The organism is Rhodococcoides navarretei (assembly GCF_038069675.1).
In the GTDB taxonomy this organism is placed as follows: Bacteria; Actinomycetota; Actinomycetes; order Mycobacteriales; family Mycobacteriaceae; genus Rhodococcoides; species Rhodococcoides navarretei.
Genome location: NZ_JBBPCN010000001.1, coordinates 2523275 through 3446020 on the forward strand (window position 1 = coordinate 2523275; position 922746 = coordinate 3446020).

Genomic DNA, 922746 nt, shown 5'->3' on the forward strand with positions numbered 1-922746 from the left:
GCTCGCGGTACGACGTGGCAGTGCCGAACTCCGGCACGGGAAGTGCGGCGCGATCGAGCTTGCCCACCGGAGTGAGCGGTATCGACTCCAGGACGACGATGGCGCTGGGCACCATGTGCGACGGCAGCGCAGCAGCGAGATGATCGCGCAGGACTGCCGTGTCGAAGGTATCGACCGTCTCGGCCGGGTTGTCCCCCGTCAGGCGCACGTACGCAACGAGAACTGTGGCACCGGTCGGCCCGGGAGTTCCGAACGTCGCCGCGAAGTCGACCGACGGATGGGTCGAGAGCGCGGCGTCGATCTCACCGAGTTCGATGCGGAAACCACGGACCTTGACCTGAGAGTCGCTCCGACCGACGTACTCGACGGTGAGATCAGGCGACCAGCGCACCACATCTCCGGTGCGGTACATGCGGGCACCGGGAGCACCGAACGGATCGGCGACGAATCGCTCTGCCGTCAGACCCATTCGATCGTGGTAACCGCGAGCCAGGCCGACGCCTGCGAGATACAGCTCTCCCGCCACGCCGACGGGGACCGGCTGCAGCCGTGAGTCGAGAACGACCTCGTACACGCCCCGCACGGGCCCGCCGATCGACACCGGCTCACCCGCCACCATCGGTGCGCTGATGTTGGACATGATCGTGGCCTCGGTCGGTCCGTACCCGTTGAACAGGTTGCGGCCGGGAGCCCACTTGGTGACCAACTCGGCGGGCACGGCCTCACCGCCGACGACGACATCGGCGAACGAGTCGAGCCCGGTCGGATCCACCGACGCCAACGCGGATGGGGTGATGAAGCCGTGGGTGACCGATTCACGGGCCAGCAACGACGCCAGCTCTTCGCCGCCGTACACCGTCGGCGGCACGATCACCATCGTGGCTCCGACACCGAACGCGAGGAGGTACTCGAGCACGGACGCGTCGAAACTCGGCGACGAAACGTGCAGTGTGCGTGAGGCTTTCGTGACCCGATAGCGCTCGCGCTGCTCGGACGCGAAGTTGTCGAGGCCGGAGTGGGTGACCACGACCCCCTTCGGAACACCCGTCGAACCCGAGGTGTAGATCGTGTACGCGGCGCTCGCGAGGGTGACGCGACCGTGGCGTTCGTCGTCGGCGATGGGCTCGTCGCTCACCGCGTTCGGACCGTCGGTGGCGAGGTCGTCGAGAACGATCCACGGCACGGTCGACGGCAGATCGTCGAGGTGAGTGCGAGTGGTGACACCGAACGTTGCGCCGGAGTCTGCGAGCATGTGCTCGATGCGATCGGCCGGGTAGTTCGGATCGACCGGAACGAATGCCGCACCGGACTTGGCGACTGCCCACACCGTCAGCACCGACTCGATGGAGCGCGCGATTCCGAGCGCGACGAACGTCTCGGTGCGTACACCGTGGCCGAGCAGGATGCGCGCGAGCCGGTTCGACCGACGGTCGAGCTCTCGGTACGTCATGTCTCCGTCGACGCTGCGCAGCGCGACGGCGTCCGGGTCGACGGCTGCGGCGTCGGAGAAGATCTCCGGCAACAACCGGGTCGAGCGACCTTCGAGTCCGAATACCGGAGCCAACGAAGCGAATTCGGTGTCGGCCAGCAGTCTGAGCCGAGCCAGTGGCTGCTGCTCGTCCGTGAGCACCGCATCGAGTACACGCTCGACTCGATCGACGATGGCGTGTACATCCTCGATCTCGAACAGTTCGGGCAGGTACTTCGCCTTGAGGTTCAGGCGCTCGTCGACCGACGACACCAGTGTGAGCGGATAGTGCGCGGCGTCGGTGCCGAGGATATCCGTCACCTGCATACCTGCGAAATCCGTTGCAGCAGAGGCTCCGGCGCGATCGACCGGGTACGACTCGAACACCGTCAACGTGTCGAACGCGACCCCGGCACCGGCAGCGCGCTGAATGTCGGTCAGGCCCAGGTAGTGGTGGTCCAACAGCGACGCCTGCTCGGCCTGAACTCGGTCGACCAGCGCGCCGAGTGTTTCGGCCCGATCGAGCGTGACCCGAACGGGCAGCGTGTTGATGAAGAGCCCGATCATGCCCTCGATGCCGGGCACCTCCGGCGGCCGACCCGACACGGTTGCACCGAACACGACGTCGTCGCGACCGGTCAGAGTCGCGAGCACGATGCCCCACGCAGTCTGAACGAGTGTGTTCAGAGTGGACCCGCGGCGCGCTGCGAAGTCGCGCAGCGCGGCGGTGGTCTCGATCGACAACGACCGCTCGGTCTCACTGGAGACAGTCGACAACTGTCGACCCCGATCACCGGCGACCAGCAGTGTCGGCTCCTCGACGCCGGCCATCGCGCTGACCCACTGAGCAGTGGAGATCGCGACGTCGCGTTGCCGCATCCACGCGAGGTAGTCCCGGTACGCGGGCACCCGCGGCAGCATCGAGTCGTCCGACTCGGTGACGTACAGCGTGATCAGTTCCTTGACGACCAGAGGCGTCGACCATCCGTCGAGCAGGATGTGGTGATTGGTCAGCAGCAGCCGCCAGTGATCGTCGGCGAGGGTGATCAGCGTGAATCGAAGGAGCGGCGCAGAATCCATCTCGAACCGCACACCGCGATCGGCCGCCAGGACTGTCTCCAGTGCGGCCTCGACGTCGGCTTCACCGCGCAGATCGACCTCGGACCAGGGAACCGTGACGGAATTCTGCACGACTTGCAGCGATTCGCCGGTGCTGTTGTGTACGAAGGCTGCTCGCAAGTTCGGATGACGAGAGACGAGCTTGTTCACAGCGGCGTGCATCCGCTCGGCATCGACGACGCCACGCAGCTCGAGACCGAGCTGCACCATGTAGGCGTCGACGCCTGAGCTGTCGCTACCGACCTCACCTGCGAGGCGGGCATGGAAGAGCAACCCGGCCTGCAGCGGCGACATCGACCACACATCGTCGAGGTCGGGGAACTGCTTCTCGAGCACCTCGATGGAGCGCTGATCGATGTCCACCAGCTCGAGGTCGGACGGCGTGAAGCCGCCCGCGCCGTCGACCGAGGCGTGCTCGGTGATCGCGGTGAGCGCCTGCGTCCACAGTTCGATCAACCGACCGACCGCGTCGGCATCGAGGACCCCGGCCGGGAACGCGAAGGTTGCGTCGAGTTGCGGGCCGTCGGGTGTCGAGGTGGTGACGGCGTTGATGTCCAGTGCAGCCGGTACGGGCATGTCCGGATTCTGCGCGTCGCCGAGTTCGGCGTCGGCCACCGGAATCCAGCCCACATCGGCCATGCCTTCGGTGGATCCGGTCGAGAACCGCCCGAGGTAGTTGAAGCTGACCTGCGGAGCGGCGAACTCGGACAGTGCCTCGGTCCCAGCGGGATCGAGGTACCGCAGCATGCCGTAGCCGATTCCATGGTCGGGAATCTCCAGCAGCTGTTCCTTGACGGCCTTGATCAGTGCACCGGCGGAGTCTCCACCCGCCAACGCGTCGGCGAGGTCGACCGAACCGAGGTCGAGCCGCACCGGGAAGATCGTGGTGAACCAGCCGACAGTTCTACCGAGATCGGCTCCCGGGACCACGGCGTCTTCGCGGCCATGGCCCTCGAGCGTGATCAGCGCGCTGCGTACAGCGGCACCGCGTTCGCGACGCCAGGCCGTGAGAGCCAGTGCCAACCCGGCCAGGAGGCCGTCGTTGACGCTGCCCCGGAATACCTCGGGCACCGTGGTCAGCAGACGCTCGGTGACCTCGACCGGAAGTGAAGTGCGGATACGTTGCACGGTGGCGTCGACGTCGACGCGCTTGTCCAGTGGTCGCGAACCGATCGTCGGATCGTCACCACTGAGGATCCGCTGCCACAACCCGAGCTCGTCGCCGCGGCTCGCGGTGACCTCGGTCAGTCCGGTGGACCACCGCCGCATCGACGTGCCGACAGGTGCCAGCACAGGCTCGCTACCCGCGACGATCTGGCTCCAGGCCGTCGCCAGATCCGGAACGAGGATGCGCCACGACACGCCGTCGATGACGAGGTGATGCGCGACGACGAGGAGTCGTCCGGACCCGTTCGGGCCCTGGAACCACACCATCTGCACCATGACACCGTCGGCAGGGAGCAGTCGATCCGCTGCGGCGTCGAGTTCTGTTCCGGCACGGGAGGAGAACTCGGCACCATCGACCGAATCGACCGAGACCGCGTGGATGACCGACGCGGCGGACACCGTGCCGATCGGAGACACTTCCTCGTGCCAGATGCCGTCCGCATCCTCGAACAACCTGGAGCGAAGCATGTCGTGACGATCGAGCACAGCCTGGACGGTGCGTTCGAGAGTGTCGCTCTCGATGTCGAGCGGAAGCTGAAGCAGTGCCGTCTGCGTGTAGCGACCGAAGTCGGTACTGCGGTCCAACATCCAACGCACGACCGGTGTCAGCGGTAGCGACCCGACTCCCCCACCGGCGAGTTCCTCGAGCACGACGACGTCGCCGCCCAGAACGACCACCTCGGCCAACGCCGCGACGGTCTTGCGCTCGAAGATGTCGCGCGGAGCCAGGACGAGACCGGCTGCCTTGGCGCGTGAGACCAGCTGGATGGACATGATGCTGTCGCCACCGAGCGCGAAGAACGAGTCGTCGACGCCGACGGCGTCGAGGCCGAGGACGTCGGCGAACAGTCCGGCGAGGATCGATTCGACTTCGGTTGCCGGCAAACGACTTTCGGTCACGTTGGCGGAGAAGTCCGGAGCCGGCAGTGCTCGGCGATCGAGCTTTCCGTTGGCCGTGAGCGGCAACTCGTCCAGCACGATCAAAGCGGCCGGAACCATGTACGACGTCAGCGAGTGTCCGACGAAATCCAGAACGGCGGCGTGGTCGAGTGTTCGACCTGCTTCGGCGACGACGTATCCGATCAGTCGATCACCGGACCCGTCGTCTCTGACCGAGACCACGGAGGCCGCGACACCGTCGTATGCCAGCAGGGCGCTCTCGATCTCGCCGAGTTCGATGCGGAAGCCGTGCAACTGAACCTGCATGTCACTGCGGCCCAAGTATTCCAGAGCCCCGTCGCGATTCCAGCGCGCCGTGTCGCCGGTGCGGTACATCCGCCCGCCCGCCCCTCCGGACGGATCGGCGACGAAACGGGTGGCAGACATGCCCGCACGACCGAGGTAGCCGCGAGAGAGCTGTGCCCCCGAGACGTACATTTCGCCGGTCACACCCGGCGGAACCGGGTTGAGACGCGTATCGAGAACAGCGACGTGCAGCGCGGGAATGGCCTGGCCGATGACGCTGGCCGACGCCGAAGCGGCGAACTGTTCGGTGAGGGCGAGATGACTCACGTGGACGGTCGTCTCGGTGATGCCGTACATGTTGACCAGCGTCGGGGCGGACTCGTCGTGTCGGGCGTACCAGCGACCCAACTGACCGAGATCGAGTGCCTCGCCGCCGAAGATCACGTAGCGCAGCGACAGAGATTCGGAGTCCGCGCCGGCAGCGAGGTCTCCGGTGGCCACTCGGTCCGCTTCCGCGAACTGGTAGAACGCCGTCGGCGTCTGGTTGAGCACCGTGACCTTCTCGCGTACCAGCAACTCGCGGAAGAGCTCCGGGGAGCGTGCCGTGTAGTAGTCGACGACGACGAGCGTTCCACCGTGCAGTAGTGGTCCCCACAGCTCCCATACCGAGAAGTCGAACGCATACGAGTGGAACATCGTCCAGACGTCGCGATCGTCGAAATCGAAGAGATCTGCTGTGTTCGCGAACAGCGTCGCCACGTTGCGGTGCGCGATCTGCACGCCCTTGGGGCGACCGGTACTGCCCGAGGTGTAGATGACGTAGGCGATCGAGTCGGCGCTGGTGCGACCCGAGCGGTCCGCGTCGGTGAGCGGCGCGCCCGACACACCGCTCAACTCGGCGAGCAGCTCGGGTGAATCGATGAGAAGGACATCGAGGTCGGAGGCGGGAACGGCTGCACTGTCTTCGACCGTGGAGATCACGCAGACGGGTGACGCGTCCTCGAGCATGAACGACAGGCGGTCGGCCGGGTAGGAGACGTCGATCGGCAGGTAGCCGCCACCGGACTTGATCACTGCGAGAAGAGCCACGATCAGCTCCTCGTTGCGCGGCATCGCGACCGCAACGAGCGATTCCGACGTCACTCCGCGCCCGACCAGGACACGTGCCAGCCGGCTGGACCGTTCGTCCAGTTCGGCGTAGCTGAGCGAGCGATCGCCGAAGACGACCGCGCGTGAATCGGGGAATCGCGCAGCGGCAGTGGCGAATCGATCGGCCAACGTCGCGTCGGATGCCACCAGCCCAGCGTGGTTCCAGTCACCTGTCATGGCGTCGAGCTCACCCGGGAGCAGCAGATCGATGTCGCCGACGACGCGCTCGGGATCGGTCGTCACCGCGGCCAGTACGGCGCGTAATCGTGCCGAGAACTCCTCGACGGACGCTTCCTCGAAGAGGTCGACCGCGTAGGTGATCGCGGCGGTCATCCCCGACGGGGCGCCGGAGTCGTCGTACTGCTCCGCGACGGTCAGCTGCAGATCGAATTTCGCGACGTGCGCGTCGATGTCGACGGCTTCGACCGTGAGCTCCGGCAGCTCGAGCGTGGCCGAGGTGTTGTTCTGGAATTCGAGCAGCACCTGGAACAGCGGTGAGTGGTCGGTCGAACGAGCGGGGTCGAGTACGTCGACCAGTCGCTCGAACGGGACGTCGGTGTTGTCGAAGGCGGCCAGATCGGCTGTGCGGGTGGAACGAAGCAGTTCGGTGAACGAGAGCCCCGGTGCCACCTCCGTACGCAGAACCAGCGTGCCGACGAACATGCCGACCAGGTCGTCGAGTGCCGCGTCGCCTCGTCCGGCGATCGGCGTTCCGACAGCGATGTCCTCGGTGCCGCTGAGGCGTGCCATCAGGATCGACCACGCAGCGTGTACGGCCATGAAGACGGTCGCCTCGTTGGCACGCGCGATCTCGACCAGTTCGGCATGAGTGGTGCGGTCGATCTCGAACCGAACGCTGTTGCCGCGCATCGACTGCCGAGCGGGCCGTGGATGATCGAGCGGCAGCGGTAGCACGTCGGGAAGATCCGCAAGGGCGGTCTTCCAGAATTCCAATTGTTGTGCCGCCAGAGACGACGGATCGGACTCGTCGCCGAGTACGGTGCGTTGCCAGATCGCGAAGTCCGCGTACTGAACGTCGAGCGGTGCCCACATCGGAGCGCCGGCCGCTGCGCGTGAACCGTAGGCGACCATGACGTCTCGCGCCAGTGGTGCCATGGACGCGCCGTCGGCCGCGATGTGATGCACGACGATCGAGAGCACGAACTCGCCCGGTGCCAGCCGATACAGGACCGCACGGAACGGTAGATCGGTCGAGACATCGAATCCCGTTGCGGCAGAAGCCGAGATGGCCGCCACGACCTCGGTGGCGTCCAGATCGACGACCTCGAGTTCGGTTCTCGCGGTCTGCGCGTCGAGGATCTTCTGCTCGGGGCGCTCACCGTGGGTGGGGAACACCGTGCGCAACGACTCGTGACGTTCGAGGACGTCCCCGACGGCTGCACTCATCGCGGCGATGTCGAGGTGGCCCGTCAGACGAACCGCGAGCGGGATGTTGTAGGCAGCCGACGCAACGTCGAACTGGTTGATGAACCACATCCGTTGCTGTGCCAGCGACAACGGAATCGAATCCGGTCGCGGCTTCGCGACGAGAGCGGGACGACGAGAAGCGCCGACCGGGGTGCTCAGTACCCGCACCGCAAGCGACTCGACCGTGGGTGCCTCGAACAGCGCGCGCACACTGATCATGGTGTCCAGAGCGGAGTTGACTCGTGCGGTGAGTCTGGTGGCGCTGAGCGAGTCTCCACCGAGATCGAAGAAGCTCGCGTCGATACCGATGCTCTCGATTCCGAGTACCTCGCCGAAGATGTCGGCGATGATCTGCTCGGTCTCGTTACGCGGTGCACGCGAGTCGCTTCCGAGATGGAGATCGGGTGCGGGCAGCGCATTGCGGTCCAGCTTGCCTGCGGGCGTCAACGGAATCGAGTCCAGCGCAACGAACGCGGTCGGAATCATATGCGTCGGAAGCGAACTCGACACATGAGTGCGCAACGCTGTCGTATCGATCTGTTCGCCGGACCGCGGAAGAACGTACGCGACCAGAATCGTGTTCCCCGCGGGACCGTCGACACCGACGGTGGTAGCGAATTCGACCGACGGATCGTCGGTCAGCACAGCGTCGATCTCGCCCAGTTCGATGCGGAAACCGCGCACCTTGACCTGGAAGTCGCTACGTCCGACGTACTCGAGCGTTCCCGACTCGGTCCACCGCACGACGTCGCCGGTGCGATACATCCGGGCACCCGGCTCGCCGTAGGGATCGGCGACGAAGCGCTCTGCCGTGAGGCCGAATCGGCAATGGTAACCGCGGGCAAGCGCGGGCCCGGCGAGATAGAGCTCACCTGCGACACCCACCGGTACGGGGTGCAGCCGCGTGTCCAGCACGACCTCGCTGAAACCGATTGTCGGCGAACCGATGTCGATGGACGAGTCGCGATGCAATTGATCGCTGATGGACGAGAAGATCGTCACTTCGGTCGGACCGTACGCATTGAACATCCGGCGACCCGGTGCCCAGCGGGCCACGAGTTCCGGCGGACATACGTCGCCACCGGTGGCGACGACTCTCAGCTCCGTCAGGCCGTCCGGATCCACCGATGCGAGTGCGGCGGGCGTGACGAACGCGTGCGTGACGTGCTGTTCTGCGAGCACGTCGGCCAACTCGGCACCACCGTAGACCGAGGTGGGCGCGATGACCATGGTCGCGGCACCGGAGAAGACCATGAGTAGTTCGAGGATGGAGGCATCGAAACTCGGTGATGCGAACGCGAGAACGCGCGCGTCGGGAGCGACCTCGAAACGAGTGCGCTCTTCCTCCGCCAGATTCGCCAACCCACGATGGGTGACGGTGACGCCCTTGGGCACACCGGTCGAACCCGAGGTGTAGATCAGGTATGCGACGTGGTCGACGTGCACGGGGCCGACGCGGTCGTTGTCGTGAACCGGCGTGGTCGAGCGTTCTTCGAGTTCGGCGAGCGTGTCGTCGTGGTCGAGAACAGTCCACCGGGCAGCGCCGAGACCGTCCACCGCGGGTGTGTGCGCGGACAGGGTGAGGCCGAGCGACGCGTTCGAGTCGACGAGCATGTGCTCGACGCGGTCGCGCGGGTAGCTCGGATCGATCGGTAGGAATGCCGCACCGGTCTTGGCGACCGCCCAGATGCCCAGTACGGATTCGATGGAACGTGGCAGGGCCAGCGCAACAACGGTTTCCGGTCCGGCACCGCGAGCGATCAGAGTTCGGGCGAGAGCAGACGATCGCGCGTCGAGCTCGGCATAGTCGACCGTGCGGCCGTCGCTCCACAGTGCGGTGCCGTGCGGATTCGTCGCCGCTGCATCGGTGAAGATGTCCGGAAGGAGTCGAACTGCCTCCGACGACGGTCCCCGAACCGGTGCCAAGCGGACCAGTTCTTCCTCGGACAGCAACGACAGCGACCCGACACGTCGATCGGTGTCGGTGGCGATGGCATCGAGAACCCGGACGATTCTGTCGACCGTCGCAGCAACGACGCTGTGCTCGAACAACTCCGGCAGATATTTGGCCTCGATGTGCAGCCGATCGTCGACCATGGCGACCAGGGTCAGAGGATACTGCGCCGTGTCACTGCCGTCGTGCACATCGTGCACGTGCATGCCGGCGAGGTCCGTGTCGGCCGACAGGCCGGCTCGGTCCATCGGATACGACTCGAACACCGTCAGGGTGTCGAAGGCGACGGCCGGCCCCACAGCGCGCTGAATATCGGTGAGTCCGAGGTAGTGGTGATCGAGCAGAGCTGCCTGTTCGGTCTGCACCCGATCCAGGTATTCACCGAGCGTCTCGGACGGATCGAGCACGATTCGGACCGGCAGAGTGTTGATGAACAGACCCACCATGGACTCGATGTCCGAGACCTCCGGCGGGCGTCCGGACACGGTGGCACCGAAGACCACGTCGGAGCGTCCGGTCAGAGTGCCCAGCACCATCGCCCACGAGGCCTGCACCATCGAGTTCATCGTGACGCCACGTGCGCGAGCGACGCCACGCAACCGGTTCGTCTGCTCCACATCGAGCGAGATCAACGAACGGCCGGCCAACGTCGATTCCTGGCGTCTGCTCTCGACCGGGGTCAACAATGTCGGCTCGGAAAGCCCTGCGAGGGCTTCGGTCCACGCGGTGAGCGCGGTCGAGCGATCACGCTTGGACAACCACGACAGGTAGTCGCGATACGCCGGTACGCGCGGAAGCACGGTGTCGTCGCCGTCGACCACGTAGAGCGTCAACAGGTCCTTGAGCAGCAGCGGCGTGGACCAGCCGTCGAGCAGAATGTGGTGGTTGGTCATCACCAGACGCCACTCGCCCGGCGCCACCGTGATGAGCATGAAGCGCAGGAGAGGGGCCTGCGCCATGTTGAATCGGGTGGCTCGGTCGTCGTGCTCGATGCGATCGAGCTCGACAGCTCTGTCGTCGCCGTTCAGTTCGGTCAGGTCGAGCGCCGTCCACGGCACGTCCACGTCGTGGTGAACGATCTGGATCGACTCGCCGTCGCTGTTGTGCACGAAGGCGGTACGTAGGTTCGCGTGTCTTCTCAGCAACGCCTGCGCGGCACGTCGGAAGCGTGCTTCGTCGACGCTTCCGCGCAACTCCAGCACCAACTGGACTATGTAGGCGTCGACGGACTGATCCGACAGCTCGGCGTGGAACAGCAGCCCGGCCTGCAAGGGCGTCATGGACCAGATGTCGTCGAGTGTGGGATAGACCCGCTCGAGGTCGTCGATGGAACTCTGATCGAGGCTCACCAGGTCCAGATCGGACGGCGTGAAGCCACCTGCTTCGGGTCGCTGAGCATGCCGTGTCAGAGCGGTGAGTGCCTGCCGCCACAGCTCGGTCAGCTCCGTGACGTCGTCTTCGTCGAGCACCCCGGTGGGGAACGCGAACGTGGCCTCTAGCCGAGGGCCGGTCGGGGTGGCAGTGGTGACGGCGTTGATGTCGAGCACTGCCGCGACCGGAAGATCGTCGTCCTGCGAGTCGCCGACACCGGAGTCCTCGACCGGTAGCCAACCGTGTCCGCGCAGCTCATCCGGAATGTCCGTGCTGTAACGACCGAGGTAGTTGAAACTGACCTGGGGCGCCGGGAAATCACGAAGGGCGGCGGCACCGTCCTCGTCCAGGTAGCGCAACATGCCGTAGCCGATGCCATGATCGTCGACGGCCAGTAGCTGTTCCTTGACCGACTTGATCAGTGCGGCGGCTGCAGCGCCACCGGCAAGCGCGTCGTCGATGTCGATGCCGTCGAGAGTCAGCCGCAGCGGATAGATCGTGGTGAACCATCCGATGGTGCGACCGAGATCGGCACCCGGCACGACGTGGTCCTCGCGGCCGTGGCCCTCCAGAGAGATGAGTGCGTCGTCGACGATCACCCCGCGGTTGCGCCGCCATACGGTCATTGCGAGTGCCAGTGCAGCGAGCAGGCCATCGTTGACGCTGCCGCGGAAGGCGTCGGGCAGCGCTTTCAGCAGTCCCTCGGTGACGTCGGTGGACAGCGCCAGTTCGACTTTGTCCACCGTCCGGTACACGTCGATCTCGCGATCGAGTGCACGTGACCCGATCAGAGGATCGGGCTGAGCCAGAACCTGTTGCCACACGGCCAACTCGTCGCCGCGGGTGGCAGTGACCTCACGCAATCCGTGCGCCCAGCGGCGCATGGACGTGCCGACCGGTGCCAGCTCGGGAGTGTTCCCGCCGATGATCTGGGCCCACGCCGAGGCGAGGTCAGGAACGAGGATCCGCCAGGACACGCCGTCGATCACCAGGTGATGAGCGACGACGAGCAGCCGACTTCCCTCGGACCCGGCGTCGAACCACACCATCTGGATCATCACACCGGAATCGGGAGCAAGACGCCCGACGGCTGCAGCCGCCTCGGTCGTGGCCTGATCCGAGAACTCTTGTCCGTGAACAGTTGTCGACGAGACGCGGCGCACGACGGACTGCGCCGTGACCGATCCGACCGGAAGAACTTCCATCGACGGGGCGTCGCCGCGGTGCAGTACGCCGCGGAGCATGTCGTGGTGGTCGAGGACGGTCTGGACAGTCGCCTCGAGCACATCGAGTTCGATGTCGCCCGGAAGCGTGAGTACGGCGGTCTGGGTGTGCTGATCGAGCACGGCCGTGCGGTCGAGCATCCAGTGCACGATCGGGGTGGCCGGAACGTCTCCGACCCCGCCACCGGGAAGCTCCTCCAGCACGACGGGGACGGTGCCGTCACCGGAGGCGACCACCTCGGCGAGCGCCGCTACCGTCTTGTGCTCGAACACGTCTCGTGGCGACAGGGCCAGCCCTGCTGCCTTGGCGCGCGAGACCAGCTGAATGGACATGATGCTGTCTCCGCCGAGCGCGAAGAACGAATCGTCGACGCCGACGCGGTCCAGCCGGAGAACTTCGGCGAACAGTCCGGCCAGAGTCTTCTCGACCGCATTCTCTGCATCACGACCCGAGGTGACCTGAGCGGACCAATCGGGTTCGGGTAGTGCGGTGCGGTCGAGTTTGCCTGCCGGGGTCAGCGGAATCGACTCCAACATCACGAACGCCGACGGCACCATATGAGCAGGCAACACCGAACCGACATGCTCACGCAGAGCACCCGCCTCGACACTGCTACCGGCCACCGGCAACACATACGACACCAACACCGTCGACCCAGCAGCAGACTCACGTCCGATGGTCACCACGAAATCGACACCCTCAACCGCAGCCAACACCGAATCGATCTCACCCAACTCGATCCGGAAACCACGCACCTTCACCTGAAAATCGCTACGCCCCACATACTCCAACGCACCCGAAGCATTCCACCGCACCACATCACCGGTGCGATACATCCGCGAACCCACACCACCGAACGGATTGGCCACGAACCGCTCCGCCGTCAAACCCAACCGCGCGTGATACCCACGAGCCAACGCCGGACCCGCCAGATACAACTCACCCACCACACCCACGGGCACCGGATTCAACCGCGCATCCAACACCACCTCCGCGAAACCGATCGTCGGCGAACCGATATCGACCGACTCCCCCACCACCAACGCCGACGAAATCGACGAGAAAATCGTCGCCTCCGTCGGACCGTACGCATTGAACATCCGCCGACCCGGTGCCCACCGCGCCACCAACTCCGGCGCACACACATCACCACCGGTCACCACCACCTGAACCGACTCCAACCCCACCGGATCCACCGACGCCAACGCCGCAGGCGTCACGAACGCATGCGTGACCCGCTCCTCGGCCAGCAACGACGCCAACTCCACCCCACCGAACACCAACGGCGGAGCAATCACCATCGTCGCCCCACCCGAAAACGCCAACACGAACTCCAGAATCGACGCATCGAAACTCGGCGACGCGAACGCCAACACCCGAGACGACGGCCCCACACCGAACCGAACCCGCTCCTCGGCAGCCAAGTTCCCCACACCACGATGAGTGACCACCACACCCTTGGGCACACCCGTCGAACCCGACGTATAAATCAGATACGCCGCATCATCGAGACGCAACACACCCGAACGCTCCTCCTCCAACACCGGAGCAGACGACCGAAACGCCAAATCCGCCACCACATCCGGATCATCGAGCACCACCCACGACACCCCACCCACACCCGACACCGCACCCACATGCGCACCCAACGTCACACCCACCACAGCACCCGAATCGACCAACATGTGCTCGATCCGATCCACCGGATAATTCGGATCCACCGGCAAGAACGCACCACCGGCCTTCGCCACCGCCCACACCGCCACCACAGACTCCACCGACCGCGACAACGCCAACGCCACGAACGACCCCGGACCCACCCCACACGACATCAACATCCGCGCCAACCGCGACGACGCCGCATCCAACTCACCATAAGAAACAACCCGCGAACCCGACACCACCGCAACACCACCGACACCGGCCACACCCACAGCACCAGCCAACAACTCCGGCAACACCACACCCACCACAGACCGCGGACCACGAACCGGAGCCAAGGAGTCGTACTCGTTGCTCGACAGAATCTCGATGTCACCGACCTGGATGGACGGCGTTGCCGTCACGGTATCGAGGATCCGGATCAGGCGATCGGCGAGCACTCGGATTGTGTCTGCGTCGAACAGTTCTGTGGCGTAACGGAATCCGGCACCGATGCCCAGTGGGGTTCCGGACTTGTCGAATTCCTCGGCGACCGTCAGCTGCAGGTCGAAGTTGGAAATGTCGTTGGGAAGTTCGATGCCCTCGATCGACAGACCCGGCAACGTCACCGTAGGACGGTCGGTCTGCTGGAACTCGAGCATCACCTGGAACAGCGGAGCATGGGCAGTCGACCTCGCCGGATCGACCGCATCGACGACGCGCTCGAACGGGACGTCCGAATGAGTGAACGCAGCGAGGTCGACGGTGCGCACGTCCGAGAGCAGGTCCTCGAATCGAGTCGAGCCGGACACCTGGGTGCGCAGAACGAGGGTGTTGACGAACATGCCGACGAGTTCGTCGAGTGCGGCGTCGCCGCGGCCCGAGATCGGCGTTCCCACCGAAATGTCCTCGCTACCCGACAGGCGGGCCAGAAGCACCGCCAGAGCCGCGTGCACGATCATGAACGAACTCGAATTGTGCTCGGCGGCAACGGTAGCGAGACGAGCATGGATCGCGGCGTCGATCTCGAACGAGACGGTGTCGCCGCGCAGGGACGCCACCGCAGGTCGCGAGCGATCGGTCGGCAGAGTCAGCACCTCGGGGCTGCCGGACAACGTGTCGACCCAGAAGGCGACCTGCTTGGCCATCAACGACTCGGGGTCGGACTCCTCGCCGAGGAACCGGCGCTGCCACAGTGCGTAGTCGGCGTACTGCACCGGCAACGGTTCCTGGCCGGGTGCGTGTCCTGCGGCCCGGGCGCTGTAGGCCACCATCAGGTCTCTGGCCAGCGGGGCGCTCGAGAACCCGTCGGAGGAGATGTGGTGCACCACGAGGACGAGCACGTGCTCGTGCTCGCCGACCCGAATCAGTCGGACTCGCAGCGGAACGTCGGCCACCACGTCGAAGCCCGAACCTGCCGCCTCGCCGATCAACTCGTGCAGGTGTCGCTCGTCGGCCGCATGAATCGGTGTCAGATCCGGCAGTGCCGACGCCACGTCGAGGATTGTCTGAACGGGGCCGCCGTCGGTCAGCGGGAACATCGTGCGCAGCGACTCGTGGCGGGACAGCACGTCGCCGATGGCCGAATGCATCGCGTCGACGTCGAGGACACCGGTCAGCCGCATGGCGAACGCGACGTTGTACGCAGCCGACGCGGTGTCGTACTGGTTGATGAACCACATCCGCTGCTGCGCCAGCGAGAGCGGCACGACATCCGGCCGCTCCTGCGGGACCAGCCGAGGAGCGGCGGCAGCGTCGTGCTCGCCGATGTCGATGCCTGCGGACAAGGCCCGCACGGTGGGCGCGTCGAACAGATCTCTGATGCCGATGTCGGTGCCGAGTGCTGAATTGACCCGCGCGACCAGGCGCATCGCGATCAGCGAGTTGCCACCGATCTCGAAGAAGCTCGAGGTGACGCTGACCTGAGACATACCGAGTAGGTCGCCGAAGACACCGGCGACGATCTCTTCGACGGGGTTCTCGGGCGCGAAGAATTCCGAAGCGGCGACGGTGAACTCGGGCGCGGGCAATGCCTTGCGATCGAGCTTGCCGCTGGCATTGACGGGCAGCGAGTCGAGCACCACCACGTGTGAGGGCACCATGTACCCCGGGAGACGACGTGCAGCTTCGGCCGTCAGGATTGCGGGGTCGACAGCAGAACCGTGCGCGCCGACGACATAGGCCACAAGCGTCTCACCGGTGCTCGGGTCCTTGTGCACCAACGCGATCGCCTGCGCAACCGACTCGGATCTGAGCAGCACTGCTTCGATCTCGGGCAGCTCGATGCGGAGGCCGCGCAGCTTGACCTGGAAGTCGGTACGGCCGATGTATTCCAGCTCGCCGTCGGCGCGCCAGCGCACCAGATCGCCTGTGCGGTAGAGCCGCTCGCCCGGATCGCCGAACGGATCTGCGACGAAGCGATCCGCCGTGAGGTCGCCGCGGCCGACGTAACCACGCGCGAGTTGTACACCCGCGAGATACAGCTCGCCCGGAGCACCGATCGGGGCCGGTCGCAACGAGGCGTCGAGAACGTACAACCGGGTGTTCCATACGGGTGCGCCGATGGGAATGGACACCGCGTCGCGCCCGGTCACGTGGTAGTAGCTGACGTCGACGGCGGCTTCGGTCGGCCCGTAGAGGTTGTGCAGCTCGGCGAGGGAGAACTGTGCGAACTGCGCCGCTGTGGCGGGCGGAAGTGCCTCGCCACTGCAGAACACCAGCCGTAGCGAGACGCATTCGGCGGCTCGCGCTCCCGCTGCGAACACCGCGAGCATCGACGGTACGAAGTGCGCCGTGGTGATGTGCTCGTCCGCGATGATGCGGGACAGGTACGCCGGATCGCGGTGGCCGTCCGGTTCGGCCACCACCAGCTTGGCACCTACCTGCAAGGGCCAGAAGAATTCCCAGACCGAGACGTCGAACGTCGCTGGGGTCTTCTGCAGAACGGTGTCGGCCGGCTCGAGGTGGTACTCGTGCTGCATCCACAGCAACCGGTTCACGATCGCCGAGTGGGTCACGGCAACGCCCTTGGGGCGGCCGGTCGAACCGGAGGTGTAGATCACGTACGCGGTGTTCGAGCCGTGCAGACTTCCCAGACGGTCCGAGTCGGTGACCGAGGAGCGATCGCGATCGGAGACGTCCAGCAGATCGACGGCGAGCACCGGAGTGGCGACCGGAATGTTGATCCAGTCGCGGCTCGTGGTGAGGATGCACACCGGCTGAGCGCTGGACAGTACGTAGGACGACCGTTCGACCGGATGATCTGGATCGATCGGAACATAGGCACCGCCGGCCTTGACGATGGCGTACATGCCGACGAGCAAGTCGATCGACCGCCGGATTGCCAGCCCGACGTGGGACTCGGGTGAGACGCCGAGCGAGATCAGGTGCCGCGCCAACTGATTGGCGCGCTCGTCCAGTTCGAGGTAGGTGATGTGCTCGTCCTCGAACACGAGCGCGGTCGAATACGGACTGCGCAGCACCTGTCGGTCGAAGAGGGCGCTGAGCGTCATCTCGACGTCGCCGGCCGGGATCTGCTGATGAACCGGGGATTCGATCTGCCGTGCGGTGTCGTTCCACTCGAACAGGACCAGTTCCCGCTCCGCAGCGGACAGAATGTCGATGTCACCGGTGCGAATGTCCGTCGTCGCGCCGATGGTCGACACGATCCGGAGGAAACGATCGACGAACCGGTCGATCGTTTCTGCATCGAAGAGATCTGTGGCGTAGGTGAACGCAGCCGACAGGTCACCCGACTCGTCGACGGGTTCCTGATCGACGCGGAGCTGCAGATCGAACTTCGCTGTGTCGGTGCTGATCTCCTGGAAATCGACAGTGAGATCAGGCAACTCGAGTGTCGCCGACGCGTTGTTCTGGAACTCGAGAAGAACCTGGAACAGCGGTGAATGATCGGTCGACCTCGCCGGGTCGAGAACGTCGACGAGACGCTCGAACGGGATGTCGGTGTTGTCGAAGGCCGCCAGATCGGACCGGCGGGTGTCGGCGAGCAGTTCGGCGAAGGTCGCCTGCGGCTCGACCTGCGTCCGCAGTACCAGCGTTCCCACGAACATGCCGACGAGATCGTCGAGCGCTGCGTCGCCTCGTCCGGCGATCGGAGTGCCGATGGCAATGTCCTGGGTGCCGCTCAGACGCGCGAGCAGCACTGCAAGTGCGGAGTGCACGACCATGAACAGCGTCGACTCGTGCGCGGCAGCGACCGAGGACAACCGAGCAGCGACGTCGGCAGGAATCGTGAACGGAGTGACGCTGCCGCGCATCGACTGCTGAGTGGGGCGTGGCCGATCGTGCGGCATGGGCAACACGTCGGGCAGGTCGGCCAGCGCCGATTGCCAGAAGTCGATCTGGCGCGATGCCACCGAGGTGGGGTCTTTCTCGTCACCGAGAACGGCATGCTGCCACAGCGCGAAGTCTGCGTACTGCACGGCCAGGGGCTCCCACATCGGAGCCGAACCAGCAGATCGGGCACCGTAGGCGACCATCACGTCTCGGGCCAGCGGTGCCATCGAAGCACCGTCCGCCGCAATGTGATGGACGACGATGGAGAGTACGAAGCTCTCCGGGCCGGTTCGGTACAGCACCGCCCGGAAGGGAAGATCGACCGTGACGTCGAATCCTGTTGTAGCAGCGGCGTATACGAGAGTCTCGACCGCTGCTGCGTCGGCATCGACCACACGGAGTGGGAGGTTCGATCCGGTGACGTCCTCGACCGGAGCGATGACCTGGTTCGGTAGGTCGCCCACCGTCGGGAACACCGTGCGGAGCGATTCGTGTCGGGACAGGACGTCACCGACGGCCGCCGACATCGCGTCCACGTCCAGACGGCCCGTCAACCGGACGGTGAGGGGAATGTTGTACGCGGGAGAGGACACGTCGAACTGGTTGATGAACCACATCCGCTGCTGCGCGAGAGACAGCGGGACGGAATCGGGCCGATCCACGGCGACCAGTACCGGACGGCGATGCAACGATGCGCCCTTGGCTTCGGCCCGCTCTGCCAGGGTGCGAATCGTCGACGCCTCGAACAGGTCCAGAACCTTCAGATCTGTTCCGAGAGCAGAGTTGACTCGTGCAACCAAACGCGTTGCCACAAGGGAGTTTCCACCGAGATCGAAGAAGCTGTCGGTCACGCCGACCCGATCGACCTCCAACACGTCGCAGAACACCGCCGCGACCGCGGCCTCGTATTCCGTCTCCGCGGCCTTGTATGCACCCTGCGAACCGAGTTCGGGTTCGGGTAGTGCGGTGCGGTCGAGTTTGCCTGCCGGAGTCAGCGGAATCGACTCCAACATCACGAACGCCGACGGCACCATGTGCGCAGGCAACACCGAACCGACATGCTCACGCAGCACACCCGCCTCGACACTGCTACCGGCCACCGGCAACACGTACGACACCAACACCGTCGACCCAGCAGCAGACTCACGTCCGATGGTCACCACGAAATCGACACCCTCAACCGCAGCCAACACCGAATCGATCTCACCCAACTCGATCCGGAAACCACGCACCTTCACCTGAAAATCGCTACGCCCCACATACTCCAACGCACCCGAAGCATTCCACCGCACCACATCACCGGTGCGATACATCCGCGAACCCACACCACCGAACGGATTGGCCACGAACCGCTCCGCCGTCAAACCCAACCGCGCGTGATACCCACGAGCCAACGCCGGACCCGCCAGATACAACTCACCCACCACACCCACGGGCACCGGATTCAACCGCGCATCCAACACCACCTCCGCGAAACCGATCGTCGGCGAACCGATATCGACCGACTCCCCCACCACCAACGCCGACGAAATCGACGAGAAAATCGTCGCCTCCGTCGGACCGTACGCATTGAACATCCGCCGACCCGGTGCCCACCGCGCCACCAACTCCGGCGCACACACATCACCACCGGTCACCACCACCTGAACCGACTCCAACCCCACCGGATCCACCGACGCCAACGCCGCAGGCGTCACGAACGCATGCGTGACCCGCTCCTCGGCCAGCAACGACGCCAACTCCACCCCACCGAACACCAACGGCGGAGCAATCACCATCGTCGCCCCACCCGAAAACGCCAACACGAACTCCAGAATCGACGCATCGAAACTCGGCGACGCGAACGCCAACACCCGAGACGACGGCCCCACACCGAACCGAACCCGCTCCTCGGCAGCCAAGTTCCCCACACCACGATGAGTGACCACCACACCCTTGGGCACACCCGTCGAACCCGACGTATAAATCAGATACGCCGCATCATCGAGACGCAACACACCCGAACGCTCCTCCTCCAACACCGGAGCAGACGACCGAAACGCCAAATCCGCCACCACATCCGGATCATCGAGCACCACCCACGACACCCCACCCACACCCGACACCGCACCCACATGCGCACCCAACGTCACACCCACCACAGCACCCGAATCGACCAACATGTGCTCGATCCGATCCACCGGATAATTCGGATCCACCGGCAAGAACGCACCACCGGCCTTCGCCACCGCCCACACCGCCACCACAGACTCCACCGACCGCGACAACGCCAACGCCACGAACGACCCCGGACCCACCCCACACGACATCAACATCCGCGCCAACCGCGACGACGCCGCATCCAACTCACCATAAGAAACAACCCGCGAACCCGACACCACCGCAACACCACCGACACCGGCCACACCCACAGCACCAGCCAACAACTCCGGCAACACCACACCCACCACAGACCGCGGACCACGAACCGGAGCCAGGCGAGCGCGTTCGGCGGCGGACAGAAGGTCCACGTCACCGATCAGCAGGTCCGGCTCACTCGTCAGAGCGTCGAGGATCCGCAGCACCCGGCGACCGAGTTGAGCCACGCTCGTAGCGTCGAACAGTTCTGTGGCGTAATCGAAAACGACAGTGGGAGAATTGGACTCGTCGACGGTGACGACAAGATCCATTGCCGATCCGTCCTGCGGCAAGGCGGATGGACCGAATCGGAGCGCAACCTGCGCAAGGGGGTTGTACGACCCGGTGCTGGGCAGGCCGAGGGCACGAACGACGTCGTCGAACGACGCTTCGCTGTGCGCCATCGCGGCATCGAAGTCCGTACTCGACGACTCGACGAAGTCGGAGAACGAGTGCCGACCGTCGGGTCGAGTCCGCAGAACGACGGCGTCGCCGGCAGCAGTGGGCACGGCAATCGACACGTCGTCGGTGTTCGCCAATCGTGACAGCAGTACAGCCAGCACGGACTCGAAGACCACGAACGGGGTCGTGGACCGGTCGGCGGCCAATCGTTCCACAGCGGCCCAGTTAGCGGATCCGACAGCCACCTCATGAGACGCACGAACATGGCCGATACGCGAGGGCCGCGGTCGATCGCAGGGCAGATCGAGCAGATCGGGCGCATCGGCCAGGCGATCGGTCCAGTACGCGGTCTGGGCCGCGACACGGCGACGTCGTTGGCCTTCGCTGGCGCTGTCGGGGTGCACCTCGACAGCGGGAGTATCGGGGCCCGCCGCGATGAAGGCTTCCACCATGTCGACGAAGCTCGAATGGTGTGCGGTGAGGTCGTCGTCGTCGTACCGGTTCGGGTTGGCCCTGAAGTCGACGTATGTCCTTGCCGGAGAACCACTCTGATAGACATTGACCAGAAGATCCTCGACCGGACCCGACGTCACGATGTTGAATTCGCCGACGATCGACCCGAGCTCGATCTGCTGGTGGAACAGCATCATGTTGACCATCGGGCCGGCGAGCTGCTTGTCACTGCCGGATGCCGCGAGTTCCCGCCGGATGTCCTCGATGCTGAAGCGCTGGTGCCGCAGCGCACCCATGAGCTCCAACTGCACCTGTTGCACGAGGTCGCCCACGGTGGCGTCCTGGGACACGTGCATCGGAATCGGTGCGACGTTGACGAGCATTCCGCCGGATCGACGCAGCAAGGCAGTGGTGCGCGCCGACACCGGGATGTTGACCAGCACGTCTTCTCGCCCGGTCATTCGGGAGAGGTAGCAGCCGAACGCAGCGATGAACACCGCAGCGGCGGTTCCGCCCTTGCTGGTATCCGATCCTTCGAGTGCGGTGACGACGTCCTCGGGCAGGGCGATGCTGCGCAACTTGCTCGCTGCGATGGTGCGCCCAGGCCGGTTGGACAGGGATGCTCCGTCGTGGATGTCCGCAGCGCGCGAAGTCCAGTACTCCTTGTCGGACTCGAACCGTGACGACGTCCGGTACTCCTGATCGAGCTCGAACAGTCGGCGAAGCTCCGCGGCTTTGTTGGGCGCAGGTTCGACCTGCTCGACTGCTGCGGTGTAGAGGGCGGCGGTGCGATTGACGAGCGTCATGGCACCGTAGCCGTCCAGCGCGACGTGGTGGATCTTGCTGTACCAGAGGTTGCGGTCGTCCTCGACCTGGATGATCCAGCTCTCGACGAGTGGGTCGTTCTCCATGTCGACCGGCTGTACGTAGTTCTCGTCGATCCAGCGCAGGGCCGAGGTCATGGGATCGTCTTCGTCGCGCAGGTCCAGATAGTGCACGGACTGGTCGATGGAGTGATCGACCATCTGCACCGGTTCGCCGTCGACCTGCGTCAGGCGGAGGTAGGCGGACTGGAATTCGTGTCCGGCCTGCGCCGACGCTTCCTGCAGCACTGCTATGTCGAGGCTGCCTCGCAGATCTACGTACTGGGCGATGCAGACCGGTACATCAGGTGCGAGTTGTTGCGCGAACCACATGCCTCGCTGTGCAGAGGACAGCGGAAAGCCGCTCTCGAAACCGGAGCCGGACGGAGGTGTCTGTGACCCACCGGTCGTCGTGGCGCGCATTCACTTGCCCTTCGGCGGCACGGTAGCGGCGGCGATTGCCGACGTCGGGTCGATCGACCCGGAGCTTTCGGTTCGGCTCGGACTGTCGAGCCGCGTCGGCCTCTGCGCGCGATTGGGCAATTCTGGCTTCCGTTCTGGTCTGCATCGGTGTCGGTTCGACACACGTTCGGTGGTGAAAGAGTTCTGTATCGATTCGTCGCGCTCGGCCGAGCGGATTGAAACGGGGAGTCAGCCGGGTTTCACCGCAGAGAACAAACTGTGGGATCGCAGAACCGGCGGCTACCGACAGTCGATTGCATCGTCGTGTGCAACACTAACTCCCCCTCCCGCCAGGCGTACGGCACGCTCGAAATGCTCACGTCGACAGTGCGCAACTGCATCGACGCCGATACCGTCGGCCATCCGCTGAAGTCACACCCGAATTCGGCATCGAACACCTCCAGCGGCCTTCAAAGATACAACATCGGTGAGATTCCTTTGTGCGGTAGTCATAAAAATCATCGACCGCCATCTCCAGCCTGTTACAGAAGTCACCACCAGTGCCACTCGAACGTGCCCTATTCGGTCGATCGAATGACGTCGAGCGGCGTTCGCCACAACACCGCGGGATCTGCATCGGACTCCGGGATGCGTAAAAGCCGGAATTTGCAGACTCACCGACGGTTTTCGGCAGAAGAGCGCCGTCCGGCCAGAACCGTCGCGCCGAGCGCTACGACTGCGGCCAGACACAACACCAGTTCCGATCCGCTCCCGAGCCTGGTGGCGACGGTGAGCGATTGGCGTAGGACCACACTGGAGACCAGTACATCAGCGGTGAAGAGCGGCGTCTGCTGCAGGACACCGCCGTCCGGTGCCACGATCGCGCTGACGCCACTGGTGGCGGCCACCACGACCGTTCTCCCGTGCTCGACGGCGCGCACTCTGGACATCGCAAGTTGTTGGTAGGTCATTTCGGTGTCGCCGAAGGTGGCGTTGTTGGTGGGGATGGCAATGAACTCGGCACCCGAGCGGACCGATTCCTCGAGCGCACGATCGAATGCGACCTCGTAGCACGTCGCTATTCCCGCGGCTATTCCTGCGGCGTGCACCACTCCGTTTCCCGACCCCGGGACGAAATAACCCGCTCGGTCGGCATATTCCGAAAACAAACGAAAAAAGCTTCGGAATGGCAAGTATTCGCCGAACGGTTGAATTATCTTCTTGTCGTGCCGCTCACCCGGTCCATCCGTACCGTTCCACGCAATAACCGAATTCGTGTTCGTGCCATCGGCATTGACCAGAACCGTACCGACGAGGATCGGGGCTCCGACAGCCACGGACGCCTGTGTGATGAGAGTCGCAGCGTCGGCGTTTCTCAACGGATCGATATCGGACGCGTTCTCGGGCCACACCACGAGATCCGGCGCGGGCTGCCGACCTGCATCGACGTCGGCGGCCAGCGCCATCGTCTCGCTGACGTGATTGTCCAGTACAGCGCGACGCTGGGCATTGAAATCGAGACCGAGCCGCGGAACGCTGCCCTGTACGGCTGCGATCGTCACCGTCCGTTCGTCACCCTCCGGAGCGTCGTTGCTGTGCAGAGTCGGCAACACGGCCAGCGCCACGATCGATGCGACTGTCGTTGCAGCGACCGGTCCGACGACGGAACGCATTCCATCCCGTCGGGAGCCCAGCAGCAGTAGTGCAGCCATGCCGGTTCCGGTCAGTGCCACACCGAAACCGAGCAACGGTGCACCACCGATGCTCGCCAGGGGCAACAACCAGCCCTCGGGCTGACCGAAAGCCAATCTGCCCCACGGAAAGCCACCGAAGGGAACACTGGATCGCAGCCATTCGGTCAGACTCCAGGCCAATGCCATCGACAACGGCCACCAGGCAGTTCGTGCTGCCAGCACACCGAGAGTGCCGAACAAGCCGACGAAGACGGACTCGGCGGCAGCGAGCGCCAGCCACGGCATCGGACCGACGTAGACACCGATCCACGGCAGCAGCGGAACGAAGAACCCGAGACCGGCGGCGAAGCCGTACCCGAACCCGGCTTTGAGCGACACCGATCGTCGCCCACCGAAGCCGGTCAGGACTGCGGCCAGCATCGCGATGCCCAGTGGTGCCAGGAACCACAGGGTTCGCGGAGGAAAGCTGGCGAAGATCAGGCCACCGCCGGCGACGGACAGCGCGGTGGACACCGCAGCCCGGCGTAACCTTTCCCCCGACGAGAGCTCCGTCACAGCGGTCGGAACCGACTCACTTCTCATGGATGACCTGTCCACGATGCACCGTCATCGAGCACTGGGGGCTCGCGGACGTCACGTCGAGACTCGGCAACGGCGACACACCCGCTCGCGGATCCGTCGACCAGCGTTGCACGCTGTCCTTGGGAGCTCGTACAACGAGTTCGTCGACCTCCCACACCGCGAAGGACGCGGGCGCTCCCGGCACCAACGTGCCGGCCAACCCGTCTCGGACTCCGCCCGCGCGCCACGCTCCGCGGGTCGCGGCCGAGAAGGCAGCCCGAGGCGAGATGGCACTGCCAGGCGTGTGATGGTTGACCGCGGCTCTGACCGTCGCCCACGGATCGAGACGGGTGACCGGCGCATCCGATCCCAGTGCGAGCGACACCCCCGCCGATGCCAGGCGGGCGAACGGATGGAGCGCCGAAGCACGCTCGGTGCCGAGCCTCGCTGCATACAGTCCGTCCGAACCGCCCCACAATGCGTCGAACATTGGTTGCATGCTGGCTATGACACCCCACGAGGCCAACCGGTCGGCCTGTTCGGGTGCCACCATGGCCAGATGTTCGAGCCGATGGCCGCAGGCGGCTACGGCAGGAGTTCCCAGCCGAGCCACCACCTGCTCGAAGGCGGCGACAGCGGCCGAGACAGCCGCGTCACCGATGACGTGAAAACCCGCCTGCACTCCGGCCGTGGTGCAGGCCGAGATGTGTGCTGCGATCGCATCGACGTCCTCGTACGGTTCGCCCGATCCGGTGCCGTCCGCGTACGGCGACGACAACCATGCGGTCCGTGATCCGAGCGAGCCGTCGACGAAGATGTCTCCGGCCAGCCCGTGGGCACCGGTGTCGTCCAGCAGTTGCCGTGCCTGCTCCGCCGTCTCGACCAGTTCGCCCCAGTAGCCGCGAACCTCCACTCCGTGTTCGGTGGCCATCAGTTCACGGAAGTCGTCGAGACCCGACACGATCGGACCAGCGCATTCGTGGACTGCGACGATTCCCTGCGCCGCAGCAACGTCGAGCGCAGCAGTTCGAGCCCGATCCCGAGTGTCGGCTGTCATCATCGACCGTGCCGTCAGACGTGCGAGGTGATGTGCGGCGGCGGTAAGGGGAGACTGCTCCGAAAAACCTGCGGTGGATTCGATACCGGACGCGGCGATGCGCAAGGGCGTCGAGACGGCGGCCGAATGCGAATCGATGCGAGTGAGGTACACCGGGCGCCCGGGCGCTGCCGCATCGAGGTCGGCAGTCGACGGTGCGCGTTGTTCGGGCCACCCGGATTCGTCCCAACCGTGTCCCCAGACCAGGGCGTCCGAGGACGACGAAGCATGCTCGGCGAGCGCCCGCACGCAGTGTTCGAGCGACGTGCAGCCGGACAGATCGAGACCGATCAGAGCAAGACCCAGATCGGTGACGTGCACGTGAGTATCGACGAACGCCGGTGCCACGAAGGACCCGGCCAGGTCGGTGATGCGGACTCCTGGGTGGAGCGCTCGACCGGTTCGATCCTCACCGATCCAACTGACGATTCCATCGGTCACGGCCATGGCGGTGGCGTCGGAAGCCGTCGGACTGTAGATCCGTCCGCCGCAGAACAATTCGGTGGTCACGAACGACCAGTCTGCCCCTACCGGTGTGGCTTCCGGAAATCCCCAGCAGCGGATTCGAACCCGTCGGCCTCGATCACCTGTCCTTCGAGGATCGGCGCAGAACCGGAGGCATTCGGTGCTCGAGTGCTGTCGTCGACGCGATCGTCGAGGATCTCACCGTCGATGACGGTGGGTCGCATGCGCCGCGTCGCGGTCGCAACCTGCGGCAACCAACGTGCGGCGGCCCACATCACCGCTGGGCGTAGTAGCCACCTGGTCGGCGGAATCAGCAACAGCAATCCGACAACCGTGGTCACCAGACCCGGAACGAACATCGCGACCGACCCTGCGGCGAACAGAGCGCCGTCGGCAACAGCGCCGCCGGCCGACCGCTCGCCTCGCGATGCCCGCTGCAACCCGTCCAGCACCCGTCTGCCCTGCGACCGCACCAGCAGTGACCCGATCAGGGACCCGCCGATCAACAGCACGACGGTCCAGAGCACACCGATCGCGCTTCCCACGGCGACCAGCGCTGCGACCTCGACCACGACATAGAGTACGAACAGAGCGAGCATGACGGTCCTTTCTTCGCTTCACCGGTACAACGCGCGGGAAGTCCGAAACGCTCCCGAGGCGTCCGGTTTGCCGGAAATTCTTTAGGAACCCGGTCGCACGAGACCCGTCTCGTATGCCAGAACCACGGCCTGGACTCTGTCGCGGACACCCAGCTTCGTCAGGATTCGGCCGATATGGGTCTTGATCGTCGCCTCGGACAGATGCAGGACTGCGGCGATCTCGGCATTGGACAGCCCGGTTGCCAAGTGCACCAGCACCTCGCGTTCACGCCCGGTGAGGGCATCGAGTACCGACGCATCGGCGATCGATTCGGACTGGGCGACGAACCGCGAGAGCAAACGCTTGGTGACCTTGGGCGAGACGACGGCATCGCCTGCGGCCACGCTGCGGATCGCGGAGATCAAATCCTCCGGGGGCGTGTCCTTGAGCAGGAATCCGCTGGCACCCGCCCGAAGCGCACCGAGGACGTTGTCGTCGAGGTCGAACGTCGTCATCACCAGCACGCGTGCTTCGGAGCCGGATTCGGTGATGGTGCGGGTGGCGGCGACCCCATCGATGCCGGGCATACGAATGTCCATCAACACCACCGTCGGGGCCAGCCTGGTCACGGCCTCGACAGCAGCTGCGCCGTCGGATGCCTCCCCCACCACCTCGATGTCGTCCTGTGCCTCGAGCACCATGTTCAAACCCATACGCATGAGTTCCTGGTCGTCGACGACGACAACGGTGATGGGCACGGACTCAACCTAGTACTCAGTCGATCGGCAACGTCGCCCGCACGAGCCAATTGCCGTGTGGGGTGCGGCCTGCGGACAGGGTGCCGTTCAACACGGCGACTCGCTCACGCATACCGAGCAATCCGTGTCCGCCGCCCGCCGTCGACGACGGTTCGCTACCGGTTCCGTTGTCGGATATCTCGACGGTGACCGCCTCGTCCTCGCGAACGACCTTCACGATGGCGCGCGGGGCGTGGCCGGCGTGGCGCAGAACGTTGGTCAACGATTCCTGAACCAGACGGTGCACGCCCAGGCTGATCGCCGGACTGATGTCGTCGAGGTTCCCGGTCTGTTCGATCTCGACGTTCAATCCGGCTCGCCCCATCATCTCGACGACCCGAGCGAGGCCCGCGGTGCCGTACTGGGGCATGTCGTCCGAGTCGGGTGACGTCCGCAGCAACGCGACGGTCCTGCGCAACTCGGACAGAGCGAGTCGACCGGTCGCCGAGATGTTGGCAACCGCCTGCTCCGCGCGTTCGGGGTTTCGCCTGATCGCGTACGAGGCGCCGTCGGCCTGGACGACCATGACGCTCACGCCGTGAGCGATGACGTCGTGCAGTTCTCGCGCGATGCGCGTGCGCTCCATGATCACCGCCTCTTCGGCGCGGCGGTCTCTGTCGTACTCGGCCACGACGAGTCGAGCCTGGGTCGCTTCGTCGTATGCCCGGCGGGCCCCGAGAAATTCTGCTGCAACCCACGACAGTGCGTACATCAGCGCGTTGAACAGCAGTGTCGTGAACAACGGTTGGTCGAACAGAAAAAGGTTCGCGGCGGTGTACACAGCCAGGGCGACGGCATAGACGCCACCCTGTGCTCGACCGACGTACGCGACCAGCGTGTAGAGCATGATCGGCAGAGCCAGCGCGGCCGGGTGACCGTTGTACGCGTCGCCCGCCATACTGCCTGCGATGTCGGAGGCAGTGGTCGTGACGAGAGTCACGGCCGCGATCGAGCGGGGCAGACGCCGACGCCACGCGACGGGAACTGTCAGCACCACCGAGAACACCAGAAACAACGGTCCGTTCAGACCGTCGGACGAGCTGACGAACACCAGTATGTCGACGAGAAACAGCCCGACTGCCAGGAGAGCATCGGCCACGAAGGGCTGCCCACGTAGCCACAGACTGAATCGACGCATGTGATTGAGTTTGCCGTATGACTGCTGCCGACTGGGGACTGCTGTTGGTCGCTGCCACCGCAGCCGGTTGGGTCGATGCAGTGGTGGGCGGAGGCGGCCTGATCCTGTTGCCGGCAATCCTCCTCGTCGCACCGCAACTGACTCAGCAGGCAGCGCTGGCGACCAACAAGGCAACCGCGGTGTTCGGTACCGTCGCCGCCGTCGTCACTTTTGCGCGGAAGGTGACGCTGAATTGGACGGTGCTGGTGCCGGCCGGTGTGCTCGCGGCCGTGACCTCCGCGCTCGGCGCTGCCGCGGTGTCGTTGATCGACCGCGAGCTGTTCATCCCTATCATCATGGTCGTTCTCGTCGGCGTGGCAATACTGGTGACGTGCCGCCCGACCATCGGTCGAACCGCGGCACCGTCGCCGCCGACCCATCGAAAAGTGCTGATCGTCATCGGTCTGGCCGCCGCCGGAATCGGCTTCTACGACGGCATCCTCGGGCCCGGCACCGGAACGTTCCTCATCATCGTCTTCGCCACGATGCTCGGCACCGAGTTCGTGCGCAGTGCCGCGATGGCCAAGGTGATCAACGTCGGATCCAACGTCGGTGCTCTCGCCTTCTTCGCGGTCACCGGCAGCGTCTACTGGCAACTGGGCGCGGCCATGGCGGTGTGCAACGTCTTCGGTGCCGTCCTCGGGTCGCGGACTGCGGTCGCCCGCGGTGCCGGATTCGTGAGAATCGTCCTGCTCGTCGTGGTCGTGGGGATGGTCGTTCGGCTCGGGTGGCAGCAATTCGGCTAGCGTCAGCAGTCGTGACGAGACAATCGAATCGGTCGGTCGACGCAGACTTCCTGGCTCTGCCCTTACGTGCCCTCGCGGATGCCGCGCTGAGCACGGCACGGTCGGCAGGCGCGACACATGCCGACGTTCGGGTGCAGCGTTCGACGACTCAGTCGATCTCGCTGCGCGACGGCTCCGTTCAATCCGTCATCGATGCCGGTGAGATCGGCCTCGCCGTGCGGGTGGTGGTCGACGGCACCTGGGGTTTCGCCTCGCACGCAGAACTCGGCACCGAGGCCGCCGCAGCCACGGCCCGGAGTGCAATCGAGGTGGCGACGGCCCTCAGATCGCTCAACCGCGAGCACGTAGAACTCGCCGCCGAGCCGGTGTACTCGGATGCAACGTGGGTGTCCGAGTACGAGATCGACCCGTTCGAGGTACCCACCACCGAGAAGGTGGCGCTGCTGGCGGAGTATTCGTCTCGGCTGGCCGCGTCGGACGGCGTCGACCACGTCACCGCCTCGGTGCTGCAGGTCAAGGAACAGTCGTTCTACGCAGATCTGGCCGGCAGCAGCATCGTGCAGCAGCGAGTGCGACTCCATCCGCAGATCGAGGCCACCACGGTGGATCGATCGGCCGGTGCATTCGAGACCATGCGCACGCTCGCGCCACCCGTCGGACGGGGCTGGGAGTATCTGGGTGAGCACAGCACGTGGGACTGGGCCGACGAGCTGGCCCGAATTCCCGAATGGTTGGCCGAGAAGGTGAAGGCACCGGCCATCGTGGCGGGACCCACCGATCTGGTCATCGATCCGACCAACCTGTGGCTCACTATTCACGAGTCGATCGGGCACGCAACGGAATACGATCGGGCCATCGGGTACGAGGCCGCCTACGCCGGCACCTCGTTCGCAACCCCTGATCAGTTGGGAACATTGCGCTACGGATCGCCCATCATGCACGTCACCGCCGATCGGACCGAGATCAACGGCCTGGCCAGTATCGGCTGGGACGACGACGGAGTGGCGTCGCAGAGATGGGACCTGGTGCGCGACGGGACACTCGTCGGTTACCAACTCGATCGAGTGTTCGCACCGAAACTCGGGCTCGATCGGTCCAACGGGTGTTCGTACGCAGATTCTCCGCATCACGTTCCGATCCAGCGGATGGCGAACGTGTCGCTGCAGGCCGACCCCGACACCGATCGATCCACCGCCGACGTCATCGGTGAGGTGGAGGACGGCATCTACGTCGTCGGAGACAAAAGCTGGTCCATCGACATGCAGCGCTACAACTTCCAGTTCACCGGGCAACGCTTCTACCGCATCCGCAACGGCGTGCTCGACGGCCAGGTGCGCGACGTGGCGTACCAGGCGACGACCACCGAATTCTGGGGCTCGATGGAACTGCTCGGCGGACCGTCCACGTGGCGACTCGGCGGCGCATTCAACTGCGGTAAGGCGCAACCCGGGCAGGTGGCCGCGGTCAGCCACGGCTGTCCGGTCGCGCTCTTTCGTGGAGTCAACGTCCTGAACACCCGATCGGAGGCAGGTCGATGATCGCCGCGCAGCTCGTGATCGAACGTGCACTCGCCTGCGCGAGTGTCGACGACACCATCGTGATCGTTACCGACTCCAGCGACGCAACGTTGCGGTGGGCCGGAAACTCGATGACCACCAACGGAATCGCGACCTCCCGGCGCTGGGAGGTGGTCTCCATCGTGCGAGACTCGACCGTTCGAGTGGGCACTGTGTCGTCGACGAGTGTCGATCCGGACGACATCGCGGCCGTGGTTCGGGCGAGCGAAGCGGCAGCGCGGTCGGCAGAGCCTGCCGAGGACGCGATGCCGCTGCTGACCCCGGAATCGGTCGTTGCTGCCTCCGGCTCGGAGGACTGGGACCGCAGTGCGACGCACACGTCGATCGACGTGTTCGGCTCGCTCGCAACGGAATTGAACGTCGGCTTCGATGGCGAGGACGCGCTGTACGGGTTCGCGCAGCACACCGTCGACAACGTCTGGCTCGGAACCTCGACCGGTGTTCGTCGTACGTTCACTCGACCCACAGGTTCGGTCGAGATCAACGGCAAGCGATCCGGGGCGAGCGCGTGGATGGGCACCGGAACCACCGATTTCCAGGACGTCTCTGCCGGAACCATGTTGGCCGAGCTGTCCACTCGACTCGGCTGGGCCCGAAACACCATCGAACTGCCCGCCGGTCGCTACGAGACACTGCTGCCACCGTCGGCGGTGGCCGACCTGATGATCTACCTGATGTGGACAATGGAAGGCCGCGGGGCGCAAGAGGGACGCACCGCACTCTCGCGGGCAGGGGGAACACGCGTCGGCGAGAAGCTCACCGAACTGCCGCTGACGCTGTACTCCGATCCTCGCGAATCCGGACTCGAGTACGTGCCGTTCGTGGTGGCCGGGTCGTCGAGTGATTCGGTATCGGTGTTCGACAACGGCATGGACATCGAGCGCGTCGACTGGGTGCGCGACGGTTCGGTGGCGGCCCTGTCCTACCCGCGAGCAGCAGCGCAGAGATTCGGTGCACCCGTTGCGGTCCCCGGAGACAACCTCGTCATGGCCGGCGGCACCGACACCGGGCTGGACGACATGGTCGCCGCAACCGAGCGCGGTCTGCTGCTGACCACACTCTGGTACATCCGTGAGGTCGATCCGACCTCGCTGCTGCTCACCGGACTGACCAGGGACGGTGTCTACGCCATCGAGGACGGTCGAATCATCGGCGCAGTCAACAACTTCCGGTTCAACGAAAGCCCCCTGGACCTGCTGCGACGCATTACCGAGGCGGGAAAGACCGAGGCGACACTGCCGCGCGAGTGGAAGGACTGGTTCACCCGCACAGCAATGCCGCCGCTACGCATCCCGGACTTTCACATGTCGTCGGTCAGCGCTGCTCAGTAGCGCTCTCTACTTGTCGGGGCCGGAGAGCTCGAGTGCGATGTTGTCGGGGTCGCGGAACTCCAGGATGGACAGTCCGGGTCCTGCGTCCTTGATGCCCTCGTGCGCGATGCCCAACTCGTCGAGTGTCTTCACTGCGTCCTCGAGCGCGGCGCGGGTGTCCACCGTGAAGCTCAGGTGATCGAGCCCGCAGCGGTCCTCGGCGAACGTGTCGTCGCTAGGTGCGACCGGCCGCAGACCCAGCAGTCCGCCGCCGAACTTGTAGATGACGCCGCCGAAGAGGAACCAGAGGGCCTCCTTGGTCTCGTCGTCCGCGTCGGGATCCCAGGCGTACGCGACGTCGAAGCCGAACACCGAATCGTAGAACGACCGGGACCGGTCGATGTCGCTGACGGTGAGGCGAACATGGTTGTAATCGGTCACTGCAATAGGCACGTGATGCTCCATTCCGGCAGCAGGGGAAGCTACCTCATGAAGCATTCGGAACTGCGCATACGAGTGATGGTGCCGACTTCGCCTCAGGCGGCGGTGATCGCCAGCCCGACGGAGCCGCTCTTTCCCCGGCGCAGCACACTGCCCTTGACGGTGAGCCAGCCGAGAATGCCGTACTTCGACGCGATCGCTGCACGGGCCTTCTCCGTCTCGGCCGCGTCGAGTATCTCGGCCCGCGCCTCGACCGCGTCTCCCTTGGGGTTACCGCGCATGTCGCACGGCGCCAGGGTGACTGCGGAATTGCGCCGAATTCGTTTGACCTTCCATGAATCGGCCACCGTCCACACCAGCAGCCGATTCCCGTCGAGTGCACCCCACAGCGGGGTCGGCACCCCGGTGCCGTCCTTCTTGAACGTCGTCAGCAGTACGTACTTGCCCTTGGCAATGTCTTCGAAGGTGGCAGCCATACCGCTCAGAGTACGTCGCTACTCCCCTTCGAGCTCGCCCTCGGTTTCCAGATACACCTGACGCAAGCCGTCGAGAACCTGCTTGTCCGGCTCGGCCCACATCTTTCGCTCCGCCGCTTCGAGTAGCCGCTCCGCGATACCGTGCAGCGCCCACGGATTGGACTGCTGCATGAACTTCTTGTTCTGCTCGTCGAGCACGTACGTCTCGGCCAGCTTTTCGTACATCCAGTCCTGCACCACGTCGGTCGTCGCGTCGTAGCCGAACAGGTAGTCCACGGTCGCCGCCATCTCGAACGCGCCCTTGTAACCGTGCCTGCGCATCGCTTCGAGCCACCGCGGGTTCACCACCCGCGCGCGGAAGACCCTCGCCGTCTCTTCCGAGAGCGTGCGCGTGCGAACCGATTCCGGCCGCGTGCTGTCACCGATGTACGCCTCGGGCGACTTTCCGGTCAACGCACGCACGGTTGCGACCATGCCGCCGTGGTACTGGAAGTAGTCGTCGGAGTCGGCGATGTCGTGCTCACGCGTATCGGTGTTCTTTGCGGCGACGGCAATGCGCTTGTAGGCGGTGCGCATGTCGTCCGAGGCCGGAACGCCGTCGAGACCGCGGCCGTACGCGAAGCCGCCCCAGGTGGTGTAGACCTGCGCCAGGTCGTCGTCACTGCGCCAGGTCTTGCTGTCGATCAGCTGGAGCAACCCGGCGCCGTACGTGCCCGGCTTCGAGCCGAAAATGCGTGTGGTGGAACGCCGTTCGTCACCGTGCTCGGAGAGATCGGCCTGCGCATGCGCTCGCACGTAGTTCCGATCGGCCGGCTCGTCCAATGCGGCGACCATACGGACCGCATCGTCGAGCAACGCGAGCACGTGGGGGAACGCGTCGCGGAAGAATCCACTGATGCGGACCGTCACGTCGATACGGGGGCGATCGAGCTCCGCGAGGTCGATCACCTGGAGCCGCGTCACCCGGCGCGACGCCTCGTCCCACACCGGCGAGACTCCCAGCAGGGCGAACACCTCTGCTATGTCGTCGCCGGAGGTCCGCATAGCCGACGTGCCCCACACCGACAGCCCGACGGATTTCGGCCATTCGCCGTGATCCTGGCGGTAGCGAGCGAGCAAGGACTCCGCCATCGCCTGCCCGGTCTCCCACGCCAACTTCGACGGCACGGCCTTCGGATCGACGGAATAGAAGTTGCGACCCGTGGGCAACACGTTGATGAGTCCGCGCAACGGTGAACCACTCGGCCCTGCTTCGATGAAACCTCCGTCGAGCGCGTGCAGTACCTGAGCGATCTCGCGCGAAGTCCCGCGCAGACGCGGGACGACCTCGGCTGCGGCGAACTCGAGAATCTGCGCAACCACTGCGCCGTGCTCGCCCGCCACCCGCGCAGCCGCGGCGGGATCCCACTGCGTTGCCTGCATCGCAGCGACCAATCCGTGGGCGACGGCCTCGATGCTGTCGACGCGGGTGCGATCCTCGTCGCCGTCCTCGCTGAGCCCCAGTGCTTCTCGCAGCCCGGGAACCGTCTGCTCCCCGCCCCACATCTGCCGGGCCCGCAGCATTGCGAGAACCAGTTCGACCTCGGCGTCTCCGACCGGTTCCTGCCCCAGAATGTGCAGTCCGTCGCGGATCTGCACGTCCTTGATCTCGCACAGCCACCCGTCGACGTTGAGCAACATGTCGTCGAACACTTCCTCGTCGGGGCGCTCCTCCAGTCCGAGGTCCTTGTGCATCTGCGCCGCCGTCATCAGGGTCCAGATCTGCTGCCGGATCGCGGGCAGCTTGGCCGGATCGAGTGTCGAGATGTTCGCGTGCTCGTCGAGCAATTGCTCGAGCCGCGAGATGTCGCCGTAGCTCTCGGCGCGCGCCATCGGCGGAATCAGGTGATCGACGAGTGTGGCGTGCGCCCGCCGCTTGGCCTGCGTGCCTTCGCCCGGATCGTTGACGAGGAAGGGATAGATGAGCGGCAGATCGCCCAAGGCCGCATCGGTTCCGCAGGAAGCGGACATCCCGAGCGTCTTGCCGGGCAGCCATTCGAGATTGCCGTGCTTGCCCAGGTGCACCATCGCGTCTGCACCGAACCCGCCGTCGGCCTGCGTGGCCGAGATCCACCGATACGCCGCCAGATAGTGATGGCTCGGTGGCAGATCCGGGTCGTGATAGATCGCAACCGGCTTTTCGCCGAATCCGCGCGGCGGTTGGACCATGATCACCACATTGCCGAATTGCATGGCAGCGATGACGATTTCACCGGCCGGATCGGCAGATCGATCGACATAGAGATCTCCGGGTGCCGGGCCCCAATGCTCGATCACGCCGTCGCGCAGATCCGCGGGAAGCTGCTCGAACCACCGGCCGTACTGCGCCGCCGAGATGCGAATGGGGTTGCCCTCTAGCTGGGCGTCGGTGAGCCAGTTCGGATCCTGGCCGCCGCGGGCGATCAGCGCGTGGATGAGCGCGTCGCCGTCGCGCGCAGCCAGACCGGGCACCGAATCCGGGCCCTCGAGCGGTCCGAGGTCGTAGCCGGCGGTGCGCATGTCCGACATCAGAGCGATCGCGCTGGCCGGGGTGTCGAGGCCGACAGCGTTGCCGATTCGCGCGTGCTTGGTGGGGTACGCCGAGAACATCAGGGCGATGCGGCGATCGGCTGCCGGAATGTGCCGCAGCCGCGCGTGCCGGACGGCGATGCCTGCGACCCGGGCGGCTCGTTCGTGATCGGGGACGTACGTGGTCAAGCCGTCGTCGTCGATCTCCTTGAACGAGAACGGGACCGTGATGAGGCGGCCGTCGAACTCCGGCACGGCAACCTGCGTGGCCACGTCCAGTGGGGACAGTCCGTCGTCGTTCTCGGCCCACGTCGCGCGCGAACTCGTCAGACACAGACCCTGCAGGATCGGTACGTCGAGCGCAGCCAGCTCGGCAACGTTCCATGCCTCGTCGTCGCCGCCCGCCGACGCCCCGGCCGGTTTGGTTCCTCCCGCCGCGAGAACGGTCACGATCAGGGCGTCCGCCGATTTCAGGGTGTCGAGGAGGTCGGGCTCCGCGGTACGCAGCGAGGCGCAGTAGATCGGAAGCGCGGTGGCCCCGGCGTTCTCCACCGCGGCGGCGAGGGCATCGATGTACGTCGTGTTTCCGGCCAGGTGCTGGGCGCGGTAATACAGGATCGCCACCGTCGGACCGGCGGAGTGCGGAGTGGAGTGGCGCTCGAGGTGGCCCCACGTCGGTAGGTGCCGCGGCGCGTCGAAACCGTTCCCGGTCAGCAACACGGTGTCGGAGAGAAAGTTGTACAGCTGACGGAGGTTGTCGGATCCGCCCTCGGCCAAATAGTTGTGCGCCTGCGCGGCAACGTTGGCGGGCACGGTCGAGATCTCCATCAGGTCCGCGTCGGGTGCCTGTTCGCCGCCCAGTACGACGACCGGGAGTCCGGTGGCGAGGACGGCGTCGATCCCCGACTCCCACGAGCGCCGCGATCCGAGGATGCGCACGATGATCAATTCGGCCGATTCGGCCATCGCCGGAATGTCCTCGGCGAGCAGGCGCGATGGATTGCCCCAGGCGAAGTCTGCTCCGCTGGCACGGGCGCTGAGCAGATCGGTGTCCGACGTGGACAGCAACAAGAACACGGGTAACGCCCTCCTCGGGGGTTTCGCGCCCCTGATGATCGGTATAACTTCTCTTCGGTTCGTCGGTGAGAGGGTCTGACTTCTGCCCCGTCCCGAAGGACCGAGGGCCATCACAGTGGCGCGACCGTACCGGATTCTCGCCGGTTTCCTCTCGGCCGGAGCCGTGGATATCGAATGCTACCGGGGCGAGCGTGGAATCGGGCCACCCGTTGCGCTTGTAGCCTGGTGACCATGAGTTCGCCAGAGAGGTCGGTGCCCGACGGCTGCCCCGGAGCGTTGACGACCCACCTGGCCGCAGACGGGCCGCTGGCGCGAATCCGGCTGCCCGGCGGCGTCGTGGCACCGGAACAGATGCAGGTGCTGGCGCAGGCCGCAGCCGAGCTGGGCGACGGCACGTTGGAGCTGACCTCGCGGGGCAATATTCAGGTGCGGGCGGTGTCGGACCCGGACGGCTTCGCGAGCAGGTTGGCCGACGCAGGGTTGCTCCCGTCATCGACTCACGAGCGGGTGCGCAACATCCTCGCCTCTCCCCTGTCGGGCCGGTTGGGAGGTCTCACCGATGTGCGCGCGCTGGTCGGTGCATTGGACGAGGGCCTGTGTGCGCGACCCGATCTGGCGGACCTGCCGGGGAGGACACTGTTCGCACTCGACGACGGCCGAGGCGACCTGTGCGGACTCGAACCGGATTTCGGTGCCTACGCCCAGTCGGACGGGTCCTACGCGGTGCTGTTGGCGGGCCGGGACAGCGGCGTTCGCGTGGACCGAGACCGTGTCGTGTCCACGCTGCTGAACTGCGCGGGTGCTTTCGTCGAACTGCGGCAGTCCCAGTGGCGGGTGGCCGAATTGGACGACGGGCCTGCCCGGATCGTGGACCGTCTCGGGCTCTCGGCCGGCCCCGTCCTGCCGATGCCCGCGCCTGTGGAGGTGCCACCGATCGGATGGCTCGACCAGGACGACGGACTGGTGGCGCTGGCTGCGGGATTGGCCAACGGCGTTCTCGGGGCGCGGCTCGCCGAGTTCCTCGCGGCCATCGACCGCCCGCTGATCATGACCCCGTGGCGCTCGCTGATCGTCTGCGACGTGGACGAGGAACCGGCCGAACAGGTCGTCCGCGTGCTCGCCCCGATGGGACTGATCTTCGACGCGGCGTCGCCGTGGATTCGGGTGAGCGCCTGCACCGGATCTCCGGGATGCGAGAAGTCGTTGGCCGACGTGCGAGCAGACCTCTCCGCGGCAGTCGATGCCCGGATGACTCCGCGCGACGAACGGCAACATTGGTCCGGGTGCGAACGGCGTTGCGGACGACCCAAGGGCGAGGTGACCGACGTCATCGCGACGGGAATCGGCTACCGCGTGTCCTGAGTGGGTGCCTCGGCCCGAGGGACGACCGGCTGTCTGCTGAGGGGTCCCTCTCCCCTATCGTGATCGGCATGCACGACTACGTCCGCGACGGCGCGGAGATCTACCGACAATCGTTCGCGACCATCCGCGCCGAAGCAGATCTGTCTCGGTTCGCCCCGGATGTCGCACAGGTCGTCGTGCGCATGATCCACGCGGTCGGAGAGATCGATCTGACCGAGACGATCGGGTACACCCCCACGGTCGTGACCTCCGCTCGCGCGGCACTGAACTCGGGAGCGCCGATTCTGTGCGACGCGAACATGGTGGCCACCGGCATCACTCGTCGGCGTCTTCCGGCCGACAACGAGGTGCTGTGCACCCTGTCTAATCCTCGGGTACCGGATTTGGCTCGGAGTATGGGAACCACGAGAACCGCTGCCGCGCTGGAGTTGTGGGGCGACAAGCTCGACGGTGCCGTCGTCGCCATCGGAAACGCGCCGACCGCACTGTTCCACCTGATGGAGATGCTCGCGGCCGGAGCCCCGAAACCCGCAGCCATCGTCGGCGGGCCGGTCGGATTCATCGGCGCAGCGGAGTCGAAGGAGGATCTGATCGCAGCCGACCTCGGCGTGGAGTATCTGGTCGTTCGAGGCAGGCGTGGTGGCAGCCCCATCACCGTCGCCGCGGTCAATGCCATTGCGAGCGAACAAGAATGACCAGCACCGGAAAGCTGTGGGGAGTCGGCGTCGGTCCCGGTGATCCGGAGTTGTTGACCGTCAAGGCCGCTCGTGTGATCGCCGAGGCCGACGTGATCGCCTTCCACAGTGCCCAGCACGGCCGCAGTATCTCCCGCGGTCTGGCGGCCGGATACATGCGCGACGGACAGCTGGAAGAACACCTGGTCTATCCGGTGACCACCGAGACCACCGCGCACCCGGGTGGGTATCAGGGCGCAATCGACGAGTTCTACGAATCCGCCGCCGCACGGCTGGCCGCCCATCTCGACGCAGGACGCTCCGTAGCGCTTCTCGCAGAGGGTGATCCGCTGTTCTACAGCTCCTACATGCACATGCACAAGCGGTTGGCCGATCGTTTCGAAGTCGAGATCGTCCCCGGCGTGACGTCGGTCAGTGCCGCCTCGGCGGCGCTGGCAACTCCGCTCGTGGAGCGAGACGAGGTATTCACCGTGCTTCCCGGCACGCTGCCCGCAGACGAACTCACGCGCCGACTGCGCGCCACCGACGCTGCCGTCATCATGAAACTGGGCCGGACCTACCCGACTGTGCTCGAGGCCCTCGAGCGTTCCGGCCGGCTGCGTGAGGCGCGCTACGTGGAACGGGCCAGCACGCCCCAGCAGCGAGTGCTCGACGCCGTGGACGCCGACAACGTGCCGTACTTCTCGATGATCGTGGTGCCGAGCCCGTCCAACCGAGCCGAAACACCCACCGACACCGGCGAAGTGGTCGTCGTCGGCCTCGGTCCCGGCGACGACGCATGGACGACCGAGGAGGTACGCGCCGAACTGGCCGCCGCCACCGACCTGGTCGGTTACGTCACCTACATCGACCGGGTACCGCCGAGGCCCGGGCAGATTCGGCACGCGAGTGACAACAAGGTCGAGTCCGAACGAGCCGCGTTCGCCCTCGACCTCGCCAAGCAGGGTCGCCGAGTGGCCGTGGTGTCCTCGGGCGATCCCGGGGTGTTCGCTATGGCCACCGCCGTCATCGAAGTGGCGGCCGAGCAGCAGTGGAACTCGGTACCGGTACGGGTGGTGCCCGGAATGACGGCCGCCAACGCCGTCGCCAGTCGAGTGGGCGCACCGCTGGGACACGACTACGCCGTCGTTTCCCTCTCCGACCGCCTCAAGCCCTGGGACGTCGTCGCAGCGCGGCTCTCGGCGGTCGCCGGAGCCGACATGGCGATCGCGATCTACAACCCGGCGTCGAAGTCGCGAACCTGGCAGGTTGCGGCCATGAAAGAGATTCTGCTCGAGCATCGTTCGCCCCAGACCCCCGTGGTCATCGGACGCGCAGTGGGCAGCGAGCAGGAATCCGTTCGCACCGTGACGCTCGGCGAACTCGACCCGGAATCGATCGACATGCGGTGCCTGCTCATCATCGGATCATCGATGACGACGGTGGTCGACACGGGCAGCGGGCCGAAGGTGTTCACCTCCCGCCGGTATCCGTCAGAGACCAGCGCGTAGCCGATTCGTCAACCAGTCCACGGCGGCTGCGACGTCGAACACCATCGGTGCCGAGCCGGTTCGCGCCGGACGGTCGACCACGATCACCGGAATCGATGCCGCTCGGGCGGCAGCGAGCTTGGCTCGCGTCATGTCGCCGCCACTGTTCTTGGTGATCAACAGGTCGATTCGGTTGTCCGCGAGCATCATCGACTCGTGGTCGACGTCGAACGGCCCACGGCTCAGGTGCAACGTCATGTGCGGCGGCTCGGGACCGGTCGGAGCGTCGATCGCCCTGACCAGAAACCACGAGTGAGCGACACTCGCGAAATGGTGAACGCCCTGCCTACCGGTTGTCAGGAACACTCTGCTACCAGGGGGGATCGCCGACGACGCGTCGGGCAACGAGGCAACCGAGGTCCATCGATCACCCTCGCCGGGGGTCCACGGTGGCCGCGTCAGCACCAGGAGCGCGACCGACGACGCTCGAGTGGCCTGCTCGGCGTGTGCTCCGATGGTGGAGGCGAACGGGTGTGTCGCGTCCACCACCACGTCGATCGAGTTGTCTCGCAGCCACACTGCCAGGGCGTCCGACCCCCCGAAGCCGCCTATTCGCGTCTGCCCGACGGGCAGTATCGGCTCGGCGACCCGTCCGGCCAGCGAGGTGATCGTCTCGATCCCCTGCACCGTGTCCAGCGCCGCCGCGAGTACCCGCGACTCCGTCGTACCACCGAGAATCAGGACTCTCACCGTTTGACCGCGCTCCATTGCGTGACCGGGAGCTGCGGTCTCCACGTCGTGAACGCGCCCAGCGGTTCACCGCGATAGATCTGGAACCTGCGGAGCTCGCCGCCGTACTTCGCCGCAGCGGTCAGCAGCAACGAATCCGATTCGGCGGTCACCGAATTCGCGACCATACGTCCGCCGGTGCGCACCGCGCCCCAGCACGCCTCGAGCATGTCGGCACCGGTCAACCCACCACCGATGAACACCGCATCCGGTGCAGTGTCCGCGACCGCAGCGAAACTCTCCGGGGCACCGCCGTGCACCACGAGGCCTGGAACTCCCAGGTTCAGTGCATTTCTCTCGATCTGCTCACGGCGCGCCTGCGAATTCTCGAAGGTCACGGCGCGACAGGATCCATCGGTCCGCATCCATTCGATGGCAATGGTTCCCGACCCGCCGCCGATGTCCCACAACAGCTCTCCGGGTGCCGGTGCCAACGCGCTGAGCGTGAGCGCTCGAACCTCCCGCTTGGTCATCTGACCGTCTCCGGTGTACGCAGAATCCGCCAGACCGGGAATGCGGGTGTGGCGGGGCGCGTCGGGATCTCGGACACACTGCAGCGCAACGACATTGAGTGGATCGACGCCCTCGAATGTCGACTCTCGCGCAATCCCGCCGACCACCCGCTCGGCCGGTCCGCCGAGCTGCTCGAGGACCGTCATCTCGGTCGCTCCGAAACCGTTGGCGGACAGCGTCACCGCGATCTCCCCCGGCGTGCTGGCGCCCTGGCTCAACACCAGTATCCGACGACCGTCGGCCAACTCGGGCAACACCGTCTCGGCCGGGTTGTTCACCAGCGACACCGTCGTGGTGTGGTGCAGCGCCCAGCCCAACCGCGCACACGCCAACGACACCGAGGACGGGGCCGGGAGCACCCGCAAGCGGTCGGCGCCGAACTCCCGCGCCAGGCTCACCCCGATGCCGTGGAACATCGGATCCCCGCTGGCCAGCACGCACACGCGAGAACCTGCGCAGGCGTCGAGCATCGGCCGCAGATTCGGCAGCAACGGACTGGGCCACGTCCTGGTCTCGGTGCAGTGCTCCCGCACCCCCGCGACCTGACGGGCGGAGCCGAACACCACATCTGCGTGCTCGATGGCCGTGCGGGAAGTGAGGGGCAGTCCGTCCCAGCCGTCCGCACCGATTCCGACGACCACGATCGGACTGGGCACGGGTGCCACCATCAGCGCGGCATCCTGCGCCAGAGCCATTGCGGCAGTAGACGCATGGCGAAGAAGACCGGGCGCAGAGTGCCGGGAATCCAGACGGTGGCCCGACGCGTACGGAGCGCCGCGACAACACCGTCGGCAACCTGATCCGGCGTACTCGACATGGGCGCGGGTGTCATCCCCTCGGTCATGGAACCGATGACGAATCCGGGACGAACGAGCAGGAGATGCACCCCGCTGCCGTGCAGTGAGTCGCTCAGTCCACTGGCGAACCCGTCAAGACCGGCCTTCGCGGATCCGTACACGTAGTTGGCGCGTCGCACTCGAACACCCGCGACCGACGAGAACACGACCAAATCGCCGCTCCCCTGTGCTCGGAGAAGCTTCGAGGCGTGTGTCAGCACCGAAACCTGAGCCAGGAAGTCGGTGGTGATGACGTCGAGAGCGTGCTGCGCGTCGTCCTCGGCTCGCGCTTGATCCCCGAGGATCCCGAACGCCAGCACCACGATCCCGATCGGACCGTATCGCTCGGCAACCCGGTTCAGAAGCTCGGCGTGAGTGTCCATCGCGGTCGCGTCGAACTCGACGGTGTGGACGGCGTCTGCGCCTGCCTGCTGCACTCGCCGTTGCTGGGCATCGAGGTCGGTGTTGCGCCGAGCTGCCAGTACGACGGTTCGCCCCGCGGCGAGTCGGGTAGCGACCTCGAGTCCGATCTCGCTGCGCCCGCCCAACAGCAACAGCGTTCCGGCCGCGGGTTCTGCTCGTCTGCTCACGCCGACCAGTCTTGCCGATGAAATCGCATTCACTACAGTCGGGGCATGGCCGCCACCCCCGCAGACGCGACTGCCCTCGCCGACGACGCATTCGAATTCCTTGCCGAGCGACACCTGGCCACTCTGACGACGCTGCGACCCGACGGAACCCCGCACGTCGTCGCCGTCGGCTTCACCTACGATGCCGAAGCCCGGTGTGCTCGGGTCATCACCAACGACGTGTCGCAGAAGGCGATCAACGCCGGTCGCGGAGCGTACGCGGCCGTGACTCAGATCGACGGTGCCCGCTGGCTGACGCTGGAGGGGCCGGCCGTGGTGCGGGACGATCGCGAATCCGTCGTCGACGCCGAGAACCGCTACGCCCAGCGCTACCGCGTACCGAGGGAGAACCCCACCCGCGTCGTCATCGAGATTCAGGTGCAACGGGTACTGGGTAGTCGCTCACTGCTGAATCGCTGACGAGAGCCACCGCCTCGTCCTTCACGGCCAGGGAAGAACCGTCAGGTTCGACCATTCCGTCGTCCAGCGTGCGGCTTTGGCCTCGTACACATGCTGCATCGGCACGCGCGGATTGGGCCGCACGATTCCTGCGAAGAGATCGTCGAATCCGTGTGGCGCGTATACGACTTCTCTCCCGCCGTCACCGGTGGTCATGCCGAAACAGCACGTGGTGGAGACAAAATGGTCGATCGCGTCCTCGGTGCTGTGGAACGGTGCGATACGACTCCCGAAGTGCTGCTCGTACCAGAGATGTACGCGGGCTTCGTTACGCACTTCGACGTCGACCCCGAGGTCTGCGAACAGCGAGGCCGCAGTCTTGATCACCTCGTTCTCGGCGTCGTAGGACAGATCGGAGTCGTCGAAGTAGAAGAAGTCGTAGTCCCGTATTCCCGTACGAAGGTCCCGACCGGCCAGGTGGTTCCACACCGTCTGGAAGAGGCCACCCGCAGTCAGGTACCACCCGGGGAGCCCGAGCTGCGGTGCGCGTCGAAGTATCTCGTCGACAGCAGGATTGGATCGAACGACCGAGACGAATTCGGTCTCGCCCGGTGGCGTCACACCGGCAGGACGGCCAGACCGTGCGGCCGGAGGTTGACCGATTCGCACCCGTCTGCGGTGACCACGACGATGTCCTCGATGCGTGCACCCCACTGTCCGCGGAAGTAGATCCCCGGCTCGATGCTGAACGCCATCCCTTCGGTGAGCGTGATGTCGTTCCCCGCAACGATGTACGGCTCCTCGTGCACCGACAGGCCGATCCCGTGCCCGGTGCGGTGCAGGAACGCCTCGCCCAGGCCGGCGTCGACCAGGACGTCGCGGGCGGCCGCATCGATGGACTGCGCCGTGACACCGGGCACCACCGCATCGACAGCTGCCTGCTGGGCTCGCTCGAGTACCGCGTACTGCTCGGCGATCTCCGCCTGCGGCTCGCCGAGACTGTAGGTGCGGGTCGAGTCGGAGTTGTATCCCGGTGCGACGGGTCCCCCGATGTCGATCACCACGATGTCGCCCGCCTCGACGACTCGATCGGATACCTCGTGGTGCGGATCGGCTCCGTGCGGCCCGGATCCGACGATGATGAATTCCGGCGCTGTGTGCCCTTCTTCGACGATCGCGGCGGCGATATCCGCCGCTATCTGCGCTTCCGTGCGGCCGACGCGAAGCCATTCACCCATCCGGGCGTGCACACGGTCGATGGCGTGCCCGGCGCGCCGTAGCGCGTCGATCTCGGCCTCGTCCTTGACCATACGAAGTTCGCGCAGGACGTCCGTGGCCAGCACAGGCATCGTTCCGAAGACACCGGCCAGCGGCACGAAATGCAGGGCGGGCATCGCGTCGGCAACGGCCGTTGCCGTCCCGTTCGGCACCGCCGCGGCCACCAGGGCGTACGGATCCACACCGTCGACCCAGTCGACGAGCGTCAGAGACAGCTCGTGCGCCGCGGAATCGCCCAGTGCCGCGAGTTCGAGCCGCGGAACCACGACCGTGGGGGTACTGCCATCGGCCGGAACGACCAAGGCGATGAGACGCTCGAACGAGCTGGCTTTCGAGCCGATCAGATACTGCAGATCCGGGCCCGGGGTGATCAACAGGGCATCCAAGCCTGCATCCGACGTCAGGCGAGCCGCGCGGGCGAGCCGAGACGCGTAGACATCGCTGGAGAAACGTGAGGAACTGACCGAAGAATCGACACTCATCCCTCCAGGCTAGTGCCGTTTGGCAAGATGAGCCTCATGACCACTCCCGGAACGTCGCCGTTGCTCCTCCTCGACGGCGCGAGCCTGTGGTTCAGGGCCTACTACGCACTGCCCGAGTCGATTACGGCCCCCGATGGTCGACCGGTCAATGCCGTCCGCGGTTTCCTCGACATGATCTCGGCGTTGATCGCGCGGACCGAACCCGGCCGACTGGCGGTGTGCCTCGATCTCGATTGGCGGCCACAGTTTCGCGTCGACCTCGTGCCCTCCTACAAAGCGCACCGGGTGGCCGAGGCCGCGCCGGAGGTCGCCGAGAGCGAAGAGGTGCCGGAGACGCTGACACCACAGGTGGACATGATCATGGATGTGCTCGCCGCGTTGGGGATCGCGACCGCAGGCGCAGACGGGCTGGAGGCCGACGACGTGCTGGGAACCCTGGCCGCGCGTGAGCGTCGGGACCCCGTTGTCGTGGTCAGCGGTGACCGAGACCTGCTTCAGGTTGCCGCCGACGAACCGAACGAGGTGCGCGTGTTGTACGTGGGACGTGGGCTGGCGAAAGCCGAATTGTTCGATCCTGCATTGGTTTCCGAACGCTACGGCGTTCCGCTTCATCGAGCAGGCGAGGCGTATGCGGAACTGGCTCTGCTGCGAGGCGATGCATCCGACGGACTGCCCGGCGTGAAAGGGATCGGGGAGAAGACGGCGTCGACGCTGATGCTGCAGTACGAATCCGTCGCTGCGCTGCGTGCTGCGGCGCTCGACCCGTCGTCGGACATGGCCAAGGGAGTCCGGGCGAAGCTGGCCAACGCGAGCGACTACCTGGATGCGGCACTTCCCGTCGTGCGAGTCGTGACCGACGCCGATGTCGTGCTGTCGAAGTCCGACGAGATCCCGGCCGAACCTGTCGATGTCGACGCGCTGAACGCACTCGCCGAGGCTCTCGGTATCGAGAACGCCGTGGCCCGCCTCGTCGCTGCGATGGCGGCCACGGCGTCGACGAACTGATCGCGCTACCCGAATCGGGCCTATTCGGGTAGGGAGACCTCGTAGTTGGCGTCGTCGTCGAGGAAGGTCAACGTCACAGTCTTGAACGCACCGTCGACAGTCAGGGTGCACTCGACACTGGTGTCGGCCTCGACCTCGATGTTCTGAGGGCAGGACACTCCGGATACGTCGGACGCACCGTACGACTCGGTGACGACCGTGCGGATTCCCTCCTCCGCCGCCGCAGTGTCGAGGGTGGTGGTACGGCCGAACGCGACGTACGACACCACCGCGATCACGGCGACAACCGCCACGACGGCACCCGCGATGATCAGGGGCTTCTTCGACCGGGGCCCGGTCTGCCCGGGACCCTGCTGATTGGGGTACGGCTGATTCGGATACTGCTGATGGGGATACGGCTGGTTGGGGTTCCAGGGCTGCTGTGGTTGCTGGCCGTAGGGACCCGGCCCGTATTGCCCACCACCGAATTGCTGTGGTGCGTAAGGATTCTGATACGCCGCATCGCCCGATGCAGGCGCGCCGGCACCGGGGTAGGGAGCGCCGTACTGCTGACCGGCGGGGTATTGGGCGGTGGGGTCCTGTCCCTGGGGGTAGCTGCCCTGTGCATTCGGGGCCGAGGGGTACTGCCCCTGCGGATAGCCGGCAGGTGGGTACTGACCTTGGGGGTACTGGCCCTGAGGGTACTGCCCCTCCGGATATTGCCCCTGCGGGTACTGGCCCTGCGGGTACTGGCCCTGCGGGTACTGGCCCTGCGGGTACTGGCCGCCGGGCTGTTGCGGGCTCTGACCGGGTGCGCCGTACGGCGTGGCCTGCGGCTGTCCGTACTGACCCCACGCCGACGGCGTCGGAGTCTGTGACTCGGCGGAAGGAGCAGGCTGGGTGTCCGGTGTGTCTTTCGCGGCACCGTCCTGCCGGTCGGGATTGCGCGACCAGCTGTTGTCGGGGTCGGTCGGACCGTGTGGGCCGCTCATCTCGCCTCCACCTGAAATTCGGATTCGTCGGGGGTACAGTAACCCGCCCGTACGACTCTCCGCTGTACCGACCCGGCAGTCCGATTCGGTGCTGTCATGCGGCATCGACGGCGACCACGCCGCGACGCAGTGCCGCGATGGCGCGTGCTGCCGTTCGCGACAGCTCCGGCTCGGGGGCCGCCAGTCGAACCTGATCCAACAGGTCGATGACTTGCCGACACCAGCGCACGAAGTCGCCACCCGAGAGTGCCTTGCCGTTGTCCCCCGCCGTGACGAGAGCGTCGACCAACGAATGGTTGGACGCCCACTTGTAGATCGCCTTGACGAAGCCCATGTCGGGCTCTCGCGTCGGCGGCAGCTTGTGGCGCACCTCGTCGGCCCGTAGGTCGTGCCATACCCGAACGGTTTCGGTCAGTGCATGTCGAATCGGACCCGTCGGACCGTGCGGGGTGATGTCTCCCTCCGACCTCGACTCGTAGACCACCGCCGAGACCACCGCTGCCAACTCTGCCGGTGACAGGCCCTGCCACAGGCCGCCGCGCAAGCATTCGGCGACCAACAGATCGGACTCGGAATAGATCCGACTGAGCCTGGCACCGTATTCGGTCACCTTCGGATCCTTGCCTCCGCTCACGTAGCCGCGGTCGGCGAGCAACGCCAGGATGCGGTCGAACGTGCGGGCGAGAGAGTTCGTCGTGGCCGATACCTTCTGACGCATCGTTTCGGTCTCGCGCGCCAGCCGGTTGTACCGCTCACCGGTGCGGCCGAGCTCGTCGCGATCGGGACGAGCGTGCACCGGATGCGATCGGATGGCGCGGCGCAGAGTGGCCAGTTCCTTGTCGTCCGCTGCGGTCGACTTGCGTCGGATTCGATCCGACGGCTGCGAGATTCCGCGAGTGGACAGTGCGGCCGCCAGATCACGTCGAGTTTTCGCGGTGCGATGATCCACGAAACGCGGAAGGCGCATCGTCCCCAGAGACGTTGCGGGCGAAGGGAAATCCGCTGCCGAAAGCCGGCCCGCCCACTTGTCCTCCGTCAGTACGAGGGGTCGCGGATCAGCCCGGTCGTCGTCCGGCTCCAACACCACCGCGAGGCCACTGCGGCGACCGGTCGGCACCGAGATCACGTCGCCGCGGCGCAGGGCACGCAGCGAGTCGACGGCCTTGTCCCGCCGGTCGGACCTGTTCTGGCGTTCGAGGGTCTTCTCGCGATCCTTCAGTCGTTCGCGCAGCCGCGCATACTCGAAGTACTCGCCATCGGGGCCGCCGAGGCGTGCACCGAGTGCCTCCAACGTCTGCATGTTCTTCTCGATGCCGCGGACCATTCCGACGACGGAGCGGTCGGCCTGGAACTGTGCGAAGGACCGTTCCAGCAGCAGACGCGAATCGGCCGCACCGAATTGTTCGATCAGGTTGATCGACATGTTGTACGCCGGGGCGAACGAACTTCGCAGTGGGAACGTGCGGGTCGACGCCAGCCCGGCAACCTCGGTCGGTTCGGTTCCCGGCTGCCAGAGCACAACGGCGTGTCCTTCGACATCGATGCCGCGGCGGCCGGCCCGGCCGGTCAGCTGGGTGTACTCCCCCGGCGTCAGTTCGGCGTGTGTCTCACCGTTGAACTTGACGAGCTTCTCCAGCACGACGGTTCGGGCCGGCATGTTGATTCCGAGAGCCAGTGTCTCGGTGGCGAACACCGCCCTGACCAGCCCTTTGACGAACAGTTCCTCCACGGTGTGCCGGAAGACCGGCAACATCCCGGCGTGGTGGGCGGCGAACCCGCGCTCGAGTGCATCGCGCCACTCCCAGAAGCCCAGGACTTCCAGGTCCTCGCGCGGCAGCTCGGACGTGTGTTTCTCGACGATGTACCGAATTTCCTCGGCCTGCTCGGGCGTCGTCAACACCAGACGCGAGCGCATGCACTGGGTCAGCGCGCCGTCGCAGCCGGCACGGCTGAAGATGAACGTGATCGCCGGGAGCAGACCCTCTTCGTCGAGCTTGGCGATTACATCGGGTCTGGCCAGTGGTCTGTTGTTCGCGCTGCTGCCCTGACCGCCACCGCGACCCCCGCCACCCGAACGACCGCCGCGGCCCCTGCTGTGTGGCGCGTGCCAGCGGTCCATCGAGTCGAGGGACTGACGTTGCTTGACGTGTCGGACGAGCTCACGGTCGACGACGATCTTCTGACTGCCGTCGCCCGACTGGGCCCGAGTGTCGAACAGATCGAACAACCGACGGCCCACCATGATGTGCTGCGAGAGGGGTACCGGACGGTTCTCGTCCACCACGACCGAGGTGTCGCCGCGAACCGTGCTCATCCAGGCACCGAATTCCTCGGCGTTGCTGACCGTTGCCGACAGGCTGACCAATCGAACGTCGTCGGACAGGTGCAGGATCACTTCTTCCCACACCGCCCCTCGGAAACGGTCGGCGAGGTAGTGCACCTCGTCCATGACGACGTGCGAGAGTCCCCGCAGTGCGTCCGAGGATGCGTAGAGCATGTTGCGCAGCACTTCGGTCGTCATGATGACGATGGGGGCATCGGGGTTGATCGACGAATCGCCGGTCAGCAGCCCGACGGTGTCTCGTCCGTATCTGGCGGTCAGCTCGGCGAACTTCTGATTGCTCAGCGCTTTGATCGGGGTGGTGTAGAAGCACTTGCGTCCGGCGGCGAGGGCCAGGTGCACGGCGAACTCGCCGATCACCGTCTTGCCTGCGCCGGTGGGAGCACAGACCAGAACACCGTGACCGTTCTCCAGGGCTGTGCACGCGTCCACCTGGAACCGGTCGAGTGGGAAGCCGAGCTCGGCCGAGAAACGTTGCAGCTGGGTGGGTCGGGGGCTCGTCCCCGTATCGACAACCGTCTCGGTCATGCGATCGACCCGACCGTTCGCCGGAGGTCAGATCGTGTCGTCGTACTGCGCTCGCATTCGGGTCGCGGTACCGAGGCCACTGGACGGCGGTGTCGGAGCGACAGCATCCGGTGACTCGATCGAACCTGCGCCGTCGATGCGCGTTGCTTCGTCATCTGACACATCACCCCATTCGTCTCTTCTCTTGCGCAACTTACGCTTGTCGTGAATCCGCGCAATCTGCACTGCCATCTCGAAGAGCACAGTCAATGCCAACGCCAACGCCAGCATCGAGAACGGGTCCTGCCCCGGAGTTGCGATGGCCGCGAAGACGAACAGCCCGAAGATGAGACCTCGACGCCATGCCTTGAGTCGCTCGTAGGTGAGCACGCCGACGACATTCAGAGCGACGACAAGCAACGGAATCTCGAAGCTGACACCGAAGATGATGAGAAGGTTGATCAGGAATCCGAAGTACTGATCGCCGCTCAACGCCGTGATCTGGACGTTGTCGCCGATCGAGAGCAGGAAGTGCAGTCCCTTGGCCACCACGAAGTACGCAAGGACGGCTCCGGCGACGAACAACGCTGCGGCCCCGGTCACGAACGACACGGCGTATCGGCGTTCGTTGGTGTACAGGCCCGGAGTAATGAAGGCCCAGATCTGATAAAGCCAGATGGGGCAGGCCATGACGACGCCCGCGGTGAACGCGACCTTGAACCGCAACAGGAACTGATCGAACGGGCCGGTGGCCAGCAGTCGACACTGATCGTCGTTGGTCAGGTTCGCGCGCAGGCTCGGATCGAGCGTGCAGTACGGGCCCCGCAGCAGGTCGCCGAGGCTCTCGATGCCCAGGATCGTGTGCGAATACCAGAAGAACCCGAAGGCAGTCGTCACCGCGACCGCGACCAACGACCACAGGAGCCGGGTTCGCAACTCGTACAGATGATCGACCAACGACATCGTGCCGTCGGGATTGACTCGGCGCTTGCTACGCCGCGGATCGAACGGAATGCGCATGGTGTTCTACGGTCAGCCTTCTTCGGTCGGACGGCGGCGGAGAGCCGTCACCGACAGCAGTGAACCTTCGGTGCCGCCTGGCACCGAAGGTGTGCTGAGCGGCCGTGCGCTCAGGCAGACTTGGCGTCGTGCTGGGTCTCGGTGTTCGGCTGCACGACAGGCGCAGGCGAGGGCAGCTGCGCGGGAGCGGTCGGCTGCTGTGCCGTCGCAGTGTCGGCGTCCGACTTGCCGTCGTTCTGCATCTCCTTCACCTCGCTCTTGAAGATGCGCAACGACCGGCCGAGTCCGCGAGCAGCCTCGGGCAGCTTCTTGGAACCGAACAGAATGATGACGACCACCGCAACGATGGCCCAGTGCCAGGGACTGGTGAATCCCATGCGAACCTCCTACAGATCAGATGAATTGAGCGTACCCGACCGCGGGTACCGCCTCCGGCAGCGGCGGCCGCGGGTTTGCCCCGCGTTCATCTGGCGACGGTGCCGTCCGCGCCGGTGCCGTCGAGCTCGGCGTACGCATCCAGGGCCGAACGCGCTCGGTCGCGGACGGAGTTCACCAAGGATTCAGGTGCCAGTACCGTGACGCCGCCGCCGAAGCCCAACGTCAACCGAGTCATCCACTGCAGCGTCGCGAACCGCATCGTGACCACTATCGACCCGTCCGCATCCGCAGCAACCTGTGTCATCGGGTAGTAGTCCAGGATCCAGGTGAAGGCAGGCGACACCTTCAGCCGCGCCTGCGACAGCGAAGGATCGTCGTTGAAGATCTCGAAGGCGTCCTCGTCCTGCACCGATTCCGGCGGCGCGGCCGGTTCGTCGAGTTCGGTTGCGGAGTCGATGCGATCGAACCGAAACAGCCGCACGCCCTCGGCGCTCCGGCACCATGCCTGGAGATAGCTGTTGTCATCGACGACAACGGTCCTGATCGGATCGACGGTTCGCTCGGTGACCACATCTCGTGACGCGGAGTAATAGGTCAGTTCCAGCGCGTGCCGGTGACGTAGAGCAGACCGAACGGTGCTCGACACCGGACCCTCCTCCGTGCCTGCTCCCTCGTGATCGGACGAGAGCGGCACGTTGGCCGCCGCCGAGCCTGCTGCGGTCTCGATCTTCGCGATCGCGCGCTGCGCGGCGGACGGGTCGACCATGCCGGGCATCGACGTCAGCGATCGAAGCGCAACCAACAAAGCCGTCGCCTCGGTCGATGTCAGGCGTAGCGGTCGATCGATCCCGGCCGAGAACGTCACGTCGATGCTCTCCTCGGAGAACGACAGATCGATCAGATCACCCGGGCCGTAGCCGGGCAGGCCGCACATCCAGAGCTGGTTCAGATCGGCCATCAGCGTCGCCGTCGACACCCCCAGCTCCCGCGCGGCCTCCTCGGCGCTCAACCCGGGATTCGCCATGAAGAACGGCACCATGTTGAGCAACCTGGCCAGCCGAACCGACAGTCGCGCGCTCATCGCTCGTTCTCCACGTCGGCCGCCGTCTGCAGGGTCGAGATCACGTCTGCGCGCAGCTCGGCGGGTTCGAGTACCACCGCATCCGCTCCGTGACCTGCGATCAACCGCGAGATCCAATCCCAGGACCGCACGGGAACCTCGACGACAGTGCCGCTGCGGGTACCGAGGCTCTGCACGCCGACCACCGTTCCCATCCTGCGCAATTCCAGCGCCCTTCCGTCGTGCAGCCATACCCGGGCCGTGCCCGATACCGAGGACGTACCCGCGACTCGACGGACGATGTCCTGCAGATCGACGCCGTCGGGCCTGCGGACGCTCTGCGGGGTGCCGAACGCCTTCACCTCGTCGCCGATTCGGGAGAGGCGAAACGTGCGGGTGTCGCTGCGGTCCACGTCGTGTCCCACCAGATACCAGCGACCGCGAAACGTCACGACACCCCAGGGCTGGACGGTTCTGGTGGTGAACGGCTCGGTCAACGAGGGGCGGTGTTGGAACCGCACCGACTTGCCGTCGTCGATCGCGGCCAGCAAGGCACCCAGCGCAGGTTCGGAGCCCCGAGTGCGTGCGGGAACCGCGGTCACCGACGCGGCCGACTCGTTCTGGTCGACCTGAATTCCCGCGGCTCGGAGTTTGAGCAAGGCGCTCTGTGCCGCGGAGGTGAGCTCGGGCGATTCCCAGAGCTTGACGGCGACCGCGACGGCGGCCGATTCCTCGCTGGTGAGGTCGATGTCGGGCAGTTCGTAGGCATCACGATTGATGCGATAGCCCTCGACGCCACCGAATCTGGTGGCGGTACCGGTCTCCAACGGGACACCGAGGTCACGCAGTTCGTTCTTGTCCCGCTCGAACATTCTGCTGAACGCGTCGTGGCTCGTGGAGTCGTCGTATCCGGCAACGCTCTCGCGGATCCACTCCGCGGTGAGGAACTGACGTGTCGACAGCAGACAGATGACCAGATTCATCAGGCGTTCGACTTTGGTGGTGGCCACGACAGTCGAGCCTAGTTGCTCGTGGGTGGCCGCAGCGGTAACGACCCGACTGCGTCCGGCACTACATCGACGCGATCAGCCTCTCCACTCGCTCGTCGACCGAGCGGAACGGGTCCTTGCACAGGACGGTTCGCTGAGCCTGGTCGTTGAGCTTGAGGTGCACCCAGTCCACCGTGAAGTCGCGACCTGCCTCCTGGGCGGCCGTGATGAACTCTCCGCGCAGCTTGGCTCGGGTGGTCTGCGGCGGCAGATCCACGGCCTCGTCGATCTGCTCGTCCTCGGTGACACGCTTGGCCAACCCCTTGCGCTGCAACAGGTCGAACACTCCCCGGCCGCGCTTGATGTCGTGGTAAGCCAGGTCCAACTGAGCAATCTTGGGATCTGAGAGCTCCATCGAGTACCGGTCCTGGTAGCGCTGGAACAGCTTGCGCTTGATCACCCAGTCGATCTCGGTGTCCACCTTCGCGAAATCCTGTGTCTCGATGGCGTCGAGAGTTCGTCCCCACAGGTCGACGACCTGTTCCACCTGAGTGTTCGGCTCGCGCGTCTTGAGGTGCTCGACGGCTCGTGCGTAGTACTCGCGCTGAATGTCGAGGGCGCTGGCCTGTCGTCCCCCGGCCAGTCGAACGGGACGCCGTCCGGTGAGATCGTGACTGACCTCGCGGATGGCGCGAATCGGATTGTCCAATGCGAAATCTCGGAAGGACACACCCGCCTCGATCATTTCGAGAACGAGGGCTGCCGTTCCGACCTTGAGCATCGTCGACGTCTCGGCCATGTTCGAGTCACCCACGATGACGTGTAGCCGGCGGTACTTCTCGGCGTCGGCGTGCGGCTCGTCGCGAGTGTTGATGATCGGCCGCGAGCGAGTGGTGGCCGAGGAGACGCCTTCCCAGATGTGCTCGGCGCGCTGCGACAGGCAGAACGTCGCAGCCTTCGGCGTCTGGAGTACCTTGCCTGCGCCACAGATCAACTGACGCGTGACCAGGAACGGCAGCAGAACGTCCGAGATTCGGGAGAACTCACCGGCACGCTGGACGAGGAAGTTCTCGTGGCAGCCGTAGGAGTTTCCCGCCGAGTCGGTGTTGTTCTTGAACAGATAGATATCGCCCCCGATGCCCTCTTCTGCCAGGCGCTGCTCGGCGTCTATCAGCAGGTCTTCCAATACCCGCTCGCCGGCGCGGTCGTGGGTGACCAACTGCAACAGACTGTCGCACTCGGCGGTGGCGTACTCGGGGTGCGAGCCGACGTCGAGGTACAGGCGGGCACCGTTGCGAAGGAACACATTCGAGCTGCGACCCCACGAGACGACTCGGCGAAACAGATAGCGAGCCACTTCGTCCGGACTCAGCCGTCGATGTCCGTGGAAAGTACATGTGACACCGAACTCTGTCTCGATGCCCATAATTCGTCGCTGCACACTTCGACACTACAACGCAACCCTCGTATCGATGTGTCGGAGCGCCCGATGTCGTCCGTCCGTGAACATGGCGTCGCACGTGCCTAGGCTGGGCGTCATGACTTCCACGCGCACCTCGCTCTCGACGGCCGTTCACGCGTGGGATCTGTCCCTGGTGGCTCGAAGTGCCGCTCTGCGGCAGAGCAGAGCGGACGGTGGCCTGCGCACGTTGAGCCACGCCGCCGACCACGGTCGTCTGTGGCTCGGCGCGGCCGCGCTTCTCGTGGCCGCAGGTGGTCCGGCCCGACGCGGCGGCGTTCGGGGACTCGTCGCGCTGGCAGGTGCGAGCGCGACGGCCAACGGACTGCTCAAACCGCTGTTCCCGCGGACTCGGCCGGACGCCGAGTCGGTTCCCGTGCTGCGCCAGGTGCTGGCACCTCCGGTGTCCTCCTCGTTTCCCTCCGGTCATTCGGCGTCGGCCGCCGCCTTCGTCGCTGCTGTGGCGCTCGAATCGCCGGCGGCGGGCCTGCTGTTGGCACCCGTGGCAGCCGCGGTCTGCTACTCGAGGGTCCACGTCGGCGTGCACTGGCCGACCGATGTCATTGCCGGTGCCGCCCTGGGCTCGGCGATCGCGTTGTCCACCCGGCGCTGGTGGGCCGTGCGATCGGAGAATCCTGCGAATCTTGGTTCGCCGGTCGACCTCGAGCCGCTTCCCCGCGGACGAGGACTGCTGGTACTCGTCAACCCGGGGTCGGGTGACCGTTCGGACGCGGTGCCCGACGCGATCCGTCGAGCACTTCCGGACGCCGATCTGTTCGTGCCCGATCCCGATCAGGACTTCGACGAGCAACTGGAGCAGCGGATCCGAAGCACGTCTCCGCGCGCCCTCGGTGTCTGCGGTGGTGACGGAACGGTGGTCAGTGTTGCCGCATCGGCGGTGCGGAACGGCTTGCCGCTCGCAGCATTTCCGGGCGGCACCCTCAACCACTTCGCTCGCGACACCGGGCTGACCGTCGTGGAAGACACTGCTGCTGCCGTCGAAGCGGGCACCGCCGAACTGGTGGACATCGCCGAGGTGTCCGTCGACGGCCGCAGTGTGTCGTTCGTCAACACCGCCACATTCGGTGGCTACCCCGACTCGGTGCGGCTGCGTCAGAAGTTGCAACGCCGAATCGGCAAGTGGCCGGCCGCCGCGATCGCGATGACGAGGGTCCTGGCTGCTGCCGAACCGCTGAACATCCGGCTCGACGGCACCAGGCACTCGGTCTGGATGCTGTTCGTCGGTAACGGTAACTACGTACCGGCGAATCAGGTCCCCATGTCTCGCAGCAGTATTCACACCGGAACCCTCGATGTTCGGTTTCTCCCGTCGGAGCCGAAGGCATCGAGAACCAGACTGCTGTGGGCAACGGTCACCGGCACCCTCGGCTCGTCGCCCGCCTACGTCCGTCGAGCGGTGAAGAAGCTGACCGTCGAGGTTGATGGCACCCCCGTTGCGCTCGCGGCCGACGGCGAAGTGGTGGGCGACGGAACACGGTTCGAGTTCAGCAGTAACAAGAACGGCCTCGCGCTCTACCGGAAGCGGTAGAGCGCGAGGCGCGTCACGAGCGTCGGGGTCCTGTTACGAAGACGATTCCCCGTCGGTGTCGGTCGCTGCCTCCACCGACGCTTCCGAGACCGGCAACATATCTTCCAGCGCGGCTCCGGCGATGCGCCTGAACGCTCGTCGCGGCCGCCCCTGGTCGAGTACGGCGACTTCGAGCGCCGATACTTCGAGAACCTTCTTCTCCGGCTCGCCGCCCGCAGCAGGCGGCGTCACCGGGCCTGCCGTGAGTGCGTCGACCGCAACGCGTACCGCGGCCGCCAGATCGAGGCCGGAACGGTACGTGTCCTTCAGCGCAGCCACGATCGGCTCGGTAGTCCCGCCCATGACAACGAAATCCTGCTCGTCGACGATGGATCCGTCGTAGGTGATGCGGTACAGCTGCGTCGAGATCGGCTCGTCCTGATGCGACACTTCCGCGACACAGATCTCGACCTCGTAGGGCTTGAGCTGCTCGGTGAAGATCGTGCCGAGTGCCTGGGCATATGTCTTGGCGAGCGAACGTCCGGTCACGTCACGCCGATCGTAGGTGTACCCCTTGATGTCGGCGTGCTGGATGCCGGCCTTGCGCAGGTTCTCGAACTCGTTGTACTTGCCCACGGCCGCGAAGCCGATCCGGTCGTAGAGTTCGCTGACCTTGTGCAACGCCGTCGAGCGGTTCTCGGCCACGAACAGGACACCGTCCGCATACGTCAGCACGATGACGCTGCGGCCTCGCCCGATTCCCTTGCGCGCCAATTCCGAACGATCACGCATGATCTGTTCGGCAGATGCGTAGTACGGCATCGTCATGGTGCGCTACCCCCTTCGCTCACTTGCTGGCCGGCCCGGGTGTGGTGCTCGGCACCACCGGTGTGGGCGGCGCTCTCGGTTCGTTCGGCGAGAACGGACCGCGCCGCTGCCGAAATCCGGTCGTGCGCAACATCGTCCGCGCCGATGCTGGTGATCGCGACAGCCGTCGGATAGATCCCTCGGGTGACGTCGGGTCCGCCGGTGGCCGAGTCGTCGTCGGCTGCGTCGTACAGCGACTCCACCGCCGCCCGAATCGCCTCGTCCTCCGACATCCCTGGGCGATAGAGCTTCTTGAGCGCGGATTTGGCGAACAGAGATCCCGACCCCACCGCGTGGTAGCCCGAACGCTCCTCGTAGCGTCCGCCGACCACGTCGTAGGACACGATGCGTCCGGCACGATCGGGGTCCGAGATGTCGATGTCGAATCCGACCAGCAACGGGACGGCGGCAAGTCCTTGCATCGCGGCACCGAGATTGCTCCGCACCATCGACGAGAGCTTGTTGGCCTTACCGTTGAAGGTGAGCGGAACCCCTTCGATCTTCTCGTAGTGCTCGAGCTCGACGGCGAAGAGCCGAACGAGTTCGATCGCGATGCCTGCAGTCCCGGCGATGCCCGCGGCGGAGTACTCGTCGGTGACGTAGACCTTCTGCATATCGCGGTTGGCGATCAGATTGCCCTGGGTGGCACGGCGGTCCCCCGCGATCAGAACACCGCCCGCGTAGGTCAGGGCGACAATCGTCGTCCCGTGCGGAGCGATGCCGGACTTGTCGGTGGTGCCGTTGGCGGTGTGCGACGCCAGATCCGCCGCGATCCCGCTTTCGGGCAACAGATGGGGGGCGTGTCGACGAAGGTAGTCGGAGAACGACGAGCTGCTCGACCCGAGTGGGATCGTCATTCCGTCGCCGGCCGACCGTGGGTCCGAACGATCCACCGTCACTGGCCGCCCTTCTGAACGTAGGCGCGGACGAAGTCCTCGGCGTTCTCCTCCAGCACGTCGTCGATCTCGTCGAGAAGGTCGTCGGTCTCCTCGGCCAGCTTCTCGCGCCGTTCCTGACCACCGGCTCCGGTATCGCCTGGAACCTCATCGTCGTCGCCGCCGCCAGAGCGCCGTGTCTGCTCCTGAGCCATAGTCGCCGACCTCCTCCGTGTATCGAGAAAACAGATCTACTGCACTCTCACCGATCGATTCGAGGTGCACCGTCGTGGATGTGCAAGTGCAACCGAACGTTCCGCCGAAAGTGCACGGACCTTTACCCTACCGACAGACCGACTCCGCCGGTTGGCAAGACACCGCGAATAGTCGGCCCTGGTCGCCTGAGACGTCAGTTGGTGAGCTGATCGACGAGTTCCGCGGCGCTGTCGACCGACTCGAGCAGTGCACCGACATGCGATTTGGTGCCTCGGAGCGGCTCGAGGGTCGGGATGCGAACGAGGGAGTCACCGCCGAGATCGAAGATGACCGAGTCCCAGCTCGCAGCAGCGATGTCGGCCCCGAACTTGCGTAGACACTCGCCGCGGAAGTAGGCCCTCGTATCCTCCGGCGGCGTGCCGACGGCATCGAGTACCTGCTGCTCGGTGACCAATCGATCCATCGACCCTCGGGCAACCAGCCGGTTGTACAGGCCTTTGTCCAGCCGAACATCGGAGTACTGCAGGTCCACCAGATGCAGCCTCGGCGCCGACCAGCCGAGCCCCTCGCGCTGGCGGAAACCCTCGAGCAGCCGTAGTTTCGCGGGCCAGTCCAACAGATGGGCGCATTCCATCGGGTCGCGTTCGAGGAGGTCGAGGACCATGGCCCACTTGTCGAGCACGTCCAGTGCTCGCGCATCGTCACTGCCCTCGGCAGCGACGAACTTCGCAACGCGCTGGTGGTAGATCCGCTGCAGCGCAAGCCCGGTCAGTTCGCGGCCGTCCGCAAGAGCGACGGCCTTGCGCAGCGTCGGATCGTGGCTGATCTGATGAACAGCGGTCACCGGCCTGGCCAGCTGCAGATCCGACAGGTCGACCCCGGCCTCGATGATGTCGAGTACGAGCGCTGTGGTGCCCACCTTGAGATAGGTGGACATCTCGGCGAGATTGGCGTCGCCGATGATGCAATGCAGGCGGCGATACTTGTCGGCGTCCGCGTGCGGTTCGTCGCGCGTGTTGATGATGCCGCGTTTGAGGGTGGTCTCGAGCCCCACCTCCACCTCGATGTAATCCGCCCGCTGCGAGAGCTGGAAGCCGGCCTCGTCGCCCGACTGACCGATTCCGACGCGTCCCGAACCGGTGATGACCTGCCTCGAGGCGAAGAACGGCGACAGACCGGCGATCACGGCCGAGAACGGCGTCTCGCGAGACATCAGGTAGTTCTCGTGCGTGCCGTACGACGCACCCTTGCCGTCGACGTTGTTCTTGTACAGCTGCAGGCGCGGCGCCCCCGGGACGCTCGACGCGTGCCGTGCAGCCGCTTCCATCACGCGTTCGCCTGCTTTGTCCCAGACGACTGCGTCCAGGGGATCACGGACCTCCGGAGCCGAGTACTCGGGGTGAGCGTGGTCGACGTAGAGGCGGGCCCCGTTGGTGAGAATCATGTTGGCCGCACCGATTTCGTCGGCGTCGATGACCGGAGCCGGGCCGCTGAAGCGCCCGAGGTCGAAGCCGCGGGCGTCGCGTAGCGGAGATTCGACCTCGTAGTCCCAGCGCGTGCGCTTGGCCCGCGGCACCCCTGCTGCTGCCGCGTAGGCCAACACTGCCTGGGTCGACGTCAGGATCGGGTTTGCGGTGGGTTCGGTAGGCGACGAAATTCCGTACTCGACCTCGATACCGATGATGCGCTGCATCAGTCGAGCCTAGACGGAGTGCACAGACGAATCGGGGCGCGCCCTGTGCGGACGCGCCCCGAAACCGGTCTGTGCGGGATCTACAGGTACTGGCCGGTGTTGGCCTCGGTGTCGATTGCCCGGCTTGCGCTGGCGTTCTTGCCGGTGACCAGCGTGCGGATGTAGACGATCCGCTCGCCCTTCTTGCCGGAGATTCGAGCCCAGTCGTCCGGGTTCGTGGTGTTCGGCAGATCCTCGTTCTCCGCGAACTCGTCGACGATGGAGTCGAACAGGTGTTGAATGCGCAGACCGGCATTGCCGGTTTCGAGGACCGACTTGATGGCGTACTTCTTCGCTCGGTCGACGATGTTCTGGATCATGGCACCGGAGTTGAAATCCTTGAAGTACAGAACTTCCTTGTCTCCGTTGGCATATGTCACCTCGAGGAAGCGGTTGTCGTCGCTCTCCGCGTACATGCGCTCGACGACGCGGTCGATCATCCCTCGGATGCAGGCAGCACGGTCGCCGCCGAACTCCGCCACATCGTCGGCATTGACCGGAAGCGAGTCGGTCAGGTACTTGGAGAAGATGTCCTGAGCCGACTCGGCGTCGGGTCGCTCGATCTTGATCTTCACGTCCAAGCGACCTGGCCGCAGGATCGCGGGATCGATCATGTCCTCACGGTTGGAGGCACCGATCACGATGACGTTCTCGAGTCCCTCCACGCCGTCGATCTCGGCGAGCAGCTGCGGCACGACCGTCGTCTCGACGTCGGACGAGACGCCCGAACCACGGGTGCGGAAGATCGAGTCCATCTCGTCGAAGAACACGATGACCGGGGTGCCCTCGGACGCCTTCTCCCGTGCGCGCTGGAAGATCATGCGAATGTGACGCTCGGTCTCACCGACGAACTTGTTGAGCAGCTCGGGGCCCTTGATGTTGAGGAAGAACGACTTGGCTTCCTTGGCGTCCTGTCCGCGGGCCTCGGCGATCTTCTTGGCCAACGAATTGGCAACCGCCTTGGCGATCAACGTCTTTCCGCAGCCGGGAGGTCCGTAGAGCAGAACACCCTTCGGTGGCCGCAGAGAGTACTCGCGGAACAGATCCTTGTGCAGGAACGGAAGTTCGACGGCGTCACGGATCTGCTCGATCTGTCGACCGAGACCGCCGATGTCCTCGTATCCGACGTCCGGGACCTCTTCGAGGACGAGATCCTCCACCTCGGCCTTGGGGACTCGCTCGAAGGCGTAGCCGGCCTTGGTGTCGACGAGCAGCGAGTCACCGGGTCGCAGTTTGCGCGACGGTTCGTCCGGATCGATAGGGCCTTCGTCGTTGACCATGTCGATCAACGGCTTGGCCAACCAGACGACACGCTCCTCGTCGGCGTGACCGACGACGAGTGCTCTCGATCCGTCGCCCAGCAGCTCGCGCAGAGTACTGATCTCGCCGACCTGATCGAAGGTGCAGGCCTCGACGATGGTCAGCGCCTCGTTCAGGCGCACCGTCTGTCCCGGTGCCAACGAATCGGCCTCGATGTTGGGCGAGCACGTCAGGCGCATCTTGCGGCCGGAGGTGAACACATCGACGGTGCCGTCGTCGAAGACGCTCAGCAGAACGCCGTAGCCGCTCGGTGGCTGGCCGAGGCGGTCGACTTCCTCGCGGAGTGCGATGAGCTGCTGCCTGGCCTCCTTGAGGGTGTCCATCAACTTCGCGTTGCGCAGCGACAGTGAGTCCACGCGACCTTCGAGTTCGCGTACCTGCTCGGGGGACTCCCCCAGTTGACGACGCAGTGAAGCAGCTTCGGCTCGCACGGCGTCCAGTTCGGCTCTGGCCGCGGCCACATCCGGATTGTCTGTTGAGCTCATGAGCGACTCCTCCCAGTGACGATCTTTCAACGCTACCGGCACCGGCCCGAAAGTGCGGACCGACACCACGAACGCTGTCCGCAACCGCCCGATTCGATGGCCCCGGAGACCCCCCGAGTTCATGTTAGCCTCACCTGACAAAGCGATCGACGGACGATGGAGTCAGGGGCTACACCAGTGAAGATGCGGATTTTTTCGGTAGGTCTCGCGCTCGCGGCAGCGGCGGTGTCGGTAGCCGGGTGCAGCTCGAGCAACGATTCCGATCACAATTCGACGTCGGCCGCCGAGAGCAGCGACCCGGCAACCGATGCGCCGGCCGTCGCAGCACCGACATCCGGTGAACTCGAAGCATCTCTGCTGCAACTGGTTGCCCCCGACGTCGACGCGGCGACGAAGGCCGGCAGCGTGGAGAACGGACAGGCCCGCTTGACGAACCTCGAAACGATGACGGGGGCCCTGGCGAACTACGGCACGATCACCTTCGAGGTCGGCGAACCGACTGTCGAGGGCGAGACGTCCACCGCGGACGTCGCGATCGCCACTCCTCGGGGGACGGCAGCTCCGTCTCCGCAGACCTGGGTACTGATGGACGGCGACTGGAAGCTCTCCGATGCGAGCACCTGCCAGATTCTGGCCATGGGACAGGCTCCCTGCTCCTAGACCGAGAGGTCAGGAACGTCCGGCGACGCCGCTGATCGTCAGCCCTTGCCGGATCGACGCTGCGGCTTGGGCGTCACGGTGCCCTCGGCGAGGCGTCGAACACTGACGAGGAACGCCGTGTGTCCTTGCATGCGATGCTCGGGCCGAACTGCCAGTCCGACGACGTGCCATCCGCGGACCATCGACTCCCACGAACGGGGTTCGGTCCAGCACTCCTGTGCGCGTAGGGCTTCGACGACCTTGGACAGCTGCGTCACGGTAGCGACGTAGACCAGCAGAACGCCGCCGGGAACGAGAGCCTTCGATACGGCGGGCAATGCATCCCAGGGCGCGAGCATGTCGAGTACGACCCGATCGACCTGCTCGCCGGGACGATCGACACCGAACTGATCCACGTCGGCCACCGTCAGGTGCCAGTTGGACGGCCGCTCTCCGAAGAACGTCTCGACGTTCTTGATCGCGTAGTCGGCATGGTCCTGGCGGATTTCGTAGGAGATGACGGTTCCTGCGGTACCGACGGCACGCAGCAGCGAACACGTCAGAGCACCGGATCCGGCACCGGCCTCCAGTACGCGAGCTCCGGGGAACATGTCGCCCTCGTGCACGATCTGCGCTGCGTCCTTGGGGTAGATGACCTGCGCGCCACGCGGCATCGACAGCACGTAGTCGGTCAGCAGCGGCCGAAGCGCGAGGTAGGGGGTGCCGTTGACGGACGTGACGACGCTGCCCTCGTCGGCACCGAGCAGTTTGTCGTGGGTGATTCCGCCCCGATGGGTGTGGAACTCCTTGCCCGCCTCGAGCACCACCGTGTAGTGACGGCCTTTCCCGTCGGTGAGCTGGACTCGATCACCCACGCGGAACGGTCCGCTCCGGGCGGGGCCGGTCGGTACCGGCTCGATCGGTGCGTCGTCGTCGGTCGTCGGAGCCTCGCCGAGTTCGATCTCGTCGACGGACGCGGTGACCACTTCGTCCGCGCTCGGAACCGGGGCATCGACGATCGCGTCGACCTCGGACCCGTCGGTCGACGCGGACGCGGAATCACCGGAGGACGGATCACCGGAAGACACAGCGGAACCTGCTTTCGTTGCTCTGCTGGGCAGCCGACCTGCTCGGTCCGGACACCCAGTACGACTCGACGTGCCAGACTACGGCCTTGACCGACGATGTCGGACCAACGGCATAGTCTCGCAGTCGTGAGTACTTCCGTCTCGACGCCCATCGACTTGCCGCTACTCGATCTCGGCGACAGTGCGCAGACGCCGCCGTCGATGTCCGGCTCCCGCAGCACTCCGGCGTTGTCGCCTTCGCGCGCAGGTGATTTCAAGCAGTGCCCACTGCTCTACCGCTTTCGCGCCGTGGACCGAATTCCCGAGGTTTCCACCGAGGCACAGGTGAAAGGAACTGTGGTGCACGCCGCACTAGAGGCCCTGTACGCGTTGCCTGCCCAGGAACGAGTGCCGGCAACTGCGCGGGGCCTGGTCGATCCGGCGTGGGAGCGGGTGGTCGCAGAGTCACCCGACATCGAATCGTTGGTTCCGGTCGACGAACGACCGGCGTTTCTCGATCGGGCCCGTGCGCTCGTCGCCGGATACTACGAACTCGAGGACCCGACTCATTTCGACCCCGAGTCCTGCGAGCAGCGGGTGGAGATCGATCTGGAGGACGGGACACCGCTGCGCGGCTTCATCGACCGGATCGACGTCGCACCCAATGGGATGATCCGCGTCGTCGACTACAAGACCGGCCGGGCACCACGCGAGTTCACCGAATCCAAGGCTCTGTTCCAGATGAAGTTCTATGCCCTGATGGTCATGCGCATGCGCGGAGTTGTTCCTGCGCAACTGAAGTTGATGTATCTGGCGGACAAGCAGGAGCTGACCTACACCCCCGACGAGGGAGAATTGCGCAGGTTCGAGCGCATGCTCTCGGCCATCTGGAAAGCGATTCTGGCTGCAGGCGAGACCGGCGACTTCCGCGCCAAGCGGGGTGCGCTGTGCAAGTGGTGCGATCATCAGGCGCTGTGTCCGGAGTTCGGCGGCACTCCCCCGCCGTATCCGGGTTGGCCCCGGGCCGCTGCCGAACAGACGGGAGCCGAGCTGTGACCCTCACCGTGAAGGCACTGCCGAACGCCTTCTTCGTACCCGCCGGTGTCGGTGACGAGGGCTACGAAAGAGTCACCGCTACCGAGCACACCGTCAGCCTGTGGGCACCGACGATGCAGCACGGAGCTCCGCCGTCGGCCCTGCTGGTCCGTGCTCTCGAGCGAGTCGACGCCAGGGAGGACACCCGCATCAGCCGCGTGGCGGTCGATATTCTCGGCCCGGTTCCGGTCGGAGACATCGAGATTCGGTCCTGGACGGAGCGCCCCGGTGCCAACATCGAACTGGTCGTCGCAGAGCTCTGGGCGGAAGGAACGTCGGGAACCGCGAGGGCGGTGGCCCGCGGCAGCGCATGGCGTATGCGCACCACGCCGACCGACGACGTCGTACACACCGGCGAACCGACGATGCGACCGGTGAGCGAGGGTATCGACAACACGTTCGGCGAACTCTGGGCATCCGGCTATCTCGATGCGGTCGCCTTCAAGTTTCTCACGGAGTTGGGCGTGCCGGGGCCCGGCCAGGTATGGGCCAGGCCCACACCCGTTCTGGTGCAGGGGGAATCGATGACTCCGCTGGAGCGACTGTTCTCGGTTGCCGATATCGCGAACGGAGTCGGTGCCAAGCTTCCGATCGACGAATGGACGTTCTTGAACACCGACCTGACGGTGCACGTGTTCCGCGTGCCGCAGGGCGACTGGATCGGGGTCTCCGCCGAGACCTCCACCGGGCCGGACGGTATCGCCATGTGTGCGGGCACACTCAGCGACGAACTGGGACCGGTCGGGCGGATCGCTCAGACGGTGTTGGTTCGCCGTCGCTGACGAGCCAGGGCGACGTCGGAGGTGTCGAATGTCCTACGTCGCCCAGTAGCCGTTTCGGATCTAGAACGCCCGGCAGGACCTGATGTCGGAGGCGAGGATCGCCTTGGCACCCAGCTCGGCGAGCTGGTCCATGACGTTGTTGTGCACCTTACGAGAAACCATGGCGCGCACGGCAACCCAATTGTCGTCGACCATCGGCGCGAGGGTCGGCGATTCGATTCCAGGGGTGATCTTCACGGCATCGTCGAGGATCGACTTGGGGCAGTCGTAGTCGAGCATCAGGTACTGCTGCGCGAAAACCACGCCCTGTACACGGGCGATGAGTTGCTTGCGTGCCGAGTCGGTGCCCGGAGTTCCTGCTCGTTCGATCAACACACCCTCCGAATCGCAGAGCGATTCGCCGAAGGCCACCAGGTTGTTCTGACGCAGCGAGCGTCCCGACTCGACAACGTCCGCGATCGCGTCGGCGACCCCGAGCTGGATGGAAATCTCGACCGCACCGTCGAGGCGAATGACTGTTGCCTCCAGCCCTCTGGCGGCCAGATCCTTACGCACCAGGTTGGGGTAGGACGTCGCGATGCGCAGTCCGCCCAGGTCCTCGGGTGCCCATTCCTTGCCCGCTGGTGCGGCGTAGCGGAAGGTGGACCGGCCGAATCCGAGGGCCAGCCGTTCCTCGACCGCGGCACCCGAATCGAGAGCCAGATCGCGTCCGGTGATGCCCAGATCCAACTGGCCGGATCCGACGTAGATCGCGATGTCCTTGGGGCGCAGGAAGAAGAACTCGACGCCGTTGGCCGGATCGAGGACCGTCAGGTCCTTCGAGTCGCTTCGGCGTCGATAGCCGGCTTCGCTGAGAATCTCGGCGGCGGACTCGGACAGAGCGCCCTTGTTGGGTACGGCTACGCGCAGCATGGAGTTTTCCTTCATCGGTGAGTTCGTAGGAGGGGTGCAGGCCTTGCCTCACAGATGTTTGTAGACGTCCTCGAGCTCGATGCCTCTGCCCACCATCATCACCTGGACCCAGTACAGCAGCTGCGAGATCTCTTCGGCGAGAGCCTCGTCGCTTTCGTGCTCGGCGGCGATCCACACTTCACCGGCTTCTTCGAGGACCTTCTTGCCCTGGAAATGAACTCCCGCGTCCAACGCTGCGACGGTGCCCGAACCCTCTGGGCGGGTCTTCGAGCGGTCGGTGAGCTCGGCGAACAGCGAATCGAAAGTCTTCACGGCTGATTATTCTTTCACGTCGTCGCTCAGGGGTACCAATTCGGTCGAAGTCGGGATGGATCAGCCCGCCCAGGCTCGCCGAACGTCGTCGGCGGTCAGGCCGAGCAGGCCGTCGCGAATGGTGTATCCGGGAGCGTCGGCCACCGCGATCTCGGACGGAACCACCAGCACAGGACACCCCGCGGTGTGGGCAGACAACGAGCCGGTGGGCGAATCCTCGACGGCAAGGCAGGACGCGGCACCCAGACCGAGTAGAGCAGCACCGCGCAGGTACGGTGCCGGGTGCGGTTTGCCTGCCTCGACCTCGTCGCCGGTGACCGTGACGTCGAAGTACTCGCGCCCCAGGGTGTCGAGCGCTCGCTCGACCAGGCCCCGCTCGGTGTTGGTGACCAGCCCCGTGGACAGACCCATCTCGCGCACGAGCGCAAGGGCATCCTTGGCACCGGGTCGCCACGGAATCCCCTCCGCGAACAGATCTCCGACGCGGGCGGTCAGCCATTCGCGACCCCGAGCCAGGTTCTCGTCGGTGGCCTCGATCGAGGCATTGGCCAGGACCTTGCGCAACGCGTCGCGCATCGAGTTGCCGAGAGTGGTCTCGCGGACCTCCGTACTCAACTCGGTACCCAGATCTCGGGAGTACTCACCGATGGCCACGTCCCAGATCTTCTCCGAGTCGAGCAGGGTGCCGTCCATGTCCCACAGGACGCCGTGCAGGTGGGTTCTAGACATTGAAGTACTTGGCCTCCGGGTGATGAAGGACGAACGCATCGGTCGACTGTTCGGGGTGTAGCTGCAGTTCCTCGGAGAGCTTGACGCCGATTCGCTCGGGTTCGAGAAGCGCGGCGAGCTTGATGCGATCCTCGAGATCGGGGCAGGCACCGTAGCCGAACGAGTAACGCGCGCCGCGGTATTCGAGCTTGAAGAAGCCCTCGGCCTCGGTGGGGTCCTCCGAAGCAACGGAATTGCCGTCGGACAGCTTCAGCTCCTCGCGCACGCGGCGATGCCAGTACTCGGCCAAGGCCTCGGTGAGCTGAACGCCGATGCCATGGACCTCGAGGTAGTCGCGGTACGCGTCGGCTGCGAACAGTTCGTTGGCGAAGTCTGCGATGGGCTGGCCCATCGTGACCAGGTTCATCGGCAGCACGTCGACCTGACCGGATTCCCGTGCGGCGGTGCGCGAGCGCACGAAGTCTGCAACACAGAGGAATCGATCACGGTGCTGCCGCGGGAACGTGAATCGGAACCGTTCGGGCGCATCGGGTTCCGGTTCGGTGAGCACCACGACGTCGTCACCCTCGGACACTGCCGGGAAGTACCCGTACACCAGTGCCGCATGCGCCAGAATGCCGTCGGTGCTCAGCCGATCCAGCCAATAACGCAGGCGCGGTTTGCCTTCCGACTCCACCAGATCCTCGTACGTGGCGCCCTCACCCTTGCGTGCACCGCGCAGACCCCACTGACCCAGGAACAGAGCCCGCTCGTCGAGCAGCTCCGAGTACTCCGACAGCGACACGCCCTTGACGATGCGCGTGCCCCAGAACGGTGGCACCGGGATGTCGATGTCGGCAGCGACATCGGATCGCTCGGGCACGACCACCGGTGCCTCGGCGGCCTTGCGCTTCTCGGCGATGCGCTTGGACCGCTCGTGCCGTTCCTTGCGCTCGGCCGTCTTCGCCTTCGCGGCGAGCGCCTCGGGGCTGTCCGGAGCCGGACCGCCGCCGCGCTTGGTGGTCATGATGGTGTCCATCAACCGAAGGCCCTCGAAAGCGTCACGCGCATAGTGCACGTCACCCTCGTAGACGTCCTGCAGATCGTTCTCGACATACGACCGCGTCAGCGCCGCTCCGCCGAGCAGCACCGGGAATTGCTCGGCGACGCCCTTGGAGTTGAGCTCGATCAGATTGTCCTTCATGACCACGGTGGACTTCACCAGCAGTCCCGACATGCCGATCACATCGGCGCGCTTGTCGATCGCAGCTTCCAGAATCGTCGAAATCGGTTGCTTAATACCGAGATTGACGACCTCGTAGCCGTTGTTGCTCAGGATGATGTCGACAAGGTTCTTGCCGATGTCGTGGACGTCGCCCTTCACGGTGCCGAGCACGATGCGGCCCTTGCCGTCGTCGTCGGTCGCTTCCATGTGCGGCTCGAGATACGCCACAGCAGCTTTCATCACCTCGGCGGAGGCGAGCACGAACGGCAGCTGCATCTGGCCGGAGCCGAACAGCTCGCCCACGGTCTTCATCCCCGAGAGCAGAGTTTCGTTGATGATCTCCAGCGGTGGCTTCTCGGTCATCGCGGAGTCGAGATCGGCGTCGAGGCCGTTGCGTTCACCGTCGACGATGCGGCGTTCGAGACGCTCGAACAAGGGCAGGCGGCCGAGTTCCTCGGCGCGGGATTCGCGCGCCGACGCCGCGGAGACCCCTTCGAAGAGCTGCATGAGCTTCTGCAGCGGGTCGTAGCCCTCGCTGCGGCGGTCGTACACCAGATCGAGGGCAGTCTCGCGCTGCTCGTCGGGAATCTTGTTCATCGGCAGGATCTTCGACGCATGCACGATGGCGGTGTCGAGACCGGCCTGTGTGCACTCGTGCAGGAACACCGAGTTCAGCACTTGGCGTGCAGCGGGATTGAGGCCGAACGAGATGTTCGACAGTCCGAGGGTGGTGTGCACCTTCGGGTACTTCTCCTTGAGCTGACGGATCGCCTCGATGGTCTCGATACCGTCGCGGCGCACCTCTTCCTGGCCCGTCGAGATCGGGAACGTGAGGGTGTCGACGATGATGTCCTCGTGGCGCAGGCCCCAGTTCTCGGTGATGTCGGTGATCAACCGATCGGCGACTCGTACCTTCCACTCGGCCGTACGTGCCTGTCCCTCTTCGTCGATGGTCAGAGCAACGACAGCGGCACCGTGCTCCTTGACCAGTCGCATGATCTTCTGGAACCGCGAATCGGGCCCGTCGCCGTCCTCGTAGTTGACCGAGTTCACCGCGCTGCGCCCACCGAGGTGCTCCAAACCGGCTTCGAGAACAGCAGGTTCGGTGGAGTCGAGCATGATCGGCAGGGTCGACGCCGTCGCCAGGCGGCTGGCCAACGCGGCCATGTCGGCGGCACCGTCGCGGCCTACGTAATCGACGTTGAGGTCGAGCATGTGGGCACCGTCGCGCGTCTGATCCTTGGCGATGTCGAGGCACTTCTCGTAGTCCTCGGCGAGCATCGCGTCGCGGAATGCCTTCGACCCGTTGGAGTTGGTTCGCTCGCCGATCATCAGGATGCTGGCATCCTGCTCGAACGGAACGGCGGTGTAGAGCGAGGAGACACCCGGCTCGGGGGCAGGCCGACGTTCTAGTTTCGTGGCCCCGTGGACCATGTCGGCAACCTGGCGGATGTGCTCGGGTGTGGTGCCGCAGCAGCCGCCGACGAGCGCCAAACCGTACTCGTTGACGAAGCCGCTCAGGGCCTCGGCCAGTTCGGGGGCGGTCAGGGGGTACTCGGCACCCTTGGCACCGAGGGTGGGCAGTCCGGCATTCGGCATCACCGAGACCGGGAGACGCGAATGCTTCGACAGATGGCGCAGGTGCTCGCTCATCTCGGCCGGGCCGGTCGCGCAGTTGAGCCCGATCATGTCGATACCGAGGGGTTCGAGAGCCGTCAGCGCGGCACCGATCTCGCTGCCGACGAGCATCGCGCCCGTCGTCTCGACGGTGACGTGGGTGATGATCGGGATGCGGACACCGAGCTTGTCCATCGCATGCTGGCTACCGATGATGGCCGCCTTGACCTGGAGCAGATCCTGGCAGGTCTCGACCAGGATGGCGTCGGCACCGCCGTCGATCATGCCGAGGGCGGCCTCGGTGTACGCGTCGCGCAGCCGGGCGAACGGGGCGTGTCCGAGAGTGGGGAGCTTGGTGCCAGGGCCCATCGAGCCCAGCACGTAGCGGCCCATTCCATCGCGGCCGGGGCCCATCTCGTCGGCGGTCTCCCGCGCGAGCCGGGTGCCCTTCTCCGCAAGTTCGCGGATCCGGTCCTCGATGTCGTAATCGGCGAGGTTGGGCAGATTGCAACCGAAGGTGTTGGTCTCGACGGCGTCGGCACCGGCCGCGAAGTACTCGCGGTGGATCTCCCGCAGGACATCCGGCCTGGTGTCGTTGAGGATTTCGTTGCAACCTTCGAGACCGATGAAGTCGTCGAGAGTCAGCTCGGCGTCCTGGAGCATCGTGCCCATCGCGCCGTCGCCGATGACAACGCGACGTGAAATCGCATCGAGCAGACTGGGCTTGTGTTCAGCGGGCATCACTACAGAGTAGTGGGCACCGAAGTTACGTCGGGTCGTAGGCTGTCGTGGTGAGTCCCCGAAACCTCGATGGCCAGTCCCCGATCGACGACGGTACCGAAAATACGGACATTTCAGGTTCTGGATCGGATGTGCCTCTCGATGCTGCATTGATCGAGGCAGTCCACGACGCTGTGGCCAACGCCACAGACCTCGACGATCTCGACGACGACATCCCCGAGTTGCGGTCCCCCATTCTGGTCGCGGCCTTCGAAGGCTGGAACGACGCAGGCGATGCGGCCAGCGGCGCGGTCGAACATCTCGAGCTGATCTGGGACGCCAGCCCACTGGCCGAATTGGACTCCGAGGACTACTACGACTATCAGGTCAACCGTCCTACTGTCCGTCAGGTGGACGGTGTCACTCGCGAGATCGAGTGGCCGTCGACTCGACTGTCGGTGTGTTCACCTCCTGGCAGCTCGCGCGACGTTGTGCTGCTGCGCGGCATCGAACCGAACATGCGCTGGCGCAGTTTCTGCGACGATCTGCTCGAATTCGTCGAGCAGCTCGGCGTCGAGACCGTGGTGATCCTGGGAGCACTGTTGGCCGACACTCCGCACACCAGGCCCGTTCCGGTGACCGGTACCGCCTACAGCACCGAGTCGGCCGAACAGTTCAATCTCGAACAGACCCGCTACGAGGGGCCGACCGGAATCACCGGAGTGCTGCAGGACGAGTGCGTCAAGGCCGGGGTGCCCGCGGTCTCCTTCTGGGCTGCTGTTCCCCACTACGTCTCGCAGCCGCCCAACCCCAAGGCCACCGTGGCTCTGCTGCAGCGGGTCGAGGACGTGCTCGACATCGAGGTACCGCTCGGCGAACTGCCCGCCCAGGCCGAGGAATGGGAAGAGGCGGTGACCGAGATGACGAAGGAAGACGAGGAGATCAGTGAATACGTCCGCAGCCTCGAGGAGCGCGGCGACGCCGAGGTGGACATGTCCGATGCGATCGCCAAGATCGACGGCGACGCCATCGCGGCCGAGTTCGAGAAGTACCTGAGGCGCCGGGGTCCGGGCAACTTCGGGCTCTGACCGAGCGCACACGAGGGACCGGCAGCCGGTGAGGTCTTTCTGATCCCGACGTAACGTCACCGCAGCGGTGGCGTCACCCCGACCCCGCAACCTCGTGGGTATGGCCAGCACACCGCGATTCCTGCACGGCATTTTCTCCTTCACCGGTAACGGTCTGGACAAGCCCGAGCTGATCGATCCCAGCCTGAGCTTCGTCGTCCCCGAGGGTGCGACGGCTCAACCCCTGTACTTTCGCGGCGGAAACTCGAGCGACGAGCTGGTGGTCGTGACCCTGCTGCGCGACGGCAGCCCGATGCGCATGTTCCCGATGGGTGCCAAGAGCGGAGTGAACATCCCGCTGCGGGTGGTCGAGGACGTGGATCCGGACACGGTGCTCGAACTGGTGATCGCCGCCCCTGCCGGTACCAGCGGAGAGGTCGTCGTCGATTTCGGTCTGGTGCTGATCTGATGACCGCGAGCAAGCAGAGACTGCTGGTGGTCGGCAACGGGATGGCCGGTGCCAGGGCAGTCGAGGAGATCATCAAACGCGACGGCAGTTCGCTGTTCGAGATCACCATGATCGGCGACGAGCCGTACGGCAACTACAACCGAATCATGCTCTCGCACGTGTTGTCCGGCGAGGCCACCGTCGACGACGAGGATCTGATCCTCAATCCGATGAGCTGGTACAGCGAGAACGCAGTCACACTGCACGCCGGGGACCGCGCGATCTCCCTGGACCGGTTCTCCAAGACCGTCGTCTGCGAGAGCGGTCGGTCCGTCGACTACGACGTGCTGATCATCGCCACCGGCAGCAACACGTTCTTTCCGAACATGGACGGTCTGCGCGAGTCCGACGGCAGGCTGGCACGCGGTGTGTTCGGCTTCCGCACCATCGCCGACACCAATGGGATGCTGCAGATGGCGCAATCGCGTGACGACGTCTCGGCCGTCGTCATCGGTGGCGGTCTCCTCGGACTCGAAGCCGCGTACGGCTTGCGCACGCAGGGCCTGGAGGTGGACGTGGTGCACTCCCCCGGTCATCTGATGAATCAGCAGCTCGACGAGCGCGGCGGACGTGTGCTGCGCAACAAGATCGAGTCACTCGGCGTCGGCGTGCACACCTCCAAGCGGACCACCTCGGTGTTGCGCTCCGAGGACGGCGTCGTCACGGGCGTGGGGTTCAACGACGGCAGCTCGCTCGCCGCAGACATGGTCGTGGTCACCGCGGGCATTCGTCCCAGTGTGGACTTCGCCCGCGCGGGTGGGCTGGTGATCGAACGCGGAATCGTCGTCGACGACCAATTGCGTTGCGAGGACGAAGGATCCATCTATGCCGTCGGTGAATGCTGCCAGCATCGCGGCGAGGTCTACGGCCTGGTCGCACCGCTGTGGGAGCAGGCCGTCGTGTTGGCCGACGTGCTCACCGGAGCCGATCCCACTGCGGCGTACCACGGTTCGCGCCTGACCACCAAGCTCAAAGTGGCCGGTGTGGACGTTGCCTCGATGGGAATCACCGCCCCCGAACGCGACGACGACGAGTTCGTCCAGTTCTACGAACCACGCAGTGGCACGTACAAGTCGGTGATCGTGCGGGGCAACAAGCTTGTCGGCGCCACCCTGTTGGGCGACATCTCCAAGGCCAATTTCCTGACTCAGGCATTCGACGAGAAAGTGCCGTTGCCCGACGAGCGCATCAGCATGCTCTTCGACATGGGAACTCCCTCTACGGCAACGGGAGCCGCCGAGTTGGCCGACGACGTTCAGGTGTGCAACTGCAACGGCGTCACCAAGGGTGCCATCGTGGCCTGCGTGCACGCGGGCGCGAAGAACCTCGGCGACGTGACCGCGAAGACTCGGGCGGGCAAGGGGTGCGGCTCGTGCAAGGGCCTGGTCGAGGACATCATCGCGTGCGCAGCAGGCGGTGCCGTCGAGGCCGATCCCACAGCGGACTGGTACGTCCCCTGCATCCCCATGACCAAGCCGGAATTGATCGACGCCATTCGAGCTCAGGATCTTCGGGCGGTGTCTGCGGTGTTCGCGGCGCTGGCGACCGGCGGTTTCGAGGACGCCGCCGCCAAGATGCCCTTGGCGTCGTTGCTGCGCACGGTGTGGGGCCCGGACTGGGTGGACGAGCGCGGCGCGCTGTTCATCAACGACCGAGTCCACGCCAACATCCAGCGCGACGGCACGTTCTCGGTGGTGCCGCAGATGAAGGGTGGCGTCACCACCCCGGATCAATTGCGCAAGATTGCCGACGTCGCAGACAAATACCACGTTCCGCTGGTCAAGGTCACCGGCGGGCAGCGTATCGACCTTCTCGGCATCAAGAAGGAGGACCTGCCGAAGGTGTGGGGCGATCTGGACATGCCCTCGGGCTTCGCCTATGGCAAGAGCATGCGCACGGTGAAGACCTGCGTCGGCAGCGACTTCTGTCGCTTCGGCCTCGGCGACTCGACGGCTCTGGGCATCGCCCTCGAAGAGCGGTTCCAGGGCCTGGAGACTCCGGCGAAGTTGAAGCTCGCGGTCGCCGGCTGCCCGCGCAACTGCTCGGAGGCACTGTGCAAGGACTTCGGCGTCGTCTCGGTGGGCGAGAACAAATGGGAGATCTACGTCGGCGGCGCGGCAGGCGCACACATCCGCAAGGGCGATCTACTGGCCACCGTGACCGGGGCCGAGGAGGTTCTGACCGTGGCAGGCAGGTTCATTCAGCACTACCGCGAGAACGCTCAGTGGCTCGAGCGAACGTACGCCTGGGTTCCGCGTGTCGGCCTGGAGGAACTGCAGAGCGTGCTGATCGATGACCGCGACGGCATCGTCGCCGGACTCGACGAGCGAGTGCAGGCATCGGTGGACGGGTACATCGACCCCTGGCAGGATCGCGCGGCACCCAAGTCGCCCGCCCAGTTCACCCCGTCGCTGCCCCTGCTTCCGCTGCCGCAGGTGCCGGTCCGATGAGCGTGCCGGTGGGGGCCGTGGAGGACCTGACACCCGGCGAGGGACGGGCCTACGTCGTGGACGGCAAGCAGGTTGCGGTGTTCATGCTCGGCGACGGCTCGGTGCGGGCGATGGACGCCGTGTGCCCGCACAAGGGCGGGCCACTGGCAGACGGTCAGATCGACGGATCCATCGTCGTGTGTCCGCTGCACCAGTACACCTTCTCGCTCGACGACGGCACCTGCCCCAGCGGCATCGACTCGGTGCGCACCTACCCCGCCGCAGTGGTGGACGGAAAAGTGACCGTGGACCTGTAACCGGCACGGTTGAACGAGCGAGACCCTTACCCCCTACCCTGTTCCAGTGAGCGAATCAGGCGAGGACGCGCGGCAGGGGGTCGTGAACGCGTTCGTGGAGGAAGATCGTCTCGGTCTGTTCTCGTTCGCCGTTGCCGAGAAGAGATCCGAGTACCTGGCCGTTCTCCGGGCGTTCGACACCGCACGAGCCAACTATGTCGTCCTGCTGCACTCGGGAGACGTGGCCGACCTCATCGCACGCAACCCCGGTCGGCACGATGCACTGACCACCCTCGACATCGCGCCCCTGCTCGACCAGCTTCACGCGTGGGGCCTGCTCGAACGCAGCTACGACGGCACCCGTGCCGCGACGCTCGCCGAGTACCGCAACCGCCACTTCGTCTACCAGTTCGGCCAAGCCGGCTACAAGGCCTACCGCGCGGTCGAGGACGTGCTCGGAGCCCGCCTGGACGACGCTTCTCTGTCGCGGCTGGTGCTACCCGAACTGCTGGCCGACATGCACGAGCTGGCCGAGGCGAACCGTCAGGCAGACGGCGATCGCATCTACCGCAAGCTCAGCCGACTCGATTCGACGCTGTCGGAGATGGCGACCCGCGCCGCGCACTTCTACCTGGTGCTGGGTGACCTGGTGCGCACCACCGAGATCACGCCGGAGTCCTTCCTGGTACACAAGGACGCCCTGCTCACGCACATGCGCGAGTTCAGCTCGGATCTGACCCGCTACGCCCCGAAGCTGGCCGAGGCGATAGCACTCGTCGAAAGCACCGGCATCGCGGAACTCATCGACCGGGCCGCGATCAGCGACGAGCGAGTCTTCCTCACCGTGGACGAACGCCGCGCCGACTGGACCGATCGCTGGGCCGGTCTCTCGCACTGGTTCGTCTCGGCCGAGTCCGAACTGAGCGAGTCCGAGCGACTCCGCGAGGGCACGATGAGCGCGATCGCCGCCGTGTTGGCTCTGCTCCGCCGCGTCACCGAAACCCGCAAGGGCGGCGTCAGCCGCGAGAGCCAATTGCGCCATCTGGCCGGATGGTTCGCTGCCGCTCCCACCGAGGACAGCGCACACGCGCTGTTCCACGCCGTGTTCGGCCTCGGCCGACCTCGACACCTTTCGATGGTCCATCCCGATGCCGACATCATCTCGACGTCTCGATCGTGGTGGGAGGCACCGCCGGTCGAGATCTCGCGCACGCTGGCCGAGACCGGACGCACCCCGACCCCAGGCGTTCCGGGGCGGGTGCAACGCAACGACGGCGGAATCCGACGGCTGCGCGAGCAGCAACTCGAGTCGCAGCGATCACGCAGTGCCGCCGCGCAGTCCCTTGCCTCGGCGGGGATCCACGATCGCATCCTGAACGAGCAGGAAACCGAGGTGCTCTTGAGCTTGTTGAATGCCGCATTGACCGCGCGAGTGCGCGTGAGCGGGCGCACCTCGGACTCGTCCGGCTCCGACAGTGGCGTGCGCCTGACACTGAGCGACAGCGACCGTTCGACGATCGTGCGGACCACCCGAGGCCGACTGCATCTGGACCGCCTCGCGCTCGACGTCAGTGAGGTCGCACGCCGATGAGGGCCCGCGAAATATCCTCTCTCGCACTCGATTCCTACCAACGGGCCGCCCGAGTGGCGTTGTCGAATCACCTGGTCACCGCGACGTACCCGGATCGGATCGCGCTGCCACTACTGCGCAGGTGGGCCACCGAGTTACGCGAGGACCTGCTCGAACTCTTCGGGTATCGCCTCGAGGTCACCGAGACGACCGCACGACTGTTCCCGGTGCTCGACGGACTCGACGACAGCCAACCCGCCCGAACGTCGACCGACCGAATCTTCGATCGCCGCAGATACGCGTACCTGGCGTTGGCGCTTGCGGCACTCGGCCGGGCCGGCAATCAGATCACGCTGTCCGAACTCGCCGATCACGTTGCGGCCGAGGCGAGTCAGGTGGACGGGGTCGAACTGAAGACCGACCGAGCAAGCGACCGAGACGCGTTCGTCGACGCGATCGGCTGGCTCTCGATCCGCGGCGCCATCGCGTTGGCCGACGGTGACGCGACCGGCTGGGCGAACAACCCGTCCGCAGGCGAAGCGCTCTACGACATCGACCGTCCCGTCGTCGTCGCCATGTTCCGGCCGCCCCGCGCCGTGCAGCACCTGCGGTCGATTCGTGGTCTGCTGGCCGGCTCGGATGCCCCGATCGATCCCGAAGATTCCGATCTCGGACACACCGAGTCCGGGCGTGAGGCAGATCCGAAGGAAACGCTGCGTGCGGTACGTCGAGCGTTGGTCGAACAACCGGTCGTCTATCTGGACGATCTCGACGTGGACGGCCGCACCGCCCTGGCGGCGTCGCGCACCGTTGCCGACATCGAACTGCTGACCGGCCTCGTTGCCGAGCGTCGCTCCGAGGGGGTGGCCCTCATCGACACCTCGGGACGGCTCTCGGACTTTCGATTCCCCAGCACCGGAACCATTGCCCAGGTCGCGTTGCTCATTGCGGGCGAGATCTCGGACCGGGTGATCGATCCCGATGCACCCGCGCTGGCGACCTACCCCCTCCCGGCCGGTGACGCCCTGATCGAGCAGTTGGACAGCGCCATTCCCGACGGCGGGATCTTCGGCGATCTCGCCGAATTCGGGTTCGGTTCCGATGCAACGGCATTCGTGGATACGGAAGAGAAGAAGCTGTATCCGTTGATCGAGGACAGTTGGCTGACAACGGTCGTCGACGATCTCATCGAACGATTCGGTCGTACGTTCGCAGCGCAGTGGCAGACCGACCGGGACGGTCTGCGTACGCGAGCGATTGCGCTGCTGCATCGACTTCGACTGATCCACAGCGTGTCCGGCGGCGTGTTGGTGCTGCCGGTGATCGCACGCTACCGCGACGTGATGGTCAGCGTGCGTGATCGAACGCCGCAAGATTCGTTGTTCGGCAGCGAACAATCCCCCAGCACCGCGCAGCCCGACAGTCACGATCCATCCGAAGTAGAGGCCTGAGTAGATGACCGCACACTCGACACGCTTTCGGCCGACGCGAGCCGGGATCGTCAACCTGTGGGACTACCGCGATCAGGAGTTCTCCTTCGCCGACGGTCGCCTGGTGCTGCGTGGTCCCAACGGATCCGGCAAGACCAAAGCGCTCGAGGTGTTGTTTCCGTTCGTCCTCGACGGCCGCATCGAACCGCGCCGGCTCAATCCCTTTGCCGGAGAGGAGCGGACGATGAAGTCCAACCTCCTCTACCGCGGGCAGGAAAGCGCGCACTCCTACGTGTGGATGGAGTTCGGCCGCGGCTCACGCGAAGACCCCGAATCGGTGACGGTCGGCATCGGAATGCGGGCGAGCCGCCACAACGACAAGGTGACGCGCTGGTACTTCGTGGCCGACGGCCGAGTGGGCGTCGACTTCTCGCTGCTGGGTTCCGACGACCGGCCGTTGACGAAGAAGCAGCTCGGCGAACAGCTGGGCACCGACGCGTTGACCGATCGCCCGGTCGACTACCGCGCCGCGATCGACGCCCGCATGTTCGGGCTCGGTGCCCAGCGCTACGACCAGCTGATCAACCTCATTCTGACGTTGCGCCGCCCGCAGTTGGCCAAGAACCTCGACCCCAAGGGGCTCTCGCAGGCGTTGACCGACGGGCTGCGGCCGTTGGACGAGCAGCTCGTTCTCGAGGCAGCGCGCTCCTTCAGCGACATGGAAGAAGTGGGCCGGGCGCTCGAAGGACTGGCGCAGGCCGACCACGCCGCCAAGAACTTCGTCTCGGTGTACTCCAAATATCTTCGGGTGCAAACCCGTTCGGATGTCGAGCAGGTCTCGCGCCGACTCGAGGCGGTGACCCATGCGACCACCGCACACTTCGCCGCTGCCGCACTGAAGGATCGGCGGCTGCTGGAGCGGGCCGCGGCTGAAACCCGTTTCGACGAGGCGGAACGTGCACTGGATCAGGCCGTCGCAGACCGCGAGACCTTGCAGCGCTCGAGCGCGTACGAGGGCAAGCAGCAACTCGACGACCTGGCCGAATCCGCGGCGAAGTTGGAGGTCTCGACGGCCCAGCAGGCCGACCGCGCACGTAAGGCGCAAGCAGAATTGGAACAGCGCACCACCGAGGCGGCTCGGGCCGACTCCGCACTCCGGGACTCCGTTGCCGGGGTGACCCGCGCAGAGGAAGAGCTGCAGACTGCGGCCGAGGACGCGGGCATCGTCTGGACACCGCTGCCGGGCACAGCCCGCAGCGATCAGATCAGCACCGCTCTGCGCGGCCATGCCGAGGAGCGTGACGGCGACGTGCGGGCGGTACGTGAGGCGCTGGGAACCGTCGAGAAGGCGTCGACGGAACGCGCTCGTGCGGAGAAGGCCGCCTCGAAGGCTCGCGAGCTGCTCGAGGCCGCGTCGGCAGCGGTCACCGAGGCCGAGGCGAGCGTGGACGTGGAGAAGGCGCAGTTCGCGTCGGGCCTGCGGGCCTGGTGGTCGACCAATTCGGCGCTGTACTCCTCCGCGGGCATCACCTCTGCCGCGTTCGATGCCCTCGACGCGGCCTTGGCAGGTATCGGCGACGACGACGCCCCGAGCCTGGAATCCGTTCTCGCCGAACAGACCGCAGACGGGGTCGACGCCATTCGCGCCCGGCAGGCTCAGGCGCGGGTCGACGTGACCACCCGAACGACCGAGCTGAGCACGCTGAACGACGAACTGGCGCTGGTGCGAGCCGAACACGACGACGCTCCGCCGCCGTTCGCCGCGCGGACCGACTCTCGTGCGGACCTGTCGGGAGCGCCGCTGTGGCAACTGGTTCGCTTTGCCGACTCGGTCTCCTCCGCCGACGCGGCGGGGATCGAATCCGCGCTGCAGGCGGCGAATCTTCTCGACGGCTGGCTCCACCCGGTCGCGGACTTCCCCGTCGACTCCAGCTCGGAGCAGTATCTCTCACCGCTGCCGAAGGCCGACCGGCCGGCCGGCGCCACCTTGGCATCGGTGCTCGAGCCCGAGCCCGGTACCGCCGTACCCGAATCGCGGATCCTCGAACTGCTGAACTCGATTGCACTGCAACCTGATACGAGCACCGCCGCCGACCGTGCGGTCTCGGTGGGCGTCGACGGCCGGTACTGGCAGGGGGTGCAGCAGGGTCGCCACACCAAAACCGACGCGGAGTACATCGGTGCGACGGCGCGGGCGCGTCGGCGAGAGCAACGCATCGCCGAACTCGGCACGGCGATCGACACCGCAACAGCCGCGCTCGAGACCGCGACGGCCGATGAGCGGACTGCGCGTGAGTTGGTGCACGCGCTGAACGCGGCCGCCAAGCAACTTCCTCGGATCTCGGCCATCGTCAAGGCGCAACGTGCCGTCACAGCCGCCGCAGGCGCGCTGCGTACCTCCAAGGAGGGGGCCGCAGCGGCGGACCGTGAGTTCGACCTCTCGATCGCAGACCTCTCGGCGAAAGAGAAGCAACTGCGTACCGTCGCCGTGGCTCATCGCACCCCGCACATCGGCCGCGACATCGATGCCCTCGCCGCGGCGATTCGGCACTTCGAGCATCAGGGTTCGGCGGTGATCCGCAAGCGCAGCGATCACACCCGCGAGGCCGAACGCGCCCGAGAGGCAGCCAACCGGCTCGACGAAGCGAGCGGTCTGGCCGAGGAGCTCGCCGAGGAAGCCGCGATCGCGGACGAAAGCTATCGGCAGCAGGTGCAGCGACTCGAGCTGCTGACCGAAAAGCTCGGTGCCACCGCCGAACAGATCGACACCGATCTCGAGAACGCTCGCGAGCGCATCGAGAAGTGTCGCGCGGAGCAACGAGCCGCCCGCAAAGCGGACAAGGAAGCCGGTGAAGCGATCGGCAAGGCCGAGGGAGCGTGCAACACGGCGCTCGAAAGCCTGCGCGGTGCCGTCACCGAAACCCTGAACGATGCCGGACGGCTCGCGCCGTACGCTCGCAAGGATCTACTGGCCATTCTCGGCGTCCACGAGGCGTATGCGTGGCCGGCCAGCGATTCGGCGTGGCTGAGCGTCGAACAGATCTTGTATCGCGTCCAGCAGGCCGACGGTCCCGACGACGAGGTTCCGGTACTTCCGACGGTGGTGCGCGCGCTGCATTCGGCGCTCGATGCGGCGACGGCGTCGGTCAAAGTGAGTGACTCGAGCCGAAAGTCGACTCGGACGGCGCTGACGAGCGCGCTGCAGGAGTTCGACTCGCAACTCGCCGCCTCGGGTCAGGACTACCGTCTGCAGTGGGATGCGCCCGACGGTTTGACCGTGGTCCGTGTTCAGGACGAGCAGGGCTATTCGTCGGTCGGTGATTTCGCCGACCGAATCGGTGCGGCGAGGGCCGATCAGGAGTTGCTGCTGACCGAGCAGGAGCGCCGGATTCTCGAAGATGCACTGCTGACCGGTCTGGCGCAGCAGATTCACGAACGCACCGTCGACGCACGCGAGCTGATCGCGCAGATGTCCGCCGAGATGAAGCAGCGCCGCATGTCCTCGGGCAACACGATCGGTGTGCACTGGGTGCTCGCGGACAACCTCGACGACGGGGCCCGGGCGGTGTCCAAGCTGCTCGACCGCGACGCCTCGGCGTTGAACCAGGACGATCTGGCCGCGATGCGCGCCCACTTCGCGTCCGAGATCAGGATCGCTCGCGCGGCCCATCCGGAACGGTCCTATCCCGAGATCCTCTCCACCACACTGGATTATCGCCGCTGGCGCGTGTTCGCCTTCACACTCATCAGCGGCGACGGCAACGAGGATCGCCTCACCGTCGCACGCCACAGTGCACTCTCGGGCGGTGAGCAGTCGGTCTCGCTGCACCTGCCACTGTTCGCCGCGGCACACGTGATGCTCTCGTCCGCCGATCCACATTCGCCTCGGTTGCTCGCGCTGGACGAGGCCTTTGCCGGTGTCGACGACAACGGCCGCAGTGAATTGCTGGGCCTCAGTGTGCAATTCGATCTCGATCTGTTCATGACCGGATACGACCTGTGGATCACCTACGGGGACGTCCCCGGCTGCGCCCACTACGACCTTGCACATTCGACAGCCGAGAACACCGTCAGCGCAGCACTTCTGGTGTGGGAGAACGGCGAACTGTTCGCCGAACACGACGGTACCGACCTCGCGGCCGCACTCGGATCACCGTTGACGCGCCGCGTGCCGACCCGAACCGAAGGTGGGCTGGAGTTTGACCGGTAACGACGAATGGCGGGGCAGCGTCGAACTGGCTGCGCTGCTCGATGCGGCACGAAAGAAGTTGGAGTCGAACTGGCTTCGCGTCGGCGGCAACATCACCGTCGACTTGAGCGATGCCCCTGAGCTATGGCGTCTGTGCAGCGCGATCTCTCGGTCCAATTCCAGTCTGCATTCTCGGGCGCGCAGCACCAGGCTGGACCTCGAGCGGTTCGACGCGTGGCTGAGCCATCCGCTCAACGGTGGGCTCGGACTGATCGACACCCTCACCCAGCAGGCCCCGCTGCAAGACAAGAAGCGGACCGCAGCCGACAAGGCTCAGGTCCGCGCGGATGCGCTCGACCGTGCCAGGGATGTTCTCGGCGGCGGTACCGATCGCGAGTGGATCGAGCACTGGATGGCGTCGCTGCTCAATCAGGACGGCACCCTCGGGGGCCGCGTCGCCGTCGAAGCGCTCGCGGTGGCGACACAGGTTCTCGCGCTGCTTCCGGTGGACGGGATGTCTCTCACCGAACTCGCGGAGCTGGCCTGCGGTGACACGAAGGCGCTTTCGGGCGGCGGTGCCCCGAAACTCGTCCTCGACGCGTTGTCGCTACGCGAGAACGTACCCCGCCCCGTCGATCCGGTCGGCATCAGAGCGCTGTGGGAAACCGCAGGCGTGTCCGTCGATCCGCTGTCCAGCCGCGTGCTGGTGCTCGGCTACCGCGTCGACGAGACCCACACCGTGGCTCGTTGGCTGAACGATGCAGCAGACGAGGGCATCCCCTTCCCCGTCACCGTGGACATGCTCACTCGCGGTCCACTCACCAACACCTCGTCCACGGTGTTCGTCTGCGAGAACGTCGCCGTGCTCGCCGCCGCAGCCCGCACCCTCGGCTCGAACTGCGCGAGCCTGATCTGCACCGACGGCCAGCCCTCCGCAGCGGTGCACCGGCTGCTGGCCTCCCGCGCGCCCGGCACAACGATCGAATGGCGGGCCGACTTCGACTGGGCCGGAGTGCACATGGTGAAACGAGCAGTGGACCGGTACGACGCGTCGCCCTGGCGGATGGACGTCGACTCCTACCGGCGCGCACTCGATGCACGGAACTCCGAACCACTGAAGGGGCATCCGACCGACAGTCCGTGGGATCCGGAACTGACTGCTGCCCTTCGCGATTCGGGCCGAGCAGTCATGGAAGAACGACTGATCCCGGATCTGTTGACGGATCTGCGAACCGGAGGTTCGACCTAACGCAGCGGCACTCCGAGCAGCGCGTCTACCGCATCGGCGAAGGCACCTGGTGCGCCCGCATCCGATCCGCCGCGCTCGACTGCGAAGCTCGCCCAGGCGTCCAGAGCGTCGAGTGCCTTGGGGGTGTCCAGATCATCGGCAAGATGTTGGCGCAACCGGTTGATCACGTCGTCGGCCGAGGCTGCGCTGTCGAGCGCAGCAGCCCGACGCCACAGCGCGAGTCGGGTGTGCGCGCGTTCGAGTACCTCGTCGGACCACGGCCGATCCTGGCGGTAATGGCCGGCGAGCAGACCGAGTCGTACGGCTGCTGGATCCACATTCTCGGCACGGAGTTTCGAGACGAACACCAGATTGCCGCGGCTCTTGGACATCTTCTCGCCGTCGAGCCCGATCATTCCGGTGTGCACGTAGTGCCGGGCGAAACGCGGATCACCGGTCGCCGCCTCGGCGTGCGCGGCCGAGAATTCGTGGTGCGGGAAGATGAGATCGCTTCCGCCGCCCTGGATGTCGAAGGCGGTACCGATGCGGTTGAGCGCGATCGCAGCGCATTCGATGTGCCATCCGGGCCGACCCGGACCCCACGGCGACGGCCACGACGGCTCGCCCGGCCGCGCCGCGCGCCAGAGCAACGCATCGAGTGGATCCCGCTTACCGACCCGATCGGGATCGCCCCCGCGTTCGGCGAAGAACGTATCCATCGTGGCGCGGTCGTAACCGGACTCGTAGCCGAACTGCTCGGTCGCATCGGCGCGGAAGTAGACGTCGGGGTACTCGGCGTCGTCGACGACGTAGGCGGCACCGGCCGCGACCAGCTTCTCCACCAGTTCGACGACCTCGTCGACGGATTCGACGGCACCGATGTAGTCGCGCGGAGGGAGCACCCGCAAGGCTTCCATGTCGGCGCGGAAGAGTTCGATCTCACGAGCTCCGAGATCGCGCCAGTCCTCGCCGTCGCGGTCGGCGCGCTCGAACAGTGGATCGTCGACATCGGTGACGTTCTGCACGTAATGCACGTCCGTACCCGCGTCCAGCCACAACCGGTAGATCAGGTCGAACGTCAGGTACGTCGCCGCGTGCCCGAGGTGGGTGGCGTCGTACGGGGTGATTCCGCAGACGTACATCCGAGCCGTCGAACCGGGGGTCACGGGCCGTACCTGGCGGTCTGCGGTGTCGAACAATCGAAGCGCTGGACCCTGTCCTGAAATTGTCGGGATCTCCGGGCTCGACCAAGAATGCATGCAGCCGAGCCTATCCGAGCCCGATCAGAAGGCGGGCCAGGGTATGGGTCTGCTCGAGCGAGGCTCCGGCATGACGGGGCGGGCGATCAGCTCCTGCGCCCGATCGAGCACCGCGACCGTTTCGGTCAGGGTGATCTTGTCGACCAAGCGTGGTGCGGTGACCGTATCGAACGTCTCGACGAACCTGACCACGTCGGTCATCAGTGCGTCGTCCACAGCCTGGCCTGCCCACCCCCACAGCACCGTGCGCAACTTGTTCTCGGCGTGCAGGCAGATTCCGTGGTCGACTCCGTACACGTAGCCGTCGAGGCCTTCGAGTGCGTGCCCACCCTTGCGATCGGCATTGTTGAGGATCACGTCGAGAACCGCCATCCGCTGCAGCCGCGGATCGTCGGCGTGGATGAGTGCGATTTCCTCGCCTTCGCCGTCGTACGCCTGCAGTACCGGAATCCATCCCGCCGGCACGAGATCGGGACGGCAGATGTCGACGAGGTCGACGCGTCCCTCGGCGCGCTCCTCCGGCGTGTCGATCCACTTCTGCACCATGCCGGGACCGAACGGCCCGTCGCGCAGCACCGTGGGCGGTATGACACCCCAACCGAGGGCCTCGGAGATCTCGTACGACGCCACTTCGCGGCCCGCGAGAGTGCCGTCCGGGAAATCCCAGAGCGGCACTTCCCCACGAACGGGTTTGTAGACGCACCGCACGGCCGAGTCGCCCTCACCCGCCTCGCACACCAATGTGGCGTTGCTGGCCGACACCACACGACCGACGACGGTCAGGTCGCCGGTCTCCATGGTTTCGCGGCCCTCGAACGGCGGCAGTTCGACGGTCAAGATTCGTCGGCCTCGGTCACCGGTCCGAACGTCGCACCGCGGCGGTAGCCGTTGGTTCGGATGCAGACGTGTCCTTCGGGGGCCAGTGGTTGTCCACACAGCGGGCACGGTGCACGGCCCGCCGCGATGACGCGTTCGGACCGCACCGCGAACTCGCGGGCCTGTACCGGAGTGAGGAACACGCGGACGGCATCCGGGCCCTCGTCGGTGTCGTCGAGAACGACGGATTCGTCCACCTCGACCTCGCTGACGGCGAGAAGTTCCACCACGACGGCGTTGGCGTCGGCATCCCAGCCGAGCCCCATCGTCCCGACGCGGAACTCGGTGTCGATCGGAGTCAACAACGGACTGGTGTCGACCTGGTCGGTCTCCTCGGCCGGAACGTCGGCTCCGAAGCGGCGGTGCACTTCTTCCAGGAGCAGCCCCATCCTGTCGGCGAGTACCTGGACCTGCTGCTTCTCCAAGGCAACCGACACCACTCGGGCGTCGTGCACCGCCTGGAGGAAGAACGTTCGGTCGCCCGGTTCCCCAACGGTCCCGGCAACGAAACGATCAGGGGTGCGAAAAACGTGTATGGCGCGCGGCATTGCACCTCCTAACGACTCGAACAGCTCCGCGAAGCACTTTCCGGAACTTTCATTATCGACCACAGATCGACCATGGTCGGTATTGCTTGCCCTCCAGCCTGCCACCGATCGGGGTGTCGGCGCCGAATCGGCGCTCTAGCTGCCTGCCCCACCACCGACGACCGCGTCGGAAGAGTCCGCGTTACCCGATTCCGGCGTGCTGGGCTCCTCGGCCTTCGGGACGAACGCACTCAGATCGGACCCGGTGTCGTTGGTCCGCAGTACGAAAGGCCGCGTCGAGGTGTAGCGCACGACACTGATCGATGCCGGGTCGGCGACGATGCGCTGGAAGGAATCGAGGTGGGCACCCATCGCATCCGAGAGCACCGACTTGATGACGTCACCGTGCGAGCACGCCACCCACAACACGTCGCGGCCGTGGTGCGCGGCCAACCGGGCGTCGTGCTCGCGCACGGCCTGTACCGCGCGTTGCTGCACCGTCGCCAAGCCCTCGCCTTCCGGAAAAACCGCAGCCGACGGATGCTGCTGAACGACCTTCCACAGCGGCTCGGCCAGCAGCTCCTTGATCGTCCGGCCGGTCCACTGCCCGTAGTCGACCTCCACCAACCGATCCTCGACCACCGGCGAGAGCCCCAGCTTGGCAGCCAACGGCTCGACCGTCTGCTCGCACCGCAGCAACGGCGAGCGCACGATCTCGGACACGGGAAGCTCGCCGAGGCGATCCGCCACCGCCTGCGCCTGCTCACGCCCACGATCATCGAGCTCGACTCCCGCGCTCCGACCCGCGAGCGTGCCCGCGGTGTTCGACGTCGAGCGGCCGTGCCGAAGCAAGATGACTGTCATTGCAACGAGCCTAATGAGGACGAACCTACGTTGCAGATACGACCCCACCGGCCAGCAGGCCGAGCACCACGACACCCAGCACGATGCGGTATCCGACGAACCAGTACAGCGAGTGGTTCGCGACGAACTTCAGCAGCCAGGCGATCGAGGCGTAGCCGAGCCCGAAGGCGATGATCGTGGCCACCAACAGCTGCGGACCCGACGCAGCCAGACCGGAGCCGACCGGCTCGAAGGCGTCGGGCAGCGAGAAGAGACCGGAGGCAGTGACCGCCGGAATGGCGAGCAGGAACGAGAAGCGAACCGCTGCCTCGCGTTCGAGCCCGAGGAACAGGCCTGCGCTGGTCGTCGCCCCCGAACGGGACACTCCGGGGATCAACGCGAGACACTGCGCCAGACCCATGACGATGCCGTCCCGGGTGGTCAGCTTCTCGATCGGGCGCTCTTTGCGACCCACCTTCTCCGCGATGGCGATGACGACGGCGAACGCGATCAGCATGAAAGCGATGAGGTAGAGGTTTCGTGCACCGGTGCGGATCTGGTCCTTGAACAGCAGGCCGAGAACGCCGATGGGAATGGTGGCAATGATCACGTACCACCCCATGCGGTAATCGAGTCCGCGTTCTTCCTTCTTCTTCAGGCCGACGAACCACGCCTTGACGATTCTGACGATGTCTCGCCAGAAGAACAGCAGCACAGCGGCTTCGGTGCCGAGCTGGGTCACCGCAGTGAACGACGCGCCCGCGTCCTCGTTCCAGAACACACTGGACACGATGCGCAGGTGCCCGGACGAAGAGATCGGTAGGAATTCGGTCAAGCCCTGCACTGCACCGAGGATGATCGCCTGCAGCCACGTCATGTCGATCATGCTGCGTCACCCTTCGAGATCGGTGTCGATGAACTGTTCACTATCGATGCGCGGCCGACGGCCTGCCCCCTGAATTCGCGATTCACGGGCACGACCGTACCCGGCGCGGCACCTGCGCACCGAGCGGCGCGGCGCACTACTGTGCACTGGCGGCAGTGCAGTTCGACAGCGACGATCACACGTAAAAGGACATTCGGCACATATGAAGCAGAGATCGGTCGGCACCAGCGGACTCCGAGTCTCCAGACTCGGCCTCGGCACCCTCGGATGGGGTAGCGGAACCGACGGTGACGACGCCGCAGCACAGTTGTCGGCGTTCGCCGAGGCCGGCGGCACGCTCGTCGACACCTCTCCGGCGTACGGGGACGGACGCGCGCAACGTGTGCTCGCCGAGTTGCTCGACGACGTCGTCCCCCGGCACGAACTGGTGATCAGCAGCGCAGCGGGACTGAGTTCGCGCTACGGCCGCTATCACGTCGACTGCTCCCGCCGCGGCCTGCTCGGCCAACTCGATGCCACTCTGCGCGAGCTCGGAACCGACTACCTCGACCTCTGGCAGGTGGCGGCCTGGGACCCGATGACCCCGGTCGACGAGGTCGCCGCGACGCTCGACTACGCCGTGACCAGCGGGCGGGTCCGCTACACCGGTGCCCGTGGATACCTCGGCTGGCAACTCGCGACGGCGGCAGGCGCGGCCGGTACCGGACACATCGTGGCCACTCAGGCCGAGTATTCGCTGCTCGCGCGCGGAATCGAGGACGAGCTGGTTCCGGCCGCGCACCACCACGGCATCGGCATACTCGCCGCGGTCCCCCTGGCAGGCGGCGTCCTGACGGGCAAGTATCGCAACGGCGTACCCGCGGACTCCCGTGGGGCCGACGAACTACACGCCGAGGCCGTGCACGCGTACCTGACCGACTCCGCTGTGGGCGTCGTCGACGCGGCCGTCACCGCTGCCGACGGGCTCGCCACTTCTCCCCTGGTGGTTGCACTCGCATGGGCGCGGGACCGACCCGGAGTGAGCAGCGCCATCGTGGGAGCGCGGGACCTCGCGCAACTGATGGGCGCACTGATGGCCGAGGAACTCGAACTGCCGCCGGCGATCGCATCGGCGCTGGACGACGTCAGCGCCTGAAGACCCGTCAACATCGGACAGGCTAACCTTCCGTTGTGACCGTCAACCGTCTCGCCGCCGTGCTCCTCGTCGCCGGACTTCTGGTCGCCTGCTCGGCGAACACCCCCGGCGCAGAATTGCCGGGCTCCATCGGCCCACGGACCGCCGTCGTCGACGACCCGGACCCGGAACCCGTCACGGCCGATCCAGTGGCCGTACTCCCCGTCACCGTGACCGGGTTCGACGGCGTCGCCGTGACGGTGACGGACAACACCCGCATCGTCGCTGCCGACCAGTACGGCACGCTCGCCGAGACCGTCTTCGCGCTGGGCCTCGGCGACAACCTCGTCGGTCGTGACACCTCTGCCACATTTCCTGCGGCCGAGGACGTGCCCGATGTCACCCCGACCGGCCATTCCCTGAGCGCCGAGGGAATTCTGGCGTTGTCGCCGACCGTCGTGCTGACCGACACCAGCATCGGTCCACGCGCTGTGCAGGATCAGATCCGAGCCGCGGGAATTCCCGTCGTGTACTTCGACCCCACGCGGACTCTGGCCGGCGTCGCAACCCAGATCGAGGCCGTGGCAGCCGCCCTTGGGGTGCCCGACGCCGGTGCCGCCCTCGCCGAACGAACGGACACCGAGATCTCGGCAGCGTCGAACGACGCTCCAGGCTCCACCGAACCGCTGAAGATCGCGTTTCTGTACATGCGCGGTCCGGCAATCAAGATGCTCGCCGGGCCCGGCTCGGGAGCCGACGCACTGATCGAGGCTCTCGGTGCCAGGGATGCCGGTGTCGAATCGGGTCTGACCGAGCAATTCGTGCCGGTCACCAGCGAAGCCTTGATCGCCGCAGCACCCGACGTCATTCTGATGATGACCAAGGGCCTCGAATCGATCGGCGGAATCGAGGGTCTCGAGCAGATCCCCGGAATCGCCCAGACCCCTGCAGGCCGAGAACGCCGGGTGGTGGACATGGACGACGGGACCATCCTCAGTTTCGGCCCGAACACGGGAAAGGTGTTGGGCGCACTGTCGAAGGCCGTGTACGACCCGGCGTCATGACGGACCGGACATTCGCCGAAGCACGGACGGGTCGCGGGCGGGTTCTGGCCACATTCGGAGCCCTGGGCGTGGCGCTGGTGGGCCTGGCATTGATCTCGGCCGTCGTGGGGCAGGTTCCGACGACTCCGCTGGAAGTACTGGGCAGTCTGATACATCGGGTGGGACTCGACATCGGACCGATGCCCGCCCATCCCAGCGGTGAGGTGACGCTGTGGCAGGTCCGATTCCCGCGACTGACGCTGGCTGTCGTCGTCGGTGCGTGCCTGGGGTGCGCGGGTGCGCTGCTCCAGGGGGTGTTCGCCAATCCACTGGCCGAGCCGGGTGTTGTCGGGGTCTCCTCGGGTGCCGCCGTCGGAGCCAGCTCGGTCATCGTGCTCGGTGGCAGCTTCGCCGGAGTCTGGAGTGTGGCGTTCGCTGCATTCGTCGGCGGGCTCGTCACCACGATCGCCGTGTATTTCCTCGCTCGTAACGCAGGTCGCACCGAAGTGGTGACGCTCATCCTCACGGGCGTTGCGGTCAATGCCTTCGCCGGCGGCATCATCGCGTTCTTCACCTTCGTCGCCAGTCCCGCCGCCCGCGATCAGATCGTGTTCTGGCAGCTGGGGTCGCTCGCGGGAGCAACCTGGCAGTCGGTGGCAGTAGTCGGCCCGCTCGCACTGCTCGGAATCGGAGCCTCCATGGCGATCGCCCGCAGACTCGACCTGCTTGCGCTCGGAGAGAACGTGGCACGCCATCTGGGCGTGAACGTCGAACGACTCCGGCAGTTCGCCATCGTCGTCGTCGCCCTGCTCGTCGCGTCCGGGGTCGCCTTCACCGGAATCATCCTGTTCGTGGGTCTGGTGGTTCCGCACGCCATGCGGATGGTGCTCGGTCCCGCCCATCGACTCCTCATTCCGGCCAGCGCCCTCGCCGGGGGCGTCGTGCTGGTCGCTGCCGATCTCGTCACCCGGACCCTCGTTGCGAACGTCGACCTACCGCTCGGCATGGTGACCTCGCTGGCGGGTGCCCCGTTCTTCTTCTGGCTGCTCCGCCGTACCCGTGCTCGCCAGGGCGGCTGGGCGTGACGAGACGCATCGGCGCCGCGCGACGCGACATCCCGGCCGCCCCCGAACCGGGTTCGAGCACCCTCGTCGCCCGCGGAGTCTCCGCACGGCGCGGGGACGCGACGGTGTTGTCCGATATCCACCTCGACGTGGTGGCCGGCGAGATACTGGCGTTGGTGGGCCCCAACGGCGCGGGCAAATCGACGCTGCTGTCGGTCCTGGCGGGAGATACCGAGCCCAGTGCCGGATCGGTTCTGCTGGGCGACGAACCGCTGACCCGCATCCGCACGGTGGACCTGGCCAGGCGACGCGCTGTGCTCCCTCAACAACACAGCGTCGGGTTCGCGTTCACGGCCGGCCAGATCGTCCGGATGGGTCGAGCCCCATGGGTCGGCACGTCAGCGGCACGCAACGACGACGACCGCGTCGCCGCAGCCATGTCCGCCTGTGATGTGTCGGAGTTCTCGCGTCGACCGTTCGCGTCACTCTCGGGAGGCGAGCAGGCCCGAGTCGCGTTGGCGCGCGTCATAGCGCAGGACACCGCAACGATCATGCTGGACGAACCCACCGCCGCACTCGACGTGGGACATCAGGAGTCGGTGATGGCCGTGGTGCGCTCACTCGCCGCACAGGGCCGTGCCGTGGTCGTCGTGCTGCACGATCTCGGACTCGCAGCGGCGTACGCCGACCACGTCGCGATCCTGGATTCGGGAGAATCGATTGCTACCGGTCCGCCGCGGAAAGTGCTCACCGCCGAGCGGCTGGGCCGGGTCTACCGGCACCCCGTCGACGTGTTCGATCATCCCGACACGGGCGAACAGCTGGTGGTTCCCCACCGTGTCAGAAACCCTCCAGCACGGAATTGACCCGATCGAAGAAGGCACGCACCGCCGTGGTGTCTCGCTGTGACGCATCGGACAGCTGCTGCGCATGTGCGACCGCATCACGCACCACGCCGACAATGCTGCGTTCGTCGGTCAGATCGACTTCGGTGACCGAATGCTCGGCGACCGCCTCGACCTCGGACCGGTCCGGTACGGGAGACCGCACATCGGCTCGGTATATCTCCACGTACAGGGTGCTTCTGTGCACGCGAAACGCGAACGCACGGCCGTCATCGGTCCGCCCGAAGCCGTTCGCGTGCGTTCCCGCGTTCACTTCCTCGACGACGAAGTGTGTTTCCTCGGATCCCACGTCCACTCCCATGTCGTGCATTCACCTCGGACGATCACGCTACCGCTTCCTCGGACGCGGCCGGACGACAACAGATCCGGCGCGGTCGATTTCGCCGAGATCGCCGCACGCTGGTACAGATGTGGCAGCGCCTCCACAGGCAGCATCTTCTCGAGGAAGTAGGTTCGGCCTCATGCGAACACCGTCGGCTCGTTCGATTCGCGCGGCAGTCGCGTCCGCGCTCGCCGTCGTCACAGTCCTGTCGGTCGGCGGGTGTTCCAGCGACGACGAGAACGCGGACGACATCTCCGTCGAACCCCGACCGCCTGCCGAGTCCCCCGAGGCGACCGTGACCCCCGCCGGAACCGTCAGCGCGTTCGCTCCGGTGGACGCCCTCACCTTCGACCCCGTCACCCGCACCCTGGTGGCGCTGACCGACGCATCGACAACCGTGACCCTGGTCCGCGACGAAGCCACGGCCGAGGCCCGCGTGGTCGACCTGGGCTCGACGGGAGCAGAACTCGTCGCCGGGCGGGACTCGACAGTGCTCGTTCCGATGGACGGTGCCGTCGCGAGGATCGGCGTGGCGGACGGTCGCCGCACCGATATGACCGTCGACGCCGACGCACTGTCCGCAGCAGACCTGCCCGACGGCACGACGGCCGTCGGCGACGACAGTGGAACGGTCCGCGTGCTCGATACGAACGGCCAGGTCACCGCCACGGTCTCCGGCGGCAGCCTGACCTCGGCCGACGCACTGGCCAGTACACCGAAAGGCGTCTCGGTCCTCGACCGTCGACAGACATCGGTGACCGATCTCAACCTGGACGACGGCACCCTCGGCGTGGCCCTGCGTGCAGGCGAAGGTGCCGCGGAGATGACCAGCGACGAATTCGGCCGCCTGCTGGTCACCGACTCGACCGGAACCGAGCTGCTCGTTTTCACCTCGCACGATCTGCTGATGCGGCAACGCTTTCCGGTCGGCGCACAGCCGTGGGCGATCACCTACGATGAGCAGTCCGGTATCGCATGGGTGACATTGCCGGCCCTCAACGAGGTGGTCGGGTACACACTCGACACCGGAATTCCTGTCGAAGTCGAGCGGTTGGCCACTGTGCGGCAGCCCGATTCGGTGGCCGTCGACGCCGACACCGGCGACCTGTACGTGGGATCGGCAACCGGTGACGGACTGCAGCGCATCCCCGCTGCTGGTCGTTGAACCGGGGTTCTGCCACAACGACTCTGGTGACGAAGGAGACACGTGAGCACACACGAGAGTTCGACTCCTGGTCGAGCGAAGATGCCCGTCGGATGGGAAGTGTCGCCCTCCGACGACTGGGAATACGTGCCGCTGAGGTTGCCCCCTGACGTGACCAGGGTTACCGCGTCGATGCGGCTGGCGATTCAAGCCGAGTTCGGCGGCTGGGAGCTGTCGCGGGTTCGCCTCTACACCGACGGCAGCAGACGCGTGCTGCTCAAGCGCAAGAAGACCGCGCATCACATCCCGGAGCCCGGAATCTGAGCCCGACGGCAGTACTGTTCCACCGCAGGATGTTGGACCGAGCCGGATCGATCGGAAAGAAGAACGTGGGAGACCGTCTGTACCGCGCCCTGTTGCGCTTGATGTTCCTCGTGCCACCGGAGAAGATTCACCACCTCGCGTTCGGGGTGCTCCGCGCCGTGGCCGTCGCGCCGCCGCTGCGTTTTCTGGCCGAGAAGGCGTTCGTGGTCGATGATCCGCGACTGCGCTCGACGGTGTTCGGCGTCGACTTTCCCGCTCCCCTCGGTCTTGCGGCCGGCTTCGACAAGAATGCAGACGGCATCGATGCCTGGGAGCCCATCGGATTCGGTTTCGCCGAGATCGGCACGGTGACGGCTCAGAGCCAGCCCGGTAATCCCACGCCTCGACTGTTCCGGTTACCTCTCGACCGCGCCATCGTCAACCGCATGGGCTTCAACAATCACGGTGCCGAACACGCCGCGGACCGATTGCGCGGCCGGCGCACGCGCATCCCGATCGGTGCCAACATCGGCAAGACCAAGATCGTGGAGCCGGCCGACGCTGCTGCGGATTACACGGCCAGCGCGCGGCTGCTGGGCCCGTTGGCGGACTTCGTGGTCGTCAACGTCAGCTCCCCCAACACTCCGGGTCTGCGTGACCTGCAGGCCGTCGAATCGCTGCGGCCGATCCTGGTGGCGGTCCAGTCGGTTGTCACAGTGCCGGTATTGGTCAAGATCGCCCCCGACCTCTCCGACGAGGACATCGACGCGGTGGCCGACCTGGCCGTCGAACTCGGCCTCGACGGCATCGTGGCCACGAATACGACGATCTCGCGCGCGGACCTGCGCAGCGATGCGGAACTGGTTGCCGGAATGGGCGCTGGAGGCCTGTCCGGAGCTCCGCTGGCAGAGCGATCACTGGAGGTGCTGCGGCGTCTCTACCGCCGAGTGGGCACCCAGCTGACGTTGATTTCCGTCGGGGGAATCGAGACCGAGGCGCAAGCTTGGGAGCGCATCACTGCGGGAGCTTCTCTGGTGCAGGGCTATACGGGGTTCATCTACGGCGGCCCGCTGTGGATCAAGGGCATTCACCGGGGACTGGCAGCTCGGCTCGACAAACACGGGTTCGCCACGATCGCCGAGGCGGTGGGCTCGGCGAACAGGCCCTGAACCGTCGGGTGTCGAAACGAATCTTCCGACACCCGACGATCGAGCTCAGGCCTCGTAGATGCCGGTGAGGACCGCGCGACCGATGGCGTGCGAGAACAGATTGAAGCCGAGGTAGGCCGGGGTGGCCGTCTCGTCGACTTCCAGTCGCTCGACGTCCACCGCGTGAACGGCGATGAAGTACCGGTGCGGTCCGTGACCTGCGGGCGGGGCTGCACCGATGTAGCGGAACAGACCGGCGTCGTTCTTCAGTGTCACCGCGGTGCTGGGAACTCCGGTTCCGCCGTCGTCGCCGGCTCCCGATACCAGCGACGTCGTTCCGACGGGAATGTTGGCCACGGCCCAGTGCCAGAAGCCGGATGCCGTCGGCGCGTCGGGGTCGTAGACGGTGACGGCGAAGCTCTTGGTGCCCTCGGGGAATCCGGACCAGGACAGCTGCGGGGAGTTGTCGTGTCCACCGGCTCCCATGATTCCGCTGACCTGCTGGTCCTTCAGGGTCTTGCCGTCCTCGACATCCTCGGACGTCAACTCGAAGGACGGTAGGTCCGGAAGCGAGTCGTATGGGTTGTACGCCACGATGGTTCCTTTCGTATCAGCTGTGCAACAAGAAGTGTTCGAGTACCTGTGTACCGAACTCCAACGACTCCACGGGTACTCGTTCGTCGATGCCGTGAAACAACGCCGCGAAATCGAGTTCCGGCGGAAGCTTCAGTGGAGCGAACCCGAAGCATCGAATGCCGATGCGCGCGAACGCTTTTGCGTCGGTGCCGCCGGACAGCATGTACGGCACGGTACGGCCGTTGGGGTCGTGCGCGAGGACGGCGTCGTTCATCGCATCGACGAGATCCCCGTCGAACGTCGTCTCGTACGGTTCGAGCTTCGTGATCCACTCGCGTTCGACATTCGGGCCGATCAACTCGTCGACCTCCTTCTCGAATGCCGCCTGCCGTCCGGGCAACACGCGGCAATCCACCACGGCAGTCGCGGTCTGCGGAATCACGTTGGCCTTGTAGCCGGCCGAGAGCATCGTGGGGTTCGCCGTGTCGCGCAGGGTTGCGCCGACGATGCGCGCGATGCTGCCGAGTTTGAGCAGGGTTCCGTCGATGTCCGGTGACGTCGGATCGAAATCGAGACCCGATTCCTCCGAGACCGCCTGCAGAAACTGTGAGACCGATTCGGTGAGCACCAGCGGGAAGGTGTGATTGCCCAGTTTGGCCACTGCCTCGGCCAGGTACGTCACGGCGTTGTCGTCGTGCAGGAACGATCCGTGCCCGGCCCGAGCCTTCGCGGTCAGCCGCATCCACGCCAGGCTCTTCTCGGCGGTTTCCACCATGTACAGCCGCTTCTCGGTGCCGTCCGGGCGAGCGACGGTGAGCGAGAACCCGCCGACCTCGCCGACCGCCTCGGTGACACCCTCGAAGAGATCGGGTCGATTGTCGACCAGCCAGTGCGATCCGTACTTGCCACCCGCTTCCTCGTCGGCGAGGAAGGCGAACAGGATGTCGCGAGGTGGCACGGTTCCGGTGGACTTGAACTGCCGGGCCAGCGCGAGGGCCATGCCGACCATGTCCTTCATGTCCACCGCGCCGCGGCCCCACACGTACCCGTCCTCGACGGCTCCGGAGAACGGATGCACGCTCCAGTCGGCGGGTTCGGCAGGCACGACGTCCAGGTGTCCGTGGACCAGCAGCGCGCCGCGCGAGGAGTCCGCTCCGCGCAGCCACGCGAACACGTTGCCGCGGCCGGGGGCACCGGACTCGACGTACTCCGTCTCGTACCCCACCTCCTCGAGCTTGCTCGCCACCCACTCGGCGCATTCCTTCTCGCCGACCGTGGTCTCGAGTTCTCCGGTGTTCGACGTATCGAATCGAATGAGGGAACTGACCAGATCCACGACTTCGTCGAGGGCAACGGTGGCGTCGATATCGGTTGTGTTTCCGGGATTGCTCACATCGCTGGGCACACGTCGTTCCTACCACCAGAATCCGCTCCGGGCACCATGAGAAACGGCCTCGAGCATGAACTGACGTGGGGATTTGGGTTATCGGGAACCCGTCGGATAATCTTACGCAGCACACAGCGGCCGGCTGTGAAAGCAACAAAAGAATATGCGACAGCGGTCGCACTTGTCCGAGTGGCGGAATGGCAGACGCGCTAGCTTGAGGTGCTAGTGTCCTATTAACGGACGTGGGGGTTCAAGTCCCCCCTCGGACACCGTCTGAAAGATGCAGACAGACAAAGATTTTCACAGATCTGAGTTGAGACAGACGAAACGGACCCTGATTCTTCGGAATCGGGGTCTTTTTCGTTCTGCGCTCGCTCTTTCGGCTCGACCGGGCCGACGCTAGGAGACTGACGATGGACGCGATCGACCCCACCGACCTCGAGACGTGCCTGCGCGTGCTGAAGCAGGCAGCGGAACTGGACAAGAATCACCCCGATTCGATCGCCGTGCAGCGCGCGTCCGGTGCCATGTTCAAAGATCTCAAGCGTGCTCGACGCGTCGCCGCGCGCAATGCGGTCAACGCGGCCGACCGTGCCGTCGTCGCCGCCACCGCAACAGGATCCCCGGACCGAATCGACGACGAGACAGCTGGACTGTCCCTGTCCTCACGCGCCGAGGGAGATATAGCAGGCACGCTGATCAAGGCCCGTCCCTGCTATATCTGCAAGCAGCGTTACACCCACGTCGACTCGTTCTATCACCAGCTGTGCCCCGAGTGCGCGACGCTCAATCGCGGCAAGCGCAACGCTCGAACCGACCTGTCCGGGCGGCGGGCGCTGCTGACCGGTGGGCGCGCGAAGATCGGCATGTACATCGCACTTCGGCTGCTCCGCGACGGTGCCCACACCACGATCACCACGAGGTTTCCCAACGATGCCGTGCGTCGCTTCGCGGCGATGGACGACAGCGACCAGTGGCTGCACCGTCTGCGTGTCGTCGGTATCGACCTTCGTGATCCGGCTCAGGTTGTGGCCCTTGCCGATTCGGTCGCGGCCGAGGGCCCCCTCGACATCCTGATCAACAACGCCGCACAGACCGTCAAGCGCTCCCCCGGCTCTTACAGCGCGCTGGCCGAGGCCGAGGCCGAACCTCTGCCTGCGGCCCTGACCGAGGGCGCAGGACCGGAGCGCATCACGTTCGGCAAGACCAGCGATGCGCATCCAGCGTCGTTGGCGAGTTCGTTGCCCGCCACCGCGATCGGCGGCAGACCGACCGCTGCCCTGAGCGCCGACGACGTTGCCTCGCTGGCGATGGTCGCCGGCTCGGTGACGGCCGAGAGGATCGAGAGCGGTCTCGCCATCGATGCCGGTGGTCTGGTACCCGATCTCGCCGAGACGAACAGCTGGATCCACACCGTCGAGCAGGTCGACCCGGTCGAGCTGCTCGAGGTACAGCTCTGCAACTCCGTAGCCCCCTTCATCCTGGTCTCGCGGTTGCGCACCGCGATGGAGGCCTCGGACGCGCGCCGCAAGTATGTCGTGAACGTCTCGGCCATGGAGGGCCAGTTCGGGCGCGCCTACAAGGGTCCGGGGCACCCCCACACCAACATGGCCAAGGCCGCGCTGAACATGCTCACGCGCACCAGCGCGAAGGAGATGCTCGAGAGCGGAATCCTGATGACCGCCGTCGACACCGGCTGGATCACCGACGAACGGCCGCACCCCACCAAGATGCGGCTCGCCGACGAAGGTTTCCACGCTCCACTCGACCTGGTGGACGGTGCCGCCCGGGTGTACGACCCGATCGTGCAGGGAGAGCTCGGAAACGATCTGTACGGCTCGTTCCTCAAGGACTACCAGCCGTCGCCCTGGTGATTTTCGCGTGCGTCCCCCTCGGTGAACGCGGACTGCGATACTCGTAACTCGAAGTCGTTGCGCGTGAGCGAACGGCCCTTCTTCACGCACCGATAGGCGGTCACCATGGGCGAGGACGTCGAGCGCCGTAAGTTCACCAGGCAGGACCGGCACGAGTTCCGCCAGAAGGTCCAGGACTGTCTCGATGCCCTGGCGGTCATGTTGGCCGACGAGACCTTCCACGTCGGTGAACCCCAGATCGGCATGGAAATCGAGCTCAATCTCGTCGACGACGACATGGAGCCGTCCATGGCCAACGCGGCGGTGCTCGACGCCATCGCCGACCCCGACTATCAAACCGAGCTCGGCCAGTTCAACATCGAGATCAACGTCGACCCTCGGCCACTGCGCGGTGCCTCGATCGCCGAGTTGGAGACGGACCTGCGCAGATCGCTGAATGCAGCGGACGAACGCGCCCGCACCTCGGGTAGTCGTCTCGCCATGATCGGCATGCTCCCGACTCTGGACGAGGAGCACTTCGAGCACCGGTGGCTCTCGGCGAATCCGCGCTACGACCTCCTCAACCAACAGATCTTCGCCGCGCGCGGCGAGGACATCGAACTGAAGATCGGCGGAGTTCGGCTGCCCGGTGCCGCTGCGGCCGAGGACCTCGACATCGTGACCGACACGATCCTGCCCGAGGCGGCCTGCACGTCGGTTCAGCTGCACCTCCAGGTGGCTCCGGACGAGTTCGCGTCGTATTGGAATGCAGCGCAAGCCCTTTCGGGCGTGCAGGTGGCACTCGCCGCGAACTCGCCGTTCTTCGCCGGTCGCGCGCTGTGGCACGAGACCCGTATTCCGTTGTTCGAGCAGGCCACCGACACCAGGCCGCAGGAGCTCAAGAATCAGGGAGTCAGACCACGGGTGTGGTTCGGCGAACGGTGGATCACCTCGATCTTCGATCTGTTCGAAGAGAATTCGCGCTACTTCCCTGCGTTGCTTCCCGTCTGCAGCGAGGAGGACCCCAAGGCTGCGCTGGCCGAGGGCAAGACACCGTCGCTGTCCGAACTGCGCATGCACAACGGAACCGTCTACCGGTGGAACCGGCCGATCTACGACCGGTCCGGCGACGGCCACCACATCAGGCTCGAGAATCGTGTACTCCCGGCCGGACCGTCGGTGGTGGACACTCTCGCCGACGCGGCGTTCTACTACGGAACCGTCCGCGCACTGGCCGATGCAGACCGCCCGCTGTGGTCCCAGATGTCGTTCGACGCCGCCGAGGAGAACGTGCACTCTGCGGCCCGCGGCGGGTTCGATTCGATGCTCTACTGGCCCGAGGTGGGCTGGGTGAGTCCGCAGGAACTGGTGTTGCGTCGGCTGCTGCCACTGGCCGACGCCGGGCTGGCCGCCTACTGCGTGGACGCGACGGTCCGCGACCGCTATCTCGGGGTGATCGAAGCGCGGTGCCTGGCCAAGCAGTCCGGCTCGGTGTGGCAGCGCAACGCCGTCGTCGCCCGCGAACGCGCCGGTGAGAAGCGCGATAGAGCGCTTGCGGGAATGCTCGGTGATTACGTCACCCTCATGAATGCCGGAGAACCCGTGCACACCTGGACGAACTGACGGCGCGTCGACTCGCCGGGGTGACCCGCGTTAGTGTCGCTGGTATGAACTCGCCTGCATCCGACTCCCCCGATCGCACTCACGACATCGTCGTCTACGGCGTCACCGGCTTCGTCGGGAAATTGACGGCGAAGTACCTCGCCGAGCACGCACCGGCCGACACCCGGATCGCTCTCGCAGGGCGCTCGACGTCCAAGGTGGAAGCCGCCAGGAAGGAACTGGGCTCCAGAGCTCAGCAGTGGCCCGTTCTCGAGGCCGACGCCACAGACGTCGCGTCGCTGCAGGCCATGGCCCGATCGACCCGAGTCGTCATCACCACGGTCGGTCCCTACGCCAAGTACGGCTTGGAACTGGCAACGGCGTGCGCCGAGGCCGGGACGGATTACGTCGACCTCACGGGCGAGGTCCTGTTCGCCCGCGAGAGTATCGATACCAACCACGAGATCGCTCAGCGCACCGGGGCCCGCATCGTCCATTCGTGCGGCTTCGACTCCATCCCGTCCGACATCGGCGTACACGCCCTGTACGAGGCCGTCACGGCCGACAACGCCGGCGAGCTCACCGACACGACCCTGGTGGTCACGTCGATGTCCGGTGGGGTCAGCGGCGGCACCATCGACTCGCTGCGCGGGCAGATCGAGGCAATGAAGAAGGACAAGCGGGCCCGACGCATCGCCGCTCGGCCCTACTCGCTCAGTCCTGATCGCGGCCTCGAGCCGCAACTCGGCCGTCAGCTCGACACCGTGCTGATCGACGGCAAGAAGATCGACCCCAGCCTGCGTGGCTGGAAAGCCCCCTTCGTGATGGCCTCGTACAACACCCGAGTCGTGCGGCGTACCAACGCACTTCGCGACTGGGCGTACGGAAAGCAGTTCCGCTACAGCGAGGTGATGAGTGTCGGCTCGTCGTTCGCCAGCCCCGTCCTTGCCGGTGCACTGTCTGCGGGGCTGTTCGTCGGCGTGTCCGCCATGACTGTTCTTCCGGCCAAGGTGCTCGACCGCATTCTGCCCAAGCCGGGCACCGGCCCCAGTGAAAAAGCCCGCGAGAAGGGACATTTCACGGTCGACCTGTACACCCTCACCACCTCCGGCGCGCGCTACCGGGCGCGGGTCAAGGCCTCGGGCGACCCCGGCTACAAGGCCACCGCGGTGATGCTGGCGGAGTCGGCACTCGCGCTCGTGCACGGGGGCGACGCCTTGCCGAAGGCCAGCGGAGTTCTCACGCCCGCCACTGCGATCGGCGACGTCCTCGTGGACCGTCTCAATGCTGCCGGAATGGAGATCTGGGCCAAGCGAAACTGAGTCCTTTCGTCGTTGTGGACAGGTGCTGGCACGATGGACCCGTGCCGAACCACAACTACGGACTCACGCTGAACTGGACGGGCAACCGCGGTGTCGGTACCACCGGCGCCGCGGCGTACGACCGCGATCACATCGTCTCGGCGCCGGGGAAGCCCGACCTCCACGCGAGCTCCGATCCGAGCTTTCGCGGCAATCCCGAACGCTGGAATCCCGAGGAGATGCTCGTCGCCTCGCTGTCGAGTTGCCACATGCTGTGGTACCTCGGACTCGCTGCTGCATCGGGCATCGTCGTCACCCACTACACCGACTCCCCCACCGGAGTGATGACCGAGCAATCCGATGGTTCGGGTCAGTTCGTCGAGGTCACCCTGGCTCCGGTCGTGACCGTCGTGGACCCGTCGATGGTGCCGCGCGCCGAGAAACTGCACGCGTCCGCGTCGTCGAAGTGCTTCATCGCGCGATCGGTCAACTTCCCAGTGCGGCACACCCCGACGACGGAGGTGGCGTCGTGACCGTCCCCTTGATCGTCGACGTGGACACCGGAATCGACGATTCTCTCGCCTTGCTGTACCTGCTGGCCAGCGAGGATGCCGAGATCCTCGGCATCGCATCCACTGCGGGCAATGTGCCGGTGAACCAGGTTGCCGCGAACAATCTCGCCTGGCTCGACCTGTGCCGCGCGGGCGATGTCGAGGTCTCGCTCGGCGCACAGGTACCCCTCGTCGCACCGCTGATGACCACCGAGGACACCCACGGGCCGCAGGGCATCGGGTACGCGGAGCTTCCGGTGTCGTCGCGGCCGCTCTCCGACCGCGACGCCACCACGATGTGGGTGGAGCTGGTTCGTTCCCGTCCGGGCGAGATCACCGGGCTCGTGACCGGTCCGCTGACCAATCTCGCGCTGGCAATTCGCCGCGACCCCGAGCTACCTCGACTGCTGAAGCGACTGGTGTTGATGGGCGGAGCCTTTCAACACCAGGGCAACACGACACCGACCAGCGAATGGAACATCGCCGTGGACCCCGAGGCAGCCGCAGAAGTGTTCGCGGCCTTCTCCGGACTACCGCCGGAACGGCATCCCATCGTCTGCGCGCTCGACATCACCGAGACCATCGAGATGACCCCCGAACACGTCGGTCGACTGGCCGCGCGAGCGGAAAGCCTTCCGGTGGAGTCGATCTCCACCGACGACGCACCGGGTGTTCGTTCGATCGCGTCGAACCCCGTCGTGCGGCATTTCTCCGACGCGGTGCGGTTCTACATGGAATTCCATCGCGATCACGATCAGGGATTCCTGGCACACATGCACGATCCCTTCGCTGCGGCTGTCGCGTTGGATACCGATATCGCCACCTACCGTCATGCGACCGTCGACGTCGAACTGCTCGGAACCCTCACGCGGGGAACGACCGTCGCGGACTGGCGCGGCATGTGGGGCAAGGCCCACAACGCCGCGATCGCCACGCACACCGATCCGGAGGCATTCTTCGACCGGCTGATCGAACGGGTCGGAGCGCTCGCCGCCCGGCTCTACCCCGCGACTCCGGCAGCCGAAGCAGATTCAGGAATCGAACGCGTCGAGTAGTTCCTGAGCGGCAAGCGCGGCGGTCAGGGAACCGTCGCGCACACGGGCTTCGACGTCGCCGCGAATGGCCTTGACGGAGGGATTCTGCGCCAGCCTGCGCAGCAGTTGGTCGTTGACCATGGTCCACGTCCAATCGACCTGCTGCTTGCGACGCTTCTCTGCGAATTCGCCTGCGTCGCTGAGTACTTGCTGGTGCCGAAGGACGGTGTCCCAGTACTCGTCGAGTCCGGTGCCCTCGATGGCACTCATCGTCAACACCGGGGGCTTCCAGATCGCGTCGTGCGGGTAGATCAGCCGCAGTGCTCCCGCCAACTCCCGCACTGCGTTCTTCGCGTCGGTCGCGTGCTTGCCGTCGGCCTTGTTGACGGCGACCAGATCTGCGAGCTCGAGAACGCCCTTCTTGATGCCCTGCAACTGATCTCCGGTACGCGCCAGCGTGAGGAACGTGAAGCAGTCCACCATGTTCGCGACCGTCACCTCGGACTGCCCGACGCCCACCGTCTCCACCAGAATGACGTCGAAGCCTGCCGCTTCGAGGAGCACGATCGTCTCCCTCGTCGCACGTGCGACCCCGCCCAGAGTTCCCGACGTCGGAGACGGCCGAATGTACGCGTTCTCCTGCACCGCGAGCCGCGACATCCGGGTCTTGTCTCCCAGGATGGAACCGCCGGTACGCGTCGACGACGGATCGACCGCAAGCACCGCGACTCGGTGCCCCTTCTCGATCAAGCGCATCCCCAGCGCGTCGATGAACGTCGACTTGCCGACTCCGGGCACTCCGGTGATACCGACCCGGTGAGAGCCGCCCGCATCGGGCAACACCCGCAGCAGCAACTGCTGAGCCAGATCACGATGATCCGAGCGGGTGGACTCGACCAGGGTGATGGCACGCGCCAGCCCGGATCGTTCGTTCGCTCGGACCGACTCGGCCACCGCATCGATGTCGATGACGCGGCCCTTGTTCGGAGAGTTCATATTCAGGCGTTGGCCTCGCGTGGTGCATGCCCGAGCGCAACGGACAGCTTCTCCACCAGGCCGATCGCCGCGTCGGCGATGACGGTGCCCGGAGGGAAGATCGCCGCGGCACCCGCCGCGTAGAGCTCGTCGAAATCGCCGGGTGGGATGACGCCACCGACGACGATCATGATGTCCTCGCGCCCGACGTCGGCCAAGGCCTGCCGCAAGGCGGGCACCAGCGTCAGATGGCCTGCCGCCAGCGACGACACTCCCACGACGTGCACGTCGTTGTCGGCGGCCTGGCGGGCCACCTCCTCAGGGGTCTGGAACAGCGGGCCGACGTCGACGTCGAAGCCGATGTCCGCGAACGCTGTGGCGATGACCTTCTGCCCTCGGTCGTGCCCGTCCTGACCCATCTTGCACACCAGGACACGGGGCCGACGGCCCTCGTCCTCGGCGAACTGCTCGACCAACGCGGTGGCGCGGGTGATGTTCTCGGATTTGCCTGCCTCGTCGCGGTACACACCACTGATTGTCCGGATTTCGGCCTGATGGCGCCCGTAGACCTTCTCGAGTGCATCGGAGATCTCGCCGACGGTGGCCATCTTGCGCGCCGCGTCGATGGCCAGAGCCAGTAGGTTGTTCTCCATCCCCGGCTGATCCGAGGCTGCAGCTCTGGTCAGGTTGGCAAGCGCGGCCTCGACCTCGGCGGTGTCCCGCTCGGCCCGCAGTCGTTCGAGCTTCTCGATCTGCTCACGCCGAACCTTGGAGTTCTCGACCTTGAGCACCTCGATGGTGTCGGGCTCGTCGGGCACGTACTTGTTGACGCCCACCAGGGGCTGACGGCCGGAGTCGATGCGAGCCTGGGTGCGGGCCGCCGCCTCCTCGATGCGCAACTTGGGAATGCCCTCGCCGATGGCCTGAGCCATACCGCCTGCTTCTTCGACCTCGGCGATGTGTGCCCGGGCCCGATTCGCGAGCTGATGGGTGAGCCACTCGACGTAGTGCGAGCCACCCCACGGGTCGATCGGTCGGACGGTGTTCGATTCCTGAGCGATGAGCAGCTGAGTGTTTCGAGCGATCCGCGCCGAGAAGTCCGTCGGCAGAGCAAGTGCCTCGTCCAGGGCGTTGGTGTGCAACGACTGGGTGTGGCCCTGGGTGGCCGCCATCGCCTCCACACAGGTACGCGCGACGTTGTTGAACACGTCCTGTGCCGTCAACGACCAACCCGACGTCTGCGAATGAGTGCGCAGGGAACGGGATTTGGCGCTCGTGGGCTCGAATTGCTGGACGAGCTCGGCCCACAGCAGGCGCCCGGCCCGCAGCTTGGCGACCTCCATGAAGAAGTTCATTCCGATGGCCCAGAAGAACGACAGACGTGGTGCGAACGTGTCGATGTCCATGCCCGCATCCAGACCGGCCCGGATGTACTCGACACCGTCCGCGAGGGTGTAGGCAAGCTCGAGATCGGCTGTGGCACCGGCCTCTTGGATGTGGTACCCGGAGATGGAGATCGAGTTGTACTTGGGCATCTTTTCGCTGGTGTACGCGAAGATGTCCGAGATGATGCGCATCGACGGCTTCGGTGGATAGATGTAGGTGTTGCGCACCATGAACTCTTTGAGAATGTCGTTCTGAATGGTGCCGGCGAGTTTCTCCGGCCCGACACCCTGCTCCTCGGCGGCCGCGACGTACAGCGCCAGGATCGGCAGCACCGCACCGTTCATGGTCATCGAGACCGAGACGCTGCCCAGGTCGATGCCGTCGAACAGTTGCCGCATGTCGTAGATGGAATCGATGGCGACTCCGGCCATTCCGACGTCGCCCTGCACACGCGGGTGATCGGAGTCGTAGCCGCGGTGGGTGGCCAGGTCGAACGCCACCGACAGACCCTTCTGGCCGGCCGCGAGGTTCCGACGGTAGAAGGCGTTGGACTCGGCTGCGGTGGAGAAGCCGGCGTACTGGCGGATCGTCCACGGCTGATTGACGTACATCGTGGGGTACGGCCCGCGGAGGAACGGCGGGGCACCCGGGTAACTGTGCAGCGGGTAGCCCTCGGCCTCGGCGGCCGCGCGATCGGCCTCGGTGAACACCGGCTTGACGTCGATGCCCTCCGGGGTGGACCACACCACCTGCTCGGGGGTGTAGAAGTTGGCCTTCGCACCCTGCTGCACATGGGCGGCGACGTCCTCGGCCGACGGCGGCGTCGGCGTCGGCTCGTCGGGATCGACCAGGGGCACGTCGGCAAAACTGCCGATGGTGTGTGAGGTTCGGTTCTCGTCGGTCGTCACTTCGAGGCTCCCAGGGTGTCGAGAAGTTCGGTCAGCACGGCGACGGCGTCGACCTTCGCGGTGAGGAATCCATCGGGACGCGAGGTTCCCTCGATGCCGGCGAAGATCTTCTCGGGGCCGGCGAGCAGAACCTGCGTGACGCCTGCGGCCCGGAGCGCGTCCACGGCAGTGGCGGCCTCGTCGGCGTATCGCTTGTCGGTGCCGCACACCACGGCTATGCGAGCTCCGGACGTCTCGACTGCTGCGGCGATACCGTCGACCGTCAGCGGGCCGGGATTGACGGCCTCGATTCCGCCTGACGCCAACAGGTTCGACGCGAACGTCGTTCGGACGTTGTGTTCGGCGACGCTGCCCAGCGGGACCAGTAGCACTGCGGGGCGAGAATCGTGCTCGGCCAGAAAGGCATCCGAACGGTCTCGCAGCGCCTCGAATGCCCGTCCGTACCGATACACCGTTGCCGGGCCCTGCTGCGCGGTTTGTTCGGGGCTCAGTGCAGCCTCGGCCAGGTTGGGAAATTCGTTGACACCGGTGAGCGGGGTCACTCGGTGCGCGACGTCGGAATCGCGTTCGGCGCGGGTCTTCTCGATCGCGGCCACGAGCGAACCGTCGTCGACGGCGGCCCGGAATCCGCCCGACGCTTCGATGGTCTGGAAGAACTCCCAGGCCTTCGCGGCGACCGCCGACGTCAGCTCCTCGATGTACCAGGACCCGGCACCGGGATCCAGAACCCGCCCGAGATGCGCTTCTTCGAGCAGCAACAGCTGGGTGTTCCTGGCGATGCGGGCCGCGAACGTCTTCGACACGCCGGCTGCGCCGCCGCCCAGTGCCGCGTCGAACGGCAGCACGGTCACCGAGTCGGCACCGCCCACTCCCGCACCGAACGACGCCAGGGTGGTCCGGAGCATGTTCACCCATGGATCCCGCTGCGACATCATCGCTTCCGAGGTCACCGCATGCTGAGGAGCATCACCGGCGTCGGGCGCCCCGCACACCTGCGCGATCCGCGCCCACAGCGTGCGAGCGGCCCGGAACTTCGCGATGGTCTGGAACTGATCGTCGGTGGCGGCGAACCGGAACTCGATCTGTCGCAGCGCATCCGAGATGTCGATACCGGCGTCGGTCATGGACCGGAGGTACTCGAGGCCTGCGGCGATCGCCGCACCGATCTCCTGCGCGTCACCGCCACCGAGATTGTGGAACACGGTGCCCTCGACCGTGATCGTACGAACCGTCTCGGCGCGGCCGATCGACTCGCGAACCAACTCGAGCGCCTCGGCCAACTCGATCGACTCGGCTGCGCCCAACCCCGCTGTGAGAGTGGACACGCCGAGCCGGACATCGACCGCGGCGCGATCGTCGATATCGGCCGAATCGAGCACCCCGAACACCGCGGTGGCCGCTGCGCGAACATCCGCGCGCGCATCGAGCGTGAGCGGTGCGAGCTCGAGAAACACCCCACGCAGTACCTCCGGCAGAGCAGTCGGATCGACGCCACCGCCGCCGACCGTCAACCACAGGGCACTGGTGCCGTTGGAGAGGGAATCGAGTATCTGGGTATTGAGCGTCGACGCGTCATCGGCTGCATCACCGAGCGAGCCGTGGCGGGTGCACACCTTCCAACCTGCGTTGACGTCGCGGTGGGGGTCGCGGCCCCGCAGGTAGGGAAACTGCCCGGGCAGCGGACCTTCCGGTCGCTCGTCGAACGCGGTGTACAACGGGGACACCGTGATGTCGTCGTACGTCGTGGAATCGAGAAGATGCTCGGCATCGGCGGGCAGATCGGCCACCTCGACCCGGCGGGATTTGGCCAGAACACCGGCCACTGCCTTCTGCCAGGCCGCATGAGCGCTGCGTGCGGCATCTTCGTGCGACGCGATGGACACGTGTGCTGCTCCCTCGGTTCGGCGGGTAGTCCTGCACCCGACTTGAAGTGATGCTAACCCCAGCTCCTTGCAGGCTATCGTGAGGATCACCTCACGTTCGGTCGTGCGGCTCGGCCCTCCGACTCGGTGAAACCGAGTCTGTCACCTCGCGCCGGTACGCTGACCTCTCGTGACCCGGCACTTGCGCGACCTCCGACTGATCGCGCTGTTGGCGGTGATCGTCGTGTTCGCTCTGGTGGCCGTGTTCGCGCCCCATCCGAGTGTCGAGCAGATTCGTGATTGGGGCACCTCCGTCGGCCCGGCGTTCCCGCTCGTGTTCTTCTGCGTGCACGCGATCGTGACCGTTGCCCCAGTCCCGAGAACCTTGTTCACGCTCAGTGCAGGAGTGCTGTTCGGGCCGCTGACCGGTCTGGCGGTGACGATCGGAGCCTCGACGGTCAGCGCGATTCTGGCCCTGCTGCTGGTTCGCGCGATCGGTCGGGATGCGGTGGCAGCGCGGATGTCGCATTCGGCCCTCGATTCGATCGACGACAGCCTGCGCCGACGCGGTTGGCTGGCCGTCGGCTCGCTGCGCCTGATCGCCCCGGTGCCGTTCTCGCTGGTGAACTACGCCTGCGGCGTGTCGGCGGTTCGTCCCGGCCCGTTCGCCCTGGCCACCGCCGTCGGAATGCTGCCCGGCACCCTCGGAATCGTCGTGATCGGCGGAGCAATCGGAGGCGAGACGCATCCAGCACTGTTGGTTCTGTCTGCGGTCTGCATCGCCGTCGGTCTGAGCGGTTTGGTGATGGATTGGCGTCTGTCGCGTAGCGCGCGATCCGAGCCCGTATCCGTGAGCGGCCGACAATGTCGGAACCTTGACTACGATGAATCAAGTCATGAAGCTTGACTACGGCAAATCAATGTTCTAGCCTTGTCTCATGTTCGTGCTGACCGTGGATCAACGCCGCAGCCGACGCGATATCGATCGCGTACCCGACCTGCTCGAGCACTATCGCGCCCACCAGCTGGTTCGTCCCTTCGATCGCACCGCAGGCGACGAAGTACAGGCCGTCTGCGAGGATGCAGCCACCGTGGTCTCGATAGCTCTCGAACTGGTCGCCACCCCGCACTGGAGCGTGGGAATCGGTATCGGATACGTGGAACTCCCGCTACCGGAAACGACGCGGGCAGGTCGCGGACCGGCGTTCGAAGCCGCCCGAGATGCTGTGACCAGAGCCAAGAATGCCCCTGCCGCACTCGCGGTCAGCGGCCCCGAATCCGCGACCGCAGAGGACGCGGAGACCGCTTCGACCCTGGTTGCCCTCCTCATCAATCGACGATCGGACCAGGGGCGAGAAGCAGTTGCACTGATGGAGCGCGGGCTGACGCAGACCGAGGCCGCCGAACAATTGAAGATCAGCAAACAAGCGATGTCACAACGACTCTCGGTCGCGGGCTGGCACGTCGAGAGCGCAGGCCGCACCCTGGGCACCCGATTGCTCGAGGCAGCCGACGGAACAGGAAGCCACCGGTCATGATCGTCGCCACCCTCGTCCTGCTCGCACTGTCCGCAGTTGCCGCTACCGTCCCCACCGCAGACGGCGTCCGCCGGTGGCTGCCCACCGCGGTCGCGTCGAGCCTGCTCGCCGCAGCCGCAATCCTGGCCACCATGGCCGGGCCGGCCTACGGTCTCGGGCATGCCGTCGGAGTCGTCCTCAGCGTTGTCGCTGCAGCCGCGGGAGGGACGGCATCGGTCCCGACGGTGTTCCGAGTCGCACGACGACGTAGCGACTCCACCGGAGGTGATCCGGTAGAGCCGCTACGTGGTGGATTGACGATCGGCGTTCTCGAACGCGTGGCCGTTGCAGTGTCGATCCTCGCCGGCTGGCCGGAAGGCATCGCCGTCGTACTGGCAGTCAAGGGACTTGCGCGCTATCCCGAACTGCGCGAATCACATGCCTCCGAACAATTCATCATCGGAACCTTCGCCAGCGTCCTGTGGGCGCTCGCCGCAGCCGGAGTGGGCACCGCGCTGATCACGTGATCAGCGCTGTTCCGGCTCTGCCTCCGGTGACGCCGACAGGGCACCGACGTCGAAACCCTTCGACAGTTCGGGTGCGGACGCCAACGACGTGTCGACCGGCTTGCGCGCCACCGCTTCTGCAGCCTTGACCGCCTCGGCGACCGCCGGATCCGTCTTGGTCTCGAACCACTCGGCAACCTCGTCCGAGTCGTCCTCCGGCTTGGGCTCGTCGCCGGCCGATTCGTTGGGCTCGTACCGGAACACACCGTCCTCGCCGGGCGCACCGAGTGTCTTGGCGAAGCCCTTGAGCGCATCGCCGAAATCGCTCGGAATCATCCACACCTTGTTCGCATCGCCCTGCGCCATCTGCGGCAGCGTCTGCATGTACTGGTACGCCAGCAACTCCGGTGTCGGCTTGCCGGCCTTGATGGCACCGAACACCTTCTCGATGGCCTTGGCCTGGCCCTGAGCTTCGAGGTACTTCGCAGCTCGATCACCCTGTGCCCGCAGGATGCGCGACTGCCGCTCACCCTCGGCGGTGAGAATGGATGCCTGCTTGCCACCCTCGGCTGCAAGAATTCGACTCTGCTTGTCGCCCTCGGCCGTCTTGATCGCCGATTCACGATGACCTTCGGCGGTGAGGATGGTCGCTCGCTTCTCGCGATCGGCCTTCATCTGCTTCTCCATCGACTCCTGGATGGAGGGCGGCGGATCGATGCTCTTGAGCTCGACTCGGGCCACGCGCAGGCCCCAGCGTCCGGTCGCCTCGTCCAGCACGACGCGAAGTTGTCCGTTGATCGAGTCGCGCGAGGTGAGGGTCTCTTCCAACGTCATTCCGCCGACGACGTTACGAAGAGTGGTGGTGGTCAGCTGCTCGACGCCGACGATGTAGTTGTTGATCTCGTACACGGCCGATTGCGGGTTGGTCACCTGAAAGTAGACGACGGTGTCGATGGACACGGTCAGGTTGTCCTTGGTGATCACCGGCTGCGGCGGAAACGACACGACCCGCTCACGCAGGTCGACCTTGGCGCGGATGCGGTCGACGAACGGCACGAGGAACGTGAGCTGTCCGGACACGGTGCGGGTGTAGCGGCCGAGTCGCTCGATGACGGCAGCTTCGGCCTGCGGGACGATCGAGATGGACTTGGCCATCAACACCGCGACGAACGCGACGATGACGGCCAGTGCGATAAGTGCTTCCACTGGCTACGGTCCCTTCCATACGACGGCGGTAGCGCCGTCTATTTCCATCACGGTCACGGTGGTACCCGGGGCATAGACCTCGGTCTCGTCGAGTGGGCGAGCGGTCCACACCTCCCCACCGAGCTTGATCTGGCCTTGGTGGGCAGTGATCTGTTCCAGCACGACCGCATTCTTACCGGTCAGCGCGGCCATCCCCATCGGCGTATCGGGCGGAGTCGCGAAGCGGCGTAACAAAATCGGGCGCAAACCGAGCACCAACGCCAACGACAGGACGCCGAAGACGATCGCATCGGCCCACACCGGGAAATCGGTCAGAGCCGAGACGCCGGCGGTGCCGAGCGCGCCGCCGGCGATCATCAGAAGAAAGAAGTCGCCCGTCAGTGCCTCCGCACCGGCGAGTACCACTGCCGCTATGAGCCAAATGATCGCTGCCACAGCCTCCATCCAAGCACGAATCGGACAATTGCCGGTGCGTTGCTGGACACAGCCCTACTCGGTCACGAAGTCGACCAATTGTTCGACGGCCCCGATCAGTGGTGCTTCGAGATCACGGAAGCTCGACACCGACGAATACACCCGCCGCCACCCCTCTCGCGGACTCCCCCACCCCAGCTCTCGACAGATTCCGGTCTTCCAGTCCTCACCCCGCGGAATCGTCGGCCAGGCATCGATACCGACAGCAGCAGGTTTGACCGCTTCCCAGACGTCGATGAACGGATGACCGGTGACGAGCACGTGCTCGCCGAGCGACCTCGTCAACTTCGACTCCTTGGATCCGGTCACCAGATGGTCCACCAGGACGCCGACGCGACGGCCGGGTCCGGGACCGAAATCCGCCAACCGTTCCCCGAGATTGTCCAGACCCTCCAGATGCTCGACGACCACGCCCTCCACCCGAAGGTCGTGTCCCCACACGCTTTCCACCAGGGCCGCGTCGTGCACACCCTCGACCCAGATGCGGCTGGCGCGTGCCGTTCGGGCACGTAGGCCCTCGACTTTGGTCGAACCGGAGGCGGACCGCGTCTGTTGCGGCACCGCAGGGGCAGGCTTGGGCCGAACGAGGGTGACCCGACGCCCGTCGATCAGGAATGCTGCCTCGCGCAGAGCGAACAGCCGCGTCGTCCGGGCACCGTCCTCGAGTCGGACGAAGTCTCCGTCGTAGGTGCGCTCGAAGCCGACCACCGCACCGCAATATCCGGTTCCGGCGTCCTCGACCACCAGTCCGCGTTCGGCCGGAACTTCCGGAGCCGGGACCTTCCGCATCCGACTGTGCCCTTTGAGAATGTCTCCGCCGTACATGTCGTTCACGGCGGTCAACGCTAGCGATACCGGCGTCCCGAGCACGGTTCGCCACGCCGACCTATGCTCGTGAGTCGTGTGTTCTTCGAGTGCAAGTCTTGCCCTGTGGGCCAGTTCCTGGCTGGCCGATGCCAGCTCGCCCGACGACGTCATCGACGCCATGTCCGAGTGGGCACCGATGCATCTCGTGGGTGCGGGTGATGCGCAGGCGGCAACCGTTTTCGGGCTGCAACATCCCGGCTACGACGAGGGAATCGCGGGTTTGCTGCATGCGATCAGAGCAGCTGCAACGGCGTCGACGCCCGCGGCCGGGGACGACCGGATCAAGCTGGTTCTGCCTGCTCCCGGTGCGGTGAGCGGCCTGCCCGTGAACACGGACTTCTCGCGAGCTGCTCTCGACAGCGGTCAGGCGGTGGTGATCGGGACATCGGGCAGCGCCGGGATCGGGTTGGTGCCGGTCATAGAGGGACCGGATGTGTTGCGCTGGACCGTGTATTCGATCGTCGTCCCCGAACACGGTCATCGGGATCAGGGGTTGGGCGAGGCCGAGTACGAGATGCGAGAAGCCGTGCGGGGCGCGGCGGACGCTCTCGCGCAGATGCAGTCGCTGCCCACCCGAACCCTCGACGTCGATCCGCGCACCCGTATCGCGGCATTGATCGCCGACGCGGCACGGCATCGCTACCCGGCTGAAATGTCCGACAGGGCGTTCCGCGTACTCGAATCCGCGGATCGGGTCGCCGCCATTCTGACGGTCGCAGCGGGATCGGCTCCGACGGAGGCACCGACCGCGTCCGCAACCGCAGCACGTGAAGAACTCGTTCGACCGCTCTGGGCAGCGGTGCGTACCGCGCGCACCATCGCTGTCGCGACCAGCATCGAAGCAGCTATGCATTCTGCCTGACACCCTGCGGAGCAACAGGGTGTCAGGCAGGCACGCTCATTACGTGGCAGCCGCAGGCCTGGAGGGGCGAGTGGGCTGCTCACAGCAGCCGACGGCGCAGCGACTTCCGTCCAACGTCGAACCGTAGCCGGGCACGTTGCCGAGTCCGCGGCATCGGCCACCGACTCGGTATTCGTCGACGAGTTCCCGAATCATCTGCGGGAAACGCGCGTCGGATCCCGGGGTGCCTGCGCGGGCGAAGGCCATTCCGAGTTCGCGGGCCTTCTCCTCCGCCTCGGTGTCGAGATCCCATACGACCTCGAGATGGTCGGACACGAATCCGATCGGACACACGATCACGGCGTCGACGGACTTCGCCGACAGCGCTTCGAGATGATCACAGATGTCGGGGTCCAGCCACGGAACCTGAGGCGGTCCGGAACGGGACTGCCACACCAGGTCGTAGTCGTCGACACCCGCCGCATCGGCGACGAGCCTCGATGCCTCGGCCACCTGACGGCTGTAGAGATTCCCGCCATCCGCGGGCGGGCCGGCATTGGCGTCGGCGGCCGACGGAATCGAGTGGGCCGTGAACACCAGACGCGCACCGGCTCGGTGCTGTTCCGGCAGTGAGGCTCGCGCTGATGCGACCGCGTCGCTGAACGTGTCGACCATCAACGGGTGGTCGTAGTACTGCCGGATCTTGAGCAGATGCGGTGCATCGTCCCCGACCGCGGCGCGGGCTCGGGCGATGTCCTCGTGGTACTGCCTGCATCCGGAGTAGCCGCCCCACGCGGAGGTGGGAAAGACCAGTGCGTTCCTGATGCCGTCCGACGCCATCGTCGCGACGGTGTCCTCGATCATCGGATGCCAGTTGCGGTTTCCGAAATAGATCGGCAAATCCACTCCGGCGGAATCGAATTCAGCACGAAGTGCATCGATGATGTCTCTATTGAGCCGGTTGATCGGAGAGACGCCCCCGAAGTGCATGTAGTGCTCGACAACGGCGTCCAGACGCTCGGGCGGCACTCCGCGCCCACGAGTGACGTTCTCCAGGAACGGGCGTACGTCGGCGGGCTGTTCCGGTCCGCCGAACGAGAGCACCAACAATGCGTCGAAGTCTCCAGGGGTGGTCATGTTTTCCATTGTGCCCCCGCCGCCGGCCGGCCCCGGCGGGGGTCCGGTCGGCGAACGAAACATGTCGGTGGGCGCACGAGTGGTTCCGCCCACCGCGGTGTCACATGTTCTCGGGCAGGTACGTGTTGTGGCTGGCTCCGCCATCGACGTACACGATGGATCCGGTGGTGCCGGGCAGCCAATCGGAGAGCAAGGCGACGATGGACTTGGCGACCACGGTGGGGTCGTTGACATCCCAACCGATGGGAGCGGCACCGTCCCAGTACACGTTCAGCTGGTCCATCTTGGCCGCGTCACCGGTAGCCGTACCCGCAATTGCCTTGGCGGCAAGGGTTCTGATCGGACCTGCCGCGACGAGATTGGAGCGAATTCGCTTGGCCGCGCCCACTTCCCGAGCGACGTAGCGGTTGACCGATTCGAGTGCAGCCTTGGCAACACCCATCCAGTTGTAGTACGGCATCGACGTGCGGGGATCGAAGTCCATTCCGACGATGGAACCACCCTCGTTCATGACCGGCAGAACGGCGCGAGCCAGCGACGCGTAGCTCCACGCGGAGATCTCGAACGCCCTCGCAGCATCGGGGCCGGGGCCGTCGAGGAACGGCTTGGCGTCCGGACCCATCAGGGTGCGGGGAGCGAAGGCGATCGAGTGCAGGACCCCGTCGATGCCCTCGGGCGCCACTTCGCGTACGCGGTCGGCCAGCGCTGCCAGGTGCTCCTCGTTGGTGGCGTCGAGCTCGATCGCCGGCGGCACCTCCTTGGGCAGACGCTGTGCGATGCGATCGATGAGTCGAAGCCGATCGAACCCGGTGATGATCACCTTGGCACCCTGCTCCTGCGCCATGGCAGCGGCGTGGAATGCGATGGAGGCATCGGTGATGATGCCGGTGATGAGAATGGTCTTGCCTTCGAGCAATCCGCCCATAGTGCTGTGTTCCTTAATTCGGAGGTGTGCGTCTATCGAAATCGTTGTGCGAGTAGGCCTTCAGTGCCCCATGCCCATGCCGCCGTCGACCGGGATGACAGCACCGGACACGTACGACGAGTCCGGGCCGGCCAGGAAGCTCACCACTGCTGCGACGTCCTCGGGCTGACCGAGGCGCTGAAGCGGGATGTATTCCTTTGCCTTGCCGCGCAGATCGTCCGAGAGTTCTGCAGTCATGTCGGTTTCGATGAACCCCGGGGACACGACGTTCGCCGTAATGGACCGCGAACCCAGTTCCCTCGTGATCGATCGAGCCATTCCGATGACGCCTGCCTTGGACGCCGCGTAGTTGATCTGGCCCGGTCCGCCGGCCATGGCCACGACCGAACTCAGGAAGATCATCCGGCCCCAGCGCGCGCGCAGCATGGCGCGGTTGGCGCGCTTGGCAACTCGGAACGCTCCGGTCAGGTTGGCATCGATGACGCGCTGGAACTGATCCTCGGTCATTCGCATGAGCAACGTGTCGTCGGTGATTCCGGCATTCGCCACCAGAACCTCGACGGGCCCCTGCTTCTCCTCGACCTCCTTGAAGGCCGCGTCGACCGAGGCGGAATCCGTGACGTCGCAGACGACACCGAACAATCCGTCGGGGGCCCCGGAGCCGCGGTGGGTGACGGCCACCTTGTGTCCGTCGGCGGCGAGCCGCTGGGCGATGGCGAGACCGATACCTCGGTTACCTCCGGTGACGAGTACCGATCGCGCGATGAAGTCAGGTGTGGACATGCCTAGCAACCTATCTGTTCGTCCTGGAATGACAAAGCAAAACTTACTGGTGAGTAAGAACAACGATCACGGCAGACGTTGCCGCATCACCAACGCCGAACCGAGCCCGGCAGAGATACACAGCACACCGAGGATCAACCAGGGACGCGACGCGTCGCCGCGGGTGATCTCGAATCCGATCTGCTCTTCGAGGGTGTCGTAGACGCCTCTGAGGTCCTCGAGGGACGACGCGGAGAAGAAGCTACCGCCCGAGAGGTCCGCGATCTCCCGCAGCGACGGATCGTCGACCGGTACCGGGACTCGTTCGACGCCTGCCTCGTCTTCGATTTCCACCGAGCCGTAGCTCGTGCCGAACGAGATCGTGGAGATCGGCACGTTCTTGTCCTTGGCGGCACGCGCGGCGGTGTAGCCACCGCGTGGGTCGTCGAGGTTCTGGGGAACGGTCTGCTTGCCGTCGGAGAGCAACACGATGCGCGCAGGAGGCGCCGCGTCGCCGCCACCGAGTATCGCTCCGAGAGTGTCGATCGACTGGAGCGAGGTGAAGATCGCCTCACCGGTGGCCGTTCGTTCGCTGAGCTGCAACTTGTCGATGGCGGACTTGGTGGCCTCGCGATTGGCGGTGGGAGACACCAGGACCGACGCGGTGCCGGCAAAGGCAACCAATCCGAGATTGATCCCGGGCGTCAAACCGTCGGCGAAGGATTTCGCTGCATCCTGTGCGGCCGCCAAGCGAGTCGGCTCGACGTCGGTGGCCTCCATCGAGAGCGAAACGTCGATCACGAGCATGACGGTCGCCCGATTCCGCGGCACGCGCTGGTCGGCCGTCGGACCGGCCAACGCGACCGTCAGAAACATCAGACCGACCAGCACGAGTGCCGTCGGCACATGCCGCAGCCGATTCGGTCGATCGGGCGCAACGGACTCGAGCAGCTCCATATTGGAGAACCGCAGCACGTGCTTCTGCTTGCGCCGCTGAATCCACACGTAGCCGACCGTCAGCGCGATGACGACGAGGAGAAAGCCCAGCCACCAGGGCGACGCGAAATCGGTCAGGCTCATCGCGCCGCCCGAGCGGTGTTGGTGAACCCGGACCCGATGGTGTGCCTGCGTGCAGTCACGAACCGTACGACGTCGGCAATCCAGTCACCGTCGGTGCGCAGCGTCAGACGTGGTGCTCCGCACCGTCGTAGCGCCTTCTCCACGTCGTCGCGGTGTGCTGCTGCAGCGCGCGCGAAGTCGGCACGCAGCCGCGGCGTCGTGCTGAATTCACGGGTACGGCCGGATTCGGGATCGTGCAGCACGACGTCACCGACGTCGGGTAGCTCCAGATCACGCTGATCGAGCACCTCGACGGCCAACACGTCGTGCCGCGCCGAGATTGCCCGGAGCGAGCGTTCCCAGTCGATCGGACCGAGAAAATCGCTGATCACCACGGCCATCCCGCGGCGGCGTTCGGGCCGTCGCAGTGCTTCGATGGCAGCGCGCAGGTCCCCGCGCACCCCGTCGGCCGCAGCCGGTGTCGTGGCGATGGCACGGAGCATCGACTGGGTGTGCACGCGGCCGCCCCGTGCCGGGATCCGGGTTGTGTCGGAACCGGTGGCCACCACCGCGCCGATTCGGTTTCCGCCGCCACCGGACAGATGCGTGATGGCAGCCGAGGCCGCCACCGCGAGGTCACGCTTCTCGCACCCGGTGGTGCCGAAATCGAGGCTCGCGGACAGGTCGACGACGAGCCAGGTCTCCAACTCGCGATCGGCGACGGATTGCCGTACGTGCGGATGCGTCGTGCGCGCGGTCACCGACCAGTCCATCTGCCGGACGTCGTCGCCCGGTTGATATTCCCTGGCGTCACCCGGTTCCGATCCGGGACCGGGGATCAATCCGAGATGGTCGCCGTGCAGTACCCCGTCCAGCCGTCTACGTACCGTCAGTTCGAGGGTCCGCAACGCCGCAGCCAATTTGGGATCGCGTAGCTCACCCGAACGAAACGACGGCGGCCGAGAAACGACGGGTCGGCGTGTGGCCTCGGGAGCGGTGTCGGATCCACTCACTGCCCCGGCGTACCGATCGCCGGGCCGTCACCCGACGGCTTCTGCAGAGATGGTGCCGGTTGGCCGTACTGGCCACCGTGGGGATGCTGCTGAGGTCCGGGCTGCTGAGGTCCGGGCTGCTGAGCAGCAGGAGCCTGTCCTCGGCCCGGGTACTGGCCGACAGCGGGGAACTGCCCGGGAGCCGGATACTGCCCCTGGGGCGGATACTGCCCCTGCGGCTGACGTCCATCGACGTGCGGACCTTCCGAACCGTTTCCGTTGCTCTGCGGCACCGGGACCGCCTGCGGTGATACCTGCGGCAACCCGACGGTCTGAAGAACCCGGGAGATGACCGTCTCGGGAGTCACCTCGTCGGCCAGAGCGTCGTAGGACAACACCAGACGGTGCCGGAGGACGTCGGGGATGACTTCGAGGACGTCCTGCGGAACCACGTAGTCGCGACCCCGGAGCAGAGCAAGCGCCCTGGACGCCGCGATGATTCCGAGCGTGGCACGCGGTGACGCGCCGTACGCGATCCAGCTGGCCACGTCGTCCATACCGAACTGCTCCGGCGTTCGCGTAGCGGAGATGACTCGCACCACGTAGTCGACGAGAGCGTGGTGCACGAACACCGAGCTGGCCAGATTCTGCAGCCGAACCAGCTCGACCGGGTCGAGGATCTGCTTGGGCTCGGGCGCCTTGATACCCATTCGGTAGACGATCTCGCGTTCTTCTTCGATCGTGGGGTAGTCGACGACGATCTTGAACAGGAATCGGTCGCGCTGAGCTTCGGGTAGGGGGTAGACACCCTCGTTCTCGATGGGGTTCTGCGTGGCCATCACGAGAAACGGATCGGGCATCGGGAACGTCTTGCCACCGATGGTCACGTGTCGTTCTGCCATGACCTCGAGCAGTGCGGACTGGACTTTCGCCGGCGCTCGGTTTATCTCGTCGGCCAGAACGAAGTTGGCCACGACCGGTCCGAGTTCGGTGTCGAACTCCTCCCGGCCCTGACGATAGATCCTGGTTCCGACGAGGTCGGTCGGAACGAGATCAGGGGTGAACTGAACTCGCGAGAAAGAGCCGCCCACGACCCTCGCGAAGGTCTCGACTGCAAGGGTCTTGGCCACGCCGGGCACACCTTCGAGCAAGACGTGTCCGCGTGCGAGCAACCCCACCAGAATGCGCTCGACGAGACGGTCCTGTCCGACTATCACGCGCTTGACCTCGTACACGGCCTTCTCGAGAAGCTGGACGTCCTCGGCGAGGGCCGGACTGTCCACCCGCTTCGGCTCCCCACTCGGTGGATTCGGAGTCGGAGACTCGACTGCCGTCGACCCCTCGTCGTTCGAAATCCGGCCGTCACGTGATGTCACCAAGAATTCACCGCTTTCAGTCGATCGTCGTCGGGCACGTTTCATACCGCCGCAATCAACTATTCCAGGTGATCTGCGTGCGCGCCGAAAGGCGCCCCCGCCGCGCGCGCCGGAGTGGAGCCTGCGGAACGACGCAGTGGCTCCGGAGTGGAGCCTGCGGAACGACGCAATGGCTCCGGAGTGGAGCCTGCGGAACGACGCAATGGCTCCGGAGTGGAGCCTGCGGAACGACGCAATGGCTCCGGAGTGGAGCCTGCGGAACGACGCAATGGCTCCGGAGTGGAGCCTGCGGAACGACCAGAAGTACCGGAGTGGAGCCTGCGGAACGACGCAGAAGTACCGGGGTGGGACCGCAGGAGTGCTCGGGAGTCAGGACACCATGCGTACGGCGTAGGGGGTCATACCGCTGTATCGCACGTCGGATACCTTGACCACCGAACCGGACTGGGGCGCTTCGAGCATCTTGCCGTCGCCGAGGTAGAGCGCGACGTGTTGGCTGGCATTGGGTCCGTAGAAGATCATGTCGCCACGCTTCATCTCCGAGGACGGCACCTGCTTGCCCGCGGTGTATTGGTAGCCGGTGTAGTGCGGCAGCGAGATTCCCAGGCCTGCGAACGCGTAGATCATCAATCCCGAGCAGTCGAAGCCGACCTTGTTGTAGTCGCCGTAGCTGTCTGCGACTCCGCCGTCCCTGATGCCCTTCGTCGGTCCGTTCTCGTCTCCGCCACCCCACGAGTACGGCACGCCGAGTTGGCTCATTCCGCGGTCGATCGCCAATTCGACGGCGGCGCTTCCTGTCACCGACGGCGTCGGGGACGTCTTCGGTTTCGTGGGCGTCTTCGGTGTGGTGGGCGTCTTCGGTGTCGTGGGTGTGGTTGTGGTGGAGCTGTCCGAATCGGTCGACGTGCTGGAATCGTCGTCCACGTCGACGTGCGAGCGCTGCCCCTCGGCAATGGCCGCCGCGCGTTGCTGCGCCGCAAGGTTGGCAGACACTCGGGCAGCTGCCTGCACAGCAGCTTCCTTGGCTGCGGCGGTGGCGGCGGCGATAGCGGCATCCTCGGCCGCCTTCTGCGCCTGCCAGTCGCCGTACGCCGCACGCTGGTCCTGCAGGCCGGCGACGTTGCTGCGGGCGGCATCGAGTTCGGTCTGCGCAGAATCACGCTGGGATTCGATCGTGGCCTTGCGGTCGGCCTCTGCCTGCAGCGCGGCCTGCGCCTCGGCGATCGCCTGCTCGGCCTCTGCCTTCTTGGCCTCTGCTTCCGACGCTGCCGCGTCGGCCTGCTGCTTGGACTCACGCGCCGCCGAGTCGCGGTTGGCCTGCTCGGTACGGGCTCGCTGCAAGCCGTCGAGTACTGCATTCTGACTGTTGGACAGCACCTTCAAGACCTGGGCGCGGTCCAGGACGTCGTCCGGTCCGCTCGAACCGAGAAACGACGCCATCGAGGCGACGCCCGAGCCCTGGATGTAGCTCGATTTGGCGAATTCGTCGAACTTGCGCTGCGCTGCCTCAATCTGTGTGCCGGCATCGGCCAGCGCCTGCTGGGCTGCTCCCACGACGGCTGCGGCAACGTCCGCGGCATCCCGTGCGTTCTGCAGATCGACCAGGGCTTTGTTGACGCCTTCTCGCTTCACGGCGACCTCGTCGTCGAGCTGTGCGAGTTGCTGGTTGGCGGACGCGATCGCGTCGATCAGCTGCCCGACCTGCCCCAGACGGGAGTCGACCGCGCTTCCGGCAGCGGCAATGTCGGTGTCGGACGGATTGGGGGGAGGCGGCGGTACCGCGGCGGCGACCCCGGGCATGGTCGCCGTCAGCGCGAGAACGAGACCGGCACCTGCCAGCACGAATCGGGTACGGACGAGCGCTCTGCGGCGCGTGCCGCGAACTGGACGTCGGCTCACAAATGTCTCCCTCGGGTCCGGCATTCACTCCGGTCCCGAGAGGACCGTCGTGCCGCCGAGGTGTTCTCCGTCCTCCACCCCGATCGCAGGTGACGGTGAACATGTTCGCCGGGCGGGAAAGTGGCGCGCAGCGACACGACAGGTGCGAACCACGTCAGTCACACCCGAAGCAGTGGCCTCCCGAGTTCCCCACGGATGACACCTGCCTTCTGCGACACTCCTTCCCCAGCAGTGCCAATGGCACCGTACGACACTTCGCACACTAAAGAAACTCCAGTCACAAATGACACATTTGTAATTCCACCAGGCACAATGCCGTGAACTCGGGGTTTGCCGAAAACAATTTTTCGGACTTTTTCCGAACCGACATCCGACGGCGCAGTGCCCCGTCGACGTCGGTCGGTCGAATGACGAATCCGCGCGTGGCGTCAGCGCTCGACGGGCTGTGCATCGTGCGGGTCGGCAGTGGCCGACCGCGCACGATATCGACGCACCTTCACGGCGGCTGTCAGTGCGGCCACCGCGGCGACGATCACCACCAGTCCGCCCGTCAGCAAGCCCCAGGGAGTCTGGTCCTCGACGAGGGTGTCGACGAAGTTGTCCGCGGCAACGACGTGGTTGCCGGTGTAGGTCCGGTCCTGGCCGGCCTCGAGGGTCACCCGACTGATCGAGTCGCTGAACGTACCCACCTGCCCAGGGCTCAGTACGAGAACAGTGCCGCCCTCGCGTGCTCCGACCGCTGTCGCGAGATCACGCAGCTGCGAGTCGTGGCGAGGTTCGGTAGGCACGATCACGATGCTCAGATCGATACCGTTGTCCTCGGCACGAGCAACGGCTGCAGACAAACCGGCTTCCTCGTCGGCGGGGGCGCTGACGCCGGACTCGCGGACCGTGGCGACGATGCTGTCGACGTCCAGACCTGCCGGGATATCGGTGGCAAGTGGGGATACGGCGTGAATCGGCTCAGGCATCTCTCGTCCAGTCGGTAGGAACCAGTCGCGTCGAACCCTACGTCACACCGCTCTCGATTCCGGGGAGGGCCGGACGCCCGGGGCCGCAACTGAGGCCGCCCTTCATTGCGTCGCACGAAGCACTACGTGAGGATTGTGACGTGGGTCGTTCTCTCGGTATCCCTGGCGACACGGACCCGCACGTTTTCACAGGACAAGCGTACTGTTAGACTTCCATCGAGACACTGGCCGAGCGTCCGCAGGCAATCTGCACACCGGATGTCATGCCGAGACGCACGGACAGGGCCTCGCTTCAACCGTCGACACAGCCCCGTCGGCGGTGTGCCTCATAGACGAGTGGAGCTGAAGTGACCGCAAGTAATAACTCATTCGGTGCAAAGGGCACCCTCGAAGTCGGAGAGAACTCGTACGAGATCTTCCGGTTGTCGGCCTTGCCCGGTGCCGAGAAACTGCCCTATGCGCTGAAGGTCCTCGCGGAGAACCTCCTTCGCACCGAGGACGGTGCCAACATCACCGCCGACCACATTCGCTCGATCGCGTCGTGGGACCCCGCGGCCGACCCGAGTGTCGAAATTCAGTTCACCCCTGCACGCGTCATCATGCAGGACTTCACCGGCGTTCCGTGCATCGTCGACCTCGCCACGATGCGCGAAGCCGTCACCACCCTGGGCGGCGACCCCAACAAGGTCAACCCCCTCTCCCCCGCCGACATGGTCATCGACCACTCGGTCATTCTCGACGTCTTCGGCCGCGCCGACGCTCTCGAGCGCAACGTCGATCTCGAGTACGAGCGCAACGGTGAGCGCTACCAGTTCCTGCGTTGGGGACAGGGCGCGTTCGACGACTTCAAGGTCGTCCCCCCTGGCATGGGCATCGTGCACCAGGTCAACATCGAGTACCTCGCACCGACGATCATGACCCGCAAGGGCCAGGCCTACCCCGACACCTGCGTCGGCACCGACTCGCACACCACGATGGTCAACGGCCTCGGTGTGTTGGGCTGGGGCGTCGGCGGCATCGAAGCGGAGGCTGCCATGCTCGGCCAGCCCGTCTCGATGCTCATTCCCCGCGTCGTCGGCTTCAAGCTCTCCGGTGAGATCCAGCCCGGCGTCACCGCGACCGACGTGGTGCTGACCGCGACCGAGATGCTGCGCAAGCACGGCGTCGTCGGCAAGTTCGTCGAGTTCTACGGCGAGGGCGTGGCCGAGGTTCCCCTCGCGAACCGCGCCACCCTGGGCAACATGAGCCCCGAGTTCGGTTCCACCGCAGCGATCTTCCCGATCGACGAGGAAACCATCAACTACCTGCGCCTCACCGGCCGCAGCGACGAGCAGCTCGCGCTCGTCGAGGCGTACGCCAAGGAACAGGGCATGTGGCACGACCCGAAGAACGAGGCCGTGTACTCGGAGTACATCGAGCTCGACCTCAACACGGTCGTCCCGTCCATCGCAGGACCGAAGCGTCCGCAGGACCGAATCCTGTTGTCCGACTCCAAGGTTGCGTTCCGCAAGGACATCCACAACTACGTCGAGGAGAACCACCCGAAGCACGAGGGTGACAGCAAGCTCGACGAGGCCCTCGACGAATCGTTCCCGGCAAGCGACTCCGCTTCGCTGAGCTTCGCCGAAGAGGATTCCGTCGATGTTCGTTCTGCCGCATACGGTTCCGAGGGTCGTCCGAGCAAGCCGATCCGGGTCACCACCGACGAGGCAGGCGAGTTCGTCCTCGATCACGGTGCCGTCGTGGTCGCGGGCATCACCTCCTGCACCAACACCTCGAACCCGTCGGTGATGCTCGGCGCAGCACTGCTCGCCCGCAACGCCGTCGAAAAGGGCCTGTCCACCAAGCCCTGGGTCAAGACCAACATGGCACCCGGCTCGCAGGTCGTCACCGACTACTACGAGAAGGCCGGCCTCTGGCCGTACCTCGAGAAGCTCGGCTACTACCTCGGTGGTTACGGCTGCACCACGTGCATCGGTAACACCGGCCCGTTGCTGGAGCCGATCTCGAAGGCGATCAACGACAACGACCTCTCGGTCACCGCAGTGCTGTCGGGCAACCGCAACTTCGAGGGTCGCATCTCCCCCGACGTCAAGATGAACTACCTGGCCTCACCGCCGCTGGTCATCGCATACGGCCTCGCAGGCACGATGGACTTCGACTTCGAGACCGACCCACTCGGCGAGGATCACGAGGGCAACCCCGTGTTCCTGAAGGACATCTGGCCGTCCTCGCAGGAGATCGAAGACACCATCAAGTCGTCGATCAGCCGGGACATGTTCAGCAAGTCCTACGAGACCATCTTCGCCGGCGACAGCCGCTGGCAGAACCTGTCGACCCCCGAGGGCGACACGTTCGAGTGGGATCCCAAGTCGACCTACGTGCGTAAGCCTCCGTACTTCGACGGCATGACGATGGACCCGGCTCCTGTCGAGGACATCACGGGTGCACGCGTGTTGGCTCTGTTGGGCGATTCGGTCACCACCGACCACATCAGCCCGGCAGGTCCGATCAAGGCAGGCACGCCTGCCGCGCAGTACCTCGATTCGCACGGTGTCGAGCGCAAGGACTACAACTCGCTCGGTTCGCGTCGTGGTAACCACGAGGTGATGATCCGCGGAACGTTCGCGAACATTCGCCTCAAGAACCAGCTCCTCGACGACGTCTCGGGCGGCTACACCCGCGACTTCACGCAGGACGGCGGACCGCAGTCCTTCATCTACGACGCGTCGCAGAACTACCAGAAGGCCGGCATCCCGCTGGTCGTGCTGGGTGGCAAGGAGTACGGCAGTGGCTCCTCGCGCGACTGGGCGGCCAAGGGCACCTCGCTCCTGGGCGTCAAGGCCGTCATCACCGAGTCGTTCGAGCGCATCCACCGCTCCAACCTCATCGGCATGGGCGTCGTTCCCCTGCAGTTCCCGGCCGGTGAGAGCGCGTCGTCGCTCAAGCTCGACGGCACCGAGACCTTCGACATCGTCGGCGTCGCGAAGCTGAACGAGGGCACCACCCCGAAGACGATGACCGTCATCGCCACCAAGGAAGACGGCACCAAGGTCGAATTCGAGGCCGTGGTTCGCATCGACACCCCCGGTGAAGCGGACTACTACCGCAACGGCGGCATCCTGCAGTACGTGCTGCGCAACATGATCAGAGGCTGAGTGCGCGTCGTCTGACGTACGCCTCGAACGGCGATGGGCCCGGAACCGAGAACGTGTTTCCGGGCCCATCGCCGTATCGGTCGAGGCCCTCATCGAAAGTAGGAAACCCACACGTGCCCAAGGTCAGCGAAGACCACCTGGCGGCCCGCCGTAGCGAGATTCTCGACGGCGCGCGCAGGTGCTTCGGCGAGTTCGGCTACGAAGGTGCGACGGTGCGACGTCTCGAAGAGGCCACCGGCCTGTCGCGCGGAGCCATATTCCATCACTTCAAGGACAAGGACGGCCTCTTCCTGGCGCTGGCACAGGAAGACGCTCGACGCATGGCCGAGGTTGCGGCCACTCAGGGTCTGGTGCAGGTGATGCGAGACATGCTGGCGCAACCCGAGCAATTCGAATGGCTCGGCACCCGACTCGAGATCACCCGACGACTGCGCACCGACGCGGACTTCCGGAGCAGCTGGGCCGAACGGTCGGCAGAGCTGACCGACGCGACACTCGGGCGACTCGAGCGTCAGAAGACCGCAGGAAGACTGCGTGACGATGTGCCCAACGACGTCCTGGCCGACTACCTGGATCTGGTACTGGACGGCCTGGTGGCGCGCATCGCGTCCGGCCACGGCAGATCCAACCTCGCAGCGATCCTCGATCTCGTCGAGGAATCCGTCCGGCGGCAGGACTGACCCCGGCCGTTCACGCCAGCTGAATCAGTTCCAGGTATTCCTGCGACCAGTGGTCCTCGGTACCGTCGGGGAGGAGAATGACCCGTTCCGGTGAAAGCGCTTCGGCGGCACCGGGATCGTGGGTCACCAGTACGACGGCTCCCTTGTAGCTGCGGAGCGCATCGAGGACCTGCTCGCGTGAAATCGGGTCGAGGTTGTTGGTCGGCTCGTCGAGCAGAAGAACGTTCGCGGCGGAAGACACCAACCCGGCGAGTGCCAGGCGGGTCTTCTCACCGCCGGACAGTGTTCCCGCAGGCTGGTCGAGCTGGGGGCCGGTGAACATGAAGGCACCGAGGAGAGACCGTAGTTCCTGCTCGCCGGTGTCGGGTGCAGCGTGACGGATGTTCTCCCAGACCGACGCAAGGTCGTCGAGGGTGTCGTGTTCCTGTGCGAAGTACCCGACGCGCATGCCGTGGCCGGGCTCGATCTCTCCGGTATCGGCCTTCTCGGTGCCGGCCAGAATGCGCAGCAGCGTCGTCTTGCCGGCACCGTTGAGCCCGAGTACCACCACGCGGCTGCCTCGGTCGATGGCGAGGTCCACGCCGGCGAAGATCTCCAGCGATCCGTACATCTTGGTCAGGTTCTTCGCCATCAGCGGCGTCTTGCCGCACGGTGCGGGCTCAGGGAAGCGGATGTGCGCCACCTTGTCGGACACACGTTCCGCGTCGAGGTTGGCCATCAGCTTGTCCGCGCGCTTTGCCATGTTCTGTGCTGCAACGGCTTTCGTCGCCTTGGCGCCCATCTTGGCAGCCTGCACGCGCAGCGCCCCCGCCTTCTTCTCCGCGTTGGCGCGTTCGCGGCGGCGGCGTTGCTCGTCGGTGGCGCGGGCGTCGAGGTACTTCTTCCAGTTCATGTTGTAGATGTCGGCTTCGCCGCGCACTGCGTCCAGGAACCACACCCTGTTCACCACGTCTCCAAGCAGTTCGACGTCGTGACTGATCACGATGAGTCCGCCCTCGTGGTTCTGCAGAAAACCCCGCAGCCAGGTGATGGAATCGGCGTCGAGGTGGTTGGTTGGCTCGTCGAGCAGCAACGTGGTGTTCGAGCGTCCACCACTGCCGTCGGACGCGGCGAACAGAATGCGAGCCAGTTCGACGCGCCGGCGCTGGCCACCGGAGAGAGTCCGCAGCGGTTGACCGAGGATGCGGTCCGCCAGGCCGAGACTGTTGCAGATACGCGCAGCCTCGCTCTCTGCTTCGTAGCCGCCGAGCGAGGCGAAACGCTCTTCGAGTTCGCCGTACTTGCGGACGGCCTTGTCGAGCAGGGCCTCGTCGGCCACCTCGGCCATCAGGGCCTGCTGCTTCTCCATCTTGTGCAGGAGCGTGTCGAGACCCCGGGCCGAGAGCACTCGGTCCTTGGCCAGCACGTCGAGATCGCCCTCTTTGGGATCCTGCGGTAGGTAGCCGAGCTCTCCGGTACGCACGACCTCGCCCGCGTACGGCTCGCCTTCTCCTGCCAGGATGCGCAGAGTGGTGGTCTTGCCGGCACCGTTACGACCGACCAATCCGATGCGGTCGCCTGCCTGTACGCGGAGCGCAGGCCCCTCGGTGGACAGAAGGGTCCGCACACCGGCACGAACTTCCAGGTCGGTGGCGGTGATCACGCGTGAGCTCCTAGCGATTGCAGAACAACATCGTTGCCCGTCGACCGACGAGCAAACCTCAGGTGCGCCGAAGTACGGCACAGTAAACCCCCATTTTAGCTCAGCATTCACGTGGCCCCACCCAGGAACGACGGTGACACCGGTAACGTCTGACCGATGACCGACGCCTCCGAAACAGTCAGCCCTCCCAGCGCGCCGATCCCCGATCTCACCGGGCGCACCGCTCTCGTCACCGGCGCCAGCCGGGGCATCGGCAAGGCCATCGCCGCCGAACTGCTCGCTCGCGGCGCAAATGTCGCCATCACCGCACGCAAGCGCGAACCTCTCGTTGCCGCAGCCGCAGAGCTCGGCGATTCCGTGCTCGCGATCGACGGCAATGCAGGCGACCCCGAGCACCGACGCAACGCAGTGGCGAGCACCGTCGAGACATTCGGATCACTGGACATTCTGGTGAACAACACCGGCATCAATCCCGTCTACGGCTCGCTGATGGATGCCGACCTGGCGGGCGTGAGCAAGATCTTCGAGACCAACGTCGTGGGTACTCTCGGCTTCGTCCAGCAGGCGTTTCATGCCTGGATGGGCGAGCACGGCGGAGCGATCGTCAACGTCGCGAGCGTGGCAGGCATCCGCTCCACCGGCGTGATCGCCGCGTACGGCGCATCCAAAGCCGCTCTGATCCGCCTCACCGAGGAGCTCGCCTGGCAGCTCGGTCCGCGGATTCGTGTCAATGCCGTGGCACCGGGCGTGGTGAAGACGAAGTTCGCGGAAGCGCTCGTCGCGAACGGCGAGGACGCGGCAGCGGCCGGCTACCCGATGAAGCGCCTCGGAAACCCGGAGGACGTAGCGGCTCTGGTGGCGTTCCTGGTGTCGGACGCGTCCTCCTGGATCACCGGCGAGACCGTGCGCGTGGACGGTGGTTTGCTCGCCACCGGCGGAATGTGAACGATTTCTCGGCCGACGTCACGGTGGTCGGACTCGGTCCCGCGGGACGGTCGGTGGCCCACCGATGCGCCGAGGCCGGCCTGGACGTGGTCGTCGTCGATCCGCATCCGTCGCGTACCTGGACACCGACGTATTCCGCCTGGGCCGACGAGTTGCCGTCGTGGTTGCCCGAGACCGCCGTCGCCTCGGTTGCGCAGAAGCCTGCGGTATGGACCGATCGTCATCGGATCATCGACCGGACGTACTGCGTGCTGGACACACCTGCCCTGCAGGCGACCCTGTCTCTGGACCGCGTGCGAGTGCTGGCGGGGACGGCCGTCGACGTCACCGGATCTCGCGTTACCACGGCCGACGGCACCGTCGTCGATGCTCGGCACGTCGTCGACGCCCGCGGCACGCTCGACTCGCGCGACCTTGCACAGCAGACGGCGTACGGCATCGTCGTCGAACGGCACCGCGCCGAACCGATCCTCGAAGGATCCGACGCCTGGTTCATGGACTGGCGCACCGACAACGGCGCTCGGCCCGGCGAAGCACCGAGTTTTTTGTACGCCGTGGCGCTCGACGAAGATCGGATTCTGCTCGAAGAGACCTGTCTGGTCGGCCGACCCCCGCTGGAACTCGCAGTGCTTCGATCACGGCTGCACCACCGTCTGGCCCACCGGGATCTGGAACCGACCGGCCACGAGGACATCGAGCGAGTGCGCTTCTCGGTCGAACCGCCGCCTCGGTCACGACTGCACACCGGGCGAAGCGGTCCGGTGTTGTTCGGCTCTCGCTCGAATCTGATGCATCCCGCCACGGGGTACAGCGTCGCGGCGTCGCTCGCATCGGCAGATCACCTCGTCGAGAGGTTCAGTGGCGGCGGTCGGTCACGCCTCGCCCGCCCGATACATGTCTGGACGGTCCAGAAGCTTCGCAATCTCGGCCTTCGGACAGCGCTGAGTCTCGACCCGGAGATGGTTCCTCAGTTCTTCTCCAGCTTCTTCTCGCTCCCGGTCGAACTGCAGCGCTCGTACCTGTCCGGCCACGACGACGCCGCCGGGACGATGACGGCGATGCTCAAGATGTTCCCGACACTCCCGTCCTCGGCCAGGCTCGCGATCGCGCGCACGATGATGCGGACTCCGGGCCGCGGCTGAGTTTCTTCCCATCGGTCGACACGCGGGCGCCCGGTCGGCGATCATGGACAGATGCGCAGCATTTGGAAGGGCTCGATCGCCTTCGGACTGGTCAATGTTCCGGTGAAGGTCTACTCGGCCACCGAGCAGCACGACATCCGATTCCATCAGGTGCACGCGAAGGACGGCGGTCGCATCAAGTACGACCGGATCTGCCAAGAATGCGGCAAGTCGGTGCAGTTCGCCGACATCGACAAGGCCTACGATTCCCCCGACGGCGAACGCGTGATTCTCACCGACGAGGACTTCGACAAGCTGCCGGCGGCGGAGAAGCACGAGATCCCGGTACTCGAATTCGTGCCGACCGAGCAGATCGATCCGATCCTCTACGACAAGAGCTACTTCCTCGAGCCGGATTCAGCGTCACCGAAGGCCTATGTGCTGCTGCGCGAGACCTTGGAAGAAACCGAGCGCACTGCGCTGGTTCACTTCACTCTGCGGCAGAAAACCCGGCTGGCTGCGCTGCGCGTGCGCGACGACATCCTGGTGATCCAGACATTGCTGTGGCCGGACGAGGTCAGGGCCGCAGAATTCCCGTCGCTCGACGATGCGCCCTCCGCGCGTCCCCAGGAAGTGAAAATGGCGACGTCCCTGGTCGAGAGCATGTCCTCGGAATTCGATCCCACCGAGTACACGGACGACTACCAGACCGAGCTACGGAAGCTGATCGACGAGACGCTGGCCAACGGGGGCGAGAAGGTCGTCCACACCGAGTCGAAGAAGGACGACGACGGCGAGGACGCCGAGGTCGTCGATCTGGTGGCCGCGCTGCAGCGCAGCGTCGAGGCTGCCGGTAAGAACGCGAAAGCAGGATCCACCGCGTCCACGCCTGCCAAGAAAGCGCCGGCGAAGAAGACCGCTGCCAAAAAGGCCCCGGCCAAGAAGACAGCGGCCAAGAAGTCGACCTCCACGAAGTCCGCCGACACCAAGGCCGACGAAGCAAAAGGTGCGTAGGAGGCCGACTCGGCCGCAGGTCAGACAGTGAAGCCGAGGGCCCTGAGCTGCTCGCGACCGTCGTCGGTGATCTTGTCCGGGCCCCACGGCGGCATCCAGACCCAGTTGATCTTCAGGTCGGCAGCCAGTCCGCTGCGTACGAGTGCGCCCCTGGCCTGGTCCTCGATGACGTCGGTCAGCGGACATGCCGCAGAGGTGAGCGTCATGTCGACCGTGACGATGTCTTCGGCATCGATCTTGATGTCGTAGACCAGACCGAGATCGACGACGTTGATGCCCAGCTCGGGGTCGACGACGTCGCGCATCGCCTCTTCGAGGTCCTCGAGCACCTTGATCTCGTCTGCGGTGAGTTCCACCGGCGTCGCGGTCACAGCCGGTGTGGTCTCTGTTGCTTCGGTCATGATTGCTGTCCTCCGGAAAGTGCCGTCTGGGCGGTCCCGCCCGTCGTAGCTGTCGTATCTGCGTCCACTACTTGAACAACCGCATCCTTGAAAGCCATCCAGCCCAGCAATGCGCACTTCACGCGAGCCGGGTACTTGGCGACTCCGACGAACGCGATTCCGTCACCGATGACGTCCTCGTCACCCTCGACGGTACCTCTGCTGCCGACCATGTCGCTGAACGCGTCCACCGTCTTCAGCGCATCGTCGACGCTCAGTCCGACGACCTGGTCGGTGAGCACCGATGTCGCTGCCTGACTGATCGAGCAGCCCTGGCCGTCGTACGAGACGTCCGCGACGGTGCCGTTCTCGATGTGCACGCGCAGGGTGACCTCGTCGCCGCAGGTGGGGTTGACGTGGTGTACCTCCGCGCCGAACGGCTCGCGCAGTCCGCGGCCGTGCGGGTGCTTGTAGTGATCGAGAATCACTTCCTGATACATCTGTTCCATGCGCATCTACTGCTGACCTCCCCCGCCGACGTCGGTGGTGCCGAAGAACGACTGTGCGCGGCGAATTGCTCGCGCGAGGACCTGCACTTCCTCGACCGTGTTGTACAGCGCGAACGAGGCGCGCGCGGTCGCGGCGACGCCGAACCGACGATGCAGGGGCCACGCGCAGTGATGCCCGACGCGAATGGCGACGCCCTCGTCGTCCAGAATCTGTCCGAGGTCGTGGGCGTGGATACCGTCGACGACGAACGACACAGCCGATCCGCGGTCGACATTCTCGGTCGGGCCGATCACCCGGACCCCGTCGATCTTCGCGAACTCGGCGAGAGTTGCTGCGACCAAGGCCTTTTCGTGCGCGGCGATAACGTCGATGCCGATGTTCTCCAGGTATCGCACAGCGGCACCGAGTCCTACGACCTGCGAGGTCATGGGCACGCCGGCCTCGAACCGCTGTGGCGGCGCGGCGAACGTCGTCTTCTCCATGGTGACGGTCTCGATCATCGAACCACCGGTGATGAACGGCGGCATCGATTCGAGGAGTGCGGACTTGGCGTAGAGCACGCCCACACCCGAGGGGCCGAGCATCTTGTGCCCGGAGAATGCGGCGTAGTCGACGTCGAGGCCATGGAAGTCGACCTTCATGTGCGGCACCGACTGGCACGCGTCGAGGACGACCAATGCACCAACCGACCTGGCTCGACGAACCAACTCCTCGACCGGAGCCACCGCACCGGTCACGTTGGACTGATGCGTGAACGCGAGAACCTTGACGGCGGACGACAGTTCGAGCGAGTCGAGATCGATCCGTCCGTCGTCGGTCACGCCGTACCAACGCAGGGTGGCACCGGTCCGAGCTGCAAGCTCCTGCCACGGCACCAGATTGGCGTGATGCTCGAGCTCGGTGACGACGATCTCGTCGCCGGGACCGAGATGGCGATCGAATCGCTGATCCGCAAGAACGTAGGTCACGAGGTTCAGCGACTCGGTCGCGTTCTTGGTGAACACGATCTCGTCGACGTCGGCCCCGACGAACGACGCGATGGCCGCCCTGGCACCCTCGTACGCGTCGGTGGCCTCCTCGGCCAGCTGATGCGCCCCACGGTGCACCGCAGCGTTGCATGTGGTCAGAAATTCGCGCTCGGCGTCGAGTACCTGAACCGGCCGCTGCGAAGTCGCACCGGAATCGAGGTACACCAACGGCTTTCCGTCGCGAACGGTGCGCGAGAGAATGGGGAAATCGCGGCGAACCGTGGCGACATCGAGCGATGCCGCCACCGCCACAGCTGCCGGTGCAGCCATGCTCATGCTCCGGTGGTCGCGGCCTGCGTGTAGCCGACGTATCCGTTGGCTTCCAGCTCGTCGGCCAGCTCGGCACCGCCGGACTTGACGATTTCACCGTTGACGAAGACGTGGACGAAATCTGGCTTGATGTACCGCAGGATGCGGGTGTAGTGCGTGATCAGCAGCACTCCGCCCTCTTCGCGCTCCTTGTACTTGTTGACGCCCTCGGACACCACTCGCAGAGCGTCGACGTCGAGGCCGGAGTCGGTCTCGTCGAGGATGGCGATCTTCGGCTTGAGCAGTCCCAGCTGAAGAATCTCGTGACGCTTCTTCTCGCCTCCGGAGAAGCCTTCGTTGACGTTGCGCTCGAGGAAGTTGGCCTCGATTTCGAGCTCGCTCATGGCGGTCTTGGCTTCCTTGACCCAGTGCCGCAGCTTGGGGGCCTCACCGCGCACAGCGGTTGCGGCGGTACGCAGGAAGTTCGACATCGAGACGCCGGGCACCTCAACCGGGTACTGCATCGCCAGGAAGAGGCCGGCGCGGGCGCGCTCGTCGACGCTCATCTCGAGCACGTCTTCACCGCCGAGGGTGATGGTGCCGGAGGTCACCGTGTACTTCGGGTGGCCTGCGATGGCATACGACAAGGTGGACTTGCCGGAACCGTTGGGTCCCATGATCGCGTGCGTCTCGCCGGACTTCACGGTCAGATCGACACCCTTGAGGATGTTGATCGGCTCGGCGGACGAATCGGTGTTGGCGACGCTGACGTGCAGATCGCGGATTTCGAGTGTGGACATCACAGTTCCTTTGTGCAGTCGAGAAAAGTTCGGGTGGACCTACGCGCCGACGACGGCGAGTTCGGTCTCGATGGCGGCGTCGAGACGCTCGCGTACGGCGGGGACCGGAATCTTGTCGATGATCTCGTGGAAGAACCCGCGCACGACGAGTCGACGAGCGACTTCCTCCGAGATGCCACGAGCGCGGAGGTAGAACAGCTGCTCGTCGTCGAAACGGCCGGTGGCGCTGGCGTGGCCTGCTCCGACGATCTCGCCGGTCTCGATCTCGAGGTTGGGTACCGAGTCGGCGCGAGCGCCGTCGGTGAGCACCAGGTTGCGATTGAGCTCGTAGGTCTCGGTTCCCTCGGCCTCGGCTCGAATCAGCACATCTCCGATCCACACGGTGTGCGCGTCGACGGTGCCGGGTCCGGTTTCGCCCTGCAGTGCGCCCTTGTACATCACATTGGACTTGCAGTGCGGTGCCGAATGGTCGACGAGCAGACGCTGCTCGAGGTGCTGACCGGCGTCGGCGAAGTACACACCGAGCATGTTCGCATCGCCGCCGGGGGCGCTGTAGCGCACGGTCGGGCTGATGCGCACCAGATCTCCACCGAGACTGATGTTGTAGTGCCGCAACACGGCGTCGCGTCCGAGCAGCGCATGATGCGCCGCGACGTGCACGGCGTCGGACTGCCAGTCCTGGATCAGCACGACGTGCAGCTGCGAGCTGTCACCGAGAACGAACTCGACGTTCTCGGCGTACGTGCCGCTGCCCCGCTGGTCGATCACGACGGTGGCGCGAGCGAACGTGCCGAGCCTGATCTGCACGTGCCCGTAGGCGACGTGGTCGACACCGGGGCCGTCGACGGTGATCTCGATCGGATCGGCCACCTCGACCTCGTTCGGCACGGAGACGATCGTGGCCTCGGTGAACGCCGAGAATGCCTGAGCGGCAATACGATCGGCCGGAACGCCGGCCTTGCCCAGTCGCTCGTCGTCACGGCCTACGGTCTCCACGACCACGGATTCCGGGGCCCCGACGGTGACCTGAGCGGCCCCGTCGGCGACGGCGGAACCGTCGTGCAAGCCGCGCAGCCGACGCAGCGGCGTGAAACGCCACAGCTCGTCACGACCGGACGGGACCTCGAACGCATTCACGTCGTAGGACGTGAACTGAGTGCCCTTGTTCTCGACCAGCTTCGACTTGTCTTCTTTGGCCGCTTCGGGGTTTTCGGATGCCACGGCACCCATCACTCCGGTGAGAGGGTTGTTCACTTATCCGACCGACCCTTCCATCTGCAGCTCGATGAGCCGGTTGAGCTCGAGCGCGTATTCCATCGGCAGTTCGCGAGCGATCGGCTCGACGAAGCCACGCACGACCATTGCCATGGCCTCGTCCTCGGTCAAGCCGCGGCTCATCAGGTAGAACAACTGATCGTCGCTGACCTTCGAGACGGTGGCCTCATGGCCCATCGATACGTCGTCCTCGCGGATGTCGACGTACGGGTACGTGTCGGAACGACTGATCGTGTCGACGAGCAACGCGTCGCACTTGACCGTCGAACGCGAGCCGTGCGCACCCTTGTTGATCTGGATCAGACCGCGGTAGGACGTGCGCCCACCGCCGCGGGCGACCGACTTGCTGACGATGTTCGAGGACGTGTGCGGCGCGAGGTGCAACATCTTCGAGCCGGTGTCCTGGTGCTGGTCCGGGCCTGCGAAGGCGACCGAGAGAACCTCACCCTTGGCGTACTCACCGGTCATCCAGACGGCCGGGTACTTCATGGTGACCTTGGAGCCGATGTTGCCGTCGACCCACTCCATCGTTGCGCCTGCCTCTGCCTTGGCGCGCTTGGTGACGAGGTTGTAGACGTTGTTGGACCAGTTCTGGATGGTCGTGTAGCGGCAACGACCACCCTTCTTGACGATGATCTCGACCACGGCGGAGTGCAGCGAATCCGACTTGTAGATCGGTGCCGTGCAACCCTCGACGTAGTGCACGTAGGCACCCTCGTCGACGATGATCAGCGTCCGCTCGAACTGACCCATGTTCTCGGTGTTGATTCGGAAGTAGGCCTGCAGCGGGATGTCGACGTGGACGCCCGGCGGGATGTAGATGAAGGATCCACCGGACCACACCGCGGTGTTCAGTGCGGAGAACTTGTTGTCGCCTGCGGGGATGACGGTGCCGAAGTACTCGCGGAACAGCTCCGGCTGCTCCTTGAGGGCGGTGTCGGTGTCGAGGAACAACACTCCCTGAGCCTCCAGATCCTCACGGATCGAGTGGTAGACCACCTCGGACTCGTACTGAGCGGCGACACCGGAGACGAGGCGCTGCTTCTCCGCCTCGGGGATGCCGAGCTTGTCGTACGTGTTCTTGATGTCCTCCGGCAGGTCTTCCCACGTTGCAGCCTGCTTCTCACTGGACCGCACGAAGTACTTGATGTTGTCGAAATCGATGCCGTCGAGGTTGGAACCCCAGTTCGGCATCGGCTTGCGCTCGAACGTCTTGAGCGCCTTGAGGCGCGCCTCGAGCATCCACTCGGGCTCGCTTTTCTTCTGCGAGATGTCCCGGACGACAGCCTCGGAAAGGCCGCGCTTGGCACTTTCACCGGCTACGTCCGAGTCGGCCCAGCCGTATCCGTAGGTGCCGAGCGAGGCGATGGTCTCGTCCTGGGTCAGCGGCGCGGTGGGTGTCACCTGGTCTGGTGTGACGGTCATGCGGGCTCCTTCCGGAGGCGTGGGCGTTCTCCGACGCGGGGCTGCGCGTCGGGAGTCTTCTTGTCGGAACTATCGGTGTTCGAGTACCGCGTCGGTGACAGCGGTACGTGTGTCGTACAAGCGCAATTACCGTTGGCGATGGTGGCCAAACGCTGTACGTGCGTGCCGAGGATCTCGGCGAACGCGGTCTGCTCGGCCTCGCACAGCTCCGGAAACTCGGAGGCGACGTGCGACACCGGGCAGTGGTGCTGGCAGATCTGCACACCGTTGCCCACCTGACGGGTGGTGGCAGAGAATCCCGCCGCGCTGAACGCGTCGGCGATTCGGTCCGCGGCATCCTCCACGTCGTGCGCATCGGATCCCGTCGCCGGCTCGACGTCGGCCACGATGGTGTTGACGCGCTGTCGGGCGAACGCCTCTATGGCCGCATCTCCACCGATCTTGCGTAGCTGCCGCATGGCAGCACCGGCGAGATCGTCGTAGGTGTGGCCGAGACGGTTGCGTCCGGCTGCGGTCAGCTGGAAATACTTGGCCGGCCGACCCCTACCCCGTTGCTGCGCACCTGCTGGGGTGGTGATGCGGGCCTCGCCCGCGTCGATGAGTGCGTCGAGGTGACGTCGGACACCCGCTGCGCTCAATCCCAGCCGTGTACCGATATCGGAGGCGGTGATGGGGCCCTCTTCGAGCAACAGAGTGACCACTGCGCTCCGCGTCTGCCCCTCGGGGGCCGAGGCAGGTCGCACCGACGGAACGCCTGCGCCGGCGGCCGAGGACACGACACTTCCCGGACGCACGAGCGAGCTTTCGGTTGTTTTCACAACACCAGTGTGACGGAATTGCATGACCCGGTCCAGCAAGGGTGCCCTTTGCCGACCATGCGGCCGGTACCGGTGCCGAGCCGTGAAGCGGAGTCGAGCACGGTGCGGGTCGTGCGCGAGTGCACCGCTACGCTCCCACTGTGCCATCGACAGACAGTGAGCCCAGTTCCCAGAGCTCACCTCTCGCGAGCGGTCCGGGTTCATCCTCGGGGTCCGGCACCTCGAAAGCCGCCTCCGCTGCGTTCGTCCGCCGATTCGTCCTGGCCCCCGCACGTCGCCTCATCGGCCTCGAACCCACGCCTCCCGGCGGTGGCGTCGCGACCCTGCACGGAGACGAGCAGGAGGCACCGGGGCTGAATCCGTCGGAGACGAACCAGCTTCGGAACATTCGCCGTTTCGGGGCCGCGGGTGCCTTGCTGATGGCGATCGGTGCCCTCGGCGCGGGCGCGCAGCCGGTGCTGCAGAATCCCGTCTTCGGCGTTCGACTACTGAGTCTGCCGTCCCGAATGGCCACCTCCGCGCTGACCGTCACGATGACCGGCACCGTCATCGTGGTCATCGCCTGGTTGCTCCTGGGCCGATTCGCTCTCGGACAGACGCGGTCCGGGGCCACTCCGCGTCGGCTCACCCGTTCCCAGATGGACCGCACATTGCTGCTGTGGATCCTGCCCTTGTGTGTCGCACCGCCGATGTTCTCGCGCGACGTCTACTCCTACCTGGCGCAGAGCGAGATCACGGCGCGCGGACTCGACCCCTACGAGGTCGGCCCTGCGACAGCACTCGGCGTCGACAATGTGCTGACCCGAACCGTTCCCACTATCTGGCGCGATACGCCTGCGCCGTACGGTCCGCTGTTCTTGTGGATGGGCCGTGGCATCACGTACTTGACCGGCGAGAACATCGTCGCCGGCATATTCCTCCATCGGCTGCTCGCGCTGGTGGGCGTGGCACTGATCGTCTGGGCACTGCCACGTCTCGCACGCCGATGCGGGGTCGCGTCCGTGACTGCACTCTGGCTCGGCGCCGCGAACCCGTTGCTGCTGTTCCACCTGGTTGCCGGCATCCACAACGAGGCTCTGATGATCGGGCTGATGCTCGCAGGCACCGAGTTCGCACTGCGTGCCGTGGAACGCGCGGGAGCGCTGCGAAAGACCGACATCGCATTCCTCATCGGCGGCGCCGCCCTGATCGCCCTGTCTTCGACCGTGAAGATTCCGTCTCTCATCGCACTGGGCTTCGTGGGAATGGCGCTGTCCAAGCGATGGGGTGGCACTCTCCGGTCCGTGGTGTACGTGGCGGTACTGCTCGGCACGGTCGTCGTCGCCGTACAGGTTGCCGTCAGTCTGAGCAGCGGGCTCGGCTTCGGCTGGATCAACACTCTGGGTACCGCGGGGGTGGTGCGCAGCTGGATGTCCATTCCGACGATTCTCGGACTCGGCACCGGATTCGTCGGCGTGCTGCTCGGCCTCGGTGATCACACCACGGCTGTGTTGAGTCTCACTCGACCGATCGCTGCCGTGGTCGCAGGAATCATCGTCGTACGCATGCTGATCGCAGTTCTGCGCGGCCGCCTGCATCCGGTCGGCGCACTCGGAGTTGCGCTCGGGGCCGTCGTTCTGTTGTTCCCGGTGGTGCAACCCTGGTACCTGCTGTGGGCGGTGATTCCGCTGGCCGCGTGGGCCACGACTCCCTCGTTCCGGCGTCCTGCCATCGCCTTCTCGTCGTTGGTGAGCGTGATTCTCATGCCGAACGGTAGTGAGTATCAGCCGTTCCAGATAGTGCAGGCCGCAGTGATGACAATCCTGACGGTCGCGGTGCTGTACCTGTTCACGCGAAACCGGATGCCGTGGCCCACCCGCACCGGACCACCGGCACGCGACCGCAGCGCCGACGAATACGCTGGGTCCTCGTGACCTCCGGGACGTCGAATACGACGCAACCTGTCGTGCAGTTGACCGACGTACGCAAGTCGTACGACGGCGTCACTGCCGTCGACGGTCTCAGCCTCGACATCGGTCCCGGCGAGGTTCTCGCACTGCTGGGCCCCAACGGTGCCGGGAAGACCACCACCGTCGAGATGTGCGAGGGATTCGTGGTACCCGACAGCGGCTCCGTTCGGGTACTCGGGCTGGACCCCATTGCGCAGTCGGCGCAGCTGAGGCCACGAATCGGCGTCATGCTCCAGGGCGGCGGCGCGTATCCAGGATCCAAGGCAGGCGAGATGCTCCAACTCGTCGCCTCGTACTCGGCCGACCCACTCGATCCGGCATGGCTGCTCGACTGCCTCGGTCTCACGTCGGCCGTCCGCACGCCGTACCGACGGCTCTCCGGCGGGCAACAGCAGCGGCTGGCTCTGGCCTGCGCCATAGTCGGGAGACCCGAGCTGGTGTTTCTCGACGAACCGACTGCAGGGCTCGACGCGCAGGCCCGACTTCTGGTGTGGGAACTGATCGACGCCTTGCGCCGCGACGGTGTCGGGGTACTGCTCACCACACATCTGATGGACGAGGCGGAGCAGCTGGCCGACCGGTTGACGATCATCGACAACGGCCGTGTCGTCGCCTCGGGTACCCCGTCGGAATTGACCAAGCAGGGCGCAGAGGGCCAACTGCGGTTCGCCGCTCCCCCGGGCCTCGAGCTGTCTCTGCTCGACGCGGCACTCCCCCCGGGTTACGTACCGTCGGAACCGACGCCGGGTTCCTATGTGGTCTCCGGCGTGATCGAGCCGCAGATTCTGGTGATCGTGACGTCCTGGTGTGCGCAGCAGGACGTGTTGGCCACCGAATTGCAGGTCGACCAGCGCCGCCTCGAGGACGTCTTCCTCGAGCTGACCGGCAGAGAATTGAGGAAGTGACCGTGCGCAGAGAAGCCCGGCTCGCCGACAACCGATTCGAGACAGGCCTGTTCGCGCCGCGCCCGCAGGCCGCGTCGGCTGCGCGCATGCTGCTCGCGCAGACCCGACTCGAACTGAAGTTGCTGCTGCGCAACGGCGAACAGTTGCTGCTGACGATGTTCATCCCGATCACACTGTTGATCGGCTTGACCCTGCTGCCCTTCGGCGAGCTCGGGGACGACCGAGTAGGCCGAGTGGTTCCGGCTGTGATGATGGTGGCCATCATGTCGACGGCGTTCACGGGGCAGGCGATCGCCGTCGGGTTCGATCGTCGCTACGGTGCCCTCAAGAGGCTCGGGGCAACACCGCTCCCTCGGTGGGGCATCATCGGCGGCAAATCCGCTGCAGTGGTGATCGTGGTGATTCTGCAGTCGGTTCTGCTCGGCTCGATCGGTGCCGCACTGGGCTGGCGTCCGAGCGCGACGGGCCTGGTGCTCGGGGCCGTAGTCATCGCGCTCGGAACCGTGACTTTCGCGTCGATGGGTCTGCTGCTCGGCGGCACCCTGCGGGCGGAGATCGTGTTGGCGCTGGCGAACATCGCCTGGTTCGTGATGCTGGGCATCGGCAGCGTGGTGTTCGTGGACGACCAGATTCCGCAGGGCCTGCAGAACGTGGCGCGCATCGTTCCGTCCGGCGCGCTGGGCGAGGCGTTGAGCCGAGGTGTCTCGTCGTCGTTCGACGTGTTCGGCGTCGTCGTACTGCTGGTCTGGGCTGCGGTGTGCAGCACGCTCGCCGTGCGCACGTTCAAGTTCACCTGAGCCACGCTCGCTACCCAACGACGCTGTGTAGTTGATCGGCGTTTACCATCGTGGAGTGCCCTACCTCCTACGGAAGCTCTATGGCGTATTCCTGCGCGTCGTCGATCTCCTGCCACTGCCGTCGCTTCGTGTGCAGCGAGTGCTGGCGTTCATCGCGATACTGACCCAGGGTGGCATCGCGGTCACCGGTTCCGTCGTTCGCGTGACGGGATCCGGTCTCGGCTGTCCCACCTGGCCGCAGTGCTTCCCGGGTAGCTTCACTCCCGTCGGGGTGTCCGAGGTACCGGTCTTGCACCAGGCCGTCGAGTTCGGCAATCGTCTGCTCACCTTCGTCGTCGTTCTCTCGGCCGCCGCTGTCGTCATCGCCGTCACCAGGGCGCGGCGTCGTCGCGGAGTGCTGTTCTTCGCGTGGCTGATGCCACTCGGTACCGTCGTGCAGGCCGTGATCGGCGGATTCACCGTGCTGACCGGACTGCTGTGGTGGACGGTCGCCGTTCACCTCGTCGTGTCGATGGCGATGGTGTGGCTGGCCACGCTCCTGTACGCCAAGGTCGGTGAAAGCGATGCGCCATCGGAGTCGACGCCCACGGTGCCTGCTGCGCTGCGAGCGCTGACGGGGCTGTCCGGGATCGCGCTGGCAGGCGTACTGATCGCGGGCACCATGGTGACCGGGGCCGGGCCGCACGCGGGCGACAAGAGCATCGAAGAACCGGTACCGCGCCTCGGTATCGAGATCGTGACGCTGGTGCACGCACACTCTCAATTCCTGGTCGGCTACCTTGCCCTGCTGGTCGGTCTGGTATTCGCCCTGTATGCAGTTCGGGCTCCGAAGGCCGTCACGTTTCGACTCAATGTCCTGATCGTCCTGGTGCTCGCACAGTCTCTGATCGGACTGGTCCAGTACTTCACCGGGGTTCCGGCCGTACTCGTCGCCTTCCACGTGGCCGGTGCGGGCGCATGTACCGCCGCCACCGCAGCCGTGTGGGCGGCCTGCCGCACCCGTGGCCCGGCCGTATCCGAGAAGATCGAGACCGCCGAGGACGTCGCAGTTCGCTCGTGACGATCGGTCGAACTTCGAACAGGGTGGAGGGGCAGCCGACCTCCCCCTCAGATGGCCGACTGCCCCTCCACTGACTTCGACGCACCGGGTACCGAGATGGTTCCCGTCGAATCGAACAATTTTTTCGACTTTTCTCCGCTCAGACGATCGCCTGGTTGCGCGCCTTCGGGAACTTTTTCTGACCGGCTACCCAGCCGGCCATCTTCTCGTGGTGCCCGGGGGCCGGATTGACCGAACTGACCAGCTCGCGGTCCCATTCGGCCTCGGTCAACTCGTCCAGACCGTCGACGATCGCGCGGGCGATTGCAGTCGTCGGCACCACCTGGTCCCCCAGGACGCCGTCGGCACCGACCATGGTGAGCCGAGTTCCGGCCCGACCGACCGGCTGGATCACCACACTCGCGGAGTTGCCATGATCGGCGAGGAAGCTCTTCACTGCCGCGAGCGTTCCCTTGGGAACGTCGTTCGACTCGTTCTTCTCGATGCCCGCACTGTCGATTTCGGTAGCCATGCCGTCACGATACCGAGGTCGCCCATCGCGCCCACAACGACCCGTCGAGTCGTTACTGATCGGTAACTTCGACTCCCCGCCCGCATCCACCGGATTTGTGCACTCGGGCGCGGCCGGTCCGTGTACAACGGTGTTCATGCGTGCCATTCGAGTAGAAACCATCGGCGGACCCGAGGTCATGAAAGTTGTCGACATTCCGATACCGACGCCAGGGCCCGGGCAGCTGCTGGTCCGCACCGACGCCATCGGCATCAACTACATCGACACGTACTTCCGACGCGGCCTGTACCCACGCGCGCTTCCGTACGTTCCCGGCGACGAGGGATCGGGGGTGATCGAACAGGTCGGAGCGGACGTCACCGAATTTGCACCGGGACATCGCGTCGCCTGGGCTGCAGCACCGGGTAGCTACGCCGAACACGTCCTGGTCGACGCCCCCTCGGCCATCGCGGTTCCCGACGGCGTACCTGCCGATCAGGCTGCATCGGCGCTACTCCAGGGCATGACGGCGCACTACCTGATCGAGTCCACCTATCCCGCTCAGCGGGGCGACACCGTGCTGGTACATGCAGGCGCTGGTGGCGTCGGACTGTTGTTGACGCAGATGGCGGTGGCGAAGGGCGTGAACGTGATCACCACGGTCTCCACGGATGCGAAGGCCGAGCGGTCGAGTCATGCCGGTGCAGCCCACGTGGTGCGCTACGACGAGGACATCGCCGCGCGCGTGCGTGAAATCACCGACGGCGAGGGTGTGGATGCGGTGTACGACGGCGTCGGTGCCGATACGTTCGAGGCAAGTCTTGCGTCGCTTCGGATCAGAGGGACGCTCGCTCTGTTCGGTGCCGCGAGCGGTCCGGTGCCGCCCATGGATCCACAGCGGTTGAACGGCGCAGGATCTCTGTTTCTGACCAGGCCCACGCTTGCCCATCACATCCGAGACCGGGCCGAGTTGGAATGGCGCGCCGGGGACGTCTTCGCGGCGATGTCGAGCGGCGCTCTCAGCGTGGAGATCGGTGCGCGGTATGCGTTGGCGGACGCGGCGACTGCCCACACCGACCTGGAGTCACGGAGGACGACCGGGTCGATCGTGCTCGTTCCCTGACAGGTACCTGCTGGACGCTCGCTCAGGACAGGAGCTGGGCGAGCGTCTGCCAGCCGAGAACCGAGTCGACGGCCAGGCCGCAGAACACCAGTGCCAGGTATTCGTTGGAGAGAATGAACAGCTTGAGCGGCTTGACCGGAGTTCCCGCTCGCACGCCTGCGTACAGGCGATGTGCCACCACGAGGAACCACACTCCCGACGCCACGGCAACGGCCGCGTACACGACGCCCGAGCCCGGTGCCAGCGCCAACGTCGCGGCGACGGTGGCCCAGGCGTAGAGCACGATGTGCTTGGTGACCTTGGTTTCCGAGGCGACAGCAGGCAGCATCGGCACATTGGCGGCCTGGTAGTCCTCCTTGTACCGAAGCATGAGGGCCCAGGTATGCGGTGGCGTCCACAGGAAGATCACCAGGAACATCACCAGTGCCTGCCACCCGATCGTGCCGGTCACGGCGGACCAGCCGATCATCACCGGCATACATCCGGCCGCGCCGCCCCACACCACGTTCTGCGACGTGCGCCGTTTGAGCACGAGGGTGTAGACGAAGATGTAGAAGCAGATCGTCACGACGGCGAGCACACCGCTGAGCAGGTTCGTGGTGGCCCACAGCCAGAAGAACGAGAACACGCCCAGTACGAGCCCGAATATCAGGGCATGCGAGACAGGCATGGCACCACGGGCGAGGGGGCGCTTCTCGGTGCGCTTCATCACCTTGTCGATGTCTGCGTCGACCACCATGTTCAGGGTGTTGGCGCTGGCCGCGGCCAGCATTCCCCCGAAGAGCGTGGTGAGGATCAGCCACGGATCGACGTTCCCGCGGTCTGCGAGCAGCATCGCGGGAATGGTCGTGACGAGAAGAAGTTCGATGACCCTGGGCTTCGTCAGCGCAACGTACGCAAGAAAGAGTGCGAACGCTCTGCGCGGGGCGGACGTCGCCGGTGCGGCCTGGGCGGCAGCGCCTTCGTCGCCTGCTCCGAATCCGGGGCCGCCGGCGAAACCGTGTCCGCCCGACTGCTGCCCAATTCGCACTGCGTCTCCTTGCACGACTGTCGTTCTCTGGCGCTGGGCCACTTGCTCACGTGCCACCGGCACGCGGATCGATCTCCATGGCGACACCTGGACGCCGGAGCGCACGCGTGATCGTCCGCATCAACTGCCGCGTGAGCCGGCGAACGTGCGCCTACTACAACCGATGGTAGACGGCGGGGTTTGCACCGCCAATTCGCAGGGCACCCAAAGTGCGGAATGTGGCGCCTACGAGTCGCCCGCGCGCAATCGCCCGGGGGAAGGCACGACAGTAGGGTCGGACAGAACTAGGCTGGTGGAGGACGTCCTTCGGCACCGGCTGCGTGCGCGCTCCACCAAGGCGCGTGGCAGTCGCCGCCGAGCGACGATTCCTCGGAGCCACAACTCGAACGAATGTCAGGAGATTTCTGCTCGTGTCGATCACAGACGATATTGACGTCCTCACCACGGCGCACCACCCGAGCGACTGGACGGACCTGGACACCCGAGCGGTCGACACCGTTCGTGTTCTGGCAGCGGACGCAGTGCAGAAGGTCGGCAACGGCCACCCCGGAACCGCGATGAGCCTTGCTCCCCTCGCCTACACCCTCTTCCAGCGCACCATGCGCCACGATCCGACCGATACGCACTGGATCGGCCGCGACCGATTCGTGCTCTCGTGCGGCCACTCGAGCCTGACGCTGTACCTGCAGCTCTACTTGGGCGGTTTCGGACTCGAACTCGCCGACATCGAGGCACTGCGCACCTACAAGTCCAAGACTCCCGGACACCCGGAGTTCCGTCACACCGACGGCGTCGAGATCACCACCGGCCCGCTCGGTCAGGGTCTGGCCTCCGCTGTGGGCATGGCAATGGCGGCGCGCCGCGAGCGCGGATTGTTCGATCCCGAGCCCGCTCTCGGCGACAGCCCGTTCGATCACTTCATCTACGTCGTCGCTTCCGACGGCGACATCGAAGAAGGCGTCACGTCCGAGGCGTCGTCGCTGGCAGGTACTCAGCAGCTCGGCAACCTGATCCTGTTCTACGACGACAACAAGATCTCCATCGAGCACTCCACCGACATCGCCCTGTCCGAGAACACGGCCGCTCGCTACGAGGCCTACGGCTGGCACGTGCAGGTGGTCGAGGGTGGCGAGAACGTCACCGCCATCGAAGAGGCCATCGAGGCCGCGAAGGCCGTCACCGACAAACCGTCGATCATCGTGCTGCGCACCATCATCGGTTTCCCGGCTCCCACCATGATGAACACCGGTGCAGTCCACGGTGCCGCACTGGGCGATGAGGAGATCGCCAAGGTCAAGCAGGCACTCGATTTCGACCCCGCCAAGACGTTCGAGGTCACCGACGAGGTCATCGGCCACACCCGCAAACTGCAGGAACGCGGCCGCAAGGCGCACGCCGACTGGACCGTCGAATTCGAGGCCTGGGCCGCGCGCGAGCCCGAGCGCAAGAAGCTGCTGGATCGACTGACTCAGGGCACGTTGCCCGAGAACTGGACCGACGTTCTGCCCACCTGGGAGCCCGGCAGCAAGGCCGTCGCCACGCGTGCGGCGTCGGGCGAGGTCCTCAACGCCGTCGGACCAGTTCTCCCGGAACTGTGGGGCGGCTCGGCCGACCTCGCCGGCAGCAACAACACGACGATCAAGGGTGCGAAGTCCTTCGGCCCCACGTCGATCTCCACCGACGATTGGGACGCCGAGCCGTACGGCCGCACGCTGCACTTCGGCATCCGTGAGCACGCGATGGGTGCCATCCTGTCCGGCATCGTCATGCACGGCCCCACCCGCGCGTACGGCGGAACGTTCATGCAGTTCAGCGACTACATGCGGCCGGCAGTGCGACTCGCGTCGTTGATGGACATCGACCCCATCTACGTGTGGACACACGATTCCGTCGGCCTCGGTGAGGACGGCCCGACGCACCAGCCGGTCGAGCACCTCGCGGCGCTGCGGGCCATCCCCAACCTGTCGGTGGTGCGGCCCGGCGACGCCAACGAGACCGCGTTCGCATGGCAGGCCGTGCTGGCCAAGTCCAGCAGCAGCGGACCCGTCGGCCTCGCGCTGACGCGTCAGGGCATCCCGATTCTCGAGGGCACCAGCTTCGAGGGCGTGTCGAAGGGCGGATACATCCTCGTCGAGTCGTCCAAGGCGACACCGGACGTCGTACTGATCGGCACCGGTTCCGAGTTGCAGTACGCGGTCGAGGCGCAGAAGCAGCTGGAGGATCAGGGCATCGCCGCCCGCGTCGTCTCGATGCCGTGTGTCGAGTGGTTCGAGAGCCAGGACCAGAACTACCGCGACCAGGTGATCCCACCCACCGTCAAGGCACGAGTGTCGATCGAAGCCGGCATCGCAATGCCGTGGTGGAAGATCGTCGGCGGCTTCGGCGAGATCATCTCGCTCGAGCACTACGGCGAATCTGCCGACGCTGCAACACTTTTCCGCGAGTTCGGCTTCACCGCCGAGGCCGTCACCGCAGCCGCTCAGCGCTCCATCACCAACGTGAAGGGATAATCCATGACCCAGAACAAGAATCTCGCAGAGCTCTCCACCGCCGGTATCTCGGTATGGCTGGACGACCTGTCCCGTGATCGCATCCGCTCGGGCAACTTGAAGGACCTCATCGACACCAAGAGTGTCGTGGGCGTGACGACCAACCCGTCGATCTTCCAGGCGGCGCTGAGCAAGGGCGACGCGTACAACGAGCAGGTCACCAAGCTCGCCGGCGAAGGTGCCGACGTCGAGACCACGATCCGCACGGTCACGACCGACGACGTCCGCGAAGCGTGCGACATCCTGATGCCGCAGTACGAGGCAAGTGCAGGCGTCGACGGACGGGTGTCGATCGAGGTCGATCCCCGCATGGCACACGACGCCGACAAGACGTACGAGCAGGCCGTCGAACTGTGGAAGATCGTCGACCGCCCGAACCTGCTCATCAAGATTCCGGCCACCGAAGCCGGAATTCCGGCCATCGCCAAGGTGATCGGCGAGGGCATCAGCGTCAACGTCACGCTCATCTTTTCCGTCGAGCGCTACGAACTGGTGATGAACGCCTACCTCGACGGTCTGGAGAAGGCGCGCGCAGCCGGTCACGACCTCGACAAGATCCACTCCGTGGCGTCGTTCTTCGTCTCCCGGGTGGACAGCGAGATCGATTCCCGACTCGACGCGATCGGCACCCCCGACGCCGAGGCACTCAAGGGCAAAGCTGCTCTGGCCAATGCTCGTCTCGCGTACGTTGCGTACCAGCAGATCTTCGAGGTCGCTCCCCGGTTCCGCGAGCTCGTCGGCAGTGGCGCGCGTCCACAGCGGCCCCTGTGGGCCTCGACCGGCGTCAAGTCCGACGCCTACCCGGACACCATGTACGTCACCGAGCTCGTCTCACCGAACACTGTGAACACGATGCCGGAGAAGACCATGGACGCAGTTGCCGATCACGGCGAGATCGTCGGCGACACCGTCTCGGGCAAGGGACCGGAATCACAGGAGATCTTCGACCGCATCTCGGCTCTCGGAATCGACATCTCGGACGTGTTCGTGACGTTGGAGAACGAGGGCGTGCAGAAGTTCGAGGCGGCCTGGAACGAGTTGCTCGAGGCCACCGGCGAGCAGCTTCGCCAAGCAGGTCAGAAGAGCTGACCGACTGTGCCCACCGCAGAAACCGAACCTCTCCACTCCGCGGACTGGCTCAATCCTCTCCGCGACGCACGAGACAAACGACTCCCCCGCATTGCGGGCCCGTGCAGCATGGTCATCTTCGGGGTGACCGGCGATCTCGCGCGTAAGAAGCTCATGCCTGCGGTGTACGACCTGGCGAACCGGGGGCTCCTACCCCCCGGTTTCGCCCTGGTCGGATTTGCCCGGCGGGAATGGCAGAACCAGGACTTCGCCAAGATCGTGCACGACTCCGTGCGCGATCACGCACGAACACCGTTCAGCGAGGAGGTGTGGAACACCCTCGCCGAGGGATTCCGCTTCGTCCAGGGCACGTTCGACGACGACGCGGCGTTCGACGAGCTGTCCCGAACGCTGACCGAGCTCGACGAGACCCGTGGCACCGGCGGCAATCACGCCTTCTATCTGTCCATCCCGCCCAGCGCGTTCCCCGTCGTCCTCGAGCAGCTGTCTCGATCCGGCCTGGCACAGAGCAACGACGGCAATTGGCGACGCGTCGTCATCGAGAAGCCGTTCGGACACGACCTGCAGAGCGCGAAAGAGCTCAACGCGGTCGTGAACCGAGTGTTCCCCGAGGACACCGTGTTTCGCATCGACCACTATCTCGGCAAGGAGACGGTGCAGAACATCCTGGCACTGCGCTTCGCCAACCAGTTGTTCGATCCGATCTGGAACGCGCACTATGTCGACCACGTTCAGATCACGATGGCCGAGGACATCGGATTGGGCGGTCGCGCAGGGTATTACGACGGCATCGGAGCGGCCCGCGACGTCATCCAGAATCACCTTCTGCAGCTGCTCGCCATCACTGCGATGGAGGAGCCGGTCAGCTTCAACCCCAAGGAGCTGCAGTCGGAGAAGATCAAGGTGCTCTCTGCAACCAAGCTCGCCGAACCACTCGATCGCACCTCCGCTCGCGGTCAGTACTCCGCAGGGTGGCAGGGCAGCCAGAAAGTGAAGGGGCTCAAGGAAGAGGAGGGTTTCGACTCCGAGTCCAACACGGAAACCTACGCTGCCATCACCCTCGAGGTGGATACGCGACGGTGGGGTGGAGTTCCGTTCTATCTTCGTACCGGTAAGGCGCTCGGCCGCCGAGTCACCGAAATCGCCATGGTGTTCAAACGTGCTCCACATCTGCCCTTCGATGCCACGATGACCGAAGAGCTGGGCCAGAATGCGCTGGTGATCAGGGTCCAGCCCGACGAGGGCGTGACGATGCGGTTCGGTTCGAAGGTGCCGGGATCGAGCATGCAAGTGCGCGACGTCAGCATGGACTTCAGCTACGGCCAGGCGTTCACCGAATCCTCGCCGGAGGCATACGAGCGACTCATCCTCGACGTGTTGCTCGGCGAGCCCTCGCTGTTCCCGGTCAACGCGGAGGTCGAACTGTCGTGGAAGATCCTCGACCCGATCCTCGACTTCTGGGCGTCGGGTGGCACTGCGGAACCGTACGAAGCCGGCACCTGGGGTCCTTCCTCGGGTGACGAGATGATGCACCGCACCGGACGCGAATGGAGAAGGCCGTGATTGTCGATATCCCCGCCACGACGACGGCCGAGGTCGGCAAGAAGTTGGTGGAGGTTCGCGAGGCAGGTGGCGCGGTGACGATCGGCCGTGTCCTGACACTGATCGTCGCCAGTCGCGATCCGGCCAAGGCCGAGCGAGCGATCGACGCAGCGAACGAGGCGAGCCGCGAGCATCCGTGCCGCGTCATCGTCCTCATTCACGGCGATCGGTCGGCCGAGTCGCGCCTCGACGCCCAGATTCGCGTCGGCGGTGACGCGGGTGCGTCGGAGGTGGTCGTGTTGCGCCTCAACGGCGAGCTCGCTGATCACGAGCACAGCGTGGTCATTCCGTTCCTGCTTCCCGACACCCCGATCGTGGCATGGTGGCCCGACGAGGCACCTGCAGTTCCGGCGAAGGATCCGCTGGGCCGCTTGGCAATTCGGCGAATCACCGATGCCACCAATTCCCCCGACACGACCGCGACCATCAAGGGGCGGTTGAGCAGCTACACCGAGGGTGACACCGACCTTTCGTGGAGCCGCATCACCTACTGGCGCGGTCTGTTGGCCACTGCCCTCGACCAGGCTCCGTACGAGGCGGTCGTCTCGGCGACGGTATCGGGACTGGCCGAGGAGCCGGCCCTCGACATCCTGGCCGGTTGGCTGGCCGCCAAACTGGACGTGCCGGTGTATCGCCGAGCGGGTGAACTGAAGGTGGAGCTGATCAGAGAGAACAGCAGCATCTCGTTGACGCGTCCGCAGACCGGCAAGACCGCCACGTTGCGGCGCACCGGGCAGCCCGACGCCGAGGTGGCACTCGCCCGACGCAACACCCGCGAGTGCCTGGCCGAGGAACTGCGCCGACTCGACACGGACGAGATCTACGAACTGGCCCTGCACGGACTGTCGAAAGTGAGCTATGAGTAAGACATCGGTCCTTCAGTACCTGGACTCGCAGGCGTTGGTCGACGCCGCCCGGTCTCGATTCGTGGAGGTCGTCACGGCCGCGCAGGCCGAGCGAGGCTCGGCCTCGGTGGTGCTCACCGGAGGTGGCACGGGTATCGCCCTGTTGGAGGCGCTTCTCCAGGATTCCGGATCCATCGACTGGGCCGCCGTCGACATCTACTTCGGCGACGAGCGATTCTTGCCCTCGGGTGATTCCGAACGCAACGAGGTACAGGCTTCGGAGGCACTGTTCGATCACGTCGACGTGCATCCGGATCGCATTTTCCGGATGGCCGCGTCCGACGGACCTCACGGAAGCGATCCCGAGGTGGCCGCGGCGGCGTATGCGCAGACCCTGCATTCCGGATCCGAGAGCGAGCCGACGCCCACTTTCGACATCCACCTGCTGGGAATGGGCGGCGAGGGGCACATCAATTCGCTGTTCCCCCACACCGATGCAGTCCGGGAACAGCATCGGTTCGTCGTGGCAGTCGAGGACTCCCCCAAGCCTCCGCCTGTGCGAATCACATTGACGCTGCCCGCCGTTCGCCGCGCACAGCACGTGTGGCTGCTCGTATCGGGAGCGAACAAGGCCGATGCCGTTGCCGCGGCGGTCGGCGGGGCCGATCCCGACGACATCCCGTCGGCCGGCGCGCTGGGCACCGAATCGACTGTCTGGTTCCTCGATGCCGGCGCAGCGTCCAAGCTGGACACTGTCTGATCTACCCGCTCAGGTGGGTTCGGCGGCGTCGGGGTCACATCTCGGCCGATTGCCCTCGTACTCGCTGACGCCCCAGGCACGTCCTGTCGTCGAGTTACGGATCCGCCTACCGTTCGCGCGGTAGGCGGATCCGTCTCGCCAGGCATCGGTGTCGTTGCTGCACTGCCTCATACCTCGTTGGACGCGACCGACCGCCGACCGGTTCCTCCCCCCGTCGCTAGCCGCTGTTGCGCAGCGCAGTCGCCAGACCGTTCATCGTCAACAGGATTCCACGCTTGACGCGCTCGTCGTCGTCACCGCTGCGGTAACGGCGCAGCATCTCGACCTGCATCTGATTGAGTGGTTCGAGGTACGGGAACCGGTTGTGCACGGAGCGCTCCAGGGACGGGTTGTCTTCGAGCAGTCGACTGTGGCCGGTGATCTTCAGGTACATCCGCACCGTCGTGGCGTGCTCTGCCTCGATCATGCCGAAGATCCGGGCCCGCAGATCGGCGTCCGGAACCAACTCGGCGTAGCGCGCCGCGATACCCAGGTCCGACTTGGCCATGACCTGCGCGAGGTTGGACAGCACCGTCTGGAAGAACGGCCACTTTCGATAGAGGTCGGTCAGCACATCGAGCTTGGAATCGTCGTCGCCGACCCACTCCTCGAACGCCGAACCGGTGCCGTACCACCCGGGCAGCATGACGCGGCACTGACTCCACGACATCACCCACGGGATGGCACGCAGGTCGTACACCGAGTTCGTCGGCTTCCTCGATGCCGGACGGGAGCCGATGTTCAGCTCGCCGACCTCCGCCACCGGCGTCGACGTGCGGAAGTATTCGACGAAACCGGGCTCCTCGTGCACCAGCCGGCCGTACGCCGCGCGGGCTTTCGCCGCGAGGTCGTCCAGGACGTCGTATGCGGCTTCTGCGCCGTCCCCGAGGCCCTCGACGTCCAGCAAAGTCGATTCGAGGGTTCCCGCAACCAGGGACTCGAGGTTGCGGCGCGCCATGGACGGCTCGGCGTACTTCGCCGCGATGATCTCGCCCTGTTCGGTCAGGCGCAGGGATCCCTGCACCACGCCGGGCGGCTGCGCCAGGATCGCGTCGTAGCTGGGGCCGCCGCCGCGGCCGACCGTGCCACCGCGACCATGGAAGAGTCGCAGTCGAATTCCCGTCTTGCGCGATGCTTCGAGCAGGTCCAACTCGGCACGGTAGAGCGCCCAGTTCGCCGCGAGGTACCCACCGTCCTTGTTCGAGTCCGAATATCCGAGCATGACTTCCTGATTCATGCCGCGCCCGGCCACCAGCGCGCGGTAGATCGGAACGTCGAGCGTGGCGAGCAGCGTCGCCGCACCCTGCTGAAGGTCCTCGATGGTCTCGAACAGCGGAACCACGCCGACGGTCGACGTGGGTGAGGAGCCGTCGGTGCCAGGGTCGAAGATGCCTGCTTCCTTGAGCAGCAACGCCGCTTCGAGCATGTCGCTGACCGACTGACACATACTGATGATGTAGTTCTGGATGGTGTCGGGGCCCAGGTGATCGATAGCCTCCTTGGCCGCCCTGACGATGCCCAGTTCCTTGGTGGCGAGCTCACTGAGCTGCGCGTTGGGGCCGACGAGCGGCCGCCTGGTCGCGAGTTCCTGCGACAGCACCGAGACCCGCTCGTCCTCTTCGAGGGACATGTAGTCGGAGTGAACACCGGCCCACGCCAGCAGCTCGGCGACCACTTCCTCGTGGGTCTCGGAGTTCTGCCGCATGTCCAATGCCTGCAGATGGAAGCCGAACGTCTCGACCGACTGTCGGAGCCGCAGCAGACGATCGTCGGCGATCAAGGCATCTCCGTCGGCGCGTAGAGCACGGTCGATGATGTCGAGGTCGTCGAGAATGGCCTGTGGACCGTCGTACTGCTGCGCCCCGAGGTCGATCCCGGAGACCGGCACGGCGTCGAGTACCGCCTCGGCAGTGGCCGTGAGACGGGCCCGGATGCCGACGACAGCGACGCGATACGGTTCGTCCGATCGGCGATCGTCCGGCTCGGCCGATGCGCCGGCCAGAGCTGCGAGATCCTCGGTGACGTCCACCAGGCGCGCGGACATCGAGAGTTCCTTCTCCAGCCCGACCAGCTCGTCCAGGTAGTGCTCGAACGCGACGTACCCCGCCTGATGTGTCGCGGTGTGGACCACGTCCGCGGTGACGTTCGGGTTACCGTCGCGGTCACCGCCGATCCACGAGCCAGGGCGCAGAATGGGACGCGGCAGCAGGTCGTCCTCGGGCCACCGCGCGCGCAGAGCGGCGCGCACATCCGCGTTGAGGGCGGGCATGACGTCGAACAGGGAGGACTCGAAGTATCGGAGTCCGACCTCGATCTCGTCCTGAATCCGCAAGCGCGACAACCGAATCAGAGCCGTCTCCCACAGAGTCAGCACCTGCCTGCGGATCTGCACGTCGATGGCGGCCAGTTCCTTCGCGGCACTGGCGGCCTTGCCCTCGCGAGCGGCAGTGGCGACATCGCGGCGGCGCATCAGTTCGGTGATCTTCGATTGGACATCGAACACGGTCCGGCGACGCGTCTCGGTGGGGTGTGCGGTGATCACCGGAGCCACCAGCGCGTCCGTCAGTGCCGCGGCCACCTGCTCGCGCGACGGTGCTGCCGAATCGATCTTGAGCCAGGTGGCGTCGAGACTGCTGTCCTGCGGCGGATCCTCGCGGTCGAGGTGAATCGCGCGTCGGCGCTCGCGGTGCAGGTCCTCGGCAAGATTGGCCAGCAATGAGAAGTGACTGAATGCTCGAATGAGTGGAACTGCTCGAGCCACTTCGACGTCGGTGTAGCGACCGACCGAATCGTCTCGCTCGATCTCGGATCTGCGTACCGCGAAGGACTCGACGCGTGCCGCCTCGATCAGGTCGAATACGTCGTCGCCTTCGTGCTCACGGATGATCTCACCCAGGATGCCGCCGAGATAGCGGATGTCCTCACGGAGTGGCTCGGTCAACTCCCGACCCTGAGCTGTCGGTGGAACGAAGGCTGGGGATCCGACTGAGTCGTAGGAGGATTCGCTCATCCACTCAGTATCGTCGCTTCGCGACCAACTCGCACTCGGAGCCGAGGTGGATCAGGTGTACTTGATCTCCAGACCGATACCGAGGATGGCGATGAGCCAGATGATGCCGGTGAAGACGGTGAGGCGATCGAGATTCTTCTCCACGACCGTGGAACCGGAGAGGCTGGACTGCACTCCGCCACCGAACAGGCTGGACAATCCGCCACCCTTGCCGCGATGCAGCAGGATCAGCAAGATCAGTGCCAGGCTGGTGATGACCAGCAGAATATCCAGAAACAGATCCATGTCCACCTCAAACTCGATTCGATGCCTTCAGCAGCCTACCTGGCCCCGCGAACGGCTTCGGACACCCCGCCGAAGCGAGGTGTCCGAAACCAGGTCTGTCCAGCGGTGCCGATGACCGATCAGGGCAAGGGGCCGCCTGCGGCGATGGCAGACAACGTGGCGAACTCGTCTGCCTTGAGCGAAGCGCCACCGACCAGTGCGCCGTCGACGTCGGGCTGACCGACGATCTCGCCGACGTTCTTCGCGTTCACCGAACCGCCGTACAGCACGCGCACTCCGGCGGCGACCTCGTCGGAGGACAGCGCCTTCAGTTCCTCGCGAATTGCACCGCACACTTCCTGAGCGTCCGACGCCGACGCGACCCGGCCGGTGCCGATCGCCCACACCGGCTCGTAGGCGATGACGATCTTGGAGATATCGTCGGCCGACAGTCCGCTGAGCGAACCACGCAGCTGGGTGACGTTGTAGGCCACGTGCTCGCCGGCCTCCCGGATGTTCAGACCCTCGCCGATGCACACGATCGGAGTGAGGCCGTTCTTCAGGGCCGCCTTCGTCTTGGCGAGTACGACGGCGTCGTCCTCGCTGTGCAGCGTGCGTCGTTCGGAGTGACCGACGACGACGAAGGTGCACCCCAGCTTGGCCAGCATCGATCCGCTGATCTCGCCGGTGAAAGCACCCTTGTCCTCGGACGAGACGTCCTGTGCACCGTAGGTGAGGAGGAGTTTGTCGCCCTCGACCAGAGTCTGCACGCTGCGGATGTCGGTGAACGGCGGGATCACCGTCACGTCGACCTTGTCGAAGTACTTCTCGGGCAACGAGAACGCGATCTTCTGCACCAGCGAGATGGCCTCGAGGTGATTGAGGTTCATCTTCCAGTTGCCCGCGATGAGCGGCTTACGTGCCATGCGTTACGCCTCCAGGACGGATAGGCCGGGGAGCTGCTTGCCTTCGAGGTATTCGAGGGATGCACCACCGCCGGTGGAGATGTGCGAGAAGCCGTCGTCGGGCAGTCCGAGGGTGCGCACGGCAGCCGCGGAATCGCCGCCGCCGACGACGCTGAACGCGCCCTTCTCGGTGGCTCCGATGATCGCTTCGGCAATGCCCTTGGTTCCGGCCGCGAACTTGTCGAACTCGAACACTCCGGCCGGTCCGTTCCAGAAGACGGTCTTGGCATTCGAGAGGACGACGGCGAAACGACTGACCGAGTCCGGCCCTATGTCCAGGCCCATCCAGCCGTCCGGAATCTCGGACGCCTTGACGGTCTTCGCCTCGGCGTCTGCAGCGAACTTGTCCCCGACGACGATGTCGACGGGCAGGTGGATCACGTCGCCGAAACGCTCGAGCAGGTCCTTGCAGACTCCGATCTGATCCTCCTGAAGGAGCGAGTTTCCGACCGAATAACCTTGTGCCGCAAGGAAAGTGAAGGCCATTCCGCCGCCGATGACGAGGGTGTCGACCTTGGGAGCCAATGCCTCGATGACGCCGAGCTTGTCCGAGACCTTGGAGCCGCCGAGCACCACCGCATACGGACGCGCAGCGTCCTCGGTGAGCTTGGCCAGCACCTCGACCTCGGCCGCGACGAGGGTGCCCGCGTAGTGGGGCAGCAACTGCGCCACGTCGTAGACCGACGCCTGCTTGCGGTGCACGACGCCGAATCCGTCGGAGACGAACGCCGCGTCGTCGCCGGCCAACGCAACGAGCTCACGTGCCAGAGCAGCTCGCTCGGACTCGTCCTTGCTGGTCTCACGGGGATCGAAGCGAATGTTCTCGAGCAGCAGCACGTCGCCGTCGGTCAGACCCTCGGCGCGAGCCTCGGCATCTTGGCCCACCACGTCGCCCGCGAGCTGAACATGGCGTCCGAGCAGCTCCCCGAGCTTCGCTGCCACCGGAGCCAGGCTGTACTTCGCGTCGGGCTTGCCGTCGGGACGACCGAGATGCGCGGTGACGATGACCTTGGCACCGGCCTCGACCAGGGCCCGAAGAGTCGGGATCGACGCCTGGATACGGCCGGGATCGGTGATCGTGCCGTCCTCGAGCGGGACGTTGAAGTCCGATCGCACGAGGACGCCACGGCCTTCGACACCGGCATCGAGCAGATCCTGCAGTGTCTTGACAGCCATCGGTGTCAGAGGGACTTGCCGACGAGACCGATGAGGTCGGCGAGGCGGTTGGAGTAGCCCCACTCGTTGTCGTACCAGGAGACGATCTTGACCTGGTCGTCGATGACCTTCGTCAGCGGCGCGTCGAAGATCGACGAGTGCGGGTCGGTGACGATGTCCGAGGACACGATCGGGTCGGTGTTGTACTTCAGAATGCCCTTGAGGGGACCCTCGGCAGCTGCCTTCATCGCGGCGTTGATGTCGTCGGCGCTGGCCTTCTTCTTCAACAGTGCGGTGAGGTCGGTGACCGAGCCGGTGGGGATCGGTACCCGGAGCGCGTAGCCGTCGAGCTTGCCGAGCAGCTGCGGGAGGACCAGGCCGATGGCCTTGGCCGCGCCGGTGCCGGTGGGCACCACGTTGAGAGCTGCAGCGCGGGCGCGACGCAGATCGCTGTGCGGGCCGTCCTGGAGGTTCTGATCCTGCGTGTACGCGTGGATGGTGGTCATGAGACCGGAGACGATGCCGAACTCGTCGTCGAGAACCTTGGCGATGGGGCCGAGGCAGTTGGTGGTGCACGACGCGTTGGAGATGATGTTCTGGCTGCCGTCGTACTTGTCGTCGTTGACGCCCATCACGATGGTGATGTCCTCGCCCTTGGCGGGCGCGGAGATGATGACCTTCTTGGCACCGGCGTCGATGTGGCCCTGAGCCTTCGCAGCGTCGGTGAAGATGCCGGTGGACTCGACGACGACGTCGACGCCCAGGTCACCCCACGGAAGTGCGGACGGGCCCTCGCGCAGCGACAGTGCCTTGATCTTCTGGCCGCCGACGACGATGGTGTCCTCGCCCTCGAGCGAGACGTCGTGCGGCAAGCGGCCCAGGATCGAGTCGTACTTGAGCAGGTGTGCGAGCGATGCGTTGTCGGTCAGGTCGTTGACAGCAACGATTTCGATGTCGGTGGTACCGAGCGCCTTCTGCGCGTCGACAGCCCTGAAGAAGTTACGCCCGATGCGGCCGAAGCCGTTGACGCCTACCCGGATCGTCACTGTTCGCTCCTAAAAGTTGTGAAAACAGATGTCTGATTGTGCCGGCGTGCGGGGTGCCACACGCGGTACCCACCCTAGTGTGCGCGCAGGCAGAGCGCGCGCATCACGTCGTCGGGGCGATCATGCCTCGTCGAGCAGCTCGGCGGTGACCGCGGACTCGGTGTCGGGAATCCCGGTCTCCTTGGCCTTGCGGTCGGCCATGGACAGCAGGCGTCGAATTCGACCTGCCACGGCGTCCTTGGTCATCGGCGGATCGGCCAACTGGCCGAGCTCTTCCAACGACGCCTGCCGATGCTGGACTCGAAGCGAGCCTGCGGCGGCCAGATGATCCGGCACGTCGTCGCCGAGAATGTGCAGGGCCCGCTCGACACGCGCTGCGGCCGCGACTGCCGCTCTGGCCGAGCGACGCAGGTTGGCGTCGTCGAAGTTGGCGAGTCGATTCGCGGTGGCTCTGACTTCGCGTCGCATGCGTCGTTCTTCCCAGATCAGCCGGGTGTCCTGCGCTCCCATTCGGGTGAGCAGGGCTCCGATCGCTTCGCCGTCGCGGACGACCACTCGATCGGTGCCGCGGACTTCACGAGCCTTGGCGGCCACCCCGAGGCGCCGAGCGGCTCCGACCAGCGCGAGTGCTGCCTCCGGTCCGGGACAGCTGATCTCCAGGGCCGAGGATCGACCCGGTTCGGTGAGCGAACCGTGTGCCAGGAACGCGCCACGCCATGCGGCCTCGGAGTCCCCCACCGTGCCGCCGACGACCTGCGCGGGCAGGCCCCGAACCGGACGACCGCGCAGATCCAACAGGCCGGTCTGCCGGGCCAGCGCCTCGCCGTCCTTGGCCACCCGGACCACGTAGCGCGAGGTCTTGCGGAGCCCGCCTGCACCGAGCATGTGCACGTCGGAGGAGTAGCCGTACAGCTCGAAGATCTCGCGACGCAGTCGTCTCGCGATGGACCCGAGGTCCACCTCGGCCTCGACCACCACCCGGCCAGCCACGATGTGCAGTCCACCGGCGAATCGCAGGAGTGCGGACACCTCGGCCTTGCGGCAACTGACCTGACTGACGGTGAGCCTGCTCAGCTCGTCCTTGACCTCCGCTGTCATGGCCACGAAGTGATCCCCTCTCTGCGCGCGGCGGTCGGTTCGGTGCCGTCGGTGGACGACACGATGGAGCCGAGAGCCGCAGCAAGCTTGCCGTAATGATGTGCGTGGGTGCCGTTTTCGGCAACGTCGACGTAGACGACCTCGGCACCGAGCCGGGCTGCGGCCCGCGCTACGTGCTCGCGGTTGCTGCCTTCCGGGACCGAGGCGGAATCGACCAATACGTAGTCGATTCCCAAATCAGGTGCGTGTTGGGAGAGTACGTGGACATGCCGCTCGGCGGAGAATCCGGTGGTCTCCCCCAGTTCGGGTGCCAGGTTCAGCACGAGTACCTTCGGCGCGCTCGTGCGAGCCAGCGCGGTGAGCTGATCCGGCACCAGTACGTGCGGGATCACGCTCGAAAACCACGATCCCGGTCCGAGCACCACCAGGTCGGCCCCCTCGATGGCCGCGAGTGCATCCGCGGACGCGGGCGGTTCGGGTGGAAGCAGTCGCACGCGGCGAACCTTGCCCGGAGTCGTGGCCACTGCCACCTGACCCCGGATGACGCGGCTCACCCGAGGGTCGTCCTCCAGACCGGAGACGTCCGCCTCGATGTCGAGTGCGATGGGCGACATCGGCAGCACTCGTCCGTCGATTCCGAGCATCCGCACCATTTCGTCCAGTGCAGCGATCGGGTCGCCCAACACCTCGGTGAGGCCGGCGAGGATGAGGTTGCCCACAGAATGTCCGGCCAACGCACCCGTGCCACCGAAGCGGTGCTGCAGCACGTCGGTCCACAACTGCGTTCGGTCGTCGGAGCGCGCCAGTGCGGCCAACGCCATGCGCAGGTCCCCGGGCGGAATGACGCCGAGTTCGGCCCGCAGCCGCCCCGAGGATCCACCGTCGTCGGCGACGGTGACGATGGCAGTGACGTCGTGTGCGAGCAACCTTGCCGCCGAGAGCGTGGCGTACAGCCCGTGACCGCCTCCGAGGGCGACGATCCTGAGGCCGGCCCCCGATGCCGTGGTGTGATCCTGACTCATTCGCGACCCAGATCCCGATGCAGCACACGCACCGACACATCACCCTGCTCGGCGAGTAACCCGGCCAGTGCCTCGGTCATCGCGACACTTCGATGCTTCCCTCCGGTGCAGCCCACGGCCACCGTCATGTATCTCTTGCCTTCCCGCACGTACCCCTCGATCGTCAGATTCAGCAGGTGCGTGTACGTCTGCAGATAGTCGCGTGCCCCGTCCTGCCCCAGCACGTAGTCGCGAACGTCCGCATCCTGACCGCTGTGTTCGCGCAACTCGGGAACCCAGTGCGGATTGGGCAGAAATCGCACGTCGCAGACCAGGTCGGCGTCCATCGGCAGGCCGTATTTGAACCCGAAGGACTGCACGGTGACGCCGACGCCGGTGGTGTCGGCGTCACCGAACACCGTCTCGATCTTGCGGCGCAGCTGATGCACCGAGAGCGATGTGGTGTCCACCGTGAGATCGGCCGCTGCCTTGACCTGGGCAAGCCGCAACCGTTCGGCGGTGATGCCCTCGGTCAGCGTTCCGTCCTGACCGTCGTTCTGTAGTGGATGGCTACGCCGGTTGGACTCGAACCGACGGATCAGCACGGCGTCGGACGCGTCGAGGAAGAGCACGCGATTGCGCACGCCCTTGGAGTCGAGTTCCTTCACCACCCACCCCAGATCACCGGTGAACAGCCGACTGCGGACGTCCATCACCAGTGCCAGTCGCTCGATTCGGGGCTTCGACTCGAGTCCGAGATCGACCATCTTGGAAATGAGCTCAGGAGGCAGGTTGTCGGCGACGTACCAGCCGAGGTCCTCGAGGATCTTGGCTGCGGTGCGCAATCCTGCACCGGAAACTCCCGTCACCAACGCGACTTCGATCTCGTCGTGCCCGGACCCTGCCTCGTAGGGCTGCTCGAGGTTCTCTTCGGGCGGTGGATGTCCCTGTGTCTGGTGTTCGCTCACTACGAAGCCTGTCCCGCCGATTCCACACGCGGTGCGATCGCATGTTCCGCCGTGTTCTCGCCCGATGTCGTTGCAGTTGCGCTGCCATCATCGCCTACATCGGCGCCGTCCGTGTCGGAACCGAGGGCGGCCAGCACCGACGTGGCCGTCGTCTCGCCGATTCCCGGAACCTCCATGATCTCCGCAACCGTCGCACGCTTGAGGTTGGCGACCGAACCGAAGTGGGCGACCAGTGCGGTGCGCCGCGACTCGCCGAGTCCGCGAACCGAATCCAGCGCCGAGGCCGTCATCCGCCGCGATCGCTTGCTGCGATGGAACGTGATCGCGAAGCGGTGCGCCTCGTCGCGAACTCGTTGCAGGAGATACAACGATTCGCTCGTGCGAGGCAGGATGACCGGATCTTCCTCGCCCGGAACCCACACCTCCTCCAGCCGCTTCGCCAGACCGACCACCGCAACGTCGGTGACACCGAGTTCGTCCAGTACCGCCGCGGCGGCGGCGACCTGAGGAGCACCGCCGTCGACGACGAACAGGTTCGGTGGGTACGCGAATTTGCGCGGTCTTCCGGTCTGTGGATCCAACGCCGCTTCGGGGGCCAGGTCGCCTCCGGACCCGGTCGAACCATCGGCGGAATGTCGCAGGAATCGACGTCGGGTCACCTCGGCGATGCTGGCGACATCGTCGGAATGCCCGTCGCCTGCCGCTTCCTTGATCGCGTAGTGGCGGTAGTCGCTCTTGCGGGGCAACCCGTCCTCGAAGACGACGAGCGAGGCCACCACATCGGTTCCCTGAACGTGGGAGATGTCGATGCATTCGATGCGCAGCGGTGCCGAATCGAGATCGAGCGCTTCCTGAATGCCCTGCAGCGCTGCGGATCTCGACGTGAAATCGCCCGCGCGCTTGAGCTTGTGCTGCTGCAGCGCCTCTTTCGCGTTGCGTTCGACGGTCTCTGCCAACGCTTTCTTGTCGCCGCGCTGAGGAACCCGAAGGGTCACGTTCGACCCTCTCAGTTCACTGAGCCAGATCTGCACCTCGTCGGCGTTGTCCGGCAGGACCGGAACCAACACTTCTCGCGGAACGGCATTCGAGCCACCGTCGTTGCCGCCCGGCGCCTGTGCGGACAGGGCAGCCTGCTCGCCGTAGAACTGCGTCAGAAACTGTTCGACCAGAGCGGGCAGATCGGCCTCGTCCTGGCGTTCGATCACCTCTCCTGCCTTCTCCACCACCCAGCCCCGTTGCCCGCGAACCCGGCCGCCTCGTACGTGGAAGACCTGAACGGCAGCTTCCAGGGCATCGGTGGCGAAGGCGACGAGATCGGCGTCGGTGCCGTCACCCAGCACCACCGCCTGCTTCTCCAATGCCCGACGCAGCGCACCGACGTCGTCTCGCAGACGCGCGGCGGTCTCGAAATCGAGGTCCTCGGATGCCGCCTGCATCTTCTTCTCGAGCTGACGCACGAGCTTGTCCGTCTTTCCGGCCAAGAAGTCGCAGAAGTCCTCGACGGTGGCGCGATGCTCGTCGGCGCTGACCCGGCCGACGCACGGTGCCGAGCACTTGTCGATGTAACCCAGCAGGCAGGGTCTGCCGATCTGATTGTGCCGCTTGAACACTCCGGTCGAGCACGTACGCGCGGGGAACACTCGCAGCAGTAGATCCAGCGTCTCGCGGATGGCCCACGCATGCGCGTAGGGACCGAAATAGCGCACACCCTTGCGTCTGGGTCCGCGGTAGACGAACAACCGCGGGTATTCCTCGTTCATCGTCACCGCGAGCATCGGATAGCTCTTGTCGTCGCGGTAGCGGACGTTGAACCGAGGATCGAACTCCTTGATCCAGTTGTACTCGAGCTGCAGCGCCTCGACTTCGGTGGTCACCACAGTCCACTCCACCGATGCTGCGGTGGTGACCATCTGGCGAGTACGCGGATGCAGCGAGGCTATGTCTGCGAAATAGGAATTGAGCCGACTGCGGAGGCTTTTGGCCTTTCCCACGTAGACGACACGGCCGTGCGGATCGCGAAATTTGTACACCCCCGGCTCCACCGGGATGGTTCCGGTGGCCGGGCGGTAGGTAGCGGGGTCGGACACGGCATCCACGTTAGCCGTCGGGTCCGACGTTCTCCGCATCCGCAGCTCAGCCGTGGTGCAGAGGTCCGACGTCAGTCCTGATCTACCGCGATGTCCGGAACGGAGTCAGCGGGTGCGTATCTGCGTTCGAGGGTACGGAACTGACGTACCGCCGCGACCGCATGGTCACGATCGTTGGACTGGATGGCCATCACGTTGATGAACTCGTCGTCGGGAATGTCGATCCTGGCCCACATCGCTCCCTCAGGGAAAGACAGGCCCCGCACCAGATCCCACTCGATCAGACGCTCCGACAACAGGTTTCGCACCGCGACGCCGGCCGGCCCGACGCGAATGCGCGGGCGCGTCAGCACGAGCGCCAGGCCTCCCAGAAGAAGTCCGATTCCCGCCATTGCCAGTTGGTCGGCGGTTCTGAAATACACCCCGGTCGGCGACACGCGCAACAGGACGGCGACGGTCGAGTGCGCCACCACGAGCAGCACCGCTGTCGCAATGGCGTAGCGGGCCGACTTGCGCGACTTCACGACCATGTCCCACTCGGCGGACGGTGCGCTGCCGGTCACCTGAACTCCTGATTCGTCCAGGGCTGACGCAGGTGCTTGAGCGTCAGAGCCGTGTCGATCGCGGCAGCCGTGGCTTGCGCGCCCTTGTCCTCGAACGAACCGGGCAACCCAGCTCGATCGAGAGCCTGCTGCTCGTCGTTGGTGGTGAGCACTCCGTTGGTGACCGGGGTGCCCTCGTCCAGCGACACACGCGTCAGTCCGGCCGTCACGGCGTCGCACACGTACTCGAAATGCGGTGTGCCCCCGCGAATGACGACGCCGAGAGCGACGACGGCGTCGTGGTTTCGGGCCAGTTCCTGCGCGACGACGGGCAGTTCGATGGCTCCGGCAACACGGATGACCGTGACGTCCTGAATCCCGGCCGACTCGGCCTTGCGGAGCGCACCGTCGAGCAGCGCCTGCGAAATCTTCTGGTGCCACTGACCGGCGACGATCGCCAGCTTGAGATCACTCGCGCCTGCGAGCTGCAGGGTGGGTTCGCCTTCGCCGCTCATGGGTTGACCCCGTTCTCGTACTCCTCGAGACCGGTGAGGTCGTGGCCCATGCGGTCGCGCTTGGTGCGCAGGTAGGTGAGGTTCTCCGCGTTGGCGCGCAGCGGCATCGGAACTCGCTCGGTGACGTGCAATCCGTAGCCGTCGAGTCCCACTCGCTTGGCGGGGTTGTTCGTCAGCAGCCGCATCGAGGAGACACCGAGATCGACGAGGATCTGGGCTCCGATCCCGTAGTCGCGGGAGTCGGCGGGTAGTCCGAGCTGCAGGTTGGCGTCGACGGTGTCGGAGCCTGCGTCCTGGAGTTGGTAGGCCTGCAGCTTGTGCAGGAGACCGATGCCGCGACCTTCGTGACCGCGCATGTAGAGCACGATGCCGCGCTCCTCGGCGGCCACCATTTCCAGGGCCGCGTCCAATTGCGGTCCGCAGTCGCAGCGCAGTGATCCGAACACGTCGCCGGTCAAGCATTCGGAGTGCACTCGAACGAGCACGTCGCTGCCGTCTCCGTCGGGCCCGGCGATGTCGCCGCGGACGAGCGCTACGTGTTCGACCTCGTCGTAGATGCTCTGGTAGCCGACGGCGCGGAACGTGCCGTGGCCGGTGGGGATTCGGGCGTCGGCGACGCGGACCACGTGCTTCTCGTGCTTGCGACGCCAGGCGATCAGGTCGGCGATCGAGATGAGGGCGAGGTCGTGTTCGTCGGCGAAGACACGCAGTTCGTCGGTCTGGGCCATCGCCCCCTCGTCCTTCTGGCTGACGATCTCGCAGATCACGCCTGCGGGCCGCAGGTCGGCCATCCGGGCCAGGTCGACGGCAGCCTCGGTGTGGCCGGGGCGACGCAGCACTCCACCGTCCTTGGCGCGCAGCGGTACGACGTGGCCGGGCCGGGTGAAGTCGTTCGCGCCGGTGTCGGGGTCTGCGAGCAGCCGCATCGTGGCTGCTCGGTCGGAGGCCGAGATACCGGTGCCGATGCCTTCGCGGGCGTCGACGGTGACGGTGTAGGCGGTGCCGTGCTTGTCCTGGTTGGTAGCGAACATAGGCGGCAGGCCGAGCCGGTCGCAGTCCTCACCGGACAGCGGAACGCACAGGTAACCCGAGGTGTAGCGGACCATGAAGGCGACCAGCTCCGGGGTGGCCTTCTCCGCGGCGAAGATGAGGTCGCCTTCGTTCTCGCGGTCCTCGTCGTCGACGACCACCACTGCTTTGCCCGCAGCGATGTCCGCAACTGCGCGCTCGATACTGTCGAACCTGGTCACCACGGTGTGCTCCATACGTCTCGGGCCTGGCTCAGCGCCCTGTAAATTCTCCGATGCACCATCGATTGCGTGCACGTCAACACTACTTACTGCGCGTCGATACTCTGCAGCCGCTCCACGTACTTGGCGATGACGTCGACTTCGAGGTTGACGGGCGATCCGACCTCGGCCGTGCCGAGAGTGGTCAGGTCGAGGGTGGTCGGGATCAGAGAGATCTCGAACCAGTGCGCTCCGTCGTCGACGCCGAGTCCGGAGACGGTGAGCGAGACTCCGTCGACGGTGATCGAGCCCTTCTCGACCACGTAGCGCGCGACCGAGGTGGGCAGTGCGATGCGCACGACGGTCCAGTTCTCGGACGGGGATCGGCCGATGATGGTCCCGGTGCCGTCCACATGACCCTGCACGAGATGCCCGCCGAGGCGGCTGCCGAGTGCGGCCGCACGCTCGAGGTTGACGCGACTGCCCACGTCGAGGGCACCCAGGCTCGAGCGGTTCAGCGTTTCCTGCATGACGTCGGCGGTGAATCCGCCGTCGGGCAGCACCTCGACCACGGTCAGGCAGACCCCGTTCACCGCGATGGAGTCGCCGTGCCCGGCGTCCGAGGTCACCACCGGACCGCGGACGGTGAAGCGCGCCGCGTCGGGCAGTTCGTCTTTGGCGACGATCTCGCCGAGCTCTTCGACAATTCCGGTGAACATCTACTTCGCTCCTTCGGGCACGACGCCGATCAGAATGTCGTTGCCGATCATGGTGACTGTCTCCGTGCGGAACCGAATTGCGTCGGCAATTGTTCCGATGCCCGCATTCTCCACCGCTGCGGGTCCGCTGCCCAACACCGCCGGTGCGACGTACGCCACGATCCGGTCCACCAGGCCCGCAGCGAGGAATGCTCCGGCCAGCGTCGGACCGCCTTCGATCTGGATGTCGGTGTGCTCCCGCAGCGCCTCGACGACGGCGGCCGGATCGTGTGTGTCGAGAAACACCGTCGGAGCGTCGGACCCACGGATTGCCGCGGTCGACGGTATCGGCCGCGATCCGACGACGACGCGCACGGGTTGGTGGGGCGCAAGGGTCCCGTCGGGACGTCGCGCGGTCAGTCGCGGGTCGTCGGCCAGCACGGTGCCGGTTCCGACGACGATGGCGTCGAGCTTGGCTCGCTCGGCGTGCACGTGCGCCCGGGCCTGGGGTCCGGTGATCCACTGGCTCGTGCCGTCCGCTGCGGCACTGCGACCGTCGAGGGTGGCGGCGTACTTCCACGTCACGTGCGGTCGCCCGGTGCGTTGCTTGTGCAACCAGGCTCGCAGTGGCCCCTGCCGCACCTCGGTCTCGCCGATCCCCTGTTCGACGCGAATGCCGGCCGCGCGCAGGGTGTCCCCGCCGCCCGAGGCGAGCGGGTTCGGATCGGCGACGGCGTGCACGACCGAGGCGATGCCCGCGTCGATCAGCGCTCGGGAGCACGGTCCGGTGCGGCCCGTGTGGTTGCAGGGTTCGAGGGTGACCACCGCGGTTCCGCCGCGAGCGCGGTCCCCGGCCTCGGCCAGGGCAACGATCTCGGCGTGCGGACCGCCGGGCGGACGCGTGGAACCGATGCCGACCACCACGCCGTGAGCATCGAGGATCACCGCACCGACCGCGGGATTGGGACTACTGATACCCCGGGCGGACTCGGATGCCTCGACGGCGAGGGCCATGGCGTCCACGAGGGACACCGCTGCGCCCTGGCCGTTCATTACGACAGGTGGCGTGATGCGTGGGCGGCTCGGTCGCGGAGGTCGCGCACTGCGGCAGCGGGGTCGGCGGTGTTGTAGACGGCCGAGCCGGCGACGAAGCAGTCGATGCCGGCCTCTGCGGCCTGCTCGATCGTGTCGGAATTGATGCCGCCGTCGATCTCGACGATCAGTCGAAGATCGCCGGAATCGACCAGTGCCCTCACTGCTTTCGCCTTCGAGAGCACCTCCGGCATGAACGACTGTCCGCCGAATCCCGGCTCGACGCTCATCACCAGCAGCGTGTCGAAGTCGCGCAGGATCTCGAGGTACGGCTCGATCGGTGTTCCCGGCTTGACGGACAGTCCGGCTTTGGCTCCCGCGGCCCGGATGTCTCGTGCGACGGCGGACGGGTCGTCGGTCGCCTCGGCGTGGAAGGTGACGTTGTACGCACCCGCCTCGGCGTAGGGCGGGGCCCAGCGGGCCGGGTCCTCGATCATCAGGTGGCAGTCGATCGGAATGTTCGTCGCCTTCAGCAGGCTCTCTACGACCGGCAGCCCCAGGGTGAGGTTGGGAACGAAGTGCGCGTCCATGACGTCGACGTGCAGCCAGTCGGCTCCGGACACGGCGTCGGCTTCGGCAGCCAGACGCGCGAAGTCTGCGGACAGGATCGAGGGGGCAATCATCGGGGAAACCACGATTGACGAGCCTAGTCGAGCCGGTATCGTTCGCCCATGACCACCATCGATTCCGCGACGGCGGTGATTGCCGATCTTCCCGAGGTCACCGAGAGTGTCCGGTACGGAAACCCGGCGTGGTCGGTGGGCAAGAACGTGTTCGCATGGATTCGACCGTTCAGCAAGGCCGATCTGAAGCGATTCGGCAGCGAGACTCCGCCCAGCGGTCCGATCCTCGCGGTTCGAACCGCTGATCTGCACGAGAAGGAAGCGATCCTCGCCGCACACCCACGGGCGTGCTTCACCATTTCGCATTTCGACGGGTTCGCCGCCGTCCTGGTCGACCTCGACAACACCGACGACGACGAACTGCGGGAACTGATCATCGACGGGTGGCTGGTCTACGCCCCGAGAGACGTGGCCGAGGCGTTCCTGGCCGGCGACTGATTCTGCCGCCTTCCCGATCACATCGGTTTGCGCAGCGCCGCCATGAACATCGCATCCGTGCCGTGGCGGTGCGGCCACAATTGCACGGACGTACCGTCGCCGAGTTGCGGCACTCCAGGGACCAGGTCGCGGGTATCGAGCTGTTCGACGCCGTAGCGGCGGACCGCGTCGGCGACGACGGCGGTGGTTTCGGACAGGTGCGGCGAACACGTCGAGTACAGCACCACTCCACCCGGGCGTACCAGCTCGATCGCCGCGGCCAGCAGTTCCTTCTGCAACGTCACCAGGGCCGCCACATCGGAGGGTTGGCGGCGCCATCGTGCCTCGGGCCTGCGGCGCAGGGCACCGAGTCCGGTGCACGGTGCGTCGACGAGCACTCGGTCGTAGCCGCTGTCGAGTCCGGACGCTCGACCGTCGACGGTGTGCACCGTCACCGGAAGGTCCTTGGTCGTCTTGGACACCAGATCTGCTCGGTGCGACGTCGGTTCGACGGCATCGACGGTGGCACCGTCGATTTCGGCAATGGCCCCGAGCAAGGCGGCCTTGCCACCGGGGCCGGCGCACAGGTCCAACCATCGGCCGTTGTCCTCGCCGAGCAACGGTGCCAACGTCAGCGCGCGTCCGACGAGTTGACTGCCCTCGTCCTGCACTCCGGCCAGGCCGTCACGTACGGCGTCGAGCTTGCCGGGATCTCCGCCGTCGAGGTGCACGGCATACGGCGAATAGGGACCTTCCTCTCCCCCGGTGATCAACGCCAGTTCTTCGGCGGAGATCTCACCGGGCCGGGCCACCAGGTGCACCGAGGGACGCGCGTCGTCGGCCTCGAGGACGGCAGCCAGTTCACCGGCGTCGGCACCGAGTGCATCGGCGAATGCCTGCGCGATCCATTTGGGATGGGCGTACTCGAACGCGAGGTGGCCGACGGGATCGACCGCCGCCTCGGGTGCTAGCTCGTTCACCCACTGCTCGGCCGTCCGCTCGGACACGCGCCGCAGCACCGCATTGACGAAACCTGCTTTGCCGGTACCGAATTCGGACCGGGCGAGGTCCACCGACGTGGCGACGGCCGCGTGTGGGGCAACGCGAGTCCGCAGCAGCTGATAGGCGCCGAGCCGCAGAATGTCGAGCAGCGGCCCGTCGATCTCGGCGGCAGGCCGACCGGCAGCATGAGCGATCACCGCGTCGAGCACGCCACGCGCACGAGATGCGCCGTAGGCGAGTTCGGTGGCCAGCGCGGCATCGCGCGAATCCAACTTGCGCTCGCGCAACAGTCCGGGGAGCACCAGGTTGGCGTACGCATCCCGTTCACGCACCGCCTTGAGGACGTCCCGCGCGGCACGTCGGGCCGGGTCGATCGCGTCGACGGCCCGGGGTCCGGCACCCTGCGGGGGTCGGTTCCCCTTGGGACCGCGCGCACCGGGCGACTTCTTGGTGGTCTTTCGGGCTGGACTCGACTCGCGCTTTCGAGGCCTGTCGGGTTCTGTCATCGCGCTACCGCCGTATCGTCCAGCCGGGCGCCTCGCGCCCAGTCGAGTGCCTTCATGAGCTTCTTGCCCTGCGGTTGAACATCGCCGAGAACGACTGCGGTCGTCCCTGTTCCGATGTGCACGCCGGACTTGCGCACCGCTATCTCGCCCGGGGCCAACGTGTCCTCGGAGCGCGTCGTCGGGGCGATCTTGACGCGGAGTTCACCGATCGTCGTCCATGCGCCCGGTGCGGGGGTGACCGATCTGATGTGTCGGTCGACGAATGCTGCAGATCGAGTCCAGTCGATCCGGGCAGCGTCGACGCTCACCTTGCTCGCGTAGGAGATCCCGTCCTCGGGCTGCGGGTGCGCGGATGCCGTCCCGTCCTCGATCGCGTCGAGGGTGGCAGCGAGTAGGTCTGCTCCACTCGACGCCAGTCGGGTGAGCAGGTCCCCTGTCGTATCGGTTACGCGTACCCGCTCGGTGACGACGCCGAGTACCGGGCCGGTGTCCATTCCCGCGTCGAGCAGGAAGGTGGAGGCACCGGTGATCTCGTCGCCTGCGGCGATGGCCGCCTGCACCGGTGCGGCACCTCGCCACGCGGGCAGCAGCGAGAAGTGCAGGTTGATCCAGCCGAAGCGAGGGATATCGAGCACCGGCTGCGGCAGCAGTGCACCGTAGGCGACGACCGGACACACGTCGGGTGCGAGTTCGGTGAGCTGTGAGACGAAATCCGGATCCGAGGGCTTCGCGGGTGTGAACACCGGGATTCCGTGCTCGTCGGCCAGCTGCCCGACCGGTGACCGCATCGTCTTGCGCCCCCTACCGGCAGCGGCGTCGGGCCGGGTCACCACCGCGATCACCTCGTGGCGTTCGGACTCCAGCAGTCGCCGCAGCGACGGGACTGCGGGCTCCGGTGTACCGGCAAAGACGACGCGCACTCGAGCAACTCCCTGGGATGGACGAAAGGATCTCGGGTGTCCATCCTAGGGAGTCGCGAGCGCTGCGGACGATTCCGCACCTGTCGATCACGTCGCGTCGGGATCTCGGTCGGTCGGACCGTCGTCGGCAAGGATCCGGTACAGCGACCTGCGTGCTTCGGTGAGAATCTCGGCGGCCTGTTCGACCTGTTTCGGCGTGCCGACTCCGGCGACCTGCCCGGCTGCGCCCATCAACTGTCCGATGAGTGCCCGAAGATCCCGGGCATCGACACCGACGGACTCCGCCACGTCGTCCCACGGGCTGCCCAGGTCGGCGCGATGAGCATCGACGTGTGTTCTCCCTTCGTCGGTCAGCGCAGCCGTCTTGCGGCCGGCCACCTTGTCGATCAGGACCAGACCCTCGTCTTCGAGTTGCGACAGGGCCGGATAGATGGAGCCCGGGCTCGGCTTCCAGGTGCCGTTGCTCTTCTCGGCGATCTGCTGGATCAGTTCGTATCCGTGCATCGGACGTACCTCGAGCAAGAGGAGGATTGCAGCGCGCACGTCCCCGCGTCGCCCTCGCCCTCCCCGACCCCGGCCTCGACCGAAATCTGCATTGGGTCCGAAACCGCCGGGCCCGAAACCGCCGGGGCCGAAGCCGGGGCGCATGTTCTCTCGTCCTCGTCCGAACGGGCCACCTGCGTGCCCACTGCGTTCGCCGTGCCCTCTCCTTCCGCGGCCTCGCTCTCGCGGACCCTGATCGTCCGACGGGCCGTGATCGTCATTCTGCGCGACCCACATCTCGAACGGCGCTCCTCGCATGTGTCGACGTGCGCCTGCGCGACGTCCGAATTCGTGTGCAAATCCTTCGAATGCGTAGTTCATGTCGTACTCCTTCGTATCGATTGTTATGTCGACGATATATCGGCAATAGATCATTGGCAAGACCCAGAGGCAACCTCCCAGTTTCCGCATCCGAGGAACGCGTCGTGGATCGCTCTCGCTCGTTAGAATTGCGCGGTCGGTACGAGCTCTCGTGGACCGCACCGGAATCCAGCGGCCGGCTCGACAGGGCCCGCTCACGAACGAGGGGGGGCCGTGTGGCCGGATCGACGAGACGACGCGTGACCGTCGTGCTCGGCTGCGTCCTCGCCATCGTTCTGCTGGCCGGCTCCAATGTTCTCGGCCAGCGAGTCTCCGTGCTGATCGACGACGTCGCACAGCTCGCGGGTGGTATCGCCGCGACGATCGTGTGCTGGCGGACCGCGTCCACGAGGACGGGCACCGAACGGCAGTGGCGCGTTCTGATGGCCGCAGGAATGGCGTGCTGGAGTGCAGGCATGGCGGTCTGGGCCTTCTATCGATCCGCTCTCGACATGCCGCTGCCGACTGCATCGATCGCCGACGTCGGGTTCTTTCTCTTCCCGATCTTCGCCGTGCCCGCGTTGCTCGCCTTCGTCGGCCTGTCGCCCCGACGGGCTGCCGCAGGTGCACGCCATGTCTGGGTGATATCGCTGCTCGACGGGTCCGTCGTCGTCGGGTCCCTGTTCGTTCTCTCCTGGGCCACCGTGCTCGGTGCGGTCGTGCACTCGTCGGAATACGAATCGATCGAGTTCCTCCTTGCGATCATGTACCCCATCACCGACCTGGTCCTCGTGGCCATGATCGTGCTGCTCGTCGTGATCCCGAAGATCGCGGCGCGATACCGGAAGCAGCTCACCCTGCTCGGTGCCGGGATCCTGATGATGGCGATATCCGACAGCATCTACGCGTACCTCGTTGCCACCGGTGCGGACTTCATGCCGGTTCTGACCGACGGCGGATTCATCGCAGGCACTGCACTCATCGCTCTCGCGGCCGCCGCCCCGAGGACCGTCGACGACACCCCATCGACGCCCGGCTCGTCGAAATACGGCTCGTCGCGGTACGGATCGGAGCCCACTGTACGGGCGTACGCCGAGACCGTGACCGGTGAAAGAACGCAGCTGCTGTTGCCGTACGGGCTCATGGGTGCAGTAGGGATCGTGTTGGCGATACTGCGTGTGCAGACCGGGGACCTGGATTCGACCGTCATCGTTCTCGGGGTTGCAGTGGTGCTGGTCTCACTCGTTCGCCAGGTGATCACCCTGGTTCAGAACGACAATCTGCTCCGGACCCTGACTCGGGCACAGGCCGAGCTGACGTATCGCGCGCACCACGACGGGCTGACCGGCCTGCTCAACCGGTCGTCGTTCGACGAACACCTTCGAGAGGCGGTGAACGACGCCCGAGCGGGCCGGGGCTGCGCCGTCCTACTGCTGATCGACCTCGACGACTTCAAGAGCGTCAACGACAGATTCGGCCACGGCGGCGGTGATCGACTACTGGTCGAACTTGCCCGCCGCCTCGACCGATGTGTGGTCGAGGGTGTGGTGGCGCGCTTCGGCGGTGACGAGTTCACCGCCCTGGTCTACGCCGACCTCGATACCGGTCGCGCGACGGCTGTCCGCATTGCCGAGGCGATGCGGACAACACACGAGATCGACGGCCGTTCGGTGTCGGTCGGCGTGTGCGTGGGCGTGGTGCAGATCGGTCGTTCAGACCGCACACCCCCCGACTCCACGACCGTGGCCGGCTCCGACACCGCCGACGAGGACGAGCTGATGCGGCTGGCCGATCGCGCGATGTACACGGCCAAACGCGAGGGCAAGGCCGGAATCTACGCCTACGACACCGCGGGCACACTCAGCGCGGTGCCGAGCGGCTCCGATCACGCGACTCGTGGGACCAAACCGAAAATGGTTGCAGGCGAGCCGGATCCGGCTCGGTTGATCGGACCACCGACCAGAACGTAGGCGCCGGTGGTCGGGATCGACTCCAGATTGGTCAGGTTCTCCAGGCTTATCCGACGCCGGTCGTAGAGCTTGACGGACACCGGGTAGGTGTCGTCGTTGCCCAGATCGGGCCCGAAGGTGTCGGTGCCGAGGGCACCTCTGTCGGCGAGCCTGCCTGTGTCGATCAACCACTGCGCCGCCTCCGCGGAGAACCCGGGTTGGTGCGTCACACCGTCCGCGTCCGCGTTGGCATACGCATCGGTCCCCCAGCGTGACTCCCAGCCGGTCCACAGAATGACAGCCGCCCCTGGTGGAATGGTTCCGTTGACTGCTTCCCAGTTCTGCAGGTCTGCCACGGTCACGGCGTAGTCGGCGTCGTCCGCCGCCCGATCACGAATGTCGATCTTCACTGCAGGCAGAAACAGATCCTCCGGATCGAGCTGGTCGGCGGTCAGCCCACCTTCCTGGAAGTGCGCCGGCGCTCCCCAGTGCGTGCCGGTGTGCTCGCCCTCCTTGACGTACTGGAGGTAGAAGCCGTCGTCCGCAACGGTGAACGCCGTCTCGAGCGAGAATTCGGGATCGCCGGGAAAGATCGGGGTGAGCGCCGGATCGTTGATGTGCGAGAGCGACACGATCCGTAGCAGTCGGTCCAGCGGAACGGCCGGTGTCGGTGGCTGCGCCGAGCCGGTACCGGGCAGGGCGTCGGCGGCGGTGGGGGACACCAGACGGACCCCGATCACCATTGCCAAACCTGTTGTCACACGGCGAAGAAGCTGTCTTCTCTTCATGTCCCCCGACCCATCTCTCGTCGGCACCCCGTGCACCGCCCCGAGGCAACCCTAGGCCACGGCGAGCCCCGACGGCAGTGTCAACCGATTCGAATCGGGTCTATCTGAACCCGCACTCCCGCAGCGAGTTTCTTGGCACTACGAGCTGCCTGCGCGGTGGCCAGCGCCCGCGCCAACGCCGCCCCGGTGCTCCGCGGCACGCGTATCAACAGCCGCTGCACATCACCGGGAAGTACGTCCTCACCGCTGCCCGCGGGTGCCCGTTGGCCGTCCGGCAGATCGACGGGTCCGAGTATTTCCACTGCCTCGGGCAGATCTGCGCTCTCCACCAACGCAGTGATCGCATCGGTGGTTCCGTCGATCGCCGCGACGTGCACGGCGGGCGGGAACCGTACCTCGACGCGTTCGTCCAACTGACTTCTGGCGTGCCACAGCGGATCCCAGCGAACCAGCGCCTGCACCGTGGGTATCTCGGATTCGGCGACGACCACCACGCGGCCACCTGCCGCACCCGGCCGGACCAAGGCGGCGGCCGTCATCCACCGACGCAGTGTCTCCTCTGCCGCGCGCAGGTCTGCCCGGCCGAGCAGGGCCCAGCCGTCCAGCAAGAGGGCAGCGCCGTACCCACCGTCGACCGTCGGCTCGGCACCGACGGTGGACACGACAAGACCGGCACCCGGCTGGACGGCGTCGAGCACGGCGGCACCTCCCGAGTTGTGTACCGGTACGCCGGGAAATGCCCGTCCGAGTTCCTCGGCGGTGCGGCCCGCTCCGATCACGACCGCACGCAGGTTGCGTGATCCGCATACGGTGCACCGATGTGCGGTGTCGGCGATTCCACACCACGAGCACGTCGGACTGCCGGCTCCGTCGCTGCCCGGGGCGGAGGGCAGGGCCAGCGGCCCGTTGCACCGGCGACACCGCGCCGGGTGCCGACACTTCGCACACGCCAAAGACGGCACGTATCCGCCGCGCGGAACTTGAACCAGCACAGGCGAATCGGCCTTCAGTGCGGCTCGCGCCGCCTCGAACGCAATCGCAGGTAGCCGCGCGACCCGGGCTGCCGGATCCCGCGCGAGCGCATGGTCCGAGTCCGCCAGGGCCACCACGTGGGGTTGACGCTCACGAATCAATTCGCGCGGAGCCACCAGGTCGTGTGCCCACCCGGAATCGACGAGTGCCTCGGCCTCTGCGGTTCGCGCATGTCCGCCGATGACGACCGCTGCCCCGGATACGTGAGCTCGAAGCAACGCCACTTCTCTGGCGTGCGGATACGGCGAGCGAGGCTCGGCAAAACTGTCGTCACCGTCGTCCCAGACGGCAATCATGCCAAGAGTGGACACCGGAGCGAACACGGCGCTGCGTGTCCCCACCACGACGACCGGCCCCGATCGCAGACCACGCAACCACTGCCGATACCGCTTCGCCGGACCCAATCCGGCCGACAACGCCACCACCCGGTCGGCACCGAGCAGAGCCGTGCAGGCCGCGTCCAGTCGATCGAGGTCTCGCTGATCGGGTACCACCATCACCGCGGATCGACCGCCCGCGACGGTCACGGCGGCGGCCTCTGCCAGCCGCACCGGCCATCGCTCACCGGGCAACGCCTGCCATACCGCTCGCGGTACGCGTCCCGACGCCAACGCATCGAGGAAGTTCGAGCCGTGGGTGTAGGCCGACCAGGCTGCTCGGTCGATGTCGGGCTCGACCGGCGGCTCGACGACAGGTGTCTGTTCCGCCTCGACTCGGGCATGGCGAGCCGGGATCGCCAGACGCAGCACATCCGCTCTGGTCCCGGCGTACCGATCGGCTACCGCCTCGGCCAGTTCCGCGATCTCCGGGGTCAGAACTCGCTCCGCCGACACCACCCGATCGAGCCAGCCGAGCTTGCCGGAGTGTTCGGTCTCGGCAAGTCTGGCCAGCACGAAACCGTCGACCAGTCGTCCCGCGAACCGCACCCGAACTCGGACACCGGGCTGAGCATCGCTGCTCACCTCCTCGGGAACGAGGTAGTCGAACTCGCGGTCGAGATGCGGCAGCGGCAACATCGGGAGAATGCGCGCGATCGGAAGATCCGACGCCGCCACCCGCGCTACGCCCGCCACCGCACCTCCTCCTCGATTCTTACCCCACACTCGATGTCGGAGCACCGAGCCGGTGCGAGCAGGGTACGTGCAGAACGGTCGAAGCCGAACTCAGAGTCCGGCGGCCTCGCGAAGCTTGCCGGCGCGATCGGTGGACTCCCACGGCAGATCGATGTCGGTACGGCCGAAGTGGCCGTACGCCGCCGTCTGAGCGTAGATCGGCCGCAGCAGATCCAGATCACGAATGATGGCACCGGGACGAAGGTCGAACACCTCGCTGATCGCCGCCTGGATACGCGCGGGATCGGTCTTCTCGGTGCCAAATGTCTCCACGAACAAACCGACCGGCGCGGCCTTGCCGATGGCGTACGCCACCTGTACTTCGATGCGGTCGGCGAGCCCAGCGGCAACAGCGTTCTTGGCGACCCAGCGCATCGCGTAGGCAGCGCTGCGATCGACCTTGGACGGATCCTTGCCGGAGAACGCGCCACCGCCGTGCCGTGCCATACCGCCGTAGGTGTCGACGATGATCTTCCGGCCGGTGAGACCGGCATCACCCATCGGGCCACCGAGCACGAACTTTCCGGTGGGGTTGACCAACAGCCGCACATCAGAGGTGTCCAGTGTCGGCACGTTCAACTCGGCGAGCACCGAGCTGAGCACCTTTTCCCGAATGTCGGGAGTGAGCAGATTGTCGAGATCGATATCGGCGGCATGCTGCGTCGAGATCACCACGGTGTCGAGGCGTACGGCGTCGTCGCCGTCGTACTCGATCGTCACCTGCGTCTTGCCGTCCGGACGCAGATACGGCAGTACACCGCTCTTGCGTACCTCGGTCAGCCGCCGGGAAAGCCTGTGCGCCAAAGCGATCGGCAACGGCATCAGCTCGGGAGTGTCGGTGTTGGCGTATCCGAACATCAACCCCTGATCCCCCGCACCCTGACGATCGATTTCGTCGTCGGAGAGCCCCTCGACCCGAGCCTCGTGCGAATGGTCCACGCCCTGAGCAATTTCCGGAGACTGCGCACCGATGGCGACGTTCACCCCGCACGAGTTTCCGTCGAACCCCTTGGCAGACGAGTCGTACCCGATCTCGAGTACCTTCTCGCGCACGATCTTCGGGATGTCGGCCCATGCGGTGGTGTTGACCTCACCCGCAACATGCACCTGCCCGGTGGTGACCAACGTCTCCACGGCAACTCGGGCGCGCGGATCCTCCGTCAGCAGGGCATCGAGAATCGAATCACTGATGGCATCACAGATCTTGTCGGGGTGACCCTCTGTGACGGACTCACTGGTGAAAAGCCGGCTACCGGACTTGCTCACGGACTTCCTCTCGACGCATGTTCCTGCCCGACCCGACGCCTCGCGCCGGTCGGGCACTCCACGAAAATTGACGTTCCCTCGGTGTTATCGCCCCTGCCGGGGCCGGGCAAACCTCTACGGCACTACACGTGGTGCTCAGCACGGTATCCGGTGCGACATCGATCGTGCACCCTCGGCACGGTCACGGACTCGAACTCGGTAAAGGACCGCGCGCGTCGAGCAGCTGCGCCACCGAGTCCAGTACGCGGCTCGCCAGGAGAGCTTTGGAGCCCTCGCCGAGCGCAGCCTCGGAGCCGTCGGACCCGAGCAACCAGCCGTCGTTGTGGTCGACCTCGAATGCCTTGCCGTCACCGACAGCGTTGACCACGAGCAGGTCGCAGCCCTTTCGTTCGAGCTTGGCCCGCGCGTACGTCAACACGTCTCCGTCCGCGTCCCCGGTCTCGGCGGCGAATCCGACGATGACCGTCGACGAATCGAGCTCACCGTCGCGGCGAGCCGAAACGAGGCCGGCGAGTATGTCGTCGTTGCGCACCAGGGGGATCGACGACGGTTCGTTGGACCCCTTCTTGATCTTGCTTCCCGCGACGGACTCCGGGCGGAAGTCGGCGACCGCGGCCGCCATCACCACCGCATCGACTCCGACGGACAGCTTCCGAACGGCGTCCTGCATGTCCGAGGCAGTCTTGACGTGCACCACATCGACGGCGGCCGGAACGTCCAGATCGCTGGTGTACCCGGCGACCAACGTCACGTGGGCACCGCGCTGCGCGGCCACTCGCGCGAGTGCGTATCCCTGCTTGCCGGAGCTTCGATTGCCCAGGAAACGGACCGGATCGAGGGGCTCACGAGTACCGCCGGCAGACACGAGTACATGGCGACCCTCGAGGTCCCGAGGGAGCGCATCCGCTCGCTCGGTCACCAGCATCGACAGTGCGAAGATCTCGTCCGGCTCCGGCAACCGGCCCGAACCGGTGTCGCGGCCGGTCAGACGCCCCGATGCGGGTTCGATGACGTGCGTGTCGCGGGAGCGAAGAGTCGCGACGTTGGCAACCGTAGCGGGGTGTTCCCACATCTCGGTGTGCATCGCCGGTGCCAGGACCACCGGGCACCGTGCGGTGAGCAGCGTGGCGGTCAGCAGATCATCTGCCCGGCCGCCTGCGATGCGGGCCATGAGGTCCGCGGTGGCGGGGGCAACGACGACCAGGTCCGCCTCCTGGCCCAGGCGCACATGCGGCACTTCCGGCACGTCCGCGAAGACGCCGGTGTGTACCGGAAGGCCGGACAGCGCCTCGAATGTTGCCCGCCCGACGAACTCCAGTGCGGACGCGGTCGGGATCACCCGAACCTGGTGCCCGCTCTCGGTGAACATACGGATGAGCGAACAACTCTTGTAGGCGGCGATACCTCCGCCGACCCCGACGACAACGTGCAAGTCAGATGTCCTCTGTGAGGTTCTTATTCGCCTTCGGTGTGCTCGAGGAGGTCGGCGTGGATCTCGCGGAGAGCGATCGACAGCGGCTTCTCCTGCAGACCCGGCTCGACCAGCGGTCCCACGTATTCGAGGATGCCGTCACCGAGCTGGTTGTAGTAGTCGTTGATCTGGCGCGCACGCTTGGCTGCGTAGATCACGAGGGCGTACTTGGACGAGGTGCGGGCGAGCAGCTCGTCGATGGGTGGATTGGTAATGCCGAGCGGCGTGTCGTAGGCCGGCAGAGCGCTGCGTCCGTCGAAGTCGGAAACGGCCGCTGAAATGCTGCTCACTGATGATCTCCTGAAATTGCATCGTTGGTGCTACGAACTAGCTGGTCGGGGCCTCGTGCGCCGTGAAACTGGTCAGCTGTTGCCGACCGACGACCTACCGACCAACAAGGATACCAACTGTTCGCACGAATGGTCGACATCGGTATTGACAACCACCGTGTCGAACTCGTTCTGGGCGGCCAATTCCACCCGTGCGGTCTCCAACCTCCGCTCGGTGGCAGCGCTCTCCTCGGTCGCGCGCCCGACCAATCGAGAGACCAGGTCGTCCCACGTCGGTGGCGCCATGAACACCAACAGGGCCTCGGGCTTGGACACCCGCACGGCCCGAGCACCGGCCAGATCGAGCTCGAGCAGCACCGGGCTCCCCGCCTCCAAGGCGGCCTCCACGGGTGCGGCCGGAGTACCGGACCGCTGCAGGCCACCGTGAATACTCGCCCACTCGAGCAGCTCGCCGTCGGCGATCATTCGATCGAACTCGTCGGCCGACACGAAGTGGTAATCCTGACCGTCCACCTCGCCCGGCCGGGGTGACCGCGTCGTGACCGACACGCTGAAGACCAGCTCCGGCAATGCCGAGCGCACGAGCCGAACGACACTGGACTTGCCGACGCCGGAGGGGCCGGACAGCACCACCAACCGGCCGCGCTTCTTTTCCGGGGCCGATGCCGCCGCCGTGTCACTCACTGTCGTCAGGCTTCGAAATCGAACTTCGTCAACAGCGCCTTGCGCTGCCGATCCCCGAGACCGCGCAGTCGACGGGTGGGTGCGATCTCCAATTCGGTCATCAGTTCCGCGGCCTTGACCTTGCCCACCTTCGGCAGGGCCTCCAGCAAGGCGGACACCTTCATCTTGCCGAGAATCTCGTCCGTCTCGGCATCCTTGAGCACCTGCTGGAGATCGGTGCCGCCGCGCTTGAGACGCTCCTTGAGTTCGGCGCGCGCTTTCCGTGCGATAGCTGCCTTCTCGAGGGCAGCCGCGCGCTGCTCGGGGGTCAACTGGGGAAGGGCCACTGTCGGTTCCTCCGTCTTCTCGTTCTGGGCGGTACGACACACACGATCACTGTCGGTACGTCGACCATCGGTGTTTCACTGCCTCGGTCGTCGGCACTCTGCGAGGGCGACCAGCACCGTTCGTCGGCAGCGCTAGCGACCGTACCGACGACTCGCGTTCACCGCTAACTCGCCCCCGAGTGCCGGAGCCGCGCCGCATCGTCTATGCGAGACCGGCTTCGATCTCGTCGCGCAACCGCGTGGCCGCGTCGCGCAATGCCGTCACCGATGGGCCGGCAGCCAGGACACCCCGAGAGGAGTTGGGCAGCAACAGCTCACGCGCATCGCGGAAGATCTCTGCGAGATCGGCAACCGTCGCTCCCTGCGCTCCCAGACCCGGCGCGAGGATCGGACCGGTGTAGTTCGACAGATCGAGACCATGATCACGAGTGGCACCGACCACCAAGCCCACTGTGTCGGCATCGACGCGATTACGCGTCGCCGCCGCGTCTACGATCGACTGAGCCACCGACCCGCCGGTCGACGGCGCCGCCTGTTGCAGGGCAGAGCCCTCCGCATTCGAGGTTCGCGCCAGCACGAACAGACCTCGCTGGTGTCGCACCGCTCGATCGACGGTCTCCCCCAGCGAATCGAAGCCCAGGTACGGCGACACCGTGACAGCATCCGACGACAACGGAGAATCGGGTTCCAGCCAGGCCTGCGCGTACGCATCCATCGTGGTGCCGATGTCGCCGCGCTTCGCATCGGCGATCACCAGGGTTCCCGCATCCCGAAGCACACCGACAGTGCGTTCGAGCACCGCGTACCCGGCAGATCCGTACGCCTCGAAGAACGCCACCTGTGGCTTGACGATCGCCACCTCACCGATGAATGCCTCGACGCACAGCTCGGCGAACACTTCGAGACCGTCTGCCGAGCGTGGCAGGTCCCAGGCCTCCAGCAGGGCCGGATGCGGATCGATACCGACACAGAGCCGACCGCGCGCACTCACCGCCGAACGCAAACGATCCGACCAACTGCGATGACTCACGGCAGAACCAGGCCTTCCTTCAGCCCGGCATGCAGATCCTGCAACGAGCGAACACCGATACCTCCCGCGATACCGGCTTCGATGCCCTGCACCGCTGCCGACGCGCCCTGCACGGTGGTGATGCACGGAATGTTCTGTGCCACCGCCGCACTACGGATCTCGTACCCGTCGACACGCGGGCCGGAGTTGCCGTACGGGGTGTTGATCACCATGGCGATGTCGCCGGCGAGTATCCGGTCGACGATGGTCCGCTCCCCCTCCGGCACGTCCTCGCCGGACTGCTTGTACACCTGCTCGCATGTGATTCCGTTGCGCCGCAACACATCCGCGGTGCCTTCGGTGGCCAGAATGGTGAAGCCGAGATCAGCGAGTCGCTTCACGGGGAAGATCAGTGACCGCTTGTCCTTGTTGGCCACCGATACGAACACTGCGCCGCCCGTAGGCAACGAGCCGTACGCGGCGGTCTGACTCTTGGCGAACGCGGTCCCGAAATCGAAGTCGATACCCATCACCTCACCGGTGGACTTCATCTCCGGGCTGAGCAGAGTGTCCACTCCGGTTCCGTCCGCACGACGGAACCGGTTGAACGGCAACACCGCTTCCTTGACCGCGATCGGGGCTCCGGCCGGCACGGTGCCACCGTCCCCGGTCTCGGGCAGGATGCCTGCGGTTCGCAGCTCGGCGATGCTCTCCCCCAACATCACTCGTGCGCATGCCTTCGCCAGCTGCACTGCGGTCGCCTTGGAGACGAACGGAACGGTGCGGCTGGCACGAGGATTCGCCTCGAGGACGTACAGGATGTCGTCCTTGAGTGCGTACTGCACGTTGAGCAGGCCACGCACGCCGATGCCCTTCGCGAGAGCCTCGGTGGACCGACGAACGTTCTCGATGTCGGTCTTGCCGAGCGTGATCGGCGGCAATGCGCACGCAGAGTCACCGGAGTGGATACCGGCCTCCTCGATGTGTTCCATGATGCCGCCGATGTAGACCTCGGTGCCGTCGCACAACGCGTCGACGTCGATCTCGACAGCATCTTCGAGGAACCGGTCGACCAGAACCGGACGGTCGTCCGAGATCTCCGTCGCGTTGGAGATGTACGTCGCGAGCGAGGCCTCGTCGTACACGATCTCCATGCCGCGTCCACCGAGCACGTAGGACGGGCGCACCAGCACCGGGTAACCGATCCCTGCGGCGATCTCACGGGCTCCGTCGAACGTCGTCGCGGTGCCGTATTTCGCAGCGGGCAGGCCGGCTGCGTCGAGCACCTTGCCGAACTCGCCACGGTCCTCGGCGAGATCGATCGCCTCGGGCGATGTTCCGACGATAGGAACGCCTGCGGCCTTCAGCCGTTTGGCCAGGCCGAGTGGAGTCTGGCCGCCGAGCTGGACGATGACACCTCGCACCGTGCCCGACGCGGCCTCCGCCCGATACACCTCCAGCACGTCCTCGAAGGTCAGTGGCTCGAAGTACAGGCGGTCGGCGGTGTCGTAGTCGGTGGAGACGGTTTCGGGGTTGCAGTTGACCATCACCGTCTCGTACCCGGCCTCGGACAGCGTCTGCGCCGCGTGCACGCAGCTGTAGTCGAATTCGATGCCCTGGCCGATGCGGTTGGGACCCGAGCCGAGGATCAGTACCTTGGGGCGGTCCGGCTGCGGGGCGACCTCGGATTCGGCGTTCGGGTCGAGCTCGTAGGTGCCGTAGTGGTATGGCGTCTTGGCCTCGAACTCGGCAGCGCAGGTGTCGACCGTCTTGTAGACCGGATGCACACCGAGTTCGTCGCGTAGCGCCCGCACGCCGTCCTCACCGTCGAGTTCGGGGCGCAGAGCCGCGATCTGGCGGTCGGACAGACCGTGATACTTCGCCTGACGCAGCAGCGCCTCGTCGAATTCGGCGGCCTCGCGCACCTGGACGCCGAGTTCGTGGATCTGCTGGAACTGGTCGAGGAACCACGGGTCGATCTTGGTCGCCTCGAAGAGCTGCTCGAGCGTGGCACCCATCGCGAACGCCTTCTCGATTCCGTACATCCGACCGTCCTGAGGAACGGACAGGTCCGCCAACAGAGCGTCCAGGCTCTCTGCCTCGACCTCAGGGCCGGTCCAGTACCCCGCGCGCTTGGTTTCGAGCGAGCGCATCACCTTGCCGAATGCCTCGGTGAAGTTGCGGCCGATCGACATCGCCTCACCGACGGATTTCATCGTCGTGGTCAGCGTGCCGTCGGCCCCGGGGAACTTCTCGAACGCGAACCGCGGTGCCTTGACGACCACGTAGTCCAGGGTCGGCTCGAAGCACGCCGGGGTCTCGCGGGTGATGTCGTTGACGATCTCGTCGAGGGTGTAGCCGATGGCCAGCTTGGCGGCCATCTTCGCGATCGGATACCCGGTGGCCTTCGACGCCAGCGCCGACGAGCGCGACACGCGCGGGTTCATCTCGATGACCACGAGGCGGCCGTCGGCCGGGTCCATCGCGAACTGGATGTTGCAGCCGCCGGTGTCGACGCCCACCTCGCGCAGGATGTCGATGGAGAGGTCGCGCATCTTCTGGTACTCGCGGTCGGTCAGCGTCATGGCAGGGGCGACGGTCACCGAGTCGCCGGTGTGCACGCCCACCGGGTCCACGTTCTCGATGGAACACACGATGACCACGTTGTCGCGGCCGTCGCGCATCAGCTCGAGCTCGTATTCCTTCCAGCCGAGGATGGACTCCTCGATGAGGACGTTCGCCGTCGGGGAAGCTGCCAGGCCGCCGCCGGCGATCCGGGTCAGATCCTCGTCGTTGTAGGCCAGTCCCGAACCGAGACCGCCCATGGTGAACGACGGCCGGACGACGACCGGGAAGCCGAGCTCGGCGACGGTCTCGCGGACCTCGTCCATCGTGTAGCAGACGGCCGACTTGGCGGACTCGCCACCGACCTTGGCGACGATGTCCTTGAACTTCTGCCGATCCTCGCCGCGCTGAATGGCGTCGAAGTCGGCACCGATCAGCTCGACGCCGTACTTGGTGAGAATTCCCTGATCATGCAGTGCGACAGCGGCATTGAGTGCCGTCTGTCCACCCAGGGTGGCGAGCACGGCCTGGATGGGGTGACCCTGCTCGGCTTCGCGGGCGAAGATCTTCTCGATGAACTCCGCCGTGATCGGCTCGACGTAGGTGGCGTCGGCGAACTCGGGGTCGGTCATGATCGTCGCGGGGTTGGAGTTCACGAGGCTGACGCGAAGCCCTTCCTCGCGCAGCACTCGGCAGGCCTGGGTGCCGGAGTAGTCGAACTCACAGGCCTGACCGATGACGATCGGGCCGGATCCGATGACCAGGACGTGGTTCAGGTCGGTGCGGCGTGGCATTACTTCTTCTCCTGAAGGACGCTGGTGAAACGGTCGAAGAGGTAGGCGGCGTCGTGTGGACCGGCCGCGGCCTCGGGGTGGTACTGCACGGAGAAGGCACTCCCGCCGATCAGCTCGACGCCCTCGACGGTGCCGTCGTTAGCGCAGGTGTGGCTGATCCGAGCCCGGCCGAAGTCGGTGTCGAACTCCTCGCCCGCTTCGCCTTCGAGTGCGAATCCGTGGTTCTGCGCAGTGATCGCGATACGGCCGGTGGTGTGCTCGATGACCGGGATGTTCATGCCGCGGTGGCCGAACTTCATCTTGTAGGTGCCACGGCCGAGCGCTCGCCCGAAGATCTGGTTGCCGAAGCAGATACCGAACAACGGCAGCTCGCGTTCGAGTACCTGCCTGGTCAGAGCGACACTGGTGTCGGCCGTGGCCGGGTCACCAGGTCCGTTGGACAGGAACACACCGTCCGGGTTCAGTTCCAGAACCTGCTCGATGCTGGTGTTCGACGGCACCACGTGCACGCGGATACCGCGCTCGGCGAACATCCGCGGAGTGTTGGTCTTGATGCCGAGATCGACTGCGACGACGGTGAATCGAGCATCGCCGGTCGGCTCGATGGTGTAGCCGGCTCCGGTGGTCACTTCACCGGCGAGATCGGCACCGAGCATCGAGGGCTGACCGACCACCTGCTCGAGCATCTCGTCCGAGGTGCCGAGTGCGTCGCCCGAGAACACTCCCGCTCGCATCGAGCCGCGCGTGCGCAGGTGCCGTACCAGGGCACGCGTGTCGATTCCGGCAATGCCCACGACATTCTGGGCCTCGAGCTGATCCTGCAGAGTTCCGGTCGAGCGCCAGCTCGAGGTGCGGCGCGCCGGATCTCGGACCACGTATCCGGCGACCCAGATCTTGTTGGGATCCTGGGCGCTGGCGGCTTCACCGTCCTCTTGGTTCCAACCGGTGTTACCGATCTGCGGCGCAGTCGCGACGACGATCTGTCGGTGGTAGCTCGGGTCGGTCAGTGTCTCCTGGTACCCCGTCATTCCGGTGCAGAACACGGCCTCGCCGAGGGTGCGCCCCTGTGCGCCGAATGTGGTGCCGCGGAATGTCCGGCCGTCCTCCAGAACAAGAACTGCGCTGCTCACGCGGTTTCCTCCTTGGTTTCTCCGGTGGAACTCGCTGTCCACACCGGGTAGATCTGCTTGTCGTCGGCCCGGAAGCCGGTGTCTATCTCGGTCCCCGTCGGGAGCTCCCAGCGAATGACCAGGAGCCCGTCCTTCGTCATGACCTTGCCTGCCAACCCGCGTTCGGTACGGATCGCGCGAATCGATTCCGCCGGGATCCAGATGGGAGATTCACCGTCTCGATCGAGCAGGATGCCCTTCTCGTATCGCGACAGCTCACCCGTGGCGCGGTGGCCGATGTCGCCGACGGCGATGCGGTCCTGCCAACTCGGCGCGATGGTGCTGCCGACGTACAGGCCGGTGCTCGGCTCGATGTGGGTGGCACCCAGGTCCTGGGGCACAGTCGGGAAGTCACCGATTCGGTCTTCCTGGCGCTTCTGCCGTCCTCGCCAACCCCAGAAGATCAGCGCGATCATCAGCGCCCAGAACAGGATGAATCCGATGACGATGAGAACTCTGTCCACGGCTCTACTCTCCCGCTCTGTTCGCCACGACTCCGCCGCGGACGGTGATTTGTCCGCGCAGTACCGTCGTGGTGACCTTCGAGGAGAAGGTCATGTCCTCGAACGGCGTGTTGTGCGCGACGCTGGCCAGCTTCTTGCCCGAGACCGTCCAGCTGGCATTCGGATCCACCAGCGTGAGATTGGCGATCTCGCCGACCTCGATGGGCCGCCCCTGATCGGACAATCCGACGATCTGGGCCGGCCGCTCGCTCATCACCCGCGCGACGCCGCGCCAATCGAGCAGTCCCGGGGTCACCATCGTGTCGACGATGATGGCCAGTGCGGTCTCGAGCCCGAGCATCCCGGGACGGGCGATCGAGAACTCACAGCACTTGTCCTGCTCGGCGTGCGGAGCGTGATCGGTTGCCACACAATCGATGACACCGTCGGCCAGACCCTTGCGCAGGGCGTCGACATCGGACTTCTCGCGCAGCGGCGGGTTCACCTTGTTGATCGCGTCGTACGTCTCGAGCCGCGAATCGTCCAGCAGCAGGTGATGAGGGGTGACCTCGGCGGTGATCGAAATACCCTGTCCGCGAGCCCATTTCATCAACTCGACGGTGCCCGCGGTGGACGCATGGCAGATGTGCACCCGCGCACCCGCGTCCCGGGCCAGCAGGGCGTCCCGTGCCACGATCGACTCCTCGGCCGCGCGCGGCCAACCGGCCAGTCCGAGCCGAGCCGCAGTGGGACCCTCGTGCGCGACGGCACCGACAGTGAGCCTGGGCTCCTCGGCGTGCTGGGCGATGAGCACACCGAGGGAACTCGAGTACTCCAGCGCCCGACGCATGATCAGTGGATCGTCGACGCAGTGGCCGTCGTCGGAGAACATCTTCACCCGGCCGATTCCCGCTGCCATCGTGGCCATCTCGGCGAGCTGCTTGCCCTTCAAGCCGACGGTGATCGCACCGACCGGGTGGACGTCGACGAGACCGACTTCCTGTCCCCGACGCCAGACATGATCGGTGACCACTACCGAGTCGGCAACCGGATCGGTGTTCGCCATCGCGAACACCGCGGTGTAGCCACCCAAAGCGGCTGCTGCCGAACCGGATTCGATCGTTTCGGTGTCCTCGCGGCCGGGCTCGCGCAGGTGCGTGTGCATGTCGACGAATCCGGGCAGCAGGATCTGGCCGCGCGCATCGACGATCTCGGCACCGTCGGCGTCGAGGTCCGAGCCGATTCCGACGATCTCCTCGCCGGTGATCAGAACGTCGGTTTCAGGACCCTCCCCGTACAGCAAAACCCCGCGGAGCAGGACGGAGGTTGCGGGTGCGTTCACGACGCACCCCCGTCCGAACCGACCAGCAATCGGAACAGCACCGCCATCCGCACGTGAACTCCATTCGTAACCTGTTGCAATACTGCAGTTTTCGGAGAATCGGCCACTGAGGACGCGATCTCCATCCCGCGCAGCATCGGACCCGGGTGCAGTACGACGGCGTGCTCGGGCAGCAGGTCGAGCCGGCGCTGCGAGAGTCCGTACGTGATCGAGTACTCGCGAGCGGAGGGGAAGAACCCGCCGTTCATGCGCTCGGCCTGCACTCTGAGCATGAGTACCGCATCCAGCCCGGGCAGTTCGGCGTCGATGTCGTGCGAGACCCGCACCGGCCAGCCGGACACTCCGACGGGCAGCAGGGTCGGCGGCGCGATCAGCACCACCTCGGCTCCGAGAGTGGCCAGCAGAATCGCATTCGAGCGCGCCACCCGGCTGTGCAGGATGTCGCCGACGATCGCGACCCGACGGCCGGCGATGTCGCCGAGTCGTTGACGAACCGTCAGGGCGTCGAGCAACGCCTGGGTTGGGTGTTCGTGCGTGCCGTCGCCCGCGTTGATCACCGCAGGGCCGCTACCAGGAGTGGAGCCTTGATCGGCGGTCCACTGAGCGATTTGATGTGCGGCACCGGATGCCGGGTGTCGGACGATGAGTGCATCGGCTCCGGCAGCGCGCAGCGTCATCGCGGTGTCGCGGAGCGACTCCCCCTTCGACACCGACGAGCTGCTGGCACTGACGTTGATGACGTCGGCGCTCATCCACTTGCCCGCCACCTCGAACGAGACGCGGGTACGCGTCGAGTTCTCGAAGAACACCGTCATGATGGTGCGTCCGCGCAGTGTCGGGAGTTTCTTGACTTCGCGGCCGAGTAGCGCCTGCTCGAATCGTTCCGCTTCGTCCAGAAGCTCGGTGGCCGATTCGGCCGTCAGGTCGGCGACCGAGAGCAGGTGCTTCATCGAGCGGACCCTCCCTCGGACAGGGTGACCCCGTCGCGGCCGTCGTGTTCGGAGAGCAGCACCGACACGTCCTCGGTGCGCGCTGTGGGGACGTTCTTACCGACGTAGTCCGCGCGAAGCGGCAGCTCGCGGTGGCCGCGGTCGATCAGAACAGCGAGTTGCACGGCGCGGGGCCGTCCGAGGTCGCGTAGGGCGTCGAGCGCGGACCGTACGGTTCGCCCCGAGAACAGCACATCGTCCACCAATACGACCAGCGCGTCGTCGACACCGCCTGCGGGAACCGACGTGCGTTCGAGCGGACGGTGCGGCTTGTTCCGCAAATCGTCGCGGTAGAGGGTGATGTCGAGGGAACCGAGCGGGGGACGCACGCCCGAGAATGCCTCGATACGTTCGACGAGTCGTTCCGCCAACGTGGTCCCTCGGGTGGGAATGCCGAGCAGGACCACGCGCGGCGAGTCTGCAGCATCGAGGGCCGTCTTCTCGATGATCTGATGGGCCATGCGGGAGATGGTGCGTCCCACATCGGCCGAGGACAGCAATTCTCGAACGGCAGGGTTCGCGGGCGAGCTTTCGGGCGCAGGCAAACTACGACCTCCTTCTCCGCCTCTCTGGACGGATCGTTAAAGGATGTCTGACAACAACTGCGTAGAGCCTAGCAACGCTCTGCGAACCATGACCAGCAGGCCCGCAGAGCGTTCGGTCACTGTTCGGCGTCGACCGGCGTCTCGTCGGTGGCGTCGGCCTTGGTACGGCTGGAGACCGCCGCTGCCGCCGCGCGTACCTGAGGCGCGACCAGAACGATCTGACCGAGCACACCGTTGACGAATCCGGGCGAATCGTCGGTGGACAGCTGCTTTGCCAGCTCGACGGCCTCGTCGACGGCGACGACGGGTGGCACGTCGGTGGCGTGGAACAGCTCCCACACCGCGACGCGAAGGATGGCTCTGTCGACCGCAGGCAGGCGGGTCAGCGTCCAGTCCTTGAGGTGATCGGCGATCACTCCGTCGAGACGATCGAGATTCTCGGCCACACCCTCGATCAGCGTCCTGGTGTAGTCACTGACGGGAGCGATCGTGTCGTCGCCGCGCGCGAGTTCGATGCGTTCGGTGGTCAGGTTGACCGGGTCGACGTTGCGCGCCTCCGCCTCGAACAGAAAGTCCACTGCGCGCTTGCGCGCCTTGTGTCGCGCACCGAGCTTCTTCGCGCCGGGGGCACCGTTCTGCGAGGCGGAGGATGTCGGCTTCTTCGATGACACGTTAGGAGTTCACACGCCCGAGGTAGTTTCCGTCACGCGAATCGACCTTGAGCTTGTCGCCGGTGTTGATGAACAGCGGCACCGAGATCTCGGCTCCGGTCTCGAGGGTCGCCGGCTTGGTGCCGCCGGTGGAGCGATCGCCCTGCAGGCCGGGATCGGTGTGCTTGACCTCGAGCTCGACCGTGACGGGAAGCTCGACGTACAGCGGGACGCCCTCGTGCATGGCGACCTGAACCCGGAGATTCTCGAGCAGGAAGCGTGCGCCGTCACCGACAGTGGCCTCACCGATCGGGAGCTGGTCGTAGGTGTCGGCGTCCATGAACACGTAGTCGCTACCGTCGTGGTAGAGGTACGTCATGTCGCGGCGGTCGACCGTAGCGGTCTCGACCTTCACACCGGCGTTGAACGTCTTGTCGACGACCTTGCCCGAGAGCACGTTCTTGAGCTTGGTCCGCACGAATGCCGGTCCCTTGCCGGGCTTGACGTGCTGGAATTCGATGATCGACCACAGCTGGTTCTCCAGGTTGAGAACCAGTCCGTTCTTGAAATCGCTGGTGGAAGCCACTTGCTTCGCGTCTCCTCAATCGTTTGTGCGCGTGACGCGCCGTCGGTCACGTGCGGGATTCGCTCCCGCCCGCGCGCTAGACGGACGTGAGTTCCTTGCTTGTCAGGGTGAGCAGTTCCGGACCCCCGTCGCGAACGACGAGTGTGTCCTCGATCCGAACGCCGCCGCGACCGGAGAAGTAGACACCCGGCTCGACGGTGACCGCTGCACCGCTCAGCAGTGTACCGGTGCTCGTCTTCGCGATTCCCGGCGCTTCGTGGATTTCCAGACCAACCCCATGGCCGAGCCCGTGGAGGAAGTACTCCCCGTACCCTGCATCCTCGATCACCGAGCGCGACGCGGCGTCGACCGAGGCAGTGGTCACACCGGGTGCCAGAGCCTCTCGACCGGCCGTCTGCGACCGCTCCACCAGCTCGTACAGATCGCGCTGCCACTGCGCGGGAGTCCCGATGACGAAGGTCCGAGTCATGTCCGAGTGATAGCCGCCGACGAGTGCACCGAAGTCGAGCTTGACGAAGTCGCCGTCGGCCAGGACCGCATCGGTGGGCCGGTGATGCGGGACCGCCGAGTTGGCCCCGGCAGCGACGATGGTCTCGAACGAGATGGCATCGGCACCGTGATCGAGCATCGCCGACTCCAGCTCGCGGGCGACCTCACGCTCGGTCCGGCCGGCACGGATGCCGCCCCCACCGATCAAGTGGGCCAGGGCGTCGTCGGCGGCGCGGCAGGCGTCCCTGAGCAACCCCACCTCGAACTCGTCCTTGACCATGCGCAACGACTCCACCACACCCGGCGCGCGCACCAACTCCACAGCGCCGCCCAGCTCGGACCACGCGCGATGAGCGTCGACGGTCACCACATGACTCTCGAATCCCACTCGACCACCGCTGCCCGCGGCACCCGAACGAAGCAGGTGGATCGCCGACGCCCGGTCGATCTCGGCGCGCAGATCCGGCACCTGCTCGGCCACCTGCGTGACGTACCGACCGTCGGTGCAGATGACCGTCCGATCCTCGGCACCGACCGAATCGGCCGACGACAGCAGCAACGCAGCGTTGGAACCGGTGAAACCGGTCAGATATCGGACGTTGAGAAGATCGGTGATCAACATCGAATCGAGTCCGTCGGCGGCCAACAGTTCTCGCAGGGCACCACGACGGGCACCGAAATCGGCAGGCATGCAGTCGACATTACCGGTCGCTCCACAGGCCTCTTCTCACTCGACCGGGTGTCGATTTTGTGGGCCGCGACACACGAACTTCGACGTGCGGATATGCTGTGCCGCATGACTGGGTGGGCAGTGCGTGGCATAAGTATGGGATTGTTCAACGTCGTCGTTCGACTGCTGCTGGGGGCAGCAGTGTCGATGTGGCCCTTGAGTGGATCGGCACTGCGCTGGGTGGCATACGCCCTCGTGCTGCTCGTCATCATCGTGTGGGCCGGCATCGACGGAATCCGCGATCGACGCAGGCATCCCGACCCCGACGACGGCGAGGACCTGACCATGGTCTGGCTCAAGGCCGCGGTGGTCGGTGGACTCCTCGGCGGTCTCCTGAGCTGGGTCGTCGACTTCTTCGTCGACTTCAGCCTGGGTCAGAACGGCCTGGTCTTCGAGCTCACCTCCGGAGCCGCGTTCACGATTCTCACCATCTTCATCGCCGCCAGCCTCGCGGTGTTCGTGGGACGGCAGATCGTCAACCGCGAGGCCAAGAAGAAGTTGGCCACATCGGACGCCGAACGCGCGCACGACCGCGAGCTGGTCAACGCCGGCCAGGAGAATCAGTCGGGTCGGACAGAACCGACGAGGTCCGAACCCGCGAGGCCGGAACCGCAGTGGGCCCCGGAGCACGGCGAAGCAGACACCGAGGTGTTCTCGGCAGTGGACGCCGACGGCAAGCCGCGGCTGGACAAGCGCGGCAACCGCCACGGCACTGCCGACGGTTCCTGACTCCCCCACCTCGACCTACGGGCGGTGATCGACGCTGTGGGCGCCGATCACCGCCCGTTCTTCGTTCGGACCCGAGTCGATTCTCGCGAGGTCACAACATAATGGCCGACCCACCCGAGGTCGGGGCCTCGCGGCCGACCGCGGAGAATGCTGCAACGAGCAGTGCCGGGTCCGGGCCCTCCAGCCGTCCGGGCTTGGCCAGACCGTCCAGAACGACGAACCGCAGCAACCCGGCCCGGTTCTTCTTGTCCGTCTGCATGCCCTTGAGCAGATCCGAGAACGCGTCCTCGTCGTAGGTGACCGGCAGGCCGACCGATTCGAGAATCGACCGGTGGCGGTCGGCAGTCGCGTCGTCGAGCCGTCCGGCCAAGCGTCCCAGCTCGGCCGCGAACACCAGACCGACCGACACCGCGGCACCGTGACGCCAGCGATACTGCTCCCGCCGCTCGATGGCGTGCGCCAGTGTGTGCCCGTAGTTGAGGATTTCGCGCAGGTTCGACTCGCGTAGATCGGCGGCCACCACCTTCGCCTTGACCTCGACCGAGCGCCTGATCAACTCCGGCAGAACGTCGCCGGTGGGATCCAGCGCCGCGGCAGGATCGGCCTCGATGATGTCCAGAATCTTCGGATCGGCGATGAACCCGGTCTTGATCACCTCGGCCAGGCCCGAGACGATCTCGTTCTTCGGCACGGTCTCGAGCGTCGCCAGATCGATCAACACGGCGGCCGGTTCGTGGAAGGAACCGACGAGGTTCTTGCCCGCGTCGGTGTTGATGCCGGTCTTGCCGCCCACGGCCGCGTCGACCATGGCCAGCAGCGTCGTCGGAACGTGGACGATGCGGACTCCGCGCATCCAGGTCGCTGCGACGAATCCGGCAAGGTCAGTTGCCGCTCCGCCGCCCAGACTCACGATGGCGTCGCTTCGGGTGAGACCGATTCGGCCGAGGACTTCCCAGCAGAACCCCGCCACTGCCAGGTCCTTGCCGTCCTCGGCATCCGGGATCTCGATGCGGTGGGCGTCGATGCCCTTGTCCGCCAACGCGGCCCGCACTGCCTCCGCGGTCTCGGCCAGCGGAGGCTGGTGGAAGATCGCCACGGTGGCCGTTCCGGCGAGCTCGTCGACCAGGTCCGTCAACAGACCTCGGCCGATGATCACCGGGTACGGGTTGGCAGTCTCGACCTGGACGCGCACTGGCTCTGTCATCGAATCACCTTCATCTATTGGGGTTTTTCTCGTTCGCATCGCGTTTGGGAACAGGGGCGATCGCCGTCAGCTTCGCCACCAACTGGCCCACGACCCGAGCCGGGCTGCGACTGTCGGTGCGCACTCGCACCGTGGCCACCGAACGATAGAGAGGTCGCCGATGACGCATCAGTTCCTGGTACTTCGCACGCGGGTCGGGGCCGGCGAGCAACGGCCGAACGGTGTTCGCACCGGTACGCCGAAGCCCTTCGGACACACTGATTTCCAGGTACACCACGGTGTGCCCGGACAGCAGGGCGCGGGTCGCGGGCGACAACACCGCACCACCACCGAGGGAGACGATCCCGTCGTGCGAGGCCAGAGCGCCGGCGACTATCCGCTCCTCGATCTGCCGAAAGGCCGGTTCGCCGTCGTGCGAGAAGATATCGGCGATCGTACGACCGGTGTCTCGCTCGATGGCGACATCGGTGTCGAACAGGTCCAGGTCGAGAGCCTGTGCCAGCCGTCGACCGATCGTCGACTTCCCTGCTCCCGGCGGTCCGACGAGGACCGCGTACGGGGTCATCGTGGAGGTCGGGCGGCGGTGCCCTTCACGTAATGGTCGACGTTGCTCGTCGTCTCCGCCAGCGAGTCCCCACCGAACTTCTCCAACGCTGCCTGCGCGACCACCAGGGCGACCATGGTCTCGGCCACGACACCGGCGGCCGGAACAGCACAGACGTCCGAGCGCTGATGAATGGCCACTGCCTCGTCGCCGGTCGTCATGTCGACCGTTGCCAGCGCGCGCGGCACTGTGGATATGGGCTTCATCGCCGCCCGCACCCGCAGTGCTTCGCCGTTGGTCATACCGCCCTCGATACCGCCGGCACGGTTGGTCGAACGCAGCACCCCATCGGGTCCCGGCTTGATCTCGTCGTGGGCGACGCTTCCGCGTCGACGCGCGGTCTCGAAGCCGTCCCCGATCTCGACCCCCTTGATCGCCTGGATGCCCATCAGAGCCGCAGCCAACCTGGCGTCGAGCTTGCGTTCCCCGGAGACGAACGATCCGAGGCCGACGGGCAGGCCGTGCACGACGACCTCGACGACGCCGCCGAGGGTGTCGCCGTCCTTCTTCGCTGCCTCGATCTCGGCGATCATGGATTCTTCGGCGGCCTTGTCGAACGCGCGAACCGGAGAGGCGTCGATCGCGTCGAGGTCGGCACCTGCGGGCGGCGGTCCGACATAGGGGTCGGAAGCACCGATGGAGATCACGTGGGACACGACGTCGACTCCGAACGCCTGCTTCAGGAACAGCCGGGCGACAGTGCCGATGGCCACCCGAGCGGCGGTCTCCCGCGCGCTGGCACGTTCGAGCACCGGACGAGCGTCGTCGAAGCCGTACTTGAGCATCCCGGAGAAGTCGGCGTGGCCGGGCCGTGGCCGGGTCAAGGGAGAATTGCGCGCGAGATCCGCGAGCACTGCGTCGTCGACGGGGTCGGCCGACATCACCTGCTCCCACTTGGGCCACTCGGTGTTGCCGACCTCGATCGCAACCGGTCCGCCCATGGTGCGGCCGTGTCGGACACCGCCGGTGAGGGTCACTTTGTCGGCCTCGAACTTCATGCGGGCACCACGGCCGTAGCCCAGGCGACGGCGAGCGAGTTGAGAGGCAATGTCGTCCGAGGTCACCTCTACTCCCGCGACCATTCCTTCGAGGATGGCGACGAGAGCGGGTCCGTGGGATTCTCCGGCAGTTATCCAGCGCAGCACTCGAACATCTTTTCACGCCAACGAAGCCGCGGATGCCAGCAGGGTGGCCGCGCACATGGACGGGCCGTGCGGGATGCGGGCTCGCCGGTGCCCGAACGCCGCGGCGATCGACCCCACCACGGCAGTTGCCACCGGTGCCGACAGTGCGGCGAGCACCCATCCGTCCCCGCCACCCACGCAGGCGATCGATCCGACCGACCAGGCGAGTTTGACGTCCCCCGCACCGAACGCCGCGGGCGAGAGAAGATGAACGACGAGGTAGATAGCGAACAGCAGAGCGCCGCCGAGCAGTGCCCCCGCCGAGCCGACGAGCACGAGCGCGATCGTCACCACGATCGCACCGGGGACGGTCAAGGCGTTCGGCAACCGGCGTCGCTGCAGGTCGACGGCGCTGAGCGCGGCGAACCACCACGTCGTCGCGCACAACGGAACCGCGTACTCGGAACCGCCGAACCGCCACCAGACCCATCCGGTCCCGATCGCGGACAGCAACGGCAGGAGCCGAGGACTCCACCGGACCAGACAGCGGCGCATCGCCGTCCCCACAACGGCACCGACCACGACCGCAACACCCAGACTCACCATGATCGAAGGGTCGCATCGCGGCAGCGACCGGTGGTGACGCACGCCCAGGTGGAACATTGCCCTGTGCACAACTCAGAACCTGTGGACAACTCGCCGCCTGCGGGCTGCCGCCAAGCCGAACTCAGAGCATGGCGGTCAGCGCGTCCCGCATGATCGCTCGCGGTGCCGGTCTGCCGGTGAACTGCTCGACCTGCCCGTACGCCTGATTGAGCAGCATCGACAATCCGCCGATGACGGTTCCACCGGCCGCCTCCACGGCAGTGGCCAGGGGTGTCGGCCAGGGATCGTAGATGGCGTCGAGCACCAACGGCGCATGGGCGAGATCCGACGCGATGTCGGCGGCTCCGGCCGCGGGAACGGTGCTGACCAAGACAGCCGACTTCGCTGCGACAGCCGCGAGACGAGGGTCGGTCATGTTCGCGAACTCCGCGCGCATCCCCGCGGCGACGGCGCAGTCCAGTGTGTCCCGCGCGCGGTCGGCCGACCGCGCGATCACGGTGACCGCAGCCGCCCCGAGCCCGGCCAGCGCGACGATCGCCGGCCTGGACGTTCCCCCTGCGCCGACCACCGTCACGGTGCTACCGGACAGGTCCTCGACTCCGGCGTCGCGCAGTGCACCCACGACGCCGTCGACGTCTGTGCAATCTGCGCGCCAGCCCGACGCGGTACGCACCAGGGTGTTCGCCGAGCCCGCCAGAACTGCCCGCGCGGTGCGTTCGGTTGCGTACGCCAGAGCTGCGACCTTGCCCGGCATGGTCACCGACACGCCGACCCATTCGGGACCGAAGCCGTCGAGCAGGCCGGGCAACTGCTCACCGGTGCAGTCGATACGCTCGTAGGTCCAGTCGTCGAGTCCGAGCGCGCGATACGCAGCGCAGTGCAGCACCGGTGACTTCGAGTGTTCGACAGGGCTACCCAGTACTGCGGCACGCACGTCAGCGACCGCTGTCGAGGAAGCCCGCCTCGACCTTGGTGATGTTCGCCAGATGTTCCTCGTAGCTACGGGTGAACAGGGTTTCGCCCGCCTGGTTGATGGTCACGAAGTACAACCAGTCACCGTCGGCCGGCATCTCGACCGCCTGCACCGCACCGATACTCGGCGACGATATCGGGGTTGCCGGCAGCCCCTCGCTGGCATAGGTGTTCCACGGGGTGACGCGGGCCCGGTCGGCGTCGGTGGTGGCCACCTCGGTCGTGTCGAGCGAGTAGTTGACGGTCGAGTCGAACTCGAGCCGCTGCGGCACCGCGAGGCGATTGAGAATCACCCGGGCCACCTTGCTGAAGTCCTGGGGCAGGGACTCACGCTCGACGAGCGATGCGGCGACGAGGGTGTCGTACGGGGTCAGCCCGGAGTTGGTGCCCGCGGTCAGGATTCCGGTGTCCTCGTAGCGGGTCGCACTCTCGGACACCAACTGCTTCAGAATGTCGGCCGGAGACGCACTGGGATCGAAATCCCAGGTTCCCGCAGCGATCAGACCTTCGAGCTGCCGGTCGCGGTCCGGAACACCTTCGACGCGATCGGTGGCCCAGTCCGGGACGCCCAAGGCAGCCGGATCGTCCACGGCTCCTGCCGCGTTGAGATCGTCGTAGCTCACGCAGGTGGGGGTTCCACTGCCGGTTCGGTCCACACAGCTGGCCTCGGAGATCAGGGTGTAGATGCCCTTCTTGACGGCATCGGTGTTCACGTCGCGCGCGTCGTGGAGCTGTCGGCCCTCCGAGATCACCATGTTGCCCACTCGGGACGCGGGGTCGACGAGTTCACTCACGGCCTGCGAGGCAGGCACGTTGCTGGCGAGCAGATAGAAGCCGGGTTGAACCGAGGTGATGGCGTTGTTCAGCAGGGCCGCTTCGAGGAACGCACCCGAGCTGGCCACGACCCCCTTGTCGGCTGCCTCGGTACCGATCTGCTGCGCGGTGTCGTTGGGATGAACCTGAATCACCACGCCGTCCCCCGGTGAGCCTGCGGCGAAGTCCGCGTTCGGGGTCGTGCGATTGCCGAATTTGTTCACGGCGAAATACCCTCCGCCCGCCACTGCCACGATCAGTACGACCCCGAGCACCAGAGCCACCAGTCGGCCGCGACGCTTACGGCTGGACGCGGCTCGGTCCTTGCGGCCCGCGGCGCGGCTGCGGCCGACTTGCTGTGGCACCGCCCCGCCGCCGGCCTCGTGATTGGGCGCGCGATCTGCGCTGCGAGAGGGCCGGGGGTGCGGCTCCAGACGCTGCGGATGGCCGTGCAGGCGGCGCTGGAAGTCGCTGCCCTCGTCCACGGAAAAGCCGATCGGGTCGGTGTGCGCCTCGTCCGAGCGCGCATCTCGCCGGTCCCGATCGGAACCCTGGTAGTTCACTCGTCGACCTCCGTCGATCCTGGATTGTTCGCTGCACGATCCGATACCGCACGGCGCTCGTCGAGCCAGCCCTGCAGTATCGCCACCGCCGCAGCCTGATCTATCACCGATCGTTGGTTCTTGGCTCGCACACCACTGTCCCGTAAAGCACGCGTCGCGGTCACGGTAGTCAGTCGTTCGTCGGCCATCCGAATCGGTACGTCACTCATCCGCCGATGAAGGGAGCGCCCGAATTTCTCGGCCGCGTCCACGGCGCTGCCACGCTCACCGCGCAGTGTTCTGGGTAGCCCGATCACGACTTCGACGGCCTCGTACTCGGCCACGATCTCCGCCACCCGCACCACGTCCGGGGCGTCGGGTCCCTTGATCTTCGATCGCGGCACGGTTTCGACCGGTGTGGCGAGTACACCGTCGGGATCGCTCGAGGCGATACCGATCCGGACGCTGCCGACGTCGATGCCGATACGACGGCCGCGACCAGGATCGTCGACTCCGGGCCGATCGGGGCCGCGCCCCTGAGTTGTCACGAGCGTCAGCGGGTCGTGAGTTCGGTCAGTCGAGCCCGGGCGGCGTCGATACCGGCTGCGATTCCGGCGACGTCCGACCCCGACCCCTGAGCAAGTTGGGGCTTGCCACCGCCTCGGCCCCCGATGCTCGGGCCGAACGACGCCACCAGCTCGCCTGCGGCGATGCCGGCCTCCTGGGCGGCCTTGTTCGCCGAGACGACGAACGGAACCTTCCCGCCGACGGTGCCGAACAGCACCACCACGGCAGGATCGGTGCCGAGCCGTCCCCGGATATCGGTCACCAGCGTGCGCAGGTCGTTGCCGCCGACCCCGTCCGGTGCCTGCGAGATCACCGCGCGCACGTCACCGAATCGCTCGGCCTTACCGACGAACTCACCGGCGGAGGCCAGCACAGCAGCGGCCTTGACCGAGTCGAGTTCCTTCTCTGCGACGCGCAGGCGCTCGACCAGGGTCTCGATGCGAGCCGGGACCTCCTCGGAAGGCACTTTCAGCGTGGACGCGATGCCGGCCAGCAGCGCGCGTTCCTTGGCCAGGTAGCGGTAGGAATCGAGGCCGACGAATGCTTCGACGCGGCGCACTCCCGAGCCGACCGACGATTCACCGAGGATGGTGACCGGGCCGATCTGCGACGAGTGCTGCACGTGCGTACCACCGCACAGTTCCATCGAGAACGGTCCGCCGATCTCGACCACGCGCACTTCGTCGCCGTAGTTCTCACCGAACAGGGCCATCGCGCCCATCTTCTTGGCACTGTCGAGGTCGGTGACGAGGGTGTTGACCGCGAAGTCCGAGCCCACCGCATCGTTGGCGACATTCTCGATGTCGTCGCGCTGCGCCTCCGAGAGCGCGCCCTGCCACGAGAAGTCGAACCGGAGGTAGCCGGGCTTGTTCAACGAACCCGCCTGCGTCGCGTTCGGCCCGAGGACCTGTCGTAGTGCCGCATGCACCATGTGGGTGCCCGAGTGGCCCTGGGTCGCGCCCTTGCGCCAGGCGTGGTCGACGTCGACGTGGACGGTGTCGCCCTCGGTGATCTGACCCGACTCGACCACGGACTTGTGCGTCCAGAGCTTCTTGGCGATCTTCTGCACGTCGTTGACCTTGACGCCGAGGCCGGGTGCGGTGATGGTGCCGATGTCGGCGATCTGGCCACCGGACTCGGCGTAGAGCGGGCTGCGGTCGAGAATGATCTCCACCGAGTCTCCCGCAACCGCGGTCGGAACGCGGACGCCGTTGGAGATCAAGGCCAATACCGTTGCGTCCGAACCGAGTTCGTCGAATCCGGTGAACTCGGTCGGCGCACCGTCGACGAAATCTCTGTAGACCGTGAGGTCGGTATGAGCGTGCTTACGAGCGCGGGCGTCGTCCTTGGCGCGGTTGCGCTGCTCGGCCATCAACGACCGGAACCCGTCCTCGTCCACCGACAGACCCGCCTCGGCAGCCATTTCGAGCGTCAGGTCGATCGGGAAGCCGTAGGTGTCGTGCAGCGCGAACGCTTCGGCACCGCCGATCTTCTTCGCGCCCGACGCCTTGACCGCCTCGGCCGCACCCTCGAACAGCCGCGAACCCGACGTGAGGGTCTTGAGGAATGCCGTCTCCTCCCCCACTGCGACGGTCAGAATGCGGTCGAAGTCGGTGACCAGGTTCGGGTAGGACTCGGCCATCGTGTCGCGCACCACGGTGACGAACCGAGCCATCGTCTCGTCGGGCGCTCCGAGCAGGCGCGCTGAGCGCACGATTCGGCGCAGCAACCGACGCAGCACGTAACCGCGCCCGTCGTTACCGGGATTGACTCCGTCGGAGATGAGCAGCGCAGCGGTTCGCGCGTGGTCGGCGATGACGCGAAACCGCACGTCGTCGTCATGATTGGCACCGTACTTGCGGCCCGACAGTTCCTCGGCCGCGGCAATCACGGGCCGGACCAGGTCGGTTTCGTACACGTTGTCCACGCCCTGCAGCAGGAACGCGACGCGCTCGACGCCCATGCCGGTGTCGATGTTCTTCTTCGGCAGCGGACCGAGAATCTCGAAATCGTCCTTGCTGATTCCCTTACCGCGCTCGTTCTGCATGAACACGAGATTCCAGATCTCGATGTACCGATCCTCGTCGGCCTCGGGACCGCCGTCGACGCCGAACTCGGGTCCGCGGTCGTAATAGATCTCCGAGCACGGGCCGCAGGGTCCGGGAATGCCCATGGACCAGTAGTTGTCGGCCATTCCGCGCCGTTGGATGCGCTCGTCGGGCAGACCGGCGATCTCTTTCCACAGCTCGATCGCCTCGTCGTCGTCGAGATACGCGGTGGCCCAGATGCGCTCGGGGTCGAACCCGTACCCACCGTCCTCGACGCTGTTCGTCAGCAGAGTCCACGCGTAGCGAATCGCGTCGCGCTTGAAGTAGTCGCCGAACGAGAAGTTGCCTGCCATCTGGAAGAAGGTGTTGTGCCGAGTGGTGATGCCGACGTTCTCGATGTCCAGCGTTCGCACGCACTTCTGCACACTCGTCGCCGTCTTGTACGGCGGTGTCTGCTGACCGAGGAAGAACGGGACGAAAGGAACCATGCCTGCGTTGACGAACAACAGATTCGGGTCGTCGAGAATCAACGACGCACTGGGTACTTCGGTGTGTCCCGCCTTCACGAAATGGTCGAGGAAACGCCTGCGGATCTCATGGGTCTGCACGAATACAGGTTAGCGTCCGAGCCCCTGTGCCGACTCGAGGGCCTATCGGCCTCGGATGATCCGCCGCAGTTTGCCCACCCTGGTCGCGATTTCGCGCTCGGCACCGTGTTCGGTGGGCTCGTAGTAGTTCACGCCCACCAGTTCGTCCGGCGGATACTGCTGCCCCAGCACGCCGCCGGGACTGCTGTGCGGATACCGATACCCGACGGCGTTTCCCAGTCCCTGAGCTCCCTTGTAGTGGCCGTCGCGCAGATGCGGCGGCACGGATCCCGACTTGCCTGCCGCTACGTCGGCCATCGCCGCACCGAGAGCGCCGATCACGGCACCGGACTTGGGGGCAGTCGCCAGGTGAATCGTGGCCTGCGCCAGGGCCAGCCTCGCCTCGGGCATCCCGATCATCTGCACCGCGCTGGCAGCGGCCGTCGCGATCTGCAGCGCTGTGGGATCGGCCATCCCGATGTCTTCGCTGGCATGCACCACGAGACGCCGAGCGATGAACCGCGCGTCCTCGCCTGCCGTGATCATCCGCGCCAGATAGTGCAGGGCGGCGTCGACATCGGACCCTCGGATCGATTTGATGAACGCACTGATGACGTCGTAGTGCTGATCCCCGTCGCGGTCGTATCGCACGGCGGCCTTGTCGACGCTGGCCTCGACCGTCGCGAGGTCCAGCATCCCGTCGGTCGCGGCACCCGCTGCTGCCTCGAGAGCCGTCAGCGCTCGGCGGGCATCGCCGGCCGCGAGGCGCACCAGATGGTCCATCGCGTCCTCGGCGATGGTCACCACACCGTCCAGGCCGCGCGGATCGTTGGCGGCTCGCGTGAGCAACAACTCGATGTCCTCGGACCCCAGCGGCTGCAACTGCAGAACCAGCGATCGAGACAGCAGTGGTGACACCACCGAGAAGGACGGGTTCTCGGTGGTCGCAGCCACCAACAGCACGATCCGATTCTCGACGGCGGCGAGCAGTGCGTCCTGCTGCGTCTTGGAGAACCGGTGCACCTCGTCGATGAACAACACCGTCTGCTCGCCCGAGAGCAGTCGACGACGCGCCAGTTCTATGACGTTGCGCACCTCTTTGACTCCGGCGGAGAGGGCCGACAGCGCCTCGAACTTACGTCCGGTCGCGCCCGAGATCAGCGACGCCAGCGTCGTCTTGCCGGTCCCCGGTGGCCCGTAGAGCATCACCGAGGATGCGCCGGAGCCCTCGACGAGCCGGCGCAGCGGCGCACCGGGAGCCAGCAGATGAGATTGTCCGACCACCTCGTCGAGGGTCGTGGGACGCATTCTCACCGCCAGCGGCGCGTCGGGTCTGACGTAGGTCGACGTCGGACGGGATTCGGCGATCATCGTGTCCGGCTCGGCAGGCGTGTCGAAGAGTCCGTCGTCGCCGAACTCGTCGCTCCCCGAGATGTCCCCGCCCGAGATGTCACTACCGATGCCGCCGCTCACCGATTTCACGCTACCGATCGAACCGCCGGAAACGCGAACGATGTCGGTCTCAGTGTTCCCACTTGCTGCGCAGAGCGGTCACGACCGACGCCGCATACTCGGCGATTCCGGTCTCGCCCCCGCGCGCAGCACTGTCCGCCAGCACGGACCACCGGGAGATCAGCGCCTGCGACCGCGGAACCGACAGGTGGTGCGCCCGCGCCGCCGCGATACGGGTGTGGTCGTCGGGCAGGAACCAGTAGGTGCTCAGCCATACCCAGATCAGACGCGCATCGAGAATCTTGCTCGCCAGCGCGGTGTCGTCCCCCAACGCGGGCCAGATGCCCACCACTTCCGAACGCCACGCATCGATCATCGCCTGTTCGCGGTCGTGCGAGAGCTCGAAGCTGCAGAGGCAACCGGGGAACGACGCCAAGGCGTAGGTGATGTCGAGGGTGGCGTCACGGAAACCGCCCCACTCGTAGTCGAGGAATCGCACGCCCTCGTCGTTGACGATGATGTTGTCGGGGCACAGATCGGACGGGCTGAACGCACGGAACGCTCCGTGCGCGAACAACCGTCCACTGCGGGACACGCGATCGAGAATGGCATCCGGGGTCGTTCCGACGCCCAGGTGATCGGTGAGCAGGCCCGGGACCTCGGCCAGCGCGTCGGGTATCTGAGCGGAGATCCCGTCGGTGGAGTCGGGTTGCCCAACGCGGCGCAACAGAGCGGCGAAGTCGTCCTCGCGGCCGACGGTGGCGGCGTGCATGCGGCCCAGCGCCTGCGCCATGGCCATCAACGAATTGGTGACCGCGGCCTCGTCGGAGTTGCGCAGCAGAGTGGTGATCGGACTGGCGTCGCCGAGATCGCTGAGCACGAGCAGCCGCGCGTCGAGATCGTAGGCGTGCAACTCGGGTCCGGGCCTGCTGTCGGTGGCCAGAGCGTTGGCGAATTGGTACGACGCTGCCTCACGCAGGAAGGCGCTGGAGCCTGAGATGTCCGCGAGTTCGGCGTGCAGTTCGGATTCGGCGGGTAGCTCACGAACCTGCTTGATCACCAAGGTGCGGGGCAGCTGAAACGGGTTCTCGGAGACTCGGACTCGCAATACGACGGCTTGGCCGCTACCCCCCAGATTCACGGGGTCGATCAACGTCACCGGAGCTCCGGTGCGTCTGGTGAGGAGTCGCTGAGCTGCTGCTACTACCTCTGATACAGGGTCTGCAAGTGTTGCGGTCATCGATGTCCAAGCTACCCGTTCGGTGCGTTCTGCTGTGCTGTGTCGGTGACTACGAATGAGACACGATTGCCCGTTTTGCGGCATTCTTCGGTCCACATCCCCAGATTCGACCAGGTGGTCGGTTACCCCCGAGCCACAGAAGTATGCCGGGTTCGCTACTGCGGTGCAACGTCCACCGACACGGCGATGGTGCTTTCCTCCGCTTCGGTGTAGATGACCCCTCGCAGGGGTGGTACGTCCGCGTAGTCGCGCCCCCACGCCACCGTCGCGTACCGCTCGTCGACCAGCTGGTCGTTGGTGGGATCGAAGGCGAGCCACCGATCGTTGGGCATCCACACCGCAGCCCAGGCGTGGGTCGCGTCGACCCCGATCATCCGCTCCTTGCCCGGCGGAGGTTCCGTTGCCAGATATCCCGACACGTACCGCGCCGCCAGACCCTGCGACCGCAAGCAGGCGATGGCCAGGCGCGCGAAGTCCTGACACACCCCCGATCGGGCGGCGAGCACGTCGACCACGGTGGTCGAAACCGTCGTCGATCCGGAGAGATACCGAAAATCGGTGAAGATCCGATGCGTCAGATCGACGACGACGTCCGCGAGGGGACGACCGGGCCAGAAGCTGGGCGCCGCGTAGGCGCGCACCTCGTCGGTGATCTCCGGAGTCGGCAGATCCAGGGCGAACTCCACAGCCGACGCGCGAGCCGGGTCCGCAGGCAGGTTCGTATCGAACATCGCCATCCGAGCGGACTCCCAGGACTCGGTCGCCGGCCACGACGTGGTCTCGTCCACCGGACGCGGATACACCTCTACGAGCGAATCTGCCGTGACCACCAACTTCTCGTGGTCGTGCGTCACGTGGAAGTACACGTCCTCGTTGCCGTAGACGTCCACGCCGAACGATTGATCGGTGGGTGCAGGCTCCACGGTGACCGACTTCTCCACACAGTGCTGCCCGTCCATGTCGCGCGGCGCGAGAAATCCCCGCCCGTAGGACGAGGTCACGCGATCGGAATACGTGTAGGTGGTGATGTGCTTGATTCGATACCGACGACTCATCACCGCACTCCGTTCGCAGTTCGGACGTTCGAGCTGCCCCACAGCGGCTGCGTGCCACCGGGCAACGACATGTGCGTCGCGAGAACCACGCGAGAGAGCTCCTCGAGCGAATCGTGGATGCCGTCCACCAGCTCGAGCATCTCCACCCGTCGGCCGTTCGCGTCGACCGATTCCAGGTCGCCCGGGTCGACCCTGCGAAGCCGCACCCGCATCTGTTCGACGAGTTGCTCCGGCCGCGAGGTACCCGAGGCATCGGGCAACGAACCGAGGTCGTCCCGAAGCCGATCGAGCTGGTAGACCAAGGCGCGCGGGTTGCCCTCGTCGAACAACAACAGCTGCGCCACGGCCGCCGGGCGCGCACGCCCGCTGTTGCGCCTGCGGTAGATCACCGAGGACTCGGCGGCGGACAACACCGAATCGATGACCGCCTGCTCGGTGGACGGAGTGAGAGCGTGACTGAGCGTTGCCGAGAGCAGCGCTGTCAGCTGCAGACCGCGCTCGATCCGCTTACCGGCGTCCATCAAGTACCAGCCCGCGTCTCGCACCATCGATTCCGACGCCAAACCGGCCAGTGCGAGCAGACCCCGCAGCACACTCGACTGCGACGACGCCAGCTGGGCACCGTTGTGAATCGGTGATTCCGCCAGCTCCTCCAGCGCGGTGTCGATGCGGTTCAATACCGCCCAGGTGTCGTTCGAGAGCTGGTCGCGTACCGCACGGGCAGCTTGCTGCATCCGGTCGACCGATTGCGCCAGCGAACCCATCCGCGCCGTCGAGAGCATCAGTGAGCGCATCTCGACGGTCGCATCGTCGCGGTTCTTCTCGTCGAGGAATCCCGGCCACGTGCGCGAAACCTTCGTGACCGCTTCCAGAAGAATCGGCAAACTCTCGCTGCCTTCGAGCCATGGCATCGAGCGGTAGTCCTGATTGCGTTCGCGCGCCGCGATGAGCAATCGAGTCATGTCCTCGGCACGTTCGCTGTAGCGGCCGAACCAGAACAGGTCGCCGAGCACGCGCGGGGAACTGACGACATCGATATTGGACGCGGCGTAATGCGGCAGCTCCTCCACCGTGGCGGGCGGTGTGTGCGGTGCCGAGTCCGCCGGGGTGACGCGCTCCACCGACTTGACCCAGACGTCCTTCGACGCCACCGTGATGAGCGGATCGGTGACCGGTGCGGTGAGCACCACCTGCCCCAGACCGCCGCGCATCGGCGTGTACCCGCCCCGCTGTGCAACCGTGAACAGCCGCATCCCCACCTGCGCCGGGGCAACCGACAACTGTGCCCCTGTCCCGCCTGCGATCGACGACCCGACCGGAGCCAACGAGAACTCGGGAACCTCCTGACCGGTCCACTTCCACGGCTCGGCGGCGATTCGATCCCACAGCTCCCTGGCGGCGATGTCGGTCAAATCGTGCCCCACCACCGTGCGACGCGAGGTGGTCGACCGCAGCACCAACGAACGCAGCCGATTCTTCATGTGCGAGAGCTGAATCGGGTCGCCGCCCCAGTACGTGTGCACCGAACCGAGAATCAGATCCTCGTCCAGCAGGGCCCGGCTCAACGCCGGCAGCAACGGAAGCAGAGCCGGGTTCTCCAGCACGCCACTACCGAGAGTGTTGACAACGCTCACAGCCCCGCGCCGCAGCACCTCGACCAAACCGACGACACCCAGATGCGAATCCGGACGCAGATCGAGTGGGTCGGCAAACTCGGCGTCGACGCGGCGTAGCACCACATCCACTCGGCGCAGCGTGCCGAGTGACCGCATCCACAAGCAGCCGTCACGAACCACGAGATCGGCATTCTCGACGAGAGGAAACCCGAGAACCGTTGCGAGATAGGACTGATCGAAGGCCGTTTCGGAGTGCGAACCGGGACTGAGCACCACAACGACCGGATTCTCGGCCGACGCGGGCGCGGCATCGCGAAGCGCCAACCGCACCGCGCGAGCGAACGTCGAGAGCGGCCTTGGATTGCTCGCCTGGAACAACTCCGGCATGGCGCGTGACATCACTCGCCGATCTGCCAGCGCGTAGCCAACGCCGGACGGTGCCTGCGTACGGTCTGCGATCACTCGGAACTGGCCGTCGGACTCGCGGGCGACATCGGCGGCATGCATGAACAACTGATGCGGCCCGGGAATGGTGATCGCGTGCGCCGTCCGCAGATAACCCGGGTTGCCGAAGACCAACTCCGGCGGGATCAATCCGCGACGAATGGTTTCCTGGGCACCGTAGATGTCGGTGAGCACGGCATCGAGCAACATCGACCGCTGGACCACACCGGCTTCCAGACGATCCCACTCGTCGGCCGCGACGACCAACGGAACACTGTCCAACCCCCACCGAACAGCACTGGGCAACGCCTCGCTGCCACCCGACGGAATCGGGTTGTACGTGATGCCATGATCGTCGACCAGGCGACTGACACGGGACTGCAGAGTCTGCATCGCCCCCGGACCGGCCTCCCGCATACCGTCGACCAACTCCGCCCAATGCGGACGGACGGCGTCGTCGGCGTCGAGCATCTCGTCGAACCGATCGCCGCGACCGGTCACGGCCTCGCGCCGACCGCGATACGCGAGCCACGGCGACCCGGCTCCACTCGAGACATCGTCGTTCCTGCCGGCTCCACTCGAGACATCGTCGTTCCTGCCGGCTCCACTCGAGACGTCTTCGTTCCTGCCGGCTCCACTCAGGGTGGTATCCACGGGCACCATCGAGCCGTTGTTCCTTCCGTCGGTCGATATCGCTCCGCCGCCGAACGTTCCGCTGTCAACGGAACCATCCGATAGGCGTCGGACCGAGATCGCTACCGGTCGACTCGTTCTCCTGTGCAGTCGCGCGTCAGGACGTGATGACTCCGGTCCGGCGCAGGTCGAGCATGCCGGGCGCGGACACATCGATCGCCTGGCGAGCGTGCATCTCGAGCAATCTTGCTACGTCCACCTTCCCCGAGGTGAACCCGCCCTCCTCGAAGCGGCCGTTGCGCCGTGCCTCGGCTTCCACCGAATTGACGGGGGGCCCCTCGTACGAGCGCCCTCCCGGGTGCACAACGTGATACGAGCACCCACCGACCGCACGTCCGGTCTGCATTTCCACCAGATCGAAACGCAGTGGACTCTGCACCTCGATCGTCGGATGCAGAGCGCTCGGCGGTTGCCAGGCTCGGTAGCGCACACCGGCCACCTGAACGTCCTGCCGCTCGGTGCGCAACATCGGCACCGGTACCCCGTTGCACGTCACCATGTAGCGACCCGCATCGGCTCCGGCCACCTGAACCTGAATCCTTTCCACCGACGAGTCCACGTACCGTGCGGTGCCCGAGGACGTCGATTCCTCGCCGAGGGTGTTCCAGGGTTCGATTGCGCCGCGCAGTTCGATCTCGGCGTCACCGACCACCGTGGTCCCGATCCTGGGAAATCTGAACTCGGTGAACGGGTCGAGCCAACTGGTGTCGAAGTCGATGCCGTGCTCGCGCAGGTCCTCGACAACGCGGCCGATGTCGTTGATGACGAAGTGCGGAAGCATGTAGCGACCATGCAGGTTGGCACCGTGCCGAATGAGAGGTGCCTTCAACGGGGTGTCCCAGAACCGCGAGACCATCGACCGCACGAGCAGCGACTGCACCATGGCCATCTGATGATGCGGCGGCATCTCGAACCCGCGCAGTTCGAGCAGTCCCAATCGGCCGCGGGTGGAGTCAGGGCTGTAGAGCTTGTCGATGCAGAACTCGGCCCGGTGCGTGTTGCCGGTGATGTCGGTGAGCAAGTGCCGCAGCGCTCTGTCGACAACCCAGGGCGACGCCGATCGGTCGGCCCCGGTGAGTCGCTCGATCTCGCTGAACGCCACTTCGAGTTCGTAGAGCGATTCCTCTCGACCCTCGTCGGCACGTGGAGCCTGCGACGTCGTACCGATGAAACGGCCCGAGAACAGGTACGACAGCGACGGGTGGCGCTGCCAGTGCGTCAACAACGACACCAGCAGGTCGGGTCGGCGCAGCACCGGCGAATCCACCGGAGTCACACCACCGAGAGTGATGTGGTTGCCCCCGCCGGTTCCGCGGGTGGTGCCGTCGTTGTCGAATCCCTCCGTACTCAACCGGGACCTGCGAGCCTCCAGGTACAGACGCTCCATCAACTCGTTCTGTTCGGCCCACGAAGACGTCGGTTGCACGTTGACCTCGATCACACCTGGGTCCGGTGTGACGGTCAGTGTCTGGATTCGAGGGTCCGACGGCGGACCGTAGCCCTCGATGACAACGGGGGTATCGATGCTCGACGCCGCCTGCTCGACGCGCGAGACGAGGTCGACGAAATCGTCCAATCGATCCATCGGCGGCATGAACACGTGCAGGACGCCGTCGCGGACTTCGGCAACCAGGGCCGTGACGGCGGTGCCGCCGACCCCGGACGTCTCGTTCACCAACTGCGCGTATCGCGACTCGGCCGGATTCACCGCACGCGGCGGTTGCTGCGTCAATTGCGGAGTGGGTAGTGCGGGTTTGGGCGCGGTGGGGTCGGCCGGATTCTCGACCGGCCCGCCGTCCCAGGAGATCGCCCGAAGCGGCAACCGTAGGCCCGCGGGAGAATCGCCCTCCAACAACACTATTCGACCGCGTCGCAACTTCCAGTCCGAGCTTTCCCAGCCGGCGCCGTCCTCGGTACGCGAGATCGGTAACACGAATGCCGCCGGCTCGTCGGTACTGGCGTCGAGCCGTTCGAGGAGAAGTTTTCTCGCGTCCGCGGAATCTGCCCCCGGTTCGAGATCGTCGGCGTCGGCCGGTGGGTCACCGTAAGGCTGGCGCACCAGATCCAACAGCTTGACGAGCGGGTCCTCGTAGGCCGGACGCGCTTGCGAGGCAGGCAGACCCAAGCCCTCGACCAATCGGTCGATCAGTTGTTGCGACGCCGAGTTGCCCACCGGCTCCGGGCGAAGGTCCTCCGCCAACCAGGGATCTGCGATCAGATCGGAATCGTGCCACAGGGCCTGGCCGTCGGTCCGCCAGAACAATCCCACCTGCCACCGCGGTAGCGGCTCACCGGGGTACCACTTGCCCTGGCTGCGCTGCACCAGCCCGTCCGGCGCGTAGATGGTTCGAAGCTTCTCTGCGAGAACACTTGCCCGCTCGCGCTTGTGCGGTCCATCGGCAGTGGTGTTCCACTCGGGTGCTTCCTGATTCTCGATGGCAACGAACGTCGGCTCACCGCCGACCGTCAACCGAATGTCCTGATCGAGCATGCGCTGGTCGATCTTCTCGGCGGTGGCCTTGATCGACTCCCACTGCCCTGCCGTGTACGGCAACGTCGTTCGCGGATCCTCGTGCACGCGGACGACGGTGTTGGAGAAGTCGAGTTCTGCCTTGCACTTGCTCGTCGCACCGGAGATGGCGGCGGCGGTCGACGGATGCGGCGTCGCCGACAGTGGGATGTGGCCTTCGCCGGCGAACAGGCCCGAGGTCGGATCCATCCCGACCCAGCCCGCGCCCGGCAGATAGACCTCGGTCCACGCGTGGAGATCGGTGAAGTCCTCCATCGGTCCGGAGGGGCCGTCGAGCGACTTGACGTCCGAGGACAACTGGACCAGGTAACCCGAGACGAAGCGTGCGGCCAGACCCATCTGACGCAGTACCGACACCAGCAACCACGCCGAATCGCGGCACGACCCGACGGCGGACGTCAGAGTCAGATCAGGGGTCTGCACTCCGGGTTCCATCCGCACGGAGTACCCGACGTCCCCCATGACGGCCTGGTTTGCCATCACGAGAAAGTCGATGGTGCGCAACGACTCTCCGCGTTCCACAACGGCCGCCTGCAGTTTCTCCACCCATGCCGACACCACCGGACCCGGTCCAGTTCCGGCCTTGCCCTCGTCCACCGGGCGCAGGTACGGCTCCAGATCGGGCAGGTCGTGCTCTTCGTAGGCGAAGCCGAAGTGCTCGGCCCATTCCTCGACGAAGAAGTCCAGGGGGTTGATCGACGCCATGTCCGCGACGAGACCCACGGTGATCGACAGGTGGTCGGTGCGCTCGGGGAAGACGACCCGCGCGAGGAAGTTCCCGAACACGTCCTGCTGCCAGTTGACGAAATGCTCCGCCGGTTCGATCTTCAGCGAGTACGCCTCGATGGGCGTACGCGAGTGCGGTGCAGGCCGCAACCGAATTTCGTGCGGAAAGATCTTGACGGTGCGGTCGAATTGGTAACTGGTGCGGTGTTCGAGTGCAACCTTGATGCCCACGGCGAGCCTCTCGTGATAGTCCCGGTATGGGTAGAACACCCAACCCTAGTAGGACGGGGCCCGGTGCGCTCGGCGAGGAATCGTGTCCGAAACGTGCACCCCGATGACGTGTGTAGTGCTTGACACGCACTTCGTGCTGCGGTTCGCTCAGCGGGAATCGAGTCTTCGTCCGACGCACGCCACACTTTGCAACCAAAGGGAATCTCGTGAGCGACAATCCACCCAACGGACCGCAGTACGGCTCCGATCCGAACCAACCCCAGTACCCCACCGATCCAGCGTCCGGATACCCGCCGCCCGGCAACTACCCACCACCCGGTAGCTATCCGCCCCCAGGCAACTACCCACCACCGCCGGTCGGCGGTAACGCAGCGTTCGGAATGGGCTCGCAGCTGCCCGGCGGCGCGCAGCCCGGCAGCCTCGGGTCTCGTTTCGCGGCGCGCTTCGTGGACGGACTGATTCTGGCGGTCGTTCAGTTCGTCCTGTACCTGATTCTCCCGAACGGGTTCTTCGGCACCTTCTTGTTCGGTCTCGCATCCGCCCTTCTCGGGTTCGCCTACTTCACGCTGCTCGAGTCCTCCCGCGGCCAGACATTCGGTAAGCAGGCCCTCGGCCTGCGCACCCTCGGCGCAGGAGGCGGACTGCCGACTCAGGCCGAGGCGGCCAAGCGCAACGCCTTCCTGCTGCTGAACATCGTGCCGTTGCTCGGCACCGTCCTGCTCATCGCGGCGTACATCGGCATTGCCGTGACCATCAATTCGAGCCCCACCAAGCAGGGCAAGCACGACGAAATCGCCGGCGGAACCCAGGTCATCAGCGTCTCGTAACACCCCGTCCACGCACGAGCGGACCTCCTGAATTCGGGAGGCCCGCTCGTCTGCGTTCGGGTGTTCCATGGCCTCGGCGCCCTGAAGTACCCACATTCCTCCCGACCACAGACCAGGAGAACGACGTGAATGACAGTCCGAACGACGAAGCGCGGCCCGGCGAGGGAACCGATCCCGACCGCCCCGAGACACCGAACACTCCCCCCGCGAACACCCCGCCACCTTCGGGTGGTCAATACCCACCCCAGCCTGAAAATTACCCGCCACCCGGTGGCTACCCGCCTCCCGGTAGCTACCCGCCTCCCGGTGTGAACTATCCACCACAGGGCAACTACCCACCGCAGGGCGGCTATCCACCTTCCGGTGGTTACCCACCACCTGGTGGCTACCCACCCCCGCCCGGCAACTACCCACCGCAGGGCGGCGCACCCGGCGGCTATCCACCGCCTCCCGGGGCGTACCCGCCGCCCGGAAACTACGGCAACCAGGGCTTCGGGCACGTGCCGCTTGGGACCGATCCCGGACGTCTCGACGTCGGTGCAGCGCTGAGCTACGGCTTCGACAAATTCAAGGCCAACGCAGGCCCGTGGGTCGGCATCACGGCCATCGTGTGGGCGGTCAGCGTCATCGGTCTCGTCCTGATCTTCGCGTCGACGTTCACCGCAGCAATGGTGGCAGCCGACAGCGGTGACACGACGTTCACGACCACGACATCCGGGGTGGCCATCGTCATGACGGCCATCGCCACGTTTGCGTCGTATTTCGTCAACGCCGCCTACGTTCGAGGAGCACTGGACGAGACCGGCGCTCCGCAGAAGCCGTCGTTCGGTAGGTTCTTTCAACTCACCAACATCGGGCAGATCGCCGTCCTGGCGTTGATCTGGACCGTCGTCAGCGTGGTGTTCGGTTTCATCCCGTTCCTCGGAACGGTCCTTCTGATCGTGATCGGCTTCCTGGCCAATTTCGCACTGACGTTCCTGATCGATCGGAACCAGTCGGCGATCGAGTCCATAAAATCGAGTGTCGACCTCACCGTGAAGAACTTCGGCCCGCTGCTGCTGCTCCTGCTTTTGTTGGCTGCGATCAACATCGTCGGTGCGCTGCTGTGCGGACTCGGTCTGCTCGTCACCATCCCGATCTCGGTGATCGCCACCAACTACGCCTACCGCGTCCTCACCGGCGGTCCGTTGTCCCCCGCGCGCTGACCTGCTCGACACAGACGAATGTCCCCGTAGCGCACAGCGTTACGGGGACATTCGCTTTCGAACCTGCTCAGGCCTCGGCCGGTTCTTCCTTCTTCTCCGGCTTGAAGTCGACGCCCGATTCCTTACGCTGCTGCGGCGTGATCGGTGCGGGCGCGTCGGTCAACGGGTCGATGCCACCGCCGGACTTGGGGAACGCGATGACCTCACGGATGGAATCGACTCCGGCGAGCAGCGCCGTGATGCGATCCCAGCCGAACGCGATGCCGCCGTGCGGCGGTGCGCCGTAGGAGAAAGCATCGAGGAGGAAGCCGAACTTCTCCTGAGCTTCTTCCTTGCCGATACCCATGATCGCGAAGACCCGTTCCTGAATGTCCTTGCGGTGGATACGAATACTGCCGCCACCGATCTCGTTGCCATTGCAGACGATGTCGTAGGCGTAGGCCAGAGCAGATCCGGGGTCGGTGTCGAAGGTATCCATCGACTCCGGCTTCGGCGATGTGAAGGCATGGTGCACTGCAGTCCACGCTCCGGATCCGACGGCTACGTCACCACTGGCCGTGGCGTCGGACGTGGGCTCGAACAGCGGAGCGTCGACGACCCACACGAACGCCCAAGCCTTCGGGTCGATCAGGTCGAGCTTGCGAGCGATCTCTCCGCGCACGGCACCGAGCAATCCACGCGATGCCTTGATCGGGCCCGCGGAGAAGAAGATCGCATCGCCGTTGTTCGCACCGACGTGGGCGGCGAGGCCGTCGCGCTCGGCGTCGGTCAGGTTCTTGGCAACCGGGCCACCCAACGTGCCGTCCTCACCGACGAGAACGTACGCGAGACCCTTGTGGCCGCGCTGCTTGGCGAACTCCTGCCACCGGTCCAACTGCTTGCGGGGCTGCGACGCACCACCGGGCATCACGACCGCGCCGACGTACGGGGCCTGGAACACACGGAACGTGGTCTCGGAGAAGAAGTCCGTGCATTCGACCAATTCGATGTCGAAGCGGAGATCGGGCTTGTCGGAACCGTAGCGACGCATCGCCTCGGCGTAGGTGATCCGTGGAATCGGAGCCGTGAAGTGGTGGCCGACGAGCTTCCACAGCGACGCCAGAATCTCCTCGGCCAGCAGGATGACGTCGTCCTGGGTGACGAAGCTCATCTCGACGTCGAGCTGGGTGAACTCCGGCTGACGGTCGGCGCGGAAATCCTCGTCTCGGTAGCACCGGGCAATCTGGTAGTAGCGCTCGATACCGCCGACCATCAGCAGCTGCTTGAACAGCTGCGGGCTCTGCGGCAGAGCGTAGAAGCTACCGGGCTGCAACCTGGCCGGTACCAGGAAGTCGCGGGCTCCCTCGGGGGTGGATCGCGTCAGGGTCGGAGTTTCGACCTCGACGAATTCGTGGTGCGCGAGCACCGACCGGGCGGCCGCGTTGACGTGCGAGCGCAGGCGAATGGCCTGCCCCGGGCCCTCGCGACGAAGATCGAGGTAGCGGTACTTCAGACGCGCTTCCTCGCCCGGCTGGTCGTCGAGCTGGAACGGCAGGGGCGCGGCCTCGGACAGGACCTCGATCTCGGAGGCCTCGACCTCGATCGCACCGGTCGGAATCTCGTAGTTGGCGTTGCCCTCGGGGCGCCCCTCGACCTTGCCGGTCACCTTCACGACGTATTCGGCGCGCAGGCGATGGGCCTGCTCGAGTGCAGCGCCCTCGCGGAAGACGACCTGGGACACACCGGACGCGTCGCGCAGATCGATGAAGATGACGCCGCCGTGATCGCGTCGACGGGCCACCCATCCCGTCAGCGTCACGGTTCGGTCGACGTGCTCGGGGCGTAATGAGCCGGCGAGGTGGGTGCGCAGCACGGGTGTCCTTTCGAGAAAAATCCGCTGATCGTGTTCTTCGCTCACCGATCCTACGGAGCACATGACCGTAGAAGGAAACGAGATCGCGACGCGGCATGCGAAGCTATGGCCGACAGCAGCGATGTGCGTTCTCGCCACAGGTGGGAGCTCGGCGGAGAGGAACTCGGGCATGACCTTCAGAGAAGGTTCGCAAACGACACCAGGTCGAGTCTCCGTCGGTGGCCGTGGAGGGGGCGGCGGACGCGGCAAGTTGGCGATCGGTGGCGGCGCGGGCGGCCTGGTCATCATCGTCCTTGCTCTGCTGTTCGGCGGCGACCCCGGAGCAATCCTGAACCAGATCAGCGGCGGCGACAGCTCTGCGGGGCAGAACGACTCAGGTACGTCGGGATCGCTCGATTGTGACGTCGCAGACGCGAACAGCAACGTCGACTGCCGAATCGACTTCACCGTAGGAAGTCTGGACACCGTCTGGGAAGCTCAGCTGCAAGCGCAGACCGGCGTCGCCTATGTTCAGCCCGGCGTGAATCTGTTCTCGGGAGCAACGAACACCGGCTGCGGCAACGCCACCAGCGCCGTCGGGCCGTTCTACTGCCCGGCCGATTCCACCGCGTACTTCGACACGAGCTTCTTCCAGGTTCTCGTCGATCAGTTCGGCTCCAGCAGCGGCCCATTGGCGCAGGAGTACGTAGTAGCGCACGAATTCGGCCACCACCTGCAGAACCAGCTGGGTGACATCGGCCGCGCGCAGGCCGATCCGCAGGGGCCGGAGTCCGGTGGCGTCAAGGTGGAGTTGCAGGCCGACTGCTACGCGGGAATCTGGGCGCATTACGCAGCCGACACGATCGATCCGGATACCGGGGTTCCGTTCCTCGAGCCGCTGACCGCGACCGACATCGACGACGCCCTGTCGGCGGCGTCGTCGGTGGGCGACGATCGCATTCAGCAGGCATCCACGGGCAGCGTCAACCCCGAGGGCTGGACGCACGGCTCGTCTGCGCAGCGACAGGCCTGGTTCACCGCGGGCTACGAGACCGGACAGGTGGCGGCCTGCGACACGTTCTCGGCACGCGACCTCGACAATCCCTGAACCGATACTGGTCAGAACAAGGTGAGAGCCGGACCCGAGGTCACCAGTTCTCGGGGTTCGGCGGGCTCGTTCGCGGGCAGCGAGCGGGTCTGCTCTGCGGCGAACCCGTAGGTGTCGAGCAACGGGTCGATTCTCGCTTTCAGCCACTGCTTGTATTCCGGTGTCACGTACGCGCCGTGCCCGTAGAGCTGTCGATATCTACGTACCAACGCAGGGTGTTCTTTCACCAGCCAACTCATGTACCAGTCCTTGGTGCTCGACCGCAGATGCATCGGCAGCGCGGTCACGGTGGTCGCACCCGCCTCGGCCAGGGCACCGATGAGGCCGTCCAGTTGCTTGGCCCCGTCGGTGAGGAACGGGATGACAGGTGCCACCAGAACGCCGCACTCGAGGCCCGCATCGCGGACAGCTCGAACGAGATCCAATCTCGCTCGCGGACTCGGTGTTCCGGGCTCGAGCTGCTTCTGCAGGTCGGCGTCGTGAATAGCCAGACTGATGCTCACATGCACGTCCACCTGCTGCGCGGCCAATGTCAGCAACGGTAGATCGCGCCGCAGCAGTGTGCCCTTGGTGAGAATCGAGAACGGCGTCCCGGATTCGGTCAATGCGCGAATGATGCCGGGCATCAACCGATATCGACCCTCGGCGCGCTGATAGGGGTCGGTGTTGGTGCCGAGCGCCACCGGCTCCCGCTTCCACGAACGACGCGCAAGCTCCTTACGTAACACTGCCGCGACATTCGTCTTGACGACAATCTGCGAATCGAAATCGTTGCCGGAGTCCAGATCCAGATATTCGTGCGTCGGGCGCGCGAAGCAGTATCGACACGCATGCGAGCACCCCCGCATCGGGTTGACGGTCCACGAGAACGGAACCTGCGACTCGCCCGGAACCTCGTTCAAGGCACTTTTGCACAGCACCTCGTGGAAGGTGATGCCCTCGAACTCGGGCGTCTGTACGCTGCGCACCAGCCCCGACCGCTCCAGCCCCGGTAACGCCCCATCGTCCGCGGCGTCGAGAGTCTGACCGGCCCATCGCATGCACACAGTCGAACATTTGTTCTATGTCGTGTCAAGGCCGACTCACCCCATACGATCCCAGCTCGGGTGAGGCCGTCGGAACGCGATAGCGTAGGCCCCCAGTCGATCCTAGGAGTGCACCGCCGTGACCGCCCCGAACACACCGACCCTCGAACCCATTCTGCGACTCGGCCTCACACTCGGACCGGCGCTCGGCATCGGCTCGGTGCCCGAGGGCGAGCGGGTGGTCACCACAGTGCTCGGCGGTGCAGCTCCCGGTCCCGATATCGAGGGAACCCTCGCAGCCGGGTCGACCGTCGTCAGCGTGACGCGGTCTGACGGATGCACCGAATTCAGTAGCGACCTCGTTCTCGAACTGGCAACCGGCGGTTACCTTTCGCTCGACTACCGCGGAGTTCAGTTCGGCCCGGCCGAGGTCATCGACGCTCTGAACGATCCCGAGCGTGAAGTGGATCCCGCCACGTACTACTTCCGCGGCACCCTGCGCGTGTCGACCGCGGTGCCGAAGTTCACCTATCTCAACCGCGCACTCGTCGTCACGTCCGGCTCCCGCTCGGCCGAGGCCGTCGTGCTCGACGCATTTCTGGTCACCTGACCGCGGCTCAGTCGAGGAGCTGGGCGACCTCACGGTCGGTCAGCGTCGCCTGCGGAGTTCGTCCTTTACTACGCACGAGTTCGACAGCCCGATAGAGCGGCCGTTGGTCGAGTCCGGCATCGCGTGCCTCGGCGCGCAGCTGATCCACCAGCACCGATGCGATCGCCGCGGCGGGCACCAACTCGGTCGTCCACAGCGAGTCGGCGAGGGTGCGTAACGCGAGAATCGGCAGTTCGCGGCCGCCGTCCCTCGTGTAGAGCGCAAGCGGAACGACGATGTGTGTTCGTCCGTCGTAGAGCCGCAACGAGATCTGATCGATTCCGGCCGTCCGAATCGTCAGTTCGGCCGTCACCACCTCCGGCATCCTCAGCCGGCGCGTGCGCACCCCTCGGGCGCAGAGTTGCGCCCCGTCGAGCCACACTCGTCGGCGTAGACCCAGCCAGCCCGACAGCGCACCGGGTCCGCCGACGATGACCCCGACGAGAACCGCAACCCACACCGGCACTAACAGCGCCATGACGACGGCAAGAACGATCCCGATCGCAGCCGACCCGATCATGATCTTGCGCAGGCGCGGAGCCAGGAACTCCATCGAGACCAGGTCGAGCGCTACCGGCCCCGCGTTGGACCGAGAGTCACCGGGCCGGGACTCACTGGGCAAGGCGCGCTCCGAGGGCATCGACCACGTCGGCCATCGGAACGGTGTCCTGCTCGCCGTTCGAAAGGTCTTTCACCAGAACCGATTCCGCAGCCACTTCCTGATCACCGAGCACCAACGCGAACCGCGCTCCGGATCGGTCGGCGGCCTTCATGGCACCCTTGATTCCGCGATTTCCGTAGGCCATGTCCACGGCTATTCCGCGTTCGCGCAGCTGAGCCGCGATGTCGACGATCGCCAGCTTGGCACCGGCACCCATCGGAACGCCGAAGACCTGGCACCGTGCCGCTGCGCCCGCGGTCTTGCCTTCGGCGGCGAGCGCCAACACGGTGCGATCGACGCCGAGGCCGAACCCGATTCCCGAGAGCGCCTGCCCGCCGAGCTGTTCCATCAATCCGTCGTAGCGTCCACCGCCGCCGATACCCGATTGCGCGCCGAGCCCGTCGTGCACGAACTCGAACGTCGTCTTGGTGTAGTAATCCAGCCCGCGCACCATCCGCGGGTTCACCAGGTACGGCACGTTCATCACGTCCAGGTATGCCAGCACCTCGTCGAAGTGCTCTTTCGCCGAAACGGAGAGGTGATCGAGCATCAGCGGCGCATCCGCGGTCATCGCGCGCACTTCCGGCCGCTTGTCGTCGAGGACCCGCAGCGGGTTGATCTCGGCACGCCGACGGGTGTCCTCGTCGAGGGGAAGCGCGAACAGGAACTGCTGCAACAGCTCTCGGTACTGCGGGCGGCAGGTGTCGTCACCGAGCGAGGTGATCTCGAGCCTGAACCCGGTGAGCCCGAGTGCCCGGAAACCGGCGTCGGCCACGGCGATCACCTCGGCGTCCAACGCCGGGTCGTCGACGCCGATCGCCTCGACTCCCACCTGCTGAAGCTGACGGTACCGACCGGCCTGCGGGCGCTCGTAGCGGAAGAACGGTCCGGCGTAGGCCAGCTTGACCGGCAGCGCTCCCCTATCCAATCCGTGCTCGATGACCGCGCGCATGACGCCCGCCGTGCCTTCGGGTCGCAACGTCACCGACCGGTCTCCACGATCGGAGAAGGTGTACATCTCCTTGCTCACCACATCGGTCGACTCCCCGACCCCGCGGGCGAACAGGCCCGTGTCCTCGAAGATCGGCAGTTCGATATGGCCGTAGCCGGCGTTACGGGCCGCGTCGAGCAGCCCTTCGCGTACGGCGACGAACTCGGCCGAGTTGGGTGGGAAGTAATCGGGAATGCCCTTGGGCGCGGAAAATGCGGTCGGCTTGCTCACGCTCACAGCCTTCCTTGCTCGGGGTCGGTGAGTCCAACGAGGAACGGGTTGGTCCCGCGCTCCTGGCCGATCGAACTCTGTCCGCCGTGCCCCGGGAGCACGACAGTGTCGTCGCTCAGCGGTAGCAGCCGAGTAGCGATGGACCGCAGCAGTTGCTCGTGATCACCGCCGGGCAGATCGGTGCGCCCGATCGATCCCGCGAAGAGGGTGTCGCCGGTCAGTGCCAACGGAACCGAGCCGTCTGGACCGTCGGCGTGGGCGAGGAACACCACCGATCCCTGGGTGTGCCCGGGAGTCTGCACCACCGTGATCTCGATTCCGGCGAGTTCGAGCCGTTGGCCGTCGGTGAACTCGATCACCTCGGCCGGTTCGTGGAACTCGAGGTCGCCGAGCACGGCGGCCAACGTCGGGCCCGTTCCCTTGACCGGATCGGCCAGCATGTAGCGGTCCTCGGGTGCGATGTACGCCGGAATGCCGTACTTTGCGCAGATCGGCTCCACCGACCACGTGTGGTCCAGATGACCGTGCGTGAGCAGAACTGCGGTGGGGGTGAGCGAGGACTGCGTCAGAAAGTCGATGAGCGGATCCGCTGCGTCCTGACCGGGATCGACGACGACGCACTCGGACGCGTCGTCCTGGGCCAGGATGTAACAGTTCGTCTGAAACATGCCTGCGGGGAATCCGGTGACGAGCAAGACAAACGCTCCTAAAGGCTGAGGCCGAAGTACCGAGCAAGCTTAGTAGGACCGCTCCCGGCGGGTCCCCCCAGCATGCTCTCAGGCAGTGATGGCAAACTCGCGTTGGCCGATTCTCGGCCGGTTACCACACGATCGGTCCGTACAGCGAGCGGGCGAGGTCGCTTTTCGACAAGCGGGAGGAACACGAATTGCCCAGCAACGAGCAACGGCGCGAGGCTGCCAAACGAAAGCTCGAACGCCAACTCGTACGCCGCGCCGAGCGAGCGCGACGTCGTAAGCAATTGACGATCGCCGGTTCCATTCTCGGCGTCGTCGCGGTCGTGGCCGTCGTCTCGGTCGTGTTCGTGGTGACCCGCGGTGACGACGACGCGAGCACCGCGCAGGAATCGACGACGTCGGCGCCCGCCGATTCCCTCATCGCAGCAGGACGCACCGAGCCGCTCCCCGAGACCGTGAACTGCTCCTACCCCGCCGCGACACAGCCGGCGGCCAAGCCCAACACTCCCCCACGCACCGACAACGTGCCCACCAGCGACGAGCCGCTGAGCTACAGCATGGAAACCACCGCGGGCAACATTGGGCTGACGCTGAACAACCCCGAGTCTCCGTGCACGGTCAACAGCTTCGTATCCCTCGCCAACCAGGGCTACTTCGACGGCACCACCTGCCACCGCCTCACCACGGGTGCGGGCCTGCAGGTTCTCCAATGCGGCGATCCCACGGGCACCGGCTCCGGTGGGCCGGGGTACCAGTTCGCCGACGAATTCCCCACCGACACGTTCGCCGAGGGCGACCCAGCTGCCCAGGCCCCGATCGCCTACCCACGCGGAACGTTGGCCATGGCCAACGCCGGCCCGGGTACCAACGGCAGCCAGTTCTTCCTCGTCTACGGCGATTCCGAACTGCCGCCCGCCTACACCGCGTTCGGCACCATCGACGAGACCGGACTCGCCACCCTCGACGCCATCGCAGCCAAGGGTGCGGAGGGCGGCGTATCCGACGGAGCCCCGGCCGAGCCGGTCGAGATCACGAGCATGCTGAGCGACCTGTGAACCGGACCTCCGCTCTGACCATCGCTGTGTCTGCCACTGCGCTGGTGCTGGCAGGTTGTTCCGGTTCGGCCGAGCCTGCCGCGGTACCGGCCACCACGACGTCGGCATCGACGACCACGACCGCGGCCCCCACGCCGCGGCCTGCGCTCGACCTGTCCCGCTTCGGTGCATTGCCGCCCGTGCCACAGCCGACGACCGATACGGTGTCCTGCGCGTATCCGGAGGAGTCTCCGGCCGCAAAGGAAGTCGACGCTCCTGCGGCCGACAACATCGACGTGTACGGAAACGTAGACGTGACGTTGTCGACCAACCAGGGGCCGATCGACATCACCCTCGACCGAACGCAGGCTCCGTGCACGGTCAACAGCGTCGTCAGCCTCGTCCAACAGGGGTATTTCGACGGCTCTCCCTGCCACCGCTTGACGACCTCTCCTGGCCTCGAAGTGCTGCAGTGCGGTGACCCGTCCGGCTCGGGTAGGGGTGGACCGGGATACACCTTCGCCAACGAGTACCCCACCACGGCGTACGCCGATGATCCGGCGCAGGCCCAGAATCCGGTGGTCTACCCCCGCGGAACGCTCGCCATGGCCAATGCCGGCCCGGACACCAATGGCAGCCAATTCTTCCTGGTGTACGCCGATTCCGTGCTGCCGCCCCAGTACACCGTGTTCGGTACCATCTCGGACGCCGGACTGCAAACCCTCGACGCGATCGCAGCGGCCGGGGTCACCGGTGGTTCGGAGGACGGCGCGCCGGCAAATCCGGTGATCGTGGAATCGGCAACGGTGTAGCTCGATTCGAACGACGAGAGGGTGAGCAGAGAATCTCTGCTCACCCTCTCGTCGTTGTCGGGGCCGCTCAGGCGGCCGATGTCAGCCGATACACGTCGTACACGCCCTCGACGTTGCGCACCACGTTCAGCACATGCCCGAGATGCTTGGGATCGCCCATCTCGAAGGTGAACTTGCTGATCGCAACCCGGTCCCCCGAGGTGGCCACGGACGCCGAGAGAATGTTGACCTTCTCGTCGGCGAGCGCCTTGGTGACGTCGGAGAGGAGTCGGTGACGGTCCAGTGCCTCGATCTGTATCGCGACCAGGAACACCGACGACGCCGACGGTGCCCACTGAACCTCGATGAACCGCTCGGACTGCTCTTCGAGCGAGCGAGCGTTCGTGCAGTCGGTGCGGTGCACGCTGACCGATCCACCACGGGTGACGAATCCGAGGATCTCGTCTCCCGGCACCGGAGTACAGCATTTCGCCAGCTTCGCCACGACGCCTTCCGCACCGGTGACCAGAACTCCTGCGTCACCGACCTGGCGGGGTCGGGTCGGGATGGTCGACGGTGTCGACCGCTCCGCGAGCTCTTCCTCGACATCGCCGACGCCACCGAGATGAGCGACCAGCCGCTGCACCACGTGGCGGGCGGACACGTGATTCTCTCCGACCGCGGTGTACAGGGCGGAGACGTCGACGTACCGCAGCTCGTGCGCGATCGCCGACATGGACTCGGCATTCATCAAGCGCTGCAACGGAAGTCCGCCTCGCCGAACCTCCTTGGCGATGCCGTCCTTGCCTGCCTCCAGAGCTTCTTCGCGGCGCTCCTTGGCAAACCACTGGCGAATCTTGGTCTTGGCTCGAGGTGAGGCGACGAAACCCTGCCAGTCCCGACTCGGGCCAGCGGTCGCAGCTTTCGAGGTGAACACCTCGACCACTTCACCGTTGTCGAGCGTGCGCTCCAGTGCGACGAGTCTGCCGTTGACCCGAGCGCCGATGCAGCGATGCCCCACCTCGGTGTGCACCGCGTAGGCGAAGTCGACCGGACACGATCCGGCAGGCAGGGTGACGACGTCCCCCTTGGGAGTGAAGACGAAGATCTCCTTGACCGCGAGGTCGTAGCGCAGCGATTCGAGGAACTCCCCCGGATCGGCGGCTTCTCGTTGCCAGTCGAGCAGTTGGCGCATCCACGCCATGTCGTCGACCTCGGCGTTGTCCTGCGAGTGCTTGCCCTTGGTCTCTTTGTACCGCCAGTGCGCAGCGATGCCGAATTCGGCTGTGCGGTGCATGTCCCGCGTACGGATCTGCACCTCGAGGGGCTTGCCCTCGGGTCCGATCACCGTCGTATGCAGCGACTGGTAGACGCCGTAGCGAGGCTGCGCGATGTAATCCTTGAAGCGGCCCGCCATCGGCTGCCACAGCGAATGCACCACGCCCACAGCGGCGTAGCAATCACGAACCTCGTCGCACAGAATGCGGACGCCTACGAGGTCGTGAATGTCGTCGAAGTCGCGTCCCTTGACGATCATCTTCTGGTAGATCGACCAGTAGTGCTTCGGGCGACCCTCGACGACCGCGCTGATACGCGACGCGGAAAGGGTCGCATTGATCTCGGCCCGCACCTTCTCGAGGTAGGTGTCTCGGGACGGCGCACGATCGGCGACCAGACGCACGATCTCGTCGTACTTCTTGGGATGGAGTATGGCGAACGCGAGGTCTTCGAGTTCCCACTTGACCGTGGCCATGCCGAGCCGATGAGCAAGCGGCGCAATGACTTCCAGTGTTTCCTTGGCTTTGCGCGCCTGCTTCTCCGGGGGCAGGAAGCGCATCGTGCGCATGTTGTGCAGACGGTCGGCGACCTTGATGACCAGTACCCGTGGGTCTCGGGCCATCGCAATGATCATCTTGCGGATGGTCTCGCCCTCGGCTGCAGTACCGAGTACCACCTTGTCGAGCTTGGTCACCCCATCAACCAGATGAGACACCTCGTCGCCGAACTCCTCGGTCAACTTCGCGAGCGAATACCCCGTGTCCTCGACGGTGTCGTGCAGGAGTGCCGCGACCAGAGTGGTCGTGTCCATCCCCAGCTCGGCCAGAATGTTGGCCACGGCGAGCGGATGCGTGATGTACGGGTCGCCGGACTTGCGCATCTGCGACGCATGCAGTTCGTCCGCGACGTCGTAGGCCCGCTGCAGCAGCGTCAGGTCGGCTTTGGGATAGAGCTCGCGGTGCAGGCTGACCAGTGGCTCGAGCACCGGCTTCACCGCAGCGCTGCGGCCGGCGGTGATGCGGCGCGCCAGACGGGCTCGCACCCGCCGCGATGCCGACGTGGGCACGGGTGCCGAATTGCGTGTTCCCGACGGAGCCTGCGAATCGGTCGACGCCGGGTCCTGAGAAACCGGAGGTTCGACGGCCGCGCGGGAATCAGCGGAGCCTTCGTCGGTCGTGACGACGTCGACACCGGTCCGATCGGTAACTGCGGTCGGATCGACAACTGCGGGCCGCTCGGGGGCGGCAGGCCGATCCGGCACGGGCTGATCGATGTAGCGGGTCACTCTCATCACCTCCTGCCACGCGTTCCGCGTTGTCGCCGGAACGTCAACGCATTGTGAAAGAGACTTTAGTCCTCATACTCGCACCAGGCAGTCGAGCGGGTAGCCACTGCACCTGTCTCGCCCGGCCAGAACGGCAATCTCGAGAACGACGGCAGCGCCGGCGATCACCGCGCCCTGCTCGGCCAACAACCGAGCCGCAGCGTCGACGGTCCCGCCGGTCGCCAGAACGTCGTCGACCACGAGAACTCGTTTTCCGGCCACGTCGATCGCCGTCGGGATCTGCAACTCGGCCGTTCCGTACTCGAGGTCGTACGACCGTGAATGCACAGGAGGCGGCAATTTACCCGCCTTGCGCACCGCGAGCACACCGCACCCGAGTTCGAGGGCGACTCCTGCCCCCAGCAGGAATCCCCGCGCGTCGATACCCGCCACCAGGTCGACGTCCTCGAAGCCCAGAGCCAGTTCCGACACGACGCTGCGTAGCGCAAGGCCGTCGGCGAACACCGGTGTCAGATCCCCGAAGCGGACGCCGGGGACGGGAAAATCGTCGACCCACCGCGTCAGCCTGGTCACGGCTGCGGCGGCACCCACTCGATCGCCTGCATCGTTCATCGAAGAAGCACCCACCGATCCATGTTCCATCCGGCACCAGCGGCCGTGGGGTTGGGCACCACGTCCTGCATTCCGTCACTGACGACGGTGGTGCGCGGCTCGTTGTACAGGGGAAGCGACGGCATGTCGTTCCACAGAATGTTCTCGCCCTCGGTGGCCAGTGCCAATACCCGCTCGGGGTCATCGGTCACCGCCAACTGATCGACGACGGAATCGATCCTGCCGTTGCTGTAACCGCCCACGTTCAGACCGATCCCCGTCCGCAACGAATACCGCGCAGTGACCGCGGCAGCCGAACCCGACGGTCCCGGTAGTGACCCGCTGCTACCGAGAACGGCATCCACCGCTCCGGCGCGCAGAGCAGACGGGGTGAAATCCGGAGAGCTCACGTCCTGCACGGTGATCCCCGCGGCGGCGCAATCGGCGGCCATCCGGCTCACCACCTGGGCCCGGCGTGCGTCCGGTCCCCGGTAGCCGACTCGGACGGTCAGGGCACTCTCCCCTGCGGCATCCAGTTCTCGGCGCGCCTGGTCGAGGTCCGAGCGCTGGTATCGATCTCCCACCGCTGTTGCGACCGACGGATACTCGAGCGTGTCGGGCTGGACGAGACGGGAGTCGACGACGCCCGAGCCCAGACCGGCCGATGCCGCCTCGAAGCCGGGATGACCCAGCGTGTCGAACAGGTCGGATCTCGGAATGCATGCGGCCACAGCCCGACGTGCGCTCGCCTCTGCCAGCACCCCCTGAGTTGCGAACGTCAGCTGCTCGACGCCTCGCGATGGTTGCTCGGTGGTCGTGAATCCCTCGGTGACACCGAGTTCGACGGCCCCGGCACCGTGGTCGACCACGTCCAGCGAGCCGTCCGTCGACTTCGCCGCCAGGTCGGCCCCCTTCGGCCAGACGACGACTCGCTCGGTCTCGGGTGGGATTCCCCACCAGGCGTCGTTGGCGACGAGGACGAGACCGTCCTCGGCGGTGTAGGAATCGATGCGGTACGGACCGGCCGAGGGTAGCAACGCGAGGTCGATCGAACCCGGCGTCAAGGTCCATCCGGTGTTCCAGAAGTCGGCGATGCGGCTCACCACGTCGTCGTCCTCGGCCAGGACGGGATCGACGACGTTCGGCACGCCCGCAGCCCGGGCCGCGACATGGGCCGGGAGCAGGTCGGTGGCACCGAACAGAGCACGCCAATTCTGGTAGCTGCGTCCCGGGGCGAAGACGACCGTGGCTTCCTTGGCTCCCGGGACGCAATCGATGCGTTGGATGTCGGAGTAACCGGCCGTGGACGCCGCGTCGAACAGGGGGCCATCGGTGGCGAATCTGCCGCTGTTCGCCGCCCAGGCCAGCACCAGATCGTCACAGGCCATCGGCGCACCGTCCGAGTAGGTCGCGGCGGGGGCGATGGAGTACTGCACGGTCAAGACGTCGCCGGGTATCACCGACACGGTTCCGATGTCGTTGTCCGACAATGCGTCTCCCTCGGGTCCGAGGTAGCTGAAACCCACCTGCACCCGAGTGAACGCCTGCCGGGCTCCCGACGCCGCGCCGTCGACGGTTCTCGCGTTGTAGGTGTTCACCACGTTGTCGAACGAGTAGCCGATCGAGGGCACTTTGTCCTCGGCCGAGGAACACGCGGTGACGGATACTGCAGCGAGACCCGCCACCGCGAGTGCGGCGCTCCACCTGCGTTTCACGTGCACTCTCCGTCTCTGTCGAGGGTCGTCTTACCGGCGCTTCTTGTTCCGCTTCCCGGTGGGCCGATTGCCCGGCTGCGGAGCCGACGCCTTCGGAGCGGCGACGCCGACGGCCACCGGCTCCGGGGCGAGACCGGCCGCACGAGCAGCCGCTTCGGCCCGTTTGGAGTGGACCTTCCGCGTGTGAACGGCGACAGGGCCCCACTTCTCCTTGAGCGTCACCAACAGCGGTGTGGCGAAGAAGATGGACGAGTAGGCACCGACGATCATGCCCACGAGCTGCACCAGCGCCAGATCCTTCAGCGTGCCGACTCCGAGCAGCCAGACCGCCACGACCATCAACGCCAACACCGGCAGCACGCCGATCACGGTCGTGTTGATCGAGCGCATCAGAGTCTGGTTGACGGCCAGGTTGGCCTGCTCCGCGAACGTCTTGCGGTGCAGATTGAGGATGCCGCGGGTGTTCTCTTCGACCTTGTCGAACACCACCACCGAGTCGTAGAGGGAGAAACCGAGAATCGTGAGCAAGCCGATGACCGTCGCCGGAGTCACCTCGAAGCCCACGAGCGAGTACACGCCTGCGGTGACGACGAGGTCGAACGCCAGGGCAGCCAGAGACGCGAAGGCCATGTCCCGTTCGTATCGAACGGCGATGTAGATGCTGACGACGACCAGGAAGACCGCGAGCGCAATGAGCGCCTTCTCGGTGATCTGGCTCCCCCAGGTCTCACTGACGTCGGACACACTGATGGCATTGGGTGTGGCGGTACCTGAGTTGTCCTGCGGCTGGAATGCCTCGAACAACGCCTGACGCAGGCTGTCCACCTCGGCGGGGTCGAGTGCCTCGGAACGGATCTGTACCGTTGCCGCCGCACCGGACCCGACCGTCTGCACCGATACCGGCGGCATACCGAGGGAGTCGTTGTAGACGGTCTCGACCTGCTCGGTGGAGATGTTGTCGGCGGCGGGCAGAGCGATACGAGTTCCACCCTCGAAATCGATACCGAGGGTGAAGCCACGAACCAGGAAGCTCAGCAAGCACACCAGCACGATGACGCCGGTGAGGATGTAGTAGAACCGGCGACGACCGATGATGTCGAAGGCACCGGTGCCGGTGTAAAGCCGGGACAGCCAGCTGTGCTTGGGCTGGGTGGACTGATCGACTCCCGAATCGTCGAGGGGCGATGGGGTCGACGTGGTCGTGTCCGACATGTCATGCCTCCTTCGACGGCGCAGTGCCGGTCTTCACGGCGAGAGCCTTGTTGGCCGCGCGCTTGCGCTCCGCAGCGATCTGCTGAACGGCACCGAGACCGTTGACGGACGGCTTGGACCAGAATTTGGACTTCGACGCCAGGTACACCAGCGGCCATGTCACCAGCACCACGACGATGATGTCCAGGATCGTCGTCAAGCCGAGGGTGAACGCGAACCCGCGGACCTGGCCCACGGCCAGCACGTAGAGCACCGCGGCCGCGATGAAGCTGACCGCGTTGCCCGACAGGATCGTCTTGCGTGCCCGCGCCCAACCACGAGGAACCGCAGATCGGAAACTGCGCCCCTCACGGATCTCGTCCTTGATGCGCTCGAAGAACACGACGAACGAGTCCGCGGTCATACCGATACCGATGATCAGTCCGGCGATGCCGGCGAGGTCGAGGGTGAAGCTGATCCATCTACCCAACAAAACGATGATTCCGTAGACGACGAGACCGGCCAGCACCAGCGACATCGCCGTGAGCACGCCGAGGGCGCGGTAGTAGAGCAGGCAGTACACCAATACGAGCGCGAGACCGATGGCACCCGCGATCAGGCCGGCCTCGAGCGAGGCCAATCCCAGCGTTGCCGAGACCGTTTCGGCCTCCGAGGACACGAAGGACAGCGGCAGGGAGCCGTACTTGAGGGTGTTGGCGAGCTCGGACGCGGTCTGGGCGTTGAAGTTGCCGGTGATCGAGGTGGCGCTGCCGGCGGGGGTGGCACCCTGGATGACCGGCGCGCTGATGACCTTCGAGTCCAGCACGAACGCAGCCTGCTTCTGCAGATTGGCCGCGGTGAACTGAGCCCAGGTGTTCGAGCCTTCCGAGTCGAACGTCAGGCTCACCTGGAACTGGGCCTGCTGACTGTCGAATCCGGAGGTCGCGTCGGAGATCTGCTGTCCGTCGATGATCGTGGGACCGAGCAGGTAGACGGCCGTTCCATCGGTCGAGCACGCCACGAGGGGAAGCGCCGGGTCGTCGTTGCCGGCGAGCGGATCGGCGGCGTTGCAGTCGAGGGACTGCATGGCCAACTGCTGGATCTGTGGATCCTCGCTCTGCCGGAGGGCTTTGGCGTCGGCGATCTCCTGGGCAGCACGTTCTGCGTCGGACAGGTTCGCATTGGTGGCGGGATCGTCGGCCGCCGGTGCGTCGGTGGCCGGCTCACCGGTGGCGGGCGCATCCGTGGCGGGAGCGGGACTCGGATCGACCGTGGTGGGATCCTGCGCCGGGAACACCCGATTCTGCGGAGTGGCCGGATCTGCAGGCGCGGCCGGGTCAGCCGAAGCGGCAGGGTCTGCCGGTGCAGCAGGGTCCGCCGGTGCAGCAGGATCGACCGGTGCGGCCGGGGTCTGCTGCGTGCCCGCTCCCTCGCCCGCCGACGGAGCGATGGAGCCCAGGACCGGCCGAATGAACAGACGCGCGGTCTGCCCGAGTGTGCGCGCCTGGGAGCTGTCGTCGCCGGGCACCGTGATGACGAGGTTGTCGCCGTCGATGACCACCTCGGAGCCCGAGACACCCAGCCCGTTGACGCGGGTCTCGATGATCTGCTGAGCCTGCTGCAGGCTGTCCTGCGTCGGTGCGTTGCCGTCGGGGGTCCGCGCGGTGAGGGTCACGCGCGTGCCGCCCTGCAGGTCGATTCCCAACTTCGGCGAGGGGTCTTTGTCTCCGGTGAAGAAGACCATGGCATACACCGCTGCCATCAGCACCGCGAAAACGGCGAGATAGCGGGCGGGTTGCACCGGTCCGCTGGAAGGTGCCACGGTGTGTGTTTCTCCTCTGAGGCGTTGGAAAGTGTCGGTTCCTGCAGGGCCTGGCGGCCCGATGTGTCAGCGGTGAGCGGTGCGATTGTGCACCACATCGGTCACCGCAGAGAAAACCGCTGCCGGATACTGTCTCCGACAGCGGTTTCGGTCACATAGTGCTCACTCTTTTTCGAGCCTCTTCGACGTCTGCTCGATGGTCTCGTCCGGCCGACTCGCGTCTGCCTTGCTCAGGGACGGTCCCGCGGTGTCGTTCGAGCCCAGCGCCGCGATGTCAGCCTGGGTGGTGGCGTCGACCTCGGTGTCGTCGAACTCGGAATCGTCGGGCAACACCTCACGTACGACTGCACGCGACCAGGTGGTGATGACGCCATCGGCGATCTCCAGGTCGATCGTGTCGTCCTCGACGAGGACCACGCGGGCGTAGAGGCCGGCGGTGGTGACGACCTCGTCACCGATCTTCAGCGAGTCCTGCATTTCCGTTGTCTTGGCCAACACCTTCTTCTGTCGACGCGCGTTGAGAAAGAGCGGAACCAGAAGGGCCACGATCAGCAGCGGAAACAGCAAATCCATCGGAAGGTCAGTCCTCGAAGTCGGGTTCGAAATACGTCATTGTCTCGTGCGAGAACACCGCAGGTGCGGGCCTCGCAGCTACCCAGTGTGCCATTACCTGGAAGCGGTCCGGTCCGTTCGTGTCCTGTTGTGCCCGATTCACTCGAATAATCCCTGCTGAACCTCCGATGATCGGACCGAGATTCCGCCCACGGCGAGATCCGGCGGCGGCGTCAGACCGAGGTGCTGCCAGGCGGCTGCGGTCGCGACGCGCCCGCGGGGGGTACGGGCGATCATTCCGGCACGCACCAGGAACGGCTCGCACACTTCCTCGACCGTCGACGGTTCCTCACCGACGGCAACGGCCAGTGTCGACACACCCACCGGCCCTCCGCCGAAGCTCCGGATGAGCGCGCTCAGCACGGCGCGGTCCAGTCGGTCGAGACCGAGCTTGTCCACGTCGTAGACCACCAGGGCGGCCTTGGCGGTGTCCTGGGTGACGGTGCCGTCGCCGCGCACGTCCGCGTAGTCGCGGACTCGCCGGAGCAGCCGGTTCGCGATTCGGGGGGTGCCGCGTGAACGCCCGGCGATCTCGGCGCAGCCGTCCCGGTCGATCGGTACGCCGAGGATGCCGGCCGACCGCATGAGAATCCGCTCGAGTTCGCTCGGCTCGTAGAAGTCCATGTGGGCCACGAATCCGAACCGGTCTCGCAGCGGTCCGGTGAGTGCGCCCGACCTGGTGGTGGCACCGACGAGCGTGAACGGTGCGACCTCGAGTGGAATCGAGGTAGCCCCCGGCCCCTTGCCGACGATGACGTCGACACGGAAATCTTCCATCGCCAGGTACAGCATCTCTTCGGCCGGGCGGGCGATGCGATGGATCTCGTCGATGAACAGCACGTCGCCCTCGACCAGGTTGCTGAGCATCGCCGCGAGGTCGCCTGCTCGCTCGAGCGCTGGGCCCGATGTGAGCCGTAGCGAGGTGCCCAGCTCGGCGGCGATGATCATCGCCATACTGGTCTTGCCGAGGCCCGGCGGCCCGGACATGAGGATGTGATCGGGGGTGCCGCCGCGCATCTTGGCACCCGACAACACGAGCTGAAGTTGCTCCCGCACTCGAGGTTGCCCGATGAAATCGGTGAGGTTCTTCGGACGCAGACTCGTCTCGACATCCAGATCGTCGGACATCGCGTCCGCGCCGACCTGAGATTCGGCGAATTGGTCGTCCTCGGTCACGCCGCCCTACCTGGACTTACCGAGATATGCGAGTGCCGACCTCAACGCGATCGACGTCGTGGCCTCGGGCTGCTGAGCGAGCACCGCGTCGGTCGCTTCCTCGGCCTGCTTGGTGGGGAATCCGAGACCGATCAGCGCCTCGACGATCTGGTCTCGCATCGAATTGCCCGCACCGGATCCCGGCACGGCGGCACTTCCGGCGCGTCCGACCACGGCGTCGACCTTGTCGCGCAGTTCGACGACCATTCGCTCCGCGCCGCGCTTGCCGATGCCGGGCACTCTGGTCAATGCCCCGATGTCGCTGTCCGCCAGAGCCGTTCGCAGCGCGTCGGGCTCGTGCACGGCGAGCGTTGCCATGGCGATTCTCGGCCCGACGCCGGTCACGGTGAGGAGCAATTCGAACAGCTCACGCGACTCCTTGTCGGGAAACCCGTACAGCGTCTGCGAATCCTCGCGCACGATCATCGTCGTCAGAAGGGTCGCTTCGCTCCCCCGGTGCAGCGTCGCCAATGTCGCCGGCGTGGCGTTGACGCGGTATCCCACACCCGCGGCCTCGAGGACGGCGTGATCGAGCGCGATGTCGACCACCGATCCCCTGATCGACGCGATCATCGTGCGCCCGCCTCCTTCTTCGCCATTTTCTCGATCCTGCGTGCCACGGCGGCGCGAGCCTTGCGCTCCTCGGCCAGACGCACGTCGTACTTGCGTTTCTGTTCGGCGGCCATGGCTTCGGCCTTCGCCATGCGGGCGATCATCGGCGCTCGCCAGCAATGACAGATGCCGAGAGCCAGGGCGTCGGCCGCGTCGGCGGGAGTCGGTGCCGTCTGCAGACCGAGAATGCGCATGACCATTGCGGTCACCTGCGCCTTGTCGGCCGAGCCGTTGCCCGTGACGGCGGCTTTGACCTCACTGGGAGTGTGGAAGCAGACGTCCACGCCCCGCCTGGCCGCCGCGAGGGCGATGACACCACCGGCCTGAGCGGTGCCCATGGCCGTGCGCACATTGTGTTGGGCGAAGACGCGCTCGATGGCCACCACCGAAGGCTTGTGGGTATCGAGCCAGTACTCCGCGGCCTCGGAGATCCGCAGCAAACGCTGTGCGAGATCCATGTCCGCGGGCGTTCGCACCACATCGACATCGAGCGCGACCACCGTTCGGCCGACGCCACCCTCGATCAGACTGAGCCCACACCTGGTGAGACCGGGGTCGACACCCATCACCCGCACGCCACCACACCTTCCGCTTACGAACTGTTGTTCGATAGCGTAGCGGAGCGCACCGTCGGATCAGGGATACGACACCCGGTCGATCACGTCGTGGGACGCGACGAGGGTCAGTCCTCCTCGTCGAGCTCCGCCATGACCTCGTCCGAGAGGTCGACGTTGGACCACACGTTCTGCACGTCGTCGCTGTCTTCGAGTGCATCGATGAGCTTGAACACCTTGCGTGCGCCGTCAGCGTCGACCGGGACGTTGACCGATGCCTGGAAGCTGGCCTCGGCCGAGTCGTAGTCGATTCCGGCCTCCTGCAGGGCGGTGCGCACGGCGACCAGGTCTGTCGGCTCGCTGACGACCTCGAACGTGTCACCGTTGTCGTTGACTTCCTCGGCACCGGCTTCGAGGACGGCCATCAGGACGTCGTCCTCGCTCTGACCGTTCTTCTCGAGGGTCACCACGCCCTTTCGGGAGAACAAGTACGACACCGAACCCGGGTCGGCCATGTTTCCACCGTTGCGTGTCATCGCCACCCGCACCTCGCCGGCGGCGCGGTTGCGGTTGTCGGTGAGGCACTCGATCAGAATGGCGACGCCGTTGGGGCCGTACCCCTCGTACATGATGGTCTGCCAGTCGGCACCACCGGTTTCCTCACCGGCACCTCGCTTGCGCGCCCGCTCGATGTTGTCGATGGGCACCGAGGTCTTCTTCGCCTTCTGGATGGCGTCGAAGAGCGTCGGGTTACCGGTGGGGTCACCGCCACCCGTGCGGGCCGCCACCTCGATATTCTTGATGAGCTTGGCGAAAGACTTGCCGCGTCGGGCGTCGATCACCGCCTTCTTGTGCTTGGTGGTGGCCCATTTTGAGTGGCCGCTCATGCGATAGGGCCCCTTCCTGCTCGAAATCAGTGTTGTCGACTTTACTCGCCCGGTACCGCGCTCGGCACCGACCGACCAACGAAGGTTCTAGCGGCCTCGCACCATGTCCACGAAGAGCCGGTGCACTCGATCGTCGCCGGTGACCTCGGGATGGAAGCTCGTCGCGAGAACGGAGTTCTGGCGAACGGCCACCACGCGTCCGGCGGCCGGTCCGTGCGGCACGGCGGCGAGCACCTCGACGTTCTCGCCCACCCGCTCGACCCAGGGTGCCCGGATGAACACCGCACGAACGGGCCCACCGTCGATGCCGGTGACGTCGAGATCGGTCTCGAAGGAATCGACCTGACGACCGAAAGCGTTGCGCCGCACGGTGATGTCGAGGGAATCGAGATGCCGGGCGTCGGGGCGGGTGTCGAGAATCTCGGACGCAAGCAGGATCATGCCCGCACACGAACCGTAGGCGGGCAACCCCTCGGTCAACCGAGCACGCAGTGGATCGAGAAGATCGAACACGCCGAGCAAGTTGCTCATGGTCGTCGATTCCCCGCCGGGGATGATGAGCCCGTCGATCTGCGCCAACTCGGCGGGCCGACGCACCGTGACGCCACGCGCACCGCTCGACTCGAGTGCGGCCAGATGCTCGCGAACGTCTCCCTGCAGTGCGAGAACTCCAACGGTCGGAACGCTCACTTGCGTCCGAATGGATCGATGTTGGACTTGTGAGGGTCGCGCTCGAACCGCATGAGCCCTTCCTGCACCACCGCGGCGACCATGCGACCGGAGGTGTCGAATATCCGCCCCTGAGTCAGCGCCCGCCCGAAATCGGCCGAGGGCGACGTCTGGTCGTACAGCAACCATTCGTCTGCCCGGAACGGCCGCAGGAACCACAGCGCGTGGTCGAGCGAGGCCGTCTGCGTGACGGCGTCGGGGTGCGGAACCTTGGCCGATCCGAGCAGCGTCATGTCGCTCATGTAGGCGAGTGCGCAGACGTGGAACACCTGATCGTCGGGCAACGTGTCTCGGTAGCGGAACCATACACGTTGCTGCGCAGCGAAACTCGGGTGCTTGACGGTCTGGTCCTCGGGAATGACACGAATGTCCCACTCGGACCACTCCCGGTAGAACGAGTGGTCGTACTCGGCCAGGGTCGTGGGATCGGGCAGACTGTCCGGTCCCAGCACCTCGGGCATGGTGTCCTGGTGCGAGATGCCGGAGTCGTCGCCGTGGAAGGAAGCAGACATCGTGAATATCGCTTTACCGTCCTGTATCCCGGTGACCCGGCGAGTGCAGAACGACCGCCCGTCGCGAATCCTGTCGACCATGAACACGGCCGGTTCGTTCGGATTGCCGGGACGGAGGAAGTAGCCGTGCAGCGAATGCACACGAAATTCGGGAGCCACTGTGCGTACCGCAGCGACGAGCGCTTGGCCCGCCACCTGCCCGCCGAACGTACGGGGCAGCCGAGAAGGGAAAGTCCGTCCCCGATAGACGTCGTTCTCGATCCGTTCCAATTCGAGAATGTCCTCGATGCTGGCCATGGCTGGTGTCCACCTTTCTGTGACAACGGCTCAGGCTAACAATGGACGGACCAGGCAAGATGGTCGGTGTGGTTCAACCGGTGCCGATATTTCCCGATCTTCTCGTGGAGTCGATCGTCGATTCGTGCCCGGACGGGGCCCGATCGATCGTCGTGATCGACGGCGCGGATGCCGCGCGACCGGTCGACTTCGCCACGCGCACAGCCGAACACGCCCGCTCTCGGGGCCGTCCGGCTGACATCGTCGACCTGCACGACTACGTGCGACCTGCGTCGATTCGATTCGAGTACTCGCGCACCGACGAATTGAGCTATCGCACACTGTGGTTCGACTACGACGCCCTCGTTCGAGAGGTCATCGCCCCACTACGGCCCGGTGGCGGAGGTCACTTTCTACCGAGACTGTGGGATGAGGCCACCGACCGTTCGGCTCGTGCCCGAACCGTCCCGGCACCAGCGAATCAGATCGTCCTGATCGCAGGACCCATGCTGCTCGGACGGGGATTGAACGTCGATCTGTCGGTGCAGCTACGCCTGTCGGCGAGCGCATTACGTCGCAGAACCAGCGACGCAGATCAGTGGACCTGCGCGCCTCTGCTCGCGTACTACGACGGCCTCGACTACTCGGACGGTTCCGCCGAGCGGCCGGATCTTCTGGTCCGTTGGGACCATCCGGACCGCCCGGCGCTCGAACGGAACTGACGGAGGACCGTCACCAACCGCGCTCGGCCAACCGGTGCCCCACGGGAAGGTCGTCGACATTGATGCCGACCATCGCTTCGCCGAGGCCACGCGACACCTTGGCCAGCACGTCGGGGTCGTCGAAGAACGTGGTGGCCTTGACGATCGCCTCGGCGCGTTCCTTGGGGTTGCCGGACTTGAAGATTCCCGATCCGACGAATACACCCTCGGCACCGAGCTGCATCATCATCGCTGCGTCTGCGGGTGTGGCGATGCCGCCCGCGGTGAACAGTGTGACGGGCAGCTTGCCGGCCCGGGCGACCTCGACGACCAGGTCGTACGGGGCCTGCAGTTCTTTCGCCGCCACGTACAGCTCGTCCTCGGGGAGCGAGGTGAGGCGACGGATCTCGTCGCGAATCTTGCGCATGTGCGTCGTCGCGTTCGAGACGTCGCCGGTGCCGGCCTCTCCCTTGGAGCGAATCATGGCCGCGCCCTCGGTGATTCGGCGCATTGCCTCACCCAGGTTGGTGGCACCACAGACGAAGGGAACGGTGAAGTTCCACTTGTCGATGTGGTTGGCGTAGTCGGCCGGGGTGAGCACCTCGGACTCGTCGATGTAGTCGACGCCGAGGCTCTGCAGGATCTGCGCTTCGACGAAGTGGCCGATGCGGGCCTTCGCCATCACCGGGATGCTGACCGAGGAGATGATGCTGTCGATCATGTCGGGGTCGCTCATGCGCGACACCCCACCCTGGGCACGAATGTCGGCGGGGACGCGCTCGAGTGCCATGACGGCCACTGCTCCGGCGTCCTCGGCGATCTTGGCCTGATCGGCGGTGACCACGTCCATGATGACGCCGCCCTTGAGCATCTCGGCCATACCCCGCTTGACGCGTGCGGTGCCGACTCCGTTCTCGCCGGATCCACCGTCGACCGATGAGGCGGGCGTGTTCGAGGCGTGTGGGGTAGTCAAGGGAAACTCCTGTGTTCTTCGACGCCGTTACGGCGCTCCGGACTGATAGGTGCGATCGCGCGCGGCGCGATGTCGCGCCCAGAACAGTAGGCCTTCTCCCCTGCGATTCCCATAACCACTTGACGATTGCTGGACTGCTCGAAAGGGTCCAGCTGGTTACCGAATGGCGCGCACGTCCGGGTCGCCGCGTCGAGCGAGAGCCACGTTCACTTCGTCGAGCAGTTCCGCCAGGTCCTGGGGATAGACGTTCTCGCCGACGGCGCTGAGCGCACGTATGTCCGCCTCGGTGCACCACTGGTGGCCGGTCACGGTGCGGCGCTCGAAGTCCGTGAATCCCGCACTGTGCGGCTCGAACTCCTGCGTTCGGATCGCGAAGAACAATTCCTCGGAGCGGATCAGGGTTCCGTTGAACGGGAACGTCGCAACTCGGCGCCACAACGGACCGCGCAGATCGGCAGGAGCGACGGTCAGTCCGGTCTCCTCGTGTACTTCGCGCACCGCTGCCTCGCGAAGCGACTCGCCCTTCTCCACTGCCCCACCGATGGTGAACCAGAAGAAGGTGTCGGGAACCGTCGGATCGTGTCCGCGCAGCAGCAGTACACGGCCGCGCTCGTCGAGCAGCACCACCCGCGCGGACGTCCGCGGGGTCGCGCGGTTCTCGCTACCGAACGCCGCGGCAGCAGATCGTTCTGCTATCTCGAAATACGACGGCAAGGCCGCAGTTCCGCCGAGGTGCAACCAGCGGACCGGACGTCTGACTCGCAGGGCGAGGGTGTCGCGAACGGCATCGTTGTGGAATCGGCGAGCGATGAGCACGCGAGCCTCCGCATCGGCCAGTTCGGCAACCAGTTGCGGGGGCAAGGAGTTCGGTTCGACGACGGCCAGCGCCATGGACACCGCGTTCTCCGCCTCTTCGCGTTGCGACCGGTCGACGCGTTCGGCCCGATCGGCAAGTGCGGCAAGCTCTCTGCTCGACGAGGCCGAGTCGCGGGTGGCAGCGGACACCGCTCGCGCGACGACGGCACGGCGGGCGAGCGCTGCATCGAGCGCCTGCCAGGCGAGGTCGGTGCGGACGTGCAGGCGGTCGAGTCGGTTGGCCGTTCCGTACGCCCACAGGCCGACGACGAGGATCAGTAACGCGATCAGTCCGAGTACCAGGATCGTGAGCGCCGAGAGCGTCATCAGTTCGCCGCCCGCACTTTCTGGCCACCGAGCGTGACGGTTTCGTAGACTCGCAGGATCTGCTCGGCGACGACGGGCCAGTCGTAGGTGGTCACGGCGAGGGAGGCGGCGTCGACCAGGCGTGCACGCACGGCATCGTCGGACAGGATCGAGGTGATTGCGGCGGCGATGGCATCGGAATCGTCGATCGGGACCAGCAATCCGCAGGAGCCGTCCCGCAGGACCCGCCGGAATGCGTCGAGTTCGCTTGCCACCACGGGTGTTCCAGCGGCCATGGCCTCGACGAGGACGATGCCGAAGCTCTCACCGCCGAGGTTGGGCGCGCAGTAGACGTCGGCGCTGCGCATTGCGGATGCCTTGGTCGCGTCGTCCACCTGCCCCAGGAAGGTCAGGTGCGATGCGAGTGCACCGGCATCCTTGCGGAGCTTGTCCTCGTCGCCGCGGCCGACGATGAGAATCTCGATGTCGGGATGGGATTCGACGAGGGTGGGCAGAGCGCCGAGCAGGACGGCCATCCCTTTGCGCGGTTCGTCGAACCGGCCGAGGAATAGGACTGTACGACCGGCGCGTGGATAGCCTTCCAGCACAGGGGCATCGGCGAATGCGGGCACGTCGACTCCGTTGGGGATCTCGACGGCGTCGGATCCCAGGGCCTCGACCTGCCAGCGCCGGGCGAGCTCGGACACCGCGATACGGCCGCTGATCTTCTCGTGGTACGGACGCAACACACCCTGAAAGGTGCTGAGCACCAAGGACTTCGTCGTCGAGGTGTGGAAGGTGGCCACAATCGGGCCGTCCGCGGCCTTGAGCGCCAACATCGACAGGCTGGGCGCGTTCGGTTCGTGGATGTGCAGCACGTCGAAGTCGTTGTCGGAGATCCACTTACGGATTCGCGAATAGGTGACCGGCCCGAATCGCAGCCGCGCGACGGAACCGTTGTACGGAATGGCGAGCGCTTCGCCCGCCGACACCACGAAATCCGGTAACTCGACGTCGTCGGACGCCGGTGCCAGGACACTGACGCGATGTCCTCGTTCGATGAACACCTCGGCCAACTGCTGAACGTGTGCCTGCACTCCACCGGGAACGTCGAACGAGTACGGGCACACCATGCCGATCCTCACGCGCCCTCGATTCGGGCGCGTCGCTCGGCCGACCAGTCGCTCATCCACAGCGGTTGGAGCATGTGCCAGTCGGCCGGGTGAGCTCGGATTCCGGCAGCGAAATGATCGGCCAACGCCTGTGTGGCGGGGCCGATTCCGGCCGAGACGTCCACTGCGGGCGAGATGTCGAAGCCCCAGCCGTCGCCGTCGAAGTAGCCGTGCACCGGCAGCAGCGTCGCTCCGGTGTCGATCGCCAGCTTCGCAGCACCCGCGGGCATCCGGGTCGGTTCACCGAAGAAGGTGACCGGCACCCCGTGCTTGGCGAGATCTCGCTCACCGAGCAGACAGACGACCTTGTTCTCGCGCAACCTCTCGGACAATGCGAGCAGCGGCGGTTGCTCACCGCCGCTGAGCGGAAAGATCTCGAATCCCAAGCTCTCCCGATAGGCGACGAATCGCTGGTACAGAGATTCGGGCTTCAGACGTTCGGCAACGGTCGAGAGCCCACCATGCGTGCGCACCAGCCACATTCCGGCCATGTCCCAATTGCCACTGTGCGGCAGCGCCAGCACTACTCCCCTACCTGCGGCGAGCGCACCCTCCAGATGTTCCTTGCCGTTCACGCACCGATCGATGACGGCGGCCTGCGCAGCGAGATCCATCGACGGCAACCGAAACGCCTCGCGCCAGTAGCGAGCGTAGGAGCGAACGCTGTCGCGAATCAGCTCGTCGGGCACCTCGGCGGGAGTGGTCCCGAGAACACGAGCGAGATTGCGACGCAGTTGATCCGGGCCACCGTTGCGTGTCGCCGCGAGGTCGGCCCCGCGATCGAACAGGCGTCGTGCCACCGGTTCGGGCAGAGCCCGGACCAGTCGCCAGCCGGCCGCGTAGCCCGCGTCGCTCGCTCTCTCGGAGAGTTTCACGACGCGGCCACGTCGCCGTCGTCGGATGCGGGTGCCACCGGAGCAACGATGATGTCGCGAGCACCCTCGGATCCACGGACTGCGAGAACCCGTTGGAATACCGTCACGATGCTCAGGGCGGCGAGAATCCACATCGCCGGGTAGATCACACTGTCCAGCCACGGAATGTCGAAATGCCGTCCGACGCCGGTGAATCCGGCACCGACGAGAACGATGACCAGGCGATCGGGGCGTTCTATCCAACCCCCGTCGGCCGAGAGCCCGCTGGCCTCGGCGCGCGCCTTGGCGTAGGAGATCACCTGGGAGGTGACCAGGCAGATCAGGGTGGCAACGAGCAGCAGCTTGTCCTGCTCGGAGTACACCGCCCACCAGGCCAGGCCACCGAAGATCGCACCGTCGGCCACTCGATCGCACGTCGCATCGAGGACGGCACCGTACTTGGTGCCACCGCCCCGAGCCCGCGCCATGGCACCGTCGAGCATGTCGAACAACACGAACAGGGTGATGACGACCGAACCCCACCACAGGTAGCCGGCCGGGTACATGGTGACCGCGGCCGTGACCGTGACGACGGTGCCGATGATCGTCACGGAGTCGGGGGTCAGCCCGGTGCTGTTGAGGGCGCGCCCGAGCGGGGCGGTCACCTTCGAGACCGGCGCACGGCCGAAAATGCTCAGCACGGCGCGTGCTCCTCTCGCCTGTGGTTCATTCGTTCCAGGCCGACGCGAGCAGGGCCCGAGTGTCACGAAGCAACTGCGGCATGACTTTTGCGCCGCTGATCACGGTGATGAAGTTCGCGTCGCCGCCCCACCGGGGCACGATGTGCTGGTGCAGGTGCTCGGCCAGCGATCCACCTGCTGCAGCACCGAGGTTCAGTCCGACGTTGAAGCCGTGAGGACGGGACACCCGCTTGATGACGCGAATCAACTGCTGCGTGAACGCCATCAGCTCGGCGCTCTCGGCGGGCGTGAGGTCTTCGAGCGCCGCGACGCGGCGATACGGCACGATCATCGTGTGACCGGGGTTGTACGGGTACAGGTTCAAGACCGCGTAGACCGACTCGCCTCGCGCGACGACGAGACCGTCCTCGTCGCTCATCTTGGGGATGTCGGAGAACGGCTCGTTCGACTTCGCCGACCCCCGCGGGGCCTCGGCGATGTAGGACATCCTGTGCGGCGTCCAGAGTCGCTGCAGCCGATCGGGCTCACCGGCCCCGGTGACGACGATCGATTCGTCCTGTTCCGACATGGTCAGCTCGCTCCTGCGGGTTCGGTCTGCATGAGTTCGGCGGTCGGTGATGCGTTGTTGCGCTGGGAGATCCAGTCGGTGACGACAATGATGGCATCGGCGACGGGGACGCCGTTGACCTGCGTGCCGTCGCGGAATCGGAAGCTCACGGCACCCGCTTCGACGTCGCGTTCGCCGGCGAGAAGCATGAAGGGAACCTTCTGGGCGGTCTGGTTGAAGATCTTCTTCTGCATCCGGTCGTCACTGGCATCGACCTCTGCGCGCACTCCCCGCTTCTTCAGCTCGTTCACGACGGCGAACAGGTGGTCCTGGTAGACCTCGGCAACCGGGATGCCGACGACCTGAACCGGTGCGAGCCAGGCCGGGAAGGCACCGGCGTAGTGCTCGGTGAGCACCCCGAAGAAGCGCTCGATGGAACCGAACAACGCGCGGTGGATCATCACCGGGCGTTCCTTGGTTCCGCCCGAGCCGGTGTATTCGAGTTCGAAGCGCTCGGGCAGGTTGAAGTCGAGCTGAATGGTCGACATCTGCCAGGTGCGCCCCAGCGCATCCTTGGCCTGCACCGAGATCTTCGGTCCGTAGAACGCGGCACCACCCGGATCGGGCACGAGGTTCAGACCCGACGCCGCCGCGACCTCGGCGAGGGTGTTGGTCGCTTCTTCCCAGACCTCGTCGCTGCCGACCGACTTCTCCGGGTTGCGAGTGGAGAGTTCGAGATAGAAATCGTCGAGTCCGTAGTCCTTGAGCAGTCCGAGGACGAATTCGAGGGTGCTGGTGAGTTCGCCGCGCATCTGCTCGCGGGTGCAGAAGATGTGCGCGTCGTCCTGGGTCATGCCGCGCACTCGGGTCAGACCGTGGATGACGCCGGACTTCTCGTAGCGGTAGACCGACCCGAACTCGAACAGACGCAACGGCAGCTCACGGTACGAGCGGCCACGGGAACGGAAGATGAGGTTGTGCATCGGGCAGTTCATCGGCTTGAGGTAGTAGTCCTGGCCGGGCTTGCGCACGTCACCGTTCTCGTCGAGTTCGGCATCCAGGTGCATCGCCGGGAACATGCCGTCCCGGTACCAATCGAGGTGACCCGAGACCTCGTAGAGATGGCCCTTGGTGATGTGTGGGGTGTTGACGAACTCGTATCCCTCTTCGATGTGCCGCTGGCGCGAGTAGTTCTCCAGCTCGTTGCGGATCACTCCACCCTTGGGATGGAATACCGGCAGACCTGAGCCCAGTTCGTCGGGGAAGCTGAACAGGTCCAGCTCGGATCCCAGCTTGCGATGATCACGACGTTCCGCCTCGGCCAACAGCTCCAGATGCGCATCGAGCGCCTCGACGGACTCCCATGCGGTTCCGTAGATGCGCTGCAGGCCGGCGTTGTCCTGATTGCCACGCCAGTACGCAGCCGAACTGCGGGTGAGCTTGAACGCGGGTACGTACTTGGTGGTGGGAATGTGCGGTCCGCGGCACAGATCGCCCCAGATGCGGTCGCCGGTCCGAGGGTTGAGGTTGTCGTACGCGGTCAGCTCTCCCCCGCCGACCTCCATGACCTCGGGATCGTCGATGCCGGACTTGTCGTCGATCAGTTCGAGCTTGTACGGCTCGTTCGCCAACTCCTCGCGGGCCTGCTCCACCGACTCGTACACGCGACGCGAAAACCGCTGTCCGGCTTTGACGATCTGCTTCATCTTCTTCTCGAGAGCCGTCAGATCCTCGGGGGTGAACGGCTGCTTCACGTCGAAGTCGTAGTAGAAACCGTCCTTGATGAACGGTCCGATGCCCAGCTTGGCGTCGGGGAAGAGTTCTTGAACGGCCTGCGCCAGCACATGAGCAGCCGAGTGCCTGATGACGCTTCGTCCGTCCTCGGTGTTCGCCGGAACGGGCTCGACCTCGGTGTCGCCCTCCGGTGCCCACGACAGGTCACGGAGCTTGCCGTCGGGATCGCGCACGACGACGATGGCGTCGGGCCCCTTGTTCGGCAGGCCGGTGTCGCGGAGCGCCGTACCTGCCGTCGTTCCGGCCGGCACCATGATGCGGGCGGGCGAAACAGCGGCGACAACGGGCATGCTCACAGCGAAGTACTCCTCGATCGATTCTTCTGGCCAGGAAGGCCTCCGACAGCCTATCGGCAACGGTCCACTCGATTGGCCTCAGCGCGACGCGTTCGTCAGATCGGACTCTCGAGCCATGCCCAGTCCAGACCGATCCAACCCCCGACCAGCGCGAACGTGCCCAGCAGCCACAGCGTCGCCAGCACGACGACCGTGGTGAACAGCACGCCGAGTCCCTTGACGAACATCGACTGCGCCGAGAACCACGCCATGAACGCGTCGTATCTCTTACGCACGAATCGCAGCGCACTCTTGGCCCACGCGAATTCCGAGGCCAGGATGCCCAGCCCCGCGAACACGATCAACCAACCGGGCCCCGGGTAGGGAATGGCCAGTACACCCAGCACCAACACAACGGTGCCGACGACACCGACCGTGATTCGGTACGTGAGGTCGAGGGACCTGTTCTCGGCGATGCGTGCCCGGAAGCGCCGGTGCTTCACCTTGGCTGTGTCCATCGGACCCTGGTCGGCAACGGCCTGAGGCTTCGACTGTTCGGTGCTCACCGGCTCAGGTTACCGGCCGCGAACGCAGAGAAGGCCCACACCGGCAAGCGGTGCGGGCCTTCTCTCCTGTGGTCCCGGCTGGGATCGAACCAGCGACCTTCCGCGTGTGAAGCGGACGCTCTCCCACTGAGCCACGGGACCGAACGAGGCAAAATATTAACACGAGGTGCCGCGGCGAACCGAATCGCCCGCCCGATCGGCGAAGACGTCGTCGCACTGCCTCGGCAAGTCGCGTCGCGCCTCTGCTTTCACATCGTTCACATGCGTGAATCGACCGAATTCCGCAGCTGACCACGAGATTTGTGAGTTTCACTCCCGTTGGGTTAATGTTTTCCCCGCACCACGGAGACAACAACTGCCCAGCAGTGAGCGCCTCCGGGGTATGCGGATGTGGCGCAGTGGTAGCGCATCACCTTGCCAAGGTGAGGGTCGCGGGTTCGAATCCCGTCATCCGCTCGAGGGTCTCGACCCATGGTGGAGTGGCCGAGTGGTGAGGCAACGGCCTGCAAAGCCGTGCACACGGGTTCGATTCCCGTCTCCACCTCGCTAGTGCATCGGTCGCACGACCGATGCGAGGACACGCGCGATTAGCTCAGCGGGAGAGCGCTTCCCTGACACGGAAGAGGTCACTGGTTCAATCCCAGTATCGCGCACCACAGTTCGACCAGGTCCGGCCCCCTACCACGGGGGCCGGACCTTTTTTGTGCCGGCGTCGCCTTCGATCCGTACTGCCCGACCTCATGGCGAGACCTGTGTGCGGGTCCGTCTGGAAACCAGATAGCCGAATGCTGTGGCCAATACGTACATGAGGACCGAGTAGACAGCGGCCGGTATCGCCACCTCGGTGCTTCCGAGCACGCTCAATGCGACTGTGAGGGCAACGGTGGTGTTGTGGATTCCGATTTCCATCGAGATTGCGATCGACTGCGGCTCACCCATCTTCAGCAGTCGCGCAGCACCGTAGCCGATGGCGAGGCTTGCGAAGCAGAACAACCCCGTCACCAGTCCGACCTGTTCGAGGTAACCGACAACGTTGGATCGCTCGCCGATGAGAGCGCCGACCGCCACCGACACCAAGATGACGATCGAGAAGATCCGGACCGGTCGATCCGCGCGTTCGGCCAACCCCAGAGAGCGATTGCGCACCAGCATTCCGAGTGCGACCGGAATCAATACGATCGCTATGACCTGCACGATCTTGCCGAACTGCAGGCCCAATTCTCCGTCTGCATCGAAGTAGGCGATGGCGAAGTTGGTGATGACGGGAATGGTCACGGCCGCCAGAACCGAATTGACCGCAGTCAATGTGACGTTGAGTGCCACGTCCCCACGGAACAGGTGTGAGAACAGGTTCGCGGTGGTCCCGCCCGGCGAGGCGGCGAGCAGCATCACTCCGACAGCCAGCAACGGCGGTAGGTCGAACAGAAGAATCAGTCCGAATGCGAGAACCGGAAGAACCAGGATCTGAAGAGCCAGGGCTATCACAACGGCCCGTGGCGTGCGTGCGGTGCGTCGGAAATCCTCGACGGTCAGCGACAAGCCGAGTCCGAACATGACGATCGCGAGTGCGATGGGCAGAAACGTCGAAATCACTACCGAGTCGTCCATGAATTCCTTCTGGTGCGAGAAACGTGAGATGAGTGTGCGGCATTCGTCCGATTCTGGCGAGAGTTCGCTGTGCAGAATGAAAATGAGCTGATCGGGTTGCCTGCCCGGTCGAGTCGACATTTCCGACGGATCGACGGCCCGCATCCCGAAGTCAGGTGTGGTGATTCACGCCATAGACGTGCACAGTGGAGACGACGCACACACTTCGATGGAAGGACACTCACGTGTCGGACGATGCTCAGAGCGAACCCACAGTCGACGACGCCACTCTGGAGGAAGCGAAGAAGTCCGTCGAGGGCCTCGACGACCGTTACCGACCCGGCGCCCGCCCCACCGTGGCCCTTCCTGGAACCAACGGCACCGTTGCGGGAACCGCTTTCGCGGACATGGTCGACGACAACGGTGAGATGGTGGACTCCGATGACCAGGACTCCGCCGACTCCAACGGCTCTGCCGACACGGATCACGCCGACAACCAGGAAAAGGTAACGTCCTCGAACGATGCCTGAACTCGATGGTCCCGACGCCCCCGCCGATATCGATCTCGGCGGGGGCGTCGCCTTTCTGCACACACCGTCGATACCGTCACGGGGCGGCCTCGCTCTGACGCACGGTGCGGGCGGCAACTGCGAGTCGCTGCTACTGCAGCGCATCGCGGCAGTATGGACGGCAGCCGGGTTCACGGTGCTGCGGTTCGATCTTCCTTTTCGTGTACGCAAACCGAAGGGACCACCGCATTCGTCCCGTTCGGACGAGGACCGGCTGGGCATCGCCGCGGCCATCGATCGTCTTCGCGCCGCTACGGACGGATTCATCGCATTCGGTGGGCATTCCTACGGTGGCAGGCAAGGGTCGATGATCGCGGCCGACCGCCCGGGCCTCGTCGACGGACTCGTCCTGACGTCCTATCCCCTGCACCCGCCGGGCAAGCCGGACAAGGCTCGTACACAGCATCTTCCCGACCTGCGAACACCGACGGTCGTGGTACACGGCTCGAAGGACCCGTTCGGCACCACTGCCGAACTGACAGCTGCACTCGCGCTGATCCCGGCCCACACACTGCTGGTCGACATCGAGGGCGCGGGCCACGACCTGGCCCCTGTCAAGTACGACGCGGCAACAAAAACCCTTGCCGGTGCCGTCTCGCTGTTCGGTGCCCCGACGTCCGATTCGTCTGTTGTCGTCCCGCTCTTCGACCCGTTGCGCTGAAGTGGTCTACTAAGGCATGCCGACCTGGGGATGGTTCATCGTTGCGTTGGTCCTCGTCGACGCCGCGGTGCTCGCGGCATGGCTGTTGGCCCGCAAGAAGCCCGGCTCGTCCCCGGAGACCGCGAAGAACATCAGGCTCATCGGTCTCGACGAGAGCGCCCGCGCAGACATTCATCGACTGCTGGCCGCGAACAAGAAGATCCAGGCCATCAAGGTATTTCGTGAACGAACAGGTGCCGGGCTCGCCGACGCGAAGAACGCGATCGAGAACGTCGAGCGCGGGGAGCCGTTTCCGTCCTCGGCCACCATCGTCGACGCTGCACAATCCGGTCCGACACCCTGGGACGATCTGATCCCGCGATTGCAGTCACTGAAATCCGAAGGAAAAGCGATCTCGGCCATCAAACTGTTGCGCGACCGCACCGGCCTGTCGCTGCGGGATGCCAAGAATGCGGTGGATCTGCTGTGACGGTGCGCGTGGCAGCTCTCGCCGATGCGCATCGCGTCGCCGAGGTGGCCGCGTCGACCTTTCCGCTCGCCTGCCCGCCGGGAACCCGAGCGGAGGACATCGAGCAGTTCATCTCGACGGTGTTGTCCGTACGTCATTTCGAGAACTACATCGCCGACGCGACCAGGACGGTCCTCGTCGACCAGACAGTCGAGGCGGACGTGGTGGGTTATGCGCTTCTCGTGTCCGAGACGCCCACGGACCCGGACATTCGCGCGGCCCTCTCGACCCTGCCGACCATGGAAATCAGCAAACTCTATGTGCGGCCGACCGCGCACGGCAGCGGAGCCGCCGGGCGACTGATGTCGTCATCGTTGAGTCATGCACGCGATTCTGGTTGTGCCGCAGCATGGTTGGGCGTCAACCAACAGAACGTGCGGGCGCAGAAGTTCTACGCCAAACACGGGTTCGAGATCGTGGGCACCAAGACCTTCGTCGTCGGAGTCCAGACGCACGACGACTACGTCATGCAGGTGAGGCTGTGACGTCCACTCAGCCGACTGCAGCGAAACGCGACAATGCAAGCAGACGCGAGGTGGCGCGTAGGTACTTCTTGCGGTAGCCGCCGGCCAACATCTCCTCGGTGAAGATCTCGTCGAGCTTGCCACCCGAGGCCGTCACCGGGATGCCTGCGTCGTACAGACGATCGGCGAGGACCACGAGTCGCAGAGCGATGGCCTGGTCCGATGCCGGGTGCACGTTCTTCAGGAACACCGCAGGAATGCCGTCGAGCAACTTGCCGTAGCGCGAGGGATGCAGTGTGCTCAGGTGCTTCAGCAGATCGTCGAAGTCGTCCAGGGTCGCACCGTCGATGGTGTCGGCACGCTCGACCAGTTCGGACTCGGACGTGGGCTCGGGGGCCGGGGGCAGATCGCGGTGGCGGTAGTCGGGGCCGTCGACGCGGATGGACTCGAATATCGAGCCGAGCTTCTTGATCTCCCGCATGAAGTCCTCGGCGGCGAAGCGACCCTCACCGAGCTGCCCGGGCAGGGTGTTCGACGTCGCGACGATGGACACTCCGCGCTGTGAGAGCTCGGAGAGCAACCGCGAGACCAACATCGTGTCGCCGGGATCGTCGAGCTCGAACTCGTCGATGCACAGCACGCTGTGGTTCGAGAGTTCCTCGAGTGCCTTGTTGAAGCCGAGAGCACCGACCACGTGGGTGAGCTCGACGAACGTGCCGAACGCCTTGGGCTCGGGAACGCTGTGATAGATCGACGCCAGCAGGTGAGTCTTGCCGACGCCGAAGCCGCCGTCGAGGTACAGGCCGGCACCGACGGCAGGGGTCTTCTTGCCGAAGAGGCCGCGCTTGCCCTTGCCACGGATCTTCTGGACCTTGCTCGCGAACTCCTCGGCCTTCGCGACTGCAGCAGCCTGCGTCGGCTCCTTGGGATCTGGAATGTACGAGGAGAAACTGACGTCGTCGAACATCGCCGGCGGGACCATCTGCGCGATCAGCTGATCGGAGGGGACCACGGGATTTCGGTCGACAAGGCGTGCGGACATTTGTCGAGCGTAACGACGTGGTCTGATCTCTCTCATGCAGCTTCTCGATATTGGGACCTACTTCACATCGGAGCAGGCGACCGCGTCCATGCCCACCATCGGTTCGATACTCGACGACGATGCCATCCGCGCCCTACACGCCTACCCGACCGACCTGGCCCGCCCGTGGATCCGCACGAACTTCGTCGCCAGCATCGACGGATCGGTCACCGCGAACGGTAAGTCGGCGGGCCTCGGCACCCCCGCGGACGCCCGACTGTTCGGCATCCTGCGCGAACTGTGCGACGCCGTCCTGGTCGGTGCCGGAACCGCTCGTGCCGAGAACTACGGCGGCGTCTCGCTGTCCGACGAGGCGACAGCACGACGGGTGGAGGGCGGACTGGCACCGATTCCGACCATCGTGGTGGTCACCGCCTCCGGTTCGATCGACGCGGATTCCCGATTGATCACCGACACCGACGTCAAGCCCGTCGTGGTGACCACGACAGCGGCTGACGGCTCGAAGGTGGCCGCGCTTCGGTCGGCGGGAGCGACGGTGATCGAGGTGTCCGGCGAATCGGTGTCGACCGGCGACATCATCGCGACACTGACCGACCTCGGATTCCACCGCATCCTGTGCGAGGGCGGACCGGGATTGTTCGGACAATTGGTGTCCGACGGTGCAGCCGACGAGCTGTGCCTGACGGTTTCGCCGATGCTGGTCGCCGGAGAGGCGGGCCGTATCGCCCACGCCGGCGACGCGTCCGACACGCCGATGCAGCGGACGCACGTTCTCGGTGACACGGACGGGACGCTGCTCACACGCTGGGTACGCCGGCCATGAGCAGCGCGCGGTCCACCCCGGTGACATGAGCTCGCGATGCTCGCGGCGCGGCACCGATCGAAAAGTCGATAGCCTCGCACGGTGACGCAGAAACGTACGTTGCTCGCCGCCGCCCTCGTCCTCGCCACATCGTGCGCGGCCTGTGGTGCCGGGCCGTCGATGCGGCCCGATGTCGCGGTGGAGCAACGCTCCCCCGGTCAGCCCGCCGAGTCCTCGCCAGAAGCGCCGCCGGAACCGGAAGCACTCGCAGTTCCGACCTCCGATCTCGCCTGGGCCGAGTGCACCGATGCGACACTCGGGACGTTCGGGCTCACCTCTACTACTCCGGGGTTGACCCTGGAGTGCGCGGAGTACGAAGCCGACGTCGACGCCAGCGGGCAGATGTTCGGCACTTTCGCCGTCGGTGCACTGCGAGCGCGACTCGATCGCACACCGGCCGATGCGGGCCCGTTGGTCTTCACCTCCGGTTCGGATCGGTCCTCGATCGCCACGCTCGCGACGATGTCTGCCGGTCCGCTCTCGACCCTGCTCGAGGCGCATCCCGTCGTCGCGGTGGACCGACGTGGCATCGGCCGATCCACCGCCGTGGACTGCATCGACGACACCCTCCAGTCTCCTACCAAGTCTGCTGTCGATGCACTGGGGCAGTTCACCAGATCCGACGCCGATGCCGTGGACCGAGCCGTCGACGCCGGTCGGGACGCCACCATCGAGTGCACCGACACGTTGCAGCCACAGGAACTCGCCTTCGGCACCACCTACGCCGCCGATGACCTGGACCGCCTACGACAACTCTGGGGAGTGGACCGGATCGGAGTGATCGGCTCGGGCAACGGCGCGCTCACCGCGTTGGCCTACGCGGCGAAGTTTCCGGACAACATCGCCCGCCTGATCCTCGACTCGCCGACCGGAATCGGTGCCGATCAGATCACGCTTGCCGAACAACGGACCCAGGGCAAAGAAGCAGCCTTCACTGCATTTGCCCAGCGTTGTGTCGCTCTGAACTGCTCTCTCGGCAGCGACCCGACGGCCGCCGTGGCGGAGCTGCTCGGACGCGCGGCCGGTGGCGAATTCTCGCCGCTGTCCACCCACGAAATCCTGAACGGCATCACTTTCGCGCTCGCATCGACCGCAGGCGACGCGTCGTCGCGGGCCACCGGCCTGTCGACGACCCTGTCGGCGGCTGCCGCGGCCGACACCACCGCGCTGGAGGCCCTCGCCGAACGCGGTCGAAACGCCTATGGCACCGACGGACAATTCGTTTCTCGCTGCACGGACGGGCAGCAGTGGCCGTCGCCGCAGGGAGTTCGCGACCTGTCGTCGCAGTGGAACGACCGCTATCCGATCTACGGCACCGACGCCGCTCTCACGGCGCTGCTGTGTTCGTCGTGGCCGACGGCTCCATCCATTCCGCTGCCGTCGTCTCTGGACGTCCCGGTGTTGGTCCTGTCCAACGCCGGCGACCCGATCGTCGGCAATGGCGGCCTGTCCTCGGTGACCGGGTTGGTCGGGGCGTCCGGTGCAGGCGTCGCCTCGGCCGCATGGCAGGGCAGCGGGCACCCGAGCCTCGGCGGATCCCAGTGTCTGCAGAGCGCTGCGGTGAACTACGCCCGCGACACCGCGCTTCCGACGGACGGCACCGTCTGCCCCGCCTGAGTCGGGTGCCCATCGCGGGGTGTCCTTCGCCGGCGCAGTCGTCGCCTCGGGTACCGTTCCCGGGTGTCACTTAGCTTTCTGGAGCCGCGGTCAGGGCGGACGACCGCCGAGGTAATCAAGTACGCCCTGTGGCCCATCGCCATCATGACCGTCATCCAGCGCGTGGTGATCAAGGCGGTCAACGGTGACGTCACCAACGACTTCAACCCGGTGTACAGCGCTGCCCTGGCATTCCTGAACCGCCAGCCGGTGTACACGGCCAACTTCGACTCGGTCGATCCGCACTACCTGTATCAACCGAGCGCGACGATGCTGCTCTCCCCCATCGCCGTCATCGATCCCGAGCGGTCCCGCTGGCTGTTCATCATCGCCAGCACCGTCGCGATTCTGCTCGCGCTGTACATCCTGTTGCGTATCTTCGGATTCCGGCTCGATTCGGTTGCGGCCCCCGCACTCCTGCTGGCGGCCTTCGTCAGCGAAACCGTGACCAACACGTTGGTGTTCACCAACTTCAACGGCTTCGTCCTTCTCGGTGAGGTGGCCTTCCTCGGGTATCTACTCCAGCGCAAGGACCTGTCGGCCGGCGTTGCCATGGGTCTGACTCTGGCCATCAAGCCGATGCTCGCGCCGCTGCTGCTGCTTCCGCTGATGACGCGTCAGTGGAAGGTCTTCATCACCTCGATCGCGATCCCCGTCGTGATGATGGCCATCGCCTGGCCGCTGTCGGTCGACCCGATGAACTTCATCGACCGGACGTTGCCGTACCTACTGCAGACTCGCGACTACTTCAACAGCGCCGTTGTCGGCAACGGGCGCTACTACGGTGTTCCCGAACTGCTGACGCTCGGCATCCGTGCGGTTCTGGGAATCATGGTTCTGATCTCGCTGTGGTTGCTCTACCGATACTGCCGCGAGGATCGTCTGTTCTTCTTCGCGACCACCTCCGGACTGATCCTGACCGCACACTGGCTGCTGGGATCACTGGGCCAGATGTACTACTCCATGATGCTGTTCCCGCTGCTGATGACCGTCGTGCTGAAGAACTCACTGCTACGCAACTGGCCCGCCTGGCTCGCGATCTACGGGTTCATGAACTACGACCGATGGCTGTCCGGGCGGTGGATCGAAACCGGCCGCGCACTGGACTATCTCCGAACCACCTTCGGGTGGGCGCTGCTGATCGTCGTCATCTTCGGTGTTCTCGTCGGACGCTATTTCGCCGCTCGAAGCGAAGGACGACTGGACGACGGAATCGAACCGAGCTACCTGCTGCCGAGCGCGCCACCTGCGAAAACGGCATAGCCCGACAAATCGTATTAGCGTGGAAGCATGAGTTCAGCAACCGACAACAACTCCGCTCCCGCCGTCCAGCTCACCGACGCACAGTGGCGCGAGAAGCTGACCCCCGAGGAATACGCGGTGCTCCGCCAAGCAGGCACCGAACGCCCGGGCGTCGGCGAGTACACCGACACCACCACCGAAGGCATCTACGAGTGCCGAGCCTGCGGAGCCGAATTGTTCCGCAGCACCGAGAAGTTCGAATCCCACTGCGGCTGGCCGTCGTTCTTCGATCCGGCCGACAGCGATGCCGTGATCCTGAAAGAGGACACCACGCTCGGAATGCGCCGTGTCGAGGTCGTCTGCCGCACCTGCCACAGTCACCTCGGCCACGTCTTCGAGGGCGAGGGCTACCCCACGCCGACCGACCAGCGGTACTGCATCAACTCGATCTCGTTGACGCTCAAGCCTGCATCCTGATCCGCTCTGCTCGAGCCATACTGTGAGCATGCGCACTTTCACCTCACCAGAGCAGATCAAGGCCGCCGTCGGCGAAGACCTCGGTACCAGCGATTGGCTGCAGATCACCCAGGAACGGGTGAACACTTTCGCCGACGCCACCGGCGATCATCAGTGGATCCACGTGGACGTCGAACGGGCGAAGAAGGAAAGCCCGTTCGGCGCACCGATCGCACACGGATTCCTGAGCCTGTCCCTGGTGTCGATGCTCAACTGGCAGATCTACACCATCGAGAACACCAAGCTGGGAATCAACTACGGCTCCAACAAGGTTCGCTTCATCAACCCGGTGAAGGTCGGCGCCCACGTGCGCCTGCAGACCACCCTCGTCTCTGCCGAGGAAGTATCCGGTGGAGCACTACAGCTGGTGACGGCGGGAACGTTGCAGATCGAGGGCGAGGACAAGCCCGCGCTCGTCGCCGAGATCATCTCTCGGGTCGTGTTCTGACCCCGGATCGAACAGGTGGATCGAACGCGGTGATCGGCGGCAACGGCTCGTCGTAGCGTTCGATCTCCACCAACACGTGTTGGCCGGTGCACCCACGTGCGAGCGCCGACGATCCCTCGTCTGCGGTGAGCACGTTCACGCTGCCGTGCTTGCACATCGAATCGGGATCGGCCGGATCTTCGGGGTCGTACCAGGCCCCGGTGGACAGCTGTACGACCGATTCCAGCATCGCGTCGTCGATGATCACACCGGCCAGGCACGAGCCGCGGTCGTTGAACACCCGCACGACCTCACCGTCCGATACTCCCCTGGCCGCGGCCGCAGACGGGTGCATGCGTACGGGCTCGCGGCCCTGAATCTTCGAGTTGCGGCTCACCGCACCGTGATCGAGCTGACTGTGCAGCCTGGTGCGCGGCTGATTGGCGATCAGGTGCAACGGGAACTGTTGGGCGCGTGGTCCGCCGAGCCATTCCTGCGGCTCGAACCACATCGGATGCCCCCGGCAATCGTCGTAGTCGAAGCTCGCAACCGTTGCCGAGAAGATCTCGATCTTGCCGCTCGGGGTGCGCAGGGCGTTCCCCACCGGGTCGGATCGAAAATCTTGGAGGAACGTCAGATCGTCCTCGGTCTGCATTCGAAACGACCCCTCGCGCCGGAAATTTTCGTACTCCGGCGTATCGACGCCGCCTGCGCGTAGATATCCGCGCCACTGCCCGTACAGATGCTCCAGCCATTGCTGCGAGCTACGTCCCTCGGTGAACTGCTCACCCACACCGAGTTTCGCCGCCAGCTCGGCGAAGGTGTCGTAGTCGTCTCGCGAATCTGCGAAGCGGGCCACGGCGGGTTCCATCGCGACGAGCAACGGATCGTTGCGCGTGCAGCTCAAGTCCGACCGTTCCAACGACGTGGTCGACGGTACGACGATGTCGGCGTGCTTGGCCATCGGTGTCCAGTAGGGATCGTGCACGACGACGGTGTCGGGTCTACCGAGAGCGCGACGCAGCCGTCCGAGATCCTGGTGATGGTGGAACGGATTCCCTCCGGCCCAGTAGACGACCTTGATGTCCGGATACGTCAATCGCTCACCGTTGTAATCGAATTCACCACCGGGATCGAGCAACATGTCCGAGACCGCGGCCACCGGAATCAAATCGGGCACCGGATTGATTCCCTGTGGCAGGGTCGGTAAGGGATACGGCACCGGGGCCAGACCGGGCTCGTTCATCGAGCCGTAGCCGTGTCCGAATCCCCCACCGGGCACGCCGATCCGACCCAACATCGATGCCAGCGTGATGCCCATCCACGGGGCCTGTTCGCCGTGCTGCGTTCGTTGCAGCGACCACGTGACCGTCACCATCGTGCGTTTCGACGCCATCTCCCGCGCGAGATCCGCGATCTCCGCAGCCTCGATGCCGCAGATCGTCGACGCCCACTGCGGGGTCTTGGGTGTGCCGTCCGTGATGCCGAGCAGGTACCGCTCGAACTCCGGATAGCCCTCGCAGTACTTCTCCAGAAACGCTGTGTCGTGCAGCTTTTCGTCGGCGAGCACGAATGCGAGCGCCAGCATCATCGCTACGTCGGTGCCGGGTCGCGGGGCGATCCAGCGAGCGTCGCCACTCATGTCGTTTCGTAACGGACTCACGGTGACGATCTGCCCACCCCGGGCGCGCATCGCGTCGAGCGAGCCGACCGTCGGATGATCCGACGTGCCACCGTGATTGATACCGGTGTTCTTCACCGGAACTCCGCCGAACGCCACCAGCAATTCGGTGTGTGCGGCAATCACGTTCCAGGACGTGGAGCGCGAGAACATCTTCCAGTGCGCACCGAGGACGTGCGGCATGATGACACCGGTCGCACCCAGTGAGTAGCTGTGCACCGATCGCGTGTAACCGCCGATGCAGTTCAAAAAGCGATGCACCTGACTCTGCGCGTGATGGAAGCGTCCGGCGCTCGCCCACCCGTACGACCCGCCGTAGATGGCGTTGTTACCGAATGTGTCTACTACTCTGCGCAATTCGTTCGACAGTAGGTCCGTCAGCTCACCCCACGAGACCTCGACGAACTCGTCGCTGCCACGCTTGTCGGTCGGCCCTGGCCCGTGCTCGAGCCAGCCCCTGCGCACCGCCGGTGCGGTGACACGGGATCGATGGGTCACCGACCCGACGATGTTACCCAACACCGGGGAGGGATTGCTGTCCGTCGCCTGCGGATGGACTGCGGTGACATCACGTCCGTCCGACTCGGCACGGAACATGCCCCAGTGGCCCATGTGCTGGGCACCGGCTACTCGGGTCATCGAATTCCGAACGCGCTCAACGCTGCCAGCAGGGCATCGGGCCGCTGGACCGTCGGCACCGGATCCACGAGCGCGAAGTGGCACCCGATGTCCCGCGCGGCACCGTCGGCCTCGGCGCTGTCCCCCACCATCAGCGTGCGTGCGGGATCGACGCCAAGGGCCTGGACCGCGTGCCGAAAGATCTCCGGCTGCGGCTTGACGTGCCCGACCTCGAACGAGAGCACGAAGTGATCCACGTACCGATCGAGATCGCGATCGACGAAGGCAGGACGGATGTCGAAGGCGATATTGCTCAGCACCCCTACCCGAACCGATTCGCGCGCAAGCCTTTTCAGCACCGCCGCGGTGTCCGGATACGGCGTCCACGAGTCTGCGTCGATCACGCGTCCGTACACCGACGCGGCCTGCTGCGGATCGGTGACCCCGGACTGCGCGAGCACGTGCAGATACGCCTGTCGGTGCAGGGCTGGGTCGAGGTCTCGGTGTCGCCAGGCATGACGCGTCGCGTCGTCGAACTCGACCGTCTCCCCCACCGGTGCCGTCATGCGCCGCATCAGTTCCGCGGCTCCTGCTCCGTCGACCGGAGTGCCGTCTGCATCGTGGATGCCGTCGAACCAGGTCGGGTGCTCCTCCAGCCGGAACAGCGTGCCCGAGAAATCGAACAGGACGGCGTCGATCGCGGGTGTGCCCGTTGTCGTCACGGCAGGGATTCGACGAGCGCGTCCACCTCGACCCGAGGGCCGGTGAAGAACGGGGTCTCCTCGCGCACGTGTCGCCTTGCCTCGGTGGCCCGCAGGTCACGCATCAGGTCCACGATGCGATCGAGTTCTGGGGCCTCGAAGGCCAGGATCCATTCGTAGTCGCCGAGTGCGAACGACGGCACGGTGTTCGCCCGCACGTCCTTGTAGCCCCGGGCAGCCATGCCGTGATCGGCGAGCATCGTCCGACGCTCGTCGTCGGGCAGCAGGTACCAGTCGATCGACCGGACGAACGGGTAGACACAGATGTATGCGCCCGGATCCTCACCCGCGATGAAGGCCGGGACGTGGCTCTTGTTGAACTCGGCCGGGCGATGGAGGGCGGTGTTGCTCCAGACCGGAGTGCTCGCCTTGCCCAGTGCGGTGGTGCGCCGGAAGTCGGAGTATGTCGCCTGGAGGTCCTCGATGCGTTCGGCGTGCGTCCACACCATGAAGTCGGCGTCGGCACGCATACCGGCGATGTCGTAGACCCCGCGCACCGCTACACCCTTGTCTTCCCGACTTTCGAAGAAGACTTTCGCCTCCTTCGCGGCCTCGGCCCGATCCTCGCCCAGAACCCCGGGCGTGACTTTGTAGACCGAGAACATCAGATAGCGGAGAGTCGAGTTGAGCGCTGAGTAATCGAGGCGTGCCATGGCCCTATCGTGCCACTTCGAGCACACGGGCGGCAGCGGTGGTGGCGGACGCAATACACGCGGGCACCCCGACGCCGCGCTGCCAGGCTCCCGTGACCTCGAGGCCGGGTAGGTCGGCAACTCCGGCCTCGATGGCAGCAACGCGATCGAGGTGCCCCGGCGCGTACTGCGGCAGGCCTCCCGGCCATCGCTGCACGGTTGCCGCCAGCGGACGTGCATCGACGCTCGACACCGTCTCGAGGTCCGCGAGCGCGATCGCGATCGTGTCCTCGTCGGATCGGTCCGAGGCCGTGGAGTCGCCGAAGCGGCCTAGCGAGGCCCGCAGCAGTACCGCATCACGCTCCCCGAGGTGCGGCCATTTGCGGCTCGACAGGGTGAAGGCCTTGACGTCCAGGCCTGCGTCCGTGGCCACCAGGATTCCCGAGTTCTGCGGCAGCTCCGTCGTCTTGGGGAAAGCGAGCGCGACGACGACCGACGATGCAAGTTCGATATCCCGCGCGGCCTGCGACGCCGCTGGCGCCACCTCCGCGATCAGCCGACCGAGAATCGGCGCCGGGACCGCCAGCACCACTCCGTCGACGAGTCCGACGCCATCGACGAACCACCCGTCGGACTCGCGGCCTATTCGACCCACGTGTGCTCCGACGACCGTTCGGGCATCGGTCGCGGCGACAAGAGCGTCGAGCAGTACCGCATAACCGTCGCGCAGGCCGCCGAACACCGGTCCGGGCGACGGGGTGGGCAATGCTGTCAGCACTGCCTCGGTCAGGTTCGCCGCGCCGCCGTCCAACGCGGCAGCCAACGTGGGCAGTGCCGCGCGGACGCCGATCGAGCTCGACGAACCGGAGTACACACCGCCGAGCAGTGGATCGACCGAACGGCTGACCACCTGAGAGCCGAATCTGGTGCCCACGAGATCGGCCACACTCACGTCCGAACCCGCGGTCCATGCGAAGGGCCGCGCGGTCTCGGTCTCGATGAGGTGCAGGTCTTGGGGGTCCACCAGATCCCGTACCGAGTCGGCAGAAGACGGGATACCCATCAGGGTGCCGAGCGGAAGTGCGTGTGTTCGACCGCCGGAGAAAACGAGCGGACGCACCGGCGCGGGGTACACCAGTTGATCCGACAGGCCCAACTCGGCGAGCAGTGCCGGCACCTCCGGCCGTCGACCGATGAAGGCTTCCGCACCGACGTCGAGCGAGTCCGTGCCGACTGTGGTGGTGCGCAGCGTGCCGCCGATGCGGGACGAGCCCTCGACGAGAGTGATCTCGGCATCCGGCCCGCAGGACTGCCGAAGGCGATACGCCGCGACGAGGCCGGAGATTCCGCCGCCGATCACGGCGTACCGCCGGACGGTCACAACGAATGCACCAGCGACACCACGCGCGTCAGAATCTCGGGATCGGTATCGGGCAGCACTCCGTGTCCGAGGTTGAACACATGTCCGCGCGCTCCGGCCGCCACCGCGCGGTCTCCTTCGGCGGCGATGCGTCGAACTTCCGTCTCCACGGCATCCCAGCCGGCGAACAGCACCGCTGGATCGAGATTGCCCTGGAGGGCTTTGCCGCTGCCGACGCGGTGCACGGCGTCGTCGAGTGGGATCCGCCAGTCGACGCCGACGACGTCGGCCCCGGCCTCACCCATCGCCCCGAGCAGTTCTCCGGTTCCGACGCCGAAGTGGATCTTGGGTACACCGGCCGAGGACACGGTGTCGAACACTCGCGTCGAGTGCGGCAGCACGAACTCGCGATAGTCGGCGAGGGACAGCGCACCCGCCCAGGAGTCGAACACCTGCACTGCGTCGACGCCTGCAGTCAGCTGAGCCTGCAGGAACGTGATCGTGGTGGTGGCCAGCGCGTCGAGCAGCGCGTGCCACGTCGCCGGATCGGACCGCATCAGCGCTTTGGTCTTCTCGTGATTTCGGCTCGGACCACCCTCGACCAGATACGACGCGAGCGTGAAGGGCGCGCCTGCGAAGCCGATGAGCGGCGTACCACCGAGTTCTCGGGTGAGGATCCGCACCGCATCGGCCACCGGCTCCACCTGATCGGCGGTCAGAATCGGCAACGCGGCGACGTCGGCAGCCGACCGTACAGGCTGCGCGACGACCGGTCCGGTACCGGCGACGATGTCGAGGTCTATGCCGGCAGCCTTGAGCGGGACGACGATGTCCGAGAACAGGATTGCCGCGTCGACGTCGTGCCGACGGACGGGTTGCAGGGTGATCTCGGCCACGAGGTCGGGCCGGAAGCACGAATCCAACATGCCGATACCTGCACGAATCTTGCGGTACTCCGGCAACGACCTACCGGCCTGGCGCATGAACCACACCGGCCGACGCGAGGGAGCTCGACCCGCGATCGCGGCGAGGAACGGCGCGTCCGGGAGTTCTCGGCGGGCGGGGGCGGCGGCGTGCGGTTCGGCGTTCATCGACGTCCATGCTGCCACGCGTGAGAAGTGCAACCGCCACCAAGGGCGACACACCCACCGCAGTTCGATCACGACTCGGCGCGCCTACGTCGCAGGGCAACGTGACGCGTCTAACGTCCGATGACGTGACCGAACCCCGATCAACCGCCGAACCTGCGCCTTTCCGCGCCGCCATCGACGCGATGCATCGGGCTCAGGTACACCCGGCGATCGAAATCGGTCCGATCAGGCCGCCGCAACGTCTCGCTCCCTACAGTTACGCAATCGGGGCCGAGGTCAAACACGCCGAGTCCGAGCAGATCGAGGAACAGAGCGACGGCGACGCATTCGGTCGTCTCATCCTTCTGTACGACCCCGACGGAGCGGAAGCCTGGAACGGCACCCTGCGACTGGTCGCCTACATTCAGGCGGACGTGGACGAATCCCTCGCCGACGATCCTCTGCTTCCCGAGGTCGGCTGGAGCTGGTTGGTCGACGCACTCGAGTCGCGGTCGGAGCCCCTGAACGCCCTGGGTGGCACGGTCACCTCCACCAGCTCGGTGCGCTACGGCGACATTGCCGGGCCACCCAAGGCTCATCAGCTCGAACTTCGCGCTTCGTGGACGGCGACGTCCGAGGACCTCTCGACGCACGTCGAGGCGTTCTGCGAGGTGCTCGCCTACGCGGCCGGATTACCGCCCGCGGGCATCACCACCCTCGGCCAGCGCAGTTCCAGCCGGACATAGTGGGCGGTCCTCCCACCCGCAGGGCCTAGAGTCACTTCTCATGTCAGCCGAGAGTTCTCCCGAGACCACGCCGGACGACGAGGCGAACGTGCCTGTCGCCGTTCCGCTACTGGCCCCGGCTGACGGCGTACCCGACGTGGTCGACACGCCGGACGCCGTGCGCGCGGCAGCCGCCCTGCTCGCAGCGGGTCACGGCCCCCTCGCCGTCGACGCCGAACGCGCCTCCGGCTTCCGCTACTCGCAGCGCGCCTACCTTCTGCAATTTCGCCGCCGCGGCTCAGGCACCGTTCTGCTCGATCCGATCCCGGTCTCCGGCGACCTCGCTCCGCTCGCCGAGGTGATCAACCCGCTCGAATGGGTACTGCACTCCGCCGATCAGGACCTACCGGGACTCGCCGAACTCGGCCTGGTACCCGCCACGCTCTACGACACCGAACTGGCAGGACGCCTCGCCGGATTCGATCGAGTCGGACTCGGTGCCATCGTCGAACGCACCCTCGGACTGGCGCTGCAGAAGGGCCACGGGGCCGCCGACTGGTCCACCCGGCCCCTGCCCGACACCTGGCTCAACTACGCGGCACTCGACGTCGAGGTTCTTCTCGAATTGCGCGACGCGATGGCCGAGGAGCTCGACCGGCAGGGCAAGACCGACTGGGCAGCACAGGAATTCGCCCACATCCTCACTCTCGGGCCGCCCAAACCCAAGACCGACAGATGGCGTCGGACATCGGGAATCCATGCGATCAAATCTCCCCGCACCCTCGCTGCCGTTCGCGAACTGTGGACCACGCGAGACGAATTGGCGGCCAAGCGTGATGTGGCGCCGAGCCGAGTGTTGCCCGACTCGGCCATCGTGGCGGCGGCAACAGCGGACCCGAAAACCTCGCGAGAGCTCGAGCAACTTCCGGTCTTCGGCGGTCCCCGTCAACGCAGATCGTCCCGATTGTGGGCCACGGCGCTGACTCGCGCGCGGGCACTGCCGACCTCCGAGTTGCCTTCGATGGCAGCCTCTTTCGACGGTCCACCTCCGGTCAATCGATGGGCCCGCCGCGATCCCGACGCGGCTGCCCGACTCGCCGACGTCCGAGCGGCGATGACCGAGCTCAGCGAATCGGTGTCGGTTCCGGTCGAGAATCTGCTGATGCCCGATCTGTTGCGTCGACTGGTGTGGGATTGGCGAACACCGGCCGACCCCGCCGTCGACCCGGCCGAGCTGATCGACGCGCGACTGGTCGAGGGAGGTGCTCGGCCCTGGCAGCGCACGGTGGTGGTGCCGGTACTGACCGAAGCACTGCACCCTTCTCAAGTTACCGACGGGTAATACCGGCTACAGTAGGGGCGCGTCCGGGCACCCGGGCGAGTCGTCCGCATCTGTCGGGAGGATCGAAAAGCGTGTCTGTACCCCCGTCCACCAGCTCACAGAGGAATGTTGTCTTCGTCGACGGCATCCGTACCCCGTTCGGCAAAGCAGGCCCCAAGGGCATGTACGCCGATACTCGCGCCGACGACCTCGTCGTCAAGGCCATCCGCGAACTTCTTCGCAAGAACCCCAACCTGCCTCCCGAGCGCATCGACGAGGTCGCGATCGCCGCGACCACGCAGACCGGTGACCAGGGCCTGACGATCGGCCGTACGTCCGCGTTGCTGGCCGGACTCCCCCGCAGCGTCCCCGGCTTCGCGATCGACCGCATGTGCGCCGGCGCGATGACCTCGGTGACCACCACCGGATCGGGCATCGGCTTCGGCCAGTACGACGTCGTCATCGCCGGTGGCGTCGAACACATGGGCCGCCACCCGATGGGTGAAGGCGTCGACCCCAACCCGCGCTTCCTCGCCGACAAACTCGTCGATCCCAGCGCGCTGGTGATGGGTAACACCGCCGAGAACCTGCACGACCGGTTCCCGAGCATCACCAAGGACCGCACCGACGCCTACGCCGTCGCGAGCCAGAACAAGTACGACGCCGCCAAGAAGGCCGGCTTCATCGCCGACACCCTCGTGCCCGTCGCCACCAAGTCCGCCACAGGGTGGGGCCTGGCCACCGAGGACGAGCCGCCTCGCCCCGGCACCACCGTCGACGATCTCGCCAAGCTCAAGACACCGTTCCGGCCCGCAGGTCGCGTCACCGCAGGCAACGCCGCGGGACTCAACGATGGTGCCACCGCCGCAATCCTGGCCGGTGAGGACACCGCGCACGAACTCGGACTGAACATCGGCATGCGGATGGTCGGCTTCAGCTTCGCCGGTGTCGACCCGGCCGTCATGGGCATCGGACCGGTTCCCGCGACCGAAAAGCTGCTCGGCCGAACAGGATTGAGCATCGACGACATCGGCCTGTTCGAGATCAACGAGGCCTTCGCCATCCAGGTGCTCGCGTTTCTCGAGCACTACGGCATCGCCGACGACGACCCCCGCGTCAACCAGTGGGGCGGGGCCATCGCGTGTGGCCACCCCCTCGCGTCCTCGGGCGTTCGTCTGATGACACAGCTGAGCCGCCAGTTCGCCCAGCAGCCCGACGTCCGCTACGGCCTGACGACCATGTGCATCGGTCTCGGCATGGGCGGCACCGTCATCTGGGAGAACCCCAACCACGCTGACTACTCAGGAGCGAAGGCATGAGCGACATCACCACAGCGTTCACCGACGAGGTAGTCACGAACGCCTTCACCAAGATCATCTCCGTTCCCGGCCTCGAGGGTTCGATCGCCCTGGTCACCCTCGACAACGGCTTCGACCACACCAAGCCCTCGACCTTCGGTCCCGGCGGACTCGCCAAGTTCGACGCCGCACTCGACGAGGCATTCGCAGCGAACCCGGTGGCCATCGCCGTCACCGGTAAGCCGTTCATCTTCGCCGTCGGTGCCGACCTCAACGGTGTGCCGAACATCAAGACCAAGGACGAGGCGCTGCAGATCGGACAGCTCGGCCACAAGGTGTTCCGTCGCCTTCGCGAGTCGACAATTCCGACGTTCGCCTTCATCAACGGTGCCGCACTCGGCGGTGGCCTCGAAGTGGGACTGCACTCGCACTACCGCACCGTCGCGGAGAACGCTGCCGCCCTCGGCCTACCCGAGGCCTTCCTCGGCCTGGTGCCGGGATGGGGCGGAACTCAGTTGCTGCCCAACATCATCGGAGCCTCGAACGCCGTCACCGTCGTGATCGAGAACGCACTGAACCAGAATCGCGTCCTCAAGCCGCAGCAGGCACTGGACCTCGGCATCGCCGACGCCCTCTTCGGCGGAGCCGACTTCCTCGAGCAGTCTCTCGCGTGGGCCGCTCAGGTGATCAAGGGCGAGATCACCCCTGCTCGTCCCGAGATCGACCGCGGGCAGGCCTGGGACGATGCCATCGCCCGCGCCAAGGGCATCGTCGCGGGCAAGACGAACAACTTCGCCCCCGGCCCCGTCGCCGCGGTGGAGCTGCTCGAGCTCGCCAAGAGCACCGACATCACCGACTCTGCCTCGCTCGACAAGGCTTTCGCGGCCGAGGACGAGGCCCTGTCCACGTTGCTGGTCAAGGACGAGCTCCGCGCCGGGCTGTACGCCTTCGATCTGGTTCAGAAGCGCGCGAAGCGGCCTGCCGGTGCACCCGACAAGTCGTTGGCGCGCAAGATCTCCGGCGTCGGCATCGTCGGTGCCGGCCTGATGGCCAGCCAGCTCGCGCTGCTGTTCGTGCGGCAGCTGAAGGTGCCGGTGATCCTCACCGACATCGATCAGGAGCGCATCGACAAGGGCGTCGGCTACGTCCACGGGGAGATCGACAAGCTGCTCGGCAAGAAGCGCCTGTCCCCCGATGCCGCGAATCGGTTGAAGGCGTTGGTGTCCGGCTCCATCGACAAGTCCGCCTTCGCCAAGACCGATTTCGTCATCGAGGCCGTCTTCGAGAACCTCGACGTGAAGAAGAAGGTGTTCGCCGAGGTCGAGGAATTCGTCTCTGCCGAAACGATTCTCGCGACCAACACGTCTTCGCTGTCGATCACCAAGATGGCGGCCGATCTGAAGCACCCCGAGCGGGTCGTCGGTTTCCACTTCTTCAACCCCGTGGCCGTACTTCCGCTGCTCGAGGTCGTCAAGGGCGAGAAGACCGACGATGCCACTCTCGCAACGGCATTCGCGACGGCCAAGACCCTGAAGAAGTCGGCCGTGCTGTCGGCGGATCTCCCCGGATTCGTCTTCAACCGTCTCGTCACGCGCGCGTCGAACGAGATCATCAGCGCGATCGACGAGGGCACCCCGTTCGATGTGGCAGACGGCGCAGTGGGCGAGCTCGGTATGCCGATGAGCCCGCTGACCCTGCTGGCACTCGTCGGGCCGGCCGTCGCCCTGCACACGGCCGAAACCCTCGCCGAGGCCTATCCGGATCGGTTCAAGGACTCCGCCGGCTTCCGCGCTCTCGTCGAGGCGAAGAAGCCGGGTGTGTGGACCTACGGCCCCGAGGGCCAGGTCGTCGACCCCGAGGTCGCCGCACTGTGGCCGCAGGGCGATTCACCGTCCACCGCCGAGCAGGTGCTCGACCGCACCCGCAACGCCATTGCCGACGAGATCAAGATCATGCTCGACGAGGGCGTCGTGGCAGCGGCCGAGGATATCGACCTCTGCCTGCTCCTCGGTGGAGGCTTCGGATTCTGGAACGGCGGCATCACCCCGTACCTGGACCGCAGCGGTGCATCCGAGGCCGCAACCGGTCAGCGCTTCCTCGCCCCCGGTGTAGCCAGCGTCTAGCTTTCCCCGCCGAGTTCGAGGTTATGGACGGATTTCTCCGGATTTTCGTCCATGACCTCGAACTCGGCATTGTTCGGTCACGCTATGGTGCGATCCGATGAACAACGAACGCAGTCGGCTGATCGGCATCGGCTACCGAATGTTGGGGTCGTACAGCGACGCCGAGGACGCCGCATCCGAGGCTCTCGTTCGGTGGTACCGACTCACCGGCGCCGAACGCGACGCCATCGACGTCCCTGCTGCATGGCTCACCCGAGTGGTGGGCCGGATCTGCCTCGACATGCTCGGATCGGCTCGTGTTCGCCGCGAGAACTACGTCGGTCAGTGGCTACCTGAGCCCGTCGAGACCATCGCCCCCGAGGGTGCCACGGATCCGGCCGATCGAGTGACGCAACAGGAATCGGTGACACTCGCGCTTCTCGTCGTTCTCGAATCGCTCTCTCCGGCGCAGCGAGTCGCATTCGTCCTGCACGACGCGTTCGCCGTGCCGTTCGACGAGATCGCGACCGTTCTCGATCGATCCCCGGCCGCCTGCCGCCAACTCGCTTCTGCCGCACGAACTCACGTGCATTCCCGTCATCACTTCGTCGCCGATCCCCGCGAGCACGATCGCGTCGTGCGGGCGTTCGCATCGGCGTCTGCAGGCGGGGATCTCGCATCCCTCGTCTCGGTGCTCGCGCCCGACGTCACCTTGATCAGCGACGGCGGCGGCCACGTATCCGCGGCCCGTAATGCGGTCCTCGGATCCGATCGAGTCGCTCGCTTCGTCCGCGGCGTCACCGCCAAGTCCACCGATCTCCACTGGTCGATCGAATCCGTCAACGGCCTGTCGGGGATCGTGATCCGACGCAATGGCGCGGTGTTCGGCGTCATCGGGTTCGACACCGTCGACGGCATGGTCTCGAGCGTGTGGATCGTGCTCAATCCGGACAAACTCCGGCACTGGGTCTGACACCCGCCATACATTCGTCACGGCTGCGTCGTCAGAGAGTGGAGGGCCGCGCAGTGCGGTCCGCATCATCTCTCGAGAATCAGGTGGATACGCGATGAAGCTAGCCGTAGCCGGTGGAACCGGAACCGTCGGAGCACATGTGGTCGAGGTTGCACGTGAACGCGGACACGAGGTGGTCGTGTTGTCGCGATCGGCCGGTGTGGATCTCGTCACCGGCACAGGTCTGTCCGACGCGTTGTCCGGCGTCGACGCTGTCGTCGATGTCGCGTCGACGCAGACTCTCTCGGCGAAAGAATCGACGGCGTTCTTTTCCGCCGTGACCCGCAACTTGCTGACGGCGGAGGGCGCGGCCGGAGTCGGTCATCACCTCGCGTTGTCGATCGTGGGGATAGACGAGGCACCGCACGGCTACTACGCCGGAAAGGTGAAGCAGGAGAGCCTCGTTCGGGCCGGAGCAGTGCCATGGACGATTCTTCGAGCCACCCAGTTCCACGAGTTCGCCGCGCAGATCCGCTCGCAGACCTCGTTCGGTCCACTGACAGTCATCCCCAGGATGCTCTCGCAACCGATCGCCGCCCGCGAGGTTGCCGAGCGTCTGATCGACCTGGCCGAGCGGTCGCCTTCCGGCCGCGTCGCCGATCTCGGTGGACCACGTGAAGAGCGCATGGTCGAGATGGTGCGGCGCTACGCACTGGCAATCGGTGCCCGCTGCTCGGTACTGGAGGTCCCGATTCCCGGCGCATACGGTCGCGCAATGCGAGACGGAACGCTGGTTACTTCCGCCGGTGCCGATCACGGTACGCAGACGTTCGAGGACTGGGCGGCCGCACAGTCGCGATGATCGCCCACCGCCGAACTCGAAGCTGTGGACGACATCCGGCGATTTCTCGTCCATGACGTCGAGTTCGGCGGGGTGGGTCCGCCGATGAAACTGGGGGTGTTGTCTTCTGCAGATTCCTGGGCGCTGCTGTGGGCCGTGTTGCTCGGACTCGGTCAGGGCGGGCAGTTGTCCCTGGCGATGACACTGATGAACCTGCGGGCCGCGACGGCACGTGATGCTGCATCGCTGAGTTCGATGGCTCAGACGGTCGGCTACGTGCTGGCAGCCTGCGGCCCGTTGGTGTGCGGCGCGGTGCATTCGGCAACGCAACGGTGGGAGCCGTCGGTGCTCTTCCTTCTCGTGATGACGGCTCCGATGGCAGTCGCGGGCGCGGTGGCCGGACGCCGCGCGTTCTACGGCGTGGACGTCCGGCGGGAGGAGAGCCTCAGAGGCTCTTGACCCAGTGCGAGACCCGCTGCACGACGTCCTCGCAGGTGAGACCGAGTTCGTGGTGTAGCTGTTCCCGCGATGCGTGGTCCAGGAATCGTTGCGGCACACCGAGATCGCGGCACGGAGTGTCGACGCCTGCACCGCGCAACGCGGCCGACAACGTCGATCCGATTCCGCCGTGCACACCGCTGTCCTCGATGGTCACCACCATTCGATAGTCCTCGGCCAACTTGAGCAACGACTGCGGAATCGGAAGCACCCAGCGGGGATCCACGACGGCAATCGAGATGCCGTCGTGCCGAAGCTTCTGCGCAGCGTCGAGGGCGAGCGAGCCGAACACACCGACCGCGACGATCAACACGTCGCCCGTCGCATCGGCCGGCTCGGCCAACACATCGACGATTCCGTCCAGCCTGCGCACAGCCGGAACCGCCTCGGTCACTGCGCCCTTGGGGAAGCGCAGCGCAGTGGGTCCGTCGGACGTCGCGATCGCCTCGGCCAGTTCTTCCCTCAGCGTTTCCGCGTCTCGCGGTGCCGCTACCTTCATGCCGGGGATGATGCCGAGGAGAGACATGTCCCACATGCCGTTGTGACTGGCACCGTCGGCACCGGTGACACCGGCGCGGTCCAGCACCACGGTGACCGGGAGTCCGAGCAGCGCCACGTCCATCAGTAACTGGTCGAACGCTCGATTGAGAAAGGTGGAGTAGATCGCGACCACCGGGTGCATGCCGCCCAGCGCAAGGCCGGCGGCCGACGTCATCGCGTGTTGCTCGGCGATACCGACGTCGAACAGTCGGTCGGGGAACCGAACCCCGAACGCGGCGAGACCGGTGGGCGCAGCCATCGCTGCGGTGATCGCCACGACGTCGTCGTTCTGTTCGCCCTGCTCGATCAGCGCCGCCGAGAACACCGAGGTCCAGTCCGGTACCGACTTCGATCGCGCCAGCCCTGTCAACGGATCGATGACACCGGTGGCGTGCATCTGATCGGCGACGTCGTTCTCGGCGTGAACGTAACCCATTCCTTTGCGCGTCACCGCGTGGACGATGACCGGACCGCCGTACGCCTTGGCTCGGCGCAGAGCCGATTCCATCGCATGCTGATCGTGCCCGTCCACCGGACCCAGGTACTTGATTCCCAGATCGGTGAACATCACCTGCGGGCTGATGGCGTCCTTCACCCCGGCCTTCATTCCGTGCAGCATCGCGTACGCCGTAGGACCGACGACGGGAATGCGACGCACGATTCGGCGACCGTTGTCCAGCACCTTCTCGTACCCCGGCTGTAGCCGCAGGGCCGCCAGATGATCGGCCAAACCACCGATGGTCGGAGCGTACGAGCGACCGTTGTCGTTGACTACGATCACCAGAGATCGGTCCCGACCGGCCGCAATGTTGTTCAGTGCCTCCCAGCACATCCCGCCGGTGAGTGCACCGTCTCCGACCACGGCGACGACGTGGCGGTCGGTCTCACCCTTGAGTGCGAACGCCTTGGCCAAGCCGTCGGCATAGGAGAGCGACGCCGACGCGTGCGAGGACTCCACCCAGTCGTGTTCGCTCTCGACCCGTGACGGATAGCCCGACAGTCCACCCTGTTTACGGAGCGTGTCGAACAGACCGATGCGCCCGGTCAGCATCTTGTGCACGTACGCCTGGTGGCCGGTGTCGAAGATGACGGGGTCACGCGGCGAATCGAAGATTCGGTGGATCGCCAGAGTCAGTTCCACCACGCCGAGATTGGGTCCGAGGTGGCCGCCGGTGGCGGACACCTTCTCGACCAGAAACGCGCGGATCTCGCGGGCCAACTCGGCCAGCTCCGCACTGCCGAGGTCGCGCAAGTCCTCGGGCGTCTGAATTCGCGCTAGGACACCCAACGAGATCGCTCCCTCCGGCCGGAAACAGAATAGAGACTTCAGTCTACGGAGTCGGCGTTCCTCGCCGCTCCGCCCAGCATCGTCACGCCGACAGTACCGTCGAGCATCCAGGTGCCCTGGATCAGCCGCCCCTAACCTCCGCAGTGTCGAATCGGACATCACACTTACAGTGTGGCCTATGAGCAACGTCGTCGATGCCATCCTGTGCCGAGTTCACGAGCTGTGCCGCGACGACACGTCCGGGCACGTGGCGGACTACATTCCCGAGCTCGCCGCCGTCATGCCGGACGGGTTCGGTATCGCGCTGACGACCACGGACGGTTACCTCTACGAAGTCGGTGACACTCGACTCCCCTTCACGATCCAATCGATCTCCAAGCCGTTCACCTATGCATTGGCCCTGGCCGATCGCGGCCTGGACATCGTTGCGAGCAAGATCGACGTCGAACCGTCCGGTGAGCCGTTCAACGAGATCAGTCTCGACCCCGTCACCGAGCGACCGCGCAACCCGATGATCAATGCCGGTGCCATCACGTCGGCGTCACTGATCTCAGGGCGAAGTGCCGAGGACCGGTTCGAGCGCATTCGAGCCTCGTACTCTCGCTATGCGGGGAGATCTCTGACGTTCAACGAGTCCGTCTACCGGTCGGAGGCCCGCACCGGCAATCGCAACCGCGCCATCGGCTTCATGCTCCGTTCGTTCGACATCATCGACCACGATCCCGACGCCGCAGTCGATCTGTACTTTCGCCAGTGTTCGATCGACGTCACCGCTGCGGACCTCGCCATGATGGCGGCGACCATGGCCAACAACGGCGTCAATCCGCGCACGCGAGAGCGCGCACTGGCACCCGCTCTGGTCGAACGGGTGCTGTCGGTCATGACGACGTGTGGGATGTACGACGGCGCGGGCGACTGGGTCGCGCGGGTGGGTCTGCCGGCCAAGAGCGGAGTCGGAGGAGGAATCCTGGCAGTACTCCCGGGGCAGATGGGCATTGCCGTCTATTCACCGCGACTCGATTCCCACGGCAACAGCGTGCGCGGAGTCGCCGCGTGCCGAGAGCTCTCGAACCGTCTCGAACTGCACTTCCTGCACGTCACCCGAGCGGCCAAGTCCTCGATCCGGCGTCGATACGTGGTCACCGAGGCACCCTCGCGTAAACGGCGCTCCGATGTGGAACAAGCCGCCCTGGCCGCCGTGGGAGATCGCGCCCGGGTATACGAGCTGCACGGTGATCTGCTGTTCTCCGGGGCCGAGACGGCCGTCCGTGAGATCGGCGACCTCGACCGTGAACTGGATGCCCTCGTCATCGACGTTCGGGGGGTGGACGAAGTCAGTGACATCGCTCGCACCATGTTCGAGGACCTACGCCGAGATCTCGCCGAACACGGCTGTGTGGTGGGTCTGGTGGATCCCAGAGCGATCATGGGTCACACGACGTCGAGTCTCGACCCGGCCGACCCCGCAGGCCGAACGTACTCGAGCCTGGGTGCAGCGATCCAGTGGGCCGAGAACCTGCTTCTGGATCGTCATTGCGTGGGTGTACGACAGCCCACCGTCGTCACCACTGCCGAGCATCCGTTGCTGGCCGGGCTGTCCGCCGCCCAGTTCGAGGCGGTGACTCCGTATCTGGAGAAACGGCACTACGCGCGTGGAGAGGTGATTGTTCGCCACGGCGATCCGGCGGCGGGCCTGTTCCTGATGCTGCGCGGCGAGGTGACGTCGACGGCGGTCTCCGCCGACGGTGGCAAGCACCGCATCACGACTCTCTCCCCCGGCATGAGCTTCGGTGAGATGCCCCTGCTGATGTCGGTGCCGTTTCTGCTCGACATGGTCGCCGACACACCGGTCGATCTCGTGGTGGTGTCGACAGCGCACTTCCAGGCGCTCACGCGAGACGCACCGGAGATCAAGCTGGCGCTGCTGGAAAATCTCGCCACCGGAGCGTACGGCCAGATGGCAGCGGTGATCAGAACGCTCGGGCGGTTCGACATCGGCATCTGATGATGTCGAACCGTCCGATCATGGTGTTCCGACGAACGTCAGGCACCGAGGGTGAGCATCGTGAGCACTTCGGTCGGCTGCGACGAGCCGCCTTCGGGTTCGAGCGAGAAGGCGAAGTTGGTCGATGCTCCGAGTCCGTCGACCACGGTGCCGGACTCCGACGCGAGTTGGTCCTCCGTCACCACCCCTGCCGAGCGGGGCGAACCGTCCACGAACCACATCTGATAGACGCGTCCCGGTGGCGGCTGTGGAACTCCGTCCAGAGACACCACGACCGCGTTCCGAGCGAGCGAGTACGACACCGTCGCCGAACCGCCGCCAGGGAACTCCGCTGTGGTTTCGCGCGCATCCGGGGCGGCCACGATCTGCTCGGCCTGCGACGGCTGGGGGTCCGTACCCGTCGTTTGGGTGACGACCACGACGCCGCCCACTGCGACGACCACCGCGGCCGCAGCCGAGACCATCGAGTAGCGCCAGGTCTTGGAGCGCTCGCGCCGGTGTCGGTGCAGCGGAGTGACGTTCGGTGGCAGCTTGTGGACCGTGGGCTCCTGATCGCTGACGGCGACCTGATCGAGCACCAGTTGCCGTACTCGCTCCGGTGCAGGAGTGGCGTCGGCCGCGGCCGCCAGGGCCAGCGTCTCGTGGATCTCGCCCACCAGGACATCGAACTGAACGCGCGCGGTGTCGTCGACGCGCAGTCGCTCGGCCTCGATGTCGCGTCGCTCGGAATCGGTGGTCGCGTGGAGGGCATAGATCTCCGCGTCGTCGAGCAGCCGTTGTCGTGACGATTCACTCATTGCGGGATCACCCCCAGACATGTCTTCAATTTGATCAATCCGTCTCGTATGCGCGATTTGATGGTAGGAACCGCGACCCCGAGCCGCTCCGCAACTTCGCGATAGGTGTAACCGCTGTAATAAGCCATTCGGACCGACTCGCTCTGCGTATCGGTCAAGGTGTCGAGACAGGCAACCACGGCCTCCGATTCGAGCCGCTGAGTCACCGTTTCGAGCACTTCGTCGTGTTCCGGTGTGTGACTGACCGCGCCGTACGCTGCTTCGCGGTCGGTGCCCGACTGTTCACTCCGAACGCGATCGACGGCCCGGCGGTGCGCCAGCGTCATGATCCAGGCCAAGGGACTGCCCTGATTCGGGTCGTAATTCGGTGCCGCACGCCAGATCTGGAGGAACACCTCCTGCGCGGTCTCCTCGCTGTACCCCGGGTCGCGAAGCACCCGCAGCACCATGCCGTACACCCGCGAGGACGTCGCGTCGTACAGTTCGGCGAACGCCGTCCGATCGCCCTGTGCGACCGACGCCATCAACCGACGCAGACGATCCGCTTCCTCGGCACGCAAGTTCTTGAGCTGTGGACTGGGAACGGCACATACCGCATCCTCGGCCTCGAAATTCTCGACGGCAGAGGATGTCGTTCGCTCACCGTGTGCATCCGGCGATCCGGACGCATCTGGCAACGGCGCGCTCACCGGAAGGTCGTCCCAACAGACGGGTTCATGATCGAGTTCATCGATCACGACACTAGTGGTCATAGCGCTCTCATATCGAAACCTCCGCGTTTTCCCGCCGCAGTACATATTCGGAACAAACCGATCGGAGGATGGTTCGGGACGAAAATTCGTTTGCGGAGATGTGGACCGCGTTTCATCCTTGATGGGCAATCGGACAAACGTGGGGAATCGGGCGACCGGCCCACAGGAGGAATCGAGAGACATGGCGGCGATCGAGACACACGGTCTGGTCAAACGTTTCGGAACGAACGTCGCTGTCGACGGAGTCGATCTGTCCATTCCGTCCGGTGGTGTCTACGGCGTGCTCGGGCCGAACGGCGCAGGGAAGACGACGACCATCCGGATGCTGGCCACCCTGCTGCCGATCGACGGCGGCAGCGCCCGAGTCCTGGGTCACGATGTGGCGAGCGAACCGGAGGCCGTACGGCAGAAGGTCGCTCTGACAGGACAATTCGCTTCTCTGGACGAGGATCTCACCGGCACGGAGAATCTGGTGCTGCTCGCTCGTCTCCTCGGCTACTCACGGCCGGCCGCCCGATCACGAGCCGAACAGTTGCTGACGGCCTTCGACATCGCCGACGCCGGGCCGCGACAGGTCAAGACCTACTCCGGCGGCATGCGCCGTCGCATCGATATCGCCGCCAGCATCATCGTCACTCCGGAACTGATCTTCCTCGACGAACCCACCACCGGACTCGACCCCCGCAGCCGAAACCACGTGTGGGAGATCGTCCGCGCGTTGGTCGCAGGCGGGACGACGGTGTTGCTGACGACACAGTATTTGGACGAGGCCGATCAACTGGCCGGGCGTGTCGCAGTCATCGATCGCGGCAAGGTCATTGCAGAAGGGACGACGGGTGAGCTGAAAGCATCGGTGGGATCCAATTCGCTGCACCTACGGGTCCTCGACTCGGCCCAGCGAACGGTTGCCGCACAAATCCTGCGAGATCTGGTCGGCAACAACGTCACCGAGGATCCGGACCCGTCCACCGTCACCGCGCGGTTGGACAACCCGGCACAGGCCGCGCCCGTGCTGCCCGCACTCGAAGCGGCGGGCATTCCCATTGCGTCGTTCACCCTTGGCCAACCGAGTTTGGACGAGGTGTTTCTGGCCCTCACCGGGCACGGGGCGGGAGTGGAGCCTGCAGGAACGACCCATGGGGCCGATGCCGGCTCGGCAGTCGAATCCGAGCAGGAGGTCGCGTCATGACCACGGAAGCCCAGCAGTCGACGCCACGGGCATCGACCATCATCGACGTGCTCGGTGCGGCCGGTCCTCGTCCACCGCGCCCGTCGTCGTTGTCCACGTCGCTGAGCTTCGGGTGGCGAGCGCTGCTCAAGATCAAGCACGTACCCGAGCAGTTGTTCGATGTGACGGCCTTCCCCATCATGTTCACGTTGCTCTTCACCTACCTGTTCGGTGGCGCACTGGCGGGGTCGACTCAGGCGTACATCCAGTTTCTGCTCCCCGGCATCCTCGTCCAGACCGTGGTGATGATCACGATGTACACCGGTGTGACCATGAACAAGGACATCGAGAAGGGCGTGTTCGACCGGTTTCGTTCGCTGCCCATCTGGCGTCCGTCACCCTTGGTCGGCGCGCTGCTCGGTGACGTCGTTCGCTACACGCTGGCCTCGGTGATCGTGCTGATCCTCGGATTGATACTCGGCGTCAGGCCGCAGGGTGGCGTCGTCGGGGTCGTGGCCTCGATCGCGCTGCTGCTGGTGTTCTCGTTCTGCCTGTCCTGGATCTGGACGATGATCGCCATGATCGTGCGCACCGAGGCCGCGGTGATGGGCGTGTCGATGTTCATCCTGTTTCCACTCACTTTCGCGAGCAACATCTTCGTTGACCCCGCCACGATGCCCGGTTGGCTGCGTGCGTTCGTCGACGTCAATCCGGTCAGCTTTCTGGTCACGTCCCTGCGTGGCCTGATGCAGGGCGACGTCGACACCGGTCAGCTGGGAGTGACGCTGATGCTGTGCGCGGTGTTGCTGGCGGTGTTCGGGCCGATCACGATGCGCCTGTACAACCGAAAGTCCTAGCGAACCCGGTGCGCAGCCTCGATCACGAGGCGGCGCGTGCTCGATGTCTACGTACCGCATCGCGGTTGGAGCACACCGTTCCGCAGTACCGCTGTCTGCCGGTTCTCGAGGTGTCGGCGAAAGCGAGAGTGCAGTCGGCTGCCGCGCAGCGGTCGAGGCGAGACATACCGCGTCCGGTCAGATGCAACGCTGTGCCGACACTCACCAACGCCCTGATGACGCCGCCGAGTTCGATGTTGGGGTCGCGGTAGTGCATGTGCCAGCCGTCGTCGGCATGGTTCGTCAAGCGCGGGTACGCCGACGCCTGTGCCAGAAGCGCGTTGAGCGCGTCGGCCCGTTCGTTGTCGGTGGTTGCGTCCACCACCCGTGCCCAGTCACGCAGGAACTCGACGGTGTCCAGCAGATCGGCCTCGGTTGCGGTCCAGTCCGGTACCAGGCCCGCGTCGACGCAGCGGTTGCCCAGTTCGGTCGCCGACGTGGGTGGCGAGTTGAGCAGGTCGATGCCGAGTTTCACTGCGTATTCGCCGTAAGGGTTGATGTGCACAAGACCATTACATCACGATGGACGCATGGATAAAGAACACATCGCACACACCTGGACCACCCACTCCACCCACGACACCAGCGAGGGACTCGTCGGGTACCAGGGATGCCGGTGCGGTGCCCAGCGCATCGTGACCGTTCCCACGCACACCTTCGCCCCGGTCGCCGAAATTGCGTACCGGTCCTGATCGGTCGCCGCAGCCCTCACCGTCGAACGAAACGGCCGATGCACTCGACATGACTGGTCAGGGGAAACGCATCGAAGGCGCGCATGTCGACGAGTTCGTATCCCGCGCCCCGATACAGGCTCACATCTCGTGCGAACGACGCCGGATCGCATCCGACGTGCACCACCGAGCGGGGAGACCTGGCGGCGAGGGCGGCGATCACGTCTCGGCCGGCTCCCGCACGCGGTGGATCCAGCACGGCCACCGACACCGGTTCGGCCAACGCGTCGATCGAGCGCTCGACCCGCCCCGGAACGAACGAGACCTGCGGCAAATCGTGGAGCGCCGAACGGCCGTCCTCGGCGGCGCGACGGGAGAATTCGACACTGGCCACCCGGCCCGTCGACCCGACCCGATGGGCCAGCGCTGCGGCGAACACACCTACACCGCCGTACAGATCCCAGGCACCGTCACCTGCAACGGCGTCCGCCCACTCCCCCACCACATCGGTGTACACCTGCGGCGCGCCGCGGTGGGCCTGCCAGAACCCGGTGGCGTCGAGGGTCCAAGCCCTGTTCGAGACGTATTCCGTTACACGACCCGATCCGATCACGGCTTTCTCCGGCCTGGACCGAGACGACGCTGCCCGGCGCGCCGACGCGCCCCGGCGGCCCGGCGATCGGCGTCCGGTGGACGAGTGCTGCGCCGGGGCGATCTCCACCACATGCCGCTCGCCTTCCCCGTCGAGGGCCACCTGCAACTCGGCACCCGGCCGCCATTGCTGCTCCGACAGACCGTCGAAGGCCGCGGAATCCATTTGCGGACAAGATAATTCGGTGACAATCGAGCTGCTCCGATACCGGTGGTAGCCGGGCCGCCCGCCGGAATCGACAGCAAGCCGCACGCGGGTTCGCCACCCGGTGCCGTCGCCGGTCCCCGGCAGTTCCTCGACCCACACGTCACGCTCGATTCCGGCGACACGGCGCAGCTGCTCGGCCACGACGAAGGCCTTCATACGCCGTCCGGCATCGGCGGTGGCGTGGGAATAGTCGCAACAGCCCGAGCCACCCGGTCCGGAGATGGGGCAGCGCGCGTCCACTCGGTCCGGAGATGCCGACAGAATCTCGACGGCGTCGGCGCGGCAGAACGACCCGCCTCGGTCCTCGGTCACCCTGGCCACCACCCGTTCGCCGGGCAATCCGTGGCGCACGAACATCACCCGGCCGTCATGACGGGCCACACAGAATCCACCGTGTCCGGGTGCTCCGAGTTCGACCTCGAGCAGCAGCCCGAACCAGCTCTCGCTCACTTGCCCACCGGTGGCTCGTAGCCGCGACGCGATGCGCCCGGTGCATTGCCGAGCACTTCACGTTTGGCCTTCTCGGAGGACCGCAGCTGCCACGGCACACTGGTGACCATCACGCCCGGCTGAAACAGCAATCGAGATTTCAGTCGCAGTGCGCTCTGATTGTGCAGAACCTGCTCCCACCAGTGCCCCACCACGTATTCGGGAATGAAGACGGTGACGACGTCGCGCGGTGAATCGCGTCGAACCCGTTTGACGTAGTCCAGGACCGGTTTGGTGACCTCGCGGTAGGGCGACTCGACGACCTTGAGGGGCACCGATACGTCGCTGGCCTCCCACTGGCGAACCAGGGCCCTGGTATCGGCCTCGTCGACGTTGACGGTCACCGCCTCCAGGGTGTCCGGCCTGGTCGCCCTGGCGTAGGCCAACGCGCGCAGAGTCGGCATGTGCAGCTTCGAGACCAGCACGATCGAATGCGTTCGGCTGGGCAGGACCCCGTCCCATTCCTCGTTCTCGAGCTCGCGAGCCACGGTGTCGTAGTGCTTTCTGATCATCCGCATCAGCACGAAGATCGCCACCATCGCGACGATCGCAATCCAGGCACCGGCGGCGAACTTGGTGATCAACACGATCACCAGCACCGTTCCGGTCATGCCGAGACCGACGCCGTTGACCACCCGCGAGCGCTGCATGCGACGTCGCTGCTCCGGGTCGGTCTCGGTCGACAGCAGCCGCGTCCAGTGCCGCACCATGCCGGTCTGACTGAGGGTGAAGGAGACGAACACCCCCACGATGTAGAGCTGAATGAGCTTGGTGACCTCGGCACCGAACACGACGACGAATGCGATCGCCGCTCCGGACAGGAAGAGTATGCCGTTACTGAAGGCGAGCCGGTCGCCGCGGGTGTGCAGCTGCCGGGGTAGATAGCGATCCTGTGCCAATACCGACCCGAGTACCGGAAATCCGTTGAACGCAGTGTTGGCCGCCAGTACGAGAATCAGGGCGGTGACGGTGGTGATGAAGAAGAATCCGATGGGGAATCCGCTGAAGACCGACTCGGCCAGCTGCGCGATGAGCGTCTTCTGCTGGTAGCCCTCCGGCGCGCCGACCAGCTGGTATTCGGGGTCCATGGCGTATTTGATACCGATCTTCTGCGCCAGCAGGATGATCCCCATCAGTAGCGTGATTCCGATCACGCCTAACAGCAGCAGCGTCGTCGCGGCATTGCGAGACTTCGGCTTCTCGAACGCAGGCACCCCGTTGCTGATGGCCTCCACTCCGGTCAGTGCTGCGCAACCCGAGGAGAAGGCTCGCGCGATGAGGAAGGCGAAGGCGATGCCGTACAGGTGCGAATCCTCTGCCCTCAGATCGAAGGCCGCCGACTCGGCCTGGATGTCGTCGCCGAGAACGTAGACCCTGAGCATGCCCCAGCCGATCATCAACACCATGCCGAACATGAACGCATACGTGGGGATGGCGAAGGCCGCACCGGACTCGCGGATTCCGCGGAGGTTGATCGAGGTGATCAACACGATCGCCACCACCGCGAACAAGACCTTGTGCTCGGCGACGAACGGAACCGCCGAGCCGATGTTCGACGCAGCCGCCGAGATCGACACCGCGACGGTCAGCACGTAGTCGACCATCAAAGCGCTACCGACCGTCAGTCCGGCGGCGGGGCCGAGGTTGGTGGTGGCCACCTCGTAGTCTCCGCCGCCCGACGGATAGGCGTGCACGTTCTGTCGATAGCTGGCAACCACCACCGCCATCACCACACAGACGGCGAGACCGATCCACGGAGTGAACGCGACCGCCGAGATACCCGCGACGGAGAGCACGAGAAAGATCTCCTCGGGCGCGTATGCCACCGAGGACATGGCGTCCGAGGCGAACACCGGCAATGCGATTCGCTTGGGAAGCAACGTGTGACCGAGCTTGTCGCTGCGGAACGGCTTGCCGAGCATTAGCCGCTTGGCGGCTGTCGAGACCTTGGACACGGACAGAAGCGTAGGCCGTCCGCCTGCAAGCGTCTCAACCACACATCGCAAAGGGGTCGGAGCGCACCCTGGGTCGATCCGACGACGAATGCCCGATACGTTGGTGCACGTATGCCCATCGTGGCAGTGTCGGTCGACAGTGTCGTCGACAATCGAGATCGGGACGGAGCTGGGCGTTGTACGTAGTTGTGATGGGATGCGGCCGTGTCGGCGCATCGCTGGCCGGTGCCCTCGAGCGCATCGGCCACGAGGTGGCGATAATCGACCGCGACGAAACGTCATTTCTGCGTCTCGACCCCGACTTCAGCGGGCATCGCGTGATCGGCATGGGATTCGACCGAGATGTGTTGGTGAGCGCGGGAATCGAGAAGGCCGAGGCATTCGCGGCCGTGTCGTCAGGCGACAACTCGAACATCATCTCCGCCCGCGTCGCACGCGAGACGTTCGGCGTCGACAAAGTGGTCGCGAGAATCTACGACGCCAAGCGCGCCGCCGTCTACGAGCGCCTCGGCATCCCGACGGTCGCTACCGTGCCCTGGGCCACCGATCGATTTCTGCACAACCTGCTGCGCGACGACCCCACGACGAAGTGGCGCGATCCGTCGGGCAGCGTCGCCGTCGTCCTGCTCGACTTCCACGACGCCTGGATCGGCAAGAAGCTCTCGGTACTCGAAGAAGCCACCAACTCGCGGGCCGCGTTCGTCATCCGATTCGGCGGCGGACTGTTACCGGACAAGCGCACCGTCATCCAAGCCGGTGACGAGGTGTATGTCGCCGCGGTCTCGGGCACCGTCGCCGAAGCCATTGCGCTGGCGGGCAACGCTCCGCCCTCGGACAACTGATGCCCGCGCGCACGTTCCCCACCTCCCCCATCGACCCGAACGGGAAGCCATGAAAGTCGCCATCGCCGGAGCCGGCGCAGTCGGCAGATCCATCGCACGCGAACTGATCCGCAGCGAACACGATGTGATGCTCCTCGAACGCAAACTCGACCACGTCGATCAGGCCGCCATCCCGGAAGCGGAATGGGTGCTCGCCGACGCGTGCGAGCTGAGTTTGCTCGAAGCCGCCCACCTCGAAAATTACGATGTGGTGATTGCCGCCACCGGCGACGACAAAGCCAATCTCGTGCTCAGCCTGCTGGCCAAGACCGAGTTCGGTGTCAACCGCGTGGTGGCCCGAGTCAACGATCCGCGCAACGAATGGCTGTTCGACGCTGCCTGGGGCGTCGATGTCGCAGTGTCGACGCCGCGCATGCTCGCATCACTGGTCGAAGAAGCTGTCTCGGTGGGCGATCTCGTGCACTTGATGACGTTCCGCAAAGGCCAGGCCAACCTCGTCGAGATCACACTGCCGGAGAACACTCCTCTCGCGGGTAAGCCGGTCCGCAAGCTCCAGCTACCCAGGGACGCAGCACTGGTGACGATTCTGCGCGGCGGGCGGGTGATCGTTCCACAGCACGACGACCCACTGGAGGGCGGCGACGAACTGCTGTTCGTCGCGTCGAAAGAGGTGGAGAACGAACTACGCGCCGCGGTCGGCCTGATCTGAGGGCAGCTGCTCGACGCCCCGGTCAGCGGTCGATGTCGCGTCGAGCGCGCGATCGGCCGAACGCACCGCCCAGAGTGTGACCAGGAGCGCCACTCCAGTCAGTGGCCAACCCATCCCGATGCGGGCAACGGCGAGCCAGCCCGTCTGGTCGGAGTCGTAGAGCTGTGACTGCACGATGTACCGGGCACCGAACACCGACGCCCAGGCGATGGTGGCCACGTCGTAGTAGCGCACGGCCGTCCGGTTGCCACGCCACGACGTTCCCTTGCCGTTGAGGTATCCCCAGATGATGCCGACCAGCGGCCAGCGTGCAAGCACCGACATCACGAACGCAGCGCCGTAGACCAGCGAGGTGTAGATGCCGAAAAGGAAGTAGCCCTTGGCATCCCCCGTCCGATACGCGATGAACGCACAGATACCCACCCCGAAGAACCCCGAGATGGCGGGTTGGATGGGACTACGACGAACCAGTCGCCACACCAATACCGCAGCAGCGACGCCCAGAGCGGCCCACAGAGCGACGGCGAGATTTGCGTAGCTGTTCACCGGAACGAACACGAGAACGGGCAGCGTGGAGTAGGCGAGCCCGCTCAATCCGCCGAGCTGCTCGAGGACGGTGGGAGCCACCTTCTCGGCCGTGGCCGACGCGTCGGGCGTGGGTTCCGGCGTGTTCGACGTCGGCGGGGGCGGCACGGAATCGTCGCTGTTGGTCACGACAACGAGAGTGCCATACCGGCGACGATCAGCTGTCGTCGCGCAGTTCGTAGTAAGGGTTGTAGACGATCTTGTGTCCGTCGCGTTCGCCGACGCGTCCGCGAACGAGCAGAGTCTTACCGGGCTCGATTCCCGCGATCTTGCGACGTCCGATCCAGAGCAGCGTCACCGTGTCGGTGCCGTCGAAGAACTCGGCCTCGATATTGGCATTGGCCGCCTTCGAACAGGCTTCGACGCTGCGCAACCGACCGAACATCGTGACTTCCTCGCCTCGCGAGCAGTCGCATGCGCGCCGAGCCCCCGAGGCTTCGGAGGTTTCGGCCATCTCCTCGGCATCGAGTTGATCGATGTCCTCTGTCAACTTTCGCGTCAGGCGGCGAAAGTATCCTGCGGCAGCGGGTGCCATGGTGCGCTCCAGCGGTGTGGGGGTCGTTCCGCGGGCTCCACGAGCCCGCAGTATGGGTCGTTCCGCAGGCTGCACTCCCGGCGGAGCAGTTGCGGCGACGTGGGGGTTTCCCGCGTCAGGGTGGGTACTTCGCCACTGTAGACCCGAAGTGTCACGCTGGCCAACCAGTGCCGACGCGGTGTCGGCGGGCGTGCACAATCGTGTCGTGCACAGCCGATTCGACACCCGTACCGCGATCGTTCTACCGGGGACGGGGTCCGACGCCCGGTTCGCCGCCGACGCGTTCTCGGCAGCATTCGACGGTGTGGGATTGACCACCATCGCGGTCGAACCCGACCCTGCCGATGTGGTACAGAGCTACCTGTCCGCCCTCGACGACGCGGCGGACAGACACGGACGCATCGTGGTCGCGGGGATATCCCTCGGCGCAGCCGTCGCGGTTCGATGGGCGGCCGACCACGCATCGAACACCACGGCCCTTGCGCTCGCGCTGCCGGCGTGGACCGGCGACCCGACCGGTTCCCCTGCTGCCCTGAGCGCGGAATTCACCGCCCGATCGTTACGTGAACATGGACTCGACGCGGTCACCGCGGCAATGGCAGCGTCGAGCCCGCCGTGGCTCGCGCGCACTCTGCGGAGGTCCTGGGCGGCCCAGTGGCCCGCCCTTCCCGACGCGCTGGACCAAGCGGCTCGCTATCGCAGCCTCGAACCCGATGAACTCGCTCGGATCGAGCTGCCTGCCATCGTCGTGGGCGCAGTGGACGACGCGGTCCATCCGATCGAGGTAGCTCGACAGTGGGCGCGGGCGCTACCGAACTGCGAGCTGCGTACGGTGACCCTGGACGACATCGGGCGCGACCCGGGATGCCTCGGCCGGGCCGCCGTCGACGGTCTCGACGGGCGGTCGACTCACCCGCCCAGCTGCTGAATCGCCGATCCCGACGCACCCCGTCGCGGCGCACGATCACGCTCGGCGGCGGTGGATTGCGGAACCGAATCCTGTTGCGGCGCAACAGGTTCTGCAGACGGAACCGCAGCCTCGGGCTGAGCCGCCTGTTGCGTTGCACTCTGCTGAGCGGCAGCCTGCTGCTGCGCTGCCGCAGCAAGTTGCTCGGCCAGCACCTGCGGCAACACCACCGGCAGCGGGGTGCGCACCGGATGTGGGTCGGTACCCCGGTCCACCACGGTCTGGCGAAGAATCGTGTGCGCCAGTCGAACGAGAGGCTGGCCCTCACCCACGGCACCCGAGGGGCCGGCGAGAACACAGCGGACCATCCAGCGATAGCCGTCGACTCCGATGAAGCGCAGGTCCGCGTTGGCCGTGACGCCGAGCAGTTCGCGGCCCCACGGACCCGTCTCCACTGTCGTCTCGGCCTTGTCGTTGCGCAGCGACGTCGCCAGGTCGGCAGCAACCTCGCGCCATTGACCAGGTGATTTCGGTGCCGCGTAGGCAGCGATGGTGATGCGTCCGAACTGCGTCACGATGTGCACTGCCTGCGGGCTACCAGCCTGCGACATCTCGACCTGGAGTTGACCGCCCTCCGGCAGCGGAATCAACACCGAACCGAGGTCGAGTCTGGTCTTGGCGACGGTCTCGCGATCGTCGAGGTCCTCGAGATCGTGGGGCCCGTCGGCGGCCGTCGCTCCGGCCTCGCCATCGACGTCCTCGTCTTCGTCTTCGTCACCGTCGACGAATGGCTCCACACCGGGCGCGGAGGCACTGCCGGCGTCGTTCTTCTTACGCCGTCCGAACATGTTCAGCTCTCTTCTTCTCGGTTGTTTCCACTGTGCCTGCCGACGGCCGACGTCGTGGCGGAACTCACTGGTTCAGACTTGCATGCCCGCCGGTCGAACCATGACCCCCGGCCCCGCGAACGGTGTCGTCCAGCTCGTCGACCTCGACGAACGTCACCAGTTGGACTCGCTGCACGATCAGCTGAGCAACGCGGTCGCCGCGCTCGAGCACGATCGGGGTGTGCAGATCGTGATTGATCAGGCAGACCTTGATCTCGCCCCGGTATCCGGCATCGATGGTTCCTGGGGTATTGACCACGGAAAGTCCCGACTTGGCCGCCAACCCGGAGCGCGGATGCACCAACCCGACGGTTCCGAGCGGGAGTGCGATCGCTAATCCGGTCCCCACCAGGACGCGCTGACCAGGCTCGATCGTGACCGGAGCCGTGATGCGCAGATCGACGCCTGCATCACCCTCGTGCGCACGTGCGGGTACCGGTAGATCCCGATCGAGTCGGCGTACTCGAACTTCGGACACCGGATCCGTAGGCCACGGCAGGGTCGGGAATCTGGGGTCGGACGGCTCGGTGCCGGACTCGGTGACTTCGTCGCTCACGTCGACCGAGACTACGCGGGCCCGCTCCCCCGTCGGTGTGGCGACTACCCTGGAGCTCGTGACTGCAGATCGACAGGCCCAACACGCGTCGGAGTCCGGCGACTCCACTGCCCGCTCCGGATCACCGGCACCCGCCGGAACGGTGCACTATTCCGAGCGGCTGTGGGTGCCGATCTGGTGGTGGGCAGCGGGCGCGGCCGTGGCGGTGTTGCTCGCCGCGGAGATTCACATGGGTGCTCCGGGCATCCGAGCGTGGCTCCCCTACGTCCTGTTGCTCCCGCTGATCGCATGGGCACTGTTCGCCTTCAGCAGGCTGCGCGTCGAGGTGGTCGCCGATGCAGGCTCGACCGGTGCCGAGCTTCGTGTCGGGAAGGCACATCTGCCGCTCGACGTCGCAGCCAAGGCGGCCGTCGTACCCGCGACAGCAAAAAGTGCGGCGCTGGGAAGGCAACTCGATCCATTGGCCTTCGTGCAGCACCGCACCTGGGTGAAGCAGATGGTGATCGTCGTCCTCGACGATCCGGACGACCCGACGCCGTACTGGCTGGTCAGCACCAAACGGCCCGAGGAGCTCTTGGCAGTACTGACCGCGCACGGCGTCGAAGCGCGCTGAACCCCCGACAGTCCGCACCGATCTGCACAGTCCTGATCTGCACAGACCCGAGCTACTCGATCAGGCCTGTGCGAAAAAGGTCACGCCGCGCAGTCGCGGCACATCAATACGCCGTTGGCGTCGCTGGCCAGTCGGCTGCGGTGATGGACCAGGAAGCAGCTCGAACACGTGAACTCGTCGGCCTGCTTGGGAACCACTCGTACCGAGAGCTCCTCGCCGGACAGGTCAGCCCCCGGAAGCTCGAACGACTCCGCGGTGTCGGACTCGTCCACGTCGACGACGGCCGACTGGGCCTCGTTGCGTCGGGCCTTCAGTTCTTCGAGCGAGTCCTCCGACACGTCGTCGGATTCTGTTCTTCTCGGTGCGTCGTAGTCGGTTGCCATTGTTCTCGTACCCCTCATCTTCGTGCGTGTGTGTGGTGGAAGCTGCCGATATGGTCGGCTTGTGGCCGTCGGCTGTGAAGAGGGCGCTTGCTCGCTCCCACCGATGTTCGTATCTGTTCGAAATCGTTCGTCGTCGCGCGGTGCCCGAAACTACACCGGGTAGTTCCCAGAACTCGCCGGTTGAAACCCGATCGAGACCTCGCTCACCTGATCGATGATGCACCGGCGTCCGATTCTTGAAGCACCGCGGCCGCCAGACAATAGCCGAAGCCGGTGACAAAGTTGAAACCGAACCGCCGGTGAGTCCATTACCTGTGTGCACGCCGCAACAACACCGGGACGAGCGGCTTCATTCCGCGACCCACAGAAGGCATCTCGACGCCGGTTTCGCGCGGTGAAACAGTCGCTGCGCACGCCGTTCGAGGAGGGTCCGGCCGAGTGTGCCGTCCTCGGGCAGCGCGGGCATCTACAGTAGGCACCGCGTCGGTGTGAACCGACTCTGTGGACCGGTCTCGGCGAGTGCCGACGGAAAGGCGAAGATCAACCGTGGTTTCTCTGATCACCGAAGGCCATTCGGTCGACGGCCGAGGTCGTCCGTTCCGTCGACGCCGAGCGTTCCCCATCATCGCGGTCTTCACCGTGCTGGCTCTGCTCGGAGTGCTCGTGTGGGTCAAGGTGTTCACCACCTCCGAGGCCACCTCGGCAACCGCCGAATGCAATGCGCCCACCACCACCGCTGCGACCGACGGCACGCAGCCGGTGCCGCTCGGCAAAGAAGTGGACCCGACGACGTTGCTCGACGTCCAGCCCGCCCCGCTGTCCGCGTCCAAGGTGCGTGTGTTCAACGCCAACGGTGAACGCGGACAGGCCGCCCTCGTCGCCGCCCAACTGATCGACTACGGCTTCGCGAGCGCGCCGGACGTCCAGGTCGGCAACGATCCGGTCTACGTGGACCAGAACATGCAGTGCCAGGGCCAGATCCGCTTCGGTGCCGCCGGTTCGGCTGCCGCCAGCGCGGTGTGGCTGGTCGCACCCTGCGCCGAGCTCATCCAAGACGCCCGCACCGACGACTCGGTCGATCTGGCGCTGGGCACCTACTTCAGCGAGATCCAGCCGAACGACGACGCCGAGGAAGTGCTGCGCACTCTTGCGAGTGCTGCACCCGGGGCGGCGCCTGCACCGCTCGATGCCGACCTGCTCTCGGCGGCACGCGAATCACGCTGCTGAGGTCGTGTCGTCGTGTCAGCCGGGAATCGGGTCGAGAGCGCCTGCGCTGCGCAGTACGGCCAGGAAGTCGTCCGAGATGCCCGGGGCCATGGCTACCGTTGCAGCACCCTGGGCGCTGGTCGAGTTCGCAGCGGGCAGCCTGACCACCGCGCCCGCCTCGGCCGCGATCAGTGCGCCCGCCGCCCAGTCCCACGGACTGAGCCCGTGCTCGAAGTGAGCGTCGACCGCCCCCGACGCCACCATGCAGAGATCCAGCGCTGCCGACCCGATTCGGCGGATGTCGCGCACCTGGGGCAGCAGTTCGGAGATGATCGCTCCCTGCACCGCACGTCGCCGTGATCCGTAGCCGAATCCGGTGGCCAGCAACGTCATCGACACGTCGGTGACACCCGAACACGCAAGGTGCTCCCGGGTGCCGTCGGTTCGCTGCACCGTGGCACCGCGCCCGAGAGCAGCGGAGTAGACGAGTTCACGCGCGACGTCGACCACGGCCCCCGCGACACTGACTCCGTCGATCTGAACTGCAACCGACACCGCGTAGGCGGGGATTCCGTACATGAAGTTCACGGTTCCGTCGATCGGGTCCAGCACCCACCGCACACCGTCGAGCGAGTCGTCCTCGCTGCCTTCCTCTTCCCCGAGAATCGCATCCTCCGGCCGCAGCTGCGCGAGCATCTCGCGCAGGACGCGCTCGGTTTCGGTGTCGACGACGGTCACCGGATCGGTCGGTGTGCTCTTGGACTGCACCGCGCCGTCACCCTCGTTGGACGTGCCGTCGAACACCTGCGGGCGTCGGAGCCGAACGTGCTCGGCGGCTCGCGTCGCTACCCGAACGGCAACCTCGTGCAGAGCGTCCACCTCACGGGTGGTCGATCCCTGCGCTGCCCGGTGCTCTCCCGGCAATTGCGTACTGGCGGTGTCGTTCTGCGATTCGTCTGGTGTCGGCACACGTACATCGCAACACACACCGGCGTCCGAGCACCACCGCAGCGAGAGGCGGTGACGTCGTCGTGCCGCGTGCACCGAAACCACACTATTGTTCGGAGGCGACGGCACCACAAGGATTCGATCAGTCCAGGAGCGGCATCCACATGACACAGGCAGGTTCGGACAACACCACCGCCGGGGCGGCGCGCCACGGATTCGGCGTCGACGTCGGCGGCAGCGGCATCAAAGGCGGCATCGTCGATCTGAGCACCGGCGAGCTCGTCGGCGACCGCTACAAGATCCAGACACCCCAGCCGTCGACCCCCGATGCCATTGCGCGCACGGTGGCGGAGATCGTCGCGCACTTCGAGTGGACCGGCCCGGTGGGAGTCACACTCCCCGCCGTGGTGACCAACGGTGTCGCTCGCTCGGCGGCCAACATCGACAAGTCCTGGATCGACACCGACGCTCGCGCGTTGTTCGCGAAGGCCATCGGCACCGACAGCGTCACCGTGCTCAACGATGCCGATGCGGCCGGAGTGGCAGAGGACAAGTACGGCGGAGGCAAGGGCAAGGACGGCGTCGTCGTGCTGCTGACGTTCGGCACGGGAATCGGCTCGGCCGTGCTGCACAACGGAGTTCTGCTGCCCAATACAGAGTTCGGTCACATGGAGATCGGCGGCAAGGAAGCCGAGCACCGTGCTGCGTCGTCGGTGAAAGAGAACCAGGACTTGTCCTACAAGGAGTGGGCCAAGGAGGTCTCGACGGTTCTCGAGGCGTTCGAGGCTCTGTTGTGGCCGGATCTGTTCATCGCCGGTGGCGGCATCAGCCGCAAGAGCGAGAAGTGGATTCCGCACCTGACCAATCGCACGCCCGTGGTTCCGGCAACCCTGCTGAACACTGCCGGCATCGTCGGTGCCGCACTCGCGGCGGACACCGCCGTGCCGTCGGCCGAGACCGACACGTCCGCAGGATCGGTGGACTGACACGCGGGTAGCCACCTGCGTAGGGCGAGGGTCGGTAACAAACTCCTGAGAGGTCGTTACAATGGTGTGTGCCGGTACGCAGCCGGCCGAATCCGAAGACCTCTCCGCCGGAAACAACTCTGGCGTGACGCCGCACGACTTCGTCACGAAAGGGCGTACGTGGCAGCCACCGATATCCGTCAGACCGTAGATTCCGAAACCGAGTCTGCGGCACCTGCACCTGCTGTCAAGGCACCCGCTGCGAAGGCACCGGCCAAGAAGGCACCCGCCAAGCGCGCCGCGGCCAAGAAGGCACCGGCGAAGAAGGCCGCAGCAAAGAAGACAGCAGCAACACCGGCGACCGGAGACGACGCCGACGAGAGCACTCCGGGGATCGAAGACATCGACATCTCCGAGGGCGACCTCGCTGCCGCCGCCAACGACGTCGTCGAGGTGGTCACGGCCGGTGACGACACCGAAGAGGACGCCACCACCGAGCCGACGGCCGAGGACAAGGCGTCCGGCGACTTCGTCTGGGACGAAGAAGAGTCCGAGGCATTGCGCCAGGCCCGCAAGGATGCCGAGCTCACCGCATCCGCAGACTCCGTTCGTGCGTACCTCAAGCAGATCGGCAAGGTTGCTCTTCTCAACGCGGAAGAGGAAGTCGAGCTCGCCAAGCGCATCGAGGCAGGCCTGTTCGCAGTCGAAAAGATGCGTGAGTCCGCGGAGAAGGGCGAGAAGCTCCCCGTTGCTCAGCGCCGGGACATGACGTGGATCTGCCGTGACGGCAACCGCGCCAAGAACCACCTTCTCGAAGCGAACCTTCGACTCGTCGTCTCCCTCGCCAAGCGCTATACCGGCCGCGGCATGGCTTTCCTGGATCTCATACAGGAAGGCAACCTCGGTCTCATCCGTGCGGTCGAGAAGTTCGACTACACCAAGGGCTACAAGTTCTCGACGTACGCGACGTGGTGGATCCGTCAGGCGATCACCAGGGCCATGGCCGACCAGGCCCGCACCATCCGTATCCCGGTGCACATGGTCGAGGTCATCAACAAGCTCGGCCGCATCCAGCGAGAGCTGCTTCAGGACCTGGGTCGCGAACCCACTCCCGAAGAGCTCGCGAAGGAAATGGACATCACGCCGGAGAAGGTGCTGGAAATCCAGCAGTACGCGCGTGAGCCGATTTCACTCGACCAGACCATCGGTGACGAGGGCGACAGCCAGCTCGGCGACTTCATCGAGGACTCCGAGGCAGTCGTCGCCGTCGACGCGGTGTCGTTCACTCTCCTGCAGGATCAGCTGCAGTCGGTTCTCGAGACGCTGTCCGAGCGCGAAGCGGGCGTGGTTCGTCTGCGCTTCGGTCTCACGGACGGTCAGCCTCGCACCCTCGACGAGATCGGCCAGGTGTACGGCGTCACTCGCGAGCGAATCCGTCAGATCGAGTCCAAGACCATGTCGAAGCTGCGGCACCCGTCTCGGTCACAGGTACTGCGCGACTACCTGGACTGACTCGTCCGATTCATCCGAACTACGACCGTCGATCACCATGATCGGCGGTCGTTGTCGTCGACACGACGGAGCCGTCATATCCGCGGCACCCCGAATGTTCCGTCGGGGCCGGGCCGATAGTCGAGTACCGCAACGACTGCTGCGATCGTCAGCGGTCCGTACAGATGCGGGAACAGCATGGACTGCGGATCCGTGGGAACCCCCGGTTCCCACCGGACCGGAGCCGTCAGACGAGCCGGGTCAAGGCGCAGCAGAACCAGATCCGTGCGGCCGGAGAAGAGGCGGTTCGCAGGCAAGTGCACTTGTTCGGGTGTGGACAGGTGGACGAACCCCACGGCGTCGAACGTGTCCGGGGTGTAGTCGGCCTGCCCACGCATGGACAGCCACTCCCCTGCGGTACAGATGTGAACGAGGTCGTCCTGCGTACTGGTCACCGTTCCATTCTGCAGTGCCGACTGCATGTCAGGGCGGCGGAATGTCGGCAACACCGCGATCTTTCCGAGTCGGCAGTCCACCGACGACCACCGCCGCGATGACGGCTGCGATCCCGAGTGCCTCGAGAGCCGTGGGGATCTGAGTCAGCATCACGGCACCGACCACCGTGGCGGTTGCCGGGAGCAGCGCCAGCAGCAACGCGAAGCGGGCCCGACCCACGCGCACCAGGACGTACTGATCGAGAACGTAGGGAACCACACTAGACAGCAGCCCGACGCCCAGTCCGAGAACCCAGATTCGCCAGTCTCCCAACAAGGTGGTGTGCGCAATCGCGAACGGTCCGAACAACGGTACGGCGAGCAGCAGGGACGCGATGCCGAACCCGGCTGCCATGTCGTCGAGACCCTGACCTGCATCTGCAACCGACTTGCCGAGCACGATGTAAGCCGCCCACAGAGCGGCCGAGCCGAGCGCGAACGCGATGCCGATCAATCCCACCTCGCCACCGTCGAACTGCGCGGAGGCGATCGCGCCGACTCCGGCGACCACCAGAAGCAACGCGCACACATCGACAGGTCTTCTCGACCCCGCCGCAGCGACCGCTATCGGCCCCAGAAACTCGATGGCCACCGCCGCGCCGAGCGGGAGCCTGGCGATCGCCTCGTAGAACATCGCGTTCATGCCGATCGTCGCACCACCGAACGCAGCAGCGGTGATCAGTCGCCGCACGGTCCAGACACCACCGACACCGGCCCGCTGCCGCCACGGTCGACGCCAGAGCACCAACACCAGCGCCGCACCGAATCCGCGGAGCCACGCCACCGCGGCCGGATCGACGGTGTCGAACAAGAACACACCGATCGCCGCACCGACGTACATGCACACCGCGCCGATCACGAACAGCGACGGAATACCCAGCTTCGATGCGCCGGAGAGCGAAGGAGAAGTCGAAGCCACACCGGCGACCCTACTGCCGCGACTCACCGCGAACACCTATCAGCTCTCAGCGAACAGTTTCCACGACGTTCCTGCTCGTGAGCCATGTTTCGTGTTAGTGACAACACAAAGAAACGCGCTCGGGAACAACGCGTGACCGCCATACGTCTGACAGAGTGAACGAACCGCGCCATACCGACGCGGCGGACCGGCCCCAGGCGAACGGGACAACCCGCAAGCCAGTACGGAGGAGTCATGCCCGGAACATTGACCAGCCCACAATTGACAGCAGCGGACCGGTGCGACCGGTGCGGTGCAGGGGCTCGCGCGCGTGTCGTGCTTTCGACCGGTGGAGAGCTTCTCTTCTGCGGTCACCACGCCACCGAGCACGAAGCCCGTTTGCGTGAAGTGAACGCAACGGTGATGACCGAATCGGACTCCACGGTGTAACGCACCGCCACGTCGGGGGAATTCAGGTTCGCCACGATCGAACACGAAAAGACGGATGGTCCACGGACCGTCCGTCTTTTTCGTGCCGCTACATCTTGCGGAGCTGGGCGATGCGCTCACCCAACTGATCGGCCGAGGCCATCGCCGTCGGCGGCCCACCACAGATGCGCCGCAGATCGCCGTGAATGACACCGTGCGGCTTCCCGGTCCGATGGTGGTACACCGCGACCAAACTGTTCAGTTCACGCCGCAGGCCGGCCAACTGGCCCGCACTGCTGGCCCTGTCGTTGACGACGGGGGGCGCCGGAACTGCGGGCCCCGCTGCCGGCTTGTCGATCTGCTCCTGCTGGCGTTGGCGCAACAGGTCACGCATCTGTGTGGCGTCGAGCAAGCCGGGCAGACCCAGGTAGTCGGCTTCCTCGTCGCTGCCCGAGAACGTCGCCGTGCCGAACGAGGAACCGTCGTAGATCACCTGATCGAGCTCGGCATCCGCGCCGAGCGAGGTGTACGCCTTCTCCTCTTCGCCCAGCTCGTCCTTCTGCTTGTTGGCGTCGGCCAACAAGTCGTCGTCGAAACCGTCCTTCTCGCGGTGCGGTTTGCCGAGAATGTGATCGCGCTGCGCCTCGAGCTGCGACGCGAGGTCCAGCAGAACCGGTACCGACGGCAGGAACACGCTTGCGGTCTCACCTTTGCGACGCGACCGAACGAATCGACCGATCGCCTGCGCGAAGTACAGCGGTGTCGACGCACTGGTCGCGTAGACGCCGACGGCCAGACGCGGAACGTCGACCCCCTCGGACACCATGCGGACGGCAACCATCCAGCGCTGGTCGCTCTTGCCGAATGCCGCGATCCGCGCCGAGGACGTGGGGTCGTCCGAGAGCACGATCGCCGGCGTCTCCCCCGTGATCACCTCGATCAGCTTTGCGTAGGCCCGGGCTACCGTCTGATCGGTTGCGATCACCAATCCGCCTGCATCGGGCATGCCACCCGCCCGCAACTGGCCCAGCCGCGTGTTCGCAGCCAGCAGCACGGCGGGCATCCAGTCGCCCTGTGGATCGAGCGCAGTGCGCCACGCTCTCGCGGTCTGTTCGGCATTGAGCGGCTCACCCAGCCGAGCGGTGTACTCCTCGCCCGCACTGTCACGCCACCGCGCTTCGCCGGAGTAGGCGAGGAACACGACAGGCCGGACTACTCCGTCGGCCAGAGCGTCGGAGTAGCCGTAGGCGTGATCGGCCTTCGACCGCATCGCCCCGTCCTGATCCGGCTCGTAGTTGACGAACGGGATGGGGCTGTCGTCACTACGGAACGGCGTACCGGTCAACGCGAGACGTCGGGTCGCGTCTCCGAACGCTTCGCGAATACCTTCGCCCCAGCTCTTCGCGTCGCCACCGTGGTGAATCTCGTCGAGGATCACGAGAGTCTTGCGGGACTCGGTGCGCACGCGGTGCTTGAACGGGTGCGAGGCGATCTGCGCGTAGGTCACCACCACGCCGTGATAGTCGCTCGAGGTCTGACCGGTCGAGTTCGAGAATCGCGAATCGAGTGCGATGCCCACCCTGGCTGCCGACTCGGCCCACTGGTGCTTGAGGTGCTCGGTAGGTGCGACGACGGTGACCTGATCGACGGTTCGGTGGGCGAGCAACTCTGCGGCCACGCGAAGAGCGAAGGTCGTCTTGCCTGCGCCCGGCGTCGCAACGGCCAGGAAGTCCTTGGGCGAGGCGACGAGATACTTCGTCAGCGCACGCCGCTGCCACGCGCGCAGCGGCGCTCCCCCGCTCACGGGAGCTGCCGTCTGCTCGGTGGATGGTGGTGTGGGATCGAACATGTCAGCGCTCACTGGCCGCCGGTTCCTGGCATCGATGTGAATTCCTCGCGCTCTCGGTAGCCCTGCAGTGTCCGCCGAGGAGCCTATCGCTCCGCACCGACCTATCCCGCATCGCTGGGGTGAGTCGGATGCGACACGGCGAGGCGGTCGTTAGGCGAAGTCGCCTCTCGTCAGGAATGCTGGAGACACCATGAGCGAGTCTTTAGGAGGAACTCCACCACCGGAACGGTTGTCGGCGCGAAGGCCGCTCCGTGCGGTGTGGAAAGTGATTCTTCGCACTCTGAGCAAAGCGTGGGACGACTCGATCTTCAGCAAGGCGGCGACTGCCGCCTTCTGGCAGACACTGTCGCTGCCACCGCTACTTCTCGGCGTACTCGGCAGTCTCGGATTCGTCGGTGGATGGTTCGGTCCGAACACCGTCCAGATCATCGAGTCCAAGATCATCACCTTCAGCAACACGCTCTTCAGCAGCAGTGTCGTCGATCAGATCATCGCACCGACCGTCCGAGACGTACTCGCACAGGGCAGTGGCGAGATCGTCTCGGTGGGCTTTCTGCTCTCACTGTGGGCCGGCTCGTCGGCGATCTCGACCTTCGTGGACTCCATCGTCGAAGCACACGGACAAGCCGACGCGCGACATCCCGTCTGGCAGCGGTTCTTCGCGCTGCTTCTCTACGTGGGTTTTCTGGTGATCGCGGTCTTCGTGCTTCCGCTCGTCGCCCTCGGACCGGTGTACGTGCAGCAGATCCTGCCGGATTCGTGGATCACCGTGGGCAGTGAGGTCATCGACTTCTTCTACTACCCGGCCGTCGGACTGTTGCTGATCGTCGGATTGACCACGCTGTACAAGGTGGCCTTGCACACCTCACTGCCCTGGCATCGTCTGCTCGGCGGAGCACTGCTGGCCGGTGTGTTCTTCATGATTGCCAGTGCCGTACTTCGCCGGTACCTGACCTGGGTCACCAGCACCGGCTACACCTACGGTGCGTTGGCAACGCCGATCGCGTTTCTGCTGTTCACGTTCTTCCTCGGCTTCGCCGTGGTCCTCGGAGCCGAGTTCAACGCCACGATCCAGGAGTTCTGGCCTGCCCGAGCAACCCGAATGGATCAAATGCGTGAGTGGATCGCTTCGCAGACCACCACGGACGACAAGCCGTCCGGGCCGGTGACCGCCGTCGCCCGACGGCTGGCCACGGGACCGATCAAGCTGGTCGGTGACCGAGCCCGTGCAGATCGTGCCGAACCGACTCCCGAATAGCAGCTCGGAGAACTGTCCTCACTCGCCCTTCTTCAAGCCCTCGTAGACCTTCTTGCAATCTGGGCACACCGGAGATCCGGGCTTCGCGGACTTGGTGACGGGAAACACCTCACCGCACAGCGCGACGACGTGCGTACCCATGACCGCGCTCTCGGCGATCTTGTTCTTCTTGACGTAGTGGAAGAACTTCGGCCGGTCGTCCTCGGTGGTTTCGTCCGGTGCGATATCGGGACGATCCTTCGTCTGAGTGCTCATGGACACAGATTAATCCGTCGATCCATCGAGGGGTAACCGGTTGCACACGCTCGTCGCAAGCATTCTGTGAGCAGTAGTGCCACAGTGGAGTTATGACGAGAACCCCAGGGTTCGACGGAAGCGCGTACAGCGACTCGCCGGATGGGCCCGTTCTGATCACCGAGGCACAGCAGTCGGTCGAAGAGCAGCACAAAAAGCGTGTACGCAAGTACATGTTCATCATGTCCTTCCGCATCCCGGCATTGGTGTTGGCCGCCATCGCGTACGGGATGTGGATGAATCCATGGATCTCCATGGCCATAGTCGGAGCGTCCATTCCTCTGCCGTGGATGGCGGTGCTGATCGCCAACGATCGGCCGCCCCGCACCAAGGACGAGATGAGTCGATACGACTACCGGACCGTGGACCGGCCGCAACTGGAATCGAGCAACCACCGAGTGATCGAAGCGGGCGACGACTGACGGAGCGGCCGTCACCGATGCGACACTTGCGTCGTGACTGCACAGAACTCCACGTCCCCACTCGTTGCTGCCTGCTCGGTACTTCGTGATCCCTTCGATCGAGTGGGATACGACGCCGACGGCGTTCTGACGCTGCTCGGCGACGACGCCCATGCGGCCCTCGGTCGCAGCGAGCCGGTCCCGGTACGCAACGCCAGTCTGGACGGCGGTGCGTTGGGTGTGCTGGTGCGCCTGTTTCTCCTCGTCGACGACTGCCCCGAGTCCGACGTCGCCGACGCCATCGCGCCCTTGACGGTCGCCGACGCCGTATCGGCCGGGATTCTCACCCGCTCCGGATCTACGGTGCGGACCCTGCTCGACATCCGCCCACTCGACGCCGGACACGGAACTCGATGGATCGTTTCGGATCCGGACGGCAGCATGCGCGTCGCCGAGACGGCACCCGACCACGTGCTCGGCGTCGGGCAGGCCTCACTCTCACTTCTCCGTGGAACACCCACCTCCCCGGTCACCAGCGTGCTCGACGTCGGCACCGGATGTGGCGTGCAGGCAGTCCACGCCTGCGGCTACGCGGAACAGGTGACCGCGACCGACATCAGCCCACGGTCGATGGACCTCGCGGCGGCGACGATGGCACTCAACGGACTGGACGTGGAGTTGCTGCACGGGTCGTGGTTCGAGCCGGTCGCCGGACGTCGATTCGACCGGATCGTGGCCAACCCTCCGTTCGTCGTCGGCCGCGCAGAGGTACTGCACTCCTACCGTGATTCCGGCCTCGACCTCGACGGGGCCAGCGCCCTGATGGTCGGCCGTGCCCCGGACCACCTCGCACCGGGCGGCACCGCTGCCATCCTGGCGTCCTGGATCCACGTCCGAGGCGAGGACTGGCGTGCGCGGGTGGCGTCGTGGCTGCCGGCTCACGGGATCGACGCCTGGGTCGTCGAGCGCGATGTCGCCGATCCTGCCCTGTACGTGGGCACCTGGATGCGCGACGGCGGCCTCGATCCGCGCGATCCCGACGCGGCCGCGGTGGCACAGTCCTGGCTCGACCACTTCGCGGACGCCGACGTGGAAGGGATCGGCTTCGGCTTCGTGTATCTCCGCCGAACGGACGAGCCCACCGACCTACTCGCCGAGGAGCTCACGCACGGTTTCTCGGACCCGCTGGGCAACGAATCGCTGCAGTACTTCGCGCGGCTCGACTGGCTCCGAGAGCACGACATCCTCGACTCGGTCCTGACCCTCGACCCGAACACGGCACTCGAGCGCGTCTACCTTCCGGGCGACGAGGGCTGGGCGCCGGTGGCCGTTCGGGTGCATCGCGGGAACGGGCCGCAGTGGCAGCACGACGTCGACGAGCTCGGTGCGGCTCTGCTCGCCGGGCTGCGACCCGATGGCCTACCGGTCGGTGAACTGGTGGAGCTGCTCGCTGCTGCGCACGACGAAGACGCCGAGCAACTGGCTTTGCATGCGGTGACGATGATGCAGGGGCTCGTCCGGCACGGCTTGGTTCTGCCGGCTCGATGAGTCCCCGACAGCGCCCCAGGAGAGCGACCGTTCCCGGCGGCTTCACTTCTCAGCAACTTCTCAGGACGAACATCATGTAATCCCTGGTCACGCGGGTATCCACAGGATCGGCGTGGGAACTTATCGGAGTCTCCCGAGCGTTGAACCCAGTGAGACACCACCGACCAGGAGGCAAGTCATGACCAGCCCCAGCACCACGATTCGTCCACGGCCGACCGACGCCGATCTGGACGCCCAGAGCCCAGCCGCCGATCTCGTTCGCGTGTACCTCAACGGCATCGGCCGCACTGCGTTGCTGACGGCTGCCGAGGAAGTCGATCTGGCCAAGAGGATCGAGGCTGGTCTCTACGCGAAGCAGGTTCTCGAGAACACGAAGCGGCTGAGCGCAGTCAAGAAGCGCAATCTCGCCATCATCGTTCGCGACGGCAGTGCCGCACGCAGCCACCTGCTCGAAGCCAACCTCCGCCTGGTCGTGTCCCTCGCCAAGCGCTACACCGGTCGCGGTATGCCCCTGCTCGACCTGATCCAGGAAGGCAACCTCGGGCTCATCCGCGCGATGGAGAAGTTCGACTACGCCAAGGGCTTCAAGTTCTCGACGTACGCAACGTGGTGGATTCGTCAGGCCATCACCCGCGGTATGGCGGATCAGAGCCGCACGATCCGGCTGCCCGTCCACCTGGTCGAACAGGTCAACAAGCTGGCCAGAATCAAGCGTGAGCTGCATCAGCAGCTCGGCCGCGAGGCGACGGACGACGAGCTGTCGAGCGAATCGGGTATCGCGGTGGAGAAGATCGCGGATCTGCTCGACCACAGCCGCGACCCGGTGAGCCTGGACATGCCGGTGGGCAGCGACGAGGAAGCGCCTCTCGGAGACTTCATCGAGGATTCCGAAGCGACGTCCGCGGAGAATGCCGTCATCGCCGGTCTGTTGCACAGCGACGTCCGCGTCGTTCTCGGCACGCTCGACGAGCGGGAGCAGCAGGTCATCCGTCTGCGCTACGGCCTGGACGACGGTCAGCCCCGCACCCTCGATCAGATCGGCAAGATCTTCGGTCTCTCCCGCGAGCGTGTCCGTCAGATCGAACGCGAGGTGATGGTCAAGCTTCGGCAGGGCGACCGCGCCGAGAAGTTGCGGTCCTACGCCAGCTGAGCCCAGTCACCGACCGGTGGAGCATCAGTGACAAACCCTGTGTGCGCCGCCCCACGCGGTAGCCGAGCCGACGTTCTCTCCCCTCGGGACGTCGACTCGGCTGCCGCTTTTTCGGTTGCCCATCCGTTCAGCGCAGGCGACGTGGGCCCAGGTCGGCTTTGGTGGGCTCGGGACCGATCCGCACCCGAGCGTCGGTGATCTGCGCGCCGTCGGCCGATGCAAGGACCGGCTCGCACGAAATTTCGCGTATGTCCGAGATATCTTCTGCCAGTGCAGAAATACGCTGCACCAGGTCGATCAGCGCGCTTTTGTTGACGGGAACCGCATTGCGGTATCCGGACAGCAGCGGGGCCGCCTTCGGTGCGTCGATCAGCTGTGCGGCCTCGTCCTCGGTCAACGGCAGGACCCGGTACGCCCGGTCGCCCAGCAGATCCGAGATCACCCCTGCCAGACCGAACGAGATGAGTGATCCGAACGACGGGTCGTCCTGCACACGCACGACACAGCCGATGCCCTTGACCGCCATGCGCTGAACGTGCAGCAACGGTTCGCCGGAGTCTGCGGCGAGGTTCCGGTATGCCACCCGCACCGCGGAGGCGTCGGCCATGTCCAGACGCACTCCCCCGAGATCGGGCCGGTGTCGCCACCGCTCCCCGGTCGCTTTGACCGCTACCGGGTATCCCAGCTCGTCTGCCGCGGCGACGGCCTCGTCCTCGTCGGTCACGGTTCGGAAGGCCACGACGTCGAGGCCGTAGCAGGCCAGCAATTCTGCGGTCTCGAAATCGGAGAGCCACCGTCCCTGACTGCCCGCCGAACGCCATCCCTCGACCAGGTGTTTGGCCCGTTCGGAGTCGATGCTCTTGGGTCGGACGAGGTTCGACACCGGTCGCGAGCGCCACGACGAGTACCGCCACGCGGCAGCCAGCGCCGCAACGGCCCGCTCAGGACCCGAGTAGGAGGGCACCGAACCACGCACGGGGTGTCCGCCCGGTCCGCGCACTGCCAAGACGTCGGGGATTCCTTCCGTGGCCAGGAACGTCGAGAGCACCGGCTTGTCGGATCCACGAACGGCGTTGCCGAGCGCTGCTGCGAACGGTTCGACCTTCACGGCGACCGGGGGCACGAACACCACGATGACCGCATCGATGTCCGACGCCGCCAATGCCGACGACACGGCTGCGGCGAACTCCTCGGGGCCCGCCTGCGGACCGACATCGGTCGGGTTACTCGCGTACAGGCCCTTGGCGCGCGCAGCGTCGACCGCCAGCACGCCCAGAGCCGTCGAATTTCCCACCACGGCCACCCGCGGCCCGGCCGGGAGAGGTTGATTGCCGAACAGGACAGCGCAGTCGAACAATTCCGAGATCGTGTCGACCTGGATGACGCCTGCCTGAGCGAAGAGTGCGCGCACGATCGAGTCGTCGATGTCGGCGCCGATCGCATGTGCGGGCGGCACGGCACCGCGTCCGCTCTTGACCGCGATGATGGGCTTGCTCCGGGCGACCCTGCGCGCGATTCTGGTGAACTTCCTGGGATTACCGAAGCTCTCGAGGTACAGCAGAATCACCTCGGTGGCCGGGTCCGAATCCCAGTACTGCAGTAGGTCGTTTCCCGACACATCGGCGCGGTTGCCGGCCGAGACGAACGTGGACAGTCCGAGTCTGCGCTTGGCCGCCTCGTCCAGAATCGCGATGCCGAGAGCGCCGGACTGACAGAAGAATCCGACGTTGCCCGGAGTGGGCAGATGCGGAGCGAGAGTGGCGTTCAGACCGAACTCGGGATCGGTGTTCGCCACACCGAGCGCGTTGGGCCCGATCAACCGCATTCCGTGCGCCCTCGCCGCCAGCACCAGCCTGCGCTCGCTCTCCTGCCCGGCCGGTCCGGTCTCACCGAATCCACCCGAGACCACCAGCAGCGCTTTGACGCCTTTGTCGAGGCAGTCGTCGAGCACCGCGTCGATGGCATCTGCCGGAACCGCTGCGATCGCCAGATCGACCGGATCGGGGATGTCGTGCACCGTTGCGTAGGCGCGGACCCCGCGGACGGACCGGTGGTCGGCGTTGACGGGATAGATCGGCCCGGTGAAGTTTCCGGCCAGCAGATTCGTGAGGACGGCGTTGCCCACCTTCGAGCTGTCCGTCGATGCTCCGATCACGGCCACCGATCGGGGGCTGAGTACGTTGCGCACACTGCGGGCCTCGGCGGCGCGCTCACGCGAATTGCGCACCGAGAGCAACGCTTCACTCGGATCGATGGCGAATTCGAGGCGAAGGACACCCCCCTCGAAGGACCTGCTGACCTGATACCCCGCTTCGCGGAAGACGGTGACCATGTTCCGGTTCTCGGCGAGCACCTCGGCGACGAACATGTTCACCCCGTTCTCGGCGGCCGCCCCGGCGAGGTGTTCGAGCAGAATCGGACCCAGTCCGCGACCCTGATGCGCGTCGGCGACGACGAAGGCCACCTCGGCGGAATTACCGTCGCCCTCGGGCAGTCGTTCGTAGCGGCCGACCGCGATGATGTCGTCGCCGAGCACCGCGACGAACGCCACCCGGTCGTGGTGGTCGACAGTCGTGAAGTTCAGCACGTCGCGCTGGGGCATCGTGGGATACGGCCCGAAATACCGGAGGTACCTCGTCCGCTCGGACAGTCGACCGTGAAATGCGACGATGCGTTCGGAGTCCGAGGGAACGATGGGACGCAGGTGCACCACACCGCCGTCGGAGGTGAGAACGTCGGCCACCCAGTGCCGTGGGAACGAGGTCTCCGCGCGCTCTCTGGCCAGGTCCTTCTCGCTCTGGTCCGATGCCGCAGCGGCCGTTTCGGCCGGAGGGCTGTCGGTCGGTTCAGTCACGCGGGTCCTCCGGATCGAGTCCGAGCAGTGGAAACACTGCTCGACGAGTGGCGATGATCGCCGAGTCGACGCGTTCGAGCGCCCTGTCGGTGCCGTCGGTTCCGGAGAGCGATCCTCCAGGTCCGTCCCAGGCCGGATAGTCGACGTCTCCACCGTCACCCATCGTCTGTGGCAGATCGACGCTCGGCGCCATGGTCCGTACTCGCTCGCGCCACCTGTCCGGCAGCGCCGACATCGGGTCGATGTCGCGGCCGAGCGCGGCAGCGATGAGGTGCGTCCAGGACCGTGGGACGACGCGCACCAGGCCGTACCCTCCACCGCCGACGGCCAACCATCGACCTTCGGAATGCTTGTCCGCCAGATCACGCATGGCCAGGAAGGCAGCGTTCTGTCCGTCGACGGTCAGAGCCAGATCCGCGAGGGGATCTTCGCGGTGGCTGTCGACACCACATTGGCTGACGATGATCTGCGGCGCGAATGCCCCGATCGCGCCCGGCACGATGGCGTGGAACGCACGCAGCCACAACCGATCCGCGGTGCCAGGAAGCAACGGAACGTTGATGGAGGTTCCTTCGCCACGTTCGGTTCCCACCTCGGTCGACCATCCGGTGTTCGGCCACAGCGTCGCCGGATGTTGGTGCAACGAGATGGTGAGCACTCTGGGGTCACCGAGAAAGGCCGCCTGCACGCCGTCCCCGTGGTGTGCATCGACGTCGATGTAGGCGATTCGATCGAAACCGTTGTCCAGCAACCACGAGATGGCGATCGCGGCGTCGTTGTAGACACAGAATCCCGAGGCCCAGTCGGCCATCGCGTGGTGCATTCCACCGCCGATGCTCACAGCGCGTCGGGCCCGACCCGACGCGATCTCGCGCGCGGCAGCCAGCGACCCACCGGCGAGCATGGCGCTCGCCTCGTGCATCTGTGGGAACACGGGGTTGTCGTCGGAGCCGAGTCCGTGGACGACGTCGTCGGGGTCGCGCAGCGCCGGACCCTGCGACGGTGCCTGCTTGACGGCCTCGATGTAGGCGCTGGTGTGGAAGCGCAGCAGCTCGGAATCCGGTGCGGCGGCGGGCTCGACGAGCTCGACGCCGGCGAGGAGGCCGATGTCGGTGGCGAGTGCCATCGTCAGATCGAGCCGTGTGGGGTTCATCGGGTGGTCGTCGCTCCACCGGTAGCCGAGGTAATCCTTGCTCCACACGACGATGTCCTCGGGGCGGTTCGGGATGGACGCGGCGGCGCGTGTCGCCTGATCAGACATAGGGACAAAGCTACGTTGTCGGGCGGGATGGTGTTGCCGGGTTCCGGTGTTGTCCTCTGTGTCCCTTTGTGAGAAGCCATGGGAAACGTCGGTCACCGTTGTGGTGCGCCGCGCCCGCTACGTCTGGGTGCAGCGCCGATTTCGGGGCGCTGACGGTAGGATCGAGCCCGACGAAGGGGTTGAGTGTGAAGGATCTGGTCGACACCACGGAGATGTACCTCCGGACGATCTACGACTTGGAAGAAGAGGGCGTGATTCCGCTCCGCGCGCGAATCGCCGAACGGCTCGAACAAAGTGGTCCCACCGTCAGCCAAACCGTTGCTCGGATGGAGCGTGACGGCCTGTTGTCCGTCGCCGGCGACCGGCACCTGGAGCTGACCGAGAAGGGCCGCAGCCTGGCGGTTGCCGTCATGCGCAAGCATCGGTTGGCCGAGCGTCTGCTGGTGGACATCATCGGTCTGCGATGGGAAGACGTCCACGCCGAGGCGTGCCGTTGGGAGCACGTGATGAGCGAGGAGGTCGAGCGTCGCTTGGTCACTGTGCTGAACAACCCGACGACATCGCCGTACGGCAACCCGATTCCCGGGCTCGCCGAGCTCGGTCTGGGCCAGTCGACTCTGGCACCGGAGGCTCTCATCCGCCTCACCGATGTGCCGGTCGGTCAACCGACAGCGGTCGTGGTGCGTCGTCTCGCCGAGCACGTGCAATCCGACCCCGAGGTCATCGCTCAGCTTCGCGAGGCAGGCGTTGTCCCCGATGCTCGGGTTACAGTCGAGGCCAAGCCCGGGTCGGTCACGATCACGGTGCCAGGACACAGCGGTGTCGACATATCCGACGAAATGGCGCACGCCGTTCAGGTGAAGAGGGTCTGACCTCGCACCGACGACGGCGTCGGACGCGTGTGAGGGAGAACGAGCAATGAAGCTACTGGTTACCGGTGGGGCGGGATACGTCGGCAGCGTATGTGCCGCAGTACTCGTCGAGCGCGGCCATGAGGTCGTCGTCGTGGACAACCTGTCCACCGGTAACCGGGACGCCGTTCCCCACGGTGCGACGTTCGTCGAGGGCGACATCAAGGACGCAGCTGCCGATGTGCTGATCGGCGGCAACTTCGACGCCGTTCTGCACTTCGCCGCTCAGTCTCTGGTGGGCGAATCGGTGATCTCGCCCGACAAGTACTGGAGCGGGAACGTGGTCACCTCGTTGGCCTTGCTCGACGCCATCCGCGCGTCCGGCACACCGAAACTGGTGTTCTCGTCCACGGCAGCCACGTACGGCGAGCCCGAGAGGACACCGATCACCGAAGAGGCTCCCACTCGCCCCACCAATCCCTACGGTGCCACCAAGCTCGCGATCGATCACGCGATCACCTCGTATGCAGCCGCTTACGGGCTCGCCGCGACGAGCCTCCGGTACTTCAACGTCGCCGGTGCGTACAACGGCTTCGGGGAGAATCGCGTCGTCGAGACCCACCTGATTCCGCTCGTACTCCAGGTCGCTCTGGGTCAGCGCGAGAAGATCTCGGTGTTCGGCACCGATTGGCCGACTCCCGACGGAACGGCCGTCCGCGATTACATCCACGTCGCCGACCTCGCCGAGGCACACATCCTCGCCGTCGATGCGGCACAACCGGGCGAGCACACCATCTACAACCTCGGCAGCGGCACCGGATTCTCCGTGCACGAGGTCATCTCGTCCTGCGAGCGGGTCACCGGCCTACCGATCGCCGTCGAACACGCTCCCCGCCGAGCCGGTGACCCGGCAGTTCTGATCGCCTCGAGTGCACGCGCGGTCGAGGAACTGAAGTGGACACCGGAGCTGACCGATCTCGATCGCATCGTCGCCGACGCGTGGGCATTTCTCCAGCAACTCGGCGATCGTTCTCACGCAGCGCGCTGACCCCGAGCTACACGAGGATTCACCGTCGACCGAACGGGTCTCCGGGTAACCGAACACCGCAGGCGCGAGCACATGCGAATCCCGTTTCGGCGACTTCGCGCACCAGTTCGGGACCCGCACCGGCGCTGAGAGATCTGTCCAACAATCGCGCCAGGCTGTAGGTGTCGTCCGCGTCGAGTGCCGCATCGATGGCGATGCGCGCCATCGGCCCGTCTCCGCGTACATACGCGCTGAACGCCAGAAGTGTTGCGGCGATTGCTCTTTCACACCGCGGCAGGACGCGGGACAGCGCCGTCCAGAACTCCTCCACGAATCCCGCATCGTCGCCGAGCGTCAGGGCGAGCAGTGCATCACGCACCTGGATGTGACCGATCGCGATTCCGATTCGAGCGATGTCGGTCGGGTCCAGTTCGGTGTCGTACGGCCCCCGCGCGACGTACGACAGCACCGAGGTCAACTCGTCGGCATGAGATCGACCGCCGTCCCGCCGTTGTCGTGACATCTCCGCAGCCACGGCCCGCACGGTCTCGGCGGGGCCCGGCACGACGGTCTCGGCCAGCTCACGCCTGGACCGTCGGACAGGGTAGCCGTCGAGCACGCGGGCAACGGTCATCGGCGACGCCGACGGATCGGACATCGATCCGTGCCGCTGGGGTCCGCGCAGCGACCACCAGCAGGCAGAGTCTGCGATCTCCGACGCCGCGAGGGCAGCGCTGAGCTGCACCCCGAACGACGCGAGTGTGGTGTCGAGTTCCAGTACCAGCGCTTCCACGTCGAGCAGATGCGGCGTTCGGACGGCACGATCCAGCCTGTCGTCGACGAACACCGCCATGACTGCGGGGATGTTCTCCAGGGCGCAATAGCCGGCCAGATGGTCGATGACATCGAGCATCTCCGGAGTCGCTCGGGTATGACGACCGGCGCGACGATCGACGTGGTCGCCGGCCAATACGAGGTCGTGACGCATCGTGGGTCCGACGCCGGAGCCGCCGGCCTGGAAGGCGATGAGCACCATCGATCGATGCGGGTGGAATCCGAGCATGGCCGGCACGGCTGCCATCAGCTCGCTTTCGTCGCCGAGGCGCACGCGATGGCGAGGGTCGACGTTGTCCTGAGAATTCATCGGTGAGTACATGCACCGAATTCTGGCCGGGGAGCCGACAGCCGGATCAGGATCGACCTGGGCTTTCACACTGCCCTGTGGAGAACTACTTCCCTGTGGATGGATCGTGCCGCTGGAGCAGTTGCGAACCGATCTGTGTCGGTTCCGTCTGCTACGGCCGTGTCAGCTCTGGCCGACCTTCTGTACGGCCGCGGTGAACAGTTCGTCGAGGGTCATCGCATCGGGCGTGCCCGAGCCGAAGGACATGAATGTGGCCGAGACTCGAACATCGTCGATCTGGGCCATCAATGTCAGCATCGACTGGGTGACGGCGTCGCCCCCTGCCCCCGATGTGACGGTCTGCCGGACGGCCAACGTGTCGTCCGCGTCGATGGGCGGCGCGGGTGTCAGCGTCGACGTCACCGTCGACGTCGCGCCGGACTTGGTTGCGGTGACTTCGCCGCATTGTTCCAGCTGTTCCTCGCGCGCCGAGAGCGGTTCGTCCACTGCGGTCAGCTCGATCGAGATGGTGGACCGACTGTCGTTGTCGGTACCGACGATCATGGCCGTGCCGGTGGGGCCGAAGTCCTGATCCGGGGGCTTGCATCCGGCTGGGCTGACCTCGGCACCGGCGGGTATTCCGCTGAGGTCGGGTGCGGCCTGTGAGATGGCCTGCTGGGGCAACACGAGGGCGTCGTACGGTGCGGGGAATCTGGACGGGTCGATCAGCAGCGTGTTCAGATCCACGCCGGACTGTGACGACGAGGTGTCGGCACCAGGGCTGGGCTCGGGAGTTCCGGTGACGGTGGAGCTGCAACCGACCAGCACGAGACCTGCGATCACTGCCGAGGTCGCGGCGATGGACAGGCGGGTTCTGCGTGCGGCGGGGCTCACAAGACATCCTCTTCGGGTCGGTGGGACGCCGCAGCACACGCTCCGGCGTCCCACCACTGTCTCATTCGGACCACGTCGAACGCGGCAGGCCGGCGAGGTGGTGTCGCACATCAGCTGCCGCGGGCGATCCATTCTTCGAGGTGTGGTGCTTCGTCGCCGATGCGGGTTCCGTTGCCGTGTCCGGTGTTGACGCGGGTGTCGACGGGGAGGGCGAAGAGGCGGTCGCGGATGGATCCGATGATGGTCGGGAAGTCCGAGTAGGAGCGTCCGGTGGCTCCCGGTCCGCCGGAGAACAAGGTGTCGCCGGAGAACAGTTCGCCTGCCTCGGGTAGGTACAGGCAGGTCGAGCCGGGTGAATGCCCGGGGGTGTGCAGCGCGGTGATGTCGGTGCCGGCAACGGTGATGCGCTGGCCGTCCTCGAGGACCGAGTGCCCGACCCCGGGGTGGGTCTGGTCCCACAGCATGTCGTCGGCGGGATGCAGCAGGATCGGCGCGTCCAGGGTGGCGGCGAGTTCGGGGGCGACGGTGACGTGGTCGTTGTGTCCGTGGGTGCAGATGATCGCACGTACGGTGCGGCCGGCGACGGCGTCGACGATCGGGGCGGCGGTGTGGGCGGCGTCGACGATCACCACCTCGTCGTCGTCACCGATCAACCAGATGTTGTTCTCGACGTCCCACTCGCCGCCGTCGAGGGCGAAGACCCCGGAGGTGACGACGTTCTGGACACGGAATGTCCCGCTCACAGGATCACCACCGAACGCAGGACGGTGCCCTGATGCATCTTCTCGAACGCGGCTTCGACGTCGTCGAGGGTGATGCGTTCGGTGACGAACTTCTCGAGCGGCAACCGGCCCTGCTGATACAGATCGACCAACTGTGGGAAGTCGCGTTCGGGCAGGCAGTCGCCGTACCAGGACGATTTCAGCGAACCACCGCGGGAGAAGAAATCGATCAGCGGCATCTCGAGGGTCATCTCCGGGGTCGGAACCCCGACCAGGACGACTGTCCCGGCCAGATCGCGGGCGTAGAACGCCTGCGTCCAGGTTTCCGGGCGACCGACGGCGTCGATGACGACATCGGCACCGAACCCGCCGGTGAGTTCCTGCACCGCCTCGACGGCGTCGACGAGCGAGGAGTCGACGGTGTGGGTGGCCCCGAGTTCGAGGGCCCAGTCGAGTTTTCCTTTGTCGCGGTCGACAGCGATGATCGTCGACGCCCCCGCCAGGCGGGCTCCGGCGATCGCGGCATCCCCGACACCACCGCACCCGATCACCGCCACCGAATCTCCGCGGGAGACGTTGCCGGTGTTCATCGCGGCCCCGAGCCCGGCCATGACCCCGCAGCCGAGCAGCCCGACGACGGCAGGATCGGCGTCGGGGTCGACCTTGGTGCACTGGCCTTCGTGGACGAGGGTCTTCTCGGCGAACGCGCCGATACCCAGAGCGGGAGTCAGTGCGGTGCCGTCGTCGAGGGTCATCTTCTGGGCGGCGTTGTGGGTGTCGAAGCAGTACCACGGGGTGCCGCGTTTACAGGCCCGGCATTCCCCGCACACCGCGCGCCAGTTCAACACCACGAAGTCGCCGACCTCGACGTGCTCGACGCGATCGCCGACGGTCTCGACGATGCCGGCGGCTTCGTGTCCGAGCAGGAACGGGAACTCGTCGTTGATGCCGCCCTCGCGGTAATGCAGATCGGTATGACACACCCCGCACGCCTGGATCTTCACCACGACCTCGTTGGGGCCGGGATCGGGAATGGTGATCGTCTCGATCGAGACGGGCTCGCCCTTGCTCTTGGCGACGACGGCGCGGACCTGCTGCGGCATGAGTTCCTCCACTGAAAATCGTGTGTTGCGTGCTCTGTTCAGCCTCGCACAACGCATCAGCACGTGGCGACATCTGCATGGGTTCGGCGCAGCGAGCCGTGGAGTTCACAAGGTTGTGACCGGCTGGGCACGCAGTCTTTGCGTGTGAGCGGTACCTATGACGAATGTCTGAACCCATGGAGTACGACCTGGTGGTCATCGGCTCCGGCCCCGGCGGCCAGAAGGCGGCCATCGCGGCCGCGAAACTCGGCAAGCGAGTGGCGATCGTGGAGAAGGGCCACATGCTCGGCGGGGTCTGCGTCAACACCGGCACCATTCCGTCCAAGACGCTGCGCGAGGCGGTTCTGTATCTCACGGGGATGAACCAACGTGAGCTGTACGGGGCCAGCTACCGGGTGAAAGCCGACATCACTCCCGCCGACCTGTTGGCGCGAACCCAGCACGTGATCGGCAAGGAGATCGAGGTGGTGCGCTCGCAACTGCTACGCAACCGCATCGAGTTGATCACCGGGGCCGGCAAGTTCCTCGACGCACACACCATCGTGATCGAGGACGAGTCACGGGGCGAACGCATCACGGTCAAGGCCGCCAACGTGGTGATCGCGACCGGCACCGCACCCGCCCGCCCGGCCGACGTGGCGTTCGACGACTACCGGGTCCTCGACTCCGACGGAATTCTCAACCTCGAGTTCATACCGTCGTCGATGGTCGTCGTCGGGGCCGGTGTCATCGGCATCGAGTACGCCTCGATGTTCGCTGCCCTGGGAACGAAGGTCACCGTCGTCGAGAAGCGTGATTCGATGCTCGACTTCTGCGATCGCGAAATCATCGAGTCGTTGCAGTTCCACCTTCGCGATCTTGCGGTGACGTTCCGATTCGGGGAGGCGGTGACCGCTGTCGACGTCGGCCAGAACGGGACGGTGACGACGCTCGCCAGTGGCAAGCGGATCCCAGCGGAGACGGTGATGTACTCGGCCGGTCGTCAGGGCCTGACCACCGCACTCGAACTCGAGAACGCCGGGCTCGAGGCCGACGCGCGCGGTCGCATCTTCGTCGACGAGCACTTCCAGACCAAGGTCGACCACATCTATGCGGTCGGCGATGTCATCGGCTTCCCGGCGTTGGCCGCGACGTCGATGGATCAGGGCAGGCTGGCGGCGTACCACGCGTTCGGCGAGTCCAGTGCCAAACTGACCGAAGTTCAGCCCATCGGCATCTATTCCATTCCCGAGGTGTCGTACGTCGGTGCCACGGAAGTAGACCTGACCAAGGGATCGATCCCCTACGAGGTCGGGGTGTCGAGATATCGCGAACTGGCCCGAGGTCAGATCGCAGGCGACTCGTACGGGATGTTGAAGTTGCTCGTCTCCACCGAGGACCGGTCGATACTCGGGGTCCACATCTTCGGTTCGGGTGCCACGGATCTGGTGCACATCGGCCAAGCAGTGATGGGGTGCGGCGGTACCGTCGACTACCTCGTCGATGCCGTGTTCAACTATCCGACGCTGTCCGAGGCCTACAAGGTGGCTGCCCTCGACGTCACCAACAAGATCAGAGCGCTGGCGAACTTCGACCGCTGACCGAGTCCGGGCACGGTCGAGCAACTGCCGGGGAATGAACGGCGGGTAACCGGTTGTTCTTCTCGGGTAGTGATTCGCCACGTTCGACGTCGGCGCGTGCACGGCGTGAGCAGAGGGTCGGCGTATTCTGGCTCGAATCTCGCGACGAGGTACCGACGAGTCGATCCGAAAGGGGCCCGGCCATGACCGAACAGTCGAAGATGTACGAGCTGGAGTTTCCGGCACCGCAAATCTTTTCCAACGACGGTGTCGGACCCGTCCTCGTGCACGGTCTGGAGGGCTTCTCCGACGCAGGACACGCAGTGAAGTTGGCAACGACTCATCTGCGCGAGAGCCTCGAATCCGAGCTGGTCGCATCGTTCGATGTGGACGAGTTGATCGATTACCGGTCACGTCGACCCACGATGACGTTCAAGTCCGATCACTTCTCGGATTACGACGCCCCCGAGCTGAACCTCTACGCAGTCAAGGACCGCACCGGCACCCCGTTCCTGTTGCTCGCAGGGATGGAACCGGATCTGCGATGGGAGAAGTTCACCACCGCAGTTCGGTTGCTCGCCGAACAGCTGGGAGTGCGGCGCACCATCGGCCTCGGTTCGATCCCGATGGCGATTCCGCATACGCGCCCGCTGGGTGTGACGGCCCACGCCAGCGACAAGGAGCTGGTCAAGGAAGGCAACAGCTGGGCAGGCGACCTGCAGGTGCCCGGCAGTGCGTCTTCCCTACTCGAGCTTCGAATGGCTCAGCACGGACACGAGTCGATGGGCTTCTCGGTGCACGTCCCGCACTACCTCGCCCAGACGGACTACCCAGGTGCGGCCGAAACGTTGCTCGAGAACGTCGGCGAGGCCGCCGAGTTGGATCTGCCGCTGGCGGCGTTGGGTGAAGCCGCGGCGCGGGTGCGCGAGCAGGTGAACGAGCACATCACCGGAAACGAAGAGGTCCAGTCGGTGGTGCAGGCGCTCGAGCGTCAGTACGACACGTACGTGGCCGCGCAGGAACAGCAGTCGACGCTGTTGGCCAGTGACGAGCCGCTGCCGAGCGGCGACGAGCTCGGTGCCGAGTTCGAGCGTTTCTTGGCCGAGCAAGCACAGCTCGACGAAGGCGACGACACAACCGAGCAGTAACTGTGTGAGCGGCCATAACGTTCGACCACGCACGCGGTCATATCCGACAACGCATGCGGATCGAAACATACCTGTAACCGCGAATACGCTCGATGTCGTGCCCTGAGCGCCATCTCGTGCGAGAGTCGTAGCAACACGTACTGCGGTACGTACGTCGACACACTCGTGCACGACGTCGCCGTTCGAAGGTGCCGCGTGCGGCGCACCAGGGAATGTCAGGAGGCGCAGATGACCACCAATCCGCGCAGTCGCAAGCTCCGCCCGGTTCCCGACGAAGAACCACGGCTGATCTTCCGGACGATTCACGGATATCGGCGGGCGTTCCGCATGGCCGGCGAAGGTCCGGTGTTGCTGTTGATTCACGGGATCGGCGACAACTCCGAGACGTGGAACGAGGTCATCCCGCACCTCGCGAAGAACTACACGGTCATCGCCCCTGATCTGCTCGGGCACGGTCGCTCCGACAAACCGCGCGCGGATTACTCCGTTGCCGCGTACGCCAACGGCATGCGTGACCTGCTCTCGGTGCTGGGCATCGAGCACGTCACCGTCGTCGGCCATTCACTCGGCGGCGGCGTCGCCATGCAGTTCGCCTACCAGTTTCCCAACATGGTGGACAGGTTGGCGCTGGTGTCCTCCGGCGGCGTCACCAAGGACGTACACCCCATACTTCGACTGGCCTCGATGCCGTTTCTCAGCGAGGCGGTCAAGCTGCTTCGCCTGCCGGGCGCGATCCCCGCGGTGAAGTTGGCGGGTGGCCTCCTCAGCAAGCTCCACAGCTCTCCCCTGCGGCCCGGGTCGCTTCTGCACGACACTCCCGATCTGATCAGAGTGCTGAGCGAACTCCCGGCCCCGACCACGTACGAGGCATACCTGAGAACCCTGCGCGCCGTCGTCGACTGGCGTGGCCAGGTGGTCACGATGCTCGACCGGTGTTACCTCACCGAAAACCTGCCGGTACTGCTCGTGTGGGGTGATCAGGACTCGGTGATCCCGGTCAGTCACGCGCGCCTGGCCCACTCGGCCATGCCCGGGTCCACGTTGGAGGTGTTCGAGAACTCCGGACATTTCCCGTTCCGGGACGATCCGATGCGCTTCTTGCAGGTCCTGGAGGACTTCATCGATTCGACGCCATCGCTGACCTACGACGAGGTGCGATGGCGCAACTTGCTCATCACCGGCGTCGGCGAGGACATGATCACCGGAAGCGCCAGTACCCGGCTCGCCGTGCTCGGAGCCATGGGCTCGGACGAACGCAGCGCCACCTGACGCGTGCACTCGCCCGCGGTGTCGATGCGGGTCCGGCTGTCGATCCCACATAGCCTGTAGAGGTGCTTCTCACCGAACTGATTCCCGACGCCACCGCCGAGCAGTCCGACGGCGTGGACCCGGACGTCCTGTTCGACACCTTCACCACCTGGACGTCCGACCGCGGACTGACGCTGTATCCCGCGCAGGAGGAAGCTCTCATCGAGCTGGTCTCCGGCTCCAACGTCATCCTCGCGACGCCGACCGGATCGGGTAAGTCGATGGTCGCAATCGGAGCTCACTACGCCGCCATGGCCGCGGGCATTCGAAGCTTCTACACCGCGCCGATCAAGGCGCTCGTCAGCGAGAAGTTCTTCGCCCTGTGCGAGATCTTCGGTGCCCAGAACGTCGGCATGATGACCGGCGACGCGTCGGTCAATTCCGGTGCTCCGATCATCTGCGCCACGGCAGAGATCGTCGCGAACCTCGCTCTGCGTCAAGGGGCCGGATCCGACATCGGCCAGGTGATCATGGACGAGTTCCACTACTACTCCGAGCCCGATCGAGGATGGGCCTGGCAGGTGCCGTTGATCGAGCTGCCGCACGCCCAGTTCCTGTTGATGTCTGCGACCCTGGGCGACGTCTCGTTCTTCCGGGACGATCTGACCCGACGCACCGGACGGACGACCACCGTCGTCTCCGGCACCGAACGTCCCGTTCCGCTGATGTTCTCGTATGTCACCACCCCGATCAGCGAGACCATCGAAGAACTGGTGGACACGCACCTTGCACCGGTCTACGTCGTGCATTTCACGCAGGCCGCGGCACTCGAACGAGCCCAGGCGCTGACGAGCGTCAACGTCGCGTCCAAGCAGGAGAAGGCCGAGATAGCCGAGGCCATCGGCAACTTCCGCTTCACCACCGGTTTCGGCAAGACCCTGTCGAGGTTGGTCCGGCACGGAATCGGCGTGCACCACGCCGGCATGCTGCCGAAGTATCGACGGTTGGTGGAGAAACTGGCGCAGGACGGGCTGCTGAAGGTGATCTGCGGAACCGACACCCTCGGTGTGGGTATCAACGTCCCTATTCGCACCGTGCTGTTCACCGGACTGACCAAGTACGACGGCATTCGCACTCGCAAGCTCCGGGCCCGCGAGTTCCATCAGATCGCCGGTCGTGCGGGACGGGCCGGCTACGACACCCTCGGAACCGTCGTGGTCGAGGCCCCCGAACACGACATCGAGAACGCACGTCTGGTGGCCAAGGCCGGCGACGATCCGAAGAAGCTCAAGCGCGTGCAGCGCAAGAAAGCACCCGACGGCTTCGTCTCGTGGGGCGAGCCGACATTCGAGCGGATCATCGCTGCAAGTCCGGAACCGCTCACGTCCCGATTCTCGGTGAGCAACGCCATGCTGCTCAATGTCATTGCGCGGCCGGGCAATTGCTTCCATGCCATGCGCCACCTGCTCGAGGACAATCACGAAACCAGGCCGGCCCAGCGCAAACATATCCTGCGGGCACTCTCGCTCTACCGTGGTCTGGTCGATGCGGGCATCGTCGAGCAACTCGACGAGCCGGACGCCGACGGGAGGCACGCGCGCCTGACCGTGGACCTGCAACCGGACTTCGCGCTCAACCAGCCGCTGTCGACGTTCGCGGTTGCATCTTTCGATCTGCTCGACGCCGAATCGCCGACGCATGCGCTCGACGTGGTGTCGATCATCGAATCGACGCTGGACGATCCTCGCCAGATCCTGATGGCACAGCAGCATGCTGCGCGCGGCGAAGCGGTGTCGCAGATGAAGGCGGACGGCATCGAGTACGACGAGCGAATGGAGCTGCTGGAGGAGGTCACGTGGCCGAAACCTCTTGCCGAGCTGCTGGTTCCGGCGTTCGAGATCTATCGTGGCACTCATCCGTGGCTTTCCGAGGTCGGCCTCTCCCCCAAGTCCGTGGTACGCGACATGGTCGAACGCGCGATGACCTTCGCCGAATTGATCAGCCACTACGGTCTGATGCGGTCGGAGGGACTGGTCCTGCGGTATCTCGCCGACGCCTATCGCACACTGCGCCAGACGGTTCCGCCGGAGTCTCGAACCGAAGAGGTACAGGACATCACCGAGTGGCTTGGCGAACTCGTCCGGCAGGTGGATTCGAGCTTGCTCGACGAGTGGGAGAACCTGACCGATCCCGGTGCCGAGCCGGAAGCGCTCGTCGAGGCGTACGGGTCCGATGTGCCGCGTCCGATCTCGGCCAACCCGCGGGCCTTTCGAATTCTTGCGCGCAATGCGATCTTCCGCCGAGTCGATCTGGCGGCGCGTCGACAGTGGAATACGCTCGACGACCTCGACGACGGACCCGACTGGGAGACGGAACTCGAACCGTTCTTCGACGAGTACGGCTCGATCGGAACCGGCCCATCGGCGCGGGGTCCCGCGTTGTTCACCCTGAACGTCGGTGCGGAGTCCACCACGGTGCGTCAGGTCCTGGAGGATCCGGACGGCGACCACGGCTGGTCGTTGGACGCCGTCGTCGATGTGCCCGAGTCCGACGCCGCAGGCGAGATCGTGTTCGACGAGATCGTGATCACGCCCGGCTGAGATCGGTTGCGCAGTCGGCACACATCGCGGCCGGCCCTCGTTCGTCATTTGGTACCGTCCGGGCATGGCTACCGACGTGTCCGTCGTCCGAGTGTTCACCGATGACAACGGCAGGTTCGGTAACCCACTGGGTATCGTTGCCGCGGACGCCGTCGACGAGGCGGACAGACAGCAGTTCGCCACCGGGCTCGGCTACAGCGAGACGGTGTTCGTCGATCGCGCCGAGTCGGGTACGGCCTCCGCGACCATCTACACGCCCGCCGTGGAACTCCCCTTCGCCGGGCATCCCACCGTCGGACTCTCGTGGTGGCTTCGCGACCAGGGACATCCGATCGGTGTGCTCGTCGTCCCTGCCGCACCGTTGACCATCCGCTACGACGACGAGCACACCTGGGTTCGCGCCCGAGCCGACTGGACTCCGCACTTCACCTTCCATCAGGTCAACGATGCGGCCGAGGTGGCAGCAGCCGTTCCGAGTGCGTACGACAGCGGGCACCACTACGTCTGGGCCTGGACCGACGAAGCGCACGGTGCGCTGCGGTCACGCATGTTTGCGCCGATGATGGGCATTGCCGAGGACGAAGCAACCGGTGCCGCCGCCGTTCGGCTCACCAGCGAGCTCGGCCGGGGCCTGAACATCGTGCAGGGAGCCGGGTCTCGGTTGCGCACCACCATCGACGACGAGGGTTGGGTCGAACTGGGCGGACGCACCGCGGCGGACGCGTCGATCAGCGTGTGACGGGCACGTCGACTTCGATTTCCTCGCCCAGGCGAACGCCCGCGGCGAGCGGAAGTCGGTCGCCGCTCCAGAACTTGCCCGGATCGAACCAGTTCGCTTTCTTGTTGCCGACGAGCAGACCCATCGAGTCGTAGGTCATGGCGACCACTTCTGCGCAGTAGGCAGTTTCGAGGGCAGCTCCCTCGCGTTCTCTTCGACGCAGCGTCGGTACTCGTCCGCGAAACCAGCGACCTGCGAGTGCGGCAGTGGTCGGAAATGCCGTGCCGTCCAGGCGGGCTATGGTGCGCAGCAGGGCGTCCTCCTGCTTCTTCGTCACAGACTCGTCCAATTGCCGCAGCCAACAACGCTGTTCGTACTTCGTGGCCCAGTGGGTGACGGCCGCGCGCAGGTCGTGGAGCTGCACCCCGCGTTGAAAATTACCGGTCCACATGTCCTGCAGCGATTTCCCCAGTTCGGCGTGCCACATCAGCGGCGGCAGGTCGTCGATCACGACGGCCATTCCGACGTGATTGACGGGACTGTTGGTCAGTGCCTGGATTGCGCGATCGGCGTTCGACTGTCCGCGGAAGATCCAGATGTCGCCCGTTCTGGTGGCATCGACTGCGGTGTCGAGGCCGATTCGCGACGGATTCATGGTCCTCACCCTAGATCTCGTGACGGTACGGTGGCCGGATGAACGTGTGGAAGGCTCTCGGTCTCGCCGGAATGGTCGGTGTCGCGGCCAGCGGGGCTTTGGTGGTTCGATCCGAGCGCAAACGCCGTGCCTACGCGCCGGACGAAGTGCGTGATCAGCTGCACCAGCGGTTCGCTGCCGTCTCCGAGGAACCGCGACCGGCAGTTGCTCCCCCGCTCTCGCGGGGGAAGCAACTGATCGGCAAGCTTCGGTTCAGCCGAGAGCGCTGAGGATACGCGCGGCGAGCTCTTCGATCTCGGCGTCCGTCATGACGAAGGCGGGCGAGATCTGCATCGCACCCTGACCGGCGGCGCGGCTGGAAACACCGTGTGCTCGAAGCGTTTTGACGAACGGCAAGGCCTCGGCCGGGTCGGCGAGCTGGACGGCGGCCACCGCACCGATCCCGCTGCGGATCTCCGCGACTCGTTCGTGTGCGGCCAACGGCGCGAGGTGAGTGTGCAGCGCCGCCTCGATGCGCGTGGAGTGGGTCAGCAACTCCTCCCGCTCGATGATGTCGAGGTTGGCCATTGCCGCCGCAGCCGCTCCGGCATGGCCACCGTAGGTGTACCCGTGCCGCCACCACACCCCGCCTGCGAAGAACGGCTCGGCGATCGTCGGGGCGATGAACACCGCGCCCATGGGTACGTACCCCGACGTCAGACCCTTGGCGGTCGTCATCAGGTCGGGTTCGAGCTCGAATCGGGTGGAGGCGAACCAGCTACCGCCGATCCGGCCGAATCCGGTGACGACTTCGTCTGCAACGAACAAGACGTCGTTGTCACGGCAGATCTGCCGTACCTCGCGCAGGTATCCCTCGGGCGGCAAGTAGATTCCACCCGCACCGATCACCGGCTCACAGAAGAAGGCGGCGACGTTCTCGGCACCGACCTCCTCGATCAACGCCAGCAGTGACTTCGCGTCGTCCCACGCCACCGTTCGGGCGTCGGACATGAGGTCGCCGTAATGCTCCTTGTTCACCGGAATGCCGGCGAGCGCCGTACCGGCAACATGCATCCCGTGGTACGCCTTCTGCCGACCGACGATCAGCTTCTTGCTCGGTCGCCCCATCTCTACCCAATAGCGCCGTGCGAGTTTCGCTGCGGTGTCGATCGAGTCCGAGCCGCCGGAGGTGAAGAAGATCTTGCTTCCCGGTACCGGGGCGATGGCGGCAAGGCGATCGGCGAGCGCAAGGGTGGTCTCGGGTACGAAGTCACCGAAATTGGAGTAATGGGCGATCGAGCTCAACTGCGTCGCAACGGCGTCGGCGATCTCGCGCCGGCCGTGGCCGACGTTGGTGAACCACAGGCCCGCGGTGGCGTCGAGGTACTCGGTGCCCGCGTTGTCGTAGATGTAGGCACCCTCACCGCGAGAGACGACGAACGGGCCGTTGGCCGTCACGCTGCCCATGTCGGAGAAGCCGTGCCAGAGCGCGGACGAGTGTGCGGTGGCGGTCCGATCGGCTGCTGGATCCAGGTCAGAAGACATGCGGTACACAGTAGTCACGTGGATGTAGCCGATTCCGATCCGTACCTCCACCGTCCGGCGATCCGCCCGAGTGCACCCACCGCCAGAGCCATCAACGCGAAGGCGACGGTGAGAACGATCAGGCCGATTGTCAGCGCGAGGTAGCCCTGGACGCGAGGGTCGAGGAACGGGTAGGGATACCAGTCGACAACAGGTCCTCGGATCAGCGTGTAGATCCCGTAGAGAAACGGAAACAGCAACCACATCAGGCTCCGCGACTCCGGAATCTGCCGCCGCGGTGGTGCGAGGATCCAGTCGATCAGCAGGACGACGGGCATGATGCGATGCACCACGTTGTTCGTCCACGGATCCGCCACGCCCACATCGATGTTCGCGAGCAGTACGGCATAGATGATTCCGGTGATGACCATGTACAGGGTGACGGCACCACGGATGAGCTGCCAGGGCGCTGCTCGTGGATCGACGACACCCCCGACCGTCAACACCAGCACCGTCAGCACGTTGCTCATGACGGTGAAGTAGCTGAAATAGTTGGCCAGCGAGAACGTCGGGGAAGCGAGACCGTCCACGACGATCGAGATCAGTGCCGCGGCGGTGAGCGCCGCGAACAGCACGCGCAGCGTCCTGATCGGTACAGGAGTGCGCGCCGGGACAGTCACATCCTGCGAGATGCTCATGTGGCGATCCTGGCACAGTCACGGCCTGCATTCGATGGCACTGCCGAAACGGATATCCTGGTTCTAGTATGTCTACCTCGAATCCGTCCGTTCAGCGTCGCGCTCTCGCCACACGTCTGGCCCAGGTCACCATCCGCGACGAGAACCGGCTGCGGCGGCGTCTGGACAAGGCCCGCACCGACGACGCATTCGCCGCTCTCGACCGCGACATCACCCGCGCCGAAACCGTGGTCGCCAATCGCCGGGCTGCGGTCCCCACTCTCGAGTTTCCCGAGTCACTTCCGGTCAGTCTTCGCAAGGACGACATCGCCGCGGCCATCGCCGAACACCAGGTGGTGATCGTCGCCGGCGAGACCGGATCCGGCAAGACCACCCAGATTCCCAAGATCTGCCTCGAACTGGGGCGCGGGATCCGGGGCTCGATCGGTCACACGCAACCCCGTCGGCTCGCCGCGCGCACCGTGGCCGAACGCATCGCCGAGGAGGTGGGCGAACCACTGGGCGAATCCATCGGCTACAAAGTGAGATTCACCGACCAGTCCTCGGATTCGACTCTCGTCAAGCTGATGACCGACGGCATCCTGCTGGCGGAGATCCAGCGAGACAGATTGCTGCGCCAGTACGACACCCTGATCATCGACGAGGCGCACGAGCGCAGCCTCAACATCGACTTCATCCTGGGCTACCTCGCGCAGCTACTCCCCCGGCGTCCCGACCTGAAGATCGTCATCACCTCGGCGACGATCGATCCCGAACGATTCGCCCAGCACTTCGCTCGAGATGGGGTGCCCGCGCCCATCATCGAGGTCTCCGGCCGCACGTTCCCGGTCGAAATGCGCTATCGACCACTGACCGTCGACGCCGGGGACACCACGATCGATCTCGACCCCGTCGATGCGACCTGCCAGGCCGTCGACGAGCTGATGGCCGAGGGCGACGGGGACATTCTGGTGTTCCTGTCCGGTGAACGCGAGATTCGCGACACCGCCGACGCGTTGAACGACCGCAATCTCCGCAACACCGAGATCGTTCCGCTGTACGCGAGGCTCTCTGCCGCCGAACAGCATCGAGTGTTCTCACCGCACTCGGGCCGACGCGTGGTGCTCTCGACCAACGTCGCGGAGACCTCGTTGACAGTCCCCGGCATCCGCTACGTGGTGGACCCCGGCACCGCCCGCATCTCGCGATATTCATTGCGCACCAAGGTGCAACGACTCCCCATCGAACCGATCTCGCAGGCGTCTGCGCGGCAGCGGGCCGGCCGCTGTGGCCGCGTCGCCGACGGCATCTGCATCCGGCTGTACTCGGAAGAAGATTTCGAGTCGCGTCCGCAGTTCACCGAGCCGGAGATTCTCCGTACCAACCTGGCGTCGGTGATCCTGCAGATGACCGCACTCGGGCTCGGGAAGATCGACGCGTTCCCGTTCGTCGAACCGCCCGATCCGCGCAGCATCAGGGACGGCATCGGACTGCTCGAGGAACTCGGGGCGCTGAAGCCTGCCACCAAGGACGGCACCGCGGAGCTGACCCCCATCGGCCGGGAACTCTCGGCACTACCGGTCGATCCTCGGATGGCGCGGATGCTCGTCGAGGCCAACGGCAACGGCTCTCTTCGCGATGCGCTGGTGGTCGTGGCGGCCCTGTCGATTCAGGACGTTCGGGAGCGTCCCGCCGAGCATCAGCAGGCGGCGGACGAGAAGCATGCGCGTTTCGCGGTGGAGAACTCCGACTTCCTCGCGTACGTGAAGCTGTGGACCTACTTGCGCGAGCAGCGGAACGAGTTGTCGTCCAACCAGTTCCGACGCATGTGCCGCACCGAGTTCCTGCACTATCTACGTATTCGCGAGTGGCAGGATCTGCACGGCCAACTGCGTCAGATCACCCGTGGGCTCGGGTGGACAGTGCCCGACGCCGACTCCACCGAGACCGCCCTGCATCAGTCGCTACTGTCCGGGCTGCTCTCGCACGTCGGCCTCAGGGAGGGTGACAAGCGCGAGTTCCTCGGCGCACGTGGGGCGCACTTCGCGATCTTCCCCGGATCGGGTCTGTTCAAGAAGCCCCCGCGCTGGGTGATGGCCGCCGAACTGGTCGAGACCGGACGCCTGTGGGGCCGGATGGCAGCTCGCATCGAGCCGGAGTGGGCCGAGCGGTTGGCACCGCATCTGGTCAAGAAGACATACTCGGAACCACACTGGTCCATCAAGCGAGAATCGGCGATGGCCTACGAACGGGTGACGCTGTACGGCATTCCGCTGGTGACGCAACGCCCGGTGAACTATCACCGCATCGATGCGGAGGCGTCCCGCGAACTGTTCATCAGACATGCGCTGGTGGAGGGTGAATGGAAGACCCAGCACGCGTTCTTCCACAAGAACAGGGCTCTGCTCGACGACGTAGGCGAACTCGAACACCGAGCGCGGCGACGAGACATCGTCGTCGACGACGACGCCCTCTTCGACTTCTACGACGCACGCATCGCCCCGGAAGCGGTGTCGGCGCGGCACTTCGACACCTGGTGGAAGAAAGCCCGCAGGCAGGATCAGCACCTGCTCGATTTCACCACCGACACCGTCGTCAACGCCGACGCAGCCTCGGTACTGACCGGCGCGTATCCCGACGCGTGGCGACAGGGCGAGATTCAGTTCCCACTGACGTACCAATTCGAGCCGGGTACCGCCGCCGACGGAGTCACCGCACGAATTCCGATCGCACTGCTCGCCCAGGTACAACCGGTGGGATTCGACTGGCTGGTTCCGGGCATGCGCGTCGAGTTGGTGACGTCGTTGATCAAGACACTGCCGAAGGCGCTCCGTCGCAACGTCGTTCCGGCACCCGACTTCGCCGCCGCGGCACTGGCGGTCATGAAGCCGCGAGCGGAAACCTTGGTGACGGCCTTGGCACGCGAGTTGTCGCGGGCCGCGCAGTGCCACATCACGGCGAAGGACTTCGATACCGCGGCCCTGCCCGAGCACCTGAAGATGACCTTCACGGCCGTCGACCCGTCCGGAAAGGTGTTGGGCAGCAACAAGGATCTGATTGCTCTGCGCACGAGCCTGTCCGGAGAGGTGGGTCGTCAGGTCGCGAGCGCGGTCGGCGATGCAGAGCGCGCGCCGTCACTGGCCTGGACCTCGGGCACGTTGGGACGGTTGGAGTCGACCGTCACCAGAGAGGTCGGCGGTCAGAAGGTCACCGGCTACCCCGCGTTGGTATCCGAGGGGCCGGGCGTTGCGGTTCGAGTCCTCAGCACCCCCGCCCAGCAGCGCGCAGCAATGCGTTCGGGCACCAGAACTCTGCTGTTGTCGACGGCACCGAAGGGCACCAAAGCCCTGCTGGCCGGTCTGCCCACTGCCGAACGCCTTGCCCTCGGCCAGAATCCGTACGGCGGCGTCGATGCGCTCCTCGAGGAATGCCGAGTACTCGCGGTAGAGGAAGCTATGGATGCGCACGGTGGGCCCGTCCGAGATCCGGATGCCTTCGAGAAGTTGAGGGCACTCGTCAACGCCGAGGTTCCACGGCGCACTGCCGCGGTGTTGGCCCTGGTGCGCCCCGTGCTGACGGCAGCTCTCGCGCTGTCGGCGCAGCTACAGGCGTCCTCGGGTGAACCCGCCGACGATGTTCGAGAACAGCTCGACGGCTTGGTCTTTCGCGGGTTCGTCACCGAATTCGGTTCTCGCAGACTGGCAGACCTTCCGCGCTATCTTGCTGCGGCGACCAAGCGGCTGGCTACGCTGCCGAGCAGTGCCGGCCGGGATGCGGCGGCGATGGATGTACTCGATCGGGTGTACGCCTCGTACGGACGACTGCTGGATTCGCTTCCGGAGAACAGAAAGAACAGTTCCGGCGTACAGGAACTGTTCTGGATGATCGAGGAATTGCGCGTCGGGCTGTTCGCTCAAGGGATCCGTACGGCGTATCCGGTGTCGGAGAAGCGCGTCGAGAAGGCGATCTCGGATCAGAATCGATGACGCGCGGGGCTGTCAGTCGATGTCGGCGGACTCGCGATGCTTGCGGAGTTCGTGGATCTCTTTCTCGAAGTCCTCGGCCGAGCTGAACGAGCGGTAGACGGAGGCGAAGCGCAGGTAGGCCACTTCGTCGAGATCGCGGAGCGGACCGAGAATGGCCAACCCCACTTCGTTGCTGGGAATCTCGGCGGACCCTGCTGCGCGGATGGCGTCTTCCACCTGCTGAGCCAAGAGATTCAATGCGTCGTTGTCGACGTCCCTTCCCTGGCAGGCGCGCCGAACGCCTTTGACCACTTTTTCGCGGCTGAACGGCTCGGTCACACCGCTGCGCTTCACGACGGCCAGCACTGCGGCCTCGACCGTGGTGAATCGACGACCGCACTCCGGGCAGGAGCGACGCCGCCGGATTGCCTGCCCCTCGTCCATCTCACGCGAGTCGACCACGCGCGAGTCGGGGTGCCTGCAGAACGGGCAATGCATGGGGGAGCCTCCGTCGTATCCAACGCTCCGACGACGAGCACGCGCATCGGAGCAGTCAGTCGAGGATACTCAGTGCTGCTGGGCACGATGGGGCCGGTGGTCATCTGCCCGTTGTGTACTCGACGACCGCTCCGTCGTGTACTTCGACCACACCGGCCGGCCCCACGCCTGCGTCGGGTGCAGCGGCCCGTAGGTTCGCGATGCCGATCAGGCCGCCCGCGACGACCACAACCGCCAACATCCACAGCACGAGCGATCGCATTCGGACCGGCTGACCGGCGAAGTGCGCCGAGGTCTCGTCGAACTCGCGATCGGCGGCCTCACGATCGGTGACGTCGGTCCAGGTCGGCTCCAGAACCGGTAGGCACGGAGTCGTCAGCGCACCGCGCATCTCGATGGAACTCCGCAGCGCGGGACGAGCACGGCGACGACGCTCGACGACAGCGGACCGGGTACGGACACCTGCGGTGGTGGGGCGATCGGTGGTGATGGTCATCGGAACCTCGTCTTCGCTCGGTGGATCGATTGTTCGATCAGGCGTTCGATGGACGCTTGTTCGAAGTTCTATCACGAGGCTCCGACAAAGTCTGTAGAAAACGCGACACGAGTCGAACAGATGTTTGATTCAACAGCTGATACACGCTAGATTCGTGCCAGAAACCACACGCCACACGAGTCGACACCATCAACTCCAGTCCGCGCAGACCTACCACGCAGACCGGATCCAGAACACCAGCAGGAGGCCGACAGCATGAAGGACGAGACCTCGACGAGGTCGACCACGCGTTCCACGAAGACCGCAGCGGGAAAGCCGGCCGCAGAGCCGACATCCAAGGCCATGGAGGTCGGTACCGACATCAGTGCTGGGCTGACCGAGCGGCAGCGGAAGGTGCTCGAGGTCATTCGCGCCTCGGTCACCGAGCGCGGGTATCCACCGAGCATTCGAGAGATCGGTGACGCGGTCGGCCTCACGTCGACCTCGTCCGTCGCCCACCAACTCCGGACGCTCGAACGCAAGGGCTTCCTCAGGCGCGACGCCAACCGGCCCCGCGCCGTCGACGTCCGTGGCCTCGACGAGGTGCAGGCCGACCAGGCTGCCGCCGCGGTCGACGGTTCGCCTGCGTCCGAGGAACAGGATCGGTTGCCGACTCCGACGTTCGTTCCGGTACTGGGGCGGATCGCAGCAGGTGGCCCGATTCTGGCCGAGGAGGCCGTCGAGGACGTGTTCCCGCTCCCCCGCGAGCTGGTCGGTCAGGGTTCACTGTTTCTGCTCAAGGTGGTCGGCGAGTCGATGATCGACGCAGCCATCTGCGATGGCGACTGGGTGGTGGTTCGCCAGCAGTCCGTGGCCGACAACGGCGACATCGTGGCTGCGATGATCGACGGCGAGGCCACCGTCAAGACGTTCAAGCGGTCCAAGGGTGAGGTGTGGCTGCTGCCGCACAACCCGCTGTTCGAGCCGATTCCGGGCAACAACGCCGCGATCCTCGGCAAGGTCGTCACCGTGATGCGCAAGCTGTAGGGATCGTCACCGTGGTGACACGCGAAGGGCCGCAGCACACTGTGCTGCGGCCCTTCGCGTATCTCGGATCAGCGGATCACAGATTCAATCCGCGGCCGATGATCTCCTTCATGATTTCGGTGGTGCCGCCGTAGATGGTCTGCACACGAGAATCCATGTACGCCTTGGCGATCGGGTATTCCTTCATGTAACCGTAGCCGCCGTGCAGCTGCAGGCACCGGTCGATCAGCTTGACCTGATTCTCGGTGGTCCACCATTTCGCCATCGCGGCTTCTTGGACGGTCAACTTCTCTGCGTTGAGAAGTTCGATGAACTTGTCCACCATGATGCGGGTGGCAGTGGTTTCGGTGGCCAACTCCGCCAACACGAACCGAGTGTTCTGGAACTTACCGATCGACTTGCCGAAGGCCTTGCGGTCGCGGCAGTACTGGATCGTCATGTCCAGTGCCGATTCCATTGCCGCAGCGGCGACGACAGCGATCGACAGGCGTTCCTGAGGAAGGTTCTGCATGAGGTAGATGAACCCCATGCCTTCTTCACCGAGCAGGTTGGCGGCGGGCACGCGCACGTCGGTGAAGCTGAGTTCGGCCGTGTCCTGGGCCTTCATGCCGATCTTGTCGAGGTTGCGGCCTCGCTCGAATCCGGGCATGTCGCGTTCGACGACCAGCAGGCTGAACCCCTGTGCGCCCTTCTCGGGGTCGGTGCACGCCACGACGATGATCAGGTCGGCGTTGATTCCGTTGGTGATGAACGTCTTCGAGCCGTTGAGCACCCAGTCGTCGCCGTCACGCACGGCCTTGGTCTTGATGCCCTGCAGGTCGCTTCCGGTGCCCGGTTCGGTCATCGCGATCGCGGTGATGAGTTCGCCGGAGCAGAATCCGGGGAGCCAGCGCTGCTTCTGCTCGTCGTTGGCGAGATCGATGAAATACGGCGCGACGACGTCGTTGTGCAGGGTGAAGCCGATACCGCTGTACCCGCCGCGGGTGGTCTCCTCGGTGACGATGGCGTTGTAGCGGAAGTCCTTGACCCCGCCGCCGCCGAACTCCTCGGGCGCTGCCGTTCCGAGGAAGCCCTGCTTACCGGCCTCGACCCAGACGTCGCGATCGACGATGTTCTGCTCTTCCCACTTCGCGTGGTTCGGCGCTACGTGCTGGTCGAGAAATTTCCGGTACGACTCCCGGAACAGCTCGTGCTCGGGCTCGAAAAGTGTGCGTTCCACGAATGTCTCCTTGTTCGGTGCATACCGGCAGCGACCACGCGAAATCTCTACGGATTTCGGTCGCCGGTACGACTGACGTCACAGGGGAACACTACGTCCGCGGGGTCGGGGCGGTCGATGACCAAAACGCGCGCGATCCGTGACCGACCCCGCTAACGACCTCGTGTGCCTGCACTCCTCGCGAGTGCCGAGACGATCGGGTAGCCGAGCAGGATGCCCACCGAACCCCATGCGATACCGCCGAGCTCGACCGATCCGACGGACAGTGTCAGGTCACCGATACCGGCGACGAGCGCCGCAGCGACGACCATGAGATTGACCGGATCGGTGAAGTCGACCTTCGCGTCGGTCCAGATGCGCACGCCGAGCAGCCCGATGAGGCCGTACAGGACCAGCGTCGCTCCGCCGATGACACCGTCGGGCACGGTGAAGATCAGGGCACCGAACTTGGGCGAGAACGCGAGCACCATCGCGGTGATCGACGCGACCCAGTAGGCGGCGGTCGAGTAGACGCGCGTTGCGGCCATGACGCCGATGTTCTCTGCGTACGTGGTGGTTCCGGAGCCGCCACCGGCTCCGGCGAGCGTAGTCGCCAGCCCGTCCGCGATCAGTGCGTCACCGGCCACATCGTCCAGGTTCTTCCCGGTCATCGCGGCGACGGCTTTGACGTGCCCCACGTTCTCGGCGACGAGAACGATCACCACCGGCAGCGCGACCAGGATCACCGACAGCTCGAACGACGGCCCCCGGAACTCGGGCAGACCGATCCAACTCGCCGCGCTCAGTGCGTCGAGACGCGGTTGCGCTATTCCCCCGGTAACGGCGGCGAACACCCAACCCAGAACGACTCCGACCAGAATTCCGAGTCGCCCGATCAAGCCCGGTCCCAGCGCCGTCGCCAGCAGAATTGCGATCAGAGTGACGGCGGCGATCAGCGGCTGTGCCTCGAACGACGTCGTGGCGGCCGGTGCCAGGTTCAGTCCGATCAGCACGACGACCGCACCGGTCACGACGGGCGGCATCGCCGCCTCCAGTACCCGCTGGCCTGCGAACTTCACCACGAAGCCGACGGCTGCCAGTACAACGCCGACACACAGGACGGCTCCGAGTTGGGCCGCGGGTCCGTCCGCCTGGGTGGCACCGAGAGGGGCCAGGAATGCGAAGGACGAACCCAGATAGCTGGGTACCCGGCCTCTGGTGATGATCAGGAACAGCGCCGTTCCTATGCCCGAGAACAGCAATGTCGTCGATACCGGGAAGCCGGTGATCGTCGGAACCAGCAGTGTGGCGCCGAACATTGCGACCACGTGCTGCATTCCGATGCCGATGGTGCGCGGCCACGTCAATCGTTCGTCGGGCGAGACCACCGCCCCGGCCTCGACGGCTTTTCCATTTCCGTGCAGCGTCCAACCCAGATTTCTCATGATGGGAAGAGACTATTGCGTCAGCCGAGTATCGCGCTCACTGCCTCGCGGGCCGCGGCGGTGCTGTCCGTTTTCAGGGCTGCGGCGGCCGCTTCCTTGCACTGAGCGAGCGTGACCGTCGCCAGCTTCGAACCCACGTGCGCGACGGCAGCCGATGCAGCCGAGAGCGAGGTGATGCCGAGTCCGACCAACACGCAGGCAAGCAGTGGATCGGCAGCGGCTTCACCGCAGACTCCGACGGGCTTGCCCGCCTTGGCTCCCGCCGCCGCGGTGTGCGCCACCAGCGCCAGCACGGCCGGCTGCCATGGATCGGTCAGGCCGGCGAGCTGAGCGGACATTCGGTCCGCGGCCATCGTGTACTGAGCGAGGTCGTTGGTGCCGATGGACAGGAAGTCGACGTGTTCGAGGATGTGTTCGGCGAGCAGAGCGGCGGCGGGGATCTCGATCATGACGCCGGGGGTGAGTCCACGCTCGCGGACGTCGGCGGCGAAGTCCTTCGCCTCCAGCGCGGTTGCAATCATCGGAGCCATCACCCACGGCGAGGAATCGGTCGCCTTCGCGGCTGCTGCGATGCCGTCCAGCTGGCGGTACAGAATCCCGCGGTCGGCCTCGGCGATGCGGATGCCGCGAATGCCAAGGGCAGGATTGGCCTCGTCGGGATGGGTGGCGAACCGAAGGGGCTTGTCGGAGCCGGCGTCGAGAGTCCGCACGACGACCTTTTTGCCCGCGAACGCGTCGAGCACCTGCGCGTAGATCTCGGCCTGCTCGTCGACGGTCGGTTCGGAATCGCGGTCCAGGAAGCACAGTTCGGTGCGAAACAGTCCGACGCCATCCGCTGCACTCGACCGCGCTGCGCGCGCACCGGCACCGTCCTGGACGTTGGCAAGAATGTCGACCGCGTGGCCATCGGCGGTGGTACCCGGACCGACCCACTGCGATACCCGGTCGAGCTCGTCGCGCGCAGAGACGACGGCGGCGCGGGCCGAGTCGGCGTCGGGTTCGAGGTCTATGCGGCCGCTGGTGCCGTCGACCGATGCGTTCGTACCCGCGGCGATATCGTCGAGCCCCGCCACGGCGACGATGCAGGGAATACCCAACTGGCGGGCAATGATCGCGGTGTGGCTGGTCGGACCTCCGAGTGAGGTCGCCAGTCCGACGATCAGAGCAGGGTCGAGGCCGGCGGTATCGGCGGGTGCCAGGTCGTCGGCGAACAGCACCGACGGTTCGTCCGGCACGGGAACTCCGGGCTCGGGAACGCCGAGGATCTCGGCGATGACGCGATCACGGATGTCACGCAGGTCCGTCACTCGCTCGGCCATCAGTCCGCCGAGCTGGGTGAACATCGCGGCGAACTTCTCCGTCGCCGCCGCTGTTGCGGCGACTGCGGAACTGCCCTTGGCGATCGAGGCGCGCGCGGCTCCGAGCCACCCGCGGTCGGTTGCCATCGCAGCATTGGCCGACAGGACCTCCGACGCAGCTCCCGTCGCCAGCTCCGCGCGACCACGCAATCGAGTGGCGACGGCGTTCGCAGCGGCATCGAACACAGCCTTCTCCGACTCCCGATCGGCCTCGGGCACCTCGCCCGTATCGGCGGGAATGGACGGACGGGCACCGGGGCGGATCACTCGGCCGTATCCGACGCCGGGCACGACGGGCGTGCCGCGCAGCGTGGTCTGCGCTGCTCCGGTTCCGGCTGCATCGACTGTCGTGTCTGCGTGTCCGGTCGACGCGGTGCTAACCGATCCCGTCATGTGGTCCTCCTCGGATCCTGCGTGAACAAAGGTCTTCGTACTGTTCGGCGAGCTGTGGTGGAGCCGATCGCTTGCCTGTGTTGTGACCGAGATTACTCCAAACCCTTGACATGTCAACACACACGGGCGTAAAACAACATAAAGCAACATGAACCGGGAAGGAGACGCAGGTGTACGCCGAAGAACGACAACACGCCATCGCAGAATTGATCAGCACCCACGGACGCGTCTCCGTCAACGATCTGTCGGCCACGTACGGCGTCACCACGGAAACTGTGCGTCGCGACCTCGCCACCCTCGATCGCATGGGAGTCGTACGCCGCGTCCACGGTGGAGCAGTACCCGCATCGGCGCTGACCACACTCGAGCCCGGCGTCTCGGAGCGAGAGTTCACCCGCGCGGATCAGAAGGACGCTATCGCCGCCGCTGCGTTGTCCTTCCTGCCTCCCATCGGCGGTAGCGCCGTCTTCGATGCCGGCACCACCACGGGCCGACTCGCCGGATTGCTTCCCCATGATCGCGAGCTGACGCTGGTGACCAACTCGGTCCCGATCGCCGCTCGCGCCGCGACCATGCCGAGCATCAGCCTTCGACTGCTCGGCGGGCGGGTACGTGGGACCACCCAGGCAGCTGTCGGCGACGAAGCACTGAGCGCCCTCGAATGGCTGCGGGTGGACGTCGCGTTCATCGGCACCAATGCCATCAGCGTCGGGCACGGACTGTCCACGCCCGACAGTGACGAGGCAGCAGTCAAGCGAGCCATGGTCGAGGCAGCCAACCACGTTGTGGTGCTGGCGGATTCGTCGAAGATCGGCCGCGAGCATCTGGTCAGCTTCGCCCGCGTGGGATCCATCGATGTCATCGTCACCGACAGCGACATTTCGACCAATGACCGAAAGAATCTCAGCGACAAAGGAATCGAGGTGGTGATCGCATGATGGTCACTCTCACGGCCAACCCGAGCATGGACCGGACGGTCACACTCGACACGCCGCTCGTCCGCGGCGGCGTACACCGGGCATCGACGTCGGTCACCGACCCGGGAGGCAAAGGCGTCAACGTCGCTCGCGTGCTCGGCGGATCGGGAGTCGAGGCCCTTGCAGTGCTTCCGGCCAACACCGGAGACCCCCTGCTCGACGCGATGGCCGCGAAAGGCGTTCACTTCTCGGCAGTTCCGACGTCGGGACTGGCCAGGACGAACATCACGGTCAGCGAGATCGGTGGTACCACCACCAAGATCAACGAGCCCGGCGCAACCGTATCGGAGCGGACCCGAGCCGAGCTGCGCGAGCGGATACTCTCACTCGCAGTCGACGCCGAATGGGTCGTTCTGTCGGGTTCGCTTCCGCCCGGTCTGCCTGCCGACTGGTATGCCGAGCTCGTCACGGCACTGCGCGCCACCACGGCGAAGGTTGCGGTGGATACGTCCGACGAGCCACTGCTCGCGCTGGCGGCAGCATTTCCGGCGTCGGCACCGGATCTGATCAAACCCAATTCCGAGGAACTCGCCCAACTCACCGGGTACGATTCCGAGAAGCTGGAAAGCGCTGCGGCACAGGGTGACCCCACTGCCGCGATCGCCGCCGGCACAATACTTCTCGGCCGAGGCGTCGGCGCGGTACTGGCCACCCTCGGTAGCGCAGGGGCCGTTCTGGTCACCGAGGACGGTTCCTGGTACGCCAGCCCGCCCCCGATCACTGCAGTCAGCACGGTCGGCGCAGGCGATTCCTCGCTGGCCGGCTACATCCTTGCCGATGCCGAGAACTGTTCCGACGCAGACAAACTTCGCCGCGCCGTCGCCTACGGAACGGCAGCCACCGCACTTCCAGGCACCACGCTTCCCCTGCCCGAGCAGACCCACCCGAATTCGGTGACGGTCCGTGCGCTCGATATTCCGACGTCCGTCACCACATCCACGCTCTCCACCCCCGCGAATCGTCTCTAGGAGTCTGCAATGTCCACCCCCACCGAAGATCAGCAGATCATCGCCGAGGATCTGATCCTCCTCGACGCCGATCTCGGCGAATCCAAGGAAGCCGTCATCGAGCGCCTCGCTGGCGTTCTGGCTTCCGCGGGTCGCGCAACCGAGACCGACGCCCTGCGCGACGCCGCTCTGGCCCGCGAAGCACAGTCGGCGACCGGCCTGCCCGGCGGCATCGCCATCCCGCACTGCCGCTCCGAAGCGGTCACCTCGGCCTCCCTCGGATTCGCCCGGCTGAACCCCAAGGTCGATTTCGGCGCCCCCGACGGCCCCGCCGACCTCGTCTTCCTCATCGCAGCGCCGGCCGGTGCCGGTTCGGCCCACATGAAGTTGCTCTCCAGCCTGGCGCGCGCACTGGTCAAGCCGGAGTTCGTCACCTCGCTGCGCAACGCGTCCTCGGCTGCCGAGATCGTCACTCTCGTCGACGGTGTCATCAACCCTGCCGCCAAGCCGGCCGCAACGACCCCTGCTGCTGCCCCGGTGTCGACCGCCAAGCACAGCGCGGCCGCCACCCCGGCCGAGACCACTGCCCCCAAGCACATCGTCGCAGTCACCGCCTGCCCCACCGGAATTGCGCACACCTACATGGCTGCCGATTCACTCGTCGCAGCCGGTGAGCGTGCCGGCGTCACGGTTCACGTCGAGACCCAGGGCTCGAGCGGCAGCACGCCGTTGGACCCCTCGATCATCGCCGGAGCCGAAGCTGTCATCTTCGCCACCGATGTGGGAGTCAAGGGCCGCGAGCGTTTCGCCGGCAAGCCCGTCATCTCCTCGGGCGTCAAGCGCGCCATCAACGAACCCGACGTCATGCTCACCGAAGCTCTTCGCGCTGCACTGAACCCGGACGCAGCTCGCGTCGGCGGTACCGCAGTGGCGGCCGGCTCGAACGAGTCCGCTGGTGAACTCGGCTGGGGCACCCGCATCCGCCAGATCCTGCTGACCGGCGTCAGCTACATGATTCCGTTCGTCGCCGCCGGTGGTCTGCTGATCGCCCTGGGCTTCCTGCTCGGCGGATACGAAATCAAGGATGTCGCCGAGGACATCGTCGTCAACAACTCCATCACCTCGCTGCCCGAAGGCGGAATCGCCGCCTATCTCGGTGCCGTGCTCTTCCAGATCGGCGCGCTGTCCTTCAGCTTCCTGGTGCCCGCGCTGGCCGGCTACATTTCCTATGCCATTGCCGACCGACCAGGTCTGGCACCAGGATTCACCGCAGGCGCGGTGGCCGTTCTGGTGGGTGCAGGCTTCATCGGCGGTCTCGTCGGTGGCCTGATCGCCGGCTTCGTCGCACTGTGGATCAGCAAGTGGAAGATCCCCACAGTTCTGCGCGGCCTCATGCCCGTCGTCATCATTCCGCTGTTCGCCACCCTCATCGTCGGCGCGATCATGTTCCTGCTGCTCGGCAAGCCCCTCGCCGCGATCACCAGTGGACTCACGGACTGGCTCAACGGACTCAGCGGTTCCTCGGTCATCATCCTCGGCATCATTCTCGGCCTGATGATGTGCTTCGACCTCGGTGGACCGGTCAACAAGGCGGCCTACGCATTCGCAACCGCAGGCCTCTCGGTCACCGACACCGCATCACTGCGCATCATGGCAGCGGTCATGGCCGCAGGAATGGTGCCGCCACTGGCCATGGCTCTCGCTTCGACCGTTCGCGCACGCCTGTTCACCGAGGCCGAGCGCGAGAACGGCAAGGCGGCATGGTTCCTGGGAGCTGCATTCATCTCCGAGGGCGCAATTCCGTTCGCCGCGGCCGATCCGTTCCGCGTCATCCCGTCGATGATGGCCGGCGGTGCAGTCACCGGTGCCATGATCATGGGCTTCAACGTCACCCTCAGCGCACCCCACGGCGGCATCTTCGTATTCTTCGCCATCGGAAACATCCTGTGGTTCATCGTGTCTCTGGCCGTCGGCACCATCGTCTCGGCGTTCCTCGTCGTCGCGGCCAAGCAGTTCGTCAAGGGCAAGAACGCTCTGTCGGACGCGGAGCTCGATCGCACACCCGTCACCGTCTGACACTCGCTACGATCGCAACAACCCCACTACGAAGGAGCACCACATGCCCAGCACCACAGTCGCCGTCGGATCCTCGATCGGTCTGCACGCTCGTCCCGCAGCACTGATCGCCGACGCCGTCGCCGAAGCCGGCGTGGACGTCACCCTCGCAGTGGCCGACTCGGAGCCGGTGGACGCAGGTTCGGCCCTGATGATCATGACGCTCGGAGCCACCAAGGGCACCGAAGTCACCGTCACCAGTGACGACCAGGCAGCACTCGACAAGGTCGTCGCACTCGTCGAAGCAGACCTCGACGCATAAGTCGTTCCGCAGGCTCCACTCCTGCGACGCATAGTCCACGCGCCTAGCGAGAGCGCCTCGATCGCCGGACGGTGAATCCCACCGCTCCGGCGATCAGCACCACCCCGGCAGCGACGGCCGCTCGGAATTCCCATTCCGAGTCCGTCGCTGCCGGCGTCTGTGCCGGATGCTCGGGAGCGACGGTCGGCGATACCGGGTCCACCGCAGCAGGTTCGGGCGTGGACGTGTCCAGCGATACTGCGTCGGGGATCCTCAGAATGGGCGGAAGCGTGGACTCCGCGGGCCCGAATCCTGCCTCGGACGCAATGAGCAAGGACCCGTCGTCGGTGAACACCAGTGCCTCCCCCTGTGGTTGATCCGGCAGCGGCACCACGGCGCGAGGAGCTGCCGGATCGACCAACGCCGACGCGAAGTCCCCGTCGGACGAACGGAACAGGTACGCATCGGTGTACGTGCGCACCGCGGCCACGTCACCGTCACCGCTCACCGCTCCCCCGGTCGCCAGAATCGATCCGATGACGAACGGCGGCCCACCGACCGTGTCGGTGGCGGTGAACGCCATATCGCCGACCTTGCGCATCGGCGTCGGCCCAGGGCTGTCCAGATCGTTGACGGATTCGTCGCCGGCAGGTACGTACACCCCGCTCACGCCCGAAAGTTCCTTGGTGACGATCACCGGCCTACCACCGGGCTCGATCAGTAGCGTCTCGGCGTCGTGCGCGCCGTCGGGATAGGTCAGTCGGTACAGTTCGCCCGCACCCGTCGTCGGGTCCATCCGCGTCAATGCCACTGTGTCACGACGCATCTGGTTGTCGCCGATGTCGGCCAACCACAGCGAGCCGTCGTAGGAGGAAAGGTCCTCGACGTCGTACGGGTCGACGGGCACGTCGATCCATCGCTCGACCGCACAGTCCGCATCGAGCTCAGCGACTCGATCGTCGGCCCCACTGTCTCCGATCGCGTAGAGAACCCCGTCCATCGACGTCAACCCCGACAGTTCGGCGAGATTGGGATCGGTTGGGCGACAATACGTTACGGTCTCGATCGGCGCGGCAGAAGCAGTTCCCGAGAAGACGATCGTCGTGGCGACCGCAGCTGCTCCGCACACCACCAGCCGCGGCACCACGAATATCAGGCGCTGGGAACGGTCGCGGTGAACTCGACGAGAGCCGCCGCGAGAGACTCCGGAACCCGCGCTTCGACGCGCGTCCCCTCTTCCTCGTGGGTGGACTGCACGATCCGGCCGTCGGTATGGATCCTGGCCACCAGATCACCACGGGTGTACGGCACGAGGACATCGACCAGCACATCCGGCTCGGAGAGGATCTCGGCCAAGTGATCTCGCAGTGCGTCGATTCCCTCGCCCGTCTTGGCGGAGACGAACCGCGCGCCGTCGAGCAATCCACGAAGCTGGGTCAGCTGCACCGGATCGGCGGCGTCGATCTTGTTGACCACCAACAGCTCCGGCGGCATCTTCGCATCCTGCTCGCGAACCACATCGGTGATCACCTCGCGCACGGCCTTGATCTGATCGATCGGCAGAGGATCCGATCCATCGACCACGTGCAGCAACAGATCCGCGTCTGTGACCTCTTCCAGCGTCGAGCGGAACGCTTCGACCAGCTGAGTCGGCAGATGGCGAACGAAGCCGACGGTGTCGGTCAGCACGATCTCCCGACCGTCCTCGAGCGTCGATTTGCGCGTCGTGGGGTCGAGGGTGGCGAACAGTGCGTTCTGCACCAGTACACCGGAACCGGTCAACGCGTTCAGCAGACTCGACTTGCCTGCGTTCGTGTATCCGACGATGGCGATGGACGGCACAGTGCCGCTCAGTCGTTGTTCGCGTTTGGTGTCGCGGGCCTGCTTCATGCCCTTGATCTCGCGGCGCAGCTTGGCCATCCGCTCGCGGATGCGTCGACGGTCGGTCTCGATCTTCGTCTCACCCGGTCCACGCAGACCCACGCCGCCGTTACTGCCCGCGCGGCCACCGGCCTGACGCGACATGGATTCGCCCCAGCCGCGAAGCCTGGGCAACATGTACTCCATCTGCGCGAACGCAACCTGCGCCTTGCCTTCTCGCGAGGTCGCATGCTGGGCGAAGATGTCGAGGATCAGCGCGGTGCGGTCGATGACCTTGACCTTGACGACCTTCTCCAGCGCATTGAGCTGAGCAGGCGTCAGTTCACCGTCGCAGATCACGGTGTCGGCACCGGTCGCGAGGACGATGTCGCGCACCTCCTTGGCCTTACCGGAACCGATGTACGTCGCGGCATCGGGCTTGTCGCGTCGTTGCATCAGCGCTTCGAGCACCTCCGAGCCGGCGGTCTCGGCCAGCGCAGCCAGTTCGGTCATGCTGGACTCGGCCTGCGCGGCTGTGCCCGTGGTCCACACTCCGACCAACACGACACGCTCGAGGCGCAGCTGCCGGTACTCGACCTCGGTGACATCGGTGAGCTCGGTGGACAGTCCGGCCACTCGGCGGAGCGCGGTGCGGTCTTCGAGCTGCATGTCGCCCGAGGACGGGGAGTTCTCGTCGTTGAGGGGAGACCGAGCCAGCCGTCTCGACCATGCGTCGGACTCTTCGCGAGTCCACGCGGATTCGGTATCGGGAGCACCGTCGAAATCGTCGCGACTGTCGTCGACCGGTTCGCCCGCAGGGGATGTTTCATGTGAGTTCGTCATACGACATCCATGATCCACGAAAACCCCAGCGTATGCACGCGGGTTTCGGTCCACGCGGTTCCCGGGCCCGTGGCGATCGTCAGGATCGAGCTTTCAGCCAGCGATCGTCGATCTCGCCGCGCGCCAGCAGCACCGACGGTCCGCGCAGAGTGGCACCGACGTGATCGATGGCCACGCGCACCCGACCGCCGAGCACACCGACGCTCACCTCCCCGGTCTCGAGGCCCTCGTACGACAGCGCGGCCGCGGCCGCGGCGACGGTCCCGGTGCCGCACGATCGCGTCTCACCGACCCCGCGCTCGAACACGCGCATCTCGACGGCTCCGTCGTCGAGCCTGGTCAGGATCTCGACGTTCGCACCGTGGGGAAAGAACTCGGCGTCCAGCGTCGGCGGTGCGGAGAAGTCGAGAGCGCCGAGAGATGCACGCGTCAACGCACCGTCGACGCAGGCCAGGTGCGGATTCCCGACGTCGATTCCGACGCCGTCGTACGAGCCGCCCGCAATGGTGGTCGAACTCGACCCCATCAGCGTGACGTCCCCCATCGCGACGGTGACATCGGCGTCGGTGTCGTCGAACGAATGCACCGTCACCGCCCGCGCACCGGCCCGTGAGCCCACCACGAACTGGTCCCGCTGTTCGAGGTCGTGCACCCGCAGGTAGTGCGCGAACACCCGAACGCCGTTTCCGCACATCTCGGCGATGGTGCCGTCACCGTTGCGGTAATCCATGAACCAGTCTTCGGGTTCGACCCCCGACGGCATTCGATCGAGCACACCTGCGTCCCTGAGAACACCGGCCCGGGCGACGCGCAAGATGCCGTCGGCACCGAGGCCCTGGCGTCGATCGCACAACACCGAGACCGCCGACCTGGTGAGTTCGAGCTCGGCTGCCGGATCCGGCAGTACGACGAAGTCGTTCTCGGTTCCGTGGCCCTTGGCGAATTCCATTGCTCGAGTCTACTGGGGGTCGAGTGCGGTCAGGGCGTCCGAGTTCAGCGTCGGCGACGCCCCATCGAGCCAACGGACGCGCTCGTCACGGCGAAACCAGGATCTTTGGCGTCGCACGTAGCGCCTGGTTCCGATGAAGGTGCGCTCGCGGGCGTGCTCGATGTCGTACTCCCCTGCCAGGACATCGAGAGCCTGTGCGTACCCGATCGCCCGTGACGCGGTGACACCGTCCCGCAGCCCCGACGCGAGCAGACCCCGCACCTCGTCGATCAAGCCGGTCTCGAACATCTGCCGAGTGCGCTCGGCGATCCGCTCGTCCAGTTCGGACGTGTCGCGGTCGACTCCGAGCACAACCGTGCCCCAGCGCGGTGCACCGATCTTCGGGGCGGACGCCGCGAACGGCTGCCCGGTCAGCTCCACCACCTCGAGGGCTCGGACCATCCGACGACCGTCGGTGGGCAGGATCGACGAGGCAGCTTCCGGATCGGCGTCCGTCAACGCGCGATGGATCTCCTCGACACCGTCACGTTCGAGGACTGCTTCCCACTTCGCACGGACGACGGGGTCGGTGGCGGGAAAGGCCCACTCGTCGAGCAGCGACTGCACGTACATCATCGATCCGCCGACGATGATCGGCCGCAGCCCCCGGGATCGGATGTCCTCGACGTCGGCGACGGCAGCTGCTTGGTAGCGCGCAACGGTCGCGATCTCGGTGACCTCGAGCACATCGAGTTGATGGTGTGGAATCCCCCGCCGCTCCGCGACGGTCAGTTTCGCGGTCCCGATGTCCATGCCCCGGTACTGCTGCATCGCATCGATGTTGACGATTTCTCCGCCGAGTTCCTCGGCCAGATCGAGGGCCAGATCGGATTTGCCCGCAGCCGTCGGCCCGATCACCGCGATGGGTGTGGTGGCCCAATCGCCCGCCCTGTCAGTCACGAGTCCAGGTTCCCACGAAGTACCCGACGCCGAAGGGCGCACCTCGGTAGAGCTCCGTCGCCGTTGCCGTACCGGTTCCTTCGAGCGCAGCCAGTACCTGCCACGCCGCTCTGCCGCCGACGCCGAGTGATGTGCACAGATCCGGATCCAGACCTGCCAATGCATCGACGTCGGCCGTCGCGAGGGCATCGTCGACTCGCGTCTGGACCTCCTCGGCCCGCTCGTCGAACGACCCAGGAGCTTTCCGAGTCAAGGTGTTTGCCCCGTCCGCCAGCACCAGAACGCCCCAGCTCTCCGCCGAAGCGTCGAGCTCCCGGCGCAGTTCTTCACCGAACTCGGCGCACCACTCGGCGCTCGCATCGGTCGGGATCGTGCGGACCTCGATCGCATCGTCGGGTGCAGCCACCCCGCGCAGCCACCCGGCGATCAGAACGGCCAGCGGTAGGTCCGGATCCGGCGCAGTCGGCGCGGTGCCGCCGGACAGACTCACCACCACGTCGACTCCGAAGCCGCGCACAGTACCGATCGTGCTGTCGTCGTATGTCGCCCTGGTGTGATCGACGCCGAGGGCGAGCCATCGGTCGGCCACCGACGTCAGGCGCGTCATCGCGTCGACGGCGGCGGCTCGAAGATCGGCCGTCTCGGCCGCGCCGGCACCCGTCAGCTCGGGGATCAGCAACGGCGGAGTGGGCACCAGGGCCGCGACACGGAACACAAGCATCACGCTAGTCGGTGGCGCGACTTGGCCGGACGAGTCCACCTCGAGTCGTCTGAGCTGTTTCAATGGTCCGATCGGTCGTCACCTAGTTCAATGGTGTCCAGATCGCGAGTGAAGGCAGCCGTGACGCGCGGCAGAGATGAGGAACAATGACCGACCCGAACGCCGGCACCCCCACCGCCCCCGAGGCGGCATCGACAGATGCGCCCGACCGGACTCCCGGGGCGTCGAATCCCGACGGACCCAAGCCAAGCGGGGGGCCCAAGCCCGGCGGCGGACCCAAGCCGGGTGCTGGAACCAAGCCAGGGGTACCCGGTCCCGGCTCTCCTCGTCCCGGTGGTTCGGCCGGAGCCAAGCCGCACCCGACGGCATCACACGTTCCCACCGTCGTTCCCACGGTTGCGCCGGCAAGCGATCCCAGCAAGTTCGGCCGAGTCGACGACGACGGCACCGCCTGGGTGAAGACCGCCGACGGCGAGCGGCAGATCGGATCCTGGCAAGCCGGCGACGCGGCCGAGGGGCTCGCGCACTTCGGTCGGCGCTACGACGACCTCGCCACCGAGGTAGGTCTGCTCGAAGCTCGCCTGACCTCGGGCACCGGTGACGCCAAGAAGACCAAGGCCGCAGCGTCGGCGTTGTTGGCGAGCCTGCCGACTGCGGCAGTGATCGGCGACCTCGATCTGCTCGCTCGGCGACTCGACGCGGTCGTCGAACACTCGGATGCAGCAGCGGCCGTGGCCAAGCACGAGAAGGAACTCGAACGCGCGGAGCACACGGCACGCAAGGAGGCGCTCGCGGCCGAAGCCGAGCAGATCGGCAGCGAGTCGACACAGTGGAAGCAGGCCGGAGATCGGCTGCGCGAAATCCTCGACGAGTGGAAGACGATTCGCGGGGTCGACCGCAAGATCGACGATGCCCTGTGGAAGCGGTACTCGAAAGCCCGGGAGAACTTCAACCGTCGTCGCGGCGCGCACTTCGCCGATCTGGACCGCGAGCGCGGTGCCGCGAAGACGCGCAAGGAAGAGCTGGTCGAGCGGGCCAAAGCGCTGTCCTCGTCCACGGATTGGGGCCCGACCGCCGCCGCGTTCCGCGATCTGCTGGTGGAATGGAAAGCGTCCGGCCGAGCCCCGCGCGACGCCGACGACGCACTGTGGAAGAACTTCAAGGCCGCACAGGACGTGTTCTTCTCTGCCCGCAACGCCGCGGCATCCGAGAGGGATGCCGAGTTCGAGGCCAACGCCGAGGCCAAGGAGGCCCTGCTGGCCAAGACCCACATCGATCCGAGCAAGGACCTCGACGCCGCTCGCTCGGCACTGCGTGACCTACAGGACAAGTGGGATGCGATCGGCAAGGTTCCGCGGGAGAAGATGCAGGACCTCGAAGGCAAACTGCGGGCGATCGAGAAGTCCGTGCACGACGCCGTGGAATCGCAGTGGCGTCGTTCCGATCCCGAGGCGGTCGCCCGCGCAGCTCAGTTCCGCGAGCGGGTCGCCCAGTTCGAGGATCAGGCCGCGAAGGCCACGGCAGCAGGCAAGACGAAGGACGCGGAACGCGCACTCGCACAGGCACAGCAGTGGCGCGAGTGGGCCGACGCGGCAGAAAGTGCCGTCGACGAGTTGTGATTCGCCGGCTCCACTCGTGAGTGGGGACGGCCGGCTCGGCCTACGGGGTCGAGCGGCCGTCCCACAGACGCAGTTTCGGTTCGCCCGACGCAGCGGCAACACGGCGCTGCTCCTGCGCGGCGAGCTGCGAGTTGGTCTTGTTCCACACCGCTTTGAGCCAGTGGAACGTGAGCGCGATGACGGCGAGCCACGCGATGATCAGTCCGATTCCCGGCCCGGCACCTTGCAGGGTGTCCGGCACGGTCTGGCGTGTCCAGATCGACAGCATGCCGTACACCGACGACACTGCGCATCCTGCGAGGGCCGCCCAGGCCAGCGCCCAGATGCGGGTGACGAGCGCGAGGACCGACATCACCACACCGAACGTCAGCACCAGCACGACGAAGACGCGCGACGGCAGGGCGATCGATTCGGCCGCGGCTGCGTCGCTGCCCGAGAGCACATCGAACCCACTGGCAGATCCGGTGTGCGGTAGCGCGAAGGTGACCAGCAGGACAAGCACCAGCCCGGCCACGACCATCGCACGGGCGCCGGGGTCCAGCTCGGTCATCACCGCTCTCTCGGTTCGTCCGAGTTCCTCGGCAGTTCGAGAGGGTACGACGCGATCGGGTCCGTCTGTTTCTGTCATGCGGTGCATCCTGTCTGTGCCGGTAGCGGCGCCGGTGCGCCGATCGAGGGAAGTCCGAGGCCGACGCCGATCGGTGCCGTCTTCGGCATCACGCCTCGTTCGTGAGCGTCTCCTGCAGCCGTACGGCGGTGAGTGAGCACTCCGGCGTCGGCGATCAGGTGATACGGGGCTGCGGCGGTCAGTGTGGTCGTGACGACGTCGCCCGGGCGAATATCGCCCGCCCGCTCGGCGTCGACGGCGAAGTGCACGAGTCGGCCGTCCCTGGCTCGCCCGCTCATCCGATGGGTTGCCGCGTTCTTCCGACCTTCACCGGTGGCGACGAGCAGCTCCACCTCGGTACCGATCAGGGCCTGATTGGCCGCGAGAACAATCTCCTCCTGCAGGGCGATCAATCGCAGGTACCGTTCTTGCACAACCTCTTTGGGCACCTGGTCGGGCATGTCGGCGGCCGGTGTTCCCGGACGCTTCGAGTACTGGAACGTGTAGGCATTGGCGAACTTCGCCCGACGTACCACGTCGAGCGTCTGCTCGAAATCCTCTTCGGTTTCTCCAGGGAATCCCACGATGATGTCGGTGGTGATTGCCGCGTGCGGCATCGCGGCACGCACCTTGTCGATGATGCCCATGAACTTCGTCTGCCGATAGGACCTGCGCATGGCCTTGAGGATTCGGTCCGAGCCGGACTGCAGTGGCATGTGCAACGTGGGGCAGATGTTCGGGGTGGATGCCATCGCGTCGATGACGTCATCGGTGAACTCGGCCGGGTGCGGTGAGGTGAATCTCACTCGTTCGAGTCCCTCGATCGAGCCGCATGCGGTCAGCAGCGAGGCGAACGCGCCGCGGTCACGAGGCATGTCCGGATCGGCGAACGAAGCACCGTACGCATTGACGTTCTGGCCGAGCAACGTCACCTCGAGTACGCCCTGATCCACCAAAGCCTGTACCTCGGCGAGGATGTCGCCCGGCCTGCGGTCGATCTCCTTGCCGCGCAGGGCGGGGACGATGCAGAACGTGCAGGTGTTGTTGCAGCCCACCGAGATCGACACCCAACCGGCGTACGCGGATTCGCGCTTCGCGGGCAGTGTCGACGGGAAGGCCTCCAGGGACTCGAGGATCTCGACCTGCGCCTCTTCGTTGTGTCGGGCACGCTCGAGCAGCACCGGCAGCGACCCGATGTTGTGGGTGCCGAAGACGACGTCGACCCAGGGTGCCTTCTGGACGACGGTGTTGCGATCCTTCTGCGCCAGGCAACCGCCCACCGCGATCTGCATGTTGGGGTTACGCGTCTTGGCCGGGCGCAGCATGCCGAGATTGCCGTACAGCTTGTTGTCCGCGTTCTCGCGGACTGCGCACGTGTTGAACACGACCAGATCTGCGTCGGTGCCCGCATCCGCGGGAACGTAGCCGGCCTCCTCGAGCAATCCGGACAGTCGCTCCGAATCGTGGACGTTCATCTGGCAACCGTGCGTACGCACTTCGTAGCTGCGGGGACTTGTCGCCGACCCGTCGGTGACCGGCACGGGCTCGGAAACCCCGTGTTCTGTCACGTCCACGGTCGGAAAAACACTCGTTTGCACCCCTCCAGGGTACGTCCATCGCGCGGACCGACACGCCGGGGTCACGAGCCTCACCGGTGACTGTCCAGGGCCGATGCGGACCCTCAGTAAAGTTTCCATTACATAATCGAAGATGGCGGGCGAAAACGCCGGTCGGCGAGGAAACTACGCATAGGGTTTCGAGCTATGACGCACGCCACCGACGCGCCGGCATCGACACCCCCGCCGGGCGCACCCTCGATGATCTCGCTCAAATCCGTCGACAAACATTTCGGTGATCTGCACGTTCTCAAGGACATCAACCTGGAAGTGCCGGCCGGTCAGGTCGTCATCGTCGTGGGTCCCTCCGGATCGGGCAAGTCGACCCTGTGCCGGACGATCAATCGGTTGGAACCGATCGATTCCGGTGCCATCGAAGTCGATGGAGACCTGCTCCCCGCCGAGGGCAAGGCCCTCGCAGCACTGCGCGCCGACGTGGGCATGGTGTTTCAGTCGTTCAACCTGTTCGCGCACAAGACGATTCTGCAGAACGTCATGCTCGCGCCGATGAAGGTCCGCAAGCAGAAGAAGGACGAGGCGGAGAAGAGCGCCCTGGCCCTCCTCGAGCGCGTGGGCATCGCCAACCAGGCAGAAAAGTACCCCGCTCAGCTGTCCGGTGGTCAGCAGCAGCGCGTCGCCATCGCTCGCTCTCTCGCCATGAACCCCAAGGTGATGCTGTTCGACGAGCCCACCTCGGCCCTCGACCCCGAGATGGTCACCGAGGTCCTCGACGTCATGACCTCGCTCGCGAAAGAGGGCATGACGATGCTCGTCGTCACCCACGAGATGGGCTTCGCCCGAAAAGCCGGTGACCGCGTCATCTTCATGGCCGACGGTGCCGTCGTCGAGGACACCGATCCGGAGACCTTCTTCAAGTCCCCGAAGTCCGAACGCGCCAAGGACTTCCTCGGCAAGATCCTCGGACACTGACCCGATTCACCGCTCGTCCCCGCAAGAACGACCTATCCAAAGGACATTCACAGTGAGAATCACCCGACCGCTTCGCTTCGGTGTTGCCATCGCCGCTCTCTCCATCGTCGCCACCGCATGTGGCGGCGGCGAAGAGGCACGCACTATCTCGAGCAGCGCCGAATCCGGCAACCTCATCGTCGGCATCAAGTTCGATCAGCCCGGCCTCGGACTGCGCAACCCCGACGGCACCTTCACCGGCTTCGATGTCGAGGTCGCCAAGTACGTCGCCGGTCAGCTCGGCGTCGACGAGGCGAACATCGAGTTCAAGGAAGCTCCCTCGGCGCAGCGCGAGACCCTGATCGAGAACGGTGAGGTCGACTACGTCGTCGCCACCTACTCGATCACCGACGCCCGCAAGGAGAAGGTCGGCTTCGCCGGACCGTATTTCGTGGCAGGCCAGTCACTGCTGGTTCGCGAGGACAACACAGACATCACCGGTCCCGCCTCGCTCGACAACGGCAAGCGACTGTGCTCGGTCTCCGGATCCACCCCGGCCCAGAACATCGCCGACGAGTACCCCGGAGTGCAGTTGCAGAACTACGACACGTACTCCGCCTGTGTCGAGGCTCTGCGCAATGGCTCGATCGATGCGCTGACCACCGACGACATCATTCTCGCCGGCTACGCCGCTCAGTCACCCGGAGCCTTCAAGGTCGTCGGCGAGCCCTTCACCACGGAGAATTACGGCATCGGCCTGAACAAGGACGACACCGAGGGACGCAACCAGATCAACGACGCCATCGAAGAGATGGTCTCGAGCGGAGCCTGGGAGCAGGCGTTCAACGACACCGTCGGTGCCTCCGGCTACCCACTGCCGGCCGAACCCACCGTCGACCGCTACTGATCGATGACACCTGTCGGTCCGCTGCACTCGGTGTAGCGGACCGACGGGGTCGAACTCGCCGAGCAGTGAGGACCTGAAGCACCTTGAACCTACTGAGCAAGTACGGCGATCAACTGATAGACGCGTTCCTGACGACCATCTACCTCACCTTGGCCTCCTTGGTCGGCGCGTTGGTCATCGGAACGATCATCGCCGCGATGCGGGTCTCCCCCATTCCAATCGCGCGTGGGATAGCCGCGACCTACGTCACCATCTTCCGCAATACCCCGCTTACCCTGATCATCCTGTTCACCTCCTTCGGGCTGTACGGGACAATGGGCGTCTCGCTGGCTACCGAGACCTCGCCGACCTTCCTCGACGACAACAACTTTCGGTTGGCCATCCTCGGCCTGAGTGTCTACACCGCATCGTTCGTCGCCGAATCGCTGCGCTCGGGAATCAATACGGTCCCGGTCGGTCAGGCCGAAGCGGGCCGATCGTTGGGTATGACGTTCACCCAGAACATCTCCATCGTCGTTCTGCCACAGGCATTCCGTGCTGTCGTCGGCCCGCTGGGCAGTGTCGTGATCGCGCTCACCAAGAACACGACAATCGCATCGGTCATCGGTGTCGTGGAGGCATCGTTCCTGATGAAAGAAATGATCGAGAACGAGGCCGCGATCTTCCTGGTCGGCGGCATCTTCGCGCTCGGCTTCATGGTTCTGACGCTCCCGACCGGGTTGCTGTTCGGCTACATCAGCAAGCGATTGGCGGTGTCATGATGAGTGATGCAGTAGCAGTTCTGTACGACGTCCCGGGCCCGAAAGCGGTTCTCCGCTACCGAATTCTCTCCGGCGTGGTTGCCATCATCTCCCTCGGAATCGCTTTCCTCATCTACCGGGCGTTGGACTCGAAGGGCCAATTGACCGCGGAGAAGTGGGATCCGTTCCTCGAATCGACCACATGGACAACGTATCTGTTGCCCGGAATCCAGGGAACTCTCGTGGCAGCGGCGCTGTCGATCGTGTTCGCCCTCGTTCTCGGTGCCGCTCTCGGTATCGGCAGGCTCTCCGATCACCGGGTGGTGCGTGGAATCAGCGGCACGTTCGTCGAGGTGTTCCGCGCGGTCCCGGTTCTGATCCTGATGATCTTCTTGTACGCCGTCTACGCCGATTACGAGGTCTTCAAGGTCAAGTACCTGGCTTTGGCGGCGGTGGTCACCGGCCTGACGCTGTACAACGGTTCCGTCATTGCAGAGATCGTGCGCGCAGGCGTCAATTCGCTTCCCAAGGGCCAGCGTGAGGCCGCGTCGGCGCTCGGAATGCGCAAGAGCCAGGTCATGCTCCTCGTCCTGCTCCCCCAGGCCGTCACTGCAATGTTGCCGGCGATCATCTCGCAGATGGTCGTGGCGTTGAAGGACTCGGCGCTCGGCTATGTCATCGGCTACGTCGAAGTCGTTCGGTCCGGCCAGCAGGTGGGTGCCTTCTACAGCAACTACCTACCGTCGTTGGTGATCGTGGCGGTCATCATGATCATCATCAACTCCTCGCTGACCAAGCTCGCCACCGTGGTCGAGAAGCGGCTGAGGACGGGCAAGAGTAAATCCGGCACTCCCGTACCGGCTGAGGATGCCAGCCAGGCGGCCTGATAGCTCGCCGCCGTACTGACATCAGTAAGGCCCGCAACACCGATGGTGTTGCGGGCCTTACTTTTTCTCGACAGCACCGGCTCGAGGTGGACGATCACATCGAGTCGGGTCCGTCGAAGTCTTCGGTGTCGGCACCTGCGCGGTCGAGTTGTTCCTTGACCACCGCGAACGCCATTCCTTGGGAGTAGCCGCGACGGGCGAGCATGCCGACCAACTTGCGCACTATCTTGTCTCGCTCCGCGCGGGCGTCCGGTCCATTCGGATCGGGTAACTGCAGTGAGCGACATCGCTTGCGTACCAATTCGGCTGCTCGCTGTCGCTCGTCGTCTGCATCGATCAGATCCAATGCATGGACGGCGAGCTCGTTGCTGACACCCTTGTTGCGAAGCTCCATACTCAGTGCACGTTTGCCCTTGCCGGAGTATTTGTGCCGAGATTGGACCCACTGCTGCGCGAAAGACTCGTCGTCGACCAGTTTGGCCTTCTCGAGCCGGTCGAGAACGGCGTTCGCGATCTCAGTGGTGAAGCCCTTCTTGGCCAGGCTGGCTTCGAGTTCGTGCCTGCTGCGCGCTCGGTCGGTCAGCAGCCGGAGGCAGACATCTTTCGCCTGCGCCTCGGTGCCGCCGCCTTCGTCTCGCTGCTGCACAGCGGCGACAAGTTAGAAGTCGACCGGAGCAGCTGCGGGCTCTTCTGCGGTGACGTCCGCGCCGATCTGCAGCTTCTCCATGATCTTCTTCTCGATCTCGTCCCGCACGTCGGGATTCTCGAGCATGAACTTGCGGGCGTTCTCCTTGCCCTGACCGAGCTGATCGCCTTCGTAGGTGAACCACGAGCCCGACTTACGAATGAAGCCGTGCTCCACACCCATGTCGATCAACGAGCCTTCGCGGCTGATGCCCTTGCCGTAGATGATGTCGAACTCGGCCTGCTTGAACGGCGGCGCAACCTTGTTCTTGACCACCTTGACCCGGGTGCGGTTACCGATCGCGTCGGTTCCGTCCTTCAGGGTCTCGATGCGGCGGATGTCGAGGCGAACCGAGGCGTAGAACTTCAATGCCTTACCACCAGTGGTGGTTTCGGGAGAGCCGAACATGACGCCGATCTTCTCGCGCAGCTGGTTGATGAAGATGACGGTGGTACCGGAGTTGCTCATGGCACCGGTGATCTTGCGCAGCGCCTGGCTCATCAGGCGGGCCTGCAGACCCACGTGACTGTCACCCATCTCGCCCTCGATCTCGGCGCGCGGTACCAGTGCCGCCACCGAGTCGATCACGAGGATGTCGAGAGCACCCGAACGGATCAGCATGTCGGCGATCTCGAGAGCCTGCTCACCGGTATCGGGCTGTGACACCAGCAGTGCATCGGTGTCGACACCGAGCTTCTTCGCGTAGTCCGGATCCAGAGCGTGCTCGGCGTCGATGAAGGCGGCGATGCCGCCGGCCCGCTGGGCACTGGCCACCGCGTGCAGGGCGACGGTGGTCTTACCCGACGATTCCGGACCGTAGACCTCGATGACACGTCCACGCGGCAGCCCTCCGATGCCGAGTGCCACATCCAGCGCGATCGATCCGGTGGGGATGACGGCGATGGGCTGGCGGACCTCGTCACCGAGGCGCATCACCGAACCCTTGCCGAAGTTCTTGTCGATCTGCGCGAGTGCGAGATCGAGCGCTTTGTCGCGATCGTATGCAGCCATCGTGAGCTCCCTGTGTCGTATCGTTCAGCTGTGTCGTGTCGATCAGCTTGGTCGTCGGTAACGCTAGATCGGGGTACCGACAAGAAGTTTCTCGAGACCGCCCGGCAACCGTTGAACCAAGCATAGGGGAACACGTGTTCGAGTCAACTACCGCGGCTCTCGACACGCCGACAGGATCGAATCGACCCGGGAACTACCAGCGCTCTCTCGGCACATCGAACTCGTAACAGATCGATCGCCACACTTCCCGTGGATCGACGCCGTCCTCGATGGCCTGCGCCCCGGTGCGACCGATGCCGGACAGCACGTGATCGGTCAGCAGGGAATCGCCTCGAACGGAGCCGAACTCGTCGGTGAGCAATTCACGAAATTCGGTCAGACGCACACCGACAACCCTAACGCTCGCGCCGTTGCGCTCCGCGGGCGAGCACCTCGTGACACACCGACACCGGATCTGCGACGGACCGTGCTCCGCCCGCCGCCGCCCTCGCCGCCCGGGCGAACTTCGGATCGGACAGTACGGTCGCCACCGCGTCGGCTATGGATGTTGCGGTCGGGGGTCGCACGATGACGGCACTCCCCTGCCTGCCTGCCCGATTCGCCAGTTCCCACTGGTCACCGCCACCGGGTACCGTCACCACCGGCACGCCGTGAATGAGTGCCTTGGCCAACATTCCGTGACCACCGCCGCACACCACCACATCGGCGCGACGTAGCAGTTCGTCCTGGCGACCGAGGCCCGCGTTCGCCCACTCCGGCAGCACGTCGGGGCCACCATCGAGAACGGATGCCACCACCCGGACGCCTCTGCCGTCCAACCCTTTCAGCGCCATCTCGAGCATTCCCTCCGCACCCGTGAATGCGGTCGACGGAGCGACCATCACCACGGGCGACACACCGTCGGGAATATCGAGCAGGTTCTTCGTCGGCTCCCACAGCAGCGGGCCGACCACGTGAGCGTCCTCCGGCCAGTCGGGGCGGTGCACCTCGAGCGCGGGAATGGTGGCGATGAGCCGAGCGGCCGGGCCCGGGTCATCGGCAGGCAGCCCGATGCTCGTCCGTGCGAGTGACCGTTGAGTTCGGCCCTGAGCGATCGAGCGTGACGTCAACGCGCGCATCACGGTATCGCGCAGCCTGCCGCGAACCCCGGTACCGGGCGCCAACCCACTTCCGATGGGCGGCAACCCTTTCGAGGGCGAATACAGCGGGTGGGGCGATAGCTCGACCCAAGTGATGCCGAGCCGCTCGGCAGCCATGCCGCCCCCTGCGGTCAGGATGTCGGATACGACGAGGTCGACGTTCTCCCGCTCGAGGTCGGGCAGCAACTCGGTCGAGACGAACGCCGCCCGCGAGTGGATACGTTGCCCGGCATCGAGATCGTCGTCCTCCGGCCGCGGTGCAAGACCGCCCAACGGAAGCGCGCGCAGCCCCGCGGCGTGCGCGTCGGGCACCCACCTGCTACCGGTGAAGAGAACCGGTTCGTCGCCGGCCGCGCGGAAGAGCAGAGAGAGCGCGATTGCCGGGAAGGCATGCCCCGGATCGGGCCCGGCCACCACTGCTACTCGCATCGACCCAGCGTGCCACACTCGAGCCGGGCCGCTCGACGTGTGCCGACATCAGGTCCGGATCGCCATCGACGCAGCCTCGTTCACGCGCTCTCGGGCCGCAGATACCTGTCGACTGCACACGCCATTTCGCGCACCACCTCGGGACCGGGCACGCGCTCGGACACCATCTCCGCGGACTGAACTGCGGACTGCACCATCAGCAGCACCAGGGTCGCCAGCGTGGTGGGATCCCCAGCACGAATCGACGAATCACGTTGCCCTGCAAGCACAAGCGAAGTCAACGCATCGATGATCAACGACTGACTCGTTCCGAGTCGATGAAGAATGTACGTGGCGAGCACATCGGAATCGGACCGCAGAATTTTGACGAACAACGGGTGCAGACGAATACGGTCGGCAACGCCACCCACTGCCGTCACGATCTGATCGCGACCCGACGCCGTGTCGTCGAAACTCGGAATCAGGGCACCGATCTCGCGCGTGAGCAGACTCGACACCACTGCCCGCGTATCGGCCCATCTCCGATATACAGTGGGCCTGCTGACCTTGGCACGACGGGCGATCTCGGCCAGGGTCGTGCGCTTGACCCCGTGTTCGAGGATGCACGACCGAGCTGCATCGAGAACATTGTCCTCGACCGACTTCTCGGGGGCATCCGTCACGGACGCCGACAGCAAGGGCTCGGTCGAGGCTGGACTCGACACCGGCTGCTCGATCACGTGCCATCCTTCACAATTCGGACAAAGCGATTGTTCCGCGGGTTCAAGCAAACTTTTTCGTTACAGTACCTCACGATTACGGGCACATTCGGCCGCCAAGACCCCGACAACCCGCACTGAAAATGTACGCCGCACCCGGCTGACGAGGAATCGACTCGGTCACCGACACGGCAATCGTCAACCCTGGCAAGCTGATCGATGTGACCGACGAATGGATACGACCATGACCCGTTCGGTGACGGTGCTGACCAATCCGGCGGCCGGTGGTGGGCGTGCAGCGCAGCTGGGACGGTGCGCTGTCGCACGCCTGCGTGAGCGCGAACTGAACGTGACGGCCATCGAAGGGCGCACGCCGGGGGACGCATTGTCATTACTGGAGAAAGCCGTCGGAACCGGCACGGACGCCGTGGTCGCGGTCGGCGGCGACGGACTGGTCAACCTCGTGCTTCAGGTGCTCGCCGCCACCGATACCCCGATGGGTCTCATTCCGGCCGGCACCGGCAACGATCTGGCCCGAGCACTGGGGCTGCCACGAGACGACGCCGCCCGCGCAGCCGACATCGTCGCCGACAACCTCACTCGCACAATCGACCTCGGCCGGATCGGCGAACGCTGGTTCGCCACCGTCCTGTCCAGCGGCTTCGACTCGCTGGTCACCGAGCGGGCAAGACTACTGCGATGGCCCCATGGACCTCTGCGGTACAACGCCGCCATGGTCCTGCAGCTGGCTTCGCTCCGAAAGCTCTCGTACGTGATCGAACTGGACGATGCCGAGCTCCGTCTCGACGCCACCTTGGTGGCCGTCGGAAACGGCAGCAGTTACGGCGGAGGCATGGCCATCTGCCCGTCCGCGCGGTTGGACGACGGTCTCCTCGATATCACCGTCGTCCGCGGAGTGAGTCGAACCCGGCTGGTCGGACTGTCACCGACTCTCTACCGGGGAACGCACGTCGACCTGCCGGAGGTCGACACCTACACCTCGACGCGAGTCACGCTGCGGTGCGAGGGCATCGTCGCGTACGCAGACGGTGAGCGCATCGCCGAACTGCCTGTCACCGCGTACTCCGTACCGCAGGCGCTGCGGGTGTTCGTCGCTCGGGGTTCCGCGCCCGGCGCACGATGAGCGGCTTGCCGATCAGAACTTCGAGGAGGAGCGATCGTTGTCGGACGAGATGGCCCTGTACAACCACACCAGACCCAGCACGAGTGCGCCGGCCACCACGAGCCAGAACACACCCTTGATGATGCTGCCCAGAAGCGCGAGCGCAATCCAGATCAGAACGATGAATCCGAGTACTTTCCAGAACATGAAGTGCTCCTGCCGTCGCCGCGCACCGTGTCGTATCGCGTACTTCGATACTGGCACCGGAGCCCGCCGACCACATCCGGGTGAACCCTGAAATCCTCAGCGGTGCCGCGAGCGGATCTCCTCGATTTCGGTGAGCGCCTCCGCCCATCCCTGCAGTCGATCCGTCGCGGACGACAGCTCACGTCGGTGCGATTCGACCACCGTCGTCGACGCCGATCCGGCCGGTCCGGTCATCCGCGCTGCTGCCGCGACGAGCTGTTCGTACTGATCGACTCCGGTCGCGAGTTGGGCTGCAGCCGAGGCGATTCCGTCACGCAGATGTTCACGGGTGACGGCGCTCGCCGCACCGGCACGCTCCAGAGCCGCGATGTCGACAGCGACCCCTTCGAGACTCCGGGCCGCAGCGGAGGTCACACCGATCATCTCTTCGACATCGTCGGACCCGATCGTCTCGGACCTGGCCAGGATTCCCAGCAGCTCGAACAAGCTCTGCTCGGCCCCGGCCAACCGGCTCATGGACCCGTACGCAGCAGATCCACGCTGCGGCAACGCGCGCTTGGTCGGTAGGCCCACAGGCACCGGTTGCGACCGAAGACGCCGCAACCGCGTGACAGCGAACGCCGCTGGGACGGCCATGAGCGCAGCGCCACCACCGCCGACGAACAGAGTCCACTCCGGGGCCGACAGAACGGCCATCCCCGCGGTTCCCACTGCCGTCGTCGTGGACGCTGCCCCGAATCTGATTCCCCGGCTTCTGGCCCGACGGATCTTCTTCAGATGCTTGACACGGGGGTCCTTTCGCCTACCAGCAGCGTCGAGAATCGAGGTGCCGACACTGCGTGCGGACTCCGCCAGGGATTTCACCACCGCGCCGGACTCCGTGACCGCAGCGGTCACGGAGTCTCGATCGAGCGAAACGGCCGGCCGCTTACGCGACCGGCCGGGCTCGTGTTCTCTTCTACCCATGTCCACTGTGCCGTCAGAAGGGCGAACTCTTCGTTCGATCGATCACGCCTGAGCCGGAGGCTCGGGCGTCGAGTCCGGGGACTTGGCAATCGAGGGCTTCGCCGCGGCATTGCCCGACGGGAGAGAATCGCCTGCCATCGATGCACGGATCTGTTCCAGTCGGCTGTGACCCGCCATCTGCACGGATGCCTGCTGGACCTCCATCATGCGACCGGACACCGTGTTCTGGGCCAGCTCTGCCGATCCCAGTGCATCTGCGTACCGACGTTCGATCTTGTCGCGCACAGCGTCGAGGCTCGGGGTGTTGCCGGGCGCGGACAGGGTGCTGTCCATCGACCGCAGGGATTCGCTGACCTTCTCCTGCATCTTCGCCTGCTCGAGCTGGCTGAGCAGTTTGGTGCGCTCCGCGACCTTGGACTGTAGAGCCATGGCGTTCTGCTCGACGGCCTTCTTGGCCTGGGTGGCAGCCTGCAGAGACTGGTCGTGCAGGACTTTGAGGTCCTCGACGCTCTGTTCCGCGGTCACGAGCTGCGCGGCGAATGCCTCGGCGGCGTTCGTGTATTGCGTGGCCTTCTCGACGTCGCCTGCGGTGGCGGCCTGATCGGCCAGCGTCACCGCTTGTCGAGCGTTGGCGTTGAGCTTCTCGACCTCGTCCAGCTGCCGGCTGAGCTTCATCTCGAGCTGGCGCTGATTACCGATGACGGACGCGGCCTGCTGGGACAGAGCCTGATGCTGCCGCTGTGCGTCTTCGATAGCCTGCTGAATCTGAACTTTGGGGTCGGCCTTCTCGTCGATCTTGGAATTGAAGAGCGCCATCATGTACTTCCAGGCTTTGACGAAAGGATTAGCCATGGGGTGGTCCTGCCTCCATCTGTTGCGCCGCGGTGGCCGCGTACGGGTCGGCTGCTCTCGCAGCGACCGAAATTAACCTGTCCGTGCTGAGAAAAGTCGAGTGCGTGGTCTGAGTCGAGAATGGAAACTGGGTACTTTTCCGATCTTAGGCGGCAGCGAGAGCTCTGGCAGCAGGTGCCGGAATCACGACGCGAGTATCGCCATCGATGCGGGTTGCAACCACAGCCTCGTCGCGTAGTGCCGCGGCGGTGGATGCGTCGGACAGTGTCACGCTGACATCGCTCATGACATCCGCGAGCGGGACGGCGAGGGCATCGCAGATCGCGGCGAGCAGTTCGCTCGACGCCTCCTTGCGGCCACGTTCCACTTCGGAGAGGTAACCGAGGCTGACGCGCGCGGTGTTGGAGACTTCACGCAGGGTTCGGCTCTGTGCGACGCGAGTACGCCGCAGACTGTCGCCGAGTGCTTCACGCAATAGCAGCGCCATCTCGCTCCTCCTCGTTGGTGTTCGTGTCGACGGCTGTGCCGTCGCGACGACAACGTTCATATCTCGTTCGTCCGGAGCCGTCTCGTTGTTCAACGTCCCACTCGGTCCGATTGGTTCCCGACCCTATATCCCCATTCACTCCAACATGCGCCGAAGCCGGTCCGACACGGCTGTCACGACTGTATCCCGGCGAAACGTCCGACGGGGCGCTCGCACACACTCCGACCGCTCCCGCACGTCCGCTCACGTCGAGGACACGCCTCGGCGCAAGCGAACCGCCTGCACCACGTAGTCCAGGCCGGTGTAGACGGTCAGCAGTACCGCCAGAGCCATCAGGGCAACCGCGACGGGATCGACGACAGACGGCAGCGGGCACAGATATACACCGATCGCGAATGTCTGCACCAGCGTCTTGACCTTGCCACCACGTCCTGCGGGGATGACGCCGTGGCGGATGACGGCGAACCGCACGGCCGTGATGCCGATTTCCCGCACCGCGATGATCACCGTCACCCACCAGGAGAGCTCGCCCAACATCGACAGTCCGACGAGCGCAGCACCGATCAAGGCCTTGTCCGCAATGGGGTCGGCCATCTTTCCGAAATCGGTGACGAGACCGTACTTGCGGGCCAGCTGGCCGTCGATGCGGTCGGTGATGGCGGCGACAGCGAAGATCGCGGTTGCGCCGAGCCGCCACGACGTGTCGTGGCCGTCGCCGACGAAGAGCGCCGCCAGGAAGACCGGAACCAAGGCGATACGGAGCACCGTCAGTACGTTGGCGATATTGAGCAACGGGACGTCTGTCATCGCTCCGGAGGTGGCGTTGCCGTGAGGTAGTTCGGAGCCTCGCGAGACATTTCCAGTACTGGATTTACCGTTGCCTGGCACTTTGCCGCTGGTCGGGACGCCGTGATCCGGCGCTACCGGCCCGTTCATCGCCGAACTCCCGAGCCGCGGACGACGCGTCCGCCGATGTGTCGGCTTTCGCGCAGCACCGACCCGCCGAGACGGGGACACACCTCACAGAACCACACACGAAAAGTTTATCGGTTGAGGGAATGACTACTGTTCACCACATGACTTCTGGGCCGAATCGGGCGAGTCGCGACACCGCGCATCCCGAATCCGACGTGCATTCCGACATCGCGAATCGTGGGTCCGCGCACGACGGCACCCTCGTCGTGCGCCGAGCCAGGACCTCCGACATTCCCGAGATCAAGCGGTTGATCGACATTTACGCCGGACGCATTCTCCTCGAGAAGAACCTCGTCACCCTGTACGAGGCGGTGCAGGAATTCTGGATTGCCGAGCGTGACGGCGAGATCATCGGCTGCGGAGCGCTGCACGTGCTCTGGGCCGATCTGGGCGAGGTTCGTACCGTCGCCGTCGACCCCGCAGCGAAGGGGCACGGTGCCGGCCACCTGATCGTCGCGAAACTCATCGAGGTCGCCCGGGAACTGGCGCTGCAGAAGGTGTTCGTGCTGACCTTCGAGGTGGACTTCTTCTCCCGGCACGGGTTCGCCGAGATCGACGGGACCCCCGTCACTGCCGAGGTATACGCGGAGATGTGCAGGTCGTACGACACCGGCGTCGCGGAATTCCTCGACCTGAGCTTCGTCAAACCGAACACGCTGGGCAACACACGAATGCTGCTGTCGCTCTGACAGAATTTTGCGGACCACCCCCGAATTCGGAAGAGAGCTCATGCCACTGATCGCCGTCAGCTACACCTACTCGCCCACCACCACGGACGGTCGCGACACCCACCGCGCTGCCCATCGTGCATGGTTGGCCGATCTGCTCGAACGCAAGACATTGGTCTCGAGCGGCCCGTACGCCGACGGCAGCGGAGCGTTGCTGCTGGTGGACGGCCCCAATGCCGCCACCGTCGAGACACTGTTCGCCCAGGACCCGTTCGCAGTCGAGAATCTGATCGAGTCGGCGACGTTCCACGAGTGGACACCTGTGATGGGCACATTCGCGTCCTGATCGGCCTGCTCACCCGGCTCGGGTGAATGGACCACTGCCCCGCCGAGACGGCTGCAGTGGTCCATTCACCACGATCGAGGCGAAGTCAGAACTCGTCGGACGCCGGCTGTTCGTCCGGGTCGCCGCCCTTGATCGACCACAGCAGACCGTCGAGCTCGTCGGGTTTGACGAGCACCTCGCGGGCCTTCGATCCCTCGCTCGGTCCCACCACTCCTCGGTTCTCCATCAAGTCCATCAATCGCCCGGCCTTGGCGAAGCCGACTCTGAGCTTGCGCTGCAGCATCGACGTCGAACCGAACTGACTCGTCACGACCAACTCGACCGCCTGCAACAGCACGTCGAGATCGTCACCGATGTCCGGGTCCACATCCTTCTTGTCCGAGACCTTCGCCGCGGTCACGGTGTCGTTGTACTCGGGCTCGGCCTGGTTCTTGGCGAAGTCGACGACGGCAGCGATTTCCTCGTCGGTGATGAACGCACCCTGTAGACGCGTCGGCTTGCCCGCACCCATCGGCAGGAACAGCGCGTCGCCCATACCGATCAGCTTCTCCGCCCCCGGCTGATCCAGGATGACGCGGGAGTCGGTCAGTGACGAGGTGGCGAAGGCCAGACGCGACGGCACGTTCGTCTTGATCAGACCGGTGACGACGTCGACGGACGGGCGCTGGGTGGCGAGCACCAGGTGGATGCCGGCGGCGCGCGCCTTCTGCGTGATCCGCACGATCGCTTCCTCGACGTCGCGCGGGGCGGTCATCATCAGGTCGGCGAGCTCGTCGACGATCGCGAGGATGTACGGGTACGGCCGATAGACGCGTTCGCTGCCCAGGGGCGCGGTGATCTCGCCGGAGCGCACCTTCTTGTTGAAGTCGTCGATGTGCCGAACCTTGTTGATCTGCATGTCCTGGTAGCGCTGCTCCATCTCCTCGACGAGCCAGGCCAGGGCAGCAGCAGCCTTCTTCGGCTGCGTGATGATGGGGGTGATGAGGTGCGGAATGCCTTCGTACGGCGTCAGCTCCACCATCTTCGGGTCGATCAGGATCATTCGCACTTCGTCCGGCGTCGCTCGCGCCAGCAGCGATACGAGCATCGAGTTCACGAAACTCGACTTACCGGAACCGGTGGATCCGGCCACCAGCAAGTGCGGCATCTTCGCGAGGTTGGCGCTGACGAAGTCGCCCTCGATGTCCTTGCCCAGTCCGATCACGAGGGGATGGTGATCCTTGCGTGTGGACGGCGCCGTGAGCACATCGGCCAGGCGGACCATCTCGCGATCGGAGTTGGGCACCTCGATCCCGACCGCCGACTTGCCCGGGATCGGCGCGAGCAGGCGCACGTTGTCGGTGGCCACCGCATAGGCGATGTTGCGCGCGAGCGCCGTGATCTTCTCGACCTTGACGCCGGGTCCGAGCTCCACCTCGTAGCGCGTGACCGTCGGTCCGCGGGTGAAACCGGTGACGGCAGCATCGATCTTGAACTGGTCGAGTACCTCGGAGATGGCCTCGATCATGGCGTCGTTCGCCTGGCTGCGGGTCTTGGGCGGGTCACCGTCGATCAGCAGCGACAACGACGGAAGCGTGTAGTCACCGTCGACGACGCGATCGACGACGATCTTGTCGTCCTCGGCCGCCTGCTTCGGTTCGGCCGCCTTCACGATGGGCTTGGGCTTCGGCCGTGGGGGCGTGACCGGCTCGGGGGCAGGCGTGGGGACAGCCGCGGCCGGCGCGATGACCTCGGTGGCGGCCTCGGGCGGCGGGGTCTTGCGCGCACGCGACGGCTTGGCGACCGGGATGTATTCCTCGGTCGGGTAGTTGTCGTGCGGGTCGACGGTGCCGTGGACCGGGTAGCCGTCGGCATCGAAGTTGCTGTCGTAGTCGCCGTAGCCCTCGTCACCGAACTCGGAGCCGAAGTCGGCCGGGTCGTACTCGTCGTATTCGTCGCCGCGGCTGTCGGTTCCGAACAGTGCACGCATCCGGTCAGGCACGTCGCGCACGGTGGTACCGGTGAGCAGGAGCACTCCGAACAAACCGGCGAGCAGCAGCAACGGCACGGCCAGCCACACGGTGAGGCCGTCGGCGATGGGTCCGCCTGCGACGTATCCGATGAAGCCCGCGCCCTCGGATCGGCCCGCGGCGTCGGTCGGTGAACCGGCGGCCATGTGCCACAGTCCGAGGATCGGCAAGCCGAGCAGGATCGAGCCCAGGACCAGCCGCGGACGCACCTCGGGATTCGGTTCGGATCGCATCAGAACCACGGCGATTGCGACACCGAGGACGGGTGCGACGTAACCGGCCTCGCCGATGACGGCGCGGATACCCACCTCGATCCATGTGCCGACCGGTCCCCCGGCGCTCAACCACACACTCGCGGCGACGACCACACTGACGGCGATCAGTCCGAGGGCGATTCCGTCCCGACGGTGGCCGTGCTCGATGTCGGCAGCTTTGCTCACGGTCCGGGTCGTGGCACCGACTCCACGGGCCGCCATCGACCAGGTGGACGCAATGCCTCGCCCGATCGCATCGAGAGCACCGCGTGACTTCTTCTTCGCCGCAGGCCGCCGAGCCGTCGACGAGCCCCTGGCGGGGGCCTTGCCGCGGGAGGATGCGTTCGCGCGGGACGTCGCCGGGTTGCGCGGCGCGGTCGGCTTCTTCGGCGTGGTGACGGTGCGCGCGGTGCGTCCACCGCCGGATTTACGGGCGGTGCCGGACGCGCGCGAGGAGCCGGATCCGCTGGATCCGGCCCTGGCGGTGGAGGTGCTGGTCTTTCCTGCCATGCCCCCAGGCTAGTCGCAACAGCCCCGTCGAAACCATCCGCAACACCAGTAACAGCGGAGGCGAATGTGTCAGAAGCTCAGATCGAGCGCCTTCACAGCGGCGACATCGTCTGCCGAACCCTCGTACAGCACCTCGATCTGGTCGCGTCCGAACGCGTAGAGCAACAGTTCCGACGGCTCCCCCACCACGGTCACGCCCGGGCCCGACCCGCCCTTGAACGTGGCCCGTCGGCCATCGGGAGTGCGCACGTGGACCGGCACGGGTGAGGAGCGGTGTCCGGCCCGTCCTATCAAACGAACCTGCGGCCACAGACGCGTTTCCACCGCGGTCGGCAGTACTCGACGCGTCCAACTCTCGCCGGCCCGGCGCAGATCCTCGTGATGAACGAACATCTCACCGAGATTGATCAACGGATCGAGCAGTGCGAACGGCGACCACATGGGCGGCCCCGTCCGTATGTCCTCCACCACGGAGGTGAACGGCTTGTTCGAAACGGATCGCTGGACCCGCTCCGTGTACCCCGCGAGCGGCGACAGGAATATGCCCGGCGAGGCGTCCAGGCGTCGCTCCCGGACGACGAGATGCGCCGCCAGATCGGCCGCTGTCCACTCACCGCACAGCGTCGGCGCATCGGGACCCACGTCGAGAAGGGTCTGGACCAATTGAGAACGTTCATCCTGGGCAAGGCTCACGCGCTCCAGGCTACGGCCAGACGGAACCAGCGGCATCCTGCCGCGGGATCCCATCCTTTGTCTGGGTAACCTCCCAACAGTGCCGGTATCGGAAATTCTCGTCATCCTGCTCGCCGGACTCGGAGCCGGAGCGATCAACGCCGTCGTCGGTTCCGGGACACTGATCACGTTTCCGACTCTGGTCGCATTCGGCTATCCCCCGGTGGTCGCCACCATGTCCAACGCCGTGGGACTGGTCGCGGGCAGCGTCTCGGGTACGTGGGGATATCGCCGAGAACTGCGTGGGCAGTGGCATCGCCTGCGGTGGCAATTGCCGGCCTCGTTCTTCGGCGCGCTCGGTGGTGCCTGGCTGCTGCTGCATCTGCCCGAAACCGTCTTCGCCGCAGTGGTTCCGGTGTTGCTCATCGGCGCGCTGATTCTCGTTGTCACACAACCGCGAATTCAGGCCTGGGCCAAGCGGCGGTCGGAAGCCGCGGGCAAGGCCGCGAACCACATCAGCCGTACCCGGATGGCGTTGGTCACCGGCGGCACCCTACTGGTCGGCGTCTACGGCGGCTATTTCACTGCTGCCCAAGGCATTCTGCTCATCGGAGTGATGGGGGCACTGCTCCCCGAAACCATGCAGCGGATGAACGCAGCCAAGAATCTCTTGTCGCTGGTCGTCAATGTCGTTGCCGCAGTGACGTACACGATCTTCCGATTCGACGACATCAGCTGGCAGGCAGCCGGACTGATCGCCATCGGCTCCTTGATCGGTGGAGCGGTAGGAGCACGCTACGGCCGCCGGCTCTCGCCGGCGGCCCTGCGTGGTGCCATTGTCGTTCTCGGTCTGATCGGACTCTGGCGACTTCTCGTGCAGTAGATCTACTGCGGCTGCGGCTTGACCGCGATGATGGTCGGAACGATCATCGGCTTGCGGCGGTACTTGTCCGCTACCCACCGACCCACGACGCGGCGCACGGCCTGCGCGATGCGGTGCGTGTCGGACACACCGTCGGACGCCAGACGCTGCAACTCCGACTCCACGAGTTGCCCGGCTTCCTTGAGAGCGGCCGGATCGTCGGAGAATCCGCGACCGGACACCTCGGGTGCGGTCACCGCGCGACCGGTGGCCGAGTCGACGGCGACGCTGATCGCGATGAATCCGCCCTCGCCCAGCACGAGCCGATCGGAGAGCGTCGAATCGCCCACGTCACCGACCGAGAGGCCGTCGACGTACACGTGCCCCACGGGCACCTGTCCGACGATCTCGGCAAGACCGTCGACCATGTCGACCACCACGCCGTCCTCGGCCAACACCACACGCTCCTCGGGGACACCCGTCGCCTTGGCCAGAGCAGCGTTGGCACGCAGGTGACGCCACTCGCCGTGCACCGGCATGGCGTTGGTGGGCCGTACCGCGTTGTAGAGGTACAGCAGCTCACCCGCCGAGGCGTGGCCCGAGACGTGGACTTTTGCATTCTGCTGCGTCACGACGGTCGCGCCGCGCTTGGCGAGGCCGTTGACCACAGCGAACACCGAATTCTCGTTGCCGGGGATGAGCGAGGACGCCAGCACCACGAGATCGTTCGCCTTGACGTTGATCTGGCGATGCTCGCCGCGGGCCATCCGGGACAGCGCGGACAACGGCTCGCCCTGCGAACCCGTGGAGATGAGCACCAACCGGTCGTCGGGAAGCGTTGCGGCAGTGTCGACATTGACCTCGAGACCGTCGGGCACACGCAGGTAGCCGAGATCCTGAGCGATCTGCATGTTGCGGACCATCGACCGGCCGACGAAGGCCACCCGGCGGTTGTACCGCTCGGCTACGTCGATGACCTGCTGAATGCGGTGCACGTGACTGGCGAACGACGCGACGATGACGCGCTGCTTCGCCTTGCCGATGACGGTGTCGAGCACCCCGCCGATCTCACGTTCCGGCGTGACGAACCCGGGCACCTCTGCGTTGGTGGAATCGACCAGGAAGAGGTCGACTCCCTCGTCGCCGAGCCGCGAGAAGCCGGCCAGGTCGGTCAGGCGACCGTCGAGCGGCAGCTGATCGAGCTTGATGTCACCGGTGTGCAGCACCAGACCGGCGTCGGTCCTGATGGCAATGGCAAGCGCATCGGGAATCGAGTGGTTCACCGCGAAGTACTCGCAGTCGAACGGGCCGTGCTGCGTGTGCTGGCCCTCGATCACCTCGACGAGGTTCGGACGCAACCGATGCTCCCGGCACTTGGCCGCGACCAGAGCGAGGGTGAACTTGGAACCGACGACGGGTAGGTCGGGACGCAGGCGGAGCAGGAACGGGACAGCACCGATGTGGTCCTCGTGACCGTGCGTCAGCACCACGGCCTCGACGTCGGCCATGCGGTTCTCGATGTGCCGGAAGTCCGGCAGGATGAGGTCGACACCCGGCTGCTGGTCCTCGGGAAACAGGACGCCACAGTCGATGATCAGCATCTTTCCCTGATGCTCGAACACCGTCATGTTGCGACCGATTTCGCCGATCCCACCGAGTGCGACCACGCGCAGGCCCTTGAACGGAGCCTTCGGCGGCGTGCCGAGACGCTCCGTCGGGTCGAATTCACGACGCTTGTCGGGACGCTGCGTGCGCGCCGAGTTCTGCACCATCGGCTTGCCCTGCCGAGCTCCTGCCGGTTGGCCCTGCTTCGGGGCCGGACGCTCGGAGGGTGGTCCGGCGTTTCGGGTTGCGCGTCCGCGCGATCTGTTCGGTCGTGTCATACAAGAACTCCTGCCGCCCGCAGCTCCGCTGCGAGCAATTCGATGTGATCGATGCTCGGTGGCACCTGGGGAAGTCGTGGTTCGCCGACATCGAGTCCGATGAGGCGAAGGCCGGCCTTCGAGGCGCTGACGCCGCCGAGGCGCGCGACCGAGCGAATGACCGGAATGAGACTGACGTTGATCGCCTGTGCACGTGCGATGTCGCCCATCATGAAGGCGGTGTGCAACTCACGGAGGCGAGCCGGGACGAGGTGGCCGATGACGCTGACGAAGCCGGTCGCACCGACGGAGAGCCAGGGCAGGTTCAGTGGGTCGTCGCCGGAGTAGAACTGCAACCCGGTCGACGCGATCAGTTCGGCACCGGCGTTCAGATCGCCCTTGGCGTCCTTGACCGCGAGGATCCGCGGATGCTCGGCGAGCCGTCGCAGCGTCTCGGTCTCGATGGGGACGACCGAGCGCGGCGGAATGTCGTAGAGCATCACGGGCAGGTCAGTGGCATTGGCGACCGCGGTGAAGTGGGCGTACAGACCGGCCTGCGGCGGCCGGGAGTAGTACGGGGTGACGACCAGTAGACCGTGCGCGCCTGCACGGGCTGCGTCACGGGCGAGTTCGACGCTGTGCGCAGTGTCGTTGCTGCCTGCCCCGGCGATGATGCGAGCTCGGTGACCGACCGCAGCGATCACCGCGCGAAGCAGTTCGAGCTTCTCGTTCTCGGTGGTGGTCGGTGATTCACCCGTCGTGCCGGCCAGAACCAGTCCGTCGTTGCCCTGTTCGACGAGGTGATGCGCCAGGCGAACGCCTGCATCGATATCCAACTTACCGTCCGCTGTGAACGGGGTCACCATGGCGGTGAGCACCGTACCGAACACAGGCGCAACGGAAGGAGTGGCGTCACCGTAGGTCATGGCAGCAGATTACCCGGTGCTTTACCCACTCTCGCGCAGCGGGACTCCCCGCCGACACCGTGTTCCGAGACCCGCTCGCGGTCGCCACCGAACCTCGTCGTCAGACCTCGGTCACGAACGGGCTGCGAGCCACTTCCGTGCCGTCGTGCAGTGTCGAGATCTCGAAGTCACCGAATACGTCCGGCGCCACTGCCACGAGCTTACGCAGACATTCGACGGCGACGCGTCGAATTTCGACGTCCGCATGCTCCGATGCGCGCATCGATACGAAATGCCGCCATGCCCGGTAGTTGCCGCTCACCACCACGCGAGTCTCGGTCGCGTTCGGCAGCACCGACCGAGCGGCCTGTCGTGCCTGCTTGCCGCGCAATGCCGCATTGGTGACCGATTCCAACTTGCCCTCGAGCGCACCGAGCAGTTCGGTGTACGCCGCACGACTCGCTTCGGTTGCCGATGCGAACAGCGCCTCGAGCTCGGGATCACCTTCGACAGCCGGTGGAAGAACCACGTTGGCGTCGTGCTCAGGAACGAATCGTTGCGAGAGCTGCGAGTAGGAGAAGTGCCGGTGCCGGATCAGTTCGTGCGTGCACGATCGCGAGATTCCGGTGATGTAGAACGTCACGCTCGCGTGCTCGAGAACCGAGAGGTGCCCGACGTCGAGCAGATGACGCAGATACGACGCATTGGTCGCGGTCCGAGGATTGGGCTTGGACCAGCTCTGATAGCACGCCCGACCGGCGAACTCGACCAACGCCTGCCCGCCGTCCGCGTCGGTTTCCCAGGGAATGTCGGCGGGCGGAACGAACTCGGTTCGGGCGACCAGCTGCACCTTCAGCGCAACCGTCCGCGGCACAGCTCTACCTTCGTTTTCTGCTGACACCGCACAACCCTAAACGCGGTATCGACGCTCGGCGAACGATGGCGTCACGGTGCTGTCACATGACGCCACCAGGGATGCTTGACCGACGTCATGTATGACGTCACACTGGCGTCATGGAACTCGACAAGTACACCGCGTCGCTACGAACGGATCTACTCGCGGCAGCCGCTCTGGGCGACGAGCACACTCGGCAGACTGCCGAAGCACTCGGCAAGACGGCGGAGGCCTCCGCCAGATTGATGCTGCTCACCGCGCTGTCGGACTTTGCGGCCGAGGTGTCGAACGACCTGGACGGTCATACGGTCACCGTCCGCCTCGACGGTACGCAGGCGCACGCCGATGTTCGACGCGACGGCCCGGTGCTCGGTCTGCACGACGGCGATCCGGCGGAGCCCGTCACCGAGGAATACCCGACGATGGACGATGTGTCCGGTGAGGTGCGACGGGTCACGCTACGACTGGTCGAGCAGATCAAGGAACGTGCCGAGGACGCCGCGAACAACAGCGGAGTGTCACTCAATTCGTGGTTGTCGCAGGCCGTTCAAGGCGCACTACGAGATCAGATGCGCAAGGATCGCGGCTGGAACAACTAGCGCCTACTTCTTCTCGCGCCACTCCCGCTCGAACGGCAACCGCCATGCGTGTGGAGCGATGAGCTGGTGAATGGCGTTGGGCCCCCACGAGCCCGGTGCGTACAGGCGCACCGGGGGTGGATCGGCGAGCAGCGGCTCGGACACCTTCCACAGCCGCTCGATGCCCTCGGCTGTGGTGAACAGTGTGTGGTCGCCGTACATGGCGTCGAGGATCAACCGTTCGTACGCTTCGAGCACGTCGCCGGCGCGTTCGGTCTCGTGAGTGGCGAACTGCATGCTGAGTTTGTCCAGGCGCATCCCGGGCCCGGGCCGCTTCCCGTAGAACGACAACGACACCTTGGATGCGTCGGCCAGGTCGAAGGTCAGGTGGTCGGGACCTTGCGCTCCCACCCCCGAACCGGCCGGGAACATGCTCTTCGGTGGCTCTCGGAACGCTATCGAAATGATGCGTTGGCCTTCGGCGAGACGTTTCCCGCTACGGAGGTAGAACGGCACACCGGCCCAGCGCCAGTTGTCTATTTCGCATTTCAGTGCCACGAACGTGTCGGTGTCGGAGTCGGGGGCGACACCTTCCTCCGAGCGGTAGCCCGTATATTGTCCGCGCACAACATTTTTCGGGTCCAGCGGGACCATCGATCGAAACACCTTGTTCTTCTCTTCACCGATCGCACGCGGTTCGAGTGCCGTCGGTGGTTCCATCGCCATGAACGCGAGCACCTGGAACAGGTGCGTGACCACCATGTCCTTGTACGCGCCGGTGGATTCGTAGAATCCGGCGCGTCCGTCGAGGGCGAGTTCCTCCGGGATGTCGATCTGCACGTGATCGATGAAATTTCGGTTCCAGATCGGCTCGAACAACCCGTTGGCGAAGCGGAACGCCAGGATGTTCTGCGCGGGTTCCTTGCCGAGAAAGTGATCGATGCGGAAGATCTGATCCTCGTCGAACGTCTCGTGCACGCGAGCGTTCAGCGCGATCGCGCTCTCGAGGTCGGTACCGAACGGCTTTTCCATGATGATCCGAGAGCGCTTCACCAGATCTGCCGATGCGAGCGTATCCACTACTGCGAGAGCAGCTCTCGGTGGAACGGACAGGTAGTGCAGGCGTTTGGCACTGCCGCCGAGTTCGATCTCGGCCTCGGCCACGGCCTCTCCCAGCGCCGCTGGTCCTGCCTTCTGCGACACGTACGTCAGTCGCGAGGCGAAACGACTCCATTGCTCGTCGCCGACTTTGCGACTCGAGTAGGTGTTGATCGATTCGCGAGCGAGAGCGCGGAATTCGTCGGTCGACATCTCTTCGAGCGACGTTCCGACGACGCGGATGTTCGGCGCGAGATCGGACAACGCCAGATGCATCATCCCGGACAGCAATTTTCTCTTGGCCAGGTCTCCTGTCGCCCCGAACAGAACGACGACCTGGGGTGGCAGTTCGGTGGCAGTATCCGTCCGGGGCGAAGTCACGGTTCGATAGTGGCACCGATTCTGCCCGAGTGCACGTCGGCAGAACGCCGGCCCTCTCGACAGAATTCAACGAAGCGCGGCAGCGAGGTCTCCCCTGTCCCCCACCACCACCCGTTCGAGTTCGAGCCAATCCGCCATCTCCCGAAGCACGTCTCGCAGTCGAGGCGCAATGTCACCGGCATTGCGGTCGCCTTCGACGTACGCCGCGATCACGTGCAGTTCGGACTGCGCTCGCACCGCTTTGAGGTCGAGGCGGGCCACCAGATGCCCGTCGAGCAGGAACGGAAACACGTAGTACCCGTGAATCCTCTTGTGCTGCGGGGTGTATATCTCGATTCGGTAGTGGAAGCCGAAGATTCTTTCCACTCGCGGCCGGTAGAAGATCATGGGATCGAAAGGACACAGCAACGCGGCAGCAGTAACGGTTCGCGGCGTCTTGGCCTCGCGGTGGAGGTACGCCGGGGCGTTCCAGCCGCGGACCGTCACCTCCTCCAGGACTCCGTCCTCCAGGAGGTCGGCGACGGCCGCCTTGGCCTGCTTCTGCGAGAGCCGGTAGTAGTCCCTCAGATCCGGTTCGGTAGCGACTCCCAGTGCCCGAGAAGACTTCTCGATCAGTGCACGCACCGCATCCGATTCGTCCACCCGTCTGAGCAGAACGTCCTCCGGGATCACCCGTTCGCTGAGCTCGTACCGTCGCACGAACCCCGTTCGTGCCGGCACGGTCACCACGCCGGCCGCGAACAGCTGCTCGCAGACGACCTTGACATCGCTCCGATCCCACCACGGCCCCTTGCCACCGGGCGTGTCCACCTCGAGGTGCTTCTCGATCTCACCCGCGCTGGCCGCACCGTTGTCGCCGATCACCGCGAGGACGTCGTCGACGAGCGTTGGTTCGCGCTCGAGAATGCGGGCGGCTCCGCCCCACCGCCCGTGCCGATACAACTCCATTCGCCATCGCATGAGTGGCCAGTCCTCGACGGGCAGCAGTGCGGCCTCATGAGCCCAGTACTCCACCAACCGACGAGGTCGACGCGGAGTGTCGGTCCACGCGGCGTCGTCGACGATCGTGCGGTCGTAGGCACCGACACGGCTGAACACCGGTGCGTAGTGCGCTCGGACCACCACCGACACCGAGTCGATCTGCAGCAACCCGGTGGTATCGATGGCTGCGTGCACCGCGGCCTTGCTCGCCGGTCGAGTACGCGACCGCCTCGACGCCAACCCTTGTGCGGCCAGGGCGGTGCGACGAGCGGCGGCGGCACTCATCTCCTGCATCGAACCAGCCTGTCACGGCCCACCGACACGTCCACTCAGGTGCTGAACAGATTCGCCGCCTTGAGGATCAATTCGTACAGTCCGTAGGCGAACGGCACGGCAACCCACGCCCATGCAACCGCCATCGTGACCTGCTTCTTTCCGCCGCTCATGCCTTCGCTCCTGTAGTGGCTGCCGAACCCGTGTGATCCGATTCGTGGTACTTCGAGGCAACCGGCTTGATTGCTTCGTTGGCCAGGAACCCGACCGCCAGCAGTCCGATCATCACGTAGAACGCCGGCAGGTACCGGCCGGTGGTTCCCGGCTCCCCGGCGTCGGCGATGGCATTGACGATCAGTGGCCCAAGCACACCGGCGACCGACCACGCGGTGAGGAGCCGTCCGTGGATCGCGCCTACCTGGTACGTGCCGAAGAGGTCCTTGAGATAGGCCGGAACCGTCGCGAATCCCGCGCCGTAGAAAGACAGGATCAGCAGGGCCGACACCATGAACAGGATCTTGTTGGTGTTCGTGAACAGAGCAATGTAGAGGTACAGCAGTGCGCCGACGCCGAGATACATCCGGTAGATGTTCTTGCGCCCCACCACATCGGATACCGACGACCAGACGAACCGTCCGATCATGTTGGTCAAGGAGAGGAACGCGACGAAGCCGGCGGCCGCGGCGGCCAAGGATTCGGGCGAGGTCGCGTCGGGAAAGAAATCCTGGTAAATACCCGATCCGCGTTCGAGAATGCCGATCCCGGCAGTGACGTTGAAGCACAACACGACCCACAGCAGCCAGAACTGCGGTGTCTTGACCGCGTTCGCGGCCGAGACGTTGTGCGTCGACACCATCGCCGACGACGCGGGCGGGGTCCACCCGGCCGGAGTCCATCCCTCGGCGGGCACTCTGATGAGCACGACTCCCAGTGCCATGAACACCGCGTATCCGATGCCCAGCGTGAGGAACGTCTTGGCGATGGAACCGTCGGTGAAGCCGCCGAAATTGACCATCAGCTGGCTGGTGAGCGGGGATGCGATGAGTGCGCCTCCGCCGAAGCCCATGATGGCGATTCCGGTGGCCATGCCCGGCCGGTCCGGGAACCACTTCATCAGGGTGGACACCGGAGAGATGTAGCCGATTCCGAGGCCGATACCGCCGACGAATCCGTAACCGAAGATCACCAGCCAGAACTGTCCGAGCGCCATGCCGAGCGCCGACAACAGCAGTCCGGACACGAAGAACACCAGCGAGACGGCCATGGCCCACCGTGGGCCGTTCTTCTCGACACGAGTTCCGAAGATCGCGGCGGACAGCCCGAGCATCACGATGGCGAGCTGGAACGGGATGGCGGTCACGGTTCCGCTGAGTCCGAGCGCGTCGGGTTGGGAGATGGCGTTCTTGAACACGCTCCAGGCGTAGGCGGATCCGATCGCGAGGTGGATGGACAGCGCCGCCGGGGGTATCAACCAGCGACTCCACTCGGGTGTCGCGACGATGGCGGAGCGATCGAGAATGCGGAGGGTCATCGAAATCCCTTGGTATCGAGAGCGGTACAAACATCAACTATCTCCTGCAGTCAAACACGGCATCGACTTGCCTGCTCACATTCGGGAATAGTTTCTTCGCCGAACTCACCGAATCGCGCCGCGTAACCTCGAGAGTGTGGACATCGAGCGGTGGCGCAGCAGATTGCCGGTGAGACGAGCCTCCGACGGCGAGGTGATCGGATGGACCGTTGCACACGACACGAATGCACAGGACGAACACGACGAGGGTTATCTGGTCGACGCCGTCAATCCCGTCGGAATCATCGTTGCGCGGGGCGTTCCGATCGAGACTGCGATCGCCCACCTCGAGGATCGCGGTCTGGCATCGCTGTCGGCTCCACATTGGACGAAGGCACCCCTGCCCCTGGAGTCGATGACCGATTTGTCTGCACCGCAGGATGATTGGCCGTGGCGGCGGGTGCTGATGACGCAACTCGACGACAACCGGGTGTGGATTCGGCCCGCGTACCCGAGTTGGCCGGAACGTCTGCTCGAGATTCCGCTGCAGATTCCCGCCGACGACATTCTGCGCGCGGACTCCCCCGCCGAATCCGACTGAGTCAGTAGCTCCGAAGAAGTGCCCTCAGGGCGTCTGCGAGTTGGGTCGATCCGGGTTCCTCGACGGGGTGAGTCAGCACCGGCCGACCGTCGTAGCCCCCGGGGGCACCGATCGACACCGCTCGGGCAGGAACCGGGCCTAAAGGTCGAAGCCCCTGATGGAATGTAGCCGTCAGTCGGACAGTCCGGCCGCGACTGTGCCGCCCAATTCGTAGCATCGCTCACGTGTGGGCTTGCCGCTCTCGGCGATATGCAGGGTGCCGAAGACCTTCTCGAGACCCCACCCCGACGCGATCTTCTCGATGGCCCGTCCGGCACCGACGGTGTCGTCGTTGCCGTGAACCCAGGCGGCGTAGGGCTTTCCGGCCACGGCATCGAGGCACGGGTAGTACACGGTGTCGAAGAAGTGCTTGAGCGCCCCGCTCATGTAGCCGAAGTTCGCCGGTGTACCGAAGAGGAAGCCGTCGGCTTCGAGTACGTCCGGGACGGTCGCGCCGAGAGCAGGCACACTGCGCACGTCCACGCCGGTGATCTCGGGATCACGTGCTCCGGCGAGAACCGCCTCGAGCAGCTCGCGGGTGAGCGGGCTCGGCGTGTGGTGAACCACCAACAGGGTGCGCGTCACGCTACATCAGCTCTCTGCACGTTCCAGTGCCACAGCACGTTTCATCGTCTCGCGCGCCCGTCCACGGTCGCCGGCGTAGTCGTAGGCGCGCGCCAATCGGTACGAGTTGCGCCAGTTGTCCGGATCCTTCTCCCACTCGGTCTTGATCTGCTGGAAAAGCTCGTCCGCCGCGTCGCGTTCGATCCGTCCCGACGGCCTTCTCGGAAGCTCGGAGACGTCGAGTTCGAGGCCTTCGTCCCGGATGCGCGAGGCCAGTCTCTGATGGTCGAACCCCGCTTTGAGGGTGGCCCACACGATCCACAACCCGAGGATCGGTAGCAGCAGAACCCCGATCCCCAGGGAGATGCTCGCCACGCCACCGTTCTGGATAAGCGTCACACCGCGCTGGCCGAGCAGGAAGAAGTAGAAGCCGAGGATCAGCACCATCACCGTGATGATGGCGAGTACCTTCGTCGTTTTGTTCACCGTCGATCAGCTCACAGATCCAGCAGCGGATCGAGGCCGACGGTCAACCCCGGGCGTCCGGCGATCTCACGGACTCCGAGAAGGACTCCGGGCGCGAAGGACGTTCGATCGAGCGAGTCGTGCCGAATGCTCAGGGTCTCCCCCTGCGTGCCGAGCAGAACCTCCTGATGCGCAACGAGTCCCGCAAGCCGGATCGAGTGCACACGCACTCCGTCCACGTCGGCACCACGTGCGCCGTCCAGTTCGGTCGTCGTCGCATCGGGGCTCGGTGCAGTGCCTGCGGCAGCGCGCGCCTCGGCGATCAGGGCGGCAGTGCGGTACGCCGTGCCCGACGGCGCGTCGGCCTTGTTGGGGTGGTGCAGTTCGATCACCTCGACCGAGTCGAAGAACCGTGCGGCCTGCTGCGCGAATCGCATCGACAGCACCGCGCCGATGGCGAAGTTCGGTGCGATCAGGACGCCCGTCTGCGGCGATCCTGCCAGCCATTCGCGAACCTGCTCGAGCCGCCGGTCGTCGAAACCGGTGGTGCCGACCACGGCATGAATGCCCTGCTCGATCAGGAACTGCAGGTTGTCCATCACCACGTCGGGATGGGTGAAATCCACGACCACCTGGGCGTTCGCATCGACGAAGTTCGCCAGCGGATCGCCCTGGTCGACAGTAGCCACGAGCTCGAGATCATCAGCTGCTTCGACGGCGGCACAGATGGCCTGACCGACCTTGCCGCGTGACCCCAGTACCCCTACTCGAACAGGTGCCGTTGCACTCACGTCGTACCCACACTCGTTTCGTCGTCTTGTCGGTTCTACCGACCTCAGAGCCTACTTCTCCGCGATCCACCCCGGCAGCTACGGTCGTCCGGTGTCCTCCAGCGTCCTGTTCGCCGACCGAGTCGATCTCGTCCGCGGCGGTCGATACCTGCTTAGCAACGCCAGTGTGCGGGTGGAGGAGGGTGAACACTGGGTGTTGCTCGGTGCCAACGGCGCGGGCAAATCCACCCTCCTCAGCCTGCTGGGCGCGCTCGTTCATCCCACGCAGGGTTCCGTGCACGTCCTGGGTCATCGCCTCGGGCAAGTGGACATGCGCGAGTTGCGGACGCACATCGGCCACGTCGATCCCCGTCTGAAGGTCGAGGCTCCATTGACGTTGCTCCAGGTCGTGTTGACCGGACTGACAAACACCCCCGACCTGATCCCACGATGGTCGGCCACCGACAGCGAGATCGCACGGGCTCACCGGCTGATCGAGTCGCTCGGTGTCGGTCATCGACTCGACGCGTCGTGGCACACACTGTCGCAGGGCGAGCGAGGTCGAGCGCTCATCGCGCGTGCTCTGCTCCCCGACCCGGCGCTGCTGTTGCTCGACGAGCCTGCCACCGGGCTCGATCTCGCTGCCCGCGAACAACTTCTGAGTGCACTCGACTCGCTGCGCACCGAACACCCGACCCTGGCCAGCATCCTGGTCACTCATCACCTCGAGGAAATCCCGACCTCGACCACCCACGCCCTACTCATCCGCGACGGCGCAGTGCAGGCGCAGGGAACCGTCGACGCGGTGCTGACCACAGACAACATCAGTGAGTGTTTCGACCACCCCATCGACATCTCGAAGCAGCGCGGCCGGTGGGTCGCCACAGCAGCCCACCGCTGACGATCAGTCGAAGACGATGACCTGACGGATTGCGTTGCCGTCGGCCAATTCGTCCATGCCGCGGTTGATCTCGTCCAACGTGATTCGCGACGAGATCAACTTCTCGACGGGAAGCCGTCCCTCACGCCACATCTGGGCGTAGGTCGGGATATCGCGTGCAGGCACAGCGGAGCCCAGGTAGCTGCCGATGATCGTGCGAGCTTCCGCCACCAGACCCAAGGGTGCAATGGACGAGCGGGCGTCGGGTGCGGGGAGGCCGACGGTGATGGTCTTGCCTCCCGGAGCCGTTGCCGCGACCGCAGTTTCGAAGGCGCGTGCGTTACCTGCCGCCTCGATGACGATGTCTGCCTTGATTCCCTTCTCCGCGAGTTCGGCGGGTGAGTAGACCTGTGTGGCACCGAGTTCGGATGCAGTGGACAGCTTGTCCGGGACGCCGTCGACACCGATGACCTCCCCGGCACCCACCGATACGGCCGTCAGAACGGCTGCCATGCCGACGCCGCCGAGGCCCACCACCATCACCGACTGTCCGGGCTTGGGAGTTCCGGCGTTGAGCACCGCGCCGCCGCCGGTCAGTACCGCACAACCGAGGACTGCTGCGATGTCGGCCGGGATGTCGTCCTCGACCGGCACCACCGACTTTCGGCTCACCACCGCGTGTGTGGCGAATCCGGAGACGCCGAGGTGATGCTTGACCTCTTCCCCGTCCCGGTGCAACTTGATGCCGCCGCCGAGCAGTGTGCCGGCATTGTTCGACGCACTGCCGGTGACGCAGGGCATCTGGCCGTCGGTGGCGCAGCCGGCGCATTCGCCACAGCGCGGCAGAAATGTCATGACGACACGAGTGCCGACCTCGATGTCGTCGACGCCGGGTCCGACTTCCTCGACTCGGCCTGCGGCCTCGTGGCCGAGCAACATCGGGACCGGACGAACTCGATTGCCGTCGACCACCGACAGGTCCGAGTGGCACAGCCCTGCGGCTTCAATTCTGATCAGCAGTTCGCCCTCGGCCGGCGAGCCGAGCTCGAGGTCCGAGACGGTGATGGGATGCGAGTCCGCGAAGGGACGTGATCGGCCGATTTCTTCGAGTACTGCGCCGCGAATCTTCATCCCGCCAGACTATGCGGCTCCGCCGCATGTGCGCGGAACTTCGTAGCCCACTACGAATTTTCGTGCACGTGGGCCGCAGGCCCTCACAGCGGCAGACGTGGTCTGAGCAGGTGCGCAACCAGAGCGGTCCAGCCAGTTTGGTGCGTGGCTCCGAGTCCCTCGCCGGTGTCTCCGTCGAAGTACTCGTTGAAGCTCGGGTGCTCGCTCCACAGCGGATCGGCACTCGATTCGATGCGATTACCGTCGGCAGGTCTCTTGCCGTCCACCGGCCGGAACAGTCCGGCGAGACCGTTGTCGATCAGGTCGGCGGCGTCGGTGAGAGTGCGATGGTTGCCGGAGCCGGTGGGGATTTCGATGGTGAACGAGTCGCCGTAGTACCGGCCGTACGCGCGCAACTTGTCGGCCAGCAGCACGTTCACCGGGAACCACACCGGACCGCGCCAGTTGGAGTTGCCACCGAACATCCCGGTACGCGACTCCCCCGGCTCGTACTCGATGGACAGGCTTCGGCCGTCGACGTCGAAGGTCACCGGCTCGCGATAGGAGGCCGAGAGCGATCGAATTCCGAAGTGCGACAGGAACTCCTCGGAGTCGAACATGCGGGCCAGGATGCGCTTGAGCCGTTCGGGTTGGACCAGTGTCAGCAGCATGCGCACCTCGCCGCCCTCACGCCGGGCCAGCAATGGGCTGACCATCTCCGGTCGCCGGCGTTGGATCCATCGCAGCCGAGCGGTGAGGTCGGGGCACTCCTCCTCGACCCACGGCGGTATCTCCGTGGCCCCGAGGATGGGGAGCAGGCCGACCATCGACCGAACCCGCATCGGCACCGCGTCGCCCTGCGGTTGGACGAGAACGTCGTAGAAGAAGCCGTCCTCCTCGTGCCATAGCGAAATATGCTGAGAGCCGAACGAATTGACAGCTTTGGCGATCGAGAGGAAGTGCGAGAAGAACTTGGTCGCGACGTCGTCCCAGGCGCTGTCGTGACGCGCGAGTTCCAGTGCGATCTTGAACATCTGCTGGCAGTAGAACGCCATCCAACTCGTCGCGTCGGACTGCTCGAGCCGGAAGCCGGGAGGCAGCGGAGCAGAGCGGTTGAACAAGCCGATGTTGTCCATGCCGAGGAATCCGCCCTCGAAGATGTTCGAGCCCTCGGAGTCCTTGCGGTTGACCCACCACGCGAAATTGAGCAGCAGCTTGGTGAACACCCGCACCAGGAATTCGCGATCCCGATAGCCGTCGATGCGATAGACGTGCCACGCCGCCCACGCGTGCACGGGCGGGTTGACGTCACCGAACTCCCACTCGTACGCGGGCAGTTGGCCATTGGGGTGCATGGCCCATTCCCGGCACATGAGCACCAATTGTTCCTTGGCGAAATCGGCGTCGACGTGCGCCAACGGAATTGCATGGAACGCCAGGTCCCAGGCCGCGAACCACGGGTATTCCCACTCGTCGGGCATCGAGATCACATCGGCCAGCGCCAGATGACGCCAGTGCGCATTGCGTCCACCCGGGTCCTGCCTCGAGTCCGGTGCCGGAGCGCCGACCTTGTCGCCCTCGATCCACTCCTCGACGTCGTATCGATAGAGCTGCTTGGTCCACAGCAACCCGGCATAGGCGCGCCGTGCCACGTGTCGGTCGACGTCGGTGAGGTCGGCACCGATCACCGCGCCGTAGAACTCGTCCGCCTCGGCCCGGCGATCGATGTTGACCGCATCGAATCCGGTCCCGAACGTCTGCTCGTCAGGACGGTTGGGCGACAATCGCAGTTTCACCGATTCGGTTGCACCAGGAGCGATATCGTCGAATCGATACCAGAACGCCGCCTTCGTTCCGGTCTGCTCGGGGTTGACCGCATCGAGATCGTCGTCGACGACGCGGCGGCCGATGCCGTCCTTGGGATAGGCGGAGATGTTCTCCTGTCCCCACAGGGCTTCGGCATTGGTTTCGTTGTCGCAGAACAGAACTGCCGGCGTTCCTTCGGCACTGAGGTAGTAGCGACCGAGAAATCCGTGGTCGACGGCGATGGCTTCGAGTCCACCTGCCATGAGGTCCGGTGGAGTCAGCTGAGCCAGTGAACCACCTCGGTCGTCGCGCCCCCACGACCACGTGTTGCGCAGCCACAGGTGCGGCAGTAGGTCGACCGACGCCGATTCGGGTCCGTGGTTGGTGATGGAAATGGTGATGCAGATGTCGTCGGGCGAGGCCTTCGCATACGTGACCTGGACGTCGAAGAATCTGTTCTCGTCGAGGATCCCGGTGTCGGCCAACTCGTACTCGCGGTCGTCACGGCCGCGTCGGGCATTCTCTTCCCTCAGTTGGGCGTAGGGATATTCCGCGTGCGGATAGCGGTAGAGCCACTGCATCCAACTGTGTGTCGGTGTTCCGTCGACCGCCCAGAAGTACTCCTTGACGTCCTCGCCGTGATTGCCCTCTTCGTTGGCGAGACCGAACAACCGTTCCTTGAGGATCGGATCCTTGCGATTCCACAGTGCGAACGAGAAGTTCAGGAACCCGAAGCGATCGCAGATTCCCCCGATGCCGTCCTCACCCCAGCGGTAGGCCCGCTTGTGCGCCTGATCGAACGGGAACGACGCCCAGGCGTTTCCGTCTTCCGAGTAGTCCTCACGAACCGTCCCCCACTGCCGTCCCGCCAGGTACGGTCCCCACTGCCGCCACGGGCCGCTGACCCCGGGCGATTCCGCCAGCCGATGGTGTTCGACGGTGGACGGGATGGGAACGCTCACGGGATTGGTGGTCACGGCACACAGTCTGGTCGTTCGCGCTCAACGATGCACGCCGACGTTGGCCGCCAGATACCCGACGCGACGCTGCACCGCGGCGATCTCGCGGACACCGTCGGTCAGCAGGCTTCGTTCGAGCGGCGACAGATCGGCCATGATCAGCACGTCCCCTGGGCGGTGGCCTGCCGTGATCTGGTCGATCTGATGTGACAGTCGGAGCCGCTGCAGCAGGGCGAACACCTCGGTCAGGGCGGCGACATCACGTTCGGAGAGCATGCCGTTGCCCGACGCCGCCGCGAGCCGCGCGGGAGTCGAAGACGAGGCGATGCCGACCGACAACCCACCCCACCGAGCGAGGTTGACGATGGGAGCCAGCGCATGGGCCTTGAGGTCGAACGTGCCGCCGCGCCGAGCCAGCACGTCGCGCAGCGAACGCAACCGCGCGCGGCCGGCGAGCGCATCACGCAGTTGCAACCGCAATGCGTCGGGGTGATCGACCAGGAGTCGACGGTAGGCCTCGGGCACGGTGTGCAGTGCCCGAGGGCCCCACACCACTCTGCCGTCGATCATCAGAGAGGACATGATGAGGCCGGAGTCCCCAGCCGGGTTTCCTCGATCGCCGAATGGGTTGCTGAGCCAGTGAGCCGCGGCCCTTTCCCACTGACCGGCCGAGCGTGCGAATCGGGGCGAGCTCGCGACCGCGCCGTTGGTATCCGACGGCAACCCGGCACCGTCGAGGCTCACGTGCACGCGAGCCGCCAGATCCATCAGCGCCTCGTCGCGGGTTCTCGTCACCGCGTTCGATGTCCCTCGCACCTCGGGGTCCGCGGTTGCATCCGACCAGGTCAATGCGCTGTCGACGTCCGAGGAGGGCATGGCTTCTCGACGGGCCACGCTGCCGAGCGTGATCCAGGCGAAGTGGTCACGGGGTACGTCCGGACGTGCGGTCCATTCGATCTCGACGGCCCGGCGGACGAGGCTGTCGACCACGACGGAGAGGATCGCGCTGACCGCCATCGCATCGGTTCCGCCCGTGAACAGATCCACCACCAGGCGGGGCACGAGCCTGCCTGCGTCCGCGAGTTCGGCGGAAGTCGATGCCGATGCCACCGCTCGACGGACCACAAAACTGCGTCGCGTGGATGCGGCATGCAGATCCGAATCCTCGACGACGCCCAGCACCTCACCGCGAGCGGACACCACCGGCATGTGGCGCATGCCTCGCTCGAGCATGTCCATCAGCACGGTGCCTGCCAACCGGTCCGCAGTGACGGTCTCGGCGGGCGAGGTCATGACCTTCTCGATAGGAGTGTCGACGCCGATGCCGGCGGCCACCACACGAATTCGGAGGTCGCGGTCGGTGAAGATGCCGTGGCGTGAACCACGCAGCGGAACCAGAACGTAGGAGCTGCCCTGCTCGGTCATCTGCCGGACGGCATCTCGAACAGTGGTGCCGACGGGCGTGAACACCGCAGGCGCAGAGACCAATTCGCCGACGGTCCGGCCTGCGCTGCCCTCCACCGGTCCCCCACGGTATGCAGAAGAGGAGTTGACGGCATCGGCCAGAAACGCCAGACCGGTGGGCGTTGCGAACAACGGCCGAACCAGCGCACCGGGTAACTGCAGAACGACACTCGGTTCGATTGCTCGCGCACAGAATTCGACCGTCCCGCCGACGAGCAGCGCCGAGAAACCGAAGACTCCACCCGGACCGATGCTATCGATCGGCACCTCGGTGGGAGAAGTCGCGTCCGGGTGCGTGATCACCACGCGTCCGGTGCGCACCACCCACACGGTGTCGGCATCGGCCGAGGCGTCGATCCGCGACGGGCCCACAACCCATGCGCCACCGCCGTACTCGCGTGCGACGGCGACTGCGGCGATGTCGGTCAGTACCGCAGGTGACGCGCCTTGGAATGGTGGGTGCGCGCCGAGGAAGTCGGCAAGCTCCGATCTATCCGCCACGGATCAGGTCGGCGCACTTTTCCGCCATGGTCATCACCGTGATGTTGGGATTGACATACGGCAGCTTCGGCATCGCCGACGCGTCGACCACGCGTAGGTTCGAGATGCCCTTGACGCGCAACTCGGGATCGAGCACGGCCATGGTGTCGTCCACCGATCCCATCCGCGCCGTGCCTGCCGGGTGGTAGACCGTGTTGTGGGTCTTGTGTACGTAGTCGAGCAGGTCGTCGTCGGTGACGGCGTCGGGCCCGGGGGCGAGTTCGCGTTCGATCCAACCCGCGAGTGGACCGTCTGCGGCAATAGCGCGCGCCAGCTTCAGACCGGCGAGCATCACCGCGTCGTCGTGGCCGTCGGCGTCGGTGAAGTAACGCGGGTCCACCTTTGCCCGATCACGAAAGTCTCTGCTGCGCAGTCGAACAGTGCCACGCGAGCGCCCCTGCGTCACGTTCGGAGTCAGACAGAACCCGTTGTCGGTGGTCGGGTAGCCCCAGCGGAGGGTGTTCATGTCGAACGGCACACTGCCGTAATGCATCATGATGTCCGGGTAGTTCAGCGACGAATCGGTCTGCGCGAACACCCCGATCTCCCACCATTGCGAGGACGTGGTGACCATCGGCTTGCTCGCCTCCCAGAACACCAGGCCTTCGACGTGGTCGTCGAGGTTCTCGCCAACGCCGGGTGAATCGACCCGAACGGTGATCCCCATCTCCTGCAACTGTGCCGCCGGTCCGATTCCGGAGAGCATCAACAACTTCGGCGTATCGATGGCACCGGCGGTGACGATCACCTCGCGCCGCGCCGAGACGGTGTCGTAGCCGGTCAGGTCGGGGCGTTGGTACCGCACACCCGTCGCGGTCAGTGACTCGTCGATCAGAATCTCGCTGATCCAGCAGTCGGTGCGTACCTCGAGGTTGGGCCGCGATCCGATGATCGGGTGCAGGTACGCATGCGAGGTCGACATCCGCGAGCCGTCTTCTCCCGCGTTGATCTGGAACCAGCCCGCACCGTTGAGCACGGGCGTTCCGCGATTGAATGCGACTGTCGGAAGACCTATCCCGGCGGCAGATTCGAGCACTGCCGCACCGCACGGATCGTTCGGCGGCACGTCGCGAATCCGCACCGGGCCGTCGTGTCCACGCCCGGTGTCGTTGTTCTCCACGCGCGCGACGAACGGCAGGATGTCCGATGCGCTCCATCCCGTCGCACCGGCCGCGGCCCAGTCGTCGAGGGTTTCCGCCGGTGGGTGAAAGGCGATGCAGGAGTTGTGCGACGAGCAGCCGCCGAGCACTTTCGCCCGTGCGTGCCGCATGAAGCTGTTGCCGCGCTCCTGCGGTTCGACGGGATAGTCCCAATCGTAGCCGGAGTCGAGCAGATGCATCCACTCCGCCAATTCGAGAATCGCCTTGTCACCGACATCGGTCGGCCCTGCTTCGACGAGGCAGACGCTGACCGAGGGGTCCTCGCTCAGTCGCGCGGCGAGCACACATCCCGCCGTGCCCCCTCCTGCGACGACGTAATCGAACTGGGTGTCTGTCACTGCAGGCTCCTTCTAGTTGCCCGTGCAGGCATGTGATTTAAGAGTGCCGATGTGCTTGCGCCCCTTCACTGCGTACCACAGCAGGCCTACGCCCAGGATGCCGCCGATGTAGACGAACGCACCGAAGGTGTTGTACCAGGGGGTTCCGTACACGGCCTCGCGCGGCCAGGCGAGGTTGAGCGCCATCCCGGCACCCCACACCACCGCCGCAATGTTGACCGGCAGGCCGAACTTACCCATCGTGAAGTATCCGCCGGGCTCGAGATCCTCCGGCGGCCACTCGCCTTTGATGCGCTTGACCAACAGTGGTCCGGTGACCATCAGATACGCGAGATAGATCATGATGATCGCGATCGAGGTGAGGACCGTGAAGATCTGCGGCTGACCGATGTTGACGACGAGGATCACGATGGCCAGCACTCCGATGGTCACCGCGGGCACCACCGGGGTCTGCGTCTTGGGATTCACCTTGGCCAGGCTTTCGCCGAAGGGCAACGCGTTGTCTCGCGCCATGGCGAACGTGAGCCGGATCGCCGCGGTGTGTACTGCCAGTGAGCAGACGAAGACCGCAATGACGATGCAGATGAGGAAGACGGTGCCCAGCGGGCCCCACATCACCGCTTCGACGATCGACTGCAGGCTGCCGTCGGGGCTGCCGAGGGAAGGATCGTTCAGGTCCGGCGCGGCCATGACGGCGAACACCAGGATGGCTCCGCCGATGACGAACGAGGCGAGGATGGCGCGAAAGATTGCTTTGGGGGCGGTGCGCCGAGGTTCGACGGTTTCCTCCCCGAGCGAGCTCGCGGTGTCGAATCCGTACATGACATAACCCGACGCCAGCGACGCGACCAGGAAGGCACCGAGGTAGCCGCCGCTCTCACCGGCACCGTAGCCGTTGGTGGAGAAGAACACCTCGGGTCCCCGAGTGATGTTGGCCGCGAGCAGGATCGCGATGAGCACGGCCGCAATGAGTTCGATGAACACACCCGCACTGTTGATCATTGCCATCAATCGGACGCCGAGCGCGTTGATCGTAGTGGTGATGGCGATCAGAATCGCACCGAGCAGAACTGCATTGGCCGCGAAGTCGGTGGCACCCGAGCCGTCACCGATGATCTGAAATCCGCTCCAGATGCGTGGCAGATTGAGCTGCAGAGCGAGTGCGACAGCGGCCAGCGTCACGATCGATGCCGTGAGCATCAACCAGCCCGCCGACCAGCCGACGATTCTGCGGCCCAACAGCTTCGCCCAGTTGTACACCGACCCTGCCACCGGATACTTCGCGGCCAACTCCATGAAGCACAGTGCCACGCAGAGCTGACCGACGAAGACTGCGGGCCACGACCACAGGTATGCCGGCCCGGCGGTGCCGAAACCGAAGTAGAACAGCTGGAACGTTCCGGTGAGAATCGAGATGTAGCTGACGCCTGCGGCGAAGCTGGCGAATTTGCCGAGACTGCGGTCGAGCGATTCCTTGTATCCGAAATCGTCCATCCCGCTCGAGTTGTCGTTCAGTAATGCCATGCCTGTGGCCTTTCCCATCGTGCTCTATCGGGTACCGAACCACCCCGCCGCTGTAGGTGAGGTGTTGTGCCAAATATGCTTCGCCTCTTGATATTCGGACATTCCGGACGGACCTAGTTCGCGGCCGTTACCGGACTGCTTGAAGCCGCCCCATTCCGCGGCCGCGGTGTAAACGCCGAAGTCGTTGAGCCACACCGTGCCATGGCGAAGCCCGCGCACCATTCTCTCGCCTCGTGCGGCGTCGGACGTCCGAACTCCCGCGGCGAGACCGTAATTCGTATCGTTACCCAACAGGAGTGCTTCGGCCTCGGTGTCGAAGCGCTCCACAGTAAGTATGGGCCCGAATGTCTCCTCCTGCACGATATTCATGGACCGATTGCAGTGGTCGAAAATCGTGGGCAGGAAATAGCTACCCTTCTCCAGAGAAGGGTCGTTCGGTTTCGTTCCGCCGATGACCAACGTCGCACCCTCGTCGATGCCACCCGCGACGAAAGCTTCGATCTTCTCGCGCTGCGCCTGCGACACCAGAGGACCGGTCTCGCTCGCCGGGTCCATTCCGGGACCGATCACGATGGTCTTCGCGCGTTCGGCCACGGCTGCAACGAAGCGGTCGGCGACAGATTCTTCGATGATGAGTCGAGTGCCGGCCGAACACACCTGACCCGAATGCAGAAAGACTCCGGTCAGGACGTTGTCGACGGAGTCGGCGAAGGCCTGATCGTCGGCTACGGCGTCGGCAAAGACGATGTGCGGGTTCTTGCCGCCGAGCTCGACGGCCACCTTGGTGACGTTCTCGGCCGCCGCGGCCAAGATGTGCCTGCCTGTCGCCAGTCCGCCGGTGAACGAGATGAAGTCGACGTCGCGGTTCCTGGTGAGTGCGTCCCCGAGAACGGCACCACTGCCCTGCAGCAGGTTCACCACACCCGCCGGCACTCCGGCTTCTTCCACCAGCTTGGTGAACGCGATGGTGCTGAGCGGAGTCACCTCGCTCGGCTTGAGGACCATCGTGCAGCCGGCCGCCAAGGCGGGAGCGATCTTCCACGAGATCTGCAGCAGCGGATAGTTCCACGGCGCGATCATGACGCAGACGCCGATCGGCTCGTGTACGACGCGGCTGAGAATTTCGGGTCGGTCGACGTCGATCAGACGATCCGCCTGCACCACTGCAAGATCGGCGTAGAAGCGGAAGACCGACGTCACGTCGTCGATGTCGATTTCACTCTCGCCGAAAGTCTTTCCGGTATCGAGAGTCTCGATACGCGCGAGCTCGGCCTTGTCCCTCTGAAGTAGATCTGCGATGCGGTTCAGTAGATCGCTGCGCTCACCGACGGTCACCGACCGCCACGGTCCGTCGTCGAACGTCGACCGTGCCACTGCCACCGCGCGCAGCGCATCGTCGGGGGTGGCCTCGTCGACGACGGCAACCGTGCTGCCGTCCGCGGGGTTCACGATGTCTCGGGTTCCACCGTCACTGGATCCCTGCCACTGCCCGTCGACGAACAACGACGGACGCAACGACGTCGGGTCGAATCCTGCATCGGAGTCGGTCACTCCGCACCTTCTTCCGTGTGGGGGCCTGATCGTGTGTCTACGTTATGCCCTCAGCACCCGGTGGCTCCATCGATCTGTTCGCGAATGATGTTCGCGTGCCCGTTGTGCCGGTATCTGAGCCTGCTACACGACCAGCGCGAATCCGGGAGCGGAGCCCGAGCAACGACCCATTCGGACAATTCGCACTACGGTGGGATTCATGACTATCGAAGATGTGGGCGGCAGACGGACGGTGACGGCGGACGAGCTTCTTCTCCTGGTGGGTGATCATCTGCTCATCGAGGAGGGTGTCGCGACCGGATTCATCGAAAGCGCGGGCCAGGTTGCGGAGAGCGTGGCGGTGACGGTGACCGATGGCGTCGACGGAACCACGACGACCGAGCGAGTTTTCCTTCCCGATGCCGAGGTGACCATCGAACCCGCCGATCGCGGACGCGCCCCCGTCAGTCTGTGACGGCAGAGTTCCTGTACAGAAGTACATTCGTGTAACTCGAACAACTCTGCTCACACCAGTCACACTGACCCCGAACTGAGCTAGGGTGACGGAAACTCGTCACCTTCGGAAGGACGTCAGTGGTGCGACAAGGCCGAGTACGCCCGACGGTTCGCGTTGCCGTCGTGACCTGCGCCGCAGCGCTCGCTGTCGGTTTCGGCTCGATCACGGCGATGGCCGAGCCCGAGGCGTCGGCCCCGGCAATCGTCGCCGAGTCGGTTCGCTCGGCAGACGCGGACCAGTACAACGACGCACAGGACGCGTTGGTGAAGGGTCGCTACGACGCCGGGTTCGCCGCACTCGGTGCGCTCGAAGCCGCCGCTCCGGACGATGCCAATGTGGCAGCGCTGCAGACGTTCTATGCCAACGCGACCGCCGATACCGCCGCCCTGGTAGAGCATGGATCTCGCCTACGCGGCCTGTCTCCTACCCTCGCCGACGAAGTCGAACGAGCCATCGCCGTCATCGACGAAGCCGCCACGGAGACAATCGACTTCGCGCCGACCACCGACGGACCCCGCACCGCGATCGTAGTACTCGGGCTGGGCTTGAACGGCGACGGCACCATGACACCCGAGTTGGTGGCGCGTCTACGGTCGGCCGTCGCCGCGGCGGAGCGCTCCCCCGAGTCCCCCATCATCGTCACCGGCGGCAATCCGCAGAGCGGCATCACCGAAGCCGCCGCAATGCAGCGGTGGCTCCTCGAAGAAGGCATCGCGGCCGACCGCATTCACACCGAGTCGACCGCGAATTCGACGGTGCAGAACGCACAGCGCGCCACCGACCTGGCAGCCGAGATCGGTGCCCTGAATCTGGTACTGGCAACGACCCCGAGCCATCTACGACGCGCAATATCCGACTTCGAGATCGCCGGCTCCGACGTGATCGGCGCTGCGACATCGACTCCCGACGATCTCCCGGATCTTCCTGCGCTCGCCCCGACGGCACGGTTGGGTATGACCGTCGACGCCACCAAGATCCTCGGGATACCGCGCACCTACTGACGCGTCCATCCTCGGAGCACCGACTCCGTCCCGGCGTCGAACATCGCTCCGCGAATCTCCTCGTCGGGGTTCGTGGGCATCGCCAACTCGAGCGACACCAACCCGTGCACGATCGCCCAGAACGAATGGCTGATCAAGTCGACCGATGCGCCGGTCATGATGCCGTCCGCGACGGCACGCGCTACCGCCGCCCGAAGCGGGTCCATCGCAGCGGCGGCGAGTTGCGCCTCTTCGGATACATCGACCGAACCGAGTACGCCGCCGAACATCACCGCGTACAGATGTGGGTTGTGCAGAGCCCAGCGCCGGTAGGCAACGGCAAGTGCGCGCAGATCGACCTCGGGGTCGCTGGTGACCGGCACCTGCCGCTGGGCGTCACCGAAACTCGAGAACGACGCAGCGAACAGGGCGACCAGCAACTCGGCGCGACCACCGAACAGCGAATAGATCGCCGTCGTCGAGGTGCCCTGCGCGGCCGCCAGCTTACGTAGAGACAGCGAGTCGACGCCGTGTCGAGCAACGTTTTCCGCCGCAGCCTCTAGCAGCCGGGTGCGCAGTTCGGCATCGTGAATTCTCGGTCTCGCCACTTGCGAAACTTACCACAACAGTGTTTTATAACAGTGTCACAGAAAATGCTTCTTCCCCGAACAGACGGGAACACGTCATGCAACCCATCATCGACGGCCGCGCCACGGTCGACACCGAGCGAGACACCGTCGCGGTCTTCCTCATCGGAATGCGCATCAACAATCCGGTGGCCGTTCGTTCCTGGCTACCCGCGCTGCGCGCAATGCCGCGGATGCTCAGCCATCTCGAGCACGATCCCGCCTCCGGACTTCTCGGCTACCACTCGTGGTTGGGCCGCACCACCATGCTCGTCAGCTATTGGCGCAACGCCGAGGACCTGACACGATTTGCCTCCGATCCCGACGCACCCCATGCACCCGCCTGGCGCGCCTTCAATCGATCGGTAGCCGCAACCCGCAACGTCGGCGTGTGGCACGAAACCTATACCGCGACAGCACAGAACAGTGAGGCGATCTACGTCAACATGCCCAGGTTCGGTCTCGCGGGAGCCATCGGTGGAATCCCGGTCGGCACAGGCTCACACACGTGGAAGCAGAGAATGAAGTCCGCGAATTAAGGACTCGATGTTCACACGAAGTTTCCGGCACGCGCAGCAAGGTCCAGAACGGGCTGCGGAAAGACTCCGAGCGCTACGGTGACCACAACCGAGACCCCGATCGCGCACGACACCGACGCGGTCGGACGCACGATCGTGGCGGTCCTCTCGCCCGGATCGGTGAAGAACATCAGCACTATCACCCGCACGTAGAAGAATGCTGCGATCGCGCTACACACCACCCCGACGACGACCAGGGCCGCTCCTCCGGCACCCGAGGCAGCGCTGAACACCGCGAACTTGCCGATGAACCCACTGGTGAGCGGAATGCCGGCGAACGAGAGCAGGAACAATCCGAACACCGCAGCCACCAGCGGTGACCGACGACCGATTCCCGCCCATCGTTCGAGATCGCTCACTTCACCGCGTTCGTCGCGAGCCAACCCGATGATCGCGAATCCCCCGAGAGTGCTGAAGGCATACGCCAACAGATAGAACATCGTGGCCGACACACCGGAATTACCCACATCACCCGAATCACCCAGCGCGGTCACTCCGGTGAGGATGAATCCGGTGTGCGCAACGGACGAATACGCCAGCATGCGTTTGACATCCGTCTGCGTCACCGCCACAACGGAACCCAGCACCATCGTCGCGATGGCGACGACCCACAGCATCGGGCGCCAGCTCGATTCGAGACCGGGCAGCGCCATCCCGAAAATGCGGAGAATCGCACCGAATGCCGCGACCTTGGTCACCGTGGCCATCAGAGCCGTCACCGGAGTGGGGGCACCCTGGTAGACGTCGGGAATCCACGAGTGGAAGGGCACCGCGCCGACCTTGAACAACAGACCCACTGCGAGCAAGGCGGTTCCGATCAACGCAAGCGATCTGCCCTGACCGTCCACCGCGATGGCGTCGGCGATTCCGTCCAACCGAACGGTTCCGGCATATCCGTACAGGAATGCAACACCGAACAGGAAGAACGCGGACGAGAACGCGCCCAGCAGAAAGTATTTGAGAGCCGCTTCCTGCGAGAGCAACCGCCGCCGTCGGGCCAATCCGCAGAGCAGATACAGCGGCAACGACAGCACTTCGAGCGCAACGAACATCGTGAGCAGATCCGTGGACGCCGGAAACAGCAACATGCCGCCGATCGCGAACATTGCCAGAGGAAACACCTCGGTCTGCGCGACGCCTGCATCGATGGCCTCCTTCTCCGCCACGCTGCCCGGAGTGGTCGACGCCTGCGGAGTGAACGAATCGATGCGGCGCTCGGCACCGGCCCCGGTGACGGCAACGGTGCGCTCGGCCACCAGTGCTATGGCCGGAATCGAGACCAGCACAATGGTTCCCTGCAGAAACAGGGTCGGCCCGTCGATTGCGACTGCCCCGGACATCGCCGACGCCTCGGTGCCTGCCAGACCGAGGATCGCCGCCAACGCCGCAACCAGTCCCCCGAGAGCAAGCCCCAGATGCGTGGCGCGGCGCGCACGCGGCGGTACGAACGCCTCGACGAGTACGCCCAGAACTGCGACCGCGAACACGATCAACATCGGCGCGAGCAGACCGTACTGCACGTCTGGTGTGGTCATCGCTGACCTCCTGCATTGTCGACGATCGTGGATTGCACTGCTGGAGTGATGACATCGAGCGCTGGTTTCGGATACACCCCGAGCACGATCAGCAGCGCGATCAGCGGCACCACCACGGCCAGCTCACGGCGAACAAGATCGGACACCTTCTCGTTGTCCTCCCGGACCGGCCCGGTCATGACGCGTTGGTAGAGCCACAGTATGTAGATCGCCGACAGCACGAGGGCCCCGGCAGCAACAACAGCGGCGACTCCGTATCGACCGAACGTGCCGATCAGCACCAGGAATTCGCTCACGAACGGGGCCAGACCGGGTAACGAGAGCGTGGCGAGTCCGGAGATCAAGAAGGTTCCGGCAAGAACCGGTGCCACCTTCTGCACACCGCCGTAGTCGGCGATCTCTCGCGACCCTCGACGCGACACGAGGAAGCCCGCGATCAAGAACAGTGCGGCCGTGGAGATTCCATGATTGACCATGTAGAGCGTGGCACCGGCCTGACTCTGACCGGTCATGGCGAAGATGCCGAGGATGATGAACCCGAAGTGCGAAATCGACGTGTAGGCAATCAATCTCATCATGTCGGTCTGTCCGATCGCCAGTATCGCGCCGTAGACGATGCCGATGACCGCAAGAGCGATGATCCACGGGGCGAACGTCTGCGACGAGCCAGGGAAGAGTTCGAGACAGAACCGCAGCATCGCGAACGTGCCGACCTTGTCCACCACCGACATCATCAGCACCGCGGTCGCGGGTGTGGACTGCACTGCGGCGTCGGGGAGCCACGAATGGAACGGCCACAACGGTGCCTTGATCGCAAAAGCGAACATGAAGCCGAGGAACAGCGCGTTCAGCACCATCGGATCCACACCGAGTCCGCCCGATGCCGCCGCGTCGGCGATCGCGCGCAGATCGAACGTCCCACCTTCGAAAGGCCCGTCGGGACTCGCAGTCACCACGTACAGGCCGATGACGGCCGCCAACATCACCAGACCGCCGAACAGGTTGTACAACAGGAACTTCACCGCGGCGCGCGTGCGATGGACTCCCCCGAAGCCACCGATGAGGAAGTACATCGGGATCAGCATCGCTTCGAAGAAGATGTAGAACAGCAACACGTCCAACGCGGTGAACGAGACGAGCACCATCGACTCGACCACCAGGATCAACGCCATGTACGTGTGCGACACCCGACGGGAGCCGTAGTTCGCGACGCGACTGCCGTCGTACCAGCCCGCGACGAGCAGCAAGGGCGTGAGAACGGTGGTGAGCAACACCAGAACGAGGCCGATGCCGTCCAGGCCGAGGGTGTACCGCGTACCGAACGCCGCTATCCAGGAATGGTCTTCGACGAACTGGTACCGATCACCACCGGAGTCGAACGACACCGCCAGTGCAACCGACACGGCCAAGGTCCCGGCAGCGAAACCCACTGCGGCACTGCGCGCTACCGTCGGACGAGCGGCGGGCACCAGGGCGACGACGATCGCACCGAGCATCGGGAGCACCCACAGGACGGTCAACCAGGGAGTCGTCACAGAATCACCACCATCAATACCACGAGAACGGCTCCGGCCAACATCGCCAACGCATACGACCGCACATATCCCGTTTGCAGCTGCCTGGACCGCGTCGATGCACCGCCGATCGTGCTCCCCACCCCGTCCACGACTGCGTCGATACCGTTGTCGGCGTGCACCAGTGCACGCGTCAGTGTCTGCCCGGGACGCATGAAGGCCGCCTCGTTGACGGCATCTCCGTAGAGATCGGCACGTGCAGCTCGGGTCAAGGGTGACACGTCCGCGGGTGGTATCGGCGGAACCTCACCCACGATGTACTTGCGGTAGGCGACGGTAGCGCCGACCAGCACCACCACCAGCACGGCGACGGTGACCACCCACGCCGGAATCGCGTGCTCCTCGTGTGCCGATCCCACCACGGGTTCCAGCCATGCCTCGAGTCGTCCGCCCACCGCGAGGAAAGCTCCCGAGGCCACGGAACCGACGGCCAACACGATCATCGGGGCAGTCATCGTCGCCGACGCCTCGTGCGGATGTGCCTGTGCGGACCAGCGTTTCGGACCGAAGAACGTCATCAGCATCACCCGGGTCATGTAGAAGGCCGTCAGGCCTGCACCGAGCAGTGTCACGCAGCCGAGAATCGGACCGGCCACTCCCCCGGCGGCGAATGCGACTTCGATGATCGGGTCCTTGGCGAAGAAGCCGGAGAACGGCGGCAGTCCGATGATGGCCAGGTAGCCGAGACCGAACGTGACGAATGTGATCGGCATCGCGGCGCGGAGTCCACCGAACTTCCGCATGTCGGTCTCGTCGTTCATGGCGTGCATCACCGAACCCGCGCCCAGGAAAAGGCCCGCTTTGAAGAAGCCGTGCGAGATCAACAGCACGATGGCGTAGGCGTACCCGGAGGGGCCGAGGCCGGCCGCGAGCACCATGTACCCGATCTGACTCATCGTCGACGCCGCGAGCGCCTTCTTGATGTCGTCCTTCGCGCAACCGATGACGGCACCGAACAGCAGGGTGACCGCCCCGACGGCGACGGTCGCCGCGCGGGCGGCAGGCGACGCCTCGAACACCGGACCCGAACGCACGATGAGATACACCCCGGCCGTGACCATCGTGGCCGCGTGAATCAATGCCGACACCGGTGTCGGGCCCTCCATGGCGTCGCCGAGCCACGACTGCAGCGGCACCTGCGCCGACTTTCCACACGCGGCCAACAGCAGCATCAGCGCCATGGCGGTGGCCACCGATTCGCTCGCCTCGCCGATACCGGCGAACACGACGTCGTACTGCACGGAGCCGAAGTTGACGAACATGATCATCAGTGCGACGGCCAAGCCGATATCGCCGACTCGGTTGACCACGAACGCTTTTCGGGCAGCCGATGCGGCCGACGGTTTGTGCTGCCAGAAGCCGATGAGCAGATACGACGCCAGACCGACACCCTCCCACCCGAGATAGAGACCGAGGAAGTTGTCGGCCAGAACCAGGACCAGCATGGCTGCCAGAAACAGGTTGAGGTACGCGAAGAAGCGTCGCCGCTCGGCGTCGTGGCTCATGTAGCCGATGGAGTACACATGAATGAGCGACCCGACCCCGGTGATCAGCAGGACGAAGCAGATCGACAATTGGTCTGCGCGCAAGCCGAATTCGACCTGCAGTTCGTCTACCGGAACCCACCGGAACAGTGTCTGGGTGAGAGCACGGTCGGACTCCGCGTGCCCGAGCATCGACCCGAACACCACTGCGGCAACAGCGAACGAGGACACCGCTGTTGCCGTCGCGACGAGGTGCCCCCACCGGTCGGTGCGCCTGCCACCGAGCAGCAGGAACGCCGCTCCGAAGGCAGGCAGAGCCGGCAGAAGCCACAGTATCGACATCATTTCTGCGCCCCCGTCAATTCTTCATCAGGGAGTTCTCGTCCATCGAAATCGACCGACGGGATCGGAAGATGGCCATGATGATGGCCAGGCCCACCACCACCTCGGCGGCGGCGACCACCATGGTGAAGAACGCGAACAACTGTCCGTCGAGATTGCCGTGCATGCGGGAGAAGGTGACGAACGCGAGATTGACTGCGTTGAGCATCAATTCGATGCACATGAACACGATGATGGCGTTGCGTCTGACGATGACACCCGCCGCTCCGATCGTGAACAGCAGTACGGAGAGGTACAGGTAGTTCTCCGGATTCATCGCTGGTCACCCCCGTCCACCTTGTACTGGCTCCGAGGATCGGCGAACATGGCGTTGACGGAGGACTCGGATTCGGTTCCGTCCGGCAACAGGGCGCGGCGATCGACGCCGTTGTGTCTGGCGTAGACGCCCGGGCTCGGCAGCGGTGTCACTCTGGAGCCGTCCCGGAATCGGTCCTGCGACATTTCGCGTTGACCTTTGACCGGCCCCAGAGCTTCCCGGTGCGCCAGAATCATCGCTCCGATGGTCGCAGTGATGAGGAGCGCCCCGGTCAACTCGAACGCCCACACGTACTCGACGAAGATCAGCTCGGCCAAGCCCTCGACGTTGCCGGTGGAGTTGGCGGCGTCGAGCCCGGCGAAGTCGAGCCGCCCGCTCTGGACCGAATCGCGGAGCAGTACGCCGATGATCAACAGCCCGAAACCGATTCCGATGACTACGGCCGCGATGCGGTGCCCGCGCAGGGTCTCCGTCAGCGATTCCGAGGTGTCGACTCCCACGAGCATCAGGACGAACAGGAAGAGCATCATGACCGCGCCGGTGTAGACGACGATCTGCACGACACCGAGGAACAACGCACCCTGCGCCATGTAGAACGTCGCCAGCACCACCATCGTGGCGGCGAGGAACAACGCCGAATAGACGGCCTTCGTGCTCATCACCACGCCCAGCGCGCCGATGACGGCGACGACACCGAGGGTCCAGAACTGCACGGCCTCACCGGTGGACGTGGCGTCGAGGGCAAGCAGCACAGTGGCGTCCCGGGTGCTCATCGCGCCGAGCCAGCCTCAGGTTCGGCGGCGGGTTCGACTGCCGGTTCGGCAGCGGACTCGGCCGTGGCCTCGTGGCCGGTGACGGTGCCCCGGTAGTAGTCCTCGGCCGAAAGGCCCGGTGCCATCGCGTGCGGCGCTGCCGTCATGTCCGGCTCCAGCGGTGCCAGCAGCGCGTCCTTCTCGTAGATCAGGTCGGCTCGGTTGTCACCGGCCAACTCGTACTCGTTCGTCATCGTCAGAGCGCGTGTAGGACAGGCCTCCACACACAAGCCGCATCCGATGCACCGGAGGTAGTTGATCTGGTACACCGCGCCGTATCTCTCGCCAGGAGAGAATCTTTCGGTCTCGGTGTTGTCGGCCCCCTCGACGTAGATGGCGTCGGCCGGGCAGGCCCACGCACAGAGCTCGCAACCGATGCACTTCTCGAGGCCGTCGGCGTACCGATTGAGCTGATGCCTACCGTGATAGCGAACCTCGGTCGGCTTTTTCTCCTCCGGATACAGCTCCGTCTCGGCCTTCTTGAACATCGTCGCGAACGTGACACCGAAACCGGCGATGGGACCGAGGAATTCAGGCATCTGCGTTCTCCTTCGGTGATCCGGCGGCGCGAGAGCGCACGCCGGCGTGCCGGCTCGGAACAGTCGAGCCCAGGCCGGGAATGGGGGGTACCGGGAAGCCACCTGCCAGTGCATCGAACTCGGCGACGGGTGCAGGAGGCGGCACGTTCCGCTCCCGTGCACGACGGCGCACCATGAGCAGCAGGGAACTGAGCACCGCCACCGCAAAGGTCATCGACACGACGAAGGTGACCAGAGGTACGTCGTATCGATCGGCCCCCAGCACGCGCACCGTCGCGATCACCATGACCCAGATCAGGGCAACGGGAATGAGAATTTTCCAGCCGAAGTTCATGAACTGGTCGTAGCGCAGCCTCGGCAATGTCGAACGCAGCCAGATGAAGACGAACAGGAACACCCAGACCTTGAGGGTGAACCACAGCACCGGCCACCACCCGGAGTTGGCGCCGCTCCACAGACTCAACGGAATCGGAGCCTGCCAGCCACCGAGGAACAGCGTGGTCGCGAGAGCCGACACGGTGACCATGTTGATGTATTCGGCAAGCATGAACATCGCGAAACGCAGCGACGAGTACTCGGTGTGAAATCCGCCCACCAACTCGCCCTCCGCCTCGGGCAGATCGAACGGCGCGCGGTTGGTTTCACCGACCATGGCCGTGACGTACACCAGGAACGACGGCAACAGCAGGAAGATGTACCACGTGTTCTGCTGCGCTGCAACGATTCCGGACGTCGACATGGTGCCCGCGTACAGGAACACCGCAGCGAACGACAAGCCCATTGCGACCTCGTAGGAGATCACCTGCGCCGTCGACCGCAGTGCGCCCAACAACGGATACGTCGAGCCCGACGCCCACCCCGCCAACACGATCCCGTACACACCCACCGAGGTGACCGCGAGAATGTACAGAACTCCCACCGGCAGGTCGGTCATCTGCAGCGGCGTCGTCGTACCGAACACCGATACCTCGGGCCCGAACGGAATCACAGCGAAGGCCATGAACGCCGGAACCACCGAAATGATCGGAGCCAGAATGTAAATCGGCTTGTCGACGCCGGTCGGAGTGATCCCCTCCTTCAGCGCCAGCTTGATACCGTCCATCAAGGACTGCAACAACCCCCACGGACCCACCCGGTTCGGACCCACGCGCATTTGCATCCACGCCATGATCTTGCGTTCGGCATAGATCGCAACCAGCGGGGTCAGCACCAGAAACACGAACACCGCCAAGGCCTTCCCGACAACCAACCACCACGGGTCGTTGCCGAACATCGACAGATCGGTCGGTGCGGCCAGGATCATGACTGCCCACCTCCAGGTTGTTCCGCAGTACAGCGACGAATGCTCACCACCGCGCCCGACTGCACCCCCAGCGAGCGATACACCGCCGACCCGGGCGAGTTCATCGGTACCCACACCACGGCGTCGGGCAGATCGGTGATCGTCAGCGGCAACGTGATCGAGCCGCGGTCCGTCGCAACGCTCACAAGGTCTCCGGTGTCGGCACCCATGGACGAGGCCGTTGCCGCCGACAATCGAACCGTGGGCCTTCGACCGGTTGCGGCGAGGTTGTCCTCACCGTCCTGCATCCGTCCCGCATCGATGAGCATCCGCCACGTGGCCAGAATCGCCTCCCCTGGTCCGACGGTCGGACGGTCCGCGCGGGGCGCAACCCGGGCCACCGCGGTGCGCGGGCCGTTCCACACACCGAGGCGAGCCAACTCGGCGCGTGCCGCAGCCGCGTCGGGCACGGCCAGTTCGACGCCCATCTGTGCGGCGATGGCGTCGAGGACGCGTTGATCCGGCATCACCGCGCCGGCACCGAGTGCGGTGTCGAACGTGCGAGGTCGTCCTTCCCAGTCGACGAACGTTCCCGGTTTGTCGACCACCGGTGCCACCGGGAACACGACGTCGGCCCGCTCGGTCACAGCGCTGCGGCGAAGCTCGAGGCTCACCACGAACGCAGATCGGTCCAGTGCATCGAGCGCACCGCGGGGGTCCGGCAGATCGTCGACATCGATTCCGGCAGTGACCATGGCCCGATCCGGTCCCGCGTCGGCCAGGATCGCTACGGTGTCACGGCCCACCCCCGCAGGCAGCTCGGGCACTCCCCACACCGCCGCCACCTCGGCGCGCGCAGCCGCGTCGGCCACCGGATGCCCGCCGGGCAGGACGTTCGGCAGCGCCCCTGCATCCAGGGCACCGCGTTCTCCAGCGCGTCGCGGAATCCAGGCCAGGCTCGCCCCCGTGTCGTCCGCCAGTTTCGAGGCAGCCGACAGACCCCCAGGAACGGAGCCGAGCCGCTCGCCCACGAGAACGATCGCACCGGGCTCTCGGAGGAGGTGCGCAATCGATTCGGTGTCACGATCGCCGACGTGCAAAGCATCGAGCCACCCCGGTTCGTCACCGGGATTCGCCTGCAGCAGGATGCCGTCGAGCTTCCGTAGGCCTCTACTGGAGAACGGCGCGATCGACGCCACCACGACTGTGCCTGCGCGGCGCGCCTTGCGCAGCCGCAGGAACACCAGTGGTGATTCTTCCTCGGGCTCGAAGCCGACAAGGAGCACCAACGGGGCGTTCTCGAGGTCGGTGTAGGTGACCCCGAGCCCGGTCGCGGCGATCCGTCCGGCCAGGAAGTTCGCTTCCTCTGTGCTGTGACTGCGATTGCGGAAGTCGATATCGTTGCTGTGCAATACGGTTCGGGCAAATTTGGAGTATGCGTAGGAGTCCTCGAGAGTCGATCTTCCGCCGAGCAGTACCGCAGCTCGACCGACCGCTGCGGCCAGGCCCTTCGCCGCAGCGGCTACCGCAGCCGACCACGACGTTTCGATCAGTTCACCCGAGTCGTCTCGGATCATCGGGGCGGTGATGAGATCGGGTTCGGTGGCATATTTGAACGCCCACCGTCCCTTGTCGCAGTTCCACTCTTCGTTGACCTGAGGGTCGTCCCCCGCCAGTCGACGCAGGACCTTGCCGCGTCGATGGTCCGTGCGTTGGGCGCAGCCACCGGCGCAGTGTTCGCACACGCTCGGCGACGAGGTGAGGTCGTACGGCCGCGCCCTGAACCGATATTCGGTGTTGGTCAGGGCACCGACCGGGCAGATCTGCACGGTGTTGCCCGAGAAGTACGAGTCGAACGGCTCGTTGCCGAAGATGCCCACCTGTTGAACGGCACCGCGTTCGAGCAGATCGATCGAGGGATCTCCGGCCACTTGAGCCGCGAACCGAGTGCATCGAGCGCACAGCACGCATCGTTCCCGGTCGAGCAGAATCTCGGCCGAGAGCGGAATCGGCTTGGGGTAGGTGCGTTTGGTCTCGGTGAACCTGGACTCGGTGCGGCCCGCAGCCATCGCCTGGTTCTGGAGCGGACACTCACCGCCCTTGTCGCACACCGGGCAATCGAGCGGATGATTGATCAGCAGCAATTCCATGACGCCGCGCTGCGCCTTCTCCGCCGACTCCGATGTCACCTGAGTGCGCACGATCATGCCCTCGGCCGCCGTCGTCGTGCAGGATGCCAACGGCTTGCGCTGCCCTTCGACATCGACCAGGCATTGCCGGCACGCCCCCACCGGATCGAGCAGCGGGTGATCACAGAAGCGCGGGATCTGTACGCCCATCAGCTCGGCTGCGCGAATCACCAACGTGCCCTTCGGAACACTGATCTCGTGGTCGTCGATGGTCAGCGTCACCATCTCGACTGGAGTGACCGACTGTTCAGACTGTGCCGTCACGACGTCAGCTCCTCTGCCATCAAGGTCGATCGGTGTGGATCGAACGGGCAACCCTGTTCGGTGACGTGTCGGATGTATTCGTCGCGGAAGTACTTCAGCGAGGACACGATCGGGCTTGCGGCTCCGTCTCCCAACGCGCAGAACGACTTTCCGGCAATGCCGTCTGCAATGTCGAGCAGCGTCGTGAGGTCCGCTTCGGTGCCGGTTCCGCCGTCGAGGCGGCGCAGTATCTGCACCAGCCAGTAGGTTCCTTCTCGGCACGGCGTGCATTTGCCGCAGGATTCGTGTGCGTAGAACTCCGTCCATCGCAACACAGCGCGCACCACGCACGTCGTGTCGTCGAAGATCTGCAAGGCCTTGGTACCCAACATCGACCCGGCGGCACCGACGCCCTCGTAGTCGAGCGGAACGTCCAGGTGCTCGCCGGTGAACATCGGCGTCGACGATCCTCCCGGTGTCCAGAACTTCAGCTCGTGACCGGGCCGGATGCCACCCGCGTAGTCCAGGAGCTCCCGCAGGGTGATGCCCAGCGGGGCCTCGTACTGGCCGGGCCGACACACATGGCCGGACATCGAGTACAGAGTGAATCCGGGTGACTTCTCGCTTCCCATCGACCGGAACCATTCGATTCCCTTGCGCAGGATCACTGGGACGCTGGCGATCGATTCCACGTTGTTGACCACAGTCGGGCGTGCGTACAGACCTGCCACCGCGGGGAACGGTGGACGCAGTCGGGGTTGACCTCGTCGCCCTTCCAGCGAATCGAGTAGCGCTGTCTCCTCGCCGCAGATGTATGCCCCGGCCCCCGCATGGATCACCAACTCGAGGTCGAACCCCGAGCCGAGAACGTCCTTGCCCAGGTAGCCCGCGGCGTAGGCGTCGGCGACCGCGGCCTGCAGTCTGCGCAGCACCGGTACCACTTCGCCGCGAACGTAGACGAATGCGCGCGATGCACGTATTGCGTAGGCCGCGATGATGATTCCTTCGATCAACGTGTGCGGGCTCGCCATCATCAGTGGCATGTCCTTGCACGTACCCGGCTCCGACTCGTCAGCGTTGACCACCAGATAGTGAGCTTTTCCGTCACCCTGAGGAATGAAACTCCACTTCGTTCCGGTCGGGAATCCTGCACCACCGCGGCCGCGCAGGCCGGAATCCTTGACGAATGCGATGAGATCGTCGGGGTCCATGGCGAGGGCCTTCTCGAGCCCTCGATATCCGTCGTGGCTGCGGTAGGTGTCGAGGGTCCACGAGTCCTTTTCGTCCCAGAACTCGCTCAGCACCGGTGTCAGGGCCATGTCACTTCCCCTTCGTCGGTGGATCGGTCTCGGTGGTGTTCGGCTGCGGTGGAACGGTTGCCGAGGGTGCCGGAGCCGGTTTCTCGCGCACGGTCTCCGCCACTGCTTCGGCACCGAGATCGGGATGATCGTCCGGGGAGCCGGTGACGGCCTGGGGAGCAGACATCGAGTGCTCTCGGGCGTACCGCAGGCCGGCGAGAGTGGCTTCGCCTGCGCTGCCGGAGGATTCGAGTGCCCCGGGGCGGTCGTCGGCGAACCCGGCCAGAATTCGCTCGGTCTCGCGAAATGTGCACAGCGAAGCGCCGCGGGTCGGGGTCACCTGCGCACCGGATCGAAGCGCGTCGACCAGGTCCCGCGCCGACGCCGGAGTTCTGTTGTCGAAGAATTCCCAGTTGACCATCATCACCGGCGCGAAGTCGCACGCGGCGTTGCACTCGATGTGTTCGAGGGTGATGGCACCGTCGGCGGTGGTCTCGCCGTGGTCGATCTCGAGGTGGTCCCGCAAGGCGTCCATGATGGCGTCGCCGCCCATGATCGCGCACAGGGTGTTGGTGCACACCCCGACGCGATAGTCGCCGGTGGGCTCGCGGCGGTACATCGAGTAGAACGTCGCGACGGCGGTCACCTCTGCACCGGTGAGATCGAGGACGTCGGAGCAGAATTCGATTCCGGCCGGCGTCAGATAGCCGTCCTCGGATTGCACCAGGTGCAGCAGCGGTAGCAAGGCCGATCGCGCCTGAGGATAACGAGCGAGGATGATATCGGCGTCTTCGCGCAGGCGGCCACGGACGTCGGCGGGATAAGACGCGCGTGCGTCGGGGCCGACAAGTTGTACGGCTTCTTCCGGGCGGGCTCCGAGTTGGACGAGCACCGGCTCCGAGCGTGGTGCGGTCATCGGTCCACCCCGCCCATCACGGGATCGATACTGGCGACGGCAGCGATGACGTCGGAGATCATGCCGCCCTCGCACATCGCGGCAACCGCCTGCAGATTGGTGAACGAGGGGTCTCTGAAATGCACTCGGTACGGCCGAGTTCCGCCGTCACTGACGATGTGCACACCCAGTTCACCTCGCGGCGACTCCACCGTGGACAGCACTTGTCCTGCCGGCACTCGCATTCCCTCGGTCACCAATTTGAAGTGGTGGATCAACGACTCCATCGAGGTGTTCATGATGGTGCGCACGTGGTCCTGAGAATTGCCGAGACCATCGGGTCCGGAAACCAGTTCGGCCGGCCAGGCGATCTTCTTGTCGTCGATGACCACCGGTCCGGGCCGCAGGCGATCGAGGGTCTGCTCGACGATCTTGAGCGATTCCTTCATCTCTTCGACGCGAATCAGATAGCGCCCGTAGCAATCGCATCCGGTGTCGGTCACAACATCGAACTCGTAGTTCTCGTACCCGCAGTAGGGGTCGGACCGGCGCAGATCGTAGGGAAGTCCGGTCGATCGAAGCACCGGACCGGTGACACCCAGGGCCATGCACCCCGTGAGGTCCAGGTAGCCGACGTTCTCGGTTCTGGCCTTCCAGATCGGGTTGTCGTTGAGCATGAGTTCGAGATCGCGTAGACGTCCGGGAAGAACCCGCAAAAGCTCGCGGACCTTGTCGATCGCGTCGGCAGGCAGATCCTGAGACAAGCCGCCGGGACGAATGTAGGCGTGGTTCATGCGAAGTCCGGTGATGGCCTCGAAGACGTCGAGAATCAGTTCGCGTTCTCGGAAGCCGAACAGCATCGCTGTCACGGCACCCAATTCCATTCCACCCGTGGCCAATGCCACGAGGTGCGACGAGATCCGATTGAGCTCCATCAGCATCACCCGGACAACCGTCGCCCGCTCGGGAATGTCGTCGGTGATGTCGAGCAGCTTCTCCACCCCGAGGCAGTACGCGGTCTCGTTGAAGAAGGGTGACAGATAGTCCATCCGAGTGACGAACGTGACGCCCTGAGTCCAGTTGCGATACTCGAGATTCTTCTCGATACCGGTGTGCAGGTAACCGATTCCGCACCGGGCCTCGGTGACGGTCTCGCCTTCGATCTCGAGAATCAACCGCAGCACACCGTGGGTGGACGGGTGTTGTGGACCCATGTTGACCACGATGCGTTCGGTGGTGGACCCGCGCGCCAGTTCGACCACGTCGTCCCAGTCCTGGCCCGACACTGCATAGATGGTTTCGTCCGTTGCGCTCATCAGTTGTACGACCTGCGCTCGTTGGGAGGCGCAACCCGGGCACCCTTGTACTCGATGGTTATTCCGCCCAGGGGATAGTCCTTGCGTTGCGGGTGGCCGACCCAGTCGTCGGGCATCTCGATCCGCGTCAGCGCGGGATGACCGTCGAAGACGATGCCGAAGAAGTCGTAGACCTCGCGCTCGTGCCAGTCGTTGGTCGGATACACCGCGCAGAGCGAGGGTGTGTGCGGATCTGCATCGGGCACAGCCACTTCCAGTCGCAGACGGCGTCCGTGGGTGATGGACACCAGATGGTAGACCGCGCGCAATTCTCGGCCGATCTGATCCGGGTAGTGCACACCTGATGCCCCCGTGCACAATTCGAATCTCAGTTCCTCGTCGTCACGCAGAACACGGGCCACAGCGGGCACATGCTCCCGGGAGAGATGCAGTGTCAGTTCATCGCGAAAGATCACCGCACGCTCGACGGCGTCCTCGAACGGCACGGCCGCGTCACCGGCCTGGAGAACAGTGGCCAATCGATCGACCAGTGCGTCGAAGTAGCTGCCATAGGGCCGGACAGCCGTGTCCGCTGACGCCACCGGCGGCTGCAACCTGCCGTAGCCCGAGGTGTCGCCACTCCCCCGGACACCGAACATCCCGCGGGATCCGCGCGCCGTCATCGCAGCAGCCCCTTCAAGTCGATGGTCGGGGTGGACGTCAGCGCTGCAGCCTCGGCAGCCGCGCGTACCTGCTCGCGATTGACACCCAGTGGCATCTCCTGAATCTTTTTGTGCAGCTCCAGGATTGCGTTGAGCAGCATTTCGGGTCGAGGTGGGCAACCGGGGAGGTAGATGTCGACGGGAACGATGTGATCGACACCCTGAACCACCGCGTAGTTGTTGAACATTCCGCCCGAGGACGCGCAGACTCCCATGGCCAGGACCCATTTCGGCTCGGCCATCTGGTCGTACACCTGCCGCAGTACGGGCCCCATCTTCTGGCTGACCCGGCCTGCCACGATCATCAGGTCCGCCTGGCGGGGAGACGCACGGAACGCTTCCATACCGAATCGCGCGAGATCGAACCGACCGGACGTGGTGGCCATCATCTCGATCGCACAGCACGCGAGACCGAAGGTCGCGGGCCACAACGAACCCTTGCGTGCATAGCCGGCCAACCCCTCGACGGTGGTCAGCAGAAATCCGCTGGGTAGCTTCTCTTCGAGTCCCATCGATCACGCTCTTTTCGTATCCGCTCGAGGTGAGAACAGTGCATCGTGCCGTCGTCGATCAGTGTTCGGGCATCAATCCCATCCGAGCCCGCCTCGCCGCCACTCGTAGATGTAGGCCACCGACACGTTGACGACGAACAGGGCCATGGCCACCAGCCCGAATGCGCCCAGTACGTCGAGGTGGACGGCCCACGGATAGAGGAAGACGATCTCGATGTCGAAAATGATGAACAGCATGGCGGTCAGATAGAACTTCACCGGAAATCGTTGGCCCGTAGGCGCATGCATCGTGGGCTCGATGCCGCACTCGTACGCGTCGAACTTCGCTCGGTTGTACCGCGCCGGCCCCACCATGGTTCCGACCATCACCGAGAACACTGCGAACAGGACCGCAATGGCACCGAGAACGAGGATCGGAACGTAGGCGTTCATCCCGGCATCTGCTCCCTCGATCGACTACCGCGCCGACGCGTAGTAAATGCGACGGCCGTACCAATGTGACCTGAAACACACAGTATGGGTTCGGTGTCGATCTCGCGGGATTTCGAGGAGTCCAGTTTCGTAATCCGTTGACGCGCATGGGGCACTCGATCTCGCCCACAAGACAGCAGTGTGACTCAGATCACTCATTGCCCCCATGCGATCCGCTACCAGGACAACGACAAACTTCCCGACGATCCAGGCCGGCCGAAACGAGGCCGCCGACATGAACCAGGAGAACTGATGAAGTCTATTTCCGTCTCGGCGCTCGCCGCCGAGGGACTGGGAACTGCCCTGCTCGTGATCTTCGGCGTCGGCACCGCCGTCATCGCGGGCGACACCGTCGGAACCCCGGGTATAGCCCTGGCGTTCGGGCTCACACTGCTTGCCCTCGTCTACGCGATCGGCCCGATCTCGGGATGCCACATCAACCCGGCCGTGACGATCGGAGCCCTGATAGCTCGCGCCATCACCCCGATCAAGGCTGCGTTCTACATCGCCGCCCAGGCCGTCGGTGCACTGATCGGCGCGCTGATCGTACTGGCGATTGCGTCCGGCCGCCCCGGATACAACATGGCGTCGGACGGTCTGGGCACCAACGGATTCGGCAACTCCTCCCCCGGAGGGTACGGGTTGGTGTCGGTGGCGGTGTTCGAGACGGTCGCGACCGGCCTGCTCGTCCTCGTCGTGCTGGCCACCACGGCCCCCACCGTTCACCCCGTCGTGGCGGCCGGCATCCCGATCGGCCTGACCCTGACCGTGGTTCACCTGCTGGGCATCGGAATCGACTCGACCTCGGTCAACCCTGCTCGGTCCTTCGGCCCCGCCCTCGTCGCCGGCGGCCCTGCCCTCTCACAACTGTGGGTGTTCGTGGTGTTCCCCGTGCTCGGAGCTGTTATCGCCGGCTCCATCCACCGGTTCGTGCTGACGGTGCCCGCATCGGAAAAAACGGTCTGATCTACCGCGATCGCAAGACCCCGGTACCGGCGCGTCCCGAGTGCTGCCTCAGCAGATCGACCACCGCGCGCCCGAGCCGGATCGGATCCAGCGGGTGCGGAACCGCAGCCTCGGCGCGCGACCACTCGGCCAACCATGCATCGTCAGGACGTCCGATGAGCACCAACACCGGTGGACAGTCGAGGATCTCGTCCTTCAACTGTTTCGCCAGACCCAGACCGCCGACAGGTGAGGACTCGCCGTCGAGAATCGCCAACGAGACACCGCCTGCATCCATGTGCTCGATGACCACGGCTGCCGTAGCGACGTCCACGTACTCGATGTCACCGAGCGCGGGATCCGGCCGAGTTCCCACCGCAGACCGCACCTGGGCACGGGTCGCGGCATTGCTGCTGTACACGAGTACGCGCACGCGACCGGATGGACTCTCTCCAGCTGTGGCGTCGGACACACCGCGATGCTACCGCGCGTTCCCCGGGAAACGGATCGAAACAGCCACGGCCGAAGTGCATTCGACGTTCCGGCGCCGGTCAGGACTCGACGGTGACGATCACGGCGGCGGGTTCCTCGGTGGTGACCACCGTGAACTCGGGTCGATCGGCTGCAACTCCGATGAAGGACTGCGAGATTCCGCCGGGATCGGCCAGAAAATCGACCGAGACGACGCCGGAATCCGCATCGCCTCGGATCCGTTCGGGCCCGGCGTACAGAGAGAGGGTGTCGCCGGAGTCCGTCGACGTACCCGACAGATCCACCTGGAGAACGGATCTTCCCGGCACAGCCATCGGTTCACTCGTGGCGTAGCGGACGGCCTCGTCGACGTACCGCACGGTGTAGGACACCGGCCCGTTGCCCGCCAACCGGAATTCGACCGTCGACGACGCCCCCAACACCACGTCGGTGACACCGACCGGCGACGCCCCAGGGAATCGCGCGCCCTCGAGGCTCGGAGGTAGCTCTGCGACCGCGGGCGGCGGAGCTTCGGTGGGTGGCACTGGGCCGGACCTGGGATCACCGACGACCAACGATCCCGTGATCGTGGTGTAGTTCGTGCCGGCCGAGACCTCCTCGACCGAATCGCTGCCGTCGTCATCGGAACAGCCCGCGAGGACGCCGATCAACAGTGATCCGACGGCCGAGAGCGCGAGTGAAGCCCTGCGGTGGCCGTCGTACATCGCCATACCGTACTGAACAAACCGATCGGTTCGGTAGTGCAATCCCGACGCAATTCGGTCACGATCACGCAACCCTCCGATCCTGCTAGCGTCGTCGGGTATGGAGCCGAAGAGCTATTCGTCCGGTGAGCGTGTGTTCGGGCCACCCAACGGGACGTTCGATGCGGATTGGGCTGCAACTGCACTGGGCTCGAACCGCCCCGAGTTGGACCATCCCACCTCGGTGCGCCTGGTCGAACAGGCCTGGGAGCTACTCCGAACGCAGGGACTGCGCGGAGAACGACTCACAGCCGCACTGGACCTCGAGCCCGGTCTTGCCGCTGCAGTGTCCGCGGTCGCCACCGAGACCGCCGAGCTGTACCTGGATCCTCGGTAACTCCGGGTCTCAGCTCGGACCGAACTGGGCGGCTGCGAAACCGGCCACGAGCACCGCTGTACCGCCGATCTCGCCGACGATCAACGACACCATGAACAGATGCGTCCCAGGGACGGGATCCACGAACTGGTTCTCGGTGTCCCGGCGAAACCCGTGCACGGTGTAGCTCACGACGGCAGCGACGAAGAACACCAGCACCACCGATGCGGCGATCAGATCCACCGCGACCGCCCACGCGCTGAACTGCGCCAACACAGCAAGCACCAGGGCGGCGAACGAGTACATCAATGCTGCCCGATGGGCGATGTCGACGTAACGATGCGCAGTGCCATCCGGTGACGTCGACATCTGGTGGTACTTGACCACGCCCAACCCCAATGCCCACAGCAGCAGGAAACCGGCCACGAGGACGATCACCTTGGTGTCCAGCTCCAACTGCATGTCTCTCCCCCCACTGGATCCCGCACCGAACGTAGCACCGGACTTGCTACCGTTCCGCAATGCCGGCCGACTCCGTACTGTCCCAGAACGCATTCGGCCTCCGCTTCGACTGGGGTCTTGCTGGTGCCGACACCATCGTCGACGGCGCAGACATCGCCGTCGTCGTGGACGTCCTTTCTTTCACGACGACTCTCACGGTTGCTGTGGACGCGGGCATCGACGTCATCCCCAGTCAGTGGCGCGACGACCGAGCCACACAGTTGGCCGAGCAGTTCGACGCAGTCCTCGCAGTGGGACGGTCGGCCGCCGCACCGGGCCGGATCAGCTTGTGCCCGGCCACCGTGCGGGCCGCGCCTGCCCCCGCTCGGTTGGTGCTGCCGTCACCGAACGGGTCCACCATCGCCCACGAGCTCGCGAGCACGGCCCCGCTGTGTGTGGGAGCGTCGCTGAGAAACGCATCCGCGGTAGCGCGGTGGATACGAGCCGACAACCGAAGTGCCGTGACAACCGTCATAGCGGCCGGGGAACGGTGGCCGGACGGATCCCTTCGGCCTGCTGTCGAGGACCTGTGGGGTGCCGGCGCAGTCATCGCCGCCCTGCTCGATGCCGGAGCTACCGATGCCTCCCCGGAAGCGCGAACGGCCGCGGCCGCGTGGCGAGCCGTCGAGCACGACGTGGGCTCCGAGCTGCAGCAATGCAGCTCCGGCCGCGAATTGACCGGCATGGGACACCCGGAAGACGTGGCCATTGCGGCCGAGGTCGATTCCAGCTCCTGCGTCCCGATTCTGCGCGACGGCGTATTCGTCGACGCGACTCGGTCATGAGGCGACGGGCGCTCGGAAACGACCCGCGACGGCGACCCGACACGGCCGATCGTGTCCGATATTTGGATCGGAACCCCGAATCACGGATCATACGGTGGTGAGTACGGAACGAGTCGCCCCGAAGACCACCGTCGTTGTACCTACGTACAACGAACGTGAGAACCTCCCCAAGCTCGTCGAGCTGCTGGCCGGGTTGCAGGTCGAGGGTCTCGGCGTGCTCGTGGTCGACGACAACTCGCCCGACGGCACTGGCGACGTCGCCGACAAGTTGGCCATCGACGGCCCCATCGACGTCAGCGTTCTGCACCGCACCGAGAAGAACGGGCTCGGACGCGCCTACGTTGCAGGCATGACGCGGGCGTTGGACGAGGGTGCGGACATCGTCATTCAGATGGACGCCGATCTCTCGCACCCCACCGAGGTGATCCCGGCGATGATCGACAAGCTGAACACCACCGACGCGGCCGTGGTGCTCGGATCGCGATACGTACCCGGCGGAGCGGTCGCCGCCGATTGGCCCTGGCATCGCAAGGCCCTGTCCGCATGGGCGAACTTCTACGTCAACACTATCCTGCGCCTCGGCGTCAAGGATGCGACAGCGGGATTCAAGGCGTGGCACGCGCGCACCCTGCGCACGATCGATGTGGCCTCGGTCGAAAGCAACGGATACGCATTCCAGGTCGAGATGAACTACCGAACCGTCAAGCACGGCCTCACTCTCGCCGAGGTGCCGATCACCTTCGAAGAGCGCAGCGAGGGCGAATCCAAGATGAGCCTGTCGGTCCAGCTCGAGTCGGCACTGGTGCCCTGGAAGTTGTTGCTGGGCAAGAAGAAGCTCTGATCGACGCCTCTGCCGTGCTCACGGCGTGAAGCGTCGGAATCCGCCTTCGGCCCCGATGACCTGACCGGTGATCGAGCCGGAATCGGGCGAGAGCAATATCGCCACGACGGCCGCGGCCTCGTCCGGTGAGTTCCACCGACCGCGCGGCATGTGGCGTGCGACGAACTCGTCCAGATCGGCACTCGCCCAACCGGTGTCGGTCGGACCCGGATTGATCGTGTTGACGGTGATGCCCCGTTCGATCAGCGAATCGGCCAAGGTGGGTGTGATCGCGGCGATGGCACCTTTGGTCACCGCATACGGAATTTCGGTCGGCATCGGCCCCTCTCCCTGCCCGGACGTGAACAGCACGACGCGTCCGCCGTCTCGGTGATCGACGTACCGTTGCGCAAATTCCTGCACCAGAAGCAACGACGCGCGCACGTTCACCGCCCACGTCAGGTCGAGGTTCTCTGCCGTCAGAGAACCCAGGTGGCCCAGCTGTGATCGCGCATGGTTGATCACCAACGAGTCGAGGGCACCGAACCTGGATTCGGCAGCATCGAACAGGGCGGCAGGTGCGTCGGCATCGGAGAGATCGATGTCGAGATGCCCGAGTTCATCTGTTGTGGTGGACAACTCGGCGAGTACCTGCACTGCTCCCGGCGTCCCTGCTCCCCACGGTTCGCTCGCGTCGTAGGCATCGCAGGATTGCGCAAAGACGCGGGCGCGCTCGTCCTGCAGCAACCTGCGGTGATGGCATAGCCGATACCGAGGCGTCGACCCACACCGGTGACAAGGACGGTACGCCCATCGCTGTTCATGCTGCATCCTTGACCGTGGCGGCATACACGTCGACGTATTCCTGACCCGACAGGGTGGACAACCCCGCCATCACCTCATCGGTGGCCGCACGCAGAATCGCCCTACTATTCTCTCCCCCTGCATATCTCGTGAAGTCCAGCGGCTCGCCGACTGTCATGCGCACCTTCCCCGGGCGCCACATCCGCGAGCCGACCGGATTGACCGTGCGCGTTCCGTGCATCACCACCGGCACGACGGGGGCACCCGTTTCGATCGCGACTCTCGCAAGGCCGGTCTTGCCCTTGTACAGCCGGCCGTCGGGAGATCGCGTGCCCTCCGGGTACACCGCCCACACCTTCCCTTGTCGCAGAATGCTTCTCGCAGCGTCGAGCGCCGGAGCAGAAGCGTCCGCGCCGCGGCGGTCGACGGGAACCTGACCTGTCGCGCTGTAGAACCAACGAAGCGCCGCGCCCTTGATTCCCCGGCCGGTGAAGTACTCGCTCTTGGCGATGAAGGTGACCCGGCGACGAACCATGAGGACGAGAAAGAACGAGTCGACGACGGTCAGGTGATTTCCAGCGACGATCACCGGTCCCGACGTCGGAAAATTTTCCATCCCGACCACCGTCGGCCGACCCAGAATGCGGAGGATCGGCCCGATCAGCACATATTTGAAGAGCAAGTACCACATCGATGAATCCTCTCGGCTGGACAACGTCACGGCCGAGAGTAGACAATGTCTACGTGCCTGACAACCTACGGACTCGACTGGTGGACGCAGGTGTCCGCCTGCTCGAAAGCGAAGGGCAGGGCGGGCTCACAATCAGAGCGGTCACGCGTGAAGCCGGCGTCTCACACGGCGCGCCGAGACGCTATTTTCCGACGTTGAGTGCGCTGTGCGCCGCCGTCGCTCGGGTCGGTCTCGTCGATATCGGGGTGGCTCTGGACCGCGCGACGCAGCAATCGACGTCGCCGCAGGAAGCATTGAATGCGATAGCGGACGCGTACGTGGACTTTGCGGCGCGGCGACCGGCGATGTTCGCCCTCATCTTCAGGCACGACCTACTCGAGGGCTCGGGCGAGAACCTGCGGCTCACATCGCGTCCGTTGTTCGAGGCCTTGATCGCCGCGGTCGGTGCCGTCGCGCCGGAGAATCCACAGTTCACCGCCCTGCGACTGTGGACCTCCGTGCACGGAATAGCAGCGCTCAACTCCACACACGCATTCGAGCCGGTCACCGACCTGTCGGCGGTGACGGAGTTGACCCGCCGCGCAGTGCGCGACGTGATCGCCTGCGCTAGCGAACCAGAGACTTGACCGACGCCGGCAGCTGGCGGACGTTCTTGTAGGGGCCGACCACTGCGGCACCGAAGGGACGGTCGAGCAACACGGCAGCGACCTCGCGTACCTCGTCGTTGCCGACACTGTCGATCCGCGCCAACGTGTCGGTGATGTCGCGGTGATTGCCGTAGTTCAGTTCACTACGACCGATCCGGTTCATCCGAGAGCCCGAATCTTCCAGTCCCAGAACCAACCCACCACGCAACGAACCCTTGGCCCGCGCACACTCCGCGTCGGTGATGCCCTCGGAGGCGACCTTGGCCAGCACTTCCCTGATCACCGTGGTCACTTCGCCCAAGTTCTCGGGCTGACAACCGGCGTAGACGGAGAAAGCGCCACTGTCGGCAAACGTGTCCACCGACGAGTACACCGAGTACGCCAGGCCACGCTCTTCCCTGATCTCCTGGAACAGGCGGGAACTGAGCCCGCCTCCCACTGCGGAGTTCAGCACGGACAACGCCCAGCGATGCCCTTCGTGCCGGCCGAACGCCCGCACACCCAGGCACAGGTGCGCCTGCTCACTGTCGCGAGTGGTCAGGCTCAACGTGGGAGCAGTGCGCAATCGTGCTGTGCCGGACCTTCTTTCGGCCGGCCGTACGCCCTTGACCAGATGGCCGGAGAACGCTCGGCGCACGAGCGAGACGATCTGCTTGTGATCGACATTGCCCGCAACCGCAACGACCATGCGCTGCGGCGTGTATCGGCGAACGTGGAACGAGTGCAATTGTGCACGGGTCATCGACTCGATGGATTCGACGGAACCGATGATCGGGCGTCCGATCGGATGATCGCCGAACATCGCTTCCAGGAACGCATCTCCCAGGAGATCCTCGGGATCGTCGTCGCGCATGGAGATCTCTTCGAGTACCACCTGACGCTCTACGTCGACATCTGCCGATCGGCATCGGCCGCGTAGCACCACATCGCTGACCAGATCGATGGCAAGCGCCACGTCCTCGTCGAGCACGTGCGCGTAGAAGCAGGTGCTCTCCTTCGAGGTGAACGCATTCAGCTCTCCGCCGACACCGTCCATCACCTGAGCGATCTCGAGTGCACTGCGTGTGGGAGTCGACTTGAACAACAGATGTTCGAGGAAGTGAGCTGCTCCGGCAACACTGGGTTGCTCGTCCCGTGAACCGACTCCGACCCACACACCGACCGAGGCCGAGCGAACGCCGGGCACGAACTCGGTGACGACCCGAAGACCGCCGGGCAGAGTGGTGCGTTGCACGCTCGTGTCGATACCAGTGCTCTCTGGAACGGCCGAACGGTACGTCCCGAGGGGACGTACCGTTCGGCTCGGTTGCTTCTTACTCAGCGCTGACCTCGGCGGGTGCCTCGGGAGCGTCGGCGGGAGCAGCCGCGTTGTCGTCTTCGACGGGGACGAGGCTGATCTTGCCGCGGTTGTCGATATCGGCGATCTCGACGCGCAACTTCGATCCGACGCTGACGACGTCCTCGACCTTGTTGATGCGCTTGCCGTTACCGAGCTTCGAGATGTGCACCAGTCCGTCGCGGCCCGGGAGGAGCGAGACGAATGCACCGAAAGCCGTTGTCTTGACGACGGTTCCGAGGAATCGCTCGCCGACCTTCGGCAGCTGCGGGTTGGCGATGGCGTTGATCATGTCGATCGCGGCCTGTGCGGACGGGCCATCCGCTGCACCGACGTAGACAGTGCCGTCATCTTCGATGGAGATGTTGGCACCGGTCTGCTCGGTGATGGAGTTGATCATCTTGCCCTTGGGCCCGATGACCTCGCCGATCTTGTCGACCGGCACCTTGATCGCGGTGACGCGAGGTGCGTACGGGCTCATCTCGTCCGGGGTGTCGATGGCCTCGGCCATGACCTCGAGGATCGTCGTGCGTGCATCCTTGGCCTGTGACAGCGCGCCGGCGAGCACCTTGGAGGGGATGCCGTCGAGCTTGGTGTCCAGCTGCAGTGCCGTGACGAAGTCCTTGGTTCCGGCGACCTTGAAGTCCATGTCGCCGAACGCATCCTCGGCACCGAGGATGTCGGTGAGTGCGACGTAGCGGGTTTCGCCGTCGACCTCGTCGGACACGAGGCCCATGGCGATTCCGGCAACCGGGGCACGCAGCGGAACACCGGCATTGAGCAACGACAGGGTCGATGCGCAGACCGAGCCCATCGAGGTCGAGCCGTTGGAGCTCAGTGCCTCGGAGACCTGGCGGATGGCGTACGGGAACTCTGCCTGGCTGGGCAGAACCGGCAGCAGGGCGCGCTCGGCGAGTGCGCCGTGGCCGATCTCGCGACGCTTCGGCGAACCGACGCGGCCGGTCTCACCGGTGGAGTACGGCGGGAAGTTGTAATGGTGCATGTAGCGCTTGGACGTCTCGGGTCCGAGCGAGTCGACCTGCTGCGCCATCTTGACCATGTCGAGGGTGGTGACGCCCAGGATCTGGGTCTCGCCGCGCTCGAACAGGGCCGATCCGTGGGTACGCGGGATGATCGCGACCTCGGCGGACAGCGACCGGATGTCGGTGATGCCGCGGCCGTCGATACGGAAGTGATCGGTGAGGATGCGCTGGCGAACCGACTTCTTGGTCAGTGCGCGGAATGCGGCGCCGATCTCCTTCTCGCGGCCGGCGAAGCTGTCTCCGACAGAGGTGAGGACCTGAGCCTTGACCTCGTCGAGCTTGCTCTCACGCTCGGCCTTGCCGGCAATGGTCAGTGCCTCGTTCAGCGGGATCTTCGCGGCGTTCTCGACGGCCTCGAAGACGTCCGTCTGGTACGCCGGGAAGACCGGGTAGTCGCCGGTGGGCTTGGCAGCCTTGGACGCGAGCTCCTGCTGTGCGGTGCACAGGGCGGCGATGAAGGGCTTCGATGCCTCGAGGCCCTCGGCGACGACCGCCTCGTTGGGGGCGGTGGCACCACCCTCGATGAGCTCGATGACGTTCTCGGTGGCCTCGGCTTCGACCATCATGATCGCGACGTCTGCGTCGGCACCGGAGCCGGAGACGATGCGGCCGGCGACGACCATGTTGAACACGGCCTTCTCGAGCTGCTCGTTGGTCGGGAACGCGACCCACTGCTTGTCGATCAGTGCGACGCGAACGCCGCCGATCGGGCCGGAGAACGGCAGTCCGGCGATCTGCGTCGATGCGGATGCCGCGTTGATCGCGACGACGTCGTACAGATCGGCCGGGTTGAGGCTCATGACCGTGATGACGACCTGGATCTCGTTGCGCAGTCCGTCGACGAAGGTCGGACGCAGCGGCCGGTCGATCAGGCGGCAGGTGAGGATGGCGTCGGTGGACGGACGGCCTTCGCGGCGGAAGAACGATCCGGGGATTCGTCCCGCGGCGTACATGCGCTCTTCGACGTCGACCGTCAGCGGGAAGAAATCGAATCCCTCGCGGGGGTGCTTGCCTGCGGTCGTAGCCGACAGCAGCATGGTGTCCTCGTCGAGGTACGCGGCGACTGCGCCTGCGGCCTGCTGTGCGAGGCGGCCGGTCTCGAAGCGGATGGTCCGCTTGCCGAACGTGCCGTTGTCGATGATCGCAGTTGCTTCGTAAACGCCTTCTTCGACGTCCACGGTTGTTGTCTCTGTCATATGTTCTGTTCTCGTCCTCTCGTCTTTGCCGTGCCCGCGCGGACACACCACGAGCCCTCCTGGCTGTGGCGGCATACCTGTGCCGTCCATCCGACGAGATGTTCTCTCGGGACGCGGCTGCGCGGAGGCGGCCATCGATCGAAGCCCACCGGATCTCGTATCCGAAAGGCCACTACCGAAGACCGTCACCACGGCGTGACAGGCATACACGGCGGTGTGCGGATGCCGTGCATCCACTTTGTCGTGCTGGCGTAACTGTTCTTGCGGTACAAACACAGATAGCCAACGAGGAACAGTCTAAGCACTGCCTCGTTGGCTACTGCACTATTGCTGCGAGTCGGGTGCGCACCGGCGCGTCGAACCGTGCATCGGTGACATCCTCGCGTCGATGCGAATTATCGACGCAGACCCAGACGCTCGATGAGCGAACGGTAGCGGGTGACGTCGACCTTCGCGATGTACTTGAGCAGGCGACGACGACGTCCGACCAGCAGCAGCAGGCCGCGGCGGGAGTGGTGGTCGTGCTTGTGCATCTTGAGGTGCTCGGTCAAGTCGACGATGCGCTTGGTGAGCATTGCAACCTGCGCCTCGGGCGAGCCCGTGTCGGTGGGGTGCAAGCCGTACTCGCTGAGAACGGCCTTCTTCTGTTCGGTGGTCAATGCCACTGGTACTACTCCTGATCAATGACGTCCGCGTGAAAGGAAGCAACGCGCCCCGTGTCACCACGGGATCGAAGCCGGTACAGCCGCCGCGGACCGCAGCGAGCACCGAGGGGTCAGCCTATCAGGCCGTGCTGGTCGCCAGGATCGAGCGGGCTCGCTCGGCGTCGCGTCCCATTTCCTCCACGAGCGCTTCCATCGAGTCGAATTTCTCCATTCCACGCAGCCGGTCGACGAAGTCGACTGCCACATGTTGCCCGTAGAGGTCGGCCTCGCCGTCGAGCACGAACGCCTCGACGGTCCTGGTACGACCCGAGAACGTGGGATTGGTGCCCACCGACACGGCGGCCGGATGCCGCTCCCCCGGCGTCACGGTCCCCATGATCGGCCCGGGCCCGAGCACGGTGAACCACGCCGCATAGACGCCGTCCGCTGGGATGGCGGAGTACATGGGCGGCGCGACATTGGCTGTGGGGTAGCCCATTTGACGACCTCGGCCGTCGCCGTGCACGACGACACCCTCGACGCGGTGCGGTCGCCCGAGCGCGGCAGTGGCCGCGGCGACGTCTCCGGCGTCCACGCACGATCTGATGTACGTCGAGGAGAACGTCACGGCATGCTCGGCGAGCAGATTGACTCCGTCCACTGCGAATCCGGACCGCTCGCCGATCTTGCGCAGCATGGGCACGGTGCCGAGCGCCTTTTTTCCGTACGTGAAGTTCTCGCCGACGACGACCTCGGCAACGTGCAGGCGTTCGATCAGGATCTCGTGCACGTATCGCTCGGGGGTGAGCTTCATCAGCTCGGGCGTGAACGGCATCACGCAGAACACGTCGATTCCCAATTCCTCGGCCAGTTCGGCTCGCCTCGTCAGGGTGGTCAACTGAGCGGGATGGCTCCCCGGCCGCACTACTTCCATCGGATGGGGATCGAATGTCATGAGCACGCTGGGAACGCCGCGCTTCTTCGCAGCGGCCACCGCTCGCCCGATCAGTTGTGCGTGTCCGCGATGAACGCCGTCGAAGACGCCGATCGTCAGCACGCACCGACCCCAGTCGGCAGGTACATCGTCGAGACCTCGCCATCTCTGCACACTGCGAAGCCTACGGCCCGACGGCCGCTCGGTCACTCTCGGACAGGCGTGTCGCATGTGGCGGGTATGGACAAAAAGGTATCCCCACGGTAAATATTTCGGGGTGCCTAACTTATTTCTTCGCCTGCAAGGATCTCGCACTCGGCGGATCCTCGCGAGCTGGGCCGTGGTGGGGCTACTGGTCGCGGCGTCGACCAGCTGCGCCCGCGCTGTCGGAGAAGAAGATCCGCCTTTACTCGACGACGGCAGACCTTTGGTGCTGACGACCTTCACCGTTCTCGCGGACATGGCCGCCAATGTCGCCGGCGACCACCTTCGAGTGGAATCAATCACAAAAGCCGGTGCCGAGATCCACGGCTACGAGCCGACACCCGGAGATTTGCGCACCGCAGAGCAGGCCGAGCTGATCCTGGACAACGGTCTCGGGCTCGAGGCCTGGTTCGAGAAATTCGTCGAGCGCATCCCCGCTCCCCACGCCGTGGTGAGTGCGAACGTGGACCCGATCTACATCCGCGACGACGCCTACGCGGGCAAAGCGAACCCCCATGCCTGGATGTCCCCCGTCGTCGCCGAGACGTACGTCGAGAACATCGCCGACGCGTTCGTCGCGCTCGACCCCGCCAACACCGACGACTACCGCGCGAACGCAGCCGCGTACATCGGACAGCTCCGCGAGGTCGGTGCCGAACTGGACGCAGATCTCTCCGGGCTGCCCGATCGTCAACGTGCGCTCGTCACCTGTGAGGGCGCATTCGGTTATCTGGCTCGTGACTTCGATCTGCAGGAGGCCTACCTGTGGCCGGTCAACGCCGAGCAGGAAGGAACGCCGAAGCAGGTGGTCCGCACCATCGACTTCGTCCGTGACAACGAGGTACCCGCCGTGTTCTGCGAGTCGACCGTCTCGGACAAGGCGCAGCTGCAGGTCGCCGAGGACACCGGGGCTCGGTTCGGCGGACAGCTCTACGTCGACTCGCTCAGCGACGCGGCCGGCCCCGTCCCCACGTACCTGGATCTACTGCGCTACGACGCACGGTTGATCGCCGACGCACTGGTAGGAGAACGATGACCCCGCACACCGGTGCACCGCACCACAGGGCCCCGCACGAGACCGGGGCAGCGTTGACGGTGGACACCGTCAACGTTCGATACCGCGACGTCGTGGCTCTCGTCGATACCAGCCTGACGCTTGCACCCGGCCGGGTGTGCGGATTGGTGGGCATGAACGGATCGGGCAAGTCCACGCTGTTCAAGGCGGTCATGGGCGTGGTCAAGCCGAACTCCGGCTCGATCACCGTGTTCGGCGGCGACCCGGCCCAGGCGCGCAAGGCAGGCACGATCAGCTACGTGCCCCAGGCGGAATCCGTCGACTGGACGTTCCCGATCAGCGTGCGCGACGTGGTGATGATGGGCCGATACGGGAAGCAGAACTTCTTTCGCACTCCCCGAGCAGCCGATCGACTGGCCGTCGACGAGGCTCTTCAGCGCGTCGACCTGGCCGAACTCGCGGACCGACAGATCGGCCAGCTCTCCGGCGGTCAACGCAAACGTGCGTTCGTCGCCCGCGCCATCGCCCAGGAGGCGTCGCTGCTCTTGCTCGACGAGCCCTTCGCAGGCGTGGACAAGAAGACCGAAGCCACCATCACCCGACTGCTCCGCGAGCTCGCCGCACACGGTGCCTCGGTTCTCGTGTCCACCCATGATCTTCATGCCCTACCGGAGCTGTGCGACGAAGCGATCCTGCTGCAGCAGCGGGTGCTGATGCACGGCAGTCCAACCGAAGTACTGCGACCGGAAAACCTGGCTCTTGCCTTCGGCATCGACCCGTCGAAGGTCGACCAACTGGGTGCGGGCGCGCGAACTCCGGCAACCCGAACTCCGGAAGCGAGCTGAACCGTGTACCTGATCGACTTTCTCGTGGACCCACTCGAATACACCTTCATGCAGCGGGCGCTCCTGGTGACCGTCACCGCCTCGATCGTGTGCGCGGTACTCAGCTGCTGGCTCGTCCTCATCGGCTGGTCACTGATGGGCGACGCCGTCTCGCACGCAGTCCTTCCCGGCGTTGCGCTGTCGTACCTGTTCGGGGCACCGTTCGCGATCGGAGCTCTTCTGTTCGCTCTCATCGCGGTCGGTGCCATCGGAGTGGTCCGCAACACCACCATCGTCAAGGAGGACGCCGCGATCGGCGTCGTCTTCACCACTCTGTTCGCGCTCGGCGTCGTCCTGATCTCGAAGTTTCCGAGTCAGATCGACCTCAACCACATCCTGTTCGGCAATCTGCTCGGAGTCTCGCAGGCCGACATGGTCCAGGTGTTCGTCCTCGGCGGAATCACGCTGGCCGTCATGATCGTCAAGCGTCGCGATTTCACTCTTTTCGCCTTCGACCGCACCCAGGCCCGCGCCGTCGGCATCAACCCGACGGTGATCTCGGCCGTGATGCTGACCTTGCTCGCGCTGACCACCGTGGTCGCACTTCAGGCCGTCGGCGTCATCCTCGTTGTGGCGATGCTCATCACTCCCGGTGCGTCCGCCTATCTGCTCACGCACAGCTTCGGCCGCATGCTGGTGCTCGCACCGCTCATCTCGGTGGGTTGCGCGCTGGTGGGGATCTACGCCAGCTTCTATCTCGACGTGTCCTCCGGCGGCAGCGTCGTGCTGACCCAGGGACTCGTCTTCGTGCTCGCATACCTCTTCAGCCCCTCGCAGGGCATCGTGGTCCGTGCTCTCCGGCAACGCGGACAGGTGCCGGTAGCTCCGGCCGGGTGAGGTGTCTTTTTCCATTGGATTGCCTAAGCTCGGCGACGTGGCGCAACAAAAAACCGATTCCGCACCGGCCGACGAGGGCGTCCAGCTGTCGGCGGTTGCGCAGGATTACCTCAAGGTCATCTGGACGGCCAGCGAGTGGAGCGAGGACTCCGTCAGCACCAAGATGCTCTCCGAGCGCATCGGTGTCTCGGCATCGACGGTGTCCGAGGCGATTCGCAAACTCGCCGACCAGGGCATGGTCGACCACGCCCGGTACGGGGCGATCTCGCTGACCGAGAAGGGTCGTCTGGCTGCCATCGGCATGGTTCGTCGGCACCGTCTGATCGAGACCTACCTGGTTCGCGAACTCGGATACGGATGGGACGAGGTGCACGACGAGGCCGAGATCCTCGAACACGCCGTCTCCGACCTGATGATGGACCGCATCGACGCGAAACTCGGCCACCCCGAGCGAGATCCGCACGGCGACCCGATTCCCTCGGTCGACGGCGCAATCGACACACCGTCCGCAACCCGCCTGAGCGAGTACATCGACGGACAGTCCGGCCGCGTTGCCCGAATCTCCGATTCCGACCCGGCAATGCTTCGCTACTTCGATTCCGTCGGCATCACGCTCGACCTGCCCATCACGGTGGTCGAACGACGCGATTACGCCGGTACCGTGGCCATCGAATTGGCCCGCACCGACGCCACCGATTCCATCGACCTCGGCCACCGTGCCGCCGAGGCGATCTGGATGGTTCCGGCGAACTGATCTTCGGGTCCGTGCCGCACCCGTGCCGAATGTTTCAGTGCCCGCGCAACGTTGCGGGCCGCACGACCATGACCGAACTGGCGCGCTTGCCCTTCTCCTGGAGCAGCGCGATGGTGTGACCCGTGGGATCGACGGCCGCGTACACCCCGTCGATTCCGATCGGATCCAGCCACCGTCCCTGGCTCAACGATTCAGCTTCCGAGGCGTCGATCTGCCGGTGTGGAAAAGCCGTTCGCGCGGCCTCGTCGATGTCCAGGCTCACGGCTGGATCCTCGGCCAGTTCCTCGAGTGTGCGTGCGTGCTCGAGGGTGAAGGGCCCGACACGAGTGCGACGCAGCACTGTCAGGTGCCCACCCACTCCCAGTGCCGCACCGAGGTCGCGGGCCAGGGCCCGAACATACGTCCCCGACGTGCACTCCACCTCGATATCGAGGTCGACGAACGCGGATTCGCTGTCGGCCACATCACGTCTGGCCGTCACGTCGAATCGGGTGACGCTGACCTTCCGGGCGGCGAGGGTGAACTCCTCGCCGGCTCGAGACAGCTTGTGGGCTCGCTGTCCGTCGACCTTGATGGCGCTGACACTGGCAGGCACCTGCTCGATGTCACCGGTGAGGGCGGCGATCGCGGTCGAGATTTCCGAGTCGGAAACGTGCGCGGCCGAGACATCGGCCAGGACGTCACCCTCGGCGTCGTCGGTCGTCGTGCTCCGGCCGAGCCGCACTGTGGCGGTGTAGGACTTGGTGGTCAGCGAGAGCAAGCCGAGCATCTTGGTGGCTCGCTCGACGCCGAGCACCAGCACACCGGTCGCCATCGGATCCAGCGTCCCCGCATGGCCGACCTTCCTGGTGCGCAACAGTTTTCGGCACGACGCCACCACATCGTGGCTCGTCACTCCCGGCCCCTTGTCGACCACCAGCAGGCCGGCACCGACGAGACCGGACGAGATCTTTTCGCGAGCACTCACGAGAGAGCATTGTGCCAGGCTCGCGGAGCCGGTCGTCACATCACCGAGATCGCGGTCATCACCAGACCGCCTGCCACCATCCATCGACCGTCGAAGGCCCGCAACGGCGGCCCGGACACCGTGTCCCCGGGCACCAGCAGCTCGGAGTGGAACGTTCCCGAGATGTCGTCACCCGAGCCGGTGCGCTCGAACGTGATGTGCGCGTCCTCGAAGCCGAGCCACCGTCCGGTCAACGGCTCCCAGGCCTTGTACGTGGCTTCCTTGGCGCAGAACAACACTCGATCCCAATGCACGTCCTCACGGCCTGCGGTCTCGAGCCAGTCCCGTTCGGCCGCCAAGCTCACCGCCTCGAGTACCCCGTCCGGCAAGGGTCCGTGCGGCTCGGCGTCGATCCCCACCGAACGCACCTGCATCGAGTACGCCAATACCGCACCGCGATACCCGTCGCAGTGCGTCAACGATCCGACCACACCCTTCGGCCACTGCGGTGCTCCGGACTTGCCGCGCATGATCGGTGCCGGCTCCACACCCAGCTTCTCCATCGCCACCCGTGCGCAGTGTCGAGCCGAGGTGAACTCCCGCTTGCGTTTGTCCACCGCCTTGGCGACCAGCGGCGCTTCGAGCGGATGCGGCGTCAAACCCGGCGGATCGGCGAACAACTCGGCCGAGACGACGCCGTCGGGAAGTATGGATTCGATCACTTGCCGGCCCTCATCTTCTCGACCTCTGCCTCCATCTCGGGCGTCACGGTGAAGTGTCCGCCCCACTTGTTCAACGCGCCCGGCGGGTACTCGGGGACCGGAAGGATCTGTCGCAGAACGTTGTTCGGCAGGCCGCGCCGCTGCCATTCGCGTGGGTAGCCCACCGACACCTCCTCGAAGCGAACGCCGTCGTAGTAGGTGGTCCGCGGGATGTGCAGGTGACCGTACACCGAGCAGATCGCGTTGTACCGCGTGTGCCAATCCGCCGTGAGGGTGGATCCACACCACAGTGCGAATTCCGGGTAGAACAGCACCTCGGTCGGCTGCCGAACCATCGGGAAGTGATTGATCAACACGGTCGGAACAGAGGTGTCCAGCGCATCGAGGCGCTCCCGGGTGGCCTCGATCCGCGCATGGCACCAGGCGTCACGCGTCGCGTACGGCTGCGAGGAGAGCAAGAATTCGTCGGTGGCGACGACGTTCTTCTCCCGTGCGATCGCCAGACCGTGCTCCTTGTCGCGCGCTCCCTGCGGCAGGAACGTGTAGTCGTAGAGCAGGAACATCGGCACGATCGTCGCCGGGCCACCCTCACCCTCCCACCGCAGGTACGGGTCTTCCGGGGTGACGACGTCGATCTCGCGGCACAGGTTGACCAGGTACTCGTACCGAGCGGCTCCGTGAATCTGGACGGGGTCTTTCACCGTCGTCCACAGTTCGTGATTCCCGGGAACCCAGATGACCTTCGCGAAACGGCTACGCAGCAGTTCGAGCGCCCACTTGATGTCGTCGGTCTTCTCCGATACATCGCCGGCCACGATAAGCCAGTCGTCGGGCGACTCGGGAAAGATGTCCTCGGTGACCGGCCGATTGCCTCGATGTCCGACGTGTATGTCGCTCACTGCCCACAGCTTCGCTGCCACTGAAAATTCCTTTCGATGCGCTCGGCCGCCGGCTTCGAATCGCCAGAACCGTCCGAGAACGTACCAACGTCCAATACTCCCCGCAGATTCCGCGGCGCATCTCGGCGGGGTGACGGGGCTACCCGGTCACCGGCCGGGTGGTTCCGGTCGCCGAAGACACAATCGGGTCGATATCTCCGCAAATTCGGGTATATGGTGCTCCATATGACTTGTTTGCGGACAGCTGCCCTGTCGGCGCTTCGATGACAGTGCCCCCGGTGCGCGTTCGGGACGCCGCAGCGCTCCTGGGTGTCAGTGACGACACCGTGCGCAGATGGATCGACAGCGGCGCGCTCCCCTCGCTCGAGGACGAGACCGGACGCAAGGTCATCGCCGGCCGTGACCTGGCCGACTACGCACGCGAGCATGCCGTCCCCCCGCCGGAGATCTCGTCGGGCGGCAGCTCTGCCCGCAACCGGCTCGTGGGTTTGGTCACCGAGGTCGTCTCGGACGCGGTGATGAGCGAGGTGAGCATGCAGTGCGGGCCGTTCACGATCGTGTCGTTGATGAGCACCCGATCGGTTCGCGAACTGGGGCTCGAGCCCGGCAAGGTCACCGTCGCCGTCGTCAAGGCGACCACCGTCATCGTCGAGACACCGTAGAACGCTGGAGATGTTCATGAAGACCATGCGCTCGGCATCCGCAGTTCTGGTTGCAGCCACCCTGATGCTCGTCGGGTGCAGCTCGCAGTCCGACCCGGGCACACCCGATGTGACCTCGGACGGCAACGCGGTCGGAGGCGAGATCACCGTCTTCGCCGCGGCATCGCTTCGCGCGACGTTCACCGATCTCGGTGCTCGATTCGAGGCCGAACACCCCGGCACGTCGGTGGAGTTCAGCTTCGCCGGCTCCTCCGATCTGGCCGCGCAGCTGATCTCCGGTGCTCCGGCCGACGTCTTCGCCTCGGCAGATACGAAGAACATGACCGAGACGGTCGACGAGGGCCTGGTCGCGGGAGAACCGGTCGACTTCGCCTCCAACACGCTGACCGTCGTCACCGCCCCCGGAAACCCGTTCGGCATCACATCCTTCGCCGACCTGGCGAACCCCGACGTCCTCACCGTGATCTGCGCACCCCAGGTGCCGTGCGGCGCGGCGACGGCAACCGTCGAGGCAGCGACGGGTAGGACGATTCCGGCGGTGAGCGAGGAATCCTCGGTCACCGACGTGCTGGGCAAGGTCACCTCGGGGCAGGCCGATGCCGGACTGGTCTACGTCACCGATGCTTCCGGGGCAGGCGCAGCCGTGACCACGGTGCCCTTCGAGGAGTCCAGTGAGGCCGTCAACATCTACCCGATCGCGACGTTGAGCGGTTCCGGCAACCCGGACACAGCGCGAGCATTCACCGAGTTCGTCGCCGGACCCGTCGGGCGAGATGTGCTCGGTCGAGCCGGCTTCGCGGCACCGTGACCGCTCGAGCCGCCGACGGCGGGCGGTCCACCGCAGGGCACCGTCCGACCGTCGGAGTACCGGTGTGGATATTCGCACCGGCTGCTGTGGGAGCACTCGTCGTCGTTCTGCCGCTGGCCGCGATGTTCACCCGAATCGACTGGTCGAACTTTCTCGAACTCGTCACCTCCGAATCGGCGGTTGCAGCACTGATTCTCAGCCTGAAGACGGCGACGACCAGTACCGCTGTGTGCGTGCTTCTGGGCGTGCCGATGGCCATCGTGCTCTCGCGCAGCTCGATTCGTGGCCTCTCGATCCTTCGCTCCCTCGTCGTACTGCCCCTGGTTCTGCCACCGGTGGTCGGCGGCATCGCGCTGCTCTACACCTTCGGACGCCAAGGGCTGCTGGGCGAACATCTCGAGGCCTTCGGGATTCGGATCGCCTTCACCACCTCGGCCGTGGTGCTGGCGCAGGTCTTCGTGTCGCTTCCGTTTCTCGTCGTCAGCGTGGAGGGCGCGTTGCGCACGGCCGGTGACCGCTACGACGTGGTGGCTGCCACCCTGGGAGCCACACCGACGACCGTCCTACGGCGAGTCACCGTTCCGTTGATTCTTCCCGGGCTCATATCAGGAACCGTTCTCGCGTTCGCGCGCGCACTCGGAGAATTCGGAGCGACGCTGACTTTCGCAGGCTCCCTCGAAGGTGTGACCAGGACACTGCCTCTGGAAATCTATCTGCAGCGCGAGAGCGACCCCGATGCCGCAGTAGCGCTGTCGCTGGTGCTGATTCTCGTCGCGGCACTCGTCGTCGTGACCGCGCGCGGCACACGGTCGTCGGGAACGTTGTGAACTCACTCCACCTCCGGGCCACCCTCGGCAGTCGCGGCATCGATCTCGAACTGGATGTACTAGAGGGTGAGACGGTCGCCGTCCTCGGACCCAATGGGGCAGGCAAATCGACACTGCTGCAACTGATCTCGGGCGTCGTGGCACCCGACGCCGGTATCGTCCGACTCGGCGAGGACGTGTTGACCGACACCGCCTCGAACACCATAGTGCCGATTCACGCCCGAGGTGTCGCGACCCTCGCTCAGGAAGCTCTGCTGTTTCCTCACATGGACGCGCGCACGAACGTGGCTTTCGCACCACGCAGCACCGGCGCGAACCGCGCCACCGCGCGGGCCGTCGCCGATACCTGGCTGGGTGCGGTCGGAGCCTCCCACCTGGCAGATCGCCGCCCTGCGCAGCTGTCGGGCGGTCAGGCCCAACGTATCGCCATTGCGCGCGCTCTGGCGGCCGATCCACGACTGCTGTTGCTCGACGAACCGCTGGCGGCGCTGGATGTGGACACGGCACCGGGCATTCGGCGAGTGCTGCGCACAGTGTTGCGCGAGAGCGGCCGCACGGCCTTGATCGTGACCCACGATCTGCTCGACGTCGTTGCCCTCGCAGATTCCGTCGCGGTCATCGATGGTGGACGCGTCGTCGAGCGAGGGTCGGTCACCGAGGTCCTGACCGCCCCTCGCAGCGAATTCGGTGCCCGCATCGCCGGGGTGAACCTTATCTCGGGACGGGCGGTCGATGCCGAAAACTCGACGTCCCTGACCACGAACTGGGGAGTGACCGTCCATGGCTCCGGGCGGCACACCACCGGAACTTCAGTGGTGGCGGTGTTCTCCCCCGCCGCCGTCTCGGTACACCTGACTGCACCGCACGCCAGCCCCCGGAACGTGTTCGAGGTGGTGATCGAGGAGATGGAGGTACAGGGCTCCGGCATACGCGTCCGGTCACGTCCACAACCCGACGGCTCTCCCGGCATGGCCGCCGATATCACCCCTGCTGCAGTCTCGGATCTCGGGCTCGAACCCGGCCGCAGCGTGTTCTTCGTCGTCAAGAGCCGTGAGGTGGCATTGCACCCCGCATTGCCGTCGGCCGCCAGGAGCGATGGCTACCGGCGTAGTTGACGGTCGCTGCCGATGACCAACCACTTCCCGGACAGCACCCGGCCCGCGACCGCGAGCATCCGAAGGCCGACGAAGACGCCGAGGCCTGTCCAGATGCCGACCAGCCCCCAGTCGAAAACGAGCGCGCACCAGATGAACGGCAGAAAGCCCACTACGGCACACGCCAGGGTCGCGTTCCGCAGGAAAGCCGCGTCACCACTGCCGAGCAGCACTCCGTCCAACGCGAACACCACCCCCGCAATGGGAATGATCGCGACGAAGATCCACCAGATCGCATGCATCTCACCGATGACCGACGCGTCGGTGGTGAACAGCTGCGGGACAAACGATCGCCCTACTGCGAACACGCCGGCGAGGACGACCGCGAACACCGTCGACCACGCCGTCAATCGCCACGCAAGTGCGCGCGCGTCGTCGATCCTGCTTGCGCCCAGGGCAGCCCCGACCAGGGTCTGAGCGGCGATCGCCAACGAATCGAGCATCAACGACACCAGGTTCCACATGTGCAGAACCACCTGGTTCGCGGCAACCGAGGCCGCTCCGAACCTCGATGCAACCGCAGCGGCCGAGAGGAAGCAGGCTTGAAACGCGAGGCTGCGCACGATCAGGTCACGGCCCAGCACCAACTGCGCGCGCATCACCGACCAGCGCGGGCGCAGCTCGTCGCTCGCCCGCACTACCGCGAGGACGAACAACGCACCGGCAACGCCCTGCCCGATCACGTTCGCCACGGCAGATCCCACCAGCTCCAGACGCGGAAATCCGAGCAACCCATGGACCAGAAGCGGACACAACACCGCCGACACCCCGAAACCGAACACCACGAAACGCAGTGGCGTCACCGTGTTCTGGACACCGCGCATCCATCCGTTTCCGGCCAGCGACACCAGGATGAACGGCACACCCAGCAGAGCCACCCGCAGCCACGCGACGGCCTCGACGGCGATGTCGCCGCCGCCGGTCAGCACCGACACCACGGGCTCGGCGGCCAGCTGCATCACCGCGACGATGGCGAGCCCGATCGCGAAGGCCAACCAGGTTGCCTGCACACCCTCACCGACGGCATCGCGTTCCCGACCGGCACCGTGCATGCGGGCCGCTCGCGCGGTCGTTCCGTAGGACAGGAAGGTCAGCTGGGTGCTGACCTGGGCCAGCACGAGACCACCTATCGCCAGGCCTGCGAGGGCCAAGGCACCGAGCCTGCCGACCACGGCGGCGTCGAACAACAGGTAGAGGGGTTCGGCGGCGAGGACGCCGAGGGAGGGCAGCGACAGGCCGAGAATTCTTCGAGCGGTGACCGGAGTGGAACTCACGACGCCGAGAGGGCCCCGCGCAGCGCATCGATCACATCGGGCAGGTCGCCGTGTGCGGTGTAGCCGGCCGCATTACGGTGTCCGCCGCCGCCGAGTTCGCACGCCACCGCCGAGACGTCGACCTCGGTCTTCGAGCGCAGGGAGACCACCCAGACCGAGCCGAAGTCCTGTTGCTTGAGCACTGCGGCAACCTCGGCTTCGGACGTGGTGCGCACGATGTCGATCACGCTCTCGACCTCCTCCGACCGCAGTCCGGCCGAATCCTCGCTGCGAATGACGGCGTACACCAGCCCTCGCCCGTCGGCCGCGTCGGGAATCAACGTTGCCGAACCGAGGACGGACCCGAGCATCGGCAGCCAGTCGAACGGATGCGTGTCGAGGAGCTTGCGGGCGATGTGAGCGCCGTCGATCCCCGTGGCCAGCAATCTTTCGGCCAGCAGATGAGACCCCGGACGAACCCAGCGGAACGATCCGGTGTCGGTGACCAAGCCTGCGAACAGCAGGTGGGCCAGATCGGCATCGATCTCGACGCCCCACTGGTCGAGCAGTCGCGCGATCACGGCGGTGGTCGACTCCGCGGACGCATGCACCACGTTCACCGTCCCGAAGCGAGTGTTGCTGCGGTGGTGATCGATGACAAGGGTGGCCGACGCGGTATCGAGTCGGTCACCCAGTGAACCCAGCCGACCCCGACTGCCGGCGTCGACCGTGACCACCAGGTCGACGGTGTCGGTGACCTTGTCGGCGTCGACCAGAAGGTGCCTACCGGGCAACTCGTCCATGGACTCGGGCAAAGACGCCGGTGCTGCGAATGCCACCTGAACCGTCGCGCCGCGACGTTCGAGTACCGAACCGAGCGCAAGCCCACTCCCGATCGTGTCGGCGTCGGGCTGAACGTGGCACAGCACGGTCACCGAGGATGCACGTTCGAGCATCTCGATCGCCTGCGCCAAGCCCTGTACGGTCTCCGACTCTGTCCCCGAACCAACGGACATGTCAGTCGGCTTCGGCAGGCTCGACGTCTGCAGGAGTGGAGCCTGCGGAATGACCATCCAAGTCTGCGACTTCGCGTGGGGCCTTGTACGGGTCCGGGTCCCCGGCGGGCTTGGCGTTCGCTCGGGCGCGTGCCAGTTCCTCGTCGGCCACGCGTGCGCGTTCGAGAAGGTCTTCCATGTGGCGCGCGGTGTCGGGCACCGTGTCGGTCACGAACGTCAAGGTCGGTGTGTACCGCACACCCGTTCCGGCTCCGACTTTCGAGCGCAGCACACCCTTGGCCTTTTCCAGTCCCGCTGCGGCAGCCTGCAGATCCGGCGGAGTGTCGAGGTCTTCACCCATGACGGTGTAGTACACCGTGGCATCGTGCAGGTCGGCGGTCACCTTGGTGTCGGTGATGGTCACGAAGGCCAGCCGCGGATCCTTGATCTCGTGATCGATCGCCGTCGCAACGATGGCGGCGATTCGCTTGGACAACTTACGAGCCCTGGCCTGGTCCACCACGACAATCACACTCCTCTTTCATGGCCGATGCCCGATCTGATCCGACGCATCGGCGGTTGTGCACGTCACATCCGCCGACAGTGCTCGGCGGATCTTCCGGATCAATCCTCGGGTCCGAAGATTCTCCGGCGTACTGCCAACAGTTCCAGATCGTGGCGTTCGGCGACGTGCCGTTCGCACTCGTCCAGCTTGTCGTGCAGCAGGTCTACATCGGTACCGGCCGCGGCAACCCCCAACAGGGACCGCCGAATACGTTCTCGCTCACCGGTTTCGGCGGCCGAGACTCCCATCCTGTGCAAATCACCGAGCACCGGTTCCATCATCGACCGTTTCTCGGCGAGCGAACGTACATCCCCCAACAACACGTCCAACTCCAGAGCACCCAGATACACGCTGACGTCCTTCGATCAGCTTCGACGACAAAGCCGGTGGCGGTACATCTGTCGTACCACCACCGGCTCGAAAGTCGGAGCGCAGTGTCACTCCCCTGGCTTCACCACCGAGCCGACGCGACCGGATGCGGAGCCGAACGGCTCCGCATCTGTTCTAGTCGCGCGGCTTTTCACGGAGTTCGTACGCCTCGATGACATCGCCCACCTTGATGTCGGAGTACGTCACCGTCAAACCACACTCGTAACCTTCACGGACCTCCGTCGCGTCGTCCTTCTCACGGCGGAGCGAGGAGATCGTGACGGTTTCCGCAACGACAGCGCTGTCTCGAATGAGTCGCGCCTTCGCGTTGCGACGGATCGTACCGGAGGTGACGAGGCAACCGGCGATGTTTCCGACCTTGGAGGAACGGAACAGCGCGCGGATTTCGGCCTGCCCGAGGGCGACCTCCTCGTACACCGGCTTGAGCATGCCCTTGAGGGCCTTCTCGATCTCGTCGATCGCCTGGTAGATCACCGAGTAGTACCGGATGTCGACGCCTTCGCGGTTGGCCAGCTCGGTGGCCTTGCCCTCCGCTCGAACGTTGAACCCGATGATGATCGCGTTGGATGCCGACGCCAGGTTGACGTTGGTCTCCGTGACACCACCGACACCGCGGTCGATGACGCGCAACTCCACCTCGTCGTCGATCTCGATACCGAGCAGCGCCTCTTCGAGCGCTTCCACGGTTCCCGAGTTGTCGCCCTTGAGGATCAAGTTGAGCTGCGAAGTCTCCTTCAGAGCTGCATCGAGATCGTCGAGGCTGATGCGCTTGCGGCTCTTGGCCGCCAGAGCATTGCGCTTGCGCGCATTGCGACGGTCGGCGATCTGACGGGCGATCCGGTCCTCGTCGACGACCAACAGGTTGTCGCCTGCACCGGGCACCGACGTGAAGCCGATGACCTGGACGGGGCGCGACGGCATTGCCTCGGTGACGTCGTCACCGTGCTCGTCGACCATTCGCCGGACGCGTCCGTATGCGTCGCCGGCGACGATCGAGTCACCGACGCGCAGGGTTCCGCGAGCGATGAGCACGGTCGCGACGGGGCCACGTCCACGGTCGAGGTGCGCCTCGATGGCGACACCCTGGGCTTCCATGTCCGGGTTCGCTCGCAGATCGAGCGATGCGTCGGCCGTCAGCAGTACCGCTTCGAGGAGGGCATCGATGTTGGTGCCCTGCTTGGCGGAGATGTCGACGAACATCGTCTCGCCGCCGTATTCCTCGGCGACCAGACCGTATTCGGTCAGCTGCTGCCGGATCTTGTCCGGGTTCGCGCCTTCCTTGTCGATCTTGTTCACCGCGACGACCATCGGAACGTCGGCCGCCTGAGCGTGATTGATGGCCTCCACCGTCTGCGGCATGACACCGTCGTCGGCCGCGACCACGAGAATCGCGAGGTCGGTGGCCTTGGCACCGCGGGCACGCATGGCCGTGAAGGCCTCGTGACCGGGGGTGTCGATGAACGTCACGAGGCGTTCGTTGCCCTCGAGCTCGGTCAGCACCTGGTACGCACCGATGTGCTGCGTGATTCCGCCTGCCTCGCCTTCGCGCACCGTGGTGTTACGAATCGAGTCGAGCAGTCGCGTCTTACCGTGATCGACGTGGCCCATGACGGTGACCACCGGGGGACGCTGTTCCAGATCTTCTTCGCCGCCGGCGTCCTCGCCGTAGGTGAGGTCGAACGAATCGAGCAGCTCACGATCTTCGTCCTCGGGGCTGACGACCTGGACGACGTAGTTCATCTCGCCGCCGAGAAGCTCCAGCGTCTCGTCGTTGACGGACTGGGTCGCGGTGACCATCTCGCCGAGGTTGAACAGGGCCTGCACGAGAGCGGCCGGATTCGCGTCGATCTTGTCCGCGAAGTCCGACAGCGATGCTCCGCGGGCGAGACGGATGGTCTCACCGTTACCGCGGGGCAGCCTGACGCCGCCGACTGCGGGAGCCTGCATGCTCTCGTACTCGGCGCGTTTTGCCCGCTTCGACTTGCGACCACGACGAACTGCTCCGCCGGGACGACCGAATGCACCTGCGGCTGCGCCGCGCTGACCGGGGCGTCCACCGCCGCCGGGACGGCCACGGAAACCACCTGCGGGAGCGCCGCCTGCGGGGGCACCGCCGGGAGCACCGGGGGCGCCACCACCGCGATAGCCACCGCCACCGCCGCCACCCGGACGTCCGCCGGGAGCGCCGCCGGGACGACCCGGCCGACCTGCAGCGGGACCTGGACGTGCCGAACGGGTCGGCATCGCACCCGGGTTGGGGCGAGGAGGCATCGAGCCGGGGCTCGGACGAGGTCCGGCCTGACCCGGTGCGGGACGAGGCCCACCCTGCCCGGGTGCCGGGCGACTGCCGCCGGACGGTGCGGCGGGGCGAGGCCCACCCTGCCCGGGAGCGGGGCGTCCGCCTGCGGGGCGTGGCGCACCGGGAGCGGGCCGGGGAGCCGGTCGTTCCACGGGTGCCGAGGAGTACGGGTTGTTGCCCACGCGCGGTGCCTTGGGACCGGGCTTGGGGCCGGGACCTGCGGGCTTGGGAGCTGCCGGGGCCGGAGCGGCGTCGCTGCTGGTGGCCGACGCGGCCGGAGCCTGCTCGACCGGAGCAGCGGGCGCTGCGGGCGCGGGCGTGGGAGCTGCCGGGGCCGGAGCCGGAGCGGCAGCGGGAGTTGCGGGTGCAGCCTCCGCGGGAGCTTGCGCTGCGGGTGCTTCCGGCTCTGCCGGACGGGGGGCCGGCTTGGGGCCGGGACGGGGTCCGCCCGGTTTCGCTGCACTCGGCTTCGCGGTGCTGCCTGCAGCGCGATCGGCCGCTGCGCGGCCGTTCGGTGCAGATGCGGTCGCCGCCGGTGCGTCGGCGTTGTCGGACGGGAAGGATTCACGCAGTCGACGGGCCACGGGGGCTTCGACTGTGGATGATGCGGACTTGACGAACTCGCCTTGCTCTTTGAGCCGTGCGAGTAGTTCCTTACTGGTGACACCGAGTTCTTTAGCCAACTCGTGCACGCGGGCCTTGCCTGCCACTGCTCTCCTCACTGAGAGGCCGAGCGAGGCTTGGTGCCCGCACGACCTCGGGTTATCTCCGATGGACGTTCATCGTTGGTGCTTCACGGTGTGCTCATCAGTGCTGTTGCCTGTTCTTGTCGACGGGTGTTGCTCTTGTCGTGACCTCGGCCTGCAGCTTCTCGTACTCGTCGAGCACGACTGCCACTGCGGACGATTCCACATTTCCCGATATCCGAAACGCACGACCGAAGACTCGGCGTCGTTCCGCATTGTGCAGGCACTCTCGGCTGTAGTGCAACCACGCACCACGGCCGGACATCGAATGCCGGACGTCGGGGACGAGAGCGAATTCGTGCGAACCAGCTTCTCGAACCACGATCCTCAACAGATCGGTGGCCGGCACTCGCTCCCTGCACCCGACGCATGTGCGAATCGGCCGGCTTGTCACTACCGGATTCTCGCGTTCATACCCCTGGGCGGAGAGGTCGTTACCGAACCATCGACCACTCTACCGCTGTATTGCCTCGAACTCCGCATTCCGGCCCTACGCGCTGGTCGTCTCGGGTGCCGCCGCATCGCTGCGGATGTCGATACGCCAACCGGTCAATCGAGCGGCCAGTCGCGCGTTCTGCCCTTCCTTGCCGATTGCCAAGGAGAGCTGGTACTCGGGAACCACGACACGGGCCGCCCGTGCAACGGCGTCGACCACCGTCACCGAGACAACCTTCGAGGGCGAGAGAGCATTCCCGACGAACGTGGCCGGGTCCTCGTCGAAGTCGATGATGTCGATCTTCTCGCCCGCCAGTTCGCTCATCACGTTGCGCACGCGCTGACCCATCGGTCCGATGCAGGCGCCCTTGGCGTTGAGACCGGACACGGTGGACGCGACGGCGATCTTCGAGCGGTGCCCCGACTCGCGGGCCACTGCCACGATGTCGACCGAACCGTCGGCGATCTCGGGCACCTCGAGGGCGAACAGCTTGCGTACCAGATTCGGATGGGTGCGCGAGAGGGTGATCTGCGGGCCGCGATTGCCCCGGGCGACTCCGACGACGTAGCACTTGATGCGCTCGCCGTGCTCGTAACTTTCGCCCGGCACCTGCTCGGCGGGTGGGAGGAGGCCGTCGGCACCGTTGGCGTCACTGCCGATGCGGACGATGACCGTGCCCTTGGCGTTGGCGCGCGTGTCGCGCTGAATGACACCGTTGACGATCTCACCCTCGTGCGTGGAGTACTCGCCGAACGAACGCTCGTGCTCGGCGTCGCGTAGGCGTTGCAGAATGACCTGGCGCGCCGTGGTCGCCGCGATGCGTCCGAAGCCCTCGGGGGTGTCGTCCCACTCGGAGATCAGATTGCCGTCGGCGTCGAGCTCCTTGGCCATCACCCGAACGGATCCGGTCTTGCGATCGACGTCGATCCACGCGTTGGACTGGTGCCCTTCGGTGTGCCGGTAGGCCGTCAGCAATGCGGTCTGAATCGTCGAGATCACCATCTCGATCGGAATTCCCTTGTCCGCCTCGATGGCACGCAATGCGGCAATGTCGATATTCACTTGTCCGACCCTTCTTCCGGTGCTTCCACATCCACGATCTCATCGGTGTTCGCGGGCGACGGCCGACTGCCGACCACACCACCCGCCAGGTCCATCTCCTCAGCGCTGGGACGCGAGAACTCAACCTGCACAACAGCTTTCACAACATCGGCAAGCGCGACCGACCGCGTCGACAGAATGCCTTTCTCCTTGACCACCACGGTGACCGAATCGCCGTCGAGGACACCGACGCGACCGTCGAACTTGCCGTCGGCGAGTTCGACACGCACCTTGCGCCCGCGGGCCCGACGCCAATGCCGTGCCTCGGTCAGCGGGCGATCGATTCCGGGGGTGGTGACTTCCAACGTGTAGGGCGCTTCCCCGAAATCCGTCACGGCATCGAAGGCATCCGAGATCTCGCGGCTCAGTTCCGGGAGCGCGTCGAGGTCGATTCCCTCTTCGCGATCGACCATGATGCGCACTGCACTGTGCTTTCCTGCGGCGACCACGTTCACGTCCTCGAGGTCGTAACCCCGATCTCGAACGAGGTCGGCGAGCAGTTCGACAACCCTTTCCTTGGACGGAACAGGCATGTCGCGAACTCCTCGTGTGTAGTTGTGGGCGACCCGGCGTAGGGCAGCCGGACTGCGTTTGGTGAACCAACAGCCTACCGCCCCGCAGACAGTGCTCGTGACCACGATCGGCCGACGCGACACACGGGCACGGCGAGTGCAAGCGCTGCGGTCTGGCACGATATCGGAGTGCCAACGCCGACCGTCCCCTTCGCGCTCAGTCGCCGTGGGCTGTTCCGACTCGCCGGTGTGGCCGCTCTGTCCGCGGCCACCGTGTCGAGTGTTGCGGCCTGTGGCCAGGAGACGATCTCGGGTCCTGCCCTCGATACCCTGACCGCGCAGTTGCGCGCTGCCCGCGCGGATGCGGCGGATGCCACCGCGGCAGCGACGGTGATCGCCGATTACGCAGCCGCACTGGGGATCGTTGCGGCGCAACGGACCGAGCACGCCGATGCGCTCGAAACCGAGATCGCCCGCGCCACCGGTGCCTCGACCGGTACGTCCACTACTGCGAGCACCACAACGCCCGCTCCCACGACGCCGCCGCCCGATCTCGCGGCCGTGCGGGAGATGTTGACCTCCTCTGCCGGCAGCGCAGCGAATGCGGCTCGTAACGAAAGCGGTTACCGGGCCGGCCTTCTCGGTTCGATCAGCGCTTCGTGCACGGTCTCGGCCCTGGTGGTGCTGGCATGAGCGATCTCGGTCCGGAACAGCAAGGCCTCGTCGATGCACTCCACGCCGAGTATGCGGCGGTGTTCGCCTACGGCGTCGTGGCGGCGTTCTCCAACCCCACGCGCGCCGAGGTGGTGGCGTCGAACACCGCTGCCCATCGCGCGCGTCGAGATTCGACGATCGACGCCCTTCAGGCGGCGAGCGTTTCTGTTCCGCTGCCCGATCCGGCGTATGCGTCCCCGTTTCCCGTGACCGACGCGATCTCGGCTGCGCAGTTGGCCGCGCAGGCCGAGATCGACACGAGTATCGCGTGGCGTTCGCTGATCGAACGCAGCCAGTCCGGAGCCACTCGCGAGATGGGGGTGCAGGCACTGACCGACGCCGCGGTTCGCCTCGCGACGTGGCAGCAGATTCTGGGCGTCAGTCCGTCGTCGACGGCATTTCCCGGCCAACCGTGAGCGCTTCCACCGGTCCGACGGAACGGCCCGGCATGAACAGCGCCGCCACCAGTCCGATCGCCACTGCCCCTGCGCCGACGAGCAGAGCGGGCGCCAAGGCGTCGGTGTAACCGGTGGGCGTCAGTGATCCACCGGCCCCGATGAACACCGCTGTCAGTACTGCGATGCCGAGTGCGATACCCACCTCTCGCACAGTGGAGTTCGCACTGCTCGCGGTGGCGTGATCGTCGTCCTTCATGTCCCGCAGCACTGCGGTGGCGGACGGAGCGAACGTCAGTCCCATGCCCACTCCGGCCATCAGCAGCGCCGGGACCATCGACGGATACTCGGTGTCGGGGCCCAGAATCAGCGCCATCCACACGAGCGAGACCGACTGCAGCGACAAGCCGGCGACCAACAGTCCACGCAGCCCGACGCGCTCGGCGAGCACACCTGCGATCGGTGCGACCACCATCGGTGCCGCAGTCCACGGCAACGTGCGTAGGCCTGCCTGGAACGGCGTGTAGTTCATCACGATCTGAAGGTATTGCGCGAGGAGGAAGACAGCCCCGAACATGCCGAGCGAGAACGTGATTCCGATGATGTTGGCGATGGTGAAGCTGCGCGAACGAAAGAGTGCAAGCGGCAATACCGAGTGCCTGGTGCGCGAGGCACGCAGAACGAAGGCGACGAGCAGCACCGCCGAGCCGATGAAGCCGGCGAGCACCGTGGCCGACGCCCACCCGTCGTCGTTGCCGTGGACCACCGCCCACACCAGAAGGAAGACACCGCCGCCTGCGAGGACCACGCCGGGCAGATCGAGCGGTTGGATGCGGCCTGCCGTTTCCTTCAGCGCGACGTACGCCAACGGAACTGCGACGAGGGCCACCGGAACGTTGATCCAGAAGATCGCCTGCCAGGAAATTCCGTCGACGACGGCTCCGCCGACCACCGGCCCCAGCGCGACGCCGAGTCCGGAGACTCCACCCCAGATCCCGATTGCCATCGCGCGCTTGCCCACCGGCACCACCGCGGCGAGCAGCGCAAGGGACAACGGCATGATCGCGGCGGCACCGATTCCTTGCACGGCCCGCGCCGCGATGAGCATCCCTGGGCTCGCAGCGAGCGCGCTGGCCACCGAGGCGGCAGTGAAAACGGTGATCCCGCCGAGGAACACCGTGCGTCTACCCCATCTGTCGCCGAGCGTCGCCGCTGTGAGCATGAACGTGGCGAAGCTCAGGGTGTAGGCGTTGAGGAACCACTGCAGCTGGCCGACCGACGCGTTCAGATCCTGCTGAATGACCGGTAGCGCGCTGGTCATCACCAGATTGTCGAGTGTTGCCATGAACATCGGCAGGGATGCCGCGAGGATGCCGAGCCACACGGGAACGTTCCGATTGGCGGGCTGCACTGCAGGTGGAGAGGCTGTAGCGGTCATTGTGGTCGTCCCGTCTCGGGCCTGTAAGCATCGAATGATTACTTATTCGAGCACCGTAAGTTATCGACTGATAACCTGTCAACATGTCCGACACGTCAGCACCCAAGCCCAGAGCCACCCGGATGGATGCGGCCGACCGCCGAGAGCTCGTCCTCGACGCGGCAATGCGCGCGTTCGCACGCGGGGGCTACGCGGGCACCAGTACCGATGCGGTCGCGAAGGAAGCAGGGGTCTCTCAGCCGTACGTGGTCCGCATGTTCGGCACCAAGGTCGAATTGTTTCGCCTGGTGTTCCAACGCTCCATCGACGGCATCATGGCTGCGTTCGATGCCGTGCTGGCGGCGGGCCCGCTCGATCCCGAGGACGACAGCACATGGGCGAATCTCGGCTCTGCCTACGCGGATCTGGTGGCCGATCGCGACCTGCTGATGGTCATGATGCACGGATTCGGCGCAGGCGCGGTGCCCGAGATCGGCCGCCAGGCACGAGAAGGAATGGGCGCGATCTACAGCCAGATCCGCAACGGAACCGAGTGTTCGGAAGATCAGGCTCGACAGTTCATCGCGCACGGAATGCTGCTCAACGTCTTGATATCGATGCAGGCACCGGAGCATCCGGAGGACAGCGCCGGACTGCACGAGATGACGATGTGCGCGTTCGGAACCACGCTCGTTCCAGCCGATTCCGGACAGCTGTGACGACTAGGGACGCATCTCGTACCGACCGTCGTACGTGACGACCTCGTCCCAGACCGTCTCGAAACGGCCCTCATCGACCACCGGCTTACGAATGGCATCGAGCGCCCATTGTTGTTGCGCCCCTGTCGACGACGGCTTTCCGTACAGCGCGACGGCATAACCCGAGAAGTCCCTGATCTGGAAATCGAAGATCTGGTCCATCATCTCGGTCGAGATCTCGTCGGCCTGCTCGAGCAGGAGGTGACCGTAGACGACGAGCGAGAACAGGTGACCCACCACGAGCAGGAAGTCGAGGTCCTTCTGCTGCGCTTCGTCGGGCGCGCACTCGGCGAGAAATGTCCTGAACGCCTGCGCCTGCTCGTAGAACCGTCCGACGTTGGGTATGCCGGAATGCTTCTGATACACCGGATTCCAGTCGTGGAAGCGCACCGAGCTCGCACCTCTGGCCGGGCCTTGAGCGAAGAAGAAACTGTCGTCCACCGGCTCGGTCCGAGTGCCGACGTCGGGGTAGTCGGTAGGCGAGAACATGTACGCAGGCATGAACTTGAGCATGAGTGCAACGTTGACGTGCACGGTGCCCTCGAGCTTGGGAAGCGTTCCGATCAACTGGGCGGCCTCGCGGAAGTAGGTGTTCTTCTCGTACCCCTTGGCTGCGATGACGTCGTGCAACAGCCGGACGACGGTTTCACCCTCCGAGGTGACCTTGGCCTTGGTCATCGGATTGAACAGCAGGTAGCGCCGGTCCTCTGGTCCGGCAGCGCGGAAGTAGTCCACCGCCCGGGCGCTGAAGAGCTTCATCGCGATCAGGCGCGAGTAACCGTCGACGAATGCGCTACGCACGTGCGGAAAGTCGGTGACGCGATTTCCGTAGAGGATCCTGTTGTTGGCGTGCGTGATCGCCTCGTAGAACGCGTGCTCGCAGATCCCGATCGAACCGGTACAGAGATTGAACTTGCCGACGTTGACCGTGTTCAGTGCCGCCGAGAAAGCATCGGCCCCGGTGTGCAGGATGTCCTGCTTGCGGACGGGGTAGTTCTCGAGCGAGAACGTGCTGACGTACATCTGACCGTGCACGACGCTGTCGCGGAGTCGATAGGCCGGGTGCCCACTGTCGGCCACGAAGAAGACGTACGAATCGGGCCCCTCGATGTCGGTGCGTCGACCGAACACCGACACCATGCCGGCCACGTTGCCGTTTCCGATGTAGTACTTCTCCCCCGACGCAGTGAACTCGACGTCCGCGTCATCGGTCGAAGGCGTCAACAGCATGTCGGTGGAGTACACGTCGGCACCGTGCGCCCGCTCGGACAGGCCGAAGGCCATCACTCCGCCGCGGTTCAGTTCGGTCGCTGCGCGCCGCTTGGCGTCGTCGTTGGCGCTCATCCAGATCGGGCCGAGACCGAGGACCGTGACCTGCCAGGTGTACCAGTACGCCAGACCGTAGAACCCGAGAATCTCGCTGAGCGCGGCATTGCGTGCAGCGTCCCACCGCGTGTTCGGCACACCATCAGCGAAGGCGGCGGGCGTGGAGAACGTTGCGAACAACTTCTGCTCGGCGACGAATTCGAGGAAGTCGGCGGGCCAGACGCTGTCGAGGTCGTCCGCCAAGAGCCTGCCTTTGCCGCGACTCTCGAACCACTCGATCAATGCACGCAGTTGCCGGCGAGATTCCTCGTCGAGCTCGGCGGGATCGAACGTTGTCGGATCGAACAGCGCATACTGAGCCACGGTGTGACCTCTCCTAGTCGTTGACCCGAAGCTACCAGCGGGTACACGACCGCGCAGAGAGATCGCCGGACTGTTCTACGGGGTGTTCCGCACTGCCTTCACGATCTCGTCGACCGCCGAGTCGATGTCCAGTTCGCGGCTCTCACCGGAGAAGCGATCGCGGATCTCCACCTTGCCGTCGGCCCAGCCGCGGCCGAGGACGACCACCAGTGGAACACCGATCAGCTCCGAGTCCTTGAATTTCACTCCCGGCGAGGCCTTGCGATCGTCGAAGAGCACCTCTATTCCCTGCGTATCGAGTTGTGTCGCAATCGATTCCGCGCCGGCCCGAGCGGCGTCGTCCTTGTTCGCGATCACCAGGTGAACGTCGGCGGGCGCCACCTCCGACGGCCACCGCAGGCCCTTGTCGTCGTGCATCTGCTCGGCGATCACAGCGACCAGACGAGAGACACCGACTCCGTAGGAACCCTGGACCAGACGGACGGGCTTACCGGTCTCGCCGAGTACGTCGACAGAGAACGCGTCGGTGTACTTGTAGCCGAGCTGGAAGATATGCCCGATCTCGATTCCGCGCGCACTGACCAGCGGACCACGACCGTCGGGAGACATGTCGCCGTCCCGCACCTCGGCCGCTTCGATGGTGCCGTCGGGAACGAAGTCACGACCGGCGACAAGGTTCACCACGTGCTTTCCCTTGACGTCCGCGCCGGTGATCCACGACGTGCCGTCGACCACCCGCGGGTCCACGAGATAGCGAACTCCGTTCGCCTGCAACCCGCGAGGTCCGATGTAACCCTTGACCAGGAACGGGTTGGCAGCGAAGTCGGCGTCGGTCAGCAGAGCGAACTCGGCGGGCTCGAGCGAGGCCTCGAGCCGCTTCTCGTCCACCTCGCGGTCACCGGGCAGCCCGATCGCCAGCAGCTCCCACTCCCCCTCGGCGCCCCGAACCTTGAGCAGGATGTTCTTGAGCGTGTCGGCCCCGGTGACGGTGCGGCCCAGATCAGCGCCATTGGCCCATTCGACCAACGTCGCGATGGTCGGAGTCTCACCGGTCTCGTAGTCGACGGCGGCCGGCTGGCCTTCGATCGGAAGCGGTTCTGGCGCAGGCGTGGTGACTGCCTCGACGTTTGCGGCGTAACCCGATTCGACGCATCGGACGTAGGTGTCCTCGCCGATGTCGCTCTCGGCCAGGAATTCCTCGGATGCGCTGCCGCCCATGGCACCCGACGTCGCGGCGACGATGACATACGAGACGCCGAGCCTGGCGAAGATGCGCTGGTATGCCTCGCGGTGGGCGTCGTAGGACTTCTTCAGACCGTCCTCGTCCATGTCGAAGGAGTACGAGTCCTTCATGACGAATTCGCGGCCGCGAAGGATGCCCGCGCGGGGACGCTCCTCGTCCCGATACTTGGTCTGGATCTGGTACAGCGTGACCGGCAGATCCTTGTACGAGTTGTACTCGGCCTTCACCGTCAGTGCGAAGAGCTCTTCGTGGGTGGGCCCCAGCAGCAAGTCGTTGCCCTTGCGGTCCTGCAGGCGGAACAACGCGTCGCCGTATTCGGTCCACCGGTTGGTGGTCTCGTAGGGCTCGCGCGGCAGCAGTGCGGGCAGCGATATCTCCTGCGCACCGATGGCGTTCATTTCTTCACGCACGACGCGTTCGACCTGCCGAAGCACGCGGAGTCCGAGCGGCAGCCAGGAGTAGACACCCGGCGCGATACGACGAACGTAACCGGCACGAACCAACAGCTTGTGGCTGTCGACCTCGGCGTCGGCCGGGTCGTCGCGAAGGGTGCGGAGGAACAGCTGCGAAAGACGGGTGATCACGGGTTGTCAGACTAGTCGGTTGCGCAGCGCCTGTGAGCAGGCGGCCGTGCAGTGAGTAGCCTTGACGATCGTGTTGATTCTGCTGCCTCCCTCCGAGACGAAGTCCGACGGCGGTTCCGGGGCACCTCTCGATCTGGACCGACTGTCGTTGCCGTCGCTCCTTCCGCTTCGCCGAAAGCTCGCCGATGCGCTGGTCGAGCTCGCCGACGACGTCGACGCGTCCGTCACCGCACTCGGACTCGGTCCCACCCAGGTAGACGAGATCGAACGCAACGCCCGGTTGTGGACCTCACCCACCACGCCTGCCTTGCAGCGGTACACCGGGGTGCTCTACGACGCTCTCGACGCGGCGTCGTTCACCCGAGCCGGTCGCGCCCGGGCGGACGCGCGGCTGTGGATCGGCTCGGCATTGTTCGGAGCCGTCCGCGCATCGGACCCCATCCCGTCCTACCGTCTCTCCGGCGGATCGACCATTCCGAACTTCGGCACTCTGCGATCACACTGGAAGCCGGAACTCTCCGATGCCATCGAAGCCGAGGACGAGGGGATTGTCGTCGACCTCCGATCCGGCACGTATCAGCAGCTCGGGCCCGTCCCCGGCGCGATCACCGCAACGGTGCTCACCGAGAAGCCCGACGGCAGCCGATCGGTGGTGAGCCACTTCAACAAGCATCACAAAGGACTGCTCGCGCGCGCGTTGACCCTGACCACCGCTGAGCCGAAGGACGTGAAAGCCGTTGCGCGCGTGGCATCGAAGGCGGGCCTACGCGTCGAAGTGGCGTCGAGCACCGAATTGATCGTGCTCACCGAATGAGCGAGATTCCGGGACTGCTCCGCCGCGGTGCCGACGCCTCGGTAGGCAAGACCAAGAGCCAACGCGTCGCCGACGACGTCGCAGATCGACTGGTGTCGATGGACGCGACCGAACTCGGCTCTCGGGCGCTGACGAACATGATCGAGACGATGTACGAAAACGGTTGGCAACCGTTGGATCTGGTGCACGTCGTGCGGCGTCAGCACACGGTGAGCGTGGCCGATCTCGCTGCCGCAGTTCTGCTGCATCAGGCCGATCTCACCGACGCCGACTCGCGGGCCCCGCAGGACTGGGTGGACCAGATGTCCACTATCTGTGAGCAGTTCCCCCGGGTTGCGGCCCGGGTCGAGGCCACACCCGACTTCCTGACCGCGTACCTGATCTCCTCCGGCAAGTCCGATTACATCGCTGCCAGTGATCAGTGGCTCGACGTGCTCACCCTGCTCGGTCGATGGCAGACACTCCCCCGGTGGCCTCGGCTCGGCCCCACGCCGTCCCAGTGGCCGCGCACGCGTCCCACAGTGACGGGTGTCGCCGGCTCCGACTCACCGAACACCAAGATGCTGAGCAAGATTCGCGGCCTACTGGCCAAGGCCGACGCCACGGACTTCGAGGAGGAGGCCGAGACGCTGACGGCCAAGGCACAGGAGTTGATGACGCGCTACTCCATCGACACCATGCTGCTCTCGCAGGGCCACATCGATATTCACGGCCGACGCGTTCATGTCGACGGCCCGCACGCCCCGGCCAAGGCGCAGTTGTTGCACGTTGTCGGAACCGCCAACCGTGTGAAGGCGATCTGGGACCCGGAATTCGCCGTCGCAACCCTGGTCGGAGCTCCGGTGGACGTGGAACAGACCGAGTTGCTGTTCACCTCTCTGCTGGTCCAGGCAACTCGCGCCCTGTGCCATTCGCCGGAAGCGAAGAAGCGCAAGAAAGCCGGCTCGGCCGCCTTCGGTAAGGCCTTCCTGTACGCCTATGCGATCCGAATCGGAGATCGCTTGACCGACGCCGATGCGCACGCCCTGGAGGAGGCGCGTCACGAATCCGGTGATCTGCTACCGATTCTCGCCGCGCAGACCGTCGCAGTGGAAGCCGAATTCGATCGATTGTTTCCGACGGCGAAGCCGATGCGGGGTCCACGCCTGGACGCCGAGGGCTGGGACTCGGGCCAGGCGGCTGCCGATCGCGCCGACCTCTCGCGCTGAGGTGTGATGTCACTGCTGGTTCGCAAGGCAAAATGATTCTGTGCCCGAAACTCTCGACGACATCATGACGCGAACGTCCGAACTCCTGACCGACCGCGACATGGCCGCACTGTCCACTCTGATGGCCGAGCTGTCTACGACCGATGCGGTGCGCGTGCTCGAGCGTGTCGACTCGTCTCGACGCGCGGTGTTGTTTCGCCTTCTGCCCAAGGACGAGGCGGTGGCGGTCTTCGAGCGCTTCGACGCCACCGTTCGCGGTGAGTTGTTCGAGAGTCTTCGCAGCTACGATGTGATCGCTCTGTTCGAGGAACTCGACCCGGACGACCGTGTCGAATTGCTCGACGAACTCCCTTCCAACGTCGCGCATCGACTGCTGGTGGGCTTGTCCCCCGACGAACGCGCACTCACCGCCCCCATGCTGGGATACGACCGCAGATCGGTCGGCCGCCGCATGAGTCCGGAGTTCGTTCGGCTACGGACCGCTGCGACCGCCGGCGACGCCCTCGATGCCGTGCGTCGTACCGGCTCGAACGCCGAGTCGGTGTATCTATTGCCGATCACCGACGATCACCGCACTCTGTTGGGGGTGGTGACGCTCGCCGATCTGGCGACAGCGGCACCGAGCACTCCGGTCGGCGATCTGTCCTCGGATCATCCGGTGGTCGAGGCCGATTCGTCGGCGGAGGAGGCTGCACGGCTGTGCTTCGAGCACCGTAGTCCCGCGGTGGTGGTCGACTCCGAGCAACGGCTGATCGGGATACTCACTCTCGAGCAGTCCGCGCGCATCCTCGAGGAGGCGGAGGACGAGGATGCCGCCCGGGCGGGCGGCTCGGAGCCGCTACGGCGCCCCTACCTGTCCACGCCGGTGCTCGCCATCGTTCGCTCCCGTGTGGTGTGGCTGCTGGTGCTGGCGTTGTCGGCGATTCTCACGGTGCAGGTACTGGAGATCTTCGAGCATGCCCTTGCCGCCGTGGTCACTCTCGCCCTGTTCATCCCTCTGCTGACCGGAACCGGAGGCAACACCGGCTCGCAGGCCGCGACCACTGTCACGCGGGCACTCGCGCTGGGTGACGTGCGACCGCGGGACATCGCCGCGGTGCTGTTCCGCGAGGTTCGGGTCGGAGCGACGATGGGTGCGATGCTCGGCACGTTGGGCTTCGTCATCGCCGGGCTCGTCTACGACTGGCACCTCGGCGTCGTCATCGGAACGACGCTGCTGTCGATCTGCACACTTGCGGCCACGGTCGGCGGCGCGATGCCGCTGATCGCGAAGAAGATCGGTGTGGACCCGGCGGTCTTCTCGACACCTTTCATCTCCACCTTCTGCGACGCGACGGGGTTGATCGTCTACTTCCTCATCGCGAAGGCCGTGCTGGGCGTGTGATCAGCCCTGCTCGTCAGGCTTTCTGAGCGTCTTCCTGCGCAGCCTGGGCCTGAGCGACCTGCTGCGGGGTGAAACGAATGAACGCCGCAGCGATTCCCGCGACCACGGCACAGACGGCGCAGCAGAAGAGCGCGAACATGTATCCCGAGCTCAATGCATCGAGCTGATTGTCGTTCATCAGCGTCGCCGGTCCCGAGATGCCGCCCAGCGAGAGGGTGCGCGAGGTGACCAGAGCGCCGATCACGGCCAGCGCAAGCGGTCCGCCGAGGGTCTGGGCAACCAGGGCGATAGCGGTCAACGGACCGATCTCGGTGGGGCTCACTCCGGCGATGGCGCACAGCGGGAGCGGCACCACCGTCAGGCCGACACCGAAGCCGATGCCGATGACGGGGAAGAACAGCCCGGGGAAATACGACGAGTCCGCGTTCATCGTCGCAACCGACACCATGAGCCAGCCGACCATGATGACGGCACCGCTCAGGATCAGCCAACGAGGAGCGATGCGCGTCACCAACTGCGAGGCCAGGAATGCGGCGGCTCCGAGTCCGAAGGCGAACGGCACGAACGCCAGGCCCGCGTGCAGTGGGCTGTATCCCAGGATGTCCTGAACGAACAGTGCCACGTACGCGGCGAGGCAGAACATCACGCCACCGGCGAAGAAGATGGCCACGAAGGTCGCGACCCGATCCCGGTTGCGGAACAGCGAGAACGGCAGCAGTGGATTGTCTGCGCGGCGCTCGACCAGCAGGAACAGCCCGAGGAAGAGCAGACCGGCGAGCAGCGAGACGATGACGATCGGATTGGTCCAGCCCAGCTCGGTACCCTCGCTCAGCGCCAACACCACGCCGGTGCAGCCGAGCGTCGCCAGAATCGCGCCCGGAACGTCGAGAGGCAGCCGCGTCCCCACCGTCTCCTGCAAGGACACGACTGCGAGCACCACGATGACGGCACCGATCGGCACGTTGATCAGGAAGATCCATCGCCACGACACTTCGGTCAGCGCACCGCCGATGATCAACCCGGCGATGGAGCCCACACCCGTCATGGCCGCGTAGATCGCGATGGCCTGGTTCCGGACCGGTCCAGGCGCGAACGTGGTGGCCACCAACGCGAACGCCGTGGGCGACGCCACCGCGGCTCCCACGCCCTGAAGCGCGCGGGCCGCTACCAGCGTGGCCTCGTTGACCGCAAGCCCGCACAGCAGGGACGCGATCGTGAACAGCACGACGCCGGCCAGGAACATCTTCTTGCGGCCGAACGCATCACCGAGTCTGCCGCCGAGGAGCATCAGTCCGCCGAACGCGAGTGCATACGACGTGAGCACCCAGTTGCGTCCGGCATCGGACAGGCCCAGATCGGCCTGCAAGGGAGCCAGGGCCAGGTTGGCGACGGTGCCGTCGAGCACCACCATCAGCTGCAAGCCGCTCAGGACGATGATCGCCAACCCGAACGCTCGGGTCGTGACCGGGTACTTGACCTCGGTGCTGGAGGTATCGGACATCGATGATTCAGGCACGGGCGTTCACGTTACCGGCGTGTACAGAGAAACCGGCAACGGTTCCGATGACCACGATGGCCGGAGGCCTGATCTCTGCGTCACGAACCGCGTCGGCGACGGTGCTCAGGGTCGCGCGAACTTCACGCTGGGTGCGCATGGTGCCCTCCTGAACGACGATCACCGGAGTGTCCGACGGTCGACCCCCGGCGATGAGAACGTCGGCGAACAGGCCGATGCGCTCGACGGCCATCAGCAACACGATGGTGCCCTTGAGCTTGGCCAGCGCGTTCCAGTCGACGAGCGAATCGGGATGGTCGGGTGCCACGTGACCGCTCACCACGACGAACTCGTGGGTGACGGCGCGGTGCGTCACCGGGATCCCGGCGGACGAGGGCACCGAAATGGCACTGGTGATGCCCGGCACCACGGTGACCGGAATGCCCTCGGCGGCGAGTGCTTCGAGCTCCTCGTATCCCCGACCGAACACGTAGGGGTCGCCGCCCTTGAGCCGAACGACGAACTTGCCCGCTTTCGCACCGTCGATCAACGCCTGATTGATCGCCTCCTGCGCCATCGCGCGGCCGTACGGAATCTTCGAGGCGTCGATCACCTCCACATGTGGGCCCAGTTCGGCAAGCAGCTCGGGCGGTGCGAGCCGGTCGGCCACCACGACATCGGCGTACGCCAGCAGCCTGCGGCCACGGACTGTGATGAGGTCCGGATCACCGGGTCCGCCGCCGACCAGTGCGACGCCGGTCAACGGAGCATGAGCGGAGTCGGCGACCACTCCCGACTGCAGCGCCTCGATCACGGCATTGCGTACCGCGGCCGACCGGCGGTGCTCGCCGCCCGCGAGCACACCGAGAGTCAGTCCGTCCCATTCGGCCGACGCCGGGGTGACCGCGGTGCCGTCCTTGGCGATGTCGGCTCGCACACAGAAGATCCTGGACGCGGTGGCCTCGGCGACGATGGCGATGTTGGTGTCGGCCTCGTCGGTGCACGCGACGGCGTACCAGGCATCGGCGAGGTCGCCCTCGCGATAGTCGCGCAACTCGATCGTCACCTGACCGCTGGTGGCCATCGCTTCGACAGCGGGCGTGGCCTCGCGAGTGATGACGTGCACCACGGCACCGCAGGAGATCAGCAGCGGCAATCGACGCTGCGCGACGGTGCCTCCACCGACCACGACGACGCGTCGACCTTCCAGATTGAGGCCGACCAGATAGGGAGAGTCAGTCGCGTTCACGAGAGGGAACGCTACCGCGCGCGCTGCACCCGCTTCTCGTCCCATACGGGCTCATCGGACTCGTAGGCCTGGCCGGTGCTGCCGAACACCAGGAATCGGTCGAAACTGCGCGCGAACCAGCGGTCGTGGGTGACGGCGATGACCGTGCCGTCGAACGCTGCGATCGCGTCTTCGAGTGCGTCGGCCGACATGAGATCGAGGTTGTCGGTCGGCTCGTCCAACAGCAGCAGGGTGGCACCGGACAATTCGAGCAGCAGAATCTGCACGCGCGCCTGCTGGCCGCCGGAAAGGTTGTCGTAGGACTGCTCGGCGGCGCGCGCCAGACCGTAGCGGTCCAGTGCCCTCCCGGCGGCCTCTCGCCCCATGCCGTCTCGGTGCTCGTTGCCCATGTGCAAGATGTCGAGGAGCGTGTTGCCCGCGAGATCCGGACGTGTGTGGGTCTGCGCGAACAGGCCGGGCCTGACGCGAGCCCCGAGCACCGCGGTGCCGGTGTGCGGCACCGGATCGAGAGCCAGTTCCTGCACCGGCTCGTGCTCCTTCTCCGGATCCGTGCCACCGTTGGCGAGCAATCGCAGGAAGTGCGATTTGCCGGAACCGTTGGAACCCAGCACGGCGACGCGATCTCCGTACCAGATCTCGGTGTCGAATGGCTTCATCAGTCCGGTCAGTTCCAGACCCGTACAGACCAACGCACGCTTGGCTGTTCGGCCGCCGCGCAGACGCACGGTGACATGCTGCTTCAACGGCACTGCTTCCGGCGGTCCGGCCTCCTCGAACTTCGCCAACCGAGTCTGGGACGCGTGGTAGCGAGCGGCGACCCCGTCGTTGAATTTGGCCTTCTCCCGCAGGCGAAGCACCAGCGCACGCAGTTTGACCAGTTCCTCGTCCCACCGTCGACGCAGTTCATCGAGCCGAGCATTCCGGTCCTCGCGCGCGGCGTGATACGTCGCGAACCCGCCGCCGTGCACCCAGGAGGTGGCACCGCTGACCCCCGGCTCGAGTGTCACGATCCGGTTCGCGGCATTGGCGATGAGCTCCCGGTCGTGGCTGATGAACAGGACGGACTTGTCGGAATCGCGAATGGTCGCTTCCAGCCATCGCTTGCCCGGCACATCGAGGTAGTTGTCCGGCTCGTCGAGAAGCAACAGATTGTCCGAGCCGGCGAACAACGCTTCGAGTACGAGGCGCTTCTGCTCACCGCCACTGAGGGTCGACGCGGCGCGCCACTTCGCGCGGTCGAACGGCATTCCGAGTGCTGCCGTGGTGACCTTGTCCCAGAACGGCTCGAGGTCGTAACCGCCGACGTCACCCCAATCCGACAGTGCCTGGGCGTACTTCATCTGGGTCTTCTCGTCGTCGATCTCGATCATCGTGTTCTCGGCGTCGTCGAGTGCCGCAGCCGCCGTGCGGACCGCCGGCGACGCAACCGAGAGCAGCAGGTCGCGCACGGTCGAGTCGTCGCGCAACTGACCGACGAACTGCCGCATCACCCCGAGCGAACCGGAACTCGACACCGAACCCTCGTCGGCCGTCTCGTCGCCCGCGATGATCCGCGTCAGTGTCGTCTTGCCCGTCCCGTTGGGCCCGATCAGGGCAGTCTTGGCACCGTCGCCGACGCGAAACCCGACACCGTTGAGCAACTGCCGTCCGTCGGGCAGGAAGTAGACGATGTCGTTCAGTTCGAGGTGGGCCACAACGAACCAGCCAACCTCATCGGCCCGGCGATGGCCAATCGTTTACCGTTCTCTAGGCGAGGGCCAGGGTCGACGTCTCGGTGAGAACCTGTGTGCCCGCATCGTCGACGTGGGCGTGGTGCACTCGCAACCGAGCCGAGTCGCCGTGCAGGGTCAGCAGCATGACGCCGTTGTCGAACCACGGGCCTGCCTCGGCCTCCCATTCGACACCGGAGGGGCCCACGTGTGCGGCTCGAGCGAGTTTCGACAGGATTCGGGCTGCCGGACGCTTGATGGCCAGCTTGTTGACCGCGCGGATAGGGAGATCGAGCGGATTGCGGAACGGCGACATGGTCAGTTGATACGTGGCAGGTACATCGCGCCCGCCGACCCCGAAATTCGCGTTCGCCACGTACGAACAGTGCACGTCACCCGAGAGCCACATGATCGAAGCAGGCTTGTTCTCACCGCGCGAGAGCTCACGCGTCAGGGCGGCCATGTCGTTGAACGAGTTGGTGAAGGCCGCCCAGTGTTCGAGGTCGAGGCCGATCCGCATCTTCTCGGCCACCTTGGCCGGCATGGCACCCCAACTCCCTTGCGCCACAGCCTCGTTCCATTGCTCCAGGTAGTGCAGCGCGGGCAGCATGAGGTAGGGCAGCGACGAACCGAAGAGCAGGTGCCGCGGGCTCTCTTCGAGCGCGCGTTCTCGTACCCACGCCCACTCCTTCTCGTCGACCATCTCTCGGTTGTTCGGATCCAGGTTCCGCGAGCAGCGCGAATCGATCATGATCAGCCGCGTATCGCCGAAATCGCGGTAGAAGCTCCACCGTCCGGTCTCGGGTTTCCGGTCGACGCGTAAAGCGAAGTCGGCCAACAACTTCTCTCGGTCGGCATCGGTGTCGGCAGACCGAACGGCGGCGTACATCTCGTCCTGCGCCAGTTCCTTGGGCGAAAGGTTACCCAGGTGCTGGTACACCCAGTACGACGAATACGCGCCGACCACACGATCGTTCCACCAGGGCCGCGTCACGATGTCCCGCCGCCACGACGCGGACGAGTTCCAGTCGTCGCGCAGATCGTGGTCGTCGAGGATCATGCACGACGGGATACTCGCCATCAGGGTCCGGACCGGCTCGAGTCCCCACGATTCTCGGTACAGCCAGGAGTACTCCTCGAAATCGCAGATCTCGTTCTCGGCGTCGGTTCCGATCGCACTGGAGGGACCATCGCCCGAGCGTCGGCGCGCTTGAAGCCGTTCGACGATCTCCGGCGACGGGTCATCGGCGTACACCTGGTCACCGAGGAGCAGCAAGGCCTGCGGCCACCGACTCGGATCCTGCTCGATCAGCGCGTTCCCCAGCCCGGCCAAGGCGTCGGCGCCGATCTGTTTCAGGGATTCGTCGCTGTAGTTGTCGCCGCGTCGACACGATCCGAAGGCGAGTGTGACAGGCCCCTCGGCGTCGACTGTGTGGATGGCGGCCGTCCGCCCCTCCGGCGGCCACACCCGACTGTCGTCGACGAACACCTCGTAGTGCACCGTCGAATTCGCCGGCAGGCCTTCGAGCGGCACCAGCGCGTAGTGGTGGCCGTGCACTCCCCACGTTTGTTCGGAACCCTGGACGCCTACGTCGGTCACGACCGAAATCTTCGACGATTCGGCCATCTCGAACCACAGGGTCGCAGTCTCGGTACCGACGTATCGAACGATCGGGCCGAGCAGGACAAGGCTGTCGGAGGTCATTCGATCCACAGTGCCCGCGTCGGCCGGCTTTCGCCAGTCAGTCGAGCAGATCGGCCGTCACCGGCGGGCGGCGACCACGACCTTCCCCCGTACGTGCCCGGTCTCGACCAACCGATGTGCTTCGCGAAGTTGCTCGGCATCGATCGGAGACAGAACCGTCGTGGCAGTGGTGCGCACCGAACCCGCATCGACGAGCTCGGCCACCCTGGTCAGTAGCTCGTGCTGACGAATCAGATCCGCAGTCTCGTGCATCGGGCGAGCGAACATGAACTCCCAGTGCCACGAGATCGCCTTCGTCTTCAGCGGGAGAACGTCGAGCGTCTCGGGATCGTCGATCGCCACTATGTGCCCGAACGGTGTCAACAGGTCTGCATAGATCTCGACCTGGCCGGCGGAATGGGCAGTGAACACGTAGTCGATGCCGTCCGGTGCCACTCGGCGTACTTCGTCGCGAAGATCGCGGCGGTGATTCACCACCTCGGCTGCACCGAGAGAACGAACCCACTCCACTGCGTCCTCGTCCGCTGCCGTCGCGATCACGCGCACACCGGGAACGAGTTCCCGAACAAGCTGCAGCACAACAGATCCCACGCCTCCGGTGGCCCCCACCATCAGCAACGTCCCGGTGGTCTCGGCAGTGATGCCAAGCTTGTCGAACAGTCCTTCCCAGGCGGTGATCACGGTCAGCGGCAACGCCGCAGCATCGGCGAAATCGAGTGTCGTCGGCTTCTTCGCCACAATGCGTTCGTCCACCGCATGAAACTGCGAGTCGGTGCCGGGTCTGCCGATGTCTCCCGCGTAGTAAACCTCGTCCCCCGGTGCGAACATGGTGACGTCGGCACCGACTGCGCGCACCACACCTGCGGCGTCGAACCCGAGAACCTTCGGGACGCCCTGCGGATCGTTGCCGGCACGGACCTTGACATCCACCGGGTTCACCGACACCGCTCTCACGTCGACCAGCAGGTCTCGCGGCCGCACGGTGGGCACGTCGACGACCACGTCCGTGAGGCTGGCGGAATCGTCGATCGGAAGCGAGCGGGTGTAGGCAACGGCTTTCATCGTCTCGGTCATACCTACAGGATGGCCCGAACCCCCTGTCCACCGTCAAGGCAGAGCTCGACAACGGCAACAGTGACACCGTCCAGACCGAGCCTGGGTACCGTCAACTCCGTCGAACCGCCGGCCAGTAGTGCCGCTGCTTCGGCGACGCTGGCACTTCCGACGGCACGGAGCACCCGGACCGACACGGTGGGCGTGACGACGGTCGACAGTTCCCTCGCCGAGTAGGTCACGCCCCGAACCCCCATGCTCGACGCCACCGCGACCACCAGTTCTGCTTTTCGGTCGATCGAGGCGATGGCCTCGACATGCCAGTCCGGTTGCAGCACTGCGGAGATCGCGGCCACGACGTCGGCGGCATCGACGCCGGCTCGGGCACCTATACCGACGACCACCCGCATTCTGGGCCGGCTCTACACGCGCGCGTAGTCGACTGCGGCGGAGACGAATCGGGCGATCGACTCGGGGTTGCCCGCGGCATGGGTGTGCAGGTAGGACGCGTGCACTCCGCCGCGGACGAAGCCTTCGCGAGCGGTGGTTCTGCCGTCCGGTCGCTGCCGATGCCAACCCCAGGCCGCCGACGCCGCCTCGCGCACTGCGACGAGCTTCGTGCGATGGAACTCGTGACCGGTGACACGGGTGCCCGCGTCGAACAGTGTCGACGATTCCAGCGCAACCGCATCGCGGTATCCCAGCGTGAGGGTGTTCCCGAATTCCGCGTCCACGTCGATGACTCCGGCCATGGCGTGACCGTCCAATCGCCCTGCCAGATAGAGCAATCCGGCGCACTCGGCATGGATCGGCAATCCCTGGGCTGCCGCTGCTCGAATGTCCGCGAGCAGTAGCTCGTTCGCCGACAGTGCGGCCGCGTGTTCCTCCGGGAATCCGCCGGGGAGGACGACTCCTGCTGTGCCGGGTGGTAATCCGTCACGCAGCGGATCGAACACGGCCACGTCGGCCCCCGCCGCGCGGAGCAGTTCGACGTGTTCGGTGTATCCGAAAGTGAATGCCGGGCCACCGGCCACAGCGATCACGGGTGATCCCGCGGAGATGCGTACCTCGTTCTCCGGCGACCACGGCGGCGCAGTCACCGACGATCGAGCCAAGGCGCTCACAGCCTCGATATCGACGAACCGAGAGACGAGGGCGCTCATCGCGTCGACGGCATCGGTTGCGGCACCACCGTGTTCGACTGCGGTGATCAGCCCCAGGTGCCGTGACGGGACCACCAGTTCGCTCATGCGCGGCAACGCGCCGAGTACCGGAACTCCCACCCGTTCGCACGCTTGACGCAACACGTCTTCGTGCCGCTGACTGCCGACGCGATTGAGAATCACTCCGCCGATGCGGACGCTGGCGTCGAACGTCGAGAACCCGTGCAGCACAGCGGCAAGCGATTGACTGTGTCCGCGGGCGTCGACCACCAGGATCACCGGGGCACCGAGCATCGCGGCCACTCGTGCGGTCGATCCCTCGGCGGAGGCCTCCCCCGGTCCGGTCATGTCGATCTTGCCGTCGAACAGTCCCATGACGCCCTCGACAACCGCGATGTCGCACCCCCGACTGCCGTGTCGGAACAGGGGCCCGATGCGGTCGGCACCGACCATCACGGCGTCGAGGTTGCGGCCCGGGAGCCCGGCCGCGAGCGAGTGATATCCGGGGTCGATGTAGTCCGGCCCCACCTTGAACGGTGCGACGGTACGGCCTGCGCTGCGCAGCGCACCCATCAGCCCGGTGGCCACCGTCGTCTTTCCGCTGCCCGACGCGGGGGCCGCGATCACCACTGCGGGACAGGACTGGTTCACCATTCGATGCCTCGCTGACCCTTGCGTCCCGCGTCCATCGGATGCTTGACCTTGGCCATTTCGGTGACCAGGTCCGCCGCCTCGATCAGTTCACGAGGTGCATCGCGTCCGGTGATGACGACGTGCTGATTTCCCGGTCGATGGGTCAGGACGTCCACCACTTCGGCAACGTCGACCCACCCCCACTTGAGTGGGTAGGTGAACTCGTCCAACACGTAGAAACGGTGCGACTCCTGCTCGATTCGCCGAGCGATCTCCTGCCAGCCCTCTGCAGCGGCCTCGGCATGGTCGACGTCGCTGCCCTTCTTGCGAGTCCACGACCACCCCTCGCCCATCTTGTGCCATTCGACGGCTCCGCCGACCCCGGTGCTCTCGTGCAGTTCGCCGAGTGTGCGAAACGCCGCTTCCTCGCCGACCTTCCACTTGGCACTCTTGACGAACTGGAACACTCCGACATCGAAACCCTGATTCCAAGCGCGCAACGCCATTCCGAATGCGGCCGTCGATTTCCCCTTGCCCGGTCCGGTATGGACGGCGAGCACGGGCAGATTGCGGCGCTGACGCGTCGTGAGGCCGTCCTGCGGAACGGTTCCGGGAGCCGGTACACCCTGAGGCATCGCGTACCCCCTACGCCGCTGCGCGAACGACTGCGGCGACCTGCTCCGCCGACAGATCCGCGAGGGCCACGTAACCGCCGCCGAGGCACGCCGCGAAATCGGCAGCGAGTCCGAGGCGGACCATTCCCGATTCGCAGTCGACGACGACGGAGGCGATCTTGTCCGACGCGATGCGTCCCGCGGCAATGCGGGCCCGGCCGACGGGATCGGTGCCTCCGGTGGCCCGTCCGTCGGTCAGTGCAACCACCAGAGCACGGCGCAGCGGATCGCGAACACGTTCTCGCACAACCAGATCCCGGGCCTTCAGGAATCCCTGCGCCAAGGGTGATCGACCACCGGTCTTCATGTTGCGCAGCCGCGTCACGGCCACATCCACCGACGACGTCGGCGGCAACACGGTCTCGGCTTCCGTACCGCGCACGGTGATCACGGCGACCTTGTCGCGACGTTGATACGCATCACGCAGCAGCGACAGCACCGCACCGGTGACCGCCGAGAGTCGATCTCGTGCAGCCATCGATCCCGAGGCGTCGACCACGAAGACGATCAGGTTGCCCTCGCGCCCCTCCTTGATCGCGCCCCGCAGATCCGCAGGCGCGAGCTTCAACCGACCGGACGTGCGGCCGCGGACGACCTGCTGCTCGGCCGCGGCGAACAGGGTGCCCACCAGGTGCAGACCCTTGCCTGCCTCGACGGTGGGCCGTACCGACCGTCCGTGCGAGGACCGTGACCGCGAGCGCCGACCCGGCGCTCCCTCGCCCACTCCGGGAACCTCGAGCAACCGCGCTCTGAACTGTGCTCCAGGGGTACCTGCCTGCTTTTCGCTGCCGGTACCCGAGGGCGGCGGTGGTTGCGTCGATTCGCCGTGCGGATCGGAGGACTGCGGATCGGAGGACTGGGACTGGGAGGCGTCCCCGGGAGCTTCGGGCTCGGGCGCTCCCCCGCCGCCGTCGGGGTCGGGCTCCGGGTCGGGTTGCTGTTCGGCCTGTTCGGCCGCGTCCCGCATGGCCTCGTCCAACTGTTTGTCGTCGATGCCCGGCTCGTCGAAGGGGTCGCGCCGACGCCGGTGCGGCAGTGCCAGTTCGGCGGCGATCCGCACGTCCTCCTCGGCCACGTCGCTCGCGCCTCGCCAGGCTGCGTGGGCGGACGCGGTACGAGCCAGCACCAGGTCGGCGCGCATACCGTCGACGTCGAAGGACGCACACAGAGCGGCGATACGCCGAAGTTCCTTGTCGCTCAACACCACATCGTCGAGAATCTTCCGGGCGGCCAGAATCTGCTCGGCCACGGCGATGTCGTCGTCGCGGTATGCGGCGGCGAATGCATGCGGATCGCGCTCGTAGTTCATCCGGCGGCGGACGACGTTCATTCGGACGTCCACGTCGCGTGATGCGGTCACTTCCACTGCCAGACCGAACCGGTCCAGCAGCTGCGGACGAAGCTCACCCTCCTCGGGATTCATCGTGCCGACCAGGACGAATTGCGCTGGGTGTGAATGCGATACGCCGTCCCGCTCGACGTGAACCCGACCCATCGCGGCCGCATCGAGCAGCACATCTACCAGATGATCGTGCAGCAGGTTCACTTCGTCGACGTAGAGGACACCACGGTGCGCGGCTGCGAGGAGACCGGGCTGGAACGCACGTTCACCGTCGCGCAGAACCCTCTCGAGGTCGATGGAACCCACCACTCGGTCCTCGGTTGCCCCCACCGGAAGTTCGACGAGCTTCGCCGGGCGCGACCCGTCCTCGTCCTCCACCGCGGGTAGCAGTGTCGCGAGTGCGCGCACCACCGTCGATTTCGCGGTGCCCTTCTCTCCCCGCACCAGTACACCGCCGATACCGGGGTGCACGGCGCACAGAATCAACGACAATCTCAGCTGATCCTGGCCGACGATCGCACTGAACGGATATCCCGGTTCGGGAACACTCCCACTTCGCTGCACAGCCAATTCCCTTCGTGCCCGGAGTTCCGCGCCGGACGTTCGGTCGAGATACGCGAAGCCGGGCGGCGATCTGGCTGACGGGGGAATCTCCTGATCGAAGAAACTCCTGAACACAGTGGCGGGACCGCGCCTGATTGACACAGGACTTCTCCGCGACCGACTTCGAACGGAACACTACCGCCGAACGAACGAATGCCACACACGGTAGGGCCGTGTGTGGCATTCGTTCCGGGAGTGGAGCCTGCGGAATGACCTCCACTGGTAATCGAGTACTGCAGGAGGTCAGGTCTCGCTCCAGGCGGTGCCGCCGCCCCGACGCATCGGCGTGTGCGGAATGCCGTCCTCGAGAACTTCCTCGCCGTCGGGCAGGAAGCCGTGCTTGGCATACATGTCGACGAGGTAACTCTGAGCGTTGATGCGGCACGGCGCAGAACCGACCTCGGCAAGCGCGGCCCGCAGTATCCGGGTGGTGTGGCCCTGCCCCCTGGCCGAGCGCTGCGTACACAGTCGGCCGATACGGAACGCCTTCTCGCCGTCGTCGTGCTCTTCGAGCAGGCGGAGTGTGCACACCACTTCGCCGTCTCGCTCGAGCCAGAAGTGCCGTGTCTCGGTCAGCAAGTCACGCCCGTCCAACTCCGGGTACGCACACGCCTGCTCGACCACGAACACCTCGACACGCAGCTTCAACAGGTCGTACAACGTGCTGTTGGACAGGTCTAGTGCCCATGATCGTTTGAGAGCTGCTGCTTGCGTATTCATACCTTTTGCTATCACACACCCGTGGGCTGTGCGAGCTCACGCGAGTTTTCCAACTCCAGTGTCTTCGAGGTCCAGGCCCAGACCTCGTCGAACAACGAGCTGTTCTGGGCCAGCTTGACCCCGAGCGACGGGACCATTTCCTTGAGCTTGGGCTGCCAGGCGTCGTACTTGTCACCGAAGCACCGCTGCAGTACGTCCAGCATGGCGGGGACCGCGGTGGATGCGCCGGGAGAAGCACCGAGCAGTCCCGCGATCGAGCCGTCCGCGGCGTTGACCACGGCCGTTCCGAACTCGAGCACGCCGCCGCGCCCCTTCTTGCGGATCACCTGGACGCGCTGACCCGCGGTGACCAGCTCCCAGTTCTCGCCGAGCACCGAGGGCGCGAACTCGCGCAGCGTCTCGACACGATCTGCCTGTGACTGAGCCAGCTCACTGACCAGGTACTTGACGAGTCCGAGTTCGGTCACCCCGACTCCGAGCATGGACATCAGGTTGCCTGGCTTGACCGAGCTGGGCAGGTCGGTGATCTTGCCCTGCTTGAGGAACTTGGGCGACCAGCCGGCGTACGGTCCGAACAACAGACCCTGCTGGCCGTTGATCACGCGAGTGTCCAGGTGCGGCACCGACATCGGCGGAGCGCCGACCGACGCCTTGCCGTACACCTTGGCCGAATGCTGCTCGATCAGTGCGGGATCGGTGCACCGCAGCCACTCGCCGCTGACCGGGAAGCCGCCGAATCCCTTGATCTCCGCGATCCCGGACTTCTGCAGCAGGTGCAGTGCGCCGCCGCCTGCGCCGACGAACACGAACTTGGCGTTGACGGTCTTCTTGACTCCGGTGCGATTGTTGGCGACCTTCACGTCCCAGGTGCCGTCGGACTGCTTGGTGATGTTGCGCACATCGTGCCCGAAGTGCACGGTGGCACCCGCGGAGGACAGGTAGTTCAGCAACTGCTTGGTGAGCGCCCCGAAGTCGACGTCGGTGCCTTCCTGGCTCCAGTTCAGTGCCACGGGGTCGGAGAAGTCACGGCCCTTCGCCATCAACGGCAGCCGTGCCGAGAACTCGTCCTTGGAGTCGATGTACTCCATGCCTGCGAACAACGGGTTCCCCACGAGCGCCTCGTAGCGCGCCCGCAGGTACTTCACGTTCTCGTCCCCGTGCACGAAGCTCACGTGTGGGATCGGATTGATGAAGTTCTTGGCGTCGGAGAGGACGCCGGTCTCGATGCCGTGGGCCCAGAACTGCCGCGAGACCTGGAACTGCTCGTTGACGTTGAGCGCCTTGGCGATATCGACGCTGCCGTCCTTGTTCTGCGGCGTGTAGTTGAGCTCGCAGAGCGCCGAGTGGCCGGTGCCGGCGTTGTTCCACGCGTCGCTGCTCTCGGCCGCTGCGGCGTCGAGACGTTCGTAGACGTCGATCGACCAGTTCGGCTCGAGCTGACGGAGCAGCGCACCGAGGGTGGCGCTCATGATTCCGGCACCGACCAGAACGACGTCGGTCTTGATCCGCTTACCCTGCTCTTCTGTGGACACTGGAGAATCGACTTCCTTGTCTGTAAAGGTCTCGGCCGGTGGCGGTATCGGTCCGAGAACTCTTCTGTAGAGGGCTACTCACCCGATGCGGTCAGGTTACTAGCTGGGCCTACCCCATCGGACACCACGTCAACCTGCTCTCGATTGTGCTCCTCGGACGCTGTCGGCGGCGCCCACTACAGTTGTGATCTGTGACTACCTGGGTTCCCGATGTCCTCGGCGACGGCTACGAACAGACGACCATTCCGCTCGGTGACGATCCGGACGGCGAGGGCCAGGTCGAGGCCACTCTGGTGCGGTACCAACCGCCGGGTGTCGCCAACTTCGACCGCGCGGTGATCTACGTCCACGGATTCACCGACTATTTCTTCCAGCGTCACATCGCCGAGCATTTCGCCGCCAAGGGATACGCGTTCTACGCGCTCGACCTGCGCAAATGTGGACGATCACGCCGCGAGGGGCAGACCGCACATTTCGTGACCGATCTGGCGATGTACGACGCCGAGCTGAACGAGGCGCTGAGCCTGGTGCGCGCCGAGCGCGCGGACGCCCCGGTACTGCTGATGGCGCACTCCACCGGTGGCCTCGTGTTGCCGCTGTGGCTCAACCGGCTGAACCGTCGGGAAGGCGGCTCGTCAGGGCTGGGCTTGGCAGGCGTCGTCCTCAACAGCCCCTGGTTCGACCTGCAGGGTCCGCCGGCAATTCGCAGCGTCGGCACCGCGGCGATCGGCGTCATCGGCAGATTTCGGGCGAAGACGCCGGTTCCCGGGGGCGGTTTGGACACCTACGGGCTTTCCCTCGCGGCATCGGAGCAGGGCGAGTGGGACTACGACCTGGACTGGAAACCCCTCGCCGGCTTCCCCATCACCTTCGGCTGGATCCGTGCGGTCCGGCACGGGCACGCGGAACTGCACCGGGGCCTCGACATCGGCATTCCCTCGCTGATCCTCCGCTCCAAAGTGACCCACTTCTCCCGCCGCTACAGCTCGGCCGTCGACGCCGCGGATGCCGTTCTGGACGTTCGCCAGATCGCGCGCTGGGCCGGCTGCCTGGGCGACCGCACGACGATCGTGCCCATCGAGGGAGCCCGCCACGACGTGTTTCTGTCCACCGAGGACCCACGGGCTCGCGCCTTCGAGGAAATGGACGAGTGGCTCGAGTGGTTGCACCGAGGCGAGACCACCGACCATGCGTCGGGCAAGGACCACAGCGAAAGCGGGCATATTTCATGAGCGAGCATTTCGACGTCGCGATCATCGGCTCCGGATCTGGCAACTCCATCGCCGATTCGCGCTTCGACGACAAGAAGATCGCTCTGATCGAAGAGAACTCGACGTTCGGTGGCACCTGCCTCAATGTCGGCTGCATCCCCACCAAGATGTTCGTCTATGCCGCCGAGGTCGCTCGCACAGTGCGTGATTCGGCCAAATACGGCGTCGACGCCCACGTGGACGCTGTGCGCTGGCCGGACATCGTCGACCGCGTGTTCGGACGGATCGACCCCATCTCCGAGGGCGGCAAGCGCTACCGCGCCGAGGGCAGCCCCAACGTCACCCTCTTCGAAGGCCACGCAACGTTCGTCGGCCCGCGCACCATCGATACCGGCAGCGGTACCGTCATCACCGCCGACCAGATCGTGATCGCTGCCGGATCACGTCCAACAGTGCCGCAGTCCATAGCCGACTCGGGTGTCACCTACCACACCAACAGCGACGTGATGCGCCTGCCGGAGCTGCCCGAGCACCTGGTGATTCTCGGATCCGGTTACATCGCAGCAGAATTCGCGCACGTGTTCTCCGCCCTCGGCTCGAAGGTGTCCATCATCGCCCGCAAGGACGCGCTGCTGCGTGCGCTCGACGCCGACATCTCGAAGCGATTCACGTTGCTCGCCCGCGCCAAGTGGGACGTCCATCTCGACTCCGGTGATACCCGCGCCGTGTCCGAGGGCGCGCTGCACGGCGTCGAACTGGCCGACGGCACCAGGGTCCTAGGCGACGCGTTCCTCGTCGCCGTGGGCCGGGAACCGAACGGTGACCGTCTGGATCTCGGCACCGCAGGCATCGAGCTCGACGACGAAGGCCGCATCGTGGTCGACGAATTCGGGCGCACCACGGCCGAGGGAGTGTTCGCGCTCGGTGACGTCTCGTCGCCCTACCAGCTCAAGCATGTGGCCAACCAGGAAGCACGGGTCGTCCAGCACAACCTGCTGCACGATGCGTGGCACGGTGACACCTCGGCTCTGCGCAAGAACGACCATCGGTTCGTTCCCGCGGCGGTGTTCACCGATCCCCAGATCGCCGAGGTGGGCATGACCGAGGAACAAGCCCGCGACGCGGGGCTGGACATCACCGTCAAGGTCCAGAACTACGGCGACGTCGCCTACGGCTGGGCGATGGAGGACAGCGAAGGTCTGTGCAAGATCATCGCCCAGAAGGGCACCGGCAAGATTCTCGGCGCCCACATCATCGGCGCGCAGGCCCCGACCCTGATTCAGCCCCTCATCCAGGCAATGAGCTTCGGGCTGTCCGCCCAGGACATGGCACGTGGCCAGTACTGGATTCACCCCGGCCTGCCCGAGGTCGTCGAGAACGCTCTGCTGGGGCTCGACCTGTAGTTCCGATTACCAAGGGCTGGTGCGGAGCACGATCTCGGTAGCCAGCGCTGCCGGCTCGGCGGCGACGACATTCGCGCTGCCGTCGAGTTGGACCACCCGGAAGTCCGAGTAGACGAACCGACCGCTCGCGTCGGCGGATGCGCGCCGCAACGAGGACCCCACGACCAGTGTCGTCGGCAACTCGACCGGCGGGCAGTCCGCGTCGCGCACGGTGCCCTGCTCGTCGGCGATCGCGGGGTGGCAACGGTTCACCACGATCAGACTCGCGAAGCGACCGAAAGTCTTGGCAGCCAGCGTCCAGGCCGACTCGGCACCCGCGCCGCTGCCGACGAGATGCACCCATGACAGCTTCAGCTCGTCGAGAACCGTCAGGATCGCGTCGTCGCTGACACCGTCGATGCTCTCCAGCGCAACGGTTTTCAGATCCGAATTGTGCAGCCGTTCACTGACGGCGTCGTACACATCCACCGGATCGCCTGCATCGGGCAGCAAGAGAACGGCGTGCCTGCTGTCCGGGCCTGCGACCCGTACCGAACATTGCCCACCCGCAGCACTCACATGCGTGAACTCCATGGGGACGACGGTACTGCCTCTTGCGCCGACCCCACATCGGTTCTATGGTTAGTTACATGAGTAATGAACCAGTGAGGCAACCAGCCTCGACGCACCGGCGGTGGTTCTGATGGACGAGGGCAGGCCGATCTTCCTGCAGATCGCCGAGATGGTCGAGAACTCCATCATCGACGGCTCTCTCGCAGAAGAAGAACAGGTTCCCTCGACCAACGAACTGGCCGCATTTCATCGAATCAATCCGGCCACTGCGGGCAAGGGACTCGCCAAGCTCGTCGCCGACGGCGTCGTCTACAAGAAACGAGGAATCGGAATGTTCGTCACCACAGGCGCTCGGGACGCTCTTCGCTTCCGTCGCCGCGACCTCTTCGCTCGCCAGTACATCGATCCACTCGTCACCGAGGCTCGCAAGCTCGGCATGACCGTCGACGAACTCAAGACCATGCTCGACAACTGGGAGGAAGCACGATGAGCGTCCACACTCTCGGCTCTATCGGCGAACCCGGCACCATAGCCGCGTCGGCCACTCACCTGACCAAGAAGTTCGGCTCGTTCACGGCTGTCGACGATGTCAGTTTCCAGATCGAACAGAACAAGATCTACGGCTTTCTCGGCCGCAACGGCGCGGGCAAGACCACCGTCATGCAGATGATGACCGCACAGATGCGACAGAGCGCGGGTGAGGTTTCGATATTCGGGCAACGTCCGTGGGAGAACCCGCTCGCACTGAGTCACATGTGCTTCGTCAAGGAGAGCCAGAAGTACCCCGACGACCTGAAGGTCAAGAACGCCATCTCGCAGGCTTCCCACATCCTTCCGCACTGGGACAACGACTTCGCCGCCGAATTGCTGCGCGACTTCGACCTGCCCCTCGGCCGCAAGATCAAGAAGCTTTCGCGGGGAATGACGTCGGCTCTCGGAATCGTCATCGGACTCGCATCGCGCGCACCACTGACCTTTTTCGATGAGCCCTACTTGGGACTGGACGCGGTCTCTCGACACATGTTCTACGACAGATTGCTGGCCGACTACGCCGAGCACCCGAGGACCGTAGTTCTGTCCACTCACCTCATCGACGAGGTCAGCGATCTGATCGAACACGTGATCCTCATCGACAAGGGCAAGATCGTGCTCGACGCCGACTCGGATACGCTGCGCGAGAGCGTATTCGAGATCACCGGACCGGCCCGAGCGGTCGACTCGTTCGCCTCGGGACACCGAACCCTGCGCCGAACCGCACTCGGCGCGAGCGCGCGGGCGACGATCGACGGCCGACTCACCGAAAGTCAGAAATCGGACGGTGCCGCAGCAGGGCTCAGCATCGAACCGGTTCCGCTGCAGCAGTTGATCATCGAACGCACCACCGCCGAAACCGAGGAGGCAGTGTCATGAAACGAATACTGGACGTCGCTCGAATCCACAACACCTCCTGGGCAACCACATTCGCGTGGCCACTCGGCATTCTCGCCATCGTTTTCGTCGTCACGTACGGCCTGTTCTCCGTGGTCCCGGACACCGAATCGGAATCCAATTTCACCGGCGGAGTCTTCGCGGTGTATGGCTTCGCCCTCGCTTTCTACCTCTCTGCCATCACCCAGGTCTTTCCGTACGCGCTCGGCTTGAGCATCACCCGGCGCGAATTCCTCACGGCGACCGCGTTGGTGGGTATCGCACAATCCGTCGCGATCGGCACGATCGTCTACGTGCTGTCGCTCATCGAGTCCGTCACGGGTGGTTTCGGTAAGAAGATCCGAATGTTCGGCATTGCCCGCTCTGCCACGGACAACCCTGTGCTCCAGTGGGCGGCACTCGTGACGGGACTGCTGGTGATCGGCGGCATCGGCGCATTCATCGGCGTCGTCTATCGGCGGTACCGCGTCAATGGATTGTTCACCCTCGGACTCGGTACGCTCGTATTCTTCGGCGGCGGATCGATTCTCGTGACCTGGCAACGGTGGTGGCCCGATATCGGCAGCTTCTTCACCGACACTCCGCGCATACTTCTGCTCGTGGTCATCCCCTTGGTCATCACCGGCGTGTTGGCGGCCGCCAGCTGGGTCGGCCTACTCAAAGCATCTGCGTGACAATCTTTTTTGTCACAGAATCGACGCCGTGCTCGATGAGATCGAGCACGGCGTCGACGTCGACGTTGCGCTCCACCAGATCCGCCAGCAGATTCAACTGCTGCTCCCGCAACGCCGCGACCGACGTATCGGGTGCCACCTCGAACCCTGCGCGACCCGATTTCTCCGCCACCCAGGTCAGAAACGAACGCCGGAAGTCGTCGGATTCGAGCAGGCCGTGCCAGTGCGTTCCCACGACACTGCCGCGCACACTGCCCTCGCGAACGCCCGAAGACGCGGTCAGCAATGCATCGTCCCCGCTACGAACAACCCGACCATGATGAATCTCGTACCCGGACACCGAATATGCATCGAACAGCTCTGCCCGACCCGACACCTGCGCGAGTACCTTGTCGGCTGCGAACTCGATATCGAGATCGAACAGACCGAGTCCCTCGACCACACCGACACCCGACTCCACCGCGTCCGAGATGGTTCGGCCGAGCATCTGGTAGCCGCCGCAGATACTCAGAACCGGCCGACCCGCCGCCGCGCGCTCGGAAATGGCACGAGCAAGACCGGTGCGCCGCAACCAGTCCAGATCCGACACCGTGGACTTGCTGCCAGGGACCACCACCAAATCCACGTCCTCGAGCCGGGACGGCTCGGTGACCCAGTGCACCGACACTCCGGGCTCGCACGCCAGCGCCTCTACATCGGTCGTGTTGGAGATTCTCGGCAACCGCACCGCCGCCACCCGTAACCACTGGGATCCGACGGGAGGACGTGGCCTTCCCACCGGAGCATCGGCAACTGTTCCGAGTGAATCCTCGGCGTCCATCCACAATCCGTCGGCGAACGGAACGACACCGTATGTCGGACGTCCCGTCAACGCGCGCAACTGATCGAGACCGGGCGCCAGCAATGCAGGATCACCGCGAAACTTGTTGATCACGAACCCGGCAACGAGCGCCTGATCCTCCGGAGACAGCACGGCCACGGTGCCGAACAGATGAGCCAGCACTCCCCCGCGATCGATATCCCCCACCACGATCACCGGAAGAGACGCTGCCGTCGCCAACCCCATGTTGGCCAAGTCCGTGGCGCGCAGATTGATCTCGGCGGGCGAGCCCGCCCCCTCGCAGATCACCACATCGAATTCCGCACGCAGAGAGGCCAATTCGTCGGCCACCACGGCACGCAACGACTGTCGATGCTCGATGTAGTTGCACGCGCTCACCTGCGCCACAGCCCGCCCGCGCACCACCAACTGCGAGGTCCGATCACTTCCCGGCTTCAACAACACCGGGTTGAACCGCACACTCGGCTCGAGGCCACAGGCCGCCGCCTGCATCGCCTGGGCTCGACCGATCTCGCCGCCGTCGAGCGTGACCACAGAATTGTTGGACATGTTCTGCGCCTTGAACGGAGCCACCCGCACGCCCCGCCGCACCAACATCCGGCACAAACCGGCAACCAACACACTCTTTCCTGCGTCCGAGGTGGTCCCGGCGACCAACAGAGCGCCTTTCACGGCAGTGTCAGGATCTCGCTACCTGTCTCGGTCACCACGAGGGTGTGCTCGAACTGCGCAGTCCACTTTCGATCGTGCGTGACCACCGTCCAGCCGTCGTCCCACATCTCGGCGTTGATCGTGCCCAGGTTGATCATCGGTTCGATCGTGAACGTCATTCCCGGCTCGATTACGGTGTCCACCGACGGCTGGTCGTAGTGCAGAACGACCAGACCGTTGTGAAAGGTCGTACCGATGCCGTGGCCGGTGAAATCCTCCACCACGCCGTAGCCGAACCGGTGCGCATACGACTCGATGACGCGGCCGATCACGTTGAGCGCGCGCCCCGGCTTGACCGCCTTGATGGCACGCATGGTGGCCTCGTGCGTGCGTTCGACCAGCAGGCGGGCTTCCTCGGAGACGTTGCCGGCCAAGAAGGTTGCGTTGGTGTCACCGTGGACACCGTCGATATACGCGGTGACGTCGATGTTGACGATGTCGCCGTCCTGAATCACCGTGGAATCCGGGATTCCGTGGCAGATGACCTCGTTCAGGGAGGTGCAGCAGGACTTCGGAAACCCTCTGTAGCCCAACGTGGACGGGTACGCGCCGTGATCGATCATGTACTCGTGGGCGATGCGGTCGAGCTCGTCGGTGGTCACTCCCGGTGCCACTGCCCGGCCCGCTTCCTGCAATGCTCCGGCCGCGATCTTCGACGCCACCCGCATCTTCTCGATGACCTCGGGGGTCTGCACCCACGGTTCGCTGCCTTCGGCGACGGTCGACTTCCATGCGTACTCGGGGCGCTCGATCGACGTCGGCACTGCGAGCACGGGCGATACGACGCCGGGTACGAGTGGCTGACGGGGCTTGCTCTCGGCGGTCACAGACATGAGGCCCAGAGTAGTCGGCCGGTCCTCGGCACCGGACCGCAGCGCGGTGCCCGTGCCAGTCGAAACAGCGTCCACCGGTGCGGATATGATCTGGATCACGTTCGTCGCTCGTGCACCCGACACGAGGAAGGAAGCACCGTGGTCCATTCGAATCTGTTGCGGCCCCGTGACGGCGATGCTCTGCGCGCAGAACTGCGCCAGGTGGCAGCGACGTCCGACGTCCCCGTCGTGTTCGGCGGCGAGGTCTCCTCGGAGACCCTGTACCTGAGCGAATTCCACGGGACCAGAACCCGCGGTCTGGACGGACTCGCCATCCCACCCCGGTCGGGTCTCGGCGGACGCGTCATGGAACAGCGCAGACCGGCGGCCGTGAGTGATTACGGATCGTCGATGTCGATCACCCATCACTTCGATCGACCGGTGCTCGGCGAAGGCCTCAAATCGATCCTCGCGATGCCCGTGGTGGTGGCGGGAGTCGCTCGGATAGTGATGTACGCAGCGGTACGCGAGCGCGGCCCGCTGGGCGATCGGGTCGGCGACATCATGACATCGGCCGCGCGACGCCTCGGCCAGGAGATCGCCGTGCGCGACGAGGTCGATCGCAGAGTCCGTCTGTTGGCGACCACCCGTTCGATGCTCGACTCGGATGTTTCGCGTACGGCCGAGCTGCGCAGCGTCCACGAGGAGCTGTCCGATCTCGCCCGGTCGATCGGTGACGCAGCGATCCGGCGCAGACTCGACGCGGTCGCAGCGCGGGTGGCCGCGTCACTCGGTCAGGAGATGCCCCACGACCCACGGACCCTGGAGGTGTCGCAGTCGTTGACGCCACGCGAGATCGACGTCATCTCGCAGGTTGCTCTTGGCTGCACCAATATCGAGGTCGCCGCGCGCCTGTCGATCGGTGCCGAGACGGTCAAGTCGTACCTGCGCAGCGTCATGCGCAAAACCGAGTCGCACACCCGGTACGAGGCCGTGGTGGCGTGCCGTCGGCTCGGCGTGCTGCCGTCCTGAACCGAGCGCCGCAGCGCGGTCAGTACCCGGGCGGCAGTTGCTCGAACATCTCGCGGGTCACCGCGACCGCGTTGTCCGAGCTGCCGCCGCGCACCACGAGGGTGGCGAAGGCGATGTCACCGCGGTAACCGACGAACCACGAGTGCGAACCGCCGTCGACCTCCGCTTCGCCGGTCTTGCCGTAGACCTCGCCCTGGTCTGCGATGCGTTCGGCCGTACCGCTGGTGACCACCGAACGCATCATCCCGCGCAGTCCGTCGACCATCGCCGGTTCGATCGGAGGATGATCTCCGTCGATCACGGTGTCTCGTCCGATCAAGAGGTTCGGCACCGGCGTCGAGCCATGGGCCACCGTCGCGGCGGCCAGTGCCATACCGAACGTCGACACGACCACTCTGCCCTGACCGAAGCCGTCCTCGGTCCGCTGGACGAGCTCTTCGGCCGGTGGCACCGAACCCGAGTCGGTCGGCAATCCGACGACGTCGTAGTCCGGGCCGACGCCGAACTGAGAGGCCGCGACGGTCAATGCGTCGGGGGCCATCTCGCTGGCCAGCTTGGCGAACGAGGTGTTGCACGAACGAGTGAACGCAGTACTCATCGTCACGTCACCCAGGGCGAACTCGTTGTAGTTGGGCACACTGCGCTCGCCGATCACGATGCGACCCGGGCACGGGACGGTGCTGCCCGGAGTCGCGAGTCCACCGGAGATGGCGGCACCGGCGGTGACGATCTTGAACGTCGAGCCGGGTGGGTACAGGCCTGCCGACGCGACCGGCCCGTCCCGATCGGCAGCCGGGTTCTGTGCCACCGCCAGGATGGCACCGGTCGACGGCTGGATGACCACGGTCATCGCCTGCTCGGTGCGCGCATTCACCGCTCGCTGCGCCGCGACCTGAATGTTGCGATCGAGACTGATCGAGAACGACGGAGAGGGCTCCGGCGGGGTGTCGGTGAGGACATCGATGTCGACGCCGTTGCGGTTCGTGGTGACCACGCTCCACCCCGCCTTGCCGTCGACCTCGTCGATGACGGCCTTCTTGACCTGGCCCACCAGGTCCGGCGCGAACGTGGGGTCGGTGGACACCAGATCCGACTCGTCGGACGCGGTGACTCCCGGGATCTCGGTCAGTGCGGCCGAGATCGGCTGGTAGTCACTGTCTCGAAGCAATACCACCGGGTAGTCGCCGTCGATGGAGGTGGCGGATTCGACGATGGACTGCGCGGTGATGGACGCGTCGAACCGCGTCAGCAATGTCGACAGCGCCGTCGCGGAGGCCACTACGTTGTTCGCTTCCGCCGCGTCGAACGTAATTCGGTGTACCACCCCGGGCACCAGCACATCGGTCCCGGAACGCTCGTTGACTCGCGCACGCGGAGCGGCCGTCGACCGCAGGGACATGGTCTGGGTGTCACCGAGCTTGGGATGGATGTCCGATGCCGTCCAGCGCACCACCCACTCGCCCTCGCTTCGGCCCATGTTCAGCTGACCGTCGTACGTCCACACCCGATCCTTCGGCAACTGCCACCGGTAGGTGTAGCCGACCGTGGCGGTGTCACCGTCGACCTGTACCGACGTCGTCTCGGCATCCAGAGCCTCGGCCTGCAGGTTGGTCCACGCCTCGGTCAGTGCAGCGGCCGCCGCATCGGGCTTGTCGGTGTCGGCCGCTGCCGTCGCGATGTCATTGGACTCGAAGGCGGCCAGAAAAGCCTGGGCCGCCGGCTCCGGGCCGTCGGGCTTCGGGGTGCATCCGGTGAGGGCGGCAGCAATGACGGCTCCGACCACCGATACCGCTCCGACTCGATACCGCACTTCGGTTGCACCACGTGATCTCATTGCGCCCCATCGTAATAGGGCATCGCCTTGTGCTGCGGCAACGAATCGCGGTTCGCCACAACCTGATCGAGTGGAAGTGCCCTAGTCCAGAAGCACCGTGGTGAACGTTGCGACCTGGGTCAGGCCGATCTTCGCGTAGGCCCGTCTGGCGACGTAATTGAAGCTGTTGACGTACAAGCTGGCGGTGCGGCCCTGGCGGACCACCGAGTTCACCACCGCGGCGGTACCGGACGCGCCGAGACCGTGACCGCGTCGGTCGGGGTCGACCCACACTCCCTGAATCTGCCCCACCGTCGCCGACTGCGATCCGATCTCCGCCTTGAACACCACCCGGCCGTCCTCGAATCGGGCCCAGGCACGCTGCGCGGCAATCAGACTCGCGATGCGCCGACGATACCCGCGACCGCCGTCGTTCAGCCGCGGATCCACACCGACCTCCTCGATGAACATCGCGACGGCCGCAGTGAGGTACACATCCAGTTCTTCGGGGCGAACGAGGCGTACATACGGATCCGGCGTGATGGACGACCGAACGGACGTGGCCAGCAGCGGTTGCTCGCCGCGGACCTCGCGCGCCGGGCCCCAGTCCGTCTCGAGCATCTCCCACAGCGGCAGTGTCAGTTCGGCTCGACCGACCAAGGACGAACACAATCGTGGGCCACGGCACGCACGATCGGCGAACGAACGCAGATCGTCACTGGATCCGAGCAGAGGGACGAGGTTGGCACCGTAGAAACACAACGACTCGTCCGGGCCGCCTCGGCTCCACATCTCACCGTGAAACGACCTCGGATCCAGTCCGGATTCCTGCACCCGAGCGGCGACCATGCAGGTCGCGACCGGGTCGGCGTCGAGCACCCGCAGGACATGCGCAACGTCTCGATTACCGAGAGGCTTCGCACCGAGGAGCTTGAGCACCTACCGACCTCCTGACCACCTACCGCATACACACCGACCGAGCGTGTACCGAATCATTCCAGAGAACATGTTCCCCCGGTGGCAGAGCGGCAAACCGGACACCGAACCGGTCGAACCGGATCAGCTGACGGTCACGACCGGTGCGCCACCGTCTGCAGCCTCATCCTTCTCGAATTCCTCGGCGATGCGCATCGCTTCCTCGATCAAGGTCTCGACGATCTGTGCCTCCGGCACCGTCTTGATGACCTTGCCCTTGACGAAGATCTGGCCCTTGCCGTTGCCCGACGCCACTCCGAGGTCCGCGTCGCGCGCTTCGCCCGGACCGTTGACGACGCATCCCATGACGGCGACGCGCAGCGGGATCTCCATGCCCTCCAGACCTGCGGTGACCTCGTCGGCGAGGGTGTACACGTCCACCTGCGCCCGTCCACACGACGGGCAGGAGACGATTTCGAGCTTGCGGGGACGCAGATTGAGTGACTGCAGAATCTGGTTGCCCACCTTGATCTCCTCGGCGGGCGGGGCCGACAGAGAGACGCGAATGGTGTCGCCGATTCCCCTGGACAGCAGTGCACCGAATGCCACCGAAGACTTGATGGTGCCCTGGAACGCGGGGCCTGCCTCGGTGACGCCGAGGTGCAGCGGGTAGTCGCACTGTGCAGCGAGCTGCTCGTAGGCAGCGACCATGACGACCGGATCGTTGTGCTTGACCGAGATCTTGATGTCCCCGAATCCGTGTTCCTCGAACAGGCCCGCCTCCCACAGCGCGGACTCCACGAGTGCCTCCGGCGTCGCCTTGCCGTACTTCTTCATCAACCGAGGATCGAGCGATCCGGCGTTGACGCCGATACGGATCGGAATGTTCGCGTCGCCGGCGGCCTTCGCGACCTCCTTGACCCGTCCGTCGAATTCCTTGATGTTGCCCGGGTTGACGCGTACTGCGGCGCAACCGGCGTCGATCGCGGCGAAGATGTACTTGGGCTGGAAGTGGATGTCGGCGATCACCGGGATCTGGCTCTTCCTGGCGATGATCGACAGCGCATCCGCGTCGTCCTGTGTGGGGCATGCCACACGAACGATGTCGCAACCCGACGCCGTCAGCTCTGCGATCTGCTGCAGCGTGGCGTTGATGTCATGGGTTTTGGTGGTGCACATCGACTGCACCGAAATGGGGCTGTCGCTGCCCACTCCCACCGACCCGACCTGCAGTTGCCGCGTCTTACGGCGAGGCGCAAGTACGGGCACCGGCGGTGCCGGCATTCCCAATCCGACTGACACGGTCACGAGTGGCCTTCTTTCCTAGCTACGACTGACGAGTCTACTGATAGATCTGGATCGGGTTGACGATGTCCGCGGTAAGCGTCAACAAGGAGAACCCGATGAAAACAATGATGACCACGTAGGTGACCGGCATGAGTTTCATGTAGTTCACCGGCGCACCGTCGGGCAGGCCACGGCGCTTGCGGAAGATGTTACGAATCCGCTCGTAGATCGTCACGGCGATGTGGCCACCGTCCAACGGCAGCAGCGGCACGATGTTGAACGCACCGAGGAAGAAGTTCAGCGACGCCAACAGTCCGACGAACGTCACCAAGTCGTCACGCTCCACCGCTTGGCCGCCGATGACGCTGGCTCCGACGACACTCATCGGAGTGTCGAGGCCACGCTCACCGCCGAAGATCGACTCCCACAGCGCCTGTACTTTCGTCGGCAGTTGCACCAGAGCCTTGCCGGTCTGCACGAAGATGTCGCCGGTGAAGACGAACGTCTCGGGCACCGCTTCGATCGGGTTGTACATGATGTTCGGCGGAGGACCACCGGTAATGCCTACCGCCCCGACCGTCGTCGATTCTTTCGCTCCGGTGTCAGGATCGATGACGTATCGCTGAACCTGAAGGATCGGAACATCGAGAGTCTGCGAAACACCGTCGCGATCGACCGTCAGCTCGACCGACCCGGTCGAGTCCCGGATGGCGAGAACCACCTCGGACCAGACCTCGGTCGGCTCACCGTTGACTGCGGTGATGATGTCGTCCGTTTGCAGTCCGGCTGCTGCCGCAGGACCGTCTCCCGAACACGGCGCAAGTTCACCGTCTTCGGTCTGTGTCGTACTGACACAGACGACGCCTTGGACCGTCGTCGTCGGCGTCACCCGATCCGGCGTTCCCCACCCGAGGACCAATGTGTAGACCAACACGATTCCGAGCACGAAGTTCATGGCAATTCCGCCGACCATGACGACGATGCGCTTCCACGTCTTCTGCCGGTACATCGCTCGTTCGACCTCGTCGGGGGCGAGCTCGTCGATGGCCGTCATTCCGGCGATGTCGCAGAACCCGCCTGCCGGAATGGCTTTGAGACCGTACTCCGTCTCGCCGCGTCGGAAGGAGAAGATCTTCGGGCCGAAACCGATGTAGTACCGGCGAACCTTCATGCCGAGCGCTTTCGCGGTCCACATGTGTCCCGCCTCGTGCAGTGCGATCGACACACCGATACCGACGGCGAACAGCACGACACCTATAGCGAACGCCATGTGAGTCAGAGACCCTTCTGTTTCAGGAGCTCACGCGCACGAGCGCGAGCCCAGGAATCCGCCGCCAGAACGTCGTCCACGGTAGTCGGCACCGCAGACCAGTCCCCGCCGCCGTCACTCAGAACCGCCCGTACCGTCTGCACGATCTCGGGGAATTCGATGCGGCCGCCCAGGAATGCGTCGGCGGCGATCTCGTTGGACGCGTTGTACACCGCCGTCATGCACCCGCCCATGATTCCGGCCTCGCGGGCCAGCTGCACGGCAGGGAACACTCGATCGTCGAGTGGCTCGAAGTCCCAGGAGAACGCTGCGGTGAAATCGAGGGCGCGCGCGACGTCCGGCACCCGATCGGGCCAGCCGAGCGCAAGTCCGATCGGCAGCTTCATGTCCGGTGGGCTGGCTTGAGCGATGGTGGAGCCGTCGACGAACGTGACCATCGAATGCACGATGGATTGCCGATGCACGGTGACGTCGATCTTCTCGTAGGGCACGCCGAACAACAGATGCGCCTCGATCAACTCGAGGCCCTTGTTGACCAGGGTTGCCGAGTTCAACGTATTCATCGGACCCATCGACCAGGTGGGATGAGCCGCGGCTTGGGCAGGGGTCACCGACTTCAGTTCCGCTTCGCTCCAGCCCCTGAACGGTCCACCCGATGCGGTGAGGATCAGTCGATCCACCTCGCCTCGGTTGCCGCTGCGCAGGCACTGCGCCAGCGCAGAATGCTCCGAGTCCACCGGAACGATCTGTCCTGGCGCGGCGGCAGCGAGCACGAGATCTCCGCCTGCCACCAGCGATTCCTTGTTGGCCAACGCCAGCCGGGCTCCGGTCTTCAGGGCCGCCAACGTCGGTTCGAGACCGAGCGAGCCCACGAGCGCATTGAGCACCACGTCGGCTTGCGTCGACTCGACGAGCTCGGTCACCGCACGGGGCCCGCTCAGGACCCCGGGGAAGTCGAGCTCGGCGGCCGCGGCGGGGTCGGCCACGGCAACCCGCCGAACACCGGTCTCGGCGATCTGACGGCGAAGAAGGTCGATGTTCCCACCGCCCGCCGCAAGACCGACGACCACAAAACGGTCGGGGTCGGTGGCGATGACGTCGAGCGCTTGGGTACCGATCGAGCCGGTGCTCCCCAACAGCAACACGCGAATCGGCTCGGGACGATCCGAGGAGGTCGTTCGCTCACGATGGTCTGGCACCGGTCCATTGTTGCCTACCGAGGCTGAGAAACTCCTATGCGCCGCCGTAGCTGGCACGCTGGAGGCCATGGACGTCTCGAAGTATCGCGCGGCATCGTTCAATTACGCCGATGTAGGGGCAACGAGGGACACGCTCCCGGCCGGCTACCACTACGTCGAGAAGTCGAGGGTCATCGGATCCGGAGTCGAGGACTTCGTGGCCGCGGCCGATGCGCTGATGCGCTGGGACATGCATCGCGGTGCCGGCCTGACCGTCCACTCCAGCGACGACGCCGTCCCCGACGCCGTGGTCGTTCTCACGCTCGGGCCCATCCGTATCCCGTGCCGAGTGGTGTACGTCATCGACGAGGCCAACCGGCAGGGCTTCGCCTACGGCACCCTCGACGGCCATCCCGAGTCCGGCGAGGAACTGTTCCACGTCGACTACTCCCCCGCCGACGGGACCGTCACTGCGCACATCACCGCGTTCTCGAAACCCGGCCGCTGGTACACCAGGCTCGGCGGTCCGGTGGGCCGGCGGGTCCAAGCGCTGTTCACCGACCGGTATCTGACCGCGTTGGCGAAGGTGTGCACGTCGCCACGCCAGAGCTAGGAACCGGGCGGGTGCACGGCGCGCCAATGCTCGGCAATGTCGATCCGCTTCGCGACCCACACCTTCTCGTGAGATCCGACGTGATCGAGAAAGCGTTCGAGGGCAGCGATGCGAGCCGGTCGGCCGACCAGCCGGCAGTGCAGTCCCACCGAGAGCATCTTGGGGCTGCCTTCCTCCCCCTCGGCATAGAGCACGTCGAAGGCGTCCCGTAGATGTGCGTAGAACTCGTCTCCGGTCGAGAAACCCCCGGGCGAGGCGAAGCGCATGTCGTTGGTGTCGAGCGTGTAGGGCACGACCAGGTGATCGACCACCTCGGTGCCACGAGAGACCTTCTCCCAGTAGGGCAGATCGTCCGCGTAGGAATCCGAGTCGTATACGAAGCCGCCGTGCTCGACCACGAGCGACCGGGTGTTCGGTGAGTCGCGCCCGGTGTACCAGCCCTGCGGGGCCGAACCGGTCAGATCCCGCAGGATCGCCACGGCCTCGGCCATGTGCTCACGTTCGACGTTCTCGTCGATCTGCTGATACGACAGCCAGCGCAGCCCGTGACAGGCGATCTCGTGGCCCAACTCTGCCAGTGCGGCAACCACTTCCGGGTTCCGCTCCATGGCCTTGGCGACGGCGAACACCGTCAGTGGCAGGTCCCGTTTCTCGAACGCCCTGAGCACCCGCCACACGCCGGCCCTCGAACCGTATTCGTAGAGCGACTCCATACTCATGTGGCGGTTCGGGAACGCCTGTGCCCCGATCATTTCCGACAGGAACGTTTCGGACTTGGTGTCGCCGTCGAGGACGTTGTTCTCCGCACCCTCCTCGTAGTTCAGGACGAACTGCACGGCGATGTTCGCCTCGCCCGGCCACTGCGCATGCGGTGGCGTGCGGCCGTAGCCGACCATGTCTCGGGGGTAGTTCATCGGAAACCGGCTCAGCGGATGAGGAAGGCGCTCGGATGTCACCGCCGCAGTCTCTCACCGAAGCCGACACCTGCGCCGAGTGAGCACAACCCTGATGGCTACGACGGGCGGTCGTATGCCAATATTGTCGCAACGCGGCAGTCTCGACGCCTCGTGAAGGACGACTACGAGATTCATCACCCGAGAGGACCGACCGGTGGCAAATACCGAACTGGAATCCGCTTCGTACGACCCGGTCGTCGATACCCGCAACGAGGTGCCGGATGTGCCGTCCGCCGAGTGGGGCTGGAGTGGTGAATCGAACCGCGCCATGCGCGTGGCCGCCATTGTCGTCGCCGTGTTCCTGCTGTTCATGATGATCGGCAACCACACCGGCAAGGTCGAGGATCTGTGGCTGATCGGTTTTGCTCTGACGCTGGTCGGCCTCGTCGTGCGAGACGTGATCGTCCGCCGCAAGCCCCGCTGACAGCGTTTTCAGTTCTCGGCTGCCAGCTGACCGCACGCCGCTGCGATTTCCTGACCGCGGGTGTCGCGGACGGTGCACGACACACCCTGCGCAATCACTCGTCGAACGAATTCTCTCTCCACCGGCTTCGGGCTGGCATCCCACTCGCTACCCGGAGTCGGATTGAGCGGAATCAGGTTCACGTGCACCCGAGATCCGAGTGCTTTGTGCAACTTCTTGCCCAGCATGTCTGCTCGCCACGGCTGATCGTTCACGTCTCGGATCATGGCGTATTCGATCGATACACGCCGACCGGTCTGGTCGGCGTAGTACCTTGCTGCCGACAGCACTTCGGCCACCGACCAGCGGTTGTTGACGGGAACCAGCGTGTCGCGGAGCTCGTCGTCGGGCGTGTGCAACGACACCGCCAGCGTCACCGACAGTCCCTCGTCCGCCAGCTTCCGAATTGCCGGTGCCAGACCGACCGTCGACACCGTCACCGAGCGCTGCGAGAGGCCGAGTCCGTCGGGTGCGGGTGAGACGATCTTGCGCACTGCGGCGACGACGCGTTTGTAGTTGGCCAGCGGCTCGCCCATCCCCATGAACACCACATTCGACAGTCGGCCTTCACCGCCGTGCACCGCGCCGTCACGTAGATCAGCGGCGGCCGAACGGACCTGGTCGACGATCTCGGCCGTCGACAGGTTCCTCGTCAGACCGGCCTGACCGGTCGCACAGAATGGACAGGCCATTCCGCACCCGGCCTGACTGGAGATACACAGCGTCGCCCGATCCGGGTACCGCATCAGGACACTTTCGAGAAGTGTTCCGTCGTTGGCCTTCCACAGCGTCTTTCGGGTGTCACCGTCGTCACAGGCGAGGTGATTGACGGCCGTGAGGAGGGTCGGAAAGAGGTCCGCGCCCACCTTCTCGCGCGCCTCGGCGGGGAGGTCGGTCATCTTCGTGGTGTCGGCCTCCAGACGCCCGTAGTAGTGCCGGGCCAACTGATCGGCGCGAAACGCGGGCAGGCCGAGCGCCTTCACCGCATCCTGCAGACCCTGTTTGTCCAGGTCAGCCAGGTGACGCGACGGCATACCGCGACGCGGCGCAGTGAAGACCAGGGGCAGATTGGGCCTCTTCTGCTCGGTCGACGTGTTCGTTGCCTCTGCGGAGTCACTCATGCTCCACCCCACATCTTTCGCTGACGCTGCATATTTCCATTGTCCACCCGATTGCCTCGCAGTCCTATTCGCGCCGGTTTCCGTCCGTTACCCGATGGGTATCGAGGTCGTGGCCGGATGCGCGTGCATTCGGCCTTCACGTGCGGAAGGATCATCGACATGGGCACCAGAGCTGACGACAGTCACGAGACATCGCTGGACACATCAGGCGCGGTTCACCCCGGCGACCACAGCGCCTCGGGTGACCTCGCTCCCATCACGAGTCCGGATTCGGACGGTCATTCCGCGCCGGATCCCGAGTTCGTTCCGGAGTCGCAGACAGGTAGCTCCACCGACATCGCCCATACTCGCACTGCTGCGCTGTGGACCGGTCTGGTGGTCGGGGCCGTGGTCCTGGTAGTTCTGCTCGTGTTCATCGTGCAGAATCTCGACTCCGTCACCGTACAGATCTTCGCCTGGCAGCTCGATCTGCCACTGGGCATCAGCATGCTGCTGGCAGCGATCGCCGGCGCACTGGTGATGGCGATGGTCGGCGGAGCTCGGATCCTTCAGGTCCGACGCGCAACGAAGAAGAAGTAGCAGCAGCACCGGTCGTGAACACTATGCACAGAAGGTGGCGCGCAGCGACTGAATCGATCAGGATCGAGGTGCCCCACTTCACTCGAGGAGCATGACGTGACAACTTTCATGGAGACACCAGTGGCATCCGGCGTTGCCCCCGACCGTGCACGGTCCTGGCTGCTGGTACCGGCCACCAAGCCCGATACCTTCGACGATGCGGTTGCGTCGGGAGTCGACGCTGTCATCCTCGACATCGAAGATGCAGTCGCGCCGGCCAAGAAGCCGGCCGCACGCGAAGCCGTCGTGCGGTGGCTCGGCGAAGGAAACTCCGCGTGGGTCCGCATCAACGATGCAACGACCCCGTACTGGGCCGATGACCTCGCCGCGTTGTCCGGTCTGCCCGGACTGGTCGGTGTCATGCTCGCGAAGACCGAGAGCGGCGGCCAGGTCGAGGCCACAGCTGCTCGCCTGGCACCCGGTACACCGATCCTGGCACTGGTGGAATCGGCGATGGGCCTCGAAGCCGCGACAGAGATCGCTCGCGCAGACTCGACGTTCCGTCTCGCCTTCGGCAGCGGCGACTTCCGCCGCGACACTGGCATGAGTGACGACCCCCTGGCGATGGCGTACCCCCGTTCGCGCCTCGTCGTCTCCTCCCGCGCAGCGCGCATTCCAGGACCGATCGACGGACCGACACTGACGGCCAACGACAGCATCCTCGGACGTGACGCAGCGCTGACCCTCTCGATGGGGATGACGGGCAAGCTGTGCATGCACTCCGAACAGGCTGCCATCGTCAACCGCGAGCTCGCCCCGTCGCCCACCGATGTGTCGTGGGCTCGCGATGTCATCGATGCCCTCGGTGCCGACGGAGCGCACGTCAAGGACGGCAGCGACCTGCCTCGTCTTGCGAAAGCACTCAAGATCAACGAACTGGCCGAGATCTTCGGGATCCCTGCCGCCTCCTGACACCGCCCGCAGTCGAGGTGCGTCGGCCGAGTCCACCGGATCGCTAACGCAACTCGATTCCGGTCGGCTTGTATCGGACGTGGACTCGGTATCGGACGTCGAACGAGACACCGTCCACCGACTTCATGGCATCGCGCGCGACGCGTGGGCCGAATTCGATTCCCAGCACATCGCGCAGTATGCGTCGATTCGGGAACGACCATCTCGTGTCGACGCGGGTCAGTGCGAAACCCTGCGCCTCGAAGAACGCCTCGACGGTGGACGGGTCGTAGTGCGGTAGATCGGCCCGCATCCAATCCCCGTACGGCGACGCCGTCGCGTCCAGATCCACCACCACCAACGCTCCTCCCGGCGCGAGCACTCGCATGGCGTCGACGATTCCCGGCCCACAGCCCGGCCCGAAGAAGTACGCCGTCCGTGCATGGACGACGTCCACGGTGCCGTCGCCCACCGGGAGGGAATCCGCCCGGCCGGTCCGCACCTCGACGTTCGGTAGCTCGGCGACGCGCTCGCGAGCCGAGGCAGCGAGCGGCTCGTGCGGTTCGACGCCCAGTACCCGTTCGGCGTCGACTGCGAATGTCGGGAGGTGAAAGCCGCTGCCACAGCCGACGTCCACGACCGTCTTCGATGCCCAGTCCGCAACCGAACGGATCGCGTCGAAGAGAGCACCGTGGACGTCCTGGGCGCGATTCTCTGCCTCGTACAGGTGCGGCCAGTTCCAGATGTTCGGGCTGGGGATCACCCCGGTGAAATCTTTGGGCACGCCTGCGGTCGGTCGGCTCAGAGGAGCACGGTGAAGACGAGCCATGCCACGAACGCCGAGGGCAGCAGAGAGTCGAGCCTGTCCATGATGCCGCCGTGGCCGGGCAACAGGGTGCCCATGTCCTTGATGCGAAGATCGCGCTTGACCTGCGACTCGATCAGGTCGCCCAAGGTTCCGGTCACCACCAGCACCACACCGAGCAGGATTCCGATCAGCGAGTTGGCTTCGAGAATGAGCGTCACCGTCAGCAGACATCCGATGATGCAGAAGATCAGCGAGCCGACGAGTCCCTCCCAGGACTTCTTGGGACTGATCGCCGGGGCCATCGGGTGCTTTCCGAACAACACCCCCGCGATGTAGCCGCCGATGTCCGAACATACGACACCTATGACGAACACGAGGATACGGCCTGCTCCGTTGTCCTGGAGCACCATCAGGACGGTGAACGAGGCCAACAGAGGCAACCAACATGCCACCAGAACGGTGACGGACAGTTCTTCGAGGTAGTTCTTCGGAGCGGTGCCGAATCCCTGCCGCAGCAGCAACCACACCATGCACACCACGACGGTGCCGACCGCTGCACTGAGTACGCCTACCGCCCCGAACGGCCATCCGAGCCAGATCATCGCCTGACCACCGAGAATCAGGGGAATGCGCGGTACGAGTACGCCGCCCTCGCGCAGTCGCTTCGACACCTCGTAGGTGGCGACGGCCAACGCGACGGCCACGACTCCGATCCAGACCAGAGGCACGAAGACCAGCACGAGAATCAGCCCGATCCCCAGGGTCCCGCCGACGCCGATCGCAGCGGGTAGATTCCGGCCGGCCTTGCCTGCCGACTTCGCGGCGGCGACCCCGGACGGCGCGGCGGGCGTACCGCTGCCCTCCTGCCGCTCCGGTCCCACCACTGTTGTCATCTCCTCGAAAATCATCGTCGTCCGTTGTGAAAAGCAGCCAGAGAGGTCCGATCAGACCTCCATCAGCTCGCCCTCTTTGCGCTTGACGAGTTCGTCCACGGAAGCGGTGTACTTGGCGGTGGTCTTGTCGAGATCGTTCTCGGCGCGGACGACCTCGTCCTCGCCTGCTTCGCCGTCTTTCTGGATCCGCTTGAGCTCTTCCATGGTCTTTCGGCGGACGTTGCGAATCGACACCTTCGCGTCCTCGCCCTTGCCCTTCGCCTGCTTGACGAACTCCCGTCGACGTTCTTCGGTGAGCTGCGGAACCCCGATGCGAATGAGGTTGCCATCGTTGGTGGGGTTGACCCCGAGGTCGGAGTTGCGGATGGCGGTTTCGATCGGTCCGAGCTGACTCGACTCGTACGGCTTGATGACCACCAGACGGGCTTCGGGAACGCTGATGCTGGCCAGCTGAGTGATCGGTGTCAGAGCACCGTAGTACTCGATGACGATGCGGGAGAACATTCCGGGGTTGGCACGTCCGGTACGAATGGAGGACAGATCGTCACGTGCAACCGATACGGCCTTTTCCATCTTCTCTTCGGCATCGAAGAGAGCTTCGTCAATCACGATCTGTCCTCCATCGTCTTCGTCTTCGATTCGCTTGCGTCCCTGTCGGCCTCGATCACGACGTGACCAGCGTGCCGATCTTCATGCCGGACACAGCGCGAGCGATATTTCCCTGGATCAGCAAATTGAACACCAGCATCGGCATCTGATTGTCCATGCAGAGGCTGAACGCGGTCGCGTCGGCGACTTTCAGTCCCTGCTCGATGGCTTCGCGGTGGGTGATCGTATCGAACATCGTCGCATCGGGATCGAGGCGCGGATCGGCCGAGTAGACACCGTCGACTGCCTTGGCCATCAACAGCACCTCGGCTCCGATCTCGAGTGCGCGCTGTGCGGCAGTCGTGTCGGTGGAGAAATACGGCATTCCCATACCGGCTCCGAATATGACGACACGACCTTTTTCCAGGTGCCGCCGCGCGCGGAGCGGAAGGTAGGGCTCTGCGACCTGCCCCATCGTGATCGCGGTCTGCACCCGAGTGGCCACGCCCTGCTTTTCCAGAAAATCTTGCAGTGCAAGACAATTCATCACAGTGCCGAGCATGCCCATGTAGTCCGAACGAGATCTGTCCATCCCACGCTGCTGCAGTTCCGCACCACGGAAGAAGTTGCCGCCACCGATCACCACGGCGACCTGAACCCCGGTGGCCACCACCTCGGCAATCTGCTCGGCAACGTTGTTCACGACATCCGGATCCAGACCGACCTGGCCGCCTCCGAACATCTCCCCACCCAGTTTGAGCATCACGCGTCGGAACCCGGGACGGTCAGGGGCCGGATCGGTCATAGCTCTCCTCGGTACTCGTCGAACACTACGGTTTCCTCTTCGATCATCCTGCCCTATCGAGGCCCGGGCGGTGGACAGGGCTCCGGCCAGTGCATGGACCTGCCCCGCGCACGAGCGATGCCGCCCACTCGATGGAATCGAATGAACGGCATCGCCTCGACCGAAACGGTGTGCAGACTAGCCTGCACCGACCTCGAACCGGGAGAAGCGCGTGATGGTCACGCCTGCCTCGTCCAGGATGGCCTTGACGGTCTTGTTCCCGTCCTGCACCGACTTCTGCTCGGTGAGAACGACGTCCTTGAAGAAACCGTTGACGCGACCCTCGACGATCTTCGGCAGCGCCTGCTCCGGCTTGCCTTCTTCGCGAGCGGTCTCCTCGGCGATGCGACGCTCGGCAGCCACGAGGTCCTCGGGGACCTCGTCGCGCGTGACGTACTTCGCCTTGAGCGCTGCGATCTGCATCGCAGCTGCGCGTGCGGCCTCGCCTGCGGCGTCACCGTCACCGGAGTACTCGACGAGTACGCCGACAGCGGGCGGCAGGTCCGCGCTGCGCTTGTGCAGATAGGTAGCGGTGTTGCCGTCGTAGGACACGACACGACGCAGCTCGAGCTTCTCACCGATCTTGGCCGACAGCTCGGTCAGGGCCGTCTCGACCGTCTTGCCGTTCAGGTCGAGAGCCTTCAGCGCCTCGACGTCGGCAGGCTTGCCTGCCGCTGCCGTCGCTGCGACGGACGCAGCGAAGGTCTGGAATTCCTCGTTCTTGGCGACGAAGTCGGTCTCGGAGTTGATCTCGACGAGCACTCCACCCTCGGCGACCACGAGGCCCTCGGCGGTGTTGCGCTCGGCTCGCTTGCCGACATCCTTGGCACCCTTGATGCGCAGGTGCTCGACGGCCTTGTCGAAGTCGCCATCGGTCTCGGCGAGCGCGTTCTTGCAGTCCATCATTCCGGAGCCGGTGAGCTCACGGAGCCGCTTGACGTCGGCGGCAGTGTAGTTCGCCATCGTGGGCGAGCCTCCTCAAAGTCTGGGTACGGGCGTTGACGAAAAATGCTGTTCTCAGGCCGTGATCGACAGGCTCACTGCGGAGCCGTACCGACCACAACCCTGACATACCGAAGCGGCCCCGGCCCACCCCTGAGGGTGAACCGGGACCGAATTCGATCAAGACTGAGCGGCCGGTGCTTCTTCTGCTGCCGGTGCATCGGCTGCGGGAGCCTCTGCTGCCGGTGCGTCCGCTGCGGGAGCCTCTGCTGCCGGAGCGTCCGCTGCGGGAGCCTCTGCTGCCGGTGACGCCTGAGCGAGCTGCTCGAGCTCCCACTCGGCGAGGGGCTCGCCTGCGCCGACCTCGGGCTTGGCGTCGGATGCAGTGTTCTGACCCGCGCGAGCCTGCACGCCCTCGGCAACTGCGGATGCGACGACCTTGGTCAGCAGCGCAGCGGAACGGATCGCGTCGTCGTTGCCCGGGATCGGGTAGTCGACCACATCGGGATCGCAGTTGGTGTCGAGGATCGCGATGACCGGGATGTTCAACTTACGAGCCTCGGCAACCGCGAGATGCTCCTTGTTGGTGTCGACGATCCAGATGGCCGACGGAACCTTGGACATGTCCCGGATGCCACCGAGGGTGCGGTCGAGCTTGGTCATCTCACGCGTGAGCATGAGGATTTCCTTCTTGGTGCGTCCCTCGAAGCCACCGGTCTGCTCCATGGCCTCGAGCTCCTTGAGGCGGAGGAGGCGCTTGTGCACCGTCTGGAAGTTGGTGAGCATGCCACCGAGCCAGCGCTGGTTCACGTAGGGCATGCCCACGCGGGTTGCCTCAGCGGCGATGGACTCCTGCGCCTGCTTCTTGGTGCCGACGAACAGAACCGTGCCATTGTGGGCAACGGTCTCCTTGACGAACTCGTAGGCCCTGTCGATGAAGGTCAGGGTCTGCTGCAAGTCGATGATGTAGATGCCGTTGCGGTCGGTGAAGATGAATCGCTTCATCTTCGGGTTCCAGCGACGGGTCTGGTGTCCGAAGTGTGTGCCGCTGTCGAGCAGCTGCTTCATTGTTACTACAGCCATGGCTGAGGAACTCTCTTTCGATGGTGCGGTTGACGCAGAGTGTCGGTGACCTCTGCCCTGGCGTCCGCTGAAGTTGCCGGACCTGACATCGAGGAGATCTCAGGACCGCCGACAACCGGTTCTCGTATCGGTGATTCTGCGTGAAGCAGACGATGCGATGAGGCGGACGCGCGAAGTCGACCCGTGCACGCACAGGCCGCAAGTGACGAGTGTAGACCTGCCGCGGCCCCCGTCATAACCAGGGCCGACTGTCAAGAGATTCCGTCACCTGTGGACAGAGTTTCCACTTGTCCACAATCGACGGTCGTCGTCGTTTCCACGCCCGAATCCACGAGATGGTCGACGGGTGAACGTCTCACTCACTCGCCGCACACTCGCGATCTGCGTCGCGACCTCGGTAGCACTCTCGACGCCGGTCGCATCGGCGCGGCCGGATGCGTTCGGCTGGCCGCTGCAGCCGAGGCCGCAGGTCGTCACCTCGTTCGACCGGCCCGAGCAGAACTGGCTGCCCGGCCACCGTGGTGTCGACCTTGCCGCGCGGGAAGGCCAATCGGTACTGGCCGTCGCCGACGGCATCGTGGTGTTCGCCGGGCCGGTCGCGGGCAAGCCCGTCGTGTCTGTCGACCATTCGAGCGGACTGAGATCGACCTACGAGCCGGTGGTGGCATCGGTCGCCGCCGGCAGCCGGGTTCGCCGCGGGACGATACTGGGATCGGTGGCCGGAAGGCACGAGAGTTGTTCGGCTACATGCCTGCACTGGGGTATCAGACGTGGCCGCGAGTACCTCGACCCCACGGCACTGGTGCGTGCGAGTCCGATCAGGTTGAAGCCGCTGGAGGCAGCGCCTCGCTGATCCCTACCGCTGTGGGCCGGAGTGCCTGCCCGACGCGGCAGGGAAATCGTCGGCCACCATGGCGGCAAGCTCGACGAAGGCGTTTCGCGTCTGGGGCCGCAACAGCTCGAGATCCACCACGGCACCCTCGGCCAGGTGCTCGTCGAACGGGATCACCAGCACGGCGCGGCATCGCTCGAGGAAGTGCTGCTGCAGCAGATTCATGTCCACTGCCGACGAGCCCGGCCGAACAGAGCTGATCACGACGACCGTTCGCTCGACCAGATGTCCGTAGCCGTGCAGCTCCAACCAGTCCAGCGTGGCCGCTGCACTGCGAGCACCGTCGACCGCCGGAGAGCTGACCAGCACCAGAGCGTTCGCCAGCTGCAGTACTCCGTTCATCGCCGAGTGCATGATGCCGGTACCGCAGTCGGTCAGAATCAGGTTGTAATAGACCTGCAGCATGTCGATGACTGCGCGGTAGTCCTCTTCGCCGAACATTTCCGACGCGGCGGGGTCACGCTCGCCGGCCAGTACTTCGAGTCGACTCGGTGCCTGCGAAGTGTGCTCGCGAATGTCGGAGTAGCGACGAATACGCGGGGCGGCGGCCAAGAGATCGCGGACCGTCGACGACGTCTGACGCGGCACACGCTCGCCCAGGGTGCCGAAGTCGGGGTTCGCATCCACGGCAATGACGCAATCTCCGCGCAGCGACGCGAAGGTCGAACCGAGGCCGAGCGTGGTGGTGGTCTTGCCGACGCCTCCCTTGAGCGACAGAAACGCGATCCGATAATCGCCGAGCACCGGCTGCCGGATGCGCTCGACCTGGTTTCGGTACCGCTCCTCCGCCGTCGATTCGCCAGGATTGATGACGCCGCCGGTGAGCCTGTGCACTCCGCGTCGCCACCCCGAATTCGAGGCCCTCTTGGGACGCTTGAGCAGCGAATCCGCGCCCAGTTCCTGGCTGGCGGGTCGATAGGCGTTGGGTCCCCCCGCCCACGGCTGCGGCGACCCACGATCGGGGTATACGGGGAAGTCGTCGGACTGCGGCCGGACGGGCTCGTGCCGATCGGAGGGCGGACCGGGCTGCAGCGGCACCGGTGGGTTGTACCGCGGCAGGAGGGGCTGCCGGCCGACAGAATCGGGCGTCTGCCAGGGGGGCGGCTGCCGCGGCGTCGAGCGGGGAGTCTCCATCGGATCCGACGATACGGCTGTGCCGGACTCGTCGCGTGCACTGTCGGACGACGCAGGAGAGTTCCGATGGTCGGCGGTCGAGCCGCTACGGACATGCATCGACCACGTCTCCGAAGTACCTTGCGGTCGGTCGCGGTCCACGGTCCCCCGTATTCGGTGTAGTCAGTCGGTCATGACGCTACCAAACGTTGCGCAGTGGACGCTCGGCTCAGGCTCGGGGGTGAGCCTGATCGTGCACAGCCCGTAACCGCTCGACGGATACGTGCGTGTAGATCTGAGTGGTTGCCAGAGAGGCGTGGCCGAGCAGCTCCTGCACCACTCTCAGGTCGGCTCCCCCCTCCAGGAGATGGGTCGCAGCGGTGTGGCGCAGGCCGTGCGGACCGAGGCTGGGACCACCGGGGACGGTCTCGAGAATCTCGTGAACGGCCGTTCGGGCCTGCCGCTGGTCGAGCCGTCCACCCCGACGCCCCAGCAGCAATGCCGCACCGGATCGGTCACCGGCCAGTTCGGGCCGGCCGCTGACCAGCCACTTCTCGACCGCCTGCCCTGCCGGTGCACCGTACGGAGCAGAGCGTTCCTTGTTGCCCTTGCCGACCACACGGATCAGGCGACGCTCGGTGTCGACATCGTCGACGTCGAGTCCGCACAACTCTCCGACACGGACTCCGGTTGCGTACAGCAACTCGACGATCAACCTGTCCCGCAGCGCGATCGGATCGAGCTCGGCGGCACCCGATTCGGCAGCGGCCAGCGCGCGAGTCGCTTGACTGTGGCGGAGAACACCGGGAAGCGTGCGATGTCCGATGGGCGCGGTCAAGCGTTCCGCCGGTGCCACCTGCACCGCACCGACCCGTTCGAGCCACTTCCCGAAAGTCCGCGCCGACGAGGTTCGCCTCGCCATCGACGTCCTTGCCGCTCCGGCCGCCGAATGCGTGGCCAACCACGAGCGCACTGCGCGAAGGTCGAGATCGGCGATCGTCGCACCCGGCGACGACTCGGCGAAGTGCGCGAGCAAGGAGCGAGCGTCGGCCACGTACGCGCGGACAGTGTGCTCGGAGCGCTCTCGACCGAGTCGAAGGTGTTCGGCGAACTCCTCGACGTGTATGCCGAGATGAGGCGGCAGCGAATCGGTCATCGGCTCAGCTTGGGCGCTCGTACCCGGTGCGACAACCGGACACGCCGACCGAGACGCGTTGTCGCCGGATCAGGCGTCGACTCCGGATTCGGCTTGTGCGAGTTCGCGCTTCCACACTCGGAACGTCTCCTCGGTCCGCCCACGTCGCCAGTAGCCCGAGATCGAAGCCCACTCGGCCCCGACCCCGCGCTCCTTGCGGAGGTACGGCCGGATGTTGTGCATGACGGCCTGCGCCTCTCCGTGCACGAATACCTGAGCTTGCCCCGGCAGCCATTCCGTTCCCTTCACCGCTGCGATCAACGGCGCGTTGTCTCCGGCCCGGTCGTCCCCGACCTCGTTCGAGGACGTACCCCGGTGGACCCAGGTCACATCGACGACGGCGAGCGTCTCCATGTAGATCTCGTCGTGCCGGTCGGCGACTTCGATGAAGACCTTGGCGACGGCGTCTTCCGGGAGCGCCTCGACGGCGGCCGAGATCGCCGGAATCGCCGATTCGTCGCCGGCGAACAGGTGCCAATCCGCGTCGGGGCGCGGGGCGTACCCACCGGAGGGGCCGAAGAACGACATCTCGTCTCCCGGCTTCGCCCGGGTTGCCCACGGCCCGGCGACTCCCTCGTCTCCGTGCACCACGAAGTCGATGGCGATCTCCCGCGCGTCGGTGTCGACCGAACGAACGGTGTAGGTGCGCATGATCGGTTCGTCATCGGTTCCGAGGAACAACTTGACGTAGGCGTCGGTCTCGTCGATCGCATCGAAGTCGTCGAAGTTGGCCCCACCCAGGTAGACCCGGTGCATGTGCGGGGTGAGCGCTTCGGTGCGCAGGACGGACAGGGTGGTTTTCTTGCGTGGCACTTCGGACCCCTCTTCGAGCGAACGACGCCGATACCCGATGCATCGACTAAGCATTACCTAACACCCTACCTTTTCGGGCTCGGCGATCGTGGTGCGCTCATCCACGCACGACCCGGAACCAGCCGGTCTCGTCACTGCCGACAAAACCGTCCATCTCCAACACCGGCAGCGATGCACGCACCTTGCTCAACGGGACACCGGAGTTCTCGGACAGCTCACGACTGGACAGCGATCCCGTTGCCGGCAGCGCGTCGTAGATCAGCAATGCGGTTTCCGAGAGTGCATCCGTCTCACGGAAGAGGTCCGGTCGAGACTCCTCCGTGGACCCGAGAGCGCCCGCCTCCGCGACCACGTCGTGCGAGCTCGACACCAGAACCGCCTCACCGTCGCGGATCATGCGGTGACACCCGGTGGACGTCGGCGAGGTGACCGGACCGGGTACCGCGAGCACCGGGCGGCCCAGTTTGGTGGCCCACGCCGCAGTATTGCGAGCTCCGCTGCGCCACCCGGCCTCGACGACCACCACGGCCGATCCGAGTGCGGCGACGAGTCTGTTGCGAGCGAGGAAGCGATGCTTGGCCGGAGTGGTACCCGGCGCGTATTCGCTCAGAACCAGCCCGCGAGCGGCGATCTGCCGCAGCAGCCGAGAATGTCCCGCGGGGTACGCACGATCGACGCCACAGGCGAGCACCGCCATGGTCGTACCCTCGACGCCGAGGGCCGCCCGATGTGCCGCGGCGTCGATGCCGAAAGCCGCTCCCGAGATGATCGTCCAGCCGTCGAGAGCCAGATCGGCGGAGATCTCGGCCGTCACATGGTCGCCGTAGGGACTCGACGCGCGGGTCCCGACGATCGAGACCGATCGTTCGGTGACCGCATCGACCGGCTGTGTTCCCAACGCCCACAATGCGATCGGCGGACATGTGTCCACCCCTGCGGACAGACCCGAACCATCGAATCCGAGGAATCGCCATGCCGGCCACTCGTCGTCGTCCGGCGTGATCAAGCGGCCACCGAGCGCAGCGATGTGATCGAGATCCGCTGCAGCGGTGTCGATGTGAGCACGAACCGCCAAGCGTTCCCCCAGTTCGCCCGCCCGCACTGCTGCAGCGGCGGATTCGGGACCGTGACCCGCAGCATGATCGACCACGGATCGGTGTGGGCCCTGCGCCACGCGAGAGAGATACGCCCAGGCGAGCCGGCGCGGGTCGTGCGTCATGCCACTCCCCTGTCGCGGAAGTCCAACGCGGCTCCGACCTCGTCTGCACCGGGGACCGAACCACCGGCCAGATCGTTCAGCGTCCACGCCACCCGAATGGCGCGGTCTGCGCCGCGTGCGGTCAGCGATCCGTTGCGCAACGCGCGCTCGACCGGAGCGAGCGTCGAGCGCGCCAACCGAAATCGTTGGCGCAGAGCGGGTCCCGGAACCTCCGCGTTCGTTCTCCATCCGAACTCCCGCCACCGCTGCGCAGCGGCGTCTCTGGCTCCGGTGACGCGTGCGCGGATCTCGCTCGTACCCTCCCCCACCTCGTCGACCAGTGCACCTGTCGCGACGCCCATCATCTGAATGCGCAGATCGACACGGTCGAGCAACGGCCCGGACAGCTTGCCGAGATATTTGCGTCGCGCCGTGGGCGGGCAGACGCAGTCGACCTGCCGCGCAGGCGCACACGGGCACGGATTGGCTGCGAGAACCAACTGAAATCTGGCCGGGTACCTGGCAACACCGTCGCGACGAGCGATGCGAATCTCGCCGTCCTCCAACGGAGTACGCAAGGCCTCCAGGACGCGAACGCTCATCTCGGCGCACTCGTCCAGAAACAGGACTCCACGATGCGCTCGACTGACCGCTCCCGGTTTGGCCATTCCGGTTCCGCCCCCGACCAGCGCACTCACCGACGTCGAATGATGCGGCGCGATGAACGGCGGTGACGTGATCAGCGGCCGGGTGGTGGTCAACAACCCTGCCACCGAGTGAATGGCCGTCACTTCCAGCGCCTCGGACTCGGTCAGCGGCGGGAGAATCCCCGGCAGACGTTGCGCCAGCATCGTCTTTCCTATACCCGGTGGCCCGGTCAGCATGATGTGATGTGCGCCCGCGGCCGCTACTTCCAGAGCCCATCGCGCATCCGCCTGTCCCGCGACGTCGCTGAGGTCCGGATACAGCTCCTCGTGCCATTCGGTCGGACAGGGCGATTCGAGAGCCTGTTCACCGCGAAGCCAGGCCACCACCTCCCCGAGCGAGCCCGCACCCAGCACCTCGATCCCGTCCACCAGACCGGCTTCCGGCAGACACTGCAGTGGAACGACCACCCGCTGCCACCCTGCACCCTTGACCGCGAGCACACCGGGCAGTACCCCTCGAACTGCCCGCAGCCTGCCGTCCAGTGCCAACTCGCCCAGAAACACCGTCTCGGCAAGACACGAACGCGGAATCGCTTTCGCGGCATCGAGAACCGCCAATGCAAGAGCGAGGTCGTACACCGATCCGCCCTTCGGCAGGGTCGCAGGCGACAGAGCGAGAATCACTCGGCTGTCCGGCCAGGTACCGCCCGAATTCTTGACGGCGGCTTTGACTCGGTCACGCGATTCGTTCAAAGCAGTGTCCGGCAAGCCGACCAGATGCGTACCGGGCAGGCCCTGACCGATGTCGGCTTCGATCTCCACCAGCACACCATCGACTCCGTTGACCGCCACCGAGTGGGCTCGTCCGAGTGGCATCAGAACGCAGCCCGAACGTGCGTGATGACCGGGCTGCCGTCACGACCGACCACGATCGCGATGACATCGAACCTGATCTGCACCCAGGGGCCCTGCTGCAGCGACAACCAGTGCAACGCAAGTCCTCTGATTCGGGTCTGTTTGGTATACGTCACCGCTTCGGCGGGCGTTCCGTATCCGATTCCCGAGCGAGTCTTCACTTCGACGAACACCATTGTGTCGCCGTCGCGCGCAATGATGTCGAGTTCCCCGGTTCGATGCCGCCAGTTCCGCTCGATCACCTCCAGCCCGATGTCCTCGAGATGGCGCACCGCGAGCTGCTCACCACGCGCCCCGAGTTCTTGGTTGGTCGCCATGTCCGCATTCCTCCACTCTCCGGCCGTGCATTGCGGCCGATTCGGTCGTACCGACGGTGGCACGACCGAATCGAGGAGAAGCCGAGAAAGCGCAGGTGGGGCATTGCCCTGTGGACAACCCCTCCACTTGTGGAACAACGGGCTCGTCACCTGTGCAGAACGACCACTCTGTCGGACCGCTGTGTTAGGGCTCGGGCACGTTCGACGGCGACGCGGGAATGGCTCCGAACACGAGAAAAGCTCCGTCCGAATTCGGAATTCGGACGGAGCAGATCGAGACATCGGGGTGTGAACACGCTGCCGATGTGGCAGAGCGCGGTCGAGACGACAGTCTCGGCGCTGGAGGAAGGTCAGTGAGCAGCCTCGTAGGCTGCCTGCACGTCCTGACTGATGCGGCCGCGGGCACTGACCTCGTGGCCGTTTTCGCGTGCCCATGCGCGAATGTCCTGCAGATCGACCTTGCCGCGAACCGGTGCTGCGCTTGCCCCACCCTTGCGAGTGCGACGACCGGAGATCTTCTCGGCGTGCTCGATCCAGAATGCCAACTGTTCGTGCAATTCGTTGGCGTGTTTGAGATTCAAATCGATGCGGTACTGGTTTCCACCGATGCCGAATTCGATGGATTCACCTTGGCCGTCTTTGATGACCGAACCATCCACGTCGTCGATCATCTGCACAAGCGTCTTGCGTGCCATCTCGTACCTCTTACACGTCGGGGAGTGTGATATTCAAGTTCTACCACCCATTCTCGTTTGGACGCAAAGAACTGATGGCGTTTCGGGACATGTCGAAACGACGAATATGGGTGCAGAATTTCGGTCGCTTTCGAGATATCGACCGATAAAGCCGAATCATGTTGTCGTACAATTGATTTCGCACATCCGATTTCCTCGGATGATTCAACCGAGCACAACAATGGCCGGCATCGAACGCGAAACAGAACACCCGGACCGATTTGGTCGGGTGTCCAATTGTGGAGCGATACGGACGGAATCGAGATGAGGGTTCGGATCATGCGGTGCGCAACCATCGCGACGGCGCGGGACGAAGGTACCTTCGCCGAGGACCACGGCGACCACACCAGGACCCCGGCTCCGTGAGACGAACGCTATTCGGGAAGTCGAAGATCCGGTTTGTCGAGCTCCTCGATGTTCACGTCCTTGAAGGTGATCACCCGGACATGCTTGACGAAACGAGCGGGACGATACATGTCCCACACCCAGGAATCCGACATTCGCAATTCGAAGTAGATTTCACCGTCGACGTTGTGCGGAATGAGTTCGACGGAGTTCGCCAGATAGAACCGGCGCTCGGTTTCGACGACGTAGTTGAACTGACCCACGATGTCCCGGTACTCGCGATACAGCGAGAGCTCCATCTCGGTTTCGTACTTTTCGAGATCTTCGGCACTCATCGGTCTCTTTCATCCTCCAGTCGGGCGTGAGTAGCAATCATCGCGCACCTGCGTCGCGGCAGTCCATTCGCCCCAGCGCGTCGACCCTCTCTCGCGACATGCCTGCGGCCGCGGCGGCAACGTTGGCGTACGACATGCGGTGTTCTCTGCTCGGCCCGAGTGCCGTCATCGCGGCGGAATGTGCGCGGGTGCTGTAGCCCTTGTGCACGGCGAATCCGTAGCCGGGAATCGTCTCGTCCAGCTGCACCATCAGTCGATCACGGGAGACTTTCGCCAGCACACTCGCCGCGGCGATGCACGCTGCGGTGGCGTCGCCGCCGATCACCGGTAACGACGGGACCGGAAGTCCGGGTACTCGGAAGCCGTCGGTGAGGACGTACCCCGGGGTCATGCCGAGCCCGGCGACCGCGCGTCGCATCCCTTCGATGTTCGCCACATGGACTCCGATGCGGTCGACCTCGGCCGCATCGACGAACACCACACTCCATGCCAGTGCCAGCCTCTGGATCTTGGGAAAGAGCTCCTCGCGTCGCCGCTCGGTCAACTTCTTCGAGTCGTCCAGGTCCACGAGAGCTGCATGCGCCCGCGCACCGAGAACACACGCCGCAACCGTCAGCGGTCCGGCGCATGCTCCTCTTCCCGCTTCGTCGACTCCCGCGACCGGCCCGAGACCACCCCGCTCCAGCGCCGATTCCATCGTTCGTAAGCCGGCCGCCCGTCGGATGATCGGACGCGGCGGCCACGACGATCGAGTCAGGGTTGCGCGCGCACGCGGCGCACGTCGGGGGGTCGCCGTCATCGACCCTGGATGTCGGGCGAATCCAGAATGCCGGTTCGTGACGGCGGCAGGGCTATGAACACGGCCTTGCCGATCACGTTGTCGAGGGGAACGGTGCCGGTGAACTCGTCTGTGACGTGATACCGAGAGTCTCGCGAGTTGCTCCGGTTGTCACCCATGACCCAGACGTTGCCGTCCGGCACGGTGACGGGGTCGAAGCAACGTCCGGACTTCAATTCGGTGTCGCACGTCATCGTCCCCGGGGTGAAGGGGAAATCCATCTGTACGTACGGCTCGTCCAACGGCTTTCCGTCGACGAGTACTCGCCCCTGCTCGTCGCAGCATTCGACGGTCTGACCGCCGGTGGCGATGACTCGTTTGACGAGATCGTTTTCGTCCGGAGCCACAACCCCGATCAACGAGCCGACTTCCTGTGCCCCACGAATCACCGAGTTGTCGGACCGCTGTGACACGAATTCGTTGTTCCACGAATCCGGACCACGGAACACGACGATGTCACCCGGCTTCGGGTCGCCGAATCGGTAGCCGATCTTCTCCACCACGATGCGGTCACCGGTGCAGCCGGTGCAGCCGTGCAGCGTCGGCTCCATCGATTCGGACGGGATCAGATACACCCGAGCGACGAATGTCTGGAGCAGGAAGCTCAGTACCAGCGCTACCAGAATGAGAATCGGGAGCTCCCGCCAGAACGAGCGGGGCTTGCGTTCCCGACGCTTCTTCCGTGGAGACTCGTCGTCGGGCTCGTCGGTTGGATCCTGTGGGGACTGCGTCACGTGATCAGGTTAGCCGGAACCGTCGCCCGCACGGCCGGACGGTCTGCGCATGGGTGGGTCGCGGCTGTCGATCCACTTGTCGGCCGGGTCGACCGCGGGTCGATCGAGGGCAGAACGCACCATGCCGCGTGGCCCGTGAGGGCGACGCGGCATGGTGTGAACTGATGTGTGTCCGGGCGGAACCGGTCAGCGCTTTTCCTTGATCTTGGCGGCCTTGCCACGCAGATCGCGGAGGTAGTAGAGCTTTGCGCGACGGACGTCACCGCGGGTGAGGACCTCGAACTGCGCGATGTTGGGGCTGTGCACGGGGAAGGTGCGCTCGACGCCGACGCCGAACGAGACCTTACGCACGGTGAACGTTTCGCGAACGCCGCCGCCCTGGCGTCGGATCACGACGCCTTTGAAGATCTGTACGCGCTCCTTCGAGCCTTCGATGACCTTGACGTGCACGTTCAGCGTGTCGCCGGGGCGGAAATCGGGAATGTCGCTACGCAGCGACTGATTGTCGAGAAAGTCCAGTGTGTTCATCGGTTGTGCCATCCTTGCGTTCTGCGCATGAGCAGAGGAACCGAGCGGCTCGCCGATACAGCGGCTCGACTGGTTCGTACTCCGAGTGAGGTCTGTGCCTGCCAGAGGCAACTTAACCATTGTGCCAGACCGTCAGGCGTTCGACGAAATCGCCTCTGCTGGGCTTGTGCCCGTGCCGCCCGCCATCGGCGCAGGTAGCACCGTCCGCGCCAATTCCTGCTCGGTGGCCTCGCGTGCATGGACGATGCTCGGCTTGCCTGCGATCGCGTCCTGCACGTAGATCTTGGCCCGGATGAGCGGCCGTCGCCACCGCTTCTCTCGGCGCAGAGCGCGTTCCATCTTCTTCGGCCTGGTGGTGTAGCGCCACCTCGCCCACGGCGCACTCGGCCTGCTCAGCCGCACTGCTGCCAGGACGAGGATCGGGAGGACGAACAGCCCCAGCAGGCCGGTCCAGATCTTTCCCTTGAGCAGCACGACGACACCGAGCGCAAGGTTTGCCAGTGCCAACACAGCCAGTGTGCCGCGGACCCACGGGTCGGGATCGGCCAGGAAGCTCGCCGGGCTCAACAACTCCAACGGGTGGAGGCCGAGAAGCAGCAGTCCGGTGAACGCCACCGCGGCGAAGACTGCATCGACCGAAGTACGTCCTTGTTCGGACCAATAGACGTCACGCAGGTAGAAGATCAACGCGAACTCGTCGAGAACGAGCGCTGCACCTATCCCGAAAATCGCTGCCAACACCGATCCGACGGACTCGGAACCATCGACGTACACCGTGATCAAGCCGATCCCGGCCAGCAGCATCAACACGATTCCGAACACGACATGGTGGATGTGTTGACCGCCGGGAGTGATGTTTCCCGGCCACCACTTCACGTCTGCGCGAATCATCCTGACGCTGAGCCGGATCAGCACGAAGCCCACCAACAATCCGAGCAGGAAACACAGCAGCGGCAGGCGTCCGTGATCGACGACCCCGTTTTGCAACCACCTCACGTGTGCCTCACGTCCTTCCTGCCGATCAGCGGGACGAGCGGTGACCTGCGCTTCAGCCTATTCGCGTTCGGCATTGCTCAGGACGGCATCGACGAAGGAACCCCTCACTGTTTCCCGAATCCGGCCTTTCGAAGCGCGTCGGCCATCGAACCGGCTGCCGGTGCCGCCGTCGTGCCACCGGCCGTTCGGCGATCGCGTTGCGGTCGAGCACCTTGACCACGACCACCCTGGTTGCCGCCCGAGCCCCGCCCTTGGCCCTGGTTTCGCGGGCGATCACCCTGCTGCCCGCGGGTGGAATCCTTGCCGCCCGGCACACCGGGCTCGTCGTCGAGTCGCAGGCTCAGACCGATGCGCTGGCGCGGGATGTCGACCTCCATGACCTTGACGCGTACGACGTCGCCGGACTTGACGACCTCACGAGGGTCCTTGACGAAGTTGTGCGACATCGCCGAGACGTGAACGAGCCCGTCCTGGTGCACCCCGACGTCCACGAAGGCACCGAACGCCGCGACATTGGTCACGACGCCTTCGAGAGTCATACCCGGCTTCAGGTCGGCGACCTTCTCGATACCGGCTGCGAAGGTCGCGGTCTTGAACTCGGGACGCGGATCGCGTCCCGGCTTCTCGAGTTCGGAAATGATGTCCGTGACGGTGGGCAGACCGAACCGATCGTCGGCGAACTCGGCCGGATCGAGACCGCGCAGCAGCGCCGTGTTGCCGATGACCTCACGCACTCCGACACCGGCCTTGCCGACGATGCGCCGCACGACGGGATAGGCCTCCGGGTGAACGCTCGACCGGTCGAGCGGATCATCGCCCCCGGAGATGCGGAGGAATCCGGCGCACTGCTCGAAAGCCTTGGGCCCCAATCGAGGCACGTCCTTGAGTGTGCTGCGCCGCGAGAACGGACCGTTCTGGTCGCGGTGCGCCACGATGCTCTCGGCAAGAGAGCCGGCGATACCGGACACCCGCGAGAGCAACGGTACCGACGCGGTGTTGACGTCGACGCCGACAGCGTTCACCGCATCCTCGACGACGGCACCGAGGGATCGGGCCAGCAGGGTTTCGGAGATGTCGTGCTGGTACTGCCCCACGCCGATGGACTTGGGATCGATCTTGACCAGCTCGGCCAGCGGATCCTGCAACCTGCGGGCGATCGAGACGGCACCGCGGATCGAGACGTCGAGTTCGGGTAGCTCGCTCGAGGCGTACGCGGAGGCGGAGTACACCGACGCTCCGGCCTCGGACACCACCACCTTGGTCAGGTTGGCGGCAGGGAACTTGGCGATCAATTCTGCTGCCAGCGAGTCGGTTTCACGCGATGCGGTGCCGTTGCCGATGGCGATCAGTTCGACCTTGTGCTTTGCCGCGAGACCGGCGAGGGTGGCCACCGCCTGATCCCACTTGCCCTGCGGCTTGTGGGGGTAGATGGTGTCATAGTCGACGACCTTGCCGGTGGCGTCGACGATGGCGACCTTCGTGCCGGTACGAAAGCCCGGGTCCAGGCCCATCGTGGTGCGGTTACCCGCCGGAGCGGCGAGCAGCAGGTCCTTGAGGTTGCTCGCGAACACGTCGACGGCGTCCTTCTCGGCGGACTGACGCAGGCGCATCCGGGTATCGAGGGAGACGGTGACCAGCATCTTGGTGCGCCACGCCCATCGGACGGTATCGAGGAGCCACTTGTCGGCCGGCCGTCCTCGATTCGCGATTCCGAACTTGGTGGCGATCCGACCCTCGTAGACGCTCGGCACCCCGGGGGTCGGTTCGTCACGCTCGGGCTCGAAGCCGAGCGAGAGCACCTCTTCCTTCTCGCCTCTGAGCGTGGCGAGGATGCGGTGCGAGGGCAGGCTCGTGAACGGTTCCGAGAACTCGAAGTAATCGGAGAACTTGGCACCCTCCTCTTCCTTGCCCTTGCGGACCGTGGCGACGAGCTTGCCGGACGTCCACATCAGTTCGCGCAGTTCACCTACGAGGTCGGCGTCCTCGGCAAATCGCTCGACGAGAATCGCCCGCGCGCCGTCGAGTTGCTCCTGATCGAACTGTGCCGGGTCGGTGGTGGGGTCGGAGAACAGGGCATCGGCGACGGGCTCGTGCCCGGCCTCACGCGCGATCTGAGCCTTGGTTCGGCGCTTGGGCTTGAACGGCAGATAGATGTCCTCGACGCGCGCCTTGGTATCGGCCAGCAGCAACGACTGCTCCAGTGCGTCGTCGAGCTTGCCTTGCGAGCGAATGGACTCGATGACGGCGTCTCTGCGCTCGTCGAGCTCGCGGAGGTACCGCAGCCGCTCGTCGAGCTGGCGCAGTTGCGCGTCGTCGAGGGTGCCGGTGACTTCCTTGCGATAGCGCGCGATGAACGGGACCGTCGACCCTCCGTCGAGCAGTTCCACGGCGGCGCGAACCTGTTCTTCACGAACGTCGAGTTCTTCGGCTATGCGCTTGTTCACAGATTTCAGAGCAGTGGTCACGGCGATGGACCCTACCGCTACTGTGAGACACGTCGGTCAGCGGTTCAACGTGTGGGAGAGATACGCGGATGGTCAGGGGCCCTCGATTCCTGGCTGCGGTCTGCGCCTGCGTGCTGTTGGCCGGCTGCTCGGCTCCCTCGGACGACCAGATCGGTGACCTCGCCTCGAGGGCGACCGCCGAGACGTCGGCATCGCCCTTTCCCGATATGAAGAAGGTCGACGGCGTTGCCCTCGGGTCTCGTATCCCGATGGCGATCGCGTCGGCCCAGGCCCGTGGTGCCGATGTGGATTTCGCGCTGTTGGATCGCCGGACAGGCTCGTACTACAGCAGCAACGCCGACCTCCAGGTCGAAACCGCGTCGGTGTCCAAACTCTTCATCGCCGACGAGGTGTTGTTCCGAGCTCAGTCGGAGAACCGTCCGGTCTCTGCCGACGAGCTGGCCGTCATGACCAGCATGCTGGAGTTGTCCGACGACAATGCCGCGTACACGCTCTGGTATCGCTACGGCTCGTCCGAGATCGTGCGCACGGTCGCGGCGCGTTACGGCTTGACCAACACCACGGCACCCGGCGACGACCAGTGGTACAACACCGAAACCACGCCCAGCGACCTGGTCGGCTACTACGCGGGGTTGCTCAACGGCAGCGGCGGTCTGACGACTGCGTCGACGGACATCGTGATCGGCATGCTGCGGCAATCGGCACCGATTGCCGCGGACGGCTACAAGCAACACTTCGGGATCGTCGACGGTCTGCCCGGCGAGAGCGTGCACGCTGTCAAGCAGGGCTGGATGTGCTGCGTATCCGATAGGTGGGTACATCTGTCGACCGGCACGATCGGGGTGGACAACCGCTACGTTCTTGCTCTGTCGTCACGCGAGGACATCTTCTACGCAGACGACATGGAACAGTATCCGGACACCGCTGTCGTCGACGTCAGCGACGACGCCAGCGCTCTGCATGCCAGGGAGACACTCACCGGCTTCGTGTCGATGCTCTTCCCCGACGGTGCCATCGGCTGAATTCGTCAGTCCTGCAGCAGGTCCGGCCGACGCTCGGCGGTCCTGGCGAGCGACTGCTCGCGGCGCCACGCAGAGATCTTCGCGTGATCGCCCGACAGCAGTATCTGCGGAACGTCGAGATCGCGCCACTGTGCGGGACGCGTGTAACTCGGCCCTTCGAGCAGACCGTCGGAGAACGAATCCTCTTGGTGAGACTGCTGATTGCCGAGAACCCCTGGCATCAGCCGCACCACGGCCTCGGCCATGACGAGGACTGCCGCTTCGCCGCCGATGAGCACGTAGTCGCCGATACTGACTTCCTCGACACGAACGCGACGTGCGGCGTCGTCGAACACCCGTTGATCGATACCCTCGTACCGACCGCAGGCGAAGACGAGGTGCTCTTCGGAGGACCACCGCTCGGCTGTGCGCTGGGTGAACGGCACGCCGGCAGGCGTCGGGACAACGAGGAGGGAGTCTTGTGTCAGCACCTCGTCCAGGGCTTCACCCCAGACGGTCGGCTTCATGACCATTCCCGGCCCGCCGCCGTAGGGCGAGTCGTCGACGGCCTTGTGCACGTCGTGAGTCCACGATCGTAGATCGTGAACCTCGACCGAGACGAGACCACGATCGATTGCCTTGCCCAACAACGCAGTTCGGAGTGGTGTGAGGTATTCAGGGAAGATGGTGACGACGTCGAGGCGCACGATCTACTCCGGATCCAGCAGACCCTCGGGCGGATCGATCTCGATCGTCTCGTCGGCCAGCGACACCGAGGTCACGATGGCCGCGACGAACGGCACGAGGATTTCGGCGCGGGTGGCCTCGCCGAAATCCGGACTCGGCGTGATGGAGAGCAGCTCCCCCGCTGCAGAGTGGAGGACCTCGCGGACCGTTCCCACCACGGTGCCGCCGGTCAGGATCACCGTAAGGCCTTCGAGTTCGTGGTCGTAGTACTCGTCCGGGTCGTCGGACGGCGGGAGGTCCGTGGATTCGACGACGAACAAAATGCCGCGGAGTTGGTCGGCGGCCGTCTTGTCGTCGATACCGTTCAGACGCAGCAGAAGCCGCCCGGAGTGTTCCCGGACGGCATCCACTGTGTACGAGGCCGGTGCGACGTTCGATCGGGGCTTGCGGCCCGAGAGAACGGTTCCTTCGGCGAAACGGTCGTCGGGGTTGTCGGTGCGAACCTCGACGACGACTTCGCCCTTGATGCCGTGCGACTTCGCAACACGACCGATGACCAGCTCCATGATGTGTGCGTGACCTACTGGTCCGTGTCGACCACGTCGACGCGGATGCCGCGACCACCGATTCCCGAGACGAGTGTGCGCAGCGCCGTAGCGGTGCGACCGCCACGGCCGATGACCTTGCCCAGATCGTCGGGGTGCACGTGGACTTCCACGGTGCGGCCACGACGGCCGGTGATCATCTCGACGCGAACGTCATCGGGATTGGCGACGATGCCACGAACGAGATGTTCGACGGCATCGGCGACAACGGCACTCACTTCTCAGCAGCCTCGGCGGCCGGCGCGTCTGCCGTCTCGGTTGCTGCAGTGTCGGTGGTCTCCGCAGCGGCGTCGTCGGCCTTCGGAGCCTTCTTCTTCTTGGCGGTGGTGGCCTCGCCCTGGGGCTCGGAATCGGCCTGCGCCAGGGCCGCGTTGAACACGTCGAGCTTGGACGGCTTGGGCTCGGCTACGCGGAGAGTTCCCTCTGCGCCGGGCAGGCCCTTGAACTTCTGCCAGTCACCGGTGATCTTGAGCAGTGCCTCGACAGGCTCGGTCGGCTGTGCGCCGACGCTCAGCCAGTACTGCGCCCGCTCGGAGTTGATCTCGATGATGCTGGGGTCCTGCTTCGGCTCGTACGTGCCGATGGTCTCGATCGCACGGCCGTTGCGACGGGTGCGGGCATCGGAGATGACGACGCGGTAGTGCGGGGTGCGGATCTTGCCGATACGCATGAGCTTGATCTTGACAGCCATGTTCTGGTGGAGCCTTTCGAAAGTTGGTCACGGCGCAATTCAGCGGTCCGCACGGCATGCGAACCCGGTTTTGCGTTGAAGGTTGTTGTGACCGCCGCTCGGTACGTAACCGGATGACGGGCGAACAGCTGTTCATTGTGCCAGACGGGCACCACGATCGGTGAATCGGGCCGCAGAACCGCTCCCGTCACGCCAGCAGGATCACCAGGGCAGGGAGGGTGTTGTTCATCGAGTGCGCCGTGGTCGACGCGACGATCGAACCGGAGCGCATTCGCGCGATGCCGATCGCGAACCCTCCCCACAGCAGCACCACGAAGCGCCACCACTCGCGGTGCCAGACCGCGAACAACACCGCGGTGATCGCCAGCACGACCCAACGATTACCCAACCAGGCCATCGGCATCGGGCGGGTGCGTTTCTCTAGCGCTCCCCACAACATGCCACGGAACATCGTTTCCTCGCAGATCGGCGCACCTATCCAGATCCACACCGCCAGAACAATCTTCCAGCCGATGACCGTGTCGGTGACGTTGCCCAGCGGCGTCGGATCGTCCAACTCGATACCGGACAACAGAATCAGCGCCAGCAGGAGGCCCCCGACCACCGCAACGCCACCCCACGCCAACCCGGATCGGACGTGACCGAGGAATTCGGGGGTGGACCTGGGGAGGCCGAAGTCGACGACGGGGCCGTTACCCCGTGACATCGAGATCGCCACCGCCAGCCCCGCACCGAGCAGGCTCGGAATCATGATGCCCACCACGAAGACGGGCGAGGCGTCCGACGTCACGACGAGACCGAGCGCGAGGAATCCCACCAGATTGAGCCCCAGCACCAGCGCCGCGGCGGGCAGTCCCCACCGTTGGCCACTTCTGCGTTCGAGTGCGGCCTGCTCGGCCCGCCAGTAGGTTTCGGACAGTCCCGACCCCTGCTGCTGAATGTGATTCATCGGTGCCATTCCAGCCCAGCTGGGACGTGTCGGATCGGACTGTCCTGCACCGCTTCTCGGATCGGTCACCCTCGGGACGCCGATCCACTCGTCGTGCGGCCGCGCCGGTCGGTCACGCGTCCGCGCAGAATCACCAGATCCGGGTTGGACAGCACATCCGGTCCCCCTCGCGGATCCTCGGAGTACACGACGAGATCCGCGGGAGCGCCGTGCTCCAGTCCCTGCCTACCCAGCCACGACCGGGCGTCCCAGCAGGCAGCACCGAGTGCGTCGGTCGACGAGAGTCCGACGGCAGCGAGTGCGGCGACCTCGTCGGCGATGCGGCCGTGTGCGATCGAACCACCTGCGTCGGTGCCTGCGTAGATGGGAATGCCTGCATCGTGAGCGCGTCCGACGGTATCTCCAACGCGCTCGTGCAGCGCCCGCATGTGCCGTGCATAGACGGGATACCGGGTGGCGGAATCTGCGATGCCGGGAAACGTCTCGATGTTGATCAGCGTCGGTACGAGGGCGGTGCCGTGATCGACCATCATCTCGACGGTCTCGTCGGTCAGGCCGGTGCCGTGTTCGATGCAGTCGATTCCCGCCGCGATCAGTCCGGGCAGGGCATCCTCGCCGAACACGTGGGCGGTCACCCGCGCACCCTCTGAATGGGCAGCAGCGATGGCGTCGACGAGGATGGAGTCGTTCCACAGCGGACGAAGATCACCCACCGAGCGATCGATCCAGTCGCCGACGAGTTTGACCCAACCATCGCCGAATCGAGCTTGCTGAGCCACCGCCTCGGGCAGTTGCGACTCGTCCTCGATGTCGATCGCCAGACCCGGGATGTATCGCTTGGGCGACGCGATATGGCGGCCCGCTCGGATGATGCGAGGAAGGTCCTCGTACTCGTCCAGTGCCCGGGTGTCGACCGGGGACCCGGCGTCGCGCAACAGCAGTGCGCCGACGCCTCGCTCGGTCTCGGCCTGCCGGATCGACCCGGTCAGGTCGGTGTGTCCCCCGCCGTATTCGATTCCGACATGGCAGTGGGCGTCGACAAGACCAGGCAGAATCCAGCCGCCGTCGTGCAGTACTTCTGCGTCCGCAATCGGCTCGGTCGACAGAACCTCGCCGTCGATCCAGAGGTCGATCTCCGTCCCGTCCGGCAGTCCACGGCCCCGCACCCGCATTGCCGACACGTGCGCGCTTACTTCTTCGGCAGTTTGAGCTGCGAGAGGTCGATGCCTTCGAGCCCGGGCGGCAACTGGTCGAGTCCCTTGGGCATGGACGACAGATCGGGCATTCCTGCAGGCATTCCACCCGGCATACCGGGGAATCCGCCGCGCATCTTGGGCTGCGTCGGGCCGCGGGCACCCTTCTTGCCCTTCTTGCCCTTCTTGTTGTTCCGCACCTGCTTGCGCGCACCAGGCATGCCCATTCGACCGGCCATGGCCGACATCATCTTACGAGCCTCGAAGAACCGATCGACCAGCTGATTGACATCGGAGACCTTCACGCCCGAGCCGTTCGCGATGCGGAGCCTGCGCGATGCGTTGATGATCTTCGGGTCGGTCCGTTCCTGGGGCGTCATGCCGCGAATGATCGCCTGAACGCGGTCGAGCTGCTTCTCGTCGACGTCGGCGAGTTCCTTCATCTGGCCGGCACCGGGCAGCATGCCCAGCAGGTTTCCGATCGGCCCCATCTTGCGGACGGCCATCATCTGCTCGAGGAAATCGTCGAGCGTGAGTTGGCCCGAGCCGATCTTGTTGGCCGTCGCCTCGGCCTGCTCGGCATCGAAATGCTGCTCGGCCTGCTCGATGAGGCTCAGCACGTCGCCCATGCCGAGGATGCGGCTGGCCATACGATCGGGATGGAAGACGTCGAAGTCCTCGAGCTTCTCGCCGGTCGACGCGAACATGATCGGCTGGCCGGTGACCTCGCGGACGCTCAGCGCGGCACCGCCGCGAGCATCGCCGTCGAGCTTGGTGAGCACGACACCGGTGAAGCCGACGCCGTCGCGGAACGCCTCGGCGGTGCTGACGGCATCCTGACCGACCATCGCGTCGAGAACGAACAGTGTCTCGTCCGGCTCGACCGCGTCGCGAATTCCCGCGGCCTGACTCATCAGCTCGGTGTCGATACCGAGGCGACCGGCGGTGTCGACGATGACCACGTCGTACTGCTTGCTCCGAGCCTCGGCGATGCCGGCCCGGGCGACCTCGACGGGATCCGCGGCCGAGACGCCGAGTGCATTCTCGCCGCCGCCGATGGACGTGCCCGGATGCGGCGCGAAGACCGCGGCACCGGCGCGCTCGCCCACGATCTGCAGCTGACTCACGGCACCGGGACGCTGAAGGTCGCACGCGACGAGCAGGGGGGTGTGGCCCTGGCCCTTGAGCCATTTCGCGAGCTTGCCCGCGAGCGTCGTCTTACCCGAACCCTGCAGACCGGCGAGCATGATCACCGTGGGCGGGTTCTTGGCGAAGACCAGCCTGCGAGTCTCGCCGCCGAGGATGCCGACCAGTTCCTCGTTGACGATCTTGACTACCTGCTGGGCGGGGTTGAGCGCGCCGGAGACCTCGGCACCCTTGGCCCGGACCTTGATGCGGTTGATGAATTCACGTACGACGGGCAGTGCCACGTCCGCTTCGAGCAGGGCCAGACGGATCTCACGGGCGGTGGCGTCGATATCCGCGCCGGACAGTCGACCTTTGCCACGCAGGTCCTTGAGAGTCCCGGTCAACCTGTCGGAAAGGGATTCGAACACCGATTGCACTCCTGAGCTAGCCGATCACCGAAAACGAGCCGAATCCGGCACGGTCACCAGACTAGCGTCAGCGCGCCGCGTCGGCGCTGGGGAGTTCGACAGTCGTGTCGAACACGGAGATGATGCCCGGTCAGGCGCTGATTGCGGGATCGGTCCACGTCACTGCCACGCCACGCGTCGCGAGCCACTGCGCGGGATCGACCTTGACGCCGGCCGAATCGTGTACCTCGAAGTGCAGATGCGGACCTGTCGACTGACCACGGTTGCCCACGGTCGCGATCTGTTCACCGGCCGCCACGCGCTGGCCGGCTCGAACGGAGAAGTCGTTGACGTGCCCGTAGACCGTCTCGGTCCCGTCGTCGTGCAATACCTTGACCCAGAGACCGAACCCGGCCGCAGGTCCGGCATCGGACACCGTGCCGTCGGCGGCGGCGTAGATGGGCGTCCCGATGGGTGCGGCGATGTCGAGTCCGCTGTGCTGAGTGCCCCATCTCGATCCGAAGTTGGACGTCAGCACCCCTGCCACGGGCTGCACTGTCGCCTTCTTCAGCGAGCGCAGACTCTCGAGAGGCGATGCCACTCCTGCACCCGATCCACCGAGGCCGACGTCGTCGAGCCACTGCTGGGCTGCAGCTCCCACCTCGGGGCCGAGGGCGGCCAGCGGCTCCGGAGTCGGTACCTGCGTGACGGCATCCGACGGGACTCCGGACAGATCACTCGGCGGGGCCGGAGCCAGGTCCGGTGCGGCCTGCGGCGGCGCACCGACAGGCGGCGCGAACGTCGGTAGCTCGAACTGCGGTGGCGTGAACTGGGGAAGCTCGAATCCTGCCGGCAGCAGACCCTCCGGGATGGCGAAAGGGAATCCGGCCGTGGGCGGCTCCGGCACCGGTGCCGCGCCTGCGGTACCTGCTCCCATCGTCGTGGCACCGACGACGATGGCACCGGTGGCGGCCACGATGGTGGCCGCACGCCGACCGGTCTCCTGAACGTCCTCTGCGGCGCGATGTTTGCCGCCCGATGCAGCCGATGACGTGTCGGCCGGTACGTAGATGTTCGACCGTCGGTGTGATCCCACAGTTCGTGCCTCTCGAAATATAAGAAGTGGTGCCTGCACGAACGCCGAGACGCTCGAGCAGCGGAGCCGGCAGTCCGACCCGAGGGGCCCGCTGCGCCAGGTGACGAACATAACAAATCGGTATCGAGGGTAAACCCATCGGCCGATAGTTCGTGAAATGTCACCACGACATGTCGATACCCGACGTGCTTCCGACCAGCGGTCAGGTGCCCTCCGGCTTTTCCGGGGGTTTCGGCGGTTCCGGTGCCGGGACGACCGCGAGGATGGCGCGCTCGAGGTCCTCGCGAACCGCCCTGCTGTCTGCTCCCGCCAGATCGATGCAGAACGAGTCGACCACCGAGCTGCCCAGCGTCGAGACGCGGGCCCAACGGATGTCCGACCCCTGCTGTTCGATCGCACTGGCCAGCCTGCAGAGCAGACCGAGCCGATCCTCGGCTCGCAGTTCGAGTACCACCTGACCGGGTTCGTTGTCGTCGAACCACAGCACGCGAGGCGGAGCCTGAGCGTAGAGAACAGGCACTGCGGATTCCTCGCCGTCGTCCTCGACCGCTTCGGCGCGGGCGTCGCGTTCCTTGGCATCGAGCACGGCAACGAGGTCCAGTTCACCGGCCTGCGCGCGAATGATCTCCTGCCGAAGCAGGCCTGCCTGCGGCGGCGCTCCGAAGAGCGGCGCAACATCGAACGAGTTGATCGCCGACCCCTCGTGACTGCCGAGAGAGGCCGAGAGCACGCGTAACGAATGCAGAGCCAGGACTCCCGCGGCATCGGAGAGCAGCCCTGGGGTGTCGGGCGCGATGACCGTGACGACGAAGGTGTGCAGACCCTCGGTCGGCGCGATGTCGACGTGAACGCCTCCTCTCGACGCGAGTTCGATGTGCGCCGGGTCGAGCGGATCCGGGGAGGGCAGGGACTCCCCCGCCATCACCAATCGGCAGCGACGCACGAGCTCGCGAATGAGCGAGGCCTTCCAGTCGCCCCACACCCCGGGTCCGGTGGCGAGCGAATCCGCCTCGGCCAGAGCATGAAGCAGCTCGAGCAGGATGGTGTCGGCACCGAGCGCGACGACGACGGTTTGCACGGTTGCGGGATCGTCGAGGTCGCGCCGGGTTGCGGTCTCCGGCAGCAGTAGGTGGTATCTCACCATCGCTGTCAGCAGCGCCACATCGGAGGGCCACAGCCCGAGCCTGTTACCGATCTGGATTGCCAGATCGGCACCGACGACGCTGTGGTCGCCACCGCGTCCCTTGCCGATGTCGTGAATCAACGCACCGAGCACCAACAGGTCCGGTCGGGCGACACGGGTGGTCAATGCGCTTGCGTAAGCTGCAGTTTCGACCAGATGCCGATCGACCGTCCAGGTGTGCACCGCATCTCGCGGCGGCAGATCTCGAACTGCACCCCATTCCGGAATCAGCCTGCCCCACAAACCGGTTCGATCCAGTGCTTCGATCGCTGCGATGGCCTTGCGACCCGATCCGAGCAATACGAGCAGATCGTTGAGGGCTTCTTTGGGCCATGGTTCCCGAAGTTCGGGAGCGCTGTCGGAGAGCCGATTGAGGGTCGACGCAGACATCGGCATTCCGGTCTGGGCCGATGCCGCAGCGACGCGCATGATCAGACCTGGGTCCTTGTTCGGTCGAGCGTCGCGGGCGAGAACGACTTCGCCGCCGTGCTCGACGACACCCTCGTCCAGCGGCCGCCTGACCGGGACTCGACGCAGTCGCGAAAGGCCCCGCCTCGGAAGCGAATTGCCCGCAGTTCGCAATCCGACGTCGACCGAATAACTGATGGTACGGGCCGAATCGCTCAGTACGCGAGCAAGATCGAAGCGGTCACCGATGCGCAGCGCGGCACCGATCTCGTCGGCGTCCTGTGCGCGCAGTTGATCCCGTGCTCGACCGGCTACGCGATGCAGCTCGGTGCGCACATCGAGCAAGCGTCCGTGAGCGAATGCCAAACCACCACCGGGTGATTCGGGCCCGAGACCGGGCATTCCGTCGGTCAGTTGGGCAATGGACAGTGCGTCGAGCAACTGCACGTCGCGCAGTCCGCCGCGGCCGCTCTTGAGATCGGGTTCGGCACGGTGCGCGATCTCACCGCTACGCGCCCACCGACCGCGGGTCTGCTCGATCAGCTCGTCGAATCGTCCGCGAATGCCGTTGCGCCACTGACGTCGCACGCCACCGATGAGGAGGTTGCTCAATTCCACGTCACCGGCGATGTGACGCGCTTCGAGCATTCCGAGCGATGCCGTCATGTCGGCTGCGGCAACCTGCAGCGCCTGCGGCACCGTTCGCACGCTGTGATCGAGCTTGATGTGCGCGTCCCACAGCGGGTACCAGAGCTTGTCGGCAACGTCGGAGACGATGCGAGGTTCCAGATCGTCGTGCAGAAGAATCAGGTCCAGATCGGAGTACGGCAGCAATTCACGGCGTGCCAGTCCGCCGACTGCGACGATCGCGAACCCGGAGTCGGGCTTGATCCCGAGCTCTGCACCTTTGGTGGTCAACCAGAATTCGTGAAGATCGACCAGAGCCTGTCTGAGGGAGGGTGCATCGAGACGACGGTTGCGTGTTCCTCCGTCGAGTAGTTGTTTTCTGGCCCGAGCGAGATCCGCTGCAGCATCGCTCGTGCCCTTCGATGCGGAGCCCGTGGAGACCGAAGGCCCCGATCCTGACGCTTTCGCGCCAGAACCGGGGCCCCCGGCCCGAGACCCTTTGGGGTCAGAGTGCATCAGCGCCACGTTCTCCGGTGCGGACTCGGATGACCGAGTCGACCGGGGAAACCCAGACCTTGCCGTCACCGATCTTGCCGGTGCGCGCAGCCTCGACGATGACCTCGACGACCTTCTCCACAGCGGCGTCGTCGACTACTACCTCGACACGTACCTTCGGGACGAAGTCGACCGAGTACTCCGCACCACGGTAGACCTCGGTGTGGCCCTTCTGACGACCGTAACCCTGAACTTCACTGACGGTCATTCCGAGTACGCCGGCCTGCTCCAGCCCCGTCTTGACGTCCTCCAGGGTGAACGGTTTGACGATTGCCGTGATCAGCTTCATTTTTGCTTCCCTTCACAAGACCTCGAGTGCCCGTTGTCGTACGGTGCAGCGTTCACGTCTATCTCTACCTTGTCAGGCGAAATCATATGCAGTCTCGGCGTGCTCGGCTTCGTCGATGCCGTTCGCCTCCTCCTCGTCGGTCACACGCCAGCCGAGAGGCTTGAGGGCGAGCGCGATGACCGCGGTGACGATCGCGGTGAAGACCAGTGCGAACAACGCGATGACGATCTGCACGACGAGCTGCTTGTAGTCACCGCCGTAGAACAGGCCGGTTTCGGATGCGAGGAAGCCGATTCCGATCGTTCCCCAGAGACCTGCGACGAGGTGAACGCCCACGACGTCGAGTGAGTCGTCGTAGCCGAACTTGAACTTCAGGCCGACAGCGAGTGCGGAGAGCACACCGGCGATGACGCCGAGGATCATGGCGCCGACCGGCGTGAGTGCACCTGCGGCCGGGGTGATGGCGACGAGACCGGCGACGATGCCCGAGGCAGCGCCGAGGCTGGTGGCGTGACCGTCACGGATGCGCTCGGTGATGAGCCAGCCCACGATGGCGGCGGCAGTGGCTGCGGTGGTGTTGACCCAGGCCACCCCGGCGATGCCGTCTGCGGCGAATGCGGAACCGGCGTTGAACCCGAACCAGCCGAACCAGAGCAGTGCTGCACCGAGCATGACGAACGGCAGGTTGTGCGGGCGGTAGGCAACCTTGCCGAAGCCGGCACGCTTGCCGATGATGATCGCCAGAATCAGGCCTGCGATACCGGCGTTGATGTGCACCACGGTGCCACCGGCGAAGTCGATCGGAGCCACACTGGCGACGAGTCCCCCGTCACCGTCATCCGTGGTCCCGAAAATCATTGCGGCCAGACCGTTCTCGGATCCGGAGAGCAGTCCGCCGCCCCAGACCATGTGTGCCAGCGGGAAGTAGGCCAGGGTGACCCAGATACCGGCGAACGCGAGCCAGGTGCCGTACTTGACACGACCGGCGATCGAACCACTGATCAGTGCGACCGTGATGATGGCGAAGGTGACCTGGAACGCCACGTCGATGACGTTGGCGTAACCCCATGCGCCGGCGATGTAGTTGCCGTCCGCATCGGTGATCGAATCCTTGAGTCCGAAGAACTCGAACGGGTTGGCGAAGACACCGCCGATGTCCTGGGTTCCGTAGGACATCGACCAGCCCCACAGGAAGTATATGATCGAGACGACGGCCATCGCTCCGAACGACATCATCATCATGTTCAACACGGACTTCGACTGCGACATACCGCCGTAGAAGAACGCCAAGCCCGGCGTCATCAGCAGTACCAGCGATGCTGCCATCAGCATCCACGCGGCGTTGCCGGAGTTGGCCAACATATCCTCGGGACTCACGTACACCCTCCATTCTCCTGCACACCGGTTGGCGCGCCGTTACGCAAGAAGAGTGGTTTCACGAGGTTTCATCCGTGACACTCGGGTGTTTCGGACATGTGAACGGATGACCGAATTCTGTTGCTAAAAGGTTTCGTGCTGGCGTTTGTGCTTTTTCCCCGGTTCGTGGGCCACCCGCCGGGAGACGTCAGCCCAACAGAGCATCGACGAAAGCGCCCGGCTCGAACGGAGCCAAATCGTCGGCACCTTCACCGAGCCCGACGAGCTTGACGGGCACCCCGAGTTCGCGCTGCACCTGAAAAACGATGCCACCCTTCGCGGTTCCGTCGAGCTTGGTCAGCACGACCCCCGTGATGTTCACGATCTCGGCGAACACCCGGGCCTGTGTCAGTCCGTTCTGGCCGACGGTTGCGTCGAGAACGAGCAGAACGTCGTCGACGTGGGCCCGCTTCTCGATGACTCGCTTGACCTTGCTCAGTTCGTCCATCAGACCCGATTTGGTGTGCAACCGTCCCGCGGTGTCGATCAGAACCACATCGACGCCGTTCTCGATCCCCTTGCTCACCGCGTCGAAGGCGACAGCGGCCGGATCTGCGGCCTCCTTGCCGCGCACCACCTCGGCACCCACTCGCTCGGCCCAGGTCTGCAGCTGATCGGCCGCAGCGGCGCGGAACGTGTCGGCGGCACCGAGCACCACCCGCCGCCCGTCCGCGACCAGCACGCGAGCCAGCTTGCCGGTGGTCGTGGTCTTGCCGGTGCCGTTGACCCCGACCACCAGCAACACGGCCGGCGTGCCCTCGTGCGGCAGCGCACGAATCGACCGATCGAACTCGGGGTGCAGCTGGGCCACGAGAATCTCGCGCAACAGGGCTCTGGCATCGGCCTCGGTGCGAACACTGCGCGCGGCCATCTGCTCACGCAGGGTCCGCATGATCTCCGCAGTCGTGGCCGATCCGATGTCGGCGATCAGCAGGGTGTCCTCGACCTCTTCCCAGGAATCCTCGTCCAAGTCGCCGCCGCCGAGCAATCCGAGCAAGCTCTTGCCCACCGCGGACTGAGACCGCGCCAGGCGGCCGCGGAGACGATCGAGCCGACCCTCGGTCGGATCGATGGTGTCGAGTGCTCGAGGCGCGGGATCAGCCGTCTCGGGGGCGGTCGGCTCCTCCACCACTGCAGGCTCGGGTTCGAGCACCTCCGGCTCGATCCGAACGGGGTCCGATTCGACAGGTTCGGGTGTGGCCACCACCGGCGGCGGCTCGATCGGCGTGGTCTCGCCGGGGACGTCCTCGACCGGCTCGGTCTCGGCAGGCTTCGGCTCGGCAGGCTTCGGCTCGGCGGGCCTGGGGGCCTTCGGGACGACGGGCTCGGCGGTCGCCGTGCCCTGGCTGAACGAGAAACCGCTGCCCGCGGTGTAACCACCGGATCTGTCCTTGGTGGCCGCGTCCTCGATCCGCGCCGCCTCGTCCGACTTCAGCGACACTCTCCGTCGGCGGGAGAGCACCAGCCCGACGACGAGAACGACCAGTAGGACAGCGGCGATCGCCGCGACGATGATCCACGCTTGGTTACTCACGTACCCCATCCTGTCAGGCGTTCACGGCCGTTCGTCACCGGTGGTGCTCCGCCCGAGAAAAGCACTGTCCCTCACCCGAGCCGTGTCGATAGCATCGACGCCCATGGAGTGGACCACGGTGCGCGACGCCGCCGAACTGACCGAGATGTTCGGAGAGCCGAGCTTTCGAGCCGCGAACAAGGACCGCAGCACACTGCACCCGCTGGACGTGCAATGGCTCGCTGCCTCGCCTTTCTGCTTGCTGGGTACTTCGGACGCAAGCGGACGATGCGACGTCTCCCCCAAAGGTGACCCGCCCGGCAGCCTGGTGCACGTCCTCGACGACGCCACGATCGCTCTCGCCGAACGCCCCGGCAACCGCCGGATGGACGGCTATCGCAACATTCTGGAGAACCCGTTCGTCGGGCTGAACTTCTTCGTCCCCGGTCGCGGCGACACCCTCCGAATCAACGGCCGAGCCTCCCTGGTCACCGACGCCCCGTTCTTCGACGAACTTCAGGTCAAGGGGCATCGCCCGATCATGTGCCTCGTCGTCGACATCGAGCAGGTCTTCCACCACTGCGCCAAGGCGTTCATGCGGTCCAAGTTGTGGCAGCCGGAGACGTGGGATGCGGAGTCCATTCCCGATGTCGCGTCCCTGACGAAGGCGCTGATTCCGCAGGCCCCTGAGACCGTCGAGGAGCTGCGCGAGTACTACGGGCCATCCTACGCCGAGCAGCTCTACCCGAAGCAGTAGCTCAGCAGCTCGAACCTCAGCTGTCGGATTCGGCGGCAGGTGCCGCATCCGGCTCGATCGCATCCGGCCCGGTCGCGTCCACTGCGACGCGTTCTCGGTTCAACCGCTGCGAGATGACCGTGGTGATGCCGTCGCCGCGCATGCTGACGCCGTACAGCGCGTCGGCCACTTCCATCGTCGGTTTCTGGTGCGTGATGACGATCAACTGCGACTTCTCCCGGAGCTGCTCGAACAGGCCGATCAGTCGACGCAGGTTGGTGTCGTCCAGTGCAGCCTCGACCTCGTCCATGACGTAGAACGGTGACGGGCGGGCGCGGAAGATGGCGACCAACATCGCCACCGCGGTCAGCGATTTCTCGCCTCCGGAGAGCAACGAGAGCCGCTTGACCTTCTTACCGGGTGGCCGCGCCTCGACCTCGATTCCGGTGGTGAGCATGTCCGACGGGTCCGTCAGAATCAGCCGGCCTTCGCCGCCGGGAAAGAGTTTGGCGAACACTCCGGTGAATTCTCTTTCGACGTCGAGCCAGGCTTCGGTGAAGACCTGCAGGATGCGCTCGTCGACGTCGGCGACCACGCCGAGCAGGTCCTTGCGCGCGGATTTGACGTCTTCGAGCTGAGTGGACAGGAAGTTGTAGCGCTCCTCGAGGGCCGCGAACTCCTCCAGGGCGAGCGGGTTCACCTTGCCGAGGGTGGCGAGGTCACGCTCGGCGCGTTTGGCGCGCTGCTCCTGCGCCGCTCGATCGAACGGCATCGGGGCCGGTGCCACCACCTGCTCGCCCCGCTCCTTCGCCGCTTCGTACTCCGCCATCTCGAGTTCGGTGGGAGGCAGCGCCACATCGGGCCCGTACTCGGCCACCAGGTCGTCGAGGCCGATGCCGTGTTGCTCGAGAATCGTCGTCTCGAGTTGTTCGATCCGCAGCGCTGCCTGTGCGCGGGCCACCTCGTCCCGGTGCACGGCGTCGGTGATCGACGCCAGCTGCCCCTGCAGGGCTCGAACCTGCTCCTTCACCTTGTCGAGTTCAATTGTGCGCGTAGTTCGTTCGGCGGAGAGCTCGTCCCGCCTACGGGCAGCAGCAGCAACGACCGTGGCCAACCGCGCGGCGACTTCTTCACCCGATTCTCCGACCGCCGCTGCCACTGCGGCCGCATGCCGGCGCGCTGCGCTCTCGCGTTCGGCTCGCGCCCTGGCCTCACGTTCGGCTCGCGCCGCCCGTCGAAGCGAATCCGCCCGGCCTCGCACGGACTGTGCGCGCTCTTCGGCGGTCCGCACGTTCAACCGAGCTTCGACCTCGACGGCACGTACTTCGGTGAGCGCAGCTGCTGCCATCTCCCGTTCCATGGTGATTGCTGCATCACCGTCTTCGCCCTCTCCCGCGAAACCGGACTGTTCGTTCTCCGCCGTCCGCACGCTCTCCTCCAGCTCGGCCAGCCGCTCGATCGCTTCTTCGCGACTCGCTTCGGCAGAGCTACGCTGCGTGGACAATCGCGCGGACTCCGCATGCGCCGAGCGTGCGAGCTGACCCAACCGGCCCAACTGCTCGTACACCGCGGCCATCGCGGCATCGGATTCGTTCAGCGCTGCGAGCGCTTGTTCAGCCGATTCGCGCCGATCACGCTGCTCCTCCAATGCTCCCGAGAGTGCTGCATCGAGCTCCTCGGAACGGCGCACGGCCGCAGCCAACTCGACCGTCGACGTATCGATCGCCGACTGAACTTCGAGAGTGCTGGGTCGACGGTCCGAGCCGCCGGTGACCCAGCCGGGTTCGACGACATCGCCGTCCTTGGTCACCGCGCGCAGTTCACCGGCGTCCGAGACGAGCCGGTGCGCGGCATCGAGCGATTCGACGGCCACCACGCCGTCGAGCAATGCCTCCATCGCCCCTGCCAGCCGATCCGGATACTCGATCAAGTCGAGAATCCACCGAGCGCCACTCGGGAGGTCTGGACGTCGAACCGATTGTGCTGCAACGACACTGCCGTGCACGATGGACGCGCGGCCGCCGTCGGCCGCACGCAGAGCGAGCACGGCATCACGCGCGGCATCGAACGATTCGGCGTGTGCTGCATCGGCAGCCGGACCCATGGCCACTGCCACTGCGATCTCGTATCCCGGCTCGACCGTGAGGTGGCCTGCGAGCAGACCCGACAGACCGTCCTGCTGGTTCTCCACCAGCCACCCGGCACCGTCCTTGCGTTCGAGGCCCATCGTGAGCGCTTCGATCCTGGCCTCGAACGACGCCACCTTCTTGCCCGCGATGCGTTCTTCGGCCTGCAGTTCGGTCACTCGGGCGTCGGCATGTCGAAGCGCGGCGACGGCTCGTTCGTAATTGGTGTCGAGGCTCAGTTCACTCGCATCGAGGGTGCCGATCTGATCCTGAACGCTCTCGAACTCACGCTGAGCCGATTCGCCCCGCTCTCGGGCCTCGTCGATGGCCACCGACAAGCGCTCCACCTCCGCGTCGATCGACTCGACCTTGGTTCGGAAGGTGTCGACCCGGCCGGACAGGCGCGCGAAACCCTCGCGGCGGTCGGCCACTGCGCGCACCGCGGCGAGGTGGGCACGCTCGGCGGCCGCAGCAGCCGCTTCGCGCTCGGCCAGCTGCTCCCGTGCCGCCTCGAGGGTTTCGCGCGCCATCTCGACGGCCTCGACGAGTTCCAGTTCTTCTTCGGCGACGCGCTCGGCCTGCGCTTCGAGCTCGTCCGGATCCTGTCCACGACCGGTGCTCTGGACGGCGTCGAGATGCCGAGCGCGTTCGTGCGCGATACGCACCGTCGCATTCACGCGTTCGGCCAACGCGGAGAGGCGAAACCACGTCTGCCCGGCCGCCTCGGCGCTGGGGGTCAAACGGGCGACGGCCTGCTCGTGTTCTCCGAGCGCAACGGTCCCGGCTTCGAGTGCCTCCTGTACCATCGCGTACTGCTCGCGCGCCGCTTGCTCGTCCTGGGTCTGATTCGCGAATTCCTCGCGTCTGGCCACCAGATCGTCGGCCACCAGTCGCAACCGGGCATCGCGCAGGTCGGCCTGGACGGTCTGCGCACGACGCGCAACCTCGGCTTGCCTACCGAGAGGCTTGAGTTGACGGCGCAATTCGGTCGTGAGGTCCGTCAGCCGCGCCAGGTTGGCCTGCATCGCGTCGAGCTTGCGGACGGCTTTTTCCTTGCGCTTACGGTGTTTGAGCACCCCGGCTGCTTCTTCGATGAAGGCTCGACGGTCCTCGGGGCGCGATTCCAGGATCGCTGCAAGTCGGCCCTGCCCCACGATCACGTGCATCTCGCGGCCGATACCGGAGTCGCTGAGCAGTTCCTGGACGTCCATCAAACGGCACGAGCTGCCGTTGATCTCGTACTCACCGGCCCCGTCGCGGAACATACGCCGGGTGATCGAGACCTCGGAGTAGTCGATCGGCAGCGCGCCGTCCGAATTGTCGATGGTCAGAGTCACCTCGGCTCGGCCGAGCGGGGCTCGACCCGACGTGCCGGCAAAGATGACGTCTTCCATTTTGCCGCCGCGCAACGCTTTGGCACCCTGTTCACCCATCACCCAGGTCAGCGCATCCACAACATTGGATTTGCCGGAGCCGTTGGGACCGACGACACAGGTGATTCCGGGCTCGAAACGAAGAGTCGTCGCCGAAGCAAAGGACTTGAAGCCCTTCAGCGTCAGACTCTTGAGATACATAGCGTCCGTACTTTACCGGCACGCTGCCCGAAAGTGCGCCGAGCCTCCCGCAACGGACGATCAGCGTTCGACGAAGCCCGTCAGATCTCCGCGGGCGGTGTCCCAACTCTCCACGACAAGGGTGACGGTGCCCGGGGTCCGATCCCCTCGGAGCAAAGCGAGAAGTGCCTCGAGACGCTCACGTGGGCCCTCCGCTATCACCAGGACTCGTCCGTCCGCGTGGTTGGTCGCGTGACCGACAAGTCCCAGTTCGAGCGCTCGCGAGCGAGTCCACCACCGGAAGCCGACGCCCTGAACCAGGCCGTGCACCCATGCCGTCAGCCGTTCGTCGCTCACGAGCGAGCCAACTTTCGGACGGTTCCGTCGAAACTGATGGCGTACAACGCCGTCTCGTCGAATCCGACCCCGCCGAAGGCGACCGACGAGGTCAGCGGGACACCGGTGGCTATCACGCAGGTCCCGCCGGATTCCGGGTCGATACGGACCACCCTGCCGGCGAGATTCTGTGCGAGATAGATACTTCCGTCGTCGCCGACGGTCAGGTCGTCCGACATCGCCAGTGTTCCGATACCGTCGATGCGAATGCGCGCGGACGGCCCGGACGGGTTCTTCTCGTCGAGCACGGTGAGCGTCGTCTCGAGATCGAACGTGTTGGCCACGTAGATCTTTCCCCCGCCGATACCGATTCCGTTCGCCGTTCCCACGTCCGTACGTACCGTCGACACGGCGCGATCGGACGTGATCCGGCTCAGGCCTGCAGCGGCACCGAGGTTCCGAGTGGTGAACAGATCACCCGACTGCGATCGCGCCAGCCCGTTGGGCATCGCCAGGCCCGACGCATACGTCGACCGAGTCCCCGTACCGAGATCGATGGTGTCGACGGTGCCGGTTCGGGTGTCGACAAGCCCTGCGGCAGCGCTGTTTCCGGTCGTGAAATACAGCGTGTCATCATGGGCGACCAGTCCGCCAGGAGAATCGACGTCGGCCACGAGTGTGCCCCGGTCACCGTTCGGCGCGACGGTACGCAGAGCGCCGGGTCCGATGGGAGAGGTCTCGGACACGATCATCGAACCGCGGCCGTCGAACTCCAGATTCTCGAGCATGCCGAATCCCGACGCCACCGTGCTCACCGACCACGGAGCGCAGCTGCTCGACGCCTCCGCGGTGGGAGCCAGGGCGGCCGACGCCGCGAGAACAAGGCCCGCCACGACGGCCGCTGCCCCCACCTTCATCAGGCGTCCACGTCGATATCCAGGTTGATCGTCGTACCGGCCTTCAGGGTCCGCCCGACGGTGCACACCTTGTCGATGGCGCGCTGGACGACCGTGAGCAGACGCTCCTGAGCCTCGGGGTCCATTGCGCTGAGGTCGACTCGGAGAATCTCGTTCAGTTCCGGATACCGCTCGTTCTCGCGATCGGCGGCACCGGAAACCTCGACGGTGGCGGAGTAGTCATCACCCAGTCGACGCGAGAGCGGTAGGTCCGAGCTCATGCCGGTACAGGCGGCGAGTGCGATTTTCAGCAGCTCGCCGGGGGTGAAGACGCCTTCCACCGACTCGGACCCGACGAGCACTTCGGCTCCTCGGGAGCTGCGGCCGGTGTAGCGACGGGTGCCTGTGCGCTCGACCCAGAGGGTGGTCGGCGTGCTCTGTTCTGCCATGACGGAGATACTAGGCGGGTCGTTCAGGAGTGGAGCCTGCGGAATGACCCGTGCACTCAGGAGTGGAGCCTGCGGAATGACCTGTTGACTGTCAGCCGCGTACGTGTCGGGGTCGCGGCTGGCAGGTGGGGCAGCTGAACGACGAGCGGTTCATGAACTTCTCACGCCGGATCGGTGCTCCGCACCGCGAGCAGGGCAGACCCTCCTGACCGTAGGCGTCGAGGGAACGGTCGAAGTAGCCCGATTGTCCGTTGACGTTGACGTACAGGGCGTCGAACGAGGTACCGCCCTGCGCCAGGGCCTCGCCCATCACCGCGTGCACCGCGGTGAGAAGGCGCCGCAGCGCCGGCCGCGTCAGAGTCTCCGCGATTCGATTGCCGTGGATCTTCGCGCGCCACAGCGCCTCGTCGGCGTAGATGTTGCCCACGCCCGAGAGCACGGTCTGATCGAGCAATGCCCGCTTGATATCGGTGTGCTTGCCGCGCAACACGTTCACCACGGATTCGGCGTCGAACAATGGATCTATCGGGTCGCGGGCGATGTGTGCGACCGGTTCGGGTACCTCTGTGCCGTCCACGGTGACGATCGGAGCGAGCGCCCAGCCGCCGAACGTGCGCTGGTCGACGAAGCGCAGATCGGTGCCGTCGTCGAGTCGAGCACGAATTCGCAGGTGCTTCTCGTCCGGGGCGGACGGCGGCTGCACCAGCATCTGACCGCTCATACCCAGGTGCACGACGGTCGCGAAATCGCCGGGTTCCATCACCAGCCACAGGTACTTTCCGCGCCGTCGAGCGGAGGAGATGCGCTGACCGCGCAGCTGGCCGATCAGGTCCAGGCCACCGAGATCGTGACGCCGCACGGCGCGGGGGTGCAGCACCTCCACCGACCGCACCGTCCTGCCGACGACATGAGACTCCAGACCGAGCCTGACGACCTCGACCTCGGGCAGTTCCGGCATCAGGATTCGTCGGGTGCCGACTCGGCCGGAATCGCAGTGTCGTTGTTCGACAGCGTGTTCCACGCCAGACTGGCAGCCTTCTGTTCGGCTTCCTTCTTCGACCGACCGATACCGACACCGCGCGGGAATCCACCGACCAACACGGTCGCGGTGAATTCCTTGTCGTGATCGGGCCCGGTGGACGAGATCTCGTACGCGGGAACGCCGAGTGAACGTTCGGCGGTCAGTTCCTGCAGGCTCGTCTTCCAGTCCAGCCCTGCACCGAGCTTGGGAGCTCGGTCGAGTAGGCCCGCGAACAGCGTCAGAACAACGGTGCGCGCGACGTCGATGCCGTGCTGGAGGTGAATTGCACCGAGCATCGATTCCATGCCGTCCGCGAGGATGCTCGGCTTGTCGCGTCCACCGGTCTGCTCCTCGCCCTTACCCAGCAGCAGGTGACGACCCAAGCCACCGTCACCGAGACCGCGCGCGACCTCCGCCAGGGCATGCATGTTGACCACGCTCGCCCTGATCTTGGCCAGCTGCCCTTCGGACTTGTCGGGATGAACCGTGTAGAGATGCTCGGTGACCGCGAGACCGAGAACCGAGTCCCCCAGGAACTCGAGGCGCTCGTTCGTCGGCAGACCGCCGTGCTCGTACGCAAACGACCGGTGTGTCAGAGCCAGGGTCAACAACGGCTCCGATAGAGAGACACCGATAGCGGCGAGGAGCGACTCTCGGTCGTCCCCGCCGCTGACGGCAGTGGAGCTATTCTTCTGTGAATCGCTGTTGTGCCGATCCACTACTTCGTGTGTCACGTAAGCGGAAATCAGACCGCTGCGACGACCTGGCGGCCCTTGTAGGTGCCGCACGAGGGGCATGCGATGTGGGGCAGAGTCTTCTCGCCGCAACCGCGGTTGGGGCACGTCACGAGGGTGGGCGCAGTGGTTTTCCACTGTGCACGACGCGACCTCGTGTTGGAACGCGACATTTTGCGCTTCGGGACAGCCACTTACTTCTCCTCGGCTTCGTTGTTCACAAGTTCTGTGCTCGGTTCTGGATCCACGCCAAATTTGGCTGCAAGACCAGCCCAGCGAGGATCAATTGTAACGTGACTGTGGCCGGATTCAGCAATCGCCAGGCGAACGCCGCATTCTGGGCACAATCCCTCGCATTCGTCACTGCACACGGGGTGGAGTGGAAGCTCCAGACCGACCGCGTCGACAATGACGGGTTCGAGATCTATCAGGTCGTCGACGATGCGGTGGATCTCGTCCGCATCGGTGGTCTCCTCGGTGATGCTGTTCGGGTAAGCGAACAACTCGGTCAAGTAGACGTCGACGGTGCCACCGACCGGATCGAGGCACCGCGTGCACTCTCCGGCGGTGACTGCTCGTACGGAGCCGGTGACGAGAACGCCCTCCGAGACCGCCTGCAACTGCAGATCGAGCGAGACCGGGACACCGGCTTCGATGGCAATGGCATCGAGGCCGATTCGGGAAGGAGCAGGAACCGTCCGCTCGACGGCCTTCGTCGACCCGGGTCGACGACCGAGGTTGAGAATGTCCAGAACGAATCCGTCGTCCAGTTCCGGACGGGTCGTTCTCTTGGGCGGGGGCACGGCTGATCTTCCTTACTGTCGGTATGCCTACTGTCGGTAAGCAACCCCACAACGGTACGCATGCGTGCATACGAGGGCAAATCGCTGCCGTTCAGTGTCGGCTGCGACGCCCCTGCTCCTGGTTTCCGTACGCGGATTCGCCGTACGGTTCGCTGCCGTATTCCGGCACACCGGAACCTGTTCGCAGTTGCTGACGCCCACGGCCGACCGACCGAATGGTGCCGCTGAGGAACTCCTCGAACTCGGCCAGCTTGGTGTCGACGTACACGTCGCACTCGCTGCGCATCCGATCGGATTCGGCGTGAGCGCTGTCGATCACCCGAGCCGACTCTGCGTGGGCTGCCTGGACGACCTCGGTTTCCGAGACGAGCCGGTTCTGTTCGGCGGTACCGTCTGCGACCGACCGCTCGTACGACGCCGTGCCGGACTCGATCATCCGGTCGGCCTCGGTGCGAGCGCGAACGGTCAGGCCCTCGTACTCACGCTGGCCTTCGAGCACCGTTCGCTCGGCCTCCGCCTCGGCATCGGCCACGAGCTGGTCGGCGTGCGCGGACGCCTCGGACACCATGCGGTCTGCCTGAGCCTTGGCGTCGGCGAGAATGCGGTCGGCAGAATCCCGAGCGTTCTCCACCGTGTCCTGGGCCTCGGCATTGGCGGTGCTGACCGTTTTCTCCGCAGAGGCCCTGGCATCGCCGACGAGCTTGTCGCGATGGTCCAGTACGTCCTGTGCATCGTCCAGTTCACCGGGGATGGCGTCTCGGACGTCGTCGAGCAGTTCCAGTACATCTCCGCGAGGGACGACGCACCCGGCAGTCATCGGAACGCCGCGCGCCTCCTCGACAATGGCGACGAGCTCGTCGAGCGCCTCGAATACGCGGTACACCGGTTACCCCAATCGTCGAATCTGCCACTGTCGATCCCGCCCGCGTCGCGGTCGAGACCCACAGCTCTCTACTGCTCAGTCTGCCCGGCGATGCGTGCGTCTGCGCTATACCTGCTCGGTGTGTCGCTGCGCGAACTAGTCTGCTGCCCTCTCGGCGATCCGGGCCAGCAACCGTTCCTGGACGAACGGCGGTAGCATCCCGGTCACGTCTCCCCCGAAGGTTGCGACCTCCTTGATCAACGAACTCGACAAGAAGCTGTGCGCAGGATTCGCCGGCAGAAACAGCGTGTCCACGCCGGTCAACGTTCTGTTCATCTGCGCCATCTGCAGCTCGTAATCGAAGTCGTTGGCGCTGCGCAGACCTTTGACGATCGCCGAAAAGCCCTCTTGCCGAGCGTAATCGACCAGTAGGCCGTACCAGGAACCGATTCTCACGTTGGGCAGGTGATCCGTCGCGACCTCGAGCATCTCGATGCGCTCGTCGACGCTGAACATGCCCTTCTTGCTCTTGTTCACCATCACCGTCACGACGACCTCGTCGAATGCGGCGGCAGCCCGCTCGAAGATGTCGATGTGACCGGTGGTCACCGGGTCGAAGGATCCAGGACACAGTGCGCCAGTCATTCCGCGAACCTATCAGCCGATCCCGGGTTCGATCGCTACGATCGTGCCGCGATCTCGATTCGACTCTCGCCGTACTTCTTCGACTTCTCCGGAACCAGCCCGGTCGGCCATTCGGTTTCCGGCGAACGCGACGATCGCTCGAGCACGACCACCGCGTCGGGCGCGAGCCATCCCCCGGTGACGAGCCTGTCCAACAGGCCGGCGACCGCGGCGTCCGTGACCGCATACGGCGGGTCGGCCAACACCAGGTCGTAGGCGTTGTCCGCTGCCCCGGCCAGCACCGAGGCCACCGGGGCACACCGAACCGATGCGCCGGGTAGACCCACCGATTCGATGTTCTTTCGCAGCACTGCCGCCGCTCGGGCGTCCGATTCGACCAACACCGCCGACGTTGCTCCCCGCGAGATCGCCTCCAGCCCCAGCGCTCCCGATCCCGCGAACAGATCCAGTACCGCAGCACCATCGAAATCCATCCGACTCTCCAGCGAGCTGAACAGAGCTTCCCGAACTCGCTCGGAGGTGGGGCGGGTGCCCTGGCCCGGAACCGACAATCGTCGACCGCCCGCGACACCCGCCACGATCCGCGTCATTCGCTGCCTGCCTCTTCGCCCGTCGACCCCCCACCGATGACGACGAGCAGATCTCCGCCCTCCACCTGCTGCACGCCCGAGATCGCCAAGCGTGTTACGGTGCCGCCGCGAGGAGCAGTGATCGCGGCTTCCATCTTCATCGCCTCGATCGTGGCGACGGTATCGCCGGCCGAGATCTTCTGTCCCTCTTCGACGGAGAGTGTCACGACACCCGCGAACGGTGCCGGGATATGACCGGAATTCGATCGATCCGCCTTCTCGACCGTGGGTGCCTCACTCGAGATCGACCGATCGCGTACCGACACCGGACGCAACTGTCCGTTGAGGATGCACATCACGGTGCGCATACCGCGCTCGTCGGGGTCGGAGATCGCCTCCAGCCCGATGAGCAGTTCGACGCCCTTCTCCAGTGCCACCCGATGCTCCTCGCCCTGCCGCAGCCCGTAGAAGAACTGGTTGGCCGACAGCCGCGTCGTATCGCCGTATTTCTCGCGGTGAGCAGCGAGTTCGGCAGTGGGACCGGGAAACAGCAGACGGTTGAGAGTCTGCCGACGCTGAGCCGAGGTGCCGTCGAGGTTCTTCTCGTCCTCGTCGGTGAGCGGTGTCACCGGCTTGCCCTCGCCGCGACCCTCCAGCGCCTTCGTCCGCAACGGTTCCGGCCATCCACCCGCAGGAGTGCCGAGATCGCCGCGCAGGAATCCGATCACCGAATCGGGGATGTCGTAGCGACCGGGATTCTCGGCGAATTCCTCAGCGGACGCGCCGGCACCGACCAGAGCCAGAGCCAGGTCGCCGACTACCTTCGAGCTCGGCGTCACCTTGGTCAAACGACCCAACATGCGGTCGGCCGCAGCGTAATTGGCCTCGACGGTCTCGAACCGATCACCGAGCCCGAGCGAAATAGCCTGCTGCCGTAGGTTCGAGAGCTGTCCGCCGGGGATCTCGTGGGTGTAGACGCGGCCCGTCGGTGCCGGCAGCCCGGACTCGAACGGCGCGTACACCTTTCGCACGGCTTCCCAGTACGGCTCGAGGTCGCAGACGGCCTGCAGATCCAAGCCGGTGTCACGCTCGGTGTGCGCGGCAGCCGCGACGATCGCGGACAACGCAGGCTGGCTGGTGGTGCCTGCCATCGCCGCGCTGGCACCGTCGACGGCGTCGGCCCCGGCCTCCCACGCCGCCAGGTACGTCGCGAGCTGTCCACCGGGTGTGTCGTGCGTATGCACGTGCACGGGCAGATCGAAGTTCGAGCGCAGCGCCGTCACCAGTGTCTTGGCTGCGGGTGCGCGGAGCAGCCCTGCCATGTCCTTGATGGCGAGCACGTGCGCGCCTGCGTCGACCATCTGCTCGGCCAGCTTCAGGTAGTAGTCCAGCGTGTAGAGGTTCTCGTTCGGGTTCGACAGATCACCCGTGTAGCTCAGTGCTACCTCGGCGAGCGCCGTGCCGGTCTCGCGCACGGCATCGATGGCCGGACGCATCTGATCGACATTGTTCAGCGCGTCGAAGATACGGAAGATATCGATGCCGGTGTCGGTGGCCTCGGCGACGAAGCTACGGGTCACCTTCTCCGGATACGGGGTGTAGCCGACGGTGTTCCTGCCGCGCAGCAACATCTGAATTGCGATGTTCGGCACGGCCTCTCGCAAGCTCGCAAGTCGCTCCCACGGATCCTCGTGCAGGAATCGCAGTGCCACATCGTAGGTGGCACCGCCCCACGCCTCGATGGACAGCAGCTGCGGCGTCGTGCGGGCAACGTACGGGGCGACGCCGAGCAGTCCGCTCGTGCGCACTCGCGTCGCGAGCAACGACTGGTGTGCGTCACGGAAGGTGGTGTCGGTGACAGCGAGGGCCTTCTGGTTGCGCAGATCGCGGGCGAAGCCCTCGGGCCCGAGTGCGAGCAGACGCTGCCTCGAACCATCGGGAATCGGAGCAGAGAAGTCCACCGTGGGGAGCTTGTCGTGCGGGTACACCGGGGACGGACGCTCGCCGTGCGGCTTGTTGACCGTCACATCGGCCAGGTACGCGAGAATCTTCGTGCCGCGGTCGCCCGAGGATCGCGAGGTGAGCAGTTCCGGGCGCTCCTCGATGAACGAGGTGGTGACGCGACCGGCGGTGAAGTCGGGATCGACCAGAACCGCCTGCAGGAACGGAATATTCGTCGCGACACCGCGAATTCTGAACTCTGCCAACGCTCGTCGAGCACGCGCCACGGCCGTGTCGAAGTCTCGACCGCGGCAGGTGAGCTTGACGAGCATCGAGTCGAAGTACGCGCCTACCTCCGCGCCGAGCGTCGTACCACCGTCGAGGCGAACGCCTGCACCGCCCGGCGTGCGATACGCGGTGATGCGTCCGACGTCCGGTCGGAATCCGTTCGCCGGATCCTCGGTGGTGATGCGGCACTGCAGAGCCGCCCCGCGCAACACGATGTTCTCCTGCTGCAGACCCAGATCCGCCAATGTCTCGCCCGAGGCGATCCGCAGCTGAGACTGCACCAGGTCCACATCGGTCACCTCTTCGGTGACGGTGTGCTCCACCTGGATTCGAGGGTTCATCTCGATGAAGACGTGATTGCCACGGGTGTCGAGCAGGAACTCGACGGTGCCGGCACACGAGTAATCGATCTGCTTGGCGAACGCGACGGCGTCGGCGCAGATCTTCTCACGCAATCCTTCGGGCAGGTTCGGAGCCGGAGCGAGCTCGATGACCTTCTGATGCCGACGCTGCACGCTGCAGTCACGCTCGAACAGGTGCACCACGTTGCCCTGACCGTCGGCGAGGATCTGAACCTCGATGTGCCGGGGATCGATCACGGCCTGCTCGAGGAACACCGTCGGATCACCGAAGGCCGATTCCGCCTCGCGCGCAGCAGCTTCGATGGATTCGCGCAGCTGCTCGGGCTCGGCCACTCGGCGCATGCCTCGACCGCCGCCGCCGGCGACCGCCTTGACGAACAACGGGAACGTCATCGATTCCGACGCGGCGACGAGCTCGTCCACATCGGACGACGGTTCCGACGACGCCAGAACGGGGAGCCCTGCAGCCTTGGCCGCCGCGATGGCCCGCGCCTTGTTTCCGGTCAGCTCGAGCACGTCGGCGGACGGGCCGACAAAAGTGATACCGGCCTCGGCGCACGCTGCGGCCAGATCCGGGTTCTCCGAAAGGAATCCGTACCCGGGGTACACCGCGTCCGCACCACTCCGCTTGGCGGCGGCGACGATCTCGTCGACCGAGAGATAAGCGCGAACGGGATGCCCCTTCTCCCCGATCTGATAAGCCTCGTCGGCCTTCGTCCGGTGCACCGAGTTCCGGTCCTCGAACGGGAACACCGCAACGGTCGAGGCCCCGAGTTCATAGGAGGCGCGGAAGGCACGGATCGCGATTTCACCGCGGTTGGCAACCAAAACTTTGGAGAACATTGGCTCAACTTACCCGGCGGCATGAGCCACCGAGGTGTACTGATCCCACGATGCGGGACCAATTGCTCGATTTCGCCGACTGAAACGGTGCAGTGAGTCCCTACATCAGGACTTCTGCAAATAGTCGACTCGATCCGATCGCCAAGCCGACCGCATCATCGACGCGATGCCGGGATTGTTCGCCAGCGACGGGTCCCGCGCGAACAGTGACCGCGCACAGTCCTGCGCGTCGGCGATGATGTCCTCGTCGTCGATGAACGACAGCAACCGCAACCCACTGACCGTGCCCGACTGTGCAGCACCGAGAACGTCGCCCTCGCGACGAGTGGCCAGATCCAGTTTGGCCAACTCGAAACCGTCGTTGGTGGCTGCCACCGCTTCGAGTCGGGCAAAGGAACCGCCGCCAGGGCTGAGGTAGCTGATCATGATGCACAGGCCCTGATGCCCGCCTCGGCCGATCCGACCGCGCAGCTGATGGAGTTGGCTCACGCCGAAGCGGTCGGCGTCCATGATCACCATGACCGTGGCGTTGGGAACGTCGACGCCCACTTCGACCACCGTGGTGCAGACCAGAACGTCGATCTCGCCGGAGTTGAACTCCGACATGGTGATGTCCTTGTCGTCACCCGGCAGCCGACCGTGCAGCAGGCCCACCCGCAGATCGTGCATGGGACCGGTCGAGAGAGTCTCGTACAGGTCCACCGCAGCTGTCGTCTCCGGGCCGTCGTCCGACGTCGCTTTCTTCTTCGTAGCGCCCTTCTTGCCGGTCTCCGAATCCTCGTCGTCGCCGATGCGTGAGCACACCACGTAGGCCTGGCGACCGGCCGCGACCTCCTCGTGAATGCGCTGCCACGCGCGGTCCACCCAACCCGGTTTGCTTCGGGCGGGCACCACGTTGCTGACGATCGGCGATCGGCCCCGAGGTAGTTCGGTCAACACCGAAGTCTCGAGGTCGCCGAGGGTCGACATCGCAATGGTGCGCGGGATGGGTGTTGCCGTCATGACCAGCAGGTGCGGACTGGTGTTCTCACGAGCCTTCGCGCGCAGCGCATCTCGTTGCTCGACGCCGAACCTGTGTTGTTCGTCCACGACCACCATCGCAAGATCGAGGAACTCGACCCGGTCCTCGATCAGCGCGTGCGTGCCGATCACGATGCCCGCGTCACCGGTGACGGCGTCGAGCAGCGCGGACCGCTTGGCCGCAGTGGACATGGAACCGGTCAACAAGGCGACCTTGGTTGCCAGCTCGTGCGATCCGAGTTCCCCACCCGCTGCCAGGCTGCCGAGCATCGACCGAATCGACCGTGCGTGCTGGGATGCGAGAACCTCCGTCGGTGCCAGCAACGCACACTGGTGTCCGGCATCGATCACCTGCAGCATTGCCCGCAACGCAACGATCGTCTTTCCTGAGCCCACCTCACCCTGCAACAGCCGTGACATCGGATGGGGTGCCGACAGGTCGTTGGCGATCTCGGCCGCGACCTCGTGCTGCCCGGCCGTCAACTCGAACGGCAGGCGGCGATCGAACTCGGCGGCGATTCCGTCGGTGATCGGTGGGCATCGCGCAGCCACCCGGGTGGACGCATCGCGTCGACGGTCGGCGAGGACGAGCTGAACGGCGAGAGCCTCGTCGAACTTCAACCGCTCCCGCGCGGAGTCCTTGTCCGCCGCAGTGTCCGGGAAGTGAACCGATCGCAGCGCGGTGTCGATGTCGACGAGACCACGTTCGGCGCGTACCGACTCGGGTAGCGGATCGACCACGTCGTCGAGCTGATCCAGCACGTTCCGTACGCAGCGCATGAACGTCCAGCTCTCGACGTCCTTCGCGGCCGGGTAGATGGGCACGAACGCTCTGTCGAAGACCGACATGTCGACCGCACCCGAGGCGTCGACAGATCCGCGAGCGAGCCCGGCAAGCGTCCCTCCGCCGACGATGCGACCTGCCGGTACGACGGCACCGTCGTTGCCGTCGCCACCCAGAATCACGTAACTGGGGTGCGTGAGATTCCACCGCTTACCGAAGTACTTGACCTTGCCCGAGAACATTCCCCGGCGACCGGGCACGACGACGTGCTTGAGCTTGTGCGGACTGAAGAACGTCGCTTCGATGCGCTGTCCGTCGGCGGCGAGGGTCACGGCGAGGAACTGACCGTTGCGGTTCTTCATCGAACGCAGAGTCGCGGACTCGACCGTGGCGACGATGGTGATGTGCTCGCCCTCGGGCGGCTCCTTCTCCCCCAGCTCCGAACCGTGCGTCATGTATCGGTGTGGATAGTGCCGAAGCAGGTCCTCGACGGTATGTATTCCGAAGACGTCTGCCAGCGGAGCTGCCGCCGCGGCTCCGAGGACGTCGTCGAGTGGGTCCATCAACGTTGCCATTGTCCGAAATTCCCTATTCCACTCCGAATTGCACGAGATCTCCCGGCTGTCCACCTGCGTAGACGACCACGTCGACACCGGGATGCGCGCCCGTCACGTACTCGGCCAGCTGGGCACCGAAGTCCTGCGATGCCTGGGCCCCGACGAGCACTGTCACCATCTCTCCACCGGTGGCCAGGAGCTGATCCAGCAACCGACATCCCGCGTCGAGCGGCCGAGCGGCAACGATCACCACTTCCTGCCCCGCCAGCCCGATGCTGTCCCCCGGCTCGCACATGCCGACCCACGTCAACGAACGCTCGTGGGCGATCCGAAGAGAACCCCACCTCGTCCCCGCAGCTGCCTCGGACATCGTGAACGCATCGTCGACCGCTGCTCTGGCGGCGTCATGGACCGCGAGCGCGGCCAAACCCTGCACCATCGCCGTGCACGGCAACATCACCACGTCCTTACCGTCCGCTCGGGCGGCTGCGCCGACGGCGACCAGCTCCTGCGCCGACAACGCGCCGTTCGGCAGCACCAATACCTCGCGATGCTTCATCCCGACGATCACTCGATGCAGGACCGAGGAGTCGATCGCCTCGTCGCACCGGACCACCGTTGCGCCTTCCTGAACATAGAGATCTGCGGCGCCGTCACCGGCGACCAACGCCAAAATATCGCGACCCACCGACACGGCTCCTCCGCCGCGAGCGCCGGGGACCGACGATTCGGCGAACTCGACCGTACCGAAGCACGAGATACGCACCCCGCGAACATCTCCGGCGGCGATACCGCGATCGACGGCACCGCCCGGATCGGTGGTGTGCACGTGCGCGGACCAAGCTCCGGAACCGTCACCGGCGACCACGACCGAGTCTCCGAGGTCTGCCAGAGCTCGGCGCAGTTCCGCCGCCGTCGCGTCGTTCGGACCGTGCACGACGTAGACCACCTCGTACCCGAGCGGGCGTCCCGCCGCATACCCCGACGTCGCCGGCGCACCGCCGCACTCCGAGGTCGGAGTCGACACGTCGGTGCCTGCCTGCCGTTCGGGCTCGCGTGGGCGTCGGTACCGTCGCCGCGGCGGAGTGCGGCCGATCACCACCTCCACCAACGCATCGACGATGACCGACAGGCCGAGAGCACCCGCGTCGACCACCCCCGCCTCACGGAGGTCGACCAGCTGGTCCGTCGTACTGTCCACAGCGCGGGCCGTGGCCTCGGCTATGTCGACCACCAACGCGGAGAGGGCGACATTGGCATCGTGAGCCGAGGCCTCACGATCGGCGGCGGCCAGAACGGTGAGCATCGTGCCCTCGACCGGAACGCTGACCGCGTCGGCGACCAGCACTCTCGCGCGGCGCAGCATCGCCTGGATCGACACCGTGTCCAGTGGTCCGTCCGCCGCGGCCTCGGCGACGGCACGCAGCAGCTGGGACACGATCACCCCCGAGTTCCCACGCGCACCCGCGACGGCCCCCACGGCAAGTGCCCGCCCCACAGTGCGGGCGTCGGCATCCGGTCCGGCAGCGCGCATCGACTCGACCGCCGCGCGAAGGGTGAACATCAGGTTGGTGCCGGTGTCCGAGTCCGGGATCGGGAACACGTTGAGCGCATCGATCTCGTCGCATCGAGCGGTGAGGGCATCGACGCAGCGGTAGGCCCACCGCCGCAGGGCCGCGGCATCGATCGAATCGAGAACGTCGACCACCTCGAGCAGCCTCCCCCCGCGTCACATCCGCCACCTCGTCCGAACTCCTCGCGGACAGTGCCCGAAGCTTAGTCGGGCAGGATGGGTGGCGCGCCGTACGTGAGCCCTCGAGCAGCGCCTGCCGTGGCGGTTTGGTGATTGCGTGCGTCGCCGCTATTCTTGCAGGGTTGCCTCGAGGCGATCTTCACGCATTGCAATGCTTGCATCTGCTCGTAGTTCGTTTCGATGTCTTCGACCACATGTATCGATCAACATCTATCAAGGAGTTCGCGACTATGGCTGCCGTCTGCGACGTATGCGCCAAGGGGCCCGGCTTCGGTAAGTCGGTCTCGCACTCGCACCGACGGACCAACCGTCGTTGGAACCCGAACATTCAGACCGTTCACGCTCAGGTTGCGCCTGGTAACTCCAAGCGCATGAACGTGTGCACCTCCTGCTTGAAGGCAGGCAAGGTGGTCCGGGGCTGATTTCGGCCTCGCTCTTCGTTTTCCTCCACGGCGTTCCTCGCGTGCGAGAACTGTGCCCCGCCCCCCGTATTCGGAGGCGGGGCACAGTTGTCGGTGCAGTCGAACACTTGGACGTCCATTAGAATTCCGAGCGTGAGTAATTCCGATGACTACAGTCCCAGCAAAGTCAGCGTCGAGGACGGTGTACTGAGAATCATCGTTGCTACCGAAGCCGGCGGTGCCTCTCTCGACCTCCAGGGCATCGAGGAGGGTACGGCGGCACTCCGCTCCATCGTTGCCGGTACCACCGAGATCGGCAGCGTCCTTCTCATCGGCCGAGGTCCCAACTTCTGTGCGGGCGGAAACGTGCACGATTTTGCCGGAGCAGACGATCGCGGCGCATTCGTCGGATCCGTCGCCGACAGCTTCCATGCATTCGTCCGCGAACTGGCCGCCGTCACCGTCCCTGTCGTCGCCGGTGTCCACGGGTGGGCGGCCGGGGCAGGCATGAGTCTGGTCTGTCTCACCGACATCGCCATCGGCGGGCCGTCGACCAAACTACGCCCCGCGTACCCCTCGATCGGATTCACCCCGGACGGAGGAATGTCCTGGACACTCCCCCGAATCGTCGGTTCGGGACGCGCGATGGACATCCTCCTCAACGACTCGATCATCAACGGAGAGGACGCAGTTCGGCTCGGAATCCTCAGCCGGTTGGTGGGCGACGACATCGTCGACAGTGAGGCCGAGCGCCTCGCTCGAACCCTCGCCAACGGGCCGACATCGGCGTACCAGGGCATCAAGACGCTACTTGCGAACTCCGAATCGGCAACTCTGACACAGCAATTGGATGCCGAGTCGGCGTCGATCTCGGCGGCTGCGTCATCTCCTGCCGGAGTCGAGGGTGTCGACGCGTTCATCGAGAAGCGTCGGCCCGATTTCTCCTGATCCGATCACGGCAGCGTTCGATCACGGCAGCGTCCAGTCGATCGGTTCGTCTCCGCCCTCGACCAACAACTCGTTCACACGACTGAAGGGCTTGGAGCCGAAGAACCCGCGTGATGCGGACAGCGGTGACGGGTGCGCGGACTCGATGTACGGAACCGATCCGAGCATGGGCTTCAGAGTCGCGGCGTCACGTCCCCAGAGGATCGCGACCAGCCCGGTCGCGTCGGGATTCTCGGCACGGGCAACGAGTGCTCGAATTGCCTGCTCTGTGACCGCTTCCCATCCCTTCTTCCGGTGCGACGCCGCCTGCCCTGGCTCGACGCTGAGCACCCTGTTGAGCAACATCACACCTCGGTCCGCCCATGGTGTGAGGTCACCGTTGCTCGGAGTGGGCAGACCCAGATCGTCCGAGTACTCCTTGAAGATGTTGTTCAGACTTCGCGGTACCGGCCGCACATCCGGTGCTACGGAAAAGCTCAGCCCCACGGCATGTCCCGGCGTCGGGTACGGGTCCTGACCGACGATGAGCACCCGAACCCGGTCGAAGGGGTAGCGAAACGCCCGCAGTACGTTCTCGCCTGCAGGTAGGTAGTGCCGTCCGGCGGCGAGTTCGGCTCGCAGAAAGTCGCCCATCGCAGCAACATTCGGCTCGACCGGAGCCAGAGCACGCGCCCATCCCGACTCGACACTCTCGGCGAGTGGCCGGGGCGTCACCGGTCGATCCGACGCAAAGCATCGCGGTAGTACGCGGCGTTGGCCGAGTACATCTGCACGTTGATGTCGACATGTCCTTCCGGAACCTGGTAGCCCTCGCGAATCTTCGCGGGTACGCCGAGCGCCATGGAGCGTTCCGGCACAACGAACTTGAACGGCACGACAGCGCCTGCACCGACGATCGAACCCGCCCCGATCTTCGAGCCGTTCAGCACGACCGAGCCCGACGCGATGAGGCAGTTGTCGCCGATGGTCGCGCCCTCGACGTGCGCGTTGTGGCCGAGTACGCACCCGGAACCGATGACCGTTGCGTCTATCGGGGTGCAGTGCACCACAGTTCCGTCCTGCACGTTGGTGCCCTCGCCGACCGAGATGGTGCCGTAGTCGGCTCGCAGAACTGCCGTGGGCCACACCGACGATCCGGCCGCCAAGGTCACTGCCCCGATGACGACCGCGTCGGGATGAACGTAGGCGTCGGGGTGGATGTCGGGTTCTCGATCACCGAGTGCATAGATAGCCATCTCTGCAACTTAGCCGACACGATCGACCCGACCGTGTTCACTCGCTCTCGAAACTCGACCATCCCGACCGACCTGCGTGGACGCGTCCACCGACCGTCACTCGCCCCGCCTGCTCACCGTCCTGGTGCTCGACCCGGCCGATCACCGTCCAGCCCTGCGGAACGGCGGCGGCATCGGGGAAGGTGCCGACGAGTGCATGATCCTCACCGCCGGTGAGTACCCAATCCAGCGGATCGTGCCCCACCTGCGTTGCCGCCGACTGCACTTCACGACCGACCGTCACCAGGGCCGGATCGACATCCAGCCGAACGCCGGACGCCTCTGCGATGTGGCCGAGATCGGCCAACAGCCCGTCGGACACGTCGGTCAGACTGGTCGCACCCGCCTCGGCGGCATCGATCCCGGCGCGATACGGAGGGACGGGCACTCTGTGCGCGTCCACCACGGCGTCGTGGCCGGTTCTGTCCCCGTCCCCGAGCAGTAGTGCCAGTCCTGCCGCCGACCAGCCGAGCCGTCCCGCGTACGCGATGACATCACCGGCCCGCGCTCCCGATCGAAGAACCGGGGCCCGGCCCTGAAGATCGCCGAGAGCAGTGATCGAGATCACCAGTTCCGGCGATTGCACCACATCGCCGCCGACGATGGCCGATCCCGCAGCAACTGCTTCGAGCCACATGCCCTCGTTGAGTCCGTCGGTCACACTCACCGGTGTGTCGGCCGGGCATCCGAGCGAGACGAGAAAGCCCGAGCACTGCGCGCCCATTGCGGCGATGTCCGCGCCGTTCTGCGCTATCGCCTTGCGCCCGATCTGTATCGGACTCGACCAGTCGAGCCGAAAGTGCCTGCCGTGTACCAACATGTCGGTCGACGCCGCGATCCGGCCGTCGGAGGCAGCGACGACTGCCGCGTCGTCGCCCGGCCCGACGATGGTCGACGGTGGTTGCACACGGTCTGCGATGGCGCGGGCGATCACGTCGAATTCGCCGACCTGAGCTACGGTGCGCTCTCTGCCGGTGTCCGAGTCGATGACGGTGTCGTCGATGATGTTCCTCCCTGAGAACGCAGTACGTGCGCGACGGTCTCACGCGGAGCACGCGCCGCGCCTGCGGTACCTTTTAGCGGCGGTCGGGACAGTACCGATGCAGCAGGTTACGTGCGAAGAGAACGTAGTCGACTCAACCTACAGTCGAGAAGTCCGGCAGGGGAAAGGGACCACCGATGGTGCAAGCATTCGTTCTCGTTCAGACCGAGGTCGGCCGTGCGACGGCCGTCGCACACCAGATCGAGGCCGTCGACGGCGTCGTGTCGGCAGAGGCAGTGGTCGGGCCCTACGACGTGATCGCGCGCACCGACGGTGCCTCCGACGCCGAGATCGCCGAGATCGTCTCCCGCATCCAGAAAGTCGATGCCATCACTCGCACCCTCACCTGCCCCGTGGCCCCGCAGTCGACGACGTCCATCGGATAGATCGTGAATTCACCCGACACCGGCAACGACGCCGGCACCGAAGACAGCCCGGCCGAGACCGAGGGCACTCGCGAACAGCGCCATCCTGCAGTCATCGCCACCGCTATCGCGTTACCCGTCGCGCTGGTCGTCGGAGTTCTGGTTGCTGCCATCGCGGTCAACCGCTCACCCGTCCAGGATCCGGTCGCTCTGGGCCCGGTCGATTCCCCCGAAGCCGCGAGTGAGCAGTGCACGACACTGCTCGACGCCTTGCCCGAGAACCTCGGCGACTACACGAGAGCCGAGTTGGCCGACCCGGCCCCGGTCGGAGTCCGCGCGTGGGTCTCGTCCGAGGAGAACGCCGAACCGGTCGTGCTGCGCTGCGGCCTGACCCGGCCGATCGGGTTCGACGTCGCTGCACCCTTGCAGGTGATCAACGGCGTTCAGTGGTTCGAGGTGTCCGGGGAAGACGACGGGATCGACGCCAGCACATGGTTCGTCGTCGATCGCGGTGTCTACGTCGCGTTGACGATTGCGGGCGACTCGGGCCCCACCCCGTTGCAGGACGCGTCCTCGGCCGTGTCGGACGCACTGCCCCAACAACCTCTCGACCCGGCACCTCTGCAGTGAGCGCTGAGCCGCAACAGCTCTAACGCAAACCGGTACCGCGCGCGAGGGCGGTGTCGATCAAGGTGGCGATGAGCGTCGGGTAGTCGACGCCGGATTCGGCCCACATCTTGGGGTACATCGAGATCGAGGTGAACCCGGGCATCGTGTTGATCTCGTTGATGACCGGACCGTTCTCGGTGACGAAGAAGTCCACTCGCGCCAGCCCTTGGCAGTCCAGCGCCCGGAAGGCAGCGACGGCGAGTTCACGAATCCGGTCGCTCGTTGCGTCGTCGAGGGCCGCCGGGATGTCGAACTCGCTGACATCGTCGAGGTACTTGGTGTCGAAATCGTAGAAAGCATGATCGTCGATGTCCGCGTCGGGAATTCGGATCTCGGCGATGGCGCTCGCCCGCACCGTGCCGTCGGGGAACTCGAGTACCCCGCACTCGACCTCGCGGCCGTGGATCATTCCTTCGACGATCACCTTGGGGTCGTGTTCGCGCGCCGCGGCGATCGCGGTCGGGAGTTGCTCCCATGCGGTGATGCGCGAGATTCCTATGGACGATCCGCCACGGGCCGGTTTGACGAAGGCGGGCAGGCCGATTCGGTCACGCTCGGCGGTCGTCAGGTCGTCGACTGCGCGCCGCAGTACGACCTGACGACCGATCGGCAGTCCCTCCGCACCGAGCAGCTTCTTGGTGAATTCCTTGTCCATCCCCGCGGCACTGGCCAACACACCCGGCCCAACATACGGAACGCCGGCCAACTCGAGCAGGCCCTGCAGGGTGCCGTCCTCGCCGTACGGTCCGTGCAGAACCGGGAACACGACGTCGACGGATGCGAGCACCGTCCCGCCTTCCCCCTCGCCGAGGGCGAGCAGTGCGCCTGCGTGGCCCGGGTCCGTACTGAGCGCAAGCGCTGCTCCGGTCTTGTCCACGGTCGGCAGTACCCGGTCGTGAATGCTCAGCGCATCGATGTCGGAGGAGCCCAGTACCCATTTCCCCTCCGGGGTGATCCCTACGGGAACCACCTCGTACGTGGCCGGATCCAGGTTCTGCAGCACGCTACCTGCCGATACACAGGACACAGCGTGCTCGCTGCTGCGGCCACCGAAGACGACGGCAACTTTGATGCGGGGAGTACTCACGATGAGAAACCGTACCGTCGCGGCCGGCCGAACGCGGATTCGCCCTGTTCGTCACGAGACCGCGAACACTGGATCACTCGGGCTTGATACGCCTTCCCAGGAGGTGACCGACCGCCTCCGGAACGGACATGCCGCCGTGGCACACGCGGTGCACGGCATCGGTCAGCGGCATCTCGACGTCGTAGCTCTCGGCGAGCGCACGCACCGACGTACAGGATTTGACGCCCTCGGCGACCTGCCCGTGCGCTGCTTCCTGCGCACTCTCGAGGGAGCCACCCGAACCCAGTCGTTCTCCGAACGTGCGATTACGTGAGAGGGGTGACGAGCAGGTGGCAACCAGGTCGCCCACGCCGGCCAGACCGGACAGCGTCGACGGCGTGGCACCGAGCGCTACTCCGAGGCGGATGATCTCGGCCAGACCCCTGGTCATGATCGACGCGAGGGTGTTCTCGCCGTATCCGACGCCGCTGGCCATTCCGCATGCGAGGGCGATCACGTTCTTGCAGGCACCACCGATCTCGGCACCGATGACGTCGGAATTCGTGTACGGCCTGAAATAGCCGGTGGCACAGGACTTCTGAATCTCGAGGGCTCGTTGGGAATCGGAACACGCGATGACGGTGGCGGCCGGCTGGCCCTCGGCTATCGGACGAGCCAGATTGGGTCCGGACAGACACGCGACCCGGCTGGGATCGGCTCCGGTGACCTGAGCGATCACCTGGCTCATTCGCATGAGCGTTCCCGTCTCGATTCCCTTCGCCAGGGAGAGCAGTGTCGCGTGCGGCGGAATCGACTCGGTCCACGCCTCCAGGTTGGCCCGCAGACTCTGCGACGGCACGGCCAACACCACGATGTCGGCCCCCTCGAGTGCACGAACGGGATCACTCGTCGCGCGGATCGCCGACGGCAGCTCGATTCCAGGCAGGTAGTCCCTGTTCTCGTGGTGGTCGGTGATGGATGCAGCGAGTTCCTCGCGGCGGGCCCACATGGTGACGTCGGTGCCGGCATCGGCCAACACCTTGGCGAATGCGGTTCCCCACGAGCCCGACCCCAGTACCGCTGCTCTGCTCATTGCCGCCAACCCCTCGCTACTTCGCCGATACCCTGTCCACGCGCGCATCACCCTAACTCGCAGACCTGCTCGGGCGGTCGGAGTCGGCACAGATCGGTGACGCTGGCAGGATCGAGCGCCATGGGTGCATCACGAAGTGACGGCGGCGACGCAGTGGCCGCGTCGCCCGACCCCGCCCGCCGCGTCGTCAGGGTTCTGATCGCGGTGAAGGATCTCACCGCTGCGAAGTCGCGCCTGGCGGCGGAGTTCTCGACACTCGATCGGTCACGATTGGTGCTCGCGATGCTCAGCGACACCGTGACGGCGGCGAAGGCGGTGTCGGTGGTGGAATCGGTCACGGTGGTCACCCCCGATCCTCTCGTCGCACGGACCGCGCGCGACATCGGCGCGCGGGTGTTCGATGAACCGACCGGCGATCTCAGTCAGGGACCGGACGAACGCCTCAACCACGCATTCACGGCCGCGGCGCAGGTACTGCGTCACGGTCACGGCGTCGGGGACATCCGCAGGGGTGCGAGCGTCACTGCAGAACACGTCGACATCATCGCCTTGCAAGCCGACCTTCCGGCGATGCGTTCGGCCGAGCTCGCCCAGGCCTACACCGCTGCCCGTCGTGGGGGCAGGTCGCTGGTGGTCGACCATCACGGAACGGGGACCGCGGCACTGATCCTCAAGGACTCCCCCGAGGAACTGGCTCCACTGTTCGGCGGACACTCCGCGCGGCGTCACACCGATTCGGGCGCACAGGAACTCGACGGCTCATGGCCGGGCCTTCGACTGGACGTGGACACCGCCGACGACGTCAGGCGAGCACACCGTCTGGGAGTCGGACCGGCCACCTCGGCCGTGCTGCACTCGCTCGGGTGGAGTGGAGAAGCGTCCGCGACGACTGCGTGAGGAGGGCGGACAACGGCGCGTGCCGGTGAACACGGCACCGAGTTCGGCCATCGGAGTTTCACCGACGCCGGGTATGGGGGATGATCGTGCGGTGAGCAAAGAAGACGCGCAGCCAGCGATGGAAGATCCGCCGATCGAAACCGGAAAGGGCACCGGTTCGGAGACGGCGTGGAGCGCTCCGATCGCGTCTACGATGCCCGACATCCCCCAGGCGCTACCGGCTGCCACACCGGAGTCCGTCGATGCCGCCACTGTTCTCCCCGAAAATCGCTATCTCAACCGAGAATTGAGCTGGCTCGATTTCAACTCGCGTGTCCTTGCGCTCGCCCAGGACTCGTCGCTGCCCCTGCTCGAGCGCGCGAAGTTTCTCGCCATCTACGCGTCCAATCTCGACGAGTTCTACATGGTTCGGGTTGCCGGCCTCAAACGCCGCGACGAAACCGGCCTGTCGGTTCGGTCAGCCGACGGGATGACCCCTCGTGAGCAGCTCGCGGTGATCGGTCAACGCACCCAGGAGCTCGCGCTCAAACATGCGCGAGTGCTGTTGGATTCGATCCTGCCCGAGCTCACCGCCGAGGGCATCGCGATCATCCGGTGGTCCGACTTGGACAGCGACGAGCGCACGCGGCTTTCGGAGTATTTCACCGAGCAGGTCTTTCCGGTTCTGACGCCGCTGGCCGTCGACCCGGCTCACCCTTTTCCGTACATCAGTGGCTTGAGCCTCAATCTCGCTGTGACGGTGAAGGATTACTCCACAACGGGCGAGCACTTCGCCCGCGTGAAGGTTCCCGACAACGTCGATCGCTTCGTGCGGGTCAAGCGCGGCGAGGGCAATCACCGCATCGACGCCTTCCTCTCGATGGAGGAATTGATCTCGGCGCACCTCGACGTGCTCTTCCCCGGCATGGAGGTCGTCGAGTCTCACGCGTTCCGCATCACGCGCAACGCCGATTTCGAGGTCGAGGAAGACCGCGACGAGGACCTCCTGCAGGCCCTGGAGCGCGAGCTCGCGCGCAGGCGATTCGGATCGCCCGTCCGCCTCGAGATCGCCGACGACATGACCGAGCACATGCTCGAATTGCTGCTTCGTGAACTCGATGTCGATCCAGGAGACGTCATTCAGGTTCCCGGACTGCTCGACCTGTCGTGCCTGTGGCAGGTCTACGGTGTCGACCGCCCCAACCTCAAGGATGCCCCCTTCGTCCCGGCGACTCACGCGGCCTTCGGTGAGCGCGAGACCCCCAAGAGCGTCTTCTCCACCCTGCGCGACGGCGACGTCCTGGTACATCATCCGTACGATTCCTTCTCCACCAGCGTGCAACGCTTCATCGAGCAAGCAGCGGCCGACCCGCAAGTACTCGCCATCAAGCAGACGCTCTATCGAACCTCGGGTGATTCCCCGATCGTCAACGCGCTCGTCGATGCTGCCGGAGCGGGCAAGCAGGTCGTTGCACTGGTCGAGATCAAGGCGCGATTCGACGAACAGGCCAACATCGAGTGGGCACGCAAGCTCGAAAAGGCGGGGGTGCACGTGGTGTACGGCCTCGTCGGCCTCAAGACGCACTGCAAGACCTGCTTGGTCGTGCGCAGAGAGGGGTCCGTCATCCGTCGGTACTGCCACATCGGTACCGGCAACTACAACCCCAAGACAGCGCGAATCTACGAGGATGTCGGCCTGCTGACGTCATCGCCCGAGATCGGGGCCGACCTCACCGATCTGTTCAACTCGCTCACCGGATACTCGCGAAAGTCCAAGTACCGCAACCTTCTCGTTGCTCCGTACGGAGTGCGCCGCGGGATCGTCGAGCGCATCGAGGCCGAGGTCGAACACCTCAAGGATGGCCGTGCGGCCGGAATTCGCCTCAAGGCCAACGCCTTGGTCGACGAGCAGGTCATCGACGCGCTCTACCGAGCGTCGATGGCAGGAGTTCCGGTGAAGGTGGTGGTGCGCGGAATCTGCGCACTCAAGCCAGGAGTTCCCGGTCTGTCGGAGAACATCGAGGTTCGTTCCATCCTCGGCCGATTCCTGGAGCACTCCCGAGTTCTGCACTTCCAGGGTGCCGACGAATTCTGGATCGGCAGCGCAGACATGATGCACCGCAACCTCGATCGTCGAGTCGAGGTGATGGCGCAGGTCAAGGATCCGCGACTGGCGAATCAACTGGGCGACATCTTCGATTCGGCGCTCGATCCCACCACGCGGTGCTGGGAGTTGGGACCGGACGGCGGCTGGGTCGCGTCTCCGGCTCGGGGTGAAAAGGTTCGTGAGCATCAGGTGGACCTGATGCGCAGTCGGAGGAATCAGGCGTCTTGATGGGCGCTTCCGACGGCTCTCCCCGCGCCAACATCTTTGCGGCGGGCTCGATCTTGTGGCGACGTTCACCGAGCGCCGACTCGGCCGTCGAGGTCGCCTTGGTCCACCGGCCGAAGTACGACGACTGGTCGTTCCCCAAGGGGAAGCTCGATCCCGGTGAAACAGCCGTCGACGCCGCGGTCCGAGAGGTCAAGGAAGAGACCGGATTCGAATCTCGACTCGGACGGTCACTGTCCTACGTGACGTATCCGATCCCTGGGCACCGACGGGTCAAGAAAGTCCTGTACTGGGCGGCCGAGGTCACCGGCGGCGAGTTCGTCCCCAATGCCGAGGTGGACGAACTGCGTTGGATCGCACCGGAGGCCGTCGGTCGCGAACTCTCGTATCCCATGGACCACAAGATCCTTCGTCGGTTCGTGGCCAAGCCCGCCGACACCTCGACCGTGCTGTTGGTTCGGCACGGCAGCGCGGGCTCGCGGTCGAGGTTCAAGGGCAACGACGTCGATCGCCCTCTCGACAAGACCGGACGACGGCAGGCCGAATCGTTGGTAGCGTTGCTCCGCGCCTTCGGCGGTGATGCTGTGTACGCAGCCGACCGCGCGCGATGCGTCCAGACGGTCGCCCCCTTCGCAGAATCGTTGGGAGTGGACATTCTTCCCGAGCATCTGTTGTCCGAGGAGGGGTACGCCGATGACCCACGCAAAGGCCGTCATCGCGCACGAGAGATCGCCGAACTACCCGGCACCCCGGTGGTCTGCAGCCAAGGCAAGGTGATCCCGGACCTGATGCGCTGGTGGGCAGACAAGGACGGAATCACGTTGCCTGCCAACAGAAATCGCAAGGGAAGCGTGTGGGTGCTCTCGCGTCACGACGGCAGGCTCGTGTCGGCCGACCACATCGCCAGTCCCCTACCCACCCTCACTGCGGACGGCTGAACGCGCGGGCACGAACCGCAAAATGGCCCCCGACTCGATTCTCGAGTCGGGGGCCATTCTGACGACTTCGCACAGCCGCACTGCCGTATTCACCGCAGTGTCGAAGCGGTGGGAGCAGGCAGGCTCTACTTCTTGGCTGCGCGCTTTGCCGGAGCCTTCTTCGCGGGAGCCTTCTTTGCCGGGGCCTTCTTGGCGACGGTCTTCTTCGCTGCCGTTTTCGCCGGAGCCTTCTTGGCGGGGGCAGCAGTCGTTGCAGCCTTGCGCGCTGTCGTCTTGGCCGGAGCCTTCTTGGCAGCTGCCGCGGTGGTCTTGCGCGCGGTGGTCTTGGCCGGTGCCGCCTTCTTGGCGGCGGTCTTGGCCGGTGCCGCCTTCTTGGCAGCCGTCTTGGCCGGAGCAGCCTTCTTGGCAGCTGCGGTGGTTGCCTTGCGGGCAGTCGACTTCACGGCCGCCTTCTTGGCAGCCGTCTTCTTCGCAGCGGCAGTCTTCTTGGCCGGAGCCGCAGCCGAACCGCGCTTGACGGCAGGACCGCTGGCGGGCAGCTTCTGTCCGCCGGCGATGACAGCCTTGAACTGAGCACCCGGACGGAATGCCGGAACATTGGTCGGCTTCACGCGAACGGTCTCACCGGTGCGGGGGTTGCGGGCGACACGCGCTGCGCGACGACGCTGTTCGAACACGCCGAAGCCCGTGATCGTGACGCTCTCGCCGCGGTGCACTGCGCGCACGATGGTGTCGACGATGTTCTCGACAGCCTCTGTGGCGCTCCGCCTGTCAGACCCCAACTTCTCGGTCAGGGCGTCGATCAGCTCTGCCTTGTTCATGGATTTCCTCCGCTATATTGTGGCCCATCGTCGGACCGACTACTACAACGGTAAACCCCAAGTCGTCAAGAGTCTATGCGCCACGCCAATTTTCATTCCGGCGTCGCGGAATGCTTCACGGCCGCAAAGCGTGTCGGACCCCCACCCGGTCAGCTTTAGGAGGGCGTCTCGATCCGCGCCGGAAGCGTCAGGGGTTTGTATGAAGGCCTTGACTTTTCGTACTCCGTAATGGCCTCTACCTGGCGTAATGTCAATCCGATGTCGTCCAGACCTTCCAGCAGACGCCACCTCGTGTAGTCGTCAATCGCGAAGCGCACCACCAAGGTTCCAGCCGTGACGGTCTTATCGACGAGGTCGACGATTATCTCCAGACCGGGCTGTTCTTCTAAGGCTTTCCACAGCAATTCGACGTCCGATTGCTCGACCTCGGCCGCCACCAAGCCGGCTTTGCCCATGTTTCCGCGGAAGATATCGGCAAATCTGGATGCGATGACGACCCTGAAACCGAAGTCCGACAGCGCCCAGACAGCGTGCTCGCGTGACGATCCCGTGCCGAAGTCCGGCCCGGCAACGAGAACCGATCCACGGTCGTAGGGCTCGAGGTTCAAGATGAAGTTCGGATCGGATCGCCAACCGGCGAACAACCCGTCCTCGAATCCGGTGCGGGTCACTCGTTTGAGATAGACCGCCGGAATGATCTGATCCGTGTCGACATTGGACCGCCGGAGCGGAACGCCGATGCCTTTGTGTCGAGTGAAAGCTTCCATCGAAATTTCTCCTGTGAGTTCGATCGATCCGGGCGGGGGACTCGCTGCTACGCGAGATCCGCCGGAGAGGACAGGGTTCCGCGAACTGCAGTGGCCGCCGCGACCAAAGGCGACACGAGGTGAGTGCGACCGCCTTTGCCCTGACGTCCCTCGAAATTGCGGTTGGACGTAGACGCCGAACGTTCTCCCGAAGTGAGCTGATCGGGGTTCATCCCCAGACACATCGAGCAGCCGGCCTGCCGCCACTCGGCCCCTGCTGCGGTGAAGATCTCACCGAGCCCTTCCTCTTCGGCCTGCGCGCGCACCCGCATCGACCCGGGTACCACCAGCATTCGCACGCCGTCTGCGACGCGACGCCCCTCGAGGACGGACGCCACTGCGCGCAGATCCTCGATGCGGCCGTTGGTGCAGGAGCCCACGAACACGGTGTCGACGGAAATCTCGCGGATCGGTGTCCCTGCTTCGAGACCCATGTACTGCAAGGCCTTCTGGGCCGACACACGCTCGCCCTCGTCCAGCATGGCCTCCGGATCGGGCACGGTGTCCCCCAACGGAGCACCTTGACCCGGGTTCGTCCCCCAGGTGACGAACGGCGTCAGAGTGCTCGCATCGATGTGTACCTCGTTGTCGAACACCGCATCCGCGTCGGTCGCCAGTTCGTTCCACGCGGCCACCGCAGCATCCCACTCCGCCCCCTGGGGCGCGTGTGGCCGTCCCTTCAAATATTCGTACGTGATCTCGTCGGGTGCGATCATGCCCGCGCGCGCCCCGGCCTCGATCGACATGTTGCAGATGGTCATTCGGGCTTCCATCGACAACTTGCGGATGGCCTCACCGCGATACTCGAGCACGTATCCCTGACCGCCTCCGGTGCCGATCTTGGCGATCACCGCGAGAATCAGATCCTTGCTCGTCACGCCCGGAGCCAATTCTCCGTCGACGGTGATGGCCATGGTCTTGAACGGTCGCAGAGACAGAGTCTGGGTCGCCATCACATGCTCGACCTCGCTGGTGCCGATTCCCATTGCGATCGAACCGAATGCGCCGTGCGTCGAGGTGTGACTGTCTCCGCACACGATCGTCATACCCGGCTGGGTCAGACCGAGCTGCGGGCCGATGATGTGGACGATGCCCTGATCGAGATCTCCCATCGGGTACAACCGAACTCCGAACTCCTCGCAGTTGCGGCGAAGGGTGTCGACCTGGGTGCGTGAGACGAGATCGGCAATGGGCGCGAAGATGTCGGCCGTCGGGACGTTGTGGTCCTCCGTTGCGATCGTCAGGTCCGGGCGTCGAAGCTCGCGGCCGGCCAACCGCAGACCATCGAATGCCTGCGGGCTGGTGACCTCGTGCACGAGGTGCAGATCGATGTAGATCAGATCCGGCTCACGTGCACCGCCTTCTCCCCCACCGGGGACGACCACATGTTGGTCCCACACCTTCTCCGCCAGCGTCTTCGGCGCTTGCGCCACGGACGCATCGGATTTCGTCGTTTCGGACATCGCTGTCGCAGACCTCGTCTTCCCTGTCGTCGCGCCGGCGGACGGGCTGGTCCACCTCGCGTGATCGTCTCGCCATCATCCCCCGCGGCACGCTGGACTTCTCGCAGTTGTGCAATCTCAGCATTCGGGAGGCTAATATCGTTCTATGAGACAGCATAGCCTGGGCGGCCTCGTCGACAAATCGAGTGGCATCGGGGTACTCGACAAGGCGATGGCGGTGCTGCACGCGGTGGCCGAGAAGCCCTGCAATCTGGGCGACCTGTGCGCTCGAACCGGCCTGCCCCGCGCCACCGCCCACCGCCTCGCCGTCGGCCTCGAGTCCCACAGACTTCTCGTTCGCGATGCCGACGGCCTGTGGCGCACCGGTCCGGCACTCGGGGAACTGGCGGCCAGCGCGTCTGACGCGTTACTCGAGGCCGCCGCATCGGTACTGCCTCGGCTTCGCGAAATCACCGGCGAGAGCGTGCAGATCTACCGCCGCGAGGGGACCGTACGCGTCTGTGTCGCATCCATGGAGCCTCCGACCGGTCTCCGAGATACCGTGCTCGTCGGTGCCCGGCTACCCATGACAGCCGGCTCCGGTGCCAAAGTGCTTCTTGCGTGGGCAGATTCGCAGACCCAACGCACAGTGCTGCCGGACGCCGAATTCGGCGAACGGGTCCTGCTGGAGATCCGCAGGCGAGGGTGGGCACAGAGCGCAGGTGAACGTGAGCCGGGCGTCGCCAGCGTCGCCGCGCCGGTGCGCGACAGCAACGACACTGTGGTGGCCGCGATCTCGGTGTCCGGCCCGATCGACCGCATCGGACGCAAGCCGGGCGCACGCTGGGCAGCAGACCTGCTCGCCGCAGCCGACGCGCTGCACAAGCGCCTCTGAGCGCCGCACCGAGGCCGATCGACTGCAGCACGAAAAAACCGGCTGAAGAGGCCGCGGAAGTGGAGTACGTTCGTCTCGAACGGCCCACCCGGCCGGTCGCCGACTGCGAGGAGTGCCCCATGTCAGAATCCGGCAGCGAAGAATTGAAGAAGAAGTTCCGCGAGGTTCTCGAACAGAAGAACAGCAGATCGCACAATTCCGTCGATCACAAGGACGGTGGCCCCAAGGTGAACAACGTCCACGGTCCGGCCGATCACCAGAAGATGTTCCGTCGCAAGAGCGTCTGACGCGAAGCGAGACCACCGCACAGCCGAAACGACGGTCACACCGAAACGACAGCACCCCCTCGATCCGGAGATCGAGGGGGTGCTGTCTTCGTAGCCCCGACGGGATTCGAACCCGCGCTACCGCCTTGAGAGGGCGGCGTCCTAGGCCGCTAGACGACGGGGCCAGGAACTTCACCTGCATTGTTTACGCTGTATCGAACACGTGATGCTGAGGTAGCTTAACTGCCTCGGCATCGGCGACAAAATCGCCGCTCACCTGCTCGCTGGGGTACCAGGACTCGAACCTAGAATGGCGGTACCAGAAACCGCTGTGTTGCCAATTACACCATACCCCAATGGACTTGAATCGAAATGCGCATCCGATCGATGTGCACTGCGTTTCGAGCCGGGATAGAGACTATCAAAGGTCACTACCCATTCTCCAAATCGGCTGCTCAGAGCCCTGGTAACCGCCCTCGACTGCCCGCGATACCGGCTCGAACACCACCGCGTGAACGCAGAACCCGCGCACCGTCCGCCGCCGAGCATGAAGCAGACTTCAGTTTCGTGAGCGTTCTCGAAGTTCGCAGACGCCGATGAAGGTGCTGCTCGTTCCCCAGGGCAACCGTGCGGTGCTGATCCGCCTCGACGAGGACGGCTCCCCGTCCGGCGGCAGTTCCCCTGCCGAAGAGGTCACCGACGATCTGGTGGGCTCCGTGGCCGCCATCGAGCGAGAGCACGCTCCCCGTTGGGTGTGGGAGGACACGAGCCGCATCTACCCGCGACTGCTCGACGGTGGGGTGCGGGTGCGGCGCTGCCATGATCTCGCCCTCGTCGATGCCATTCTCGCGATGCGAACGGGGCGCACTACGGTGCCGTCGACACCCGCAGACCTTCGACCCGGATTGTTCGACGCCGACCCGCAGGCCGATCCCGTGGCAGTGCTCGCCGACTATCGCCGTCAGAACGAGGAGATCGGTGACGATCGGGCGCTGCAGCTGTTGGCGGCCGCCGAATCGGCCGGAAGTCTGGCCGCGGCGGAGATGACGTTCGACGGATTGCCGTTCTCGGCCGCCGCGCATCGGCGGCACCTCGACGCGATGCTCGGTGCGAGGCCGGTCGACGGTTCGACTCCCCCCGCATTGGTGAAGCTCGAGAACGAGATCTCGTCGGCGTTCGGGCGCCGCGTGAACCCTGGCTCACCCGCGGAGGTGGTCGCCGCTTTCGCGCGCGCCGGGATCGAGCTCACATCCACTCGCGCACACATGATCCGAGACATCGACCATCCTGCGGTGCCGCTGCTGCTTCGCCACCGAGATCTGTCGAAACTACACAGCACCAACGGGTGGGCATGGTTGGACGCGTGGGTTCGCGGGGATCGTTTTCGGCCGGTCTACGTCCCCGGGGCCGTCGTCTCCGGCCGCTGGGCGAGCCGCGGCGGTGGGGGTTTGCAGATCCCGAAACCGCTGCGCGCCAGCGTGATCGCCGACCCCGGGCACACCTTCGTTGCGGCCGACGCCGGCCAGTTGGAGCCGCGCATTCTCGCCGCGATGTCGGGTGACCCACGCATGGTCGCCGCTGCGGGCACAGCGGATCTCTACGCCCCCGTCGCGGCCGAGTCGTTCGACGGTGATCGTGCACGAGCCAAGGTCGCGGTTCTCGGAGTGCTGTACGGCGCGACGTCGGGCGAGGCTCGTTCGTTGCTGACTCGCCTACGCGCGAGATTTCCCGAGGCGGTGGCGGTCGTGGAAGAGGCAGCGCGGGCCGGTGAGCGCGGCGAGGTGGTCCGGTCATGGCTGGGCCGAGCCTGCCCTCCCCCTCCGCCGCAGTGGTGGTCCACCGGTGACGCCCATGCCCGTGGCCGATTCACCCGCAACTTCGTGGTGCAGGCGACCGCAGCCGAATGGGCTCTGTGCCTGTTGGCAGATCTACGCGGACGGTTGTGGTCGAGCAGAAGCGAATTGGTGTTCTTTCAACACGACGAAGTGGTGGTGCATTGTCCACTCGACGACGCACCGTGGGTAGCCGAGGCCGTTGCGGCGGCGGCAGACTCGGCTACGCGTCTGATGTTCGGTGACACGGCGGTGCGCTTTCCGATGGAGACCAGGATCGACCGCTTCTACGGTGCCCCGGCTGCCGAGCCGGACGTCGAGTCGGAGTCCGACTGAGCACTCGGTGGATCCTCGAACGTCACGTCGATTTCCTCGAACGCAGTACTGCGCTGCGCTTCTGCCTGCCCGGTGTAGGTGAGTTTGTCACCTTCGGTCAGTTCGACGTCGTCGGTGAACGGAGCCAGCAGAGCGCGCGGGAACAGCCTGTCGACACGAACCACGTTGATCTCGATGCAGATCACGATCGATATCGAGGTCACGTACAGAAAGGCCAACAGCCCGAGCACGACCGCAAAGACACCGTTCGTCACGGACGCACTCCCGGCCACGTACTTCACGTAGACACCGCCGAAGGTCTGTAACAGCTGCCACGTCAGGCCGGCCGCGACGGCACCCGGCCACACCTGTCCGACCGACACCGGACGCACTGTCGCGAGCCTGAACGCAACGATGAACACTCCGACGTAGAGCAGGGTGCCCATCACGAACACCACCAGGCCGGATTCCGGGCCGAAATAGCCCGCGGCACTGAGCACATTGACTGCCGTGATCCCCAGGACAGCCAAACCGACTGTGCTCAGCAAACCCAATCCACGCACCCGGGCCCGAATGGGATCGGGCCGTATGTTCTTCGGTACGGCCCATGCGGTGTTCATCGCGTTCTGCAGCGCAACCGACACACCGAGCCCGCCGTACAGCGACCCGAGGATACCCACCGTCAGACCAACCGTGCCGCCACCGATACGTTCGGGACGCCCCAGTTCGTCCCCGATCGCCGGGATCTGACCGAGAGCCGAGTTCAGGATCTGTTGTTGCAGCTCCGGATTGCCCATCAACACGATGCCCAGAATCACGGAGAAGAGCAGCAGCGCAGGAAAGAGCGAGACGAACGCGTAGTACGTGATCAGAGCAGCCAGGTATCCACCCTGATCGTCGACGAACTTGTAGACCACCGCTATGGGAAAGCCGAGGGCCGGACGCCTGCGCTGAAGCCGATCCAGTCGGTCGGCGACGCTCATTCGCGGTGTTCCTGGACGACCTGTCTGCGTCGGCAGCAGTGCGCCGTCACGCCGTCACACCGTCTGCGCGCGTGCCGCTGCCAGCCGAGCGAGGGTCTTCTCGCGGCCGAGCAGCTCCATCGACTCGTACAACGGCGGGCTGATGTGCGATCCGGTCACTCCCACTCGCACCGGGGCAAAAGCCTTGCGCGGCTTGAGCTCCAACTTCTCGATCAAGGCGTCCTTGAGAGTGGCCTCCAGGTCGGCCGTTGTCCAGGTCGGCAACGCCGTCAGCGCTTCGACAGCAGCATCGAGAACGGGTGCGGCATCGGCACCGAGGTTCTTCGCGGCAGCTGCAGGGTCGATCTCGAAGTCCGCCTCGTCTACGAACAGGAACTTCAACAGTCCCCACGCATCCGACAGAACGACGATGCGCGTCTGCACCAGATCCGCTGCAACAGCGAACGTCCTCTCGTCGACCGGCTCGGTGAGATGCCCCTGCGCAACCAGGAATTCGCGTAACCGTGCCGCGAAATCGTCTGCGGCCAACATCCTGATGTGTTCGGCGTTGATAGCGTCGGCCTTCTTCTGATCGAAGCGAGCCGGATTGGAGTTGACCGACGAGATATCGAACGCCGCCACCATTTCGTCGAGTGAGAAGACGTCGTGATCGTCCGAGATGCCCCACCCGAGAAGCGCCAGGTAGTTCAGCAGCCCCTCCGGGACGAAGCCTCGATCGCGGTGGATGAAGAGGTTCGATTCGGGGTCACGCTTGGACAGCTTCTTGTTGCCCTGACCCATCACGAACGGCAGATGCCCGAACTCGGGGTTACGTTCCGCCACACCGATCCGGATCAAGGCCTCGTAGAGGGCGAGCTGACGGGGCGTCGACGACAGTAGGTCTTCGCCGCGCAGGACGTGGGTGATCTTCATCAGGGCGTCGTCGACCGGATTGACCAACGTGTACAGCGGAACTCCATTGCCGCGAGTCAGGGCGAAGTCCGGTACCGTCCCCGCTTTGAACGTGGTCTCCCCGCGCACGAGGTCGTTCCACGTCAGATCATGATCGGGCATGCGTAGCCGTACGACGGCTCCGCGTCCCTCGTCGAGGAATCCCTGCCGCTGCTCGGGCGTCAGGTCACGATCGAAGTTGTCGTAGCCGAGCTTGGGGTCACGCCCGGCGGCCTTGTGGCGCGCTTCGACTTCCTCGGGCGTCGAGAACGACTCGTAGGCCTCGCCTGCGTCGAGCAGCTGCTGCACAACGGCCATGTGTTGGTCTCGACGCAACGACTGGCGGTAGGGCTCGTACGGGCCACCCACCTCGGGGCCCTCGTCCCAGTCCAGGCCGAGCCAGCGCAACGCGTCGAGCAGAGCGGCGTAGGACTCCTCCGAGTCGCGTGCGGCATCGGTGTCCTCGATCCGAAAGACGAACGTGCCGCCGTGATGTCGCGCGAACGCCCAGTTGAAGAGTGCGGTTCGGACCAGACCGACGTGCGGGGTACCGGTGGGCGACGGGCAGAACCGAACGCGCACATCTGTTGCTGTGGTCATCGTTGTCCTACTTCTTCGCTGCGACTGGGTTGGTCAAGGTTCCGATTCCCTCGACGGTGATCGACACACTGTCTCCGTCGGTTATGGGTCCGACTCCTTCCGGAGTTCCGGTGAGAATGACGTCTCCGGGGAGCAGCGTCATCACCGCGGACACCCATTCGATGATCTTCGGAATATCGTGCAGCAGAAGCGAAGTACGGCTCTGCTGCTTGACGACGCCGCCGACCTCGGTCTTGATCTCGAGATCGGAGGGGTCGAGGGACGTCTCGATCCACGGCCCGAGGGGGCAGAACGTGTCGTGCCCTTTCGCCCGGGTCCATTGCCCGTCGTGCTTCTGGTGGTCGCGTGCCGAGACGTCGTTGGCGACGGTGTATCCGAGCACCACGTCGTATGCCTTGGAGGCAGGCACGTCCTTGCACGGGCGACCGATCACGATGGCCAGTTCACCCTCGTAGTGCACCTCGTTCGACGACGGCGGCAGCACGATGGCCGCACCGGGCCCGACGATGGAGGTGTTCGGCTTGATGAAGATGACGGGATCCTTCGGTGCCTCACCGCCCATCTCGGCCACGTGCGCGGCGTAGTTCTTACCGATGGCGATGACCTTGCTGGCGAGGATCGGCGCGAGCAGCCGAACGTCGGCCAGTGGCCACGATCGACCGGTGAACGTCGGTGTGCCGAAAGGATGTTCGGCAATTTCCTTCGCCGTCCGGGCATCCCCCTCACCTTCGATACTCACGAATGCCACACCATCAGGACTTGCAATTCGACCGAGACGCATGTCGAAAGTCTATCGACCGCCATTCTCCGTACGTCGATGCCGTCCGATCCGCCGATCTTTCGCCGGTGTAATGTTCCCGATCATATCCATATAGCAAGATTTGAAGTCCATATGTTGAGACGGAAGGCCGGAATGAGCGCCACGAACCAGTTGTCCAGTATCGGCGAGACGCGACGGTGGTTCATGCTCGTGCTCGGGATGCTCGCGCAGACTGCAGGTGCCGTCTTCATCAACGGTGCTGCATTTCTCATTCCCGCCCTGCACGACGACCGAGGACTCGGACTTGCGATCGCAGGATTCGTGGTTGCGATGCCCACCGTGGGCATCATGCTGACCCTCATCGCATGGGGCGTGCTCGTCGACCGCATCGGCGAACGACTCGTCCTGGTGATCGGGCTCGGACTCACGGCCGCAGCGAGTCTCGCCGCAGTGGTCAGCACCTCCATCCCGGTGCTCGCGGTCCTGCTGTTGATCGGCGGTATGGCAGCGGCCAGCGCGAACAGTGCGAGCGGACGCGTGGTGGTGGGGTGGTTCCCGCCGCATCGTCGTGGACTGGCCATGGGGATCAGACAGATGTCGGTGCCCCTCGGCGTGGCCGTCGCGGCACTGACCATCCCGCCCATCGCGCGTGACCACGGCGTCGGAGCGGCACTGCTCGTCCCCGCTGCCGTGTGCGCTGCGAGCGCCCTGCTGTGTCTCGCGGTCGTCGACCCGCCCCGTCCGAACCGCGTCGATGCGGCAGCGCAGGGTCTGCTGGACAATCCGTATCGCAGCAGCAGCCAACTGTGGCGCATTCATGCCACGTCCATCCTGTTGGTGGTACCGCAGTACGTGGTCTGGACGTATGCGCTCGTCTGGCTGATGACCGACCGAGGATGGACCGCCGCGGCCGCGGGCGTCCTCGTCACGGTGACCCAGATTCTCGGTGCACTGGGCCGGATGAGCGTCGGCGCGCTGTCCGATCGTGTCGGTAGCCGCATGCGGCCTTTGCGGTGGGTCGCCGTGACTGCCGCTGCCAGCATGCTCGGGCTCGGCATCGCCGACTGGTTCGACTCCCCCGCCGCCATCGTCCTGCTCGTCGTCGCGTCGGTCGCCACCGTTGCCCCGAACGGCCTCGCGTTCACTGCGGTCGCGGAAATCTCGGGACCGTATTGGAGCGGACGCGCTCTCGGGGTGCAGAACACGAGTCAGTACGTGTTCGCCTCGGCTGTACCACCGGTGTTCGGCGCAATCGCGGCGATCAGCTTTCCCGTCGCATTCCTGGTGTCGGCGGTATTTCCCGCGCTCTCCCTACCGATCGTGCCCGACGATCCGGCACCCCGGCCCACGGACGAGACGTCCGACCAGGGTGCAGACCGCGCCGTGTGACGTGCCGAAGGTGACGTGGCCGTGATACACGGCATGCCACGGTGGGCTGTCGGCCCACCGTGGCATGTCGTGATGTGAGGGTTACAGGCGAGCGGCGATTCGAGCGCCGATCTCTTTCGTCGACGCAGTAGTGGTTCCCCGCTCGGCGAGATCCGCTGCGACAGCAGCCTCGACCCGTGCAGCGTTCGATGCGTCGCCGAGGTGCGCCAGTAGTAGCGATACCGACAGGATCGCGGCCGTCGGATCGGCCTTCTGCTGCCCGGCAATGTCCGGCGCGCTGCCGTGGACCGGCTCGAACATGCTGGGATTGGTACCGGTGGCGTCGATGTTTCCACTTGCGGCCAAACCGATTCCGCCGGTCACCGCTGCCGAGAGATCGGTCACGATATCGCCGAACAGATTGTCGGTGACGATGACGTCGAACCGGCCGGGGTCGGTCACGAGGTGAATCATCGCGGCATCGATGTGCTGGTACGCGACCTCCACGTCCGGGAACTCGGACGAGACCTCGTCCACCGTGCGGGCCCACAGGCTGCCCGCGAAGGTCAACACGTTGGTCTTGTGCAGCAGTGTCAGATGCTTCTTGCGAGTGAGCGCCCGCTCGAAACCGTTGCGCACCACCCGTTCGACGCCGTAGCGGGTGTTGACGCTGACCTCGGTGGCCACCTCGTGCGGCGTGCCGACGCGCAGCGCACCACCGTTTCCGGTGTACGGACCCTCGGTGCCCTCACGCACGACGACGACGTCGATCTGCTTGTCACCGGCCAGCGGTCCGACCACGCCTGGGTACAGCTTGGCCGGGCGCAGATTGATGTGATGGTCGAGCTCGAACCGAGCTCGCAACAGCAGTCCACGCTCGAGCACGCCGCTCGGCACCGACGGATCTCCGATGGCTCCCAACAGAATTGCATCGTGCTCACGCAGTTCCGCCAACACCGAATCCGGCAGCAGCTCCCCGGTGGCGTTGTAGCGACGCGCACCGAGGTCGTACTCGGTCTTCTCGGCACCGGGTGCAACCACGTCGAGCACGGCGAGCGCCTCGGTGACGACCTCGGGTCCGATACCGTCCCCGGCGATGACGGCCAGCTTCATCTCACTCCTCGTGATTCTTCGAATTCGTTCGATCGACGGCGAGCGATGCTCAGGACAGGTCGACCAGCTCGATGGTGGACGCGCCGACCGCGGTGGCGATGCTCGCGCTCAACTCCGCCGGAACGTCCTTGTCGACGCGCAGCAGAATCGTTGCACCGTCACCCTCGGAGTCCTGGCTCAGTGCGGCGGCCTGGATGTCGATGCCGGCATCGCCGAGCAAGGTGCCGATCCGGCCGAGGCTGCCGGGCTGATCCGCGTAGTTGACGATGAGGTTCTTGCCTTCGGCACGCAGGTCGAAGTTGCGGCCGTTGATGTTGACGATCTTCTCGACCTGCGTGGTGCCGGTCAGAGTGCCGGCGACGTTGAGCACCGAACCGTCGCCGTAGACGGCGCGGATGTCGACGACACTGCGATGGTTCTCGCTTTCGGACGCCGTGGTGACCTCGGCGGTGACGCCACGCTCCTCGGCGAGCGACGGGGCGTTGACGAACGTGACCGAGTCCTCGATGACGGCGGAGAACAGTCCGCGCAGCGCCGAGAGCTTGAGGATCTCGACGTCCTCCCCTGCCAGTTCACCGCGAACGTCAACCGACAGCGACGTGGGAAGTTCGGTGGACAGAGCGCCGAGCAGCACACCCTGCTTGCGCACGATCTCGAGCCACGGCGACACCTCTTCGCCGACGGCACCGCCCTTGACGTTGACCGCGTCGGGCACGAATTCGCCTGCGAGAGCGAGCAATACCGACTTGGCCACATCGGTGCCTGCGCGGTCCTGGGCCTCGGTGGTCGACGCGCCGAGGTGCGGGGTCACGACGACCTGCGGCAGCTCGAACAGGGGGCTGTCGGTGCACGGCTCGGAGGCGTAGACGTCGATTCCGGCGGCGAAGACGTGGCCACTGGTGATGGCGTCGGCCAGGGCCTGCTCGTCCACCAGTCCACCTCGAGCGGCGTTGACGACGATGACACCGGGCTTGGTCTTGGCAAGAGCTTCCTTGCCGATGATTCCCTTGGTCTCCGGGGTCTTCGGGAGGTGCACCGAGAACATGTCGGCACGCTCGAGCAGCTCGTCCAGGCTCACCAGTTCGATGCCGAGCTGAGCGGCCCGAGCAGACGAGACGTAGGGGTCGTACGCGATGATGTGGGTCTCGAACGCGGCGAGACGCTGGGCGAACAGCTGACCGATTCGGCCGAGTCCGACGACGCCGACGGTCTTGCCGAAGATCTCCACACCGTTGAACTTGCTGCGCTTCCACTCGTGCTGACGCAGAGTGGCGTCGGCAGCGGGGATCTGGCGCGCGGCCGACAGCAGCAGCGTCACTGCATGCTCCGCCGCCGTGTGAATGTTGGAGGTCGGTGCGTTGACGACGAGGACACCGCGCTCGGTGGCTGCAGGTACGTCGACGTTGTCCAGACCGACACCGGCGCGGGCGACGATCTTGAGGTTGGTTCCGGCGGCGAGCACCTCGGCGTCGACCGTGGTCGCGGAACGCACCAGGATGGCGTCGGCCTCGGGAACCGCGGCGAGCAGCGCGGGGCGGTCCGGGCCGTCGACCCAACGGACCTCGACGCCATCGCCCAATGCCTCGACGGTGGACGGCGCAAGTTTGTCGGCGATCAGAACGACAGGACGGCCTGGCTGGCTCACGTGAAGAACTCCCTATGTCGGTTCGAGACTGTTTGTCGGTGAAAGTCGGAGCTGGTGCAGCAGAAACAGTTTAGAGGTCGGGGACGTCGAGCTGTGACGCCACCTGATTCACGCGTCGAAGGGCACCCCTACCGGCGCAGGGGTGCCCTTCGATCAGCGTGTGCGAGAGCGTGATTCGATGAGAATCAGGCTGTTTCGGTGATCGGGCGATCGACCCAGCTCATCAGGTCGCGCAGCTTCTTGCCGGTGACCTCGATGGGATGCTCGGCGTTTGCCTTGCGCAGGCCTTCGAGCTCGGTGTTGCCGTTCTCGACGTTGGCGACCAGACGACGGGTGAACTCACCCGACTGGATGTCGGCCAGGATCGCCTTCATGCGCTCCTTGGTGCCTGCATCGATGACGCGCGGTCCGGAGAGGTAGCCGCCGAACTCCGCGGTGTCGGACACCGAGTAGTTCATCCGAGCAATGCCGCCCTCGTACATGAGGTCGACGATGAGCTTGAGCTCGTGCAGCACCTCGAAGTACGCCATCTCGGGCGCGTAGCCGGCCTCGACCATGACCTCGAAGCCCGTCTTGACGAGCTCCTCGGTGCCGCCGCACAGCACGGCCTGCTCGCCGAAGAGGTCGGTCTCGGTCTCTTCCTTGAACGTGGTCTTGATGACGCCTGCGCGCGTTCCACCGATGCCCTTGGCCCAGGACAGCGCCAGTGCCTGGCCCTCGCCCTTGGGATCCTGGTCGATGGCGATGAGCGCGGGAACACCCTTGCCGTCGACGAACTGGCGACGCACCAGGTGGCCGGGGCCCTTGGGAGCGACCATGCCGACGGTGACGAACTCGGGAGCCTTGATCAGGTCGAAGTGAATGTTGAGACCGTGGCCGAAGAACAGCGCGTCGCCGTCCTTCAGGTTGGGCTCGATCTCCTCGGAGAAGATCTTCGCCTGCGCGGTATCCGGCGCGAGCACCATGATCACATCGGCCCACTCGGACACCTCGGCAGGAGTGCCGACCTTCAGGCCCTGCTCCTCCGCCTTGGCACGGGACTTCGAGCCCGCCGCCAGGCCGATGCGCACATCGACACCGGAGTCGCGCAAGCTCAGCGAGTGAGCGTGGCCCTGGCTTCCGTAACCGATCACAGCGACCTTGCGGCCCTGGATGATCGACAGATCAGCATCGTCGTCGTAGAACATCTCGACTGCCACTGTTTGTAACCTTTCCTCTTCGATTTCGCTGAATGTCACCGCAGTCGCTCAGCGCGACGCGGTGATCGATTTCGGTCCACGTCCGACGGCAACGACTCCCGACTGAACTATTTCTCGAATTCCATAGGGGTCCAACATCTTCAGCAACGCGTCGAGCTTCGAGCGGGTGCCCGTCGCTTCGACCGTCACGGCCTCGGGAGACACGTCGATCACCTTGGCGCGGAACAGGTTCACCGTTTCGATGACCTCGCTGCGCACGCTGGCATCGGCGCGAACCTTGATCAGCACCAACTCGCGGGCCACCGAGGAATCGTCGTCCTGCTCGACGATCTTGATGACGTTGATGAGTTTGTTGAGCTGCTTGGTCACCTGCTCGAGCGGGAACTCGTCGACGGTCACCACGATCGTCATGCGGGAGATCTCGGGGATCTCCGTGCCGCCGACGGCGAGCGAGGAGATGTTGAATCCACGGCGCGAGAACAGCGCAGCGACGCGGGCCAGCACACCTGGCTTGTCCTCGACGAGGACGCTGAGGGTATGGCTCGTGCTCACTTGTCGGTGCCTTTCACGTCGTTGTTCATCGGGTGCGGCGCCTGCTCGCGTTCCATCGCGTCGTCGATACCGGGCTCGGTGCCCACGGTCTCGTCGTCGTCGAACAGCGGTCGAATTCCACGGGCGGCCATGATCTCGTCGTTGCCCGTTCCGGCCGCGACCATCGGCCACACCTGAGCGTCCGCTCCGACGATGAAGTCGATGACGACCGGACGATCGTTGATGGCCCGGGCCTCCGCGATCACCGCGTCGACGTCCTCTTCCCGCTCGCACCGCAGCCCGACGCAACCCAGTGCCTCGGCGAGCTTCACGAAATCCGGGATGCGGACCGCACCGTGGGTGCCGAGATTGGTGTTGGAGTACCGCTCCTCGTAGAACAGGGTCTGCCACTGGCGAACCATGCCGAGGTTGCCGTTGTTGATGAGCGCAACCTTGATCGGGATGCCCTCGACCGCGCAGGTAGCCAGCTCCTGATTGGTCATCTGGAAGCAACCGTCGCCGTCGATGGCCCACACCTCGGCGTCGGGAAGGCCCATCTTGGCACCCATCGCGGCCGGGACCGCGTATCCCATCGTGCCGAGGCCACCCGAGTTGAGCCACGTGCGCGGCTTCTCGTAGTTGATGAACTGGGCAGCCCACATCTGGTGCTGGCCGACGCCCGCACAGTAGATCGCGTCGGGACCGGCGAACTTCCCGACCGACGAGATGACGAACTCGGGCGACATGGAACCGTCGGACGGCCGGTCGTAGCTCAACGGGTACGTCTTGCGGATGCCGTCGAGGTAGACCCACCACTGCTCGAGATCGAGGGTCGTTCCGGTCGCGCGATCGGCCCGCAGAGCCTCGATCAGCTCGGTGATGACCTCGCCGCAGTCGCCCACGATCGGCACGTCCGCGTACCGGTTCTTGCCGATCTCGGCCGGGTCGATGTCGGCATGGATGACCTTGGCATCCGGCGCGAAGGACGAGAGCTGACCGGTGACGCGGTCGTCGAACCGAGCACCGAGCGTGATGAGCAGATCACTGCGCTGCAGTGCAGCCACCGCGGCCACGGTGCCGTGCATACCCGGCATGCCCAGGTTCAGCTGGTGAGTGTCGGGGAACGCCCCGCGCGCCATCAGCGTGGTGACGACCGGAATGCCGGTCAGTTCTGCCAGCTCGAGAAGCTCTGCCGAGGCATTGGCCTTGATGACGCCGCCACCGACGTACAGCACCGGCTGCTTGGCGTCGGCGATGTACCGCGCTGCCTCACGAACCTGCTTGCCGTGCGGCTTGGTGACCGGGCGGTACCCGGGCAGACGCATCTCCGGCGGCCACGAGAACGTGGTTTGCGCCTGCAGCACATCCTTCGGGATGTCCACGAGCACGGCACCGGGACGACCCGAGGCCGCGATGTAGAACGCCTCGGCCATGATGCGCGGGATGTCCGCGCCGTCGGTGATCAGGAAGTTGTGCTTGGTGATGGGCATCGTGATGCCCGAGATATCGGCTTCCTGGAAGCCGTCGGTGCCGATGAGGCTGCGCGCGACCTGACCGGTGATCGCGACGATGGGCACCGAGTCCATCTGTGCATCGGCCAACGGGGTGACGAGGTTGGTTGCACCCGGGCCGGAGGTTGCCATGCAGACGCCGACCCTGCCGGTCGCCTGGGCGTAGCCGGTGGCTGCGTGGCCTGCACCCTGCTCGTGACGCACCAACACATGGCGCACCTTGACGGAGTCGAAGAGCGGGTCGTAGACCGGAAGGACCGCGCCACCGGGAATTCCGAATACGGTGTCGACGTCGAGTTCCTCGAGGGCTCGAACGACCGACTGTGCGCCGGTGACCTTCTCCGGTGCGACATGACGTCGCGATCCGTCGGTCGCCGCTTCAGCGGACGAGCTGGAGGTGGACGGGCTGGAGGCTGTCCCCGACCTGCGGGTCGTGGGCCCTGGGCGTGCGGTTGGTGCGCTCACTGATTGCTTCCTCAGGAATGTGAAAGTGCTGGGCGATCTCTGGGCAAGAAAAAACCCCCGTCAGCATGTGCTGTACGAGGGTGGCGCGTCGATGCGAGTTTGAACAACCGGCTCAGGCGTTGACGCGCCGGCCGATTACGAGTATCCAATTCCGCTTCACGCGCTCGACGGTAGGCGCGCGCACAGGGAAGAGTCAAACTCGTCACGACGCAATCCCATTATGTGAGATCGCGTAGATGCAATGCGAAGATGAATGGGTGTCGTCTTCGCAGCAGTCCGAACCACCTCGGCCATCATCCCACACCGCCCCTGAGTCACCGAACGGTGCCGAGGCACCGCAACCGTCGACCAGGCAGGTCATTCGCGTGCCGCGTCTCGCGCTCCTCGGCGTGGGACTGCTGTTGTTCGGCACGGGACTGACGGCCGCCAGCTGGCCCGTGGCCATGGGTTGGCTGCTGATACTGCCCATCGTCGCGGGCATCTGGGTCTTTCGAGTGCGCACCGTGATCACCCCCGAGGCGATCACCGCTCGACGGTTCGTGGGTTCCGACGTGATCGCATGGGAATCGGTCGTCGGTCTCCACTTCCCGGATCGCCGGTGGGGGCGCGTGGTGCTCACCGACAAGAGCGAGAAGTCGCTGCCGCTGGTGCGTTTCGATCTCCTCCCCCAACTCGCCGCGGCCAGCGGCGGCCGCATCACGGATCCCTACGCTGTGGCCGCGGCCGCGGCCGCAGCCGAAGCCGAGAATCGAGACCGGGAGGAAGCCGAGAACGACGGCGAGCAGGCACCGAAGGAGCAGTAGCCGGCGGCGAGTAATCTCGTCGATGCGAGAAACCGCTGCAACGAACGAGGACTACGCACTATGCCGCCGCTACGCTCACGGGTCACCACTGTCGGACGCAATGCCGCGGGCGCACGCTCGCTGTGGCGCGCCACCGGAATGACCGATTCGGATTTCGGAAAACCCATCGTCGCCATCGCGAACTCCTACACCCAGTTCGTTCCCGGCCACGTGCATCTGAAGAACGTCGGCGAGATCGTCGCCGACGCCGTACGAGCTGCAGGCGGCGTTCCCCGTGAGTTCCACACCATCGCCGTCGACGACGGTATCGCCATGGGCCACGGCGGCATGCTGTACTCGCTGCCCAGCCGCGAGATCATCGCCGACTCCGTCGAGTACATGGCCAACGCCCACACCGCCGATGCGCTCGTCTGCATCTCCAACTGCGACAAGATCACTCCCGGCATGCTCAATGCCGCGATGCGCCTGAACATCCCCGCCGTGTTCGTCTCCGGTGGACCGATGGAGGCAGGCAAGGCCGTGGTCGTCGACGGCGTCGCACAGGCACCGACCGACCTGATCACCGCCATTTCGGCCAGCGCCAACGATGCCGTGTCCGAGGCGGGCCTCGACGAGGTGGAGCGCAGCGCATGTCCCACGTGCGGGTCGTGCTCGGGCATGTTCACGGCGAACTCGATGAACTGCCTCACCGAAGCGCTCGGCCTGGCATTGCCGGGAAACGGATCGACTCTCGCCACGCACGAGGCCCGCCGTGCGCTGTTCACGCGCGCAGGCACCACCATCGTCGAGGCCGCGCTGAAGTACTACCGGGACGAGGACGAATCCGTTCTCCCTCGCAACATCGCCACACCGGCCGCATTCCGCAACGCGATGGCTCTCGACGTGGCGATGGGTGGATCGACCAACACGGTGCTGCACACCCTCGCGGCCGCGCAGGAGGGTGAGGTCGGCTTCGACCTAGACACCATCGACGCCATCAGCCGCAAGGTCCCGTGCCTGGCGAAGGTCTCCCCCAACTCCGACTACCACATGGAAGACGTGCATCGCGCCGGCGGAATCCCGGCCCTTCTCGGCGAACTGCGGCGCGCGAACCTGCTCGACACCGACGTCTCGACCGTGCACACCAAGAGCTTCGACGAGTGGCTCGACACGTGGGACATCCGATCCGGTGCTGCGTCCGACGAGGCGATCGAGCTGTTCCATGCCGCTCCCGGCGGAGTCCGCACCGTCGAGCCGTTCTCCACGAGCAATCGTTGGTCCTCCCTCGACACGGACGCCGCGGGCGGCTGCATCCGGGATCTCGAGCATGCCTACACGGTCGAGGGCGGTCTGGTGGTGCTCCGCGGCAACATCGCACTCGACGGTGCGATCCTCAAGACTGCGGGCATCGACGAGGACCTGTTCTCCTTCCAGGGACCGGCACTGGTCGTCGAATCGCAGGAAGAAGCCGTCTCGGCCATTCTGCAGAAGAAGATTCAGCCCGGTGACGTACTGGTCGTTCGCTACGAGGGACCCAAAGGTGGTCCCGGAATGCAGGAGATGCTGCATCCGACGGCATTCCTCAAGGGTGCCGGTCTCGGCAAGGTCTGCGCACTGATCACCGACGGCCGCTTCTCCGGCGGAACGTCGGGGCTGTCCATCGGGCACATCTCCCCCGAGGCCGCGGCGGGTGGTGTGATCGGGCTCGTCGAGAACGGCGACCAGGTGCGCATCGACGTCGCCACTCGAACCCTCGAAATCCTCGTCGACGACGAGACCCTCGACACACGCCGCGCGAAAATGAACGCGTCGGAGCGCCCGTGGCAGCCGGTCGATCGCCAGCGCACGGTGACCACTGCGCTACGCGCGTACGCCGCGTTGGCGACATCAGCGGACAAGGGTGCTGTTCGTTACGTCCCGTGAGCGGTGAGTGGAGCCCGCGGAACGAATCAGGTGCGCGGCGAGTGGAGCCTGCGGAACGCAGTCAGGTGAGCGGAAGTTCGTAGTCTGCTACGAACTTCCGCTCACCTGGGTTGTACCGGTGTTCGAGGTCAGCGGACGACGGGGTTGGCCCCGTTCAGGAAGATCCAGATGCACACGCCTGCTGCGATGCCGACAGCGAGCGCCAGGAACGAGCCGATCCGCGGTCGGGTTGCCCATCCGCGACGTCCGTCGAACGAAATGCGTCCCGGGCCGGTGAGGATCAGCGCGGCTGCGGCGAATCCGAGAACCGTCTCGTATTCGACACCGCCGGTGCCGGAGAACTGCAATCCGGGCTCGACGGCCTGCTTGAAGCACCACGCGTTGATGATCGTCGCCAGTACAGCCGCGCCGGCAAGCGGAGTTGCCAGGCCGAGAATCAGCAGCGCGCCGCCGAGGGTTTCGCCTGCTGCGGCCGCGATCGCGAGGATCTCCGAATAGCGGAATCCCGAATCCTCCAGCAGGTTCTGAAATCCGTCGAGACCGGGGCCGTTCCACAAGCCGACGAGCTTCTGCAGGCCGTGGCCGAGGAAGACCGCACCGATTGCCACGCGAAGTACGAACAGGCCCAGATCGGTGGTGCCGCGGCGCGCGGGAACCTCGACGGTCTCGGTGCGAATTTCGGGCTCGGGGGCCACGGCGGCCGCAGTTGCGCCACCCGCGGACGTACCGAGGTACTCGGTGGAGCGATCGGAGTACGCATTCGACGACGTACTGTCCGAGGCAGACCGGCGTTCGGTCGGCGCGTCGGCGAAAGCCGACGGGCGATAGGTCTGCATCTTCTCCGTGGGCTGCGCATCGGCCGAGCGTGCGTCGGACGACGACGAGTTCGGAAAGTCTAGTTCGTCGTCGGTTCGAGGCAGCCGGTCCGAACGCTGAGCGCCGAACGCCGTGGTCGGTGTACCGGAGGTATCGGTGCTGTCCGACGGGGACGTCTCGGAGGTGGAGCGCGAGGGAGGAATTTTCTCCGTGGGATTGTCGTACGGGCTCTCGGCCGGTTCGTACGACGTATCCGGCCGGTTGGGGTCGCGCGGTGTATCGGTCACCTCTCCACACTAGAGCCGATGTGCCCTCCACACCGACGTCGACGCTCACGGCCGCGTGGCGAGTCTTCCCGGACGTTCCGTACCGTTCGAAGCATGAAGCCGGTCGGAGCGTCGCCACGAACTGCAACCGCTGCTGTCGTCGCCCTGTCGATGACCGCTGCCCTGCTCGCCGGGTGCGCCCGTTTCGACGACTCGAATGCATCGCCCTTCACTCCTGCGCCCGAGGTGGGCGCGGCCGAGCTCGAGCCGACGACGCCCAGCGAGACGACGCCGCCGGCCGATCCCAACTCACCGCCCCCGCCATCCGGTCCGTGTGTCGACCCCGATCCGGCGGTCATCGCGACCTGCCTGGACACCACGGGCGGGCTCGTCGCACTCCCCGACGGTCAGGGGGCGCTGGTTGCCGAGCGTCGCACCGGTCGCATCATGGAGGTCGCGGCAAACCGAACACCCGTCGAAGTGGCACGCATCGAGGTGGACGGCACCGGCGACGGTGGCCTTCTCGACATCGCACTGTCTCCGACGTATGTCGAGGACGGGTTGCTCTATGCCCTCATCACCACGTCCTCGGACACCAGGGTGGTCCGACTCGCCCAGGGCGATGTCCCGAAGGACATCCTGACCGGTATTCCCCGCGGCGCGACGGGCAATCGCGGGGCGATCGACTTCTACACTCCCAACGAACTACTGGTACTGACCGGCGACAACGGGGATCCGGCTGCGGCTGCAAGCCCGAACTCCCTGTCCGGCAAGTTGTTACGGGTGACCTCGCTGTCCCCGACACCGAGTCCCCCGCGACCGCAGATCGCACTCAGCGGTATCGGCACGGCGGGCGACGTCTGCACCGACGGCACCGGGAACATCTACGTCACCGACCGCACCGCACTCGAGGATCGCCTGCAGCGCATCGACACACTGGGTGCGGTGTTCTCCCCGGTATGGACATGGCCCGACCGTCCAGGTGTCGCAGGTTGTGCCGCGGGCGAGGGCGGTGTCGCGGTTGCGCTCACGACAGCCAAAGCTGTAGCGGCACTGACGACGGACCCCAACACCGGCGCGGTATCGGCCGAACCGACACTGCTGATCCAGGACGAGTACGGGCAGCTCAACGGAGCGACGAGCTCAGCCGACGGACAGATCCTGGTGGGTACCGTCAACAAGACCGGACCCACTCCCGGACCCACCGATGACCGCGTCGTCAAGGTGCCGTTCCCCGGTGGCGGCGGAGGCGGCTTCGACTGACCCGGACACGACTGCGGCCGAACGCGTATCACGTTCGGCCGCAGTCGATATGGAAGGTCAGGACTGGCCGCAGGCCGCGAGGACCAGCTCCTTGACGCGAGCCGCATCGGCCTGGCCGCGTGTTGCCTTCATCACCGCACCGACGATGGCACCGGCTGCCTGAACCTTGCCGCTGCGGATCTTCTCGACAACACCGGGATTGGCGGCCAGGGCCTCGTCGACAGCGGCCTGCAATTTCGTGTCGTCCTTCTCCAGCACCAGGTTTCGCGCAGACATCACCTGCGCCGGCTCACCCTCTCCCGCCAGTACCCCGTCCACCACCTGACGAGCACCGTTGTTGTTGAGCTTGCCGTCCGCAACCAGCGCGGCCACCTCGGCGACCTGAGCCGGAGTGATGGCCAGATCGGTCAGCTCGACACCGGCGATATTGGCCTGCTGAGCCAGGTACGACACCCACCACGACCGCGCGGCCTGCGCCGACGCACCGGCCTCGACCGTCGCCGAGACGAGCTCGAGCGCACCGGAATTCACGAGGTCGCGCATCTCCTCGTCCGAGACACCCCACTCCTTCTGAATCCGACCGCGGCGCAACCACGGCAGCTCGGGCAACGTCTCCCGGAGCTCCTCGATCCACGCCGCGTCGGGAGCGACAGGTGCCAGATCGGGCTCGGGGAAGTAGCGGTAGTCCTCGGCGGTCTCCTTCTTGCGGCCGGCGGTGGTGGTGCCGTCGGACTCCTGGAAGTGCCGAGTCTCCTGCGTCACCTCGCCGCCCGATTCGAGCACCGCTGCCTGACGGCGCATCTCGTACCGAACGGCAACCTCGACGCTCTTGAGCGAGTTGACGTTCTTCGTCTCGGTGCGCGTGCCGAATTCGGTTGCCGTCTTCTCCATCAGCGACACGTTGGCGTCGCAACGCAACGAACCCTGGTCCATCCGCACATCGGACACGTTCAGTGACTTCAACAGGTCACGCAACGCGGTGACGTATGCACGGGCGACCTCGGGCGCGCGCGCACCGGTTCCCGTGATGGTCTTGGTCACGATCTCCACCAACGGCACACCGGCACGGTTGTAATCGAGCAGCGAATGCGATGCCCCCTCGATGCGGCCGGTCGCCCCACCGACGTGCGTCGACTTACCGGTGTCCTCCTCCATGTGCGCTCGTTCGATCTCGACGCGGAACGTACTGCCGTCGTCGAGCAGAACGTCGAGGTAGCCCTCGGTCGCAATCGGCTCGTCGTACTGGGAGATCTGATAGTTCTTCGGCTGATCCGGGTAGAAGTAGTTCTTACGAGCGAACCGCCCCCACGGTGTAATCGAGCAGTTGAGCGCCAGCCCGATCCGAATCGCCGACTCCACCGCGGCGGAATTGACCACCGGAAGCGCGCCGGGGAGGCTCAGGCACACGGGGCACACCTGCGTGTTCGGCTCCGCACCGAACTCGGTGGGGCAGCCACAGAACATCTTGGTCGCCGTACCCAACTCCACGTGGACCTCCATGCCCAACACGGGGTCGAACTTGGCGAGCACATCGTCGTAATCGATCAAATCGACGGTTGCAGCAGTCATGCACGCAAGTTTATGTCCTACCCACTGTCGGTCGTGCCCGCAGGCTCCACTCCGGCAGGAAAGCGCGAGTGATCATGCGTGTTCGCTACCGTGCACGGGTGACTCCCCCGGAGAAGCAGACACTGCCCCGACCGCGCTGATGACACCGGTTCAGCCGAAGAACGCGGCGGCGTCGTCGTATCGGGTCTGCGGTACCCGCTTGAGTTGCTTGGTGGCCTCGGCCAAGGACACCAGGCCGATTTCGGTTCCGCGCAGCGAGACCATCTTGCCGAAGTCCCCCGAATGGGCTGCATCGGTCGCGTTGACGCCGAATCGTGTTGCGAGAACGCGGTCGTACGGCGTCGGCGTTCCACCTCGCTGGACGTGGCCGAGGACCGTGGTGCGAACTTCTTTGTTGATGCGGCGCTCGATCTCGACGCCGAGCTGGTGGGCAACCCCGGTGAATCGAACGTGCCCGAACTCGTCGATACCGCCGTCGAGTAGCTCCATCGAACCCTCGAGCGGCTTGGCCCCCTCGGCAACGACGCAGATGAAGTGCGAGTCTCCTCGCTGAAAGCGCTTGCGCACCAACGTGCAGACTTCTTCGACGTCGAACGGTTGCTCCGGGATCAGCGTCATGTGCGAACCCGACGCCAGGCCGGCGTGCAGAGCGATCCACCCGGCGTGCCGACCCATCACCTCGACGAGCATCACGCGCTGATGGGATTCCGCGGTGCTGTGCAAGCGGTCGATCGCATCGGTGGCGATCGTCAGTGCCGTGTCGAAGCCGAATGTGACGTCGGTGCAGTCGATGTCGTTGTCGATCGTCTTGGGCACACCGACCACCGGCACACCCTCTTCCGACAACCATGCGGCCGCGGTGAGGGTCCCTTCCCCACCGATCGGGATCAACACATCGATGCCGTTGTCCTCGAGAGTCTGCTTGACCCGGTCGAGTCCGGCGCGCAACACATCCGGATTGGTGCGCGCGGTGCCGAGCATCGTGCCGCCCTTGGTGAGCAACCGGTCGTTGCGGTCGTCGTTGCGCAGTTGCACCCGACGGTCTTCGAGAAGCCCGCGCCATCCGTCCTGGAAACCGACGACAGAGGAGCCGTACCGAGCGTCCGCGGTGCGGACGACTGCGCGAATCACCGCATTCAGCCCTGGGCAATCGCCGCCTCCGGTCAGAACTCCGATGCGCATCGGTTGTCGCCTCTCTGCTCGCAGGTCCGTGAAGCGGACCCAGTGACGGACGTCAGCCTAATCGGGCGTGGGATGCTGCGCGCGTCGGTACCGTTCGGCCCTCACTTCGGTGTGACGACGCCGGTCTCGTAGGCAAGCACGACGGCCTGGGCGCGGTCGCGCAATCCGAGCTTTGCGAGAACCTTGCCGACGTGCGTCTTCACGGTCTGTTCGGCGAGAAACAGCGAGGCCGCAATCTCCGAATTGGACATGCCGGTGGCGATGAGTTCGAGGACCTCGCGTTCCCGCGGAGTCAGATCGCTCAGCCGTGGCGACCCGTGTCGCCGCGATCCCCGCCGGGAGGTGACGTCGGCGATGAGCCGTCTCGTCACCGAGGGGGCCAGCAACGCCTCGCCGGCGGCGACGACCCGAACACCGCGAATCAACTCCTCGGCCGGGGCATCCTTGAGCAGAAAACCACTCGCACCGAGAGCCAGCGCCTCGTAGACGTAGTCATCGATGTCGAACGTGGTCAGCATCAGAATGCGTACCGGCGACGGAAGCGATGCGGTGAGAATCGCGCGAGCAGCATCGAGACCGTTCATCTCGGGCATTCTCACGTCCATCAGCACCACGTCGGGCAACAGCCGGGCGACCTCCCTGACCGCCGTTCTGCCGTTGTCGGCGTCTCCGACGACGGAAATGTCGGCCTGAGCGCCGAGGAGCGCACCGAAACCCTGCCGCACCATTGCCTGGTCGTCGGCGATGAACACCGTGGTAGCCACGGGCAACAGCCTAGGCGAGATCGTTCCGAACACCCGATGCAGTCGATATCGGCATGCCGTTCGGAACGTGCACCGCTACCTCGAACCCGCCGTCGGGCAGCGCGGTGGCATGCAGCCGGCCGTGTGCGGCGCGCGCACGATCGCGCATGCCCGCTATCCCGTGCCCACCGGTGTCGGATCCGGCGGTGCGTCCGACACTCGTGTTCGGTGACGGCGCATTGACCACCGTCATGACGACGGTGCTCGGCCCGACGGTGATGTCGACGGTCACTGCGGCTTCGGGGGCGTGGCGGGCAGCATTCGACAACGACTCCTGCAGAATGCGATACAACGCCAAACCCGTTGTTTCGGCTACTGATTCGACCGGACCGGTGACCGTCCAGCGCACCTCCATACCTGCCTTACGACTCGCCTCGAGGGTACGTTCGAGGTCCAGTGCATTCGGTGCCGGCGCATCCTGCCACTGCTGTCCGTCGCTGCGCAGGACCCCCAGCATTCCCCGGATCTCGTTGAGCGCCTCCCGTGCGGTAGCTCCGATCGACTCGAATTCCTGTGCTGCGGCGACAGATACGTCATCGAGCCGATACGGCGCACTCTGCGCCTGCACGACGACCATCGACATGTGGTGAGCAACAACGTCGTGCAGATCGCGGGCGATCTTGGCCTTCTCCTCGAGAACGGTGCGTCGGGTGCGCTCGAGTTCACTGACTTCCTCTTGCTGCGCGAGCTGCCTGCGGGAGAGAACGAGCCAGCGGATCAACAGTCCGAACACCACGACTGCGGTCAGACCCACCGACCAGCCGACGCCGTCCGAGCCCGGCATGTAGGCGAAGAACACGAGCATGCTGGCCAACCAGGCCAGGAGAAGCAGCGACGCAGGTGACCTCAGAGCGACGGCGAACAACAACGACAGCAGAACAAGAATGTGCACTACCTGCCAGGGATAGTCGTAGCCCGCAACGCGATCGAATGCCACCGGAATCACCAGCGCGGACAGCGCCGAGACCGCCCACCCCAGTGCGGGATTGATGCGGATCAACGCGAACGGAAACGCGGCGAGCGCGCCGACGATCGGCAGCAACGGTCCCGAAACATCATGTGTCAAAGGCAATGTCGGCCACGAAATCGAATACAGCACCGCCGTGACCGTGACGATCAGTACGTCGATCGAGCGGAAGCCGGCAATGCGAGTCGGCACTCGACGCCGCACTACTCCGGTGCCGGGTTCTGTCGCTCTGTTCTTACGCACGGACCGAGCTTAAGGAGTGTGAGCCGACCAGGTCGCCATACCTGAGTATCGGTTCGGTCCACTACCCAGGTACCGGGTCGCACTCCGAACGCCCTCCACGGGCGCTGCAGCACGAGACCTGGGTCCGATGTTCGACGGGTACGTCGCTCCTTAGCGTCGAACACCATGAGCAGCAACACTTCTCGTAACTTCGCGTTCCTGGCGGCAGCGATCGTGGCGGTCACGTCCACGACCGGCGCAGCATCGACACCGCCGGCTGTAGACTCGACTTCACCGGTCGCGGTGTCGCTGCACGCACTGATCACCGAGTCGCCGGACACCGCCGTCCTGAGCATTCCCGACGATTTCACGTCGGTGATGGGGTACCGGCCTCGGGTGCAGGACGGCATCGCGGAGAACCCGCGCGGAGGCTGTTCGTCGCCCGTCCCCCTGCCGTCGGAATTCGATTCCGCATGCAAGGCCCACGATCTGGGTTACGACCTCATTCGGTACGCCGCTGCCACGGGAGCAACAGTGGCCCCGCAGTGGCGCAGGTCGGTCGACGCCCAGCTCGAGACGCGCATGCACGCCGCCTGCGTGGACCGGGCCGACGACGGATCCCGTCGAGTATGCGACGCCGCCGCATCGGTGGCGTCAACCGCCGTCGACGTCAATTCCTGGCGACAGTCCTTCGGAGCACCGATGGCCGAACCCATGTTGCCGTTCGTGTCGGGCAGCGCAGGCATCGCGCTGATTGCGCTGTCGGTGACCGCAACCGGCCGGTATGTGCACCGACGCGCATTGTCGGCCGAACTGATGCCCGAGCCGGCGGTTCACGCATGATCGGCTCGATTGCCGGAGTCGACGCAGTCGGCAGGCGAAGCGGTGCAAGGACAGTCGACACTGCATCCTCGCCGTCGACTGGCAGCCGAGTTCCTCGAATCGGAACCTCCGTTGCACTCACCGCTGCGGTGATGGTGTCGTCCGCTCCTTCGCTGCTCCCACGGCCGGCCGCCACCCAAGCCGTGTTGACCGGTGTACTGATGGCGAGTGCGCTCGCCGTGGTGTGGTCGGCCCGGCGCGCACTCGGCTCACGGAAGCTCGATCGAGTGCGCCTGCGGGCCTGGGCGGCGGGTGCCGGGACACTGACGGCGATCGCGTCGTCGGTCGCGAATCTTCGGTGGCAGAACCGACTACGAGCCGCCATGGATGTCGACACGGTCCAGTGGTGGTACGCACTGGACGTCGCTGCAGGGGCGATCTGTGTTGCGCTGCTTCTCTGCGGACTGGGCCGTGCGGCCACGAGAATCGGCGGTGCACTCGGCGGTCATCGATCGGTGATCCTGATTGCGATCGCCGGTCTCATGGCGTACTTCGTTGCCGCACCCGCCGTCTGGTCTGCGATGTCGACCTCGTTCTCTGCCTCGAATTCGGCGCTCGACGATGCCGTGACCACTCCGAGCTCGACAACGAGGTCCGGGGCACCGGATTCGCTCGTCCCGTGGCGCACCCTCGGCAGAGAGGGCCGGAAGTTCGTCTCCGGTGGTCTCGACCTCGAGACAGTGCGCATCTACGTCGGGCTCGATTCGGCACCCGCGCTCGATCGGCGGGTCGCATTGGCCGTCGCGGACATGGATCGCGCCGGTGCCTTCGAGCGCAGCGTGGTGGTCGTCGCGATACCGACCGGATCGGGGTGGGTGGACGAGAACGCTGTCATCGGAGCCGAGAGCAGGTTCGGCGGCGATGTCGCCACGGTGGCGGTGCAGTACTCGAACAAGCCCAGTTGGGCGACGTTCCTGTTCGCCGAGGACGACGCGCGCCGCTCGGCGAACGCAATGGTTCGTGCGGTCGCTACGCGAGCGGCGTCGGAATCGACACCGCCCGACGTGATCGTCTACGGCCAGAGTTTGGGTGCCGTGGCGGGAAGCGACGCGTACGTGTCGCTCGAGCGCAGCGATCCCAGTGTCTGCGGTGCCGTCTGGGCAGGTCCACCCGCCGGAGCCGTGAACGCGGAGGGCTCGACGATAGTGGCCAATTCCTCCGATCCCGTCGTTCGCTGGTCCGCCGAGCTGCTGTGGTCACCGCCGGACACGTCGATCACCCGACCCGACGCACCGACGCCGATGTGGCTGCCCCTCGTGAGTTTCGTTCAGACGTCCGTCGATCTCGCGGCGGCGCTCGACGTCGACGCAGGTCACGGCCATCGGTACGGCACCGACCAAGGTACGAATATGCCGCGATGCCGGTAACGACAAGGCCGGGCGTCAGTCGAGCAGCCCCAATCGTCCACCGAGCCAATCCATTTCCTGCTCCAGCGCCGGGGCCCACACCTGCATCGAGTGCCCACCGGGCAACTCCCTGTAGTGCACGTCGAGACCTGCAGCCTGTGCTGCAGAGAAGGCCCGCTCGGTTTGCGGTCGGAACTCCTCGTCGTCGGCACCGACTACGAAAGCACCGGCCGAATCGGGAAAGCTGTTGCGCGAAAGTATGTTCAGCGGCGTCTCGCGCTCGAAACGCGCCTCGTTCGCCGGGGTGTCCGTGCCGTATGCCGCTGCAACGGATTCGCTTCTCGTCCCCCGGCGTTGCTCGTCCTCACCGGAGATGTCGAGAAAGGTGGGGTACACCGACGGTGCCGTCACCGCCAGCTGCAGCGCACACGTTCCCCCGTAGGAATAGCCGCCCACCGCCCAGGCTCGCGGATCCGAGGACACCCGAAAATTCGACCGAATCCAGTGCGGCACATCGACGGACAGGTACGTAGCGGCATTTCCGAGGTCCGAATCCATGCACATCGGATTTGCCTCGGTGTCACCCAGGCCGTCGGCCACCACGACGATCGGGGCCGCACCGCCGTGACGTGCTGCGAAGGCGTCCATCGTCTGGGCCAGACGACCACCCTCGATCCAGTCGACGACATGGCCGGGTTGGCCGGTGAGGAGCACCAGCACCGGTAGGTCGCTCGCTCCGGCGTCGTACGACGCCGGAAGGTAGACGGTCGCGGGCCGCGCGGCGAAATGCGACACCGTGCCGGGCACGTCCACATCCATCAACCTGCCGGTGCCCTCGGTCTCGACGGCCGGTCGGTGGCCCAGCGCGACGGCCACCGTCGGGTATCGGGTGACGGTCAGATTGGTCAGTAACATCGCCACCACCAGAAGCGACGCGACAAGTCCGAGCACGCTCAGCGGGCCGAACACCGTTCGCAGCGCTCGGCCACGCCGGACCCTCAACACCACAGTGACGACCAGCACAGCCGTCCCGACAGCGGTCGCAGCCAACGCGACCGCCGGCACCGCACCGGACAGCAGTGGCAGATGAGCCAAGTCGGCGGCCCACCGATGCAGCACCTCGAACTACCTCAGAGCGCCGCGAGCGGCCTCGTATGCGGCACCGACACGGTAGAGCCGCTCGTCCGCGAACGCCGGAGCCATGATCTGCAGACCCACGGGCAGTCCGTCCTCGGAGGCAAGACCCGACGGTACCGACATCGCGCAGTGGCCCGCGAGGTTCGTCGGCAGCGTGCACAGGTCGTTGAGATACATCGCCATCGGATCGTCGACCTTGTCGCCCAACGGGAATGCCGTCGTCGGGGTCGTCGGCGACACCAGCACGTCGACCTTCTCGTATGCGGCATCGAAGTCGCGTGCGATCAACGTGCGCACCTTCAGGGCCGAACCGTAGTAGGCGTCGTAGTAGCCCGCCGAGAGTGCGTACGTTCCGATCATGATACGGCGCTTGACTTCCGGTCCGAACCCCTGCGCGCGCGTGGTGGCCATGACCTGCTCGGCGCTGTGCTTGCCGTCGTCACCCGCGCGCAATCCGTACCGCATGCCGTCGAACCGAGCCAGGTTGGACGACACCTCCGACGGAAGAATCAAGTAGTAGGCGGCCAACGCATGCACGAAGTTGGGACACGACACCTCGACCACCTCGGCACCGAGCTCGGTGAGGGTGGCCACCGCGGCGTCGAACGACGAGATGACACCGGGCTGGTACTTGTCCGAGTGCAGTTCCTTGACGACACCGACGCGAACGCCTGTCAGGTCACCGCGAGCGCCTTCTCGGGCCGCTTGCACGACCGGTCGAACCGCCGTGTCCACCGACGTGGAATCTCGCGCGTCGTACCCGGCGATGACCTCGTGCAGCAACGCGGTGTCGAGCACGGTTCGACCACACGGGCCACCCTGATCGAGTGAGGACGCACAGGCGATCAGTCCGTAACGGGAGACGCTGCCGTAGGTCGGCTTGGTTCCCACGGTGCCGGTCAGGGCCGCCGGCTGACGAATCGATCCGCCGGTGTCGGTGCCGATGGCCAGAGGGGCCTGGTACGAGGCGAGCGCCGCTGCACTGCCTCCGCCCGAGCCGCCGGGAATCCGCGTGGTGTCCCAGGGGTTCTTGGTCGGTCCGTACGCCGAGTTCTCGGTCGACGAGCCCATCGCGAACTCGTCCATGTTGGTCTTGCCCAGTACCGGAATGCCCGCAGCCCGCAGCTTCGCGGTCAACGTCGAGTCGTACGGCGACATCCACCCGTCGAGAATCTTCGATCCGGCCGTCGTCGGCATGTCCGTGGTGGTGAACACGTCCTTGAGCGCGAGCGGAACGCCGGCCAGGGCCGATGCGGGTGCCTGCCCCGCAGCCAGCCCGGCATCGACGTCGGTCGCCGCCGAGAGTGCCTCGACCCCCGCGACATGCAGGAATGCGTGCAGGTCACCGTCGACCTCGGAGATCCGGTCCAGATGCGCCTGAGTCACCTCGACCGCGCTGACGTCACGAGCATGAATACGGGTGGCGAGCTCGGACGCATCGAGCTTCGTCAGGTCGGTCATTCGCTCTCTCCCAAAATCTGCGGCACCGCGAAACGGCCCTCTTCGGCGTTCGGTGCGCCGGACAGCGATTGCTCCGGCGTCAGGCCGGGAACGATCACGTCGGGACGCGTCACGTTGACGATGTCGCTGGGGTTGGCCGTGGGCGGAACGTCGTCCGTCGCCACCTCCGCCACTGCCTTGACGTGATGAAGAATCGAATCCAGCTGGCCGGCGAACTCGTCGAGTTCGGCATCGCCGAGAGCCAATCGCGACAGCCGGGCGAGGTGGGCGACCTCGTCGCGGGAGATGTCTGGCACCGCGTAGACCCCTTTCACACAGTAGGAGCGGAGCCTGCCGAAGCGGCCCCGTATTTGTGCAGAGCGAACCGTTCAGGTTCGCGAACGCGGTCCAGCCTAGTGCGCAGCACTACGCAGGCTGCACTCACGCCTGGCGGCTGCTCCGGGTGTCAGAATTGTCACGGCTCGCGTTGCGCGAGGTACCGGACAGGTCGAAGATGCAAGGATTGCTCGCGCCGGGGTTCACCGTGTTCCCTTCGCAGTGGCCGAAGTACGCCAGAAGTCGACAAGGGAGCTGCCATGTCCTACCTGCTCCGCGTCCAGCTACCGGACCGGCCGGGCAGCCTCGGATCGTTGGCCGTCGCGCTCGGTTCGGTCGGGGCGGACATTCTCTCGCTCGACGTCATCGAACGTGGCGACGGCTATGCCGTCGACGATCTGGTGGTCGATGTCGCGCCCGGTTCGCTTCCCGACACGCTGATCACGGCCGCCGAGAACCTCGACGACGTCCGGGTCGATTCCATTCGGCCGTACACCGGCGTGCTCGACACACACCGCGAGCTGGAATTGATCGATCGCGTCGCCGCGGCGTCCGATGACCGGCTGCAGGTGCTCGTCGACGGCGCTCCCCGCGTCCTGCGAGTGGGGTGGAGCACCGTCGTCGCCACCAACGCGCACGGTCCGTTCCGTCTCGTGGGGAGCTCAGGAGCTCCCGAGACCCACGCCGCCGAACTGCCGTGGTTCCCATTGACAGCCCCCGCCGCTCTGGATGCCGACGCAGAGTGGGTCCCCCAGGTGTGGCGCGACATGGACACCAAGATCGCCGCTGCTCCCCTCGGCACCACCGGCACCGTGCTCATGCTGGGCAGACCGGGAGGTCCGGAATTCCGGCCGTCGGAGGTGGCCCGACTCGGATACCTCGCCGGCATCGTCGCGACGGTACTGAACTGACTCGTCCGCGCCCGATCAGTCCTGCGCGTCCGGTTCGGCCGGAGCCACCGCGTCGGGTCCCTCCGTCAACAACAGGGTGAAACCCGCTTCGTCCAGCACCGGTACGCCGAGCTCGATTGCCTTGTCGTGCTTGGAACCCGGGGCTTCGCCGACAACCACGAACGCCGTCTTCTTGGAGACCGAGCCCGCGGCCTTACCGCCGCGCAGCAGAATCGCTTCCTTGGCTTCGTCGCGCGAATACGACGTCAACGACCCGGTGACCACGATCGAGAGTCCCTCGAGGTTGCGCTCGATCGACGCGTCGCGCTCGTCCTCCATCCGCACACCGGCATTGCGCCACTTCTCGACGATGGCCCGGTGCCAGTCGACGTCGAACCACTCGGAGACAGCGGCCGCAATGGTGCCGCCTACCCCGTCCACCGCCGACAGCTCCTCGACGGACGCGGCCTCGATCCGCTCCAGGCTGCCGAATTCTCCGGCGAGGGCCCGTGCGGCGGAGGGGCCGACGTGGCGGATGGACAGGCTCACCAGCACTCGCCACAGGGGCTGATTCTTGGCGGTGGACAGGTTGTCGAGCAGTTTGCGTCCGGTAGCCGACAACGCGCCTGACTTGGTGCGGAAGATCGCCGTCTTCATCAGGTCGTCCTCGGTGAGCGAGAACAGATCACCCTCGTCCTCGATCGCACCGGTGGCCAGAAGATCCGTCGCTGCTTCGTATCCGAGACCCTCGATATCGAATCGCTGCCGTTCGGCCACGAAGAACACCCGCTCGCGGCGTTGCGCCGGGCAAAACTGTGAATTGGGGCAGCGCAGGTCCGCGTCCCCGTCCTTGGCCGGCGCCAACGGCGTGGAGCATTCCGGACATTCGGTGGGCATGACGAACTCGGTCTCGTCACCGGTCCTGGCATCGGCGACCGGACCCAGCACCTCCGGAATGACCTCTCCCGCTTTGCGAATCGTGACGGTGTCACCGATCAGAACGCCTTTGCGTTTGACCTCCGACGCATTGTGCAGGGTTGCCAGAGACACCGTGGAACCCGCGACCAGCACCGGCGTCATGTACGCGAACGGGGTCACTCGCCCGGTTCGGCCGACGCTGACCCGAATGTCGAGCAGGGTGGTGGTGACTTCCTCGGGTGGATACTTGTACGCGATGGCCCACCGCGGCGCTCGCGACGTCGTTCCCAGCCGGCGGTGCAACGACATCTCGTCGATCTTGACCACCAGACCGTCGATCTCGTGTTCGACGTCGTGGCGGTGCTGGTCCCAGTAGTCGACCTTCTCGATGACGGCGTCGATGCCCTGCACGCGCGCCGTGTGGGTGGAGATCGGCAGACCCCACGCCTGCAGAGCCTCGTACGCATGCCATTGCGAATCGGGGGTGAAGCCGACCATCCGTCCGAAGCCGTGACAGATCATGCCCAGACGTCGTTTCGAGGTGACGGCCGGGTTCTTCTGACGAAGCGAGCCTGCCGCCGAGTTCCGTGGATTGGCGAACGGGGGTTTGCCCTCCTCGACGAGTGCCGCGTTCAGCGCCTGGAAGTCCTCCAACCGGAAGAACACCTCACCGCGCACCTCGAGCAGCTCCGGGACGGGATACTCGTCGCTGCCGGTCAAGGTATCGGGAATGTCGTCGATCGTCCGAGCGTTCAGCGTGACGTCCTCGCCGGTACGCCCATCACCTCGGGTGGCACCGCGCACCAGAGTGCCGTTCTCGTACACCAGGTTCAACGCCACGCCGTCGATCTTGACCTCGCACAGATAGTCCAGATCGGACCCTGCCTCGGTCTCGACCCGCTTGGCCCAGGCGCGAAGCTCGTCGTGATCGAACACGTTGTCCAGGCTCAGCATTCGTTCCAGATGGTCGACGGCGGTGAACTCCGTCGCGAAACCGCCGCCCACGAGTTGGGTCGGCGAGTCCGCCGTGCGCAGATCCGGGTGCGCTCGTTCGAGATCGTTCAGTTCGCGGAGCAGGGCGTCGAACTCACCGTCCGACACGATGGGTGAATCGCGTACGTAGTAACGGAACTGATGTCCACGTACTTCCTCGGCCAGCGTCTGCCACCGTTCACGGTCGGCGGAGGTGGCGGGATCGAGTTCGACTCCGGCAGCCTCGGCGGCATCGTCGGTTCCTGCAGGCAGTTCGGTCGGTTCGGGCACGTCTCGAAGATTATCCGAACCCACCGACAGGCAGGCACCGACTATCGCCCCATCAACCCCAGCAACAGCGTCGCGCTGACGAGCGCCACCGCGCAGATACCGGCGGTCAGCGCGAAACCGTTCACGAAGGATTCTGCGTAGATGCCGCCCAGCACGGAGGCCATCACCGACAGCAGCACTCCGGCGGGCAATCCACGTCGTTGGGCGTCCGATAACCGATGCATCGGACGATCATCGCAGAAGCTCCGACCCGAGCGCACCGGCGCGGTGGCCGCGGGTGGTTCGGGTTCTCAGATCTCGTCGATGACCAAACTGTTGCCGCCGGACTGCTTGGACCGGTACATCGCCGCGTCCGCCGTCCGTGCTGCCCTTCCGACCACCGACTTACCCACGTCCCACAGGGCGGAGTCCTCGCGGAGCAGTGCCATTCCCACGCTGACGGTGACGGGGATGTCGTCTCGGCGGTCGGCGAGCACCCGAACCGCGTCGAAGCCGAGATCGACCATCCCCCGCGCGTCGCCGACCATCGCGACCAGGAATTCCTCGCCGCCGGTTCGGGCGAGCACACCGCCCTGGTGCCGCACGAGGCGGCGCAGCCGATCGGCGACTCGAACGATCACCTCGTCGCCGCGGCTGTGCCCGAAGTTGTCGTTGACGGCCTTGAACTTGTCGATGTCGACCACGAGGAAAGCCATGGACATGGTCCCTCTGTTCGCCTGTTGCCACAGATCGAGCAGTTCACTGTCGATGCCGCGCCGGTTGTACACCCCGGTCAACGGGTCGAGCACGGACCTCTTGGCATCGTTGGACAGCGTCGTCCACGCCACCTGGGCGAACACGGGTACTCCGACGGTGGCGAGAAGGAGAACCACGGTGGCCGTTGCCACCGAAGGCCCGTCGATGTACGCGACCTCGCCGTTCATCACTGCCACGAACACGCGGATGCCGAACCCGATGATGAACGTCGCGGTCCACACCAGGTGCGCGACGAGCAATCGAGGGCTGAGAAAATACGTACAGAACGCCCCGGTGACGGCGAAGAGCACCGTCCCGATCAGCGAGGCAACGGGCGCGTAGAGCAGCAGAACCGACGTGGTCAGAATGTCACCGAAGGCGAGGAATCCCACGAAGAACTTCTTGCCCGGAATCGGGCCCAACACGCACCGTGCGGCGACGAGCACCTGAATCACCAGTACGAAGAAGACCCACCCGATTGCCAGGGAGCCGCGTGGACCGAGATCGGAGAACAGCATCAGAATCGAGGTGAGCGCGTACATGAGTACCGCCGAGCCGAACACGACCCGAATGATCCCGGTCAGCGGTCGGGTCGATCGGTGGTTGATGATCCACTCGAAATCGTGCGGCGCTCGATACCAGTCGGAGGTGGCCGCGGCCAGTTTCGCTACCAGACCTCGACGGTGCCTGCCCGAACGCCGGCGGGAGGCAACCTCATCGAAGTCGCGACCACCTGATGCCATTTCTCGAACTCCCACCGATTCAACAGACCCCCGACGGCCATGTGAATAGTGTCACACCTATTCGACGCCCTAATAGTCGTTGGCTCGAACGGAGCGAAGTCTGCGACACAGGACGCCGACGCGCTGTGCGATCTCACAACGAATCCGGTGAATCTCCGAACGCAGCGGCCACGTCCCGGGCGAGTCCTGTTGCGCGACGGGCCCACTCCAGTGTGCTGCCGGCCAATCCGCACGTAGGAGTCACCGAAATCAGCGAGGCGAGGACAGATCTGTCGAAACCGAGGCGGTCGATCAACGTGACACCCGGCTCGGCCAGTTCGCGCCAATGGGGCGGCCGCACGGGGTCTTCGGACGGAATCAACCCGAGCATCAACGTCTTGCCGGATTGCAGCAGCTCGCCGACCCCGTCGAAGTCGCTGCGGCGCAGCGCCGTCGCGTCGACGGCGACCGCAGCGGCACGCGAACGGCGAAGCAGGTCGAAGGGAACGTCGCCGTCGCAGCAATGCACCGCGACGGGAAGGTCGATCGTCTCGATCAGCGAATCGAGGAGGTCGAGAACATCCGGTTGGGGGACTGCCCGCACCGAATCGAGCCCGGTGATGCCCGTCAGGCTACCGGCCAGAACGGCTGCGAGACTGGGCTCGTCGAGCTGAACGACGACGTCGGCTCCCAGGCGATGCGCCAACTCGGCGCAATGCAGACGCAGTCCCTCGCCGAGGGACTCCGCGAAATGCCGTAGGGCCCCGCGATCGGTGAGGGCTCGATGGCCGTGCCGAAGTTCGACCTGCGCTGCCATCGTGAACGGCCCGGCGGCCTGCACCTTGACGGTGCGGCCACTGCCGCGCAGCCCCGACACCTCCCACAGTTCCTCGAGTACATCGAGGTCCTCGGCGAGAAAATCGGCTGCGCGACGGCCGGCGATCATCGGACGTGGCACGACGCGATAGCCGGAGGTGCGCACGTCGAGTTCGACGTCGACCATGATGGCTCCGGTGCGACCGATCATGTCCGCTCCGAGGCCGCGAGCCGGAAGCTCGACGAGGTGCGGAAGTTCGGCGAACTCGCCGACGACAACGGCTGCTGCTTCACTGATGTCCGTACCCGGCCACGAACCGATGCCGGTCGCCAGCCCTGCGAAAGTGCTCGGGGTCACTCGCGCTCGGATCGAGTGCCCGAGATGGTCGAGCTGCCGATGACGATGTCTCCGTGAATGTCCTTGCGGTACAGCACCGCTGCCTGCCCCTTGGCGACACCGGTCAACGGAGTCCGCAGCTGGATCTCCATCCCGTCGCCCGCGGCCTCGGCGACGGCCTCGGTCAGCCCGCCGTGTGCGCGAACCTGGACGACACATTCGATGGGGCCGGTCGGAGCACTGCCCTCGGTCCACACCGCGCGGTCTCCGCTGATCGCCCAGACGTCGAGCTTCTGCGCAGAACCGACCATGACGGTGCCGCTCTCCGGTTCGATCGAGGTGACGTAGCGGGGACGACCGTCGGCGGCAGGACCTTCGACACCGAGGCCCTTGCGTTGCCCGATGGTGAAACCGTGTACGCCCTCGTGGTCTGCCAGTTCGGCTCCGGTCTCGGAGTCGACGACCTTGCCCGGGCGCACACCGATGTGTGCGCCGAGGAACGCCCGCGTGTCGCCCGAGGGGATGAAGCAGATGTCGTGGCTGTCGGGCTTGTCCGCAACGGCGAGCCCACGCTCGGCCGCTTCCTCGCGGATCTCCGATTTGGGGGTGTCTCCGATGGGGAACATCGCGCGCGAGAGCTGGGCCTGATTCAGTACGGCCAAGACGTACGACTGGTCCTTGTCCGCGTCCACGGCCCGGCGTAGGACTCCGTCGTGCAATTGCGCGTAGTGCCCGGTGGCGACGGCATCGAAGCCCAGTGCCAGGGCCCGGTCCGCCAGAGCGGAGAACTTGATCTTCTCGTTGCAGCGCAGGCACGGATTGGGCGTCTCGCCTGCGGCATAGGAAGCGACGAAATCGTCGATGACGTCCTCTTTGAAGCGATCGGCGAAATCCCATACGTAGAACGGGATTCCGAGCACGTCGGCAGCTCTGCGAGCATCACCTGCGTCCTCCTTGGAGCAGCACCCGCGCGATCCGGTGCGCAGAGCGCCCGGAGCCGTCGACAGAGCAAGGTGCACACCGACGACATCGTGGCCCTCGTCCACGGCACGGGCCGCGGCCACGGCCGAGTCGACTCCCCCGCTCATAGCAGCCAGAACACGCATCAACGATTTCCTCCTCGAGCTCCGACACCGGCAAGTCCGGCGGCACGAGCACGTTCGACGACCTGCGGCAGCGCCGCAAGCACAGTGGTGACGTCCGAATCGGACGAGCCGGCTCCCAGCGAGAACCGAAGCGATCCGCGAGCCACAGCGGGATCGCACCCGAGCGCGATCAGTACATGGCTGGCGCTGGCCACGCCTGCGGTGCAGGCGGAACCCGTCGAGCATTCTATGCCCGCCGCATCGAGCAGCATCAACAACGAATCGCCTTCGCAACCCGGGAAGGTGAAGTGCACGTTGCCCGCGAGTCGGTCGTCGCCTTCCGGGCCGTTGAGGATGGCGTCGGGAACGGCATCTCTGATTCCGACGATCAACCGATCGCGCAACGCTCGCAGTTCTGCACGGTGCCGAGCCGAGTTCTGCACCGTCGTCCGCAGCGCGGCTGCCATCGAAACGACGCCTGCTGTGTCCGGGGTGCCGGATCGAACGTCTCGTTCGTGTCCCCCACCGTGAAAGAGCGGAACACACGGAACCTGGCGTCCGAGCAGCAGCGCGCCGATACCTTGGGGGCCGCCGAACTTGTGTGCGGCGATACTGAGTGCGGACAGACCGCTCTCGGAGAAATCGACGGGCAGATGCGGGACCGCCTGGACCGCATCGCTGTGCATCGGAACCCCGTATTCGGCGGCCACGGAAGCGAGCTCGGCGATCGGCATGACGGTGCCGATTTCGTTGTTGGCCCACATCACCGTGACCAGCGCGGTCTCGTCTGCATGCAAGGCCAATTCGGCGCGCAGCACATCGGCGGTGACCCGCCCCTCGGTGTCGACCGGGAGCCAGGTCACACGTGCACCTTCGTGCGCAACGAGCCACTCCACTGCATCGAGCACCGCGTGATGCTCGACCGAGCTGGCGATGATCCTGGTCAGTGCGGCATCGGAGTCCCGCCGAGCCGCGAAGATGCCCTTGACGGCGAGGTTGTCGCTCTCGGTACCGCCGGAGGTGAAGATCACCTCGGAGGGACGCGCGCCGAGGTCTGCAGCGATCGACTCGCGAGACTCTTCCACTCGACGCCGAGCGGATCGACCGGAGGTGTGCAGCGAGGACGCGTTGCCCACCGTGGCGAACACAGAGGTCATCGCCTCGATCGCGCTCGGCAGCATCGGAGTCGTCGCTGCGTGATCGAGATACACCGGTGGCCGCGGCGGGGCGGAAGCAGTCGTACTGCGCACAGAAGGCATGACAGGCTAGACGATACCCGCTGTCGTGACCGCGGACCTACCCGCGCGAGGTGGGTCCGCGGTCACTGCGATCGACGCTCGGTCAGGCCGCCGCAACCGTCGGCGACATCGGGCTGCGCTCGGCCTCGGCCATCACTCCGTGCACCGAAGGGTCGTAGACGTCCTTCCGGGGTCGTTCCGCAGGCTCCACTCCGTCGTCGCGGCGAATTGCCACCTCGCAGCGCCGCGCCAGGTCGCGTCGATCGCCGCCGGGTGCCTCCGGGGCCGTGAACTCCACCTCGGCACGTACTCCTCGGAGTCGAAAGATACGCCCGATGGACGCGCCGATCGTTTCGTCGCCCACGAAGCAGGTGGCGGTGGTCTGCTCGCCGGTCCGGTCGAGGTAGCGCAGCCGAATCGGCTGCACCCAGGTCTCCGAGTCGATCGCGGCCTGCAGCAACGCCGGCCGAAGCGATCCGTATGCACGACCACACCAGGTGGTGGCCTCGGGGAAGACGACGACCGAACCACCGGCGCGGACGCGGTCGGCCACCTGATCGACGACGTCGGGGAGCTGATGCAATCGAGCTCGATCGATCGGGAGCACCTTCATGGCGCGCGCAAGGCGGCCGAGCACCGGCCAGTCGATCAGGTCGGCACGCGCGACGAACGTCGACGGCCGAACCGCGGTGAGTACCACGACGTCGGTCCAGGAGATGTGACCGGCGACGTGCAGGGCACCCGCAGCGGTTCGGGAGCGTTCCCGCTCGGACCGGGCGTCGAGCACGGTCAGATCGATGCCGATGGCGAACAGCAGTGTGCGAGCACCGATCCGCGTCAGCGAACGGCGAACCCGCGGGAAAGGAACCCCGAGGACGACCAACACCGGCAGCAACCCGAACGCCAGCAGTGCCAGCACGACACGGAGCACGAGCACGATGCGTCCGACCGTCGGTGGGTTCTTCGGCAGACAGCCGTCGCTGCACGGCGAGGACGGCAGCCACGCGTGAGCGTGCGCGATGGACTGCGTCATCGGACACCCGACTCGAACGTTGTTGCGGCCGAGCGCAATCGGTCGAGGTAACGAGTGTTGGCCTCGTGCAGGCCGAGTAGGGCGACGAAATCTGCGACACCGAATTCGGGATCGTGTGCGGGCTCACCGCAGATGGAGGCGCCGAGTCGGAGATAGCCGTTCATCAACGGCGGCATCGACGTTCGTTGCGCGGGTTCGATGTCGACCAGATCGACGCCGTCGACGACGACCGGAGCATACGGCCGGACCCTCCGGTCGATCGGCGTAGCGTGCTTGTCCAACAGGCGGTCTCGAACACTGCGAACGTTGGCCCCGATCGGGTCCGCGGGTGCCGACTGCATGGGCACCGACACGCAGCCCATCACCCACTCGTATCCTGTCACATCGAGGTAGTGCAGAATTCCGGCCCACATCAGCCCGAGCACGGAGCCGGATCGATGATCGGGATGAACTGCTGCCCTGCCCATTTCGACGATATTCATGCCGACTGGATCGAGTGCGGAGATATCGAATTCGGTTGCGGTGTAGTACCCGCCGGCAGACACGGCGGCCTGCGGCGGCAACATGCGATAGCAGCCGACGAACGTGTCGGTCCACGTGTCACGAACGAGCAGGTGGTCGCAGAATTCGTCGAACCGATCGGCGTCGAGGCCGTCGGTGTCGGTGGGAATGGAAAAGCCCGGCTCGGACGCGAACACCTCGTAGCGCAGACGCTGCGCCGCGAGTCGATGCTCCGGGTCGGTGGACAACACCAGCGAGTAGCGGTCGGTGGCCGGGACGATCGAGGCAGTGGAGCTCATGACGGAAGTGGTCATGAGGTGTGTCTAACGAGCCAGGAAGACTACCGGGCGTCGACGGGGGAACGTGTCGGAAGAGTTTGCATGAACAAGGTTGCCCGCCTCACGGGAGAAGGCCCCCACCGTCGACGCGGTGAGGGCCTTCTCGCAGAACAGCGACTGTGGCTATCCCTTGTGCTTCTTCACTGCATCGGTCAGCTGCGGTGCGACGTTGAAGAGGTCACCGACGATGCCGTAATCGGCGATCTCGAAGATGGGCGCTTCCTCGTCCTTGTTGACCGCGACGATCGTCTTCGAGGTCTGCATGCCTGCACGGTGCTGGATGGCTCCGGAGATGCCCAGTGCCACGTACAGCTGCGGGGAGACGGTCTTGCCCGTCTGGCCCACCTGGAACTGGCCCGGGTAGTAGCCGGAGTCCACGGCAGCGCGCGAGGCACCCACTGCGGCACCCAACGAGTCGGCGAGGTCCTCGACGACGGTGAACTTGTCGGCGCTGCCGACACCACGTCCGCCGGAGACGACGACCGATGCCTCGGTGAGCTCCGGACGGTCGCCGCCGACGATCGGATCACGCGAGGTGACCTTGACGGCCCCCTCTTCCTGCGCGGGGACCTCGACGGTTTCGCGGGTGCCCGCACCGGCCTTCGGCTCGGCCTCGACCGCACCGGGGCGCAGCGAGATGACCGGGACGTCGCCGTTGGCCTTGGCCTCGACGGTGAACGCGCCACCGAAGATGGAGTAGACGGCACTGCCGTCGCCGTTGATCGCGACGACATCGTTGTGGTAGCCCGAGCCGAGGCGTGCTGCGAGTCGGCCCGCAACTTCCTTGCCCTCGATCGTGGCCGCGGTGATGATCGCTGCCGGCGAGACCGACTCCGCGAGGGCCGACAGCACGTCGACCTTCGGGGTGACGAGGAATCCGTCGACTGCGTCGGATTCGGCGGCGTAGATCTTCTCGGCACCGGCTTCGGTCAGCGCGTCGGCGACCTTGTCGGTGGTGCCGACCGGGCCGGTGACGACCGCGGACGGCTCACCCAGCGCGCGAGCAGCGGTGATCAGCTCGGTGCTGACCTTCTTCAGTGTTCCCTCGACGTGCTCCACGAGCACGAGTACTTCTGCCATGACTTGCTCCTCGTTTGTCTTCGATTGCTCGGTGGGGCGGGATCAGATGATCTTCTGGCCGACGAGGTAGGTGGCGATCTTGTCGCCGCCGTCGCCCTCGTCGGTGAGCCGCTCGCCTGCAGTCTTGGGAGGCTTCGGGGTGGACGAGGTGACTGTCGTGCCCGCGTTGTCGACGCCGACGATGCCGTCCTCGACACCGATGTCGGCGAGTGTGATGGTCTGCACCGTCTTCTTCTTCGCGGCCATGATTCCCTTGAACGACGGGAAGCGCGGCTCGTTGATCTTCTCGGTGACGCTCACGATGGCGGGCAACGTGGCCTCGAGGCCGAAGATGCCTTCGTCGGTCTCCCGCTCGCCGCTGACCTTGCCGTCGGCGACGGTGAGCTTGCGCAGCTGCGTCAGAGCCGGGATCTGGAGGTACTCGGCGATGATCGCGGGAACGGCACCGGTACGACCGTCGGTGGCCTCGTTGCCTGCGATGATGAGATCGGCCGGCTCGTCGTTCTCGAACGCGACGTTGCCCAGTGCTGCGGCCAAGGCGTATCCGGTCTGGATCGCGTCGGAGCCGTGCAGAGTGGGGTCGTTGAGGTGCACTGCGCTGTCCGCACCCATCGACAGAGCCTTGCGGATGGCGTCGGTGGCGCGATCGGGACCTGCGGACAGGACCTTCACCTCACCGCCCTGAGCTTCCTTGATGAGCAGTGCTTCTTCGACGGCCCGCTCGTTGATCTCGTCGAGGACGGCGTCGGCAGCCTCGCGATCGAGGGTGTAGTCACCGTCGGTGAGCTTGCGCTCGGACCACGTGTCTGGAACCTGCTTGATCAAAACAACGATGTTCGTCATGGGTCTGCGTCGACCTCCTGGTCATGTTCTGCTGATCGTGAGTGTTCTAACGGTTACTGCAGTTCTACGGTCTGGGACGAGGTTACCTCACCGTAGTTACTCGTGGGTAACTTGCCTCCCTGCCTGTCCGACCATACATCCGCGCCCCGACTGTTATGGAGACCACGTTGGCTTACCTCACCCGCGCCTCCACTAACCTTCCGTCGGTGAACGATTCATCGGCTCAGGCACCGGCACCGGAACCACTCCCCCTCACCGGGGAGCGCACGGTGCCCGGCATCGCCGAGGAGAACTACTGGTTCCGCCGACACGAGGTGGTCTACCGCGCTCTGGTCGAACGCTGCCGAGACCGCACCGTCCTCGAAGCCGGATCCGGAGAAGGCTACGGAGCCAACATGATTGCCGATGTCGCGGCGCATGTCCTCGGCCTCGACTACGACGCGTCCGCGGCCGAACACGTGCGCGTGCGCTACCCGAGGGTGACGATGCTGCGCGGCAACCTCGACCGTCTTCCCGTCGCCGATTCCTCGGTCGACGTCGTCGTCAACTTCCAGGTGATCGAGCACCTCTGGGACCAGGGCGCGTTTCTCGCCGAGGTGCACCGTGTCCTCAAGCCCGGCGGAACTCTGTTGATCAGCACGCCCAACCGCATCACGTTCTCCCCCGGCCGCGACACTCCGCTCAACCCCTTCCACACCCGCGAGCTCGACGCGGGCGAACTGACCGAGCTCCTGGTGGACGCCCGGCTGACCGTCGACGAACTGACCGGTGTCCGGCACGGACGCACACTGGCCGCTTTGGACGCCAAACACGGCGGTTCGTTCATCGACGCCCAGATCGAGCGAGCCCTGGCCGGCGAACCCTGGCCCGAGGAGCTCACCGCGGACGTCGCGGCGATCTCGATCGACGACTTCGACATCACCGCCGAAAACATCGACGCCAGCCTCGACCTGGTCGCCGTCGCCACCAAGAGCTCGAGCGCGGTGATCGGGTGACATCCGGTGCCACCGTGCCGGGCATGTTCTCCCTCGTGCTGCACTCCCACCTGCCGTGGCTGGCCAATCACGGGCGCTGGCCCGTCGGCGAGGAATGGCTCCATCAGTCATGGGCGGACTGCTACCTGCCGATCACCGCGGCTCTGGAGCGACTGGCCGACGATGGCCACACCAACGTGTTGTCGCTGGGGATCACCCCGGTGCTGGCCGCCCAGCTCGACGATCCGCACTGCCTGTCCGGGATGCACCACTGGCTCGGTAACTGGCAGCTACGGGCCCACGAGGCGACCGACCGAGATCTGTCGATTCGCGAGCACCAAGGTTCCGCCGCCGCGCTCGATCGGTTCGAGACCGAGTGGCGACACGGTGGGTCCGCCGTACTGCGGCCGCTGATCGACGCCGGGACCGTCGAACTGCTGGGCGGACCGCTGGCACACCCGTTCCAGCCGCTGCTCGATCCTCGACTCCGTGCATTCTCACTCCGGGAGGGCCTGCTCGATGCCCGCGCCCGGTGGGGTGCCACGCCCCGAGGCATCTGGGCGCCCGAGTGCGGTTTCACACCCGGGATGGAAACCGAGTACGCCGCGGCCGGGGTCTCGCACTTCATGGTCGACGGCCCCGCGATGCGCGGCGATACCTCCCTCGGCAGGCCGGTGTGGGACTCCGACGTGGTCGCGTTCGGACGCGACCTGCCGGTCAGCTACCGCGTCTGGTCACCGAAATCGGGCTATCCCGGCCACGGTGCCTATCGGGACTTCCACACCTACGATCACGACACCGGCCTCAAGCCTGCGCGCGTCACCGGCCGCACGGTCGCCTCGCACGACAAGGCACCCTACGACCCCGAGCGTGCCGCGGCGACGGTGGACCGCCACGTCGCCGACTTCGTCGATGTGGTGCGCAGGCGCCTGATCTCCGAATCCGAGCGAATCGGCCGCGACGCTCTGGTCGTGGCCGCATTCGACACCGAGCTGTTCGGGCACTGGTGGCACGAGGGCCCGCAGTGGGTGGAGAAGCTCATGCGCGCACTCCCGGCCGCCGGAATCACCGTCGGCACGCTGAACGACGCGCGCGAGCATGGGTACGTCGGTGCACCGCTCGAACTGCAGGATTCCTCGTGGGGATCGGGCAAGGACTGGCGGGTGTGGGCGGGCGACGACGTCGCCGACCTGGTGGCGCTGAACTCCGAGGTCTCCCGGACCGCTCTCGACGCCGTCGATATCGCACGGGAGAAACAGCGTCGCACCGGTGGGCCCGAACTGCGCAATCGGGTCAACGATCAGATACTGCGTGAGACACTGATGGCCGTAGCCAGCGACTGGGCGTTCATGGTCAGCAAGGATTCCGCCGCAGGTTATGCACGGGAGCGGGCGCACGTCCACGCGCACGCGCTGCGCGAGATCGCCGCCGCCGCCGCGAGCGAATTGCCTGCCCGGGCGAACGACTTGGCGCAGCAGTGGAACCGCGCGGACGGATTGTTCCCTGCATTGGACGCGCGCCGGCTGCCCGGTGCCCACGAGCGAAGAAGTGCAGGGGGGCCTCGATGAGGATTCTGATGGTGTCGTGGGAGTACCCACCCGTGGTGGTCGGCGGCCTGGGTCGGCACGTTCATCACCTGGCGACCGAGTTGGTCCGCTGCGGCCACGAAGTCGTCGTACTCTCGCGTCGACCCACCGGAACCGACGCCGCCACCCACCCGACGTCACACCACATCGAAGACGGTGTACTGGTGGTCGCCGTCGCCGAGGATCCGGCGCACTTCGTCTTCGGAGAGGACATGCTCGCGTGGACTCTCGCGATGGGCCATGCGATGGTGCGCGCCGGCGTCGCGCTGGGCAAACCGGGACTGGGCGAGGGCTGGCAGCCCGACGTCGTCCACGCTCACGACTGGCTGGTCGCGCACCCCGCGATCGCTCTGGCCGAGTTCTACGACGTGCCGCTGGTCTCGACCATTCACGCCACCGAGGCCGGAAGACACAGCGGCTGGATCTCCGGCCCCGTGAACCGTCAGGTGCATTCCATCGAGTGGTGGCTCGCCAACGATTCCGACGCGGTCATCACGTGCTCGTCGTCGATGAAGGACGAGGTCACCACCCTGTTCGGGGTATCCGAGTCGGCGGTGAAGGTGATTCGCAACGGAATCGACCGATCCACCTGGCACTTTCGGCGACGAGAGCCTCGATCGGAGCCGGCCAAGTTGCTCTACGTCGGCCGGCTCGAGTACGAGAAGGGCATCCAGGACGCCATCGCAGCCCTCCCGCGCATTCGACGAAGCCACCCGGGTACCACCCTGCACATCGCCGGCGAGGGAACGCAGTTCGCCTGGTTGGCAGGGTTGGCGCGCACCCACCGCGTCGCCCGAGCGGTGTCTTTCCTCGGCAATCTGGATCACGCCGAACTGCTCGGATGGCTGCACGGGGCCGACGCCATCGTCCTACCCAGTCGGTACGAGCCCTTCGGCATCATCGCTCTCGAGGCCGCGGCGGCGGGCACCCCGCTGGTCGCGTCGACCGCGGGTGGTCTCGGTGAGGCGATCGTCGACGGTGTGACCGGCCTGTCCTTCGCACCTGCCGACGTCGGCGGGCTGGCCGCGGCCGTTCGCACAGTTCTCGACAACGCCGACGCCACGCAGGAACGGGCCGTGGCCGCCCGCGAACGCCTCACCGTGGATTTCGACTGGAAGCACGTCGCCGAATCGACGGCCCAGGTCTATCTGGAAGCCAAGCGCAAAGTTCGACATCCGCTGGGCCGCCCACACATAGTCGAACGCGCTCTCCCCGGCCGTACCTGAGCCGGGGTCAGTTCTCCCGCGCCGCCTCGGCCTGTCCGAGAGCCTTCTTGCGAGCGATATCTTCCAGCGCGGCAATGTACTTCGCACGTTCGGCGGCACCGGCCTCCCAGGCGACCTTGCGATTGCGGACGACCTTGGCGGGCGCGCCGACGGCGATGCTGTAATCGGGGATCTCGCCCTTGACCACGGCATGGGCACCGAGCACGCAGCCACGCCCGATCCTGGTTTCGCGCAGAATCGTCACCTTGGCCGCGATCCACGTGTCCGGTCCGATTCGCACCGGCCCCTTGACGATTCCCTGATCCTTGATGGGCATGTTCACATCGTCCATCCGATGATCGAAATCGCAGATGTAGCACCAGTCGGCCACCAGCGTCGACGCTCCGATCTCGATGTCGAGGTAGGTGTTGACGACGTTGTCCTTGCCGAACACCACCTTGTCGCCGATCCGCAGCGAACCCTCGTGGCAGCGAATGGCATTGCCGTCGCCGATGTGAACCCACCGGCCGATCTCGAGCCGCGAGAGCTCGGGTGTGGAATGAATCTCGACGTTCTTGCCGAGAAACACCATGCCCTTGAGGATCACGTGCGGGTTGGCGAGCTTGAACTTCGCGAGGCGGTAGTACCGAACGAGGTACCAGGGCGTGTACGCCTTGTTGGCAAGCACCCAGTCGAGGGACGCGCGCGTGAGGAACCGCGCCTGTTCGGTGTCGCGTCGCCTCGACCCGCGCCAGCGTGTTCGCAGCGGCGCGTTCCACATACTCGTCATGGACGTTCACCCTAGTTTCTCGTTCGCCCCCTCTCTGCCGCCACCCTCGCGCGGGCTAGGGTTGCCTGTCGACTGTTGTTCGTCGGCGAGTCGAACAACAGCACGGCCCGGCACCATGTCGGGCACGGACTCGAAGCATGGGGAGCGATCGATGCGCGGCGTCAGGGCCAAGGGCAGGACCGGCAGAAGGGTCACTGCAGTAGCGGCAGCGTTGGCACTGGTGAGCGGCTGCGGCACCGACACGTCGGCCATCGAACCGCTGTCCCCCGATTCGTGGCCTGCGGCGCAGGCGAATTCCCACAACAGCGCTGCTACCGCAGTGTCGGTCGCAACTCCTCTGTCACTGGACTGGACGCGCCCCACCGGCGGCCCCGTGACCTCGCCGGTCTCCATCGGATCCACCGGTCAGATGTTCGTCACCGCTGCCACCGAATCCGGCTGCAACCTCTTCTCCTTCGAGATCGAGTCTGCGCGCAAGCGCTGGTGCAATCGCGTCGGGCCGTCCGTCGTCACCGCCACTCCTACCGTCGATTCGGCGATCAACGTCTACATCGGCGACGACGGCGGCATGAACTCGTACAACGACCACGGACAACTGCGGTGGCGCACACCGGTGTACGGAGTGCCCAAGTCCGCCCAGTTCCTCGGCGACGGCAGCGTGCTCTCGATCACCCAGATGGGCCAGGTCAGCGTGCTGGATTCGCAGAACGGGCAGCTTCGGGTGCCGATACTCGATCTGGTTCCGACGCCGAACTTCTTGACCGACCCGAACACCGATTTTCTTCCGGTCGACACCGGACTCGCGCAGTGCACCTCGGGTGAATCCGAATGCCCCGTGCCCGCTGCGCCGGCGGTCGACAGCGCGACCGGAACGATCTACCTGACGCTGTGGCGTCCGGGTTCGATTGCGCCACAGCTCGTTTCCCTGCAGTACGACCGCGACGGTTCGCCCGGACTCACCGAGCGTTGGTCCTCGGACCTGCTGCCCGCCGGAGTCGCGTCGAGTCCGGTGCTGTCCGAGGACGGATCGACGGTCTACCTGGCCGATGTCGACGGGAGGCTGACCGCGTTCGACTCGGCCGACGGTCGACAGAAGTGGACCGAGGGCACCGGGCTCGGCATCGGTGCCAGTCCCTCGATCGCCTCGGACGGCACGATCGTGCCGTCGGGCGGCGACGGCACTCTCGTCGGCTTGCGCGACAACGGTGATTCGGTCGAACGAGTGTGGGTGCGCGACGACGTCGAACAGGCAGGCAGCGCAGCGCAATCCGCCGACGGGCGTGGGCACACCGTCGTTCGTGAGGACGACGGACTCGCACTGTTCTCGTTCGATGCAGCGACCGGTGAGACGGTGGACGTGCAGCCCGTTCCCGACGTCGTCGGCACCACTGTCGGCACGTCCATCGGACCGGACGGCCAGGTCGTCACGGCGAGCTATCTCGGCGAGATCTTCACCTACACCGGCTGACCGACGGCACCGGGAGCGCAGACGAACGCCACCGCGGACCGATCGACTCGGGCGATCACCACCGAGAGTGCCACGGATCCGCGAAGTTTGAGCTTGGGACGCAGTATCGCGGGATCGACGTCGACTCCGCGGACCAGAATTTCCACCGAGCCGCAGTCCAACCGATTCAGTTGTTGCCGAAGCACTTTCTCCGAGAACTTCGCCTGCTCCAGAATGGGAAAGCCGCGCACCCCGGTGGGGATCGTGTCGCCGGTCAGATATGCGATCCTCGGATCGAGTTGCCACAGACCGAATCTGGCACCGTAGTGCCGAACCAGACCGGCCCGGACCACTGCGCCGTCGGGGTCGACGATGTAGCGCCCCGGCGGCCGAACCGGGATGTCGTCGGACTCGGCATCGGTCAGTTCCAGAACACTGCCGTCGGACCGGAGAACGGACGCGCGACGCCGAACACCGTTCTCGCTCAAACCTTCCGACCAGAGACAGGCCTCACGCACTCCCCCGTCGAGCGAGACCACCTCGATCTCGCCGGTCCAATCGACGGCGTCGAAATCCAGGCCGGGAGCACACTTGACGACCAGATCTCGGCCGCGATAGGCGTCGAACAGGTCCGGTAACGGAGGTTGTAGTGCTGCCGGATCGTGGCGTCGACGGCCGCCCGCTCGGCGTCCGGGATCGGCAACGACGACGGTTCCCCGAGTGATGGGTGTCAGTGCGTCGGCCCGCAGCACGGTGGCACCCAAGACGTTGTGTGCGGCCATGCGCAGCCGAATCGGGTCGAGATCGCTGCCTACTGCCACATCGGCCGTGCTGACCAGTGCGGCCAATTCGCTACCGATCGAACACGTGACGTCGTGCACCCGACGGCCGGCCAGCCGAGTCGCGCGTCTGCGTGCGACCATCGTCGGAGTCGCCTGCTGGACGGCCTCGTCGGTCACCAGCCAGTGATCGGAGTCGAGCAACTTCACTCGGGCCTTGCGCCGGACCGTCACGGTTTCGATCAGTGCACTCGCATGGTCGGGGAAGCGAGTGCGCACCCAGGCCGTGTCTCGCACCGACGTTCGAGCGCCGAGCTCGAGATCGTCGACCGCAGCAAGAGCACCGGCACCGGCCTCGCTTCGGAGGAAGTCGAGGTCGGTGCCGGTGAATTCGTAGCCCACTAGCGGACTCGAGCGCAGAGTCTGCGGCGGTCCGAGCCGATCAAGCGCGAGGAGCGGGCTTGGTGCCGGTGATCATCACGTTGTAGAACAGCCCGCGCGGTACGACGTGCTGCAACACGTTCTCGTCGACCCAACTGAGCGTCTTCCAGCCGCCGAAGGCGAACTTCGCCCAGTTCCAGCCCAATTTGCCCGCGGGAACTGCGGCCTCGAACGTGCGCACCGGCCACCCGAGCAGCGCGGCGGCGAACTCTTCGGTGTTCGCCTGCACGTGCTCGGCACCGGCCGACAACGCGATGTTCTCGAGATCGGAGGGATCGAACGTGTGCAGGTCGACGACGGCCTCGAGTGCAGCGGCGCGCGAGGACTCGTCGAGCTCTTCCTGCGGCTTGCGCCAGCTCGCCAGGAACGGCAGCTTGGTCACGCGAGTGGTCGTTTCCCAGGTGATGCGCCCGAGCCAGCGAGCGTAGAAGTTGCCGACTGTGGTCGGTTCGCCCGCGAAGACGAAGCGCCCGCCGGGCTTGAGTACGCGCAGCACCTCGCGCAGCGACTGCTCGACGTCCGGGATGTGGTGGAGCACAGCGTGCCCGACGACCAGATCGAAGGTGTTGTCCTCGTACGGGATGGTCTCTGCGTCGGCCACGCGCCCGTCCACATCGAGACCGAGGTGCTCGGCATTGCGCAGCGCAACCTTCACCATTCCCGGGGACAGGTCGGTGACAGAGCCCTTGTCGGCGATGCCCGCCTGCATCAGATTGAGCAGGAAGAAACCGGTTCCGCAGCCCAACTCCAAGGCGCGGCCGTACGGCAGCGCGGACTGCGCCGACGCGTCACCGGACACCGCCTGATCGAACCTGCCACGGGCATAGTCGATGCATCGCTCGTCGTAGGAGATCGACCACTTGTCGTCGTAGGTCTCGGCTTCCCAGTCGTGGTACAGAACCTGCGCCAGTTTGGTGTCCGACCGTGCAGCCTCGACCTGCTCGGCAGTGGCGTGGGGGTTCGGGGCTGGATCGACCTGGCGGTCACCGGCGTCGGCCGAGACCAAGGGCGTCACATTCGAGAGAGATCGATTGACACCGTCGTGGGGGCTTGCAGTCATCAGGCGAGCCTACTATCCGGTAGCTGTGGAACAACTTTTCTCTGTGGACGGCTGCCGAATCACCGTCCGGTGAAGGTCGCCTTGCCCGGGCCGTCGGCCACGAAGGACGTCATCCCGATGGTGCGATCCTCGGTGGCGAACAGGGCCGCGAACTGCTGAGCCTCGATGCGGAGTCCAGTGGTGAGGTCGACGTCGAGTCCCTGATCGATCGACGCTTTGGCCGCGGCGAGTGCCCGCGACGCGCCCGTGGTGAACTGCATCGCCCAGGCGCGGGCGGCGTTGTAGACCTCGTCCGGTGCTACCACCTCGTCCACCAATCCGATGCGCAGCGCTTCCTCGGCACCGACGAAGCGGCCGGTGAAGACCATGTCCTTCGCGCGGCTCGGGCCGACCAACCGAGCCAGCCGCTGCGTTCCGCCGCCGCCGGGGATGACACCGAGCAGCACCTCGGGAACGCCGAACTTCGCGTTGTCGCCGGCGATCCGACGGTCCGCACCCAGTGCGACCTCCAGCCCACCCCCGAGTGCGTATCCGGTCACGGCCGCAACCACGGGCTTGGGAATGGTGCTGAGCGAGCCGAGGGCGGACTGCAGATCTCCGGCGATCTCGGCCATCTCCGACGCGGACATGGCCACCATCTCCTTGATATCGGCACCGGCGGCGAAGACTTTCTCGCCGCCGTAGACGATGACTGCCTTGACCTCGGCATTCACCGTTGCCTGGCGGGCCGCTGCGCGGATTTCCTCCTGCACCTGCCGATTCAATGCATTCATCGGTGGGCGATCGAGGCGGATGGTGCCGATACCGTCGGATACTTCGAGATTCACGAACTCAGCCATGGGCCGAAAGGCTACCGGGCGTCGTGCCTGCGATCGGACCAGGGATGTCGCGTTCCGGCGTAATAGGCCTCGTCGCCGTCGAAGAGCACTCGTACGGTGCCGTCGTCGCGGGTCAGTACCGGGAGGACCGGGGTTATCTCGCGTTCGTCCGCGACGACCTCGGCGACGGTGTCGAATCGAGACAGGGCATCCAACTGGCTCCAGGTCGGCGGAAGCAGAATGGTGTGTCCCGAGCGCCAATCCGCCAGTGCCTCACCGGTCGAGCGCCAGCTGACCGACGCCGCCTCGCTGGTCTCACCGTCCGCATTCTGTCCCTCGGGCAGCACGGCGACGAAGAACCGGGTGTCGTACCGTCGCGCTTCGCCGACCGGAGTGATCCAGTGCGACCACGGCCGCAGCAGATCCGATCGCAGGACGAGGTCGTGTGCGGTGAGAAATTCGGCGAACGACAGCTCACGACGCTCGAGACGGCCCCGCTCCGCAGCGAACGGAGAAGTATCGGCAACCACGGAATCCGGCGTCGAGCCGGCCAACAGGATGCCGCACTCCTCGAACGTCTCGCGCGCCGCAGCACACACCAGGGCCTGCGCCTTGCCCTCGTCGGTTCCGAAGCGTTCGGCCCACCACGACGGCGGCGGACCTGCCCAGCGGACATCCGCTGCCGCGTCGGAGAGGTCGACGCCGCCACCGGGGAACACGGTCATTCCACCCGCGAACGCCATTCCGCCGACTCGTTCGAGAAGAAACACTTCGATCTCGGGACGTGAACGCCCGTCCCGAATCAAGATGACCGTCGAGGCATCACGCGCTGGGACGAGATCGGCAACACTCTTCGAGCTCATATCGGCAACGTACCGCTGCGCAGCGCGGCGGGACCCGGCGGTACGTCGCTAGCGTCGGTGTGCGCCGGCAGCGCGAGTGCGGCGGGCGAAGAACCGACCGTCCACGCGATCGAGTGCGATCGACTGACTGAACGCCTCGGTCAGATTCTCTGCCGTGACGACGTCGTCCACCAGGCCCTGCGCCACCACTCCGCCTTCCTTGAGCAGCAACGCGTGACTGAACCCCGGCGGGATCTCTTCCACGTGATGAGTGATCAGCACGGTGGCGGGGGAATCCGGGTCGGCGGCGATGTCGGCCAGCCGAGCCACCAATTCCTCGCGACCGCCGAGGTCGAGGCCCGCAGCAGGCTCGTCGAGCAGCAAAAGTTCGGGGTCGGTCATCAACGCACGCGCAATGAGAACCCTCTTGCGTTCGCCTTCCGAGAGGGTGCCGTACGTGCGAGATGCGAGATGCTCGGCACCGAGACTCTCGAGCATCTCCACAGCGCGTTCGGTGTCGACGGCGTCGTACTTCTCGCGCCACCGCCCCAGCACGGAGTATCCGGCGGAAACGACCAGATCGGACACGAGTTCGTCGGCCGGGATGCGATGGGCCAACGAGGACGACGACAACCCGATCCGCGGCCGAAGTTCGGCGACGTCCGCCTTGCCCATCACCTCACCGAGAACATGGGCGATACCCGACGTCGGATGGATCTCGGCCGCCGCGATGCGCAGCAACGACGTCTTTCCGGCACCGTTCGGGCCGAGGACGACCCAGCGTTCGTCCAGTTCCACCTTCCAGGTGACGGGCCCCACCAAGGTCACGCCGCCGCGGCGAACGACGACGTCGGTGAAATCTACGAGCAGGTCGGGATCCGGTTCAGACACGACGCCTATCTTCCCGCACATCGCCCCTGCATTCACGGCAGGATGTGCACGCGTGTCGCTCAATCACGATCTACCCGCCAGTGCCCACCGGACCGTGGACGAGGAATCAGGCTCCAATCCACCGGGAACACCGTTCCCCCTCGGTGCCACGGCGTTGTCGACTGGCACTCAATTTGCAGTCCACGCGCCCGAGGCCGAGGGCGTCGAAGTGTGCCTGATCGATCCGGAGGGCGGCGAACGGCGAGTAGAGCTGACCACCCGCACTTTCGGGGTTCGGCACGCATTCGTTCCCGGAGTCGAGCCGGGGGACAGATACGGCTTCCGCGCCCATGGTCGGTGGGATCCGCATTCCGGGCGTCGATTCAACGGTGCGAAAATTCTGCTCGACCCCTCCGCCCGTCGGATCAGCGGAGAATTCGGCGACCCGTCGGCTCTGTTGGCCTACGAGGACGATCCGTTCGGGGCACCGAGCAGTCGCGATTCGCTCGGGCACCTCCCCCTCGCCGTGGTGTGCGCACCGCTTGCTCGCGGCGGTCGACCGGCGCGCCCGTCCGTGCCCTGGGACCGAACCGTTCTCTACGAGCTGCACGTGGGGTCGTTCACTGCTCGTCATCCGGACGTACCCGACCATCTTCGCGGTACGTACCTGGGACTCGCGCAACCCGCGGTGCTCGAACATCTCGCTCGCATCGGCGTCACCTCGGTCGAGTTGCTGCCCGTACACACCACATTCACCGAACCCGGTGTACGCGCACGAGGCATGCGCAACCACTGGGGTTACTCGACGGGCGCGTACTTCGCTCCGGATCCGCGTTTCGCCGCTGTCCGCGGGGACGCGGTCGACGAATTTCGCACCATGGTCGACGCGTTGCACACCGCGGGAATCGAAGTGATTCTCGACGTCGTCTACAACCACACGTGCGAATCCGCAGTCGACGGCCCGTCGATCAGCTGGCGTGGACTCGACGCACCCGGTTACTACCTGCTCGACGGACGTGGCTCGGACGTCGATCTGACCGGCTGCGGCAACACTCTCGACTCCGCGTCGCCCGCGGTCGTGCGGATGGTGTGCGACAGCCTCCGATACTGGGTCGAGGACATGGGTGTGGACGGCTTCCGGTTCGACCTCGCCAGCACGCTCGGCCGGCCGGGCGGATGGCGATTCGATTCTCGCGCACCGCTGTTGACCGCCATTGCCACCGATCCGGTGCTGGCGCAACGGAAACTGATCGCGGAGCCGTGGGATGCCACCGGTGCCGGCTATCAGGTCGGCAACTTCGGAGTGGCGTGGTCGGAATGGAACGATCGTTACCGCGACACGGTACGAAACTTCTGGGCCGGCCACCATGGCGTCCGCGAACTCGCCTCGCGGCTGGCCGGTTCCGAAGATCTGTTCGCGAGCAGCGGCCGACTGCCGTGGGCGTCGATCAATTTCGTCACCGCGCACGACGGCTTCACCGCCCGCGATCTCGTGTCCTACGAGGGCAAGCACAACGAGGCCAACGGCGAGGAGAACAGAGACGGAACGGACAACAACTCGTCGGTCAATCACGGCATCGAGGGGCAGACCGACAACCCGTCGATACTGGACGCACGAGGACGCCATGTGCGCGCCCTACTGGCCACGCTCACGCTCTCCACCGGAACGCCGATGTTGCTCGCCGGCGACGAACTGGGACACAGCCAGGGCGGCAACAACAATGCCTACTGCGTTCCCGAGAATGCTCCGGTGGCCGACGCGTGGGCAATCGACTGGGACACCGCGGATCAGAACATGATTCGCTTCGTGGGCCGACTGCTCCGTGTCCGAGCGAGTGCTCCGACACTGCGTCAGCAGGAGTTCTTCACCGGGCGAGCGACGCCGACCGGTCGCCCCGATCTCGTCTGGTTCGATTCTGCCGGAGTCGAATTCGACACCGACCGATGGAACGACGATTCGGTGCGCACCATCCAGGCCTGGGTCGACGGTTCCGACGTCCGCTCCTATGCGTCCGACGGCGGGCAGGTCGAGGATGCCAGTTCGCTTCTCGTCCTGCATTCCGGCGGACCGGCCGAGATCACGTTGGCGTGCCCGAGTTGGTCGTCCACGCGATTCGTACCGGTGCTCGATTCCTCGTGCGTGGACGGAGTCCCGTCGAATACCACTGCGCTGGAGCCCGGTTCGACGATATCGGTGACCGGATCGACGGTCCTGGTACTGCGCAGCGCGGGCAGGTGAGTCATGAACAACTGTACGAGCGGACCGACTCCCAGCGCGTAGAGAATAGTCCCGAGACCCAGCGTTCCACCGAGCAACCACCCGGTGAGGACTACTGTCGACTCGATTCCGGTGCGGGTGAGCCGAATCGACCAACCGGTCCTCGCCACCAGGCCGGTCATCAACCCGTCCCGCGGACCCGGGCCCATGCCTGCACCGATGTACAGCGCGGTCGCGAACGCGTTGATCACGATTCCCGACACCATGGCCACCGTTCTGATCGGGAGCCCGTCGAGGTGCGGCAACATCGCCGACGTCGCGTCCACGGCAACGGCGATCACCACCACGTTGCTGACGGTGCCCAGGCCCGGACGCTGCCGCAGCGGGATCCACATCAGCAGCACCGCCACCCCCGTGATGGCGGTGATGGTCCCGAAGCTGAGCGAGAGGTGGCTTTCGAGGCCTTGGTGGAAAACATCCCACGGGTTGACGCCGAGCCCACCGGCGATCATCAAGGACATCGACGCCCCGTACAGCCAGAGCCCCACGTAGAGGGCGGCCAACCGAGCAGGAAGCCGACGACCGGCGAGGACACGCAGTGGTGAGGTCAACATCCTTCCAGTCTCGGGCCTACTGGATACCTTCGGCATAGCCAAAACTGAGACAGTGGACCCCGACCATCTCCGATCACGGGACCGCGATCACCGTCGTGGAGCCGGGTGCCACTTCGGTGAAGCCCGCATCCCGCACCGCCACGGCGCGGCCGACCCGAACGTCGTCCAGTGCTCGTCTCCACTGTTCCGGGCCCGCAGCTCGGACCGAACATGCGAAACCCGACGTCGCCCACTCGCGGCATTGCTCCGTGCTCATCGCACCGGCCAGCAGCATCGACGCGTGCCCCACCTGAGCCGCTGCCTTGCCCACGGTCATCGACAGGGAGGCGTCGATCCACAGCACGGGGCCGGGCGAGACCGAAGGTTCGTCCTCGGTCGGCACGTCCGTCCCCCCGATCTGCAGCCGCTTGATCCGCGGATCGAGATCACCGACTCGACCGGGCACGAAGGCGCGTGCCGACGCTCCCCCGACGTCGACCGTGACACCCGGAACTTCCTGCGCCGCACGCCACTGCGCACCGCGTGCGCGGCGGGCAACTTTTCGGATGCGAGCCGAAGTCCACTCGGTGAAGGCCTCGTGCCATGACGCGCCGACGCCCACTCGTGGGTCCAGGCACAGCGCAACGGTTGCTCTGGCCGCTGCCTCGAGCAACTCGCTCCGCAGCGGCGGATCGACTTTGGGGATGTGCAGGACCAACGGCATGGCCAGGACCTGCGAGGGATCTTCCGGATCTTCGGCCCCGCCGTACCCCCGAGCGAGCTCGGCGTGGCGCGAGGGGAACGTGTTGTCCGCAGAGAATTGCTCGGCCGTCACCTCGTGCGGTGAATCGCCGGACATGGGATCGCCGGTCATGGGATCGGGACGCGGCGGACTCCCCCGTCGACTGCGTCCGCAGCTTCGATCTCGTTCCGGGTCACGCCGAGGATGAACAGAACCGCGTCCAGATAGGGATGCGAGATGGCGGTGTCGGCAATCTCGCGCAACGCAGGCTTGGCGTTGAAAGCAACCCCGAGGCCCGCAGCAGTGAGCATGTCGATGTCGTTCGCGCCGTCGCCGACGGCCACGGTCTGCTCCATCGGCACTCCCGACAGTGCTGCGAACTCACGCAGAGCTGTCGCTTTGGCGGCGCGGTCGACCACCTCGCCGATGACCCGGCCGGTGAGCTTGCCGTCGACGATCTCCAGGGTGTTCGCCTTGACGTAGTCGAGTTCGAGTTCGTGAGCGAGTCCTTCGATGACCTGCCGAAACCCGCCGGATACGACTCCGCAGGCGAATCCTAGGCGGCGGAGGGTGCGGATGGTCGTCCGAGCTCCCGCGGTCAGCTCCAGGCTCTCGCCCACTTCGTCGATGACGGATTCGTCGAGTCCGGCCAACACGGCGACCCGCTGCTCGAGCGACTCGGCGAAGTCGATCTCACCGCGCATGGCAGCTTCGGTGACCGCACGTACCTCGTCCTCGCGCCCGGCGCGGGCAGCCAACATTTCGATGACCTCACCCTGAACCAGCGTCGAGTCGACATCGAACACGATGAGCCGTTTCGATCGACGCGCGATGCCGGCCCTCTCCACAGCGATGTCCACACCGATTCCTGCTGCGATGGCTGCCAGTCCCGCACGGAGCTGCAGATCGGCATCCGGTGAGCTGTCGGTTGCGGTCACTTGCAATTCGAGGCCCGTCACCGGGTAGTCGGCAATTCCTCGTATGGAGTCGATGTTCGCAGCCTGGCGCGCCAGCTCGCGTGAGATGGTGCTGAACGCTCGCGCGGTCACCGGTCGACCCAGAACCACGACGACGTGGGTCGCCAGGCTGCGGCCACCGTTCTGCGCAGCGCCGATTTCGACGTCCACGTGGACACCGACCGTCGCCATGGCGTCCTCCAGCTCCTCCTGCAAGGCTTCGGGATCGCGCGGACAGGTCAGCAGAACACCGAGGGTCAATCTGCCGCGAATGACCACCTGCTCCACGTCGACCAGGCTCACGTCGTGCCGAGACAGTGCGGCGAACAGCACCGATGTGACGCCCGGCTTGTCGGGTCCAGTCACCGTCACCAGCACTGTGGTGTCGCTCGAAGTCACCGAATCTCCCTTTCGCGCACGGCCAGCGGCCGGATAGGTCTTCGTGTCACCTGTCGTGGACGAGCGAGCCCGAACACGCCACGAGATTGTCGCAAGCGAAGAGCCCCACCCGGTAGCCGGGAGGGGCTCTCGCTGTGCTGTGGACTACTTGGGGTCCGGGTCTCCGGACCCTTCGTGATCGCTGGTGGCGATCGGAGCCCGGCGGGCCTGTTCGAGGACCGCGGTGGTCTTACCGCCGTGCGCTCCCGGCCCGACATGCGCTTCCGCGCGCATCCGTTCGACCATGTGCGGGTAGTGCAACTCGAACGCCGGACGCTCGGAACGGATCCGAGGCAGTTCGGTGAAGTTGTGTCGCGGCGGCGGGCACGAGGTTGCCCACTCCAGCGAGTTGCCGTAGCCCCACGGATCGTCGACGGTGACGACCTCGCCGTAGCGGTATGACTTGAACACGTTCCACACGAACGGCAGGGTCGAGGCACCGAGGATGAAGGCACCGATCGTGGAGATGATGTTCAACTCGGTGAACCCGTCCGAGGGAAGGTAGTCGGCGTAGCGACGCGGCATACCCTCGTTTCCGAGCCAGTGCTGCACCAGGAAGGTGGCGTGGAATCCGAAGAACGTCAGCCAGAAGTGCCACTTGCCCAGAGCCTCGTCCATCATCCGGCCCGTCATCTTCGGGAACCAGAAGTAGATGCCCGCGTATGTCGCGAACACCACGGTGCCGAACACGACGTAGTGGAAGTGGGCGACGACGAAGTAGGTGTCGGTGACCTGGAAGTCGATGGGCGGCGATGCCAGCAGAACACCGGTCAGTCCGCCGAAGACGAAGGTGATCAAGAACCCGATCGAGAACAGCATCGGCGTTTCCAGTGTCACCTGGCCTCGCCACATCGTGCCGACCCAGTTGAAGATCTTCACACCCGTCGGCACCGCGATCAGGAACGTCATGAAGGAGAAGAACGGCAGCAACACGGCACCCGTGGCGTACATGTGGTGCGCCCACACCGCGATCGAGAGCGCGGCGATCGCAATCGTCGCGTAGATGAGACCCGAGTAGCCGAAGATCGGCTTGCGGGAGAAGACCGGGAACACCTCGGACACGATGCCGAAGAACGGAAGCGCGATGATGTACACCTCGGGGTGACCGAAGAACCAGAACAGGTGCTGCCACAGCAGCACTCCACCGGTCGCCGGATCGAACAGGTGCGCACCCAGGTGGCGGTCGGCCGCCAGACCCAGCAGCGCTGCGGTCAACAGCGGGAACGCGAGCAGGATCAGGATGGACGTCACCAGGATGTTCCAGGTGAAGATCGGCATCCGGAACATCGTCATACCGGGGGCGCGCAGGCAGATCACGGTGGTGATCATGTTGACGCCACCGAGGATGGTGCCGAGACCGGCGACGGCGAGGCCCATGATCCACAGGTCCGCTCCCACACCGGGCGAATGCAGTGCCGAGGTGAGCGGGGTGTAGGCGGTCCAACCGAAGTCGGCAGCACCGCCGGGAGTGATGAAGCCAGCCGTGGTGATCAATGCACCGAACAGGTAGAGCCAGTACGAGAACGCGTTCAGTCGCGGGAACGCGACGTCGGGTGCGCCGATCTGCAGCGGCAGGATGTAGTTCGCAAATCCGAACACGATCGGCGTCGCGTACAGCAGCAGCATGATGGTGCCGTGCATGGTGAACAGCTGGTTGTACTGCTCGTTCGACAGGAACTGCATTCCCGGTACGGCCAACTCGGCGCGCATCAACAGCGCCATGAGTCCACCGACGAGGAAGAACGCGAACGATGTCGCGATGTACATGATTCCCAACACCTTGGGATCGGTCGTCGTCACTGCTTTGTGCAGGAACGACCCCTTCGGTCCCGTTCTCGGCGGGAACGGCCGAGCAGCATCCACCGCGGGAGCGGGTCTAGGCGCTAGGGCAGTCACAGATCCTCCTGATTGCGCGTCCGACCCCGAACCACAGGGCGACGTCATCTAGTCGTGCGCTCCTCGAATCGTAGACCGTCGGACCGACGCTTGCCGAACCGGTCCTACCGTGTGTCGTATTGGACCCGATCAAGCGTGCCCGAATCACGCGATCCGCCTGCGCTGTCGGCCTTTCCAGTACCCCCGGCAACGCTGCGAGCGTCGCCTGTTTCGAGGGCTCGACAGCGTCGGTTCCGGTGTTCTGCGGCGGCCGCCTTCCGATACTGTGTGAGACCACCCGACCCGTCGAAGGAAGTTCCGCGTTGCCACTCCACCCGCGAGTCCCCCGTTCGTGTGCGCCGCGCAGAATCGGCACCCTCGCCGCCGTCTGCCTGACCGGAGCTGTGGCTCTGGTCGGCTGCTCCGACTCCGAGGCACAGGACGACGCGTCCACCATCGTCCGCACGACGACGAACATCGCCGGTGCCGGTGTGGTCGGTAACAACCGGGACACCGTCGGCCTGTGCCCCGAACTCGCACCACTCGACCGAACCGGCGTCGAGGGCGACACCCGACCCGTGGGGCATGCCGAGGGCATAAGCACCATTCCGGCCGACCCGCAGCGCATCGTCGTGCTCGACGCCGCAGGCCTGGACGCGAGCTGCACGGTCGGAATCTGGGAGCGTGTCGTGGGGGCGGCCACGATCGACCCCGATTTTCGCGGCGACGGAGACCAGCCGCTGTACCTGGGCACCGGATTGGCGTCCGTCCCGTCCGTCGGCCCGGTCGGCGCACCCGACATCGATGCGATCGCCGCGCTCGACCCCGATCTGATTCTGGGAGCCGATTCTCTCGGATCCGATACCTACGACACCCTGACGGCCATCGCGCCGACGGTGTTCACCGCAACCGGGCAGGGATGGAAGGACACGTTCCTGCAGTCCGCCGCAGCGTTGGGTCGCGGCCAGTCGGGATTCGACGCACTCGCGGCGTTCTCCGCGGATGCCGAACGGGTCGGTCGTGAGATCGACGCATCTCAGACGCAGGCGTCGGTCCTCCGATTCGATGCGGACTCCATCGAGGTGGACGGACCGAACTCGTTCGCGGGCCAGGTGCTCGGCGAAGTCGGCGTCGGGCGGCCCCAGGCCCAACGCGACGGCACGTTCTCGGTCGAGTCGGACGACCTGTCTTCGGCGGAAGGCGACATCGTCTACGTGCGATTCGCGGGCCCCGACGGTGAGGCCTTCGGGCGCGAGGTGATGGACAGCGACGCATGGCATGCCCTCGGCTCGGTCACCGACGGCCGAGTCTTCGCCGTGAACGACACGGTGTGGTCGGGCAGCGGCGTCGTCGCCGCACGGGCCATCCTGGACGATCTGTCCGCTTCTCTGAACGCCTACGTCTCCTGACGCGATGCCCATTCCCGAGTTCGTCCGCGCCCTGCGCAGTGTCGTCGGCACGTCACCGCTGTGGCTGTCCGGCGTCAGCGCCGTCGTCCTCGACGACAACGGGCGCGTACTGCTGACCCTGCGCGCGGACAACAACACCTGGGCCGTCGTGTCCGGAATCCTCGAACCCGGCGAGGAGCCTGCACCGGCCGCCCTGCGCGAGATCGGCGAGGAGACCGGAGTGGACGCCACGATCGTGCGGCTGACAAGTGTCGACGTGACGGAGCCGATCACCTACCCCAACGGCGACGTCGCGCAGTACCTGGACATCACGTTCCTCGCTCGATACACCGGAGGTACCCCACACGTCGCCGACGACGAAAACCTCGACGTCGCCTGGTTCGCACTCGATGCCCTGCCGGAAAACCTCACGGCCACTTCGCGATTGCGAATCGAGAAGGCCATTGCCGGCGAGCCGTCGGCGTGGTTCCGGCGCTGACTCGCCCGCCGAACACGAGTGCCCGATGTCATCGATCCAGTGCTCGTCGATACTAAATGTGATATCACTTTAGTATCACCATCGAGAGGGAGGTTCTCATGTCTGCACCCGCAACCGTCGCCGAGAAGCCGACGGGCACCCCGACCACCACCATTGCCGAGCGGCCGGGATGGGACCTGCCCGGCTGGTCGATGCTCGGCATCGGCCTCGCACTGTTCCTCGGCGGAATCGCCGCGTTCGTGCTCGGGCTCGTGTTCACCGTGGTCGGACTCATCGTGGCCGGCGTCGTGCTGTTCGTGCTGTCGCTGCCCGCACTCATGGGTCTGACGCTGGTGCAACCGAATCAGGCTCGCGTTCTTCAGCTTCTCGGGAGTTCGTACAGCGGCACCCTGCGGACGCCGGGGCTGCGCTGGACCAATCCGTTGACGTATCGCAGGGCCATCTCGACGCGAATCCGGAATCACGAGACCGGACAATCGAAAGTCAACGACGCCGACGGCAATCCGATCGAGATCTCCGCCATCGTCGTCTGGCAGGTTGCCGATACTGCACTGGCATCGTTCCAGGTCGATGACTACGAGGAGTTCGTCGCCGTCCAGACCGAGTCGGCCGTCCGGCACATCGCCGGCAGCTACCCGTACGACGCCGAAGGGCGAATGTCGTTGCGGGAGAACGCCGACGAGATCACCGCCGCCATGTCGGAGGAGGTGCACGCGCGGGTTCGTTCGGCCGGTGTCGAGGTGATCGAAACCCGAATCAACCGTCTGGCCTATGCCCCGGAGATCGCCCAGGCCATGTTGCGGCGTCAGCAGGCAGGGGCGGTCATCGCGGCCCGTCAGCAGATCGTCGAAGGTGCCGTCGGAATGGTGGAGATGGCGCTCGGGAAGCTGGAGGAGAAGCACGTCGTCGAGCTCGACGAGGAGCGCAAGGCCACGATGGTGTCGAATCTGCTCGTGGTGCTGTGCAGCGACCGCGACACGCAACCTGTCGTCAACACCGGATCGCTGTATCAGTGAGCCATGGCAGTCGAACGTAAGAAGATTCTGCTGCGGTTGGACCCAGCGGTGCACGACGCCCTCGCCCGCTGGGCCTCCGACGAGCTGCGGAGCACCAACGCTCAGATCGAGTTCTTGTTGCGACGCGCCCTGAGCGAGAAGGGCCGAATGCCCAAGGACGCAGAGGACATTCGCGCGCCGGGACGCCCACCGAAAGAGTGAGTGTCCCGACGCGCGGACGAATCTCTAGAAGTCCCAGTCCTCGTCTTCGGTGTTGACGGCCTTGCCGATCACGTACGAGGAACCCGAACCGGAGAAGAAGTCGTGATTCTCGTCGGCGTTGGGTGAGAGCGCCGACAGGATCGCCGGGTTGACGTCCGTCTCGTCCTTGGGGAACAGGCCCTCGTAACCGAGGTTGTTCAGTGCTTTGTTGGCGTTGTAGCGCAGGAACTTCTTGACGTCCTCGGTCAGGCCGATCTCGTCGTAGAGGTCCTGGGTGTACTCGACCTCGTTGTCGTACAGCTCGAACAGCAACTCGAACGTGTAGTTTTTGAGCTCCTCGCGCTGCGCCTCGCTGACCTTCTCGAGACCCTTCTGGTACTTGTAGCCGATGTAGTACCCGTGCACGGCCTCGTCGCGAATGATCAACCGGATCAGGTCCGCGGTGTTGGTGAGCTTGGCCCGCGAGGACCAGTACATCGGCAGGTAGAAGCCGGAGTAGAACAGGAACGACTCGAGCAGCGTCGACGCGACCTTGCGCTTGAGCGGATCGTCACCGTGGTAGAAGCTCAGGACGATCTCGGCTTTGCGCTGGAGGTTGACGTTCTCCTCGGACCAGCGGAATGCATCGTCGATATCGCGGGTGGAGCTGAGGGTGGAGAAGATGGAACTGTAGCTCTTGGCGTGCACAGACTCCATGAACGCGATGTTGGTGTACACCGCCTCCTCGTGGGGAGTGATCGCGTCGGGAATGAGGCTGACGGCACCGACGGTGCCCTGGATGGTGTCGAGCAACGTCAGTCCGGTGAACACGCGCATCGTCAGCTGCTTCTCGACGGCGGTCAGGGTTGCCCACGACGGGATGTCGTTGGACACCGGCACCTTCTCGGGCAGCCAGAAATTACTGGTGAGACGCTCCCAGACTTCGGAGTCCTTGTCGTCCTGGACCCGATTCCAGTTGATCGCGGAGACGCGATCGATGAGCTTTACCATGGGTGCCTACCTACAGGTCGATGAGCGAGAAGTGAGGACGGAGCTACGTGAAACTTCGCTGACAGGAACACTACCCGTTGTGTCCGACAGTTCCGGGAGGCACTACAAAGTGTGCCCGGAGTGTTGCCGTGAGGAACGACCGGAATCTCGCGAGTCACCGGTCACCACCCCACCGAGCACGGGACCGTTCCGGCCTCGATGGCACCGACCAGTTGCGCGTGATCGCGCTCGTTCTGATCGGCATAGGCGTGGGCGAACTCCACCATCGCCCGATCGACCTTGTCTCCGCGACCGAGGTAGTCGGCTATCGCGTCTGCGTCACCACTTCGAGCGTGCGCCCGTGCGAGGACCTCGCCGCATGCCGTGGCGAACTCGGTGAGGTACGGCCCGATGATCTCGCCGTCGGGAATGACCTTCATGTCGCGAAACTGCCGAACGTAGAAGTTCAGGTCCCCCACCGACGTCCACCCCACGAACATGTCGGTGGCGCTCTGCAGCATTCGCTGCCCGTTGACCACCCGCGCACCGTGATTGTCGTAGGCGCTCGGTTCGAGAAACTGCTCGAACACCGACGGCCCTGCCTGCTTGATCTGCAGGAAGAACGGATCGCGGGTCCGCCGTTCCTCCAACAGGGCCAGATAGACCCGCATTCCGACACTCCCGACGCCGACGACCTGCCGAACGACGTCGAGGACTCGAAATCTGGACAGCAGACTCCAGATGTGGTCGTCGACGGACTCGCTGTAACCGGCGATCACGGCTTGCACCAGCTCGATCTGGGAATCCCCCACGTGAGTGCGAAAAGGTGCGTCCTCGCGAATTCTTCGACGCCCGTCCCTCGTCTCGGTGAACTTGCGGGACGCACCACGACTGGTGCGGCGCTCGGCTTTCGTTTCGATGAGCTTCTCGGCGTGGCGAGCGATGCCCGAGGAGAAATGCCCGAGCAGTCCGGCGACGTCGATGCGGTCGTACCAGATGTCGATCTCGGGAATGTTCGCGTACGCCCGCATCTTTCGGCAGTATGCCGCCGTCATCTCGGCAACCGCACGATCGGAACGCGACGAGGGCACACCGTTCTCGCGTCCGAGAACCACGAGGGAGGTGGCAAGTCGTTTGAGATCCCACTCGAACGGGCCGGGCAGAGTTTCGTCGAAATCACGGAGGTCGAAATAGAGGTTTCGTTCCGGCGTCGCCCACAATCCGAAGTTCAAGACGTGAGCGTCACCGCACAACTGCACCTCGATGCCGGTGTGCGGGGTCGACGCGAGGTCCGCGGCCATCACGGCGGCGGCACCGCGGAAATATGTCCATGGCGATGCGGACATCCGGGCGTACCGGATCGGCAGCAACTCCTGAACTCGTATCGCGTTCTGCGCAAGAACTGTCTCGAGCGCATCGTGGCCGCGCGTGTGTGGATCCCACGCCGCCAATCCGCGGCGAGGTACCCGACGGCGAGCATGTCGACCGCGAGGCGACGGCTCGGAAGGAACCGAGTCCTTCCGAGCCATTGTCACGTCGACGTCGGATTCGACCTCGCCGTCCGCTTCGGTGCCCATACCTGATTATGGTCCGCATCGCGCCGTGACATCACGGTATCGCCACAGGTCGACCGACCGAATCGGCTGCTACAGCATGCAGGAGACGCAACCCTCGACTTCAGTGCCCTCGAGGGCCAACTGGCGCAGGCGGATGTAGTAGAGCGTCTTGATGCCCTTGCGCCATGCGTAGATCTGCGCGCGGTTGATATCGCGGGTCGTTGCCGTGTCCTTGAAGAACAGCGTCAACGACAGGCCCTGATCGACGTGTTGCGTTGCGGCAGCGTAGGTGTCGATGATCTTCTCGTACCCGATCTCGTACGCATCCTGATAGTAATCCAGGTTGTCGTTGTCGAGATACGGTGCCGGATAGTAGACGCGACCGATCTTGCCTTCCTTGCGAATCTCGATCTTCGACGCCACCGGGTGAATCGACGAGGTGGAGTTGTTGATGTACGAGATGGAACCGGTCGGCGGGACGGCCTGCAGGTTCTGGTTGTAGATTCCGTACTCCTGCACCGACGCCTTCAGCGCGGCCCAGTCGGCCTGTGTCGGGATGGCGACATCGGAGTCGGCGAACAACTTCGCCACCTTGGGTGTGGCCGGCTCCCAGACCTGGTCGGTGTACTTGTCGAAGAATTCGCCCGACGCGTACTTGGAATCCGGGAAGCCCTTGAAGTACTGGCCGCGAGCTTTGGCCAGCTGATTCGAGGCCTGCAGCGCATGGAACAGCACCGTGTAGAAGTAGATGTTGGTGAAGTCGATTCCCTCGGTCGAGCCGTAGTGGATGCGCTCGCGGGCGAGGTAGCCGTGCAGGTTCATCTGCCCGAGACCGATTGCGTGAGAATCGTTGTTGCCCTGCTCGATCGACGGCACCGAAAAGATGTGGGTCTGATCGGACACCGCAGTCAGACCGCGGATGGCGACGGCGATCGTCTTACCGAAATCGGGTGAGTCCATCGTCTTCGCGATGTTCAGCGAGCCCAGGTTGCACGAGATGTCCTTGCCCACATCACTGTACGAGAGGTCGTCGTTGAACGTCGACGGCGTCGAGACCTGCAGGATCTCCGAGCACAGGTTGGAGTGAGTTATCTTGCCCTTCACCGGGTTCGCACGATTGACGGTGTCCTCGTACATGATGTACGGGTAGCCGGACTCGAACTGCAGCTCGGCAAGAGTCTGGAAGAACTCGCGCGACTTGATCTTCGTCTTGCGGATCCGCTTGTCGTCGACCATCTCGTAGTACTTCTCGGAGACGTCGATATCGGCGAACGGCACGCCGTAGATCCGCTCGACGTCGTACGGCGAGAAGAGGTACATGTCCTCGTTCTTCTTCGCCAACTCGAACGTGATGTCGGGGATGACGATTCCGAGCGAGAGCGTCTTGATTCGGATCTTCTCGTCCGCGTTCTCGCGCTTGGTGTCGAGGAACTTGTACACGTCGGGGTGGTGGGCGTGCAGGTACACCGCACCCGCGCCCTGACGCGCACCGAGTTGGTTGGCGTACGAGAACGAATCCTCGAGCAGCTTCATGATGGGGATGACACCGGAGGACTGGTTCTCGATGCGCTTGATCGGTGCCCCGGCCTCGCGAATATTGCTCAGCAGCAACGCAACTCCGCCACCGCGCTTGGACAGCTGCAGGGCCGAGTTGATGGAGCGACCGATGGACTCCATGTTGTCCTCGATACGCAGCAGGAAGCAGGACACGGGCTCGCCGCGCTGCTTCTTGCCGGAGTTGAGGAACGTGGGTGTCGCGGGCTGGAATCGGCCGGCGATGATCTCGTCGACCAGATCGGTGGCCAGGGCCTCGTCTCCGGCCGCGAGCGTGAGCGCCACCATGCACACCCGGTCCTCGAAGCGCTCGAGGTAACGCTTGCCGTCGAACGTCTTGAGCGTGTAGGAGGTGTAGTACTTGAACGCGCCGAGGAAGGTGGGGAATCGAAACTTCTTCGAGTACGCGTGGTTGATCAGAAACTTGACGAACTCGCGCGAGTACTGGTCCAGAACCTCGGGCTCGTAGTAGTTCTCCTCGACGAGGTAGTCCAACTTCTCGTCCAGATCGTGGAAGAACACCGTGTTCTGATTGACATGCTGCAGGAAGTACTGGTTGGCCGCCTCGCGATCCTTCTCGAACTGGATCTCGCCGTTGGGGCCGTAGAGATTGAGCATCGCGTTGAGCGCGTGGTAATCCATATCTCCGTCGCCGCTGACAGTGGGTACGGGTGCTGCGTCGGTGATGGTCGGTGCCACGGCGATGCTCCTACTGGGTATGTGATGTGTGGTGTTCTAGTGCGTGTGGGCAGCGCGTCGGACTTCACGTTCCCAGAAGTCCTCCAGCCCCTCCCGGACCCGCACTACGTCCTCGGGGGTGCCCATCAATTCGAATCGATACAGATACGGGACCGCGCATTTCTGCGAGATGACATCTCCCGCAAAGCAGAAGGAGTCACCGAAGTTGGTGTTTCCGGCTGCGATAACGGCCCGGATCAACGACCGATTGTGCTCGTCGTTGAGAAACTTGATCACTCGTTTGGGGACGTAATTGGTGTCGCGCCCAGCGTAGGTGGTCCCGCCCCCATACGTCGGCACGATGAGAACGTAAGGAGAATGGACACGAAAGGTGCCATCCGGATCACGGAGCGGAATACGCGTCGCTGGAATACCCAACTTCGATACGAAGCGATGAGTGTTCTCGGACGCGCTGGAAAAGTAGACCAGTGAGTGGGAGGACTGCGGTTGCGAACTCACCGCTCACTCACTTTCTCGTTCTGTTCAAGCAGCGTTCACGGCAAGGGTCTTGATGCGGTCCGGGCGGAAGCCGGACCAGTGATCGTCGCCGGCGACGACAACAGGAGCCTGTAGGTAGCCGAGGGCCATGACGTAGTCACGCGCTTCGGGATCCTGCGAGATGTCGATGACGGAGTACTCGATACCCGCTTTGTCGAGGGCGCGGTAGGTGGCATTGCACTGAACGCAGGCGGGCTTGGTGTAAACGGTGATGCTCATGGTGTCCCTCTTTCCGTTGTCGCCATCGGGTGCACCGACGCGACCGATGTGCTCTGCGTGTAGCACCGAGAACATCTCCCGCTCAGGGCGACTTCGACCTGCTCGAACCCGTCTGTGGAGGTTCTTCGAGTAGTGGCCTCTCGGTCGCTCAAACACTACACCTAGTGTTCACGATCTGCCTACAACACGAGATGTTGCGAACAACACGCGTGGTATTCGCTGGTCACGGGCTTGCCCGGTTGTGAAACTCGGACGTCATCGGCGTGTCGCAGGTCACATGGAGCGGATGTTGTTCGTCACAACGAGTCGTAGCCGCCGCCGTGACGCTGCCCGATCGCCTCATCCGCTCCTCGACATGACAAGGGCCCCCGAATTCCTCCAGGGGCCCTTGTCAGTGCAACGCACTCGTCAGCGCTGGCGCGCCTTGAATCTCGGTTCCTTCTTGTTGATGACGAACACCGTCCCGTGTCGCCGGACCACCTGCGCACCGGGCTTGTTCTTGAGCGATTTCAACGAGTTTCTCACCTTCATGCAGCCAACTCTACATGAAAACGATTCTCATGACCGATAGGGTCACGCATTCACGAGTTCGCCGGAGGCCTTCACCAGCTCGGCGACGACGTGGCCGATCTCACCGGAGACCTCGGCGTTCTCACGCGGGTGTGCCGAGCCGAACTTGTCGATGGTGCCACCGATGGAGAGCTGGACATCCTCGAGAACGGTTCCGCCGGCAATGCGCACGGCCTTGCTGGTGTCCTCGTGTGCCCACTTGGCTCCGTTGCCGCTCGGCGACGCACTGATGACGACGACCGGCTTGCCCACCATGGCACCGGCACCGTACGGACGGGAGAGCCAGTCGATGGCGTTCTTCAGCACGGCCGGGATGGTGCCGTTGTATTCGGGCGTGACCAGCAACAGCGCGGAAGCCTTTTCGGCTGCGGTCCGCAGAGCAAGAGCGGCCACGGGGACCGATCCCTCGATGTCGATGTCCTCGTTGTAGAAGGGGACATCTCCGAGTCCGTCGTACACCACTACCTCGGTACCGGCGGGAGCCACGGTGACAGCAGTCTCGGCGATCTGCTTGTTCACCGACTCGGCGCGCAAGCTTCCGACGAGAACGAGTACATGAGCGTCTGACATGAGGTTATTCCTTCGCGAAGTTCGGATGACGTGATCGTCGTGTCAATTCCTACCATCCAAACGGACCGTGGTCCATTTATGTTCCCGACAAGGTAGGGTTACGGCTGTGACCGGCCCGATGCTGCCCATAGCGGACGAGGAATCCGAACGGTGCGACGCAGCGCGCAACCGACGGCTGCTCCTCGACGCCGCAACAGATCTGGTGGCGACCGTCGGAGCCGACGCCATCACCATGGACGCAGTGGCCACCAAGGCAGGAGTGGGCAAGGGCACAGTGTTCCGTCGCTTCGGGAACCGGGCCGGGCTGATGCGAGCGCTGCTCGACCATACCGAGAAAAAACTGCAGCAGTCCTTCATGTTCGGCGACCCGCCACTGGGCCCGGGAGCCGACCCCATCGATCGTCTCGTCGCCTTCGGCCGAGCTCGACTCGAGTTCGTCAACGTCCAGGGGGAAGTACTGCGCGCCGCGGAGAGCGCCGACGACGCGCGATATTCCGCCCCGGCCCACATGGTCAACTTCACCCACGTCCTGTCGCTGCTTCGCGCAGCCGAGGTGGACGGGGATCTCGAATTACTCGCGTACTGGCTCCTCACACCACTCGAAGCCACCCTGGTATTGCACCAGTACCGAGATCTGGGGATGCCGATGGATCGACTGGCCGACGGTTGGGAAGACTTGGTGCGCAGGGCAACTCGCATTCGCTGAGTCCAGCTCAGAGCCTGTTCACTGCCACGGCCGCGGTGTGCAGAGCAGTGCCGTACGAGCGTCCGTGCCCGGCTGCATGGACGGCGAGCGGATGCAGCTGGTGCAGAGCAGTGCGCTCGCGCCACCCGGCTCGTAGTGGCCACACCGTCTCGTAGCCGTCGACGACAACGTCGAGGTGGGGGCAACCGAACAGCGCCAACATCGCCAGATCGGTCTCTCGATGCCCACCGTGTGCCGCCGGGTCGATCAGCACCACTCCCGCGTCTGTCCAGAACACGTTGCCGTTCCACAGATCACCGTGAATGCGGCTCGCCGGCTCCGCATCGTCGAAGTCACCGTCCGCGATACGTCCGCACGCCGATTCGACGATCGCCGCCTCGGCCTGCGTCACGGTGCCGGCGTCGACCGCGATTCGCAGAAACGGCAACACTCGTTCGGCCGCGTAGAACGCCCCCCACGACCTGTGCACGGTGCTGCTCATGGGCCGAGCACCGATGAACAGCTGACCCGAGAATGCGACGCCCTCGGCATCCACCGGTGGCGCGCCGAACCCGGCGGCTCCGGCGGAATGCGTCGCGGCCAGCGCGCGGCCGAATCGTTCGGCTGCACCGAGCGTGGGACGGGCCGCGACCAACCGCTCGAGTTCGATGTACGTCCGGCCGTGCCCCAGGACTTCGACGACAGGGGCCGACGCCTCGCCGAGCCACCTGAGCCCGGTGGCCTCGGCAGCGTAGAAGTCGGGGTGCGCCTGGGAGTTTCGCTTGACGAAGGTATCGGAGGATCCACTCACGACCACCGACACTACGCACGGCGCGAGATCACAGCCGACCCTCGTCATTAGGATGACGTGATGGGACACATCAATTCGGAATTGCGCACGGGGATCATGCGCGAGCTGGCCGTGCAGTCGACCATCGACCCGATCACGGAGGTCCGCAGGCGAGTGGACTTCCTCAAGGACTACCTCGCGTCGACTCCGGCCTCGGGATTCGTACTCGGCATCAGTGGCGGCCAGGACAGCACGCTCACCGGCAAGCTCGCCCAACAGGCTGCGACGGAGCTCCGAGCCGACGGACACGAGGCCGAGTTCGTCGCCGTTCGCCTCCCCTACGGCGTGCAGGCCGACGAGGACGACGCATCGATCGCGCTGAAATTCATCGATCCCGACCGCACGGTGACGGTGAACATCAAGGCCGCTGCCGACGCCGCAGCGGCCGCGACGGCGGACGCGCTGGGAAGTGTCGAAATCCGAGATTTCGTCCGCGGCAACATCAAGGCGCGCCAGCGCATGGTCGCGCAGTACGCCCTGGCCGGCGAACTCGGCTACGTCGTCGTGGGCACCGATCATGCCGCCGAGGCCATCACCGGCTTCTTCACGAAGTTCGGTGACGGCGGGGTCGATCTGACTCCGCTCACCGGCTTGAGCAAGCGTCAGGGTGCGGCGCTGCTGCGCGAACTGGGAGCCCCCGAGAGCACCTGGCGCAAGGTTCCCACCGCCGATCTCGAAGACGATCGACCTGCGCTACCCGACGAGGAGGCGCTCGGCGTGACGTACGAACAGATCGACGACTACCTGGAGGGCAGGGACGTCACCGACGAGATCGCCGACAAGTTGGAGAAGATGTTCCTCGCCACTCGGCACAAGCGCACGGTTCCCGTCACGCCGTTCGACGATTGGTGGAAGAGAAGCAGCTGACTCGGGCCGCCGCAGGTCGGTGGCTGGGTGTGCTCAGCCGCCGGCGAAGGGCGGCAACACGTCGACCCTGCCGCCGATCACGCGGTCGAGATCGCGAGTGAGATCTTCTCCCACCAGGTAGGCCGACACCCGGAGAATCGGTTCCATCGGCGCGCCGTGCCGGGACAGGATCAGCTCTCGCAGGTCTGCGAGGGTGGCCCCGACCGGTACGGTCACGTACTCGGACTCGCAGTGCGACGCGTCGACCGCTGCAGCGAAGTACCGCACCTCCACCTGGGTCTCACCCACCGATAGCTCCCATGCTGCGGGCGGGGGGTACGAAGCCCTCGGCGTCGATGCCGTGCCCTGCCCACTTGTTCCACATCGCCCCGCGCCACACGGCCGCCACTTCGTCGTCGGTGGCACCGCCTCGTAACGCCGCGCGCAGATCGGTTTCGTCGTCGCTGAACAGACAGGACCGAATCGTTCCCTCGGCCGTCACCCGTGTGCGGTCACAATCGCCGCAGAACGAGCGCGTGACCGAGGCGATGATGCCGACGGTGGCATCGGTGCCGTCGACACTCCACTCCTCGGCCGGAGCCGACGGATCGGCGCGCCCCACCTCACGCAGGTCGAACGCAGTGGACAGCTCGTCGAGCAACGTCTGGGCATCGATCATGTTCGCGCGCGCCCACTCGTGGTCGGCATCGAGCGGCATCTGTTCGATGAATCGAAGCGCCACCCCTTCGTCGAGACACCAGCGCAGTAGGTCGACTGCACCGGAGAGTGTGTCGCGCATCAGGACCGCATTGACCTTCACCGGACCGATGCCGGCTCGCTTCGCCGCTCTGATGCCCGCCATCACCGACGGCAACCGGTCGCGTCGGGTCAATCGCGCGAAGTCTTCGCGATCGACCGAGTCCAAGGACACGTTGACCCTGGTCAGACCGGCATCGGCCAGCGCCTCCGCCCGATGCTCCAGACCGACTGCGTTGGTGGTCATCGACAACGGCACGCCCTGCGCGACGTCGGCGCACAACCGCAGTATCTCGTCGAGGTCGCGGCGCATGAGGGGCTCGCCGCCGGTGAAGCGCACGTCGCGGATACCCAGTTCACGCACGGACACCGACACCACTCGAGCGATCTCGGCCGGAGTGAGCAGGTTCGCGGCAGGAATGGCCGGGAGGCCCTCCTCAGGCATGCAGTAGGTGCAGCGCAACGAGCACTTCTCGGTGATGGAGATGCGCAGGTCCCGGGCCACCCGGCCGAATCGGTCGATCAGGTGCGGAACGTCCGGTCGATCGGACACCGAATTCGCACGCACCGAGGAGCTGGTAGTGCCGAATCCGGGAATGCCCAGTGAGGTGACACTGTCCACCGTCACCTCGTACCTCGCCTTCGTCGAAAGTCACGCCTGTCGTTCACGTGTCTACCCAGTATGCCGCAGCCCACACCGGGCGACCGGATCGGCGTGCCTAGGATTGGCACCCATGACGGCTGAGGACATGCGCGCATTCACCGGACCCACGCAGTGAGCGCCGTATCGGTCGAGGAGCATTCCGCCGCGGTCGAGACAGTTCTGGCGGCGCTGGCCACCAGGACTGCGCACCGCATTCCTCTCGCCGACGCGCTGGGGCGCGTGTCGTTCGCAGACGTGCGATCTCCGGTCGATCTGCCGTTGTTTCGCAACTCGCAGATGGACGGATACGCGGTCGATTCTCGGTCCGTGGCGATCGCTCCGGTGACACTTCCGGTCTCGACGATCATCGCCGCAGGCCCTGTCGAAGCGGCGGTGCTGAGCCCGGGCAGCGCTGCGAAGATCATGACCGGCGCACCCATTCCCGACGGAGCCGACGCCATTGTCCCGGTCGAGGACACCACCGTGCACGAAGCCGGGTCCGTGACGATCGAGCGACGCCGCACAGCCGGTGAATTCGTCCGAGAACAGGGCAGCGACGTGCGCACCGGAACGGTCCTGGTCGAGGCCGGCCGGGTGTTGGAACCCCGACACATCTCCGTTCTCGCCGCCGTCGGCTTCGGTGAGGTCGACGTACGCTCGCGTCCTCGCGTGGCCGTCGTGACCACCGGCGCCGAACTGGTCGACGCCGGCTCGACGCTGACGCCCGGCCAGATCTACGACTCGAACGGCATCACCCTCGCCGCACACCTGCGCGCCAGCGGTGCCGAGGTGGTCTCCGTCTTGCGCAGCTCCGACGAGCCGAGCCGCTTTCGCGAGATCCTCGACGCCGCAGCGCAATCGGCCGAGTTGATCATCACGTCAGGCGGGGTGTCCATGGGCGACTTCGAGGTGGTCAAGGACGTACTCCGGCCGCTCGGCGGAAACTTCGGATCGGTACGTATGCAGCCGGGTGGTCCACAGGGCATCACGGTGTTCGACGGCGTTCCTGTGCTCAGCTTTCCCGGCAACCCCGTCAGTACGGTCGTCTCGTACATCGTGTTCGCGCGCAACATCGTTCGACGAGCGGCCGGGCTGCCTCCGATTCTCTCGACCACCGCCACCCTGCACGAATCGGTGGTGTCTCCGCCCGGCAGACGACAACTGCTTCGTGGCCGAATGCGTGACGACGGCCGGGTCGAGCTCGTCGCCGGCCCCGGCTCGCACCTGGTCGCCGCCCTGGCGTGGGCCGATGTGCTGATCGACATCGATTCCGCCACAACCGAACTCGCTGCAGGATCCGACGTGGAGGTATGGCCACTGTGACCACCGAGAACCCGCAACCTCACCTGTCTCATCTGGACGATCAGGGCCGCGCCCGCATGGTCGACGTGGCACACAAGAAGGAAACCTCACGCACCGCCGTCGCCGCCGGCGAGTTCGTCACCACTGCCGAGGTCATCGCTCTCGTGCGCGCGGACGACATGCCCAAAGCCGACGTTCTCGCCACCGCACGCATCGCCGGCATCTCGGCGGCGAAGCGTACGTCGGAGCTGATACCGCTGTGTCACCAGCTCGCACTCTCGTCGGTGAAGATCTCGTTCGGCTTCACCGAGTCGACCATCACGGTCGAGGCAACCGCGCGCACCACCGGACGCACCGGCGTGGAGATGGAAGCACTGACTGCGGTCGCCGTCGCCGGACTGACCCTGCACGACATGGTCAAGGCCGTCGATCCCGGTGCCAGCATGAACGGTGTCCGACTGATCACCAAGGACGGCGGCAAACACGGGCATTGGCAACGGGACGACGCAGAGGACTCCCCCGACTCCGTGGCTGCGCCGATATTCGAGTCCTCACGGTCCGCAGCGGTTCTGGTCGCGTCCACGGGCGGTGCCCGTGGTACTCGGCCGGACACCACCGGCCCCGCCATCGCAGCCTGGCTGACCGATCGGGGCTTCACCGTGCGAGGTCCCCTGGTGTACGCCGACGCCGATATCTCGGCGGGTCTGCACGACGCCCTGGCCGGCGACCCGTCGCTCATCGTCAGCACCGGCGGTACCGGTGTATCCCCGACCGATGCGACCCCCGAGGCCACGGCGGCGCTCCTCGACATCGACATGCCGGGGATCGCCGACGCCATCCGAACCCGCGGAACATCTGCGACACCTCATGCGGTACTCAGCCGCGGTGTCTCGGGTCTGATCGGACGCACGCTCGTAGTCAACCTGCCGGGCTCGCCGGGTGGCGTGAAGGACGGACTCTCCGTTCTCGACCCGCTCCTCGACCATGTGCTGGCCCAGATCGCCGGAGGAGGCCCCCACGATGAGTGAGCTCGTCGCCCGTATCTCGAACGAACCCTTGAGCACTGCCGAAGTAGAGGCGGCGGTGCAGGATTCGCATCACGGCGCTGTCGTTCTGTTCAGCGGAATCGTGCGCGATCACGACGGCGGCCACGCCGTGGAGACTCTGGAATACCGCGCCCACCCCGACGCAGAGCGCTTCCTCAGCCGCTGCTGCTCGGAGGTGTCGGCGGAGACCGGGTTGGTGGTGGCCGCAGTGCATCGCGTCGGCGACCTGCGAGTCGGCGACCTTGCACTCGTTGCGGCCGTCGGCTCGGCTCATCGGGCCGAAGCTTTCGAGGCCTGTGCCCGGCTCGTCGAGCGCATCAAGGCCGAGGTCCCGATCTGGAAGCGTCAGGGATTCGAGGGCGGACGTACCGAGTGGGTCGGGCTCTAGGAAACTAACCGGTCTCGAGGTAGCGGTGAACCGGAAGCATGGCGGAAGCATCGTCGGCGTCGTCCGGCCCTCGTACACATGCACGCAATCGCTGCTCGACGGCCGATGCATCGAGATCGGTACCGATCAGCACCAGTGAGGTCTGCTCGGGCTCACCCCTGGCCCACGACGCGGCCTCGAATCGGATGTGTCGACCCACCGTGTGCACGATGAACTTCTGCGCATAGCCCGCGATGCCGAAGTGTACGAATCCCTTGATGCGGTAGAGGTTTCCAGAAGGATTCTCCAAGAACTCGATCAATCGGCGCGGTTCGACGGGAGTCGTCGTGACGAATTCGGTGTGCGAGTACTGCGCGTGCAGGTGATGATCGTGGTCGTGGTTCTCCCGAAGTAGCTCGTCGAACGACAGCTGCACCGCAATAGCCGAATCCACCGACCGATCGTCACGCCGATCGAACAGCAGCAGCGGGTCGACGCGACCGAACGCCACGGGTACGACGGGCACGTCTCCTACGACGGACTGCACCGTCGACACCACCGCGGAGCGTTCGGACTCGGTCACCACATCGGACTTGTTCAGCACCACCAGGTCGGCCAATTGCAGGTGCTGGTCGATCTCGGGATGCCGCACGCGGGTCTGCGGGAACTCCACGGCGTCGACGACACCGACAAGCCCGCCGTAGACGATGAATTCGTTCTCGCTACCTCGAACCATCCGAATCAGATTGCGGGGTTCGGCCAGGCCGCTGGCCTCCACCACGATGACGTCGATGGCGGCCCGACGGTGCGCGAGGGCGTCGAACATCGCGTCCATATCGCTGATGTCGACGGCGCAACAGATGCAGCCGTTACCGAGAGAGACCGTCGAATCGACCTGGCCGGCCACAAGCATCGAGTCGATGTTGATCGCCCCGAAGTCGTTGACCACAACCCCGATTCGAATGCCGGAATCATTGCGCAACAGATGGTTCAGAAGCGTGGTCTTACCTGCCCCGAGAAAGCCCGCAACTATCACCACAGGAATTCGTCGACGCGCCACGGCGTCCGAGACTACCGGTCGGCGAGAATCTGTTTCAGCAGGCCTCGAGCGAACGTCGACACACTGCTCACGTTGTCCGGGGTCACGAGCCCTCTCAGGCCGTCGACCCCGAACGACTCGACAGACGGCGAGACACTCTCGAGCAGTCCGGACAATGCGCTACGCCCCTCGACCGCTGAGCGCTCTGTGCTCGGTGCCGTTGCGGTGGGCACCGTGATGTCGGTCGTCTTCGCCCCGGCCGGAGCTGCCGCGGTTGTCGTGGCGGGGCCGGCCGACGACGCCTCCGCAGTGTCGGATCCGAGAAGATAGTCGATGATTCCGGTCGAAATGGCGATCGCGTGCTTCAGCTGACCGTCCGAGCTCTCCAGAAGAGCTGCGTCGTCCGGGTTGGATCCGTTGCCCATCTCGACGAACACGAGGGGCACCGTGGTCAGTGCGGGCCCGGCGACATCGGATCGCTCCTGGATTCCGTTCTCGACTCCTGCGTAGTTGGCGGGCTCGAAGCCTGCGCGCACGTAGGAGTCGCGCATCAGCGTCGATGCCGAACGTCCCCCCTCGGATTGGGCAGCATCGGCAGCCGCGCTCGGAATCGGCAGAGTGGGAACGATCAGATGGAACCCGTGCTTGTCTGCATCGGTCGTCGTACTCGTGGAGTCCGCATGAATACTCACGGCCACATCGGCACCGGACTCGCCGGCGGCCCGCGCCCTGTCGTCGACGCATCCGCCCCACCCGGTGTCGTCTGCTCGACTCGTCTTCACCGTCGCACCCAGACTCTCGAGGCTCGACCGGACGAGCTCGCTGACCTTCCAGTTGATCGTGTGCTCGGGCACGCCGTCCAGTGTGGTCATGCCGGTGGTCTGGCAATTCTTGGTGCCGCCCCGCCCGTCGTTCACCTGCCGCTGCAGATTCTCCGAATGTGCGCCGCCCTGGTGACCCGGGTCGAGGAACACTGTCTTCCCCGACAACTCCGTGCCTACGGCGGATGCGGTGCTGGACGGTGTGGCGGGTGCCGCGACGGCCGGTGCGGACACGAGCACTCCGACACCGATAATTCCGGTGCACATCAATGCGGTCACTGCAGATTTTGTTGTTCGCGCAGTTCTCATATCGTCGTGGGCCCACCGGTGGAACTGGTGGTGCCATTCCCCTCTCGACCCCTCGGACCCAGCTGATCGACGCGAGCCACCGAATTCGCGGGACACCACACGTCACAACAGACACTTGCGCCTCAAGTGAAGCAGATCTTGCACCCGATGCCTGTCGAGTGATTTTTCGTTAGTAAAACGATTGCGTTTCGTGACCTATCCGTAGCCGTAAACGACCGCTCCAGCCGATTTCCATTCGATCGCGCACGAACAGACGTACGGACCGCGTTGCGTATTCAAACCGGACAGTTCGTCTTTCTTTTGGATATGGACGAACAGCACCGCTGGGAGAATCCTCGTCGCAATCACGTTGCCGGTTTCGGCGAACCGTCGCTCCGATTCTGTGGGAATTCTGCGAATCCAGTAACAATCCCCCGACCCGCGTGGATAAACACATTGTTCAGCCGTATAGTCGCTTCAGTTCGATCTGGACATCCCCGCATCATCCCCTGCATCATTGGAGAGCTTCAGCATGGCCAGAAAAGTCTATGTGCAACTAGTCGATGACATCGACGAGAAACCGATCGAATCCGGTGGCGAACACATAACCTATTCGGTCAACGGAGTCAGCTACGAAATCGACCTGAGCGACAAGAACGCGAAGGAATTTCACCGCAAGCTCGACTATTACATCGAGCACTCCACCAAGGTCGGTGGAAAACGCACGAAGAAGTCGAGCGCTCCCACAACCGGAGCGAAGCGCGACGCCAATCAGACCAAAGCCATCAGAGAATGGGCCAAGGCGAACGGCCACAATATCTCCGCACGAGGCAGAATCCCCGCCGAGGTCGAGCAGGCATTCGACGCCGCACACTGAGCTCTCGACCGCCGAATCGGCTCCGGGCACCACGAACGGACGCCGATTCGGCGGACGGTGGACCCAAGCACCAAAAAAAGCGTCACCCGAAGGTGACGCTTTTTTGTTGATTTTCTCGGTGGAGCTAAGGGGACTCGAACCCCTGACCCCCACACTGCCAGTGTGGTGCGCTACCAGCTGCGCCATAGCCCCGAGTTACTGCGTGCTCCCGCTCATGCGGTTGCTCGAACGAAGTTACACCATCGGTCGCAGCAGCAACAAATCACCTGGTACGGCCGGTTCCGAATACTCGACGACCGGCCGCACCCGCGCCTCGAGATCAGTTGATCGACGCCAACCATTCAGAGTCACCGAGCGCATCGACAACCTCACCGTCGACGAGGACCCCCGGTGTTCCACGGGCACCCGACGCGGCGAGCGCGTCTCGTCCGATGTTTGCATCCGCCACTGCAGAATCGCGCTGCGCGCCGCTGACGATGCACTCGGTCGCCAGATCACTCGCTCCTACGGAACGAGCGAGTTCTGCGATTTCGGCATCGGTTCGGTCGGAGTCACCGCCTTCTTCGGGGCGGAATTCCGGGTCGAACAACCCGGAGTGAAAGGCGGAGTAGACCCGCGCGTTCTCTGTCTCGGCCACACAGTGCGAGGCCGCGACGGCACGCGTCGAATAGTCACCGGACGCCGACTGTGGATCGAGGAAATTGACCAGGTGGTAATTCACCGAGACGACACCGTCGTCGATTTTCTGAGCCAACTCCTGGCCGTGCTTCACTTCGAGATCGCCGCAGAACGGGCACATCGGATCTTCGAAGACATCGATGACACGCTCCGCTCCCGGACGCGCCAGCGTTACGACACCGTCGCCCGAGAGCGATAATTCGACCGCGGGATTCTTGACTGTTCCGTAGCCATCGTTGCGCGGGGCGTCGCTTCCGCTCTGCCACATGATCGCAACCACGATGACGATCACCACGACAACGAATGCGACGCCGCCCAATACGTATGTCACCGTGTTGGAGGTTGCCTCGGGTGTGTGTTTCGTACTCGATATCTTCTTCTGGCTCACACAGCGAATACTACGTTCGCGCCCGTCAGGTGTGCTCGCGCCCGAGTGTGTCCGGAACTCGCGACCACCAGAGTCCAGCCAGCAACAGCAATGCGCCCGTCACGGCGAAAGCGGGTCCGAACGAGACCTGTTCGACGATCATCCCGGCCACGATCGGGCCGATGACCGCGCCGACATCGGAGGCCATCTGGAATGCAGCCAGCACGGGCCCTCCGCGCGCCTTCGAGCCGATCACGTCGGCAACCGAGGCCTGCTGGGCAGGACTCATCAGACCCGATCCGATTCCGGCGATCAGCGACACCACGAGGAACAGCACCGGATCGTGGACGTACCCCATCACGACGGTGCCCACGCCACACACCGCCAACCCACCCACCATGAAGGGCTTGCGTCCGCGCACATCGGACAGCCGACCTGCACTGGTGAGAACCAGTGCATTGCCCACTGCGAACACGGTCAGTGCGATACCGACGAACACCTCGGATCGCTGCATCGCCTCGACGACGAACAACGGCACCAAGGCGACCCGAACGCCGAACACAGCCCAACCGTTGGCGAAATTCGACGCCAGCGCCGCCCGATACGACGGGATCCGCAGCGCTGCGAGCAACGACATCGTGGGCGGTGCCGAGCCCTTCTCCGGCTTGACGAGGTCGGAATTGCCCAGGGTGAAATACACGACGGCCGCGGCGATCACGAGAGCAACGGCATAGATGACGAACGGCACCCGCAGACCGAATCCCACGAGCGCGCCGCCGACGAGCGGACCGCCGATGGTTCCCAACAGGAAGGCGGTCGCATACAGGCCGGAGATGCGGCCGCGACTGGTCGGCGGACTGATCCTGATCAGCAATCCCAGTGCCGACACCGAGAACATCGTCGAGCCGATGCCGCCGAGTCCGCGAAACACCAGCAGCTGCCAATACGTCTGGGCCAGAGCGCACGCACCGGTGGACACCGCGACGATCAGCAGTCCGATCAGGTACACGGGCCGCTCGCCGAGCCGCTGCACCAGAGCACCACTGGCGGGTGCGAACAGCAACCGCATGAGAGCGAATGCACTGATGACCGCCGACGCCGCCGTGTACCCGACGCCGAATTCCCTGGCGAACTGTGGCAGAGCGGGCGCGACGATGCCGAATCCGAGCGCGATGACGAACGCCGCCGACACCAGAACCCAGATCTCCGGTGGGAGCTTGCCTCCGGGGTGAAACGCCGACTCGGGAGCCGAACTGTCGTGGTCGGGTGGAGGTGAGTCGGTCACGAGCTCTCGAGTGCGGACGACACCAGTTCACGTGCTGCGGATTGAACCCGGGCGAGATGCTCCTCGCCCTGGAACGACTCCGCGTAGATCTTGTACACGTCCTCGGTTCCGGACGGACGCGCAGCGAACCAGGCGCTTTCCGTCGTCACTTTCAGGCCACCGAGGGCGGCTCCGTTTCCCGGAGCCTCGGTCAGCGTTGCCGTGATCGGTTCGCCTGCCAACTCGGTGGCGGTGATCTGGCTCGGCGAGAGTTTGGCGAGAACGGCTTTTTGCTCGCGGGTGGCCGGTGCATCGACGCGGGCATACGTCGGATTGCCGAACTTCGCAGTGAACTCGCTGTAGCGCTGCGATGGGGTGGATCCGGTGACGGCGGTGATCTCGGACGCCAGCAGCGCGAGGATGATGCCGTCCTTGTCGGTGGTCCAGACTCGGCCGTTGTGTCGGAGGAACGACGCTCCGGCGCTCTCCTCGCCGCCGAACCCGAGCTCACCGGCGAGAAGGCCCGGAACGAACCACTTGAATCCGACCGGCACCTCGAGCAGTCGACGGCCGAGACCTGCGACGACCCGGTCGATCATCGACGAGCTCACCAATGTCTTGCCCACTGCCGCCGTGGGCGACCAATCGGGTCGGTGCGTGAACAGGTAGTCGATGGCGACGGCGAGGAAGTGATTGGGATTCATCAGGCCACCGTCGGGAGTGACGATGCCGTGCCGGTCGGAGTCGGCGTCGTTGCCCGTCGAGATGTCGAACCGATCGCGGGCAGCGATGAGCGACGCCATCGCGTTCGGCGACGAGCAATCCATCCTGATCTTGCCGTCGGTATCGAGAGTCATGAAGCGGAATGTGCCGTCCACCAACGGGTTCACCACAGTCAGGTCCAGATTGTGTCGCTCGGCGATGGCATCCCAGTAATCGACACTCGCACCGCCCAACGGATCTGCGCCGATGCGGACCCCGGCTGCCCGGATGGCGTCGAGGTCGAGCACGTTCGGCAGATCGTCCACGTAGGTGCCGAGGAAGTCGTAGCGTGAGACGCTCCCCGCGAACGCCTGCGCGAGCGTCACCCGCTTGATGCCCGAAATGCCGGTGCGCAGAAGCTCGTTCGCGCGAGCGGCGATGACCGATGTGGCATCACTGTCGGCAGGACCGCCGTGCGGAGGGTTGTACTTGAAGCCGCCGTCCCGGGGCGGGTTGTGCGACGGAGTCACCACGATGCCGTCGGCCTTCGCCGCGGGGCCCGATTCGTTGTAGCGAAGGATGGCGTGACTGACGGCCGGGGTCGGGGTGTACCGATCCCCCGAATCGACCAGTACGTCGACGTCGTTGGCCGCCAACACTTCCAGAGCCGTCGTCCAGGCGGGTTCCGACAACGCGTGGGTGTCCCGGCCGATGAACAACGGCCCGGTGATGCCTTGCGCAGCGCGGTACTCCACGATCGCCTGCGTCGTCGCCACGATGTGTGCCTCGTTGAACGCCGAATCCAAGCTGGATCCTCGATGCCCTGATGTGCCGAACACCACCTGCTGGCTGGGTTCCGACACGTCGGGAACTCGCGAGTAGTACGCCGTCACGAGCTGCGAAAGATCCACCAGATCCTCCGGCAGTGCAGTGGTTCCAGCTCTCTCGTGCGCCACGATGCGCCTCCTCGTTGATCGACGAACCGAAATCCTCGACCAACCCTAGCGCCGCTGCCTCCCCCACGAGCTACTTGCTGGGTCCTTTCGGCGGCCGTGGGAGGAAATAGCTGGTCCGCTGCTGGTATTCGCGATACCCCGGACGCTTTTCCATGCTGCGCTCGAGCAACCGCGCACCGGTGGCGAACACCAGGAAGTACGTCATCGCTATGGGCGACAGCAGCGTGAACACTCCGGGCCACGCCGACGCCGAGACGAGGAACAGTCCCCACCAGACGGCAGAGTCGCCGAAGTAGTTGGGGTGCCGCGTCCAGGACCACAGACCACGATCCATGATCTTGCCCTTGTTCGACGCATCGGCCTTGAAGGCCGTCAACTGCGCATCGCCCACTGCCTCGAACGTCCATCCGAGCATCCAGACCACTACGCCGAGTACCACGACCGGCAGAACGGATCCGTGTGCGACGGCGGATACCTGCAGCGGCAGGGACACGAACCACAGCGCAACCGCCTGCGTCAGGTAGATCTTCCGCAGGGCATACAGGGTTTCGTTGCCGGTGGCCTTGGACAGCAGCTCGGTGTACCGCGGATCCTCACCGTGCCCGCGCGACCGCCGAAAGACGTGCACTGCGAGACGAAGTCCCCACACACCGACGAGGACGAGCAGCAGTAGTCGACGCCACAATTCGCCGGTTCCGGTCGCAGCCGAGATCAGTGCGATCAGAACGAATCCGCCGCCCCACGCCACGTCCACGACGTTGTGGCGTCCGATGCGGGCGCCGATGAGGGCGGTGACGAGCATCAGAACAGCGGTACCGCCGAGGCTCGCAAGCGATACGGTCAGGAAGTCGGACCAGTTCACCGCGGGCACACCCACACCGGTCGTACCGATTCCATCTCGGACGGTCCGTTCTCGGAACGAACCGCCAGAATCTGGTCGACGCCCATCCTGTTGTCTCGGAAGGCCATTCCGCCGCCGATCAGGTACAGCCGCCACACGCGAGCGACCTCTTCCCCGACCATCGCCACCACGTCGTCGAAACGCGCCTCGAAGCGCTCGGTCCAGACATCGACGGTCCGCACGTAATGTTCACGGAGGGCGTGTACGTCACGAACCTCGAGTCCTGCCTCCTCGATCATTGCGACGGTCCGCCCCACCGGGCGCATGTACATGTCCGGCGCGATGAACGATTCGATGAATGCTCCGCCGCCGGGATTGTCGCCTTCCCTCCGCGACATCTGCTGAATCAGCACGCGTCCGCCAGGCTTGACGTTGCTGTGCAGTGCCGCGGTGTAGGTCGGGTAATTGGCCTCCCCCACATGCTCACCCATCTCGATCGACGCCACCGCGTCGAAGGGCCCGTCCGGAATCTCTCGATAATCCTGGATTCGGATCTCGACGTTGTCCTGCAGTCCTCGGTCGGCAATTCGCTTGTCGATGAAGGCTTTCTGTTCGCGCGAGATGGTCACTCCGACGACCTGCGCTCCGTACTCCTGAGCCGCGTGCAGGCTCAGGGACCCCCAGCCGCAACCGACGTCGAGAAAGCGTTGCCCTGCGCGCTTGTCGAGCCCTATCTTTCGGCAGACGAGGTCGAGTTTGTCGCGCTGGGCATCGTCGAGGGTGTAGTCCGGCGAATCCGAGGTCCAGTACGCGGACGAGTACGCCATGTGCGAATCGAGTACCAATTCGTAGAAGTCGTTCGACAGGTCGTAATGGTGGCTGATCGCAGCTCGGTCACGGAGCACCGAGTGCAGCCGCCCCTTCACCGAGGCCTGCGACACGGGCGGCGGCAGTGGGCGGCCGAACACTCCGAGATCCTTGGCCAGCTTCGCCAACCGCAGGAGCGACGCCGGCCCCGGTCGTATCGCCGAGAGTCGGCGCTCACGCACCACACCCCAGACGTGATCGAGGGCTGCGGCGAGATCGCCATCGACGTCCAGCTCCCCGGTGACGTACGCCTGTGCAGCACCGAGTTCACCGGGGCTCCACAGCAATCGACGAAGGGCGCTCGGGCTCCGCAACAATACCCGCGGTGCCGACGCATCGCCCGCAACGGATCCGTCCCACGCCTGCAGCCGAACGGGAAGTGGACCACCCACCAGGGGTTCGATCAACTCGGCAATTCGATGTGCGACACCGACACTGCGGTCGGTCCGGTTCACGGGAAGTGTCGAGGTGGTCATCGGTTGTCCCTTCGGTCGAGCACGATCTGCTGAACATCGAGGTACCCGGATCTGAATCCGGCCTCCGAGTAGCACAGGTAAAAGTGCCACATTCGTGCGAACACCTCGTCGAAACCGAGCTCCTCGGCCTCGCTGCGATATTCACGGAACCGCATGTCCCACTGAGCGAGGGTTCGCGCGTAGTGATCGCCCATCGACAGACGCTCGCGAACCCGAAGCGAGGTGTTCTGCTCGGTCACCTCCTCGATGGCCCGCACCGACGGCAGGAACCCGCCGGGAAATATGTACTTGTGCACCCAGGTGTACGTATTTCGGGTAGCCAGCATTCGGTCGTGCGGCATCGTGATGGCCTGCAGGGCAACCCGCCCACCCGGCGCGAGCAACGAGTCGATCGTCTCGAAGTACGTCGCCCAGTACTGATGCCCGACGGCCTCGATCATCTCGACCGACACGATCGCGTCGTACTCGCCGTCGACCAAGCGGTAGTCGAGGAGATCGATCTGGATCCGATCTGCGTAACCGGCAGCGGCACAGCGCTTACGCGCCAGTTCCTGCTGTTCGGTCGACAGGGTCACCGACCGGACCGTCGCACCACGAGCGGCCGCACGAATGGCCAGCTCGCCCCATCCGGTACCGATCTCGAGCACCCTGGTTCCCTCGCCGACGCCCGCCAGGTCCAGTAGCCGGTCGATCTTGCGGCGCTGAGAGTCGGCGAGCTCCTCACTGTCGTCGTCGTTTCCCGATTCGGCGAACAACGCACTGGAGTACGTCATCGTCTCGTCGAGGAAGAGCTCGAACAGGTCGTTCGACAGGTCGTAATGGCGCGAGATGTTGGATCGCGTGTTCTTCGTCGTATTACGTTCGCTCCGTGGAGGCTTGGGGATATAGAGCCCTCGGAGGCGCTGTAGCGATTTGGGAATCAGGGACGCCATGCGCCGGGCGAAGACCTCGAGCACGGCACTGAGATCCTCGGCATCCCAGTCTCCGGCCATGTATGCCTCACCGAATCCGATGAGTCCGCTGTCGCCGACTCGCGCGGCGAAGTCGTGTGGCCGATAGACGGTCATCAACGGGGCGTCGGCCGAGCCGGCCCCGATGACCTCGCCGTCGGGCATCGCAACCCGGACCTGCAATCGCGCGACCGCGCGACGGAAGAGGAAGTCGGCGACGGGCGCTGCGACAGCAACCTTCATGCCACCGGGAACACGGGCGATCTGCGGCCAGACCCGCGCATCGACCGACGGGCTCGGACCGACAGCGAAACCACCGTACGGGTTCGACACAGAATCGGCCTTCGACACAGTTGTCATCTGTTGGCCCCTTCCTTCTGAATTCTTCGTTCCCCCGGAGGGGCAGGTTTCCGAACGATCTTCAAACCTCGCGCCCAGAGCCGAATGCCCTGCCAGCGGATCTGAACCACCACTCGCAAGGGCGCAAGCGGGATCTCGAGTGCGGTGCGAAGAATCGACCGCGTCGTCACCTCGCGTCGACGGCCGTGGACGGTCGCCACGAACGGAGGCTGCCCGGAACGTTCGAGGACGATCGACAGGCGGAGCGCGGCGTCCGGCTCGGGCAGCTGCATGGAGTATTCACCGTCGACATCGTTGAACGGCGAGACGTAGAACTCCTTGTTCGTACGTACCGCGCCGCGCGGATCGGTGTGCAGCAGATACCGGTATCGCTCGCCGTAGGTGTTGTGTACCTCCGCCACCACGCAGCGGAGTTCTCCGTCGCGATCGTGACACCAGTACACACTCAGTGGGTTGAACGTGTGCCCGAACACTCGCGCATTGGCCAACATCATGATCCGTCCGCCGCCGAGGTCGATACCGTTCTCCGCCAGGAACGCGTCGACGTTCTGGCGGATGGTGGCGTCGGGGTCACCGAGGTGGTCACGGGGGTCGAACGAGGCCAGCGGTCGCAGTATCCGGGGCAATTCGGGAAGTGCGTCGAGGTCGACGAACCAGCTGTAACTCTTGTACGAGAACGTATTTCGAATTGGCGCGCGTCGAACGTGGTCGATCCGAGTGAGATACAACGCCGCCCCGTGTGCGCGGGTGGTCGGCATAACCGATGTCAGAGCCACGTGGCCCCCACCCGTTGTGCGGCGCGCGCGCCCGACAACGCACCGTCCTCGTGAAATCCCCAGCCGTGGTACGCACCGGCGAATGCCACTCTGTCGGTATCCAATTCGGGAAGTCGACGCTGCGCTGCAACCGATTCGGGGGTGTACTGAGGGTGTTCGTAGGTCATCTCGTCGAGTACCGCGTTCGGGTCGATCCGATCCGCTCCACCGAGGGTGACCAGCATTCTACGATCGGTGTCGCTCAGGCGCTGCAACCTGGTCAGGTCGTAACTGACCAGCACCCGGTCGGGCCTGGCCGTGCACGACGGGAGGTGGTAGTTCCACGATGCACGCGCCCTGGTGTTCTTCGGCAACACCGACGAGTCCGTGTGCAGTTGCGTGTGATTGGTGGAGTACGGCATCGCTCCCAGGATGCTGTGCTCGAGCGCCGTCGGTTCTGCGAGCATCTTCAGCGCGGCACCGGGATGCACGGCGATCACGGCCGCGTCGAACGTGCGCAGACGGTCGTGACCGTCACGGATCTGCACGGAGTCCTCGGACCTGTAGAGCGCGCGCACCGGGGTATCGAGCATGACCTCGTCGATGTGCCGCGCAACCCTGCGAACGTATTCGATGGATCCACCGGTGACGGTGCGCCAGGTCGGTGATCCTGTGACGGTGAGCATTCCGTGGTGCCGGAGAAAAGTGAACAGGTAGCGAGCCGGGTAGGCGAGAGCAGTATCCGGATCGCACGACCACACCGCAGACACCAACGGCGTCATGAAGTGGGATTCGAAGTACGCCGAGAACGAGTGATCTTCGAGAAACTGGGCGAGAGTCGTCTCGGACTCGCCCGGTTCGGCACTGTCCAGCAGTTCGTTGGCCAGGCGATGAAAGCGCTTGACCTCGAGCAACATCGAGACGAATTTCGGCCTGAACACCGCCGTACGCTGCGCGAGAATCCCGCGCATACCCTGGCCGCCCGAGTACTCGAGCCCGCACCCGTCGCAGCGCACGGACATGCTCATGTCCGAATCCTGCGTCGGCACGTCGAGTTCGTCGAATAACCGCAGCAGAGTCGGATACGTCCGGTCGTTGTGCACGATGAACCCGGTGTCGACGCCTACCGGACCGTCGGGGCCGGCCACGTAATGGGTGTCCGCGTGACCACCGAGCCGAGAGTCCGCCTCGTACAGCGTCACCGTCGAGTTCTTGGACAGTGCGTATGCGGCCGTCAGGCCGGCGATGCCGCTCCCCACCACCGCAACCCGCCGGCGCGTCACGATTGCCTGCCCATGCAGTCGACCTTGGTATCGGCGGCGATTTCGACGACGAAGTCACGCGTGGCCCGCGACCAGAGTCGCGGATTGCGGAGCATGAAATGCCCACCCGGAACGGAAAGGTAGCGAGCGGAAGCCCCGCGCGCCGCCGCACGTTCGGCCGCACGGCGCGAGGTTCTCGGATCGGTCCATTTGTCTGCAGTCCCGTGCATCACGAGCAGCTTCTTACCCGGTCCGAACGCATCGGCTTCCGCCCCCTCCGGCCACCACGGAGCCAAGGCGACGACACCCACGATCTTCCGGGTCGTTTCTGCCGGCTCCACTCCCGCGATTTTCCGAGTCGTTTCTGCAGGCTCCACTCCCACGACAGAAGGGTCGTCGATCAGGGCAGCGGCGGTACGGCCACCCATCGAATGGCCGACGACCACCACGTGAGCGTCGGGATGCTCGGCGTGGATCCGGTTCAGCGCCCACCGTGCATCCTCGACCGGAGACCGTTCGGGGGCGTTCCAGCCCCGGAACCGGTACTGCAATTGCTGCACCGAAATGCCGCGGGTGCGTCCCACGCGCCGAAGCATCCAGGTGAACGGCCACATTCGCAGGCCGGCCAGATGCCAGGGCCTACTGCGTGCCCGGCTCACATCCTTACCGCCGCCGAGGACCAACACGACCAGTGCAGGCTCGGACACTCTTCTGCCGGTGCGCAGAACTGGAGTCGGCTCGTTGCTCATGACCACTATTCGGCACCGAGGTCGCTTCGGGTGGGATGGGTCCTGCCGAGTGGACAGTGACCTGTCCGACACAGAAAGAAGACCGGGCCGAGAGTGTGTCTCTCGGCCCGGTCTTCGTCGGTGGAGCTGCCGGGAATCGAACCCGGGTCCTCTGCTGCATTGCCAGGGCTTCTCCGTGTGCAGTCCGCTATGCCTCTACTTGGATCTCCCGATCTCGCGAACAAGTCAGGATGACGATCCCAGCCACTGTTTGATGTTCCTCATCATCCCGCGGCCGGATGAATCGGTAAGCCCTCTAGCTGATGCCAGTACCCGGACCGAGGGCGAGCCCGGACTGACAGACACGCAGTCGCTACTTAGGCAGCGAGTGCGTAGTCGCGCTGATTGGAATCGGCGCTTATAAGGTTGCGATGACGCTTACGGTGGTCTCTCGCCTGCACCGACACGCTTCCCCTGACTCAACATACAAAGTCGAAACCGTTCAGCCCCGTATGTTCCCGAACACCGTGTCCGGGCTGTTCAGTGTAACGCCTCGCATGGCCACAATCATCCCATTAACTGTCGGCCCGGCGATCCGCCGTATTCGCGGAGGCATCGGCGTCCACCCGCTGCACGACCGTGCGCAACATTCGACGCGCCATCACCAGGCGTGCAGGCAACGAGGCGTACCAGACCGCGCGACCGGCAAGACCACGCGGAAAGAACACCAGCCGCTGCTCGATCGTCGGCTGTTTCGCGGTTCCCCCGACCGTCAGGTCGAGCCACGCCTCGCCGGGAAGCCGGGCGGAGGACTTGAGCCGAGTGGTGTGTTCGGTGCCCGACGCGGATGCGTCGGGTCCGGTGACGTCGCGGTGCCAGCCGGTGAGAACGTCGGCGTCGGCCAATCGTTCGAGTGCGGGCCGGATCGCGGTCGACTTCGCTGCGCTTCGGGCGACGCGGGTGTCGGTGTAGACGACCTCGCCTGCCCACGCCGGATCCGAGGGCAGCGGGTCCGACGGTGCCGCGGTGCCCGTGGCGTCGGTCCACCGCGTCTCCACCTCACCGTCGTCGATCTTGCGCAGTGCCAATCTCACGGAGTCGCGGTAGCCCGTCAGGCCGCCGTCCGGACGGGGTACGACGGCGTCGATGTCCATCTCGTGGCCGACGGCGTCGTATTGCAGTGATTCGATGAGCGGCATCGCCAGCCCCCGCGGAATGGGAGTCACCAGCCCGATCCAGTGGCCGGCCAGTCGCGGCGTCAACACCGGGAGCACGATGATCCGACGCTGCCGCAGACCCGCGACGTCGGCGTAGATGTTCATCATCTCGCCGTACTGCATGACGTCGGGACCACCGATGTCGAATGTCCTGGATTCGGTGATCGGCGCACTCGCGGCCCCGATCAGGTAGTGCAACACGTCGCGCACAGCGATGGGTTGGATGCGGTTGTGTACCCACCGCGGTGTGGTCATCACCGGAAGCCGGTTCGTCAGGTGCCGGATCATCTCGAACGACGCCGAACCCGATCCGATCACCACGCCTGCTTGCAGCACGATCGTCGGAACTCCTGAATCGATCAGAATGCGTCCCACCTCGGCTCGGGACTTCAGGTGTGGCGAGAGCTCTCCGGTGGGCGGGTGCAGGCCGCCGAGGTACACGATGCGCCCGACGCCGCACTCGGCAGCGACAGCCGCGACGTTCTCGGCGCTGTCGCGTTCGGTGTCGGCGAAGTCGGAATGGCCTGCGGTGCCCATGGAGTGCACCAGGTAATACATGATGTCGACACCGGTCAGTACTTCTTTCAGCGAGTCTCGATCGCTGAGATCGCCCTGAACGATCTCGACGTTCGTCGCCCACGGCACGTTGTCGAGCTTGCTCGGGGTACGAGCGAGCACCCGTACCCGATATCCGTCGTCGAGCAGCCGCGGTGCCAGACGCCCGCCCAGGTATCCCGTGGCACCGGTGACGAGTACGCGGGGAGGCTGTCCGTCGTCTCGGGCCGCGGGGATGTCGGACGGCGAATCGGAAGCTGTCATAAACGGGTTCCTTACCCGTCTCCGAGCATGTTCAACCCGCGAGCGCGATCATGGCGATGGCCCCGAGCGCCAACGCCATTCCCACCTTCTGCAGCGTTCCGACCCGTTCGCCGAGCATCACCATCGCCAGCAACACCGTGGCTGCGGGATACAGCGAGGCGATGACGCTCACCAGCGACAGCAAACCGCCCTGATACGCGTAGATCATGGCGGCATTGGCGACGACGTCGAGCACGCTGACGAAGGCCGCCAGTTTCAACACGCTGCCGTGGGGAGGTGCGAAGTGTCCCGATGCCAGCGCCACGATCCAGACCACCGCGGTCGCCGACGCGCGTGACGCGGCCAACGGCCACAGCCCGCTGCCGTCCCCGATCTGGTGCAGAAAAATGAAGGCGAACGCGAACGTCACGCCCGAACCGACCGTCAACCAGGCCACGGTTCGGGTGAACTTCATCTCCCGACCACCGGCCACCTCACCGGTCACCTCGTCCGGGGATTCCTTGCTGACCAGCACCACCGCAACCAGCGCCACGGCGATGCCGAGGAACGCGATGACGCCGGGACGCTCGCCCATCGACAGGCCGACCAGCACCGGAATGCCGGCCACCAGAACGGCGGTGACCGGTGAGACGACGGCCATCGGTCCGGCGGCGAGGGCGAGGTAGAACCACCACACCGCAACGCCACCGGCAACACCCGAGGCCAGTCCCCACAACATCGCCGGAAGTTCGATGGTGCCGCCGACGAACGGCGCGACGAGCAGCACGATCACCAGCGAGAGCGGGTAGGACACGATGACCACACGCAGGGCGGCAACGCGGCGGGATGCGACGCCGCCGACGAAATCGCTCACCCCGTATCCGACGGCAGCTACCAGAGCGAGCAGAACAGCGGTCAGCGCATTCCCTTCACACGACGTCCCAGCTCGCGGGTCACTTCGCGTTCGGCAGTCCGCTTGGCCAACGACTGTCTCTTGTCGTAGTCCTGCTTACCCTTGGCCAAGGCCAGTTCGACCTTGACCTTGCCGTCGGAGAAGTACATCGACAGCGGCACCAACGTCAGATTTCCCTCTTTGACCTTGCCGGCCAGACGGTCGATCTCGCGACGATGCAGGAGCAGTTTGCGGTTTCGCCGAGGTGCGTGGTTGGTCCAACTACCGAGCGTGTATTCGGCGATGTGCAGCCCGCGCAGCCAGATCTCACCGTCGTCGACGGTCGCGAAGGCGTCGACCAGCGAGGCCTTGCCGTCACGCAGACTCTTGACCTCGGTTCCGACGAGGGCAACTCCGGCCTCGAGGACGTCGAGTATGGAGTAGTTGTGCCGCGCCTTGCGGTTGGTCGCGATGGCCTTGCGGCCCTTCTCTTTCACTGCAGGGCCCTTTCTCGAGCGTTCGCCACATGGAGCGGTTCCACGGGCAACCGCTCCAGCATAGAACCGAACGGCAAGCGAATTTATTCGCGCACGTACAGGCGCAACGTGATGTATGCCGTCACCGCTGCCATGCCGACTCCGACGAGAGCGAGGAACGGCGACACGAGGAGCACGTCACTGTTCGATATTCGAGCCAGGATGTTCGCTTGATACACGTCCGAAAGCACGTCATCGATGAACATGTTCTTCGCCGTGAACAGGCCCGCGATGGCCAGCGCCGAGCCGATCAAGGCCGCCACCACCGCCTCGAGCAGGAACGGCAGCTGGGTGTACCAGCGAGTGGCACCGACCAACCGCATGATGCCCACCTCGGTTCGTCTGGTGAACGCGGCGATCTGCACCATGTTGGCGATCAGAAGGATCGCGGCGATGGCCTGCACCGTGGCGATGGCGAAGGCAGCGTTGCGCACACCGTTGAGCACACTGAAGAGCCGCTCGACCAGGTCCCGCTGATTGAGGACGCTCTGCACGCCCGGTCGATTCTCGAAGTTGTCGTTGATGACCCCGAACCGTTCGGGATCACTCAGTCGCACCTTGAACGACGCGGGAAAGCTGTCGGCACTGACCAATTCGGCCAGTTCGGGCTGATCCTTGAACACGCGCTCGGTGGCGTCCTTCACCGCGTCCTCACGGTTGAGGTACTGCACCGACACCACCGACGGGGTGTTGTCGAGATCCGAACGCAAAGCGGCGCAGGTCTCCTGGGCGCAGTCGGGGTCGGTCGCGGAGATGTCGTCGGTGAGGAAGATCTGCACTTCGACCCGATCGAGGAAGATCTGTTGGGTTTTTCCTGCCATCTGCACCACGAGCAGTCCGCCGCCGAACAGGCCGAGGGAAATGGCGGTCGTCAAGATCATGGCGATCGTCATGGTGATGTTGCGACGAAGTCCGGTGAGGACCTCGCTGAAGATGAAACTTGCGCGCATCGCGGAATCCGAGCCCTTCGATTCGTTCGGTCGTGAAGTCTGTGCGGTCGTCTTACGGTGGAAGCGTCAGCGACCGACGCCGTAGACCCCGCGGGCCTCGTCACGAACGACTCGTCCGTTGTCGAGTTCGACGACGCGTCGGCGCATCGAATCGACGATGTGGTTGTCGTGGGTGGCCATCAGCACCGTGGTTCCGGTGCGGTTGATGCGCTCGAGCAGCAGCATGATGTCCTGACTGGTGTCCGGATCGAGGTTTCCGGTCGGCTCGTCCGCGAGCAGCACGAGCGGGCGATTGACGAAGGCCCTGGCGATGGCCACGCGCTGCTGTTCGCCACCGGACAACTCGTTCGGCAAACGGTCCGATTTGCCGCCGAGTCCCACGAGGTCCAGAACCTCGGGGACGGTGCGCTTGATCATCGAGCGCGGCTTGCCGATCACTTCCAGTGCGAACGCCACGTTCTCCACGACCGTCTTCTGCTGCAACAGGCGAAAGTCCTGGAACACGCAGCCCATGCTCTGCCGCAGTCGCGGGACACGTCGAGCGGCCAGCCGGTTGACGTGGAAATCGGCGACGTGGATATCACCGGAGGTGGGCGTCTCCTCCTTGAGAAGCAGCCGCATGAACGTCGACTTGCCCGAACCCGACGGACCGATCAGGAACACGAACTCACCCTTGTCGATGGAGACCGTCACCTTGTCCAGGGCGGGCCTGGTGGAGGTCTTGTAGGACTTGGAGACATTCGAGGTGCTGATCACGGGTCGCCAGTGTAGTCCTTACTCGCCGGTAACCGCCGGAACTGCTCGGCCGTCGCGGCGAGTCCCGAGAGACGGTGAAGAATGCCTCAGCGCGACGGCGTCGGCGCTGGTTGGGTCGGTATCAACGACTGAATTCCCGGTGGAAGCGGCAGGCCGAAAGTAGTGGTCGTGATCGGCGCTGCGGTCGACGTCGGCTGCTGTCCGGTGTCGTCGACGACGCCGGAAGGTTGCTCTGTTTCGGTGGTCGCGGCAGGCGTCGACGTCGCGGTGGAGGTGCCCGAGACACCGGTTTCGGACTGGGGCTCGGTGTACGGGGTGAGGTCGGCCGGATCGGGGGCAGTCGGCCCCTGAATCTGTTCACCGTCTCTCTCGGCGATCTCCGCGCTGACCTGGCCGTACCACAGACCGGTGAGCACGAAGAAAATGCCGAACGCGAGGGTGGACGTGCGGACGCGGCCGTTGATCTTGGCCGGAATACGCCACTGCCGCCAATTCCGTTGCGGGCGTCTGGTTCCGGTGCCGGGTTCGCTCATGTTTCCTCCGCCTTGGCGGGTCTGGAGGCTTCCGGGGCAACGCCTGCCGTACTGACGTCGGGCGCGACACTGATGCCCTCGGGTTGCAGTGCTGCCGCCACTCGGACCCGGATGTCGCGGCCGACCTGAAACTGCTTTCCCGGCAACGTTCGCGCTACGAGACGCACATTGACCTGCCCCACTTCGATGCTTTCCACGCCCATCACCGTTGGCTCGTCGAGCAGCAACGGACGAAGGTGCGGATCGGCGAACGCATCGCGGCCGACCGATCGGAGCAGAGCGTTGACCTGAGTGAGATCCGCAGTGCTGGGCACGGGTACGTCGACCACGGCACGAGCCCAGTCCTTCGACAGGTTGATCGCTTTGACGATCTGCCCGTTCGGGACGGTGATGACCTCGCCGTCGACGCTGCGCACTCGAGTGACCCGCAGCGTCACGTCCTCGACGGTGCCCTCGGCATCTTCAGCTGAACCGAGAACGGCAATCTGCACGACGTCGCCGAATCCGTACTGCCGTTCGGTGATGATGAAGAAGCCGGCGAGGATGTCCTGCACCACGCGCTGAGCACCGAAGCCGAGCGCTGCACCGAGGACCGTTGCCGGTGCCACCAGCCCGCCGACACCGAAACCGAAGCGTCGCAGCACCTCGATGGTGACGAGGATGTAAATGAGAGTGACGGCGACCCAGGTGATGACCTGCGCGAGGGCGTGCCGATGCTTCGCGGCCTCGGACCGCACCAACGCGTCGCTGTGCTGGTAATTCTGATCGATTCGGGCCGTGATCCGAGCCCCGGTCCACGTGACGAACCGCGCGGCCAGCAATCCACCGAGGATGTACAGCACGATTCCGAGGCCGTTGAGCTTGACCTCGGGCGTCACGTTGAGCCAGGCCGTCATCGAATTTACTGCTCCCCTCGCATTCGCCAACGGATGCCCGACTCCAGGAATCCGTCGATGTCCCCATCGAGAACAGTAGACGGGTTGTTCACCTCGTACTCGGTACGCAGATCTTTCACCATCTGGTACGGGTGCAGCACGTAGGAGCGCATCTGGTTGCCCCAGGAGCTGCCGCCGTCACCCTTGAGCGCGTCCATCTCGGCGCGCTCTTCCTTGCGCTTGACCTCGAGCAGCTTGGCCTGCAGCACGCGCATGGCCGACACCTTGTTCTGCAGCTGCGACTTCTCGTTCTGGCAGGTCACGACGATTCCCGTCGGGATGTGCGTCAAACGGACGGCGGAGTCGGTGGTGTTGACCGACTGGCCGCCGGGTCCTGACGAGCGGTAGACGTCCACGCGAATGTCGTTCTCGGGGATCTCGATGTGATCGGTGGTCTCGACGACCGGGAGAACTTCCACCTCCGCGAAGGAGGTCTGTCGACGTCCCTGGTTGTCGAAGGGACTGATGCGGACGAGACGGTGTGTGCCCTGCTCGACCGACAGTGTGCCGTAGGTGTACGGGGCCTTGACTGCGAAGGTCGCGCTCTTGATGCCTGCCTCTTCGGCGTAGGACGTGTCGTAGACCTCGACCCCGTAGCCGTGCTTCTCGGCCCAGCGGATGTACATGCGCATCAGCATCTCTGCCCAGTCGGCGGCGTCGATCCCACCTGCACCGGACCGGATGTTGACCAGTGCGTCGCGAGCGTCGTACTCGCCGGACAGCAGGGTCCGCACTTCCATGGCCGCGATGTCCTCACGAAGAGACGCGCGTTCGGCATCGGCGTCGGCGGTGGCCGACGCAGCTGCCTCGCCCTCCTCGCCCTCGGCGAGCTCGTACAGCACCGGCATGTCCTCGAGTCGCTGCCGAAGCTCTTCGACCCGGCGCAGTTCGGCCTGCGCGTGGGAGAGCTGGCTGGTCACCTGTTGAGCGTGCTCCTGGTCGTTCCACAGGTCCGGCGACGCGGCCTGGTGCTCGAGTTCGTCGATGCGTCGCCGCAATTCCTCGACGTCGAGAACCGACTCGACGGTGGACAGAGTGGTGTCGAGCTCGGCCAGGTCTGCAGAAACGTCGGGATGCACGAGAGTCAAGGTTACCGGCACGCGAACCCGACCCCGACCGCCCCCGAGTATCGGCAGACACAGTCGTGACGTACCCGTCGATAGTCTTACGCGGTGACCGACTACTCCGCTGATCTTTCTCTCGCCCTCCGACTCGCCGACGAGGCCGACGCCATCACTCGTCGACGGTTTCTCGCCATGGATCTCTCGGTGGACTCGAAGCCGGATCTCACACCGGTGAGCGACGCGGACCTGGCCGTCGAGACGATGATCCGCAGCGAGCTTGGTTCGGAGCGTTCCGGCGATGCCTTACTGGGTGAGGAATTCGGCGGCACGGCCACCTTCAGCGGCCGTCAGTGGGTTGTCGATCCCATCGACGGCACCAAGAACTTCGTGCGTGGCGTCCCGGTGTGGGCGACGTTGATCGCCCTGCTGGACGACGGCGTACCTCGGGTCGGAGTGGTCAGCGCGCCCGCCCTGAACCGACGGTGGTGGGCTGCGGTCGATCTGGGTGCCTGGGCGGCCTCGAACGGGGACACCCCACGCAGGATCGCGGTCTCGAAGGTCGACTCACTGGCGGCGTCGAGCCTGAGCTTCTCCAGCCTCGCCGGCTGGGCCGAACTGGGGATCCGCGACAGGTTCCTCGATCTGTCCGACGCCGTGTGGCGGGTACGCGGCTACGGCGATTTCTTCTCGTACTGCCTCGTGGCCGAAGGGGCCGTCGACATAGCGGCCGAACCCGAGGTCTCGCTGTGGGACCTGGCCGCGCTCGATGTCCTCGTCCGCGAGGCCGGTGGCGGTTTCAGCGCGCTCGACGGCACCGCGGGGCCGCACGGTGGCAGCGCCGTGGCCACCAACGGCTTACTGCACCACGAGGTCCTCGCGCACCTGTCCCCCAGCGCGAAGAATCTCGCCTAGAGCACTGCGGCAAGAATCAGAGCGATCAGCGGCGTGATGCCCTGTACGAAGGCAGGCCGGAAGTACTTCGCGCCGCCGGTGGCCAGAACCAGCGCTGCACCGACGATGCTGGCGCAGGCGAAGTAGACGACGGCGTCACCGGCGGACCCGCCCACGATGAGACCGGCCACGATGCCGATGGCGAGAAACAGGTTGTAGAAGCCTTGATTGAAGGCCATCGGCTTGGTGATGTCTGCATCGTTCTGGCTGGCGACGCCGAATTTCGCCCAGATGGCCGGCTTGGACCAGAAGACGCTTTCCATGAGGAAGATGACGACGTGGAGGGCCGCGGCGACGGCGGCGAATATCTGAGCTGTCGGATGCACGGAAACAGCCTGTCACACCGATACGACGCACGGTACGAACTGCGGTTCCGGTCTCGTACGACTGCGCTCCTTACTCGACAGTAGACAGCTAACTTACTCGGGAGTAAGATCTGTGAAGTCCGTGCCCGATGCCGAGGAACTGGTGATCATGAGCAAGCAAGACAGTGTGGTCGACGCGAAGGCCCCCAAGGCGCCTCGCGATACTTCTGCGGTTGGCCTCAACCCGTTCAAGAGAGATGCGATCGGAACCGCGATGCGCGTTCTGACCGCCATCACCGGATCGGAACTGGCCGAGAAGTACAACCTGCGCCAAACCATCGACCGGGTGACGTACGAGAGCACCAAGACCGGGTTCAAGACACTCGGTGCGGCCAATCGCACGTTCGCCAAGGTCACCGGAGGCGGCAAGCCCAAGCGTCTCGACGACGGTGCCGCCAAGAACCTGAGCTACTTCGACCTCACGCCCGACGACGAGCAGCGCATGATCGTCGAGACGGTGAAAGAGTTCGCCGAGGAGATCCTCCGCCCGGCTGCCTTCGACGCAGACCACAGTGCCTCGTCGCCCGAGGATCTGGTTCGCCGTTCCGCCGAGCTCGGCATCACGCTCATCAACGTTCCCGAGGAGCTCGACGGCGCAGCCACCGAGCGTGGGGCGGTCACCAACTCCCTCGTCGCAGAGGCACTCGCCCACGGCGACATGGGCCTGGCATTGCCCATCCTCGCGCCCAGCGGTGTGGCCGTGGCCCTCACCCAGTGGGGAACCGACGCGCAGCAGAAGACCTACCTCCCGGCGTTCGTCGGCGAGAAGGTGCCGAACGCCGCCGTCGTCGTCAACGAACCCCGCGCACTGTTCGATCCGTATGCGTTGCAGACCAAGGCCGTTCGCTCCCCCAGTGGCTACAAGCTCAACGGCGTCAAGAGTCTCGTGCCTGCTGCCGGCAGCTCCGAGCTGTTCGTCATCGCCGCGGAACTCGACGGCCGTCCGGCGTTCTTCATCGTCGAGTCCGACTCCAAGGGCCTCGTCGTCGAAGCCGACCCGAGCATGGGCTTGCGCGCAGCAGGCCTGGGTCGCCTGATCCTCACCGATGTCGCGGTTCCCGAGTCGGCTCTGCTCGGCGACGGAGACGCAGATCAGCGAGCAGCCGAATACAGCGCTGCCATCGGCCTGGCGCGACTCGGTTGGGCATCGCTGGCCGTCGGTACCGGTCAGGCCGTGCTCGACTACGTCATTCCGTACGTCAACGACCGCGTCGCCTTCGGTGAGCCGATCAGCAACCGTCAAGCCGTGGCCTTCATGGTCGCCAATATCGCCATCGAGCTCGACGGCATGCGGTTGGTCACGCTGCGCGGCGCTTCGCGGGCCGAACAAGGCCTGTCGTTCACTCGCGAATCGGCGCTCGCTCGTCGACTCGCCTCCGAGAAGGGCATGCAGATCGGTTCCGACGGCGTGCAATTGCTCGGCGGTCACGGCTTCACCAAGGAGCACCCGGTCGAGCGTTGGTACCGCGATCTGCGATCCGTCGGCGTCGCCGAAGGCATCGTTCTCATCTAGCTCGCCGCCCCGAATTCCATGGCACTCACCCAAGGACATACACGATGATCAATCTTGAACTTCCCAAGAAGCTTCGGGCGCAGGCGAATCAGGCTCACCAGGTCGCTGCCGAGATCTTCCGCCCCATTTCCCGTAAGTACGACCTCGCCGAACACGAGTACCCGGTGGAACTCGACACCATGGCGTCGATGGTCGAAGGCATGTCCGACGCCGGTGGCGAAATCGGCGGAGCCGCCGGTGGCCGCGAGAAGGACAGCGAGTCGGCCAAGCCCAGCAAGACCGCGAACGCCAACGGCGGCAACATGTCCGCTCTGGTGAACGTGATCGAGACCTGCTGGGGCGACGTAGGCCTCACGCTGTCGATCCCCTACCAGGGACTCGGCAACTCGGCCATCGCAGCGGTGTCCACCGACGAGCAGCTCGAGCGCTTCGGCAAGGTGTGGGCCTCGATGGCCATCACCGAACCCGGTTTCGGCTCGGACTCGGCAGCCGTCACCACCACCGCTGTCCTCGACGGCGACGAGTGGGTGCTCAACGGCGAGAAGATCTACGTCACCGCCGGCGAGCGTTCGACCCACATCGTGGTGTGGGCAACGGTCGACAAGTCTCTCGGCCGTGCGGCCATCAAGTCCTTCGTCGTCCCGCGTGACGCTCCGGGCCTGTCGGTTGCCCGCCTCGAGCACAAGCTGGGCATCAAGGCCTCCGACACCGCAGCACTGCTGCTGGAGGATTGCCGCATCCCGAAGGACAACCTGCTCGGTACTGCCGAGGTGAACGTCGAGAAGGGCTTCGCGGGCGTCATGCAGACGTTCGACAACACGCGCCCACTGGTGGCAGGCATGGCCATCGGTGTGGCACGGGCGGCTCTCGAGGAGCTGCGGTCCATCCTCGTGGACGCCGGAGTCGACATCTCGTACGAGACCCCCGCGTACAACCAGCACGCTGCGGCGGCGGAGTTCCTGCGCCTCGAAGCGGACTGGGAGGCAGCACATCTGCTCGCGCTCCGTGCGGCGTGGATGGCCGACAACAAGGAGCCGAACTCCCTGCAGGCCTCGATGTCGAAGGCCAAGGCGGGTCGCTCGGCGGTCGACATCACCCTCAAGGCAGTGGAGCTGGCCGGCACGTACGGCTACTCCGAGCGCCCACTGCTCGAGAAGTGGAGCCGCGACTCCAAGATTCTCGACATCTTCGAGGGGACGCAGCAGATTCAGCAGCTGATCGTTGCTCGTCGCGTCCTCGGAAAGTCGTCGGCAGAACTGAAGTGACACCCAGCTCGTCAGCGAGCCCGCGCACAACCGCGAAGCGGCATCGGACCTCGAGTCCGGTGCCGCTTTTCGTGCGTGAGAAGAAAATTTCGGCACCGGTGTCGATATCGTGGTCTGCCGAACGTCGTCATCGTGTACGGCGACTCGCGCCGCGACAACGAGGTACCGAACCCAGGAGCGCACCATGAAGTACATCCTCTTGATCAACGCCGACACCGGGCCCGGAGCAGCACCGGGCTGCAGCAGTGTCGAGGACTGGATGACCTACGAGAAGGAGATGAAGGAGGCAGGCGTCCACGTCTCCGGTCACGCGATGGCGGATCTGACGACTGCCACGGCCGTGCGCGTCGACGCCGCCACCGGAGCACGCACCGTCACGGACGGACCGTACGCCGAATCGCACGAGGTTCTCGGCGGCTACGACGTGATCGACGTTCCCGACCTGGACGCAGCACTCGAATGGGCGGCCCGATGCCCTGGTTCCAAGGACGGCGGCACGGTGATCGTGCGGCCCCTTGCCGAATTCTGACCAGCCGAATTCTGACCAGCCGAATTCTGACCGGCCGGATACTGCGGTGCTGAATTCCTCGGTGAACGATTCCGAGGTTCGTCGGGCGCTCGACTCGGTGTTTCGAGCCGAGCGCTCGATTCTGCTCGCTTCGTTGGTGCAGCGATATCGCGACCTCGACCTCGCCGAGGAAGTGGCCTCGGACGCCATCGAATCGGCTCTGAAACACTGGCCTGTCGATGGCGTCCCGGTCAGGCCCGGTGCCTGGTTGCTCACCACCGCCCGCCGGAAGGCGGTCGACCGACTGCGCCGCGACCAGAGCCTGGCCGCGAAAGTCGGAGTGCTGCAGGCGGATACGGATCGCAGCGAACCGAACCGCCCGAATCCGCTCGACGATGCCCTGCCCGACGACCGACTGCAGTTGTTCTTCGCCTGCGCGCATCCTGCCCTCGCCGCCGGTGACCGGCTTGCACTGACACTTCGCTGCCTGGCCGGCCTCACCACCGGCGAGGTGGCCCGGGCGCTGCTCATCCCTCCGGCCACGGCAGCGCAGCGAATAGTGCGAGCCAAGAACAAGATTCGGGCCGCACGAATACCGTTTCGCCTCCCGAGCCCGGACGAGCTGGCAGACCGAGTGCCGATGGTGCTCGAGGTCGTCTATTCGATCTTCACCGAAGGCTATTCGGCGACGTCGGGTGAGAGCATCGGGCGAATCGATCTCACCGCGGAAGCACTCGGGATGGGCCGACTTCTTCGTACTGCCCTACCGACCGAACCCGAAGTGGCGGGCTTGCTGGCGTTGATGCTGCTCGTCGAGGCCAGACGCGACGCTCGAACCGGACCGGACGGCGACATCGTTCTGTTGGCCGACCAGGACCGGCGACTGTGGAACACCGCGTTCATCGCCGACGGCACGACACTCGTCGTCGAGGCCCTGGGCGGCGGCCGGACCGGTCCGTACGCAGTCCAGGCTGCCATCGCTGCGCTGCACGACGAATCACCCGACTCGGACAGCACGGACTGGCCCCAGATCGTTGCCCTGTACGACGTGCTCATGACACTCACGCCGAGCGCGATAGTCGCGCTGAACCGGGCGGTAGCCGTTGCGATGCGCGACGGCCCCGGACCAGGCCTTCGGGAGCTGGACCGGCTTGCCGACGAGGCGTCGTTGCGCCGATATCATCCGTATCCCATGGCGAGAGCCGATCTGCTACAACAACTCGACAGATTCGAGGAGGCAGCAGTCGACTATCGACGAGCGTTGGATGTCGCCCGAACCGCACCGGAGAAGCGCCTGCTCCGACGCCGGCTCGAGGAGGTGAACACCCGTCTCGCTCAGGCCGACAGAATTACGTCCACCTGACCTGCCGTCAACGAGCGGTCTGCGTACACCAGGCGAACTGCGTCGGCGTCGGGATTGCCGACGTCGGGGCCACGGGTGATCAACTCCAGGCCCGCGCGCTCGGCCACCCGGGCCGACGCGACGTTGTGTTCGAGGAGGTATGCCACGATCGGCAGTTCGGGCTCGGTTCGGTGCGCGCACTCGACTGCGATCTCACACATCTCCGCGGCGTATCCGTACCCCTGTGCGTCGGGATGGAGGCGATAGCCGAGATTCCAGAAGGCGTTCTGCCGCTTCGAACACCCGCCGTACCCAGTGATCGTGCGGCTGCCGCGCTCACGAATGATCCACGTGGCCAGTCCATCCCGCCGCCACTGCTCCGTCCAGCCCTGCAACATTCGTTCGGTCGCGCTGGGGTCGGTGTGTCGCAGGCTCGGAAAGTGGGTCCACGACAGCGGATCGCTGCAGATCGCGTACAGCGCATCGAGATCGGTCGCGACCGGCTCGTCGAGATCGAGACGCGAGGTTCGTGTTTGCACACCGTGGATCCTAGGGGGAAGAAGTCTGGTAGACCGGTGGTACACGATCGAGCGAAGGGTGTGACCGACATGGCCGAGTGGGTCAAGAAGATCGAAGAGAACGCGAAGGGCTTCATCGCGGAGGCAGAGCAGGAGTTGACGGCACTAGAGGGTGTGGACACAGTCGATCTCACCGCAGACGACTCCGAGAGCGCCGACGATTCCGAAGCGGTCACCAGTGACGATGCGCGCGAGCAGGTCTCGGACTGAGCCCTCGATGTCCAGTCGGCGCACCTGGCACACGACGACACACGACTGGTCTGTCGACGTCGATCGAGACCATCTCGCACACATCCGAGCTCGACCCGACGACTACGCGCCCGGCGGCGTCCTGCACCTGATTCTCGAGGTTCTCGCGTACGCGGCAGACGAGGCCGAGTATCAGGGCGACGGTCATGCGAGCGTCACGCTCGGCTCGGACGGGGTGATCGAGGTGTCCGATACCGGTCGCGGCACCGACACCAGACTCGATGACGGCGTCGCGGTTCGCAAGCCTGTCGTCTGCACGAAAGATGTGCGCTTCTTCGACGAACAACAGCCCATTCTGCTCGACGACGGCCATGCTCGGCGTGGGATGTCCGTGGTCGCGGCACTGTCCGAGACGCTCGAACACACCAATCGCCGGATCGACGGTGCCTGGACCGCACGATACGAGCACGGAATTCCCGTCACCGAGCTGATGCCGACCGCACCGACCGAGCGCACCGGTACCACCATTCGGTTCCTGCCCGACGCCTCCCTGATACCTACGCCCCCACCGACCCCCGACGATGTGCGTGCGACTATCGCCCCGCACGAATTTCTCACGGTGTCGGTGACGTAGCCGGGATCAGACGAACACGGACCAGCAAATACTGTTCCTTCTCTTCTGGTCTTCCAGCACGAGCTCCCGCACGCTGTCCGGAAGCCGGTCACGCTGCCACTCGAGTTCTTCTCTGCCCGCTCTCGGCTCCGAGCCGTGACGCGCCGCCGCCCGAACTGCCTTGATGGCGTACGCGGCCGCTCCGAGATCGTGTTCGGGTACATGAGCGACACAGGCGGCCTGACCGGCGGCATACGCGGCGAAACGCGCCGCACCGTGCAGTGGCCGTGCCGCTCCCATCGAATGGCCCCCGAGGGCGCGAGTGGCCATCATCGCGAGTTCGCCGCGCACCCACGCGCGGGTGGCCTCGATTGCTCGGCGGGGCCGCGGATCGGAGGGCTCGACCGTCTCGAACAGAGCGAGAACGTGTTCCGCACACTCGGCCGCCCAGAGCGCGAGGCTTCGATGATCGTCGTCGGTCAGCAGTCCACCGCGATGCACGGTGATGAGGCGAGGGTCTCTGACGGCAGGGAGAATCATTCGAACCGACCCTCGCGGTGATACCGCGCACGACATTCGTCCGAGTGGCCGACCACGACTCCCATCAGAGCACAAAAAAGACCCAGGACATGTCCTGGGTCTTTTTTGGTTGGTAGCGGGGACAGGATTTGAACCTGCGACCTCTGGGTTATGAGCCCAGCGAGCTACCGAGCTGCTCCACCCCGCGTTGCATCTACGAAGTTACCCTCGTGTGTACGGCGAATGCAAATCACGTGACCACAGGGTTCCCGATCACGTCGACCGAGCGGGCATGCGCCCGAGCAGACCGACTTATCACGTTCCGGACCGCTGGAAATAGTGCTCCACATCTCTTTTCCTGCGTGTTTCGAGTCACATAACGTTCGGGTCACGAAGCAGACTCGATAGCGCCACAAGGTGGGCTGAGCTGCGACGACACCCCCCTTCTTCCCACCATGTGGACATGGACCGTCTCATTCCGGCTCAGTGACGGTGGTCGAATCCTCGACTACGTTCACGGACGGCCCTACACCGCTGGGCCTGCACCACCCCGCCGCTTCCTTCGCTCTGCCCCGCGGGTGTGGTCCCCAATACGTACGGGGGCAGAGCCGCGACGATACGAAGCGCCTGGTCACCAACGCCACATATCCCGGCGAGGTGATTGCAGGCCAGTCGCGCCAGTCGAGCGCGGAAAGGATTCACCCCGCATGACCACTCAGAACAATGTCGGCAAGCAGACTCGGGTCCGGCGCGCACTCGGAATTGCCACCATCGCAGGTGCCGCCGTAGCAATCCCCCTCGGCGTCTCTGCCGGAACCGCCAACGCAGCCCCGAACAACTGGGACGCGGTCGCACAGTGCGAGAGCGGCGGCAACTGGAGCATCAACACCGGAAACGGCTACTACGGTGGCCTGCAGTTCTCGCAGAGCACCTGGACGGCCAACGGTGGAACCGGGTCACCGGCCAACGCGTCCAAGGCCGAGCAGATCCGCGTCGCGGAGAACACCCTGCAGAGCCAGGGACCGGGCGCATGGCCCACGTGCGGAAAGCAGCTGAGCACCGGCGCCTCCACTCCCGCGCCCGAGTCGGCTCCCGCACCGGCACCGCAGCCGGCTCCCGCCCCGGCTCCCGCACCGGCACCGGCCGTGGCTCCCGAAATCGCAGCGGCCACGCAGGCTGCACAGGGCGCGTTCGACGCAGCGTCCACGCTTGCCGACCAGTACGGCCTGAGCACGCAGTTCCAGCACTTCGTTGCTGCCAACGCCCCGGTGCTCGCACCCATCGGACGCTGATCGACCGGCAGTTCGCCGAACTGCCACTCACCTTGCCGCTGTAGCGCGCAAGTCAGGTGACGAACAACGAAAGAGCCGCCTCACCATACGGTGAGGCGGCTCTTTCGCTCATATCAGCGGGCCGTGGCCCTACCGATCAATTACCTGCCCCGTTGTACGTGTCGACAGCGACCTGCAGGTTCTCCAGCGCAGTGCCGAGCTCCGCGAGATTTCCGCTCTGCTGTGCAGTGCGCACTGCGTCGAGCGCGGAATTCAATCCGGCGACCGCCGCGTCCCGTGTTGCCGAGCCGCCGGTGGACGGAGCCGGATCCGGGGAATCCGGAGTCGTGGCCTCGGTCCCCGAGGTACCTCCCGATTCGGCCGGTTGCGGGTCCTCGGGAGCACCACCGGGAGCAGTGGCCGCCGCGCCGGTGCCCGCTCCGAACACCTGATCGAGCGCCTCGGACAGCCTGGGCGCGTACCCGACCCTGACCCCACCTTCCGCTCCCGGCTCACGGTAGCTCACCAGGACCTTTGTCAACTGCGGGAATGTCGAGGTCGAAGCATTCTTCCGAGAGGTGTACAGCGGTTCCACGTACAGGATTCCGCCGTCGGCAATCGGGAGCGTCAGCAAGTTGCCGTACTGCAGTTCGTTGGACTGTTCGAGCAGCGTTCTGTCCGATGCCACCCGTGCGTCGGAGGTCATCGAGTTCTGTGCCTGCTGCGGACCCTGGGTCTGCGTCTGAGTCGGCAATTGCAGAACAGTGAACTTGCCGTAGTCCTCTGGATCGGACCGCACGGAGATGTACGCAGCCAGCAGTTCTCGGTTGAACCCGACCATGGCGCTGGTCAGCCGGAACGACGGCTCTCCGGTGTCAGGATCGCCGACCAGGACGTAGTACGGCGGCTGATTCAGATCACTGCCGGCACCGCTGTTGCTGGTCGGGTCACTGGGCACGGACCAGAACGCGTTGTTGGTGAAGAACTCGTTGGGGTTGTCCACGTGGTACTTCGCCAACATTTCTCGCTGAACCTTGAACAGGTCCTCCGGGTAACGGAAATGCGAACGGAGCTCGTCCGAGATCTCGGACTCGGGTTGGACCGAATTCGGGAACACACCCATCCATGCCTTCAACACGGGATCGGTGTCATCGACCTGGTACAGCGTCACTGTGCCGTCGTATGCGTCGACCGTCGCCTTGACGGAATTTCGGATGTACGACACCTCGTCACGTGGGAGTGGTCGACCTGTCGTCGACTCGACACTGTCCACGGTCAGACCGTCCAGCGATGCCCGCTGAGCGTAGGGGTAATCCTTCAGCGTCGTGTAGCCGTCGACGATCCAGACGATCTTGCCGTCCACGACCGCCGGGTACGAATCGGTATCGGTGGTCAACCACGGCGCAACCTTCTGCACACGATCACGAGGATCGCGATCGAAGAGGATCTTCGAGTCGTCGCCGATGGCTCCGGAGAAGAGAATGTTTCGCTCTGCGTATTTCGCAGCGAACGCCAGGCGGTTGAACCAATTGCCCACCGAGACGCCACCCGAACCGGTGTATGTGTAATTGGATTCGTCGGTGTCGTACTCGCGGTCCCCGGTACCGGCGGCGCCCACGATCGCGTAGTCCGGATCCGCTGCGGCGATGACTTCGCCGTAGTAGATACGGGGCTGGTCGACCGGGATGACCTGCTGAGAATCCTGCGACGCGATGTCGCTGACCGTGTAGATCGGGTAGCCGCTGTTGCTGTTGGCACCCTCGGCGGTCGGATCCTGAACAGCTGCATTGACCCTGTTGGCCGGAGCTGCAACGAAGCCGTTTCCGTGCGTGTAGACGGTGTGCCGGTTGATCCAGTCCGTCTGGTTGCCGGTCAAGGACTGCGGTGAGAGCTCGCGGGCCGCGACGATGTAGTCCTGCAACTGCCCGTCGATTTCGTACCGGTCGATGTCGAGTGTGTCTGGGAAACCGAAGAAGTTCTTCAGCTGCTGTTGCTGGGTGAAAGTGCGGGACAACACATTCGGGTCGAGCAGACGAGTGTTGGCGATGGTGGTCCTGTCCGCCTCGCTCTCGCGCGGATTCTGCGAACTCTCCCCCGAATAGTCCTGGTACTCGACCACGTCGTCGCCGATCCCGTACGCATCCCGCGTCGCCGTGATGTTCCGCTGGATGTAGGTGCTCTCTTTCTCGGCCGCGTTCGGGCGCACCGAGAACTGTTCCATCACCAGCGGCCAGACAGCACCGATCAGGATGGACGAGAGCACCAGCAATGCCGTGGCCAAGGCCGGAATTCGGAGATCACGCAGGAAGATCGCCGCAAAGAAGGCGACCGCGCAGATCACGGCAATAGCGAGCAGGATGAGTTTGGCCGGCAACACCGCGTTGATATCGGTGAAGCTGGCACCGCTGAACGTGGGTTCCTTGCGACTGCTCGACAGCAGCGTGTACCTGTCCAGCCAGTACGCGATCGCCTTGAGCAGAACGAAGCTGCCGGCGATGACTGCCAGTTGAATGCGCGCGGCGCGAGTGAGAGCACCCTCGCGTCCGGCCAGGCGAATACCGCCGAACACGTACTGCGTCACCAGGTTCGCGAGGAAGGCCAATACGACCGCCACGAACAGCCAGTTGAGGATGAACCGGTAGAACGGAAGGTCGAACGAGTAGAACCCGACGTCGAGGCCGAACTGCGGATCGGTGGTCCCGAAGTCCCCGCCGTTCAGGAACAGCTGCACCGTCACCCAGTTGGCCTGAGCGATCATGCCGGACAGGAATCCGAAGACCACCGGAATGCCGATGCCGAACAAGCGCAATCGGCTCATCACCGTCGTGCGATACCGCGCGATCGGATCGTTGGGGCCGGCCACCGGAACGAATACGGGACGATTGCGGTACGCCAACAGCAATGCGGCGAACAGGATGAGTCCCACGATCAGAGCGACAACGAGGAAGATCACCAACCGTGTCAGCAGAGTAGTGGTGTACACGCCGCGGAAGTCGACCTCACCGAACCACAGCCAGTTCGTGTAGACGTCGATCAGACGGGGACCGATGAGGAGCAGACCTGCTGCTACCAAGGCCAATACGAGCAAGATCCGGCTTCGCCGCGACAAGGACGGCATACCGGTGGGGGGCCTCATGCCCACGTGCCACACTCCAACTTCGGGCGACGCCGACCGGCGCCGCAGATGACTTCTTCGGCGCACTCGTCGTGCGCCGCATGTCCGTTTCGCCCTACTGTACGTACGTTGATCCTACGGCCGCGACGCCTGTACTGCGGCCACTGCTGGGCCCAGGTCAGGAGCGTCGGCGCCCGTGGAACCATCCGGATGCGAGGATAGTGCGGTGAGCAACGAGAGCAACGGACTGCCCGGCGAAGACCATTTCGGTGACGATTTCGACCCCGAGTCCGGTGGGCAGGACGTGGCCGAGGCCTTGGGTCGGTGCGCGCGCGAGGTAGCCGACTTCGTCGACGCAGGAGGATGGCACCAGGCCCCGCAGATGTTCGCACTGGTGCCCACCGCGGCGCTCGCCGCGGCCGAGCCCGGTCTGCTCGACGATCTTGCCGACGGCGCTGCGCTGACTCCGATTCAGCAGCATTCGCTTCCCGAGGACATCACCGGCGGCTCCCCCGCCCTGGACGAGTTCCTGGCCACCTCGACGTGGCCCGACGGTGTCGTCGGATGCGCCCTCGTGCAGGAGATCGTGGTACTCCCTCCGGCCGCCGAATCGAGCCTCGACGAGGCATTGATGCCGCTGCTCGCCGATCCCGATGCGGCCGACGAGGCCGCACGCTCGGCTGCCGAGAACCATCCAGAGAAGAAGGATGCTCGGTTGATAGTCGCGGTACTCAAGGACGGTCCGTCGTTGACGCTGTTGCAGTTGCACCCGGACGAGGACGCCGATCCTTTCGCGCCCATCGATCTTCGCATCGCGCCGGACCTGGCCCCCAACGTGGTACACGGCCTGTACGCGACCTTCGACGTCGTCGACGACGACTGACGACGGCCTGGATCAACTGCAGGACGGCACGTCGCCGCCCGAGCCCAGCGCCTGCAGCGACTCGACAGCACCGTCCAACGAGTCGACACGCACCAGCCTGAGGCCGTCCGGAACGTTCTGTTGCGCCTCACCGCAGTTCGCGTCCGGCACCAGGAACGTCGTGGCTCCCGCCTCGCGGGCAGCGATCAGCTTGTACGGAATGCCGCCGATGGGGCCGACGGTTCCCTCGGCGTCGATGGTTCCCGTACCCGCGACGAAGTCGCCGTTGCTCAACTCACCGGGACTGAGCTTGTCCACCACGGCAAGGCTGAACATCAGCCCGGCCGACGGTCCGCCCACGTCGGCGAGATTGAACGTCACGTCGAACGGCACATCGGGTTTCTCCTCGGGCGTGACGCCGAGATAGCCCTTGGAGTCGTCGTCGGGGCGGGCACCGAGCACCACCGAACCCGTCCTTGGCGTGCCGTCTCGCACGTAATCGATGTCGACGGAATCGCCCGGTGCCCGAGAGCTGACGGCCTCACGGACTGCAGACGCAGTGTCGACGGGTGTGCCGGCGACCGAGACGAGCGTGTCCCCGACGTTCAGCACGCCTGCAGCAGGGCCGTCCTCGGCGACGGTCGCCACCGCGAGCGATACCGGCAGATCCAGGTGATGCAGAGCGGCGAGCTCCGCACTGGACTCCGATGCCTCGAAATCCGCCTGATTGCCCTCTTGCACTTCTTCCCTCGTCTTGTCCGGCGGATATACCTCTTCGCGCGGAACGAGGCCCTGCCGACCGCTGGCCCAGAAGGCGAGCGCCTCGAACAGGTTGAGCTGATCACGCACGGCCACGGTCGTCATGTTCAGGTGGCCCGCGGTCGGATCGACCTCGGTTCCGTCGATCTGCACCACAGGTACCCCGTCGACGTCACCGAGAGTGTTGTAGGTAGGCCCGGGGCCGAGGGCAGCGAACGGAACTGTGATGACCGAGCCGGTGACGCCCAGCACCACCACCGGGACGAGCGCAGCGACAAGAGTGGCGATCCTTCGGTTCACCCGGTAGACACTAGATCCGAATCCGGTCGACTGTGCAGACCGCCCCTGTCGAGCGCGTCCGCGCCGGGGTCTCGCGGCCCGGAGTGTTCGCCGTCAGCGTGACGATCCACCACTCTCCGCGTTCATCGGGCTTGTACCGTTGAGGCATGAGCAATTTTGGTTTCGGTGCCTCCGACGACGACCCGGACAAGAAGAAGGATCCGGACGGTTCGGGCAACCCTGCCGGTTTCGGCTTCGGTGCCGAGGGCTTCGACCCCGCGCAGCTGGGCCAGATGCTCACTCAGTTCGGTCAGATGCTCAGTGGCATGGGCGCTTCCGGCGGGACAGGTTCCGGACCGGTGAACTACGACCTGGCCAAGCAGCTGGCTCGTCAGCAGATGGGCGATTTCAGCCCGGTGTCCGCAGGTGAGCGTGAGGCAATCACCGACGCCGCACACCTGGCCGAGCTGTGGTTGGACGGGGCGACGACGCTACCGGCCGGTGCCACGAAGACCGTTGCGTGGACGCCGGTCGATTGGCTCGACAACACGATCGACACCTGGAAGAGACTCTGCGACCCCGTCGCCGAGCAGATTTCGGGCATGTGGACATCGGGCCTTCCCGCCGAGGCTCAGCAGATGGCCGGTCCGATGATGGGCATGTTGACGCAGATGGGCGGGATGGCCTTCGGTTCTCAGCTCGGCCAAGCGCTCGGTCAGCTCTCCAAGGAGGTGCTCACCTCCACCGACATCGGCCTACCGCTCGGACCGTCGGGCACGGCGGCGTTGCTGCCGTCGGCCATCTCGTCGTTCAGTGAGGGACTCGAGCAGCCCGAACGCGAGGTTCTGGTGTTTCTCGCAGCGAGGGAGGCCGCGCATCAACGGCTCTACGGCCACATTCCGTGGTTGCGGCAACGGGTTCTTGCCACTGTCGAGGAGTACGCACGCGGAATCAAAATGGATTTCTCGGCGATCGAGGAGGCAGCGGCAGGCCTCGACCCGTCCGCGCTGACCGATCCGTCGAAGATCGAAGCGATCCTGCAGCAGGGTGCCTTCGAGCCGCAGACGACGCCGGAGCAGAAGCATGCTCTGGAACGGTTGGAGACGCTCCTGGCCCTGGTCGAGGGTTGGGTCGAGACCGTGGTCGCAGCTGCTCTGGGCGATCGCCTGCCCGGTGCTGTCGCACTCGGCGAAACCATTCGCCGACGCCGGGCGTCCGGTGGCCCGGCGGAGCAGACCTTCGCCACGTTGGTCGGCCTCGAGCTGCGCCCCCGGAAGGTCCGCGAGGCTGCGGACCTGTGGCGTCAGCTTCTGGCCGCAGCCGACATCGACGGACGCGACGGAGTGTGGGCCCACCCCGATCTGCTGCCCGACTCGTCGGATCTGGACAACCCCGCGGCGTTCATCGACCGTGTCGTCGGCGGCGGAACGTCGAGCTTCGACGACCCGATCGCCCAGCTCGAAGCCATGGAGGCCAAAGAGCGCGCCGAGGCCGCCGACAAGGCCGCAGGCACCGACGACAAGGCCGCCGACGACAAGGGCACCGACGACGGTCCCGAGAAGGGTTCATCCACAGCCTGAACCGGTCGGTCTTGCACCACTTCGATCGAACTCGTCGAACGCCTGCTCGGAGGCCCTTCCACCCTGTGGATAACCTGCCCTGAGCGGGCGTTCTTCGCTGTCGTCGCTGTCAGAGTGTGTCTCATGATCACAACGACCGTTCGACTCGATCCTGCAGTGGCGATTCTGCCGCGTCGAGACGGCACCGTGCAGTTGGGCTGGAATCCCGAGAGCAGCGTCGTCGTCACTCCCCCTCCCGGTGCAGAGCCTGGTTCGATACTCGAAATACTTCGACTGCTGGCCGCCGGGCATTCCAGGCCGCACATCGTCTGCCACGCAATGACATTGGGGCTGTCCGCCAATCGAACATCGGCCATGCTCGGCGAACTGGAGGATTCCGGTCTGCTGATGCACGGCACGAGCGAACCGGTGCCACCCGACGCCTCGCGACGGACCTCGCCCACCGGACCGGGGTCGGTGAGAACGATCCACCTCGTGGGGCGGGGTCCCATCTCCGACGCATTGGCGTCGGGTCTGAGTCGAACCAGCGTGGCGGTCAGCCGGACGAGTCTGACGCCGACTCGCTACCCACACTCGGTCGTGAAGGCGTGGAACTACGACGTCGTCGTGCTTGCCGACGATCTGGTCGCAGAGCCCCGACTGGTGACGGATCTGGTGCGGCTGCGTATCCCCCATCTGCAGGTGCGGCTACGAGACGGGAAGGGCATCGTCGGCCCGTTCGTGTTGCCCGGTCGAACGAGTTGCCTACGGTGCGCAGATCTGACGCGGTGCGATCTCGAACCCGAGTGGCCGCATCTGTCCGCGCAGTTGCTCGGTACCGTCGGTCAGGCCAGCAGTGCGACGGTGCTGGCCACGGCGGCGTTCGCATTCGCTCAGCTGGAGAATCTCATCGGCAGTTCCGACCCCGCGCTACCGGAAACCGCCGACTGCACCATGGAACTGGAGTTCGGCGCCGCTGGGACAACCGTCCACAAACGACTGTGGTCCAAGCACCCGCACTGCGATTGCTGGCACTGAACAAGGCACTGGAAGCGAGCTCACCTCGTTCGATGGGGGTCGAGAGGGGACGGTCCGAGCAATTGTCGGCAGGTTCAGCCATGATGGAGCTGTGTCTGACATACCGCGCCGTGGATCGACTCGTACCGCAAAACTGGCCAGCATTCCCCTCGGGATGGCCGGTCGTGCTGCCATGGGGTTCGGCAAGAAGCTCGCCGGCGGCAATCGTGACGAGATCGATGCGGACATGGCCGCAAAGGCAGCCGAACAGCTCTTCTCCGTCCTCGGGGAGCTCAAGGGCGGTGCCATGAAGCTCGGCCAGATGCTCTCGGTGATGGAAGCGGCTGTTCCGGAAGAGTATTCGGAGCCGTACCGCGAGGCACTGACCAAACTGCAGGCGCAAGGCCCGCCCATGCCCGCAAAGACCGTGCATCGGGTGTTGGACCAGCAACTCGGAACGGCGTGGCGGTCACGTTTCCTCGATTTCGACGACACTGCGATCGCCTCGGCCAGCATCGGACAGGTGCACCGCGCAACCTGGGCCGACGGACGCGATGTCGCGGTCAAGATCCAGTACCCCGGTGCAGATGACGCATTGCGCTCCGACCTCAAAACACTCTCTCGGTTCGCGAACCTGTTCAGCACGGTGCTCGCGGGCACGGACGTCAAGCCGGTGCTCGAAGAATTGACCGCTCGCACTGAGGACGAGCTGGACTACCGTATCGAGGCCGCGAATCAACGTGCCTTCAGCAAGGAATTCGCAGGCGATTCACAGTTCGCGATTCCCAAGATCGTCGCCAGTGCTCCCAAAGTCGTTGTCAGCGAATGGATGACGGGTAGGCCGCTGGCCGATGTGATCGCGAACGGGACGGCCGAGGAACGTAACCAGGCGGGCGAACTGCTCGCGTTGTTCGCTTTCGTGTCTCCGGCGCGGGCGAAGTTGCTGCACGCCGATCCGCACCCGGGCAATTTCATGATGCTCGACGACGGTCGGATGGGCGTCATCGACTTCGGGGCCTGCGCTCCGATGCCCGACGGTCTCCCGCCCGTCCTGGGTCGGATGGTCTCGCTCGCACGCGACGAGAAGTACGAGGAACTGGTCGAGTTGTTCACCGAGAGCGGCTTCGTCGTTCCTGGACGTACGGTCACGGAGAAGGAGATCGCAGACTACCTGCGCCCGTTCACCGATCCGATTCACACCGAATCGTTCCACTTCACCCGCGCCTGGCTGCAGAAAGCCGCGGGCACCGCTGCAGATTTCAACAGTGCGCAGTTCCGCACCGTTCGTGCACTGAACATGCCTGCCGAATACGTGATGATCTTTCGCGTGCTGGGCGGATTGGTCGGAATCTGTGCCCAACTCGACGCCTACGCGCCGTACATGGCGATCCTGACCGAGTGGATGCCCGGCTTCACCGACTGATTCGTTCGGCGAAACCGGGCACCGGTCTCGGACGTCATGCTGCGTTCTTGCGCGGCCGTCCACGAGGACGCTTGCGGGCGATGACGACACCCTGCTCGAGGATCTCGCCTCCCCACACGCCCCACGGCTCGGCGCGGTCGAGGGCCGCACTCAGGCAGGTGCGCCGGATGGGGCACTCGGCGCACAGCGCCTTGGCCTGCTCCAGTTCGGCGGGGGTATCGGCGAACCACATGTCGGGGTTCGCCGCTCGGCAGGGCACGGACAGTGCCAGCTCGACCGATTCGGTCGAATACTCTGCAGCGCAGGCACTCTCGGACTCCGGTCGGCATGTCGTCCGGATCGTGGCGGTTGACACGTCGGTCTCCTCTACTTTTCGTGTGGCGTCGTTATCGGTTCGAGGGGTGATGCGAACCTGTCGGCCTCACGCTCGGATAGAGGAACTACCTGAACGAGAAAGGCCACGGTCCGCGAGTGCGGGTCCGTGGCCTGATGGGGCTTGTCGAAGCGTCTACCGACAGTGAAGTCGGTGTCTGCTGTCGAGCACGGACGCACGTGGTGCGCGGTGACGGCGAGCTGCCTGAGCAACGGCTTTCGCTCCTGGCGCCAGGGCGACCTGGGCGGAATTCGACCCCGAGACCGCGTATGCGGACTCCTGGATGGGGCCGAAAGCAGCGGAACGAATCCACGTCTGCGCAACAGAGCCTGTAGCGGCGGCAGGAGTGCCGAGGGGGGCCACTCCGAAAGGTGCCGTGCCGAGGACAGGGCTGAACGCGACGGTTGCGTTGGCAACGGCGGCGTGCAATGTGTTGATCATTTTCTTCAGCTCCTGTTCTGGTCTCGACGGCGGATTGGACAGTGCGCGGTCTCCCGCGGCACGTGAAACAGACTAAGCCCCCCGCCGAGATCTGCACAAGTTATTTTTGACCTGGGGATTCCCACCTTGTGTGGGCCGGCCCGTCACCTGTCCGAGGCCCGCACCACGGTGAGCACTTCGTCGCCGAACCGCTCCAGCTTCTTGGCTCCGATTCCCGGAATCGCCACCAGCCCACGCTCGTCCTGCGGTTGCTGTTCCGCTATGGCGGTCAGCGTGTTGTCGCTGAACACCACGTACGCGGGCACCTTCAGTTCGCGGGACTTGTCCAATCGCCACGACTTCAGTGCATCGAGCAGCGCGATGTCGACGTTCGACGGACAACTGTCACACCGACCCAGCATGGTCGCGGACGTGCCGATCAGGGGCTTGCCGCACAACCGACACTTGGGACCGGACTTCTTGGCCGCGGGCGCGGCAATACGCGAGGCGGGTGAATCCTCGGGGATCAGACCGTTGAGAAACCTCGACCGGCGCCGCGATTTGCGTCCGCCCTCGTTGCGGGCGAGCGCCCAGGACAGATGCAGGTGGACGCGAGCGCGCGTGACGCCGACGTAGAGCAACCTGCGTTCCTCCTCGACGGCCGCCTCGTTGTTGGCACTGGGATCGTTGCCGATCGCGTGCGAGATCGGCAGAGTGCCGTCGGCGAGACCGACGATGAACACCGCGTCCCACTCGAGTCCCTTCGCCGCGTGCAGCGACGCGAGAGTGACGCCTTGAACTGTCGGTGGATGCCGTGCCTCGGCCCGTGCGGCGAGCTCACCCAACAACTTCTCGAGGGTGAGGTCGGCATCGTGCACCAGAAGCTCTTCGGTGAGCTGCACCAGACCGCCGAGCGATGCCCACTTCTCGCGGGCCTGTGCGCCGGTCGGCTCGGTTGCTGTCAGGCCGAGCGGGGCCAGAACTGCACGCACCAGCGCCGGTAATCCCTCGCCCGCCTGCGCGCCGTCGGGCAGATCGTCGCGACCGCCTGCCTGCCGCAACGCGTTGACGCCCTGCCGCACCTCGGGTCTGGTGAAGAAGCCCTCACCCCCGCGCACCTGATACGGGATCTTCATTTCCGTCAACGCCTGCTCGTGCGCCTCGGACTGCGCGTTGATGCGGTACAGAATCGCGATCTCGGCCGGCTCGACGCCCTTCGAGATCAGCCTTTTGATCGCCCGCGCCACACCGTCGGCCTCCGCCGGCTCGTCGTCGTACTCGAAGAACTCGGGCTCGGGTCCAGGCTCGCGCTGGCCGATCAATTGCAGTCGGGTACCGGCAATGCGACCACGAGCGGCTCCGATGACGCGGTTCGCCAGCGACACCACTTCGGGAGTCGACCGGTAGTCGCGTTCGAGCCGAACCACGGTCGCCTCGGGGTACTTTCGGGAGAAGTCGAGCAGATACCGCGGGGACGCGCCGGTGAACGAGTAGATGGTCTGGTTCGCGTCGCCGACCACGGTGAGATCGTCGCGCTCACCCACCCAGGCGTCGAGCACTCGTTGCTGCAACGGCGTCACGTCCTGGTACTCGTCCACGACGAAGCAGCGATAGCGCTCGCGGAACTCGTCGGCCACCGACGAGTGCTCTTCGAGTGCTGCCGCCGTGTGCAGGAGAAGGTCGTCGAAATCGAGCAACATCCCGTCTCCACCACGGGACTTGAGCTCCTCGTATCCCGCGTACACGGCGGCGACCTTGGTCGCATCCATCGGAACGTCGCGGCGGTTGCTCGCCGCAACACGCGGATAGTCCTCGGGGGCGATCAACGATCCCTTGGCCCATTCGATCTCTCCGGCGAGATCTCGGATGGCGTCCGTCGACGTCGACACGCCGGCGCGGTTCGCCGCCTGCGAGACGACGGTGAACTTGCGATCGAGAAGCTGCCATCCCGTGTCACCGACCACCTGCGGCCAGAAGTACTTGAGCTGACGCATGGCCGCGGCGTGGAACGTACGCGCCTGCACCGGAGGTCCGTCTCCCCCGACGCCGAGCTCGCGCAGGCGTCCGCGCATCTCACCGGCCGCGCGCGCCGTGAACGTCACCGCCAGCACCTGCCCCGACGACACGTGACCGGCAGAGACGAGGTGGGCGATGCGGCGGGTGATCGTGCGCGTCTTTCCCGTGCCCGCACCGGCCAGAACGCAGACCGGGCCGCGGGGTGCAAGTACCGCCGCGGATTGCTCCGGATCGAGCCCGGCGGTCATCGCGTCGTCAGCCATGGGGTCCATTGTGTCAGTGCGTACCGACAGTTCCACCCGGGCCCGAACGCATCGGCGAACGACCGATGCCGGTAGCGGCCGGAACAATCGCGTCGGCGCTCCTGTTGACTGTTGTCGTGACCACTTCCGAGAACACCCAGCAGAGTCCAGCCGCGTTGACCGTCTACTCCACCACGTGGTGCGGTTACTGCCGCCGGCTCAAGACCCAGCTCGACCAGGCCGGCATCGAGTACGCCGAGATCGACATCGAGCAGAACCCGGAGTCGGCCGACTTCGTCGGCAGCGTCAACAACGGCAACCATGTGGTGCCGACCGTGCTCTTCGCCGACGGCTCGACTGCGACGAACCCCACTCTGGCCGAAGTCAAGAGCGCGCTGTCGATCTGACCGACCGTCAGGCCGTCGCCGCCCACGCCTCCAGCATGCCGCGGGCGATGGAGATCGAGCCCGGTAGCAGCAGCCGAGAGGTCGAATCCGATCCCCAGTCGCCCAGCTCGAGTGCCGCGAGGACCTCTGCTCGATCGAACCAGTGGGCCTCGGCGATCTCGCCGTCCTGAAAGTGCAGCGGTTGATCCGGGTCGGCAACGGCGGAGAACCCGATCATCACCGATCGTGGAAACGGCCACGGCTGACTGCCCAGATATTCGATACCGGAGACGTCGAGGCCCACTTCTTCTCTGATCTCGCGTGTGACACAGGTTTCCAATGATTCGCCGGCCTCGACGAAGCCCGCCAGCACCGAGAAGCGACGCTCGGGCCACGCGGGCGCTCGGGCCAGCAGTACTCGGTCGCCGCCGTCGTGAACCAGACAGATCACTGCCGGATCGGTACGCGGAAATTCTTCGTGGCCGGTGGACGTGCTGGTCCGCGACCACCCTGCGCTCGACGGAGCGGACGGCGCACCGTCCAGCGAACTGAACTGCGCGCTCGCATGCCAGTTGAGGATCGCCAGCGCGCCGGTCACCATCGACAACGCGGTGCTGTCGAGGCGATCACCATCGGTACGCAGATCCCCCAGCGTGCCCTGCACCACCTCCACCCGCCTGGCCCACAGGTGTCGGTCCCCGTGGATTCCGAGAAAGACCGCGTCGGGCGTGGGCTCCGCTGCGACGTCCGCGGCAGGGACGAGAACCAGGCCCTTCTCGTCCACCGAGAACCTGCCTCTGCCGTCGACGCTCAGGATGCGAGCAGTCGGCCAACCCGCTGCCAACGCTGCGGTGTCTCGGCGCAGTTCTTCTGCCCTGTTCAGTGGCGATCGGGACAGTCGAGGTGGGTGAGCGAGTTGGAATTTCGGCACGCGTACGACCCTACTTGCCCGCGGTCAGTCACCCACGCGACGGATGTACAGCAGACGATCGGATGCCTCGACAGCATCGACTTCCGGAGTGCCGACCCGGAACAGTTTTCCGCCTCGCACCACTCCGAGGACGATGTCGGTGAGGTGCCGTGGCGATCCGCCCACCTCGTCGCGCTCGACTTCGCGCTCGGCAATGGCGAAGCCCGCCTCCGGGGTCAACAGATCCTCGATCATCTCCACCACGGACGGAGTCGACGTGGCGATCCCGAGCAGACGTCCCGCGGTCTCGGAGGAGACGACGACCGAATCGGCACCGGACTGACGCAGCAGGTGCGTGTTCTCTGCTTCCCTGATGGCCGCGACGATCTTCGCTTTCGGAGCGATCTCACGGGCGGTCAAGGTCACCAGCACGGCGGTGTCGTCTCGGTTGGTCGCCACGATGATGGCCGACGCGTGCTGAGCACCGGTGAGTCTGAGCACATCCGACTTGGTCGCCGAACCGTGGACGGTGACCAGGCCCATGGCGGAGGCAGTATCGAGCACCATCTGGTCGGTGTCGACCACCACGATGTCGGACGCCGACACGCCGTCTCCGAGCATCGCGTCCACTGCGGTACGGCCTTTGGTGCCGAAACCGATGACCACGGTGTGATTGCGCACGCTGCGTCTCCATCGCTGAATTTTGAATGCTTGCCGGGACCGCTCGGTGAGAACCGACAGCGTCGTACCGACCAGCAGGATGAGGAAAAGGACCCGAAGGGGTGTGATGACCAGAATGTTCACCAGTCGCGCCGACGCACTCACCGGTGCGATGTCACCGTATCCCGTCGTCGAAAGCGACACCGTCGCGTAGTAGAACGAGTCGAGGAAGGACAGTTCGCCGTCCTGAGTGTCGCTGTATCCATCGCGATCGATGTACACCACGAATGCCGCGAGCAGCAGTATCCCCAGCGCCATCAGCACCCGCTTGTAGATGGCGCGCCAGGGACTCGATTCCAGTTCCGGTACCCGGAGCACTCCGACGAGGGCGAAGTCGGGCTTGTCGGTCAGCGCGCCACTGTCACCGAGGCTCGCACGCAAGCTACCGGCCACGTCGCCCGCCGAGGTACTCACCGATGTCGAGATCATTCACGGCACGCAGCGTAACCCCATGCCAGGCTTCTGTGCCGACGACACAGGGTGTGGCACGGTATGGGCATGACACAGAGATCGAGTCAGGCAGCCGCATTGCGCCTCGCGGGACTGCTCGCCGGAGCCGGAATTCTCCACTTCGTCACTCCGAAGTTCTTCGATGCCCAGGTACCGACGGCGTTGCCAGGCTCGGCGCGGACCTATACGCAGGTTTCGGGTGTCGCCGAACTTGCCGTGGCTGCGACGCTCGCCGCACCGCGGACCCGTCGACTCGGCGGTGCACTCGCGGCCGCCCTGTTCGTGGTGGTGTTCCCCGCCAATATCAACCTGGCGTGGAAGTACGTACAGAGCCCGAAGACCTCACCGGCTCTCAAAGCAGCGATGATCGCCCGTCTACCGCTGCAGATTCCACTGGTCACCGAAGCTCTGAAGGCCCGTCGGAACGCACCGTAGCCCCCGGCTGCTCGGGCCCGGCCGGCCCTTCCAACAGCTGGGCCAATTCTGTTGCGTCCGGCAGGTTCTCGGGCGAAATGGTGTGACCGCTGCGCACGTAGTGGAACGCTGCGCGCACGCGGTCGAGCGGCACCGGTTCCGCGCGCCCGATCGACATCAGCTCGGCCCACGCCAGCCGGTAGGCCGCGAGTTGCATCGCTACCGCCCGCTGTTCCGACGCCGTCGGCTCTGCGCCCGTCTTCCAGTCGACGACGGTCCAGCCGCCGTCCGGGTCCGCGAACACTGCGTCGATGCGTCCTCGCAGTACCGTTCCCGCCACGGAGGTCTCGAACGGCACCTCCACTTCGACGGGGCTGCGGAGCGACCACTCCGAATCGAGAAACGCCTGCTGGAGGGTTTCGAGGTCCACATCGGCCGAGGCCCCGGTGTCGGCAGAGCCCGGCAGTTCGTCGAGGTCGAGCAGTCGGGTCGCGCCGAACCTGCGTTCGATCCAGGCGTGAAACGCGGTTCCTCTGCGTGCCAACGGATTCGGCGGAAACGGAAGTGGTCTGCGCAGGCGCGAGGCCAATGCATCGGGGTCGGCCGCGAGATCCACCAGCTGCGTCACCGACAGGTTGCCGGGCAGTGCCACGTCGACTCCTGCGACCGATCTCGCGGCCCGCTCCGCCAGCAGAGTATCGACGTCCGCGGCCCAATTCTCGGGGTCCTCCAGCGTCTGATCCTCAACGGTGACAACACCTTCGGTCGGTGCGTGAGTGATCTCGGCGAGCGCGCGCAGCACCTCCTGTGCCCCGCCCTCGATCGCCCCCCGCCGTTGGCCGAGCGGATCGCGTGGCCAGGACGCCGTGTGCGGCACGGCTCCCAGTGGGTTCGACGCCCCGTCCTCCGGGGCAGGTGCCCACTGTTCGATTGCCGCGACGTCGGCGAATTCCAGTACGTGCCGGTGCAATTCGTCGAGAAAATCCGAGGGCCCGCGCGGCTTCGTTGCGGTCTCGTCCCAGTGGTGCGCGGAGACCAGCAGTACCCGTTCGGTTCGGGTGAGCGCTACGTAGAACAGTCGGCGATCCTCGGCGAGTCGACGCCTCGCCAACGCATCCTTGTGACTCTTGACGGCGTCTTCCAGATCCTTGCGGTTGTGGAGTTGTTCCAGTTCGAGAACCGGAACCCCCTCCGAGCCTTCGCCGTCGAGCGCACGGTCACCGCGCAACGACGGCGGTAGCTCGGCCATCGCCCCGAGCCAGGTGGAGGACGCGTTCGAGGACGGGAACACGCCCTTCGCCACGTGCGGCACTGCCACCACCTCCCATTCGAGGCCTTTTGCGGAATGGACGGTGAGCACCTGCACACGATGGGGCGCGACGTCGACCTCACCGGGAGCGAGGCCGTCCTCGACCGTCTCGGCCGCTGCGAGAAACGACAGGAATCCGGTGACCGTGGCGGTCGGGTTGTCGGCGTAATCGGCAACGACGTGGGCGAACTCGTCGAGATGTTCCCGACCGACCGCGCCGTGGGTGCTGATCGGTGTGCGTGCCTGAGCTTCGACGCCGATGCCCATGAGCCGTTCGATGTCGCCGACCAATTCCGTGAGCGGTTGACCGATTCGGTCGCGCAGCAGGTGCAGTTCGCCGGCCAGGGCGACGATTCGGCGATGACCGACCTCCGAGTATCGCTCGGCCGGACCGGGATCGGCTATCGCGTCGGCCAGACCGGCTTGCTCCGACTGCTCGCCGGGTAGCGCGCTGCCGAGCGCCGCATCGAGTGCCTCCGGGTCGTCGACGCGACCCGCGGTGCCGTACCCGCCGCGGATCTCGAGTTCTCGGGCGCGCTGGGAGAGCGCCCGCAGATCCGTCGGGCCGATCTGCCACCGGGAGCCGGTGAGGATACGCATCGCCGAGCTACCGGCAGTGGGGTCCGCTACCAGCCGCAGCATCGCGATGATGTCGGCCACCTCGGGAACGTGCAGCAATCCACCGAGCCCGACGACCTCCACCGGCAACCCGCGGCTGCGCAGCACCTCCGCGATCGGCTCGGCATCGGCATTGCGGCGCACCAGAACCGCGGCGGTGGGCGGGGTGCGATCCTGCTCGAGGGCAGCGCGGTACTCCCCCGCGATCCGGTCGGCGATCCACTCTCGTTCGTCCAGAACGGTATCGGTGACGGCCAGTCGGACGTCACCGGGAACCGCACCCGGCCGGGCCCGCAGAGTCGGCACCGGCACACCGACGCGGCGCAGTGGGTCGGTGATCAGGTTGGCCAGGGTCAATGCCTCGGGCGGATTTCGCCAACTGGTGAGCAGCTCGAGCCGAGGTGCGGGACTACCGTCGGCCTGCGGAAAGTCGGTGGCGAACCGAGGCAGATTTGCTGCCGATGCGCCGCGCCACCCGTAGATGGACTGCATCGGATCGCCGACAGCGGTCAACGCCAAGTGTGGATCGCTCCCGGAGCCGAACAGAGACGACAGCAGGACGCGCTGGGCATGGCCGGTGTCCTGGTACTCGTCGAGCAACACGAGCCGGAAGCGTTGCCGTTCGGCGATTCCCACCTCGGCGTGCTCGGCAGCGACCCGAGCCGCCATCGACATCTGCGAACCGAAATCCAGCGCACCCTCGCGTCGCAGAGTCTGCGCCAGCTGTTCCACCAACGGCAGCAATCCGATTCGTTGATGTTGCGCGCTCAGGATGTTCAACAGCTCTTTGGTGGGCCCGCCGCGCTGCCGGGGCCCCGGCCCGAGCGTGTACACCAGCTTCTCCAGCTCCACGTGCGCGTGGCGCAGGTCCTCGGGATCGACCAGATGCTCGGCCAACTGGCCGGAGAGTGCGAGCACCGCCTCGGTCACCGACGTGGGGTTGCGATCGGTCTCCAGGTCGCCGTCCCAGGTACTGACGACACGGTGCGCGAGCTGCCACAGTTCGGTTTCCGAGAGCAGTGTCGCGGACGGTTCGATGGGCAACAGCAAGCCGTGCTCGGTGAGCAATCGACCCGCGTAGGAGTGATAGGTGCTCACTTCCGGCTCGGCACCGAGGATCCGCTCGCGCAGTGCCAGACTGGGATCGAGAGCCCGCACCAGATCGGATCCAGCCAGCCGAGCCAGCCGCGCTCTGATCCGAGAGGTCAACTGCTGTGCGGCTTTTCGAGTGAACGTCAGACCCAGCACCTGGTCCGGATCGACGAAGCCATTGGCCACCATCCACACCACGCGGGCAGCCATGGTTTCGGTCTTGCCTGCACCTGCCCCCGCCACGACGAGCGTCGGGCCGGGTGGAGCTGCGATCACTGCGGCTTGTTCGTCGGTCGGTGGATGCTTCTGCCCGAGCGCCCGGGCGAGTTCGACCGGCGACACCCGCACCGAACCGGTCCGAATCTTCGTCGATGCCGTCACTGCTCGGTCACCTGCCTACCCGTCTCGTGTGCCGGACAACTGGACTTGACCGGGCAGTGCCTGCAGCCGTCGTTGATCCGCGCCTCGAATGCAGGCCCCTGCGTTGCCGATGCGGCCTGGTGCACGGTGCCTCGCCACTCCTCGAGTTTCTCCGGAGTCGGCACTTGTTGGACGCGCTGTGTCGCTCCGTCCTTGTTGTGGGGCTTGGCGACGAACACCAAGCGCGCACCGCCGGGCTCGCCCGCAGGCTCACCCTCTATGGCACCGGCTGCCGCGGCGACCTGATAGGTGGCCAGCTGATGATGGTCCTGGGCATCCTCCTTGGACATGACGGTCTTGGCCGTCTTGACGTCGATGATCACCGGCCGTCCGTCCGGATCGTGTTCGAGTCGGTCGATGCGGCCACGCAACGCCACCGCAGGCTCGTCCGCGGACCGAGCGTCGAGTATGCCGTCGACGCGCACTTCGACTCCGACCTCGGTGAGCTCGCCGCGACTGCCCTGCAGCCAGGTCTCGAAGGTCTCGAGCATCCCTCCGGTTCGGTCGAGCTCGTGCCGTGAGTACCACTGCGATCCGAGATCCACTGCATCCCAGGCTGTTTCCAGGGCCCGGCGAAGTTGATCCGGTGGTATCCGACCGGCCACTGCCTGAACGAGAGTGTGCACGAGCGTGCCGGTGACCGCATGGGTGTTGGTGCCGTCGTTACCGCCGTGACGTTCGAGCATCCACCGCAGCGGGCAGGTGGTGAGTTGTTCCACCGTGGACGGCGACAGCGGAACCGGACCGTCGCCGAGTTGCCACAGCGGCGCGTCGGTGCTGGGCCCTGCCACCCCGAACCACTCGTCGGGATGCGCGCCGCGCACGCCGGCATCGGCGAGCGTGGCCAGATGCCGGGCCGCACGGGCACGCTTGTCCGGATCCTGCTCGGCGACAACCGGATCGCACACCACACTCCGGAGTTCGGCCACCAGCATGGGCAGCGCCAACACTCGGTGTGCAGTCTCCGGCCCGGGGAGCTCGGGTGCGAGCTCCGGCTCTCCTCCGTCGTCGAGGCCACGTAGTTCGTCCACGAATCGCGATCGGACGAGATCGGCATCTCCGGTGCTGGAATCGACGGCGGTGACGAGCAAGGTCGACCGAGCGCGACTGCACGCCACCAGAAACAGCGTCCGCTCCTCGGCCAGCAACGGTGCCGACTTCGACAGTCGCCCGTCGAGCGCCGCAGCTGCATCGACCTTGCCGGACGCAAGGTCGATCAAGGTGTCGGTACCCAGAAGGCTGCCGCGTGACCGCAGACCCGGCCACAGCCCTTCCTGGACCCCGGCAACCGCGACGAGCTCCCATTCCCGACCCGCGGCCGAATGCGCGCTGAGTAGCGTCACCGCGTCGGCCCGGACCGTGGGTCGGTGTGAGTTCAGAGTAGGAATCTCTTGCTGCGCAATGTAATCGAGGAATCCACCGATCTGAGCCCGCGGCAACCTGTCGACATATGATGCCGCCGCGTCGAACAGCGCCACCACCGCATCCAGGTCGCGGTCGGCCTGGGTACCGGCCGAGCCGCCCCACGCGGACGCTGCGGACCAACGCCGCTCCAGCCCCGATGCCTGCCACGCCGCCCACAACACGTCCTCGACACCCCTGCCCGCGCGGGCGAGCGCTCGTGCCTTCCGGATGACACCGAGGGCTCTGCGCAACGGGGCGGACTCCACGTCCGAGAGTCCGTTCGTCCACCCGGCACTCCCCCGGGCATCGTCGGTGAGTACGACTCTGAGCAACTCGGCCGAGTCGCGCTCGCCGCCCGATGCGAGCTCGAGCCTGCGCACGCCCCGGCGCAGTCGCCGCAGACCCACCGGGTCGGCTCCGCCGATCGGCCCGGAGAGCAACGCGAGTGCGTCTTCACCGTCGAAGCTCGGGTCGGAGATCGCCCGCAGTACCAGCAGAAGCCCCACCGCCCCGTGCTGGCGGTGCAGCGGCAGCTCTGAGGTCGGGGTGATCATCGGAACCCCTGCGCCGTGCAGAGCCCGGCGCAACGGTGCGAGGGTGCGCGGCACGGACCGCACCACGATCGCCATCTCGGACCACGGCATGCCGTCGATCAGGTGGGCACGACGCATGGCGTCGGCGATGATGGCCGCCTCCTTCGCGGGCGAGGACACGACGTGCACTCGCGCAGCCGGTGCACCGAATCGGGCGGTGCCCACCGGTTCGGGACAGCGGTGCCGACCGAGCCCGGGCAATCTTCTCGCCACGATGTCGGTCAGCTCCGCGACCTCGGGCACGGACCGGTGATTGCGAGTGAGCACGACGCGACGCGGCGAGTCCACCTCCACCAGGTCGGCCACGAAGGTGGGGTCGGCACCCCGGAAGGTGAACACGGATTGATCGGGATCCCCGGCGACGACGGTCGATTCGGTATCGGTGCCGATCAATCGAACCAGCTGCGCCGCTTGCGGATCGAGGTGCTGCGCGTCGTCGACGACGAGGTGACGAATGCGCGCGCGTTCGCTGCGCAGCAGTTCGGGATCGGTGGCGAACGCCAGGAGCGCGGCACCGATCAGCTCGGCGGCGTCCAGACCCGGTGCCGTGGCTCCAGCTGCCTCCACTCCGACAGCACCGCGCAGCAACATGGCCTGCTCGTATCCGGCTGCGAATTTCCCGACGGCGACCCACTCGGCCTTGCCGTGCTTGCGGCCGAGTTTGATCAGGTCTTCCGGACCGATCCCGCGTTCGGCGGCCCTGAGCATCATGTCTCGCACCGCAGTGACGAATCCCGCGGTGCCCAGTGCCGGACGCAGCCGCGCCGGCCAGTCACCTGCCCCGTCCTCCAGATCGCCGCGCAGCATCTCGCGCACCACCGCGTCCTGCTCGGCTCCGGTCAGCAATCGTGGTGGCGGATTGCCGTACAGCGAGGCCTGTAGCCGCAGCACCGCGAAGGCATAGGAGTGGACCGTGCGCACCAACGGTTCACGAGTCGCCCGCAGTGCGTGATCGCCGCTGAAGAGGCCGGCGGTGATGACCTCACGCACCGCGGTTGCCGCCCGTTTGGACTGCGTGAGCACCAGAACCGACTCCGGATCACCGGTGACGATGCGCGAGACCGCGTAATCGGCGACGAGCGAGGACTTGCCCGTGCCGGGACCACCGAGTATCTGCCACGGATTCCATCGTGGAGCGCCCTTCGCAGCCTCGGCTGCCGAGTCGGGTGTCGACGACAACAGCTGAGCTGCCGGGCCGGTCCACTCACGTGCCGGGCGAGCCACCTTGGGTGCACGGACGAGAGTGACCGTCGCGCCGTGTCTGCCGTCCGAGCTCATGACACAGATGCAATCACGAGCCACCGACACATCGGCCGCCGCCCGGACGGAACCCTGGACGAGATCAGTCGAGCAACCCGTCCCGCAATGCACGCAGAACGGCGCTGGTTCGGTTGTTGGCACCGAGTTCCTCGGAATCGCGTGCGCAGTCGGGTTGTTTCGCTGGTCCTGAGCAGATGCGGCATAGTGGTCGACGTGCCCGAGTTGAACCTGCATACGTTCGGACCCTCAGACGGTCCACAAATCCTTGCCGTCCACGGCGTCACCGGACACGGTGCCCGGTGGTGGGATCTCGCCGAGAACCATCTACCCGAGGCCAGGATCCTGGCACCCGACCTCATCGGTCACGGGCATTCCCCGGCCACGCCGCCCTGGGACATCGACGCGCAGGTCACTGCCCTGAAGGCCGTGCTCGACGCCCATGCGCGTGGACCGGTCGTAGTTCTCGGTCACTCGTACGGCGGCGCGTTGGCCGTGCACCTGGCGCAGAGGTTCCCGGACGCGGTGCGAGCACTGGTTCTGCTCGATCCCGCGATCGCTCTGCCGCCGGACGAGCTGCTCGAGGTGGCCGAGGCCACCGCGAAGTCCCCCGATTACACCGACGCCGACGAGGCGCGATCGGAGAAGATCCACGGGGCGTGGGCGGATGTGCCCACCGAACTGCTCGACCGAGAGGTCGCCGATCACCTGGTCCCCGCAGACGGCGGAAAGGTCGCGTGGCGAATGTCGATTCCCGCCATCGTGGCGACGTGGGGCGAGCTGGCCCGACCGATCGTGGTTCCCGCCGAGAGCGTCCCCACCATCGTGGTGCGGGCCATGCGTGTCGAACCTCCTTATGTCACAAACGAATTCCTCGCTGCACTGCGAGAGAAGCTCGGTGAGAATCTACGCACCGTCGAACTCGACTGCGATCACATGGTCGGCCAGGCCAAGCCGGTCGAGGTGGCCGAGCTGGTGCGATCCGTGCTGTAGATGGCCCCGATCACCGAAGCCCAGGTCGAGAGAGTTCGCGCGTTGGTCGCGTCGATTCCCCCGGGGTTCGTCGCCACCTACGGAGACATCGCGGCTGCAGCCGACCTGTCGAGCCCTCGCATCGTCGGATGGATCATGCGCACCGATTCTGCCGACCTCCCCTGGCATCGTGTGCTCGGAGCCAGTGGTCGACCCGCTCCGCACCTGGCCACCCGGCAGCTGGAGAACCTGCGCAGCGAAGGGGTGCCGGTGCACGACGGGCGTGTGGCCTTGAGATCGATTCGATTCGACTTCGGGGCGCTCCCACCGCCACCTGCGTCGACCACTAATCTCGGGGAATGAACATCAGAGACGGGCTCGGGCAGTTCGATCCACGCCCGACGGCGAAATACGCGCTGTCGAAGGCGAGCGGCTTCGTCGCATCCGCCGGTCTCGTCGTCGACGAGGTCTCGGGTACCAGGGTGGCGGGGCACATCGATTTGACCGACGAGCACTTCACTCCGTGGGGTGTCGTCCATGGCGGCGTCTACACCACCGCCGTCGAGAGCGCCGCCAGTATCGGTGCCAGCGAGGCGGTCAAGGATCGCGGTGAGTTCGCGGTCGGCGTACACAACGGCACCGACTTTCTCCGCGCCAGCAAGGGCGGACGCGTCGATGTTGTCGCAGAACCGTTGCAGCAGGGCCGCGTTCAGCAACTGTGGCTGGTCACGATCACCGCCACCGACAGCGGCAAGACCATAGCGCGTGGGCAGGTCCGCCTGCAGAACGTTCCGCTGCCGACATGACAGTGGCCCCCTCGTGAAGCACTCGATCTGCGATGCGATCGTCCTCGCCGGCGGTCGAGGGTCGAGGATGGCAGATCCCGAGCACCCCACTGCGCCGCAGGAGGTCGACAAGCCTGCCATGACCGTCGGTGGCCGTCGCATGGTCGACATCGCCGTGGACGCGGTGTCGCGTTGCCGCAGAACGGTTCTGGTGGGCCCGACCCGGAACGGGATCTCCGAGCACGTGGTGCAGACCCGCGAATCCCCCGCAGGCGGTGGACCCGTCGCCGCCCTCGCCGCAGGACTGCAATCACTCGACGGCAGGGCACGTTCGGAGAGCACAGCAGATCTGGTGGTCGTCGTTGCGTCGGACATTCCGGTTCTCGACGCCGCGGCGGTCCGGTCGCTGATCGATTCCATGGTGCGCGCGCAGACCGATGCCGTCTTCGCCCGCGACGAGGCAGGCCGCACGCAGTTCCTGCTCGGCGTCTGGAAGCTGTCTGCGCTGCGATCCGCTGTCGCACAGCTGGATTCGGTGGACGGCGCACCGATGCGCGCAATCGTTCCGGTCGATCACCTGGTGATTCCGGTGTCCGGGATCGAGGACTGCGATACTCGCGCCGATCTTCTCGCTGCCCGCCGCGCGGCGCAGCCGACGGAAGCGCTCGAGATCGCCGATGCACTCGCCCGCATTCGGAGTCGGATCGCGCCCCTACCCGTCCATCGAGTTGCGTTGCGGGACAGCGCCGGGACAGTTCTTGCAGAGTCCGTTCTGGCCGGCACGGCGTTACCTGCCGTCGATATCTCCGCGATGGACGGGTACGCCGTCTGCGGCACCGAACCGTGGGCTCTCCGGTCCGATGTCGCGTATGCCGGAAGCTCCGACATCACCGGACTCACCGAGGGGACGGCCGTGCGCATCGCGACCGGCGCTGCGCTCCCACCCGGCGCAACATCGGTCGTGCGCGACGAACACGTGACACGCGAAGCGGACGGTTCGGTGCGTCGGATCCCGACGGTGCCGCAATCCGACGACACGCGCCGACGCGGCGAGGACTGGCTGCCCGGTACCGAACTCGTCGCCGCCGGCACCCCGGTCGATGCCGCAGTACGGTCGCTCGCCGCCAGCGCAGAGACCTTCGACGTCTCGGTACGTGGTCCGGTACGCGGACGAGTAATCATCAGCGGCAACGAGATTCGATCCACCGGACCACTCGCTCCCGGCGAGACCAGGGACGTTCTCGGTTCGGTGCTGCCCGAGTACCTGGCGCACTGCGGGATCACCGTCGTCGATGTGATGCTGCTCGACGACTCATCGGCCGGATTCCGAGACGTATTGACCCGAACCGATGAGGTGGACGTCGTCATCGTCGTCGGGGCGACCGGAGGCGGTGCCGCAGATCAGCTCCGCTCCACCCTCGCCGGCGTCGATGCCGACACCGTCGTCGGACGAGTACGCGTGCGCCCCGGCGGCTCTCAGATCACCGCAGTACTGCCCGACGGCACGGTGGTACTCGGCCTTCCCGGCAACCCACTGGCCGCCGTCGGTACCGCCATGCTCACCGCACCTGCCATCGTCGATGCCTTGACCGGAAGAACAGTGCGTCCCCTACGGCTGGGTCTGCTGTCCAATTCGACCGAGGTTCGATCCGCGGTCCCTCGCGTCGTCCCGGTCACCGCGGACGGCACGCGGTGGCGGGCTGATATCCGGGTCCGCACGGCGCACCTGGCTCACCTCGTCGGACGCGACGCCCTGGCAGTGATTCCGGCCGAGGTCAGCGCCGACGAGCCGGTGACCATTCTTCCGTTGCCACACCACTAGATTCACCGAGAGATCGGACACCCTCGCGGTAGCGCGCGACCACGAGATCGACTATCGCGGGATGGACTCCGAGCGGGTCGCCGACGCCGTCGGCACCGGCGTCGGCCAGGCGGGTGTGAAAGAGCCCGCGCGCCAACAGATACGACGCCACGAACACACGCGGGTGCCCGGCTTCTCGCAGAGCCGACACCGCGTCGGACACAGTGGGGGTGCTGGTGGCGACGTAACCGATGCGTACCGGAACCCGAGCGACATCGGCCAGCATCGCCGCAGCGCGCCGGTGTTCTTCCAACGCACGAGCGTCGGAGGATCCTGCGGCAGCGAGCACGATGCAGTCACCCGCCTGCCATCCCGCGTCGCGCAGTCGGTCGACCACTACCTCGGCCAGCACGGGGTCCGGTCCGAGAGCGCGGGTGACCGCGACCGACGGGTGCGCACTGTCGGCGATCTCTCTCGGCACATCGGTGTGCACGTGGTAACCCGATGCAAGGAAGGCGGGAACAACGACCGCCGACTCGGCGGTGTCGCGTAGTACCTCGGCCGGGGACGGCCCGAGCACGTCGACGAATGCCACGCGCGTGGTGCCGATCTGCGCCGACACGGAATCGGCGAGTGCGGCGATCATCTCGACACCACGGGGGTTTCGGGTGCCGTGTGCAACCAACACCAGAGTCGGTGTCATCAGTACTTTCCCCTTTCTACGACGGCCGCACGCGCGTGCACGGCGGGCTCGTCGGAGTCGCAGTCCGATTCGGTCTCGATGTGATCGAGTGCGATGCGATAGCCACGCTTGACCACGGTCTGGATTGCTTTCGGCGCGCCCAGCGAGGACCTGAGTCTCGTCATCGCGGTTTCCACCGCGTGGGTATCGCCGCCGCCGCCGGGGAGCGACGCCAGCAGGTCCTCGCGGGAGACGACGCGTCCGGGAGTGCGGGCCAATGTCTTCATCAGCGCCATGCCTGCCGGGGACACCGGTCGAACTTCACCGTCGACCACCACGCACTTGCCGCGGACACTGACCACGTGTCCGCCTGCGTGCAGCCGGCCGGTTCGCCTCGGCAGTTCCTCGGCGATGTGCCGGGCCAGTGCGCCCAAACGCGCCCGTGCGGGCTGCGTGGTGGCCACGTTCAGTTGTTCGAGAGGCGCAGCGGTAACCGGCCCGACGCACACCGGCAGGACCCTCGATCGCATCGAGTGCAGCAGCGGTTCGAGCACGCCGTTCTCGTCGGCGCGCATCAGCATCGACGCCACCGCCGGTGCCGAGGTGAAGCTGAGGGCGTCGAGATCGCCGACGATGACGGCCTCGATCATGCGGTCCATCGGGCTCTGGTCGTCGGGCGCGGTCCAGCGGTACACCGGAACCGGCACCACTTCTGCTCCGGCACAGCGCAACACCTCGCAGAAGTCCGGTACCGGTTCCCACTCGGTGGTTGCGCCGTGCAACTGCACGGCGATGCGCTTGTCTTCGACGCCTTCGGCGAGCAGGTGTTCGAGCACTTCTGCCGAGGACTCCGAGGCGGGCGACCATTCCTCACGCAGATCGGCTGCTCGGATGGCGCCCTTGGCCTTGGGACCACGGGCCAGCAGCCGCGATGAGCCGAGAGCGCGGCCGAGTTCCTCTGCCCGTCCCCATCCGTCCGCTGCCTCGATCCAGCCCCGAAAGCCGATTCCTGTGGTGGCCACGGTTATCTCGGGCGGATCAGCGATGACAGCGGCGGTGACGCGTTCGAGTTCGGCGTCGTCGGCCAGTGGAATGATGCGAATTGCGGGGGCGTGCATCACGGTGGCCCCGCGCCGCTCGAGCAGAGTCGCGAACTCCTCGGCGCGACGCGACGCGGTGATCCCGACAGCGAACCCGGCCAGAGGCGTTGTCGCCCCGGCGATTTCGCTCACGTAGATCCGCCGCGGACGAGCACGACGCCCTCGACGCAGGAGACCTCGAAAGATCCGAGGGTGACCTGCGGATCGTCGAGGCAGCGCCCGTCGGCCAAGGAGAAGACCTGCTTGAGCAGCGGCGATGCGACGGTGGGTTCGCCCCCTCGGTCTCCCACCAGTCCGCGTGACATCACTGCTGCACGCCCGTACGGATCTATGTTGCCCACCGCGAACAGTCGTCCGTCGTCGAGCAGAAACAGCGCCGCCTGGGTGCCGCCACGCAGGAGCACCGCCACTCCGCGTCCAGGAATCAGCGCGTCGAGTGTGCAGGCCGGGGTCCAATCACGAGCGGTGTCGTTCGGTACCGCTGTTGGTGACTTCACTGTTGATGAATCGATGACAGTCATGGCGTACCTCCTGGTCAGCTATTCCACGTTGTCAGTGTTTCTGGCCCGTTAAGTCGCGATTACTCACCTGTGCACAAGCACTCAGTTTCGTGACCCGCCAGTTGTCAGGTCCTGCGTTCGCCCTATGCGCCGACGCGAGGCATCCCCATCAGCACCGGGATCTTGCGAGCCCCGGACTCGTCGAATGAGATGGTGGGGTCGGCCTCACTCGGGGCGTTGACGAACGAGACGAATCGACCGAGCTTCTCGTCGTCTTCGAGCACACCGGCCCATTCGTCCTTGTATCCGGCGACGTGACGTGCCATGTCTGCTTCGAGCTCTGCGCCGATCCCGAGGCTGTCCTCGCACACGACTGCCCTGAGGTGGTCCAGGCCCCCGTCGAGCGATTCGAGCCACGGTGCCGTGCGCTGCAAGCGGTCGGCGGTACGCACGTAGAACATGAGGTAGCGGTCGATGTAGCTGACCAGGGTGGCGTCGTCGAGGTTGGAGGCCAGCAATTGAGCGTGCTTGGGTGACTGCCCACCGTTGCCGCCCACGTAGAGGTTCCAGCCACCTTCCGTCGCGATGATTCCGACGTCCTTGCCACGGGCCTCGGCGCATTCCCGCGCGCAACCCGAGACGCCGAACTTGATCTTGTGCGGCGACCGGAGGCCGCGGTAGCGGTTCTCCAGGTCCACTGCCATACCCACCGAGTCCTGGACGCCGTAGCGGCACCACGTGGATCCCACGCAGCTCTTGACCGTGCGCAGCGACTTCCCGTACGCCTGACCAGATTCCATCCCTGCGTCGACGAGGCGCTTCCAGATCGCCGGCAACTGCTCGACGCGGGCACCGAACATGTCGATGCGCTGGCCTCCGGTCACCTTGGTGTACAGCCCGAAATCACGAGCGACCTCGCCGATGACGATGAGCTGCTCGGGCGTGCACTCGCCGCCTGGCATCCGCGGCACCACCGAGTACGTGCCGTTCTTCTGGATGTTGGCCAGGAAGTGATCGTTGGTGTCCTGCAGCGACGCCTGCTCGCCGTCGAGAATGTGATCGGAGGACGTCGATGCGAGGATCGACGCCACGACGGGCTTGCAGATGTCACAACCGGTTCCCGCACCGTACTTGGCGATCAGCGAGGAGAACGTACGGGTGTCGGTCGCCCGAACGATCTCGAACAGCTCGGCCCTGGACTGAGAGAAATGCTCGCACAACGACTTCGAGAGCACCACCCCGGACGCCGCCAGCAACGACTTGATGGACGGCAGGCATCCGCCGCAGGTGGTCCCCGCGGTGGTGCAGCTCTTCACGGCGGGCAGATCGCAGGCTCCGTCGGCGATAGCCGAACAGATGGCACCCTTGCTCACGCCGTTGCAGGAACAGATCTCGGCGTCGTCCGGCAGCGCACCGATACCGACCTGTTCGGCTGCGGGTGAGATCAGGGCACCCGGGTCACCGGGCAACTCACGTCCGACGAGCGGACGCAACAGCGAGTACGCGGAGGCGTCGCCGACGAGGATGCCGCCGAGGAGGGTCTTCGCGTCGTCGGTCACGACGAGCTTGGCGTACGTGCCCTTGGGTGCGTCGCTGAACACCACCTCCAGAGCCCCCGGAGTGGCCGCCATCGCGTCGCCGAAGCTCGCGACGTCGACTCCCATGAGCTTGAGTTTGGTGGACATGTCGGCACCAGGGAATTGCGCTGCGCCGCCGAGCAATCGGTCCGCCACGACCTCCGCCGTCGAATATCCGGGTGCGACCAGGCCGTAGCACCGACCTTCGACCGCCGCGCATTCGCCGATGGCGTAGACGGCGGGATCGGAAGTACTGCAACCGATGTCGACCATGATGCCGCCGCGTTCACCGACCTCGAGCCCGCTCTCGCGGGCCAGCCGATCCTGGGGCCGTACACCGGCGGAGAACACCAGCAGAGCGGCGTCTATCGTGCTGCCGTCGCTCAATTCGACCGTCAGGCCTGCGCTGTCGTTCTCGGTGATCGACGACGTGCCCACTCCCACATGGACGTTCAACCCGAGTTCGGTGACGAGACGGGCCAACAGCGCGCCGCCGCCCTCGTCCACCTGCAGCGGCATCAATCGTGGAGCGAACTCGATGACGTGCGGGGTCATGCCCATCTTCTTCAGCGCGTTGGCCGCTTCGAGACCGAGGAGGCCACCGCCGACCACGACACCGACGGCTCCCGGTCCAGCGGCGTCGGCGCGTGCACGGATCTTGTCCAGATCGTCGAGGGTGCGGTAGACGAAGCACGCGGGCAGGTCGTGTCCGGCGATCGGTGGGACGAACGGATAGGAACCGGTGGCGAGGACGAGTGCGTCGTACTCGACCGTGTCGCCCGTCGAGGTCACGACGGTGCGGTGGTCACGGTCGATGCGATCGGCACGGACTCCGGTGCGCATCTCGACGAGTGTGTCGCCGGGATAGTCGTTGCCCGCCAATGCGAGTTCCTTGTGGTCCCAGGCACCGACGTAGGAGGACAGTCCCACCCTGTCGTAGGCCGCCAGTGCTTCCTCGCACAGGACCGTGACCTTCCACTCGGCCGCCTCGTCGCGCGCACGCAACGCTTCGACGAATCGGTGTCCGACCATTCCATGACCTACCACTACCGCGTTCTTCACAACGGGTCCTTCCGATTCTGCGTTGCCGTGCACTGCGTCTCGTCCCTGCCGGTGATGAATCCTCAGACCGCGACCGGTGTGTCGGCATCCGCGGAGTTCGTCCTACGGAGGTAGATCGCCCAGGTGACGGCGGCGCACACGACGTAGAACACGAGGAACACCCAGAACGCCGTGGTAGCCGACTTCGCTTCACCCGAGTACGACGCGCGGAGCACCAGGTTGATGCCCACACCACCGAGAGCGCCGATGGCGCCGGCGATGCCGATGAGTGCGCCGGACATCTTGCGCGACCAGTGCTGCTGCTCGTCGACGGTCATCCCCTGCAGCGCAGTGGATTTCGCGGCGAAGATGGCAGGGATCATCTTGTAGACCGATCCGTTTCCGATTCCGGAGAGCAGGAAGAGGGCGATGAATCCGACGACGAAGAGCACCATGACGGTGCCGCTGGCCGCCCCGGGAGTCGAATCGTCCCAGGTACTGGCCGCGACCAGAATTCCGGTGGAGAAGGTCATCGCCACGAACGTGTACAGGGTGATCTTGCCGCCACCGATCCTGTCGGCGAGCTTGCCGCCGAACGGACGAGACAGCGAGCCGAGCAACGGCCCGATGAAGGCGATCTGGGCGGCCTGCAGCGACGCCTGCGCCTGCAGCGCAGGAGTTGCCGGCGCTCCGTCGGTGAGGCCGGCGAGGAAGTTGATCTGGAGAACCTGTCCGAACGCGAAGCTGAATCCGATGAACGATCCGAACGTACCGATGTAGAGGAACGCGATCCACCACGAGTCCGAGAACTTCAGTACGTCGATCATGGACCGGCCGTTGGTCTTCTGGTTGTCGAGATTGTCCATGTACAGCGCGGCACCGACGGCGGCCAGCGCGATGAACACGAGGTAGACGGCGCAGACGATCTCGGGTGCGGTGTTTCCGACGGTGGCGATGACCAACAGGCCGATGAGCTGGATGACGGGCACGCCGATGTTGCCGCCGCCTGCGTTGAGCCCGAGCGCCCATCCCTTTTCGCGTTGAGGATAGAACGCATTGATGTTGGTCATCGAGGATGCGAAGTTGCCGCCACCGAGTCCGGCGAACGCGGCCACGATGATGTACGTGGTGTACGACGCCGGGTTGAGCATGAAGTACATCGTCAGCACGGTGGGGATCAGCAACACCAGCGCACTGAAGATGGTCCAGTTACGTCCACCGAACTTGGCCGTGGCGAAGGTGTAGGGAATCCGCAGGATCGCCCCGACGAGTGTGGGTACGGCCACGAGGAAGAATTTGCCCGCAGCGTCGATTCCGTAGACCGACAACGGCATGAACAGCACCATCACCGACCAGATCGACCAGATCGAGAATCCGACGTGCTCGGCGATGACCGACCAGATCAGATTGCGCTTGGCGATCTGCTTGCCGCCGGCCTCCCAGGCCTCGACGTCCTCGGAATTCCAGTGCGCGATGTGATGGTCGACGGAGACGGGAACTGTTCCGGGCGGAACGGTCGCCGTGGTGGCGGAGTCGGCATCTGCCGAAGCGCTGCGAGAAAGGCTGGTCACGTGTGGCCTCCTGATCGGTGTGTGGACCGAACATAGGAAAGCCATGTTGCAGCGGCGCTGCGTGCGGTGACTCGCTGATTAACTTGGTCTCACGCGCCCTCGAGCACCGACGTGAGATGAAGTGTCACCGAGCGTTCTGCATCACCAGGTGTCCTCCAGCATCCGCGGTCGGCAGCACAGAAACCCACCGACCAGCAGAACCGCCACGCAGCCGGTCAGCAGAACCAGCGGCAGTCCCCATCCCCCGGATTCGGTGTGCAGCAGCCCGAACAGGATCGGGCCCGTCGAGGACACCACGTAGCCCAGCCCCTGGGTGAATCCCGAGAGCGAGGACGATCCCACCGCCGTGCGTGTCCTGAGGTTGATCAGCGTCAGCGACATCGGGAAGGTCATCGTGCCGAGCCCGATCAGGCACACCCAGACCACCGTTCCGGTGCCGGGCGACCAGTGCAGGCCCGCGAAGCCGCCGAGGTAGCACACCGCGGCAAGCATGACGAGGCCGAACGGATTGCGCAGTTTCGCGCAGAGAGTCGGCGCAGCCAACGAGGTAATCAACCCCATCGCGCCGAAGGCGGCAACCGAGGCACCGGCCAACCCTTCGCCGATACCCGAGTCGATCAACAGCGTCGGCAGCCAGGTGAGCATGGAGTACGTGATCAGCGACGTCATCGCGAACATCATCACCATTCCCCACGCGAGCGAGGAGTGATGGATCCGGCCACCGGACCGGGCGTGGACGGCCGCCGAATCGGCCTCGGCCGAGACGTCCTTCTCGTCGCGGCCGCGTCGGGAGATCACGACGCCGAGCCACGGCAGTGCTGCGGCAACGCCGACGATCGCCCAGACTCCGATCGAGAGCCGCCACCCGTGGGCATCCGCGACGGGGACTGCGAGCAGGGGCGGAATCATGGTGCTGATCTGCATGGCGCAGATGTAGATGGTGCTCACCACTGCGAGGCGATCGGAGAAATACCGTTTGACCAACGGCGGAATGACGACGTTGCCGATACCCATGCCTGCGAGAGCGATCGCGGACAGCGCCAGCAACGACGCGGTGTTCGGCGCGAACGCGCGGGTGGCCATGCCGACGGTGGTCAGAGCCATGGCCAGCAGTGCGGCTCGCTCGAGCCCGGTGCGCTTGGCCAGAAGCGGCGTGGCCAGCCCGAACACGGCGAACATCGCGGGCGGCAACATTCCGACGATGCCGATCACGGTGTCCCCGAACTGCAGATCGGTGCCGATCCTGCCGAACAGTGGACTGATGGACGTCACCGCGGCGCGCAGAGTCAGTGCGGAGAGAACGATGGCCGCGAACACCAGGAGGCGGCCGCGGACGAGCGACGTACCGGTCGGGGTGGTCTCGGAAACGGTAGGGGCACTCACCGCGTAATCATAGGATGACCGGATCATCGGGTGCAAAGCACTAGTATCGACGGCGCAACGTCCCCAGCCCGAGGAGTCCCCGTGCGGCAGGTCCAGCGATCGAGCCTGATTTCCCAGGTCACCGCTCAGCTGCGCGACGAGATCACGTCGCAGCGATGGCCGGTGGGCACACGGATCCCCACCGAGCCCGAACTGTGTGAGATGACCGGCACCGGACGCAACACCGTGCGCGAAGCGGTGCAGGCACTCGTCCACGCCGGCATGGTCGAGCGCAGGCAGGGATCGGGCACGTTCGTCATGACGTGCTCGGATCTGGGCGGCACGCTCGGCAAGTACTTCTCGGACGCCCGACACCGCGACGTCACCGAGCTACGCGAAACCCTGGAAGTCACTGCGGCCGCACTCGCAGCCGACCGACGCAACGACGACGACATCCGTGTGATGCTCGGCGCGCTGGAGGACCGCAACGTGGCCTGGTCGAACCCGACCCCACTGGCCGATGCCGTTCGGATCGACGCCCACCTGCACCGCGCCATCGTCGCGGCCAGTCACAACGCGATCTACTTGGAGTTCTACGATTCGCTGCTGCCGGTGATCCACGACGCCATGCGCCACCACGCCATCGAGCACGACAACGATTACGTCGACGAACACACCGCGCTCGTACAGGCGGTCATCGACGGTGACGCCGCCCGCGCGATGCTCGCCGCTCGATCGCTGTTCCACGAGCTGGCCGAACCGCTCGCCCGCGTAGCGAAACTCACAGAATGAGTCGCACCAAGTCCGCTGTTCGCGCGAGACCGGGGAAGGCCTCGGACGTCGATCGCGGATGAAGCGCATGCACTGCGAGACGAAACATCAACGCGCGCAGCAACATCTGCGGCCATTCCGGTAGATCGTCCCAGCGGCCGACCAGACCGTCGTCGGCATCCCCCCAGGACAGTGCGTCGACCACGGCCACCCCGGCGGCCCAGGGTGCAGGACGCCAATACGGGGTGATGTCGCTGATGCCGGGCGCATCGCTGCCCGAGAACAGCACCGTTCCGAACAGATCGCCGTGCACCAATTGGTCCGGTGACTCCACGGGCTTACGCAGCGTCGCAAGCTGTTTGACCAGTTCGAGACTGCTCTTGCCGTCAGTGGACGACGGCTCGGGTGCGCCCGCGCCGCGAGCCGAGCGCAGTGGAACGGCCTCCCAGGCCGCTCTGTCCGCTGCGACGAACACGTCCACGTCCGCCCACGGGGCCACCGGGGGTTGAACCAGAAATCGGGGGCGCTCGAGTTGCGCCGTCGCCGCGTGCAAGCGCATCGACAACGAGACGACCTCGTCGTGGCGGGGCTCGGGCTCACCGGCCACGAACGTGTCTGCGCGCCAGCCCGACACGACGTACCGACCGTCGGTGGAGCGCACAGGGCGAGCGAGCCGAACCCCGTCCACCGTCAACGTCTCGCGCACCTTTGCCGACCACGCGGCGCGCGCATGGTCTGCCACCGGCGACAGAACCACGTCACCCAGACGCCATCCGCCGTCCCAGTCCGCACCGAGAGGTGCCGGCTCGACATCGCGCAGCCCGAACGTAGAGATCACGTGCTGAGGAGGTTCGACAGAGCTCACGAACTTCACGGTACCGCCGATCGCGGTACCGCTGCGGACGACGCGCACACGTACCACATCAGTAGATGGGCAGACCGGGTTCGATTTGCTTGGCCCACTCCACTATTCCGCCGTGCAGGTGGGTGGCGTCGGAGAAACCGGCACCGACGAGGGCGGCGAGCACTTCCGCGGACCTGATGCCGGTTTTGCAGTAGAGCACGATCGGGACGTGTTGCGGCAGATCGGCCATCGCCGCCCCGGAGAGGATTCGGTCCTTGGGAATCAGTCGAGCACCGTCGATGTGAACGATGTCCCACTCCACCGGCTCACGTACGTCGATGAGGGCAACCTCGTTCCCGGACTGCATCATCGCGCGCAGCTCCCCCGGAGTGATCGATTCGCCGGTGGATTCGGCGGCCGGGACCACTCCGCAGAATGCCTCGTAATCGATCAGCTCGGTGATCGGGGTTCGATGCGGATCACGAGTAAGTCCGACGGTTCGATAACTCATCGCCAGGGCGTCGTAGATCATCAGTCGGCCCAGCAGCGTCTCGCCGATTCCGGTGATCAGCTTGATGGCCTCGGTCACCATGATCGACCCGATCGACGCACACAGCACCCCCAGCACCCCACCCTCGGCACACGACGGCACCATGCCCGGCGGCGGAGCCTCGGGATACAGATCGCGATAGTTGATGCCGACGCCACCCGGCGCCGCGTCCCAGAACACCGATACCTGACCCTCGAATCGATAGATCGAGCCCCACACGTACGGGATACCGACCAGGGCGGCCGCATCGTTGACGAGGTATCGGGTGGCGAAATTGTCCGTTCCGTCCAGCACCAGGTCGTACTGCCGAAAGAGCTCGAGGGCATTGGCCGAGTCGAGTCGAACGCGGTGCAGCGTCACCTCGACGCCGTCGTTGAGTTCGAGAATCGAGTCCCTGGCGCTGTCTGCCTTCGAGCGACCCACATCCGACCGGCCGTGGATGATCTGACGCTGCAGATTGGAGAGCTCGACGTCGTCGAATTCCACGATGCCCAGCGTCCCCACGCCCGCGGCCGCGAGATAGAGCAATGCAGGTGACCCCAGCCCCCCGGCACCGACGACGAGCACGCGAGCATTGCGCAGCCGCTTCTGCCCCTCGGTTCCCACGCTGGGGATGATCAGGTGCCGGCTGTACCGCGCGACGTCCTCGGGTGTCAGTTCACCGGCGGGTTCGACCAGCGGGGGTAGATGGACCACGACGCAGCGACGCTCCTCGACTCGACACGGCACCCGATGACCCGGCGCGCCGCGTTCGAATCTAATCCCCGGTCCGTCCCGACTTTCAGCCGATCACCCTCGCGGGTAAGGCCACGGATTGAATCTGCACGTCTTTCCGTCCATCGGCACGACCCCCTCCGGGTCCAAACGCGCGATGTCGTCGTTGGACGTTCCGAAGGTCTGCTGCATCATCACCGGGGCCAAGCCACCGTCGGTCTCGCACGGCTGATGCTGCTGGTAGCCGATGGCGTGGCCCACCTCGTGGTTGATCTGGTACTGACGGTACGAGCCGATGTCGCCCTGAAACGAGATTGCTCCGCGCACCCATCTCGGCTCGTTCAACACCACTCGTTCGATGCCCGGGTTGTAACAGGACACCTCGAGCTGGATGTCGTAACCACAGGCCTGCCGGATCGACAGCTGCGACGTCAACGAGATCCTGAAGTCGGGATCGCCCTGATCGATTCGCCGGAATCCGAACCGTGGATCGTTGGTCCAACTCTTCGGGTTGGCGAGCGTCTGGTCCACCAGGCGGGCGAACGACTCGTCGCCGCCGAATCCGACGGTGTCGACACCGTCCTCGACCTCGACCGTGTAGGTGAACACCCGCTCGGTCCCCTGACCCACCTGCTCGGTGGTGCCCAGCACCGTGCGCCAGGTTCCGGCACCTTCCACAGCGAACGGACCACCGTCGGGTAGTTCCCCCGAGGAGATCGACGCGGCGAAGTTGCCGTCGGCCTGCGGTGGCACGCCGATGATTCCGGTTCCTGCCGTCGTATCCGAAATCAGGGTGCCGAAGCCCGGATCGGCGTTGGTCGACTGCGCTGCGGTACCGGTGACGGGGTCTCCGGTACGCACGGCATCGAATACGACGAGCGCGGTCACCACGATGAGAATCGGTACCGCGTACGCACGCCAGCCGTAGGTGGACGCGAACTTGCCGAGCTGGCTCTGCTTCCGTACATCGCGCTCCGGTCGACGACTGCGCTGTTTGACTTCGCGCTGCGTCGGATCCCACTGCGCACGAAGAGGCTGATGGGACCCTCGACTTCCCACCGTGCGCGGGAAGTCGTCCGACCGATCGTCGTACTCGTCGTCGACGCCGCCGGACTGCACACCGCCGCGGATTCGCGGCCCGCCTCGGTCAGTCACTCGAACACGATCTCACAATCCTCACCGCCCGCCGCTCGGCACGCCGATGCCGGGGCTGGAACTATCGGGTTTTCGGTACGAAAAACATCCTACGAACAAACCGTTCGATCCGATTCGGCTTTGCTACTTTTCGGAACGATCCCCCAGGATCCCAATGGTGCCGACGGTCACGAGTATCGTTGCCCGTGATCTGCGCTACGAGCGGTCCGAACCGACGGCCACCCGCCGGGAGTTCATGCCGGATCGCTCGTTGTCGAACCAAGACGAGCGCAGAAGTCGACGCGATGGGAACAGAATCAGATGACAGATCTCGACGACCGACGGTCCTCGGACCGGCCGGCGACCACCGGCAATCGGCGCAGCGCACGGCTGCCGCGCGATGCCCGTCGGGCGCAGTTGCTCGCCGCCGCGAGCGAAATATTCGTCACCCGCGGGTATCACGCGTCCGGAATGGACGAGATCGCCGAATGCGCGGGCGTGAGCAAACCGGTCCTGTACCAGCACTTCCCCGGAAAACTCGAGCTGTACCTGGCGGTTCTGCAGAGCTACGTCGACACCCTGATCGCGGGCGTCCGTCAGGCCCTGCGCTCGACGACGGACAATCGACAGCGCGTTCGGGCCGCGGTGCTGGCGTTCTACGACTTCGTCGACACCGACACTCAGGGCTTCCGCCTGGTGTTCGAGTCGGATCTGATGGGTGATCCACAGGTCAACGCGCGAGTCGAGCAGGCAACCGAGGCATGCGTCGACGCCGTCTTCGACCTGGTTGCCCACGATTCGGGACTCGATCCGTATCGGGCCCGCGTGCTGGCCGTCGGCCTGGTCGGAGCCAGCCAGTTCACCGCGCGTTACTGGCTCGAAGCCGACCGCCCGATCTCCAAGGAAGACGCCGTCGACACGACGGTCTCACTCGCGTGGGGCGGTCTGTCACACGTCCCCCTGCAGTCGCCGTAGCTCGGTTCTACCGACGCAACGCGCCCCTCACCACATGGAGTGAGGGGCGCGTTGCGTTCCGACCGAAATCTCAGGTGGTGGCGAACCCGACCTTTCGAGGATCGGACGGGCCGATCTCCACGTACGACACCTTGGAAGTCTGAACCAAGAACTTGCGTCCCTTTTCGTCCTCCAACGACAGCACTCCGTCCTTGTCGGCGAAGGCGGTCGACACGAGCGCTTCGACCTCGGCTGGGGACTGCGTGCTGTTCACGACGAGCTCACGGGAACTCTCCGAAACACCGATCTTGACCTCCACGGTCAACCTCCGAACTCTCGACAACTCTGCTCACGCCAGGCTAGTGCAGCGATGTCGACCCAGCCGCCAATCATCGGTGTGCTGTCAGCGAACACCGGGCTCCGGCGGTCAGTCCAGGCCGAGCGAGGACATACGTTCCGAGTGCTGCTCCTGCATTCGATCGAACAGCGCCACGACCCCGTTGAGGTCGCCCGAGGCGGTGATGACCAGGTCGGTCAACGATTCGCGGCGGGCGAGCACGAACTGTGCCTGCGTGATGGCCTCCCCGAGCAGACGACGTCCCCACAGCATCAGTCGTGCCTTCTCCTGGGAGCTGGCCCGCACACGGTCGGACACCTCGTGCACGACGAACTCGGAGTGTCCGGTCTCGGCGAGCACCTCGCGGACGATCTCGGCCACGTCCGGGTCGAGACTGTGCGCGATCTGCCGATAGAAGTCGGCCGCGATGCCGTCACCCACGTAAGCCTTGACCAACGACTCCAACCACGTCGACGGCGTCGTCGACTCGTGGTACTCGTCCAGTGCCCGAACGAAGGGATCCATCGACGCGTAGACGTCGAGCCCGCGGTCCGACAGAGCGCGCTGCAGCGTCTCGAAGTGGCTCATCTCCGCGGCCGCCATGCTCGCCAGGGCGACGCGACCCTCCATGGACGGTGCCATTCGAGCGTCCTCGGCCAGGCGATAGAACGCAGAGATCTCGCCGTACGCGAGCACCGCGAACAAGTCCGGAATGCCGGGGTGATCGTGTGCGATCGCCGGCTCGGTTCGGTCCGACGCGGGCGACTCGACAAGCGTGGTGGGTGAGACTGAGGACGACGGCTCCGACGAATGGGCTCCCATGGCTGGCAATCGTAGTCCCGTGCGCGACGCCTCGTCGCGGCACGCGTAGGACCGGCCGTGACCTGCCGACGATGGAGAATTCCGTTCGGCAAGCTACCATGGTGCTCGATCGTCGCTCGCGGGCCGATGGAACGGACCGATGAAGCACGCGACGGTCATCGATAATGTGTGCGCACCTGATCCGGGTCGCCATGACGGCTTCGCCGCAGCGAACATCGACGTTCGCGGCCGCGCTGAGGCCGACGGCGACATCACATCGGATCGAGGGCATCGACTTCGGCCGGCAATAGGCCTGTGCCCTTCCTCGTGCGCACGTTCGACCACGAGGAAGGCCAGTCCCCTGAGCAAGATAGTCATCGACCAAGAATCCGATACCGGCGACACCACGCTGTCGGCGCAGCTGGACGACACGCATGTGCCGCCCACGTTCGCCGAGCTGAACGTGGACGCCACCATCGTTCGCGCGCTCTCCGAAATGGGCATCGAGCGCACCTTCGCCATCCAGGAGCTGACGCTGCCGCTCGCCATCGCGGGCGACGACCTGATCGGGCAGGCGCGCACCGGAATGGGCAAGACGTTCGGCTTCGGTGTGCCACTGTTGCACCGACTCGCCACGGACAACTCCGGCACCTCCCCGCTCGACGGCACCCCGCGCGCCCTGGTGATCGTGCCGACCCGTGAACTGTGCGTTCAGGTCAGCTCCGACCTCGAGAACGCGTCCAAGTACCTCAGCGGTGCCAACGGCCCCGTCAAGGTGCTCTCCATCTACGGCGGCCGTCCGTACGAAGCGCAGATCAGCGCGCTCCAGAGCGGCGTCGACGTCGTCGTCGGTACCCCCGGCCGACTGCTCGACCTCGCCAAGCAGAACCACCTGATACTCGGCAAGGTCGGGGTTCTGGTTCTCGACGAGGCCGACGAAATGCTCGATCTCGGGTTCCTGCCCGACATCGAACGCATTCTCGGCATGGTTCCCGACAAACGGCAGACGATGCTCTTCTCGGCCACCATGCCGGGACCCATCATCACCCTGGCCCGGACGTTCCTGACGCAGCCGACGCACATCCGCGCCGAGGAAGCGGAATCCTCGGCCGTACACGACCGCACCGCCCAGCACGTCTACCGGGCGCACGCCCTCGACAAGGTCGAGATGGTCGCCAAGGTCCTCAAGGCCGAGGGTCGCGGCGCCACGATGGTCTTCACCCGCACCAAGCGCACCGCTCAGAAGGTCGCCGACGAACTGGCCGAGCGCGGATATTCGGTCGGAGCCGTGCACGGTGACCTCGGCCAGGTACAGCGCGAGAAGGCTCTCAAGTCGTTCCGGACGGGCAAGATCGACGTGCTGGTGGCAACCGACGTGGCAGCACGCGGCATCGACATCGACGACGTCACCCACGTCATCAACTACCAGTGCCCCGAGGACGAGAAGACCTACGTGCACCGTATCGGCCGCACCGGCCGCGCAGGACGCACCGGCATCGCCGTCACTCTGGTCGACTGGGACGATATCCCCCGTTGGCAGCTGATCGACAAGGCGCTCGATCTCGGGATGCCGGATCCGGTCGAGACCTACTCGAGCTCGCCGCACCTGTTCACCGACCTCGGTATCGCCACCGACGCCACCGGAACGGTGCGCAAGGCACCCTCGCGCGCCCCGGAGAAGGCGGACGACGAGACGAGCACGGCAGCGCCTGCGGCCGACGCGTCGTCGGCGACCAAGCCGCGCCGCTCACGCAGCCGCCGTCGCACTCGTGCAGGGCAGGACGGCGACAACGCTGCCGCAACCTCCGCTGCGCAGGCCGATTCCACACCTGCCTCGAATTCGGTTGCCGGACAGTCGGATACGGCAGACACGACGTCCGCCGACACAGCCACCAAGACTGCCCCGCGCCGCCGCAGGCGTCGTCGCTCCAGCGGATCGTCCGCCGAGGCCGGACCGTCGACTGCGAGCGCATCGGAATAACATTCCGCCGTGCTGGCTCCAGAACGTCGGACGAGAACCGACCTCATCGTTGCCGCCGTCATCGCAGTGGTCGTAGTGGTTGCCGCGAGCATCGCCTGGTTCACCGGCGACGCTCGCGGTACCACGTCGATACCGGCCGAGGAGCCATTGCCCCAGGCCGAACCAGCGACCTCGGTGCCTACTGCTCTGACCGAACTGTGGCGCGCGCCCAGCGCGGCGACGGAATCGGCGCGAACCCCGTTTCCTGTCGTCACCGGCTCCACGGTGGTCACTGCCGACGGCGGTTCCGTCCTCGGCCGCGAACCACGGTCGGGTGAGCAATCCTGGTCGTACACACGCGATCTCCCACTGTGCTCGGTCGTCTCGTCGTGGAATACGGCGGTCGCGGTCTACCGTGACGACCGCGCCTGCTCACAGGTGACCGAACTCGACGGGCCAACGGGAGAACGCGCGGCTCAACGCACGTCCGACGCCGACGATGCGGTGCGCCTGTCGTCCGACGGTACCTACGTGACGTCGAGAGGCGACACCCGTATGGAGCTGTGGCGATCGGACATGGTGCGCACACTCGAGTACGGACGCGTGGATGCTCCGGTCAATCCGGGGAGCCAGCCGAGAAACGGGTGCACGCTGCTGTCCTCGGCCTCGACGAACTCACGAACAGCGGTGCTCGAACAGTGCCCGGGAGAAGCTGCTGCTCGGTTGTCGTTGCTCGACCCGGCACCCGAGGATGCGAGTGAACCCGAGGAATACGGGTCGACGGTGGTGCCCGAGCTCGTCCCCGAAGCGGAGGGACCGACTGCCGGACGCATCATCGCGATCACCGGAAGCCTTGTCGCGCTCTACATTCCAGCGGCGAACGGCACTCCGGACCGAGTGGGCCTGTACGACGAGACGGCCGCGAGAACATCCGAATTCATTCTCCCGGAAGACCTCTCCCCTATCCGGGACTCCCCGAATTTCCCTGCGACAACAGCAGGCTCGGTGTTCAGCTGGTTCACCGGCACCGGAGTCCAGGCGTTCGATTCCACCAGCCTGAGTCCGCTCTGGACCGTCCCTGGAGCACTCGGAGGTGGAGCGGTCATGGCCGGCCGACTCCTCGTACCCGTGCCCGACGCCATCTCGGTGGTCGATATCGCCACCGGTGTCTCGTTGGCCGACATTCCGGTCGACCGAGGGGGTTACGACGGCCCGATACAGACGTCGGTGATCGGCGATGTGGTCGTCGAACAGCGCGGTGCCGACGTGGTCGCTCTCGGCTGACTCGCTCGCGTCGGCGTGGTTCTACTGTGCCGGGTCGTAGGTCTTCAGATCGGCTGTGCCGTCCCAGTACGCCAGCAGATTCTCGGCGAGTTCTCGATAGGCCTGCGCGCCCTTGTTCTTCCGTCCCGAGAGCACGGTTGCGCCCGAGGCACTGGCCTCGGCGAAGCGTACGGTCCGCGGAATCGGCGGCGCGAGAACCGGCATCGAATAGCGGTCCGAGACATCGCCGAGCACATCTCTGCTGTGTGTGGTGCGGGCGTCGAACAGTGTGGGAAGGGCACCGAGCAATGCCAGGTCGGGGTTGGTGATCTGTTGCACCTCGGACACCGTCCGCAACAACTGACCGACCCCGCGATGAGCGAGAGTCTCGCACTGCAGGGGCACGAGCACCGACTGCGCGGCGGTGAGCCCGTTGAGGGTCAGCACTCCCAGCGAAGGCGGGCAATCGATGACGACGACGTCGAAGTCCTCGAGGATCGGCGCGAGAGCTCGTTTGAGTGCGAATTCTCGACCCGCACGCATCAGCAACAGAGCTTCTGCGCCGGCGAGATCGATCGTCGCCGGCAACAGCACGATTCCTTCCGCAGTCTCGATCAGCACGTCCTCGACCTTCGCATCCCCGGTCAGCACCTCGTGCACCGAGGAATCGAGCTTGTCCGGGTTGTGTCCGAGCGAGAACGTCAGGCAACCCTGCGGGTCGAGGTCGACCACCAGGACTCGCCGATCGAGAGCATGCAGCGCTGCCGCGAGAGAAGCCACCGTGGTGGTCTTGGCGACGCCGCCCTTCTGATTCGCTACCGCGAGAATTGTCGTCACGGCCCTGATCCTTGCCTACATCGAGCCGATGAGCGAGGGTTCGGCATCTCTCGGGCGCGTCAGTGCAGCGTGATCGGAGCTGAAGACCGCTCGCTCACGTGCTTCGTCCTGGGCAGGAAGAAGGCGGGAACGAACGTGGCGACGATCAGAACCAACGCAACCATGAAGGTGGTGCCGAAGGCCCTGGCCGAGATGTCGAAGGCCTCGAACTGACTGGTCGCGGTCAGCGCGGGCTTCTGCTGAGCGGTCAACACCACCGACATCAGCGCGGTGCCTATAGACCCCGCTGCTTGCTGAACGATGTTCAGCAACGTCGAACCGCGTGCGACCGTGTCGTCGGTCAGCGTCTGTAGCGCGGCCGTCATGATGGGCATCATGGTCGACCCGAGGCCCTGCAGCACTCGGAACACGATGAGAGACGTGATGCAGGTCCGTACTCGATCGACAAATCGGACACATCTGCAGGCCACCTATGACAGGGGCCACATCCGCGCGGGAGGCATGATCGTTCCATGACCACACACGGCGGCGTCGAGGCAGGCAGAGTCGTTCTACTCCGGCACGGCGAGACAGAATGGGCGCTGGCGGGCAAGCACACCGGCAACACCGACGTCCCTCTCACCAGTACCGGTGAGCAACAGGCCGTCGAGGCCGGATCGCTGCTCGGGCTGCTGAAGCTGCGCGATCCCCTGGTGATCACGAGCCCGCGGGAGCGCGCTCGCAGAACCGCCGAGCTCGCAGGCCTGCAGGTCGATCGAACATGGGATGCGTTGTCCGAGTGGGACTACGGCGATTACGAGGGGATCACGTCGACGCAGATCCACGAGACGGTGCCGCACTGGACCGTCTGGACGCATCCGTGTCCGGGTGGTGAATCCATCGGTGACATCGCCGTCCGCGTCGGGTTGGTCCTCTCGGTCGTCCTGCCGTTGTTGAGGGGCCGCGACGTCGTGTTGGTCGGCCACGGCCACTTCTCGCGCGCACTGATCGCCGGCTGGACCGAAGCCCCCGTCACCGAGGGCAAACGCTTCGCCCTCTCGCCCGCCGCGTATTCGTTGCTCGGCTTCGAACACTCGTTTCGCCAGCTCGTCGCGCACAACGTGCACCCTTCGATTCTCACCGCTGCCACGGCACAGAAAGGAAACCGAGGATGATTCGCCGCGCCACCGAGGCCGATGTTCCCGCCATCACCGCACTCGTGCACGAACTGGCCGCGTACGAGAAGTCGTCGTCGCTGTGCACCGTTAGAGACGAGCAGCTTCGTGCCGCTCTGTTCGGCGCTGGGCCGTCGGTGTTCGCGCACGTGGCCGAACACGAGGGGACGGTGGTGGGGTGCGCGCTGTGGTTCTTGAACTTCTCCACGTGGGACGGTGTGAACGGAATCTATCTGGAGGATCTCTACGTGCAGCCCGCCGCGCGCGGAGAAGGCTTCGGAACGGCACTGCTCGCCGCGTTGGCCGCCGAATGCGTCGATCGGCAGTACACGCGGTTGGCCTGGTCGGTTCTGGACTGGAACACCCCGTCGATCGGCTTCTACCGATCGCTCGGAGCAGAGCCACAGGACGAGTGGACCACGTTTCGGCTGACCGCGGATGCACTGGCCGAGCTGGCCGCACAGGCTCGCTAGCGACTACCTCAACGGAGTTCGTCGTCGACGTCGCTGTACTCGGCGGCCATCCACCGAGAGGACGGCGGGCTGAACAGCAGCACCAGCACGCCGAGCACCACGACGCCGAGAGCGACGCCGTAGACGGTCTGATGCGATCCGGTCAGCAGCGACCACACCACAGGCAGCAGCAGCAGCTGCACGACGGTGGCGATGGACCGTCCCCACCGTTTGCCGAGGATCAGGGCGACGCCTGCCGCACCGACTCCGAGACCCAGCACGCCGAACCACCCCGCGGTGCCGTATCCGTTGGCGACGGCGTTCTCCCCTTCACCGGAGAACGCCCGGGCGAGTAGGACGAACGCGGCCACCAACGAGGCCACGCCCTGCGCTGCGACGAGCGCCCCGGCGGATCGGAACGTGGCCGGCGGGGTGAGGTTCTCGGGAGAGGTGGACACGCGACCAGCCTAGGCAACCGGAGTGGAGCCTGCGGAACGACCCAGGTGACCGGAGTGGAGCCTGCGGAACGACCCAGGTGACCGGAGTGGAGCCTGCGGAACGACCCAGGTGACCGGAGTGGAGCCTGCGGAACGACCCGGTTAGTGTCAGTGCTCGTGCGTGCGCTGCTGATCGTCAATCCCAATGCGACTTCTACGACGGCTGCGGCTCGGGATCTGTTGGCTCATGCGTTGTCGAGTCGGGTGCGGGTGACGGTTGCGCAGACGACTCATCGTGATCATGCGTCGGAGCTCGCGCGTGGTGCCCGTGAGGACGGGGTCGGCCTGGTGATCGTTCACGGCGGTGACGGAACGGTCAACGAGGTGATCAACGGTTTGCTGGGTGTGCCGTTGCCGACGTCGATGCAGGCGGTGACGATCGGCGCGATTCCGCCTATTGCTGTCGTTCCAGGCGGCAGTGCGAATGTGTTCGCGCGTTCTCTCGGTATCGAGGCGGATCCGGTGGCGGCGACCAATCAGTTGATCGGCCTGTTGGATGCGCGTGCGCGGCGGACTGTGGGCTTGGGGCATTGCGACAATCGGTGGTTCACGTTCAATGCGGGGATGGGTTTGGACGCGGATGTGTGTCGGGCGATCGATGCGAGCCGTAAGGACGGGACGCCGGTGTCGGCGACGCGTTACCTCCGCTTCTCGGTGCAGGAGTTCTTCAAGCACAAGCGCCGGCCGGCTCGGTTGACGGTGGAGGTTCCCGGGCAGGATCCGTTCGAGGGTGTGCACTATGCGTTCGTGTCGAACTCGAGTCCGTGGACGTATTTGAACGAGAGGCCGGTGCACACCAATCCGGGTACCGATTTCGACTCGGGTCTCGGCGTGTTCGGCATGCGGTCGACTGCTCTGTTCCCCACGTTGCGGGTGTCGCGCCAGTTACTGGCCAAGGGTGCAGAACCCAAGTCTCGTAAGCTGATTCGGATCGACGATGTACCGAGTGTCCGAATTTCTTCGGCGGAGCCGGTCGGTTTGCAGATGGATGGGGACTACCTGGGCGAACGTACGGAAGCCGAGTTCTTCTCGACTCCCGACGCGCTGGAGGTCGTCGCGCCGACCAGGTGAGAGGGCTCATCCCTGGGTATATGGGGCGGCGTACAGCACAGTTCTCGTGAAATTACGAGCGAAATCTGTTCACTCGGGGTACAAAGGAGCGCAGAAGGCTAAAGCGAGCCTAACAGAGTGAGCTTGACCACGGTCACGCGCGTATCCCTTGACTTCACCTGAGTTCGTGAAAGCATTCACAAGCAACAGTGCGGAAACATTGGTTACCCACTCGTGAACAGAAGAGAAACGAAACGGCGCTTCGGCGCCCGGTAAGGAGCAGAGGATGGACTGGCGCCACAAGGCTATTTGTCGCGATGAAGATCCGGAACTATTTTTCCCGGTGGGAAACAGTGGTCCGGCGCTCGCGCAGATCGCCGATGCCAAAGTCGTCTGTACTCGGTGCCCCGTCACCGCTGAATGCCTGTCCTGGGCACTCGAATCCGGCCAGGACGCAGGAGTATGGGGCGCAATGAGTGAAGACGAGCGCCGTGCACTCAAGCGACGCAACGCACGTACGCGCGCACGCAGCTCCGTCTAGGACGCTTACGCAGCAATCGGTATGGCCCGGTACCCGTCAGGGGTACCGGGCCTTCTGCGTGCCAGGGACCACCGGAGAGCGCGTCACGCACTGTTCACCGAACGTGCATCACGGCCTCGGCACGCGCCGCCCCAGAGGAACCCTCAACATCGCGTCGGTTCCCCCACCCGCCGCCGGGTGCACGCCGAGCGATCCGTTCAACTCCACCGAGACCAGTGTGCGCACGATCTGCAGTCCGAGTCCGTCCGAGCGCTCCAGGGAGAACCCGGTGGGCAATCCACGCCCGTCGTCGTGGATGACCACGTCGAGCCATTTCGCGGAACGGTCGGCGCTGATCCGGACGACACCGGCCGATCCGGCGTCGAATCCGTGCTCCATCGCGTTCTGCACGAGTTCGGTGAGCACCATCACCAACGGCGTCGCGCGTTCGGCCGAGAAGACTCCCAACTTGCCGTCGCGAGTCACACGCACCCGCGGATTGACCGTCGCCACGTCCAGCATGATCGGCACCAGTCGATCGACTATCTCGTCGAGGTCCACTTCCTCGTCCACCGACATCGACAGCATCTCGTGCACCAGCGCGATGGACGTCACCCGACGGACGGATTCCGACAACGCGGTTCGCGCTTCCTCGTTCTCGAGGCGACGCGACTGTAGGCGTAACAGCGCGGCAACCGTCTGCAGGTTGTTCTTCACCCGATGGTGGATCTCCCGGATGGTCGCGTCCTTGCTGAGCAGAGCGCGGTCCCGACGCTTCACCTCGGTGACATCGCGAATCAACACGGCCGCACCGGTCGACCTGCCCCGGGGCTGCAGGGCCAGAGTGCGCACGAGGACGGTGGCACCGCGGGCGTCGACCTCCATACGATGGCCGACGTTGCCGCTGAGCGACGACCTGATGTGGTCGGCCACCTCCTGTGAGTCGAAGGGGTCGGTGACCAGCGAGCGTGTTACGGAGGCGAGATCTCGCCCGGACAGCTCCGTCGTCAATCCCATCCGGTGGTACGCCGAGAGTGCGTTGGGGCTGGCGTAGTCCACCCGTCCCTCGGTGTCGATTCGAATGAAACCGTCGCCTGCTCGCGGGGACGAGTTCACATCGGTGCGCTCTTCCGGGGTGGGAAAGGTCCCTTCACTGATCATCAGGCACAGGTCGTCGGCACATTCTCGGTAGGCCACCTCGAGCGCGCTCGGCGGACGTAGCTGGGCCGGATTGGTGTCACGGGTCAATACCGCGATGACATGCTCTCCGCACCGCACCGGGATGCTCTCGGTCCGCGTCACGACGCCTCCGCGAACGATCTCGCGCTGCTGCAGAGCCACCATCACGTCCGGGTGCTCCGACTCGGAGATCGTCGTTCCCACGATGTCGTGAGTGAAGACCGTCGGCGCGGTGGTGGGTCGACATTGGGCCACGCACAGCACGTCGGCGGTCCCACTGGACACGTCGTCGGTGCCGACCCACAGCAGCACGTCGGCGAAAGAGAGGTCGGCCAGCAGCTGCCACTCACCTACGACGCGTTGCAGATGGTCGACCGCGACGCCGGGAAGGTCGGTGTGTTCGGCCAGCAGGTCACTGAGGGTCGACACGAGATCTCACGTGACCCGTGCTCAGGACACGACGGCGATGAGGTCGCCCTGCTGAATGACGTCGCCGACCGCAACGTCCACGGACGTGACCGTGCCTGCCGTCTCGGCCAGCACGGGAATTTCCATCTTCATCGATTCCAGGATCACGAGGGTGTCACCGACCTCGACGGCGTCGCCTCGGGCCACGACCACCTGAAATACCGTGGACACCATCTCCGCGCGAACGTCCTCGGACATCGGCGAACCCCTCTCTCACGTCACCACGAACTGCGCTGGGCACCCATCGGAGACCAGGCCCGTCACAGTAAGCCAATCACACGTGGGAGACTGTAGTGAACAAACGAGAGGAGCCCATCATGGGAAAGCGTGGACGTAAGAAGCGTGCTCGTAAGGGCAACAAGGCCAACCACGGCAAACGTCCGAACAGCTGACGGTTTGCCACAAGCCGCGAGGGGCCGAGAAGCGACTGCTTCTCGGCCCCTCGTCGTTGTACCGCCTGCGACTACTCGGAGTCCGTCTGGCGAATCAACACGGTTCGACGAATCTCGACACTGAGTCGTTCACGAAGTCCGGCCGGTGCTTGGTCTCCTCCGCACTTGCGTGAGATCAATCGCTTGACCTTCTCTTCGATTCCGTATGCCTCGAAGCACGATCCGCACTCGTCGATGTGCTTCTGCAGACGAGATCGGCTGGCTTCGTCGCACTCGTTGTCGAGCATCACCCACACGTCCGCGATCACTGCGGAACAGTCGAGACGCTCGAACTGTGCGTCACCGTCGTCGGTCTTCTCGGTGCCCGTCACTGGACTACCTCCTGCTCGTGCCGGTCGACCGCGCCGTCCCGGTTGAATCCACGCTCGCGCGCGACGCCTGCCAGCAGTCCCCGCAGTTGCTTGCGTCCACGGTGCAGACGCGACATCACGGTACCGATGGGAGTGCCCATGATCTCGGCGATCTCCTTGTACGGGAAACCCTCGACATCGGCGTAGTACACAGCCATCCGAAACTCTTCGGGGAGCGATTGCAGCGCTGCTTTGATGTCGTCGTCCGGCAGCGCGTCCAGGGCCTCGACCTCGGCCGATCGCAGACCCGTCGACGTGTGTTCGGCGGTGGCGGCGAGCTGCCAGTCGCTGATCTCGTCGGTCGGATACTGAGCGGGCTGACGCTGCTTCTTGCGATAAGAGTTGATGTAGGTGTTGGTCAGGATTCGGTACAGCCACGCCTTGAGGTTCGTCCCTTCTCGGAACGACCGAAAAGCCGAGTAGGCCTTCACGAACGTCTCTTGAACCAGGTCCTCGGCGTCGGCTGGGTTACGCGTCATCCGCAGAGCTGCGCCGTAGAGCTGATCGAGCATCGGCAACGCGTCGCGCTCGAAACGCTCGGTCAACTGTGCCTCGGTCTCGGCCGCTCTCTGCTCCGCGATCGCCTTCTCGTCGTCCGATGCAGCGACGGGATTGCTGGCTTTTGTCACGCTGATCCCTTCGGTAGCTTCCACCGCCCAGGCTACCGCGCCCGAAGTCGGCTTCTGCGAAGAGATCACCCCCTTCAATGCGAGGGGACGTCCCGCGGTCAGCACTGCCATTCGTCATTCCTTCCGCCTGCATCCGTATCTGTCGTTACACAACACAGCTGCCTGCCGCCATGTTCCCGGGCGGTCACTAGAGTCCCGTTGATGGCTGCGTCCACACCCGCTCTGGCCGTGCTCACCGCGCGAAAGGTGGCGCACACCGTGCATTCGTACGATCACGATGCGCGAAGCCAGTCGTACGGCGAGGAGGCGGCCCAGATACTCGTCGAGCGGCTCGGTGTCCTTCCCGAACAGGTCTTCAAGACGCTCGTCGTGGAACGTGTAGATCGCTCGCTGGCGGTGGCGATGGTCCCGGTGACGGCACTGCTCTCACTCAAGGCCACGGCAGCCGCTCTGCGCACCAGGAAGCTGACGCTGGCCGACAGGGCTGCCGCCGAGCGCTCCTCCGGGTACGTCTTCGGCGGGATCTCGCCTCTCGGCCAACGCAAATCCCTGCCCACCGTGATCGACGTCTCGGCTCTCGGTTTCGAAACCATTCTGTGCAGTGGCGGTCGCCGCGGACTGGAAATCGAACTCGCACCAGCCGATCTGGTGCGGCTCACGAGTGCCGTATCCGCGCCCATCGCCGCGCGCTGATACCGAATGAGAGAAGATGGACAGGTGAGCAATTGGACAGCACCCGCCGCCGTCGCACCCGTCGACGCGACAGTCACTCTGCCCGGGTCGAAATCGATCACCAATCGCGCTCTGATCATTGCCTCGCTCGCCACCGGATCGTCGACGATCACCGGTGCACTGCGCAGCCGTGACACCGACCTCATGATCGACGCCCTGACGACGCTGGGAATCGAGATCATCGCCGCGGAAGACGACAGGACAACACTGCGGGTGAACCCTGCACCGCTGCACGGCGGCGCTGTGGAGTGCGGGCTGGCGGGCACCGTGATGCGATTCGTACCGCCTCTGGCCGCACTGGCCGATGGCGAGGTGTCATTCGACGGCGACGAGCAGGCGCGTGTTCGTCCACTCGACACGATCCTCGACGCGCTGCGCGCAATGGGAGCCGATATCGACGGTAGTGCGCTGCCGTTCACGCTGCGCGGCACCGGTTCGCTGCGCGGAGGTTCGGTGGACATCGACGCCTCCGGCTCCTCGCAGTTCGTGTCGGGTCTGATGCTCTCCGCAGCGGCATTCGACGAGGGCATCGAAATCCACCACATCGGCAAGCCCGTCCCGTCGATGCCCCACATCGACATGACGGTCGATATGTTGCGACGGGCGGGCGTCCGAGTCGATACACCCGATACCGGTGGTGACGCGAACACCTGGCGCGTGCACCGAGGACCGGTGATGCCCGTCGAGTGGAACATCGAGCCGGATCTGTCCAACGCCACCCCCTTCCTCGCTGCGGCAGTGGTGACGAAAGGCATCGTGCGCGTACCGAATTGGCCCGAAACGACCACCCAGCCCGGTGACGTCTTCCGGGAGATCCTCACCCGGATGGGCGCGGGCGTCGACCTCACCGCAGGCATCCTGACCGTCGAGGGCCCGGATACGTTGCGCGGCATCGACTTCGATCTTCACGACGTCGGCGAGTTGACCCCGACGGTTGCGGCGCTCGCCACTCTCGCCGAAGGGCCGTCCATCCTGCGCGGCATCGCCCATCTGCGTGGTCACGAGACCGACCGCCTTGCGGCGCTGACGACCGAGATAGTTCGGCTCGGCGGACGCGCGGTCGAAACCGACGACGGCATCCGAATCGATCCGGCACCGCTGCACGGCGGCGTCTGGCACGCCTATGCAGACCACCGCATGGCCACCGCGGGAGCGATTGTCGGGCTGCGTGTGCCCGGCGTGGAAGTGGACGACATCGACACGACGGCCAAGACTCTCCCCGGCTTCGAGACGCTGTGGGACGCAATGCTGTCCGCACCCGCACCGACCGGGGTCGGCTCCTGACCGCGCGCCGGTACGACGAGTCCGACGTCCGCATCCGGCCGGGCAAGAGTTCGCGTCCCCGCACCAAGACTCGACCCGAACACAACGACGCCGAAGCCGGCATGGTGGTGTCCGTCGACCGCGGCCGCTGGGGCTGCGTACTCGACGGTGACCCGTCTCGGCCGGTCGTGACGATGCGGGCCCGCGAGCTGGGCCGAACCCCGATCGTGGTGGGCGACGAAGTCGGTATCGTCGGAGATCTGTCCGGCAAGGTCGATACACTGGCCCGAATCGTGCGCGTGGCCGAACGGCGAACGGTGCTGCGCCGCACCGCGGACGACACCGACCCGTTCGAACGCGTCGTGGTGGCCAACGCCGACCGACTGCTCATCGTCGCCGCGCTCGCAGACCCACCACCGCGCACCGGCTTCGTCGAGCGAGCACTGGTGGCCGCGTACGTCGGCGGACTCGAACCCGTTCTGTGCCTGACCAAGAGCGATCTTGCCGACCCCGAGGAATTCACCGCTGCGTTCTCCGATCTCGACGTCCCGGTGGTGCTGGCGGGGCAATCGGAGGACCTCACGGAGTTGACGGCCATGCTCACCGACAAGGTGACCGCGCTCATCGGGCATTCGGGCGTCGGAAAGTCCACGCTCGTCAACAGATTGGTTCCCGACGCCTACCGCGCCACCGGAGTGGTCTCGGGAGTCGGAAAGGGTCGTCACACCTCGACTCAGTCGGTGGCGCTACCGCTCCCCGACGGCGGCTGGGTGGTCGACACCCCCGGCATCCGGTCGTTCGGATTGGCGCACATCTCCCCCGAGAATGTCGTCGCAGCGTTCTCCGATCTGGCCGACACGATCGAGAACTGCCCCCGAGGATGCACGCACCTCGGCCCACCGGCAGATCCCGAATGCGCCCTCGACGCACTCACCGGAGACGCGGCTCGACGCGTTGCCGCGGTGCGTCTGTTGCTCGAAGCCGTTCGAACGAACGAAGCCTGGTAGCAACCACCCACTCGGGGTCGGTTGCCACCAGGCTCGAATTCGGTGCAGAGCTTACGCGGCCTTTCCGACCAGCCTGCGAATTCCCTTGCGCTTCTTCGTTTCTGCGATTGCGGTGCGCAGACCGCGACGCTTACCGGTCTCGGGATCGACGGTGAACAGGCCTGCCGGCGCGTCGGCCCACTTACGCTCGGACGCGGTCTCGGGTGCGTCGTCGCTGGTGGCCTTGAGGTACTTGTTCGGCAGCGACAGCTTCGCGATGGTTCTCCAGGACAGGAAGTACTGGTGGACGATCGAACCCGTCGTGTACGGCAAGTCGTACTTCTCCGCCAACTCGAGCACTCGAACCTTGATCTCCCGCAGGCGATTGCTGGGGAGGTCCGGGAACAGGTGATGCTCGATCTGGTAGCACAGGTTGCCGCTCATGAACTCCATGACGGGACCGGCATTGAAGTTCGCGCTGCCCAGCATCTGACGCAGGTACCACTGCCCCTGCGTCTCCCCTTCCATGTCGGACTTGGTGAACTTCTCCGCGCCGTCCGGGAAGTGACCGCAGAAGATGACGGTGTTGGTCCACACGTTGCGCATCATGTTGGCGACGATGTTCGCCGTCAGCGTGCTCTTCCACGCGGGCCCGGTCAGCAGCGGATGGAGGATGTAGTCCTTGCCGATCTGCTTGCCGACCTTCTCGAGCACCTCGCGCCGCTTCTGCTCGAACTCTTCGCGGGGCACTCGACCCTTGGCAACCTTGCCCAGTTCGAGGTGCTGAAGCGCAACTCCGTACTCGAAGAACAACTGCAGCAGCAGGTTGTAGACGGGGTTGCCGATGTTGAAGGGCTTCCACCGCTGATCGCGGGTGACGCGCAGCAGACCGTAGCCGACGTCGTCGTCCATACCGAGCACGTTGGTGTACTTGTGGTGGATGTAGTTGTGCGTCTGCTTCCAGTGAGCCGACGGCCCCGTGTTGTCCCACTCCCACGAGGTGGAGTGGATCTCCGGATCGTTCATCCAGTCCCACTGGCCGTGCATGACGTTGTGCCCGAGCTCCATGTTCTCGATGATCTTGGCGACCCCGAGCATGGCGGTACCGACCAGCCACGCCGGACGCCGACGACTGGCGAACAGCACGGCCCGCCCGCCGATGTCGAGCGAACGCTGCAGTCGGATGGTGTTCTTGACGTACCGGGCATCGCGTTCACCGCGGGACGCCTCGATGTCACGCCGGATGGAGTCGAGCTCGTGGCCCAACGCCTCGATGTCGGCATCGGTCAGATGCGCGTACTCTTTGACGTCCGTAATCGCCATGGGAAACAACCTCCTGGCAGTCGTGAACACACAGCTCGCGTATCAGGCCATGTGCAATTCCGTCACCTACCGTATCGTAACTTACGGTTCCGTAGGTTAGCGGCGGAAATCTGTGTGACGATTCACAACCGAACGCGGTCACCCGAACGACGCAGAGCCTTGGCTTGACGCTTGGCTTCCTTCTTGGCGTTGCGCAAGCTCACGCGCGCCTCCTGCATTGCCGAGCGAAGACCTCGGCGTTGCCCGGTGAGCGGATCGATGCGGAGCGCATGGACTGCGGGCGAATCGCCGACGCGCCATCGCCGTTCGGAGGACGTCTCGGGAGCGTTGTCGGACGTGGCACGCAACCACGAGTCGGGCAGCGACAGCTTGTGAATCGTTCGCAGCGCAAGCAGGTACTGCTTGCCGAGTGACCCTGTGGTGTACGGCAAGTCGTACTTCTCGCACAGCGCGTGCACCTTCTCGGCGATCTCCGAGTACCTGTTGCTCGGCAGATCCGGGAACATGTGGTGCTCGATCTGGTAGCAGAGGTTGCCGCTCATGAACGCCATGACCGGACCGGCTTCGAAGTTCGCACTGCCGAGCATCTGACGCAGGTACCACTCGGGTCGTGTCTCGGTCTCGAACTGCCCGATCGTGAACTTTTCTGCCCCGTCGGGGAAGTGACCGCAGAAGATCACCGCGTACGCCCACAGGTTCCGGACGAGGTTGGCCGTCGCGTTGGCAGTCAACGTGGACTTCCACGACGGGCCGGACAGCGCCGGGAACAAGACGAAATCCTTGCCGACCTGCTTGGCGATCTTGCGCGCGAAGGCGCGGCTCGCCGGAGACTTCAGCAGACCCTTCTCGTCCTCGCTGTCCAACTGCTTCTGCGCGTCGTAGTCGTGCAGCGCGATGCCCCACTCGAAGGTGGTGGCGAGCACGATGTTGGCGAGCGGCTGCACGAGGTTGATCGGCTTCCACGGCTCGTCGCGGGTCATCCGCAGGATGCCGAAGCCGATGTCGTCGTCCATGCCGACGATGTTGGTGTACGTGTGGTGCGAGTAGTTGTGGGCGCGTTTCCACTGCTCGGACGGTCCGGTCTGATCCCACTCCCACGAGGTGGAATGAATCTCCGGATCGTTCATCCAGTCCCACTGCCCGTGCATCACATTGTGGCCGAGTTCCATGTTCTCGATGATCTTGGCGACGCTGAGCATCGCCGTGCCTGCGATCCAGGCCGGCCGATACTTGCTGCCGAGCAGTACCGCGCGGCCACCGAGCTCGAGCAGCCGCTGCAGCCTGATGGTCCGACGGATGTAGGCGGCATCGCGCTCGCCGCGGCTGTCTTCTACGTCTCGACGAATCGCATCCAGTTCACGACCGAACGCTTCCATGTCCGCTTCGCTGAGATGAGCGAACTCTTTGATGTCGGTGATGGCCACCGGGTCCTCCAACAGTTGAGTGCAGTGCCCGAAATATCGGGTATCGACGTGGGCAACCTACGTAAGCGTAACCGAACAGCCTGAGAAGGCAGTGTGCGAAAAACAGACCTACAGTTCCAATGTGCAGTCGCCCGCAGCTGCGGAAATGCACGTCTGGACGCGGTCGCCCTCACTGTGTTCCTTGCCGGAACGCAGGTCGATCACGTGCCCTGCCGTCAACGGCACCACACACGTCTGGCAGATACCCATCCGGCAGCCGAACGGCATCTGAACGCCGACGTTCTCACCGGCTTCGAGCAGACTGGTCGCGCCGTCGACGGTGGTCTTCTTGTCCGACTTGGAGAACGTGACGGTACCGCCCGCACCGGAGGTGTCGGCGCGCGAGATCTCGAACCGCTCCAGGTGAAGCCGGTCCTCGATTCCCTCGCGCTTCCAGGTCTTCTCGATCTCCTCGAGCAGAGCAGCGGGCCCGCACGCCCAGGTGTCGCGCGTGCGCCAGTCGGGATAGAGCTCGTCGAGCGAGGCGAGTGCGAACTTGCCGTCCGATCGCGTGAGCTGCACATGCGAGGTGAAGTTGGGGTGAGATTTCTCCAGCGCGGCGATCTCGGCGGCGAACATGACCTCGTCCTCGGTGGGTGCCGAGTGGATGTGCACCGTGTCGGGCATGTCACCGTGCCGATCCAACGCGCGCAGCATCGAGATGATCGGGGTGATGCCACTGCCGGCAGTGACGAACAAGATCTTGTTCGGCGGCGGCACGGGCAGCGCGAAATTGCCCTTGGGCGCGGCGAGTCGAACGATGGTTCCCTGCGGTACGCCGCCGACGAGGTGCGAGGACAGGAAGCCCTCGGGCATCGCCTTGACCGTGATGGAGATCAGCTTGTCTTCCCAGTTCGGTGGCGAGGTCAACGAGTACGACCGCCAATGCCACCGTCCGCCGAGATGCAAGCCGATCCCGATGTACTGACCGGGCTGGTAGTCGAAATTGAAGCCCCACCCGGGCTGGATCACCAACGTCACCGCCGTTGCGGTTTCCTTCTCCACTCTTACGATGCGGCCGCGGAGTTCGCGAGCGGACCACAGCGGGTTCGCAAGATGCAGATAGTCGTCGGGCAACAAGGGAGTGGTGATGCGAGTCAAAGCACCACGCACCATGTTCAGCCTCGGACGCTTGGGTGCCGATACACCGGCAGCCGGAGCCTCCAGCCACTTCTTCAGATCCATCGGGTGTTCCATCCCCTCGATCGAGAAACCGATCCGCTTGTGGTCATCGAGGTTACGCTACCGTAGGTTCGGGGCAGGGTCACCTCTGCCGGGTGGCGAATCAGAGCAATTCGAGCAGAAAAGACAGCTCCTGCGGGGCGTACCACGCCAGCGTGTGATCCTCTGCGTCCCCGAGGACGAACTCCGCATCCGCATCACCCATGTCTGCGGCGTCGACGGCCGCAACGGCCTTGGCAACCGCCGATTCGGCCCCTTCGAGATCGACGTGAACCGACGCGACCTGATCCATCCGCAACGGTTCCTTCAATCGGACGACGGCGTCGTCGAGGTCGGGTCGCAGGGTCGGATCGTCGACGTCGGCTGCGATCACGGCCCGCCGGTACACCACGCCCTCGGCAACCGTCCCGGTGTCCGCCTCGTCGTCGACCGCAGCAGCGATCAATCTCAAGGAGGCGCGCGCTGCCTCCCCCATCGCTACCTCGGCGAGCTCCTCGTCGTCGCCGGAGGAGTATGCCTCACGCAGCGTCGGGGTCACCGCGAAGGCGGTGCGTGAGACCGGGCTGAACTCGCCCTCCGCCGACAACACTTTCAGGAACTCCAACGTCGCCGGAACGTAGACACGCATTGCAGAAGACCTCACACTCTCGATTCGTTACTGGCGTCGACCAACTCTTCCAGCGCCTCGTGCAGCAACGCCGTCACCACATCCACGTCCGGCATGGCACCTCGATCGGCATTGAGCCCGAAGAACACGTATCCGTCGTACGACGTCAACCCGATACTCATCGCTTGGTTCTCGAACAGCGGCGACACCGGATACATCTCGAGCATGCGCGCACCGCCGACGTAGAGCGGAAACTGGGGCCCGGGAGCGTTGGTCACGATCAAATTGAACACCCGCTGAGAAAGCCGGCTGCCGGCCCGCGCACCCATGGCGTGCAGGCTTGCAGGGGCGAATCCGGAGATGCGCATCAGCGTCTGCGCGGTGACACCCCGACTCTGCTTGGCGTGTGCCTCGGTGGCGTGCGCGATGTGCGAGAGCCGCACCACCGCATTCGATTCACCGACGGGCAGGTCGACGAGGAACGACGAGACCTCGCTGCGATCGTCCTCGGTCGGTTCGGCCGGCCGGTCGGTCGCTTCCACGAACCCGACACGATCTGCGGAGACGTACACCGACATCGGCACCATGGCCCGCACGGTGGACGAGGCAGTGACGGGCTCGCCCCGCGAGAGCAACCAGTTGCGCAGTGCGCCGGTGACGACGGCGAGCACCACGTCGTTGATCGAGCAATCGAATCTGTTGTGGATTCTGCGATAGTCCGCGAGCTCGGTCTTGGCGACCGCAAACCTCCGGTTCCGCGAGATGGGGGCGTTCAGCGGACTCGACGGCGCACTCTGAGTTGCGGTACGCAGCACCGCCGCGACCTTCCCTGCGGCACGCAGCGCCTCGCCCGCGACACCTGCCACACCGTGCACCGCGCCGCGCAAGGCCTCGATGCTCTCGCCCGGGCGCACCACCAACTCGGTCAGAGCGTCGATGACGAGAGCCGAATCCTTGGGTGCCCGCGCAGGCATCCACAGTTCCTCGGCCATCGGCGGCGGATTCTTGCTCGCGTCCAGGATGACCTGACCGATGTCGAGTGCGTGCTCGCCGTCGACCAACGCAGAGTGGGATTTGGTGAAAATGGCGAAGCGGTTCTTCGAGAGCCCCTCGACCAAGTACATCTCCCAGAGCGGCCGAGTGCGATCGAGTGGGCGAGATGTCAATCGCGCGATCAGATCGTGCAACTGTTCGTCCGATCCCGGCTTGGGCAGCGCCGAACGTCGGATGTGATACGTGATGTCGAAGTCTGCATCGTCCACCCAGACCGGCCGGGCCAGTCCGAAGGCAACCTCGCGAACCTTCTGCCGATACCGGGGAACCAAGGCCAGTCGTTGCTCGACCAACGTCAACAGACGGTCGTAGCTGAAACCACTGCGTGGGGTCCGAAAGATGGCAAGCGAGCCGAGGTGCATAGGACTGCTGCTGGCCTCGAGAAAGTAGAACGACGCATCCTGCGCTGTCAGCCTGGTCGCCATCTCGTGTTCCGGTCCCCGTCCTCGCATGAAGTACGCGCCGATTCCTGTGGCCGAGCGCGCGGTGTGCTCGAACCTAGAGTACGTGGCGGACGAATGTCGGTCGCGGGGTCGTTCGACGACCGTGTCGCGTGTGTTTCGTCGGTTCCGGGGGAACCGATCGCGGTCCGGGACCGTCAATGTCGGTGTGAGCGTCATCGAATCCAACGACCCGCCCGAGAGCCCGGACATATCCGGGTCGGTCGCCCGGCTCCGCGCCGAACATCACTGCTTCCTCTCGCGTGCCGCTCCGTTCGAGCCACCGCTCGCCACCGGGGCAGTGCACACGTGGGATCCAGCGACCACCACCGAACCGACGCCGGTCAGGCACCGAGCGACGGTGCGCAGCAACCGTTCTCGACGGCGCAGCGAGCCTCCCGGCCGGCCGCCGGTACCTGCCGATGCGAGGGCTACCGCTGACCGCGCCATGCGCATGCTGATCGAGGTGATCGATCGACGACGCAGTGCCGATCAGCTCTCGCCGTTGTTCACCACCTCGATGATCGATCTGGTGCGGACCATCGTGCGCAATCCGCCACCGGGACGGCGGCTCGGATTCGCCGCGGTGCGTCGAGTACACGTGGCGTATCAGTCGGATGTGTCCGCAGAGATCTTCGGCTCGTACACCCGTGGACCACGGATGTTCGCCTTCGCCGGCCGAATCGAGCTGGCCATCGACCCGCGCCGTCCCGGATGGACGGTCACCTCGCTGCGCGTGGGGTGAGGGTCGCGTCCTCGTGCAGCGACGCGACCCACGACCGCTACTTCTTGCGCTTGGAGCGAGCGGCCTTCTTCGGTGCCTTGTTCTGCGTCCTCGCCGCTTCTCGGCGCTCCCGACGGGTTCCCTCCGCCGCGGACTCGCCGGCAGACCGGGAGGGTTCCGATCTCCGAACGTCGGTTCCGCCGCCCTCGGCCGGCCCGGAGAAGGTCAGTCTCTGCTCGTCCTGCTCGTCGAGACCCTTGGCCCGCAGAGCGGAAGGGACTGCGGGAGCCGATGGTGCGGGAGCCGACGGAGCGGGTGCCGCAGATGCGGGTGCTGTGCCGGTCGGTGCAGGTGCAGGGGTCGCGGCCGGGCGACCGGTGCCCATCGGAGAGGCCAGTCCCGGAGCCACGGCGAGCCCCGCAGAGGCCGCGGGCCCTGCCGGAGCAGGGGTCGCTTCCACCTGGAGGTTGAACAGGAAGCCGACCGACTCCTCCTTCAGGCCGTCGAGCATGCCCTGGAACATGTCGTAACCCTCGCGCTGGTACTCGACCAGGGGGTCGCGCTGCGCCATCGCACGCAGGCCGATGCCTTCCTTGAGGTAGTCCATCTCGTAGAGGTGCTCGCGCCACTTGCGGTCGAGGACGGACAGCAGGACTCGACGCTCCAGCTCTCGCATTCCGTTCTCGCCTGCGATGCCGTCGATCTCTGCCTCGCGGTTGGCGTACGCGGAGCGCGCGTCCTCCAGCAGTGCCTCACGCAGCTCGTCGCGACTCAGATCGCCCTTCTCGCCGTCCTCGTTCTCGCCGGCGAGCACCTTGTGGTCGATACCGACCGGGTAGAGAGTCTTCAGCGCCGTCCACAACTGCTCCAGATCCCAGTCCTCGACGTAGCCCTCGCCCGTCGCACCGTCGACGTAGGCGGTGATCACATCGGTGATCATGCCCTCGACCTGGCCCTCCATGTCGGCACCTTCGAGGATGCGACGGCGCTCCTCGTAGATGACGGTGCGCTGCTGGTTCATCACCTCGTCGTACTTGAGCACGTTCTTGCGGATCTCGAAGTTCTGCTGCTCGACCTGGGTCTGAGCACTCTTGATGGCCTTGGACACCATCTTGGCTTCGATCGGGACGTCGTCGGGCAGGTTGAGCCGGGTCATGATCGACTCGAGTGCACCGCCGTTGAAACGGCGCATCAGTTCGTCACCGAGCGAGAGGTAGAAGCGCGATTCGCCCGGATCACCCTGACGACCGGAGCGGCCTCGGAGCTGGTTGTCGATACGGCGCGAATCGTGGCGCTCGGTACCGAGAACGTACAGGCCTCCGGCCTCGCGCACGGTGTCCGCGTCGGCCTTGACCTGCGCCTTGACCTCTTCCAGAGCAGGCTCCCACGCCGTCTCGTACTCCTCGGGGGTCTCGACCGGATCCAAGCCCTGCTTGCGCAGCTTCAGGTCGGCGAGAATGTCCGGGTTGCCACCCAGTACGACGTCGGTGCCACGACCGGCCATGTTGGTCGCGACGGTCACCGCGCCCTGACGACCTGCCTCGGCGATGATCGTCGCTTCCTGCTCGTGGAACTTCGCGTTGAGCACGTTGTGCGCGACGCCACGCTTGGTGAACTGCTTCGACAGGTACTCCGAGCGCTCCACGCTCGTGGTACCGATCAGGACCGGCTGGCCCTTCTCGTGCCGCTCGACCACGTCGTCGACGACCGCGTCGAACTTGGCCTCTTCTGTCTTGTAGATCAGGTCGCCGTTGTCCACTCGGACCATCGGACGGTTCGTCGGGATCGGAATGACGCCGAGACCATAGATCTGATGAAGCTCCGCGGCCTCGGTCTCGGCCGTACCCGTCATGCCCGAGAGCTTGTCGTACAGGCGGAAGTAGTTCTGCAGCGTGATCGTGGCCAGAGTCTGATTCTCGGCCTTGATCTCCACCTTCTCCTTGGCCTCGATCGCCTGGTGCATGCCCTCGTTGTAGCGGCGTCCTACCAGAATGCGGCCGGTGAACTCGTCGACGATGATGACCTCACCGTCGCGAACGATGTAGTCCTTGTCCTTGGTGTAGAGCTCTTTGGCCTTGATCGCGTTGTTGAGGTAGTTCACCAGCGGCGAGTTGGCTGCCTCGTACAGGTTGTCGATGCCCAGCTGATCCTCGACCAGCTCGACCCCTGCCTCGTGCACACCGATGGTGCGCTTGCGGATGTCCACCTCGTAATGGGTGTCGACCTTGAGCATCGGTGCGATACGGGCGAACTCTCCGTACCACTTGCTCGACGCGTCGGCCGGTCCCGAGATGATCAGCGGAGTACGGGCCTCGTCGATGAGAATCGAGTCGACCTCGTCGACGACGGCGAAGTTGTGGCCCCGCTGCACGAGATCGTCGAGCGAGTGCGTCATGTTGTCGCGCAGGTAGTCGAAGCCGAACTCGTTGTTGGTGCCGTAGGTGATGTCGGCGGCGTACGCTGCGCGGCGCTGCACCGGCGTCATGCCGGAGAGGATCACGTCGACCGAGAGACCGAGGAAACGGTGCACGCGGCCCATCCACTCCGAGTCACGCTTGGCGAGGTAGTCGTTGACCGTCACCACGTGTACACCCTCGCCCGAGATGGCGTTGAGGTAAGCGGGGAGAACACACGTCAGTGTCTTGCCCTCGCCGGTCTTCATCTCGGCGATGTTGCCGAAGTGCAGGGCGGCACCGCCCATGACCTGAACGTCGAAGTGTCGCTGCGAGAGCACTCGCCAGGACGCCTCACGGGCCACGGCGAATGCCTCGGGCAGGAGCTGGTCCAGGGTCTCACCGGCGGAGTACCTCTCCTTGAACTCCGCGGTCTTGCCGCGCAATTCGTCGTCGGAGAGGCTCTCGACGTCCGGAGCCAGGGTTGAGACGTGGTCGGCGATGCTCTTGAGCCGCTTGACCATGCGACCTTCACCGACACGGAGCAGCTTGGAAAACGACAGCGACGGCACGGGCTTTCTCGTCCTCGATCCTCGGTTCAGGGGTACTGGTACGAACAACACTGCTGCACGAAAAAGACTGCTTCTCGAACAACACTGGATACTGCACGAGCTCACGGGTCGGCACCACGGCTTGCGCGCGGCGGGTAACCCGAACGCGTCCATGGTAGGCGGTGTCGCTGCGGACCCGGCAGCCCGACTCACGGTCACCGGACATCGCCGGTACGCGACCGGCGATCACGCCGACACAGCACTGCAGGCCCGACGTGGGGATCGAGTCTCCGGTGTCGAGCCTGCAGCGTTGGAAAGATTTCACGGACGGCGAACGAATCACGCCGCCCCGGGCGGTCGGGTCAGGTGAGTCTGATCAAGCCGTAATCGAAGGCGTGCCGTCGGTACACGACCGAGGGGCGATCACTTGCGCTGTCGTGGAACAGATAGAAATCGTGGCCGACGAGCTCCATTTCGTACAGGGCGTCGTCGACGCTCATCGGTGCAGCCGAGTGGATCTTCGTCCGCACGATGTGACCGGGGCCGCTCTGATCGTCCTCGAAGGAGTCGAGTTTCGTCTCGGGATCGAGTCCAAGCGCGTCGTCCTCCGCGAGCTCGGCAGTGGCTTCAGCGACGGAGACGGGTCTCTTCTCGCCGTAGTGGACCTTGCGACGGTCCTTGGTACGCCGGAGTCTGCTCTCGAGTTTCGACGTCACCGCTTCGAGTGCGGCGTAGAAACTGTCGGCGCACGCTTCGGCTCGAACGACCGGGCCCTTGCCCTTCGCGGTGATCTCCACGCGTTGACATGCCTTGGCCTGGCGGCGATTTCGTTCGTGTTGCAGTTCCACGTCGAACAGGTAGATGGAGGGATCGAAGCGCTCGAGGCGAGCCAATTTCTCGGAGACGTATATCCGGAAGTGATCCGGAATCTCGACGTTGCGGCCCTTGACCACAACGTCCGCATTACTCTTGGCGGGTTCTTCCGAGGGCTTCTCGTCGAAGAAAACCGAGGCTTGTGAAGGGGTCGTCACGCGTACCTCCCGATATCGGCCACGCCCACTGTTGGACGTGGCAAGTGTTCATGCCGAATGGGGAACCTTCCGGCATCTCGAGTCCGGGGCATCACCTCACATCTGGTCCAGTCGGTGCGTGTCCGCGACGTTAGTCGGTCATCGACTCGTGTGCCACCGTTCACCCCGAATTGGTTGTCGGCGTGTCCCCCCAACTCGCCGTCACGCACTGGCCACCACCAGTGCGCCGGCCACCGGCACTCCGAAACCGGTTAGCACTCTTGCCGATTCGGCCAACGTTGCGCCGGTGGTGATGACATCGTCGATGAGCAGAACCGTGAAGTCCGTGGACCCCGCCACCCGTGCGTCGGATCGAGGACGAACCACCCCGACGGCCTCGATTCGGCCCGCCACGTTGTGCTGCCGTTGCCCGGCCGACAGTCCGACCGAATCGCGGACTCCGCCGCTCATGCGGAGCAACTCGGGAACGAGCACTCGCTCCGGCACCAACTGTTCGGCAGCGATTCGAGCGCATTTCAGAACGGGATCGCCCCCGCGAGCGCGAGCCGCACGAGCGCGAGAGGGCGCGCAGATCAGAATCAGCGAACTCAGTTCGGGTGGATCGATCTCACCTGCCTCGCGTAGATGTCCGACGGCCCCGGCGAGCGCTCGCCCGAAAGGCCGGGCCACCGACCGTCGACCTCGCTCCTTCAGCGCGATGACACCGGTGCGCCGCGGCCCGCTGTACGTGCCCAAGGACCAGCACGGCACACCAGGATCGACACGCGGACGAACGGCGATGGGCGGGACGAAGAGGGCCACGGAACACACCGAGCACCACGACTCCCCCGGCGCACCGCACCCGGCGCATTCGAGGGGCAGCACCAGATCGAGGAGTGTCCGCATGGACCCGGAGTCTGCCCGGACCCACCGACACACATCTGCGGCCGAACTCAGCCGGGCAGAATCGGCACTGCTTTCACCCCGGCCAGACCGGTGACCTCGCGCCAGTACCGGTCGCCGACCGGATCGGCGTTGTTGAGAGCGAAGACCGCCCGCGCGTCGGCGACGTACTCGGTTTCCGGGGACGCATCGACCGCCAACACCGGAGTGGTCAGATTGCGCGAAGGCAGCGCGTCCATCCGGGAGCCGTCGACGGTCACCTGCACCACCGGTGAGTCGGTGGCGACCCTCGCGATCACGATGTTCTCTCCGGTACTCCAGTCCAAGCTCGTGGCATCGCTGTCGAGGCCGATGGCCACGGCTCTCGGCTCGGTCAACGAGTACACGCCCGAGGGCTCGCGTACCACCGTGGCCACGTAGACGACGCCGTCGACGATGAGCGCCGCTCGCACTCCGTCGCGGGCCAGTCGCAATTCGGTGATCCGGTTGCCGAGAGTCGTGACGTCGGTGGCGTCGACGGGTATCACCGACACCTGACCGGTCGCGGGATCACGGGCGGCCCGGATGACGTTGGTGCCGTCGATCACCGCCCACGCCGCGTTGTCGTCTGCCCCCCAGGTGGGCCGCGTGATCGATTGGCCCTCCGCCACCGGGAAGGCGCCGCCGTCGTAGCTGCCGACCATGAGCGTGCTCGACGGCGCCGGGGCCGGCCGTCCGGTATCCGCGACGCCGGCCACGAGGGTTCCGTCGTTGGACAGTGCCACCGAACGCAGGTTGCGGGCCTGCCCGAAGTAGCCAGGAGCGGGCGTGGTCTCCGCCTCGTCGACACGGAGCAACGTGCCGGACGCAAGTGCGTGCAGTCCGACGCTGTCGTCGGGACTGCCGAGCGGATCGAACGAGTCGACTCCTGCAGTCGTCCACCCGTCGGGCTTGGTCGTGTCGATGGGTTGGCCGTCCGCGAGCAACACGTAGGGCCCGGCCACCTCGGCCGAGGCGAGGGTCCAGATCACCTGAGCTGCAAGCAGTTCGCGGTCGCGGTCGCGTTTGTTCTGCAGGCCGCCGAAGTCGATCTTGATTCCGCCGAGCCCGACCCCCACCTGGGAGGTCTGACCGTCGGCCTTGGTGATGGGCCCGCGAATACTCACGTCGTCGGACAGTTCGTTGCTCACGGCGGCCGACAGCGCCGGCTTGGGGCCGTCGATGAGCAGCTGCACGAGTTGGTTGGCGAGCTGGTCCTGCGATCCGCTGGTCCACCGCACATCGGGCACGAGTACGGCACCGAGAGGATCGACGAAGTAGAGCGATCGCTGCTGATAGGTGTTCAGAAACGCGGATCGATCGATGATCACACCCGGCGGTAACTTCGAGATGCGCCATTGACCATCCACGCGCGCCATCTCGATCGCGGCGTCGAAGGTGTCCGAGCCGGCCTGATACTCACCGCCCGACGCGAGCATCCCGGCCGTCGTCGACCGAATGGTGAACTGCGCGGTCTCGGCGGTCCGCGGACCGGACAGGGTGTCGATCCGGTCCGCGATCACCGTGCGTGCGCCGTCGTCCCAGGTTGCCGACGCCTCCTCGGTGAGAAACTGCCGGGCGGCCTGGTGCCGGTTCGCAGAGACGGCACTGGCCTCGAAGAAGTCGTCGAGCAGGCGATCCGGCTCGCGTCCCGGCTCGGGGGCCGGAGCGCTGGTGGGCACGGCATCAGCGGTCAACGTGCCGATGGCCTGCGGGCTCGACGATTCGGGAAGGCTGGCGCACCCGCTGGCGAGCGCGACGACGAGCGCCCAGACGGCCAGCACCCGAGCGCCACGACCGGTCGGTCGGATCACGTCGAGGGCTCCGACGCGGATGTCTTCTGTGCGGTGATAGCGGGAATCGGTTGTCCTTGAGCGTATTTCTTGGTGCTGGGCTTGAGGGGCAGTGGGGAACCGATCACCTTGTGCCCGCGAACGAGCGGCACTGTGAGTCGGAAGCATGCGCCTTCGCCAACTGCACCCCACGCTTCGAGCTTACCGTCGTGCAGGCGGGCGTCCTCGACGCTGATCGCCAGACCGAGCCCGGTGCCGCCGGACCTGCGAACGCGGGAGGGGTCCGAGCGCCAGAACCGGTTGAACACCAGCTTCTCTTCGCCGGGACGCAGACCGATTCCCTGGTCTCGCACCACGAATGCTGCCGCGTCGGCGTCCGAGCGAAGCCGCAACAGCACCGGCTTGCCTTCTCCGTGATCGAGTGCGTTGGCCAGGAGATTCCGCAGAATTCGTTCCACCCGTCGAGGGTCGACCTCGGCGATCACTGCGGTCTCGGGCATGTCGACGATCACCTCGGTACCGGTCTCGCGCGCCAGGTGTCGCACGGTCGACACCGCCGCTCGGGCACACATGCGCAGGTCGAGCTGTTCGGCGGCCAACTCGGCGACGCCTGCGTCGTGGCGGCTGATCTCGAGCAGGTCACCGAGCAAGGTCTCGAAGCGGTCGAGCTCGTTGACCAGCAGCTCCGAGGATCTCTTGAGTGCGGGCTCCAGGTCGTCGCTGGCGTCGTGAATGAGGTCTGCGGCCATCCGCACGGTGGTCAGCGGGGTGCGCAGTTCGTGGCTGACGTCGGAGGTGAATCGACGCTGCAGGTTGCCGAATTCCTCGAGCTGAGTGATCTGCTTGGACAGGCTTTCGGCCATCTCGTTGAACGACATCGCCAGTCTGGCCATGTCGTCCTCACCGCGAACCGGCATGCGCTCCTTGAGCCTGCCGTCGGCGAAGCGCACCGCGATTCTCGATGCCGATCGAATGGGCAGAACCACCTGGCGCGCTACGAGCATCGCAATCGCTGCGAGCAGTACCAGGAGCACCACCGCGCCGATGAACAACGTGCCACGCACGAGCGAGAGCGTGCGATCCTCGCTGGCCAGCGGAAATATGAGATACAGCTGCAGGGCGGAGATGTCGGATCCGGTGGGTGACCCCATGATCAGCGCGGATCCGGAATATCCGCCGTCGCTGTCGGTCACCGTCGCGTACTGCGAGCTGATCAGGCCCTTCTTGACGAAGTCGCGCAGACTGTTCGGGATCTGATCGACGGGACCGACCGACGCCTCGGCGCGGGTGGCGTCGCCCTCGACGATCAGGACCGGATCGAAAGACCCCGCCGATCCGGTGGTCGACGCGGCGTCCAGATCCTGGTTGGTCAGAGCGGCTCGTGCTCGTTCGAGGCGCGTCGCGAGCCCACTCGAATCGTCGGCACCGGCGAGGTTGCCTTCGACGGTGGTGCGCGAACGGTCGAGTTCCTCGGTGGCAGCGGACAGTTTCGCTTCGAGAAGTCGATCGGTGATCTGGCTGGTCAACACGACACCGAGGATGAGGATGACCACCAGGGACAGCGTCAGCGTCGATACGACGACGCGCAGCTGCAGTGAACGTCGCCAGGCATGACCCAGCAACGTACTCAGCGAACGGAACCACCGCAGCAGGGGTGAGAACTTGCCGTTGATCCGCCGCCGAGAATGGGAGAGACGGATCACGGCGGTCCGGCCTTGTAGCCGACCCCCCTCACGGTCAGCACCACCTCGGGGTTCTCCGGATCCTTCTCGACCTTCGCGCGCAGACGCTGTACGTGCACGTTGACCAGTCGGGTATCGGCCGCGTGGCGGTAGCCCCAGACCTGTTCGAGCAACACCTCTCGCGTGAACACCTGGCGAGGCTTGCGGGCCAGGGCCACGAGCAGGTCGAACTCGAGCGGGGTGAGGGAGACCAGTTCGTCGCCCCGACTGACCTTGTGTGCGGGCACGTCGATGACGATGTCTGCGATGGACAGCAATTCGGCCGGCTCGTCCTCGGTCCTGCGCAGACGCGCGCGCACTCGCGCGACCAGTTCCTTGGGCTTGAAGGGCTTCATGATGTAGTCGTCGGCGCCGGACTCGAGGCCGAGCACAACATCGACGGTGTCGGTTTTGGCCGTCAGCATGACGATCGGCACGCCCGAATCGGCTCGCAGTACGCGACACACGTCGATGCCGTTCATGCCGGGAAGCATCAGATCCAACAGCACCAGGTCCGGACGGTTCTCGCGCACGGCCGCCAGTGCTTGAGTGCCGTCGCCGACCACGAAGGGCTCGAATCCCTCACCGCGCAACACGATGGTGAGCATCTCCGCCAGAGCCGAATCGTCGTCCACAACCAGAATCCGAGGCTTCATGATCCTATGGTGTCACTTTCCGCACGCCTGATGGCTGATTGAACAAGTCGGCGGCGAGTCGATCGGGATCGACGTCGGCGGTGACGATCCGCCACGGCGACACCCAGTTCGAATCGGCGAGCAGACCGTACGCGGCCGAGGTTCGGCTCTGCAGCGAGCCGTCCCGCTCGTAGGCATCCCGGGTACGAGCGGCGTCCGCGCTCTCGCGAGCCGAGGCTCGCTCGGCGGCGAGCGCCACGGGCACGTCGAGAAGGATCTGGACGTCGGGAATCGGTGCGAGGAATCGCTCGAATTCGAGTGACCTGATCCACTCGACGGCTTCGCCGTCGGCGGATTGCTCCAACCGAGCCGCGGTGTAGGCCGCGTTGGACGCCACGTACCGGTCCAGCAGCACGATGTCGTTGTGCGAGAGCAATTCTCGAATCTCCTCGCGCGCCTCTCGGCGATCGAGTGCGAACAGAAGAGCCATCGCGTGCACGCTGCCCGCGGTGTCGCCGTGCTGGCCGTGCAACGCCTCCGCGGCCAGATCGGCGTGGACCGACCGGTCGTACCGGGGAAACCCGATGCGCACGACCGTCAGACCGTCTCGTTCCCACGCCGAAACGAGCCGACGGGCGAGCGTGTTCTTGCCCGCTCCGTCGACTCCTTCGATGACGAACAGTTTTCCCACCGTCGGACCGGTCCGACGGTCAGTAGCGGTAGTGCTCGGGCTTGTACGGGCCCTCGACGTCGACACCGATGTACTCGGCCTGCTCCTTGGTGAGCTTGGTGATCGATCCACCGAGTGCCTCGACGTGGATGCGCGCGACCTTCTCGTCGAGGTGCTTGGGCAGGCGGTAGACCTCGTTGTCGTACTCGTCCGGCTTGGTCCACAGTTCGATCTGCGCGATGACCTGGTTGGAGAAGCTGTTGCTCATGACGAACGACGGGTGGCCCGTAGCGTTGCCGAGATTCAGCAGACGGCCCTCGGACAGCACGATGATCGAGTGGCCGTCCTTGAACTGGTACTCGTCGACCTGTGGCTTGATGTTGACCCGCGTGACATCGGGAGCCTTCTCCAGCCCGGCCATGTCGATCTCGTTGTCGAAGTGGCCGATGTTGCCCAGGATCGCCTGGTGCTTCATCTTGCGCATGTGCTCGAACGTGATGATCGACAGGTTGCCCGTCGAGGTGATCACGATGTCGGCCTGCTCGATGAACTCCTCGACCGTGCGCACGTCGAAGCCGTCCATGAGCGCCTGCAGCGCGTTGATCGGGTCGGCCTCGGTGACGGTCACGCGTGCACCCTGGCCCTTGAGCGCCTCGGCGCAGCCCTTGCCCACGTCGCCGTAGCCACAGACCAGAACGGCCTTGCCGCCGATGAGAACGTCGGTGCCGCGGTTGATGCCGTCGATCAGCGAGTGCCGGGTGCCGTACTTGTTGTCGAACTTGCTCTTGGTGACCGAGTCGTTGACGTTGATGGCCGGGAACATGAGCTCCCCGGCGGCCGCGAACTGATACAAGCGCAGCACGCCGGTCGTGGTCTCCTCGGTGACGCCCTGCACGGACTCGGCGACCTCGGTCCACTTGGACTTCGACGCCTCGAGCGAGCGACGCAGCAGTCCGAGGAACACCTTGTACTCGTCCGAATCGTGATCGTCGTCGGTCGGCGGGACGACACCCGCCTTCTCGAACTGCGCGCCGCGCAGCACCAGCATCGTGGCGTCGCCGCCGTCGTCGAGAATCATGTTGGCGGGCTGCTCGGGCCAGGTGAGCATCTGCTCCGCCGCCCACCAGTACTCTTCGAGGCTCTCGCCCTTCCACGCGAATACCGGGACGCCCTTGGGCTCCTCGACGGTGCCGTACGGGCCGACGACGACCGCCGCAGCGGCGTGATCCTGGGTGGAGAAGATGTTGCACGACGCCCAGCGCACCTCGGCTCCGAGCGCCACCAAGGTCTCGATCAGCACTGCGGTCTGCACGGTCATGTGCAGCGATCCCGATACTCGTGCGCCCTTGAGCGGCTGTACATCGGCATATTCGCGACGCAGCGCGATCAAGCCGGGCATCTCGTGCTCGGCGAGCCGAATTTCCTTGCGGCCGAATTCCGCGAGCGACAGGTCCGCGACCTTGAAATCGATTCCACCGCGGTGCTCCACGGTGAGTGCCGAGCCTGACGTAACTGAGGTCGTCATCTTGCCTCTCCTGTTGACTGAGTGTCTGCCGTCCAGGCTATCGGGTCCGCGCGTTGGAACTACCGGCTGCCCGGAAGTGCAGGCACGGAGCCGGTGACGCGACGCGATTGCCGCCGCTTGCTCTATCCGTTTCGTCCGGCTCGCGCCAGAATCCGACCCCGTTTGCGGGGCAGGATGTTCGCGCGGGTGATATCGCCCTGGTAGTGCGCCAGTACCCGCGGGTCCATCACCCGACGCCACAGTGGCGGAATTGCGGCGAGCATCACCATCGACGCGTAGCCGGCAGGAAGCTGCGGTGCCTCGTCGCACGACAACAGCGTCTGATATCGCTTACCGGGATTGGCGTGATGGTCGCTGTGTCGTTGCAGGTGATAGAGGAAAATGTTGGTGCAGATTCTGTCGCTGTTCCAGCTGTGGCGTGGCGAGCAACGTACGTATCTGCCGCGGTCGTTCGTCTCCCGGAGCAGGGCATAGTGCTCCACGTAGTTCACCATTTCGAGCAGCACGAATCCGACGACGGCCTGCAGCAGCAGATACGGCGCGATGGACCACCCGAACACGATCAGCAGCGAGCCGAAGAGCACGGCGCTGAGCAGCCACGTGTGCAGTAGGGCATTGGTCGGGCTCGCGACCGAGCGGCCTTGACGCCGAAGGCGTTGCGCCTCGAGCTTCCATGCGGAGGCCAGACCGAGAATCGTGCTGCGCGGCACGAATGTCCACACGCTTTCGCCGAAGCGCGCGCTGGCGGGGTCGTCGGGCGTGGCCACTCGAACGTGATGCCCCCGATTGTGCTCGACGAAGAAATGCCCGTAGAGCGTCTGGGACAACGCGATCTTGGCCAACCACCGCTCGTGCTGTTCGATGCGGTGACCCAGTTCGTGAGCGGCATTGATACCGGTACCTGCCACCAGGCCCACCGTCACCGCGAGGCCGATCTTGTCCACCACGGTCAGCTCGCCGTACGCCCACATCCAACATGCGACGATCAGCGCAATGAACTGGATGGGGAGAAAAAGATAGGTACACCAGCGGTAGTAGCGATCGTTCTGCAGCTTCTCGCTGGCGGACGCGTCCGGATTGTGCCCGTCCTCGCCTGCGATCAGATCGATCACCGGAATGATCACGAAGAACACCAGCACACCGCTCCACCAGAACAGTGGCATCCCCGTCCAGTAGACCAACTGCGACGGCAGTAGCGCCGATGCCGGGGCCAACAGACCCAGCATCCACAAATAGCGTTTGTTGTCCTGCCAGCGACCCCATCGTTCACCGGCCTTCGAATCCCGCCCCCCGAAAGCGACACCCGAACCCTCCGTAGAAGTGATTCGGCCGTCCACACTCACTGTCTCGACACCCTCTCACCGAACTTTTCGAGTCCTCCAAGTCTGTTTTCGAGGGTATAACATTCCAGCGGTCGGATGCGAAGCTATCCAAAGTAAACCTCTGAGCGCTGGTCGGAGCGCACAAATGCCGGGTGGGAAGACCCCCGTTCGGGTCAGTGCTCCGACTTCTCGGTACGAGTCTTCTCGGCTTCCCGCAGACCCATCACCGAGTGCCGCCTGCTGTACACGACGTAGATGACGACACCGGCGGCCATCCAGACCAGAAAACGCAGCCATGTTTCGACCGACAGGTTCAGCATCAACCACAGGCACGCCAGGACCGCGAGGATCGGCACCAGGGGAACCCAGGGAACACGGAAACCACGCGGGAGGTCCGGGCGAGTTCTGCGCAGTACGAGAACCCCGGCAGAGACCAGCACGAATGCGAACAGCGTGCCGATGTTCACCATTTCCTCGAGCGTGCCGAGCGGAACGAACGCGGCGAGCAGGCCGACGATGACACCGACCAGAATCGTCGTCCGGACCGGTGTGCCCTTCTTTCCGGTGTGCGCCAGTGCCCGCGGCACCAGTCCGTCTCGCGACATCGCGAAGAGCACCCGGGTCTGCCCGAGCATCAGCACCATCACCACGGTCGTCAGGCCGGCGAGTGCACCGAACGAAATGATGTTCTTGGCCCAGGTCAGCCCGTTCAGCTCGAATGCCGTCGCCAGCGTGGAACTGTCACCGGCCAGATCGGTGTACTTGACCATTCCGGTCAGAACCAGGGTGACGGCCACGTAGAGCACGGTGACGATCGCGAGCGATCCGAGGATTCCTCGCGGGAGTGCCTTCTGCGGTTCCTTGGTCTCCTCGGCGGTCGTTGCCACCACGTCGAATCCGATGAATGCGAAGAACACCAGCGACGCCGCGGCCAGCAGTCCGTAGGCACCGAACGTGCTGCCGCCTGCTCCCGTGACGAACGAGAGAAGAGACTGATGCAGCCCCTCGCCCGTGGAGCCCGGTTGCGACGGCGGAATGTACGGGTCGTAATTGGCGACCTTGATGTAGAAGGCTCCGAGCACAACCACGAACAGAACGACGATCACCTTCACCGCCGTGATGACCAGCGACACTCGTGAGGACAACTTCGTGCCCGATGCGATGAGCACCGTCAGGACCACCACGATCAGCAGTGCGCCCCAATCGAAGTTCAGTGAGCCGATCTCGAGCACCGGAGCGGCCGTACCGAGCAGATCGCCGAGGTAGAGCGACCACGCCTTCGCCACCACGGCGGCTGCGAGGCCGAACTCGAGGATGAGATCCCATCCGATGATCCATGCGATGAACTCACCGAACGCGGCGTACGAGAACGTGTACGCACTTCCGGCCACCGGCACCGTGGATGCGAACTCCGCGTAACACAGCGCCGCGAGGCCACAGGCGATCGCCGCGAGCACGAAGGCCAACGACACTGCCGGTCCCGCAACGTTTCCGGCAGTCCGCGCGGTCAGGGTGAAGATGCCGGCACCGACAGCCACGGCAACGCCGAACACGGTCAGGTCCCAGGATCCGAGCTCTTTCCGGAGTTTCGTGTCCGGCTCGTCGGTGTCCTGGATCGACTGCTCGATCGATTTGGTCCGGAACCAACCCGTCGTGCGCGGGGTCTTCGCGGGCCGGTCTGCTCTGGTCATCGGGTCTCCGTATCGCCACTTCACATCTACCGACGGATCACCGAACACATCCGTCACTTCGATTCACTGTGGCATCAGACTATTGCCTCCGGGCGGACCGTTCGCACCATTACGCAGTTCGAAACCGCAAGCGGCGCAACGATGCCCGAATTGCCCGATCTACACGCGTCCGACGGAGGCCACGAACACCTCGGCGTCGCCCGACTCGGCGGTCACGGTGACGGATTCGTCGGAGGCCGGTATCCACACCGAACTGCCCTGAGACACCGTCAGACCGGACGGCCTCCCGGCGGTTCCCGCCACGACGGTTCCGCTGGTGCACAGCAGAATTCTCGGGCCGGATCCGGGTAGATCGACCGTCTCCCCCGCCGTCACCGCCGTCTTGCTCAGGGCGAATTCGGGTGCGGGCGTTGGGTACACGTACGTAGGCCGATCGTTCTCGCCCGGGGTGATGGGCGATATGTCGGCGGGCTCGAAGTCCAGTACCCGCAACAACTCCGGGACGTCGACGTGCTTGGGAGTCAGTCCGCCGCGGAGCACGTTGTCGGAGTTCGCCATGATTTCCACGCCCGTGCCGCGCAGATACGCGTGCAAGTTTCCGGCGTCGAGGTACAGACCCTGGCCGGGTGTGAGCGTCACCCGATTGAGCAGTAGCGCCGCAAGCACTCCGGCGTCACCGGGATACGACTCCCCGAGCTCGAGCAAGGTTCTCGCCTCGGCTGCGAATCGTCCACCGTCCGTACGCGCAGGACCGGACAGGTAGTCGATGCATCCCTGTGCGACGGCAGGCAAAATGTCGTCCAACGCTTGCCCGGGCAGCGTGATCCACGAGGTGAACACCGTGCGCAGCCCGGAAGCGTCGGGCTGGGCGGCGAGCAGAGTGCGGTACCCGGCCAGCGCAGGAACGGCCAACGCGTCGAGCAATTCGACGGTGTCGGTGGGTCGCCGGAACCCCGCCAGGGCCTCGAACTCGGTGAGAGCGACGATCAACTCGGGCTTGTGGTTCGGATCCCGGTAGTTGCGTACCGGAGAATCTATGGGGACGCCGGCGGTGTTCTCACGCGCGAAGCCCTCTCGGGCCTGGGCGCTGCTCGGATGCGCCTGCAACGACAGCGGTTCCTCTGCGGCCAGCAGTTTCAACAGGTATGGCAGCCGTGACTCGTAGTGCTGCGCAGAGCCGCCGAGCTGGGTGCTCGGATCGTCGTCGATCAGAGTGAGCAGAGGCGTACTACCACCCTCGTGCACCACGTGCGCGGAATCGGCCGGGTGAGCACCGAGCCAGATCTCCGCCTCGGGATGATCGGACGGAACCGGGCGACCTTGTATTCGAGCCAGGGCGGTTCGTGAACCCCATGCGTACGACCGAACCGCGCCTCGCAAGAGTTGCACTAGCTACCGCCCATCAACAACAGATACGCGGCTGTGGTGTCCAACCGCGTCGCCAACACGGACATCGTATCGAGCACCGAGAGTGTAGCCGGATCCGGCGACGGAGCGGGGTTGTCGAATTCGGACCTCGCGCGCTCGCCGCCGAACAGTGGCTCGCTCGAATCGGCAAGCAGTACTTCGGATTCCGGCACACCGGCGATTCGTCGTTCGGTGATCGCACGATCGGCTTCGGACGCCACCACGATCACTCGCATCGGCAGCGCGGGCGGTGGGCCGTCGAGTTGCTCGTCGTGAAAGATCGAGTCGAATGTCGATGACGCACCACCTGATTCGACGAGCGATGCCCGAACGGACGCGGCGATGACATCACCCAACTCCCCCGCACCGACGACCACGCCCGCCACCCGCAGGAGTACCTCGCTGCCGTGCCGAGCAACCTCGACTGCAGCGGGGCTTCCACCCGTCAGTACCGCGCGCCTACCGTTCAATCCACTGGCGAGGGCCTTGGCCGGATTGTGGAACACCTCATTGGACGGGCTGTTTCGCACGGCCTCTGCGTCGAGCAGATCCGCCAGACGAGACAAATTGGGCAGCAACGTCTTCCACGACCCACCGGACACCGCGCCGAGTACGGCAACGAATGCGGCGAGATAACGCATCAGCGCATTGTGGTCCCGAACCGCTATTCGCGGCGGCAACCACATCGCTCGAGGCCCCCGGACGGCTCGCAGCGGCCCCTCTTCCGGCGCAACCACGACGACTTCCGCCCCGCGGCGCGATGCTGCATCCACCGACTCGGCCAGTCGCGGATCTCCGGCGTCGTCGCCTGCCACCACGACCACGTCGAGCGGGCCGATCCACGGTGGAGTGCCGGTACTTCGTACCAGTGGCACCCCGAGTCGGTCGCCGAGAGCGGCGACGAGCAGCGACGCGGCCCGGCTGCTGCGGCCGTCGCCGGTCACGATCACCACGCTGCGGGGACGCAGATCCGTCAGTCGAGCGAGGACGGACTCGTCGACTGCGGTGGCGACGGCGCGCACCTGCGCGCCCGCCAGAGCGGCACTGCGCAACGAGCCGTCACGATCGGCTGCGATGAGGGCGTCGGAATCGTCGAGATCGACCAGAGACGACAGTGCCGTCATGGCTGCGACACCTCCCCTCATCCTCACCCGCTCGAAACGACTGCATACCCACTCATGAACCCTCGGTAACCACTATTGCAGTCCGGCGCGAACGATGCTCAATATCTCCGTCGAAAGCGCATCGACATCCGCTGCGGTACGTGCTTCGACGTTGAGCCGGAGCAGCGGTTCGGTGTTCGAGGCCCGCAAGTTGAACCAGGCACCGTCGGCGAGATCGACCGTCACACCGTCGAGTCGGTCGATGCCCGCAGTCCGATCGTCGAACGCTTCCAGGACCGCCTCGGTGCGTGCGGTTGCATCGTCGACGGTCGAGTTGATCTCTCCCGAAGCACTGTAGGTCTCGTAGGTGGCCATCATCTCCGACAGCGGGCGATCCTGTGCGCCGAGTGCAGCGAGCACGTGCAGCGCGGCGAGCATTCCCGAGTCGGCACCCCAGAAGTCACGGAAGTAGTAGTGAGCAGAGTGCTCACCGCCGAATATCGCGCCGGTGTCGGCCATCTGCTGTTTGATGAAGGAGTGCCCCACTCGGGTGCGAACCGGGGTACCGCCGAGCTCGGTGACCAGTTCCGGCACCGCACGCGAGGTGATCAGATTGTGTATGACCACCGCACCCGGCTCCTTGGCCAGTTCACGCTCGGCCACCAGGCACGTCACCGCGGACGGCGAGACCGGGTCTCCCTTCTCGTCGACGACGAAGCATCGGTCTGCATCTCCGTCGAAGGCGAGTCCGATGTCGGCACCGGTCTCGACGACGAAACGCTGCAGATCCACCAGGTTCGCCGGATCGAGCGGATTGGCCTCGTGATTGGGAAAGCTGCCGTCGAGCTCGAAGAAGAGCGGCTCTATCGTCACCGGCAGTGGCCCGAACACCGCGGGCACCGTGTGCCCGCCCATTCCGTTCCCGGCGTCGACGGCGATCTTCATGGACCCGATTCCTGACAGATCGACCAGGTCTCGAACGAACTGTGCATATTCGTCGAGCACGTCTCGGGATGTCGCTGTTCCGGACGGCCCGTCGAACTCCGGCACCCCGTCCACCAACTCGGCTTTGACCGTGGCCAAGCCCGTGTCCTGGCCCACCGGCTTGGCACCGGCGCGGCAGAGCTTGATCCCGTTGTACTTCGCCGGATTGTGACTGGCGGTGAACATCGCTCCCGGGCATTCGAGCAGGCCGGAGGCGAAGTAGAGCTGATCGGTCGACGCCAGCCCGATGTGCACCACGTCGAGGCCCTGAGCGGTCACGCCGTCCGCGAAGGCCCGAGACAGTGCGGGCGAGGAATCACGCATGTCGTGGCCGATCACGACCGACCGTGCGGCCCCCGACTCGTCACGAACCAACCGTGCGAAGGATGCGCCGACGTCGCGCACGAACGCCTCGTCGATCTGCTCGCCTACGACGCCACGGACGTCGTAGGCCTTGATGACGGCGTTGACGGACTCTGCGGTTCGGGCCACGAAAATTCTCCTGGTGATCGTTCTGACGACGCCGCACATCGGCGTCGAACATCGAGCGTCGGTAGCGGTGCGATCCACACCAAGTATCGGCAGACCGGCACTGTCCGTTTCGGTCCTGTGCTGCAAACCTTGCCAGACGGCAGACCGACCGGCCAGTCGGACCGCTGCACACCACAACCGTGGCGCGCAGACGGCTCAGGACGTGGGGTCGGGAAGCACTCGAAGGTGCCCGCGCCTGCCCGTTCGGACGGCCGGAGCGGATCGGCGTTCGGTGTCGGACGCCCGCGAGATCGAGCGGTCGGAGCCCTCACGGTCCTCGGATCGGACGCGATCGCCGCGGCCCGCCTCACGCACGGCCTCGGCGAGGGCCGTCAGATCGTCCTCGTCGGGGCTCGACGTCGAGTAGCCACCCTCGTACCGCACCAGTTCCCAGCCCTTGGGCGCGGTGGTGGTCGACGCATGCACCTCGCACAGATCCCAGGAATGCGGTTCGTCGACGGTGGCCAGCGGCCCGACGACCGCAGTGGAATCGGAGTAGACATATGTGAGCGTCGCAACGGCAGAACGGTTGCAACCAGGCCTGCAGCAGCCACGCAGTGATCTCACGAGTGCAGAGTATCCGGTGGGTGCAACCGACCGACCCACCGACACACCGGGCGAGCGCGATAACCTCCCCCTATGCCTCGATACTCGACCCCGCGCAGGATCACCTCTCGGTCCGTTGCTCGGCACGGACGCGGCATCCGCGGCCCGGTTCTGCCCGAGGACATCCCGGCGAGGCGCTCCAGGGCCGAGAAGTTCGATCGACTGGTGCTCGACGCGTTCGCGCGGATCGATCACAAGTGGCACGAGAAGCTCTCGAAGCTCGACATCGCCGTGGACGAAGTTCCCAAGATCAGGGCCTTGGATCCGGAATCTGTGACGTGGCCACCCGAGGTGGTGGCGGAAGGCCCTGTGCCGCTCTCGCGGTTGGTGCCGGCAGGCATCGACAAGCGCGGGGAGACGACACGCGCCAGAGTGGTGCTCTTCCGCAGACCGTTGGAACGTCGCGCGAAGCATCCGGAGGATCTGGAAGACCTGTTGTTCGAGGTCTTGGTGGAGCAGGTGGCGACGTATCTCGGCGTCGACCCCGACGAGGTGGATCCTGCCGGAGAGTAATCGATCGGGCACCGCCCTCTATCGATCGGTTGCGGTGCCGCTCAGCCGATTCCGCGCTTGAGCCGACGACGTTCCCGCTCGGACAACCCGCCCCAGATACCGAACCGCTCGTCGTTGGCGAGCGCGTATTCGAGGCACTCGTCCTTGACCTCGCAGCCGAGGCAGATGCGCTTCGCTTCGCGGGTGGAGCCGCCCTTCTCGGGGAAGAAGGCTTCGGGGTCGGTCTGCGCGCACAGTGCGCGCTCCTGCCACTGATCCTCGATTTCCTCGAACATCTCGTCGAAACCCGCGACGACACTGAGAAACGGCTTCGCCGGTGGAACCGACTCGGCGACGAACGGCATCAGGTCGGCGTCCGTATCCGTCTCGAGCTCGCCATCGGATACGCCGGCGTCGGATACATCGGTGTCGGATACATCGGTGTCGACAGCGGCCTCGACGGTTCGGGCAACGTACGCAGAGCCTGCGTCGATCGAGACGCTCGAATCTGCGCCGATGCGGGACTCGGTTTGCGGCGCGTCGTCGACAGCGCTGAGATGTGCAGTGGGTTCGCCCCGCTGATCACGTGTCACGTGCTGGTCATACATCGCTTCCGCCTCCTCACCTGTGGTAGCGCAGATACTTTCGATCCTCGCGTTCTCGAATACCTTGCCCCGCGCCGATATTCGATCGAGCAGCATGTCCGGACAGATACGTCGCGCCCGTCCGACCCTCGACCTCTACTCGACGTCCACTCAGGAACGAACAGGAAGGGAACGAGTGTTCGAAACCAGGTTCGCTGCAATCGAACTCGTGCGGCGAACACTGAATGACATACCTGTGATTAGACACGTCCAGGTGTGTCGCGGTCAAGCCGATCGTACAAATCCAATACCATCCCATGCCCGAAATCGGCACTCTCCCCGAATCGAAGCCCGTCGCGTGCGTGTCGCAATGGTTCTCGCCCCTGCACCGTCCGCGCGGACGGTGCGGGTGGGCGCTCGCCCAGCACCTCCGCAACCCCATTAGGGTCGTGTGTTGTGAAAGTTACTGTTCTTGTCGGTGGCGTCGGTGGAGCGCGGTTTCTGCAGGGCCTGAAATCCTTGTTCGGCGACGAGTCCGAGCACGAGATCACTGCCGTGGTGAACGTCGGCGACGACGTGTGGATGCACGGACTCCGTATCTGCCCGGATCTCGATACGTGCATGTACACCCTGGGCGGCGGAATCGACACCGATCGCGGGTGGGGTCGCATCGCGGAGACCTGGAACGCTCGGGACGAATTGGCTGCCTACGGTGCCGATCCCGACTGGTTCGGACTCGGCGACCGCGACATCGCCACGCACCTGATCCGCAGTCGCATGCTGCGCACCGGCTTTCCACTGTCCGCCGTCACCGAAGCACTGTGCAACCGATGGCAACCCGGTGTCCGGCTCCTGCCCGTCACCGACGACCGCTCGGAGACCCACGTCGTCGTCACCGACCCCGAGGACCCGAGCGGTGAGCAGCAGCGCGCAATTCACTTCCAGGAGTGGTGGGTTCGATACCGGGCCCAGATTCCGACCCACAGTTTCGCCAACATCGGTGCCGAACAGGCAACTCCGGCACCGGGAGTCGTCGAGGCGATCGCCGAGGCCGACGCCGTCGTCCTCGCGCCGTCGAACCCGGTGGTGAGCGTCGGCGCGATTCTCGCAGTGCCGGGCATCCGCGGGGCGCTGCGCACGACGGCCGCCAAGGTGGTCGGCCTCTCCCCCGTCGTCGACGGTAAGCCGTTGCGCGGCATGGCCGACGAGTGCCTGTCCGTCATCGGAGTCGAGACGACGGCGCAGGCGGTCGGCCGCCACTACGGAAGCCGAAGCGGTACCGGCATTCTCGACGCCTGGTTGGTGCACACCACCGACACGGCAGAGGTCGAGGGGGTGGACGTGCAGTCCGTTCCGTTGCTGATGACCGACCCCGAGACCACCGCGGTGATGGCACGCACCGCTCTGCGCGCGGCCGGACTCGACCTGTGAGCGAGCCTCGCGACATCGAGTCGATCCGGTCCGCACCCGGAGATCACGCTCCGGGCGGCTCGATCGAGATCCTGCCCGTCACCGGACTTCCCGAGTTCCGACCGGGCGACGATCTGGCCGCGATCGTCGCAGACCGTGCGCCGTGGCTACGCGACGGCGACATCTTGATCGTCACCAGCAAGATCGTCTCCAAGGTCGAGGGCCGCCTGGTGCAGGCACCTCGTGATGCGGACGAGCGAGATGCCGCCCGCAGGGTTCTCGTGGACCAGGAAGCCGTGCGGATCGTTGCGCGCAAGGGCCGAACCCTCATCACCGAGAACCGACTCGGCATCGTGCAGGCCGCGTCGGGAATCGACGGCTCCAACGTCGACGGTGGCGAACTGGCACTGCTGCCCGAGGACCCCGATGCCAGCGCCGCAGCTCTGCGCGCAGCTGTCGGAGAACTGCTGGGGGTGACGGTGGCCGTCGTCGTCACCGACACCATGGGACGTGCGTGGCGAATCGGCCAGACGGATGCCGCGATCGGGGCTGCGGGCATCGGCGTCGTGCACGCGTATGCCGGAGCGGAGGACGGTCAGGGGAACGAGCTCGTCGTCACCGAGGTCGCGATCGCCGACGAACTCGCTGCCGCAGGCGATCTGGTGAAGGGCAAGCTGGGCGGGGTTCCGATCGCCGTCGTCCGCGGACTGACCCCCGTCGACGACGGTTCCACCGCGGCGACCCTGCTGCGCGGCGGTGAGGACGATCTGTTCTGGCTCGGCACCGCCGAGGCCCTCGATCGCGGCCGACGAGAAGCTCTGCTGCGCCGACGATCGGTGCGCTCGTTCTCCGACGAACCCGTCGATCCCGAGTCCGTTCGTGCGGCCGTTGCCGATGCCCTCACCGCCCCGGCCCCGCACCACACTCGTCCGGTTCGGTTCGTGTGGGTCAGGACCCCCGCGGTGCGGCGTCGCCTGCTCGAGACGATGCGTGAGCAGTGGCGCGCCGACCTGACCGCCGACGGGCTCAGCGAGGAACGAATCGCGGCCAGACTGAGCCGCGGCGATATTCTCTTCGACGCCCCGGAGATCGTGATCCCGTTCTGTGTGCCCGACGGCGCACACTCCTACCCCGACGACAGGCGTCGCGCCGCGGAGGACACGATGTTCACGGTTGCCGTCGGTGCCGCCGTCCAGGGTCTGCTCGTCGCTCTCGCGGTGCGTGAGTTGGGTAGCTGCTGGATCGGTTCGACGATCTTCGCCGCAGACACCGTGCGCGCCGAACTCGGCCTACGAGCCGATTGGAAAGCCATGGGGGCCATCGCAATCGGACACTCCATCGAGCCGCTGACCGTGCGGGATCCGGTGGTGCCCGGGTCCTCGCTGGTGGAGCTCTGACGTGTCGGCGTCGACGCCGCCTCGTTCGACTCTGTGGAGTTCGGTCGGAGCATCGCTCGATCGATGGGCACCGTCCGATTCGAGGGACGAATCGCTCAGGCACACCATGCTGGCGTTTCTCGACAGCAATCCCGACGCCTGCCTGCGCGCCAACGAGGCCGGTCACTTCACCGCGTCCTCGTTGGTGCTCGACGCCTCGGGAACCCATGTACTGCTGACGCTGCATCCGAAAGTGGGTCGGTGGATTCAGCTCGGCGGCCACTGCGAACCGACCGACGGCACAGTGGTCGACGCGGCACTACGAGAGGCAACCGAGGAATCGGGGATCGCCGATCTGAGCATCGATTCGGCTCTGCTCTCGGCGCACACGCACCCGATCACGTGCTCGCTTGGTAAGCCGACGCGGCACCTCGACCTGAGGTTTCTGGTCCGGGCTCAGGATGGCGCGCGAGCAGTACGCAGCGAGGAATCGACCGACCTGCGCTGGTGGCCGGTCGATGCTCTGCCCGAGAACGCCGAGCGCGAGACGATCGACCACCTCGTCTCGCTCGCGGCGCTCCGCTGACCGATCGACCCGCTGGATGCCGTCCGGTCAGACGTCGGTGGAGAAGCGGACGCCACCGTCGGGCAACGTGACCCCGGGCCACACGCGCGCGCCGCGGAGCAACTCACAGCGGGCCCCGATGTCGGCACCGTCGCCGATGACCGCGTCGCGCACCAGTGCGCGGGGTCCGATACGGGCACCGAAGCCGAGAATGGACCGCTCGACGACGGCCCCTGCTTCGACGATCGCACCGTCGAACACGACGGCACCGTCGAGGCGGGCACCCGCCCCGATCTCGGCACCGCGTCCGACGACGGTTCCACCGATCAGCAAGGCACCAGGTGCCACACCGGCACCCGGATGGACCAACGATTCGCCACGATCACCGTGCAGTGCAGGCGACGGCGCGATGCCGCGAACGAGATCGGCCGAGCCCTTCACGAAGTCCTCCGGTGTTCCCATGTCGCGCCAGTACGCACTGTCGACGTGCCCGTAGACCTTCTTGTTCTCGGCCAGCAAGGCGGGGAACACTTCTCGCTCCACCGACACCGGCCGGTCGGACGGAATGGACTCGATGATCTCACGCTTGAACACGTAGCAACCGGCGTTGATCTGATCGGTCGGCGGATCCTGTGTCTTCTCGAGAAACGCTGTCACCCGGCCGGATTCGTCGGTGGGCACGCAACCGAACGCGCGCGGGTCACCCACGCGCACCAGATGCAACGTAACATCGGCATCGGTGGTGCGGTGGGTATCGAGAACCGCAGTCAGATCGGTGCCGCCCAGAACGTCGCCGTTGAACACCATGACATTGTCCGCACGCAGACGCGGCAGCACGTTTCTGATGCCACCGCCGGTGCCCATCGGTTCGGTCTCGAAGACGTACTCGAGATCGATACCGAGCGAGGATCCGTCGCCGAAATGCTGCTCGAACACTTCGGCTTTGAAGGAGGTACCGAGGACGACGTGCTCGATACCCGCGGCCTTGATGCGCGCCAAGAGGTGCGTCAGAAACGGCAGTCCCGCCGTGGGAAGCATCGGCTTGGGTGCCGAGAGCGTGAGCGGCCTCAGTCGAGTTCCCTTGCCGCCGACCAAGATCACTGCATCCGTACCTGCAGCGACCGATGGGGAACTATCCGACATGTCCAGCCTCTGTTCTCTCGTCCGATTCTCGTCCGTCGACTGCGCGGGCCCGCAGCGCCGAAGCCACAACGATCTTCGAGCGAAAACCGAGACCCACACGCAAGGCCAATCGTAAGGGCGCCTGCCACGTTCGGGCGTGTCGATCGGCCTGGAATCGGTACGCACTCGTGTGATGTGCGGGCAACATCACTTCCGGATGCCGTCCTGCCGCATGACCTTTCGAATGGGTCACCTCGACGCCGGGCACGTAGACGTTGTGCCAGCCCGCTCGGCCGAGCCGGTCACCGAGGTCGACGTCCTCCATGTACATGAAGTAGCGCGAATCGAATCCGCCGATCGAGTCGAACGCCGACCGCCGCAACAGCAGGCAGGATCCCGACAGCCATCCAACGGGCCGCTCGGCCACCGTCTCGTTCTCCTGGCGATACCGCTGCGTCCAGGGGTTTCCGGGCCAGAGCTTGCCCAGCACCGCGTGGCCCGCGCCGGACGTGAGATCGGGCACCGAGCGCGCCGACGGGTATCGGGAGCCGTCGGGCTCGCGGATCAGCGGTCCTAGAGCACCCGCGCGTGGCCACCGCGCCGCCGCGTCGAGCAGACCGTCGAGAGATCCGGGGTGCCACCGCACATCGGGGTTGGCCACGACGACGAACTCCACATCGGGATCGATCTCGGCCACCGCGCGGTTCACTGCTGCGCCGTAGCCGATGTTCGCGCCGGTGCGCAGCAACTCCGCCTCGTCGAACGCGAGTTCGGCGGCCTCGGGCGCACCGTCGACCGAGCCGTTGTCCGCCATGATCACCCGAAGCGGACGCGTCGTCGCCTCACGTAGAGACGTCAGGAACTGGTCAAGGTATTCGCCGGGTGAATAGGTCACCGTCACCACGGCCAGCTCGGAACTCACGCGGGCAAGACTAGCCCGAGGACGCGTCGAACCCTCATGTCGACTGCGCCAAGGCTGCGGCCAACGCCTCCGACCACGGCCGCGCCGGAGTCAGACCGGCATCGACCCATGCCGTCGGTGAGAGCACGGAGTAGGCGGGCCGAGGTGCCGGAACGACGTACTCGGCGCTCGAACACGGCTTCACTCGGTCGGGATCGGCACCGATCCCGGTGAACACCGCACGGGCGAGATCGAACCAGCTGGCCTGCCCCGCGTTGGTGTAGTGCAGAGTCCGCGCGCGAAGGTCCGGGTCGGCTTCGATCTCGAGCAGGCCCGACGCGAGGTCGAGGGCGAAGGTGGGCGACCCGATCTGATCGTTCACCACCGAGACGGTCTCGCGCTCGCCCTCGAGTCGACGCATCGTGGTCACGAAATTCTTGCCGGTGTTGTCGTACACCCACGCGGTCCGTACGACCACGGCCTCGGGCAGCTCCTCGTGCACGGCGAGCTCACCCGCGAGCTTGGTGCGTCCGTACGCCGACTGCGGCGCGGTCCTCGAGTCGACCTCGTACGGTTCGGTTGCTGTGCCGTCGAACACATAATCGGTGGAGACGTGGATCAACCGGGCTCCGACACGCCCGCACGCGCGCGCGAGATTTCGAGGGCCGTCCGCGTTGACCGCCGATGCCCTGGACTCGTCCGTCTCGGCGGCGTCGACGGCGGTGTACGCGGCGCAGTTGATCACCGTCGTCCCCGCGTTCACCGTGGCAGCGACGGCATCGGGGTCGGTGATGTCCAGGTCGGCGGACGAATAGGCGGACACCTCGACACCGTCACCTCGTTCGGCGGCGAGAGAAACCACTCGGCGGCCCAACTGGCCGTGTGCACCGGTCACGACGATCGCATTCACGGTTGCCAAGTGTGGCACGCCGTGTTCGCTTCGGCGAGGCAGCGACCGCCGACCAGTAACCTTCGAACGGCGGGGGGACAACAACGAAGCAGGCGGGCGTTTCACGCCGGCCGGAAACCAGAGAGGGTCGTCACGGTGCCACGAGATCCAGGCACGCCAGGAGGTGAGCGCACTCCCCCGCCCAGGCGACGCGCTCCCCGGCGACCCGAGGGCCCCGACCCGCGAACCTCCGGTCGCCCGCGTGACCTCTCGGGACGAGCAGCCCATCGACACGGCGACGACGAACAGCGCGGGGACCGCCGCACCGGCGAACGCAGACAGGGCGAACGCAGACAGGGCAATCGCAGCGACGCCTCCGACCGGTCTCGGCGGTCGGCGCAGCGCACGCCTCGCGGTCCCGTCGACGGTGCCGAATCGAACGATCGGTCGTCTCGCGGACGCAGCGGTGCGCGATGGCCTGCAACCCACGTCGCGGTCGCGGTGTTGTCCATTCTCGTCCTACTGGTGACCGGTTTCGCGTGGCGCAGCGTCGACAGTCTGCGGTCCAACATCGCCACCGCAGGTGGCCTGGGCCTCGGCGGTGCCGCGGACGGTGCCGTCGACATCCTGATGGTGGGCACCGACAGCCGCACCGACGCCCACGGCAACGCGCTGTCCCCCGAGGAACTGGCATCCCTGAACGCTGGTGAAGAGGTGGCGTCCAACACCGACACGATCGTGCTGATTCGTGTCCCCAACGACGGGTCGTCGGCCACCGCCATTTCCATCCCACGCGATTCGTACGTCGAAGTACCCGGCATCGGGATGTCGAAGATCAATGCCGCCTACGGCGCGACCAAGGAGAACAAGCGGCTCGAACTGGTGGAGCAAGGTGTCCCGGACGCCGATGCGGAGGGCCAGGCCACCGAGGCCGGGCGCGAGGCCCTCATCGACTCGGTCGCCAACCTCACCGGTATCACCGTCGACCATTACGCCGAGGTGGGGCTACTCGGTTTCGTGCTGCTGACCGATGCCGTCGGCGGCGTCGAGGTTTGCCTGAACAACCCTGTCCAGGAGCCTCTTTCGGGTGCGAACTTCCCGGCGGGCGAGCAGAAGCTGTCCGGTTCGCAAGCCCTGAGTTTCGTGCGACAGCGGCACGACCTCCCCCGCGGAGATCTGGACCGCATCGTGCGCCAGCAGGTGTTCATGGCCTCGCTCGTGCGCAGTGTGCTCAGCGCCAAGACGCTGAGCAACCCCGGCAAACTGGGCCAGCTCAGCACCGCGGTTCAGCGATCGGTGACACTCGATTCCGACTGGGACATCCTGCAGTTCGCCACTCGCCTTCAGGATCTCGCCGGCGGAAAGGTCAAGTTCGAGACCGTCCCCGCAGTCGACATCAATGCGACGACCGACTACGGCGAGTCGATCGTGCAGGTGGATCCGGCGGCGGTGAAGAAATACGTCGCAGGGTTGCTCGGAGACGGCAATTCCGCCGAGACCAACGCCGCGAACGCCGACGCTCCGGACGTCGATCCCTCGACAGTGACGGTGGACGTCGCGAACGACAGCGGGATCGACGGACTCGCCAACGGTGTCGCCGGTTCGCTGACGGCATTGGGATACGTCGGCGGCACCATCGGAAACTACGAGGGCGCGTCGATCTCCGCGAGCCGAATCCAGGCCGCAGATGTCGACAGCGATGCCGCGCGTGCCGTTTCGGCGGCACTGGGCGACCTGCAGATCACGGCCGACGACAAGCTGGCGGACGACACTGTGCGGGTGGTACTCGCAGATGACTACGCAGGACCGGGCTCGGGCCAGGCCTCGACGGCAGAAATCATCGCTCCCGAATCGGGTGCTGCGATTCCCGAGGCACCCGCGGCTCCGATCGACGCCGGTTCCACCGGCCCGATGTGCGTCAACTGATCGATGCCGCTCGCAGCGTGTGAATCTGTATCGGCGAGCGTCAACTAGGGTCGTGGGGTGGCTTCGAATCTGACTCAGACCCTGCTCGACCCGATTCTCGCCGCCGATCCGGCCGGTCCGCGCGTCACGTTCTACGACGATGCGACCGGCGAGCGGGTCGAGGTGTCGGCGGTGACCCTTGCGAACTGGGCGGCCAAGACCGCCAATCTGTTGCGCGACGAGTTCGCGTTCGAGGTGGGTGGCAGGGTGAGTGTGCTGCTACCCGCGCACTGGCAGACGGCTGCGGCGCTACTCGGGATCTGGTGGGCGGGCGGCGAGGTGATCCTCGGGGCCGACGACTCCGCCGACGTGGCGTTGGTCTCGGGCGATCGCCTCGACGAAGCCCCCGACGTCGACGAGGTGCTGGCCTTCTCGCTCGACGCGTTCGGCAAGGCCGTCCCCGATCTGCCCATCGGAATGACCGACTACGCGACGTCGGTGCGGGTGCACGGCGATCAGTTCAGGGCCATGGATTCCGGGGGTGGAAGTGCGGCTCTGGACGGGCGTTCGGTGGACGAGGTACTCGCTGCCGCACGTGATCGGGCCGACGCCAGGTCGCTGACCGCATCGGACCGGGTGATGTCCAGCGCACACTGGACCACAGCCGACGAACTGACAGACGGGCTGCTCTCGGTGCTCGTCACCGGAGCGTCACTGGTTCAGGTGGCGAATCCGGACGAGACGAAGTCGCAGCGGCGCGCCGAGACCGAGAAGGTCACCGCCACCATCGCTCAGCCGGGCTGACGGTAGCCCCCGTCTGCCAGTCCGGCCTCTCTCTCGTATTTGTTGGCCGGGCCCCGATGTCGGGCTTCCTCGGCAAGGTAGCGGAACGGGAAGGTGAGCCCGAAACGGGCCCATTGGTCGGCGTGCACGGACTCGTGTCGCAACACGCGCCGAGCGGTGTTGCCCTTCGTCAGATAGGCACCACCGAATGTCGTTCCCCCGCGCCCGAATCCGCCGCGCAGCCCCGTGCACACGAAGATCTCGAACTCGTCGTCGAAGCTCGCCGTACCGCGCCACAGCCCGGCGTAGAGCAAGGCGAGCCGGGTCACGAACACGGCCTGCCGACTACCGCGACCTGCGCGCCTGAGCTGCTCGCTCCGTGACACGGTTCCGCTCACCCCAGCAGGGTGGTGCGCAGCGCTTTGTCCTTCTCCAGCACCATCGCCTCCAGTGAGGCCTGGAACTCCGACATCCGTTGTTGCAGAGCCGGATCGGACGCACCGAGGATCCGGACAGCGAGCAGACCTGCGTTCCGAGCGCCGCCGATGGAGACCGTGGCCACGGGAACACCTGCAGGCATCTGGACGATCGAGAGCAGTGAGTCCATACCGTCGAGGTACTTCAGCGGCACCGGAACACCGATGACCGGAAGCGGCGTCGCCGACGCCACCATGCCGGGCAGGTGGGCTGCTCCCCCGGCTCCGGCGATGATCACTCGGATGCCGCGGTCCGCGGCCTCGCGCGCGTAGTCGAGCATGCGCTGCGGAGTGCGGTGCGCCGACACGACGCCGACCTCGAACCGAATTCCGAACTCCGCCAGCGCTTCGGCTGCGGCTTCCATCGTCGGCCAGTCGGAGTCGCTGCCCATGATCAGGCCGACGGCAGGAGTGGAGTTGGAGGTGTCAGGCATCGTGGGGGTCCCATCCATCGGTCCATTCGGCGTGCGACATCCAGTGCGCTGCGCGTTCGGCTCGCTCGCGCACCGAGGCCACATAGTCGGGGTCGGCGAGCGAACCCGACTGCGAGCCCAGGATGTTGACGTGGCCGATCTTGCGATCCTTGCGCTCGCTCTTGCCGTACAGATGCACCTTCGCATCCGGCATGCGCGCGAACAGGTGATGCAGCCGCTCGTCCATCGTCATCTCGGGCGCATCCGGCGCGCCCAGAATGTTGGCCATCACCGTCACGGGAGCCAGTGGATCGGTGTCGCCGAGCGGGTAGTCCAGCACTGCGCGTAGGTGCTGCTCGAACTGCGAGGTGCGGCACCCGTCCATGGTCCAGTGACCGGAGTTGTGTGGCCGCATGGCCAGTTCGTTCACCAGAAGCTTGCCCGAGGTGGTCTCGAACAGTTCGACCGCAAGGTCTCCGACCACACCGAGCGCACTTGCGATGTCGAGGGCGAGCTTGCCCGCGAACGTAGCGACGTCCTCGTCGAGGTCAGGGGCCGGTGCCAGCACCACGGCGCACTGGCCGTTGCGCTGCACCGTCTGCACGACGGGCCAGGCCGCACCCTGCCCGAACGGTGACCGAGCAACCATGGCCGACAGCTCGCGGCGCATGGCGACCTTCTCCTCCACCATGAGCGGTACGCCCAGGTCGAGCTGTGCGGTGACGATCTCCTCGGCTTCCTCTGCGTCGGCGGGCATCCAGACCCCGCGGCCGTCGTAGCCGCCGCGGACGGCCTTGAGCACCACCGGCCACCCGTGCTCGTCACCGAAGGCGACAGCGTCCTGCGCCCACGAGACCTCCGCGTAGGCGGGTCCGGGCGCGCCGAGCTCGGCGAGTTTGCGTCGCATGCGCAGTTTGTCCTGCGCGTAGATCAACGCACTCGGCGGCGGCTGCACGTTGACGCCCTCGGCCACGAGAGTCTCGAGGTGCTCGGTCGGCACATGCTCGTGATCGAAGGTCAGCGCGTTGGAACCGGTAGCGGCGGTGCGCAGAGCATCGAGGTCGTCGTGGTGACCGAAAACGACGTCGGGGCTGACCTGCGCTGCCGGCTCGTCGGCACCCGCGGCGAGCACGCGGAGAGTTTGTCCGAGCTCGATCGCGGACTGATGGGTCATGCGGGCGAGCTGACCACCGCCGATCATCGTCACCACGGGCATTCCGGTCGACGACGGGCGCGCGGCAGTGGGGCGCGGTTCGGTACCTGTCACGGCTCACCATGGTGTCATGTCGCGCGACATCGGTCCGAACCGGCAGCCGCACGCGAGACAGCGGAGTCGGTGCGGACCTGTGGAAACCCTGATGATCAGAGCGTCGGTTCGTCGGATCGAGGGGGTGTTTCGTAGACTTCAGCGTTGTGCCGACGATCGACAGCGTGCTTCATCGCTTACCCACGCCCATTCGTGACCTCGCGATTCGGCACAGTGAGCTGATCAAGTTCGCCATCGTGGGTGGTACGACAATGGTCTTCGACCTCGTCATCTTCTACTCGCTGAGTCTGACGGTGCTCGAACAGAAGCCGGTGATCGCCAAGATCATCTCCGGCGTTCTCGCCACCCTGCTGAGCTATTTCCTCAATCGCGAATGGGCATTCAAGCACCGCGGCGGACGCGAACGGCACCACGAGGCGCTGCTGTTCTTCGCCATCAGCGGCATCGGCGTGCTCATCGCGGCCGGTCCGCTGTGGATTGCGAACAACATCTTCGACATTCGCGAGACCAGCGAATCGCTGACCACGCTGGTGGTCATCGACTTCGTCCTCAACTACATCATCGGCAATCTGCTGCAGATGGCGTTTCGATTCTGGGCTCTGCGACGGTTCGCGTTTCCCGAGGACAACGCGCGCACGATCCTCGAGGTCGACGCCGAACGCAACGAGGACCCCACCGACACAGCGGACGCACTCGACAAACCCTGAGCCGACTCAGCGCGGTTCGCTACTTCGCACGGCAGGCGACGGTTCACGCCATGCAGGCACGAACACCGAGAACAGGGCGGGTCGGCGCCGCTGCAGTTCGAGCCTGCCGCCGTCCGCCTCGATCAAGGCCCGGGCCAGCGCGAGCCCGACACCGGTGGAGCCGGCACCGGAGAATCCGCGGTCGAAGATGTGCGGGGCGAGTTCGTTGCTCACCCCCGGGCCCTCGTCCGAGACCTCGACGCAGACCAGAGGTTCGCGGCGTCGCTCGGTGCTCTCCTTCGCCGAGACCGCCCGGACGGCCACCGTGCAGGCTCCGCCGCCGTGCACCAGAGAGTTGTCGATCAGCACCGAGACGGCCTCGCGCAATCGCGATCCCGTCACCGACGCCTTCAGATCCTCGTCTCCCCTGATGACCAACGTCCGACCCACGTCCTCGAAGTTTCGCTGCCACTCGATGATGGTCCCGATCAGTTCCTCGACGACCGACACTTCGTGTGCCCCGGCCGCGCCGTCACTGCGAGAGGACCGTACGAGCTCGTCGATGGCCAGCGTCAGCCGATCGACCTGATCCATCGCCTCGTTGGCCTCGTCGACCACCGCCGGGTCCGGGTGCGTGGAGATTTCGTCCAGGCGCAGACGAACGGCCGTCAGGCGGCTGCGAAGTTGATGTGAGACGTCTGCGACCAACGTGTGTTCGCGCTGCAGCCGGCCGGCGATCTCCACGGTGGCCGAGTCGAGAACCTCCGAGACTCGATCGAGTTCGGCGATCCCGTGCCGTCGCGGGTCCGGCCGGAAGTCACCTTCGGCGAGTCGGGCAGCTCGACGTGCCACGTCCTGCAGCGGATCGGCCAAGCGCTTCGCCGTGACGACAGCGACAACCGTGCCCGCCATCGCGGACGCCAGAACGACGAGAGTCACCGCTCCGAGCGCCTGGCGTTGCAGTGAACGCATGTCGTCCGACGGCACTTCGAGTCGAAGCGAACCCGAGGTACCCATCGACAGAGACTCGACCAGCGGACGAGGCACGGACGCTTCGCCGATGTCTGCGCGCGAGGCGGCGTCCTCCGGGGTCGGGTAGATCACCACCAGGCGACCGCCCTGCGGGATCGCCAGCCGAAGTGAACCGATGTCGAGTTGGCCCTCGATCAGCCCCGCCGACCCTTCCTGCGAGATGATCTCCGCCGCCATCCGGTCCAGGCGGGCCTGTAGGTCGTTGCGAGTGAAATCCTCCACCCACAGCCACGCGGTGTACATCAGGGGCAGACCGAGCAGCAAAGCCGTCATGACGACGACAGCGAGAATCGAGACCAGAATTCGACGGCGCATCGACCGCTAGTCGCTGTTGATGCGGAATCCGACGCCGCGAACCGTCGCGATACGGCGTTCGGCCACAGGTCCTTCGTCACCGATCTTGCGCCGCAGCCAGGACATGTGCATGTCGAGAGTCTTCGACCCCCGCAGCTCTGCGTCGCCCCAGACCTCGCGCAGGATCACTTCGCGAGAGACGACTTGGCCTGCGTGGTCGAGCAGGACCTTGAGCAGCTCGTATTCCTTGTTGGCGAGGGAGATCTCGGTGCCACCGACGAGGACGCGTCGAGCGGCGGGTTCGAGGCGAATGGCACCGACCTCGATCGGGGAATCATCTCCGGCACCCCGGCGACGAAGGAGCGCACGTACGCGAGCCATGAGCTCGGCGAGCCGGAAGGGCTTGCCGACGTAGTCGTCGGCTCCGGCATCGAGGCCGACGACGAAGTCGACCTCGTCCGTTCGTGCGGTGAGCATGAGGACGGCCACCTCGGATCGGTTGGCGCGCACCTGCCGACACACTTCGAGACCGTCCATCCCCGGCAGGCCCAGGTCGAGGATCAGCAGATCGAATTTTCCGTCCAACGCACGTTGGAGAGTGGCGGGACCGGTCTGTTCGACGGTCACCGTGTAGCCCTCGCGCCCGAGGGCGCGCGACAGGGGTGCAGCGATGGCTTCGTCGTCTTCGGCAAGTAGCACGTCGGTCACATCGGTCACCATACGGTTCGAAGGTGAGAACAGCCTGTGTTACCTGCGTTTGCCCGCGCGCCAACCTGGCTTGGACTCGGCGGCCGAATCCTCGGGCATGGACTCGAACGCCGTCTCCCGCCCGTGCACGGACTCGCGGCGGTACTCCATCGAGTCGAAAACCTGCTGGTAAAGCAAGGAATGGACTCGTTGCACCTGGGGAATGTCGTCGAACTCGAGTGGATCGTCCGATGCCGAGGCAATGATGAGTGTGCCGGTGCGCAACATCCGATCGACCAGCCCGTGTCGAAACTGCACGTTGCTGATCCGGCTCATCGGAATGTCGATACCGGAGTGCGTGAGCACACCCTGCCGAATCAACACCCGCCGATCGGTGACGATGAAATGGGTGCACTTCCAGCTGATCAGCGGCACCAGACAACGCCACCCGACGATCACCGCCCACAGCACAGCCGCGGCGATCATCGCCACGTTCGCAGCGGTCGATTCGAGCCGTGCACTCGCAGCGCCGAGGGCGACGCCCGCCACACCTGTGGCGATCACGAAGGTGATCGACGGCAGGATCAGCATCTTCCAGTGCGGGTGATGATGAAGCAGGAGCTCTTCCTCATCGGCCAACGCATCTTGGGGATAGCCCACCGTGCACTCCTGACTACTTGCTACAGCTTCCGTCGAGCTGAGATGGTCTCACGTGAGAGGTCGTAGATGGGTGACGTCACCGGCGGCAACGGCCAACACCGACGGGTTCTCGGTCCCGGTGTGCTCCACCTCGATCACGATGCGCCCGTGCTCGTCGACATCGACCGCCGTTCCGACCTTTTCGTCGCCGCCGGGCAGGTCCACCCGCACGCGCTGCCCGATGGTGCCGCACCTCTCCCGGTACCGGTGAGCGAGCGCATCGGTGTTCCAGTTCGAGTCCCGCCACGAATCCACCTCGGCGGCCATCGCACGCAGTATCGCCCGCACCAATGTGTCGCGGTCGAGAACCGCAGCTCCTTCCAGCGCCAGTGACGTCGCCGTCGGCACAGGCAACTCGTCGGCCGTCATCGACACGTTCACCCCGAGTCCGATGACGACGGTGGGCGACGGCCCGTGCGCGGCGACCTCGGCCAGGATGCCCGAGACCTTCTTGCCATCGATCAGTACGTCGTTGGGCCATTTCAGTCGAGCATCGACTTCACCGACGGTGCGTAACGCGTCGACCAGTGCGATTCCGGTCATGAGCGACACCCACCCGAGGACCGCGGGATCGATTCCGGGAAACTTCAACAGCATCGAGACCAGGATCTGCGACCGGGGCGCACCGGAGAACGGTCGCGCATGCCTGCCGCGTCCGCTGCCCTGATGCTCGGCGAGCAGGGCTGTTCGGTCTGCGTAATTCGCAGCCCCCGCAATCAGGTCGGCATTGGTCGAACCGGTTTCGGCCACCACGTCCAACCGAGACCAGGATGCCTGCGGTCCATCCACCAGCGCCCGGCGAAGCGCGCGAACGTCCAGCGGTGGGCGATCGAGGTTTGTCCACATACCGACCAGCATATGGGCTCGGCGAGGCACGATCGGCTTCGGCGAACCACCCTCGGTCGGGGCCCAGATCACACTCGCCGTTAAAGTGGTGCCCCATGACCAGCGTCCAGGATTCCACTGCACACGGGTCGGCCGAAACCCCAGATATCCATACCACTGCGGGTAAGTTGGCCGATCTTCGTAAACGTCTCGCGGTTGCGGAGATTCCGTCGGGTGAGGCGGCGGTGGAGCGGGTCCATGCCAAGGGCAAGCTGACCGCGCGGGAGCGGATCACGGCGTTGCTCGACGAGGGATCGTTCGTCGAGCTCGACGCGTTGGCGCGGCACCGCTCACAGAATTTCGGGTTGGCCGACAACCGGCCGTTCGGTGACGGTGTCGTCACCGGCTACGGCACCGTCGATGGCCGCGATGTGTGTGTGTTCTCCCAGGACGCGACCGTCTTCGGTGGCAGCTTGGGGGAGATCTACGGCGAGAAGATCGTCAAGGTGATGGACCTGGCGATCAAGACCGGCCGGCCCCTGGTCGGGATCAACGAAGGTGCCGGAGCCCGCATCCAGGAAGGTGTGGTCTCCCTCGGGTTGTACGGGGAGATCTTCCACCGCAACGTCCGCGCGTCCGGGGTGATCCCGCAGATCTCGGTGATCATGGGACCCGCCGCAGGCGGGCACGTCTACTCCCCGGCCCTGACCGATTTCGTGGTCATGGTCGACGGCACGAGCCAGATGTTCGTCACCGGACCCGACGTCATCAAAACCGTCACCGGCGAGAACGTGACGATGGAAGAACTCGGTGGCGCACACACCCACATGGAGAAATCCGGGGTCGCGCACTACGTCGCCTCCGGAGAACAGGACGCCCTCGACTACGTCCGGGACCTGCTGTCCTACCTACCGTCGAACAATCGTGCCGACGCCCCCCGCACCGTCGCGTCGGACCCTGTTGTCGGGGCGATCGAGGACTCGTTGACCGCCGAGGACCTCGAACTCGACACCCTGATCCCCGATTCACCGAACACCCCGTACGACATGCACGAGGTGATCACCCGGATCCTCGACGACGACGAATTCCTCGAAGTCCAGGAAGGTCGAGCCCGCAACATCATCGTCGGGTTCGGGCGGATCGACGGCCGGTCGGTGGGGATCGTGGCCAATCAACCCACCCAATTCGCGGGCACCCTCGATATCGATGCCTCCGAGAAAGCAGCCCGATTCGTCCGCACGTGCGACTGCTTCAACGTCCCGATCATCACCCTGGTCGACGTACCGGGGTTCCTGCCCGGGACGGGGCAGGAGTTCAACGGCATCATCCGGCGTGGAGCGAAACTGTTGTACGCCTACGGGGAAGCGACCGTCGGGAAGATCACCGTCATCACCCGCAAAGCGTACGGCGGGGCGTACGACGTGATGGGGTCCAAGCACATGGGAGCGGACGTGAATTTGGCGTGGCCGACCGCGCAGATCGCCGTCATGGGAGCCTCCGGTGCCGTCGGGTTCGTCTACCGCAAGAAACTGTTGGAGGCCGCGAAGAACGGTGAGGACGTCGACGCCCTCCGGTTGACACTGCAGCAGGAATACGAGGACACCCTCGTCAACCCCTACATCGCTGCCGAACGCGGCTACCTCGACGCGGTCATCCCACCGAGTCACACCCGCGGCCAGATCGTCACCGCGCTACGACTGCTCGAACGCAAACAAGTCACCCTCCCACCCAAGAAACACGGAAACATCCCACTATGACCGAAGCGAATCACGACGCAGCGAGCGCCGACGCAGCGTCCGGAACACCCGTTGCCGTCAGCGTGGTGAAGGGCAATCCGAGTGACGAGGAACTTGCCGCTCTGGTGGCGGTTCTGACGGCCGCCCAGAACGGATCGCAGTCGACGGTCGATTCTCGTCCCCGCGAGCTGTGGGGTTCGCCGGAATCGTTGCATCGTGGCTTCGTGGCTCGATCGGCGTATTCGTATGCCGCGTCGGGTCGCCACCCGCGGTGACGGTGGCACCCTCCGACGCTGCGCCGGGCCATGTTCGTCTGGTCCTGGCGTCGGCGTCGCCGGCCCGCCTGTCGGTGCTCCGCGGTGCCGGTGTGGAGCCGATCGTCCAAGTGTCGGGTGTCGACGAGGATGCGCTGAGCGCAGCGCTCGGTCCGTCTGCGTCTCCGGAAACGGTGGTCACCGAGCTGGCCCGAGCCAAGGCAGCGGCAGTGGCCGAGACGTTTTCGGATTCGGCCGACGATCTGGTGATAGTCGGCTGCGACTCGATGCTGTCCATCGGCGGCGAATTACACGGCAAGCCGCATTCGGTCGAGGTGGCGCGCGAAAGATGGCAGTCGATGGCGGGCAACAGTGGCGAATTGTTGACGGGCCACGCGGTGCTCCGAGTGACCGACGGTGTGGTCGTGGCGCAGGCTGCAGCGCACAGTTCGACCATCGTGCATTTCGCGACGCCGTCCTCGGTGGATCTCGAGGCCTACCTCACCTCCGGTGAGCCGCTACTGGTGGCAGGTGCGTTCACGCTGGACGGCCTCGGCGGCTGGTTCGTCGACCGCATCGAGGGCGATCCGTCGTCGGTGATCGGAATAGGTCTGCCGCTGGTGCGGACACTGCTCACCCGTGTGGGTACGTCCTTGGCTGCCCTCTGGGACCGAACACCGTCGTGATCGTTCCGGCTCCGCCGGAAGGTACCCGTCGCAGTCGGTCGTTACCGTCAGGGCAGTAGGTCGATCAACTCCCGAGCCCATTCCTCGGCCATGGACTTCGGCTTGATGTTCGACGAGCTGTCGTGCCGAGCGTGGGTACCGATCTGCTTGCCGCCGAGTTCGGTGAGCTTCTCCGCGAGGATCTCGCCGCCGCGGTTGAAGGTGTCCTCGTAGACCCGGTCACCCAGACCGAACACCGCGAACTGCAGTCCGGCGAGGTCCGGAGCGTCCTCGACGAGTGCATCGAAAAACGGCTCTGCACCGGTGGGGAGTTCGCCGTCTCCGTAGGTGGAGCAGACGACGACGTGGAAGTCGTCGGTGTCGATGTCGGACACCTCGTACTCGAGCATGTCGCGTACCTCGGCGTCATGATCGCTCAGCACGTCCGCAATCTTGTCGGCGACCTCCTCGGCCGTACCGGTCTCGGACCCGAACAACACGACCACTGCCATGGATCGCTCCCCTTTCTCACACCTGCTCGAACACTCGAACAGTCGGAAAGCATAGCCGCACCGGCGATCCGGTCGAAAATCCGTCCTCGCCTGCAGTTGTGACTTGTCTCGAGGTCACCAGAATTCGGGCGTCAGGCCCCATCGTTCGAACTCCGCCTCGACGAGCCCACGCAGGTGCTCCTTGCTGGGAAACCTGTCCGGATCGAGCCCGGTGACGCAGAGTGTCGCGCGCTCCCCCGATTCGTTCCACCAGGCGCTGACGCCGCCGCCGGTGCGGCGCAGCAGGTCGACATCGGTGTTCTGCGTGATCGACCTCATCGCGACCGCGGTGGCGTCGACACCGCCGATGGTGCGCAGCGCGGCGCCTCGTGCACCGAGATTCGAACACAGGCACAGCGGTGCCGATCCCGACGCGGCGAGCTTGGCGACGATCGCGTCCGGCAGCAACTGCATCAACGGTTTGAGAAGTTCGAACGTCGTCGTGACGGTGCGATCGGCCTGGGTTCTGAAGGCTTGCTTGCTCGATGCGCGGATAGCTCCGAGATCGTCGAGGTACGCCCCTCCGGCATCGACATGAATCGAGACACCGGAGGTCGCGTTGGCGCGCCGATCTCCCGTGGTCCTGGTACTGACCGGAAGGGCGACGCGAACCCTGTCCTCCGTTGTGATCCTGCCGCTTCCGGTCAGGATTCCGAGCACCACCGCGACCAGCAGACTGTTGGAGCTGCCGCCCTTGCTCGCTGCAGCGGCGGACCACTGCGAGGAAAGACAGTCGACAACGACGGTGCTCGGAACCCACGCCCCGTTCTCGGGTGCGACCAACACGCGCGGACGGTCCGGATCGGCGCTCGTGGAGTCCGGCGCGGCGTTGCTCCGGCCGGCCGACGCCGTGAACCGTGCCCTCGCCGTCTCCACCGCGGTGCGGCCGATCGCTCGTGCCGCACCCGAGAGCGACGCACCGATCCGGCCGAGACCATCGGACACATCGGCTCCCGAGAGCGCCATCGAGGACGCGGAGTCGTCATCGAGTCCGACGCGTACGAAGTCGTCGGGTACAGCGCGTCCGGCGAGCGCAGCCGCGGCGGCAGAGGTCAGTGCCCCACCGTCGCCGACCACGTGCGAGCCGACCAGCGACACGATCGTGCCGCCTCCGTCGACCGAGGTGGCCGACAAGCGCCACGCCGGTCCCCCGATCGGGTCCAACGTCACTGCGGCTTCGTCCTCGATCCACCTGTCGACCGCCGTGCGGTCGATCGACGATCCGATCGCCACGGGATCGGCCGATCGGCGCGCCGCCGTCCAACTGTCACGGGCTCCGGGCATCCGCGTCCGCCGAACGGATCGATCGATGGGACCTGCGGCGAGCATTCGCCACATCGATTCGAGTGCGTCGAGTGCGACGGCACCGTCGAACTTCCAGACGATCTGGTTCACCACCGGTACCCCGAGTACGCATTCCATGCGGAGGAACAGGTCGTCGTCGTACGTCAGTCTTTCCACCTCGAGAGACTATCGCTGCGCGAGTGCAGACGCAGGTGGGCCGCAAATGTGTTTCGCACCATATGTTTTCCGCACCGGGCTACTGCGAGCGAAGCTGATAGGTTGTGATCGCTCTCCGAAACCGACGCGACTGCGAGTGCCCGTATGAAGTTCGTGATGCCCTTCAACGGGAGCCGCGGTGATGTGACGCCCGGTCTGGCGCTCGGCGTCGAACTCGCAGATCGCGGGCACGAGGTGGTGTTCGGCGCACCGCCGAATCTGCTGGACTTCGCGCGCACGACAACGGCCGAGTGCGACCCGATCCGCGTGGTGTCGTTCGGCCCGGACACCCAGCGCCTCTTGGAGTCCGAGCTGATCAGGGTGCGTATCAAATCACGCAATCCGCGGACCAGGTTGGCGGCACTGGCCGAGCTTGCCAACTACGGCTGGGACCGGATGACAGCCGAACTCGAGCAGATGGCCGAAGGTTGCGATGCGGTCGTCACCGGTTCGCTGGGGCAGGAAATGGCCTTCAACATGGCCGAGTCTGCGGGCAGTGCTTTTGTGGCACTGCACTATTGCCCACTCCGGCGCAACGACGTCGTGCCCGTGGTTCCGGGAATCACCCTGCCGGGCCGGCTCAATCGATCGATGTGGGCATTGGCAGAGTCGATGCGCTGGAAGTCGATGAAGACCCGAGAGAACGCGCAGAGAGTGTCCCTCGGAATGGCACCGACCGGCGATTCGTTGCCCGTTCGCTCCGAACGCTACGGCGGGGTCGAGATTCAGGCCTACGAGTCGGCGCTGTTCCCAGGGCTCGCCGAGCAATGGGGACCGCTTCGTCCGTTCGTCGGATTCCTCGGCCTGAGCAGTGGACGCTTCGAGGCCGATCCCACGCTGGAGGAATGGCTGCAGGCCGGCTCGGCACCGGTGTATTTCGGATTCGGCAGCATGCCTGTTCCCGACCCGGCCGCCCTCCTGCGCATGATCGAGAACGTCGTGGAAAAACTCGGTGTTCGTGCTCTCGTCTGTGCCGGCTGGAGCAACCTCGTCGGTGCCGATTCTGTTGCGACTCGGACGAACTCCAGCATCAAGATCGTGGATTCGGTCGATCATGGGACTGTTTTCCCGCAGTGCCTCGCCGCGGTGCACCACGGCGGCGCGGGTACGACGGCGGCCACTGCGCGGGCGGGTCTACCGACGCTCGTGTGTTGGTTCAGCGCCGATCAGCCGTACTGGGGAACCGCTCTACGACGGATCGGAGCCGGAGCCAGCACGAAGTTCTCGACACTGACCGAATCCGTGTTGCAGCAGGCCATTACCGATATCACTACCGACCGCGCCAGGCAGGCGGCGCGTCGACTCGCCGACGTCGTTGCCCCGACCACAACGGCGGTGGCTGCAGCTGCCGACATCGCCGAAGCCGCCGCGCGCGACCGCTGACGCAGTCACCAGAAACGCGCGGACAGCTCCCATCGAGCGAGCGCCTCGGTCAGGTGTTCACGCAGGACGTCCTCGTCGGCAAAGCGATCGGGATCCATGGCGTGCACGGTCACGGTCACGCTCGATCCCGTCTCGCACACCCAGGCCGTGAGACCACCGTCGAGCGACCGGGCGAATGCGGCATCCGCTCCCGCGAACGTCGCCCTGCCCGAGACTGCACGAGCCCGAACGCCGGCCACCGTGGTGAAGTCCTCGGGCAGGACACCGAGGTTGGACGCGAGCCCTTCGGCACCGTCTCGCGGCTGCGGAACACGCGCAACCACGGCGTCGGGCAGCATTTGGACAAGGGCCTGCGAGATGCCTGTGGGTGCCTGCCCTTCGGCCTGCCTCACGGCGAAAGCGGTGAACGCCGCCTTGCTGATCGACCGAATCGTCGTCAGGTCGCGGTCCGAGGCGTCGGTGACGGGGACGTCGATCTTGACGATCTTGGTGGCGTTGGAACGGGTGTCGGCCGGGGTGCGGTCACTGACCGGCAGAGACCACTGCACCGAGTCGCCGATCGAGGCACGTCCGGCGTTCCCGGACGCTGCCGTCAGGACGGCGATGAACAGCGAATTGGACGTACCACCCCATCGCTGGGCGGCTGCGGTCCAGGCACCCGCCTCCACCTCTGCCACGGCGTGAGGTGATACCCAGTCGGAGTCCATCGCGTCGGCCGGCACCCGTGACCGGGTCGGGCGGGATCGTGGGACGACCGCGTCGGGTTCGGTTCGGGTCGGGATCGGCAGTGCGTCGGCGGCGGCGTTCACCAGCCACCCAGCGACGGACCGCGCTTGCTCTGCGGCGTCTCTGAGGTCCGAGCCGATGGCTGCGATGCCGTCGGCGTCAGGAGCCAACCGGCCTTGCTTCGACCGGTTGTTCGCAGCACGGACTGCCTCGATCAGCGCACCGCCGTCGGCGACCATGTGCGACGCGACCAAGGACACGACCGTCCCACCGTTCGACACCGGTGCCGCCGCCAGACGCCATCCGAGACCGGTTTCAGGATCGATGTCGGGATCGAGACGGCCGTCGGCCCACGCCGGTATGTCGGCCTCGTCGATGAACTGCGAGTGAAAGTCCAGTGAATGGGAGACGGGTGATCGCACCCATCGAGCACGAGCAGTCGGCACTCTCGAGGAGACCACTCGGCGCGCAAGCAAACCGTCGGACAGGTTGTTGCGTAGATTTTCCAGGTCGTCGCGCCGGACGGTTTCGTCGAACCACCACAAAAACTGGTTATAGACGGGATATCCGATGCCGTGGTGCATTCTCAAGAATAGGTGATCGGCAAATCCAATTCGAGTCACGCGCCGAACGTACTACATCTCCGACACCGTGGCAGCGGTGAGAATTCGCCACTCACCACGTATTAGCAATCGACAATAGGTGCAGTGATATGCACACCGAATTGTGCCCCGCATCATGTTCGGCCTATCCAGTGATGTGGCTCGTAACTTTTTGTCCGAGCCGTGCCGCACCACACTCCCCCTGTGAACATTCATGAAGAAGACCAGCAAGAACAGTGACGCGGTCGAACGATAGGACAGTCGGGGCGTCTTCGGCAGGACATCCGGGATCGACAGGTCAAGACGCTCGGCAGTGAGAAGTATTACTTTTACGCGTAGCGAAATAATTTTGGTTTCGCCCTATCGTGTGTTCTGGACTCACTTCGGGTCGACGGCAATGACGTTGTTCTTTCAATGACGAAAGCAGCAATCCAACAGCAAACACATAAACGACGAGTCGACGCGACGGGCACCGCTCCGCTGCTTTACACGCGCGGCTCAACCGTAATCGGACACGCAATACCGAACGAACGCCGAACATCGCTGACCGAGCCCGGAACGGAAGAGGACTCCCATGGAATACACCGAACTCGCCGACTACCCCCTCCCCGCCGGTCGCCTGACCGAGTGGGTCCCCCGCGTCGACGACGACCGCTGGGCACCGGACCCCCGCGGCCTGTCCTTCACGCACCAGGACCACTGCGAGCGCAGCGCACCGGGATCGTGGATCGGCACCGTGTTCGAGATTCATCGCCGCTACGACGTCGACGCAGTGCGCGCAACGATCGCCGCATACATGGCTCGCCACGAGGCGTTTCGCACCAAGGTTCGGCGCGACGAGGAATCCGGTTCGTGGCTGCGCCACACCGCTCCGGCAGATGCGGTGCAGGTGACCGATCGGGCACACACCGAACCCCGGACCGAGACTCAGGTCTTCAGCCACCTGCACTCCTGGTTCGGCGAAACCGTGTCTCCGACGGCGTGGCCGCACTTCGTCCTCGCCACCATCGAACCGGACGACGCATCCCGCGCTCTGGCGAACGGGCCGGGAGAGTCGTTCCTGCTCGCGTTCGCCGCCGACCACTCGGTGATGGACGCCTACAGCCAGATCTATGCCATCAACGAGATCGACCGCCTGTACGCACACGCCCTCGACGGCATCGACCCGGAGTTACCCGAAGTAGGTAGCTATGTCGACTTCAGCCAGTCCGAGAGGACTCTCGGCGAGACGCTGACCAGCGACCACAGCGCAGTGCGCACCTGGCAGGAATTTCTGTCGGTGGAGGACGGACGCTTCCCCGCCTTCCCACTGCCGGTGACGGTCGACGGGGCACCCGCTGCCGCCGATCCAGCTGCTCAGAGCAGCATCTCGTCGTGGTTGCTGACGTCCGACCAGTCGGATGCCTTCAACTCTGCGTGCCGTACCGCCGGGTACAACATGCAAGCCGGAATACTCGCGGCTCTCGCCTTGACGAACGCGCGCCTGTCCGGCCGCTCGTCGTTGCGCACCGTGATGCCGATGCACACCAGAGACGAGCAGAAGTGGGCTGCGTCGGTCGGGTGGTACGTCGGCATCCTGCCCATGGAGATCGAGCTCGACAACGCTCACACCTTCGGGGAGGCACTCGAAGCCGCGGCAACTGCGGGCGCGGCCAACAAGGGTCTGGCACGTATGCCGTACTCGAAGATCGCCCAGATCCTCGAGTCGACGGAGATTCCCCGATTCGTGGTCTCGTACATCGACCTTCGGTTCCTTCCGGACGCCGCGCAGTGGCAGGGCCGCAAGGGCCGGGCTCTGCGAAGCAACTGCCACGCCGACGACGAGGTGTACTTCTGGGTCAACAGGACGCTCGAAGGCCTCAACATCTCCGCGCGCTTCCCCAGTTCGGATGTTGCATCCACCAACGTCCACCGTTTCATCACCGAGTTCGTCGCAGTGTTGACGGCGGTGATCGACTCCGACTGCGGTGCCGATACGGTGCTCACGTCGGCCTCGCAGTCGGTGGTCGTCGCCGCAGAGTGAGCCATCGAATCGGGCCGCGGCCCCAACCGAAAAGGATGAAGCGACGATGATCATCACCGCAATGGGCAGGTGGAATCCCGCTCCCGGCCGTCTGCTCGAGTGGCATCCGACGGCGGCGGCCGAAGCGATCGCCGCTGCGGCACCGGCCGATTCGACTCCGCCGTCGTTTCTTCAGGAGGACCATCTGAAGGCGGCCTGGGCGGCACGCGAACGCGGCGATGTTCACACCGCCTACACCGGGGTCGCAACCGAGATCGACGGTGACGTGGACACGGACGCGATGAGCCGCGCGCTGGCCGCCTACGTAGTGCGTCACGAGGGCCTGCGTTGCTGGTTCGAGGTCGAGAACAACACCGTCGTTCGACATCTCGCCACCCCCGAGGTAGCCGCGTTCGAGGTGTCGGACGCCGGTGAGTCGACGGACGACGAGCAGTTCCAACGCTATGTGCGCCAACGGTTCTCGTCCGGGGCAACCGCGGACGTCTGGCCCGGCTTCGTCGTCGGTGTCGTCGCCAGGCCCGGTAGCTTCACCCTGTACTACGGTGCCGACCATGCGTTCACCGACGGCGGTTCGCAGGCATTGGTCATCAGCGAATTGGCCGATCTGTACGCCCTCGAGACCGGAGCACAGGTACCCGAACTTGCAGAAGCAGGTAGCCATCTGACCTACGCCGCCGACGAACGGGCACGAGCGGCAACATTCGGGTCCGATGCTCCCGAAATCGCCGCCTGGCGAGACATCTTCACCCGGCATGACGGCCGGATGCCCCGATTCCCACTCGACCTCGGGCTCGCACCCGGTGAGAAAGCCCCGGTTCGCATCGTCGAACGTCACTTGCTGGACAAGGACCTGACTGCCGCATTCGACGCCGCATGCAAGGCCGCCGGGGCCCGGATGAGCAGCGGCATCTTCGCCGCCGTCGGGATCACCGACTTCGAATTGGCCGGTGCCACCGACTACTTCGGGATCACCGTACTGAGTACCCGGCACCACGGTGATTACGGACAGTCTCAGGGGTGGTTCGTCAATTTCGCTCCGGTCGCATTCGAGGTGGCAGGACACGACACGTTCTCCGACGTCGCGGCCCTGGCGCACCGAGGCTTCGAGGAGGCCAAACAGATCGCCGAGGCCCCGGTGCACGCCGTACTCGGCGCTCTGGCCGCCGACGGCACTTTGGGTAGCGAGCTGGCGGTCAGCCCGAACATGCTCTCGTACATCGACTTTCGCTGGTTCCCCGGCGTCGGGCGAGACGCCGACACACGCGCGAAGCACTTCACCGGAGAGGGTTCGACGTCCAACGCATCGATGTGGATCAACCGAGACGGTGAGCACCTGTATCTGGTGGCACAAACCCCCGATAACGAGGTCGCCGCCGCTGCGGTGCAGCGATACCACGACCACCTCGCGCACGTGCTGAACACCATTGCACGCGAGAGTGATTACGACATCACGCTCGACCATCTCGTTCAGGAGCCGGCCGGTGCGGGTCACCTCGATCACTGAGTACACCCCGCGTGCGGGTGCGCTGATCGAGTTCACCGCCGTCGTCACCGGCGATCCGCGACCCTCGCCCATTCCACCGTCGTTCAACCAGCTGTTTCACCTGGGCGATCTGGACGAGGCCGAGCGCGTCTGGATCGCCGGGTCCTTCGATGTCCAGGGCAGCATCGATATCGAAGCACTCGGGTGGGCATTCGAGCGTCTGATCGACCGCCACGACACCCTGCGCAGTGCGTTCGTCCGCAGAACGTCCGGGGTCGAACGGACGCTCTACGAGCAGGGTGCCGTCGAGATGCGGCAGTCCACTCGATCCGCTGTCGCGTCGGCGTCCACGCTTCGGGATCAGCTCCGAAGCGCACTCCAATTACACTGTGATGCAAGGCAATTCCCGTCGTACACCTGTTTCGGCATCGACCGGCCGGACACCTCGACCGTGCTGTGCGCGTTCGACCACGCCAACGTCGACGCCCTGTCCATCGCCGTGGTCGTCCACGAGATCCACACCCTGTACGACGCCTACCGTCGCTGCCCCTCGAACCCGGACGTGGACCTGCCGCCGGTGGGTGGGTTCGTCGAGTACTGCCGCATCGAGGCAACCGAGCCGCGCGTCGATCCCGCGGACGAGCGCATGGTGCGGTGGGCGAACTTTCTCACCGAGTGCGGGGGGACCACGCCGCGTTTCCCCTTCGACCTCGGCCTCGCCGAGGGTGACGCCGCGCCACAGGCAACGGCGCTCACCCCCGTGCTCGATGCGCGGCACACCCTCGAATTCGAGCAGCTCTGCGCCGGATCGGGAGCCGGCATGTTTGCAGGCGTCGTCGCTGCCATCGCGCAGGCCGGTGCCGCCATCGGCGGACCGAGCCGCATGCCGTTTCTGTTCCCGCTGCACACCCGCCATCAGCAGAAGTGGTCGCGAGCCCTGGGCTGGTTCACCACCAATGCCCCCATGACCGTCGAGGTCGGAACCCACCTCTCCGACACGATCACCGCCGCCCACAGCGCGTTTCGGGCGGCACTGCCGTTGAGCACCGTCCCGATCCCCCAGGTGTTGGCCAATCTCGGCGATGCGTTCACGCTGTCGCGTCGAGACGTGTTCATGGTGTCCTACATCGACTACACGAGAATCGACGGACACGAACTCTTCGAGGACTCGAACGCACACCACATCAGCAATGCCACGGTGTCCGACGACGCCCAGTTCTGGGTCTCCCGCACCGCCTCGGGCCTGGCCCTGCGAGCACGCTTCCCCGACACACCCACGGCACGCTCGGTGATGGCCGCGTTCACCGCCGAACTCGTCGCCCTCATGCGGGCCTGCACAACGAAGCCCGACATCGCTGCCCTGACGCCCTGACGAACCGATTCCGCATAGGATCGACAGTGCAGTCCGTTCACCCCCGGGCGGGCCGCGAGCCGAATATCTTCCGTAGGAGCCGATACGTGCCTGTACCAACCGATTCCAACGCAACGTTCGCCGACTATGCGCATCCGGATCGTCTCGTATCGACCGAATGGCTGTCCGCTCATCTCGGCACCCCCGGCCTTCGCGTCGTCGAATCCGACGAGGACGTGTTGCTCTACGACGTCGGCCACATCCCCGGTGCCGTCAAGATCGACTGGCATCTCGACCTCAACGATCCGGTCACCCGCGACTACATCGACGGCGAGCAGTTCTCGACACTGATGAGCCGCAAGGGTATTTCGCGAGAAGACACCATCGTCGTGTACGGCGACAAGAGCAACTGGTGGGCCGCGTACGCACTGTGGGTGTTCACCCTCTTCGGCCATCAGGACGTCCGTCTGCTCGACGGTGGTCGTGACGCCTGGCTGTCGGAGAACCGTGACACCACGCTCGATGTCCCCGAGTTCCCCGCGACCGACTACCCGGTGATCGAGCGTGACGACGCGCCCATCCGTGCGTTCGCCTCCGACGTGCTGGGATCGCTCGGCACCGTGCCACTGATCGACGTCCGCTCCCCCGCCGAGTACACCGGCGAGCGCACCCACATGCCCGACTACCCGGAAGAAGGCGCGCTGCGAGGAGGCCACATCCCCACCGCCGTGAGCATCCCGTGGGCCAAGGCGGCTGCACCGGACGGACGCTTCCGTTCCCGCAAGGAACTCGACGAGATCTACTCCGACACCTTCTCGACCGACGAGGTGATCGCCTACTGCCGCATCGGTGAGCGGTCGAGTCACACCTGGTTCGTGTTGACCCACCTGCTCGGATACGACTCGGTTCGCAATTACGACGGCTCGTGGACCGAATGGGGCAACGCCGTTCGCGTCCCGATCGCCAAGGGCGAGGAGCCCGGATCGGCTCCGGCGGCTCGATGAGTTCCCTTCCGGAATCGCTGGCCGAGATCGTCGAGGACTTCGCCGCAGTGGAGGGCCAGGACAAACTGCAGCTGCTGCTGGAGTTCAGTCGCGAACTGCCTCCGCTGCCCGAGCACCTGGCCCAGGATTCGATGGAACCGGTGCCGGAGTGCCAGTCTCCGCTGTTCCTGTCGGTGGACGCAGGAGATCCGGCGCGGATCCAGCTGTACTTCAGCGCCCCGCCGGAAGCGCCGACCACGCGGGGATTCGCCTCGATCCTCGCGCAGGGACTCGACGGTCTCAGCGCACAGGAGATCCTCGACGTGCCGGACGACTTCTACTCGGCGCTGGGGCTGAGCGACGCGGTCAGCCCGCTACGACTGCGCGGAATGTCGGCGATGCTGGCGCGGATCAAGCGTCACCTGCGTTGACGGGCGACGGCGACGGTAGCGCGCCGTCGTCTTGATCGATACAACGGGTCGTCGTTAGACTCCGCGGCAGGGCTGCAAGGGCCCTGTCCCCCGATGCACTCGAACGAAGGCTGGTTGCTGCCGACATGGAATTCACGGAGTTAGCGGACTACGCGGTTCCCGCGGGCACGCTCACCGAGTGGATACCCAGCGTCGGCCCGCAGGCCCGCACGCCGGAAGCGGCAGGGTGGCGGCCCGACGCCAGGCCGACGTCCTACGTCCACGAGGCACACCTGCGGACGAGCCTGAGCAGTCCTCGTCGCGGTCGTGAGTCATGGCTCGGCGCAGCCTTCGAGATCGCGGGCCCCTTGGACAAGCCTGCGTTTCGCCGGGCAGTTCTGAACTGGATAGACCGGCACGAGGCGATGCGTTCGAGCGCGTCGATCGACGAGGTGACGGGCGAGATGACGCGGGTGACCGCCGCACAGGGAGCCATCGACATCTGGCAGGTCGAGCAGGAGCGGTGCGCGCAATCGAGCGAGGTCTTCGAGCACCTGCAGTATCTCTTCGACGAGTTCACCTCGCCGTTGATCTGGCCCGCCTATGCCTTCGTGACGCTCGAACCGGTGGACGAGACGCGTCCGATCACCGTGTTCTTCGCAGCGGATCACTCGATCATCGACGGGCTGTCCACGGTGCTGGTGGCCCACGAGATCGCTGCTCTGTACGGAGAAGAACTCGGCGGTGCGCCTGCCGCCCTCTTCGAGGCCGGCAGCTACCTCGACTTCGGTTCCTCCGAACGCGAGAGGAATGCGGAACTGGAGCATTCGCACGACGCTGTGCGGATCTGGCGGGATTTTCTCGTCGACGGCGACGGCGAGCTACCTGCCTTTCCCCTCGACATCGGTGATCCGAGCCCGGACGATCTGCCCCAGGGCGGTTTGTCCGCGTGGGTACTCGACCCCGATCAGGCCGACGCGTTCTCGGTCGCGTGCCGCAAGACCGGGCACAGCCTGTTCGCCGGTTTGCTCGCAGTGCTGGCCATCACCGGTTCCGAACTGGGCGGCGGCACTCGCTTTCGCACGGTGACTCCGGTCCACACCCGGGACGAGCCCCAATGGGCCTCCGCGCTGGGTTGGTTCGTCGGACTGTGCCCCATATCGTTCGACATCGCCGGCACGGACTCCTTCGGCTCGGTGGTGGCAGCGGCCTCGGCCGAGGTGAAGAAGACCAAACCGATCGCCCGAGTTCCCCTCGATCGTGTGTTCACCACTCTCGGCTACTCCGCCCGCCCGCGTTTCGTCGTGTCGTTCATGGATGTCCGGTTCGCACCGGCCGCCGAGCATTGGCCGGACTGGAACGCCCGAGCCCTGCGTAGTAAGCAGTATCAGCACGACGTCTACATCTGGATCAATCGCACGCCGCAGGGAATGAACATCGCCGCGCGCTACCCCAACACCGAGCAGGCAACCGCGCGGGTCCACGAGTACGTCGGTGCCTTCCGGAAGCTGTTGACCGATGTCGCGGACACCGGCACCGCCCGATTCCCTCATGCGGACGACGAGCGCTCCGATATCGGGCATTCCGACTCCGGTCAGATCGCTACCAATCAGTAGCCCTCGGCGGCTCGCCACCGATGCACTGCAGCGGTGTGGACCGATTGCAGCGATCACAGTGCCGGTGCTTAGACTCCGACGTGACGTTCGCAACGATGCACGCGAGAAATATATCCGTAGGAGGCTCAGTGCCCAGCCATGCCAGTGCTCAGATCACCAAGGTTCTTGTCGCCAATCGTGGTGAGATCGCGGTGCGGGTGATCCGGGCGGCCGCCGATGCCGGGTTGGCCAGTGTCGCTGTGTATGCCGAGCCCGATGCCGATGCCCCGTTCGTACGCCTGGCCGACGAAGCCTTCGCCCTCGGTGGGCAGACATCGGCGGAGTCGTACCTGGTGATCGACAAGATCCTCGACGCCGCCGCCAAGTCCGGTGCCGACGCCATCCACCCCGGCTACGGATTCCTCTCCGAGAACGCCGACTTCGCCCAGGCCGTGATCGACGCCGGACTGATCTGGATCGGACCGTCCCCCCAGTCCATCCGCGACCTCGGCGACAAGGTCACCGCCCGCCACATCGCCGCCCGCGCCAAAGCCCCCTCCGTCCCCGGCACCTCCGAACCGGTCAAAGACGCCGACGAAATCCTCGCGTTCGTCGACGAACACGGCCTCCCCATCGCCATCAAAGCCGCATTCGGTGGCGGCGGACGCGGCATGAAAGTGGCCCGCACCCGCGAGGAAATCCCCGAACTGTTCGACTCCGCCACCCGCGAAGCCGTCGCGGCGTTCGGGCGTGGAGAATGCTTCGTCGAACGCTACCTCGACAAGCCACGCCACGTCGAAGCCCAGGTCATCGCCGACCAACACGGCAACGTCATCGTCGCCGGTACCCGCGACTGCTCCCTGCAACGCCGCTTCCAGAAACTCGTCGAAGAAGCCCCCGCCCCGTTCCTCACCGACGCCCAACGCAAAGAAATCCACTCCAGCGCCAAAGCCATCTGCCTCGAAGCCGGCTACTACGGAGCCGGCACCGTGGAATACCTCGTCGGCCAAGACGGCCTCGTGTCGTTCCTGGAAGTCAACACCCGACTGCAGGTCGAGCACCCCGTCACCGAAGAAACCTCCGGCATCGACCTCGTCCTGCAGCAGTTCAAGATCGCCAACGGCGACGAACTGTCCATCACCGAAGACCCCGAACCACGCGGGCATTCGTTCGAGTTCCGGATCAACGGCGAAGACGCCGGCCGCGGGTTCCTGCCCGCCCCCGGCCCGGTCACCACCTTCACCGCACCTTCCGGCCCGGGAGTGCGCGTCGATTCCGGTGTCGAATCCGGCAGTGTGATCGGTGGCCAGTTCGATTCGATGCTCGCCAAGCTCATCGTCACCGGAGCCACCCGCGACGAAGCCCTCGCACGCTCGCGGCGGGCGCTCGCGGAGTTCACCGTCGACGGGTTGGCGACGGTCATCCCGTTCCACGCCGCGGTGGTCTCCGATCCCGCGTTCATCGGCGACGGCGACTCGTTCTCGGTGCACACCCGCTGGATCGAAACCGAATGGGACAACCAGGTCCCCCCGTTCACCGCAGGCCAGCCGATCGACGACGACGACGCACTACCCCGTCAGTCCGTCGTCGTCGAGGTCGGGGGCCGACGCGTCGAGGTCTCCCTGCCCGGGGAACTGTCCCTCGGTGGCAACAACAACGGCGGGAATGCCGGTGCGGTGCGCCGTAAACCCAAAGCCCGCACCCGCGGCGGCGCCGGTGCAGGAGCCGCCTCCGGAGACTCGGTCACCGCACCCATGCAGGGCACCGTGGTCAAAGTCGCCGTCACCGAAGGCCAGGAAGTCGCCGCCGGTGACCTCGTCGCCGTCCTGGAAGCGATGAAAATGGAAAACCCCGTCAACGCCCACAAAGCAGGCACCATCACCGGCCTGACCGTCACCGCAGGCGACGCCATCACCCAAGGCACCGTCCTCGCCGAGATCAAATGACGTAGCGATGTCCGAGCTTCCGGAAATTCGGATCGGTACGGCCGATCGGGAGAAGGCCCTCGAGGCACTGAGCCTGCACTTCAGTGAGGGGCGGCTGACTGTGCCCGAATTCGACGAGCGCAGCGCCGTCGTTGCTTCGGCGACGACGCGTGGGGAGATCGACAAGGTCTTCGTCGATCTCCCCACTGCGTCGACGCCACACACACCCGCCCAGCTCGGGAAGTCTCCGGCACCGGCCGAGGGCGGTGCCGGAATCGATTGGCGTGCAGTGGTGATGCCCCTGGTCATCTTCGGTTCACTGGCATTGTTCTTCCTCACCGACTTCGATCAGAAGTGGCTCTTCTTCCTTCTCATTCCCCTCGCCGGTGCGTTGCTGTCCGCAGGCGGTCACTCGAAGAATCCGAAGAAAAAGAAGAAGGATCGTTGAAGGCGCTTCTGTTCGATGTGTTCGGCACGGTGGTCGATTGGCGCACCAGCGTGGCCCGCGAGGTCGAATCGGTGTGTGGTTCCGACGTCGACAGCCATGCATTTGCCGACCGCTGGCGCAGCCTGTATCAACCGGCGATGGAGCAGGTTCGATCGGGCAGTCGACCGTTCACCAGGCTCGATGTACTCCATCTCGAGTCGCTTCGAGTCGTACTGTCGGAGTTCAATGTTCGGCTCGACGACAGTGATGTCGCATCCTTGAATCACGCGTGGCATCGATTGGATCCGTGGCCGGACTCGGTGCCTGGGCTCACCCGGCTCCGCACCGACTTCATCGTCGCCCCGCTCTCCAACGGGAACATCTCGTTGCTGCTGGACATGGCCAAGAATGCCGGACTGCCGTGGGACGCGATCCTCGGCGCGGAACCGGTACAGGCGTACAAGCCCATGCCCGACGCGTATCTCCGCACCGCGGACATTCTGGGTGTCGAGCCGAGCGAGTGCATGATGGTGGCCGCACACAACAGCGATCTCGCTGCGGCCGCGGACTGTGGCTTCGCAACGGCATTCGTCGCCCGTCCACTCGAACACGGGCCGAGTCAGACTGCCGACCTCGTTGCGGAATCGGACTGGACCTACAGCGTCGACTCGATCGATTCTCTCGCAACGCAATTGGGCTGCTGAAAGCACCTGTCACGTCAGCGGAATCAGCTGGTGCGCGATCCACGCGTCCATATCCCGGTGCGACCTGAATCGAACAATCGTCAGCTCTGGGCAGCGCATACTCAGTCGCTGCACCCGCTCGGTCGTCAACCGGTGGGTGCTCCAGGCCCACCGGACGATGTACTCACGATCGAAGAAAATTCGGTGCAGCGGCGGTTCGATGTTCCCGTTCCACAGCTCCTGCCTACCGAACCTACGACGGAGTGTGCGAACGATGACCTGGCGGATGACTGTTCGACGCGGTAGGTCGAGCCACAGGAACAGCTCGGCTCGATCGGCGAGACGGTCACGGACGATGGTGTACTGCCACTCGGTAACCCACGACGGGCGTGCAAGAAACTCGTCGACATCGCGCTCGAACGTCGGACGCGGCGTCCAGTTCGGGCCGTGGAACAAGCTGTCGATCTCGACGTGTTCGATGTCGAGCAAGGACCCGATGCGAGCGGCCAGCGTGGTCTTTCCGGAACCGGATGTCCCCGCGACGACGATCCTCGCGGGGCGACGGGACACTGCATCGTGCGCTCCGAGAATCACGGAGAAGACGGTAGCGAATCGTGGGAACCGATAGGTCGTCGACTACGTCGAATGATTGCCACGATCCCGACCATCAGGGGCAACTGCAGAAAAACGATGGCGTTGAGAGCGTCGTTCGGAAGAGGCAGGTAATCGAAGAACTGGGCCGTTCCGGTCACGATGAGCACCAGGTAGGACAGTTGCATCGACAGCATGTGCCGTCGCACCCAACCCGCTCGAGAGCGCCCGAACACGGGCTGCCACCACCCGAACAGCACCAGCGCGGCCGTCAGGATCGACACTGCATGAAACACGCTCCAGCCGTCCCGCAGGTCGGTGATGAAGAACGACGACGCGACCATCACCAGTAGGGCGACGCCGTACACGCGCCCACACCGCCGGTGACGCGGCGTCCCTTTGCGCGCGAGCAGAATCACGGCTCCGAGCAGAACCGACAGCAGCGCGGCCGATATGTGCAGCACTGTGATCGGCATCCGCCACCACCTTTCGTGGCCTCGACGCTACCGAATCATGAGCACCGATGCTGCTGTACCCGACTGGTTGCGCCCGCTACGGTTGGGCGTTCAGTGCCAGGATTGCCTGCGCCATGTGGTTCACGAACTCTCGACGTGGCATCTCGGGCAGCCGGTCGAGTGAGAGGTACGGGTTCAGGTCTTCGAGCTCGACCAACAGCAGCGCTCCGTCGGCGGTGCGGCATGCGTCGACCCGGGTGATTCCGTGGTCGATGTCGTTCCAGTCGACGAATCGTTGCGCGAACTCTTCGTCGTGAGCAGTAGTCGAGTACGGCTCCAAGTCCCAGCGTCGGCCGGGGTCCGGAGCGTACAAGGAGTATTGCAACGTGCGGTCGATGAAGTAGAACGACACTTCGTACACGAAATCGATTCGCGGCTGAATCAGGCTGCCCGGCTCTGCTTCCGATAATTCGGCGCGCTCGACATGACGCATGCCGATCGAGTCGGCACCCCATTTCGGTTTCGCCACATAGGTATTCACCTCGGGTAAACGCGAGACGTCCTGCGGGTCGTCGACGGTAGGGATGACCGGAAAACCGTCTGCGAAAAGATCGACCAGGTACTGCTTGCCTCTCTGGTCGCCTTTGCCGGTCAGCTGGGTGAAAACCTTCGTGCCGTTCTCGCGCGCATGGCGAGCAAACACGTCGAAAGCATCCTGATATCCGAGTACAGGTCCGGAGTTCCGGACAACGACAACATCGAAGCCGTCCATCAGCGCACGCGCGTCGAGCGGGTGACAGAGCGCAATGTCGAACCACTCGCGGAGCTGCGACGACAGAAAGATGTCCTCGTCGCAGTAGCGTCGACCCCTTGACACATACGCCAGGTCGGTAACGAAGAGAACGCGTGGACGGGGTGCATGCATCGGGCAACTCCTACCGGTCTCGAGACGTCACGATATTTGCTTGCGGGCCAACAGAAATGCCTGCGATGTCGACTCGTATCCCATCGGAGCTCGATGCACGCGCACGTCCACCTCGAAGTTCGCCTCGACGAGCATGCCCACGACCGCGTCGGGGTCGAGTCGGTATGCGTCGTACGAGACCGAATGTCCGTAGACATGTTCGAGCCGCACTCGCTCGTCGCCGGACTGAAATGCCAGCAGCAGTGGACCGTTCGGCGTCAGCGCTCGATGCAGTTCGGCGAACACGGCAGGCAGGTGCGTGGGAGGAGTGTGGATGATCGAGTACCAGGCGACGATCCCCGCCAGGGTGCTGTCCCCCGCGTCCATTACCTCCATCGATCCGACCTCGAATCGCAGGTGTGGGTGTTCGCGCCGCGCGACCTCGATCATGTTGGGCGACAGGTCCATTCCCGCAACCTCAAGACCGAGGCGGTGCAAATGTTCGGTGATGCGGCCGGTTCCGCATCCCACTTCGAGAACGTCGCCGCTCGACACTCGGTCCGCAAATGTCGCCAACAGTCCGTGCTCGAGATGTCGCCCGTCGAGTTCGTCGCGAACCAGGTCGGCGTAGCTCTCGGCAACGGTGTCGTAGGCGGCCCTCGTCATCGAAACATGCTGCTGCTCGGTCACAGTGGCTACGGTACCGGCTCACCCGGCGTCGACAGGTAGGAGTGCGTCAGCATCTCGAAGGGGGGCTCGGCGAATTGAACGAGCGCGCCGTCGGTGAGTTGGACGTTGACGAACGGCCCCCACGACGGCGCCTCCGGGAGAGCGAACAGCTCCCGAAAGAACGCAGCAGAATCGGAACTGTTCTTCGCAACGATGATGGTGTGATCGAACGAAATGGACATGCGCTGCCTCCTCGGCAGTACGACGCCTCCATGCCTGACGCAGTCCGTCATCGACACGCGACGCTGCCGACGGACCCCAAACGGAGTCAACCGGTGACTTCACGGCCCCGATTCGGTCTTCTTCAGTGACAGCATTGCCGAGGAGAGGAACCCAGCATGGTCGGTCGACTTCTGTTCGTTCACGGTGCCGGCGGATTTCTCGACGACGCGGAGCTGGCGCACGGGTTGGCTCGAGCTCTGCGCCTCGACCTTCGGATGCCGGAACTGTCCGACACCGCCATGGGTTTCGAAGACTGGGCCGCGCCGGTTCGGCAGCAACTGGACCAGCTCGGACCCGACGATGCGGTGATTGCGCATTCCTTCGGCGCTTCGGTCCTCGTCGGGGTCTTGGCAGAACATCGACGGGAACGGCGCCTGCGGGCCACCCTGTTGGCGATGCCGGACTGGACTCCGGCTGGGTGGGACGTCGCCGACTACGCGTTCACCGACCCGGAGCCCGAGACCGACCTGACGCTCGTCCACTGCCAGGACGACGACGTGGTTCCCATTACTCATCTGGCGCTGAACTCGAAGGCTCTGCCGTCGGCGACAGTGGTCGAGTTCCCGACCGGTGGTCATCAGTTCGACGGCATGATCGACGCCGTGGCCGCCGAGATCCGCGGAAGCGGGCGTCCCCGCGGGGACGCTTCTACTGGTCCCGATCCTCGTAGTCGATGACGAGACCGACTCGGTCGAACAGGCAGGCTGGGCGTCCGCTCACCGATAGTCGTGATCGATTCCCGTTGCCCAGTGCGAACATTCGACGGCAATCACGTCGTCTCTTCCCCGCAAGAAGTCCCGGGCACCGGAGTCTCCCGACGCCGATGCCACGGCTGCGTCGACATGTCGACGCGCCAGAACGACCGGATGTCCGGGGCGGCCGTCGAACACGGCCCTGGCGAGACCGGTTTCCCGCGCCGCGGCGAGTACTGCCTGCACCACCTCGGGTCCGACGTCCGGGGTATCGACCACGTGCACCACTGCGTACTCCGCGTCCGACACCGCCGACAGCCCGGCGGTGAAGGAGGCACTCATGCCCTGATGCCAGTTGGGTGTATGTACCGCGATCACACCGTCGGGCATGGGCGCATCCGCCGCGCCCAGCACCACGACCACGCGATCACAGCCGCCGTCGCGCAGCGCTCGAACCGCCGTCCTCAGCCACAGCCCGTCGTGAGCGAGAACTTTGGGCGATCCGTATCGCGTTCCGGCACCGGCGGCCAGTAGCACTCCGACGGCAAGGTCCGACACGATCGTTCCTTTCGCTCTCGATTGGAGTCTTGGATGTTCGCACAACATCCGACTCGAGTACGTACACAAGTTTGTGCGCGCTCGACTAGCGAGGATAGGCGCGATGACTGATTCTTAGTGCACTTCTCCTGCAGCGTCGCAGGAATCCTGCCCTGTTGCTTCCGCGAGGTGCCCACCCATGTCCGTCAAACCCACCACACGCAGACGTGTCCATCCTGTCGACGAAGTTCTCCCCGTTCCGAAGCTTGCCGCCTACGGGTTCCAACATGTCGTCGCGTTCTACGCAGGCGCTGTCTTGGTACCGATCATCATCGGCAGCGCGATCGGACTGACCAACGAACAACTGATTCACCTGATCAATGCGGATCTGTTCACCTGCGGCATCGCATCGATCATTCAATCGGTCGGATTCTGGAAGGTCGGTGTCCGCCTGCCGCTCCTGCAGGGCGTGACGTTCGCCGGTGTCTCTCCGGTGATCGCGATCGCGATGGCGAACGGCGGCGGCACCGAGGGGTTGCTGTACGTCTACGGTGCCGTCATCGTCGCCGGTCTCGTCACGTTCTTCATGGCTCCGTATTTCAGCAAGCTGCTGCGCTTCTTCCCGCCCGTGGTGACCGGTACCGTCATCACGATCATCGGAGTGGCGCTGCTCCCCGTCGCAGTCAACGATGCAGTGACCAATCCCGCTACTCACGAACAGGATCCGTCCAACGGGCGGTGGATGGCCTACGCGATCGGCACCCTGCTGATCATCGTGCTGATCCAACGGTTCTTCAAGGGCTTCATGGCCACCATCGCGGTGCTGCTGGGCCTGGTGATCGGCAGTGCCGTCGCATTCGTCCTGGGAGACATGAATTTCGACGGCACCTCCGAGGCGTCCTGGATCGGCTTCACGCAGCCCTTCCTGTTCGGTGTGCCCAAATTCAGTGTCGTCGCGATCATTTCGATGATCGTCGTCATGCTCATCATCGCCGTCGAAACCACCGGCAGTGTGTACGCGACGGGTGAGATCGTCGGCAAGCGCATCAAGAAGGACGACATCGCAGCGACTCTGCGAGCGGACGGAGTAGCCACCGTCATCGGCGGTACGTTCAACTCGTTCCCGTACACGGCCTTCTCGGAGAACGTCGGCCTGGTCCGCCTGACCGGTGTGCGCAGCCGGTGGGTGGTGGCCACGGCCGGCGGCATCATGATTCTGCTCGGCCTGCTACCCAAGACGGCAGCCGTCGTCGCGTCGATCCCACCCCCGGTGCTGGGCGGAGCCGCGCTCGCCCTCTTCGCGACCGTCGCCGTGGTCGGAATCCAGACACTGTCGAAGGTGGATTTCACCGATCACCGCAACCTGATCATCGTCGCGACGAGCCTCGGGCTCGCGATGCTCGTGACCATTCAACCGACGGTTTCCGAGGGTGTGCCCGATTGGCTGGAAATGTTGTTCGGCAGTGGCATCGTTCTCGGCGCGGTCTCGGCAATCGTGCTCAACGTCTTGTTCTTTCACGTCGGTAATCGCGGGCAGGCCGTCGCCGGTGGTCCGAGTAAGGGCATCACCCTCGACAAGGTCAACGAGATGTCCGCCGAGGATTTCGCTGCCACCTTCGGCGGCTTGGTGCAGGGCACTCCGTGGGTTGTCGAACGCGCCTACCAGCAGCGGCCTTTCGCCGATGCGCACGGTCTGCGCGAGGCCTTCCAGGAGGCACTGTTGGCCGGCACCACCGAGGAACAGATCGAGCTGATCAACAGCTACCCCGATCTCGGCAGCGAGGACGCCACCGGCACCCTCAACGCGGCGGACCACGTCGGCTTGTCCAACCTGGAGGAGGACGAACACGAGAACATCGTTCAACTCGCCGCCGAATACCGCGAACACTTCGGCTTCCCGCTGGTGATCTGTGCACGGGAGACCGAACGTTACGATCGAGTCCTGGCCAACGGGTGGTCGCGCGTCGAGAACGCACCGTCGGCGGAGCGGTCGTTCGCGATGATCGAGATCGCCAAGATCGCGAACTACCGGTTCGACGATCTCGTGGCCGACGCCAACCCGATCGCGGCCGCGCGGTTCGGGCGCATCAACGACTTCAGATAGCGAGCGAGATGTGCTGCACGAATGGATAGGGCTCGACGGGTTCAATCGGCTCAGTGATCGGCAGGCGATGCATGCACTCTACGAGTGCTGCGCATCGTCGATCTGGGCCCGTCGAGTGGCCCAGGGTCGCCCCTTCGACAGTCGAGACCTGCTGTTGGACAGGGCCGATCGAGTGCTCGCCGAGCTACCCGAGGCCGAGATCGATCATGCGCTCGACGGTCATCCCCGCATCGGCGGCAAGGCCGACAACCCGTCGTCGAAACGTGAGCAGGCTGCGGTGACGACTGCGGGCGCCGAGGTACGCGAGAAGTTGGCGGCGAGAAACCGCGCGTACGAGGACAAGTTCGGGCACGTCTACCTGGTGTGCGCCACCGGCAGATCCGCGGAGGACCTGCTCGCTATCCTCGAGGAGAGGCTCGACAACGATGCCGAAACCGAAAGACGGGTGCTCCGCGTGGAACTGGCCAAGATCAACCGAATTCGCCTCGGCCGCATGCTGGGTCCGGAACAGTGACCGGGCTGTCGACGCACGTACTCGACGCCACCTCGGGAACACCTGCGGTGGGAATGCGGGTGCGGCTGTTCCACCCCGAGAAGGGCGAGATCTCCACCGCCACCACCGACGGGGACGGACGCATCGGGGAAGTCGTACCGGGGCCGATCGATCCGGGCATCTACCGACTCTCGTTCGACACCGGCGACTATTTCGAAGCGACGAAGACACCGAGCTTCTACCCCGAGGTGTCGATCTCGTTCACCGTGACCGATCCCGATGCCCACTACCACGTCCCATTACTGTTGTCCCCCTTCGCTTATTCGACCTATCGCGGGAGCTGACATGACCGACCTGACCGGAAAGATCGTCCTCGGATCCAATCAGTACGGCAAGGCGGAGAACCGTGTGGTGCGGATCTATCGGGACTCGCCTCGGCACGAGATCCACGACATCAACGTCTCGAGTGCTCTGCGTGGGGACTTCTCCCCCGCTCACCTGGTGGGCGATCAGTCCAATGTGCTTCCCACCGATACTCAGAAGCAGACCGCGTACGCATACGCGAAGACCAAGGGATTACTGCACCTGGAGAGCTACGGCCTCGATCTGGCTCGCCACTACGTCGACGATGTGGAGCCCGTGGACGGTGCCCGCATCGAACTGGAGGAATACGCCTGGGCTCGCGCCGTGATCGACGGCGTCGAGCACGATCACACGTGGACCCGCAAGGGTGAGGAGATCCGTACGTCGGCGGTGACCGTCGAGGGCAAGGGCGATGCACAGCGGACGTGGGTGATCAGCGGTTTCAAGGAGATGGTGATTCTCAAGTCCACGGGCTCGGAGTTCCACGGATTCCTCGAGGACGACCTGACGATTCTCGAGCCCACGACCGACCGGGTGATGGCGACATCACTGACAGCCCAGTGGCGATACACCACCACCGACGTCGAGTGGGACACCGTCTACGCGGGCGTGAAGGCGGCCATGATCGAGCGGTTCGCCAATCTGCAGTCGCTGGCCCTGCAGCAGACCCTGTACGCCATGGGCGAGGCGGTGCTGGAGAAGTATCCGTTCATCGCCGAGATCACCATGTCCGCACCGAACAAGCATCACTTCGTCTACGACCTGGGCAAGTTCGGCATCGAGAACAATCTCGAGGTGTTCAACGCGGACGATCGGCCGTACGGTCTGATTCAGGCAACCGTCGAGCGCGAGGATGCCCCGGATGCCGGAAGTGCCTGGCGGACATACTCTGTCGTCGGATAGAGCGCTGCGCTCACGTGTGCAGCGCTGCGGTCCACTCCACCAACGGCGTGAGAGCTCGCCAGGCATCGCGCACCTTCGTCGCGGCCTTGTGGGTCTCCAGCCAGGCCGGCGAGCCGAAATGCTTGCCCGCCGTCAGCGACTTGTGGCGCAGAAGGTCGATGCGCGGGTGATCGAGCTCGTATCCCCGCGGCTTGGTCTTGAGCTTGTCGCCGCCGATCTCGTATCCGGCTTTGGTCAGCGCCGCCAATATCCGCTCGAGCTCCGCTCCGCGGACGTCGTCGTCGACGGTGCGGCGGTAGCGGGCAACGCCGTCGGTCGAGGAGTTGTAGAAGCCGCCGGCGACGAACAAGCCGGCAGGGTCGATCTGGACGTAGTAGCCCAGACTGTCGCCGCGAGCGACGAATCCACCCTGATGGGTTTTGTACGGGGTCTTGTCCTTGGAGAAACGGACGTCACGGTAGGGGCGGAAGATCTTGGCAGTACCGAACTCCGGCTCGAGTGTCGCGAGCAACGCCGTCATCGGCCCCTTGACCGCGGTGTCGTAGACATCCTTGTGCTCGTTCCACCAGAGCTTGCTGTTGTCGGCTTCGAGGTCCTCGTAGAAGTCGAGGGCCGCGAAGGGTATTCCGGTGAAGCCAGTCATTACTCGATCCTATGCGGCCCCGGTGGCCGACGAACGAGGGATGGATTGAAGCGCGAGGTAGACGTCGAGTCGGTCCGAGGTGGAATTGAGGTCGCGGCCCAGCAACTCCTCGACTCGCTTGATTCGGTAGCGCACGGTGTTGAGATGGACGTGCAACGACTCGGCTGTTCTGTTCCACGATCCACCGGTGGCCAGAAACTCACGGAGGGTGTCGGTCAGACCGGCATCGGTCCGCCGGTCGTAGTCGAGCAACGGAGCGAGAACGTGCTCGACGAACGACCGACGCACGTCGTCGGGCAGAGCCGAGAGCATCGAGACCGCCGACGTCAGTTGCGCACCCGCGGTGACGGTCACCGGGCTCGACCCTTGCCTGCTGACTTCGAGTGCGTGACGCGCCGATCGCAGCGCGCCGTCGATGGTGATTCCGGTCGCTTCGGAACTGACGCCCACGAGCAGACGGCTGTGTCCGATGCCGGAACCCAAGCGGCTCAATCGAGTTCGCAGTGTGTGCGTGAAGTTCGGGTCATCGGTGTTGACGACCGCGACGATGTCGCCGTGCGTGCTGCATCCGACGCATCCGCCACCGAAAGAGGTCAGCGTGTCGCTCAGCACGGTACGCAGCATCTCGCGCAGGTCGATCCGTCCGCTGTGGGCGACCCTGACGACGATCAGAGAACGATCCGGGTCGACTCCTGCCTGACGCAGCCTCGTCAGGGCTTCGGGTCCGGTGCTGTCGGCTTCGATCAACGCCACTGCCTGGTCGGCGATTTCGCGTCGGACCAGCCGTCCCTCCTCGCGTCGAGCACGATCGAGCGCGGCGATGGCCGCGAGCTGGCCGAACGCATCGGAGATGGCGGGTGGGAACGCCGTCATGTCTCCCGCCACCGCGAGGAACCATCGCGTGGTCCGTTGCACGAGCGACGGCCCGATGCCGAAGATACTGTACACACCGCCGTCACTGAGAGTTGTTGTCGTGGGCAGTCTTTCGGAGGATAGCGCAGCGTGCGTCAGCATGTCCACGTCGGCATCGGAGAACGCCGAGACCTCGGCCACCAGCCGACGCCCGGTCGCCGTGAAGATCAGACACGCCATCCCGGTTTCCCTGGAGGTGTGCAGCGCCAACTCGTCGAGGGCTCTGCCGTCCGCGATCGCGGTGAGCAGCTGCCGTTGCCGGACGAGCGAGGTGTTCAACGAGGCGATGCGGTCTCCGGTGACACGGCCGACGAGAAACTCGGTCACCTCACCGAACGAGACGGTCTCGGGCACCGCGAGCAGCGGCAATCCGTGCCGCTCGCAGGCGTCGATCAGGTCGGGTGGAATGTGGCCGAGGAGCCCTTCACCGGCGGCCAGTGCCGAAGCCCCCGATTCGGCGACAGCCTGGACGAACATCTCACTGTCAGCGGGCGTTCGATGCCACACGAGACCGGTGATGACTAGTTCGCCACCCGCGATGTAGCGCGACGGATCGGGCAGATCGGTCGTGTACGTCCATCGGAGCGTGCGCCCAAGGGCGTCGGTATCGGAGGTGAGCAATCGAATGCCGAGCTGCGTGGCGTCGAGCAAGTCCTTGACCTGCACTGCTGTCCCTCCCCCGGCCTTCGCTGAGCGCGCTCGAAACAGCTGAGCTCGTAGGTAGAAACAGTATGTGTGGGTTGTTTCCTCCGAGTTTCGGGCGTATCGCCGAACGACCGAAGATCGGTAACAGATACTCATTACAGTTCGAGATGACACATCGGGTGGTGGATCTGCCGGCGTGGTGGATCATCCGGCGAGGACGAGGTGAACGAGGGCCATGGATCTCGGTACTGTCGACGACATTCTCGTTCCCGGCTCCCGCGCGGATCTTCCGCCCGGACGCCCGGACACCGCTGTGCTCGCGGGAGGTACCTGGCTGTTCTCGGAGAAACAGGACCACCTGGCAACTCTCGTCGATGTCACCGCCTTGGGCTGGGAGCCGTTGACCGTCACCGAGACCGGCCTCGAGATCGCCGCGACGTGCACCATCGAAACACTGGCGCGCTACACCTCACCGTGGCCGGCCACCACACTGTTTCCCCGCTGCGCAGCAGCGTTGTTGGCCTCGTTCAAGATCTGGAAGACCGCCACGGTCGGCGGCAACATCGCACTGGCCTTACCCGCCGGTGCGATGATCTCGCTGACTGCAGCTCTCGACGGCGTCGGACTGGTGTGGTCGAGCGAGGGGCCGAACCACGACTACCGTACCGCGATCGCAGACCTGGTCACGGGCCCGCACACCAACGCCCTTCGACCGGGAGACGTGCTGCGCAGCATCGAGATTCCGCTGCACGCACTCCAGTCGAGAACGGCGATGCGCAAGCTCGCACTGTCACCGCTGGGCCGATCGGCCGCCGTGGTGATCGGGCGGGTCGACGACGGCGGCGAATTCGTTCTCACGGTGAGCGCGTCGACCGTCCGTCCGTTCGTTCTTCGCTTCCCGAGCCTGCCGACGGCGGGCGAACTCGACGACGCGCTCGCCGCCACCATCGGTCCCCAGCACTGGTACGACGACCCCCACGGGGCTCCGGACTGGCGCCGTCACATCAGTTGCACTGCAGCGCAGCAGATTCGCGAGGAGTTGTCATGATCGTGGACATCAACGGTGTACCGACCGACGTCACTCCACGGCCCGGCCAGTGTCTGCGCACCCTGCTCCGTGAACACGACCACTTCGAGGTGAAGAAGGGGTGCGACGCGGGCGATTGCGGCGCATGTTCGGTGCTCGTCGACGGTGAACCGGTGCATTCGTGCATCTTCCCTGCCTTTCGTGCCGCCAACCGGTCCGTCACCACCGTCGCGGGGCTCGGCACACCGGACGACCTCCATCCGATGCAGAGGCGATTCGTCGACGCCGCCGGTTTCCAGTGCGGGTTCTGCACTGCCGGAATGGTCGTCACCGCCTCGACGCTGACCGAGGACGATCTGGACGAGCTTCCCGAACGACTCAAGGGAAACTTGTGTCGCTGCACCGGGTATCGCGCGGTGTCCGACGCCGTCTGCGGGGTGGTCAACACCGAGAAATCCGTCGACGGTCCGGCGTGTGGACGGTCCCTCGCAGCACCCGCCAGTACGCGCATCGTCACCGGTACCGAGCCCTACACACTCGACCACACCCCTCCCGGGTTGCTGCACGCCAGTGTTCTCGGAAGTCCGCATTCGCATGCCCGGATTGTCTCCATCGACACCACCGCAGCGGAGCAGGTGCCGGGGGTGCACCTGATCCTGACCGCGAAAGACAGTCCGGCCACTGCCTTTTCGACGGCCCGCCACGACCGCCGCGTCGACGATCCGGACGACACCCATGTTCTCGATACCGTCGTGCGCTTCATCGGCCAGCGGGTGGCCATCGTGGTCGCAGAATCGGTCGCGGCAGCCGAGGAGGGGTGCCGCGCTCTTGTCGTCGAGTACGACGTGCTGCCCGCAGTGTTCGATCCGGAGTCCTCGCTCGCACCCGATGCGCCGAAGATCCACGGGGACAAGGACGCGTCGGCTCGCATCGCGGATCCGTCTCGCAATCTGGTGGCCGAACTGCACGGCAGTACCGGTGACGTCGAGGCTGCAGTTCGCGACGCGGCGGCGGTGGTCACCGGCCGCTGGACCACTCAGCGAATACAGCACGTACACCTGGAAACCCACGGCACCATCGGCTGGTTGGACGAGACCGGAAAGTTGAATCTGCGCACCAGCACTCAGGTTCCGTTTCTGGTGCGCGACGAGATCTGCGAGATCTTCGGCTTGGCACGCGATCGCGTCCGCGTGTTCACCGCGCGCGTCGGCGGCGGGTTCGGCGGCAAGCAGGAGTTGCTCACCGAAGATGTCGTGACGCTGGCAGTACTACGCACCGGTCGACCGGTTCAGTTCGAGTTCACCCGCACGGACGAGTTCACCGTCGCACCGTGTCGTCATCCGTTCCGGGTCGACGTTACGGCCGCCGCGAGCGTCGACGGCACGTTGACCGCCCTGTCGATCGACGTTCTCACCGACGCCGGTGCCTACGGGAACCACAGTGCAGGCGTGATGTTCCACGGCTGCGGCGAGTCGGTGGCGATCTACCGGTGTGCCAACAAGCGGGTCGACGCGAAAACCGTATACACCAACAACATCCCGTCCGGAGCTTTCCGCGGCTACGGATTGGGCCAGGTGATGTTCGCGATCGAATCGGCGATGGACGATCTGGCGCGGGAGATCGACGTCGACCCGTTCGAGTTCCGCAGACGCAACGTCATCGTCCCCGGCGACGACATCGTCGCCGCCCATCACGAAGAAGACGACCTGCAGTTCGGCAGCTACGGCCTCGATCAGTGCATCGACCTCGCCGAAGCCGCTCTGCGACGGGGCAACGGCGAGCACGCCCCGGCGGGCTGGAAGGTCGGCGAAGGAATGGCGGTGGCCATGATCGCGACCATTCCGCCGCGTGGCCACCGCGCCGAGACCTCGGTGGCGTTGCTGCCCGAGGGGCGGTACGAGATACGCGTCGGGACTGCGGAATTCGGCAACGGAACCACCACCGTCCACACTCAGATCGCGGCCAGCGAACTGGGCACGTCCGTCGACCGAATCGGAGTCGATCAATCCGACACGGACTCGGTCACGTACGACACGGGCGCTTTCGGTTCGGCGGGCACCGTGGTGGCAGGCAAGGCCCTGTATGCGGCGGTTCGCGCGATGTCGGCTCGGATCCTGGATCTGGCCGCCACCGCGACCGGACACCGGAATTCGGACTGCACCCTCGGACCGGAGGGAGTCCGCTGCGGAGATCGCTTCGTCACCCTCGACGACGTTCTGGCGATGGCGGGAGGCACCCTCGTCACCGCGGGCAACAGCGGCGGACTGCCGCGTTCGCTGGCGTTCAACGTGCACGCGTTCCGGGTGGCGGTGCACGAGGAGACCGGCACCGTGAAAATACTGCAGTCGGTGCAGAGCGCCGACGCCGGAACCGTGATGAATCCACAGCAGTGCCGTGGGCAGGTCGAGGGCGGCGTCGCACAGGCGATCGGTAGCGCACTGTACGAGGAGATCCGCACCGACGGTGCGGGTCTGGTCACCACGGACTCGATTCGCAGCTACCACGTTCCGCAGTTCGCGGACATTCCTTCCACCGAAGTTCTGTTCGCCGACACCTACGACCGTCTCGGCCCGTTCGGCGCGAAATCGATGAGCGAGTCTCCGTACAATCCCGTGGCACCGGCCTTGGCCAACGCGATCCGTGACGCTGTCGGTACCCGACTGTACGACCTACCGATGTCCTCGGACCGCGTGTGGCGGGCGGTCAGCGGTCGTAGAACGTCTGCAGAATGATCGTGCTGCGCGTCTGCACATTGGCGGTGGCCCGGATCTCCTGCAGCAAACGTTCCAGCGCGCGCGGGGACTCGACTCGGACCAACAGGACGTAGCTTTCCTCACCGGCAACCGAGTGGCACGACTCGATGGCCGACAGATGCTTCAACCTGGCGGGGGCATCGTCCGGTTGGGCCGGATCGATCGGAGTGATGGCTACAAACGCCGACAGCGGACGACCGAGGGCTTCCGGATCGACCTGCGCCGTGTACCCACGGATGACGCGTCGGGATTCCAGCCGTCGAACTCTGGATTGAACGGCCGAGACGGACAGGGAAGCCTTCTCCGCCAACGTCGCCAAAGTAGCGCGGCCGTCGGAGACAAGCTCGTCGATGATCAAGCGATCGACGCGATCGAGATTTTCACTCACCTGCGCAATGTAGCCCAGATCGGCGACGAATCAGCGCAGGCGTCCGTTTCTGCTGGTCGAATCGGTGCTTGCGCCTCTTTCTGCTCGAACACCGAAGGTCACACGAAAAGCGGCGGTAGGGCGAGAACCATGACCGCCGACCAACTGACGTGCGTGAGGATCGGCGCCAGAATTCCACCGGACGCGCGCCGCTGCAGGCCCATCACGTAGCCGAGAAGTACCGCGGCGAAGCCGAGCATCGGGTTGCCCGACGCGAGGGTGGCGATGGCGTAGACGACCGTCGAGATGATCACCGGATGCTTGACACCGATGGCCGAGTACAGCGCTCCGCGGAAGAAGATCTCCTCGGCCACGCCGTTGAGCAGGGCGATGAACACGATGAGCACCAACGAACCCACCCGGGCGTGCGCGAGCACGTTCTCGGTGAAATCGGCGAGCGGCGGAATCTGCCGCACCACGAGACCGCCGAGCATGAACACCCCGCCGACGGCAAGACCGATCAGGATGGGCGTGACGATCGGCCGCCTGATCGATCCCCCGACCTGGATGCGTCCGAGATGCAGCGGACCGGAAAGCAACCCGCCCACCGTCCACACCCCGGCCAACAGCAGAGTCAGTGCGTAGAACACCGGGTCGCCCGGCTCGACCTTGAGCGAGAAGTAGAGCACCGTGGCACCGATCACCAGGGTGATCGCCACGACGATTCGGCGCTTACGAAACGCTGCGTCGGACTGTCGGTGATCGCGCTCGACCGGATCGACCAGAGCGGACTTCATCACGTTGAGTGCGGTCGTGGACCACGTTCCCATCACGCCTCCTCGGTATCGGTCAGTCGACGCACGACCGACCTCGCACGTCGATTCACGTCGGCCACCACGTCGAGATTGGTACGCACCGCTGCCGCGACGGGCTTCGAGTACAGCAGTCGACGCCCACCGAGTGCTTCGATCAACCCCCAGGTGCGGTCGGAGGACGCTGCGACGCCGCGGCGTCTGATCCCCAGAGCGTCACCGCCGCTCCACGCTGCGTCGGTGCTCGCGAGCCGGAGCGGATCCTTCAGCGCACGTACACCGGGAGGGTCACCGACCGTTCCCAGCACACTACGGGCCATGGCGTCGGCAATCGTGGTGAGACCTCGGCGGGGGTCGGGAACGAGCTCACGAATCCGACTTTCCGATGTCGTCATCGTGTTGTGCAGCGAACCGACGAGATCCTCGGCGAGTCCGGCGGGAACCGGAATGATCTTTCCGATGACCTTGCCTGCGAGCGAGGTCGGCACCAGCGGCACCGGAACGCCGATGCGCTGGAGACCGGCAGCTTCGACGTACGCGAACACCAGATCTCGATACGGCACCACATCCGGGCCACCGATGTCGTAGGAACCCGCGGGAACCGCGTCGGCGTCGGCGGACGCGAGCAGGTAATGCAGCACGTCGTCGACGGCGATGGGCTGCACGGGCTCGGCGAGCCAGCTCGGCAGAGGCAGCACCGGCAAGCGGTCCGCCAGGTAGCGCAACATCTCGTACGACGTCGAACCTGCACCCAGGACGATGGCCGCTCTGAGCCAGACCAGCTCGACGCCGTCCACCGTCAGAACCTCGCCGACGTCTGCCCGGCTCGCGAGATGCTCCGACAGGTGGTCGTCGTCGGGTACGAAACCGCCGAGGTACACGATTCGGCGTACTCCCGCCCGTGCGGCCGCCGCAGCGAACTGCTCGGCGGATCGCCGATCCTGCGCGCGGTAATCGGACTCGCCGATGGCGTGCACGAGGTAATAGGCCACATCGATGTCACCGGATTCAGCCAACGCGGTAGCGCAGGACTGCTCGTCGGTGACGTCGAGCGAAACTGCGGTGACGGAGTCGAAGAAGTCGAAGGTCCGCAGGTTGTCCGGTGTCCGGGAGCCGACGACGACCTCGGTCTCGTCGGCCAGCAGAGCGGCCACCAACCGCGACCCGATGTACCCGCTGGCACCGGTGACGAGAGCTCTCATGCTTCGAGGCTAACGGGAGTCGGGGCGTTGTGTCGGTGTGGCATTGTCGCTCCTATGGCTCTGGTCTTGGCAGGTGTGGTTCTCCCCGATCCCCTCGGTACCGAAACGGTGCTCCGGCGCGGAGTAGCGGTGGCGCGGGCCGGTGCGGGCTGGATGCTCACCACGACCGCTTTCGCGCTTACCCTGCCCGCCCGAATCGAAGCACTGTTGACGCGCATTGAGATGTTGATGACACGCATCGATCACGTGATCGACTCCGCCGACGCCGTGGTCGCCCGCGTGCAGCGGACAACCGGGGCCGCGGACGAGGTGGTTGCGTCGGCGTCGGTCGCCTCGCACACCGCGCTGGAGCTGATCGAGTTGTTCGATCCCATCGCGAAAAAGTCCGAACCCATGGCCCGCAAGTTCGTCGACAGCCTGTCCGAGGAGGAAGTCGACGCCGCGATCGCCATGGTCGATCAGCTGCCCGGACTTCTCGATCACATGGAAGCGCTGCTTCCGATCCTCGCCACCCTCGACACGGTGTCCCCCGAGATTCACGAGCTCCTCGGTGTCACCAAGGACGTGCGCCGCGCGGTCATCGGCATTCCGGGGTTCAAGTTCTTCCGCAATCGCGGTGAGGACAAGCTCGCCGACGAAGAACGCGACTCGGAGAACTAACGCACTCGACCTCGGCGTTTCCGGACGATCTTCGCGCGCAGTCGTGTCCACCAGGACGGCGCATCCGAACCCGTCGCAGTCGTGGGTGTGGCGGCCGACTGCGAGCGATGCTCACGCTCCAGTCGGTCGACATCGGCGCGGTTGATCCGCCAGCTCTCCATCCAGGTCTCGACATCGACCGGGCCCAGCGGCACGATCGGCGGCGTCGGGAACCGGATCCAGTCGACGATGCGAGCGTTCAACTCGTTCAACACCTCTCGCGCCGAATCCTCGCGCCTGATACCGATCAGTGTCGACGGCAGCCGCTCGATCTCCTTGCGTAGCTGCAGTGCGGTGGGCAGCAACGCATCGGCAGGCAGGTTCTCACGCTTCAGGTAACCGCGGACCCACCACAGCTCGTCTCCGGGATCGCCGACCGGGATCGGCTTGCCGGTGCCCTCGAGGCCCTCGAACGCACCGTTGTCCTGCGCCTCACGAATCTGCTTGTCCACCCAGGACTCGAACGTGACTCCTGGCTTCTTGCGTTCGGTCACCCCATCGACTGTAGATCCGGTGCCAGGCTCTGCGCCACGTCTGCCGCAAACACGACGAAGCCCCGACCCAGTGTGCGGGCCGGGGCTGTCGTCGTACAGCGGTGCTGGTCAGCCGTACTCGGCGACCAGTCGATCGAATTCTTCGCGGTCGATGACCTGTGGCTCGTTGATGGCGAGAGCCTGCGCGTACTTGCTCGCCAGGTGGTAGTCGCGACCGAGTGGCCCATGCTCGGCATCGTCCTCGTCGGATTGGATGCTCGCGCCCGGAGGCACCTCGTTCTGCAGGCCGTTGGTCTTGCTGCCGAGCAGAGCGTCGAGCTTCGCGGAAATCTTCTGCATGGTCTCTTGGTCGTCGGTCATGGAATCGGTGTACCCGAATCGCTCGAATCGACACCGTTGCGCGGCCGGGGAACTGCGTGAGGATTATGTGTCGGTGCCCGGGGGCATGATGATGGGATGGCCAGGCACAGTACGGGCACCGACGCCGCGAACGAGCTGTCGGTGATGAAGAAGCTGTCGCGGCCCACCCGTGAGTGGTTCACCGGGGCCTTTCCAGCTCCTACGTCCGCGCAATTGGGCGCGTGGTCGTCGATCTCGAGCGGTTCACATACCCTCGTGGTCGCTCCGACGGGTTCGGGTAAGACGCTCTCGGCCTTCCTGTGGGCCTTGGACGAGCTGGCGCAACTGGGCGCGGACAGCACCCGCAAGACCAAGGTCCTCTACATCTCGCCGCTCAAGGCTCTGGCAGTGGACGTCGAGCGCAACCTGCGAGCTCCTCTCGTCGGCATCACCCAGACCGCCAAGCGCCTCGGGCTGAACCCACCCGAGATCTCGGTCGGAGTGCGATCCGGCGACACCAGCGCTGCCGACCGCCGGAACATGATCAAGACTCCCCCGGACATCCTGATCACCACTCCGGAATCACTGTTCCTCATGCTCACCTCGGCTGCCCGCGACATCCTCGCCGAGGTCGACACCGTGATCGTCGACGAGGTACACGCCGTTGCAGGCACCAAACGTGGCGCGCACCTCGCGGTGTCCCTCGAGCGGCTCGACGCGATGCTGGACAAGCCTGCCCAGCGCATCGGCTTGTCGGCGACGGTGCGCCCGCACGAAGAAGTGGGCCGCTTCCTGGCCGGCGCAGCCCCCATCGAGATCGTCGCCCCGCCCGCTCCGAAGACCTTCGACCTGACGGTTCAGGTGCCCGTGGAGGACATGACCGAACTGGGCGTGAGCGACCCGAATGCGGACACCTCCGCCGCTCCCCCGGCTCAGGGATCGATCTGGCCGCACGTCGAGGAGAAGATGGTCGATCTCATCCTCGAGCACAAGTCGTGCATCGTGTTCGCCAATTCTCGTCGTCTTGCCGAACGACTGACCGCGCGGCTCAACGAGGTCTACGCCGAGCGGATCGGCGGCGAGGTGGCGACCGAACACAAGCCGCCGTCCCAGGTCGGTACCGCATCCGACGTCAACCACGGTGCCGATCCCCTGCTGGCCCGAGCCCACCACGGCAGCGTCAGCAAGGATCAGCGTGCGCTGATCGAAGACGATCTCAAGACCGGCAGGCTGCGCTGCGTCGTCGCCACCAGCAGCCTCGAACTCGGAATCGACATGGGCGCAGTCGATCTGGTCGTCCAGGTCGAAGCACCACCATCGGTGGCGAGTGGGTTGCAACGCGTCGGACGCGCGGGCCATCAGGTCGGCGAGATTTCCAAGGGCGTGCTGTTCCCCAAGCACCGCACCGACCTGATCCACTGTGCCGTGACCGTCGAGCGCATGACGTCGGGCAAGATCGAGGCCCTCTTCGTCCCGGCCAACCCCCTCGACGTCCTGGCCCAGCAAACCGTCGCGGCGTGTGCTCTCGAACCCATCGATGCCGAGGACTGGTTCGAATCAGTCCGCCGCACTGGCAGTTTCGCCACTCTGCCCCGTTCGGCGTACGAGTCGACGCTGGACCTGCTCTCCGGTCGCTACCCCTCGGACGAATTCGCCGAGCTACGCCCACGATTGGTGTGGGACCGCGACGCCAACACCCTCACCGGCCGTCCCGGCTCTCAACGACTCGCCGTCACCTCCGGTGGCACCATCCCCGACCGCGGCCTGTTCACCGTGTACATGGTGGGCGAAAAGCAGTCCAGGGTGGGCGAACTCGACGAGGAGATGGTCTACGAATCGCGAGTGGGTGACGTGTTCGCCCTCGGTGCCACCAGTTGGCGCATCGAGGAGATCACCCACGATCGGGTGCTCGTCAGCCCGGCGTACGGCCAACCCGGACGGCTCCCCTTCTGGCACGGCGACGGACTGGGCCGGCCGGCCGAACTGGGTCAAGCTCTGGGCGAGTTCCTGCGCAGCACCACCGATCGCAGCAACTTGGCCGAGCGGCTGAGCTCCGACGGTCTCGACGCCAACGCCGTGAACAACCTCATCGCATTGCTCGACGAGCAACTCGAGGCCACCGGCCAGCTCCCCACCGACAAGACGATGATCGTCGAGCGGTTCCGCGACGAACTGGGCGACTGGCGGCTCGTGCTGCATTCCACCTACGGCCAGCAGGTGCATGCGCCGTGGGCGCTAGCGGTCGGCGCGAGGCTGATCGAGAGATACGGCATCGACGCCGCCCCCACCGCATCCGACGACGGCATCATCGTCCGGCTCCCCGATACCGACGATCAGCCGCCCGGCGCGGAACTGTTCGTGTTCGAGCGCGACGAGATCGCAGACATCGTCACCGAGCAGGTCGGCGGGTCGGCCTTGTTCGCATCGCGATTCCGCGAATGTGCCGCGCGGGCACTGCTACTCCCCCGCCGCAACCCGGGTAAACGAGCGCCGCTGTGGCAGCAGCGTCAGCGTTCGGCTCAGCTGCTCGACGTGGCACGCAAGTACCCGACGTTCCCGATCCTGCTCGAGACCGTCCGCGAATGCCTGCAGGACGTCTACGACCTCCCCGCCCTCGAAGACATCCTGGCCAGAATCGGCCGACGCCAGATCCGAATCGTCGACGTCGAGACGCCGTCACCGTCCCCGTTCGCCAATTCGCTGCTGTTCAACTACGTCGGCGCATTCATGTACGAGGGCGACAGCCCCCTGGCCGAACGCCGGGCCGCCGCACTGTCGCTGGACTCCGCGCTGCTCGCCGAGCTACTCGGACGCGTCGAACTGCGAGAACTGCTCGACGACAGTGTCATCACCACCACCGAACTCGAACTACAGCGACTCCCCGAGGACCGCCACGCCAAGGACATCGAAGGTGTCGCAGACCTCCTGCGACTGCTCGGTCCGCTGACCGTCGAGGAAGTCGGCCTCCGAACCGACGGCGACGAATACCCGCAGTGGCTCACCGAACTCGCCGATGCAAAACGGGCAATGGAGGTCTCGTTCGCCGGCCAGAACTGGTGGACGGCGATCGAGGACGCCGCTCGGCTGCGCGACGCGTTGGGCGTCCCGCTCCCGATCGGAACTCCCGCCGCGTTCATCGAACCCGTCGACGACCCGCTGGTCGACCTGATCAGCCGGTACGCCCGAACTCACGGGCCGTTCACCCTCGACGACGCAGCGGCGCGATTCGGAGTCGGTACCGCCGTGGTACGGGACGTCCTGCGCAGACTGGCCGTCGACAAACGAGTCGTCGAAGGCGAATTCCGTCCCGGCGCAACGGGTAGCGAATGGTGCGACGCCGAGGTCCTCCGGCGTCTACGCCGTCGCTCGCTCGCTGCCGCCCGGCAGGATGTCGAACCCGTCTCCACCGCCACCCTCGGCCGCTTTCTGCCGGCGTGGCAGCACGTGGACAGCCGACGCCTCAGCGGAATCGACGGCGTCGCGACCGTGATCGAACAGCTTGCGGGCGTGCCTGTTCCGGCGTCGGCCTGGGAATCTCTCGTCCTCTCCTCGCGGGTGACCGACTACAGTCCGGCGATGCTCGACGAACTCACCTCCACCGGTGAGGTGTTGTGGTCGGGACACGGCGCGATCTCGTCCAAGGACGGCTGGGTGAGCCTGCACATGGCCGACACCGCGCCGCTCACCCTCGTGCCTGCGGCCGAATCCGACCTGTCGGAGTTGCAGATTCGCATCCAGGATGCCGTCGCGGGCGGCGGTGCGTATTTCTTCCGGCAGCTTTCCGACACCGTCGGCAGCACCGATGACACCGCCCTGCAGGCTGCACTGTGGGAGTTGGTGTGGGCGGGCCGTCTGAGCAACGACACGTTCGCTCCGCTGCGCGCCCTGTTGAACTCCACGACCACCCGCTCGGCCCCGAGTCATCGAGCACCTCGTCGTACGCCGCGGTTGCGCTCGTACCGGCAGTTCGAGCGCCCTGCTCTTCCGACCCGCACCGGTCCGCCGACTGCGGGTGGACGATGGTCACGATTACCCGAGCTCGAACCCGACCTCACCGTCCGCGCCCATGCGACCGCCGACGTACTGCTCGAACGCTACGGCGTGGTGACCCGCGGTTCGGTAATGAACGAGGGTGTGCCGGGCGGGTTCGCCACGATGTACAAGGTGCTCACCGGATTCGAGGATTCCGGCCGCTGCCGTCGCGGCTATTTCGTCGATTCACTCGGCGGTGCGCAGTTCTCCACGTCCGACGTGGTCGACCGGCTACGCAGCTACGACGAACCGAAGAAGAATTCCAGCGCTGTCGTGCTCGCGTCGTGCGATCCGGCCAACCCTTACGGCGGCGCACTGCCCTGGCCGAAGGCCGGCAGCGGCGAGGCCGGTGTCGGAGAGAAGCCGGACGAGACGACGAAGCATCGCCCGGGTCGCAAAGCCGGCGCACTGGTCGTACTCGTCCGAGGCGAATTGACGATGTTCGTCGAACGCGGCGGAAAGTCGGTGCTGACGTTCGGTGACAATGCCGAGGACATCGGCGCTGCGGCAACCGCATTGGCGGCCACCGTTCGACGCGGCGGTGTCGACAAGTTGCTCGTCGAGCGGATAAACGGTCACGACATCCACGGCACGGACTTCTCCAGGACCTTGACCGAAGCAGGTTTCTCGGCAACACCACGAGGGCTTCGCTTGCGCCGCTGAATCATCCGTGACCGACGAAGAACACCAGAGAGGACACCGACTCCGATGCCCGAGGGCGATACCGTCTGGCGCGCAGCCAACACCCTGCGCGCCGCGCTGGAGGGCCAGCAGCTCACCACCTGCGACATTCGTGTACCCCGTTATGCCACAGTCGACTTCACCGGCGAGACCGTCGACTCCGTTGCCTCACGCGGGAAGCATCTGCTGATTCGAGTGGGCGGCTACTCCATCCATTCGCATCTGAAGATGGAGGGCACCTGGCACGTCTACGCACCCGGCGCTCGGTGGCGGCGCCCGGCATTCCAGGCGCGCATCATCTTGAACACCGCGAACGCGCAGGCCATCGGGTTCGAGCTCGGCGTACTCGACATCATCGAGGACGAGGAGGATGCCGTCGGATACCTCGGACCGGACCTGCTCGGTACGGACTGGGACCCCGACGTCGCTCTGTCCAGGCTGGCATCGGATCCGGCCCGGCCGATAGGGCTCGCACTGCTCGATCAGCGCAACATAGCCGGGCTCGGCAATGTCTATCGCAACGAGATCTGTTTTCTGCGCGGAATCGACCCGCGTACACCGGTCGGCGACGCCGGCGACCTGAAGAAGACGATCGACCTGTCCTATCGATTGATCATGGCCAACAAGGATCGAAATCAGCGCGTCACTACCGGGGATCGCCGCCCGGGCCGACACTTCTGGGTGTACGGGCGCGAGAACAAGCCGTGTCGACGCTGTGGAAACACCATCGAATTCGGTCTGATCGGTGACAACCCGCTCGAGGAGCGGCAGATCTACTATTGCCCGCACTGTCAGAACTGAGGTGTGGCGAGATAGTCCGGTCCATGGTGTCCTTTTCGACGAACCCCGTTCGTCCTTCGTGTGTAGGTCGGCGAACGGCGCCGACCACGACGATTCTCAGGAGCTCACCATGACCGCATACGCAGCCATCGTCTACACCCATGATGCCGACTGGACCTCACCCGACGTGGCCGACGAGATGGCCGAATACGGTGCATTCAGTGCCGCGGCCGGACCCGCGATCATCGGCGGCGCGGTCCTTCACCCCACGTCGACCGCCACCACGGTGCGTGTGTCGGGTGGGAAGGGCGGCGACGTCCTGACGACGGACGGTCCGTTCGCCGAAGCAAAAGAGGTACTCGCGGGGTTCTTCCTTCTCGAGGCACAGGACCTCGACGCGGCAATTGCATTGGCGGCACAGATCCCCGCGGCGTGGAACGGAGCAATCGAAGTGCGGCCGATCATCCCGATGGCTCGGTGAGCACTCCGGCCGAGCACCTGGCGGCCGTGGTCCGTGACGAGGGTCGCCGAGTTCTGGCGACCCTCGTGCGGATCACCGGCAGTCTTGCCGTTGCCGAAGACGCAGTCTCCGAAGCCGTGGTGGCCGCACTCGCCCACTGGCCTCGGTCGGGTGTCCCCGACAACCCACGCGCCTGGCTCACGACCGTGGCTCGCAACAAGGCACTCGACATCGTCAGACGAGAGGCCGGGCGCAGCGCCAAGGAACGGGAGGCAGCGAATCTTGCTCTGCTGAAGCAGGATTGGAGTAACAGCGATCAGGACTCGGTCGGCGACGACCTGCTGCGGTTGGTCTTCACCTGCTGCCACCCGACACTCTCCGTCGAGGCGCAGGTGGCACTGAGCCTGCGCACCCTCTGTGGGCTCGCCACTGCCGACGTCGCCCGCCTGATGCTCGTACCCGAAGCCACCATGGCCAAGCGGCTCACGCGCGCGAAGAAGAAGATCGCCACCGCCAACATTCCGTACCGAGTACCGGATTCGGCGGAGTTGCCGCAACGACTCGAGGCGGTGGCCACCACGGTGTATCTGCTGTTCACCGCCGGGCATCTCGGCGGCGAGACTCTGGTGCGACCTCAGCTGTGCGACGAAGCAATTCGGCTGGCCCGCCTGATGATCGACCTCATGCCGGACGAGCCGTCACTTCAGGGGCTGTTGGCGCTCATGCTGTTCACCGACTCGCGCCGGGCGACCAGGACCGATGATTCGGGCGGCCTGGTCAGGCTGGAGGATCAGGACCGCTCTCGCTGGAACAGGGAGGCGATCGAGGAGGGCATGCAGTGGATGGACAGTGCGCTACGGCGCAACGACACCCAACCCAGCCGGTACACCATCCAGGCCGCCATCGCAGCATGTCACTCCGGCGCAGCGACGTACGCCGACACCGATTGGCCTCGGATCGTCGTGCTGTACGACGCGCTTGCGGTTGTGGAGAACACACCGATCGTGGCACTCAACCGAGGTGTTGCCATCGGTGAAAGCCAGGGTCCTGCCGCCGGGCTCGATGCACTCGACGCCATCGAGTCTCTGACCGGGCATCATCTCTGGCATGCCTGTCGAGCTGTGATGCTGGATCGACTCGGCCGGGCGGAGGAGGCCAGAGCTGCGCGAACAACCGCTCTGACTCTCGACCCCTCGCCGGCAGAAAGGGCGTTCCTTCGAGCGCAACTCGACTCGCCTTCGCACCCTGATCAGCACCGCGGCGAACAAATCTGACGGCTCGTTGTCAGCGAAGACCAAGCCTGCTCACAGCTTCGCCGATCACCATGGACCGCATGTTGACATTGGCGATACTCACCCTGCTGGTCATGGCCGTCTCCGGCGCGACGGCGGCTCGCGCACCCCGGACGCTGGTCAGACTGCGCTAGATCGTGCGAACCGGCTCGAGGATTTCCTGTCGGGCCTCCGGCGCGACGACACGCAGGGCGTCCGCCGATGCGTCGTCGGGCTGACGCTGCGATTCGATTTCGGCCTCCACCCGGGCGCGGTAGGTCTCGACTTCGCGATCGACCATGGCCTCGTCCCACCCCAGGACCGGCGCGATCAACGCTGCCACCTGACCCGCGCAGTTCATCCCGCGATGCGAGTACTCGATGGAAATCCGGGTACGACGCGACAACACGTCCTCGAGATGCAGCGCGCCCTCCGCCGCTGCGGCGTACACCACCTCCACCTGGAGGTATGCCGGCGCATCGGTGAGCGGTTGCAGCAGTTCGGGTTTGCCGTCGGCCATGGCCAGCACTTCGTCGATCAACGAACCGTATCGATCGAGCAGATGCGTCACCCGATGCGGATGCAGGTTGTACATCTCACCCAGGTGCGGTGCCTGATTGACCAGCGCGAAGTAGCCGTCGGCACCGACGAGTGGCACCTTCTCGGTGATCGAGGACGCCACTCGCACCGGGATGTCCTCCGCCGCCAGATCGACGGCGTCCTCGGCCATCACCCGATAGGTCGTGTACTTGCCACCGGCGATGGCGATGAGTCCCGGCGCAACACGAGCGACCGCGTGCTCGCGAGAGAGCTTGGAGGTCTCGTCGCTCTCGCCGGCCAGCAGTGGCCGTAGACCCGCGTAGACACCGTCGATGTCCTCGTGGGTGAGCGGCGTGACGAGCACGCCGTTGACCTCACCCAGGATGTAGTCGATGTCGGCCTTGGTCGCGGCCGGATGCGCGAGATCGAGATTCCAGTCGGTGTCGGTGGTGCCGATGATCCAGTGCGCACCCCACGGGATGATGAAGAGTACGGATTTCTCGGTGCGGAGAATGATCGCGGCCTCGCTGACGATGCGATCCCGCGGCACCACGATGTGCACGCCCTTCGAGGCACGTACCCGAAACCGTCCGCGCATGTTCGACAGCGACTGGATCTCGTCGGTCCAGACCCCGGTGGCGTTGATCACCACGTGTGCGCGCACGTCGGTCGTGGCACCGGTCTCCGAATCACGTACTCGCACACCCGATACCCGATCGGCCTCCCGCAGGAAACCGACCACCTGTGTCGACGTACGCACCACAGCGCCGTAGTGGGCGGCCGTTCTGGCAACGGTCATGGTGTGCCGGGCGTCGTCGACGACGGTGTCGTAGTACCGAATTCCTCCGATCAACGACTTGCGCTTGATTCCGGGCGACATGCGCAGCGCGCCGGATCGCGTCAGGTGCTTCTGTTGCGGCACCGATTTGGCCCCGCCCATGCGGTCGTACAGGAAGATGCCCGCGGCGATGTAGGGCCGCTCCCACAACCGATGCGTCAACGGGAAGAGGAATTTCAGCGGCTTGACCAAGTGCGGCGCGAGCGTGGACAGGGAGAGTTCGCGTTCGTGCAGCGCCTCGCGCACGAGCCCGAACTCGAGCTGCTCGAGGTAGCGAAGCCCGCCGTGGAACATCTTGGACGAGCGAGACGACGTTCCCGACGCGTAGTCGCGGGCCTCGACCAGCGCCACCTTGAGTCCGCGCGTCGCCGCGTCGAGAGCCGCACCGGAGCCGACGACGCCACCGCCGATCACCACCACGTCGAACTGCTCGGTTCCGAGCTGGCCCCACGCCTCCACCCGCTGCTCGGGTCCGAGGAACTTCGTATTCGATCGGTTGCTCATCTCGAACGCTCCCTCTCCTTCGAAAATCCTCGCGCAATGCGTGCATGTCAGGCTACCGCCCCAGGTCCTTCGGGCGCAGAACCTGCCGAGCCCGGAGCGCGCGGGTCAGAGCATCCCGGTCAGAGCACTCGGGCCGAGGCCGAGTGCGCGGTGCCCAGTCGACGCACTGCTTCCTTCAGCACGGACGGTGTCGATCCGGCGAAGCTCAGCCGGAGCGAGTGACGGTACTGCGCGGCCGAAGCGAACGCACTGCCGGGCACGAAGGCCACTCCGTGGTCGAGCGCCGAATCGAGCAACTCGCTGCTGTCCGTCCCGTCCCGAAAGGAGGCCCACGCGAACATCCCGCCTTCGGGGCGAGAGACGGTGAGCCGGGCGCCGAACTCGGCGGCCAGCGCGGACGTCAATGCCGTTGCGCGAGCGCCGTACTCACGCCGCAGAACGGTCAGGTGCGCATCGAGCCAGGTCGTGTCGGCGAGCATCTCCGCTGCCATCAACTGTGTCATCGAGGATCCACACAGATCCGCGCCCTGCTTCAGCAGTTCCACTGCCGCACAGACGCCGAGCGGGGCGACGAACCAGCCGACCCGGAGCGTCGGTGCCAGGATCTTCGACGCACTCGACAGTCGGATGACGCGGTCGCTGTGACACGCGATCGGCAGCGGTGGGGCTTCGATACCGGATTCCATTGCATCGAAACAGATCTCACCGTAGGGGTCGTCCTCGATCACCCAGAATCCGTAGCGATCCGCCAGCGCCGCCAGGTGGCGTCGACGCTGTTCGCTCATCGTGACTCCGCGTGGATTGTGGAAGTTCGCGACGGTGTGCACCACCGCGGGCCGTAGCCCCGCCGTCAGTCTGCGTTCGAGTTCGTCGGTGTCCATTCCGGTATCGGTGATGGGAATGGACTCGATGCGCGCTTCGGCGATCGAGAAGACCTGCAGCGCACCGGTGTACGCGGGCTCGTCGACCACGACGGGAGCGCCCGGGTCGATCAGGGCCTGCGCGAGCAACGTCAGCGCCTGTTGCGAACCGTGCGTCACGATGACGGACTCGACCGGAACGGGGACTCCCCCGCGAGCGTGCGCTTCCCTGGCCGCAATGACGCTCCGCAGCGTGCGATGGCCGGATGTCTCGCAGTACTGCACCGCGTCGGGGCGGCGAACCACGGCCTCCGCGGCTGCGGCGATGCGGTCGATCGGTATCAGGTCGGTGGCCGGTAGACCTCCGGCCAGGCTGATCACATCGTCGCGTGCGGTGAGAGCGAGGAGGTCACGAATGGCCGAGCTGGTGAGCGATGCGGTGCGTCCGGCCAAGCCGGCGGCAAGGTAGAGGGAGGACATGAGAGCGACTCCGGGGCAGCAGGAATGGGAGAACGGCCCGCGGATCCGCTGAGTCGAAGAAGGAGCGGACGGGTGTGTCCGCTCCTTCGACTGTCTCACGTGCTACCGAAATATGAAACGCAGTTCTCACATTGTGAGATCAGTCCAGGTCGTCGTGCGCCATCAGCTGACGCGCGGCCTCGATGACCGAACCGGACAGCGACGGGTACACCGAGAACGTGTTCGCCAGGTCGTTCACCGAGAGGTTGTTCTGCACGGCCATCGCGATGGGCAGAATCAGCTCCGACGCACTCGGGGCGACCACGACGCCACCGATGACGACGCCGGTGGCCGGGCGGCAGAAGATCTTCACGAAACCACGCTTGAGTCCGCTCATCTTCGCTCGCGGGTTTGTGGTCAGTGGCAGCATCACCACGCGAGCGGGTACGTCACCGGCGTCGATCTTGGACTGCGCGACGCCGACCGACGCGATCTCGGGCCGAGTGAACACCGCCGAGGCCACGGTCTTGAGCTTGATCGGGCTGACGGCCTGTCCCAGTGCGTGATACATCGCAATGCGTCCCTGCATCGCCGCGACCGAGGCCAGCGGCAGCAGACCGGTGCAGTCACCGGCTGCATAGATGCCCGCGACCGCAGTGCGTGAGACGCGATCCACCCGCAGGTATCCACCCTTGTCGAGTTCGATGCCGACATTCTCGAGTCCCAGACCGGAGGTGTTGGGCACCGATCCGACGGTCATCAGCGCATGACTGCCCTCGACGGTGCGGCCGTCCGAAAGCGTGACGAGAACACCGTTTTCGATGCGGACCACGGAGTCGGCGCGGGCGTGCTTGACGAGGGTGACGCCACGTTCGTTGAACGCGTCCTCGAGCACCAGCGCGGCATCCTCGTCCTCGTGCGGAAGGACGCGGTCGCGGCTCGAGACCGCGGTGACCTTGACGCCCATCTCGGTGTAGGCGGAGACGAACTCGGCACCGGTCACACCGGATCCGACGACAACCAGGTGCTCGGGGAGGGCCTCGAGGTCGTAGAGCTGACGCCAGTTGAGGATGCGCTCGCCATCGGGCTCGGCTCCCTTGACCACGCGGGGCCGGGCCCCGGTCGCGATGAGGACAACATCGGCGTCGAGGATGCGCTCTTCACCATCGGCGAGCACCGCCTTGATCTGGTGCGAGGCCATCCCCACGTGGGAGTCGATCATCTCGGCGCGCCCGGCCAGCAGCTGCACGCCGACGGACCTGACGCGCTGGGCGATGTCGGAGGACTGCGCCTGGGCGAGGCTTTTCACTCGGTCGTGAATCTTCGGCAGCGCCACGGCGGCCTGCGACGGATCGAGGGAGATGCCGAGGTCACTGGCTCGACGCATCTCGGTGCGAATGCCGGTCGACGCGATGAACGTCTTCGACGGCACGCAGTCCCAGAGAACGCAGGCACCGCCGATACCGTCGGAATCGACGAGCGTCACCTCTCCGCCGTGCTGTGCGGCAACCAACGCTGCTTCGTACCCTGCCGGACCACCACCGATGATCACAATCCGGGTCATTGATCCTCTTCTCGCATGCTCGAAATCTCTCGCTGTGTCGCGTCAACGGTATTCCAGAGGCTGCCCCCGCGCGTCGGTAGGGCTGGCTTCGTTCGCCCGACAGGAGGTCGGACCTGGGGCGACGCACCGAAACACGACCACGAGGCGTCAGTGGGCACCGATACGGTTTAGGCTGGCCGACGTGCCAATTTATGCCGCCTACGGATCGAACATGCATCCGGAGCAGATGTTGCAGCGATGCCCACACTCGCCCCTGTCGGGAACCGGGTGGCTGCATGGATGGCGGTTGACCTTCGGCGGCGGCGACATCGGCTGGGAAGGCGCGCTGGCCACGGTCGTAGAGGATCCCGACTCACAGGTCTTCGTCGTGCTCTACGACGTATCCGAGGAGGACGAGGAGAGCCTGGATCGCTGGGAGGGCTCCGAACTCGGCATTCATCGCAAGATTCGGCTGCGCATCGAGACCGGCCGGGAGCCGGTGCTCGCGTGGATGTACGTGCTCGACGCCTACGAGGGTGGCCTGCCGTCCGCACGTTACCTCGGCGTCATGGCGGAGGCAGCCGAAATCGCCGGTGCCCCAGCCGAATACGTGCGAGACCTACGAACCCGCAACAGCCGCAACGTCGGTCCCGGCACCGCCTCGTAGCCGGCGGTACCGCTCAGAAGTAGTTCTTCATCACCGACGCCACCCACGTCGGCTCGGTCACGTCCTCACGCTCCGGGACCATGGACTGCAGGAACGGCTTGACATCGAACACCGGTGAGCCGTCGATCGCGTCGAGACCTCGGACTCGGATGCGCAGTCCGTCCACGTCGACGATCTCGCACCGCGACACCCCGAGATGATTGGGTCGGTCCTTGACCCGTTGCGCGAGGACGCCCACCCGAGGAAGCGTCGTGTCACCACGAGGGTGGCGCGAGCCGGTGGTCGTCGCGGCCGGATCACACAGGTGGAAGCCGTAGACCACCTCGAGGTGGGAGAACTCGGCGAGACCGAGGGTCGCGTCGACGTCGAGCACACTCTCGTCGAGGTCGATGACGGACTCGACCGCTCCCCAGTTGTCGTCCACCACCTCGGCCCGATCGGATCGAACCATCCCGATCGGCGACACGTCGAAGGCCATCTCGTCCCCTGCCTCTAGTTCGGATCCAGCGCGATGCCGGTCATCACCTTCACGCCCACCGCCAGTGCTCGTTCGTCGAGATCGAAGGTGGGTTGGTGGATGTCGAGTTGCGGGCCGGTGCCCGGCCACACGCCCAACCGAGCCATCGCACCCGGCACTCGTTCGAGGTACCACGAGAAATCCTCGCCGCCGCCGGACTGGGCGGTATCGGCCAGCGCGTCGGGTCCGACCCTGCCGATCGCCTTCTCGAACGTGTGCGTGGACGCCGGATCGTTGACCACCGGAGGCACGCCGCGACGGTAGTGCAGCTCGAAGCGGACACCGGTCGGTGCGAGCAATCCGGTGACGATCTCTCGGACCAGCGGTTCGAGCAATGCCCAAGTCTCGTGGTCGCCGGTGCGGACGGTGCCGGTCAGCATGCCGGTCTGCGGTATGGCGTTGGGGGCCTGGCCCGCGACCACCGCTCCCCACACCATGACCGTGCTGGTCCGCGGGTCGACACGCCTGCTCAACATTCCGGGTAGGCCGGTGATGACGGTGCCCAATGCATAGATGAGATCGGTGGTCAGGTGCGGCCGAGACGTGTGTCCGCCGGGTGAATCGAGGCGCAGCTCGACGGTGTCGGCAGCAGAGGTGATCGCGCCGAGGCGCACGCCGACCTGCCCCACTTCGAGCCGCGGATCACAGTGCAGCGCAAAGATCTTGGTGACGCCGTCGAGCGCTCCCGCGGCCACCGCGTCGAGGGCACCGCCCGGCATGACCTCCTCGGCGGGCTGAAAGATCAGGCGTACCCCGTGCTGCAGGTCCGGCAGCGACGCCAGCGCCAGCCCGGTCGCGAGCAGCACCGTGGTGTGTGCGTCGTGCCCACAGGCGTGAGACACCCCCGGCACGGTCGACGAGTACTCCGCGCCGGTGTTCTCCTGCAGCGGCAGGGCGTCCATGTCCGCCCGCAACGCGACCCGGGGACCGTCGGGTCCGATGTCGCAGATCAAGCCTGTTCCGCCGGGAAGCGGCTTGGGCGACAGACCTGCTGCTTCGAGATGCTCCATCACGAACGCGGTGGTACCGAATTCGCGTCGAGCAAGTTCCGGATTGGCGTGAATGTGTCGACGCCACAGCGACAGATCTGCCGTGTGCGCGTGAATCCACCGATCGATCGCGTCTTCGCGGATACTCACGACTGCGCCGCCGAGCGGGCGATCACGCCGTCGAGCAGGCGGGCGCGAGTACCGGGGTCGGCTGCGGCACGCGCGGCGGTTCTGGCGAGACCGAGAGCGCCGTCGAGCAAGGCTCGATCGGCCGACTCGGTGACACACGCGGCGGCGAACTCCGGCTGATGCGTCACCGCCCCTCCTGCATCGAGTCCGACGACGGGATGAATACCGGGTAGAACATTCGTCACGTTTCCCATGTCTGTGCTGCCCAACGGGCGAAATCCTTCCAAATCCGGAGCCAGGGGCGATCGGCCCAACGCTTCGATCTCCTGCCGAAAAGCCGCGACCAGCCACGAATCCGGCGTCAACGCCGCATAGGTGGGCGACACCGTACGGATCTCGTGTGTGCACCCGGTGGCGATCGCTCCCGCCTCGAAACACGCGTACGTCTTGGCCGTCAGAGCGTGGAGCGATTCGGTGGTGTTCGCGCGCAGGTAGTAGAGCAACTCGGCGTGGCCGGGCACGATGTTCGGTGCCACACCCCCGTCACTGACGATGCCGTGCAACTGCTGACCCGGCGAGAGGTGCTGACGCAGGAGCCCGAGTGCCACCTGACTGATGGTCACCGCATCGCCTGCGTTGATTCCCCACTCGGGAGCTGCCGACGCGTGCGCGGCCCGGCCGGTGAACTTCACGGCGATGTCCGCCAGCGCCAACGAGGTTGCGCCCACGATGTCGAAGGGGCCGGGATGGACCATCAACGCCGCGCCGACGCCGTCGAACACCCCACGCTCGAGCATCAACACCTTGCCGCCGCCGGTCTCCTCGGCCGGGGTACCGAGCACACGCACGGTGATGCCGAGAGCGTCGGCGACCGGAGCGAGCGCGAGCGCAGCACCCACGGCCGAGGCCGCGATGATGTTGTGCCCACACGCATGCCCGATCTCGGGCAGGGCGTCGTACTCCGCACAGATCCCGATCACCAGATCGCCGCTGCCGACCGACGCGGTGAACGCGGTGTCCATACCTGCGACGGCCGTCTCGACCTCGAAATCGTGGGCTCGGAGCGTGTCGAGGATCTTGGCGACGCTGCGATGTTCGGCGAACGCGAGCTCCGGTTCCGCGTGAATCGAGTGCGAGAGCGCGACCACTTCGTCGGTGGCGGCGGCCAGGGCGCGGTCCATCACCTCGCCCACGTCGGCACTGTTCGATTCGTCGATCACGAGAGACAGTGTGTCACTAGCGCGGCCGACTGTCGGAACAGCTGTGCCGAGTCGCGGGCGAAGACGGTCCTGCTACTTCCCGAAGCTGAAGTTGCTGTCGTCGGTCGCGGTGTTCAGCGCGGCGAGCAGATCCACGTGGATACGACTCTTGATCCCGGCCAGGTTCGCACCTCGGGTGCTCGTCAACGCTGCCGCCTTCGCGACCGCGTCGGACACCAGCGACTCTTCCGATGCCGTCGCCTCCACGATTCCGGCGGACACGGCGTCGGCACCGCCGTAGCGGCGACCGGTCGTCATCGCCTCCACGGCGGTCTGCTTGGGAAGCCGGGAGTTGATCAGTGCCGACATTCCGACGGTGAACGGCATGTTCAGATTCACCTCGGGCAAGCAGTAGAAACCGCGATCGACGCGTTGGATGCGGAAGTCGTGGGAGGTGGCGAACATCGCGCCCGCACCGAATGCGTGGCCCTGCACAGCGGCGACGGTGGCCATCGGGAAAGCAAGCAACCGGGTGTAGAGCGTGTGGACTCGGTCGAGGTACCAGGTGATCTTGTCCAGGTTGGCGAACAGCCAATCGGTGTCGAGCCCGTTGCTGTAGAACTTGCCTGCCGACGTGGTGACCAGCGCCGCGGGGCCGGTCGAGGCCTCGACCTCGTCGAGCAACGCATGGACAGCGTCGATCCAGTCCGGGTGGAAACGGTTCTCGGGATTGTCCGAGCCGTTCTCGGCACCGAGGAACAGGATGTGGACGTCGCCGTCGCGTTCGAGATAAGGCATGCAGCGGATACTACCGAACAGTAACTTCCGCCGGTCGCACATCCACCGCGTCGATCTCCTACTGTTGTTCATCGTGGCAACCACCGACGCACATGAGACCGACCCCGTGACCGATCCCGAGGGGGCCGCGCGCACCGCCGCCGACGCTCTCGCTGCGGCGACCGGAGTCGACACCCATTCCGTAGCCATCGTCCTCGGCTCCGGCTGGCAGGCAGCAGCGGATGTCTTCGGCTCCCCCACCGCAACCGTGCGCATGGCCGACCTGCCCGGTTTCGCGCCGCCGTCGGCGTCGGGTCACTCCGGGACGATCACCTCGGTGGACGTCGGCGGTACCCACACGCTCTTGTTACAGGGCCGCACCCACGCCTACGAGGGCCACGACCTGCAACGCGTCGTGCATCCGGTGCGGACCGCTATCGCCGCAGGTGCCACGACCGTCGTGCTGACCAACGCTGCGGGCGGTATCCGAGACGGCATGAGCGTCGGACAGCCCGTGCTCATCTCGGACCATCTCAACCTCACTGCTCGTTCACCCCTGGTCGGGGCCGAGTTCGTCGACCTGGTCGACGCGTACTCCCCGGAACTTCGCGCGCTCGCGGCCGAGATCGATCCGTCGCTCGAGGACGGCGTCTATGCCGGCCTGCCCGGCCCCCACTACGAAACTCCCGCCGAGATCAGAATGCTGCGCACGCTCGGTGCGGACCTCGTGGGCATGTCGACGGTGCACGAGACGATTGCCGCTCGGGCGAAAGGCGCACGCGTCCTGGGCATCTCGCTGGTGACCAATCTCGCGGCCGGAATGACCGGAGAGCACCTGAACCACACCGAGGTACTCGCTGCAGGCAAGGAGTCCGCTGCCCGCATGGGAGCGTTGCTGCACGAGTTGGTCTCCCGCCTGTGACCGAGGAGCTCACCGAGCGGGTACGGGCTTGGATCGCAGGAGACCCCGACCCCGCTGCTCGCGAGGAACTCGACGGCCTGCCCGATGCCGAACTCGCCGACCGGTTCAGCGGTCCCCTGACATTCGGCACCGCAGGTCTACGTGGCCCGGTGCGCGCGGGACCGAACGGGATGAACGTGGCGGTGGTGACGAAGACCTCGGCCGGCATCGCGGCGTGGTTGATCGAGAACGGTCTGGGTGGTTCCACGGTCGTGGTCGGTCGCGACGCCAGGAACGGCTCCGAACAGTTCGCATTCGCGGCCGCCGAAACCTTCTCCGCCCAGGGCTTTTCCGTGGTGATGCTGCCTCGGCCGCTCCCTACACCCGTCGTCGCCTTCGCGGTGCGGGCACTCGATGCCGAGCTCGGCGTGCAGATCACCGCGTCGCACAATCCCGCTGCGGACAACGGGTACAAGGTGTATCTCCGCGGCGGCTCGCAATTGATTCCGCCGAGCGACGCCCAGATAGAAGCACTCATCGAGGCCACTCCCGACGCGATCGAGGTTCCGCGGGCGATCGTGCAGCCGGGCGGCTCCGACATCGCTGCGCGATATCTCGATTCCGTTGTCGCACTGCCACGTTCGACGGTTCGGGACATCCGCATCGCGCTGACTCCCCTGCACGGCGTCGGCGGTGAACTCGCGATGGCTGCGCTGCGTGGCGCGGGGTTCCGCGACATCCGGGTGGTCGAAGAACAGTTCGAGCCCGATCCCACATTCCCGACCGTGACGTTCCCCAACCCGGAGGAGCCAGGGGCTGCCGATGCGGTACTCGAACTGGCGGCCGAGATCGAGGCCGACATCGCGATTGCCCTCGACCCTGACGCCGATCGTTGTGCCGTCGGCGTGCCGACGGACAGCGGCTGGCGCATGCTGACCGGCGACGAAACCGGGGCCCTGCTGGCGAATCATCTCCTCGCCGATGCTCCCGCCGGTTCACTGGTGGCCAACACCATCGTCTCGTCGCAACTGCTCTCCGCGCTCGCCCCGGCGCGCGGTGCCCGCTACGCCCGCACTCTGACCGGATTCAAGTGGCTCGTCCGTGCGGGCGAGGGCCTCGTCTACGCCTACGAGGAGGCCATCGGGCACTGCGTCGATCCGAATGTGGTGCGCGACAAGGACGGTATCTCGGCCGCGGTGGTGCTTGCGGATCTGGCCGCCGAATTGAAGCAGGATCGTCGCACCCTGCTCGACGTGCTCGACGACCTCGCGGTCGAGTTCGGCGTACATCTCGGTGCGCAGGTGTCGCGGAGGGTGCAGGATCTCGCCGAGATCGGGACCATGATGCATCGGTTGCGCAACGCCCCGCCGTCGGAACTGGCCGGACGAGCTGTCAGCGTGCTGGACTACGCTCAGCGCGACGACGAACTACGCACCGACGCAGTCGAGATCAGCGGATCAGGGCTGCGGATGATCGTGCGGCCGTCCGGCACCGAACCCAAACTCAAGGCCTACCTCGAAGTGATCGAGCAGGTCGACGGCCCCGAAGACCTGCCGAGAGCGCGGACGGCAGCAGGCGAGATCCTCGCCGAACTGACGGACTTCGCCCAGCACCTCTAGGCGTCGACGAGCCTTCAGAACAGCGCCGACTGCACCGCAGGCAAATCGGACGTGAAGGCCCCGAGTTCGATGCGTCGACCCTTGAGTGCCGCCAGATCCGCGACGTACGTCTCGCCGTCGACGGTCGCGATCACCGCCTGCCCGACGCACGTCCTGATCTCGAGTCCGTGGGAACCCGTTGCGACATCCGCGGGGTAGGCGACGCGACTGATGTTCTCGCTCAACGCTTCCCGGCCTGCGGGCGGGGCCCAGCGTTCGTCGATCGGGGTGCAGCCTGCAATCCCTGCCTCGGTCAGCATCTCGCGGACCTGCTCGGCCCGGGCAGCGGTGGCGGCCTCGAGCCTGTCCACGTCGATCGGCAGACACAGCGAGGCAGCTTTCGCCGTGGACCGCACCGCCTGCCGTAGCCCCATCGATTCGGTCACGAGATCCTCGGCCACCCGGACGGCTTTTCCGTCGTCGGCGTGGGCGACGTACCGCGCACAGATGGCACCCTGCTCGGCGAGCCGGCCCCATTTACGCGTGTCCGCTGCCGTCCCGATCTTGAAGGTGCCGTTGGCAAACGCCGCCAGATACAGCCAATGTGGTTGCATGACATGCTTTTTCAGATCCCGCGAGACGAACCCGCTGCGATGCACGGTGTGCACGAACCGAAAGCTGTCCTTGTCGGCGCACGTCGCGCACTGCCCCGACACAACGGCTCGCTCCTGGCCTGGGCACGGTACGTAGCGCGGCGGGCCGTCGGCCCGAAAAGCCATGCGCCCGGTGCAGTACCGATCGGTCGCCGCACCCGGTGCATGGAAGCCGAGCCTGCGGCCGACCAGTTCGTGGAACTCGATCTGCTCGGTCTCGACGTCGAGCACCCGCAGCCTCGGGCGCGGTTCAGGCGACGCCTCCGAGGGCCAGGAGACCCCCAGGACCAACCGGTCGGCGGTATCGGAGATCAGCGCGGGCCGAACTGACGATCGCCGGCGTCACCGAGGCCGGGAACGATGAAGGCGTTGTCGTTGAGGCCGTCGTCGATGCTCGCTGCCACCAGCCGCACCGGCAGACCCGAGGCTTCCAGCGCGGCAACACCTTCGGGAGCAGCAACGACACAGATGGCCGTGACGTCCGCCGCCCCGCGGCCGACGAGAAGCTCGATCGTATGAACCATCGATCCGCCGGTGGCCAGCATCGGGTCCAGGACGTAGACGGGTGTCTGCGACAGGTCGTCGGGTAGAGATTCCATGTACGGCACAGGCTGGTGGGTTTCCTCGTCGCGCGCCATCCCGACGAAACCGACGCGGGACTGCGGGATGAGACCACTGGCCTTCTCCACCATGCCGAGGCCTGCGCGCAGAACCGGGACCAGCAACGGCGGTCGGGCCAGCCGAGTGCCCTCGGTGACCGCGACGGGCGTACGCACCTCGAAGGTGTCGATCGCAGCATCGCGGGTGGCCTCGTAGACCAGCATGTGGGTGAGCTGCCGCAGAGCCGACCGGAACGTGGCATTGTCGCTGCGCTCGTCCCGCATCCTGGTGAGCAGGGCTGCGGCCAGTGGGTGATCGACCACGTGTGTTTCCATGCCGACAAGGATAGGACTTCGGGGGCAGGACGCGAACGGCAAGTCACGGGAACCGAATGGCGGGCACCCGCGTCGAACCAGTTGGGCGTCGCATTCGGCGGCCGTGAATCGATTGCATTCTCAGGGGGGCACCGATGGCCGAGCTCGTCGTCGAAACCGAGGGGGTCCTCGCATACGGTGCGGTGGCGTCGACCATGGCCGAGCAGATCGCCGCGGCGGGTGCTGCCGCGGCTGCGTGCGGCCCCGCTGTGCTGGCTCCGGTCTTCGGTTTGATCGGACAGGAGTTTCTCGGCGCAGTCACCGGCACCCATCTGGCGCACACCGATGCCGTGGTGCGCCTGGCCGGCGCTGTGGCGAGCATCGGTTCCACGGCCACCGCCTCCGCGGTGTCGTATGCCCTCACCGATGCCGGCACCGGCGCAACCGTTGCGGCTTCGGCCGCCGGTATCGCGCAGGACGCACGGTAAGCGCCGATGATAGATCTTCTGGCCCGTCCCATCGTCGATCTACTCGGAGCGTTCGGCAACGGCGCGCTCCCCACCGGCGGACCGGCCGACGTGCTGCGGGTGTCCTCGGCAGCGATCGAGGCGGCGCAGGGAATCGGCAGGGTCGCGGTCACGGAGCTCGCTGCCAACTGGAACGGTGAGGCCGCCGACGCGGCCATTCGCTACGCCGAGAACGCTCATACGAGCGCAATCGCCCTCGCCGACCACGCCGACGACATCGCTGCCGTCGTGGATCAGGCCTGCCGCGACACCCATCGAGGCTTCCTCGAACTGCAGGCGATCGTGCAGTCCTTCGTGGGAATCGCACTGTCGGCCGGGCCGATCATCGCCACCCCGCCGGGGCAGACGATGCTGATCACGGCAGCCATCGAGCACCTCGAACGAGCCCTCGTGGTGGTGGCCCGAGTTCGCGGCGAATTGGCCGTCCACACCGCGAAAGTCGGTGAACTGGCCGCTCCGCCGACAATTCCCGCCCCCGTGGGCGGCGGACCGACACCGTCCCCCGGCTCCCCCTCGAATCTCATGACCTCGCCCGCGACGGCACAGGTGATGGAGGCAAGCGAGAAGCTGGCGAAGACGTTCGCGCAATCTCTCTCGTCCCCTGCTGCCGGGACCGAATCGCCGAGCATCGGCGGTGCACAGAATTACCTGGGTAATCCGGGTGCCGACCCCGCCCGCTCCCCCGAGCACACCGGCCGGGGAGTCGACGTACGGCTACCCGACGGCAGTACCGTCACTGCACCCAACGCCGAGGCCGCGGGTGCCGTCCGCAGCGCCTTGACTCAGCAGGGTGTGCCGTACGCGTGGGGCGGCACCACGCCGGGCAGCGGGCTGGACTGCAGCGGATTGACCCAGTGGGCGTACGCCCAGCAGGGCGTCGAGATTCCGCGTCTGGCGCAGGAACAGGACATCGGCTCCGCCGTGGCACCGGGTGAGGTGATGCCCGGTGATCTCGCAGTCTGGGACGGACACGTGGCCATGGTCATCGGCAACGGTCAGCTCGTCGAGGCAGGCGATCCAGTACAGGTGGGACCGATCAGAACGACCAACAGCGGTATGGGCTTCAAGGGCTTCTACCGTCCGACCGAATGAAGGGCCGGCCGATGACGGACTCGGACACCACCGTCGTCAGCGCGGTATCGGGAACTCGATCGGGATCGGTGACGGTGCGCGCCACCGAACTCGGACTGCCGATCGGGATCGCGATCGACGAGCGCGAACTGCGATACGGCGGAGGCGCATTGGCATCGACGATTCTCCAGCAGTGCGTACGGGCGAGTGCGGCCGCACGAGCTCAACGCCGCGCGCTCCTGGCCGAGGACGGTGTTCCCGCCGAGGTTCTCGACCGCCTCGGCTTACCGACACGTGCCGCAGTGGCCGCCGAAGCGAACGAGAATCTCGCAGAGGACTCCGCACCCACGAGTTGGTTGAAGCAGGTATGACCCACAACCACACCACCGAACTCGACACTCTGGTCGGCAGCGCTCAGCACCGACTGGATGCGCTTCGCGAAACGCACGAGCGTCTGGACCGCATCAGAATTCGACGCACCTCGCCGGACAACCTGGTGACCGTCGTCGCCGATGGATCCGGTGCCATGGTCGAGCTCGAACTCGCCGAGAATCTCCGATCGGTTGCCGCCCACGCACTCGCTGCGACGATCACCGGAACGGCCGCGGAGGCCGCCGCCGCCGCACTCGACCAGCGCGAGGCGATCCTGCAAAGTCTGCAGGGTTCCTTCACAGACTCCTGAGATAAGCTTCGCGCCATGGCTGGAGACATCATCCCGATCGAACTCGGTCTCACCGCCGGTGACTTCTCCACATTGTGGGCACCGGAGTGGCGAGAAGGCGACGACGAGTGGGAGGCATTCCTCGGACACGAGGAAGACCTGTACGGATTCTCGACCGTCGCCGAGCTTGCGGCGTTCGTCAGGTCCGACGACGACAACGACCTGGTCGACCATCCGTCGTGGAGGGTGGTCTCCGCACTGGCGGCACACGAACTCGAGCCCGACGATCTACACCGCTTCGATCTGGTGGCGGTACCGGAGTTGGTGGCTTCCGACCCCGAAGCGGACGTTCTCGCCGAACTGCAGGCCACCTTCGACATCGTCTCCTCGATCGGAGATGTCTGCGAACTACGGCCCGTCACAAGCTTTTTCGGTTCCAACTCGTTCGTAGGCGCGGTCGGCGGAGGCGTCGAGAGCTTCCTCGGTCGCGAGGGCAGCGAGCTGTGGGACCGCATCGGAGCAGCGGTCGCCAAGCACTGGGACGACGTCCTCGACGCAGTCGATTCCATCGTCACCTCGCCCGCTGTCGACTCCGCTGCCGTTGCCGTCGCCGAAGCCGAGATCACCGCCGCGGCAGAGAACGCCGTCGACGCCGACGATGTCACCGACGACATCGACTCCGATTCCGACGACGACCCGGACGACGACGATTCGGACGACGCAGCCGAGGTGGACCGGGATCCGATCGCCGCGGCAGCTGCCGAGGAGACGTTCTGGACCACCGTCGGCATCGACCCGATTCGTATCATCACCTCGGACGACACGGTGTACACCCTGCGGTGCTACCTCGGTGACAAGCCGGTGTTCCTCGGCCGCGGTGGTGCCATCAGCGTGTTCGGTTCCGAGCGTTCGCTGGCCCGGTATCTGGCCGACGACCACGACCACGATCTGGCGCAGGTCAGCACGTACTCGGACGTTCAGACTGCCGCGATCGACGGTTCACTCGATATTCAGATCACCGACGACAACGTGTACGTGCTGCCCGGTCTGGCCGACGATCTCGCCGAGGGCCCCACTGCAGTGGACGTCGACCAATTGGACCTGGCTGTCGAATTGTTCACCGATGCAGCCGATTTCGTCGGTGACGATTCCGTGGACGAGGCGCTCGCCACGTCCACGCCGTTGGGTTGGTACGTCTCCTACACTCTCGAACCCAGTCCCGATCGGCTGGCTCCGAGCGCACCGTTCGACGTCGAGGCCGAGGCGTGGCGCGCCCTCGAGCGTGAGTTCGAGAGCCGATTACGCAAGAAGTAGCCGCCGGTCGGGTCCAGGCGGTCAGCCGATCAGTACTGCGTAACCCGGCTTGATGACGTCGTCGATGAGCGCCAGTCGCTCGTCGAACGGCAGGAACGCCGACTTCATCGCGTTGATGGTGAATCGCTCGAGATCGCTCCAGCCGTAGCCGAACGTCTCGACGAGCTTGGCCATCTCGCGACTCATCGAGGTGTCGCTCATCAACCGGTTGTCGGTGTTGACGGTGACCCGGAATCGTAGTCGGGCAAGCAGATCGAACGGGTGCGTGGCCAACGATTCGGCGGCGCCGGTCTGGACGTTGGAGCTCGGGCACAACTCCAGAGGCATCCTCGTGTCGCGGACGTAGGCGGCGAGCAGACCGAGTTCGTGTGCACCGGCGTCGTCAGTGGTGATGTCGTCGGTGATCCGAACCCCGTGACCGAGCCTGTCGGTGCCGCAGAACGCCACTGCTTCCTGGATCGACGGCAGACCGAACGCCTCTCCTGCGTGAATGGTGAAGTGCGCGTTGCTCGCTCGCATGTATTCGAAGGCGTCGAGGTGGCGGCTGGGAGGGAATCCCGCTTCGGCACCGGCAATGTCGAAGCCCACGACGCCGCGGTCACGGAATCGGACCGTCAGTTCGGCGATCTCCCGCGAACGCGCCGCATGCCGCATCGCGGTGAGCAGGGTGCCGATCGTGATGTTCTTGCCGCGAACCTTGGCCGCGGAGATTCCGGCCTCGAAACCGGCGAGCGTGTGGGTGACCACTTCGTCGAGGGTCAGGCCGCGTTCGAGATGCTGCTCCGGCGCGAAGCGCACCTCGGCGTACACGACGCCGTCGTCGGCCAGATCCTCGGCGCACTCACGTGCCACTCGGAACAGTCCTTCGGGAGTCTGCATCACGGCGACGGTGTGCGCGAACGTCTCGAGGTACCGCACGAGCGAACCGCTGTCCGCGGACTCGCGGAACCATTCACCCAGTGCCGCGCCGTCGGTGGCGGGAAGATCGCCGTAACCGCACTCGTCGGCCAGTTCCAGCACGGTCTGCGGGCGGAGCCCGCCGTCGAGATGATCGTGCAGCAACGCCTTCGGAGCTGTCCTGATCGACGCGAGATCGAGTGGCGCACTGCCACCGATCGAGGACTGAGTGTTCTCCGCGGTGCTCATGTGACGACGGTAGCGTGCGGCCCGCGCGCACGCGCGCCCGTCGTCGCTACTCGGCGAGTCCGCGGATTCCCGCGATCCCTCCCGATTCTTCGAGGTATTTCGTTGCTTTGTTACTCCGATGAAAACAATTCCGTCGATACACAGCGGATCGGCGACGGAAATCGTAGTGTTCATCGAACACACGCGGCCGATTCTTGTCGGGTCCCCTCCGACGTCCTCGGTCGACTCGAACCTCGGAGAGACATATGTCCACTGTGGAACCGCCGAACACCCTTCCAGGGAAGGGACTCAACACCGGCGCACTCGGGTTGGTCGGCAACATCGTCATCGGCCTGTCGGCGGTCGCGCCGGCCTACAGCCTCGCCGCGACCCTCGGTTACGTCGTTCTCGCCGTCGGCGACAAAGCACCCTCGATGTTCCTCATCGCCTTCGTTCCGATGCTGCTCACCGCATTCGCATACCGCGAACTCGGCCGCGACACCCCGGACTGCGGAACGTCGTTCACCTGGGGCACCAAGGCATTCGGACCCTGGGTCGGCTGGATGGCGGGATGGGGACTGGCAGTCTCGGCGATCATCGTGCTGGCCAACGTCGCCGAGATCGCCGCCATCTACCTGTTCGAGTTCCTGGGGCTGTCGGGATTGGCGGAGTCCACCGCCGCCAAGGTCGCCCTCGGCTCGTTCTTCATCGCCTCGATGACCTATGTCAGTTTCCGCGGCATCCTCATCAGCGAACGCATGCAGAACGTGCTGTTGGTCGTGCAGTTCGGAGTGCTCATCGGAGTGTCGGTGACGGCACTGGTCAAGGTGGGGGCAGGGACCGCAGGGCCGCAGGCCATCACGCCCCAGTGGAGTTGGTTGGTGCCGACCGGAGTCACGATGTCCGACGCGGCGCAGGCCATCATCCTGTGCATCTTCATCTATTGGGGTTGGGATGCCTGCCTGGCCGTCGGCGAGGAAACGAAGGACTCGGAGAAGACGCCGGGACGCGCCGCGGTGATCACCACGCTGATCCTCGTCGCGACCTACGTGCTCGTCGGATATGCCGTGCAGTCGTTCGCCGGCTTCGGCGATACCGGCATCGGCCTGAACAACCCGGACAACGTCGACGACGTGCTCACCATCCTCGGCGGCCCGGTCGCCGGCTCGATCATGGCGTCGCTCCTGCTGTTGACGGTATCCATCTCGGCGCTGTCCTCGACCCAGACGACCATCCTGCCGACAGCGCGCGGAACCCTGTCGATGGCCGTCTACGAGGCCCTCCCCAGGCGGTTCGCCAGCGTGCACCCCAAGTACATGACGCCCGGTTTCGGCACACTCGTGATGGGTGCCGCAGCCCTGATGTTCTACCTGGTGCTCACCTTCGTCAGCGCCAACGCGCTGCAGGATTCGGTGGCATCGCTCGGGCTCGCGGTGGCGTTCTACTACGGCATCACCGCATACGCGTGCACGTGGTACTTCCGCCGGACGCTGTTCTCATCCGTCCGAAACCTGTTCATGCGCGGCATCTTTCCACTTCTCGGCGGGCTGTCCATGACATGGGCGTTCGTCCAGAGCGCCGTCGACATGATCAAGCCCGACTACGGTTTCACCGTCTACGGTCCCGTCGGCGGAGTCTTCGTTCTCGGTGTCGGCATGCTGGTACTCGGCATTCCGCTGATGCTGCTGTGCTTCGTGGGGAACAAGGATTTCTTCCAGGGCAAGACACTCACCGCGTCCACCGAAGTCAAGGTTCCCGACACTTACTAGAAGAGAAGGACCGAAAAGCTCATGAAGATCACCGTCGGCTATCTCGCCACCCCCAGCGGCGACGACGGCGTAGCCCTGGCCATCGCCCTCGCTCGCGCCCTCGACGCATCCATCGACATCGTTCTGGTCATGGCTGTCGACGACCCTGTCATGGAAGGCAGCGGACCGTACCGAAAAATCCTCGAGGCCAGGGCGCAGGGGTGGGTGGACGACGCAGCCGCCCAGGTGCCGCCGGGCATCGAGGTGACCACGCACGTGCTCTCGCACGAGTCGTTCGCCCGCGCCCTCATCGACTTCGCCGTACACACCGATGCCGACCTCATCGTCGTCGGCGGTGCCCGAGACGGCCTGCTGAACCGGCACTCGATCGGTTCGGTCGCCGGTCAGCTGCTGCATGCCTCGGAAGTGCCGCTGGCACTTGCCCCTCGGGGCTACCGGCTCTCGGACGCGCCGATCACCGATCTGACCGTTGCCGTGCCCACTCGGGCCTCCTCCCCCAATCCGTTACCGTTCGCGATCACCATTGCCAGCGCGGCGCACGTACCGGTTCGACTGGTGTCGCTGGTCTCGCTCGAATCGACCGGGGCCCCGAGTGACGAGACCTCGCTGGATACGCGTCGCCGACAGGTCGCTGCCGCGCAAGAGAACCTCGAGCTCGCAGCACGTACTCTCCCCGACATCGACGGCCTGGAGTCGATCGTCGCCGACGGGTCCTCGTTGGACGAGGCGATGGGCAACCTCGACTGGAAGCCGGGAGATGTGTTGTTTCTCGGGTCGAGTCGTTTGGCAACTCCCAAGCGGGTGTTCCTCGGTTCGAGTGCGGCCAAGATTCTGCGTGCTGCCCCGGTGCCGGTGGTCGTGGTCCCGCACGAGTAAGAGCGGCTTCGCCGCATGTGAGCGAAAGTTCGTAGTAGAGAACGAATTTCCGTGCACGTGCGGCGAAGCCGCTCTAACTGTCGAAGCCCAGACCCAGCGCATCCATGCCCTTCAGCCACAGTCCCCGCCGTCCCTCGTTCCGGTCGGCTCGGGCGAATGCCGCACGGGTGATGTTGATGCCGATGGACTTGAGGGGCTCGGGTGGGAACGGCAGCGGTTTGGTGCGCACCATCTTCAGACGTGTTCGTTCGGTGTCCTTGCCGTCGAGGAGATCGAGGGCGGTGCGGGCCCCGAAATGCGATGCGCCGACGCCGAGGCCGGTGAACCCGGCCACCGATGCCACCCGCCCGTTCATTCCGAGATCCCAGAAGGCACTGAACCGCGAGCACGTGTCGATCGATCCTCCCCAGGCGTGGGTGGCACGGATTCCCTCGAGGCCGGGGAACATCTGCAGCAGGTGCTCGGCGAGCAGCGCGAACTCTTCGGGATGTTGGGTTCGGCGTGGGTCGGTGTCGCTACCGTAGAAGTAGTGCGCATCCCACCCGCCGAACAGGATGCGGTTGTCCGCCGTCAACCGGAAGTAGTGGAATCTGTTGCCGGAGTCGGCCAATCCTTCGCGACCGGACCAGCCGATGTCGGCGAGCTGCGCCGACGTCAGCGGTTCGGTCATGATCACGTAATCCCATACCGGGACGATCCAGTGACGGAGTTTGCGGCGCAACGATTTCGATGCCGACGTGGCCAGCAGAACCTTGGCGGCCTCGATGGTGCCGTAGCCCGTGTTCACTCGAATACCGTTGCCGGATCTGTCGATCGACAGCGCCCGGGTGTTCTCGTGGATGCGAACGCCGAGCGACTCCGCCGCGTCGGCCAGGCCCCAGGCCAGTTTGGCGGGGTCGATCATGGCGACGTCGGGGTCGAACAGGGCACCCCGCGCCATCGGCGAGGTGACTCTCGACGCCACCGCAGGGGCGTCGAGGTATTCCATCGGCTGCGACAGTCGCCTCCCCTCGTCGCCGAGTTTCCTCAGGTCGTCCACCTGCCAGTCGAAATTGGCGATGTCGAGTTCGCCGGTGCGCTCGATGTCGGCGTCGATTCCGTAGCGGTCCGCAGTCGCGCAGATGGCGTCGAGCGTCTCGGTGCCCATGCGCAGCAACTCGGGCAGTTCGTCGGCGTAGCGGTCGAGCCCGTTGCTCAATCCGTGTGTCAGGCTGGCCGCGCAGAAGCCCCCGTTGCGTCCGGTTGCACCCTCCGCGATGCGGTCACCTTCGAGCACCACGATCGATCTGTCGGGATTCTCTTCGGCGGCGTGCACCGCCGCCCACAGGCCGGTGAACCCGCCGCCGACGATCACCAGATCCGCTGTCGCAGAGCCGGTGTGCCGACTGCGCGGAGCCGGGCGTTCGGGACGGTCGAGCCAGTAGGACCCCGGTGCCGCGTCCGCCACCATCGCCACGCCGCGATCGGTGGGTGTGGTTGCCCATGGTGCGTTCATCGGACATCTCCCTGCGGTGCAGCATCGACGGACGCGAAGACCGTTCGGTGCCAGGACTTTCGGGCCACACCGGTGATATCGGTCATGACGTGCTTGACGGTCAGATACTCGTCGAGCGAGTAGCTCGACATGTCCTTGCCGAATCCCGAAGCACCGAACCCGCCGTGTGGCATCTCGCTGATGATCGGGATGTGGTCGTTGATCCAGACACAGCCGGCGGCGATCTCCCGAGCCGCTCGGCCTGCGCGGTAGACGTCCTTGGTCCAGGCGGAGGCGGCGAGTCCGAACTCGGTGTCGTTGGCGCGCCGGATCGCATCGTCGTCCCCGTGATGCTTCGAGACCGTGAGCACCGGACCGAAGACCTCGTCGCGATAGATCTCGTCCTGTTCACCGACATCCGCGATCAGGGTAGGCGGATAGAAGGCACCCCTGCCCTCAGGAATGCGACCTCCGGTCACCACTCTCGCCCCCGCATCCCGGGCCCGATCCACCATCGCCGCAACCCGATCTCGGTGCGCGACGGGAATCAACGAGCCCATGTCGGTTGCCGGATCGGTCGGGTCTCCCATCACGACGCGACCCATCAACTCCGCCACTCCGGCAACGAAGTCGTCGTAGAGGGATTCTGCGACGATGGCGCGGGTGGCCGCCGTGCAGTCCTGGCCGCCGTTGATCAACGATCCCGCGACGGCTCCGTGGATGGCTGCATCGAGATCGGCGTCATCGAACACCACCAGCGGCGCCTTGCCGCCTAGCTCGAGCTGCACCCGCGTGCCGTGCGCGGCCGCCTGTGCCATCACGCGCCTGCCGACGGGAGTGGACCCGGTGAACGTCATCAGGTCCACGCCCCCATGAGAGGACAGCGCGACTCCGGCGTCGACACCGGTTCCGGTGACGACGTTGAACACCCCGTCGGGCACACCTGCCTCGGTGGCCAAACGCGCCAACCGCAACGTGGTCAGCGGCGTGAGTTCACTGGGCTTGAGCACGATGGAACACCCGGCTGCCAACGCCAGCATCGCTTTCCACACCGCCATCTGCAACGGATAGTTCCACGGCGTGATCGACCCGACCACTCCGACGGCGTCGCGCCGGATGACCGAGGTGTGCTCACCCGAATACTCGGCCGCGGCCTTGCCGTCCAGGTGCCGCGCCGCTCCGGCGAAGAACTCGATGTTGTCGATGCTGCCCGGAACGTCGAATTCCGTTGCCAGTCTTGTCGATTTGCCGGTCTGCGTCACCTCCTCGGACACGAAACCGTCCACATCGGCCGCAACCAGTCTCGCCAGCTCCATCAACACGGTGCTGCGGTGCGCGGGAGTGGCAGTGGACCATGCGGGAAATGCCGATCGGGCATGTGCGAGAGCAGAATCGACGTCTTCGGCGGTGGCCAGGCCGACGTCGGCGACGACGGCTCCGGTCGCGGGATCGTCGATCTCGTACCGATCACCGCTACCGTCGACCGAGCGTCCACCGATCCAACAACCAGGAATGTTCGCCATCACTGCAGAGTACCGTCGGTTCCACGGATTCTCTCTGTTTTCAACCCTTCGACAACCGATTCTGTCGTTCAGATCGAGAATCGACACGCTTTTCATCGTCGACGGGTTGTGTTCACGGCCGCGACAGTGACAAGATCGACCCATGCCCGAGCAACCGCCCATCGCACTCGACGCCGTCTCCAAGGCGATCATCGAGCAACTCCAGGAGGACGGGCGTCGCTCGTACGCCGCCATCGGCAAGGCCGTCGGACTCTCGGAAGCGGCTGTCCGTCAACGAGTTCAGCGCCTGACGGACTCCGGGGTCATGCAGATAGTGGCGGTGACCGATCCGGTGCAGGTCGGATTCAAGCGGCAGGCCATGATCGGCATCAAGTGCACCGGCGACAGTCATGCGCTGTCCGAGGAACTGTCGGCGATCGATGCGATCGACTACGTCGTGCTGACCGCAGGGTCGTTCGACGTCGTCGTGGAAGTGGTGTGCGAGGACGACGAACAACTCCTGCAGATCCTGAACAAACAGATCCGCAGCCTGGCCGGTGTCACCAGCACCGAAACGCTGGTCTATCTCAAACTCGTCAAGCAGCAATACAATTGGGGTACACGATGACGCGAACGACATCCGAGCTCGACGCTTCCGCAGCCAGGCATCTGTGGGGCCACTTCACCCGCCACGGCGCAGGGGTCACACCCCCGATCATCACCCGCGGTGAGGGTTCGACCATCTGGGACTCGAACGGCAAGAGCTACATCGACGGTCTCTCGGGGCTGTTCGTGGTGCAGGTGGGGCACGGCCGCGAGGAACTGGCCGAGGCTGCCGCGAAGCAGGCCAAGGAATTGGCGTTCTTCCCGCTGTGGTCGTACGTCACCGAACCCGCGATCGAGCTCGCGGAGCGGCTCGCCGGGTACGCCCCCGGCGATCTCAATCGCGTCTTCTTCACCACCGGCGGGGGCGAGGCCGTCGAGAGCGCGTGGAAGCTCGCCAAGCAGTACTTCAAGAAGGTCGGCAAACCCGGTAAGCACAAGGTGATCTCGCGAGCGATCGCTTACCACGGCACCCCGCAGGGCGCGCTGGCCATCACCGGAATCCCCGCGCTCAAGGAACCCTTCGAGCCGCTGACACCGGGCGCGTTCCGAGTGCCGAACACCAACATCTACCGCGCCCCCGCTCCCCTGGACACCGATCCGAAGGCGTTCGGAATCTGGGCTGCGGACCGGATAGCCGAGGCCATCGAATTCGAGGGCCCCGACACGGTTGCCGCGGTGTTCCTCGAGCCGGTTCAGAATGCCGGCGGCTGCTTCCCTCCCCCGCCCGGATACTTCGAGCGGGTCCGCGAGATCTGCGACCGCTACGACGTTCTGCTCGTCTCCGATGAGGTCATCTGTGCGTTCGGTCGCATCGGGTCGATGTTCGCCTGCAGCGACTTCGGCTACGTACCCGACATCATCACCTGCGCGAAGGGAATGACCTCGGGCTACTCACCCATCGGCGCAATGATCGCCTCCGACAAGCTCTTCGAGCCGTTCGACGACGGCACGTCGAGCTTCGCACACGGCTACACCTTCGGCGGCCACCCCGTCTCCGCCGCCGTGGCCATGGCCAATCTCGACATCTTCGAGCGCGAGGGCATCAACGCGCATGTCGCAGACAACGCACCGGCGTTCCGCGCGACGCTCGAGAAGCTGCACGACCTCCCGATCGTCGGAGACGTCCGCGGCGAGGGATTCTTCTACGGCATCGAGTTGGTCAAGGACAAGGCCACGAAGGAGACGTTCAGCGACGCCGAAGCCGAACGCATCCTGCGCGGGTTCCTGTCCACCGCTCTGTTCGACGCAGGGCTGTACTGCCGCGCCGACGATCGCGGCGATCCGGTGGTACAGCTGGCTCCGCCGCTCATCTGCGGTCAGAAGGAGTTCGACGAGATGGAACAGATTCTGCGCAGCGTTCTGACCGAGGCGGGGAACCTGATCTGACCGACGGCGTTACTGCCCGATGCGGTCGATGACGAGAGGGCTCGGCTCGACCGCCGTGGTCCCTATCTCCCAGCTGGATTCGAGTGCCTGCTGCGCGTATTCGAAGCGCTCGGGGGTGTCGGTGTACAGGGTTGCGAGCCGATCTCCTGCACGCACCCGATCGCCGGGCTTGGCGTGCAGACGCACACCGGCTGCACTCTGCACCGGCTCACCCTGTCGTTCGCGACCTGCCCCGAGACGCCACGCCGCCAGGCCGACGCCCATCGCGTCCAACCCGGTGACGACGCCGTCGGCCGTGGCGGTGAAGTCCTGGCTCTCCCGGGCGACGGGGAGCGCGGCCTCGGGATCGCCGCCCTGCGCGGCGATCATCGTTCGCCACCGATCCATGGCGGACCCGTCGGCGAGCTTGTCGGCCGGGTCGATGCCCTCGATGCCGGCCGCGGCAAGCATCGTGCGCGCCAGCGTGATCGTCAGCTCCACGATGTCGGCCGGACCACCTCCCGCGAGTACCTCGACCGATTCCTCCACCTCGAGCGCGTTGCCCGCGGTGAGCCCGAGTGGGGCGTCCATCGCCGTCAACACCGCCAGAGTCCGTACGCCCGCATCGGTTCCGAGCTCGACCATCGCAGTCGCGAGTTCGCGCGCATCGTCGACGTTCTTCATGAACGCGCCACCGCCCACCTTGACGTCCAGCACCAGCGCACCGGTGCCCTCGGCGATCTTCTTGCTCATGATCGAGCTGGCGATCAGCGGAATCGATTCGACGGTGCCGGTCACGTCTCGCAGCGCGTAGAGCTTCTTGTCGGCCGGAGCCAGATCGGCACCGGCGGCGCACACGACGGCGCCGATCGCCGGATCGGCCAGGATGCGATGCATCTCCTCACCGCTGAGATCTGCTCGCCACCCGGGGATGGACTCGAGCTTGTCGAGTGTCCCCCCGGTGTGCCCGAGCCCTCGACCCGACAGCTGCGGTACCGCGGCCCCGCAGGCGGCCACGAGTGGAGCCAGCGGCAACGTGATCTTGTCTCCCACACCACCGGTCGAATGCTTGTCGACGGTGGGCAGCGGCAGCGCGGAGAAGTCCATGCGGGTACCGGAGGCGATCATCGCGCGGGTCCACGTGCTCAGTTCCCGGCGAGACAATCCGCGCAACAGAATTGCCATCGCGAGTGCCGACATCTGTTCCGGCGCGACGGTTCCGCGAGTGAACTCCGCGATCACCCATTCGATCTGCTCGTCGTCCAGAACGCGACCGTCGCGCTTGGCGCTGATGATGGATACGGCGTCAGGCATGGTTGTTCACGCGTCCTTCGTCAAGGTTGTCGGGGCCGAATGCGTTCGGGAGCAACTCTGCCAGGCGAGCCGGTCCCGAGGCGGTGTCGACGAGCAGATCCGGGCCACCGAACTCGTACAGCAGCTGTCGGCATCGCCCGCACGGCATCAGGATTTCACGCCGGGAATCGCAACAGGAAAAGGCAACGAGTCTGCCGCCGCCGGTCGAGTGCAAGTTCGAGACCAACCCGCACTCCGCACAGAGCCCCAAACCGTATGAGACATTTTCCACATTGCACCCGGTCACTATCCGATCGTCGTCCACCAGAGCTGCTGCGCCGACCGGAAAGTTCGAGTACGGGGCGTACGCACGGCCCATTGCCTCATGAGCATTGTCGCGCAACGTATTCCAGTCGATTTCGTTCATGGTTACCCATCCAAGCATGGCGTCTGAATTGATGCAGAGATCCGACCGAAACAACGTCCATCAATTGGGAAGGCAAACCTAACACCGCATTTCGGCACCGTACGAACCTCGAGTCGAATTAGTTCCGTGTTTCGAATGGGTTTACAGTTTCGAGTAAGCGGCTAGTACAACCAGCACTAGGGCCGAATCGCGACAAATCGAGCCAGGCAAGACCGGCTACCGGGGCTCGATGCGTCCACCAACGACGTTGGAGGCATTGCACTCGATGAGTAGCACGACGGAAGTCGCTCCGGTCAAGGAGCGCAAGCGGTCTCTGTACCGCGGGGATCCGGGCATGTGGTCCTGGGTTCTGCACCGCATCACTGGCGTGTTGACGTTCTTCTTCTTGTTCGTCCACGTCCTCGACACGGCGATGGTTCGGGTCAACCCCGAGACGTACGACGCCATCATCGAAACCTACAAGACTCCGCTCGTCGGTCTGATGGAAATCGGCCTCGTCGCAGCAGTGCTGTACCACGCGTTGAACGGCATCCGGGTGATGCTGATCGACTTCTGGTCCAAGGGACCGCAGTACCAGAAGCCGATGCTGTGGGCGATCGCAGTCGTCTGGCTCGTCGTCATGATCCCCGGCGCGGGACGAATCTTCTACAACATGTTCACGGCGGGTGGTCACTGATGTCGACGCAGGGTCCCGAGGCAAAGGTCCTCGGCACGAACTACGACCGTCCGGCCAGCCTGGCGAACCCGCGTTCGCCGCGACGCCAGAGCAAGGGCAACTTCGAGCTCTACGCGTGGCTGTTCATGCGATTCTCCGGCCTGGCACTCGTCGTGCTCGTCCTGGGACACATGTTCATCATGCTGATGCTCGACGACGGTGTGCACCGCATCAACTTCGCATTCGTCGCCGGTCGCTGGGCCAGCCCGTTCTGGCAGTTCTGGGATCTGACGATGTTGTGGCTGGCTCAGCTGCACGGTGGTAACGGCCTCCGGACGATCATCGCGGATTACTCCCGCAAGGACTCGACGCGATTCTGGCTGACCACCTTGCTGGTGCTGTCGATGATCCTGATCATGGGTGTCGGCACCTACGTCATCTTCACGTTCGATCCCAACATCTCGGCGAGCTAAGGACACTGACGCTTACATGCAGGAACATCGTTACGACGTACTGATCGTCGGCGCAGGCGGTGCCGGTATGCGTGCTGCGATCGAGGCCGGACCCCGCGCTCGCACAGCCGTACTGACCAAGCTCTACCCCACGCGCTCGCACACCGGCGCTGCTCAGGGCGGCATGTGCGCCGCCCTGGCCAATGTCGAGGAAGACAACTGGGAGTGGCACACGTTCGACACCGTCAAGGGCGGCGACTACCTCGCCGACCAGGACGCGGTGGAGATCATGGCCAAGGAGGCCATCGACGCAGTTCTCGATCTGGAGAAGATGGGTCTTCCGTTCAACCGGACCCCCGAAGGCAAGATCGACCAGCGGCGCTTCGGTGGCCACACTCGCGATCACGGCAAAGCTCCGGTGCGTCGTGCGTGCTACGCAGCCGACCGCACCGGCCACATGATCCTGCAGACGCTCTACCAGAACTGCGTCAAGCACGACGTCGAGTTCTACAACGAGTTCTACGCACTGGATCTGTGTCTGACCGAGACCGACGACGGTCCCGTCGCGACCGGCATCATCGCCTACGAGCTCTCCACGGGTGAGCTGCACATCTTCCACGCGAAGTCGATCATCTTCGCCACCGGAGGATCGGGCCGAATCTACAAGACCACCTCCAACGCCCACACCCTCACCGGTGACGGCATGAGCATCGTGTTCCGCAAGGGTCTTCCCTTGGAGGACATGGAATTCCACCAGTTCCACCCGACAGGTCTCGCCGGCCTGGGCATCCTCATCTCCGAGGCCGTGCGAGGCGAGGGCGGCATCCTGCGGAACGAGTCGGGTGAGCGCTTCATGGAGCGCTACGCACCGACCATCAAGGACCTCGCGCCCCGCGACATCGTCGCGCGCTCGATGGTGCTCGAGGTACTCGAAGGACGCGGCGGCGGCCCGAACAAGGATTACGTCTACATCGACGTCACGCACATCCCCGAGGAAGTTCTGGACGAGAAGCTCCCGGACATCATGGAGTTCTCGCGCACCTACCTCGGCGTCGACCCCGTCAAGGAGCCGGTGCCCGTCTACCCGACGTGTCACTACGTCATGGGCGGTATCCCCACCAAGATCCGCGGCGAGGTACTGCGCAACAACGAGGACATCGTTCCCGGCCTCTATGCGGCCGGTGAATGTGCCTGCGTGTCCGTCCACGGTGCGAACCGTCTCGGCACCAACTCGCTGCTCGACATCAACGTCTTCGGACGTCGTGCCGGCATTGCGGCGGCCGAGTACGCGAACTCGGTCGACTTCACCCCGCTCCCCGAGGAGCCGGCGAAGATGGTGCAGGACTGGCTGGAGTTGATCCTGTCCGACCACGGTCACGAGCGCGCAGCCGACATCCGTACCGAGATGCAGCAGTCGATGGACAACAACGCATCGGTGTTCCGTACGGAGGAGCGTCTCGAGACGGCGCTCAAGGATGTCCGCGCCCTCAAGGAGCGGTACAACAAGATCACTGTCGAGGACAAGGGCAAGCGCTACAACAGCGACCTGCTCGAGGCCATCGAACTCGGCTTCCTGCTCGAAATGGCGGAGGTCACGGTCGTCGGCGCACTCAACCGGAAGGAATCGCGCGGCGGACACGCTCGCGAGGACTACCCCGAGCGCAACGACGCCGAGTACATGAAGCACACCATGGCCTACAAAGAGGGCGAAGGTCTGCTCACCGATATCCGCTTGGATTACAAGCCGGTAATCCAAACCCGCTACGAGCCGATGGAGCGGAAGTACTGACATGAGCGCACCCACACTGGACAAGAAGTCCAACGAGTCCGATCTCCCGCCCGTCCCCGAGGGCGCGGTGATGGTCAATCTCAAGATCGCGCGCTTCAATCCCGAGAGCGGAGACGGTCAGCGCTGGGACACCTTCCAGGTCCCCACTCTGGCCACGGACCGTCTGCTCAACCTCCTGCTGTACGTGAAGGGCTACCTGGACGGAACACTCACGTTCCGTCGCTCGTGCGCACACGGTGTCTGCGGGAGTGACGCGATGCGTATCAACGGTGTCAACCGTCTCGCCTGCAAGGTGCTGATGCGCGACATGCTCCCCAAGGACTCGTCGAAGACGCTGAACATCACCATCGAGCCCATCAAGGGTCTGCCGGTGGAGAAGGACCTCATCGTCGACATGGAGCCCTTCTTCGACGCGTTCCGCGCCGTGAAGCCGTTCCTCATGACGACGGGCAACGAGCCGACCCGCGAGCGGATCCAGTCCGCGGCGGACCGCGCCCGTTTCGACGACACCACCAAGTGCATCCTGTGCGCGTGCTGCACCACCTCGTGCCCCGTGTTCTGGAGCGACGGCAGTTACTTCGGTCCGGCCGCCATCGTCAACGCACACCGGTTCATCTTCGACAGCCGTGACGAGGGTGCAACCGAGCGTCTGGACATCCTCAACGATGTCGAGGGCGTGTGGCGTTGCCGCACCACCTTCAACTGCACCGACGCATGCCCCCGTGGCATCCAGGTCACCAAGGCGATTCAGGAAGTCAAGCGCGCGTTGCTCTTCGCCCGCTAGTCACCGAATCCGACGACGAGAGCGCCCCTTCGCACACGCGAAGGGGCGCTCTCGTCTGTCCGTCACACGAACGCGCCGAAGCCCGTCACTCCGCGGCCGACGATCAGGTTGTTGATCTGCGCGGTGCCCTCGTAGGAGTACAGGGCCTCGGCATCGGCGAAGAATCGGATGACGTCGTGTTCGATGAGAATTCCGTTGCCGCCCAGTATCTCTCGCGCCCAGCCGACGACCTCGCGCAGTCGCGTCGTGCAGAACGTCTTGGCCAGCGCCGCGTGTTCGTCGTAGTGGACGCCGTTGTCCTGCAACTGAGCGACACGAATCGCCATGCCGAGCGAGGCGGTGATGTTCGCCGTCATGCGTGCGATCAGATCGGAGATCAGCTGGAACGACGCGATCGGAGATCCGAATTGTTCGCGTTCGCGCGCGTACGCCACGGCTCGTTCGTACGCGCCCATCATCACGCCGACGGCCTGGAAGGCCACTCCTCCGCGGGTCAAGCGGAGCACCTTCGCGGTGTCGGCGAACGAGTTGGCCTCGGCAAGCTTGTTGGCGACCGGGACTCGGCAGTTCTCCAGATGGATGTCCGCGTTCTCGACCGCGCGGAGCGAGTACTTGCCCTCGATCTTCTCGGCCCGGAATCCCTCGAAACCCTGCTCGACGACGAAGCCCTTGACCTCGCCGTCGGCCTCGTCCTTGGCGAAGACGATCGTGAGATCAGCGAAGGTGGCGTTGCCGATCCAGCGCTTGCTGCCGTTGAGGATCCAGTGCTCTCCGTCGAGTCGAGCGGTGGTCTCGAGTCCGCCTGCGACGTCGGAGCCACCGTGTGGTTCGGACAGTCCGAACGCGCCGATCTTCTCCATTCGGCGCATGGCGGGCAACCACCGCTCGCGCTGCTCCTCGGAACCGAGTATCGAAATACTGCTCATCGCCAGCGAACTGTGCACGCTGAACATCGTTCCCGTGGACGGATCGACCCGGGCGAACTCCATCTCGAGCCAACCGGTGAGCAGCTTGCGGGAGGCCTTTCGATCGTCGAACTCGTAACCGAGACCGGCGATTTCGAGTCCAGCGATCTTGGGCAGCAGGTGCACCGGGGACGCGGCCTTCTCCCAGAATTCGTTCGCCCGCGGCGCGACCTCGTCCTGCAGGAACCGACGGGTGCGCAGGACCGCCTCGGTCTCGGCGTCGTCGAGCATGCTCTGATACCCGTAGAAATCGGATTCGAGAAAGTCCGGCGACAGTGGTCCGAGGGGCTCGTGCTCGCTCATGTTCGGCTCCTTCGTCTGGTGCCTCCGACGGGCACCGCTACCGATCTTCTACCCGCCGCGCGCGATTCTCACGCATGGACCCGGGGCCCTGGCAGGTCAGCGGCGCAGTTCGTCGGAGAGGGTCGCCAGTTCGTCGCCGCCTGCCATTTCCTTGGTGAGGTCGTCGAGCGAGATGTCGTGGTGCGCACAGTCCAACGTCTGACGTCCACGATCGAGTAGGACGAAGTGATCTCCGACCAGGTACGCGTGGTGAGGATTGTGGGTGATGAACACGACGCCGAAGCCCTTCTCCCTGGCCGCCGAGATGTACCGGAGAACCATGCCGGACTGTTTGACGCCGAGAGCGGCGGTCGGCTCGTCGAGAATGAGCACTCGGGCACCGAAGAAGATGGCCCGAGCGATGGCCACGCACTGACGTTGACCACCGGACAACGAGCCGATGGGGGCATCGACGTCCGGCAGATCGATACCCATCTTGCGGAGTTCGTCGATGGTTCTCGCGCGCATGGCATGGGTGTCGAGCGTCTTGAGAACTCTGCCCTTGCGCAACTCCTGGCCGAGAAAGAAGTTGCGCCACACCGGCATCAGGGAGACGACCGCGAGATCCTGGTAGACCGTGGAGATGCCCTGGTCCACCGCCTGCTTGGGCGAACCGAACGTTGTCGCGTTGCCATCGACGAGCAGTTCACCCTCCGACGGCCGATGCAGACCGGACATGATCTTGATCAGAGTGGACTTGCCTGCGCCGTTGTCACCGAGAACGCAAGTGACCTCACCGGCACCGACGCGGAGGTCGATCCCGTGCAGCGCAATGATGTTGCCGTAGCTCTTACCCACACCTTTCAGCTCGATGAGGGGCGTGTTCGCGGAGGACGTCATGGTCACCTTTTCGCCGCGTAGTTGCGGAAGGAGCTGTTCGCGATCACTGCGAACAGCAGCATCGCGCCGAGGAAGAACTTGAACCAGTCCGGGTTCCAGCCCGCATAGACGATGCCCTGGTTGGTCATGCCGAAGATGAACGCTCCGATGAATGCACCGACAGCCGTACCGTATCCACCGGTGAGCAGGCATCCACCGATGACGGCAGCGATGATGTAGAGGAATTCGTTGCCCACGCCTTGGCCGGACTGGACGCTGTCGAACGCGAACAGCAGGTGCATGCCGACGAACCAGGCGCAGAAGCCGACGAACATGAACAAGCCGATCTTGACCCGGGTGACCGGGACACCGACGGCTCGCGCCGATTCCTGGTTGCCGCCGACTGCGAAGATCCAGTTGCCGATTCGGGTCTTCATCAGCACCCAGGTCGCGGCGAGGGTGAACACGATCCACCACACGACGGTGATGCGGACCGAGACCCCCAGCAGCGAGAACGAGGACGAGAACACGGCCTTCGCCGAGTCGAATCCCTCCATGTCCGAGATGGACGGGGTGGCGACCTGGCCGGTGACGAGCTTGGTGACGGCGAGGTTGATGCCGGTGAGCATCAGGAACGACGCCAACGTGATCAGGAACGACGGAATCTTCGTCGTCATCACCAGGTATCCGTTGAGGAACCCGACCGCCAGTGCCAGCAGCAGCGCCAACGCAGAGCCCGCCCAGACGTTCAGGTGCAGGTTGTAGGCCAGCATGGAGGCCATGATCGAGGAGAACGTCACCGCAACCCCGGTGGAGAGGTCGAATTCTCCGCCGATCATCAACAGGGAGACACCGATCGCCATGATGCCGATGGTCGAGGATGCGTACAGCACGGTGGCCAGAGCCTCGGGCGATCGAAACGGCGGTGCCACGATGCAGAAGAAGACGAAGATGGCGACCGCGCCGAACAGGGCACCGACCTCCGGTCGAATCAGCAACCGCTGCAACGGTTTCTGCTTCTTGACCCGCTCGTCTGCAATCACGGTGTGTTCGGACAGAGCCGGATCGGCCTGTGTGGACATGATGTTCCTTCCGCGCCGAAGCGACGTACTCAGCGCGTGCCGTTGCGGGCGTACTCGGCGACCGCGTCGATGTTGGTCGAATCGATGAACGCGGGCCCGGTCAGCACCGGGGTGCCGCCGCCGATCGTGTTGCCGTTGTTGAGATAGAGCCACAACGAGTCGATGGCCAGGTAACCCTGCAGGTAGGGCTGCTGATCGATGGCCCACGCCACATCACCGGACTCGATCGCATCGACGAGTGCAGCGTTGGTGTCGAAGGTGACGATCGTGGCGTCGCTGCCCGCATTGTTCTTGGACTGCACCGCGGTCAGCGCGATCGGAGCGGCCAGCGCGATGACGTGGTCGATGGTCGGGTCCTGCTGCAGCTTGGCGGTGATGGTCGACTCGACGGACGGCATGTCCTTGCTGTTGACGTTGAGGATCTCGGTGGTACCTCCGAAGCCCTGGTTCACGCCTGCACAGCGCGCCTCGAGTGCCACGGCACCCTGCTCCTGGATGATGCACAGAGTCTTGCGTGCACCGTCCTCGGTGAGGCGAGCCCCGGCGGCCTGTCCGGCGATGGTCTCGTCCTGACCGAAGTACTGCTGGACTCCCATGTCCTTCCAGGAGTCGTAGCCGGAATTGAACGCGACGACCGGGATGCCCGCGGCGGTCGCTGCCTCGACGGCGGGTGCCATCGCGTCGGGTTTGGCCAGAGTGACCGCGATTCCGTCGACTTTCGAGTCGATCGCACTCTGGACGAGGTTGGCCTGGTTGGGTGCTTCGGGATCTGCGGAGTAGCGCAGCTCGATGTTGTCCTTGGCCGCCGCGGCCTCGGCACCCTTGCGAACCAGATCCCAGAAGGTGTCGCCGGGAACCTCGTGCGTGATCATCGCGATCGTCGCCGACGGCGTGTCGGCGACGCCCGCGTTGCTCCCGTCGTCGGACGACCGAGGAGCACCACCGGTGCTCGAACAGGCAGCGAGAGTCAGTGCCGCGACCGCGCATACCGCGATCGGCCCGCGCCTTTGCCGAACCTTCATTGCACTTCCCTTTCCAACAACCGGCTGTCGAACACCGACGAATCCGACCCGCCGACTTGATCACTGTAAGAAACGATGGGTACCTGTCACGCATCTTCGACGATTATTCGTCAGTCGAGGAAACCGTGTGCGCACCATCGGACCTCGGACGACATGAGAGAACTCTCATCTCGGATTCACGTAGCCACAATCCATCGTCGTCAGACTCGGCTGTGTGCGAACCATCATCGTCTCGGCCCTGGGACTGCTCACGCTCGCCGTACTCGTCACGGCCTTGCTGACGACGCGATCGACGGGCGAGCAGACCCCGTTGCCCGCACCCATCGTCGCACCCGCCGCACCCACGCAATCCGCCCCGGGTACCCCGCAACCCGTTCCCCCGGCACCGGTACCGGGCGAACCCGCGCCGACCACCGCGCCACAGCCGGTGGCACCGGACGGATTCGTGCCCCCACCGCCGCTGCCTCCTGCCGACTGGGACGATGATTTCGACGACGACTGGGATGACGATGACGACGACGACTGACTCCGCTACGAGACCGACCACGTGATGCGGACGCGACTGCTCGCCCTACGCCCGACGAGCGCCCGAAGCCGCATCCTCTCGTGGGTCCTTCTGCTGGTGCTGGCATCTCTGGCAGCCGTCACCGTCACCACCTGGCTGCTCATGATCCGTGCGACCGACAATCGCATGCGCGAATCGCTGCGCACCGAGATCGCCGAGTTCACCACCCTCACCGACGCAGGCGTCGATCCGGGAACCGGTGCACCGTTCGACGACATCGACGACGTGCTCCGCGTGGTGATCACCTACAACCTCGCTCGCCCCAACGAGAAATTCCTGGGCTACGTGGACGGTACGTTCGCCGTGCAGAGCAGACAGCAGGCACCGGTGCGTCTCTCCGACGACACCGGCTTCACCGCCGAGGTCGGCACCGTCACCGCGCCCGTGGAGGGTTCGTATTCGAGCGCGGCAGGTGAGGTGGTGTACCTCGCGGTGCCGGTCTCCCTGGCGGGCGGCCCGGTGACCGGGGTCGTGGTCGCCGCCTACTTCGCCGACCAGGAACGCGCCTCGGCGAACGAGACCGCGACTCTGATGCTGGTCGTCGGCGGCGTCACCTCGGTGCTGGCGGCAGTGGGGGCGTGGTTCGTCGCGGGCCGCATCATGTCGCCGATCAGACACATCACCGCCACCGCCAGAACGATCACCGAAACCGACCTGTCCGGCCGAATCACCGACGCCAGAACGACAGGCCGAGGCGACGACATAGGAGCCCTGATCGACACGCTGAACTCGATGCTCGACCGGCTCGAGTCCGGCGCGGCGAGCCAACGTCGATTCCTCGACGACGCAGGCCACGAACTCCGCACTCCCATCACCATCGTCCGCGGTCATCTCGACGTGCTCGACCACGGCGACCCCGTCGACGTTCGCGATACCGTCGCGCTCGTCGACGACGAACTCGATCGGATGAACCGACTCGTCGCCGACTTGTTGCTGCTCACCCGGGCCGATCAGACGAGCTTCGTCACGCCCGTGGACACCGATGTCGACGCGCTCACTCGAAGCGTGTTCGACAAGGTGACCACCCTCGCCGACCGGGAATGGGTGCTGGAGGCGAGCGCAACCGTCCATGCGCCGCTCGACGCGCAACGACTGACCCAGGCACTGCTGGCGTTGGCGGACAACGCCACTCACCACACGATGCCCGGCAGCCGCATCGGTATCGGTTCACAACTATCCGACGGCGACATCCGGTTCTGGGTCACCGACTCGGGCCCGGGAATCGAGCGCGACGAGCAGGAAAGAATCTTCGAGCGCTTCGCCCGCGGTCGAAACGGAACCAGACGCACCGAGGGCGCGGGGCTCGGATTGTCCATCGTCACCGCCATCGCACAGGCCCACCGAGGACGGGTGAGTGTCGGCAGCGCACCGGGGCACGGGGCCACGTTCACGATCACGATTCCACTGACCGATTCCCTACCTCCGCAGAAGGATCGACCATGGCCCGCATCCTGATCGCCGAAGACGAACCTCGTATCGCCTCGTTCGTGCACAAGGGGTTGCGAGCGAGCGGTTTCAGCACGACGACGGTCTCCGACGGCAGATCCGCGTACGAACACGCCCGCAGTGGTGACTTCGATCTGGTGGTACTCGACATCGGTCTGCCGATCATGGACGGCTTCGAGGTACTGCAGCGGTTGCGTGGAGAGCACTGCGAGATACCGGTGATCGTGTTGACCGCCCGCGACAGCGTCCAGGACGTGGTGTCCGGTCTCGAGACCGGTGCCGACGACTACATGGCCAAGCCGTTCCGATTCGAGGAACTGCTCGCGCGTATCCGAGTTCGCCTGGGCACCAAGCGAACCGTCGACACCACCCAGCTCAGCATCGGTGACCTCACCCTCGACCTGCGTACCCGGCGAGCAGTGGTCGCAGACCGGACCGTCGACCTCTCGGCCCGCGAGTTCGCCCTGGCCGAGACCTTCATGCGACACCCCGGCCAGGTCCTCTCGCGGGAACAACTCCTGTCGCAGGTGTGGGGCTACGACTTCGACCCGGGCTCCAATGTCGTCGACGTCTACGTCCGCTATCTACGAGCGAAATTCGGTGCCGAAAAAATCGAGACCGTTCGCGGAATGGGATACCGACTGTCGGAAACATGAGCGGCGTCGGGCGGGGCGACGCCGCTCACCGGTCTCAGTCGTCCCGGCCGTTGTCGTCGTCCAGATCGTCGTCGTTGTCGTCGTCGTCGTCGTCCAGATCGTCGGCGTCATCGTTCCGGTCGTCCCAATCGTCGTCACGATCGTTCCGGTCGTCCCAATCGTCGTCGTCACGACCGTTCAGGTCGTCGCTGCGGTCGTCCCAGTCGTCGTTCCGGTCGTCCCAATCGTCGTCACGACCGTTCAGGTCGTCGTTCCGGTCGTCCCAGTCGTCGTAGCGGTCGTCAGGGATCTGCGTCGGAGCCGGCGGCTGCGCTGGGACTGCCGGCTGGACAGGAACCGGATCGGCGACAGGCTGCCGCTGTTCCACCGAGATCGAGGACGGCCGCTGCTGAGTGGGGTCGTCGTCGGCGATCGCGAGTGCGCCGACGCTTCCGAGAGTGACGACAACGGCTGCTGCGCCGACGATCAAGAACTTCCCTGGCATTCTCATGACTGCTCCTTCGATCCGGGTTCTGTGGGCCACCTTTTCGGTGATGACTCAACGATGGCGGTCGAACGTGAGAAGCGAAGGAGCACAACATGAGCGAGTTCTCATACTGGATACGGGGCGGGTTCCGCGACGCGAGGGTCGACATTCGACCGTTGCCGGTGACGATGTCGAGACCAGAACCGGAGCGGTCGTTGGAGTGGTGCTTGCCGGTGGGTCGCCACGTCGACCGACCCCCGAGAGCCTATGGTGATTCGCGATGAAAAGGATCAGAGTGTGCGTGGCCGTATCGGCGGTGTCGATGGTCCTCGTCGGCATCGGTAGTGGACCGGCTCTCGCGCAGCCTGCCGCCGAGCCACCCGTCGCGACGACGACACCGCCGTTCACGACGCCCGACACCGACAGCTGCCCGTTCGCGGCGTCGCCTCCCCCTGCGATCGACCTGTCCGAGGTCCCTGCACCGGGAAGCACTGCTCCGCAGCCGCTACCGATCCCCGCAGAGGCCGTCGGCGGCGATCGACTCGCCGAGTGCGGCGCAGTGCTACCGGACGGTGCTCCCCCACTGCCTGCAGATATCTCGGCCACCGGCTTCGTGGTGGCCGACATGGACTCCGGTTCCGTTCTGGCCGCCAAGGATCCGCACGGGAGGCATCGTCCGGCGAGCACCATCAAGGTGCTCCTCGCGATCGTCGCTCTGAACGAGCTGGACCTGAGTACCCAGATCACCGCGACCGCCGAGGATGCCGATGCGGAGGGCAGTGCCGTCGGCATCGGAAAGAACGGCGCCTACACCAATCTTCAATTGATGCAGGGTCTGGTGATGGCCTCGGGAAACGATGCAGCGCATGCGTTGTCGAGGCAGTTGGGCGGAGACGCGGCCACGGTGGAGAAGATGAATGCTACGGCTGCCGAACTGGGTGCACTCGACACTCGCACCGCCACGCCGTCGGGTCTCGACGGTCCCGGCATGGCGAGCTCGGCCTACGATCTGGCCCTCATCTACCGAGCGGCCATGCGTAATCCGACCTTCGCGCAACTGATTTCGACCGAGACCGTTCAGTTTCCCGGCTACCCGAGGGATCCTACGATCCCGGACGACCAAGACCGGCCCGGGTTCACCCTCTCGAACGACAATCAGCTGCTCTACAACTACGAGGGAGCACTCGGCGGCAAAACCGGGTACACCGACGATGCTCGCCAGACATTCGTCGCAGGAGCTGAGCGGGGCGGTCGACGTCTCGTCGTGACGATCGTGAAAGGCGATGTGCTGCCGATCCGGCCGTGGGAGCAAGCGGCCCGCCTGTTGGACTACGGGTTCGCGCTCGATTCGAGCCGCGGCGTAGGCGAACTCGTGGAGCCGCAGTCGACGTCCGCGGTGACGAGCACACGCGCGCCCGAGGCCACGCCGACTCTGGCCCAGCCGCCCGCATCGGCCTCGGGGTCGAGCTCCCGCCAGTCCGAGATGCAGGCCCAAGGCGACACCGTCGTGCGCATCGCGATAGGTGTCATCGGTTCGATCGTGGTGATCGGGCTGCTGTGGGGAGCTCGACGGCTTTCGCGCAACCGCTGATCAGCGGCGTCTGTTGCGCAATCCCGCGACACCGAGTGCAGCGAGGGCACCGGCACCCACCAGCGCCAGCCCGCCCGTCACGCCCGGTCCTTCGCTGACCTCGACCCTGGTGTTGATCACGGCCGGTTCCGGTGCCGGAACATGTGCTTCTGCGAGGCTTTCGCGCGTCGTCGCAGCGAACGCCGTGGAGAACAGCACCAGCCGTGACGTCGTGAAGACGAACACCAGCAGACCGATGATCGGTCCGAAAACCACGCCAGCGGGGCCACTCGTCACCGACGCCAGGTAGATGGCACCGAGCTGCTTGAAGATCTCGAACCCGACGGCTGCCAGCAGAGCACCTTTGGCTGCACTGCGCCACGACACGGGCTCGCGCGGCAGCCGCGAGATCACCCAGGTGAACAACGCCCACGTGCCCGCCAACGCCAGGAGAATCGAGAACACACGCAGTGCGATACCGACTCCCGGAACGGAGTCGAGATTGGCCCACTCGAGAATGCTGCGCATCACATCACCACCGGCAAGCGCCGAGAGCGCCAGCGACAACACCAGTGCAGTGCCCAGCCCGAGCAACGCGGCGAAGTCCTTCGCCTTGGTCGCGAGAAAACCGCCCTGCTCGTGCTGGCTCTCCCACATGGCGGTCAGTGCCTCCCGCAGGTTGGCGATCCATCCGAGACCTGCGTACAGAGCGCCGAGCAGACCGATGATGCCGACGCTCGTCCGCGATTCGATGGCCGTCTCGATCAACGAACTGATGGTCTCACCGAAGCTGCCGGGCACGTTCTCGGCAACCTGGGACTGGATCTCGGCAAGCCACTCGGGCTGACTCGCCAGCACGAAACCGGCGACCGCAAAGGCGACCATCAGCAGCGGGAACAACGCCAGCACACTGAAATACGTCATGCCTGCCGCGTAGTAGTCGCCCTTCTGACCCTGATATCGCTGCGCCGCAACGACGGTGTGATCGAGCCACGGCCACCGGTTGCGCCGGTCGTCGAGCATGGCCTTGAAATCTGGCATGGCACTCACCTTCTCGCTGTCGTCGGCCGCTGTCGGATCGTGTTGCCACGGTGCTGCACTTCGATACGCCGTTTCGCGAAGGACTGCACGGCGACATCCAGTGTGTCGTAAATGCTATGCGCCCGGAGGCAGGAAACCCACCCGGTCGTAGACCTGAGCAAGCGTTCGACCCGCAACTTCCCTGGCTCGATCCGCACCGGCCGCGAGGATGCGATCGAGTTCGGCGACGTCGGACATGAAGCCGTCCATCCGCTCGCGCAATGGAACTACGAATTCGGTCAGGACGTCCGCGGTGTCGGACTTGAGGTCGCCGTATCCCTTACCCGCGTAGCCGGCCACGAGATCCTCGATACTCGTACCTGACAAGGCAGACTGGATGACCAGCAGATTACTGACCCCCGCCTTGTTCTCGGTATCGAACACGATGTCGCGTTCGTTGTCGGTCACCGCCGAGCGAATCTTCTTCGCCGACACCTTCGGGTCGTCGAGAATGTTGACGATGCCCGCCGGATTCGACGTGGACTTACTCATCTTCGCGGAGGGATCCTGCAGATCGAAGATCTTCGCGGTGCCCTTGATGATGTGCGCATCGGGCACGACGAACGTCTTCTTGAACCGAGTGTTGAAACGCTGCGCCAGATCACGAGTCAACTCGAGGTGTTGCCGCTGATCCTCGCCCACGGGTACCAGATTCGGCCGGTAGAGAAGGATATCGGCGGCCTGCAGAATCGGGTAGGTGAACAGACCGACGCTCGTGTGATCGCGACCTTGCTTGGCGGACTTGTCCTTGAACTGCGTCATCCGCGCCGCTTCGCCGAACCCGGTGATGCAGTTCAGAACCCACGCCAACTGCGCATGCTCGGGCACCTGACTCTGCACGAACAGCGTCGACTTCTCCGGATCGATTCCCACCGCGAGCAACTGCGCCGCGGCCACTCGGGTGCGGCGACGAAGCTCCTTGGGATCCTGGGGAACGGTGATCGCATGCAGGTCCGGGATGAAGTAGAACGCGTCGAACTCGTCCTGCAACTCCACCCAGTTCCGCACCGCACCCAGGTAGTTACCGAGATGGAACGAATCGGCAGTCGGTTGGATGCCGGAGAGCACCCGCCGACGCGGACCCTGCGGAGTGTCGATGGAGTCGGAAGAAGACATACCGCAATCTTTTCACGACCCCGTCGACGCCCACTTCCTGGCTCTAGCGGTAGCGCACTGTCACCGGAGCGTGATCGGACCACCGCTGGTCGTACGCCTCCGCCCGCTCCGTGTTCGCTTCCTTGGCGCGCTCGGCCAGATCACTCGTGGCCAACTGATAGTCGATCCGCCAGCCGGCGTCGTTGTCGAAGGCCTTGCCGCGGTAGGACCACCAGCTGTACGGACCGTCGACGTCCGGGTGCAGCGCACGTACGACGTCGGTCCAAGGAGCCTTCTCGGCGAGCAACCGCGTCACCCATTCGCGTTCCTCGGGCAGGAAGCCGGAGTTCTTGCGGTTGGTCTTCCAGGCCTTGAGATCGGCCTCGGTGTGAGCGATGTTCCAATCGCCGCACACCACCACGTCCCGGTCGTCGGACTTCGCTGCCTTGGCCGTCTTGGCCAGGTATTTCGCGAACGCCGCCATGAAGCGTTCCTTCTCGTCCTGACGCTCGGTACCCACCTCGCCCGAGGGCAGGTACAGGCTCGCGACGGTGATATCGCCGAAGTCGCCTTCGATGTAGCGACCGGCATCGACGAATTCGGCGGCCCCGATGCCGGTGCGAATCGCATCGGGAGCCGCCTTCGACAGCAAGGCCACCCCGTTGCGTCCTTTCGCCGACGGCTCGGCCGAGGCCAGATGCCAGCCCGCATCGAGGGCCGGGGCCAACGCCTTCGTCAGTTCCCCGTCGTTGGCACGGGTTTCCTGCAGGCAGATGACGTCGGCATCGGTGGCCTCGAGCCACGGCAACATGCCCTTACGAACAGCTGCGCGAATTCCGTTGACGTTGACAGTGGAAACAGTGATCGGCACGCCGACGACGGTAGCGGAGCCCCCCGACAGACGGCGGGCCGCCTACCGGTGGGCGGCACTGGCCCGTCACCGACGCCTGGGCTTGGCCCCGGGCTTGGGCGCAGTGACCACCGATGTCACCTCCGGCACTACCACTGGTTCACGATCGATGCGCCGGTAGACGACGTGCTGTTGGACGTAGGTCCAGATGTTGTTGCTGACCCAGTACAGCAACACTGCGACCGGAAGCACCGGCCCACCGACGAGCACGCCTGCCGGGAACACCCAGAGCACGAGCTTGTTCATGATCGCGGTCTGTGGGTTGGCGAGCGCCGCTGCGTCCTGCCGGGCGACGGACGCCCGCGAGTTCAGGTGCGTGGCCACCGCAGCGACGATCATCAGAGGGACCGCAACGAACGCGATGCTCCACACCGACGGCACTCCCCCGAACGGACCGAAGGCCTCGAGCACCTCCCGAGAACTGTTGACGGCAGCCGAGATCGGCGCACCGAAGAGCCGTGCGTCGAGGAAGGACTGCACATCGGCGGCGCTGAAGACGTAGTTCGCGGTGTTCGCATTCTCCTGCGCCGTCATACCGAGATGACCGAATCCGGTTCCGGTTCGGTTGAACGAGCGCAGCACGTGCAGCAGACCGATGAACACCGGGCCCTGCGCCAGCAGGGGCAGGCACCCCATCAGGGGGTTGAAACCGTGTTCCTGCTGCAACTTCCGCATCTCGGCTGCCTGCCGAGCACGGTCCCCCGAGTACTTCTTCTGTACGGCCTTGATCTGTGGTTGGAGTCTTTTCATGGCGAGCTGAGAACGAATCTGACTGACGAACGGCTTGATCAGCAGCAAGCGCAACGTGAAGACCAGGAATATCACCGCCAGGGCCCAGGCGAACCCGTTGTCGGGGCCGAGCACGGACCCGAAGACTCTGTGCCAAAACCACAACACCGCGGATACGGGATAGTAGACGAAATCGAGCATGGTGGAGCACCTCACTGTGAGAGAAGTCGGTCGGTTGGCGTCTCGACCGGATCTCGCAGTGGCTCAGGAGACCTGGAGCCACCGGTCCGGTCCGCGGACCGGACCGGGGGCTCTGGGCATGGGGCGACCTGGCGCATCGGGTTGCTGTTGCCTGCGGAACGATCCCCGAAGTCGCCGCCCGTCCGCGCCTGCAGCGCACGACAGCGGTGCGATCACGGCGAGGTCGGACGGCGCACCGAGCACGACCAGGGATGCCGCGACCAGCGCACCGAACATCGCTATCTGTGCGGCGGGTTGGGCGTCGACGACGGCGAAGACGACGAGCAGGACGGCGAGGACGCCGACCAGCGTCCCGGCGTAGCGTCGAATTGCCAGGTGAAGGGTTCGAGAGTCGAGCATCTTCGGTTCCTTGTCACAGCCTCGCGGACAACGGGTTGCGAAGGCGTGGGGGAACTTTCGAGTTACAGTGCCCCCACCAGTGCACCGGGTGCGCGGGGTTGCGGGCGGCCCGGAGCATCCGGGCGATGTTGACGCCGGAACGCACCTCGACGGTGGCGTTCCTCTGCGGTGGGGCCGACATTCGGCAGTAGGCGCAGCAGTGCCGGCACATCGACCCGGTGCGCGAGCACCATCAGCGTTGCCAGCGCCGCGACGAGGATCAGCGCCACGTCTGCGGTTGCGGTCGGCATCGTCAGGTACAGCGACACGAGAAGCAGCGACGTGACGACCATGCTCTGATATCTCATCCCGCACCTCCCTGACGTGTCACCGAACCCGAGTCGTTGCTCAGGGTACAGATATCGACGGGTCTGTGCACCACTGCCATGTGTTGCCCACTCGCACCACGCCGCGGCCTTGTACACACGCTCGCGTGAAGTCTGGCAATCGATCCAGTTCCGCGTCGGCGTCGGACGACAACCCACTCAGATAGAAGACATCGATACGTCCGGTCTGCTCGAATCGCTCCACGTTGTGCCGTGCGATGTACGCATCCGGATTCAGAGCCGCCAGCGCGAGCACGGTGAGAACCGCACCGACTCCCACAGCTCTCGGTAGCCAGCGCCCCGACATCCGCACGCCCGACACCAGAACCAGTACGAACACCGATGCCAGCCACCACTCGACGGCCGTGACGAACAACCTCAGCGTCGTGTAGCCGTACTGCTGCTCGTACAACGACATTCGATGCAGGGCCGACGCAACGATCACCAACGACAGCAGGCACAGCGCTCCGAGTAACGCCCGCAACGCAATTCGATCTCCCCGGTCTTCTCGCCGAGCCTTCGCGACCGTGACCGCGATGACGAGCAGTGTCAGTACCGTGACCGCGAGCAATTGCCAGAAGCCCTGCCGGGCATATTCGGCGTTGGTCAGCCCCTCGGTGGTGCGGACGTGCCCCTGCCCACCGAACAGCGTAGGCACCTGGAACCCGACGAACACGACGAACAGGGCCACCACCGCCCCGAGAGGAACCATCCACTCCCACAACTGCACTGTTCGACGCGGCGTCGGTGCGAGGCGATCGAACCGAGGCGGATGCAGCGCGACGTAGGCGACGGCGAGCGCACCTGCTGCGGTGAGCAGGAAAACGAGAATGCGACCGACGACGGACGCGGCATCGAACTCGGGTGTCACCGCGCCCAGCGCATCCGAGAAACGCTTGTCGGCCGCACCGAACAACGCTGCGAACACGACGAGGAGCGCGATCGTGACAATGGAGACCATGCCGATCCGCACCGGCCGTGGCCCCTCCAGATCGATCGAACCGGCTCCGCGCCCGGTCCACCGAGCCACGCGCACCGGCAGAAACACCGGTAGTAGACCGCCGAGTGCGATTCCCGTCCACGTCCAGGCACGGGAGAGCACCACCACTGCGACCACGATGGCGAGCGTCGTCGACATCGTCACGATCCACTCGGCCGCTCGCAGCGCAGACACGCTCGCCAATGCCAGCACTCCTGCCACCCCTGCCCATTCCCACCGCGAGAGCCTGCCACTGCGCGCTGCGAGCACAACGATCACGAAGGCCAGGGCAGTGATCAGCACACCGAACGTGTTGTCCACCAAAGTCACTGCTCCGATGAGCCCGGCAACAGCGGACCCGACCAGTGCCACACGGGGGGCCTGCGCATACCGCAACACCGGCCAGGTGCGAGGCCCCCAAAAAGAGTGACCGTGCTTCGCTGTCGGATGAATCGGAGTGTCGATCGTGGTCATGGCGCTTCCTTTTCTGTGTTTCGGGCATGGAAGGTCAGCGGCTGCGGTCCGGGAACGTGCAGTCGCGGTTCGGATGGATCGAGAAAGTCAGTGCTCGGGGATGGCCACTCTGATGTGGCAGCCGAATTCGCTGTCGAGAACCTCGATGGTTCCGCCGTGCAGTTCGGTGGCCCAGCGGGCGATGCCGAGACCCAGACCTGTTCCGCCGTCGGTGGATCCGCCGCGAGTGAATCGGTCGAACACCGCATGGCGATCGGCGAGCGCGATGCCCGGGCCCTGGTCGACGACGTCGAATGCGTACGCTCCGCCGATTCGATGGGCCCGCAGCGTCACGGTGCTCGCATGGGGGGAATGCCGCACGGCGTTGTCGACGAGGTTGGTGATCACCTGTGTCATGCGAGATCGGTCGGCCACGACTGTCGAAGCGCCCGGCGAGACGACGATCGACACTCGTTCTCGGTGAACGGAGGTCGCATCCTCGAGGAATTGCCGCACCGCGAACTCCTCCGGGTCGATGGTGAGCACACCGCCCTCCACCCGCGACAGGTCGAGCAGTTCGCTGACCAGGTCTCCGAGTCTTTCGGTTTGGCGCAGCGCCACCGACAGTGTCGCGGGATTCGCGTCGGTCACCCCGTCGACCATGTTCTCGAGCACGGCACGCAGGGCAGCGATGGGCGTCTTCAACTCGTGCGAGACGTTGCCGATGAGTTCGCGGCGGTACTTCTCGGCGGCTTCCAGATCACTCGCCATGGTGTTGAACGCCGTCGCGAGCTCGCCCACCTCGTCCCTGGACGTTGCCCGCACTCGCGTCGAATAGTCGCCTCGCGCCATCGCTGTGGCGGCCGAGGTCATCTCGCGCAGCGGTGACGTCATCCCGTGGGCGACGAATTGTGTTGCGACCAAGGACACGACGAGCGCGGCAAGGAGGGTGTAGCGAAATTGCCAGCCCGCCCCGATCCAGAAGACGACACTCGCGAGCACAAGCACGATGCCCACGACGAGCGAGACCTTGAGCTTGAACGACCGCAACGGATCCAACGGGCGCGGCAGCATGCGCGTCATCGCGGCGACTCCACGGCGTAGCCCACGCCGTGCACGGTGCGGATGAGCTCGCCACCGAGTTTGCGACGCAACGCTTTCACGTGAGAATCGACCGTCCTACTGCTGGCCGAATCGTCCCAGCCCCACAGTTCCGACAGCAGCGTCTCGCGCGAGACCGCAGTGCGCGGCCGAGCGGCAAGATAGGCGAGAATGTCGAATTCTGTTCTGGTCAAGTGAATGTCACCGGAGGAATTGGTCACCCGCCGTTCCCGGTGATCGATCTGCACGTCACCGACTCGAACCGCGAGGGGTTCTGCAGCCACCGAACGCTCGGCACGCCGAACCAGGGCATGCACGCGAGCGACCAACTCGCGCATACTGAACGGCTTACCCAGGTAGTCGTCCGCGCCGACGCCCAGGCCGACGAGCATGTCCGTCTCGTCGGACTTGGCGGTCAACATCAGCACCGGGACCGGGCGGGAGGCCTGGATACGGCGGCACACTTCGAGCCCGTCGAACCCGGGCAGCATCAGATCGAGCACCACCACGTCGGGATCGATCCGGGCGCACGCGTCGACGGCAGACGGGCCGTCGGCGGCGGTGACGACCTCGTACCCCTCGCCGCGCAGCCGAGCGGCGACGGCCTCGGAGATCGTGGGCTCGTCGTCGACGACAAGAACTGTGCGGCTCATGAGAACTGACCCTAGAGGGCGCACGTGGAGGAGCCCGTCGGGAAATGTGGAGGTTCGGTGAAGGTTGGGGCCGAAGTTCTACATCGCGTCGGGATACGGTGACCGGCCCTACGCCACTGGGCTCTGGGCGCTTCTATGCGGCGGAACGCTTGTCCATCCACATGGCGGTTGCCAGCACACCGAGACCGGCCACCGCCAGGCCCGAGCCGACGGCGGCGGGTGCCGTGTAGCCGAAGCCTGCGGCGATCACGGCTCCACCGACTGCCGCTCCGATGGCGTTGGCCAGGTTGAACGCTGCGTGGTTGAGCGACGCGGCGAGCGTCTGAGCGTCCTCCGCAACATCCATCAAACGAGTTTGTAGCCCCGGGACCACCGACGAGCCGGACGCCCCGATCAGGAAGACGAGAAGCAGCGCGGTCACCGGATTGTGTGCCGCCACCACGAACACGGCCAGGGACACGGCCGTTGCGGCCAGGCCGACGAAGGTGCCCTTGAGCTGGTACCGGTCGGCAAGCCATCCGCCGGCATAGTTTCCGGCGACCATTCCGAGTCCGTAGATCATCAGGGCGACCGGAACGAGCGCGCGGGCGAGACCGGCGACGTCGGTCAGAGTCGACGCGATGTACGTGTACACCGCGAACATGCCGCCGAATCCGACGATGCCCACGAACAGGGTCATCCACACCTGGCTGCGGCGCAGTGCGCCCAGCTCGGTGATGGGACTGGTGGTCGGCATGGCGTCGAGTCGTGGCATCCAGAGGACGAGTGCGGCGACGGTGAGGGCACCGATGACCGCCACGAGAGTGAATGCACTGCGCCATCCCAGCGCCTGCCCGATCCAGGTCGCCACCGGCACGCCGACGACGTTGGCCACCGAGAGTCCCATCATCACCATCGCGACGGCCTTGGCTCGCTTGCCCGGTTCGGCGAGGTGGGCAGCCACGAGGGCCGCCACACCGAAGTACGCACCGTGAGGCAGACCTGCGACGAACCGCGAGGCCACCAACTCGTTGAAGCTGGGTGCGAAGACGGTGCCGAGGTTTCCGAGGGTGAAGGCCACCATCAGTGCCAGCAGCAACATCCGGCGCGGAACGCGAGCAGCCAGGGCCGCGATGGTCGGTGCTCCGACGACCACACCGAGCGCGTACGCGGAGATCATGTGGCCCGCGGAGGGCTCGGAGATCCCCATCGTCGTCGCGATGTCCGGCAGCAGTCCCATCGACGCGAACTCCGTGGTGCCGATCCCGAATCCGCCGATGGACAGCGCCAACATCGCGAGCTTGCGGCGGGTCGAGTGCGGTCGGTGACTGACACTCAGGCCACTCGACACCTTGCCGCGCACAGCGCTGACTCGGGACAGAGCGGAATCGGTGACAGTCACAGCGGTACTACCTTCGTATGCATCAGGGGAAACGAGCAAGAACATCGGGTCGGCGAGCGACCGCGACGGTGGCATGACCCCGTAGGGAACGCGCCTGCAGTCCATTGTCTTCCTCGAATCGACGAGCTTTCGAGTTTCCCCGTGGTGATTGTGCTCACCAGAGCATCTGCTCGAGCTCTATCCGAGCCCTTCTTTCTGCGGCACTGCCGTACCCGCTAAGATCTTCGCCAGGTCATGAGTGCCAGCATCGAGCCCCGGCTTGCTGGCCGGCAACCCTCCAACCGCGGTGGGGTGCCCCGGGTGAACGACCAGGCCGATCCGGCACGCCAGTGCCGGATCGACAAGCGCGGGTCCGCAGGAAGCGGACCCACTGAACCTTCGGTCCTCAGGGTCCGAAGCCTGTCAGGAGGTTCTCTCATGTGTTGCTGTACCGATACGCCCCGTAGCGCTCGACTTCTCGAGCTTCATTCGACATTCGATTCGTCTTAGACAGACTCGTCTCAGAAAACGGAGTATCACCAGCCATGACCGATTCGACCCCAGACGTCGTCGACGCCACCGGAGCTCCCACCGAGGATCCGTTCACGGACCCCTCAGCCGAGTGGAGCTTCGAGACCAAGCAGATCCACTCCGGTCAGACCCCGGACGGCACCACGAACGCTCGCGCGTTGCCGATCTACCAGACCACCTCGTACACGTTCGACAACACCGATCACGCGGCTGCATTGTTCGGTCTCGCCGAGCCGGGCAACATCTACACCCGCATCATCAACCCCACGCAGGATGTCGTCGAGCAGCGCATCGCCGCACTCGAGGGCGGCGTTGCGGCACTACTGGTGGCGTCGGGTCAAGCCGCCGAAACGTTCGCGATTCTCAACCTCGCGGAAGCAGGCGACCACATCGTCTCGAGCCCGCGCCTCTACGGCGGCACGTACAACCTGTTCCACTACACACTCCCCAAGCTGGGCATCACCGTCTCGTTCGTCGACGATCCCGACGACCTCGAGCAGTGGCGCGCCGCGATCACTCCGTCGACCAAGGCCTTCTACGGCGAGTCGATCTCCAACCCGAAGAACGACATTCTCGACATCCCCGGGATCTCGGCAGTGGCCCACGAGAACGGCATCCCGCTGATCGTGGACAACACCGTGGCGACGCCGTACCTGTTGCAGCCGCTGAAGCACGGTGCCGACATCGTGGTGCACTCGGCGACGAAGTACCTCGGCGGGCACGGAACGGCCATCGCGGGCGTCATCGTCGACGGTGGCACCTTCGATTGGACGCAGGGCCGTCATCCCAACTTCACCACCGCGGATCCCAGCTACCACGGCGTCGTGTTCGCCGATCTGGGTGCGCCCGCGTTCGCATTGAAGGCACGCGTTCAACTGTTGCGTGACATCGGTGCTGCGGTCTCGCCGTTCAACGCCTTCCTCATCAGTCAGGGTCTGGAGACATTGAGCCTGCGGATCGAGCGGCATGTGGCGAACGCTCAGAAGGTGGCAGCCTTCCTCGCCGGACGCGAGGATGTCGTCTCGATCAACTACGCCGGACTCGAATCGTCCCCGTGGTACCAGCGCGGGCAGGAATTGTTGCCGAAGGGCCAGGGCGCGATCATCGCGTTCGAGCTGCAGGGTGGTGTGGACGCGGGCAAGAAGTTCGTCGACGCTCTGACTCTGCACAGCCATGTCGCTAACATCGGAGACGTGCGTTCACTCGTCATCCACCCCGCATCCACCACGCATTCCCAGCTGACCCCCGAAGAGCAACTGGCATCGGGCGTCACTCCCGGCCTGGTGCGTCTCGCCGTGGGCATCGAAGGAATCGACGACATCATCGCCGATCTCGAGGTCGGATTCAGCGCGGCGGCATCTTGAGTCACAGCTGCGACACAGGCGTTCGTCCGGAGGCGGTTCTTCCGTCTCCGGACGGGCGGTTGGGAACCATCGACATCGGCGGTCTCGATCTCGAGAACGGGGCGCGAATCCCCGAGGTCACCGTCGCGGTGCAGCGGTGGGGCGAACTCGCCACCGACCGCAGCAACGTCGTGCTGGTCGAACACGCCCTCACCGGGGACTCGCATGTGTCCGGTCCGCCGGACGCCGATCACGCTCTGCCAGGTTGGTGGAACGGAATGGTCGGTCCCGGCTGCCCCATCGACACCGACGAGTGGTGCGTCGTGGCGACCAACGTGCTCGGTGGCTGCGGCGGTACCACGGGCCCGAGCAGCGTCTCTCCCGACGGAACGCCCTACGGGTCTCGCTTCCCGGACATCTCCATCCGCGATCAGGTCGCTGCCGAGGCGGCCGTGGCCGACGTCCTCGGAATCGAGCGGTTCGCAGCCGTCGTCGGCGGCTCGATGGGCGGGATGCGCACACTCGAATGGATCGTGGGCCATCCCGACCGAGTGGCTGCCGCGTTGGTCCTCGCGGTCGGTGCCAGGGCAACTGCCGACCAGATCGGTACGCAGACAACTCAAATCGCCGCGATCAAGGCAGATCCAGGATGGCTCGGTGGCAACTATCACGACGCCGGCACATCGCCGACGGCCGGACTCGGCATCGCTCGGCGCATCGCGCACCTGACGTACCGGACCGAGAGCGAACTCGACATCAGGTTCGCAAACTCACCGCAGAACGACGAAGACCCGTGGGCCGGTGGCAGATACTCCGCACAGAGCTACCTCGAGCATCAGGCTGCCAAGCTCGTCAACCGGTTCGACGCTGCGACGTACGTCCTGCTCAGCGAGGCGATGAACCGCCACGATGTGGGCCGCGGCCGCGGCGGAGTGGCCGAAGCCCTTGCGTCCACAGCTGTTCCGACCATCGTCGGCGGAGTCGATTCCGATCGGCTGTATCCGCTTCGACTGCAGAAGGAGATCGCTCGCGAACTCCCCCAGTGCCGCGGACTCGAAGTGATCCAGTCTCGTGACGGACACGACGGCTTCCTCACCGAGGCCGATTCGGTGGCGAAGCTGCTCGCCGAGACGATGGAGCTGGCCCGCCTCGGACGACGCTGACGCCGCTCTTGTCCGGACCGGCGCGTCGGCCCTGAGTCAGTCGGTTCCCAACGGATCGATCGACAGCGACAGGAACACGATCGCTCCGCCGACGCAGCCCAGCGCCAGCACATCGAACCCGCGGCTGCGTACTTGCAGTGTGCCGACACGGGTTTCGGGTAGGCACAGCCGCAACACGGCTGCGAGCAGCGCGGCGCACCCGAAGATGAACGAACCGCGCCGCCAGCGATCGGCCAGCACCAGGATCAGCGCGGCGAGGACGACGACCGAGACTGCGACGATCGGTAGGTTGCGCGCAACTGCCGCGCGAAATCCCGCGTCGGGCTCGCTCCGCGCATCCTCTGTGTCGTTCACGTCCGGTTCGCTCAGCTCTCGGCGGCGACGCGTTCGGCGCGCTCGACGACATTGGTGAGCAGGAAGGCCCGCGTCAGCGGTCCGACGCCGCCGGGGTTGGGCGACAGGAATCCGGCCACCTCCGCGACACCGTCGGCGACATCGCCGCGCAGTCCGTCCTCGGTGCGGGTCACCCCGACGTCGAGCACGGCAGCGCCGGGCTTGACCATGTCCGCAGTGATCAATCCGGGCACCCCGGCAGCGGCGATGACGATGTCTGCGCGTGATACCTCGGCCGCCAGATCACGAGTTCCGGTGTGGCACAACGTGACCGTCGAGTTCTCCGATCGTCTCGTGAGCAGCAGGCCGATGGGTCGCCCGACCGTAACACCGCGGCCGATGACCACCGCGTGCGCACCGTCGAGCTCGACGTCGTACCGGCGGAGCAGATGCACGATCCCGCGAGGCGTACACGGCAGTGCGGCCTCCTTGCCGAGCACGAGACGGCCGAGGTTGATCGGGTGCAGACCATCCGCGTCCTTGTCCGGATCTATTCGCTCGAGGGCAGCGTTCTCGTCGAGATGTTTCGGCAACGGCAGCTGGACGATGTAACCCGTGCAATCGGGGTTGGCATTGAGTTCGTCGATGACGGCTTCGAGATCCGCTTGGGTGATGTCCGCAGGCAGGTCTCGACGAATCGAGGTGATGCCGACCTTGGCGCAGTCGTTGTGCTTGCCCCGGACGTACGCGGCCGAACCGGGATCGTCGCCTACCAACACGGTCGCCAGACCCGGGGTGATGCCCTTCTCACGCAGCGTCGCCACGCGGGCGGTGAGATCGACGAATATCTCGTCACGGGTCGCTTTGCCATCGAGAATCGTTGCAGTCACCCGGTCATTGTTCCAGGTTCGGCGTCAGCAGCGGCGCGCCGGTCCGGTCACCGCCGTCAGCCCTCGACGACGAGCCCGTGTGCTCCCGCGTGCGCCACGGCCTGCATCAGTTCGATCTTCGCGTTGCGCAAGCTCGCGCCCACCCACAGCGATGCGTCGGCGACGGCTCCGCGCAGATCGGCATCGTCGAACTTCGCGTCGACGGTACGGGCACCTGTGAAATCGACCGAGCGTGCAGTGGCCTTCCGAAAGTCTGCGGAGACAAGGTTCGCTTCCCGCATCCGGCATCCCGTCAGATCGAGGCCCCGAAGGTCCGCGTTGCCCAGTGACGCGAGGGTGAAGTCGACCTCGTCGTACGTCGCTGGACGCATGCGACTGTCGACGAACATCGACCCCATCATGGTCGAGTGACGAAAAGTGCTGTGCTGCAGATTGGTACGAGTAAAGGTGCACGATCGAAATGCGGAGTTCGTGTGAATCGATTCGGTCAGGTCGGTGCCGGTGAAGTCGCATTCGGTGAACACCACCGACTCGGTTCGGACGCCGCTCATGTCCGCGTCGCGGAAGGTGCACCGCACGAATTGCCTGCCGGTCCACTCCTGCCCGTCCAGTCGCGTGTCGGAAAAGTCCTCACCGATCGTCTGTTCGTCGTCCACCTGCCCCATACTTCCCGGGTTCGTGATGGCAGAGTGAACCGGGTGTTTCGACTCATGTTCTTCGAGCCCCGCATCCCACAGAACACCGGAAACGCGATTCGCCTGGTCGCCGGGACCGGCTGCGAACTGCACCTGGTGGGCCCGCTCGGCTTCGACATGTCCGAACCGAAGCTCAAGCGGGCCGGGCTCGACTACCACGATCTGGCGTCGGTGACGGTGCATGCCGACCTGCCGTCGGCCTGGTCAGCGATGGCTCCGACGCGTGTGTTCGCCTTCACCGCCCACGCGACCCGGTCCTACGCCGACGTCGCGTACGAACCCGGCGATGTCCTTCTCTTCGGGCCGGAACCCACCGGATTGCCCGACGACGTCTTGGACGACCCACACGTGACCGATCGACTTCGAATCCCCATGATCCCCGGCCGTCGATCACTGAACCTGGCCAACGCGGCGGCGGTCACGATGTACGAGGCCTGGCGGCAACACGGCTATCAGGGCAGCGTCTGACGGGTTTGCGTTCGAGCGCGCTCGAAGTCATAGCGTGCGTTTCATGACTCGAACACCTACTCCACCACGAACATGGCTCGTCACCGGGGCATCCTCCGGTCTGGGGCGCGCTCTGACCGAGACCGCGTTGGCAGCAGGCGAGACCGTGGTCGCGGCGATGCGTCGCCCCGAACGCATCGACGACCTGTTCGCCGAGTATCCGGAGTCGCTACTGCCGATCGAGTTCGATGTCCGAGACACCGGGTCCGCGCCCGCCGTGATCGAGGCGGCAATCAGCCGGTTCGGACGGATCGACGTACTCGTCAACAACGGTGGCGTCGGACAGATCGGTTCCGCCGAGGAAATCGACGACGCCCGGTTGCGGGACATGCTCGAACAGCATGTGGTCGGTCCTGCCGCTCTCACCCGCGCCGTGCTGCCGGGAATGCGCGCGCGAGGCACCGGCACGATCGTGCAGATGAGCAGCCAGGGCGGCCGCATCTCGTTCCCTGGTGCGGGCTCGTACTCCGCTGGAAAATTTGCGTTGGAGGGCTGGTCGGAGGCACTGGCCGGCGAGGTCGCACCGTTCGGGATTCGAGTTCTGATCGTCGAGCCGAGCCGCTTCCGGACCGCCTTCAACAGTGCCGACGTGCTCGAACGCGCCACACCCGTGGAGGTGTACGCCGACCTTCTCGGCGATTTCAGGGCGGACATGCTCGCGGCCGACGGTCGGCAGGAAGGCGACCCGCACCGAGCGGCTCTCGTCATCCGTCAGTTGGTCGGGGCAGAGTCCGCTCCGCTGCGTATTCCTCTCGGACGCGAGGCCGTCCGACGGCTGCGCGAGTCGTACCGTCGTGAACTGGTGTCTGTGGAGACCTACGCCGAACTGTCATCCAGCGCGGACTTCCCGGGTGTACCCGAATCCGTCCGCCCGGTCTGACGGCTGCTCCCGGACTATCTTCTGTACTCATGGCGACGACGGACTTGATGAACAGGGCGCTGGCGGCCGTTGCGGATTCGGAGGCACCGCTGACCGTCGAACTGGTTCACGAGTTGATCGAACCCGGCGAACTCTCCGAACCCCTCGGCATCGCCGAGGTCGCGGAGTTGCTCGATATCTCCCCACACACGCTGCGGTACTACGAGCGGTGCGGCCTGATCGAGGTTGCTCGCGACGGACTCGACCATCGGCGCTACGACGATGCGGCCGTCCGACGGATCGTGTTCCTCACCCGCATGCGGTTGTCGGGGATGCCCATGCGCGACCTGCAGCACTACGTCGAACTGGTGGACGGCGGGGAACACACCGTTCCGGAACGACTCGACATGCTCGCCCGGCATCGAGACAACGTCCGACGACGGATCCGCGAACTGCAACTCTCGCTGGTGGCAACCGAATACAAGATTGCAACGTACGGCGGTGCCACCGGTCCGTGACAATCGTGAAGTCAGGTTTTCGATCGTTGCCGGAACCGGACGGCTCAGTAGCCGGCCGCTGCGATGCCGGCAACCACGGGAGCGCGGCCCGCGTTGCGTTCCGGAAGCTGCCGGGTGTCGCCCGTGCGCCTTCTTGTCAAAGGTGAAACTCTTTGTGAGGGTCGACAAATCGACCCGGCCCGAGAGGTAGTTCTTCTGTGACACCGACCTGTCGAGTTCGCCCAGGTACCGGATCGGGCTGGCGGTAGCCTCGAACTATCGGCCGGAATGCATGCCGTCCGGCGCGGATCGAGAGCCGCCCGGTAACGATTTGCTTTCGTTCGGACGGTGTCGAGGACCACCGACGCTCGGAGTCGCTCGCCATCTCGAACGCGAGCTCCGGACCTGCCTCGCCCACCGAAAAGTAAAGCGGCGGAACAGACCTCGAAGAATCGGAGGCGGCGCACGACAGCGACCCGAACATGCATCGGGCGGCCACGACAGCTGCAGTCGGGGTACGAGAAACCGGACTTCTACGACGATCCGTCACCGGATGCCGGCGGCACCGTTACACAATCCGCACCTGCTTGCTGCCATGGAGTCCCAGAGCGGGGTACCGTGTGCCGCACCGGCCCGTTTTCGCTCGTGAAGGAGCTTCCTGTTGTTCTCTGTTTCCCTACCCCGCCTCTCGTCCTCCACCTCCTCCTCCGCGCGCACGTCGAGTCGGTTCGGCAGTCGAATTGCCCGCACCGCAGCAATATTCGCGATGGGCTCCGGACTGACCGTCGCAGCCCTGTCGGGCACGGCCACCGCGTCGGCAGCCCCCGTCAACTGCGTGTCTCCGCCGTCGGCCAACGACATCCAGGTCGATGACACCGCCAGCTGCGGAGCTACCTCGAACGGCACCGGACGGGCCACCGCAGGTGCTGCCGACAGCGGCACCGCAGTGAGCGTCAACGACGGCCCCGGCGCGACGACCACCTACGCCAACGGCTATGGCGTCGCACTCGGAGCGAGCAAGAATGCGGGCACGGCCTACGCACTGGCACTCGGCGGAGGAATCGCTCACTCGTGGGCCGACGCAGGACAGACGACTCTCGCACTCGCCGGGTGGGGATCCGGAGCCACCTCGGAGGCACGGGGTGTCGATTGTGTCGGCCCGCTGTCATTGGCACTGAACCTCACGAGCGGTCAGTTCTGCGTCCTCGGTAGCTGATTGCCCGATCCCACAACACGACTTCGGTCGAACGGAGCCGATTACCCCGACACGAACCCGTCGAGGTAATCGGCTCCTCCTACATACACGGTAAGACCGGACTTCTCGATCGGCCCGACGGCAGCGTCCACCACAGCCGCCGCGAATTCGGCAACCGTGGGCAGCGTGCCCTGTGCGGTGCGCGCGGCCACCGCATCCGGATTCCGGCGTTCCAGCAGAGTGACGACGATGGTGCCCTCGATCATGTCGCCGGAGACCACGACCAATTCGATACCGCGTGAATTCATTTCCGGAATCATGTCGCGCAGGGCGTCCTCGCCCGCTCGCTTGCTCGCAGCAATGGGCTCGTACTCGACGGGCACGGGCTTCCTGCCGTAGAAATGCGCCTGATGACTGGTGAGAAAGACGATCCGTGAGCCTGGTTTCATGCGGTCGGCGACCGCTCGAGCCATTGCCACCTGCGCGTCGCGATTGATGCTCATGGCGTATCCGGGATCTGCACCGAGCTCGAGCCCCCCAGACGCATTGAGAACCAGAACGTCGATTGCACCGAATTCAGCTCCGACAGCGTTCAGCATCGCGTCGACTGCTTCTGGGTCGGTGACATCGGCACCGACGGCGAGTGCGCGCCCTCCGGCCTCCTCGATCGTGCGCACAACGGCATCGGCTCGACGCTTCTTCTCGCGGAAGTTCACAGCAATCGCAGCGCCTTCGGCACCCAGTTGCACCGCGGTCTCCGCTCCGATACCCCGGGACGCACCAGTGATCAACACCGATCTTCCGGCCGCTCGCTGCTTCATCGACGCCTCCACTTCGATTTTCGAACTGCTTCGATTTTCGAATCACTATGATCGAGCACGATGGAAATGGCAAGCGCACCCCGCCGTTCGATGTCGGCCGTCCTCGACCTTCTGGGTCAGCGGTGGAACATGCGCATTCTGTGGGAACTACGCAGCGGCCCCCTTGGCTTCCTCGAGTTACGGCGACGCACCGATGACATCTCATCCAGCGTTCTTGCCACGCGTTTGCGCACCCTGATCGACGCGCGCGTACTGATCAAGGACTCCGACGGCTCATATCGCCTCACCGAACTGGGTGACGAATTGGGGCCGGCACTCGAACCACTTTGGCAATGGGCACAGCGGTGGAACGAGGACACCGAAGTGACCGATCACCAGCCCTGACCAGACGATTCGCTCCCCTCGAAGCGATTCTTCCGTTTGTGTCGGTGGGTCGAGTTACTCTTCTTTCAGTTCGAACAGGCGTTCTTGTTTCGGCTCACCGGGGGGTGAAAAAGATGGGTGCAGTACCGGCCGTGTCGCTGGAGGCGTTGACCGCTGCCGCCCGCGCAGAGAACCGTCAAGCTTCTCGCAAGATCACCGCCTGCTATCGCGTGCACTGTGACTGGATCACCCGCGACACCAAGTACAAGCACTACAGCCGATACGGACGCACCGAAATGGCAGTCGCGTTGGGTTGCTCGGCCACCGTCGCCGAGGGGTATGTGTCCGTCGGCGTTGCCCTGCATACCCGGCTTCCACTGGTGAAGAGCGCGTTCGAGTCCGGGGAGATCGACCTCCCGCGAGTACGGACGGTGTGCCGGATCCTCGACAACCTCCCCGACGAGATCCTCACGATGGTCGAGGACGAGATCGTCGAAGCAGCCCGCCGGTCGTCACCGGGTCCCCTCGAGCAGGAGATCTGGGACATCCTGTTCCGGGTCGCACCCGAGGAAGCCGCAGCACTACGGGAATTCGCAAAACGATTCCGGACCGTCACCTACAGCGCCGCCGGCGAACTCGCCCGCATCCGAGCGGAATTGACCGCACCCGAAGCCGCCGCCGCCTGGCAACTGCTCGAAGAGATGGCCGACACCCTCTGCCCGAAAGACCCCCGCGGCAGAAAAGAACGCCTGTGCGATGCGTTCATGGCCCGCATGCACGGCGAACCCCGACTGGTGTGCCTGTGCCAACGTGATGACTGCCCCAAAAAAGATGCCGATGCAGCATTGCCGGATCGGCGGGTGCCGCTCACGATGATCACCGTCGACATCGCCACCCTGCTCGGACTGCTCGCCAACCCGGCATATCTGGCCGGGCATGGTTCGATCGACCCCGACCTCGCGCGAGAACTGGCGCGCAACAGTCAGTGGCAGATTCTGCTCACCGAAGCAGTCACCCTCGCCGAGAAACTCGGACTCGCACACCAGAACCCCGAAACGGGTGACTGGGAACGAACACCGAAAGATCAGAAGCAGAAGCAGGAGTCGGACTCGGAGTCGGACGCAGATACCGATACGGCCACGAACACTGAAGCGACAGCAACAACGGCAACCAGCACCGAAACGACAGCGACAGCTACAGCGACAGCGAGCACCGAAACCGCACCGGCACCGGAATCCGCTGCCGGTCAGGGAACAGAACCCGACCATGGCTCCGATCCTGCACCGTCGCATGCAGCCTCGGCGCGAGGCCCGGTCAGCGCATCGAGTTCGACACCCGACCCGACCGGAGAACCACCTCGAACACCCGATCCAGCACAAGCACCTGCGCCGGTGCCCACGCCGACACCGGAGCCAGCACCCAGCGTTGCTTCCGATCGACCCGAAACCAGCACTGCTCCAGATCAACCCGAAACCCGCTCTGCTTCAGATCAACCCGAGCGGACCAGGACAGTCACCCCGAAACCGACGCCTGGACCAACACCGAAAGACAGTCAGGCGGAGGACACCCCTGCCCATCCAGCGGCAGACCCCACTCCATCCGACTGCGGCGGCGACGAACCTCAACGACGGACCCAATCCCTGACCTCCGCTGCAGCCCTGTTCTGCACCCACACCCCCGTCGGCCGAGGCACACGGCACAGCTCTGCCCTCGACCTGAACGACATCCGACACCCCGCCCGCAACATGAAGGCCCTCGACCTCCGCTCGATGGTCTGGCCGAACCACCACACCCTCCACACACCCGCCGGCATCCAACTAGGCAACGCCTCCCTCGCCACAGCCCTCGAAGCCGCCATCGCCGCCGACCCCACCCTCGGAAAACCAGTACCCCGCGACGCCCTCACCGACCGAGCCCTGATCTACCGACCCGACACTCTCACCACCGCCGCCGTCCGACTCCGCGACCGACACTGCCGCTTCCCCGACTGCCACCGCCCCGCCGCACGATGCCAACTCGACCACATCGACCCCTTCGACCACACCAACCCACTCGGCGGCGGCTGGACCACCGTGAACAACCTGCAATGCCTCTGCGAATACCACCACTCCGTCAAAACAGCCGGCTACTGGACCGCCACCATGCTCCCCGGCGGAGCCATCCTCTGGACCTCCATCTCGAAGACCACCCGCATCACCCTGCCCACCAACGCAACCACCGTCCCCAACCTCGACAACGACCTCAGACCACACATCCCCACCCAACCCAGACGATCCGGCATCATCGCCTACCCCAACCCACCCGACAACAACGAGCCCCAAACGGAACCAACAGCCGAGGACACCGACGAACCACCGTTCTAACCACAGGCCGCTCCGGGGAGTAGCCCACGGCACAGCAGACCCGGGCCGGCCGGCGCACCACCTGTACTGCTCGCGAACTGGCTCTACCCGGCCTGCAAAACTCTTGTCTCCCCTAGACCTGCATACTCGAGAAATGAGCAATCCACGTGCAACCGCTCGCCCCCGAGCGCTGACGTTGCACGGCCGCATCCGGGTGTTGACGATGAGCGTGGCAGCCCTAGCCGTAGCGGTGAGCGCTCTGGCGATCTATCTCGTCGCGGAACAGGCCCTGCGCTCGCAGATCGTCGACCGCGTCGAACGCAACAGCGATGCCATTATTGCCAGCGCTGCAACGGGGGTACCGGCCAACCTGCTCGGTTTTCGCATCGAAGACACCGAGGGGACCGCGGTGAAGGTCGCGTTCGCGACGACCGACGGCACTCTGGTGACGTCGTCGAACGGCTCGGAGCCGTTCACCAATTCCAACGGAGTTCTGGACGACCCGGAAATGTCTGTCATCGACGGCACGACGAATCAATCCCTGCGCGAAGTACGTGGTTACTACATCTCCGCCAAACGCACCGACGCCGGCGAAACGATCATGGTGGCCGAATCGCTCAGCGCCGCGTCACCTCTCCTGGCCAAACTGACGCTGGCACTGGTTCTCGTCGGAGCCTTTCTCGTTGCGCTCGCAGGCGTCGCCGGTGCCGCAGTCGCACGTACTGGACTCCGCCCCGTGACACGACTGCGTGCCGGTACAGAACGCGTGGCCCGCACAGGAGATTTCGAGCCCATCGACGTCAACGGAGACGACGAACTGGCTTCACTGGCCAACAGCTTCAACGAGATGCTGGCCTCCCTGTCTCGGTCACGAGCACGCCAGGGCCAGTTGATCGTCGACGCCGGCGCGGAGCTGATGGAACCGTTGACAGCACTGCGCACCAACATCGATCTACTGATGTCTCTCGACCGGCCGGACACCCCGGAGATGCCGGAGGACCAGCAGGACCGATTGCGCGTCGAAGTGATTGCTCAGATGGACGTCATCATCGGTCTGGTGCACGACCTGGTCGACCACGCCCGGGAACCCGCGCCGACCCCGCAGTGACGCCTACCGCCGATCGAGCCGCAGAACGGCCGTCGACTGTTCAGGACGACACGCGCACCCCGGTCAGCTGTTCGGACGCTTCCCACAACCGGCGCGCGCGCGTCGTCCATGTTGCGCAGTGGTTTCCACAGCTCGACCTCGGCCGGCGGCCCGCCGATCAACCGGGTAGGACCGACGAACTGATCACCGCGCGAGGCTGTACTCACCGCTGCGATCACACCCGGTTGCGCGGCGCTGTCCACTGTTCCCGCGATGCCGACACGGGCAAGAACACCGATGAGGCGTCTTCCCGCAGAATCTTTCGGACGCCCCAGACCCGGTTGAGCCGCAAGCAGATTGGTCGGTGAAATTCCGGGATGGGCCATGTTGCTGGTAATTCCCCACCCACCGGCCCTGCTTCGTGCGTCGAGTTCGCGGGCGAACAAGGCCACCGCGAGCTTCGACTGACTGTATGCCTTCATGACGTCGTAGGAACGCTCCCAGTTCAGGTCGTCCCAGTTGATGGTCCCCGATCGCGCCGCGATACTCGTCTGATGGGTAACTCGAGCACGACCGGCCCGAAGAAGCGGCAACAGGGCCAGGGTCAGTGCGAAATGACCGAGGTGGTTGGTTCCGAACTGCAGCTCGAATCCGTCTCGAGTGACTTGGCGCTCGGGTGGCTGCATGAGTCCCGCATTGTTGACGAGCACGTCGATCGGCCGGCCTTCGGAGACGAGTTCGGTCGCCAACGTTGCAACCGAACTCAGTGACGACAGATCCAACTTGCGGGTGTCGAACGATGAGCGCTCCCTCGACGATCGTCACCGGTGGCAGTCGCGGAATCGGCGCTGCGGTGTCCCGACGGCTGGTGGCCGACGGGCACGACGTGGTCATCGGCTACCGCTCCGATTCCGCTACCGCGCGAGCAGTGGCAACCGAATTGTCGGCCGACGGCAGAACGGTCATCGCCTTTCGAGCCGACACCACCGACGAGCAGGCGGTGATCGATCTGTTCGGCGCTGCCGCCGAGATCGGCACTGTCACCGGTCTGGTGAACAATGCCGGCTCGGCACGTGCCGTAGGGATGCTGGCGGACAACGACATCGAGACCATCAGAGCGGACCTCGACGTGAATCTCGTCGGGGTGCTCACTTGCTGCAAGTACGCGATCGCGGCAATGGCCGAATGGGGTGGCTCGATCGTGAACATCTCCTCCGCTGCCGCGCCCCTGGGCAGTCCGGGAACATACGTCCACTACGCGGCAGCCAAGGCTGCAGTGGATACACTGACCGTCGGCTTGTCCAAAGAGGTTGCTGCGCAAAATATTCGCGTCAACGCGGTGGCACCCGGAATCATCGAGACCGACTTCCACCGAGATCGACGACGGCCGCAGAAGATGGCGTCGAGCATCCCCCTCGGCCGCCCCGGTGTGCCGGACGAGATTGCCGGTGCGGTGTCGTGGTTGCTCTCCGCCGATGCTCGATATGCCACCGGAACCGTCGTTCGGGTGGCCGGCGGTATGTGAACGCCTCGGCTGCCACTAACGAGGTGCGATGCGGTGCAGTTCGACTTCGCCGAGCTCTCCGTTCTCGGCGACGGCAGTCATGTACGTGCAGAACGGTTGTCGACGCCGATCCGTCGGCGATCCAGGGTTGAGCAGCCGTAGCCCGTTGTCCGCGAACGTGTCCCACGGGATGTGACTGTGGCCGAACACGAGCACGTCGGCCTCCGGGTATGCCGCCGCCATCCGTCGTTCACGTCCCGTCGCGGCACCGGTCTCGTGCACCACGGTGAACCGAACCCCGCCGAGCACCACGTCGGCGCGTTCGGGCATCAGCTCCCGCAACTCGTCACCGTCGTTGTTCCCCCAGCACGCAACCAGTCGACGCGACCGCTGCGAGAGCTCCTCGAACGCAGCCAAATTCACCCAATCACCGGAATGGATCACCACATCGGCGTCGTCGACGGCGGTCCACACCTCGTCGGGCAGTACGCGAGCCCGCTTCGGGAGATGAGTATCGGCAATCAGCAGCAACTTCACCACTCGATTGTGCACGTCGTCGATCGACTACCGCACATAGACCGCAATGCGGTGTCCCTCGACGACGTGGACGCGAACCGGGGTGTCGAACACCTCGCTCAGCACGTCGTCCTGCATCATCTCCTCAGCAGTGCCCGTGTTGACGATGATGCCGTCACGCATGGCGACGATACTGTCGGAGTAGGCGGCGGCGAAGTTGATGTCGTGCACGATGAGCACGATGGTCTTGCCCAATTCGTCTGCAGCACGACGCAACTGCTTCATCATCAGCACCGAATGCTTGAGGTCGAGATTGTTCAGGGGCTCGTCGAGCAGAAGATACTCGGTGTCCTGGGCCAGCACCATCGCCACGAACGCTCGTTGCCGTTGCCCGCCGGAGAGTTGATCCAGAAATCGCCCTTCGAGGGCAGCCAGATTCAAGAACTCGAGGGCGTCGTCGATGCGCGCCTCGTCCTCGGGACCGAGTTTTCCCTTCGAGTGCGGGAACCGGCCGAACCCGACCAGCTCACGGACCGTCAATCGCGCGGTGATGTGGTTCTCTTGGCGCAGGATCGACAGGTGCTTGGCGAGTTCCCGAGACTTCGCGACGCGAACGTCCATCCCGCCCACGGTGATCGTCCCCGTGGTCGGGTCGAGCAATCGCCCGATGACCGTCAGCAAGGTGGATTTTCCTGCTCCGTTCGGCCCGACGAGAGAGGTGATCCCGCCCTTGGCGATGGCACCGGTGACGGGACCGAGAACGATGGTGTCCTGATAGGACTTGGTCACATCACGAAAGTCGATCACAGCGTCCCCCTACGAAGAATCATGACCAAGAACAGGATGCCACCGGCGAATTCGATGATGACGGTGAGGAACCCGCCGGCGTAGAAGATGTGCTGCATGACGAACTGCCCCACTAGCAAGGTCAGGAAGCCCAGCAGGAACGCCATCGGGAGGACGTAGATGTGCTTGTAGCTGCCGGTCACCTGGTAGGCCAACGTCGCCACGATGAAACCGAAGAATGTCATGGGTCCCACGAGAGCCGTCGAGAACGCCACCAGCAGCGCAATGAGCATCAGCATCGACATCAGTTCGCGCTTGTAGGACACCCCGATCCCCATGGCTGCCTCCCGTCCGAGCAGCAGTGCGTCCAAGTGGCGTCGGCGCTTCCACAGCACTACTGCGGCGAACAGGCACACCCCGAACGCCAACGGCAGGTAGTCGCCCTTCACGGCGCTGAGTCGGCCGAACAGTTCGACCGACAGCATGTCGTATTCGGTGGGTGAGAGCAGGCGTTGGAGAAATGTCGAGATGCTGTCGAATGCCAGTCCGAGCACAACGCCGACGAGCAGCATCAGGAACAGGCTGCCGAGCTTGCCGGAGAACAACCAGCCGTACAGAACGGTGGCGAGTGCGACCATCAATGCCGTCTGCGCCAACAACTTCGGGATGCCCTCGGTGTTGGCGATGACGGTGCCACCGAAGACGAACACCATGAGCGTCTGCATCAGCGTGTAGAGCGAATCGAACCCGATGATCGACGGTGTCAGAATGCGGTTGTTGGTGACGGTGTGAAAGACCACCGTGCCGAGGCCGTGCGTGAACGCCGCAACGGCCATGGCTCCCACCATGTTCAGCCGCCGGGGAAATGCGAAGGCGAACGAACCGCGCACGAACAGGAACAGGAAACACACGACGGCGATCGCCACGATCACCGACAGCACCGCCAACCGCATCTTCGGTGTGAAACGCGACGCCTCCGGTCCGCGCGGTATCGGTCCGGTGATGCGCGGGCTCACTCGGGAACTAAGCACTGACATACCGGCGCTGCCTCACGATCAGAACGATGAACACCACTGCTCCCAGAATTCCGAGAACAACCGATGCGGGAATTTCCATGGGTGCCACGACTGTTCGGCCGACGAGATCGCAGGCCAACAGCAGACCTGCGCCGACGAGTGCGACCCAGGGCAGGTTCTTGCGAACGTCGTCGCCGAGCATCATCGACACCAGATTGGGCACGATGAGTCCGAGAAACGGAATGAACCCGACGACCACCGTGGTAACGCCGGTGGCCACGGCGACCATCGCGACGCCTACCAGAACGATCTGCTCGTACCTCATCCCGACGTTCGTGGCGAGCTCCTTACCGAGTCCGGCCACGGTGAAGCGATGCGCGAGCAGGTATGCCAGCACCGCGATGACGATCACCGCCCACATCGGTTCGTAGAACCCTCGCACGATGCCGCTGAATCCGCCGGACCTCCAGGCCGACATCGCCTGCAAGAGATCGAAAGTCCCGGCGAGGAACGTGGTGACGGCCCCGACGACGGCACCCAGCATGATGCCGACGAGCGGGACCACCAATGTGGTCCGGACCGACAGCCGCCGGAGCACGCCGACGAACAACAGCGTGCCGACCAGAGCGAACACCGTGGCGACGAGCATCTTGGTCATCGGCGGCGCGTCGGGCAGCACGATCAAAGTGGCCAGGACACCGAGCCCGGCCCACTGCGCCGTGCCTGCGGTGGTGGGTTCGACGAACTTGTTCTGGGTGATCATCTGCATGATCACCCCGGAGATGCTCATGGCCATGGCTGCGAAGATCAACGCCAGCGTGCGCGGAACCCGCGAGATCAGGAACATGTTTCTGGCCGCGGGATCGTCGATCATCGTGGCGACGGTGATGTCGTATCCACCGACGAGTAGTGACGCGACGGTCAGCAGCGTCACTACCCCCATGATCGCGGCAAGCAGCAGTCTGTTGTTCGCCATGTCGGTGATCCGTCGTACGGTGTTCGCCCGGCCTACGCGGCGTTCTCGAACGCGTCCGAGATCGACTGGAACGCTTCGGTGTACGCCTGGATGCCCTCGCGGGTGTAGAAGAACGGATCGAGGTAGATGATCTGGTCCTCGGTGGTGAAGGTGGTCTCGGCGAACGCTTCCTGCGCTTCGAAGACGGCCTTGGCCGGGGACGAACCTGGCTCACCGGCTGCGGCGTCGCGGTCCAGAACGATGACCCAGTCGGGGTTGGCCTGGGCGATGGTTTCCGGTGCCAAACCGGAATCACCGTGAACGTCGCCTGCCTCGCCGGCGAACACGTCGGTCAGCGTGAGGGGTTCGAGCAGACGGCCGATGCGCTGAGCACCGTTGTCGATCTTGCCGCCGTTGACGTTGGCGAGAAATACCGTCTGTCCGGTGGTCTGCGCCGCAGCAGAAGTCTCGGCCGCGTCGAGGGCCGCGATGATCTCGGCCGCTCTGTCCTGCAGACCGAAGATGACGCCGAGCGTCTCGGTCTGAGTCTTCAGCGTCTCGACGAAGTTCTCGTCGTCGGGCGAGATGTCGATGGTCGGCGCGATCTGGCCTAGCTCCTCGGTGTATTCCTGGAATCGATAGCCGCCGATGATGAGATCCGGTTCTGCTTCGCTCACCACTTCGAGGTTCGGTTCGCGATGGGTGCCGACGTCCAGGATGGCGTCGTTGTCGATCCACTCCTCGAAGCCCGTCGACGGCATGATGGGTTTGGGAAGAGCCACCGGCTCGACACCGAACGCCCGAAGCGTCTCGAACGAGGTGTTGTCCAGTGCTGCCACGCGCACCGGATTTGCCGGAACCTCCATGCTGCCGTTGTTGGTGTCGACGGTGACGGTTGCGGCGTCGGCAGACTCGCCCGTGGTCGAATCGGTGCTGCACGCACCGAGGACGAGCATCGAGGTCGCGGCGGCTGCGACGAGTAGACGGGGGGCGCGGAACGTTCTCACTTCGGTGTACTCCATTGCTCGATGTTTACCGGGGCTTTGGTTGAGCAGTAAAGTAGCACTTAGGCAAGGCTATGCAAATTCGGGCTGGTCGGTCAGCGAAAATCCCTCGATCTGGACGCAACGCGCAGATCCATCAGCTGCAGATGATCGGCCACCACGGTCACCGCGCCCTCGGCGTTCTGCACTTTGCCTCGAATCAGCAACGCCGGAGCGGTGATCGCCAGCTTGCGGTACTTGGCCCACAACCCGACCGAGCACACCACGTTGACCATGCCGGTCTCGTCCTCGAGGTTGATGAACGTGACGCCTCCGGCAGTTGCCGGCCGCTGGCGATGCGTCACCGCTCCGCCGACGAGCACCCGGTCGCCATCAGGAATCTGCAGCAGCCGGTTCGCGGGAATCACGCCCAGCGAATCGAGCCGATCTCGAAAGAACTGCGTGGGATAGGAATCCGGTGACACGCCGGTTGCCCAGACGTCGGCCGAGGCCAGATCGAGATCCGACATCCCCGGTAGCGCAGGCGCTTTCGTCGACGCACCGATCCCGGGAAGCAGGCCCGGACGCTCCCCTGCCGCTGCACCCGCAGCCCACAGCGCCTCTCGACGAGTGATGCCGAAGCACCCGAGTGCGCCCGCCGTGGCCAGCGCTTCCGCCTGTGCCACCGACAGTTCGACGCGTCCCGTCAGATCCAGGAACGAGGTGTACGGCCCGTGCGCCTCTCGTGCGTCGACGATCTTCTGGGCCACTGCGGTCCCGATGAACTTCACATCCGCCAACCCCATGCGAATCTCGAGACCGTCCGACTCGAGATTCGCATGGCCGAGACTGGCGTTCACATCTGCACCGTGAACGAGCACACCGTGCCTTCTGGCGTCGGCGACCAGGGATTGCGGTGAGTAGAAACCCATCGGTTGAGCACGCAGCAAACCGGCACAGAAGGCAGCCGGATGGTGCAACTTGAACCACGACGAGTAGAACACCAATGAGGCGAAGCTCTGCGAATGACTTTCGGGGAAGCCGAAATTGGCGAAAGCCGACAGCTTTTCGTAGATTCGGTCCGCTGCCGCACCGGTGATGCCGTGAAGATCGCGCATCCCGTCGTAGAACCGTCCGCGCAGCAGTTCCATCTTCTCCGGTGATCGCTTCGACCCCATGGCCCGGCGCAGCTGATCGGCGTCGGCGGCACTGAAACCGGCGACATCGATGGCCATCTGCATCAGTTGTTCCTGGAACAGCGGTACGCCCAGAGTTCGATCGAGCGCCTTCTTGAGCGACGGATGCTCGAAGATCACCGGCTCGAGTCCGTTGCGACGCTTGATGTACGGGTGCACCGAACCACCCTGGATCGGACCGGGACGAATCAGCGCGACCTCGACCACCAGATCGTAGAAGTTCCGCGGCTTGAGCCGCGGCAGAGTGGCCATCTGCGCACGCGACTCGACCTGGAACACCCCCACCGAATCGGCTCGCTGGAGCATCTCGTATACCTCGGGCTCGGACAGGTCGATCGAGGCGAGGTCGATGTCGATGCCCTTGTGCTCGGAGATCAGATCCATCATGTAGTGCAATGCCGAGAGCATGCCGAGCCCGAGCATGTCGAACTTCACCAAACCCACTGCGGCACAATCGTCTTTGTCCCACTGCAGCACACTGCGGTTCTCCATCGTCGCCCATTCCACCGGACAGACGTCGGCGATCGGCCGATCGCAGATCACCATGCCACCGGAGTGAATGCCCAGGTGCCTCGGGAAGCCCTCGATCTGCCGCGCGAGTTCGAGAACCGACTCGGGAATACCGTCACCTTCCTGATCACCGATTCCGGACCAGCGGGTGATCTGCTTGCTCCACGCGTCCTGTTGTCCCTGTGAGAAACCGAGCGCGCGGGCCATGTCTCGGACCGAGGACTTACCGCGATAGGTGATGACGTTGGCCACCTGAGCGGCATGGGTGCGGCCGTACTTGGCGTAGACGTGTTGGATCGCCTCTTCCCGACGATCGGATTCGATGTCGATGTCGATGTCCGGCGGCCCGTCGCGTTCGGGTGCGAGGAACCGCTCGAACAGCAGCTTGTTGGCTACCGGGTCGACGTTGGTGATGCCGATGGCATAGCAGACGGCAGAGTTCGCTGCCGAACCTCTTCCCTGACAGAGGATGTCGTGTGTCTTGCAGAAATGGACGATGTCGTGGACCACCAGGAAGTAGCCGGGGAATTCGAGCCTCTCGATGATGTCGAGTTCGTACTCGAGCTGCGAATAGGCCGCCGGGTTCGCCGACTGCGGTCCGTACCGGTGGGCGGCTCCCTCGAAGGTGAGGCGACGCAGATAGCTGATCTCGGTGTATCCGTCGGGCACCTCGAAGGGTGGCAGGCGCGGCGCAATCAACTGCAGATCGAACGAACACTCACGACCGAGCTCGACGGCACTGCGCACCGCGCCCGGATAGTGCTGGAACAGCTCCGCCATTTCCGCCCCGGACCGTAGGTGTCCGCCGCCGGTCGGTGCCAACCAACCGGCAGCCTCGTCCAAGCTGCTTCGTGCGCGCACAGCGGCCATCGCCATGGCCAATCTTCTACTGCGCGGACTGGCGTAGTGCGCGGCCGTGGTGGCGATCGTCGGAAGGCCGTACCGCCGAGCCAGCGTCGCGAGAGCGTCGTTGCGCTCGTCGTCGTCCGCGACGCCGTGTCGGGTGAGTTCGACGGTGACACGATCGGATCCGAACCGGTCGACGAGAGTGCGCAGCGCGGCCTCTGCCGCCTCCGGACCACCACGCGTGAGCGCCTGCCGAACGTGACCCTTCCGACAGCCGGTGAGGATCTGCCAGTGCCCACCCGCCGATTCGGTGAGCTCGTCGAGATCGTACTGCGGCTTACCTTTGACCCCGCCCGCCAGATGCGCAGCAGCGATCCGACGCGAGAGCCGGCGATATCCCTCCTGGCCGCGAGCGAGCACCAGCAGGTGAGTGCCGTCGGGATCCGTCTCCCCGGCTCTGGATCGATGGGTGTCCAGCGAAAGCTCGGCACCGAACACGGTTCCGATGCCGAGAGCTCTGGCCGCCTCGGCGAACCGCACGACTCCGTAGAACCCGTCGTGGTCGGTGATGGCGATGGACTCGAGGCCCAGACGCACCGCCTCCTCGACCATCTCCTCGGGCTGCGAGGCACCGTCGAGAAAGCTGAATGCCGAGTGCGCATGCAATTCCGCGTACGGCGTTGCCGGGCGCACCGGCTCGTGATGGCGAGGTCCCTCGTAGGCTTCTCGTTTCCGGGACCAGGCCGGGCTGTCGCCGCCGTCGCCCTCGGCCATCGGCTTGGGCCGTCCGGACAGGACGCGCTCCATCTCCGACCATGTGGGTGGTCCGTCGTTCCATCCCATCGAGCCCACCCACCTTCACGCCGCCGTCTCATCGAACACTTGTTCTAATGAGAACACGAGGGTCCGACACGGATCAACTACAGTCGAATCGCCACTGACCCTTTCCACTGAATCCCTTTCACAGAGCCGGAGCACAGACGTGACGCGTTGGGCCTCGTTCGTCGTATCGCACAAACGATGGGCACTCGCAGTTGTCGTCGCCGTCGTCGCAGTCGGCGGCGTCTTCGGACTCGGTGTCTTCTCGAAACTGAGCGAGGGCGGTTACGCCGACGCAGGCAGCGAGTCGTCCGAGGTCGCGCGGCTGGTGCAAGGCATCGGCCAACCGACCCCCGACATCGTTGCGATCTACACCGCCCCCGAGGGCAGCACGATCGACGACATCGGACCGCAGGTGCAGGCGACGCTCGACGAGTTCAGCAGTCGATACACCCTCGGCAATGTCAGCTCGTACTGGAGCGCAGACCCGATCAGCAGGGAATTCCTGGTCTCCAAGGACCGAACCAAGGCGCTGGCGACGGTATCTCTCGGAGCGAATTCGGGTGTCACGTTCAACACCTTCGGCGAGCTTCCACCGCAGCTCGCCGTTCCCGGCATCGAATCGCAGTTCGCCGGCGCGTCGGTGGTGGGGGTATCACTCAGCGAAACCCTCGAACGCGATCTGATCCGCTCCGAGATCATCGCTGTCCCCATCACACTGCTGCTGCTGATCTTCATCTTCGGCGGGGTGGTCGCCGCAGCGGTTCCGGTGTTCGTCGGCATTCTGAGCGTGCTGAGCTCGCTGGCGATCCTGCGGGTGCTCACCGAGTTCACCGAAGTCAGCTCGTTCTCGATCAACGTCGCGTCGTTGCTGGGACTCGGCCTGGCCATCGACTACGGACTGTTCATCGTCAGTAGGTTCCGCGAAGAACTGCGCGGTGGACTGACGCCGATCGACGCGACCATCCGCACCGTCGCCACCGCAGGCAAGACCGTCGTATTCTCGGGATTGTTGCTGATCTGCGCGTTCGCCGGGATGCTCGTCTTCCCGCAGGCGGTGATCCGATCCCTCGGGTTCGGGGCCATGGCCGCCGTCGCGAGTGCGGCCGTCCTGTCACTGACCGCGGTCCCGGCATTGCTCGCGATTCTCGGTACCCGCATCAACTCCTGGACGTGGTCGCGCACCGCGTCCGATCGCAGTGATGCACGCGCACACAAGTTCTGGGGCGGCGTCGTCACCCGCGTGATGAAGCATCCGGGCATCGTCGCTGCCGTCATCGTCGCCGGGTTGCTGATCATCGCCACCCCGATCCTGAAGGTCTCACTCGGCGAGGTCGACTACACGGCGCTGCCGAAGGACAACCCTGCGCGCATGGCATTCGAGACTCTCGGTTCCGACTTCGAATCCACAGGAGAGGGCGCAACCGTGGTTCTGCGCGGCCTGGACGGCGTCAAGCCTCAAGGCGCACCGATCGCGGCACTGACCTCCGCTGTGGAATCCACGCCCGGTATCGCCCGCGCCGAATTCCTGGGCTCCAAGGACGATTTCGTGACGTTGCAGGCGTCGTACAGTGAACCGACCGACGGGCTGAGCGAGGCCGAATCCCAATCCGACGCAGTCTCTGCTCTGCGCTCGATCACTCCCCCGGACGGCACCGAGATCCTCGTCGGCGGCGGACGAGCCAACGTCGACGACGGCAATGCGGCGATCGCGAAGTGGCTACCGGTGATGATCGCCATCATGGTGATCTCGACGCTGGTGTTGCTGTTCCTCGCGTTCGGATCGATCGTGCTGCCGATCAAGGCGGTCCTGATGGCCGGACTGAGCCTGGCTGCCACCTTCGGCGCACTCACGTGGGTGTTCCAGGAGGGCCACGGCGCCGGCCTGCTCGGCGTCACCCCCGGACCGCTCGAGTCGACGTTCGTGGTTCTCATTCTCGCGGTCATCTTCGGCTTGTCGACCGACTACGAGGTGTTCCTGATGTCGCGCATGGTCGAGGCTCGCGCAGCTGGAGCGAGCACCGAGGACGCCGTGATCTTCGGCGCTCAACGCACCGGACGCATCGTCACCGCGGCGGCGTTGATTCTGATCGTCGTCACCGGGGCCTTCACGATCTCGGGTCTGTCGATCATGAAGTTCCTCGGCGTCGGAGTCATTCTGGCTCTGATCATCGACGCGACGATCATCCGTATGTTGCTGGTTCCGTCCTTGGTCAAACTCATGGGTGAGGCCAATTGGTGGGCACCCACCTGGATGAAGAAAGTGCACGAAAAAGCGGGTATCGGGCACTAGCACCAGAACTTACTTCGGAGTAAGGTCGGCTCGCATGGCGAACTACATCGTGACCGGCGGTACCGGGTTTCTCGGGAAGAACATCCTGCCCAGGCTGTTGGAACGTGATGCACTCGCCGCGGTCCACGTGCTGGTGCGTCCGCAGTCGGTGGCCCGCCTCGAACGACTGGCACAGCACCTCGACGGCGGAGACCGCATCCACCCGCTGGTAGGCGACCTCACCGAGCCGGGGCTCGGACTCCGAGACGTGCCTACCGATATCGACCACATCCTCCACCTCGGAGCCGTCTACGATTTGACCGCAGGCGACGAGCAGACCCCGACCAATGTGGCCGGGACTGCCGCGGTAATCGACCTCGCCGAGAAGACCGGGGCCCGCCTGCACCACATCTCGTCGATCGCCGTTGCCGGAGACTACCGAGGAACGTTCTCCGAGAACGACTTCGATCTCGGGCAAGGCTTTCCGACGGCCTACCATCGCACCAAGTTCGAGTCGGAGGAATTGGTCCGCGACAGCACCGCGGACTGGCGGGTCTACCGGCCTGCTGCGATCATCGGGCACTCGGAGACCGGAGCCATCGACAAAATCGACGGCCCGTACTACTTCTTTCCGTTCTTCGCACAACTGGCCAAGCTGCCCTCCGTGCTACCGATCACGGTGCCGAAGATGGGCAATACCAACCTGGTACCGGTCGACTACGTCGCCGACGCCATCGTCGAGCTCGTACATCGAGACACCACTCCCGGCAGCGTGTTCCATCTGGTCAATCCGGCACCTCAGTCGATGGCGGAGGTCTACGCCGCATTCTCGTCGGCAGCCGGATCTCGCGCGAGAATCATCGACATACCCGGGGCACTGGTCGCTCCCGTCGTCTCCCCCAAATCCAGGGCCGTGCGCAAACAGCGCAACGCCGCCCTCCGCGATGTCGGTGTGCCACCGGTGATGCTCGAACACCTGACTCTGCCCACCGTGTTCGAGTCGGCATCGACACAGAAAGCGTTGCAGGGCAGCTCGATCACGCCACCACCACTGCGAACGTACGCCGATCGCGTGTGGACGTACTGGCGGGAGAATTTCGACCCCAAGCGCAACCGCCGAAACGACCCACGCGGGCCGCTGTTCGGCCGTCACATCGTCATCACCGGTGGCTCGTCCGGAATCGGCCGAGCCAGCGCCGAGGCGGCTGCCCGCAAGGGCGCGGTGGTCATACTGCTCGCGCGCGGTCAGGACCAACTCGACGAGGTGGTCGAGCACATCCGCGAATCGGGTGGCACCGCCTACGGCTACTCGTGCGACGTCACCGACACCGAATCGGTTGACCAGACCGTGAAAACCGTTCTGAGCGAACACGATCACGTCGACATGCTGGTCAACAGCGCCGGCCGATCCATCCGCCGCGCACTCTATCGATCCACCGATCGACTGCACGACTACGAGCGCACGATGGCCGTCAACTACTTCGGGGCCATTCGACTGGTGCTGGCACTGTTGCCACACATGCGCGAACGCAGCTTCGGACACGTCGTCAACATCTCCAGCGCTGCGGTCCTGGGACACCCTCCTCGATTCTCGGCCTACGTGGCCAGCAAGGCCGCGCTCGATGGCTTCACCGATGTTGCTGCCGCAGAGACACTCTCGGACGGAATCACGTACACCACGATCCACATGCCCCTGGTCGACACACCGATGATCACCCCGACGGGCGACAAGAACGTCGGCCCGGTGTTTTCACCCGAAAAGGCTGCCGCCATCGTGATCAGGGCACTGAGCGACAAGCCCAAACGCATCGACACACCGCTGGGAACACTCGGGCAATTCGGAGCCATCTTCGCCCCCAAGGGCAAAGACCGCACGATGCACCAGCACTACCGTACGTTCGCCGAATCCGCTGCCGCCAAGGGCGAGGTGGCAATACCGATCGAGGACGGGAAAGTGCCGTACCGAGTGCGACCGTACGATCCGAAAGCTCCGAGCGCACGCATCGGCAAAGTGATCCGACGTGTCGGCAGATTGGTCCCCGGCACCAGTTGGTGACGTGCACGTCATGGGGCCACGGCGGTCCACAGGGTCCAGCGATCGCGTTCGATCAACTCACCGGGGGCCAGACGACCACGCAGATACTCGACCAACTCCGCGAGTTCGACGTCGGAGAGTTCGTGCAGGATGGAGCGCCCGGTTCTGCCGGCGATCTCGGCCAGGTACTGCTCGCGATCTCCGTAGCGTCGACGAGTTTCCCAGAGTGTCTGCGTTACAACGTCGGTGAATCCAGCCCGCGTAAAGGCGGCCTGTACGTCGTCGACGCCGTGTCGTCGCCGAGACTCGATGTCCGCCAATCGAGGAAACGCGTCGAAGATATATCCGCGCGGATTCGTCGGCGATCCTGCCAGTGTCGCGTCCTCGCTCGTCCGATCCTGGACGATCGCGATACCACCCGGACGCAGTAGCCGGAACATCTCTGTTGCCAGGGCAGATGCGTCGGACAGATGGTGGACGAGCGCGCGAGCGAACACGATATCGGCCAGGCCGTCGGGCAGGCCGGTGCGCTCGGCGGGTGCACACTCGAACGAAATGTCCGCGGGCGACGATAGGCGGGCGGACTCCAGGATCGGCGCACTCGAATCGACAGCTGTGACATGCGCTCCCAGCGTGCGCCATGCACGCGCATAGGTACCCCCGCCACACCCGAGATCGATGACGGACGCGCCGACCGGATCGACGATATCGGTGATCGCGGCACCCCAGGAAGCGTCGGCCTCGCGGCCGGAATACGTGTCGCCGTTGGCTGGATCTGCGAAGTCGATGGGCATGTGACCAGTACATCGAGCACGGTTGCCGGTCGCCACCATTTAGTGTGGGACTACATGCTCGCGCTTCACCTCCGAGCCGCCGACCTGGCGGATACCTCGTTGACCGTCTCGCCGCTGTTCGAGACAGTCCTGAGCCTGCGTGCCTGGACCTCGCCGAATCGGCACCGTCTGCACGAGCCGTGGCGTCGACGCGTCCTTACGGCATGGCAGCAGTGTGACACCGAGATTCTGACCGCGTTGGTCTCTCCCGACGGCAAAATCCCGGACTTTCTCGCTCCCCGTCCGCCCACCGAATCCCCGGCCTTCGACGACGAGATCGCCGTTGTCGGGGCGACACCGACGGTGGAGATGCGACGCGATATCTCCGCCGCCTTCTCCGCCAACGTTCCGTCGATCCTCATCGGTCCGGCCCGAGCGGTGCGCACCCGTACAGTTCAGGCGCTCTCGCAGTATTGGGCCACATGCCTCCAACCCGACTGGGCCCGGATCCGTGCGGTCCTGGACGGTGATGTGGACTACCGAGCACAACAGCTCTCGCACTTCGGGGCACGAAAGATGTTCGAGCACCTCGATTCCCGAGTTCGATGGGACGACGGTGTGCTGTGGGTCGATCGGCTCGAGGACCAGGTGTGGGTCGACGTCGACGGACGTGGACTTCCACTGATTCCGTCGGTGTTCGTGCACGGCGCGATCACTCAGACGAGCCCGACGCGCGCTCCGTCTCTGGTGTATCCGGCCCGTGGGCGCGGCGCAGTGTGGAACATGGCACCGACAGCTCCGAATCGAGCGCTGACCAATCTTCTCGGCACACAACGTGCAACAATTCTCACGCTGCTCGACGCGCCCACCACCACCGGGGAACTCGCTGCCGCACTGGGCGTCTCGCCCAGCGCGGCGAGCCAGCATCTTCGCGTTCTGCGCGAAGCGGCGGTGGTGCGACGCGTCAGACAGGGACGATCGGTGCTGTACGTACGCACTCCCCTCGGTGACGAGCTGGTCGGGCCGATTCGATAGATCGTCCTACGACACGTTGTTGTTCGGTGATGCAGCGCGCTGACATCGCATCACTCAATGAAGAGGGGGTCAGTCTGGGTGATGTTCCGTTACGGGTCCGGTGTCTGAGAAGCTGTCTCGCGTGATCGCCGAGAAGCTGCCGTTGTTCGTGACCGACCGTTCGACCGCTGCTGTTCTGGCGACAGCATTCACCGGCTTCATGTGGTCGGAATACAAGATGGGGATGCGGAAACCGCGGACCGGCTCTTCGAACCGAGACAATGGTTCCGGTCGCGCCGTCGGCCGCGGCCTTGTGCTCTCGTATGGCGGAGGCCTTCTTATGAGCGTGATCTCGCCGGCCACTGTCTGCACCCGCCACCGACGAGCCGTCTTTGTTACAGGATTGGCCACCGCAATCCTCGGGCAGGCACTTCGGGTCTCGGCAGCTCGCACACTCGGAGAGTCCTTCACGTTCGTGGTCCACACGCACCCCGATCAACTCGTGGTTCGGACGGGCCCGTATCGGTTCATTCGCCACCCGTCGTATGCCGGCGCACTGATCTGTGCGCTCGGCTTCTGTGTTGCGTACGGGAACTGGCTTTCTCCCGTCATGGTGACCTTTCTGGCCGGGGGATATGTGCGCAGAATCCCATCGGAGGAGACGGCCATGCTCGAGGGATTGGGAGGCGCATACGGCGATTACATGGCACGCTCGAAACGATTGGTGCCCTTAGTCTTCTAGCTGTTCGAGATCAGCACGAGCTGGTGAACGGCGAGACTCACCGCAACAGAGCCTTTGCCCACACGCGCAGAAATCCCTGACTCAGGTACGCCAGTGAACCGATTGCCAGTATCCATTTGACGGTGCTGACCACGGTGGTGGCGCGCACAACGGTGTCGGTGATCTGTTCGCGGTTGTCGACCAGTATCAATCCGACGATGTTCTCGATGTAGTCGCCGGCAGCGGAGGCCACGGGCGCGACGGCCAATGCCGTCGTCGCCGCAGGGCTCAGTGACGTCTTCGCCGCCAGGCTGCGTGCGCCGGCCCTGAGTGCGATGGCGTAGATCGCCGGATGCACGAAGTCGGGCAGATAGTGGCTGCGGAACCGAGCGATCTCGGTCTCGTCCATGCTCGCCAGGATCTGCCGGTAGCGCTCGGCGGACCACGCCGTCTGCACGGCAAGCACTTTGGGAGCTGCGGGGCCGAGGAGTCGGGCGATGGTGGCCTGGGATACGACGAACAACGCCGACCAGCCCAGCATTCTGCGATCGAGCGAACCGAGAGTCATGCCTGCAGACCCTAATGCGTCAGGAACGGGAGAACGGCGGCCTCGAACGCCGAGTAACCGTCGCGATGGATGCTGTGTCCGGTGCGAAACGCTTCGACACGGCAGATCGGAATCTCGGCGACCATCGCGTCGAGCCGAATCGGATCGACCATGCCGCCGGGACCTCCGCGAAGCACCAGCGTCGGAGCAGTGATGTCGGCCAATGACGCCCACCACTGCGAATTCGGCCGACGGAACTGCTCGAGCGCGGTGGTGGTCATCGAGCGATCGAAGGCGAGTACCGCGCGGGGATGCAGAAAGACACTGGTCGCTGCGTGCCAGAGTTCGGTGACCGACGGCATCTTGCCGGTCAGGGTCGGCGGTGCGTCCCCCGGCCGAATCGGTATCGGGAGCTCTTCGAGGACCAGACGGCGGACGAGCTGCGGGCGACGTTGTGCGACGAGCGAGACGGCGTATCCGCCGAGGGAATGGCCGACGAGATCGACTTCGGTGAGCCCGAGGTGGTCGAGCAGGGCCAGCAGGTCCGCGCCGAAAGAGTCGAACTCGTACGTCGACGTGTGCGCGCTCTTGCCGTGCCCGCGCAGATCGACGGTGATCACCCGGCGGCCGTGCGTGGTCAATGCACGGCTGAACCGATCCCAGGTTGTGCTGTCACCGCCCATGCCGTGCACCAGCATCACCGGTGCCGAATTCGAGTTCGCATGCCCCAGCGGAGTGAACGAGCGATACGCGATATCGACTCCATCGAGGTCGACCGTCTCCGACATCATCTGCATTCCCTCGAATGTAGCGGTGCCGCTATTCGTAGATTCCTTCCACCCGCCACCGACCCTCGTCGAAGACCAGCAGCAAGGCCCTTTCGTCGTCGAGCACCACCTGGGCTCGCGCCGTCGGACCCGTCGACGCGTGGCCGCTGTCCCACCATCGCTCGTCCACCGGCCATGGCCCGGCCAGACCCGTCAGTTCCCATTCCTTGGTGCCCCAGCGCAATCGCGACGGCGGCGTATCGAACACACCACGATCGGTGACGCCGATTCCGGTTCCCTCCCGATTCATCAGCGTCACCGTCGGACGGGTCTCGATCACTGCCGCCGGAGCAGGCTCGGGTAGCCGTCCCGGCCAGGGATCCGACGGATCGGACATCGGCACCAGTTCGTCGCCGAGGGGACGCAGCGTGATCCGCTCGGCCGGCCCGCGGCCACCACTGAGCACACCGCCCAGCACCGATTCGCCGCCGAGCAGACCCTGCACCCGCACCAACGCCCGCCGCGCCCTCTCGTCCTCGTCGCCGACGCTGCCCCACAAACCCAGCTGCAGCTCACCTGCGGCCACCACTTCGATCGGTTCGAGTCGCAGGACGGTGATCGCGGACGTCGGCTTGTTCTCGCTGCGCCCGGTGATCCAGCCGTCGAGTTGCCACCGCACTCGGTCGGCTGTTCCCTCCGGCGTCAACGGCTCCGCGCACCGCCAGATCCGCGACAGATTCTCACCGTTACCGGTACTGGCATGCACCAGCAGACGAGTGCACGCGACGGCAGCCGCAGCGAGCTTGGTGTGCAGCTGCTCGGCCAGGCCGCGCCCGGCGAACGCAGCTGCGTCGACCCGATCGATCGGCGGATCGCACAGGTACTCCACATCCAGGTCCGGCGGCAGAGCCCTGGCCGACGGCGGGCGTTCGGGCTCACCTCGGGCACTGCGATGCGCCAACACGGCATCGGTGCCGAAGCGCGACGCCACATCCCACGGAGACAGTGCAGCGAAGTCGCCGATGGTTCGTAAACCCAAGCGCCGCAACAGATCCACCAGCTCACCGCGATCGGCAGCGGACATGCTCGGTTCCGCCGAGAGTTCTGCCACCGGCAACGGCGCGAGAAAGCCTGCACCCCCGCCCCGCGGCACCACCTGCGCATACCGCGCGGCGACCACCGCGGTGGACAGCTCGTCGGCGATACCGATCTGACATTCCACACCGGCAGCCGACGCTTCGTCGATCAACCGTTCCGCGGCCCGATGCTCGGTACCGAAATACCGTCCGACGCCGCGGGCAGAGAGAACCAGCAGGCCCGGTCGCAGCACTTCCACTCCCGGCGCGATGGCGGCGACGGCCGAGACCACGGGCTCGAACAGTCGCGCATCACGATCGGTGTCGGCAAGAGCGACATGCACATCCGGGCACCGCGCCTGTGCTTCCCGCCGGCGCAGGCCGCGCTTGATACCCGACGCCCGTGCCGTCGCCGAGCAGGCAACGACCCGATTGGCCGAGGTGACGACCACCGGATGCGTCGCAGGCAGATCGGCCTGAGCCGCTGCTGCAACAGCGGGCCAATCGGGACACCACAGCGCGAGAACACGGCTGGAGCGGTCGATGCTCATGTCGAGACCGCGATCGACAATGGATTCTGCTCGCGCTCCTCGGCATGCCACTCGATGCGGCCGTTCTCCGAACGGAGGTCGAGTCGAACGGTGCGCGGCCGCATCGCCTTACCGCGGGCGCACACCGACAATCGGACGCCGCGCAGTCGGCCGCGGCCCAGCTCCCGGCCCGTGCCGAGGCCGTCGTATCCGTGCACCGATGCGTCCAGTCGTAGCTCTGCCCCGTCCCAGTGCCCATCGGTCACCAGCAGCGTCGAACCCTTGCTACGCGCTCTGGCCACCACCGCCCTGGCCCGAGTGGGCGATACCGACAGGCCGCCGAGACCGAGTACGACGAGGTCGACACCGTCGAGCAGAATGGCCGCCACTTCCACCGGGTCCGGACCGGGATCGGGAATCAGGGCCAGCTTGCTCAACTGTGCGCCCATCTCCACCGCGGCCAGAATCCCGAAACGAGGTTGCCCGATGACGGCGACATGCCCACCGGCACCGGTCACCGCAGCCACCAACCCGATCAGGAGCGAGCCTGCACCGGACACCGAGGCCACCGTTCCACGCACCAGGCCTCCGTGCGGCAGCACCTCGATCAGCGCAGCCGGCACCGGAAGAACGGGCCGTTGACGGGTTGGACGCTGCGTCGACGGTTCCGGAAGCACGGGCTCGACGGGGTCCGAATTCTCGATGCGCACCGACGCCGTTTCGCCCCGGGAAGGTACGGCAACCATCCGGCTACGTAGCAACGCAACACGCTCCGGCAGCGACAACCCGTCGAGCACATCCGGCGTGACGGAAGCTCCCGATACAGTCATGTCACTCCCCTTCGCGGCGTAGAAAATCGACCCGAAACTTCGGTGTTCGACGAACGCGGGAAGTGGCGTATTCGAACACAATTTCGATCTGCACTCAGTAAAGCCGCTCGGACGGCAACTCGTCAAGGTGATGCCGAAGCCCCTGGTAGATGCCTCCGCTCCGCGGCTGCAGGCACGTCTCGCCATCGTCCACTAACCTGTGGACGTGACGGATCAGCAGCGTGTTCGACGGGGCGTCGGGCCCGACTACCTCTTGGCCGGCAGATACCGCCTTGCCGGCAAGCTGGGAGGTGGAGGCATGGGCGCGGTATGGCTCGCCACCGACACACTTCTGCACCGACAGGTGGCCGTCAAACAGGTCACGTCCACCACTCGGTTGACCCCACAGCAGGCCGTGGAAGTACGCAACCGGGCCATGCGCGAGGGTCGTATCGCTGCCCGACTCTCCAGCCCCCACGCCATCGCGATGCACGACGTCGCTCTCGTCGACGGCGAACCGTGGTTGGTCATGGAATACCTGTCCTCACGCAGTCTCGCGCAGGCACTCGGCACCACCGATTCGCTACCACCGTTCGAGGTCGCTCAGATCGGCGCACAGATCGCCGACGCACTGACCGAGGCGCACGAGGCCGGAATCGTGCACCGAGACATCAAGCCGGGCAACATTCTGATCGCCGATCGCGGCAAGGATCTGGGCATCGTCAAGATCAGCGATTTCGGTATCTCCCGGGCCAAGGGTGACGTCGAAGAGGCCGATGACAGCGTGATCACCGGAACCCCGGCATATTTCGCACCCGAGGTCGCACGCGGACAGGATCCCACCGCGGCCAGCGACGTGTTCTCCCTCGGGGCAACGCTGTACACCGCTATCGAAGGCAGACCGCCGTTCGACATCGATCACGATTCGATCGCACTGTTGCACCGAGTTGCCAAGGGGCAGATCATCGCCCCCACCCGCAGCGGGGATCTCACCGGCCCGCTGCTGCACATGCTCGAGCCCGATCCTGCCCGACGCCCCACCATGGCGCAGGCCCGCGACGAGATCATTCTCGCCGCTATCAGCAAGCGCGGCACCATTGCTCAGCTGCGCGGGGTGCCCCTGACGTCTGCGGACGGAGTGGTTCCCGCATGGGCGAGGCGCTCCACACCGGTGTCCGAAAATCGCCGTCCGTCGAGGGAGTTCGGAAGAACCATCGCCGGCCTACCGGCCGTGCAACCCGGTGAGAGCCAAGCCAATCCGGTTCCTTCGACGTATTCGCCACCACCGTTCGACCTGACGAAGAAGAAGAGGAACCCGATCGACGACGTTCTGATGCGCATCGAGGACACCATCGGCGACCGAACGTCGATTCTGTCGACCGTCGTCCTAGCGGCACTCGTGCTTGCCGTAGTGGTCGTTCTGGTTCTGGTGATTACCCTTCTGCTGTAGTCGAGCCCTCAACGCGACTCGTGCACGGTGATCGCGATCCGAACTCGGCACTGATCTCCGTCGCAGCATCCGACCAGCGATCAGCCGAGAACAGGCATCACCAACGTCGTCAGAGCGCCGTCGACCGCGGACCGCACCAGCATCGGATGGTCCGGAGCGGCGATATCGAGCATCAGGTCCGGTCCGACGGCCGAGGCGACGGCGGCCTGCAGAACGGCGGCGTCGAAGAACACCGTCATCTCGGACCCGGTGACCCGCGCGGGGACGGCAACACCCTCGACTGTCAGGCCGTCCGGGCCGGCGTCGATCCGCAGCGTCCCGCTGTCGAGGGGAACGAAATCTCGTTGCACCACAACCCTCGTCACGGTCGGAGCCAAACCGTCCATGATCGTCCGCCAATCGGGGAAGTCTCCGTCGACGAGATCGACCTCGTGTCGGGTGTCGTCGGATTCGACAGCCATCGCGCCGTCGGTTGCCGTCAGTACGAGGGTGCCCGATGCGGGTACGACCTCGAGAGAGCCGACCGTTGCAACGCGCGACCAGGGTGCACCGGGCGAGCTCTGCGCCACGAGGCTGCGGGTGGAGAGTCGGTACCGATCCGTCGCGGTGAGGGTGACAGCGGCGCCGTCCACCTCGACCAGCACGCCCCGCAGCACCGGAAACTCCTCGCTCGTTCCGACCGCAGACGCGACTCGTTTCACCGCCGACGCGAACTCGGCGGCAGCTACCGTTGCGGTGCAATATGTTTCGTCGAACATCCGGCGAATGGACACTGCGGCCTCGGCCGCTGCCCTCGCACGTGTGGCGAGTTCTTCGACATGCCGATCCACGATCTCGACGGCCGCGGCTCCGTCGCCCTCGAGCGCGGAGGTCACCTGATCGAGCGGCATACCGATCTCGCGCAGCTGTCGAATGATGTTCGCCCGCTTCGATTGTGCACGCGTGTAGTAGCGATAGCCGGACTTGGCGTCGATGAACGCCGGGACGAGCAACGCACAGTCGTCGTAGAACCGTAGGGCACTGGGGGTCAGCCCGCTCGAACGAGCGAACGCACCGATGGTCACGAATTCTTCTGCCGAATCAGTCATGGTGAAATCCTGAGGCTTCGGGTTGGTCGAAGGTCAAGCACTGTGCGCCCGGCCAGGTGTGGCCATGTCGAACACCATGCTCGTCCTCCGGTGACACTCGACAACGGTGTATTCGGCGCGCTGGGGCAAAACACGGAAGCGCTGCCGCGGCCGAAGTATCGTCGCCCTTGTGCACCCTCGCCGCAAGCTCCCCGCCACTGCGCTGCCGAAGGCAACGCGGGCGCGCTACACGAATCGACGGCGACGACGGCTCGCCCGAGTGGACAACGACCTCACCGCCTCCCAGTGGGCCGAACTTCTCGATGCATGGGGAGGGTGCGCCTACTGTCGAGCGACAAGTGCGCCCCTGCAACGCGACTGCATCATGCCGGTTTCTCGCGGTGGCCGGTACACACTCGACAACGTCGTGCCGGCCTGCCCCTCCTGCAACGCCAGCAAACACAACAGCGAAGTGACCGGGTGGCTCCGACGCAAGAAGCTCGACGAGCACACGTTCCTGCTCCGTCACGCGACGATCCTGGCGACACTTCTCCGATCGACGTAGGTCACCTAGTCGATTCGACGCTTGTGCGCCCAGCGAGTGAGCGCATTCCTGTTGGACTGCTGGGTCTTTCGGAGAACATTCGACGCGTGAGTCTCGACGGTCTTGACGGAGATGAACAGATCCTCGGCGATTTCGCGATAGGTGTAACCGCGCGCCAGCAACCGCAGCACCTCGAGTTCACGGGGCGTGAGCGAATCCAGTTCGGGATCCAGCGGTGGCTCCGGGACGGCACTGCGACCGGTGAACGAATCGAGGACGAACCCGGCCAGGCGGGGGCTGAACACGGCGTCTCCCCCGGCGACGCGTCGAACACCGTCGGCGAGTTCGGAACCGGAAATGGTCTTGGTCACGTATCCCCTCGCACCGGCACGAATGACAGCGATCACGTCCTCGGCGGCGTCGGACACACTCAGGGCGAGGCATACCGGCCCCTCGGAGATGCGATTCAACACGGCCACGCCTCCGCCGTCGGGCATGTGCACGTCGAGCAACACCACATCGGGCTTTGTCGAGTCGATGCCCGATACCGCCTCGGCGACGCCTCCTGCTTCGCCGACAACGTCGATGTCCGCCTCGCGAGCGAGTTCGGCTCTCACTCCGGAGCGGAACACCGCATGGTCGTCGACGAGAAAAACGCGGAAGGGTTCGGTCACGTCGGCTGCTCCTGCTGACTGGATTCGGACGGTTCGGTGGTGACGGCGCTGCCGATGCGGGGCATGAAGATGCGCACTTCGGTTCCCTTGCCGACGGTCGACCGTACCTGCACCGTGCCGCCGCGGCGCTCGATGCGTCCCCGAATGGATTTCGCCAGGCCGCGTCGATCCTCGGGTACTTCCGATTCGTCGAACCCGGTGCCACGGTCACGGACGAAAACGCTGACCTGTTCCGGTTCGGTTTCGGCGAACAGATCGATATTGGTCTCACCGGAATGCTTGGCCGCGTTGACGAGAGCCTCTCGCGTGGCACCCAGCAGAGCGGTGAAGCTCTCGCGCGACAGACCCGATTCGACGTCGTCGGGCAGTAGATGCACGTCGCCGACGGTGATGGGTCGTACCGTCACGCCGTGCTGATCCTCGACTTCACCGGAGATGGTCTTGAGCGCGTCGGCCAAGCTGGAGTTGTCGGTGTCGCCGCCGTCGAACAGCCATCTGCGTAGTTCACGCTCCTGCCCGCGCGCCAGCCGCATCACCTCCTGCGGCTGATCGGACTGCTTCTGGATCAGCGCCAGTGTCTGCAGTACCGAATCGTGCAGGTGCGACGCGATTTCCTCGCGTTCGTCGTTGCGGATACGTGCAGACCGCTCGGCACCGAGCGCGCGCCAGGTTCGCAACCAGATGGGAACCGTCAACAGGCCGACGCCGACGAGAGTGACCACCACTGCGAGCAAGGACGAACGCAGCGCGGCCAGATCGACGCGGGCGAGCACCACCACGCCGAGGCCGAGCACGATCAACGTCGCTCCGCCGACGACCCTCGCCCAGCTCAACACGGTCGGGTGTTGGGGAAGCCCCAACGCCGTTCGCGGTCCCTCGGAGTCGAACTCGCGCCACACCAGGGCAGCACCGATCACCACGACGATGACCGGCACGATGACCGATGCAGCGGTACCGCTGAGCAGCCAGGCGAGACCGACGGCGAGGCCGAGACCGATAGCGGCCAACCCGAGCGCCCGCTGGCGTTCGGCGGCACTCGGGTGCGCGGTGTCCTCACCCGCTGGGGTGAACATCCAGATCAGGCCGTATGCAGCGATGCCGGCTCCGGCGGACGCGGCCAGCAGTGCGAACGCGACCCGAACCTTGAACACGTCTATGCCGAGATGGTCGGCGAGCCCGCCTGCGACGCCGCCGACGATGCGTCCGCCGCCGCGTCGCTGATAGGGGGCAGGAGCGGAGCCTGCAGAAGCGACCGGAAAAGCAGGAGCGGAGCCTGCAGAAGCGACCGGAAAAGCGGGAGCGGAGCCTGCAGAAGCGACCGGGATACCAGGAGCGGTGGCCGGCGTGACGCCGGCCACGGGTGGTGCGTTGCGGGCGGCGTCGACGGGTGGGTTGTCGACAGGGTGCACGCCTTCGATCCTGGCACGGATGCGGTGGTTGTCGCATCAGGGTTCGCCCTGATGTTCAGCGGGGTCATCGACTTCGGGGATGAAGATCAGGGGTATCCCTGATGTGTTTCGTGGTCGAGGCAACCACGATGGTTCTCATGAGCAACGTGACCGTCTCGGATCAACTACAGCAGATGTGGCGCACCCGTCCGCACCGCTTGCCGCAACGCGGGCATGTGGCAGGTGTCGCAGCCGGTATCGGCTATCGCTACGACGTCGACCCCGTTCTGATTCGGATCGCGTTCGTCGTCTCCACCTTGTTCGGCGGTACCGGCATCGTCCTGTATCTGGCGGCGTGGCTGGTGCTCAACCGCGCCGGTGACACGGCGTCGGGCGCAGAGTCTCTGGTCGGTCGTGGGAACAGCTCCGACTCGTCGACCAAGATGGTTGTCGTGGCGGTGGCATTGGTCATCGCGGTGTCGACCATCGGCCCGGTCGGCGTCGGACTCGGCGGTTCGGGGCTGATCTCCCTGGTGGCGATGCTCGGCGGACTCTGGTTGCTGCACCAACGGTGCCCTGAGCCGCCGCCCTACATGCGGACGGCGGAATTCTCCCGTAACCGCTACGCGCCGATGCCATTCGGCTCGTCGAGCACGTCGGCCGAGCAGTGGACGGCCGCGCAGTATCGTCCGCCTCAGTTCCAGCACGAGCGCTACACCCCGTACACGACTCTGCCGAAGAGCTACGTTGCGACACCGAAGCCTGTCGAGGACACCGGCGCCGAGGATTCTGCCGACGCGCACACAGTGAACCTGAGCAAGTCGACCGTATCGGCCGAGAAGCCGAACGACACGTCCACCGACATGCCCACCGTGACGCCCCCGTCGTGGGACCCGCTCGGGGTGGCCCCGTTCGCCTGGGATCTTCCCGAACCGGCCGGCGCTTTCCCGCCTGCGGCGATCGAACGCAAGCGCCGGTCACGGTGGACGGCAAGCTTTCTCGGCCTGGCTCTGCTCGCTGCCGGCATCACCGCGGCGGTAGGTGCCGCAACCGGCGGGGACTGGGCCTCGGCGGGCCGCGTCGGAGCTGTCGCGCTCGCGGTCATCTCCGTGGGACTCGTGCTCGGCGCATTCCTCCGCAAGGGCTACGGATTGCTGGTGGTCGCCGCACCCCTGGCCGGCTTCGTCGTCCTGGCGTCAGCAGTCGGTCCGATGGACATGGACGAGGGAATGACGGGGACACAGCGGATAACCCCGCTCACCGCTGCGGAACTCGCTCCCAAGTACGAGATCGGAGCCGGCGAGCTGAACCTGGACCTCACCGGCCTGACGCTCACCGAGAACGACAGTATGGAAATCGACGTTGCCTTCGGGCAGGCCGTCGTGACGGTACCGAACACGATGAACATCGACACCACATGCGAGGCCTTCATGGGCTCGACCGATTGCGGCAACCCCGGAATACAGGTCGGATCTGCCGCTGCCCCCGACGCACCGGTGCTCACCATCGAAGGCAATGTGTTCCTCGGCGACCTGAAGGTGGTGCACCAGAAGTGAAGAAGCACAAGACCGACCGCATCGGCCACGACTACGACGACGCTGCCACCGAGGATCGCAACTCGAACCGACGCGGACCCTCGGCATTGCTGCTTCTCGCCGGGCTGGCCGCCATGGTCGTCTCGGTCGCAGCCCTCATCGGCCAGGGAGCGATCGCGGCTCTGGGCGATGTCCAGTTCCGCTGGGTGTTCGTGGTTGCCGCGGTGGTCGTCGGCTTCGCGCTACTCCTGGGCCCCAGCAGAAGGAGCTGACCCCGCTACTCCCACTCGATGGTGCCCGGCGGCTTGCTCGTGACGTCGAGAACGACTCGGTTGACCTCCGGAACCTCGTTGGTCACCCGAGTCGAGATCGTTTCGAGCACGTCGTAGGGCAGACGAGTCCAGTCCGCGGTCATCGCGTCCTCGCTCGAGACCGGACGCAGCACGATCGGGTGCCCGTAGGTACGGCCGTCGCCCTGCACGCCGACACTGCGCACGTCGGCCAACAGCACCACCGGGCACTGCCAGATCTGCTGATCCAAGCCCGCGACCGTCAGTTCTTCTCGGACGATCGAATCGGCATGACGGAGCGTGTTCAGACGGTCGCGAGTGATCTCGCCGACGATGCGGATCGCCAGACCGGGCCCGGGGAACGGTTGCCTGCCCACGATGTCCTCGGGCAGGCCCAACTCACGTCCGACCGCACGCACCTCGTCCTTGAACAGCGCACGCAGCGGCTCGACCAGGGCGAACTGCAGATCGTCCGGCAGCCCGCCGACGTTGTGGTGGCTCTTGATGTTCGCTGTTCCGGATCCGCCGCCGGACTCCACGACATCCGGGTACAACGTGCCCTGCACCAGGAATTCGACAGCGTCGCCGTGCTCGGCGTTCTCGCCCAGCACCTCGGCGACGGCACCCTCGAAGCTACGAATGAACTCACGGCCGATGATCTTGCGCTTCTCCTCCGGATCGGAGACGCCCTCGAGCGCACCGAGAAACGTATCGACCGCGTCGACGGTGACCAGCTTGGCACCCGTCGCAGCCACGAAGTCCTGCTGCACCTGCTCACGCTCACCGGCGCGCAGCAGTCCGTGGTCGACGAAGACGCAGGTCAGCCGATCACCGATCGCCCGCTGCACCAGTGCCGCCGCCACCGCGGAGTCGACGCCACCCGAAAGGCCACAGATGGCCTTGCCCGTCGAACCGACCTGTTCTTGCACCGCCTCGACCAGGGCATCGGCGATGTTGGCCGCGGTCCAGTCCGGAGCGATGCCCGCCGTCTCGTGCAGGAACCGGCTGAGCACCTGCTGCCCGTGCGGCGAATGCAGGACCTCGGGGTGATACTGCACGCCCGCCATGCGCGTGCCCTCGTTCTCGAAGGCGGCAACGGGCGCACCCGCGCTGGTCGCGGTGACGGTGAAGCCCTCCGGCGCTGCCGTGACCGCGTCGCCGTGACTCATCCAGACCGGCTGTGTGGCAGGCAGACCGTCGTGCAGCCGACCGCCGTCCACGCTGAGTTGGGTGCGTCCGTACTCCCGCGTTCCGGTGTGTTCGACGGTGCCGCCGAGCGCCTGGGCCATCGCCTGGAATCCGTAGCAGATCCCGAACACCGGGATTCCGAGCTCGAGGAGCGCGGCATCCAGCTCGGGCGCACCCTCGGCGTACACGCTGGAGGGTCCACCGGACAGCACCAGCGCGACCGGGTCCTTGGCTGCAATCTCCTCGGCGGTCGCGGTATGCGAGATGACCTCGGAGTACACGTTGGCCTCGCGCACCCGGCGGGCGATCAACTGCGCGTACTGGGCTCCGAAATCGACGACCAGAACCGGCCGTGCGTGCGAGGGATCGTGTGCAGAGGAGTCGGTCACCGGGTCAGTCTAGTGGGACTGTCGAAGCGCTTACGCAACACCCGAGTGCTCGACGGGCATCGCCGAGGAGCCGGACCTGATCTCGACGATCGGCAGTCTCAGTCCACCCGGAGCGTCCACCGGCACGACGGGCGAGTTGGGGGCGATGGGATCGAGCCGCTGATACGGAAGCCCCTGTGCCGGACGAAGATCCAGCTCACCCTTGTTCGGCCACAGCGCCGCCGACCGCTCGGCCTGCGCGCTGATGGTCAGCGACGGATTGACCCCGAGGTTTGCCGACACGGCCGCCCCGTCCACCACGCTGAGCGTCGGGTAGCCGTGGACGCGGTGGTACGGATCGATGACGCCGTGCGCCGAATCCGAGGCGATGGCGCAGCCGCCGAGGAAGTGGGCGGTGAGCGGAATGTTGAACAGCTCTCCCCAGGTGCCACCTGCAACGCCACCGATCTTCTTGGCAATGCGCCGGGTGGCGTCGTTGCCCTCGGGGATCCACGTCGGGTTCGGCTCACCGTGGCCCTGCCTGCTGGAGATCTTGCGGCCGAACGGCCCACGCTTGGTGAACGTGGTGATCGAGTTGTCCAGGTTCTGCATCACCAGCGCAATGATCGTGCGCTCGCTCCAGCGCCGGACGTTGACGACGCGGACGAACTGAATCGGGTGTGCGATCAGCGCGAACACGAATTTGAGCCACCGCGGAATCTTTCCTCCGCCGTCGGTCATCAGGGTCTGCAGCATGCCCATCGCGTTGGAACCCTTGCCGTAGCGGCACGGCTCGATGTGCGTGTTGGGGCTGGGGTGGAACGAGGACGTGATCGCGACGCCGCGCGTGAGGTCCATGTTCGGATCGACCGCCAGCTTGGCCGCTCCGACGATCGACTCGGAGTTGGTACGCGTCAGTTCGCCGAGTGTGTCCGACAACTTCGGCAGCGCGCCGGTGTCCTTCATCTTGTGCAGCAGGTTCTGGGTGCCCCAGGTACCGGCTGCCAGAACGACATTGGCGGCGCTGTACGTCTTCCTGCCCTTGCGAAGCCGAGCACCGGTGCGCTCGGTGTCGACGTCCCAGGTGCCGTCGGATCGGGGGCGAAGGCCGGACACCGTCGTCATCGGCACGATCTCGGCTCCCGCGCGCTCGGCGAGACCGAGGTAGTTCTTGAGCAGGGTGTTCTTGGCGCCGTGACGACACCCCGTCATGCACTCACCACACTCGATGCATCCGGTGCGCTCGGGGCCTGCACCACCGAAGTACGGATCCGGGACGGTCTTTCCCGGCTCGTCACCGAAGAACACGCCCACCGGGGTCTGAATGAAAGTATCGGCGACGCCCATGTCCTCGGCGACCGACTTCATCACCTCGTCGGCGGGGGTCATGTGCGGATTGCGCACCACGCCCAGCATGCGGGTGGCCTGGTCGTAGAACGGAGAGAGCTCACTGCTCCAGTCCGTGATGTGCGCCCACTGCTTGTCCTCGAAGAACGGTGCCTGCGGCTTGTAGAGGGTATTCGCGTAGTTCAGCGATCCGCCGCCCACTCCGGCACCGGCGAGGATGAGGCAATCGCGCAGCAGGTGCACGCGCTGGATGCCGTAGAGACCGAGCTTCGGTGCCCACAGGAAACGCTTCAGATCCCAGCTGTTCTTCGCGAAGTCCTTGTCCTCGAAGCGTTGGCCGGCTTCCAGGATCCCGACGCGGTACCCCTTCTCCACCAGCCGCAGCGCGGTGACACTTCCGCCGAAGCCCGAACCGACGATCAGAACGTCGTAATCCGTGGCGCGAACAGCTGAACCCATGGTGACCTCCGCTACATCCGTTGCTGGGGAACAGTATGCACACCCCCGTGTGACTACCGCCACAACCGATTCTAGCTGTTACGAGAGGTATCACCAACCCAGGGTCGGCTTACGTGGACCACCGACAGCAGAAAGGGCGCGCACTCCCGTGTGACAGGAGTGCGCGCCCCGATGGAGCCGACCGGTCTAAGCCCTGACGTTCAGGCCCACCTTCTGGAATTCCTTGAGATCGGAGTACCCCGACTTCGCCATCGACCGACGCAGGCCGCCGACGAGGTTGATCGAGCCGTACGACTCGCGCGACGGCCCGTGCAACACCTGATCCAGGCTCGGACGGTCGCCGGCCGACATGGGCAACAACGCTCCGCGCGGCATCGACGGATGGGCCGCGGCGGACGGCCAGTACCAACCGCCGCCGGGAGCCTCTGCGGCGACGGCCAGCGGAGCGCCGAGAACCGCAGCATCGGCTCCGCAGGCGATGGCCTTGGCGAGCGCACCGGAGGTGGTGATGTCACCGTCGGCGATGACGTGCACGTAGCGTCCGCCGGTCTCGTCCAGGTAGTCCCGCCGCGCCGCGGCCGCATCGGCGATGGCGGTCGCCATCGGAACACCGATACCGAGCACCTCACCGGTGGTCGTGCCACCTTCGACGGAGCCGTAACCGACGATGACGCCCGCCGCGCCGGTACGCATCAGGTGCAGCGCGGTGCGGTGATCGCTCACCCCGCCGGCGATGACGGGAACGTCGAGCTCGGCGATGAAGGTCTTGAGGTTGAGCGGCTCGTCCTCACCGTGGGCGACGTGTTCCGCGGAGATGATCGTGCCTTGAATGACCAGCAGGTCCAGGCCCGACGCCACGAGAGCGGGCGTCAGCGAACGGGCATTCTGCGGGCTCACGCGCACGGCGACGGTCACCCCGGCATCACGAACCTGGCCCACGGCGGCGGCCAGCAGATCCGGCTGCAGCGGCGCGGCGTGCAGCTCTTGCAGAAAGGCGATCGGTGCGTCGGGATCGAGATCGGTTTCGGCGATGTGGATCAACTGATCGAGCTTGGCCTGCACGTCCGAGTGGCGCGCCCAGAGTCCCTCACCGTTGATGACCCCCAGCCCACCCTGGCGGCCCAACTCGATGGCGAACTCGGGTGAGACCAGAGCGTCGGTCGGGTGTGCCAGCACCGGAATGTCGAACCGGTAGGCGTCGAGCTGCCAGGCAGTCGAGACCTCCTTCGACGACCGGGTACGACGGGACGGCACGATGTCGATGTCGTCCAGCTGGTAGGTGCGGCGGGCTTCTCTGCCCATGCCGATTTCAACGAGGTCGCGCACGCGCGCACCTTTCTACTTCGAGAGCGAATCGATTCGGCCGAGGAGCGACCGAATCGACTATCGGGTGGTGTAGTTCGGGGCCTCAGCGGTCATCGTGATGTCGTGCGGATGGCTCTCCTTGAGTCCGGCCGCAGTGATCTGCACGAACTGAGCCTTCTGCAGGTCCTCGATCGAGGTGGCCCCGGTGTACCCCATCGCCGCTCGAAGACCACCGGTGAGCTGGTGGATGACCTGGTTCAGCGGTCCGCGGTACGGGACGCGACCTTCGATGCCCTCGGGCACCAGCTTGTCCTCGGCCAGCACATCGTCCTGGAAGTAGCGGTCCTTGGAGAACGACTTCGCTCCCCCGCGTCCCTGCATCGCGCCGAGCGAACCCATACCGCGGTAGCTCTTGAACTGCTTGCCGCCCACCAGAATCAGCTCGCCCGGCGACTCCGCGGTACCGGCCAGCAACGATCCGAGCATGGCGGTCGACGCACCGGCAGCGAGCGCCTTGGCGATGTCGCCCGAGAACTGCAGACCGCCGTCGGCGATGACCGGAACACCGTGCGGCTTGCACGCGGCGACCGCTTCGAGGATCGCGGTGATCTGCGGGGCACCGACGCCTGCGACGACACGCGTGGTGCAGATGGATCCCGGTCCGACGCCCACCTTGACGGCATCCGCGCCCGCCTCGACGAGAGCCAGCGCTCCGGCGCGGGTGGCCACGTTGCCGCCGACGACCTGCACGCGGTCGCCCACCTCGGCCTTGAGCTTGCTGACCATCTCGAGCACCTGCGAATTGTGGCCGTGCGCCGTGTCGACGATGATGACGTCCACGCCGGCGTCGGTCAGTGCCATCGATCGCGCCCAGGCGTCCTGCCCGACGCCTACCGCGGCGCCGACCAGCAGGCGACCGTCGCGGTCCTTGGTGGCGTCGGGGTGCTGCTCGGTCTTGACGAAGTCCTTCACGGTGATCAGACCGGTGAGCGCGCCTTTGCCGTCGACGATCGGCAGTTTCTCGATCTTGTGTCGACGAAGCAGGCCGAGAGCGGCTTCGGCAGTGACGCCCTCCTGCGCGGTGATCAACGGTGCCTTGGTCATGACATCGGCGACGCGGCGGTTCTGATCCACCTCGAAGCGCATGTCACGGTTGGTGATGATGCCGACGAGTGCGCCTGTCTCGTCGGTGACGGGCAACCCCGAGATGCGGAAGCGTGCGCACATGGCGTCGACCTCGGCCAGCGAGTCGGTGGGCTTGCAGGTGACCGGATCGGTGACCATCCCGGCCTCCGAACGCTTGACCGTCTCCACCTGGGACGCCTGATCCTGCAACGACAGGTTGCGGTGCAGCACGCCCATACCGCCGGCGCGGGCCATGGCGATGGCCATCCGCGCCTCGGTGACGGTATCCATGGCCGAGCTGACCAGTGGCACCCGCAGCCGAATCTCGCGGGTGATCTGACTGGAGGTGTCGACCGAGCTGGGAATCAGATCCGAAGCGGCCGGCAACAGCAGGACGTCGTCGAACGTGAGGCCGAGCATCGCGACCTTGTTGGGATCGTCGCCGCCTGTGCGGACGTGGGCTCCGGGACTACTCATGCGAATCTGGCCCTCCCTAGAGCCTGGTTGCACTTCGGCGCGGCGTGCGGCCGGTGAGAGCTCGCAGGCGCACCGCCAGTGCGGTGTTGGAGAACGGATGGAGTTTCGGCACTTGCACTCATCTGTTCAGCGCCGTGAACCATGGTATCGGCTAGGGCATCACCAGTGCGAATGCCGCCCGCTGTGGGTGTCCTTCGAACACCGAAATCTCTGTTCGGAGGGTCGTCGGGGGTGGACGCGCCCGGCATGTCGCATTCGAACGGCTGGCGCAGACCCACCAGTCCTGCGTACCGTGGAGGCGTGCGCGATCAACTGCCTCCCGGCCTACCCCCGGATCCGTTCGCCGGAGACCCAGCCGACCCGTCGGCCGCCCTCGACGCCATCGAGCCCGGCCAACCTCTGGATCCTCAGGAGCGGCTCGCCGTCGAAGAGGATCTGGCTGACCTGGCCGTCTACGAGGCACTCCTCGGCCACCGCGGCATTCGCGGCCTGGTCGTGTGCTGCGAGGACTGCCAGCAGGACCACTACCACGACTGGGACATGCTGCGCGCCAACCTGCTGCAGCTCCTGGTCGACGGCACCGTCCGGCCCCACGAGCCGGCCTACGACCCGGTTCCCGATGCCTACGTGACCTGGGATTACTGCCGCGGCTTCGCGGACGCGTCCATGAACGACGCTCTGCACGGCGACGGCTTCGACAGCTGACTCACCTACTGTTCGTACGAAGAAGCCCGACACGATGATCGTGTCGGGCTTCTTCGTTGTCCGAGAGGGAGCCGAGAACCCGGTCAACTGCCGCCGGAGGGAACCGATATACGGTCACGGTTCTCCGAGGAGCTGGTACCACCGGCAGTCGCCGTCGGCTGATCGGGCGCGTCGAGCACCGTCGGCGTGACGTCCGTGGTCGTTGCCGGACTCGGAGTCGTCGTCGTGGGAGGAACCACGGGCGTCGTCGTGGTCGGAGCCGGAGTGGTCGGTACACCCGTGACATCGGGCGTGACCGAATCCACCGGAGCCGGCGGCAACAAGGTTTCCGAGCTGGGCACTGGAGCCGGAAGAATCGGAGCCGGGGGCAGAACCGGCGCAGGCACCGTCAGCGCCTGTAGTTCCTGCATCAGGCGTGCAAGCCACTGATCCAGTTCGGCGCGCTGACTGTCGTCGAGCACAGCCGAACTGCTGTTCGACGCGCCGTCGAGCAGTGCGCGAGCTGCCGTGGTGTCTCCGGACGAGATGAGGTTTTCGGCCTCTTGCAGCTTGGACGTCGTATCGATCTGCGCCACAGTCGAATCCGCCTGCTCGGAGAAGACGACGGACTTGACGCTCCACAGTGGGTCGTCGGGAGTCGAGTTGTACGAGATGACCACCAGACCACCCATCACCACGGCGATCGCGGCAGCGGCACCTGCGATGGGACGCAACAAACGCATCCGTCCGCCACGGTTCGCCGAGCTCGACCGCGCCATGTCGGCGGCGAGCTTCTCGCGTTCGACGGAGGCGACGACAACATCGAGGGAGGGGCCGGCGGGCATCGCCGGCGTGATCACGTCCGCTCGCCAATTGGCGAGCAGAAGGGCGAGTTGGTACTCGTCTGCGTCATCGGTGGCGATCGGTCCGTCGCCACTGATCGCGTCGATGAACGCATCGTCACGACGTACGGCGACGAGGTCCACAGGACCACCGTCCGCGCCGATGTCGGCATAGGGATCGTTCTGATTCGGTCCAGCGGGGCTCACGTGCTCACCGATACGCGAGATTCCGCGACGCGGCGTCTCATCGGGGCCACCGTGACCATTGTCCCTAGCCATACATTTCACCTGCTCTCACAACTTCGTTCTTCAGTTTTGCGATAGCTCGGTGCTGAGCCACGCGGATAGCGCCTGCAGTGCTGCCGACGGCCGCTGCTGTTTCCTCGGCCGACAACCCGACGACGAGTCGGAGCACCAGAATCTCGCGGTGCTTGGCGGGCAAGGTGTCCAGCAGTGCAGTCATCTGTCGACTCGACTCGGATTCGAGAGCGCGTTGCTCCGGTCCGTGTTCCATCGACACGACATCTGGTACTTCGGCGGCCGGGTCCGATTTGTTACGCGAGGCGCTGCGATGGGCATCAGCGACCTTGTGAGCCGCGATGCCGTACACGAATGCCATGAACGGACGACCTTGGTCCTGGTAGCGCGGCAAGGCGGTCATGACTGCCAAACAGACCTCCTGCGCCACGTCGTCGGCCGAAAGCTGACCGCGCTCAGCCGAACCGACTCGCGCCCGGCAATACCGCACGACGAGTGGTCGGATGAATTCCAAGACCCGGGACAGAGCCAGTCGATCGCCTTGCGCTGCGGCAACGACGAAAGAGTCCAACTCCTCACCCGCTGTGTTCATCGTCGACAATTTTCCCCGCGTTACAGGTACGCACCCGCCTGGGAGCGCTTCCACGTGGTGGTGGAACGAGACCAAGGATAGCGACACCACCAAGCCAGAACCGAACCACTCGGTCCGCCCTCGACCCCGGTCCTGGTCAGTCGGTCGTCGAACCACCGCGACGATCGATCTCGGCGGCCAAGTCGACGGACGCGACCATCCCGGCATCGAGCCCCCCGGTTCCCTCACACAGCATCGTCGCGGCCCAGCGCAAAGGAAGCAGGCCATGCATCCCCGCAGCGTAGGCAACCTGGACGGCGGCTTCGTTGGCGCGGGTGATCTCGCCGACGCAACTCAGCGCCGCTGCGCACACCAGGTCCGTCTTGACGAGGTGGCGTAACGAATCGGCATCGTTGGCGAGAGCCCGAGCGCACTCGGCGTGTCGGACGGCCCCTGAACCGTCGCCGCGCATCATTGCCAGCTCGGCCGCCACCCAAGCCGCCCGCAGTGCCGGACGCCACGACCCGGTGTCGAACGGACCGTCCCGCTGCGCGGCGCTGCGGGCCAGCAGGGTCTCCGAGAGATCGAAGCGTCCGCGACCCAGAGCATCTGCGGCCAGCCCGGTCAACGCATCACTGCGGGCCTCGACCGCATCACTGGACTCCGGAGGGCCCGTGAGACCGACGAGAAAGACTGCCCTGCCGTCGAAGTGGCCGGCCCGCTCGTGCTTGCCGACTTGGCGCAGCCACGACGCCCGGGTCGACGCATGCAACGATGCAAGCTCAGTGTTGTCGGGTCGCCGACGCCGAAGCTCGACCGCGGCCGCGCCGTACCGCCCCTGGCCGGCCAACGCGACACTCCGGTACCAGCTCTCCCGAGGATCGGCGGCTGCGGGAAGCGGGAATCGGCCGGGGCTACCGCCGAACGCCGCGTCGAAGAGTTCGGACTGCGTCGCGGTGAACAGCGAGCTCTGCTCTGATGGCACGGACGCAAGGGTAGGGCCCCGGTGACGACAGCCTCGCGACGCCGGTGCCGATCCGTGCCCGAGTCACACCGATGCAACGCGCCGCAATTCCGTGGGGTGAATTCACTATCGGTCCGGAAAAGATCTCATTGCGTCGTTCCGCGCGCACAGAATGCAGTTTTCAAGGAATTAACAATGTGAACAACGGCCGCTTCGGAGTCGAGAATCTGAACGCCGTGTGGCGAATAGGTTAATCGGCATACTCGATCGCGCAATCGCCACCGACGCATCGCGTACCGTTCGTGCGCCCATTCGGCCGACGCCCCGCGCTCCGAGCGATGGTGTCGGACACCTCGCGCGGCTTCGACCGGACGGCCGGACCTCGGATCCGACACGGGGAGCAGAGCCGCCTCGAACATCGTCTGCACGCTCGCGATCAGCGGAAATACCGACGGAGACGGTGCAATCCGGTCGAGCGAGATGTCAATCGGGGAACGCCGGACGCCATCGGTTTGCGCCGCTGCTTCCGACGCTGGATCACCGGTGCACGCTCCATGGTCTCCCGTCTCGGCGGATTCTTCAACAGGAAGGCCACGCATGCGGGCGAGTCGAAGTAAATATCGCCCGTGTTAATTCTTGGCCCCGTAACTATGCATTTGCCCACGGTTGAGCACTATTGACTCGATTTCGTGGGCACACATAACGTTGTCGGCATTCGGATCACGAATCCGGCAAGCCACACCACCCTAGGAGTTTCCATGCCGCAGCCGAATCATCTCCCTGGGCCGAACGCCGATATCTGGGATTGGCAGATGCACGGCCTGTGCCGTGGTGTCGACTCGTCCATGTTCTTCCACCCGGACGGCGAGCGGGGCCGGGCACGAGCACAGCGCGAGATGCGGGCCAAGGAAATGTGCCGCAGCTGTCCCGTACTCGCACAATGCCGTACCCACGCTCTCAATGTCAGCGAGCCCTACGGGATCTGGGGCGGGATGTCCGAGACCGAGCGAGAACTGCACGCTCGTCACAACCGTCGCCGCATCGCGGTGTAGTCCTCCGGACGCAAGGAAGCCCCCAACCCGTTCGGGTTGGGGGCTTTCTCGTGTCACCGAACGTCAGTGAGCGTGTCCGTGACCGGAAGAGGGCTCGGAGGCCTCCTCCGGCTTCTCCACGATCGCGCTCTCGGTCGTCAGGATCATGCGTGCAACCGATGCGGCATTGACCACAGCGGAGCGAGTCACCTTGACCGGATCGACGACGCCGTCGGCCAGCAGGTCGCCGTACGTCAGGGTCGCGGCGTTGAATCCGTGGCCCTTCGGCAGTTCTGCAACCTTGCTGACGACGACGGAACCGTCGATACCCGCATTGGAGGCGATCCAGAACAGCGGTGCGTTGAGCGCGGTGCGCACCACGGCAACACCGGTCGCTTCGTCGCCGGTCAGGCCGAGATCGTCGGCCAGAGCCAACGCTGCCTGCGTCAGAGCCGAGCCGCCGCCGGGGACGATGCCCTCTTCGACGGCAGCCTTGGCCGCAGCCACGGCGTCGTCGACGCGGAACTTGCGTTCCTTGAGCTCGGTTTCGGTCGCAGCGCCGACCTTGATGACCGCGATGCCGCCCGAGAGCTTCGCCAGACGCTCTTCGAGCTTCTCGCGATCCCACTCGGAGTCGGTGTTCTCGATCTCGCGGCGAAGCTGACCGACGCGCGCATCGATGTCGTCTTGCGTGCCCGCACCGTCGACGATGGTCGTGTCGTCCTTGCTGACCACGACGCGACGAGCGCGACCGAGCAGCTCGAGACCGGCTTCCTTCAGGCTCAGACCCACATCGGCGGTGATGACCTGCCCGGCCGTCACGACTGCGAGATCGTCGAGGAACGCCTTGCGGCGATCACCGAAGAACGGTGCCTTGACGGCAACGGCCTTGATCGTCTTGCGGATGGAGTTGACGACCAGAGTCGAGAGAACTTCGCCCTCGGTGTCCTCGGCGATGATCAGCAACGGCTTGCCGCTCTCGGCAACCTTCTCCAGCAGGGGAAGGAAATCCGGAAGCGAGGTGATCTTCTCGCGGTAGAGCAGGACGTACGCGTCCTCGAGAACTGCTTCCTGCGTGTCCACGTCGGTGACGAAGTACGGCGAGAGGTAGCCCTTGTCGAACTGCACGCCCTCGGTGACCGACAACTCGGTGAGCAGCGTCGAGGACTCCTCGACGGTGACGACGCCGTCTGCGCCGACGCGGGTGAGCGCCTCGCCGACGAGTTCGCCGATCTCGGGGTCACGCGAGGACACGGTGGCGACCTGAGCAATCGCCTGCTTGCCCTCGACCGGGGTTGCGGCAGCGAGCAGCGCCTCGGCGACCTTGTCGGCCGCCTTGGAGATACCGGTGCCGAGCGCGATCGGGTTGGCACCCGCTGCGATGTTCTTCAGACCGCCGCGCACGAGCGCCTGCGCGAGCACCGTCGCGGTGGTGGTTCCGTCGCCTGCCACGTCGTTGGTCTTGGTGGCGACGCTCTTGACCAGCTGCGCGCCGAGATTCTCGAACGGATCTTCCAGGTCGATCTCACGAGCGATCGAGACGCCGTCGTTGGTGACGGTCGGACCGCCGAAGGCCTTGGACAGGACGACGTGGCGTCCCCGCGGCCCGAGCGTCACCTTGACCGCGTCGGCCAGCTTGTCGACGCCACGTTCGAGAGCGCGGCGCGCTTCCTCGTTGAATTGGATTTGCTTTGCCATGTTTCGGTGTTACTCCTTCGAGTAAAGAAACTCGATCGAACGCACACCGCCCCGGGACCGACACGAAAATCGGATACCGGGGCGGGCTGCGTTGTGGCCTACTTGGCGATGACTGCCAGCACGTCGCGTGCCGACAGAATCAGGTACTCCTCGCCGGCGTACTTGATCTCGGTGCCGCCGTACTTGCTGTAGATGACGGTGTCACCTTCTTTGACGTCGACCGGGATCCGGTTGCCCTTTTCGGTGACACGGCCTTCGCCCACGGCGACGACGGTGCCCTCCTGGGGCTTCTCCTTGGCTGTGTCGGGGATGACCAGACCGGAGGCGGTCGTCGTCTCGGCCTCGTTGGCCTGGACGAGGATCTTGTCCTCGAGCGGCTTGATTTTCACGCTCGCCACGTTGAGCCCTCCAAAGTTATGGGGTACGCGTCCGGGGTCGGATCCCCGGACAGCTGTGTGTATGTACTTCTCGTGCGGTTCTGACAATCGCGGCCTGAGCTCGTTCCCGTCGTCGCGGGTGCCGGGACTTCACTCGGTGCCATCTAGCACTCTATACACGAGAGTGCCAGCACTCAAGGGCTGGGTTCGCCAGGTTCGCGACACCGCGGTCGCACGCGCGCACACGAGGGTGGTCGGGCACCGTCCCACCCGACGACGGCGACCCGGAAACGACGGGATTCGAGCCCGAAACGCCCAAGTTCCGCGTCGTTTCTCGCTGTTTTCCCGGCATCGGCAGATCCATCGAAAGTCCTGGTAAGCGGCAAGAAAGCTCTGTCGGGTAACCGACCGAGCGGCACATTACGCTCGCGTCGGAGCTCGAAGTAACGTTACGATAACGGAGCTGTCCGAACGATAACGATCGACAGCTGTGCCGCGACACGGCACACAGACCAGTCGATTCCGGGCGAATACACAGGGGCGGGAGGTGCAGCATGCGGATAGGAGTGGGTATATCCACCGGATCCGAGGTCGTGTGCGCAGCCCTCGTCACCATCGACACCGACGGCAGTCGCACGGTCGAGTACCGGACCGTCTCGGCCGATCGCCAGGCGAACACCGACATCGGTGATCTGGTCACCTCTGCCATCGAACTCATGGCCTCGCTGATCCCCGGGCACCGATCGCCCGACGCGATCGCTGTCACCTACCGCACCGAGGAGCACGCTGCGGGCATTCGCGCGGCGCTGGCACACACCACCCGCGATGTTCGCCTGGTACCCGAGTCAGCGGCCGCATTCGCGCACCTGGCGACCACCGGACTGGTCGATCGATACGACACGATCGCCCTCGTCGATCTCGGAGCCGCAGGTATGTCGGTCACGGTCACCGACCGATCCGCCGAGACGGTGCTCGCTCACGACCGGTCCGACGTCGTCGGCGGCGACGCACTCAACGCGCTCGTCAAGAACCTCGTGCAGGACATGACCCGAGACAACCTGCGGGACGACCTTCGCGACGACCGCGGCATCGGCTCTGCGCGGTACCGGTCGATCAAGGAACAGCTCTCCCGCGACGACGAGGTCCGCATCGAGCGCTACAGCGGGATCCCGCTGACCGTCACGCGGGGCGCATTCGACGCCGCCGCCGCCCCGATGTTCGACGCCGCCGCCCGGTTCGTCCGCGAGGTGTTCGACCGAAGCACGCACGAACCCGAGGCCATAGTGCTGATCGGAGGCGGAGCGCAGATCCCCGTGCTTGCCACCACGCTCACCGGTAGCTTCCACGCCCCGGTGATTCGAATCGCCGAACCCGACGCCGTTCTGGCCGTCGGAGCTGCAGGTGTCGCCGCAACGGTCGTCGGGAGCAGCTTCCAACTCGTGACGGCGACGCGTACCACTGCGGGCCGAATGAGCCGATACTCCGGTGCGATCGCGGCCGCCGTCGTCGCAGGTGGACTCGTGCTCGCCTACGGAGTGCAGACGATGGCCCCGGCCGACGATCAGAGCGTCTCCCCCGCGGGAAGTGCCACCCGACCCGCCACCGAATCGACCGATGCAGGTCGGCCGATCGCCGAGGGGTACTCGCCCGACGAGGACTCGGCGACGACGGAGGGCGTACCCGGAGACCGACCCGATCCGAGACAGACCACGATCGAGTCCACCGGATCGTCGACGCGTGTCACCACGACCGACGCACCCACCACAACGCCGACTCTGCGTCCGGCTCCCGACCTCCCACCGTTCGAGTGGCCTGTCGATCCCACGTCGAATCCGGTATCCCCCGAGGTCACTTCCGGAATCCCGATCGATCCGTCGACCCCGGTCACCACGATTCCGGTTCGGCCCTCCGAACCGGTGGAATCGTCGACACCGAGCGACACGACCGAGATCGTCCCCGGTCCGACCCCGGAGCCCACAGTCGAAGCGACTCCCGAGTCGACCCCCGTACCGACCGGATCCATCAGCGTGCCGACCACGGATGCGAGCGGTTCGGAGCAGACTCCGGAACTGACGGCACCACCGACGGTGTGGTCTCCGCCGGTATCGGCTCCCTCCAGCGAACCGCTGTCCGCGGCCGTTCCGTCGACATCACGTTCGTCCGATCCGACCGTCGCTGCCACCGAGGACGCTCAGCCGGGCACCTGACTGGTCGCGACCGAGAGGCCGGGATCGGTCACGGCGGTGAGCGCAGACGGCTGCGCACCGCCTGCGACGAGGTGCGCTCCCAGTGCGGCGATCATGACACCGTTGTCGGTGCACAATCGGGGCTTCGGGATTCTCAGCGTCAAACCCTGGTCGGCACAACGACGTTCGATCAGCGAACGAATGCGGGAGTTGGCGGTGGCACCCCCGCCGAGGACGATCGTGTCGACGTCGACGTCGGTTGCGGCGCGAACGGCCTTCATCGTCAGGACATCGGCGACCGACTCCTGAAAGGACGCGGCGATGTCTGCGACCGGGATGGGGTCTCCGGCACGGTGCCTGGCCTCGACGAAACGAGCGACGGCGGTCTTGACCCCGGAGAACGAGAAGTCGTACCGGGCATCGCGCGGGCCGGTCATTCCTCGGGGAAACGCGATCGCTGTCGGATCGCCCTCGCGCGCAGCATCATCGAGGGCCGGACCACCCGGATAACCCAGTCCCAGGAGCCGCGCAACCTTGTCGAAGGCCTCCCCGGCTGCGTCGTCGACAGTGGTCCCGAGCTCGGCGATCGGCCGAGACAGATCATCGACGTGGAGAAGATGCGTGTGACCACCGGAGACCAACAGAGCCACGCACGACGGCATCGGGCCGTGTTCGAGCGTGTCGACCGCGACGTGGCCGCCGAGATGGTTGACCGCATAGAAGGGCACGCCCCAGGCCGCGGCGTACGCCTTGGCAGCGGCAACCCCGACCAGCAACGCCCCGGCCAAGCCCGGTCCGATCGTCACAGCGACGGCGTCGGGACGATCGATGTCTGCGGCCGCCAGAGCTCGCCGCATGGTCGGCACGATGGCTTCGAGATGCGCGCGCGACGCCACCTCGGGCACCACTCCGCCGTACCGCGCGTGTTCGTCGACGCTGGAGGCCACCTCGTCTGCCATCAGCTCGCACGTCCCTGCCGCGTCCCACCGGACGATCCCGACTCCTGTTTCGTCGCAGGAACTTTCGATACCCATAACGATCATCGGGCTGATCCTTCTGTCTTCTCGGGCCGACGCATCGTGAAGGCATCGGCTCCGCTCGGCTGGTAGTACTTTGCCCTGGTGCCGACGATCTCGAACCCGTCGCGTCGGTACAACTCGATCGCGGGCTCGTTGTCGGTGCGGACCTCCAGAAAGACCGGTCCACCGTGCTCGTCGGCCACGCGAAGCAATTCGTCGAGCAGTCGCCCGCCGATCCCTCTGCGATGATGCGCCGGATCGACACCGATCGTGTGCACCTCGGACTCACCGACGACGAAGGCGCCGCGGGTCGGCTGCCCCAACAGGGAGATGCCTGCGTAACCGACGACCTCGCCGTTCTCCCGCGCCGTGACGTAATGATTGTGTGGTGCCGCCAGTTCCGCGACGAACGCGTCCTCGGCCCACGGGTCGTCACCCGGGAACAGCACGGTCTCGAGATATGCGCACCGAGCAGCGTCTGCCACCGTCATCGGCTCGATCGATACCGTCACTTCACAGCCTTCGCTGCGGCGCGCTCGTCGAGCGTCTTGGCGTCGGGGCGGCGCAGGTACAACGGAACGAGCGGACCCGGGTCGATCCTGCTGCCGATATCGGCGACGGCGACCGCGACCAACCCGGCCGGAGACGGTGCCTGTACATCGCGAATCGGAAGCGCGAATACCGCAGCGTGCGGTGCCGACCCGGCGACCGCGTCGATTCCGACGGGATCGAGTTCGGCCGGGGCGACAACGTCGGGTCCCGCCACCCGCGTTCCCGCTTCGTAACGCGCCCAATAGATTTCGCGTCGCCGCGCATCGGTCACCACCAACAGGGACCCGGGTTCGGAGACATCTGCGGCGATGGCGTCGAGACTGCAGACTCCGTACACCGGCACACCGAGTGCGTCACCGAACGCGGCAGCCGTGGCCATGCCCACCCGCAACCCGGTGTACGGGCCGGGACCGACACCGACGACGACGGCTCCCAACTCGGCCGCGGTGATTCCCGCCTCGGCAAGGCACTCGACAATGTTGGGCGTCAGAATTTCTGCATGCGATCGCGCGTCCACCCGAACCCGCGTGGCGAGGGTCGTGACAACCGCACCGGCGTCGGCGGGCTCGGTCAGGTCCACCACACCTGCGGTGACGGCGGGGGTCGAGGTGTCGACGGCAAGTACAAGCACGATATTTCAGATTACCCGTCGCCGGGCATACGGTTGCGCACCCGGTACCCGGTCAGCGTCGTTCTCGCGGATCCGCCCCGCTGTCCACCCGACTCACCGTCACGCGTCGAACATCGGAGTCCGGGTCACGCGTGAGACGAACCGACACATGGCCGTCCGTCAACTTCTCGACCAAACCCTCACCCCACTCGACCACGACCACCGCGTCGGTGAGATCGGTATCGAGGTCGAGAGCATCGAGTTCGTCGACCGCCGACTGTCCGGTCATCCCGAGTCGATAGGCATCGACGTGCACCAGCGCAACCGGCGGAAGACCATGAGGCCGCGCCCCGGGGCGGTGCTCGCGGGCGATGACGAACGTCGGCGAGGTGACGCGGCCCTGCACCCCGAGGCCGGAGGCTATGCCCTGGGTCATGGCTGTCTTTCCGGCCCCCAGCGGGCCGTCGAGAATCACCAGATCGCCGGCGACCAGAAGGTGTGCAAGCCTCGCGCCGAACTCGGCAGTGTCTGCGGCCGTAGCCAATTCGGCCGTCGCAGGCAGGTGCAGAGGGTCGTCAGACAACGCCCCACCGCCGCTTCTTGCCCGCGGCCTCCGTTGCCCGGGCCACGAGCCGCGTGATCGCGCCGTTGACCTGTTCCGGGAATTCGAGTTGCACCAGGTGGCCACCCTGACGGACCCGCACCATCTCCGAACGCGGCAGTGCCTGCGCCAGGGCCTCCGAGCTGGCGAACGGAATGATCCAGTCCTCGTCGCCACACACCACCGACACCGGGATGTTCTCGAATTCCAGCAGCGCCTCGGACTCGTCGTGCAACTCGAGCGTCTCGAGGAAATTGACGATCGTGACGACGGACGTGTCGTCGATCATCGACTGGGAGAACGCCACCAGTCGCGGGGAGACTCTGGTGCCGTAGGACGCCGCGCGCAGGATCGGGGAGATCAGCGCACGCACAGCGCCGCGCCCGAACTGCACCAGACCGGGCGACGTCCGTACGGCGAGTCGGAACGCGTCGACCGCCGGATTCTGCAGACTACGACCCACCCCGGACTGCGCAAGACCAGCGGCGGTCGTGGAGATCAGCACCGCGCCGATGACTCTCTGGCGCAGCACGTCCGAGCGCTGCCGGGCCATGGACAGGATCGACATGCCGCCCATCGAGTGCCCGACCAGAACGATGCGTCCCCTGGGGACCACCGAGCGAATCACTGCGTCCAGATCGAGGCCGAGCTGACCGATGGTGCAACTGTCCGGGCTCGGTACTCCCGAACGCCCGTGACCGCGCTGATCGTAGAAGACCATGCGTACCGTCGAACCCCACTGCTGTTCGAGCGCACGACGCTGAAAATGCCACGACGACGTGCGTAGGCAGTAGCCGTGAACGAACACGACGGTCGTCTCGGCGTCGGACGGGCCCACTTCGCGCACTGCGAGCGGCACGCCGTCGTCCGCGGTGACGATACTGCCGCGATCGGCATCCATCAGGTCGAGATTTTCGGTGGCCAGCGGATCCTTGTTGGACCGGAACGCCGTCTCGCGCACCACAATCGCAATACTCTCCAGCAATCCGAGCATGATCTAGATCGTCGCCTCCCCTGCGAGAGCGCCGACGAACCGTCGTCGGACGCGTCCACGAACGCCGGTGACGACTTCGTAGCTGATGGTCTCGAGCGCATCCGCCCAATCCTGAGCGTGCGCCTCTCCCCTGTCCCCTGGCCCGAAGAGTAGCGCCTCGTCGCCGACTGCGACAGCCGAGCGATCGCCGCCGAGGTCGACGACGAATTGATCCATGCACACTCGACCCACCGAGGGATAGCGACGACCTGCGATGGTCACCTCGAACCGCCCGCTGAGCCGACGGACGACCCCGTCGGCGTATCCGAGAGCGACGAGTGCGACCACCGTGTCGGCGGGAGCGGTCCAGGTGTAGCCGTAGGACACCGATTCACCTTCGCTCACCTTCTTGATGTTCGCCACCTGCGCCGACAACGTCATGACCGGGCGCAACCCGAAGGTTCCCAGCTCGGGCACCGGCGACAAGCCGTACAGAGCAATACCCGGGCGGACCATGTCGAAACCGAGGTCGGGCCTGGTCAGCGTGGCGGCCGAGTTGGACAGGTGCACGACGGCGGGAGGCGTTCCCCGTCGAGTGGCGCGCCGCACCGCGTCGCGCAGCCGCTCGGCCTGGGCGTCGTTGGCGGGGTGAGCCGGTTCGTCGGAGCAGGCCAGGTGCGAGAACATCCCGGTCAACTGCACGGCGCCGTCGGCCACTGCTGCCGCAGTAGCGTCGAGGACGGCATCGAGATCCGATTCCGCGACCCCGTTGCGGTTGAGCCCGGTATCGATCTTGAGCGAGAGATCCGCTGTACGACCGAGTCGGCGTGCCGCTTCGACCACGGCGTCCAGCTGGGCAAGCGTGGAGACCCCGATTCCCACGTGCGCGTCGATGGCAGCTGCGAAATCCGAATCCGTTCGGTGCAACCACGCCAGCACCGGAACAGTGATACCCGCGGCGCGGAGTTCGAGGGCCTCGCCGATGGTGGTGACGCCGAGCTCCTGCGCCCCTGCTACGACTGCGGCGTGTGCGACTTCGACGGCACCGTGGTTGTATCCGTCGGCCTTGAGGACAGCCATCACCGCGGCGTCCCCGGCGAACTGCTGCAACACGTGAACGTTGTGCGCCACTGCGTCGAGGTCGACGGACGCCACAGCGCCCGAACCCGTCCGAGGATCGGTCCTCTCGTCGCCGCAGCCGATAGTCACAACATTCGATAGTGCCATCCGCGCCGCCGATACGACGGATCAGGGCACCACAACTCCTGACACATCGAGCATCGGACGTGGGGCACGCACGACCGCAATCAGACTGTGAGCGAGCGCACGGTTCGGATGGCGTCCGAGATGGACTCACACAGCGGGCTCGCAGAGATGGGTGCCGCGAACTCTCCGTCCGAACCGTGAGCCGCACGGGCCGCGGCCAGTGCGTGGACCTTCGCTCCGCAGGCAGCCGCAGTGGACGGTGCCATTCCCGACGCGAGCAGGGCTCCGAGGATGCCGGAGAGTACGTCGCCGGAGCCGGCGGTCGATGCAGCCGATCCCCCGGCGTCGCTGATGTACGTCGTCCCATCTGCGTCGGCGACGATCGTCGCTCGTCCCTTGAGGAGAACGGTGACGCCCCAGCGCGCAGCAAGATCTCGAACCGATTCCACTCGGTCGGGTGCAGGGTCGGCTCCCGTCAGGCGGGCGAATTCTCCGGCATGCGGGGTCAACAGCGTCGGTGCGGCGCGTCCGGCGATCCAGCGTTCCTTGTGCGCGAGAACCGTGAGCGCATCCGCGTCGACGACGACCGGCAGGTCCGTTTCCAGAACTCGGCGCACGATGTCCGCCGACTCCTCGTCGGTGCCGAAACCGGGACCGACCACCCACGCCTGCACCTTTCCCGCCGCGTCGAGATCCGGGGCGGCAACGACCTCCGGATAGTGCGACACGACCTCTGCGCCTGCGCTTCCCACGTAGCGGACCATTCCGGAGGTGGCCGCGACCGCTGCGCCCGCACAGAGCAGTGCAGCACCGGGAAACGTGGAGCTGCCGGCCAGGACACCCACCACGCCCTGCGAGTACTTGTCGTCCGACGCCGTAGGAATCGGCCACACCCGTCCCACCTCGGCCGGCTCGAACGACTCCATCGCCGGTTTGGGCAGGTCCAGACCGATGTCCACGAGTTCGATTCGGCCACAACGAGGTACGGCCAGCACGTGAACAGGCTTGCGGGCGCCGAACGTCACGGTCACCTCGGCCGTCACGGCCGGCCCGGGTGCGGCGCCGGTCTCCGCGTCGACCCCACTGGGAACATCCACTGCCACGATCGGTGCGGTGATCCGCTCGACCACGGCAGCAGCATCGGGGCGCAGCGAGCCCTTGCCGGAAATACCGACGATGGCGTCGATCACGATGTCGGCAGGCCCGCAGTGGGTCACCACTCGTCCGCCCGACGATCGCAGGGCCGCGAGACCTTCGGCATGCACCCGCGTCGGGTCGAGCAGGAGAGCGGACACCGAGACCCCGCGCCGACGCAGATACGCCCCGGCCCACAGACCGTCGCCACCGTTGTCGCCCGTGCCCACCAGAATCGTCACGCGCCGCCCGGCGACACCTCCGGTACGCGCCGCCAACTCCCCTGCCACAACGGTGGCCAGGCCGTACGCGGCGCGTCGCATCAGGGTGCCGTCTGGCAGCGAATTCAGCAGCGGCGCTTCGGCATTGCGAATCTGCTCGGGTGTGTAGTAGCCGCGCACGCGAGGCCTATTCGACGGTAACGGACTTGGCCAGGTTGCGCGGCTTGTCCACGTCGTACCCCCGCGCCTGAGCGACCTCGGCGGCGAACACCTGAAGTGGGATCGTCGACAACAGCGGCTGTAGCAGCGTCGATGCAGCCGGGATCTCGATCAGGTTGTCCGCGAACGGACGCACCGCCTCGTCACCCTCTTCGGCGATCACGACCGTCCGCGCACCACGCGCCTGGATCTCGCGAATGTTGCTCAGCATCTTCGAGTGCAACACCGCCCGACCCTTCGGCGACGGCATCACGATGATCACCGGTACACCGTCCTCGATGAGCGCGATCGGACCATGCTTGAGCTCGCCCGCCGCAAAGCCCTCGGCATGCATGTACGCCAATTCCTTGAGCTTGAGCGCGCCTTCGAGAGCGACCGGGTATCCGACGTGTCGGCCGAGGAACAGAATGGTCGTGGCCGTCGAGAGCTCGCGCGCGAGCGCCCGAACGGGCTCGACCGTCTCGAGCACCCGCTGCACCAACTCGGGCATCGCTTCGAGTTCGGCGAATTCACGCGCTACCTCGTCGGGATACTTGGTACCGCGAGCCTGCGCCAATGCCAGCCCGACCAGATAGTTCGCGGTGACCTGGGCAAGAAAGGCCTTGGTCGACGCGACGCCGATCTCCGGACCGGCCCGGGTGTAGAGAACGGCATCGGCCTCGCGAGGAATCTGCGAGCCATTGGTGTTGCACACCGCCAGAACACGCGCCTTCTGGTCCTTGGCGTGCCGCACTGCTTCGAGAGTGTCGGCAGTCTCGCCGGACTGCGAGATGGCGACGACCAGAGTCAATCGATCCAGGACCGGGTCTCGGTAGCGGAATTCACTGGCCAGTTCCACCTCGACCGGGAGCCGGGTCCAGTGCTCGATCGCGTACTTGGCCAGCAGACCCGAGTGGTACGCACTGCCGCAGGCCACGACGAACACCTTGTCGACGTCGCGCAGCTCCTGATCCGACAGCCGCTGTTCGTCGAGCACGATTCGACCGTTGTCGAAGTGGCCGAGCAACGTATCCGCCACCGCGGCGGGCTGTTCCTGGATCTCCTTGAGCATGAAGTAGTCGTGGCCGCCCTTCTCGGCGGCTGCGAGATCCCAGTCGATTCGGAACGGACGCCCGTGCGCCTCGTTGCCCTCGAAATCGCTGATGGCATAGCCGTCCGCGGTGATGACGACCACCTGATCCTGGCCGAGTTCGACGGCGTCGCGCGTGTGCTCGATGAACGCGGCGACATCGGATCCGAGAAACATCTCGCCGTCGCCGACACCGAGAACCAGAGGCGTGGAGCGACGAGCCGCAACGATCGTGTCCGCGTGATCGGAGTGGGTGAACACGAGGGTGAACGCACCCTCTAGACGACGCAGGACTGCTTTCGCGCTGGCCACGAAGTCGCCCGCAGTCGGGCCTTCGGCGTAGGCACGCGAGACGAGATGGACGGCCACCTCGGTGTCGGTGTCGGACAGGAACTCGGTGCCCACGGATTCGAGCTCGGCGCGCAACGGACCGAAGTTCTCGATGATTCCGTTATGGACCACCGCGACGGTGCCGGACGCGTCTCGATGCGGGTGGGCGTTGCGGTCGGTGGGACGGCCGTGCGTCGCCCATCGAGTGTGACCCATCCCCGTGGTGCCGACGAACGTGTCGGTACCGATGTCGTCCAGTTCGGCTTCGAGATTGGCCAGGCGACCCGCCTTGCGCTCGACCGCGGTCGCACCCGCACCGTCGAGGATCGCGATTCCCGCAGAGTCGTAACCCCGATATTCCATACGCCGAAGCGCTTCGACCACCACACCCAGAGCTGGGCGGTGGCCGACGTAACCCACGATTCCGCACATGGTCAATCAGGGTACTCGGCACGGCGCGCACGACCCATTCGCTCGGGTCGACGTGTCCGCGTGCCCCTGACGCGCCGTCGTTCGGTAGCGTCATCTCTCGTGGCGAAACCGAAGAAGCTGGCATCTGCTCTCTCCAAGCGCGGCCCGCACAAGGTGCTCCGAGGCGACTTGGCCCTCGCCGGGCAGCCCGGTGTCGTCTACACACCCGCCGAAGGCTTCGGCCTGCCCGGTGTTGCCTTCGCACACGGCTGGATGCTGCGGCCCAGCCACTACACCGACACACTGAAGCACCTGGCGTCCTGGGGCATCGTGGTTGCGGCACCGGACACCGAGCGGGGGCTCGTACCGTCGCATCGCGGACTGGCCACCGACCTGGGCACTGTGCTCGACATCATGACCGGCGTGCGGCTGGGCCCCGGCAACATCAGCGTGCATCCGGACAAGCTCGCCGCCGCCGGACACGCGATGGGGGCAGGCACAGCCGTTCTCGCTGCCTCCAGACGATCCGACATCACGGCAGTGGCCGCTCTTTTTCCGGCACCGACGGCACCCGCGTCGGAAGAGGCTGCCGCAACCCTGAAGGTGCCGGGACTCGTCGTCGGAGACAACTCGAACGCCGATTCACTCACCGACAACTCGCTCGCGCTCGCGCAGGCCTGGCACGGGCCGTCCATCCTGCGCCGAGTCGACGGCTCGACGGCGGACGGATTCGTCGAAGGCCGCCGAATCCTCGGCGCGCTCGGCATCAACAAGCCCGATCGCAAGACCCAACAGCGCACCCGCGCCGTCCTCACCGCCTTTCTTCTGTTCCATCTGACCGGTGACTCCGACTACGAGGAACTGGCCGGAACAGCGGGCGAGATCGATGGCACCAGGGCAGTCGATCCGCATGCCCCGCTCGATGCCCAGCCCAAGCCCAAGGCCTCCGCGTCGATCAAGGCTCTGCTCGGACGGGGCTAGTCCGGATCGACAGTCAGACCAGCCAGGTCCGCGGCTGCTCGGCGGGTTCGGTCTCGACATGCGGAGTGGGCTCTCTCCGATCCAGATGAGCCGGTTGCAGCACCGAACCCGACGCCGGCTCGCGGTCGGAGTCCGACCCGCTCACGTCCGGTGACCGTCGTCCGCTGCGCCCGTCGGTAGGCGTCTGAGCCCGGCTCAGAGCCTCGGACGCGCGCGCCATGGCGGCCCGATGCTCGTCGCGTATTCGATGCAACTCCGCGCGCCACCCGCTGTCGGAGCTCACAGCTCCCCCGCTTCACTGAGGCCCGCACCGGTAGCGGCGTCGGCGGGTTGAGCATCGGCGGGTTGAGCATCGGCGGGTTGAGCATCGGTGACCGGCCGATCGGCAGTGACCGTAAGCTGCGCGTCGGGCTGGTCCGTGTCGGGTGACTCGGATGGGCACTGCGCCGAGGCATCCGACGCGGAGCCGGACGGCACCACAGGTTCCGTTGCAGGTACCGATTCTGTAGCCGGCGCAGGTTCTGTAGTGGATACAGGAGGTTGTGCAGCAGGCACAGGTTCGGACGGTTTCGGTGCAGCCACGGCCGGTGTGCCCACCGGGTCGACGCGATCGGGAACTTCGACTATCTCGGGTAGGCCGAACGGTCCGATTCGGAGCTCGAAGGAGCGAGTTCCGAGTCCGGGAGTCTCGAGTTCGAGAGATACGACACCGTTGTGTTCGAGCGCAATGCGGGCGCGATGCCCATCGAGTTCGGCCTCGAGATGGCCACGCTCGTCGGTGGCCGCGGGCGACGAATGCCCGGGCACCGACTGCGACAGCTGGTCGTCACCTCCCGCCGGCACGGCCGATCCGCCCTCCGGAGACGAGTTCGAGTCCTGGTCCTTCGCCTCGTCGTCGCCGACCGCGCTGTCGATCGCAGAATTGCTGTCGACTGCGGGACCGCTGGAGTCGTCTGTGTCGTGGCCGTCCTGGGTACCGTCGATCGTGTCGCTCAGTGCATTCTCGACGCGGTCGACGATGGCGGTAACCACCCGGTCCACGAGCCCGTCCATTGGATCTCTCGGCGTGTCACCGACGCGATCGGCGGCGACACGCGATTCGGCCGGATCCATGCTCTCGGCTCCGACGAGAGCGGTGCCGCCGACATCCGAGACCGACGCCTGCCCGACGGCTGCCGGTGCCGGGCCTGGACCGGCCGAAGCCGGGCCCACGGGAGAGCAGTCGGGCCCGTGCCGCTGCGCTGCCGGGCCGGGCGCAAGTGCCCAACCACGCTCGTCGAGATCGCCGAACGATGGCTCGTGAATACCGGCCAGGATATCCACCACCAACTTCAGACAGCCTCTGACTGCAGTGTCGGTGGCCGTGCATGCCCCGACGATGGCGTCGTACGTGCCCTGAACCCGCGGTACGAACTCGTTCTCGATCCAATCTCGACACACCTGGCCGACCTCGGCGGCGAACTCGTCGGACACATCGGCGCTGCGCGCTCGATCGGTGAGATCCGGGAAAGCGGACGCCAACCGCGGGAACACCGTCGCCCTGTCGACCGGGAGGCATTCGAGCCCCGACGCAGCCAAGATGGCATCGATCTGGTCGGCATCCTTGCCGTCCACATTGTCGACCGAGAGTCCTCCGACGAGCTCTGCCTTGTCGGTCACGGCATCGCGGAGAACGTCGACGGCCGCACACATCGTCTGATGCGAATCCTCGATCGATCGAGCGAAGGCGTCAGCCTCCTCCTGTTCGGCCGAAAGATACGTCTGCACAGCCTCACCTGCCTCGCCGTGCCACCTCAGTTGCAGAACCCGCCGCAGCTGAACCTGCTCCACGAGTTGCTCGCCGAGCACTGCAGACAGTGCCCCGACCGCGTCGGCATCGTGACCGAGCGCACCCAAGTTCAGCCCGCGCTGTTCGTCGTATCCGGCACACACATCGACGTACGGCGGGAATTCGACGCCGGGAACGCGGCAGGCCAGAGGCAGAAACCGCTCGAAATACAGCAGGCCGTGCGCGTTCGTGTCGAGAATGTCGTCGACCGATTCCGCACCGCCGGGTTCGGCCGGGGGAGGCGTCACCGGTCCGACTCGATCACGAACGCGGCGGCGTCGTCCTGTCGGTCGTACTCGTTCATCGACGTCGTGAGAGCACTGGAGATGTCGTCGACCGAGGACTTCCATGCTCCGACGGCACGGCCGAGCCCGGCGTGGGCCTGGATGTACAGCGCGCCCAGGTCACCGTAGTTCCGTCCCGCCCCGGCCGGACCGAACCCTGCATCGGCAACGGAAGCGGCAGCTGCGCCGAGGGCGTCGGCCGACACCACAAGTGCATCTGCAACTCCGCGGACGCGATCCACGTCCACCCAGACTCCGCCGCTCATACGTCCCCGTTCCCCCTCGAAGTGCCCCTTTCTCACTATGACGTGCGCCGACTCACATCGGTTCCCCTGGGAGCGGTAACGTCCCGATGTGAAATGTCAGTAACAGGTACCTGAAGCGGCTGCACCAGCTGCTCACCGAACGAGGAGTCCCATGCACATCGGAACGATGCTGAACTACAGCGGTGGTTTCAACGAGACCGTTGCCGAGGTTGCCGAGCTCGAGAAGGCGGGGCTCGACATCATTTTCGTGCCCGAGGCCTACTCGTTCGACGCCGTCAGCCAACTCGGGTTCCTCGCGGCCAAGACGAGCACCATCAAGATCGCGTCCGGCATCTTCCAGATCTACACCAGGACACCGTCGTTGACTGCCATGACCGCGGCCGGTCTCGACTACGTGTCCGACGGCCGTTTCGTTCTCGGCCTCGGCGCGTCCGGACCGCAGGTCGTCGAAGGCTTCCATGGCGTCAAGTACGACGCACCGATCGCACGAACCCGCGAGGTCATCGAGATCTGCCGGCAGGTATGGCGTCGCGAGAAGGTGCAGTACCAGGGCAAGCACTACCAGATCCCGCTGCCGGCCGACAAGGGAACCGGCTTGGGCAAGCCACTCAAGCTGATCAATCACCCTGTACGCGAACGCATTCCGGTTGTCATCGCCGCTCTCGGTCCCAAGAATGTCGAACTCACCGCCGAGATCGCCGAAGGTTGGCAGCCCATCTTCTACTTCCCGGAGAAGGCCGCCGACGTCTGGGGCGATTCGCTCGCAGCAGGCAAGGCCAAGCGAGATCCGTCGCTCGGCGAACTCGAAGTGTTCGCGAGTCCCACGTTGGCCATCGGCGAGGACGCGGAGAAGTACCTCCCCTGGGTCAAGCCCCACCTGGCGCTGTACATCGGCGGCATGGGTGCCAAGGGCAAGAACTTCTACAACTCCCTGGCTCAGCGCTACGGGTACGAGGCCGAGGCCGAGAAGATCCAGGACCTGTACCTGGCCGGCAAGAAGGAAGAAGCGGCCGCTGCGGTCCCCGACGAGCTCGCTCGCGCAGTGAACCTCATCGGTCCGGAAAGCTACGTCAAGGCGCGCGTCGCTGCCTTCGCCGAAGCGGGTGTGACCACCCTCAATGTCGCGCCGCTGGCCGAGAACACCGCGGGCCGCGTCGCGCAGCTGACCGCGCTGCGTGAACTGACTGCCTGAGACGTCAGACCGACGCGACCCGGCCCGCCAGCTCTTCGGCGAGCCGGGTCGCCACGTCCAGTTCGGATGCCTCGACCATCACTCGTACCAACTGTTCGGTACCGCTGGGGCGCAACAGAACTCGACCCGATTCCCCTAGTTCGCGCTCGGCCGACGCCACGGCTTCCGATACCGACGGTGCCGATGACACGGCTGCTTTGTCGGACACGCGCACGTTGATCAGCACCTGCGGCAGTGTCCGCATGGCCGACGCCAGATCCGCGAGGGAGCGTCCGGTCTGCGCCATCCGCTCCATCAGTCGCAATGCAGTGGCGATCCCGTCGCCGGTCGTTCCGACCGCGGGCAGAACAACGTGTCCACTCTGCTCGCCGCCGAGCGCGAAACCACCCCGTCGCAGTTCCTCGAGGACGTAACGATCGCCGACGGCTGTGATACGCAAGGTGATTCCGGCCTCGCGCATCGCGATGTGCAGACCCAGATTGCTCATGACCGTCGCGACCAGGGTGTCGTCGGTCAACTGACCGGCGTCGTGCATCGCGATGGCCAGTACCGTCATGATCGCGTCACCGTCCACCACGGAACCCGACGCGTCGACGGCCAGACACCGGTCGGCGTCTCCATCGTGCGCGATACCGAGGTCGGCCCCGTGCTCCACGACGGCCTTCTGCAATCCCTCCAGATGCGTCGAGCCGCACCCGTCGTTGATGTTGATGCCGTCGGGCTCGGCGTTGATCGCCACGACCGTTGCACCGGCTCGTCGGTAGATGTCGGGCCCGACGACCGAGGCGGCGCCGTGCGAGCAGTCGACGACGACTGTGACACCGTCGAGTCGATGCGCCACCGAGTCTGCGAGATGCGTCGTGTAGCGAGCGGCCGCGTCGTGCGCGACGTCGATGCGGCCGATCGCGGCACCGATGGCATCGAACGGCTGCGCGTCGTTCCGGGAGCGCCCCTCGGGATCGAGGGCAGCTTCTATCCGGTCTTCCACGTCGTCGTCGAGCTTGTGCCCGCCGGCAGCGAAAATCTTGATCCCGTTGTCGGGCATCGCATTGTGCGATGCCGAGATCATCACACCGAGCGCCGCGTCGTATTCGGCGGTGAGGAAGGCGACTGCGGGTGTGGGCAGTACACCGACGTCGATCACGTCGACACCCGATGCGGTGAGTCCGGCGGACACGGCTGCGCTCAGCATCGCGCCGCTGACACGCGGATCACGACCGACCACTGCCACACGTCTGGTGCCGTCGACATTCGGTGCCAACACGGCGGCTGCGGCGCGCGCGATTCTCAACGCCAGCTCGGCGGTCAGAACCCCGCCTGCCAGTCCCCGAACTCCGTCGGTGCCGAACAATCGCGCCATGAACCAAGAACTCCTTCGAGCGGAGAGAATGCGATGAGAAAGCCTCGAGGGCAGGCAACCGGTACTGCTGGATGCCTGCCCTCGAGGATGAAGCGGGTAAGACGCGTCAGCGCTTGGAGTACTGCGACGCCTTACGGGCCTTCTTCAGGCCGTACTTCTTGCGCTCGACTGCACGCGCGTCACGCGTGAGGTAGCCCGCGGCCTTGAGCGGCGGGCGATCGTCGGGTGCGAGTTCGATCAGTGCACGCGAGATGGCCAGACGCAAGGCGCCCGCCTGTCCCGACGGTCCGCCACCGTGCAGCAGCGCGACGATGTCGAAGGACTCAGCGCGGTCCACCAGAACGAGAGGAGCCTTGATCAGCTGCTGGTGCACCTTGTTCGGGAAGTAGTCCTCGAGGGTGCGGCCGTTGAGCTTGAATCCGCCGGTGCCCGAAGACAACCGAACACGAGCGACGGCTTCCTTACGGCGACCGACGGTCTGGATCGGGCGATCGAACACGATCGGTGCCGGAGCGGCTGCAGCTTCGATGTCCGAGACGACCTCGGGGTCTTCGACTGCCACGAACTCGTCGGCGGCGATCTCTTCGATGTTCTCCTGCGACGTCACGTCATTTCCCTCCGGCGCCGTCACTGGGACACCTGCTTGATCTCGAACGGAACGGGCTGCTGAGCGGCATGCGGGTGGTTCGGTCCCGCGTAGACCTTCAGCTTGCTCGCGATGGCACTACCGAGCTTGTTCTTGGGGATCATGCCGACGACGGCCTTCTCCACGAGACGATCGGGGTTGCTCTCGAGGACCTGACGGGTCGAGCGCGACTTCAGACCGCCCGGATGGCCGGAGTGGTGGTGGTGGAACTTGCCGTCGAGCTTGTTGCCGCTGATGGCAACCTTCTCGGCGTTGATGATGACGACGAAGTCGCCACCATCGACATTGGGTGCGTAGGTGGGCTTGTGCTTACCGCGGAGCAGAGTCGCGGCTTGGACGGCGAGGCGTCCGAGCACGACGTCCGTGGCGTCGATCACATGCCACGTCCGGGTGGTGTCCCCGGCCTTCGGGGCGTAAGTAGACACAGAAAATTCCTGTCTTCATGATGTCGCTGCTGGCCAAGACGAGTGGATGCCCTCGGCGGCCAGTTGAGACCCGAGGACAAGGGCTCGATATGCACGCAAGTACATGGCGAGCCCATACACGCCAACGGGGAACGATACCGGCAGCGGACGCCCAGGTCAAAACGCCTCGACCCGCCCGCACCTCACCGCAGGCGCACGCAGTGCACGCACCGACGCGCCGCCGGCAGCGCCTCGAGCCTGATCGCCGGGATCTCGCCGCCACACCTCTCGCACGAACCGTACGTCCCCGTCGAGAGCCGTGACTCCGCCGCATCGATGTCGCGAAGTTCGGATTCGGTGTCGGCGATCAGTGCCGCGATCTTCGCCCGCTCGAACGCGATGGTCGACCCTTCCGGATCGTGTTCGTCGTCGTCGGTGGTCCAGCGAGATCCTTCGATCACCGACGCCAACTCGTCCCGAAGAGAGGCGAGTCGGTGGTCGGCACGAGACCGCTCGGCCCCGAGTACTGCTCCGAAGTCCGTCACCGAACCAGTAGACACCCCGGCAGGCATCGAAACCAGGACACAGAGCGTTCTAAAGGACGGATGCCCCGACCGATTGCGCGGTCGGGGCATTCCTGCTTTCGACGAAAGGTCAGCGCGCCATCCGTGCCTTGTTGGCCATCTCGACGCCGTGCATCGTCTCGCCACCGGTGCGGGCTGCCGCAACGAGGCTCGACAGAATGAGGTTGAGCTCGTCGGATGCAGAGTTCCACTGACGCTGAAGTTCGTAGTAGGACGTCATCGCGTCGCCCTCCCACGACTCGTAGAGTCGCTTCGCGGTGGTGTCCACGTCCGCGAGCAAGTCCTTGGTCACGTTCGCCTGCTTGTTCATCGCCTCGGTCAGCGCCGCGATCTGGGCAAAGTCGTATTTCATGTCGGATCGGTCTCCTTGGTCGAGCGTGGTCGTGTGGATTGTCGTGTGATTCCGGATGTCACGTTCACTTGAACGAGGACAGTCCCGAGTTCAGGGATCCGGCCACCTGGTTCACGGCCGACACGTTGTCGTCGTCGGCGTCCGAGTAGCCGTGGCCGTTGGTCTTGATGTCCGCGGAGATCTGCTCCAGCGCACTCCGCATCTTCTGCGCACTGGTGTCCCACTGCGCCATGACGTCCTGAAAAGACTTGCCCGCCTTGCCGACCCACGCTTCGGCGGTCTGCTCGACGATCGATCGAACAGCGGAATTGGACGCGTTGATCGACACGCTCAGGCCTTCGATCGTGGCTCCGGCAGCGACGAGCTCCTGCGGTGTGACGGTGACGCCGTTCGACGAACCCGTAGCTTCCGGTCCCCCTGGATATCCCACTTCGACTCCTTGTTTTCGATACTCGATTCACGTACGCCCGCGGCGCGCGTGCTGCTCGACCGAGCCGGCCTGTAGTCGGCCCACTCACTCCCCTACATCTCCTTTGACGCAGCAACCCCTCGATTCGGTTCCGACAGTCTCCGAGAAACTGTGGGCCGATCTCACGACACCGGCACGATGTCCAACGACTGCGTTGCCTGGCCGCATTCGGTGTCGATCACTGCCCAGTCCTCCCCCTCGAACTGACAACCGATGCTGACCTGGAGGTCGGACTCCACGAACACCCGCCAGAGCACCGTCGAGTCGTCGACCGGTCTCTCGATGTAGGCGATCCCGACGCGGCCGCCGAAATCGCGGGTGGGTTCGAGAGAGCCGATGCTCGAATCCGGACCCCGAGCATCGACGGCCGACCGAAGTTCGGTGGCCACCTGCTCCTGAGTCGAACCCGGCAACAGGTCTGCCACGGTCACGACGATCCGCCGCTCGGGCGGGGTCGGCGGAATCAACACCATGCGGTCCTGGTCCTCCGACTTCGTCCAGGTGACCGGCAACCGCATCGACACGCGTCCGTACACGAACGTCACCGTCTCGACCGGCAACGGCGCGGCGGGCACCGTCGTCGGCGTCGGTTCGACGACCGAAGACGGTGACACCGTGGGGGCGACTATCGGCGAAAAGGGTTGCGCTGCCGATGCATCGACGCTCTCGGGCGATCGAACTGCAAAATAGGCTGCTACGCAGACGAATACGACCACCGCTGACACAGCGCTCACCGCCGTGACAAGAGCCGAACGACGGTTCCTCGACCGCGGCGGGGGCGCGGCGACATCGTCGAGCCACGCCGCCGATCGCGTCGTCGAGGCACGAACGGGTGGTGTCGGTACGAGATCCGCCCCGGCTCGTCGGTACAGCGACCTGGCGACATCGAGACCGGTCAGCCAGTGCGTGGAGTGATCGACGATGGGATCGGGTCCGACGCTCGACGCCGACACCACGTACACCTCGTCGGGGCAGCGCATGACCGACGACCTGGCGTACTCCCCCACCGCACGTCGCCAGGCGGAGTCGTCGTCGATTCCGAAGGGCAGGATCGCGCCGGTATCTCCGCCGTGCGACCCGAACTCGTCGAGAACGACGACGGACGTATCGAGAGCACCGACTTCGATGACGACGGCCGCACCGGGCGCTCGTTCACCCGACCACGACAGGGCCGCCTCGGCTGTTTCCACGAGCACCACCTCGCTCGCCGACGACGCGAACGTGGCACGAAGAATGCCCGAGCGCTCTTCTCCCCACGTCGACGGATACGCGATCTCGAGCACGTCGAGTCGGTCGCGCACCCCTGCACTGTGCAGAGCCGACCACACGATTCCGTGCAGTACCGCCGTTCGGTCCCACACCGAGGCCCCCACCGGGATCGACGCATCGTCGATGCAGAGCAGCGGCGGTATATCGGCTCCGGCTGCGTGCCTGCCGAACGCCAGACCGCCGTCCTCCACTGTGGCGAACGCCGATTCGACGCTCTCTCTCGGACCCTCGAACACTCCGCCCGTGGCGACGACGGAGATCTCCGTGTACCCCAGATGCACTGCGGCATAACGCCACGCGGGGTTCGTCAACTCGAGTGTCCGAGCTGAACCAGCGCCTGACCCGAGCGATTGACCAACACGCCACGGCCCGGCGGCAAGGCACTGGGACGCACCGTCCCGAGCAGGTTGCCCTCGTCGCGGCTTCCGCTCATGACCAGTCCCGGCGTCACCAGATCGCGCAACCGTCCTATCACCGGGTCGAACAAGGCCCGGCCTGCCCCGCCCGAACGTCGCGCCACGATCACGTGCAGCCCGATGTCTCGCGCATGCGGAAGATGTTCCACCAACGGGGCCAGCGGATTCCCCGACGACGTAGCGACCAGATCGTAGTCGTCGACGACGACGAACACCTCGGGACCATTCCACCACGACCGCTCGCGGAGCTGCTGCTGCGTCACATCTGCACCCGGCATGCGCTCGGTCACACGGCCGGCGAGGTCGACGAGCATCGCTGTCAGCGTCGCCTGCGACGCCGCATACCCGGCGAGATGCTCGGAATCGACTGTGCCGAGCAGGGTTCGGCGATAGTCCGCGATGATGAGCTTGACGCGGTCGGACGAGTTCGCCTCGACGAGCGATCGACAGATCCCGCGCAGCAGAGACGTCTTGCCGCACTCGCTGTCGCCGAACACGACGAAGTGTGGATTCTCTGCGAAGTCGATCACCACCGGTGCCAACTCTGCCTCGTCGATGCCGATCGGAACTCCCAGCTCCGGAGTAGCACCGCGAGTTCGCGGCCACGAATGACCGAGCAGATCGAGAACTGCGGACCGTTCGAGCAGCTCCGGCAGCATTCGCACCGGCGGCGCGGGTGACCCGGCAGACGCTGCCGCGATCGCCGCCACCGACTCACCGACTGCCCGAGACAGGTCGTCGACGGAACTGACGTCGTCCACCCGTGGAAGTGCGATCAACAGATGCAGACCGTCCCTGGTCATACCCCGGCCCGGCCGACCCTCCGGAACGCTCGACGCCTTGGCTCGGCCCATGTCCGAATCCGACGGATCTCCGAGCCGCAGTTCCAACCGAGTACCGATCAGGTCCTTGGTCGCGGGCCGAACTTCCGCCCACCGCGACGCGGTGAGAATCAGATGCAGCCCGAACGCGAGGCCCTGCGTGGTCAGGGTGGCGATCTGCTGTTCCAGACTCTCGAAGTCCGACCTGATGGAGGGCCAGCCATCGATGACGAGAAAGACGTCACCGAACCGGTCCTCGGGATCGACGGGTTGCGTCGCGCGTCGCCGTCGGAACTCGGCCATCGAGTCGATACCGCGATCGCGGAACGTCCTCTCCCGCTGCCGAACTACGGCGGCCACCTCGGCCACGGTGCGTCGAACCCGATCGACGTCCAGCCGGTTGGCCACCGACCCGACGTGTGGCAGATCGGCCAGACCGGCCAGCGTTCCTCCGCCGAAATCCAAGCAGTAGAACTGCACCTGCGCGGGTGAATGCGTCATCGCCAGCGCCAGGATCAAGGACCGAAGTGCCGTCGACTTTCCCGATTGCGGTGCTCCGACGATGGCGACGTGGCCTGCTGCGCCGGACAGATCGACGGTCAACAGATCGCGGCGCTGATCGAACGGCCGGTCGACGATTCCGATGGGGGCGCGCAGAGCGCTGAGCGGAGCGACACGCTCGGTCAGAACCGATCCGAGCACCAACCGGTCGAGGGTCGGGGCAGTGTCCAACGGCGGCAACCACACCTCGTGGGCCGGCATTCCGCGACCTCGAATTCGTCCGACGACCACGTCGAGAACCGACGCACCCGTACTCTCCGAATCGACCGAATCCGGTTCGACCGGCGGCGCGCCGGCATCCTCGATGCGGCCGAGGTCGATGACGTCGAGGGGCACAGTGAAGGCGGTGAACGGCTTCGGCCTGATGTCTGCGCCGGGCAGAGTCCGCGTCCCGGAACCGGAGCGCGGCGGTGAATACGGACCGGAGACGTAGGCCGCAGCGAACCTGACGATCTCGGCCGAATCGCACTTGAGGTAACCCGCACCGGGTTGCGCGGGAAGGTGATAAGCGTCGGGGACGCCGAGGACCGAGCGAGACTCGTTCGCGGAGAACGTTTTCAGTCCGATTCGGTACGACAGGTGACTGTCGAGACCACGTAGCTTGCCTTCTTCGAGTCGCTGACTGGCGAGCAACAGGTGCATGTGAAGCGAACGTCCGAGCCGACCGATCGCGACGAACAGCTCGGCGAATTCCGGCTGCTGGCTCAGCAATTCCGAGAACTCGTCGACCACCACGAACAGGGCAGGCATCGGTGCGAGATCGGCTCCCGCCGCGCGCGCCTTCTCGTAATCGGACACATTCGCGAAGTTCCCGGCCGAGCGCAGCAATTCCTGCCGCCGATTCATCTCGCCGGCCAAGGCATCACGCATTCGATCCACCAGCGCCAAGTCCTCGGACAGGTTGGTGATGACGGCGGCCACGTGCGGGGCAGCCTCGAGTCCCGCGAACGTAGCGCCGCCCTTGAAGTCGACGAGTACCAGATTGAGCTGTTCCGGTGAGTGAGTCGACACCAAGCCGAGCACGAGCGTTCGGAGAAACTCCGATTTTCCGGAACCCGTTGCGCCGATACATAATCCGTGAGGCCCCATACCGCTCTCGGCGGATTCCTTCAGATCGATCTCCACGGTGCTGCCGTCGGGTGCGACACCGATCGGTACCCGCAGCCGCTCGCGTCCGCGCCGAGTGGTCCAAGCCCGGTCCGGATCGAGTGCACCTACGTCGGCGATCCCGACGAGACTGTTCCATCCCGAGATCCGCACACCGTCGTCGTCCACGACATCGACGACCGACGAGGACGTCGGCACGCGAAAAGGCGACAGACGCCTGGCAACGGCGTTGGCCTGGGTGGTATTCATCGAGTCCGCGACGGCGAACACCTCGACCGTGGTTCCGCTGACCGCTCCGATGGATCCGTTCTCGGCGAACAACTGCAGGCCACGGGACGCAGCCAGTCCGGGGCAGAGGCCGGACAGGTCGACGATCGTGACGGAATCGAGGCCCGTATCGGTGAGGTCGGTCGACCGGTTGTCGAGGAGTCCGCCGTCCACCACGATCACCAACTGCACGACACCGGCGACCGGAACCGCGCCGCGCGCGAACCGATTACGCATCGCCAGCACATCGCCCAGTGCACTTTCCAGCTCGAGGAAGCTACCGAAGATCATTCGCGCGGATCCGGCCCCGTCGCGCAGGGCATCGTGCTGCGTGTGCGGAAGCCACTTGGCCCATTCCCACTGCTCCACAGTGTCCGGACCGCAGACGATTGCGACTGCGACGTGGTCGGGTCCGTGAAAGCTGCACAGCGAGGCCAACATTGCTCGCACCATCGCCCGGGCGTCGTCACGATCTCCCGCTATGGACAGTGCAGCGAATCCCCTCAGGGACACTGCGGTCGGCAGCGCGCCCACCACCGAGTGCGCCCGCACGAACCGTCGCAGTGAGACCGCCGAGACGGGTTCCAGATCCTCCACCGGTCCGGTCTCTGGCGGAACCAATCGGGTCGCCAGGCGCTGATCCCCGCGACCGACTCGCACGTGAGCGAAATCGGGGTCCGACAGTCGCCGTTCCCACATCCGCTCGGTTCCGGCGATCGACCAGAGGGTTTCGGGGGCCGGGTGACTCCATTCGAGAGCTTTGCGCTGCGCCCGCTCGGTGTCGGCGACATCGCGGCGAAGCTGATCGAGGTAGCGCAGATAGTCCTTGCGGTCCTCGTTCGCCTCGGCCGTGCGCGCTCCACCGGACTTTCCACCGCCGGCCAGCATCCCCACCATGGACATCAACATCATGGCGGGGAACATCAACATCATCGGGTTCGCCGCCGCGCCGGAAGTGAACATCAGCGCGACCATGCCGACCATCGCTGCAACCATCACCAGTGGCATCAGCTTCATCAGCAGATTGCCCGGCACCGCGCGTGGAATCTCGGGTGGCGGCTGCAGGGCCACCTCACCGCCCGGCGATCGAGGCACCTCGCGGCGCGCAACGCGAACGAAGCGCACGGTACTCATCGGTCCGCCCCCACGGCTGCGCCCCCACTACTGCGTACAGCGACCTCCCCCCGAGGCCGCGTGGACGACAGGCTAGCGCATCGAAGACCGAGCGGTCCACAGGTGCACTCATGGTCTCGCGCGGGGGCCTCAGGGCTGCGAGAAATAGAACGGCGTCCGACGCCGTTGCACCGAAAAGCGGCTCTTCGGCCGCGTGCTCGACGAACGAAAGGCTGGGCCCCGACCGTGTCCGTACCCCTGTCCATCCTCGATCTCGCTCATGTGGGCGAGGGCGAAACAGTCCGCGAGAGCTTCGACGCCAGCGTGACACTCGCGCAGCACGCCGAGAACTGGGGGTACCGACGGATCTGGTACGCCGAGCACCACAACATGAAGACCATCGCGTCGTCGGCCACGTCGGTTCTGATCGGGCACGTCGCAGCCCATACTCAGCGAATTCGGCTGGGATCCGGTGGGATCATGCTCCCCAACCACGCGCCGCTGACCATCGCCGAGCAGTTCGGCACCTTGGCAACTCTGTACCCGGGACGAATCGACCTGGGTCTCGGTCGCGCACCCGGCAGCGATCAGGTGACGATGCGCGCGATGCGTCGCGACCCCGCGTCCGCAGACCGCTTCCCCCAGGACGTCCAGGAACTACAGGGCTACCTGTCGGCGGAATCTCTCGTCCCAGGAGTGAACGCGACGCCGGGAGCCGGCACCGAGGTACCGCTGTACATCCTCGGCTCGTCGCTGTTCGGTGCCCAACTCGCCGCGGCACTCGGCCTTCCCTACGCCTTCGCGTCGCACTTCGCGCCCGACGCGCTCGAGCAGGCGGTCGAGATCTATCGCCGTGACTTCCGCCCGTCGGCGCAGTTGTCGGAGCCGCACCTGATCGTCGGTGTCAACGTGATCGCGGCCGATTCGCTGGCCGACGCTCAGGCACAGTTCCTCCGCACCAAGCGCAGCCGCGTCAGCCTGCTGCTGGGCCGGGGCCGAACCTTCACCGACGAGGAAGCCGACATGGTTCTGGAGGCACCGGCGGGCCAACAGATCGCGAAGATGACCAAGTACTCGGCAGTGGGAACGCCGGACATGGTGAGGGACTACCTCGACCGATTCGCCGAGCGAACAGGCGCGGACGAGCTGATCGTCGCGTCCGGTGTGTCCGACCGCGCGTCGTGGCTGCGCTCGTTCGAGTTGCTCGCACAGGTGAGTGACCTCGTTCCCGCCTGAGCACCGGCGATCGCCTGTCGCCGCGATGTCGTAGGGTTTGCACACCGATGCCCATTGGGGCGGGCATCGGGACAACCGCACGCATCCGGGGGGATCTTCATGACACGTGCCGAGAGCCGTCCATCGGCCGGTATCGCGCCGTCGCGCACTGCACCTATTGCTCCGACGGAATCGAATGCCGTCGGTGATGCCGGTCGGCGCTCGTCCGGCACGCACTCCGTACGTGCGCAGGAAGTCTGCCGAGTGACGGTGCTGGCGAGGTCGACACAGGTGGACATGGCGCTGCCCGTGGACGTTCCGGTCTCGCTCCTCGTTCCGGGGATCATCGACATGATTGCGGGAGTGGAGCCCGCGGAACGACCTGGGAGAGCGGGAGTGGAGCCCGCGGCCGGGGGCGCTTTGGAGGGATTGCCCATGGCGTGGACCCTCGCGCGGATCGGCTTCCCACCGCTGTCACCGACGTCGACCCTCGCCGAGTTGTCCGTGCGCGACGGTGAGCTGCTCGTGTTGGGTGTCGCCGAGCGCCCCGTGCCGGTTCCGCTCTTCGACGACCTCATGAATTCTGTTGCGCTGGCAGGCAGTGACGATGTGTCGCAGTGGACGGCCGGTACTGCGCGAACGGTGGGTTCGGTCGTCACCGGCTCGCTCGTGTTGCTGGCGTGCGCAGTCGTGTTGGGCGGGCCGATCCGGGCGGGGGCCGCGAACACCGGCAACGTCGTCGAAGGACTCTCGGCAATCACCGCGTCGATCCTCTTCGCGATCACGGGGATGATTCTGGGGCGGGCGTATCACCAACACGCAATCCCTGTCCTCTTCGGTGGATGTGCAGTAGCGCTGATGTTCACCGGCGGAACTCTGTTGGTACCCGGGCAGTTCGGTGCGGCTCAACTGATGCTGGGTTCTGCCATGGCGGGCGCAACAGCCCTGCTGTCCCTGCGTATCGGCGGATCCGGTTTCGCACTGTTCACCGCGGCGATCGTGTCGGCACTCCTGGTGTTCGTCGCCATGGTGTGCACGCTGTTCACGACGATGCCGCTACCGTCGATCGGCACTGCCGCTGCTCTCGTCGGGCTCGCGGGAATCGCGCTGTCCGCTCGCGTGTCGATGATGCAGGCCGGGTTGCCGCTTCCGGCGGTTCCCACCGCAGGAGCGCCGTTGGACACGGTCGAGGAGGCCGAACTCGACGCGATCTCGTTCGCCGATCTGCAGGTGGCCGCCGCTCGGGCTCGCAGCTGTCTGACCGGTCTGTTGCTGGCGTTCACCACCGCCGTGGTTGCGGGAGTTCTCGTTGCGGCGGCAGCCGATTCCGGAGGTGGCGTCCGATGGCCCGCGGTGGCGCTTGCGGCGTTGTGTGCGCTCGTGCTCCTCCTACGCGGTCGTACCTATGCGGTGGTGACGCATGCGGTTCCGCTGGTGGCCGGCGGAACGACGATCCTGCTGGCGCTGCTCGTGGGTGCCGTTGTCGCGCTCCCGGACGACGCTCTCGTGCTCTTCGGTGTGGCTCTGGCAGGAGCCGTGACAGCGTCGATCTTCGGCGCTCTCGTGCCGACCCGGACGTATTCGCCGGTGATGCGGCGATCCGCCGAGCTGCTCGAGTACGCCACCATTGCCCTGGTCATCCCGATCGCAGTGTGGGTCTGCGGTCTGTACAGCGTCGTCCGCGGGTTGTGACACCGCGCAGGCAGCGATGGATCGTCATCGCGGGGGTCACTGCACTCGCCCTGACGTCGAACGCAGTCATCGGTGTGTCCCCGGCGTATGCCGAACGTCCTGTGATCGACCCGGCGCAGCTGCCACCACCGAGTCCGCCTGGTCCGCTCGAACCCACCGAGCAGAAAAATGCCTGCGCCCTTCCCTCCGAGGCCGTCGACGCCCAGGAGGTGCCGACTGCGCAGGAGACGCTCGACTTCGCGTCGGTCTGGCCCATCACCCGCGGGGCAGGACAGCTGGTTGCCGTCATCGACACCGGTGTCACTTCTCATCCACGTCTCGCCGGTCTGACGTCTGGCGGCGACTACGTGAGTGCAGGTGACGGATTGTTCGACTGTGATGCGCACGGCACGATGGTTGCCGGTCTGATCGCGGCACAGACTGCACCGGGCAGCGGCTTCGCCGGCGGCGCACCGGACGCACGCGTCCTGTCGATTCGGCAGTCCAGCAATGCATTTCAGATCGTCGACAACAGGCCGGAGGAAGAAAAGGCCGCCGAGCCGGAGAATGCCGCCGGCTACGGCAACGCGCGCACGATGGCCATGGCGATCCGGACTGCCGTTGACTCGGGAGCAACGGTCATCAACATTTCCGAGGTGGCCTGCGTGCCGGCGGGAGGCGGCGTTGCCGACGGTCCACTCGGTGCCGCGGTTCAGTACGCCGTCCGGGAGAGAAACGTTGTCGTCGTGGCCGCAGCGGGCAACGTCGGCAGCGCGGCCTGCCGGACACAGAACCCGATGACCGACCCGGTCCGACCCGGCACGGATCCGTGGGCCTCGTTCGGAACCATCGCAACTCCGGCGTGGTTCGACGACGTCCTGACGGTCGGTTCGGTCGAGTCGGACGGAACACCGTCCCCGTTCAGCCTCGCAGGTCCGTGGGTCGACGTTGCCGCCCCGGGGTCGAACATGACCTCGCTGTCGTCGACGGGCAACGGACTTGCGAACGGTGTTCTGGGCACCGACGGTGTGCTTCCCATGTCCGGCACGAGCTTTGCGGCACCGCTGGTCGCTGCCGTCGCGGCGCTGGTGCGCGCGCACCGGCCCGAGCTGTCCGCCCTGGAAGTGGTGGATCGGATACAACGAACGGCGCACGCGCCCGCCGAAGGATGGAACCCTCTGGTCGGTCACGGCGTCGTCGATCCGCTCGCAGCAGTCACCGATCTCGTGACGCCCGCTCCGCGTGCGGTACTTGCGGACAGTGTTGCGTTGAGTGCGCCGCTGCCACCGCCCGCACCGGATCACCGTCCGCGAACGGCAGCGGCCACCGGTTCGGTGCTGGTGGCGGTGGTCCTGGCGCTCGGACTCGCCCTGTCGATACCGCTGCGTCGACGCGGTCCGCCCCAGTGAGACACCGTTACTCGGTCGGAAGTGCCGCAGCCTCCGGGTCCGGGGCGACCCCGTCGTGCATCGTCAAGGCCTGACCGCGACCGAGGGTGGGTCCGTTGCCGAGCAACTGCAGCATCTGCCAGGGTGCAGGAGCCGGTGGTCCGAACCCGAGCGCCGACGCGGCCTCGGGGCCATCCACTCCGTACCGAACTCCGGTGTCTGCCACGAAGAAGACGCTGCCTTGACGGGTGCTCGAGGTCGAGATACCGGTACTGCGCACGAACCCACCGCTGCCAGGTGCGAGGTAAGCCTGATCGACGGCGTCACCCCCGCCGTCCGCCTGAGCCAGTGCAACCGGTTGGGCCCCGGACTCGAGCGGCAACGCGCGGCCTGCCGACTCGACCACTCGAGCCGACGGTCCGCCGTCGGCAACGTCGAGCGGCTCCCACGTCAGGCAACCGACAGGGCGCTCACCGGCATCGACGATCGAGGGCGTCGTATCGGGAAACGTCGACACCGCCAGTCCCATCGATGTTTTGGGAGCATCTGCGAGTACGTCGGGATTGACGGCTGCGATGTCCGGGCTGCCTTGCGAATCGGTGAACTTGATGAGCAGTGCCGCAGTTTCGTTGATCGCCTGAATACCGTCCTCGAGCACTACGTAGTGCTGGACGTCGCGACCGGCGACCTTGACGACCGAACCGACCGTTCGACCGCCGAAAGGGAACGAGGGTGCCTCGCCCGCTCGGGGAATGAACGGTGCCGCGACGGGCGGCGATGCAGGCACGGAATTGAGCAGACCGGCACTGACCGGAGATGGTCTGGCGTCTTCGAGTCCCAGTGCGCGGACCACCGCCCTGTTGTTCAGGTCGACCGGCGATTTGGTGCCGTTGTGCACCAGGTAGGCGGTGCCGCCGGAGGTCCACAGGAACGCCTCGGAATCGGCGAGCGCAGCCGCGTTGTCACCGTAGCGAGGGCTACCCACCAGAACGGTCGTGGTGGTCACTCCGGCGATCGGGTCGACGGTATCGCAGACTGTCCACGTCGCGGCGATGCCGTCGCCGTCGTGCGGCAGAGCAGACGGTGCCCCGGGAATGCCCACCAGCGCGCCGCGAGGTCGTGACGCGAGCTCGGATTCCTTGACCGTCAACGGTTCGTCGGGCGCGCCGACGATCAGCCGAGCCGACGCCAGATTGAGCACCGGGTGGAACACTTCGTCCACCTTCACGAACATCGCGGCCGAATCCTTGCCGACCACGATCGTGGCGTCGCCGATCTTGTCCTGGGGCCGAAACAGCGCCAACGCAGCGCATCCCGCCAAACCGATGCAGGCGATCACGACGCCCACCAGGAGCGCCCGCGACTGCGACTTCATCGGATCGTGCAGCATCCGGGCATCGCGCCTGATCAGCGCGTGTTCCATTCGGCGCACCAGAAAGCGGTAGCCGCCAACCTGCCATTTCGTTGTCGGCGTCGACGCCACGATTCCCCCCAGGATTGCTGACGACCCGATCCCCACTCGGGTCACGCGACACAGTACAGTTCGTCCGCACACCTCGGCGACCGCGTTGGCGGCGATCGACGGCACTGCGACCTTCGGGGGGAAGGTTTCGATGACCCGTACGAATTCCACAGGGCGCGGGCGGCCCGCCGTTCCGTTCGTCACGCCCACGGTTCGACGCGTGATCGCGGCCGAGGCAGCAGCGGTGGCAACGATTCTTGCTTTGTCGACAGCACAGGTGCCCCTGACGTGGGCACTGCTCGCGGCTGGTGCGGTGGCGCTCGTTCCGTTCGTCGCCGTCCGGCGCAGACCCGTCGTCCACTGGCTGCGGGCCATCTGGCGGTTCCTCGCCGATCGCTCTCCCGCGGTGGGCGTCACCACCGAACACGTCGACCGTGCCGGCCGGCCGGTCGGCGTTCACTGGCAGCGCGACACCGTCACCTGCACCATCGAGCTCCTGCCGCCACAGCACGCCACCACTGTCCTCGGCCGGGCGAGCGCCGAGACGCAGCACGTACTGGCCGTCGACGCGTTGGCGTCGTGTCTCCGGCAACACGACATCGAAATACGTTCCATCGACGTCATCGCACTCGGATTCCGCAGCGCGCCGGGTTCGATCGCCACCGAGGTGTACGAGGGTCTCATCGGTCCGCTACCGGCGGTCGCGGACCGAACGGTGTGGGTGGCAGTCACGCTCGATCTGCGCACCAATGCTCGGGCGATCGATGTCAGAGGCGGCGGCAGAGCAGGTGCTGCTCGCACGGCCGTGGTGGCGAGCACGCGCATTCAGCGCGCTCTTCGGGCGCACGGGCAGTACTCGAAGTTGTCGACGGGCGCCGAACTTCGATCTGCTGTGCTGGCCATGTGCCGGGGCGTCAGCAGCGACGATCTGACACAGACATGGTCGACGGCACCCTTGCCCGGTGTGTCGAGTACCGGTTTCGGAATCGATTGCAGCGCAATCACTGCCGAGGACATCTCGACTCTGTGGGCGACGTCGTCCCTGGGGACCACGATGTCGTTCCGGCTGCAACCGGCCCGCGATCCCGACAAGGTGCGGGTCTCTGGATCGTGCCGATTCGTCACCCGAACTACGTTGGCCCGGCCCCGTGTTCGCGCGTTGACCTCGATGAGCGGCAGCCAGCGAGACGGGATGTTCGCGCAACTCCCCCTGGCGATTCCCGCCCTCGACTCACTGTCTCCCTGCACAGTTCTCGATGTCTCGACGTTGAACGAGTTTTTGCTTCCGGTCAGCGGTTGCGGCCAACTGGTGGGATCGGACGCCCGCGGAAACGGTGTCGCGGTCAGGTTGTTCGGCCCGGGACTGGCTCGGGTTCGGATCGCCGGGGAGCTCTATCTCGCTCAGCAGCTACTCTTCCGTGCCATCGCCACCGGGGCCAGGGTCATCGTTCGGACCGACCGCCCACATGCCTGGCGCGCACTCCTCGACGCGATGAACGCTCCCGATCGACTTCTGGTCGTCGACGGCAACGACTCCCGATCCCGCTCGGCCTACGACGTGATTCTGATCGACTTCGCTCACGGCTCGGCACCGCCTCCGCAGCAACAACTTTCAGGTATCACCGTGATGACCTTGACCGAGCATGCGCCGCAGAGGGGCAGCAGTGAGCAGGAGCAGGGCCCGCCACCATCGGAGCCGGATCTGACGATCGTCCAACCTCACGCGTCGGGTGATCGAGTTCGAGTTCGATCCGGTCCGGTCGATGTCGAGTTGACGCTGGTCACGATTCCACAGGAGACGGCGTTCATCGGTCGACCCCGAAGCCTGCGTCCTGCGGTCCGTGCCTGACTCGACCTCAGCCGGGATAGTCCGTGCGGTGGCGAGCGCCGGCCCACCACTCGATTTGATCGAGCAGTCGACCGAGGGCATCGACGGCAGCCGGATCGTCGATACCACCCTCGCTGTCGAATCTCTTCCGTATCCGGTGCAGCGATACGGCGTCCCGAACGGAGACCATGTGCAGTTCGGCGGTGATCTGCCGCAGTTGTTCGGTGGCCCGGATACCTCCGCCGAGCCCGCCGTAGGACACGAATCCCACCGGCTTTCCTCGCCACTCGTACTTGACCGTGTCGAGCGCGGTCTTCAGCGCACCGGGTACGCCGTGGTTGTACTCGGGCGTGACGAGCACGAAGGCATCGGCAGCGCCGATGGTCCTGGTGAATCGTTCGGAGTTCTCGCACGGGACGAGGGAATTGGGTAACTCGAAATCGGCCAGGTCGACGTCGACCACCTCGACGGTGCTGCGCTCGGCGGCGATACGTCGTACCCAGGCCGCGACGGTCGGTCCCACTCGACCGGCGCGCACACTACCGACGACGATCGCGAGCTGTATCGGCTGCATCGCTCCGACACTAGACCCGGGAGCGCTCGGTCAACCCTCTCCCCCACAGCACTGGTCGTCGGTGATCGCCGACCGCACTTCTCGGGTGGCCGCGTTCCGGGCGGCCAGCTCGTCGGCCGGCGGATAGTCGACGCGAACCAGAGACAAGCCATGTGCCGGAGCCACCGTCACCTCGCTCGCTCTCTCACGGCGAGTCAACAGCGACCGCGCCCAGTCGGGAGTTCGGCGACCTTCCCCCACGGCCTGCATGGCACCGACGAGGCTACGGACCATGGACCAGCAGAATGCGTCGGCGCTGACGTACGCGGTGAGGCGATCGCCGTTGCGCTCCCAGTCGAACCGCTGCAGTTCCCGAACGGTGGTGGCACCGTCACGTCGTTTGCAGAACGCGGCGAAATCGTGCAGACCGATCAATTTTGCGGATGCCTCCCGCACCGCGCCCAGATCGATGGGCCTCGGCCAGGAGACGACACCGGCGACGTCGAGGGGGTCGACGCCGTAGAGCGCCGTACCGAATCGATACTCGTAGTGCCTGCGGTACGCCGAGAAACGCGCGTCGAAATCGCGGGAGACGGTGCTGATGGCCCGCACTCGAACATCGGTGGGCAGAAACCGGGCCATTCGCCGGACCAGTCTGTCGTGATCGACCGGAACGTCGATGGCATCGAAGTGAGCCACCTGTCCCGTCGCGTGGACTCCGGCGTCGGTTCGCCCCGCCACGGTCAGCTCTATCGGTTGCCGCAGCACAGTGGAGAAGGCTTCTTCGAGCACTCCGCAGACGGTGCGGATACCCGGTTGGCGCGCCCATCCGGAGAAGTTCGTGCCGTCGTAGGAGATGTCGAGCCGAAATCTGGTGGGTACCGAAAAAGCGGGCCCGCCTTCCCCTGAGGGAATGGCGGGCCCGCTTCGATCGTGCTCGGAGCTCAAAAGGACTAGTCCTTCTTTGCTTCCTCGGCCTCGGGGGCGTCCGACGCGTGTGCGTCGTTGTCCTCGATGCCGTCGATGACTGCGTCGGCGTTGGCCACCTCGGCGTCGGTCGCGTCGGCTTCGACAGCCTCGACGACGTTCTCGTCGGTCGCGTCCTCGGCCGGAGCCTCGGTTGCGGCGGGAGCAGCCTTCGATGCCTTCACGCGGCGTGCGCGATCGGCTTCGTTGGACACCGTCTGCTCGTTGACGAGCTCGATGATGGCCATCGGCGAGTTGTCACCCTTGCGGGGGACGGTCTTGATGATGCGCGTGTAGCCACCGTCGCGATCGGCGAAGAAAGGCCCGATCTCGGCGAACAGCTTGTGCACGACATCTTTGTTGTTGATCGTCTTGAGTACCTCACGACGATGCGCCAGATCACCCTTTTTGGCGTGGGTGACGAGCTTCTCGGCGTGGGGACGAAGGCGCTTGGCCTTCGACTCGGTGGTGGTGATGCGGCCGTGCTCGAAGAGTGACGTCGCCAGGTTGGCCAGGATGGCCTTCTGGTGCGACGCCGACCCGCCGAGACGGCGGCCCTTGGTGGGCTTGGGCATGATGAATCTCCTAGTAAGAGCTCCAGCGAGCTGATTACAGCTGTTCTGTCTCGGCGTAGTCCTGCTCGGCACCTTCGGTATCACTGAAGGAGCCGGCGTCGGTGTCACTCCACGTGCCCGTGGTGGCGTCGTAGCCAGGCACGGTGCTCGGATCGAACGACGCGGGGCTGTCCTTGAGGGAGAGGCCGAGCGAGTGCAGCTTGACCTTCACCTCGTCGATGGACTTCTGCCCGAAGTTACGGATGTCGAGCAGATCGGACTCGGTACGACCAACCAACTCGCCGACGGTGTGAACACCCTCGCGCTTGAGGCAGTTGTAGGACCGGACGGTGAGGTCCAGATCCTCGATGGGGAGTCCGAAGGAAGCGATGTGATCGGCCTCCGCGGGCGAGGGTCCGATCTCGATGCCTTCTGCTTCGACGTTCAGCTCACGGGCGAGGCCGAAGAGCTCAACCAGGGTCTTGCCCGCCGAAGCGAGCGCGTCCCGCGCGGTGATGGAATTCTTGGTCTCCACGTCGAGAACGAGCCGATCGAAGTCGGTGCGCTGTTCGACGCGGGTGGCCTCCACCTTGTAGGTGACCTTGAGCACGGGCGAGTAGATCGAGTCGACCGGAATACGGCCGATCTCGGCACCCGATGCCTTGTTCTGGACGGCGGGGACGTAGCCGCGACCGCGCTCGACGACGAGCTCGATCTCCAACTTGCCCTTGTCGTTCAGGGTCGCGATGTGCAGATCGGGGTTGTTCACCGTGACGCCGGCCGGAGGCACGATGTCGCCTGCGGTGACAGCGCCTGGGCCCTGCTTGCGGACGTACATGGTGACCGGTTCGTCTTCTTCGGAGCTCACCACGAGGCCCTTGAGGTTCAGGATGACGTCGGTGACGTCTTCCTTCACTCCGGGGACGGTGGTGAATTCGTGGAGGACGCCGTCGATACGGATGCTGGTGACAGCAGCGCCGGGGATCGACGACAGCAGGGTGCGGCGGAGCGAGTTGCCGAGTGTGTAACCGAAGCCGGGCTCGAGCGGCTCGATGACGAATTTCGAGCGGTTGTCGGCGATGACCTCTTCGGTCAACGTCGGGCGCTGTGAAATGAGCATTGTGTGTTCCTCCTGTACGGGCGTCCGCTATTTGACGCCCACGTGTGGAGGCGAAGACGCATGTGAGCCTCGCGGGGAGACTCACATGCGTGCTGCGCCTTACTTCGAGTAGTACTCGACGATGAGCTGCTCCTGGAGCGGCACATCGATCTGTGCGCGCTCCGGCAACCTGTGCACCAGGATGCGAAGACGGTTGGGCACGACCTGCAGCCACGGGGCGACGGGACGGTCGCCGTAGCTTTCGCGGGCGATCTGGATCGGCAGTGTCTGCGCGGACTTCTCGCGGACGTCGATGATGTCGTACTGCGAGACGCGGTAGCTGGGGATGTCGACGCGCTTGTTGTTCACCAGGAAGTGACCGTGCGTGACCAGCTGACGGGCCTGACGACGCGTACGTGCCAGTCCGGCGCGGTACACGACGTTGTCGAGCCGACTCTCGAGGATTGTCAGCAGGTTCTCGCCGGTCTTGCCGACGGTCCTGTTGGCTTCCTTGTAGTACAGACGGAACTGCTTCTCCATCACGCCGTAGGTGAAGCGAGCCTTCTGCTTCTCCTGCAGCTGGAGCAGGTACTCGCTCTCCTTGATCCGCGCGCGACCGTGCTGGCCGGGCGGGTAGGGACGACGCTCGAACGCCTGGTCGCCTCCGACGAGGTCGACGCGCAGACGACGCGACTTGCGGGTGATAGGACCGGTATAACGTGCCATTTTCTAAACCTTTCCTTCCCGCTAGACCCGACGCCGCTTGGGCGGACGGCAGCCGTTGTGCGGCTGAGGGGTGACATCGGAGATGGTGCCGACCTCGAGGCCAGCGGCCTGAAGCGAGCGGATAGCGGTCTCACGGCCGGAGCCGGGACCCTTGACGAAGACGTCGACCTTCTTGACGCCGTGCTCCTGTGCCTTGCGCGCAGCGTTCTCGGCTGCGAGCTGTGCGGCGAACGGAGTGGACTTGCGCGAGCCCTTGAAGCCCACGTGTCCCGAGGACGCCCACGAGATGACGTTTCCGGCGGGGTCGGTGATCGACACGATCGTGTTGTTGAACGTGCTCTTGATGTGCGCAGATCCGTGCGGGACGTTCTTCTTGTCCCTGCGACGCGTCTTCTGCGCCTTCTTCGGACCGGTACCGCGTGCTTTGGGGGGCATTACTTCGCCTTCTTCTTGCCGGCAATGGTGCGCTTGGGTCCCTTACGGGTACGCGCATTGGTCTTGGTGCGCTGCCCACGAACGGGCAGACCACGACGGTGGCGAAGACCCTGGTAGCAGCCGATTTCGATCTTGCGGCGGATGTCGGCCTGGACCTCGCGGCGCAGGTCGCCCTCGACCTTGAGGGACTCGTTGATGTAATCGCTGAGCTTGCGCAGATCGTCGTCGCCGAGATCCTTGCTTCGCAGGTCGGGGCTGACGCCCGTCGCTGTGAGGATTTCCTTGGAGCGGGTACGGCCGACGCCGTAGATGTAAGTCAGTGCGATCTCCATGCGCTTTTCGCGCGGCAGATCCACACCTGCGAGACGTGCCATGTGGCATTTCCTTTTCTTGTCCGGAGGTCTGCTCCCAGTCCGTCCCCTGTGTCCTTCTCACCACTCGGGTGCGAAGCGTCTTTCAACCAACTCAGTGGGGCCCCGGCCTCCGTGCCGGGGGTATGCCGCAACGCGTGTGTTGCGGTTGGTGCTGGGAGGTCATCTTCTAGCTTTTGCCAAGCCGACGTGCGAAATGCTCGGTGGTTATCCCTGACGCTGCTTGTGACGCAGGTTGTCGCAGATCACCATGACGCGTCCGTTACGACGAATCACCTTGCACTTTTCGCAGATCTTCTTGACGCTCGGCTGAACCTTCACGTCGTTGATCTCCTGTGTGTAGCTCGGCCCCGCTGCGTGCAGTGGCCCCGAGCATGGTTCTCCCCGACCGGACGTGGCCGGGGAAGCTCTTACTTGTAGCGGTAAACGATGCGTCCACGCGTGAGGTCGTAGGGCGAAAGCTCTACCACGACGCGATCCTCGGGAAGGATGCGGATGTAGTGCTGACGCATCTTTCCGCTGATGTGAGCGAGCACCTTGTGGCCGTTTTCGAGCTCAATGCGAAACATCGCATTGGGCAGCGGTTCGACAACTCGGCCCTCTACCTCGATAGCACCGTCTTTCTTGGCCATATCCTCCGCGATCCTGGCTCTCACACCTGGTTGATTGCATCTGTTTCCGTTACCGTGATGCCCACTGAACGACCCGAGTCAACGGGCCGATGTGTCGCCGGAACGGTTCGCAGGCCACCAGGGCACGCGAACATCCGGTACGCAGGGCGCACCGTCGATCTATGTTACCGGGAAATGCACGTCTGGCCAAATGCGTCCCGCGTCCATGCTCCAGGTCCACGGCTGGCCCAGTTCGATTTCCTGAGCTACCGTTCTGTCGGGCTGCATCACAGCCGCAGAACTACAGGCCGTCCCGCCCGCGCTCGGAGCGGCGGCCATGTCCGCGACGACGACTACAAGGCACCCCTCTTGAGCTCAGACACGCGCACCGGCGATCCGGTCGTATCCGTCATCATTCCGGTTCACAACTCCAAGGATGTTCTCGACGATCAACTTCGAGCCCTCGCTCGACAGGACTACGAGAATTCCTTCACAGTGATCATCAGCGACAACGGCTCGACCGACGGCCTTCGTGACCACGTCGAACACCATTGCCTTCGCACCAGCCTGGATTTGAAGTATGTCGATTCCGCGGGAGTCCCCGGCGCATCGTTCGCACGCAACTGCGGAGCAGACGCCGCCGACAGCGAACTGCTCGCCTTCTGCGACGCCGACGATGCAGTACACCCGAGCTGGCTCCGGCGCATCGTCGCCTGTCTGGAGGAGTACGACCTGGTGGGTACCGGCCTGGAAACGGA

General features: G+C 65.4%; 840 protein-coding genes, 9 tRNA genes, 1 other RNA gene, 3 pseudogenes and 1 riboswitch (2 of these 854 only partly in view). Of the genes and pseudogenes, 301 read left to right on the plus strand and 552 right to left on the minus strand.

Annotated features, from left to right (window positions below; all coding sequences use genetic code 11):
- The 6 genes from AABD04_RS11970 to AABD04_RS11995 all read right to left on the minus strand — a co-directional run.
- On the minus strand, positions 1-22540 hold the 5' portion of the coding sequence (locus AABD04_RS11970; protein WP_341441312.1) for a non-ribosomal peptide synthase/polyketide synthase. Its footprint begins 4235 nt before the window's first position; the window shows 22540 of its 26775 coding nt (coding positions 1-22540); the start codon lies at positions 22538-22540; its stop codon lies beyond the left edge, outside the window.
- A 653-nt stretch (positions 22541-23193) separates the two neighbouring features.
- Positions 23194-24795: an apolipoprotein N-acyltransferase gene (gene lnt, locus AABD04_RS11975; RefSeq protein WP_341441313.1), complete on the minus strand. Its 1602-nt coding sequence runs from the start codon at positions 24793-24795 to the stop codon at positions 23194-23196.
- Positions 24785-26380, minus strand: a complete 1596-nt coding sequence (locus AABD04_RS11980) for an amidohydrolase (protein WP_341441314.1) — start codon at positions 26378-26380, stop codon at positions 24785-24787. Before AABD04_RS11980 ends, lnt begins: the two co-directional genes overlap by 11 nt.
- A gap of 17 nt (positions 26381-26397) precedes the next feature.
- Complete coding sequence (locus AABD04_RS11985; protein ID WP_341441315.1) at positions 26398-26934, minus strand: FxsA family protein; 537 nt, start codon at positions 26932-26934, stop codon at positions 26398-26400.
- Positions 26935-27015: 81 nt separating this feature from the next.
- On the minus strand, positions 27016-27672 hold the full coding sequence (locus tag AABD04_RS11990) for a response regulator (RefSeq protein WP_243609639.1): 657 nt from the start codon (positions 27670-27672) through the stop codon (positions 27016-27018).
- Between the two features lie 16 nt (positions 27673-27688).
- Complete coding sequence (locus AABD04_RS11995; RefSeq protein ID WP_341441316.1) at positions 27689-28849, minus strand: sensor histidine kinase; 1161 nt, start codon at positions 28847-28849, stop codon at positions 27689-27691.
- A gap of 17 nt (positions 28850-28866) precedes the next feature.
- Between AABD04_RS11995 and AABD04_RS12000 the strand changes: the two genes are divergently transcribed.
- The 3 genes from AABD04_RS12000 to AABD04_RS12010 are packed head-to-tail and all read left to right on the plus strand — an operon-like array spanning position 28867 to position 32542.
- Positions 28867-29634, plus strand: a complete 768-nt coding sequence (locus tag AABD04_RS12000) for a TSUP family transporter (protein ID WP_341441317.1) — start codon at positions 28867-28869, stop codon at positions 29632-29634.
- A gap of 11 nt (positions 29635-29645) precedes the next feature.
- Positions 29646-31172, plus strand: coding sequence for a TldD/PmbA family protein (locus AABD04_RS12005; RefSeq protein WP_341441318.1), 1527 nt, complete (start codon positions 29646-29648; stop codon positions 31170-31172).
- A complete protein-coding gene (locus AABD04_RS12010; RefSeq protein WP_341441319.1) occupies positions 31169-32542 on the plus strand; it encodes a metallopeptidase TldD-related protein in 1374 nt (457 codons plus the stop codon). The genes AABD04_RS12005 and AABD04_RS12010 overlap by 4 nt, the downstream gene beginning before the upstream one ends.
- Before the next feature lie 6 nt (positions 32543-32548).
- Here AABD04_RS12010 and AABD04_RS12015 read toward each other — a convergent pair whose 3' ends face one another.
- The 3 genes from AABD04_RS12015 to cobN all read right to left on the minus strand — a co-directional run bounded on the left by AABD04_RS12015 (position 32549) and on the right by cobN (position 37062).
- Positions 32549-32974, minus strand: coding sequence for a VOC family protein (locus AABD04_RS12015; protein WP_341441320.1), 426 nt, complete (start codon positions 32972-32974; stop codon positions 32549-32551).
- A gap of 83 nt (positions 32975-33057) precedes the next feature.
- Positions 33058-33438, minus strand: coding sequence for a PPOX class F420-dependent oxidoreductase (locus tag AABD04_RS12020; protein ID WP_243593026.1), 381 nt, complete (start codon positions 33436-33438; stop codon positions 33058-33060).
- An 18-nt stretch (positions 33439-33456) separates the two neighbouring features.
- Positions 33457-37062 (minus strand): cobaltochelatase subunit CobN, encoded by a 3606-nt coding sequence (cobN, locus tag AABD04_RS12025; RefSeq protein ID WP_341441321.1) that lies wholly within the window; start codon positions 37060-37062, stop codon positions 33457-33459.
- Between the two features lie 231 nt (positions 37063-37293).
- On the opposite strand from cobN, the gene cobG reads away from it, so the two are divergent.
- From cobG to cobJ, 3 genes are all read left to right on the plus strand, one after another.
- Positions 37294-38424, plus strand: a complete 1131-nt coding sequence (cobG, locus tag AABD04_RS12030; protein WP_243609633.1) for a precorrin-3B synthase — start codon at positions 37294-37296, stop codon at positions 38422-38424.
- Positions 38425-38492: 68 nt separating this feature from the next.
- Complete coding sequence (locus tag AABD04_RS12035) at positions 38493-39119, plus strand: precorrin-8X methylmutase (protein ID WP_341441322.1); 627 nt, start codon at positions 38493-38495, stop codon at positions 39117-39119.
- Positions 39116-40609 (plus strand): precorrin-3B C(17)-methyltransferase, encoded by a 1494-nt coding sequence (gene cobJ, locus AABD04_RS12040; protein WP_341441323.1) that lies wholly within the window; start codon positions 39116-39118, stop codon positions 40607-40609. Before AABD04_RS12035 ends, cobJ begins: the two co-directional genes overlap by 4 nt.
- Here cobJ and AABD04_RS12045 read toward each other — a convergent pair.
- The 3 genes from AABD04_RS12045 to AABD04_RS12055 are packed head-to-tail and all read right to left on the minus strand — an operon-like array spanning position 40592 to position 43316.
- Positions 40592-41356, minus strand: a complete 765-nt coding sequence (locus tag AABD04_RS12045; protein WP_423228140.1) for a cobalt-precorrin-6A reductase — start codon at positions 41354-41356, stop codon at positions 40592-40594. The genes cobJ and AABD04_RS12045 overlap by 18 nt on opposite strands.
- A complete protein-coding gene (gene cbiE, locus AABD04_RS12050; RefSeq protein ID WP_341441325.1) occupies positions 41335-42585 on the minus strand; it encodes a precorrin-6y C5,15-methyltransferase (decarboxylating) subunit CbiE in 1251 nt (416 codons plus the stop codon). The genes AABD04_RS12045 and cbiE overlap by 22 nt, the downstream gene beginning before the upstream one ends.
- Positions 42558-43316 (minus strand): SDR family NAD(P)-dependent oxidoreductase, encoded by a 759-nt coding sequence (locus tag AABD04_RS12055; protein ID WP_341441326.1) that lies wholly within the window; start codon positions 43314-43316, stop codon positions 42558-42560. Before AABD04_RS12055 ends, cbiE begins: the two co-directional genes overlap by 28 nt.
- Before the next feature lie 45 nt (positions 43317-43361).
- On the opposite strand from AABD04_RS12055, the gene AABD04_RS12060 reads away from it, so the two are divergent.
- Positions 43362-43775 (plus strand): TIGR03618 family F420-dependent PPOX class oxidoreductase, encoded by a 414-nt coding sequence (locus AABD04_RS12060; RefSeq protein WP_341441327.1) that lies wholly within the window; start codon positions 43362-43364, stop codon positions 43773-43775.
- A gap of 21 nt (positions 43776-43796) precedes the next feature.
- Here AABD04_RS12060 and AABD04_RS12065 read toward each other — a convergent pair whose 3' ends face one another.
- Positions 43797-44375, minus strand: coding sequence for a nucleotidyltransferase family protein (locus AABD04_RS12065; RefSeq protein WP_341441328.1), 579 nt, complete (start codon positions 44373-44375; stop codon positions 43797-43799).
- Positions 44372-45514 carry a M24 family metallopeptidase gene (locus AABD04_RS12070; protein ID WP_341441329.1) on the minus strand — a complete coding sequence of 381 codons (1143 nt, stop codon included), beginning with the start codon at positions 45512-45514 and terminating at the stop codon, positions 44372-44374. Before AABD04_RS12070 ends, AABD04_RS12065 begins: the two co-directional genes overlap by 4 nt.
- A gap of 27 nt (positions 45515-45541) precedes the next feature.
- Between AABD04_RS12070 and AABD04_RS12075 the strand changes: the two genes are divergently transcribed.
- Positions 45542-46519, plus strand: coding sequence for a 5'-3' exonuclease (locus AABD04_RS12075; protein WP_341441330.1), 978 nt, complete (start codon positions 45542-45544; stop codon positions 46517-46519).
- A gap of 20 nt (positions 46520-46539) precedes the next feature.
- Here the strand turns inward: AABD04_RS12075 and AABD04_RS12080 are convergent, their stop codons facing one another.
- The 7 genes from AABD04_RS12080 to pafA all read right to left on the minus strand — a co-directional run bounded on the left by AABD04_RS12080 (position 46540) and on the right by pafA (position 55226).
- Positions 46540-47490 carry a DUF4333 domain-containing protein gene (locus tag AABD04_RS12080; RefSeq protein ID WP_341441331.1) on the minus strand — a complete coding sequence of 317 codons (951 nt, stop codon included), beginning with the start codon at positions 47488-47490 and terminating at the stop codon, positions 46540-46542.
- 94 nt (positions 47491-47584) lie between these two features.
- Positions 47585-50359: a DEAD/DEAH box helicase gene (locus AABD04_RS12085; RefSeq protein ID WP_341441332.1), complete on the minus strand. Its 2775-nt coding sequence runs from the start codon at positions 50357-50359 to the stop codon at positions 47585-47587.
- A gap of 27 nt (positions 50360-50386) precedes the next feature.
- A complete protein-coding gene (tatC, locus tag AABD04_RS12090) occupies positions 50387-51358 on the minus strand; it encodes a twin-arginine translocase subunit TatC (protein WP_341441333.1) in 972 nt (323 codons plus the stop codon).
- Between the two features lie 110 nt (positions 51359-51468).
- Positions 51469-51735, minus strand: a complete 267-nt coding sequence (gene tatA, locus AABD04_RS12095; protein ID WP_032398077.1) for a Sec-independent protein translocase subunit TatA — start codon at positions 51733-51735, stop codon at positions 51469-51471.
- Positions 51736-51821: 86 nt separating this feature from the next.
- On the minus strand, positions 51822-52817 hold the full coding sequence (locus tag AABD04_RS12100) for a helix-turn-helix transcriptional regulator (protein ID WP_341441334.1): 996 nt from the start codon (positions 52815-52817) through the stop codon (positions 51822-51824).
- A complete protein-coding gene (locus AABD04_RS12105; RefSeq protein WP_341441335.1) occupies positions 52814-53806 on the minus strand; it encodes a helix-turn-helix transcriptional regulator in 993 nt (330 codons plus the stop codon). The genes AABD04_RS12100 and AABD04_RS12105 overlap by 4 nt, the downstream gene beginning before the upstream one ends.
- 61 nt (positions 53807-53867) lie before the next feature.
- Complete coding sequence (gene pafA / locus AABD04_RS12110; protein WP_170944814.1) at positions 53868-55226, minus strand: Pup--protein ligase; 1359 nt, start codon at positions 55224-55226, stop codon at positions 53868-53870.
- A 97-nt stretch (positions 55227-55323) separates the two neighbouring features.
- Here pafA and AABD04_RS12115 point away from each other — a divergent pair, with 97 nt between their 5' ends.
- Entirely contained in the window at positions 55324-56793 is a 1470-nt protein-coding gene (locus AABD04_RS12115; protein WP_341441336.1) for a bifunctional phosphatase PAP2/diacylglycerol kinase family protein, read from the plus strand.
- A 33-nt stretch (positions 56794-56826) separates the two neighbouring features.
- On the opposite strand, the gene prcA is transcribed toward AABD04_RS12115, so the two are convergent.
- The 5 genes from prcA to arc form a co-directional block, all read right to left on the minus strand.
- On the minus strand, positions 56827-57600 hold the full coding sequence (prcA, locus tag AABD04_RS12120; RefSeq protein ID WP_341441337.1) for a proteasome subunit alpha: 774 nt from the start codon (positions 57598-57600) through the stop codon (positions 56827-56829).
- Entirely contained in the window at positions 57597-58538 is a 942-nt protein-coding gene (gene prcB / locus AABD04_RS12125; protein ID WP_374639464.1) for a proteasome subunit beta, read from the minus strand. The genes prcA and prcB overlap by 4 nt, the downstream gene beginning before the upstream one ends.
- Positions 58535-58729, minus strand: coding sequence for a ubiquitin-like protein Pup (locus AABD04_RS12130; protein WP_008716348.1), 195 nt, complete (start codon positions 58727-58729; stop codon positions 58535-58537). Before AABD04_RS12130 ends, prcB begins: the two co-directional genes overlap by 4 nt.
- Before the next feature lie 194 nt (positions 58730-58923).
- Positions 58924-60423 (minus strand): depupylase/deamidase Dop, encoded by a 1500-nt coding sequence (gene dop / locus AABD04_RS12135; protein WP_341441338.1) that lies wholly within the window; start codon positions 60421-60423, stop codon positions 58924-58926.
- Between the two features lie 80 nt (positions 60424-60503).
- A complete protein-coding gene (gene arc / locus AABD04_RS12140) occupies positions 60504-62267 on the minus strand; it encodes a proteasome ATPase (protein WP_243593046.1) in 1764 nt (587 codons plus the stop codon).
- 183 nt (positions 62268-62450) lie between these two features.
- Here arc and AABD04_RS12145 point away from each other — a divergent pair, with 183 nt between their 5' ends.
- Positions 62451-62927: a hypothetical protein gene (locus tag AABD04_RS12145; protein ID WP_341441339.1), complete on the plus strand. Its 477-nt coding sequence runs from the start codon at positions 62451-62453 to the stop codon at positions 62925-62927.
- A 38-nt stretch (positions 62928-62965) separates the two neighbouring features.
- Here AABD04_RS12145 and AABD04_RS12150 read toward each other — a convergent pair whose 3' ends face one another.
- Positions 62966-63826: a tRNA (adenine-N1)-methyltransferase gene (locus AABD04_RS12150; protein ID WP_243593580.1), complete on the minus strand. Its 861-nt coding sequence runs from the start codon at positions 63824-63826 to the stop codon at positions 62966-62968.
- Positions 63827-64195: 369 nt separating this feature from the next.
- On the opposite strand from AABD04_RS12150, the gene AABD04_RS12155 reads away from it, so the two are divergent.
- Together AABD04_RS12155 and AABD04_RS12160 are read left to right on the plus strand one after the other, a co-directional pair.
- Positions 64196-65029: a RecB family exonuclease gene (locus tag AABD04_RS12155; RefSeq protein WP_341443022.1), complete on the plus strand. Its 834-nt coding sequence runs from the start codon at positions 64196-64198 to the stop codon at positions 65027-65029.
- Positions 65030-65037: 8 nt separating this feature from the next.
- Entirely contained in the window at positions 65038-65850 is an 813-nt protein-coding gene (locus tag AABD04_RS12160; protein ID WP_423228226.1) for a thioesterase family protein, read from the plus strand.
- A gap of 60 nt (positions 65851-65910) precedes the next feature.
- On the opposite strand, the gene hisG is transcribed toward AABD04_RS12160, so the two are convergent.
- From hisG to metH, 4 genes are read right to left on the minus strand one after another with little or no spacing between them, the layout of a single operon-like run.
- Positions 65911-66762 (minus strand): ATP phosphoribosyltransferase, encoded by an 852-nt coding sequence (gene hisG, locus AABD04_RS12165; protein ID WP_243609618.1) that lies wholly within the window; start codon positions 66760-66762, stop codon positions 65911-65913.
- 48 nt (positions 66763-66810) lie between these two features.
- On the minus strand, positions 66811-67074 hold the full coding sequence (locus AABD04_RS12170; RefSeq protein ID WP_243593048.1) for a phosphoribosyl-ATP diphosphatase: 264 nt from the start codon (positions 67072-67074) through the stop codon (positions 66811-66813).
- Between the two features lie 60 nt (positions 67075-67134).
- Positions 67135-67803, minus strand: a complete 669-nt coding sequence (locus AABD04_RS12175; RefSeq protein ID WP_243593049.1) for an HAD family hydrolase — start codon at positions 67801-67803, stop codon at positions 67135-67137.
- A complete protein-coding gene (gene metH / locus AABD04_RS12180) occupies positions 67796-71365 on the minus strand; it encodes a methionine synthase (RefSeq protein ID WP_341441340.1) in 3570 nt (1189 codons plus the stop codon). Before metH ends, AABD04_RS12175 begins: the two co-directional genes overlap by 8 nt.
- A gap of 173 nt (positions 71366-71538) precedes the next feature.
- On the opposite strand from metH, the gene AABD04_RS12185 reads away from it, so the two are divergent.
- The 8 genes from AABD04_RS12185 to AABD04_RS12220 all read left to right on the plus strand — a co-directional run bounded on the left by AABD04_RS12185 (position 71539) and on the right by AABD04_RS12220 (position 84082).
- Positions 71539-72432 carry a PAC2 family protein gene (locus tag AABD04_RS12185; RefSeq protein WP_243593583.1) on the plus strand — a complete coding sequence of 298 codons (894 nt, stop codon included), beginning with the start codon at positions 71539-71541 and terminating at the stop codon, positions 72430-72432.
- Positions 72433-72532: 100 nt separating this feature from the next.
- On the plus strand, positions 72533-72880 hold the full coding sequence (locus tag AABD04_RS12190; protein WP_094629987.1) for a molybdopterin oxidoreductase: 348 nt from the start codon (positions 72533-72535) through the stop codon (positions 72878-72880).
- The gene (gene nirB, locus AABD04_RS12195) at positions 72880-75369 is read left to right on the plus strand and encodes a nitrite reductase large subunit NirB (RefSeq protein WP_341441341.1); all 2490 of its coding nucleotides are present in this window, start codon (positions 72880-72882) and stop codon (positions 75367-75369) included. Before AABD04_RS12190 ends, nirB (AABD04_RS12195) begins: the two co-directional genes overlap by 1 nt.
- Positions 75366-75665: a Rieske (2Fe-2S) protein gene (locus AABD04_RS12200; protein WP_341441342.1), complete on the plus strand. Its 300-nt coding sequence runs from the start codon at positions 75366-75368 to the stop codon at positions 75663-75665. Before nirB (AABD04_RS12195) ends, AABD04_RS12200 begins: the two co-directional genes overlap by 4 nt.
- Before the next feature lie 94 nt (positions 75666-75759).
- The gene (locus AABD04_RS12205) at positions 75760-77235 is read left to right on the plus strand and encodes a TIGR02677 family protein (RefSeq protein WP_423228227.1); all 1476 of its coding nucleotides are present in this window, start codon (positions 75760-75762) and stop codon (positions 77233-77235) included.
- Positions 77232-78665 carry a DUF2398 family protein gene (locus tag AABD04_RS12210; protein WP_341441344.1) on the plus strand — a complete coding sequence of 478 codons (1434 nt, stop codon included), beginning with the start codon at positions 77232-77234 and terminating at the stop codon, positions 78663-78665. Before AABD04_RS12205 ends, AABD04_RS12210 begins: the two co-directional genes overlap by 4 nt.
- Positions 78666-78669: 4 nt before the next feature.
- Entirely contained in the window at positions 78670-82854 is a 4185-nt protein-coding gene (locus AABD04_RS12215) for a TIGR02680 family protein (RefSeq protein ID WP_341441345.1), read from the plus strand.
- Complete coding sequence (locus tag AABD04_RS12220; RefSeq protein ID WP_341441346.1) at positions 82844-84082, plus strand: DUF2399 domain-containing protein; 1239 nt, start codon at positions 82844-82846, stop codon at positions 84080-84082. The genes AABD04_RS12215 and AABD04_RS12220 overlap by 11 nt, the downstream gene beginning before the upstream one ends.
- Here AABD04_RS12220 and mshC read toward each other — a convergent pair.
- From mshC to AABD04_RS12245, 5 genes are all read right to left on the minus strand, one after another.
- The gene (gene mshC / locus AABD04_RS12225) at positions 84079-85320 is read right to left on the minus strand and encodes a cysteine--1-D-myo-inosityl 2-amino-2-deoxy-alpha-D-glucopyranoside ligase (protein ID WP_341441347.1); all 1242 of its coding nucleotides are present in this window, start codon (positions 85318-85320) and stop codon (positions 84079-84081) included. The two genes, AABD04_RS12220 and mshC, sit on opposite strands and share 4 nt — an antisense overlap.
- A gap of 24 nt (positions 85321-85344) precedes the next feature.
- Complete coding sequence (locus AABD04_RS12230) at positions 85345-86118, minus strand: SCO1664 family protein (RefSeq protein ID WP_341443024.1); 774 nt, start codon at positions 86116-86118, stop codon at positions 85345-85347.
- A 35-nt stretch (positions 86119-86153) separates the two neighbouring features.
- Positions 86154-86744 carry a DUF3090 domain-containing protein gene (locus AABD04_RS12235; protein WP_243593058.1) on the minus strand — a complete coding sequence of 197 codons (591 nt, stop codon included), beginning with the start codon at positions 86742-86744 and terminating at the stop codon, positions 86154-86156.
- Positions 86745-86879: 135 nt separating this feature from the next.
- A complete protein-coding gene (locus AABD04_RS12240) occupies positions 86880-87587 on the minus strand; it encodes a histidine phosphatase family protein (RefSeq protein ID WP_243593059.1) in 708 nt (235 codons plus the stop codon).
- A gap of 25 nt (positions 87588-87612) precedes the next feature.
- On the minus strand, positions 87613-88443 hold the full coding sequence (locus AABD04_RS12245; RefSeq protein WP_374230224.1) for an undecaprenyl-diphosphate phosphatase: 831 nt from the start codon (positions 88441-88443) through the stop codon (positions 87613-87615).
- 211 nt (positions 88444-88654) lie between these two features.
- Here AABD04_RS12245 and AABD04_RS12250 point away from each other — a divergent pair, with 211 nt between their 5' ends.
- Genes AABD04_RS12250 through AABD04_RS12265 form a run of 4 tightly spaced genes read left to right on the plus strand, consistent with a single transcriptional unit; the run spans position 88655 to position 92539 of the window.
- A complete protein-coding gene (locus tag AABD04_RS12250; RefSeq protein WP_243593061.1) occupies positions 88655-89587 on the plus strand; it encodes an aldo/keto reductase in 933 nt (310 codons plus the stop codon).
- Between the two features lie 35 nt (positions 89588-89622).
- Positions 89623-90630, plus strand: coding sequence for a heme/hemin ABC transporter substrate-binding protein (locus AABD04_RS12255; protein ID WP_341441348.1), 1008 nt, complete (start codon positions 89623-89625; stop codon positions 90628-90630).
- Complete coding sequence (locus tag AABD04_RS12260) at positions 90627-91694, plus strand: FecCD family ABC transporter permease (RefSeq protein ID WP_341441349.1); 1068 nt, start codon at positions 90627-90629, stop codon at positions 91692-91694. The genes AABD04_RS12255 and AABD04_RS12260 overlap by 4 nt, the downstream gene beginning before the upstream one ends.
- The gene (locus tag AABD04_RS12265) at positions 91685-92539 is read left to right on the plus strand and encodes a heme ABC transporter ATP-binding protein (RefSeq protein ID WP_341443025.1); all 855 of its coding nucleotides are present in this window, start codon (positions 91685-91687) and stop codon (positions 92537-92539) included. Before AABD04_RS12260 ends, AABD04_RS12265 begins: the two co-directional genes overlap by 10 nt.
- Here the strand turns inward: AABD04_RS12265 and AABD04_RS12270 are convergent.
- Positions 92514-92879 carry a hypothetical protein gene (locus AABD04_RS12270; RefSeq protein WP_243609606.1) on the minus strand — a complete coding sequence of 122 codons (366 nt, stop codon included), beginning with the start codon at positions 92877-92879 and terminating at the stop codon, positions 92514-92516. The genes AABD04_RS12265 and AABD04_RS12270 overlap by 26 nt on opposite strands.
- 160 nt (positions 92880-93039) lie before the next feature.
- Here AABD04_RS12270 and AABD04_RS12275 point away from each other — a divergent pair, with 160 nt between their 5' ends.
- The 3 genes from AABD04_RS12275 to AABD04_RS12285 all read left to right on the plus strand — a co-directional run bounded on the left by AABD04_RS12275 (position 93040) and on the right by AABD04_RS12285 (position 95516).
- Positions 93040-94065 (plus strand): YncE family protein, encoded by a 1026-nt coding sequence (locus tag AABD04_RS12275; protein ID WP_341441350.1) that lies wholly within the window; start codon positions 93040-93042, stop codon positions 94063-94065.
- An 81-nt stretch (positions 94066-94146) separates the two neighbouring features.
- Entirely contained in the window at positions 94147-94368 is a 222-nt protein-coding gene (locus AABD04_RS12280; RefSeq protein ID WP_032377864.1) for a DUF5703 family protein, read from the plus strand.
- Between the two features lie 77 nt (positions 94369-94445).
- Positions 94446-95516: a quinone-dependent dihydroorotate dehydrogenase gene (locus AABD04_RS12285; protein WP_341443026.1), complete on the plus strand. Its 1071-nt coding sequence runs from the start codon at positions 94446-94448 to the stop codon at positions 95514-95516.
- A 45-nt stretch (positions 95517-95561) separates the two neighbouring features.
- Here AABD04_RS12285 and AABD04_RS12290 read toward each other — a convergent pair whose 3' ends face one another.
- Positions 95562-96089, minus strand: coding sequence for a YbhB/YbcL family Raf kinase inhibitor-like protein (locus AABD04_RS12290; RefSeq protein ID WP_128645948.1), 528 nt, complete (start codon positions 96087-96089; stop codon positions 95562-95564).
- Between the two features lie 16 nt (positions 96090-96105).
- Positions 96106-97437, minus strand: a complete 1332-nt coding sequence (locus AABD04_RS12295) for a M20/M25/M40 family metallo-hydrolase (RefSeq protein ID WP_128645952.1) — start codon at positions 97435-97437, stop codon at positions 96106-96108.
- Positions 97438-97641: 204 nt separating this feature from the next.
- Here AABD04_RS12295 and AABD04_RS12300 point away from each other — a divergent pair.
- The 6 genes from AABD04_RS12300 to AABD04_RS12325 all read left to right on the plus strand — a co-directional run bounded on the left by AABD04_RS12300 (position 97642) and on the right by AABD04_RS12325 (position 103820).
- Positions 97642-97727, plus strand: a tRNA-Leu gene (locus AABD04_RS12300).
- A 144-nt stretch (positions 97728-97871) separates the two neighbouring features.
- Positions 97872-99332, plus strand: coding sequence for an SDR family NAD(P)-dependent oxidoreductase (locus tag AABD04_RS12305; RefSeq protein WP_341441351.1), 1461 nt, complete (start codon positions 97872-97874; stop codon positions 99330-99332).
- A 105-nt stretch (positions 99333-99437) separates the two neighbouring features.
- Positions 99438-100934, plus strand: coding sequence for a glutamate-cysteine ligase family protein (locus tag AABD04_RS12310; protein ID WP_341441352.1), 1497 nt, complete (start codon positions 99438-99440; stop codon positions 100932-100934).
- 44 nt (positions 100935-100978) lie between these two features.
- Positions 100979-102235 carry a saccharopine dehydrogenase family protein gene (locus AABD04_RS12315; protein ID WP_335740213.1) on the plus strand — a complete coding sequence of 419 codons (1257 nt, stop codon included), beginning with the start codon at positions 100979-100981 and terminating at the stop codon, positions 102233-102235.
- A 41-nt stretch (positions 102236-102276) separates the two neighbouring features.
- Positions 102277-102747, plus strand: a complete 471-nt coding sequence (locus tag AABD04_RS12320; protein WP_341441353.1) for an OsmC family protein — start codon at positions 102277-102279, stop codon at positions 102745-102747.
- Positions 102744-103820 carry a nucleoside hydrolase gene (locus tag AABD04_RS12325; RefSeq protein WP_341441354.1) on the plus strand — a complete coding sequence of 359 codons (1077 nt, stop codon included), beginning with the start codon at positions 102744-102746 and terminating at the stop codon, positions 103818-103820. Before AABD04_RS12320 ends, AABD04_RS12325 begins: the two co-directional genes overlap by 4 nt.
- Here AABD04_RS12325 and meaB read toward each other — a convergent pair.
- From meaB to mutA, 3 genes are read right to left on the minus strand one after another with little or no spacing between them, the layout of a single operon-like run.
- Positions 103797-104795: a methylmalonyl Co-A mutase-associated GTPase MeaB gene (meaB, locus tag AABD04_RS12330; protein ID WP_341441355.1), complete on the minus strand. Its 999-nt coding sequence runs from the start codon at positions 104793-104795 to the stop codon at positions 103797-103799. The genes AABD04_RS12325 and meaB overlap by 24 nt on opposite strands.
- Before the next feature lie 2 nt (positions 104796-104797).
- On the minus strand, positions 104798-107068 hold the full coding sequence (gene scpA / locus AABD04_RS12335; protein ID WP_341441356.1) for a methylmalonyl-CoA mutase: 2271 nt from the start codon (positions 107066-107068) through the stop codon (positions 104798-104800).
- The gene (gene mutA, locus AABD04_RS12340; protein WP_341441357.1) at positions 107065-108951 is read right to left on the minus strand and encodes a methylmalonyl-CoA mutase small subunit; all 1887 of its coding nucleotides are present in this window, start codon (positions 108949-108951) and stop codon (positions 107065-107067) included. The genes scpA and mutA overlap by 4 nt, the downstream gene beginning before the upstream one ends.
- Positions 108952-109120: 169 nt before the next feature.
- On the opposite strand from mutA, the gene AABD04_RS12345 reads away from it, so the two are divergent.
- The 3 genes from AABD04_RS12345 to AABD04_RS12355 are packed head-to-tail and all read left to right on the plus strand — an operon-like array spanning position 109121 to position 110974.
- Positions 109121-109837 carry a TVP38/TMEM64 family protein gene (locus AABD04_RS12345; protein ID WP_341441358.1) on the plus strand — a complete coding sequence of 239 codons (717 nt, stop codon included), beginning with the start codon at positions 109121-109123 and terminating at the stop codon, positions 109835-109837.
- Positions 109838-109868: 31 nt separating this feature from the next.
- A complete protein-coding gene (locus tag AABD04_RS12350; protein WP_341441359.1) occupies positions 109869-110468 on the plus strand; it encodes a hypothetical protein in 600 nt (199 codons plus the stop codon).
- The gene (locus tag AABD04_RS12355) at positions 110465-110974 is read left to right on the plus strand and encodes a hypothetical protein (RefSeq protein WP_243593077.1); all 510 of its coding nucleotides are present in this window, start codon (positions 110465-110467) and stop codon (positions 110972-110974) included. The genes AABD04_RS12350 and AABD04_RS12355 overlap by 4 nt, the downstream gene beginning before the upstream one ends.
- Here the strand turns inward: AABD04_RS12355 and AABD04_RS12360 are convergent, their stop codons facing one another.
- From AABD04_RS12360 to AABD04_RS12370, 3 genes are read right to left on the minus strand one after another with little or no spacing between them, the layout of a single operon-like run.
- Positions 110975-112159, minus strand: coding sequence for an SPFH domain-containing protein (locus tag AABD04_RS12360; protein ID WP_341441360.1), 1185 nt, complete (start codon positions 112157-112159; stop codon positions 110975-110977).
- A gap of 3 nt (positions 112160-112162) precedes the next feature.
- The gene (locus tag AABD04_RS12365; RefSeq protein WP_243593079.1) at positions 112163-112594 is read right to left on the minus strand and encodes an NfeD family protein; all 432 of its coding nucleotides are present in this window, start codon (positions 112592-112594) and stop codon (positions 112163-112165) included.
- A gap of 54 nt (positions 112595-112648) precedes the next feature.
- A complete protein-coding gene (locus AABD04_RS12370; RefSeq protein ID WP_243593588.1) occupies positions 112649-113458 on the minus strand; it encodes a DUF3097 domain-containing protein in 810 nt (269 codons plus the stop codon).
- Positions 113459-113534: 76 nt separating this feature from the next.
- Between AABD04_RS12370 and AABD04_RS12375 the strand changes: the two genes are divergently transcribed.
- Positions 113535-114362, plus strand: coding sequence for a hypothetical protein (locus tag AABD04_RS12375; RefSeq protein WP_341441361.1), 828 nt, complete (start codon positions 113535-113537; stop codon positions 114360-114362).
- A 39-nt stretch (positions 114363-114401) separates the two neighbouring features.
- Here the strand turns inward: AABD04_RS12375 and AABD04_RS12380 are convergent, their stop codons facing one another.
- The 8 genes from AABD04_RS12380 to AABD04_RS12415 form a co-directional block, all read right to left on the minus strand.
- Positions 114402-115478, minus strand: a complete 1077-nt coding sequence (locus AABD04_RS12380) for a ferrochelatase (protein WP_341441362.1) — start codon at positions 115476-115478, stop codon at positions 114402-114404.
- Positions 115479-115578: 100 nt separating this feature from the next.
- On the minus strand, positions 115579-116403 hold the full coding sequence (gene inhA / locus AABD04_RS12385) for an NADH-dependent enoyl-ACP reductase InhA (protein ID WP_032377850.1): 825 nt from the start codon (positions 116401-116403) through the stop codon (positions 115579-115581).
- A 60-nt stretch (positions 116404-116463) separates the two neighbouring features.
- A complete protein-coding gene (gene fabG1 / locus AABD04_RS12390; protein WP_243593082.1) occupies positions 116464-117186 on the minus strand; it encodes a 3-oxoacyl-ACP reductase FabG1 in 723 nt (240 codons plus the stop codon).
- A gap of 66 nt (positions 117187-117252) precedes the next feature.
- On the minus strand, positions 117253-118245 hold the full coding sequence (locus AABD04_RS12395) for a VWA domain-containing protein (protein WP_341441363.1): 993 nt from the start codon (positions 118243-118245) through the stop codon (positions 117253-117255).
- On the minus strand, positions 118242-119237 hold the full coding sequence (locus AABD04_RS12400) for a DUF58 domain-containing protein (RefSeq protein ID WP_341441364.1): 996 nt from the start codon (positions 119235-119237) through the stop codon (positions 118242-118244). Before AABD04_RS12400 ends, AABD04_RS12395 begins: the two co-directional genes overlap by 4 nt.
- Positions 119234-120637, minus strand: coding sequence for an AAA family ATPase (locus tag AABD04_RS12405; protein WP_341441365.1), 1404 nt, complete (start codon positions 120635-120637; stop codon positions 119234-119236). Before AABD04_RS12405 ends, AABD04_RS12400 begins: the two co-directional genes overlap by 4 nt.
- A gap of 324 nt (positions 120638-120961) precedes the next feature.
- Positions 120962-122515 carry an NlpC/P60 family protein gene (locus tag AABD04_RS12410; protein WP_423228141.1) on the minus strand — a complete coding sequence of 518 codons (1554 nt, stop codon included), beginning with the start codon at positions 122513-122515 and terminating at the stop codon, positions 120962-120964.
- Positions 122516-122919: 404 nt separating this feature from the next.
- Positions 122920-123462, minus strand: a complete 543-nt coding sequence (locus tag AABD04_RS12415; protein WP_341441366.1) for an Rv1476 family membrane protein — start codon at positions 123460-123462, stop codon at positions 122920-122922.
- Between the two features lie 347 nt (positions 123463-123809).
- Here AABD04_RS12415 and AABD04_RS12420 point away from each other — a divergent pair, with 347 nt between their 5' ends.
- Together AABD04_RS12420 and AABD04_RS12425 are read left to right on the plus strand one after the other, a co-directional pair.
- Positions 123810-126620: an aconitate hydratase gene (locus tag AABD04_RS12420; RefSeq protein ID WP_243609591.1), complete on the plus strand. Its 2811-nt coding sequence runs from the start codon at positions 123810-123812 to the stop codon at positions 126618-126620.
- 113 nt (positions 126621-126733) lie between these two features.
- Positions 126734-127300: a TetR/AcrR family transcriptional regulator gene (locus tag AABD04_RS12425; RefSeq protein WP_243593088.1), complete on the plus strand. Its 567-nt coding sequence runs from the start codon at positions 126734-126736 to the stop codon at positions 127298-127300.
- Between the two features lie 10 nt (positions 127301-127310).
- On the opposite strand, the gene AABD04_RS12430 is transcribed toward AABD04_RS12425, so the two are convergent.
- A complete protein-coding gene (locus AABD04_RS12430) occupies positions 127311-128942 on the minus strand; it encodes an ABC-F family ATP-binding cassette domain-containing protein (protein WP_243593089.1) in 1632 nt (543 codons plus the stop codon).
- A 156-nt stretch (positions 128943-129098) separates the two neighbouring features.
- Between AABD04_RS12430 and AABD04_RS12435 the strand changes: the two genes are divergently transcribed.
- From AABD04_RS12435 to ku, 3 genes are read left to right on the plus strand one after another with little or no spacing between them, the layout of a single operon-like run.
- Positions 129099-129887, plus strand: coding sequence for an SDR family oxidoreductase (locus AABD04_RS12435; RefSeq protein WP_243609590.1), 789 nt, complete (start codon positions 129099-129101; stop codon positions 129885-129887).
- Positions 129884-131029: a lycopene cyclase family protein gene (locus AABD04_RS12440; protein ID WP_341441367.1), complete on the plus strand. Its 1146-nt coding sequence runs from the start codon at positions 129884-129886 to the stop codon at positions 131027-131029. Before AABD04_RS12435 ends, AABD04_RS12440 begins: the two co-directional genes overlap by 4 nt.
- A gap of 51 nt (positions 131030-131080) precedes the next feature.
- On the plus strand, positions 131081-132022 hold the full coding sequence (gene ku, locus AABD04_RS12445; RefSeq protein ID WP_243609588.1) for a non-homologous end joining protein Ku: 942 nt from the start codon (positions 131081-131083) through the stop codon (positions 132020-132022).
- Between the two features lie 20 nt (positions 132023-132042).
- Here ku and AABD04_RS12450 read toward each other — a convergent pair whose 3' ends face one another.
- Genes AABD04_RS12450 through AABD04_RS12480 form a run of 7 tightly spaced genes read right to left on the minus strand, consistent with a single transcriptional unit; the run spans position 132043 to position 138531 of the window.
- The gene (locus AABD04_RS12450) at positions 132043-132423 is read right to left on the minus strand and encodes a metal-sulfur cluster assembly factor (RefSeq protein ID WP_243609587.1); all 381 of its coding nucleotides are present in this window, start codon (positions 132421-132423) and stop codon (positions 132043-132045) included.
- A complete protein-coding gene (gene sufU / locus AABD04_RS12455) occupies positions 132420-132917 on the minus strand; it encodes a Fe-S cluster assembly sulfur transfer protein SufU (RefSeq protein WP_243593094.1) in 498 nt (165 codons plus the stop codon). The genes AABD04_RS12450 and sufU overlap by 4 nt, the downstream gene beginning before the upstream one ends.
- Entirely contained in the window at positions 132918-134210 is a 1293-nt protein-coding gene (locus AABD04_RS12460; protein WP_341441368.1) for a cysteine desulfurase, read from the minus strand.
- Positions 134211-134212: 2 nt separating this feature from the next.
- Positions 134213-134989, minus strand: a complete 777-nt coding sequence (gene sufC / locus AABD04_RS12465) for a Fe-S cluster assembly ATPase SufC (RefSeq protein WP_341441369.1) — start codon at positions 134987-134989, stop codon at positions 134213-134215.
- 39 nt (positions 134990-135028) lie between these two features.
- Entirely contained in the window at positions 135029-136219 is a 1191-nt protein-coding gene (sufD, locus tag AABD04_RS12470) for a Fe-S cluster assembly protein SufD (RefSeq protein ID WP_341443028.1), read from the minus strand.
- 24 nt (positions 136220-136243) lie between these two features.
- Positions 136244-137689, minus strand: a complete 1446-nt coding sequence (gene sufB / locus AABD04_RS12475) for a Fe-S cluster assembly protein SufB (protein ID WP_243593097.1) — start codon at positions 137687-137689, stop codon at positions 136244-136246.
- Positions 137686-138531, minus strand: a complete 846-nt coding sequence (locus AABD04_RS12480) for a helix-turn-helix transcriptional regulator (protein ID WP_243609585.1) — start codon at positions 138529-138531, stop codon at positions 137686-137688. Before AABD04_RS12480 ends, sufB begins: the two co-directional genes overlap by 4 nt.
- A gap of 236 nt (positions 138532-138767) precedes the next feature.
- Here AABD04_RS12480 and mptB point away from each other — a divergent pair, with 236 nt between their 5' ends.
- The 4 genes from mptB to AABD04_RS12500 are packed head-to-tail and all read left to right on the plus strand — an operon-like array spanning position 138768 to position 143218.
- Positions 138768-140420: a polyprenol phosphomannose-dependent alpha 1,6 mannosyltransferase MptB gene (gene mptB / locus AABD04_RS12485; protein WP_341443029.1), complete on the plus strand. Its 1653-nt coding sequence runs from the start codon at positions 138768-138770 to the stop codon at positions 140418-140420.
- Positions 140417-141361, plus strand: coding sequence for an ABC transporter ATP-binding protein (locus AABD04_RS12490; protein WP_243609584.1), 945 nt, complete (start codon positions 140417-140419; stop codon positions 141359-141361). The genes mptB and AABD04_RS12490 overlap by 4 nt, the downstream gene beginning before the upstream one ends.
- On the plus strand, positions 141358-142158 hold the full coding sequence (locus AABD04_RS12495) for an ABC transporter permease (protein ID WP_341441370.1): 801 nt from the start codon (positions 141358-141360) through the stop codon (positions 142156-142158). Before AABD04_RS12490 ends, AABD04_RS12495 begins: the two co-directional genes overlap by 4 nt.
- 55 nt (positions 142159-142213) lie before the next feature.
- Positions 142214-143218 (plus strand): COX15/CtaA family protein, encoded by a 1005-nt coding sequence (locus AABD04_RS12500; protein WP_341441371.1) that lies wholly within the window; start codon positions 142214-142216, stop codon positions 143216-143218.
- Positions 143219-143357: 139 nt separating this feature from the next.
- On the opposite strand, the gene AABD04_RS12505 is transcribed toward AABD04_RS12500, so the two are convergent.
- Entirely contained in the window at positions 143358-143729 is a 372-nt protein-coding gene (locus tag AABD04_RS12505; protein ID WP_243593102.1) for a hypothetical protein, read from the minus strand.
- 136 nt (positions 143730-143865) lie between these two features.
- Between AABD04_RS12505 and AABD04_RS12510 the strand changes: the two genes are divergently transcribed.
- Positions 143866-144831 carry a quinone oxidoreductase family protein gene (locus AABD04_RS12510; RefSeq protein WP_341441372.1) on the plus strand — a complete coding sequence of 322 codons (966 nt, stop codon included), beginning with the start codon at positions 143866-143868 and terminating at the stop codon, positions 144829-144831.
- 22 nt (positions 144832-144853) lie between these two features.
- Here the strand turns inward: AABD04_RS12510 and AABD04_RS12515 are convergent, their stop codons facing one another.
- On the minus strand, positions 144854-145861 hold the full coding sequence (locus AABD04_RS12515; protein WP_308198091.1) for a heme o synthase: 1008 nt from the start codon (positions 145859-145861) through the stop codon (positions 144854-144856).
- 410 nt (positions 145862-146271) lie between these two features.
- On the opposite strand from AABD04_RS12515, the gene tkt reads away from it, so the two are divergent.
- Genes tkt through pgl form a run of 5 tightly spaced genes read left to right on the plus strand, consistent with a single transcriptional unit; the run spans position 146272 to position 152706 of the window.
- A complete protein-coding gene (tkt, locus tag AABD04_RS12520; protein ID WP_243593104.1) occupies positions 146272-148371 on the plus strand; it encodes a transketolase in 2100 nt (699 codons plus the stop codon).
- Between the two features lie 3 nt (positions 148372-148374).
- Positions 148375-149499 (plus strand): transaldolase, encoded by a 1125-nt coding sequence (gene tal / locus AABD04_RS12525; protein WP_243609580.1) that lies wholly within the window; start codon positions 148375-148377, stop codon positions 149497-149499.
- Between the two features lie 6 nt (positions 149500-149505).
- Positions 149506-151062 carry a glucose-6-phosphate dehydrogenase gene (gene zwf, locus AABD04_RS12530; protein ID WP_243593106.1) on the plus strand — a complete coding sequence of 519 codons (1557 nt, stop codon included), beginning with the start codon at positions 149506-149508 and terminating at the stop codon, positions 151060-151062.
- The gene (opcA, locus tag AABD04_RS12535) at positions 151059-151967 is read left to right on the plus strand and encodes a glucose-6-phosphate dehydrogenase assembly protein OpcA (RefSeq protein ID WP_243593107.1); all 909 of its coding nucleotides are present in this window, start codon (positions 151059-151061) and stop codon (positions 151965-151967) included. The genes zwf (AABD04_RS12530) and opcA overlap by 4 nt, the downstream gene beginning before the upstream one ends.
- Positions 151960-152706 carry a 6-phosphogluconolactonase gene (pgl, locus tag AABD04_RS12540; protein ID WP_341441373.1) on the plus strand — a complete coding sequence of 249 codons (747 nt, stop codon included), beginning with the start codon at positions 151960-151962 and terminating at the stop codon, positions 152704-152706. The genes opcA and pgl overlap by 8 nt, the downstream gene beginning before the upstream one ends.
- A 217-nt stretch (positions 152707-152923) precedes the next feature.
- On the opposite strand, the gene ppc is transcribed toward pgl, so the two are convergent.
- The 15 genes from ppc to rpe form a co-directional block, all read right to left on the minus strand.
- On the minus strand, positions 152924-155755 hold the full coding sequence (ppc, locus tag AABD04_RS12545) for a phosphoenolpyruvate carboxylase (protein ID WP_341441374.1): 2832 nt from the start codon (positions 155753-155755) through the stop codon (positions 152924-152926).
- Between the two features lie 51 nt (positions 155756-155806).
- Positions 155807-156040, minus strand: coding sequence for a preprotein translocase subunit SecG (gene secG, locus AABD04_RS12550; protein ID WP_032398009.1), 234 nt, complete (start codon positions 156038-156040; stop codon positions 155807-155809).
- 119 nt (positions 156041-156159) lie between these two features.
- Positions 156160-156945, minus strand: coding sequence for a triose-phosphate isomerase (gene tpiA / locus AABD04_RS12555; RefSeq protein ID WP_243593110.1), 786 nt, complete (start codon positions 156943-156945; stop codon positions 156160-156162).
- Between the two features lie 3 nt (positions 156946-156948).
- A complete protein-coding gene (locus AABD04_RS12560) occupies positions 156949-158160 on the minus strand; it encodes a phosphoglycerate kinase (protein ID WP_243593111.1) in 1212 nt (403 codons plus the stop codon).
- Between the two features lie 5 nt (positions 158161-158165).
- Complete coding sequence (gene gap / locus AABD04_RS12565; RefSeq protein WP_032365753.1) at positions 158166-159185, minus strand: type I glyceraldehyde-3-phosphate dehydrogenase; 1020 nt, start codon at positions 159183-159185, stop codon at positions 158166-158168.
- 120 nt (positions 159186-159305) lie between these two features.
- Entirely contained in the window at positions 159306-160289 is a 984-nt protein-coding gene (gene whiA, locus AABD04_RS12570) for a DNA-binding protein WhiA (RefSeq protein ID WP_032398005.1), read from the minus strand.
- Positions 160280-161305, minus strand: coding sequence for a gluconeogenesis factor YvcK family protein (locus tag AABD04_RS12575; RefSeq protein ID WP_341441377.1), 1026 nt, complete (start codon positions 161303-161305; stop codon positions 160280-160282). Before AABD04_RS12575 ends, whiA begins: the two co-directional genes overlap by 10 nt.
- A complete protein-coding gene (rapZ, locus tag AABD04_RS12580; protein ID WP_341443030.1) occupies positions 161302-162168 on the minus strand; it encodes an RNase adapter RapZ in 867 nt (288 codons plus the stop codon). Before rapZ ends, AABD04_RS12575 begins: the two co-directional genes overlap by 4 nt.
- Positions 162169-162251: 83 nt before the next feature.
- Positions 162252-164339: an excinuclease ABC subunit UvrC gene (uvrC, locus tag AABD04_RS12585; RefSeq protein WP_341441378.1), complete on the minus strand. Its 2088-nt coding sequence runs from the start codon at positions 164337-164339 to the stop codon at positions 162252-162254.
- A 71-nt stretch (positions 164340-164410) separates the two neighbouring features.
- The gene (locus AABD04_RS12590; protein ID WP_341443031.1) at positions 164411-164869 is read right to left on the minus strand and encodes a PH domain-containing protein; all 459 of its coding nucleotides are present in this window, start codon (positions 164867-164869) and stop codon (positions 164411-164413) included.
- Positions 164870-164898: 29 nt separating this feature from the next.
- Positions 164899-165396 (minus strand): 6,7-dimethyl-8-ribityllumazine synthase, encoded by a 498-nt coding sequence (gene ribH, locus AABD04_RS12595; RefSeq protein ID WP_341441379.1) that lies wholly within the window; start codon positions 165394-165396, stop codon positions 164899-164901.
- The gene (locus tag AABD04_RS12600) at positions 165393-166646 is read right to left on the minus strand and encodes a bifunctional 3,4-dihydroxy-2-butanone-4-phosphate synthase/GTP cyclohydrolase II (protein ID WP_243593115.1); all 1254 of its coding nucleotides are present in this window, start codon (positions 166644-166646) and stop codon (positions 165393-165395) included. Before AABD04_RS12600 ends, ribH begins: the two co-directional genes overlap by 4 nt.
- A gap of 86 nt (positions 166647-166732) precedes the next feature.
- Complete coding sequence (locus tag AABD04_RS12605) at positions 166733-167344, minus strand: riboflavin synthase (protein WP_341441380.1); 612 nt, start codon at positions 167342-167344, stop codon at positions 166733-166735.
- A complete protein-coding gene (ribD, locus tag AABD04_RS12610; protein WP_341441381.1) occupies positions 167345-168376 on the minus strand; it encodes a bifunctional diaminohydroxyphosphoribosylaminopyrimidine deaminase/5-amino-6-(5-phosphoribosylamino)uracil reductase RibD in 1032 nt (343 codons plus the stop codon).
- Positions 168376-169050, minus strand: a complete 675-nt coding sequence (gene rpe, locus AABD04_RS12615; RefSeq protein WP_341441382.1) for a ribulose-phosphate 3-epimerase — start codon at positions 169048-169050, stop codon at positions 168376-168378. The genes ribD and rpe overlap by 1 nt, the downstream gene beginning before the upstream one ends.
- 36 nt (positions 169051-169086) lie before the next feature.
- Here rpe and AABD04_RS12620 point away from each other — a divergent pair, with 36 nt between their 5' ends.
- Positions 169087-169476, plus strand: coding sequence for an MmcQ/YjbR family DNA-binding protein (locus AABD04_RS12620; protein WP_341441383.1), 390 nt, complete (start codon positions 169087-169089; stop codon positions 169474-169476).
- A 17-nt stretch (positions 169477-169493) separates the two neighbouring features.
- Here the strand turns inward: AABD04_RS12620 and AABD04_RS12625 are convergent, their stop codons facing one another.
- The 3 genes from AABD04_RS12625 to AABD04_RS12635 form a co-directional block, all read right to left on the minus strand.
- Positions 169494-170963: an RsmB/NOP family class I SAM-dependent RNA methyltransferase gene (locus AABD04_RS12625; protein ID WP_341441384.1), complete on the minus strand. Its 1470-nt coding sequence runs from the start codon at positions 170961-170963 to the stop codon at positions 169494-169496.
- A complete protein-coding gene (fmt, locus tag AABD04_RS12630; RefSeq protein ID WP_341441385.1) occupies positions 170960-171883 on the minus strand; it encodes a methionyl-tRNA formyltransferase in 924 nt (307 codons plus the stop codon). Before fmt ends, AABD04_RS12625 begins: the two co-directional genes overlap by 4 nt.
- An 87-nt stretch (positions 171884-171970) precedes the next feature.
- Entirely contained in the window at positions 171971-172663 is a 693-nt protein-coding gene (locus AABD04_RS12635; RefSeq protein ID WP_423228228.1) for a PadR family transcriptional regulator, read from the minus strand.
- Positions 172664-172986: 323 nt separating this feature from the next.
- On the opposite strand from AABD04_RS12635, the gene AABD04_RS12640 reads away from it, so the two are divergent.
- Positions 172987-174696, plus strand: coding sequence for a diguanylate cyclase domain-containing protein (locus tag AABD04_RS12640; RefSeq protein WP_341441386.1), 1710 nt, complete (start codon positions 172987-172989; stop codon positions 174694-174696).
- Here AABD04_RS12640 and AABD04_RS12645 read toward each other — a convergent pair.
- The 17 genes from AABD04_RS12645 to AABD04_RS12725 form a co-directional block, all read right to left on the minus strand.
- Positions 174612-175463, minus strand: coding sequence for a cyclase family protein (locus AABD04_RS12645; protein WP_341441387.1), 852 nt, complete (start codon positions 175461-175463; stop codon positions 174612-174614). The genes AABD04_RS12640 and AABD04_RS12645 overlap by 85 nt on opposite strands.
- An 80-nt stretch (positions 175464-175543) precedes the next feature.
- Positions 175544-177511, minus strand: a complete 1968-nt coding sequence (locus tag AABD04_RS12650; RefSeq protein WP_341443033.1) for a primosomal protein N' — start codon at positions 177509-177511, stop codon at positions 175544-175546.
- Positions 177512-177658: 147 nt separating this feature from the next.
- A complete protein-coding gene (metK, locus tag AABD04_RS12655; RefSeq protein WP_243593123.1) occupies positions 177659-178873 on the minus strand; it encodes a methionine adenosyltransferase in 1215 nt (404 codons plus the stop codon).
- A gap of 181 nt (positions 178874-179054) precedes the next feature.
- Positions 179055-180305 (minus strand): bifunctional phosphopantothenoylcysteine decarboxylase/phosphopantothenate--cysteine ligase CoaBC, encoded by a 1251-nt coding sequence (gene coaBC / locus AABD04_RS12660; protein ID WP_341441388.1) that lies wholly within the window; start codon positions 180303-180305, stop codon positions 179055-179057.
- Between the two features lie 23 nt (positions 180306-180328).
- A complete protein-coding gene (gene rpoZ, locus AABD04_RS12665; RefSeq protein WP_032377808.1) occupies positions 180329-180634 on the minus strand; it encodes a DNA-directed RNA polymerase subunit omega in 306 nt (101 codons plus the stop codon).
- A 72-nt stretch (positions 180635-180706) separates the two neighbouring features.
- Entirely contained in the window at positions 180707-181318 is a 612-nt protein-coding gene (gene gmk / locus AABD04_RS12670; protein WP_341441389.1) for a guanylate kinase, read from the minus strand.
- 5 nt (positions 181319-181323) lie between these two features.
- Entirely contained in the window at positions 181324-181644 is a 321-nt protein-coding gene (gene mihF / locus AABD04_RS12675) for an integration host factor, actinobacterial type (protein ID WP_243593126.1), read from the minus strand.
- Between the two features lie 202 nt (positions 181645-181846).
- On the minus strand, positions 181847-182674 hold the full coding sequence (gene pyrF / locus AABD04_RS12680) for an orotidine-5'-phosphate decarboxylase (protein ID WP_341441390.1): 828 nt from the start codon (positions 182672-182674) through the stop codon (positions 181847-181849).
- A complete protein-coding gene (carB, locus tag AABD04_RS12685; RefSeq protein ID WP_341441391.1) occupies positions 182671-186012 on the minus strand; it encodes a carbamoyl-phosphate synthase large subunit in 3342 nt (1113 codons plus the stop codon). The genes pyrF and carB overlap by 4 nt, the downstream gene beginning before the upstream one ends.
- Positions 186012-187142, minus strand: a complete 1131-nt coding sequence (gene carA / locus AABD04_RS12690) for a glutamine-hydrolyzing carbamoyl-phosphate synthase small subunit (RefSeq protein WP_243609563.1) — start codon at positions 187140-187142, stop codon at positions 186012-186014. The genes carB and carA overlap by 1 nt, the downstream gene beginning before the upstream one ends.
- On the minus strand, positions 187139-187645 hold the full coding sequence (locus AABD04_RS12695) for a PH-like domain-containing protein (protein ID WP_341441392.1): 507 nt from the start codon (positions 187643-187645) through the stop codon (positions 187139-187141). Before AABD04_RS12695 ends, carA begins: the two co-directional genes overlap by 4 nt.
- A 4-nt stretch (positions 187646-187649) precedes the next feature.
- A complete protein-coding gene (locus tag AABD04_RS12700) occupies positions 187650-188966 on the minus strand; it encodes a dihydroorotase (RefSeq protein ID WP_341441393.1) in 1317 nt (438 codons plus the stop codon).
- The gene (locus AABD04_RS12705; protein ID WP_341441394.1) at positions 188963-189916 is read right to left on the minus strand and encodes an aspartate carbamoyltransferase catalytic subunit; all 954 of its coding nucleotides are present in this window, start codon (positions 189914-189916) and stop codon (positions 188963-188965) included. The genes AABD04_RS12700 and AABD04_RS12705 overlap by 4 nt, the downstream gene beginning before the upstream one ends.
- On the minus strand, positions 189913-190500 hold the full coding sequence (gene pyrR, locus AABD04_RS12710; RefSeq protein WP_279393150.1) for a bifunctional pyr operon transcriptional regulator/uracil phosphoribosyltransferase PyrR: 588 nt from the start codon (positions 190498-190500) through the stop codon (positions 189913-189915). Before pyrR ends, AABD04_RS12705 begins: the two co-directional genes overlap by 4 nt.
- A gap of 116 nt (positions 190501-190616) precedes the next feature.
- Positions 190617-191171, minus strand: a complete 555-nt coding sequence (gene nusB, locus AABD04_RS12715; protein ID WP_341441395.1) for a transcription antitermination factor NusB — start codon at positions 191169-191171, stop codon at positions 190617-190619.
- A 1-nt stretch (position 191172) separates the two neighbouring features.
- On the minus strand, positions 191173-191736 hold the full coding sequence (efp, locus tag AABD04_RS12720) for an elongation factor P (protein WP_008716608.1): 564 nt from the start codon (positions 191734-191736) through the stop codon (positions 191173-191175).
- Positions 191737-191812: 76 nt separating this feature from the next.
- Positions 191813-192916 (minus strand): M24 family metallopeptidase, encoded by a 1104-nt coding sequence (locus AABD04_RS12725; RefSeq protein ID WP_341441396.1) that lies wholly within the window; start codon positions 192914-192916, stop codon positions 191813-191815.
- 105 nt (positions 192917-193021) lie between these two features.
- Between AABD04_RS12725 and AABD04_RS12730 the strand changes: the two genes are divergently transcribed.
- Positions 193022-193684 (plus strand): B-4DMT family transporter, encoded by a 663-nt coding sequence (locus AABD04_RS12730; protein WP_341441397.1) that lies wholly within the window; start codon positions 193022-193024, stop codon positions 193682-193684.
- A gap of 91 nt (positions 193685-193775) precedes the next feature.
- Here the strand turns inward: AABD04_RS12730 and aroB are convergent, their stop codons facing one another.
- From aroB to AABD04_RS12795, 13 genes are all read right to left on the minus strand, one after another.
- Positions 193776-194888, minus strand: a complete 1113-nt coding sequence (gene aroB / locus AABD04_RS12735; RefSeq protein WP_243593136.1) for a 3-dehydroquinate synthase — start codon at positions 194886-194888, stop codon at positions 193776-193778.
- A gap of 10 nt (positions 194889-194898) precedes the next feature.
- Entirely contained in the window at positions 194899-195453 is a 555-nt protein-coding gene (locus AABD04_RS12740) for a shikimate kinase (RefSeq protein WP_341441398.1), read from the minus strand.
- A complete protein-coding gene (gene aroC, locus AABD04_RS12745) occupies positions 195450-196637 on the minus strand; it encodes a chorismate synthase (RefSeq protein WP_032397981.1) in 1188 nt (395 codons plus the stop codon). Before aroC ends, AABD04_RS12740 begins: the two co-directional genes overlap by 4 nt.
- Positions 196638-196649: 12 nt before the next feature.
- Complete coding sequence (locus AABD04_RS12750; protein WP_341441399.1) at positions 196650-197222, minus strand: A24 family peptidase; 573 nt, start codon at positions 197220-197222, stop codon at positions 196650-196652.
- A gap of 121 nt (positions 197223-197343) precedes the next feature.
- Positions 197344-198156: a shikimate dehydrogenase gene (locus tag AABD04_RS12755; protein ID WP_341441400.1), complete on the minus strand. Its 813-nt coding sequence runs from the start codon at positions 198154-198156 to the stop codon at positions 197344-197346.
- Position 198157: 1 nt separating this feature from the next.
- Positions 198158-199570, minus strand: a complete 1413-nt coding sequence (locus AABD04_RS12760; protein WP_341441401.1) for an endolytic transglycosylase MltG — start codon at positions 199568-199570, stop codon at positions 198158-198160.
- On the minus strand, positions 199567-200097 hold the full coding sequence (gene ruvX, locus AABD04_RS12765; protein ID WP_374639415.1) for a Holliday junction resolvase RuvX: 531 nt from the start codon (positions 200095-200097) through the stop codon (positions 199567-199569). The genes AABD04_RS12760 and ruvX overlap by 4 nt, the downstream gene beginning before the upstream one ends.
- A gap of 5 nt (positions 200098-200102) precedes the next feature.
- Positions 200103-202772, minus strand: a complete 2670-nt coding sequence (alaS, locus tag AABD04_RS12770) for an alanine--tRNA ligase (protein ID WP_341441402.1) — start codon at positions 202770-202772, stop codon at positions 200103-200105.
- 42 nt (positions 202773-202814) lie between these two features.
- On the minus strand, positions 202815-204122 hold the full coding sequence (locus AABD04_RS12775) for a replication-associated recombination protein A (RefSeq protein ID WP_341443034.1): 1308 nt from the start codon (positions 204120-204122) through the stop codon (positions 202815-202817).
- A 151-nt stretch (positions 204123-204273) separates the two neighbouring features.
- The gene (locus tag AABD04_RS12780; protein WP_341441403.1) at positions 204274-205443 is read right to left on the minus strand and encodes a protein kinase family protein; all 1170 of its coding nucleotides are present in this window, start codon (positions 205441-205443) and stop codon (positions 204274-204276) included.
- A 155-nt stretch (positions 205444-205598) separates the two neighbouring features.
- On the minus strand, positions 205599-206498 hold the full coding sequence (locus AABD04_RS12785) for a transglutaminase family protein (protein ID WP_335740177.1): 900 nt from the start codon (positions 206496-206498) through the stop codon (positions 205599-205601).
- Positions 206498-209221 (minus strand): circularly permuted type 2 ATP-grasp protein, encoded by a 2724-nt coding sequence (locus AABD04_RS12790; RefSeq protein ID WP_341441404.1) that lies wholly within the window; start codon positions 209219-209221, stop codon positions 206498-206500. The genes AABD04_RS12785 and AABD04_RS12790 overlap by 1 nt, the downstream gene beginning before the upstream one ends.
- 127 nt (positions 209222-209348) lie before the next feature.
- Positions 209349-212738: a transglutaminase family protein gene (locus AABD04_RS12795; protein ID WP_341441405.1), complete on the minus strand. Its 3390-nt coding sequence runs from the start codon at positions 212736-212738 to the stop codon at positions 209349-209351.
- Positions 212739-212944: 206 nt separating this feature from the next.
- Here AABD04_RS12795 and AABD04_RS12800 point away from each other — a divergent pair, with 206 nt between their 5' ends.
- Positions 212945-213565, plus strand: coding sequence for an RDD family protein (locus AABD04_RS12800; RefSeq protein WP_341441406.1), 621 nt, complete (start codon positions 212945-212947; stop codon positions 213563-213565).
- 125 nt (positions 213566-213690) lie between these two features.
- Positions 213691-214770 (plus strand): hypothetical protein, encoded by a 1080-nt coding sequence (locus AABD04_RS12805; RefSeq protein WP_341441407.1) that lies wholly within the window; start codon positions 213691-213693, stop codon positions 214768-214770.
- A gap of 67 nt (positions 214771-214837) precedes the next feature.
- Here AABD04_RS12805 and aspS read toward each other — a convergent pair whose 3' ends face one another.
- Positions 214838-216622: an aspartate--tRNA ligase gene (gene aspS / locus AABD04_RS12810; RefSeq protein ID WP_341441408.1), complete on the minus strand. Its 1785-nt coding sequence runs from the start codon at positions 216620-216622 to the stop codon at positions 214838-214840.
- Between the two features lie 169 nt (positions 216623-216791).
- On the opposite strand from aspS, the gene ypfJ reads away from it, so the two are divergent.
- Positions 216792-217709 (plus strand): KPN_02809 family neutral zinc metallopeptidase, encoded by a 918-nt coding sequence (gene ypfJ / locus AABD04_RS12815; protein ID WP_341441409.1) that lies wholly within the window; start codon positions 216792-216794, stop codon positions 217707-217709.
- Positions 217710-217720: 11 nt separating this feature from the next.
- Here the strand turns inward: ypfJ and AABD04_RS12820 are convergent, their stop codons facing one another.
- Complete coding sequence (locus tag AABD04_RS12820; protein WP_243593152.1) at positions 217721-218749, minus strand: Rv2578c family radical SAM protein; 1029 nt, start codon at positions 218747-218749, stop codon at positions 217721-217723.
- A gap of 124 nt (positions 218750-218873) precedes the next feature.
- On the opposite strand from AABD04_RS12820, the gene AABD04_RS12825 reads away from it, so the two are divergent.
- Positions 218874-219344, plus strand: coding sequence for a DUF3237 domain-containing protein (locus AABD04_RS12825; protein WP_243593153.1), 471 nt, complete (start codon positions 218874-218876; stop codon positions 219342-219344).
- A gap of 7 nt (positions 219345-219351) precedes the next feature.
- Here the strand turns inward: AABD04_RS12825 and AABD04_RS12830 are convergent, their stop codons facing one another.
- From AABD04_RS12830 to AABD04_RS12840, 3 genes are read right to left on the minus strand one after another with little or no spacing between them, the layout of a single operon-like run.
- A complete protein-coding gene (locus tag AABD04_RS12830; protein ID WP_341443035.1) occupies positions 219352-219936 on the minus strand; it encodes a hypothetical protein in 585 nt (194 codons plus the stop codon).
- Positions 219937-219994: 58 nt separating this feature from the next.
- Complete coding sequence (hisS, locus tag AABD04_RS12835) at positions 219995-221266, minus strand: histidine--tRNA ligase (RefSeq protein WP_341441410.1); 1272 nt, start codon at positions 221264-221266, stop codon at positions 219995-219997.
- A 2-nt stretch (positions 221267-221268) separates the two neighbouring features.
- Positions 221269-221961, minus strand: coding sequence for an MBL fold metallo-hydrolase (locus AABD04_RS12840; protein WP_341441411.1), 693 nt, complete (start codon positions 221959-221961; stop codon positions 221269-221271).
- Positions 221962-222152: 191 nt separating this feature from the next.
- Between AABD04_RS12840 and AABD04_RS12845 the strand changes: the two genes are divergently transcribed.
- Positions 222153-223016 carry a peptidylprolyl isomerase gene (locus tag AABD04_RS12845; protein ID WP_341441412.1) on the plus strand — a complete coding sequence of 288 codons (864 nt, stop codon included), beginning with the start codon at positions 222153-222155 and terminating at the stop codon, positions 223014-223016.
- The gene (locus AABD04_RS12850; RefSeq protein ID WP_341441413.1) at positions 223013-223807 is read left to right on the plus strand and encodes a peptidylprolyl isomerase; all 795 of its coding nucleotides are present in this window, start codon (positions 223013-223015) and stop codon (positions 223805-223807) included. The genes AABD04_RS12845 and AABD04_RS12850 overlap by 4 nt, the downstream gene beginning before the upstream one ends.
- A 67-nt stretch (positions 223808-223874) precedes the next feature.
- Here the strand turns inward: AABD04_RS12850 and AABD04_RS12855 are convergent, their stop codons facing one another.
- The 12 genes from AABD04_RS12855 to AABD04_RS12910 all read right to left on the minus strand — a co-directional run bounded on the left by AABD04_RS12855 (position 223875) and on the right by AABD04_RS12910 (position 237086).
- Entirely contained in the window at positions 223875-226130 is a 2256-nt protein-coding gene (locus tag AABD04_RS12855; RefSeq protein ID WP_243609654.1) for a RelA/SpoT family protein, read from the minus strand.
- A 291-nt stretch (positions 226131-226421) separates the two neighbouring features.
- Positions 226422-226961 carry an adenine phosphoribosyltransferase gene (locus AABD04_RS12860; RefSeq protein WP_341441414.1) on the minus strand — a complete coding sequence of 180 codons (540 nt, stop codon included), beginning with the start codon at positions 226959-226961 and terminating at the stop codon, positions 226422-226424.
- Entirely contained in the window at positions 226958-228661 is a 1704-nt protein-coding gene (locus AABD04_RS12865) for an ABC transporter substrate-binding protein (protein WP_341441415.1), read from the minus strand. The genes AABD04_RS12860 and AABD04_RS12865 overlap by 4 nt, the downstream gene beginning before the upstream one ends.
- A 24-nt stretch (positions 228662-228685) precedes the next feature.
- Complete coding sequence (secF, locus tag AABD04_RS12870) at positions 228686-229867, minus strand: protein translocase subunit SecF (protein ID WP_341441416.1); 1182 nt, start codon at positions 229865-229867, stop codon at positions 228686-228688.
- Between the two features lies 1 nt (position 229868).
- Complete coding sequence (secD, locus tag AABD04_RS12875; protein WP_341441417.1) at positions 229869-231668, minus strand: protein translocase subunit SecD; 1800 nt, start codon at positions 231666-231668, stop codon at positions 229869-229871.
- 162 nt (positions 231669-231830) lie between these two features.
- Positions 231831-232241 carry a preprotein translocase subunit YajC gene (gene yajC, locus AABD04_RS12880; RefSeq protein ID WP_341441418.1) on the minus strand — a complete coding sequence of 137 codons (411 nt, stop codon included), beginning with the start codon at positions 232239-232241 and terminating at the stop codon, positions 231831-231833.
- Positions 232242-232379: 138 nt separating this feature from the next.
- On the minus strand, positions 232380-233408 hold the full coding sequence (gene ruvB / locus AABD04_RS12885) for a Holliday junction branch migration DNA helicase RuvB (protein ID WP_052047563.1): 1029 nt from the start codon (positions 233406-233408) through the stop codon (positions 232380-232382).
- 54 nt (positions 233409-233462) lie between these two features.
- Positions 233463-234068 carry a Holliday junction branch migration protein RuvA gene (gene ruvA / locus AABD04_RS12890; protein WP_341441419.1) on the minus strand — a complete coding sequence of 202 codons (606 nt, stop codon included), beginning with the start codon at positions 234066-234068 and terminating at the stop codon, positions 233463-233465.
- On the minus strand, positions 234065-234682 hold the full coding sequence (gene ruvC, locus AABD04_RS12895) for a crossover junction endodeoxyribonuclease RuvC (RefSeq protein WP_243593166.1): 618 nt from the start codon (positions 234680-234682) through the stop codon (positions 234065-234067). Before ruvC ends, ruvA begins: the two co-directional genes overlap by 4 nt.
- A gap of 107 nt (positions 234683-234789) precedes the next feature.
- Positions 234790-235548 (minus strand): YebC/PmpR family DNA-binding transcriptional regulator, encoded by a 759-nt coding sequence (locus AABD04_RS12900; protein ID WP_094615221.1) that lies wholly within the window; start codon positions 235546-235548, stop codon positions 234790-234792.
- Positions 235549-235635: 87 nt separating this feature from the next.
- A complete protein-coding gene (pdxT, locus tag AABD04_RS12905) occupies positions 235636-236238 on the minus strand; it encodes a pyridoxal 5'-phosphate synthase glutaminase subunit PdxT (protein WP_341441420.1) in 603 nt (200 codons plus the stop codon).
- Positions 236235-237086: an acyl-CoA thioesterase gene (locus AABD04_RS12910; protein ID WP_243593168.1), complete on the minus strand. Its 852-nt coding sequence runs from the start codon at positions 237084-237086 to the stop codon at positions 236235-236237. Before AABD04_RS12910 ends, pdxT begins: the two co-directional genes overlap by 4 nt.
- Before the next feature lie 41 nt (positions 237087-237127).
- Here AABD04_RS12910 and AABD04_RS12915 point away from each other — a divergent pair, with 41 nt between their 5' ends.
- Complete coding sequence (locus tag AABD04_RS12915) at positions 237128-237787, plus strand: nucleoside/nucleotide kinase family protein (RefSeq protein ID WP_341441421.1); 660 nt, start codon at positions 237128-237130, stop codon at positions 237785-237787.
- A 10-nt stretch (positions 237788-237797) separates the two neighbouring features.
- Here AABD04_RS12915 and pdxS read toward each other — a convergent pair whose 3' ends face one another.
- From pdxS to AABD04_RS12960, 9 genes are all read right to left on the minus strand, one after another.
- The gene (gene pdxS / locus AABD04_RS12920; protein WP_279393149.1) at positions 237798-238739 is read right to left on the minus strand and encodes a pyridoxal 5'-phosphate synthase lyase subunit PdxS; all 942 of its coding nucleotides are present in this window, start codon (positions 238737-238739) and stop codon (positions 237798-237800) included.
- A 156-nt stretch (positions 238740-238895) separates the two neighbouring features.
- The gene (locus tag AABD04_RS12925) at positions 238896-239921 is read right to left on the minus strand and encodes an NUDIX hydrolase (RefSeq protein ID WP_341441422.1); all 1026 of its coding nucleotides are present in this window, start codon (positions 239919-239921) and stop codon (positions 238896-238898) included.
- The gene (locus AABD04_RS12930; RefSeq protein WP_243593171.1) at positions 239921-241045 is read right to left on the minus strand and encodes a glycosyltransferase family 4 protein; all 1125 of its coding nucleotides are present in this window, start codon (positions 241043-241045) and stop codon (positions 239921-239923) included. The genes AABD04_RS12925 and AABD04_RS12930 overlap by 1 nt, the downstream gene beginning before the upstream one ends.
- Entirely contained in the window at positions 241042-241947 is a 906-nt protein-coding gene (locus tag AABD04_RS12935; protein ID WP_341441423.1) for a phosphatidylinositol mannoside acyltransferase, read from the minus strand. Before AABD04_RS12935 ends, AABD04_RS12930 begins: the two co-directional genes overlap by 4 nt.
- Positions 241944-242627, minus strand: a complete 684-nt coding sequence (gene pgsA, locus AABD04_RS12940) for a phosphatidylinositol phosphate synthase (protein WP_341441424.1) — start codon at positions 242625-242627, stop codon at positions 241944-241946. The genes AABD04_RS12935 and pgsA (AABD04_RS12940) overlap by 4 nt, the downstream gene beginning before the upstream one ends.
- 25 nt (positions 242628-242652) lie before the next feature.
- A complete protein-coding gene (locus AABD04_RS12945) occupies positions 242653-243195 on the minus strand; it encodes an ATP adenylyltransferase (protein ID WP_341441425.1) in 543 nt (180 codons plus the stop codon).
- A gap of 2 nt (positions 243196-243197) precedes the next feature.
- Complete coding sequence (gene thrS / locus AABD04_RS12950) at positions 243198-245258, minus strand: threonine--tRNA ligase (RefSeq protein ID WP_341443036.1); 2061 nt, start codon at positions 245256-245258, stop codon at positions 243198-243200.
- A gap of 101 nt (positions 245259-245359) precedes the next feature.
- Entirely contained in the window at positions 245360-245761 is a 402-nt protein-coding gene (locus tag AABD04_RS12955) for a TIGR02611 family protein (protein ID WP_341443037.1), read from the minus strand.
- Positions 245762-245878: 117 nt separating this feature from the next.
- A tRNA-Val gene (locus AABD04_RS12960) sits at positions 245879-245950 on the minus strand.
- 243 nt (positions 245951-246193) lie between these two features.
- Between AABD04_RS12960 and AABD04_RS12965 the strand changes: the two genes are divergently transcribed.
- The 3 genes from AABD04_RS12965 (at position 246194) to AABD04_RS12975 (ending at position 246465) form a co-directional block, all read left to right on the plus strand.
- Positions 246194-246265, plus strand: a tRNA-Gly gene (locus AABD04_RS12965).
- Between the two features lie 17 nt (positions 246266-246282).
- A tRNA-Cys gene (locus tag AABD04_RS12970) sits at positions 246283-246353 on the plus strand.
- Positions 246354-246390: 37 nt separating this feature from the next.
- A tRNA-Val gene (locus AABD04_RS12975) sits at positions 246391-246465 on the plus strand.
- Between the two features lie 82 nt (positions 246466-246547).
- Here the strand turns inward: AABD04_RS12975 and AABD04_RS12980 are convergent.
- Positions 246548-247417 carry a bile acid:sodium symporter family protein gene (locus AABD04_RS12980; protein WP_341441426.1) on the minus strand — a complete coding sequence of 290 codons (870 nt, stop codon included), beginning with the start codon at positions 247415-247417 and terminating at the stop codon, positions 246548-246550.
- A gap of 224 nt (positions 247418-247641) precedes the next feature.
- Between AABD04_RS12980 and AABD04_RS12985 the strand changes: the two genes are divergently transcribed.
- The 4 genes from AABD04_RS12985 to AABD04_RS13000 are packed head-to-tail and all read left to right on the plus strand — an operon-like array spanning position 247642 to position 249619.
- Positions 247642-247926 (plus strand): hypothetical protein, encoded by a 285-nt coding sequence (locus AABD04_RS12985; protein WP_341441427.1) that lies wholly within the window; start codon positions 247642-247644, stop codon positions 247924-247926.
- A complete protein-coding gene (locus AABD04_RS12990) occupies positions 247919-248626 on the plus strand; it encodes an alpha/beta hydrolase family protein (RefSeq protein WP_341441428.1) in 708 nt (235 codons plus the stop codon). Before AABD04_RS12985 ends, AABD04_RS12990 begins: the two co-directional genes overlap by 8 nt.
- A gap of 16 nt (positions 248627-248642) precedes the next feature.
- Positions 248643-249095, plus strand: a complete 453-nt coding sequence (locus AABD04_RS12995; protein WP_243593178.1) for a hypothetical protein — start codon at positions 248643-248645, stop codon at positions 249093-249095.
- A complete protein-coding gene (locus tag AABD04_RS13000; protein ID WP_341441429.1) occupies positions 249092-249619 on the plus strand; it encodes a GNAT family N-acetyltransferase in 528 nt (175 codons plus the stop codon). The genes AABD04_RS12995 and AABD04_RS13000 overlap by 4 nt, the downstream gene beginning before the upstream one ends.
- Positions 249620-249626: 7 nt before the next feature.
- Here AABD04_RS13000 and zapE read toward each other — a convergent pair whose 3' ends face one another.
- Complete coding sequence (zapE, locus tag AABD04_RS13005; protein ID WP_243593179.1) at positions 249627-250640, minus strand: cell division protein ZapE; 1014 nt, start codon at positions 250638-250640, stop codon at positions 249627-249629.
- A 34-nt stretch (positions 250641-250674) separates the two neighbouring features.
- On the opposite strand from zapE, the gene AABD04_RS13010 reads away from it, so the two are divergent.
- The 5 genes from AABD04_RS13010 (at position 250675) to AABD04_RS13030 (ending at position 255364) form a co-directional block, all read left to right on the plus strand.
- Complete coding sequence (locus AABD04_RS13010; RefSeq protein ID WP_341441430.1) at positions 250675-251463, plus strand: pyrimidine reductase family protein; 789 nt, start codon at positions 250675-250677, stop codon at positions 251461-251463.
- An 81-nt stretch (positions 251464-251544) separates the two neighbouring features.
- Positions 251545-253119, plus strand: coding sequence for an alpha/beta fold hydrolase (locus AABD04_RS13015; RefSeq protein ID WP_341441431.1), 1575 nt, complete (start codon positions 251545-251547; stop codon positions 253117-253119).
- A 63-nt stretch (positions 253120-253182) separates the two neighbouring features.
- Positions 253183-254421: a glycosyltransferase family 87 protein gene (locus tag AABD04_RS13020; protein WP_341441432.1), complete on the plus strand. Its 1239-nt coding sequence runs from the start codon at positions 253183-253185 to the stop codon at positions 254419-254421.
- A gap of 27 nt (positions 254422-254448) precedes the next feature.
- On the plus strand, positions 254449-254877 hold the full coding sequence (gene msrB / locus AABD04_RS13025) for a peptide-methionine (R)-S-oxide reductase MsrB (protein WP_094615235.1): 429 nt from the start codon (positions 254449-254451) through the stop codon (positions 254875-254877).
- A 28-nt stretch (positions 254878-254905) separates the two neighbouring features.
- Positions 254906-255364 carry a MaoC family dehydratase gene (locus tag AABD04_RS13030; RefSeq protein WP_183130156.1) on the plus strand — a complete coding sequence of 153 codons (459 nt, stop codon included), beginning with the start codon at positions 254906-254908 and terminating at the stop codon, positions 255362-255364.
- Here AABD04_RS13030 and AABD04_RS13035 read toward each other — a convergent pair.
- Genes AABD04_RS13035 through hemE form a run of 5 tightly spaced genes read right to left on the minus strand, consistent with a single transcriptional unit; the run spans position 255342 to position 261486 of the window.
- On the minus strand, positions 255342-257663 hold the full coding sequence (locus tag AABD04_RS13035) for a molybdopterin-dependent oxidoreductase (RefSeq protein WP_341441433.1): 2322 nt from the start codon (positions 257661-257663) through the stop codon (positions 255342-255344). The genes AABD04_RS13030 and AABD04_RS13035 overlap by 23 nt on opposite strands.
- Positions 257660-258364 carry an HAD family hydrolase gene (locus AABD04_RS13040; protein ID WP_341441434.1) on the minus strand — a complete coding sequence of 235 codons (705 nt, stop codon included), beginning with the start codon at positions 258362-258364 and terminating at the stop codon, positions 257660-257662. The genes AABD04_RS13035 and AABD04_RS13040 overlap by 4 nt, the downstream gene beginning before the upstream one ends.
- The gene (hemQ, locus tag AABD04_RS13045; RefSeq protein WP_243593185.1) at positions 258361-259056 is read right to left on the minus strand and encodes a hydrogen peroxide-dependent heme synthase; all 696 of its coding nucleotides are present in this window, start codon (positions 259054-259056) and stop codon (positions 258361-258363) included. Before hemQ ends, AABD04_RS13040 begins: the two co-directional genes overlap by 4 nt.
- Positions 259057-259060: 4 nt before the next feature.
- Entirely contained in the window at positions 259061-260416 is a 1356-nt protein-coding gene (locus AABD04_RS13050; RefSeq protein WP_341441435.1) for a protoporphyrinogen oxidase, read from the minus strand.
- Entirely contained in the window at positions 260413-261486 is a 1074-nt protein-coding gene (hemE, locus tag AABD04_RS13055) for a uroporphyrinogen decarboxylase (RefSeq protein WP_341441436.1), read from the minus strand. The genes AABD04_RS13050 and hemE overlap by 4 nt, the downstream gene beginning before the upstream one ends.
- Positions 261487-261611: 125 nt before the next feature.
- On the opposite strand from hemE, the gene AABD04_RS13060 reads away from it, so the two are divergent.
- From AABD04_RS13060 to AABD04_RS13090, 7 genes are all read left to right on the plus strand, one after another.
- Positions 261612-262211, plus strand: coding sequence for a DUF3000 domain-containing protein (locus tag AABD04_RS13060; RefSeq protein WP_341443038.1), 600 nt, complete (start codon positions 261612-261614; stop codon positions 262209-262211).
- Between the two features lie 40 nt (positions 262212-262251).
- Complete coding sequence (locus tag AABD04_RS13065; protein WP_341441437.1) at positions 262252-263532, plus strand: ribonuclease D; 1281 nt, start codon at positions 262252-262254, stop codon at positions 263530-263532.
- Positions 263533-263603: 71 nt separating this feature from the next.
- On the plus strand, positions 263604-264830 hold the full coding sequence (locus tag AABD04_RS13070) for a thiolase family protein (protein ID WP_341441438.1): 1227 nt from the start codon (positions 263604-263606) through the stop codon (positions 264828-264830).
- Positions 264827-266932 (plus strand): 3-hydroxyacyl-CoA dehydrogenase NAD-binding domain-containing protein, encoded by a 2106-nt coding sequence (locus AABD04_RS13075; RefSeq protein ID WP_341441439.1) that lies wholly within the window; start codon positions 264827-264829, stop codon positions 266930-266932. Before AABD04_RS13070 ends, AABD04_RS13075 begins: the two co-directional genes overlap by 4 nt.
- 97 nt (positions 266933-267029) lie before the next feature.
- Positions 267030-267884 (plus strand): RNA polymerase sigma factor SigJ, encoded by an 855-nt coding sequence (gene sigJ, locus AABD04_RS13080; protein ID WP_341441440.1) that lies wholly within the window; start codon positions 267030-267032, stop codon positions 267882-267884.
- 94 nt (positions 267885-267978) lie between these two features.
- On the plus strand, positions 267979-268725 hold the full coding sequence (locus AABD04_RS13085) for an SDR family oxidoreductase (protein WP_341441441.1): 747 nt from the start codon (positions 267979-267981) through the stop codon (positions 268723-268725).
- A 99-nt stretch (positions 268726-268824) separates the two neighbouring features.
- Positions 268825-269163: an MFS transporter gene (locus tag AABD04_RS13090; protein ID WP_341441442.1), complete on the plus strand. Its 339-nt coding sequence runs from the start codon at positions 268825-268827 to the stop codon at positions 269161-269163.
- Here AABD04_RS13090 and dxs read toward each other — a convergent pair.
- Positions 269150-271030, minus strand: a complete 1881-nt coding sequence (dxs, locus tag AABD04_RS13095) for a 1-deoxy-D-xylulose-5-phosphate synthase (RefSeq protein WP_341441443.1) — start codon at positions 271028-271030, stop codon at positions 269150-269152. The genes AABD04_RS13090 and dxs overlap by 14 nt on opposite strands.
- A 178-nt stretch (positions 271031-271208) precedes the next feature.
- On the opposite strand from dxs, the gene glsA reads away from it, so the two are divergent.
- Entirely contained in the window at positions 271209-273035 is a 1827-nt protein-coding gene (glsA, locus tag AABD04_RS13100) for a glutaminase A (RefSeq protein WP_341441444.1), read from the plus strand.
- Positions 273036-273073: 38 nt separating this feature from the next.
- Here the strand turns inward: glsA and AABD04_RS13105 are convergent, their stop codons facing one another.
- Positions 273074-273832 carry an anti-sigma factor gene (locus AABD04_RS13105; protein WP_243609523.1) on the minus strand — a complete coding sequence of 253 codons (759 nt, stop codon included), beginning with the start codon at positions 273830-273832 and terminating at the stop codon, positions 273074-273076.
- A complete protein-coding gene (locus AABD04_RS13110) occupies positions 273829-274584 on the minus strand; it encodes a sigma-70 family RNA polymerase sigma factor (RefSeq protein WP_341441445.1) in 756 nt (251 codons plus the stop codon). The genes AABD04_RS13105 and AABD04_RS13110 overlap by 4 nt, the downstream gene beginning before the upstream one ends.
- 181 nt (positions 274585-274765) lie before the next feature.
- On the opposite strand from AABD04_RS13110, the gene AABD04_RS13115 reads away from it, so the two are divergent.
- On the plus strand, positions 274766-275773 hold the full coding sequence (locus AABD04_RS13115) for an ATP-binding cassette domain-containing protein (RefSeq protein ID WP_341441446.1): 1008 nt from the start codon (positions 274766-274768) through the stop codon (positions 275771-275773).
- Complete coding sequence (locus AABD04_RS13120) at positions 275770-276609, plus strand: ABC transporter permease (RefSeq protein ID WP_341441447.1); 840 nt, start codon at positions 275770-275772, stop codon at positions 276607-276609. Before AABD04_RS13115 ends, AABD04_RS13120 begins: the two co-directional genes overlap by 4 nt.
- 22 nt (positions 276610-276631) lie before the next feature.
- Here the strand turns inward: AABD04_RS13120 and AABD04_RS13125 are convergent, their stop codons facing one another.
- Positions 276632-277153: a CGNR zinc finger domain-containing protein gene (locus AABD04_RS13125; protein WP_341441448.1), complete on the minus strand. Its 522-nt coding sequence runs from the start codon at positions 277151-277153 to the stop codon at positions 276632-276634.
- Positions 277154-277178: 25 nt separating this feature from the next.
- On the opposite strand from AABD04_RS13125, the gene AABD04_RS13130 reads away from it, so the two are divergent.
- The gene (locus tag AABD04_RS13130) at positions 277179-277340 is read left to right on the plus strand and encodes a hypothetical protein (RefSeq protein WP_341441449.1); all 162 of its coding nucleotides are present in this window, start codon (positions 277179-277181) and stop codon (positions 277338-277340) included.
- A 16-nt stretch (positions 277341-277356) separates the two neighbouring features.
- On the opposite strand, the gene AABD04_RS13135 is transcribed toward AABD04_RS13130, so the two are convergent.
- Together AABD04_RS13135 and AABD04_RS13140 are read right to left on the minus strand one after the other, a co-directional pair.
- Entirely contained in the window at positions 277357-278628 is a 1272-nt protein-coding gene (locus AABD04_RS13135; protein ID WP_341441450.1) for a class I SAM-dependent RNA methyltransferase, read from the minus strand.
- Positions 278625-280622 (minus strand): APC family permease, encoded by a 1998-nt coding sequence (locus AABD04_RS13140; protein ID WP_341441451.1) that lies wholly within the window; start codon positions 280620-280622, stop codon positions 278625-278627. Before AABD04_RS13140 ends, AABD04_RS13135 begins: the two co-directional genes overlap by 4 nt.
- Positions 280623-280798: 176 nt before the next feature.
- On the opposite strand from AABD04_RS13140, the gene AABD04_RS13145 reads away from it, so the two are divergent.
- Positions 280799-281464 carry a potassium channel family protein gene (locus AABD04_RS13145; RefSeq protein ID WP_243593204.1) on the plus strand — a complete coding sequence of 222 codons (666 nt, stop codon included), beginning with the start codon at positions 280799-280801 and terminating at the stop codon, positions 281462-281464.
- A gap of 49 nt (positions 281465-281513) precedes the next feature.
- Entirely contained in the window at positions 281514-282173 is a 660-nt protein-coding gene (locus tag AABD04_RS13150; RefSeq protein ID WP_243593205.1) for a potassium channel family protein, read from the plus strand.
- Here the strand turns inward: AABD04_RS13150 and AABD04_RS13155 are convergent.
- Both AABD04_RS13155 and AABD04_RS13160 read right to left on the minus strand, forming a co-directional pair.
- A complete protein-coding gene (locus AABD04_RS13155; protein ID WP_341443039.1) occupies positions 282147-282800 on the minus strand; it encodes a DUF3159 domain-containing protein in 654 nt (217 codons plus the stop codon). The genes AABD04_RS13150 and AABD04_RS13155 overlap by 27 nt on opposite strands.
- A 115-nt stretch (positions 282801-282915) precedes the next feature.
- The gene (locus AABD04_RS13160) at positions 282916-283293 is read right to left on the minus strand and encodes an OB-fold nucleic acid binding domain-containing protein (protein ID WP_341441452.1); all 378 of its coding nucleotides are present in this window, start codon (positions 283291-283293) and stop codon (positions 282916-282918) included.
- Positions 283294-283498: 205 nt separating this feature from the next.
- Here AABD04_RS13160 and AABD04_RS13165 point away from each other — a divergent pair, with 205 nt between their 5' ends.
- On the plus strand, positions 283499-284221 hold the full coding sequence (locus AABD04_RS13165; RefSeq protein WP_423228142.1) for an alpha/beta fold hydrolase: 723 nt from the start codon (positions 283499-283501) through the stop codon (positions 284219-284221).
- Here the strand turns inward: AABD04_RS13165 and AABD04_RS13170 are convergent.
- On the minus strand, positions 284203-285048 hold the full coding sequence (locus AABD04_RS13170) for a DUF3710 domain-containing protein (RefSeq protein ID WP_341441454.1): 846 nt from the start codon (positions 285046-285048) through the stop codon (positions 284203-284205). The genes AABD04_RS13165 and AABD04_RS13170 overlap by 19 nt on opposite strands.
- 64 nt (positions 285049-285112) lie before the next feature.
- The gene (gene dut / locus AABD04_RS13175; protein ID WP_341443040.1) at positions 285113-285586 is read right to left on the minus strand and encodes a dUTP diphosphatase; all 474 of its coding nucleotides are present in this window, start codon (positions 285584-285586) and stop codon (positions 285113-285115) included.
- A gap of 199 nt (positions 285587-285785) precedes the next feature.
- Here dut and AABD04_RS13180 point away from each other — a divergent pair, with 199 nt between their 5' ends.
- Positions 285786-286256 carry a DUF3093 domain-containing protein gene (locus tag AABD04_RS13180; protein ID WP_243593606.1) on the plus strand — a complete coding sequence of 157 codons (471 nt, stop codon included), beginning with the start codon at positions 285786-285788 and terminating at the stop codon, positions 286254-286256.
- An 80-nt stretch (positions 286257-286336) separates the two neighbouring features.
- Here AABD04_RS13180 and AABD04_RS13185 read toward each other — a convergent pair whose 3' ends face one another.
- Complete coding sequence (locus tag AABD04_RS13185) at positions 286337-286639, minus strand: DUF4193 domain-containing protein (protein WP_027496891.1); 303 nt, start codon at positions 286637-286639, stop codon at positions 286337-286339.
- Positions 286640-287185: 546 nt separating this feature from the next.
- Here AABD04_RS13185 and cei point away from each other — a divergent pair.
- Positions 287186-287866, plus strand: a complete 681-nt coding sequence (gene cei / locus AABD04_RS13190; protein WP_341441455.1) for an envelope integrity protein Cei — start codon at positions 287186-287188, stop codon at positions 287864-287866.
- 15 nt (positions 287867-287881) lie between these two features.
- On the opposite strand, the gene AABD04_RS13195 is transcribed toward cei, so the two are convergent.
- Entirely contained in the window at positions 287882-288769 is an 888-nt protein-coding gene (locus tag AABD04_RS13195; protein ID WP_423228229.1) for an inositol monophosphatase family protein, read from the minus strand.
- A gap of 188 nt (positions 288770-288957) precedes the next feature.
- On the opposite strand from AABD04_RS13195, the gene ppgK reads away from it, so the two are divergent.
- Both ppgK and AABD04_RS13205 read left to right on the plus strand, forming a co-directional pair.
- Entirely contained in the window at positions 288958-289779 is an 822-nt protein-coding gene (gene ppgK / locus AABD04_RS13200) for a polyphosphate--glucose phosphotransferase (protein WP_243593210.1), read from the plus strand.
- A 159-nt stretch (positions 289780-289938) separates the two neighbouring features.
- A complete protein-coding gene (locus AABD04_RS13205; protein ID WP_341441456.1) occupies positions 289939-291270 on the plus strand; it encodes an RNA polymerase sigma factor in 1332 nt (443 codons plus the stop codon).
- A gap of 74 nt (positions 291271-291344) precedes the next feature.
- Here AABD04_RS13205 and AABD04_RS13210 read toward each other — a convergent pair whose 3' ends face one another.
- Together AABD04_RS13210 and AABD04_RS13215 are read right to left on the minus strand one after the other, a co-directional pair.
- The gene (locus tag AABD04_RS13210) at positions 291345-291731 is read right to left on the minus strand and encodes a DUF952 domain-containing protein (RefSeq protein ID WP_423228143.1); all 387 of its coding nucleotides are present in this window, start codon (positions 291729-291731) and stop codon (positions 291345-291347) included.
- A 1-nt stretch (position 291732) separates the two neighbouring features.
- The gene (locus AABD04_RS13215) at positions 291733-292662 is read right to left on the minus strand and encodes an EamA family transporter (protein WP_341441458.1); all 930 of its coding nucleotides are present in this window, start codon (positions 292660-292662) and stop codon (positions 291733-291735) included.
- A 234-nt stretch (positions 292663-292896) separates the two neighbouring features.
- Between AABD04_RS13215 and AABD04_RS13220 the strand changes: the two genes are divergently transcribed.
- Entirely contained in the window at positions 292897-293091 is a 195-nt protein-coding gene (locus AABD04_RS13220; RefSeq protein ID WP_027496884.1) for a DUF7455 domain-containing protein, read from the plus strand.
- Between the two features lie 88 nt (positions 293092-293179).
- On the opposite strand, the gene AABD04_RS13225 is transcribed toward AABD04_RS13220, so the two are convergent.
- A complete protein-coding gene (locus AABD04_RS13225) occupies positions 293180-294919 on the minus strand; it encodes a DEAD/DEAH box helicase (protein WP_341443042.1) in 1740 nt (579 codons plus the stop codon).
- Between the two features lie 190 nt (positions 294920-295109).
- Between AABD04_RS13225 and AABD04_RS13230 the strand changes: the two genes are divergently transcribed.
- Positions 295110-296177 carry a YihY/virulence factor BrkB family protein gene (locus AABD04_RS13230; RefSeq protein WP_341441459.1) on the plus strand — a complete coding sequence of 356 codons (1068 nt, stop codon included), beginning with the start codon at positions 295110-295112 and terminating at the stop codon, positions 296175-296177.
- A gap of 18 nt (positions 296178-296195) precedes the next feature.
- On the opposite strand, the gene AABD04_RS13235 is transcribed toward AABD04_RS13230, so the two are convergent.
- The gene (locus AABD04_RS13235; RefSeq protein WP_042939664.1) at positions 296196-296432 is read right to left on the minus strand and encodes a DUF3039 domain-containing protein; all 237 of its coding nucleotides are present in this window, start codon (positions 296430-296432) and stop codon (positions 296196-296198) included.
- 92 nt (positions 296433-296524) lie between these two features.
- Between AABD04_RS13235 and AABD04_RS13240 the strand changes: the two genes are divergently transcribed.
- From AABD04_RS13240 to AABD04_RS13250, 3 genes are all read left to right on the plus strand, one after another.
- Positions 296525-296893, plus strand: a complete 369-nt coding sequence (locus AABD04_RS13240; protein ID WP_243593215.1) for a DUF3099 domain-containing protein — start codon at positions 296525-296527, stop codon at positions 296891-296893.
- A 33-nt stretch (positions 296894-296926) separates the two neighbouring features.
- Complete coding sequence (locus AABD04_RS13245; protein ID WP_423228144.1) at positions 296927-298420, plus strand: DUF7782 domain-containing protein; 1494 nt, start codon at positions 296927-296929, stop codon at positions 298418-298420.
- A gap of 178 nt (positions 298421-298598) precedes the next feature.
- Positions 298599-299570, plus strand: a complete 972-nt coding sequence (locus tag AABD04_RS13250) for a sigma-70 family RNA polymerase sigma factor (protein ID WP_243593217.1) — start codon at positions 298599-298601, stop codon at positions 299568-299570.
- Positions 299571-299697: 127 nt separating this feature from the next.
- On the opposite strand, the gene AABD04_RS13255 is transcribed toward AABD04_RS13250, so the two are convergent.
- Together AABD04_RS13255 and AABD04_RS13260 are read right to left on the minus strand one after the other, a co-directional pair.
- The gene (locus tag AABD04_RS13255; protein ID WP_341443044.1) at positions 299698-302355 is read right to left on the minus strand and encodes a bifunctional acetate--CoA ligase family protein/GNAT family N-acetyltransferase; all 2658 of its coding nucleotides are present in this window, start codon (positions 302353-302355) and stop codon (positions 299698-299700) included.
- A gap of 61 nt (positions 302356-302416) precedes the next feature.
- On the minus strand, positions 302417-303685 hold the full coding sequence (locus AABD04_RS13260; protein ID WP_341441460.1) for an acetoin utilization protein AcuC: 1269 nt from the start codon (positions 303683-303685) through the stop codon (positions 302417-302419).
- A 185-nt stretch (positions 303686-303870) separates the two neighbouring features.
- Here AABD04_RS13260 and AABD04_RS13265 point away from each other — a divergent pair, with 185 nt between their 5' ends.
- Together AABD04_RS13265 and galE are read left to right on the plus strand one after the other, a co-directional pair.
- The gene (locus tag AABD04_RS13265; RefSeq protein WP_032403288.1) at positions 303871-304557 is read left to right on the plus strand and encodes a metal-dependent transcriptional regulator; all 687 of its coding nucleotides are present in this window, start codon (positions 303871-303873) and stop codon (positions 304555-304557) included.
- Between the two features lie 46 nt (positions 304558-304603).
- A complete protein-coding gene (galE, locus tag AABD04_RS13270; protein WP_243593220.1) occupies positions 304604-305584 on the plus strand; it encodes a UDP-glucose 4-epimerase GalE in 981 nt (326 codons plus the stop codon).
- 19 nt (positions 305585-305603) lie between these two features.
- Here galE and AABD04_RS13275 read toward each other — a convergent pair whose 3' ends face one another.
- From AABD04_RS13275 to AABD04_RS13290, 4 genes are all read right to left on the minus strand, one after another.
- Positions 305604-306719 carry a DUF4192 domain-containing protein gene (locus AABD04_RS13275; RefSeq protein ID WP_341441461.1) on the minus strand — a complete coding sequence of 372 codons (1116 nt, stop codon included), beginning with the start codon at positions 306717-306719 and terminating at the stop codon, positions 305604-305606.
- Between the two features lie 150 nt (positions 306720-306869).
- Positions 306870-307580, minus strand: a complete 711-nt coding sequence (locus tag AABD04_RS13280) for a DUF5642 family protein (RefSeq protein ID WP_341441462.1) — start codon at positions 307578-307580, stop codon at positions 306870-306872.
- 110 nt (positions 307581-307690) lie between these two features.
- Complete coding sequence (locus tag AABD04_RS13285; RefSeq protein ID WP_341441463.1) at positions 307691-308323, minus strand: MBL fold metallo-hydrolase; 633 nt, start codon at positions 308321-308323, stop codon at positions 307691-307693.
- Entirely contained in the window at positions 308320-309405 is a 1086-nt protein-coding gene (locus AABD04_RS13290) for an S-(hydroxymethyl)mycothiol dehydrogenase (protein WP_243594418.1), read from the minus strand. Before AABD04_RS13290 ends, AABD04_RS13285 begins: the two co-directional genes overlap by 4 nt.
- A gap of 164 nt (positions 309406-309569) precedes the next feature.
- Between AABD04_RS13290 and sthA the strand changes: the two genes are divergently transcribed.
- The 5 genes from sthA to AABD04_RS13315 all read left to right on the plus strand — a co-directional run bounded on the left by sthA (position 309570) and on the right by AABD04_RS13315 (position 316699).
- A complete protein-coding gene (gene sthA / locus AABD04_RS13295; RefSeq protein WP_341441464.1) occupies positions 309570-310985 on the plus strand; it encodes a Si-specific NAD(P)(+) transhydrogenase in 1416 nt (471 codons plus the stop codon).
- A 182-nt stretch (positions 310986-311167) separates the two neighbouring features.
- Positions 311168-312112 carry a proteasome assembly chaperone family protein gene (locus AABD04_RS13300; protein ID WP_243593226.1) on the plus strand — a complete coding sequence of 315 codons (945 nt, stop codon included), beginning with the start codon at positions 311168-311170 and terminating at the stop codon, positions 312110-312112.
- A gap of 228 nt (positions 312113-312340) precedes the next feature.
- Positions 312341-313381 carry an alpha/beta fold hydrolase gene (locus tag AABD04_RS13305; RefSeq protein WP_243593227.1) on the plus strand — a complete coding sequence of 347 codons (1041 nt, stop codon included), beginning with the start codon at positions 312341-312343 and terminating at the stop codon, positions 313379-313381.
- A 62-nt stretch (positions 313382-313443) separates the two neighbouring features.
- Positions 313444-315960, plus strand: a complete 2517-nt coding sequence (locus tag AABD04_RS13310; protein WP_341441465.1) for a DEAD/DEAH box helicase — start codon at positions 313444-313446, stop codon at positions 315958-315960.
- Between the two features lie 64 nt (positions 315961-316024).
- The gene (locus tag AABD04_RS13315) at positions 316025-316699 is read left to right on the plus strand and encodes a PhzF family phenazine biosynthesis protein (protein ID WP_341441466.1); all 675 of its coding nucleotides are present in this window, start codon (positions 316025-316027) and stop codon (positions 316697-316699) included.
- Here the strand turns inward: AABD04_RS13315 and AABD04_RS13320 are convergent.
- Positions 316689-317333: a hypothetical protein gene (locus AABD04_RS13320; protein ID WP_341441467.1), complete on the minus strand. Its 645-nt coding sequence runs from the start codon at positions 317331-317333 to the stop codon at positions 316689-316691. The two genes, AABD04_RS13315 and AABD04_RS13320, sit on opposite strands and share 11 nt — an antisense overlap.
- Before the next feature lie 38 nt (positions 317334-317371).
- On the opposite strand from AABD04_RS13320, the gene AABD04_RS13325 reads away from it, so the two are divergent.
- Positions 317372-317602, plus strand: a complete 231-nt coding sequence (locus AABD04_RS13325; protein ID WP_243609893.1) for a hypothetical protein — start codon at positions 317372-317374, stop codon at positions 317600-317602.
- Here the strand turns inward: AABD04_RS13325 and AABD04_RS13330 are convergent.
- On the minus strand, positions 317586-318857 hold the full coding sequence (locus tag AABD04_RS13330; RefSeq protein ID WP_341441468.1) for an aminotransferase family protein: 1272 nt from the start codon (positions 318855-318857) through the stop codon (positions 317586-317588). The genes AABD04_RS13325 and AABD04_RS13330 overlap by 17 nt on opposite strands.
- 14 nt (positions 318858-318871) lie before the next feature.
- On the minus strand, positions 318872-319534 hold the full coding sequence (locus AABD04_RS13335) for a Pr6Pr family membrane protein (RefSeq protein WP_341441469.1): 663 nt from the start codon (positions 319532-319534) through the stop codon (positions 318872-318874).
- A gap of 68 nt (positions 319535-319602) precedes the next feature.
- Between AABD04_RS13335 and hrpA the strand changes: the two genes are divergently transcribed.
- Entirely contained in the window at positions 319603-323499 is a 3897-nt protein-coding gene (gene hrpA, locus AABD04_RS13340; RefSeq protein ID WP_341441470.1) for an ATP-dependent RNA helicase HrpA, read from the plus strand.
- Positions 323500-323511: 12 nt separating this feature from the next.
- Here hrpA and nrdR read toward each other — a convergent pair whose 3' ends face one another.
- Entirely contained in the window at positions 323512-323976 is a 465-nt protein-coding gene (nrdR, locus tag AABD04_RS13345) for a transcriptional regulator NrdR (RefSeq protein WP_008716872.1), read from the minus strand.
- 100 nt (positions 323977-324076) lie between these two features.
- Positions 324077-324472, minus strand: a complete 396-nt coding sequence (locus AABD04_RS13350) for a hypothetical protein (protein WP_341441471.1) — start codon at positions 324470-324472, stop codon at positions 324077-324079.
- A gap of 342 nt (positions 324473-324814) precedes the next feature.
- Here AABD04_RS13350 and lexA point away from each other — a divergent pair, with 342 nt between their 5' ends.
- On the plus strand, positions 324815-325498 hold the full coding sequence (gene lexA / locus AABD04_RS13355; protein WP_149406047.1) for a transcriptional repressor LexA: 684 nt from the start codon (positions 324815-324817) through the stop codon (positions 325496-325498).
- 76 nt (positions 325499-325574) lie between these two features.
- On the opposite strand, the gene AABD04_RS13360 is transcribed toward lexA, so the two are convergent.
- From AABD04_RS13360 to ptsP, 3 genes are all read right to left on the minus strand, one after another.
- On the minus strand, positions 325575-326717 hold the full coding sequence (locus AABD04_RS13360) for an acyl-CoA dehydrogenase family protein (RefSeq protein WP_243593237.1): 1143 nt from the start codon (positions 326715-326717) through the stop codon (positions 325575-325577).
- Between the two features lie 152 nt (positions 326718-326869).
- Positions 326870-328141: a uracil-xanthine permease family protein gene (locus AABD04_RS13365; RefSeq protein WP_341441472.1), complete on the minus strand. Its 1272-nt coding sequence runs from the start codon at positions 328139-328141 to the stop codon at positions 326870-326872.
- Between the two features lie 20 nt (positions 328142-328161).
- On the minus strand, positions 328162-329892 hold the full coding sequence (ptsP, locus tag AABD04_RS13370) for a phosphoenolpyruvate--protein phosphotransferase (RefSeq protein WP_243593239.1): 1731 nt from the start codon (positions 329890-329892) through the stop codon (positions 328162-328164).
- 170 nt (positions 329893-330062) lie between these two features.
- Between ptsP and AABD04_RS13375 the strand changes: the two genes are divergently transcribed.
- The 4 genes from AABD04_RS13375 to AABD04_RS13390 are packed head-to-tail and all read left to right on the plus strand — an operon-like array spanning position 330063 to position 334193.
- On the plus strand, positions 330063-330830 hold the full coding sequence (locus tag AABD04_RS13375; protein WP_243593240.1) for a DeoR/GlpR family DNA-binding transcription regulator: 768 nt from the start codon (positions 330063-330065) through the stop codon (positions 330828-330830).
- The gene (locus AABD04_RS13380; RefSeq protein ID WP_341441473.1) at positions 330827-331837 is read left to right on the plus strand and encodes a 1-phosphofructokinase family hexose kinase; all 1011 of its coding nucleotides are present in this window, start codon (positions 330827-330829) and stop codon (positions 331835-331837) included. Before AABD04_RS13375 ends, AABD04_RS13380 begins: the two co-directional genes overlap by 4 nt.
- A gap of 9 nt (positions 331838-331846) precedes the next feature.
- Complete coding sequence (locus AABD04_RS13385) at positions 331847-333892, plus strand: PTS fructose transporter subunit IIABC (protein WP_341441474.1); 2046 nt, start codon at positions 331847-331849, stop codon at positions 333890-333892.
- Positions 333893-333935: 43 nt separating this feature from the next.
- Complete coding sequence (locus AABD04_RS13390) at positions 333936-334193, plus strand: HPr family phosphocarrier protein (protein ID WP_032377711.1); 258 nt, start codon at positions 333936-333938, stop codon at positions 334191-334193.
- A gap of 43 nt (positions 334194-334236) precedes the next feature.
- Here the strand turns inward: AABD04_RS13390 and AABD04_RS13395 are convergent, their stop codons facing one another.
- The 5 genes from AABD04_RS13395 to AABD04_RS13415 all read right to left on the minus strand — a co-directional run bounded on the left by AABD04_RS13395 (position 334237) and on the right by AABD04_RS13415 (position 339478).
- On the minus strand, positions 334237-335319 hold the full coding sequence (locus AABD04_RS13395) for a hypothetical protein (protein WP_341441475.1): 1083 nt from the start codon (positions 335317-335319) through the stop codon (positions 334237-334239).
- A 5-nt stretch (positions 335320-335324) separates the two neighbouring features.
- Positions 335325-336875: a GTPase HflX gene (gene hflX, locus AABD04_RS13400; protein ID WP_423228145.1), complete on the minus strand. Its 1551-nt coding sequence runs from the start codon at positions 336873-336875 to the stop codon at positions 335325-335327.
- A 79-nt stretch (positions 336876-336954) separates the two neighbouring features.
- Positions 336955-337824, minus strand: coding sequence for a diaminopimelate epimerase (gene dapF, locus AABD04_RS13405; RefSeq protein WP_341441476.1), 870 nt, complete (start codon positions 337822-337824; stop codon positions 336955-336957).
- Positions 337825-337833: 9 nt separating this feature from the next.
- A complete protein-coding gene (gene miaA / locus AABD04_RS13410) occupies positions 337834-338763 on the minus strand; it encodes a tRNA (adenosine(37)-N6)-dimethylallyltransferase MiaA (RefSeq protein WP_341441477.1) in 930 nt (309 codons plus the stop codon).
- Positions 338756-339478 (minus strand): class III extradiol dioxygenase subunit B-like domain-containing protein, encoded by a 723-nt coding sequence (locus AABD04_RS13415; RefSeq protein WP_423228230.1) that lies wholly within the window; start codon positions 339476-339478, stop codon positions 338756-338758. Before AABD04_RS13415 ends, miaA begins: the two co-directional genes overlap by 8 nt.
- A gap of 152 nt (positions 339479-339630) precedes the next feature.
- Between AABD04_RS13415 and AABD04_RS13420 the strand changes: the two genes are divergently transcribed.
- Positions 339631-341103: a DUF349 domain-containing protein gene (locus tag AABD04_RS13420; protein WP_341441479.1), complete on the plus strand. Its 1473-nt coding sequence runs from the start codon at positions 339631-339633 to the stop codon at positions 341101-341103.
- Between the two features lie 40 nt (positions 341104-341143).
- Here the strand turns inward: AABD04_RS13420 and AABD04_RS13425 are convergent, their stop codons facing one another.
- Together AABD04_RS13425 and miaB are read right to left on the minus strand one after the other, a co-directional pair.
- A complete protein-coding gene (locus AABD04_RS13425) occupies positions 341144-341731 on the minus strand; it encodes an Rv2732c family membrane protein (RefSeq protein WP_341441480.1) in 588 nt (195 codons plus the stop codon).
- A complete protein-coding gene (gene miaB, locus AABD04_RS13430) occupies positions 341728-343251 on the minus strand; it encodes a tRNA (N6-isopentenyl adenosine(37)-C2)-methylthiotransferase MiaB (RefSeq protein ID WP_341443047.1) in 1524 nt (507 codons plus the stop codon). The genes AABD04_RS13425 and miaB overlap by 4 nt, the downstream gene beginning before the upstream one ends.
- A 276-nt stretch (positions 343252-343527) precedes the next feature.
- Between miaB and AABD04_RS13435 the strand changes: the two genes are divergently transcribed.
- The 4 genes from AABD04_RS13435 (at position 343528) to AABD04_RS13450 (ending at position 346769) form a co-directional block, all read left to right on the plus strand.
- The gene (locus AABD04_RS13435; protein ID WP_341443048.1) at positions 343528-344256 is read left to right on the plus strand and encodes an amino acid ABC transporter ATP-binding protein; all 729 of its coding nucleotides are present in this window, start codon (positions 343528-343530) and stop codon (positions 344254-344256) included.
- A 52-nt stretch (positions 344257-344308) separates the two neighbouring features.
- Positions 344309-345142, plus strand: coding sequence for a glutamate ABC transporter substrate-binding protein (locus AABD04_RS13440; protein WP_341441481.1), 834 nt, complete (start codon positions 344309-344311; stop codon positions 345140-345142).
- Positions 345143-345225: 83 nt separating this feature from the next.
- The gene (locus tag AABD04_RS13445; RefSeq protein WP_341441482.1) at positions 345226-345903 is read left to right on the plus strand and encodes an amino acid ABC transporter permease; all 678 of its coding nucleotides are present in this window, start codon (positions 345226-345228) and stop codon (positions 345901-345903) included.
- Positions 345903-346769, plus strand: coding sequence for an amino acid ABC transporter permease (locus tag AABD04_RS13450; protein WP_341441483.1), 867 nt, complete (start codon positions 345903-345905; stop codon positions 346767-346769). Before AABD04_RS13445 ends, AABD04_RS13450 begins: the two co-directional genes overlap by 1 nt.
- 94 nt (positions 346770-346863) lie before the next feature.
- Here the strand turns inward: AABD04_RS13450 and AABD04_RS13455 are convergent, their stop codons facing one another.
- The 5 genes from AABD04_RS13455 to AABD04_RS13475 form a co-directional block, all read right to left on the minus strand.
- A complete protein-coding gene (locus AABD04_RS13455) occupies positions 346864-347415 on the minus strand; it encodes a regulatory protein RecX (RefSeq protein ID WP_341441484.1) in 552 nt (183 codons plus the stop codon).
- A gap of 12 nt (positions 347416-347427) precedes the next feature.
- On the minus strand, positions 347428-348465 hold the full coding sequence (gene recA / locus AABD04_RS13460) for a recombinase RecA (protein ID WP_008716921.1): 1038 nt from the start codon (positions 348463-348465) through the stop codon (positions 347428-347430).
- A gap of 193 nt (positions 348466-348658) precedes the next feature.
- A complete protein-coding gene (locus AABD04_RS13465) occupies positions 348659-348850 on the minus strand; it encodes a DUF3046 domain-containing protein (RefSeq protein WP_243593254.1) in 192 nt (63 codons plus the stop codon).
- Between the two features lie 10 nt (positions 348851-348860).
- A complete protein-coding gene (locus AABD04_RS13470; RefSeq protein WP_341441485.1) occupies positions 348861-350033 on the minus strand; it encodes a glycosyltransferase in 1173 nt (390 codons plus the stop codon).
- An 80-nt stretch (positions 350034-350113) separates the two neighbouring features.
- The gene (locus AABD04_RS13475; protein WP_423228231.1) at positions 350114-350737 is read right to left on the minus strand and encodes a TetR/AcrR family transcriptional regulator; all 624 of its coding nucleotides are present in this window, start codon (positions 350735-350737) and stop codon (positions 350114-350116) included.
- 238 nt (positions 350738-350975) lie between these two features.
- Here AABD04_RS13475 and AABD04_RS13480 point away from each other — a divergent pair, with 238 nt between their 5' ends.
- Complete coding sequence (locus tag AABD04_RS13480; RefSeq protein ID WP_341441487.1) at positions 350976-351875, plus strand: diacylglycerol kinase; 900 nt, start codon at positions 350976-350978, stop codon at positions 351873-351875.
- A 12-nt stretch (positions 351876-351887) separates the two neighbouring features.
- Here AABD04_RS13480 and AABD04_RS13485 read toward each other — a convergent pair whose 3' ends face one another.
- The 5 genes from AABD04_RS13485 to pgsA (AABD04_RS13505) form a co-directional block, all read right to left on the minus strand.
- Positions 351888-352061, minus strand: coding sequence for a hypothetical protein (locus AABD04_RS13485; RefSeq protein WP_335740716.1), 174 nt, complete (start codon positions 352059-352061; stop codon positions 351888-351890).
- Between the two features lie 96 nt (positions 352062-352157).
- On the minus strand, positions 352158-352958 hold the full coding sequence (pspM, locus tag AABD04_RS13490; RefSeq protein WP_341441488.1) for a phage shock envelope stress response protein PspM: 801 nt from the start codon (positions 352956-352958) through the stop codon (positions 352158-352160).
- A 111-nt stretch (positions 352959-353069) separates the two neighbouring features.
- Entirely contained in the window at positions 353070-353879 is an 810-nt protein-coding gene (locus AABD04_RS13495) for a PspA/IM30 family protein (protein ID WP_341441489.1), read from the minus strand.
- Positions 353880-354024: 145 nt separating this feature from the next.
- Entirely contained in the window at positions 354025-354366 is a 342-nt protein-coding gene (locus tag AABD04_RS13500) for a helix-turn-helix domain-containing protein (protein ID WP_243593261.1), read from the minus strand.
- Positions 354367-354609: 243 nt separating this feature from the next.
- Positions 354610-355173: a CDP-diacylglycerol--glycerol-3-phosphate 3-phosphatidyltransferase gene (pgsA, locus tag AABD04_RS13505; protein WP_341443049.1), complete on the minus strand. Its 564-nt coding sequence runs from the start codon at positions 355171-355173 to the stop codon at positions 354610-354612.
- A gap of 269 nt (positions 355174-355442) precedes the next feature.
- Between pgsA (AABD04_RS13505) and AABD04_RS13510 the strand changes: the two genes are divergently transcribed.
- The gene (locus AABD04_RS13510; protein WP_243593263.1) at positions 355443-356030 is read left to right on the plus strand and encodes an amino-acid N-acetyltransferase; all 588 of its coding nucleotides are present in this window, start codon (positions 355443-355445) and stop codon (positions 356028-356030) included.
- A gap of 40 nt (positions 356031-356070) precedes the next feature.
- Positions 356071-356355 carry a YciI family protein gene (locus AABD04_RS13515; RefSeq protein WP_341441490.1) on the plus strand — a complete coding sequence of 95 codons (285 nt, stop codon included), beginning with the start codon at positions 356071-356073 and terminating at the stop codon, positions 356353-356355.
- 85 nt (positions 356356-356440) lie between these two features.
- On the opposite strand, the gene AABD04_RS13520 is transcribed toward AABD04_RS13515, so the two are convergent.
- Together AABD04_RS13520 and AABD04_RS13525 are read right to left on the minus strand one after the other, a co-directional pair.
- A complete protein-coding gene (locus tag AABD04_RS13520; RefSeq protein WP_341441491.1) occupies positions 356441-359128 on the minus strand; it encodes a DNA translocase FtsK in 2688 nt (895 codons plus the stop codon).
- 69 nt (positions 359129-359197) lie between these two features.
- Positions 359198-359821 (minus strand): TIGR03085 family metal-binding protein, encoded by a 624-nt coding sequence (locus AABD04_RS13525; RefSeq protein ID WP_341441492.1) that lies wholly within the window; start codon positions 359819-359821, stop codon positions 359198-359200.
- 79 nt (positions 359822-359900) lie between these two features.
- On the opposite strand from AABD04_RS13525, the gene AABD04_RS13530 reads away from it, so the two are divergent.
- Positions 359901-360683: a sulfite exporter TauE/SafE family protein gene (locus AABD04_RS13530; protein ID WP_243593267.1), complete on the plus strand. Its 783-nt coding sequence runs from the start codon at positions 359901-359903 to the stop codon at positions 360681-360683.
- A gap of 2 nt (positions 360684-360685) precedes the next feature.
- On the opposite strand, the gene AABD04_RS13535 is transcribed toward AABD04_RS13530, so the two are convergent.
- The 3 genes from AABD04_RS13535 to thyX all read right to left on the minus strand — a co-directional run bounded on the left by AABD04_RS13535 (position 360686) and on the right by thyX (position 364303).
- Positions 360686-362434 carry a ribonuclease J gene (locus AABD04_RS13535; RefSeq protein ID WP_374230228.1) on the minus strand — a complete coding sequence of 583 codons (1749 nt, stop codon included), beginning with the start codon at positions 362432-362434 and terminating at the stop codon, positions 360686-360688.
- Between the two features lie 107 nt (positions 362435-362541).
- Positions 362542-363450, minus strand: a complete 909-nt coding sequence (gene dapA / locus AABD04_RS13540) for a 4-hydroxy-tetrahydrodipicolinate synthase (protein WP_243593269.1) — start codon at positions 363448-363450, stop codon at positions 362542-362544.
- A gap of 100 nt (positions 363451-363550) precedes the next feature.
- Positions 363551-364303 carry an FAD-dependent thymidylate synthase gene (thyX, locus tag AABD04_RS13545; protein WP_243593612.1) on the minus strand — a complete coding sequence of 251 codons (753 nt, stop codon included), beginning with the start codon at positions 364301-364303 and terminating at the stop codon, positions 363551-363553.
- Positions 364304-364443: 140 nt separating this feature from the next.
- Between thyX and AABD04_RS13550 the strand changes: the two genes are divergently transcribed.
- A complete protein-coding gene (locus tag AABD04_RS13550) occupies positions 364444-364923 on the plus strand; it encodes a hypothetical protein (RefSeq protein WP_341441493.1) in 480 nt (159 codons plus the stop codon).
- Between the two features lie 3 nt (positions 364924-364926).
- Here the strand turns inward: AABD04_RS13550 and zwf (AABD04_RS13555) are convergent, their stop codons facing one another.
- The 4 genes from zwf (AABD04_RS13555) to AABD04_RS13565 form a co-directional block, all read right to left on the minus strand.
- Positions 364927-366381 (minus strand): glucose-6-phosphate dehydrogenase, encoded by a 1455-nt coding sequence (gene zwf / locus AABD04_RS13555; RefSeq protein WP_341441494.1) that lies wholly within the window; start codon positions 366379-366381, stop codon positions 364927-364929.
- 66 nt (positions 366382-366447) lie between these two features.
- On the minus strand, positions 366448-367656 hold the full coding sequence (locus AABD04_RS13560; protein WP_341441495.1) for a winged helix-turn-helix domain-containing protein: 1209 nt from the start codon (positions 367654-367656) through the stop codon (positions 366448-366450).
- 35 nt (positions 367657-367691) lie between these two features.
- A complete protein-coding gene (locus AABD04_RS25165) occupies positions 367692-367808 on the minus strand; it encodes an MFS transporter small subunit (RefSeq protein WP_423228146.1) in 117 nt (38 codons plus the stop codon).
- The gene (locus AABD04_RS13565) at positions 367805-369166 is read right to left on the minus strand and encodes an OFA family MFS transporter (RefSeq protein ID WP_243593273.1); all 1362 of its coding nucleotides are present in this window, start codon (positions 369164-369166) and stop codon (positions 367805-367807) included. Before AABD04_RS13565 ends, AABD04_RS25165 begins: the two co-directional genes overlap by 4 nt.
- 136 nt (positions 369167-369302) lie before the next feature.
- On the opposite strand from AABD04_RS13565, the gene AABD04_RS13570 reads away from it, so the two are divergent.
- Positions 369303-369746 (plus strand): hypothetical protein, encoded by a 444-nt coding sequence (locus AABD04_RS13570; RefSeq protein ID WP_341441496.1) that lies wholly within the window; start codon positions 369303-369305, stop codon positions 369744-369746.
- 171 nt (positions 369747-369917) lie between these two features.
- On the opposite strand, the gene AABD04_RS13575 is transcribed toward AABD04_RS13570, so the two are convergent.
- The 3 genes from AABD04_RS13575 to dapB are packed head-to-tail and all read right to left on the minus strand — an operon-like array spanning position 369918 to position 371605.
- On the minus strand, positions 369918-370370 hold the full coding sequence (locus AABD04_RS13575; protein WP_341441497.1) for a flavodoxin family protein: 453 nt from the start codon (positions 370368-370370) through the stop codon (positions 369918-369920).
- 6 nt (positions 370371-370376) lie between these two features.
- Entirely contained in the window at positions 370377-370796 is a 420-nt protein-coding gene (locus AABD04_RS13580; RefSeq protein ID WP_243593613.1) for a hypothetical protein, read from the minus strand.
- A gap of 50 nt (positions 370797-370846) precedes the next feature.
- Positions 370847-371605 carry a 4-hydroxy-tetrahydrodipicolinate reductase gene (gene dapB, locus AABD04_RS13585; protein ID WP_243593276.1) on the minus strand — a complete coding sequence of 253 codons (759 nt, stop codon included), beginning with the start codon at positions 371603-371605 and terminating at the stop codon, positions 370847-370849.
- Between the two features lie 91 nt (positions 371606-371696).
- On the opposite strand from dapB, the gene AABD04_RS13590 reads away from it, so the two are divergent.
- The gene (locus tag AABD04_RS13590) at positions 371697-372485 is read left to right on the plus strand and encodes an ABC transporter ATP-binding protein (RefSeq protein ID WP_341441498.1); all 789 of its coding nucleotides are present in this window, start codon (positions 371697-371699) and stop codon (positions 372483-372485) included.
- A gap of 3 nt (positions 372486-372488) precedes the next feature.
- Here the strand turns inward: AABD04_RS13590 and AABD04_RS13595 are convergent, their stop codons facing one another.
- From AABD04_RS13595 to AABD04_RS13620, 6 genes are all read right to left on the minus strand, one after another.
- Positions 372489-373595 carry an alcohol dehydrogenase catalytic domain-containing protein gene (locus AABD04_RS13595; RefSeq protein ID WP_341441499.1) on the minus strand — a complete coding sequence of 369 codons (1107 nt, stop codon included), beginning with the start codon at positions 373593-373595 and terminating at the stop codon, positions 372489-372491.
- A gap of 83 nt (positions 373596-373678) precedes the next feature.
- Positions 373679-376357 carry an MGH1-like glycoside hydrolase domain-containing protein gene (locus AABD04_RS13600; RefSeq protein WP_341441500.1) on the minus strand — a complete coding sequence of 893 codons (2679 nt, stop codon included), beginning with the start codon at positions 376355-376357 and terminating at the stop codon, positions 373679-373681.
- A gap of 24 nt (positions 376358-376381) precedes the next feature.
- Positions 376382-378304, minus strand: a complete 1923-nt coding sequence (locus AABD04_RS13605) for a putative nucleotidyltransferase substrate binding domain-containing protein (protein ID WP_341441501.1) — start codon at positions 378302-378304, stop codon at positions 376382-376384.
- Positions 378294-379841 carry a GMC family oxidoreductase gene (locus tag AABD04_RS13610; RefSeq protein WP_341441502.1) on the minus strand — a complete coding sequence of 516 codons (1548 nt, stop codon included), beginning with the start codon at positions 379839-379841 and terminating at the stop codon, positions 378294-378296. The genes AABD04_RS13605 and AABD04_RS13610 overlap by 11 nt, the downstream gene beginning before the upstream one ends.
- A 12-nt stretch (positions 379842-379853) precedes the next feature.
- On the minus strand, positions 379854-381365 hold the full coding sequence (locus AABD04_RS13615; RefSeq protein WP_341441503.1) for an APC family permease: 1512 nt from the start codon (positions 381363-381365) through the stop codon (positions 379854-379856).
- A 24-nt stretch (positions 381366-381389) separates the two neighbouring features.
- On the minus strand, positions 381390-382880 hold the full coding sequence (locus AABD04_RS13620) for an aldehyde dehydrogenase family protein (protein WP_423228232.1): 1491 nt from the start codon (positions 382878-382880) through the stop codon (positions 381390-381392).
- A 235-nt stretch (positions 382881-383115) separates the two neighbouring features.
- Between AABD04_RS13620 and AABD04_RS13625 the strand changes: the two genes are divergently transcribed.
- Positions 383116-383370 (plus strand): hypothetical protein, encoded by a 255-nt coding sequence (locus AABD04_RS13625; RefSeq protein WP_121872464.1) that lies wholly within the window; start codon positions 383116-383118, stop codon positions 383368-383370.
- 119 nt (positions 383371-383489) lie between these two features.
- Positions 383490-384413: a YdcF family protein gene (locus tag AABD04_RS13630; protein ID WP_341441505.1), complete on the plus strand. Its 924-nt coding sequence runs from the start codon at positions 383490-383492 to the stop codon at positions 384411-384413.
- Here the strand turns inward: AABD04_RS13630 and AABD04_RS13635 are convergent.
- Positions 384407-385000: a TetR/AcrR family transcriptional regulator gene (locus AABD04_RS13635; RefSeq protein WP_341441506.1), complete on the minus strand. Its 594-nt coding sequence runs from the start codon at positions 384998-385000 to the stop codon at positions 384407-384409. The two genes, AABD04_RS13630 and AABD04_RS13635, sit on opposite strands and share 7 nt — an antisense overlap.
- Before the next feature lie 77 nt (positions 385001-385077).
- Here AABD04_RS13635 and AABD04_RS13640 point away from each other — a divergent pair, with 77 nt between their 5' ends.
- Entirely contained in the window at positions 385078-385557 is a 480-nt protein-coding gene (locus tag AABD04_RS13640) for a DUF4188 domain-containing protein (RefSeq protein WP_341441507.1), read from the plus strand.
- Positions 385558-385568: 11 nt separating this feature from the next.
- Here AABD04_RS13640 and nuoN read toward each other — a convergent pair whose 3' ends face one another.
- From nuoN to AABD04_RS13710, 14 genes are all read right to left on the minus strand, one after another.
- A complete protein-coding gene (gene nuoN, locus AABD04_RS13645) occupies positions 385569-387131 on the minus strand; it encodes an NADH-quinone oxidoreductase subunit NuoN (RefSeq protein ID WP_341441508.1) in 1563 nt (520 codons plus the stop codon).
- Positions 387128-388627 (minus strand): NADH-quinone oxidoreductase subunit M, encoded by a 1500-nt coding sequence (locus AABD04_RS13650; protein ID WP_423228233.1) that lies wholly within the window; start codon positions 388625-388627, stop codon positions 387128-387130. The genes nuoN and AABD04_RS13650 overlap by 4 nt, the downstream gene beginning before the upstream one ends.
- A gap of 35 nt (positions 388628-388662) precedes the next feature.
- The gene (nuoL, locus tag AABD04_RS13655; RefSeq protein WP_341441510.1) at positions 388663-390534 is read right to left on the minus strand and encodes an NADH-quinone oxidoreductase subunit L; all 1872 of its coding nucleotides are present in this window, start codon (positions 390532-390534) and stop codon (positions 388663-388665) included.
- Between the two features lie 13 nt (positions 390535-390547).
- Complete coding sequence (gene nuoK, locus AABD04_RS13660) at positions 390548-390847, minus strand: NADH-quinone oxidoreductase subunit NuoK (RefSeq protein WP_008717020.1); 300 nt, start codon at positions 390845-390847, stop codon at positions 390548-390550.
- Positions 390844-391620 (minus strand): NADH-quinone oxidoreductase subunit J, encoded by a 777-nt coding sequence (locus AABD04_RS13665; RefSeq protein WP_335740734.1) that lies wholly within the window; start codon positions 391618-391620, stop codon positions 390844-390846. Before AABD04_RS13665 ends, nuoK begins: the two co-directional genes overlap by 4 nt.
- Positions 391617-392198, minus strand: coding sequence for an NADH-quinone oxidoreductase subunit NuoI (gene nuoI / locus AABD04_RS13670; RefSeq protein ID WP_341441511.1), 582 nt, complete (start codon positions 392196-392198; stop codon positions 391617-391619). The genes AABD04_RS13665 and nuoI overlap by 4 nt, the downstream gene beginning before the upstream one ends.
- Complete coding sequence (nuoH, locus tag AABD04_RS13675; RefSeq protein WP_341441512.1) at positions 392191-393501, minus strand: NADH-quinone oxidoreductase subunit NuoH; 1311 nt, start codon at positions 393499-393501, stop codon at positions 392191-392193. Before nuoH ends, nuoI begins: the two co-directional genes overlap by 8 nt.
- Complete coding sequence (locus tag AABD04_RS13680) at positions 393498-395933, minus strand: NADH-quinone oxidoreductase subunit G (RefSeq protein ID WP_341441513.1); 2436 nt, start codon at positions 395931-395933, stop codon at positions 393498-393500. The genes nuoH and AABD04_RS13680 overlap by 4 nt, the downstream gene beginning before the upstream one ends.
- Positions 395930-397231: an NADH-quinone oxidoreductase subunit NuoF gene (gene nuoF, locus AABD04_RS13685; protein ID WP_341441514.1), complete on the minus strand. Its 1302-nt coding sequence runs from the start codon at positions 397229-397231 to the stop codon at positions 395930-395932. Before nuoF ends, AABD04_RS13680 begins: the two co-directional genes overlap by 4 nt.
- A 1-nt stretch (position 397232) precedes the next feature.
- On the minus strand, positions 397233-398126 hold the full coding sequence (gene nuoE, locus AABD04_RS13690; RefSeq protein ID WP_341441515.1) for an NADH-quinone oxidoreductase subunit NuoE: 894 nt from the start codon (positions 398124-398126) through the stop codon (positions 397233-397235).
- Positions 398123-399421, minus strand: a complete 1299-nt coding sequence (nuoD, locus tag AABD04_RS13695) for an NADH dehydrogenase (quinone) subunit D (protein WP_243609851.1) — start codon at positions 399419-399421, stop codon at positions 398123-398125. Before nuoD ends, nuoE begins: the two co-directional genes overlap by 4 nt.
- The gene (locus tag AABD04_RS13700) at positions 399421-400083 is read right to left on the minus strand and encodes an NADH-quinone oxidoreductase subunit C (RefSeq protein WP_341441516.1); all 663 of its coding nucleotides are present in this window, start codon (positions 400081-400083) and stop codon (positions 399421-399423) included. The genes nuoD and AABD04_RS13700 overlap by 1 nt, the downstream gene beginning before the upstream one ends.
- The gene (locus AABD04_RS13705) at positions 400080-400634 is read right to left on the minus strand and encodes a NuoB/complex I 20 kDa subunit family protein (RefSeq protein WP_243609849.1); all 555 of its coding nucleotides are present in this window, start codon (positions 400632-400634) and stop codon (positions 400080-400082) included. Before AABD04_RS13705 ends, AABD04_RS13700 begins: the two co-directional genes overlap by 4 nt.
- 72 nt (positions 400635-400706) lie before the next feature.
- Positions 400707-401066 carry an NADH-quinone oxidoreductase subunit A gene (locus AABD04_RS13710; RefSeq protein WP_335740741.1) on the minus strand — a complete coding sequence of 120 codons (360 nt, stop codon included), beginning with the start codon at positions 401064-401066 and terminating at the stop codon, positions 400707-400709.
- A 291-nt stretch (positions 401067-401357) separates the two neighbouring features.
- On the opposite strand from AABD04_RS13710, the gene AABD04_RS13715 reads away from it, so the two are divergent.
- A complete protein-coding gene (locus AABD04_RS13715; RefSeq protein ID WP_341441517.1) occupies positions 401358-402071 on the plus strand; it encodes an aquaporin in 714 nt (237 codons plus the stop codon).
- 1 nt (position 402072) lies between these two features.
- On the opposite strand, the gene AABD04_RS13720 is transcribed toward AABD04_RS13715, so the two are convergent.
- Together AABD04_RS13720 and AABD04_RS13725 are read right to left on the minus strand one after the other, a co-directional pair.
- On the minus strand, positions 402073-402522 hold the full coding sequence (locus tag AABD04_RS13720) for a hypothetical protein (protein WP_341441518.1): 450 nt from the start codon (positions 402520-402522) through the stop codon (positions 402073-402075).
- 79 nt (positions 402523-402601) lie between these two features.
- On the minus strand, positions 402602-403246 hold the full coding sequence (locus AABD04_RS13725) for an AMIN-like domain-containing (lipo)protein (protein WP_341441519.1): 645 nt from the start codon (positions 403244-403246) through the stop codon (positions 402602-402604).
- Between the two features lie 100 nt (positions 403247-403346).
- On the opposite strand from AABD04_RS13725, the gene AABD04_RS13730 reads away from it, so the two are divergent.
- The gene (locus tag AABD04_RS13730; RefSeq protein ID WP_341441520.1) at positions 403347-403622 is read left to right on the plus strand and encodes a hypothetical protein; all 276 of its coding nucleotides are present in this window, start codon (positions 403347-403349) and stop codon (positions 403620-403622) included.
- Positions 403623-403631: 9 nt separating this feature from the next.
- On the opposite strand, the gene AABD04_RS13735 is transcribed toward AABD04_RS13730, so the two are convergent.
- On the minus strand, positions 403632-404063 hold the full coding sequence (locus AABD04_RS13735) for a hypothetical protein (RefSeq protein WP_341441521.1): 432 nt from the start codon (positions 404061-404063) through the stop codon (positions 403632-403634).
- Between the two features lie 59 nt (positions 404064-404122).
- Here AABD04_RS13735 and AABD04_RS13740 point away from each other — a divergent pair, with 59 nt between their 5' ends.
- Both AABD04_RS13740 and AABD04_RS13745 read left to right on the plus strand, forming a co-directional pair.
- Positions 404123-404887 (plus strand): 2-phosphosulfolactate phosphatase, encoded by a 765-nt coding sequence (locus AABD04_RS13740; RefSeq protein ID WP_341441522.1) that lies wholly within the window; start codon positions 404123-404125, stop codon positions 404885-404887.
- A gap of 97 nt (positions 404888-404984) precedes the next feature.
- On the plus strand, positions 404985-405728 hold the full coding sequence (locus AABD04_RS13745; RefSeq protein WP_341441523.1) for a polyprenol monophosphomannose synthase: 744 nt from the start codon (positions 404985-404987) through the stop codon (positions 405726-405728).
- A gap of 18 nt (positions 405729-405746) precedes the next feature.
- Here the strand turns inward: AABD04_RS13745 and AABD04_RS13750 are convergent, their stop codons facing one another.
- On the minus strand, positions 405747-406454 hold the full coding sequence (locus AABD04_RS13750) for an SDR family oxidoreductase (RefSeq protein ID WP_341441524.1): 708 nt from the start codon (positions 406452-406454) through the stop codon (positions 405747-405749).
- A 73-nt stretch (positions 406455-406527) separates the two neighbouring features.
- Positions 406528-407202, minus strand: a complete 675-nt coding sequence (locus AABD04_RS13755; RefSeq protein ID WP_341441525.1) for a lysophospholipid acyltransferase family protein — start codon at positions 407200-407202, stop codon at positions 406528-406530.
- A 53-nt stretch (positions 407203-407255) separates the two neighbouring features.
- Here AABD04_RS13755 and AABD04_RS13760 point away from each other — a divergent pair, with 53 nt between their 5' ends.
- Positions 407256-407828: a TetR/AcrR family transcriptional regulator gene (locus tag AABD04_RS13760; RefSeq protein ID WP_341441526.1), complete on the plus strand. Its 573-nt coding sequence runs from the start codon at positions 407256-407258 to the stop codon at positions 407826-407828.
- On the opposite strand, the gene AABD04_RS13765 is transcribed toward AABD04_RS13760, so the two are convergent.
- The 4 genes from AABD04_RS13765 to AABD04_RS13780 form a co-directional block, all read right to left on the minus strand.
- Positions 407809-409095: a M16 family metallopeptidase gene (locus tag AABD04_RS13765; RefSeq protein WP_341443050.1), complete on the minus strand. Its 1287-nt coding sequence runs from the start codon at positions 409093-409095 to the stop codon at positions 407809-407811. The genes AABD04_RS13760 and AABD04_RS13765 overlap by 20 nt on opposite strands.
- 67 nt (positions 409096-409162) lie before the next feature.
- On the minus strand, positions 409163-411424 hold the full coding sequence (locus AABD04_RS13770) for a polyribonucleotide nucleotidyltransferase (RefSeq protein ID WP_243593306.1): 2262 nt from the start codon (positions 411422-411424) through the stop codon (positions 409163-409165).
- Positions 411425-411819: 395 nt separating this feature from the next.
- A complete protein-coding gene (gene rpsO / locus AABD04_RS13775) occupies positions 411820-412089 on the minus strand; it encodes a 30S ribosomal protein S15 (RefSeq protein ID WP_341441527.1) in 270 nt (89 codons plus the stop codon).
- Between the two features lie 118 nt (positions 412090-412207).
- A complete protein-coding gene (locus AABD04_RS13780) occupies positions 412208-413176 on the minus strand; it encodes a bifunctional riboflavin kinase/FAD synthetase (RefSeq protein WP_243593307.1) in 969 nt (322 codons plus the stop codon).
- A 103-nt stretch (positions 413177-413279) separates the two neighbouring features.
- On the opposite strand from AABD04_RS13780, the gene AABD04_RS13785 reads away from it, so the two are divergent.
- The 4 genes from AABD04_RS13785 to AABD04_RS13800 are packed head-to-tail and all read left to right on the plus strand — an operon-like array spanning position 413280 to position 416696.
- The gene (locus AABD04_RS13785) at positions 413280-414242 is read left to right on the plus strand and encodes a metal ABC transporter substrate-binding protein (RefSeq protein ID WP_423228147.1); all 963 of its coding nucleotides are present in this window, start codon (positions 413280-413282) and stop codon (positions 414240-414242) included.
- Positions 414239-415066: a metal ABC transporter ATP-binding protein gene (locus tag AABD04_RS13790; protein WP_341441528.1), complete on the plus strand. Its 828-nt coding sequence runs from the start codon at positions 414239-414241 to the stop codon at positions 415064-415066. Before AABD04_RS13785 ends, AABD04_RS13790 begins: the two co-directional genes overlap by 4 nt.
- A 3-nt stretch (positions 415067-415069) precedes the next feature.
- On the plus strand, positions 415070-415942 hold the full coding sequence (locus AABD04_RS13795; protein WP_341441529.1) for a metal ABC transporter permease: 873 nt from the start codon (positions 415070-415072) through the stop codon (positions 415940-415942).
- A gap of 37 nt (positions 415943-415979) precedes the next feature.
- Complete coding sequence (locus AABD04_RS13800) at positions 415980-416696, plus strand: metal-dependent transcriptional regulator (RefSeq protein ID WP_243593310.1); 717 nt, start codon at positions 415980-415982, stop codon at positions 416694-416696.
- 34 nt (positions 416697-416730) lie between these two features.
- Here the strand turns inward: AABD04_RS13800 and truB are convergent, their stop codons facing one another.
- From truB to AABD04_RS13815, 3 genes are read right to left on the minus strand one after another with little or no spacing between them, the layout of a single operon-like run.
- On the minus strand, positions 416731-417663 hold the full coding sequence (gene truB, locus AABD04_RS13805; protein ID WP_341441530.1) for a tRNA pseudouridine(55) synthase TruB: 933 nt from the start codon (positions 417661-417663) through the stop codon (positions 416731-416733).
- 35 nt (positions 417664-417698) lie between these two features.
- Entirely contained in the window at positions 417699-418364 is a 666-nt protein-coding gene (locus AABD04_RS13810; protein WP_243609841.1) for a 4'-phosphopantetheinyl transferase family protein, read from the minus strand.
- A complete protein-coding gene (locus AABD04_RS13815; protein ID WP_341441531.1) occupies positions 418361-419284 on the minus strand; it encodes a metallophosphoesterase family protein in 924 nt (307 codons plus the stop codon). Before AABD04_RS13815 ends, AABD04_RS13810 begins: the two co-directional genes overlap by 4 nt.
- A gap of 242 nt (positions 419285-419526) precedes the next feature.
- Between AABD04_RS13815 and AABD04_RS13820 the strand changes: the two genes are divergently transcribed.
- Genes AABD04_RS13820 through AABD04_RS13835 form a run of 4 tightly spaced genes read left to right on the plus strand, consistent with a single transcriptional unit; the run spans position 419527 to position 422675 of the window.
- Complete coding sequence (locus tag AABD04_RS13820) at positions 419527-419925, plus strand: TOBE domain-containing protein (protein ID WP_243593314.1); 399 nt, start codon at positions 419527-419529, stop codon at positions 419923-419925.
- A 16-nt stretch (positions 419926-419941) separates the two neighbouring features.
- Positions 419942-420733, plus strand: coding sequence for a molybdate ABC transporter substrate-binding protein (gene modA / locus AABD04_RS13825; protein ID WP_423228148.1), 792 nt, complete (start codon positions 419942-419944; stop codon positions 420731-420733).
- Positions 420730-421560 (plus strand): ABC transporter permease, encoded by an 831-nt coding sequence (locus tag AABD04_RS13830; RefSeq protein ID WP_243593316.1) that lies wholly within the window; start codon positions 420730-420732, stop codon positions 421558-421560. The genes modA and AABD04_RS13830 overlap by 4 nt, the downstream gene beginning before the upstream one ends.
- A complete protein-coding gene (locus AABD04_RS13835; protein WP_341441532.1) occupies positions 421557-422675 on the plus strand; it encodes a sulfate/molybdate ABC transporter ATP-binding protein in 1119 nt (372 codons plus the stop codon). The genes AABD04_RS13830 and AABD04_RS13835 overlap by 4 nt, the downstream gene beginning before the upstream one ends.
- Here AABD04_RS13835 and AABD04_RS13840 read toward each other — a convergent pair.
- The 8 genes from AABD04_RS13840 to rimP all read right to left on the minus strand — a co-directional run bounded on the left by AABD04_RS13840 (position 422660) and on the right by rimP (position 431032).
- Positions 422660-423988, minus strand: a complete 1329-nt coding sequence (locus AABD04_RS13840) for an MATE family efflux transporter (protein WP_341441533.1) — start codon at positions 423986-423988, stop codon at positions 422660-422662. The two genes, AABD04_RS13835 and AABD04_RS13840, sit on opposite strands and share 16 nt — an antisense overlap.
- Entirely contained in the window at positions 423985-424983 is a 999-nt protein-coding gene (locus AABD04_RS13845; protein ID WP_243593319.1) for a DHH family phosphoesterase, read from the minus strand. Before AABD04_RS13845 ends, AABD04_RS13840 begins: the two co-directional genes overlap by 4 nt.
- Position 424984: 1 nt before the next feature.
- On the minus strand, positions 424985-425485 hold the full coding sequence (gene rbfA, locus AABD04_RS13850; RefSeq protein WP_052058494.1) for a 30S ribosome-binding factor RbfA: 501 nt from the start codon (positions 425483-425485) through the stop codon (positions 424985-424987).
- A 101-nt stretch (positions 425486-425586) separates the two neighbouring features.
- A complete protein-coding gene (locus tag AABD04_RS13855) occupies positions 425587-425877 on the minus strand; it encodes a DUF503 domain-containing protein (RefSeq protein ID WP_243593320.1) in 291 nt (96 codons plus the stop codon).
- A gap of 154 nt (positions 425878-426031) precedes the next feature.
- Complete coding sequence (gene infB / locus AABD04_RS13860; protein ID WP_341441534.1) at positions 426032-428926, minus strand: translation initiation factor IF-2; 2895 nt, start codon at positions 428924-428926, stop codon at positions 426032-426034.
- Between the two features lie 97 nt (positions 428927-429023).
- Positions 429024-429356: a YlxR family protein gene (locus AABD04_RS13865; RefSeq protein WP_243593322.1), complete on the minus strand. Its 333-nt coding sequence runs from the start codon at positions 429354-429356 to the stop codon at positions 429024-429026.
- A gap of 96 nt (positions 429357-429452) precedes the next feature.
- Complete coding sequence (gene nusA / locus AABD04_RS13870; RefSeq protein WP_068050201.1) at positions 429453-430460, minus strand: transcription termination factor NusA; 1008 nt, start codon at positions 430458-430460, stop codon at positions 429453-429455.
- Positions 430457-431032: a ribosome maturation factor RimP gene (gene rimP, locus AABD04_RS13875; RefSeq protein WP_243593324.1), complete on the minus strand. Its 576-nt coding sequence runs from the start codon at positions 431030-431032 to the stop codon at positions 430457-430459. The genes nusA and rimP overlap by 4 nt, the downstream gene beginning before the upstream one ends.
- Before the next feature lie 168 nt (positions 431033-431200).
- On the opposite strand from rimP, the gene AABD04_RS13880 reads away from it, so the two are divergent.
- Entirely contained in the window at positions 431201-431704 is a 504-nt protein-coding gene (locus AABD04_RS13880; protein ID WP_341441535.1) for a hypothetical protein, read from the plus strand.
- On the plus strand, positions 431701-432141 hold the full coding sequence (locus AABD04_RS13885) for a ferritin-like domain-containing protein (protein WP_243593326.1): 441 nt from the start codon (positions 431701-431703) through the stop codon (positions 432139-432141). The genes AABD04_RS13880 and AABD04_RS13885 overlap by 4 nt, the downstream gene beginning before the upstream one ends.
- Here the strand turns inward: AABD04_RS13885 and AABD04_RS13890 are convergent.
- Positions 432104-433558 (minus strand): MFS transporter, encoded by a 1455-nt coding sequence (locus AABD04_RS13890; protein WP_341441536.1) that lies wholly within the window; start codon positions 433556-433558, stop codon positions 432104-432106. The genes AABD04_RS13885 and AABD04_RS13890 overlap by 38 nt on opposite strands.
- Positions 433559-433641: 83 nt before the next feature.
- Here AABD04_RS13890 and AABD04_RS13895 point away from each other — a divergent pair, with 83 nt between their 5' ends.
- Positions 433642-434256: a TetR/AcrR family transcriptional regulator gene (locus tag AABD04_RS13895; protein WP_341441537.1), complete on the plus strand. Its 615-nt coding sequence runs from the start codon at positions 433642-433644 to the stop codon at positions 434254-434256.
- A 3-nt stretch (positions 434257-434259) separates the two neighbouring features.
- Here the strand turns inward: AABD04_RS13895 and AABD04_RS13900 are convergent, their stop codons facing one another.
- Both AABD04_RS13900 and AABD04_RS13905 read right to left on the minus strand, forming a co-directional pair.
- Positions 434260-435984 (minus strand): acyl-CoA dehydrogenase family protein, encoded by a 1725-nt coding sequence (locus AABD04_RS13900; RefSeq protein ID WP_341441538.1) that lies wholly within the window; start codon positions 435982-435984, stop codon positions 434260-434262.
- Positions 435985-436059: 75 nt separating this feature from the next.
- On the minus strand, positions 436060-437811 hold the full coding sequence (locus AABD04_RS13905) for a proline--tRNA ligase (RefSeq protein WP_341441539.1): 1752 nt from the start codon (positions 437809-437811) through the stop codon (positions 436060-436062).
- Between the two features lie 70 nt (positions 437812-437881).
- Here AABD04_RS13905 and yaaA point away from each other — a divergent pair, with 70 nt between their 5' ends.
- From yaaA to mgtE, 3 genes are read left to right on the plus strand one after another with little or no spacing between them, the layout of a single operon-like run.
- Positions 437882-438625, plus strand: a complete 744-nt coding sequence (gene yaaA / locus AABD04_RS13910; protein WP_335740758.1) for a peroxide stress protein YaaA — start codon at positions 437882-437884, stop codon at positions 438623-438625.
- Entirely contained in the window at positions 438622-439833 is a 1212-nt protein-coding gene (locus AABD04_RS13915; RefSeq protein WP_341441540.1) for a DUF2786 domain-containing protein, read from the plus strand. The genes yaaA and AABD04_RS13915 overlap by 4 nt, the downstream gene beginning before the upstream one ends.
- 40 nt (positions 439834-439873) lie before the next feature.
- Positions 439874-441217 (plus strand): magnesium transporter, encoded by a 1344-nt coding sequence (mgtE, locus tag AABD04_RS13920; protein ID WP_341441541.1) that lies wholly within the window; start codon positions 439874-439876, stop codon positions 441215-441217.
- 13 nt (positions 441218-441230) lie between these two features.
- Here the strand turns inward: mgtE and AABD04_RS13925 are convergent, their stop codons facing one another.
- From AABD04_RS13925 to mqo, 11 genes are all read right to left on the minus strand, one after another.
- On the minus strand, positions 441231-442718 hold the full coding sequence (locus AABD04_RS13925) for an MFS transporter (protein ID WP_341443054.1): 1488 nt from the start codon (positions 442716-442718) through the stop codon (positions 441231-441233).
- Between the two features lie 7 nt (positions 442719-442725).
- Positions 442726-443961, minus strand: coding sequence for a uroporphyrinogen-III C-methyltransferase (cobA, locus tag AABD04_RS13930; RefSeq protein WP_374230213.1), 1236 nt, complete (start codon positions 443959-443961; stop codon positions 442726-442728).
- 11 nt (positions 443962-443972) lie between these two features.
- Complete coding sequence (locus AABD04_RS13935; RefSeq protein WP_341441542.1) at positions 443973-445655, minus strand: ATP-binding cassette domain-containing protein; 1683 nt, start codon at positions 445653-445655, stop codon at positions 443973-443975.
- Between the two features lie 52 nt (positions 445656-445707).
- A complete protein-coding gene (locus tag AABD04_RS13940; RefSeq protein ID WP_341441543.1) occupies positions 445708-447375 on the minus strand; it encodes a DUF7800 domain-containing protein in 1668 nt (555 codons plus the stop codon).
- A 57-nt stretch (positions 447376-447432) separates the two neighbouring features.
- Complete coding sequence (locus AABD04_RS13945; RefSeq protein WP_243593337.1) at positions 447433-448449, minus strand: zinc-binding alcohol dehydrogenase family protein; 1017 nt, start codon at positions 448447-448449, stop codon at positions 447433-447435.
- Between the two features lie 2 nt (positions 448450-448451).
- On the minus strand, positions 448452-448838 hold the full coding sequence (locus AABD04_RS13950) for a cobalamin biosynthesis protein (RefSeq protein WP_243593338.1): 387 nt from the start codon (positions 448836-448838) through the stop codon (positions 448452-448454).
- A 12-nt stretch (positions 448839-448850) separates the two neighbouring features.
- Entirely contained in the window at positions 448851-450245 is a 1395-nt protein-coding gene (locus AABD04_RS13955) for a cobyrinate a,c-diamide synthase (protein ID WP_335740762.1), read from the minus strand.
- Positions 450239-450859 carry a cob(I)yrinic acid a,c-diamide adenosyltransferase gene (gene cobO / locus AABD04_RS13960; RefSeq protein WP_243593340.1) on the minus strand — a complete coding sequence of 207 codons (621 nt, stop codon included), beginning with the start codon at positions 450857-450859 and terminating at the stop codon, positions 450239-450241. Before cobO ends, AABD04_RS13955 begins: the two co-directional genes overlap by 7 nt.
- Before the next feature lie 10 nt (positions 450860-450869).
- Complete coding sequence (locus AABD04_RS13965; RefSeq protein ID WP_335740763.1) at positions 450870-452810, minus strand: magnesium chelatase subunit D family protein; 1941 nt, start codon at positions 452808-452810, stop codon at positions 450870-450872.
- A 276-nt stretch (positions 452811-453086) separates the two neighbouring features.
- Positions 453087-453563 carry a GNAT family N-acetyltransferase gene (locus AABD04_RS13970; protein WP_243593342.1) on the minus strand — a complete coding sequence of 159 codons (477 nt, stop codon included), beginning with the start codon at positions 453561-453563 and terminating at the stop codon, positions 453087-453089.
- Between the two features lie 11 nt (positions 453564-453574).
- Positions 453575-455095 (minus strand): malate dehydrogenase (quinone), encoded by a 1521-nt coding sequence (mqo, locus tag AABD04_RS13975; protein ID WP_335740764.1) that lies wholly within the window; start codon positions 455093-455095, stop codon positions 453575-453577.
- Between the two features lie 191 nt (positions 455096-455286).
- Here mqo and AABD04_RS13980 point away from each other — a divergent pair, with 191 nt between their 5' ends.
- Both AABD04_RS13980 and mtr read left to right on the plus strand, forming a co-directional pair.
- A complete protein-coding gene (locus tag AABD04_RS13980; RefSeq protein WP_335740765.1) occupies positions 455287-456327 on the plus strand; it encodes an alpha/beta hydrolase in 1041 nt (346 codons plus the stop codon).
- Positions 456324-457709 (plus strand): mycothione reductase, encoded by a 1386-nt coding sequence (gene mtr / locus AABD04_RS13985; RefSeq protein WP_341441544.1) that lies wholly within the window; start codon positions 456324-456326, stop codon positions 457707-457709. Before AABD04_RS13980 ends, mtr begins: the two co-directional genes overlap by 4 nt.
- Positions 457710-457715: 6 nt before the next feature.
- Here the strand turns inward: mtr and AABD04_RS13990 are convergent, their stop codons facing one another.
- Positions 457716-458282: an alpha/beta fold hydrolase gene (locus AABD04_RS13990; protein WP_335740767.1), complete on the minus strand. Its 567-nt coding sequence runs from the start codon at positions 458280-458282 to the stop codon at positions 457716-457718.
- A gap of 106 nt (positions 458283-458388) precedes the next feature.
- Between AABD04_RS13990 and AABD04_RS13995 the strand changes: the two genes are divergently transcribed.
- Genes AABD04_RS13995 through AABD04_RS14005 form a run of 3 tightly spaced genes read left to right on the plus strand, consistent with a single transcriptional unit; the run spans position 458389 to position 460363 of the window.
- Positions 458389-458751, plus strand: a complete 363-nt coding sequence (locus AABD04_RS13995; RefSeq protein WP_335740881.1) for a GntR family transcriptional regulator — start codon at positions 458389-458391, stop codon at positions 458749-458751.
- Positions 458748-459671, plus strand: coding sequence for an ABC transporter ATP-binding protein (locus tag AABD04_RS14000; RefSeq protein WP_341441545.1), 924 nt, complete (start codon positions 458748-458750; stop codon positions 459669-459671). The genes AABD04_RS13995 and AABD04_RS14000 overlap by 4 nt, the downstream gene beginning before the upstream one ends.
- Positions 459668-460363: an ABC transporter permease gene (locus AABD04_RS14005; protein ID WP_243609822.1), complete on the plus strand. Its 696-nt coding sequence runs from the start codon at positions 459668-459670 to the stop codon at positions 460361-460363. The genes AABD04_RS14000 and AABD04_RS14005 overlap by 4 nt, the downstream gene beginning before the upstream one ends.
- Here AABD04_RS14005 and AABD04_RS14010 read toward each other — a convergent pair.
- Positions 460347-461876: a cobyric acid synthase gene (locus AABD04_RS14010; protein ID WP_341441546.1), complete on the minus strand. Its 1530-nt coding sequence runs from the start codon at positions 461874-461876 to the stop codon at positions 460347-460349. The two genes, AABD04_RS14005 and AABD04_RS14010, sit on opposite strands and share 17 nt — an antisense overlap.
- Positions 461873-462748 (minus strand): type I methionyl aminopeptidase, encoded by an 876-nt coding sequence (gene map, locus AABD04_RS14015; RefSeq protein WP_243593350.1) that lies wholly within the window; start codon positions 462746-462748, stop codon positions 461873-461875. The genes AABD04_RS14010 and map overlap by 4 nt, the downstream gene beginning before the upstream one ends.
- A gap of 138 nt (positions 462749-462886) precedes the next feature.
- Here map and AABD04_RS14020 point away from each other — a divergent pair, with 138 nt between their 5' ends.
- Positions 462887-463759, plus strand: a complete 873-nt coding sequence (locus tag AABD04_RS14020) for a LuxR C-terminal-related transcriptional regulator (RefSeq protein ID WP_335740770.1) — start codon at positions 462887-462889, stop codon at positions 463757-463759.
- Positions 463760-463778: 19 nt separating this feature from the next.
- On the opposite strand, the gene AABD04_RS14025 is transcribed toward AABD04_RS14020, so the two are convergent.
- The 5 genes from AABD04_RS14025 to dxr all read right to left on the minus strand — a co-directional run bounded on the left by AABD04_RS14025 (position 463779) and on the right by dxr (position 470312).
- The gene (locus AABD04_RS14025; protein ID WP_243609820.1) at positions 463779-465593 is read right to left on the minus strand and encodes a penicillin-binding transpeptidase domain-containing protein; all 1815 of its coding nucleotides are present in this window, start codon (positions 465591-465593) and stop codon (positions 463779-463781) included.
- A gap of 81 nt (positions 465594-465674) precedes the next feature.
- A complete protein-coding gene (locus AABD04_RS14030) occupies positions 465675-466511 on the minus strand; it encodes a GNAT family N-acetyltransferase (RefSeq protein WP_243593353.1) in 837 nt (278 codons plus the stop codon).
- Between the two features lie 120 nt (positions 466512-466631).
- On the minus strand, positions 466632-467795 hold the full coding sequence (gene ispG, locus AABD04_RS14035) for a flavodoxin-dependent (E)-4-hydroxy-3-methylbut-2-enyl-diphosphate synthase (protein ID WP_243593354.1): 1164 nt from the start codon (positions 467793-467795) through the stop codon (positions 466632-466634).
- Positions 467796-467829: 34 nt separating this feature from the next.
- Entirely contained in the window at positions 467830-469044 is a 1215-nt protein-coding gene (locus AABD04_RS14040) for a M50 family metallopeptidase (RefSeq protein WP_341441547.1), read from the minus strand.
- 5 nt (positions 469045-469049) lie between these two features.
- Positions 469050-470312 carry a 1-deoxy-D-xylulose-5-phosphate reductoisomerase gene (gene dxr / locus AABD04_RS14045; RefSeq protein WP_279393287.1) on the minus strand — a complete coding sequence of 421 codons (1263 nt, stop codon included), beginning with the start codon at positions 470310-470312 and terminating at the stop codon, positions 469050-469052.
- Between dxr and AABD04_RS14050 the strand changes: the two genes are divergently transcribed.
- Positions 470311-470835 carry a DUF1990 family protein gene (locus tag AABD04_RS14050; protein WP_335740773.1) on the plus strand — a complete coding sequence of 175 codons (525 nt, stop codon included), beginning with the start codon at positions 470311-470313 and terminating at the stop codon, positions 470833-470835. The two genes, dxr and AABD04_RS14050, sit on opposite strands and share 2 nt — an antisense overlap.
- Here the strand turns inward: AABD04_RS14050 and puuE are convergent.
- Entirely contained in the window at positions 470832-471749 is a 918-nt protein-coding gene (gene puuE / locus AABD04_RS14055) for an allantoinase PuuE (protein ID WP_374639709.1), read from the minus strand. The two genes, AABD04_RS14050 and puuE, sit on opposite strands and share 4 nt — an antisense overlap.
- 196 nt (positions 471750-471945) lie before the next feature.
- Between puuE and AABD04_RS14060 the strand changes: the two genes are divergently transcribed.
- A complete protein-coding gene (locus AABD04_RS14060; RefSeq protein ID WP_243593357.1) occupies positions 471946-472215 on the plus strand; it encodes a DUF2631 domain-containing protein in 270 nt (89 codons plus the stop codon).
- An 8-nt stretch (positions 472216-472223) separates the two neighbouring features.
- Here AABD04_RS14060 and rlmN read toward each other — a convergent pair whose 3' ends face one another.
- Positions 472224-473375: a dual-specificity RNA methyltransferase RlmN gene (rlmN, locus tag AABD04_RS14065; RefSeq protein WP_335740774.1), complete on the minus strand. Its 1152-nt coding sequence runs from the start codon at positions 473373-473375 to the stop codon at positions 472224-472226.
- A 159-nt stretch (positions 473376-473534) separates the two neighbouring features.
- On the opposite strand from rlmN, the gene AABD04_RS14070 reads away from it, so the two are divergent.
- Entirely contained in the window at positions 473535-473954 is a 420-nt protein-coding gene (locus AABD04_RS14070; RefSeq protein ID WP_243593359.1) for a LapA family protein, read from the plus strand.
- Positions 473955-474062: 108 nt separating this feature from the next.
- Entirely contained in the window at positions 474063-474905 is an 843-nt protein-coding gene (locus AABD04_RS14075; protein ID WP_279393306.1) for an HpcH/HpaI aldolase/citrate lyase family protein, read from the plus strand.
- A 43-nt stretch (positions 474906-474948) separates the two neighbouring features.
- On the opposite strand, the gene AABD04_RS14080 is transcribed toward AABD04_RS14075, so the two are convergent.
- From AABD04_RS14080 to rpsB, 6 genes are all read right to left on the minus strand, one after another.
- On the minus strand, positions 474949-475647 hold the full coding sequence (locus AABD04_RS14080; protein ID WP_243593621.1) for a class I SAM-dependent methyltransferase: 699 nt from the start codon (positions 475645-475647) through the stop codon (positions 474949-474951).
- A 38-nt stretch (positions 475648-475685) separates the two neighbouring features.
- The gene (locus AABD04_RS14085; RefSeq protein ID WP_243593361.1) at positions 475686-476585 is read right to left on the minus strand and encodes a phosphatidate cytidylyltransferase; all 900 of its coding nucleotides are present in this window, start codon (positions 476583-476585) and stop codon (positions 475686-475688) included.
- Between the two features lie 51 nt (positions 476586-476636).
- Positions 476637-477194, minus strand: coding sequence for a ribosome recycling factor (gene frr / locus AABD04_RS14090; RefSeq protein WP_243593362.1), 558 nt, complete (start codon positions 477192-477194; stop codon positions 476637-476639).
- Between the two features lie 55 nt (positions 477195-477249).
- Complete coding sequence (pyrH, locus tag AABD04_RS14095) at positions 477250-477978, minus strand: UMP kinase (protein WP_243593363.1); 729 nt, start codon at positions 477976-477978, stop codon at positions 477250-477252.
- Between the two features lie 177 nt (positions 477979-478155).
- On the minus strand, positions 478156-478980 hold the full coding sequence (gene tsf / locus AABD04_RS14100) for a translation elongation factor Ts (RefSeq protein WP_243593364.1): 825 nt from the start codon (positions 478978-478980) through the stop codon (positions 478156-478158).
- Positions 478981-479139: 159 nt separating this feature from the next.
- Positions 479140-480042, minus strand: coding sequence for a 30S ribosomal protein S2 (gene rpsB, locus AABD04_RS14105; protein ID WP_341441548.1), 903 nt, complete (start codon positions 480040-480042; stop codon positions 479140-479142).
- A gap of 346 nt (positions 480043-480388) precedes the next feature.
- Here rpsB and AABD04_RS14110 point away from each other — a divergent pair, with 346 nt between their 5' ends.
- Positions 480389-480895, plus strand: coding sequence for a M23 family metallopeptidase (locus AABD04_RS14110; protein ID WP_423228149.1), 507 nt, complete (start codon positions 480389-480391; stop codon positions 480893-480895).
- A gap of 3 nt (positions 480896-480898) precedes the next feature.
- Here the strand turns inward: AABD04_RS14110 and AABD04_RS14115 are convergent, their stop codons facing one another.
- The 13 genes from AABD04_RS14115 to AABD04_RS14175 all read right to left on the minus strand — a co-directional run bounded on the left by AABD04_RS14115 (position 480899) and on the right by AABD04_RS14175 (position 494107).
- Complete coding sequence (locus tag AABD04_RS14115; protein WP_308198094.1) at positions 480899-482068, minus strand: MinD/ParA family ATP-binding protein; 1170 nt, start codon at positions 482066-482068, stop codon at positions 480899-480901.
- A 208-nt stretch (positions 482069-482276) separates the two neighbouring features.
- On the minus strand, positions 482277-483203 hold the full coding sequence (locus tag AABD04_RS14120) for a tyrosine recombinase XerC (protein ID WP_243609812.1): 927 nt from the start codon (positions 483201-483203) through the stop codon (positions 482277-482279).
- A gap of 69 nt (positions 483204-483272) precedes the next feature.
- Positions 483273-484055: a siderophore-interacting protein gene (locus AABD04_RS14125; protein ID WP_341441549.1), complete on the minus strand. Its 783-nt coding sequence runs from the start codon at positions 484053-484055 to the stop codon at positions 483273-483275.
- A gap of 97 nt (positions 484056-484152) precedes the next feature.
- On the minus strand, positions 484153-485274 hold the full coding sequence (dprA, locus tag AABD04_RS14130) for a DNA-processing protein DprA (protein ID WP_341441550.1): 1122 nt from the start codon (positions 485272-485274) through the stop codon (positions 484153-484155).
- Positions 485271-486776: a YifB family Mg chelatase-like AAA ATPase gene (locus tag AABD04_RS14135; protein WP_341441551.1), complete on the minus strand. Its 1506-nt coding sequence runs from the start codon at positions 486774-486776 to the stop codon at positions 485271-485273. Before AABD04_RS14135 ends, dprA begins: the two co-directional genes overlap by 4 nt.
- The gene (locus tag AABD04_RS14140; protein ID WP_341441552.1) at positions 486776-487132 is read right to left on the minus strand and encodes a YraN family protein; all 357 of its coding nucleotides are present in this window, start codon (positions 487130-487132) and stop codon (positions 486776-486778) included. Before AABD04_RS14140 ends, AABD04_RS14135 begins: the two co-directional genes overlap by 1 nt.
- A 350-nt stretch (positions 487133-487482) precedes the next feature.
- On the minus strand, positions 487483-487827 hold the full coding sequence (locus AABD04_RS14145) for a histone-like nucleoid-structuring protein Lsr2 (protein ID WP_243593371.1): 345 nt from the start codon (positions 487825-487827) through the stop codon (positions 487483-487485).
- Positions 487828-488240: 413 nt separating this feature from the next.
- Positions 488241-488546: a DUF2469 domain-containing protein gene (locus AABD04_RS14150; RefSeq protein WP_243593372.1), complete on the minus strand. Its 306-nt coding sequence runs from the start codon at positions 488544-488546 to the stop codon at positions 488241-488243.
- A gap of 37 nt (positions 488547-488583) precedes the next feature.
- Positions 488584-489345, minus strand: a complete 762-nt coding sequence (locus AABD04_RS14155) for a ribonuclease HII (protein WP_341441553.1) — start codon at positions 489343-489345, stop codon at positions 488584-488586.
- Entirely contained in the window at positions 489342-490118 is a 777-nt protein-coding gene (gene lepB / locus AABD04_RS14160) for a signal peptidase I (RefSeq protein WP_341441554.1), read from the minus strand. Before lepB ends, AABD04_RS14155 begins: the two co-directional genes overlap by 4 nt.
- 186 nt (positions 490119-490304) lie before the next feature.
- The gene (gene rplS / locus AABD04_RS14165) at positions 490305-490646 is read right to left on the minus strand and encodes a 50S ribosomal protein L19 (protein WP_243593375.1); all 342 of its coding nucleotides are present in this window, start codon (positions 490644-490646) and stop codon (positions 490305-490307) included.
- Between the two features lie 132 nt (positions 490647-490778).
- A complete protein-coding gene (locus AABD04_RS14170) occupies positions 490779-491633 on the minus strand; it encodes a hypothetical protein (protein ID WP_341443055.1) in 855 nt (284 codons plus the stop codon).
- Positions 491634-491746: 113 nt separating this feature from the next.
- Positions 491747-494107, minus strand: coding sequence for a Tex family protein (locus AABD04_RS14175; protein ID WP_341441555.1), 2361 nt, complete (start codon positions 494105-494107; stop codon positions 491747-491749).
- Between the two features lie 68 nt (positions 494108-494175).
- Here AABD04_RS14175 and AABD04_RS14180 point away from each other — a divergent pair, with 68 nt between their 5' ends.
- Positions 494176-495129 carry a serine hydrolase gene (locus AABD04_RS14180; RefSeq protein WP_341441556.1) on the plus strand — a complete coding sequence of 318 codons (954 nt, stop codon included), beginning with the start codon at positions 494176-494178 and terminating at the stop codon, positions 495127-495129.
- Positions 495130-495134: 5 nt separating this feature from the next.
- On the opposite strand, the gene trmD is transcribed toward AABD04_RS14180, so the two are convergent.
- The 12 genes from trmD to ftsY all read right to left on the minus strand — a co-directional run bounded on the left by trmD (position 495135) and on the right by ftsY (position 507876).
- The gene (trmD, locus tag AABD04_RS14185; RefSeq protein ID WP_341441557.1) at positions 495135-495815 is read right to left on the minus strand and encodes a tRNA (guanosine(37)-N1)-methyltransferase TrmD; all 681 of its coding nucleotides are present in this window, start codon (positions 495813-495815) and stop codon (positions 495135-495137) included.
- Positions 495816-495818: 3 nt separating this feature from the next.
- A complete protein-coding gene (gene rimM, locus AABD04_RS14190; protein WP_243593379.1) occupies positions 495819-496361 on the minus strand; it encodes a ribosome maturation factor RimM in 543 nt (180 codons plus the stop codon).
- A gap of 14 nt (positions 496362-496375) precedes the next feature.
- On the minus strand, positions 496376-496618 hold the full coding sequence (locus AABD04_RS14195; protein WP_027496687.1) for an RNA-binding protein: 243 nt from the start codon (positions 496616-496618) through the stop codon (positions 496376-496378).
- Positions 496615-497091, minus strand: coding sequence for a 30S ribosomal protein S16 (gene rpsP, locus AABD04_RS14200; protein ID WP_341441558.1), 477 nt, complete (start codon positions 497089-497091; stop codon positions 496615-496617). The genes AABD04_RS14195 and rpsP overlap by 4 nt, the downstream gene beginning before the upstream one ends.
- A gap of 187 nt (positions 497092-497278) precedes the next feature.
- The gene (locus tag AABD04_RS14205) at positions 497279-498040 is read right to left on the minus strand and encodes a CPBP family intramembrane glutamic endopeptidase (protein ID WP_341441559.1); all 762 of its coding nucleotides are present in this window, start codon (positions 498038-498040) and stop codon (positions 497279-497281) included.
- Positions 498041-498105: 65 nt separating this feature from the next.
- The gene (locus AABD04_RS14210) at positions 498106-499212 is read right to left on the minus strand and encodes an amidohydrolase family protein (RefSeq protein WP_341443056.1); all 1107 of its coding nucleotides are present in this window, start codon (positions 499210-499212) and stop codon (positions 498106-498108) included.
- Positions 499213-499229: 17 nt separating this feature from the next.
- On the minus strand, positions 499230-500789 hold the full coding sequence (gene ffh / locus AABD04_RS14215; protein ID WP_243609792.1) for a signal recognition particle protein: 1560 nt from the start codon (positions 500787-500789) through the stop codon (positions 499230-499232).
- A gap of 130 nt (positions 500790-500919) precedes the next feature.
- Positions 500920-501864: a M23 family metallopeptidase gene (locus tag AABD04_RS14220; RefSeq protein WP_341441560.1), complete on the minus strand. Its 945-nt coding sequence runs from the start codon at positions 501862-501864 to the stop codon at positions 500920-500922.
- Positions 501865-502066: 202 nt separating this feature from the next.
- Positions 502067-504598: a [protein-PII] uridylyltransferase gene (locus AABD04_RS14225; protein ID WP_341441561.1), complete on the minus strand. Its 2532-nt coding sequence runs from the start codon at positions 504596-504598 to the stop codon at positions 502067-502069.
- Complete coding sequence (locus AABD04_RS14230; RefSeq protein WP_019664269.1) at positions 504588-504926, minus strand: P-II family nitrogen regulator; 339 nt, start codon at positions 504924-504926, stop codon at positions 504588-504590. The genes AABD04_RS14225 and AABD04_RS14230 overlap by 11 nt, the downstream gene beginning before the upstream one ends.
- A 72-nt stretch (positions 504927-504998) precedes the next feature.
- The gene (locus AABD04_RS14235; RefSeq protein ID WP_243609898.1) at positions 504999-506288 is read right to left on the minus strand and encodes an ammonium transporter; all 1290 of its coding nucleotides are present in this window, start codon (positions 506286-506288) and stop codon (positions 504999-505001) included.
- Between the two features lie 202 nt (positions 506289-506490).
- The gene (ftsY, locus tag AABD04_RS14240) at positions 506491-507876 is read right to left on the minus strand and encodes a signal recognition particle-docking protein FtsY (RefSeq protein WP_423228150.1); all 1386 of its coding nucleotides are present in this window, start codon (positions 507874-507876) and stop codon (positions 506491-506493) included.
- Between the two features lie 103 nt (positions 507877-507979).
- Between ftsY and AABD04_RS14245 the strand changes: the two genes are divergently transcribed.
- Positions 507980-508612: a pyridoxamine 5'-phosphate oxidase family protein gene (locus AABD04_RS14245; protein WP_243593386.1), complete on the plus strand. Its 633-nt coding sequence runs from the start codon at positions 507980-507982 to the stop codon at positions 508610-508612.
- 16 nt (positions 508613-508628) lie between these two features.
- Here the strand turns inward: AABD04_RS14245 and smc are convergent, their stop codons facing one another.
- The 14 genes from smc to AABD04_RS14315 form a co-directional block, all read right to left on the minus strand.
- Positions 508629-512291, minus strand: coding sequence for a chromosome segregation protein SMC (gene smc, locus AABD04_RS14250; RefSeq protein WP_341441563.1), 3663 nt, complete (start codon positions 512289-512291; stop codon positions 508629-508631).
- A gap of 60 nt (positions 512292-512351) precedes the next feature.
- Complete coding sequence (locus AABD04_RS14255; protein ID WP_300520711.1) at positions 512352-512627, minus strand: acylphosphatase; 276 nt, start codon at positions 512625-512627, stop codon at positions 512352-512354.
- Entirely contained in the window at positions 512624-513523 is a 900-nt protein-coding gene (locus tag AABD04_RS14260; RefSeq protein ID WP_341441564.1) for an SMP-30/gluconolactonase/LRE family protein, read from the minus strand. The genes AABD04_RS14255 and AABD04_RS14260 overlap by 4 nt, the downstream gene beginning before the upstream one ends.
- Complete coding sequence (locus AABD04_RS14265) at positions 513523-513951, minus strand: OsmC family protein (RefSeq protein ID WP_341441565.1); 429 nt, start codon at positions 513949-513951, stop codon at positions 513523-513525. Before AABD04_RS14265 ends, AABD04_RS14260 begins: the two co-directional genes overlap by 1 nt.
- A 91-nt stretch (positions 513952-514042) precedes the next feature.
- Positions 514043-514909, minus strand: coding sequence for a bifunctional DNA-formamidopyrimidine glycosylase/DNA-(apurinic or apyrimidinic site) lyase (mutM, locus tag AABD04_RS14270; protein ID WP_341441566.1), 867 nt, complete (start codon positions 514907-514909; stop codon positions 514043-514045).
- Positions 514909-515691, minus strand: coding sequence for a ribonuclease III (gene rnc / locus AABD04_RS14275; RefSeq protein ID WP_341441567.1), 783 nt, complete (start codon positions 515689-515691; stop codon positions 514909-514911). Before rnc ends, mutM begins: the two co-directional genes overlap by 1 nt.
- Before the next feature lie 26 nt (positions 515692-515717).
- A complete protein-coding gene (gene rpmF / locus AABD04_RS14280; protein WP_032397784.1) occupies positions 515718-515900 on the minus strand; it encodes a 50S ribosomal protein L32 in 183 nt (60 codons plus the stop codon).
- Positions 515901-516509, minus strand: a complete 609-nt coding sequence (locus AABD04_RS14285; protein WP_243593392.1) for a YceD family protein — start codon at positions 516507-516509, stop codon at positions 515901-515903. It lies immediately after the preceding gene.
- Between the two features lie 91 nt (positions 516510-516600).
- Entirely contained in the window at positions 516601-517392 is a 792-nt protein-coding gene (locus tag AABD04_RS14290; RefSeq protein ID WP_243593393.1) for a DivIVA domain-containing protein, read from the minus strand.
- A gap of 135 nt (positions 517393-517527) precedes the next feature.
- On the minus strand, positions 517528-518016 hold the full coding sequence (coaD, locus tag AABD04_RS14295) for a pantetheine-phosphate adenylyltransferase (RefSeq protein ID WP_243593394.1): 489 nt from the start codon (positions 518014-518016) through the stop codon (positions 517528-517530).
- Between the two features lie 35 nt (positions 518017-518051).
- Positions 518052-518606 carry a 16S rRNA (guanine(966)-N(2))-methyltransferase RsmD gene (gene rsmD, locus AABD04_RS14300; protein ID WP_341441568.1) on the minus strand — a complete coding sequence of 185 codons (555 nt, stop codon included), beginning with the start codon at positions 518604-518606 and terminating at the stop codon, positions 518052-518054.
- Positions 518603-522019: a pyruvate carboxylase gene (locus AABD04_RS14305; protein ID WP_341441569.1), complete on the minus strand. Its 3417-nt coding sequence runs from the start codon at positions 522017-522019 to the stop codon at positions 518603-518605. Before AABD04_RS14305 ends, rsmD begins: the two co-directional genes overlap by 4 nt.
- Before the next feature lie 105 nt (positions 522020-522124).
- Entirely contained in the window at positions 522125-524398 is a 2274-nt protein-coding gene (gene recG / locus AABD04_RS14310; RefSeq protein ID WP_243593397.1) for an ATP-dependent DNA helicase RecG, read from the minus strand.
- A 13-nt stretch (positions 524399-524411) separates the two neighbouring features.
- On the minus strand, positions 524412-526088 hold the full coding sequence (locus tag AABD04_RS14315; RefSeq protein WP_341441570.1) for a DAK2 domain-containing protein: 1677 nt from the start codon (positions 526086-526088) through the stop codon (positions 524412-524414).
- Positions 526089-526363: 275 nt separating this feature from the next.
- Here AABD04_RS14315 and rpmB point away from each other — a divergent pair, with 275 nt between their 5' ends.
- Positions 526364-526555 carry a 50S ribosomal protein L28 gene (gene rpmB, locus AABD04_RS14320; RefSeq protein ID WP_008717389.1) on the plus strand — a complete coding sequence of 64 codons (192 nt, stop codon included), beginning with the start codon at positions 526364-526366 and terminating at the stop codon, positions 526553-526555.
- 132 nt (positions 526556-526687) lie between these two features.
- The gene (locus AABD04_RS14325; RefSeq protein WP_341441572.1) at positions 526688-527482 is read left to right on the plus strand and encodes an enoyl-CoA hydratase/isomerase family protein; all 795 of its coding nucleotides are present in this window, start codon (positions 526688-526690) and stop codon (positions 527480-527482) included.
- Between the two features lie 21 nt (positions 527483-527503).
- Here the strand turns inward: AABD04_RS14325 and AABD04_RS14330 are convergent, their stop codons facing one another.
- The 3 genes from AABD04_RS14330 to AABD04_RS14340 are packed head-to-tail and all read right to left on the minus strand — an operon-like array spanning position 527504 to position 529690.
- Positions 527504-528196: a uracil-DNA glycosylase gene (locus AABD04_RS14330; protein WP_341441573.1), complete on the minus strand. Its 693-nt coding sequence runs from the start codon at positions 528194-528196 to the stop codon at positions 527504-527506.
- Positions 528193-528717, minus strand: a complete 525-nt coding sequence (locus AABD04_RS14335) for a gamma carbonic anhydrase family protein (RefSeq protein ID WP_243593405.1) — start codon at positions 528715-528717, stop codon at positions 528193-528195. Before AABD04_RS14335 ends, AABD04_RS14330 begins: the two co-directional genes overlap by 4 nt.
- A gap of 37 nt (positions 528718-528754) precedes the next feature.
- The gene (locus AABD04_RS14340; protein ID WP_374230216.1) at positions 528755-529690 is read right to left on the minus strand and encodes a thiamine-phosphate kinase; all 936 of its coding nucleotides are present in this window, start codon (positions 529688-529690) and stop codon (positions 528755-528757) included.
- Positions 529691-529935: 245 nt separating this feature from the next.
- Between AABD04_RS14340 and AABD04_RS14345 the strand changes: the two genes are divergently transcribed.
- Entirely contained in the window at positions 529936-530184 is a 249-nt protein-coding gene (locus AABD04_RS14345) for an Lrp/AsnC ligand binding domain-containing protein (protein ID WP_341441574.1), read from the plus strand.
- 3 nt (positions 530185-530187) lie between these two features.
- Positions 530188-530793 (plus strand): DUF3515 domain-containing protein, encoded by a 606-nt coding sequence (locus AABD04_RS14350; protein WP_341441575.1) that lies wholly within the window; start codon positions 530188-530190, stop codon positions 530791-530793.
- A gap of 19 nt (positions 530794-530812) precedes the next feature.
- Here the strand turns inward: AABD04_RS14350 and AABD04_RS14355 are convergent, their stop codons facing one another.
- Entirely contained in the window at positions 530813-531919 is a 1107-nt protein-coding gene (locus AABD04_RS14355; protein WP_341441576.1) for a D-alanine--D-alanine ligase family protein, read from the minus strand.
- A gap of 73 nt (positions 531920-531992) precedes the next feature.
- Positions 531993-532991, minus strand: coding sequence for an NAD(P)H-dependent glycerol-3-phosphate dehydrogenase (locus tag AABD04_RS14360; RefSeq protein WP_243593409.1), 999 nt, complete (start codon positions 532989-532991; stop codon positions 531993-531995).
- Positions 532992-533111: 120 nt separating this feature from the next.
- Here AABD04_RS14360 and cofC point away from each other — a divergent pair, with 120 nt between their 5' ends.
- The 3 genes from cofC (at position 533112) to AABD04_RS14375 (ending at position 537137) form a co-directional block, all read left to right on the plus strand.
- The gene (gene cofC, locus AABD04_RS14365) at positions 533112-533888 is read left to right on the plus strand and encodes a 2-phospho-L-lactate guanylyltransferase (RefSeq protein WP_243609774.1); all 777 of its coding nucleotides are present in this window, start codon (positions 533112-533114) and stop codon (positions 533886-533888) included.
- Between the two features lie 193 nt (positions 533889-534081).
- Entirely contained in the window at positions 534082-536202 is a 2121-nt protein-coding gene (locus AABD04_RS14370) for an RNA degradosome polyphosphate kinase (RefSeq protein ID WP_243593629.1), read from the plus strand.
- A complete protein-coding gene (locus tag AABD04_RS14375) occupies positions 536202-537137 on the plus strand; it encodes an NUDIX hydrolase (RefSeq protein WP_243593411.1) in 936 nt (311 codons plus the stop codon). Before AABD04_RS14370 ends, AABD04_RS14375 begins: the two co-directional genes overlap by 1 nt.
- Positions 537138-537262: 125 nt before the next feature.
- On the opposite strand, the gene AABD04_RS14380 is transcribed toward AABD04_RS14375, so the two are convergent.
- The 3 genes from AABD04_RS14380 to leuC all read right to left on the minus strand — a co-directional run bounded on the left by AABD04_RS14380 (position 537263) and on the right by leuC (position 540227).
- Positions 537263-537958, minus strand: a complete 696-nt coding sequence (locus AABD04_RS14380; protein ID WP_243593412.1) for an HU family DNA-binding protein — start codon at positions 537956-537958, stop codon at positions 537263-537265.
- Positions 537959-538113: 155 nt separating this feature from the next.
- A complete protein-coding gene (gene leuD / locus AABD04_RS14385; RefSeq protein ID WP_341441577.1) occupies positions 538114-538725 on the minus strand; it encodes a 3-isopropylmalate dehydratase small subunit in 612 nt (203 codons plus the stop codon).
- Between the two features lie 47 nt (positions 538726-538772).
- Positions 538773-540227 carry a 3-isopropylmalate dehydratase large subunit gene (gene leuC, locus AABD04_RS14390; RefSeq protein ID WP_243609772.1) on the minus strand — a complete coding sequence of 485 codons (1455 nt, stop codon included), beginning with the start codon at positions 540225-540227 and terminating at the stop codon, positions 538773-538775.
- A 145-nt stretch (positions 540228-540372) separates the two neighbouring features.
- On the opposite strand from leuC, the gene AABD04_RS14395 reads away from it, so the two are divergent.
- Together AABD04_RS14395 and AABD04_RS14400 are read left to right on the plus strand one after the other, a co-directional pair.
- Complete coding sequence (locus AABD04_RS14395; RefSeq protein ID WP_243593415.1) at positions 540373-541101, plus strand: IclR family transcriptional regulator; 729 nt, start codon at positions 540373-540375, stop codon at positions 541099-541101.
- 119 nt (positions 541102-541220) lie between these two features.
- On the plus strand, positions 541221-541388 hold the full coding sequence (locus tag AABD04_RS14400) for a DUF5302 domain-containing protein (protein ID WP_243609771.1): 168 nt from the start codon (positions 541221-541223) through the stop codon (positions 541386-541388).
- 91 nt (positions 541389-541479) lie between these two features.
- Here the strand turns inward: AABD04_RS14400 and AABD04_RS14405 are convergent.
- Together AABD04_RS14405 and AABD04_RS14410 are read right to left on the minus strand one after the other, a co-directional pair.
- Positions 541480-541552: transfer RNA gene (locus tag AABD04_RS14405), tRNA-Glu, on the minus strand.
- A gap of 99 nt (positions 541553-541651) precedes the next feature.
- Positions 541652-541723: transfer RNA gene (locus AABD04_RS14410), tRNA-Gln, on the minus strand.
- A 240-nt stretch (positions 541724-541963) separates the two neighbouring features.
- Here AABD04_RS14410 and AABD04_RS14415 point away from each other — a divergent pair.
- The gene (locus AABD04_RS14415; RefSeq protein ID WP_341441578.1) at positions 541964-543535 is read left to right on the plus strand and encodes a bifunctional 3'-5' exonuclease/DNA polymerase; all 1572 of its coding nucleotides are present in this window, start codon (positions 541964-541966) and stop codon (positions 543533-543535) included.
- Here the strand turns inward: AABD04_RS14415 and AABD04_RS14420 are convergent.
- From AABD04_RS14420 to AABD04_RS14430, 3 genes are read right to left on the minus strand one after another with little or no spacing between them, the layout of a single operon-like run.
- Positions 543487-544497: a YihY/virulence factor BrkB family protein gene (locus AABD04_RS14420; protein WP_341441579.1), complete on the minus strand. Its 1011-nt coding sequence runs from the start codon at positions 544495-544497 to the stop codon at positions 543487-543489. The genes AABD04_RS14415 and AABD04_RS14420 overlap by 49 nt on opposite strands.
- Before the next feature lie 54 nt (positions 544498-544551).
- Positions 544552-546027, minus strand: a complete 1476-nt coding sequence (gltX, locus tag AABD04_RS14425; protein ID WP_341441580.1) for a glutamate--tRNA ligase — start codon at positions 546025-546027, stop codon at positions 544552-544554.
- Between the two features lie 7 nt (positions 546028-546034).
- Positions 546035-546808: a fumarylacetoacetate hydrolase family protein gene (locus AABD04_RS14430; RefSeq protein ID WP_341441581.1), complete on the minus strand. Its 774-nt coding sequence runs from the start codon at positions 546806-546808 to the stop codon at positions 546035-546037.
- A 132-nt stretch (positions 546809-546940) separates the two neighbouring features.
- On the opposite strand from AABD04_RS14430, the gene AABD04_RS14435 reads away from it, so the two are divergent.
- Entirely contained in the window at positions 546941-548176 is a 1236-nt protein-coding gene (locus AABD04_RS14435; protein ID WP_341441582.1) for an MFS transporter, read from the plus strand.
- Positions 548177-548257: 81 nt separating this feature from the next.
- On the opposite strand, the gene AABD04_RS14440 is transcribed toward AABD04_RS14435, so the two are convergent.
- The 5 genes from AABD04_RS14440 to AABD04_RS14460 form a co-directional block, all read right to left on the minus strand.
- On the minus strand, positions 548258-549268 hold the full coding sequence (locus AABD04_RS14440; protein ID WP_341441583.1) for a 3-isopropylmalate dehydrogenase: 1011 nt from the start codon (positions 549266-549268) through the stop codon (positions 548258-548260).
- 49 nt (positions 549269-549317) lie between these two features.
- Positions 549318-550913 carry a phosphoglycerate dehydrogenase gene (gene serA, locus AABD04_RS14445; RefSeq protein WP_243593422.1) on the minus strand — a complete coding sequence of 532 codons (1596 nt, stop codon included), beginning with the start codon at positions 550911-550913 and terminating at the stop codon, positions 549318-549320.
- Between the two features lie 185 nt (positions 550914-551098).
- Positions 551099-552100, minus strand: a complete 1002-nt coding sequence (gene ilvC / locus AABD04_RS14450; protein ID WP_170944858.1) for a ketol-acid reductoisomerase — start codon at positions 552098-552100, stop codon at positions 551099-551101.
- Positions 552101-552160: 60 nt separating this feature from the next.
- On the minus strand, positions 552161-552664 hold the full coding sequence (gene ilvN / locus AABD04_RS14455) for an acetolactate synthase small subunit (protein ID WP_032397758.1): 504 nt from the start codon (positions 552662-552664) through the stop codon (positions 552161-552163).
- Positions 552661-554619, minus strand: a complete 1959-nt coding sequence (locus AABD04_RS14460; RefSeq protein WP_243593423.1) for an acetolactate synthase large subunit — start codon at positions 554617-554619, stop codon at positions 552661-552663. The genes ilvN and AABD04_RS14460 overlap by 4 nt, the downstream gene beginning before the upstream one ends.
- 365 nt (positions 554620-554984) lie before the next feature.
- Here AABD04_RS14460 and AABD04_RS14465 point away from each other — a divergent pair, with 365 nt between their 5' ends.
- Positions 554985-555422, plus strand: coding sequence for a PH domain-containing protein (locus AABD04_RS14465; protein WP_341441584.1), 438 nt, complete (start codon positions 554985-554987; stop codon positions 555420-555422).
- Between the two features lie 60 nt (positions 555423-555482).
- Entirely contained in the window at positions 555483-557324 is a 1842-nt protein-coding gene (gene ilvD / locus AABD04_RS14470) for a dihydroxy-acid dehydratase (RefSeq protein ID WP_341441585.1), read from the plus strand.
- Positions 557325-557452: 128 nt separating this feature from the next.
- Here the strand turns inward: ilvD and AABD04_RS14475 are convergent, their stop codons facing one another.
- Complete coding sequence (locus AABD04_RS14475) at positions 557453-558427, minus strand: DoxX family protein (protein WP_341441586.1); 975 nt, start codon at positions 558425-558427, stop codon at positions 557453-557455.
- 93 nt (positions 558428-558520) lie between these two features.
- On the opposite strand from AABD04_RS14475, the gene AABD04_RS14480 reads away from it, so the two are divergent.
- Positions 558521-559669: a PQQ-dependent sugar dehydrogenase gene (locus AABD04_RS14480; protein ID WP_341441587.1), complete on the plus strand. Its 1149-nt coding sequence runs from the start codon at positions 558521-558523 to the stop codon at positions 559667-559669.
- A 57-nt stretch (positions 559670-559726) separates the two neighbouring features.
- On the opposite strand, the gene gatB is transcribed toward AABD04_RS14480, so the two are convergent.
- The 4 genes from gatB to AABD04_RS14500 all read right to left on the minus strand — a co-directional run bounded on the left by gatB (position 559727) and on the right by AABD04_RS14500 (position 564433).
- Entirely contained in the window at positions 559727-561238 is a 1512-nt protein-coding gene (gene gatB / locus AABD04_RS14485) for an Asp-tRNA(Asn)/Glu-tRNA(Gln) amidotransferase subunit GatB (RefSeq protein WP_341441588.1), read from the minus strand.
- Between the two features lie 150 nt (positions 561239-561388).
- On the minus strand, positions 561389-562420 hold the full coding sequence (locus AABD04_RS14490) for an ATP-dependent 6-phosphofructokinase (RefSeq protein WP_243593429.1): 1032 nt from the start codon (positions 562418-562420) through the stop codon (positions 561389-561391).
- A 101-nt stretch (positions 562421-562521) separates the two neighbouring features.
- Positions 562522-563184 (minus strand): response regulator transcription factor, encoded by a 663-nt coding sequence (locus AABD04_RS14495; protein WP_341441589.1) that lies wholly within the window; start codon positions 563182-563184, stop codon positions 562522-562524.
- 10 nt (positions 563185-563194) lie between these two features.
- Positions 563195-564433, minus strand: coding sequence for a sensor histidine kinase (locus AABD04_RS14500; RefSeq protein WP_423228151.1), 1239 nt, complete (start codon positions 564431-564433; stop codon positions 563195-563197).
- Positions 564434-564598: 165 nt separating this feature from the next.
- Between AABD04_RS14500 and AABD04_RS14505 the strand changes: the two genes are divergently transcribed.
- A complete protein-coding gene (locus AABD04_RS14505; protein WP_341441590.1) occupies positions 564599-565255 on the plus strand; it encodes a hypothetical protein in 657 nt (218 codons plus the stop codon).
- Positions 565252-566661, plus strand: a complete 1410-nt coding sequence (locus AABD04_RS14510; RefSeq protein WP_341441591.1) for an alpha/beta-hydrolase family protein — start codon at positions 565252-565254, stop codon at positions 566659-566661. The genes AABD04_RS14505 and AABD04_RS14510 overlap by 4 nt, the downstream gene beginning before the upstream one ends.
- Positions 566662-566676: 15 nt before the next feature.
- On the opposite strand, the gene AABD04_RS14515 is transcribed toward AABD04_RS14510, so the two are convergent.
- Genes AABD04_RS14515 through gatC form a run of 3 tightly spaced genes read right to left on the minus strand, consistent with a single transcriptional unit; the run spans position 566677 to position 569534 of the window.
- Entirely contained in the window at positions 566677-567759 is a 1083-nt protein-coding gene (locus tag AABD04_RS14515; RefSeq protein WP_341441592.1) for an alpha/beta hydrolase, read from the minus strand.
- 6 nt (positions 567760-567765) lie between these two features.
- Positions 567766-569238, minus strand: coding sequence for an Asp-tRNA(Asn)/Glu-tRNA(Gln) amidotransferase subunit GatA (gene gatA / locus AABD04_RS14520; protein ID WP_341441593.1), 1473 nt, complete (start codon positions 569236-569238; stop codon positions 567766-567768).
- Positions 569235-569534: an Asp-tRNA(Asn)/Glu-tRNA(Gln) amidotransferase subunit GatC gene (gatC, locus tag AABD04_RS14525; RefSeq protein ID WP_243593435.1), complete on the minus strand. Its 300-nt coding sequence runs from the start codon at positions 569532-569534 to the stop codon at positions 569235-569237. Before gatC ends, gatA begins: the two co-directional genes overlap by 4 nt.
- 279 nt (positions 569535-569813) lie before the next feature.
- On the opposite strand from gatC, the gene AABD04_RS14530 reads away from it, so the two are divergent.
- Positions 569814-570464 carry an ACT domain-containing protein gene (locus AABD04_RS14530; RefSeq protein ID WP_243593436.1) on the plus strand — a complete coding sequence of 217 codons (651 nt, stop codon included), beginning with the start codon at positions 569814-569816 and terminating at the stop codon, positions 570462-570464.
- Between the two features lie 15 nt (positions 570465-570479).
- Here the strand turns inward: AABD04_RS14530 and ligA are convergent, their stop codons facing one another.
- From ligA to AABD04_RS14580, 10 genes are all read right to left on the minus strand, one after another.
- Entirely contained in the window at positions 570480-572624 is a 2145-nt protein-coding gene (gene ligA / locus AABD04_RS14535) for an NAD-dependent DNA ligase LigA (RefSeq protein WP_423228152.1), read from the minus strand.
- Between the two features lie 41 nt (positions 572625-572665).
- Positions 572666-572848, minus strand: a complete 183-nt coding sequence (locus AABD04_RS14540; RefSeq protein ID WP_243593437.1) for a hypothetical protein — start codon at positions 572846-572848, stop codon at positions 572666-572668.
- 66 nt (positions 572849-572914) lie between these two features.
- Positions 572915-574102, minus strand: a complete 1188-nt coding sequence (locus AABD04_RS14545; RefSeq protein ID WP_335740809.1) for a GGDEF domain-containing protein — start codon at positions 574100-574102, stop codon at positions 572915-572917.
- Positions 574103-574235: 133 nt separating this feature from the next.
- Positions 574236-575255 carry a methionine synthase gene (locus AABD04_RS14550; protein ID WP_341441594.1) on the minus strand — a complete coding sequence of 340 codons (1020 nt, stop codon included), beginning with the start codon at positions 575253-575255 and terminating at the stop codon, positions 574236-574238.
- Positions 575252-576340 (minus strand): tRNA 2-thiouridine(34) synthase MnmA, encoded by a 1089-nt coding sequence (gene mnmA, locus AABD04_RS14555; protein WP_243593440.1) that lies wholly within the window; start codon positions 576338-576340, stop codon positions 575252-575254. Before mnmA ends, AABD04_RS14550 begins: the two co-directional genes overlap by 4 nt.
- Positions 576340-577578 carry a cysteine desulfurase family protein gene (locus tag AABD04_RS14560; protein ID WP_341441595.1) on the minus strand — a complete coding sequence of 413 codons (1239 nt, stop codon included), beginning with the start codon at positions 577576-577578 and terminating at the stop codon, positions 576340-576342. Before AABD04_RS14560 ends, mnmA begins: the two co-directional genes overlap by 1 nt.
- A gap of 82 nt (positions 577579-577660) precedes the next feature.
- On the minus strand, positions 577661-578590 hold the full coding sequence (locus AABD04_RS14565; RefSeq protein WP_243608042.1) for a lysophospholipid acyltransferase family protein: 930 nt from the start codon (positions 578588-578590) through the stop codon (positions 577661-577663).
- Positions 578587-579405 carry a GNAT family N-acetyltransferase gene (locus AABD04_RS14570; RefSeq protein WP_335740813.1) on the minus strand — a complete coding sequence of 273 codons (819 nt, stop codon included), beginning with the start codon at positions 579403-579405 and terminating at the stop codon, positions 578587-578589. Before AABD04_RS14570 ends, AABD04_RS14565 begins: the two co-directional genes overlap by 4 nt.
- 147 nt (positions 579406-579552) lie before the next feature.
- Positions 579553-580509, minus strand: coding sequence for an electron transfer flavoprotein subunit alpha/FixB family protein (locus AABD04_RS14575; RefSeq protein WP_243593444.1), 957 nt, complete (start codon positions 580507-580509; stop codon positions 579553-579555).
- Between the two features lie 42 nt (positions 580510-580551).
- Positions 580552-581352 carry an electron transfer flavoprotein subunit beta/FixA family protein gene (locus tag AABD04_RS14580; protein WP_243593445.1) on the minus strand — a complete coding sequence of 267 codons (801 nt, stop codon included), beginning with the start codon at positions 581350-581352 and terminating at the stop codon, positions 580552-580554.
- Between the two features lie 155 nt (positions 581353-581507).
- On the opposite strand from AABD04_RS14580, the gene AABD04_RS14585 reads away from it, so the two are divergent.
- The 3 genes from AABD04_RS14585 to AABD04_RS14595 are packed head-to-tail and all read left to right on the plus strand — an operon-like array spanning position 581508 to position 585138.
- Entirely contained in the window at positions 581508-582347 is an 840-nt protein-coding gene (locus AABD04_RS14585) for a class I SAM-dependent methyltransferase (protein WP_341441596.1), read from the plus strand.
- Positions 582348-582370: 23 nt separating this feature from the next.
- Complete coding sequence (locus AABD04_RS14590) at positions 582371-583894, plus strand: glycoside hydrolase family 57 protein (protein ID WP_341443060.1); 1524 nt, start codon at positions 582371-582373, stop codon at positions 583892-583894.
- Positions 583891-585138 carry a glycosyltransferase family 4 protein gene (locus tag AABD04_RS14595; protein WP_341441597.1) on the plus strand — a complete coding sequence of 416 codons (1248 nt, stop codon included), beginning with the start codon at positions 583891-583893 and terminating at the stop codon, positions 585136-585138. Before AABD04_RS14590 ends, AABD04_RS14595 begins: the two co-directional genes overlap by 4 nt.
- Positions 585139-585145: 7 nt before the next feature.
- On the opposite strand, the gene AABD04_RS14600 is transcribed toward AABD04_RS14595, so the two are convergent.
- Entirely contained in the window at positions 585146-585907 is a 762-nt protein-coding gene (locus tag AABD04_RS14600) for an acyltransferase (RefSeq protein ID WP_037189779.1), read from the minus strand.
- Positions 585908-586058: 151 nt separating this feature from the next.
- Here AABD04_RS14600 and AABD04_RS14605 point away from each other — a divergent pair, with 151 nt between their 5' ends.
- Positions 586059-587375 carry an outer membrane protein assembly factor BamB family protein gene (locus tag AABD04_RS14605; protein ID WP_243608047.1) on the plus strand — a complete coding sequence of 439 codons (1317 nt, stop codon included), beginning with the start codon at positions 586059-586061 and terminating at the stop codon, positions 587373-587375.
- On the opposite strand, the gene AABD04_RS14610 is transcribed toward AABD04_RS14605, so the two are convergent.
- Genes AABD04_RS14610 through AABD04_RS14630 form a run of 5 tightly spaced genes read right to left on the minus strand, consistent with a single transcriptional unit; the run spans position 587363 to position 592206 of the window.
- Positions 587363-588535: a THUMP-like domain-containing protein gene (locus AABD04_RS14610; protein ID WP_341441598.1), complete on the minus strand. Its 1173-nt coding sequence runs from the start codon at positions 588533-588535 to the stop codon at positions 587363-587365. The genes AABD04_RS14605 and AABD04_RS14610 overlap by 13 nt on opposite strands.
- Before the next feature lie 40 nt (positions 588536-588575).
- Entirely contained in the window at positions 588576-589634 is a 1059-nt protein-coding gene (locus AABD04_RS14615) for a class I SAM-dependent methyltransferase (RefSeq protein WP_243593451.1), read from the minus strand.
- Between the two features lie 59 nt (positions 589635-589693).
- The gene (locus tag AABD04_RS14620; protein ID WP_341441599.1) at positions 589694-590473 is read right to left on the minus strand and encodes an enoyl-CoA hydratase/isomerase family protein; all 780 of its coding nucleotides are present in this window, start codon (positions 590471-590473) and stop codon (positions 589694-589696) included.
- 11 nt (positions 590474-590484) lie between these two features.
- A complete protein-coding gene (locus AABD04_RS14625) occupies positions 590485-591315 on the minus strand; it encodes an NUDIX hydrolase (RefSeq protein WP_341441600.1) in 831 nt (276 codons plus the stop codon).
- A 48-nt stretch (positions 591316-591363) separates the two neighbouring features.
- Positions 591364-592206 (minus strand): ABC transporter ATP-binding protein, encoded by an 843-nt coding sequence (locus AABD04_RS14630; protein WP_243593454.1) that lies wholly within the window; start codon positions 592204-592206, stop codon positions 591364-591366.
- 73 nt (positions 592207-592279) lie between these two features.
- On the opposite strand from AABD04_RS14630, the gene glgX reads away from it, so the two are divergent.
- Positions 592280-594403 (plus strand): glycogen debranching protein GlgX, encoded by a 2124-nt coding sequence (glgX, locus tag AABD04_RS14635; RefSeq protein ID WP_341443061.1) that lies wholly within the window; start codon positions 592280-592282, stop codon positions 594401-594403.
- On the opposite strand, the pseudogene yczE reads toward glgX, so the two are convergent.
- From yczE to ctaD, 4 genes and pseudogenes are all read right to left on the minus strand, one after another.
- A pseudogene (gene yczE, locus AABD04_RS25250) lies at positions 594394-594996 on the minus strand (membrane protein YczE); the annotation flags it as partial. The gene glgX and the pseudogene yczE overlap by 10 nt on opposite strands.
- Before the next feature lie 73 nt (positions 594997-595069).
- Positions 595070-595849, minus strand: coding sequence for a peptidyl-tRNA hydrolase (locus tag AABD04_RS14645; RefSeq protein ID WP_341441601.1), 780 nt, complete (start codon positions 595847-595849; stop codon positions 595070-595072).
- A complete protein-coding gene (serB, locus tag AABD04_RS14650) occupies positions 595846-597072 on the minus strand; it encodes a phosphoserine phosphatase SerB (RefSeq protein WP_341441602.1) in 1227 nt (408 codons plus the stop codon). Before serB ends, AABD04_RS14645 begins: the two co-directional genes overlap by 4 nt.
- A gap of 144 nt (positions 597073-597216) precedes the next feature.
- Positions 597217-599007: an aa3-type cytochrome oxidase subunit I gene (gene ctaD, locus AABD04_RS14655; RefSeq protein WP_243593457.1), complete on the minus strand. Its 1791-nt coding sequence runs from the start codon at positions 599005-599007 to the stop codon at positions 597217-597219.
- A gap of 302 nt (positions 599008-599309) precedes the next feature.
- Between ctaD and AABD04_RS14660 the strand changes: the two genes are divergently transcribed.
- The 4 genes from AABD04_RS14660 to AABD04_RS14675 all read left to right on the plus strand — a co-directional run bounded on the left by AABD04_RS14660 (position 599310) and on the right by AABD04_RS14675 (position 602090).
- Positions 599310-600395: an iron-siderophore ABC transporter substrate-binding protein gene (locus AABD04_RS14660; RefSeq protein WP_341441603.1), complete on the plus strand. Its 1086-nt coding sequence runs from the start codon at positions 599310-599312 to the stop codon at positions 600393-600395.
- Positions 600396-600399: 4 nt separating this feature from the next.
- Positions 600400-600873, plus strand: coding sequence for an NUDIX hydrolase (locus AABD04_RS14665; RefSeq protein ID WP_243608052.1), 474 nt, complete (start codon positions 600400-600402; stop codon positions 600871-600873).
- 98 nt (positions 600874-600971) lie between these two features.
- On the plus strand, positions 600972-601889 hold the full coding sequence (locus AABD04_RS14670; protein WP_341441604.1) for an SPFH domain-containing protein: 918 nt from the start codon (positions 600972-600974) through the stop codon (positions 601887-601889).
- 3 nt (positions 601890-601892) lie between these two features.
- Positions 601893-602090, plus strand: coding sequence for a type II toxin-antitoxin system antitoxin (locus tag AABD04_RS14675; protein WP_243593461.1), 198 nt, complete (start codon positions 601893-601895; stop codon positions 602088-602090).
- A gap of 24 nt (positions 602091-602114) precedes the next feature.
- Here the strand turns inward: AABD04_RS14675 and nrdF are convergent, their stop codons facing one another.
- The 7 genes from nrdF to AABD04_RS14710 all read right to left on the minus strand — a co-directional run bounded on the left by nrdF (position 602115) and on the right by AABD04_RS14710 (position 608764).
- Entirely contained in the window at positions 602115-603080 is a 966-nt protein-coding gene (gene nrdF, locus AABD04_RS14680; RefSeq protein ID WP_341441605.1) for a class 1b ribonucleoside-diphosphate reductase subunit beta, read from the minus strand.
- 161 nt (positions 603081-603241) lie between these two features.
- Positions 603242-604588, minus strand: coding sequence for a DUF2252 domain-containing protein (locus AABD04_RS14685; RefSeq protein ID WP_423228234.1), 1347 nt, complete (start codon positions 604586-604588; stop codon positions 603242-603244).
- A gap of 117 nt (positions 604589-604705) precedes the next feature.
- Positions 604706-606868: a class 1b ribonucleoside-diphosphate reductase subunit alpha gene (gene nrdE, locus AABD04_RS14690; protein WP_423228153.1), complete on the minus strand. Its 2163-nt coding sequence runs from the start codon at positions 606866-606868 to the stop codon at positions 604706-604708.
- Between the two features lie 36 nt (positions 606869-606904).
- The gene (gene nrdI / locus AABD04_RS14695; RefSeq protein ID WP_341441607.1) at positions 606905-607366 is read right to left on the minus strand and encodes a class Ib ribonucleoside-diphosphate reductase assembly flavoprotein NrdI; all 462 of its coding nucleotides are present in this window, start codon (positions 607364-607366) and stop codon (positions 606905-606907) included.
- Between the two features lie 24 nt (positions 607367-607390).
- Positions 607391-607624 carry a redoxin NrdH gene (locus AABD04_RS14700; RefSeq protein ID WP_243593464.1) on the minus strand — a complete coding sequence of 78 codons (234 nt, stop codon included), beginning with the start codon at positions 607622-607624 and terminating at the stop codon, positions 607391-607393.
- A 408-nt stretch (positions 607625-608032) separates the two neighbouring features.
- Positions 608033-608155 (minus strand): type B 50S ribosomal protein L36, encoded by a 123-nt coding sequence (ykgO, locus tag AABD04_RS14705; RefSeq protein ID WP_243593465.1) that lies wholly within the window; start codon positions 608153-608155, stop codon positions 608033-608035.
- 42 nt (positions 608156-608197) lie between these two features.
- The gene (locus AABD04_RS14710; RefSeq protein ID WP_341441608.1) at positions 608198-608764 is read right to left on the minus strand and encodes an NAD(P)H-dependent oxidoreductase; all 567 of its coding nucleotides are present in this window, start codon (positions 608762-608764) and stop codon (positions 608198-608200) included.
- A gap of 106 nt (positions 608765-608870) precedes the next feature.
- Between AABD04_RS14710 and AABD04_RS14715 the strand changes: the two genes are divergently transcribed.
- On the plus strand, positions 608871-609470 hold the full coding sequence (locus AABD04_RS14715) for a TetR/AcrR family transcriptional regulator (RefSeq protein ID WP_243593467.1): 600 nt from the start codon (positions 608871-608873) through the stop codon (positions 609468-609470).
- Between the two features lie 7 nt (positions 609471-609477).
- Here AABD04_RS14715 and AABD04_RS14720 read toward each other — a convergent pair whose 3' ends face one another.
- Positions 609478-610308 carry a fructosamine kinase family protein gene (locus AABD04_RS14720; RefSeq protein WP_341441609.1) on the minus strand — a complete coding sequence of 277 codons (831 nt, stop codon included), beginning with the start codon at positions 610306-610308 and terminating at the stop codon, positions 609478-609480.
- A gap of 12 nt (positions 610309-610320) precedes the next feature.
- On the opposite strand from AABD04_RS14720, the gene nadE reads away from it, so the two are divergent.
- The gene (gene nadE, locus AABD04_RS14725; protein ID WP_341441610.1) at positions 610321-611166 is read left to right on the plus strand and encodes an ammonia-dependent NAD(+) synthetase; all 846 of its coding nucleotides are present in this window, start codon (positions 610321-610323) and stop codon (positions 611164-611166) included.
- A 33-nt stretch (positions 611167-611199) separates the two neighbouring features.
- Here the strand turns inward: nadE and AABD04_RS14730 are convergent, their stop codons facing one another.
- Both AABD04_RS14730 and moaA read right to left on the minus strand, forming a co-directional pair.
- Positions 611200-611454: a MoaD/ThiS family protein gene (locus tag AABD04_RS14730; RefSeq protein WP_243593470.1), complete on the minus strand. Its 255-nt coding sequence runs from the start codon at positions 611452-611454 to the stop codon at positions 611200-611202.
- Complete coding sequence (moaA, locus tag AABD04_RS14735) at positions 611447-612505, minus strand: GTP 3',8-cyclase MoaA (protein WP_341443063.1); 1059 nt, start codon at positions 612503-612505, stop codon at positions 611447-611449. The genes AABD04_RS14730 and moaA overlap by 8 nt, the downstream gene beginning before the upstream one ends.
- Before the next feature lie 171 nt (positions 612506-612676).
- Here moaA and AABD04_RS14740 point away from each other — a divergent pair, with 171 nt between their 5' ends.
- The 3 genes from AABD04_RS14740 to AABD04_RS14750 are packed head-to-tail and all read left to right on the plus strand — an operon-like array spanning position 612677 to position 615280.
- The gene (locus AABD04_RS14740) at positions 612677-613867 is read left to right on the plus strand and encodes a molybdopterin molybdotransferase MoeA (protein ID WP_341441611.1); all 1191 of its coding nucleotides are present in this window, start codon (positions 612677-612679) and stop codon (positions 613865-613867) included.
- Positions 613855-614874 carry a bifunctional molybdenum cofactor biosynthesis protein MoaC/MoaB gene (gene moaCB, locus AABD04_RS14745; RefSeq protein WP_341441612.1) on the plus strand — a complete coding sequence of 340 codons (1020 nt, stop codon included), beginning with the start codon at positions 613855-613857 and terminating at the stop codon, positions 614872-614874. The genes AABD04_RS14740 and moaCB overlap by 13 nt, the downstream gene beginning before the upstream one ends.
- Positions 614867-615280 carry a molybdenum cofactor biosynthesis protein MoaE gene (locus AABD04_RS14750; RefSeq protein ID WP_243593473.1) on the plus strand — a complete coding sequence of 138 codons (414 nt, stop codon included), beginning with the start codon at positions 614867-614869 and terminating at the stop codon, positions 615278-615280. Before moaCB ends, AABD04_RS14750 begins: the two co-directional genes overlap by 8 nt.
- 4 nt (positions 615281-615284) lie before the next feature.
- On the opposite strand, the gene AABD04_RS14755 is transcribed toward AABD04_RS14750, so the two are convergent.
- Both AABD04_RS14755 and AABD04_RS14760 read right to left on the minus strand, forming a co-directional pair.
- Positions 615285-616319, minus strand: a complete 1035-nt coding sequence (locus tag AABD04_RS14755; protein ID WP_341441613.1) for a CobW family GTP-binding protein — start codon at positions 616317-616319, stop codon at positions 615285-615287.
- Between the two features lie 11 nt (positions 616320-616330).
- Complete coding sequence (locus tag AABD04_RS14760) at positions 616331-617386, minus strand: N-acetylmuramoyl-L-alanine amidase (RefSeq protein WP_341443064.1); 1056 nt, start codon at positions 617384-617386, stop codon at positions 616331-616333.
- Between the two features lie 553 nt (positions 617387-617939).
- Between AABD04_RS14760 and AABD04_RS14765 the strand changes: the two genes are divergently transcribed.
- On the plus strand, positions 617940-618284 hold the full coding sequence (locus AABD04_RS14765; protein WP_094648189.1) for a histone-like nucleoid-structuring protein Lsr2: 345 nt from the start codon (positions 617940-617942) through the stop codon (positions 618282-618284).
- A 119-nt stretch (positions 618285-618403) separates the two neighbouring features.
- On the opposite strand, the gene AABD04_RS14770 is transcribed toward AABD04_RS14765, so the two are convergent.
- The 19 genes from AABD04_RS14770 to prfB form a co-directional block, all read right to left on the minus strand.
- Positions 618404-618476, minus strand: a tRNA-Ala gene (locus tag AABD04_RS14770).
- Positions 618477-618603: 127 nt separating this feature from the next.
- Entirely contained in the window at positions 618604-619350 is a 747-nt protein-coding gene (locus AABD04_RS14775) for a DsbA family protein (protein ID WP_341441614.1), read from the minus strand.
- 25 nt (positions 619351-619375) lie between these two features.
- On the minus strand, positions 619376-620614 hold the full coding sequence (locus AABD04_RS14780) for an MFS transporter (protein ID WP_423228154.1): 1239 nt from the start codon (positions 620612-620614) through the stop codon (positions 619376-619378).
- The gene (pgm, locus tag AABD04_RS14785) at positions 620611-622251 is read right to left on the minus strand and encodes a phosphoglucomutase (alpha-D-glucose-1,6-bisphosphate-dependent) (protein WP_341441615.1); all 1641 of its coding nucleotides are present in this window, start codon (positions 622249-622251) and stop codon (positions 620611-620613) included. The genes AABD04_RS14780 and pgm overlap by 4 nt, the downstream gene beginning before the upstream one ends.
- Positions 622252-622321: 70 nt before the next feature.
- Positions 622322-623053: a DUF1295 domain-containing protein gene (locus AABD04_RS14790; RefSeq protein WP_423228235.1), complete on the minus strand. Its 732-nt coding sequence runs from the start codon at positions 623051-623053 to the stop codon at positions 622322-622324.
- Between the two features lie 56 nt (positions 623054-623109).
- Complete coding sequence (locus tag AABD04_RS14795) at positions 623110-624435, minus strand: cyclopropane-fatty-acyl-phospholipid synthase family protein (RefSeq protein WP_341441617.1); 1326 nt, start codon at positions 624433-624435, stop codon at positions 623110-623112.
- Positions 624432-625745 carry a cyclopropane-fatty-acyl-phospholipid synthase family protein gene (locus tag AABD04_RS14800; RefSeq protein WP_341441619.1) on the minus strand — a complete coding sequence of 438 codons (1314 nt, stop codon included), beginning with the start codon at positions 625743-625745 and terminating at the stop codon, positions 624432-624434. Before AABD04_RS14800 ends, AABD04_RS14795 begins: the two co-directional genes overlap by 4 nt.
- The gene (locus tag AABD04_RS14805) at positions 625742-626503 is read right to left on the minus strand and encodes a DUF1365 domain-containing protein (protein WP_341441620.1); all 762 of its coding nucleotides are present in this window, start codon (positions 626501-626503) and stop codon (positions 625742-625744) included. The genes AABD04_RS14800 and AABD04_RS14805 overlap by 4 nt, the downstream gene beginning before the upstream one ends.
- 8 nt (positions 626504-626511) lie before the next feature.
- Positions 626512-627801: an NAD(P)/FAD-dependent oxidoreductase gene (locus tag AABD04_RS14810; protein ID WP_423228236.1), complete on the minus strand. Its 1290-nt coding sequence runs from the start codon at positions 627799-627801 to the stop codon at positions 626512-626514.
- Positions 627780-628511 carry an alpha/beta hydrolase family protein gene (locus AABD04_RS14815; RefSeq protein ID WP_341441622.1) on the minus strand — a complete coding sequence of 244 codons (732 nt, stop codon included), beginning with the start codon at positions 628509-628511 and terminating at the stop codon, positions 627780-627782. The genes AABD04_RS14810 and AABD04_RS14815 overlap by 22 nt, the downstream gene beginning before the upstream one ends.
- A gap of 118 nt (positions 628512-628629) precedes the next feature.
- Positions 628630-629000, minus strand: a transfer-messenger RNA (tmRNA) gene (gene ssrA / locus AABD04_RS14820).
- A gap of 65 nt (positions 629001-629065) precedes the next feature.
- Positions 629066-630526, minus strand: coding sequence for an SDR family NAD(P)-dependent oxidoreductase (locus tag AABD04_RS14825; RefSeq protein ID WP_341441623.1), 1461 nt, complete (start codon positions 630524-630526; stop codon positions 629066-629068).
- A 31-nt stretch (positions 630527-630557) separates the two neighbouring features.
- Positions 630558-631412 (minus strand): DMT family transporter, encoded by an 855-nt coding sequence (locus AABD04_RS14830; RefSeq protein ID WP_243593639.1) that lies wholly within the window; start codon positions 631410-631412, stop codon positions 630558-630560.
- Positions 631413-631420: 8 nt separating this feature from the next.
- The gene (gene smpB / locus AABD04_RS14835) at positions 631421-631894 is read right to left on the minus strand and encodes an SsrA-binding protein SmpB (protein ID WP_243593484.1); all 474 of its coding nucleotides are present in this window, start codon (positions 631892-631894) and stop codon (positions 631421-631423) included.
- A gap of 83 nt (positions 631895-631977) precedes the next feature.
- Entirely contained in the window at positions 631978-632883 is a 906-nt protein-coding gene (ftsX, locus tag AABD04_RS14840; RefSeq protein WP_094674812.1) for a permease-like cell division protein FtsX, read from the minus strand.
- 66 nt (positions 632884-632949) lie between these two features.
- Positions 632950-633639: a cell division ATP-binding protein FtsE gene (gene ftsE / locus AABD04_RS14845; RefSeq protein WP_027496574.1), complete on the minus strand. Its 690-nt coding sequence runs from the start codon at positions 633637-633639 to the stop codon at positions 632950-632952.
- 86 nt (positions 633640-633725) lie between these two features.
- Positions 633726-634172, minus strand: a complete 447-nt coding sequence (locus AABD04_RS14850) for a hypothetical protein (RefSeq protein ID WP_341441624.1) — start codon at positions 634170-634172, stop codon at positions 633726-633728.
- Positions 634169-635068 (minus strand): mechanosensitive ion channel family protein, encoded by a 900-nt coding sequence (locus AABD04_RS14855; protein WP_341441625.1) that lies wholly within the window; start codon positions 635066-635068, stop codon positions 634169-634171. Before AABD04_RS14855 ends, AABD04_RS14850 begins: the two co-directional genes overlap by 4 nt.
- 5 nt (positions 635069-635073) lie before the next feature.
- Positions 635074-636186 carry a peptide chain release factor 2 gene (prfB, locus tag AABD04_RS14860; RefSeq protein ID WP_027496571.1) on the minus strand — a complete coding sequence of 371 codons (1113 nt, stop codon included), beginning with the start codon at positions 636184-636186 and terminating at the stop codon, positions 635074-635076.
- Positions 636187-636279: 93 nt separating this feature from the next.
- On the opposite strand from prfB, the gene AABD04_RS14865 reads away from it, so the two are divergent.
- Complete coding sequence (locus AABD04_RS14865; RefSeq protein ID WP_243608069.1) at positions 636280-637083, plus strand: inositol monophosphatase family protein; 804 nt, start codon at positions 636280-636282, stop codon at positions 637081-637083.
- Here AABD04_RS14865 and AABD04_RS14870 read toward each other — a convergent pair.
- Entirely contained in the window at positions 637080-637448 is a 369-nt protein-coding gene (locus tag AABD04_RS14870; RefSeq protein WP_335740832.1) for a DUF1304 domain-containing protein, read from the minus strand. The two genes, AABD04_RS14865 and AABD04_RS14870, sit on opposite strands and share 4 nt — an antisense overlap.
- Before the next feature lie 142 nt (positions 637449-637590).
- Between AABD04_RS14870 and AABD04_RS14875 the strand changes: the two genes are divergently transcribed.
- The 4 genes from AABD04_RS14875 (at position 637591) to AABD04_RS14890 (ending at position 642136) form a co-directional block, all read left to right on the plus strand.
- Positions 637591-639000 carry an acyl-CoA dehydrogenase family protein gene (locus tag AABD04_RS14875; RefSeq protein WP_341443066.1) on the plus strand — a complete coding sequence of 470 codons (1410 nt, stop codon included), beginning with the start codon at positions 637591-637593 and terminating at the stop codon, positions 638998-639000.
- 44 nt (positions 639001-639044) lie between these two features.
- Positions 639045-640265 carry an acyl-CoA dehydrogenase family protein gene (locus AABD04_RS14880; protein WP_068045941.1) on the plus strand — a complete coding sequence of 407 codons (1221 nt, stop codon included), beginning with the start codon at positions 639045-639047 and terminating at the stop codon, positions 640263-640265.
- Positions 640266-640449: 184 nt separating this feature from the next.
- Positions 640450-640794 (plus strand): YciI family protein, encoded by a 345-nt coding sequence (locus AABD04_RS14885; RefSeq protein ID WP_243593489.1) that lies wholly within the window; start codon positions 640450-640452, stop codon positions 640792-640794.
- Positions 640795-640855: 61 nt separating this feature from the next.
- A complete protein-coding gene (locus AABD04_RS14890; RefSeq protein WP_341441626.1) occupies positions 640856-642136 on the plus strand; it encodes an RNA polymerase sigma factor in 1281 nt (426 codons plus the stop codon).
- Here the strand turns inward: AABD04_RS14890 and AABD04_RS14895 are convergent.
- Positions 642109-642654 (minus strand): GNAT family N-acetyltransferase, encoded by a 546-nt coding sequence (locus tag AABD04_RS14895; protein WP_341441627.1) that lies wholly within the window; start codon positions 642652-642654, stop codon positions 642109-642111. The two genes, AABD04_RS14890 and AABD04_RS14895, sit on opposite strands and share 28 nt — an antisense overlap.
- A 69-nt stretch (positions 642655-642723) precedes the next feature.
- On the opposite strand from AABD04_RS14895, the gene AABD04_RS14900 reads away from it, so the two are divergent.
- Positions 642724-642903, plus strand: a complete 180-nt coding sequence (locus AABD04_RS14900; RefSeq protein WP_341441628.1) for a hypothetical protein — start codon at positions 642724-642726, stop codon at positions 642901-642903.
- A 7-nt stretch (positions 642904-642910) separates the two neighbouring features.
- A complete protein-coding gene (locus tag AABD04_RS14905) occupies positions 642911-643516 on the plus strand; it encodes a DNA topoisomerase IV subunit B family protein (RefSeq protein WP_341441629.1) in 606 nt (201 codons plus the stop codon).
- A gap of 6 nt (positions 643517-643522) precedes the next feature.
- Here AABD04_RS14905 and AABD04_RS14910 read toward each other — a convergent pair whose 3' ends face one another.
- Together AABD04_RS14910 and AABD04_RS14915 are read right to left on the minus strand one after the other, a co-directional pair.
- Positions 643523-644035 (minus strand): putative immunity protein, encoded by a 513-nt coding sequence (locus tag AABD04_RS14910; protein WP_341441630.1) that lies wholly within the window; start codon positions 644033-644035, stop codon positions 643523-643525.
- Between the two features lie 110 nt (positions 644036-644145).
- Positions 644146-644222 (minus strand) — tRNA-Met (locus tag AABD04_RS14915).
- Positions 644223-644721: 499 nt separating this feature from the next.
- On the opposite strand from AABD04_RS14915, the gene AABD04_RS14920 reads away from it, so the two are divergent.
- Positions 644722-645306 carry a transglycosylase family protein gene (locus AABD04_RS14920; protein ID WP_341441631.1) on the plus strand — a complete coding sequence of 195 codons (585 nt, stop codon included), beginning with the start codon at positions 644722-644724 and terminating at the stop codon, positions 645304-645306.
- 136 nt (positions 645307-645442) lie between these two features.
- Here the strand turns inward: AABD04_RS14920 and AABD04_RS14925 are convergent, their stop codons facing one another.
- Positions 645443-648427 (minus strand): UPF0182 family protein, encoded by a 2985-nt coding sequence (locus AABD04_RS14925; RefSeq protein ID WP_341441632.1) that lies wholly within the window; start codon positions 648425-648427, stop codon positions 645443-645445.
- Between the two features lie 277 nt (positions 648428-648704).
- Between AABD04_RS14925 and AABD04_RS14930 the strand changes: the two genes are divergently transcribed.
- Positions 648705-649283, plus strand: coding sequence for a PPA1309 family protein (locus AABD04_RS14930; RefSeq protein ID WP_341443067.1), 579 nt, complete (start codon positions 648705-648707; stop codon positions 649281-649283).
- Between the two features lie 12 nt (positions 649284-649295).
- Here the strand turns inward: AABD04_RS14930 and AABD04_RS14935 are convergent, their stop codons facing one another.
- The gene (locus AABD04_RS14935; RefSeq protein ID WP_341441633.1) at positions 649296-650321 is read right to left on the minus strand and encodes a YlbL family protein; all 1026 of its coding nucleotides are present in this window, start codon (positions 650319-650321) and stop codon (positions 649296-649298) included.
- A 146-nt stretch (positions 650322-650467) separates the two neighbouring features.
- Between AABD04_RS14935 and AABD04_RS14940 the strand changes: the two genes are divergently transcribed.
- The 3 genes from AABD04_RS14940 to AABD04_RS14950 all read left to right on the plus strand — a co-directional run bounded on the left by AABD04_RS14940 (position 650468) and on the right by AABD04_RS14950 (position 654299).
- A complete protein-coding gene (locus AABD04_RS14940) occupies positions 650468-651880 on the plus strand; it encodes a zinc-dependent metalloprotease (protein ID WP_341441634.1) in 1413 nt (470 codons plus the stop codon).
- Between the two features lie 123 nt (positions 651881-652003).
- Entirely contained in the window at positions 652004-652897 is an 894-nt protein-coding gene (locus tag AABD04_RS14945; RefSeq protein ID WP_335740839.1) for a hypothetical protein, read from the plus strand.
- A gap of 91 nt (positions 652898-652988) precedes the next feature.
- Positions 652989-654299 (plus strand): ABC1 kinase family protein, encoded by a 1311-nt coding sequence (locus tag AABD04_RS14950; RefSeq protein ID WP_341441635.1) that lies wholly within the window; start codon positions 652989-652991, stop codon positions 654297-654299.
- A gap of 34 nt (positions 654300-654333) precedes the next feature.
- On the opposite strand, the gene AABD04_RS14955 is transcribed toward AABD04_RS14950, so the two are convergent.
- Together AABD04_RS14955 and AABD04_RS14960 are read right to left on the minus strand one after the other, a co-directional pair.
- Positions 654334-654654, minus strand: coding sequence for a WhiB family transcriptional regulator (locus tag AABD04_RS14955; protein WP_341441636.1), 321 nt, complete (start codon positions 654652-654654; stop codon positions 654334-654336).
- Between the two features lie 602 nt (positions 654655-655256).
- Positions 655257-657371 carry an ATP-dependent DNA helicase UvrD2 gene (locus AABD04_RS14960; protein ID WP_374230221.1) on the minus strand — a complete coding sequence of 705 codons (2115 nt, stop codon included), beginning with the start codon at positions 657369-657371 and terminating at the stop codon, positions 655257-655259.
- Positions 657372-657487: 116 nt separating this feature from the next.
- On the opposite strand from AABD04_RS14960, the gene AABD04_RS14965 reads away from it, so the two are divergent.
- Positions 657488-657757, plus strand: a complete 270-nt coding sequence (locus AABD04_RS14965) for a mycoredoxin (RefSeq protein ID WP_243593502.1) — start codon at positions 657488-657490, stop codon at positions 657755-657757.
- Positions 657758-657764: 7 nt separating this feature from the next.
- Here the strand turns inward: AABD04_RS14965 and nudC are convergent, their stop codons facing one another.
- Both nudC and AABD04_RS14975 read right to left on the minus strand, forming a co-directional pair.
- On the minus strand, positions 657765-658667 hold the full coding sequence (gene nudC, locus AABD04_RS14970; RefSeq protein WP_341441637.1) for an NAD(+) diphosphatase: 903 nt from the start codon (positions 658665-658667) through the stop codon (positions 657765-657767).
- Between the two features lie 24 nt (positions 658668-658691).
- Complete coding sequence (locus AABD04_RS14975; RefSeq protein WP_341443068.1) at positions 658692-659759, minus strand: potassium channel family protein; 1068 nt, start codon at positions 659757-659759, stop codon at positions 658692-658694.
- Positions 659760-659864: 105 nt separating this feature from the next.
- Here AABD04_RS14975 and AABD04_RS14980 point away from each other — a divergent pair, with 105 nt between their 5' ends.
- Complete coding sequence (locus tag AABD04_RS14980; protein ID WP_243593504.1) at positions 659865-660251, plus strand: DoxX family protein; 387 nt, start codon at positions 659865-659867, stop codon at positions 660249-660251.
- Here AABD04_RS14980 and AABD04_RS14985 read toward each other — a convergent pair.
- Together AABD04_RS14985 and AABD04_RS14990 are read right to left on the minus strand one after the other, a co-directional pair.
- Positions 660214-663630 (minus strand): ATP-dependent helicase, encoded by a 3417-nt coding sequence (locus AABD04_RS14985; RefSeq protein ID WP_341441638.1) that lies wholly within the window; start codon positions 663628-663630, stop codon positions 660214-660216. The two genes, AABD04_RS14980 and AABD04_RS14985, sit on opposite strands and share 38 nt — an antisense overlap.
- Positions 663627-666944 carry an ATP-dependent helicase gene (locus AABD04_RS14990; protein WP_341441639.1) on the minus strand — a complete coding sequence of 1106 codons (3318 nt, stop codon included), beginning with the start codon at positions 666942-666944 and terminating at the stop codon, positions 663627-663629. The genes AABD04_RS14985 and AABD04_RS14990 overlap by 4 nt, the downstream gene beginning before the upstream one ends.
- Positions 666945-667139: 195 nt before the next feature.
- Between AABD04_RS14990 and AABD04_RS14995 the strand changes: the two genes are divergently transcribed.
- From AABD04_RS14995 to AABD04_RS15010, 4 genes are read left to right on the plus strand one after another with little or no spacing between them, the layout of a single operon-like run.
- Positions 667140-667916, plus strand: coding sequence for an alpha/beta hydrolase (locus AABD04_RS14995; protein ID WP_341441641.1), 777 nt, complete (start codon positions 667140-667142; stop codon positions 667914-667916).
- Positions 667917-668258, plus strand: a complete 342-nt coding sequence (locus tag AABD04_RS15000; RefSeq protein ID WP_341441642.1) for an MGMT family protein — start codon at positions 667917-667919, stop codon at positions 668256-668258.
- Positions 668255-668701 (plus strand): PaaI family thioesterase, encoded by a 447-nt coding sequence (locus AABD04_RS15005; RefSeq protein ID WP_243593512.1) that lies wholly within the window; start codon positions 668255-668257, stop codon positions 668699-668701. The genes AABD04_RS15000 and AABD04_RS15005 overlap by 4 nt, the downstream gene beginning before the upstream one ends.
- Positions 668702-668714: 13 nt before the next feature.
- Positions 668715-670502 (plus strand): NTP transferase domain-containing protein, encoded by a 1788-nt coding sequence (locus AABD04_RS15010; protein ID WP_341441643.1) that lies wholly within the window; start codon positions 668715-668717, stop codon positions 670500-670502.
- Here the strand turns inward: AABD04_RS15010 and AABD04_RS15015 are convergent.
- From AABD04_RS15015 to AABD04_RS15040, 6 genes are all read right to left on the minus strand, one after another.
- Positions 670456-671184: a sirohydrochlorin chelatase gene (locus tag AABD04_RS15015; protein WP_341441644.1), complete on the minus strand. Its 729-nt coding sequence runs from the start codon at positions 671182-671184 to the stop codon at positions 670456-670458. The genes AABD04_RS15010 and AABD04_RS15015 overlap by 47 nt on opposite strands.
- The gene (locus tag AABD04_RS15020; RefSeq protein WP_341441645.1) at positions 671184-672395 is read right to left on the minus strand and encodes a uroporphyrinogen-III synthase; all 1212 of its coding nucleotides are present in this window, start codon (positions 672393-672395) and stop codon (positions 671184-671186) included. Before AABD04_RS15020 ends, AABD04_RS15015 begins: the two co-directional genes overlap by 1 nt.
- Positions 672392-672784, minus strand: a complete 393-nt coding sequence (gene nirD, locus AABD04_RS15025) for a nitrite reductase small subunit NirD (protein WP_341441646.1) — start codon at positions 672782-672784, stop codon at positions 672392-672394. Before nirD ends, AABD04_RS15020 begins: the two co-directional genes overlap by 4 nt.
- Positions 672785-672906: 122 nt before the next feature.
- On the minus strand, positions 672907-675402 hold the full coding sequence (gene nirB, locus AABD04_RS15030; protein WP_341441647.1) for a nitrite reductase large subunit NirB: 2496 nt from the start codon (positions 675400-675402) through the stop codon (positions 672907-672909).
- Between the two features lie 62 nt (positions 675403-675464).
- Positions 675465-676856 (minus strand): nitrate/nitrite transporter, encoded by a 1392-nt coding sequence (locus AABD04_RS15035; RefSeq protein ID WP_341443069.1) that lies wholly within the window; start codon positions 676854-676856, stop codon positions 675465-675467.
- 237 nt (positions 676857-677093) lie between these two features.
- Complete coding sequence (locus AABD04_RS15040) at positions 677094-678335, minus strand: MFS transporter (RefSeq protein WP_341441648.1); 1242 nt, start codon at positions 678333-678335, stop codon at positions 677094-677096.
- Positions 678336-678416: 81 nt separating this feature from the next.
- Here AABD04_RS15040 and AABD04_RS15045 point away from each other — a divergent pair, with 81 nt between their 5' ends.
- Positions 678417-679106 (plus strand): FadR/GntR family transcriptional regulator, encoded by a 690-nt coding sequence (locus AABD04_RS15045; protein ID WP_243593518.1) that lies wholly within the window; start codon positions 678417-678419, stop codon positions 679104-679106.
- On the opposite strand, the gene AABD04_RS15050 is transcribed toward AABD04_RS15045, so the two are convergent.
- The 3 genes from AABD04_RS15050 to AABD04_RS15060 form a co-directional block, all read right to left on the minus strand.
- Positions 679096-679950, minus strand: coding sequence for a TIGR02569 family protein (locus AABD04_RS15050; RefSeq protein WP_243593519.1), 855 nt, complete (start codon positions 679948-679950; stop codon positions 679096-679098). The genes AABD04_RS15045 and AABD04_RS15050 overlap by 11 nt on opposite strands.
- Before the next feature lie 58 nt (positions 679951-680008).
- On the minus strand, positions 680009-681175 hold the full coding sequence (gene moeZ / locus AABD04_RS15055; RefSeq protein ID WP_341441649.1) for an adenylyltransferase/sulfurtransferase MoeZ: 1167 nt from the start codon (positions 681173-681175) through the stop codon (positions 680009-680011).
- A 93-nt stretch (positions 681176-681268) separates the two neighbouring features.
- Entirely contained in the window at positions 681269-682348 is a 1080-nt protein-coding gene (locus tag AABD04_RS15060) for a DUF3152 domain-containing protein (protein WP_423228155.1), read from the minus strand.
- Between the two features lie 300 nt (positions 682349-682648).
- Between AABD04_RS15060 and AABD04_RS15065 the strand changes: the two genes are divergently transcribed.
- A complete protein-coding gene (locus AABD04_RS15065; protein WP_094674752.1) occupies positions 682649-683302 on the plus strand; it encodes a TetR/AcrR family transcriptional regulator in 654 nt (217 codons plus the stop codon).
- A 70-nt stretch (positions 683303-683372) separates the two neighbouring features.
- On the opposite strand, the gene AABD04_RS15070 is transcribed toward AABD04_RS15065, so the two are convergent.
- Both AABD04_RS15070 and AABD04_RS15075 read right to left on the minus strand, forming a co-directional pair.
- The gene (locus tag AABD04_RS15070; protein WP_341443071.1) at positions 683373-683600 is read right to left on the minus strand and encodes a DUF3107 domain-containing protein; all 228 of its coding nucleotides are present in this window, start codon (positions 683598-683600) and stop codon (positions 683373-683375) included.
- 108 nt (positions 683601-683708) lie between these two features.
- Positions 683709-684440 (minus strand): ferritin-like fold-containing protein, encoded by a 732-nt coding sequence (locus tag AABD04_RS15075; RefSeq protein WP_341441650.1) that lies wholly within the window; start codon positions 684438-684440, stop codon positions 683709-683711.
- A 139-nt stretch (positions 684441-684579) separates the two neighbouring features.
- Between AABD04_RS15075 and AABD04_RS15080 the strand changes: the two genes are divergently transcribed.
- Together AABD04_RS15080 and AABD04_RS15085 are read left to right on the plus strand one after the other, a co-directional pair.
- Positions 684580-686400: a DEAD/DEAH box helicase gene (locus AABD04_RS15080; protein WP_341441651.1), complete on the plus strand. Its 1821-nt coding sequence runs from the start codon at positions 684580-684582 to the stop codon at positions 686398-686400.
- A gap of 9 nt (positions 686401-686409) precedes the next feature.
- Complete coding sequence (locus tag AABD04_RS15085; protein ID WP_341441652.1) at positions 686410-687663, plus strand: Rv3212 family protein; 1254 nt, start codon at positions 686410-686412, stop codon at positions 687661-687663.
- A 21-nt stretch (positions 687664-687684) separates the two neighbouring features.
- Here AABD04_RS15085 and AABD04_RS15090 read toward each other — a convergent pair whose 3' ends face one another.
- A complete protein-coding gene (locus AABD04_RS15090) occupies positions 687685-688479 on the minus strand; it encodes a ParA family protein (RefSeq protein WP_243593524.1) in 795 nt (264 codons plus the stop codon).
- A gap of 59 nt (positions 688480-688538) precedes the next feature.
- Positions 688539-688889 (minus strand): annotated as a pseudogene (locus tag AABD04_RS15095) (MFS transporter); the annotation flags it as partial.
- Positions 688890-688991: 102 nt separating this feature from the next.
- Between AABD04_RS15095 and AABD04_RS15100 the strand changes: the two are divergent.
- Together AABD04_RS15100 and AABD04_RS15105 are read left to right on the plus strand one after the other, a co-directional pair.
- Positions 688992-689633 carry an acid phosphatase gene (locus AABD04_RS15100; protein WP_341441653.1) on the plus strand — a complete coding sequence of 214 codons (642 nt, stop codon included), beginning with the start codon at positions 688992-688994 and terminating at the stop codon, positions 689631-689633.
- The gene (locus tag AABD04_RS15105) at positions 689630-690106 is read left to right on the plus strand and encodes a GNAT family N-acetyltransferase (protein WP_243593527.1); all 477 of its coding nucleotides are present in this window, start codon (positions 689630-689632) and stop codon (positions 690104-690106) included. Before AABD04_RS15100 ends, AABD04_RS15105 begins: the two co-directional genes overlap by 4 nt.
- A gap of 8 nt (positions 690107-690114) precedes the next feature.
- Here AABD04_RS15105 and AABD04_RS15110 read toward each other — a convergent pair whose 3' ends face one another.
- Positions 690115-690543, minus strand: coding sequence for a hypothetical protein (locus AABD04_RS15110; protein ID WP_243593528.1), 429 nt, complete (start codon positions 690541-690543; stop codon positions 690115-690117).
- Positions 690544-690699: 156 nt separating this feature from the next.
- Here AABD04_RS15110 and AABD04_RS15115 point away from each other — a divergent pair, with 156 nt between their 5' ends.
- Together AABD04_RS15115 and AABD04_RS15120 are read left to right on the plus strand one after the other, a co-directional pair.
- Positions 690700-691653 (plus strand): diacylglycerol/lipid kinase family protein, encoded by a 954-nt coding sequence (locus tag AABD04_RS15115; RefSeq protein WP_243593529.1) that lies wholly within the window; start codon positions 690700-690702, stop codon positions 691651-691653.
- Between the two features lie 265 nt (positions 691654-691918).
- Positions 691919-692173: a WhiB family transcriptional regulator gene (locus tag AABD04_RS15120; RefSeq protein ID WP_032366305.1), complete on the plus strand. Its 255-nt coding sequence runs from the start codon at positions 691919-691921 to the stop codon at positions 692171-692173.
- Positions 692174-692281: 108 nt separating this feature from the next.
- On the opposite strand, the gene AABD04_RS15125 is transcribed toward AABD04_RS15120, so the two are convergent.
- Both AABD04_RS15125 and AABD04_RS15130 read right to left on the minus strand, forming a co-directional pair.
- Positions 692282-693760, minus strand: a complete 1479-nt coding sequence (locus AABD04_RS15125; protein WP_243593530.1) for a sensor histidine kinase — start codon at positions 693758-693760, stop codon at positions 692282-692284.
- A gap of 21 nt (positions 693761-693781) precedes the next feature.
- On the minus strand, positions 693782-693997 hold the full coding sequence (locus tag AABD04_RS15130) for a biotin/lipoyl-binding carrier protein (protein ID WP_008717734.1): 216 nt from the start codon (positions 693995-693997) through the stop codon (positions 693782-693784).
- 119 nt (positions 693998-694116) lie between these two features.
- On the opposite strand from AABD04_RS15130, the gene AABD04_RS25170 reads away from it, so the two are divergent.
- Positions 694117-694191, plus strand: a complete 75-nt coding sequence (locus tag AABD04_RS25170; protein ID WP_370878772.1) for a 50S ribosomal protein bL37 — start codon at positions 694117-694119, stop codon at positions 694189-694191.
- 71 nt (positions 694192-694262) lie between these two features.
- On the opposite strand, the gene rsrA is transcribed toward AABD04_RS25170, so the two are convergent.
- The gene (gene rsrA, locus AABD04_RS15135) at positions 694263-694562 is read right to left on the minus strand and encodes a mycothiol system anti-sigma-R factor (protein ID WP_308198099.1); all 300 of its coding nucleotides are present in this window, start codon (positions 694560-694562) and stop codon (positions 694263-694265) included.
- On the minus strand, positions 694559-695341 hold the full coding sequence (locus AABD04_RS15140; protein ID WP_243593531.1) for a sigma-70 family RNA polymerase sigma factor: 783 nt from the start codon (positions 695339-695341) through the stop codon (positions 694559-694561). The genes rsrA and AABD04_RS15140 overlap by 4 nt, the downstream gene beginning before the upstream one ends.
- Before the next feature lie 87 nt (positions 695342-695428).
- On the opposite strand from AABD04_RS15140, the gene ybaK reads away from it, so the two are divergent.
- Genes ybaK through rsgA form a run of 3 tightly spaced genes read left to right on the plus strand, consistent with a single transcriptional unit; the run spans position 695429 to position 698232 of the window.
- On the plus strand, positions 695429-695923 hold the full coding sequence (gene ybaK / locus AABD04_RS15145) for a Cys-tRNA(Pro) deacylase (protein WP_341441654.1): 495 nt from the start codon (positions 695429-695431) through the stop codon (positions 695921-695923).
- 6 nt (positions 695924-695929) lie between these two features.
- Entirely contained in the window at positions 695930-697246 is a 1317-nt protein-coding gene (gene aroA, locus AABD04_RS15150) for a 3-phosphoshikimate 1-carboxyvinyltransferase (protein WP_341441655.1), read from the plus strand.
- On the plus strand, positions 697198-698232 hold the full coding sequence (rsgA, locus tag AABD04_RS15155) for a ribosome small subunit-dependent GTPase A (protein ID WP_243593534.1): 1035 nt from the start codon (positions 697198-697200) through the stop codon (positions 698230-698232). The genes aroA and rsgA overlap by 49 nt, the downstream gene beginning before the upstream one ends.
- Positions 698233-698283: 51 nt before the next feature.
- Here rsgA and AABD04_RS15160 read toward each other — a convergent pair whose 3' ends face one another.
- The 5 genes from AABD04_RS15160 to AABD04_RS15180 all read right to left on the minus strand — a co-directional run bounded on the left by AABD04_RS15160 (position 698284) and on the right by AABD04_RS15180 (position 704264).
- Entirely contained in the window at positions 698284-699534 is a 1251-nt protein-coding gene (locus tag AABD04_RS15160) for a fatty acid desaturase family protein (protein WP_094614263.1), read from the minus strand.
- Between the two features lie 122 nt (positions 699535-699656).
- Entirely contained in the window at positions 699657-700958 is a 1302-nt protein-coding gene (locus AABD04_RS15165) for a fatty acid desaturase family protein (RefSeq protein WP_243593536.1), read from the minus strand.
- Positions 700959-701066: 108 nt separating this feature from the next.
- Complete coding sequence (locus AABD04_RS15170; protein WP_341441656.1) at positions 701067-702182, minus strand: ferredoxin reductase; 1116 nt, start codon at positions 702180-702182, stop codon at positions 701067-701069.
- A gap of 100 nt (positions 702183-702282) precedes the next feature.
- Positions 702283-702807, minus strand: coding sequence for a DUF6912 family protein (locus AABD04_RS15175; protein WP_243608097.1), 525 nt, complete (start codon positions 702805-702807; stop codon positions 702283-702285).
- Between the two features lie 11 nt (positions 702808-702818).
- Positions 702819-704264 carry a WS/DGAT/MGAT family O-acyltransferase gene (locus AABD04_RS15180; RefSeq protein WP_243593539.1) on the minus strand — a complete coding sequence of 482 codons (1446 nt, stop codon included), beginning with the start codon at positions 704262-704264 and terminating at the stop codon, positions 702819-702821.
- Positions 704265-704448: 184 nt separating this feature from the next.
- Between AABD04_RS15180 and AABD04_RS15185 the strand changes: the two genes are divergently transcribed.
- Positions 704449-705024, plus strand: coding sequence for an Rv3235 family protein (locus AABD04_RS15185; protein ID WP_341441657.1), 576 nt, complete (start codon positions 704449-704451; stop codon positions 705022-705024).
- 37 nt (positions 705025-705061) lie between these two features.
- Here the strand turns inward: AABD04_RS15185 and secA are convergent, their stop codons facing one another.
- From secA to AABD04_RS15255, 14 genes are all read right to left on the minus strand, one after another.
- Complete coding sequence (secA, locus tag AABD04_RS15190) at positions 705062-707968, minus strand: preprotein translocase subunit SecA (RefSeq protein WP_341441658.1); 2907 nt, start codon at positions 707966-707968, stop codon at positions 705062-705064.
- A gap of 341 nt (positions 707969-708309) precedes the next feature.
- Positions 708310-708978, minus strand: coding sequence for a ribosome hibernation-promoting factor, HPF/YfiA family (gene hpf, locus AABD04_RS15195; RefSeq protein ID WP_341441659.1), 669 nt, complete (start codon positions 708976-708978; stop codon positions 708310-708312).
- 201 nt (positions 708979-709179) lie between these two features.
- Positions 709180-709863, minus strand: coding sequence for a ComF family protein (locus tag AABD04_RS15200; protein WP_341441660.1), 684 nt, complete (start codon positions 709861-709863; stop codon positions 709180-709182).
- A gap of 47 nt (positions 709864-709910) precedes the next feature.
- The gene (lpqB, locus tag AABD04_RS15205; RefSeq protein WP_423228237.1) at positions 709911-711689 is read right to left on the minus strand and encodes an MtrAB system accessory lipoprotein LpqB; all 1779 of its coding nucleotides are present in this window, start codon (positions 711687-711689) and stop codon (positions 709911-709913) included.
- Positions 711689-713374, minus strand: coding sequence for an MtrAB system histidine kinase MtrB (gene mtrB / locus AABD04_RS15210; protein WP_341441661.1), 1686 nt, complete (start codon positions 713372-713374; stop codon positions 711689-711691). The genes lpqB and mtrB overlap by 1 nt, the downstream gene beginning before the upstream one ends.
- A complete protein-coding gene (mtrA, locus tag AABD04_RS15215) occupies positions 713371-714048 on the minus strand; it encodes an MtrAB system response regulator MtrA (protein ID WP_027496508.1) in 678 nt (225 codons plus the stop codon). Before mtrA ends, mtrB begins: the two co-directional genes overlap by 4 nt.
- Positions 714049-714052: 4 nt before the next feature.
- On the minus strand, positions 714053-714718 hold the full coding sequence (locus AABD04_RS15220) for a dTMP kinase (RefSeq protein ID WP_341441662.1): 666 nt from the start codon (positions 714716-714718) through the stop codon (positions 714053-714055).
- 19 nt (positions 714719-714737) lie between these two features.
- Entirely contained in the window at positions 714738-716222 is a 1485-nt protein-coding gene (gene ahcY, locus AABD04_RS15225) for an adenosylhomocysteinase (RefSeq protein WP_341441663.1), read from the minus strand.
- 122 nt (positions 716223-716344) lie between these two features.
- Positions 716345-717565 carry an alkane 1-monooxygenase gene (locus AABD04_RS15230; RefSeq protein WP_374638794.1) on the minus strand — a complete coding sequence of 407 codons (1221 nt, stop codon included), beginning with the start codon at positions 717563-717565 and terminating at the stop codon, positions 716345-716347.
- Positions 717566-717717: 152 nt separating this feature from the next.
- Positions 717718-719235 (minus strand): amino acid permease, encoded by a 1518-nt coding sequence (locus AABD04_RS15235; RefSeq protein WP_243593547.1) that lies wholly within the window; start codon positions 719233-719235, stop codon positions 717718-717720.
- 159 nt (positions 719236-719394) lie between these two features.
- Complete coding sequence (manA, locus tag AABD04_RS15240; RefSeq protein ID WP_341441664.1) at positions 719395-720624, minus strand: mannose-6-phosphate isomerase, class I; 1230 nt, start codon at positions 720622-720624, stop codon at positions 719395-719397.
- Positions 720624-721766 (minus strand): tobH protein, encoded by a 1143-nt coding sequence (locus tag AABD04_RS15245; RefSeq protein WP_341441665.1) that lies wholly within the window; start codon positions 721764-721766, stop codon positions 720624-720626. The genes manA and AABD04_RS15245 overlap by 1 nt, the downstream gene beginning before the upstream one ends.
- A gap of 72 nt (positions 721767-721838) precedes the next feature.
- Positions 721839-723221, minus strand: coding sequence for a phosphomannomutase/phosphoglucomutase (locus AABD04_RS15250; protein ID WP_341441666.1), 1383 nt, complete (start codon positions 723219-723221; stop codon positions 721839-721841).
- A 195-nt stretch (positions 723222-723416) separates the two neighbouring features.
- Complete coding sequence (locus tag AABD04_RS15255; RefSeq protein WP_243593551.1) at positions 723417-723827, minus strand: DUF3499 domain-containing protein; 411 nt, start codon at positions 723825-723827, stop codon at positions 723417-723419.
- Between the two features lie 72 nt (positions 723828-723899).
- On the opposite strand from AABD04_RS15255, the gene AABD04_RS15260 reads away from it, so the two are divergent.
- The gene (locus tag AABD04_RS15260; RefSeq protein WP_335740868.1) at positions 723900-724379 is read left to right on the plus strand and encodes a metallopeptidase family protein; all 480 of its coding nucleotides are present in this window, start codon (positions 723900-723902) and stop codon (positions 724377-724379) included.
- A gap of 41 nt (positions 724380-724420) precedes the next feature.
- On the opposite strand, the gene AABD04_RS15265 is transcribed toward AABD04_RS15260, so the two are convergent.
- Entirely contained in the window at positions 724421-724654 is a 234-nt protein-coding gene (locus AABD04_RS15265; protein ID WP_027496498.1) for a WhiB family transcriptional regulator, read from the minus strand.
- Positions 724655-725398: 744 nt separating this feature from the next.
- Here AABD04_RS15265 and cofD point away from each other — a divergent pair.
- The 3 genes from cofD (at position 725399) to AABD04_RS15280 (ending at position 728314) form a co-directional block, all read left to right on the plus strand.
- Positions 725399-726373: a 2-phospho-L-lactate transferase gene (gene cofD / locus AABD04_RS15270; protein WP_243608108.1), complete on the plus strand. Its 975-nt coding sequence runs from the start codon at positions 725399-725401 to the stop codon at positions 726371-726373.
- Positions 726370-727749, plus strand: coding sequence for a coenzyme F420-0:L-glutamate ligase (locus tag AABD04_RS15275; protein WP_341441667.1), 1380 nt, complete (start codon positions 726370-726372; stop codon positions 727747-727749). The genes cofD and AABD04_RS15275 overlap by 4 nt, the downstream gene beginning before the upstream one ends.
- Before the next feature lie 106 nt (positions 727750-727855).
- Entirely contained in the window at positions 727856-728314 is a 459-nt protein-coding gene (locus AABD04_RS15280) for an NUDIX hydrolase (protein ID WP_341443073.1), read from the plus strand.
- 27 nt (positions 728315-728341) lie between these two features.
- Here AABD04_RS15280 and manB read toward each other — a convergent pair whose 3' ends face one another.
- Genes manB through rfbD form a run of 3 tightly spaced genes read right to left on the minus strand, consistent with a single transcriptional unit; the run spans position 728342 to position 731226 of the window.
- Positions 728342-729436, minus strand: coding sequence for a mannose-1-phosphate guanylyltransferase (gene manB, locus AABD04_RS15285; RefSeq protein ID WP_341441668.1), 1095 nt, complete (start codon positions 729434-729436; stop codon positions 728342-728344).
- Positions 729426-730337, minus strand: a complete 912-nt coding sequence (locus AABD04_RS15290; protein ID WP_341441669.1) for a glycosyltransferase family 2 protein — start codon at positions 730335-730337, stop codon at positions 729426-729428. Before AABD04_RS15290 ends, manB begins: the two co-directional genes overlap by 11 nt.
- Positions 730338-730371: 34 nt before the next feature.
- Positions 730372-731226, minus strand: coding sequence for a dTDP-4-dehydrorhamnose reductase (gene rfbD, locus AABD04_RS15295; protein ID WP_341441670.1), 855 nt, complete (start codon positions 731224-731226; stop codon positions 730372-730374).
- A gap of 480 nt (positions 731227-731706) precedes the next feature.
- Here rfbD and AABD04_RS15300 point away from each other — a divergent pair, with 480 nt between their 5' ends.
- Complete coding sequence (locus tag AABD04_RS15300) at positions 731707-733131, plus strand: LCP family protein (protein ID WP_341443074.1); 1425 nt, start codon at positions 731707-731709, stop codon at positions 733129-733131.
- A gap of 57 nt (positions 733132-733188) precedes the next feature.
- Positions 733189-733914, plus strand: a complete 726-nt coding sequence (locus AABD04_RS15305; RefSeq protein ID WP_243608115.1) for a TIGR03089 family protein — start codon at positions 733189-733191, stop codon at positions 733912-733914.
- Here the strand turns inward: AABD04_RS15305 and AABD04_RS15310 are convergent.
- From AABD04_RS15310 to AABD04_RS15320, 3 genes are read right to left on the minus strand one after another with little or no spacing between them, the layout of a single operon-like run.
- Entirely contained in the window at positions 733902-734291 is a 390-nt protein-coding gene (locus AABD04_RS15310) for a hypothetical protein (RefSeq protein WP_243608116.1), read from the minus strand. The two genes, AABD04_RS15305 and AABD04_RS15310, sit on opposite strands and share 13 nt — an antisense overlap.
- Entirely contained in the window at positions 734288-734803 is a 516-nt protein-coding gene (gene purE / locus AABD04_RS15315; protein WP_243593559.1) for a 5-(carboxyamino)imidazole ribonucleotide mutase, read from the minus strand. Before purE ends, AABD04_RS15310 begins: the two co-directional genes overlap by 4 nt.
- Positions 734796-736049: a 5-(carboxyamino)imidazole ribonucleotide synthase gene (locus AABD04_RS15320; RefSeq protein ID WP_243593560.1), complete on the minus strand. Its 1254-nt coding sequence runs from the start codon at positions 736047-736049 to the stop codon at positions 734796-734798. The genes purE and AABD04_RS15320 overlap by 8 nt, the downstream gene beginning before the upstream one ends.
- Before the next feature lie 146 nt (positions 736050-736195).
- On the opposite strand from AABD04_RS15320, the gene AABD04_RS15325 reads away from it, so the two are divergent.
- Positions 736196-736756 (plus strand): GtrA family protein, encoded by a 561-nt coding sequence (locus AABD04_RS15325; RefSeq protein WP_341441671.1) that lies wholly within the window; start codon positions 736196-736198, stop codon positions 736754-736756.
- Between the two features lie 6 nt (positions 736757-736762).
- Here AABD04_RS15325 and AABD04_RS15330 read toward each other — a convergent pair whose 3' ends face one another.
- Genes AABD04_RS15330 through AABD04_RS15345 form a run of 4 tightly spaced genes read right to left on the minus strand, consistent with a single transcriptional unit; the run spans position 736763 to position 740293 of the window.
- Positions 736763-738082 (minus strand): sensor histidine kinase, encoded by a 1320-nt coding sequence (locus AABD04_RS15330; RefSeq protein ID WP_341441672.1) that lies wholly within the window; start codon positions 738080-738082, stop codon positions 736763-736765.
- 6 nt (positions 738083-738088) lie between these two features.
- Positions 738089-738769: a response regulator transcription factor gene (locus AABD04_RS15335; protein WP_243593563.1), complete on the minus strand. Its 681-nt coding sequence runs from the start codon at positions 738767-738769 to the stop codon at positions 738089-738091.
- A 39-nt stretch (positions 738770-738808) separates the two neighbouring features.
- A complete protein-coding gene (locus AABD04_RS15340; RefSeq protein ID WP_243593564.1) occupies positions 738809-739408 on the minus strand; it encodes a PH domain-containing protein in 600 nt (199 codons plus the stop codon).
- A gap of 48 nt (positions 739409-739456) precedes the next feature.
- Positions 739457-740293, minus strand: a complete 837-nt coding sequence (locus tag AABD04_RS15345) for a biotin--[acetyl-CoA-carboxylase] ligase (RefSeq protein ID WP_243608120.1) — start codon at positions 740291-740293, stop codon at positions 739457-739459.
- Between the two features lie 95 nt (positions 740294-740388).
- Between AABD04_RS15345 and AABD04_RS15350 the strand changes: the two genes are divergently transcribed.
- From AABD04_RS15350 to AABD04_RS15360, 3 genes are read left to right on the plus strand one after another with little or no spacing between them, the layout of a single operon-like run.
- The gene (locus AABD04_RS15350; RefSeq protein ID WP_243608121.1) at positions 740389-742029 is read left to right on the plus strand and encodes an acyl-CoA carboxylase subunit beta; all 1641 of its coding nucleotides are present in this window, start codon (positions 740389-740391) and stop codon (positions 742027-742029) included.
- Entirely contained in the window at positions 742026-742283 is a 258-nt protein-coding gene (locus tag AABD04_RS15355) for an acyl-CoA carboxylase epsilon subunit (protein ID WP_341441673.1), read from the plus strand. Before AABD04_RS15350 ends, AABD04_RS15355 begins: the two co-directional genes overlap by 4 nt.
- A 2-nt stretch (positions 742284-742285) precedes the next feature.
- Complete coding sequence (locus tag AABD04_RS15360) at positions 742286-742948, plus strand: Maf family protein (protein ID WP_341443075.1); 663 nt, start codon at positions 742286-742288, stop codon at positions 742946-742948.
- A gap of 47 nt (positions 742949-742995) precedes the next feature.
- On the opposite strand, the gene AABD04_RS15365 is transcribed toward AABD04_RS15360, so the two are convergent.
- Positions 742996-743439: a flavodoxin domain-containing protein gene (locus AABD04_RS15365; RefSeq protein WP_341441674.1), complete on the minus strand. Its 444-nt coding sequence runs from the start codon at positions 743437-743439 to the stop codon at positions 742996-742998.
- Positions 743440-743553: 114 nt separating this feature from the next.
- On the minus strand, positions 743554-744939 hold the full coding sequence (locus AABD04_RS15370) for a hypothetical protein (protein WP_341441675.1): 1386 nt from the start codon (positions 744937-744939) through the stop codon (positions 743554-743556).
- A 156-nt stretch (positions 744940-745095) separates the two neighbouring features.
- Between AABD04_RS15370 and AABD04_RS15375 the strand changes: the two genes are divergently transcribed.
- Complete coding sequence (locus AABD04_RS15375) at positions 745096-746361, plus strand: glycosyltransferase (protein WP_341441676.1); 1266 nt, start codon at positions 745096-745098, stop codon at positions 746359-746361.
- Positions 746362-746366: 5 nt separating this feature from the next.
- Here the strand turns inward: AABD04_RS15375 and AABD04_RS15380 are convergent, their stop codons facing one another.
- Positions 746367-747671 carry a hypothetical protein gene (locus tag AABD04_RS15380; RefSeq protein WP_341441677.1) on the minus strand — a complete coding sequence of 435 codons (1305 nt, stop codon included), beginning with the start codon at positions 747669-747671 and terminating at the stop codon, positions 746367-746369.
- Positions 747672-748263: 592 nt separating this feature from the next.
- Here AABD04_RS15380 and AABD04_RS15385 point away from each other — a divergent pair.
- The 9 genes from AABD04_RS15385 (at position 748264) to AABD04_RS15425 (ending at position 758590) form a co-directional block, all read left to right on the plus strand.
- Entirely contained in the window at positions 748264-749712 is a 1449-nt protein-coding gene (locus AABD04_RS15385; RefSeq protein ID WP_341441678.1) for a condensation domain-containing protein, read from the plus strand.
- Positions 749713-749758: 46 nt separating this feature from the next.
- Positions 749759-751216, plus strand: coding sequence for a condensation domain-containing protein (locus AABD04_RS15390; protein ID WP_341441679.1), 1458 nt, complete (start codon positions 749759-749761; stop codon positions 751214-751216).
- Positions 751194-752567 (plus strand): condensation domain-containing protein, encoded by a 1374-nt coding sequence (locus tag AABD04_RS15395; RefSeq protein ID WP_341441680.1) that lies wholly within the window; start codon positions 751194-751196, stop codon positions 752565-752567. The genes AABD04_RS15390 and AABD04_RS15395 overlap by 23 nt, the downstream gene beginning before the upstream one ends.
- 86 nt (positions 752568-752653) lie before the next feature.
- Positions 752654-753550: a sulfurtransferase gene (locus tag AABD04_RS15400; protein ID WP_341441681.1), complete on the plus strand. Its 897-nt coding sequence runs from the start codon at positions 752654-752656 to the stop codon at positions 753548-753550.
- A complete protein-coding gene (locus tag AABD04_RS15405) occupies positions 753547-753960 on the plus strand; it encodes a SufE family protein (RefSeq protein ID WP_341441682.1) in 414 nt (137 codons plus the stop codon). Before AABD04_RS15400 ends, AABD04_RS15405 begins: the two co-directional genes overlap by 4 nt.
- Positions 753961-754085: 125 nt before the next feature.
- Positions 754086-755555, plus strand: a complete 1470-nt coding sequence (locus AABD04_RS15410; RefSeq protein WP_341441683.1) for a condensation domain-containing protein — start codon at positions 754086-754088, stop codon at positions 755553-755555.
- Between the two features lie 128 nt (positions 755556-755683).
- Positions 755684-757480, plus strand: a complete 1797-nt coding sequence (locus AABD04_RS15415) for an acetyl/propionyl/methylcrotonyl-CoA carboxylase subunit alpha (RefSeq protein WP_341441684.1) — start codon at positions 755684-755686, stop codon at positions 757478-757480.
- Between the two features lie 7 nt (positions 757481-757487).
- A complete protein-coding gene (locus AABD04_RS15420; RefSeq protein WP_341441685.1) occupies positions 757488-757907 on the plus strand; it encodes a DUF1707 SHOCT-like domain-containing protein in 420 nt (139 codons plus the stop codon).
- The gene (locus tag AABD04_RS15425) at positions 757904-758590 is read left to right on the plus strand and encodes a haloacid dehalogenase type II (protein ID WP_341441686.1); all 687 of its coding nucleotides are present in this window, start codon (positions 757904-757906) and stop codon (positions 758588-758590) included. The genes AABD04_RS15420 and AABD04_RS15425 overlap by 4 nt, the downstream gene beginning before the upstream one ends.
- A gap of 9 nt (positions 758591-758599) precedes the next feature.
- Here AABD04_RS15425 and AABD04_RS15430 read toward each other — a convergent pair whose 3' ends face one another.
- The 5 genes from AABD04_RS15430 to AABD04_RS15450 all read right to left on the minus strand — a co-directional run bounded on the left by AABD04_RS15430 (position 758600) and on the right by AABD04_RS15450 (position 761430).
- On the minus strand, positions 758600-759163 hold the full coding sequence (locus AABD04_RS15430; RefSeq protein ID WP_341441687.1) for a P-loop NTPase family protein: 564 nt from the start codon (positions 759161-759163) through the stop codon (positions 758600-758602).
- Complete coding sequence (locus AABD04_RS15435) at positions 759160-759636, minus strand: DUF2306 domain-containing protein (protein ID WP_341441688.1); 477 nt, start codon at positions 759634-759636, stop codon at positions 759160-759162. The genes AABD04_RS15430 and AABD04_RS15435 overlap by 4 nt, the downstream gene beginning before the upstream one ends.
- A 76-nt stretch (positions 759637-759712) precedes the next feature.
- On the minus strand, positions 759713-760540 hold the full coding sequence (locus tag AABD04_RS15440; RefSeq protein ID WP_341441689.1) for an ATP-grasp domain-containing protein: 828 nt from the start codon (positions 760538-760540) through the stop codon (positions 759713-759715).
- A gap of 27 nt (positions 760541-760567) precedes the next feature.
- Entirely contained in the window at positions 760568-761209 is a 642-nt protein-coding gene (locus tag AABD04_RS15445; protein ID WP_341441690.1) for a class I SAM-dependent DNA methyltransferase, read from the minus strand.
- 5 nt (positions 761210-761214) lie between these two features.
- Positions 761215-761430: a VOC family protein gene (locus tag AABD04_RS15450; RefSeq protein WP_341441691.1), complete on the minus strand. Its 216-nt coding sequence runs from the start codon at positions 761428-761430 to the stop codon at positions 761215-761217.
- A gap of 156 nt (positions 761431-761586) precedes the next feature.
- On the opposite strand from AABD04_RS15450, the gene AABD04_RS15455 reads away from it, so the two are divergent.
- Positions 761587-762147: an alpha/beta fold hydrolase gene (locus AABD04_RS15455; RefSeq protein WP_341441692.1), complete on the plus strand. Its 561-nt coding sequence runs from the start codon at positions 761587-761589 to the stop codon at positions 762145-762147.
- Between the two features lie 39 nt (positions 762148-762186).
- Here AABD04_RS15455 and AABD04_RS15460 read toward each other — a convergent pair whose 3' ends face one another.
- Entirely contained in the window at positions 762187-762723 is a 537-nt protein-coding gene (locus AABD04_RS15460; protein ID WP_341443076.1) for a nucleotidyltransferase family protein, read from the minus strand.
- A 175-nt stretch (positions 762724-762898) separates the two neighbouring features.
- Between AABD04_RS15460 and uraD (AABD04_RS15465) the strand changes: the two genes are divergently transcribed.
- From uraD (AABD04_RS15465) to pucL, 4 genes are read left to right on the plus strand one after another with little or no spacing between them, the layout of a single operon-like run.
- Complete coding sequence (gene uraD / locus AABD04_RS15465) at positions 762899-764803, plus strand: 2-oxo-4-hydroxy-4-carboxy-5-ureidoimidazoline decarboxylase (RefSeq protein ID WP_341441693.1); 1905 nt, start codon at positions 762899-762901, stop codon at positions 764801-764803.
- A gap of 10 nt (positions 764804-764813) precedes the next feature.
- Complete coding sequence (gene uraD / locus AABD04_RS15470) at positions 764814-765317, plus strand: 2-oxo-4-hydroxy-4-carboxy-5-ureidoimidazoline decarboxylase (RefSeq protein ID WP_341441694.1); 504 nt, start codon at positions 764814-764816, stop codon at positions 765315-765317.
- Positions 765314-765640, plus strand: a complete 327-nt coding sequence (gene uraH, locus AABD04_RS15475) for a hydroxyisourate hydrolase (protein WP_094739435.1) — start codon at positions 765314-765316, stop codon at positions 765638-765640. Before uraD (AABD04_RS15470) ends, uraH begins: the two co-directional genes overlap by 4 nt.
- Before the next feature lies 1 nt (position 765641).
- A complete protein-coding gene (gene pucL / locus AABD04_RS15480) occupies positions 765642-766562 on the plus strand; it encodes a factor-independent urate hydroxylase (protein WP_243608140.1) in 921 nt (306 codons plus the stop codon).
- Positions 766563-766572: 10 nt separating this feature from the next.
- On the opposite strand, the gene AABD04_RS15485 is transcribed toward pucL, so the two are convergent.
- Positions 766573-767205: a DUF2461 domain-containing protein gene (locus tag AABD04_RS15485; protein ID WP_341441695.1), complete on the minus strand. Its 633-nt coding sequence runs from the start codon at positions 767203-767205 to the stop codon at positions 766573-766575.
- A 9-nt stretch (positions 767206-767214) separates the two neighbouring features.
- Positions 767215-768783, minus strand: coding sequence for a PucR family transcriptional regulator (locus tag AABD04_RS15490; protein WP_341441696.1), 1569 nt, complete (start codon positions 768781-768783; stop codon positions 767215-767217).
- 214 nt (positions 768784-768997) lie between these two features.
- On the opposite strand from AABD04_RS15490, the gene AABD04_RS15495 reads away from it, so the two are divergent.
- Together AABD04_RS15495 and AABD04_RS15500 are read left to right on the plus strand one after the other, a co-directional pair.
- The gene (locus tag AABD04_RS15495) at positions 768998-769810 is read left to right on the plus strand and encodes an FAD binding domain-containing protein (RefSeq protein WP_341441697.1); all 813 of its coding nucleotides are present in this window, start codon (positions 768998-769000) and stop codon (positions 769808-769810) included.
- Positions 769807-772521 carry a molybdopterin-dependent oxidoreductase gene (locus AABD04_RS15500; protein WP_341441698.1) on the plus strand — a complete coding sequence of 905 codons (2715 nt, stop codon included), beginning with the start codon at positions 769807-769809 and terminating at the stop codon, positions 772519-772521. Before AABD04_RS15495 ends, AABD04_RS15500 begins: the two co-directional genes overlap by 4 nt.
- On the opposite strand, the gene AABD04_RS15505 is transcribed toward AABD04_RS15500, so the two are convergent.
- The 3 genes from AABD04_RS15505 to AABD04_RS15515 form a co-directional block, all read right to left on the minus strand.
- Positions 772493-772930: an Lrp/AsnC family transcriptional regulator gene (locus tag AABD04_RS15505; protein WP_032376860.1), complete on the minus strand. Its 438-nt coding sequence runs from the start codon at positions 772928-772930 to the stop codon at positions 772493-772495. The genes AABD04_RS15500 and AABD04_RS15505 overlap by 29 nt on opposite strands.
- Positions 772931-773028: 98 nt before the next feature.
- Entirely contained in the window at positions 773029-773739 is a 711-nt protein-coding gene (locus AABD04_RS15510) for a CPBP family intramembrane glutamic endopeptidase (RefSeq protein WP_341441699.1), read from the minus strand.
- Positions 773739-774923, minus strand: a complete 1185-nt coding sequence (locus tag AABD04_RS15515) for an NAD(P)H-binding protein (protein ID WP_341441700.1) — start codon at positions 774921-774923, stop codon at positions 773739-773741. The genes AABD04_RS15510 and AABD04_RS15515 overlap by 1 nt, the downstream gene beginning before the upstream one ends.
- A 54-nt stretch (positions 774924-774977) precedes the next feature.
- Between AABD04_RS15515 and AABD04_RS15520 the strand changes: the two genes are divergently transcribed.
- Positions 774978-775583 (plus strand): ribulose 1,5-bisphosphate carboxylase large subunit, encoded by a 606-nt coding sequence (locus AABD04_RS15520; protein WP_341441701.1) that lies wholly within the window; start codon positions 774978-774980, stop codon positions 775581-775583.
- Here the strand turns inward: AABD04_RS15520 and AABD04_RS15525 are convergent.
- Both AABD04_RS15525 and AABD04_RS15530 read right to left on the minus strand, forming a co-directional pair.
- Positions 775580-776116, minus strand: a complete 537-nt coding sequence (locus tag AABD04_RS15525; RefSeq protein WP_341441702.1) for a DnaJ family domain-containing protein — start codon at positions 776114-776116, stop codon at positions 775580-775582. The genes AABD04_RS15520 and AABD04_RS15525 overlap by 4 nt on opposite strands.
- Positions 776117-776224: 108 nt before the next feature.
- On the minus strand, positions 776225-776476 hold the full coding sequence (locus AABD04_RS15530; RefSeq protein ID WP_243594858.1) for a modification methylase HgiDII: 252 nt from the start codon (positions 776474-776476) through the stop codon (positions 776225-776227).
- 96 nt (positions 776477-776572) lie between these two features.
- Here AABD04_RS15530 and AABD04_RS15535 point away from each other — a divergent pair, with 96 nt between their 5' ends.
- The 4 genes from AABD04_RS15535 (at position 776573) to AABD04_RS15550 (ending at position 783682) form a co-directional block, all read left to right on the plus strand.
- Positions 776573-781150, plus strand: a complete 4578-nt coding sequence (locus AABD04_RS15535; protein ID WP_423228157.1) for an ATP-dependent helicase — start codon at positions 776573-776575, stop codon at positions 781148-781150.
- A 45-nt stretch (positions 781151-781195) separates the two neighbouring features.
- Positions 781196-781969, plus strand: a complete 774-nt coding sequence (locus tag AABD04_RS15540) for a DNA-formamidopyrimidine glycosylase family protein (protein ID WP_341441703.1) — start codon at positions 781196-781198, stop codon at positions 781967-781969.
- A 109-nt stretch (positions 781970-782078) separates the two neighbouring features.
- Complete coding sequence (locus tag AABD04_RS15545; protein ID WP_341441704.1) at positions 782079-782429, plus strand: YciI family protein; 351 nt, start codon at positions 782079-782081, stop codon at positions 782427-782429.
- Complete coding sequence (locus AABD04_RS15550) at positions 782426-783682, plus strand: RNA polymerase sigma factor (RefSeq protein ID WP_341441705.1); 1257 nt, start codon at positions 782426-782428, stop codon at positions 783680-783682. The genes AABD04_RS15545 and AABD04_RS15550 overlap by 4 nt, the downstream gene beginning before the upstream one ends.
- Positions 783683-783830: 148 nt before the next feature.
- On the opposite strand, the gene glpD is transcribed toward AABD04_RS15550, so the two are convergent.
- From glpD to AABD04_RS15565, 3 genes are all read right to left on the minus strand, one after another.
- The gene (glpD, locus tag AABD04_RS15555) at positions 783831-785561 is read right to left on the minus strand and encodes a glycerol-3-phosphate dehydrogenase (RefSeq protein WP_243608148.1); all 1731 of its coding nucleotides are present in this window, start codon (positions 785559-785561) and stop codon (positions 783831-783833) included.
- Between the two features lie 119 nt (positions 785562-785680).
- Complete coding sequence (locus AABD04_RS15560; RefSeq protein WP_341441706.1) at positions 785681-786901, minus strand: aminotransferase-like domain-containing protein; 1221 nt, start codon at positions 786899-786901, stop codon at positions 785681-785683.
- Between the two features lie 139 nt (positions 786902-787040).
- Positions 787041-788444 carry an NAD(P)H-quinone dehydrogenase gene (locus tag AABD04_RS15565; RefSeq protein WP_341441707.1) on the minus strand — a complete coding sequence of 468 codons (1404 nt, stop codon included), beginning with the start codon at positions 788442-788444 and terminating at the stop codon, positions 787041-787043.
- Between the two features lie 181 nt (positions 788445-788625).
- Here AABD04_RS15565 and AABD04_RS15570 point away from each other — a divergent pair, with 181 nt between their 5' ends.
- Positions 788626-789090 carry a gamma-glutamylcyclotransferase gene (locus AABD04_RS15570; RefSeq protein ID WP_037188123.1) on the plus strand — a complete coding sequence of 155 codons (465 nt, stop codon included), beginning with the start codon at positions 788626-788628 and terminating at the stop codon, positions 789088-789090.
- Positions 789091-789103: 13 nt separating this feature from the next.
- Here the strand turns inward: AABD04_RS15570 and AABD04_RS15575 are convergent, their stop codons facing one another.
- From AABD04_RS15575 to AABD04_RS15590, 4 genes are all read right to left on the minus strand, one after another.
- Positions 789104-789568, minus strand: a complete 465-nt coding sequence (locus AABD04_RS15575) for a TrmO family methyltransferase domain-containing protein (protein ID WP_341441708.1) — start codon at positions 789566-789568, stop codon at positions 789104-789106.
- Between the two features lie 14 nt (positions 789569-789582).
- The gene (locus tag AABD04_RS15580; RefSeq protein WP_243594850.1) at positions 789583-790746 is read right to left on the minus strand and encodes a M20 family metallopeptidase; all 1164 of its coding nucleotides are present in this window, start codon (positions 790744-790746) and stop codon (positions 789583-789585) included.
- Complete coding sequence (locus AABD04_RS15585) at positions 790743-791906, minus strand: M20 family metallopeptidase (RefSeq protein ID WP_243608450.1); 1164 nt, start codon at positions 791904-791906, stop codon at positions 790743-790745. The genes AABD04_RS15580 and AABD04_RS15585 overlap by 4 nt, the downstream gene beginning before the upstream one ends.
- A 111-nt stretch (positions 791907-792017) precedes the next feature.
- On the minus strand, positions 792018-792722 hold the full coding sequence (locus AABD04_RS15590) for an enoyl-CoA hydratase/isomerase family protein (RefSeq protein ID WP_341441709.1): 705 nt from the start codon (positions 792720-792722) through the stop codon (positions 792018-792020).
- Here AABD04_RS15590 and AABD04_RS15595 point away from each other — a divergent pair.
- Both AABD04_RS15595 and AABD04_RS15600 read left to right on the plus strand, forming a co-directional pair.
- Positions 792721-793623, plus strand: coding sequence for a purine-nucleoside phosphorylase (locus AABD04_RS15595; protein WP_423228158.1), 903 nt, complete (start codon positions 792721-792723; stop codon positions 793621-793623). The two genes, AABD04_RS15590 and AABD04_RS15595, sit on opposite strands and share 2 nt — an antisense overlap.
- A complete protein-coding gene (locus AABD04_RS15600; RefSeq protein WP_341441711.1) occupies positions 793620-795221 on the plus strand; it encodes a phospho-sugar mutase in 1602 nt (533 codons plus the stop codon). Before AABD04_RS15595 ends, AABD04_RS15600 begins: the two co-directional genes overlap by 4 nt.
- 14 nt (positions 795222-795235) lie before the next feature.
- Here AABD04_RS15600 and AABD04_RS15605 read toward each other — a convergent pair whose 3' ends face one another.
- Positions 795236-796084: a DUF2797 domain-containing protein gene (locus AABD04_RS15605; protein WP_341441712.1), complete on the minus strand. Its 849-nt coding sequence runs from the start codon at positions 796082-796084 to the stop codon at positions 795236-795238.
- A gap of 80 nt (positions 796085-796164) precedes the next feature.
- Positions 796165-796788, minus strand: coding sequence for a uracil phosphoribosyltransferase (gene upp / locus AABD04_RS15610; RefSeq protein ID WP_341441713.1), 624 nt, complete (start codon positions 796786-796788; stop codon positions 796165-796167).
- A gap of 134 nt (positions 796789-796922) precedes the next feature.
- On the opposite strand from upp, the gene AABD04_RS15615 reads away from it, so the two are divergent.
- The 5 genes from AABD04_RS15615 to AABD04_RS15635 are packed head-to-tail and all read left to right on the plus strand — an operon-like array spanning position 796923 to position 800340.
- On the plus strand, positions 796923-797255 hold the full coding sequence (locus tag AABD04_RS15615; RefSeq protein WP_341441714.1) for a type VII secretion target: 333 nt from the start codon (positions 796923-796925) through the stop codon (positions 797253-797255).
- A gap of 6 nt (positions 797256-797261) precedes the next feature.
- Positions 797262-798386, plus strand: coding sequence for a C40 family peptidase (locus AABD04_RS15620; protein WP_341441715.1), 1125 nt, complete (start codon positions 797262-797264; stop codon positions 798384-798386).
- 11 nt (positions 798387-798397) lie between these two features.
- A complete protein-coding gene (locus tag AABD04_RS15625) occupies positions 798398-798736 on the plus strand; it encodes a hypothetical protein (RefSeq protein ID WP_341441716.1) in 339 nt (112 codons plus the stop codon).
- A complete protein-coding gene (locus tag AABD04_RS15630; protein WP_341441717.1) occupies positions 798733-799047 on the plus strand; it encodes a YbaB/EbfC family nucleoid-associated protein in 315 nt (104 codons plus the stop codon). Before AABD04_RS15625 ends, AABD04_RS15630 begins: the two co-directional genes overlap by 4 nt.
- 15 nt (positions 799048-799062) lie before the next feature.
- Positions 799063-800340 carry a primosomal protein gene (locus AABD04_RS15635; protein WP_341441718.1) on the plus strand — a complete coding sequence of 426 codons (1278 nt, stop codon included), beginning with the start codon at positions 799063-799065 and terminating at the stop codon, positions 800338-800340.
- A gap of 21 nt (positions 800341-800361) precedes the next feature.
- On the opposite strand, the gene AABD04_RS15640 is transcribed toward AABD04_RS15635, so the two are convergent.
- Positions 800362-801486, minus strand: coding sequence for an adenosine deaminase (locus AABD04_RS15640; protein WP_341441719.1), 1125 nt, complete (start codon positions 801484-801486; stop codon positions 800362-800364).
- Positions 801487-801731: 245 nt separating this feature from the next.
- On the opposite strand from AABD04_RS15640, the gene AABD04_RS15645 reads away from it, so the two are divergent.
- The gene (locus AABD04_RS15645) at positions 801732-803234 is read left to right on the plus strand and encodes an APC family permease (RefSeq protein ID WP_341441720.1); all 1503 of its coding nucleotides are present in this window, start codon (positions 801732-801734) and stop codon (positions 803232-803234) included.
- Between the two features lie 21 nt (positions 803235-803255).
- Positions 803256-804110 carry a universal stress protein gene (locus AABD04_RS15650; protein ID WP_341441721.1) on the plus strand — a complete coding sequence of 285 codons (855 nt, stop codon included), beginning with the start codon at positions 803256-803258 and terminating at the stop codon, positions 804108-804110.
- 73 nt (positions 804111-804183) lie between these two features.
- On the opposite strand, the gene AABD04_RS15655 is transcribed toward AABD04_RS15650, so the two are convergent.
- Positions 804184-805605 carry an NAD(P)/FAD-dependent oxidoreductase gene (locus AABD04_RS15655; protein WP_341441722.1) on the minus strand — a complete coding sequence of 474 codons (1422 nt, stop codon included), beginning with the start codon at positions 805603-805605 and terminating at the stop codon, positions 804184-804186.
- Positions 805602-807107, minus strand: coding sequence for a gamma-aminobutyraldehyde dehydrogenase (locus AABD04_RS15660; RefSeq protein WP_341441723.1), 1506 nt, complete (start codon positions 807105-807107; stop codon positions 805602-805604). Before AABD04_RS15660 ends, AABD04_RS15655 begins: the two co-directional genes overlap by 4 nt.
- A gap of 142 nt (positions 807108-807249) precedes the next feature.
- Between AABD04_RS15660 and AABD04_RS15665 the strand changes: the two genes are divergently transcribed.
- Together AABD04_RS15665 and AABD04_RS15670 are read left to right on the plus strand one after the other, a co-directional pair.
- Complete coding sequence (locus AABD04_RS15665) at positions 807250-807714, plus strand: Lrp/AsnC family transcriptional regulator (RefSeq protein ID WP_341441724.1); 465 nt, start codon at positions 807250-807252, stop codon at positions 807712-807714.
- Positions 807711-809078: an aspartate aminotransferase family protein gene (locus tag AABD04_RS15670; protein ID WP_341441726.1), complete on the plus strand. Its 1368-nt coding sequence runs from the start codon at positions 807711-807713 to the stop codon at positions 809076-809078. Before AABD04_RS15665 ends, AABD04_RS15670 begins: the two co-directional genes overlap by 4 nt.
- A 9-nt stretch (positions 809079-809087) precedes the next feature.
- Here AABD04_RS15670 and AABD04_RS15675 read toward each other — a convergent pair whose 3' ends face one another.
- Both AABD04_RS15675 and AABD04_RS15680 read right to left on the minus strand, forming a co-directional pair.
- Positions 809088-810371, minus strand: a complete 1284-nt coding sequence (locus tag AABD04_RS15675; RefSeq protein WP_341441727.1) for a thymidine phosphorylase — start codon at positions 810369-810371, stop codon at positions 809088-809090.
- Positions 810364-810777 carry a cytidine deaminase gene (locus AABD04_RS15680; RefSeq protein ID WP_243594831.1) on the minus strand — a complete coding sequence of 138 codons (414 nt, stop codon included), beginning with the start codon at positions 810775-810777 and terminating at the stop codon, positions 810364-810366. The genes AABD04_RS15675 and AABD04_RS15680 overlap by 8 nt, the downstream gene beginning before the upstream one ends.
- A 265-nt stretch (positions 810778-811042) precedes the next feature.
- On the opposite strand from AABD04_RS15680, the gene sdhC reads away from it, so the two are divergent.
- From sdhC to AABD04_RS15700, 4 genes are read left to right on the plus strand one after another with little or no spacing between them, the layout of a single operon-like run.
- On the plus strand, positions 811043-811453 hold the full coding sequence (gene sdhC / locus AABD04_RS15685; protein ID WP_082073728.1) for a succinate dehydrogenase, cytochrome b556 subunit: 411 nt from the start codon (positions 811043-811045) through the stop codon (positions 811451-811453).
- Positions 811453-811905 carry a succinate dehydrogenase hydrophobic membrane anchor subunit gene (locus AABD04_RS15690; protein ID WP_027496419.1) on the plus strand — a complete coding sequence of 151 codons (453 nt, stop codon included), beginning with the start codon at positions 811453-811455 and terminating at the stop codon, positions 811903-811905. The genes sdhC and AABD04_RS15690 overlap by 1 nt, the downstream gene beginning before the upstream one ends.
- 16 nt (positions 811906-811921) lie before the next feature.
- On the plus strand, positions 811922-813673 hold the full coding sequence (sdhA, locus tag AABD04_RS15695; RefSeq protein WP_037188148.1) for a succinate dehydrogenase flavoprotein subunit: 1752 nt from the start codon (positions 811922-811924) through the stop codon (positions 813671-813673).
- Between the two features lies 1 nt (position 813674).
- Positions 813675-814457 carry a succinate dehydrogenase iron-sulfur subunit gene (locus tag AABD04_RS15700; protein WP_008718029.1) on the plus strand — a complete coding sequence of 261 codons (783 nt, stop codon included), beginning with the start codon at positions 813675-813677 and terminating at the stop codon, positions 814455-814457.
- Between the two features lie 62 nt (positions 814458-814519).
- On the opposite strand, the gene AABD04_RS15705 is transcribed toward AABD04_RS15700, so the two are convergent.
- From AABD04_RS15705 to AABD04_RS15720, 4 genes are all read right to left on the minus strand, one after another.
- Positions 814520-815725, minus strand: coding sequence for an acyl-CoA dehydrogenase family protein (locus AABD04_RS15705; protein WP_341441728.1), 1206 nt, complete (start codon positions 815723-815725; stop codon positions 814520-814522).
- A gap of 96 nt (positions 815726-815821) precedes the next feature.
- A complete protein-coding gene (locus AABD04_RS15710) occupies positions 815822-816604 on the minus strand; it encodes an ATP-binding cassette domain-containing protein (RefSeq protein WP_341441729.1) in 783 nt (260 codons plus the stop codon).
- Positions 816605-816606: 2 nt separating this feature from the next.
- Entirely contained in the window at positions 816607-817665 is a 1059-nt protein-coding gene (locus AABD04_RS15715; protein WP_341441730.1) for an ABC transporter permease, read from the minus strand.
- Between the two features lie 29 nt (positions 817666-817694).
- Positions 817695-818687, minus strand: a complete 993-nt coding sequence (locus AABD04_RS15720) for a substrate-binding domain-containing protein (protein ID WP_243594826.1) — start codon at positions 818685-818687, stop codon at positions 817695-817697.
- 214 nt (positions 818688-818901) lie between these two features.
- Between AABD04_RS15720 and AABD04_RS15725 the strand changes: the two genes are divergently transcribed.
- The 3 genes from AABD04_RS15725 to AABD04_RS15735 are packed head-to-tail and all read left to right on the plus strand — an operon-like array spanning position 818902 to position 821354.
- Positions 818902-819213: a hypothetical protein gene (locus AABD04_RS15725; protein WP_243594825.1), complete on the plus strand. Its 312-nt coding sequence runs from the start codon at positions 818902-818904 to the stop codon at positions 819211-819213.
- Between the two features lie 24 nt (positions 819214-819237).
- Entirely contained in the window at positions 819238-820707 is a 1470-nt protein-coding gene (locus AABD04_RS15730; protein WP_341441731.1) for a sensor histidine kinase, read from the plus strand.
- Positions 820692-821354 carry a response regulator transcription factor gene (locus tag AABD04_RS15735; RefSeq protein ID WP_341441732.1) on the plus strand — a complete coding sequence of 221 codons (663 nt, stop codon included), beginning with the start codon at positions 820692-820694 and terminating at the stop codon, positions 821352-821354. The genes AABD04_RS15730 and AABD04_RS15735 overlap by 16 nt, the downstream gene beginning before the upstream one ends.
- 34 nt (positions 821355-821388) lie before the next feature.
- Here AABD04_RS15735 and AABD04_RS15740 read toward each other — a convergent pair whose 3' ends face one another.
- Positions 821389-821844 carry a hypothetical protein gene (locus AABD04_RS15740; protein WP_341441733.1) on the minus strand — a complete coding sequence of 152 codons (456 nt, stop codon included), beginning with the start codon at positions 821842-821844 and terminating at the stop codon, positions 821389-821391.
- 256 nt (positions 821845-822100) lie between these two features.
- Between AABD04_RS15740 and AABD04_RS15745 the strand changes: the two genes are divergently transcribed.
- On the plus strand, positions 822101-823411 hold the full coding sequence (locus tag AABD04_RS15745) for a D-alanyl-D-alanine carboxypeptidase family protein (protein ID WP_341441734.1): 1311 nt from the start codon (positions 822101-822103) through the stop codon (positions 823409-823411).
- On the opposite strand, the gene yhjD is transcribed toward AABD04_RS15745, so the two are convergent.
- From yhjD to AABD04_RS15795, 10 genes are all read right to left on the minus strand, one after another.
- Positions 823412-824431 (minus strand): inner membrane protein YhjD, encoded by a 1020-nt coding sequence (gene yhjD / locus AABD04_RS15750; RefSeq protein ID WP_243594820.1) that lies wholly within the window; start codon positions 824429-824431, stop codon positions 823412-823414.
- 114 nt (positions 824432-824545) lie between these two features.
- A complete protein-coding gene (gene trpS / locus AABD04_RS15755; protein ID WP_243594819.1) occupies positions 824546-825586 on the minus strand; it encodes a tryptophan--tRNA ligase in 1041 nt (346 codons plus the stop codon).
- Positions 825587-825629: 43 nt separating this feature from the next.
- Positions 825630-826436 (minus strand): exodeoxyribonuclease III, encoded by an 807-nt coding sequence (locus AABD04_RS15760; RefSeq protein ID WP_341441735.1) that lies wholly within the window; start codon positions 826434-826436, stop codon positions 825630-825632.
- 66 nt (positions 826437-826502) lie between these two features.
- A complete protein-coding gene (yidC, locus tag AABD04_RS15765; RefSeq protein ID WP_341441736.1) occupies positions 826503-827405 on the minus strand; it encodes a membrane protein insertase YidC in 903 nt (300 codons plus the stop codon).
- 63 nt (positions 827406-827468) lie between these two features.
- Complete coding sequence (locus AABD04_RS15770) at positions 827469-827804, minus strand: DUF6412 domain-containing protein (RefSeq protein ID WP_341441737.1); 336 nt, start codon at positions 827802-827804, stop codon at positions 827469-827471.
- Positions 827805-827866: 62 nt separating this feature from the next.
- Positions 827867-828151, minus strand: a complete 285-nt coding sequence (locus tag AABD04_RS15775; protein ID WP_341441738.1) for a DUF6412 domain-containing protein — start codon at positions 828149-828151, stop codon at positions 827867-827869.
- Between the two features lie 40 nt (positions 828152-828191).
- Positions 828192-829622, minus strand: a complete 1431-nt coding sequence (locus tag AABD04_RS15780; RefSeq protein ID WP_341441739.1) for a DUF4153 domain-containing protein — start codon at positions 829620-829622, stop codon at positions 828192-828194.
- 87 nt (positions 829623-829709) lie between these two features.
- The gene (locus AABD04_RS15785) at positions 829710-830684 is read right to left on the minus strand and encodes a HAMP domain-containing sensor histidine kinase (protein WP_341441740.1); all 975 of its coding nucleotides are present in this window, start codon (positions 830682-830684) and stop codon (positions 829710-829712) included.
- Positions 830681-831355 carry a response regulator transcription factor gene (locus AABD04_RS15790; protein WP_341441741.1) on the minus strand — a complete coding sequence of 225 codons (675 nt, stop codon included), beginning with the start codon at positions 831353-831355 and terminating at the stop codon, positions 830681-830683. Before AABD04_RS15790 ends, AABD04_RS15785 begins: the two co-directional genes overlap by 4 nt.
- A gap of 133 nt (positions 831356-831488) precedes the next feature.
- On the minus strand, positions 831489-832628 hold the full coding sequence (locus tag AABD04_RS15795; RefSeq protein WP_341443078.1) for an MFS transporter: 1140 nt from the start codon (positions 832626-832628) through the stop codon (positions 831489-831491).
- A gap of 338 nt (positions 832629-832966) precedes the next feature.
- A riboswitch (SAM riboswitch) is annotated at positions 832967-833089 on the plus strand.
- A gap of 171 nt (positions 833090-833260) precedes the next feature.
- On the opposite strand from AABD04_RS15795, the gene AABD04_RS15800 reads away from it, so the two are divergent.
- Both AABD04_RS15800 and metX read left to right on the plus strand, forming a co-directional pair.
- Positions 833261-834610 (plus strand): bifunctional o-acetylhomoserine/o-acetylserine sulfhydrylase, encoded by a 1350-nt coding sequence (locus AABD04_RS15800; RefSeq protein ID WP_243594811.1) that lies wholly within the window; start codon positions 833261-833263, stop codon positions 834608-834610.
- Positions 834604-835752, plus strand: coding sequence for a homoserine O-acetyltransferase MetX (gene metX, locus AABD04_RS15805; protein WP_423228238.1), 1149 nt, complete (start codon positions 834604-834606; stop codon positions 835750-835752). The genes AABD04_RS15800 and metX overlap by 7 nt, the downstream gene beginning before the upstream one ends.
- A 36-nt stretch (positions 835753-835788) precedes the next feature.
- On the opposite strand, the gene AABD04_RS15810 is transcribed toward metX, so the two are convergent.
- The 3 genes from AABD04_RS15810 to AABD04_RS15820 are packed head-to-tail and all read right to left on the minus strand — an operon-like array spanning position 835789 to position 837640.
- Positions 835789-836106 (minus strand): DUF3017 domain-containing protein, encoded by a 318-nt coding sequence (locus tag AABD04_RS15810; protein WP_243608182.1) that lies wholly within the window; start codon positions 836104-836106, stop codon positions 835789-835791.
- A gap of 11 nt (positions 836107-836117) precedes the next feature.
- Positions 836118-836975, minus strand: coding sequence for a bifunctional methylenetetrahydrofolate dehydrogenase/methenyltetrahydrofolate cyclohydrolase (locus AABD04_RS15815; protein WP_341441743.1), 858 nt, complete (start codon positions 836973-836975; stop codon positions 836118-836120).
- A gap of 56 nt (positions 836976-837031) precedes the next feature.
- Positions 837032-837640 carry a pentapeptide repeat-containing protein gene (locus AABD04_RS15820; RefSeq protein ID WP_341441744.1) on the minus strand — a complete coding sequence of 203 codons (609 nt, stop codon included), beginning with the start codon at positions 837638-837640 and terminating at the stop codon, positions 837032-837034.
- A 33-nt stretch (positions 837641-837673) separates the two neighbouring features.
- Here AABD04_RS15820 and AABD04_RS15825 point away from each other — a divergent pair, with 33 nt between their 5' ends.
- The 4 genes from AABD04_RS15825 (at position 837674) to AABD04_RS15840 (ending at position 840749) form a co-directional block, all read left to right on the plus strand.
- On the plus strand, positions 837674-838138 hold the full coding sequence (locus AABD04_RS15825; protein WP_243608185.1) for a tRNA (cytidine(34)-2'-O)-methyltransferase: 465 nt from the start codon (positions 837674-837676) through the stop codon (positions 838136-838138).
- A 43-nt stretch (positions 838139-838181) separates the two neighbouring features.
- Entirely contained in the window at positions 838182-839057 is an 876-nt protein-coding gene (locus tag AABD04_RS15830; RefSeq protein WP_341441745.1) for an SDR family NAD(P)-dependent oxidoreductase, read from the plus strand.
- Between the two features lie 29 nt (positions 839058-839086).
- Positions 839087-839554: a MerR family transcriptional regulator gene (locus AABD04_RS15835; protein ID WP_341441746.1), complete on the plus strand. Its 468-nt coding sequence runs from the start codon at positions 839087-839089 to the stop codon at positions 839552-839554.
- 640 nt (positions 839555-840194) lie between these two features.
- Positions 840195-840749, plus strand: coding sequence for a DUF6764 family protein (locus AABD04_RS15840; RefSeq protein WP_243608188.1), 555 nt, complete (start codon positions 840195-840197; stop codon positions 840747-840749).
- Between the two features lie 41 nt (positions 840750-840790).
- Here the strand turns inward: AABD04_RS15840 and AABD04_RS15845 are convergent, their stop codons facing one another.
- Entirely contained in the window at positions 840791-841549 is a 759-nt protein-coding gene (locus AABD04_RS15845; RefSeq protein WP_341441747.1) for an SDR family oxidoreductase, read from the minus strand.
- A gap of 60 nt (positions 841550-841609) precedes the next feature.
- On the opposite strand from AABD04_RS15845, the gene AABD04_RS15850 reads away from it, so the two are divergent.
- The 3 genes from AABD04_RS15850 to AABD04_RS15860 all read left to right on the plus strand — a co-directional run bounded on the left by AABD04_RS15850 (position 841610) and on the right by AABD04_RS15860 (position 845362).
- Complete coding sequence (locus tag AABD04_RS15850) at positions 841610-841933, plus strand: winged helix-turn-helix transcriptional regulator (RefSeq protein WP_341441748.1); 324 nt, start codon at positions 841610-841612, stop codon at positions 841931-841933.
- Positions 841934-842046: 113 nt separating this feature from the next.
- Positions 842047-844275 (plus strand): HNH endonuclease signature motif containing protein, encoded by a 2229-nt coding sequence (locus AABD04_RS15855; protein ID WP_341441749.1) that lies wholly within the window; start codon positions 842047-842049, stop codon positions 844273-844275.
- Positions 844276-844408: 133 nt separating this feature from the next.
- Positions 844409-845362: a HAMP domain-containing protein gene (locus AABD04_RS15860; RefSeq protein WP_341441750.1), complete on the plus strand. Its 954-nt coding sequence runs from the start codon at positions 844409-844411 to the stop codon at positions 845360-845362.
- Positions 845363-845402: 40 nt separating this feature from the next.
- Here AABD04_RS15860 and AABD04_RS15865 read toward each other — a convergent pair.
- Positions 845403-846162 (minus strand): annotated as a pseudogene (locus AABD04_RS15865) (SDR family oxidoreductase); the annotation flags it as partial.
- Here AABD04_RS15865 and AABD04_RS15870 point away from each other — a divergent pair.
- Positions 846141-846866: an SDR family NAD(P)-dependent oxidoreductase gene (locus tag AABD04_RS15870; RefSeq protein WP_341441752.1), complete on the plus strand. Its 726-nt coding sequence runs from the start codon at positions 846141-846143 to the stop codon at positions 846864-846866. The pseudogene AABD04_RS15865 and the gene AABD04_RS15870 overlap by 22 nt on opposite strands.
- 15 nt (positions 846867-846881) lie before the next feature.
- Here AABD04_RS15870 and AABD04_RS15875 read toward each other — a convergent pair whose 3' ends face one another.
- From AABD04_RS15875 to AABD04_RS15900, 6 genes are all read right to left on the minus strand, one after another.
- Positions 846882-847382 carry a metallophosphoesterase family protein gene (locus AABD04_RS15875; protein ID WP_341441753.1) on the minus strand — a complete coding sequence of 167 codons (501 nt, stop codon included), beginning with the start codon at positions 847380-847382 and terminating at the stop codon, positions 846882-846884.
- Between the two features lie 27 nt (positions 847383-847409).
- Positions 847410-848168, minus strand: coding sequence for an iron ABC transporter ATP-binding protein (locus tag AABD04_RS15880; RefSeq protein WP_341441754.1), 759 nt, complete (start codon positions 848166-848168; stop codon positions 847410-847412).
- Positions 848165-849163 (minus strand): iron chelate uptake ABC transporter family permease subunit, encoded by a 999-nt coding sequence (locus AABD04_RS15885; protein WP_341441755.1) that lies wholly within the window; start codon positions 849161-849163, stop codon positions 848165-848167. The genes AABD04_RS15880 and AABD04_RS15885 overlap by 4 nt, the downstream gene beginning before the upstream one ends.
- A gap of 7 nt (positions 849164-849170) precedes the next feature.
- On the minus strand, positions 849171-850139 hold the full coding sequence (locus AABD04_RS15890) for an ABC transporter permease (protein ID WP_341441756.1): 969 nt from the start codon (positions 850137-850139) through the stop codon (positions 849171-849173).
- Between the two features lie 32 nt (positions 850140-850171).
- Complete coding sequence (locus tag AABD04_RS15895; RefSeq protein WP_341441757.1) at positions 850172-851140, minus strand: siderophore ABC transporter substrate-binding protein; 969 nt, start codon at positions 851138-851140, stop codon at positions 850172-850174.
- A 77-nt stretch (positions 851141-851217) separates the two neighbouring features.
- On the minus strand, positions 851218-854496 hold the full coding sequence (locus AABD04_RS15900) for an error-prone DNA polymerase (RefSeq protein WP_341441758.1): 3279 nt from the start codon (positions 854494-854496) through the stop codon (positions 851218-851220).
- Positions 854497-854635: 139 nt separating this feature from the next.
- On the opposite strand from AABD04_RS15900, the gene AABD04_RS15905 reads away from it, so the two are divergent.
- Positions 854636-856765, plus strand: a complete 2130-nt coding sequence (locus tag AABD04_RS15905) for an MMPL family transporter (protein WP_243608201.1) — start codon at positions 854636-854638, stop codon at positions 856763-856765.
- 34 nt (positions 856766-856799) lie between these two features.
- On the plus strand, positions 856800-858800 hold the full coding sequence (locus AABD04_RS15910) for an SDR family oxidoreductase (protein WP_341441759.1): 2001 nt from the start codon (positions 856800-856802) through the stop codon (positions 858798-858800).
- An 8-nt stretch (positions 858801-858808) separates the two neighbouring features.
- On the opposite strand, the gene AABD04_RS15915 is transcribed toward AABD04_RS15910, so the two are convergent.
- Positions 858809-859573, minus strand: a complete 765-nt coding sequence (locus tag AABD04_RS15915) for a class I SAM-dependent methyltransferase (RefSeq protein ID WP_341441760.1) — start codon at positions 859571-859573, stop codon at positions 858809-858811.
- 54 nt (positions 859574-859627) lie between these two features.
- Here AABD04_RS15915 and AABD04_RS15920 point away from each other — a divergent pair, with 54 nt between their 5' ends.
- Together AABD04_RS15920 and AABD04_RS15925 are read left to right on the plus strand one after the other, a co-directional pair.
- A complete protein-coding gene (locus AABD04_RS15920) occupies positions 859628-860587 on the plus strand; it encodes an ArsR/SmtB family transcription factor (RefSeq protein ID WP_341441761.1) in 960 nt (319 codons plus the stop codon).
- 100 nt (positions 860588-860687) lie between these two features.
- Positions 860688-861308: a methyltransferase family protein gene (locus tag AABD04_RS15925; protein ID WP_341441762.1), complete on the plus strand. Its 621-nt coding sequence runs from the start codon at positions 860688-860690 to the stop codon at positions 861306-861308.
- A gap of 37 nt (positions 861309-861345) precedes the next feature.
- Here the strand turns inward: AABD04_RS15925 and AABD04_RS15930 are convergent, their stop codons facing one another.
- From AABD04_RS15930 to AABD04_RS15945, 4 genes are read right to left on the minus strand one after another with little or no spacing between them, the layout of a single operon-like run.
- Positions 861346-861855, minus strand: a complete 510-nt coding sequence (locus AABD04_RS15930; RefSeq protein WP_341441763.1) for a hypothetical protein — start codon at positions 861853-861855, stop codon at positions 861346-861348.
- Between the two features lie 11 nt (positions 861856-861866).
- Positions 861867-862631 carry an alpha/beta fold hydrolase gene (locus AABD04_RS15935; protein WP_423228159.1) on the minus strand — a complete coding sequence of 255 codons (765 nt, stop codon included), beginning with the start codon at positions 862629-862631 and terminating at the stop codon, positions 861867-861869.
- Positions 862632-862653: 22 nt separating this feature from the next.
- Entirely contained in the window at positions 862654-864228 is a 1575-nt protein-coding gene (locus AABD04_RS15940; RefSeq protein ID WP_341441764.1) for a DNA polymerase Y family protein, read from the minus strand.
- Positions 864225-865037: a hypothetical protein gene (locus AABD04_RS15945; RefSeq protein WP_341441765.1), complete on the minus strand. Its 813-nt coding sequence runs from the start codon at positions 865035-865037 to the stop codon at positions 864225-864227. The genes AABD04_RS15940 and AABD04_RS15945 overlap by 4 nt, the downstream gene beginning before the upstream one ends.
- Positions 865038-865236: 199 nt before the next feature.
- Here AABD04_RS15945 and AABD04_RS15950 point away from each other — a divergent pair, with 199 nt between their 5' ends.
- Positions 865237-866466: a serine/threonine-protein kinase gene (locus AABD04_RS15950; protein ID WP_341441766.1), complete on the plus strand. Its 1230-nt coding sequence runs from the start codon at positions 865237-865239 to the stop codon at positions 866464-866466.
- Between the two features lie 80 nt (positions 866467-866546).
- Here AABD04_RS15950 and AABD04_RS15955 read toward each other — a convergent pair whose 3' ends face one another.
- On the minus strand, positions 866547-867554 hold the full coding sequence (locus AABD04_RS15955; protein ID WP_341441767.1) for a DNA polymerase III subunit beta family protein: 1008 nt from the start codon (positions 867552-867554) through the stop codon (positions 866547-866549).
- Positions 867555-867723: 169 nt separating this feature from the next.
- Between AABD04_RS15955 and AABD04_RS15960 the strand changes: the two genes are divergently transcribed.
- Positions 867724-868098, plus strand: a complete 375-nt coding sequence (locus AABD04_RS15960) for an HNH endonuclease (RefSeq protein ID WP_341441768.1) — start codon at positions 867724-867726, stop codon at positions 868096-868098.
- Positions 868099-868103: 5 nt separating this feature from the next.
- Here AABD04_RS15960 and AABD04_RS15965 read toward each other — a convergent pair whose 3' ends face one another.
- Both AABD04_RS15965 and AABD04_RS15970 read right to left on the minus strand, forming a co-directional pair.
- Positions 868104-868751, minus strand: a complete 648-nt coding sequence (locus AABD04_RS15965) for a response regulator (RefSeq protein WP_243594781.1) — start codon at positions 868749-868751, stop codon at positions 868104-868106.
- The gene (locus AABD04_RS15970; protein WP_423228239.1) at positions 868748-870076 is read right to left on the minus strand and encodes a sensor histidine kinase; all 1329 of its coding nucleotides are present in this window, start codon (positions 870074-870076) and stop codon (positions 868748-868750) included. The genes AABD04_RS15965 and AABD04_RS15970 overlap by 4 nt, the downstream gene beginning before the upstream one ends.
- A gap of 221 nt (positions 870077-870297) precedes the next feature.
- Here AABD04_RS15970 and AABD04_RS15975 point away from each other — a divergent pair, with 221 nt between their 5' ends.
- Together AABD04_RS15975 and AABD04_RS15980 are read left to right on the plus strand one after the other, a co-directional pair.
- Entirely contained in the window at positions 870298-871695 is a 1398-nt protein-coding gene (locus tag AABD04_RS15975; protein ID WP_341441770.1) for a PspC domain-containing protein, read from the plus strand.
- Entirely contained in the window at positions 871692-871946 is a 255-nt protein-coding gene (locus AABD04_RS15980; protein ID WP_423228160.1) for a hypothetical protein, read from the plus strand. The genes AABD04_RS15975 and AABD04_RS15980 overlap by 4 nt, the downstream gene beginning before the upstream one ends.
- 5 nt (positions 871947-871951) lie before the next feature.
- Here the strand turns inward: AABD04_RS15980 and guaA are convergent, their stop codons facing one another.
- From guaA to guaB, 4 genes are all read right to left on the minus strand, one after another.
- The gene (gene guaA / locus AABD04_RS15985; RefSeq protein WP_341441771.1) at positions 871952-873541 is read right to left on the minus strand and encodes a glutamine-hydrolyzing GMP synthase; all 1590 of its coding nucleotides are present in this window, start codon (positions 873539-873541) and stop codon (positions 871952-871954) included.
- 30 nt (positions 873542-873571) lie between these two features.
- A complete protein-coding gene (locus AABD04_RS15990; RefSeq protein WP_341441772.1) occupies positions 873572-875326 on the minus strand; it encodes a GMC family oxidoreductase in 1755 nt (584 codons plus the stop codon).
- A 186-nt stretch (positions 875327-875512) separates the two neighbouring features.
- A complete protein-coding gene (locus AABD04_RS15995; RefSeq protein ID WP_243608212.1) occupies positions 875513-876652 on the minus strand; it encodes a GuaB3 family IMP dehydrogenase-related protein in 1140 nt (379 codons plus the stop codon).
- A gap of 57 nt (positions 876653-876709) precedes the next feature.
- Positions 876710-878233 carry an IMP dehydrogenase gene (guaB, locus tag AABD04_RS16000; RefSeq protein ID WP_243594775.1) on the minus strand — a complete coding sequence of 508 codons (1524 nt, stop codon included), beginning with the start codon at positions 878231-878233 and terminating at the stop codon, positions 876710-876712.
- A 300-nt stretch (positions 878234-878533) separates the two neighbouring features.
- Here guaB and AABD04_RS16005 point away from each other — a divergent pair, with 300 nt between their 5' ends.
- Complete coding sequence (locus AABD04_RS16005) at positions 878534-878938, plus strand: DUF5319 domain-containing protein (protein ID WP_032378069.1); 405 nt, start codon at positions 878534-878536, stop codon at positions 878936-878938.
- 83 nt (positions 878939-879021) lie between these two features.
- Here AABD04_RS16005 and AABD04_RS16010 read toward each other — a convergent pair whose 3' ends face one another.
- The 3 genes from AABD04_RS16010 to AABD04_RS16020 all read right to left on the minus strand — a co-directional run bounded on the left by AABD04_RS16010 (position 879022) and on the right by AABD04_RS16020 (position 881573).
- Positions 879022-880038, minus strand: a complete 1017-nt coding sequence (locus AABD04_RS16010; RefSeq protein WP_341441773.1) for an anti-sigma-D factor RsdA — start codon at positions 880036-880038, stop codon at positions 879022-879024.
- Positions 880031-880609, minus strand: coding sequence for a sigma-70 family RNA polymerase sigma factor (locus AABD04_RS16015; protein ID WP_243594773.1), 579 nt, complete (start codon positions 880607-880609; stop codon positions 880031-880033). The genes AABD04_RS16010 and AABD04_RS16015 overlap by 8 nt, the downstream gene beginning before the upstream one ends.
- Positions 880610-880745: 136 nt before the next feature.
- Positions 880746-881573: a hypothetical protein gene (locus AABD04_RS16020; RefSeq protein ID WP_341441774.1), complete on the minus strand. Its 828-nt coding sequence runs from the start codon at positions 881571-881573 to the stop codon at positions 880746-880748.
- 737 nt (positions 881574-882310) lie between these two features.
- Between AABD04_RS16020 and AABD04_RS16025 the strand changes: the two genes are divergently transcribed.
- The gene (locus AABD04_RS16025; RefSeq protein WP_027496361.1) at positions 882311-882604 is read left to right on the plus strand and encodes a WhiB family transcriptional regulator; all 294 of its coding nucleotides are present in this window, start codon (positions 882311-882313) and stop codon (positions 882602-882604) included.
- A 63-nt stretch (positions 882605-882667) separates the two neighbouring features.
- On the opposite strand, the gene groL is transcribed toward AABD04_RS16025, so the two are convergent.
- Both groL and groES read right to left on the minus strand, forming a co-directional pair.
- The gene (gene groL, locus AABD04_RS16030) at positions 882668-884281 is read right to left on the minus strand and encodes a chaperonin GroEL (RefSeq protein WP_243594771.1); all 1614 of its coding nucleotides are present in this window, start codon (positions 884279-884281) and stop codon (positions 882668-882670) included.
- A 98-nt stretch (positions 884282-884379) separates the two neighbouring features.
- Positions 884380-884679, minus strand: coding sequence for a co-chaperone GroES (gene groES / locus AABD04_RS16035; protein ID WP_008718149.1), 300 nt, complete (start codon positions 884677-884679; stop codon positions 884380-884382).
- A 533-nt stretch (positions 884680-885212) separates the two neighbouring features.
- Here groES and AABD04_RS16040 point away from each other — a divergent pair.
- Positions 885213-886865 carry an Hsp70 family protein gene (locus AABD04_RS16040; protein ID WP_341441775.1) on the plus strand — a complete coding sequence of 551 codons (1653 nt, stop codon included), beginning with the start codon at positions 885213-885215 and terminating at the stop codon, positions 886863-886865.
- On the opposite strand, the gene tsaD is transcribed toward AABD04_RS16040, so the two are convergent.
- From tsaD to glmS, 8 genes are all read right to left on the minus strand, one after another.
- On the minus strand, positions 886850-887887 hold the full coding sequence (gene tsaD / locus AABD04_RS16045) for a tRNA (adenosine(37)-N6)-threonylcarbamoyltransferase complex transferase subunit TsaD (RefSeq protein ID WP_243594769.1): 1038 nt from the start codon (positions 887885-887887) through the stop codon (positions 886850-886852). The genes AABD04_RS16040 and tsaD overlap by 16 nt on opposite strands.
- Positions 887884-888375: a ribosomal protein S18-alanine N-acetyltransferase gene (gene rimI / locus AABD04_RS16050; RefSeq protein ID WP_341441776.1), complete on the minus strand. Its 492-nt coding sequence runs from the start codon at positions 888373-888375 to the stop codon at positions 887884-887886. The genes tsaD and rimI overlap by 4 nt, the downstream gene beginning before the upstream one ends.
- Positions 888372-889046, minus strand: a complete 675-nt coding sequence (tsaB, locus tag AABD04_RS16055; RefSeq protein ID WP_341441777.1) for a tRNA (adenosine(37)-N6)-threonylcarbamoyltransferase complex dimerization subunit type 1 TsaB — start codon at positions 889044-889046, stop codon at positions 888372-888374. The genes rimI and tsaB overlap by 4 nt, the downstream gene beginning before the upstream one ends.
- A 52-nt stretch (positions 889047-889098) precedes the next feature.
- A complete protein-coding gene (gene tsaE, locus AABD04_RS16060; protein WP_423228161.1) occupies positions 889099-889608 on the minus strand; it encodes a tRNA (adenosine(37)-N6)-threonylcarbamoyltransferase complex ATPase subunit type 1 TsaE in 510 nt (169 codons plus the stop codon).
- Positions 889601-890620: an alpha/beta fold hydrolase gene (locus AABD04_RS16065; protein WP_335741365.1), complete on the minus strand. Its 1020-nt coding sequence runs from the start codon at positions 890618-890620 to the stop codon at positions 889601-889603. The genes tsaE and AABD04_RS16065 overlap by 8 nt, the downstream gene beginning before the upstream one ends.
- Before the next feature lie 3 nt (positions 890621-890623).
- A complete protein-coding gene (alr, locus tag AABD04_RS16070; RefSeq protein WP_423228162.1) occupies positions 890624-891826 on the minus strand; it encodes an alanine racemase in 1203 nt (400 codons plus the stop codon).
- A gap of 80 nt (positions 891827-891906) precedes the next feature.
- Positions 891907-893340, minus strand: a complete 1434-nt coding sequence (locus AABD04_RS16075) for an NAD(P)H-hydrate dehydratase (RefSeq protein WP_341441778.1) — start codon at positions 893338-893340, stop codon at positions 891907-891909.
- Positions 893341-893347: 7 nt separating this feature from the next.
- A complete protein-coding gene (gene glmS, locus AABD04_RS16080) occupies positions 893348-895210 on the minus strand; it encodes a glutamine--fructose-6-phosphate transaminase (isomerizing) (RefSeq protein ID WP_341441779.1) in 1863 nt (620 codons plus the stop codon).
- Positions 895211-895309: 99 nt separating this feature from the next.
- Between glmS and AABD04_RS16085 the strand changes: the two genes are divergently transcribed.
- Positions 895310-896170, plus strand: a complete 861-nt coding sequence (locus tag AABD04_RS16085; RefSeq protein WP_341441780.1) for a poly(ethylene terephthalate) hydrolase family protein — start codon at positions 895310-895312, stop codon at positions 896168-896170.
- 13 nt (positions 896171-896183) lie between these two features.
- Here the strand turns inward: AABD04_RS16085 and AABD04_RS16090 are convergent, their stop codons facing one another.
- Genes AABD04_RS16090 through AABD04_RS16100 form a run of 3 tightly spaced genes read right to left on the minus strand, consistent with a single transcriptional unit; the run spans position 896184 to position 898548 of the window.
- Complete coding sequence (locus AABD04_RS16090) at positions 896184-896453, minus strand: hypothetical protein (protein WP_341441781.1); 270 nt, start codon at positions 896451-896453, stop codon at positions 896184-896186.
- Positions 896450-898246: a hypothetical protein gene (locus AABD04_RS16095; protein ID WP_341441782.1), complete on the minus strand. Its 1797-nt coding sequence runs from the start codon at positions 898244-898246 to the stop codon at positions 896450-896452. Before AABD04_RS16095 ends, AABD04_RS16090 begins: the two co-directional genes overlap by 4 nt.
- Positions 898243-898548 carry a hypothetical protein gene (locus AABD04_RS16100; protein WP_243608224.1) on the minus strand — a complete coding sequence of 102 codons (306 nt, stop codon included), beginning with the start codon at positions 898546-898548 and terminating at the stop codon, positions 898243-898245. Before AABD04_RS16100 ends, AABD04_RS16095 begins: the two co-directional genes overlap by 4 nt.
- Before the next feature lie 151 nt (positions 898549-898699).
- Between AABD04_RS16100 and AABD04_RS16105 the strand changes: the two genes are divergently transcribed.
- Complete coding sequence (locus AABD04_RS16105; RefSeq protein ID WP_341441783.1) at positions 898700-899740, plus strand: LLM class F420-dependent oxidoreductase; 1041 nt, start codon at positions 898700-898702, stop codon at positions 899738-899740.
- A gap of 4 nt (positions 899741-899744) precedes the next feature.
- On the opposite strand, the gene glmM is transcribed toward AABD04_RS16105, so the two are convergent.
- The 8 genes from glmM to eccCa all read right to left on the minus strand — a co-directional run bounded on the left by glmM (position 899745) and on the right by eccCa (position 909130).
- On the minus strand, positions 899745-901100 hold the full coding sequence (gene glmM / locus AABD04_RS16110) for a phosphoglucosamine mutase (RefSeq protein WP_341441784.1): 1356 nt from the start codon (positions 901098-901100) through the stop codon (positions 899745-899747).
- 106 nt (positions 901101-901206) lie between these two features.
- Positions 901207-901731, minus strand: a complete 525-nt coding sequence (gene rpsI, locus AABD04_RS16115; RefSeq protein WP_032397516.1) for a 30S ribosomal protein S9 — start codon at positions 901729-901731, stop codon at positions 901207-901209.
- Positions 901728-902171 (minus strand): 50S ribosomal protein L13, encoded by a 444-nt coding sequence (rplM, locus tag AABD04_RS16120; RefSeq protein WP_037188282.1) that lies wholly within the window; start codon positions 902169-902171, stop codon positions 901728-901730. Before rplM ends, rpsI begins: the two co-directional genes overlap by 4 nt.
- Before the next feature lie 182 nt (positions 902172-902353).
- On the minus strand, positions 902354-902722 hold the full coding sequence (locus AABD04_RS16125; RefSeq protein ID WP_341441785.1) for a TraR/DksA family transcriptional regulator: 369 nt from the start codon (positions 902720-902722) through the stop codon (positions 902354-902356).
- A gap of 82 nt (positions 902723-902804) precedes the next feature.
- Complete coding sequence (locus AABD04_RS16130) at positions 902805-903086, minus strand: WXG100 family type VII secretion target (protein WP_243594756.1); 282 nt, start codon at positions 903084-903086, stop codon at positions 902805-902807.
- A 64-nt stretch (positions 903087-903150) separates the two neighbouring features.
- Positions 903151-903516, minus strand: a complete 366-nt coding sequence (locus tag AABD04_RS16135; protein WP_179273621.1) for a WXG100 family type VII secretion target — start codon at positions 903514-903516, stop codon at positions 903151-903153.
- Between the two features lie 161 nt (positions 903517-903677).
- The gene (locus AABD04_RS16140; RefSeq protein WP_341441786.1) at positions 903678-905135 is read right to left on the minus strand and encodes a type VII secretion-associated protein; all 1458 of its coding nucleotides are present in this window, start codon (positions 905133-905135) and stop codon (positions 903678-903680) included.
- Positions 905132-909130 (minus strand): type VII secretion protein EccCa, encoded by a 3999-nt coding sequence (gene eccCa / locus AABD04_RS16145; protein WP_341441787.1) that lies wholly within the window; start codon positions 909128-909130, stop codon positions 905132-905134. Before eccCa ends, AABD04_RS16140 begins: the two co-directional genes overlap by 4 nt.
- Before the next feature lie 225 nt (positions 909131-909355).
- Between eccCa and AABD04_RS16150 the strand changes: the two genes are divergently transcribed.
- From AABD04_RS16150 to mycP, 3 genes are all read left to right on the plus strand, one after another.
- The gene (locus AABD04_RS16150) at positions 909356-910345 is read left to right on the plus strand and encodes an LLM class flavin-dependent oxidoreductase (RefSeq protein WP_341441788.1); all 990 of its coding nucleotides are present in this window, start codon (positions 909356-909358) and stop codon (positions 910343-910345) included.
- Between the two features lie 99 nt (positions 910346-910444).
- The gene (gene eccD, locus AABD04_RS16155; protein ID WP_341441789.1) at positions 910445-912016 is read left to right on the plus strand and encodes a type VII secretion integral membrane protein EccD; all 1572 of its coding nucleotides are present in this window, start codon (positions 910445-910447) and stop codon (positions 912014-912016) included.
- Positions 912013-913404 (plus strand): type VII secretion-associated serine protease mycosin, encoded by a 1392-nt coding sequence (gene mycP, locus AABD04_RS16160; RefSeq protein WP_341441790.1) that lies wholly within the window; start codon positions 912013-912015, stop codon positions 913402-913404. The genes eccD and mycP overlap by 4 nt, the downstream gene beginning before the upstream one ends.
- A gap of 7 nt (positions 913405-913411) precedes the next feature.
- Here mycP and eccB read toward each other — a convergent pair whose 3' ends face one another.
- Positions 913412-914866: a type VII secretion protein EccB gene (gene eccB, locus AABD04_RS16165; RefSeq protein ID WP_341443083.1), complete on the minus strand. Its 1455-nt coding sequence runs from the start codon at positions 914864-914866 to the stop codon at positions 913412-913414.
- A 130-nt stretch (positions 914867-914996) separates the two neighbouring features.
- On the opposite strand from eccB, the gene eccE reads away from it, so the two are divergent.
- A complete protein-coding gene (gene eccE / locus AABD04_RS16170) occupies positions 914997-916694 on the plus strand; it encodes a type VII secretion protein EccE (protein WP_341441791.1) in 1698 nt (565 codons plus the stop codon).
- Between the two features lie 7 nt (positions 916695-916701).
- Here the strand turns inward: eccE and AABD04_RS16175 are convergent, their stop codons facing one another.
- The 9 genes from AABD04_RS16175 to infA all read right to left on the minus strand — a co-directional run bounded on the left by AABD04_RS16175 (position 916702) and on the right by infA (position 922009).
- Positions 916702-917247 (minus strand): NADPH-dependent FMN reductase, encoded by a 546-nt coding sequence (locus AABD04_RS16175; protein WP_341441792.1) that lies wholly within the window; start codon positions 917245-917247, stop codon positions 916702-916704.
- 30 nt (positions 917248-917277) lie between these two features.
- Positions 917278-918174 carry a tRNA pseudouridine(38-40) synthase TruA gene (gene truA, locus AABD04_RS16180; protein WP_279395812.1) on the minus strand — a complete coding sequence of 299 codons (897 nt, stop codon included), beginning with the start codon at positions 918172-918174 and terminating at the stop codon, positions 917278-917280.
- Positions 918175-918179: 5 nt separating this feature from the next.
- Entirely contained in the window at positions 918180-918767 is a 588-nt protein-coding gene (rplQ, locus tag AABD04_RS16185; protein WP_243594748.1) for a 50S ribosomal protein L17, read from the minus strand.
- 34 nt (positions 918768-918801) lie between these two features.
- A complete protein-coding gene (locus AABD04_RS16190) occupies positions 918802-919866 on the minus strand; it encodes a DNA-directed RNA polymerase subunit alpha (RefSeq protein WP_243594747.1) in 1065 nt (354 codons plus the stop codon).
- Positions 919867-919965: 99 nt separating this feature from the next.
- Entirely contained in the window at positions 919966-920571 is a 606-nt protein-coding gene (gene rpsD, locus AABD04_RS16195) for a 30S ribosomal protein S4 (protein ID WP_032397528.1), read from the minus strand.
- 21 nt (positions 920572-920592) lie between these two features.
- Positions 920593-921006 carry a 30S ribosomal protein S11 gene (gene rpsK / locus AABD04_RS16200; protein WP_027496331.1) on the minus strand — a complete coding sequence of 138 codons (414 nt, stop codon included), beginning with the start codon at positions 921004-921006 and terminating at the stop codon, positions 920593-920595.
- The gene (rpsM, locus tag AABD04_RS16205) at positions 921006-921380 is read right to left on the minus strand and encodes a 30S ribosomal protein S13 (protein ID WP_008718227.1); all 375 of its coding nucleotides are present in this window, start codon (positions 921378-921380) and stop codon (positions 921006-921008) included. Before rpsM ends, rpsK begins: the two co-directional genes overlap by 1 nt.
- 204 nt (positions 921381-921584) lie before the next feature.
- The gene (gene rpmJ, locus AABD04_RS16210; protein WP_025347279.1) at positions 921585-921698 is read right to left on the minus strand and encodes a 50S ribosomal protein L36; all 114 of its coding nucleotides are present in this window, start codon (positions 921696-921698) and stop codon (positions 921585-921587) included.
- Between the two features lie 89 nt (positions 921699-921787).
- On the minus strand, positions 921788-922009 hold the full coding sequence (gene infA / locus AABD04_RS16215; RefSeq protein WP_005140011.1) for a translation initiation factor IF-1: 222 nt from the start codon (positions 922007-922009) through the stop codon (positions 921788-921790).
- A gap of 348 nt (positions 922010-922357) precedes the next feature.
- Here infA and AABD04_RS16220 point away from each other — a divergent pair, with 348 nt between their 5' ends.
- On the plus strand, positions 922358-922746 hold the beginning of the coding sequence (locus tag AABD04_RS16220; protein WP_243594746.1) for a glycosyltransferase family 2 protein. 505 nt of this gene lie beyond the right edge of the window; only the first 389 of its 894 coding nucleotides appear in the window; it begins with the start codon at positions 922358-922360; the stop codon falls past the right edge of the window.

Coding starts and splice junctions, on each gene's coding strand:
- AABD04_RS13150 (WP_243593205.1), top strand. CDS start 281,514: ATGAAAGTCGCCATCGCCGGAGCCGGCGCAGTCGGCAGATCCATCGCA.
- thrS (WP_341443036.1), bottom strand. CDS start 245,258: ATGCCCGTTGTCGCCGCTGTTTCGCCCGCCCGCATCATGGTGCCGGCC.
- AABD04_RS12275 (WP_341441350.1), top strand. CDS start 93,040: ATGCGAACACCGTCGGCTCGTTCGATTCGCGCGGCAGTCGCGTCCGCG.
- AABD04_RS15665 (WP_341441724.1), top strand. CDS start 807,250: ATGCCCGAGCAACCGCCCATCGCACTCGACGCCGTCTCCAAGGCGATC.
- AABD04_RS13730 (WP_341441520.1), top strand. CDS start 403,347: ATGGAGCCGAAGAGCTATTCGTCCGGTGAGCGTGTGTTCGGGCCACCC.
- modA (WP_423228148.1), top strand. CDS start 419,942: ATGAAGACCATGCGCTCGGCATCCGCAGTTCTGGTTGCAGCCACCCTG.
- AABD04_RS15780 (WP_341441739.1), bottom strand. CDS start 829,622: ATGACCACGATCGACACTCCGATTCATCCGACAGCGAAGCACGGTCAC.
- AABD04_RS12250 (WP_243593061.1), top strand. CDS start 88,655: ATGAAGCAGAGATCGGTCGGCACCAGCGGACTCCGAGTCTCCAGACTC.
- ilvD (WP_341441585.1), top strand. CDS start 555,483: ATGCCGCCGCTACGCTCACGGGTCACCACTGTCGGACGCAATGCCGCG.
- AABD04_RS15485 (WP_341441695.1), bottom strand. CDS start 767,205: ATGACTGGCTTCACCGGAATACCCTTCGCGGCCCTCGACTTCTACGAG.
- AABD04_RS15180 (WP_243593539.1), bottom strand. CDS start 704,264: ATGGCGACCAGGCTGACAGCGCAGGATGCGTCGTTCTACTTTCTCGAG.
- AABD04_RS14545 (WP_335740809.1), bottom strand. CDS start 574,102: ATGGCATCAGGTGGTCGCGACTTCGATGAGGTTGCCTCCCGCCGGCGT.
- AABD04_RS12350 (WP_341441359.1), top strand. CDS start 109,869: ATGTTCGTGCTGACCGTGGATCAACGCCGCAGCCGACGCGATATCGAT.
- rpsM (WP_008718227.1), bottom strand. CDS start 921,380: ATGGCACGTCTCGCAGGTGTGGATCTGCCGCGCGAAAAGCGCATGGAG.
- pgsA (WP_341443049.1), bottom strand. CDS start 355,173: ATGACAGACGTCCCGTTGCTCAATATCGCCAACGTACTGACGGTGCTC.
- AABD04_RS16125 (WP_341441785.1), bottom strand. CDS start 902,722: ATGCCTGCCGGGGTGTCTACTGGTTCGGTGACGGACTTCGGAGCAGTA.
- AABD04_RS12560 (WP_243593111.1), bottom strand. CDS start 158,160: ATGGCTGTCAAGACACTGCAGGATCTGCTCGATGCCGGTGTCGAAGGC.
- AABD04_RS14375 (WP_243593411.1), top strand. CDS start 536,202: ATGGGCGCTTCCGACGGCTCTCCCCGCGCCAACATCTTTGCGGCGGGC.
- AABD04_RS15130 (WP_008717734.1), bottom strand. CDS start 693,997: ATGTCCGAGGACGTTCGCGCGGAGATGGTGTCCACGGTATTTCAGGTG.
- AABD04_RS13625 (WP_121872464.1), top strand. CDS start 383,116: ATGACTATCGAAGATGTGGGCGGCAGACGGACGGTGACGGCGGACGAG.
- AABD04_RS15385 (WP_341441678.1), top strand. CDS start 748,264: ATGGAATACACCGAACTCGCCGACTACCCCCTCCCCGCCGGTCGCCTG.
- AABD04_RS14960 (WP_374230221.1), bottom strand. CDS start 657,371: ATGGCTGACGACGCGATGACCGCCGGGCTCGATCCGGAGCAATCCGCG.
- AABD04_RS13220 (WP_027496884.1), top strand. CDS start 292,897: ATGCCCGGAACATTGACCAGCCCACAATTGACAGCAGCGGACCGGTGC.
- moaCB (WP_341441612.1), top strand. CDS start 613,855: ATGGCCACTGTGACCACCGAGAACCCGCAACCTCACCTGTCTCATCTG.
- AABD04_RS13420 (WP_341441479.1), top strand. CDS start 339,631: ATGACCGACCCGAACGCCGGCACCCCCACCGCCCCCGAGGCGGCATCG.
- AABD04_RS12310 (WP_341441352.1), top strand. CDS start 99,438: ATGGGCGAGGACGTCGAGCGCCGTAAGTTCACCAGGCAGGACCGGCAC.
- AABD04_RS15455 (WP_341441692.1), top strand. CDS start 761,587: ATGGTCGGTCGACTTCTGTTCGTTCACGGTGCCGGCGGATTTCTCGAC.
- AABD04_RS14505 (WP_341441590.1), top strand. CDS start 564,599: ATGAGCAGCAACACTTCTCGTAACTTCGCGTTCCTGGCGGCAGCGATC.
- AABD04_RS12315 (WP_335740213.1), top strand. CDS start 100,979: ATGAACTCGCCTGCATCCGACTCCCCCGATCGCACTCACGACATCGTC.
- AABD04_RS15830 (WP_341441745.1), top strand. CDS start 838,182: ATGACTCGAACACCTACTCCACCACGAACATGGCTCGTCACCGGGGCA.
- cofC (WP_243609774.1), top strand. CDS start 533,112: ATGGGTGCATCACGAAGTGACGGCGGCGACGCAGTGGCCGCGTCGCCC.
- AABD04_RS14420 (WP_341441579.1), bottom strand. CDS start 544,497: ATGAGCGTCGCCGACCGACTGGATCGGCTTCAGCGCAGGCGTCCGGCC.
- AABD04_RS13945 (WP_243593337.1), bottom strand. CDS start 448,449: ATGACCGAGACGATGAAAGCCGTTGCCTACACCCGCTCGCTTCCGATC.
- AABD04_RS15545 (WP_341441704.1), top strand. CDS start 782,079: ATGACCGCATACGCAGCCATCGTCTACACCCATGATGCCGACTGGACC.
- AABD04_RS15200 (WP_341441660.1), bottom strand. CDS start 709,863: ATGCGGACACTCCTCGATCTGGTGCTGCCCCTCGAATGCGCCGGGTGC.
- AABD04_RS13595 (WP_341441499.1), bottom strand. CDS start 373,595: ATGAAGATTCGCGGCGCAGTACTCGAAGAAATCGGCCGATCACGTCCC.
- AABD04_RS14400 (WP_243609771.1), top strand. CDS start 541,221: ATGTCAGAATCCGGCAGCGAAGAATTGAAGAAGAAGTTCCGCGAGGTT.
- AABD04_RS13770 (WP_243593306.1), bottom strand. CDS start 411,424: ATGACAGAGACAACAACCGTGGACGTCGAAGAAGGCGTTTACGAAGCA.
- AABD04_RS14070 (WP_243593359.1), top strand. CDS start 473,535: ATGGGCACCAGAGCTGACGACAGTCACGAGACATCGCTGGACACATCA.
- AABD04_RS13560 (WP_341441495.1), bottom strand. CDS start 367,656: ATGCAGGAGATGAGTGCCGCCGCCGCTCGTCGCACCGCCCTGGCCGCA.
- ftsX (WP_094674812.1), bottom strand. CDS start 632,883: ATGCGCGCAAGTTTCATCTTCAGCGAGGTCCTCACCGGACTTCGTCGC.
- mnmA (WP_243593440.1), bottom strand. CDS start 576,340: ATGCGTGTTCTGGCTGCTATGAGCGGGGGAGTCGACTCGGCCGTGGCC.
- AABD04_RS14210 (WP_341443056.1), bottom strand. CDS start 499,212: ATGCGGGTGCGGGGCCGTGGACTGCCGGACGGGACGGAGATCGACCTC.
- mtrA (WP_027496508.1), bottom strand. CDS start 714,048: ATGAAGCCTCGGATTCTGGTTGTGGACGACGATTCGGCTCTGGCGGAG.
- glsA (WP_341441444.1), top strand. CDS start 271,209: ATGAGCAACGTCGTCGATGCCATCCTGTGCCGAGTTCACGAGCTGTGC.
- zapE (WP_243593179.1), bottom strand. CDS start 250,640: ATGTCCGCACGCCTTGTCGACCGAAATCCCGTGGTCCCCTCCGATCAG.
- AABD04_RS13110 (WP_341441445.1), bottom strand. CDS start 274,584: ATGACCACTAGTGTCGTGATCGATGAACTCGATCATGAACCCGTCTGT.
- AABD04_RS13120 (WP_341441447.1), top strand. CDS start 275,770: ATGACCACGGAAGCCCAGCAGTCGACGCCACGGGCATCGACCATCATC.
- AABD04_RS15075 (WP_341441650.1), bottom strand. CDS start 684,440: ATGGGAGCCCATTCGTCGGAGCCGTCGTCCTCAGTCTCACCCACCACG.
- AABD04_RS14435 (WP_341441582.1), top strand. CDS start 546,941: ATGAGCGCCACGAACCAGTTGTCCAGTATCGGCGAGACGCGACGGTGG.
- AABD04_RS14855 (WP_341441625.1), bottom strand. CDS start 635,068: ATGACGGCCTGGCTCAACGTGACGCCCGAGGTCAAGCTCAACGGCCTC.
- nrdR (WP_008716872.1), bottom strand. CDS start 323,976: ATGCATTGCCCGTTCTGCAGGCACCCCGACTCGCGCGTGGTCGACTCG.
- dapA (WP_243593269.1), bottom strand. CDS start 363,450: ATGACCTACGGTGACGCCACTCCTTCCGTTGCGCCTGTGTTCGGTACG.
- AABD04_RS15520 (WP_341441701.1), top strand. CDS start 774,978: ATGGCTCTGGTCTTGGCAGGTGTGGTTCTCCCCGATCCCCTCGGTACC.
- AABD04_RS14595 (WP_341441597.1), top strand. CDS start 583,891: ATGAGGATTCTGATGGTGTCGTGGGAGTACCCACCCGTGGTGGTCGGC.
- AABD04_RS12955 (WP_341443037.1), bottom strand. CDS start 245,761: ATGGACACAGCCAAGGTGAAGCACCGGCGCTTCCGGGCACGCATCGCC.
- AABD04_RS14530 (WP_243593436.1), top strand. CDS start 569,814: ATGTCCTACCTGCTCCGCGTCCAGCTACCGGACCGGCCGGGCAGCCTC.
- tatA (WP_032398077.1), bottom strand. CDS start 51,735: ATGGGATTCACCAGTCCCTGGCACTGGGCCATCGTTGCGGTGGTCGTC.
- AABD04_RS14800 (WP_341441619.1), bottom strand. CDS start 625,745: ATGACAACTGTGTCGAAGGCCGATTCTGTGTCGAACCCGTACGGTGGT.
- AABD04_RS14920 (WP_341441631.1), top strand. CDS start 644,722: ATGACCACTCAGAACAATGTCGGCAAGCAGACTCGGGTCCGGCGCGCA.
- AABD04_RS15265 (WP_027496498.1), bottom strand. CDS start 724,654: ATGTTCGAGGAAATCGAGGATCAGTGGCAGGAGCGCGCACTGTGCGCG.
- sdhC (WP_082073728.1), top strand. CDS start 811,043: ATGAGTAGCACGACGGAAGTCGCTCCGGTCAAGGAGCGCAAGCGGTCT.
- pyrH (WP_243593363.1), bottom strand. CDS start 477,978: ATGACCGATCCGGCCCCTGACCGTCCCGGGTTCCGACGCGTGATGCTC.
- AABD04_RS15380 (WP_341441677.1), bottom strand. CDS start 747,671: ATGCACCACGGCATCGGATATCCCGTCTATAACCAGTTTTTGTGGTGG.
- AABD04_RS15065 (WP_094674752.1), top strand. CDS start 682,649: ATGACAGATCTCGACGACCGACGGTCCTCGGACCGGCCGGCGACCACC.
- AABD04_RS15655 (WP_341441722.1), bottom strand. CDS start 805,605: ATGAACGCACCATGGGCAACCACACCCACCGATCGCGGCGTGGCGATG.
- AABD04_RS14560 (WP_341441595.1), bottom strand. CDS start 577,578: ATGCCTTCTGTGCGCAGTACGACTGCTTCCGCCCCGCCGCGGCCACCG.
- AABD04_RS15990 (WP_341441772.1), bottom strand. CDS start 875,326: ATGGGTTCAGCTGTTCGCGCCACGGATTACGACGTTCTGATCGTCGGT.
- AABD04_RS15795 (WP_341443078.1), bottom strand. CDS start 832,628: ATGTTGGCGCTGTCCATCGGCGGATTCGGGATCGGCACCACGGAGTTC.
- AABD04_RS12635 (WP_423228228.1), bottom strand. CDS start 172,663: ATGTGGGTCGCGCAGAATGACGATCACGGCCCGTCGGACGATCAGGGT.
- AABD04_RS14135 (WP_341441551.1), bottom strand. CDS start 486,776: ATGCCACTCGGACGAGCCCACTCGGTGGCGGTCAACGGAGTCGATGGT.
- AABD04_RS16175 (WP_341441792.1), bottom strand. CDS start 917,247: ATGCAGCCGATACAGCTCGCGATCGTCGTCGGTAGTGTGCGCGCCGGT.
- AABD04_RS12625 (WP_341441384.1), bottom strand. CDS start 170,963: ATGACAGAACCCGACAGGCCTCGAAAGCGCGAGTCGAGTCCAGCCCGA.
- AABD04_RS13065 (WP_341441437.1), top strand. CDS start 262,252: ATGTCAGCCGAGAGTTCTCCCGAGACCACGCCGGACGACGAGGCGAAC.
- AABD04_RS15630 (WP_341441717.1), top strand. CDS start 798,733: ATGACCCACAACCACACCACCGAACTCGACACTCTGGTCGGCAGCGCT.
- smc (WP_341441563.1), bottom strand. CDS start 512,291: ATGTATCTCAAGAGTCTGACGCTGAAGGGCTTCAAGTCCTTTGCTTCG.
- AABD04_RS15910 (WP_341441759.1), top strand. CDS start 856,800: ATGGCGAACTACATCGTGACCGGCGGTACCGGGTTTCTCGGGAAGAAC.
- AABD04_RS15440 (WP_341441689.1), bottom strand. CDS start 760,540: ATGCATGCACCCCGTCCACGCGTTCTCTTCGTTACCGACCTGGCGTAT.
- AABD04_RS14630 (WP_243593454.1), bottom strand. CDS start 592,206: ATGTGCGGGAAGATAGGCGTCGTGTCTGAACCGGATCCCGACCTGCTC.
- AABD04_RS15680 (WP_243594831.1), bottom strand. CDS start 810,777: ATGAACGAAATCGACTGGAATACGTTGCGCGACAATGCTCATGAGGCA.
- AABD04_RS15510 (WP_341441699.1), bottom strand. CDS start 773,739: ATGGGAACGTGGTCCACGACCGCACTCAACGTGATGAAGTCCGCTCTG.
- nuoI (WP_341441511.1), bottom strand. CDS start 392,198: ATGCCTGAATTCCTCGGTCCCATCGCCGGTTTCGGTGTCACGTTCGCG.
- AABD04_RS15735 (WP_341441732.1), top strand. CDS start 820,692: ATGGCCCGCATCCTGATCGCCGAAGACGAACCTCGTATCGCCTCGTTC.
- AABD04_RS15235 (WP_243593547.1), bottom strand. CDS start 719,235: ATGACCAGAGCAGACCGGCCCGCGAAGACCCCGCGCACGACGGGTTGG.
- nuoD (WP_243609851.1), bottom strand. CDS start 399,421: ATGAGCGCAACGGACGAAACCATCTATGCAGTGTCGGGCCAGGACTGG.
- upp (WP_341441713.1), bottom strand. CDS start 796,788: ATGGAAACACACGTGGTCGATCACCCACTGGCCGCAGCCCTGCTCACC.
- AABD04_RS15585 (WP_243608450.1), bottom strand. CDS start 791,906: ATGGACCGCGCCCTGGCCGCCGCCACCGACGAAGTGGTCGCGCTCTCG.
- ppgK (WP_243593210.1), top strand. CDS start 288,958: ATGACACAGGCAGGTTCGGACAACACCACCGCCGGGGCGGCGCGCCAC.
- tsf (WP_243593364.1), bottom strand. CDS start 478,980: ATGGCGAACTACACTGCCGCCGACGTCAAGCGGCTCCGTGAGCTCACC.
- eccCa (WP_341441787.1), bottom strand. CDS start 909,130: ATGAGTACCGTGCGCTTCGTTCGCGTTGCGCGCCGCGAGGTGCCTCGA.
- sthA (WP_341441464.1), top strand. CDS start 309,570: ATGTCTGAACCCATGGAGTACGACCTGGTGGTCATCGGCTCCGGCCCC.
- nuoK (WP_008717020.1), bottom strand. CDS start 390,847: ATGAATCCGGAGAACTACCTGTACCTCTCCGTACTGCTGTTCACGATC.
- ribD (WP_341441381.1), bottom strand. CDS start 168,376: ATGAACGGCCAGGGCGCAGCGGTGTCCCTCGTGGACGCCATGGCCCTC.
- AABD04_RS15375 (WP_341441676.1), top strand. CDS start 745,096: ATGCCCTTCAACGGGAGCCGCGGTGATGTGACGCCCGGTCTGGCGCTC.
- AABD04_RS12780 (WP_341441403.1), bottom strand. CDS start 205,443: ATGACCGCAACACTTGCAGACCCTGTATCAGAGGTAGTAGCAGCAGCT.
- AABD04_RS14005 (WP_243609822.1), top strand. CDS start 459,668: ATGAAACGAATACTGGACGTCGCTCGAATCCACAACACCTCCTGGGCA.
- AABD04_RS14850 (WP_341441624.1), bottom strand. CDS start 634,172: ATGAGCGAACCCGGCACCGGAACCAGACGCCCGCAACGGAATTGGCGG.
- AABD04_RS14990 (WP_341441639.1), bottom strand. CDS start 666,944: ATGAGCTCGGACGGCAGACACGGCGCGACGGTCACTCTCGTCCGTGCA.
- AABD04_RS14370 (WP_243593629.1), top strand. CDS start 534,082: ATGCCCGACATCCCCCAGGCGCTACCGGCTGCCACACCGGAGTCCGTC.
- AABD04_RS12410 (WP_423228141.1), bottom strand. CDS start 122,515: ATGCCGGACCCGAGGGAGACATTTGTGAGCCGACGTCCAGTTCGCGGC.
- AABD04_RS13210 (WP_423228143.1), bottom strand. CDS start 291,731: ATGCAGTCGGCACTGCAGAATGGAACGGTGACCAGTACGCAGGACGAC.
- nirB (WP_341441341.1), top strand. CDS start 72,880: ATGACCGCGAGCAAGCAGAGACTGCTGGTGGTCGGCAACGGGATGGCC.
- AABD04_RS13105 (WP_243609523.1), bottom strand. CDS start 273,832: ATGAGTGAATCGTCACGACAACGGCTGCTCGACGACGCGGAGATCTAT.
- AABD04_RS16105 (WP_341441783.1), top strand. CDS start 898,700: ATGCACATCGGAACGATGCTGAACTACAGCGGTGGTTTCAACGAGACC.
- AABD04_RS13820 (WP_243593314.1), top strand. CDS start 419,527: ATGACAGTGCCCCCGGTGCGCGTTCGGGACGCCGCAGCGCTCCTGGGT.
- AABD04_RS16010 (WP_341441773.1), bottom strand. CDS start 880,038: ATGGCTAGGGACAATGGTCACGGTGGCCCCGATGAGACGCCGCGTCGC.
- AABD04_RS13510 (WP_243593263.1), top strand. CDS start 355,443: ATGACTTCTGGGCCGAATCGGGCGAGTCGCGACACCGCGCATCCCGAA.
- AABD04_RS13890 (WP_341441536.1), bottom strand. CDS start 433,558: ATGACCGCTACAGCCTCTCCACCTGCAGTGCAGCCCGCCAATCGGAAC.
- AABD04_RS14675 (WP_243593461.1), top strand. CDS start 601,893: ATGGCAGTCGAACGTAAGAAGATTCTGCTGCGGTTGGACCCAGCGGTG.
- AABD04_RS12605 (WP_341441380.1), bottom strand. CDS start 167,344: ATGTTCACCGGAATTGTCGAAGAGCTCGGCGAGATCGTCGCCAAAGAC.
- AABD04_RS12210 (WP_341441344.1), top strand. CDS start 77,232: ATGAGGGCCCGCGAAATATCCTCTCTCGCACTCGATTCCTACCAACGG.
- ilvC (WP_170944858.1), bottom strand. CDS start 552,100: ATGTTCTACGACGACGATGCTGATCTGTCGATCATCCAGGGCCGCAAG.
- AABD04_RS13425 (WP_341441480.1), bottom strand. CDS start 341,731: ATGACAGAAACAGACGGACCCGATCGCGTCGTACCCTCTCGAACTGCC.
- AABD04_RS12980 (WP_341441426.1), bottom strand. CDS start 247,417: ATGGACGACTCGGTAGTGATTTCGACGTTTCTGCCCATCGCACTCGCG.
- mtr (WP_341441544.1), top strand. CDS start 456,324: ATGAGCGAGCATTTCGACGTCGCGATCATCGGCTCCGGATCTGGCAAC.
- AABD04_RS13230 (WP_341441459.1), top strand. CDS start 295,110: ATGAGCGAGTCTTTAGGAGGAACTCCACCACCGGAACGGTTGTCGGCG.
- AABD04_RS12725 (WP_341441396.1), bottom strand. CDS start 192,916: ATGCCTGCCGATTTCGGTGCCCGTCGTGGTGCCCTGCGAGAACTGTTG.
- AABD04_RS15140 (WP_243593531.1), bottom strand. CDS start 695,341: ATGGCAGTGCTGACCGCGGGACGTCCCCTCGCATTGAAGGGGGTGATC.
- galE (WP_243593220.1), top strand. CDS start 304,604: ATGAAGCTACTGGTTACCGGTGGGGCGGGATACGTCGGCAGCGTATGT.
- AABD04_RS14360 (WP_243593409.1), bottom strand. CDS start 532,991: ATGAGCAGAGCAGCGGTACTGGGGTCGGGCTCGTGGGGAACCGCATTC.
- pucL (WP_243608140.1), top strand. CDS start 765,642: ATGACCGACCTGACCGGAAAGATCGTCCTCGGATCCAATCAGTACGGC.
- AABD04_RS14235 (WP_243609898.1), bottom strand. CDS start 506,288: ATGTTGGCCAACTCCGGCAACGCCGCGTGGATGCTGATGGCAGCATCG.
- AABD04_RS14265 (WP_341441565.1), bottom strand. CDS start 513,951: ATGGCAGAACAGAGCACGCCGACCACCCTCTGGGTCGAGCGCACAGGC.
- AABD04_RS15100 (WP_341441653.1), top strand. CDS start 688,992: ATGACCACACACGGCGGCGTCGAGGCAGGCAGAGTCGTTCTACTCCGG.
- AABD04_RS15640 (WP_341441719.1), bottom strand. CDS start 801,486: ATGAGCACCGCGGAGAACACTCAGTCCTCGATCGGTGGCAGTGCGCCA.
- AABD04_RS12750 (WP_341441399.1), bottom strand. CDS start 197,222: ATGGTGAGTCTGGGTGTTGCGGTCGTGGTCGGTGCCGTTGTGGGGACG.
- AABD04_RS14900 (WP_341441628.1), top strand. CDS start 642,724: ATGGCCGAGTGGGTCAAGAAGATCGAAGAGAACGCGAAGGGCTTCATC.
- AABD04_RS15575 (WP_341441708.1), bottom strand. CDS start 789,568: ATGGCCTTCGACGTGTCGCCGATCGGGATGGTTCGATCCGATCGGGCC.
- map (WP_243593350.1), bottom strand. CDS start 462,748: ATGTCTGTGACCGCCGAGAGCAAGCCCCGTCAGCCACTCGTACCCGGC.
- msrB (WP_094615235.1), top strand. CDS start 254,449: ATGAGTTCAGCAACCGACAACAACTCCGCTCCCGCCGTCCAGCTCACC.
- AABD04_RS14260 (WP_341441564.1), bottom strand. CDS start 513,523: ATGAAGGTGGGGGCAGCGGCCGTCGTGGCGGGCCTTGTTCTCGCGGCG.
- alr (WP_423228162.1), bottom strand. CDS start 891,826: ATGGCACTATCGAATGTTGTGACTATCGGCTGCGGCGACGAGAGGACC.
- AABD04_RS14085 (WP_243593361.1), bottom strand. CDS start 476,585: ATGACAACAGTGGTGGGACCGGAGCGGCAGGAGGGCAGCGGTACGCCC.
- ppc (WP_341441374.1), bottom strand. CDS start 155,755: ATGAGCGAATCCTCCTACGACTCAGTCGGATCCCCAGCCTTCGTTCCA.
- nirD (WP_341441646.1), bottom strand. CDS start 672,784: ATGACTGTCATCGATTCATCAACAGTGAAGTCACCAACAGCGGTACCG.
- AABD04_RS12590 (WP_341443031.1), bottom strand. CDS start 164,869: ATGGTCGTGAAGTCGCGCAAGTCGGCCCGCTACGCCATTGCGACAGCG.
- AABD04_RS14665 (WP_243608052.1), top strand. CDS start 600,400: ATGCCCATTCCCGAGTTCGTCCGCGCCCTGCGCAGTGTCGTCGGCACG.
- AABD04_RS14720 (WP_341441609.1), bottom strand. CDS start 610,308: ATGACGAGGGTCGGCTGTGATCTCGCGCCGTGCGTAGTGTCGGTGGTC.
- AABD04_RS12190 (WP_094629987.1), top strand. CDS start 72,533: ATGGCCAGCACACCGCGATTCCTGCACGGCATTTTCTCCTTCACCGGT.
- AABD04_RS12860 (WP_341441414.1), bottom strand. CDS start 226,961: ATGAACGATGCAGGCGATCGAGTGGGTGCCGCCGCAGCCGTGACCAGG.
- AABD04_RS15935 (WP_423228159.1), bottom strand. CDS start 862,631: ATGCAGATGATGTCGGAGACGGTCGACCTCGATGGAGTCGATATCGCG.
- AABD04_RS15835 (WP_341441746.1), top strand. CDS start 839,087: ATGGCGACGACGGACTTGATGAACAGGGCGCTGGCGGCCGTTGCGGAT.
- AABD04_RS12925 (WP_341441422.1), bottom strand. CDS start 239,921: ATGACGCTCTCGGCGCTCACGATCCTGGTACTCGGACTGATCGCGTTA.
- AABD04_RS15635 (WP_341441718.1), top strand. CDS start 799,063: ATGGCTGGAGACATCATCCCGATCGAACTCGGTCTCACCGCCGGTGAC.
- arc (WP_243593046.1), bottom strand. CDS start 62,267: ATGAGCTCAACAGACAATCCGGATGTGGCCGCGGCCAGAGCCGAACTG.
- AABD04_RS13035 (WP_341441433.1), bottom strand. CDS start 257,663: ATGACCCGAGTAGCCGGTGCCCAGCACATGGGCCACTGGGGCATGTTC.
- AABD04_RS14605 (WP_243608047.1), top strand. CDS start 586,059: ATGCGCGGCGTCAGGGCCAAGGGCAGGACCGGCAGAAGGGTCACTGCA.
- AABD04_RS13845 (WP_243593319.1), bottom strand. CDS start 424,983: ATGTCCGTTGGTTCGGGGACAGAGTCGGAGACCGTACAGGGCTTGGCG.
- AABD04_RS14075 (WP_279393306.1), top strand. CDS start 474,063: ATGGAGACACCAGTGGCATCCGGCGTTGCCCCCGACCGTGCACGGTCC.
- AABD04_RS14150 (WP_243593372.1), bottom strand. CDS start 488,546: ATGAGTGCCGAAGATCTCGAAAAGTACGAAACCGAGATGGAGCTCTCG.
- AABD04_RS12785 (WP_335740177.1), bottom strand. CDS start 206,498: ATGAGTCGTCGGTATCGAATCAAGCACATCACCACCTACACGTATTCC.
- AABD04_RS15895 (WP_341441757.1), bottom strand. CDS start 851,140: ATGGAGTACACCGAAGTGAGAACGTTCCGCGCCCCCCGTCTACTCGTC.
- AABD04_RS15535 (WP_423228157.1), top strand. CDS start 776,573: ATGGCCAGGCACAGTACGGGCACCGACGCCGCGAACGAGCTGTCGGTG.
- mshC (WP_341441347.1), bottom strand. CDS start 85,320: ATGCATTCTTGGTCGAGCCCGGAGATCCCGACAATTTCAGGACAGGGT.
- cobJ (WP_341441323.1), top strand. CDS start 39,116: ATGACCAGCACCGGAAAGCTGTGGGGAGTCGGCGTCGGTCCCGGTGAT.
- nuoH (WP_341441512.1), bottom strand. CDS start 393,501: ATGATCCTGGCCGCACCGACCGATCTGTCGATGTTCGGCAACGACCCG.
- AABD04_RS15595 (WP_423228158.1), top strand. CDS start 792,721: ATGCAGCGGATACTACCGAACAGTAACTTCCGCCGGTCGCACATCCAC.
- rplS (WP_243593375.1), bottom strand. CDS start 490,646: ATGAACACACTGGACTTTCTCGACAATCAGTCGCTGCGTAGCGACATT.
- sufC (WP_341441369.1), bottom strand. CDS start 134,989: ATGTCCACACTCGAAATCCGCGATCTGCACGTCAGCGTCGCCAACACC.
- AABD04_RS13380 (WP_341441473.1), top strand. CDS start 330,827: ATGATGGTCACTCTCACGGCCAACCCGAGCATGGACCGGACGGTCACA.
- AABD04_RS15745 (WP_341441734.1), top strand. CDS start 822,101: ATGAAAAGGATCAGAGTGTGCGTGGCCGTATCGGCGGTGTCGATGGTC.
- nuoF (WP_341441514.1), bottom strand. CDS start 397,231: ATGGCCCTGACACCGGTGCTGAGCGAGTTCTGGGACGAAAAGGACTCG.
- AABD04_RS13240 (WP_243593215.1), top strand. CDS start 296,525: ATGACGAGAACCCCAGGGTTCGACGGAAGCGCGTACAGCGACTCGCCG.
- AABD04_RS15410 (WP_341441683.1), top strand. CDS start 754,086: ATGGAATTCACGGAGTTAGCGGACTACGCGGTTCCCGCGGGCACGCTC.
- cobO (WP_243593340.1), bottom strand. CDS start 450,859: ATGCCTCAGGGTGTACCGGCTCCCGGAACCGTTCCGCAGGACGGCCTC.
- AABD04_RS16190 (WP_243594747.1), bottom strand. CDS start 919,866: ATGCTCATTTCACAGCGCCCGACGTTGACCGAAGAGGTCATCGCCGAC.
- AABD04_RS12450 (WP_243609587.1), bottom strand. CDS start 132,423: ATGACCGAAGCAACAGAGACCACACCGGCTGTGACCGCGACGCCGGTG.
- gatA (WP_341441593.1), bottom strand. CDS start 569,238: ATGACCGACCTGACGAAGCTCGATGCGTCCGAGCTCGCCACCCGTATT.
- AABD04_RS14380 (WP_243593412.1), bottom strand. CDS start 537,958: ATGAACAAGGCAGAGCTGATCGACGCCCTGACCGAGAAGTTGGGGTCT.
- AABD04_RS13650 (WP_423228233.1), bottom strand. CDS start 388,627: ATGCTCGGTGCGATCGTCGTCGCCCTGGTGCCCGCCGCTCGTCCGACG.
- AABD04_RS15565 (WP_341441707.1), bottom strand. CDS start 788,444: ATGACCCGGATTGTGATCATCGGTGGTGGTCCGGCAGGGTACGAAGCA.
- hrpA (WP_341441470.1), top strand. CDS start 319,603: ATGTCTACCTCGAATCCGTCCGTTCAGCGTCGCGCTCTCGCCACACGT.
- AABD04_RS15015 (WP_341441644.1), bottom strand. CDS start 671,184: ATGACACCGACTCTGGTGTTGGTTGCACACGGCACCCGAAACCCCCGT.
- AABD04_RS12380 (WP_341441362.1), bottom strand. CDS start 115,478: ATGACCACCCCTGGAGACTTCGACGCATTGTTGGTGCTCTCGTTCGGC.
- AABD04_RS14620 (WP_341441599.1), bottom strand. CDS start 590,473: ATGGCTGAGTTCGTGAATCTCGAAGTATCCGACGGTATCGGCACCATC.
- tpiA (WP_243593110.1), bottom strand. CDS start 156,945: ATGGCACGTAAGCCGCTCATCGCGGGCAACTGGAAGATGAACCTCAAT.
- AABD04_RS13550 (WP_341441493.1), top strand. CDS start 364,444: ATGGAACTCGACAAGTACACCGCGTCGCTACGAACGGATCTACTCGCG.
- AABD04_RS12020 (WP_243593026.1), bottom strand. CDS start 33,438: ATGGCTGCCACCTTCGAAGACATTGCCAAGGGCAAGTACGTACTGCTG.
- hflX (WP_423228145.1), bottom strand. CDS start 336,875: ATGACGAACTCACATGAAACATCCCCTGCGGGCGAACCGGTCGACGAC.
- AABD04_RS12115 (WP_341441336.1), top strand. CDS start 55,324: ATGACTTCCACGCGCACCTCGCTCTCGACGGCCGTTCACGCGTGGGAT.
- AABD04_RS15170 (WP_341441656.1), bottom strand. CDS start 702,182: ATGGATCTGAAGAAGTGGCTGGAGGCTCCGGCTGCCGGTGTATCGGCA.
- AABD04_RS13950 (WP_243593338.1), bottom strand. CDS start 448,838: ATGCGGGTGGTCGTCGGTATAGGTGCCCGAGCCGGCGTCGATGCCGCC.
- AABD04_RS14685 (WP_423228234.1), bottom strand. CDS start 604,588: ATGGCTCGGAAGGACTCGGTTCCTTCCGAGCCGTCGCCTCGCGGTCGA.
- AABD04_RS14905 (WP_341441629.1), top strand. CDS start 642,911: ATGTCCAGTCGGCGCACCTGGCACACGACGACACACGACTGGTCTGTC.
- AABD04_RS15280 (WP_341443073.1), top strand. CDS start 727,856: ATGCTGGCGTTTCTCGACAGCAATCCCGACGCCTGCCTGCGCGCCAAC.
- dprA (WP_341441550.1), bottom strand. CDS start 485,274: ATGACGCACGACCCGCGCCGGCTCGCCTGGGCGTATCTCTCTCGCGTG.
- AABD04_RS14750 (WP_243593473.1), top strand. CDS start 614,867: ATGAGTGAGCTCGTCGCCCGTATCTCGAACGAACCCTTGAGCACTGCC.
- AABD04_RS12820 (WP_243593152.1), bottom strand. CDS start 218,749: ATGCGATGGGCCGGTCAGACTCTCGACGCCGCGGACGATGGGGCGTTA.
- AABD04_RS14180 (WP_341441556.1), top strand. CDS start 494,176: ATGGTCAGGGGCCCTCGATTCCTGGCTGCGGTCTGCGCCTGCGTGCTG.
- AABD04_RS15615 (WP_341441714.1), top strand. CDS start 796,923: ATGGCCGAGCTCGTCGTCGAAACCGAGGGGGTCCTCGCATACGGTGCG.
- AABD04_RS13235 (WP_042939664.1), bottom strand. CDS start 296,432: ATGAGCACTCAGACGAAGGATCGTCCCGATATCGCACCGGACGAAACC.
- cbiE (WP_341441325.1), bottom strand. CDS start 42,585: ATGGCTCTGGCGCAGGATGCCGCGCTGATGGTGGCACCCGTGCCCAGT.
- AABD04_RS14145 (WP_243593371.1), bottom strand. CDS start 487,827: ATGGCACGCAAGACGCTTGTGCAGATGATCGACGACGTGGATGGTTCG.
- ruvA (WP_341441419.1), bottom strand. CDS start 234,068: ATGATCGCGTCGATCAGGGGATCGGTGGTCGACATCGCGCTCGATCAC.
- aroB (WP_243593136.1), bottom strand. CDS start 194,888: ATGACAGAGCCAGTGCGCGTCCAGGTCGAGACTGCCAACCCGTACCCG.
- AABD04_RS14790 (WP_423228235.1), bottom strand. CDS start 623,053: ATGCTCGTCACCGCCCTCATCGGCGCCCGCATCGGACGCCACAACGTC.
- mutM (WP_341441566.1), bottom strand. CDS start 514,909: ATGCCGGAACTGCCCGAGGTCGAGGTCGTCAGGCTCGGTCTGGAGTCT.
- AABD04_RS15850 (WP_341441748.1), top strand. CDS start 841,610: ATGGAAATGGCAAGCGCACCCCGCCGTTCGATGTCGGCCGTCCTCGAC.
- hemQ (WP_243593185.1), bottom strand. CDS start 259,056: ATGGCACGCCTCGATTACTCAGCGCTCAACTCGACTCTCCGCTATCTG.
- AABD04_RS12080 (WP_341441331.1), bottom strand. CDS start 47,490: ATGAGCGGCCCACACGGTCCGACCGACCCCGACAACAGCTGGTCGCGC.
- AABD04_RS14980 (WP_243593504.1), top strand. CDS start 659,865: ATGACACAGAGATCGAGTCAGGCAGCCGCATTGCGCCTCGCGGGACTG.
- AABD04_RS13580 (WP_243593613.1), bottom strand. CDS start 370,796: ATGGTGCTGATCCTCGGCTTCTACTTCTTCCTGCTCGGCCAGCGCGGT.
- AABD04_RS14805 (WP_341441620.1), bottom strand. CDS start 626,503: ATGCCGACCACCCGCGCACACGGGGCGGCGTTGTATCTCACTCGGATC.
- AABD04_RS15560 (WP_341441706.1), bottom strand. CDS start 786,901: ATGTCCTCCCTCTACCTTGCCGCCGGCTTGGCCGGACGCACCGCATCG.
- AABD04_RS15660 (WP_341441723.1), bottom strand. CDS start 807,107: ATGGCGAACATTCCTGGTTGTTGGATCGGTGGACGCTCGGTCGACGGT.
- AABD04_RS12510 (WP_341441372.1), top strand. CDS start 143,866: ATGCGTGCCATTCGAGTAGAAACCATCGGCGGACCCGAGGTCATGAAA.
- AABD04_RS15675 (WP_341441727.1), bottom strand. CDS start 810,371: ATGCCTGACGCCGTATCCATCATCAGCGCCAAGCGCGACGGTCGCGTT.
- AABD04_RS14480 (WP_341441587.1), top strand. CDS start 558,521: ATGAAGCCGGTCGGAGCGTCGCCACGAACTGCAACCGCTGCTGTCGTC.
- ku (WP_243609588.1), top strand. CDS start 131,081: ATGCGCAGCATTTGGAAGGGCTCGATCGCCTTCGGACTGGTCAATGTT.
- AABD04_RS15330 (WP_341441672.1), bottom strand. CDS start 738,082: ATGCGCCGTCGAATTCTGGTCTCGATTCTCGCTGTCGTCGTCATGACG.
- AABD04_RS12045 (WP_423228140.1), bottom strand. CDS start 41,356: ATGGAGCGCGGTCAAACGGTGAGAGTCCTGATTCTCGGTGGTACGACG.
- AABD04_RS12435 (WP_243609590.1), top strand. CDS start 129,099: ATGACCGACGCCTCCGAAACAGTCAGCCCTCCCAGCGCGCCGATCCCC.
- AABD04_RS16130 (WP_243594756.1), bottom strand. CDS start 903,086: ATGAAATACGACTTTGCCCAGATCGCGGCGCTGACCGAGGCGATGAAC.
- AABD04_RS14225 (WP_341441561.1), bottom strand. CDS start 504,598: ATGCACTCTGACCCCAAAGGGTCTCGGGCCGGGGGCCCCGGTTCTGGC.
- secF (WP_341441416.1), bottom strand. CDS start 229,867: ATGTCGGACACGACCACGTCGACCCCATCGCCCCTCGACGATTCGGGA.
- AABD04_RS15915 (WP_341441760.1), bottom strand. CDS start 859,573: ATGCCCATCGACTTCGCAGATCCAGCCAACGGCGACACGTATTCCGGC.
- AABD04_RS15345 (WP_243608120.1), bottom strand. CDS start 740,293: ATGTGGACAAACCTCGATCGCCCACCGCTGGACGTTCGCGCGCTTCGC.
- nrdF (WP_341441605.1), bottom strand. CDS start 603,080: ATGGTAAAGCTCATCGATCGCGTCTCCGCGATCAACTGGAATCGGGTC.
- aroA (WP_341441655.1), top strand. CDS start 695,930: ATGAGAGAAGATGGACAGGTGAGCAATTGGACAGCACCCGCCGCCGTC.
- AABD04_RS13565 (WP_243593273.1), bottom strand. CDS start 369,166: ATGACCCTCCGCATTCTCGATCGCTCCGCCATCGTCGCGACACCCGAG.
- AABD04_RS13755 (WP_341441525.1), bottom strand. CDS start 407,202: ATGTGGTACTTGCTCTTCAAATATGTGCTGATCGGGCCGATCCTCCGC.
- AABD04_RS12790 (WP_341441404.1), bottom strand. CDS start 209,221: ATGGTGCCCGTGGATACCACCCTGAGTGGAGCCGGCAGGAACGAAGAC.
- AABD04_RS13260 (WP_341441460.1), bottom strand. CDS start 303,685: ATGTCTGATCAGGCGACACGCGCCGCCGCGTCCATCCCGAACCGCCCC.
- lnt (WP_341441313.1), bottom strand. CDS start 24,795: ATGAGAAGTGAGTCGGTTCCGACCGCTGTGACGGAGCTCTCGTCGGGG.
- rpsK (WP_027496331.1), bottom strand. CDS start 921,006: ATGCCCCCCAAAGCACGCGGTACCGGTCCGAAGAAGGCGCAGAAGACG.
- AABD04_RS12775 (WP_341443034.1), bottom strand. CDS start 204,122: ATGATCGCCGAATCCCGTCCGACGTCGACCTACGTCAGACCCGACGCG.
- AABD04_RS15715 (WP_341441730.1), bottom strand. CDS start 817,665: ATGTCCACACAGGCCGATCCGGCTCTGTCCGAACACACCGTGATTGCA.
- AABD04_RS15590 (WP_341441709.1), bottom strand. CDS start 792,722: ATGCCTTATCTCGAACGCGACGGCGACGTCCACATCCTGTTCCTCGGT.
- AABD04_RS15080 (WP_341441651.1), top strand. CDS start 684,580: ATGAAGCACGCGACGGTCATCGATAATGTGTGCGCACCTGATCCGGGT.
- AABD04_RS14625 (WP_341441600.1), bottom strand. CDS start 591,315: ATGAGCTCGAAGAGTGTTGCCGATCTCGTCCCAGCGCGTGATGCCTCG.
- sufD (WP_341443028.1), bottom strand. CDS start 136,219: ATGGGTGCCGTGGCATCCGAAAACCCCGAAGCGGCCAAAGAAGACAAG.
- AABD04_RS14345 (WP_341441574.1), top strand. CDS start 529,936: ATGGTGCAAGCATTCGTTCTCGTTCAGACCGAGGTCGGCCGTGCGACG.
- AABD04_RS13915 (WP_341441540.1), top strand. CDS start 438,622: ATGAGCGAGATTCCGGGACTGCTCCGCCGCGGTGCCGACGCCTCGGTA.
- AABD04_RS12730 (WP_341441397.1), top strand. CDS start 193,022: ATGACTGGGTGGGCAGTGCGTGGCATAAGTATGGGATTGTTCAACGTC.
- AABD04_RS14050 (WP_335740773.1), top strand. CDS start 470,311: ATGGACGTCTCGAAGTATCGCGCGGCATCGTTCAATTACGCCGATGTA.
- AABD04_RS13030 (WP_183130156.1), top strand. CDS start 254,906: ATGCGCACTTTCACCTCACCAGAGCAGATCAAGGCCGCCGTCGGCGAA.
- AABD04_RS14430 (WP_341441581.1), bottom strand. CDS start 546,808: ATGCGTCTCGGTCGAATTGCAAGTCCTGATGGTGTGGCATTCGTGAGT.
- secG (WP_032398009.1), bottom strand. CDS start 156,040: ATGGATCTGTTTCTGGATATTCTGCTGGTCATCACCAGCCTGGCACTG.
- AABD04_RS13710 (WP_335740741.1), bottom strand. CDS start 401,066: ATGAACGCCTACGTTCCGATCCTCGTTCTCGGTGCCATTGCGGTCCTG.
- AABD04_RS12245 (WP_374230224.1), bottom strand. CDS start 88,443: ATGACGTGGCTGCAGGCGATCATCCTCGGTGCAGTGCAGGGCTTGACC.
- AABD04_RS12130 (WP_008716348.1), bottom strand. CDS start 58,729: ATGGCTCAGGAGCAGACACGGCGCTCTGGCGGCGGCGACGACGATGAG.
- AABD04_RS15740 (WP_341441733.1), bottom strand. CDS start 821,844: ATGAGAATGCCAGGGAAGTTCTTGATCGTCGGCGCAGCAGCCGTTGTC.
- ykgO (WP_243593465.1), bottom strand. CDS start 608,155: ATGAAGGTGAGAAACTCGTTGAAATCGCTCAAGAACAAGCCCGGTGCG.
- AABD04_RS12575 (WP_341441377.1), bottom strand. CDS start 161,305: ATGAGTCAGGATCACACCACGGCATCGGGGGCCGGCCTCAGGATCGTC.
- recG (WP_243593397.1), bottom strand. CDS start 524,398: ATGGCAACGTTGATGGACCCACTCGACGACGTCCTCGGAGCCGCGGCG.
- AABD04_RS13320 (WP_341441467.1), bottom strand. CDS start 317,333: ATGAATCCGTCGCGAATCGGCCTCGACACCGCAGTCGATGCCACCAGA.
- AABD04_RS15355 (WP_341441673.1), top strand. CDS start 742,026: ATGACCGAAGCGAATCACGACGCAGCGAGCGCCGACGCAGCGTCCGGA.
- AABD04_RS15175 (WP_243608097.1), bottom strand. CDS start 702,807: ATGCGTGTCTACGTTCCGGCGACGTTGGAGTTCCTGAAAGTGTTGTCG.
- AABD04_RS11995 (WP_341441316.1), bottom strand. CDS start 28,849: ATGCGTCGATTCAGTCTGTGGCTACGTGGGCAGCCCTTCGTGGCCGAT.
- AABD04_RS13315 (WP_341441466.1), top strand. CDS start 316,025: ATGGCTACCGACGTGTCCGTCGTCCGAGTGTTCACCGATGACAACGGC.
- AABD04_RS12240 (WP_243593059.1), bottom strand. CDS start 87,587: ATGACAGTCATCTTGCTTCGGCACGGCCGCTCGACGTCGAACACCGCG.
- AABD04_RS14615 (WP_243593451.1), bottom strand. CDS start 589,634: ATGACTGCAAGCCCCCACGACGGTGTCAATCGATCTCTCTCGAATGTG.
- eccE (WP_341441791.1), top strand. CDS start 914,997: ATGACCCGTACGAATTCCACAGGGCGCGGGCGGCCCGCCGTTCCGTTC.
- ypfJ (WP_341441409.1), top strand. CDS start 216,792: ATGACCTTCAGAGAAGGTTCGCAAACGACACCAGGTCGAGTCTCCGTC.
- AABD04_RS15540 (WP_341441703.1), top strand. CDS start 781,196: ATGCCCGAGGGCGATACCGTCTGGCGCGCAGCCAACACCCTGCGCGCC.
- AABD04_RS15005 (WP_243593512.1), top strand. CDS start 668,255: ATGAACATCAGAGACGGGCTCGGGCAGTTCGATCCACGCCCGACGGCG.
- AABD04_RS16025 (WP_027496361.1), top strand. CDS start 882,311: ATGCCGCAGCCGAATCATCTCCCTGGGCCGAACGCCGATATCTGGGAT.
- AABD04_RS13885 (WP_243593326.1), top strand. CDS start 431,701: ATGAGCGATCTCGGTCCGGAACAGCAAGGCCTCGTCGATGCACTCCAC.
- AABD04_RS12650 (WP_341443033.1), bottom strand. CDS start 177,511: ATGTTGCCGCTGCCGCATCTCGACCGCGAGTTCGACTACCTCGTTCCC.
- AABD04_RS12070 (WP_341441329.1), bottom strand. CDS start 45,514: ATGAGTGTCGATTCTTCGGTCAGTTCCTCACGTTTCTCCAGCGATGTC.
- meaB (WP_341441355.1), bottom strand. CDS start 104,795: ATGAACTCTCCGAACAAGGGCCGCGTCATCGACATCGATGCGGTGGCC.
- guaB (WP_243594775.1), bottom strand. CDS start 878,233: ATGAGTAGTCCCGGAGCCCACGTCCGCACAGGCGGCGACGATCCCAAC.
- AABD04_RS15160 (WP_094614263.1), bottom strand. CDS start 699,534: ATGGCGATTACGGACGTCAAAGAGTACGCGCATCTGACCGATGCCGAC.
- AABD04_RS12415 (WP_341441366.1), bottom strand. CDS start 123,462: ATGCCTGAGCCGATTCACGCCGTATCCCCACTTGCCACCGATATCCCG.
- inhA (WP_032377850.1), bottom strand. CDS start 116,403: ATGGGCGGATTGCTCGAAGGCAAGACCATTCTCATCACCGGCATCATC.
- AABD04_RS15945 (WP_341441765.1), bottom strand. CDS start 865,037: ATGACTGTATCGGGAGCTTCCGTCACGCCGGATGTGCTCGACGGGTTG.
- AABD04_RS14575 (WP_243593444.1), bottom strand. CDS start 580,509: ATGGCAGAAGTACTCGTGCTCGTGGAGCACGTCGAGGGAACACTGAAG.
- AABD04_RS12945 (WP_341441425.1), bottom strand. CDS start 243,195: ATGTCGGAACAGGACGAATCGATCGTCGTCACCGGGGCCGGTGAGCCC.
- glpD (WP_243608148.1), bottom strand. CDS start 785,561: ATGAGCAACCGATCGAATACGAAGTTCCTCGGACCCGAGCAGCGGGTG.
- AABD04_RS12395 (WP_341441363.1), bottom strand. CDS start 118,245: ATGAGCCTGACCGATTTCGCGTCGCCCTGGTGGCTGGGCTTTCTCCTC.
- AABD04_RS15450 (WP_341441691.1), bottom strand. CDS start 761,430: ATGTCCATTTCGTTCGATCACACCATCATCGTTGCGAAGAACAGTTCC.
- AABD04_RS15625 (WP_341441716.1), top strand. CDS start 798,398: ATGACGGACTCGGACACCACCGTCGTCAGCGCGGTATCGGGAACTCGA.
- AABD04_RS14795 (WP_341441617.1), bottom strand. CDS start 624,435: ATGACCACCTCGACACTTCCCGTGAACCGGACCGACCGCAGTGTCGGT.
- yidC (WP_341441736.1), bottom strand. CDS start 827,405: ATGCTCGATTTCGTCTACTATCCCGTATCCGCGGTGTTGTGGTTTTGG.
- AABD04_RS15955 (WP_341441767.1), bottom strand. CDS start 867,554: ATGACTGATTCGGCAGAAGAATTCGTGACCATCGGTGCGTTCGCTCGT.
- AABD04_RS12480 (WP_243609585.1), bottom strand. CDS start 138,531: ATGCAATTCCGTCACACTGGTGTTGTGAAAACAACCGAAAGCTCGCTC.
- AABD04_RS13335 (WP_341441469.1), bottom strand. CDS start 319,534: ATGAGCATCTCGCAGGATGTGACTGTCCCGGCGCGCACTCCTGTACCG.
- AABD04_RS14645 (WP_341441601.1), bottom strand. CDS start 595,849: ATGACCGGCGATCCCATGTCCGGCGATTCACCGCACGAGGTGACGGCC.
- eccD (WP_341441789.1), top strand. CDS start 910,445: ATGACACGTGCCGAGAGCCGTCCATCGGCCGGTATCGCGCCGTCGCGC.
- AABD04_RS15975 (WP_341441770.1), top strand. CDS start 870,298: ATGAGCAACGTGACCGTCTCGGATCAACTACAGCAGATGTGGCGCACC.
- AABD04_RS12085 (WP_341441332.1), bottom strand. CDS start 50,359: ATGACCGAGACGGTTGTCGATACGGGGACGAGCCCCCGACCCACCCAG.
- leuD (WP_341441577.1), bottom strand. CDS start 538,725: ATGGAAGCTTTCACTCGACACAAAGGCATCGGCGTTCCGCTCCGGCGG.
- nuoN (WP_341441508.1), bottom strand. CDS start 387,131: ATGACCACACCAGACGTGCAGTACGGTCTGCTCGCGCCGATGTTGATC.
- AABD04_RS12915 (WP_341441421.1), top strand. CDS start 237,128: ATGGACGGACCAGGCAAGATGGTCGGTGTGGTTCAACCGGTGCCGATA.
- rpsD (WP_032397528.1), bottom strand. CDS start 920,571: ATGGCACGTTATACCGGTCCTATCACCCGCAAGTCGCGTCGTCTGCGC.
- AABD04_RS13325 (WP_243609893.1), top strand. CDS start 317,372: ATGAACGTGTGGAAGGCTCTCGGTCTCGCCGGAATGGTCGGTGTCGCG.
- AABD04_RS13665 (WP_335740734.1), bottom strand. CDS start 391,620: ATGAGCACCCGGGACGCCACTGTGCTGCTTGCCCTCGACGCCACGTCC.
- gltX (WP_341441580.1), bottom strand. CDS start 546,027: ATGACCACAGCAACAGATGTGCGCGTTCGGTTCTGCCCGTCGCCCACC.
- AABD04_RS14490 (WP_243593429.1), bottom strand. CDS start 562,420: ATGCGCATCGGAGTTCTGACCGGAGGCGGCGATTGCCCAGGGCTGAAT.
- AABD04_RS15260 (WP_335740868.1), top strand. CDS start 723,900: ATGCCTCGATACTCGACCCCGCGCAGGATCACCTCTCGGTCCGTTGCT.
- AABD04_RS13085 (WP_341441441.1), top strand. CDS start 267,979: ATGAAGCTAGCCGTAGCCGGTGGAACCGGAACCGTCGGAGCACATGTG.
- rimM (WP_243593379.1), bottom strand. CDS start 496,361: ATGGAGCTGGTCATCGGTCGTGTTGCGAAGTCGCACGGCATCAAGGGC.
- AABD04_RS12405 (WP_341441365.1), bottom strand. CDS start 120,637: ATGAAACGTGCCCGACGACGATCGACTGAAAGCGGTGAATTCTTGGTG.
- AABD04_RS14000 (WP_341441545.1), top strand. CDS start 458,748: ATGAGCGTCCACACTCTCGGCTCTATCGGCGAACCCGGCACCATAGCC.
- AABD04_RS12215 (WP_341441345.1), top strand. CDS start 78,670: ATGACCGCACACTCGACACGCTTTCGGCCGACGCGAGCCGGGATCGTC.
- rlmN (WP_335740774.1), bottom strand. CDS start 473,375: ATGAGTGACTCCGCAGAGGCAACGAACACGTCGACCGAGCAGAAGAGG.
- AABD04_RS12060 (WP_341441327.1), top strand. CDS start 43,362: ATGGCCGCCACCCCCGCAGACGCGACTGCCCTCGCCGACGACGCATTC.
- AABD04_RS12230 (WP_341443024.1), bottom strand. CDS start 86,118: ATGGAGACCGGCGACCTGACCGTCGTCGGTCGTGTGGTGTCGGCCAGC.
- AABD04_RS14590 (WP_341443060.1), top strand. CDS start 582,371: ATGTTCTCCCTCGTGCTGCACTCCCACCTGCCGTGGCTGGCCAATCAC.
- AABD04_RS13955 (WP_335740762.1), bottom strand. CDS start 450,245: ATGGTGAACCAGTCCTGTCCCGCAGTGGTGATCGCGGCCCCCGCGTCG.
- AABD04_RS14140 (WP_341441552.1), bottom strand. CDS start 487,132: ATGGCGACCAACCAAGAACTCGGGGCGCGTGGTGAGCAGCTCGCGGTG.
- AABD04_RS15940 (WP_341441764.1), bottom strand. CDS start 864,228: ATGAGCATCGACCGCTCCAGCCGTGTTCTCGCGCTGTGGTGTCCCGAT.
- AABD04_RS15730 (WP_341441731.1), top strand. CDS start 819,238: ATGCGGACGCGACTGCTCGCCCTACGCCCGACGAGCGCCCGAAGCCGC.
- dop (WP_341441338.1), bottom strand. CDS start 60,423: ATGCAGCGCATCATCGGTATCGAGGTCGAGTACGGAATTTCGTCGCCT.
- tatC (WP_341441333.1), bottom strand. CDS start 51,358: ATGCGCATTCCGTTCGATCCGCGGCGTAGCAAGCGCCGAGTCAATCCC.
- cobG (WP_243609633.1), top strand. CDS start 37,294: ATGAGTTCGCCAGAGAGGTCGGTGCCCGACGGCTGCCCCGGAGCGTTG.
- AABD04_RS12075 (WP_341441330.1), top strand. CDS start 45,542: ATGAGCCTCATGACCACTCCCGGAACGTCGCCGTTGCTCCTCCTCGAC.
- AABD04_RS14395 (WP_243593415.1), top strand. CDS start 540,373: ATGAGACAGCATAGCCTGGGCGGCCTCGTCGACAAATCGAGTGGCATC.
- tal (WP_243609580.1), top strand. CDS start 148,375: ATGACCCAGAACAAGAATCTCGCAGAGCTCTCCACCGCCGGTATCTCG.
- AABD04_RS13705 (WP_243609849.1), bottom strand. CDS start 400,634: ATGGGACTCGAAGAGAAGCTACCCAGCGGATTTCTGCTGACCACCGTC.
- AABD04_RS15645 (WP_341441720.1), top strand. CDS start 801,732: ATGTCCACTGTGGAACCGCCGAACACCCTTCCAGGGAAGGGACTCAAC.
- AABD04_RS15435 (WP_341441688.1), bottom strand. CDS start 759,636: ATGCCGATCACAGTGCTGCACATATCGGCCGCGCTGCTGTCGGTTCTG.
- lexA (WP_149406047.1), top strand. CDS start 324,815: ATGGAGGTCGGTACCGACATCAGTGCTGGGCTGACCGAGCGGCAGCGG.
- AABD04_RS14510 (WP_341441591.1), top strand. CDS start 565,252: ATGATCGGCTCGATTGCCGGAGTCGACGCAGTCGGCAGGCGAAGCGGT.
- AABD04_RS13390 (WP_032377711.1), top strand. CDS start 333,936: ATGCCCAGCACCACAGTCGCCGTCGGATCCTCGATCGGTCTGCACGCT.
- AABD04_RS13715 (WP_341441517.1), top strand. CDS start 401,358: ATGAAGTCTATTTCCGTCTCGGCGCTCGCCGCCGAGGGACTGGGAACT.
- AABD04_RS13615 (WP_341441503.1), bottom strand. CDS start 381,365: ATGGCATTACTGAACGACAACTCGAGCGGGATGGACGATTTCGGATAC.
- AABD04_RS15785 (WP_341441740.1), bottom strand. CDS start 830,684: ATGACGCGCATGCTGCCGCGCCCGTTGGATCCGTTGCGGTCGTTCAAG.
- nuoL (WP_341441510.1), bottom strand. CDS start 390,534: ATGATGTCGATACTGTGGCTTCTGCCGGCTCTGCCTGCCTTCGGAGCG.
- AABD04_RS12280 (WP_032377864.1), top strand. CDS start 94,147: ATGCCCGTCGGATGGGAAGTGTCGCCCTCCGACGACTGGGAATACGTG.
- yajC (WP_341441418.1), bottom strand. CDS start 232,241: ATGGATTTGCTGTTTCCGCTGCTGATCGTGGCCCTTCTGGTTCCGCTC.
- AABD04_RS13925 (WP_341443054.1), bottom strand. CDS start 442,718: ATGTCCGATACCTCCAGCACCGAGGTCAAGTACCCGGTCACGACCCGA.
- AABD04_RS15245 (WP_341441665.1), bottom strand. CDS start 721,766: ATGACGGCACTGTCGTCTCTGGTCGATCTCGACGATTCCGACGCCCTC.
- AABD04_RS13725 (WP_341441519.1), bottom strand. CDS start 403,246: ATGTACGACGGCCACCGCAGGGCTTCACTCGCGCTCTCGGCCGTCGGA.
- AABD04_RS13185 (WP_027496891.1), bottom strand. CDS start 286,639: ATGGCAACCGACTACGACGCACCGAGAAGAACAGAATCCGACGACGTG.
- AABD04_RS14120 (WP_243609812.1), bottom strand. CDS start 483,203: ATGACCGATTCGCTGCCGCCTCATCTCGGCATACACGTCGAGGAGTTC.
- dxr (WP_279393287.1), bottom strand. CDS start 470,312: ATGGCCTCCAGCGTGCCAGCTACGGCGGCGCATAGGAGTTTCTCAGCC.
- AABD04_RS14245 (WP_243593386.1), top strand. CDS start 507,980: ATGGAGTGGACCACGGTGCGCGACGCCGCCGAACTGACCGAGATGTTC.
- AABD04_RS14585 (WP_341441596.1), top strand. CDS start 581,508: ATGGAGACCACGTTGGCTTACCTCACCCGCGCCTCCACTAACCTTCCG.
- AABD04_RS13480 (WP_341441487.1), top strand. CDS start 350,976: ATGACCCGTTCGGTGACGGTGCTGACCAATCCGGCGGCCGGTGGTGGG.
- AABD04_RS15690 (WP_027496419.1), top strand. CDS start 811,453: ATGTCGACGCAGGGTCCCGAGGCAAAGGTCCTCGGCACGAACTACGAC.
- AABD04_RS14600 (WP_037189779.1), bottom strand. CDS start 585,907: ATGACGAGTATGTGGAACGCGCCGCTGCGAACACGCTGGCGCGGGTCG.
- tsaD (WP_243594769.1), bottom strand. CDS start 887,887: ATGATCGTTATGGGTATCGAAAGTTCCTGCGACGAAACAGGAGTCGGG.
- AABD04_RS14540 (WP_243593437.1), bottom strand. CDS start 572,848: ATGCATCGGTTATCGGACGCCCAACGACGTGGATTGCCCGCCGGAGTG.
- coaD (WP_243593394.1), bottom strand. CDS start 518,016: ATGACTGGCGCACTGTGTCCTGGATCCTTCGACCCGGTGACCACCGGT.
- fabG1 (WP_243593082.1), bottom strand. CDS start 117,186: ATGTCCACACCTGACTTCATCGCGCGATCGGTACTCGTCACCGGAGGT.
- AABD04_RS13350 (WP_341441471.1), bottom strand. CDS start 324,472: ATGACCATCACCACCGATCGCCCCACCACCGCAGGTGTCCGTACCCGG.
- AABD04_RS14670 (WP_341441604.1), top strand. CDS start 600,972: ATGTCTGCACCCGCAACCGTCGCCGAGAAGCCGACGGGCACCCCGACC.
- AABD04_RS12900 (WP_094615221.1), bottom strand. CDS start 235,548: ATGAGCGGCCACTCAAAATGGGCCACCACCAAGCACAAGAAGGCGGTG.
- puuE (WP_374639709.1), bottom strand. CDS start 471,749: ATGAACTACCCCCGAGACATGGTCGGCTACGGCCGCACGCCACCGCAT.
- AABD04_RS14025 (WP_243609820.1), bottom strand. CDS start 465,593: ATGAGATCACGTGGTGCAACCGAAGTGCGGTATCGAGTCGGAGCGGTA.
- AABD04_RS15845 (WP_341441747.1), bottom strand. CDS start 841,549: ATGAAGCAGCGAGCGGCCGGAAGATCGGTGTTGATCACTGGTGCGTCC.
- AABD04_RS12740 (WP_341441398.1), bottom strand. CDS start 195,453: ATGACCCCGTACGCGGTCCTCGTCGGACCGCCGGGAGCAGGGAAGTCG.
- AABD04_RS15390 (WP_341441679.1), top strand. CDS start 749,759: ATGATCATCACCGCAATGGGCAGGTGGAATCCCGCTCCCGGCCGTCTG.
- AABD04_RS14885 (WP_243593489.1), top strand. CDS start 640,450: ATGAAGTACATCCTCTTGATCAACGCCGACACCGGGCCCGGAGCAGCA.
- rpmB (WP_008717389.1), top strand. CDS start 526,364: ATGGCTGCCGTCTGCGACGTATGCGCCAAGGGGCCCGGCTTCGGTAAG.
- AABD04_RS15420 (WP_341441685.1), top strand. CDS start 757,488: ATGTCCGAGCTTCCGGAAATTCGGATCGGTACGGCCGATCGGGAGAAG.
- AABD04_RS15705 (WP_341441728.1), bottom strand. CDS start 815,725: ATGAGCGAGCACGAGCCCCTCGGACCACTGTCGCCGGACTTTCTCGAA.
- AABD04_RS12995 (WP_243593178.1), top strand. CDS start 248,643: ATGCCGACCTGGGGATGGTTCATCGTTGCGTTGGTCCTCGTCGACGCC.
- sigJ (WP_341441440.1), top strand. CDS start 267,030: ATGAACAACGAACGCAGTCGGCTGATCGGCATCGGCTACCGAATGTTG.
- AABD04_RS15365 (WP_341441674.1), bottom strand. CDS start 743,439: ATGGCAGTGGTCGTGTTGTTCGGGTCCGAGACCGGTACGGCCGAGGAG.
- trpS (WP_243594819.1), bottom strand. CDS start 825,586: ATGTCTTCTTCCGACTCCATCGACACTCCGCAGGGTCCGCGTCGGCGG.
- AABD04_RS14305 (WP_341441569.1), bottom strand. CDS start 522,019: ATGTTCTCCAAAGTTTTGGTTGCCAACCGCGGTGAAATCGCGATCCGT.
- AABD04_RS15620 (WP_341441715.1), top strand. CDS start 797,262: ATGATAGATCTTCTGGCCCGTCCCATCGTCGATCTACTCGGAGCGTTC.
- AABD04_RS13640 (WP_341441507.1), top strand. CDS start 385,078: ATGCAACCCATCATCGACGGCCGCGCCACGGTCGACACCGAGCGAGAC.
- AABD04_RS12260 (WP_341441349.1), top strand. CDS start 90,627: ATGACGGACCGGACATTCGCCGAAGCACGGACGGGTCGCGGGCGGGTT.
- AABD04_RS14910 (WP_341441630.1), bottom strand. CDS start 644,035: ATGATTCTCCCTGCCGTCAGAGACCCTCGCCTCATCACCGTGCATCGC.
- AABD04_RS15000 (WP_341441642.1), top strand. CDS start 667,917: ATGGCCCCGATCACCGAAGCCCAGGTCGAGAGAGTTCGCGCGTTGGTC.
- AABD04_RS12830 (WP_341443035.1), bottom strand. CDS start 219,936: ATGGAGTTCCTGGCTCCGCGCCTGCGCAAGATCATGATCGGGTCGGCT.
- AABD04_RS15890 (WP_341441756.1), bottom strand. CDS start 850,139: ATGGCGAACAACAGACTGCTGCTTGCCGCGATCATGGGGGTAGTGACG.
- AABD04_RS15800 (WP_243594811.1), top strand. CDS start 833,261: ATGACCGATTCGACCCCAGACGTCGTCGACGCCACCGGAGCTCCCACC.
- AABD04_RS13740 (WP_341441522.1), top strand. CDS start 404,123: ATGCCGGCCGACTCCGTACTGTCCCAGAACGCATTCGGCCTCCGCTTC.
- AABD04_RS13365 (WP_341441472.1), bottom strand. CDS start 328,141: ATGAGAAATCTGGGTTGGACGCTGCACGGAAATGGAAAAGCCGTCGAG.
- AABD04_RS15700 (WP_008718029.1), top strand. CDS start 813,675: ATGAGCGCACCCACACTGGACAAGAAGTCCAACGAGTCCGATCTCCCG.
- dapF (WP_341441476.1), bottom strand. CDS start 337,824: ATGGAATTCGCCAAGGGCCACGGAACCGAGAACGACTTCGTCGTACTG.
- uraD (WP_341441693.1), top strand. CDS start 762,899: ATGTCCGTCAAACCCACCACACGCAGACGTGTCCATCCTGTCGACGAA.
- AABD04_RS12200 (WP_341441342.1), top strand. CDS start 75,366: ATGAGCGTGCCGGTGGGGGCCGTGGAGGACCTGACACCCGGCGAGGGA.
- rimP (WP_243593324.1), bottom strand. CDS start 431,032: ATGCCTGTTCCGTCCAAGGAAAGGGTTGTCGAACTGCTCGCCGACCTC.
- AABD04_RS13160 (WP_341441452.1), bottom strand. CDS start 283,293: ATGGCACCCGCTGCCGCAGGATACTTTCGCCGCCTGACGCGAAAGTTG.
- sdhA (WP_037188148.1), top strand. CDS start 811,922: ATGCAGGAACATCGTTACGACGTACTGATCGTCGGCGCAGGCGGTGCC.
- AABD04_RS13470 (WP_341441485.1), bottom strand. CDS start 350,033: ATGCGAGTAGCAGTGGTGGCCGGGCCCGATCCGGGGCATGCCTTCCCG.
- AABD04_RS14760 (WP_341443064.1), bottom strand. CDS start 617,386: ATGTGCACCGGAATTATCGGTGTCGGAGTGCTCGTGTCCGCACCGGCC.
- groL (WP_243594771.1), bottom strand. CDS start 884,281: ATGGCAAAGCAAATCCAATTCAACGAGGAAGCGCGCCGCGCTCTCGAA.
- AABD04_RS15530 (WP_243594858.1), bottom strand. CDS start 776,476: ATGACCGACGACCAAGAGACCATGCAGAAGATTTCCGCGAAGCTCGAC.
- AABD04_RS12145 (WP_341441339.1), top strand. CDS start 62,451: ATGCGGATTTTTTCGGTAGGTCTCGCGCTCGCGGCAGCGGCGGTGTCG.
- AABD04_RS15350 (WP_243608121.1), top strand. CDS start 740,389: ATGACCAGCGTCCAGGATTCCACTGCACACGGGTCGGCCGAAACCCCA.
- AABD04_RS14940 (WP_341441634.1), top strand. CDS start 650,468: ATGAGCAATTTTGGTTTCGGTGCCTCCGACGACGACCCGGACAAGAAG.
- AABD04_RS13075 (WP_341441439.1), top strand. CDS start 264,827: ATGAGCGACATCACCACAGCGTTCACCGACGAGGTAGTCACGAACGCC.
- AABD04_RS13700 (WP_341441516.1), bottom strand. CDS start 400,083: ATGACGGCGCGCGGATCCCGCGGGATGTTCGGTGTCCGGGGGAGTGGC.
- AABD04_RS15650 (WP_341441721.1), top strand. CDS start 803,256: ATGAAGATCACCGTCGGCTATCTCGCCACCCCCAGCGGCGACGACGGC.
- glmM (WP_341441784.1), bottom strand. CDS start 901,100: ATGGCGCGATTGTTCGGCACCGACGGAGTTCGGGGACTGGCAGGCGGG.
- AABD04_RS13990 (WP_335740767.1), bottom strand. CDS start 458,282: ATGGAGTTCACGCATGTGAGTGCTGCGGGTGGGCAATGTTCGGTACGG.
- glmS (WP_341441779.1), bottom strand. CDS start 895,210: ATGTGCGGAATCGTGGGTTACGTCGGCCACCGCCCAGCTCTGGGTGTG.
- AABD04_RS13500 (WP_243593261.1), bottom strand. CDS start 354,366: ATGGCGCTGCTATTGCGTGAAGCACTCGGCGACAGTCTGCGGCGTACT.
- prcA (WP_341441337.1), bottom strand. CDS start 57,600: ATGACGATGCCGTACTACGCATCTGCCGAACAGATCATGCGTGATCGT.
- rpsP (WP_341441558.1), bottom strand. CDS start 497,091: ATGGCTGTCAAGATCAAGCTCATGCGTATCGGCAAGATCCGCACCCCG.
- AABD04_RS16065 (WP_335741365.1), bottom strand. CDS start 890,620: ATGCTCGGATTGCTGGAGAGTATTGCGATTGTGGTGCGCGAGACGGCG.
- AABD04_RS16040 (WP_341441775.1), top strand. CDS start 885,213: ATGCGGATAGGAGTGGGTATATCCACCGGATCCGAGGTCGTGTGCGCA.
- AABD04_RS12270 (WP_243609606.1), bottom strand. CDS start 92,879: ATGGGAGTGGACGTGGGATCCGAGGAAACACACTTCGTCGTCGAGGAA.
- rplQ (WP_243594748.1), bottom strand. CDS start 918,767: ATGCCCAAGCCCACCAAGGGCCGCCGTCTCGGCGGGTCGGCGTCGCAC.
- AABD04_RS14825 (WP_341441623.1), bottom strand. CDS start 630,526: ATGACAGCTTCCGATTCGCCGTCCGACATCCCCGCGGCCCGAGACGAC.
- AABD04_RS15870 (WP_341441752.1), top strand. CDS start 846,141: ATGAGCGCTCCCTCGACGATCGTCACCGGTGGCAGTCGCGGAATCGGC.
- AABD04_RS12505 (WP_243593102.1), bottom strand. CDS start 143,729: ATGGCTACCGAAATCGACAGTGCGGGCATCGAGAAGAACGAGTCGAAC.
- AABD04_RS14040 (WP_341441547.1), bottom strand. CDS start 469,044: ATGGCGTTCGCTATAGGTGTCGTGCTGTTCGCCGTCGGTATCGGTGTG.
- AABD04_RS14155 (WP_341441553.1), bottom strand. CDS start 489,345: ATGACGGCGACCCCCCGACGTGCGCCGCGTGCGCGCGCAACCCTGACT.
- AABD04_RS14440 (WP_341441583.1), bottom strand. CDS start 549,268: ATGAAGCTGGCCGTCATCGCCGGGGACGGTATCGGACCCGAGGTCGTC.
- metH (WP_341441340.1), bottom strand. CDS start 71,365: ATGCCCGCTGAACACAAGCCCAGTCTGCTCGATGCGATTTCACGTCGC.
- AABD04_RS12175 (WP_243593049.1), bottom strand. CDS start 67,803: ATGTCTAGAACCCACCTGCACGGCGTCCTGTGGGACATGGACGGCACC.
- AABD04_RS15670 (WP_341441726.1), top strand. CDS start 807,711: ATGACGCGAACGACATCCGAGCTCGACGCTTCCGCAGCCAGGCATCTG.
- AABD04_RS15120 (WP_032366305.1), top strand. CDS start 691,919: ATGGACTGGCGCCACAAGGCTATTTGTCGCGATGAAGATCCGGAACTA.
- AABD04_RS12010 (WP_341441319.1), top strand. CDS start 31,169: ATGATCGCCGCGCAGCTCGTGATCGAACGTGCACTCGCCTGCGCGAGT.
- AABD04_RS13895 (WP_341441537.1), top strand. CDS start 433,642: ATGTCCGACACGTCAGCACCCAAGCCCAGAGCCACCCGGATGGATGCG.
- AABD04_RS15720 (WP_243594826.1), bottom strand. CDS start 818,687: ATGAAGGTTCGGCAAAGGCGCGGGCCGATCGCGGTATGCGCGGTCGCG.
- AABD04_RS15770 (WP_341441737.1), bottom strand. CDS start 827,804: ATGCTCGACTCTCGAACCCTTCACCTGGCAATTCGACGCTACGCCGGG.
- nadE (WP_341441610.1), top strand. CDS start 610,321: ATGGGACACATCAATTCGGAATTGCGCACGGGGATCATGCGCGAGCTG.
- AABD04_RS13130 (WP_341441449.1), top strand. CDS start 277,179: ATGGATAAAGAACACATCGCACACACCTGGACCACCCACTCCACCCAC.
- AABD04_RS14880 (WP_068045941.1), top strand. CDS start 639,045: ATGATCAATCTTGAACTTCCCAAGAAGCTTCGGGCGCAGGCGAATCAG.
- AABD04_RS13450 (WP_341441483.1), top strand. CDS start 345,903: ATGAGTGATGCAGTAGCAGTTCTGTACGACGTCCCGGGCCCGAAAGCG.
- AABD04_RS15710 (WP_341441729.1), bottom strand. CDS start 816,604: ATGACGTCCTCCGCGAACACGCCCCTCATCGAGCTGAAAGGTGTGGGT.
- AABD04_RS15775 (WP_341441738.1), bottom strand. CDS start 828,151: ATGAGATATCAGAGCATGGTCGTCACGTCGCTGCTTCTCGTGTCGCTG.
- AABD04_RS16100 (WP_243608224.1), bottom strand. CDS start 898,548: ATGAGCGGCGGAGTCTGGGTGGACGTGGATCGCGTCCGCGGAGTTGCA.
- hisG (WP_243609618.1), bottom strand. CDS start 66,762: ATGCTGCGCGTAGCCGTACCCAACAAGGGCGCTCTGTCCGAGTCCGCC.
- AABD04_RS12910 (WP_243593168.1), bottom strand. CDS start 237,086: ATGGCCAGCATCGAGGACATTCTCGAATTGGAACGGATCGAGAACGAC.
- ruvB (WP_052047563.1), bottom strand. CDS start 233,408: ATGTCCGACGATCTGGATGTCGAGACGAGTCTGCGTCCGAAGAACCTC.
- AABD04_RS12370 (WP_243593588.1), bottom strand. CDS start 113,458: ATGTACGGCGGAGACATTCTCAAAGGGCACAGTCGGATGCGGAAGGTC.
- AABD04_RS15920 (WP_341441761.1), top strand. CDS start 859,628: ATGCTCGCGCTTCACCTCCGAGCCGCCGACCTGGCGGATACCTCGTTG.
- AABD04_RS15405 (WP_341441682.1), top strand. CDS start 753,547: ATGAGTTCCCTTCCGGAATCGCTGGCCGAGATCGTCGAGGACTTCGCC.
- AABD04_RS12355 (WP_243593077.1), top strand. CDS start 110,465: ATGATCGTCGCCACCCTCGTCCTGCTCGCACTGTCCGCAGTTGCCGCT.
- AABD04_RS15900 (WP_341441758.1), bottom strand. CDS start 854,496: ATGGGATGGAACGACGGACCACCCACATGGTCGGAGATGGAGCGCGTC.
- AABD04_RS13790 (WP_341441528.1), top strand. CDS start 414,239: ATGACCCCGCACACCGGTGCACCGCACCACAGGGCCCCGCACGAGACC.
- hemE (WP_341441436.1), bottom strand. CDS start 261,486: ATGAACGCCGAACCGCACGCCGCCGCCCCCGCCCGCCGAGAACTCCCG.
- AABD04_RS12990 (WP_341441428.1), top strand. CDS start 247,919: ATGCCTGAACTCGATGGTCCCGACGCCCCCGCCGATATCGATCTCGGC.
- rpsB (WP_341441548.1), bottom strand. CDS start 480,042: ATGGCTGTAGTAACAATGAAGCAGCTGCTCGACAGCGGCACACACTTC.
- AABD04_RS13535 (WP_374230228.1), bottom strand. CDS start 362,434: ATGGTGCAGAACTCGGCGCGCACGCAGCGTCCCGACAAGCGTCGTGAA.
- AABD04_RS13735 (WP_341441521.1), bottom strand. CDS start 404,063: ATGCAGTTGGAGCTGGACACCAAGGTGATCGTCCTCGTGGCCGGTTTC.
- AABD04_RS14710 (WP_341441608.1), bottom strand. CDS start 608,764: ATGTCAGACGCTCATGTACTCGTTCTCGTCGGAAGCTTGCGCGCCGAG.
- sufB (WP_243593097.1), bottom strand. CDS start 137,689: ATGACCGTCACACCAGACCAGGTGACACCCACCGCGCCGCTGACCCAG.
- AABD04_RS13385 (WP_341441474.1), top strand. CDS start 331,847: ATGTCCACCCCCACCGAAGATCAGCAGATCATCGCCGAGGATCTGATC.
- AABD04_RS14765 (WP_094648189.1), top strand. CDS start 617,940: ATGGCCAGAAAAGTCTATGTGCAACTAGTCGATGACATCGACGAGAAA.
- AABD04_RS12705 (WP_341441394.1), bottom strand. CDS start 189,916: ATGAAGCACCTGCTCTCGGTCGCCGACCTGACGGCCGAATCGGCCACC.
- sufU (WP_243593094.1), bottom strand. CDS start 132,917: ATGCGCATGGAACAGATGTATCAGGAAGTGATTCTCGATCACTACAAG.
- AABD04_RS12100 (WP_341441334.1), bottom strand. CDS start 52,817: ATGAGCGCGCGACTGTCGGTTCGGCTGGCCAGGTTGCTCAACATGGTG.
- rsmD (WP_341441568.1), bottom strand. CDS start 518,606: ATGACGCGGATCGTGGCGGGTGTCGCGGGCGGTCGACGATTGTCGGTT.
- AABD04_RS15820 (WP_341441744.1), bottom strand. CDS start 837,640: ATGGGGCAGGTGGACGACGAACAGACGATCGGTGAGGACTTTTCCGAC.
- AABD04_RS13010 (WP_341441430.1), top strand. CDS start 250,675: ATGCAGCTTCTCGATATTGGGACCTACTTCACATCGGAGCAGGCGACC.
- recA (WP_008716921.1), bottom strand. CDS start 348,465: ATGGCTGCATACGATCGCGACAAAGCGCTCGATCTCGCACTCGCGCAG.
- AABD04_RS14415 (WP_341441578.1), top strand. CDS start 541,964: ATGAAGGTGCTGCTCGTTCCCCAGGGCAACCGTGCGGTGCTGATCCGC.
- AABD04_RS15930 (WP_341441763.1), bottom strand. CDS start 861,855: ATGACTCTCGGTTCGCTCGATCGCAGAATGCTGGGCTGGTCGGCGTTG.
- AABD04_RS13435 (WP_341443048.1), top strand. CDS start 343,528: ATGATCTCGCTCAAATCCGTCGACAAACATTTCGGTGATCTGCACGTT.
- nuoE (WP_341441515.1), bottom strand. CDS start 398,126: ATGACCGCACCACGCTCGGAGCCGGTGCTCGTCCAACTCGGAGCCCGC.
- AABD04_RS15860 (WP_341441750.1), top strand. CDS start 844,409: ATGAGCAATCCACGTGCAACCGCTCGCCCCCGAGCGCTGACGTTGCAC.
- AABD04_RS14815 (WP_341441622.1), bottom strand. CDS start 628,511: ATGAGCAACGAGCCGACTCCAGTTCTGCGCACCGGCAGAAGAGTGTCC.
- AABD04_RS13305 (WP_243593227.1), top strand. CDS start 312,341: ATGACCACCAATCCGCGCAGTCGCAAGCTCCGCCCGGTTCCCGACGAA.
- carB (WP_341441391.1), bottom strand. CDS start 186,012: ATGCCACGCCGCACCGACCTGAACCACGTCCTGGTCATCGGATCCGGC.
- AABD04_RS14335 (WP_243593405.1), bottom strand. CDS start 528,717: ATGGCTATCTATGCACTCGGTGATCGAGAACCCGACATCCACCCCGAC.
- AABD04_RS13330 (WP_341441468.1), bottom strand. CDS start 318,857: ATGTCTTCTGACCTGGATCCAGCAGCCGATCGGACCGCCACCGCACAC.
- AABD04_RS12645 (WP_341441387.1), bottom strand. CDS start 175,463: ATGAAGAGAAGACAGCTTCTTCGCCGTGTGACAACAGGTTTGGCAATG.
- AABD04_RS13485 (WP_335740716.1), bottom strand. CDS start 352,061: ATGTTCTGGAAAGTACTCGGATTCATCGTTCTGATCTGGATTGCGCTC.
- leuC (WP_243609772.1), bottom strand. CDS start 540,227: ATGTCCGAAACGACGAAATCCGATGCGTCCGTGGCGCAAGCGCCGAAG.
- AABD04_RS12460 (WP_341441368.1), bottom strand. CDS start 134,210: ATGGCTGCACCGGCAGCTGTGGCGGTGGCGGCATCGCTCGATGTCGCC.
- AABD04_RS12620 (WP_341441383.1), top strand. CDS start 169,087: ATGACCACCATCGATTCCGCGACGGCGGTGATTGCCGATCTTCCCGAG.
- AABD04_RS14115 (WP_308198094.1), bottom strand. CDS start 482,068: ATGGAGACTCCCCGCTCGACGCCGCGGCAGCCGCCCCCCTGGCAGACG.
- AABD04_RS12000 (WP_341441317.1), top strand. CDS start 28,867: ATGACTGCTGCCGACTGGGGACTGCTGTTGGTCGCTGCCACCGCAGCC.
- ribH (WP_341441379.1), bottom strand. CDS start 165,396: ATGAGCGGCGAAGGCGAACCCACCCTGCAGCTCGCAGGCGCGAGTGAT.
- AABD04_RS25165 (WP_423228146.1), bottom strand. CDS start 367,808: ATGAGCGGCGGAAAGAAGCAGGTCACGATGGCGGTTGCATGGGCGTGG.
- manB (WP_341441668.1), bottom strand. CDS start 729,436: ATGTCGGATAGTTCCCCATCGGTCGCTGCAGGTACGGATGCAGTGATC.
- ptsP (WP_243593239.1), bottom strand. CDS start 329,892: ATGACGGGATCGGTTAGCACCGCGTCGACCGGACACGCAGACACGACA.
- AABD04_RS13970 (WP_243593342.1), bottom strand. CDS start 453,563: ATGAATACGCAAGCAGCAGCTCTCAAACGATCATGGGCACTAGACCTG.
- AABD04_RS13170 (WP_341441454.1), bottom strand. CDS start 285,048: ATGTTCGGACGGCGTAAGAAGAACGACGCCGGCAGTGCCTCCGCGCCC.
- purE (WP_243593559.1), bottom strand. CDS start 734,803: ATGCCTGACACCTCCAACTCCACTCCTGCCGTCGGCCTGATCATGGGC.
- yhjD (WP_243594820.1), bottom strand. CDS start 824,431: ATGCCAGATTTCAAGGCCATGCTCGACGACCGGCGCAACCGGTGGCCG.
- AABD04_RS14230 (WP_019664269.1), bottom strand. CDS start 504,926: ATGAAGCTGATCACGGCAATCGTCAAACCGTTCACCCTGGAGGACGTC.
- AABD04_RS15495 (WP_341441697.1), top strand. CDS start 768,998: ATGGATCTCGGTACTGTCGACGACATTCTCGTTCCCGGCTCCCGCGCG.
- AABD04_RS12235 (WP_243593058.1), bottom strand. CDS start 86,744: ATGCCGCGCGCCATACACGTTTTTCGCACCCCTGATCGTTTCGTTGCC.
- AABD04_RS13250 (WP_243593217.1), top strand. CDS start 298,599: ATGACCAGCCCCAGCACCACGATTCGTCCACGGCCGACCGACGCCGAT.
- AABD04_RS13290 (WP_243594418.1), bottom strand. CDS start 309,405: ATGCCGCAGCAGGTCCGCGCCGTCGTCGCCAAGAGCAAGGGCGAGCCC.
- AABD04_RS12035 (WP_341441322.1), top strand. CDS start 38,493: ATGCACGACTACGTCCGCGACGGCGCGGAGATCTACCGACAATCGTTC.
- gatB (WP_341441588.1), bottom strand. CDS start 561,238: ATGACTGCTGCAACCGTCGATTTGATCGATTACGACGATGTGCTCGCC.
- AABD04_RS15515 (WP_341441700.1), bottom strand. CDS start 774,923: ATGAGAGCTCTCGTCACCGGTGCCAGCGGGTACATCGGGTCGCGGTTG.
- infA (WP_005140011.1), bottom strand. CDS start 922,009: ATGGCCAAGAAAGACGGTGCTATCGAGGTAGAGGGCCGAGTTGTCGAA.
- AABD04_RS15855 (WP_341441749.1), top strand. CDS start 842,047: ATGGGTGCAGTACCGGCCGTGTCGCTGGAGGCGTTGACCGCTGCCGCC.
- AABD04_RS14205 (WP_341441559.1), bottom strand. CDS start 498,040: ATGAATCACATTCAGCAGCAGGGGTCGGGACTGTCCGAAACCTACTGG.
- AABD04_RS13495 (WP_341441489.1), bottom strand. CDS start 353,879: ATGGCTAATCCTTTCGTCAAAGCCTGGAAGTACATGATGGCGCTCTTC.
- AABD04_RS13115 (WP_341441446.1), top strand. CDS start 274,766: ATGGCGGCGATCGAGACACACGGTCTGGTCAAACGTTTCGGAACGAAC.
- pgl (WP_341441373.1), top strand. CDS start 151,960: ATGAGTAAGACATCGGTCCTTCAGTACCTGGACTCGCAGGCGTTGGTC.
- AABD04_RS13225 (WP_341443042.1), bottom strand. CDS start 294,919: ATGTTCGATCCCACACCACCATCCACCGAGCAGACGGCAGCTCCCGTG.
- AABD04_RS12155 (WP_341443022.1), top strand. CDS start 64,196: ATGTCCGGCTCCCGCAGCACTCCGGCGTTGTCGCCTTCGCGCGCAGGT.
- AABD04_RS15500 (WP_341441698.1), top strand. CDS start 769,807: ATGATCGTGGACATCAACGGTGTACCGACCGACGTCACTCCACGGCCC.
- AABD04_RS11985 (WP_341441315.1), bottom strand. CDS start 26,934: ATGCTCGCTCTGTTCGTACTCTATGTCGTGGTCGAGGTCGCAGCGCTG.
- AABD04_RS16015 (WP_243594773.1), bottom strand. CDS start 880,609: ATGAACACAGCGGGTGAGGAGTTGGACTCTTTCGTCGTTGCCGCAGCG.
- AABD04_RS13515 (WP_341441490.1), top strand. CDS start 356,071: ATGCCACTGATCGCCGTCAGCTACACCTACTCGCCCACCACCACGGAC.
- AABD04_RS14945 (WP_335740839.1), top strand. CDS start 652,004: ATGATCACAACGACCGTTCGACTCGATCCTGCAGTGGCGATTCTGCCG.
- AABD04_RS13520 (WP_341441491.1), bottom strand. CDS start 359,128: ATGGCAGGAAAGACCAGCACCTCCACCGCCAGGGCCGGATCCAGCGGA.
- AABD04_RS14700 (WP_243593464.1), bottom strand. CDS start 607,624: ATGAGCATCACCGTTTACACCAAGCCCGCCTGCGTTCAGTGCAATGCC.
- AABD04_RS15790 (WP_341441741.1), bottom strand. CDS start 831,355: ATGAGCCGCACAGTTCTTGTCGTCGACGACGAGCCCACGATCTCCGAG.
- AABD04_RS13275 (WP_341441461.1), bottom strand. CDS start 306,719: ATGTACTCACCGATGAATTCTCAGGACAACGTCGACCCTCGCCATCGC.
- AABD04_RS14580 (WP_243593445.1), bottom strand. CDS start 581,352: ATGACGAACATCGTTGTTTTGATCAAGCAGGTTCCAGACACGTGGTCC.
- AABD04_RS14570 (WP_335740813.1), bottom strand. CDS start 579,405: ATGACCACTTCCGTCATGAGCTCCACTGCCTCGATCGTCCCGGCCACC.
- AABD04_RS12305 (WP_341441351.1), top strand. CDS start 97,872: ATGGACGCGATCGACCCCACCGACCTCGAGACGTGCCTGCGCGTGCTG.
- AABD04_RS13940 (WP_341441543.1), bottom strand. CDS start 447,375: ATGACCTCCGACAGCCTTGTCCTGCTCGGCCCGATCGTTCGATACGTC.
- AABD04_RS15105 (WP_243593527.1), top strand. CDS start 689,630: ATGATTCGCCGCGCCACCGAGGCCGATGTTCCCGCCATCACCGCACTC.
- ahcY (WP_341441663.1), bottom strand. CDS start 716,222: ATGACGACCTCAGTTACGTCAGGCTCGGCACTCACCGTGGAGCACCGC.
- AABD04_RS13300 (WP_243593226.1), top strand. CDS start 311,168: ATGACCGAACAGTCGAAGATGTACGAGCTGGAGTTTCCGGCACCGCAA.
- AABD04_RS14565 (WP_243608042.1), bottom strand. CDS start 578,590: ATGACGCAGTCCATCGCGCACGCTCACGCGTGGCTGCCGTCCTCGCCG.